Source organism: Zhongshania sp. R06B22 (genome assembly GCF_040892595.1).
GTDB classification, from domain to species: Bacteria; Pseudomonadota; Gammaproteobacteria; order Pseudomonadales; family Spongiibacteraceae; genus Spongiibacter; species Spongiibacter arctica.
In genome coordinates, this window is record NZ_JBFRYB010000001.1 from 2,016,361 (window position 1) to 2,939,106 (window position 922,746).

A 922,746-nucleotide genomic window follows, 5' to 3' on the forward strand; every position below is an offset into this window, starting at 1 on the left:
TCGCTAAACGTATTAACCAAGCTCATCCCCGCCCGCATTTATTGACTTGTTTTTTGGACTGGGTAAAACATCGTATTACCAACGGTCATATATTGTTTGGCGCGTCGTTTCGTTCAAATGGTAACTTGTTGAGCCAATGGCGCGGCTACAGTTCGGTTGGCAAGGGCGCTAGCCTAGGCTTTAATCCGGCCACTGTGGTGGCTTGTGCGGCGAAGCAGCAATTTCGGATGGGGCGCTGTATCTATGATCATTTGGCGCAGCAGGCTTTAATTGGGCAGGTAATAGATTCGGTAGAAGTGTTGGCTGATAGCATTGAGGATGGCGTCGAACGCACTGTTTACCATCAGTTGTTTGAGCATCTTGAGAGTGATTTACTGCGCTTGGCGGCCATTCTTAAGCATCCCTCATTTGAGGAAGAGCAAGAGTGGCGTCTAGTATCGCCAGTGGTATCAGATTATCGTGACGCCGCGGTAAATTTCCGTGAAGGTCGCAGCATGCTAGTACCCTATATGCGTTTTTCACTAGTATCGGACGACAGCAATGCCGTCGACTTAGATCATGTGTATTTAGGGCCCACACCAAATATCAGTTTGTCGATGAACTCGATGAAAATGTGTCTAGACAAACACGGTATTCGCCCTCTGAGTGGCATCGAGTATTGTCAAATTCCCTATCGCCAAAATTAACTTTCACTAGGCGCTCAGGCGCCGTTCTCGCCCAGTATAAAGTCGGCACAGCGCTCGCCTATGAGCACGGTAGTCGCATGGGTATTTCCCGATATTAGGGTGGGCATTATGGATGCATCTGCGACCCGAAGCCCTTCTATACCGTGGACTTTTAAGCGGTCGTCAACCACGGCCATGTCATCGCTGCCCATTTTACAGGTACCTACCGGGTGGTATACCGATTCGCCGGTATTGCGAATAAACTCCAGAATATCTTCATCGCTTTGGATCTCAGGTCCAGGCAGCAGCTCTTCTCTGCGATGTTCATTAAAGACTGGAGCTTCAAAAATACTGCGGGTTTTGCGCACCGCCGCAATCATTTTTTGACGATCACCTTCGTCAGCAAGATAGTTGTGTAGCAGTGCCGGCGCATCTTTGGGGTCGTTGCTGCGAATATGCACGTGGCCGCGACTCTTAGGGCGTAAATAACACACGGTTGCGGTCGTGCCGGGAACCGTTATCATCTTACCGCTGTCGTCCTGTGTTCCAGCTGCCGGGGTAAAGTGGATTTGCGCATCTGCGCGTTGCTCGGTGCTATCAGTTTTAAAGAAAACACCGACCTGTGAGGCGGGATGCACCAGCATGCCTTTACGCTTAAAGGCCAGCTTTGCAAAGGTAGCTATCATGGCCAATGGCCTTGAATCTTCATAGAATGTTTTTAAACCCACAAATGAGCGCTGGGTATTTACGGTGAGGTGGTCCTGCAAATTTTCGCCGACGCCCTTCAATGCGGTGTGGACCTTGATGCTGTGTTGCTGCAATACCGCTGGGTTGCCGACACCGGACAGCTCTAATAATTGGGGTGAGTTAATAGTCCCACCACACAAGATGATTTCGCTGCGGCAGCGAGCGGTAAGTTGTTTACCCTTGTGGATATAGCGCAGCGCGGTCGCGCGATTGCCTTGGAACTCTATTCTACTTGCCAGAGCATCGGTGAGGACCTTGAGATTGGGCCTTTCCATCGCTGGTTTCAGGTGGGTCTTAGCAGTACTTTGGCGCAAGCCATTGCGGATGTTCACTTGATAGAAGCCCGCACCCTCTTGATTTTCCCCGTTGAAATCCGCGTTGGCAGGAATGCCGGATTCAGTGGCGGCCTGAATATACATATCGGCTAAGGCATATTTGTCGCCCACATTATCAACCCAGAGCTGACCGTCGCTGCCATGATAGTCACTGCTGCCGTTAGTATTGTGTTCGCAGCGTTTGAATATAGGGAGTAGGTCGTCGTAGCCCCAGTTGCGATTGCCTAGCGCTGCCCAGTGATCGTAATCCTCTCGCTGGCCACGGATGTATACCATGCCGTTGATTGAGCTAGAACCGCCCAACAGTTTGCCACGCGGCTGATCGATACGCCGGTTGTTCATATGGGGCTCGGGCTGGCTTTGATAGCACCAGCTAAATTGTGGGTTCTTCATGGTGAATGCGAAGCCCAGTGGGATATGTACCATGGGATGGCTATCTTTACCGCCGGCTTCGAGGAGCAGAACGCTGTGTTTGCCGCTAGCTGAAAGACGGTTAGCTAGGGCGCAGCCGGCAGATCCTGCGCCGACAATAATGTAATCATAATGAGTTAGCATACTTAGTTCCCGCGTTCCCCCGCTTGGACGTTAGTAGTTTTTGCGACGGGGATATTGTTATATCCGCTACCATACGATTAGGTGATGCTGGATGTAAGTTATAATTTTGTAACCTTTTACTATTGCCATTCCGGTGGCAGTAAGTCAATCCATGCAAAGCGTCTGAGAAGCTTGGAAAAGTGCACATCGATAGGCGCGTTGATGCATATTTCAAGACCGCTTACCGGGTGTTGAAAGGTTTGTTGCGCAGCGTGTAGCAGCAGCCTGGGGCATTGCAGGTGCTCTGCAAAGTAGCGGTTATGGCGACCTCGGCCGTATTTAGCGTCGCCAATAATAGGGTGGGATATATGCTTTAAATGGCGACGTAACTGATGGCGCCTGCCGGTTTGCGGCTGCAGTTCTAAAAGCGAATAGCGAGACTGGGGATAGCTTTCAATCTCGACATCCAGTTGGTATTGCCCCAATAATCGAAAGTCGGTAACCGCGGATTGTTTGGCCGCTACCTTGCTCTTGGCAATGCGTTGGTCGGTAATTTCTGTCAATGCGTGGTCGATATGGCCGGCTTCGGCGCAATGGCCGCGAACGACCGCCAGGTAGGACTTTTTAATTTGCTGACCGCTGAAGATGTGTCCTAGCTCGCTTGCCACGGCGCCACTCAGGCCGAAAAGTAAAACGCCGGACGTGGGCTTGTCTAAGCGATGAGCTGGATAAACATACTGACCAATTTGGTCGCGGAGTATCTGGATCGCAAAGCGGGTTTCGTGGCGATCAATGGGGCTGCGGTGGACTAATAGGCCGCTGGGTTTATTTATCGCGATGATATATTCGTCCTGATACAGGATATCCAGCCTTTCAGCTGTCTTTGCTACTTGCTCAAAATCTGGCATTTACCCGTTGGTCCTAGATGAAGACTTTGTCATATTTACGTTCATGCCTTGTTAGAGAATTACCACTGATGTTAGATTCCCGCATATAGGCGCAGTTGGCCGGATTAGTGAGAGATCACTTTATTGGAGAGTTCGCGTGGCAAATAAGTACCAGTGTAAAACCGTCGACATGACATTTTTTGATGTCGCCCCGTTTCGCTATGTTGCCGAAGTAGAGGTGAAAGTCAGTGCGGCAGACGTATTCGCATCTTTCGAGAATGCTGACGACTGGCCGCGTTGGGCTATGCCTATCCAGAAAGTGGAGTGGACTGCGCCTAAACCCTTTGGTATTGGCACCACGCGCACGGTCAGTATGATAGGCGGCCTCGTCGGTTATGAAGAGTTTATCGCGTGGGAGTACGGACGGGAAATGGCTTTTTGCTTTACCCATGGCAGCAAGGATAATATTGAGTCGTTTGCAGAGCGCTATGAGGTCGATGCAATCGATGAAAACTCCTGTCGGGTGCGCTGGACAATGGCGATGAAGCCAAAAGGGGCCAGTAAGTATTTTTTACCGGTATTCAGTCCGGTGATGCACCTAGGCGTAAAGGCAATGCTGCGCAGATTTGCGCGTTTAGTTGAAGGCCGCCGCTGCTTCTAGCGGCCCTCGTGGCAAGTTTAGATGGCCTAGCTTTTACTCTTTGCTATCTCTTCGTCTAGCATCGCGATAATAGTGTTAATGTCGTCTGCCGAAAGTTTACCTTGCTTTAAATAGCGAATTTTACCCTCATAGTCCACTAGGATAAACGCCACGGTTCCCTGTTCCAATTGCCATGCGGCAAGGCCATGGCCTTCCTCGTCCGCTACAAGCACCGCCTCTGGGTGCTCGCGTTTGTTCTTGCCTAACTCACTGCTTACCAGTCCCGATGTGCCCCACATCGCATCATCCAAATTGATAATACTGATTGACTGGAAGCTGCCGGGCTCGTAGTTCGCTTGGTTGAGACGCTCTTTGAGCGGCGCGATAATGGCGTCGGCAGACATTCTGGCGGCCACGTGAAACACCAAGGCGGGTGTGCCTGTGCTTATTTGCGCTGTTGACCACGGTTGATGACGTATTTTGTCATTATCCAGTATGAGCTCACCTTTGGATGGAACCTCAAAGTTCGGCAGGGTGCCGTTAACTTCGATAGCGCTGCAAAAGGCCGACGCACCTATCATCGATAGGCTTAGTATAATATTTTTAATACTACTCATGAAGTAAGCACCTAGTTTATTAGTGTTGAAAAAATCTGGCTCAGAATACCACAGGCTTTAAGACCTAAAGATGACGCTTAGTTCATATTGTTTGCCCATGTATATCGGTAAAGAGTTTACTCGTTGCAGATTAACGCAGACTGAATGCGGGTGGTTTAGCTGCCGATATGCATGATGATATTGCGCCTTGTCGCCGCGTGTCGGTGCTCCCACAGGTAAATCCCCTGCCAACTTCCAAGGGCGAGTTGACCGTCGATTATGGGTATGGATAGAGATGTTGCGGTTAGCGAGGCTTTGATATGAGCGGGCATATCATCGCTGCCCTCAAGCGTGTGGGTGTAGAGTGGATCGTGCTCGGGCACCAAGCGGTTTAACCAGTGTTCCAAGTCTCTGCGGGCGCTGTCATCATAATTTTCTTGAACCAAAAGGCTAGCCGAAGTGTGCTGAATAAATAGGGTGCAGAGACCATCTTGGCCGCGACAAAGCCGCAATATAGCTTCACTGATCATACTTGTGACACTGTGCAAACCTTGGCCTGAGACGTTCAAAGTAAGTTGTTCAATCATTGCAGTACATCCCCCTCATTTTAACTGGTCGCTTTTTTAGCATGACGTATGGTGCCGTTTTGATCGAGTTTATTTTTTGAATTATGAACTCGGCGGAAGCAGTTTTTCGCCGCAGTGGCGGCAGAATTCTGAGTCTTTTTCATGGCCAAATTTCTTGCAACTATCGCATTGCTTATTAGTAATACTGCGTTGGCTTTCTTGTATTAACTCAGCACTTAAAATACCGGTAGGAATAGCGATAATGGCATAGCTGGTAATCATTGCTAGCGCGGCGATCAATTGGCCCATGGGGGTGTGCGGTGCGATGTCGCCGTAACCGACAGTTGTTACTGTGACAATAGCCCAGTACATACTTTTAGGCAGACTGGTAAACCCGTTTTCTGGGCCTTCAATCAAGTACATTAAGGCACCAAAAACGACGATGAGCGTGAGCACACACACTAAAAACACTGATATCTTTCGGCGTGAAGACATCAGTGAGCGAATAAGGACGTTGGCCTCGCTCATATAATGAAATAATTTGAAAATCCTAAAGACTCGCAAGACACGAAATATTCTAATGATTAAAAGATGTTGGGCGCCTGGTATTAGTAAAGATAGATAGGTGGGTATGGTGGCTAGCAGGTCTACTAAACCGTAGAAACTGAAAATATAAGCCCGGCGGTTGGGCGAACAATAAATGCGCGCCGCATATTCGAGTGTGAATAGCACAGTAAACACAACTTCTGCTGCGAATAGCCAGTCTCCGTATTTTTGATGGACCGTGGCAATGGAGTCAACGAATAGCGCGGCGACACTAGTTAATATTATAACAATCAGAAAAATATCAAAGTTTCTGCCGGCACCCGGTTCGGTGCCAAAAATAACGGTGTGAAGTCGGGTTTTAAGACTCGCTTCTGGCATGATAATTTATTCCTCTTCGGCTACAGCAGCCACAATACTCCGGCAGAGCTGAGTTAGATCTTGGTCACCGATGATATACGGAGGCATGGTATAAACCAGCTTGCCAAAGGGCCGCATCCAGATACCTTTATCGATAAATCGCGCTTGAATACTTGTCATATCGACATTGTCTTTAAGTTCTATTACGCCTATTGCCCCTAGGCAGCGGACGTTCGCGACAGAGCTCAATGGCGCCGCGTGGCTGAGTTCTTCGCGGAGTATACTCTCTATCCTTTGGATATTAGCTTGCCAGTCGCTGGCTAACAGTAGGTCGATACTGGCGTTTGCAATACTACAGGCTAGGGGGTTACCCATAAATGTGGGGCCATGCATGAAGACGCCAGCTTCACCATTGCAAATACCTTCTGCTATACGGTCACTGCACAGGGTCGCAGCCAATGACAAATAGCCGCCAGTTAGGGCTTTGCCAAGGCACATAATATCTGGACTGATCTCGGCGTGTTCGCAGGCAAATAATTTGCCGGTGCGACCAAAGCCGGTGGCTATTTCGTCGTGGATCAACAAGACATCATATTCATCGCAGAGTGCGCGCAGGCGGCGAAGGTAGTCGCCACTGTAAAACTTCATGCCGCCAGCCCCTTGGACAATGGGCTCTACAATCACAGCGGCCAGTTCTTGATGGTGCTCTTTCAATGCAGTGGTGATTGCGGCCATGTCGGCGTCGCTGGCGGTGTCGCCAAACGCGGTGCGGGGGGACTCTACAAAGATATGTGACGGTAATACTTTATTGAACAAGTGATGCATGCCTGTTACTGGATCACAGGTCGCCATCGCGCCAAACGTATCGCCGTGGTAGCCATTGCGCAGTGCAAGTAATCGAGTTTTGTGTTGCTTGCCGATGGAGTACCAGTATTGCAAAGCCATTTTAATGGCGACTTCAACCGCCACCGAGCCGGAATCTGAGATAAACACCTTGGTGAGAGCGGCTGGCGTTAGGTCTACTAGGCGCTTTCCTAATGTGGCGGCGGCAGGGTGAGTGATACCACCAAACATAACATGGGACATATCGCTTAACTGCGCGGTGGCAGCGGCATTGAGAGCTGGGTGATTGTAACCGTGGATGGCCGACCACCACGACGACATACCGTCAATTAGCTCGGTGCCGTCTGCTAAGGTGAGCCGTACGCCTTTTGCTGAGACTACCGGAATCATTTCTACAGGGTTTAGCATGGATGAATAGGGGTGCCAGATATGATCTTTGTCCCATTGAAGCCATTGTTCGGTAGTGGCATTGTGGTAGTCAGACATTATTATCTCCCTGTTAATTCGCGCTATTTTAAGCATTTAGAGGTGATAACACGAGGGCATCCTTGCTTACAGCCAAGCGGTACGTGTGGTGGCGCGGAGTGATGTCGCTGAAAATGTGTTTAAGGGCCAGCGGTGGTAAGGGGTTAGCGGGGGTAAATACGATATCAGCGTTACCTTCGATACCTTCAATACCTTCGATACTCAAGAGAGGAAAGGACCGACTATGAGTGATTACCGGATTGAGCGCGACAGTATGGGCAAAATTTCCGTGCCCAAAAGTGCTAAATATGGCGCGCAAACCCAGCGTGCCATTAATAATTTTGCGATTAGTGAACTCACCTTGCCGAGTCAATTTATTGCGGCTATCGTTCGCATCAAACGCTGTGCAGCCATGGTGAACCACAAAGAAGAATTGCTGCCAGAATCCCTATTTCAAGCCATCACCACGGCCGCAGATAAGTTGCTGACGGGCCAGTATAGCGAGCAGTTTCCCCTCGATGTATTTCAAACAGGCTCAGGCACGAGCACCAATATGAACGTCAATGAGGTCTTGGCGAATTTAGCCGCCGAGCAAAGTGGCTTAAGCGTTAGCGCCAATGACCATATTAATATGAGCCAGAGCAGCAATGACGTCATTCCTACGGCCATACACGTTAGCGCGGCTATGGCTATACAGCATCGCTTGCTACCAGCACTTGAACACTTGGAAGCCACCATCCGAGATAAAGCGCGCAGTCTAAACAAGCTTATAAAAACAGGTCGCACTCATTTAATGGATGCAATGCCCTTAACCCTAGGCCAAGAGTTGAGTGCCTGGGCTGAGCAAGTTCATAAGTCTAAAAATCGCTTGCTCGAATCTCAACAATACCTATGTCAGCTAGCGCAGGGCGGAACGGCGGTGGGCACCGGCGTGAATGCGCCAGACTTGTTTGCGGAAAAGTTTTGCGCTGCAATCAGCATAGACACCGGCATAAGCTTTGTACCCAGCCCCTCTCTATTTGAAGCGCTGTCTTCTCAAGACACTGCAGTTGCTGTGTCGGGCCAACTGAAAGCGCTTGCGGTAACGCTGATGAAAATCAGCAATGACTTGCGATGGATGAATAGTGGGCCGCTGGCAGGACTAGCCGAGATCCGCTTAATCGCCTTGCAGCCGGGCAGCAGTATTATGCCGGGAAAAGTGAATCCGGTTATTCCCGAGGCGGTTGCGATGGCGTCTGCCCAGGTTATTGGCAATGACAGCTGTATCACGGTGGCGGGTCAGTCAGGTAATTTCCAACTTAATGTGATGCTGCCGCTGATTGCTTACAACCTATTACAGAGCATTGATTTAATGGCGAACTCTTGCCGTTCATTGGCAGATCAAGCTATTGCTGGCTTTGAGGTAAACGAGGATGTGCTGGCGACCAGCGTGGCCAAAAATCCGATATTAGTAACCGCCCTAAATCCTATTATTGGTTATTTGGCTGCGGCTGATATTGCCAAAAAGGCCTACGCGCAGCAGCGTCCGATACTCGACGTTGCGGAAGAAATGACAGACCTGAGTCGAGAGCAGTTAAGCGAGTTATTAGACCCATTAAAGTTGGTATGACCATTCGTTTTATGGACTAAAGTGCGGTTAAGGTGTACAAATTGCGCGCTTAAAAAGTCAAAAAGCGTTTGTCATGATCCGGGCTTGGCAGGGTGCACTGGGTATATTTACCGAAGAGCGTGTAGCGGCGGCAAGCGACATAATCGTAGACCAGATCTCGAATAAAACGGGGTACGATCTTGAACATACAGAGCACTCGCCAAGGGTAGGGCATGGTGGCCATGATGGCTAAGAAAGCCGTGCTCTTCTCATAAACCTGACCCTGCTTTAAATAATACATGGTGTCGTATTGGCCTTGCTGGGTATTGGCCTGATTTAATTGATAGTAGTCCATGAGTGCGACCCCCTCTTCGGATTGCACGGGCGCTAATTTAATCTGCTGGGCTTTATCAAATCGAATAATAAAACGACCCCAAGCGTTACACAGCTTGCATACGCCGTCGAACAAAATCACCTTATCTGCCGCCTGTACTGCGGCTAATTGCTCGGCATCTGTCATCATGTATCCCGCCAGGTTTGATGGAAGTTGCTGGCTTACAAAAACTTAATCCAGCATTGCTCGCAGTGCAGGCAATACGTTCTGTAGTATCAGTGCTTGGGCCTCAGCGGTAGGGTGGATACCATCACTTTGCATTAGCGCGGGCTTGCCTGCGACGGACTCGAGTAAAAACGGAACCAGCGCCAAGGAGTATTTGTCGGCTAGCTGAACGTAATTTTGCTCAAATGCATTGGTATAGCGCGTGCCGTAGTTCGGCGGTATTCGCATACCGATGAGCAGTACTTCGGCGCCAGCATCCATACTTTTGGTGATCAATGTCTGCAGGTTTTTACGTATGCTGGTCGCGGGGTAGCCTCTTAGGCCGTCGTTGCCGCCGAGTTCAATGATCACAATGCTGGGTTGGTGTTGTTCAATGAGTGGCGGTAGGCGCTGTACTCCGCCTGCTGTGGTTTCGCCGCTGACGCTTGCATTGATAATGATCGCGCGTTCAGCCAGCTCGGTTTGCAAGAGGTAAGCCCAGCCTTCTTGTTGGCGAATGCCGTAGCCGGCACTTAGGCTGTCGCCAAGAATCAGTATTTTGTGACTGGGTGCGCCGTCTGCAGCAGTGGCGAAAGTAGCACTAGAAATCAGGCTTAATAAGCCGCCAGACAATATTAGCAGCCGCATAAGTTTTGCGCTGCTTGAGCATATAAGGGAAATAGATTTCATCATGATTCGTGTTAATAATCTCTGTAAGACGGTTGTCACTGGCGGGCAGCAATTAGACATACTGAAAGGGATCAGCTTTGAAATCAAGGGAGGCGAGAGCGTTGCCATCGTTGGGGCATCAGGAGCGGGTAAGTCGACGCTGCTCGGATTGCTGGCGGGGCTCGATAATGCCAGTAGTGGCGATATCTTTTTGCATGAGCAGAATATCAGTGTGATGACTGAAGATCAGCGCGCTGCGCTGCGCGCTCGTCACGTTGGATTTGTGTTCCAGTCATTTCAATTGCTGCCGGGTATGACAGCGCTAGAAAATGTGATGTTACCACTGGAGTTGGCCGGCCATCGTTCGCCTGCTATCGAGGCCAAGAAGTTCTTAGACAAAGTCGGCTTGGCCGAGCGCGGTGGTCATTATCCCCGCGTCCTATCTGGTGGTGAGCAGCAGCGAGTTGCCTTAGCCAGAGCATTTGCGGTTAGCCCTGATATTTTATTTGCCGATGAGCCTACCGGTAATTTAGATGAGCACACCGGTCAGCGGATCATTGATTTACTCTTTGAACTGAACAGTCAGAGCAAAACCACCCTGGTACTGGTGACACACGAGGCTGTCTTGGCTCAGCGCTGCGAGCGCACCTTGGTGATGCATGACGGCCTGCTGCGTGAAGAGCCTGCGACAGGCACCACGCTATGATCATTCGTGGTATGCGCCACTTAGCCCGAGCATGGCGCGGTGGAGAGCTGGGCTTGCTGGGTTTTTCACTGGCCTTAGCGGTAGCCATTGTCAGCGGCATCGCTGGGTTCTCAGATCGCCTAAGCCGCACGATGGAGCAGCAAAGCCACCATTTTTTAGCCGCAGACCGGGTTTTGAAAACCGCGCGCACGGTTCCTGATGAATGGATTGCCGAGGCTCAGTCTCGGGGTTTACGAACCGCTACGGTGGCTAGCTTTCGCTCGATGATCTATGTCGGCGACGCCATGCAATTGGCTTCTATACGCGCAGTTTCAAATGACTATCCGCTGCTAGGTGAGCTGGGCGTGAGCGAGCAATTATTCGGCGCGCCGATAATGCGCGTGGCTGGCCCGAAACCCGGCGAATTGTGGATGGACTCGCGGCTGTTCGCCTTGCTGGATTTGAATGTGGGTGACGCTGCAGGCATAGGAGATGCCGAGTTTACCGCCAGTCAGGCGCTGATCAGTGAGCCGGATCAAGGCAATATGAACGAGATGCTGGCGCCACGCGGACTGATTAACTACGCGGACTTAGCGGCAACGGATGTCGTCCAGCCCGGTAGTTTGGTGCGTTACCGCTATTTATTCGCTGGCACCGAACAGGCGCTGCAAGGCTTTGCACAGTGGTTATCGCCGCAACTAGATGAGGGGCAGAGCTGGCAGGATGTCCGTGATGGTCAACCTGCGATGGCTGCGACCCTGCAGCGAGCAGAGGGCTATTTATTGCTAGCAGCGAGCCTCGGTGTAGCCCTGGCAGGCGCTGCAATTTCTTTGGCTGCGCGTCGCTACGGCGAGCGCAATACGGACAACGTGGCAATAATGAAGGCGCTGGGGGCGAGTCGGCGGCAGGTGTTAAGTCATTATATGACCCAGCTCACTTTACTTTGCTTGGCAGCTGTCATTGTCGGAGGGATTGGCGGTCACGGTTTGCAGTGGGCTTTATTCACCAGCCTTAAAGAACTTATTGCGGTGGATATTTCCCCCGCTAGCTGGCGACCGCTGATGGTGGGGGCAGTAACTGCTTTTGCTTGCACAGCAGTATTTGCGATGCCACCGGTGTTTGCTTTGAGTAAAGTCTCGCCACTGCGGGTATTACGGCGCGGTAATGACGAGACCGGCACGGGTTTGTTGCTAAGCGCCCTGACCGGCATTTTTGGCATTGGTTTGTTGATGTATTGGTATAGCGGTGATGTATTGCTGAGTACAGCGGTGTTAGGCGCCGCATTGGTGACCGCTTTATTGGCCAGTGTGTTAGTGCTGTTTTTGATTTCATTCGCCCGTCGGGTGTTTCTTGGCCGCGCTGGTGGTGCGCTGCGCATTGCCTTGGCGGCAATTTATCGGCGCCGTATTGGCAATGCCTTTCAAGTTGCGAGTTTTGCCTTATCGCTGATGGTACTCACCTGTCTCGGTGTACTTCGCACGTCCTTAATCGAGGACTGGCAAATGCAGATGCCCGTTGATGCGCCCAATCATTTTTTGATTAATATTCAAACCTCAGAAATCGCAGCGCTAGATACTTTTTTTAAACAGCATGATTTGAAAGACGCGGGCTTGTATCCGATGATCCGCGGCCGATTGACGCATATTGATCAGCAGAAAGTAGGTGAAATTAGAGAGATTGATGCTAATAGCGGTAGCATAGATAGGGAGCTGAATTTAAGTTGGGCGTCCGATTTACCTGACGATAATCGATTGCTGTCTGGTAACTGGTGGCCAGACCTTGCGGCCGAGAGCGCAAATATGATCCCCGTGTCGGTAGAGTCTGAACTTGCGAACAAGTTAAATCTGACGATAGGTAGCGCACTGTCTTTTAATATTGGCGGTCAGTTGCTCAATGCCCAAGTGAGCAGTATTCGAAGTTTAGATTGGGCCAGTATGCGGCCGAATTTTTATTTTATATTTCCGCCGCAAAGTTTAGAGAATTATGCGAGTAGTTATATCACCAGTTTCTATTTGCCGCCTGAACAAAAGGCCTTGCTCGGTGATTTACTTAGGCAGTTCCCCACCGTGTCACTGATTGAAATTGATACGGTTATTAAACAAATGAAAATAGTGGTGAGTCAGGTCAGCACCGCCATTGGTTTGGTTTTGATGTTGGTAGTGGTGTGTGCCTTACTGGTTGGGGTGGCCAATGTCTTAGCCAGTTTGGATAGCCGCCTGCACGAGAACGCGATCTTGCGTACCCTTGGGGCGAGCAAGAAGTTAATTGTCAGTGGCTTGCTAATGGAGTTTGCAGCAGTGGGTTTGCTGTCTGGTTTGCTCGCGGCGCTGGGTAGCAATATCGCTTTATTTGGCTTGCAGTATTGGGTTTTAGAAATGGATGTTGCCATACATGGCGGGGTGTTTATTGTGGCGCCGCTGATTGGTGTACTTACAATGTGCACTCTAGCGTGGCTGTCTTGCCGGAAACTAATTACTCAGCCGCCATTGGTGGTCTTGCGCCAAACCCTGTAGGCGGTGTTTGGGTTTAGGCGCTTTCTGGCGGGTAGGTGGTTGCTATCGTTGGCAGACGCGAGATCTCGCTGGGGTCTGTACAAAGCCCGGCGATCATCATGCGCAGTGATTTTTCGGCTTGTAGGTCTAGGTCTCGGTGATAACCGTAGGTGTCGCCGTGGTCTAACATTAATGTTGCCACGCCGTGCACCGCAGCCCAGACAGTGTGCGCCATTGAGGCGACGTCATCGAGTTCTCTCAATACTCCGGTTTTGAAACCGCGTTCCACACCGGCTCGCACTTTGTAAATGGCCTCACGTCCAGCGGCAAAAAGCTCTGGATAGTTATTTCGCGGTTGCAATACCGGGCCAAACATTAGATTAAACATTTCCGTATGAGTTTTTGCGAATTGCACATAACTAAGGCCAAAATATAGAAGGCTAAGGTCTGCGCGTGGTTCGCGTTCACTGGCCAGGCAAAACTCAAAAAAGCGTCGGAAACCCTCGGTTGCTAGTGCAGCAAGTAAGGCGTTCTTGTCTTTGAAGTGGCGATAGGGCGCAGTTTGGGATACGCCGATCTCCCTTGCCAGCGCGCGCAAGCTGAGCTCGCCAATACCTTCATTAACGAGGTGTTTTTCGGCAAGTTCCATGAGTTCTTCACGCAGATTGCCGTGATGGTAGCTATTGTTGGTGTTAGTTGTAGTCATAGTCATTGTTTTGTCGTCTGTCATTGCGATGCAATGTTGACAGCGATCATATCAAGTGTCATGTGTTTTTTCGGATTTGTGTTAGCAGGATCGTAAAGCGGCGCTATTCTAACGAACTTCTGACAGCGCGTCGCCTTTTAGATAAGACTGTGTGCGCCCAGCGAGTATTCTGTTTCTTTGCGATAATGCCGTTTTGCTAGTCGGCAGTGCAAGTCGGCAGTGCAAGTCGGCAGTGCAAGTCTGGGAGTTGGTTTCTCAAGGTGATTGTTTCACGAGGTGGTCGTTGCTGGAGGTAATTGATTTTAGGGATGATTGCTTTTAGCTAAGATTTTTTCAGATAGCGGTGGTTTTAGATACCGCTACTTGCAGACAATATCGATAAAAGAGGTGGAAATGGAACTCAATGTGAACAATAAGGTGTACCTGGTCGCTGCTGCGAGCAAGGGCTTGGGTTACGCGATTGCTGAACAGCTGGCATTAAACGGCGCGTCGCTTGCTATCGCCAGCCGCAGTGAAAGTAGTATCCAGGCGGCGGCAACCGAGTTGGCGGCGGCAACAGGTGCGAAAGTGCGCGGCTATTGTATGGACGCCAGCGACGCGGACAGTATTTCCACGTGGGTTGCCCAGGCCAGCGCTGATTTTGGCCGTGTAGATGGCTTGGTGGTGAATGCCGGAGGGCCCCCGCCAGGTCAATTTGACGCGTTTAGCGATGACGATTGGCAGAGTGCCTTTGAGCTGACTTTAATGAGTGCCGTTCGCATGATTCGCGAGACCTTGCCGCATTTGCGCGCGGCCGGGGGTGGGTCAATTTTGACCATCACCTCGTCATCGGTGAAAGAGCCTGTGGACTTTTTGTTGTTATCTAATGTCATGCGCTCCGGCGTGACCAGCTTGGCTAAGAGTTTGTCTAAGCAGTTAGCGCCAGAAAATATTCGCGTTAATAATTTAGTGCCGGGTTTAATTGCCACCGATCGCATGGTGAATCTTGATACGCTGCAGGCGAAGGCAAAGGCGATAAGTTTTGATGAGCAGCGTACTGTCAGCCAAGCTACCATCCCGCTTGGTCGCTATGGCGATCCCAGTGAGTTCGGCAAGACTGGGGCATTTTTATTGTCAGATGCGGCTAGTTATATAACGGGTGCAACCCTAGTAGTGGACGGTGGCACTATGAAAACCGTGTGGTAGTTCTAGGTTTAGTCGGGGGATTGAGTTTTGCGAGGGCCTAGCATTGGCTTTTTTTGGTCGATGATCGACGCCTCGCTATTGTTGGCCGTGTTCGATTTTATATAAGAGGTCAATACTTTGGGCTTTACCAGATTGCGCTTTCAGACCTAAGTTTTTGCTCAGGGTATAGTCGAGCTGCACGCTACCGGCAGGTGTGAAAAGATTTTGTACATAGCTAATAAATAAATCCGGGTTTAGGTATTTACCCACTACCAGCGAACTGTCTTCATAGCTGTCACCCCCCTGTAAGCTGACTACATCGACGCCAAAGGTGTTTTGCAGCGTATTGCTAATACCTCGACTCTGGGAAATTCCCAGCGCAGCGGCGGCATTCATAACCTGATTGGCGTCAGACTTATTGAGATCAGCGGGTGCTTTGCCGGTGATGAGAATCGCCATAACATCTGTGGGAGGCAATATGGGGTCCGAGAAAAGTTCGCTGCGAATATCTTGCGCAAAGCCACCAATGTTGACGCCGACGGTAGCGGTTTTGGTTTCTCTTATGGCGGTGATATTCAGTCCGGGATTATCTAGCGGGCCCTGAAAAATTAACAGGCCGCGTTCGACGTTCAATTTTTGACCGTAGGCTTTATACACCCCGTCGTAAAGTGACAGGGAGCCAAAGCCTTGCAGCAGTGAGTCGGTTTTTTGGCTTAGCTTTAATTGGCCGCCGAGGCGGGTGCTTAAGCCATAGCCCTTAAACTCAAAACTGTCGTTCAGCACAATGTCTACTCGGGTGTCGATAGCCCGACTTTTTACATCGCTAGTGGTCTGCTGATTTACGATACGCTCATCTGCAGATACGCCAGCGGCCTGATCTGGCAGGGTTTTAAGGCTGTAGTTGCCTTTTGGAATCGTTAAGGTGCCCCGTATCTTAATAAGCTCAGGGCTGAGGCTGGCATTGATATCTGGGGATATCAGCACTAAGCCATCGGCGCGGTCTAAGACGGTGATATTGTCGCCGCTGATGCGAAGTTGACCGCTTGGTCCGCCAATGCCGCCTAGCGCGCCGTGGCCGGAAATATTGAGTACGCCCTTGCCTGATACAATTTTACTCTCTAACTGCCAAGGCCCGCGGCTGTCAAAGGCCAGTTCGGCCTTGGCGTTTTGCAAGCTTATCCCAAGGTCGGGTAGCTCCATTTTAACATCAGTTAGACTAAGCGAGCCTTGGGCTAGCGGCTCGGCGAGCTGTCCTGATACGGCCAGTTGCGTGCTTAGCACACCGTTGAGATTCTCTAGTTGTGGAAATAGCCCACCCAACCAGCTCAGGTTGCTGAAACCGCCGTTTATATCGCCTTGAATCTCGCTGCTGGCGGCTAGCCCCTGGGTACTGAGATTGGCATTGATGCTGCCAATATCAGCAATACTAAAGATGGCGTTGGTATTGAGGCGGCTGTGTTGAATCTTTGTTTTAGACGCCAAGCTGGCTTGATATTCCGCCATCGTTTGATCTTCATCAGCTTGGTAGCGAATAACAATATCCTGGCTGCTAATATCTAGATCGCCACTGAGATCATCAATTTTACCCGCAATAGAAAAATGACTATTCAGGGTGCCGCTGATAGCCGAGCCGGGTGGCAGGCTGGCTGCAGTAAAGCGCTCAAGGGCTAAAGCGTCGATGTGACCGCTGGCGCTAATACGGTCGCCTTGCAGGCTGCCGTTAGCACATACTTTGGTGCTGTCTTGTTGCAGGCACATTGTCGAAAGCGACACGGTATTGGCCGCGAGGTCCAATGCACTGCTTCCGGCAAGTTGCCAGGGGCCGCTGACAGCGCTGTTAAGCGAAAGGTCTTGGATGCTACTCAGCCATTGGTACTGTGAGTTACTTTGTTTTAACGCGCCAATTAAATCGAGCGCAAGCTGCTTGTCGTCGTCAGTGACGGTGAGAGCTAATTGGTGTTGCTCGATGCTGCCGCTGGCTTTCAGGTCGAGATTGGCCTTGTTTAATGGCGAGGCCGATATACCCTCGCCCTTTATCTGCAGCGAGACTTCCTTAGCGGCATTGGTGCTAAGTGCTAGATGTGCGGCTGCTATGCGGTATTGCTGATATTGGAATTCCCTTACTTTGAGGTCGGCAACAATTAGCGGAGAGCGCCCCTTGTTGAAGAGCTGGGTGATAGCGCCGCCACGTAGCGTGCCTTGGGAGCTCACTGAGCCACTTAGCTGGGGTAGAATTTGGCTGAGTTTGGGGGCGTTCACCAGCCAGTTTAATTCGCTTTTGTCGAGTAATTTACCATTCGCGCTAAGGTGGTTGTCGCCTAGCTGCAAGACCAGCTTCTTAAATTCTTGGCCTTTATTGCTAGCAGTAACCGCGCCGCTGCCGGCAATGGCTTTGCCAGCAATATCGCCAGATAAGGTGTTAATGATGAGGTCTGCACGATAGCCGGTATCACCCCAAAAACCTTTGCTATCTAGGTTTGTGGCCAGCTTGATTGGCCATTGAGGGAGGGCGCTGGCGGTGTCTATGTTTTCGGCTTTTACCTTTAGCTGCCAGTCTAATGCTTGGTCTTGAGATGGATTTGCAGAGGGCGCGGCTAGCAAGCCATTGGCGTTGATCCGGCCTCTAATACCAAGCTTGCCTGCCTCGGTGTCAAGCGTCAGGGTGTTCAATAAAATGGCGAGTTTATTGCCGTTAAACTCTAGTTTAAATGTTGCCGGCTTTTTTAATACCTGAGCAATGATGGTTTGCGATGATGGCGTGTCGTCATTGCTCGACTTTGCTGTCTCACTACCTTGATTTGCACCCGCTGCGAGCTGACTATGCAGACTAAGGACGTAATTATCCCAGCTGCCGCTAATTTGCAGGTGACCATTGCGACTGCTGAGCTGCGGTATTGGCAATCTACCTTGCATAGCCGTACTCAGGGGGAGTGCTATCTCTGGCCAGTCAGATCTTAGCTCGATCTTAATCCTGTGGAGATCGACTATTGCCTGCGATGGTTGATACCAATTAGATATCCTCGCATCGCTAATAACTGTCGCAGGGCGGGTGAGGCTATGCTTTATATGTAGATTACGGAGGTTTCCGCTGAGCCTGCCTTTACCGCTGAATGTTGTTTGCTCAGGCAGGTCTAGCGACCAATCCATCGATATATGCATTTTATACGGTGGGCGATTGTTGACGTCGCCACTCAGGGTCGCTGAATACACCTTACTTTTTATCGTGAGTGCGCTAATAGCAGTGCGCAGAAGTCCGCTATACGCCTGTAGCGAAATGAGGTCGATGGTTTGGATATTCTCGTCTTGGTCTACGGTGATTTTTTGGATTCTTGCGTCTTGTATGTTGAGCGGGAACGGTAAACTCAGCGTCGGCCATGGCGACAGGGGCGAGGGCTCCGCCGGGACATTGGCCGTGGGGTGAAGGACAATATGTAACTGGTCAATATGCAATTTATGTATCGGCAATTCACCGCCGAGAATGCCCCATAAATTCCATGCGCTGTCGATGGACGCGATATCAATGTCAGCAGTTGCTAGCGGTAGGTGCAGGTCTTTAAGTTGAATGCCGCTCGCAAGCGTTCCGGTATAGGAGGTAAACGTGGCCTGTGGTGAAACTATGGCGAGACCTTTAGTGAGTAGCCAGTCGCTGCCGCGCTGGGTGTCCAATATAAAGTAGAGAGCAGTGACTAGAGTGATCACGACAAAACTACACGCTAAAAACCCGCGAATAAGCCAGGTGGCCAAAACAGCCAGTGCGCTGCGCGCTCGCTTTGACGAAGTGGCTTGGGTCATAAGTCTGGCCCCATTGATAAGTGGAAGCGAAAGCCGCCATCTTTTAAGGGGAAGCCGAAGTCGACCCTGATGGGACCGATGGGCGAAAACCAGCGCAAACCGACACCAGCGCTGCTATAAAAGGTGAAGTCACGGGTGTCGAAGGCATTGCCTGCATCGTAAAACGTAGCCAGTGCAAAGTCGCCCCAGACTCGGTGGTCGTATTCTACGCTGCCGGTCAATCGATGTTTGCCGCCGACTACCTCGCCATCACTGTTTTCCGGGCCTAGCGATTCATAGGCGAAACCGCGCACACTATTGTCGCCGCCAGCAAAGAACCGCAAAGAAGCTGGCAATTCTGAGAAATCGTTGAGTGCTGTGATGCCGAGACCACCGCGGCTGATTAAACGTCCGCCGAGTATAGGCAAGATGGTTTTTCCGTCCAGTTCAAATTGGCCGAGGCTTACATCCGACACTACGCCGTCTAACGCACCGCGCGCTGCCGCTGTGACTCGCCAGCCTAGGGTTGGATAGCGTCGATCGTTGGCCTTGCTGCGCGCAAATGCGATACCCGGCATGAGCAGGGTTGAGGTGTTATTGACGTTTGCGATATCGAAACTCTCGTGGAGAAATTTCAAACTTAAAGTTTGTACCCAGCCGCTGCCGGCGAGTGAAATAAGCGCGACCTCGGCGCGGTAGCTGGTGCTTTCTGAGGTATCAGTGTCTTTCTTTTGGACGCCGGTAGACCAGACGGTTTTGTCGGTGAGAGGCTTGGCTCCGGGCTGGGAGTATTGATAGCCAAGATTGGATAATACCGGAGAGTATTGACTGTTAATTTGGTAAGTATCTCCGTCAGCGTTGAAGCGACGATTTTTCAGGCCATAACTCACCCGGGGACCGGTGTCAGTAGATGCGCCGATACCGGCAGTGGTTTCATACTGCTTTTTCGGTGTGCTGGTAATGTATGTAGCAACCGTATTGTTGCTGGCGTCGGGGGTGCCTTGATCGACGTTAACAGATGAAAAATAGTTACTACTCACTAAATTGTTTTGCAGTGTGATCAGCTTATCTGCCTCAAAGGGCGCAGAGGTTTGAAATGGTAAATAACGTCTTAGCAGCGAGTCGTTCAGCAGAGACGGACCGAATTCAATGGCGCCGAAGCGGTAGCGCCTGCCACTTTGGAAAATAATGGTGATGGCTGCGGTGTTGTTGTCGGTGTTTATCTCGAGGCTATGTTGCGTAAATTTGCCGTCAAAATACCCTGCGCTGCGAGCCCGCTGACTGAGCTGCTTTTTTATTTCGTCGTAGTCGCTGTGCAGTAGTTTATTACCTACCTTGGTGGGTAAGGACGCTAGGTAGGTGCTTAATACCGGGTCGGCGCCGCCTTCGCCCTCAATGCGAACATCGAGTACTGCTATGTTTGTAGCGGCGCCAGGGTTTAGTTCAAGCTGTAGCTCCCAACATATATTCTCTGGGTTTTTCTTTAGCAATTTTAATGGATTCACCGCCGATATTAGGCTGTTTTTCTCGGCGCTGTTTGCCGTGTTAGCTTTAGCTTTACTCAGTGTCCAACGGCCATGGTAGTAGCCTAGCGCGCGGAGTGCTTCAGATATCTTTTGATCGCTGCCACGCAGGCGGCCGCGGAGTTTGATTTCTGATAAATCGCAACTGATGTCATTGAACGCAAGGTGCGCGCGAATATTTTCCTGCAGTTTATTATTGCCGCCGTTGATGGTGAGCTTGGCGCTGTCATTGGCCATGACGTTCAGACAAAGGCTATAGAGTATTAGCGCTGCTAGGGGCTTGGCCGGTCTTAACATAATTATTGTGTACTTTGGCGACAACGTGAATCAGGATTGAATTATGCCTTGCTGGATTTTTGCTAGCTACTTTAAAGTTAAGAACTTGCGGTTTAGAAACCGGATATGGGCAGAATACTCAGTTCAAAATCTTATGCTGCTGTTAGACTGCGCGCCTCGGCTTGCGATTAACTGCAAGTCTGCTTGGATTTCTCAAATGTTCAATCACTTATTTTATAGGGCGTAGGGCTTTATGAGGCGTTTGTTATTACCGCTGGCAGCATTATTAATATCCGATGCCTTGTTGCTAATTGGGCATGGGCTGATGCTGACGTTGCTGCCATTGCGGGCCGAGATAGAACAATTCTCGGCTGCCCAGACCGGTTTTACCGCGTCTACCTACTTCATTGGCTTTGTTATCAGCTGTCTTGTTACCCCGCATATCGTGCGGCGTGTCGGGCATATACGCTGCTTCGCGGTATTAGCAACGGTATTTTCGGCGGTGGTATTATTGTTTCATGCTTTACCCAGTTTCGTCGTATGGCTGGTCTTGCGGTTTATTGTGGGCTTTTGTATTGCCGGTTTATATATGGTGATAGAAAGCTGGCTGAACGATCGCGCCACGCGTGAGACCCGCGGTACGATACTTTCGCTGTACACGGTTATAAACCTCAGCATGATTATCCTCGGCCAGCAGATGCTGAATTTTGCCGATCCGTCTGGACCGATGCTCTTTGGCTTGGCGGCGATATTATTGTCCTTGGCAATTGTGCCCGTTTCCCTAACGGCAACCTTGGCGCCAGCGCCAATGCAGGTAGTGAAATTAGATTTTCGCCGCCTCTGGCAGCTATCGCATGTGGGTATGGAGGGCGCTATTACCAGCGGTTTAGTAACGGGCGCGTTTTGGGCCATGGGTCCGGTTTATGCCCGTGGGCTGGGGTTGGATACATCGCAATTGACCTTGTTTATGAGTGGTGTGGTATTAGGTGGCGCACTGTTTCAACTGCCACTGGGGCGTCTATCTGATCACTATGATCGCCGTTTGGTTTTGTATTTTATTAGCCTAGCGGGCGCGCTAGTGTCAGCGGTGTTGGTATTTGTCCCAGTGGTTGGCAATGCATTTTTGTTTTTGGCCGTGCTCTGGGGCGGGACGGTGATGACGATGTATTCAATTTGTTTGGCACATACTTCAGATAACGCCGAAGCCAGTGATTTTGTGTTGGTGGGGAGTGGTATTTTGTTTTTATACGGCTGCAGCTCGGCGGTGGGGGCGCCGTTGGCATCGGTGTTCATGTCTCTGTTCGGACCGCGGGGTCTATTTGCCTTTGCTGCGGTGTGTCTATTGGGCTTCACTCTGGGTATTTCGATTCGCCGTAAATCTCATGTGGTAGCAATTGTTGATGAGACCGAGCCCTTCGTAACAATACTTGAGACCTCACCGGTGATTTTTGAGTTGGACCCGCGGCACAACGATGGCGAGGATAGTGAATTCCTCGCAGCCGATGGCTCGTCGCCGGGGTCGGATCAGGATAAGGCTAGCTTATAAATTGAGTCGTGTCGCTTAGCGGGGCGCGATCCATAATGACTTGGTTGATTTGTGCGCCCACGTCTTCGTAGCCAAAGGACAATCCGCAGATAATGCCGTTGCCCTCGGGAATATTGGCGATTTTAAAGACTTCGTCGGGATAAAACGCCAAGGCGCCCTGCGGGCAACTGGCTAAACCGTGCTCAACCAAGACCAGCATTAATGTTTGCAGATAAATACCCACGTCTACCGCGTTGACCGGGCCCATACTGGTAGGCATAGAAATAAAGGCAACGTGGGGGGCATCAAAAAATTCCCAGTTTTTCATCATTAGGGCAAAGCGCTTGTCTTTCTCGTGACGCTCAATACCCATGGTGCCGTAATAGCCCATAGCGCATTGGTATTGGCGGTCTTTATAGACCCCTGTAAGGTTTTGGTCTCCTGGGGTAAACGCGGAGGTTGGCGCTTTTCCGGCGCTCATTTCGGCAAAAATTGCAGCTTGTAAATCTTTTCTGGCTTGGCCAGATACCACCACAGTATGACAGGGTTGAGTATTGCAATTGGACGGCGCTAAGCTGGCGCTCGCAAATATTTTTTCCAGTAATTCCGGCGCGATAGGGTCGGGCTTAAAGCCACGAATTGAGCGTCTGGCTTTGAGTGCATCGGAGACATTCATTTGACGTTATTCCTATGGTTTTGGAGCAAGTTATCGATGTTAAAAAAGCGTAAAAGGTAACGCGTTTTGACAGAATAGTCACCATGCAAGGTGCGCTGGCGATAGTGATTGATAGTATATAAAGCAAAAAAAAGGCGGCCCAAGGGCCGCCTCTTTAATTTGCCGTAATACTATGGCAGCAGGTGTTTTACACCGTCACGCTCTTCAGCGAGCTCTTTTTCAGAGGCTTCCATTTTGCCACGGCTGAAGTCATTAACTTCTACGCCTTGAACAATTTCCCACTCGCCGTCTTTGCAGCGGCAAGGGAATGAGTAGATCAGGCCTTCGGCAATGCCGTAGCTGCCGTCACTGTAAACGCCCATAGAAACCCAGTCGTCGCCTTCAGTACCAAGTGCCCAGCTGCGCACATGCCCAATAGCGGCATTGGCTGCAGAAGCGGCAGAAGATGCGCCACGCGCTTTGATAATTGCCGCGCCGCGTTGCTGAACGGTTGGAATGAAGTCAGCTTCAAGCCATGCTTGATCAACAAGGTCGCTGGCGGTTTGGCCAGAAACTTTAGCATTGAACAGATCCGGATACTGAGTTGCTGAGTGATTGCCCCAGATAGTCATGTTAGTAACGTCATTCACAGTTTTGCCGGTCTTGATAGCAATTTGTGTCATGGCGCGGTTGTGATCGAGGCGGGTCATCGCGGTGAAGTTGCGTGGGCTGATAGACGGCGCATTGCGCTGAGCAATCAGAGCATTGGTGTTAGCAGGGTTGCCGACAACCAGTACTTTGATGTTCTTGCTAGCGTTCTCATCAATTGCCTTGCCTTGTACCGAGAAAATAGCTGCATTAGCTTCGAGCAGATCTTTACGCTCCATGCCGGGACCACGCGGACGTGCGCCAACAAGCAGGGCGTAGTCAGCATCTTTAAAGCCAACACTTGGGTCATCGGTGCAAACTACGCCGGCCAATAATGGAAATGCGCAATCTTCTAACTCCATACGCACGCCTTGGAGGGCATCCATAGCAGGCGTGATGTCGAGTAAGTGCAGAATAACGGGCTGATCGTCGCCCAGCATAGCGCCGGAGGCGATACGGAAAAGAAGTGCGTAGCCAATTTGGCCGGCTGCACCGGTAACGGTGACGCGAACTGGTTGTTTCATTGGGCGATTCCCTTTCTGATGGTGGTCTGATTTTTGAGCGGGTGCGATCGGACGTGGATTACACAGTCCGACATGCACCCGTGCCGGGGTCTGGCCGTGTACGAGACACCTCATGCCAGCAGATTTTGGCGGCCTAATGATAGTCATCTACGCCGCCGATTGCCAGCGATTGAGGCCGTAAAGGCCAAATACTCGGCCTGATAGTACCGCAAAAGCGCGAGTTTGTGGCCGCTGACTGCGCGTTTCTATATAATGCGCGACCCAGTCCTATATTTGATTTGCGTGTTATGTCTAGCTTGCCAAAACTTGAATTCAATAAACTTCAGAAGCGTTTGCGCCGCCATATGGGCCAAGCGATTGAAGACTATAAAATGATCGAAGAGGGTGACCGCGTGATGGTTTGCCTATCTGGCGGTAAAGACAGCTACACCATGCTCGATATACTCATGAATCTACAAAAGAGCGCGCCGATTAAGTTTGATCTAGTGGCGGTGAATATGGACCAAAAGCAGCCTGGCTATCCAGAGCATGTGCTGCCTGAGTACCTCGATACCTTGGGGCTTGAGTATTACATCGTCAATAAAGACACTTACTCGATAGTTAAGCAAAAGATTCCTGAGGGCAAAACCACCTGTGGCCTCTGCTCGCGCTTACGTCGCGGTACGCTATACGCCTTTGCCGAAGACATTGGTGCGACTAAAATTGCGCTGGGGCACCATAAAGACGATATCGTACAAACCTTATTTTTAAATATGTTTTACGGTTCACGCTTGTCGGGTATGCCTCCAAAACTGCTGTCTGATGACAAGCGCAATATCGTGATTCGTCCACTGGCCTACTGCCGTGAAAGTGATATTGAGGCCTTTTCTGAGCACAAGGAATTTCCGATTATTCCCTGCAACCTCTGTGGCTCGCAGGAAAACCTTCAGCGCCAGAATATTCGTAAAATGCTCATGGAGTGGGAAAAGACCGATGGCAGTCGCATAGAGAAAATATTCTCGTCCATGCAGAATATCGCACCCTCGCAAATGGCAGATCCAAATCTCTTTGATTTTGCGTCACTAACCATTGACCGCAGTGGTGAGCGCAAAGAATATGAGTTTGAGTCTACGTTAAAGATTGATGCCGGTGGTGTACCAGCGTCGACACCAATATCGGCCGATTTTATTGAATTGGTTCAGCTTAACTAGCGTTCTGAAATCCCAATAGACTGCATCTGGTCAGCGACTTATTCGCTGCTGCCGGATGCATACCCGAGCTTTTGCGCAAAGATCGATACCCCGCTTACCACTTCCCTGTATTTGCTGTTGCTCCATGCTGGCCTAATTACTGCAATAACAACTGTTATTAGTGAGTTGGCAGTGATAATCACTGTGATTTATGCTCTTTTTTATAATGGGTTGTCAAAAAAATGACATTTTATTGTTTTTACTCCTGCTTTTTCGGTTTCTGTCATTATATTGACGGTCGTGGGGCTTGGCGTTAGTGGTGCAAGAATATGAGACGGCAGAGATAGTCGAGGCTGGGGCATTATCGATACCTAGCTACATTTCCATGTTGGTTATGGCGCTGTGTTTTATCGCCGGCGTGCTATTGATGACGGAAGTGGCTTGGCAGTACTGGCGCTCTACCTACAGCGCAGGATTTGAGCCGGCTCAAAACGACCTACGCAGTCAGCGTGAGGCATATTTGACCCGCAAAGTGCTGAATTTGGCGACCTCAGTTATTGATGGTCGCGATATAAAAATAACGGTGCAAGTAGACAGTGGCGACAAAAATGGGCTTGGCGAAGGCGCGGAGGTGAAAGCCGTTCTGATTTTAGTAAATCGACCCGCGCACGTGCCGGATGTTGAAGAAGCGCTAGCGGCGGTCGTTACAGCTGGCTTGGCCTTGAATACTGGGCGGGGAGATCAGCTAAGTGTGCAGTTTCGCACGTTCTCGAAAACAAATAATGATGGTAATACCTTATGGGGACTCGTTCTTATTCAGCGACTATATCTGGCACTGGGCCTATTGCTGATCGGCGGTGGTGGCTTTGCGTGGGCATACCATCGTTACCAGCAATTGCGAGCAAAAGCTCGGCAGCTAGAGAGTGACTACCGTGATCAATTACGCCGCTTTCAGGCTATTGCTGAAGAAGAGCCCGCCCGTGTTGCTAGCGTCTTAAGTGATTGGTTGAATGGGGCTCGGAGCTAATGGCCACATCGATGAACTTAGCGGATGCGGAGCAGGCAGCGGCCTTAATTATGTCGCTTGATAAACCGCAGGCCGCCGCTGTTTTACGAGCGCTGCAGCCCGCCGATGTGCATCGCTTGGCGGCAGCGATGAGCGGTATGGACGCCCCGAGTAGTGCAGAATTTAATCGCGTGCTCGCGCGTTTTCATCGCGACGTAAACACCTTTTCTGGGGTGAAACCGGGCGCGGGTGACGCGGTGTTGAGTTTGCTGGAAGAGGCGCTAGGCGAAGAGCGTGCAAAGCTCCTGGGTGATCGCCTAGACCTGCATGGCCAGTCTCGACATATTAATAAGTTAAAGTGGCTCGAAGCTAAGACCATTATCGATATCATCAGACGCGAACATCCACAAATACAGGCCGTTGTTATTGCCTGTCTGGATGCGAAGCAGGGTAGTGAGGTGCTGCTTGCATTTGAGGAGTCGCGAAGATTAGATTTATTAGGCCGTCTGTCGGGATTGAAGAATCTGACCCCGGCCGCGCTTGAAGAACTGGATTACTTGCTTGAGCAGTATTTTAGCGAGGTCGGTCGACCAATGGGACGGGCGATGACAGGGGATTCCTTGGCGGCCGCCTTGCTCAATGAAATGGACGTCGGGGCGGAGAGCAGTTTGCTTAATGGCTTGCGCGCAAGTCAGCCAGAACACGCTGCCCGAGTTGAGGAGTTAATGTTCGGCTTTGGCCAAATTGTGAATATGGCAGAAGACGATATTGCTATTCTGGCGAAACAGCTAGCGCCAGAGATCCTAGCTCCCGCCTTGGCAGAAGCGGGAGCGCAGCTCCGGCGCCGATTTTTAAGTGTGCTAACAAATGAGAAGAAGCAGGCGATTTCCTTGTTGTCACGCCGTTTCACGCAAACAGAGTCAATGAGTGCGCAAGCGGAGATAGTCAGGGTTGCAAAACAAATGGCGGCGGTTGGCGAAGTTATTCTCGATGCCCGTAAAATAGATGTATTTTAGTACTCGGTTTTACTTGCCGATAACCTAGACTTAGCTATCATTGCCAAGCAAAAAATAGCAAGCTGCAATCAACGGCGTATTAGCCCTAAATAGATAACACGATTTATCCAGCTATTTAAACAAGGACGTTTTAAGCCCATGCCCGCATTAGATTTAGCCTTATTGGAAGAACTACGTGAGTTTATGGAAGACGATGTTTTCTCCTTGATTGACGAGTTTGAGATCGATACTCAAGAGCGGCTGGCGGCTATAGAGCAAGCCATTATAAACCGTGACGCCGGCACTCTCAGGGCTATGGCGCACACCATGAAGGGTGGGGCTGCATCGCTTGGCGCAGAAAATCTATCTCAGCATTTTCGCGGTTTGGAATATCGTGGTCGCGATGCAAGTTTTCAAGATATCCAGCAGGACTTTAGCAATGCCAAGCGCTGCTTTGCTGATTCAATGGTCTTGCTGCGTAAATGGTTGGCGGAAGATAAGTAGCGGCTGTCATTTTTTTGACACGCAGTCGAGTTTTTAAGTCATTGATTTAAATAATAAAATATTGGCGCAAGTCTTGCTGTAAGTCCTGTATTCCTTTTGTTTAGTAGCGGTGTGGGCGTAATGGTGAAGGATTTACTTTCCCAAGCAGAAATAGATGCCTTATTGGCGAATGTGCAGGCGCAAGCACCAAGCCCAGATCGCCAAAGTGCGGGTTCTGCAAGCCCACGTTCCTTTGATTTAGCCAGTCGGCGACGTTTAAAAAAGCGGCCCTTACCGGGCTTAGAACATATTAGTAAGCGGTTTGCGGAATACTTTCGAGATAGTGTCTCCGACGTCCTAGGTCAAAGTGTCGATGTTGCCGCGATTGATCTGCAGTTCCAGGCTTATGGCGAATACCTGCATTCACTGTATGTCCCTACATCCCTAAATTTAATGCGCTTACATCCGCTGAAAGGCGCTGCAATGATTGTCTTTGATGCGCGCTTGGTATTTCGATTAGTGGATATGTTCTTTGGTGGCAACGGTACTCAGGGCCATGCTGACGGTCGCGACTTTAGTCAGGTCGAGCGTCGTGTTATCGGTCGATTGGTCAAGCGCGCTCACACTGATTATGATCGAGCTTGGCGCTTGGCGAGTGCAATGCGCTGCGAGTCATTGGCTATGGAAGTGAATCCTGCGATGGCCTCTATCGCTGGTCACACCGATAATATTGTGGTGTGTCGTTTTCAGATTGAATTAGATAGTGGCGGTGGCGGTGAATTTCATATTGCCTTGCCAGTGGCGATGTTGGAGCCCGTAATGGAGTTGCTCAGCAAGACAGAATCGGCTGAGCATCCCGGTGATAATTCATTGTGGCAGAGCTCCCTGAGTCAGTCGCTGCTGGATACCAAGGTGGCAACACGTTGCACACTGGCGGAGCCGGTGATGAGTTTAGGGCAGGTTGCCGGCTTGCAAGTGGGTGATGTTATTCCGCTGACTAGCCGGGAGTCGTCGGTGCTAAAGGCCTCTGGCGTGCCAGTAGCAAGAGCGCATTTGGGCATTGTGAATGGGTGTTTGGCGCTTAAGATAGTGGAATAAAGCGGCTACTCTACAAGGCTAAGATTCACCAAAAATAGTTAGGGTGTAAAAAGCCGGCAGTTGTGCGACTTGAAATGTGACTAAGAGACTGGAATATGGACAAGCAAGACGAACTGCGACGTCAGCGTCAGGCCTTAAAAGAAGAAATGGAGGCAGCCGACAAGCTTGGGTTTCAAGGCGCCGATAGCGCAGGCTTAAAAGGGCCGACTCCGCTTGATGGCGTCGGTGCCAGACTTCGTGATCGGAGTACTAGCGGTCCAGATTTGACCATGGTGATGGATATTCCTGTTCGTCTTACCTTGGAGGTAGGCGGCAGCGATATGCCAATCCGGGATTTATTGCAGCTGCATCAGGGCGCTATCGTAGAGCTTGACCGGCAAGCTGGAGAGCCTTTAGATGTGTTGGTAAATGGCACCTTGATCGCGCGTGGGGAAGTGGTGGTGATCGAAGATAAGTTGGGGATTCGGCTGACTGAGGTGGTAAGTCAAGCTGAGCGCCTGCAGTCATTGCGATAATTGTTGGTCGGTCGTTTTGTGCGCCACGCTGGGCTTAGAGGGTGGCTACCCGGGAGATGAAGAATAATGAAACGTAGGCTGGTATTTTTAAGTCGCGATCACGACGGGCTTTGCGAAATTGTTGAAATGCTTAATCAACCGCATTTGAATGGCTGGCGCTGGTGGATTTTTACCGCTGCGGCTGCCGATGTTCAGCGCCTTGGGCTGCCGCTGGCCTCCCCGCTGATGCTGACCAATATGCTTGGCGGAGCGTGGCGGGGTGGTTTCTGGGGCTTTTGCTTGGGTGTATTATTGGCCGTGTTTGTCTTAACGCTTTTCACTGTTGATGAGGGCTTGGCGCGGACTATTATTATGTATTCGCTGCCCATTACCCTGCTGTCCTTTGGTGCCTGGGAGGGCGGTTTTCTCGGATTGATGCAGAACAACCCTAGCTTCGATGATTACCGTCCTTATGCCGCGAGTAATTTATTTGTCCTCCTCGTTGATGTTCATGCAGTGGATCAGCGCTTGCTAAAGAAAATTATGGCGATGTGTAATGCCGACCAGGTTGGCGAACACAGTCGCAGAATGTGGGGCTTTCCTTGGCGCGAGAATATGTTTAACAACGCTGAATTGCCAGCGAAGCTATCATGACTCGGGCAATTCAAGTGATCGCCGTAAGTGGCGGTAAAGGTGGCGTTGGTAAAAGTAATGTCGCTATCAATCTCAGTGTCGCGCTGGCAGAAAATGGTTCAAGGGTGGTGCTTTTGGATGCGGATTTTGGTCTGGCAAATGTCGATGTGCTGCTTGGGCTCAAAGCGTTAAATACCATAGAGCAAGTCTTAGATGGTCAGTGTTCGCTGCAGGATATTTTACTGACAGGCCCTGCGGGCATAAAAATTATTCCGGCGTCGTCGGGAACGCGACGCTTAAGTATGCTCAGCTCCCTAGAACACGCAGGTTTAATTCGCGCTTTTAGCGATATTGCCGGTCAATTGGATGTCTTGGTCATTGATACCGCTGCGGGCATCTCAGACTCTGTGGTCAATTTTCTGTCTGCTGCACACGAAGTCTTAATGGTGGTCTGCAACGAACCAAGTTCGATAACAGATGCTTACGCACTCATTAAATTGTTGAATCGCGATTTTGGTCGCAGTCGGTTCCGTATTGTGGCGAATATGGTTGCCGATGAGCAGGAGGGGCGCCAACTTTTTGAAAGTTTGAATCAGGTTTGTGGCCAATTTTTGGACGTCGGCTTGATCTACGCAGGTACGGTGCCGTTTGATTTGAAGCTTAGAGAGGCTGTACGCCAGCAAGAGCCAGTGATCTTGGCGGCGCCAAGTAGTCCCTCTGCCAGGGCATTGAGGGAGTTAGCAAAACAGGTGCAAACTTGGCCTTTGCCAGCCAAGGCGCAGGGGCATTTAGTATTTTTTGTTGAGCGCTTATTAGCGCTCAACACGGCGGCTGATGACCCGGTGGCTCAACATTAATGAGTGATGATCTTCGGGATTTAAGCCCAAACCCCTTTAGGGGTAATCATGAGGAAATAGACCCTGTTGTCTCGGAGTCGTATTCGCCGGCTGAGATGCGGATATTGGTGGTGGAAAGCTTTTCTTCAATGCGACGTATTATTTGTAATTTACTCACTGACTTGGGGTATCGTTATATTAGTGAAGCGGAAGATGGCTTGTCGGCGCTCCCCATGCTCCACAACCAACGCTTTGATTTAGTTATTACTGATTTGATTATGCCGAGGATGTCCGGTTTAGATCTGCTGCGGGCGATCAGGGCAGACAGTAACTTAACGCATATCCGGGTATTGATGATTACCGCTGACGCCCAGCGCGGACAAATTATCGCCGCGGCGCAGGCCGGGGTAGATGCGTATATGGTTAAACCCTTTACGGCGGCGATGCTGGAAAATAAAATTCTGGCTGTTATCGGCAACCCCAGATCAAAGTCCTAAACACGGCAGTCTGCTTGATATTACCCGTGTAGTCCCCTTGCTTTTCCAGAGTAAATCTAACTTAACGGTATATGACACGATACCGTGTAAGTGTGATGTAGCCGACATCCTTGGCGGCGGCGATCGGTGATAATGACGGGTAAGTGCCGCGTCAGTGATTGAGGCGGTGCCGCTAAATATAATAATTTACCATGATTGGTGGATGTGCTGTTTAGCTGTCTGACAATAACGTGGAGCTTAGTGTGAACGAACAAGAGCACGAAGGTATTTTGGCGATTTTCCTCGCGGAAGCAGAGGAGATTGTTCAGCGGTTGTCAGAGCAGCTTGCAGAATTGCGTTATGGCTACGATGGCCAGAGAATACTTGACGATATCCACAGAGGCTTCCATACCCTCTATGGCGGCGCAACGGTTTTAAAGATGACTGAGCTGGTGGAATGCGCCCAGTTAGCTGAGCGCGTTATGGAGCGTGTCCGCACCCGACGGATCTCAATGACGCCGAGTTTGGTGTCATTGCTAGTGGCTGCTATTGGGGCTTTAGAGCTGATGCTGGCGCGTCGCATTAATCATCAGACGCCAAGTGCCGTCGATGGCGAATTAAAATCGCGCTTACTGCGCGCGGCTGATCGCAACAATAGCCCGTCTGCGGCTAATAACCCAGTTGATAGCTACACTGACCCGCTGAGCGTTTTTTTTGACGGTCGCTTGCAGCCCAGAACTAGTCAACTCTCGGATTCGGCGCCCTCGGTTTTAAACTATGAAAGTGCGAGCTTTACCCCGCTTCAGGCAAGTAATCCAGATGATTTAACTGCCCCCCAGACCCGCTACGATTCTGGGGCCTTTCGAGCTTATCGCGGTAGTCAGTTCGAGACGATTGGTGCCGACCTGGCTGCACTGACTCCTCAGTCAGCACCTGCCGTAAGCCCGAGTCTTGCTTTGCAGGTGGCCGCGGATAGCAATATCAGTAATTTGGTGAGCGAGCTGAGTTGGGTGCGTCAGCGCTTAATGAAATTTCGCGCTAAGGGTTATTCTGCGGAATTAGACAAAGCGCTAAGTTATCTTGATTTGGTAACCCAAGATTTTGAAAGCTGGGAGCGCGATCGCGCTAGCGACAGTGATGGCAAGTCTCGTTGAGTCAATTGCTAATCGTGCGCAGGTGTTTGCCTGCAAATAGCTTGGGCTCTCGTTTTAGGCACTAAATTTCCATAGTTTCGTATATACTTGGCGGCGATTTTACGCATGTCGTCGACATGTCTGTGCGTGGATAAGCGGGAGTGGTTTTGGCAATTACAGGCCTGGAAGTTAAACAGTTATTCAGCGAGCGAGATGATCGGGTGCTGTTTTCAGATTTGTGCTTTCAGCTCAATGCGGGCCAGCTTTTACAAATTGCTGGCCCAAATGGCAGTGGTAAGACGAGTTTGCTCCGCATTTTGGCTGGCCTGTCGAGTCGCTACGAAGGCGATGTTTTATGGCAGGGTAAATCTTTGCAGCGACAGCGCCACGATTATTTGCAGCAGTTACTGTATATCGGCCACGGCGCTGGTATAAAAGCAGTGCTGAGTCCGCTTGAAAATTTGCGCTGGTCGTGTGCTTTACGCGGGCTTGCCGATAGCGATGCCCTCATTATGGCTGCGCTCGACAAAGTCGGTTTGGGTGGTTTTGAAGAGCAACCGTGTTTCTCCTTGTCAGCCGGTCAGCAGCGCAGGGCGAACTTGGCGCGCTTATTCTGTATTCCCGCTAGTCTCTGGATTCTGGATGAACCCTTTACCGCCATAGATCAGCGCGGCGTGGCCGAGATCGAGAAGTGGCTAAGCGATTTTGTAAGTGATGGCGGAGCGATATTATTAACTACCCATCACAGTCTTAACTTCTCCCAGGACTTTAAGGTCATCAATTTGGGAGCGGCCGCCAATGTCTAATCCTAGACTGATTAAATTGGTGTTTGCAGTACTGCTGCGTGATGTTGTTGCATCACTGCGGCGCGGTAGTGAATGGTCTAACCCCCTAGTGTTTTTTGTGATGGTGTGCGCCTTATTTCCCCTTGGGATTGGCCCACAGCCAGATCGTCTTGCCGAGCTGGCACCCGGCATTTTATGGGTTGTTGCGCTGCTAGCGTCGCTGCTCGCCATGGACAGTTTGTTTAAGGGCGACTTCGATGATGCGACCCTAGAGCAAATGTTACTTACCCATCAGCCGCTTTATCCACAAGTATTAGCTAAAACAGTGGCACATTGGCTAATGACCGGCTTGCCCTTGAGTCTTTTGTCACCGGTGTTGGGTATCCTCTTGCATTTGCCCCCGGCGGGGATGCTACCGCTAATGATGAGCTTGATTTTGGGCACCAGTGTGCTCAGTTTTATAGGCGCTATTGGCGCCGCATTAACGGTAGGGCTTCGCAAGGGCGGCTTGTTGTTGTCGCTCATCGTATTGCCACTTTACATCCCGGTACTTATTTTTGGCAGCAGCGCAGTCAAAGCGGCAGTTGAGGGCGGCCCCTATTTGCCGCAGCTTGCAATGTTAGGAGTGTTTTTTCTGGCGGCGCTAGCGTTATCGCCACTGGCGATTTGTGGTGCTTTGCGAATTAGTGTTGATCAGTAGTTTTAGCAAGCGGCAAAAATCAATATTGTTGTATTTAAGTATGTCAGGGCCTGTCTAAATCGCGGTCAGGCTAGGGTATAATGTCCCACTTTTGCGCTGAGCTATCAGTGTCTAAATAGCTTTTAAAAAGAGAATACTGCTTTGTCTATTAGCTCAACCTTCCATAAATGGGGCTCTCCACGCTGGTTTTATCAGTTTAGTGGTCGCCTTTTGCCCTGGCTGGCAACGCTGTCGTTGCTATTATTGCTTGGTGGTATTGTTTGGGGCTTGGCGTTTGTGCCACCCGATTATAAGCAAGGCAATAGCTTCCGGATTATTTATATTCATGTTCCCGCGTCGGCGGTGGCAATGGGTGCTTATATGACGATGGCGATTGCCGGCGCCATCCACTTGATCTGGCGCATGAAGTTGGCGGCCATGGTCATGAAAGCGATTGCACCTATCGGCGCCTCGCTGACCTTCCTTGCATTATTAACTGGCGCAGTCTGGGGAAAGCCAACATGGGGTACTTGGTGGGTGTGGGATGCGCGTATTACCTCAGTGCTGATTTTGTTCTTTTTATATTTAGGTATCATTGCTTTACATCAGGCATTTGAAAATCGCGACGCGGCCGCTAAAGCCTGTGCGGTACTTGCTATTGTCGGCGCGGTGAACATTCCTATCATTTACTGGTCTGTTGAGTGGTGGTACAGCTTGCATCAGCCTGCCAGTATTAGCTTTACCGGTCAGTCGACGATACACCCCACCATGTTGCGACCCCTGATGGCGACCTTGAGTGGCATGTATTTGTTTTTTGGCTGGGTGTTGCTGTTGTTTACCCGTGCTGAGATTTTGAATCGCGAAAAGAATACTCGCTGGGTGCAAAACCTTATCTGCGGAGAGTCTCGCTAAATGTATTTTGATAGTTTTGGCGATCTGCTCACAATGAGCGGCCACGGCAGCTATGTGTGGTTTTGCTACGGCGCAAGTTTGTTCGTGCTCAGCGCCTTGCTTTGGGTGGCGCGCCGCCGCCGTCGCCAAGCTGAGCAGCATATTCGCGCTATTGTGCGACGTAAAAAAGCGTCGTTAACCAGCACAAATTAAATTCCCGCTACTTATTGTCAGCGGCTTCGATGTAGTGAAGAGACGGTTATGGCTATGCATCCTCAGCGCAAACAGCGCCTTTTGATTATCATATTTATTTTGATTGTGGCCAGTCTTGCGGCTGGCTTACTGGGTTATGCCTTAAAGGAAAATATAAATCTATTTTATCCCCCAGCTGATATTGCGGCTGGCAAAGCACCAGTGGGTAAGGCAATTCGCGCCGGCGGCATGGTTCAGGAAGGCAGTGTAGTGCGCGCCAGCGATAGTTTGAAAATGCGCTTTGTTGTCACTGATTACAGCGCTGTTGTCACGGTCGAGTACGAAGGAATTCTGCCAGATTTGTTTGCCGAAGGTGAGGGCGTAGTGGCGTCTGGTAAATTAGGGGAAGACGGTGTTTTTTATGCGAGCGAAGTACTGGCAAAGCATGATGAAAACTATATGCCGCCAGAAGTCAGTGACGCTTTAGAAAAATCTGCGGCCAGTCGTGCTGAAAAACAAGAGAAGGGGTAATCTGTGATTGTTGAAATCGGCCACGTTGCCTTAATACTCGGTTTTTGTTTTGCGCTTGCATTGGCTGTTCTGCCGCTTTGGGGAGTTTACAGCGGTGACCAGCTGGCGATGCGCTCCGGCCGTTATTTAAGTTTTGCGCAGTGCCTATTTACAAGTATTGCGATTGGCTGTTTGTTCTATGCTTTTTTAACTGATGATTTTTCTGTTGATATTGTCGCTGCGCAATCGAATACCCTGTTGCCGGCGGCCTATAAGTTCAGCGCCCTCTGGGGCGGCCACGAAGGTTCATTAGTATTGTGGCTGCAGATCCTAGCTTTGTGGACGGTAGCCGTCGCGATTTTTTCACGGCAATTGCCCCAAGATATACTTGCGCGGGTGCTCTCGGTAATGGGCATGATTGCGGTTGGGTTCTTTAGTTTTTCACTGTTCACGTCTAATCCTTTTGCCCGCCATTTGCTAAATACTCCCGCCGATGGTCAAGACTTAAATCCTCTTCTGCAAGATCCTGGAATGGTGATTCACCCGCCGATGCTATATGTCGGCTACGTTGGTTTTTCAGTGGCTTTTGCCTTCGCTATTGCAGCACTGATGAGTGGCCGAATGGATGCTAGCTGGGCGCGCTGGTCGCGGCCGTGGACAAACATTGCCTGGGCATTTCTCACCGTTGGTATCGCCTTGGGAAGTTGGTGGGCCTATTACGAATTGGGCTGGGGCGGCTGGTGGTTTTGGGACCCCGTAGAAAACGCCTCTTTCATGCCGTGGTTGGTGGGTACCGCGCTAATACATTCCTTGGCAGTGACCGAAAAGCGCGGTGTCTTTAAGAGCTGGACTTTGTTGCTAGCAATATTTGCATTCTCGCTGAGCTTGCTGGGTACGTTTTTGGTCCGCTCAGGTGTGCTTACCTCAGTGCATGCTTTCGCTGCTGACCCCACTCGCGGTATGTTCATACTTGCCTTTTTGGTGATTGTCGTCGGCGGCTCGCTCACCCTATACGCCTTTCGAGCGCCAGCGAACGAAAACGCCCCCACATTTACTTGGCTGTCCCGAGAAGCCTTATTACTCGTCAACAATATCTTGTTTCTGGTCGCCGCAATGACGGTGTTACTCGGTACTTTATTCCCGCTGATTATGGACTTTGCGGGCTTGGGTAAGTACTCGGTGGGGCCACCGTATTTTAATGCCATTTTTGTACCCTTAATGTGCTTAACGGCTCTGGTGGTCGGCATCGGTCCCTCGTCACAATGGAAGCGCAGCAAACCGTCGTCGTGGCTAAAGCCAATGATCATTGCGTTTGTGAGTAGTGCTATTTTAGGCTTGATATTGCCGCGCTGGTTTGGTGGCAGTGTGCATATTGGCGCGACGATTGGTGTGTTACTGGCGGCCTGGATAATGCTTAGCAGTCTAGTGAATCTGCGCAGTAAAGTCCGCAATGCGCCGACCCTCGCGAAGGGGTTAAGTCGACTGACGCCCTCATATTACGGAATGCTGATTGCGCATCTGGGTTTTGCCTCCTGTGTGCTTGGCGTCGGAATGGTGACCAGTTTTAACAATGAACAAGATATTCGCATGATGGTCGGAGAGCGCACTGAAACGGCATTTTCGTACGAGGTGAGCTTTGATTCTGTGCAAGCCATTCAGGGCCCCAATTACCAAGGCCAGCGAGGTGGGTTTACGCTTTGGCAGGATGGCAACTTCATTGCTGAAATGCACCCAGAGAAACGGCGTTATCACGCCCGCAGCGGTCAGGTAATGACTGAGGCAGCAATCGATGCCGGATTGACGCGAGATGTGTTTATCGCCCTGGGTGAGCCTGTTGGCAAAGACGCGTGGGCGGTGCGTATACATGTGAAACCGTTTATTCGCTGGATCTGGTTGGGGTCTATATTAATGGCTATCGGCGCCTTGTTGGCGATCTGTGACAAGCGTTATCGTCCAGCTCAAAAAGTAGTGCTCGATGAAAAGGGAGAAAACAATGCAACGACTTAAATTGTTTTTGCCCTTACTGATTTTTGCTCTTTTAGCCGCAGTGTTTTTTGGTGTTGAGCGTCGTGTACTCAGCGGCGATTATGCGCCGACAGACTTGCCATCGGCTTTGGTAGATAAACCGCTTCCCGAGTTTTCCGAACCGGCCTTAGACGATGGTCGCCTCATCGATAAAGCGCAGATCGTCGGCGAGTTGTTCTTGCTGAACGTCTGGGCAACGTGGTGCCCTACTTGTCATTTTGAACACCCATTCCTAATGAAGCTTGCCGAGCAGGGCGTGAAAATTGTCAGTATCGATTACAAGGATGACGCAGAGGCTGCCAAACGCTGGTTAGTTCAGAAAGGTGACCCCTATACTGTGACTTTATTTGATGAGGACGGCTCTTTGGGTTTGGATCTTGGTGTCACCGGTGCGCCAGAAACCTATTTGGTTGATGCGTCTGGAACTGTTCGGTTTCGCTACCAGGGCGCTTTAGAGCAAAGGGTGTGGGATAAGGAGTTCGCGCCACGGATTGCTGAATTGAACGGGCAGGGACCGACACAATGAAAGCCATCATTTTAAGCTGCGTTTTAATGGTATTGAGCCTATCCGCTGCGGCGGTTATAGAGACCTATCAGTTCGATACACCCCTGCAGGAAAAACGCTACCACGCGTTTACCCAAGAGTTGCGTTGCCCCAAATGCCAGAATCAGAATTTATCTGGTTCCGACTCGGCCATCTCGGTGGATTTACGTCGGCAGATTCATCGCATGATTATGGACGATAAATCTGACATAGAGATCACTCAATACATGGTCGACCGCTATGGTGACTTTATTTTGTATCGTCCTCGCTTTAGCGGTCAAACCGCGGTGCTCTGGTTCGCGCCCCTAGGCTTGTTAATATTGGGTTGCTTGGTGTGGTGGCGGATGGCGTCTGGCCGCAAACGTCGGCAAGTCCCTAGCGATGTCTCGCTGTCGACGGTTGAACAGGAGCGCTTGCAAGAACTGCTGAGCGACGATGCGGATGGAAAGCATTCGGGGGACCGACCATGATTAGCCTCTACCTTGGTATTGCCAGTTTATTTTTGCTGGCAGGCATATTAGTTTTACTGTCTTTACGAAGCCGGCAAACAAGCCAAACAGATCAACAACTTCATCGCAGCGCCCAGCGTGATTTCTATCGCCAACGTCAGCGTGAGCTGGCCGCTGATTTAGCATCCGGGCTTATTGATTCAGGGCAGTTGGCAGAACTAGAGCGTGAGCTAGATCGCCAGTTGGTCGCCGAATCTACGAGTGGTGGATATGCTCCGGTGCAGCGCTCTAGACGCGGCTATATTTTGGCCGTACTGGTGTTGATACCGGCTACTGCGTTGATTATTTACGATCGCCTTGGCTATCGACAAGATATAGCCCTGCAACAACTACAGGCAGAGATCGTTAGCGAGGGTGCTGACGACCTGCGCTGGGAGCGTTATCAAGAGCTAGTAGATGCTATTTTAGCGCGGCGGCCAGACAGCGCCGAACATTTAATGATGATGGCGTCGCTATTTCGTCAGCAAGGTGATTTTGCCGGTGCGCTGCCTTATTACCAGCGACTAGCGGCGCTGTATCCGGAAGATCCCAATGTGTTAGCGCAATTAGGGCAGGCCCGGTATTTGGTCGGGGGGCGAAAAGTCGATGGCGAAACCCGCAGCTTGCTTGATAGGGCCTTGGCGATTAACCCCATGCAAGGGACGGCGCTCGGAGTGTTGGGCATTGATGCCTTTGCAAGCGGTCGTTATCTGGATGCCTTGTCGCACTGGCAAAAGCTGCTCACTCAATTACCGCCAGATTCTTCTGAGATTGACTTAATTAGTGGCGGAATAGCAGAAGCTAAGCGTCTCGCAGAAGAAGCGGGAAATTTACAGTCACTGGAGCTGAGCGTCAGCGTGGCGTCGGAGTTAGGCGTTGTCCCGCAAGGTATATTGTTTGTGGTTGCCAAAAGTAGCGATGGCAATCCTATGCCGGTGGCGGCGTTGCGCGTACCTTTGTTGACCGGACAGCAATGGCCTATTAGTCTGCAGCTCACCGATGCTGATGTGATTCGACAGGGAATGAGTTTGGAAGATTTTTCTGAGCTGGTATTGTCTGCGCATATAAGCCTTGCCGGGACAGCTATTCGTCGCGACGGGGATTGGGTCGCTAAGCCTGTAAAAATAGAGCCGGCGAAGCTCAGCGATCCATTGAGTTTGTTGATTGCTGAGGTGCAGGGGAGCTAGCCAGAAACGGTTTTGCTGCTCATAAAGTCACAAATACTGCTGTCAGTCCTCGCAGCTATCGCTATAATCGCGCTTTGCGCAAATTTATCCTGTTGTTGCCTCGAGAATATAATAAAACTCAGCGTGGCAGCATCATAGAGTGTTGGTTATTGGTTTATGCGTCTTAAAAGTATCAAATTAGCGGGTTTTAAATCCTTTGTAGACCCGACTACGGCCCATTTTCCGACGAATCTGTCGGCGGTAGTTGGGCCCAATGGCTGTGGTAAATCAAATATTATCGATGCTGTGCGTTGGGTGATGGGGGAAAGCTCGGCCAAAAATCTACGTGGCGAGTCGATGACAGATGTTATTTTTAACGGGTCGGTCAATCGCAAACCAGTGGGGCAGGCGAGTATTGAATTGGTGTTCGATAACAGCGATAAAAAGTTGGGTGGCGAATACGCCGCCTACGACGAAATTGCCATTCGACGCAAAGTGACACGGGAAGCTGTTTCTGAGTACTACCTAAATGGCACCAAGTGTCGGCGTCGCGATATTACCGATATTTTTCTGGGTACGGGCCTGGGGCCGCGCAGTTACGCCATTATTGAACAGGGTATGATTTCTAGGCTGATTGAATCTAAGCCTGAGGAGTTACGGGTATTTCTTGAAGAAGCCGCCGGTATTTCAAAATATAAAGAGCGTCGTCGAGAAACCGAAAATCGGATGCGTCGAACGCAAGAAAACTTAGAGCGACTGACAGACCTTCGCGATGAATTAGGGCGCCAGTTACAGCACTTACAGCGTCAGGCGGCTGCGGCAGAAAAGTACACCGAGTATAAAAAAGAAGAGCGTTTATTAAAGGCGCAATTGCAGGTTTTGCAATGGAAGGCCTTGGATGATCAGGCTGGTTTAAAAGAACAAGATATCAATCGTCTTGAGCTTGAGCGTGAAGCGATTGTCACTGAGCAGGTGGGTTTAAATACTGGCATAGAGCAGGCCAGAGATCAGCATAGTCAACTCAATGATACGTTTAACGAAGTGCAGGGCCGCTTCTACAGTATCGGCGCTGAAATAGCGCGTGCTGAGCAGGGTATCCAGCATCAGCAGCAGCGCCGTCAGCAATTAGATGCAGATCTGCAACAGCTAAGCGTGAATGTACAAGAAACCACCCGTCATCTCGAGGACGATCGTGAAAAGATCGCCCTGTGGCAAGAAGAAATCGCCGAGATCGAGCCAGAACTGGAAATTACCGAAGCCTCCGAAGAGAACGCTGCAGAGGCCTTGGCTGGCGCAGAAGATGCCATGCAGTCTTGGCAGCATCGCTGGGATGAGTTCAACCAATTGGCCGCGGGCCCCCGTCAGCGCGCCGAAGTAGAGCAGTCTCGTATTCAGCACTTGGAAATGAGTTTGCAGCGTCTCCAAGAACGCATTGAAAAGCTCGATCTAGAACGTCGCGGTTTGAACGTCGAAGATACTGACGACGACATTGAAATACTGCAGCAAGAAGTTGCCGAGCTTGAATTAGAGTCGTCATCCGCGCAAGAGCGTCACGAGCAGATTATTCCGCAGATTAGCGAATGCCGTGAGCGTATTACGCAGGCCAGTGATGAACTGGATGCCTGCCGAAGTGAATTGCAGCGCATGCGCGGCCGCATGGCGTCATTGGAAGCCCTGCAACAAGCAGCGCTGGGTCAGGGCGATAAAACCACAGGTAAATGGCTTGAAGATCAAGGCTTGGCGAGCGCACCACGCTTAGCTGAGCAATTACAAGTTGCCGAGGGTTGGCAGCAAGCGGTCGAAACCGTGCTGGGTGATCAACTGCAAGCGCTATGTGTTGAATCGCTGGAAGGTGTTGGCAGTATTCTAGATAGTTTAAAAGAAGGCAGTGTGTGTTTTGTTGAGGGTGCGGCAAAATCGACATCTTCGGCTGCGTCGCTCGCGGATAAAGTGAGTGGCAACGCGGCTTTGTTGGGCATCCTTGGTAGTGTTCGTGTTGCAGACGATTTAATAGCCGCATTGGCTATGCGTTCAAGTTTGGCCGCCAACGAATCTGTTATCACACCCGAAGGCTTGTGGCTTGGTGCAACCTGGCTGCGAGTAAGTCGCGGCAATACCGAGCAAGGCGGCGTATTGCAGCGCCAGCAGGATTTGCAGGAGTTACGCGAGGCAATAGCGTCCGCTGATATTCGTATACAAACCATTGTTGAAGGTCTAGATACCGACAAGACTTTGCTTCAGACCCAAGAGCAATGTAGAGAAGACCTTAATCGCGAAGTGCAGCAATTTAATCGTCAGTACAGCGAACTTAAGGCCAAGCTCAGTGCTCAGCAGGCACGTGTCGAACAGGTCTTGGCCCGTCGTCAGCAATTAGATGGCGATGGCAAAGATTTGCGAAGTCAATTTCAGCTCGAGCAGGAATCCGTCGCCGAGGCGCGAATGATCTTGCAGGAAGCGATTGAATCTATGGAGCAGGACTCGGGCAAGCGCGAAGCCCTGCTCAGTGAGCGCGATAATAACCGCGCCATACTTGATGCTGCTCGGCAAACGGCGCGACAAAGTAAGGACCATGCCCACCAGTTGGCCATGCGTCACCAATCTTTGCGAACTCAGCGCGACTCGGTCTTGCAAAACATCGGTCGAACCGAAGAGCAGTTGGCGCAATTTCAGGAGCGTCGCGAGCAATTAGCGGCAAGCTTAGATGAAAACGACGCGCCGATTGATGACTTAAAAATTGAGTTAGAGGCCCGTCTTGAGCAACGCCTAGCGGTTGAAGAAGAGCTGGCGGAGTCTCGTCGCGCTCTCGAAGTGGTCGATCATCAGCTTCGTGAAAATGAGCAGAAGCGTCATGGCATTGAGTCGCGGCTGCAGACCGTGCGCAATAATTTAGAGCAGGCTAGGGTTGAGAATCAGGGCCTACATGTCCGGCGCAAAGGTTTGCAGGATCAGCTTCAAGAAGCGCAATTCGATTTGCAGTCGGTATTAGACACGCTGCCAGAAAATGCCAACGAGGCTGAGTGGTTGGCGTCTCTAGAGCAGGCTGGTAGACGTATTTTGCGACTAGGCCCCATTAACCTCGCGGCGATAGAAGAATATAAGCAGCAATCTGAGCGCAAAAATTACTTAGATGCGCAAAACAACGATTTGGTTGAGGCGCTGGAGACCCTAGAGGGCGCCATTCGCCGTATCGATAAAGAGACTCGCAACCGCTTCAAAGAAACCTTCGACAAGGTGAATGGTGGTTTGCAGGATTTATTTCCGAAAGTGTTTGGTGGCGGCAGTGCATCGTTAGAAATGACGGGCGATGATTTATTGAACACCGGTATTTCAATAATGGCGCGGCCACCGGGCAAACGAAATAGTACAATTCATTTACTGTCGGGTGGAGAAAAAGCGCTGTGTGCCATTGCGCTGGTATTTTCGATATTTCGTCTCAACCCTGCGCCATTTTGTATGCTTGATGAAGTTGACGCGCCCTTGGATGATGCCAATGTTGGTCGCTATGCTCGTTTGGTCAAAGAGATGTCGTCTGAGGTGCAGTTCATTTATATCAGTCACAATAAGATTGCCATGGAAATGGCGCATCAGCTTATGGGTGTGACTATGCATGAGCCGGGTGTTTCCCGCTTGGTATCGGTAGATCTGGAAAAAGCAGCGGAAATGGCGGCGATGTAAAGCGACGCAATATAGCTAAAATCTGGATATTTACTAAATCGCGTGGAACAATAGCGATAGAATTTTATCCAACGCCAAAGCAAATTTTTTGAAGATATGGCCACTACGGTCAATTAAGGGCTAGGTAATGGATCTCAATGTCAGAGATTGGTTGATTATTATTGGGACTCTGCTGGCGACGGCGGTGCTTCTTGACGGTGTCCGGCGTATGCGCAAAGACCGTCGCGATACCGTTCGATTAAGTTCAAAAATTCGTCAAGATGACGATGAACTATCCAATCCCGAGTTGCCATCGAGCGCAAGAGTGGTGGCTGTAAGAGAGACCCCTAGCCTTCATATGAAGCGGGTTCCAGCTGCGGTGCCTAAGGCGCGTCAGGAGCCTGAGTTCAAGACGCAAGATGATATTGAACAGGTTGATGATCTTGGTGATGATAGCGTTAAGCTAGAAATTGAGGCTGAGCCGGAAGACGATATTTTGTTTACTGACCCCGCCGATGAATATCGTTCAAAGACAGATGATGACGATGATGAAGACGAAGTGGTTGCAGGTTGGTCGTCCTCTGAAGCTGATGATGACGAAGAGCTGCCAATGCGTGCAGATTCAGACGATACCCCTAAGCATGTGACTCCGGCGACCGCGGATAAAGCCGGTTTCAGCAAAGAAGATACGGTTCCTTCAGAGCATCACGAGCTGCTGGTTATCAATGCCATGGCGCCGGAAGGTAAGCCATTTAAGGGCAATGATCTGCTCCAAATTTTGATGGCCTGTGATGTCCGTTATGGAAAGATGAGTATTTTTCATCGTTATGAGAATTCCGACGGCACCGGCCAAATTCAGTTTAGTGTGGCTAATTTAGTAGAGCCAGGAAATTTCAACTTAGATGAAATTGATGAATTCAGTACACCTGGTGTCGTGTTCTTTATGCATTTGCCTGGGCCGAGAGAGAGTATCAAGGCTTACGAGGCAATGGTTGAAACGGCGCGCTGCCTAGTTAAAAATCTTGAGGGCGAGCTGCGCGATCAGACTCATAGTGTGGCAACTAAGCAAACCCTTGAGCACTATAAACAACGCATCCGAGATTTCGAACGTCGTCAGCTAACCCTGATGTGATTGAGCGGTGCACGATAATAACGGCGTTTTGAATGTCTGACAGTCCCCTGCGTGAGCGCCTAATGGCGCTTCGCGATCAGCTCCACCACCATAGCTACCAATATTATGTGCTCGATGCGCCGTTAATTCCGGATGCTGAATACGATCGTCTGTTTAATGAGCTGCTGGCAATTGAAACGACTCATCCCGACTGGTTAGCCCCAGATTCACCTTCACAGCGGGTGGGAGCAGCGCCGCTACCTTCCTTCAGCCAAGTGCGCCACGAAACCCCAATGTTGTCACTTGATAACGTCTTTTCTGAGCAGGAATTACTGGATTTTGATCGCCGGGTGAAATCCCGGTTAGACGACGGCTTCACATTGAACTATGCCTGCGAGCCAAAATTAGATGGTATTGCGGTGAGCTTGCTCTATGTGGACGGTGTGCTCGTTCGGGGCGCAACCCGAGGCGACGGTCAGATTGGCGAAGATATCACTCAGAATGTGAAAACCATAAGCTCGATTCCTTTGCGCTTGCGCGGCAGTGACTGGCCCGATGATCTGGAAGTTCGTGGCGAAATATATATGCCCCGAGCAGGGTTCGAGCGTATCAATGCGGTGGCGCGGGAGAGCGACGCTAAGGTGTTCGTCAATCCGCGCAATGCGGCGGCGGGCAGTTTGCGCCAGCTAGATAGCCGTATTACTGCCAAGCGTCCCTTGGAGATGAGCTGCTACGGTATTGCTCAGCAAGATGGCGACGCGCTGTTTACTAGCCATAGCGAAGGTTTACAGCGCTTGCGCGAGTGGGGTTTTTTGGTGAGCCCCGAGCTGCAGGTGGTCGATTCTATTGAGGGCTGTGTTAGCTATTATCATGCTCTGTTACAGCGACGTGATAGCTTGGCCTACGATATTGATGGCATAGTGTTTAAAGTGGATTCGCTTGCCTTGCAGGCGCAGTTGGGCTTTGTTTCGCGGGCGCCACGCTGGGCTATTGCCCACAAATTTCCCGCCCAAGAAGAAATTACCGTGCTTAGGGATGTGGAGTTTCAGGTTGGTCGCACCGGAGCGGTAACGCCGGTGGCCAAGCTTGAGCCAGTGTTCGTGGGCGGAGTCACGGTTAGCAACGCCTCGCTTCATAATTTCGACGAGATTGAACGTCTGGGTGTGATGATCGGAGACGCCGTTGTGGTGCGACGCGCCGGTGACGTTATTCCCAAAGTTGTTCAGGTGGTGTTGGAGCGTCGGCCCGATACCGCCTCCGCCATTATTGCGCCAAAGTATTGCCCCGTGTGCGATAGTCCATTGGAGCGCGCCCCAGGCGAGGCGGTCTTACGCTGCAGTGGCGGCTTGGTTTGTGGGGCTCAGCGCAAAGAAGCGATCAAACATTTTGCCAGTCGCAAGGCCATGGATATCGATGGCCTTGGCGATAAACTGGTCGAACAGTTTGTCGATGCGGGATTAATAGAAACCGTTGCCGATTTGTATCTGCTGACAGTTGAAAAAATTGCGAACTTGGAGCGTATGGGGCAGAAATCTGCGGACAACTTAATCGCCGCTCTGGAGAAATCTCGTGCCACCACATTGCAGCGCTTTCTTTACTCGCTGGGTATTCGCGAAGTCGGTGAGGCAACCGCGCTGAATTTGGCACGTCATTTTGGCGGCTTACCAGAGTTGATGGCGGCGCCGGAAGAACAGCTGATCGAAGTTGAAGACGTGGGTCCCATTGTGGCGAGCCATATACATGCATTTTTCGCCAGCGAGTTTAATCGGGTGGTGGTCCGCCAGTTAAGTGAGCGCGGTGTACACTGGCCGAGCGCCCAGAAGCTGGACGGCGAACAGCCACTGGCTGGCCAAACATGGGTGCTGACCGGTAATCTAGAGACGATGACCCGCAGTGATGCCAAGGAGAAATTACAGGCGCTTGGGGCAAAAGTTGCCAGTAGCGTGTCGGCGAAGACAGATTGCGTTGCCGCTGGCACGAGTGCCGGCTCTAAATTAGCGAAAGCGGAGGCATTGGGTGTGAAGGTGATTGACGAGCAGGGCTTACTTGCGGTGTTCGCCAGCACGGGCAGCTCGATATGAGACTTCTTTGCTTAGCCTTACTACTATTGTCAGTGACGGCTTGTACCACGTCGCCGCCGCGCAACCCGGGTGATGTGTGCGCGATTTTCCGTGAGAAAAGTGGTTGGTACGGCGACGCAAAAGATGCGTCCAAAAAATGGAACTCTCCTATTCCGATAATGATGGCAATTATGCATCAGGAGTCGCGTTTTGTCGCTAATGCTAAGCCACCAAAGAAATATTGGTTAGGCTTTATTCCCGCAGGAAGGATGTCAGATGCCTATGGCTACCCACAGGCTAAAGACGGCACTTGGGACTGGTATATTGATAAGTCTGGGAATTGGGGCGCGGACCGAGATGATTTTGCCGACGCCATAGATTTTATCGCTTGGTATAACAATACCAGTGGCAAAATAAACGGCATTAGTAATACCGACACTTATAGTCTGTATATGGCTTACCACGAAGGTCATGGTGGTTTTAAAAAACGCTCATTTGATAATAAGCCCTGGTTGAAAAGGGTTGCCGCTAAGGTGTCAGCGCGGGCGGCAACCTACGGCAGTCAGCTTAACCGCTGTGAGAAAGACCTCAGCAGCGGCGGTTGGTTCTTCGGTATTTTTTAACTACCACTCGCCGGTATTAGCCATAGACAGCCACGGTTCTTGCGGTGACAACGCTTCGCCGCGCTGTAGCAGTTCAATAGAGATCAGGTCTGGTGAACGCACAAAGGCCATGTGGCCGTCACGCGGAGGTCGACTAATTGTGACTCCGCCGTCCATTAGTTTTTGGCAGCTGGCATAAATGTCGTCAACCGCAAACGCGAGGTGGCCAAAATTACGGCCACCGGAATACTCTTCGGCATCCCAGTTATAAGTTAATTCTATGGTCGGGGTTTGCTTGCTTGTTGCCATGTCGTAGTCGTCTGGCGCGGCGAGAAAAATAAGACTGAAGCGACCTTTTTCGCTGTCATAGCGGCGCACTTCTTTTAGTCCTAATAAATCGCAATAAAATCGCATTGATGCATCTAAGTCTTTTACTCGAATCATAGTGTGAAGATATTTCATGCGGCTACCTTGTGTCGTAATCGATAAATGTCTAACGTCTGCTGTAAATGAAGTCAGCGCGGTGGTTTTATTAGCTCAGCGTGCTGCTGAAAATCGTGAGAGAGTAATGTGGCTGAGATAGAGAAAAAGCATTTGCTGATTGTATACCACAGTCAGTCAGGCCGAAATGAAAGTCTAGCCTATGCGGCGAGTCGAGCCGCCGGTGACGCAGAGCCTAGTGTTGAGGTGCGATTGTTGCGGGCCGCAGAGGCGGGTACCCGAGATCTAGTCTGGTGTGATGGGGTTTTACTGTTTTTCCCAGAGAACTTTGGGGCGATTGCCGGTGGCATGAAAGATTTTCTTGACCGCACGTTTTATGCCGTTATCGACAGAGAAATCCACCGACCCTATGGCGTCTTTATCTGCACTGGTAACGATGGTGGCAGCGCGTTACAGCAGTTTGAACGCATCGCTAGAGGCTATTCATGGCGCTGTGTTACGGAGGCTATTATTACTGCGGGGCGGCCCGATGCCGAGATATTTACTAAAGCTGAGGAGTTGGGTGCGGCTTTCGCTGCCGGCTTAGATATCGGTGTTTTTTAAGATTTACCACCCTGCACAAAATCAGTAGTTATTCGGTTTTTTCATTGATCTGAGTAGCCGCACTATTCGTAATCTAAGGAGCACATTTAATGTGCGAATATAAGGGTATGTCACAGTTTACTTCTGTGAAATACCGACTAGACTTACGATCAACCCTTATTGTCTGGCACTGATGTGGTGCAAAGTTCATGGGTTAATAATTAAAATAAATCTTTGTGGGAGAGTCTTAGATGACAAAACAGCGCATAGTAAATCGTCGTGTCGCACCGTTGGTGTTGGCAGTTGGCTTGTGTGCAAATCCGGCTTTATATGCTGCGCCGGCGTTAGAAGAAGTGCTGGTAACGGCAACCCTTAGAACTGAAAGTCTCCAAGATGTACCGGTCTCTGTAAATGCGATGGCCGGCGAAAAGATGCAGGAGGCGGGTATTGATAAGATTGAAGACCTTCAAGCTTATGTACCAAATTTATCGATGTCAGAAACCGGTATAGGTACCAATATTTACATTCGTGGTATTGGCTCTGGTATCAACCCCGGTTTTGAGCAGTCAGTCGGTATGTATTTCGACGGTATTTCATATGGCCGTGGGCAATTGACCCGCGCGCCGTTTTTAGATCTTGCAAGGGTTGAGGTGTTGCGCGGCCCGCAAAATATCCTTTATGGCAAAAACAGTATCGCAGGTGCTTTAAGCTTGATTTCTGCTCGTCCCGGTCAGGAGCAAGAGGGCATGATTTCCGGCTTGTATGAACCCGATCACGACGAAAAGATCGTTGATTTTATGGTGTCTGGCCCAATTACCGATACCCTAGGCGGCCGTTTAGCAATTCGTAAGCGTGAGTTTGGCGGTTATATTGAAAACCTAACCTTGAATCGTGATGAGCCGCAGCGCGATGAGGGTACAATTCGGGCTATTCTAGATTGGGATGCAACGCCCGACCTCACTGCCATGCTTAAGGTCGAAATCGGCAAGTTTAATGTGCTGGGCCGCCAGGTTGAGATTGTCAATGATCAGCGTTCGACAACCATCCCTGGCGGTCCGACTTATTCTCAAGCTTTGGTTGGTAATTTTGGCGCAGGCCCCTCGGTATTAAATACCACCCAAGATTACAAGCGTTCATCCAACGGTGACTTCAGTAATAACCGCACTAAGAATCTGACCCTCAATGTAGATTATGCCTTGGGAGAGGGAACCTTAACGTTTATCACCGGGTTCCTGAATTACGAGTTTCAGGAACTTTGTGATTGTGATTTTACTGGTGCGCCAGTATTTAGCGTGCCTTTTGAGGAAGAATACGATCAATACAGCCAGGAAATTCGCTGGGTGTCTGCTGCCGGTAACACCTTTGAACATATCGGTGGCGCCTACTATCAACGCAGTGAGTTAACGTTCTTTGATAAGATTGTGATTGATAGTCCGATTCTTCCCGGTGCTGTTGCTAGCAGGCTAGGGGCGGCTGCAGGGGCGAGTCTTTCTAATACGACAACACCACGTAATTTCACCACAGATGCCGACTTATGGTCAGTATTCTGGCAAACCACTTGGAATGCCTCTGACCGTTTAAGAGCCACTTTGGGTCTGCGATATTCGTATGAAGAGAAGGAAGGCACCAGAGACCTATCGGTTGCTGACCTTAACGGCGTGACTAAGGCACCAGATGGTACTGTTCCTAGTGGCATAGACTTTATTCTTGCCGCGGTTTTCAAAGTTGAGCGGCATGATTTAGAGGGCAAGCAAAGCGGAGGTAATTTAGCGCCATCAATAAATATCCAATTTGACGTTAATGATGATGTAATGGCCTATGCGACAGCGAGTATTGGCTATAAGTCAGGTGGCTTCGATGCTCGTTCTAATGCTTCGCCGGGCGGTACAATTGATGGTTCATTTGAATATGATGAAGAGCAAGCGACTAGTTTCGAAGTTGGTGCGAAGACCAGCTTCCTTGACGGTCGCGGTGAGTTAAATGTCGCTGCGTTCTTTACCAAATACGACGATCTGCAAGTCAGTATTTTTGATGGCACACTGGGCTTTAACGTGGGTAATGCTGGTGCAGCAGAGACTATGGGTATCGAGTTGGACGGCCGTTTTGCATTGACGGATAATTTGTTAATGACAGCGGCCTTGGCCTTCCTTGATTTTGAATTCACAGACTTTGAGCAAGGGCAGTGCTATCAGGGGCAAACGCCGGATCAAATTACACCAACTGCGAACTATTGTGACTACAAAGGCAAGACCAATCAGTATGTTGCAGATTACTCTGGTAACGTAGGCTTTGTGTATACGAGATCTTTTGGTGAGGCTATGGAGTTCCGTGCTGGCACAGACTTCACCTTTACCGATGATTACAATTCCTCGCAAAACTTAGATCCAAGTCAGATACAAGATGGCTATGTTCGAGTCAATATGCGTGTGGCTTTGTCTGATGTTGAGTCGGGCTGGGAAGTGGCTGTTGTTGGTAAGAACGTGACCGATGAAGATGTCATTTCTTACTCTAACGACGTCCCCTTAGCGAATAGTAGCTTCGGAAGCATTGGTCATTACGCCTTTGTTGAGCGTCCCCGCAGTGTTGCTGTTCAGGTCGCTTATCGCTGGTAGTTTGCAGGCGGCTTTAAAGAGAGTTTAAGAAAGCGCAGCCTAGGCTGCGCTTTTTTTTCAGCCATCTTTGCGTCTAAGTATGCTTTAATAACTAAAATAAATATTAAGTCATTGAACTATTCGGTAAAATTGGTATTGTACTCATTGTAAACATCTTGGCTACCTTGGCAGGCATAAGCTATTTCGAGATTAGGTCGCTGACAGCAGTCGCAAAGTCAGTGGCACTATAACTATAAAACTTTCGCACATGGAGGTCATATGACCTTAAAACGTCCTGTATTAAATTTTCGTCGCTCAGCTTTAGCATCCGCGATTGTATTGTGTTCTTCATACACAATGGCGGCGGCTGTCCTTGAAGAAGTTATCGTTACCGCCACTATTCGGGCGGAAAGCTTGCAGGATGTTCCTGTATCCGTAAATGCAATATCCGGCGATAAGATGATGGAAGCCGGCATTAGCAAGGTCGAAGATCTGCAAGCCTATGTACCTAATCTGACCATGTCAGAAACGGGTATTGGTACTAATATTTATATTCGCGGCATCGGGTCAGGTATTAACCCTGGGTTTGAACAGTCTGTGGGTATGTATTTCGACGGTGTCAGCTATGGCCGTGCTCAGCTGTCACGCGCACCATTCCTAGATTTGGCGCGGGTTGAAGTGTTGCGCGGGCCACAAAATATTCTGTTCGGTAAGAACAGTATTGCAGGCGCTTTAAGCTTGATCTCTGCTCGTCCGGGACAAGAGTTTGAAGGCTTGGCTTCTGCAACCTATGAAGTGGAAACAAATGAGCGAGTAATCGATTTTGTGGTGTCTGGCCCTATTGCCGACACCATAGGTGCGCGTTTGGCAATTCGTAAGCGCGAGATTGACGGTCATCTGGAAAACCTGACCCTTAATCGCGATGAGCCAATGCGTGATGAGCAAACTATTCGCGCCATATTTGAATGGGATGCTACGGCGAATTTGACCGCAGCCTTGAAATTAGAAGTTGGGCAGTTTGATGTTAATGGTCGTCAGATCGAAATTATTAACGACCAGCCCTCAACCTCTACCACGGGTGCTTTTACTGGCCGTACTTACGGACAGATTCTGGATTTCACCACTATTGATGTTGGCCCGGTTAATCTAGTGACTGTTGATGCGGACTCCTCTGTATTAAACAATTTCCAAGATTTTAAACGTTCTTCGAACGGTGATTTCAGCTATAACGATACTCATAACGTAACTTTAAATGTTGATTACGCCTGGGGCGAACATACCTTCACTTTTATCACCGGCTTGCTCGGTTATGAAACGTCAGAGCTCTGTGACTGTGATTTCACCGGCGCATCAGTATTCAGTGTTGCCGCTGAAGAAGAGTACTCTCAGTTCAGTCAGGAAATTCGCTGGGTATCACCAGTAGGTGAAAACTTTGAGTTCATTGCTGGCGCATTTTATCAGCAGAGTTCTTTGGATTTCTTTGACAGTATTCGTGTAGAAAGTGACATCCTTCCTCAGTTGATTAACGCGGCTGATTTGCAGGAAGCTGGCGCACGCGGTGAACGTCCTCCCTTCGATTTGCTGGGTGGCCCGACTATCAATGGGGTTCCCATTGTTGTTGGCGGCATTGGTGACGCGGGTGATGAGATAGTAAACCTTGGTACACCACGTAACTTTACTGCAGACACCAAATTGTTCTCTGGTTTTGTTCAGGCGACTTGGAATATGACTGACCTGACCCGTGCAACCTTGGGTTTACGTTATTCTTACGAGGAAAAAGATGGCAGTCGTAAACTCGAATTTAGTGATATAAGCACGGGTGAAATAAGAGCTGTGGGTGAAGTTGACACAGTTGTTGCCAAGAACTTTTCTGCGGAGCGTCATGATTTGAAGGGCTCGCGGTCCGGTGGCAATCTAGCGCCATCGTTAAACCTCCAGCACGATTGGAGTGATGACGTGATGCTTTACGCTACCGCGAGTATTGGCTACAAGTCAGGTGGTTATGATGCCCGTTCAAATGCGTCTCCAGAAACCAATGTTATCCGCCCTCTACAAAACCCAGACAGTGCTCCAATTATTCTGGTTGGTAGCTTTGAGTATGACGAAGAGCAGGCAACAAGCTTTGAAGCGGGTGCTAAAACGACCTTATTGGATGGCGCGGCTGAGTTGAATGTTGCGGCTTTCTATACCCAGTATGACGATCTTCAGGTCAGTATCTTTGACGGTACTCTGGGCTTCAACGTCGGTAATGCCGGAGCGGCAACCACGATGGGTATCGAGTTGGACGGTCGTATGGCTTTGACCGAGAACTTGATGATGACAGGTGCCTTGGCCTTCCTAGACTTTGAGTTCACCGACTTTGCTAATGGTCAGTGCTATCAAGGACAGACGCCTGACAGCAATGTTAATGGCAAGCCTTTCTGCGATTACAAGGGTAAAACTAACCAGTATGTCGCTGATTACTCAGGTAACCTAACCTTTGTTTACACGACTATGGTAAGCAAGGATATAGAGTTCCGTGGTGGTGCTGACTTCGTGTTTACTGGCGAGTTTAATTCATCTCAGAACCTTGATCCAAGCCAAGAGCAAGACGCGTATGTTAAGACGAATCTGCGTTTTTCTTTGGCAGACGTTGCCATGGGCTGGGAAGCTGCTCTGTTAGTTAAGAACGCGACGGATGAAACCGTGATTTCTTACTCTAACGATACTCCCTTAGCGAATAGCATTTTCGGTTCGACTGGCCACTATGGTTTTGTCGATTTACCGCGTACTGTAGCGCTTTCGGCAACGTACCGCTGGTATTGATTTTGTCATAGCAACGATAGATCAGAACGCCGCGCAAGCGGCGTTTTTTTTGTCTCATGATTATGCTGAGTGACTTGAATAGTGAAAAGTATTGAACAGATCGTGCTTGGCGCGGCAATCGAATTTCTTACTAAGGGCGAGTTCGGCTGGCTGTGCACGGTGGTTAAAACCTTTGGTGCTTCGCCGCGACCGCTGGGTTCCATGTTGGCGATGGATAGCCGTGGTGTGGTGTTTGGCTCCTTGTCGGGCGGCTGTATCGAAGAAGAGCTACTAGACAAGTTAAGGCGTGGCGAGTTGGCAGCTACTCATCCCGAAATTCTCGAATATGGGGTAAGTGCAGAGGAGAATGAGCGCTTTGGTTTACCTTGTGGTGGGCGAATGCAGATATTAGTTGAGCCCTTAGCCCCGTCCGCTGAGTTTTGTATTTTGTTGGGTGAGTTGTGCAACGCATTGGACCACAGGCGGGCGAAGCGCAGGCAAGTTAATATAGGCACTGGGCAGTGGCAGCTGGAAGATATTACAGAGTGTGAGCCTCTTAGTATTACTGGGAATGTGCTGGTTCAGGATTTTGGTCCCCGATATCGCCTGCTTCTAATCGGCGCAAACGAGCTGGCGCGGTGTATTTCCGAAATTGCTTTGGCAATGGATTATCGGGTGATTGTTTGTGATCCCCGCGAAGACAGGCGAGACCAGTGGGCGGTGACTGGCGCTGAATTGAGTGCCTCCATGCCGGATGATGCGGTGAGTGAGTTTGCAGATCCTTATACCGCGGTTATTACCTTAACCCACGATCCCCGAATTGATGACATGGCCTTGATGCAGGCCTTAACCGAATCACTATTTTATGTTGGCGCATTGGGCTCGGTGAGAACATCAGAAAAACGTCGTCAGCGGCTTAAGCAGTTGGATATTAGTGACGAGCAGATTGATCGCCTATACGCTCCGGTTGGCCTGCCGATTGGCAGTAAATCGGCGATGGAAATTGCGCTGGCTATTATGGCTCAGCTTACCCAGCTTAGGTCGACGGCATCTAAAGCCCGCACGGTAAATGGCGGATGACATAATGACGCTGCCACTGATTATTATGGCTGCGGGTAAAAGCCGGCGTTTTGGCGAGGCAGATAAACGCTTCACTGTATTACCGCATGGCGGCGTACTCATTAACGCCTTGGTTCGTCGCGCTCGAAAAGCCGGTCTCGATGTGAGTGTGGTGCTTGACCCAGCGGATGACGTTTCTGCAAAAGTGGGTGCGCCCTGCATTTTTTCGTCCAACGCGGCGGATGGCATGGGTTCAAGTATTGCTGATGCGCTTAGCTCAATCGCGTCGCAATCGCGGGCGGACTCATTATTGATTATGCCGGCAGATTTACCCCTGCTAAGAATTGAGTCAATACGTCGGGTTGCCGCGCTCGCTGGGTCCGATCGCATAGTTATTCCTCATTGCGGTGGTTTGCGTGGTCATCCTGTGGCGTTCGGTCGGGCGTACTGGCCAGCATTGTCGGCCTTAAGCGGTGATGAGGGCGCTCGAAGTGTTATTGCGGAGGCGAGCACCAAAAATATCGAGGTGCTTGAGCTAGATGACGAGGGGATTTATCTCGATGCTGATACGCCGGAGTCTATGTCTGGTTTGCTCAAGAAGTTGCGACCAGTGCTGCGTTAAGCAAAGTTTTCTTTACTGGCGACGCGCAGTAATTCAATAAAAGCCTCGGCGGCGTTAGATAAACTCCTATTGCGGTGATGCACGCAGCCAAGGGTTCTGCTTAGTGCCTGGCCTTCCCATTCGAGCGCCTTCACACTGTCGTCCAACAAGGTCAGCGGTAGTATGCTCCAGCCCAAGCCAATGCTGACCATGACCTTGATGGTTTCAAGGTAATTGGTAGACATGCCGATATTCATCTTGAGGCCGCGTTGATCAAATAATTCCTTAATGATTTGCCCAGTATACGTATTGAGTCCTGGCGGTAGGGCGGTGTGTTGGCTCAACATCTCTGCGTTGACGCTGGTGTATTTCGCTAAAGGGTGACTGTGGGCGACAGTGACAGTAAGCGGGTCGTTCCAAATAGGTATGGGTAGTAATTGTTGCTCGCCGGTGGGTGACAGCGTAATTACCGCCAAGTCCATCTCGCCGTGGAGAATAAGTTGGTGTGCTTGTTCGGAATCCATAAAGTCGATATCGAGCTTAACGTCTGGATACAGTTGGCTATACTTGCGCAATATTGGGGGAAGGCGATGCAAGCCAATGTGGTGGCTTATCCCCATAGATAAGCGACCGCTGACGTCACCCCTTAAATCCTGAATACTGCGAACCGCTTCTTTAATATCTTGAAGAATTCGTCGGCTCTGCGGCAGTAGCGCCTGCCCAGCCTCGGTGAGATGAACATTGCGACCAATACGGTCAAATAATTTGCAATTTAACTGGCTCTCTAGGACGGCGATACGCTTGCTCACCGCTGGTTGGGTGATGTACAGCTGTTCGGCCGCCAGCGAGAAAGAGTGTTGTTCGGCAACGGCGAGAAATGCTTTTAAAGAGTCGGTATCCATGGGCAATAGAATATTACCATTCCATATTGGAATGCAAATAATGAAAAATATGAATTTGTGTTATTTGATTGCGCTGGGTAATATTGCTGCCATCAAAGCTAAAGCATGCATTGGCTTTAGTCTTATAGATTTAGTAAATACGCTGAAGCTATTCAGCTTAGGACGACACGGGGCAAGATCATGGCTAGACAAACGCTATACGACAAATTGTGGAATGCGCATCTGGTAAAAGAGCGCGATGATGGCACGGCGTTGCTTTATATCGACCGTCATTTGGTGCACGAAGTAACCTCTCCGCAGGCCTTTGAAGGGCTGCGTTTGGCCGGTCGTCTGCCATGGCGTGTGACTGCCAACATAGCGACACCAGATCATAATGTGCCAACTGAGCGCGTTGAGCGCAGCGGCGGTGTAGAAGCTATTTCCGATGAAGTATCGCGGATACAAGTGCGAACTCTTGATGAAAATTGTGATGAGTTTGGTATCACTGAATTTTCAATTAATGACGTGCGTCAAGGTATTGTGCACGTGGTGGGGCCTGAGCAAGGTGCTACATTGCCCGGAATGACCGTAGTATGCGGAGATTCGCACACTGCAACCCACGGCGCCTTAGGGGCGCTGGCACATGGTATAGGCACCTCTGAAGTTGAGCATGTGCTGGCTACTCAGTGCCTTATCCAAAAGAAAAGTAAGAATATGCTAGTGCGGGTAGATGGTGCGCTCGGTGCGGGTGTGACAGCTAAAGATGTGGTGTTGGCCATCATCGGCAAAATTGGTACGGCCGGTGGTAATGGCTACGCCATCGAATTTGGCGGCGAGGTCATTCGCAAGCTGTCCCTTGAAGGCCGTATGACCATTTGTAATATGGCCATTGAGGCCGGAGCTCGGGTTGGTATGGTGGCGGTCGATGACACTACCATCGACTATGTTAAAGGCCGTCCGTTTGCACCGAACGACAGCGAATGGCCACTGGCCTTAGCCTACTGGAATACCTTGCACAGTGATGACGACGCAGTATTTGATAAAACGGTTGTTTTAAATGGCGGGGATATTCTGCCGCAAGTCACATGGGGAACAAGCCCAGAAATGGTATTGCCAGTTAATGGTATTGTGCCCGGACCTAGTGATTACACCGACCCAGCCCAGCGCAGCGGCTGTGAGCGCGCCCTTCATTACATGGGACTGACTGCAGGACAGGCTATTACCGACATTAAGCTTGACCGTGTGTTTATCGGTTCTTGCACCAATTCACGAATAGAAGATTTGCGTGAGGCGGCGGCGGTTGTGCGTGGTAAGAAGGTGGCCGCGAACGTCAAAGAGGCGATGGTCGTGCCGGGCTCTGGTTTGGTGAAGAAGCAAGCTGAGGCAGAAGGCCTGGATAAGATCTTTTTGGCAGCGGGTTTGCTGTGGCGTGAGCCTGGTTGCTCAATGTGTCTGGCAATGAACGCCGATAAGCTGGGTGCTGGTGAGCACTGCGCCTCTACCTCTAACCGCAATTTTGAGGGTCGTCAGGGCTTTGGCGGACGCACCCATTTGGTCAGCCCTGCGATGGCAGCGGCGGCGGCAATTGCCGGTCATTTTGTCGACGTGCGGGAATGGATCTAAGGAGATAATGATGAAAGCATTTACAGTTCTTGAAGGTATTGTGGCACCGATGGATCGTGCCAATGTGGATACCGATATGATTATTCCCAAGCAGTTTTTAAAATCTATAAAACGCAGTGGTTTTGGGCCAAACTTGTTTGATGAATTGCGTTATCTGGATGAGGGACAACCCGGGCAGGACAGTTCTAACCGCCCCTTAAATGCCGATTTCCCTTTGAATTTTCCGCGCTACAAAAGTGCGTCTATTCTCATTGCAAGGGAAAACTTTGGTTGTGGCTCCAGTCGTGAACACGCGCCGTGGGCTCTGGAAGATTACGGTTTTCAGTGTGTGATTGCGCCAAGCTTTGCAGATATCTTTTTTAATAACTGTTTTAAAAATGGCGTATTACCGATTGTGTTGCCAGCGACAAAAGTAGAAGAGCTATTCGCAGCAATGTACGCGAATGAAGGCTTTACTTTGGCCATCGATTTAGCCGCACAAAGTGTGATTACACCTGCAGGTGAGACTATAGCGTTTGAGGTTGATAGTTTTCGTAAACACTGCCTATTGAATGGCCTAGATGATATTGGTTTGACCTTGCAAGATGCCGACGACATTCGCTTGTTTGAAGCTAAGTGGCAGCAGAAATCGCCATGGCTGTTTCGCGAGCACAGCATCTAAACGTTACAGGCGTAGTAGTCAAAAAATCATATTTATTTTGAAAGGATATTAGTGTGACTGATCGTCAACAGAGAAATATTGCGGTGTTACCCGGTGATGGTATTGGCCATGAAATAATGGCCGAAGCTGCTAGAGTATTGGAATGGGTCAATAAGGACCACGACTTGGGCTTAGTATTGCAGCATGCCTTGGTCGGCGGTTCTGCAATTGATGCTCACGGCTCGGCGCTTCCCGCTGAGACCTTTGCTATTTGTGAGCAGGCCGATGCGATATTACTTGGCGCTGTGGGTGGTCCAAAATGGGATAAATTGCCGCCGGCAGAGCGCCCTGAGAAAGCGGGTTTACTTGAAATTCGCAAGCGTTTAGATCTGTTTGGTAATTTGCGTCCCGCGATTTTATATCCGCAGCTTGCTGATGCCTCTTCCTTGAAGCCGGAAATCGTGGCTGGTCTGGATATTCTTATTGTTCGAGAGCTCACAGGCGGTATTTATTTTGGCCAACCCCGTGGTATTCGCGTACTGGAAAATGGCGAGCGCGAAGGTTATAACACCTATGTTTACAATGAGTCACAAATTCGTCGTATTGCTAAAGTGGCCTTTGAACTGGCGCAAAAACGCGGCGGTCGTCTGTGCTCCGTCGATAAGGCTAATGTCTTAGAGGTGACCATGCTGTGGCGTGAAGTCATGGATGAGATGGCTAAAGACTATCCCGATGTTGAGCTGAGTCATATGTATGTCGACAACGCGGCAATGCAGCTGGTGCGTGCGCCTAAGCAGTTCGATGTGGTTGTAACGGGTAATATGTTTGGCGATATTTTGTCAGATGCGGCGGCTATGTTGACGGGGTCTATTGGCATGCTGCCGTCGGCATCGCTGGATGTAAATGGTCGCGGTATGTACGAGCCGTGCCACGGCTCTGCCCCTGATATAGCAGGTCAAAACAAGGCGAATCCGCTGGCGACAATACTGTCGGTGGCGATGATGCTGCGCTATTCCCTCAATGAGCCAGCTGCCGCGCAGCGTATTGAAGATGCGGTCAGTACGGTGCTCGATCAGGGCTTCCGCACGGCGGATATATATTCAGACGGCAGCACCATGGTGGGAACCATTGAAATGGGCGATGCGGTTCTTGCGGCTTTAGCTGCAGCATAAATTCAACTAGGAAATCTCGCGCTGGCCGCTATTTATTCTCTACTGAGAATAAGGCAGCTGTGCAGCAATGATTTCAACACCAAAGAGTTCAGGAGTAATTATGAAGAAGGTAGGGTTTGTAGGTTGGCGCGGTATGGTTGGCTCTGTGCTGATGGGGCGGATGTTGGAAGAAAAAGACTTTGATGTTATCGAGCCGACATTTTTCACCACCTCAAATGTAGGTGGCCAGGGGCCGGCAATTGGTCGTGATATCGACGCGCTCAAAGACGCTAACGATATTGCCGAATTGGCGGCCATGGATATTATTATTTCTTGTCAGGGCGGTGATTATACCAAATCAGTTTTTTCCGCTTTACGCGCAACTGGCTGGGACGGTTACTGGATTGATGCGGCGTCGTCACTGCGTATGGACGACACTGCCATTATCACGCTTGATCCCGTCAACCTCGACGTAATCAAAGATGGCTTGAATAAGGGCGTTAAGAATTTTATTGGTGGCAACTGTACCGTTAGCTTAATGTTAATGGCGATTGGCGGTTTATTTCGCGAGGGCTTGGTCGAGTGGGTCAGTGCCCAAACCTATCAGGCGGCCAGTGGCGCCGGTGCGCAAAACATGCGCGAACTGATTAATCAAATGGGAACAGTGCGCGACAGCGTTGCCACTGAGTTAGCTGATCCGCGTTCAAATATTTTAGATATCGATCGCAAAGTGGCCGAGGCGATGCGCAGTGATGCATTCCCGACTGAAAATTTTGGACACGCCTTGGCGGGTAGTTTGTTGCCATGGATTGATACCCAGCTGGAAAATGGCCAAAGTCGTGAAGAGTGGAAAGGCCAGGCGGAGACCAATAAAATTTTGGGTCGCGCTGAATCGCCAATCGCCATCGACGGCAACTGCGTGCGCGTTGGGGCAATGCGTTGCCACAGCCAAGCATTGACGATCAAGCTCAATAAGAATGTTTCGATAGCCGAGATTGAAGCTATTCTTGCGGCGGCGAATGACTGGGTGCAAGTGGTACCAAATGATCGCGCCGAAACTCTGGAGAAATTAACCCCTACCGCGGTTACAGGTAAACTGCACGTGCCAGTCGGGCGTTTGCGCAAGCTGAATATGGGTGATCAATATCTGTCTGCGTTTACTGTGGGCGATCAATTATTATGGGGCGCTGCAGAGCCGCTGCGTCGTATGTTGCGAATCTTATTAGGTGATATTAAATAATGACATTCAAGTGTGTTGCGGTTTTTGGGGCTTGCGGCCTTGAGGGCGAATTACTCCTAACCGCACTCGCTGATGCCGAGCTAGGTGTTCAGAGTATTCGTGCATTTGCAGATGGCGCAGACGGCGAAACCGTTATGTATCGCGGTAGACCGTTTGCGGTCCATGAGTCTAGCGCTGCTGATTTTAGCGGTGTTGATGTGGCAATTTTCCTAAACGAAGGTTTTAGTGATTTCGCGATTATTGACGCCGCCGAAGACGCTGGCATCCGTGTATTAGATTGTAGTGATACGCTGGCGCAGCGCGGCGATGTTCCGGTGTTTTGTGAAGGCTCACCCCTTGATAGTGATTCGCGCTTATTTGCAATAGCCGACGCAGTGAGCAGTCACGTGTCAGCGCTATTACGTTTGTTGCCGCAGGGCAGTATCCAGACGGTTAATCTTGCGATCGGTCAGCCGGTGTCAGTTTGGGGCCGCTTAGGGGTGGAAACTTTGGCGGCAGAAACCGCACGCTTATTAAATGGCCAGCCGCCTGAGGCGTCGCCGTTTGGGCAGCAAATGGCGTTCAACGTACTTTCGCGGCAGGGCGGTAGTGTTGCGGCGTTAGAACATGGCTTGGCGACTCTGCTAAACTCAAGTGGCAGTGCGGCCGCGGTCTCTGCTAGCGAGATGTTGGTGCCGGTTTTTTATGGTCATACTGCTATGCTGCGAGTGAACTGTGTTGATCGTGTTGATGTTTCACTGTTGAAGCAGCAGCTAGCAGAGAACGAGAAATTTCGTTTATTTCCACTCGACGACACCGCAGAAGCCTCGCCTGTTAATTTGCAGGGCAGTGATACAATTGATATTTCGGCGCTAAGTGGTGACAGGCAGGATGAAACGGCCTTTCGCTGCACTGTCGTCGGTGATAATCTTCGTAATGGCGCGGTGATTAATATTATTGAATTGCTTAAAATCTTGATAAAAATCAATATCTAGCTTATATCTATGGATGTTGTTTAGAGAAATGACGTCAAGGCGTCATTGGCAAGATTTGCCCAGTGGATATTCTTTATAATAACGCAGTCCATTTAGCGAGTGCTGGCGGAAGGCGTTAATACACAAACGGTGACAGTATGATGCGTAAAAAGCTGGCGAAAGTGGGGCTGACAGTTGTGGCCCTGCACAGCGGATTAGTTAGTGCACTCGGTATGGGTGAGTTAACACTTGATTCGCTGCTCAATCAGCCTTTTCGCGCGGAAATTCCTCTCCGAGATATTGGTGAACTGAATGTTGACCAGATAAGAGTGCGGCTTGCGGATGCAACTGCCTTTGAAAATGCAGGCGTTGATCGCAGCCAGTTCTTATCCAAATTACAATTTAAAGTTGAGTTAGTGGGCGGCGGTAACGGACGTATTGTTGTTACTAGCTTGAGCTCAGTCGTTGAGCCCTATCTTGATTTTATCGTTGAGGCGCGCTGGCCTAACGGTAAAATGATTCGCGAATATACTGTGCTGTTAGATTTGCCTGTTTATGCCGATGACAGTCCGTCGCGGGCTATTAATCTTAGTAATGCCGCGCCAGCTGCCAGCCCAAATGTCCCGCTTGCAGCAAGTGCAGCAAGTGCAGCACCTGCTGGCCAAGCACGGGAGCCCGGTGGTTCTATTGGTGCGGTAGATCGTGCGCCGCCTGTAGCTCGCAGCCCGGCGCAGCAGCAAGATTTACCACCTGCAGATAATCCCAGTGAATACCGCATTCAGCACCACGATACGATGTGGCGCATTGCTACCACGCTGCGTCCAAGCTCCTATGTTACTACCCAGCAAACAATGCTGGCCTTGGCAAAAAAGAACCCTCAAGCCTTCGTGAACGGCAACGTCAACCAGATTAAGTCCGGTTATGTGTTGCGCGTGCCATCAGAAGCAGAAGTTCGCGACATCGATCATCAGGCAGCGGTGGAGGAAATACGATTACAGGCAAAGGAGTGGCGGGGCGAGAAAGTCGCCAGAGCCGCGAAGACTAAAGCTAGCCCAAACACTGCATCGGCAGCGCCAATGGCGCCGCAAATCGACGCGACCGCAAAGAGCCAAGTGCCCGCGCCAGAAGGTGCAGATGAGGCGGTTAAATTTTCACTTGGTGGAGCCGATGATAGCGACTCTGCAAATGAAGCGAACATCTTGCGAGAGCAAATCCGAGAAGAACAGGAAAACCTAGAGAAGTCCAAGCTTGAAAACGGTGCGATACAAAATCGTGTTGTTGAAATGGAAAAGCAAATACAGACTTTACAAAGTTTAATTGCGCTCAAAAATAGTCAGCTCGCAGCGTTGCAAAGTGGTCAGCCTTTGCCCGAGTCGCCGGCAATGAGCACTGAGAATATTGCTGCGCTTGAGGCTGATGCTGCGCTTGAAGCTGATGCGATGGTGGCGCCGACGGGGACTGAGGCGGAGACCGAGATAGCTTCAGTAGGCAGCCCTGATGCTGCAGCAGAAAAGATCGCAGCCACTGAAACTGCTAAACAAACGATAATAGACAAGCCCGCGGCAAAGCCTGCCGCGTCCTCAAAACCAGTGATTACCGAGACGCCGCTTGAAGCTTTGCAAGCTTGGGTCAGCCAAAACCTTGTCATCTTCGTTGGCCTTTTGCTTGCGCTGCTGGCTGCATTGGTACTGCTGGTTCGCGGTCGCAGAGCGGCGGATGAAGATGCCGATTTGACCGGTTTCGACAATGACTTGGCGGCGGGCGAGGCAGTGGAGTCTCCTGCCTTGTTTGCAAGCGGTGGAGAGTTTGATGCTGATTCTGCTGCCAATGGCAGCGACGAAATACGTGAGGAAAGTGACGCGGACGTTGTTTTCAGCGCTGAAGACTTTGATTTCGATAAGCTCGCAGATGATCCTGACACAGAAGATGCGTTGTCTGCATTTGCCGGGGATTCTGCATCTGAAGAGCTAAGGGGTGTTGACGATGTTGATGCTCCAGCCGCTGACGCGGTGGTAGCGCAAACTGGTGATGTCGTTGCTGAAGCTGAGATTTATGTGGCATACGGCCGCTATGATCAAGCTGCAAGCCTCTTGAAAACCGCGATTGCTCAGGACCGTAATAACACCGAACTGCATTTGAAACTGATTGATATCTATCTAGATACTAGGGATCAGAGTAATTTCGAGGCAGCCTATCAAGACTTGCGGGCATTAAATGACGATGACGCCATTGCCCGTGTTAAGGAATCAATGTCGGCTATTGAGGGTGTAAGCCACTGGCTCGGTGATGACTTGTCGGCATCATCTGATAACACCGTGCAAGTCACTGCTCCGGATAGCTCGGTTAGTGAGGAAATAACAGATTTAGATTTTGATATTGACGATGACGCGGATGCCCTGAGCCTCGACGATGAAGGCCTAGACTTTGAGTTGGACGATGCGCTTGATGACAATGCCAAAGGGGATGTTGATGCTGAAGACAATGCCGGTGTTGCTGCAAGCGAGGAGCTTGACGCAGATGCAGCGTCGGATACAGATACCTTGGCGTCTCTGGATGTTGATCTTGCAGATTTAGATTTTGATTTCGATGGTGATTTTGGCGGTGCATCTAAAGAACCTTCAGCGCTGGTAGATGACAGCGCCACCGCAGGTGACGATTTGGCTGCGGCACTAAGCAGTGATGACATTGCTCCTTCCGCAGAGGCTGTGGTCGAGGACGATGAGCTTGATATCAGCTTCGACGGACTAGACGATGTCAGTTTAGATGAAAATGTCTTGAGCGAATTAAGCTCGACTCCAGATGAGGGCGATGCCTTAGATGACGACATTGTTTCTTTCGAAGACGAAGATGTTCCTAGCTTGGATTTTACTGACCTTGAGGCCAAGGAGCTTGAGTCTACAGATGTAGATGATTTAGATTTTGAAGATCTTGAATTAGGCGCAATCGGCATAGATGATGATGGCATAGCTGATACTGATTTAGGTGCTAGCGGCTTAGGTGATAATACTTTAGGTGATAGTGATTTAGACGTTGGTGTCGGTGATCTTGATGCCTCGAGCGACGCCTTGGCTGAGGTCGCAGACCTTGGCTCCGTGGAGGCACCTCTAACAACACCAGAGTCGGGTGAAGACGAAGCCCTTGGCGTTACTAGTGAGGAGCTTAGTAACAACGATACTGATAGTGAGGAGCTGGATCTTTCCGAGTTTGATATGGATCTCTCGGATACCCTTGACACAAGTTCGTCGTCGCTTGATGTGGATGCCGAGTCCGACGAGCTCGATCTTGAGTTATCTGACTTTGATATGCCTAGTGAGCTCAGTAGCGCCAGCGAAGCCAGCTCTACTGCGGATGAGCTGGACATCGATGTTGATGAATCCTTCTTTCTTGACGATGATCTGGAATTAAACGATAGCGCGGTTCCTAGCGACAATATTGAGGTTGACTCTGGTTCAACTGCGGAGAAGCAAGAGGCTGCTGCCGAAATACCTGTCGTCGATACACCTCTAGTCGAAACACCTGTTCCCGCGGCTCCGATCGACGATGCCGATACTGTCAATATTGACGGTGACGCGATTGCCCTAGAGGATCTGGTCTTCGATGAGTTCGATGCCGGAGAGGACGATGCCGAAGGCTTCGATTCACTGCTTGATTCCGAGTCCGTCGCAACAAAGTTAGATCTTGCCCGCGCATACATCGATATGGGTGACAGCGAAGGCGCGCGTGAAATGTTGGAAGAAGTGCTGCAAGAGGGCGATACTCAGCAGCAAGCCGATGCTCAAACGTTGTTAGATAATATTGGATAAGTATTGGCTGAATTTGTTTTATGAATGATGTGGGTAGTTTCGACCGATTTGCGGATGATCTCTTGCCGGTCGGATGCCGGGTAGCCATGGCTTTGGAGTATCAGGGTAGCGCCTACCGAGGCTGGCAAAGTCAAACCAAGCCTTGGGTTGCTACTGTTCAGGACGCACTTCAAGACGCTATTTCGGCGATTGCCGCCACGCCAGTGACGGTTATTTGTGCTGGCCGTACCGATGCCGGCGTTCACGCTACCTATCAGTTGGTGCATTTTGATGCCCCGGTTGCGCGTTCTTTAAGGGCCTGGGTGGCCGGAGTGAACGCCAAGCTTCCCGGCGATGTTGCGGTGCAGTGGGCTCAGAGTGTCTCCAGTGATTTTCACGCCCGTTTTTCTGCAACTGCTAGGCGTTACCGCTATATTATCCTCAATCAAGCCCGCCGCTCTGCGCATTTAGTCAATGGCTTAACCTTGGTCGATCATCCCCTTGATGCAGATCTTATGCATCGTGAAGCGCAGGTCTTGCTGGGCGAGCATGACTTTAGTGCGTTTCGGGCATCTTCTTGTCAGTCTAAAAGCGCGAGGCGGAATATTCATTTCGCTAATGTGAGTCGCCGTGGTCGCTATATTGTGCTCGATATTGGCGGAAACGCTTTTTTGCATCATATGGTGAGGAATATTGCTGGCGTTCTTATTGCTGTGGGTAGTGGTCAAATGCCGCCAGGTTGGACGCAACAGGTCTTGGCGAGCCAAGACCGCAATCAAGGTGGTGTCACCGCTAAGCCTGATGGCTTGTATTTGGTTGACGTAATCTACCCGCCTGAGTTCAATTTGCCGAAATCACCAATAGGCCCTGATTTTGTTCCCAGTTAGCGGCGGCGCCTACAGACAGATAATGTAGTTATTTGTTAGTATTCGATCCGATTAATTGTCTGGTAGTACATCCAAGTGTTCCGTACCCGCGTAAAAATTTGTGGTATCACCCGAGCTGAAGACGCGCTTGCCGCGATCGATGCAGGAGCTGATGCCTTAGGCTTTGTGTTTTATCCTAAAAGTCCGCGCGTCATCAGTATTGAGCAAGCCGCAAATATTATGTCGATGCTGCCGCCGTTTGTGAGCAAGGTCGGTTTATTTGTTAATGCAGATGCTGCCGAGATACGCGAGGTTTTGGCGTGCTGCCCGCTTGACGTTCTACAGTTTCATGGCGATGAGTCAGCAGAGTTTTGTGCATCGTTTGCGATGCCGTATATGAAAGCATTGCGGATGCGCGATGATCTGGATTTGAGTGCCGCAATACGGTCCTACTCAGCGGCAAGTGCCTTGTTATTGGACAGCTATAAACCCGGCGTACCGGGCGGTACAGGTGAATCGTTTGACTGGCAGCGTATTCCTAGCAATATAGACATCCCTGTGGTGCTTGCCGGTGGTTTAAAGCCTAGCAATGCCAGTGCCGCCATTGCAGCTTGTCATCCTTATGCCCTGGATGTGAGCGGTGGTGTGGAACTGGCGCCAGGGATAAAATGCGCGCAAAAAATGACAGAATTTATTACAGCGATCAGGTGTGCTGATCGACGGGAGGATTGAGTGAATAGCAAGGTAGGTAAAGCTGATTTTAGCCAGTTTCCTGATGCCGCTGGGCATTTTGGCATCTACGGCGGCCGCTTCGTTTCAGAAACGCTGGTGTTCGCTCTAGATGAGTTAGACGCAGCGTATCGTAGGCTGCGCAAAGACCCTGGATTTCAGGCTGAGTTCGATTACGATTTAGCCCATTACGTGGGTCGCCCGTCGCCGCTGTATTATGCTCGCCGCTGGTCTGAGGAAGTCGGTGGTGCAAAGATCTATCTCAAGCGCGAAGACCTCAACCATACTGGCGCCCACAAGGTAAACAATACCGTTGGTCAGGCCCTGCTGGCAAAGTATATGGGTAAAAAGCATGTTATCGCTGAAACCGGTGCCGGCCAACACGGTGTTGCATCGGCAACCGTAGCCGCTCGTTTGGGTATGACTTGCCAGGTGTTTATGGGCGAGGAAGATATTCATCGTCAGGCCTTAAACGTTTATCGCATGAAATTGTTGGGTGCTGAGGTTGTGTCCGTTAAATCGGGCTCTAAAACACTTAAAGATGCCATGAATGAGGCGATGCGAAACTGGGTTACCAATGTTGACGATACCTTCTACATTATTGGTACTGCGGCTGGTCCGCACCCTTATCCGATGTTGGTTAGGGATTTCCAGTCTGTGATCGGCCGCGAGGCGCGTCAGCAGTGCTTGGCTCAGAACGGTCGCTTGCCTGACGCTCTGGTTGCCTGCGTAGGCGGTGGATCCAATGCCATTGGTTTGTTCCATCCCTTTCTCGATGATGAGTCGGTGGCGATGTATGGCGTTGAAGCGGGTGGTTATGGCGTTGAGACTGGGCACCATGCGGCGCCCTTAAACGATGGTACTCCGGGTATTTTGCATGGCAATCGCACGTATTTAATGCAGGATGAGGGCGGTCAGATTATTGAGACCCACTCAGTGTCGGCCGGCTTGGATTATCCCGGTGTCGGTCCAGAGCATTCTTGGTTAAAAGATATGGGCCGGGTGAACTACGTCGCTATCAATGATGATGAAGCGCTGGCAGCATTCCGTAAATTAACCCTAGTTGAAGGGATAATGCCTGCCTTGGAATCTGCGCATGCGGTGGCCTATGCTGAGAAATTAGCGAAAACCATGAGCCCTGAGCAAACTATTGTGATCAACTTATCTGGCCGAGGTGATAAAGACATTCATACCGTCGCTACCCTCGACGGTATTGGCATTGAATAACGAGGAAGTACTTTGAGTCGTTTAGCAGCTGTATTTGCAAAACTAGAGAAAGATGGGCGCAAGGCACTGGTGCCATATATTGTTGCCGGTGACCCGGAACCTGCCATAACCGTGGCCTTTATGCATGAATTAGTGCGTCAAGGTGCGGATATTCTTGAAATAGGTGTGCCATTTTCAGATCCAATGGCGGAAGGTCCGGTTATTCAGCTCGCCCACGAGCGCGCTTTGCTTAACAAGGTTACGTTAACCATGGTGCTCGAGCTGGTGACAGAGTTTCGCGCCAAGGACGAGACAACCCCTGTGGTGCTGATGGGTTACGCCAACCCGATAGAGCGCATGGGTTATCAGATTTTTGCGGATCGCGCTGCATTGGCGGGTGTTGATGGCCTACTGACGGTTGATATGCCACCCGAAGAAGCGGAGCAGCCGAGCAAGATACTGCGCGCAGCTGGTATCGACAATATTTTCTTGTTAGCGCCAACGAGCAGTGACGATAGAATTAAAAAAATCGCCTCGCTAGCCAGCGGTTATTTGTACTGTGTGTCACTGAATGGTGTGACCGGTGCGGGTAATTTAGATATCAAAGCGGTGTCTGAGAAGCTAGCGAGCATTAAGGGCTTTACTAATCTCCCCATCACCGTGGGTTTTGGTATTAAAGATGGTGTTTCTGCGGCTGCTTTAGCGCCTTTGTGTGAGGGTGTTGTGGTTGGTAGTGCCTTGATAGAGCGCTTGGTCGCTAGCGATGCCTCATTAGCAAACGCGGAGCGCGCTGCAGTGGCGGCCTCGCTGATTGGCGAGATAAGAGCGGCCATAGACGCCTGATAAATACGCCGTTGTTGACGGCGCTACTGCTCATGATCGGATTTATAGGGTAAAATAATGCACAGCAGATCACGTGCATAAATTATAAATAGACGAATAATGACTACAGGAATGGATTATGAGCTGGGTAGATAAGATTCTTCCCTCGGGAGTGCGACGGGTTGATTCGGAAGAGCGCCGTGGTGCAAAGGGGTCGGTGCCAGAAGGTCTTTGGAAAAAGTGCGTTAAGTGCGAAGCCGTACTTTACCGGCCGGAGCTAGAAAGTCATCAAGACGTGTGCCCAAAGTGCGACCACCATATGCGTATTGGTGCACGCCGTCGCATCGCTTTGTTTTTAGACGAAGTGGGGCGCGAAGAGATTCTTAGCCATATTGAGCCTGTTGATAGACTCAAATTTAAAGACAAAAAGAAATACCGCGATCGCTTAACCGCCGCGCAGAAAGCAACCGGTGAAAAGGATGCCTTGATCGCTTACAAAGGCAGCGTTAAAGAATTGCCAGTAGTTGTGGTCGCTTTTGAATTCAATTTTCACGGCGGATCTATGGGCTCTGCTGTAGGTGAGAAATTCACCCAAGCCGCCAATGTTGCGCTTAAAGAGCGCTGCCCACTGATTTGCTTTTCCGCCTCCGGTGGCGCCCGCATGCAAGAAGCGCTTATTTCGCTAATGCAAATGGCGAAGACCAGTGCGGTATTAGAGCGCTTAAAACAAAATGGTGTGCCGTATATTTCAGTTATGACCGATCCGATCTACGGTGGTGTGTCTGCAAGTTTAGCCTTGCTCGGTGATATCAATGTTGCTGAACCTGGTGCGCGCGCGGGTTTTGCTGGCCCCAATATTATTGAGCAAACCATTCGCCAGAAGTTGCCGCCGGGCTTTCAGCGCAGTGAATTTTTGCTGGCTCACGGCGCTATCGACATGATCGTTCGTCGTCCAGATATGCGTGACACCTTAGGGCGGCTGCTCGGAAGCCTGATGCATTATCAGCGTTAATCGGATTCTATGAGGTTTACACAGCTCGATGATTGGTTGCGGTGGATGGAAACGCAACATCCCCGCAGCATTGACCTCGGTCTTGAACGTGTCGCGCTGGTGGCGCAGCAGCTAGAGATCGCGCTGGATATGCCGGTAGTTACGGTTGCCGGTACCAATGGTAAGGGGTCCTGTGTGGCCCTGTTGTCTTCTATATTAGGTGCTCAAGGTTACCGAGTGGGCGCTTATACTTCTCCCCATTTAAATCACTATCATGAACGTATTGTGGTTGCCGACAATAGCGTTGACGATGACTCCCTATGCCGTGCTTTCGCTGCAGTGGATGATGCGCGCGGCGAAACCTCGCTGACCTATTTTGAATTTGGCACCTTGGCGGCACTGCTTATCTTCCAGCAGCAAGCAGTTGATGTAGTGATTCTTGAAGTCGGTTTAGGTGGGCGTTTAGATGCGGTTAATATTATCGACGCTGATGTCGCGATTGTGAGTTCAATTGCGATTGATCACGAGGCCTGGCTGGGGAGTGATCGCGAAGCAATAGGTCGTGAAAAAGCGGGTATCTTCAGGTCGGGTCGACCGGCAATTATTGGTGATGGGGCGCCGCCGGCGTCTCTATTACATTATGGTGCTCAACTTGGTGTCGAGCTTATTTGTCGGGGCGACGATTTCAATATTACCGATAGTAGTGAGGGCTGGCACTGGCAGGGGCGAGCCGTCAATGGTGAGCTTGTTTGTTACCGTGATTTGCCCTATCCAGCGCTGCTAGTTGATAACGCGGCAACCGTGTTGCAGGCACTCGAATACATCGGTTTACCGGTGTCAGAATCGGCAATACGGCAGGGCTTGACTGCAGTGAGTGTTGTCGGCCGCTGCCAGCATCTTCAGTATCGGGGCATTGAGTTAGTGCTGGATGTGGCGCACAACCCAGCATCGGTGCAAATATTGCGCGATCATCTTAATGCCAAACCCATTGCCGGACGCACAGAGTGTCTTTTTGCGGTCATGGCTGATAAATCAATTGCTGAGATGATTACCATATTAAAACCCTGTTTCGGCCATTGGAGCTTGGCGCCATTGTCAGGCAATGAGCGTGCAGCGCAAGTGGTGACAGTGGAAACGCTGCTTCATGCGCAGCAAATTATCGACGTATCAGTTGCGACATCTTTTGCCGACGGTGTTGATGGCGCACTGGCGCGCCTGTCAGCAGGCGATCGTTTAGTGGTGTTTGGATCATTTTTCACTGTGGCAGCGGCCATGACAGTATTGGCTGACCCAATCAGTATAGAAACAAGGTTAGTGGGAGAGTCTAAATTATGATGAGACAGCGCTTAGTGGGTGCATTGGTGTTGCTGTGCGGCGGGGTTATTCTCTGGTCACTGCTATTTACCGGGCCGGCGGCCTCAAAGCTGGACCGAAAGACTCAAATTCCAGATGCGCCGCTGGTTGATCCGGTAATAGATACACCGCCGATGAAGCCAGAGGGTATAATGTCGGCAGACACCCTGTTAGTTCCCGAGCAGCCAAATTTGCCGATTGCAGATGCGGATGACAATGCAATAGGCGCAGCAGTGAGAGCCGAAGCTGGTAATATTCCTGATCCAGCAGACAGCCCGAAAAAATCAGCGCCTGTGGCTAAATCTGAACCGGTCGCAGTGAAAAAAGACCTGCCGGCTAAACCGGTGGCCGCAAAGAGATTAGATGCTAATGGATTGCCGCCGGCCTGGGTGGTTCAGGTAGGTGTGTTTGGTAGTAAGACAAATGCAGAGGGCCTGAAGAAATCCCTGCAAGGTGCCGGATATAAAGCATTTATCGATGAAATTCAGCGTAATTCCAAGCCCTTGTATCGGGTGTTGGTCGGGCCGGTGATTAGTAATGAAAAGGCCGTCTCCCAGCAGACTGCAATAAATAAGCGCTTTAAGGTGAAGTCTATTGTTAACCGTTTCGAGCCTTAGTTGGTGTTCAACGCAAAATCTTACTTGGGCTGTAGCGCTGGGCTTGTTAGACTTCGCATCTCGAACTTCTGTCGGAGCCGCTTACAGTGCTAAGCACGTTTAACTGGGCTGATTGGGCCATTCTGGCGGTTATATCAGCCTCTGCGCTTATCAGTTTAATTCGCGGTTTTGTAAAAGAAGCGCTGTCCTTATTAACGTGGGCGGTCGCATTCTTTATTGCCGTTGCTTTTCATCCACAAGCCGTTGCGTTGCTAGAATCCTTAATAGATAAGGTCTATCTGCGGGAAATTCTTGCCTATATTCTGGTTTTTATTACGGTCTTGGTGGTGGGTAGCTTAATAACCCATATTATTGCCGTCATGGTAAAGCGTACCGGTCTTAGCGGCACAGACCGCTTGCTAGGTATGATCTTTGGCACTGCCCGCGGCTTGATCGTGGTGTTGGCCGCCTTAGTCTTGCTGCCGTCCTTGTTGACGGGAGTGGAAAATGATCAGTGGTGGAAGGAGTCCCAACTGGTACCCGAGTTTCTGTTGATGAAAGACTGGTCAGAGCAGAGCTTTAATGATGTGGTTAACTGGGGCTCGTCTTTATTGTCGAGCCAGAGTAACTAGTTTAGATCTTCGTCCAAATGAGGTAGTAGTGCATGTGTGGCATCGTAGGTATAGTCGCAAAGACTAATGTAAACCAAGATTTGTACGATGCATTAACGGTGCTTCAGCATCGAGGTCAGGATGCTGCGGGCATTGTGACTTTTGAGCACGGCAAGCTAAATCAGCGCAAAGGCAATGGTCTAGTGAAAGATGTTTTCCATACGCGGCATATGCAGCGTTTAACGGGGAATATCGGTATTGGTCATGTTCGTTATCCCACGGCGGGCAGTTCTAGCCCAGCCTTAGCACAACCTTTTTATGTTAACTCACCCTATGGCATCAGTCTTGCGCACAACGGTAATTTGACTAACGCCGCCGAGTTGTCGAAGGAGCTTTTTCAGTCTGATTTGCGACATTTGAATACCGAGTCCGATTCAGAAGTGCTGCTCAATGTCTTCGCCCATGAATTGCAAAAATTGGGTAAGTTGGTGCCTACCGCCGACGATGTATTTGCTGCTGTTAGCGGTGTGCATTATCGCTGTAAAGGTGGCTATGCTGTAGTGGCGATGATCGCTAATTATGGCGTTATTGGCTTTCGCGACCCCAATGGTATTCGTCCGCTGGTCTATGGTGAGCGAGAGTCGGAGCAGGGTAAAGAGTATATGTTGGCGTCTGAGAGTGTCGCTCTGGATGCCCTTGGGTATAAATTGCTTGGCGATGTGGCACCGGGCGAAGCCGTTTATATCCAAACTAGCGGTGAAATCCACGTTCGGCGTTGCGCCGAGGTAAGTGACTATCGCCCCTGTATTTTCGAGCATGTATATTTTGCGCGTCCAGATTCTATTATGGATGGGATCTCGGTATACAAATCCCGTCTGCGCCAAGGTGAGCGTTTAGCGGAAAAAATTCTTCGTGATTATCCTGACCACGACATCGACGTTATTGTCCCCATTCCAGATTCAAGCCGTATTGCTGCGCAATCTATGGCCGCTAAGTTGGGCGTTAAATTTCGCGAAGGCTTGGTTAAGAATCGCTACATTGGTCGGACGTTTATTATGCCGGGCCAAAGTGAGCGTAAGAAATCGGTCAAGCAAAAGCTCAATGCCATTGGCTTGGAGTTTAAAGATAAAAACGTGATGTTAGTGGATGATTCAATTGTTCGCGGCACCACCTGCCAGCAGATTATTGAAATGGCCCGCGATGCAGGTGCTCGCAAGGTCTACTTCGCGTCTGCTGCGCCGCCGGTGCGCTACCCGAATGTTTACGGCATAGATATGCCGTCTGCCAATGAGTTAATTGCTCACGGCCGCACCCCAGAAGAAGTGCAGACAGAAATTGGTGCCGACTGGTTGTTGTATCAGGATCTTGAAGATTTGATTAGCTGCTCTTCTGAAGGTAATCCTAAAATTACCGATTTCGAGTGTTCGGTATTTAATGGCAATTATGTCACCGGCGATGTCGATCAAGTCTATCTGGATAAGCTGGCGGCGGATCGCAATGATAATTCTCAAAATGAACGCAATGCCGTGGTCGGTGAAGGCGCGTTGATTGGGCTGCATAACGACGTATCATAGAGCGATATCGTTCTGACTTGAGTGGCGAGAGAGCAATAATCATGACCGAGCAAGAATATTTGGCCCAGCGACAAGCAGTATTGGCCGAAGCTGAACTCGACACTCGAGCAGTGCGCGCTGGCCAAGTGCGAACGTTTGAAGGCGAGCACGCTGAGCCTATTTTTATGACCTCGAGCTATGTGTTTTCGACGGCGTCAGAAGCGGCAGCGCGTTTCTCAGGTGCGCAGCCTGGCAATGTGTATTCCCGCTATACCAACCCGACGGTAAGAACCTTTGAGGATCGCATTGCTGCCCTTGAAGGTGCTGAAATGGGCGTTGCCACTGCATCTGGTATGGCTGCCATTTTAAGCACCTGCGTTGCCTTGCTTGAGTCTGGCGATCACATTATTTGCTCGCGAAGTGTCTTTGGTACAACTACGGTTTTACTCAATAAGTATTTGGCTAAGCTTGGAATTAGCACGACCTTCGTTTCACCGATCGACGCGCAAGAGTGGCGAGATGCCATTAGCCCTAATACCAAGATGTTGATGCTGGAAACGCCGTCAAACCCGCTGTCGGAAGTTGCCGATATTCGAGTCTTGGCAGATATCGCCCATCAGCATGACTGCCTATTGGTCGTAGATAACTGTTTCTGTACTCCTGCTTTGCAACTGCCGCTAGCCTTGGGCGCAGACATCGTGGTGCACTCTGCAACTAAGTACCTTGATGGCCAGGGCCGCAGTGTCGGTGGCGCCGTGGTTGGCCGCCGCGAACAAATGAATGAGGTACTTGCGTTTATTAGAACCGCTGGCCCAAGCATGAGCCCCTTTAATGCCTGGGTATTTCTCAAGGGTTTAGAAACCTTGCGGCTGAGAATGATGGCGCATAGCAGCAATGCTTTGGCGCTGGCGACGTGGCTACAAGATCAGCCTGGTGTAGTAAAAGTTTACTATTCAGGTTTACCTGATCATCCTCAGCATGCACTTGCTGCCTTGCAGCAAAAGGCATTCGGCGGCGTATTGTCCTTTGAAGTTGGCAGTGATCAAGACGCGGCTTGGCGCTTTATTGATGCCACGCGCTTAGTTTCTATTACCGCTAATTTGGGCGACACAAAAACCACTATCGTTCATCCGGCCACGACCACCCATGGCCGCTTGACCGTCGAGCAGCGCCGTGAAACCGGCATTGCCGATAACCTAATTAGGGTGTCAGTCGGTTTAGAAGACATCGAAGATTTACGTAAAGATATGCAACGTGGTTTGGACGCTTTGTAAGCCATGGACATTTTTGCGCAGCTCACTGAAGAAATCTCTAGGGTCGTACTGGGCAAAGACCATCAAATTCGACAAGCCTTGTGCTGCTTGCTCGCTCGCGGTCATCTGCTGATTGAAGATGTGCCGGGTGTGGGTAAAACCACACTGTCTCAGGCCTTTGCTAAAGTTACCGGTTTAGATTATCAGCGCATGCAGTTCACTAGTGATCTATTGCCCTCAGACATTCTCGGTGTGTCGATATTTGATCGCAATAGCAATGCCTTCCATTTTCATGCCGGGCCAGTATTTACCCAATTTTTATTGGTCGATGAAATTAACCGCGCAAGCCCTAAAACCCAAAGCGCCTTACTTGAGGCGATGGCTGAAAAGCAGGTCACGGTAGAAGGTGAAACGCGTGCTTTACCTAAACCTTTCTTTGTAATGGCGACTCAAAACCCGTGGTTTCAATCCGGTACGTTTCCCTTACCTGAGTCTCAGTTAGACCGATTTTTAATGCGGATTTCACTGGGTTATCCCGATGAAAAATCAGAGCGTCGATTACTGGCGGGCGGTGATCCGCGGGCGTTAATAGCGGAGCTCCGCGCTCTATTGAATGCGGAAAAAATTATTGGCCTACAGGCTATGGTCGATAAAATTGAAATTCGCGACAGCGTGTTGTCTTATGTGCAAAGGCTCATTGCCTTTACTCGTCAGGATTCTCACTATGCATTTGGGCTTTCTACCCGCGCTGCCTTGGCCTTAATCCAGGCGTCTAAAGCGTGGGCAATGCTAGACGGGCGTGAGTATGTTTTACCTGATGATATTCAGCTACTGCTAGAGCCAGTGGCTGCTCACCGCTTAAAGCCCGCTGCAGATAGTCAGGATGATGGTCCGGACTTAATTAAGCGCTTGCTGTCACAGGTGCCGGTAGTGGTGTAGCTATGGTGGGCAAAATCAAGGCCTTTATTCGTGGTCGCTTCGACGCTTGGTTGGAGAAACGAAGCCCTCCCTGCAGTCACTTAGTGCTTAATCAGCGCCGTATTTTTATTATTCCATCGCGCGCTGGTGCTGGATATCTATTGATGTTGCTGGGGCTTTTATTACTGGCGATTAATTATCAAAACAATCTTATTTTTGCGCTTACCTTCTGGCTCTTTAGTCTTCTCTTAGTAGCGATTCTTCATACCTACGCTAATTTATCTGGAATTAGTTTACGAGCCGGCGCGGCGGAAGCGGTATTTGCCGGTCAGCCGGCTGCCTTTCATTTGCACCTGGAAGCGGGCGCGCGTGATCGCCATCGCTTGTATTTAGGATTTACCGATCAAGCACCAGTATCTTGTTCTTTGAGTAGGCAAATAGGGGGGGCGGATGTGATTTTAAAATATCCGACGCTTAAGCGTGGTCCGCTGCGCCCAGGCCGAATGACGATTACCACCCGCTATCCACTGGGAATATTGCGGTGTTGGGGCGCGCCTAAATTAGACTGGCACTGCCTAGTTTACCCGCAGGCAAAGTTACTGCGACCATTGGTGAATAGTGCGGCGGAAGGTGAGGGTAGCATTCCCGATATCGCTCGTGATAGTGACGAATTCAGTGGCTTTCAACGTTATCAGCCGGGACAGCCACCTAGGCGTATTTTCTGGAAGGCTTACGCTAAGGGGCAAGCGCTGCAGAGCAAGCAGTTTGAGCAATCGCAGGCGGATGAATTAATGTTGGATTGGAATGAGCTCGACGGTTTAGGTACAGAGGATCGATTAAGCACGCTGTGTGCTTGGGCGCTGGATTGCAATGCACGCGGACTCTCCTTTGGTTTGCAGATGCCTGGTGTCAACATTGCTGCGGCCAGCGGCGGAGATCAATTGCCGCGGGTCTTGCGCGCACTGGCACAATACTCATGAAGTCGGCAATTAATATGGAGTGGTGGTCGTGAACGCTGCGGATAATCGTCACGCAGTAGTCTGGCTATTGCTGGCGCAGTTGTTAGCGATACTACCCTTGGTTGCAGTGTTGCCATTTTGGATTGTGCTGGTGTGGGCTGCGTCGGCATGGTGGTATTGGCGCATTATTACAGTTGGCTGGGTTTTTCCAGTTGTGGCTGTAAAGGGCTTGTTAGCCATTACCTCGGTGGCTGGGGTTTATGCGTCATTTGGCTCGCTGTTTGCCATAGAAGCGATGGTAGCGATACTTGTTCTGGCGGTTATTTTAAAGTTGCTAGAGCTCAAAACTGAGCGTGATCATTGGTTGGTGCTCATGCTCAGTTATTTCGTTGTTGCCTGTGGTTTATTGTTTTCACAACAAATTATTGATGTGCTATTTACCTTATTGCAAATAGCGGTGCTGTTGATTGCGCAGCAGGCCATGAATCGCGATAAGGCGCCGGCGACAACCCTGCTGCGATCTGTGTGCGTGATGGCCCTGCAATCGCTACCGCTAATGCTGCTGCTGTTTGTGATTTTTCCTCGTATTGGGCCACTGTGGACCATGCCATTGCCCAGTGGCCAAGGCGTCACGGGAATGTCCGATTCACTTGAGTTTGGTGATATCGCAACCCTAAACCAGTCGAGTGCCTTGGCATTCCGAGTGCGCTTTGAGGGGGATCTGCCCAACCCTGAATCACTCTACTGGCGGGGTTTAGTGCTTGATCAATTTGACGGCCGGCGCTGGACACGAACGGCCTGGCCGGCGCGAAATAAAATTTCCTCTCCCAGCATTACTCAGGAGAGTATTGAGTATACCGTTACCCTAGAGTCGGCACTGCACGAGTGGCTTTACGTTTTGCCGCTAGCAGCAGTGAATAGAAGCGATGTCTATTACACGGCCCAACATCAGTGGTTAAGTAAGCGGCCGATCAGCGGGCGAGTCGAGTATACGGTTAAGAGCTATTTGTCTGAGGCCTTAGTGGACAGTGACGGCAGTCAGCGTCAAAATTTACAGCTGGGTGGTAACTCCAATAACCCTAAAGCGCGGGCTTTGGCTGCTCGGTGGCAGCAAGAAATCTCCAGCCCCAGTGAACGAGTGGCGGCGGCAATCAGGTATTTTGAAACGACACCCTTTGAATACACGCTCACGCCAGCCATACTCGGAGAAAATAACGTCGATGAGTTTTTATTTACCACTCGACAAGGCTATTGCGAGCACTTTGCGGCTAGCTTTGTCTATTTAATGCGAGCGGCGGGTGTGCCCGCGCGTATTGTTGTGGGCTACCAAGGTGGTGAATTTAATCAGCGCGACAACTATTTGCTGGTTCACCAGTCAGATGCACACGCGTGGGCAGAGGTGTGGTTTGAAGATCGTGGCTGGGTGCGGGTAGACCCGACAGCAACGGTTGCTCCAACACGTATTCGACTGGGTGCGGAAGCCTTATTAAGTGGTCAGAGCGGGTATTTGAATGGGTCGCCAATGTCGCTTCGTCGCTTTGAATGGGCGACACGTCTGCGCTACTTTGTCGATAATATGAATTACGCGTGGGCGCGCTGGGTGCTGAATTTTGACAGCGACGCTCAAACTAGTTTTCTGCGTGGAGTTTTAGGAGAGATCAGTCCTCAGCGCATGCTAATTGCCGTGATGCTAATGGGCGGTCTACCCTTGGCATTCGCTGCATTTTTTAGTTTGCGCTTGCCAACTCGGCGGGGCGAAGATTTGGCGGCGCGCTACTATTTGCGAAGCTGTCGAGCTCTGGCGCGGCGCGGTTTGAAACGTAAAGAGGGCGAAACACCAGAGGATTTTCTTGGCAGGGTTACGTTAGAGCAGCCGTGTTGGGCTGCGTGGCTGGGAATGCAAACGCGGCTCTTCACTGAATGCAGCTATTATTCGCAGCAAAGCCCGAACTATAAGCAAAATTTACAAAATCTAAAGCGTTATCAGCGTCCGCGTAAGTGGTTGGAAAAAAAAAAGTAAGAGGGGATTGGCACATTGATTACCAAGATTGTGATTGTTGTTTTTTCGGTTGCATTGATATTTTATTTGAACCGCATTGTTAATGGCGTGCTAGTTACGTTCGCCAAAAAAAATCGTATGTCGGCACTGCGGCTTGGTTACATGAGAAAAGCCGTAAATATTGGTTTTTTACTATTGGGATTTATATTGGTCTGTTTTGTAATCGGCTTAGGCTATCAACAGGTCTTTATATTTCTATCATCATTTTTAGCGGTGCTGGGTATCGCTTTGGTTGCGCAGTGGTCAATTCTTAGTAATATTACGGCAGGTGTCATCATCTTTTTTGCATTTCCTTACCGTATTGGCGATCGCATTAAGGTGGTCGATAAGGATGACGATATAACCGGCCGAATTGTAGAGATCGCATTGTTTCATGTTCTTATTCGTCGAGATGATGGCAGCACCGTGACTTACCCTAATAGTATTATTCTACAAAAAGCCGTTATTAAGTTGACCGGGAGTGTTAGTAAAGCGGCTGAGATCAACACCGCTGAGCAGCAAAAGGAGGTCGCGGCGAAAATGCTTCCAAAAAAGGAAGATCCAGAATGTTAGTATTTAGCTTCGGTAGGCTTTATAAAACATTTGCGCGCAATGGCTGACGTATTCTTTTAGCTCGGTGTCAGATCGGTTCTTTTGTAGACCGAGTACGCTGCGAAATTGGGTTTCACAGACAATCATGGAGATAAGTTGAGCCGCTGCGGTCTCAATATTTGCTATGTTTAAGAGGCCTAACTTATTCTGTTCCGCTAGGTAATTTGCTAGCTGAGCGCGAATTTTGCCCGGTCCCGCATCCCAAAATAACTCTCCTACTTCGGATCGTCCGGCTTCGGCGACGCAGACTCTAAACATACCAATGGCGTCTTCGCTAGTCAGTAGGGCCGACAGGTGCATACAAAAAGATACCAGATACTCTTCACACTGCATTGAACGTTTTATTTTTCCTGGCGCCAGATGGTACTCGTCGCACTTGCCATCTATAGCGGCGGTGAATAACTGTTGTTTATTGCCGAAGTGACTGTAGACAGTTTGTTTAGATACGCCCGCTGATTTGGCGATTTCTTCCATGCTGACTTTTTCAAAGCCGCTACTTATGAATAGGGAGCCGGCGGCGTCGATGATCTGCTTGCGCTTTTCTTCACTTTTTATTCTGACGCGTTTTTCCTGCACGGTACTGTTTACCTTTGGCTGTTCCGAGGGCGATATATTGCCGATATGTAATACTAATTTATATAAAATAGACTGGACAGTCCAGTTTTGTTTATCTATATTTGGAACGATCTAGAGTATCCCGAGTATTTTTTTATGCAACGATTTGTCGCCCACGCCGGCTTCCTGATAGCCGTTTGCCTGATGCCGCTGGCTGCGTTAGCCGAAGTCGGTATCCAGAGCGTCAGTAGCACTGCCATCGAGCGTTTGCCTAGCTATCAAGCCCAGCGTGTATTTGCGGGCCGAGTTGTTGGCAGTCAGCGGGCTGATATTGGCTTTGAACTGGATGGTAAGGTTGCGAAAGTCACAGTTGAAGATGGTCAGCAGGTGAAGGCGGGTGACATTCTTGCGCGTCTTGACACGCGATCATTAGATATTGAAAAGTCTGAGCTGACTGCAGCGCAGCGGGAAGTTAGCGCGCGGCTGGAGCAGCTGGATAAAGATCTTATTCGCTTTAGTAACTTACGAGAGAGCGGTTATGTTTCGGTAGGGCAGTTTGATGAACTCGCGTCTCGCCGCAGTGCTACGGCGGCGCAGCTGTCACAGGTTGATGCTCGTCTTAGAGGCGTGGCATTGCGAAAGAAAAAGTCGGCGATGACGGCACCCTTTAGCGGCGAAGTGTCGACTCAGGGCTTAGAGGAGGGGTTTTTAGTCAGTGCAGGGCAGCCGCTGATGCAGCTAGTGGCTACTGGGGATATCGAGGCGGTGTTTGGTATTTCTGATCGTCTAGGCCGAAATCTTGTTTACGGTCAAACCTTGACTATTTCTGGCGATTTTGGCGAGTGGCCGGTATCAGTTATCTCTGTCGCGCAGAATTTAGATTGGCGAACTCAGACGCGGACGGTGCGGGTGCAATTACCTCCCGACGCGCCGGCGGTCGATGGCAACACGACTTATTTACATTTGCCTGAAGAGCGACAGGTAGCTGGTTTTTGGGTTCCCTTGACAGCCCTGTTAGAAGACGTGCGGGGAACGTGGGCGGTGTATTATTTGGCGGTCGCGGATAGTGATCTATATCAGGTGAGGAAGCGCTCGGTTCAGCCAGTTTACCAGTATCAGGGCAGAGTATTTGTTGACGGTGAGCTGCAATCAGGTGATCGCTTGGTGACGGCCGGGCTGCATCGACTGTCGCCGGGGCTGCATGTCAGCCTGGCGGGTGAGTGATTAGATATGCTGTCTAAAATTCTGACTAATCCCCGCATGGTGGCGCTTCTAACGGCGCTGATACTTGTTGCGGGTCTTGCCGCCGTGGCGAGTTTACCGCGGCTTGAAGATCCTCATATTGTTAATCGTCACGCTATATTGGTCACACCCTTCCCAGGCGCCAGTGCTGAGCGGGTTGAAAGCCTGATTGCTGAACCCTTAGAGAATACCCTGCGGACTGTGCCTGAGGTGCTGCATATCACTTCCCACTCAAGTGGTGGGATGTCGGTTATTTTGGTGCACTTAGAAGATGCTGTCATGGCGGATGATAATGATCGGCTGTGGGCGGAGCTACGAGATAAAATTCAGCAAGCTGCGCGTGACCTCCCTGCTGGTGCGGGTGAACCATACTTAGATACTGACCGAGGCTATGCCTTCACCTGGATTGGCGCATTGACCTGGGAGGGCAGCGGTCCCACTGATTTATTGCGTTTGGGCCGCTACGCCGACGAGTTGGCGAATAGACTGCGAAATTTAGCGGGCACGGATATTGTCGAGGTGGTAGGGGCGCCAGATGAAGAGGTGCAAGTTAAAGTTGATGTTGTTAAGGCTGGGGCCGTGGGCCTGGATGTGCCTAGAATTGCGGCCTTATTGGGTAACAGCGATGCCAAAACCGCCGCGGGTGAACTCAGTAACGATCAACAGCGTATTTCGCTAGAGTTAATTGGTGGCTTTGATGCGATTGAACGTATTCGGCGCACCCCCTTATTAACCTTAGCCGACGGCGGATCGCTGCAATTACAAGATATTGCACAGGTCTACCGCGGCGGGCCCGATGTCCCGCGAGATATGACGATAGTGAGCGGTGAGCGCGCTGTGGCGATCGGTTCGCGAATGCTTCCGCATATGCGTGGAGACCGTTGGACAGTCGCATTGCAGGCGGAGGTCGCTGATTTCGTTCAAACCTTGCCTGACGAGATCAAGCTAAAAGAGCTCTTTGTGCAAGAGCGCTATAACAATGTGCGCTTGGGCGATTTGATTAATAATATCTTGCTCGGTTTTGGATTCATTTTTGCTATTTTGCTGTTTACTTTAGGTTGGCGATCCGCCGTGATTGTCGCGGTATCACTGCCGTTGACGATGCTGTTTTCTTTAGCGTGTATGCGCATGACCGATTTGCCCATTCATCAGATGTCGGTGACGGGTCTTATCGTTGCGCTGGGGATTATGGTCGACAACGCCATTGTGGTGGCGGATACGGTGATGCGCTATCGCCGCGATGGTTTCTCCGCCACTGCGGCGGCGTCAAAGGCGCTGCGGCACCTTTGGATTCCCTTACTAGGTTCCACACTAACCACGGTTTTAACCTTCATGCCGGTGGTGTTAATGCCCGGACCTGCAGGTGAATTTATCGGACCCTTGGCCCGTACAGTGATATTTTCGCTGCTAGGGTCTTGGCTGATTTCGCTGTTCATTATTGCTCCGGTCGCCGGTAAGTGGTTAGCGAATAATCAAGCCAATGGAGTTGGCGCTCCGCGCCTAAATCGCGGTTTTCGACGACTATTGGCATGGGTATTACTCCGCCCGCGCCGGATGATGTTGGTGGCGTGCGTATTGCCAGTATTGGGCTTTGTCACTAGTCAAACTTTGCCTGAGCAGTTTTTCCCGCCCTCAGATCGGGACATGATAAATCTTGAGCTCTATCTACCCGCAGGCAGTAGTATTGAGCTAACGCGGCGCGCGACAGAGCAAGTGACTGAAGTGATTAATCGGCACCCTGAAATTACTTCCCTACACTGGTTTATTGGCCGCAATGCGCTGTCCTTTTACTACAATATAATGAGTAGTAAGGATGGCGCATCTAACTACGCGCAGACCATGATGAAGATGGTGGATTTTAATGAGGCCAATCGACTAATTAGTGTGCTGCAGCGCGAGCTGGACGAGAGCTTCCCTGACTATCAGATTATCGTACAGCGACTCGCTCAGGGCCCGCCTTCAAATGCGCCGGTTGAAATACGCTTGTATGGTAGTAGTTTGCCGCGCTTGAAGGCCATGGGGGACGAGTTGCGGCGTATCGCCCAGGAAACCGACGGCGTGGTTCACGTGCGGGATTCCCTCGGACAAGTGGTGCCGAAAATCTGGTTTGATATTGATGAAAGTGAAGCTCAGCGCAGTCAGGTTGGCTTGAAGGATATTTCATCTTTGTTGGCGGCGAGTGTTGATGGCGTAGTCACGAGTAGTATGTTGGATGGCACTCAGCAGCTACCTGTGCGGGTTTCGGGCGCGGGTGTAAAAACCACCAGTATTGATCGTTTAATGTCGTTTCCGCTGGTGTTACCAACAGGGGGAAGACCCCTGTCGTCACTGGCAACGGTAGAGTTGCTGCCAGCACAGGCGCAGATTTCACGACGCGACGGTCAACGCGTCAATATGGTCGACATATTTATAAGAGATGATGTACTTCCCTCTGAAGTACTCAATCGCATAAGGGCACGATTAGCGGAGGAGGAGTTTGATGTGCCCGCGGGATACACTATTGAAATTGGGGGGGAATCCGAAAACCGCAATGAGGCTGTTGGCAACCTAATGGGCAGTGTCGGCATTATTCTGGTATTGCTTATTGTGACCGTGGTAATGGCATTCGACTCTTTCCGTTTGGCGGGTTTGGTATTTGCTGTGGCGATTCAATCTGCCGGTATGGGCATGCTCAGTTTGTGGCTTGGCCAATACCCGTTTGGTTTTACCGCCGTTATAGGCTTAATGGGGTTAATGGGCTTGGCGGTAAACGCGGCGATAGTTATTTTGACTGAATTAAAAGCCTCGCCATTAGCGATGACTGGAGACAGGGCAGAGATTGTCGATGTGGTATCGGTGTGCACTAAACATATTGGCTCGACAACGCTTACTACCGTAGCAGGGCTTATTCCCTTGATTTTATCCGGCGGCGGATTCTGGCCACCCTTTGCAATTGTATTGGCGGGAGGCACCGTATTAACAACCATCTTGTCCTTGTTCTTTGTGCCCGCCGCGTTTTTGGTTTTAAGAAAGCCCTATATTGCAAAATATTTGTCGCAGGCCAACACTCCCGCTCAGGAAGGGAAATGAGGCGCTACAATATATAGAGAGCGCCACTGTTGGTTCGTGGCGCCGTGCTATTATTTCAACGACGAATACCGGTTTTAAGCGAAATTCTGCGCAGCAAGTGCGGCTTACTGCCCTTGCTTGGTGAGTTTATGCCCGTTTATTTGTCAGTTATTGCTATACTGCCGCCATGATAGATCCGCGCCGATGATAGTGAGAGACGCTGTCTTGGGTTAATGACGAATGAGAGTAGTAATGAATTTAAACAAAGACATTCAGCAGTTAAATAACAAGTTAGATATGCTGCGACGTAAATTAGATGATGCCAAGGCGCGTGACGATCAAGGTTTAGTAAAGCAATTCAAGCGTGAGCTGACGACGGTTAATAAAAAAATTGCCAGTATAAAAGGCATGCAGAGTCGCAGTAATTCAGCGCAGGGAGAGGCTTTAAACGCACTGCCATTTCATCGTCCTTTAAGTAAGCTCGAACAAGCAGACATGGGCAAGTTTAAAAAATCAGTGCGCGGGCTAATTGTCGTCCATCCATTGACTACCTTGGGCAAAGAAATGGGTATTTCCGAGGTGACTGGCTACGCACCAAAGGCTTTTTAATCGAGCGCGCAGAACGTTTGTAAATAGTATTAAGCGCTCAATTTAGGGCTGAACTCAGGACTTAGTTCTAGGCTCGGTTTCGGGCTTAACATCGGACTAGGCCTCTCTGCTAATCCACCTCATACTCTAGTGTTTTTCGCTCTGAAAAACCTTTGCGCCTGCTGCTGATCTCGACTATTTGCACAGCGGCTTGCGAGCGCAATTCACTGTCACGCTCTTCGAACACAATAAGCCATACTCACGAGCGCAGTGTGCGTTGAGCCGTTTTGCATAAGCGCAGCGGCGGTGCTGAGTGAAAAGTGTTTGTCTTTTATCCGGGTCCGAAAATGTATTTACTAAGACGGGCTATCAAAGGTAGAGTTTATCGAGTTCTAGCTTAGAGTCACTATTCTATGTCTGTTAAACAACCGACACCGCTTCGATTACGACCTACCGTGGGAGATGCCATTGGCACCACGGCGTTTTTTCGCAATAGGGTGCTCAATGAAACGCTACTTAATGAATTACTAATATCAGGGCGTAAGCACTATTCAATATTGTTTCATGCCTGCTCCATCGGTGCCGAAGTCTATAGTTTTGTTATTCAGTACTTGGCGGGGGGCTTTAATGAGCACTTTAGTCTTTCATGTTACGCAACTGACAAGCAGCAAGACTTTGTAAGCTATGCTGATCACGCTCAGTTTCCTCAAGAGATCCTGCAGGGCTGTTCTGAGGCAGAACGGCAGTACTTTACCATCGATAATGGCGCTGTATCTCTGAATAGCAACGTAAAAAGAACCGTCGAATTTTTACCTGCGGCTGACTTTGCCAGCTTCGACAGTGAGCGCAGTTACGATGTGGTGGTGCTATTAAATGCGCTCGTTTATGTAAGTGCAGAGATGCAGGCCGAGGTATTTGATCGAGTGAGCAGCTATAACCCTGGCTGGTTAGTCACGTCTGGGTTTCACCAAGCCACGATTAAAAAAGATTTACAGCGTAACGGCTATTCTCCAGTTGAGACCGCGATGGAAGAGATTCATATGAGCTGGACTGATCGGCTGCGTGAGAAACCGGTGCCGCAGGAGGCATTGCCGCCAAATATATTTACAGATTGGTCTTTGCCAGCGTTTAGCGAAGTGCCAGATTATAGATATCGCTATTGCGCCATATTTAGCAAGGATGGACCCTTGAATGCTTAAAGTGTCTTAAATAGGGTTGCTGCTAGGCACTGTTAAAAGCTAAAACGCAGATGCAAAAAAGCCGCCCTAAGGCGGCTTTTCTTTTAACAAGAGTAAGCCAAAAACTTACATTGTCACCTCAGTAATTTCTACTGACGCAATACGCTTACCTTCTTCCGCACCTTTTTGGAAAGACGCAATCTGATCGAAGTTCATATAGCGATAAATCTCGCCTGACATGGCATCCAAATCTTTGCAATATTCCATATATTCAGCTGGCGTTGGCAGGCGGCCCAAGATCGCGCCAACCGATGCTAATTCAGCAGAGGTTAGGTAGACATTAGCGCCATTACCAAGACGGTTAGGGAAGTTACGAGTTGAGGTGGAGAGTACAGTAGCGCCATCCGCAACACGCGCTTGGTTACCCATGCAAAGTGAACAACCTGGCATTTCGGTGCGCGCACCAGAAGCGCCGAAGATGTTGTAGTAGCCTTCTTCCATCAGGGTGTGCTGATCCATCTTGGTGGGTGGCGAGATCCACAGACGGGTATTCAGCGTGCCTTTGTTGGCGTCGAGCAGCTTACCAGCGGCGCGGAAGTGACCAATGTTGGTCATGCAGCTACCGATGAAGACTTCGTCTACTTTGTCGCCAGCAACTTCAGACAGCAACTTAGCGTCGTCGGGGTCGTTAGGGCAGCAAACTACAGGCTCTTTCAGCTGGTCTAGATCGATTTCGATAATCTCAGTGTACTCGGCATCGGCGTCGCCTTCGAGCAGGCTTGGGTTGGCCAGCCATGCTTCCATATTAGCAGCGCGGCGCTCTAAGGTACGTGGGTCGCCATAGCCTTCGCTTACCATCCAGCGCAGTAGAGTGATGTTCGAACGCAGGTATTCAGAAATTTCTGGAATACCTTGCTTGATGGTGCAGCCAGCAGCAGAACGCTCTGCAGAGGCGTCGGACAATTCAAATGCCTGTTCAACAGTCAGACCAGACAAGCCTTCGATTTCAAGAATGCGGCCAGAGAAAATATTCTTCTTGCCCTTTTTCTCAACGGTCAGATGACCTTCTTTAATAGCTTGGTAAGGAATGGCGTGAACCAGATCGCGCAGGGTAATGCCTGGCTGCATTTTGCCTTTAAAGCGAACTAGCACTGATTCGGGCATATCTAGAGGCATAACGCCTGTGGCCGCTGCGAAAGCAACCAAACCAGAACCCGCGGGGAAAGAAATACCCATTGGGAAGCGAGTATGGGAGTCACCACCGGTGCCGACAGTATCTGGCAGCAGCATGCGGTTCAACCAGCTGTGGATGATACCGTCGCCGGGGCGCAATGAAACACCGCCGCGGGTCATGATGAAGTCTGGCAGGTTATGCTGGGTGTCGATGTCAATTGGCTTGGGGTAAGCCGCCGTGTGGCAGAATGACTGCATGGTCAGGTCGGCAGAGAAACCGAGGCAGGCCAAGTCTTTCAGCTCGTCGCGGGTCATCGGGCCAGTGGTGTCCTGTGAGCCCACAGTGGTCATTCTGGGTTCGCAGTAAGTGCCGGGACGAATACCTTCGCCTTCAGGCAGGCCGCAGGCGCGACCAACCATTTTCTGCGCCAAGGTGTAGCCTTTGCCGGTATCGACGGGCTGCTCAGGCAGGCGGAACAGGGTAGAGGTGGGTAGCCCCAGTGATTCGCGTGCTTTAGACGTCAGGCCACGTCCGATAATCAGGTTGATACGGCCACCAGCGCGAACTTCGTCCAACAACACGGGTGATTTCAATTCGAAGGTGCTGAGGGTATCACCGGTTTCAACATTTTTGATGACACCGTCATAAGGGCGGATTTCAATCACATCGCCCATATTTAGATCGTCAACAGGGGCTTCGAATACCAGTGCGCCAGCATCTTCCATGGTGTTGTAGAAGATCGGAGCGACTTTACTGCCGATACATACGCCGCCGGAACGCTTATTGGGAACACCGGGCATATCGTCGCCGAAGAACCACAATACCGAGTTGGTGGCAGATTTACGCGAAGAACCCGTGCCGACAACATCACCTACGAAGGAGATCGGATGACCTTTCTTCTTGAGTTCGTCCATCAGGGTTAGTGGACCAACGCTGCCTTGGGTATCGGGTTTGATACCATCGCGTTCCATTTTGAACATCGCCAAGGCATGCAATGGAATGTCGGGGCGTGACCACGCATCAGGCGCGGGAGATAAGTCATCAGTATTGGTTTCGCCGGTGACTTTAAATACGGTGTTAACGATGCTTTCTGCTACTTCGGGGCGGTTGGTAAACCATTCGCCGTCGGCCCAGCTTTGAATAACTTCTTTGGCTAACGCATTGCCGGCTTTCGCTTTTTCTTCCACATCGTGGAAGGCGTCAAACATTAGCAAAGTGTGTTTGAGTTCTTTAGCGGCGAGTTCTGCTAGGTCAGCATGGTCGAGGAGGTCGACCAAGGTGATGATATTATAGCCACCGTGCATATTGCCCAGTAGTTTGACGGCGAGTTCTTTGCTGATAAGCGGGCTGCTAGCTTCGTCTTTAACGACAGCGGCGAGGAATCCTGCTTTAACATAGGCGGCTTCGTCCACGCCAGGTGGTACACGGTTGGATATCAGGTCAACAAGTACCGCTTCTTCGCCAGCGGGCGGAGTCTTTAGTAGCTCTATTAAGCCCGCAACTTGTTCAGCGTTTAGTGGCTGGGGAACAATGCCTTGCGCGGCGCGTTCAGCGACGTGTTTCCGATATGCTTCTAGCACAGTGTAACTCCTCTTTTCAGTTTCGGTACCCGTATCCGCCGGGATCGCCGGGGCCGGGGCTATCGATGCCCATCATCGATGCGAAATAGGGGGCTGCAAGTATACTTAAAATCCCTACGGAGGTTAAGTGAATTACGACACTTGCCAGCACTTGTGGCGGTAGCTTACTCTTGAGTCCCCGAGTTTGATCTGTATTTTGGAGTATCTTTTGGCTGCTATGAACCCCCGAGTTGTCACCCCATGCACTGGCGTGTGTTCTACCGCGCTGGGCGATGATGTGTGTCGGGGGTGTAAACGCTACAGTCACGAGGTCATTGACTGGAATAGTTACACTGACCAACAAAAGCAGATTATTGACGAGCGCCTAGACGGTTTTCTGATTCAGGTGATGTCGAATAAATTACGGGTCAGCGATGCTGACGTTCTGCAGTGGCAATGCCAAATCCAAAGAGTGCGTTACCCCGTTCATAAAAGCCCTTATATTTGGCTGTTTCAGCTGCTTAGGGCCGGTGCTGGGCAGATTGGTGATACAAGTCAGTTTGGATTTGTGGTTGACGGGCAGTTTCGTGATCTGCCCTTGTTACAGCTCAGGGATATCATCGATAAAGAGTTCTATTTGCTCTCCGAGGCGCATTACCAACGTTATATCGGTATGTATCTACGCAGCGAAGCTTGAATTTTACCCACTGCGCCACGGCAATCTGTTTTATGACGAGAAGCGGCTCAGATACTGGGCTGAATTTGTTATACTGCCCCTCGTTTTTCATCAGCCGGATGACTGTCCATGTCAGTAGATATTAGTGATATTTTAGCCTTTTTGCCCTGTGAGACTCCGCAGGCGTGGGTCGATGCTGCGCTTGCTCACCCAGAGGAAATGCTGATTGACCATGCTAATTGTGAAAAAAAAGCGGCGGGTACGGCCCTGAACTTAATGTTCCGTTACGTGGATAAGCCTGATTTACTCAGCCGGATGTCTAAGTTAGCGCGAGAAGAATTACGTCATTTCGAACAGGTAATGGCGATTATGAAAAAGCGTGGCATTGAGTATCGGATTTTGTCGTCAGCGCGTTATGCCAACGGTCTGCGAGGGGAGGCTAGGACGAGTGAGCCACATAAGCTTATCGATATTCTTATTATTGGCGCCTTAATTGAAGCGCGCTCTTGTGAGCGATTTGCCCGTATTGCGCCATTGCTAGACAGCGAATTAGGCGCCTTCTACACCTCGTTATTAAAATCTGAGTCTCGGCACTTTAAAGATTATTTGAGTTTGGCTGAGCGCTACGCTAATGAAGATATTGCGCCTCGCATTGAGCTTTTTAAGCAGAAAGAACAGCTTTTAATCGAAACCGAAGATGATGTCTTTCGCTTTCATAGTGGGCCTTTAGCGGCATAAATCCGCGGGTTTTAATGAGTAGGGGCTGGATCTTTATTATTAAACAAAAGATCCGGTATCCACTAATTGGCGAGAAACTTCGCTAATGCTGCGGCCCTGACGAACGGCATTTTTACTTAGTAAATCGCTAGCCTGTTCATCAGTTAAACCGTAGGTCTCGATGATGAATTTTTTGGCGCTATTTAGAATCTGGCGCGCATCGACTTCCGGTTTAAGGGCGAGCACTTCTGCGCTTAAATGATCAATGCTATAAAAGTAACTTAAGGTAATGTCGATTAGCGATTGCAGTAAGCTATGCGGGATATCATCTATCGCGTAAATACTGATGCCCGCTTCTGCTGCAAGTCGATTAATACTTTCTGAACGCCGATTCCCTAGCTCTATAACCGTGCATGGACTTCCTTTATTCAGTTGCGCCAAATGTTCGAGGGTGTCGCGGTTGGGGGAGTTGGTGTCTACTAAAATGATTTCTGGATGCTCCTCGCCAACGAGTTGGTAGATGTCCGTGGGGTGATTGTTGAGATTAATGAGTTCGATGCCCGCTCCAGCCAGAATTGGCTCAAGTTTTTTGGCGCGGCTATCGTCGATATCTATCAGCAATACTTTCATTTGAACTACTTGGCCTCTTTTTGACTATTAATAAGTCGCAACGCTGGAATATCTGCTTTGGATAGGCTTTGCTGCTCTAGGTATTTAATGATGCCGCCCACACTGATCACCTTGCCATCTAAAAATTGATTCGGACCGATGTGTTGCGATTTCGTTAGCATATTTTTTTCGTGTAAATTGCCTTCTGTTTTCCTGTCTATGCTCGGACTTTCAAGCCCGATAGCGTCAGCGGCGATACGAAATAAAGAGGGCTTATACACAGCCGCTACGGTTTCTTCGATATTAATCGGCGTTGTGAGCTGTCCCCAGCGATACATTTGTGAAATAAACCACTCGGCGTGGTTTAGCCATGGGAAGTTGGCGGAGTAGCGGTGAAATACGTGAAAGTCTTCAACTTTTTCTGGTGGCTGTCCAAAGTGCTTAAGTGACAAGCCCATAAGGGATAGCGCAACGGTTTCTTCCGGCAGCGCTATATAGGCCGCTTGACTAATCATTTTGGCGGCGGCCTTACGATTTTCTTTTTTGTCCAGCCAGATACAGGCGTTGATTAATGCCCTTAAAATGGCCTGGTGTGTTGCGGGGTTTTCATTTGCCCAAGTTTCGCTGACGGCGAACACTTTCTCTGGACTGTTATTCCAGAGTTGGTACTTGGTGGCGACCACATGCCCTAGTTTTTGTTGCACGGCTAAGGTGTTCCAGGGTTCGCCCACACAAAAGCCATGAATATCGCCGTCGGTCATGGCGCTGACCATTTTCGGTGGTGGGATGACAACGATTTCGACGTCGCGGTCTGGATCAATACCTGCACTGGCTAGCCAGTACCTCAGTTCATAGCTCTGGGTTGAGCAGGGGTAAACAACACCAAAGCGCAGCCTTGGTCGCTTGCTGCGTTTGTGTTCTTCGATAACGCATTGAAGCGCCTGCGCTGCAATAAGCGGACTAAACTCGCTGCGGGGGTCTACCGCAAACAGGTGGTCATAGAGATCGTTATTAACGGTAATTGCATTGCCGTTAAGATCTAGCACCATCGCGCTGATCATATCGATTTTAGGACCGCCGACGCCGAGTCGAGATGCGACTGGAATCGAGGCGAGCATTTGTGCGCCATCAAGAATACCTAGTCCAACCTTATCTCGTATGCCGGCCCAAGAGGCCTCTCTCGATAGCGTGACATTCAAGCCTTCATTAAGGAAATAGCCTTTTTCGTGGGCTACCACTAAGGGCGCGCAATCGGTAAGGGGGATAAAGCCTAGGGCTATATCGGTTTTCTCTAGTTTTAAACGGTTTTTATTATTGGTAACGGCCATCTTAAGCTCCTGTGGCTTTCAGTAGTCTATTTTGTGACCCCACTCGTCTCTTCGCGCCGGGGGCTGCGCTTACTGCGGAGATCTTTACGTATTTTTGTTGGACTGTGGCTACGCGGTAATGGTCGTTATAGAGGTGGCCAGAAAAAGCCAAAGTTGTGACCGCTTTGGCGTGGTGAGCGATAAAGTTCGTCGTACAATTTGATTCAGCTTTAATGTTCATAAGTGCATTTTGTTAATTGAGGCGTGTTAAAGCCTCTACCACCTCAATGGGTTCGTCCATGAGCAACAGCTTTTGCTCCTTTGCCAAAATTGGCTTCTCTGCTACATCTTCTGTGTGTTTCTACTGGCGTTTACGGCGAGTGTCTATGCTATTTTAGGTTTAAATTGTACTCCAGCTTCTTGGGTATTTAGGCCCTACATTTTCGTTTATAAGCACCTCATTTGATCGGCCAAGTCGATCTTTTTCTTGACCCCTAATCGCCGTGTTAAGTAATGGTTTCCGTTTACCGAAGCATAATATAGGCCAAGTTTTGTGGATCTATTAGCGCGGCGATTACGGTGCCTTTGTTTGCCGTATAAAGGCTTGCGGCAATATGCGGTGAGTGTCGTTTCTATTAGCTAAGTTATTGATAAGCAATATAAACTTATCGGGGCCGATAATAGACTTAACATCGAGTAGAGCCTTGAAAAGTTGGGGGTTCTGCGGGTATTTCGACGTGCTAAGCTCTAATAGCGGCTAGGTATGCCGCGAGCCCTTATTTTTCAGCGTAATAAGCAGGGTTTAGCGAGGGTTAAAATATGGCCGCTGCACTGCATTGCTACAGATTCCAGATTCAGCGCCTCATGTCGTTTCTCTAGGCTCGCATTAATCTGGTGCGTTGGCGCTGTCAATCGGGTGCTTAACGGGGCGATTCTTAAAGCGGGCTAGATTTCAATGATAGATCATTGTTCTCATCGCTTAGATACCAAACTGCATGGTCCCAGTCCCCAAGCACAATACGTTCTGCCGATTGGTCGTTAATGGTGAGCTGGTGCCGGTACGGCCTGTGAGTGTGACCATGGATGAGCCGAGTGCAGGCGTGTTCTTTCAGCGCGGCGATAACGGCAGTAGTATTAACGTCCATAATGTCTTCGGCTTTATTGCTGTTTGCCTCGCCGCTTACCATACGCAGGTGTTTGGCGATTGCGCGACGCTCTTCTAGCGGCTTGCCAAGGGCGTCTTTTTGCCAGGCTGGATCGCGCGCCATCTTTCTGAATTGCATATATTCTTGGTCGTCAGTGCATAGACTGTCGCCGTGCATTAACAGGGTTTGTTCACCGCTTAGTGAAATAACCGTCGGGTCTGCAAGGGGTTTGGCGCCGACTTCTGCGCAAAATGCGTCGCCAACTAGAAAATCTCGGTTGCCGTGCATGAAGTAGAGTAAAACGCCGTGCCCAGTCAGAGCCTTGAGCTCGGATTTTACTGAGGTGATAAAGTCCGAGCTGTCGTCATCGCCGACCCAGCTTTCAAAGAAATCACCCAGAATATAAAGTGCTTTGGCTTGCATGGCTTTGTTTTGAAGGAAATCGAAAAACGCCCGGGTGATATCCGGGCGCGTTTCATCCAGATGTAAGTCTGAGATAAAGAGAGTGGTCATGCTGATATCAGTCTACCCACACGGCTTTTTCGACGATCACATCTTCGGCCGGTACGTCTTGGTGACCACCTGCGCTGGTGGTTTTAACCGCTTTTATCGCGTTGACAACATCGAGACCATCTACGACTTTTGCGAAAACCGCGTAACCCCAGCCTTGCATGGTTTTGCTGCTGTGGTTCAAGAAGTCATTGTTCTTTATGTTGATAAAGAATTGCGCGCTGGCTGAATGCGGATCGCTGGTGCGGGCCATAGCCAATGTGCCAATGTCATTTTTAAGGCCATTGTCGGCTTCGTTTTCAATCTGGTCGCGGGTCGCTTTTTGCTTCATGCCCGGCTCAAAACCACCGCCTTGGATCATGAAGCCGTCGATGACACGGTGGAAAATAGTGCCGTCATAGTAACCGTCAACCACATATTGCTTGAAGTTTTCGCAGGTCTTTGGAGCGTTTTCGAAGTCCAACTCTATTTTAATGTCGCCGAAATTTGTAGTGAAGATAATCATTTACGCTGATCTCGCTTATAACCGGAAATTAAAGCCGCTATAATAAGGCTTTTGGCCGCGAGGCGAAACCGGCGTTAAGCGACTAACGAATATCCGGTCCAAAATACGCGGCTGCGACTATCGATATCAAATAGTCGACCTTTTGATTATCTGGAACCCCATCAATGACTGACAATGCAGTATCTGGCAATAATTTTCTTCGCAGTATCGTCAAAGAAGACATCGCTTCTGGTCGTCTGAGTGGTGAGCTTGTCACCCGCTTTCCGCCAGAACCTAATGGTTTTTTACACATCGGTCACGCTAAATCGATCTGTTTAAATTTTGGGCTTGCCCAACAATTTGGTGGTCGCTGCCATTTGCGTTTTGATGACACCAACCCTGCTAAGGAAGAGCAGGCGTATATTGATGCGATTCAAGAAGATATTCGCTGGCTGGGGTTTGAGTGGTCTGGGCCAATTCGATACGCCTCTGATTATTTTGACACTTTATATGAATACGCTTTGCATTTAATTCGTGGAGGCAATGCCTATGTCTGTGATCTTAGTGCAGATGAGGCGCGGGAGTACCGCGGCAGCTTGACCGAGCCAGGTAAAAATAGCCCTCACCGAGATCGTAGCGTGGAAGAAAATGTGTCCTTATTTGAGGGTATGCGCAACGGTGATTTTGATGAGGGCAGCAAGGTGTTGCGCGCGAAAATTGATATGGCCGCGCCGAATATCAATCTCCGTGATCCAATAATCTATCGTATTCGCAAAGTTACCCACCATCAGACTGCCGATAAATGGTGTATTTATCCCACCTATGACTTTACTCACGGCCAATCTGACGCCCTTGAGGGTATTACCCATTCAATATGTACGCTTGAGTTTGAGGATCATCGTCCGCTGTACGAATGGTTTATTGCTAACTTGCCGGTGCCCGCGCAGCCCAAGCAATATGAATTTGCCCGCTTAAATGTAAATTACACCGTCACCAGCAAGCGTAAGTTGAAAATGCTGGTAGATGAAAAAATTGTTGACGGTTGGGACGACCCGCGCATGCCGACGATTGCTGGCATGCGTCGTCGTGGTTTTACTCCGTCTTCACTGCGTCACTTTTGCGAAATGGTGGGGGTTGCGCGTAGCGAGGGTGTGGTTGATGTCGCGATGCTCGAGCATGCTATTCGCGATGATCTTGATAAAAATGCGCCGCGCGCAATGTGCGTGACCGACCCCTTAAAAGTGGTTATTAGAAACTACCCTGAAGACAAAGTGGAATGGCTGAGCGCGCCAGGTCACCCAAATCGCGATGATCTTGGCGAGCGCAGTTTACCGTTTAGTCGCGAAGTGTATATTGAGCGCGAGGATTTTCGTGAAGAGGCCAATAAGAAATTTAAGCGCCTAGTTTTGGGCAAGAAAGTGCGTTTGCGTAGTGCTTACGTGCTGCTGGCAGAGTCGGTGGTAAAGGACGAAGCTGGAAACATTATTGAAGTCCATTGCAGCTATGATGAGGCGAGCCATGGGGCAGACCCGGCCGATGGGGTAAAGCCCAAAGGCGTTATTCACTGGGTATCCGCCAGCCACGGCAAGCAGGCGACAGTGCGAGTATACGACCGGCTATTTGCCCATGAAGCGCCAGACCGCGGTGGCGAAGAATTTCTCGACCATGTCAATCCGGCGTCGTTGAGCGTGCTGGAAAATTGCTGGATCGAGCCAGGGCTTGCCGATGTGGCGCCCGAGGCTAGGTTTCAATTTGAGCGCACCGGTTACTTTGTTGCCGACAGGGTTGAGCACACTAGCGCGGCGCCAGTGTTTAACCGCACCATAGCCTTGCGCGACACCTGGAGCGATGGCGGCCAGTAAATCATGGTCGGGGGCAGGTCTATGCGGCGGCCCCCAAACTGCTTGCCGATTTATGGTGTAAGTAATAGTTTTAAAGACGTTTATTGCCTGGCCGCTTAAGCCCCTCTATAAACGTTTTTTCTGAACTGCTGGTTTTAAGCTGCTGGTTTTAACTACAGGTCTAGGCTCCAAGGTTTGAGCTAGTACATTCTCACTAATAATTTTTAAGCGATTTTTATGACGATTCAAATTTATAACACCCTCAGCCGTAGCAAGCAGCCATTGATTCCGCTGCAAGATGGCAAGATTAATATGTATGTCTGCGGCATGACGGTGTATGACTTTTGCCATCTCGGCCATGCGCGGGTGTTGGTGGCCTTTGACGTCATTACGCGTTACTTGCGAGCCAAGGACTTCGACGTTAACTATGTGCGCAATATCACTGATATTGACGACAAAATATTGCGCCGCGCCGATGAAAATAACGAGTCGTTTGAGGCATTAACCGAGCGCTTTATTCAGGCGATGCACGAAGATGCGGCGCGCCTAGATATCATGCCGCCGGATCAGGAGCCGAGGGCGACTGCGCATATCGAAGATATCCTTGCCATGATTGTACGCCTGATCGAAAAGGGCTTTGCCTACGTTGCCGTCAATGGCGACGTTTATTATCGGGTCACATCGTTTGCAAATTATGGGAAGTTGTCGGGTAAAAAACCGGATGAATTGCTTTCTGGTGCGCGTATTGCTGTCGACGAGGCTAAGGATGACCCACGAGATTTTGCGCTCTGGAAAGCGGTTAAAGACGATAGTGTGAGCTGGCCTTCACCCTGGGGCAAGGGTCGACCCGGCTGGCATATTGAATGCTCGGCAATGTCTACCTGCTGCTTAGGTGACACCTTTGATATTCACGGTGGTGGGCCAGATTTGGTGTTTCCGCACCATGAGAATGAAATTGCTCAATCCGAGGCAGCAACAGGTAAAACCTATGCTCAAACATGGATGCACGCGGGTGCGGTTCGTGTTGATAATGAGAAGATGTCTAAGTCTTTGGGCAATTTTTTCACCATTCGTGAAATCCTCGATCGCTACCACCCAGAGGTGGTTCGCTATTTTTTGATTTCTAGCCATTATCGCAGCGCGATAAATTATTCAGAAGACAATTTGATTATTGCCAAGCAGAACTTGGAGCGTTTCTATCATGCGCTTAAAGGACTTGAAGTGGCGGCCGCAATTCCTTATGCGGCCTTAGATAAAAACGATAACTATGTTCAGCGGTTTGATGCTGCCATGGCTGATGATTTTAATGCGCCGGTTGCATTGGCCGTGCTCTACGATCTGGTCCGGGATTTAAATAACGCTAAAGAGGCGGCGAATCATGATCGCGCTTCCTACCTTGCGCTTACACTAAAATCGCTGGCCGGCATACTTGGTATTTTACAGCTTTCGGCAGACGCATTTTTACAGTCGGGCAGTGGTGACCAGATGGCCGCAGAAGACATCGAGGCCATGATGGCAGAGCGAGTGCAGGCTAAAAAAGACCGCCAATTTGGACGCGCTGATGAGATTCGCAATGCGCTTAAGGCTCAGGGCGTGATTTTGGAAGACAGTCGCGAGGGTACAACTTGGCGGCGAGAATAGGCTCGTAGCGAGACTTTCGATTACGGTAAACGCTTGCTAAGGCTTGGCGCGGTTGTGGCCAAGCCGGTAGAGCGTTAACAACAACCAGCCAAACAAATAGCCGCTAACGACTCCTAGGCTATTGGCAATAGCATCCTTAGCGGATGTGTCCCTTCCCGGCGAGAAGTACTGGGCTAGCTCAATAAGCACGCTAAAACCAATAACGCCCGCCGCTAGCTTCAGTCTTGTGGCATGGGTTTTCGCCGTCGGAAAAACCAGCAGCATAAATAGACCGTAGGCAACATAATGCTGGGCTTTGTCCCAGATATTAAGCGCGATAGCTTCCTCTGCCGGAAGTAGAGATAGTGTCGCTATGCAGAGTATGTAAAAGCCTGTAAGAATGCGATGCAGTGATCTGAAGGGCGGTCTCACGGTGCTTGATAGTCGTCTATTTGTAAGTTGCTGAGTTGGGTTTGTGCCGCCAGCAGGGCGACTTCGATATCCGGTTCGTCAGCATAATCTTCCATGGCAAAGCGTTCATAGGTAAAACTTACATTGGCAAAGGGCTTGGGGAATTTAGATTTATCCCAGGAGTTCTCAATTCGCCAGCCGTCATAACTTGCCCGAATTAAATACAGTGGCAGTTTGGTTTTTTTGGCGAGGATCATCGCTCCCTGTTTCATTTCGTGTCTTGGGCCTCTAGACCCGTCCACCGCAAAGGCGATGGTTTTGCCTTTGCGTGCCGCTCTTAAGAGTTGGAAGAACGCATCTTTGCCGCCGCGACTAGGTGAGCCGAGGGCAACCTCGTAATCATAGCGCTCCATAACCTTGGCAATGGCGTAGCCAAAATGGTTTTGCGAGGCAATGGCGGTGATGCCTTGGTTTCGGAAATAGTGAATTATGGGCATGAGCTCGTCGTGATAAACCGCCATTACGCATGGCTGCTCTATATCGAGGTGGTTTTTAAAGCGCAGGGTGTTCATTATCCAAAAGTACAGCTGAATAACTTCGCTCAATAATACCCGCGCAAACTTTTGCGCGGGGCCAATTTTTTTCGGTGGCTTATTAACCCTTACCATATTACTTGTCCGTGTTAGGCGATGGCTTTTTCGCCAGAATCCACGCTTTGGAAGATAAGAGTATTAATCGTCATTGGGCCTACACCGCCGGGTACGGGTGTGTAGGCGCTAACGCGGTCTATGAGCGGGGCGAGTTCGATATCGCCAACACCGCCCGGATGGTAGCCAGCGTCAACCACTACAGCGCCATCTTTGATCCAGTCTGCCTTGATGAACTCGGGTTTACCGACTGCGCCTACTAAGATGTCTGCTTGTTTAATAAGTTCTGGCAGATTTGTGGTGCGTGAATGGCAGATAGTGACGGTCGCGTTGGCCTCAAGCAGCATCATGGCCATCGGTTTGCCAAGAATGGCGCTGCGGCCAACCACAACTGCGTGTTTGCCTTCTATGGCGATTTTATAGTGTTCAAGGATGCGCATAATACCCTTGGGAGTGGCGCAGCCGTAGGCATCTTCTCCCATGGCCATACGGCCGAACCCAAGGCAGGTGACACCGTCTACATCTTTGTGCAGAGCAATGGCGTCAAAGCAGGCGCGTTCATCCACTTGCTCTGGAACCGGGTGTTGCAGCAAAATACCGTGGACATTGGGATCGATATTTAATTCGGCTATTTTCGCTAGCAATTGTTCTGTGGTGGTGGAGTCAGGCATCTCTACCGCCATTGAATCCATGCCTACGCGTCGACAGGCGTTGCCCTTCATTTTGACGTAGGTGGCAGAGGCGGGGTCGTCACCGACTAAGATGGTGGCTAAAATAGGCGTGCGGCCATTTGAGCGACTTTTTAAAGCCGTCACGCGGCTTGCCAGTTGTTCTTCCCAGCTTGCCGCCAGTGTTTTGCCGTCTAGAATCAAAGCCGTCATGCAGGTAGTTCTCGCAAAAAAAGGTGATTTAAATTAGAGTGTTATTGTCTCATGGGCTTTAAGCACTGGCCAACAAATCAATCTAATAATTTTACGTAAAACCGTTGACGAGATAAAAAGGTCTGCGTATCATGCGCAGCTCCTGTAACGGGGCACACGGGAAACGAAATACGGGGTATAGCGCAGTCTGGTAGCGCGCCTGCTTTGGGAGCAGGATGTCGGGAGTTCGAATCTCTCTACCCCGACCATTTTTCGTAACCCAACGTTCGGACGGTTTTGCGCCCGTAGCTCAGTTGGATAGAGCAACGGCCTTCTAAGCCGTGGGTCACAGGTTCGAATCCTGTCGGGCGCACCACTTACAGGACAGTTTTTACCCCAATGGTGGCCGTAGCTCAGTTGGTAGAGTCCAGGATTGTGATTCCTGTTGTCGCGGGTTCAAGCCCCGTCGGCCACCCCATATTTTTGCACCTTTCTAAAAGAGTGGCTTGTTCAGATTGTTTGTTCTGAAGTCTGGTCATCTCGCGTCTAACCTAACCGCTAGTAGTCTTGGCAACTTCGCTTCTAATCAACGGCGTCAGCCTTAATTGCTGTGTGTTTTAGCTCTGCAATTCCCTTAATTACACCAACCATTATCTAGTTTGCTAATTAAATTATATTCTTTGTGAATAATGCGCTGGTACCGGCTTATTGCTGGTACAGCTATGCTTGTCAGTGGTGAAGGGGTTGGCTGTCACTGCAGTCGGCATTACTTGCCTCGCGCCCAGAAGTTCCAGTTGCAAGTTGTGGTCTCAGTAGGGCGTGTTAAGCAATTATCTCAGGCAGCTTAGATAGGCTTTAATGCACTTATCTAGGCCCATTTCAATGGCGTCTACGGTAAATGCGTGACCGATAGAAACCTCAAGTAAATTGCGAACACTATTTTTGAACAAAAATAAATTATGAAGATTTAGGTCATGTCCGGCGTTAAGGCCTAGTCCTAGTTCGGCCGCAGTTTCGCTGGCGCTAATAAACTGGCTGAGCGCAGTATCTTGCCCTGGGGTACCAAATTTTTCCGCATAGGGCCCTGTATATAGCTCTATGCGATCAGCACCGACGGATTTTGCTAGGCGTATTTGCAGTGGGTCCGGATCCATAAACAAGCTAACTCTAACCCCGAGTCCTTGCAGTTCTGCGATTATAGGCGCAATGCGATCACCGTCTTTGCGCAAATCGAAGCCGTGGTCAGAGGTGAGCTGGCTGTCAGTGTCTGGCACCAGTGTGCATTGCGCGGGCTTGGTAAGGCGGACAATTTCCATAAATCCTGGATAGTCGCTTACACCAATGCGGTCACTTTTTGTGGCTGGCGCAAAAGGATTGCCCTCAATGTTAAACTCGACATTAAGCATGCTGGCGAGCTCGTAGCAGTCGTCTGCGCGAATATGCCGCTGGTCTGGTCTTGGGTGGACGGTGATCCCGTTGGCGCCGGCAGCAATGCATCGTGCGGCGTGCACCGCAACGCTGGGGTATTCAGTGTCTCGAGAATTGCGAATTAAAGCGATTTTATTCAGGTTGATACTTAGCGCAGTCAAAATGACCCCTCGCGCCTTGGCGCCATATTTTCGCTTACTTAATTGTTGTGGCAATAATTACAATCGACTCCACGGGAACGTCTTGCATGCCGCCGGCGGTGTGGGTTTTGCTGATTGCAATGTCGCGGACGATGTTATGGCCGTCAATCACTTTGCCGAATACGGCGTAGCCATCGCGACCCGCGCGTGCATCTAAGTTAAGGTTCATGCGCATGTTTATAAAGAACTGAGAGCGGGCGCTGTTTGGGTCGTCGGTTCGAGCCATAGCAACTGTCCAGCGATCATTGATAAGTCTGCTGGACTTCGATTCATTAACAATGCTGTCGCCGTTGGGCTTTTCTATGAGGTCTGGGGTAAAGCCGCCGCCTTGAACCGCAAAGCGGCGAATAACGCGATGGAATATTGTGCCGTCATAAAATCCGCTTTTCACGTAGCCTAAAAAATTATTAACAGTGACGGGTGATTTGTCAGGGTAGAGTTCAATAGTAATATCGCCCTTAGTGGTTTGCATTACGACGACAGGGTTTGCAGTGTTTTCTTCACTGAAAGCCGCCATCGAAAGCAGGCTGAATACGATGAGCGTTACTGCGGATAATAATCGCATCATCAAGTCCAGTCGGAGCGTCGTTTAGGCATCATACGGGGCACAATTAGAGCCACCATTACGCCGATAAGTACCGCAAATGCGCCGTTTAAAAAGAATTCATTGTCTTTGTTTTCGCGAAGGCGGGCGTTATCGGTTTTCAGTACGTCTACCTCGCTGCTAAGCATTTGATTTGATTCAAGCAGGCGGCGGTTGTCATCGTCTAATTTAATACTATTGGCTGAAATGCGTTTAATATTTTCTAGCTCATCAGCCAGCGAGGTGTTTTCTAGTTGAAGTTCCTCGACGACGCTATTGGTTTCTTGGCTGTTTTGGGTGGTGTTTTGCAGTTGTTCGCGTAAATCTTTATTGGCAGTCGTTAGCTCACTAATTTGCTTGTTGCTGGCTTCTAGCTGGCTGCGAGCGGCGGGCGATGATTTTAAATAATGACTGGGAAGCCATCCTTCAACACCCTTGTCGGTGCGAACCTTCGAATAACCGCTGTCTTCGTTGCTGCTTATCAGTTCGAGTTTTTCGCCGCTGGGGAGGCCGCGGTGAATAATGCGGTACTTTGAGCCGTCACCCACGCGAAGCGGTACGTAAATTTTGTCGCTGATATAACGGGTTTCGGCGATGGATGCGCTGGCCAGACTAAGCAAGATAGCGGATAAGCCGAATATAATTGATTTCTTCACTGGATTTTCCACGTTAATAAGCTGGGCTAAATATTTAACATTCAAGGATAAAGCACTTGCGAGACTAGTTCAATTTCCACTGTGTTATGGCAGTACTTTTTTAAAGGGCTTAACCGTCACTTTGGCGTATACCCCGGCGTCAATGTAGGGGTCGATGTCAGCCCATTGCTGGGCCTCTATTAGTGAGCCAAATTCGGCAACAATCAAACTGCCGGTAAAGCCGGCTTCACTCGGATCTTCACTGTCTATAGCGGGGTGTGGACCTGCAAGTACCAAGCGGCCTTGCTGTTTCAGTTCTTCAAGTCGAGCAATATGCGCGGCACGAGCGCCCTTGCGTTTACTAAGGCTGTCGGCAACGTCTTCACTGATTACTGCGTATAACATAGGGGTTCCTAGCGTATTCTGAAAATGTCGTCAAAACTGAGTGCGGTCAATTTTTCAATTTGCTTGACCAGATAAAACAGCGCACCGAGCATGACCAAGGTGCAAGGTAGGGCAATCACAGGAAAGCTGAGTCCCGTCATTTTGCCTAATTCTGCGCTGTATTCTGCGCTACCCGGTGGGCTGACTAAGAGCACCTTGGCCAGTATATAGTTGAGCGTTGCCGACAGGAAAAATGAAAACGCGACTAAATAGGTCGCGTTGCGAAGTGCGGCGTCGAACATGGAGCTATTGTTGTGTTCTTTGAGTGCGGCGCTTATTTTCTCGGTGTATATGACTTCGTCATTAAATAGAAAGGTTTTGATAAGTGGGTAGGGGGTGTAGAGTGACACCAACGTCGCAAGGCCAATAATAGCGGGTATGCTGGCCTCTTTAATGGCGATATATTCCGCGTCTAGTTCTAGCAGGCTGATGCCACCCGTCAATAAGACACTGATGAAGCCAAGAATAGCAAAAGCATTGGCGCGGCGGGTTTTTACGAAATCATAAATACCGAAACCTAATGGGAAGGCGAGGGCAATCACGATACTATAGCGAGGTCCTAGATAGGCTTCGCCACTAAGTTTAGTGAGTATCAGGGTTGGAATAATTATGTTGAACAAGAGGTTGACGACAACACTGTGTCGTTGAGGCGTAGCTCGAGGTGTACTTGCCTGCTCCGGCATTGGTTTTCCTGTCGGTAAAGGGTGGATGACGTAAGCCGCCCACTATACCCATTTTAATTTTTTACCACTAGCCTAGAGTCTGCTCAAATTATTGTAAGCAGGCCGTAACAGGAGATTTGGCGTGATTGTCGATTTACATACCCACACCACTGCCTCCGATGGCAGATTAAGCCCAGAAGAGTTGATTTTACGGGCGCATGAATGCGGCGTAAAAATGCTTGCGGTGACTGACCACGACACTATCGATGGCTATCAATCGATCAGTGACGCGATGGCGGGTGACATGCAGCTCATCGCCGGTATTGAATTATCTTGCACCTGGTCAGGCGTTAATATTCATGTGCTTGGCCTGGGGATTGACGTTAGCAGTAACGACTTAAAGTCAGAGCTTGCAGAGCAGCGCGCGGCACGTGGCGAACGGGCAAAAGTAATTGGCAGTAGACTGGCAAAGTTGGGCTTTGATGGCGCTTATGACGGCGCCTCGGCGCTTGCCGAAGGGCGCGCGATAGGACGCCCGGATTTTGCCCGCTTCATGGTTGAAGCGGGGCATGTTGACACTATGGCCGCGGCCTTTGATAAATACCTAGGCGCAGGCAAGGTTGGCGACGTTAAGGCAATGTGGCCGTCACTGGACGCCGTCGTCGCATGGATAACCTCCGCCGGTGGCGTTGCAGTGTTAGCGCATCCGTTGCATTACAAGCTAACGAATTCAAAGTTGCGACGTATGCTGACAGATTTTAAAGAGGCTGGCGGCGAGGGGTTGGAGGTCTGCAATGGCCGTCCTTCACCGAGTGATTTGAACTACCTTCGACAGCTGTGTATGGATTATGGATTCGAGGCTTCCGCGGGTAGTGATTTCCACCAAGCTACTAGCTGGCTTGAACTTGGCTGTAACTCAGATATTGTTGCTCCGTGTCAGCCAGTTTGGGCGCGTTGGCAGCGCGCAGAACCACTTGTATAGTTATTAGGGAAGACGCAGTGAGCCAATTTTTTCAAATACATCCAGAAAACCCACAGGCCCGCCTAATTAAGCAGGCCGCAGATATTATTCGTGCCGGCGGCGTGGTGGCCTTTCCAACAGATTCCGCGTACGCGCTGGGCTGTCGTTTAGGTGATAAGTCAGCGCTAGAGCGTGTTAGAACGATACGTAGACTCGATGAAAAACATAATTTCACTTTAATGTGCAGCGATTTGTCTGAGCTTGGTACCTATGCCAAGGTAGATAACAGCGCGTTTCGCCTGTTGAAGGCGCATATTCCTGGTCCCTACACCTTTATTTTGCGCGCCACGCCAGAAGTCCCCAAGCGCCTTCACCACCCAAAACGGAAAAGTGTAGGCTTGCGCGTGCCTGCAAATCAGATTTGTTTGGACCTCATGGCCGAGCTCGGCGAGCCCTTGATGAGTGTGAGTTTGATTCTTCCCGGTGAAGACTTGCCGATGACTGACCCCTACGATATTCGCGATACCATCGGTAATTTGATCGATCTTGTGATTGATGGGGGATATTGCGGCAGTGAGGCGACATCCATTGTGGATTTAGTTGACGATGTTGCCGTTGTTATTCGTCGTGGTTTGGGCGATGTGAGTCAATTTGAGGATTCGCTGTGACCGGCGCCAAGATCAACGTATAATCCCGCCCTTGGTAGATGATATCGTGAGATCTCAGTAACAGTGCAAGATGAACCTTCAGAAAAGCCCATTGCAGAGCAGCCTGGGACAGCGTCGAACGCTGCGCCGGGAGTGGCCTCGCCTGACATAATGGCGGGTCGTTTGGAGCCGCCAGTGCCGGGCGCCGCGCTGCAAGCCATTGAGATTGTTAGCCTTAAAGCCATTCGCCTGCAACCGCAGCAGGGCGAAATGCCATTTGCGGTTGTACAGGGTAAACCCCTTACTGAAATCCCTAAAGATCTGTACATCCCGCCAGAGGCTCTGGAAGTATTTTTAGAGGCGTTTGAAGGGCCCCTCGATCTGCTTTTATATCTCATTAAGCGCCAGAACCTAGATATTCTCGAAATCAACGTCGCACAGATTACTGAGCAGTACATGCAATATGTGAACATGATGAGTGCGATGCAGTTTGAATTGGCATCAGAGTATCTTCTTATGGCTGCCATGTTGGCGGAAATAAAGTCTCGGATGTTGCTGCCACGCTCCGCAGACGTGCTCGACGATGAAGAAGATCCCCGCGCGCAGTTAATTCGTCGCCTACAGGAATACGAGCGCTTTAAACAAGCCGCAGAAAATATCGATCAGTTACCGCGGATGGGCCGGGATAATTACGCCGTGGTCATTGAGCCACCGCCATTGACCAAGCTGCGGCCCGAGCCTGATGTAGACTTAAAAGAGCTACTATTAGTGCTAGGTGAAGTGCTGCGCCGCGCCGACTTATTTGAAAGCCATCAAATACAGCGTGAAAAACTATCTACACGTGAGCGTATGTCACAGGTTTTGGCGATATTGCGATCGGATAGCTTTGTGCCTTTTGTGACCCTATTTAAAGCCGAGGAAGGGCGCTTAGGCGTTGTTGTTACCTTCCTGGCGATAATGGAATTGATCAAAGAGTCTTTGGTCGAAATTGTCCAATCAGAGGCCTTCGCGCCAATTCACGTAAAAGCGAAAGTTATATGACGCCGGATTTACAGCAATTAAAACGAATTATAGAAGCTGCGCTTATGGCTGTGGGGCGGCCCTTATCGCTGCAGCACATAGCAGAGTTATTTAGTGCTGAAGAGCGCCCAACGACTGGTGATATTCAGGATGCGCTCAACACTATAGGGCAAGACTGCGAAGGCCGCGGTTTCGAACTCAAAGTTGTCGCCAGTGGTTACCGCTTGCAGGTCTGTGAAGACCTGGCTCCTTGGGTTGGTCGATTATGGGAAGAAAAGCCTCAGCGCTATTCTCGCGCCATGCTAGAAACTATTGCGCTTATTGCCTATCGTCAGCCGATTACTCGCGGTGATATTGAAGATATTCGCGGCGTTGCTGTGAGTTCACACATTATTAAAACGATGTTAGAGCGCGAATGGGTGCGTATCGTCGGCCACAAAGACGTGCCAGGACGACCGGCAATGTATGCCACAACCCGGAAATTTTTAGATTACTTCAATTTGCGTAATTTGGATGAGCTGCCAAGCTTAGCTGAAATTACTGATCTGGATAATCTTAACGGCGAGTTGGAGTTAGATACTGGTGAGTTCACTGCGGAAGACGCGGGCAGCCAAACTGATCAAGCAGATTTAGAAATCAAAACGGAAACAGATTCTGAAGCGCAAAGAGCAAGCGCCGCTGACAGCGACGTAATTGATGATGAAGTTTACGATAAAGAATACCCACCCGAGACAAATTTTTAATGATACAAACTGATGAAAAGTTGCAAAAAGTGCTGGCTCGTGCAGGTTTGGGTTCACGTAGAGAAATGGAAAAGGTCATTAGCGAAGGGCGTGTTCTTGTCGATGGCAGGGCAGCTACGCTGGGCGACCGGGTCACTACCGGGGTTAGAATTCAAGTCGATGGCAAGCCTTTGCGGCTAGATGCTGGCGCCGCCAAGCCGCGTATATTGCTATACAACAAGCCTGAAGGCGAAATATGTAGTCGTAAAGATCCCGAGGGTCGACGCTCAGTATTTGACCGTTTGCCGCGCTTGCAGGGTGAGCGTTGGATTTCAGTAGGGCGCTTAGATTTTAATACCACCGGTTTATTATTGTTTACAACCGATGGTGATTTGGCGAATAAATTGATGCACCCCTCAACCACCATTGAACGTGAATATTTATGCCGCGTAATGGGCAATGCCAATGAGGACGTGATAAAACGTTTGAAAGAAGGTGTGCAATTGGAAGACGGTTTGGCGCGTTTTACCGACGTGGTTGATGGCGGCGGTGAAGGTATCAACCATTGGTATTATGTGGTGATTATGGAGGGCCGTAACCGCGAGGTGCGGCGCCTATGGGAATCGCAGGAGCTCCAAGTTAACCGATTGAAGCGGGTCCGTTACGGCACGGTTTTCATCCCCTCCAAAGTCAAAGTGGGGCAGTGGACAGAGCTTGATGACAAAGACATTGGCGACGTTTACGGCATGGCAGGATTACCTATGCCAGTCTCTGAGACACCTGCGGGTGGTCGAGGCCGTAGAACGCGGTAATTGAGTGGGTGGATGAGGTCTGTTGGCTCACAACGAACAAAAGGCCCTGAGGGCCTTTTGTTGTCAGTGTTAATGCTTGATTACTTGCTTAGTGTGTCGCCTGTTTTTCAAGAGCGGTTGCCGTATCGATACCATCCCAGTGGTCGGTGCGTCCTTCTCGCCAGCCTGACATCCACTCCTGTTTAAGTTGCTCTTGACTATGGGGACAATTGTCTTTTTGTCTACCGGATATGCCGGCTTGATAACCACGTTGAAATGCTCTTTCTGTCATATCGCGTTTCTGTCTTCTCATAGGGCGTTAGCCTCCACGTATTTAGTCAACATGTCGCAACGGTATCGCTTAGTCGCGCAACAACCGATTTTCTGTCACCATCGCGATGCGTCGCACCGCGATGGGACCCTTATGAAAGCAAACTTTTATACTCTCCGTCGAAGACCTATTACTTATAAGCTTTGCGGGCTTTAGATGTAAGCCGTATAAGAATTTAACTTGTTGTTAATTATATTAAAATTTTTCATCACTAGTATCCGGTAGAGGATTTATGAGTCAAAAGCACCCTTTTATTGCCACCTGCCCTAAAGGCTTAGAGCAACTCTTGGCTTCAGAAATTGCCGCGCTTGGTGCAGAGGTTGGGCGAGAGTCGGTAGGATCGATCAGCTTTGTGAGCGATGTCGCCACTGCGTATCGAGTTTGCCTGTGGTCACGGTTGGCGAACCGAGTGCTGCTCGTACTCACGGAGTATCGCGGCGAGAATGCAGACGCAATCTATGACGGCGTAAAAGCCATAGAGTGGAGCGAGCACTTTTCGGCAACAAGCAAAATCACCATTGATTTTAATGGCCAGTCTGATGAAATTCGCAATACCCACTTTGGTGCACTAAAAAGCAAAGACGCAATAGTTGATTATTTTCTGGCCAAGGGTGAGAAGCGCCCCAGTATCGATAAAGACAACCCGGATGTGCGGATCAATGTTCGCCTTCGTAAAGGCTACATTACCATTGCCATTGATTTGTCAGGCGAAAGTCTTCATCGCCGGGCCTATCGGACCAGTGGTGCAATGGCGCCTCTGAAAGAAAACTTGGCGGCGGCATTACTGCTGCGAGCAGATTGGCCCGGAATGGCAAGTCGCGGTGGCGGTCTTATCGATCCCATGTGTGGCTCTGGAACTTTGCTTATTGAGGCCGCTATGATGGCCATGCAGATTGCTCCTGGTTTACTCCGCAGTCGCTGGGGCTTTTTAGGCTGGCTCGGTCACGACCAAAATGCCTGGAAGCAGCTTTTAGAGGAGGCGCAGACTTTACGCGCTAACTCTATGGCCCGTGATTGGCCGGAAATTCGCGGTTATGATGCCAACGGCAAAGTGGTTGCCCAGGCCGAAGAGAATATTGACAATGCCGGTTTGGGGCGCTTTGTGAAAGTGTCGCGGCGCGAGCTGGCGCAACTTGCTATGCCCACCCATAGAACCTTGCCTGAGGGCTTATTAATTACCAATCCACCTTATGGTGAGCGCTTGGGTGAACAGGCGGAGTTATTGCATTTATACCGTCACCTTGGTCAGGCGATGACAGCGCATTTTATGGGCTGGCAGGCGGCGATCTTTACTGGCAACCCCGATCTTGGTAAGCGCATGGGGGTGAGAAGTTATAAGCAATACCAATTGCTCAATGGCACCATTCCGGCAAAACTATTGTTGTTTAACATCAATGCAGATGCAGTTGTAATAGAGCGTGATCAGGCGTCTAAACAGCAGGATAAAAGTGCGGTTTCTGATGTACAACTAACGGCTGGTGGGCAGATGTTTGCCAACCGCCTCCGCAAGAATATCAAACGCCTGAGCAAGTGGAAAAACAAGAACGATATTGAATGTTATCGCGTCTACGACGCCGACATGCCGGAGTACTCCGTTGCCGTGGATTGCTATGGCAGCGCTGTTCATATAGCTGAATATATGGCGCCGGTGACTATCTCAGAAGAAGATGCAGAGCGCAGGTTGCGAGAAGTCATTGAGGCGGTGAGTCAGGTGTTTTCAGTATCTGCGGGTAATATCGCCATTAAAGAGCGCAGACGCCAGCGTGGAAAAGACCAGTATCAGCGGCAGGCGCCACGCAACTCTTTTATGGAGTTAAAAGAAGGTCAGGCCAAGGTCTTGGTCAATCTCTTTGATTATCTCGATACCGGTTTATTCCTCGATCATCGACCAGTGCGCTTAGATATTGCGGCTCGCGCGAAAGGTAAACGGTTTTTGAATTTGTTTAGTTATACCGGCGTGGCGTCTGTGCAGGCTGGGGTTGGCGGCGCACGTTTTACCACGTCGGTGGATATGTCGAAGACTTACCTGCAGTGGGCACGGCGTAATCTGTCGTTAAACGGCCTCAGTGAAGATAGGCATAGAACTGAGCATGCGGACTGTCGTAGATGGTTGAAATCGTGTGAAGACCAATATGACCTAATTTTATTGGACCCGCCCACATTTTCGAATTCAAAACGAATGGACGATGTATTGGATACCCAGCGCGATCACAGCGAATTAATTAACGATGCCATGCGCTGCTTGGCGCCCGATGGCCTGCTAATATTTTCTACCAATAAACGCGACTTTAGCTTAGATGACACGGTAGGCCTGGACTATAAAATTGAAGATAAAACGCGCTGGTCTTTGGACGAAGACTTTTCCCGGGGCGGAAAACCTATTCATCATTGCTGGTATATCGAGCATAAATAGTAGCCCGGCTATTGGTAGGGATTGTTTAGCCTAAGGGTGGTTATGAGGGCTTTGGGGGAAATAAAAAGAAAGCGGCGGCTGATTGGCCGCCGCTGATACATCAAAGTAGTGTTACGTCACTTGCCTGAGGACCTTTTTGGCCGGTAGTGACTTCAAACTCTACTGCTTGACCTTCGGCCAGAGTTTTAAAGCCTGAGCCGCCAATGGCGCTAAAGTGAACAAAAACGTCTGGGCCAGAGTCTTGCTCAATAAAACCAAAGCCTTTAGTTTCGTTAAACCATTTTACTTTTCCGGTGCTTCTGGACATCGTGTATTCCTCGTCTACTAGTTGCCTGTTTGGTGCTTGAGCTGAGATAGGCAGGGACTTATGAAATAGAACGAGGTGCTAAAATCGACGTCGCGGCGCTATAAACATAAAACCAAGCTGCATTCCAAGCCAGCAAGGTTATTATATACATATCCAAAAGCACAAAAGAAAGACTTTTGCACCTATAAAAAAGATTTTTTTATTTTGTCGCGCGCGGCGGTAAGCCGGTGTGCTGGGTCATGATTCTTCGCCCTTTAGCTTTTTTCGGCGTCCAGTTCATTGGTTGACGCGGTGGCACCAAGTGCTTTTTGCCGTAGCCAATAAGGTCTTTGCGACCCATGCTAAGTAGTGACTCTCTAAGCGAAGGCCATCCCTCAGGATCGTGATAGCGCAGGTAAGCCTTGTGCAATCGGCGCTGTTTTAGGCCTTTCGCGCTAACCACATCTTCGCTACTGCGAGACACCTTTTTAAGGGGGTTTTTGCCGGAGTAATACATGGCGGTGGCATTTGCCATTGGCGAGGGATAAAACGCTTGCACTTGATCGGCCCTGAAGCCGTTGCCTTTAAGCCACATGGCGAGGTTAAGCATATCTTTATCGGTAGTTCCCGGATGGGCTGCAATAAAGTATGGAATTAAATATTGTTCCTTCCCTGCCTGTTTCGAATATTTGTCGAACATTGCTTTGAAAGTATTGTAGCTGCCCATACCCGGCTTCATCATTTTTGAAAGCGGGCCTTCTTCAGAGTGTTCCGGTGCTATTTTTAGGTAGCCACCTACGTGATGAGTCACTAGCTCTTTTACGTACTCAGGGGTTTCTATCGCGAGGTCATAGCGCAGGCCTGACGCGATTAATACTTTTTTCACGCCCTCTAAAGAGCGCACATCTCGATATAAATCAATCAAGGGTGTTTGATCGGTATTCAGGCTTTTACAAATACCCGGATAGACGCAAGAGAGTCTGCGGCAGCGTTGTTCAATCTCGGTGCTTTTACAATTTAAGCGCCACATATTGGCCGTGGGGCCACCTAAGTCGGAGATAACGCCGGTAAATTCTGGGGTTTTATCCCTGATTTTCTCAACTTCCTTGACGATAGATTCGTGTGAGCGGCTTTGAATAATGCGGCCTTCATGCTCGGTAATTGAACAGAAGCTACAGCCGCCAAAGCAGCCGCGCATGATGTTGACCGAAAATCGAATCATGTCATAGGCGGGGATTTTCGCATTGCCATAAACAGGATGGGGCTTGCGCTGGTAAGGTAATTCAAAAACCCAGTCTAGCTCTTCGGTGGTAAGCGGAATTGGCGGTGGATTTAGCCATACTTCTTGGTCACCGTGTCGCTGAACGAGCGCGCGGGCGTTGCCCGGATTGGTTTCAAGGTGAAGAACTCGGGCGGCGTGCGCATAGTTTACCGGGTCTTTTTTGACAAGCTCATAGTCTGGTAAACGGATAACAGTCTTTGCTGCGTCGGTACCGATTTTGCGCGCTTGTAATGGGTCTATAATACGGACCGCTTGAACCTCTTCGACGGCCTTGGGCTCGTCTTCATTCTTTTTGCAACTCTCAGTCGCACTAGTATCTACATAGGGGCTGGTGATGGGGTCCACTTTGCCGAGTTGATCAACGCTTGCTGAATCGATGACCGTCCAGCCGCCGGGGATATCTCTTAATACATATGCGGTGCCGCGCAAGTCGGTAATCGTGTCAATCGCGTCACCGCGACCAAGGCGGTGGGCAACGTCGATAATTGCTCGTTCAGCATTCCCGTATAGCAGCATGTCTGCGCGTGAATCGAGGAGTACTGAGCGACGTACTTTGTCACTCCAATAATCGTAATGCGCTATGCGGCGAAGGCTGGCCTCAATGGAGCCGATAATAATAGGGGTGTCTTTATAGGCTTCGCGGCAGCGTTGCGAATAGACGATAACTGCACGATCAGGCCGTTTGCCGCCTTCGTTATTCGGTGAATAGGCATCGTCATGGCGCAGGCGGCGATCCGCTGTGTAGCGGTTAATCATTGAGTCCATATTGCCAGAAGCAACACCGAAAAAGAGATTGGGTTGCCCGAGTTGTTTGAAAGGCTCTGCTGACTGCCAATCTGGCTGGGAAATAATCCCGACACGGAAGCCCTGCGCTTCCAATACGCGGCCAATAACTGCCATGCCGAAACTAGGGTGATCGACATAGGCGTCACCGGTCACAATAATGATGTCGCAACTATCCCAACCGAGGGCGTCCATCTCTTCGCGAGAGGTTGGGAGGTAATTTGCGGTGCCGAAACATTCCGCCCAATAGGGGCGGTGACTGAATATAACTTTTGGAGTTTGCATAACTGATGACATGGTGCGGACGCAGAATTCTGAATGAGCGGGCATTATACGTGATAATCTGACTTCTTGCTGGCCTGAATGGCCTGGTACGAAAATATAAAATCGCGCAGTAAGTGCTTGAATAATTTAAGAAATGATTGATAAATAGGCGTCATGTTAATGGGCGGTTTGCAAAGGGGCATAAAATGGAATGGTTAAACACCAATATTGCGTACTGGCATTGGATGGTTTTTGGTATGTTACTGGTGGCGAGTGAGATTTTTGTTCCCAGTTTTGTGATGATTTGGTTTGGCGCCAGCGCTATCGCAGTGGGGCTGATAATGGCGGCGATCGATATGCCATTCAGCGTTCAACTGCTTGTTTGGGTGGTGATGTCGGTGATTGATTTGGCCATCTGGTTCAAATTTGTGCATCCGAAAATGAAAAATAAAACCTTGTCTGGCATGTCCCGTGAGCAGGTGGTGGGTCAGGAAGCCATGGTGATTAAGTTGGGTTCAGAGTTTGGTCACGGTACGCTGCGGTTTTCTATTCCTATGCTGGGTAGCGATGAGTGGGAGTTCATCTGTCGCGATCCAATTTCAGTTGGCGACCGGGTGGCGGTTGAAGATGTGTCTGGTAACTCGCTTATAGTGAGGCTCGCTATTGCTGGTGTGCAGTCACCAAAAGAATCGGTTTGAAAAGATAGCTCATTGATGGAGATAGACGATGGAAGGCTTGGCAGTTGTAGTGGCGTTGGCAATACTCGTGGTGGTGACCCTGGCAAAAGGTGTTTGCACCGTGCCGCAAGGTTATAAACACATTGTACAGCGCTTGGGTAAATACCATGTGACCTTAAATCCAGGTTTGAATTTTATTATTCCCTATATCGATATCGTTGCTTACAAACTAACCACCAAAGATATTGTTCTTGATATCCCCTCGCAGGAAGTGATAACCGAAGACAATGCGGTCATCATCGCTAACGCGGTGGCTTACATTAATATTGTGTCTCCGGAGAAAGCGGTTTACGGCGTAGAAGACTATATTTTCGCTATCCAGAATCTGGTCCAAACAGCCTTGCGCTCTATTATCGGTGAAATGGCCTTGGATTCAGCGCTGTCATCTAGGGACCAAATTAAGGCCAAATTAAAAGCGGCAATTTCTGATGATATTTCCGATTGGGGTATCACCCTTAAAACCGTGGAAATTCAGGATATCAATCCGTCCATGACAATGCAGTCTGCAATGGAAGAGCAGGCCGCTGCAGAGCGCCAGCGTCGCGCGGCAGTGACGAAAGCCGAGGGTGAAAAACAAGCTGCAATTCTGGAGGCGGATGGTCGTTTAGAGGCGTCTCGTCGCGATGCTCAAGCGCAAGTGGTGTTGGCAAAAGCAAGTGGCGCGGCGATAACCCTAGTCTCAGAGGCCGTTGGTGATAAAGACTTGCCTGTCCTGTATCTTTTGGGTGAAAAATACGCGGATGCACTGGTGAAATTATCAACCTCGACGAATGCTAAAACCGTGGTGTTGCCCGCTGATTTGCCGCAGGCTTTGCGTGGTATTTTGAATAAGGCATAACAGCGACTTAAGGTTTTTAATGTTTGACGAGAAGGACTAGGCAGGTTTCATGGATCACACTTATCGTTTGGTAATTAGCTGCCCAGACCGGGTTGGGATTGTGGCGCGAGTTAGCCAGTTTGTCGCTGATCAAGGTGGTTGGCTAACCGAGGCAAACTACCACGCAGACGCCGAGAACAACTGGTTTTTTATGCGCAACGAGATTCGCGCCGACTCGCTGCGTATGGGGGTGGACGCCTGTCGTTCGGCCTTCGCACCGATCGCCGCAGAGTACGGTATGCAGTGGGAGTTGGTGGATTCTTCGGTGAAGCGCAAAGTGGTCATCTTGGCCAGTCACGCCTCTCATTGCATTGCAGATATCTTACATCGCTGGCACAGCGGTGAGTTGGATTGCGATATTCCCTGTGTGATATCTAATCACGAAAACCTGCGGAGCATGGTGGAGTGGCATGGTATTCCCTTCGAATACGTTGCGATAGATGCCGATAATAAAGCCCCCGCGCACGCTCGTATCATGGCGCTGACCGGCGATTATAAGGCTGATTGCGTTGTCTTAGCGCGCTATATGCAAATTATTCAGCCTGAGTTTTGCCGCGAATACACGGGCCGAATGATTAATATCCATCACAGTTTTTTACCGTCATTTATCGGCGCAAACCCCTATCAGAAGGCTTTTGATCGAGGCGTGAAGCTCATCGGCGCAACCTGTCATTATGTGACGGAGCAGCTTGATGAAGGCCCGATTATTGAACAGGATGTCATCAGAGTGTCACATAGGCACAGCAAAGACGACCTAGTTAGGCTCGGCAAAGACGTAGAAAAATCGGTGTTGGCACGGGCGCTGCGAAACCATTTGGAAGATCGTGTACTTGTGCTTGGTAATAAGACCGTGGTGTTTGATTAATCCACAGAAAAGCTGCTTGTCATAAAATTGTCACCAAATGTCGTTTTAATGCTGCTTACAAATATTTTTCAAAAAGGGTAGAGGGATGACAGCGACCACCATACTGATTGTCGACGACGAGGCTGCAATTCGGGAAATGATCCGTGTTGGGCTTGAACTAGCCGGCTATGAGTGCCTGGAGGCAAGTAATGCACAGGATGCACACGGTATTATCGTTGATCAGCGCCCAGATTTAGTGCTCCTAGATTGGATGATGCCTGTTACCAGCGGTTTGGAGTTGTTGCGTCGTTTACGCAGAGATCAGCTCACGCGTGATCAATTAGTCATTATGCTCACTGCTAAAGATGATGAAGACAATCGGGTACAAGGTTTAGATGTTGGTGCCGATGATTACATCACCAAACCATTTTCCTCACGGGAGCTGATGGCAAGAATTAAGGCCATAATGCGACGTTCGAGCAGTCGTGAAGAGGAAGAGACGATAGAGGTCGGCGGCTTAAAATTGGACCCTGGCAGCCATCGCGTCTTTGTCGACACCCAGCCTTTGGAAATGGGGCCAACAGAGTTCAGATTGTTGAAGTTTTTTATGACCCACCAAGAACGTGCTTATAGCCGCGGGCAATTACTCGATCAAGTTTGGGGGAGTAATGTTTACGTTGAAGAGCGTACCGTCGATGTGCACATCCGTCGCCTTCGCAAAGCCTTGCAAACAGAAGAGCGCGATTGCGGTTTGTTAATCCAAACAGTGAGAGGCACGGGTTACCGCTTTTCTACCACCGGTGTCCGCGCCTAGCGAAAGTAATTAATGCGTTACTACAACTGGAAGACAGAATTATTGCGCATCAGTCTACCTATTACGGCGGTGGCTGGGGCATGCGAAATCTATGGTTTGGGAATTTGGCCGTTATTTGTCGCGGCGCTACTAGCGTGTGCATGGTTGTTAAGGAATCTGCAGCACCTGTCAGACTGGCTCTACAGCGGTGCAGACAAAGAGCCTCCGGAGGCAATGGGTATGTGGGGGCAGGTTCTTGATGTTATTTATGATATGCAGCGCGATGCAACGCAGAATACCGCAAAATTACGTGCGATGATTGACTACCTTCACTCGTCATTTGCTTCAATGTCAGATGCCGTCGTGATGCTAGACTCGTTGGGCAATATCGAGTGGTGTAATGACTCCGCCCATGACTTGCTGGGCTTGCGGAAGGCTGATGATACTGGCCGCCAACTGATTAATCTTATTAGAAGCCCGGTGTTTTTGCGTTATTTTGAGGGTGAGCATTATCAAGCGCCTTTAGAAATGATGTCGCCGGTTAATGGTAATTTGAGTCTTAGCATTAGCTTGAGCTTCTTTGGTCAGCGCAACCGTTTGCTATTTGCCCGTGACGTGACAAGAACACAGCGCTTGGAACAGATGCGCAAAGATTTCGTTGCCAATGTTTCTCATGAGCTGCGTACCCCGCTTACAGTGATAAATGGTTATCTTGAAACGTTCGCAGACCACGGTGGCGACAACCCGCGTTGGGATCGCGCGGTAAGTCAGATGCTACAGCAGTCTCGGCGTATGCATATGCTGATTCAGGATCTAATGCTGCTGTCGCGTCTAGAGGCGTTGCCGAAGGCGGGTGACGACGCGGTTATTCGACTGCGATCCTTAATGGAGATGATTAGAGAGGAGTGTGAGTTAGCCGCAAAAGGCGCTCGTCGAGTTGTTATTGAATGTGACGACACTATTGCGATCAGCGGCAATGCTAATGAATTACGTAGTGCGTTTTCAAACTTAGCAGTCAACGCTGCTCGCTACACTTCGGAAAACGATACGATCACTCTGCGTTGGTATCAGGATGATGACCACGCCTATTTCGAAGTGGAAGACACGGGTATAGGTATAGAGCCACAATATATTCCGCGCCTTACTGAGCGCTTTTATCGTGTTGATCAAAGCCGCTCTATAGATACCGGCGGCACGGGGCTTGGTTTAGCGATTGTTAAACACGTATTAATTAGGCATCGCGCCGAATTACGTATTCGCAGCGTACCAGATAAAGGTAGTGTGTTTAGTTGTGTCTTCCCTAGGTCGGCTGCGGTGCCAGTCTCCTTGTAATAAAAGTGTATTTTTCCCTTTTAGCCGTCACAAACTTGTCATAATTGGGCTATAGAGTGGCTGCGTGGAAGTAATTGATGAGTTTGGGAGTGGGTGTGTGAACATTAAACAATATTTGGCTGGCAGCGTTGTGGTGTTAACGTCGATGACTGCTGTGGCGTTGACAGAAGTTGATGCCGCGCTTCCAGACTATGTTACCGCCTCGGGAGTGTCCGGTAATCTGTCTAGTGTAGGTTCTGATACGCTGGCAAATCTGATGACTTTATGGGGCGAAGATTTCAAGCGCTTCTATCCCAATGTTAATGTTCAAATTCAAGCCGCGGGTTCGTCAACGGCGCCGCCAGCTTTGACCGAGGCTACGTCGAATATTGGACCGATGAGCCGCAAAATGAAAGATAAGGAAATTGAGTCCTTTGAAATAAGATACGGTTACAAGCCAACAGCTATTCCGGTGGCGATTGATGCATTGGCTATTTTTGTACATAAAGATAACCCGATTAGCGGGATGACAATGGCGCAGGTGGATGCGGTATTTTCTAGTACCCATAAATGTGGTCACGCCGATAATGTCGACACCTGGGGTGGTTTAGGAATGCGCGATGCATGGACGGCGCGCGATATTCAAATGTTTGGTCGTAACTCGGTGTCTGGTACTTACGGGTACTTTAAAGAAAAAGCACTGTGCAAAGGTGATTTTAAGAACGGCGTGAATGAACAGCCGGGGTCGGCATCTGTGGTGCAATCTGTGTCCACATCAATTAATGGTATTGGTTATTCTGGCATCGGTTACAAGACCTCCAGCGTACGTGCCATTCCGCTCGCAAAAGATAATAAAAGCGGTTTTGTAGAAGCTAACGCAGATAATGCGACGGCGGGTAGGTATCCGCTGTCACGTTTCTTGTATGTTTACGTAAACAAAGTGCCCAACCAGCCACTGGCGCCTTTAGAGCGTGAATTTGTGAAGCTAGTGCTATCTAAGCAGGGGCAAGAAGTTGTTGTTAAAGATGGCTACATTCCCCTGCCGGCCGGTGTTGCCGAGAAAATTAGGGCTAAGCTCGCGCTATAAGTTAACTGTGCTGGTGATCAAGAACCCGTCAATTATAGGTTTGGATTTTTTAGCCCAGCAGCAGTCATTAGAGCGTAAAAGAATGGCCATATTGTATTTTTGAGTTTTCCGAGAGCTAGAAAAAATGAGTCAATCCGAGGTACGAGCTACCGCTTCCGCCTATCGCAAGTGGCGTCAAGTGAAAGATGGTATAGCTACAGCAACCATCACTGCTGGCGGCGTCGGTGTATTGCTCGCAATATTGCTCATCTTTTTCTATCTTCTTTACGAAATCATGCCCTTGTTTCAGCCTGCATCGATTGAGTCAGAAACCCAGTTCCAGACCAATAGCATTGCCCCTGCCTTGTATCTTGCGATGGAAGAGCAAGCCGAAATTAGTTTTCGGCTTGGAGGTAACGGTGACGCAGAATTTTTTCGCTTAAGCGATGGTAACTTACTATCTGAAGCGAAGTTGCCCTTGAAGGGGGCGGATATTCTCAGTTTTGCACTGGAGTCCGAAGAGAGTCGTATTTTTGCACTGGGTTTGAGCGACGGCAAAGTGCTCATTGCCAAGCATGACTACCGAACTAGCTACCCAGACGGTGAGCGCCTTATTACTCCCGTGCTCCGCTTCCCTTATGGTGACAAGGCCTTTCTATTGTCTGCAGGGCGCCCGCTTGAGCAGGTTGCAATCAGCGATAGCGATGACGCTTTAATGATAATTGGTGTTACGGACGGCCAATTATTGGGGCGCCGTTGGGTTAAGGAAGAGGACTTTCTCAGCGAGGAAGTCACCTTAAGTGAAGAAGATGTGTCACTACCTGATTTGGATATTATCCCCAGCCGGGTGCTAATTGGTCCTGGCCAGCAATGGCTTTATGTATTGGCCGCTGACGGTGGTTTTCGCTTAATCGATCTGCCAGAGCAGACGATTACGGATCGAGGCTATCTTTTTGATAGCGGTAAACTGAGTCAGGCGCGATTTTTGTTAGGTGGTATTTCTTTATTGGTTGCTAGCGACCATGGCGCGGTGGGCCAGTGGTTTGTTGTAAGAGACAAGGAGCGCGAGTCTGGCTATAAGCTGCAGCCGGTTCGACAGTTCGATATTCCCGACGGTGGCAGTGCTGTCTTGGTGACTGAACATCGTCGCAAAGGCTTTGTGAGCGTCGATGACCAAGGCAGGCTCGATTTGTTTTACACCACGTCGCATCGGCGATTATTGAGCGAGGATCTCGATGTTGGAGCAATTCGCGCGATGGCAATTTCGCCGCGTGCCGACAAAATTTTAGTGGAAAATAGTGAGGGCGAACTTGCAAGCTTTGCCTTGCACAATGAACACCCTGAATTGTCGTGGACAGCCTTGTGGAGCAAAGTTTGGTATGAGAGCTATCCCGAGCCGGACTACGTTTGGCAGTCGTCAGCATCTAATAATGATTTCGAACCAAAATATAGTTTTGCTCCCTTGGCCTTCGGCACATTAAAAGCCGCATTCTATGCGATGCTGATTGCCGCACCACTGGCAATCTGTGGCGCTATTTATACCGCCTACTTTATGGCGCCGGCGCTGCGTCGCAAGACCAAGCCCTTAATCGAATTAATGGAAGCCTTGCCGACTGTTATTTTGGGGTTTCTCGCGGGTTTGTGGCTTGCACCGTTTATTGAGAAAAATTTACCGGCGATATTCTCGCTCTTTGTTTTTCTTCCCGTCGGTATTTTAGTGTTCGCCTGGTCGTGGTCACAATTGCCGTCCTCCTTCCGTAGTCGGGTTCCAGACGGTTGGCATCCGCTGCTGCTTGTTCCTTTGGTGCTGGCAGTGGTGTTGGGGTGTGTAGAGCTTAGCGCACCAATAGAACGTGCCTTTTTTGGTGGCGATATGCGTGCGTGGTTGACCAACGATATTGGGGTTTCTTTTGATCAGCGTAATGCCTTAGTGGTTGGTATCGCAATGGGCTTTGCGGTTATTCCAACTATTTTTTCGATTGCTGAAGATGCGATTTTTTCGGTGCCCAAGCATCTTAGTTATGGATCTTTAGCCCTGGGTGCAACGCCATGGCAAAGCTTAGTTGGCGTGGTGATACCTACCGCCAGCCCTGGTATTTTTTCGGCCTTGATGATTGGCATGGGCAGAGCCGTGGGCGAAACTATGATTGTATTGATGGCAACCGGTAATACGCCAATTATGGATGCGAATATCTTCGAGGGAATGCGGACTTTGGCGGCAAATATTGCCGTTGAAATTGGGGAAACCGAAGTAGACAGCTCCCATTATCGGGTACTGTTTTTAGCGGCATTTGTCTTGTTCATGTTTACCTTTGCAGTCAATACCGTTGCAGAAATAGTGCGCCAACGTTTACGTATGCGATATGGGAATCTTTAATTGCGTGTTACTGAATTTACTGGTTCGCCAGAGTAAGAAAAACGGGAAGTTAAGTCATGTCATTGCACGATGATAACAAGCAAGGGTTTAAAGAGTGGTGTAAGCGCGGCGAGCCTATGATTTGGATGAATGCCGCCGCGGTAACAGTAAGCACCTTGGCTGTTATCGGCTTGCTCCTGTTATTAGCTGTTCGCGGTTTGGGACATTTCTGGCCAGCATCTGTAATGCAGGCCCAATATGATCTGCCGAGTGAAACGTCAGTAGCGGTTTTGGCCGAACAGATTGAATCAGAAGCGGTGCCTATTGAGCAGTTATTGAGCGCTGGATTTAAGATCGACACTGACGATGCCTTCGTTGAACGGCAGTTAGTGAAGTTAGGTAATCGTGACGTCAGTGGCGCGGATTTTAAATGGGTGATCACTCGCTATTTAAATGATATTAGTTACCCAGAGGACGCGGTTGTTATTGAACGGCGTGAATGGGGCAATTTTTATGGTTTTCTGCAAAATGTTAAAGAAAATGGTGTGCTTGTTGCGAGCACTGACAATGGTGATGCTTGGGATGAATTTCAATCGCGAGTGAAGCGAGCAACTAAGATTCATCAGCAAATTAAAAAAATAGAGAAAAAAGATATTGGCACAATCAATTATCGTATCGAACGACTGCGTATAAAAGAGCGCGGTTTAGAGCTTGATACTGCAGTGCCGGAAGATCGTCGTCTACAGATGCAAGCCGATATGGCGGCCGAGCGCGCTGAGTTAGATCTGGAGTATAAGCTTGCACAAGGTCAGCTTGCAGATTTGTACCGGCAGTGGCATCGGGACAGTTTCACGATGGCGACGGCATCTGGACAGATAAAAGAGCAACGTATTTCTACAGTGGTGCATGCTTATCAGCCTAACAGCATGAGCCTGATTCAAAAAATAGGTTTTTATGGCGATAAATTTTGGGAGTTCTTAAGTGATGAACCCCGAGAGGCCAACACCGAAGGTGGTATATTTCCAGCCATATTCGGCACGGTTATTATGGTGCTGATTATGTCGGTACTGGTGACACCGTTTGGGGTCGTTGCGGCAGTATATTTGCGTGAGTATGCCAAACAGGGGCTAATGACACGAACAGTTCGTATTGCCGTAAATAATTTGGCCGGTGTCCCCTCCATTGTTTACGGCGTTTTCGGGCTTGGCTTTTTTATCTATTTCCTGGGTGGAGAGGTGGATAAAGCCTTTTTTCCTGAGTCCCTGCCAGCTCCGACTTTTGGTACGCCGGGCTTATTATGGGCATCGGTAACACTGGCACTGTTAACTTTGCCTGTGGTTATTGTTGCGACCGAAGAAGGCTTGGCGCGTATCCCTATGAACTTACGTGAGGGTAGTCTCGCACTAGGCGCAACCAAGGCTGAGACTCTGTGGCGGATAGTATTACCCATGGCCAGTCCAGCCATGATGACGGGATTGATATTGGCTGTGGCGCGAGCGGCAGGTGAGGTCGCACCTTTAATGTTAGTGGGTGTAGTAAAACTGGCACCATCATTACCTGTAAATGGGAATTTCCCTTATTTCCATCTAGATCAGAAGTTTATGCACCTGGGCTTTCATATTTACGACGTTGGTTTTCAAAGTCCGAATGTGGAGGCGGCAAGACCGTTGGTATACGCCACGGCCTTGTTACTAGTTGTTATTATTGCCTTGCTTAATTTAAGTGCGGTGGCCTTGCGCAACCGTTTACGTGATAAATATAAATCACTGGAAATGTAAGCGCGGACTACTTGAAGCATAAGGCAGCGAAATTTATGACGAGTGACAAATCAACGGCAAAGGCGCACGCTATCAATATGGAATCAATGGGACGAAATCGTGTGGAACAGACTATCCATGACGAAGATATTACCTTAACCGTAGACAATATTGATTTGTATTACGGTGAGAAACAGGCCTTATTCGACATTAATATGGTTGTTCCACGTAAAAAAGTCACCGCCTTTATTGGGCCTAGCGGCTGTGGTAAGTCGACCTTACTACGCTGTTTTAATCGTATGAATGATCTGGTAGATAGCTGTAAGGTAGACGGAAGCATTTCCTTGGATGGGTCGAATATTTACGATAAGCGTGTAGATGTTGCGACCTTGCGGCGTCGGGTTGGTATGGTATTTCAAAAACCGAATCCCTTCCCAAAATCTATTTATGAAAATGTAGCGTACGGCTTGCGGATCCAGGGCATTAATAAGAAACGCGTAATCGATGAAGTCGTCGAACGATCCTTGCGCGGTGCAGCGCTGTGGGATGAAGTTAAAGACCGTTTGCATGACAATGCGCTGGGTATATCCGGTGGTCAGCAACAGCGCTTAGTTATTGCGCGCACCATTGCGGTAGAGCCGGAAGTATTATTGTTGGACGAGCCGGCATCGGCCTTAGATCCTATATCAACACTTAAAATTGAAGAGCTGATCTACGAGCTAAAAGATAAGTATACGATTGTGATTGTTACCCACAATATGCAGCAAGCGGCGCGTGTGTCTGACTATACGGCGTTTATGTATATGGGTAAGCTAATTGAGTTTGGTAACACAGATATTCTTTTTACAAACCCCAGTAACAAGCAAACCGAAGATTACATTACCGGTCGCTATGGTTAAGGTTTGGTGACAGATTTTGAGAGATGACTTATGAAAGAAAAAATATCACATACGCATCATATTTCGCAGCAGTTCAATACCGAGTTAGATGATATTAAGACTCGGATGCTGGAGATGGGCGGCTTAGTCGAAAAGCAGGTTGCCGATGCAACCAATGCATTTATGAATCTGGATACGGGCTTAGCGTCAGACGTGAAGCAGGGCGACAAGCTCGTTAACAGCCTAGAAGTTGCGATTGACGAAGAGTGCACAATTATCTTGGCGCGTCGTCAGCCTGCGGCGAGCGACTTGCGGCTGGTATTGTCAATCAGCAAGATTTTAAGCGATCTTGAGCGTATGGGTGACGAGGCTAGTAAGGTGGCGGATAGCGCCATTAAATTAGCCGAGCTTGGTGGTCTACCACGTAGCGTTTTGGAAATTAGGCATATTGGTGATCATGTGTCGGGCATGGTGAGAAATGCGCTGGATTCTTTTGCGCGCCTTGATATTGATTTGGCCTTGGAAGTTGCTGAAGAAGATAAGGCCGTCGATCTAGAATACGGCACGGCAATGCGCAGCTTAGTGACTTACATGATTGAAGACCCGCGTACCATTACCTCTGTACTGCAAGTTATGTGGGCTTTACGGTCATTAGAGAGAGTGGGCGACCACGCTCGTAATATCGCCGAGCACGTTATTTACTTGGTCAAAGGTGCGAACGTTCGCCATGTTAATATTGATGAAATGACAGCGACCGTGCAAGAGGGCTAAGCCTCATTCATGGCTGCGCTGAGGCTTGCTAGAATCAAATGTTAGCCTGGCCCCAAGGGGAAACCTGCTGCTAACCATATACTGAGTAGCAGCGACCAGCTAATAAAAAATATGACTGAGTAGGGCAGCATCAATGCGATTAGGGTACCCATTCCCGCAGATTTGTCGTGGCTTTGCATAAAGGCCACCACAACACCAAAGTAGGGCATCAAGGGGGTAATAATATTGGTGCTTGAGTCGCCAATTCGATACGCCATCTGCGCTGATTCAGGGTCTACTCCCAGTAAAAATAACATTGGAATAAAAATAGGTGCCATCAAGGCCCATTTAGCCGAAGCGCTTCCGATTAATAGATTGATGCTGGCGCTAATAACTATAAACCCTAGTAACAAGCTGATTTTTGACAACTCCAGTCCTGCAAGCCAGTTTGCGCCATTGATGGCGGATATCGCGCCCAGGCCGGTCCAGTTAAAATAATTGACAAACTGGGCGGCGAAAAACATCAATACCATGTAGCCTGATAAGGTACTAATCCCAGTCTCCATGCCCGCGATCCAGTCTTGATGACGTTGATATTTTCCAGTGGTGTAGCCAAATATTAAACCGCTAATGGTGGCGTAAAGCGCGATAAATATCACAATTCCATTGAGTAAAGGTAGGGCTGCCAGGCCATTGGGATCTGGGTTACGGAGTAGCCCACTGTCAGGAATGACCAGCCACAGTAAGAGTCCGATAAAGGCAATGCTAAACAAGCTTACTCTTCGCATCGCGGCCTTCAATGCGGGGCTATCATTAAGCAGCTTTTCGCTTGATTCCTCAGAGGCTGTCGTTGGTTTAGATAGCCTTGGCTCGACAATCTTTTCGTTAACCCATGCGCCGATGACGGTAATAAACACTGTTGAAACTGCGGTGAAGTAATAATTCGCGCTGGTTAAGACTTGACGGTCGGGAGCGACCAAGGCAATGGCTTCGGTGCTGATACCCGAGAGGATCGCATCCACAGGTCCAAGTAATAAGTTCGCGCTATAGCCTCCAGAAACACCAGCAAAAGCCGCAGCTATACCCGCCAGGGGAGATCGACCAGCAGCGCGAAAAATCAGTGCGGCTAGCGGGATCAGTACAACGTATCCGGAGTCAAAGCCGATGCTAGACATGACTCCAGCAAATACCACAAAACTGCTTAGTAAGCGTGGTGGTGCCTTAGCGGCCAGGCGCTGAAGAGTGTGACCCAGCAAGCCAGAATCCTCTGCAACCGCAATACCTAAAATCGCAACCAACACTGAGCCAACCGGAGCAAAATGAATAAAGTTGCCAACCGTATTGGCCACCATCCATTTGACACCGTCGCTGCTGAGCAATGACTTAGCAGGAATGATTTCATTGGTGACAGGATGCACGGCAGAGATCGTAAAAAAATCGGCTATAGCCGATATCGCAATAATACCAATACAAAGATAGATGAATAACAGCACCGGATTGGGCAGGCGGTTGCCAATTACCTCAAGCCTATTCAGCCAGCGTTGAACTAACGGGGGGCTGGGGTTTGCATTGTTCATCAGTTTAAGCCTGTCTTTTTTGTCTGGTATTTATAAGTATACCGATAGTTAGGTGATTTTTATGGAGTGGCGCTTCACTTATTGTTAAAGGATTTTTTATTTATTGCGTAATTATATTGTCGCGATGGTATGCCAAGATATAAATCGGCTTTGGAAGCTGGGGGTTAAAGTATTATCTTAATAAACGTATAGGACCTTTTTGCAAGAGCGCAGATTTGTAACAATACCCTGTTAAAGAAGCTTACTATTGAGATACAGCGGCAATACTAAGAGGATGTTGTTGAGCTTCTCTACAAAACAATCATGACGAGATTTCAGTTGGATACCGCGTCTTGTCCAATTGCAGTGTTTTGCCGTGTTAAACTATCACTCGCTAGTCTCTAAAAATTCACAGTAATAGCAATAATATATGCGAGTTCACTCACGGAATATTCCTGTGCGCACTTGGGTTTGATATCTGTTTTAGGCCAAATTTATACAGCTAGTTCTAGCGATTTTTTACGCCTGAGGGGGTGTTGGTAAGTGAGTGATTCTGCAACAACGGTTGCCAAACCTGGTTTTAAGGCCATGTTTAGCCTTTACCTTGCCATGATGAGTGTCGGCATGGGGCAAACGGTCGTGTTTGCCATTTTACCCATGCTAGGGCGAGAACTGCATCTTGATTTGCTGGTGTTCCAGCTGCCTTTTTCCGACATTGTGATTGAGCCTCGAGAGATGGCAATTACGTCTTTATCTGCCTTGACAGCATTCGCTTTTTTTATTGCCGCTCCCATATGGGGGCGGCTCAGTGATCGTTGGGGACGAAAACCACTCATTATTATGGGTTTATTTGGTTATGTCATTGGTACTTTAACGTTCAATGGCGTTGCCTACTTGGGTTTGTCAGGGGTAATGATGGGCACAGCGCTGTTTAGCTGCCTAATCATCAGTCGTGCGTTTCATGCTGTAGTGATGTCGCCGACTCATCCTGCAGCAGCAGCGTATATGGTAGACGTAACCTCAGTGCATGAACGTACCAAAGGCATGGGTAAGCTCCAGGCATTTAATCAGCTTGGGGTGATGCTCGGACCCGCATTAGCGTGGTTTGTGAGTATCAATTATCTGGCGCCACTTTATATTCAAGCCGGGGTGTCACTCATTGTCGGTATTTTGGTGTGGCGGTATTTACCGTCTATTCCAGTTTCAAATACCAGCGGAAAGAAGCAGCTAAAGTTATCCTACTTTGATCCGCGGTATCGCTTATTCATGGCGGTTGGCTTTGCTATTTTTAGCCTGCTGGGAATGGTACAGCAAACTTTAGGATTTTATTTTCAGGATATCTTAGCCGTGGATGGCGTTCGCGCTGCGCAGTTATTTTCAAGTGCGATGGTGGTGTCGTCAGTTGCTATTCTGGGGGCTCAGTTTCTAGTCGTACGACGTTATAGTGGCTTGCCGATGCGCTTATTGCGGTTTGGTTTGCCGTTTATGTTGTTGTCATATGTCCTATTGGCTAACGCTAGCGCCTTGTGGATGCTCTACCTTTCTATGGCTTTGTTTGGATTTGGTATGGGGTTGACAGGACCTTCTTTCACCGCAAGTGCAACAATGGCGGTAGAGTCACACGAGCAGGGTAGCTTAGCGGGGTTAATAGGCGCGATTGCTGGCCTGGGATTTATGTTCGGACCTTTAGTCGGCGGCGCTCTATACCGTATTTCACCGAGTTATCCTTATTGGTGTGCGGCTATTGTGATGGTCTTCATTATTCTGATTTTGTCGTTTTTAGAGAAGTCATGGAAAAAACAAAAATAATATGACAGTTTGGTTAAAAATCAGGCTAATTCACCCGTGCACCATGAACCCTGTCTTAGGCTCTTATGTACATGCTTATCCACAAGCTTATTCACCTTAATTGGGGAAAACTTTACGCTAGCCTAGTTTTGCTTGTACAACTTATACACAAGGGTGGTCTAGTTGCGATATTAGGCTATATTTGAAAGGTGTAGCTCAAATTTGGGATTGTTTTCGCCTATTTGCGGGCGTTTAATGGACCATAGTCACTGTTTGTTTGCGCCGCGAGGCTTTTATTCACGTTGTTTGAGCCTTTCCTCAAAATGCTAAGAAATTAGAGAGTTATATTATGGGATTCGGCAAACTACCTGCCATGCTTCCGTTATGTGTGGCGGTGCTCATGGCTAGAGATGCGATGGCCCTGGGCTTGGGTGCGGCAAATCTGGATTCAAAGCTTGGCGAACCTTTGTTTGCCCGAATTCCTATTTTTGGTGCTGAAGGCATCGGTAGCGAACAGGTGCGGGTCACGCTGAAGCCTGTGACTGACCCCGGTACGGGTGCCGAAGTAGCTAGTGTGGATACCCGTAATCTCTCTGCTGTCGGCGAAGTGGGGGAAGAGGGTCGGGGTACTATCTACTTGCGCAGCAGCAAGCCTGTCGATGAGCCCTATCTCCATTTTATGGTAAATATACGTTGGCCTGGCGGACAATTAAGTCGAGCTTATACGTTCCTGCTGGATTTGCCTGAAAGCCTGAGCGCGGTCTCTGTTAACACTGCCAACTTAAACACGGTAGCTATCAGTAATACTCCTTCGACCATCGCTAGCCCGGCACGCCTGAACGGACAGACCGATATCAGTGTTACCCCAGGATTGAGTCCTCGCTCGGTAAATCGTCCCGCAACAGATAAGCAGCAAACTATCAGCGCCGACACTGCGTTTTATACCACGATACGCGGTGACAGTTTATGGAGTGTTGCGAGGCGGGCGGCGCGGGCAAAGGGCGGAACAAGCAACGAGTGGATGACGCGACTTTTTCGTAATAATCCGAGCGCGTTTATTCGCAGTAATAAAAATTTATTAAAAGAGCGCGTTACCCTCGATTTGTTTGAAAGCCTGGAAAGGGGCAGCACCTCTGGAGAGGCGTTTGTTGACAGCCAGTTGCAGCAGGCACCGGTTCCAGAGGTGCGCAGCGCGGTTGCGGACATTGCCGGAGCGCCAGGTTCTGATAGGCAAAACCGGGTACTCGGCCGTGAAACCGACGTAGTTCTAGAGCCTGCTGGCAATGGTATGACTGAAGGCCAGTTGTTGCAGCAAAATTTAAGTAATGTTCGCAATCAGGTTGCGGATGTCTCTGCCAATATTGCGCTAATGACCGAGAAATTACTGTCACTACAAACGCAGCTTGAAACTTTGCAATCGCAAGCTGCCATTTTAAATACTCCCGCCGCATCAGATACCGCCTCATTTGAACCGCCACTGGGCGAGCTCCTCGATAGCGCGGAGACTGTAGGGTCGGTAGATGGCTTGGCTAGTGCGGATCTTGCGCAAGATGACGGCGTGGTTGTGGGCGAGCCCACCGCAGTCAGCACGTCGATGAATACTAGTCTTAGCGAAGACAATGACATTGCAGCTGGTGCCGAACCTAATGATAAAGGCCGCGTAGCTGCAGCCCCCGACGTTGAGCTCTCTGCGGTTGCGATCACCAACACGACATCGAGTTCGTGGTCATGGCTCTGGTGGCTGGCCCCGGTTATTGGTGGTCTATTATTACTAATTCGCTATAGGCAAGACCGAGAGGTCACTGTCTCGAACGGCGATGATTTGATCTCAAGGGGTGACTTGGCAGATGTTAATGCTGCGGTAGCCGCTAAAGCACAAGCGGATCGAGCCTTTGTTCAGGATCATTTTGAGGATGTTTTTACTGCATTAGAAGCTAGCCCGGTTAGCACGCAAAAAACGATCTTAACACCCGCTATACAAGCGACAGAGCCGGATGCTCATGGGCTAAAAACCAACACCAAAGTTGATCTGAATGATAGGGCGTCCCTGCAAGAGGGCAAGCTCGGTAGCGCCAGTCTCGCTGATATTGATGACGATTTTTTTGCAGATTTAGATGAAGACGCTTTGATGCAGCGAGGTGGTTTGAATGATGAGGCGGCATTCTTGTCGCTTGATATTCCTGACTTTGATGAGAGTTGGTCGGCTTCGGCCGCTGTCCAAGCTAAGGACTCCTTGGCGCGCGCCTCAGCGTGTATGGCCATGGGGGATTATGTGGGAGCGCGGCAGATTTTAGAGCGTGATATCGCCAGCAACGATGATATTAGTCTTAAAATGCAGTTACTTGATGTGCACGCACACTGCGGTGATCAGGATGAATTTGAAAATTTAGTTTTGCAAATGGAATTTACGGGCGCGGATAAACAATTACTAAGAGAAATCGATGTATTGCGTGAGCTACTTCTGAAAAACACTGATAGTGTTAAGAAAAACCGAGTTGATTAAAAGTTTGATAAGTAATGATCGATATCTGCGGTATAAAATCATAGAAGATAACGAGGACTACCTTGTCGTAGATAAAGCCGCGGGTGTTAATTTACATCGTAATCAGCATGCCCAGAGCTTGATTGACGTATTGCACGCTGACTTTCCTGGCGAGAGCCTGCATTTGGTGCACCGTCTTGATGATGCGACCTCGGGCTTGCTGTTAATCGCAAAAAACCCTCTTGCGGCGGCTGAGTTTGGTCGATTATTCGCAACTAGAGAGGTAGAGAAATTCTATTTCGCGCTCGCTGATGGCAAACCTATCAAAAAGCAGGGTATGGTTGTTGGCGATATAAAGAAGAGCCGCAGTGGTAGCTACTTACTTAGCCGAACGCGAAGCAACCCATCGACAACTCAGTTCTTTAGTTTTGCCATACAAGATGGGCGGCGGGCATATTTACTGAAACCCCATACCGGCAAAACACATCAGTTGCGGGTGGTAATGAAAAGTCTCGGGGTTCCTATATTGGGCGATCGCCGTTATGGACCAAGTACCCAAGACAGCGATCGAATGTACTTGCATGCAATGGCCTTGCGCTTTCACTTTCGGGGTAGCGAAAGGCGATACCTGTGTATTCCCCACGATGGAGAGGCTTTTGCGGATGGAGCCTTGCAGCCAGTATTGTTAAACTGTCAATCGCCGTGGGACATCAAGTGGCCCAGTCTAAAGTAGCGTAATGTGGTCATCTTTTTTAAATATGGACTCATTATGTTGCTATCTGTTGTGATAAAAATGAATAAGGTATTTGCGTGATCTTAGACGAATCTTCAGACCTATTGTTAAAATTAAACCGCGAAACGTCTCGAATTCCGTGGAAGGATTTACAGCGGTTTTATGCTCAGGGAGCAGTGTTAGTAGTCGGGCCAGACGTAGATCTTATTGCTGCGGCAGCTGCTGTGGCAAATGATGATGCCGCGGCAGTCTCAGCATGGATGAAGGACGAGCAGTTAAAAATAGCCACTGAAGAAGTCGCTCTTAACTGGTTAGCTGAAGATTGTGAGGTATGGGCGGTCGTCGTTGCACCCTGGGTACTGGTTCAAAAGGAAAGGGGCTCGACGTGACAGTGCCTGAGCATTATCTGGCGGAGTTGGAGACCAGGCTGACCACTTTTTTCAGCGATCAAGCTGAGGGCTTGGATATTCCGCCAGCTTTATTGTACCGTTTAGAAGGCTTTATTGACGCTGGTATTATGGTTGCTTTTATTAGTGCTGCTGATATTAAAAAACGTCTAATCACCTTGGCAGAACACTACGCTGGGGCAGAAGCCGCTGCGATTTATGAGAATGATGACCGCGTCATTCTTCATCTCCTTATGCCGGAAGCGCCGGTATATCCGTCTACTAAACCATGAGTGTGTCGCGGCGATGATACATGCTGAGTTGTGTGGGTTTGTTCAGCAGCTTGGCCTTGTCGGTAAACACAACGGCCATCGGTATTTATTGTTTTTTGGCGGAGAGCCCTCTTGGGGCCAAACTCAGCTCGGATCGCTAGGTCTGGGTAATGAGGAATGTTTGTTACTGGCAGATAAGGCTATTGCCGGCCTGTCGCCTAAACCCGCAAAGCAATACTTAGGCAGAGAATTTAGTACCGTTATTATCGATGCGTACTCGGTACAGTCTGTTGATGAGTGGTTGGCGGCAGCGGGTACCGTGCTTGCTGGCGGGCTACTGATTGTTCTTTGCCCAGAATTCGATCAATGGCCGCGCTATTTTCAGAGTAAATCCGATGCGGGGCAGGATGATGCTGAGTCATTTTTTCTAAAGCGTATTTTGTCTAAGGTCGCAGATCGTTCGGGTGTTTACGGGTTTAGCCAGCGGTCATTAGCGAGTAGAGCCTTTCGGTCTCAATTGCCCGCTGTGCTGCAACCTTGGCAGCCTTCGCTGCCGACCCCCGATCAGCGGGCTGCAGTGGATGCAATTATTAGGGTAGCTAGCGGCAGAGCTAAGCGGCCGCTGGTGATTCGCTCTGATCGCGGTAGAGGTAAAACGTCATCCCTCGGCATCGCCGTCGCAGACTTGTTTCAGAATGGCTTGTGTCGGCGAGTCGCGATTACCGCGCCGAATATCGGTGCAGTTGAAGCTGCGTTTCGGCAAGTGGAACTGCTGTTGCCTGATGGGGAGCTTAGCGAAGCCGGATTCCACTTTCGTGACTGCGAGCTAATGTTTTTACCGGCAACCGAACTTGGCGCGACAGCACATTGGGATTTAGTGCTCGTTGATGAAGCTGCGACACTCCCTGTTGGAATTTTGCATGAGCTATTGCAAACCCAGCCACGAATTGTGTTTTCTACCACAGTACATGGCTATGAAGGCAGTGGTAGAGGCTTTGATACGCGCTTCAAAGATATTTTAGACCGCGAGCGTCCCCAATGGCGTCGTGTTGAATTGCGGGAGCCGGTGCGCTGGGCAGGGGATGATCCACTAGAGCGGTGGCTATACGAGGCTTTCTTATTGGGTGCAGAAGTCAGTAAACCTCGCGAATCGAGTTCCGTTCATTTGCGGGTGCTTAAGCGAGATGATTTTATGCAGGAAGCCATTCTGAGCCAAGTGTTTGGCCTGCTGGTGCAAGCTCATTATCAAACGTCGCCCCGCGACCTGCAGTATTTAATAGATTCATCTTGCGTAGTGATTGTTGCTGAAAGTGATGACGGCGTTATCGGCGTCTGCCAATTATTGCCAGAGGGTGGATTGAGCGATGATCTAAGCGCCGCAGTTGTTTCCGGCCAACGCCGGCCAAAAGGCCACTTGGTAGCCCAGCGACTCGCTCATATTAATGCAGAGGCTGCTTATGCTCGCTGTGTGAGTTTTCGAGTGAACCGTATTGCCGTAGCGGCAGAGCTACGTCGGCAAGGTATAGCTAGCCGCTTACTGGCGGCGGCAGAGGAGCATAGTCGCCGCATGGGTGGCGCCTATCTGTCATCGAGTTTTGCGGCGTCTGCAGAGGTGGTCCAGTTTTGGCGGCGGAATGATTTTCTACCATTGTGGCTGGGAAGTCGCAGAGATACATCGAGTGGGGCTTATTCACTTATCGTTGCCAAAGCGCTGCAGTCAAATGTGGATATGAATTTTAATCAAATGCAGCAGCGACTGTTGGATGATTTACCTTTGACGGTGCGGCATGTGCATTCGAAAATTAGCGCGGATACACTTGTGCAGATCCTTGCTAGCGGCTCACGGCATAATGAGATGTCGGCTGCGGATCTGCGCCAGATGCAGCGCTATTGCAAGGCTGAATTGATTTTTGAGCAGGTCGCTGCCAGCTTAATGCGTATATGCTGTGGTGTTGATTTGCGCGCTATTTCGGGTGCTGAATTGGCGTTGTCAGTGTTATTGTTTAGCGAAAGCTGGGCGAGTGTGGGGGCTAAGTATCAGCTGAGCGGGCGCGCGGCGGTAGAGCAAAGTCTACGAAGTATATTTAATGAAATTGATGCTATTTATAAATCCACGGAGGCACAATGAGCAGTATCTTCACGAAAATCATTCAGGGCGAGCTACCCGGACACCGAGTTTGGGAAGATGAGCATGCGCTTGCAATTTTAACGATTGAACCGATCCAGGAAGGACATCTATTGCTTATTCCAAAAGAGGAGATCGATCACTGGGATGATCTGCCAGCGGAATTGGCAGTTCATTTAATGACAGTGTCGCAAATGTTGGCAAAAGGCTTGAAAAAAGTTTTTCCCTGCCAGCGCGTCAGCATGATGATTATTGGCTTGGAAGTCCCGCATACCCATATTCATTTGGTGCCCATCAACGATATGGCCGATGCAAATATTGGCAACGCAAAACGCGCTGACAACGATGCGCTTGCCGCTACGGCAGTTAAAATTCGAGCGGCGCTTGGCTGATTTTGTTCAGGCCTTACTGCATCGGTTGCGCCGGTTTCACGTTGGGGTGAACAATACGTACAGCCTGAATATCCGGCTGTCGGTGTTGAATTTCCCCTCGGAGCCATGCGCCTCCGTCAGGGTCTTTTAAGATGCTGCCAACACCGCCTGGACTCTTGATACAAAGCGTTTGACTGATCTGCGTGCTTAGATCCTCGACGCTTGGTACGCTCAGACAATCCAGCGCCGCCTTGCTACTCATAGCATCGAAATTAAACTCATAGTCGATTTCCGTCGCGTCGCCACAACGTGGCGATAAGGCGTGATCTAGGGCGAGAACCCGGCGGCTTGCTGCGGTTAAAGATGTGTTGCCGCTGCGCTCTAGATAATCAATGATTTCTGATTCTAGCAAGCCATAAAGGCGCTGTGGGTCTTTTAATATAGTGGTGAAGATCGTCGCTCTGTTTTCATAGACGGTCATACGCTCTTGTAGCGTAAGGCTAGGCATGTCACTTTGATACTCTGCGCAAACCGCTCGTAGCAATGCCCTTAGCAGTGGCGCCGTAGTGATACCGTCGTGCAATGCTAGATAGCGAATGGTTAGCGGAATAAGGTGGCCATGAGCAAAAAGAATGTGGGCGGTAATGAGGAAATACCCTTCAATACCTTCATCGCGGTTAAAGGTGTGACAGGCAACAACATACTCTCCCTTTGCCTTGCCGTAACCCGCAACTGGAATAGTTTCAATTTTGTATTCTTCGCGTTTTCGATAAAATTCCGTGCCTGGCAGTAAGGTGTAGGCGAAGATATTGAGGTTGGGGAAGGTCTTCAGTAACTGGTCTAAATTGTTTTCGAAATCAGCAAGGTTGTCACCGGGAAGTCCCCAAATAAGCTCCGCTGCAATAGGTACTCCCTCCGCTGCCATTTGACGAGCAATTGGCTCATATTTATTCGCTGCCATATTCTGTCGATTACTAAGTTCAAGAGCCAAGGGCGTGAGTGTTTGAAGTGCTAATTGGTAATGAGGCAGTAATCCATTGTTATGCAATAACAGAACAATTTCCTGCACCCGTGGGCTATGCTTTTTTGACCACGAGGTGGCAAAGCTGCTGGGTAGTCCGGTTTTTTCCTTTAGCTCACAAATCAGCTGAGCTTTTTCTAAATCTTCTTTGAGGGCGCCGAAGTTTGAATCGGCGAGCCATATATCTTTTATACCTGCGTCGACGATTCTATGCCAATCACTGCGAACTCTGTCCATTGAAAACTGATACATTTTAGAGCCAATAGCACCGGTTCCCCATTCACAGAATGCGCACTTGAAGGGGCAGCCGCGACTGGTTTCATAGGATATGGAGTCATAAAGTGGCTTGCCATTGGCATCGCTTAGTTCAATGGCGTCCAGCGGCGACGGTAGTTCGTCTAGGAATTTTCTGCGTTGGCGCTCAGGCGTTTTTTTAATGCTGCCGTTTTCTAAATAGGCGATGCCGTTGATCGACGGCCAGTTATCGGGGGTCGGGCCATCTAAAATTTCTTTAAATGTTGTTTCACCCTCACCAAGAATAATAATATCGATAGGATCTTCACCCAGATAGTCTTCAGCCTGCTGTACGTGTGGGCCACCCGCGATACAAAGCACGTCAGGGCATTCAGATTTAATCTGATGAATAAGGTCGAGAAATTCAGCGGCATTCCATGTGTACATGCTGAACCCGATCACCGCTTGCTGGCCGTTTTTAAGAGCTTCTTTTATCGCTGGCAAATAGATTTCTTGCCAAGATGTTTGCCAATCGGTGATGGCGGTTTCATCTTTGAAATGGACCAGCTCAATCTGGTATTGATCACTGCAAATGCCGTATTTTTGGTAATAGGCTTTTAAGCCTCCGGTTGTTGTTGGCGCAGCCCAAAATTGATCTGAATCCATACTGAAGAGCAGTACAGGTGTGGCAGATGAAGCCTTCATAATGTTGTTCCGGACGGGGGCTGCATTATTATTATGCAGTTTTACGTTAATGGTTTGTTACTTGATTAAAGAGTAACAGTCTTTAAAGAGGGCGCCAATTAGCGATTGTTTATATTGCTAAAAGTTTATAGAGGCTAGGCCGTTCGGGTGAGGTTAGATTTTTATTGATGGGGCATCATGCCCGATATAATGATAATGATGAGGCAGTAACTATTATGGTAGAAACCCATTTAGCTCGAGAATTTAACGTTCCCGCCGCCAAGGTTTGGGCTTTGTTGCAAGACTTTGGTGACCTCAGCTGGGCGCCGGGAATAGACAAAATTGAATTACTTGGTAGCGGTGTTGGTATGACGCGGCGTTTGCATATCAAAGGCATGGATCCAATCGATGAGGTTTTGACTGCGCAAGATACATCGACCATGAGTTTTTCATACAATATTCCGCGCGGTGTCCCTATGCCTGTCAGCGATTACTCAGCCAATGCAAAAGTGACCGAGCTCGACGGCGCTCGCAGCCGTGTCGACTGGTACGGCCGGGCAGAGCCCAAGGGCGTAAGTGACGACGAGGCTGTAGCGATGATTAACGGCGCGTATCAAATGCTGCTGCAGTGGCTTGATGACGCTCTCGCAGCTAAAGCCTAAAGCCAATCAGTGTGCTAGCTTAGATCTACTAGGCCTTGCGGCGCGTCATGAGTTCCGGTAAGCCTGGTATATCTAGTATATGGCGGCGAAGTAAATCTAAGCCTAGGGCTGTAACTAAGGTTTGAAATAAACTGCGGTCCACGGGCAAGAAGAATTTTTTAACTCTGAGGTCGTCTTGGCTGCCCCAGGCAATCCAGACCGTGCCTACCGGTTTATCCTCACTGCCACCATCGGGTCCGGCAATGCCGGTGACGGCAACCACTAAGTCACTGCCTAACGCGAGCAGTGCGCCCTGTGCCATTTGCCTTACAACCACTTCACTAACTGCGCCGTCACTAGCCAAACTCGATTCTGACACCGCCAAAAGTTGCTGCTTTATGGCGTTGGAATAGCTAACAATACCTCCGGGAAATACCGTGGATGAGCCCGCGACGCCGGTGAGTTCGGCGGCGATTCGTCCGCCGGTGCATGATTCTGCCGTGCCAATGCTTAGATTTTTTGCCTTGGCGGCGGCAATAACCGCCTGCGCCAGGCTTAAGGGCATATCGCCAAGCAGGTGGTCATCTATTAATTCGATAATCTTGCCGCGCCATTCATTGATCTTCTCGCCGGCATTTTGGCCTCGGGTTGTGAGCTTTACCTCGAGTACCGGCATGGAAGCGCGAAAGCCAAGTTCAACATCGTCTGGCCAATCGGGATAACGCGTATTAACCTTTTCTTGGATGGACGACTCACCGAGTCCGAAAACAGCTAAACGCTGAGTTTGGATGTAGTCAGAGGCAAATTGGGCGTCTAGCAGCGGGATAATTTCATCCCTCATCATGGTACGTAATTCACTGGGTACCCCGGGCGTGGCGAGCACAAGACAACTGCCGATTTTAAGTTTTATGCCCACCGCACTGCCTCGGGCATTGGCAATAATACTGCAGCCCTTGGGCAGCATGGTTTGCTTAAGATTGGCGGCATTTAAGCGAAAACCTCGTTGCTCGCACCACTGGGTTAAATGGGTGAGAGCATCAGGGTGCTCGGTGATAACGTTTCCTGTAGCGTTTGCCAGTGCGAGTGAGGTCATATCATCTACAGTGGGGCCGAGGCCGCCGTTTATAATAAGGACGTCGGAGTCGCTAGCCAAGTCGCGAATTTGATTTTCAAGTAAGGGGAGGTCATCACCTACGGTGGTTTTTCTGTCAATACGCCAGCCGTAGTTGGTGATGAGCTCTGCGATCATGGCTGAGTTGGAATCTATAGTATCGCCGGCCATCAGTTCATTGCCGGTAAGGAGTAACTGCAGTTTCATTTTTTTGATAGTATCCCGAAGCTGAAAGAGCGGTGCTTATTCGCTGTTGTACAGTAAAATTGAAGCCTATGTTTCCTTGTCATAGCATAGTAATGTCTTTAGCTAACAAGCTCTAATTTTTTGTGTGTTTGTCTGAGGTGGGAGTGAAAAATGAAATCGTCACTTGGTGTTTTGCTCGCGGCAGTGATTTTTCTAGCCTTGGCTGGCTTTGAATACTGGCAGTATCGGGATCAACAAGCCTACCGCCAAGGCTTGAATGTCCAGTTAATGGACTTGTCGGCGCGACTTAATAGTATTGAGGCGCGTATTGATAGTGCCAAAGGCGAGATTGATAAAATTCAGCAAAACTCCTTGGGTGGCTTGATAGAAAGTGCTAACGATGCGTTAATTGAAGGCTGGTCGGCCATGATTAATTCGGTGGAAAAGGAGTTGGAGCGCGCCAAGAAAGGGATAGCCAAGCCGCCTCAAGCCGCGCAGCCTAACTCTCCATCTGCACAACCCGCGCCCAATAATGGAGCCGGACCGCTATAAGACGAGACATTAGCAATGCCTGAAATTAAACGGCCAGTTCAAGCAATAGAAGTCAATTATGTCTGCGATAAGTGTGGACACGGTATGATGGTGAGTGCGGGAGACATGAACCCTTCTACGGGTGAAATTCCGCATAAGTGTATGATTTGTAGCCATCAGCAGATGTTTAAGTGGGTGTCTTACCCTAAAATTACTTATGTAGGGCTGGGTGAGGGTAATGGCTAGCAGCGGCGGCGGTCATTGCCTGCGCTAATAGCGCAGGCGTGCGTCTAGTTCATCGACGAGCTCTGCCCACTCGGCATCAACATCTAGGCATTCTTTTAAAAAACCTGCTTGTGCTGGTTTCCAAAAGCTCGCTTCATGTATTAGCAAGTCTCTGGGTAGTGGTCGGTGGCGTACAATGAAGCGTTCAACCTCTTTGTCTTCGCTTGGCAGGCCAAGCTGGTCAAAGAGTAGATTCATTGTATGTAATTCGGTGTCCATTGGGTCCTCCGCAGATAAAACATGGCTACAGGCCTAATATAGAAGACCCTTTGTTAGCTTTCCAGTGTTTGTTTGTCAGGCCTTATATCATCAAGAGCTTGGCAGCATGCTCAGTCTAAGGCCCGCCTGCCATCCGCCATCGACAAGAAATTCCGCGCCGGTAGAATAGCTGCTTTCGTCTGATGCTAAAAACAACGACATATTGGCGACCTCGATTGGGAGTCCCACTCGCGGCAATGCATGATTCACATAAAACTCATTATCTTGCTCAGAGGGTTCAGTTTGTCCCTCAGCGCCGTGCATGGCGGTAAATATTCCGCCGGGGTGAACAGTGTTGACCCGAATATTGTAGGGGCCTAGTTCAATCGCCGCGGATTTTGTCAGTCCTCGCACCGCCCATTTGCTAGATACATACGCAGATAAACCATTTTTAGCCTGCAGGCCGTCGATGGATGAGATGTTGATAATCGAGCCGCCACCGGCTTTTTTCATGGGGGCAATAGCGGCGCGAATACCGAGGTAGGTGCCTAGCTGATTAATTTTTATAACCCGCATATAGTCGTCTGCATCGGAGTCTGCGATAGCGGCTGCATGTAAAATGGCCGCGTTATTAACGATGATATTCAGCGGTCCGAATGTCTCTGCGGCGCTTATTAGTTTTTGCCAGTCAAGCTCGCTTGAAACATCGGCGTGAACATAGCGTGCGTTATTGCCCAGAGATGTGGCAAGTGTTTCTCCGGCATCATCAAGAATATCTGCGAGGATAACCTTGGCCCCTTGGTCAATAAACAATTGGGCGGTGACGGCGCCCATGCCGCGTGCGGCGCCAGTAATAATGGCTACTTTGCCGGCCAGTCTGCTCATGTGATCTTCCTTGGCTTATTGTCGTATAAAATCGTCAGCCAATGTATACGCGACTTTTTTCCTTCGCTATTGTCCAATCGGACTAGGCTAGCGTGATGGTATTTGAATTAGGTGATTTCTCAGTATGTTGTATCGTTCTTTTAGTGTGATTTTAATATGCTCAACGCTTATTGCTTGCGGCGACAAAATGGAGCCCAGCAGGGCTGTGCCCGCCCCGGATGTGAGCGCTGTAAATACTGGGAGTGTGGTCGAGAGTGAGATGCCGGCTGAGCAGGAGGGATCAAAACCCAAGGGAGCGACGCCGCCTGAAAGCCCGCAAGCCTTGGATTTGAGTCTGCCTGCCGGCGTTCACGGTGACGTGCCCGATATGAGTGGTTCTGAAAAAGGCCGCTACGGCGTCGAGGCTTGGTTTGACCAAAGCGAGACCGATGAGGAGCCGCGTTTTAAAATGAAAACCAAGCTGCGGATGAAAGAGGGCACTGAATTCGATAAAAATAGCGATATTAGTAGCTATGGACAGTCAGTTGATGGCGCTGAGATGGGGTTTGAGTATAAAACGCGCTAGGTCGTGTATTACAAATTCAATGTGGACTGACAGGTGTTGATCAGAGAACTAAAAAAAAGGCCGCATCAGCGGCCTTTTTTATTTTCTAGCGCTTATCTAATGGTACAAAGTCTCGCTGTGCTGGGCCTGTATAAAGCTGGCGAGGACGACCAATTCGGTAGCTGCCACTAATCATTTCATTCCAGTGGGCAATCCAGCCTGGGGTGCGACCCAGTGCGAATATAACGGTAAACATACTGGTTGGAATGCCAATAGCTTTAAGAATAATGCCTGAGTAGAAATCGACGTTCGGGTATAGTTTTCTGTCAATAAAGTATTGATCTTCCAATGCGATTTGCTCGAGACGTTTAGCAATGGCCAGTAGTGGGTCATTCTCTAAGCCTAGCTCAGCCAACACTTCATCAGCTGCTTGCTTCATGACTTTGGCGCGCGGGTCAAAGTTTTTGTAAACGCGGTGACCAAAGCCCATTAGGCGGAATGGATCATCCTTGTCTTTTGCTCTAGCCACGAACTCGTCAATGCGTGAGGCATCGCCAATTTCACTGAGCATGTCCAATACTGCTTCGTTGGCGCCGCCGTGAGATGGTCCCCAAAGGGCTGCAATACCAGCAGAGATACACGCAAATGGGTTTGCACCGGTAGAACCGGCAAGACGTACAGTTGAAGTTGACGCGTTTTGTTCGTGATCTGCATGCAGGAGGAAGACTTTGTCCATTGCCTTGGCGAGCACAGGATTTACTTTGTCTTGCTCGCAGGGATTGCCGAACATCATGTGCAGGAAGTTCTCTGAGTAGCTCAAATGATTCTGCGGGTACATGAATGGCTGACCAATGGTGTACTTATACGTCATTGCTGCCAAGGTGGGCATTTTTGCGATTAGGCGAATTGCGGAAATTTCACGGTGCTTTTCGTCTTTAATATCCAGCGAGTCGTGATAAAACGCTGACAGCGCGCCTACTACGCCGCACATGATAGCCATGGGGTGAGCGTCGCGACGGAAGCCTTTGAAAAAGGTGCTCATCTGGTCGTTGACCATGGTGTGCATGCGAACTTTACTAACAAACTTGTCTTTTTGCTCTGCGTCTGGCAGTGCGCCGTACAATAAAAGGTAGCAGGTCTCTAAATAATCAGAGTGTTCAGCGAGTTGCTCAATAGGGTAACCACCGTGCAGCAGAACACCTTTATCGCCATCGATATAAGTTATTTTTGATTCACAGGCCGCGGTTGAGACAAAGCCGGGATCGTAAGTGAAGTATCCGTTACCCGTCAGGGCGCTGACTTCGATGACGTCGGGACCGATGGTGCCAGAGTGGACTTTAAGGTCCAGCGTTTTTCCATCGATACTCAGAACTGCTTTCTTATCGCTCATTGGGACGGGCTCCTGTTACTTTTTAACATAGCTTGTGGCGTTAGCTTCCCGTGTCTAGCATCTGGCAAGGTATTGCCAAGAGTAACAGCGGGAAGATCCGCGTTCGCGGGAGTGACAAATATAGAGAGCTGAAATGTTTTGTCAACGGTGAATACATTTTAGCCTGCAATTGGCTTGGATGGAATTCTAAATATCGAGTGTGGCTGGGTTTTTACGATTTTTACATAAATGTTTATCATTTTTTGTGCGCCACATTGCTCCGGGCTAAGGTTTTGTATGGCGCCATAATGGTGCGAAATGGTCCTTTAAGCCCTTGATATTGGAGTTTTTTGAGGCCTTTCTACCGATGTTTAAGCGTTTGTAATTGGACTTCGATGGTCCTATAATGCGCGGCGTTTCACAGGGAGTTTATATGCTCCTGCTCCTAAAGAAGCGATGCCGGATTAGAGAATTCGGTATGTGATTGATCCACTCCCTTTAAACCGCTCGTAGTACATGGGCCTGAAATTAAAAGCGTGGCAAAAACCGTGAAAGATAAACGACCTGTAAATCTGGATATCGGCACAATTTCGCTGCCGATAACCGCTTATACTTCTATTTTACATCGCGTTAGTGGTGTAACTCTCGTGGCGGGCGTTGCCCTGCTGTTTTGGTTCCTCGGTACAAGCTTGGACGGCCCTGAAGGCTTTGAACAGGCCAAGGCGTGTTTAGCGTCGTTCTGGGGCAAGTTAAGTATTTGGGCTGTTTTGATTGCCTTAAGTTATCACGCTTCTGCTGGTGTGAAACATTTGGTAATGGATGCCGGTATCGGTGAAACGATGAAAGGTGGTGAGACTGGCGCGAAGTTAGTCTTGGCAGTTACGGCGGTGTTAGTTGTGCTGACGGGGTTGTGGATATGGTAGGTTCAGTAACGAATTTTAGTCGCAGTGGTTTGTCCGATTGGTTAATCCAGCGGGTTTCCGGTGTGATACTGCTGGCTTATATGCTGGTGGTTGGTTTTTATCTGCTGGTAAGTGGGTCAGATCTGACCTACGCACAGTGGAGTGGATACTTCGATAGCACCTTCATGCGGGTATTCAGCACCGCTGCGGTGTTGTCTATTGTCGCGCACGCTTGGATTGGTCTGTGGTCAGTGTCTACCGATTATCTAACAGAGCGAATGATGGGCGGTCGAGGCACAGTTTTGCGCTTGGCATTTCAGGCAGCTTCGGCTGTTGTTTTGTTCACGTACCTCGTTTGGGGAATCCAGATTCTTTGGAGTTAAGTAATGGCTAATATTCGTACTATTTCTTTTGATTCTGTCATTGTTGGTGGCGGTGGCGCTGGTATGCGCGCCGCACTGCAACTGGCGCAGTCAGGCTACAAAACAGCAGTAATTTCAAAAGTTTTTCCGACTCGCTCACACACGGTCTCTGCCCAGGGCGGTATTACTTGCGCCATCGCCAGTGATGATCCTGAAGACCAGTGGCAGTGGCATATGTATGACACTGTTAAAGGCTCAGATTACATTGGTGATCAGGAAGCTATTGAATACATGTGTAAGGTTGGTCCTGAGGCTATTTTCGAATTAGACCATATGGGTTTGCCATTTTCGCGCACTGAAGAAGGCCGTATTTACCAGCGTCCTTTCGGCGGCCAGTCGAAAGCATTCGGGGAAGGTGGTCAAGCGGCTCGTACCTGTGCGGCGGCAGACCGGACTGGGCATGCACTGCTGCATACCCTTTATCAAGGTAATCTGAAACACAATACTGTATTTTTTAATGAGTGGTACGCCACTGATTTGGTGAAAAACGAAGACGGTGCAGTTGTTGGTGTTATCGCCATTTGCATCGAGACTGGCGAAGTTGTGTATGTGAAGTCCAAGGCAACGGTATTCGCCACTGGCGGCGCTGGTCGAATTTATGCGTCTACTACCAACGCGCATATTAATACCGGCGACGGAATTGGTATGGCACTGCGTGCTGGCTTCCCAGTTCAGGACATCGAAATGTGGCAGTTTCACCCCACTGGTATTGCGGGTGCGGGCACATTAGTGACAGAAGGTTGCCGCGGTGAAGGTGGTTACCTGGTCAATAAAGATGGCGAGCGCTTTATGGAGCGTTACGCGCCAAATGCCAAAGATTTGGCTGGTCGTGACGTTGTTGCTCGCTCAATGACTTTGGAAATTTTAGAAGGTCGTGGCTGTGGTCCCAATGGTGATCATGTGTTCTTGAAACTTGACCATCTTGGTGAAGAGGTACTGGAAAGTCGTTTGCCGGGTATTTGTGAGTTATCACGGACCTTTGCCCACGCAGATCCAGTTAAAGAGCCGATTCCAGTTGTGCCTACCTGTCACTACATGATGGGCGGTATTCCGACCAATGTGAATGGTCAGGCGCTCAGTATTGATGAAGATGGCAATGACACGGTGATTCCGGGTCTTTATGCTTGTGGCGAAGTTGCCTGTGTATCTGTTCATGGCGCGAATCGCCTCGGCGGCAACTCTTTGCTTGACTTGGTGGTGTTTGGTCGTGCTTCAGGTCTCTTTATTGAGCAGGCTTTGCGCGAAGGTATCGACCTGCGCGACGCTTCAGAAGCTGAGATTGAGCAGGCTACCTCACGGCTTGATCGAATTAACAATGCAACCGGTAGCGAGAAAGTTGCTGACCTGCGTAAAGAGCTGCAGGGTGTGATGCAGAATTACTTCGGTGTATTCCGCCGCGGTGATTTCATGAAAGAAGGCATCAAAAAGCTGCACGATCTACGTGGTCGTATTGAAAATGCCAAGCTTGAAGATAAGAGTAATACATACAATACCGCGCGTATTGAAATACTTGAGCTGCACAACTTATTAGAAGTTGCCGAAGCTACTGCAATTGCTGCAGAGGCGCGCACAGAAAGTCGCGGCGCCCACGCGCGGGACGATTTCCCTGATCGCGATGATGTGAACTGGTTGTGTCACTCGGTTTATTTCCCGAAAGATAAAACTATTGCCAAGCGGGCGGTTAACTTCACGCCTAAAACGCGCGAAGCGTTTGCTCCAAAAATTCGCACCTACTGATTCAGGAGAAAACAGATATGTTGAAAGTCAGTCTCTATCGTTACAATCCTGAAACAGATCAGGAACCGTATATGCAGGAAGTTGAACTCGATACCGGTGGCAAGGACATCATGGTATTGGATGTTCTTGAGCTCTTAAAGCGTAACGATGCTTCCTTGACCTACCGTCGCTCTTGCCGTGAAGGTGTGTGTGGCTCGGATGGCATGAACATTAATGGTAAAAACGGCTTGGCGTGTATTACGCCGATTTCCGAGGCGCTTAAAAACGGCAGAGGTGGCAATAAGCTTGTGCTGCGTCCGCTGCCTGGTTTGCCGGTAATTCGTGACCTTGTCATTGATATGACTCTTTTCTATAAGCAATACGAGAAGATTAAGCCGTTCTTACAAAACAACACACCGGCACCTGCCATCGAGCGTCTTCAGTCTCCTGAAGATCGCGCTAAGTTGGACGGTCTGTACGAATGTATTCTTTGCGCCTGCTGTTCAACAGCTTGCCCGTCGTTTTGGTGGAACCCGGATCGCTTTATTGGTCCAAGCGGTTTGTTGCAAGCGTATCGTTTTTTGGCGGACAGTCGCGATACTGCAACTGAAGAGCGTTTGAGTGATCTTGATGATCCGTTCAGTGTATTCCGTTGCCACGGCATTCAAAACTGTGTCAATGTTTGTCCTAAGGGCTTAAACCCAACAAAGGCAATTGGCCATATTCGGAATATGTTGCTAAGCAGAGCAACGTAAATATTCTCTCGGCTTAGGCCGAGAAATAAAACTCTGCATAAAGTTAGTCCTAAAGCGCTGCTGACGAGCAGCGCAAAATAAAATACAATTCGGTGCTTACCGGCACTATATGAGTGAAAGCGTACGGTAGGGAAGCGTCCTTCCCTGTGGTGCAAGTCGGTTCTGCGGCGTACACTGAATGCTGCAAGGGCACACCGGGTGAAAAGGGCCTTATCGGGCAATAATCATTCACGCGACCACTTCCCTTATTTTTAGGTGGACAGGAATGCAGAAAAATTCGATGGAGCTTCTATGGAAGAGCTCGCATATATCTGGCGGAAATGCGACCTACGTAGAAGAGTTGTATGAAAGCTACCTCGCAGATCCAAACGCCGTTTCTGATGAATGGCGCGACTATTTCCAGCAACTTCCCCGCGTCAGTGAAGGCACGATCCACGATATTCCCCATTCGCCTGTTCGAGAGCATTTTGCCCAACTTGCAAAAACTCCTATTCGCAGTAATGGGCCAGTCAATAGCGATATCAGTGTTCATGAACGCAAACAAATCCGGGTTATTCAATTAGTCAGTGCTTATCGGCAACGTGGCCATCAAGAAGCTGAGCTCGACCCACTGGGTTTATGGCAGCGTAGCCGCGTACCAGATCTAGAGTTGCAATATCACCAGCTCAGCGAAGCCGATTTCGATACTACTTTCCAAACTGGCAGTCTTTACATCGGTAAAGATCAAGCGACTTTAAAGGACATCTACGGTGCCTTGCGTGCAACTTACTGCCGTTCAGTCGGCGCTGAGTTTATGCACATCGTCGACACGCGCGAGCGGACTTGGATCCAGCAACGTATGGAGAGTGTACGTTCGCAGCCGCAGTTTGGACTTGAGGTTCGAACACATTTGTTGGAGCGTCTAACGGCCGCCGAAGGTTTGGAAAAATCCTTGGGGTCTAAATATCCAGGTACCAAACGCTTTGGCTTAGAAGGTGGTGAAAGCTTAATTCCGATGATGGATGCCATTATTCAACGCGCTGGATCTTATGGCGCAAAAGAGATGGTTATTGGTATGGCTCACCGTGGCCGCCTCAATCTTTTGGTTAATATCTTGGGTAAAAGTCCTGCTGAATTGTTTGATGAGTTTGAAGGCAAGGTCAAATATCAGGGTTCTGCCGACGTTAAGTATCACCAAGGTTTCTCGTCGAATGTGATGACCTCCGGTGGTGAAGTACATTTGGCATTGGCATTTAATCCATCGCATTTGGAGATTGTTTCACCTGTTGTGGAAGGCTCGGTGCGCGCGCGACAGGATCGTCGAAACGATCCTATTGGCGATAAAGTTGTGCCCGTGGTTTTGCACGGAGACGCCGCATTTGCTGGTCAGGGCGTTGTTATGGAGACATTTCAAATGTCTCAAACCCGCGCATACAAAACCGGTGGCACAGTGCATATCGTCATCAATAACCAGGTTGGTTTCACTACCAGCCTGCAAGAAGATGCACGTTCGACTGAGTACTGCACTGACGTAGCAAAAATGGTTCAGGCACCGATTTTTCATGTTAATGGCGACGATCCGGAAGCCGTGTTGTTTGTCAGCCAAATGGCGGCAGACTTCCGTCAAGAGTTTAAGAAAGATGTGGTGGTAGATCTTATTTGCTATCGGCGTCGCGGGCACAATGAGGCTGATGAGCCATCTGGCACCCAGCCGTTGATGTATAGCAAAATCAGTAAGCAGAAAACCACCCGTGAGCTCTACGTAAATAAATTGCTTGAAGAAGGCATTATAAGCAAAGAACTTGCCGATAAAATGGCCGACGATTATCGTCAGGCACTGGATAATGGTGAGCACGTAGCCAAAAGTCTCGTTATGCAGCCGAACACTGAGCTGTTTGTTGATTGGACGCCGTATCTTGGTCACGCTTGGGATGTTGCTGGCGACACGTCAATCGATTCAAAATTATTTAAAGAGACTGCTGAACTTGTTAACGCCGTGCCTGAAGGTATCGTTGTCCAGCGCCAAGTCGCCAAGATTTACGAAGATCGTCGAAAAATGGCAGTCGGTGCGATGCCCATTAACTGGGGTTTTGCGGAGGTTTTGGCGTACGGCACGCTGCTAAAGCAGGGGCACAAAGTACGCCTAACGGGTCAGGATGTCGGTCGCGGTACCTTTTCGCATCGTCATGCGGTATTGCATAGCCAGTCAGATGCTCGTCGTTATGTTCCGCTGCAGAATATGTCTGCTGACCAGCCAGATTTCTCAATTTTCGACTCATTGCTATCAGAGGAAGCTGTGCTTGCCTTTGAATATGGCTACTCAACAACACAGCCAGATTCTCTGGTCATTTGGGAAGCTCAGTTTGGTGACTTTGCCAATGGTGCGCAGGTTGTTGTCGATCAGTTTATAAGCAGTGGTGAGTTAAAGTGGGGCCGTTTGTGTGGTCTGACCATGCTGTTGCCACATGGCTATGAAGGGCAGGGACCAGAGCATTCATCTGCTCGACTAGAGCGGTTCTTGCAGCTGTGTGCTGAGCACAATATTCAAGTTTGCGTGCCGTCCACACCCGCGCAGGTTTATCATATGTTGCGCCGTCAGGCGATTCGGCCTTTACGTCGGCCACTGGTGGTAATGTCACCTAAGAGTTTGCTTCGCCATAAAGAAGCGGTTTCAAGCATAGAAGAATTAACTCAGGGTCAATTCCAAAACGTGATTGATGAGACTGATGATATCGATAAGTCAAAAGTCACACGGATGGTTCTGTGTAGCGGTAAAGTGTATTACGACCTGCGAGCAGCGCGTCGCGAACACGGCAAAGATTCGGTTGCCTTGGTTCGCCTCGAGCAGGTGTATCCCTTTCCCTACGACGATTTACGCAATGCCATTGCTAGTTATCCAAATCTTAAAAAAGTGGTTTGGTGTCAGGAAGAGCCCCGTAATCAGGGCGCTTGGTATAATAGTCGTCACCGGATGACTCGCGTAATTCGTAGCTTTAAGCCTGAGAAAAACCTACTGTTGGGTTATGTTGGGCGAGAGCCTTCAGCGTCACCCGCGGCTGGATATATGGCTTTGCACCTTGCTCAACAAGAGAAATTTATTAAACAGGCATTAAAACTGTAGAGTTTTAATCAACTTTTAGAGACTGTCTCGTACAGCGACATTAATTGACAGGAAGAGTGATGAGTACTGATATAAAAGCGCCAACATTTCCGGAATCAGTCGCCGATGGTTCTATTGCAACGTGGCATAAAAAAGTCGGCGAAGCCGTGTCACGTGACGAGCCTTTAGTTGATATTGAAACCGATAAGGTCGTATTAGAAGTAGTTGCACCCGCTGACGGCGTGCTAAAGGAAATTCTTAAGGGCGAGGGCGAGATCGTTCTGAGTGATGAACTTCTTGCCTTGTTTGATGAAGGTGGGGCGGCGAGCGCAGCGGATGCCGCGCCGGCGGAAGCAGAGTCAGAAGCGGCGCCTGCGGCTAGCGCTGATCTTAAAATTAGTCCGGCTGCGCGTAAAATGCTGGATGAAAAAGGCATCGATGCGGCGGCAGTTACAGGTACTGGCAAAGGCGGCGTCATTACCAAAGAAGACGTTGTTAACCACAAGCCTGCCTCGGCGCCTGCCGCTAAGCCAGCACCTGCGGCGGCGCCCGTTGCCGCTCCAGTCGTTGACGTGCCTGCGGGCGAGCGAGTGGAAAAGCGTGTGCCAATGACGCGTTTGCGCAAGCGTATCGCTGAGCGTTTGCTTGAAGCAACCCACACCACGGCGATGTTGACGACCTTTAATGAAGTAAATATGAAGCCGGTTATGGATCTGCGTAGTCAATACAAAGATTTGTTTGAAAAATCGCATAATGGCACTCGCTTAGGTTTTATGGGCTTTTTTGTTAAAGCGGCTTGCGAAGCACTTAAACGCTTCCCCGCCGTCAACGCCTCGCTTGATGGCGATGACGTGGTATATCACGGTTTCCAAGATGTCGGCGTGGCGGTGTCTACCGAGAAAGGCTTGGTTGTGCCGGTGCTACGCGACGCAGAAAATATGAGTTTGGCGAAGATTGAGGAAAAAGTGCGTGAGTATGGCCTGCGCGCTAAAGACGGAAAGCTTTCTATAGAAGATATGACCGGCGGTACGTTTACCATCACTAACGGTGGGGTATTTGGCTCATTGTTATCTACGCCTATTTTAAACCCGCCACAAACGGCTATTTTGGGTATGCATAAAATCCAAGATCGGCCAATGGCGGTGAATGGAGAAGTGGTTATTCAGCCCATGATGTACTTGGCGCTGTCTTATGATCACCGCTTGGTTGACGGTAAAGACGCGGTTCAATTTCTTGTCGCGATTAAAGACTTGATTGAAGATCCAGCACGGATTCTGCTAGAAATTTAATCGAGCTGATGGCCGCGCCGTGAACATTGGCGCGGGAACCGTTTAGATGTGCTTGGCCTGCGCATGGTGGTCCTTCACAAATTAAAGAACAGGGTGTTGTTGATGTCGAAATTTGATGTGGTAGTAATTGGTTCTGGTCCCGCGGGTTATGTCGCAGCGATTCGCGCTGCACAGCTTGGTTTAAAAACAGCCTGTATTGAAAAAGCCCACAACAAAAGCGACAAATTAGCCTTGGGTGGAACCTGTTTAAACTGGGGTTGCATCCCATCGAAAGCCTTACTTGATAGCAGCTATAAATACCACGAAGCAAAAGATAATTTTGCGGTGCATGGTATTGGCACTGGCGAGATAACGATGGATGTTCCTGCAATGATCAAGCGTAAAGACGCGGTTATTGATCAGATGGTTGGTGGTATTGCCGGCTTGTTCAAAGCCAATGGCGTTACAACCATTGAAGGAACTGGCAAGGTGCTGGCGGGCAAGAAAGTAGAAGTAACCGCGGCCGATGGCAGCATCAGTGTGTTGGACGCGGGTAATATCATTATTGCTGCGGGATCTATTCCGGTCGCCATTCCACCCGCGCCAGTGGATCAAGATATTATCGTTGATTCAACCGGTGGATTAGAGTTTCAAAGCGTGCCCGCTAAGTTAGGTGTGATTGGCGCTGGCGTTATCGGTTTAGAGCTTGGCAGTGTATGGTCGCGTTTGGGTAGCCAAGTTGTCATGCTAGAGGCCTTGGACACTTTCCTCCCAGCGGTAGATGGGCAGATTGCTAAGGAAGCGGCAAAAGTCTTTAAAAAACAGGGTTTAGATATAAAAATGGGTGCCCGGGTTACCGCGACGAAAATTGTCAAAGGTAAGGTCGAGGTAAGCTATACCCAGAATGATGAAGAAAAAACCGAAACCTTCGATAAATTGATCGTCTGTGTTGGCCGTAAACCTTTTAGCAGCGGTTTGCTTGCTCCTGATTGCGGCGTAAACCTTGATGAACGCGGTTTTATTTTTGTTGATGATTACTGCGAAACTGACGCTGCGGGAATCTTTGCAGTAGGCGATCTTGTTCGCGGCCCGATGCTCGCGCATAAGGGATCAGAAGAGGGTGTGATGGTCGCTGAGCGTATTGCTGGCCACAAAGTCACCGTGAACTACGATTGTATTCCATCGGTTATTTACACTCATCCCGAAATAGCGGGTGTGGGCAAAACAGAAGAGCAATTAAAGGCCGATGGTATTTCTTACAAAGCGGGCACCTTCCCGTTTGCGGCCATTGGTCGTGCGGTTGCTGCCGATGATTCAGTTGGCATGGTGAAAATGCTCGCCGACGAAAACACTGATCGTATTCTTGGCTGCCATATCATTGGTAATAGTGCGGCCGATTTAGTACAACAAATTGTTATCGCTATGGAGTTTGGCTCGTCGGCGGAAGATATTGGTTTGACTGTTTTCAGTCACCCGACGCTTTCCGAAGCTGTTCATGAGGCCGCACTGGCGGTAAATGGGCAAGCTATCCACATGCCAAATCGCAAGAAGCGTAAATAGATTTGCGGTAGTGCGCGAAATTCGGGAAAATACGCATCCCGACTTTGCGTTGTTACGGCAATGTGCAGAGGAAGCGGGCCAAGTCACTGACAGGATCTAGCTCGCTTAACACTTCCACAGACCGAGATGGTAATTCCAACATGAACCTTCACGAGTACCAGGGCAAACAGTTGTTTGCTGAATATGGGCTACCTGTTTCTATAGGTTATGCCTGTGATACCCCGGAAGAAGCTGCAGCTGCAGCTGATAAAATTGGCGGTGACAAATGGGTTGTTAAAGCCCAAGTTCACGCTGGTGGCCGAGGCAAAGCTGGCGGCGTTAAGCTAGTTACCAGCAAAGACGAGATCAAGGCATTTGCTGAAAAGTGGCTGGGTAAAAACCTAGTAACCTATCAGACCGATGAGAATGGTCAGCCTGTTTCTAAAATCTTGGTTGAATCATGTACTGATATCGATCAGGAATTATATTTGGGTGCGGTAGTAGACCGCGCTTCACGTCGTATCGTTTTCATGGCATCTACTGAAGGTGGCGTTGAGATTGAAAAAGTTGCAGAAGAGACTCCAGAGAAGATTCTCAAAGCAATTATTGATCCGATGACGGGCGCTCAGCCATACCAAGGCCGCGAATTGGCTTTCAAATTGGGTTTGAATCCAACTCAGGTTAAGCAGTTTGTTCATATTTTTCTGGGCTTGGCTAAATTGTTCGAAGACAAAGATTTGGCCCTGATGGAAGTTAACCCTCTAGTTATTACTAGCGAAGGAAACTTGCACTGCCTAGACGCCAAATTGGTTGTCGATAGCAATGCGATGTATCGTCATCCTGAATTGAAGGCGATGCATGACCCTTCTCAGGAAGATGCTCGCGAAGCGCACGCGGCTAGTTTTGAATTGAACTACGTGGCACTGGACGGCAATATTGGCTGCATGGTCAATGGTGCAGGCTTGGCTATGGGTACCATGGATATTGTTAAATTACACGGCGGTGCGCCAGCTAACTTCCTTGACGTAGGCGGCGGTGCAACCAAGGAACGCGTTTCTGAAGCATTCAAAATTATATTGTCAGACGACAGCGTTAAAGCGGTTCTGGTAAATATTTTTGGCGGTATTGTACGTTGCGATTTGATCGCTGACGGTATCATCGGTGCAGTCCAGGAAGTGGGTGTAAAGATTCCTGTTGTTGTTCGCCTCGAAGGTAACAATGCAGATGTCGGGTCCAAAATTCTTGCAGAAAGCGGTCTTAATATTATCGCTGCTAACAGCCTCACTGAAGCGGCTGAAACAGTCGTAAAAGCAGCGGAGGGTAAATAATGAGCGTTTTACTTAACAAAGATACTAAAGTTATCTGCCAGGGCTTCACCGGCGCACAGGGTACTTTTCACTCTGAACAAGCCATAGCTTACGGTACTAAAATGGTCGGTGGCGTAACACCGGGCAAAGGTGGTCAAGAGCATTTGGGCCTTCCTGTCTTCAATACCGTTGCAGATGCAGTGGCCACTACTGGTGCAGAAGCGTCAGTTATTTATGTGCCTGCCGCATTTTGCAAAGACTCCATCCTCGAAGCTGCAACTTCTGGTATCAAACTAATTGTTTGTATCACTGAAGGCATTCCAACTTTGGATATGCTGGAATGTAAAGTGAAGTGCGACGAGATGGGTGTGCGTTTAATCGGACCAAACTGTCCTGGTGTTATCACTCCAGGCGAAAGCAAGATCGGCATTATGCCCGGTCACATTCACTTGCCAGGTAAAGTAGGTATTGTATCGCGCTCAGGTACTTTGACTTATGAAGCCGTTAAGCAGACTACTGACTATGGTTTCGGCCAGTCTACCTGTGTAGGTATAGGTGGCGACCCAATTCCAGGCTCTAGCTTCATCGATATTTTGGAAATGTTCCAGAATGATCCACAGACCGAAGCGATCGTCATGATCGGTGAGATTGGTGGTACTGCTGAAGAAGAAGCGGCTGCTTACATCAAGGCAAACGTAAGCAAGCCTGTTGTATCTTACATTGCTGGTGTTACTGCACCTGCTGGTAAGCGTATGGGGCATGCCGGTGCGATTATCTCTGGTGGTAAGGGTACTGCAGATGAGAAGTTTGCAGCGCTGCAAGATGCTGGTGTTAAAACAGTTCGCTCTTTGGCCGATATAGGCAAAGCGCTTAAGGAAATTACCGGCTGGTAAGTTCTAGGTACTGTGTTTGAAAAAGGCGGCTTCGGCCGCCTTTTTTGGTTTCCGCTTACCTGTTTTACCTCTAATTAAGACCTTGCCCAAACAAGTGAATGATGATTCACTTGTTTGCTAGTTTATGGAGTCCTTATGGCATACCGCGAAACGCCCTTGGTGACGCAGCGAAAGGCCGCACAAAAGTCTGCTTTGCTTCACGCCGCTGAATCGCTGGTGAGAGAGGGCGGCTTTGGCGCCTTAACGATTCAAGCTTTGGCGTCTGTGGCTGGGGTTGGGGTTGGCACGGTGTATCGTTATTTTAGCAACAAAGACGAGTTGAGCACCGAGGTCTTCCGTCGCGCGACGATACGCGAGGTGGAAGCCGTGCAGATCGCGCTATTGTCAGAGGGCCCTGTAGCTATTCGTTTGGCTGCGGCGGCGGAAATCTTTGCGCAACGTGCTTTTGCTGCGCCTAAATTGGCCTGGGCGCTTATCGCTGAGCCAGTAGACCCAGCGGTAGATTTAGCACGTTTACAGTATCGTAAAAGGTATTCAGCACTTTTTGAGGCGGTGATTTCTGAGGGCGTGGAAACCGGTGTGCTGGCGCCTCAACTTCCGTCTCTGTCGGCAGCGGCCTTGGTGGGAGCAATGGCAGAGAGTCTATTGGGTCCATTGGTCCATCCGGGCTGTAACGAACAAACAACCAGCGCGTTGCGAGATTTTTGTTTAAGGGCTGTGGGTTTGGTGGACAGTACGGCCGACAAATCGTAGCGTAATTTGAAATGAGGGGAGAGTGATGTCGTTGATTCAAAATAATTCTGATCCGGCGTTTGGGGTGACTGCTGAGACCCACGAGGTCTTCAATCAAGCTGGTGCTTTAGAGAACTATAATGTATTCAACTGTGATATCCCGCTGCGAGAAATCCTAGCCCATTTCGGTTTAACTGATACTGCTGAGCTAAGTGCCTACGGCGCTCGATGTGGCAGCGCAGAAGTGATTGCGTGGGGCTTCGAGGCCAATGAAAACAAGCCTCAATTCGACAGTCATGACCGTGTCGGACATCGTATCGATCTTGTTAAGTTTCATCCTGCGTATCACCAGTTAATGGATATGGCTCTGAGCGAGGGACTGCATTCTGGACCTTGGCGAGAAAATCCGAAGGCCACCCACCTTAAGCGCGCAGCGCTAAGCTATATGCAGGCGCAGATTGACGCCGGTCACGGCTGTCCGCTAACCATGACGTTTGCCTCTGTACCTACTGTAAAATTGAGTCCGCGATTGGCGGAGGTTTGGCTTCCCAAAATTCTCAATAATGCTTATCAGCCTGAGAACGTGCCGTACTTTGAGAAGGACGCCGTGACTATCGGAATGGGAATGACCGAGAAGCAAGGCGGGTCTGATGTGCGGGCAAATACTAGCGTGGCGACGCCGCTCAGCGAGTCTGGCAATGGTGCCTTATACGTTTTGAACGGGCATAAATGGTTTTTGTCTGCTCCCATGTGTGATGCGTTTTTAATTCTGGCTCAAGCCAAGGGTGGGTTGAGTTGCTTCTTAGTACCGCGATGGCGTGAGGATGGCATTAAAAATGGCCTGCATATCCAGCGCCTTAAAAATAAAATGGGCAATGTCTCTAATGCCTCGTCTGAGGTAGAGCTGCGCCAGGCGCAGGGCTGGTTGGTGGGTGAAGAGGGGCGTGGCGTGGCCGCTATTATCGAAATGGTGGCATTAACCCGCTTTGACTGCATGGTTGGCTCTACGGCCGGACAGCGCCAAGCGGTTGCGCAAGCGGTAAATCATGCCCAACAACGCTCTTCGTTTGGCGCACGCTTGATTGATCAACCGTTGATGCAGAATGTGTTGGCAGATTTACAGCTAGAAGTAGAGGGCTCGCTCGCGCTGACGATGCGTATGGCTGCTGCCCTTGATAAGGTGGACGATCCCGCAGAACAATTGCTGATGCGCTTAGGGACCGCGGTGGGTAAATTTTGGATCTGTAAGCGCACGCCCGGCCATGCCTATGAGGCCATGGAGTGCCTCGGTGGTAACGGCGTGATTGAAAATTGCATTATGCCAAGATTGTATCGGGAGGCGCCTATTAATGCGATCTGGGAAGGCTCTGGAAATATTCAGGCGTTAGATGTGCTGCGGGCACTGCAGAAAACACCGGCTGTGCTAGACCGCTGGTTTATTGAAATGGCTAAAACGGCGGGTCGCTATGCATTGCTAGACAGTGCTATAGCTCAGCTTAAGGCGATTTTTTCAAGCTCAAATAATCTTGAGTTTCGCGCCCGCTACTTGATTGAGCAGCTAGCATTAACCATGCAAGCGTCATTGCTGATTAGCTCAGCCCCCCAAGCGGTTGCCGACGCATTTATTCGGTCTCGATTAAGTGGTGGGCAGGGCGTCTATGGGTGTTTGCCCGAGGGCGTTGACGCACTGGCTATTATATCGCGGGTGCTGCCTGATAATCGTAGTACCTAGTCTTGAAAAAATAAGTGATGGCCCCATCTTATAGACACTGACCGCTAACGCTGCGGCCACACTAAATTTTTCTTGAACAAAGGTAACAACAATGTCGACAGCAGAAAAAGAAACTCTGGGTTTTCAAACTGAAGCGAAACAAATGCTTCAGCTAATGATTCACTCAATGTATAGCAATAAAGAAATATTTCTTAGAGAGCTGGTTTCAAACGCCTCAGATGCCGCTGATAAACTGCGCTATGAAGCATTGGGCGACGGCAGCCTGTATGAGGGCGATCCAGAATTACGCATTCGCATTACCCTCGACAAAGAGGCCAATACCTTAACCCTTAGCGATAATGGTATTGGTATGTCTCGAGACGAGGTGGTGAGCAATTTGGGCACCATCGCCCGTTCAGGTACCGCCGAGTTCTTGAAGAACCTCAGCGGAGACGGTAAAAAAGACTCGCAGCTCATCGGTCAATTTGGCGTCGGATTCTACTCTGCGTTCATCGTTGCTGAGCGAGTTGAAGTGTTTAGCCGTCGCGCCGGTTTAAGCGCAGCGGAAGCGGTGCACTGGGAATCTACCGGTGAAGCCGATTTCTCAATTGAATCTTGCGAAAAAGTAGATCGTGGCACCACCGTGGTTTTGCACTTGCGCGCAGAAGATACTGAATTTGCAGACGATTGGCGGGTGCGTTCAATTATCAAAAAATACTCAGATCACATTAGTATTCCGGTGCAGATGCTGAGTACACCGCCTGTTGCCAAAGAAGGTGAAGAGCAAAAAGTACCCGAATTTGAAGCGGTAAATAGTGCGACTGCACTTTGGACTCGCTCGCGCAGTGACGTGGCCGATGACGAATATCAGGCATTTTATAAGCACGTGAGCCATGACTTTAGTCCTGCGCTGAGTTGGAGCCACAACAAGGTTGAAGGTAAGCTAGAGTACACCAGCTTGTTATATTTGCCCGGTCAAGCGCCCATGGATTTGTGGAATCGCGATGCGGCCCGCGGACTAAAACTCTACGTTCAACGCACATTTATTATGGACGATGCAGAGCAATTTTTACCGCTGTATTTGCGCTTTGTTAAAGGTGTTATCGATTCCAATGATTTGTCATTAAATGTATCACGTGAGATTTTGCAGCAAGATCCTGCTGTAGATGCCATGAAGAGTGCGGTTACCAAGCGCGTGCTAGATATGTTGGGCAAACTCGCAAAAAATGACGTAGAGAAATACCAGCAATTTTGGAAAGCCTTCGGTCAAGTTATGAAAGAAGGTCCCGCTGAAGATTTTGGTAACAAGGAAAAAATTGCCAAATTGCTGCGTTTTGCCACGACTCACGATAATAAGGTCGAGCAGACGCATTCTTTAGAAGACTATGTGTCACGCATGAAAGAAGGTCAGGCCAAAATTTATTATGTGGCCGCTGAAAGTCATAAAACCGCATCCAGCAGCCCGCATTTAGAAGTATTTCGTAAAAAGGGTATTGAGGTTCTGTTGCTTTCCGAGCGTGTTGACGATTGGTTGATGAACCACTTGGCTGAGTTTGATGGCAAGTCCTTTTTGGACGTTGGCCGCGGCGAATTGGATCTCGGTGATTTGGAAGATGAGGAAGAGAAAAAAGCTCAAGAGGTGTTGGCCGAAGAACACAAAGACCTTGTTGAGCGTGTAAAGACCGTATTGGCTGAGAAAGTCGAAGGTGTGCGGGTTACCAGTCGTTTAACCGAATCGCCAGCATGTTTGGTGGTGACCGAAGACGATATGGGCGCACAAATGCGCAGAATGATGGAGGCTGCTGGCCAAGCCTTACCGCCTGGCAAGCCTATCTTTGAGCTGAACCCAGGGCATCCTTTAGTGCTTAAACTGGATAAAGAAAGTGATGAGGATCGTTTCGCAGACCTGGTTGATGTGCTGTTCGACCAAGCTCATCTAGCTGAAGGTGCGCAACTTGAAGATCCAGCCAGCTATGTTCATAAGTTAAATAAGCTGTTGTTGGAACTTAGCGCATAAATAAGCAGCAAAAAGGCGGCGAAAGCCGCCTTTTTTGTTTTAGTCCGATGCAGCAGTGATAAACTCCCAATAAATAAGACAGGGGTTCAACGGAGTATGACAAAAAAATATAGAGTCGCGATTCTTGGTGGTGGCAGCTTTGGCACTGCGATAGCGAATATTATGGCGGATAACGGCCATGATACCTGTCAGTGGATGAGAACTGGTGAGCGCGTTAAAGAAGTTAACGAATTGCACACTAATGAAGTTTACCTGCCAGGAATACCGCTAAATCCCTCCTTACGAGCAAGCACCGATCTCCAAGAAACAGTGGCCGGTTGCGATGCGGTATTTTTTTCCATACCCAGTAAGGCCAGTCGAGAAGTCGCCCGCCAGCTCGCAGACCATTTGGCGCCGGGTACCATATTGGTCAGCACCACCAAGGGTATCGAGTTCGAAACCAATAAATTAATGAGTGAAGTGTTGCGAGAAGAGCTTCCTCAGGTTCGCTTAGGTGTTATGAGTGGCCCTAATTTGGCGAAAGAGCTAGCCGCAAGAATGATTACCGGTACGGTGATCGCGAGTGATGATCCTGAACTCAATATCACTATTCAGGATATATTGCAGTGCGCCTATTTCCGTGTCTACGCTGGCAGCGATATGTACGGCGTTGAACTGGCTGGCGCATTGAAGAACGTCTATGCCATTACAGCCGGTATGGCTGCGGCCTTGGGTTGCGGTCACAACACCATTAGTATGTTGATTACTCGTAGTCTGGCAGAAATGAGTCGCTACGCGGTAATAAAAGGCGCTGACCCGCTGACCTTTATGGGTTTGGCGGGGGTTGGCGATCTGTTTGTCACTTGCACTTCACCGCTGAGCCGAAACTATCGTGTTGGTTATGAGCTGGGTCAGGGGCGAGACCTTAATGAGGTGGTTGCAAGTCTTGGTCAGGTGGCCGAGGGTGTTAATACCCTCAGGTTAATGAAAGAGCAGTCTGAAGCCTTGGATATCTACATGCCATTGGTTAATGGTCTTTACGATATTATTTATAATGGCCGCGAGGTGGGTGAAGTCATAGGGACTATGATGTGCGCCGAGCAGAGCCGCGACGTAGAGTTCATCATAAAATAACGTAATGGGTTATATGGAAATTTTGTTAGTACGGCACGGCTCGGCGTCGTGGGATACCAAGACGGATATCGAGCGGGAGTTAACTCCTCTAGGTCAGCAAGAAGCCAGCGCTGCAGCAGATTGGATTGGGTGTAGTGGATGGCAGCCAGACGAATTATGGGTCAGTCCCTATCGACGGGCAGTGCAAACTGCGGCAATTTTAAATCGCGATTGGCAGCTTAAGTCGCGCTTGAAGTCATCATTAACCCCCGATACGCCGCAATCTGAGTTAGAGGCTATGTTGGCGACATTTCGCGGTGAGCGCCTGCTAGTTGTGTCCCATAACCCCTTATTAAGTAACGCCATAGACTATTGGCACGGTGGTGCTAATAAGAGCTATTGGGGAATGCAGCCGGCAAGTATGGCTCTGATTCGCGCCGAGGTGTTTGCGCAAGGCTGTGGGAATTTGGAGTGGCTGCGTCATTACCCTAACTACGATCACAACGGCCGGTGAGTTCTCGTTCAGCTATTGAAAAGAGCTTTAATGTTGAGGGTTTAAACATTGCGGCTAAGCTCTGGGGAGACGACTCTGGATTTCCTGTTATTGCTTTGCACGGCTGGTTGGACAATGCGGCGAGTTTCGATGTTCTCGCTGAACAACTTCCTAGTTTACAGATTTTAGCCCTAGATCTGCCTGGACACGGCTTGAGTGATCACAAACCGCCATCTGGGGACTACGCGATTTGGGATGATTTACGCTGCATTGTTTCAGTGGCTGATCAGATGGGCTGGCAGGAGTTTTCTCTGCTAGGTCATTCGCGCGGAGCCATTATCGCGGCCTTGCTCAGTGCAGCTACTCCTGAGCGAATACGCCATTTGATCTGTCTAGATGGTTTATTGCCGCCGCCGGAAACGGCTACTAATTTCCCAGCCCAAATGGCCAAATATCTTAAAGATTATACTCAAACGAGTCGCTCAAGAGGCGATAAAGGTCATGCCGATTTTGATGCCGCTGTCACCGCCCGGTGTAAAGCAACATCAATGGCTCCGGTTGCGGCGGCATTGATAGTGGCGCGAGGGTCTGTTCAGGCTGATGATGGCCGCTATTATTGGCGCAGTGATAAACGGCTAAAGTTAGCATCGCCGGTGAAATTAAGCCTTGAACAACTGCAGGCTGCTATCGACGCGATTGCCGCGCCGGCTATGTTAATTTTGGCTAAGCAAGGGTTTGGCGAGTGGCTTGCTACCTTGCCGGTAAATATAGGGAGTCGCTTTAGTGTGCGGGAAATTGACGGACATCACCACTGTCATATGGAAGGCCAATCATCGCAGATAGCGGCTTGGATAATGGAATTTCTGTATTCAGGTAGTGGGTGAGGTTTGAGTGCTAGGCGTGAGCAAAAAGTGCCTATTAAGGCCCACATAAACCATGTTAGTGGGCCACTGACGTTGAGCTTATAAAGTCAGCAGTGACAGAAACTCAGTGCGAGTGGCTTGGTTTGTCTTAAACGCTCCCAGCATTGCGCTGGTGCGCATTACCGAGTTTTGTTTTTCAACTCCCCGCATCATCATGCACATATGGCGGGCTTCGATAATGACGCCAACCCCGTCAGCACCTGTTACGTCCATCATAGTATTCGCAATTTGAGTTGTTAGACCTTCTTGGATTTGTAAACGTCTGGCGTACAAATCGACGATACGGGCCACTTTTGAAAGGCCGAGTACCTTGCCCCGGGGAATATAGGCAACATGGCATTTGCCAATAAAGGGAAGCAAATGGTGTTCGCATAGCGAGTACAGTTCAATGTCGGACACCACAACCATCTCATTGCAGTCGGACTCGAACAGAGCGCCGTTGACGACCTCTTTAACATTGCGACGATAGCCCTCTGTCAAGAATTCAAACGCTTTCGCTGCTCGGGCTGGCGTATCTAATAGCCCATCACGACTAGGATCTTCGCCGATTTGTTTAATAATATCTGCAAACGCCTTTTCCACTTTTTATCCTTCATGCGTATTGGGGTGCGAATGGTAGCAAACCCAGGTTAACTTTCCAAACGATCTCGAGTAAAGCAGTGTCCAGAACAAACGCTTTTAAGAGCCTTGTTAAACAGTGCAGGAATAATCGTCTGGGTCGTGTAAAATTATCTCTTTATGTATTGGATGATGTCGTGAGCCAAAAACAAAATATTAGCAGTGATCTCCTGACCATTCGCGACTATCTTCGCTGGGGTATTAGCGAGTTCGGGCGCGCTGGTCTGTTCTTTGGCCATGGCACTGATAATGCGTACGACGAAGCACGGGTTTTGGTTTCGCATGTTTTAAGTTTATCTTTTGATTTTTCACCGGACTTATTAGATGCGCGTTTAACGATGGCTGAGCGCGAAGCGGTCTTGACGCTGCTTCAGCGCCGCATTGATGAGCGTGTTCCTGCAGCGTATCTAAGTCGAGAAGCTTGGTTTGCAGGGCTGTCTTTTTATGTGGACGAGCGAGTGCTGGTGCCACGCTCGCCAATAGCCGAGCTAATCGCCCAGGATTTCGAACCGTGGTTGTCGGGTATTTACCCTCAACGTATTCTCGACCTCTGTTCGGGAAGCGGTTGTATCGGCATTGCCTGTGCCTATCAGTTTGAGGATGCCAGTGTCGATCTTGCAGATATTTCGCTGGATGCCATTAATGTCGCCGACATAAATATTGCTCGTCATGACCTATCTGAGCGAGTGCGTGCGGTGCAGTCTGATGTCTTTGAATGGTTGGCGGGTGAGCGTTACGATCTTATTGTGAGTAATCCACCGTATGTCGATTCCGCAGATTTAGCAGCTATGCCCGCTGAATATCATCGCGAGCCCGCCCTAGGTTTGGCGTCTGGTCCTGATGGCTTGGATATCACGCGGCAAATTCTGCGTCACGCCGCAGATCACCTGACCACGGGGGGCGTCTTGGTCGTTGAGGTCGGTAATAGCTGTATAGCATTAGACGCGGCATTCCCAGCGGTGCCATTTATGTGGCTTGAGTTTGAGCGCGGCGGGCATGGCGTGTTTGTTATGACCCGTGAACAATTGCTTGAATATGCTGACAGTTTCGCGTGAGTTTCTGACTGTTTCCGCAGTTTGCCGTATAATCCTTCATCAGTTTAGTGTCATTTAAAGTAGCGTCAGGAAATTTCATGTCAGGTAATAGCATCGGTAAATTATTCACAGTCACCACCTTCGGTGAGAGCCACGGCCTCGCCTTGGGTGCCATTATTGATGGCTGTCCGCCGGGTATAGAAATTTCTGAGCAGGACTTGCAGCTGGACTTGGACCGTCGCAAACCAGGCACCTCGCGCTACACAACTCAGCGCCGCGAAGCGGATGTGGTAAAAATTCTGTCGGGTGTGTTCGAAGGAAAAACCACCGGTACGTCTATTGGTCTATTGATAGAAAATACCGATCAGCGCTCCAAAGATTACGGCAAAATCAAAGACCGTTTTCGTCCGATGCACGCCGATTACACCTACCAGCAAAAATATGGCACCCGCGATTATCGCGGCGGTGGTCGCTCCTCGGCGCGTGAAACAGCGATGCGGGTAGCGGCCGGCGCGGTAGCTAAAAAATATTTGCAGGTGTGCTGTGGTATCGAGGTGCGTGGCTATCTTTCCCAGCTCGGCCCGATTGGGATAAGCGATGTTGATTGGAGTGTGGTGGAAACCAATCCCTTTTTCTGTCCAGATGCCAGTAAAGTTTCTGAGATGGAAGAATATATGCAGAAATTGCGTAAATCTGGTGATTCTGTAGGGGCGAAATTGACGGTCGTGGCCACCGGTATGCCGGTGGGTTTAGGAGAACCGGTGTTCGATCGCTTAGATGCGGATATTGCCCATGCCTTAATGGGTATAAACGCGGTAAAAGGGGTGGAAATTGGTGCCGGCTTTGATTGCGTAGACGCACTGGGAAGTACTCATCGTGATGAAATGACCCCCGAGGGTTTCACCTCTAATAACGCTGGTGGTGTTCTCGGTGGCATATCCAGCGGACAAGACTTAATTGCTCACTTAGCTTTAAAACCGACATCGAGCATCGTGCTGCCAGGAAAATCTGTCGATATGGAAGGCAAGGCAGTTGAGGTCATTACCACGGGTCGTCACGACCCCTGTGTTGGTATTCGCGCGGTCCCTATTGCGGAGGCGATGGTCGCGATTGTGCTGATGGATCATCTACTGCGAAATCGCGCGCAAAACGCTGATGTACACTCCACCACGCCTGTCATTCCTGCTGCCACTTCGTAAGCTGCTATGGCAGCTTCAGTGCCGTATTGGCGCCTATCGGGTTTCTATTTTTGCTATTTTGCATTATTGGGAACCTGGGCTCCGTACTGGGCCTTATACCTCAAGTCCCTTGGTTTCAGTTCAGAAGACATTGGCATCCTGTCCGCGCTGGTCATGGCCACAAAGGTGGTTGCGCCAAATCTCTGGGGTTGGTTGGCGGATACTTATGGCTATCGCAGCCGCATAATCCGCTACGGTGCTTTTTTAGCCATAGTAGCCTTTAGTGGCGTTTACCTGCGGTCGGATTTTTGGTGGTTGGCGGCTGTAGTGGTCGCCTATAGTTTTTTTTGGAATGCAGTATTAGCCCAATTTGACGTAGTCACCCTATCGCATTTAGTCGGGCGTTACGGACGTTACAGTCTGATTCGAGTGTGGGGCTCTGTTGGTTTTATCGCCGCGGTTCTGGCCGTTGGTTGGTGGCTAGACCGATACCCAATAGTTCATTTGCTCTATATTATTACCGTGTTGCTCACTAGCATTTGGTTAGCTAGTCTGCTGGTTTCTGAAAAACCGGTGGCCAAGAGCAATACCCATCAGCGCCAAGCCTTAGGCCGAATTCTGAGTCATCCGGCGGTATTGGCTTTTTTTGCGGTCAGTTTCTTCCTGCAGCTTTCACACGGCCCTTACTACACGTTTTTCAGTATTTATCTTGAGGCGCAGTCTTATTCCAAGGCCTCAATTGGTGTTTTTTGGTCGCTAGGTGTGATCGCAGAGGTGCTGCTTTTTCTGGGAATGCACCGAGTTTTAGCGGCGTATAGCTTAAGGAATATTGTGCTGTGGAGTTTGGCGCTGTCGTGTTTGCGCTGGTTGCTGATTGCCTATTTTGTCGAATATCCAGCGGTGTTATTTTTCGCCCAATGTCTACATGCAGCTAGCTTTGGCAGTTATCACGCCGCCGGTATCGAGATAATCAGGCAGTCGTTTGCTGGGCATCAGGGGCAGGGCATGGCCTTGTATAGTGGCGTAAGTTTCGGCTTAGGCGGCGCGGCTGGTGCGGTATTGAGTGGTTGGGCCTGGGACTTTAGCAGCGTCTTGTGTTTCACCATGGCGGCGGTCGCCGCGGCAATCGGATTTGCGATAGCCTGGCGTCATCTGCATTTGCCAGCAAACGAAGAGGCGAAGGCTTAGGCCGTGGCTGGAAATAGCTGGCCGATGGCCAATAGCTTTTGTAGACTCACGCAGACTTAATAATTTAGGCATAGCTATGGCGCAGGAATCGGTGGTTTACGGTTGTATTACAGATATGTTGTTTGCTCGTAGCAAGGCAGATGTAACTGAGCGGCGTGACAATAATCAACTAGTGACTGCGTCACTACCCGCATCTGAAGACTGGCCTTTGCTGTGTCGAGAGATGTTTTCTGCTCCTCGTCCGGCCATTGATTTTGGCGATTGCCAAACCGATGTGATTCACTTTGGTAGCTCTTATAAGGCTGTTGAACATGAGTGGGATGAGTGGCTAAAGCAGTTTGAAAAAATGCTGCATAAAATGTACTGGGTTACCGCAACCGTACATTTGCAAACAGCGTATAACGGAACTCACACCTTTGTCTGGCAGGCAGAAGATGAATGCCATGTGCCAGGTCAGGGCGGCGGTAAGCTACGCTGCGAGTGGGTGCGGGAAGACACCTTAGGGTGAGGCCTGTTAGGTACTTTAAACGCGAGAAAAAACGGTGAAATCTACGTGGTAAATAAGTATATAAAGGCTTATAAGCGCTACCGAACGCCGGTGCTGGCAGTGGTGGCAACCATGATGTTGGTGTGTTCAGCGGTGTGGAGCTTTGACGTGCCGTGGCAAGACATTGCGGAGTATTTGTTGCTTTGTGTCTTGGGCGTCGGATTTATAGCGCTGCTGGCAGCAGCGCTGGTGTTTACTGTTAATAAGCTGCGTGGCTAAACTGCGCAGCGCTAGCTTAAAACAATATCAACGCTAAGTTGTTCTGCGATGGTATCAAGGCTGTCCTCAAGTTCGTCAACATTGCATCCCATGGGCATTTCGGCAACAACGTGAGCTTCAAACAAAGCGTCGCCACTCATGGGCGCGCTGGTGACATTAGAACTCATTTCTACAACATTAATTTGCTGTTGTTTTAAGGCGCGGCTGACTTCTCTAACAATGCCTGGACGGTCGTTGCCAAGAATGTGCAGTTTGCAAATTTTTGGCGTCGATTCAACTGTTTTAAGCTGACCGGGCTGAATGTTAATGGTTAGGCCTTCAATGTTAAGGCTTAACAGGGCGTTACTAAGTTCGTCGACTTCGCTTTCCGGAACCGTAACACGTGCGATACCTGCAAATTGGCCGGCGAGTTGGGTCATGCGGCTTTCTAGCCAGTTCCCCTGGTGATCGGCGACAATGTCAGCGAGCCGTTCAACCAGCCCAGGGCGGTCTAGTCCTAAGAAAGTAAAGACAAGAGAGTTGTTCACGGCGGCGTCCTTTTTATATATTGGTAGCGTTAGATTATAGACTGAGCATACTACGAGTGTAATAGGGCAGACAGTCTTAGAGGTGTGACATGAAAGTGATTGTGGATTTTTGCATAACACCCTTAAATGTAGAGGCGTCTTTGACGCCATATATCGCGGAGTGCCAAATAATCATTGCCGGCATGGGCTTGTCACATCAGCTGCATGCCTATGGCACCAATATAGAGGGTGAGTGGGAGACGGTCATGGAGGCGGTCAAACGCTGCCACGTGCGCCTGCATGAAATGGGCGCGCCGCGACTTTCTAGCCAGTTAAAAATTGCTACTAGATCTGACCGCGAACAAACTATGGCTGATAAGGTCGAACGTGTGCAGGTATTTATTGCCGAGCAGGCGACGTAATAACTGGCAATTACATAGAGGGAATAAAAATGAAATTACGTGCTTTGCCAGTCTTGGCCTTGTCATTATTTTGCGGGGCCGCCTTCGGCGCGCCGGCGGTCACTGATTTGATGTGGGCAGAAGTGCTAGATGCAGATCATAGAAGTGAGCAAAATCGCGCTCGCGATGTCTATCGCCATCCGCTGCAGACGCTAATGTTTTTTGGCGTACAACCCTGCGATACGGTTGTCGAGCTCTGGCCCGGCGGTGGCGGCTGGTATACAGAAGTGCTTGCTCCCATCGTGAAGGATTGTGGCAAGCTCTATACTGCCCAGTTTGCCAAAGACAGTGGCGTTAAGTACTACGTCAATTCTCGATCTCGTTTCGAGGAAAAGCTTGCTGCAAGACCGGACGTCTATGGCAAAGTGGCGATCACCACGCTGCAAGCACCAATGTATACGGATATCGCGCCCGCGGGCACAGCTGATAAAGTGCTCACCTTTCGCAATGTCCATAATTGGTTAAAGGCAGGGGTTGCTGAGGATGTTTTTGCCGCGGCTTATAAGGCTTTAAAGCCCGGCGGTATTTTGGGAGTTGTTGAGCATCGGGCTGACGCTGACGCGTCATTAGAAACGATGGTTGAAAGCGGTTATGTGTCTGAGCAGCAGACCATTGCGCTGGCGGAATCTGCTGGATTTTTATTGTTAGATAGCAGTGAAATCAACGCGAATAGCAAAGATAATCACCATCATCCCAAAGGCGTTTGGACCCTGCCACCGAGCTTGCGTTTAGGTGATGTGGAGCGTGACGTGTATTTAGCCATCGGGGAGAGTGACCGCATGACACTTAAGTTTGGGAAACCCGTTCATGAATGAGTACGTGGAAGTTCCCTGGCAAAAACTCAGCCCTGACGCGCTTCAGGGCATGCTGGAAGAAATGGTGACTCGTGACGGAACCGATTACGGCGAAAATGAAGTGAGTCTAGAGGAAAAAATCAGTCAGCTGCGGCGCGCCTTAGAAAGCAATAAGGCCGCCATTGTATTCACTCCTGAGACTGAAAGCTGGACGGTGATAGCAAAGGGCTAATGTCGCTTTAATGCGGCAGTTTGGATATTACGCAGCAATGCAGATGCTTAGAATTTGGAGCAGTTAGTTTGGCAATAGTGGCAGATCACACTCTAGATACCTGCGGACTTTTTTGTCCGGAACCGGTCATGATGTTGCACAATAAAATACGCGATATTTCCCCCGGCGATGTCCTCGAAATTGTCGCCACTGATCCGGCAACAACGCGGGATATTCCCAAGTTTTGCACTTTTCTCGGTCACGAGTTATTGGCTCAGGAAGACAGTGCCGGGAAATACCGCTACTTAGTCAAAAAGGTCTAATCGCGTCGGCGTTAAGTGTTTCTTGCTAGGTTAATAACTGGCTTAGGGCTCGCGTCGCAATGTGGCCGCCCGCTTTAATTTGATTGGCAATATGGTATTGAAAGAAGTATCTGAAATTGGCTTGGCCTTGGGCGGCGTATAGGCATTTGTCGCTGGATAATATAGGGGAGTGGGACGCGAGACTTAAATCGGCAACCATGGCCTGGAGTTTGCCGTCATTATGGAGTTGCCAGCTAATCACCGGTTCTAGTACAAATTGCTGGTCATCGCCGAGGAGCGCGGCGTGGCTGCCGATAAGATCCGGTATTTCTTGAACAATAGCTTCGCTAGCGCTTTGCGGGTACTGGCTCATGGCGTCTAGTGCGGCAATATGGTGCGGGGGTGTGTCGTTAAAATGGCGGCTGCTGCGGGGGTCATAATAGCCCTGGGCTAAGCCGGATTCGGGATCGTTGAGGTCGATGCAGCGATGAACCCGATTGAGCCAAGGTAGCACCGCAACACTTTGGCCATCGGCCAAGCGTGCCCATCCCAGAATTTTTACTGCGTAAAGTTTTTCACGGCTCAGCGCGTGATGCGCGTACAGCAGACAAAGCCCCTCGTATTCAGGCGAAATACGCAGGATCCGGTGTTGCTCTTCGCGCGAATGACGCAGAGGAAAGGGAATTATCTTCGCGGATGAAGGTTTGCCGTTCTTACGTGGAGCCATAAATCATTCCTCACGCAGCGGGCGGTACATTGCCGGCAGATTTTGTGCTGAGTTGCCTCACAAGCGCAAAATCTTTCAAGGAATAGCGTATTTGAAACCCGAGTGACCCTAAACTCGGTCGCGGCGATGTCCCTTTCTGTTAAAATTACTCCCTGTTTATCGATTTGCCAAGTGTTTGCTAATGACTTCTTGCTATTTTGCTTATGGCTCTAATATGAATCCTGCTCGTATGCGGGCGCGGGGCTTAGACTTTGTAAAGGCTGAGTCGGCCACCTTGCCGGGATTTCGACTGGTTTTTAATAAGCAGTCGCACTGCCGGCCCAGCGTTGCCTATGCGAATGTTAAGCCGTCCAGTAATCGTCAGGTCGAGGGTGTCCTGTATACCTTGGCCAAGGCCGATGAATTAGATTTGATGGATCACTATGAGGGAACTCCCGTGCGTTATAGCCGAGAGTGCCTCTATGTTGTGACCGCTACTGGCCCGCGTTCAAGCTGGATCTACGTGGCTAATCCTGCATTTGTCAACGATAGCTTATTGCCTGAAAGCAGCTATCTTGAGCACCTGCTGGCAGGGCGCGATTTTTTGTCTGCGGATTACATGCAAATGCTGATGCGCCATGAGAGTATTTTGTCTGAGCCGATTCTTGGCGAAGAGGGTTTGCTGCGAAATGCCTGATGCTCTATTGGCAACTCCCTATAGACGGGCTGACGCCGACATAATCTGCTCAATCTTCGAATCTTGCTTTTGGCGCGACATGCAAACCCGCCTGGTGGCTGGGGGCGACGAGCCTCTGTATCTCCCTGCCGATTCATGTTGTGACTACCATCAAATCATTTTTCGGTCTGACTACGCGGCGAGCGCGCTCCACGAGGCCGCCCACTGGTGCATTGCTGGGGCGCAGCGGCGGCAGCAGGTCGATTATGGCTATTGGTATGAACCCGATGGTCGCGGTGCGGCGCAACAGCGCATATTTGAATCGGTAGAGGTCAGGCCGCAAGCGATTGAATGGCTATTTAGTGTCGCGGCTGGGCGCCAATTTCGTGTTAGCCTCGACAACTTGGGTGGCGATGATATTGATCCATTTCCATTTCAGTTAGCGGTATGGCAAACCGTTCATTACTATCTTGCGAATGGACTGCCGCCGCGCGCGGCGTGCTTTTGGGGCGCTCTGCGAAAGCACTTCGATTCGGGGCACGCCACTGATGCCTCTTATTACACGCTGGGAAAGTTAAAGTAGATTTAAATCAATCACTTATTTATTTTTATTTGCGTAGAATGTCATGTAATTTTTTGCCTAAATATTGGAGGCCCGTAAGGCTTGAAAATCCTAGTTGATGAAAATATCCCTGCAGCCGTGGCGTGTTTTTCGCAGTTTGGCGACGTCCAGCAGATAAGCGGTAGGCAGTTATCTAATACTGATATTGGCGATGCCGAGGTCCTTATTGTGCGCTCTGTCACCAAAGTCAACGAGGCGTTGCTGGCCGGAACGGGCGTTCAATTTGTGGGTTCGACGACCATAGGAACTGATCATCTCGATCTATCTTATCTTGGGTCTGCAGGGGTTCGAGTTTGCAATGCGCCGGGCTCAAATGCGGAGTCAGTGGTGGATTATGTGATGAGTGCGATTTGCCGAATCGATAATCTACTCGAGCGCTTATTAATGGGAGAGTCGGTAGGCATTGTTGGCTTCGGCAATGTCGGACAGCGCTTAGCTAGGCGCTTAGACGCGCTGGGGATAGCGTGGCGTGCATATGACCCTTTGCTGGATCCTGCGAGCTCTCCTGGTCTGACAAGCTTGAATGACGTTTTAAAGAGTAGTCTGCTCTGCCTGCATGCGCCCTTGACGCGCGACGGGCCTTATCCGAGCTACCACATGATCAACGCTGATCAGCTGGCTGCCATGCCCAAAGATGGCGTTTTGTTAAATGCCGGTCGGGGCGAGGTAATTGCCACCGAGGCTTTGTTGGCATTGCGCGATAAACGAGCGGATATCAGTTTGGTTCTTGATGTTTGGGAGGGCGAACCTGAATTCCCCGCAGCGCTGGCTTCATCTTGTCGTATTGCCACCCCGCATATTGCGGGTTACAGCGCAGATGGCAAACTGACGGGGCTAAAAATGGTCGCCGCTGAGCTGGCAGATTTTTTGGGCCTAAGTCTAAGTCCCTTCGCTATCCCCGCCAATATGGCCAAAGTAAAGCCAGTGAGTTGTGATGGTGCTAATGTCGCCGACTTTATTCGGCGAGCCGTGACCTCGGTCTATGACGTCGAGTCTGATGCCGCGCGCTTTCGGAGAATTATCGATGCGATAGACCGCGGTCAGCAGTTTGATCTATTACGCAAGAATTACCCCGTTCGTCGTGAATTAGCATTTAGCGGCCTCACTGCGACTAATCCTGAATTTTCTAAGGTACTTGGCGCCCTGCAAAGCGGGCGTTAAGACGACTAATTTGCTGTCTGCGGCGTTTCCCAGCTAGTGGCTTGCTAGCTGCCGATTTCTAGAGGGTGGAATGTTTAAACTTGGCTTAGTAGTAAACCCGCTTGCCGGCCTAGGCGGGCCTATCGCTATGAAGGGTAGTGACGGCCTTGATTTAAGTCGTGTTCAAGACGGTGATCTTGGTCGATCTACTGCCCGCGCATTGCGGTGTTTAGCGCGAATTGCCGCGTGCAATGTTGGCGGTATTACCGTTTATGGTTTTTCAGGACCTATGTCTGCCCAGGCCATAGGTAGTTCCGATTTAAAGGTGGCGGCATTGCCGTTCGTATCCGTCGGCAATGCCGCCAACCCGAGTGAGACCACCTGTTCTGACACCCAAAATGCTGCCTTAGCGATCTTGGATAGGGGTGTGGATGTGCTGTTATTTGTTGGTGGCGATGGCACTGCCCGCGATATTTGCAGCGCAGTTGGGACTAAGCTGCCATGTTTAGGCGTGCCTGCGGGCGTCAAGATGCACTCAGGTGTGTATGCGGTAAGCCCAGAGAGCGCCGCAGATATTATCTTGGAGCTGGTTTCTGGGGGTTTGGTTGAACTCGGTGAGCAAGAAGTGCGCGATATTGATGAGGAGGCATTCCGAGCTGGGATCGTCCGAGCTAAGTATTTTGGCGAATTGTTGGTGCCCAGTATTGGTGGATTTTTACAGCATGTAAAATCTGGGGGGCGAGAGCAAGAAGAGCTGGTCTTGGCTGATATCGCGGACCACATTATTGAGGCCATGGATCCAGAAACTTTATACATCATGGGGCCGGGCAGTACCACTGCAGCTGTTATGGCGGCCTTGGGGCTGGAAAATACTCTGCTGGGTTTCGACGCAGTTTGTGATTCTACGCTGCGGGGTCGCGATCTGAGTGCGTCGGCGATAACGGCGCTTATCGCCAGCCATAGTGGCCCTGTAAAGGCGGTTATTACCGCAATTGGTGGTCAGGGGCATATTCTGGGTCGCGGGAATCAGCAATTAACACCCGCGGTAATTCGCGAGATCGGTCGAGATAATTTCATTGTTATTGCCACTAAAACCAAGATAAGCCAATTACATGGCCGTCCGCTGCTGGTTGATAGTAACGATCCGTCACTAGATCTTGAGTGGCAGGGGTATATTCAAGTTGTCACGGGCTACCGCGACGTGGTGATGTACCGAGTGAGTGCCAGCGGTGATTGAGCTTAACCACTTCAACAACTTAACGGGTTTTTCTGGGTGGGCACTATCGCCAGAAAAAGGCGCTCAACGCTTGTTCCACGGTCGCGGACAGTGCTTTCCAGGCTATGATTTTTTTACCGTGGACTACTTTGAGCCAGTGTTGTGGATTGTGTTATATCGCGAGCCCGATGCGGATTTCTGGGGGCAATTTTGCGCGGCCCTGGAGCTTCAGTTTGCAGGCGTATGTAGTGCGGCTATAGTTCAGAATCGATATGATAAGACACCTTCAACGTATTGTTTATGGGGAATTATTCCTAGAAAATTATATGCCGTTGAAGACGCGAATAGGTTTGTGCTGGATTTAAACAACAAGCAAAATATTGGCTATTTTATGGATATGCAGCCCACTCGATTATGGCTCTCTGGGCGGGCGGCGGGGCAGCGGATTCTGAATTTATTTTCTTATACCTGCGCCTTTTCCGTGGCGGCCGAGCAGGCCGGTGCTGAGTCTATTCTCAATATCGACACCAGCTGGCCGGCGCTGTCTCAGGGGCGGGAAAACCATAGGCTCAATCCGGTATTGAAGTCGGCAAAAGTGAAGTTTCTTGGCCACGATATTTTAAAGTCGTGGGGGCGTCTCAAAAAGCTGGGACCCTTTGATATTGTGGTTTGTGATCCACCGTCAAGACAGGAAGGTAGTTTTAATGCCTTTAAAGATTATCGCAAGTTGGTCCGCCAGTTTCCGGCCCTATTGCCCAATGGGGGCGACGTACTAGTGTGCCTGAACGCGCCCTATTTGGGGCAGCGATTTTTAGAGGAGACTATGGCTGCGTTTTGTCCATCTGCCACATTTGTGTCGCGGCTTACCGGGCGACCGGATTTTCCTGAGGCGGATTCGGACGCTGCGCTAAAAGTGCTGCACTATCAACTTTGAGTTGAGTGAGGGGAGGGGTGACCACAGCGAAGAGTCGCTGTGGTCTTACAAGCTTTTAGGCTAGCCTTTTTGCTGCAAGCTGCTTGCGGTAGGCGCCTAGAAACTCGGCAAAGCGCTCGATCGCGTCGGCAAGATCCAGCTTGTTTGGCAAAAATACAATCCTAAGATGGTCTGGCTGGGGCCAATTAAAACCACTGCCTTGGACTAGCAGTATTTTTTCCTGATTCAGTAAGTCTAATACCAGTTGCTCGTCATCATGTATCGGGTACATCTCGGGGTCTAGGCGCGGGAACATATAAATCGCCCCTGCCGGTTTGGTGCAGCTTACGCCGGGGATCTCATTGAGCATCTTATACGCTAGATCGCGCTGCTCTAGCAGGCGTCCACCAGGCAGAATTAGCTCATTGATGCTTTGGTAGCCGCCGAGCGCGGTCTGTACTGCGTGTTGCGCCGGCACGTTGGCGCATAGCCGCATAGACGAGAGGATATTAAGTCCCTCGATATAGTCGCCGGCGCGATCTTTGGCGCCGGAAACGATTAGCCAGCCGCTGCGGAAGCCCGCAAGTCGATACGCTTTTGATAAACCATTAAACGTTAAGCAAAGAATATCTGCCTTTAGGCTGCCTACGGGGATATGAACCGCGTCGTCATAGAGGATTTTGCTGTAAATTTCGTCGGCAAAAACAACTAAGTTGTGCGCTTCTGCGATCGCAACCAGTTGCTCTAGCATGTCACGGCTGTAGACAGCGCCCGTTGGGTTGTTGGGGTTTATAATGACTATCGCTTTAGTATTTGCAGTGATTTTACCAACAATATCTTCGATAGACGGCTGCCAGCCATTATCTTCGTCACAGAGGTAGTGCACCGGAGTCGCACCAGACAGCGATACTGCCGCAGTCCAGAGCGGGTAATCTGGCGCCGGAATAAGGACTTCGTCGCCTTGGTTAAGCAGGGCCTGAGTCGCCATGCTAATCAGCTCGCTGGCGCCATTGCCAAGATAAATATCATTGACGCCGACACCGGGAATGCCGATCTTTTGGCACTCTTGCATGATGGCCTTACGAGCACTGTAAAGACCCTTAGAATCGCTATAGCCCTCGCTGTCGGGCAGCATTCTAATCACGTCTTGAATGATTTCGTCGGGGGCATTAAACCCAAACGCTGCGGGATTGCCAATATTCAGCTTGAGAATACGGTAGCCTTCTTCTTCGAGTTCATTGGCGCGCTGAAGCACGGGCCCGCGAATTTCGTAGCAGACGTTATTGAGTTTTTTCGATTTTAAATGATGGCCCATGTCCCGCCTTCTTAGCCGGCAGCAAACCGGCGTTTCAGTATTCAGGGCGCAGTATACCGCACTGCTAACCCGCGCAATTCATCTTGTGTGTTATTTGCAGCGGTATAAACTAAGTTGGTTTATAACGCGTAAAATAGATCCAGCGCATAAGTATACGTGCTTGAGGGCGACTAGGTGGAGAGGTATTCATGGAAAAATTAGTGAAATCTGAACAGGAATGGCGCGCACATCTTACTGAAGATGAGTTTTATGTGTGCCGTCAAAAGGGGACTGAGCGCGCATTTACTGGTGAGTATTGCGACGAAAAAGCGGTGGGCAGCTATGTCTGTCGCTGTTGTGGTCAGGCGCTATTTGAATCTGAAACTAAGTATGACTCCGGATCTGGTTGGCCTAGCTTTTATAGTCCGGTTGCCGAGGAGGCTGTGGGTGTTAATCGCGACGTCAGTCATGGCATGGTTCGCGAAGAGGTTGTATGCGCTCGATGTGATGCCCATCTAGGCCATGTCTTCCCAGATGGTCCTCAGCCAACGGGATTGCGCTACTGTATTAACTCACTTTCGCTGCGACTTGATGATTCAACTGAGTGAATATTGGTCGATCTGGCTGTTAAGTAGTCGATTCGAGAGGTTTTTTTGCTTTTTTTGCACTAACTGTGAAAAGCGACTTGACGGCAGGCGCTAAGGTTTCTAGAATTCGCGCCACTTTCAGACGTCAAGTGACTCGGAGTCTGGAAGGTTTGCGGCGTCCCCTTCGTCTAGTGGCCTAGGACACTGCCCTTTCACGGCAGTAACAGGGGTTCGAGTCCCCTAGGGGACGCCATTATTTCACATTGTTGGCGTAGCCAGCAGTGTTAAAAGAGAAGCAGAAATGCTTCTCTTTTTTTTTGCTATTTTTCCGTGATTTAGTGCCAAAATGGCCTTGACGGGGTGGGGGAGTCCCTCTAGAATTGCGCCCTCTTTCAGGGACAGCAATATTGCCCTGAGAGGCTCGCGGCGTCCCCTTCGTCTAGTGGCCTAGGACACTGCCCTTTCACGGCAGTAACAGGGGTTCGAGTCCCCTAGGGGACGCCAATTTCTACGTTACAGCGCGTAGAAAACTGTCACAAAATGCCAGCCACGGTGGTGTTGACAGTGTGAGGAAAACTTTCTAAGATGCTGCCCGGCTTGATAGGGCAAAATTAGAAGGTGTTTCCTATCAAGACTGTACGGTGGTGTTGTCTATTTTTGAAATGACAAAATACCGGAATTTGCGGGAATAGCTCAGTTGGTAGAGCGCAACCTTGCCAAGGTTGAGGTCGGGAGTTCGAGCCTCCTTTCCCGCTCCAAATTCTAAAAAGCGAAGCGTCTGCTTCGCTTTTTTTTCGCCTGTTATATAGTGAGTTTAGTTCATAAGGTTGATTTTTAGATGCAGGTTTTAAGCAGGGTTCTTCTCTAAAGCTTTTGGCTATGGGGTCCCAGTCGTAAGTCATAGCAATAGTTGCACAGGCTAATCCGATTTAATGCATATTAAACGCCTGAGCTCTAAGGTTGCGGTAGCAGGTACTGTCATCATTATTGTTGAGCTCGTAGTAACGTTCTTCTAGGTCCTGGTATTTTTGTATCTCTTCATCGCCTAAGAAATGCAGGCAATCGCCGCCGTAGAACCAAAGCAAGTCGCGGTGAATTTGAGGGGTAATGTCTGGGTAGTGGCTGATTATACGGGTAATAATTTGTTGGCCTATAAGGGCATAATCACCATTGCTATCGAAGCTACGCTCTAGCTCTACGAACAAATCCAATAATTCTTTATTGCTTTCCTCGCTGTGCGTGGGGTGTTGATAGACCATCTTTACGCATAGTTCGTTAAGTGCGGTATTTAGTTGGCGGTAGTAATCTAATCGCGTTGTCACTGTTGCTCCATTTCCTTTAGATTTCAGACTTTAGTGTATTCCACTGCGTGAGCGTGGCAAAATGAGCGGCTTAAAGCGGCTGTTTGCCATTGCAAATAGTGCTCTCAGTATTGTTAGTCATCACAATTCTATGAAGGCTAACCGACCAAGCTGGTTCCATATATTTAAGTAGCCATCATTCAGGCTAATACTGTTTTAGGCTAAGACTATTTTAGGCGAATACTATGGCAATTGCCCTGCAAATTAAAGGCTTGCGTAAAGTCTATGACAATGGCTTTGAAGCACTTAAAGGGATTGATCTCGAAGTAAACGAAGGTGATTTTTTTGCGCTACTTGGCCCTAACGGTGCCGGAAAGTCGACTACGATTGGGATTGTGTCGTCGCTGGTAAAAAAGACGGCGGGTGATGTCTTTGTTTTTGGCCATTCTATTCAATCGGATTTGGCGGCGGCGAAACGCGAGATCGGTGTGGTGCCCCAAGAGTTTAATTTCTCTAATTTTGAAACCGTATGGGATATCGTCGTAAACCAAGCAGGCTATTATGGTTTAAATAGGGCTATTGCCGGAGAAAGGGCTGAAAAGTACCTTAAGAAGCTCGGTTTGTGGGATAAGCGTAAAGTCGCATCACGTATGTTGTCAGGCGGCATGAAAAGGCGCTTGATGATTGCTCGCGCTCTTGTCCACGAGCCACGGTTATTAATTCTTGATGAGCCAACGGCGGGTGTGGATATCGAGTTGCGGCGCTCAATGTGGGAATTTTTGACTGAAATTAATCGCAGCGGCACAACCATTATTCTCACTACCCATTACCTTGAGGAAGCGGAGAGTTTATGTCGTCATATCGCCATTATTGATGACGGTCAGATTGTTGAAAACACCAGTATGAAGGCCTTGCTAAAACAGCTCCATAAAGAAGTCTTTATTCTTGATACCCGGGATGTGATTTCACCTGATATAGAGATAGAGGGGTTTGAGGTCCGCTACGTCGACGAACATATGATGGAATTGGTGTTGAAAAAGGGCACCTCATTAAACGAGGTGTTTGCCGCCCTAAATAAGCAGGGCTTGGTGATTACCAGTATGCGCAATAAATCCAATCGCTTGGAAGAGTTATTTGTGGCCTTGCTAGCGCCAAAGTAAACCGCACTTTTTATTTTGCTAGCGCGGGCACTCGCCGGCGTGTAACAGACGGAGTATTCAATGACATTAGCAGAGCAGTGGGTTGCCTTTTACACCATTGTCCGCAAAGAAATTCGACGTTTTCTTCGTATATGGATGCAGACCTTATTGCCGCCTGCCATTACGATGTCGTTGTATTTTGTGATCTTTGGCGCCCTGATAGGCTCGCGTATCGGCCAGATGGGCGGCTTTTCCTATATGGAATTTGTGGTGCCGGGCCTAATTATGATGTCGGTAATCACTAATGCCTATTCCAACGTGGTGTCCTCGTTTTTTGGCGCCAAATTTCAGCGCTTTGTGGAAGAGATATTGGTGTCGCCAATGTCGAATAACACCGTGTTATGGGGGTTTGTGCTTGGTGGAGTTGCCCGAGGTCTACTCGTTGGATTGATTGTAACGATGTTGTCGATGTTTTTTACCAGCCTACATATTCAGCATGTATGGATAACAATCGCCATTGTTTTGATGACCTCGATTATGTTCTCGTTGGCTGGTTTTATTAATGCCGTATTTGCGAATAACTTTGATGATGTATCCATTGTGCCGGTCTTTGTATTAACGCCGCTCACGTATCTTGGTGGGGTTTTTTATTCGATCGATTTATTACCCGATTTTTGGGCGGGGGTATCGCGTCTAAATCCCATGTTGTACATCGTCAACGCCTTTCGCTATGGGGTGCTAGGTGTGTCTGATGTTAATGTCACTACCGCATTTTTGATGGTTGGTGGTTTTACCTTGGCGGCATACGCTTACTGTATACATCTTTTGTCTAGCGGCACGCGCTTGCGTCAGTAGTGAGGTGGTTAGGTGACCAAGAACAGTGGCCATGGGCCTCTAGGTGAAAAAGTCAGCTATCCCGATCAATACGATCCTTCGTGTTTGCATGCCATTGCAAGACAGGAGGGGCGTGATGGCTTGGGGATAGCCGCGACATCGGCTCTGCCGTTTAGTGGCCTAGATATCTGGAATGCCTACGAATTATCTTGGTTGAGTAAATCTGGCAAGCCTAAAGTAGCCTGCGCGGAATTCCGTTTTCCCGCTGATAGCCCTAATATCATCGAGTCAAAATCCTTCAAATTGTATTTAAATTCCTTTAACCAGTCGCGTATTGACGATGCTGAGACTGTTAGGCAAACCCTTGCAAGCGATCTGGCACTGGCAAGCGGCGCGAATGTTGAGGTTGCCGTTTATACCCCAACACATTGGGCTCAGGCCTATCGGGTCGCTGAACCCGAGGGTGAGTGTTTAGATGAGCTGGATATCAGCCCGACCGTTTATGCTCCGATGGCGGAATTACTGACTTTGGAAAGTGACGAGCTTGTTAGCGAAGTACTGTACAGCCATTTATTACGTTCACGATGCCCGGTAACCTCACAGCCAGATTGGGCGCGTGTGGATATTCGATATCGAGGGCCAAAGATCAACCGTGAGCAATTACTGGCCTATATTATCTCGTTTAGAGAGCACGACGAGTTTCATGAGCACTGTGTTGAACGGATGTTTAGCGATATTAGCAAATACTGCCAGCCGCAATCATTAACGGTTTATGCCCGTTATACCCGCAGAGGCGGTTTGGATATTAATCCTTGGCGTAGCAGTGACGACTCGCTTATTCCCTCCAATGACCGTGACGTGCGTCAATAAGCTGCTGAACGCGATGCGTGCCTTAGGCTCGGTAGGTAAATTACCGGATAGTTTGGCCGCTCCATAGGCGCATAATAGCTTTCATTAATAGATCTGAATGAGAGCTGTGATGCTGGTAGCAAGTTACTTAGTTGGTTTTGATAGTAAAGACACTGTGAGGCATCTCGCGGTAGACAATATCTTGCCTGAGCAACTGCAATGCCTTGAGATACACTTATGCTCGAGAGGGTATGGTGCTGACGGGGTATCTGACATTGTCGATCTGATGCTGTTGTTTCCAGATGCCGCTGCGCCCTGCAATATTATATGTCTGCCATCTATTCCCAGCAATGTTGTGAGCCATTTATTGGCCGGTAAATCTTTGCAGGTGATGGACTTTGCCAACGGTCGAAAGTTGTCCCTGTTATACCCCATTGATCAGCAGCGCTGCGCCTAATATGGGTTATATGCAAAAGAGCCGGCCCTTAGAATCTAGGTATTACTCGGTGCATGGCCCCCAATCAACTATTCGACTTTGCCTTCAGGATCGTCGCTTGAGTTATGGCCCAAATTTTTTGGCGCAGATCCCCGATAGTATCGGTGATCGCTTGGGCAATGATTGCCGAGAAGTCTTTAGCGCTGATTTGTTGAACTATTTCATTGAGCTGGGTGAAAACCTGTCTAACTAGATTCCCTGAACTAAAACGCATCTAATTTATTAAGCGCCAAATAGTGCTGCTTAATAGCTCACCCTTGTTTATCATGTGCACTCAGATTTTTGATGGGTGGGTAGAATAGTGTCTGATTCAACGCGTCGGCCAGCATTTATTACTATGCTGGATCTGCAGAACCGTATGAATAGCAAAGTCCATAGCGATTGGATGAATCAAGGCAATGCCTGGTATCGCGCGGTTTGGATTGAGTGTGGCGAGCTTATGGATCACTACGGCTACAAGTGGTGGAAAAAGCAACAACCAGATTTGGCGCAGGTTCAGCTCGAAGTTGTCGATATATGGCACTTCGGCATGAGCGCCTTATTTAAAAAGGGCGTTAATATTGAGACGCTGGCGGATGACATACTCGTCTCTCTTGAGGGCCATATCGGGGCAGGGTTAGGCGTATTAGAAGCCACCGAGGCTTTGGCTGAATATTGTTTGCGGACTAAGGGGTTTTCGGTGCCCTTATTCTGGGACCTGATAACAGCGGCCGAACTCAGTTTTGACGACCTTTATAAACAGTACGTTGGTAAGAATGTGTTGAATTTCTTCCGCCAAGACCATGGCTATAAAGACGGCAGTTATATAAAAATATGGCTGGGCCAGGAGGACAATGTTCACTTGGTTGATATTTTAGCCAGCGCGGACATCCAATCGCTCAACTTTGCCGATGATGTTTACCAAGGTCTAGCCGCAAGATATCCAGTGTAGGTGGAGGGATAATGTCGTCAGACAAGCTTTCTACTTCAGCCTTAGCCAAGCAGGGCGAAATACCTGTTCAGCAGCTATTTTCGGTCCTTAAGGATTACGGCTGGATACGCAAAATCGATGACGGTTGGGTGCTAACTAGCAAGGGCGAGTTTGAGGGAGGAAGCTATTTAAGCAGTAAGCGCTATGGTCGTTATATTGTTTGGCCTCCAAACTTACTAGACCATCAACTATTTAAGGCGATGGAAAGTAATAAGCTATTGTCTGCAACGGCGCTAGGTCGCGTGGAAGGACTCAGCGGGCGGCAGCTTAATCGGCTATTTGTTGAGCTTGGCTGGCTGCAAGCCAGCCCCCGTGGCTGGGAACTGACGGCGGCGGGTAGTTCACTGGGTGGTCAGGTTTTTGAAAATCAGCAGAGCAGTTTGAGTTATGTCTTGTGGCCGGAAGATATCCGCGGGCGCGAGGCATATATTCGCTTACTGCAGCAGTGTCGGCTAGACGAGCAAGCTAGCGATGACTTATTTGAAGGCAAGACATCTGGCTGGGTCGCCTTGGACGGTGTGATATGTAAAAACCGTGAGCACTGGCATATTGCGCAATGGCTTTATCTAGCTGGGATTCGCTATCGTATTTATCGACCGCTTCCAGTTGATGAATTGCAAATCAGTGACTTTTATTTGCCGGGCAGCGCTGTCTGCCTTGAATACTGGGGAGCGAACGAGCATTCAGATGCTATTTCAGCGCGCATGCGCCGTGCCGAAATATACAAAGAGTTAGGTTTGGCGGTTTTGGATGTTCACCCTGAGGATATTGCCACACTCGACGATTATCTGAGTCGCCACCTGCAGCAACTTGGGGTGGACTTTTATTAATTTCACCAGTCAAAACAGCCTAGACTATCGCTAGTTAACGGCCGAACTCGATTTTTATGGCCTCTGCTAAAGCTAGATCTTTAGCGGTAAGCCCTCCAGCATCATGAGTGGTTAAGGCAATAGACACCGTTTTATAAACATTACTCCATTCGGGGTGATGATCAATTTTTTCAGCTCGAATTGCCACCCGAGTCATAAAAGAGAAGGCGCTGATAAAGTCGTCAAACTCAAGCACGCAGCATAATTTTCCGTCTGTCAGCTCCCAATCCTGCAACTGCTCAAGTGCATTGCTAATTTCTACATCGGTTAGCTTCACTGTCATAACTTGACCCTTCTTTTTAAAAATACACCAGATTCCATATGGTGAGTGTAGGGGAATTGGTCGAAAAGAGCGAAGGCTTCAACGGCATGGGTTTGGCTTAATATTTGTAAGTCTCGGTGCAACGTTTCTGGGTTGCATGAGATATACAAAATATTCGCAAAGCCACTAATGAGATGGCGAGTATTGTCGTCCAACCCAGCGCGCGGCGGGTCTACCAATACGGTATTAATGTTATAGCTGTCTAAATCTATGTGCCGTAAACGGTGGAAGACGCGTTCTTTATTAAGCGCCGAGCTAAGCTCCTCACTCGACATCCGCAATACTTCAATATTGGTCGCCTCATTGAGCGCGAAATTTTCATGGGCGGCTTTCACTGACGTTTTCGAAATTTCGGTTGCTAACACTTTTCGAAATTGCGTTGCCAGTGGGATTGTGAAATTGCCATTTCCGCAGTAAAGCTCAAGTAAATCAGCGTGGGCATTCTCCCCGGCGCGAGCTTTTGCCCAGCTAATCATTGTGGCGTTTAGTTTGCCGTTGGGCTGGGTAAACCCACCTTCATATTGATGATAGAGATAGGGTTTGTTGTCGATCTGCAGTTCTTCAAGGACATAGTCGCGATCAATAACTAATTTTTGCTTCTTGCTGCGACCAATGATTTGAATCTTCAAATTATTGGCAAGTTCTCGCGCTAGCAATTCCCATTCTTCATCTAGGCGACGGTGATATATCAGGCTTACCAGCATGTCGCCGCTTAGGGTGCTAAGAAACTCCACTTGAAAAAGCCGCTTGCTCAACGTGTCTTGGCTATTGAGCTTTTCCAGCAGTACTGGCATCAAGTCATATATAGCTTTGGAGGCGATGGCGAACTGATCTACTTTAACGGGTACTTTGGGCTCTGCAGGGTCAAACATGGCGTAGTAGGCAGAGCCTTTGTCGTGCCAGAGGCGAAACTCAGCGCGCAGCCGATAATGTACTGGTTCAGATGGAAACACCGTTGGCGTCGGCAGCGCCAAATCGCTAAATAGCTCAGCGACCGCACAGGCCTTTTTTTCTAGAATGGCGGGGTAGTTAGTAATATCGACGGGATTTAAGCTCATAGTGGGTCCGGTAATTTTTGGCGCTTTTCAGCGTGATGCGAGGCGCTTGCGATCTCGGTTCTGCCAGATACTTTCGGCGTGATCAAAGCACTGCTGTTGATCCTGCTCTGGTGAGCGCAGCTGCAGCGCGATGGCGATGGTACCCAGAATAGCTAGCCGGCCATAATCGGCCATATTGTCGTTCTGCCAAGCGTCAATAAGGTCGTCGATATTGAGTGTCTCGTGTTTTTCTTGACGTCCGTCGAGCAGCTTTGGCCATTCGGTTTCCGATAGCACGCCATCGTGAACCATTTTTATTCTACAGACGGCTTCCGGCTTGCGCTCGGCCTCACCGGCTTCGCCCTTAAATACTGCTGCGTGTGGCTGACCCAGCAACGCGGCGGCCAGTTGGTGGTTCTCGCCATATGCGGGATGGAAAATGCTTTGCAGCGAATAGGGGGCGGCAAGCGGGTTTAGTAAGCGCGACAAAGTGTGCACTGGCGAGCGTAGGCCGAATTGATTGCGCAGGTCTATCATCCGCTGCAGTGGGGGCGAAAACTTTGCCAAGGGTAGATAAGCAAAGTTAGATATTTCAAGTTTTTCACGCACTTGTTGCCAGTTGGTGGCAGGCAATTCGCCTATAGCTTCAAGGACGTGCTCACTGTAGATACGTTCGGCCGTGTGTCCGGCCGCACCGTGCATAAAAATACGTAAACCACTGTCTGCTAAGGCAAGTGCCGCAAGTAAGTACCACGGCAATTGGCGTCGTTTACCTGCGTAGCTAGCCCAGTCGAGGTCTACCGGGATGGCCGGCGCCGCGAGCGTATCTCTTACCGCATTTACAAATCCGGCAAGTTCTTCATGGCTCTCCTCTTTAACGCGAAGTAGCATGAGAAATGCCCCGAGTTGCACATCTTCAACTTCACCGCGCAGTATCATCCCCATAGCATCACGGGCTTCGACTTGCGTCAGCGAGCGTGAGCCGGTTTTGCCTTTGCCTAGAATGCGGACGTATTGCGCGAAGGGATGTTCTTGCGTCATGGTCTTGCTCATAGAGGTTTAAAGGCAGTTGTCAGGTCTGGGAAGACCTGCAATCTTACTGAGTTGTTTTGCTGGGCTACCCGGAAAATACCGCAAGAAGTAGAGACTATTTCCCTTGTCGGCACCCAGCTCAAGTTTGGCGTATTTTATCAGCGGCCGCATCGCCGGGGATAGGCCAAATTGCTGATAATACCGCTGTACGAGCGCGATGAGTTCCCAGTGTTGCTCGCTTAGGGTGATGTCGCACGTTGTTGCTAGTGCATTGGCGACCTCAGGCGACCAATCACCGAGGTTCCTCAGAAAGCCATCCTTGTCAGTGGCAATCTCTTGACCGAGTACAGTGAGGTTCGCCATGTTACCAACTTAAACACTGTGGGTGCGCTGCACATAAATCGACGAATTGTATGTAGTCCAAGGCTTTGATGTTGCTGGGCGTCTTTAGACCTCTGCGTTGAATATCGTCTAACAACACATAAACCGCAGTGCCGGTGTCGATATCACTAAATATTGACGGTGATAAAACCACAGCGTCTTCAATTAATATCAACGAGTCTGAGTTTTCAACGACGGCTTTACATCTGCTTAGGCTGTCTGGGGTATTTAGGATGTGTAGGCGCATCAAAAACTCTGTATACGGTCAGCGGTGGCCATTAATTCTTCCAGCGCGGCAGGCGAAATGGCGGCTGCGTGTGGGACTAGCTCAGCTTCGTTTATATGCCGGGTTTGCCGGTCATACTCTAAGTAATAAATACGCTCGATATCGTATAGAGGCAGGGCGTTAATTACCCCGGTATGCGGTTTTGCCTCCACACACGGCGCATCGTTGGCCACCATGAGTTGGTATATCGCATCTTGCAAAAATACGATGCTAACCTTTTGATCAAAGGCTGCCGTTGCCAAGGCCATATCGAGCGCTTCGCGTGCAAAGCTGTGCCCGTAAGCTTGGCGAGTGAATAAATAGAGAAAGTGCATCTAATTTCCAAACCGTATTACGCGATCGGCTTGTATACAGGCATCGACCCACTGGCCAAGTCCACCGATGTTAAATCCGTTGGCCATATTGTGGCCGCCAATGTCGTAGCGTTCAGCCTCTTTTTGATCGATGACGCCGCGGCGGAGAGCGCTAGATACACAAACGACTAAATCGAGTTCATGTTCCCGCTGAAAGGCTTGCCATTGGCTGGGAATAGATTTTTCGTCTTGCGGTGGGGTAATAAAACTATTTGCGCAATGTACGCCATCATTGAAAAAGAAGACACGATAGATACGATGTTCGCGTTCAATAATGGCTTTGCAAAATTGCAGGGCAGTTTTACTCGACTGATCAGAGTAGGGCTGACCCGTTATTAAAACAGCAAAACAGAGGCTCACAGGAGCCTCTGTTTAATAGATTGCGGACCGTTTTTAAGCTGGTGACTAGTCATCACCACCAAAAATGCCCAATAAATGCAGTAGGTGGACAAACAAATTATATATATCTAGATATAGGGCCACAGTAGCGCGAATGTAATTTGTTTCGCCGCCATGAATAATACGGCTAGTATCAAATAAGATCAGCCCAGACATGATGAATACTGCTGCCGCTGATATCGCTAGTGACGCTGCTGGTACCTGAAAGAATAAATTGGCAATACTTGCGACAACCATGACCAGTAGGCCAATCATCAAAAAGCCACCCAGAAATGAGAAGTCTTTACGGGTTGTGAGCACGTAAGCCGATAAGCCAAAGAATACCAAGGCAGTGCCACCCAGTGCCTGCATCACTAATTCGCCACCATTTGGCAAAGCGAGATACATCTTTAGCATGGGCCCTAAAGCCGCGCCTAAAAGCCCTGTAAAGACGAATATAGCGACAATGCCTTTACTCGAGTCTGCGGTTTTATTCACCACAAACAGCATTACAAAGCCTAGGATCATAAGGACAAGACCGGTACCGTGGCCGATATTCATTGCCATAGCTAGCCCGGCACACATTGCGCTAGTGACCAGAGTCATGCCCAGAAGCATATAAGTGTTGCGAAGGACCTTGCTAGTTTCCAAGGCGGCCAACGGCTGTGCGTGTGCCTGAAAGACCGATTTATCTTGCATGTCTTACTCCATTTATTGCGAAACAAAGATGGTGTGAATAAAGGTGACGTAATTTGTACTTATCATACTGGGTGTGGAGTGACTTGCAAAGGAAGATCGGACGGTGTCGAAGGGGGATAAAAAGTGGCGGAGGGGCAGGGATTCGAACCCTGGGTCGGGATAAACCGACGCCGGTTTTCAAGACCGGTGCAATCGACCACTCTGCCACCCCTCCGCGGAATCGAGGATTATACATAGCTTGAGTTGTGAAACAAGCGGTAATATAAAAAAGACTTATAAATCAGGTTGATGTGGGCGTAATTGAATAATTTTTAAGCAATTAAAGCCCAGCTTTTAGCTGGGCTTTAATTGCTTGTGAACAAACGTCTGCATCTAGCTACGCGGATCGTTCGCTGCTCGCGGCATCTGCGGACGGTTTGGATCCGGCTGGGCCACAACACTGGCGTCTAGCGCCGGTGGCATTGGCTTGGCGGTGTTGATCTGTATATTTTTAACCGGCTGCGGTGCGATGCGTGGATCATTTACTGCACGTCCAAGTGGCTTTGCTTGCTCCACAGTGGGGGCTGCAACTGGCTCCGCTGTTTTCGCTGGGGCAGGCTTTATCGCTGGAGCTGCTTCTGGCACTTCAATTGCCGCTTCTTTAGCTTTCGTCTCAACAGCTGCGGGCACGGCTTCTTCTGATACCGGGGTTTGCTGCTCCTCTGTTACAGGGGATTTAGCTACGCTATCGTTGATAGCTTCGATGGGCGCAGTAACTCCTTCTGGGGCTGCTGCGTTCTCGATGTGGGCGGCTTCACTTATGTCAGCCTTGGCTGGCGACGCTACCGTTTCTTCTCGCGGAGTCGCAGTCAGATCAGTCTGTGGTGTTTTTGTTTCTACCACTGCTTCTGGGGCCTTGGTTTCAGGTGCTGCTGTTTCCGGTGCGATAGCATCAGATTTGCTTTCGGTGACTTGTTTAGGCTCTGCATTGCTAGCGCTTGTTTCGCTATTGTCGCGATTCCGGTTGCGGTTGCCTGAACGAGAAGGCCTGTTATTCCCTTGCTCGGCTTTGATTGGCGCTTCAGCTCCATTGCTAGCTACTTGCTCAGCAGGATTACTTGCTTCTGCGCTAGCCGTATCTTCTTCAGTAACTGGCGCAGGAGTCCGTTTGCGCTCTTGAGAATTGCGCGGTTTACGGTTGCCTGGGCGACGCTTAGGTCTATTGCTGGTTTCGTTGCTGGTGCTCTGCTCAGGGCTAGTTGCATTAGCTTCTATTTCTACTGCCGCTTCAGGTTTCGCAGTGGAATCTGATTTATTCGCACGATTGTCTGTCACGCGATTGTCTTCACGTGGCCCACGTTGATCGGGGTTGCGACGGTTTCTGCCGCCGCGGTTGTTATTGCGATTGCCTGAGCGATTATTGCTGTTGCGAGTATTGTTGCTGCGTGGCCGGGGTGCTGGAGTAGGCTCTGGTTCCGGCTCTGGTTCCGCGGTCTTAAATAAGTCGCTAAAGGCCTTGCCCAATTTACTAAAGAAGCTTTCGCCGCTTTCAACTGGCTTGGCGTTAGTCTCTACTTTTACGTTGCTGGTTTCGGTGGCAACGGGAGCTTTAGGTGCCAGAGTACGAACGACGGCGGCAGGTACTGGGTTGCTGGTAGCAACTTCGTCCAACGCCTCAGCCTGGGCTTCAAGGTCAGAGACTATTTTATAGCTAATCTCACTTTCGTCGCCAATGTCACTTTCACGCAAGCGCATAACTTCAAAGTGCGGTGTGTCTAGTGCTGGTGTTGGAATAACGACAACGCGCACGCCGCTGCGTTGTTCAACGTCATAAATCGCGGTGCGCTTCTCGTTTAATAGGTAAGAGGCGACATTTACCGGCACAATTACCCGAATTTCAGCGCTCTTCTCTTTGTTGGCCTCTTCTTCGACCAGGCGCAAAATGGAGAGGGCTAGTGAGTTAGTGTCGCGGATAGTGCCTTGACCGCTGCAGCGCGGACAGACCTTGGCGCTGGTTTCGCCAAGGGATGGGCGTAAACGTTGGCGAGACATTTCTAGCAAACCAAAGCGCGAGATGCGGCCAATCTGGATGCGGGCGCGGTCTGGTTCCATGGCATCGCGTACGCGATTTTCTACTTCACGTTGGTTTTTTGCCGCCAGCATGTCAATAAAATCGACAACAATCAGGCCGCCAATATCGCGCAGACGCAGCTGGCGAGCGATTTCGTCAGCTGCTTCAAGATTGGTCTGCAGAGCGGTTTCTTCTATATCGCCGCCTTTGGTTGCGCGGGCAGAGTTAATGTCGATAGAAACCAAGGCTTCAGTTGGGTCGATAACGATTGAACCGCCCGAGGGCAATTGCACTTCGCGCTGAAAGGCAGACTCGATCTGGCTTTCAATTTGGTAGCGGTTGAAAAGGGGAACTTGATCTTTATACAGCCGAATCTTGTTTTTGAAGTGCGGCATAACCTGCTCAACAAAATGCATTGCTTCGTTGTAGGATTCTTCCTCATCAATGAGAACTTGGTCGATATCATCGCGCAAATAGTCTCGGATAGCGCGGATAATGACGTTGCTTTCCTGCAAGATCAGGATAGGTGCTTTGCGCTCTTCAGAGGCTTGTTTGATGGCGGACCAGAGGTGCAGAAGGTAGTCTAAATCCCACTGCAGCTCTTCGGAGCTACGGCCAACACCGGCGGTGCGAACAATCACGCCCATAGTGTCGGGTATGTTTATTGAGCTTAAGGCGTCACGTAATTCCGTGCGTTCGTCACCTTCGATGCGACGAGAGATACCACCCGCGCGCGGATTGTTTGGCATTAGCACCATGTACCGGCCTGCAAGGCTGATAAAGGTGGTTAATGCCGCGCCTTTATTGCCACGCTCTTCCTTTTCGACCTGGACAATGACTTGAGTGCCTTCTTTGACAAGATCTTTGATCTTGGCACGGCCGCCGCTGACATCGGAAGGGTTGCGGTAGAAGTATTCTTTAGAAATCTCTTTGAGGGGGAGGAAGCCGTGACGCTCGGCGCCAAAATCAACGAAGGCGGCTTCTAAGCTAGGTTCTACGCGGGTAATTGTGCCCTTATAGACGTTGGCTTTCTTCTGTACGCGTGTACGATTTTCTATGTCCAGATCAAATAAGCGTTGGCCGTCAACGAGGGCAACGCGCAACTCTTCTGGTTGAGTCGCGTTAATAAGCATTCTTTTCATGAGCTAAAAATCCCAAAAGCCGGGATTTGTCGCGCCACTCGTGCGATCGAGCATCTTTAAGCGGTCTGATGTACGCTGCAGTACCTTGTGGGCTTAGCAGTATTTTATGCTGCGCTGCACGGATACATCATTGTGGCCTGTAACCTGGCCGTTATGTTCCAGTTCGCTAGGGTTGGTGTTTTTACAGCCCCGCGCTGGGCGTCTTTCATCTATTACTGTTGGGCGCTTAATTCACTGCGCCAGTATTGGTAACGTTCTTTACGTCGCTTTCTCAGAGTTCTTTCACAGCCGTGGTGTAAACAAATATCGGCAGTACTGTTAATTAATGTACCGACACTGCGTTAGAATGCCGCCGGTACACTGCTGTTCACTGATGGAAACAAGGCTATGCGTGAAATCCGCAGCCTTTACCTTAGTAGATGGCCAGCGGTCTTCCCTCACGTCACAGCCATGCTGTGGCGGGAACCGGACCCGGTAACTACCGGGCGACTATATCAGTATTCAATAACTAACTCAATGAGTTACGGGAGTGTAAGTGAGTTCAGAAACTGTCATCAACCCAACGGTGCGCTTGGTGACTGTCGAAGCTGATTATGCCGGGCAGCGAATCGATAATTTCTTAATGCGCGAGTTAAAAGGTGTCCCTAAGTCGCGGATTTATAACCTTTTGCGTCGCGGTGAGGTCAGGCTCAACAAGTCTAGAGTTAAGCCTGATCAAAAATTGGCCTTTGGTGATGTGGTGCGTGTTCCACCGGTAAGGGTGGCCGTCAGGGAGGGGGTGGTAGTTCCCGGTGGCTTGGATTCAAGTCTGCGATCCGCCATTCTTTATGAGGATGATGGCTTATTAATCATTAATAAGCCATCTGGTTTGGCGGTTCACGGTGGTAGCGGTATTTCCCTTGGCTTAATCGAAGCCCTGCGGCAAATGTATCCTGAACAGCGACGGTTGGAGTTGGTTCATCGCCTGGATCGCGATACCTCTGGCTGCGTGATGGTGGCCAAGAAGCGCAGCGTGTTAAAACAGCTCCATGAGCTATTAAAGGCGCGCAAGGGTGTCGATAAACGCTATTTAGCTTTGGTTGGCGGTAAGTGGCCGGTGAGAAAGCAGCAAGTGAACGCGCCACTGCAAAAAAATGTCCTCAACTCCGGTGAAAGAATGGTGCGTGTTGAGCTGGAGGGTAAAAAGTCGCTTACCGAATTTACATTGATAAAGCGGGTGGCCGGTGCGAGCTTAATTGAGGCTCGGCCAGTCTCCGGTAGAACTCATCAGATTAGGGTTCACTGCCAATATGCTGGCTATCCAATACTCGGTGACGACAAATACGGCGACGACGCGGCAAATGCTAATTTCAAGAGCTTGGGCTTAAAGCGACTCTTTCTCCATGCTCACTCCCTGTCGTTTATATTGGATGGTCGGCGTATTAATGTGACGGCACCGCTGCCAAAGGATCTAGAAAGCGTCTTAGATATTGCTGGTAGTGAACTGTAATGCTTGTAATTTTTGATTGGGACGGCACTATTATAGACTCCAGCGACAAGATCGTTACCTGCATGCAGCAGGGGGCGAAGAACTTCGGTATCGAAGCGCGTGATGCGGAGGAGATCCGCAATATTATTGGTCTAGAGCTAAGTCTGGCGATTGCGCATTTGTACCCAGAGCTTAATAAGCTGGCGGTTGAAGAGATGCGCGCGTGCTATGTCCAGTGCTTTATCGAGGCGGATAGGCAGCCGTGCCAATTATTTTCAGGGGTAGAGGCAACCCTTTATGCGCTAAAGAGTGCGGGGCATGATTTGTGCGTGGCAACCGGTAAAAGTCGTAGAGGACTGGATCGAGTGTTTGCAGGTCTGGGAATCAGCGCGCTGTTCAGTGGGAGCCGCTGCGCTGATGAAACCGCCTCGAAACCGGATCCGCTGATGCTGCAACAGTTGTGTCGCGAGCGCGGGATAAATCCCAGTGATGCGGTCATGGTGGGGGATACGGAGTACGACTTAGAAATGGCGAGTCGAATCGCCATGCCTTGCATTGGTGTTTCTTATGGTGTTCACAGCGTGGAGCGATTAATGCGCTGGAAGCCGCTGTCGGTAGTGGATGAGTTTTCGATGTTGCTGCCCGTGCTTGAGTTGCACCAGCGGCCGCGGCTAGATCACTGATAGACCTTCGTTGCGTAAAAACTCACATAGTTTTATCAAAGGTAGGCCAATCAGTGAATTTGGGTCTTCGCTGCGTATGCGTTTGAATAGGCTAATGCCCAAGCCTTCCATTTTAAAGCTGCCTGCGCAGTCAAAGGCTGGCTCCTTCGTTATATAGGTGCTGATTTCTTGGGAGCTTAGCGCGCGAAATTCTACTAGCACGCGCTCTGTGTAGATTTGTAGTTTATTATTTGTAGTGTTTAGAACGCACAGCCCAGTATGAAAGATCACTTCCCGGCCGGAGCACAGTGTTAATTGTTGCTTTGCCGTTTCCGCGTTACCTGGCTTGCCAAGGATGGCGCCGTCGACGTCACACACTTGGTCACCCGCGATAATAATCGAAGCATGGTGAGCTTTCGCCACCGCGCGGGCTTTCTCTGCGCTCAATCGACTTGCCAGGGCCTCGGCGGGTTCGAGTGGCTTTGGTGTTTCATCAATGTCTGGCGCTATACATAGCGGATGCAAGCCTATCTGATTAAGTAGCTGTAATCGGTATTTAGAGCTTGAGGCTAATATGAGGGTGTTAGCTGATTGGTCGCTGGGCGCCATTTCCTTAATTCCTGTATTACTGGCTTGCATGTTTAGAATTGGTTTTGCGCGGTGTTGCCGTTTCTTGCGATATTGCCCCGTGGTATTTTGGGGCAAACACAAGGTGTAGTGCTTTTTGTCCCTAAGCCCCCAATAATACGGGTGTTTTTGCTTTGACAATAGTCTGCGAAGTCCCTATGATTGCGCGCCTATGCAAAGACAGCCCCTGCCCAAGTTTGTAGATGCTCGTAAATTTGTTGTTTCAGGTATGGAGATTCATGCCTATCGACAAGTTGAGGGACTCGATCGTTTCGTTGCCGGCCTCGCCAATAGCCGCGGCTCGGTAGATGTCGATTTACGTTTTTTTAGAGATGAGCAGGGGTTTAAGTGTATACAGGGTAACGCGGTTGCGCAGGTTGAAGTTCTTTGTCAGCGCTGTTTAAACCCGATGCCTATATGCATTGAAGCTGAATTTAATTTAGCTATCGTGTGGACGGATGAGCAGGCCAAGGCGTTGCCAAAGTCATTAGACCCTTTGATTTTGGAGGAAGAAAGTCTAGTGCTTGCTGATTTGCTGCAAGAAGAGCTAATCATAAATACTCCCTTCGTTAGTTTTCACAGCGAAGAGTGTCGTGATTTTGTACCTGAGCCGGAGCCGGTTGAGGTCGTTCGCGACGTAGAGGAAGGTGGTAAGCCGTTTGCTATTTTGGGGCAACTAAAGCCCCGCGATTAATCTTAAGTACGAGGAATTTTTAGGCCATGGCTGTTCAAAAAAGTAAAGTCACCCGTTCACGTCGCGGTCAGCGTCGTTCACATGATTCATTGACTGGCGCAACGCTATCTGTTGATCAAACTAGCGGTGAGAAGCACCTGCGCCACAATGTTACTGCGGATGGTTTCTTTCGCGGTCGCAAAGTTGTTGCCGGTAAAGACGACTAAGTATTTGCGTGGCATCGCTGCGATTAGCCGTTGATGCAATGAGCGGAGACCTCGGTCTTCGCTCATCTATTTCTGCCTCCTTAAATGCGCTGAACCAGAATTCAGCTCTTCATATATCTTTGGTTGGTGATGAGCCTGCCATTCGTCTTGCGCTCGCCGAAAAAACCTACGACGCTACTCGCTTGCAAATTTGTCATAGCCCCGACGTTGTGGCAATGGACGATATTCCGTCTAAAACTCTTAGATATAAGAAAAACTCCTCGATGTACCGCGCCCTTGAGCTATTGCGTGACGGCGACGTTGCGGCGGTTGTGAGTGCTGGCAATACCGGCGCTTTAGTCGCAATGAGTTGTATTATATTAAAACGTCTACCGGGCGTTAGTCGCCCAGCTATTTGTGCTCCGGTCCCCGCTCGTAATGGCTATACCTTTATGTTGGATCTCGGCGCTAATATTACTTGCGACGCCGAACAGCTTTATCAATTTGCGCTTATGGGGTCGGCTTTGTCTAAGGCCTTAGACGGTCATAAAGCGCCACGTCTGGCCTTGTTAAACGTCGGTGCTGAGTTGATGAAAGGTACGTCGCTTGTTAAAGAAGCCGCCGAGCTGATTTCTGCTGATTCACGGTTGAATTATGTTGGCTTCGCCGAGGGCAACGATATTTTTTCAGACCAGATTGACGTCATGGTTTGTGATGGCTTTGTCGGTAACGTCGCGCTTAAGGTCTGTGAAGGCACGGCTAATTTTATTCGCGATCAGTTAAAAGCCAGATTCAAACAAAGCCTATATGGCAAATTGACAGGGCTGCTGGTGAAGCCGGTATTAAGTGGCTTTCAGCAAGATATAAATCCGGAGCGTTATAACGGCGCGGTCTTATTAGGATTGAATGGCGTTGTTATAAAAAGTCATGGCGGCTCTGGTGTTGAGAGTTTTGAGTCGGCAATTCATCAAGCCGCGAGAGCCGTTCGCAGTGAGTTAACACAATTAATTGCAGCTCAAATAAATACCACGGAATCATAAAAACTCGATATTAATAAAGGAATAGCTAATGGATACTCAGCAACTTGCACTGGTTTTCCCCGGCCAGGGTTCTCAGAAAGTCGGTATGCTGGCCGAACTTGGTGAGTCATTTAGTATTGTTAAAAACACATTCGCCGAAGCATCTGACGCCCTTGGTTATGATATGTGGGATTTGGTGCAGAACGGTGAGCAAGCTCAGCTCAATCTCACTGAAACGACCCAGCCCGTATTGTTGACTGCAAGTGTGGCGGTCTGGCGTTTATGGGGTGAGCAGGGTGGTTTAAGGCCATCACTATTAGCGGGTCATAGCCTAGGTGAGTTTTCAGCCTTAGTGTGCGCCGGCGCTATCGAATTTGCTGATGCAGTGCGTTTAGTGCGCTCGCGCGGCCAATATATGCAAACAGCGGTGCCTGTTGGTGAGGGCGCGATGGCTGCGGTGCTGGGTTTGGATGACGCGCAAATTGTACAGATTTGTGCAGAGGCGGCGGCAGGCACTGGGGTGGTAGAGGCGGTAAATTTTAACTCGCCTGGGCAGGTTGTTATCGCTGGTCAAGTTGCCGCCGTGGACAAGGCCATTGAGCTATTAAAAGCGGCGGGTGCGAAACGCGCCATGCCCTTACCCGTGAGCGCACCTTTCCATACCTCATTGATGCGTCCAGCAGGTGAGAAGTTAGCTTTGGCATTGGCTGATATTACTGTGCGGCAACCAAGTATTCCGGTGGTTCACAATGTCCACGGCAAAACAGAATCAGATCCTGGCGCAATTAAAGCGCTATTAGTTGAGCAGATTTACAGTGCGGTTAAATGGGTAGATTGCGTTGAGACCATGGTCTCGGCAGGGATTAACACCACGATTGAGTGCGGCCCAGGAAAAGTTCTCAGTGGTTTGAATAAGCGCATTAATAAATCACTAAATGGCCTCAATATTGAATCGCCGGCGAGTTTAGCCGCGGCCTTGGATTTCATACGCTAATTTATTTGTTTGGCGAAGTAGATTAATAAGGAGTTTTATTATGACTGCAAAAATTGCATTAGTTACTGGCGCTAGCCGCGGGATAGGGCAGGCCATCGCTATAGCCGTTGGGGAATTGGGCTATCTGGTTGTTGGTACGGCGACATCACAAGCGGGTGCGGATGCCATCACTGCACATTTCAGTGAGGCCGGTGTCGAGGGTGTCGGCATGATGCTCAATGTGTCAGATACCGCCTCAGTAGATGCTGTGGTTAAATCTATTAATGAGCAGTTTGGGGCGCCGTCGGTATTGATTAACAATGCCGGTATTACTAAAGATAATATTATGCTTCGCATGAAAGAGGAGGAGTGGTACGACGTTATCGATACCAATCTGAACTCACTCTATCGTTTAAGTAAAGCCTGCTTGCGCGGTATGACTAAAGCGCGCTGGGGTCGTATCGTTAATGTCAGCTCTGTCGTAGGAGCGATGGGGAATGCGGGGCAAACTAACTACGCTGCCTCAAAAGCGGGTATGGATGGATTTACGCGTGCTTTGGCGCGCGAAATTGGATCACGGGCAATCACCGTGAATGGTGTCGCGCCCGGTTTTATTGATACCGATATGACCAAGAAATTGGGTGATGAGCAGCGCAATGCGCTAAAAGCACAGATTCCATTGCAGCGTCTCGGCAGTCCAGAAGAAATTGCCGCGGTTGTCGCATTTTTAGTTAGCGACGCTGCAGCCTACGTTACCGGCGAGACTATCCATGTTAACGGCGGCATGTATATGGCGTAAACATATGTTTCGGAAGGAATTACTCTTCTTAAGCGTGAATTTTTCATATTTTTCTATGCACAAGCGGTGTCAGTCGCGGTAGAATGTGCGCATAAGTGCTGGCAGTATGAAACACGGTTTCGGCGGCTGCGCTTTTGTACGGGGTTTTGTCCCTTGGCAAAATATAAAGCAGGCCCAAAATTTTAATTTTAATTAGGAGTCACCAACGACCATGAGTAGCATTGAAGAGCGCGTCAAAAAGATTGTTGCAGAGCAACTTGGTGTTAAAGAAGAAGATGTGTCAGAGTCTGCATCATTCGTAGAAGACCTGGGCGCGGATTCTCTGGATACTGTTGAACTGGTAATGGCACTTGAAGAGGAATTTGAGACTGAGATTCCTGATGAAGAAGCTGAAAAAATCACTACTGTTCGTTTAGCTATTGATTACATCAAAGAAAACCTACAGTAAGCAGTGAAGTAACGGCCTAGCCGTTTAAAAAGCCGTTTCTATGTAATGTAGTGCGGCTTTTTTTATGCCTGAATATGCCATCCGTAGTATGAATATTACGTATGTAGTGCATGAAAGGAGATCGGGAGGGGTTTATGTCTAAAAGAAGAGTCGTCGTTACCGGCATGGGTATCATCAGTCCGCTAGGGAATTCGGTGGCAGAGACCTGGCGAAACATTTTGGCGGGTAAGAGTGGTATTACAACCATAGACCGCTTTGATGTGTCGCAGTTTGCCACCCGTATTGGTGGCGCTATCAAGAACTTCGATATTGCTGATTATATGGCGGCCAAAGAAGCCAAGCGCTTCGATCCTTTTATACATTATGGCGTTGCAGCAGCAGAGCAGGCTCTATCTGATTCTGGCATAGAGGTGACAGACGCGAATGCCCACCGAATTGGCACTGCGATAGGTTCAGGTATTGGCGGCATCGGATTAATTGAGCATAGCCGAGTAGTCATTGATAAAAGTGGCCCGCGCAAGTTATCGCCGTTTACTGTGCCCGGCGCCATTATTAATATGGTGGCCGGTGTTTTGGCCATTAAGCATAATCTGCAGGGCCCCAGTATTGCGATAAGCACCGCGTGTACCACTGGCACCCACAATATTGGTATGGCCGCGAGAATGATTGCCTACGGCGATGCTGATGCGATGTTGGCGGGCGGTGCCGAAATGGCGACTACTCCGGTTGGCATCGGTGGTTTTGCTGCCGCACGGGCGATGTCAACGCGGAATGATGATCCTCAGGGAGCGAGTCGCCCCTGGGACAAGCAGCGTGATGGCTTTGTCTTGGGCGATGGCGCCGGCATGCTGATGCTGGAAGAGTACGAATTCGCCAAGCGCCGCGGCGCTCATATTCATGCTGAATTACTCGGTTTTGGTATGAGTTGTGATGCTTTTCATATGACGTCGCCGCCTGAAGATGGGCGCGGCGCCCAGGCAGCGATGCAAAGTGCGCTCAATGACGCCGCCTTAAACGCAGATCAGATCGATTATATTAATGCCCATGGCACGTCAACGCAGGCGGGTGATGTTGCTGAAAGCAAAGCGATCGAGCAATTGTTGGGCTCGGCGGCTGCTAAAGTGGCCGTAAGTTCTACCAAGTCTATGGTCGGACATTTGCTGGGCGCCGCCGGCGCCGTCGAGGCGATTTTCTCGATCTTGGCGCTTCGTGATCAAGTGGCCCCCCCCACCATAAATCTAGAAGAGCCTGATGAGGGCTGTAATCTTAATTACGTCGCCAATATTTCTCAGCCCCGAAAGATTACTTGTGTGCTTTCTAATTCCTTTGGTTTTGGTGGTACTAATGGCAGCTTACTGTTCGGTAATTTGCGAAATTAATGGCAAGCAATGCAGTGCTAAGCATAGTAAATGGTCAGTTTTGCGATCTGGTTTCAGCGAGTAACCGCGGCTTAGCGTATGGTGATGGCGTATTTGAGACGATTCTCGTCCGTGATTGCCAGCCATTATGGCTAGAGGACCACCTCGCTCGGCTTGCCTGCGGAGCGAAGCGGCTAAATATACCCTGTGACACCTCTCAAATAAGGCGAGATTGTTCGCTACTATTAGCGGGCCTAAATAATACCGGTGCGGCCGTTTTGAAAGTGGTGTTAACAAGGGGGGCTGTTGCGCGGGGTTATACGCCTTATGCTGCAGAGTCTGATCGTATCCTCAGCGTTTCTACTTACACGCAATGTTGTCAATCATGGGATGACGGGATAGCCTTGGGTCTTTGCCAGGCCCAGCTTTCCGCTCAGAAGCGTTTAGCGGGAATTAAGCATTTAAATCGTTTGGAACAAGTGCTAGCAGCAGAAGAGCTACATAGACGCGGCTATCATGAAGGCTTGATGATGCAGGACGGTTTAATTATTGAGGGCAGTCGCAGCAACGTTTTTTTAGTGCTTGACGGCAAATTGTTCACGCCGTCTTTGAGCCGCTGCGGGGTTGAGGGTGTTATGCGCCAGCGTGTTTTGGCGCGCGCAGAGCAATTAGGAATTAGTGTTAATATAAGAGAGTTTGGCGTGTCCTTATTGCAGCGCGCCGAAGAGGTGTTTGTGTGTAATAGTGTTTTCGGAATTTGGCCGGTTAATAAAGTTGAGTGTATGCATAAGCAAATAGGGCCGGTAAGCCGCCTATTACAGCGGGAGTTTCACAGTTATTTCTATATTTAAGTTATTTAAGGCCGCTTTAGCGTTAATTTTTCCGCTCATTATCATGGTGCTTGTCGGAATCTGGTATCTCGATGACTATTTAGATCGTGAGCTCCCCTTGGCTGAGCCCACTGCCGTGTTTGTCTTAGAGCCGGGTACTGGCTTTTCCGCGATGGTCAATCAGTTTAAGCAGCTCGGCTGGATAGAAAATCCGCAGGTGCTCAAGCTGTATGGCCGTCTCAATCCGGCCATCACGCATATAAAAGCGGGAGAGTATCTATTTGAGCACGGAGTATCGCTGGCGGAGAGCTTAGAGTTATTGCGCGAGGGTGATGTTGTTCGTCATCAGCTAACACTGCTTGAAGGCTGGACTGTAGATCAAATACTCTCACACTTAGCAAATCAACCCTTGCTGGGGAAGGAGTCGCTGCAGAACGACGCTAATATATGGCAGTCACTTGGAATTGATGAGCCGTTTTCGCTTTTACCGGAAGGTCTGTTCTTCCCTGATACCTACGATTATCATCGTGATGATTTGCCCAGCAGTGTTCTGCTGCGTGCTTATAAGCGTATGCAGCGTGTTTTAAATGATGAGTGGGAAGCGCGGGATGTCGGGCTTCCCTACGAAAATGCATACCAAGCATTGATCATGGCATCCATTATTGAAAAGGAAACCGGCGTGCCAGAAGAGCGCGCCGAAATTGCTGGGGTATTTGTGCGTAGGTTGAGGCTTGGTATGCGCTTGCAAACTGATCCTACTGTGATTTATGGATTAGGAGCGGCTTACAGCGGTAATTTGCGGCGTTCACACTTGCGCGATGAGTCCAATATTTATAATACCTACCGTCAGGATGGCCTACCACCAAGTCCAATTGCCTCGGCGGGCCGGGAGGCAATCCATGCTGCCTTGCATCCAGCCGAGGGTGAGGCAATCTTCTTTGTGGCGAAGGGGGATGGTAGTCATTATTTTTCAGTTACTCTCAAGGAACATGAGGCAGCGGTAAAGCGCTATCAACTTAGCCAGCGCCGAGCAGATTATCGCTCTGCGCCACCTGCCTCGGAGAAATAAATGAGCGAGCAAGTAAGAGGCCGTTTTATTACGGTTGAGGGCACCGAGGGTGTCGGTAAATCTACTAATATTGCCTTTATTCAAACTTTGCTCGATGACGCTAACATTCCCCATATAGTTAGTAGAGAGCCGGGCGGCACGCCCTTGGCAGAAGAAATCCGCAATGTTTTAGTGGTGCCGCGTGACGAGGCGATGTGCGAACTCTCCGAGTTGTTGCTGGTGTTTGCTGCGCGTGCTCAGCATTTAAAGACCTTAATAGAGCCGGCTTTGGAGCAAGGGATTTGGGTGCTGTGTGATCGCTTTACTGATGCGACCTTTGCTTATCAGGGGGGCGGACGAGGAATATCTGTCGATCTTATCAGTCAATTACAAGATTTGGTGCAGGGGCGCGTGCGCCCCGACTGCACTTTGCTGCTTGACGCGCCGGTCGATGTCGGTATGGCACGGGCTGGAGCGCGTGGTGCGCTTGATCGTTTCGAGCAAGAAAAACAGACATTTTTTGAAAAGGTTCGCGGTGCTTATTTACAGCGTGTCGAGCAGGAGCCAGACCGTTTTGCGGTGGTTGATGCCAGTGCTGATCTAAACACCGTTCAGGCCAACATAGCGCAGGCTTTAATCGCTCAAATTGATTTGTACAACGGCGGTCGACATGGCTGAGCCGCTGGTTGCGTATTCGTGGCAAATGAGCCAGTGGCAGCATTTGCAACAGTTAATAGAATCTGGCCGTCTACCTCATGCCTTATTATTAGTCGGACCGGATTCGATAGGTAAGCTGCGTTTTGCGAAAGCCCTTGCGGGCTATTTGCTGTGTGAATCTCCCGGCCAACTTGCGGCCTGTGGTCATTGCCGCAGTTGCCATTTTCAAATAGACGCCAGTAATCCGGATTATCGTGAGATTTGTCCCGATGAAGGCAAGCGTCAGATAGGGATAGATCAAGTGCGCAGCTTGCTGAATTTTTCAGGACAACATGCGCACCGCGATAACGGTAAAAAAATCGTCGTTATTCATCCCGCAGAGGCGATGAATGTGTTTACCGCCAATGCGCTCTTAAAAACCTTAGAAGAGCCCAATGCGGGCACAGTTTTAATATTGGTGAGTCACAGTAGTAGTCAATTATTGCCAACGATACGATCGCGCTGCGTTCAGTTGCGTTTTGGGGTGCCAGATGCCGCGCTCGCAGAGTCATGGTTGCGTGATTATGTTGGCGACGGCGAGCTAAGCAAGACTTTGTTAAGAGAGGTTGGCGGCCGGCCCTTAGCGGCGCGGCAAACCTTTGACGATGACGGTTTGGCCGTTCGTCAAAGCTTTGACTCGGCGCTGACCGAACTGTTTGAAGGCCAGAAAACAGCGCTGCAAGTCGCCGAGGAATTACTTGATAAAGATATACTGCAGGTGCTGGATTGGTGGTGTAGACGACTGATGGATTTATCACGTCATCAGCTGGCGTCTCATGCCTTAGCGGCGGAAAGTTGGCAGCGATTTAAGGTTCTGCCGCCTGCGTTGGTCATGCAAACATTGCAGCGCGGCTTAGAATTACGATCAGGATTCAGTCGGGGTGTGGCATTAAATAAGCGCCTAGTGTTAGAAACTCTCTTTCTTGAATGGGTGGCGCTATGCCAGCGTAATGCGGCATCATAAGAGCTTGCTATATTGAGTAGTGTTGCTGAAATTGGCTATAAGTAAATGGATGTGAGTAAGTGGGGTTGAATATATGAGCGGTGCGCAGGGTGCACGTAACGGTATTTTGTCTCTTACTATTAGAGATAAGGCCGTTCTCTATGCGGCGTATATGCCATTTATAGTCGATGGCGGTTTGTTTGTGCCTACCACTAAGTCCTACCAAGTGGGTGATGAAGTGTTCATGCTACTTACCTTGATGGACGAGCCAGAAAAACTCCCGATTGCTGGCAAAGTCGTATGGATCACTCCCCGCGGTGCGCAGAGCAACCGAGCGGCGGGTATTGGCGTGCAGTTTATTGGTGGTGACGGCGTTGCCAATAAAAAAATCGAGTCGTATCTTGCTGGTATTCTTGAGTCAGACAAACCCACGCATACCATGTAAACCATCACAGGCCGATTCAGGCCTGTATTTAAATTATTAAAAACGGAAGCCTCATGCTTGTAGACAGCCATTGTCATCTTGATCGCATTGATCTGAAACCCTATGGCGGTGACTTAGATTTAGCCATTCAGGCGGCGACGGAACGCGGCGTGTCGAAAATGCTGTGTATTGGTATCGACTTAGGTAATGCGCCTGCCGTGGTCGCGATCGCCGAACGATTCCCGCAAATATACGCCTCCGTGGGTGTGCACCCCCTCGATATTAGCGATGAGATCTGTTCAGTGCAGACGCTGACGGAGCTGGCAGACCATCCCAAGGTCGTTGCCATCGGTGAAACTGGCTTGGATTATTATTACAGCAGTGAGCGAAAAGTGGATCAGCAGCGCAGTTTTGCCCAGCATCTGCAGGTGTCGGCTGTGTGCGGTAAACCAACGATAGTCCATACCCGCGATGCCCGTGAAGATACCTTGGCGATTATTGCTGAGCATGGGTCTCCTCAAGTAGGCGGGGTTTTGCATTGCTTTACTGAATCTTGGGAAATGGCGGAAGCCGCGATGGCAATGGGTTACTACATTTCCTTTTCCGGCATTATCACGTTTAAAAATGCCAACGAGCTGCGCGAGGTCGTTCGCCGTGTTCCCATTGAGCGTTTGCTGGTCGAGACCGATTCCCCGTATCTCGCGCCGGTGCCATACCGCGGCAAGAAAAACGAGCCTAAATATGTTGTTGAAGTGGCCGAGTGTGTCGCGGAGTTAAAGGGCTTGTCTTACGAGGATGTATTACGCCACACCACCCAAAACTTTGAACGTCTGTTTCCCTTAGCAAAATAGTCCCAAGCCTGGATGAGTAGTCCTTTCCGCCCTAGGAGGTAGTGCATTGAGCACAGAAAATTTATTAACCACCCCGTTAAATGCGCTTCATCGCGAGCTTTCTGCAAAAATGGTGCCCTTTGCGGGCTACGATATGCCAGTGCAATACCCCTTGGGTGTGCTTAAAGAACATTTGCATGTGCGCGCTGCAGCGGGTGTGTTTGACGTTTCCCATATGGGTCAAATTCGCGTGAGTGGCGAGAATGTCGCGGCTGAATTAGAAAAACTAATGCCGCAGGATGTCTTGGGTCTACCCCTTAATCGGCAGCGCTATGGCCTGCTGACGAATGAGCAGGGCGGTATTCTGGATGATTTGATGTTTGCTAATTGTGGTGATTACTTTCTTTTAATTGTGAATGCTGCCTGCAAGCATCAAGATTTTGCGTGGCTGCGCAAACATTTACCGGCCAGCGTCGAGATGGAGATGCTCGAGGATCAGGGTTTGCTGGCATTGCAGGGACCGAAGGCGCGCCAGGTCTTGTCGCGTTTCGCGGCTGAGACGGCAGCAATGGTGTTTATGGATACCGCAAACTGCACGATAGACGGTATTGAGTGTTGGCTAAGTTGCTCGGGCTACACTGGCGAAGACGGATTTGAAATTTCTGTAGCGCCAGAAAAGGCCGAGGCGCTAGCGCGCATTCTGCTGGCTCAATCCGAAGTCGAATTTATTGGCCTGGGCGCAAGAGATTCACTGCGGCTAGAGGCCGGCTTGTGTCTTTACGGACACGATATGAATGACACCATCAGTCCTATTAGAGCTAATTTGCTGTGGTCGATTTCAAAAGCTCGGCGACCGGATGGCGCGCGCAGCGGCGGTTATCCCGGTGCAGATGTCATTGCCCAGGAGTTAAATGACGGCGTAGCAGAAAAGCGGGTCTTGATTGATGTGGAGGGCAGGGCGCCGGTGCGCGAAGGCGCCGATATTGTCACCGCCAGTGGTGATATTGTCGGGCGGGTGAGCAGTGGGGGCTTTGGTCCCAGTGTTGGGCGGCCAATTGTCATGGCCTATGTATCGACTGCAACCCTTAAAGCACAGAAGCCATTATTTGCCAGTGTGCGGGGCAAGCAATTGCCGGTGATGTTCAGGCCTTCACCTTTTGTAGAGCAGCGCTATTATCGCGGTTAGCCATTGTGAGGAAGGTGCTGTGAGTAAACCTTTTACAACATCGATTATCGAAGGTTTTTATGGGCGCGAGTGGACTTGGGCGCAGCGTTTCAGCTTGCCGGCTCTCGTTGCGAAATGGCAATACAGCAGCTACATCTACGCGCCAAAGGGTGACGCCAGTTTAAGAAATAATTGGGCGCAGCCCTTTGAGCCAAGCCATAGAGTTAATTTAGAGAACCTTGGAGCAAGCTGCCACGCGTCTGGTTTAGGTTGGGGTTTGGGTTTGTCTCCCGTTGGTTTGCAGGCAAATTATGGCGCGAGTGACAGGCGGCTATTAAAAGATAAAGTCGCTGAAATTCAAGAGCTTAATTTAGATGTATTATGGATTTTATTCGATGATCTGCCGGCGGGAAATCCGCAGTTAGCGCAGAATCAAATCGCCGTGGTTAATGATGTTAAACAGCAATTGCCCGGTGTTCAGCTGGCAATGTGCCCAAGCTATTACAGTTTTGATCCAATACTTGAAGACTTGTTTGGTAAGTGCCCAGACCATTATTTTAGTGATCTGAATGCTGGGCTTACTCAGGATATTGATCTGCTGTGGACGGGTAATAGAGTCATCAGTGATGGTTATACCGGCGATGATTGCCAGCGCGCTGCAGAGTTGCTGGGAAGGAAGCCACTAATTTGGGATAACTATCCCGTCAATGATGGCCGTAAAACCAGCCGTTTTCTGCATTTGGCGCCGTTTACTGGCCGCTCGTCAGAGATGGCTCAGTGGTGTCGCGGTCACGCCGTTAATCCCATGAATCAATTTCATTTATCCATGTTGGTCCTGCCAACGCTGGCAGCCGTCTATACTAGCAAAGCCAGCTACAATCCTGATCTTGCGTTTAAGGCTGCTCTTGCTGGATTGCCGGCGCAGTTGAGGGAGTTAATGTTGCGAGATGCGTTACTCTTTCAAGAAAAAGGCCTAGACGGCATCACTGCAGGCGAGAAGGCCGAGCTGGTAAATAGTTACCGTAAAATAGCCCATCCTCTGGCCGCTGAAGTTTGCGAGTGGCTGGATGAGGGCTATCGTTTTGACCCCGCTTGTTTGACTGATTAAATAACGGCGGAGCTTGCCAATATTTTGCTAATACGGTAGTTTTAGCACCCAATGTTTACATGGTAAACATAAAAGTATGGCAAATGCCGCCGCCACAACTCAATTTGAGGAACAAAAATGATTTATCAAGGCAAGGCGTTAACTGCAAAGTACCTGGAAGAAGGCATTGCGGAGCTCTGTTTCGACCTAGAAGGCGACTCAGTCAACAAATTTAATCGCGTTACTCTGCAAGAGTTAGGCGAAGCGACGACAGCGCTAGCTGCTGAAGCCAATCTGAAAGGCGTGCTTGTTACCAGCGCTAAATCAGTATTTATTGTTGGCGCGGATATCACCGAGTTCACTGAACTCTTCAAGCTACCGGATGCTGAGATTCGAGCGTGGACCTCTAAAGCAAACGACATCTTTAATGCATTTGAAGATCTGCCAGTACCGACAGTTGCGGTAATTAATGGCGTCGCCTTGGGCGGCGGTTTTGAAATGTGTTTGGCATGTGACTTCAGAGTCATGTCAACTGCCGCGATAGTAGGCTTGCCTGAAGTGAAGCTGGGGATTAATCCTGGGTTCGGCGGCACAGTAAGACTACCGCGTGTTATCGGTTGTGATAACGCCATGATGTGGGTTGCGACTGGTCAGCAACAAAAGCCTGCCGCAGCGCTTAAAGATGGTGGTGTAGATGCTGTCGTTGCGCCAGATGCACTACTCGATGCGTCCTTAGACTTGCTTAAAAACGCCATTGCGGGTGATTTTGATCACCATGCACGCAGAGCTGAGAAAACCTCGCCTGTTAAATTAAATGATATTGAACGCATGATGTCATTCACCACAGGTAAAGCCATGGTTGCACAGCAAGCTGGACGTCATATGCCTGCGCCACTTACGGCGGCTAAATCAATGGAGCGCAGTGCCGGCTTGAATCGGGCCGAGGCCATTGAGGTTGAAATAGATCATTTCCTTAAATTAGTACGTACTCCCCAGGCTAGCGCCCTAGTTGGGCTGTTTTTGAGTGAGCAAGCGGTGAGTAAAGCCGCTCGTGGTTTCGCCAAAACCGGTGGTGATATCAAACAAGCGGCAGTTTTGGGTGCGGGTATTATGGGCGGTGGTATTGCTTACCAGTCGGCCTATAAAGGCACGCCTATTCTGATGAAGGATATCGCTGACGCTGGTCTTGCACTTGGGATGAAGGAGGCGGGTAAATTACTTGCCAAGCGCGTGTCTCGCGGCCGCATGACCGCCGATAAAATGGCAGCCGTGTTAGGCAGTATCCGACCATCGCTGAATTACGACGGTTTTGATAAAGCCGATGTCATTGTTGAAGCGGTCGTAGAGAACGCTAAGGTTAAGCAAGCGGTTCTCTCTGAGACTGAAAAACACATCAGCACAGACGCTGTGCTGGCCTCTAATACCTCGACAATTTCTATCACCCACCTCGCTGAAGCGCTGGAGAGACCAGAGAACTTCTGCGGTATGCACTTTTTTAACCCAGTGCATGCGATGCCTTTAGTTGAGGTTATTCGCGGTGAGAAGACTAGCGATCTAACTATTGCAAAAGTGGTCAAGTACGCTTTGCAGATGGGTAAAACGCCGATTGTTGTTAATGATTGCCCGGGCTTTTACGTTAACCGCGTATTGTTTCCGTATTTCGCCGGCTTTGACATGCTTATACGCGACGGTGGCGATTTCCGTAAGATCGACAAAGTGATGGAAGGTTTCGGTATGCCAATGGGGCCTGCCTACCTGATGGACGTTGTTGGTATTGACACCGGTTATCATGCGGCAGAGGTAATGGCGGCAGGTTTCCCCGATAGAATGCGTCATGAATTTACCGGTATTTCTCAGCTAATGTTTGAAGCCAAGCGTTATGGCCAGAAAAACGGCATTGGTTTTTATCGCTATGAAGAAGATGCCAAGGGCAAGCCTAAGAAGTGCGAAGATGAGGCTGCGCTAGCGATGGCTGAATCTGCCAAGCAAGCATCGGTTGAATTGTCCGACGACGACATTGTCGCGAGAATGATGATTCCTATGTGCATTGAAACGGTTCGCTGTCTTGATGAAAACATCGTGCGTGACCCTGCTGATGCGGATATGGGCTTGGTTATGGGTATCGGTTTCCCAGTATTTCGTGGTGGTGCGCTGCGCTATATCGATCAAATGGGCGTGAAAGCCTTTTGTGAGATGGCAGATCAGTACGCGGATCTTGGTCCGCTATACCACCCAACAGAAAGCCTCCGTCAAATGGCGGCTAACGGCGAATCATTCTTTAAATAATCGGGCGGAGATATAACCATGACATACAAAGCAAATGATGTAGTAATCGTCGATTGCGCCCGTACTCCTATGGCGCGCTCAAAAAATGGCGTGTTTAGAAATGTGCGAGCGGAGAATATGTCGGCATCCTTGATCGACAGTTTGTTGGCGCGTAACCCCGGTATTGATCCGGCCCTTTTTGAAGATGTGATTTGGGGCTGCGTAAACCAGACCAATGAGCAGGGCTGGAACATTGCGCGGATGATCTCAGTAATGACTAAGCTCCCCCATGAAGTTGCTGGTCAGACTGTTAGCCGTTTGTGCGGCTCGTCAATGTCGGCCCTGCATACTGCAGCGCAGGCAATTATGAGCGGATATGGCGATACCTTTATGGTTGGCGGTGTTGAGCATATGGGCCATTTAGCTATGAGCCACGGTGTTGACCCTAACCCGCAAGCCAGTAAATACGTTGCTCGCGCTGCCGGCATGATGGGGATGACTGCAGAAGCCCTAGCGATGATGCACGGTATTGGTCGTGAGCAGCAGGATCAGTTCGGTATGCGCTCTCATCTATTGGCGGCTGATGCACGGGCCAATGGTCGCTTTGATAAGGAAATTATTGCCCTTGAAGGTCATGGCGAAGATGGTCGTAAACTATTGGTCAAAGCTGACACCACGATCCGTCCAGAAACGACGCTCGAAAGTCTGGCGCAATTGCGTCCTGCCTTTGATCCGCGTAATGGCACCGTGACTGCGGGTACTAGCTCGCAGATTGCTGATGGCGCCTCTGCCATGATCATGATGTCTGGTCAGCGGGCAATGGACTTAGGTCTAACGCCGCGCGCGAAAGTGGTTGGCATGGCGGTGGCGGGTGTTGATCCATCCATTATGGGTTACGGACCAGTGCCGGCAACGCATAAGGCTTTAAAGCGTCTTGGCATGAGCATGGACGACATAGAAACCGTCGAGTTGAACGAAGCTTTTGCGGCGCAGGCTCTGCCAGTGCTTAAAGATCTTAAGTTGCTAGACAAGATGGAAGATAAAGTGAACCTTAATGGCGGTGCTATAGCGCTTGGCCATCCATTTGGTTGCTCTGGAACCCGGATTGTCACTACGCTTATTAACGTTATGGAGCAGCGTGATACTTCCGTAGGTCTGGCTACCATGTGTATTGGTATGGGGCAGGGCATTAGTACAATTATTGAGCGGGTATAACCCGGCCTTAAAGGTCGCTCTTGTATGAATTTCGTGCAATATCGATCTTTAAGGATAATTGTTTGCAGGTCTGCTTGATCGCGCTCATGGCCTGTGGCACAATCTCGTTCCTCGCGCAGTCATGCTGCGCGATTTCATTTGTAAACCGTGATAATTCAATACCTTAAGGCGGTTTTACAGGTGTGCGGATGTGGTGAAATTGGTATACACGCCAGATTTAGGTTCTGGTGCCGCAAGGCGTGAGAGTTCGAGTCTCTCCATCCGCACCATTTCATAGAATTCTTTTAAGTGGCCGCTCTTTTATAATTGTGGCCATTTATGTTTAACAGCTCTGTTTTGAGGACCCCCCATGCAAGTCTCAGTTGAAACGACTTCTGGCCTAGAACGTCGCCTGATTGTAGGCGTTCCCGCTGCGCGCATTGATAGTGCAGTTGATTCACGCCTGCAAAATGCTGCCCGCACTGTCAAATTAGACGGCTTCCGCCCCGGCAAAGTACCTATGCGCGTCGTTCGCCAGCGTTTCGGCGAGTCTGTGCGTATGGAAGTGCTTGGCGAGGTTATGAACGAAAGCTTTTACGAGGCTATTCAGCAGCAGGGCTTAAAGCCTGCTGGTCGGCCAAGTATTGAGCCTAAAAGTTTAGAGCCCGGTAAAGATATTGAGTTTGTGGCAACGTTTGAAGTTTTCCCCGACGTGGAAGCAAAAGATTACGGCTCAATTGAAGTTAAAAAGCCAGTAACAAAAATTACTGCTGCCGATGTCGATAAGATGATAGAAAATCTTCGTCAGCAACGTGCAGACTGGCAGCCTGCTGACCGCGCTGCGGTTAGCGGTGATAAAGCCAATATTGACTACCTTGGCACCAAAGATGGTGTAGAGTTTGATGGTGGCAAGGCTGAGGGCAGTGATCTAGAGCTCGGTTCTGGGAGTATGATTCCTGGATTCGAAGACGGTATAGTCGGCATGAGTGCTGGCGAAGAGAAAGTGCTGTCATTGTCTTTCCCAGATGATTACCACAGCGAAGACCTTAAAGGCGCTGCGGTTGAGTTCAAGATTACCTTGAATAGCGTTACTGAGAAAAAGCTTCCAGAAATGGACGAAACACTGTTCGAAGCCTTCGGCGTTAAAGAAGGTGGCGAAGAAGCGTTTCGTGCAGAAGTAGAAAAAAATATGGCTAGGGAGTTGAAAAACGCCACAAAGTCCCGCATTAAGAATCAAGTGATGGAGGGTGTACTTGCCGTTCATGCTGATTTACAGGTGCCAAAGGCCTTGGTATCACAAGAAATTGAGGCTTTGCGTAATCAGCAAATGCAGCAATTCGGCGCGATGGCAGAGAAATTAAATGCCGCTGATATCCTGCCTGATGAGTTGTTCCGGGAAAATGCGGAGCGTCGCGTAAAGCTTGGCTTGGTGCTAAACGAGCTGATTAGCGCAGAAGGTATTAAGGCTGATGAAGTAAAGGTGCGTGCTGCTTTGGAAGAGATGGCAGTAAGCTATGAAGATAAAGACGAAATTATTAATTGGTATATGAGCAACCCAGAACAGCTTCAACAAATCGAAGGTATGGTCATTGAAGAAGAAGTTGTTGAAAAATTGCTTGAAAAATCGAAGGTTAGCGAAGAAACTTTAAGCTACGAAGAAGTTATGTCGCCACCAGCGAAAGAGGCAGAAGAATCCTAATCTGAAAAGGGTGCTCTGGTTTTTTCCGGTCAAGCGACTGAACGCAAGTTCCGTCGCTTGATTTTTTTCTGCTGGCCGTAAATTTAACTCACTAATTACGTACGGAAGAGTATTCAATATGTCCCGCAATTCGTTCGATGGTATGAGCAATAATTCTGTAACCAATCTTGGTTTAGTGCCAATGGTTGTAGAGCAAACCGCACGTGGTGAGCGTTCCTACGACATCTACTCCCGCCTGCTTAAAGAGCGCGTTATCTTTTGTGTAGGACAAGTTGAAGACCATATGGCCAATCTTATTGTGGCCCAGCTGCTTTTCCTCGAATCTGAAAATCCTGATAAAGACATCCATCTTTATATTAATTCGCCAGGCGGGTCTGTTACGGCCGGCTTGTCTATTTACGACACCATGAAGTTTATTAAGCCCGACGTGAGCACAATGTGTATTGGCCAGGCTGCCAGCATGGGTGCCTTTTTGTTAAGTGGCGGCGCTAAAGGCAAGCGGTTTATTGTGCCAAATGCCCGCACCATGATTCATCAACCTAGTGGCGGAGCCCAAGGGCAGGCTACAGATATAGATATTCAAGCTCGCGAGATCTTGATTATTCGTGAAAAACTGAATCACCTTATGGCTGAGCACACGGGCCAGACTTACGAAACGATTGCGCACGACACCGAGCGCGACAACTTCATGAATGCGCAGCAATCTTGTGACTACGGCTTGGTGGATGAAGTTCTCACGTCTCGCTCATAGCGACTGTTGCGGCACCATTCGGATTTAGGTTTGAGTGGTGCGAACTTGCAAAATTGAGCAAAAAGCGTCATCTTTAATGCAGGGTGCTTCTATCATCCCGCAAAATCAGAACAAGGTAGGTATGAATGAGTAGTAAAGACGGCACAGATGACAACGGCAAACTGCTGTACTGTTCCTTCTGTGGTAAAAGCCAGCACGAAGTCCGCAAATTAATCGCCGGGCCGTCTGTCTTCATCTGTGATGAGTGTGTTGATCTTTGTAATGACATCATTCGGGAAGAAGTTCAGGAAGCAGCGAGTGAGGCAGGCCGCGACAAACTGCCGACGCCACAGGAAATTAATGTCACGCTAGATCAATATGTTATAGGGCAGTCTCGCGCCAAGAAAGTGTTGGCTGTCGCGGTCTATAATCACTACAAGCGCCTGCGTTATGGCGACAAACACAAAGACGAAGTAGAGTTGGGCAAAAGTAATATTTTGCTGATAGGGCCAACAGGTAGTGGTAAAACGCTGCTTGCAGAAACCTTGGCGCGTTTGCTCGACGTACCATTTACTATCGCCGATGCGACGACGTTAACCGAAGCCGGTTACGTTGGTGAAGATGTTGAAAACATCATTCAGAAGCTTTTGCAGAAATGTGACTACGATGTTGAAAAGGCTCAGATGGGTATTGTCTACATCGACGAGATCGACAAGATCTCGCGCAAGTCAGACAACCCCTCAATTACCCGTGATGTATCTGGTGAGGGTGTTCAGCAGGCGCTTCTTAAGCTAATAGAAGGTACGGTTGCCTCGGTGCCGCCTCAGGGTGGGCGCAAGCATCCCCAGCAAGAATTTTTGCAGGTAGATACCTCAAATATACTTTTTATCTGTGGCGGCGCGTTTGCTGGCCTAGATCGCGTGATCCGCGATCGCTCAGAGAAGGGCGGTATTGGGTTTGGTGCTGAGATCAAAACTAAGGACGAGGCGCGTAACGTTGGTGAAATTCTTGCTGATGTTGAGCCCGATGACTTGGTTCGCTACGGTCTGATCCCTGAATTTGTTGGTCGCCTGCCGGTCATTGCAACCCTTGAGGAGTTGGATGTAGACGCTTTGGTAAGCATTTTAACCGAGCCTAGAAATGCATTGACTAAGCAGTACGCCAAATTGTTCGATATGGAAGGCGTAGAAGTTGATTTCCGTGAGGACGGTTTGCGGTCCGTGGCGGAGAAGGCCATGACGCGCAAATCTGGTGCGCGGGGTCTGCGTTCGATTCTCGAGTCGGTACTCCTCGATACAATGTATGATCTGCCATCAATGGATAACGTGAGTAAGGTAGTTATTGATGCGTCGGTTATCAAAGGTGATTCTGCGCCAATATTGGTCTATCACAACAGCGAGCAGCGTAAAGCCGCTCCAAAAGAGTAAACCCCGCTAAATATAACGCTGCGAGAAGCTTCTTTTCGCAGCGTTCGTCTTTTTTGTTAGTTTCTTTACAAGTCAAGTCTTGTTTTTAACGCTGCAAATCCCCATCTTAGAACTAAGCTGTCTTTATAGTTGGCGAAGATCTGCTGCAAGTGGATTGGGCCAGATTAATTAAGAGGAAAAGTAATGGCTGACAAACACGAAATACTGGAATTGCCACTGCTTCCTTTGCGCGACGTGGTGGTTTACCCCCATATGGTCATCCCCTTGTTCGTAGGGCGGGATAAATCCATTCGAGCGCTCGAGCTGGCCATGGCCAGTAATAAGGAAATTGTGCTTGCCGCACAGCGCAACCCGGATTTGGATGAGCCGGGGACCGATGATCTTTATGATATCGGTACCGTCGCAAATATTTTACAGTTACTAAAATTGCCTGATGGCACAGTTAAGGTATTGGTGGAAGGTAGCTACCGCGCCCAACTCAACGCGGTAACGGCTGAAGAGGACTATTTTAGTGCTGAAATCACTGCTTTAGAGGGTGAGCGTATTGCTGCCGATGAGTCAGAGGTTATGCTTCGCTCGGCAATTTCGCAGTTTGAGAAGTATATTAACTTAAGTAAAAAGATTCCTGCTGAAGTTCTTACCTCCCTGTCGGGTATCGATGATCCTGGCCGCCTTGGCGATACCATCGCTGCTCACATGACAATGGAGCTGGAGCAGAAGCAAGCTGTTCTTGAAATGGCGAATGAGCGCGAGCGGCTAGAGCACTTGATGGGCCTGATGGAAGCGGAGATAGACCTTTTTCAGGTTGAGAAGCGGATTCGCGGTCGTGTTAAAAAACAGATGGAAAAGAGTCAGCGTGAGTACTATCTGAATGAGCAAATGAAAGCGATTCAGCGCGAACTCGGAGAGTCTGAAGAGGGCATGAACGAGCTGGAAGAGCTTGAAAACCGGGTTCAGAAAGCGGGAATGAGCAAAGAAGCTCTGGAAAAGGCTAAAGCTGAACTGGCCAAGCTTAAAATGATGTCACCAATGTCTGCTGAGGCGTCGGTGGTTCGCGGTTATATCGATTGGTTGGTGAATATTCCCTGGCAAAAACGATCGCGTATCAAGCATGATCTTAAGCTGGCTAAGGAAATTTTAGATGAAGATCATTATGGCCTCGAAGAGGTTAAAGATCGCATTCTTGAATACCTCGCAGTACAAAAACGGGTCAAGAAAGTAAAAGGACCGGTGCTTTGCCTAGTTGGTCCTCCGGGCGTGGGTAAGACTTCCCTGGGTGAATCTATTGCCCGTGCCACCAATCGTAAATTTGTGCGTATGGCATTGGGTGGGGTGCGTGATGAGGCCGAGATTCGCGGGCATCGCAGAACCTACATAGGCTCTATGCCGGGTAAAGTCATTCAAAAAATGTCTAAGACAGGGGTGAGAAACCCTCTGTTTTTGTTGGATGAAATAGACAAAATGGGTATGGATCACCGCGGCGATCCCGCGTCGGCGTTGCTGGAAGTCTTAGATCCTGAGCAGAACCATTCCTTCAATGATCACTATCTTGAAGTTGATTATGATCTGTCAGATACCATGTTTATCTGTACGTCCAACTCTCTTAATATACCGCCGGCATTAATGGATCGAATGGAAGTTATTCGTATTCCTGGTTATACCGAAGATGAGAAAATTAATATAGCTCGCCGTTACCTCATACCCAAGCAATTGAAGAACAATGGCTTGAAAGTGACTGAGGCGGAAATCAACGATGAGTCTCTCCAAGATATTGTGCGGTATTACACCCGTGAAGCGGGTGTGCGTGGTTTAGAGCGTCAAGTCGCCAAGGTTTGTCGTAAGGTTGTTAAAAATGTCGCTTTGAACGGAGACAGCGGTATTGTTTCTATTACTAGCGCTAATCTCGAAGACTATTTGGGTGTCCGTCGATACACCTTCGGCAAGGCTGAAGAAGAGAATAAGGTCGGTCAAGTGACGGGCTTAGCTTGGACCCAGGTAGGCGGCGAGCTCCTCACCATTGAAGCGGTGTCGGTAGTCGGTAAGGGTCGTCACATTAAGACTGGCTCTTTGGGCGACGTGATGCAGGAGTCGATTCAAGCGGCGACTACAGTGGTTAGAAGCCGCTCTAAGCGTTTAGGTATTCCCGCTCGCTATCATGATACCCACGATATCCATATCCATATGCCAGAAGGTGCAACCCCAAAAGACGGGCCTTCTGCAGGTGTTGGGATGTGCACGGCCTTGGTTTCGGTGATAACGGGTATTCCGGTTCGCTCGGATGTGGCGATGACCGGTGAAATTACGCTTCGCGGACAGGTACTAGCCATTGGTGGTTTAAAAGAAAAACTGCTTGCGGCTCACCGTGGCGGCATAAAAACCGTTATAATCCCTATGGAAAACGAAAGGGACCTGAAAGAAATTCCGGAAAACATAATAGCCGACTTAGAAATTCGTCCAGTTAAGTGGATTGACGAAGTTCTGGATATCGCGCTGGAAAGTCTTCCCGAAGAAATTTCAGAAGAAGCCTATCTTGCTGGTATTGACGACAGTCATAAAAACGTAGACGGAAACGGTGATATTCTCGGAGAATCGCGGGCAAACGCCCACTAAGACGCAGAGATACCTTGACCATATACGGCGCAGTTGGTATAAATCCCACTCCTTACGCAGTCGGTCTTTTTAGCCCTGCGTTTGTTTGTGACGGTCACCAGCCAGTTAATGTATAAATATTTTTTATAACAATTTGAAGGGGAAGAATAAGTGAATAAATCTGAGCTAATCGACGCTATTGCAGAATCTGCGGATTTGTCTAAAGCAGCGGCAGGACGCGCACTGGATGCGGCCGTAGAAGCTATAACTAATGCACTGAAATCAGATGATTCAGTTTCTTTGGTTGGTTTTGGTACTTTTAGTGTTAAAGATCGTGCCGCGCGCACTGGTCGCAATCCACAAACTGGCGCACCAATTGAAATTTCAGCTGCTAAAATTCCAAGCTTTAAAGCCGGTAAGGCGCTGAAGGATGCCTGTAACTAAGGTATAAACTGCCATTCCCGCTCATGCGGGAGGCCGTAGGGGTAAAACCTCTTACAGAAGGCGCATCGAGAGGTGCGCTTTTTTTTTGATTCAGAATCAGGTTTAGCATCAATGCTACGAAATATTCGTAATAATATCCAAGGAACAGCGGCCAAAGTTATCATCGCGATAATTATAGTGCCGTTTGCACTATTCGGGATCGATAGCTTATTTAATAGCTCGGCGCCATCAGCGGCGGCGGTCGTTAACGGTGAAAAGATTTCAGCGGCTGAATTGCAACAGGCAATTACCATGCAGAAGCGCCGTCTATTAAGCATGATGGGGGATCAAATCGACCCAAGCATGCTCGATGATGCAATGCTTCGCAAACCGGCCCTTAATACCCTTATTAAACAGCAGTTACTGCTTCAGGCGGCCAAAGACGAAAATATTGAAATTTCAACTGCGCAGCTTAATGCCACTATCGCGGCAATGCCTCAATTTCATGAAGATGGTCGCTTTTCTCAAGAGCGGTATCAGCAGGTACTTCGCTTGCAAGGGTATAACGGTAGCTTTTTTAAACAGCTGCTGGCCTCGGATTTAATAATCCAGCAATTGTCGACGGCAGTGGTTGGTTCGGCGTTTATTACTGATGCTGAATTAGCTCGGTCTGTGGGTTTGTTGCATGAGTCACGTGATTTTCACTTTATAAATTTGCCGCTTGCCATCTACACCCAAAATGTCAGTGTCAGTGATGAAGAAATTTCCGCTTATTACGAAGCCAATACTGAGTCATTTTTAAGTGATGAGGAGGTTCGGTTTTCTTATATTGAATTGACTGAGGCACAGTTTTACGAGCCCGTATCGGAAGATCAAGTACAGGCCGAGTATCAGCGTTTAGTGAATACCAGCAACGCCCAGGCTGAGCGCGAAGCTGCGCATATTTTGATTGATATCACTGATGATCGTAGTCGCGAGACTGCCTTGGCAGAGCTCCAAAAAATTCGTGCCGATATTTTGGCAGGGGCTAACTTTGGCGACCAGGCTAAGAAATACTCCGTGGATGCCGGATCTGCAACAAGCGATGGTTTGCTAGGGTTTACTAGCGGCGAGAGTTTCCCTGTCGAGTTTGAAGAGGCTTTGGCGAATTTGAAGGTAGGTGAGTTGTCGCCGGTGGTTGAAACGGAAGCCGGTTTACATCTCATTAAACTAGTCAGCCTTCGTAAGCCAGAAATACCGAGCTTTGACCAGGCACGCCTCGAAATAACAGAACAACTTCGCGAGCAAAAGGCGCGGCCCCGTTTGGTCGGTGCTGTCGATAACCTAAAAGACTTGGTGTTTAATGCAGAAAGTCTCGCTATGCCGGCTGATGAAATGCAGTTGCAGGTTCAGCTGAGCGATTGGCGCAGTCAACAGTCTGATGAAGGCTTATTTGCCTATCCAGCGGTGAAGCAGGCGGCGTTTAACGCAGAGCTTCGCAATCAGGGTCTGAACAGCGATGTTATCGAACTTTCATCTGATCGCTATGTAGTTCTTCACATTGAAGAGTATAAAGCGCCAGAGCCAAAAGCCTTGGAAAGCGTAAAGGCCGATATAGAATTAATACTGGTTGAAAATAAGGCGGAGGCGGCAGCTGAAATACAAGCGCAATCCTTGCAAGCAGTCCTTGCCGCTGGTGGTCGAGCTGAGGATGTTGCCAAGGAGCAAGGTCTAACGTGGAATGCGATAATGGATGGTAAACGCAGCGATATCAATATCGATGCGGCCGTCCGTAATCAGGCGTTTTCAATGCCTCGCCCGCAAACTCAAGCGAGTGTAAGCACGCTTCGTAAAAATAACGGCGATCGTGTTGTGTTGCAGCTGCTGGATGTCCGCTATGGTGATATTTCGGCTCTGAAAGAAAGCGTTGCGTTAGAGGCAGAGAAAAATGCCTACCGTAACAAATCATCTCAGGAGTTCTCCGCTTACTTTAATAGCTTGTGGGAAAACGCCGAGATTAAAATTAATTGATGTAACGTAATCACCGCGCTGTGTATTGGTGTGGTGATTACTTGGATAAATAAAAATAATGATTTCCGCTAGAGAAAAAAGCCCTTTAACGGGTCATGTTGATGTCTGGTATTGTTTTACAGATGATCATCGTCTTGATAACCGACTAGACCAATACGAAGCGATGTTGTCGCCTGCTGAATCACTTCAGTATCAACAGCTAATGCATGGCAGCAATGGCCGAGATTACCTTATCAGTCGCGCGTTATTGCGAACTGTACTCGCCGATTACTCCAACGTGTCCCCTGAAAAAATCAGTTTTTGCGTAAATGCTTATGGTAAGCCTGAGCTCAGTAATAGCGATCGGCAGGAAACTATTCAATTTAATACGGCACACACCAGCGGACTCACAGTGTGCGTCGTCACGCGAGGTAACGACATCGGGGTTGATGTTGAAAGCCGCGCTGAAAGTCGCAGCGTTCTCAATATGGCTGATGACTACTTCTCGACCTTAGAGCTGCAAGCTTTGAATGGTCGCGCTGATGATCAACAGCTTGATTACTTTTACCGTTACTGGACGCTTAAAGAAGCCTATATAAAAGCGCGTGGTGAGGGGCTAACTATTCCTTTGCAAGATTTTTCTGTGGTTTTAGATGAGCAGGGCGCTTTTAGTAGTTTCGTAGGTCCAGAGGCTGATCGCTGGGACTTCAGTATCGTATGTAAAAATATTAACTACACTGCCGCAATCGCAATGGGTGGAAAAATAAATAGCATAGCCTATTCGCACAGCATTCCGCTTGGCGTACAGGTGCAGCTGAGTGCTGATAAGGCGTTTAATCATTTTCCTGTTAGTGCGAGCGGATCGCGCAACCGCATGAACGGATAATAAATTTGAGGACTAATGTGTGTATAAAGTATTAACTTTAAATCAAATTTCTACTATCGGTTTAGATCGTCTATCACCTGAAAGTTATGAAATCACGAGCGAATGCACGGCCCCCGATGCCATCTTACTTCGCAGTCATAAACTCCAAGCCGAGGATATTGCAGCCAGTGTTAAGGCGATTGGTCGCGCAGGGGCAGGAACAAATAATATTCCGGTAGCGGCTTGCACTGATCGTGGTATTCCGGTTTTTAATAGTCCCGGCGCGAATGCCAACGCAGTTAAAGAGTTGGTTATTGCGGGCTTGGCACTGGGTTCGCGCGGTATCTTACCCGGTATTTCATACGTCAATTCTCTGGGGCATATGGATGATGCTGGTCAAATGGCAAAGTTGCTGGAGAAAGAAAAGAAACGTTTTAAAGGTAATGAGCTAGCCGGTAGAACCCTGGGTGTTGTCGGTTTGGGCGCGATCGGGTCGATGATAGCCAATGCGGCACTTAGCCTAAATATGCATGTTATTGGTTATGACCCGGCGCTGTCGGTTGATGCCGCTTGGCGTTTACCTAGTTCAGTAAAGAAAATGGAAAATATTCACAGCCTCTTTGCTAAGGCAGATTATATTACCCTGCACTTACCAGTCTTAGACTCTACGCGCGGCCTAGTTAATGCTGATCTGCTGGCGAGCTGTAAGCCCGGCTGCTGTTTGTTAAATTTCGCTCGTGAAGAGATTGTAGATGTAGGTGCAGTGATCGCGGCGCTTGATAATGGCCAGCTTCGGCAATTTATCACCGATTTTCCAGTACCTTCGTTGATTGGCCGTGATGATGTGATCTTGATGCCGCACATTGGCGCCAGTACTGATGAAGCGGAAGATAACTGCGCAGTCATGGCCGCTGACCAACTTGCTGATTTTCTGCAGAATGGAAATATCAAAAATTCCGTTAACTTCCCTAATTTGCAGTTAGAACGCAGTGGTCATTGTCGATTGGCGATTGCTAATCACAATGTTCCTAAGATTCTAGGCCGAGTTTTGAGTATATTGGCTGATGCCGATATTAATATTCTCGATATGTTGAACAAAAGTCGCGATGAAATTGCGTATAACCTGATAGATTTAGGTGCTGACGTTAGCGAGGGACTGCTTGCTGAATTGGCAGCATTGGAAGGCGTCATTAATGTGAGGGTTATTCATTAACCCTCGTTTTACTGTGCTGCGGTAACCACTAAGTTCTGGAGGTTTATTGTGACGACATTAAGTGAAATTGAATCACTATTGCACGATCAACGTGGTGCGCCTCCCATTGCTGATTGGCACCCTGAGCTGAGTGGTGACATTGACATTGTGATAAAGGCCGATGGTCGCTGGATTCATGAAGGTGGAGAGATAAAGCGCCATAAATTGGTTAAATTATTTGCCTCAATACTTCGCAGGGAAGACGACGACGAATATTATCTACTAACACCTGTCGAAAAATGGCGCATTACGGTAGAAGATTTGCCGCTACAAATTATTGATTTTGAAGTGAATGATGTAGCGGCGGGGCGCCGTATTGTGGTGAAGACTAATGTCGATACTTGGCTTGAACTTGGCGAGGAGCACCCCTTAAGCGTCGCGACCGATAGCGCCACGCAAGAACCCAGGCCGGCAGTGCGGCTTAATAATGGACTGCAGGCTAGAGTGAGTAGGGCGTGTTTTTACAACTTAGTCGAGCTGGCTGAGTGCCGTAATGGGGTGATGGTATTGCTCGCAGGGGGCAAGGAGTTTGAGCTAGGTTCGATTTAGCTCGCTAAACCTGATTGCTTTGAAATAGTTTGAATCATAAAAAAGGGCAGCTTTCGCTGCCCTTTTTTAATTACATATTAGGGTAGTTTGGTCCACCCAATCCTTCTGGCGTTATCCACACAATATTCTGTGCGGGGTCCTTTATGTCACAGGTCTTACAGTGGACACAGTTCTGACCGTTAATCTGGAACTTAGGTGTCCCTGCAGCATCCTCTATTACCTCATACACACCGGCAGGGCAGTAACGCTGTGCTGGTTCTGCATATTTAGGTAGGTTGTCCCGTATTGGGAGCTCAGGGTCTTTTAGGGTGAGATGGCAGGGCTGATCTTCTGCATGATTGGTATTTGATAAGAATACCGACGTCAGGCGATCGAAGCTTAATTTATTATCCGGTTTCGGATAAGTAATTTCCTTTGAATCCGCTGCCAGTTTCATTTGCGCGTGATCCGGGTGATCGTCGCCTAGTGTCCATGGAAGCTTACCGCCGAAGATGTTGATATCGATAAACGCGTAGGCAGAGCCTATTAAATTGCCCCATTTGTGCTGCGCAGGACCAAAGTTGCGTTGCTCGTTTAGCTCTTTAAATAAAGATGAGCTTTCAAAAGCGGTGGTGTATTCGCTAAGTTCCGCACCGGTTGCTTGGTTCTCAGTAATTGCCTTATGCACAACCTCAGCAGCAATCATGCCGGACTTCATCGCGGTGTGACTGCCTTTGATTTTAGCAAAGTTCAAAGTGCCGGCGTCACAGCCAATTAACAGGCCGCCTGGGAAGGTCATTTTAGGTAACGACTGCAGACCGCCTTTGGCAATAGCGCGTGCGCCATATGAAATACGCTCTCCGCCCTCAAGATATTGAGCGATAGTGGGGTGCTTTTTAAAGCGCTGAAATTCTTCAAATGGCGATAAATAAGGGTTGTCATAGCAAAGATCGGTAATTAGGCCAATCGACACTTGGTTATCTTCTATATGGTAGAGGAAGCTACCGCCAAGCGCGCCATTTTCAGCGAGGGGCCAGCCAGTGGCGTGAATAACTTTGCCTTCTTCGTGCTTGGCGGGATCGATCTTCCAAAGCTCTTTAATACCAAGACCGTAATGCTGGGGATCTTTGCCCGCATTCAGGTCGAATTTTTCCATTAGGCGCTTACCTAAATGTCCCCGGCAACCTTCTGCGAACAGGGTGTACTTAGCGTGCAACTCCATGCCAAGCATATAGCTGTCTTTATGGCTGCCGTCTTCGGCAATACCCATATCTCCGGTAACAACGCCTTTAACGCTGCCATCTTCATGGAATAACACATCGGCAGCTGCAAAGCCGGGGTAAATTTCTGCACCCATGCCTTCCGCTTGTTCAGCCATCCAGCGACACAAATTGCCCAAGCTAATAATATAATTGCCTTCGTTGTGCATGGTCTTAGGCACGGCGAAACTGGGAACCTTAATGGCTTTTTCAGCGCTGGTCATATAATAGATATCGTCGCCAGTCACCGGTGTATTAAGCGGTGCACCTTTTTCCTTCCAGTCTGGAAATAGTTCATTTAAGGCAGAGGGTTCAAACACCGCACCAGATAGAATGTGGGCGCCGACTTCGGAGCCTTTTTCTACCACGCAAACGCTGATATCTTTACCAGTACTCTCGCTTAACTGACGAATTTTACACGCCGCTGCCAATCCAGCTGGGCCAGCCCCAACGATTAGGACGTCAAATTCCATTGATTCGCGTTCCACAGACTCTCTCCTCTGTATGCTTTAACAGCATTGCCCTAGTTTTGGGCGATTTGTGACTGATTTCGAAGGCGAATTATAAAACCAGAGGCTCCAAAACGCTACTTCAGCTACAGTTTTATTCTACGCATGGACCTGATTTCTGGGTTTTGCGGCGATAAGAAAATCTTTTCTAAACAAAAACTTACTAAATTGGTAAGTGAGCATGATTCCTTTGGGAATAACTGTTATTCGCCCAGTGAATATCCTGCTTTTATTGACCTCAGGTCTTATAAGCGTCAAAATAATCGCGCTTTGAAAAGGGGCTTTATCCGGTTGGGATCTATTTTCGATTCCACAGCGTAAGGATATCAAGCCATTCATTTAATTTACGCGCTTAATGGGGAATCCATGAAGGTTCTGGTTGCTGTCAAACGAGTAGTTGACTACAACGTAAAAGTGCGTCCGAAATCGGACGGTACTGGCGTTGATCTGAATAATGTCAAAATGGCGATAAACCCATTTTGCGAAATAGCCATTGAAGAGGCTGTACGTCTGAAAGAAAAAGGCGTCGTAACTGAGATAGTTGCGGTCTCTATTGGGCCCAAAGTTTGCCAAGAGCAGATTCGTACTGCCCTGGCTCTGGGCGCTGATCGTGGCATATTGGTTGAAACCGATGTGGAAATTCAACCATTAGCGATTGCCAAATTGTTGAAAGCCGTTGTTGATAAAGAAGAGCCGAAAATGGTTATTCTTGGCAAGCAGGCAATTGATGGTGATAACAACCAGACAGGCCAAATGCTTGCAGCCTTAACGGGTATGTCACAAGGCACTTTTGCTTCTGAGGTTGTTGTTGAAGGCGACACCGTGACAGTTACTCGTGAAGTAGACAGCGGTTCACAGGTCGTGAAATTAGCACTACCTGCTGTTGTAACGACAGACCTGCGCTTGAATGAGCCGCGCTATGCGTCGCTGCCAAACATTATGAAAGCGAAGAAAAAGCCCTTAGATACAATGACACCAGAAGAGTTAGGTGTGGATGTGACGCCGCGAGTGACTACCCTTAAAGTAGCGCCGCCCGCAGAGCGCCAAGCTGGTATTAAGGTCGCTGACGTCGCTGAACTTGTTGATAAGCTGAAAAACGAGGCGAAGGTAATCGGATGAGTATTTTAATTCTTGCAGAACATGATAACGCCTCTCTTAAAGGCGCTACCTTGAATACGGTTACTGCTGCAAAAGCAATCGGCGGTGACATTGTTGTTCTTGTTGCTGGTGAAAACTGTGGCGCTGCCGCAGAAGCCGCGGCAAAAATTGACGGTGTTAGTAAAGTGCTGCTTGCTGATAATGCAGTATATGGTCACCAACTGGCTGAAAACGTCAGCTTATTAGTTGCTGAGCTCGGTAAAGACTACGGTTATATCTTGGCACCTGCCACGACTAACGGTAAAAACACGTTGCCGCGTGCAGCTGCTTTACTTGATGTTGCTCAGATCTCTGAGATCATTTCAGTAGAAAGTGCAGACACATTTACGCGTCCAATCTACGCGGGTAACGTTATTGCGACTGTGCAGTCTTCAGATGCCATTAAAGTTATCACCGTTCGTGCTACCGCATTTGACGCCGCTGCTGCCGAAGGCGGCAGTGCTTCTGTCGAAGTCGTTGCTAGCGCGCATGACGCCGGTAATTCTAGCTATGTTCGTGAAGAAGTAGCCAAGAGTGATAGACCTGAATTGACTGCGGCAAGCATCGTAGTTTCAGGTGGTCGCGGTATGCAAAATGGCGATAATTTTGCCATGTTGTATTCATTGGCGGATAAGCTTGGCGCAGCAGTCGGTGCATCACGCGCTGCGGTTGATGCTGGTTTTGTGCCTAACGATATGCAGGTTGGTCAGACGGGTAAAATCGTTGCCCCTGACTTATATATTGCTGTAGGTATTTCCGGTGCTATTCAGCATTTAGCGGGTATGAAAGATTCTAAAATCATTGCCGCGATAAACAAAGACGAAGACGCACCGATTTTCCAGGTTGCAGATTACGGTTTAGTTGCTGATTTGTTCGACGCTGTGCCAGAGCTTAATTCAAGCCTGTAAATACGTGCGTTAACATAGTGCATAAAAAGCTCGGTTTTATAACCGAGCTTTTTTTTGCCTAATTTTTCGATATTAGTTGAATAATATCTAGGTCTTATTGTCCAACTTACTCTCAATATGTAAGCGCTCTTAGTGCAAGATACCAAAATACATATTCCTGGGGAAAATATTCAAAGTCGTTGCCAAATCTTAAGGAGATTCTTATGAAGAAACTGATATACGCGTTTGTGCTGTCATTGCCGCTTTCCGGTTTGAATGCTCTAGAATTAAACAATGATTTATCGGTATTGAATTTTGTTACAGTGAAGAATGATACTGTTGCCGAGCTAATGACTTTTGAATCGCTTAGCGGGACCATCGATGAAGAAACCGGCGACGCAGAATTGAGTGTCGATCTAAATAGTATTGCGAGTGGAATTAATATTCGTAACAAACGCATGCGCGAATTTCTATTTGAGATTGATACCTTTCCAGTTGCAATTTTCACCACATCTGTAAAGAAGGCAAAGTTGAAAGACATGGTGGTTGGTGAGCAAAAGTCTCTCGAATTGAAAGGCAAGCTCGCGCTACACGGACAAACAGCGCCACTTGAATTTAACGTCATAGTTACCAAGCGTGCGGATAACAGTTATCACGCTGTAACGACTTCGCCGGCCTTTATTAGCGCCAACAGTTTCGATCTTGCCCCCGGTGTTGATAAACTTCGCAGTTTGGCAGGCTTAACGAATATCGACCTTGTTGTGCCAGTGACGTTCTCGGTGGTTTTCCAGTAATAAGGTTTGCGGCGAGCTTAGTCTCGCCGTAACTTATCTGATATCCCAATAGGAGTCGGGTAATTTAATACCACAATATACGATGAAGCTATAAAACTAATAATCGCAGTGGCTTGAATAAGGTGCGAAGCCTCTCTGCCGATCAACACCATGTCTACCGCTACGTAAGCAATAAGCAGTGAAAACTCGCTGATCTGCCCCAGCCGAAAACCCAAATCCCATGAGAGCTTCTTGGTCTCGCTCATTCCGTGTATTAAGTATCGGAAAATAATCGGCTTCAACGTCAGCATAAGTGTGGCAAGGAGTATTGCCGGTATCAGAATGTCACCGAGTAGGCCGAGGTCGAATCTCGCGCCAAGTGAAAAGAAGAATAGTATTAGAAAAAAGTCTCTAAGTGGCTTTAGATTGATAGCGATGTATTGTGAAATCGGACTTGTTGCCAGAGTAATTCCCGCTAGAAAAGCTCCAACCTCGGCAGACAAGCCCAGGCTGTGGGCAGCCTCGCTCATACCCAGGCACCAGCCAATGGCGAGCAGGAAAATATATTCGTGGAAGCGATCAAAGCGTCTTAGCATTGGCAGAAGAGCATAACGTACAGTGGCGAACGCAAATAAAACCAATATTGGTAAGGCGATTAGAGTCCGCAATAAGCTCGTAAAGGAAAATTCGCCTTTGCTCATACTGAATAGAATGAGCAGCACAAAAATGGCTATTAGATCCTGTAATAATAATAGGCCCACCATGAGTTCGCCGGTGTGACGGTGGTGAAGTGCCGTTGTTGGTAACAGTTTTATGCCGATAATAGTGCTGGAGAACATCATGGCGGCGCCAATCACCAAGCTTTCAATTTGAGTAAAACCGAAACTATAAGCAAGACCGAATCCGATCGCCGCAAATGCTAGAGAGCTTGCTAGGGCGACAACGGTCGCTTTTTTTAGGGTGCTGAGTAGAGATTTCGGTTGCATATCCAAGCCGAGTAGAAATAGCAGGAAGATAATACCGAACTCGGCGATCTCAGCGAGTAGCTTAAGATCGGTGACCCAGCCAGTGCCGTAGGGGCCGATTATCGCGCCCAAGGCAATATATGCGATTAATAGCGGCTGTCTGGTATAAAGAGCAATTGAGGCCAGAACCGCCGCACCGCTGAAGATCATGAAAAAAGACGAAGTCAGGCTGGCTTCCACGCGTTATACCTCAAGCTGTGGCGAATAAAATCATCATCACACAGGCGCATGTAGCGAAACAATACGGAAAATAGGAAGTGCCGTCATACAGACGGCATTTTTGGCGATGTAAGCGGTTTGACAAACAGTTTAGCGGCGGCGAAACAGGGGTAAACGCTGATCAATGCTCGGTTGATATGACTCGGAAAAATCCTGAAAGCTGGCCAGCGATTCTTCAAGGTCATTGTTTTCCAGAGCGAAACTATTGAAACCACAGCGGCTCAGGAAGTAGAGTTGGTCGCGAATAAAATCGCCAATCGCGCGCAGCTCACCCTGGTAGCCCAGTTGCTCGCGTAATTCGCGGCCATACGAAAATCCGCGGCCATCGGCGAATTTAGGAAAATCGACGGCAATAACATCAAAATCCTGTATTTCAGCAGCGAGGGCTTTTGGCGATTCATCGTTGGCAAGAAATACCGCGATATTGCCCAAGGCTTTGAGCGAGTCTTTATTATTTTGCCACAAGCTCAAGGGCACAATATAGCCACCTGTTTTAGGTAGCTCTTCAGTATCGCGCCATACTTGCCATTCATTGGCGCAGATTTTTTGGTCTTTAATAATGTTATGCATAGGCCCGCTCCTTAAAAGGATCAATGCCAACGCGACGGAATGTATCTAAAAAGCGTTCTTCCGGCTGGCGTAGATTTACGTAGGTTTCTAATACTTTCTCAATAACGTCCGGCACTTTATCTTGTGCGAAGGAGGGTCCGAGAATCGATCCAATGGTGGCATTCAGGCCTTGACTGCCGCCCAGTGAGACCTGATAAAACTCCTGACCTTTTTTGTCGACGCCTAATATACCGATATTGCCGATATGGTGGTGACCGCAGGCGTTCATGCAACCTGAAATATTAAGCTCAATCTCACCTAGATCGTAGACATAATCGATATCATCAAACCGGCGTTGAATCGCCTCGGCAATGGGAATGGATTTCGCATTAGCCAGTGAGCAGAAGTCGCCGCCGGGGCAGCAAATAATATCGTTTAGCGTGCCGACGGTCGGAGAGGCGACCTCGAGCTCTACTAGCTCTTTCCATAAGGCAAAAAGATCGCCTTGTTTGACGTCCGGAAGCACTAAATTCTGATGGTGAGTGCTTCGAATTTCACCAAAACCGTAGCGCTCTGATAGGTCAGCTACCGCTTCAAACTGTTCGGCGGTAATGTCGCCGGGAGCAACGCCCACAGTTTTCAGGGCAAGCGTGACAATGCGGTAACCCGCCACCTTATGTTGGTGGGTATTATGCTGCAGCCAACGAGCAAAATCGGCGTCTTCCAGAGCTAATGCCTGCATGTCTTGCTGGGGCAATGTTTGGTAGCTTGGCGGGACAAAGAATGATTTGGCGCGGGCGATTTCTTCTTCAGTAAGACTGAGGTCCCCATTTTTGATATGTGCCCATTCTTTTTCTACCTCGGCTTTAAATGCCTCCGCGCCCATGGCGCGGACTAATATTTTAATCCGAGCCTTAAACTTATTGTCGCGTCGCCCCAGCTGGTTATACACCCGTAATATTGCTTCCAGGTAGGTTAATAAGTGTTCTGGCTCGAGCTCATCATGAATAAGACTGCCGATCACTGGCGTGCGGCCTAGGCCGCCGCCGACAAACACTTTAAAGGTGGTGTCGCCCTTCGCGTTGTGTACGATCTGCAAGCCGATATCGTGCATCATTATCGCAGCTCGGTCAGACTCTGAGCCGCAGACCGCTATTTTAAATTTGCGCGGTAAAAAGGCGAACTCGGGATGGAAGGTCGACCACTGACGAATAATTTCGCAGTACGGTCGGGCGTCTTCAATCTCGTCTGCGGCAACGCCGGAAAACTGATCTGCAGTGGTATTACGTATGCAGTTACCGCTGGTTTGAACGGCGTGCATTTCAACTTCAAGTAACTCGGCAAGAATATCGGGCACTTCTTCTAGCTTTGGCCAGTTTAGCTGTATATTTTGCCGAGTACTGATGTGCGCGTATCCTTTGTCATACTTGCGGCTAATATCCGCGAGCTTGCGTAACTGCGGCGCATTTAAGGTACCGTAGGGAACCGCGATTCGCATCATTGGCGCTAAACGCTGCACATATAAACCGTTTTGCAAACGCAGTGGCAAGAATTGCTCTTCCGTAATTTTGCCGTCGAGATAGCGCTGGGTTTGATCGCGAAACTGCGCGACTCGCTGACTGACAATCTGACGGTCAAAGTGGTCGTAAGTGTACATAGAAACCTTTGTCTTAAGAGTTTTGGCGGGCAAAAGCGCGATTCTGCTACGCGCAGCTAAAAACCGGTAGGGATTTTACGCTTAATACCATCTGAGATCACGTATTATGGTAGCAATGGTAAAGGCTAAGCCTTTAATGCGCTAACTGATTTTGTGGGTAATGCTTATACGCCATTTCGATAAAGGCAGGAGCGCGCCTAGCATCTGTGCCGATAGTCTTTGAGTGTGTGATTAAACCGTATTTTACGCGCTCGGAAGGCGTTAATTATATTGCAGCTACGAATTAATCCTAAACAAGTAATCATTTCTTGCTACAATAGCGTCGATTTTATGTGCCGAACCTCGGCGTCTTTAACTCGTATTGTGAGGCTCCTATGTCTGATCAAACCCAAGAAGAGCGTGATGATAACTTTGCCGATGTCTGCGCTACCATTGCTATTTTCGCCTTAGTTGTCGGTACTTTATACTATTGGCTGAGCGGTATGCCAAGCTAGTACGCTGAGAATGTATATAAAAAAAGCCGCTTTAGCGGCTTTTTTTATGACTTTGGAAATAGCGGTCTTACGTTATTTCAATACTATTTGTACTACTGTAAATACGCTTGCGATAAAGATACCAACAAAGATAATTGCAGTGATGACATAGTTTCTAAACTTTCCATGAGTGAAGTCGCGCTCGCGATTCTTACTGCTCTGGACCCCGAACGCCGCTGATATGACGCTACCGATAACGGCCATCATACCGGGCTTTTTTACTTTGTCTTCAGGTTGTTCCATTGGGTGGCCCTTTTTAATAATCGAATCGTTTAGTACTTAAGATTGGCGCCGCGCCTAGGGGTCATAATCCAAACTGGGTGACAACCAACGCTCCATTGTCTTCATTTCCATGCCTTTACGTTGGGCTATCGACGTAACTTGATCCTTCCCAATGCGGCCCACCGCAAAATAACGAGATTCGGGATGGGAGTAATAAAATCCGCTCACCGCTGCGGCAGGGTGCATCGCAAGGTGCTCGGTTAATATAATCCCGGTCTGGTTAGTGGCATCTAACAAGTTAAATAGCGTGGTTTTTTCAGTGTGGTCGGGGCAGGCCGGGTAGCCTGGCGCTGGACGAATACCCTGATAGCTTTCTTTAATAAGTTCGGCATTACTCAGTTCTTCATCCGGCGAATAGTGCCAGAATTCTTTCCGTACCCGACGATGTAAGGTCTCCGCAAAGGACTCTGCTAAGCGATCTGCCAAGGCTTTCACCATAATGGAGTTGTAATCGTCGTTGGCTTTCTCATACTCCGCGGCAAGTTGGTCAGCGCCTAAACCCGTGGTAACAGCAAAGCCACCAACATAGTCGGTAATGCCGCTGTCTTGCGGTGCAATATAATCGGCCAAGCTCATTTGCGGCTTATCGTCAGGCTTTTGAGCTTGTTGGCGAAGGTGATGAAGGGTGGCAAGCTGCGCTCCACCGTTTGGATCTAATACGGCGATATCATCACTGCCTGAGCGATGGGCGGGCCAGAAACCGATAACGCCATTGGCCTGCAGTAGCTTGTTGTTTATTAGGTGATCAAGCATCTTTTGGGCATCATCAAATAGATTGCGAGCCGCCTCGCCGACGGTTTCATCTTGTAAAATCTTGGGGTATTTACCTGCGAGTCCCCAAGATATAAAGAAGGGCGTCCAGTCTATGGTTTCTCGCAATTCTTCCAATGGGTAGTCTGTGAAGGCGCGCGTGCCAAGGAAAGTGGGCGTTGGCGGGGTGTAGTTATCCCAGTCCCATTGATAGGCCAAGTCGCAGGAAGCCTCGTAAGTATGCAGCCGTTTTTTACCCTTGTTGCCTTCCCGGCGCGCGCGCACGCGCTCGTACTCGTCTTTTCTTTCTGCCACAAAAGCGGCCTTGAGATCTTGGCTTATGAGCTGAGTTGCCACCGCAACACTGCGCGAGGCGTCAGGTACATAGACTACGGCGTCATTTTTGTACTTGGGTTCAATCTTAACCGCGGTATGGGCCTTGGATGTGGTTGCCCCGCCAATCATCAGCGGAATAGTAAAACCGAGGCGCTCCATTTCACTGGCCACGTGCACCATTTCGTCTAGGGACGGAGTAATGAGTCCACTTAGCCCAATAATATCAACGTTCTCGCGTTTGGCAGCTTCCAGTATTTTGTCGCAGGGCACCATTACGCCAAGGTCAATAACCTCAAAGTTATTGCATTGCAGCACCACGCCGACGATATTTTTTCCGATATCGTGGACGTCGCCTTTTACTGTTGCCATTAGCACTTTGCCGTTGGCCTTCGCGCCGACGCCTTTGCCTGCTTCAATAAAGGGATTGAGATAGGCAACAGCCTGCTTCATAACGCGGGCAGATTTTACCACCTGTGGCAAAAACATCTTGCCGTCGCCGAATAGATCGCCAACTACGTTCATGCCATCCATTAAGGCGCCCTCGATAACATCGATGGGCTTAACGGCGGCCGCGCGAGCGGTTTCTGCATCTTCTTCTATATATGTGGAAATACCTTTTACCAGGGCGTGCTCAATGCGCTTATTAACCGGCAGCTCACGCCAGCTAAGGTCTTCTTTGTTCTCGGCGACACTGCCATCACCCTTATATTTGGCGGCAATATTTAACAGCCGCTCGGTGCTATCGCTGCGACGGTTGAGGATGACGTCTTCAACATGCTCTTTTAACTCGCTAGGTAGATCGTCATAAATTGCGAGCTGGTTTGCGTTAACAATACCCATATCCATGCCGGCTTTAATGGCGTGGTATAAAAAGACGGAGTGAATCGCTTCGCGTACCGGATTATTGCCGCGGAAGGAGAAAGAGACATTGGACACGCCGCCAGACACCATGGCGTAGGGCAGCTCTTTTTTGATGTAAGCGGTGGCTTCAATAAAGTCCACAGCATAATTGTTGTGTTCGTCGATGCCGGTCGCAACCGCAAAAATATTGGGGTCGAAGATGATGTCTTGGGGAGGAAAACCAATTTCATCGACCAAAATATCATAGCTGCGCTTAGAGATATCCGCCTTGCGCTTGAAGGTGTCGGCTTGACCATCTTCGTCAAAAGCCATAACCACCACAGCAGCGCCGTATTTTAGACAGGAGCGGGCGCGCTCGCGGAATTCCTGCTCGCCTTCTTTAAGGGATATCGAGTTAACAATGGGCTTGCCTTGAATACATTTTAGGCCGGCCTCGATCACTTCCCATTTGGAGGAATCGACCATAATAGGCACCCGGCAAATATCGGGTTCTGTTGCCACCAAATTAAGGAATGTGACGATGGCGTGTTGCGCATCGAGCATGCCTTCATCCATATTAATATCAATAATCTGGGCGCCATTTTCGACCTGTTGGCGAGCAACGGCTAAAGCGGCGTCGTAATCATTTTCTAATATCAGGCGCTTGAACGCAGCAGATCCGGTGACGTTACAGCGTTCACCCACATTCACAAACAGAGAGTCTGGGCCGATGTGGAAGGGCTCAAGGCCCGCCAATCTGCAAACCGGTTCGCGCTCGGGCAATGGCCTTGGCGCAATACCTTCCATCGCTTCGCCAATCGCTTGAATGTGTGCTGGCGTGGTACCACAGCAGCCACCTACTAAATTTAGGAAACCTCGCTGGGCAAACTCCTTGAGCTCATTGTGCATGTCTTCCGGGGTTTCGTCGTATTCGCCAAATTCATTGGGTAAGCCAGCGTTGAAATGACCGCTGAAATAGCAATCTGAAGCCTCACAAAGCTCTTCAACAAATGGTCGTATCTCACTGAATCTACGGCCACAATTGGTGCCAATGATTAGAGGTTTAGCGTGCGCGATAGAGTTCCAAAACGCCGTGGGTGTTTGCCCGGATAAGGTCCGGCCACTGGTATCGGGAAAGGTCACCGAAATCATAATAGGCCGCTTTTGACCGCTGTCCTCAAAGTATTGCAGTACTGCGTAGACCGCCGCTTTCGCGTTTAAGCTATCGAACACAGTCTCTATCATCAAAATATCAGCGCCGCCGTCGATCAGGCCGCGCGTCGCAGCGTAGTAGTTTTCAACCAGTTGATCGAAATTAATATTTCGGGCGCCAGGGTCATTCACATCGGGTGAAATAGACGCAGTGCGGGGGGTGGGACCGATAACGCCGGCAACGAAGCGTGGTTTGGCAGGGTTTTTTGCGGTTTCGGCGTCAGCGACTTCGCGGGCTAATTCGGCGCCAGCGCGGTTTAGTTCCTCGGCAATCTCGCCCAACTCGTAATCGTCTTGGGCTACAGCGGTGGAATTAAAGGTATTGGTTTCGATAACATCGGCGCCAGAGTCAAGATAGGCTTGATGGATTTCACGAATAACGTCTGGTCGAGTCAGTGTTAGTAGATCGTTATTGCCTTTTAAATCCTTATGGAAGTCTGCGAAGCGTGGCCCACGATAATCCATTTCCTCAAGCTTATAACTTTGGATCAAGCTGCCCATCGCGCCGTCGATAATCAATATCCGGTTTTGGAGGGCTTGAGTAAGTTGGGTGATGCGGGACGTGGACTGGCTCATGGATATCCTGATAATTAAAACAATTAAAGTGCTAAAGCGCGTCTCGGACTGTGGCCGGAAAGGGCTTCGTGGTAAACTCTGTAATTCTAACAGATACACGGCCCAGCATTGAAATTGTTTGGCAAAACAGCGAGATATACAGAGGTTATTATGTCAACAGAGCAAACAGCCGTTAATGTGACGATCACAGAGCCCGCCCAAGACTACCTTGCGGATCTCTTAACAAAGCAGGACGACGTGATCGGCGTGCGGGTGTTCATCACACAGCCAGGTACTCCAAAAGCCGAGACCTGTATTGCCTATTGCCGCGAAGGTGATATGACCGATAATGATGAGGTGCGCGATTACCCCAAATTCAAAGCCTTCTTTGAGGGGCGCAGTATTCCCTTCTTAGACGATGCGTTTATCGATTACTCAAAAGATCGCATGGGTGGTCAGCTAACTATTAAAGCGCCGAATGCGCGCCTACCTAGGGTAGACGCAAATAGTCCACTGGAAGATCAAGTTAACTATGTTCTATATAACGAAGTAAATCCTTCGCTGGCAGCGCACGGTGGTGAAGTGTCGTTACAGGAACTCACTGACGACAACTTTGCCATCTTGAAATTCGGCGGCGGCTGCCAAGGCTGCGGCATGGTAGATGTGACGCTGAAAGAAGGTGTTGAAAAAACCTTGATTGAAAAAGTGCCAGGCTTAGCGGGCGTTAAAGATACGACCGACCACAGCAATACTGAAAATGCGTATTTTAAATAGCGTCAAGCCCTAGCGCTCGACACGTCAATGCAGCCAAGCCAAGCACTTTTTGGCTTGGCTTTTTTAGAGAAGTCCAGTATGCAATTACCCCATTCGCGCACCAATATTCAGGTGCGGTTTTCTGACCTTGATATGTTAGGTCACGTATCTAATAGCTACTACGCGCAGTATTTCGATTTGGCGCGGGTGACATTTTTTAGAAATATCGAGAAATTATGTGTTCGTCCCCATGTGCAGTACGTTGTCGCTAGCGTAAAAATGGATATGCTGCGGGAGATTCGTTTCGACCACAATGTGGTGGTGGATACCTGGTGTTCAAAGAAGGGCAATAAAAGCATGACCATTGAGCATGTTATCTATGCCAATGGTCAAAAAGCGACCACCTGCCAAACCGTACTGGTGGGCTTTGATCGTGAAACTCGCAGTTCTACCGTCTTGCCAAATGATTGGGAAACGACGGATCTCAGTGGTGTCGTGCCACCGTCAATAGCGACTTAGCCTTATACCGCATGACAATAGATACATTAAGCTGCTATTGCGGAAGTGCTAAGCTTTACGGAAATTGTTGTGCTACTTACTTGCGCGGCGAGCAAAAGCCCTCGACCGCTGAAGCGCTTATGCGCTCTCGATTTACTGCGTTTTGTTTAAAAGATGCAGACTATTTATTGGCAAGCCTACATAAAGAAGCTCGCGCTAAGGAAAGCCGCAAAGCATTGTTGCGCAGCTTTGGTAATACCCAATGGTGCTCATTAAGAGTTATTCGATGTCAGCAAGGTGCGCCGGGGCAGCAGCGTGGTGAGGTTGAATTTGCCGCTTTTTATCTTGATGGTGACATCGGCGGCCAGCTCCATGAGCGCTCGCGCTTCGTTTTTGAAGAGGGATGCTGGTTTTATGTGGATGGCGATATTTTGCCGCCTATTTCACTGGCTAGAAACGAAGCATGTTGGTGTGGAAGCGGGCGTAAGTTAAAGAAGTGTCATCCGGAATAGGGGCGTCGAATGTCGGTCTTAAGAGTGCTTTCCTATAACGTACACAAAGGTTTTTGCTCAGCTAATCGGCAGTTTCTGCTTGAAAAAATTCGCCAAAGTATCCGTGTCGTTGATGCCGATGTTGTTTTTTTGCAGGAAGTCGTTGGTGAAAATACTCAGCATGCCTCACAGATTGATGGCTGGATTGACGAGGGCCAATTTGAATTTCTCGCCGATACGGTTTGGCCGCATTTCTCTTACGGTAAAAATGCGGTATACGACCATGGTCATCACGGTAATGCCATTCTAAGTAAATACCCCATCATCAATAGTGAGAATATAGATATCTCACTCTACCGCCGTTCGCAGCGCGGATTGCTACTTAGTCAAATACAGCCTGGCATATATGTTATTTGTGTACATATGGGTTTATTGGGCTGGGAGCGGCGCCAGCAGTTTAAACGCTTAATGAGGGTGATTGAGGAAAAAGTTCCGGCAGACGCACCACTTATCATTGCGGGTGATTTTAACGATTGGAGCGGCTCACTGCATTCACGCTTTAACAACAAGCTAAAATTGCGCGAAGCCTCAGTGCAGGCGAACGGTAAGTTGGCAAAGACATTTCCTGCAAAGCGGCCGGTATTGCGTCTGGATAGAATCTATTTTAGAGGGTTTGAGGCGTTGGCGGCAAAACGCTTGAGTGGTGAGCCTTGGCGATCATTGTCTGACCATTGCGCTTTATATGCAGAGCTAGAAATTGAGGTTTTACGGCGGTAAGCCAAATTTTGGTCGGAGGTGGGTGGAAAAAAGCCCCTGGAGTAGGGGCAAAAAAACCATGCATTATGGTTGTGAAGCCTCTAGTCTACGCAGCCAGTATTATAACGGATGTGGTATATGGGGCTGCAATGGTCAGTCCAAAAAAAAGCGCCCGAAGGCGCTTTAAACACTATACCAAAATTCTTACCGCTTACCGCTTGCGGCTTGGCAAAACGTCTTTTAAGCGTTCACGCATGGTGCGCAGCGCAGTTTCTGTTTCTTCCCAACCAATGCAGCCATCGGTAACTGATACACCGTAAGCGAGCTTAGACAGATCTTCAGGAATACTTTGGTTGCCAGCATTAATGTTGCTCTCAATCATCAAGCCGATAATTGAGTTGTTGCCTTCAATAACCTGATTAGTCACATTTTCGATGACCAGTGGCTGCAGCGAAGGTTGCTTGCTGGAGTTGGCGTGACTGGTATCAACCATAATATTAAGTGGTATGCCGGATTTATCCAATTCAGCTTCACATAATTTAATATGAACAGAATCATAGTTGGGGCCTTGGCTGCCGCCGCGTAACACAATATGGGTATAGGCATTGCCACGGGTGTGAATGACCGATACTTGCCCTTCGCCATTAATACCCAGAAAACGATGGGGTTTAACCGCTGAGCCAATTGCGTTCAGTGCCACTGTTAAGCCGCCGTCAGTACCATTTTTAAAACCGACAGCTGACGATAAACCGCTAGCCATTTCGCGATGGGTTTGTGACTCAGTGGTGCGTGCGCCAATGGCCGACCATGATATGCAGTCTTGCAGGTACTGTGGCGAAATCGGGTCTAGGGCCTCGGTAGAGGTCGGCAGACCAAGCTCGCTGATATCAAGCAGGAGTTTACGGCCAATATGTAAACCTTCTTCAATTTTGAAGGTGTCATTGAGGTAGGGGTCGTTGATTAAGCCTTTCCAGCCAACGGTGGTGCGCGGCTTTTCAAAATACACGCGCATAATAATCACGAGGGTGTCGCTAACTTCGTCCGCTAAGACTTTTAAGCGCCGAGCATAGTCCATAGCAGCATCAACATCATGGATAGAGCAAGGGCCCACTACCACGAACATACGATGATCTTTGCCATCCAGTATATTTCTGACGGTTTCGCGACCAAGTGAAACCACTTCTTTGGCAGCGTCGCTCATCGGCAGCGCCGCTTTTAATGCCGCAGGAGTAATAAGAATTTCCTGGGCATCAACATTTACATTTTCAATGACAGTGTTAGACATAATACTTCCGATTTCGGAGACCTATAAACTCAACTTAGCTGGCTATTCTAACGTAAAAGTATGCCAATTAAATATCCAGCACCGTCCTAGGCAGGTAAAATACGCGCAAATTCTATGGAATATTGCCCTGTGCGCCCAAATAAATTCCAAGTAAATCGTCAATCGTCTGTCCCTTGGCCAATATCGGCCCTCGGGATATCAATCCTAGTGAGTGTTATTTTGACTGCTGCGACAGCCCATGCAGATGACGGTGATGATTTGCCAGTCGTTAAAATGACGCCACAGATTCGAATAGATCAACTTCAAGAGCAGAGCTTTGTTGGGCTATCCTGCGATCAACTTGCCAGCGCAGAGGCCCACACTCCCACTGAGCAGCGCGAACTGGCGCAGCGTAAGCAAGTGTGTCTTTCCAAGTACCAAAAATTTATTCCTAAAAAGGCCCTTAAATAATGGCAAAACATCGCGCCATCAATACCTTTAAGCCCGCAAAAAAAATCGCCGCTAAGCATAGCTCGCTGCCCATAGAACTGAAAATTGATAGTTTGGCTGACGATGGCCGTGGGGTTGCGCGCCATGACAATAAAGTTGTGTTTATTGCAGATGCCTTGCCGGGCGAAACGGTGTTGGCGAAAGCATCGCGTTTACATAAGCGTTTTGATGAAGCTGAGTTACTAGATATCATCACGGCTTCGGCGGATCGGGTGGCGCCTATTTGTGCTATTTATTATCAATGCGGAGGCTGCCAGTTACAGCACTTAAATTACCCGAGTCAGCTTGCCTATAAGCGCGCCAAGTTAGATAAAGTCATCACTGGCAATGGTGGCGCTGCCGCAGAGACGGCGATGCTGCAGGCTAGCGACACACAGTATCGTCATCGCGCACGCTTGTCGTATTACAAGGGTCAACTCGGCTTTAAGGCTAAGTCTAGTCACAATATTGTTGCCGTTGAACAATGCCCGCTATTAGAAAACCCTATCAATACCGCCTTGGCGCAAAACCGAAACGCGATATGCCGCTACTTCGGTGACAAGGCAAAAGGGGAGGTGTCGTTTAGCGCCGATCGCGACGGCCGCGTTGGTATACATATTCAGAAAGACGGATTTGTGGATTTAAAACGCAGTGAACAGCTAGCCGCTGATATCGAGGCGCCGGCATTTTTATATAGCGTTACTGGCAGCAAAGGCCCAGCTTGGCTTGGCGCAAGTTCACCGCTGCAGTATCAAACGCTAAACGCGCTGACACTGCGCTATCAACCTGGTGACTTCACTCAGGTTAACACCGCTGTGAACAGGCAAATTATTGATCTATGTTTGGCTTGGCTGGCACCACAGCCTGATGAGCAAATCGCCGATTACTTTTGCGGTCTTGGTAATTTTAGCTTGGCCCTCGCAAACGCAGGGGCTCGGGTATCGGGCTTTGACGCCGGCGAAAGTATGATTCGTAGCGCTACTCAGCAAGCCTTAGACGCGGGTCTGCCGATTGACTATTTCTGTGTGGATCTTTTTGATTCAGCGGCGATCACTATTCCAGCAGGCTGCCATAAAGTCATTCTCGATCCGCCACGCGCCGGCGCGAAAATCCTGTGTGAGTACTTGGCTGCCAATAAAGTCGTCAGCAGTATTGCCTACGTTTCCTGTGATCCGGCAACCTTGGCCCGGGACCTGGCCATTTTATCTGCAGCGGGCTTTAGTATTGCACAGGCCGCAATGGCCGATATGTTTCCCCATACTCACCATGTAGAAAGTGTGGTTTTCCTAACACGCTAAAGCGCATGGGCGGGCAGCTGTTAGGGATTTAGTGCGGCGATATAATCATCTGCATAACGTTTAATCCCGTCTATCTTCTCATCTAAATCCTGGGTGTCGCCATGGTAGAAGGGCCAGGGTTGGGTCAGGATATGGCTAACACCTCCGTCCTCTAAACGACGGTAAGCATCGGGAGTGAAGGCATCTGATGGTGTTGCCATCACCGAAAACGGGCGATCTTCGCGGCCGTACTCCCTGCGATACTGCTGTATTTTGGCGATACTGGCTAAGATATCTTCGCTGGTTTGTAAGTCTGTGACCCAGCCGTCGCCGATTCTCGCTGCTCGCCGCATGGCTGCGTCACTGATGCCGCCCACCCAGATGGGGATGTAAGCGCTAGGCGCCGGGTTCATCTCTAAAGGGGGGAATTGATAATGTTTACCCTGATATTCGACCAGCTCACCGGTCCACAGTAGGCGCATAATTTCGATCATTTCATCAGCGCGTTTACCACGGGTGTGAAAATCTTGCTGTAGCAACTCAAACTCATCCTTTGACCAACCAACTCCGATGGCGGGGATAACGCGATTATCGGAAATAATGGCGGCAGTGCTAATCGCTTTGGCCACCAAAAACGGGTTTCGCATTGGCAGTACAAATATATTGTTGGTGAATTTCAGCTTAGTGGTAATACTCGCCAGTGCGCCTATCATCACCCAGGGATCTGGCCAATCGGTAAAGGGCTGCCAGCGGCGCTCGCCGTTTTCAGTATAGGGATAAGGGGTCTTGAGTTTTTCTGGATTTACCACATGGTCTGAGAATGACATTGCCTCCCAGCCACAACTATCTGCAGTAATCGCCAGTTTTTTTAAGTCAGCGACGCTACTAAACGACGTCGATATAACAAAGTGCATGGTAGCGTCCTATTATTTTTATGGGCCATGGCAGCGGGCCGTGATCAGTGCTTCGCTGCTAAATTGTGTTTTTCACAGATATAAGTTAGCAGGCCGCTTGCTGCATTTTCAATTTGCGCAATGACCTGATCAAAGGCGGCATCATCGTCATAGTAAGGATCTGCAACCTGGGCATTGCCAGCGTGGCCACAATAATCCATCAATAGCTTTATCTCACCTTGATAGCCAGCCGGTGCCCATGCAGTCACATTTGTCAGATTCATGCGGTCCATTGCGACCACATAATCAGCTCGTTCATAGTCACCGTCATCGATTTGTCGGGCTATTTGATTGTCAATCCGGTAGCCGCGTCTGAGAGAAGCCGCCGATGATCGAGGATCTGGTGATTTGCCGATATTAAATGCGGCGGTGCCGCAGGAATCGACGGTGATCAAGGTGTTTAACCCGGTGTTTTGCAGCAAGTGCTCAAATACACCTTGGGCCGCGGGTGAACGGCAGATATTACCCAGACAAACAAAAACAACATGAATTGGCATTACAATACAGGCGATCCGAATAGCAAATTTATGCCGCTAAAATAGCACCCATACGATAATGCTACATCATCCATTTGGTGGGTTGGGGATTAAAATAAGTAATTAGCGGTGGGCCAACAGAACCACAAATTTAGGGTTGGAATCAATAATGTCACAGCGTCCAAACAGTTTTCTGAGAGCGTTGTGGTAGCCCAAATGCCGATTGCCAACCACGCATAGGCGTCCGTTTGGCGCTAAGTGTTTTAGGCTGTCGCGAAACATAGCTTGGGCAATGTGATCACCCACATGGTGGTCCTGATGAAACGGCGGATTACACAGAATCAAATCGAATGGCTCACCGTGATAATTAGATAGGCAGTCATCGGCGCTGAAGGTGCAGCTGGATGCAATATTGGGTTTTCGTGAGTTTGCCTGAACTGTTCGGCGCGCGGAATCGATGGCTAGAAACGAGTCATCGAAGAAGTGAAGTTCGGCTTCAGGCCATATACCTTGCGCGTAAACACCCAGTAAGCCATTGCCGCAAGCTAAATCTGCGACGCGCGTTGGGGCGGCTAAGGTGTCCATAGCGCGCAGCATGATACGACTGCCTTGGTCGAGCTTGTCACGGGAAAAAACGTTAGCACGGTTGTGCAGCGTTAAGCCGAACTCTGGCACTTCAACGATTTTGCAGTCATCGTCAACTTCTCGATTGAATGACATGTTTTGCAATTGGATTAGGCGGGCCTTTTTGCGCGCCAAGCTGGGTCTGGCTGGCACTAAGTACTTGGAAAAGGTCGCCACCACATTGTGATCAATATGGCGCGCCATTGCGGCGGCAATAAACTGCTCGGGGCGGCTGAAGAGGGGCGCCAAGTGTTGCAATTGATATTGCAGCAAGGATCGCGCTTTAGGAAGTTTGTATAAAATATAATCAAAACTTCCCTGTGGTATATCACTTGCGGGAATAAATTCTGGCGCCGCAAGCTGATTGCGTGCGCAGTTTTCATTCGCAGAGAGTTGGCTGATAGCGGAGTCCGCCCACAGCGTGCAGCGGTATGTGGATAGAGCCGCACATAAGCTACCTTGGCTGTCATTCACAATCAGAATGCGACTGTCGACTGCGATGCTCTGGCTAGCAAGGTGCTGCAGTAAATACTCGTCTGCGGCGTCCCACGGCTGCAGGGTTTCGCGGTCACGATGGGGGCGGCGACTAAGTTGCAGGCTAGCAAATGGCGTGTCGAACTGGGCAAGTTGCGGCATCTAAATGTCGCTTACCGGCTCAAGTAATAGGGCTTGCAGGGCTAAACGTTGGCTTTGAGAAAAGCCCAAGGCGGTCTCGATGTAATTATCGATGTCACCGTATTCCTCTTCAATCGCCTTAAAAGCTTCACCCAAGTAATGTGCCTGCACAGTAAAAAGGGTGCGAATAACGTCTTGATTTACCTGGTGCACGGTTTTTTCGTATACGTAATGCACAATGCTATCCACTCTTGCCGCGGTGTAGGTGTTGGTGGCGAGATAGTCCTGCAAGATGGTTTCCTGCGGCACTCCCAGAATACTTAACAGCAAGGCGGCGCCAAAGCCGGTTCGATCTTTACCAGCAGTGCAATGGAACACCTGCGGGTAGCTGTCTTCGTTGAGCAGCGCTTGCAGCCACTGCCGATAAATGGGTGTAAAGCGTTCAACCATTTCCCGGTTTGCTTCGATTAAGAAATGCGCCATATCATCGGCGGTGGCATTCTCTTCTTGCAGTCGCAGGGTGATGCGTTCTATTTGTGCCGCGTCCACGGTAATAGGCAATTCATTGATTGTGATACCGGCATTGAGGGGGAGCTTGTGGGGCGAGTCCCGGCGTTCTTCATCAGATCGAAAATCGCTGACTTGGCTGATGCCTAAACGCAAAATAAAATCTTGATCTTGCTCAGAGAGCGATGAGAGTTTGTCTGAGCGATAAACGCGGCCCCACTTAAGCTGGCGTTTGTCACTGGTGCGATAGCCCCCTAGATCGCGGAAATTATGCATGCGGTCAAAGGTTAATTTACGCGCTGCTTCCCGCTCAGATTCCGGTAGCAAGGCGGGAATGACGCGAGTTTTCGCCGGTATGGAGTCGGCCGCCGCGTGCGGTGTTGCGTGAATTAAATCTATAGTATTCATCGTCTTAAAATTTTTACCTCGTGTGATATCTAGATTAGAATCACGTTTTCTCAATGTTCATATGAGATTGGCGGCTGGCCCGATACTCGCCGGGAGTCATTCCCGTCCATTTTTTAAAAGAGCGGTGAAACGCGCTGGGCTCATCAAAGCCAAGCAGCGCGGATACCGCGTTCACTTTAAGCTCCGGTTGATTAAGCCATCGGGTCGCGTGCTCTTGACGCAGCTCATCCTTAAATCTTTGGTAGGTGGTGTCGAGGTCTTTTAAGCGCCGGCGCAAGGTTCTGACCGACATATTTAATTGCTCAGCCATGACCACCACACTGGGAAATTCATGGCTTAGATCGCTGCCGACGATGCGCTTCATTTGTGATAGCAGTGAGCTGTCGTCGTCTTCCTGTGACACCAGTAAATGGTAGGGCGCGTTGCGAAGAAATTTTTGCAGCGACTCTTCGGTGTGAATAAGTGGACAGTCTAAGCAGTATTCCGCGAGTAAAAAGGCATTGTGATCACAAGCAAAGCGGACTTCGCAGCCAAACAGTTGCTCAAAATATTCCGCGCTTTCCGGGGCGTCGCCTTGTAAATGAACGCCGATTAATTCAAGTGGCTTGCCAATTAACCACTGACAGAAACGCCGCCAGATTGCCATGGTGTGAGCCATGGTGGTACTAGACGCATTCGCGTCGCTCACCAGACCGACATTCTCTGGGAAGCGGTAGAGCGCCGTGCCATCACCTAAACGCTCTATGGGCCGTCTATTGCTATTTGATGTTTCGGTGAGGGTATGGCAAAAGTTGATAAATTCGGCGGCTCGGCGCAAAGCTTGTTCTAAGGTTTCGCAGTGGATGATAAACAAGCACAGCATTCTAAAGCTGCCGGCTGGGGTCCGATGGTCTAAACCTAAGCCGAAGGATTCATCTTGCAATAGCCACATCACGCGGCGGTATATTTTGCTGTAGTAGCGGCCGTCAATCAAAGAATCCAAATCTGCATTCGGCGCGAGTGGGTCAATGGGTAAATCCAGCGAACGCAATAGGTCTTCGCCGTTATAGCCCTGAGCTTCGGCAACCTGGAGCATGCTGCGCGCATATTTTAGCGGGACACGATCTTTGTGTGAGGGGTGGATGTTACGCACGCTAAACCTTAATTCTATGAATGGGTTACACAGATCCCCAAAAAGAAAACCCGCATATTTGAACTACCGTAATGACGTGGAAGAGTTTACCGCGTATTGACGGCAAGATGGACCTTATGCGCCGCGATATTTCGCCGGTTTAACGTGGGCTTGCGCTGAGACCCTCCCAGAAATGGCAGGCAGTAAAATGCTCGCCATCCTCTGCACGCAGTAATGGCGGATCACTTTTGCATTTTGCCTGCGCGAAGGCGCAGCGGGTGTGAAAACGACAACCAGGCGGTGGCGCCATAGGAGAGGGTATATCACCGCCAATTTGGCTAACATCCTCGGCTAAGCTGCCTAGCTTTGGTATGGCTGCCAGCAAGCCTTGGGTATAGGGGTGGCGGGCCTGGCGATAAATACTTTGGGCGTCGCCAATTTCGACAATCTGGCCTAAATACATGACCGCAATGCGGTCACTCATGTGCCGAACCACACCCAAGTCATGAGAAATAAATAACATGCTTAGCTTGAGCTCACGCTGTATTTCTAACAGTAAATTCAAAATTTGCGCTTGCACCGACACGTCTAATGCAGATACTGCCTCATCGCATATCAACACACTTGGGTTCAGCGCGATGGCTCTGGCAATACCAATACGCTGGCGCTGGCCGCCAGAGAACTCATGGGGGTATTTACTGTTGGCTGAACTCGGCAAACCGACTAAATCTAGGAGTTCTGCTACGCGCTGGCGTCGACTCTCGCGGTCACCAATGCCGTGAATAAGCAATGGTTCTTCGATAATGGTGGCGACGGTGTGGCGGCTATTTAGAGATTCAAAGGGATCTTGAAAGATCATTTGTAAAGAGCGGCGGTATGCCCGCATGGATCGGTCTGAAAGACCGGCAATATCTTTGCCCTGATAGATAACGCGGCCGGCGGTTGGGCGGTGCAGATTCAGTATCGCCTTGCCTAAACTACTTTTGCCGCAGCCAGACTCCCCAACCAGACCGAGTGTTTCCCCAGCATGCAGTTGAAAGCTGAGATTGTCGACAGCCCGGACCACGGCGCGCTCGCGGCCGAAAATACCACTGCGCTGAGAAAAATGGAGCTGCAGGTCTTGAACATCAAGAATAAGCTTACTCATTGCGCGATCTCCTGCCACCGATGACAGGCTACCATGATCGAGTCGCTCGTTTTGTCCTGCGGTGGGACTTCGCGATGGCAGATACCGGCAACATGGCGACAGCGATTTGCAAAGCGGCAGCCCGTGGGCATATTTTCTATGGCTGGCACTTGGCCTTCCAGCGCATATAAGGCCGACTTAGGTGGATGGTTAACACCTGGCAGCGCCGCAATTAAGCTCTTAGTATAGGGATGACGGGGGCTTGCAAAGACGTGTTGCGCAGGCCCGTATTCGGCGATCTTTCCGGCATACATCACCGCAATATGATCGCTCACCTGAGAGACCAAGGCGAGGTCGTGGGTAATGAATAACATGGCCATGCCGTTTTTTGCCTGCAAGCCTTTTAACAGTCGAACGATTTGGGCTTGAATTGTCACGTCCAGGGCGGTCGTAGGTTCATCTGCAATCAATAAATCGGGTTCGCAAGCCAGCGCCATGGCAATCATCACCCGCTGTCGCATGCCGCCGGAAAGCTGGTGGGGATAAGCTGATAGTCTCTCTTCGGGCGCAGGTATCCCGACTTCGCGCAAAAGTGATAACACCCGGTCGCGATGGGCTTGGCGAGACATGGCGGGGAAGTGAATACCGAGTACTTCGATAATCTGCTGCGCCACGGTTTGCACCGGGTTTAATGCTGTCATCGGGTCTTGAAATATTACCGCGATATTTTTTCCGCGAATTTTTCGGAGGCGGGCAGGGGGCGCCGCGCTGATGTCCTCATTATTAAATAATATCCGCCCCTTGCTGCGCATAGCTTGGGGTTTTGGCAGTAAATCTAGAATAGACATGGCGGTAAGGCTTTTACCGCAGCCAGATTCACCAACCAGCCCCAGGGTTTCACCGGCGGCGATATCAAAGGATATTGAGCTGACGAGTTCGCGGGGGACGCCATCGTCCCCTCGTATGGCGACCGACAGGTCTTGTACGGACAGTAAACTCATGGCGACACCATCCAGGTCTTATCTATAATCATCACTTTCGGCAGTGCTTGGTCATCTGCCTTGGCATCTAATGTGGCTTGTTGTTCATCAGCATCAATCCAAAAAAGCCCGCCGCTGCCACCTAAGGGGTCAAATAAAACATCACTGGTGCGGGTGCCGTGGCTTGGCGGCAGCTTTATCCAGCGCCAAAATGCTTCGCGGGTATAGGGGACTTTAAAGGTGGGAATAAATGAGCCTTGGTCGTGAACCATTTGCTCGAGTTCATGCGCTAATTGAACCCTCGTCGCTTTTTCTGTTGCAGTCCGGTACGCCATAATTTTTGCGTCTAAGGCTTTATTGTCGGTATTGGTGACATTGTTGGTTTGCGGTTTATGGGCGTTATCTGAATGGTAAAATTCCCAATAGCGCGGAGATAAGCCGCCGCCAGACCACCCCATCCATGCAGCCTGATGTTTGTTCTCCATAATTTGTTTGAACGCCGCGGAGGCATCCAGTAGTTGTAATTGAAAGTCGATACCGGCTTTGCGGGCTTCTTGAGCGAGGATAACCAAGCGGTCACTGTGGCCGCTGTTGTAATAGGTGATACGAATGTTCAAAGACTGGCCGTCTTTAACTCGAATACCGTCGCTGCCGCGCTCGCTCCAACCGGCTTTGTCGAGGTAATCAGCTGCGGTCTTTAAATCAAAGCTGCGGGCGCGGATTGTAGTATTGCTGTAGTCACCATAGCCGTCGTGAGCTGTTTGCAGTCGTTCATAATCGCCGTGTAATACCGTGTTTATGACCTTGTCTACATTGAGAGCGTGGGCAATGGCATAGCGCACATTGATGTCGTCCAGGGGCGTCGCATCTTCATTTAAAAACAAGCCGCTAATGGGTTGTGGTACGTCGTTATAAAATTTTATTTTACCCACGTAGCCGTTTTCGTAAATATCGCCCTGTGCCTTTTTATGCCAGAAACGCGGCATTAATAAGGGGAAGGTATCGAGCTGACCCTTGCGGAAGTATTGATAGGCAATATTTAGGTCGCGTATAAGCTTTACGCGAATATGGTCTGGGTTATAGCGGTGTTTAAAATAGTGCTTATCGTTGGCCCACCAGTCCTTTTTCCTAGTGAACTCCACATATTTACCTTTTCGAATTTCACTAATCAGGTACGGGCCGGTATTTGGCGCGATGCGCCAGTTAGATTCTCGCACCCAATTTTCGTCGAGGGTATGAAAATGTCGGGGCACGGGTGACACGCTGTATTCAAAGAGCATTTCGTCTTCGGGTTTGGGCGTCGCGCCCTCGATGCCGATGGTATAGTCATCATATTTGACTAGGCCGGTGATAATTTCGCTAAAGTAGTTGTTATACCAAGGTGCCAGAATGTATGTGGAGCGCATGAACTCCAAGCCGAAAACGTAGTCGTCGGCTGTTACAGGAGTGCCGTCAGACCAGCGCGCGTCGGGATCTAGGCGGAAATAGATACTGTGGCCATCGCTGCCCAACGCCCAATGGCTTGCCAGTTCGGGAATGGGTTTAAGCGTGTTGGGATGGATGCCCACCAAGCTTAAATTGTTCGCGCGCATATACCCCGCAAAGCTGCCATTTGAATCTGGACCAACCAAGCGCAGGGTTAGCGGGAAGGTGGTGACAAAGGTGCGGAAGCGACCGCCGCGTTGCGCTGTGGGGTCTGCAAAAATTGGATCGCTTACATTTGTCTGCCACACCAAGTCAGTCGGCAGATTATCCGGCAGCGCTTGCACGCTCAGACTAAATACTGTTATCGCGTTGATAAGAAAAAATAGTACTAACTTACGCATAATAAGACTTATTCATAAAAGCTGAATTTTCTAGGGTCATAGGCATCGCGTATTGCTTCGCCAATATAGGCGACCAACATCAAGATAACGGTCATCGCAACAACAACTGAGCCCACCAACCACAATGATTCTAAATTTTCGGTGCCTTGCTTCAGCAGTTCTCCCCAGCTGGAAATCGGCGGTGGCAGGCCAAATCCTAAATAGTCTAAGGCCGTTAGCGAGGTGATACCTGAGGCAACCGAAAAGGGTACAAAGGTCACTAAAGTAGACACGCTATTTGGGAGTATGTGCCGAAATACGATTCTCGGCCCTGAGGCCCCTAATGCGCGGGCAGCCATCACATAATCGCGCGCCACTTCTTTATAGGTCGCGGTGCGCATATACCAGGTCATACTGGTCCATCCGAAAAAAGCCATAATAAACAGCAAGGTCCAGAACCCCGGGGTAATAACCGACGCCACGATCATAATCACGTAGAGAAAGGGGATATTCGACCAGATCTCAATAATGCGTTGAAAGATGAGATCAAAGGCGCCGCCCCAAAAGCCCATCATGCAGCCAATGGCGACACCGACGGCGTAGTTGAATACCAGTAGTAATAAAGAGAAGGTAATCGCAGTTCGAAAGCCGTAAATCAGACGCGCAGCCACATCTCTGCCGCTGGTGTCTGTACCTAAATAATGGCGGGTATTGAGCGATGGCGAGTGCGGGGGGAAATCCCCGGCAATTAAATCTGTTTCTAAGGGGCTAAAAGGAATTGGGGGCATGAGCACCCAGCTGTCATCGGAATTTGCGAGGCTGGCTTTAAGATCGCGATAGTTTACTTCGTAGTTGTAATCTAGGCCGAAATCCTTGCCTGTAATCACATCACCATAAATAGGGAAGTGCCATTCACCTTGGTAGACGACAACTAGAGCGCGATTATTGGCCAGCATTTCTGCGCCAAAACTGCACAGCGTAAGGACAAGTAATATCCACGCCGAATAATAGCCTCGACGAGATTGGCGAAAGCGCTGCCAGCGTTTTTGGGCGACCGGATTTTTAAAAACACTCATGCGCCGCTCCGCCCGCCGAAGCGAATCCGTGGATCGACTAGGGCAACACAGATATCCGACAATATATTGCCAAGCAGATACAGCAGCGAAGAAATCACCAATATGCCCATTACAATCGGGTAGTCACGTTCGATAATGGCCTCGTAGCCCAACAGCCCAATGCCATCGATATTGAATATGGTTTCAATCAAAAATGAGCCGCCTAGCAGTAGCGAAATATTGTTACCGAAGGATGTGGCCACGGGAATCAGGCTATTGCGAAGCGCATGACCGCGAACGCTTTCGCCGCGACTTAAGCCTTTAGCGCTGGCAGTGCGCATATAGTCTGCCGACAAATTGTCCATCAGCGAATTTTTCATCATTAGAGTGGTGACGGCGAAACTGCCTGCTAGGTACGCGATTAGTGGCAATACCGAGTGCCTAAATATGTCTGAGGCTTTGCCCCAGGTGCTGAGCTCGTCGTGATTGTCACTCACAAAGCCGCCCAGAGGGAATATATCCCAGTAGCCAGCAAACAATGAAATTAGGGCAATGCCGATAACATAGCTGGGTAGGGCGTAGCCTAAAAAAACCACCGCCGACGACCAGCTATCGAGGGCGCTGCCATGGTACATGCCTTTAGCCAGGCCAAGTGGAATACATACCAAGTAGGTCAGTATTAGGGTGGTGAGGCCGTAGTAGATTGAGATTGGGAACCGCTCTTTGATAATTTGCCAAACAGGATCTTGATAGCGGGTAGAAAGACCCAAGTCAAAGGAGACTACCTTTTTTAGCCAAATTACGTAGCTGCTAAGCATTGGTTTATCAAAACCGTAGTAGCGCTTAAGCTCTTCCATTTGCTCATCGGAAAGCGTGCCGCCACCCTGGCTGCGCTGCAAGGAACCGGTTTCACCACCGAACTGAATTTGCGTCATCAGACGTTCAATCGGGCCACCGGGAACAACGCGGGTAATGGCAAATACTAATAAAGTAATGCCGATAAAGGTGGGAATAATTAGTAAAAAACGGCGAACGAAATAGCCTGTCATAAACGCGTTAAAAACCTTGGCAAAGCGAAGAGGCTATACTATATCAAAACGCCGTTAAAGATCGGCGCGAGTGATATCAACATATAATGTTAAAGATTGACCGGGGCGCAAATACTGACTGGTTTTAATGGAATTCCATTCCACGATATCGCGGATGCGCAGATTAAAGCGACTGGCGATAAGGGACAGCGAGTCGCCATTTCTCACCTTATAGCCTACCTTGCGAATAATGCCCTTGGCAGATTGCTGCGGCGCCTTTCCCCACACCACTAACTTCTGACCAGGCTTGATAATAGAATTCGACGCCAGTTTATTCCAAGTAAGTATCTTCTTACTGCTTACCCCGTAGTTTTTAGCAATACCACTGATGGTGTCGCCGCTACGCACTTTATACTCTATGCGAGAGGCTTCTGATGAGGCTAAACCCTGACTGACGCCTTTGTGCGGTGAGACACCATTGCCGGCGTCGGGGATAAGTAACACATGGCCAATTTTTAAAATGTCATTATCAAGCTGATTGCTGGCTCGCAGCGTGGCAACGTCAACATGATGGCGGCGCGCAATAGTCACTAAATTGTCGCCGGCTTGTATTTTGTACTGCTGCCAGCGCAAGCGATCGCGTGGCGGTATTTTGGCTAGGCGCGAGGCAAATGTTTTTGCTTTTGCTTGCGGAATTAGTAGTCGGTGCGGTCCCTCTGGTGCCGTTACCCAGCGATTAAAACCTGGGTTCAGGCGATATAGCTCATCAACACTAATGTCGGCTAGTTTAGCGGCTTGCGCTAGGTCAAGCTGGCTGCCGGTGTTCACCGCAATAAAATGCGGCTCATTTGCTACCGGGGGAAGCGTGAGGTTGTAGGATGCCGGGTTTTTGAAAATCTTAACCAGTGCCAGCATTTTGGGGATATAGTTTTTGGTTTCTTTGGGGAGCTTCAAAGACCAGAAATCGGTTGGCAGTCCCTTTTTCTTATTGCGTCTTATCGCTTTATTCACTGTGCCTGCGCCAGCATTATATGCTGCCAATGTCAGCAACCAATCGCCATCAAAGCGGCGGTTCAGGTCAGTGAGATAGTCTAGTGCCGAGTCTGTGGCGGTGATAACGTCGCGACGGCCGTCGTACCACCAGTTTTGGTCTATCCCCAGATGCTTGGCGGTATTGGGTACAAACTGCCATAAGCCCGAGGCGCGTCCATGTGAATAGGCGAAGGGGTCAAAGGCACTTTCTACAAAGGGCAGCAAGGCTAAGTCGCTGGGTAGGCCGCGTTCTTCGATATTGTCAATGATGTAGTACAGATAGCGCGCTGCGCGTTTACTAATCTTGGCGAGGTAATAGGAATGCTCTGCATACCATTCCTCCCGGTCTTCAACATCGGCATGCCCGGCGAGGGCATCGAACTGCAGCTTGGACGCTAAGCGAGGCCATAATTGTTGGTATTGCTTGGTGGTTTGTAGAGTCTCCCCAGATGCTTCGGTTTCTGCATCAGGGCTATGCTTTGCTGCCTTGGCGGTTTGCAACTTAGACTTGGACGTAAACTTGAGGCCATCACGTATTTGTTTTGCAGAGTCACTGCTCGCGTCGCCTTGTGTTACGACCTCTTGATACCGACAGAGTTTGCTACTGCGGTTTTCTACTCGATCACAGAACAGGGTGGTATTTTTGTGGCGCGCACCGTATTGATGCGGTGTTTGGGCGCAGGCTACCAGTAGCGGTATTAGCAGCGCACCAAAGATGAACTTATTGAAGGGGCTATAGAGTGTTTTCATTATAAAATATAGTCGCTAATGTCATTTAAAAGTCATCCTTCCAAGCACGTAAACTAGCGAAAATATCGTTTTGATTCCAATACTTAAGTGCCGCGTGCGTCGCAACTTGTTGTTGGACGGCAGCATTATCCGTTCGCAAGAATGGATTTGTTAGCAATTCGAGTGCCAGCTTAGAAGGGACTGTGGGTAAATCTGCTTGTCGTCGAGCTTGGGTGTCTTCAAAGCGTGAAAGCAGATCGCGGTTATTGGGTTCGACAACGCAGGCAAAGCGCAGATTGCTCAGGGTGTACTCATGTGCGCAGTACACCTCAGTGTCTGCCGCTAGGGCTTGGATCAGCCCAAGCGAGTTGAGCATTTGTTTCGGCGTACCCTCAAACAGTCGCCCGCAACCGCCGGCAAACAGGGTGTCACCGCAAAATAGCGCTGGGCCCGATGGCGACGTCTCAAGGTAGTAAGCAATATGATCTAGGGTATGCCCAGGCACGGCAAACACCCGAAATGTTAGGTCTAGAAGGGTAATTGTGTCATCGTGTTTAAGGCGCTGAGTGATACTTTTACATTGATTTTCTGGGCCGTAAACTGGAGTATTGGGGTAGCGTTCGCAGAGCAACTCTATGCCATTTACGTGGTCGTAGTGATGGTGCGTAATAATGATGGCCGAGAGGCTTAGGCCGTTTTCGTCTAAGTGCTTTAGTACCGGCGCGGCGTCACCTGGATCGACAATGATTGCCTTTCCTTCGCGTGCGACACACCAAATATAGTTGTCGCTAAATGCAGAAATGGGTGATATTGACAGCATAATCATTATTTTAATTGTGGACAGCGCAGCATAAACATTCCAGCGTCTCCCTGCAATAGGCGTAGCTGGGGGCTCAGTAGGGGAAAATCATGGCATATTGGCGTACTAAACACTCACCTGAAGTCCTTTTACCAGCCTTGCGGCACTGGTTTCAGGGTCCAGTTGGACGAACGGTATTAGCTGAAGAGCGGCCGTTAATTGCTGACGCGATTAGTGATGCATCGACTGCAAAATACAATCTATTGAATTTGAGCGTAATACCAGAGCGCTGCCCGATCGCCAGTGACGTATTCCAACGTCAATTTTGTTTGGGGGGAATGCAGCATTACGGACTGAGCCAAGTGCTCGATGTACTATGTGATTTTGAGCACCTACCGGTCGCTAGCGAATCACAAGATGTTGTTGTCTTACATCATCTACTGGAGTTTGTAGATAATCCTCATAAAGTGCTTCGTGAAGTGGAACGTGTCATCGTCCCTCACGGTAAAGTGGTCATCTGTGGGATCAACCCTTATTCTTTTTTGGCAATGCGCGGAGTGCTTGGCCGTCTTAAAGGCAGCCCAATGTGGCAGAATCATCGACTGCCAATCCACCGCTTACAAGACTGGTTGTCGCTGCTGGGCTTTGAGGTCAGTGTGGTGGAGTATGGCTTTCATCGCCTGCCAGTAAGTAGCCCGAGTTATTTCATGTCACATAAACCAGCCGCAAAAAGTTTACCTATGGGTGGTGTTTTCATCCTTAGCGCGACAAAATACCGCGCTCCGTTAAGTCCCTCGGCACAAAATTTAGCTCGTCGGGCAAAAATCCTCCGTCATCCTCGGATGGCAGGAGCAACCCGAACCATAGAATCACGAGCAGATTATGAACAAAGTCCCAGAGAAAGTTGAAATCTTTACCGATGGCGCCTGCCGCGGTAATCCAGGCCCCGGTGGATGGGGTGCGTTAATGCGGTATCAGGGAAAAGAGAGCAATTTGTTCGGCGGTGAAGCAGCCACCACCAATAACCGTATGGAGTTGATGGCAGCGATTGAAGGCTTGCGGGCATTAAAACGTCCCTGCGAGGTGGCTATAACCACGGATTCCCAATACGTGCGGCTCGGGATCACTGAGTGGATGGTGAACTGGAAAAAGCGTGGTTGGAAAACAGCGGCTAAAAAACCGGTTAAAAACGCTGACTTATGGCAGCAACTAGATGCTGCGACCCAAGGGCATAATATTGAATGGCACTGGGTGAAAGGGCATAGCGGCCACCGTGAAAACGATATTGCCGATATGCTCGCCAATCGCGGCATTGATGAATTAGAGAAAGCCTGATGCGACAAATAGTACTGGATACCGAAACCACCGGCCTAGATCATGCTTCCGGACATCGTATTATCGAAATTGGCTGCGTAGAGCTAGTCAATCGGAGGCTGACTGGACGTCATTACCACCAATATATAAACCCAGAGCGAGAGATTGATGCGGGTGCTATCGAAGTGCACGGTATCACTAACGAGATGCTCACAGACAAACCTCGGTTTGCGCAAATAGCCGATGAATTTTTTGATTTCATTAGCGGCGCCGAGCTTGTTATTCACAACGCACCCTTCGATTTAGGCTTTATCGATGCGGAATTTGCATTGTTGCGGCGCAAAACGCCAAAGATCAGTACCATCTGCGGGGTGATCGATACCCTTATTATGGCGCGCCAAAAGCACCCGGGGCAGCGCAATAGTCTCGATGCATTGTGTCAGCGCTACTACGTCGATAATTCACAGCGGGATTTGCATGGCGCATTATTAGATGCAGAGATTCTTGCTGACGTCTATTTGATGATGACCGGCGGTCAAACCGCGCTGGCCCTTGCAGGTGATGATGGCTCGCAGCAGAACGAAGGCGGGGTCGCCAGCGATCACCGTCGTTTAGATAGCGCTCCCAGAAGCTTGCGCGTCGTTCGTGCGAGCGCAGAGGAGCTGCTTTTACATCAAAAACAATTAGCCGAAGTGGCTAAAGCCAGTGATGGCAATTGCGTGTGGCAGCGGCCACCGCAAGAGTAATGTATAGCTATCAGAGCGGCTTGGCGCCATAGAGCCTCCGGTATACCCAGACTCTACGCTTAATAATACTGTGCTTTGCATCCGTTTAATGCTAAACAGGCTATAAATAACCGTTAGTTAAAGGAGGCTTTGGAAGCGTTGTGCTAGTCTCGTTAGAGTTGCTGCAGCGCTGTTCAGAATCGCCTTGAGCGTCAAAGCAAAACTTGATGGTAAGCCCAGAGGGGCTATAAGGATGTTGTGTGGGAGCGAAAGTAGAGATCAATACCAGTTCATATGCCATGGTGGCAGATGAGTTGGGTAAAACCTTGCAACAGGCCACCAATGTTTTTGAAACATTTCTGTCTGAACGCCACAATTTAGCATTGTTAGAGCAGTGCGAAGCGAATTTGCGCCAAGTAGGCGGCACCCTGCGCATGCTGCAAATTTCAGGTGCGGCTTTGCTAGCCGATGAAATGCGTATGCTGTGCAGCGCTATTTTGAAAAGCGTGGTCGCCGTACCAGAGAGTCAGTTAAACGCTTTGAGCACTGCTTTTTTCGTGCTGCCAAGGTACCTCGAGTTTGTCCAGTCCAGACAGTCAGAAATCCCTCAATTGGTGATTTCCCACGTCAATGAATTGCGGGTCGCTCACCATCAACTGCTGTTGCCCGATAGTTATTTCTGCAAAGATCATGACCACTTATTCAGCCGCGATTCCAATATTACTTTGCGGACTAAGCCTTTAGCCGAACCCGAATTCAACGCCAATTTAAAACGGATTAGTCATCTTTATCAAAGTGGCTTGCTGGGTTTACTGCGCGACGCCCACATCCCAATGCAGCTGCTTATTATGTCCCGCGCCGTCAGGCGTTTACGCGGAGCGATAGCCCCAGGCCCACAGCAGCGGTTTTGGCTGTTGGCCGATGCGGTGCTAGACGCATTTGTTAATCACGGTCTGGAGCTGAACCCACATCGCAAACGCGTATTGGCGGGTTTAGAAGGGTTGATGCGGGGGCGCTTAAAAAACCGACCAGCCCTTAACGAAGTGTTAGAACGGGAAATAGTGTTTCTTCTTAGTGTGAGTTCATACCGAGAAGGCCTTGTGGACAAGGTGCTCAAGGCGGCAAAAATTCATGTGGCTGAGGTCAATGATGAGCAGCTAAAGACTTATCGCGGCATTATGTTGGGACTGAGCTACGACACAGTGTCGTCGGTTATTCATGAATTGCGAACTGAATTGCGACACGCCAAGGATGTTTTGGAATTATTGGCACAACACCAGCGCAGTGAAAGTGAAGAGTTATTGCCACTTACTTCAGTATTAAAACAGAGCGCTGATATTCTCGCCGTACTTAATTTACCCGCCCTTGCAGGCACCTTAAGCGACCATGTCGAGGCCTTAAATGCCTTGGTGGGCTGTGATTTAAGTAAAGAGCGCAGCAGGCTTGAAGACCTTGCCGAAACCCTACTGTTTATAGATGGCAGCCTGGCACAAATTGATCGCCGCAAATTAAACTATGAAGACCTGGGCGAAATATCCTTGGAGCGTCGTGACGAGATCAGTGCTGATAATCAGGTCAGCGAAGCACGCAGCATTGTCATTGAAGAGTCGAAGGCGGCGATAAGTTTAGTGAAACGAGCGATCTCGGCGTATATCGATTCGGGTTTTGACAATCAGCATATCGCTAATCTCCCTCATTTACTTGACTCCGTGCGGGGCGCTTTTGTGATGATAAACGCGCATAAACTACCCGAACTGACCCAGGGTGCAACTGAGTTTATCGCTAGGTTTGTCGGCCGAGAAACCGTCAATCCGGCCTCAGATGTACAAGCCCTAGAAACCCTCGCCGATGCCATGATCAGCATTGAATATTATTTGAATGAGTTAGGTCGACGGCATATTGCCGATGAGAGCATTCTTCTGGTTGCAGAAGACAGTATCGCAACACTAAGGGCAATGTAGTAAGAGTATGGATACGATGATAGGGCTGGACAAACTATTACTGATAATCACGGGCGTCGGCCTGATACTGTGTTTTCTGGCCTTTATCCGCCTGCGTCGTCACGTTTTTAGCGGTTTAGTGGCGGTATTGTTGTCCGTCAGTTTTACCGGCATGGCGGTTGTTGTTACCAAGGATGTCTATAGCTACCGTCATTTAGCTGACGAGCAGCTTGTCGCAAGAGTTTTTGTGTCGGGTAAAACTGCGCAACAGTTTATGGTTAGTGTCGACACCGTTAACGATGAGCCGCTACAGACCTTCTTAGTGATGGGCGACCAATGGCAGCTTGACAGTAGAGTTGTCCGCTGGAAGCTTGCTGTGGCACGGCTGGGCTTCAATAACCTTTACCGTCTAGAGCGCTTGTCAGGCCGCTATCAAAGTATTGAAGAAGAGCGCAATTTGGCGCGGACTATCTATCTTATCAATCTTTCCGAGCCCGTTGATATTTGGGACTGGCTGCGCAGCAATGAATATTTACACAAGTGGGTTGATGCAGACTACGGAAATGCGGTGTTTGCGCCTATGGTCGATGGCGCCCAATACAATGTCTATCTGGGACGCAGTGGTCTGTTTATTCAGGCTGAAAACCCAATTGCGGTCAAGGCCTTAGGGAACTGGCCGGCTTGACTTGCACCTCACTGACATACCAATATGTGGCACTTTTAAAATCTCGGGAGTACGTAGTTGGAATTTTTACTGGAATACGGCTTATTTTTGGCCAAGTCGGTCACCATCCTTATTGCCGTTATCGTTGTGGTCAGTGCCATCGCCGTAGCGAGTCAGCGCAATAAGCGTGAGAGCAGCGATGGACATATAGAAGTCACCACCTTAAACCATAAGTTTGAGGACTGGGAAGACATGCTCAAGTTTGAAATTCTTGACGAAGACACTTTTAAGAAAGAGCATAAAGCCAAGAAAAAGCACGAAAAGAAAGAGCGTAAGCATAAAACCGAAGCGCCACGAAAACGTTTATTCGTGCTGGATTTCGACGGTGATATGAGCGCTTCAGAAGTGGAGTTTTTACGCCATGAAATATCTGCAGTGTTAACCGTTGCCAAGCCTGAAGATGAAATTTTACTACGTTTAGAAAGCCCCGGCGGTATGGTGCATAGCTATGGTCTAGCCTCCTCACAATTGCAGCGTATTAGAAGCCAGGGCATTCCGCTGACTATCTCAATTGACAGAGTTGCCGCGAGTGGTGGCTATATGATGGCCTGTATTGGCAATAAAATCTTAGCGGCACCGTTTGCGGTTATTGGGTCTATCGGCGTGGTTGCCCAGCTCCCTAACTTTAATCGCTTGCTAAAGAAACACGACGTGGATATTGAGCTTCACACGGCCGGCGCCCATAAGCGCACCCTGACCATGATTGGTGAGAATACCGATGAAGGTCGTCAAAAATTTAAAGAAGAACTTGAAGACACCCATGTTCTTTTTAAAGAATTTGTTAGTGAAAATCGCCCACAGCTAGACATCGATCATATTGCCACCGGTGAGGTTTGGTATGGTAAGCGTGCTTTAGATGAAAAGTTGATCGATGAACTGTCTACCAGCGACGATTATCTGCTGAGTAAGCGCAAGGACACTGATTTATTTTCAGTGAAGTATCGCCAAAAGCGCAGCTTGCCTGAGCGCCTTGGTTTTGCCGCAGAAAGTGCATTTAACCGAACTTTAAATACTATGCTAGGTAAATTAAGCCAAAATCGTTACTGGGGATAAGTGGAGCAAAGCGATAGCAAATTATCGCTGTCGCCCAATTTATTTTAGATCCGGGATTCTGGCGACAATATAGTCTTATGTTTTAAGAGCGGGTAATTTTGACTAACCTACATTATACCGAAGTCGCTAGGCACAATAGCAGAATGTCGAGACATAGACAGCAGGGAATAAAACGTTGGGAGGTGTTGTTGGCCTTAGCGATTTCTGCCGCTATCGCACTGGTCGTTGGAGTGATGGTCAATAAGCGCATCGGGTCAGCTATGAATGAGCAGGTAGACAATGATTTCCGGCGGATATCGATGGCCCTGCATCAGTATAAACTGGATAACAATCGTTACCCAAGCACTGAACAAGGCTTGATTGCCCTATTTGAAAAGCCAACAACGGCGCCGCTTACTCCCCTTTGGAGAGGCCCGTATATAAACCGCCAAACGTTAATCTACGATCCTTGGAATAATACATATCTCTATGAAAGCTCCGCAGCGCCGCCAGGTTTTACAGTTAGCACCTTGGGTGCCGACGGTGTATCAGGTGGTGAAGAGCTGAATGAAGATAAGGCTCTTAGGTTTCAGAGTGATGAAAATTATTTTGATTAAGCTGCGTTTTTAGATATTAGATATTAGATATTCATTTGAATATTTTACTTAATAAAAAAGGGCCTAAAGGCCCTTTTTTTTCACTTGGCGGCGAAGGTCTTAATTAAAAAACCACACTGACAGTAAGGCGACGCTGCTCATCACTATGGTATAGGGCAGAGCCATAATGACCATCTTGCCGTAAGACAAGCGAATCAGTGGAGCCAACGCGGATGTTAATAAAAACAAGAACGCCGCTTGGCCATTGGGTGTTCCTACACTTGGAATATTGGTGCCGGTATTAATCGCCACCGCCAGATGCTCTAATTCTTCACGGCTGATATTACCTGCATCAAATGCGGCTTTGACTTCATTGATGTAGACCGTCGCCACAAATACATTGTCACTTATGACGCTGAGTAAACCATTCGCAACGAAGAACATCACTGTACGAGTCTGGCCTTCTAGCGCCAGTACCGCATCAATAATGGGCGTGAATAAATGCTGCTCGTGAATAACGCCAACAATGGCGAAGAACACAACCAGTAGAGCAGTGAAGGGCAGGGCCTCCTGGAACGCATGGCCAATACGATGTTCGTCGACAACGCCATTAAATGCCGTTTGTAACACAATCACGGTTAGGCCAATCAGCCCAACCGGCGCCAAGTGCAATGCAAGGCCGGCCACCAAAAACACCGCCACTATGCCCTGTATAATAAGTTCGGCGACATCTGCAGGGCTGCGTTTCTCATCCTGGGCTTGATCATATTCAAGTAAAACACTGCGTACAGTCTGGGGCAGTTTTGCACCATAACCAAACCATCCAAAAACCTCTAGTAGGGCGCAGGTTAGTAAACCAGTAAATAAAACAGGCATGGAAACGGGCGCCATAACCTTGAAGAAATGCACAAAGCTCCAACCAATTTTTTCCGCTATTAAGAGGTTTTGTGGCTCACCCACCAAGGTACAAACACCACCAAGTGCGGTACCCACAGCGCCGTGCATTAGCAGGCTTCGCAAGAACGCGCGAAATTGTTCTAGGTCGGAGCGCGAATGTTCGGTGACTTTGTTGTCGTCCCCGTGATCGTGATCGCTGTGTGAATGATGCCCACCAGAAGCGACACGGTGGTAGACGGAATAAAAACCAATACCGACCGCAATAAGCACCGCAGTAACAGTTAATGCATCTAAGAAGGCGCTAAGAAATGCCGCCATACCAGAAAAGACCAGCGACAATGCAACCTTAGAGCGGATGCGCAGCAATAACTTTGTGAACACAAATAACAGCAAATCCTTCATGAAGTAGATGCCCGCCACCATAAACACCAGCAACAGAATGACTTCAAAATTATTTCTGGCTTCCATGTACACGCTTTCGGGGCTTGCCATGCCGATAACAATCGCTTCAAGTGCTAATAAGCCGCCCGGTTGCAGTGGATAACACTTTAGCGCCATGGCTAGGGTAAAGATAAACTCAGCAATTAGTGCCCAGCCGGCGACAAATGGCCCCGCTGTGAAAAACAGAAGCGGGTTAATAATAAGGAAGCCAAGGATGACCTTTTTATACCACTGTGGCGCATTTCCCAGAAAATTGCTCGCAAAGGCACGCACCAAGCTTTGATCCATAATTATAATCCTATCTATTTATCATACGGGCGCAGATGACGTGACGTCAGCCAAGCTAAGAATTGGGGGTACTCGTAATACATTCCGAAGCGGGTGGGAATTAGTGGTAACCGCTTTTGATGGCGGCCGCGGACTCTGTTGATTGAACGATTGCTTGCGGCCAGCGCTGCAACATAAGAGCTGCACAAGGGTACGCTTAATTTTGATCTCACTCCGGTTTCGCACAGGCGGCCTCTTGCAAAAAGTCATCAGCCGCATGCCGGTGTTTGTCTGGCCATGGCAGAACCAGAAGGGCAACTAGATTAACGACAAACCAGCACAGGATCATAGACACCAGGGTGTGGCTTAAAAAGTGATGACCTACTGCCATTTTATACCCTCCCATCAAGGACCCCGCAGCGATGGCAAAGACTAGCATTTGGCGTTTTCTACGCGGCGTTTTCATAAGGTAAACCAGCGCAAGTAAAGCAAAGCCGCCGCTCGCATGCCCGGCAGGAAAACATCGCTGCCGCTTATCGGGTTGTTGGTCGCTAGGGTAATGCTCAAAGACACCAATATATGGCAGATCGCCACCGTATTGAGTAAGCGCATAGGGACAGGATACATTGGTGGTACTTTTTAGGGATGACACTAAAGACGGTCCCAACGGCAGTGCGATCAAGACGATTAAAATCCCCTGTTGATAAGACTTAATAAGCGGCCGCTTATGAAAAAAAACTGCGGCAATAAGTAAACCTATCTCAAAAATTACCAAGAGTTTCTTAGGGCCATCATAGAGCATGAAATGAAGAATAGGGTGCGAGGTATCTAGCACCCAGCTTTGGGTCTCACTATTGTAAAGCAGCGCCTGCACCCAGAGATCGAGATTAGTAAACTCAAAAATAAGCATCACCACAGCTAAAATAAGGAGTGATATAGCAATATGTTTAACGGGAGACATTTGCAGTTTCCTCATCCTCCTCTGGCTTGAGCATAAGCAGCTTAGCCTCAGCTGACGGAAGCAAGTCGCTTGTTAGCTCAAAAACCTCAAGCAGCGTATCGAAAACCGCATCATGAGTATTTGGCGCGTCTTTCAATAGTTTGCTTTGCCCGTAGTCGATGTCCGATGTTTCGCCAATCCAGGCGAGCACCGGCACATGTGTTTGGGCGCGGGGTGCAAAACTGTAGGGCATGCCGTGTAAATATACGCCAGACTCCCCCAGTGACTCACCGTGATCACTTACATAAAACATCGATGTCTCGTAGCGATTAGCGTTTGATTGTAAGAAGGCAATCACTTTCGATAGAAAGAAGTCGGTATACAGGATGGTATTATCGTAGGCGTTAATAATCTCTTGCTGGCTGCACTCCGACAGCTCGCCAGATTGGCAGGCGGGTGTAAACGTTTCAAATTCGGCAGGATAACGCTGTGCATAGGCAGGCCCATGACTGCCCATTTGGTGGAGCACAATTAAAATATCTCCCGTTTGGCCGTCGACATAAGATTGCAATCCATCCAGCATACCAACGTCACGGCACTCGGGATCGCATACCGGATTGCGCTCTGGCGAGCGAAAATCTTCAAAAGGAACTCGATCAGCAACGCCCTTTGAGTCGGAGTTATTATCGCGCCAAAGTACGTTAACTCCCGCTGATTGGAGCAAGTCCAGACCATTTTCGGTGTTGTGTGCGCTTTGGACGTCGAAGCTATCGTGACTAGAATAAGAGAACATGCAGGGCACCGAAATAGCTGTAGACGTGCCGCAGGATTGAATTTGGGTATAACTGATTAAACGATCGATTTTGGCCAGCGCAGGATTAGTATTTCGCGAATATCCATTCAGTGAGAAATGATCCGCCCTTGCGGTTTCTCCCACCACCAGAATAACCAGCTCTGAATGTGCGCTCGGGGTCTCTAAGATATTGGCCATTGCTCCTAACGACTGAAAGGGTAGCGGCGCGCTCTTTGGTAGGGAGCTAGCGGCAAGTTGCAATGCAGAATACAGCGGGTAGGCGGGGCTTATATAGTAGCGAACCTGTTTGTGCTCTCTGAAAAAGCTAGCGTATTGGCTACTGAACATAGAGATACTGGCGGCAACCATGATCAAAGCAGCCACGGCAGTCGCGGAGTTACTTAGCAGCGCATGAGTCAAGCCTCTAGAGCGTGGACCAAATCGCCATGCCATAATCGCCGGCAGTATTCCCACTAGAAGAAGCCTTGTTGCCAGCGAGCCTGTCATCAGATCAGCAGACTCCGATGGGTTAGTCTCAATAACATTGCGTAGCATATCGGCGTCGATGACCGTCCCAAAGCTATCGGCAAAATAAGAACTCATAGCGCCCGCGATCAAAAATACAATGGCTGTGATTCTTGCAGGCAATACCAAACTGAATAGAGCCGCTAGAAATAGCAAGCTAGCAAAAGTGGCAAGGCCTAAGAAGCTGAGAAAGGCCGTATTTTCTGCCCAAGGGTATATTTCTAGGACACGCGTGAAGAACGTCAGATTGGCGGTTGCTGTTAAAAACAACGCGACGACTATTAACAGTTGATAAGGCTTTAAGCGAAAACCGGGTGCTCGATTACTTTGGTATTTCATCGGTTTTGATCGTATCTCTTAGTCAGGATGCAGATGAATCTAAAGTGCATGCATATACTAGGGAGATATAATTAAGGAAGTCTTAAGAGTTGCCCGGGAACGGCGTCTGAGGTAACGGTTACGGTGATCTCTTGCATCTTGGCTTATTTCAATCAGGTAGCGTTTTGTACTCGTGAGATTCTCGATTAACTATCGGGAATGAGGCAGAGTAAAGTGAAACCTCGCAGATGCCTGTCAACATAGTTAGGGTTTAGAGTATGGCGCGGTTACACGGAAAGCCTGTATAGCTGTAACATCCTCTCAATACACACTCTATGTCGAATACTAAACAGTATTAGAAATAACAATGGAATATCTGTAGTATTAGGCATAAGCACCTGCAGCTATGTAAATACAGCGAGAATATAGATGGCAATTCCAACACCAACACCGCTATACCCGACGTATACGGAACTTAGGGAATTCAATTTCAGTGATTATTCGGAGCTGGAAGCATTCCTAAAATCTGGTGAACCTTGGTGGTTAAGTCACTGGTCCTGGGGCCGAGAATTTCTTGACTACATTGGTCGAAATAAATCAGAGCACACATTCACCCGTTTCCGAAATGAAACGGAGCGCTTTCTACTTTGGATCTTTTTGTTTAAAGCTCAGCCTATGGATCAGCTGAGAAAAGCTGATATTTTGCAATACGCCGACTTCTGCTGGCAGCCCCCGGTATCTTGGATCTGTCTTGCTAATTATGAAAAATTTCAGCTCCGGAACGGCAGCTTCGTTCAGAATAGCGAATGGGCCCCCTTCAAGCTGAAAGTTCCGAAAAATAATGCCGCGAGTGGTCAGCAGCCCGATAAGAAAAAATATCGTCCGTCGCAGCAGACATTAACCGCAAGCTTTACGGCTATTATTTCGTTCTATAAGTACTTGATGAATGAAGAGTATCTATACGGCAATCCGGCGCAAATCGCGAAGATCGATTGTCGGCATTTTATTAAGGATTCTCAGGTTAAGGAAGTTCGACGTTTAACGGAGGCCCAATGGCAATATGTAGTTAACGTGGCGCTTGCTCAGGCCGAGGAAGATTATCTCTATGAGCGCAGTTTATTTGTGATTTGCGCGCTAAAAACGCTTTTTTTGAGGGTATCTGAGCTTTCGGAGCGCGCGAACTGGTCGCCGGTTATGAGTCACTTTTGGGAGGATTCCGACGGTAACTGGTGGCTAAAAGTCTACGGCAAAGGTCGTAAGCTAAGGGACACAACAGTGCCCAATAGCTTTATTGCTTATCTCAAGCGCTATCGTGAGTTCCGAGGTTTAAGCCCCCTCCCTTCTGCTGGTGAAAATCATCCCATAGTCGAGAAAATACGTGGTCAAGGCGGGATGACGTCACGCCAGTTAACTCGCATCGTCCAAGATATATTCGATTTGGCCTACGAAAAAATGCGCCGCGCGGAGGGTGATGATAAGGCGAGGAAACTAAAGGAGGCGTCCACTCACTGGCTAAGGCACACCGGTGCCAGCATGGAAATAGAGCGCGGACGGGCCCTTAAAGATTTGTCTGAAGATTTGGGCCACTCAAGTATGGCGACCACTGATACCGTGTATGTGCAAACCGAAAACCGGGTTAGGGCGCTAAGTGGTAAGCTGCGCAAAGTAGATTGAGCTAATTCTGCAGCTGACCTCCGCCCTTCTCAGCCTTCGCCAATCGCTTCACTACGAAGGCTGAGCGGGAGGATTCCGCTAGTAAATTATTACTGTTGGGCGCCTAGCTGTGTTGCTAAGAGAGCACGTTGCGCTGTGTCATCGCAAGCAGACCAGCCATGCAAGTGCTGCTCGATTAACTCAGCCATCATATCGATATGACCGGCTTCAGCATTGAGGGCAGGTATATATTCATAGCGTTCGCCACCGGCTTCTAGAAAATAGTCGCGGTTTTCAATGCCGATTTCTTCAATGGTTTCCAAGCAATCCGCTGAAAAACCAGGGCAGACTAACTGAACTGATTTTACGCCTTCCTGCGGAAGCGCCATTAGCGTTTTATCGGTATAGGGTTGTAGCCACTCTTCCCTGCCAAAACGAGATTGAAAGCTGACCAGATACTCGTCTTTAGTTAAACCAAGGTTTTCAGCTAACAGCCGCGCGGTTTTATAGCATTCACAATGATAGGGGTCGCCATTAAGCAGATAGCGTTTCGGAATGCCGTGATAGGTGAATATCAACTTGTCTGCGCGGCCATGTACTTCCCAGTGCCGCCGAATTTTGTCTGCCACCGCTTGAATATAGGCAGGGAAATCATGGTAGTGATTAATGAAACGTAATTCCGGTATCAGCCTTTGTTTCAAGAAGCTGGCGGCCACAGCATCAAAAGTAGAGGCTGTCGTAGAGGCGCAATATTGTGGGTATAGCGGTAAAACTAATAGCTTGCGAACGCCTTGTTGGAGCATTTTTTCGATAACGGAATCAACTGATGGTGAGCCATACCGCATGGCAAACTCAATCAATACCGTATCGCCGCGAGTTTGCTGAATTTTTTGTCGCAGGGCGTCTGCCTGATCTTGAGTATGGAATAAAAGCGGTGAGCCACGGTCTGTCCAGACTGTGCCGTATGCTTTGGCGGAGCGCCTCGGACGAATGTTTAAAATGACCAGATTCAGAATCATCCACCACAATAGGCGTGGGACCTCGATAACTCGGGGGTCGGACAAAAACTCCCGAAGATAGCGTTTCAAATCGGCTTTTTTGGGGGCGTCTGGTGTGCCCAAATTGGTGATCAAGATACCAATTTTGTCGTGTTGCTTATGGGAGAATTCTGGGTTGCCTTGGTATTTCATGTAATAACTCTTAGATGCATTTGATACGCTAGATATTGAAGGTCAATGGAGTCAGAGCTTTGAACTAGTAGGTCAGAGGTTAATGGGTTTAGATCTTTGATTTGTGATCCTTTGAATTCCCGCTCACGGTCCGGTAGTGCCAACCGTGTGCCTACTTCGCTAAGAGTATAACCTCCACTGTGGTGAGCATCAAATATCTCAAACGGCCCACCTCCAACGGTGAATTTGCGGTCTTAGTATTTGTTCAGGATGGAATTCGGCCGCTCCAAGAGCTAAAGCACTGCGCAGAACCGAGACCGCTCGTTTACCTTAGCGCCGAGCTCGCGGTTTCGAATAATAAGGCCAAAGGCCTGCTTTCCGGTAAAGAAGTAAGTCGCGTATTATCCGCTAGCTAAAGCTAATGTTAAAAGGACTTTTTGCTGGGTATCGACGATGTTTTTATTACTCTAATCACTGTCTGAATCGATGCTGGCGCCAAGAAAATCGGTTGAACAGTGATGACGATTTAAGTGCTGGGGCTTGTTAGTGTTAACACTGTCAGGTTTTTACTGCTCTTATTTGCGTAGACTGCGCGATGATTTAATTAATCATTTTTAAATTCGCCTTCTAGATTGAGTCATATAATGAAGCACCGTATAGATCCAAATTTTCCGGCTAGCAATGAAGATGCCTCAAGATTGGATAGTCTAAGCCAAGTACCGGTAAGGCCTGTGTTTATCATGGGGCTACATCGGTCTGGGACGACATTTCTCTATGACTGCGTTGCAAAGTCATTTCCCCTAGCGCACTTAAGTCTTTACCACTTATTGTATTTTGATCGTCTTCTCACTAATAAAGACCAAGCGACAGAGCAGCAAGACAAAGACAAGCTTAATCAGTTTTTCGCTGAGCGTGGTATTAGCGACAGAAATATCGACGGCACCACTATTGATGCCGATGCGGTTGAAGAATATGGCTTTTTACTGCGCAAAAAAACCGCCACGTTTAAATTGTGCGACCAGAACGCGGCATTGTTTGCCACCCTCTGTCAGAAATTACTGGCGGTTCAAAGCGATAAGCAGGCGGTGTTGTTAAAGAATCCCTGGGACACGGGCAATGCCAAGAAAATCCTAAGCTACTACCCCGAAGCGCGTTTTATTTATATTTCCCGCGAACCTATTGCGGTGCTAAACAGCATGTTGAATGCCCTCCTCGCCTACCTAGAGGGACCACAAGACTATCTTGAGGTTTTATTAGATAAGGGTAAAGGCCGCAGCGGCTACCGCAGTGGCTATATTGCTTGGTTAATATTGCGGGGCTTACGCAAAGTACTCGGGCGAAACAATAGTGCTAGGTTGGCTCGCAATATGTTAGCGAAGGACGTTGCACGGCAGGTCGCTATTTACCGCAAGGAGCTTGCGGTGATGCCGGCTAGCCGCGCCATAGAAATAGATTACCAGGATTTAGTCGCCGATCCAGAGGCAACGATGCAGTCCCTTAAAGCATTGCTAGATTTGCCTATCACCGACATGCAGGAAATCTTTGAGGTGAAGCAGCGCAATAATATAAACCCGGTATTAAAAGACTTCCAAGAGTCACTGGATCGCTTGGTAGAAAAGGCAATGGAATACCCTCTTGGCGAGTGATTACTGAAGTGTAATCCGGCCCGGGTATCACCTTGCGATGGTCACTTTTTGCCATCAGCGGCGCTCGCCGCGATGACGGTCTGAGACTGAAGATATTCAATCTCGCCCTTATGCTGGTATTGCCGCCTAGTTGTAAAGTGAGCAAAATACTTGAGCCTCGCGCCCTTGCCTTTATCCCCTCTATGACACATGCCGCTATTGCACATATTGTAGATGTGGGCACTTCACAAACTGTATTCGGTGTGTAATACGTGGGCTATGTGGCCAAAAGTGGCATCATTAAAATCTGTTCATGTGAGCTATGTCACACAAAGGTGTAACAATTTCTAAGTATAAATACGTATTATGTACTGACAGCCAAAAGTAGGAAAACGGGTCGTGAGCCGGGACGTGCTAGGGCTGTAGTTAATGTTTTTATCCTTACATTTACCTCGATGTGAGGCGCTAGGGTAAAAGCATTACGCCCAATTAAATACGTGTTGATCTGCTCGCTTATTGATTGCCCTGCCCCTTTCCTTTTGCCGCTGTCGTCTCGGCTGGAAATTATTCATTTAATGCCTACCGCCTTATTTAAACGTAAATATATTTGCTAAAGAGATTAATTTAATGACCGAAAGCATTGCCGCAAAATCACGCTCTCCGGCAGTAGCTCGCGCCGGTGGTGACAATGACTACATTGACCTCAGCGCAAAATCCTATAAAGCCCTAAAAGTTCAGCGCCCTAATCATCGTACCGTATTGTCACCTGAGGCTAAGCATCTACCCTTGGCGCAATCGCAACGCGGCCTCTGGTTTGGCGAAAAAATCGGTCCTAGAGACGCGATCTATAATATTGCCGAGTACTGCGAAATTCTTGGTGACATCAACGTCGACATATTCATGTCTGCACTCAAACAGATCACCTTGGAAGCAGAAACAACCCGGGTGGAAATACATGACACCGAAGACGGGCCTAAGCAAATAATACTAAATGACTATAAGGGCGAGTTCCCATTTGTAGATCTATGCGATGCTGCCGACCCCCGCGCGGCGGCTGAGGCGTGGATGATGAACGAACTAAGCCAGCCGGTGGATCTCGCCTGTGACCCCCTTTGGGTTTGCGCCTTATTTAAAGTCAGTGAGAACGGTTTTTTTTGGTATCAGCGCAGTCATCATATTGTTTTGGATGGTTTTGGTGCAGGCATCATCGCTAGGCGCTGCGCTGAAATTTACAATGCTTTGCTCGAAGATCGTGACATAGGTTCAAGTCCGTTTTTACCACTAGACACGCAGCATCAACAAGAAACCCAATACCGCGAATCGTCTCGCCATGAGCGTGATCGAAGCTATTGGCTAGATCAACTTAAGTCTCTCCCCGACCCTGTCTCCTTAACCCGCCATAACGCGATTCGCGCTGGTGGTTTACGCCGCAGTACTGCCAGATTGTCAGCCGATACCAGCAGAACATTGCGACAACTAGGAAAGGAATCGAAGGCGAGTCTCCCGCAAGTGCTTATTAGCCTATTTGGGGCCTATATCTATAGGATGACCGGCGCCGAGGATTTAGTGTTTGGTATGCCGGTGACGGCCAGAGCCAATCGCGATATGCGCAGTGTGCCGGCCATGATGGCCAATGCGGTGTCAATCCGTTTGGCCATGAGTGCAGAGCTCAATCTTTATGACTTACTTGGCCAAGTAAGCAAGATTGTCCGTCAGTCTTTGCGCCATCAGCAGTTCCGCTATGAGGATCTTCGCCGCGAGCTAGGCTTGCTCGGGCAGGGTCAGCAAATCTCATGGGTTGGGGTAAATATTGAACCCTTTGATTATGATTTGCGGTTTGGCGGCCATCAATGTCTTGCGCATAATCTGAGTAATGGCACCGTCGAAGATCTGACCATCTTTATCTATGACCGCGGTGATAACGAAGGTCTGCGCATTGATTTAGATGCTAACCGGGCGCTTTACAGCCAGGACGAGCTGGATACTCATCGCGATCGTTTTGTACGCCTTATCAATGCGGTAATTCAGGAACCAACAATTGCCGTTAGCGAGTTAAACCTGCTTTCCGCAAGCGAGAAGCAGCAATTACTTCATGAGTGGAATCAGACTGACAAGCCCATTCCCGACACCAATTTACTGGCGCTATTTGAAGAACAAGCCCTTAAGTCACCTGACGCGGTTGCGCTGAAAAGTGGCGACAGATACCTGAGTTATCAAAGCTTGAAAAATAGTGTTGACCAGCTCGCGCAGCGGCTCATCGCCCGCGGTATAGGCCCCGGGAGTATCGTTGCCATTGCCCTGCCTCGAGATGAGTCAATGCCGACGGCATTACTGGCCGTGATGAAATCTGGCGCGGCGTATTTACCATTAGACCCGAACGCCCCGGTTGGGCGCTTGGCCCTTATCATGGAAGAGGGACAGCCGGATCTTATTATCTCGTCCTCTGATATAAGCCCCCGTTTACTCGGAAGTAATGCCTCAATACTTGAGCTGGATGCGGCTGAACCTAGTTTTGTGTCTGAGGCGGCGTCAGCGCCAAAAACTTTCGCCACGCCGATTATTAGCGGCGATACCAGCGCGTATGTCATTTATACATCGGGATCAACCGGGCGCCCCAAGGGCGTCGAGATAAGCCATGCTGGCTTGTTGAATTTCCTTTTGGCAATGCAAGATGAACTGAATATTCAGCCCACTGATAAGTTGCTGGCCTTAACCACCGTGGCCTTTGATATTGCCGCTCTGGAGCTTTATCTTCCCCTACTTGTAGGCGCCCAGGTGGTGATCGCCAGTCGTGAGGTGGCAATCGATCCAGCAAAGCTTGCGCAGCTAATCAGTGCTGAACAAGTCACTGTTATGCAGGCGACACCATCGCATTGGCAGGCATTAATGCAAGACCACGCTGAGCAGTTACATCAGCTAAGGCCGCTAGTTGGCGGCGAAGCGCTACCGGCACAGTTGGCTCAAAAAATGCGCACACTAGGCCACCCCATCGTCAATCTGTATGGGCCCACCGAGACCACCATTTGGTCAACAATAATGCGCTTAGATGGCGACGACTTAGATTGTCCGCCTATCGGCCGGCCAATAAGAAACACCCAAGTTTATGTGCTTGACCAAGCTATGAAACCAGTGCCATTGGGCGCTATTGGTGAGCTGTTTATTGGTGGCGCAGGGGTTGCCAAAGGCTATCTGCATCGACCAGAACTAACGGCAGAACGATTCCTTAGCAATCCCTTTGGTGAAGGCCGGCTTTATAAAACTGGTGACTTGGCTCGCTGGCGTTCAGACGGTGTATTGGAGTACTTAGGCCGCAACGACTTTCAAATTAAAATTCGTGGGTTTCGAGTAGAGGCAGAAGAAGTCGAAGCAAATATTCAACGTTGTGATGGCGTGCAGCTAGCGGTGGTGACGTTGCGCGAACACCCCTGTGGCGACAAAAAACTCGTCGCTCACATCATAGCTAACAAAGGTAAAGATGGCGTAGCTCCAGATATAGATACCGTATTGTTGCGCAAACAACTTGAGAAGACTCTGCCCGACTATATGATTCCGTCAGTCTTCGTGTTTGTTGATACTCTGCCGACTAACGTCAATGGCAAGTTAGATCGCAAGGCCCTTCCCGAGCCTATATGGCAGCACACTAGTGAGTACGTTGCCCCACGCAATCCTGTTGAAACTCAGCTAGCTGAATTGTGGTGTGATGTCTTTCAGCTTGAGCGCATCGGTGTCCATGATAGTTTCTTTGACTTGGGCGGCGACTCCCTCACTGCGGCGAAAATGGTCTCTCGCTTACGAGAACTAATGAAGCGAGATATCCCCCTCGCCGCTATCTTCGAGGCGAGTACAATTGCGGAGCTTAGTGAGCAGTTACAACATCAGCAAACAGTTGACCCTCTCGGTATGATGCTGCCGCTTAAGGCGACTGGGACTGCATCGCCTTTGTTCTGTATTCATCCAGTGATCGGATTAAGTTGGGCATACAGTGGCTTAACTCGGCACCTAGGTAGCGAACAGCTCTTGTATGGTGTACAGGCACGAGGTTTAAGCGCCGAGTTCCTATCCGACGATTCCAGCGCTCTACCGCAGAGCATTGCGGAAATGGCTAGCGAATACATTGAACACCTTCGTCAAATTCAGCCGACGGGGCCATATAAATTGCTGGGCTGGTCATTAGGCGGCTTATTAGCGCATGAAATTGCCCGACGCTTAGAAGCCGATGGCGAAGAGATTAGCTATCTTGCCGTGCTCGACGCCTACCCCTATGTGCAGGGTGAAGATCAGCAGACCGATGAAGTTCAGCTGGTGAAAAGCGCCTTGAGCTTTATGGGCTTAGCTGCGGATTCGCTTCCGGTCGGATCAGAAAATATGGCGGAGCTAACCGAGTTGCTATGTCGTGAGTACGATATTTACAACCTACCCTTTGTGAAAGAAATGCAGCAAAGCAACGGCAATATCATTGAGGGTGTTCGCCAAATTATTGAAAATAATCTGGCGATATCCCGAGATTTTGTGCCGGGTAAAATCAACGCCGATATGCTGTTTATTGCCGCTGCCCAAACCGCAGAGACCAATATGAGTAATGTGCTGCAGAATAATGCTGAGGTGTGGCGTGAGCACGTTGGCGATCTCAATATTCACAGTGTGGATTGCCATCACCAACAAATGTTTGATGCAGAGCCTCTAGAGTTGATTGGGCCTTTAATTGCCGATTCACTCACGGCCTAAAGTATTGATATGACTATCACTAGAATATGCCTTGACGGGCAGGCGGGCGATTAATGAATATCACAATTTTTAGTATTGGCACGCAGGGTGATGTTCGACCGTTTATTGCTCTGGGTCTGGGCTTGCAAGCCGCCGGTCATAAGGTTTGTATTGCCAGTGGTAAAACCTGCGAAAACCTAGTTACCCAGCATGGCCTCACTTACTCGGCGCTCACAGCCGACTTTCTTGAAGTGATGGCGAAAGATCCCCGCGCGATTCAGCGTGGCTTGAACCCCTTGGCCTTAATGACGACGGCGCGCCGTCACCTTAAAGATATGTCCCAGCACTGGGCTGCCGAAGGCTTGGCGGCGGCAAAAGATGCCGACTTGCTCTTGGGCAATGGCATGATGGCGGTATTAGCAAACTCACTTGGTGAGGCGCTAAATATCCCAGCAGTAGAAACCCATTTGCAGCCGGTCACGCCCTGCGCTGACATTCCGCCAATGATGCTCACACCGCCAGAAAAGCCCCGGATTGGCACTGTCAATGAAATGCTCTACCACGTGCTTCGGGTCATTACATGGCGAATGCTTAGCGCGGCTTATGGCCCGGTTCGCAAGTCCTTAAAGCTAAGTGCCCTACCGTGGTATGGCCCTTATTATCGTCAAAAAGCTGAACATCGCCGTATTCTTTATGGCTTCAGTCCCGCACTCCTTCCGGCCTCGCCAAGTTGGCCCGGGGGTGTGCAAGTCTGCGGAAATTGGTTTCTTAATGGCGAGTCACAGTGGCAACCATCCAAGGAGCTGCAACAGTTTTTAGCTGATGGCGACAAGCCAATTTATATCGGTTTTGGCAGTATGCTAAGTGATGACACCGACAACCTCAGTGCCATCATTTATGAGGCCGTAGCCAAAACCGGTCGCCGCGCTATCCTAGCCACTGGCTGGGGCGGACTGACCGCACAGCCCCATAGTAATCCTAATATTTTCGTTATTGACGGCGCGCCGCATGATTGGTTATTTCCTCAGGTCGCCCTAGCTGTGCATCACGGTGGCGCGGGAACAACTGCCGCCACTATTCGAGCCGGCATTCCATCGGTTGTTGTGCCTTTCTTTGGTGACCAGCCGTTTTGGGCGTGGCGACTAGAGCAAAATGGCGTCGCACCCAAAATGCTTAAACGCAGCACGCTGACGGCGCTTGCCCTAGCGCAGGCCATAGACCTCGCAAGTAGCGATGTGATGCAAGTAGCTGCAGTTAAACTCTCGCAAAAAGTAGCCAAAGAAGATGGAGTGCAAACTGCAATGGCATTACTAAAACAATGGGGTTTCTTGGATCAAATTGCGACTCATGGCAATGATAAAGCTATAGATACTGAGGCTAGCCGGCTGGAGCAGGAAAGTAGCGTCAATAGCGACGGAGCGAAAAAAAACGCAAGCATGAACTCCGCAAGTACCGTTTAGTGCAAGCCTGGTGAATGCCGCTTATACCCTGTCCCTGTTTGTAAGCTCAGCAAACTATTTGACGCTCCCGGGTTTTGAGGGTGTTTGTGCTCACTGTCGTTTTGATATTAAACACTATAACGATGCCTTATATCGCCATTACAAAGTGCCCTTTCCTGCATCCCTGCAGACTGCGTCCGTTCAACGCAAAGCCGATTTTTTAGCGGGTCGTATTACTGCAAATTTGGCTTTTATAAAATTAGGTTTACCCCCGCAAGTCATTGAAATTGGTGAGCATCGTAATCCGGTTTGGCCATCTTCAGTGCAGGGATCGATTACCCATCACAGCAGCAGCGCCTATTGTATGATGATACTGCGCCCGACTGGCGTGTCGGCGGGAATCTCAGCTGGAATCGATCTTGAGTCTTATCTTTCTGCTAGTGAGTCGACTTCACTAGCCAGCGGCATCCTGTCTTCAATTGAGTTCGAATTAGTATCGGCAAACTTCTCAAGATTCGAGCGGGGACTAACGCTGATCTTTTCCGCCAAAGAATCACTTTTCAAAGCGCTCTATCCCGCAGTCGGTCACTATTTTGATTTTCTCGATGTGGGGGTGTCAGCTATTAGTATTGATAGCCGCGAACTGCAGCTGATACTGCTGCGCGACTTATCACCCCGTTGCTTAAAAGGCGACACTATAACGGTTTATTGGCAAGAAAGTGCCGAGACCATACTGAGTTGGGTGTTACCTAATTCGTGTGCTATCGCCACTAGAGCTCACCAGTGATCGCAAGCACATCAGAAATTACGCTGAAAGAAAGCGCATAAAGTATCAGCTTGTAATTGCTGATGCGGCTATATTTTTTGGGTTTATGTTTTAAGCCTAACAGGGTCCCTGTCGATTAAACTGCAACATCAAACACAAGGCCGACTATAGCGGTTACAGCCATTGCCAGTGTTCCCCAAAAAGTAACTCGCGCTATACCAGTGAGTATTTTCGCACCACTCAATGCCGCAGAAAGTGCCCCAAGCATTGCCAGAAATACTAATGACAAAACAGCCACTGCTATTGGTAAACTACTGCCGTGGTAGAGGTAGGCTGTGAGCAAGGGTAGTATTGCGCCTAAGGTAAAACTTAGGGCTGAGGAAATCGCAGCGCTTATGGGCTGCGCACTGCTTATTTCGGAAATTCCTATTTCATCTCGCGAGTGGGCGGCTAGAGCATCGTGCGCCATTAATTGCCGCGCAACTTGCTCAGACAATTCTGCCTCTAGGCCACGCTGTTGATAAATTTCCGCCAACTCGAAAACTTCACCTTCATAATCTTGTTCTAGTGATTGTTGTTCCTGCAAGAGATCTGACTTTTCGGTGTCGGCCTGCGAACAAACAGAGACGTATTCACCTGCGGCCATAGAGATAGCGCCGGCGACTAGGCCGGCGGTACCAGCGACTAAAATGGCGTTGTGCCCTGAGTTTGCCGAGGCCACCCCAATAATAAGACTTGCCGTTGATACGATACCGTCATTGGCTCCTAAAACAGCGGCTCTTAACCAGCCAACGCGATGTTGGCGATGATGTTCCTCATGGGACATATGATCTCTTCCTTTACCGTATTAGTCCTCTAAGCGCGCATACGCGCCGCGGCATCGTGTTTACTTTTGCTGGATGGCCGGTGCTCTAGTCTGAACTAGGTCTTGCCGATCCAGCCTTTGCGCTTAAAGAAAAATAACATTCCGGCGGTCAGCAAAGTAAACACCACCCACAGTGCGGGATAAGCCCAGCGCCAAGCTAGCTCGGGCATATTCTGAAAGTTCATGCCGTAAACGCCGGCAATAAATGTCAATGGAATAAAGATGGTTGCGATAATGGTGAGGACCTTCATCACCTCATTCATGCGGTTTGACATGGCCGACATATAAAGATCGGTTAGACCGCTTGCCATCTCCCGATACGATTCTATGATCTCAACTATCTGAATAGTATGTTCGTAAACATCGCGCAGATAAGGCCGCGTTGAGTCCTCAATTCTGTCACCCTCTTCTCTGTACAGCTGGTCGACAAGCTCGCGCATAGGCCAAACAATTCGCCGTACTAATGCGAGCTCGCGTTTAACGGAGTGAATACGATGCAATACCTGCGGGCTAGGGTTTTCTAGGGTAATAAACTCAAGCTCTTCGAGGACGTCACCATACTTTTCCAGTACCGGAAAGCAGTGATCGACAACCGCATCTAGCAGCGCATAAAGTAAGTAGCTAGTGCCGCTTTTTCTAATCCGTCTGCCCTCGTTTTGCAACCTGTCCCGAATGGGTTGCCAGACATCGCCGGGCTTTTCCTGAAAGGTGATTAGTACATTGTCATACAGAAAAAGACTGACTTGCTCAGTATCTAAGCTTGAATCACTCAGTGGATCTACCACTTCATGCTGCACAAGCTGAAGCATGCGCAGTACCACAAAAATATGGTCATCAAATATTTCAATGCGGGGCCGCTGCGGAATATGAAGCACATCTTCTGCCGCCAAGGTGTGAAATGCGTAGTGATGCCGAAACAGATTAACAACGTAGGGATTTAAATTGCTAACATTCAGCCACCGCACTTGCACCCAGTCAGGCACGGGCTTTTCTAAGAACTCATCTAGATCTGCGATGTCACCACTTTCGATCCGCGTTGCAGAGTAGTCGGTATAGCTTATAGCGACGCTTCCTGGGGCCGGCGGCTCAAGAATATTGGCAATATGATCAATGCCTGGCAATTCCCCCGGTGTGACTCGGCGACTGTGTTTACGATCGCCGCTGATGCCAGACAAACCCAAAGTTGAGCGCAGCAACTGCCCTCCCCGCCCCACAGTCGCCATCGCGCTGTCGATAGCTCGCCCTATCGTAAGGTGCGCGTCTTTGGCCATAGTCACTCCTAATTTGTCAGGAAAATGCTAAATCGCTGGGTGCGAGGTTTTTCTAGTGTTTGTTGCGATCAATATGAACGAACGTGTTGGCAATGCCGCCAGAAGTTACCTGACTGGAGGATGCTGCTGCCGATCGCAATCTATGCGATGGTGGCATTGTGCGCCCAGCGAGGTAGATATCGGTATAGATATTCCTTAAGCGACGACAAATAATGCAGTTTGAATCTTAACCGACCATACCACGCCTCCCACGATTCGTATCAATGGCGCTGCTGATATCAACGCTATGCTTGATCTCGATCAAGGTTTACCCGCCCTATAATAACGATGGGCCCAGACTGGCCAGTACGTCCCCATCGATTGCCATGAAACGAGATCGTCGCTAAGGCTAGTTAGAGCGCTATGAGGATGGCCCAGCTATATCAAGATATTCACAATAGAAACTACTTTTATAGGCTCTTGAAACAGCTTACCCTCTGGCACATTAGCTGCGCGACACACTCACTTCTGCGCTCTGGAGTGGCAATAATATGCACGATCATCATCACCATACGGCGTCTGAACGCTTAGGCTGGGCCTTTGCGCTGAATTTCTGCTTCACCATTATTGAATTCATTGGCGGTTGGTTAACCAACAGTACTGCGATTATGGCTGACGCGGTACACGACCTGGGCGACTGTCTTGCTATTGGTATGGCATGGGGTCTTAACAAGCTTGGCGACAAAGAAGCCAGTACCCGTTTTAGCTATGGCTTTAGTCGCTTCTCACTATTGGGCGCCTTAATTAACGGCGTGATTTTAGTGCTGGGCTCCGTGTGGGTGATGAGTGAGGCTATTCCCCGTCTGGTAAACCCAGAGATGCCAGACGCAACTGGTATGCTCGGATTGGCTATTTTGGGTATCGCAGTGAATGGTTACGCCGCGTATAAACTCAGCGACGGTAAAACCCTTAATGAGCGGATGCTGAACTGGCACCTGATGGAGGATGTTCTGGGATGGGTCGCAATATTCCTCGTATCTATCGTTCTCATGTTTGTAGAACTGCCGATACTCGACCCCATCTTGTCGATCGGTTTTACACTCTTTATCTTATTTAATGTTGTTAGAAACCTTACTGAGACCCTTCGCCTATTTTTGCAGGCAACTCCCGACCATGAGTTACGCGAGCAACTTCAGCAGCAATTATCGACGCTTGAGCATGTTAGTGATATTCATCACCTCCACCTGTGGTCACTCGATGGTGAGCAGCATGTACTGACTGCCCACCTACTGTTAAATCAAAATTATGAACAGGCGGAGTTAGTGAAGTTGAAGTCGACTATTGCAGAGCTGATGAGTGTTCATCCGCTTAGTCATACAACAATCGAATTTGAATTTCCGGAAGAGTCATGTCGCGATGATTCAGCTGCAGATAAAAGCCATGATCATCACAACTGATCTAGTCTGCTAGCAGATACCCATACGAGCGGATAATGTACTTGGCCTTTGTTGACCTTAAAAAGGCCATAAATTCCTGAGCAGCGGCATTATGCTCCGACGTTTTTAGCAGCACCGCATCTTGTTTTATGGGCCGATAAAGGTCTTTGGGTACAATCCACGCTGAGCCACTTGTAAGCCGACCTTGGTCCATAATTTGCGATAAGGAAACAAAGCCAAGCTCGGCATTGCCAGTGCTGACAAATTGATAGGTTTGGGCAATATTTTCGCCGGTTACCCAAGACGAGCGTGTTGACGCTTCCAGGTTTAAATGGCGTAAAACGTCAACGGCAGCGGCGCCGTATGGTGCTAGCAAGGGGTTGGCGATGGCCAATTTACGATAGTTGCCGCCGCTTAAAACATCGCCTCTTGCGTCGACAAGGTCGGTCTTCGGTGACCAAAGGGCTAAGGCGCCGAGCGCGTAGGTGAAGCGGCTGGTCGGTGCAACAAAGCCAGCCTCAATAAGTGCCTCAGGCTTACTTTGATCAGCGGAAAGAAAAACTTGAAATGGTGCGCCATGAATAATTTGGGCATAAAATTTACCCGACGATCCAAAGGAAATGTTCAGGGTATGCCCCGACTCCTTGGTAAATGCGGTGCTGAGTTCGCGCATCGTCGCAGTAAAATTGGAAGCAACCGCGACCATAAGTTGTTCTGCCGTACTTACCCCTGCGGCAAACAGCAAGCAGAGCGTGCCTATTAGCTGGGCGAACTTAGTCATTGTTTTCCTTATTTGTGGCCGTTCTTAGAATAAATACGTTTTCTAGTATTGCTAGGGTCTAATTACCACACAGTGCTCGTAGGTATCTACTACTGTCGCCAAGTCTAGGGGTATTTGCAGCATCTCCTTACGGTTCCAAAGTTCGATTTGATCAGTGTACGCTGCTGAGCCTGGGCAGCCGTCCTGCCCGCCAAGCATAGTGAACCAGTTCGAATCGACATGGCCAAGATCAAAGAAGTATCGGGCTGTCGAACTCATGCCAACATAATGTTTGCCCCTTGCAAAACCGTGGGCAGATTTCATTAAGGTTTCATTGGCGCCTGCCACAGCAGATTCACCAAAGCGCCAACGCTTGCCTAAAATCGGTAGTGCCGCCATTGGATGACTCATCCTTAGGCGATGTATTGCGCCCCAGGTTTGATACTTTGCCAATGCTACCTCACATTTTGGAAGCGCGGCATCAATCGCGCGTCTAAGCTCTGACGGCGGACAGTGGGCAATATCAGCAAACAGTAAGCTGCGCGGATCCCAGCTAACCGTCATTACCTCCATATCGGCTTTGCCATGCAGGGCCAGTGCAAAATAATAAAGTAAGAATTCAAACGCCAGTGCACCTGCGCTATCGGTGGTGTATTGGCCGTCCCAGACAGCCAAACATTGATACGCTGCACTGTTGTCATTGCCTGCAAGTGCCAGCATCGCGTTTCTCAGCTCAATTCCGGTGTCGCTTTTAACATCTGTCATTAGAGCGGTTAGTAGCTGTTTGTCGATGCGCTCTGCGGCGCTAAGCTCAGCTTTAAGGCGCTCGACTCTGTCGTCAGGGGAAAAGAAGCAACTCACCAAGACATCTGCACCCACTTCGGGCTTATTATTGGCCGAGGCTACAAAACCTTCCTCCGGATTGTAGCGCGTCGGCAGCCTGCTGCTATCGAGCATGTCATCCCAGTGCCGGTGGTCGTCAACCGCAAGTACTACGTCATTCGGTCTTTCACTGGGGCGCTTCGGCAGTCTTGCCGCCATAACTTGGCCGATATTTCCGTCTTTATCAGCATAAACCATGTTCTGACCAGCAACGGCAAACTCTTTTAATGCTATTTGGAACTCAGAGAAATTATTAGAACGCGCTGCATTGAGCATTGCCGAGATCTCGCCGCTCACTTGGTGGCCCACCCAACGGAATGCATATTTATCAGCTGTAGGACTAGACTTAGAATCGCCGAACATCGGCGCGTCAGTTATCAGGGGTCCGTAGTCCGAGTCTCTTAATAGAACTTCCCTATCTAGACCCCATCGGGTTGTAATACGTTCTTTACGGCTTATAAAGCTATTTTGTGGCTGCTCAGACACGTCGAATAAATCACTAGACGCGGCGTGCATGGAAGTTCCCCCCCATGCAATATGATTGCCACGACCAACCATCACTGCTGGTAGGCCGGGCAACATATAACCCACGGTTTTCAACGTTGGGCAATGTAGTCCCCCCAACATCCAAAAGCTGGGTAGCACCATTGGCAAATGCGGGTCACCGCTAAGCATGGCACTGCCACTCGCGGATTTATCGCGGTGAATAGCAAGGGCATTTGAACCGCCGGGCTTGCCAAATAGACCGCTTAGCCATTCCAAAGCTTGAGCATTATTGATAACGTCGCCTGGCGGTAGTGGCGGTCCGCCACCGAAGTTCATCAAATGTTGCCACAGTGCTGACCAGTCCTTGCGCTTGCGCAAGGGCAGAAGTTTCGGCCACATACCCCAGGTAAAATCGGCGCAATTTAAACGTGCAAGTGTTAGTAGGTCATAGACAGTCCAGGGAGTCGGCTGCACATTGAGGATTTGGAACTCCTCTGGCCACAGCGCTTTGTGAGCAACAAGATTATCGACCACATAATTTATGCCGTCGGTGTAGCCTTGCATCCATTGCTGGGTGCTTTCAGGCATGGCCTCGTAACTCTCCTTGCTGGTTCTTCCTAGGTCGAGAACCCGCAGAGTATGATCAATATTGTTGGCAATTGGCCCAAGCAATTCCGACACCCGACCTTGACTCACATACTTGAGAAATTCGATTTGTCCCAGACGTAGATGTGCGTGAGTCACCCCAAGTCCGACCGCGAGATCCCGTTCGTTTTTAGCTTCAATAAAGGGAATTAAATACTTGTTCCAATGAATTTTAATCGCGTCAGTCAGTGGTGCCTTATTTAGGGGGAGCGCATCAATCCGCTGCCTGACGGTGTATTTAAGACGCGGGGTGAAAATATGGCCAATGGTTACTCGGCCTAGCAGGCTTATTATTCCGGGCAGGTCTGTAAGGCGGGGCATTAACAATCCTAGTATTTAAATACGATGGCGCTTTACTTTAGCAGAGCACTTTATTCGGTAAAGCAAGGTGTCCTCTAAATGTGACGTATTGCCTAATATGCTTGCTGGCTAGATTATTATTTAAATAATTGCACAATTCTGGCGCACCCTTGCGCGCTCTTTTGCACTATTTACTTGCAAATAACGGCTGTTTTTTTATTAGGGTCCTGAGCTTAATGTGCACTCGGATCGTCATCGATTGGCGTCGTAAAACAGTATTTGTTACATATCCATTGACGCTTGACCCTCCTACTGTTGGAGGCATTACTTTATCGAGCATAGAATCTTTACGCGTTTATGGAGCAAAAGACCATGACCAGTGACAAGCCCGTAATCAATAAAAAGCCAGTGCTAAGTGAAAATACATCGACAACACGTTATGAGCTGCCTATTGAGGGCATGACGTGCGCCTCATGCGCGGGCCGAATTGAAAAATTACTAAGTGGTTTAAGCGGTGTAAATTCGGTGCAAGTAAATTTGGCCACAGATTCTGTGCATATCGAGTTATCTGATGATGTAGCAATAAATACGGTCTGCGCTGCCATTGATAACTCTGGCTACTCTGTAGCAGAGGAGGCGTTTCAATTAAATATCAGTGGTATGAGCTGTGCTTCGTGTGTCGGGCGTATCGAAAAAGCGCTGAATAAACTTAGCGGGGTCCGCGCCGTGAGTGTCAATTTAGCCACTGAATCAGCGCATATAAGTGCGATCAAAAACTACCTTAAGGTCTCACAGCTTATCGCTGCAATTAAAGACGCTGGATACTCTGCCAGCGCAGCGGGTGCAAATCAGACTGATATAGATGCTTCGCTGCACTCGTCGCAAGGCGAAGCCAAGACCAAAACCAAGACAAGTAAAGAAAGTCGACATTTAATGATTGCTGTAGCGCTGTCGGCGCCCATGCTCCTGGGAATGATCTTTTCGGTGTTTGGATTAGATCTTATGCCACCGCCCTGGCTGCAATTCATGCTCGCCACACCCATACAATTTTGGTTGGGCGCGCGCTTTTATCGCGCGGCGTGGTTCGCTCTAAAGGCCCGCACCGGCAATATGGATTTACTCGTCGCAATGGGTACCAGCGCTAGTTATGGCTTGAGCGTCTTTGAGTTATTCTCGCAATATTTGAGTCAAGAAACCCAGCAGGCGATGGGTCACTACTATTTTGAAGCCTCAGCCGTGGTGATTACCCTAGTGCTTCTGGGTAAATGGCTTGAGCGTCGGGCCAAGCATCAAACCACCGCTGCCATTCAGGCATTACAGGCTTTGCGGCCAGCAGTGGCAAGGGTTAGGACGAACAATAAAGATAGTGATGTCGCCATCGAAGCCATCCGTGCGGGCGATATTGTGGTGGTGAAACCGGGAGAGCGTATTCCCGTGGATGGCAGCATCATTGAAGGGAGTGGTCATTTAGATGAATCGATGATTACCGGGGAAAGTATGCCGACATACAAGTCTGTCGGCGATACCGTTGTCGGCGGCGTCATCAACACCGACGCCCTACTATTAATAAAAACCACTGCCGTGGGAACAGAAACCACGCTGGCTCGTATCATTCGCTTGGTTGAAAGTGCGCAAGCCGCCAAGGCGCCGGTGCAACGTCTAGTCGATAAAGTCAGTATGGTATTTGTACCCGTGGTGATAGCGATTGCCATAGCCACTGTGGTGGGCTGGTACCTGCATAACGGTGATTTACAGGGTGCAATTATTAATGCGGTGGCGGTACTTGTTATTGCCTGTCCCTGCGCGCTTGGGCTTGCCACACCCGCCGCCATTATGACCGGAACTGGTGTGGCAGCTCGCCACGGCATCTTAATCAAAGACGCTCAAGCCCTCGAGATTGCTCATAACATCACCACTGTGGTGTTTGATAAAACCGGCACCCTGACTGTGGGTAAACCAAGTTTGCTCGAGTATATTGCCTGCGATAATGACAGCAATCACTTACTCGCCATGGCCGCGTCCGTGCAGCAAGGTAGTGATCATCCCTTGGCCCAAGCGGTACTAAATCAAGCAAAAGACCGGCAAATCTCGGTAATAGAGGCTAGCGAGCTAAAAACCTTGGCCGGACGCGGTGTATCTGCAACAGTCCAAGGAAGGCTCTTATTACTGGGGAATACCCGTCTAATGCGAGAATCGGGGGTTTCCCTAGCGTCTTTAGAGCAGCAAGCACAAGATCTAGAAAATGACGGCAATACTATTTCTTGGCTAGCAGAGACAGGGGATGCTCTGAGCTTGATTGGCCTGCTGGCATTTGGGGATGAGATAAAACCGTCGGCCAAATCTGCCATCGAGCGCCTCCAAAATAAGGGTATAAAAACCGTGATGATTACCGGCGACAATGCCGGCAGCGCGCGCGCCGTTGCAGCAAAATTGGGCCTGCAAGATTACATTGCCAATGTGCTCCCAGACGGTAAGGCAGAAGAAATTCGCAAATTACGCAGCGAAAATAATATTGTCGCCATGGTGGGCGACGGTATTAATGATGCCCCTGCCCTCGCGGCGGCTGATGTTGGTATTGCCATGGCTACTGGCACCGACGTGGCTATGCATACAGCAGGTATTACCCTTATGCGCGGTGATCCTGATTTAATTGCCGATGCGATTGATATTTCTAGACGCAGTTATCAAAAAATACGCCAAAATTTGTTTTGGGCCTTCATCTATAACTTATTGGGTATCCCCTTAGCCGCGAGTGGTTTGCTAAGTCCGGTAGTCGCCGGCGCCGCAATGGCGTTTAGCAGTGTCAGCGTCATCAGCAATGCTCTATTGTTAAAACGTTGGAAGCCCAAAGCATAGGCTAGGACGTATAGAACATTGGAGGGCTAGGCGAGGTAGACTAATGCCGGCACAAAAAACAAGGCAACTAGAAAGAAAGACAGAAAAACTGGAGAGAAAATGAACATCGGTGAGGCGGCAAAGGCCAGCGGCATCTCAGTTAAAATGATTCGGCATTACGAATCATTGGGCCTAATTAAGGAAGCAGCGCGCACATCGGCAGGATACCGACTGTATTCTGCAAGCGATGTGCATAACCTAAGTTTTATAAAAAGTGCCCGGTCCCTAGGGTTTTCACTCGCGCAAATCCAGCAGCTGCTATCGCTGTGGCTTGACCGGGATCGCGCTAGTTCCGACGTTAAAGCACTAGCAATGGAACATATTGAAGAGCTGGATAGCAAAATAAGTGAACTGAGTACAATGCGAAATTTATTGGCGGATCTCGCATCAAATTGTCACGGCGATAGCCGCGCTGACTGCCCTATTTTGTCTGGTTTGGAAAAAGACTCCAACTGTAAAGGCCATTAATTGTCGCGATGAACATTACGATTAGTGTGAGCAAGAAAATAAGATACTGGGTTTTGCTGATGTTTTTCAGTAAGCTCGCCGTCGCTGCCATTAATCCCATCGCTATAAGCAGCGGTACGCCATCGCTGTTCTCGCAGTTGTCGGCCCCGCAGCATAAACACCCTGTGGCGGCCTCAACAAGTATGGATCGTTGGCAGACTTCAGAGATTCCGGATGCCGGGGCTCAGACCGCTGAGATAAGCCCGGCCGATAACAGCGAACATCGCGCCGCGCAGTGCGATTGGGCCACCGGGCATTGTCATGCAGCAGCCATACCCCCGGAGAATTATGACCGCAGTAGCAATAGCCCCCAGAGAGCGCGCAATGACTTGCAGCCTAGTACAAGCACCGCAGCAGTTTTTGCCTTATTTCGTCCACCGATTTACGCAAAGCTAGGTTTTTTGCGCCGGTCATTTGGCTTATTGCCGCTCGCTTAAGGTTGTAATACCTCAATTGATCAGGTCGTTGTGACGTCGTTATTCAAGATTCCGGCTCTGTCCCTTAAGCTTAGCAATACACGAGTCGGATACCGATAGAGAATTTGATCAGGACACCATTATGAAAATCCCATCACCCGCCGGTTTAAACGATGCGGCCGGTAACACCGGCATATCACGTCGACGTTTTGTGCAAGGTGCCACCAGTGCTGGTGCGCTTATCGGCCTTAGTGGCGCGCCTTTAAGTTTCGCCAACAGTTTTGGCGCTGCAAACATGCCGGTAATGAAGTCTCCCGATGTCCTCACGGGGAATCACTTTGAATTAAATATTGGCTATCAAACCGTAAATTTCACTGGCCATGAGCGTCTGGCAACAACCGTGAATGGCAGTCTCCCGGGACCTATTTTGCACTGGAAAGAAGGCGAAGATATTTCCCTGCGGGTACACAATCACCTGCATCACGACAGCTCTATACATTGGCACGGCATGATTTTACCCACCGGCATGGACGGCGTACCGGGGATGAGTTTCGCAGGTATCAAGCCCGGTGAATATTTTGATTACGCCTTTAAAGTGCAGCAAAACGGCACGTATTGGTACCACAGTCATTCAGGTTTTCAGGAACAGACCGGCGTTTATGGGGCAATAGTGATTGAGCCTGCGAACCCCGATCCGGTCAGCGCAGATCGCGACTATGTGGTGCAACTGTCTGACTGGTCAGACCAACAAGCAGAGGACATTTACACCACCCTTAAACAACGCGGTGATTACTATAATTTTCGGCAGCGCACGGTAGGTGATCTGTGGCGGGACATCAAAGAAAAAGGCGTGGCACGCAGCTGGGCAGAACGCGGTATGTGGAATCAAATGCGCATGCATCAGTCCGATATCGCCGACGTGACTGGCCACACCTACACCTACTTAATGAACGGCAGTACCCCAGAGCAAGGCTGGAACGGTCTCTTTAACCGTGGTGAAAAAGTGCGTTTACGGTTTATTAACGCCTCCGCCATGACCATTTTTGATGTCCGTATTCCCGGTCTAAAGATGACCGTGGTGGCGGCAGATGGTCAAAATATTCAAGCGGTCAGTGTTGATGACTTTCGTATCGGCGTGGCGGAAACCTATGATGTGATTGTCACGCCAAGCGATGACAGCGCTTACTGCGTATTTGCTCAAAGCATCGATCGCAGCGGGTTTTGCCGGGGTAATCTCAGCCCTAACCCAGAATGGCAGGCCGAGCTACCCAAGATGGATCACGCTCCCCTGCTCGCCCATCGCGACATGGGTATGGCCATGAACATGAATATGAGCATGGACACGTCCACAGGCACAGGCACAGGCATGGCGGGAATGCACGCCATGCATAATATGGGCTCAATGAAAGGCATGGATCATAGCGGCCACAACATGGCGGCTATGAGTGACGATCCGGGTATGCAAGACAAGCCCGGCCCCGCTGGAATGGGAAGTCAGCGCGGCATCACTCACAACAAAACTGAATTTGGCCCACATGTGGATATGCGTTCTGAATCGCCAATGAACGGCCTAGATGATCCGGGTATCGGCTTGCGTGAGCACCAACAACGTTATGGTCGGCGGGTGCTGCGCTATGGAGACTTGCGCAATCTTTATGAAACCGAAGATCGCCGTGATCCTGAACGCGAAATTCAGCTGCATCTAACTGGCAATATGGAGCGCTATATGTGGTCCATGAACGGCATTCCCTTTGCCGACGCCAGCCCCTTGCAACTCAAATATGGTGAGCGCCTAAGGATTGTATTAGTGAATGATTCAATGATGACCCACCCTATACATCTCCACGGTGTGTGGAGTGAATTAGAAACTGGTGATCCGCAATACATTCCTAAAAAGCACACGATATTAGTCCAGCCGGGTTCCAAAATTAGTTACTTGGTTACTGCCGATGCGCTAGGTCGCTGGGCCTATCACTGTCACCTGCTATACCACATGCCAGGTATGATGCGAGAAGTCCGCATCAGTGAAACCGGTACATTGTCATGAGTATCATTCGTATTTCTAGCGTCACTGCTGTGATACTCACTGCCTTCGCGCCCATGGCATGGAGCCATTCCGACGCAGATCCCGTGGTTAGCATGTTTGCGGCGAATCAGTTTGAATTACTTGCAGACGGACATGGTGTCGGAATCGGGTGGGATATCGACGCTTGGCTCGGTAGAGACCTTGAAAAGCTATGGATTAAAACCAGCGGCGACCATAGCCATAGCGCGGGCGCTCCCCAACGCAGCGAACTTGAGGTGTTGTATAGCAAAGGAATAGCAACATACTGGGACGTTCAAGCTGGTTGGCGGGGTGATTTCACAGATACCGAGGACCGACATTGGTTTGCACTGGGCCTGCAGGGCTTAGCGCCCTACTTCTTTGAAACTGCCTTAACATTTTATATTGGTGAACACGGCCAAACCGCATTGCGGATTAATATCGAATATGAGCTACTAATCACCCAAAAGCTGATCCTCACACCGGAGCTAGGCGCAAATATCTATGGTCGCAATGACCCACAAACCGAGACCGGCAGTGGTCTGGCGGATATCGAAACCGGACTGAGATTGCGCTATGAATTTACTCGGAAGTTCGCGCCTTATATTGGCGTGAGCTATCACAAGGAAAACGGCAAAACCGCTGACTACAAACGCAATGCTGGCAAACACACAGAGGAATTGAGTTTGGTGACGGGTTTACGCTTTTGGTTTTAAGCACCAACTACGTTGCCGAATACTTGTTCAACATCGTTGAGCTCAGGACTTAGTTTCTATGTGCAACTACAGGCTGTGAATTGTCAGCGTTCGAGTGGTCGCGCTTGGGTAAGCCCTGGGCCACTTTAATTTTTCTCATCGCGGACATTCTGCCCTTAACACGATACATTAACGGCTGATATTTTGGCCGTGAGTGGCTGGCGAGACTATTCAAAGTGCTTTGTTGTGTGCTCAATTGAAAATTAGTGGCTTCTAGAAACCTATTGGTCTGCATCGTCTAGGTTCCCGTAGATATCTTTTTTGCTAAGCAATTTATAAATGACAGGCTGCGAAGCCACACAAGTGGCTGATCGCCGGTAGCAATATTGTGTTAGCAAAACGCTAGTTGGAATAGAAGAGCACTGCCTGTGATAAATGATCGCTAGCATAGCGAAGCGTAAGGCGCTGAATTAACGAGATTTGAGGACGTGGAAATGGGCCCGGGGCCAACGGTAAGAAAAAAACCTATCATAGGCCTGCTGCAAGTTGCTGGCGTTGTTGTGCTAATGCTCTTGGCGTTCATCTACTCCAGGCCTCCGGGTGTGCCGGACGAGGCATCGGTAGCGAAAGAGCTTGCCGCTTCGCCGGGTAAACCGGCTCCCTTGGTTTCGGTCGTTCGACCCTCGGCTTTACCGGGGCAACTCGCCGTTACTTCGACCGGTTCTGTAGCTGTGCGCAGCTACGTCACATTAACGCCCCAAGTTTCTGGGCGGGTTGTGGCGACTTCTCCGGCTTTGCGCAGTGGCGGTAGCTTTGCCGCAGGCGAAACATTGGTGACGCTCGAACAGCGCGACTTTATTCTAGCGCTCGCTCAGGTGCAGGCCGATGTCACATCAGCGCAAGCGTCACTGCAGTTGAGCCAAGCGGAAGCATCAGCGGCAATCGCCAATTATCAAATGCTGAGTCCGGGTAAAGAGACTCCCCCGCTGGTCGCTAAAGCGCCACAAATAGCTCAGGCAAAAGCGCAGTTGCAAGCCGCTATGGCCCGTCGTGATATTCAGCAAGTTAATCTTGAGCGCAGCGTATTTTCGCTACCTTTCTCGGGCCGAGTGGTTGAAAGCACTGCCGACGAAGGTCAAATGCTCAGTGCCGGTCAATCCTTTGGTCGAGTCTACGCTCTGGACGCGGTCGAAATTGTTATTACATTGGCACCTGAAGAACTCGCAAAAATAGCGCCTGCAGAAGGCCGCGCGGCGATGATCACCGCCGATGGCCTTAACTTTGAAGGTCGTATTGCCAGAGTTGCCGCCGAGCGCGACCCGCGCACGCGCTTCTCACAGGTTTATTTAACGGCAAGTAATAGTGAACCCTTAACGCCGGGAACCTTTGTTTCCGTGAAATTGAAGGGACCAGCCATCGAAAACACGTTTAAGCTTCCGGAAAGCGCGCTTCAGGTAGGTCAGTCTTTCTGGATTGTAAAAGACGGTGCTATCACTGGGATGGACGCAACTATTTTGGGGCGTAGCAATGGCCATTATCTGGTTGAAGCCTTTGACTATGGCGATGGCATTGTTACTGGCGCCGTGCCCGGCGCCCGCGAGGGACTTCCGGTTCGCTTGGCAGAGACAGACTGATGACTGACCCGAATAAGGTGCTTCCCCCTACTCCCGCTGGCGATAACTATCGTGGGCTGTTGGCGTATTTTGCTAAGAACCCCGTTGCCGGCAATCTGCTTATGGTCATATTGCTGGTGGGCGGTCTGCTGTCCGGCTTGGCTTTGACCGCGCAGGTGTTTCCAACCATCGACCCCGGCACCGTGACCATTTCAGTTGCCTACCCCGGCGCAACGCCAACCGAGGTTGAGGAAGGCATTACCAGGCGAGTCGAAGAAGCAGTTTTCGGTATTGATGGCGTTGATCGAGTAATTTCCCGGGCTTCTGAAAATCTCGGCTCGGTTACCCTCGAGCTAAAAGATTTTGTCGATGCGGATAAGGTGCGCGATGATGCAGAAGCTGCGGTGCAGCAACTGATCGATTTTCCGCCAGAAGATGCAGAGCAGCCTAAAATTGTTCGCGCTGAAACCCTTTCAGACGTTTTAACCATTGTTGTGAGCTCGGAGCTGGGCGAGCGTGAACTTCGGCGCGGCGCTGAAATAATTGAGGAAGAATTATTAGCGCTGCCCGGCGTCTCCCTGGTGTCACTGCTGGGGGCGAAGGACTACGAGATAGCAATCGAAATTAGCGAGGACTCTCTGCGGCGCTACGATCTGACAATGACGGACGTCGCCAACACCATCAGGCGCTCGTCTATAAACCTGTCATCCGGTGAAATTAAGACCCAGGGCGGCGACCTCTTACTTCGCACTAATACCAAACGCAATACCGGTGAGGCCTTTGAAGATATTGTATTGCGCGCAGGTTCCGACGGCAGTGTTCTGCGGGTATCCGATGTCGCCACCGTGCGCGACGGCTTCACTGACACCGACCTGATTAACCAATTCAACGGCCGCGAGAGCGTGCTGTTAAAAGTGCAAAAATCCGAAGCCGAAGATGTGCTTGTGATCGCGGGAACAGTGAAAGCATTTTTGGCAGATTATACCCCGCCAGCCGGTGTTGATTTGTCTGTGTGGGACGACCAAACAGACATTCTGCAGGATAGGATTAGTTTGCTGCTGCGAAACGGTCTCCTTGGCTTTGCCCTGGTTTTCCTGTTCTTGGTGGTCATGTTGGATTTGCGACTCGCGCTGTGGGTTGCCATGGGCGTGCCGATATCCTTCCTTGGAGCGTTTCTGTTTTTTGACGTTTTTGACGTCAATATCAATATGATCTCGCTGTTCGCACTGATCATTGTGCTGGGTATTGTTGTTGATGATGCGGTGGTGGTTGGCGAGAATATTATATCTGAACAGGAGCATGGCAAGACTGGTATACAGGCTGCAATGGACGGCGTTAACGGCGTGTTTGGACCGGTTATGGTCGGTGTTTTAACAACCATGGCGGCCTTTGCGCCTCTGCTGTTTGTTACCGGCAGCTTTGGCCAGATCCTTGGCGTGGTGCCAGTGGTGGTTATCCTGGTACTGGCGATGTCGTTGATTGAAGCCTTCCTTATTCTGCCATCCCACCTTGCCCACGGTGGTAAATGGAGTCGCTGGCCACTGGATCAAATGCAAAACGCGGTGTCTGTGCGAGTTGATCGTTTCCGAAATTTCATTCTGGCACCTGCAGTCGCTCGAGCGGTTCGCCATCGCTATTTGACACTGGTGGCCGGTATCGGTCTGTTAGTGTTGGCTGGGTTACTGCTAACCACAGGTGCAGTGCGATTTATCTTCTTTCCTGCACTGGAAGCAAACTCCATTCGTGCCACCCTAGAATTTCCCATCGGCACGCCTTTTGAGTCAACCCAAGTCGCGGCTGACAGAATTGTTGCTGCCGCAAATGTAGTGAATTCACGCCTGGACGGCAATGCATTTGAATCTATTAGCGTTACCGTTGGCGGACTGTCGAGATCAGCCGGTGGCCCCGGTGGCGGCAATTCGATGACGGTTGCGAGTCACTTGGCATCGGTGCAGATTGAGCTAGGTCCTGAGCCACCACGTACCCTTTCTGCCAAAGCACTGGAGCGCTTGTGGCGAACGGAAGTTGGTGATATTCCCGGCGTCGAACGCCTGTCTTATGTGGCTGATTTTTTTGGCGGTCAGGCTGATTTAGAATTTGAGCTCGCCCATCAAGACAGCGACATTCTCGAACAAGCGGTCAGCAGCTTGCGTGAGCGCTACGAAACCATTGCGGGCGTGTACGAAGTTCAGGATTCCAATAGCATTGGTAAACGCCAGTTTGATATTCATTTAAGCCCTGCTGGCGAAGCTGCAGGACTGACACCGACCGACATTGCACGCCAGCTGCGCAGAAATTTCTTTGGCGAGGAAGTGCAACGTATTCAGCGTGGCCGGGAAGAGTTAAAAGTGATGGTTCGCTACCCGGAGAGCAACCGAAGTTCTACCGCAGATCTATTTGACGCCCGTATTCGCCTTGCCGACGGCAGCGAGGCGCCGCTCTCCAGTGTTGCCCAGGTGACAGAATCAAGAAGTCTGTCTGCCATTAACCGGGTGGACGGCCTGCGTATTGTCTCCGTCTCGGCTCAGGTTGACGAAGCCCTGACCACACCGAGCCTAGCTAATGCGGTGGTATTGGAACAGTTTGTACCGGAATTTAAACAGCAGTTTCCTGGTTTGCAGATTCGACAAGCGGGCGAAGGCCGTGAACAGTCTAAAGATTTGTCGGCCTTGGGTAGATTGACACTGGTGGCCCTGCTCATTATTTTTGCGCTAATGGCATCGCAATTAAAAAGCTATACCCAGCCACTAATCATTCTCGCTGGGGTACCGTTTGGTGCCGGCGGCGCGCTAATTGGACACTTTTTACTTGGTTACAACCTTTCTTTTATCTCACTTTTTGGCATCGTGGCCCTGAGTGGTGTTGTCGTTAACGACGCATTGGTATTGGTTGATCGTTATAACAAACTACTTGAGGAAGGTTGGGATAACGACAAAGCGATTGTTGAGGCTGCCCGTCGCAGATTTCGCGCTATTTTCCTCACCACGGCAACTACCGCGCTTGGTTTAGCACCCATGCTGTTCGAAACCAGCACTCAGGCGCAATTCTTAATTCCCATGGCGGTAAGTTTGGCAACGGGAATTGTGTTTGCAAGTATCATTATCTTATTTTTAATACCTGCGCTGGTAATGATTCGGGAGGATCTACGGTTTAAATCCAGAAAGATTTAAGACTTTGAGCTGTGTTTAACCTGCTCAGAAATAATAAAATAAATTTAATAAGACTGGCGCTACACTGGACAGGTGATGGGCGCATACATATTGAGGATTGAAGCTGAATGATAAAGCATATCGTATTGCTTACTTGGCAAGAAGGCGTTTCGCAAGCTCAGATTGACGCAGTGACGTCGGCGTTTCAGGAGTTGGGAAAAGAAATCCCGGAAGTGCTCAATTATTCATTTGGACAGGACGCTGGTATTTATCGGGGCAATGCCAATTACGCACTTATCGCTGAGTTCCGAAATGAGGCGGACTTGAAAGCCTACGTTGTTCACCCAAGCCATCAGGCACTTTTATCGACGGTGACTGGCCCCATCTTGAAGTCATTCCAATCCATTCAAATAAAGGTCTGAGACTGAGCGTACAAGGCGAAACTGCGCATTGCATTGCCTTTACGGGTGACTTTTTATTTTTTTAACAATACTTCGCTAGCTGATGACAATAGTGTTTAGTGCAAGGCCCCGTTCGCCTCATCTATCCATTCGTCGCTGCTATTAAAATCAACATTATCACCATGGGTGGCAAGACCCAATGCAGTTTCAGTAAACACGGGGCCTTTGCGACTCTGCGCGGCTAAGGCGGCGCTGGCTTCCAGCAAACGCTGACCTATTACTTGTGCATCTTCTTCGAGGGTGTCGTGAAGTAGCACTAAAAAAGTATTGTCGTTATAGCGACAAATCATATCCCCTGCCCGCAACTTGCTTTGTATCTCTTTGGCTTGCGCGGCGAGGAAGGTATCGCTTTGATCGCCTAGAACTTTACGCAGTGTTTTAATATTTTTAATTTCAATTAGTAAAACACTCAAGACCCGCCCTGCTCTGGCAGCTAGGTTAAAGGAGTCTGCTAGGAAGCCATTCATGAACTCGCGGGAAAACACCCCAGTGACCGGGTCGTGGCGTTTCTCGTGGTCTATTTTAGGTGCTTTTTTAGCTTGGCCGCGACTGCGCTTGAGGTTTTGCAGATTCAATTCTGCCAGAGTCTCATTAGCTTGCTCTAGCAAGTCAGACTGACTGGCGCTTTCCGTGAGTTTTACATCGAAGAGACTTTCCATTTCTGGAATTTGCTCATGTAAAAAAGTGATTAAGTCATCAACTTTACTTGGGTTAATACCCAATACCCGCTGCGCCTTCAAATATAGTTGCTTGCGGGCATCCGCAGGCTCACCAAGTATCAGGTAGTCGGCGGCGATGCCTGATAGACACACACAGCGCACAAATTGACCGTCGACATCAGTTTGCGCAAAGGTGTTCGGCCGATGGCTGGTGGCGATGGCTAAGGTGGTTCTGGCCGCTAGTCCCCAATGTTTACTCAGCCACGCGCCCGCTTCGGCGTGATCACCGCCCATGCGTTCAATTTCGTATTCACGCACCCGTTCGTGGAAGACCTGATCACTGCGTAGATCGGTATAAAAATCTGGGTGGAGTCGATCTATAGCTATCATGCCGATGTCTTGCAGCAGGCCCGCTAGAAACAGTTCCTCTAAGGCCCGCTCTTTGAGAGATCGACCCAGTTCGCGCGCGGCGGCTGCCGCAAGCAGGGAGCGGCGCCATAGTAGTGGATAATGTAAACCGGATTGGGTTTGTTCTTTTAGTGATGACGTCAGCGAGAAACTCAAGGCTAGATTGACGGTGGTGTCTAAACCCAAAAGCACAATGGCGCGGCGCAGGGTTTCGATCTTTTGTTCGTTGGCATACATCGGTGAGTTCGCAAATTGCAGAGTCTTGGCAGTTAGCGCCGGATCACTGGCAATGAGCTTGGCAAGACTTTGGATATCGACATCGCCGGAACGCGCCAACTCGACAATTTTAGTCATGACGCGGGGAATCGATGGTAGTCGTGCGGTATTGTCGGTAAAGGGGCTGAGGTCAATAGCCATGCACTGTCCTGAATTGAGTTTATCGGCTATCTAAACCCGCTTGCCGGTTTTGGGCAATACGGGTTAGCCGCGACCGAGCTTAGACTTCTGCTGACTACGCCCTATTTTTCAAAGACAGTGGCAACCTGCCGGCTAAACATAATGGCATTGCCGTCTGCGCCCCAGACGGTTGCGTAGTTATTAAAGTAACCATTTCCGGCTGCCTGGCTGCGGTAATCGTAAAACCACCAGTCTGACATATCCGCTTTTGGCATTTCGCTTGGGAACTCTAAATACCAACTCAGGGAGCTACCAATACCGGGATGTTTAATCATATTTAGCCCCGGCATGGGGGGTAAATCGCCGAGCGCGACTAAGGCCGCTAAATCTAACTCCCCCGCTTCTTTAAAACGCATCCACAGGGAGAAGTCTGGCGAGTCGGCCTGACTAAATGGCAGGCCGCCAGTGCACATTCGCATGTCAAAATACTGTGTGAAAGTCGGGGTTAACCCTTCGATATATGGTAGAGACTCCAAGGTGTCTGGCGGAGCCACAGAAGGTATTGCGGGGGCCGTTAACGTGACTGCTGATGGCCGGTCTTTACCGAATGCGGCGCTCACGGTGGCAGCGACCTCACCGTTACAGAGAATTTCACCCTGAATATGAGTAACAGAGCCGCCTACCCTTAACTCCCGAATAATAATTCGGTGGTTCCCCGCCGGCACCGGGCCTACAAACATAACGGAGAGTGAGCGCAAGCGCCGATCTGCGGGCACCTGATTAAGCATGGCTTTTACTATTAAGGCGGCGCTTAATCCACCAAAGGCTGTTCTGCCCTGCAACCAGGTTTCATCGACATAGGCGGTGTATTCGTTGGCGTGTTCTGACGCGCGGACACTGCTGAGCAGTGCCTTAAAATCCATCATTCTCCATCCTCAATGTGTGTATAAAATAGCGACATGGCACCGCTAGTGCCATGTTTTTAAGTGCCGCGAATGAGCGATAAACAATAATCAGAAGCTATTCGGGCCAGCGGAAATCAGCGTAATCTGCGCGAATGTCTTTCTTACTGAGTTTACCGGTCGCCGTATGGGGTAATGAGTCTACAAAGAGGCACTCCTCTGGAATCCACCATTTAGATACTTTATCGTCGAACCATGACAGCATCTCTTCACGGCTTAGCGTTTCGCCCTCTTGCAGTATCACTAGCAATAATGGGCGTTCGCTCCATTTGGGATGTGGCATACCAACCACGGCGGCTTCGGCCACTTTGGGGTGATTGACCGCGCAATTTTCCAGTTCAATTGAGCTAATCCATTCGCCACCCGATTTAATAACATCCTTCACCCGGTCGGTGATTTGCATATAGCCGTGTTCGTCCATGCAGGCAACGTCGCCGGTTTCAAACCAACCATCATCATCTAGGGTTTGTCCGTCGTAGCGATAATATTCATTGATTATCCAGGGGCCGCGCACCTTAACCGCGCCCGCGCTTTTGCCATCCCATGGTAGTGATTTATTGTCTGCATCCACAATTTTTAATTCCACGCCAAAGACCGGACGGCCCTGCTTCAAACGCTTTTTGTCGTATTCTTCTGGGGAAAGGTTTGCCACTGGTGGTGGCACAGTACCGTTATAGGTACCCAGGGGATTCATTTCTGTCATGCCCCAACCCTGCTGCACATCTACGCCATATTTTTCGCGGAATACATCTAAAATATAAAACGGGCAGGCCGCGCCACCGACGGTAACCCGGTTCAGGCTTTCGATGGTTTTTCCAGATTTATTCAGGTAATCCAATAAGGCCAACCACACTGTTGGTACGCCGGCTGACGCAGTGACCTTCTCTTCGTTGATCAGGGTGCACAGGGTTTCACCGCAGCCCATTTTGGGGCCGGGCATAACTAGCTTTGTGCCGGTCATTGGCGCGGCGTATACCAAGCCCCAGCCATTGACGTGGAACATAGGCACTATGGGAAGCGCAACGTCTTTGACAGATAGGCCGATAACATCAGGGGCGATAATCGCATAGCAATGCAGCAAGGTAGAGCGATGGGTGTACATGACGCCTTTGGGATTACCGGTTGTTCCAGAGGTGTAACACAGCGCAGATGGCGTATTTTCATCTAGCTCTGGCCACTCGAATTCCGATGTTTGCGCGGCGAGTAAGGTTTCGTAGCAATGCGCATTGGCAAGACTAGTCTCTGGCATATGTGCTTCGTCAGTCATTACCACAAAGCCCTTAACGTCGGGCATCACATCTTGTAAAGACTCGAGCAGTGGCACCATGGTCAAATCTAGAAAGACCCACTTGTCGCGACCGTGGTTAACAATGTATTCAATTTGTTCTGGGAATAAGCGCGGATTAACGGTGTGACAGATCATGCCGCTGCACGATACCGCGTAGTATATTTCTAAATGGCGATAGTCGTTCCAAGCGAATGTGGCGATGGTGTCGCCCTGCTCCAAGCCAAGTGCGTCGAGTGCGTTTGCCAACTGCCTTACCCGAGCAAAGGCGTCGCGATAGGTGTATCTATGGCGAGGGTTGTCGGCGGTGACGGATACCACTTCAACTGAGCCATTAATTTGCTCCGCGTGTTTCATTATGGAGGTGATTGTGAGCTGGGTGTTCATCATCGGAGTCATTTTTATTTGCCTTTATTAGTGGTGGGAAAATATGGCTCGGCTCTTGCGCAACAAAGTATGTCAGCAGAGAATACATTAGGCATCAATCTTATGTGACTGCGGCCGATATTGGCAATACAACCATCGCACAATATTGTGATTAGGCATATCTGCTAATTGCACATAAGGTGCAAATAAGACCAATAAATCAGTCCGAAATAGCAGCTAATAGCAGCTTTCACGTGACGCGAGACTTTGCGCTCTGGCAAGAAACCGGCTGGCAAGGCATTCGAGGAGGCACATTAATAAGCGCTGACTTGTTTCTTATCAGTAGCAGATCAAACCCAGCGCCACGCTTTTACAAAGGGTCATCAATAATGTTTCATGTATGACCTTATGAGGACTGCGCTATCAACCAGTCCCGAACGGAGTTTCTTGCTATAAGGAGTTGCCGGATATCAAAACGCTGATTGTGAATTAAGCTGAGAATACCGACCGAAGTTTGGCGAATGCCACGGTTTACCTTGGCTTGTTTGGGCGGGTATTGGTGTCGTGGCTTTGGATTAAACAGGGACTAGGTGCCGCACGGGGGCTAGCTCAATAGGCGTTTCATGACGCCGATAAGAATTTTTTCAAAGGAAAACTGCAGGCTACGCGAACTATATTCAATGGGAGCTGCCGAAAATTGGACCGCAGGCAGATTTGCTATGCCGCTTTGATGGCCTTCCTTACACCAAGAAAAATGATTGGTTCTGGATGTCAATCACGCTAGCGCGACTGACATCTATATACCGACATTTCAATATTGGTAGGTAAATGCCAGTCACAGTCATACCCTACTATTGAACTCAGGGTTTACGGTGTCGTCATATTCTCTTCGCCCCAAAATGCTTTCATGGCGACAACCTTGTTATCGTCATTAAAGGTGAACTGATCTATGACATCGATGCGCATTTCACCATTGCCGGGGTTTAACTCAACCACAAAGGGAAACACTGCGTGATTGGCGGCGATTCTCACTGGACCGTCCAGGCGCGCAGAAATTCCGGAACTAAAAGCGACTTCATAGAATCGTATAATAGCGTCTTTGCCACTTAGGGGTTCAGAGCCGACGGGGTCTTCAACTGTGGCATCGTCAGCATACAAGTCGGTAATAGCCGCCATATCGTGCTCAGTTAAGGCGCGCATATACTGTTCTACCATGGCTAATTTTGGATTTTTGCTCACGTAAATTGCTCCATTTCATTCGTAAAGTTCTTATTTAGGAAGTGTAACGCGGGAATTCGCTCAGGAATATGTCGATTTTGTTAATAAAAAACGTCTACCACAAGGCAAAACTTCTACGCGGAGACTTGCCTGAGGTTTGATTTACGCGCTGGGCCTGCATTCAGTAGGTTTGCGGTGTAATATAGTAACGTCCACCTAGACTTTGAGATGCGGTATTCAATGTTAATTATAAAACCTCTTCGCAACGGCAAATCGAATGGCGCGGTAATCCTAGCCCTACTTTTGTCTTTATTCAGTCTCTCGGTATTTGCCGAGAGCGTGCTCACGGCTCTGAAGCCAGATAAAACCCACAAAACGGCGATTCACGATATGGTGGAGCAACTGAACAGTCGCCACTACGTGAAACTGTCTTTGAATGATGACCTTTCGGCCAAATTACTCGACGCGTTTCTGGACGACCTGGATCCTAATCGCCTATTTTTACTTGCCAGTGACATCGCCGAATTCCAGAAATATCGCAGCACATTGGATGATGAGCTCAATAAATCTAGTGTCAGCGCGGGTTTCATTATGTTTAATCGCTACCGCGAGCGCATGGTTTCCCGGATGGAAAGCACCATAGATACCTTGCCTGCGCAGATTGCGGCAATGGATTTTAGTATCAAAGAAGATATTGAACTTGATCGCAGCAAAGCGACGTGGCCTGCCAACGAAGCAGAAGCGGACGAAGTTTGGCGCAAGCAAATTAAAAAAGGCGTCCTTGGCCTGCGACTTGCTGAGAAAGACGATGAAGGTATCATTGAGTTACTCAGCAAGCGTTTTAAAAATCAAATTAAGCGGATGACCCAGCTGGAAGCGGAAGATGCATTTCAGATTTATGTAAACGCGTTTGCCTCGCTTTATGACCCCCACACCGATTATTTTTCGCCACGTATTTCCGAGAATTTCCAGATTAATATGAGCCTCAAGCTGGAAGGTATTGGCGCCGTTTTACAGATGGAAGACGACTACACCAAGGTGGTTCGCTTGGTGCCCGCTGGCCCGGCTGACAAACAGGGACAGCTGCAACCTGCAGATAAAATCATTGGCGTTGCCCAAGGTAAAAAGAGCGAAATGCAAGATGTCGTCGGCTGGCGTTTGGATGACGTGGTTGACTTGATACGCGGCGCGGCGGGCTCGTTTGTGCGTCTGCAAGTGATCCCAGCGATTGCCAAAAGCGACGAAGCTCGCCGTGAGATCACCATTGAACGCAACGAAGTGAAACTTGAGGATCAAAGCGCTGCGGGTGAAATGATTGAGATCATTGATAGCGACGGCGAAGCTCATCAAGTTGGTGTGATTGACGTTCCCATGTTTTATCTCGACTTCGAAGCCTATCGCGCCGGTGATACCGAGTTTCGCAGCACCACCCGCGACGTTCACCGTATTTTAGGTGAGCTGCTTAGCGAAGGTGCTGAAGGCATCATTATTGATCTTAGGGATAACGGCGGCGGCTCCTTAGCTGAAGCCAATGCGATGGTCGGATTATTTATTGAGTCGGGACCGACGGTGCAAATCCGGCAGTCGAACGCCAAGGTGATTAAGGAAGGTAAGCGTCGCAGTTCGCCCTACTACACTGGACCACTAGTGGTGTTAATCAACCGCATGAGTGCCTCGGCCTCTGAAATATTTGCCGGCGCGATACAGGATTATCAACGCGGCATAGTGGTGGGCACCCAATCGTTTGGCAAGGGCACGGTGCAGTCTGTGAATCCGCTGAGCCACGGTCAGTTGAAACTGACTGAATCTAAGTTCTACCGCGTGTCAGGTGACAGCACTCAGAATCGAGGTGTTATTCCCGACATTGCATTTCCGCCTTTGTATAACTTGGAGGAGATCGGTGAAAGCGTTCTCGACAACGCCCTGCACTGGGATCGGATTCGCGAGGCTCACCACCGTTATTATTTCGACCTAAAGTCTGGAATGGCGACCTTGCAGCGCAAGCACGATAAACGCATTGCTAAAGATCCCGACTTTCAGTTTTTGCAGGAACAAATTGCGGTGATTGAAACTATGCGCAGTAAGACGCATATGTCATTGAATATTGATCTGCGGAAAACCGAGCGTGATGCCCAGAAGGTGCATTTATTAGCGATGGAGAATCGTCGTCGCGTTGGCAAAGGGGAAGAACCCTTAGACGCGCTTGAAGAAGACAGTGAAGACGACGTCGCTATGACCGATGAAGAATCAGAGGTGACCGTTGAAACCGAGGAAGATAGTAAGGACAAAGACAAGGAACGTGATCCGCTGTTAACTGAAGCGAGTCATATTCTGGTTGATGCCCTGCCCTACTTTTTGCCTGAGCGCTTAGCCCGGCGCCCATAGGGCGGGCTAAGCCGAGTTGGCTAGCCGCTCTTAGCGGCTAGCGTTTCTCATGGTGACAAACTCTTCGGCAACCGTTGGGTGAATACCAATAGTCGCATCAAAATCGGCCTTGCTGGCCCCCGCTTTAATTGCCACAGCCAAACCTTGAATAATCTCCCCTGCATCGTCACCCATCATATGCGCGCCAACAACCTTATCACTGGCCTTATCTACTACCAGCTTTAAAAAGGTCTTGGTTTTATTGCCGCTTAGAGTGTGCTTCAAGTGGGTAAAACGCGAGGTATACACTGCGATGTCGCCGAAGCGCTCTCGGGCATCTTCTTCGTTAAAACCGACCGTGGCTAAATTTGGACTGGAGAAAATCGCAGTCGGGATAAAGTTGTAATCGAGGACGCTGTTATCACCATTAAACAAACGCTTGGCGAGGTTCATGCCTTCGGCTAGCGCGACCGGGGTTAGCTCCATGCCTCCGATGACATCGCCGACGGCGTATATAGAGGGCTCACGGGTTTGAAAGCCCTCGTCAACGGCGATATAGCCTTGGTCATTTAGACTGACCTTAGTATTCTCTAAACCAAGGCCTTCAAGCATGGGATTGCGCCCGGTAGCATATAAAACTTTGTCGGTAATCAGCGTTTCACCGCTTTCGAGTTGCAGCGCGTATTGATCGCCCCGCTCAGTGATAGCGACCACGTTTTCATTGAAGCGCAGCTTAACGCCCTTGGCTTTCATTTCTTCAGCCAACTCTTGGCGGATCTCCGTATCGAAACCCCGCAGAAATAAATCACGGCGATAAATCTGCTCAACTTCTACCCCTAAACCGTGCAGTATTCCTGCAAACTCGGTGGCAATGTAGCCGCCGCCGACCACGACAGCGTGTTTGGGTAACGTGTCTAAATAGAATAGTTCATTGGAGCTAATCGCGAATTCGCGGCCCGGAATATCGGGAATAAACGGCCAGCCGCCAACTGCAATAAGAATATTTTTTGCGGTGAACCTCACGCCCTCAACTTCTACCGTATTAGCGTCTAAGATTTTGGCGTGACCATTGATTAATTCAACGCCGGCGTTGCTTAGCAGATTGCCGTAAATGCCATTGAGGCGCTCGATTTCCCTGGTTTTATTATCCCGCAGACGTGGCCAATCCAGTTTTTCTACGACGCTATCCCAACCAAAGCCTTTGGCATCGCTAAAATCTTCACGATAATGCGCAGCGTAGCTGAATAATTTTTTTGGTACACACCCTACGTTGACACAGGTGCCGCCTAAATACCGCGACTCAGCTATGGCGACTTTGGCGCCAAACCCTGCCGATATCCTAGCAGCGCGGACCCCACCAGAACCCGCTCCGATAACAAATAGATCGTAAATGGTCTCGCTCACGCCGACTCCTTGTACATTAATGTCTAACTAAAATGTTTTATATGTCAGCTTTGGCCAAGTCGTATTTCTCGTACCAGGCCAGTTTTTCTCGCAATTTAACCACCTCGCCAACAATAATTAAGGTCGGTGCCCGCACAGTTTCATGCTTTAACTTTTCGACCATGGTTGCCAGCGTAGCCACCACCACTTTTTGATCTGAGGTGGTGCCCTGCTGAACAAGTGCAATTGGGGTGTCTGCTGGGCGACCAAATTCGATTAGTTTTTCGCAAATACTGGGCAGGCCAATCAATCCCATATAAAACACTACGGTTTGTGCTGGTTTTGCTAATTCTTGCCACGGTAAATTAATGCTGTTGTCTTTTAGATGACCAGTAACAAAGCGCACTGACTGGGCATAGTCACGGTGAGTAAGAGGTATACCCGCGTAACTCGCACATCCCGCTGCGGCGGTTATGCCCGGCACAACCTGAAACGGGATTTTGTGCTGAGCCAGCTCCTCTATTTCCTCGCCGCCGCGACCGAATATAAAGGGGTCGCCACCTTTTAGCCGGGCGACTTTTTTGCCCTCTCTCGCGTACTTCACGAGCAGGCTATTAATATCTTGTTGAGGAACAGCGTGGTCTGAGCGCGCCTTGCCGACATAGACCCGCTCTGCGTCTTTACGACACATATCCACAATCGCGGGGGCAACCAGACGGTCGTATAAAACCACGTCTGCGCGTTGCAGTAAGCGCAACGCCTTAAATGTCATTAGGTCTGGATCGCCAGGTCCGGCACCAATTAAATAGACTTCGCCGCCATTGTCGATACTGCCATTTTTAATGGCATCTCCCAGCATGGTTGCTGCGGCTTTATCGTTGCCGGCAAATACCATTTCTGCCACGGGCCCCTGCAGGGCTTTCTCCCAGAAATGGCGACGGTCTTCAATGTCTTCAAAACGTTCTTTTACAGCATCGCGGAACTGGCTAGCTAAATTACCTAAGCGGCCGTATGCCGCTGGGATACTGGCCTCTAAGCGCGAGCGCATCATGCGCGCAAGGACGGGGCTTTTGCCGCCGCTGCTTATGGCAATAATCAGGGGGGAACGGTCGATAATTGCCGGTAAAATAACACTACACAGCGCTGGGTCATCAACCACATTGACAGGTATATGCCGCTGGTGACAGGCAGCCGAGACGCGACTATTGAGAGCTTGGTCGTCGGTTGCGGCGATAACCAAAAACACATTGTCTAGTAGATGGTCGCCGTAATCTCCGCGAATACATTCGCCGCCGGCATTCAAAACCAATGACGACAACTCCGGCAAGATTTCGTGGGAAACCAAACGCACTTGGGCGCCCGCCTTGCAGAGCAAGCGAGATTTACGTAAAGCAACCTGACCACCGCCAATTAACAAACACGGTTTGTTGCGAAGGTCAGTGAATAGTGGAAGAAAATCCATTCGTTCAGAACTCTCCAACTTTTAGCTGTGTTATGCCGCCCATATAGCGTTGAAGCACGGTCGGCACAGACAGTGAGCCATCTGCTTGCTGGTAATTCTCTAGAATGGCCACCAAGGTGCGCCCTACTGCCAGACCAGAGCCGTTTAGGGTGTGTAACAGTTCAGGCTTGCCGGTTTCGGGGTTGCGCCAGCGCGCTAACATGCGACGTGCTTGGAAGTCACCGAAATTACTGCAGGATGAGATCTCGCGATACGCACTTTGGCCTGGTAACCACACTTCTAAGTCATAGGTTTTACGCGCGGAAAACCCGAGGTCGCCACCGCATAAAATCACTTTGCGATAAGGCAGGTTTAACTTTTGCAGAATGGCTTCGGCGTGACCACACAGGGCTTCCAGTGCCGCATCGGACTCGCTTGGGCGAACAAATTGCACGAGTTCAACTTTCTCAAATTGATGCTGACGTATCATGCCTCGGGTGTCACGGCCATAACTACCCGCTTCGCTTCGGAAACAGGGGGTATGGCAGGTAAAACGCAGTCCTTGTTCTAATTCTGTTGGCTCGACAATGGTGTTCCGGTATAAATTTGTGACCGGTACTTCTGCTGTTGGAATCAGGTAGTAACCGGAATCTCCCTGTAATTTAAATAAATCCGCTTCGAACTTAGGCAGTTGGCCTGTGCCACGAAGTGATTCTGCATTCACCATATAGGGAACGTAAACTTCCTGATACCCGTGTTCAAGGGTGTGAGTATCTAGCATTAACTGTATTAGGGCGCGATGCATACGGGCTAAACCACCGCGCATTACCGCAAAGCGACTACCGGTGATTTTGGTGGCAACTTCAAAGTCTAAGCCGCCGAGATTCTCGCCAACGTCAACGTGGTCTTTTGCGTCAAAGTCGAAGTTTCTTGGCTCGCCCCAGCGCAATACTTCTATATTGCTGGCCTCGTCCTTGCCAGCGGGCACCTCATCAGCCGGTAAATTGGGCACCGCCATTAAAAGGTGGTCTAGCGCGTCGTTGGCTTCCTTGGCTTGATGTTTCAGTGCTTCAAGCTCGGTTTCAATTTTCGCTAGGCTCTCGTTTACTTGGGCTTTGGCGTCATCGACACCGATACCGGACTTGATGAGCTCGCCAACTTGCTTGGACGCTTTTTTCCGCTCTGCTAATAAATTTTGGCTATTGATGTCTGCCTGCTTACGCAAGGCGTCTAAAGCTTCGAACTCAGCGACGTCAAACGTGTATTCTTTTTTGCTCAGCGCGCCGGCAATAGCCTGAGGATCGAGCCGGACTTGCTTAATATCTAACATTTAAATAAATCTCCAACTATCTGTATTTAATACTATTTTATATTCTTGCCAATCCCATCCCCAACCAGCAGCCAATAACGCAGGTGGCCAGTGTTGCGGACATATACAGCATTGCCATGGCGATTTTACCCGCCTCAAGCATTGCTACCGACTCTAATGAGAAGGTTGAAAAGGTTGTAAACGCACCCAGAAAGCCCACTATCAGCACGTAGCGCCAATCAGCGTGCAGCGCCGACTTCTCGGTGATGACAACATAGAGCGCGCCGATAGTGAACGAGCCGACAATATTGATTGCAAATGTACCCAAAGGCCAGTGAACCTGCGCCAAATAAATATTCACCGCGCGACCGATGCCGTAACGGCTTAATGCACCAAAGGCGCCGCCTATGGCAATTAGAAGATACACTTGCACGAATTTAGTCTCCGATTTGAGGTGCTCTATTCTACCGCATTCGGCTCAACGATAGCGTGTGTGCGGCGATGCCGCATCTCGTTCTCGTAAATAGCGCATTTTTTCTGCGATTTTTTTCTCCAAACCGCGTTCAACCGGCTGATAGTAGACCGTGTCTTTAATCTCTTCTGGCAGGTAGTTTTCACCGGCGGCGTAGGCATCAACTTCGTCGTGGGCATAGCGATAGCCGTCGCCGAAGCCCTGTTTCTTCATCATGCCCGTTGGCGCATTGCGCAAATGCATGGGAACGCCATAACTTGGCATGGCGGCAATATCGCGGCGAATCGCATTGTAGGCGGTGTATACCGCATTACTTTTGGGTGCGGACGCTAGGTAGCAGACGGCCTGCGCCATGGCCAACTCGCCCTCGGGGCTACCCAAGCGCTCTTGGGCATCCCAAGCGTCTAAACAGATTCGCAGTGCCCTCGGGTCGGCATTGCCAATATCTTCACTTGCCATACGAACCAAACGTCTTGCGATGTACAAGGGCTCGCAGCCGCCGTCCAGCATGCGCGCAAACCAATATAGAGCGCCGTCAGCTGAGCTGCCGCGCACGGCCTTATGCAGGGCTGAAATTTGCTCATAAAAGAGATCTCCACCCTTATCAAAACGGCGCGGCTGGCCGTTGAGCACTTGAGCAATTACCTCTTCGCTGAGGGTTTTACCCTCACTCCGGCTTCTTACCATATCGCCAGCGAGTTCAATAAGATTTAAAGCCCGCCGTGCATCACCATCGGCATGGGCGGCTATCAGCGCGATTTGGGCGGGATCTATATCCCAGCCCTCGCGTTCAGCGGCGTGTTTAACGATGTTAACTAGGGCATCGTCGGTCAGGGCGTTTAGCTGATAAACCCGCGCTCGGGATAACAATGCATTATTGATTTCAAAGGATGGATTCTCAGTAGTAGCACCAACAAAAATCACGGTGCCATCTTCAACGTAGGGCAAGAAAGCATCTTGTTGGGCTTTATTAAAGCGATGTACTTCGTCGATAAATAATATCGTTCTACGCTTAAAAAACTGCTGCTTTTTGGCTTCTTCCACGGCTATGCGGATATCTTTTACGCCCGCTAAAACCGCAGAGATACTGATAAAATGGGCATCACAGAGCTGGGCTATCAATTGCGCTAAGGTGGTTTTACCCACGCCCGGTGGGCCCCAAAATATCATCGAATGAAGCTGGCCCGAGTCCAGCGCCCTGCGCAGTGGTTTATCCTCAGCCAATAGGTGCTCTTGGCCAAGATAGAATTCCAGTGTCTGCGGCCGCATCCTTGCGGCCAGTGGCATGGCTGCTTGGGTGTCGCTCAAGGCTGGCGCGCCTCAGATTCATTGAATTCGAAGGTTTTAGGGTCAAATTTAAGGTTATATTTTGCTTCGACGAAATCAATCTGGGTGGTTTGCTCTAGGGTATCAAGCAAGCGCATTCCGGTCAGCTTGCCCATATTGAATACGAGTCGCATTTCCGAAAAAGCGCCCTGCTGCTTTGGAATTAGCACAAATTCACGAGTGCTAGCTGATTTAATGACCCTGACGTCATAGTCCGCCGCAAGTTGATCAATAGATGCGCCAATAATCATTGCCGGCGTTTGCGACATTTGAGAATCAAAGGGATCAGTATTCAGCTGTTCAAGGTCAGCGTCATAGCGCCACACGGTTTCGCCATTACTTACTAGCAGATAACGAAACGGTTCCAGGCTTTCCCAACGGAGTTTGTTTGGCCGGTTTAAGGCAATTGTGCCCTTGCTTTCCTGCAGTAATTCGCCACTTACGTCGCGAACTTGCTGCACGAACTTGGCCTTCAGACTCTGGGCGCCAGAAAGGTGCAGATGCAGCTGGGCGACATCGCCTTCTGCAAAGGCGGGATGCTGCAGTAAAGACAAAAACAAAAACACAAATAGTTGACGCATAAAGCCCTTTGGACCCGCCAAAATTCTACTCATTGAAGAGGAGAATGTGCAGCTAATAAGTTGGTTTGTCGCTATAAATAAGCGATTGAGCGCTCTGGTGCCGGTGTCAGAGGGCCAAGTAACAGTTGTGTCTCGCATAGTTTTCACTTCTAGTCGCGTGGAGGTGGCGCCAGTACTTCTCGACTTCCGTTGCTGGCCATCTCAGTTACGACACCGGCGACTTCCATTGTTTCAATTAATCGTGCCGCGCGATTATATCCAATGCGTAATTTACGCTGAACGGCAGAAATTGACGCCCGCCGACTTTGGGTTACGTATTGAACGGCTTCGTCATAGAGCGCGTCACCTTCACCGTCATCGCTACCTTCGGCAGGCATTCCCGGCATGGCATCGGTGGTACTGCCCTCTTCTAGCAGACCATCGATATACTGCGGTTCACCGCGACGCTTCCAGTCCGCGACTACTCTATGCACTTCTTCATCGGACACAAAGGCGCCGTGGACTCGAATCGGGATACCCGCCCCTGGGGGCAAGTACAACATGTCGCCGTGCCCTAAAAGCTGTTCCGCGCCGCCTTGATCCAAAATGGTTCGGGAGTCGATTTTAGAAGACACTTGAAAACCGATACGCGTTGGCACATTGGCCTTGATCAAACCGGTGATAACATCCACTGAAGGCCGCTGCGTAGCGAGTAGTAAATGAATACCTGCTGCTCGCGCTTTTTGCGCGATACGGGCAATTAATTCTTCGACCTTCTTACCGACGATCATCATCATGTCGGCAAACTCGTCGATCACCACCACGATCGATGGCAACACGACTAAATCGGGGGCCTGCGCCTCTTCCAAGCCAGCCTGATAATGGTCTTCTGGCTTCCACAATGGATCTTTAATCGGCTCTCCAGCGAGAATGGCGTCTTTGATCTTGCGATTAAACCCTGCCAGATTACGAACGCCCATCTTAGACATTAACTTATAGCGACGCTCCATCTCAGCCACACACCAGCGCAGGCCATTGGCGGCATCTTTCATGTCGGTAATAACTGGCGTCAATAAGTGCGGAATACCGTCGTATACCGATAATTCCAGCATCTTGGGGTCGACCAGCATCAAGCGTACTTCTTCCGGTGTCGATTTGTATAAGAGGCTTATCAACATTGCATTTACGCCAACGGACTTACCTGAACCGGTGGTGCCCGCTACGAGCAAATGAGGCATTTTGCCGAGGTCGGCGCATACCGGTTCGCCGGAAATGTCATGCCCGAGGGCAAGCGTTAGCGGCGACTTGCTGGCTTCAAATACTTGGGATGCCAGCACATCATGAAAGTTAACGATCTCGCGATCTTCGTTGGGGATTTCTATGCCCACATAGGGTTTGCCGGGAATAACCTCGACCACCCGAACGCTTACCACGGCGAGGGAGCGGGCTAAATCTTTTACCAAATTCGAAATTTTGCTAACTTTTACGCCGGCGTCAGGCTCTAGTTCAAAGCGGGTGATCACAGGGCCAGGGAACACTGCAATGACTTTTGCGGACACACCAAAATCTAGTAACTTGATTTCAAGTAGACGCGACATCGCTTCCAGGGTTTCCGGTGAAAAACCGCGCTCTGGATTATGAACAGCTCTATCTAAGAGATTTAACGATGGCAAGGTGCCGGTTACCGGCCCGTCGAATAAGGATGTTTGGCGCTCTTTCTCTGGGCGCGAGGACTTTGCGACGGGTTTTGGCGGCGGCGCAATTTGTGGTGGAATACGCGTCTTCTGAATTTCAGTTTTGGTCGTAAACGCTTCATGACGCGCCTTGCTTGCGGTGGCAGCTTTTTTACGTTCTGCCCGGGCTTGGCGATAGCGATAAACGGCATCAGTGGCTTGCTGGTATAGACGCAAGGTTGAGGCGCCAAGGGAGTCCATCAATTTTATCCATGACAGATCGGTGAACACCGTTAAGCCAAACAGTAAAATAGCAATCAATAGTAGGCGACTGCCAAATTCGTTAAAAGACGCTAAAGTTGCGTGCCCTACTGCGTCCCCCAGCACGCCGCCAGCACCAAATGGTAGGCCGCTATTGCCGTAATCGCCATTTGCTGCCAGTCCGGTGCTAGATATCATGACTAGCACTAAACCAATAACACGCAAAGAAAAAACCAGGGAATCAAAGTCGGCTGGACGATAGCGCGACTTAAATAAACGCCAGGCCCGAAACGCCAACATACTGGGAAAGAGGTAGGCCATGAAGCCAAATAAGGCAAAGAATACATCGGCCAGCCACGCACCCACGGGGCCGCCGGCGTTCATCACTCCATCACCATTGCCGGTTCTAGACCAGCCAGGGTCATTGCCGCTGTAAGTCAGTAGAGACACGAATATATAAATGCACACCGCGACGAAGCCAATTAAAAGGCCTTCACGGAGGCGCAAATGCAAGACTTCGCGGTTATCTGGTGCTAATTTTGTTGTCGGTTTAGGCAAAAGAAAACAATTTCCTAGTTACTTCTAGCTTAAACGGTCATTGACACATTCTATGATGCCGTTGCGAGAAAGGGTGGTATGTTAATGACACTAAGCATGAGCCTATTGAAAATACCAAATCGGGCCCAATATTAGCACTATGTCTGGGTATTTGTCGCCGCGAAGACATTTTGATGCGGATAACAAATTCCCCTATGATATGCGCCTTATATCAGTCAATTTGGAGTGAAGCACGCTCACTCCCTCTTAATGGAATACACTAATTTTATGAGCGACAGCCAACACCATCGTCTAATTATTCTAGGTTCGGGCCCTGCCGGCTATACCGCAGCTGTTTACGCTGCCCGCGCCAATCTTAACCCCGTGGTTATTACTGGTATTCAGCAAGGTGGTCAGCTCACTACCACCACCGATGTCGATAACTGGCCCGGTGATCAAAACGGCGTTCAGGGACCAGAGCTTATGGTTAGGATGCAAGAGCACGCTGAGCGCTTCGATACTAAAGTTCTTTTTGATCATATTGAGTCTGTCGATCTCAAAAACAGACCCTTTACTCTGAAAGGTAGTAAAACTTATACCTGTGACGGTTTAATTATTGCTACTGGCGCTTCTGCTCAATATTTGGGCCTAGCCTCAGAGGAAGCGTTTATGGGTAAAGGCGTTTCAGCCTGCGCAACCTGCGACGGATTCTTTTATCGCGGCAAAAAAGTGGCCGTTATTGGCGGCGGTAATACGGCCGTCGAAGAAGCCCTGTATTTATCTAATATTGCTTCTGAGGTGACCCTGATCCACCGCCGCGATAGTTTGCGTTCTGAGAAAATTCTGCAAGATAAACTGCTTGAACGCGCCGCAAATGGCAATATCAATATTTTGTGGCACAACACCCTAGATGAAGTATTGGGTGACGATAGCGGCGTAACTGGCTTGCGGATAAAGAGCACCAAGGATGGCAGTACCCAAGAGATTGATGTTGCCGGGGTATTCATTGCTATTGGCCACAAGCCTAATACCGATATTTTTGATGGCCAGCTAGATATGAAAGATGGTTATTTAACCATCAATAGTGGCACCGAAGGTAATGCAACCCGCACCAGTGTCGATGGTGTGTTTGCCGCTGGCGATGTCGCTGATCATATTTATCGTCAAGCAGTTACCTCTGCAGGCTTTGGCTGTATGGCTGCACTTGATGCTGAGCGCTATCTCGACGATTTAGTTTAAGACCTAGCGGCTTATCTAATGGCGACGATTCCCTGGCTCGACATCGATAAGCTGGATTTCCCCAACGTCGAAAATGCCCTAGATGACCCCAACGGCTTGCTAGCCGTTGGCGGTGATCTCACAAAAAAACGAATTTTGGCTGCGTATCGACAAGGTATTTTCCCTTGGTACGAGGAATCACAGCCCATTCTTTGGTGGTCTCCGCAGCCACGTGCCGTTTTATATCCGGATCAGGTGTATATCAACCGTAGTTTGCGTAAGACACTGCGTCGTGCTGATTATTCGGTCAGTTTCGATACTGCGTTTAACGAAGTGCTAGAGGGTTGCGCAGAGCTAAGTCCCAAGCGCCAAGGCACTTGGATTACAGACGATATGCGCGCAGCGTATCAGGCGCTCCATCGAGCCGGCTGGGCGCATTCTGTTGAAGTTTGGCGGGATGGTGATCTCATTGGTGGTCTTTATGGCATAGCGATCGGTCAGGTGTTCTTCGGTGAGTCGATGTTTAGTCGCGAGGCTAACGCCTCGAAAATTGCACTAGTACATCTTTGCGGGCAACTTCAACAATGGGGGTATCCACTCATTGATTGTCAGGTTGGAAATGACTACCTTGACAGCATGGGTGCCCAAGAAATATCTCGCGAAACCTTTAAACAGCATCTTGAGCAATACACCAATGCCAACGGGCAACCGCCGGAATATTGGGTAATGAATTGGGCTTACGGAAAGTCCACGCCCACGGAATAGGTATGACAGATTCAAAGGAAATTAAACTCTACGCCACGCACCCTCACCCCTGCAGCTACTTCGACGATCGAGAAGCCAAGACTATTTTTATCGATCCTGATATGTCGCCTTCACATGCGGTGTACAGCGAGCTATCTCGGCGTGGATTTCGGCGCAGCGGTAATCATATTTATCGGCCCGACTGTAAAAGCTGCAAGGAATGTATTGCTAGCCGGGTACCGGTGAGCACCTTTGCGCCAACGCGCAGTCAGCGTAAAGTTCTCAATCGCAATGCGGATTTAACAAGCGAAATAATGCCAACGCTCTCTGAGCACGCATACGATTTATACGAGCGGTATATTAGTGTTCGCCATCGCGATGGTGATATGTTTCCACCATCGCGGGAACAATTTGATAGTTTTTTAGCTTCAAGCAATACTGCGACGGTGTATGTGCATCTTTATGTTGATGGGGTTTTGGTAGCCGTTGCCGTCACCGATGTCTTGGATGACGGTTTATCGGCGATTTATACGTTTTATGATCCAGAGTTAAACCGACGCAGCCTAGGTGTTTACGGTATTCTTTGGCAAATTGAATACGCCAAAACCCTTAATTTACCGTATATCTATCTAGGATATTGGATTCGGGACTGTCAAAAAATGGCCTACAAATCTGATTATCGCCCTATAGAACTGCTAATAAATAGCCGCTGGGTGCGGTTAAACTGATTGCAAGCTTTGGGCTTGGGTTAACAATCTACTATGTAAATTGCCAAGCACAGTAAATTAAGGCAAAATGCGCGCAGTTTTGATAGCCCGCCGTGGCCTCAGTGCTTTTCAATTATTAATTCTTAAAGACTTTCGAGGATAGTTGCCGAATGGCGAAAGAAGACCAGATAGAAATGGAAGGCGAAGTCATAGATACTTTGCCAAATACCACGTTTCGCGTGCGTTTAGAGAATGGCCACGTAGTGACCGCTCATATCTCAGGCAAAATGCGTAAACATTACATCCGGATTTTGACCGGAGACAAGGTCAAGGTTGAATTAACCCCCTATGACCTGAGTAAAGGCCGCATCACTTTCCGCGGCCGCTAAGCGGATATCTTATTCGCAGGTCTGGCTCTCCTCCTCATCCACCGTGTCTGCGGTTAGAGCTAGACCGTCACCTTTAACGGTGATGTTAACCATCCCGCCCTGCTTCTCTAAACACCCAAACAGTACCATTTCAGCGAGCGGTTTTTTAATGTGCTCCTGAATAATACGTGCCATAGGCCTGGCGCCCATGGTTTTGTCGTAGCCTTTGTCGACCAACCACCGCCGTGCAGCGTCATCAACATTCAGCACAACTTTCTTATCATCTAATTGCGCTTGGAGCTCGACCAAGAACTTATCAACCACGGTTAACACTACGTCAGCTTCCAGTGGCGCAAAGGTAATTACACTATCTAAGCGGTTGCGGAATTCAGGTGTAAACAAGCGGCTAATCGCCTCACTAGAGTCGGTTTGATTATCCTGTTCAGTGAAGCCGATTGAACGGCGGCTCATACTCTCGGCACCGGCGTTGGTCGTCATCACAAAAATCACATTGCGGAAATCGGCTTTGCGACCATTATTATCGGTGAGTGAGCCGTGATCCATAACCTGTAACAGTAGGTTGAACAAATCAGGATGCGCCTTTTCAATCTCATCCAATAACACCACCGAATGTGGGTGTTTGGTAACCGAGTCAGTGAGCAAGCCGCCTTGATCAAAACCAACATAGCCAGGAGGTGCGCCGATCAAGCGCGATACGGTATGGCGCTCCATATACTCAGACATATCGAAGCGTACTAACTCCAAGCCCAGCAATTTGGCGAGTTGTCGGCAAATTTCAGTTTTACCAACGCCTGTCGGGCCCGCCAGCAAGAAGCTGCCGATGGGCTTTTCTACCGATTTCAGGCCTGCACGAGCAAGTTTGATCGAGGCGCTTAGCTCGGCCACCGCTTTATCCTGGCCGAAGACGACCATTTTCAGGTTGTCCTCAAGCTTGGCGAGTGATGCGCGATCATCCGACGACACACTCTTAGGCGGTATGCGGGCTATTTTAGCCACTATCGCTTCGACTTCCGCGATGTCTATTTTCTCAACGCGATTCTCAGGCTTCTGCAAACGCTGATAGGCACCCGCCTCATCAATCACATCGATGGCTTTGTCTGGCAGAAAGCGGTCATTGATATAACGCGCCGACAATTCAGCTGCTGAACGCAGGGCGCCGTCGGTGTATTTTAGATCGTGGTGGCTTTCAAAGCGCGAGCGCAGGCCTTTTAGGATTAAAAAGGTGTCTTCTACAGACGGCTCATTGATATCGACCTTCTGGAAGCGTCGACTCAAGGCGCGATCCTTGTCGAAAATCCCGCGATACTCTTGGAAAGTGGTGGAGCCTATGCAGCGCATTTGCCCAGAGCTCAGCAATGGCTTTAAGAGATTAGACGCGTCCATCACTCCGCCAGATGCTGCGCCTGCACCGATAATGGTGTGGATTTCATCGATGAACAGAATGGCGCCTTCGCGTTTCTTAAGGTCTGATAGCAGACCTTTTAAGCGCTTTTCAAAATCGCCACGATATTTAGTGCCGGCAAGCAAGGCACCCATATCAAGGGAATAGACAACACTGCCGATAAGTACATCAGGTACTTCGCCATCGACAATACGTTTTGCTAAGCCTTCTGCAATCGCAGTTTTACCAACTCCGGACTCACCTACCAATAGTGGGTTATTTTTGCGGCGTCGGGTAAGAATTTGGGCAACACGTTCCACTTCGTCTGCGCGACCAATTAACGGGTCAATGCGACCTGCTTTTGCTTCTTCATTTAAATTGGTGGCGAAGTTTTCTAGTGGACGCTGCTCTGGATCGGTATTTTCTGCATCTTGATCTTGCTGCTGGTCTTGCTCAAGACCTTCCGCACCGGCGACTTTTGAGATCCCATGGGTAATATAATTAACCACATCAAGACGGTTAACGCTTTGTGCCTTCAAGAAGTAAACCGCTTGGCTCTCTTGCTCGCTAAACATCGCCACAAGCACATTTGCGCCAGTCACTTCCTGTTTGCCGGAAGACTGCACGTGGAATACGGCGCGCTGCAGTACTCGCTGAAAGCCCAGAGTTGGCTGGGTATCGCGCTCGGCGTCGTCTTCGGGGATGCGAGGCGTCGTAGCCTCAACAAATTCCTTGAGCTCACCTTTAAGCTGGGTCAAATCGGCACCGCACGCCAGTAGCACTTTCACGGCGGCCTCGTTATCGGCCAAGGCCAATAAGAGATGTTCGACGGTCATAAACTCATGCCGACGACTACGAGCCGATTTAAATGCCTGGCTCAATGTTGTTTCGAGATCTTTGCTCAACATAGACTACTTCCGCCTTTTGACATTAAAAACTTCAAGCATCGCTCTCTTCTATCTCAGCAAGTAGCGGGTGCCCATTATCTCTTGCGTATTGGTTTACCTGTGCCGCCTTGGTTTCAGCGATATCCTTGGTAAACACGCCGCACACCCCTTTTCCTTTAGTGTGTACTGCAAGCATTACTTGTGTGGCGCGTTGCCGATCCAAGTAAAAAAAATCTTCTAAAATTTCGACCACAAACTCCATCGGTGTGTAGTCATCATTTAACAGCACCACAGCATACATACGTGGCTTCTTTAATTCCGGTTTTGACTCCTGAATTGCCAAGCCGCTGCCGTTGTCTTCGTCGGGCTTATCGCCTGAATTTTGGATATTAATATGCATTTTCACTCGCTTTACCTGAGCTTATCACCACTTTAACCTCGCGCAATAGGGAAATTCACCAACTTCACCCCTTACATCTTCTTAACTTGACGGCGAGGCCGGACTGTTTTAAAAATGGGGGCTAAGTCTTAGAATACAAGGCTGTTTTACAAATACGACTATAACTATAACGACAACTAGGGAAGGAAAGCTATGCAGCAGGGTGTTGTAAAGTGGTTCAATAACGCCAAAGGCTACGGTTTCATCGTCGCGGAAAACAGTGAAGAGGAAATTTTCGCGCACTATTCCGCCATTACGATGGAAGGTTATAAAACCTTGAAGGCGGGACAAAATGTGAAGTTTAGCGCCGAGCCAGGCCCTAAGGGGCTGCATGCCACTGATATTCAGGCATCTGATGAAGCCTGAAAAGGAATAGAATTACCTGCTTTAAAGGATATCGCCACCGACAAGCGCCGGTGGCGACAACGCTTTACGCCATATGCTTAACGATTGCATCGCCAAACTCTGAACATTTCAGCAAGGTGGCACCTTCCATCAAACGCTCAAAATCATAGGTCACAGTCTTAGCTTGGATTGCGCCATTCATACCTGTGATGATCAGGTCTGCAGCTTCATTCCAGCCCATGTGACGCAGCATCATTTCCGCAGACAAGATCAATGAACCAGGGTTCACTTTGTCTTGGCCTGTGTACTTAGGCGCAGTACCGTGTGTCGCTTCAAACAAAGCAATATTATCACTTAGGTTTGCTCCGGGTGCGATACCAATACCACCAACCTGCGCAGCAAGTGCATCAGACAGGTAGTCACCGTTGAGGTTAAGTGTCGCAATAACGCTGTATTCGTCCGGACGCAGCAGTACTTGCTGAAGCATGGCGTCAGCGATAACGTCTTTAACGACGATGTCTTTGCCGGTGTTAGGGTTCTTAATGCTTACCCAGGGGCCGCCGTCGAGCAGTTCGCCACCAAACTCTTCCATCGCTAGCTCGTAAGCCCAGTTTTTGAAAGCACCCTCGGTGAACTTCATGATATTGCCTTTATGCACGATGGTCAGTGACGGCAAATCTTGGTCGATAGTGTATTGAAGTGCTTTGCGAACTAGGCGCTGAGTACCTTCTTTAGAAACTGGCTTAATACCTATGCCGCATTCTTGCGGGAAGCGGATTTTGGTGACGCCCATCTCTTCCTGCAGAAATTCAATCACCTTATTGGCTTCAGGAGTACCCGCTTTCCACTCGATCCCTGCATAGATATCTTCAGAGTTTTCGCGGAAAATAACCATATTGGTTTTGCCTGGCTCTTTCACAGGAGACGGCACACCTTCAAACCAGCGAACCGGGCGCTGACATACGTAAAGATCTAATTCTTGGCGCAAGGCGACGTTTAAAGAACGAAAGCCACCACCAACGGGTGTCGTTAGCGGGCCTTTAATACCTACGACATAATCTTTGATTGCATCCAGAGTTTCAGCCGGGAACCAGTCACCGTCATACAGCTCTGCCGCTTTTTCGCCGGTGTAAATTTCCATCCAGCTAATTTTTTTGGTGCCTGAGTAGGCTTTTTCAACGGCTGCATCAACTACGTTGATCATCGCCGGAGTAATGTCTGCGCCGATGCCATCACCTTCGATAAAAGGAATAATTGGCCGATCGGGTACATTGAGGGAAAGATCCGCATTAACGGTGATTTTCTCGCCCGCAGTAGGTACCTTGATATGTTGGTATCCCATTTTTGACTCCATGGTTTATCAGTTAGTATCTGTGCTCGTGCTCGCTCACAAACGAAATAAACTGCAATTTGCTACAATGCAGCTTCTGCAAAAAGCGAGGCATTATAACACTTTATACCCAGATTTCTTCTATGAATGAGCCTATTTAAGCGTGAGTGATATTTTTTTATTTAATAAGCCCTTCCAGGTCATGAGCCAGTTTACTGACGCTGACGGCCGAGCCAACCTGTCTGATTACATCAGGATACCCGCAATATATCCAGCCGGCAGGCTCGATTATGATTCTGAGGGACTGATGATTTTAACCGGCGACGGCGAACTACAGCATCAGATAAGCCATCCACGGCACAAGCTGCCAAAAACTTATTGGGTGCAAGTTGACGGCGATGTCACCGACGACGCCTTGGTCGCGCTGCAAAGAGGAGTGCAGTTAAACGACGGCCAGACTTTACCGGCAATAGCAAAGCGAATAGATGAGCCTGCGGGGCTCTGGGCTCGCACGCCGCCAGTCCGTTTTCGCGCCAACATTCCTACCAGCTGGATAAGCCTGACGATAAGTGAAGGCCGCAACAGACAGGTTCGGCGTATGACCGCCGCGGTCGGCTTCCCTACCCTTCGCTTGATACGCGCGAGCATTGGTGACTGGAGCATTAAAGACCTTGCGCCGGGGGAATATGCCCCACTTACCCTAGGGCCTGAATTTATACGTTATAAGCCTCGCAGGAGCGGAAAGCCAAAGGCTGCTCGCGGCAAAACTCTAAAGACGTGGCCTCGTAAGCGTAGTTCTTAAGGCATTGCGCCTGTTACAATTATCACTTTAGTAAGCGGAAGACCCTATGGATTGGCAGCCCCATGTGACCGTCGCGACCTTAGTTGAAAACGAGGGTAAGTTTTTATTCGTTGAAGAAATCAAACATGGTCGCAGAGTGATAAATCAGCCAGCGGGGCATCTTGAGGAAGGCGAGAGTTTAGTAGACGCGGCGCTGCGAGAAACGCTGGAGGAAACCCAGTGGCGAGTGGAAATTTTAGGCCTTATCGGCGTCGGTCTATACACCGCGCCGGCAAATGGCGTGACTTATCACCGCAGCAGCTTTTTTGCGCGACCTATCGCTTTTTGTCCAGAACAAAAACTCGATACCGACATTGAGCAAGCCATTTGGTTGACGCCGGACGAGCTGCGGGCGCGCAGTAGCGAGCTTCGAAGCCCCTTGGTGTTGGAGTGCTTAGAACGATACTTGCGGGGTCAGCGCTACCCTCTATCACTGATTTACTAGTGCGGCGAGCAAACACCGTGGCGCCACAAAGCCAGCTTAATGGATATCATGAATGATTCAGCAAGACCCCAGTAACACCAAAGTCATTGTCGGCATGTCCGGCGGCGTGGACTCCTCGGTATCCGCCCTACTCCTGATGCAGCAAGGCTATCAGGTTGAGGGTCTTTTTATGAAAAACTGGGATGAAGACGACGGCACCGAATACTGCACCGCCAAAGATGACTTGGCAGACGCCAGTGCGGTCTGCAACAAATTGGGTATTTATCTGCATACGGCCAACTTTGCGTCTGAGTACTGGGACAATGTATTTGAACACTTTTTGGCTGAGTACAAGGCTGGACGCACACCCAACCCCGACATTCTTTGCAATCGCGAAATTAAATTTAAAGCCTTTCTCGACTACTCGATGGTACTGGGTGCGGATTACATTGCCACTGGCCACTACACCCGGCGAAGAGATATTGATGGTACAACACAGCTATTAAAGGGTCTTGATCCCAATAAAGACCAAAGCTATTTCCTTCACGCCGTGGGCAGCGAGCAACTTGCTAGAACGCTATTCCCGGTCGGTGAAATTGAAAAGCCTGAGGTTCGCGCCCTCGCTGAAAAGCACGGCCTAATTACCCATGACAAAAAAGACAGCACCGGCATTTGCTTTATCGGTGAGCGCCGCTTTAAAGACTTTCTGCAGCAATACCTGCCCGCCAAACCCGGCCGCATTGAAACTATGGACGGTATCGACATGGGCCAGCACAGCGGCTTGATGTACCACACCATCGGCCAGCGCCAAGGCCTTGGTATTGGTGGGGTAAGGGGCGGTGGCGACGAGCCTTGGTATGTCATTGAGAAAGACCTGGCTCGCAATGTATTACTCGTTGCCCAGGGCAGTCAGCACCCAGCCTTATTTAAACAGGCCTTACAGGTTAGCGATATTCACTGGATAAGCGCGCAGATGCCGACCATGCCCTGTCAATGCACAGCCAAAACCCGTTATCGCCAAGCGGATCAGCAGTGCGAGATCCGCCAAACTGCGACAGGCTTTGATGTGCATTTTAGCGATCCACAGCGCGCAATTACCCCAGGGCAATCGGTGGTCTTCTACGACGCCGACATTTGCCTGGGGGGCGGCATCATAGAAGCAGGGTATCAGTATTAATGAGCGATAATAACCAAATCCAAAAAGTCGATAAGGATCTTCAGGCCCGGCAGCAGACCCTAGCGCTTGCTGCAATAGTGCAAGCTGCGGTCTTGGTCGACCAAATTGCGCGCACCGGTCAAGCCGAGCCTCAGGCAATTGATGCAACGATCGATAGCCTATTTAAGTTTTCAGCGACAAGCGTCGAGGAAGCTTACGGCAGTATCGAAAATCTAGAGGTGGGTGTGCGGGGTTTGCGGGACTTGCTTAGCGGCAATGACTACGGCGAGCGCAAGAGTGTGACGCGCTATTGTCTGGGGATATTGCACCTCCACAAAAAGCTTCGAAAGGACTCGGATACTTCAGCTCTATTGCGTAGTCGACTGCAGCATACCGCCAAACAAAAAGAATTTAATGTCAATAATATTAATAGCTTATCAAACTCTCTTTCAGCAATTTATCAAGATACGATTTCTAAGTATAACTTTCGAATCCAAATAAGCGGCAGTGCCCAAGAGCTGAAAAACCCCAATAACGCGGCTCGTATTCGTGCGCTTTTATTAGCTGCAATTCGCGCTGGCTATCTTTGGCATCAAGCTGGCGGTAGCCGCTGGAAACTGATATTGCAGAGAAATCGTATTTTCACCCAAACCAAACACCTGCTGGCAACTGAAATTCGACGTTAATTCGTGTATATTGCGCGCTTTCCGAACTGCCCGCCCCGCTATAGAAAAGGTATTCAATATGGACTTATCCGCGCTTTCTGCCATCTCACCTGTCGATGGCCGTTACGGCAGCAAAACCGCTAGCCTGCGCCCCGTTTTCAGTGAATTCGGACTGATCAAATATCGTCTTATTGTGGAAGTGCGCTGGCTACAGCAACTGGCTGCAAACGTCGCAATCACTGAAGTTCCAAGCCTGAGCAGTGACGCTAATGCGGTTTTAGAAGGTCTAATTGCCAATTTTGACGAAAGTGGCGCGCAGAAAGTAAAGAATATTGAAGCTACGACCAATCACGATGTTAAAGCGATTGAGTACTATATAAAAGAAGCGATTAGCGGCAATGCTGAGCTCGCGGCGATTTCAGAATTTGTTCACTTTGCCTGCACCTCAGAAGACATAAACAACCTGTCACATGCTCTAATGCTGCGTGAAGGCCGTGAAATATTATTATCTGAGTGCGATGCCATTGTCACCAAGCTCACAGATCAAGCCCATGAGTTTGCCGAAGTGCCAATGCTATCTCGCACCCACGGGCAAACTGCCAGCCCCACCACCATGGGTAAAGAGTTCGCCAACGTGGTGGCGCGTCTGCGGCGCCAGCGCCAGGTAATCGCTGAAGTCGAATTACTGGGAAAAATCAACGGCGCGGTGGGTAATTACAACGCTCACTTGTCGGCCTATCCCGACATCGACTGGGAAGCCAATGCGGAAGACTTTATTACCAAGCTCGGCATTAACTGGAATCGTTACACCACCCAAATAGAGCCCCATGATTATATTGCAGAATTATTCGATGCAATCGCCCGCTTCAATACCATCTTAATTGATTTAGATCGCGATATTTGGGGCTATATTTCCCTGGGTTATTTCACACAGCGGACCATTGCCGGCGAAGTTGGCTCCTCTACCATGCCGCATAAAGTTAACCCCATTGACTTCGAAAACTCAGAAGGTAATCTCGGCATCGCCAATGCCGTACTTCATCATTTGGCGGTAAAACTGCCAATCTCACGGTGGCAACGCGACCTAACTGACTCAACGGTATTGCGTAATATGGGCGTTGGTATCGCTTACAGTGTGATGGCCTACCAGGCGACGATGAAGGGCTTGAGTAAGCTGGAAATCAATACTGTCCGTATTGCCGCAGACCTCAACGATAGCTGGGAAGTGCTCGCGGAACCGATTCAAACTGTTATGCGTCGCTACGGCATCGAAGAACCCTACGAAAAGTTAAAAGCCCTCACCCGCGGCCAGCGTATTACTGCAGACATCTTAAAGGCGTTTGTAGATGGCCTAGATATGCCAGACGCGGCAAAAGCTGAATTGCGCGAGCTTACCCCAGCAAGCTACATCGGCAATGCTGTTGTCCAAGCAAAGCGGATTTAATGCCGTGGCGCTGCAAAACTTTGATCCTCAGGCTTTTTTAGACCGGGTTTGGCAGCGCGAAGCGCTGCTTATAAAAGATGCGCTGCCAAACTTTCAGTGCCCAATAGACGGCGACGAACTTGCCGGCCTGGCTTGCGAAGACGACGTTGATAGTCGTATTGTCATTGAAAAAGATGGCGCCTGGGAATTGCGTAATGGGCCCTTTAAAGAAGCCGATTTCAGTACCTTGCCTGCATCCAAGTGGACTTTGCTGGTTCAAAGCGTAGACCACTACCTGCCGGAATTGGCAGAATTACTGGCTCACTTCCGCTTTATTCCACGTTGGCGCACCGAAGATATCATGGTTAGCTACGCCTGCGACGGCGGCAATGTTGGTCCCCATTACGACCAATACGACGTGTTTTTAGTGCAGGGCAGCGGTCGCCGACGCTGGAAAGTGGGCGGCCATTGCTCCGCGCATACGCCACTGGCAAGCCAGGCGGGTTTGCGCTTACTGGAAGATTTTAGTGTTGAGCAAGAATACCTGCTCGACGCCGGTGATGTGCTTTATGTTCCTCCGGGAGTGGCCCACTGGGGCATTGCCGAAGGCGACGACTGCATCACACTGTCGGTGGGCTTCAGGGCCCCGTCGGAGGCAAGCTTATTAAGCGATTATGGTGATGACATTGCCAGCTTCCTTGATGAATCAATCCGCTACCAAGATCCGAAGCTTGACGCCAAGGCCCACCCCGCCGAAATCTCCGCTGATGTTCGTCAGCACGTAAAATCGCTGATACTGCAACATATCGATAACGATGCCCACCTAGGCCGCTGGTTTGGCGAAATGATGACCCGTGTTCCAGATCAGGAAAATTTCGTCGACGACTCGCTAAGTCTAGAAGAATTTCTGTTAGCGCTGACCGACGGTGAGCCCTTGCAGTTGCGCTTGGGGGCTAGACTGGCCTTCGACGATGACTACCTATTTGCCGACGGATTGGCCTTTCCCTATCCACAAGATCAGCGCGACGACGTTAAAGCTTTGTGTGAAATAGAATGTGGGATTACTATCGATATTGCTCACCGCTTGAGCCAAGATATGATGTACGCCTTATTCTGCAATGGCACTTTATGCTTCTATGATGATACGCAAGACTGATTGGCAAACTTCAAGCACCGAGCTCAGCACCATACGTCATGAGGTTTTCGTCGCCGAACAAGCGGTTCCAATTGAGCTCGAGCTTGACGAACATGACGCTTATTGTCATCACTGGCTGGCATGTATCGATGAGAGCGCGGTAGGCACCGTTAGAATGCTTGGCAATGGCAGTATTGGTCGCATGGCTGTGCGCAGCGGCTACCGTGGACAGGGCGTTGGCAAGGCGCTTTTAAATGCGGTTATCGATTACGCCAAAGACCAAGACTGGCGAATACTTAGTCTTGCTGCCCAAGATCACGCCATCAGCTTTTATGCTGAAGCCGGTTTTACCGCCTACGGCGATATATTTATGGATGCCGGTATCCCCCATCAATCCATGCAACTTTTATTGCGTGAGCATCGCAAGCTGGGGCAAGACAGTCCTCGGTTTGTGCCGGCTGACAGCGCCGCAACAGTGTTGGATTTGTGCGCTCAGGCACGGCGAACCCTGCGTATATTTAGCGCTGCACTTGAACCCGAGCTATATGCCAATGACGCCATCGTTAGCGTATTGTCGGTGCTTGCCCGACGACACCGGCAAAGCGAAATACGGTTATTAATTTGTCATGAGACCGCCCTTAGAGAAAGCCGCCACCCCCTGGTGGCGCTTAGCCAACGATTGCCCTCAGCCCTACCCTTACGCGTGCTTCCACCGGACTTTCGGCCGGAATTAGATGAGCTTTTTCTACTTGCAGATCGCAACGGTATCTTCGCGTATCCAGAGAATGCGCCAAACACTGCGTGGTGTAGCTATCACCTACCCCCAAAAGTAAAAGATTACCAAGAGCGCTTTGACCGGATGTGGGAGCGTGGAGAGCCGGCGCGACATTTACGCAGGCTTTATTAATCGGCGTTCATACTTACCTGCAGTCGGTCACTAAATAGAGCTCTTACCAGAGGGCTTATTTCGCCACCAAGCCACTGAAAACGCGACAAATTCAGGCCATAGTTCTTGTAGATATATCGCGAAACACCCTTTTTCATACCTTCTGCTCATTTTTTCGCAAATAAATGCACTCAAACGCCTTCTTCTGTCATTTTCTGCAAGCAAAAATTACTAATTTGCTGTACATTACCCGCCTAATTTTCAACCCAGTTTATCCAGAGAGCGCTATGACTGATCTATCCCGTTACAGAAATATTGGTATTTTCGCCCACGTTGATGCCGGTAAGACCACGACTACCGAGCGTATCCTTAAGTTGACCGGTAAAATCCATAAAATCGGTGAGGTTCATGAAGGCGAATCAACCACTGACTTCATGGAACAGGAAGCTGAGCGCGGTATTACCATTCAGTCAGCGGCAGTCAGCTGTTTTTGGAAAGATACCCGTTTCAACGTTATCGACACACCTGGTCACGTCGACTTTACGGTAGAAGTATATCGTTCTCTGAAAGTCCTCGACGGCGGCATCGGCGTATTCTGTGGTTCTGGCGGCGTAGAGCCTCAGTCAGAAACCAACTGGCGCTATGCCAACGACTCGAAAGTATCGCGTCTTATCTTTGTAAACAAACTTGACCGCATCGGCGCCGACTTCATTCGCGTAACTGATCAAGTCAAAAAAGTATTGGGCGCCACGCCCTTAATCATGACTTTGCCGATTGGCGCCGAAGATTCCTTCAAAGGCGTTGTCGATCTGTTGACCCGTAAAGCCTATATTTGGGATGAAACTGGACAGCCAGAAAACTACACTATAGAAGACGTTCCAGCCGACATGGTTGATAACGTTGAAATGTATCGCGAGCAACTTGTTGAAACCGCGCTTGAAATGAACGACGACCTATTGATGGCCTATATGGAAGGTGAGCAACCTTCTATTGAAGACATCAATCTGTGTATCCGTAAAGGTACCTTAGAGCTAGTCTTCTTCCCAACATACTGTGGTTCTGCCTTTAAAAACAAAGGCATGCAGTTGTTGTTGGACGCTGTTATTGATTACTTGCCAACGCCTACCGAAGTTAATCCGCAGCCTTTGACTGACGAAGAAGGTAACGCCAACGGCGAATTCGCGATCGTGTCTGCTGATGAGCCCTTCCGCGCTTTGGCATTCAAAATTATGGATGACCGTTTCGGCGCTCTTACTTTTATTCGTATTTACTCTGGTAAATTGAATAAAGGCGACACCATTCTTAACTCCTTCACCGGCAAGTCAGAACGCGTTGGCCGTATGGTAGAAATGCAAGCTGACGAGCGCAATGAGTTAAGCCATGCACAAGCTGGTGACATCATCGCTATTGTGGGCATGAAAAACGTGCAAACTGGCCACACCCTGTGTGATCCAAAGCACCCATGTACATTGGAAGCGATGGTATTCCCAGAGCCCGTAATCTCTATCTCGGTTACGCCTAAAGATAAGGGTTCAACTGAGAAAATGGGTATTGCGATCGGTAAAATGGTTGCTGAAGATCCCACCTTCCGCGTTGAAACCGATATAGACTCAGGTGAAACTATTCTGAGAGGAATGGGTGAATTGCACTTGGATATCAAAGTCGACATCCTTAAGCGTACCTACGGTGTTGATTTGACAGTAGGCCAACCACAGGTTGCCTACCGCGAAACTATCACTCAAGAAATTGAAGACAGCTACACTCACAAGAAGCAGTCTGGTGGTTCTGGTCAATACGGCAAGATCGATTACATTGTTAAGCCGGGCGAGGCGAACACTGGTTTCACATTTATCTCTAAAGTGGTCGGTGGTAATGTTCCTAAGGAATTCTTCCCAGCCATTGAAAAAGGCTTCCGCTCTATGATGGGTGTAGGCCCTCTGGCCGGTTTCCCCGTTCTGGATGTTGAAGTGACGCTAGTTGATGGTGGCTTCCACGCAGTTGACTCATCAGCTATCGCGTTTGAGATTGCTGCCAAAGGCGCTTTCCGTCAGTCTATGCCTAAAGCCGGCCCACAACTTCTTGAGCCAGTAATGAAAGTTGACGTTTACAGCCCAGAAGATCACGTAGGTGATGTTATCGGCGACTTAAACCGTCGTCGCGGCATGATCTCTGGTCAAGAGCCAAACTCAAGTGGCGTACGCATAAAGTCAGATGTACCACTTTCTGAAATGTTTGGTTACATCAGCACCCTGCGCACGATGACATCTGGTCGTGGTCAGTTCTCAATGGAATTCTCTCATTACGCGGCTTGCCCAGCGAACGTGTCTGAGACCATTATTGCCAAAGAGAAAGAGAAGAAAGCGGCTGCAGCTAAGTAATTTACTTAGTCAGCTTCCGAAAAAAGCCCGGCCAGTGAATACTGTCCGGGCTTTTTTATGTGCTCTATTTAACGCGCTTCGATATTTCCTTCTTTAATAATCCAGCATCACTCCCACTTCGTTATCCCTATCGACAAGATCAAAGCACAGCAAGTTCCGGCAAGGTTCTTCGCTGAAATGTTTTAGCGCCCCGCTTTGTATATCAAATCGATAGCCGTGCTGCGGACATACCAGTTCCATGCCGTCTACATCCGAACTACTCAGCGGATACTCACGATGCGGACAGTTGCTTTCGATCAAATAGCGATCGCCATCCAGCTGCAACAGCATTAGGTGATGACTATCAATCTTAAAGACCTTGCGATAGCCGTCAAACAAGTTGATGTATTTCTCTAAGCTGTAATAACGCATAAGCCTTGAATGTCATGGGGTTTTCGCAAGCTTACCGTAAAGCCTATGATGACTGTAAGCATTTCACGATATAGGCCTGAGACAGTGCTGAAAATAAGACCTTAAGGGCAACTAGCAATTTACATTAGCTGCCGCCGGACTAAACTAAGGAATAGAGTACAAGTTTAAAGCTGCAGTGGCGCAAGATTAGGGCCGATTCGCAGGGCTAAGCCAACATTGGGACATCACTGGGACTATCGCAATGGATATCGGTACACGAACTACTAATGCCAGGTCAATTTTTGCCACTAGCTTTCTTGCCATGATGCTAGTGGCCTGCGGTGGCGGCAATGGCAAGACTGCCGGCACCGAGCAATCAAATAGTCTGTTACGTGCAGTGAGTAGCGAAGCAGAGTTCGTGACGCACTTTAAAACCTTGTATACACAAAACAATGGCAACGACCAAGTCTCAGCAGCGCCGCAGGCGTCTGAAGGCGCAGCTGCAAATGATGGTTCCTCCGGCGGCTATTCAAGTACCTATACTCTCGAAAACAACGTTGATGAATTTGACGTCTTAAAATATGATGGTGACTTCCTTTATATCGTCCCTACCCTACAGCAAAACTGTTGTTTTATTAGCCAAGGTAATCAAGCTTTTGCAAGCGATGCCTTAGTCGCACCGCAAGACCCACAGAACCCAGCCAGTATTCGCATTTTAAGTACCAGCCCAACTATCGCCACTGCCCAGCAAGTAACGACGATCCCGCTTGATGACGGTGAATACGTGCAGGGACTATATGTTCAGGGTGATAGCCTAATTAGTATTTCTACCAGTCAATACTACGGCAGCTACGGTGATGTTTGGCGGGACATAGCGCCCTGGGGACAGCAGTCACTGGCGGTAAAAATATACAACACCGCCACCATCGAAAATATCCAGAAGATGTGGGATATCCGGCTTGAAGGCGGCTTTGTCGATAGTCGTCGTATTGGCGACACGCTGTATCTACTCAGCCGTCATACTCCCTATTGGGACAATATTTATTACTACCCCGCTAGTGAGCAAGAAGTAAGCGCCAATAGGGAGACCCTCGCTAATACGACATCGGCGGACATCATTCCGAATATCACTATTAACGAACAAACGCGGCCACTATTCACTGCTCAGGATTGTCTGATCACCCGCGATGACCAAACAAACAAATACGGTTCCCCCGTTATTACCAGCATCACGGCAGTTCCCTTAAGTAGCCCCGGCAACGCCCAAACCACCTGCTATAACGAAGATGCCTCGGGAATCTATATGTCGTCTTCCGCACTCTATATTAGCCAGCCGACGTTTAGCAGCAGCGAAGGCGGGACCCGCATCCATAAATTTGGACTTGGCGCCGGCAAACCAGCCTATCGAGGATCGGCAGATGTCCCAGGACATTTATGGGGGCGCGGGCAAGTCGATTTCAGGATGTCGGAAAAAGGTAATCAATTACGCCTTGTCACCACTCGCTATACCGGCGATGGCGATGACCTTCGCGATCACCAGCTGACTATTCTGCAAGAATCTAACGACGATTTGCGCCTTGAGCAGATATCGACACTACCCAACGCGGCCCGTCCAGCCGAGCTTGGCAAGCCCAATGAATCTCTCTACGGCGTGCGGTTTTTAGATGAGCGCTTATACCTAGTCAGCTTTGAACAAATAGATCCTTTGTATGTGCTGGATCTCAGCAATCCTGAAGATCCCTATATTGCGGGTGAACTGGAGATACCCGGCTTCTCAGATTTTTTGCACCCGGTTAACAATGAATTGTTATTGGGTTTGGGACAATCGGCGCAGAATCAGGGTTTGGTGAAGCTCAGTTTGTTTAATGTTGCCGACATCGCCAACCCTATCGAGCTGGCCACCCAGCTATTGGGTAAAGACGGCGGCTGGAATTATTCTGAGGCCCAGTACAACCGTCATGCATTCACGTATCTGCAGCACCCCGACGGTAGTGACCGCTTTACTGTGCCGGTGAAGTCTTCCTACAACACCGAGCAAGCTGGCTATGTGAATGAGAATCGCCTGTATCTTTTGGAGATAAACGGTAAGTCAAATTCCGCTGCTGCAAGTCTCGACTTAATTGGTGACATTATTGCCAGCCCTGCCCCCAGGGAAAATTGGTACGGTGGTCAGAATCGTTCAGTAATACATGACGATGCGGTCTACTTTCTATCTGGGGACTATATTTGGTCGGCACTGTGGACGTCACCAGATGTGCAAACAGGTCCCCAATAATACGGCAGCTATTCCAAATGCCAAGCTAAGTAGCTACGAGGGCGTAAAGGTGGATAACTGCACGCTTATCCATTTTCTTTTTGGTTTCCAAAACGCCGGCAATTGCTATACTGCGCCCCCGAAAAACGCCGGTGTCTGTTCTCATGTCCGAGACTATCCTCTATACCGATTTGGCAGCCTGCTACGATCTGATGTGCGCCGACATTGACTACCAAGCCCAGAGTGATACAGCGCATAGACTGCAGCAAATCTTCGGTAATCAGGGTCTTAGGCACTTGGATTTAGCATGCGGTACCGGCCCGCATATAAGCCATCTTATCGACCGTGGTTACGCTAGCATGGGCATAGATCTCAATCAGCCGATGTTAGATATTGCCCAGCGGCACTGCCCCAAAGCGCAATTTAGCCAGCAAGATATGTGCGATTTTACGGTGTCAGCCCCCGTTGATTTGATCACCTGCTTTCTCTACTCCATCCACTACAGCGCTACGGTCGAAAGACTTAAAGACTGTATTAAACGCAGCCATACAGCCCTAGAGGCTAAGGGAGTGTTTTGTTTTAATAGCGTAGACAAAACCAAAATCGACAACAGCTCGTCTACCAGCCACACGGCGAAACAAGGGGGCAGCGACTTTATTTTTAGCTCGAAATGGTTTTACTGTGGTGAGGGTGAAGAACAAAGCCTAAAGCTCAGTATTCAAAAAACCACAGCAAATAACACCCAATCCTGGCAGGATGAACACCCAATGGTGGCAGTCAGTTTTGAGGAGTTGCGGGCGCTGCTATCACCGTATTTTGACGTCCATATTTTTGAACATGACTACGAAAAGCTCGTCCCTTGGAATCGCAGTTCAGGAAACGCCCTCTTCGTATGCGTAAAATTATAGTACCGCGGCGCAGCCATGGCTGTCCTGGCCACCAGCACTAAACTCTAAATCCCGAACCCCGAATCCCGAACCCTATCAGGACAAAATAAACTGCACCTGATATACAAATTGTGACAGCAGTGCATCGCCTTCAGCGGGCGAGTCACGAGATACGTCAAGCAAATCAGGTATTAAGCCCAATCCCAGCGACACGACTGCGGCTACGGCCGCTTCCTTTTCTACTATATTAAAGCGGCTAAAGAGTTCTCGCTCTTGAAAATCCCCTGCCATTTCAGCAACAATCATTTTCACCTGAGTGCGAATTGCGGCTCGAATTAATGCAGAGCTTCCTGCTCTCTCGCGAGCGATAAGAATGAATAAAGATTCATTGCCACGGATATAGCCAAATGCTGCCTGTACCGACGCGGCAATAACAGACTCCTCGGTATCCGCATCCCTCACCCCTTTCAATAATTCTCTCAATGTAATGCCGACATCGTTAACTAGCGCCAGACCTAGCTCTTCCATAGAGGCAAAATGGCTATAGAACGCGGGCGGGCTTAGATTGCAGGCTTTAGTAATACGACGCAGGCTAATACCAGATAAGCCGCTCTGGTCTTGTGCCTGCAGCGCTAGCGCGGCATTCATTAATTTTTCTCGATTTCCCTTTCGACTTTGCTTTGGCTTACTTGTGCTCATACAGTTTCCATTATTCAAGCTTATTTATTTGGCAGGACCTGTAGTGACCCTTTAATGATAGGCCGCGATGGTACGACAAATCGGCTACAAATGCCCATCTATAACTAATTGAGACATAGAAAATGGATATATCATTAACTTGACACATGTTAAGTTATAGCTTAAATTCGATTTTTACGTATGTAAACATAATAAGGCTGAAATCTTTATGAATGCAAAAAGTGAAGCACAGTGGCGCGACCCCAAACGCTACCTCTGGTCACTGGGACTCCTGGTACCACTTTTCCCCGTTTTAGGCGCTCTTGTTTATGTACAAACAGGGCAAATCTGGGGCTGGTGGCTAACGCCACTTATTGTGTATTTGATTATACCTGCACTCGACTTCTTGATTGGAACCGATCACTCAAATCCGCCGGAATCGGCAGTCGCTAATTTAGAAGCTGACAATTACTACAAGTATATTGTTTACGCCTATATACCTCTGCAATATGCGGGAACCTTGATTACGGTCTGGTTCGCCTGCACTGAGCTAGGACCTCTGGGAATTATCGCTGGCCTATTCAGCTGTGCCTATGTGAACGGTATTGGCATAAACACGGGACACGAATTAGGTCACAAGCGCGATGCATTCAGCCAATTTCTAGCGAAGCTGGCTCTGGCCCCTGTTGCTTACGGTCACTTTTATGTTGAGCACAATTTCGGCCATCATCGCCGGGTAGCTACCCCTGAAGACCCCGCCAGCTCCAAAATGGGTGAAAGCTTCTGGCGCTTCCTACCGCGTACTGTTATCGGCAGCCTCCGCTCAGCCTGCGAAATAGAGGCTCAACGTCTTGAACGTAAGGGCTTGGGGTTTTGGCATTGGCGAAACGACGTTTTACAAGCCTGGGCTATGACACTCCTCTTTTTTGGCGCCTGTACCATTGTGTTAGGCTGGATGGCCCTAGTGTTTTTAGTTGTACAAGCAGTATTGGGTGCTTCTTTGCTAGAAGTGATCAATTACGTTGAACACTACGGTTTGCTGCGTCAGAAAGACGCTAACGGCCGGTATGAGCGCTGCCTACCTAAGCACTCTTGGAACAGCAATCATATTGTTACTAACTTGGTTTTGTACCAACTGCAGCGTCATTCAGACCATCACGCCCACCCTAGTCGGGCTTTCCAAGCTTTGCGTCATTTCGACGATAGCCCGCAGTTACCCTCAGGCTATGCTTCCATGATGATGCTCGCGTATTTTCCACCTCTTTGGTTCAAAGTCATGAATCCTAGGGTGGTAGCACATCATCGTGGCGACTTTAATAAAGCAAATGTACATCCGGCTAAAATTGCAAAGTTAAAGTCCTATTTTGAGACTTTCAGCAAAACTGCCAGCGCGTAATATAATATAATTTTGAAATTAGAATTAAGCGGCGCCGATTGGCGCCAGTAAAGGAGTCCATCAATGATAAAAAGAGCAACGCTAGTTAGCGCTATGTGTATTAGCGCATTGCAAAGTCCAATCCTGTCCGCCGCGCAATTAGAAGAAGTTATTGTTACCGCTCAGCTTCGGGAACAAAGCCTCCAGGATGTTCCGGTATCAGTGAGCGCCATAAGCGGCTCGAAGATGATGGAAGCAGGCTTATCAAAAATCGAAGATTTACAGGCCTATGTGCCTAACTTCACAATGACGGAATCAAGTATTGGTACCGATATATATATCCGCGGTATCGGCTCCGGCGAGAATCAGGGCTTTGAGCAATCCGTGGGTATGTATGTAGACGGCATTTACTACGGTCGTGCCCAACTCGCCCGCGCGCCCTTCCTAGATTTGGAGCGCGTTGAAGTCTTACGTGGTCCACAGAACATTTTACTGGGTAAGAATAGTATTGCTGGCGCCATTAATATCAGTAGCGCGTCGCCCAGTAATGAAACTGAGTTTTTTGTACAAGGCACCTACGAGCCTGATCTCAATGAGCAAGTTATCGATTTTATGGCCTCAGGCCCTATTACTGATAGTTTCAGTGCTCGCTTTGCGATGCGCCAGCGCAAAACCGACGGCTTTGTAGAAAACCTAATACTCGACCGAGACGAAGCTGCGCGTAAAGAGGCAACCTACCGCCTTAAATTTGCATGGGATGCCGGCAATGACTTCGATGCGAAGCTGAAACTAGAAATGGGCAGTTTTGATGTTGTTGGCCGCCAATCAGAGATCCTTACCGACAACCCCTCCGATTCAGACATCTTTCTTTTTACTGGCCGGACCTACGGTGAAATCTTAAATGACACCGTATTCCCTGATTTAGGTGCGATAGGCGGTTTGCTGGGCTCATTGCCAGTTGGAATTCGCAATCTGCTACAACTACAAGATAACGGCTCCATTTTGAATCTGCAGGCGGACGACTCGGTGTTGGATCACACCGCAGATCGCAAGCGTAGCTCCAATGGTGACTTCAGTAATAATGATACTCAAAACATTACTGTGAATATGAATTGGTATTCCGACGGTAACACCTTCACATCTATTACCGGCTATATGGCTTATCAATACGATGAAGAATGTGATTGTGACTTCACCGGTGCTCCCTTATTCCAAGTAGTTTTCGAAGAAGAGTATCAGCAACTAAGTCAAGAGTTTCGCTGGATTTCAGCCCCTGGTGAAACCTTCGACTTTATTGCCGGTGCGTATTTCCAATATAACGAGCTCGACTTCTTTGACTCAATTGTTGTCTCTACCACACTCGTTCCTCAGCTGATTAATGCAGCAGATCTTTTAGAAGGTGGTGGTCGCGGCGATATCGATCCCGGTGCTAACGGCAGCAGCGGCTTTGAATTACTCGGTATTGGTGATGCAGGTAACTCTCTCCTAAATCTGCGCTCACCACGAGACTTTAAGAGCGACTCTATTATCGCCTCTACCTTTTTGCAGGGCACATGGATAATGACCGACACCCTGCGTCTGACGTTAGGTGGCCGATACACCTACGAAAAGAAAAGTGGTAGCCGCAAACTGGAATTCGGCTTGCCGGATGGTTCAATCTTACCCATTGGTGAGACGGATACTGCGGCGGCTGTTACCTTTGCTGCAGAGCGTCACGACTTGGCGGGTAAACGCACCGAATCGCAATTTGCGCCGCTGTTGAACGTACAGTGGGACTTCAGTGATGAAGCCATGGCCTATTTCTCAGCACGACGTGGCTTTAAATCAGGCGGTTTCGACGCCAGATCTAATGCTTCGCCAAGCGACGAACCTACGCCGTCGAACCCAACTGCCACCGTCACCAATCCTAGAGTGTTAATTGGTAGTTTCGAGTTTGAAGAAGAACGCGCGACCTCTTATGAACTGGGTCTAAAAACCAGCTTATTTGACGGTGTTGCTGAATTGAACTCTGCGCTCTTCTATACCCAGTTCGACAATCTTCAGGTTAGTGTTTTTGATGGCACATTAGGTTTCAACGTAGGTAACGCCGCTGGAGCGGTTACCCAAGGTGTGGAGTTTGATGGTCGTATCGCATTAAGTGAGCATGTCATTCTTGGAGCAGGTCTCGCATTTTTAGATTTCGAGTTTCAAGATCACGAGTTTGGTACCTGTATCCAAGATCAAATACCAGACAATCCTAATGGCATAAATTGTGATTACAGTGGTAAAACTAACCAATACGCCGCCGACTATTCAGGCAACCTACTGCTGGGCTATGAGCGCGAAGTTGGTAACTCACTAATCCTGCGAGCTAATCTTGACGCGATCTTCAGTGATGAATATCACCCGTCGCCAAACCTAGACGACCGCGTGAAACAAGATGCGTTTATTCAGTACAACGGCCGTATTTCACTTTCGTCTAATGACGGCCGCTGGGATATAGCATTACTAGGAAAAAACCTTACTGATGAGCTGATCGTGCTATATGCCATTGATACGCCCGTCGCCAAAAAAGTAATTGCCGGAGCCACAACCCACCACGGCTTCACTAACCCGCCTAGAACCTTTGCAGTTCAAGCGTCTTATCGCTGGTAAAACTAAGATACTTGCTTGCCGGTTTTGGGTTTGGACGCTCAAAACCGGCTTTTTTTTGTTCTAAAATTTTCAAATTAGATTCTTTTTCCACTGATCTATCAATTAACTGAATAAAGTAGCTTTCAACTTCTCATAGCAAGATGCTGACTTATTCAGGGTCCAATTCTACGCGGTTTCTTCCAGCTGTCTTCGCTCTGTACATCGCTTTATCGGCGCAGTGTATAGATTCTTCAACGGTCCGAGATGCTCGCAGTACTGATACACCAAAAGAGGCTGTTACGTGTGCTTTACCAAAGTCAAAATGCTGAGCGGCAATCGCCACGCGCATACGTTCTATGACCTCACGACTCTGCTCTACGCTGGTACTGGGCATGCAAATAATAAACTCCTCTCCCCCATATCGGTAAATTCGATCATATGCACGAAGGTGCGATTTTAGTTGTTTAACGGTAGAGACCAATACGATATCCCCCGCGGCATGACCATATTCATCATTTATCCGTTTAAAATGATCAAGATCTACCATCGCAATCACACAAAGCTGTTTTCCTCGCTGAACCAGTGCCTGCTGTTCGCAGAGTTCAGTCAGCAGTCTAGCTCTGGTTTTTGCCTCCGTGAGCGGATCTCGGTTTTGCACCACGGCGGCAAACTCCTCTCGTAGGGCCTGAATCTTTACCCGCATTTTCACTATACTATCGTCGAAAGGGTCCCAGTCACGGACTAGAATAGGCAGGCCATCGGAAATGCGCTGAATTAAATGTCGCGCTCTTCTATGCATTTTTTCATGGGCTTTTCCCAGCGAGATAAATAGCGGGTTTTCTTGCAAAAACTGCACGTGAGGGCTGGTATACCATTGACCGAAATCACAATGAAGATGGGCGTCATTTTTTAGATCTGATGGCTCTGGGGCCGTATGGGAAATCAACACGCGCTGTAAGTTCTTATACCATTGTTCGTGGCTAGATAGGGCCTGATCAAGCTCTAAAATGACTTTCTGAACCTGCTGGTTGCTGAGGGAATCCATATTTATGATCTCGTTCTAGGTCTACTACCCAGACATTAACGCAATAACTGGAACCTTAAGCGTGGGGTGGAATGAAGAGCTTATTAAACGGTATAACTGTGCCTGACGGCGTATGGCTTTCTGTCCAAACGTTCCGAGGACCACAACTTTTTTATTGTACTGATTTTCCGTCCGCGATTTGAATTCGAATATATACTTACTTATCGATTAGCGCTCACGACTCATAGCGCTTTTGCTGCGGATCTTCTAAGTGGCAATCTCACCGATGTAGTATGCTTCGGCGGTAATTCACAAGCCCGACTCATTTCATCACAGAGGTTATTTACATGGCGGCAGGTTCTCTTCTAGCCCTTTTTGATGATATTGCGACGCTACTGGATGATATTTCGGTGATGTCTAAGATAGCGGTAAAAAAGACTGCCGGGGTCTTGGGTGATGATTTAGCTGTTAACGCCGAGCAAGTGGGCAATCTGCGCGCCGATCGCGAGCTACCGGTGGTGTGGGCGGTGGCTAAAGGGTCGTTACTCAACAAGCTTATCATCGTCCCTATTGTTTTACTGGCCAGTCTATTTATGCCCTGGCTAATCACTCCCGTTCTAATGCTTGGCGGTACCTATTTGTGCTTTGAAGGCGCAGAAAAAGTCTGGCATGCCATTGCCCATCGCAATGCAAAAGATCATTCCCAAAGCCGTGCGCTGCTAGAAGATAGCAATGTCGATTTGCTCGCCATGGAAAAAGAACGGGTTAAAGGCGCCATACGTACTGACTTTATTTTGAGTTTGGAAATCATTGTCATTGCGCTGAGCACTGTGCAGCAGGCACCGTTCGCCAAGCAGGCAGTGGTACTGTCTATTGTTGCGCTAGGGATAACGTTTGCAGTCTACGGCTTGGTCGCCATGATCGTTAAGATAGATGACCTTGGCTTGTATTTGCTTAAATCTGCCACTACGGCGGTAAAATCCCTGGGTGGATTTTTACTGTGGTTGGCGCCGGTATTGATGAAAACCCTAACAATTGTCGGCACCTTGGCCATGTTCTTAGTAGGCGGTGGAATATTAACTCACGGCGTAGATCACTACATTGAGTTTGGCGTCGCCCTCTCCCATCTGGATGTTTTCAGTAACGCCTTTGCAAACGGTCTAAGCCAAAATTTATTTAACGGCCTTATTGGTGTGTTGGCGGGTGCCGCGGTGGTTGGGGTGTTTGCGGCGGCGGCGCGGTTTTATGGCAAGCAGCAGCAATAGTTCGCTGCGGTCTGTGGAGCGATAACAATCAATAATGCGTAAATCGATTTAGCCGTTGTTTTAACTTATCGTTTTCTATGCGGAGTTGTTCTATCTCTTCCAATAGACTGATGGCTAGTGCGATACCCGACCAATCAATTTGTAAATCCTGATGGAGTCTCACCGCCTTTTTAGTTTGCATCACCATATGGGTGCTAAAAACCCACTGATCCGGTGAATCCCCATGGGGCTCTACGATGCCATGCTCGACGATTTCCAGTACAAAATGTTCGGGTAGCTCGGCGGTTCTGCACAGCTCGTCAAAATTCATTTGATTCAGTTTGGTGTCAGTCATACTTTTTCACTCCACTCCGCGCGTGGATCAAAGGCAGCCTTGTCAGCTAGTGCTTGCCAGGTCTTGTTAATGTCTTCGTTTGAGGTTTTTGGCATCACCACTTTTAAGACCGCATATAAGTCACCACGACCGTTTTCGGTAGATAGCTTTTTAATTAATCCCTTACCGCGCACTCGCAGCCGCTGTCCGGTTTGGCTATTGGCGGGGATAGACATAGTGATTTTGCCATCTAAGGTTGGCATGGCCAGTTTACATCCCAAGGCGGCCTCCCAAGGCGCTAATGGTACTGTGACGATGAGGTTGTGACCTTCAACATCAAATAATGGATGCGGCACTAGCCGGATACGCAAATACAGATCACCATTAATACCCGTTGGGCCCGCAGGCTCTCCCTGCCCCTTGAGACGGATGCGTTCACCCGACTCTACTCCCGGCGGGATTCTCACATTTAGGGTTTTTGTCACCTCGCTTACTCGGCCGTCTGCAGTATATTTGGGAATCATAAAAGAAATGGTTTTCGATTCTTCTGATAAAGTGTCTTCGAGAAAGATCGCTAGATCTGTCTCTATATCTCGACCTTTATGGGCCTGTTGCCGCCGGCCCTGAAAGCCAGAATGCTGCCCCGCTTGGCCAAACATTGACGAGAAGAAATCAGAAAAATCGCTATTGCCAGGCAAAGCCCTCATGACTATCAGCCCCAGGCTGCCAGCCTGGCGGCGGACGAAAGCCACCCTCCTGACTGCCATACTGTTTGAGCTCGTCGTACTCTGCGCGTTTCTTGTCATCGTAAAGCACTTCGTAAGCTTCGGTAACTTCTTTGAATTTATCTTCGGCGTCTTTATGATCACTAACGTCGGATGATACTTTCTGGCCAGCTTTCGGTAAGCCACTTTGATGGCTTTTTTGTCGGCGTCGGGTTCAACGTTCAGAATTTTGTAATAGTCTTTAAATTCCATTGCTTACCCTATCTAGGCTAGTTACCAATGATATTATTTGAGCTGAAACAACCTCGGAGTGCTATTCATAATTTTCCGCTTACACCATCAACCCAACGGACAATAGACGCCGCGTCCAAGGCGCCACTCTGGCGGGCAATCTCCTTACCTTGGTAAAAGATAACTAGGGTTGGCAGACTTTTAATATTAAAACGACTTGCAACCGCCTGTTCTACGTCAGTATTCACTTTAGCCAAGCGTAGGTATGGCTCTAAAGATTTAGCAGCCTGATCAAAGGCCGGCGCCATGCTTTTGCAGGGGCCACACCAGGGCGCCCAAAAGTCAATCACCACCGGCGTGTCATTGCGACTGATCATCGTTTCAAATCCGTTTGCAGACAGACTGATAGCTTGGGCGTTGAATAGTGACTTTTTGCATCTTCCGCAGTTTGGGGACTGCTCTAATCGAGTGCTTGGTACCCGGTTATTAGCTAGGCAATGGGGACAAACAATATGGCTGACATTGCTCATCGAAAAATCTCTTAATTTAGACAGTGTATAACTCTACTCCACTATCAAAGCCGCAAAACGATATAGATCAATAATCCGCCTAATAAATCGCGATTGTGGCTCTCGCTCTATGGTAATTCTCAACTACTTTTTAACCACGATAGGGCTTGGTCGTAGTCATCGAAAAATTTTACCTCGCCGGACACAAACCAATTACCCACTTTTGCCGCCATCTCTTCCCAGCGTTTATTACCGTAAAGGGCGACTTTTACAAACTCATTGCCATGCTTTAAACCGAGCTTAAAATCATCCCATGCTGCCCGCAGCTCCCAGCCATCGAGCTCAGAGCCGTCAAACAGCATTTTAACTTTTGGTTCTGCGACTGCGGCCAACGCCGAGTCGATCATCGGGCCTATGGTTTCATAATCTTGATGACTGAGTTTGCCCTGAGCTTTTAAAGAAACAAATATATCGCTACCAACAGATTCGATACCTATTGATAAACCGTGATTAACTGAGCTCATTTATACGTTTTCCTGAGTTTCTACACTGATTGTTTGCCGAAGCGTGTCGCTATCTGAATTTGCCGCCCCAAATAATGATCTTAGTAGCAATAGTTGAGGTCTAGCTCCCCTGATCCAAACCGCCTATAAAGAGTTGTAAACAAATAAGCCGTATGAGGAAATCAACCACAAGCCTTAGCTTTCTTATAGCTTAGCTCACAGTGGGATATACCGGGCACAATCCCAAATTTTAACTAAAATAAGTCCATGTATTACTCTCATGACAGGTAAAATATCCCTAGGCACACTGAAATATCGCTAAGCATATCTACCAATAAAAGTAGACGCCCCAATTGCACACAGTGCTTACTGAGCTGCAGGTCTGCAGTTCAATTCCGAGCAAATCAATAAGTTGAGTATCGACGGAGAACGCCGCATGGGTATTACTAAAAGAAGCTTGTCAGAGTTAGCTAATTATCTTGATGGAGAGCTAGTTGGCGACGCAAATCATATGATCTCTGGGATTGCAGATTTACAGACTGCTGGGCCTTCTGAGTTGTCTTTTATCAATAAAGAATCGTATTTACATTATCTGCCTGCATCCTCGACCGGCGCCGTTATTCTTAGCGCTGATTTTGCAGATAAATATGCCGGTAATAAGCTGATCGTCAGCAATACTTACCTCGCCTACGCCAAGGTTTCGGCGCTGTTCGAATCGCTGTCGGTAGTGGCGGGTGGTATTCACCCCTCCGCGGTGATTGCGGCGACTGCCAACATCGATTCCACTGCATCCATTGCTGCGAACTGCGTTGTCGGCGAATTTGCTTCTATTGGGCCTGGTGTTACGCTTTATCCAGGTGTTTGCATCGGTGACCGCGCAAGCGTTGCGGAAAACACCCTAATTCACCCAAACGTGGTGATTTACCACGCGGTGAGCATTGGCAAGAATTGCATCATTCACAGCGGCACGGTTATCGGCTCTGACGGTTTCGGCTTTGCGCCAAGCCGGGATGGCTGGCAGAAGATCCACCAGTTGGGTGGTGTTATTATTGGCGACGATGTTGAAATTGGTTCTAACTGCTCGATAGATCGAGGCGCCTTAGGCAACACCATCATTCACGACGGCGTGATTATGGACAATCTGGTGCACATTGCCCACAACGTCAAAATCGGTAAACGCTCAGCCATTGCCGGTTGTGTTGGCATTGCCGGCAGTGCCAATATTGGCGCTAATTGCACCGTTGCCGGCGCCGTGGCCATTAATGGACATATTGATATTGCCGACAATAGCCACTTCCACGGCGGCACTATTGTGACCAAGGGCAATACCGAAGCGGGCGTTTTCGCCTCGGCAACGCCGATGCAAGAAGTGAAAAAATGGCGTCGCAATTCGGTGCGATATACCCAGCTCGATGATATGTCGAACCGCATTAGGCAACTAGAGAAACAGTTAAAAGCCTTATTGCCGACAGACCCTGCCGAGTAATTTGCCCATAAAAAAGGCCGCTTGCGCGGCCTTTTTGCTATTCCCTCTTTAATGCGAAAATAAGGTTTATTTACGGGGGATTCGGCTTAGGTCTTTAGCTTCTTTGCCAAGAAGAGCCAAGTCTCCAAAACAGAATCAGGGTTCAGGGACACGCTATCTATGCCCTGCTCCATCAGCCACTGTGCGAAATCTGGGTGATCAGAGGGACCTTGCCCACAAATCCCGATGTATTTATCGTGCTTCTTGCAGGCATCTATCGCCATTTTCAGCAATGCTTTTACCGCGTCATTGCGCTCATCGAAGAGGTGAGCAATCAAGCCAGAATCGCGATCTAGCCCCAAGGTAAGCTGAGTTAGGTCGTTCGAGCCGATTGAGAAACCGTCGAAATACTGCAGGAACTGCTCTGCGAGTAAGGCGTTAGCTGGCAGCTCGCACATCATTACTACCCTCAAGCCATTCTCGCCGCGCTTCAAACCATTGGCTTCCAACAACTCAATAACTTGCTTAGCTTCGCCAACGGTTCGAACGAATGGCACCATAATCTCTACGTTAGTGAGATCCATATCGTCGCGAACTTTCTTGAGCGCGCGGCATTCCAGCTCGAAACACTCTCTAAATGAATCAGAAATATAGCGAGACGCACCCCGGAAACCCAGCATGGGGTTTTCTTCAGATGGCTCGTACAAGCTGCCACCTATTAAGTGTGCGTATTCATTGGATTTAAAATCGGACATCCGCACAATAACGGGTTTTGGATAAAACGCACTCGCAATCGTGGAAATACCTTCAACCAGCTTTTCTACATAAAACTCTACCGGGCTAGCGTAGCCAGCAATACGGCGCTTCACTGCCGCCTGCACATCGCGGGGAATATCGTCGTAATTCATCAGCGCTTTAGGGTGTACACCAATCATTCGGTTAATGATAAATTCCAACCGCGCCAAACCCACACCAGCATTGGGGTAGCCTTGGAAGTCGAAGGCACGGTCTGGGTTACCAACGTTCATCATTACTTTGAACGGCAGTTCTGGCATGGCCTCAAGTTTATTGCGGTTAATATCGAAATCGAGAATACCGTCGTACACCATGCCGGTATCACCTTCTGCGCACGATACCGTGACGGGAGTGCCGTCTTTTAGCAGCTCGGTGGCGTCACCGCAGCCCACAACTGCAGGTATACCCATCTCACGAGCGATGATCGCTGCATGACATGTGCGTCCGCCGCGATTAGTAACAATTGCTGAGGCGCGCTTCATTACCGGCTCCCAGTCTGGGTCGGTCATATCGGTAACCAGCACATCGCCCTGCTGAACTTGGTCCATTTCGCTGATATCGGCAATCACCCGCACCGGTCCGGCCCCAATACGCTGGCCAATAGAGCGACCTTCACATAATACTGCGCCTTTTTCTTTTAAAAGGTAGCGTTCCATCAAGGTAGTGGATTCGCGGCTTTTAACGGTCTCGGGGCGCGCTTGAACGATATAGAGCTTGCCGTCATCACCATCTTTGGCCCATTCAACATCCATTGGCCGACCGTAGTGCTTTTCAATGGTCATAGCTTGTTTGGCAAGGCCGAGCACTTCGTCGTCGGTTAAGCAAAATTGATTGCGCTGGTCTTCGCTAACATCCACGGTCTCAACAGATTTACCGGCGCTAGCGTCGCTGCCGTAAATCATTTTGACCATCTTGCTACCGAGGTTGCGGCGCAGCACCGCAGGACGGTCTTTCTCAAGTGTCGCTTTGTGAACATAAAACTCATCGGGGTTTACTGCACCCTGCACAACGGTTTCACCCAGGCCGTAGGACGCAGTGATAAAGACGACACCGTCGAAACCTGACTCAGTGTCCATAGAGAACATAACACCAGCGGCGCCGGTATCTGAACGCACCATGCGCTGGATACCCGCCGACAGTGCAACATCGGCGTGCTCAAAGCCTTGATGCACGCGATAAGCAATCGCGCGATCATTGTATAAGGAGGCAAACACTTCCTTGATCGCGATCATAATATTGTCGAGGCCGCGAATATTTAAAAAGGTTTCTTGCTGGCCAGCAAAAGAGGCGTCAGGTAAATCTTCTGCGGTAGCCGATGAGCGCACCGCGAAAGACATGGCATCGTTGCCATCAACCAACTTGGCATAGGCTTCAACGACTGCCGCGTTGAGAGCTTCAGGGAACGGTGTTTCAACAATCCACTGACGAATCTTCTTACCCACAACAGCAAGATTCTTTACGTCCTCAATATCAAAGCCGTCTAGCGCGGCAATAATTCGATCGTTCAAGCCACTTTGCTGCAAGAAATCGCGGAAGGCGTCGGCAGTGGTCGCAAAACCACCGGGCACCGACACACCGACTTGTGAGAGCTGGCTAATCATTTCACCTAGGGATGCATTCTTGCCGCCAACGCGGTCAACATCATTCATTCCAAGGTCGTTGAACCAGATTACGTATTCAGACACGTGATATCTCCCAATTTACAAAGTGACCGCATTACGGTTATAAGGGTGCAAGAAATTAACACGGGCTATACTAAAGTAAGTAATTTGGAAATTCCCGTCGAAAAACTCAGTGCATTAGGTAAAAAAACTACATGATTCGTCCGGCTTTTTTTATATCAGACAGTACCGGCATCACTGCCGAGACCCTAGGCAGCAGTGTTTTAGCGCAATTTGAGAGCCAAAAATTTGAGCACATTATCGTGCCCTACGTCGACAATGCCCAAAAAGCGAACTCGGCGGTAGAGAAAATTAATCGGGCTGCAGATGAATGCGGCAACCAACCGATTGTGTTTGATACCCTAGTCGACGAAGACCTGCGCGCAATTATTGCCACCAGCCGCGGCTTTATTGTAGATGTTCTTGGCACATTTGTTAGCCAAATAGAGGTAGCGCTAGGAGAAAAACCCTCGCGCACAGTTGGCCGCGTGCAGAATGCCGACAAAGATATGCTTTATAAGCAGCGAATTGACGCGGTAAATTACGCCCTAGATAACGACGATGGCGCCAGATTAAATCGCTACGACCAAGCCGAAGTCATTTTAATTGGTGTTTCTCGCAGCGGGAAAACCCCAACGTGCCTGTATTTGGCGATGCAATCGGGGATATTCGTCGCCAACTACCCGATTACCGACGAAGACATGGAAAGTGATCGCCTGCCAAAGGCCTTGCTAGATCATCGCAATCGCTTATTTGGCTTGACGATAGATGCTGAGCGTTTATCGGCTATACGCAGCGAGCGCAGGCCAGACACCCGCTATGCGTCGTTGCGCCAATGTGAAGACGAGTTGCGTCAAGCAGAAGCCATGTTTAAACGATTTGGTGTTCCCTATCTCGATATCACCCATGCATCAGTAGAGGAAATTGCCACCCGAGTGCTAGTGGATACCGGACTGCGCGGACATAAACGCTAATGAATACTACCGACACCACTGAAGACCAAGACCAAGACCAAGCACCAAAAAACAGCTATCGCTCCAATACTGCCATGGTATTACCCGGCGGCGGCGCTCGGGCCGCCTATCAAGTCGGCGTGCTTAAAGCCCTGGCAGAAATTCACGGCAAGCGCCCTGGCAACCCCTTCCCTATTCTTGCCGGCACCTCCGCGGGCGGCATAAATGCGGTATCACTGGCCGCTGGTGCGCATCATTTTGGTGGCACGGTAGAAAAACTGGAGATGCTCTGGCGGGACCTCAGCACCGATAAGATTTATCGCGCCGACTTTTTCGGCGTATTGCGCAATGCCCTGCGGCTCACCTATTCACTATTCAGCTCAGGATCCCCCGGTGACCGGCCAGTGGCGCTGTTAGACAATAGCCCACTGCGGGAAATACTCCGCCAATATGTGAGCTTCGAAAACATCGGCCTTAATATTTTGAACGGCGACTTGGATGCCCTTTGTCTCACCGCCATGAATTACACGCAGGGGGTTTCTGAAACATTTTTTCAGGGCGGGCCCCAGTATGCCGGCTGGCAGCGCTGGCGCCGGCAAGGTATGGCCACGCCGATTCAGCTCCAACATTTAATGGCATCAACCGCTATTCCAACAATTTTCCCACCGGCCAAACTGGGCCGAGACTACTATGGCGACGGTGCTTTGCGGCAATTAGCCCCCATCAGCCCGGTGATTCATCTCGGCGCAAATAGAGTCCTGGTTATTCCCGCCAATGGTCACAAACGTCAATATCCAAAAATACCTAAAGCTGTACAGTCACCAGGGTTTGGCCAAATCATTGGTCACCTGCTTAACAGCGCATTTATTGACAGTATCGAAACTGATATTGAGCGCCTAGAGCGTATTAATGAATTAGTTCGGATGATCCCCGAGGAAGATCGCGGCATGATGGGCAAGGAGCTGCTTCCCATAGATTGCCTAGTTGTCAGCCCCAGCGAGGACATCGATCGTATCGCCGATGATCACGTTAACGAGTTGCCCCGCTCACTCAGAATTTTTCTGCGCCGCACCGGTAGCACAGGAAATAGTGGCGGTGGTGTAAGTATCGCTAGCTACCTTTTGTTCACGCCGGAATACTGCGGAAAGCTCATTGACCTTGGCTACCGCGACGGCATGGCGCAGCGAGACGAGTTACAGACCTTTCTATACCGCGACAAATAGATCACATCGGCTAGCCCCTGCACCTCGTACAAGCCCCGAAGAACATTGGAGCTATATATGATTCAGCAAGCCAGTCTGTTATTTATTCTACTCTCAAGTTTAATCTTCCCCGCTGCTGCCGCCGAAAATAGCGCGATCACCTGGCGACAATGGAGCCCTCAGGTTTTTAGTGAAGCTAAAGCGTCCGGCAAGCACATCATTCTCAATGTTGAAGCCGTGTGGTGTCATTGGTGCCATGTTATGGACCAAAAGACCTATAGCGATCCACAGGTTGGGGCCGCGGTTGACAAAGATTTTATCGCGATAAAAGTAGATCACGACGCTCACCCAGAGATCGCCGCGCGCTATCGCGCCTGGGGTTGGCCTGCAACTATTTTTTATAATAGCGATGGCGTAGAAATTGTTAAACGTGCTGGCTATATTCCACCTGACTCAATGACGGCCTTACTCAATGCGATTGTTCGCGATCCCAGTCCAGAAAATACTGGCAGCCTTATTGCCGTTACCACTCAGCGCAGTGCACTAATACCTGCGGACAAAGCTAATTTAATCGCAATGCATAAACGCAGCTACGATGCCGAATACGGTAGCCTTGCCATTGCGATGAAGTTCATCGATCCCGATTCCGTTGAATATGCCTTGTTAGAAGGTATGAATGGCGATGAAAGCGAACTAGCCCGGGCCAATAAGACCTTAACAGCAGCCCTCAAATTAGAAGACCCCGAATGGAGTGGTTTCTACCAGTATTCAACCCATGGGGACTGGGATCACCCGCACTTTGAAAAAATTATGCGCAGCCAGACGCGCTCTATTCGACTCTACGCACAGGCCTATGCGGCGACTAAAAACCCAGCTTATCAAGCCGCAGCCGAGCGCACCGTCGGCTATCTTAATCGTTTTTTAAAAGCCCCCGACGGTGGCTTTTATACCAGCCAAGATGCCGATCTTATTCAAGGCCAAAAGAGCGCCCAATATTTTGCTTTAAAAGACCAGCAACGTATCGCCCTGGGCATTCCTCGTGTTGATACCCACCGCTACACCAAGGAAAACGCTACTTTGATTTCCGCGCTCACCAGACTTTACAGCGCGACGGGTGATACCAAAATAAAAGCACAGGCAATATCAATTGGCGAGTGGCTGCTAGCCAATCGCCAACGCTCAGCAGGCGGGTTCAATCACGGCAGTAGCGACAGTAAAAGCCGTGACGACGCTAAGTTATTTTTAGCTGATAATATTAGTGCACTCGCTGCCTTTATCGATCTTTATGAGATTAGCGCCGACCGCCAGTGGCTTCGATATGCCACGGCCAGCGCTGATGTTATTCGAGAGAAAATAGCCAGTCCCGATGTTGTGGGCTTGCCCGCCGCCAGCATCGGTGCTCAGGATCCTTTGGCGCCGTATGTCGATTTAGAAGAGAACATTCAGGCCACTCGGGCTATAAACACCCTATTTCACTACAGTGGCCGCGAAATTGATAAGGTATTGGCAGAAAAATCCATGGCTTATATTAGTAGCAGCGAGGTCATCGCCAGCCGTTTCACCGAGGCGGGGATTCTACTGGCTGACGCAGAACTAAATCGCGACCCTCTACATTTGGTGGTGGTGGGTTCAAAATCTGACGTCAAAGCGCAGAAGTTATTTAGTGCAGCGCTAGCGACTAGTTATCAAAGCTACCGCCGCATTGAATGGTGGGATCGCAGCGAAGGTGCATTAATTAATCACGATGTTGAGTACCCTAGCCTAGCCAAGGCAGCTGCGTTTGTGTGTAACGACAAGCGCTGCTCAACACCGATTTATAAGGCCAATGAAATCCAGGAAGTCATCGCTTTAATAGAGGGTACCCAAAAATAGCATTTCAATGTCTATTTAACGCCAATGATTGCATAGAGACCTTTGAAGCGAACGGCCACTTCTCCGTTAACTATAATTTCGGAGCAGAGATTTATCTTGGCCTTGCCGCGCTCTTCAAAGCGATCAAAGAAGTGCTCCCAGTGTTTCTCTTCAACCACCAGTGAACTCGCTACAATGTCGCCGGTAACCGGCCTGAGGTATTCGATTGATGCCTCAGCCACTACGATGTCTGGATCTAAGCCGTAATCTACGCAGCGCATATACACCATGCCCCAGCAGGCCATCACGGCGACAACGTATATGCTGCCACCAAAGGCCGTCAGCTTATCGTTGATACTGGGCGCCAAGGGTGCATGTAATCGCAAACTACTGCCATCATAATTCTCAACAGTGATTTGCATGTGCTGCGCCGTCGGCAGGTATTTAGCAATAAATGTATCGAGTGCCTCACCATTCATAACGCTAGGTTTCCGGCTTAAATAAAAGATTAATTATGCGCGTTGCCGCTAAGAATGGCGTGGTTTCACCTTCAGTTACTTTCTGATTAAGCTCAGGTAATAGCACTTTCACTTCGGGATTTTGCTTGAGCTTCATGTCGAGCATTTCATGCAGTAATTTGCTCATCCATTCACGGGCTTGACGCGAACGTTTTTCCTGCATTGAGCCGTTCTTAGTAGCATCAATTTTAAAGCCGCTGATCATGCCCCAAATAGCTTCAATATTTTCGTTCTTTAGCGCTGAGCAACTCATTACCTGCGGCGTCCAAAAGCTATTCTGCCGCAGCAAGTGCAAGGCGTTCTCATAGTGACGGCGGGTTTGCTGAGCTAGGTTGATACTTTCGCCATCGGCCTTATTGATGACCAAGGCGTCTGCTAACTCGATAATACCTTTTTTGATGCCCTGTAATTCGTCGCCGGCATTGGGCAGCATAAGAACCATAAAGAAATCGACCATACTAGCAACTTCATATTCTGACTGCCCCACGCCCACGGTCTCTACCAAAATAACGTCGTAGCCGGCGGCTTCGCAAAGCAGCATGGTTTCACGGGTTTTTTGTGCGACACCGCCCAGCGAACCTTCAGACGGCGATGGCCGAATAAAGGCGTCTTTACTGCGCGACAGCAATTCCATGCGGGTTTTATCACCCAATATAGAACCGCCGGCAATGGGAGAGCTGGGGTCCACTGCCAATACCGCGACTCGCTTGCCGAGGCTGACTAAATAAAGCCCAAAGGCTTCGATGAACGTGGACTTACCCACGCCAGGAATACCGGTAATACCAACGCGAATACTGTTTCCGGTGTGGGGAAGAAGCTGTTCGAGCACCAATTGGGCTTCGCTTCTATGCTCGACACGCTTGCTCTCAACCAAGGTAATCGCCTTGGCCAGAGCACGGGAGTTACCACTTTTTAGTGCATCAATATCAATTGCCATAATGAATGTCAGCTCAAGTGAAGACGGCAGAGAAAGACCATAAAGATCCGCCTCGGCCATTTAACAAGTGCTTTTCCTAAGCTTTATATGCAGCGTTAATCGCGTCGAGTACGCCCCGTGCAGCCAAGGGAATTTTGGTGCCTGGACCAAAGATACCTTTCACACCTGCGTCGGTGAGGAAGTCATAATCTTGGCGCGGAATAACACCGCCAGCAATAACGATTATATCATCAGCGCCGACTTTCTTAAGCTCTGCAATTAACTCAGGAATCAGGGTTTTATGACCCGCCGCCTGCGAGGAGACACCCACCACATGAACATCGTTTTCTACAGCCTGTTTCGCCACCTCTTCTGGGGTCGAGAACATCGGTGACAGGTCGATATCAAAACCAACATCAGCAAAGGCTGTAGCAATAACTTTCGCGCCGCGGTCATGGCCGTCTTGACCCATTTTACACACTAGCATACGTGGTCGACGACCATGCTTCTCAGCAAAGTCTTCGATATCTTTGCTGATACCCTGCCAGTTTTCGTCGTCTTGATAGGCGCTGCCATAAACACCAGACACCGTTTGCGCCTGTGCGTTAAAGCGGCCGAACTCACGCTCCATGGCAAAGGAGATTTCACCAACTGTGGCGCGTAAACGTGTTGCTTTTACTGCGAGGTCTAGCAAATTGCCCTCACCGGTGACGGCGCATTGGTAAATTGCTTCTAGAGCATCTTCTACCGCTGCCTCGTCGCGCGATGCGCGGATGTCAGCCAGTGCCGCAACCTGCGATTCACGCACTGCTTTGTTGTCAATGTCCAAGAAATCAACATCGTCTTCTTCGGCCAAGGTATATTTGTTTACCCCTACAATCACATCTTCGCCACGGTCGATACGCGCTTGTTTGCGGGCTGCCGATTCTTCAATACGCAGCTTAGGCAGGCCAGTCTCTATCGCTTTAGCCATGCCGCCTTTCTCTTCAACTTCCTGGATCAGTTCCCAGGCGCGATCGGCAATATCTTTGGTCAGCGATTCCATCATGTAAGAACCACCCCAAGGATCAACTACCTTGGTAATACCGGTTTCTTCTTGAATGATTAACTGAGTATTACGGGCGATGCGTGAAGAGAATTGAGTCGGCAAACCTATCGCTTCGTCGAGGGCGTTGGTGTGCAAAGATTGCGTGCCGCCAAAAACCGCCGCCATCGCCTCGATCGTGGTGCGCACAATGTTGTTGTATGGGTCTTGCTCGGTCAGCGACCAGCCAGAGGTTTGGCTGTGGGTACGCAGCATTTTTGAGCGTGAGCTTTTGGGTTCAAACTCGCTCACGATCTTCGACCACAGCAAACGCGCGGCGCGCATTTTGGCAATTTCCATATAGAAATTCATACCAATGCCCCAGAAAAAGGACAGGCGGCCAGCAAATTTGTCGATGTCCAAACCGGCGGCAATTGCAGTGCGAATATACTCCTTACCATCAGCTAGGGTATATGCCAGCTCTAGCGCGGCGTCAGCACCCGCTTCTTGAATATGGTAGCCGGAAATTGAGATCGTGTTGTACTTAGGCATATTATCAGACGCGTATGCGATGATATCGCCGATAATTTTCATCGAGGGTAGCGGTGGGTAAATATAGGTATTGCGTACCATGAACTCTTTAAGAATATCGTTCTGAATAGTGCCTGACAGTTGATCCTGGCTCACGCCCTGCTCTTCTGCAGCGACGATATAACCAGCTAGAACCGGCAATACTGCCCCGTTCATGGTCATGGAAACCGAGACTTTATCCAGTGGGATTTCGTTGAACAATACTTTCATGTCTTCAACGGAATCTATCGCCACACCGGCTTTACCGACGTCGCCCGTTACACGGGGATGATCCGAGTCATAGCCACGGTGAGTAGCAAGGTCGAAGGCAACAGATACACCCTGCCCGCCTGCAGCCAAGGCTTTACGATAAAACGCGTTAGATTCTTCAGCAGTTGAAAAACCCGCGTACTGACGAATGGTCCAGGGACGACCTGCATACATGGTCGGTTGTGGGCCGCGAATAAAGGGCTCAACACCTGGCAAGGTATTTGTGAACGGCAGGTCTGCAATATCTTCCTTGGTATACAAGGGCTTAACGTCTATGCCTTCGGGTGTATGCCAAACTAAGTCATCAAGCGTTTGATTGCCTTTGGCGAGGACTTTATTCGCCATTGCCTTCCAGTCGTCTACGGAAGTCTCGGGAGCTTTGTAATCAGCCATACTTGTACCTGTCTGTATTTGTGAGGGTCAGTGTTTGCAATATTGACGTGCCGCTTGTGTGTATCACCACCTGATACGCGGCATCTATCTGTATTTAGTGGTGCTCATCTCCCGGCTGGCTGAGCTCGATGAGCACGCCGTCGCAAGATTTAGGATGAATAAAGATAACTTGGCAGCCATGGGCACCTGCGCTTGGTGCTTCGCTGAGGAATTGGTATCCCAGCGCCGTCAAGCGCGCTACATCAGCCACAATATCGTCGGTGCTAAAGCATAAGTGATGTAAGCCGCCAGGCTTTTTTTCGAGATATTTGGCTATCGGGCCTTCGCCACGCAAAGGGCTTACTAGCTCGATGCTGGTTGATTTAAGGGGAAAGAACGCGGTTGCGGTTTTTGCAGTTTCAACTTCCTCGCTGCCTTCATACACTAGGCCGAAATCTTCTAAAAAGCGCTTAATGGCTTTGTCTAGATCGGGAACGGCAACCGCAATATGATCAAGTCCAGTAATCATCTGAATACTCCTAATTATCTAATGAGCCGGCAGCGTGCTGCCGGCCAATGCCACTACTTCAGGGTCGCTAAAAACTCGATAGTTTTAGCACGACGGCCCTCAGCAATTTCCTCAGGGGTTACCACGATAATTTTTTCGTCTGGGATGATTTTGAACAAGGGCTGGCCTTTCTTAATAATCACGCCATCACCTTCAATCAGGACTTTATCGATTGTACCGGCAAAAGGCGCAATGACTTTGTTGAACATCTTCATAACTTCAACAATGTACAAAGTATCGCCCGCTTCGAAATGCTCGCCAACACTAATGAATACATCCATGCCGGGTGCTTCGCGCGGATAGTACATGCCGCCGCTGGCTGCCAAGATTTCGTCTGATTTCGCAGCAGGTGGTGGCACAAGTACCTTGGCCATGCGCTTCTGCAGAACCTCGTCAGTTAAGCGATCGGGAATGGTGATACTCAAATCGGGGTTCATGCTCAGCTCGTAGAAGCCAGTCTTATCGGCGATATACGCCAATACTGACAGTACTTCGCTACCGGCAAAATAGCCTATATGCGCGCTGCGTACCGCAGACCACTCGTCCGCACTAAAGCCTTTGGGCGCCTTGTCTGAAGCAAGTAAGGCTTCAAGAGCAGGGAAATCTGCAGCATCGACTTTTTCATTCAAGGTTTTGTAGAAGCTAACGGCTGCGCTTAAGATATCGTGGTCGTGGTCCCAGATCATATAGCGTGCTGGCTTATCAGCTTCAAAATCCATATTCAGATAGTGATATAGCTCTTCCAGCAGCTGAATGGGATTAACGGCCCATTTGATTTTGCCGTTGTCGATACGCAAGCTGTTCTTGTTCATGCTTAACCAACCGGCCATATAATGCGGTTCGGCGAATAAACGTTCCAGCGGACGAATCATTAATAGTTTTTTAGCATCGAGTGCTGCTGCCCATGCGGCGCCGTTATCGCCCGCTTCGCCAACGTAGCGCTGACGTATTTCTGCGTAAGCAACATCCAAGTCAATTTGGTTGGCCTGTTCTTTAAGCAAACCTACCGAGGTCAGGTAAGGCACAATAAAACGCGTTGATGGACGCGCATTGATACCGTTGCCAATGAACCAGTGCACCAAGCCATAGTGAAACTCAAGATTAGTGGCCAGATCTTTGCCGCGCAATTCAGTGCGCCGCAGTATTTCCGCCAAACGCTGATAACTGCTGAGACGGGTTTCACCTGTGGTAAGTAGTAGCGCAATGTTTGAGTCATACGCACCGGCGAGGTGGTATTTCATAAACACATCAGTATCGGGATTGTGGGTAGAGATACCTTGGTCGTCACGGATCTCACCTCGAATCGCGTTCGACCAGTTTTCGATAACACCACCAGCGTGGGGCTGCAAGGCTTGGTTAGTTGCGTTCATGCGCGCCTCTACCGAGGTTTTCTCACGCAAAATACGGGTGGGTTTAGGCAAGTTTTTGCCGTGGCGTGCCAACAGCACCATGACTTCAACAAGACTTTCGGCAATGAAATAATCACCAGAGTCGTCTGGGTTGGTAAACTTGAGTTTGTAGCACAACTCTGTCACCCGGTGCTCAACCTGAATACGGGTATTCATCTCCATGAAATAGTGGGAATCACCATCGACGATACATTCAAAGGTGCCTAAAGAATCCAGTTTTACCGCTTCACCGAATACCGCGCCTTCATGTTCCATGCGCTGCAATATATCTAGGTCTTTCTTAAGTTGTTCTGCTTCTGCTTTGCTACCAGCCGCTTCGGCCGCAATAATGGCTGCCGCAAGCTCTTCTTCAGTAACAGACACCTCTAACAGTTTCTGCTCGTGCATTTGCAATGAGCAGTCACGGCCGCCCATGGTCATGCACCACTCACCGTTACCCACAACCTGAATCTCCTGGTGGCGGGTGGTATCGATATTCATTTCGATAAGGACGTTTTTATTGTCACCAACACCGTTGGTTTTCAGTTCGATCAGGCACTCTTGTACCAGAGACGGTACGTTAGCGACGGCCTTCTCTAATTTTTCTTCAAGAGTCGCGCCCTCATATGAGTTCGCTGACTGCAAAATACGCTGACCTTTACCACCGCCACCGGCAATCGCTTTTAGGCGGAAACGGTTGTTCGGCTTTTCTGTCAGCATGCGCTTAGCTTCAGTTTGCAGCGCAAGGCCAATGTCAGCGGCAGTAATGATATCGATACCCGCCGCATACGACGCCGCCAACAATGCCAGAGCCTGTTCTTCAAGGTCTTTACAGGCGGCAAAGTCGACACTCAGCTTGTTGTCTTTGGCGCACTTCTCAAGACCATCTACGCCGTATTTGGCAAAAAGAGCCAAACTAGTCGCATTGTTCACCCCAGGTGTAACTGACACACCAGTTTCCAATGCGGTGCGTTTCGCTTGGTCTTTCATACCCGCAGATTTTTGGGTGTAAGAACAGGGCCCAATAAAATTCAAGCCGGCCTTTTCCATCGACTCCACCATCTCGGCGTCTTCGGACATAAAGCCGTAACCCGCAAAGATCGCGTTGTAATCATTATCGTAGGCAATACGAATGATTTGCTTGATACGACGAATGCGCTCTTCTTTGGTGGCGCCGGTGTAATCCGGTACACGGTGAACGCGATCTGGATCAGTCAGAGTACGCAACTCTGGCGCAAGGGCGTTGGTATAGGTAATGGAGTCTTTTTCTGAGAGCAAAATACCGTAGTGGTGGATACCCATTTCGTCGAATACATCCATAGCCTCCTTTCGGATTGGGCCACGGCAAATAATCAATGGTTTCATGTCATTACATGCGAAACCTCGAGTCCATGCTGTATTTGATTTTGCCAATTGACGGTCTTTATGAACCATCGGATTGCTCAGGTAGTAATTATTACTTTCTTGCACGTCGAATAACCTCGTTAGCGAATCGTCTTGAGTCAATGAATGACGGAATACTTGCACAAGCTCGGGGAATTAATGAAATTCCCGTTGCGTTCCACTCATGGGCTCAGGCTTGTAAGCTCTGAGATGCAGTTCCAGTTGTTCACCCAATACCTTGCGCAGGTCAGAGGGCATGACGATCTGGGATATCGATCCCAGGCTTAATGCTTCGTTTGGATTCATGAGCTCGCGCTCATAGCGTTGGGTCAACTGCAGCTCTTCGTGCTTCTGCCATACGGTGACAGCTTCTTTAGCCGCTGCCGCAGCGTCTGACTCAGACATACCTACCTTGAGGTTTTGCGCCTTAAGTTCAGCCGTCTTCGGTTTAATCGCACCGCGAATTTTACGCACTTCATCTTTATAAACGTATTCAACGCCCGCTGGGCCCATTACCGCTAAACGGGTTGTCGGTAATGCGCAGACAAAATCCGCACCAGTAGGATAGTTATTAAACGACGCGTAAGCGCCACCAAAGGCGTTGCGAACAATCATAAGGAAACGCGGTGTACGCAGATCGATAATCGCATCGAGCATAGCGCGACCGGCTTGAACAATACCGCCCGCCTCCTGATCTTTACCCGGTAAGAAACCAGTGGTGTCTTCCATGAAAATAACGGGAATATTGTAAACATTGCAGAAACGGATAAAGCGCGCGTTTTTGTAGGCAGCGTCGATATCGATCTGCCCAGAGGCGACCGCAGAATTATTCGCTACAAAACCGACGACGTTGCCGCCCATACGACCCAGCGCGCAAACGGTGTTGCGAGCGCGCTCAGGTTGGATTTCAAAGAAATCACCGTGGTCGCACATTTGCTGAATAATAATGCTGATATCAAAGGGGGTATTAAAACCTGTGGGGCTATTAAAGGCTTTCCTCAATAGTAAATCGATATCCCAGGTTCTACGCGTAATCGGGTCAGAGGTCGGCTGAAACGGCGGCGCCTCGGCGCTATTGTTTGGCAGGTAGTTAAGAAGCTCTTTAACTTTACGCAAAGCGGCGACTTCGTCGGGCACGACAAAATCCGTTACCCCAGATTTAGAATGAACACTGGGACCACCAAGTTCATCAGCGGTCACGTCTTCGCCAAGCACAGATTTAACAACGCCGGGCCCAGTCAAACCAAAGAAGGTGTCATTGGGTTGAATAACAAAAGAACCCTGACGCGGCAGATAAGAACCACCACCGGCGTTATAACCGAACATACACATAATCGACGGCACCACACCGTTGATATGGCGCAGTGCGGTAAACGCTTCCGCGTAGCCATCTAGGCCGCCAACACCAGCGGGAATGTATGCACCCGCTGAGTCGTTCATACCAACCAGTGGAATACCAAGCTTGCCGGCAAGTTTAAATAGATTAGCTAACTTGCTGCCATTGGTGGCGTCCATAGAACCGGCGCGGACAGTAAAGTCATGACCATAAAGAGCCACATCTCGGCCATTGACTTTAACAACCGCGGTAACGAGCGAGGCGCCATCTAAATTTTTGCCCCAGTTTTGGTAAAGAATTTTAGGCTCAGTGCCGATATCGGCGAGCACTGAAATTCTTTCCCAAACGGTCATACGCTTCTTTTCGTGCTGCTTTTGAACGCCTTTTACACCCGCCATCTTTCTTGGGCGCTGTAGCAGATCGTAACCAGCTTGAAGAGCGGCTTCGTAGATACCAGGATCGTAATCAATCTGACCTGGTACGGTAAACTCGAGTTCTGATTTCTTCTCGAAGGGGTTTTCCAGTGAGGGAATTTGTGTCTGTATTTTTGTCATGCTGTCAGTTCCAGCTGCATTTATAGTTAACCCGCGAACATGCCGCTAGCGATTATCTCCCCGATATCTTAGCCAGCATGGGATTCTTACGATCCCTATCACTGCTAATTTTCTAAGGGGCATTGCGCCAGCTGACATATTTGAATTGCGGATGAATGAGAAAAACCGTTCTATGTATTACAACGACGGCTTAGTGATTCTCAAAGCGGCGGCTAACATTACTGGGATCCGGCTTCTCTGTCAATCCAAATGGCGGCTCTGAAGACCTTGCTCAATATGATAAAACACTAGATTTTTCAGCCTCATAGCACGTAAAATCGCGAGTTAGTCGCCGCGTTTAATCGCCCCCCAGAGCAACAAATAATGGCCCGTCTTCGTCGCATATTGCTACCCTACTCCCGCGACAGCTGCGCTATATTTGCGAGTCTGAAACATCTACCATTTCCAGTGTTTTTAGATAGCGCAGCGCCCTTTAGCGACTACGGTCGATTCGACATTATTTGCGCTCAACCTGATGAAGTTATTTCATTAAAAACAATGCCCTACGACAGCATTGAAATGTTTATTATTAACACTGAATTGCGCTTAGCCGAGGTATGTAGCAACTACATTCACGATGAGGAGCTGCCCTTTTGCGGCGGTGCGATTGGCTACCTGAGTTATGATTTTGCCGAAATCACTCATTCTGTCAGGCATAAACAAGCAGAAGATGACAGCTCAGCCACGCCATACTTCCACGCTGGCATCTATCCCTGGGCCATTGTTGTGGATCATCAGCGTCGACATTGCGAGCTCGTGGCCCAAGCTTCGGTTAGCGCAGATTACTTGGCGCACATCGAAGGCCTTGTTGTCGCCGCTACCGAACCCGACGCAAAGCCAGCCAACTTTGCGCTAAGCGGCATATTTGAGACCTCCTTGGATATCCAGCAATACCGGCAGGCTTTTGAACGAGTTCAAGACTATATTCACGCCGGCGACTGTTATCAAATCAACCTGACACGGGCTTTTACAGCGCCTTATCAGGGGGATCCATGGCAAGCCTATCAAGGTTTACGGAAAACTGCCGCCGCGCCCTTCTCGGCTTATGTCGATCTCGGTGATAGCCAGATTCTAAGTTTTTCACCAGAGCGTCTGCTGTCGGCATGTAATGGCCGGCTGCAAACCCAGCCTATTAAAGGCACAGCTGCCCGCGATCCAGATCCAATCAAAGACCTGGCCTTGGCTGTCGAGTTGCAAAGCAGTGCTAAGAATCGCGCCGAGAACGTGATGATTGTAGATTTACTGCGCAATGATTTCAGCAAAAGCTGTCAGCCGTCATCGGTACAAACCGACAAGTTGTGCGAGCTGCAAAGCTTTCGCACCGTGCATCATTTAGTCAGCACCGTATCCGGTCAATTGCGTCCCGGTTGCACTGCGTTCAAAGCATTGCTGAACTGTTTTCCCGGCGGCTCCATCACTGGCGCGCCAAAACAAAGAGCCATGGAAATCATTGCTGAAATAGAGCCCCATCGGCGCGGTTTCTACTGCGGCAGTATTTTCTACCTGGGTGGCGGCGGCAAGATGGACAGCAGCATCACCATCCGCAGTTTTGTCTGTGCAGATAATCACATTCGTGGATGGGCTGGGGGTGGCATTGTTGCCGACTCTGAGGTCGACGAGGAGTTTATTGAGACTGAAACAAAAATCGGCAAGCTCCTACAGGCGCTTGCCGATTTCTAAACGCATTGCTACGTGGGTCTATTACAAGCTTAGATTGCGGTTAGACGCTTTAATAAATTCCAGCTTTAGGGCTTCATAGTCGTGTACTGCGGGGAATTGCGGGAATTCGCTAATAACATTGTCCGGCGCTTTAAACAGAATGCCAGCATCGGCTTCTGCCAACATGGTGGTGTCATTGTAGGAATCGCCTGCAGCAATAATTCGGTAGTACAGGGTTTTTAAGGCAAGAACGGCTTGGCGCTTAGGATTCACTTGGCGAATACGGTAGTCGACGACCTTCCCCAAGCTGTCGGTTTCCAATTTATGGCACAGCAGCGTTGGCCAACCTAATTGCTTCATCAGTGGCGCGGCAAACTCGTAGAAGGTGTCTGACAAAATAACCACCTGAAAACGCGCGCGCAGCCAATCCAAAAACTCTACAGCACCTTCCATTGGCGCCATATCAGCAATGACTTCCTGAATATCTGGTAGGCCTAAGCCGTTTTCGTTCAACAAACGCAGGCGCTGCTGCATCAGCACATCATAGTCGGGTATATCACGGGTAGTTGCCTTCAACGCTTCGATACCAGTGCGCTCCGCAAAATCGATCCAGATTTCTGGGATCAGCACCCCTTCCAAGTCAAGACAAGCGATTTCCACAACATTACTCCTAAAATTGATTAAATTGCGCTTTAGCGCCGAAAAACCGCGTCAATCTAACGGCTTGGGACAGATAAAGCAATCTTGACTAATACAGCAAAATCGGCCTAGTACATGGGCAAATCAATATCTGCAAACAGCGCTTCAAGGTCGTGCTTAGTCTGGCACTGATAGGCTTTATCGACTAAATCTGCGGTCAAATGAGGAGCAAATAGCTCTACAAAATCATACATGAATTTTCGCATATAAGTACCGCGACGAAATCCTACTTTGGTAACGCTAGGCTCAAAGAGATGACTTGCATCAAGGGCCACTAAATCCGAGTCTGCCACAGGGTCATAGGCCATTTCGGCAACAATCCCAATACCTAGGCCAAGGCGAACATAGGTTTTAATAACATCGGCATCGGTGGCGGTAAACACCACTTTAGGTTCAAGCCCCTTGTTGAGGAAGGCTTCGTCTAACTTTGAGCGGCCGGTAAAGCCAAACACATAGGTCACAATTGGAAACAGAGCCACGTCTTCGATCTGGAGATTGTTGATCTGCGTTAAAGGGTGATCTTTGGGAACTAGAATCGTTCTATTCCAGCGATAACACGGCATCATAATCAAGTCACTAAACAACTCCAGTGCTTCGGTTGCAATAGCGAAATCGACTTCAAAGTTGGCGGCCAACTCCGAAATTTGCATGGGCGTACCCTGGTGCATATGCAAGGACACATCGGGATAGCGTTCAATGAAGGTCTTGATAACACTAGGCAGTGCATAGCGGGCCTGAGTGTGGGTAGTTGCAATTGACAGGCTACCCTTCTTCGGATTCTTAAACTCTTGGGCGGTGTGTTTAATACTTTCGGTCTTGTACAGAATCTCACCAGCAGTTTTTAAAATCGCTTCACCAGCGGGAGTAATTCGAGTGAGGTGTTTGCCATTGCGAGCGAAAATTTCTACACCCAACTCATCTTCTAACATGCGTATTTGCTTACTAATGCCGGGCTGCGACGTAAATAAGCTTTGAGCCGTTGCCGATACATTCATCTCGTGGTGCGCAACTTCCCAAATATAGCGCAACTGTTGCAGTTTCATGCTGATCTAGCTCCTGAAATCAAACGTGCTTGATACACTTTCACGGCAGTATCTTTTTATTTTTTAAAGCCTGGCCAAGGTCAACCAAGCCTCACTCCATCAGTCATCCACTTTATTGGCAATGCCATGCGGGACATGTCCAGTAGAAACATGCTCACTAGCCGATGCGCAATGACCGGGCTGATCGTCAAAAAATACATCTGCACCATAGGCCGCCAAAAACTCGCCCTTGTCTAAACCACCGAGGAATAGCGACTCATCTATACGAATATTCCAATTTCTCAAAGTTTGAATAACCCGTTTGTGGGTGGGCGCAGAGCGCGCCGTCACCAAGGCGATGCGAATGGGTGGATCGTCATCAGAGAGCTCGCGCTGCAAGGCATTTAAAGCAGCTAGAAAGTTCTTAAACGGACCGCCGCTCAAGGGCGTATTGGCCGCGGCCACTTCACTGGCGGTAAAGGCTTCCAGCCCGTCGCGCTTAAAGACTTGCTCCGCCTCATCTGAAAAGATAACCGCATCACCATCGAAGGCAAAACGCAGCTCTCGATTACTCACGGGCTGGGATTTTTTGGAGCGTGATAACAAAGTCGCCGCGGCGACACCGTTATCCAGTGCACGGCGCACGTCTTCTGCATTGGTCGATAAAAAAAGATGACAGCCAAAAGCTGATACATAACGGTAAGGGCTTTCCCCGCCGCTAAACGCTGCGCGGCTAATATTGAGCCCGTAATGCTCTATGGAATTAAATACCCGCAGACCGGTATCGGCTGAATTACGTGAAAGTAGGATGACTTCAACGCGGGCATCATCAAGATAATTATTGAGCTGCAACAGGCGCTCAACAATACCGAAGGCTTCGCCTGGTTCTAAAATCTCATTCTCATGGTCTATCTGATAGCTTTGATAGGCATTGAGCCCCTCTGATTCATACACCCGATGACTTTCATCCAGATTGAATAATGCTCTGGATGAAATAGCGACTACTAATTTACTCTCAAATCCTTTGGGCATAATCATACTTCTTGGAGGAACAGGCTCACTATACAATACCGCCAGACCAAGACAACAGCCTTAAACGCCGCTAGGGTTTTGCGGCGGCCACATTCACTGGTGACATAATTGGCATAGCGACAAACAAAGCCGAGTGCTCGCCAGCCATCACAGTTTTAATCTCCTTAATCAGAGCGTGCGTTAAAGCCGCAAATACAGGCTGATTAATACTGGCGTTGGAAATGCGCGCCGACAATACTCCGATAATTTGGCGCTGGCTGTCATTGTTCTGTGTCAATACTGCGCCACTCTGCCCCGCGTAACTAAAACAATCCAGAACATATAAATCGCCTAACTTTTGAGTGCCTCGCTGCCATAAACTTGAGCGGCAACGGGAGGACCACAGGGTATAGCGGGTTTTATCATTCGGATAAGCGAGGCTTTCCACCCAAAGATTTTGAGAATTTGGTATCGCCAGCATCGGCGGTTTTTGCATAGGTATCGGAGACGCCAACTTAAATAGAGCGATATCTGATCCACTGTAGCGGCCAAGCTCACCATTATGCTGATGTTTAGGATGATGCTGGCGATGATGCCACGCCGCCGTCACTGGCGTCGCAGCGCCATCACTCCCAGAGGATGCGTTTGGATCTGCAATAAACTGCAGCGAACGGAGTTGGCCATCGCCGGCCGGTGTATATAAACAGTGCGAGGCTGATATCAACCACTGCGAGGCCAGCTGCGTGGCAGTGCAGCGTGATTCATAGTAGCTACCATCAGCTTGAGTAAATCTACTTAATAATATACCGCTGCGCGGCATGGACGTTGGCAGCCGCCAAAGTTGTTGGCGCACATCCTCGCTACCACTTGCGCCTAGAGAGGCCTGACGCTGAAATATTAAAGATATCGATTTATCAGCGTCAACCACAGCATTCGCCCACAACAGCCTTGGCGCGCCGTCAGTATCCGCCGTTAGAATAAGGTTCTTTTTGCCGCGCTTAGATAATTGCAGCGCCAATGTTGGCTGCAACGCAAGCGGCTTAGACAGCCGAGAATCTGCAAACACCGCATTAGGAGCCGTCATGACACGAGGTAAAAAACCACTCAATTGGTTTAACATCGCCAAGGCTTTATCTCGACGCAGAGGATCACCACTGAGGATTTCTCTTCGATAACGCCGCACGGCCTCTTCAAGACTAAGCCCAGTGTCCATGCCCTTTAACACAAAAGCTGCATGCATCAAGGCCAATTCGTAAGGCCAGTGATTTGCGCTTACCGCCTGGGTGGCATGACGATAAGCTAGCTCAATGTCGGCGCTCTGAGTGTTAGTACCTTGGCTGCCCTCACCCCAGAAATACCACTGTGCCAATTCAATGTTTGTATACTCACATACGGCTGGACTGACATTTATATTTTCGCCAAACTCCAGGCGCTTCTCCGCAGTCGGCAGCAGCCATGCGGAGGCCGCTGGGGGAAAGATGCTGTCACTACAATCAGCGCTAGCAGCGCTACAGAAAACCGAAAAGAGCACAGCGACAGCATTGCGCGCTGTTCTCGCCGCGGCAAGCCCGATAGAATTCAGCAAGGAAATGAGTCGATAATTATGCATAGAACAACTTGGGTTGAATTCAATAGTAAAGCGCTGCGTCACAATGCGGCTGCCGTGCGTCGTCTTGCGCCTAGTGCCGCTATCTTAGCGATGGTCAAAGCCAATGGCTATGGACACGGTGCAGATTGGGTCGCCAAGCAATTACACAATATGGTCGACGGGTTCGCCGTCGCCCGGTTTAGTGAAGCTTTGAATTTACGGGGCAGCCAAGCACAAAAACGAATTCTACTACTAGGCACCGAGCTGAATGGCGAGCAATTACAGGAATGCGCGCGTCATCACCTAGATGTTGTCATTCATGACATCGACACCGCAAAGGAACTTGCAAACACCTCCTTGGCCGAGCCTATCACGGTCTGGTTAAAGATGAACACTGGCATGAATCGGCTTGGCATGAGCGCATCGGAATTTGCCCAAGCGCACAAATTGCTTGCGTCCAAATCTACTGTTGCGGCGATTCATCATATGAGTCATTTCAGTGATGCAGAAACTGCGGACCACAGCACCACCGCGCTACAATACCAGCGTCTGACCTCGCTCAGCCACTCTCTGGGTGACGTCCCCATAAGTATGGCCAACTCCGCGGCGATTATTGTTCACCCCCAAACCCAGCTCGACTGGGTTCGCCCCGGCATTATGCTTTATGGCGACGACCCCAGTAGCAGCCTGCCTGCCGGCAGCGATTTACAGTCTGTGATGACGTTTAAAGCCAAGGTCTTAGCGGTAAGAGACTTAGAGGCAGGCGACGCGGTCGGTTATAACCGGCGCTGGCAATCAACAGGTAAATCGCGTATTGCAACCATTGCAGCAGGCTACGCCGACGGCTATCCCCGCCAAGCGCCCGATGGCACGCCAGTGCTAATCAATGGTGCACGCGCCAGCCTAGCGGGCCGAGTTTCTATGGATTTAATGACTGTAGATGTTAGCCATCTACCCACAGTAAAAGCCGGTGACGTGGCCACTCTATGGGGTGAGCAGCTTCCCGCCGCCGAAGTGGGCCAGCACTGCAATACCATTAGCTACGAATTATTTACTCGCATTACCGAACGAGTTGAGCGCATCTATTTATAGGCTCAGCAAACTGCATATAGAGCACAAAAGCTACGGCCCCGAAATAATGGGGGCCGAAAACACGCTAAGCGAGGATCAAAGGGCCTGAGTTAAGCGCTTGATTTCGCCGCCGCCAACTGAGTCTTAGTCAGCTGGAATACCACTGGACTCAGCAATATTAAGGCAATTAAATTTGGAATGGCCATTAAAGCGTTCAAGGTATCTGCCAGCAGCCAAATAAAACCCAGGTTTGCCATCGCGCCCAGTGGGATGGCTAACACCCAGGCGATGCGAAATGGCATTACGCCGCGGGGGCCAAAAAAGTACACCACGCAGCGTTCGCTGTAGTAAGACCAGCCCAGCATTGTGGTAAAAGCAAAAACCGCCAAGCCCACCGCAACAATGTAATGACCACCGGGAATCTGTGATTCAAAAGCCATTGTCGACAGCGCAGCGCCACTTTCTCCGGTCTGCCATACCCCGGAAAGCAAAATTACAAAGCCGGTGACTGAACACACTAAAATTGTATCGATGAAGGTGCCGAGCATGGCAATCATACCCTGCCGCACCGGGTTGTTAGTCTTGGCAGCTGCATGGGCTATGGGCGCACTACCCAGCCCAGCTTCATTAGAAAAAATACCCCGCGCCACACCGAACCGAATTGCCGCTGCAATACCGGCGCCAGCAAAACCGCCTACCGCGGCTGTGCCATTGAAAGCGGAATGGATGACTAAATTGAAAACAGCGGGCAAGGCGCTAAGATTCATCAGCAAGATAAGCACGCCAATGGCAAGATAACTGACGGCCATAATGGGAACCAAAAAACCTGCCACACTGGCGACGCGCTTTACACCGCCCAATATGACGGCTGCAACGCCAACAACCATGACCGCAGCACTGACCCAAATTGGTATTCCGAAAGCACCCTGCATGGCGTCAGCGACTGAATTGGCCTGAACCGTATTGCCAATACCAAAGCCCGCAATGGCACCGAAGAAAGCAAAACAGGCAGCGAGCCAGCGCCAGCGCGGCCCTAAGCCATTTTTGATGTAGTACATGGGGCCGCCGCTAAAATTGCCCTCGGCATCTTGCTCGCGAAACTGCACCGCGCACACTGCCTCCGCATATTTTGTTGCCATGCCGACGAGAGCGGTACACCACATCCAAAACAAGGCGCCGGGACCGCCCAGTGCAATGGCGGTTGCCACGCCAGCGATATTGCCGGTGCCAATAGTGGCGCTTAAAGAAGTCATTAGCGCTTGGAAGGGGCTAATCTGGCCTTTACCTTGGCTGCTTTTACGTCCCTTAAGGAGTAAGCGAAAGGCAGGCCCAATATTCAGCAGCGGCATCAGCCGTAAACCAATCATCAGGTAGGCGCCTGTGCCCAATATGAGCACCAACATCAAAGGCCCCCACACTACACCGTTAATGGCACTTACAAATGCTGATATTTGTTCCATAGGAAGTCCTTTACCGTGCTCTAAAACACCAACGATTAATTAAAATTGAAATTTTCCCTCTGCGGGAATACACCAAACACCCCACCGGTATGCACAAACACGATGTCGCCGGTATCGCCAAAGCGGCCTTTTTTCAATTGATCCAACATGCCGTAAAAGGCCTTGCCGGTGTACACCGGATCGAGCACTAGGCCTTCGCCGCGGGCAACATCCGCTATACAAGCAAAGACTTCTTGTCCCGCCTGCGCATAACCCGCTCCAACATAGCCATCGATTACGTTTAGCGACAAAGCATCAAGGTCTATGCCAGTTTGATAGCGCTGCTCCCAATCTCTTAAATCACACTTAACTTTATTCAAGAACCACGCTTCGTCATCACAAACATTAACGCCATAAACCTTGGCATCTATGCCGTAGCGGTGAACACCTGCGCTCAAACCAGCTTGGGTGCCGCCTGAACCGGTAGCGCAAATAATATGGCTTGGCGAGATACCGTGCTCAAGAAAATCCTGCTTAAGTTCCGCGCAGGCTTCAACATAACCCCAGACACCAATTGCGTCAGAGGCGCCGGTGGGAATAATAAACGCCTTTCTATTCTTCTTTTGATAAGTCGCCTGAACGCGCACCAAAATATCATCTAATTCGCGCTGATATTGTGCGGCGGGATAATAGCTAATCTCGGCCCCAGCCAAATAATCCAAGAGTAGATTGCCGTCTGGAATTTGTTTGTCATCGCCTCGTAAAATCAAATGACATTTCAAACCCAGCTGCGCGCACAGCAATGCCGTCGCCCGACAGTGGTTGGATTGCAGCCCCCCACAAGTAATAATGGTGTCGCAGTCATCGGCAATGGCTTGGGCCAAATTGAATTCTAATTTGCGCACCTTATTGCCCGACAGTAGGCTGCCAGTTAAATCATCGCGCTTCACCCAAATCTTGGGTCCACCGATGCGTTTGCTAAGGCGGTCGAGGAGCTGTAAGGGAGTGGGCAATTGTGCAAGCTTGAGTCGCGGTGGCACGTGACCACCGAATGTTTGTATCGTGGTATCTGAACTTTTAATAGAAGAAGGCATGTGCCACCTGCTAGAGGAGTGCGCCCCGCACTATCGCGAAGCGCGCAATCATTAGATTGCTTTCAAGGTGCCTTTGGGCAGCACCGCGTGAATGGATGAACGCTGAAATTTCAATTCCACATTATCCGTCACGGCAACGACCACATAGTCGTCATCAAGTTTTGTGACTTTACCAAGAATACCGCTGGTAGTGACTACTTCGTCGCCTTTCCCCAAAGCCGCAACCATAGCGGCATGCTCTTTTTGGCGCTTGCGCTGAGGACGAATAGCGATAAAGTAAAACAGGGCAAACATCAGTACCAGAAAGCCGATCTGGAATAACTCGCCACCGGGAGCCGCAGCGCCACCAGCAGTTTGGGCTTGTGCTTCAGAAATGAAAAAGCTCATTACACGTCCTTACTCAAAATTCAAAAAATAACGCCGCGACAAACCGCCGTAGCACCAAAAATCAGCCTGCAATATTACACAAGGCACCTACTCAAAGCGAGTAATCATAATCCATAGTAAAGGGCGCGTGATCTGAAAAGCGCTCGTCCGTATATACATCGGCGCTCCGGATTCCAGCGACTAGGCCTGGCGTAACAACGTGATAATCCAAGCGCCATCCCACATTGTTTGCATAGGCTTGGCCGCGATTCGACCACCAAGTGTAAACCGCGTCTTGATTAATCTCCCGAAAGGCGTCAACAAAGCCGGCCTCATCATATAATTTATCTAACCATTCTCGCTCATGTGGCAAGAAACCGGAGTTTTTCTTATTGCCTTTCCAATTTTTTAAATCAATTTCTTTGTGGCAAATATTCCAGTCCGCGCAGATCACCAGTTCGCGACCAGCCGCTTTTAACTCAAGAAAATGCAGATAAATGTTATCGAGAAAGGCGTCTTTTTTGGCCTGCGCCTCATCTCCGCTAGAGCCAGATGGCAGGTACATGGAAATAACACTTATTTTATCGTAATCCGCCCGAATGTAACGGCCCTCACTGTCAGCTGGATCCCAACCCAAAGAGGTGGTGACGCTATTGGGCGGCTTTTTACAATACATTGCCGTACCGCTATAGCCCTTCTTTATGGCGTCACTATAAACGGTGGTATAACCTTTTGGGTGATACAGCTCGTCTTCAAGCTGATCGCGCTGCGCCTTAGTTTCCTGAATACAAACCACGTCAGCATCTTGTTTAGCCAACCATTCAAAAAAACCCTTCCGCCCTGCCGAACGAATACCATTGGTATTCGCAGTAATAATCCGCATCCAAGTCACTCCAAAACAACGTTAAATTCGGCGCACAGCTTAGCAAAAAACCGTGGCGATAGCTGGCCACAAAGACTTAAAGTGCCGGCTCAATTGCATTGTAATGGCCGCAATATCTCTGCGTGAGGTTTAACTATTTGTGCCACCTTGACCTTAGTCGGAATTCATCCATTCGGATCATGTTGCTGCTTTCTCGCTAGCTCTAAACTGATGCAGTGAAGAAAAACACTAAAAACAGAAGACAGCAATCAAAGCCGCGCTAAGCCCATAAGATAACAGGCTAAGTCACCGCACACGCTTTGCAGCGCTATTGTCCGCAAATAATAAACGAACACAAATAACAACACAGGACCCAGTATCATGAGCCAACACTCACTTGAGACTCTTTTCGCTATTGAAGCGATCAAAAAGTTGAAGTACATCTATCTACGCGCTGTTGATACTCATGATTGGGACCTTTTGGAAAGCACCCTCACTACTGACTGCACCGCACGCTATGATGCTGGCAAATACAGCTTTGACAACCGTGAGCAGCTGATAAGCGGCTTGAAAGGCCATATGGACTCGCCTCAGGTCTTGACCATGCATAACTGTCATCACCCAGAAATAGATATCCATGATGGAGCTAGCGCTACTGGTAAGTGGTATTTACAGGATTTGGTGTTTAATAAAGAGCAGAATTGGATGTTATTTGGCACCGCCATATATACTGACCAATACCGCTTTAGCGACGGTGAGTGGCGTATTTGTCACACTGAATACGAACGTATAATGGAAGCGATTAACGCACCTATACCTGCGAGCTTAAGTTTCACTCATAATATGTTTGAAAAAAAATAGGGTCTTCGAATTTACTATGACTAACATTGCAACTCGAATAAAAGAAAGCACCGAGCAGCTCTGCCAAGCTGGCGCGCCATTTGAGATTATAAGTGCTGGCGATGACGGTTTTCGCATGTATAAGAATGCGCCTAAGACATTGCGGGAATTAGTCGACGCAGGACGCGCTCATGGCGACCAAGAATTTTTGGTATACCAAGGAGAACGCCTGAGTTTTAAACAGTTTTTCGAGAAAGTAGACGCCCTAGGCAACCACCTAATCCAGACTCAATCCCTCGTCAAGGGCGACCGCGTGGCTATTGCCATGCGTAATTATCCAGAGTGGATGATTGCCTATACTGCGATTATCTCGGTGGGAGCTATCGTCGTGCCCTTAAATTCTTGGGGCACCTCAGATGAACTCTGCTATGGATTGGAAGACGCTGGCGCGAGCTACGTCTTCTGCGATCAACAGCGTCTTGAATTAATGAAGCCCCTACTAGCATCCCTGGGCTGTCAGGCCATCGTTGCCCGCGCCACGATTAAAGATGACACTGATGTTCAATACTTTGAACAACTTATTGCTGCCAATCTCGGTAAAGCACTGCCTGTGGTGCCCTGTGAAGCCGACGATATTGCCCAAATCATGTACACCTCCGGCACGACCGGAAGACCCAAGGGCGCGGTATCTACACATAAAAATATGTGTCAAGCCATGTACAGTTTTGAATTCCATGCGATTTGCTCAGCAATGGCGAACCCAAGTGCGATTGAAAAGATGTTTGCTGGTGGTTTTTCGCCATGCACCCTGTTGAGCGTGCCGCTATTCCATGTATCCGGATGCTACGCCGCATTTTTATTGAATCTTCGCGGCGGACGAAAGACCGTTATGATGTATCGGTGGTCCCCGGAAGAGGCACTGAATTTAATTAGTAGCGAGAAAATCACAATTTTTAGCGCCGTTCCGTCTATGGTCATGGATTTACTCCGCCACCCAGATTTTGCGACTAGTGATACTAGCAGCCTTTTTGCACTTGGGGGCGGCGGAGCCGCCTGCCCTCCTGCGTTTAAAGAAACCATAGAAGACACCCTAGACTATGCTTACGTTGGCACGGGCTATGGCATGACGGAGAGTAATGCCATTTGTGCCAGCTGCACTGGTGAGGCCTACCTATATAAACCTACAAGTGCAGGCACCCTTTCACCCCTAGTGGAATGGCAAACCCGCGACGAACAAGGCAATGTACTTCCCACCGGTGCAAGCGGCGAAATTTGGATAAAATCGGTGTGTAACATCAGCCAGTACTGGAATAAACCTGAGGCCAATAAAACAACTTTTGATGGCCACTGGATGGCAACCGGAGACATCGGCTACCTGGATGCGGAGAATTTTGTGTTTTTAGTGGGTCGCGCTAAAGATCTTATTATTCGCGGCGGCGAAAACATTTACCCTGCAGAAATAGAAGCTTGTCTCAGCCTTCACCCAGGCATTGCCGAAGCTGCAATTATAGCCATCCCGGATGACAGACTGGGCGAAACACCCGGCGCAGTTATTCGCCCAAGAGCGAATGTCGAGATCAAGCCCGCCGATGTCATCGACTACCTCACTGACAAGCTAGCCAGCTTTAAACACCCTAGCCAGATCTGGATCAGTAGCCAGGAAATGCCACGCAATGCCGCAGGTAAAATTCTTAAATCTGAGCTGATACGACAATTTCTTAGCTAAGCCGGTCGTCACCCTACTGTAGCTTAAATCGCCGGCTTAACCGCCGGCGTTTACCCGCTACTGCCTAGCACGTAGAATCAAGGTTACCTTGACGATTCTGGACATACTTATGCAGATTTTCTCCACAAAACGCGCCCAAAAGGTACTTGATAATGGCGCCGCCGACGTAACAGAATCTCAAATTGATTTAGCCTTGAGCAATAGGCAGCGCATACTCAATAAGGTATTACACAGCGTTTCCCTCTCGCCCTATATCGAGCAAGTTAAAACGCTGTTCAGCCTACTTCAAGATTATGTGAAAGGTGAATACCGAGAAATTCCTTGGTGGTCACTGGGGTCTATAGTGACAGCCCTGCTATACATCTTGCTGCCATTCGATGCGATGCCAGACTTTATTCCTATCGCAGGCTTTTTAGATGACGCGGTGGTGCTTAAATTATGCCTAGACATGATCACAAAGGATTTAGTGACCTACACTCAATTCAAAGCTCAAGAAACCAGCAAGACCAGCGAAGCAGGAAACCAGGGTTAACACGTCCCAAGCTCCCTGTAATGGCAAGCCGAAAATGCCAATTATTAAGTTAGCTCAGCCAACACTTCCAGCAAAGTTTCGTGATGTGTTTTGGTTTTAAAGGTGTCCATAATCTTAAGTAGCCGCCCGTCTTTGCCAATGATAAACGTTGTTCTAACGGTGCCCATATTTTCCTTACCCATAAACTTTTTGAGCTGCCAGCAGCCATATTTATCGATAGTGGCGTGATCTTCGTCTGAGAGTAAGGGGAAATTAAGTTCGTATTTGTCATGGAATTTCTTAATCTTAGCCACCGGGTCAAAGCTTACCCCCAGTGATTGGTAGCCCAGCTTATCCAGCTCTCCGTGAACATCTCGCAAGCCGCAGGCTTGCAGGGTACATCCAGGTGTCGATGCACGGGGGTAAAAATACAACACCACACCTTTTTTGCCTTTGAAATCTTTCAGGCTAACGGTATTACCGTCCTGATCACTGAGTGAAAACGCAGGTGCTAAATTTCCAACTTTAGGTAATGTCACGTAGCAAGCTCCTATTTATAAAATTATTTATCGTCAAAATCTCTACCCTCTATCTCGGCGCGATCTGTAAGCGATGTCGGCAAGGTCTTTTTGACCTTAGCTCCCAGCGTCTCTAAGCGACTAACTCGAGACACCAAGTTACCTTTACCCAAGGTCATTCGATTAAGGGTTTTCTCATAAGCATCACGGCCACGGTCAAGATGCTTGCCAACGTCTTCTAAAGACTGCACAACAAGCGCGAACTGGTCGTGAAGCGCACCCGCCTGCCTTGCGATTTCCTCCGCATTTTGATTCTGCCGCTCGTAACGCCAAATACTTTGTACCGTCCGCAGCGTTGCCAACAAGGTGGTTGGCCCCACCACAATAATATTTTTCTCATACGCATCGCGGAACAATTCCGGATCATGCTCAAACGCCGCCATAAAGGCCGCTTCCACTGGAATAAAAATAAATACAAAATCGAGTGTCCGCAGGCCTTCTATATGCTCATAGCCCTTGGTGCTTAGCCCGTTAATATGGGCCTTCACTGATTGCGCATGCTCGCGCAGCAGTGTTTGACGTTCTGCCTCGTCGTCGCTGCTGCAGTAGCGCTCATAAGCAACTAGGGACACCTTGGCGTCGATAATAATATCTTTGTCGTCGGGTAAATGAACAATGACATCAGGCTGCCTTCGTCGACCGCTGTCGTCAGTAAAACTCACCTGAGTTTCATACTCGTGACCTTTGCGAAGTCCAGACTCCTCCAGCACCCGCTCTAAAATCACCTCTCCCCAGTTGCCCTGCGCTTTATTGTCGCCCTTTAAAGCACGGGTCAGATTTTGCGCCTCTTTACTAATACTGCGGTTCATTTCTTGAAGATTTTTAAGTTGCTCTTTCAGCTCGCCACGCTCACGATTTTCATTGTCATAAATATGGTCTACGCGGCCACGAAATTCTGTAAGCTGTTCTCGAAAGGGTTTTAATTGCACCTCCAAAGCGTCGCGGCTGTGCACCTGAAACCGCTGACTTTTTTCTTCGAATATACGATTGGCGAGCTGTTCAAATTGATCCGTTAACTGCTTTTTGGCATCACTAAGCAGCGCGATCTGTTCTGTGGTGGCAGTTTGTAAATGGCTAAAGGCGCTTTCCTTTCTCGCCAGGGCATCATTCAGCGCGCTATTTTTTTCTTCTGTCGTTCTCAGTGTGTCCTGTGCACTGCTAAGCGCCTGCCCCTGCATCAGCAACTGCGCATTAAGAACGGCAACTTCTCGCTCATGGGATACCGCTAGATTCCTGGTTTCTTCAAGCTGTTTTCCTAAGTCGAGGCTGGCTGCGCGCTGTTCATCGAAAGCTAACTGTAATGTGCTAGCTCGCTCCTCCAACATCTGAATGTGTAATCGTTTGCTACGCCCCAATAATAGTACTGCGAGCCCGACGCCGAGACACAAACCTAGCAAGGCGACACCAGCAAGCAATATTAAAAGTGAAGTATCTAAATCTGTGAGCACGTCATAAGCCTTGTTGTAATACTTAGAAATGGGTCAAGCAGCGAGACGCCGCCTGATTAATAATAATCGGCCTAGTATACAGAAATCCTTGGTCCAAATGAGACAAAGCAAAGGACTCGTTTAGGGCGAGAGCAGGGAAGGAAACGAGTTATCAACTAGATGCGCGAAAGTAATTATGCGGCCTTTAACGGCTTTGCAGCGGGGGCAACAATAGAGCCTTGTGCAACCAGGACCGCGTCGCCACCCACTCTCACCGTCAACGCGGCGGTCGCTTTTTTGACGAACTCGACCTGCAAAATACTCTGCCGTAGCGCTTTGCGCCCCCTTTCCAACCAAAAGGTATGGGTGCCGTCTGCAAGCCCACGGGTCTCGCACAAGCTTGCGACAAAAGCAGGTATCGCTGCGCCCACAGGCGGACTATCTTGATGAGCGATATGCTCTCCAAGAATTCGCAAATGAAAATCGGTTTGCAGTGATTCTGTTTCACTACAGTAAACCAGTACTTCATTAACCGCGACGGCAGAAGCACTGCTGCGCGACCATGCCTCTAGGTTGAAACGCGCTCGATATACCGCCTCCATAGAACGCAGCGGCACTATTAAATATGGTGATTCACAACTCACAAACAAGGTTTTAGCTTTAAGGGTTTCTATATCATCCGGCCCCAAACCCAAAACCTGTTGCAGCTCATTATTATCTGGCACATAGCGATCAATCTGCGGTGTCACTGACATCGACAACTGGGTAAGTAAACGCCCCTCTTTTTGCGACAGCACCACGTCAAATATATTTTCCCCTTGGGAAAAGTGCACCAAGCGATCGCGTTCGCCGGCCGCTAAGACTTCAGTATCAAGCAGGGCTCGCGCCGCAGCGACGACACTGTGGCTGCCAACTGAGCGCTCGCCTGCCGGCGAGAATACCCGCAGCTCCGCTGCAATCTCACTGCTGCCGGCAAAGATAAATACGGTTTCAGGGTGACTCATCTCTTTGGCTATGAGCTGCATCTGCGAAGCGTCTAAACCGTCGGCCTGAGGAAAAACTGAAATTTGTGCGCCGCTGTAAGCGGTTTTAGTAAACACATCAACGGTGCGATAAACGTATTCCATTTAATCACCTTAGTTAATTAGCCATCGTTAGCCACAGAACAAGGACTTAAAGACCTTAACCCACTCGATCCCAAGCTTTTTATAAACATAGTACGCTATACAAAAAGCGCATACTTAAACTCAGGATTCATGGCTGCGTGATGGGGATTTACTATATTTCACGATCCGCGGGCGACTTCCAACCGACATGCTTCGCCCATAGCGGGCTGGGGGTGCTGACCCTGATAGGAAATTCGCCGATCTTACGATCTTCGAAATATTCAGTAAGCACGTCCGTCACAATAGGAAAAGCAAGCTCAGACCAAGGGATTTCGTCCTCTGAAAACAGCCTGGACTCCAGGCTCTCTGGACCTATACCAAAGCCGCCATCGAGCTCGCCGCGATAAAACACGTAAACCTGATTAATATGCGGAATATCAAAGAGGCGATACAGTGTTTCACCCTTTACCTTGGCAGCCGCTTCTTCGCGGGTTTCCCGCAAGGCGCCGTCTAGCATGGTTTCACCGTTTTCCATGAAACCCGCTGGAATTGTCCAAAACCCAAGGCGGGGCTCTATCGCGCGGCGGCATAGTAAAACCTGCTGACCAGCAATGGGCAGGCAGCCAACCACAACTTTGGGATTTTGATAGTGGATAATTTCGCATTGCGGGCAGACAAAACGAAGGCGATCATCATCGACAGGAATTTGTTTAACCACTTCCGTGCCGCAATCACTACAGTATTTCATCGCCCTCCTCACTCCCGCTAATTTAGCGTAATTCTCTATACTGACCGGCCTGAAACACCAAGGGTTTGGCGCCGGGCTTATTGTCCATTTCAATGACCTTACCGACCACTATCACATGATCGCCGCCCTCATAATTCGCCCAAGTTTCGCATTCAAAACTGCTTAGTGCACCTCGTAATACAGGCGCGCCGCTCTTGCCAATTCGATAATGATCGTCACGTAGTTCATGTTCGCTCTTCTTTGCATAAAGATTCGACATATCGACTTGATCGCTAGCCAGTACGTTGACAGTAAAGGTTTTAGATTTATTAAAGGCATCGAGACATTCTGAGTCATTGCGAAGACTCCACAGCACCAACGCAGGATCGAGTGACACCGAGGCAAAAGAATTAACCGTCATACCAAAAGGTTTATACCCAGGCGGATTTGCGGTGATAACACAAACACCGGTGGTAAACTGACCGAGTGCGTTGCGAAGTTCACGGGGATCGAGGCTCATAATATTTCCTGTCTTATACGAATTATTGTGGTTGTTCGCTAATACTTGTCAGCATAAACGTAATTATATTACTGGCCGGAATTATACACACCGCCTGCTGACAAGGTCAGTCCGATAGGCTACTCCGATTGGACTACTCAGCCCAGCGTGCTAGCGCCTTAGCGTCAGTGGCGCGGGCATCTACCCAGCGCTCACTGCCATCCACTTTACGTTCCTTTTTCCAGAACGGCGCCTCAGACTTCAAATAATCCATAATAAATTCGCAGGCTGCAAACGCCGCCTGACGATGCATGGCAGCCACACCAACGAATACGATTTGCGCGCCTGGCTCTAAGTGCCCAACCCGATGTATCACCGTTACCGACAAGAGCGGCCAACGCTGCCCCGCCCTATCAATAATGGCTTTTATACTGCGTTCAGTCATACCTGGGTAGTGCTCTAGCTCCATCGCTAAGACATCATCACCCTCATTATAATCGCGCATAACACCAATAAATTGCGCTACCGCACCGCAACGAGTACTGGCCGACAGTGACTTGCACTCAGTGCCGACATCAAAATCAGCCTCCTGAATTTCAACGCGATGAAGCATCTCAGCCTCCCGTCACGGGTGGATAAAACGCCACCTCATCGCCGTCAGAAATAGCGTCAGCCGCGGCAGCAATGGTTTGATTTACTGCGCACAAGGTATTGTCAGCAAACAATACGGCGGCCCAGTCATCGCCGCCTTGCTCTACCAGGCGTTTTTTCAATTCGCTCACGGTGGTTGCTGACGTCAACTCTAGGCTCATGCGACCTAAGCCGAGTTGCTCACGATATTTAGCAAAAAATAACACCGTGATCATGTTTGCGTCTCACTGGCATGCCAGTCACCAGAGCGGCCACCCGACTTTGCCAGCAGTTTAATGTCTGACAAGATCATGCCCTTATCCACGGCCTTACACATATCGTATATCGTTAAGGCGGCCACGGAAACCGCAGTTAAGGCCTCCATTTCAACCCCGGTCTGCCCCGCCAATTTACAGCTCGCCGCAATATGTACTGCGTTATTAACGTGGTCTAAAGAGAAATCGACTTTAACCGATGACAACATCAAGGGATGACATAAGGGAATAAGATCAGAACAGCGCTTGGCGCCCTGAATACCAGCAATTCTCGCTACCGCTAGGACATCGCCTTTTTTGTGACCGCCACCCGCAATCAAGGCCAGGGTCTCCGCAGACATAATTACCGATCCACTGGCTCTTGCTTCGCGCTGGGTAAGTGCTTTATCGGTCACGTCGACCATTTGGGCGTTACCCTTGGTGTCGAAATGCGTTAATTCATTGCTCATATTTAGCACTCATCCAAAGCGAGTATCGGCAACGAAGGGGTTGGTTTCCCGCTCGTGCCCGAAGGTTGATGTTGGGCCGTGACCAGGTATAAACGTAACGTCATCCCCAAGCGGCCACAATTTGCTTTGAATGGAGTTTACCAGCGTATCAAAATCGCCTTTTGGAAAATCAGTACGGCCGATAGACCCTTGGAATAAAACATCACCCACAATCGCAAGGCGCGCGGACTCGTGAAAAAACACCACATGACCCGGTGTATGGCCGGGACAAAACTTAACCGATAAGGTCTGCGCGCCAAAACTAACGCTATCTTCGTCTTCCAACCACTGGTCTGGCGTAAATGGCTCGGCGTGGGGGAAGCCCGTCATTTTGCACCACTCGGGCAATTTATCGATCCAGAAAGCATCCTCTTTCTGTGGCCCAATAATTTTAACGCCGTACTTCTTGCGCATTACGTCAGCCGCAGCGCAGTGATCCATATGCCCGTGGGTTAAATAAATTACTTCTAGGCTACCGCCCAAGTCGGCAATTGCCGCCTCGATATTTTCGATATCGCCACCGGGATCAAAAACCGCTGCTTTTCCGGTTTGTTCACAGACCATCACTGAGCAGTTCTGTTGGTAGGCCGTCACCGGCACTATCGAGCATTTTATCGTCATAAGGTGGAGTAATTCTTACGGTAAAACGTCAATGATAAGCAGTCAGGCGCGAAGTTAACAGCGCCACGGTAAATTACTCCGCTATAGGGCCAATTCGGCTGCCTGCGGCCAAAGAGAAAACCGTATTAAAAACTAAGAATGGAGACGCAGTCATTATAATGGCCACGATGACCGGATCGAGGATCTAACATTAAAGATGGCTATTTATTGACCACTTGACCACGATACATCTGCCTCGATACCGATTGGCTTGTAGAAACTTGGCTCTTCGGCAAAGGCACCTTCTCATCACGGGATATCTTGATACCTCTATACGTCACCTCAGTTGCCAGACGGTCTTCGGTTTTCTTATTGTCTGGCGATTTTGCGGCGGATTCTAAGTGAAATGGGATTTCTGCAAGCGCCATAATCTCGACCACGGTTTTTCGGGTAAATGGATCGCGGCTGCGTTTACCCAGTTCACCCAGTACCGCCAGCAGCTCTGGATCTGCCAAACGTATCCGCGTTCCGAACTCAGCAAAGACACGGTGACGCAGTTGCTGCAAAAGCGTCACCATTTCGGGCGAATACACCATAAAATTCCCTCTAAGATGAGTATCTTTCTACATAGCAAGGAGCGCCCAAAACCACAATTAGCAAGGTATGGCTCCTCCGCACCCTGAAGCAATAAGTATTCCAGCTAACACCAACCCATTGTTCGAGCGCTTAGCCCTACTTCTAGGAAACCTGGCGCACCAACAAGGTGCCAGGCAAAATGGCTGCACCATAATATGGCTGATGACGACGATAGTTTATTTGCCAATTGCCATTGCCATCGATATTGGTTAGAGTAGCCGCCCTCAAAACGAGGCGTACAGCATCCCTTGCGACAAGTATCATGGGGTCTTCGAGAGCTGGTTTACACCGCTTTATCGGAACAGCATATCTAGAATAAAACGTCAGTATATTGTGGCGACGGGTAATAGCCCCGGTCTCCGAGGGGAGAAACTCAAAGACTAACGGCGCGAGTGCAGTAAAGTCGGCGATACAAGATTTGGTGAGGTGTCCGAGTGGCTGAAGGAGCACGCCTGGAAAGCGTGTAATGGGTTAAACCATTCGAGGGTTCGAATCCCTCTCTCACCGCCATTAAATAAAATACCCGACCTCGAGTCGGGTTTTTTATGTCTGGTGATTAGAGGGATGAGAACCCTCGAAGGGTTCGACAAATCGCGGCAGCGGTTTGGACGCCAGAGCGCAGCGACGGCGCCCGCAGGGTGAACGCAGTGAATCAATCCCTCTCTCACCGCCATTAAATAAAATACCCGACCTTGTGTCGGGTTTTTTATGTCTGGTGGTTAGAGGGATGAGAACCCTCGAAGGGTTCGACAAATCGCGGCAGCGGTTTGGACGCCAGAGCGCAGTGACGGCGCCCGCAGGGTGAACGCAGTGAATCAATCCCTCTCTCTCCGCCAATAAAAAAAGGCCCCAATCTCTCAACTGGGGCCTTTTTAACGGTGCAAGCAAACGCTTCGCTAGATCAGAAACCTAAGCTGCAGTAGAGATCACTTCATCCTGATCGCCCAGGTCTTCACCACCAAAGGCTTCAAGAACCGCTGGAATAAACTTAGCAAACTCAGCGCTCATGATTGCAAAGTCGACATCGAATTGGTCGGCGGCGCTTTCGGTGTTCACATCACCCACCTTGTCCTGAATAAGGTCACCAAAGTTAAGCCGTTTGATAGTGAGCTGGTCATCCACAATAAACTCAATGTCGCCAGTCCAGCGCAGCGCTATTTTGTTAACGAACATCCCAGTTTGAATATGGTTGGTGATTTCGGTGGTACACAAATTCTGATTTTTACAGCGAATAACAGCACTTTCGTCGGCTTTATCGCGCAGTTCGCACTCGCCACCTAATTCAAATCCCGCAGGCGCACTGCCCTGAGCAAGCCACTCAGTCATTTGATGCTGAGCGACATTTTTAGCTTTGAGCGGAATGACGGGCAAGCTACCTAAAGATTCGCGTAAAAAGTTCAGTAATTCTTCGGCACGATTATGCGAGCCGCTATTGACGATCAATAAACCCTGCTCGGGTGCGATGTAGGCAAAGCTGCGACTAGAGCGGGTAAACGCGCGGGGAATAAGTGAGAAGGTAATCTCATCTTTCATATCGCTGCGCTCTTTACGGCTGGGCACGCGGTCTTCTGCGGCTTTTATTTCTTCGATCTTTTCAGCAAGGACTTCGTTTACCACTGACGCCGGCAAAATTTTATCCTGCTTTTGCGCGCACACCATGATGCAGCCATTGGTGGTATGAATATATTCACTGCCTTGTGAACCCAAAGGCATTGTCCAACCATAGCTAGACACGTCCTGACTATTACAGGGTGTGAAACATTTTTCGGCGAGTTTTTCATTCACCTCTTCCGCGGTCAATGTAAAAGGCTTGGTAAAACGGTAGATAAGAAGATTTTTAAACCACATGTAAATTGCTGCCTATACTGCTGTAAATGAAACAATGGATTTCGACCGACCATTGTATTACTTAATGATTATTGGTGTTTGAAAAATTGCCTAAAGATTCAGGCTTGTTAATGTGAAATCGCTGCATTGGTAAACGCGGCACTCATTGCAGCACACTGTGACTCATCAAAATAGCGTTTACAAATTTCTTGCAGGGCTTGATCTGGGCGGTTTTCACAACGCCCTTCCCGATCATTAAAACTCTGACCTATGCGCGCGCAGCGCTGCTCAGATTCCTGCAATAGCAGCACACCACTTTGCGAATACCATTTATCAAGGTCAGTGAGTATTTGTGCTTTCATTACCGCCGCACTAGAGCCAGAACTATTATTCCAGGTACTCAAGCGCGCCGTGCTCCTACGCTGCCAACTTACCCAAAGGTCTGGTAAACCAGCGACTTGGCCGTCTTTTGCCAGCGGCTTATTTTCCTCAATATCTTGCAAGAGAACAGATTTAAGCTTGGCTAACTCACTCTGAGATAAAATGGTGTCGCGTAGCGCCGTCGAAAAACGTGTATTTAAACGCTGTTTATACCATTCATAGCGGCTATCGAGTCTATCGCGCAAGTCGTCATCTGGCAGAGCCGGCGGCGCTCCGGTGAGCGCAGTTGCCCGGCCAAAACTGATATATTTAGCGCCCCGCTCACCAGCCTGAATACCAATACCTATGGGTTTACCTAAGTCATACCTACGATAACTTTCTAAACTGCCATAATGTATGGATGTCACCGGCCCATGATATAGCCACTTACCATCATAGAGCGCGTCAACATTCACTGCGGCGTCGGTAACTTTGCCGTGCCGATAAATTCGCAGTCGGTGGAAGATACCGCCGTTGTCGATGTCTTTTGCGGAGATCTGCAGCACTGAGGCGGGGTAATCCTCGCTGAGCGCATAAAATTCTCCCTTATCACAATCGTAGGCAAAGGCCTGCAATAAGCGCTGTGGTACGGTCAAATTTGGCGCTCGCTCGCAATCGCCTAATAGCGCCAAACTTGAAAAGCTGCCCGGCTCAAAATAGAAATATTGTATTGGCTGCGGCAAAATCTGGTAATTAAAATACTGGCGTTCCACCACAAAAAAGGCCTGCTCAGCATTTTGGGCACTAATTTTGATAACACCACGTGGCAGGCCGTCGCGAAAACCAGCCTCAAGCAAGAACGGTCCCGCCAGATTGCGATGCACTATGGGGTAGGCTTCTAAGCGACCTTTGGGGCTGATATTGCGCCGGTATTGTAAATATTGATTATCACCCGTCATCGCCATTAACGGCGGCGCGCGGAGTGGATTTAAATCAGAATATGGCGCCGACCACTGGCTTTGTGTGCCTTGCGCCAACACATTGTGCATTGAATCTGTAATTGTAAATGCACCCGTAAAAAACAAGCTACTTTTGGCGATGTTAACGCTAAAGTTGCCGCTCAGCGTTAACAGCAGAGTGTCATTATTGGTGTCGAGATACGACTGCCTAAGCTCGCCGCGCAGCGGGTAGCCCTGACTATCAAATTTTCCGTCAAACTCAGAATTAACCAAGTCTTGGTATTTGAGATTGCCTTCTAAAAACACATCGTGTTTGTACAGCCCGCTGAAAATCGGCGCGGTTTCAGCGTCAAGCACAAAACGTTTGTTTTCGACATGACCCGCGCAAGCGCTTAGCAGCAATATCAATAAACACCACGCCATATAGCTGTATCGCTTGGCCATACACCCCACCTCTCCTTTTCCTCATTTTTATTGCGGCCAATCATACATTAGTCACGCCACTATGAATTGATCTGTATCCCAGCTTTGACGTAAATGTGAGAGCCTGTAATATTTTTTCAGCCCAGCTCTTGCACAACATAAATACTGCTTTAGGCGCCAGGAGAGCATTATCGAGGCCCAAATAAGCGATGAGCAAGCCAAAGTGCTGGTCATGAGATATGATCGCTCCTTTGTCATAGCATCGCTTAACAGACTGATACTAAAACCATAAAAGAGCCCCATCCATGACACACGCTTTAGTTAGTATTTTAGTCGCTGGTATATTTTGCCAGTGGCTGGCATGGCGCTTTCGACTGCCGGCCATTGTCTTGCTTGCTGCCTGCGGCCTATTGCTGGGCCCGATCACTGGCTTAATTGAGCCCAGTGTCGACTTTGGCCCCGGCCTGACCGGCATTACATCCCTATTTGTCGCCATTATCCTTTTTGAGGGCGGACTCAATCTGCAATTTCATGAATTGCGAGAAACCGCGCAAGTCACCCGTCGCCTTACCTCGATTGGCGTCTTACTGGCTTGGGGCATCGGCATCGCCGTCGCCCATTTTGTTGGCGGATTAAGCTGGGGCGTCGCATCCCTGTTAGGCGCGATACTGGTGGTTACCGGTCCAACGGTGATTATGCCGCTGTTAAAACACGCAAAGCTCAATCGCAGAACCGCCTCCTATTTGAAATGGGAAGGCATCATTAATGATCCCATTGGCGTCTTGCTTGCGGTATTGGTTTACCAATACCTGCTCTATTCCGGCGAAGGTCCCGCTCTGCAATCCATATTCGCGAGCTTGGCGTCCGCTGTAGCGACATCTATTGTACTAGGTGGCGGCATTGCCTACGGTCTGGGCCACAGCTTCCGCAAGGGCTGGATTCCAGAATATTTAAAAGCCCCGTCTATCATCGCCTGTGTCCTAGCGGTCTACGCCCTGTCTGATCTTGTCCAGCATGAGTCGGGCCTGCTCGCCACCACCTTAATGGGTGTGGTGATGGGTAATATGGGATTGCGCAGCTTGGACGAAATGCGCCGCTTCAAAGAGTACATCACCCTTATATTGGTCTCTTTTCTATTCGTGGTGCTCACCGCCTCCCTGACCAAAACGGCGCTGCAATCTATTCACTGGCAGTTGGTCGCCATGGTGTTTGGCTTTGTTTTTGTGGTTAGACCACTGGCGGTGTTCTTGGCAACTATTCGCACCGACTGTAGCTGGCAAGACCGCCTGCTTATAGCCTGGATTGCGCCGCGCGGGGTTGTCGCCGCGGCTTCCGCCGGTGCATTCGCTCCAGCTCTCATTGACGCAGGCTTCGAAGACGCGCAGTACTTGGTGCCAGCAGTTTTTATGCTGATATTTGCAACCATCATCGCCCACGGCTTTTCTCTGGGGCCGCTCACCAAATTATTGAAGTTGGGCTCGCCCGGCAAAGGCCGTATTTTAATCGTCGGCGCCTCGCCGTGGACAATTGAATTAGCGATTGCGCTAAAAAATGTGAATCAAGAAGTGGTGCTTGTCGACACCGAATGGGGCCGACTGCAATCGGCCCGGCAACAGGGAATAGATACATGGTTTGGCGAGGTGCTGTCTGATATGGCCGACGAGGCGATGGCCCTAGACAATATCTATACGGTATTAGCCGCCACTGGCAACAGCCATTACAACTCCATGGTGTGCAACCATTTTGCCCCCCACTTAGGCCGCCATAGAGTATTTCAGCCCTACGACAGTGGCTCTGAACGCAATAAACGGGTGGTCTCTGAAACTCGCCGCGGCATAACGGCCTTCTCCGGCAATATTACGTTTGCCGAGTTATGGACGCGGATGATCCGGGGCTGGTCAATACGCAAAACCGTGATTACCGACACCTATAGTGAGAAGGATTTTTTGGCCAAACTTGCTGATGACGCCATTCGCCTAGCCATCATTCCCGAAAATGGTAAGCTGGAATGGTTAAGTCAAACCACCCGCAAACTTCAAACGGGGGACACTGTTATTAGCTTTGTGCCACCTGAATCTAAGGAGCCAGAACTTGCGGGCTCAGACCCTATGAAATCAGACCCTAGCAAACCAGAGCCCAAGAAACCGGGACCTGACAATGACATAACACCTAAGCTTCCAGCATAAAAATAAATCAAGGTAATTATTATGACGCCACTTCGCAGCCCAGATTCCTGTTTCAGTAATTTACAGGACTACACTTTTGCACCCCACTACCTGCAGCTAGACGATACCGAGGGCGGTGAATTGCGAATGCATTTTGTGGATGAGGGGCCAAAAGACGCGCCGGTGATATTGCTTATGCATGGCGAACCGACCTGGAGTTATTTGTATCGACATATGATTACGCCCTTGGCCGATGCCGGTTTTCGAGTTATTGCACCAGACCTTATTGGCTTTGGGCGCTCTGACAAACCCAGCCAACGCAGTGACTATACCTATCAGCGTCACGTCGACTGGATGCGTTCTTTGCTGGTCCAATTAGACTTGCAAGACATCACCTTATTCTGCCAGGACTGGGGCGGCTTAATTGGCCTGCGTTTGCTTGCCGAAGAACAGAGCCGCTTTACGCGAACCATTGCCGCCAATACCATGCTGCCGACTGGCGCGCACCATCCCGGTGAGGCGTTTATAAAGTGGCAGCAGCTGTCGCAGAATATCGCGGTGTTTACGGTTGGTAAAATTATCGCTGGCGCCTGCGTTAAACCGGTCTCGGCTGAGACCATAAGCGCTTATGACGCGCCCTTCCCCGACGAAAGCTATAAAGCCGGCGCACGACAATTTCCGATGCTGGTGCCGATTACAGCAAACGACCCCGCCGCCGAAGCTAATATAGCCGCATGGGATATTCTACGAACAATGGAAAAACCGTTCTTAACCGCCTTTAGTGACAAGGACCCAATAACTGCCGCGGCTGAGCCGGTGTTTCGCAAACTAATTCCAGGCACACAGGGACAAGCCCATACGACCATTGTGGATGGCGGGCATTTTTTACAAGAAGATCAAAGTGAAAAACTGGTCGAAGTGATATTGAAATTTGTGGCTGAAACGCCCCCCAGCTAGGGCCAGCTTGCTGTAGCGCGAACGGCTAGCGTCGCGCTACAGCAGCACATCAAGGGAAATCTATAAACCCATAAAGTCGGGTACATTAAACACCCAACTCTTTTCTTCTTTGCGGCTACTAATACGCCAACCTTCCGGCGTGCGGCGGTAGGTATCCACATACCAAAGTCCGAGCATAAAGACTTGCTTATCTTCCCCTAGGGGCATTTCCATGGGATTAAAGCACATCACTCGGCCACTGCCGGTGTCGCCGTCGATGGTGATTTGGACATTGGCATTTAAATGTTGAGAGGCGCTAAATGCAGGCAGGGCCTCTTTCAAAAAAGCCAGGGTTGAGGGTCGATCACCCACCGTGCCGCCAAATGCGCTGTAATCTATATGGGCATCGGCTGTGAAAACATCATTGAGTTCATCCACGGCCTTACGATCAATAATATCGGCGTAGTGATACAACATATCCTGAATTTCAAAGCGGTCAGACATTTCCTGCAGACTTAGAGTCATAATCTAGCTCCGTTATTATTATTTTATCCGCCAACATTACGCCTTAGCCCCTTTAAACTGAGCTAAGGCGCAATCGCTTATTAATCTAGCTTAAATACTTTGCGAGCATTTTCACGCAAAAACTTAGGCCAAACTTCATCTTTAAACGGCACATTGGGCATGTCTTTGAAAATGCGATCCAAGGACAAGCCCATTGGGAAATAACCGGCATACATGATCTTATCGGCACCACGACTATTGGCAAAATTAATAATTTCGGTCGGGTAGTGTTTCGGCGCAAAGGCACTAGTCATGTAATAAAGATTGGGGTATTTGAGCATGAGTTTCCAAGCCAACTTCTCCCAAGGCTCAGCACCATGGCGCATAACCACTTTTAACTCAGGGAAAAACCAACACACCTCGTCAAGCAGTTCGACTTTCTGGGGGGCCATCGGCAAACGTGGACCAGGCACACCAACACAGGGGCAAAACGGAATGTCTAACTCAACGCATTTGGAGTAAATCGGATACCATTTCTTGTCGTTATAGGGCACTTGTGGGCAGAGGCCAGACGCAAAACCAGTGATGGCCTTGATGCCGTAATCCTTATGCAGACGAACGATCTTACGGACTTCATCCATGCCGTTATTGGGGTTCACTTCCAAACTTGCAAAGAAACGGTCGGGGTAAGACGCGAGTGCTTCTTTAGCGATTTCATTGTGGTCGTCAATACCCAGCATCGCCCGGTCAATATTGTGTTTGTCCATCTGCTCGATGGTATAGGCGATATAATCTTCTTTCTTGCCGCTATCAGGTATGTCTTTAAACATATACTGGGCAGGCATTTTGAACATATTGCGGCTTTCTTCGTCCATCAGCAGTGGTTTCATAAACTCGTACCACTGGCTATTGTCTTCACCCGGTACGCTGAGCATCAGATCAATGACCTTAATATCATTTGGCATGGCCATGCAGTCGGCTCCTTAAATTTATTATTGAATAATGATGCCTAACACTGCATCAGCTAAGCCAACCATTTTTGACGATATGGGCCGCAGTCACAATAACAATAGACGTCATCAAGATAAGCAAAATCGGTCAGTCAGAAAACCTAAAACAGCTTATTTAAGCGCGGCGCGCAAACGCTCTGCCATGTCATCTAGATCTTTCTTGAGCGCAGGTTTACGACCGTGGATTTGCATCGGCTTGCCGTGAAAACACGGAATAAGGTGGGTGTGATAATGGAAGACTGTCTGGCCAGCAGCCCGGCCATTAAGTTGGTGTATACCTAAGCCATCGGCGCCGGTGACACGTTTTATAATGGGTGCAAGACGGTGAGACTGCAGCGCTAGGGCACTGACTTCAGGCTTATTTAAGCTGAAAATATTATCATGATGTTTAATAGGAATAATCAGGGCGTGACCAGCGGACACTGGGGCAATATCTAATAGGCACATCACGTCATCGTCGCGATAAAGAATATGCCCGGGCGCTTTACCGGCAATAATTTTACAAAAAATACAATTTTCCGATGTCATTTCATCGCCGAATAAACCACCCTGCACGCTTACACCTCGATCGGTAGCGAATCTAACTCATGAACACCCTGGTAAGGGCGACTTTCGGTAGCAATGGTTCTAAACCGATAGAGGCCATCATCATCTAATTCCCTCACCATGCGGCCCTCGGCGCACAAATAATGCAGATGCGCGATGGCCTCGCCAAGCGCCAAGCCAAGCTGCGACATGCCGATTTTGCGAGAAAACAATACACTGAATAAATCGATGGCAATTTGCGGCTCGACACAGGCTTTCTCAACTGCTGCCAAATGCCCTTCGTGGTGGTCAATAAGATACTCTAAACGTGCGTGTACACCATAAAACGGCGCATTGTGCGCAGGCATAACCAAGGTGTCGACATCAAGGTCGCGCCGAAAACGACGCAGTGCGTCAAACCAGTCTTGCAGCGGATTTGCCTCTGGCTCAGACGCCATCACGCTGACGTTTGAGGTAATGCGCGGAATAATCTGATCACCAGACAGCATCAGCTTATCTTCAGCGCAGTACAAAGAGACATGTTCTGGCGAGTGACCTGCACCAGTCATCACCAACCATTGCCGCCCGCCGATCTCAAGAACTTGGCCTTCCTTCAAACAATTGAACGCCGTTGGCAATGGCTCAACAATAGAGCCAAAGCCGCGCATATTCGCAGCGTCGCTTTGCAGATAGTCATCGCCCACGCCCGCTCGGCGGTAATGCTGCTCGGCGGTCCAGCTCATCTTGCCAGGTTGTAGAGAAGTAAAAGCACGCGCGCTGTAATATTCGCGAAAGCTCATATACAAGGGCACCCGCAAACTATCGCACAGCCAACCAGCTTGACCGACGTGATCGGGATGCATATGCGTACAAATGACCCCGAGCACCGGCTTAGATGCCATTTGATTAGCGAGCAGTAATTCCCAGCGCTCGCGGGTGTCACCGAGTTTTATACCGGTGTCGACAATCCACCATCCCTTGTCGTCTTCCAGCACATAAAGGTTAATGTGGTCCAGCGCCATCGGCAGCACCATCTGCAGCCAATAGATACCTTTGGTAACTTCCTGCCACTCACCTTTCTGCGGTACCTCGGTAAACGGATATTGAATATCTGACCCAGAACGACTACTCATAAAAAACCAACTTCACAATTTTTACATACAAAACAGTAGGTTTCATATGAAATGATAGGTATCACTGTAAACTTTATTTCATTGTGGCATTGGGCCAACGATGAAGTATCAGGCCAATTTTAGTGGCAATTGGCGCAGGCGCTGACCGGTTGCGGCGAACACCGCGTTGGCCAAAGCCGGTGCCAATGGCGGAACGCCCGGCTCCCCCACGCCCTTCGGCGCCTCGGCACTTTTCATAATATGCACGTCTATCTCGGGTACTTCATTCATGCGCAACATCTCATAATTATGGAAGTTGCTCTGCTGAACCGCACCGTCAATAACCGTAATATCACCCTTAAGCGCGGCGGTAAGTGCAAACACGATACCGCCTTCCATCTGAGCAAGCACAGTATCAGGATTTATCGCCAGACCGCACTCGACCACACAGACGACCTTGTGGACCTTGATTTTTTGCCCTTCTACCGATATCGAAACCACCTGCGCCACCAAGGTATGGAAGGACTCGTGAACCGCTATGCCCTGATACTGCCCGGGCAGAGGATTACCCCAATCCGCTCTCACCGCAACTTCTTCAAGCACCTTGCGGCGACGGGAATCTGCCGGCAGTCGGGCTAAGCGAAACTCCAGAGGGTCTTGCTGCGTGCGAACAGCAAGTTCGTCCATAAAGCTTTCCATAAAGAATGCGTTCTGCGAGTGACCCACTGACCGCCAGTAGCCAATAGGAATACTGGTTTCTTGCATCACATAGTCAGTGCGCTTATATGGAAACTGGTAATCTAGATCAATCAGCCCTTCGGTCGCGGCAGGATCTGAACTTGCGGCCAAACCAGCAAGTTTATTGTGCAGGCCATTTGGCATCCACTGGGGAAGCAAGGTATTGCTCACCGAGTCAACAAACTGGCCCATAATACTGGGCGCTGCAACTTTTGCTTGCAGACTGGTGACCACATTCCCCTCAATTGTGGCAGACATTTTAACCGACGCATTCGGCCGATAAAAATCGCCGCGCATATCATCTTCACGGCTCCATACAACTTTAATGGGATGACCACTGAGCTGCGCAACCCGCGCGGCTTCAACCAAATAATCCGGCACGATCCGGCGACCAAAGCCACCACCCAACATTTGATTGTGAATACGAATTTGCTCGCGGCGGTATCCCGTCGCATCGGCAATGGATGATAAGGCGATATCAGGCGATTGATTGCCAGTCCATATCTCAATCGAATCAGCTTTCACAACCGCCAAGGCATTCATGGGCTCCATAGTGGCGTGGGCAAGATAAGGAACGTCATAGAGAGCATTCAGTGTTTCACCGCGCGCCTCGCTTGCCTCCCCAGCCTCCTCAACCTTTTTGCCAGACTCGGTCTCTAATAAGGTGTGTCGCTCTGCTCTCAGGGAATCACTACTTACCCCAGCCAGCGGACCTTTGTCCCACTCTACCGTAACCACTGAAGCCGCTTGTCTAGCCTGCCAATAGGTATCTGCGATAACGGCTATCGCACCGTCCACATTGATCACTGATTTAACCCCAGACTTGGCTAGGGCCGGCACCGCGTCAAAACTTTTCGCCTTGCCGCCAAAATGCGGACAGCGAATTAACACGGCGCTTAGCGCGTCTGGATACTGCACGTCTATGCCAAATTGCGAACTGCCGGTCACCTTGTCTAGCGTATCTAAGCGCCGGTTGTAGTGACCAATATATTTAAAATCCTGCGGCGCGGTTAAGCTTACTGACGTTGGCGTCGCTATTGTGCGCGCAGTGGCAATAAGGTCTGTAAAAGCAAGCTCACCATTGGCATGCAAAATCTTGCCATCCAAGAGGGTCAGTGAAGACTCCGCCACCTTGAGTTGCTGTGCAGCAGCCAATTTTAATATTGCCGCAACGGTTGCAGCCGCCTCTCTGACCGGTTCAAAGCTGAGTCGAATTGAAGAGCTGCCACCGGTAATCATTACGTAAAATTCTGGGTCGCGAAAGCTGGGATGAAATTCACCGTGCTGAACTGTAATGAGCTCCGGGCTCATCTTTAACTCTTCCGCCGCCAAGGTGGTCAGGCCGGTAAAGACACCCTGCCCCATCTCAGCTTTATGCAGCTGCAAAATCACTTCGCCAGAGGCGGTCACTTGCAAAAACGCGTTGGCTTGCAACGCTGTTGGATCCGCGTTTGGATATGGGGCAGACTTTGAACAAGCGCTGAGATTAAACCCAATAGCTATGCCACCACCGAGCAGCGCGGTAGTTTTAATAAAATTTCGGCGCGACAAACTCATGACTTGGCCTCCGTCGCAGTATCCACTGGCTGATAATACTGCACAGCTAATTCTGCCGCGCGATGAATTGCCTTGCGAATCCGTGGATAGGTACCGCAACGGCATATATTGCCAGCCATTGCCGCGTCAATATCATCGTCGCTCGGTGTTTTATTAGACTCTAGTAGAGCCGCTGCAGACATAACCTGCCCAGACTGGCAATAACCGCACTGTGGCACACTCATTTCCAACCAAGCCTGCTGCACTGGATGCAGGGAATCTTCCGCAGTGGCCAAGCCTTCTATCGTTGTTATATCCCTACCATTCACAAGCTCTACCGGGTAACTACAGCTGCGAACGGGGTTGCCATCTACGTGTACCGTGCACGCGCCGCACAAGCCCATTCCGCAACCGAATTTAGTCCCGGTCATCGCCAACTGCTCGCGTAATACCCATAATAAGGGCGTACCAGTATCAACGGTCAACGCCTGCGCGCGACCATTCACTGTAAAACTTAACTCTGCCATGTTTACTCCGATAACACTCGCAATGACCACACTATACCGACACCGAAAAACAATGTCCTGCCACACATCCTGAACGCTCACGATTATGACTAAGGATGAGGCGATAAACTGATTAAATCTTGTCCATGAAATCGACAATAGCAGCAGCCACAAAAAAAGCCCTACCGTTATCTCTACGTTAGGGCTTTTAAGAACCGTGGGCACAGCCAAGCATACTGGCAGCCAAATTATTTATTGCTAGAACCTAAACACCATATCCACCGACAAGGTATCAGCCGAGATATTAATAGACTCATCGTCGTCTAAGACATAGTAATCATAAGCTAAGACCACACTGACATTTCTCGCCACGGAAAGACGCAGACCGATTCCGGCGTAGGGATCACTACCCTCGACCGTAAACTGACCGCTGCGGCTGTTATCTTCCAGGGTGCCATCTAACTCCCAGCCATAGATACCAAAGCGGGCGAACAAGCCGACCGGCTCATTAATCGGCGTATGAACGTTCACACCTAAGAACACCCCATCAGCATTGGAATCCATATCAACTCGACCAGCGCTAAAGCCGTTATTCAAGAACTGCGAGCCATCCGATATACCACTGCCAGCTAAAGTACCGAGCGAGGCGTAGCCGAGTTCTAAGCTTAACTCAGGGGTAAAATCAAAACCAAAACCAAATCGAGCGCCGCCTGATTCGGTATCCACGGTCACGTCAGACAAAGACCCATCACCAAAGCTATAACGAAAATCAGAACGATCGAAATTAAACGAAGAGGTACTTACACCTCCAAAAATATACATCGCCGGTTCACTGCGATAGCTGCTGTGACTGCGACGCTGCTGGTGGTCGGCCTCTGCCAAGGTAGGAAGTAAAGAAATTGTTGCCAGGGTCAATATAGAAAGCGTTTTCATCGCATCACTCCAGATTTAGTATGGCTGCATTATGGCTGCGGCTAACTGAATCAAGGCTGAACGCATATCAAAACCGTTTAGTGTATTAAGCACCTTGCACTAACCTGCTACGGGATAGACTAGAGGCATTGAAGTAAACGACACCTTATTATTGATCTAGCTATACAGAAGCTGCGAACCCCACAGCTTGCTGGCGATAGAATTGACACAGCAGCCGATAGACCTCGGGCATGTTGTCGTGCAGTGTTTGCGGCGCCTCAAAAAACGCCTCACTGCACACCGCAAAGAACTCTGCCGGGCTGCTGAGTGCGTAGTCATCAATTGGCAAAGACCGGTGATGCTGTTGATCATTAATCAAGCGGTCCCACGCCGCCGTAAAAATATCGTGCCATTCACCCGCGCTCATATCTGGATGCATGGGCGGTGCGCCGTTGGCGCCATCGCGCAACATGTCGAGCTTATGTGCCAGCTCATGAATCACCACATTACTCGCCCTATTATGCCTAGCGTGCGGGCCAGTATTACAAATTGAATCCCATGACAAAATTACCGGCCCCCGAAGCCAGGCCTCACCACTCAACACCGGGCTACTGGAATGCACGACACCATCGTCACTGCGGTAGGGACGGTTTGGTATAAAATCACCCTCGTAAAGAATGATGGTGTACCAGTGTCGGTACCAGTCGAGGCCAAGATGGAGGATCGGAACACAGGCCATTGTGGCGATCTTTAGCCGCATAGCATCGCTAAATTCAAACCCGCCGCCAGAAACTATGCTTTTACGAACAAGAAAGCGAAGGCTCATATCGCGCAAAGCGTCCCGTTCGGCGCCTTGATATCGATGCATCACCGGCCAGTCGGCTACGGCGGACTCCCATTCCGAAGCGGTAATACCCATTTTATTAACACGCCGAGTGTCGAGCCAATCGCGAATACGCTTAAACATTATTCACCTAAAACAAATTCAATTAGTCAAAGAGTAAAAAGAAGGATTACGGCGTCTATTTTGGCCGATCAAGTCTTTGGCGTGCTTGATTATATTGATGCTGGGGGCGGACTGGAATCATAGCCCAGTTTTAGATAAACAAAATAACACTCGATAGCATACAACGAGTCGAAGCGTAGGCGAGTACTTTGGGGATTCGCCAATTTCAGCAAATTGGCAGCACATCAGTTACTGTCTGGCGTGAGTTGCGCCGACTCAGAGAACCACTTGAAGGCGCCAGCCTCAAGGATCTGGAAGAACTACGCTCAGCATGTGATGCAGGCGACTGGGCGAGGTTCATCGACCTAATGGGCGGCCCTTTAGTAAAACGCTCCGAAATGCCCGTTCGCGCCCTGCATGTCACCCCCGAAAATGACGATGAAACTGAAAACAAATACGGCGAAATCACAAAGCGCTTGCAAGGTGTGATCATGCGCGGCGGTTGCCGGGTAATCACGAGAGTTCACGAATGGAGAATACAGCTAGCTGAACGCGATGAAGTGGTGGCTCAATTCGATCAACGCGAGTTCTATCAAACCCCATACGAGCCGGACGTTATTTTCGACAGATTTTCGCCAAATAGTGGCAGGGACTTTGAATGAAGAACTCAATAAAACCGGAGATCCTCAGAGCGCTTGGATTCGAAGAATCCATTCGCACTGAGGATCAGTCAGGTTTTAAAATGCTTTTCCTTGGAGTTCTGTCAATAACTGTACGACAAACAAAAACGACTAGATCGCCACTCCTGATTCCTGCAATATCGCTGATAGTTCAGCGGTCAACTTTTCAGGGATTTCAGCAGCCTGAGACACTTGCACATACTTGAAAGTATTCAAGTCGAAGGGCACCGAGTCACCGACGCTCTGGGGCTCAAATAGTAGTATGAGCCTATTAGATTCATGGTGTTTTAGTGCGAAGCCAGCTTCAACGTAGACATTCGGCCGATGCCCGGTCAGGTCGCATATGATGATATCCGCAGAAGCGATGGCCTCATACATCCGACTATGGATCGGGAATGTCCCTCCTTCTTCCGTGCCCATATCGACCAACTCCAGAGCCACCCCATGCAGCTGCTGGAGATTCACTAGAGTTTGGCGAAGCTGCTGTAGGCGCAAGTTAGCCTTATTGTAGGCATCATCTGCTGCATTTTGCGGCGGATACCAACGGGCGAGGAAAACCCTCTTCGGGGTACGAGACTGCGCTGCCTTGAAGATCTTGAGTAGCTGCTCCGCCGGGGAGAGGGGGTCAAGCAGGTCAGTGATGCCCTGGCCGCCGAGCCAATGGCCGATGCGATCGAGATAGTCCACTGTCCAGCGAACTTTTTCCTCGTGATCTCCCCCCACAGCCTCTCGCCAGACCCGCGCCGCCAGCTCGAAGAAACCGTAGGTTCTACATAGTGACGGATGGTCGACGGTAAGTCGGGTGGCGATGTCCGCAAGCGCGGCAAACAGGTCATCGGCAAAGGTGATCAGCGATTGCCGGTCGTGCGTGATGGCCTCGTCCATAGCAATCAGATTGCGGGCTGACTCCCACAGCGTGGTCAATGGTCGTTCGCCGAAGCGCTGACGCGCGGGTTCCGGCAGACCTCGCAAGCGGTCGACCAAGAGTCTTGTAAGGTGCAACGCTGGATTGTAGGCGAATTCATTGTCTGGTGTCATGACGTGCGCCGGGTCTTGCCCCAGCAACAGCCGCAGGCCGTGTTCCGACTCCAGAGGTAAAGCGGTGCTGTTGATGGTATGGAAGATCAACGATTCGGCGAAGTCGTCGGCATCGTTATCCGTCGGACCGAGCAGCACCATGCAAAATGGAGCGAGGTACTTGGTCGGGGTGTTGGGGTCTTCAGTGAGTTGCTCTGCCAAGTGCAGGCGGTGATTGCCGTCGATGCGGCGGATGATTTTATCCTGCTTAATCTGCTCCAAATCACCGCGCCGTATACGCAACCGCTGCATGCGCATGGTCGGGCTCGAATAGCGGCGGGATATATTCACCAGACCACCGTTGTCGCTTTTTACTCCGAAAACCATCTCGCCCAAGCCCAGCTCGTCCGGATCGATCTCACCACGATTGACCATCAGCTTGACCGACATACGAACGGAAAGGATCACCTCCGGAAGAAAGCGGTTCTCGCTCTGCTCTAGATAGCTCTTGATCTCCTCAGCGTGCTTGGCCGATTCCCCACGTTGATGGCCGACCACGCGAAAACCCTGCTCACCATCCTCCATCTTGTAGGGAACTGAGACAGTCGCCAAATCGCGTAGATCGGCAAAGCCCCGGATGATACGGAAGATGCCCAGCACGCTCTCTGAAAACAGCCCCTCGAATTCGATGTATTGACGACCTTTTGACATTTCAGTGCACCTCAACCGTGTGGGTGCCGAGAATCATTTTCTCTATATCTAGTTTTCGTTGAGCCAGCTTTTCATTGGCCGCTGCGATGTTTGCCAGAATCTCTTGCCGCCGGTCGGCAAAGTTTTTTTGCACCTCCGTCGGAACTTCGGGAAGCCTGATTTCTGCCAGGTTTGTGTAGTACATTCGCTGCTTCACGCCGCCGACACGGTTGAAGGTCACCAATGCAAGGAAGTAATTCGTTCTCAGCATAAGCGGCATAAAGTCTGGCAGAAAACCGCCTTTCAGCCTCCACACCTGATATTCAGGACTGGTGATCGCATCCGTTTGCACATCAGGCACGATACCGAGCGATCCGACGTTGGCACGTGTGGGGTTGTGAAAGAACCAGTCTTTTTCAATTTTTTTATAAGGTGCGTTGAAATCCTTTCCGGCCTGCATGGAACTCAGAAAAATACCTTCTTTGTTGTTCACCCCATAAATAGGCCATTCTTCTTCCGGCGCATCCCAAGGCCTAACGGTTTCCGTGCATTCCTCCGTGCAATCTCCGAGCCGTATGAAGTCAGGATTGGCCGTGATGAATGCAGCGGCTCGACCGGCTTTGACATCCCATTGCTGAGTGTTCTCGTAATTGGCAAGTAGCACCTTGGAGCGAGTCACCTGACCAAATCCTTTTGTCTGTTTGACGAGCCACGAATGAAGCTCCAAAACCAAAGCCGACAAAGCGGCATCTGCTGCCGCCCGCTCCAGTTCCGCTGCCTCCCAATGGGTCACAATTTTTTGCTGAATTGGCAGCGAAGGGATTGGGACATTTACCCCCTCAAGCTGGGTTGGCTGAATCCGTTTTCGGCCCGATGCCCCACTGATCATCGAATTCAGTAATTTCTTGAACGCAATTGTTCGGAACAGCAGTTTCACGTATCCCGAATCTGTTTTTTGGAAATCGACGGAATAAACAGGAAATTCGGATGTGACGCACATGCACTCAATGTCATCGGGCGCAAGCCCGATCGCTCCGTTACGCACATCAATTTTTGAAAAAACTACATCACCGGGGTAGACACGAAACAGCCGTCCTTTGATGTCCCTTATGCGGACTGGCTCACGCGGCTCAATCGAGCCGTCAAAACGAATGGTCAGCAGGGTAACCACGGATTCTAACGTCAGCGTTTCCAGAGCGGCTTCGTTTCGGCGTCTGAGGATGCTAGCCAACGATTTGATGACCTCATCAGGCCAGTTCCAGTTAACGGCGAACTGAGCTGCAACGCTCCAGGTCTGTAAGCCTAGGAAGCCGACGCTAAAAGCCCGCGGTCTGGTCTGAACCAATTCGCCCATCACTGGGCTCCTTCCGCTACGGCAAAGGCGCCCGGATTGGCTATAAATTCCCGGTACCACTCTAGGCACGTTTTTTCGCAATCGGCGGGCTGCCGGTCATTCGGGTAGAGCTCGTTCTGATCGTCCTCGCCGGTGGCAGAGATGCCGACCTTTTCCGCCTCGTACATGAAAATGGGGTAGTCGAGGCGCTTCTTAAGCAGCTGTCGCGCCTCAGCAGTTTGCCTGACTTCCATTTCCTTCAAATAGCCCTTGAGCTCCATTTGCAGGCCTTTCCGTTGCTCGGTGTCCTTAGCTTGCTTGGCCGCCTCGATTTCGCTTTCCAGCCGCTCCCGCTCCGTTTTGATCTCATCGGCGTAATGAGCCTTAATTTCCGACTCAGCGGCGGCGTAGACCTCGTCAAACTGTTGCTGCTCTTCTTCAGTAAATTTCTGCAAAAAGAGCAACGAGCATTTCACGCTGGCCCCAGAGCTTACAAAGGTCTCCTGTGGCAGGCTGACCACTGCGCGAAGAAAGGCTCTGGCTTCGGTAAACTCGCGCACGTAGGCAAGGGAAGGATTATTGAAAATGCCTTCTGGCAGCACGATCCCGAGGCGACCGCCGGGCATCAGAAGGTCGAGGCAGCGCTCTATGAAGAGCACCTCGGTCTTGATCTTAGCCTTCTTGCTTCTGGGCAGATCAAACAGGCTAGCGATGGGGTTGTTGAGCGCAGCCTTCACCCGGTTTTGTGCCTCACGATATAGCGCCCCGTGCTCGAGCAAATAGCGCTTTTCTGCATCCGGATCAACCTTGATATCTACCTCAAGGACCTTGTCTGTGGGCTCGACATTGGCGCCGAAAGGAGGGTTTGTGAGGATTATATTGAAACGACCTTCGAAGATACCGTTAACATTCAAAAAGCCGTCATGGTGATGAACCCCCCCGTGACCGTCACCGTGCATAATCATGTTCATCTTGCTGGTCCGAGCCATCCGGTCATTGGCATCAGTGCCGTAGATGCAGCGGTTGGAGAGTTTCCAAAGACGCGAACCTTCGCTCTTCTGATCAATTAGCGCCTGAACCTCAGTGAATTTATCTTGGAGCTTTTTGGCCCGCTGCTCTTCGGTGAGAGATTTGACCTTTTCGACATCGGCCTTGAAAGCGTTGTACTCGCGGTCGGCGTCGGCGAGGATCTTTTCCCGCACAATTTCGAACACTCGAATCAGAAAACCGCCTGAGCCGCTGGCCGGGTCGCAGACAATCTCTCCTTCTTTAGGATCGATCATGTGCACCATGAATTCGACAATAGTGCGAGGGGTAAAGAACTGACCAATCTCGCCACGAAAGGTACGGCCGAGAAAACGTTCAAAAGCGACGCCCTTCACGTCCTCATTGGTGTCTGAGAGGTTGTATTTCTCCAACTCTGTGACAATCGCTTCGCCGGTGGCAGGCTTCAAGTTAATGCGCTCATCTTTCTCGAAAATTTTGTCCGCGATGTAAGCCAACTTCGTTTGCTGAAAAAGGCTGTCGAGCGGATTTTCTGCAATCTGGCTTTTCAACACATCAACGGTGAACAAATTTGTCCTGCTGCGTCGAGTGAGTAACGAGCGTTCTACATATACTTTTATGAAGAGTACCTTGGCAATCTCATCAAAGGCTGCTGCGGGATCTTTCTTTTCCCGATTGCGGATAATATTGTGGCACTTGTGCAGCAAGTCGGCGAATTCCTTTTCCTTAAAGGCACGAAGTTTGGATAACAGCTCCTCGATATCCTTTTCAGAAGCGTCGCCGTGGGGAATGTTCTCGATCTCTTCCGTATAGCCCGGCACCTTGTCCTTTTTAACTCGCCAGTATTTAGTCTCCCTTGAGTTGTGAGTAACAAAAAAGGGAGCTCCACAGATACGGGCGTAATTTTCACCCTGATCATAGTCATGTGGTTTGATCGTGACATTATCGGATTTGCATTCTACGATGATGAACGGCGCGTTATCGTCCGCTTTATCTTTAGCGGTGCGCCAGATTGCAAAATCGGCACGAGCGGAAGCCGAACCCCGGCCCGTCAAGTCTATCTCCTCAGCGATCTGATCGAGAGTAAATCCGTATTCATTGATCAGCACAAGCAAGTATTTCTGGCGAACTGTTTCTTCTGGCGTTTCCGCGAGCCATTTGCTGCGCACGGGGCTCCAGATTTTTCGCTTCTTCGTGTCCCTTTTTACTTTTAGTTCCGCCACAATCAAAATTTCCTACTACTATTTATTTTATTACGATATACGAGCTGCTTGTCGACGAGGTCTTGCCTCTAACGCAAAACTTGGCAAAGTTGCATCCTAACGAAAAACCACAATATACGCCGTACTTTTTTGAGAAATAAAAACCAGCACGCTGCATCGACTAAAGTTTCTCGCAAAGCGTCTACATAGCGTCTACACAAAAGTATGAGTAGGACATCCGGGTGGTGTCTCAGGATATAAAATCATCGTAACTACTTGATTTTATTGGTGCCCGGGGCCGGACTTGAACCGGCACAACATTGCTGTCGGGAGATTTTAAGTCTCCTGTGTCTACCGATTTCACCACCCGGGCTAAGGGGTTTGGCGTGAGCCAATTGTGATACGCGGGGTACGATATATACATCGATTCCGCTTTTGCGATAGTGCTAAAAAAGCGTTCGCAGTCTACTTATACTACTTCGAAAAATCAACGGCTTAGAGTAGTTAATTACAGTTTAACTTGTCGCAGCATACACTCGGACTTTATGAAAACGCCGCCGACGCACTGAAAGCAGCAGCCCAGCGGTTAGCAACAAGACTGCCACTAGGGGATATTTTAAACCGTACACCAAGGGACTTAGCCCGACTCGGGTCACAAGGCGCAATGATTCTGACCCCGCGATGTGGTCGGCGATGGGCGGTGAGTAACGATAATATGCCGCAACAAACTGCCGACCCCATTTATGGGGCAGCAATACGTGATCTCTAAAGTCTCGCAGAACCTTTACGTCCGGCGCTAAATAGCTGCCGTAGGCCGCTGTGGCGATAAAGCATGCACCGCCACCACCGCCTCCTCCACCCGAGGACGGCGCTGCGGGTGGCGGCGTTACCGGCGGAGGGTTTGAACCTACTAAGGATGCTAGGGCACTGGCTGCTGCCTCGGCATTAATCAGGCCACTCCCCGTCACCTCATCGGCACCCACTGTGGCGCGAAAACCTTTTATATCTATGGCCGAGGTTTGAGTAGCGCTAATTAATTGCGCGGGCGTGGCACTGGGATACGCTTGTTTTAATAATGCGAATACTGCCGCTGCATTGGGCGCCGCTGCGGAGGTCCCATAAAAATTCAAAAAGTTATCGGGTTCACCATCTTCAGGGGCGGCGACATTTGAACCAAGTACGGTATTATTATTGCCGTCTATCGCGGTGAATTGCGGCGCTGATCGCGTTTGCTGTAAATACTCACCATTGCTGTCAAATTGTAAGACTTGCTCACCACCGCGAGAGCTAAAACTTTCGGGGTCAATTTCTATGCTGTCATAGCCTTCTGGTCTAAATTCAGGAGACTCCCACCAAGCCGCGGCGGCAACCGACGCAATGCCCGCAGCCATTGAGTGCCCCCAAACTGCTGGGCCATTATAGGGATACTCGACACTAGTGACTCGATCACCGGTAAGCAAAATACGGAACTCTAGCGGCACACCAGCTTGCTGGGGAATATCTTCTTGGCTACCAGCAAAGTGCTCAACCGCAATGTAAAACGTCTTGGGAGACGAATCAGACGTCAATGTTAAGACTTCTGATGCGTCACCTCTTGGGCTGCCTGTAATCCCTTGCTCGTCCGTGCTGCGGGCAAAAAAGCTCCCCGAAGCTGGGTTGAGGGCCATCAAGGACTCCGCCGTCGTAGCGTATAGGTCTAGATCGATTTGTGCTCCCCTCGCCGCGTTGACAGAGCTAGAGGGCTGATTCCAACTCAGCACCACGAACACGGTTGAGTTTGCGGGAATGGTTAACTCTAGAAAGGGGTCACTGCCGTTGGAACTCCAATTATGTAAATCATTTCCCGTTGGAAACGGGCTTACCCCCGGCTCATCAAGCGCGGTAACGGAGTCTTTATATACATAGCGATAAGCTTGATCGCCGTCGTTTCCCGCCGCCGATAGATAAGGCTTACCGGCGCTAACGCATTCACTGGCAGCAAGTGCCGGCACGTCATCTTGGTAAACGCTCTCATTAAGAAAGAGAATATCATCGACCACAATGTCTGCCCTGCCCGACGCGCATAGTTTGCGAATACCATCGGCCATCTCGGCGCGACTCTGCCCAGCAGCGTGAAAAATCAGTGATGATCCCGGCGCCACATCGTAAATCAGCTCGGCCATGGCGGCGCCTTCGTCGGTGCCGTCAGCAACATCGTCTCTTAATATAGTGATGGTGTTGGGTAAATCGCCGCCGTCCTGTTGCCGACTACCCTGCAAGGTTCCAGAGGCAAACTTAGCGGGTGTGGTATTACCGTCGCGAACGACTGCCGTTTGGGCAAAGCTATCAGACATTACCCCAATGGTTTGTCCGCTGCCATTGACACCCAAGGTAGTGGCCGCCACATCAGCGCGCATTGCTTTGGCCGCGCGACTGGTAACCGAGCCGACTCTGACTAAGGGTGGCAATAAATAGCGTATCTCGCGGATATTAGGATTTTCTGAGAGGGACACTAAATCTGCGCCCCCGCCGATTAATGCGGTTGCGCGACTGCCGTCGTCAGAGAGGAAGCGCAAGCTAATGCCCTCCTCCGCTAAAAACCGGCTCAAGCCCTCTGCAGTGTGCAAAAACAGCTCCACCGGCACGCCAGCGGCAGCATCACGGCCAATTGAACGACTTTGTGCTAGCTCTGCAGTGTCCGCCTTAATCAAACCCTCTCCTTTTTCGATTAAGGTTTGCAGGCGACTGTCTAATTTAGCGGCGACATTTCCATTTTCTCGGGCAGCTCGCTTTAGATTTGGCTCTGCCATCACTAAATTTGCACTGCAAACCATAAGAGATGAACATAAATACACTGCTATCTTATTGTTGAAGCTCATCAAAAACCTTTAGGGTTAGATCCATCTTTGGCGCTGAGCGACTTACCGACACCGCGCTAACACCCTGAATTTTAGATAATCCGGCCAACTGCTCGGCACTCCTTGCCCATACAAATATTCGCTGATTAGCCGCATTTATATAATCTACGGTATAGCCCGCTTCAAGGATTTTTTCTACCACGCGATCTGTGGTTTCTTGCCAGTAACGCACATCCAACAAGAGCCCGCTATCACCATCATGGTAATAAACACCTGCCTCCAACTCATGCTGCCACCCAGCAGCATCTAAGTTTAAAAACCTATCTAAGGGCGACTGATATAGAGCACGCACAATCATCGCAGACTCTTGAGCAAGCGATTGGCGGCCGGATTCCTGATTGCTGCAGGCAAATAATAGTCCTCCGAAAGCGACAGCGATCAAGACTAAATCGATCACTGCAGCTAGGTATTTCCTAAATTGACTCATATCACCTCGCAAGACATGGGCATAACACCACCCATTGCCAGCTTAGCGGCTAATAGACCGGAACAAACTAAGGGATATACCTAGTGGACTTAAGTAACAACACAGACAGGGGCAGTCGTGTAAAAGCGAGCAAGGCCAAGAAGATAAATGAGAGCATGGGAAATGACGCTTTTGATAACCGGAAAATATGCTCTGCGAGGTGCTAATTTGTACCGGTGTCAGAGCAAAAGAAGCGGCAAAACAGCATATCGCATATATAGTTAAGTGATAGCCCTTATTGCTGCTCGTAAGTGTTAATGGCTTGATACGCAAAATAAGATTTATTCAAAGATCATGGCTTGTTATGTGGGAATCATTAAATGACGGCTGAATCGGATACCGACCTTCTAGAGTTTTTAGATGAACATGAGCAATACGAAGATGACTCCAGCGCGAGCTCAGCGTCTTGGCAAATACTTGTCGTTGATGATGATTTAGATATACATCATGTGACTAATCTCATACTAGATAAACAGACTGTACTTGGACGCCCGCTCCACATTGTTCATGCATTTACTGGTGAAGAAGCACGGGAGCTGCTCGCAGCTAGCCCAGACTTCCCCGTTATACTTCTCGATGTGGTGATGGAAACCGAAGATGCTGGATTAGTACTAGCGTCGTATATTCGAGATACTCAAAAGAACTCCCGCACACATATCATTTTGCGTTCAGGGCATCCCGTGTCTATTTCAGAGTTAGAAGCAGAGCGGAATTATGGGTGTAATCACTACGAACAAAAAAATAGCGTCACTGCACAAAGATTAATTATGATGGTAGAACGGGGCTTGAAAGACTACATCAGCAAGTCAAAAACGGGATTAGCTTAATGAATATAAACGCCACGACTATGCCAGCATGCCTCCCAATCACCGCATGAATTAGCCCCTAATTCAATGACTCGTACGGAAGCTGATCATTACTTTTTCTCTGAATTTAACGCCATTCTTCAGAGTGCTAGCAGCGCTATTGTCAGTGTCGATCTTAGTGGCAACATCCTCCGCTGGAGTATTGGCGCCGAACGTATTTTCGGCTACAACGAAGAGGAAGCCCTAGGATCAAACTGGGGCCGCCTAGCGCCGGTACATTGCGCAAGTGAACTAAAAAAGTCCCTAGACAAAGTCCTTCGAGGACGAACTGTGCCAGTTATGCAGTCACAAAGGCTGCGTAAAGATGGCACCATTATTGACGTTGAGTATTCAATATTTCCTGTTCACTCACATGACGATGGCGTGTTAATTGGCGCGACCACCATCACCACAGATATCACCGCCAGAAAAAGTACTGAACAGGCCCTATACATCTCCGCCGGACAAATTCAGACCATTGTTCAAACCGTATTGGATGGCATCATAACCATCGATAAGGTCGGCACAATCGAATCTATCAATCCTGCTGCTGAAAATATTTTCCAGTATCGTGCCCACGAACTCATTGGCTGTAATGTAAAAGTATTAATGCCTGAACCCTATCGCAGCGAGCACGACGGCTACCTGCAACATTTCGCCGATACTGGCGAGGCCAAAGTAATTGGTATCGGTCGCGAAGTTCTGGGACAAAGGAAAGACGGCAGTGTTTTCCCCATGTCATTAGCTGTTAATCAAATGCTATCCAGCAACAGCGCCGCTTACGTGGGTGTTATTTCCGACATTACCGAGACCAAGGAGCGCGAGAAGCAATTAAAAGAGCAGATCGATAAAACCCAAAGTAGCAATACCGAGCTTGAAAAAGCCATTCAGCAGCTCCGCGACACGCAGGAACGACTGGTGCAATCGGAAAAAATGGCGTCCTTGGGGTCGCTTGTCGCTGGTTTAGCTCACGAGATAAACACCCCTATAGGTGTCGGCGTAACAGCCGCCTCGTATCTATCCAGCAGCACTTCCGAGCTGTCAAAATCGCTGGCAGAAAACACCCTAAAGAGATCCGAATTAAATCAGTTCGTCATTTCCCTTAATGATACCGCCAACCTGATATCCAAAAACTTGGACCGAGCTGCTACTTTGATCACCAGTTTTAAACATGTGGCTGTAGACCAAACCAATGATGACGATCGAGAAATTGATCTACACGATTACTTGCAAGAAATTCTTACCAGTTTTCAGCCCCAACTGAAAAAGCACAGGGTCACGGTGGAGCTAAGCTGCCCTGTCGGCATAGTCTTCGTCACTAACCCAGGATCCCTGTATCAAGTGCTCAGTAATTTAATGATGAACAGCACCCTACATGGCTACGACGAAGGCGAGCAGGGTGAGATTTTTATCACTGCAAAAACAATAGACGAGCAAATAGAAATAATCGTCCGCGACACCGGAAAAGGTATACCTGCCGAAAACCTACCAAAATTGTTTGACCCATTCTTCACTACCAGTCGACATAAGGGTGGGACTGGCCTAGGCTTACATATAAGTTTTAACCTTGTCACTCAATCACTTGGAGGATTTATTCACGTAGAGAGTCAGCCCGGTGAAGGCACGCAGTTTGTGATAACTATACCACTATCAAATAATCACTCTGCACCCAAGTAAACCTCAAAATAAAAAGTGCAATGACTGAGGTAAATAATGGCTAATCTTTTATGGCTGCAAGGCGGGGCCTGTTCCGGCAATACCATGTCGTTTCTCAATGCCGAGGAACCCAGTGTCTGCGACTTAGTCACTGACTTTGGCATCAATATACTTTGGCATCCGTCGCTTAGTGAAGAAATTGGCTCTGCCGTCACCGACAAAATTAAGGCCTGCATCAATGGCGAAATTAAACTAGATATTTTTGTGTTTGAAGGCACCGTTATCAATGGCCCTGATGGCAGCGGTGAATGGAATCGCTTTGGCGGTCGCCCGATGAAGGACTGGGTCAATGATTTAGCTGATGTAGCTAGTTATGTAGTCGCCGTCGGAGACTGTGCAAGCTGGGGCGGCATTCCAGCAACAGCACCAAACCCCACTGACTCGGAAGGCTTACAGTTCCTTAAAAAACGTCCAGGAGGCGCTCTAGGCACAGATTACCGCAGTAAAGCGGGTCTACCAGTGATCAATATACCCGGCTGCCCTGCCCACCCTGACTGGATAAGCCAAATTCTGGTGGCCATAGCCACCGGTCGTGCCAGTGAAATCACTCTCGATGATCTTCAGCGGCCGAAAACCTTTTTTACTAGTTTCACCCAGACCGGATGCACCCGTAATATGCACTTTTCTTACAAAGTGGCGGCCACCGAGTTTGGTCAACGTAAAGGCTGTTTATTTTACGACTTGGGCTGCCGAGGACCAATGACGCGGTCGTCCTGCAACCGTATTTTGTGGAATCGTCAGGCGTCCAAAACACGGGTTGGTATGCCCTGCTTGGGCTGCACTGAACCGGAATTTCCGTTTTTTGATTTAGCGCCGGGAACGGTCTTTAAAAGCCAGACAGTAATGGGTTTCCCCAAGGATTTACCAACGGGCCTCGACAAAGTCGGTTATATGAAATTGACGGCGGCAGCCAAGCAAGCTGCGCCGCAGTGGGCCGAAGACGATATATTTACTGTATAAGGGCAACTCATGAGTGAAGTGAAACGCCTTGATATCTCTCCGGTTGGCCGGGTAGAGGGCGATTTAGATATTCGGGTGGATATAAAAAACGGCGTGGTCGTGGATGCTTGGACTACCGCCGAGCTATTCCGGGGTTTTGAGGTCATCTTAAAAGACAAAGATCCGCAGGCAGGGCTTATTGTGACACCCAGAGCCTGCGGTATTTGCGGCGCGTCACACCTGACTTGTGCCGCGTGGGCGTTAGATACAGCCTGGCAAACCAAGGTGCCCCGCAACGCCATTTTGGCACGTAACTTGGGCCAGATAGCCGAAAGCTTGCAAAGCTTTGTCCGCCATCATTACGGCTTATTTCAAATAGATTTTACCAACATAAAGTATAAGAACAGCCCTTTTTACGAGGAAGCAGTGGCACGCTGGGCGATTTATAGGGGTCGGAATTACGAGCGCGGCATAGCCATATCAGGCCGTCCTGTAGAGATATATGCCTTATTTGGCGGACAGTGGCCGCATTCCAGTTATATGGTGCCCGGGGGCGTTATGTGCGCCCCAACCTTGACTGATGTAACGCGAGCAAGAGCCATCTTGGAGTATTTCCGCACAGAGTGGCTTGAGCCAATTTGGTTGGGCTGCAGCCTAGAGAGATACAGCCAGATTCGCAGTTACGATGATTTTCAAGCGTGGCTGGATGAATCCCCTAAACACGCCAATTCTGACCTCGGCCTCTACTGGCGAATGGGTATGGATATTGGCCTCAACACCTATGGTCGCGGGCCGGATAAATTCATGAGCTGGGGCTATCTGCCCCATGAAGATCACTATCAAAACCCCACTATCGAGGGCCGCGCCGCAGCAATGCGAATGCAAAGCGGTATTTACGACTTCAGCACTAATACCCATTCGGAAATGGATCAGGCTGCCGTGCGGGAAAATACAAGTCGAGCTTGGTATCAGGAAGGTGATGATGACGTTCATCCCTATGATCGCGACACCACACCAGCTCCGAAAAACACCATCAATCACGATGAAAAATATTCCTGGAGCACCGCGGTACTTCACAATGACTTTGGCCGTTTGGAAACAGGCGCCCTGGCGAGAAACCTGGTTGCCGCGAAAAAAGGTCAAGATTGGCAGGTTCAAGACCCCCTGATTCTCGACATGATGAAAAACATGAAGGGCTCCAATCTGCTGCTCAGGCACTTTGCCCGAATGCATGACCTGACCAAGCTTTACAATCAAGCCCAGTACTGCCTCAGAGAATTTCGTTTAAATGATGAATGGTATATCAAGCCCAAGGAGCAAGATGGTCGTGGTTTTGGTGCCACCGAAGCCGCCCGTGGCGCCCTCGCTCATTGGATTGAAGTGAAAAAAGGCAAAATACACAACTATCAAATTATCGCCCCGACCACTTGGAATATTGGCCCCCGCGATGGTCGCGGTCATCGCGGCCCATTGGAAGAAGCACTGATTGGCGCACCGATCGCGAATTCTCTCGATCCCGTTGAAGTCGGTCACGTGGCTCGCTCTTTTGACTCTTGCATGGTTTGTACCGTACATGCCCATGATGCCGATTCCGGCAGCGAACTGGCTCGGTTTCAAATTCCTTAGAGGCAAAGCAATGCAGACAATTATTGGCTGTGGCAATAGTAACCGAGGTGACGATGGTGTCGGCCCCTATATTGCCCAACAATTAAAACAGCGCCTAAGCAGCTACCAGCTCAGCGAGGTGCAAGTATTTGATGCCGGCACCGGTGGCATGGATGTCATGTTTAAAGCCCGTGGCAGCAATTCATTATTGATTATTGACGCGGCGAGCAGCGGGAGTGCGCCGGGCAGCGTATTTGAGCTGGCAGACACTGACTTGCATATCAGCACTGATCCGGTGACCAATATGCACGATTTCCGCTGGCAACATGCCCTGTACACTGGACGGCAGATTTTTGCGGAATCCTTTCCCAAAGACGTTAAGGTGATTCTGATTGAAGCCGGCGAACTTGGCCTTGCAGTGGAATTGAGTCCGCCAGTTCAGCAAGCTGCCAACTTACTGATTGAACAACTGTTCCAGCGCTTTGTGGGCGACGCTCAGACCACTCAAAGCCGAGCGCGCATTTCCCATGATATGGCCCAGCGCATGGCTGAAGAAGCCGATGCCAGCGCCGAGGAAAAAGCCGCCATGCTCGCCGAAGTCGCGGCGGGCCTGCAAAGTCAGGCGCAAAGCGCCGACGATCTACAATGTGGCATTAGCTTGTTGCGCTGCGCCATCTCTCTGGACGATTTACCTGATGAAACCTCTGCAACATTGCAGGTACAGCTGGCCGTGGCATTATCTCAGCTGCCGGGAGAAAGCAGCGAACCCTTACATGAGGCTTATCTACTGCTCGAAAACGCCATAGGTATTTTGACTTTAGACGAAGAGCGCGCCGGCGCCGAAATGCAGCAAGGCCTTGTGGTGCAAGCCCTTGCTGCCAGCGGCGCAATGGATGGGCGAATTGCTGCAACATATTATCAACGCGCACTGCGTGTCTTTGATAGTGTTCGCCACCCCGCCGAATACGCCATCATCCACAATAATTTGGCGACTCTATGGCTATCCATGCCTAGGGACAGCGGTCAGCATCGGCTTTATGAGTCGCTGGCCGTGCAAGCTTTTGAAACCGCCTTAGCAAATATCGACGCCAAGCAACATCCCGCTGAATATGCCATGCTGCAAAATAATCTTGGTAATGCACTGCAATACAGCGACAGCGGCGAAGCGCTGGCCAATAAACTGCGGGCCCTGGATGCCTATGATCTGGCTCTGGAATTACGACGTGACTCTCCCCTGCTCCAAGCCAACACACTGGCTAACCGCGCCAACTGTCTGCGTGATTTACCCGATGATATAAGCGAGGCAAACAGTGGCCAAGTAGCTAATATTCAGCGCGCCCTCGCCGACGCCACACTTGCCCAAAAATTATTTAGACATCAAGGTGAACACAGCAAGGCGCAGATGATGGATGAATTAATTGCCGAATTGCACGCACAAAGTGAGGGGGCTACTGCCGGTGTCAGCTGAACTCCAACTCAATAGTGACAATGTCGAGAGCGACGAACTTGCATTGAAAATCGATACGCTGCTTGCTGATATTGAGCAGTGGGACGCCGAGCCGCGCAGCAAGGCGCTTGAATTGAAATCGGCTATCGAAGCGTTTCATAGCAGTGCTTTGCGGAACTTAATTAAATCATTATCCCAGCAGCCTAGCGCTAAGAACGCACTTAGAAGTGCTATCCAAGACCCCTTAGTCTACGGCATGTTGCGCCGACACAACTTGGTCAAACCGTCGCTGCAAGAACAAGTTCTCAACGCTTTGGATATTGTTAGGCCAGAGTTACAGCAGCACGGTGGCGACGTAGAACTTGTGTCTATTTCATCCTCAAGCGAGGTCACTATACGCCTGACCGGAGCCTGCGATGGCTGTGGCTCTTCGCAAATCACCCTAGAACAAGGGGTAAAAAAGACCTTGCGCGAACACTGCGGGTGGATCAAAGATATTTATCTCGAGCAAAAACCAAAACCCACAGACGATGTTCAGACCATTCAAATTATAAGTCCCTTTGAAACGAGTTCGCACAGTGAATAGCGCCGCTCACATTAATAGCGAAATCGATAACAAAAGTATTTGTTGCGACGATCCCCAGCGCATTTTCGGTGGAGAGTTAAACGCATTGGGCCTGCCCTCGCCTATCCGCAGCGATCGCAGCTCTCTCTTTGCGCCTAGGGGACTTTGCCGACATCCAAGTGACGGCTCGCTCTGGCTGAGCGATACCGGCCACCACCGGGTGTTGGGATGGCAGCACCCCGAATCAGGTCAAACCGACGCCGATATTGTCCTTGGACAAGATCAAGGAGAGTCACGCAATCGCGGTAGCGAGGCCAGCGCCAATACATTAAATGTGCCCTGCGGCATCTGCGCCCACGGCGCGGGAATTGCAGTTGCCGACAGCTGGAATCACCGAGTATTAATTTGGCTAACGCTACCAACAGAACAGCAAGCACCAGATATTGTTTTGGGGCAGCGCGATTTCAACAGTGCGCTGGCGAATCGCGGCGAAAACCATGCCGAGGCAAACACCTTGTATTGGCCCTCTGGTGTATTGAGTGATGGTGAGCGGCTATATATTGCCGACACGGGCAATCGACGCGTCTTAATTTGGGACACCAAACCCAGTGCCAATGGTCAGCCCGCCGATCGTATTCTGGGGCAGAGTAATTTTCAATGCCGCGATGAAAATGGCGGCGCCACAGCCAGTGCTGGCAGTATGCGCTGGCCGCATGCCTTGTGTTTTTGGCAGCACAGACTTTGTGTTGCCGATGCCGGCAACAATCGGGTCTTGGTCTATAACAGCCGGCTACCTGAATCTCATGCGCAAAGTCAGTGGATTCTCGGCCAGACTGACAGTGTCAACAGTCTTCACAACGGCGGCGCTATGGGGGCCAGCGCCAAAAGTATGAGCATGCCCTATGGAATCAGCAGCTATGGCCACTGGTTAATTGTCGCTGACACGGCCAATTCGCGCCTATTGGCCTGGCATGACGGTCACCTAGAATCTGGCGCTGCTGCCAAAGCCCTGCTAGGGCAAATTGATTTTACCCACTGTGGCGACAACGCTTGGCTTGAGGTGAATAAACACAGTCTTTGCTGGCCCTATGGGATAGACGTTTACCAGAATCAAATCGCCATTGCCGACACCGGCAATAGCCGCGTTATTTTACGGCAGCTAGCCTTATGAACTCCCCCGCGGCACTGTCAAAAACTCAAGCCCTCGCCGGCGAATGTATTCGCCTCAGCGGCCTGGTTCAAGGCGTAGGAATGCGGCCGAGTATTTATCGTCTAGCCACCGAATTACAATTACGCGGCGATGTTGCCAATTGTGGCGCTGATGTCTTGATTCAGATCTGGGCTCCAGCACCCGTTCTTGAACTTTTTTTGGAGACCTTGTTTAGCCATCTGCCTCCGGGTTCACGGATAGATCAGTGTGAACGGCAAGCATTAGTCGGCCACCCACCCAATAAATTCCTAATACAGGATTCGCGCCCGCGATCCAATTCAGGTGAAGTTCATCGCAGCGGTATCATTCCCGATCGCGCTATTTGCGAGCAATGTATTGCCGAGTTATTCCAAAGCGATAACCGCCGCTATCATCACCCCTTTAGCAATTGCACTAGCTGCGGACCGCGCTTTAGTATTCTCAAAGCTCAAACTTGGGAACGCAGCAATACGTCTATGCAGAGTTTCCCGCTGTGCAGCGACTGCCAGTTGGAATTTAATTCGCCACTTGATCGCCGCTTTCAAGCGCACGCCACCGCTTGTCCAAAATGCGGGCCGACGCTGCGTTATCGTCAAAACACAGTAGATCATCAGAGTGATGTCATTGCCCTTGCCGCTGCGGATATTCTTGCCGGAAAAATCGTCGCCATTCAGGGCCAGGGTTGCTTTCAGTTGGCCTGCCACGCTCGCAATGAAGCAGCCATTGCACGACTGCGTAAACTTAAACAGCGAGCGCAAAAACCTTTTGCCCTCATGGTGGAAAGTCCAACAGACATAGATCCGTATGCCTATTATTCAGCCGCCGAACAACAGTTGTTAGAGTCACCCGCGGCACCCATTGTGCTGTTAAAAACAAAAATGGACTTGCTTGCTAGTGAAATTGCTCCAGGGCTGCAAGATCTTGGCTTTATGCTAGCCAACACCGCCCTGCACCATCTCATACTGACAGTGATAAAGGGGCCAATTGTACTCACCAGCGCCAACACATCCGCACAGCCACCCCTTTATAAGCTAGACCAAGCATTGCAAGTACTGGACAGTCTTTGCGACGGAATCGTATTTCACGACCGCGCCATTACTCATCGTCTGGACGACTCAGTCGCACAGTTAGTCAATGACGTGCCCCGCCTGTTGCGCCGGGCAAGAGGCTATGTTCCAGCAGCCACCGCACTGCCACCAGGTTTTGAACAATGCCCGCCGACACTGGCTTTTGGCGGGCATTATAAAAGCAGCTTATGCCTGCTCAGTGACCGCCATGCGGTATTGTCGGCTTGGATTGGGGATCTAAACAGTCCAGCCCAATGTGAAGATTATCAACAGCAGTTAATAGATTTCTCCGCCATGAATCACTTTAAGCCAGAACTACTTACCTGCGATCAGCACCCGGATTATTTCAGCAGTACTCAGGCGGCTGAACTTGCCAGTGAGACGGGTATGAAGCTAGAGCCGGTTTGGCACCACCATGCCCACGCGGCAGCCTGCCTAGCTGAAAATGGCCGCGCATTGCAGAGTCAGCCAGTGCTTGCGGTGGTATTCGACGGCAACGGCCTCGGTCCTGATGGGACAATTTGGGGTGGGGAATTTTTATTGGTGGATTACCAAAGGTTTCAGCGCCTCGGGCACATTACCCAATTTCCATTGCTGGGTGGAGAGTCAGCAGCCCAACAACCTTGGCGCAGTTTATTGGCTCAATTACATACCAGCTTGTCTTGGTCGTCACTTGTTGATGAATTTTCGGACTTAGCCATAATTAAATTATTAGCGGCCAAACCGATTAGAACACTAGAAGGTATGATGACAAGCCATACTAATTCGCCCCTCTGCTCATCCGTTGGACGACTGTTCGACGCGGTGGCCGCCGCACTGGAAATTTGCTTTGAAAAACTAAGTTATGAGGGTGAGGCGGCAATGAAGCTTCAAGCCCTTGCCCAACAAAGTATTGATCAGGGTAGTTATCCTATTGCGGTGGTAGACAGCATCGATGGCTCACAACTGGCGTTCAGCACAATGTGGCAAGCGCTCCTAAACGATTTGCTCAAAGGTGCCGCACACACTGATATCGCGCGGCGTTTTCATAATGGGCTTGCCAATGCAATTTCGGCAATGGCGGCTCAACTGTTTCAGCAGACGACTGACTGGCAGGAACCTACTGTGGCCCTCAGTGGCGGCGTATTTCAAAATGCCCTATTGCTAAAACTGACCATTAAAAGTTTGGAAGCGCGGGGCTTTACTGTATTAAGCCATAGCCTCATCCCCGCTAATGATAGCGGTCTGGCTTTTGGTCAGGCGGTAGTGACCGCAGCCCGGTCACTAACAGCAAACACAGGAATGAATGATTTATGTGCTTAGGGATTCCCGGCAAAATTATCGCTATCCATAACGCCGAAAATCGGCTGGGTACAGTGGATGTCAATGGCGTCCAGCGAGTCGTTAATCTGGCTTGCATAGTGAATGAACAACACCCTATAGAAAGCTGTGTTGGCGACTGGGTGCTGGTACATGTGGGTTTTGCCATGGCACGGATCAATGAACAGGAGGCCAGCTTGACACTAGATCTGCTAAAGAGTCTGGGTGAGCTAGGTAATGGAGAAAAAGTGGGAAGCGATGACTGAGCAACACGACACATTGGGCTTGTTATATCCGCATTTGAGCTTGACCTCAGCGCAAGATCAGAATGCTGCCTCACGCAACACCGGCTTGCTCGAAGGCATACTGGCCAAGGCCAAAGCCAGCGAGAAAGTGCAGCAAACTTTTTTTGCCGAAAATTCTCATGCCCTACTCACTATGTCCAGCGCCCTGGCCAAAGTATTTGCCGCCGGAGACAAACTTTTGTGCATGGGTAATGGTGGATCAAGCTGCGACGCCAATCACCTAGCTGTTGAGTTTAACCACCCAGTCACCACTGGGCGTCCAGCCTTGCCCGCCATTAATCTCAGTGCCGATACCGCGATGCTAACGGCGATTGGCAATGATGTTGGTTTTGAACAAGTTTTTATCAGACCTCTTATTTCACTTGCTAGAAAAGGCGATGCCTTGTTTGGTATTTCAAGCAGCGGCAATTCTAAAAACATGAGCAAAGCCTTTGCCCAAGCTAAAGAAATGGGTGTTAACACCTTTGCCCTACTCGGCGGTGATGGGGGAAACATTGCCCGCAGCGGTGATGTTGATCACTGTTTGATTGTCAAAAGTGACAGCGTGCATCGCATTCAAGAATGCCATGTCCTCAGCTACCATATTCTGTGGGAGTTGGTGCACAGCCAATTAACAGGAAAGCCGAATGCCTAATGACGCCATGAAATATGTCGATGAATTTCGCGATCCGCAGCTTGCGAAACGGCTGCTGGCCGAGATTTCAGCCATGCTGCCATCATTAATGACAGGCCGTCAGCGGCCATTGCAAATCATGGAAGTGTGCGGGGGGCATACCCACAGTATTTTTCGCTTTGGTCTCAATGACCTTCTCCCGCCTGAAATTGAATTTGTTCACGGCCCCGGCTGCCCAGTCTGCGTATTGCCTATGGGCCGCATCGATGACTGTCTGGCCATCGCTAACAACAGCAATGTAATTATCGCCAGCTTTGGTGACGCTATGCGAGTACCGGGGTCAGCTCAAAGCCTGTTGCAAGCACGGGCCCTTGGCGCGGACATTCGCATGGTCTACTCCCCTGCCGACGCACTTGAATTAGCACGCAAAAACCCGCACAAAGAAGTGGTGTTTTTTGCACTGGGATTTGAAACCACCATGCCCGGTACCGCGTTTACGGTATTGAATGCGGCACGAGAAAAAATTGCCAATTTCTCAGTGTTTTGCAATCACATCACTATCGTCTCTACTATCAAAGCGATCCTAGATTCCCCTGATATGCGCCTAGATGGCTTTCTCGGCCCCGGTCATGTCAGCATGATTATTGGCACTAAAGTCTTTGATTTTATCCCCCAAGACTATCGCCTGCCCTTTGTGGTGGCAGGTTTTGAACCCCTGGATATTCTGCAATCCATTTATATGGTTTTACTGCAACTACAGAGCAAACAGCCCCATGTGGAGAACCAATATTCACGGGTGGTGCAATCCGGTGGCAGTGCTCAGGCGCTGTCAGCTATCGGCGAGGTTTTTCGGCTCAGAGATATGTTTGAGTGGCGTGGTCTTGGCTCAATCAATCACTCGGCGGTCATGCTGGCGCCTGAGTTTACTAAATTTGATGCCGAACAGCGTTTTAGTGTGCCAAATATCAGCATTGCAGATCCAAAGTCCTGTCAGTGCGGAGAGGTGCTAAAGGGTGTGATAAAACCCATGGAGTGCAAAGTTTTTGGCAATCCATGCACGCCCGAATCACCGTTGGGCGCACTTATGGTGTCCTCCGAGGGGGCCTGTGCCGCCTATTACAATTACGGAAAGCAGCGTATGGGGGCCAAGCGTGTCTAAATCGCCAATACGCCCTTTGGGTGACACCATAAACCTCTCCCACGGCAGCGGCGGCCGTGACATGCATCGGCTATTAGAGCAGCTGATTTTACCCACTCTATGTTCCGGCCCTATCGATGATGGCGATGCCGCCAGTATTGCCATGGCGGAACTCATCAACCAAGGTGATCGCCTAGCCTTCACTACAGACTCCTATACCATTACCCCGCTGGTCTTTCCCGGCGGTGATATCGGCTCCTTGGCAGTCAATGGCACAGTCAATGATTTGGCTATGTCTGGCGCGATACCGCGATACTTAAGCTGCGCACTGATTATTGAAGAAGGATTTTCAATCAAGGCCTTGAGCAGTATTTTGCAATCCATGCGCACCGCTGCTGACCAAGCGAATATTCGAATTATTGCCGGCGATACTAAGGTCGTCCATCGAGGTGCAGCCGATGGTTTATTTATCAATACCGCCGGTATTGGCGTGATTCCTAGCAAGCGCCAATTGGGCCGCGAACATATTCGCAACGACGACATAGTTATCGTCAGTGGTTTTATTGGCGATCACGGCGCTGCCGTGCTAGCCGCCCGCGACGAATTGCAATTGGCTATCCCGGTTGACAGTGATTGCCAGCCCCTGCATGTTTTGACCGAAGCACTGCTTAGCGTCTGCCCCAATACACGCATTATGCGCGATGCCACCCGTGGCGGCGTGGCCAGCGTACTAAATGAATTAATTGCGGATTCTTCTTTTGGCATACAAATCATGGAAACTTTGATCCCAGTCAGGCCGGTGGTTCGCGGTGCCTGTGAAATACTTGGCTTGGATCCCCTCTACCTTGCCAATGAAGGCACGATGGTCGCGATTATTCCTGAACAGGATGAACAGCCCGCCCTGGCGGCAATGCAGGCTCAAGCAGCGGGCGTCCACGCCAGACGAATTGGCAAGGTAACGGACCATTATCCGGGACTGGTGTCGCTACTGACCCAAATGGGTGGCGAGCGTTTGATCGACATACCTAGTGGCGAGCTACTGCCGCGAATTTGTTAAAGAAGATAGAAACGCTACACCCTGTGATGACTTTTAGGAAAAGTACGCATGAAACAACAAGGCAAACTGGATATTGATTTTTCCGATACGCAGTATCAGAAAATACTCAATGGGATCCAAAGTGATACCTCTCCATTGCTATGCGTCGGGCTGATCAAAATAGCGGATGGTCAACGTATTAGCGCGCAAAGCAACAGTGAGAACGTCAACAAGCCAGGTGAAGTCTGGCTGTCATTAGCCGACACATTTTTTGGTGACGGCAGTCAAACTATGACGGACCTGCCCGAGGCCGCGCAGATCATTGCACTGCGCTTTAACAAAGATTATTTTGTTGGCCTGCGCCATGAAACAGTGCAGAAAAATGTGGCTGCGCTGCTTCGTGATGAGAATCATCTAGGCCCTGCTAGCCGTGACGTTAAATTGAGAATACATAGTCACACTGACGCCATCAGCCAGTCTCCTGGCGACTATGTCTGCCTTGATCGCAGCGGTGTTCGAGTTGGCTCTGAACTCGTCAATACTGGCACTGCCGGCCAACTATGCAGTTCAGACGAATGTGCAAATGCTATCTTACAAAACTTTTTGGTAGATGGCTGTATCCCTTCTCTTACGCCACTGCTATCCGAAAATAATATTGATGCGTCAACTTTAAATGAAGTCTATTTTGAAAGCGAAAAACACAAGGTGCTTTACAAGCGCGTACGCTTTTTACCTGATTACATTTTTATTATGGCCAGCCAGACCGAAATTAGCGTAGAGCAATTTTACCTAAAAATGCGTAACTGCTCAGACAATATCTTGCGCTATCACATCGAAAAAATTCTTGCTGCAGGCATACACACCGACTTGAGTTTGGCTCAAGATGACCAAAGCTGGCAACATATCGTTCAGGCATTGCGGGAACAGGATGACGAGGATTTACTTGGCCTGCTGGAGACCGGTGGTTTCGCTAATCACAGCATAGGCGGAACAAATAATGACGACCACGGTGATATCGTGTTGCGTTGTGCCGAGTGCATTTATTATTACCCCAACAGAAAATGGTGTGATTTGCCGGAGTTACCTGTGCCGGTGGAACCACACTGGTATTGCAAATTGTGGAAGCTTTAAACTGCCATGCACGAATTAGGCATCACCCGTAATATTGTCGATATCGTCAGCAAGGCGGCGGAAGGTCGCAGAGTGTTACGAGTACAGTTAAAGATTGGGGAGCTCAGTGCTATTTATCCTGATTCCATCGCTTTCTGCTTTGATGTTTGTTGCAAAAATACAGTATTAGAAGGCGCTAAATTAGACATAATGATGATTGCTGGCTGCCTTCGCTGCCGCCAATGTCACACCGAAACCACAAGTAAAACACTGTATGGCCAATGTGTTTGTGGCTCAAAGGACTTACAGTGTATTGCCGGGCAAGAATTACTGATCGGCGACATTGAATTGGATTAGGAAAAGTTATGTGTACCGTGTGCGGCTGTTCAGACAATACCCAAACCCAAATCGATGGCAACACCCTGTTTCGCTATCAAGCGCAAGCCTTGCCGATAAAGCTGAAACAACAGCATCACAGTGCAGATCATTATCACGAACACTCGCCTGAAAAAATCAGCCTTGAGCATGACCTACTGGCAAAAAATGACGGTCTTGCGAAACACAATCGGCAAAATTTAATTCAACGCGGGGTGTTCACTTTAAACCTTCTTAGCAGCCCAGGTGCCGGTAAAACTCGAATTTTGGAACGAACAATTGCGGACCTCGGCTCACGCTTTTGCTGTCAAGTTATTGAAGGTGATCAAGCCACTGAGCAAGACGCCAACCGCATACGCAAAGCCGGCGCAGCGGCCGTACAAATCAATACCGGCAATGGCTGCCATCTTGAGGCTGATATGCTGGCCAGCGCCGTAGACATTCTTAAGCCCCCGCAAGGTGCGCTGCTGTTTGTAGAAAATGTCGGCAATTTAGTCTGCCCCGCCCTATTCGATTTGGGTGAGCACCGCCGGGTGGTCATCTTATCGATTACAGAGGGTGAAGATAAACCTATCAAATATCCCTATATTTTCCACGGCGCAGATCTTTTGCTGATCAACAAAATGGATTTACTCCCCCACCTAGAGTTCGATTTAGATGCGTGTATCAATTACGCAAAAACCGTCAATCCCTCATTAACAATTCTGTGCATTTCCGCTCAATCCGGCGAGGGCTTTGCTGCTTGGTATCAATGGTTGGCGGCAGAGCTTAAATCGCTGCCCAAACAATAGCGCCCTGTTGAATTTTTTAGCCAGACACATTCCCAGTAATGACCATTAATAATCCATAAAGTAAAAATATTAGCTGCTGTTTTTATTCAGCCACCAGAGACTAAATCGGCCCGTACAGCGGGCCAAAGTACATTCACGACATCGAAATGAAAGTCGATTCGTAGCTGACCGCAAGAATCAAAAATAGCGAGTAATCGACAACTGCAGCGTGTTCTCAGGAGCAGCATCGACGGTATCTGCCCTGCGCGCTTCTAGCCGCAGCGCAAAATCACTACCCAATGTCTGCGTTGCTGAAAGTGCTGCATGACCATAAGCACCACTGTCACCAAGCACGCTGTCGCGGTAGGCAAGTGCAACATTCATTTGTAGCGTATCGCTTACGATTATTTGCATCCCTACATCGACCGCTGCAGCCAGCTGATAGGCATCATCTAAACTGTTGCCGGCGCGGACAGAACCGCCAGCAAGTGCAAAGACAATAGCCCGCTCGCCAGCATCTAGTCCCAGCGCGCGACCATACTGATACTCCGCCACGGCGGTCAAACCATCGCTTGCATTGCGGTCAGCGCCAAAATAGCGGTATCTAGCCAAGTCCCAGGTTCCGGCTATCGGCGTCGGCAAAAAGTAAGACTGCAATAGCAGCACACTGTCTAGCTGCAAGCTGCGCTGCTCATCAATACCCAGAGCAAAGCCAATCAAGTCATTGGCCGTGCTAAGGGGCTGGCCGCGCCCATGGTCCGTAATACTATGCCCTGCCCCGCCGTATTCTAGAGAATATCGAGAGCCTGTCGATGTAGCCCTTGCGCTCATCGACAGCTGACTCGGATTATGAAGCTGCTCCGGATAGAATTCCGGGCGTATTTCTAGCGGCTCGCCGGGTGGCAAACGTCGGCGCAACTCAAGCAAATAACCGTATTTAGGAGGCATAACCCGACCAATCATTCGATTGGCGCGGGTCTCGCGGTAACGGTAATAATCAATCGCCAGATCGAGCACCGCGGCCTGCTGCGTTTCAGAGTAGTTTTCTAGTTGCGTGGCTACAGAAATGTCGACTGCGATAGCCATTGCCAACGCCTGCTGAGAGGATGTCAATTGTGCCTCGCGCTCAGGAATCGTGCCGGCTGGGTCGGACGTACGAAATCGCTGCGCGCGAATTAGGCCTCGACTATGCAGCGCTCGCACCAAGGCGCTGGGTACATTTCGGGTCTGCATGGCAAACGAGCTCTGCAGCGAGGGATGACCTGAGACCTGCAGCGTGCGCAACAACTCGGCCGTGCAATTCTCTGAGAGGTAATTATAGCCAAGGGTGAGATCCCGCAACTCGTAAATATGATCAGCTACGGCTTGCACCTGTTCAGGACTGAAATCCAGCGCATACTCAAAAATTGAACGACCGGCGTCGCCAATGTAATTCAAATAAGTCTTGGTATAGCTTTCTAAGCTATACACACTGGCCGTAGGCCATAGATCGGCTATACCGCCCGCTGGCGCGTAATTGTGCGCGGTAAGATCAAGTAGACGGCGGTCATCATCAAGCGGTCCTCGATCTAAACGCAAAGCAACATGGGCAAAACCGCTGCGAGCGGAGAAACCCCGAGGCTCAATGTAAATAAAGGTGATAGCAGTAACCGCCGCAAAGCGGCGATACGCTTGGTAATCTTTGCAATCCTCTAGTGCGGCTTCATCTAGCCGCGCGGGGAAGCGCTGAGCAAGATAGCGGAAGCGAGCGGGAAAGCGGCAAACTCGCCAGTCTTTATCATCAAGACCGTCGACCAGCTCAGACTCGAAGGCTGCGAGGTTTGCGACAAGCTCCGCATTCGGGTCCTCTCTGCCGCGCTCGCTGGCAAAGAACAGCGGCGATACGGCGTGAGAATGCGCCGTCCCCAACCATCCAGCCGAGGTGTAATGCATCAGCGCCAGCCATCGCGGATCGGGATCGGGATCGGGCACTGGCGCCCTGGCCCAAGCCCCGCAGCTAAACGCTGACAGCAGCAGTAAACAAAGCAGGCGCAAGGTCATTGCTGACTGAAATCAGTCAATACCTTACGATCTGCCACGCAGCCTTCGAGGTAAACCTGAGTCGCCTCAGCGGCTGTTACTACAATACGAGAAGTCATACAGCCCGCCAATGCCTGTAAGCGCTGGGCTGGGCCCGCGCCAAAGGAATCAGATAACTCTGGCGCTAGCGCCAACCGCAGTGCCGCAAATGGCCCAACCCCGCGGGCGAGGTCAGTAGCCAATACCGACCAGCCTTGGTAGAGCGCCTGTGAAGAACGGCGATCTAAACTCGACAACTCATCGCTCAATGCTGCGTCGGACGGTCCGATTAACAGCAGAAGCCAAAAGTGCAAGGCTCGACGATATGGCCGTGAATGATACCAAGGCATATTGAGCTGTACTTAGTTAATCCCAAGTACTGTCAGCATACTTTTTCCGGTAAAGTAGCATGACCTCTTGCGTCGCTTCCACCTCCGCATGCCCATCGTTACCCCTAGCAAAAGATTGATAAGTGTCGACAACATTGCCGCCTACATCTCGAACAGTGACGGTCGTTGTTACTGTGTCGGGTGGTGGAGAAGACGTGGTGCCAGCCTCACGCTTAGTTTCTAAAGATACTTCCGGGAGCTCCCCAGGCTCCGAAAGCACTACAGTCACTGAAGGATTGTCGTGAGTTGTAATCGGAATTGGATTCGATTTTGAAGTAGATTTTGTAGTCGATTTTGGCTCCACTTTAACTCCGGACGTCACGCCAGGCATATTACCTTGTAGGCCCGGCGGGGCGGATTGCCCAGCGACGACATGAAGGCTCATAGTGCAAAGCAGCGAAGCAAAGGCGATACGTTTTATATTCATTTGAAACATCCTATTAAATCCTCTTAAAACAACGGAAAGCCGATACCAATACCAAATGTCACCACTGGCCCGGCACCAGTCTCAACCCTGTTTAACACATCGGTGGCGCCCAAACTGGCCGTGATCGGCAAGCTGCGAAACGGTAGAAAGGAGAAAGCAGCGTTTAGCAGGCTGGAGTTGGCATCCAGTACGAGTGCTGTTCTGGCGGAGGGTTTAAACGCTATAGCGGCAAAAGGCGCTATCTCAGCCCCCTCAGTGCGCCCAAGGCTATCTACTGTCCGCAGACGTCCGTCACCACCGCCGACAGTCAAAGTGATCCGGGAAAACTGATCCACGCCGACTTGGGTGAGAAGGAATGTTTTAGTCACTGCGACATAAGTAGTGGTCTCGGTATCAAGATCTTTAGCCGTGCCCCAGGTGCCAAAATTTTCCACGCCAATAGCAATACTGCCCCAGCCCTCGGGTAATACCCGGTGCCACACCGCGTTAAAAGAACCACTGTCGGCAAACTCGTCCGTCAGGCTAATGATTGCCATGCTTAAATCGAGCGCACCAAAGGTCTGACGAGGATCGAAAAAACCCGCGCCCAACACCATCGACCCATCGTAATCCTTAGACACACTTGGGTCAGGGTTTAAGTAGGCAAGGCCCAAACCAGCATAAGCGATGCCATTAGATGCGCCGCTCCCGGTTGGAGAGCCGGCAGAAATACCAGTGCCGCCCACCAAGGGAACCTGTCCCCGAGCATTAGCAACCTGTCCCTGCGCAAATACCGCGCTAGAAGTCAAACTAGCCAACAGCGTCAAGCCCGCCAAAGCGGGAGAATATCGAAACATAAAGAAGCCTTATTTTATGGAGCCCCTGAGGGCAAATATTACTTGGGAGCAGCCATAAACCTGCTGATTTTATCTTTCTTATCACCACCACTTGTTAACATCGCGGCGGCGCACGGACAGTAACACGTCTCCGACACACATATTCTTTTTCACGCCAAATAACTTATGTGTAATAAAAAATTATTATAAAAAATAATATATTAGGTCTAAGTTTTTATGTTGATACTTAGAATAGTGGGCACACAGGCTGTGATCCCAAATAGGCACGGGATGAGCACCCGAAGATCGAAACGTGGATAAGGTTTGCAGTTAGTTGATCTAATCGATTTTAAGTCGACCTGCCCCACCGTCGGGAGTATTTAGTGCGCTAAGCGACTTTTTTTGAGTTTGAAATACCAGACACTAGATAGGGATTTGTATTGCGAGTGGCGATGATTATGCCGCTGGCTAAGGGCATGCCAGTTAGGCGAAAACCGTTACATTTACTTGGCGTGAGAAATGATGTGCTAACAAAGTTGAGTTACTGATTCTGGTGCCGCCATCAGTTTGTGGACGAGAAGACTATTTCGTTAGCCGGGCAGGTAAAAGATAATGAAGTACCGTGTATAACTAGCGCAGGTGAACTGCTTGATAACGGAGATTAACGTGCAATCATTCCCGCGTTTTCCTGCGGTTATTATCTACTGGTCGGGAAAATCCCGGAGGAATGGAGGCGCGGGTCGGAATCGAACCGGCGTACACGGAGTTGCAGTCCGCTGCATGACCACTCTGCCACCGCGCCTATGATCGTATTGTCTTACACCGAGGTGTACGCCGGTTCGAATCTTCCGGCACTTTCTTTTCGCTGCGGGCGCTGGAGTTACAGCCACTGCATGACCACTCTGCCACCGCGCCTATGATCGTATTGTCTTACACCGAGGTGTACGCCGGTTCGAATCTTCCGGCACTTTTTTTCGCTGCGGGCGCTGGAGTTACAGCCACTGCATGACCACTCTGCCACCGCGCCTATGATCGTATTGTCTTACACCGAGGTGTACGCCGGTTCGAATCTTCCGGCACTTTCTTTTCGCTGCGGGCGCTGGAGTTACAGTTAACTGCATTACTCTGCCACTTTACCACTTTGAAAAACTGCATTGCAGACACGCTGCATTGCAACGATATATTGGAGCGGGAAAGGAGGCTCGAACTCCCGACCTCAACCTTGGCAAGGTTGCGCTCTACCAACTGAGCTATTCCCGCGTCGCACTATATCTAGATAGTTTACTTGATCTCTCAAGCCCAATTTACAGCTCGGGGCTGTGCTTCAGGAAGGCGCCTATTCTAGTGAGTGATTATTTTCTGTCAAGCAAAGTCTCTGATTTAACGTGTTTTTTTCTAATTTCCGGCTGTATCACGCAAATCTGGCCACGCCGCATGAAGATAAATCACCATCGACCACAATGTGAGTATCGCCGCAGTATACAGACACGCAATATTGGCATAATACAATAGGCCTTCGCTATCTGGCGACACCAGCAACCACCCAAAAATTGCCACCATTTGTACCGCTGTCTTTACCTTGCCCAAATATGACACTGCCACGCTGGTGCGCTTGCCTAGCTCAGCCATCCACTCTCTCAAGGCGGAGATGACAATTTCGCGGCCGATAATAATAATCGCCGGAATGGTAAACCAAGGCGCATCGTAGCGTTCAATTAATAGAGCCAATGCAACCGAGATCATCAGCTTGTCTGCAACCGGGTCTAGAAACGCGCCCAGCGCCGTACTTTGCCCTAACTTGCGCGCCAGATAACCATCAAGCCAATCCGTGACCGCCGCCACCGCAAATACTACCGCCGTTAAAAAATAGGTGTGGGCCTGGGGCCAGTAAAATAAGGCCACGAGTACCGGTATTAGCAGAATCCGGAACAGTGTCAGGGAGTTAGGTATATTCATATGGGTCTCATTAGGGAGAGTCGTGGCTATTCTATTCGTTTTCTAGGCGCTGCGCAGGCCCTCATGAATTTGTTGGGCAATTTTTTCACTAATACCTGACACCCGTCGCAAATCCTCAACACTCGCCTGCCGCACGCCGTGTATGCCACCAAAGTGCCGCAGCAAGTCACGCCGGCGCTTTGCGCCGACCCCAGGTATTGATTCAAGCGACGACTGCGTCCGGGCTTTATCTCTGCGACCTTTATGGCCGGTAATAGCAAACCGGTGAGATTCGTCGCGAATATGCTGAATAAGATGCAGCGCTGGGCTGTTGTCAGGCAGGCTAAGCTCGCGGCCATCATCACCGCGAATGAGTATTTCCAAACCGGCACGGCGGTCTGCGCCCTTGGAAACACCTACCATGAATAATCCGTCTATGCCGAGCTCTTCCATCACTTGCTTGGCCTGACTGAGCTGGCCTTTGCCGCCGTCAATAAATAATATATCCGGCATCACAATCTCACCCGCTTTCACTCGCTTGTAGCGGCGGCTAAGCGCCTGACGCATGGCGGCGTAATCATCACCAGCCGCGACGCCATCAATATTCATTTTGCGATAATCAGACTTAAGCGGGCCGTTGCCATCGAAAACAACGCAGGAGGCGACTGTTGCTTCACCACTGGTATGGCTTATATCGAAACATTCCATGCGCTCAGGCTTATCAGCTAACTCTAACACCGCTTGCAGCGCTTTGAATCGCTTTAATGTACTTGCCGAAGAGGCGAGCCGATTGACTAAGTTTTGCTCTGCCGCAGTCAGCGCTAAGCTCAGCCACTTGGCACGATGACTTCGCACATTGTGGCTTATGCTAACTTGCCGGCCCGCCTCCTCACTTAAGCCCCCCGCCAGTAAGGCGGCATCATCAAGTGCAATATTAGTAATGATCTCGCGGGGCATATCTGCCCGACCGGAGCCGATCAGGTAGTGTTGCGCCACAAAGGCTTCGAGTTGCGACACCAGCGGCTCTTCTAGCTGGCTTTTAGGGAAATAACTGCGGCTGCCCAACACCCGCCCGCCGCGCACGCAGAGCAATTGTATGCAAGCGGTTCCGGCGTCCATAACGCCGGCCACGATGTCGATATCCCCGGTTTCGCCTTCAATGCACTGGGTCGCTTGTACCTGCTGCAGGTGGCCTATGCGGTCTCTGAGTTCGGCCGCTTTTTCAAATTCTAAAATGCTGGCGCAGCGCTCCATTTCATCGGCTAGCTCGCGACTCACATCGCTACTTTTCCCCTGTAAAAACATCTGTGTATGATGAACATCTAATGCGTATTCTTGATCGCTAACCGCGTTAACACAGGGACCAGAGCAGCGCCCAATTTGGTACTGCAAACACGGCCGGCTGCGCCCGCGGTAATAGCTGTCTTCACACTGGCGCACCCGAAACACTTTCTGTAACCAACTCAAGCTTTCACGCACTGCGGCGGCACTTGGATAAGGGCCGAAATACATGCCCTTGCCTTTTTTGGTGCCGCGATGAATAGTCACTCGCGGATGCTTATGGTCGGTACTTAAATAGATATAGGGATAGGATTTATCGTCACGCAGGAGAATATTGTAAGGCGGCTTGTATTGTTTAATGAGGTTTTGTTCAAGCAGCAAGGCTTCGCGCTCGCTCGCGGTTACCGTCACTTCTATTTGCTGAATATGCGATACCAAGGCCACGGTCTTGCTGGTAAGCCCACTAGCCCGAAAATAGCTACTCAGGCGGTTGCGCAAATTTTTGGCTTTACCAACGTAAAGCACATCTGCCTTGGCATTGAGCATGACGTAAACGCCCGCCTTAGCGGTAACATTCTTCAAAAAGGTTTTGGCGTCGAAAACGGCGGGGCCAGGATCACCCGTGGCATCAGAGGTTTCTATGTTTTCACTGCTCATAGTTATAGCAAACTGCCGCTTAGGTTTCCGGTGCGTCTATTAGACCATGCCGCATCGCCAATAAGGTCAATTCGACATCGCCGCTTATATCCAGTTTTTCAAACACACGGTAGCGATAGCTGTTCACCGTTTTAGAAGAGATATGCAGATTATCAGCGATCTCTTGAACTTTATGGCAATTGGCGATCATTAAGCTTATTTGCATTTCGCGCTCAGATAGCGATTCAAACGGCGAACCCTCATCACCATTCAGCTGTTTGAATGCCATATTTTGGGCAACACCGGGGCTGAGATAGCGCTGTCCTAGGGCGACCTGCCGCACGGCTAATACCATTTCTTGTTCAGACGCGCCCTTGGTTACATAGGCAGCCGCCCCTGCTTTTAAAAGCAGGCTGGGCATGGGCTCTTGATCGTAGGCACTAAGCGCTATCACTCGAGTGTCAGGCGCTATTTGTTTCAATTTACGAGTCGCCTCTAGCCCACCGATACCCGGCATCCGCACATCCATCAAAACAATATGAGGGCGCAGGACCCTGCAGCTACTAATCACCTCTTCGCCGCTGGCAGCTTGGGCAATAACCGAAATGCCCTCGGCATCCTCTAACATTCGAACTATTCCCGCACGCACCATCGCGTGATCATCTGCCACCAACACTGTGATCATGTGCTACCCCAAATCATTATGCGTAAACGATAACACTCTCAACTGAGCCTAACTAGCCTATCGGGGCCAAATTAAACGCCGCTCTAAAGCACGTTTCGAAAAGTTAAGTTAATACGACCTTGCCCTACCCCTTTGCGCACAGGCAGAGCATGTTGCCAGTGTTGCTGGGTCGGTGGCAGCATCACTAGCAGCGAGCCGGAAGCCAAACTCAGCTTTTCGGTTTTACCGCCCCCAGCCTTCGGTTTGAGCAAAAAATCTCGCTCTGCACCCAAGCTAATTGACGCGATACACGGCCTGTCGCCGAGCTCAGCTTCGTCGTCGCTGTGGTAGCCCATACAATCATTGCCATCACGGTAATAATTTAATAAGGCGCAGTTAAATTCATAGCCGGTATCAGCGCATAATTGTTCGCGAAGTGCTTTAAGCGGAGCGGGCCAGGGCTCGGTGACATGAGTTGCACCGCTATAGCGGTAACTTCGGCCAGCATCGCCGACAAAACTCACCAATCTGGGGGTGACGTGCTGGCGACCATAAACAGTAACAAGGGGTTGTTGCCAGTTAACGCCATCTCGCAGCTCTGCAAAAAGGGTCTGCGGTTTGGCTATATATTCCTCGTAATAATCTAAACCGCCACCAGGCAATGGAATATGTTGCATGCGAGCAAACATCAGTACACCCGTGGCTCAATGTCCAGATTCACGCCATATTTTGCCAAGACATCGGCTTGAATCTGGGCCGCAAAGGCCAGAATGTCATGACCGCCGAGACCGTCATAATTCACTAACACAATCGCCTGTTTAGGATGAACACCCACCCCACCTTCGCGCCGCCCCTTCCATCCCGATTGATCGACTAACCACGCGGCAGCAAGTTTTACACGACCATCGGGCATTGACCAATGCGCGAGCGCTGGAAAACGAGCTAGTAGCTCATTGGCCTTCTCTGCCGAAATAAGCGGATTTTTAAAGAAGCTGCCAACATTTGGCTCCACCCGGTAATCGGGTAATTTTTCGGCCCTAATGGATGCCACGGTGGCCGCCACTTGCTCCGGTGTCGCACTATCCGGATCGACCAGCTCAGCACGCAGTGCTGGGTAACTGACTTCTGGACGGGCTTCGATACTCAGCCGCAATGAGACAGAAGTAATAATAAAACGGTCTTTAAGTTGGTGCTTAAAAACACTGTCGCGGTAACTGAGTAGGCACTCTTGTGCATTCAAGGTTCGCAAGACGTTTTGCTCGCAATCCCAGCCTGTCACAGACTCAAGTACCCGAGCTAGCTCAACACCATAAGCACCAATATTTTGGATGGGTGCGGCGCCAACTGAACCGGGAATTGCCACTAGATTTTCTAAGCCATACCAGCCTTGACCGACACAATAGCGCACCAACTCATGCCAGTTTTCACCCGCAGCGACATCCACAATGCGGTCGCGTCCACTGGCGGTGCATTCGACGCCACGCAGCGCCATCCGTATCAGCAGGGCATCAATTTTGTCGGTAAAAACAAGATTGCTACCGCCTCCTAAGACAATAAAGCGGCGCTTGTTAGTGCGGCAAAATGCCAATGCTTGCTGCAACTCCTCAAGCGTCGTAACTTCAGCAAAGTACGCGGCCATGGCGGGAACAGCGAAGGTATTGAATTCGCGAACATCTACATCTTGGGAAATATTCACTGCCTAGCGCCCTCCCGACCTCGGATGGTTGCCAACAAACCACGAGCGGCGTCTTCGACCAGCTCTAGTACGGTCTCGAAACCATCTTCACCACCGTAGTAAGGATCAGGCACTTCTCGCTTCCACGACGACTCGGCAAAATCTAAAAACAAAGACACATGGCATCCGCTTTTATCACCAGCCATTGCCCGCAAATCTTTTAGATTGCTCTTATCCATTGCCAACACATAGTCGAATTCTTGGAAGTCAGCCACGGTGACCTGACGCGCGCGCAACATCGACAAATCATAGCCGCGTTTGCTCGCTGCCCGCTGGGTGCGCTCGTCCGGTGAATGACCAATATGCCAATCGCCGGTGCCCGCAGAGTCAATCTGGATACTGTCCTGAAGCCCGGCGTCCGAAACTAACTTTTGAAATACACCGTGGGCCGTTGGTGAACGGCAAATATTACCTAAGCAGACGAATAGCACCTTGCTCGTCATTAAGCGTTACCCGACAAATGCGCGCGCACGGCATTTAGATCTGCCTCGGTATCCACGCCGCCTGGAATATTAACGCAGGCAAGCTCTATATGAATACGCACGCCGTTTTCCATCGCCCGCAGTTGCTCAAGCTTTTCGACCCGCTCCAATATTCCCATCGGCCACGTGACGAACTGATGTAAAAAACCCACCCGATACCCATATATGCCAATATGGCGCATAAACGGCGCAGTTTCTGGCAGCCCGCCTTGGCCATCTCTTTGCTCACTAGCGAGCGCATCTGCCGACCATTCATCCCGGCACCAAGGCATGGGCGCGCGACTAAAATAAAGCGCAAAACCGGCGCGATCACATACGGCCTTGACTGCGTTGGGATTAAAAACCGTGGCTTTATCGCTGATCGCCTCGCCAAGAGTGGAAATACCCGCCTGGGTATTTAGCGCAAGATTATTTGCAACCTGGGCGATTGCCTCGCGGGGTATTAAAGGCTCATCACCCTGTACATTGACAACAATATCTTCGTCAGCGAGTCCAAGCTTGGCAACGACTTCCTGAAGCCTGTCTGTTCCTGACTCATGGGTGGCAAGCGTCATCACCACATCAGCACCAAACTTCTGGCAAGCCTCAAAAACGCGCTGGTCTTCGGTTGCAATAACCACCCTTGAAGCGTCGCTCTCTTTAGCTCGCTCCCATACATGCTGAATCATGGGCTTGCCTGCAATATCCATCAGCGGCTTACCAGGCAAGCGGCTGGAGGCGAAACGGGCGGGAATGATAACGGTATATGACATGCAAGCTCCGAGCTGTTCGTCGCGCCCTACCGCGCAATTCAAGCGAGTAAGCGCAGCAAATGTTTGTGTGGATTACATTAAGGCGTGGCTAAGCGCTCAAGTAATACTGTAAATTCGTCGTAAAAAGCTGATCCAATCTCGCCATCCACCGGTAGCATCCAGCAATTTTCAAGTTTGAATTGCGCGCACTTGACCGCGTCTTTTTCCGTCATGATTACCGGATAACGATCGGCAAAACAAATATCCGCTGTAGTAAACGCGTGGTGATCGGCAAACGCGTGTTCGATTACTTCAAAACCCTTGCTGCGCAAGGCCTGAAAAAATCGCGATGGATTGCCAATGCCGGCTACCGCGTGAATGCGGCGTTCCGCCTCTGGCCAAGCACTGAAACCGCGACGCTCGCCGCTACTCAAATTAATGGCGGTCTCGCCTACGAGTAACATGGTGTGACCGCTAAGCGTGTTGCTACCACCATTGATAATGGTGAGATCAACCTGACTCGCTCTGGCGATAGGTTCTCGCAACGGGCCTACAGGTAAGCAGAAGCCGTTGCCAAAACCACGTTGGCCGTCAAGCAATAGGATCTCTATGTCTCTGGCCAGGCGATAATGCTGTAAGCCATCATCACTGATAATGATATTACACCGCTCTTGCTCAACCAATAACTTTGCCGCGGCGAGGCGGTCCGGCGCCACAGCGACCGGCAGGCCGCTGCGGCGTGCAATCAGACAGGGCTCATCGCCGGCAATACTTGGCTCAGTAGTCGCGTCTAACAGATAGGGATAATGAGGCGCCTGGCCACCGTAACCGCGACTGACAATACCAACGCGATAGCCACGATGACGGCAGAATTCAGCCAAGGCCAATACCGCAGGGGTTTTTCCGCTGCCGCCAACCGTGATATTGCCGACAATAATGACTGGCGCACCGCAGGACTGCGGCTCAGTAAAAGAACGCCGCAGCCCAGCAATAAGACGGAATAACAACGCGAGAGGAAACAGCAGCAACAGCCAACCGGCGCGCCCGTACCAAGCAGCGTTTATACGCTGCTCTAAGGACATTTACTGATCCTCAAAATTCTTATTGTAGAGCTGAGCATAACGTTTGTTCAGCGCCAGCAGCTCAGTGTGATTGCCCTGCTCCATCACTCGCCCTGCCTCCATCACCACAATGTTATCGGCTTTTTCAATGGTCGATAAACGATGCGCGATCACAATAGTGGTCCGGCCTTTCATGATTTCTTCCATAGCCTGCTGAATATGATTTTCAGCGCGGTTATCTAGGGCCGACGTCGCTTCATCAAGTATCAGTACCGGCGCATTTTTCAAGAATGCTCTCGCTATCGCTAGCCGCTGGCGCTGGCCACCAGACAGCATGACACCGTCTTCACCAATCATGGTATTAAAGCCATTGGGTAGTTGATCAATAAACTCGATTGCATGCGCTGCTTCAGCCGCGGCGCGAACCTGCTCAGGCGTGGACCCGGCCATTTTTCCGTAGGCAATATTATTAAAAATAGTATCGTTAAATAAGGTGACCTGCTGGGTGACTAGGGCCATCTTGTCGCGAAGATTTTCTAGCGTGTACTCGCGCACATCAATACCGTCTAAGAGTATCTCGCCTTCCGAATGGTCGTAGAAGCGAGAAATCAGACTTACCAAGGTTGACTTACCCGAACCTGAGAGTCCGACGAGGGCCAGGGATTGCCCAGCGCCAACGCTTAAGCTTACATCCCGCAATACTTTCTCGTCGCCGTCGGCATAGGCGAAACTCAGGCCCTTAACCGCGATATCGCCCTTGGTCGTGTCGCTAACGTAGGTGCCTGTGTCTTTTTCCTGCTCGGTGTCAATGAACTCGAATATATCTTCAGCTGCCGCCAGACCTTTTTGAATCGTACTGCTCACATCGGCAAGTTGGCGCATGGGCTTGGGTAAAAACAAGGCGGCTGACAAGTAAGCGACAAACGCCCCAGGCGACATTTCGCCACCTAAGCCCAGCGCGATCCAAATCAGTACACCGGTTGCCAATACCACCGGGAATTGGATGACCGAGGGACTAATAGCATTGTAAAAAGCCATTTTAATATTCTGTGAGCGGTTGCGTTGACTGGCCTCATTAAATCGATTCTGCTCATAACTGATGCCATCATACAAACGAATTTCTCGGTAGGCGCTAATCGATTCGTTGGTGACCTGATTCACGTCGCCCATGGCATTTTGAATACTTTTACTGATCTTGCGAAACCGCTTGCCAACCCAATACACAATGACCGCGATAATCGGCAGGGCCACGAAAAACACCATGGTGAGTTTCCAATTCGAATACAGCAGAAACATAATGAGGCCGATGGCAAACGTACCTTCACGCAATACCACTTTAGTGGCGTTGACCGCTGCACCGGTGACTTGCTCTACGTTGAAGGTGATTTTAGAAATCATCACACCGCTTGAATTATGATCGTAGTAGGCACTAGGCATGTAGAGCATTTTTTGAAATAACTCGCAGCGCAGATTGTGAACCAAGCTGTGAGAAACAATAGAAATAAAATAGTTACCTGCGAAATATCCAATACCGCGAACAATCCCCAGGAAGACCATCATCAGCACGATCCAAAGACGAGCATCCGTTAACACAAAATCTTCGCCGCCAAGCTTCCACATAAGTTTGGCCGACAGACCGCCCTCACCTTGGACCATATTGCCGCCAATATAATCAACTATTAGCTGCATCATGTCGGCAAGTAAGACCTGCACACCAGAGAACACGGAGAAACCGAGTACGCTCAATAAGAACATCACCCACATCGGCAAGACATACTTTATTAGCCGTCCGTATATAGCTAGATCCGACTGCTCATTACTCATAATGCTGGGTGTTCCTGATACTAATAATTATTGATCAACAGAAGTCATTTCTGGATCTTGAGTGCTTAGACTAAGTTTAGCAAACCCCAGTCTACCCGCCGCGTCCATTGCGGTAATGACTGATTGATGCGGGCTCTTGGCGTCGGCAGTAATTACCACTGGCACGTCACTGTTATTGGCTGCAGCATCGCGCATTGCAGTCATTAATGCGTCTAAGGTATGCACCGCTAAAGGCCGTTCATTAACGCGATAATGCCCCGCCGCATCGACCACAACCTCCAAGACCTTATTTTCTTGCAGGGCAGCTTCGCCTCGCGCAGTAGGGAGTTCGAGCTTAAGGCGGCTTTCTTTCGTGAACGTTGTCGATACCATGAAAAAAATGAGCAACAAAAACACAACATCAATGAGGGGCGTTAAATTTACCCCGCCATCGTCCACTCGCTGACGTTTAAATTTCACGCGGACTTTCCTGCCGACGAATCCTTTATTTGGACCTCACCGTGCATAGCATTAATGAGCTTTATAGCGTCTTGCTCCATGGTGACCACAATTTCATCAATTCTTCGCAAAAAATAACGATGCATAACCAAGGCGGGAATCGCCACACAAAGACCCGAGGCCGTGGTAATTAATGCTTCTGAAATACCGCCGGCAAGCACCCCGGCATTACCGGTTCCCTGCACCATGATTTCGGTAAACACGCGAATCATGCCTAGCACCGTACCCAGCAAACCGAGCAAAGGCGCAACCGCGGCAATCGTGCCCAAGGCATTAAGGTAGCGTTCTAAATCATGGATAATTAGCGAGGCAGTATCTTCGATACTCTCTTTCATAATCTCTCGGCCGTGCTTGGCATTCGCCAGTCCTGCCGCCAAGATCCTAGCCAGTGGAGAGCCACGGCGTAATTCACGCAGTTTTGCAGCGTCAAGTTGCTTGTTTTGCAACCAGGACCACACCTGATTCAGCAAACTTCGCGGCGCGACTTTATCGGGATTCAATTTAAGGAAGCGATCTACACAGATTGCCATCGCAATAATAGAGGACGCAATAATGGGCAGCATTAGCCAACCGCCGGCTTTCACCAATTCCAGCACATTCAATCCCTTCAATTTTTATGTGCAGGCATTATACGTAGGGAATGCCGGGGTAAAAAGCGAATCAGTGTCCGGAATGCAATTTGCTGCATATTTCCTCGCCAGATTCCGGCGAATACCCATCAATTTGCCAATAGTATCGACCGCCCCCCCATATTTTTTCTAAGGCCGCGCCGAATTCGTCTAATCTAAACTGAATACTCCCATGATAGGCCGTAGACCAGCATCGAGTCCCCAGCTGCGTGTAACGCTGAGTTACCGACTCCGCTGGGTGCCCATAGCGATTATTGCGACCCGCAGAAAACACCGTATGGGAAGGTGACACCGCGCGAAGAAACTCGATGCTTGATGAGGTTTTACTGCCGTGATGGGGGGCGATTAATACATCTGCCGACAAAGTTTGTCCGCTCGCGATCAATTCGCCCTCAATCGATTTTTCTATATCTCCCGTCAGTAGCAAGGATGTCCCGGCCAAGCTAATCCGTAGTACGCAAGATGCGTTGTTTCCCGCCAAACTGCGGTCGCCATTGCTATTAAGGAACTCAAAATCGACCCCATCCCAAGTCCAGCGATGGGGTCTAGCGCAAACCAAAGCGCCTTTATTTACCGCAACAAGGCTTTCGCCAACACGCAACTCAGCAACGTCTATTCCTTTTAACAGCGCCGGCGCAGCCCCTGCGTGGTCCCGATCTGCGTGACTGATCACCAACACATCTACCTTATCAATACCGAAGCGCCGCAAGGCTGGAATCACCACGGCATCTGCGGTATTAAAGCCACTACTGAAGTCAGGGCCAACGTCGTATATCAAGGTTTTTGTGGCTGTTTGCACCAGCACCGACAAGCCCTGCCCCACATCTAGCGCTGTCACCCAGGCTGAGCCCACGCTAGGTCGTGGCGCTGGCATCAAGAAAAGACATATGAGCGGCACCATCGCCAACCACTTTGCGGGGGTGCCGCGGGGCAGCAGTAACACCAATATAGAAATACTCATAAATACAAAGCTGAAGATGGAAATTGGCATAAAGACTTGCGGAAAACTCCCCGCAGCTAAGGTGAGTCCATTCAGCAAAATATCAAGCAAGTAGTCTGCAATCCGCCAACTCCTATCCGCCAGTGAAGGCGCCAAGCCCATGAATAGCAAACCGCAAAATAGTAAGGGTAGTATGAGTAATGTGAGTAGTGGAATAGCCAATAGATTAACCGGAAAGCTAACGGGGTTGATCCCATAGCCCCACATCATTAGCAGTGGAATTAGGCCCAGCAGCACAGCCCACTGGGAACGAAATATGCCTAGAACAAGATGGCTACCTAGCTGCTTGCTGCGCCGTCGGCCCTGAAAGGCAAACAGCAACACGCCAACCGCCGCAAATGACAACGTGAAGCCCGCTCGATGCGGCGCTAAGGGATCGACAATCAGCACCAGCAACATGGCAGTAATATATGCTTGCCACACCGAGATATTGCGCCGCAAACAAAATGCAATTAAAGCCGCCATCGCCATTATTAACGCGCGCTGCGTAGGTACCGAAAAACCGGCTAGTGCGGCATAGCCAAGCGCGAAACACAGACCGAAAATAGCGCCTATCACCAAGGTATTAGCACGTGGTACTAGCGCGCCAAACACGCGGCCGACAAGAAGCCCCCATGCCAAGACGATACCAATATGCATGCCAGATATCGCCATTAAGTGGCTGGTGCCGGTCCGCGCAAAGACCTGCCACTGCTCACGGCCAATATCGCTGCGATCAGCAAACAGCAGCGCCTTCATAATATTGCCATGGCGATACCTTTCAAGATGGCGGCCGATCTTAGCCACAATCCCCTGCCTCACGTTATTAAATGACCGCGCAGGCTTTGAATCTAGGTAGACCGACATCTCGGGCTTACGCACATAACCGCGACCAGAATAGCCGCTAGCAAACATCCACCGGCCGTAATCAAATGCGCCCGGCGATTGATAGCCGTAGGCTTGGCGCAAACGCAGGCTCGCCGTGAAAACGTCGCCAAATTGAGGTGGTGAGTCTGCATACCAATTCAACTGCACTAAGCCAGAACCGGAGTATGACGATGGAAGACGACATTTCTTGGCGGGTAAATCGTCGTCGCACGCTAGTGCTATTAAATTTGCGTCAAATTGATAATAGGAGGTAAAGCCTTGCCGTGGCGCTGGAACGCTTACTACTTCCACCGTGGCGACAAAATCACTGGTGTTTAGACTCTCAGGTAATAATTGCGATACCCGCCAATGCCCAAAACAACTGGCGTAGCCAACAGCGAGCGAAAACGCCAACCAACTAGCGCTGAGCCTTGAGCGCAGCGCTACATGTAGCAGCGCACTCAAAAGGCAGGTTAGTCCTAATGCGACATAGCTGATCAGCGTGGAAGTAAACGCCACCGCTATAAAACCGACTATCGCTGCCGTCATCCATGACAACATGCTGGAGTCCCCCGCTGGAACCGTGCATAATGCCGCCCCTATATTACCGGTCTGCGGCTCGGTAGTTTTTATCTGTCAGAATAGTAAATTAGAATTGCACGGATGGCTCGAAAACTATTTAAACGCTGGCTACCGACGCCCGAAAAAATGCGCGAGCACCCCTCGGTTCGTATTTTTGGAAGCTTGCTGCATGATCCTAACCTCTGGCATCTGAACCGACGCTCGGTCACCGTGGCGTCGTTTCTTGGGCTGTTTATTGCTTTTGTACCCATTCCAACCCAAATGATCCTCGCCGCATTGGCGGCCATCGTATTTCGAGCTAATCTTCCTATCTCGGTGATGCTGGTTTGGATTACCAATCCCATCACTATGCCCGCCATCTTTTACTTCACCTATAAACTCGGCGCCTTGGCGATGGGGATACCCCCTAATACCTTTCACTTCGAGCTATCTTGGGCTTGGCTGGCCGAGGAATTCACCCATCTCTGGCGACCGTTGATATTAGGCTGTTTTCTTACTGGCCTGCTATCGGGTCTTGTTGGCGCCGCAAGTGTGCATATTCTTTGGCGTGTCCACGTGATTAAGCGCTGGCGCAAACGGCAGCAGTCTCGGCAAGCCAGACCTTAGCTCAGTGACTGCGCAAGGCCTCTGCCGGTGGCATTCTGGATGCCCGCCACGCGGGATAAATTGTCGCCAATAAACTCATAATATACGCGGTAGCACACACCATAAGTACATCAGGGATTCGAACATCTGACGGCAGGTAATTTATAGGGTAGACGTCGCTCTGCAATAACTTAACGCCAAAGACGCTTTCTATCCCAGCCACTAAATCACTAATACCTAATGCCAGCAGCACCCCGACAACTCCGCCAGCCGCAGCGCCGACCGCGCCGATAACTGCGCCATACGTCAGAAAAATACGCAATATATCGCCTTGGCTGGCGCCCTGACTCCGCAAAATACCAATATCCGCGCGTTTGTCATTGACCACCATCACCAGGGTCGACACCACATTAAAAACCGCCACGGCAACGACCGCCAACAGCATAATCACCACCAACTTACGCGACATTTGAATCGCGTGGTACATATTGCCAAATTGCTGGCTCCAATCCTTCAGCATGTAATCTCTGCCGTGAACCGATGCGAGTTCCCAGGCAATTTGAGGCGCGGCAAACACATCGTCAACTGACACTCTAAGCGATACCGGGGGCGCTTCGCTAAACAGTGACCGCGCCTGATTAATATGCATCAACATTAGCTGCTGATCTAACTCAGTGCCCGTCGCGACCACCGCGGCCACATTCATTTGCACAAACCGGACATTTTGCCGACCCTCAGCCTGCGGTACGCCCAGCGTTACTCTATCCCCCGCTTCTATCACCAGACGATCGGCCAGCGCTTTGCCAAGAATAAGACCCGATGCGTCTGGTGTTAATATATCGAGATCAACATATTCCTCAATAACAGAAACCCGTTTTTCCGCCGCGGGGTCTATACCAAAAAATACACTGGGCTCAACCGCAGCGCCCTTTATTAACATGGCGTTGCCCTGCACAAATGGCGCAGTGGCCAGCACATGGGGATGACGCTCAACGTCTAGCTTAAGTTGCTGCCAATCGACTTGCTGATCGGACCAAGGTTGCAGAGTGATATGCGGCACCAAGGCTAAGATTCGATTACGCATTTCCCGGTCAAAGCCGTTCATCACCGACAGCACCACCACGAGCAGTGCAACACCGAGCACCAGACCAAGCATCGATAAGCGCGACAAAAACGACACCAGCTGATTGCCAGATCGATCTGCGCTGTAGCGAAAACCAATATAGGCGGATAAGGAGCGCATTAGACCTTGGCCTCATGCAAGCAGCCATCATATAAGTTGAGCACCCTATCCATACGCCCAGCTAATGTTAAATCATGGGTCACTATCACCAAGCTAATCGCCAGCTCTTTATTTAATTCTAATAACAGCGCCTGCACGGCCTCTGCATTGTCGCCATCCAGATTACCGGTTGGCTCATCCAGTAAAACGCAAGCGGGCTCATTAACTAGGGCTCTTGCTATCGCTACGCGCTGCCGTTCGCCACCAGAAAGTTGCGAGGGCCGATGTTTTAACCGATGCCCCAAACCAACCCGATCTAATAAAGCCCCCGCGCGCTCAAAGGCCACAGCCCGCTTGTCACCGGCAATTAACAAGGGCATGGCGGCATTTTCAAGAGCAGAGAACTCATTGAGAAGATGGTGAAATTGATACACAAAGCCCAGTTCTCGATTGCGTAAACGGCTGCGATCACGATCACTCATTGCCGCAATATCACGCCCTCTCACCAGCACTCGGCCTTGCGATGGCACATCTAGACCACCGAGCATATGCAGCAAGGTCGTTTTACCCGCGCCCGATGGGCCTACAATAGAGATACGTTCTCCGCTGGCAATATCCAAATCGATGTCGTTCAAAATGGTAAGTTGCTCTGAACCTTGAACATAGAACTTGCGTAATTTACGGCACGCTAATACAGAATCACTAGGAACCGAATCAGCAGAGGTAGAACCTGACATCACATCAGCAGTAGACATAACAACACTCTTTACTCATAGCGCAGAGCCTCCGCAGGCTGGACCCGAGACGCCTGCCACGCAGGGTACAAGGTCGCCAAAAGGCTTAATAACAAGGCAAACCCACTCACAACTGCGACATCCGACCACTGTAAAAATGACGGCAAGCGGGTAATAAAATAGACGTCCGGATTAAAAATTTGCATACCACTTAGCTGCTCCAGCCAAGCCACTAGGTCACCGACATAAATCGCCAGCGGCACACCCACAATCAAACCCAAGCACAGACCAATAATACCGGTTGCCATACCGTAGACCACAAAGGTCGCCATGATGGTGGCAGGTGTAGCACCCATGGTGCGGAGCACCGCAATAGATCCGCGCTTGCCCGATACCGCCATACTAAGAATAGAAACAATATTAAACGCAGCAATTAATACGATGAATAGCAACAATAAGCGCACCATCTGCTTCTCCATTTTCACTGCATGGAAAAGACTTCCCTGGCTATCACCCCAAGTTACCGCGATGCTACCTGCTGGCATCATTGCCGCAAGCTTGGGTAATAACTCTGGAGCGGCAAACATATCCGCTAGCTGAATACGCAAGCCTTCAACATCATCACCCAACTGATAAAGTCGCTGGGCGTCCGCAATATGAATAAATGCACTCGTGCCATCAAGTTGCGCACCGGCGCTAAATACGCCGCTAACCTGAAATCGTTTTTCGCGGGGAAACAAGCCAAAGGGGGTCACCGTCACTTTGGGTAAAATAACAGTAAGGTCATCGCCCACATTCACGCCGAGCTGACGGGCTAGAATATCGCCTAAAATAATCTGGTACTTGCCGGCATCATCACCCAAGTACTGCCCCGCCACCATATGTTCCGCGACCGCAGACACCGATCGCTCCTGCTGGGGTTCAATGCCGTATAGAGCAACACCACGGAGTCGCTTGAAAGATGACAACATAGCTTTCCCGCCCACATAAGGCGCCACCCCTTTCACGCCATCGCTGCCTTGGAGCTTCTGGATGTATTCAGGCCAATCAGCCAAGCGCTCTTGAGGGCCTTGTATATAGCCGTGGGGAACGACCGACAATACCCGCTGCTGCAACTCCCGTTCAAAGCCGTTCATGACCGACATCACCACAATAAGTGACACGGTGCCAATCAGCATTCCCAGCAATGAGAACCAAGACACCAGCGACAGGAAACGATCACTGCCAGAGGCGCGATAAAAATAGCGAATGCCAATACGAAGAAAAAGCGGAACTGCCATAGCGGTGAATACAAAAATCCCTGTTGTAAATCTGCGCCTATACTATCACTAGGCACCAAATGATTGCGCTGTGATCCGAATAATTATTAAGCTGGTATGGCGCGACTACATAATATCGATATCTGAGAGGAAGATTAAATGCTTTTGATACTCCACCCCAACATCAAAGACACAGACCCTGCGTACATCAAGACTCTCGCTCACCTCCAGCAATTATCAGGCATTACAGTACAGCACCACCAAGTCAGCGGCCAAGAGCAGCTGCTGCATGAAATATATCTGCTGGGTAGCACCCATGCCCTAAGCATCGATGAAATAGAAGCGCTGCCGGCGGTAGAAAAAGTAATCCGAATATCGGAAGAGTATCGCATTTTAGGTCGCCACAAGGCTGTCCAGCGCCAAACGGGCTTCCAGTATAAAGGCTTAAGCTTCGATCAAGACTCACTGCATATCTTTGCCGGCCTGTGCGCGGTCGACAATCCTAAACACGTCGAAGAAATGATGATCGCGCTGAAAGCTAACGGCCTCAGCTGTACGCGAATGGGAGCGTATAAACCGCGAACCAATCCCTACGCGTTTCAAGGTCATGGTAAAACGTGTTTACCTTGGGTTTTCGACTTGGCAGGTAAACATGGCATCAAGGTCATCGCCATGGAAGTCACCCACGAAAGCCACATGGAGGAAATAGATCAGGCCCTGCAGGCCGCGGGCAATCCATGCGGCGTGATTATGCAGATCGGCACTAGAAATACGCAGAATTTCGAACTTCTAAAAGCGATCGGCAAGCAAAATGAATATCCCGCCTTGCTGAAACGTGGTTTCGGTATCACCCTCAGCGAATCACTAAATGCCGCCGAATATCTCGCCAGCGCCGGGAACAGTCAGGTGATCTTTTGCCTCAGAGGGATGAAAAGTGAATTTGGTGCACCCCACCGAAACATGGTGGATTTTGCTCAGGTGCCCACGGTTAAACGCTTGACGAGAATGCCGGTGTGTATTGATCCGTCCCACTCGGTGGGAAGCAGAGACATCGCCCCAGATGGCGTACTTGAGCTCTGCCACGCAACTGCCCAAGGCGTGCTAGCCGGCGCGAATATGGTCTTGGTAGACTTTCACCCCGCACCACTAAAGGCACTAGTAGATGGCCCTCAGGCGTTAACCATAAATGAATTAGAGCCCTTCCTGAAGGATATGGAGATTGCTAGAGCAGCTTATTTAGCGCGGGTGGATGCATGGAAACAGCATACGGCCAATGCATAACTTTATGGCCATGGCCGATAGCAAATCGGAGTCAAGGAAAAATACGGCGGGAAAGGTGCACTTAAACGAAGGTATTAGTATCACTACTCTGCGCGGGCCAACACCCGCAACGAGTATTAGCTAGCGTCGTAAAACTCTGTTTTAGATGCCGTCTGCCGAGATTTGTCATTCTCTTCAGTACACTTATTAGGGTCATTGCCGCAAAGATCACAAATATAATCTGGATCATTAAGGGCAGCGCCCACACCACCGCAAGAACCTGCAATCGGCTTGCGCCCCAGCAGTACCCCGATGGACATCGCGCCAACGATAAGGAGCATTACGATAAAAGCTGCAAAAACGGTCGCCATATTAATTCTCCTCTTCTAGATAGGGGCCAAACGATGAGCTATAACGGCTACTAAACCCGTCATCTGTCTTCTCTACTAAGTAAACAGGAATAGCCAATTGTTCCGCCAGCTGCATGGTTTTTTCACCACCCAATACCAAAAATGCCGTGGCCATCGCATCTGCAAAAGCACAAGACGGGTCCAACACGGTGACTGAGGCAAGATTATGCGTAATCGGCCGACCAGTGCGTGGATCGATGGTATGTGAGTAACGCACACCATTTTCTTCAAAGTAGTTTCGATAATCCCCGGACGTCGCCACCCCAATATTAGCTAATAAAATGGGCGTGGTTTTATCAACGTTTAAATCCGGGCTTTCAAGGCCAATTCGCCATGAGTCCCCTCGGGGGCTAAGTCCGGCAACGCGCATTTCGCCGCCAATCTCAACTAAATAATCCGCACTGCCTAAGGACTCTAGCCATAAAGCGACGGCATCTACACCGTAACCCTTGGCTATGGCCGATAGGTCAATACGCAGCGGCGCAGTTTTTTTAATCTTGTGCTCCGCCAGATCTAACTCGATACGGTCAAAGCCAACGTCTTGTAAGGCTTTATTAATCGCACCCTCGTCAGGTCTGCCGTCGTGTCTATCCGGTCCAAATCCCCACAGATCAACCAGCGGACCGACGGTGACGTCAAACGCACCATTACTCAACCAACTTACTTCTACCGCCAACACCAAAATATCAAACAGCATCGGCGTAAGCTGATGCCACTCGTCCGCTGGCATGGTATTTATCTGGCTAAGCTCGGAGTCGGAAATATAAGTAGACGCGATTTGATTAAACGCCATAAGGCGTTCATCTAAAGCCGCTTTTAAGGACTGCTCTGTCCATTCACCGGGATTACGCAGGGTAATATGATAGGTAGTACCCATCGTCATGCCGCTGAGCTGCAAAAATTCCGGCGGCGTTGGAGAACAGGCACTTAATACGCATAAAAGCAGCACCAAGGCTGCTTTTATCGGGCGGTATATAATTTTAGCCACCAAAGTCATCAAGCAGGATATTGTCAGCCTCAACACCAAGGTCTTCAAGCATTTTAACAACCGCTGAGTTCATCATTGGCGGGCCACACATATAGAACTCGCAGTCCTCTGGCGCGTCATGGTCCTTCAGGTAGTTTTCATACAAGACTTGATGAATAAAACCCGTTTTACCCGTCCAGTTATCTTCCGGCTGCGGATCTGATAATGCCAAATGCCATTCAAAATTGTCATTTTCAGCGGCCAGCTTGTCATACTCTTCTACGTAGAAGGCTTCGCGCATTGAACGCGCACCGTACCAAAAAGTAATTTTGCGCTTTGAACCAAGGCGTATAAGTTGATCGAAGATATGTGAACGCATTGGCGCCATACCAGCACCGCCACCCACAAACACCATTTCCGCGTCAGTGTCTTTTGCGAAGAACTCACCAAAAGGACCGTATACCGTAACCTTATCGCCAGGTTTGAGATTAAACGTCCAAGAAGACATTTGACCCGCTGGCAGCGACAAGTTGTTTGGCGGCGGTGTTGCAGCGCGAATATTGAATTTAACAATGCCCCGCTCTTCTGGATAATTTGCCATAGAGTAAGCGCGGATTACCGTCTCTTCGACTTTTGACTCTACGTTTAAAAAGCCAAAGCGCTCCCAGTCCCCTTTATATTCTGCGGGAATATCAAACTCAGAATATTTTAGATGATGCGGTGGACACTCTAGCTGAACGTAACCACCTGCACGGAAGTTAACATTCTCGCCTTCGGGCAGTTTCAGCACCAACTCTTTAATAAAGGTTGCCACGTTGTTATTAGACTCAACGGTGCATTCCCATTGCTTAACGCCGAACACGTCTTCAGGTACTTCAATTTTCATGTCCTGCTTAACCGGAGTCTGGCAGGATAAGCGCCAGCCTTCCCGGGCTTCACGAGGACTGAAATGGGTTTCTTCGGTAGCCAGCATAGAGCCGCCACCATCTGTAACAATACACTTACACTGCGCGCAGGTGCCGCCACCGCCACAGGCAGACGCTAAAAATACGCCCTGCCCAGATAGAGTGTTAAGCAATTTATCACCAGCTGCTACTGTAATTGTTTTCTCGCCATTGATCTCAATAGTGACATTGCCGCTACTCACTAAACGCGAGCGCGCAAATAAGATAATGCAAACCAGCGATAATACTATCGCGGTAAACATTCCCACACCGAGAATAACTACTGTATTCATAACTAGGTCTCCCGTTCTTCTCGGTTAAAGGACAATGCCGCCGAAGGACATAAAGCCCAAAGACATCAAGCCAACGGTGATAAAAGTAATACCTAAGCCACGTAGGCCTTCTGGTACGTCACTGTACTTCAACTTTTCGCGAATCCCCGCTAGCGCCACAATCGCTAAGGCCCAGCCAGTACCGGCACCAGCGCCGTAAACCACCGACTCCGAGAAATTATAATCGCGTTCAACCATAAACAATGAACCACCCAAAATCGCGCAGTTAACGGTAATCAATGGTAGAAACACACCCAGCGCGCTGTAGAGCGCAGGGACATATTTATCCAAAACCATTTCCATTATCTGAACAATGGCGGCAATAACACCGATATAGCTCAACAGCCCAAGAAAGCTTAAATCCACCTCTGGGTAACCGGCCCACGCTAAACCACCTTCTCTAAGTAAGTGATTATAGATAAGACTATTAACTGGTACGGTCACAGCCATAACTACGATCACAGCAATACCCAAACCAAGCGCAGCTTGGATTTTTTTGGAGATAGCCAAGAAGGTACACATACCCAAGAAAAAACTCAGCGCCATATTTTCAAGAAATACCGAGCGCACGAATAGGCTAATGTAATGTTCCATTAAAAGGCCTCCTTAACACTGCGGGTATTTTTAGTAATCTTAAAATCGGCTTCTTCAACTTGTTCTTTCTTCACGGATCGAACCACCCAAATGAAAATACCAATCAAAAAGAAGGCACTTGGAGGTAATAGCAACATACCATTCGGAACATACCAGCCGCCATCAGTCACCAGCGGAAGTATCTCGTAGCCCAACAGCTTGCCCGAGCCAAACAACTCGCGAACCACTGCCACGGACAACAGCACAACGCTGTAGCCTAAACCGTTACCTATACCGTCGACAAAACTCGCCACCGGCGGATTCTTCATGGCATAGCCTTCGGCACGACCCATGACGATACAGTTAGTGATAATCAGACCGACAAACACCGATAACTGTTTACTGATTGCGAACGCGTATGCTTTAAGCAGCTGATCAACCAATATAACCAAGGACGCAATGATTACCATTTGCACGATAATGCGGATGCTGCCAGGAATTTGCTTGCGAATCAGCGATACCAAAAAGCTCGAGCAGGCGGTAACCAAGGTCACCGCGAGACACATTACCAGTGTCACCTTCAAACTAGAGGTCACTGCCAAAGCCGAACAAATACCCAATATCTGCAGCGCAATAGGATTATTTTTGATAATTGGATTGGTTAGGGCTTCTCTCATTGTCGACATAGTCTATGCCTCCCCTTGACGCAAGTTACGTAAGAATTCTTGGTAACCCAGCGCACCCATCCAGAATTGCAACAAGTTGCTGACACCACGGCTAGTTAATGTCGCACCAGATAGGCCATCCACTTTATTAATAGCGCCTGGTGTTGACGAATCCACATTACCTTTGACTAGTTCAATGGCAACCTCGCCATCATCATAAATTTCCTTGCCATGCCACAAGCCTTTCCATTTAGGGTTATCTACTTCGCCGCCCAAGCCTGGGGTTTCGCCATGCTCGTAGAATCCTAAACCAGCAACAGTATTATAATCCTCTTCTAAGGCCAGATAGCCGTAGAGAGTAGACCAAAGGCCATAACCACGAACCGGCAAGATCACTTTTTCATAATTACCGCTTTCACCGATCAGATACACCAGCCCAAAGTTCTCGCGGCGTCGTATATCAGCCAAGTCATCGTCACCCAATGCAATTGAGGTGTCGCTATCCTTCGCTATTTTAGACTGTTCAAAACCTTCAAGCGCAATCTCGTCGGTAAACTTACCCGTGCGCAAATCAACAATTTTTGTCGTTACTTGCTTGAACTGAGCTTCAATATCTTCACCCGGAACCAGCAAGCCCGCTGCCGCCAAAATATTCTTTTTACGGTCTAGTGCTTTATTCGCCACCTGAGCCGGCTTCAGCATTACTGCAGCACTGGCAACAACCAGCGCGCACACAATACAGAGGACTAGGGCAACCAGCAGCGTTCTCTGTGTACTATCGTTATTAGCCACGTGCCAACCTCCGCTTGATGTTCGCCTCGACCACAAAATGATCGATTAAAGGTGCAAATAAATTGGCAAACAAAATTGCCAGCATAATGCCCTCTGGGAAGGCGGGGTTCACAACTCGGATCAAGATCACCATCACGCCGATGAGTACACCATAAACCCACTTGCCGGTATTCGTCATTGAGGCAGAGACTGGGTCTGTCGCCATAAACATCATACCGAAAGCCAGCCCCCCAACGACCATATGCCAGTGCCACGGCATGGCCATCATTAGGTTAGTGCTGCTATCCATGGAGTTGAATAAGGCCGTGAGCGTAAATGTACCGAGTAACACACCGGCAACAATGCGCCACGATGCAATACCGGTCCAAAGTAAAACAGTGCCGCCAATGAGTATAGCCAGTGTAGACACCTCACCCATTGAACCGTGTACGTTACCAATAAAGGCATCCATCCAAGTCATCTGCTGCTGCAGTGCAGCCATGCCGTCGCTGGCTGCAATCGACAGAGCAGTTGCCCCGGTATAACCATCGACCGCGGTCCATACTGCATCACCTGACAATTGAGCAGGATAAGCAAAGTAAAGGAACGCACGTCCGGTTAGAGCCGGGTTAAGGAAGTTTTTGCCAGTACCGCCAAACACTTCTTTACCGATGACAACACCGAAGCTGATACCTAGGGCGACTTGCCACAGCGGAACACTCGGAGGGCAGATCAGCGCAAACAGTATAGAAGTAACAAAGAAACCTTCGTTGACTTCATGACCGCGCTTCATCGCGAACAGCACTTCCCAGAAACCGCCAGCAACAAAGGTTACCGCGTAAACCGGAATGAAGAACCAGAAGCCGTGCCAGAAATTATCCCAAATACTTGCTGGGTCGTAACCGGCCAACATTGAAATCATGACATGGCGCCAGCCCTCACCTGCTACTAGGCCGGTATCCAGCATAATTTGGTTGGCCTGGAAGCCAATATTCCACATACCATAGAACATGGCCGGAAAGGCGCAAAACCACACTGTAATCATCACGCGCTTCAGGTCAACACCGTCGCGAACATGAGCATTTGTCTTAGTTACGGATGATGGTGAGTAAAAAATAGTATCGGCTGCTTCATACAGCGCATACCACTTTTCAAAACGACCACCTTTTTCAAAATTCGGCTCGATATCATCGAGAAATTTTCTCAGGCCCATGATTTAACCCTCTGTCTCTATGCGGCTTAAATTGTCACGAAGGATTGGCCCATACTCATATTTGCCTGGGCAAACATAAGTACATAGCGCGAGGTCTTCCTCATCCAATTCCAAACAACCTAAGGTTTGTGCAACCTGGGTATCACCAACGATAAGTGAACGCAGCAACTGGGTCGGCAAAATATCTAGGGGCATCACTTTTTCGTATGCCCCAATTGGCACCATTGCCCGCTCACTGCCATTCGTGCTGGTAGTATAAGAAAAGCGCTTTTTGAAGAACTGCGACAAGTAAATGCGCAGCAAGGAATGTTTGTTCACCCCTGGAGATAACCAGCCCATGAATTGACGGTTATTACCTTCTGCGAGCACCGTTACTTGATTGTGGTAACGCCCTAAAAATGCGGTTGCGCCGCGCGCCGTCCTGCCACCCAACACCGAGCCAGATACAACACGGTTGTCGCCTGGGACAAGTTGCCCCGCGCACAACTCTTCAAGGCTGACACCCAAACGAGTTGCAATTAAACGTGGCTTCTCAACCTGAGGACCCGCGAGCGATACCACGCGGTCAACACTCAATTTACCTGTGGTGAACAACTTGCCAAACGCGATAACGTCTTGATAGCCAATTGACCACACAATCTTGGTCGCACTCGCCCCTTCCAAGAAGTGAATATGGGTACCCGCCAAGCCTGCAGGGTGGGCGCCACTAAATTCAGCGACGTGCAGTTGGTCATTATCTAAACTAGGAATATTACTGTTTGGGGCCACACACAAATGGACTTTACCGGCGGTTAAACGGCACAGCAGCTCAAGTCCATTGGTGAAATCTTGCTCTGAGCGCGCGATGATGAGCGCCGGATCAGCAGCCAAGGGCTGGGTGTCAATCGCCGTGACAAATATTGCGGCTGGGCTACTACCAATAGTAGGGATGCGGCTAAATGGACGGGTACGAAACGCAGTCCAAAGCCCAGACTCTACGAGCTTTTCAGTCACCTGCTCTGCTGTCAATGTCGACAAGGCAGACGCTTCATACTGGGTAAAACTCTGGTAGTCGTCTTCTTCTACATCGATGACCACCGATTGCAGAACACGCTTCTCACCGCGATTAATCGCAGAAACAAGACCTGTTGCCGGCGAGGTATAACGCACGCCTTCATTTTTCTTGTCCGTGAATAAAAGTTGACCTGTTTTGACACGATCGCCGGTTTTGACAGCCATAGTAGGCTTCATACCAATGTAATCGAAACCAACTACCGCAACCGAACGCACTTTTGAGCCTGGCTCAATACGCTGATCGGGCTCACCCGACATGGGTAAATCCAGCCCCTTGGTAATTTTGATCATAAGTTTGCCTAACACTCTTACGGTTAAACGCGAAATTGCAAATCGGCTTAAGCGGAGTGCGAAAGCGCTCCGGAAATAATGCGACAACTGAATTCACAGCTAAGCATTAAAAAACTTCCGCAAGTATAAAGACTCACGGATGTGCTTGCTAGAGCAAGACCAAGGATAAGACCAACTTTGCAAACATTTACGGTTAGGCCAGCCAGGGATATTAGCTGAGCTGGCCTCCTCGTTTAGTCCTGAGGGTAAACCGCGTAATTTACCCCGGCCATTTGCTCAAGAATGCGATGCACCTGGCAGCTGTAACCAAATTCATTGTCGTACCAGCAATACAACACCGCACTTTTGCCGTTGACAATGGTCGCCTCACTATCGAATACACAAGCATGACGTGAGCCGACAAAATCGCTGGACACAACTTCTGGCGAGTTTGAATAATCGATCTGCTTACGCAGCGGCGAATGCAATGCCACCCGGCGCATAAACTCGTTCAACTCCTCAACCGTTGTCTCAGTCTTCAGGTTCAACTTCAAAATAGCCAAAGAGACATTAGGCGTGGGCACACGAATCGCGTTACCGCTAAGCTTGCCCAATAACTGCGGAAGTACTTTGCCAACTGCCTTGGCGGCTCCAGTTTCGGAGATAACCATATTTAATGGCGCGCTGCGGCCGCGACGATCACCTTTGTGGTAATTATCGATTAAGTTTTGGTCGTTGGTATACGAATGGACCGTCTCAACGTGGCCACCCTCAACGCCAAATTTATCATCTAACACCTTTAGCGGTGGCGCTATGGCATTGGTGGTACAGCTTGCAGCTGAAATAATCGTATCCGTCGGCAGGATCTCATGACTATTGACGCCGTGAACAATATTCTTCATATCACCCTTACCGGGCGCCGTCAGAATAACCTTGGAGATGCCTGGGCAGCCCAGATGTACAGATAAACCTTCTGTATCGCGCCATTTACCAGTGTTATCCACAAGAATAGCGTCGTTAATACCATATTTGGTGTAATCAACCTCGGCAGGCGAATTAGCGTAAATAACTTTCACTTCGACGCCATTAGCTACAAAAGACTGCCTATCTTCGTCTACACGAATTGTGCCGTTAAACGGTCCGTGTACCGAGTCACGACGCAGCAGACTTACGCGTTTCACTAAATCGTTTTCGGCGCCACCATGGCGGACAACAACGGCTTTTAAGCGTAAATTGTCACCACCACCGGCCTTTTCAATTAGCAGGCGTGCGACTAAGCGACCAATACGGCCGAAGCCGTAAAGCACTACGTCGCGGGCTGGACGAACGGGTTCTTTAGAAACCCCAATCAAGCCTGCGACCTGGCTGCGAACAAATTCTTCTACTGATTTACCGGCTGGCTTGCCGGTTTCTTCATAGGCAACCGCAATGCGGCCTGCATCAATATGCGCAGTACCGAGATCTAGGGTAGCCAATGCCTGAATGACGGGGAAGGTTTCGAACTCTGACAGCTCGTTTTGCTCTACCTGACGCACAAAGCGGTGCGCTTGCATAATATCTAGAACTGAGAGATTGGCCAGACTCTTTCCATAGATATAGGTTTTTACGTTATTGGTACGGTACAACTTACCAATTAGGGGAATCATCCCCTCTGCTAATGCTTCACGCTCTTTCCAATCGGCGAAGTAGTCATCAGGACGCTCACGTCTTCTTTCAGTCACGGTAGATACCCTTTGCTTTCGGGGGGAGAATTTGAGCGCGTATTATCTTTATTACTGCCCCCAAGTTCAACTGTTCAAACAATCTGAAGCAATGTAATAACTACCATTAGCAGGTTACAATGGCGTGTTAACCCTTTAAAGAAGTCGAATTTAAGCTGTGATTGAATTACCAACGATTGTAAAGCCAGCTAAGGGCGGAGCCCTTCACTGGGGCGGCATTCCCGCTGCCAGTCACGGCTTACTCGCCGCAGAGCTAGCTAACTCGCTAGATGCGCCACTGTTATTGCTCACCGCAGACACGGCCTCGGCATATCAACTGGAACAAAACCTGCGGTTCTTCGCAGATGGCCTGCCGGTAAAGCTACTTCCGGACTGGGAAACACTACCCTACGATAATTTTTCACCCCACGAAGACATTGTCTCTGAACGTCTGCGCACCTTAAGTGAGCTCACCACCATGCGCCGCGGTATTTTGGTCGCACCCATCAGCACACTAATGCAGCGTATCGCGCCACCAGACTACGTCAGCAAACACAGCCTGCTGCTTGATATCGGCCAAACCCTCAATATAGATAATTTTCGCCAGCAGCTAGAGAAAAGCGGCTATCGCCATGTCGATACCGTTTACCAGCATGGCGAGTATGCCAGTCGCGGCGCTATTCTTGATATTTTCCCAATGGGAAGCGAATCACCCTATCGCATTGACCTGCTCGATGAAGACATTGACAGCCTGCGGAGTTTTGACCCCGAAACCCAGCGCGGCATCGAGTCAGTCAAACAAATACGTCTGCTACCGGGCAAAGAATTACCCTTAGATGAAGGCGGCATCGCTCTATTTCGTCGCCACTGGCACGAAAAATTCAATGTCGACCACCGAAAATGCCCAATTTACCAAGACGTCAGTGACGGAATTGCACCGGCGGGCATAGAGTACTACCTGCCGCTGTTCTTTGAGCAGACTGGAACACTATTCGACTACCTACCCGGCAACAGCTGGCTACTCACTGCCGCGGGCATTGAAGCCGCCGCAGAGCATTATTGGCAAGACATACAGCAGCGCTACGAACAGCGCTTGGGCGATATACGACGCCCAGTGCTTCCGCCAGCAACGGTGTTTCAAACCGTGCCAGAGATTTTTTCGCGACTTAAAGATTACCCGCGAATTACCATCAGCGAGACACCTTTTCCAGATTCTGCTAAAAGCCATAATTTTGTCATCGGCAACTCGCCAACCCTGACCATAGACAGTAAACAAGCCGACCCTATCGCCGCCTTAAGAGCCTATTGCTGCGATCGCAGGATCCTGTTTTGTGCCGAGTCTCCCGGTCGCCGCGAAGCACTCATCGACCTATTAGGCCGACACAAACTCAAGCCCAAGGCGGTAAATAACTGGCGGGAATTCACCACCGGCAAAGACAGTATCAACGTCACCGTCGCCCCACTCGAAGAGGGTATGTCTGGCGTCTCACCAAGCCCCTTCGCTCTCATTGCTGAATCCCAGCTTTTTGGCAAGCGCGTATCTCAAAGCCGACGGCGCAAGAAGGCCAGTAGTACTGCCGAAAATGTCGTTAAAAATCTGGCTGAGCTGCGAATTGGGGCGCCGGTGGTACACGCCGATCATGGCGTGGGCCGCTATCTTGGTTTGCAAACCTTAAACATCGACAATCAAGCAAATGAATTTTTAAGCTTAGAGTATGCCGATAGCGCGAAATTATATGTTCCAGTCACATCGCTACAGCTCATAAGCCGCTACAGCGGGGCCGACGATGAGCTCGCGCCACTGCACCGATTGGGGACCGAACAGTGGAGCAAAGCCAAGCGTAAAGCAGCGGAGAAAATTCGCGATGTCGCCGCTGAGCTGCTGGATATATACGCCCGCAGGGAGGCCCGTCAAGGCCGCTCCTTTGAATTGAGCGACGAGGATTATTACGAGTTCGCCAACGCCTTTCCCTTTGAAGAGACGCCCGATCAGCAAACCGCTATAGAAGCCGTTATCGCAGATTTAAAATCTATTAAACCCATGGACAGACTGGTCTGTGGTGACGTTGGTTTTGGTAAAACCGAAGTTGCCGTGCGCGCCGCATTTGTAGCAGTACAAAATGATACCCAGGTTGCGATTCTGGTGCCCACCACCCTACTCGCCCAGCAACACTTTGAATCTTTCCGAGACCGTTTTGCCGACCTCCCCGTCAACATTGAAGTGCTATCCCGCTTTCGCAGCGCCGCCGAACAAAAATCGGTAATCGCCGAGCTGGCTGCGGGCAAGGTCGACATATTAATCGGCACCCATAAATTATTGGGCAACGAGATCGCCTATAAGAATCTTGGCTTGGTTATCATCGACGAAGAACACCGCTTTGGCGTTCGCCAGAAAGAGGCCCTCAAAAATATTCGCGCCGAGGTCGACGTTTTAACGTTAACGGCCACACCAATCCCCCGCACTTTAAATATGTCGATGGCCGGTATCCGCGATTTATCTATTATTGCGACGCCCCCAGCGCGACGACTTTCGGTAAAAACCTTTGTGCGCGAATCAGATCCGGCGCTAATAAAAGAGTCCATCCTTCGCGAAATACTACGCGGTGGCCAAGTTTATTATCTGCACAACGAAGTTAAGACCATTGATAAGACCGCGCGGGATCTCCAAGACATGATTCCTGAGCTACGTATTGGTATTGGTCACGGCCAAATGCGCGAGCGCGAACTCGAGCAGGTTATGAGCGACTTTTATCACAAGCGTCATAATGTATTAGTGTGTTCGACAATTATAGAAACGGGTATTGATGTACCCAACGCCAATACCATTATTATTGATCGAGCCGATAAATTTGGCTTAGCGCAACTGCATCAGCTCCGAGGTCGGGTTGGCCGGTCTCACCACCAAGCCTACGCCTACCTATTAACGCCGCCGGACAAACAGTTAACTGGCGATGCAGAAAAACGTTTAACCGCCATAAGCGAAGCGGACGCCCTAGGCGCTGGCTTTACCTTGGCTACCCAAGACATGGAAATCCGCGGTGCTGGCGAGCTGCTTGGCGAAGGGCAAAGCGGACAAATACACACCATCGGCTTTACCCTGTATATGGACATGCTAGACCGCGCGGTGCAGGCAATTAAAGCGGGCAAGAAAATGAATCTAGAAAATAGCAACGATGATCACATTGAAGTGAATTTACGCATACCGGCGCTAATACCCGATGACTACCTGCCCGATGTCCAAAGTCGTCTAATGCTGTACAAACGTATAGCCGGTGCTTCAAGCGGTGACGCCTTACGTGAACTTCAAATTGAAATGATCGATCGCTTTGGCTTACTGCCCAACCAAGTTAAAAACCTGTTCCGCTGCGCAGAATTGCGTTTACAAGCGGTTAAAATCGGATTGAGTAAGATAGAGGCGTCGGCGATATCGGGCCGCATAGAATTTGCTGAAGACACTAGAGTTGAGCCCTTAAGTTTGGTGCAGATGGTGCAGTCCGCTCCAGCAAGCTATCAACTCGATGGCGCCACCGCACTCAAATTTAAACATGACATGGAAGAACCACAGCAGCGCTTTGAATTTATTGAATCCCTATTAGAGAAACTAGCACCGACTCGATAGAACTGAGATAGTTTGTCTTGGCATTTAGAAATAATGTAACTAGATATTTAGATTGTCACGCGCTGACAAGAAAACAAAGAGATATTTTTATATGAACACACTTCATCGACGCCCACTTTATTGCTGTTCATTTACTGCTTTACTAGCGGTGGTAATGCTAGCATTTAGCGGCGTGGCAATGAGCCAGAACGACTCGCGCTTTCACGTTGACCTGGTGGTATTCGCAAATAACGATCAATCCAGTCAATACGAGGAAGACTGGCCGGATAATCTTCACCTCCGCTATCCACGAAATTGGCTGCGTATCGATAATAGTGGCAGTACGCTTCAGAAAGTCGACTATATGGATCCAGAGTTTGAGAAAGCATTCAACTCCCTGCGCCTGTCATCACGTTACAAACCGCTAATGCAAGCAAGTTGGCAGCAAGACTTACGCTCGCGAAAGCAAGCGCCAGCCATTCTCATTCAGGGTGGCAAACAATACGGTAGTCACTATCAACTAGAAGGCTATATACGTGTTGCGGTAGAACGCTATCTCCACCTAGATACTAATTTATGGATGACTAGCTTTGGTAACACGGCTGGCAACTATTACCTTCCGCGCCAGCCATTGAGCTTTAACGAACCAGAAGAAGAACCCGTTTTCGTCGACGAAAGTTTCGAGTCCAGCCCTGAATACGCAGAGTTTCTAAAACAAAACCCCAGCTATTTATCAGCGGACAATCAGGCACAGACGGCGGGCCAAAGTAATGCCGAGCCGATAGATCAAATAGTTGTAATGAAGCAGCAGCGAAGGATGCGGAGCGACGAGCTGCATTTTATTGACCATCCGCGATTTGGCGCCATCATAAAAATCACTAAGATCCAAGCCGCCCCAGCTAGCAGTGAGGCGAGCTTAGATAAAGGCGCTCAATAATCCGCGATGCAGTGCGCCAAAATAGATTTGACCTGCAGCATGCCAGTATCAATGACAGTCTGAATATCTTCCATAGTGATGATGTTTTCACTGAGGCCAGCACCCGGGTTCACTACCAGTGCGACTGAGGCGTATTCTATACCCGCCTCACGCGCTAAGCTTGCTTCGGGCATCGCTGTCATTCCGACAATATCGTTACCGTCACGCGCCAGACGATTTATCTCCGCGGCCGTCTCTAAACGCGGTCCCTGCGTGACCGCATAGACGCCATAATCTTCAAATGCAATATTGGCATCTACTGCGGCATTCGCCAAGCGCGAACGCAAGTCTTGACTGTAGGGAAAGCTAAAATCAATGTGCTCGACCTTACCGTTTTCACCATCGAAAAAGGTGTGCTCGCGCCCCCAAGTATAATCGTTAATCTGATTTGGAATCGCGATTACGCCAGTCACAAACCGCTCACTAATCCCACCGACTGCATTTACCGATACCAGCGCATCAACCCCGACTTTTTTTAATGCCGCGATGTTTGCGCGGTAATTAATGGCATGGGGAGGAATTTGATGACCTTTACCATGCCGTGCCAAAAACAAAAACTCAGCACCCTCGTAACGAATGCGCTGCAGCAGTGCGCTCGGCGCGCCATATACTGTCTCTACCTGTGACTCATCCAGAACTTCCGCGCCCGGCCAGTCGCACAAACCAGTACCGCCGATCACTGCAATTGTTTTACTCATTTATTTACTGCTCCATATTGCGCTCTGGCGCCTTTTCAATCGAAATAGGATCTAGCTTAATAGTGGTCGTTGGGAATGCAACATCCGCCCCTAAACCGTGGATAATATCGAGAACTTTCAGCAATACATCCTGCTTGATCTTATGATATTCAACCCACTTAGTGGTTTTGGTAAAGGTGTAGATAAAAAAGTCTAAAGACGAGGCATTATACTGATTGAAATTTACGATCAGCGTCTTCCCTAAATCAATGTCAGCGTGATTTTCCAGCATTTCTCGTACTTGATTGATAATGGCGGGCACCACGGCAGCGTCCTGATAACGTACACCAATGGTTTCATAAATGCGCCTATTCAACATCCGTGACGGATTTTCTACCGAAATCTGAGAAAAGGTGGCATTGGGAACATAGAGTGGACGCTGATCAAAGGTCCGAATTCGAGTTTGCCGCCATCCGATATTTTCCACCGTCCCCTCTATGTTTTTATCCGGCGAGCGCACCCAGTCACCGACTGAAAAAGGACGATCTAAATACACCATCAAACCGCCGAAAAAATTTGCCAATAAATCTTTTGCGGCAAAACCAACCGCAATACCACCAATACCGCCAAAGGCCAGCACCCCAGAAATACTGTAGCCAAGGTTTTGCAGCACCATCAGCGCCGATACGATAATCACCGCAGAACGCACCAACTTACCTAAGGCCATGACTGTAGTTTGATCTATAGGCTCATCTTTCGTCGTGTACTCCTCAGACAAAAGACCCAACTCTACCTGCCTAACCAGTGACACCAAGAACCAAGCCAAAATCAAGACCACGCCCACCGCACGCAGTGAATCTAACGCCGAGAAAACTTCCGCATCAGTAGACTTGCCAATCATCTCCAGTATATGACTGCCGCCGACCGCCCAAATCATTAACAAAGCCGGCCGCCGAGAAGCCGCTAATAAGGCGTCATCCCATAGATTGTGTGTTTTTTGAAATTTAATTTCGAGATGCGCAATCAATCGACCGAGCACTAGATTCAAACTTAGTAAAATAAGTACCAATACGAACACGTCACCCAGCCAGGGATATTCCTCCGGCTGAAAATTAGTCCACCACTGCTCCAGCATTGGGGCTTCCTCTGTATGCTGCTATACAATTTCATTTCTAAACACGACGCGCTTAGACAAATGAACCATAAAAACTAATATTAAAAACACAAAATAAGATCAAAAAGATCATCTATGCGGCTGAATATAAAGCCAATTGTATTGAAGACTGAGCTAAAACCCCAGCTCGCGCTGAAACTAACTGCGAAAAATACCTACTGGACAGCAAATCGCTAGGTGTTAGTTTGGAAAGCGTAGATCAACCGAGGTAAAAATCATGGCGACAATAAGACCCCAAGTTGGTTGTTGGTACAAGGAAATTGAGACCGGCCAACTATTTGAAGTAGTCGCCGTCGACGACGACAGCGATTCAGTAGAAGCCCAGCTAATAGACGGCGAGCTCAGTCAATACGATATGGATAGTTGGGATCTGCTCAATTTAGATATGGTGGAAGAACCCGAAGATTGGCGAAACGCATTTGAATTAAGCGATGACGATTACCGATTCTTAGATGACACCATGGTCCCCGAGAGATGGAACCCATTGTCAGAAATTGAATCAGATATCGTAAATGGCATAACCGACGAGTATTAATACCGGTCGGCATAGCGCCGACGAAGAATTATCAAAGCGAGGTCTCGCACTCTTCTCCAACCTGCTACGGCAGGTTTTTTTGTTTTCGGCCTTCCATATTCCAAATTAGCAATGCCTATTGCCATCCAAATAATACTGTATATAATGCCAGTTACTGTATAAGTAACCAGATGCCAACACTATGGAAAAATTGACCGCCAGACAGAGTGAAGTCCTCCAGTTAATCAAAGACCATATCGGCGAAACCGGCTATCCGCCGACCAGAGCCGAGATTGCCAAACAGCTAGGATTTAAGTCACCCAATGCCGCTGAAGAGCATCTCAAAGCGTTGGCGCGCAAGGGGTCCATCGAGATTATCGCCGGTGCTTCACGCGGTATTAGGCTACCCGAGAATCTTGGTCTACCTATTATTGGTCGAGTTGCGGCCGGTAGCCCTATTCTCGCCGAAGCCCATATTGAAGATTACTGCGACATGCCTGGATCCATCTTTTCCCCAAGCGCTGATTATTTTCTCAGGGTTAAAGGGGACAGTATGATCAACGCAGGTATTTTCGATGACGACCTTCTCGCTGTGCATCGGACTAATACTGTTCGCAATGGTCAAATCGTTGTTGCACGAATCGACAATGAAGTCACGGTCAAGCGTTTCAAACAGCAAAAAAGCAAATTCCATATCTCACTACTTGCTGAGAATCCTGATTACCCACCAATTGACGTGGACCTCCGAGAGCAAGACTTTGCAATCGAAGGCCTAAGTGTTGGTATTTTACGGCGCGGGAGTTAAGAATTATGTCATGCCTCGAACAAATGCCCTTACATTACAATCCCCTACCAATAGCGGGCGGAGGACAGGTCACCGAAATAGCAATGCGCAGCGACGCGCATTTGTCTAGGCCCATGCTTGCCGCCATGATGATCGAGCTAAGTGGCAACTCTGATGAGCGCTGGTTGTGCTGGGTTGCTGATAGGCCATTGCGCCCGCTGTTAAACGCGGATATACATCAGCACGGCCAAAAAATCCTGCAAGTAGTGTCTAACAGTACCCGTGATCTGAGTGAAATTGCGATAAGAGCATTAGAGCGCGGTAAAAGTCATACCGTCGCTATTTTACTGGAAAGACCACTTAGAGATGATGAGCGACAAGCTCTGGAAGTTGCAGCCCTAGCGGGCTCAGCCGAATGCCTTGTTATTTTTATGCAATCCTAGCCTCTGTTAGTGGACGGTCTTGGCGTCTGGCCCTTGATCGTCCTCATCATCGAGATCTTCGTCGTCTATAAAGCCATCATCTTCAGCCGAGGTCGCTGCAGCCTCAATCCCCGCTTGCACCATAGCCCGTGCAACGTCTAGCACCGAACCAACAATGTGTTCTCGGGTTTCTTTTGAGAATTTAATCGTTACCAGCGGATTTTCATCACCTTCTGATCGCTGTAAGACGATATCTCCGTTTGCAAGTTCGACGAGTTCTAAATATGACAACACTAAAATATCCTTGATAAGGCGCTAAGGCCAACGCGGTGGCTATGACCACCTATTGTATCAAACCCGCCCAGCCTCACGCCAACCCATCAATATTCCATTAAGGTGGCGCGGTGACGGGCAATCAAAGACTTCAATTCAGTAAGGCATTCCGCAAAATCCACATTAACTCGCCCGGTACCGCTTGCATCACTAGCAATGACCCCAGCGGGTGATGCAGAGGTGGTCTGTAAAAACGGATAATCAACGATGGATTTAAGCCAACCCGTATAGGTTTCTCTATCAGCCAGTTCTATTATCTCTGGCGGCAAGTCCTGCCCCGCAAAAGAAGCCGCTTTAAACACGCCCTGCGGAACCGCTAAGCCAAACTTGGGCTGCTGATCAACTAGGTCGGCTAAGTGACTCTGATAGGCCAACAATAGCTGCCAAACAAGGGACTCTGACGCCGCTCTATGAAAGTGACCACCCCACTCCGCAGTGTCTGTCTTTTGCAGCTGACTTAGATATTGCTCGGCAAAGTAAACGTGCAAATTACACTGCCCACGAAAGCTTTCTTTCATACAAACTCCAGCGGGCTGCCGCTATCTCGCATCATCTCGATTATTTTGCTGGTTTAGCTTTTGGGGCTGCTTTCTTTGCCACTTTCTTAACAGGTTTCTTAGCCGCTTTTGCGCGCACTACCCACTTACCGTTTTCAAAGAAGGCTGACCAACCGGAGGGCTTACCATCTACTTCGGTTTGCACATATTGTTCTTTGGTCTTGCGGCTATAACGAATCACGCTGTCGCGGCCTTCTTTATCCTTAACTGGCGCATCAAAAAGAAAGGCGTACTTCTCATCGATCTCCGCACGATGCGGTAAAATTTCTTTCACCAGCGGCGCACGAGTTTCCCGGTTACGCGGAAAACCGCTGGCGGCAAGGAACAGTCCGGCCGCGCCATCACGTAAAATATAATGGTCGTCGACTTTCTCGCATTTCAGCTCAGGCATGGGAACCGGGTCCATTTTTGGTGGCGCGGCCTCCCCACTGCGAAGCAATTTACGAGTGTTTTTACACTCCTCACCAGTGCAACCAAAGTACTTACCAAAGCGCCCGGTTTTCAACTGCATATCTAAGCCGCACTTATCGCACTCAATAAGCGGACCTTCGTAGCCCTTAACCTTAAAGCTACCTTCTTCAATTTCATGGCCAGAGCAATCGGGGTTATTACCGCAAATATGGAGCTTGCGTGACGCGTCAATAACGTAGCTGTCCATTGCGGTATTACACAATTTGCAGCGCTTTTTAGTCAGCAAGAGCTTCGATTCGGCTTCGTCATCCTCGTTGTCAATACTGACAAAATCATCAGCAGACACCAAGTTTATGGTCTGTTTGCAGCGCTCTTTAGGCGGCAGCGCATAACCGGAACATCCCAAAAACACCCCGGTACTGGCGGTTCGAATTTGCATGTCACGGCCGCAATTTGGACAAGGTATATCAGTGCCAGTGGGTGCGTTTTGACGCATCCCCTCTTCACTCGCCCCTGCTGCCTCTAAGGTTTTGCGGAAATCAACGTAAAACTCGTTTAGCAGTATTTTCCAATTCTTATCGCCTGAGGCGACGGCGTCGAGCAGCTCTTCCATACGCGCGGTGAAGCTATAATCCAAGAGATTGCTAAAGCTCTCAACCAGACGATCAGTAACGATATCGCCCATTTTTTCAGCGTAGAAACGTCTATTTTCAACTTTAACGTAACCACGATCCTGAATGGTTGAAATAATGGAAGCGTAAGTAGATGGTCGTCCAATACCGCGTTTTTCTAATTCTTTCACCAAGGCGGCTTCTGAATAACGCGGCGAAGGTTTGGTAAAGTGCTGACTAGGGTCTACTTTTAACAAATCTAGACGTTCGCCCACTTTGACATCGGGTAGCTCTTGGTCGTCTTCTTTCTTGGCAACACCTGGCGGCTGTACTTTCATAAAACCATCGAAGCGCACTACCCGGCCGCGGGTGCGGAGCTCAAAAACCCCTGAGGTGACGGTGATTGACGTGCTAGTAAAATCAGCAGACGCCATCTGGCAGGCCAGAAATTGACGCCAAATCAATGTATATAAGCGCTCTGCATCACGCTCCATACCCGCCAATTGGCTTGGTTCAACCGTCACGTCCGAAGGGCGGATCGCTTCATGCGCCTCCTGCGCGCCCTCTTTACTCGAATATGAGCGCGGCGATTCCGGCAAATAGCTTTTTGCAAAATTTGATGAAATATATTCTCGACACGCGGTCACCGCGTCTGCACTCAAGTTGGTTGAGTCAGTACGCATATAGGTGATGTAACCGGCCTCATAAAGCCGCTGAGCCATCATCATGGTCTTTTTGACCCCAAAGCCAAGCCTAGTACTGGCAGCCTGCTGTAGCGTAGAGGTGATGTATGGCGCGCCGGGATGGCTCTTAGTCGGTTTATCCTCACGGGCACTGACTTTGAACTCCCCCCCCTTTAATGCTGACGCCGCGGCCATGGCGTCGGTTTCGTTATCGGGCCGAAAATTCTCGCCGGCCTGCTTCTTCACTTCTAGACGCAATTTTCCCGACGCGGATTCATTGTCAGTATGAATCTGCCAATATTCGTCGGGTATAAAAGCCCTGATTTCCTTTTCGCGATCCACAACCAAGCGCACCGCAACCGATTGTACGCGCCCAGCGGAAAGCCCCCGTGCGACTTTTGCCCACAGCAGCGGCGACACCATATAGCCGACCACACGGTCTAGAAAACGTCTAGCCTGCTGGGCGTTAACCCGGTCGATATCGAGCTCGGTGGGCTTTTCAAATGCAGCTTTAATCGCTTTTTTGGTGATCTCATTAAAGACCACTCGCTTGTAACGACTATCGTCGCCACCAATGGCTTCGCGTAAATGCCATGCGATAGCTTCTCCCTCGCGATCCAAATCCGTTGCGAGGTAAATGGTGTCGGCGTTTTCAGCAAGCTTTTTGAGCTCGTTAACAACCTTTTCCTTACCAGGCAATATTTCGTAGCGCGCCTTCCAGTCGTTATCTGGGTCTATACCCATACGCCCGACCAACTGTTCGCGGGCCTTGGTCTTTTTATGAATTTCTTTTTCTTCTGGGGACATTTTGCGGGTCAGCGCCGCCGCCTTTGCACGCTGCTTAGCGTCAACCGGCGTGGCTTTACTGCTACCGCTCGTCGGTAAATCGCGGATATGGCCAATACTGGACTTAACGATAAAGTCGTTGCCCAGATACTTGTTAATGGTCTTCGCCTTCGCTGGCGACTCCACAATAACTAAAGATTTGCCCATATTATCCTTCTGCAATTATATAAAAAATGTGACGCCTTAACGGCGAGAGGCGACATATATAAGTGTTCATTTCCTCAGGGTCAAGGGCGACGTGCCATCGCGACCCACACCAATCAGCTACAAACTCGACCCATCAGCAGGGCTAACAAACTCAAATCTCGCCCGAGATTCCCCTTCAAATTCAATAACTTCGACAAACATTGCCAGCGGCCTGACCCAGAGGGCAGCCTCGCCATATAACGGTCGATAAACAACAACTAATTCTTCGGTCTCGCTGTGAGTCGCGACCTCATAAACATAGTATTCACCACCTTTGTAGTGGCGGTAGCGACCCGGCACGAGGCTTTCCTGAGGTGTCTTAACCATCTACTTTACTCACTTCGTCTTCAAGGCGTCCTTCCGCGATAATCGCATTGAGACATTCAGCAATGCTTGTTACCACATCCACATCAGCATGAATCTCCCGCCAGTAAACATTGAGGCCTAGCGGGGTTAATTCAAGCATACTTGCGTCTCTCGGCAACATCTGGCGACATTTTTCAATGATCTCGACCATCGCCCCATCGAGCACAACGGCGTCATCATCGCCATCAGGCACATCAATTAACCAATACTTCCAGCCTGCCAGCGGTCTTTTATTGTGTAAGACCCGGGTGTAACACACCCCAAACATATCCTCTTCACGGCGGACTTTAGCACGCCGAGTTTTGGGCATAGCAACCACTTTTACCGACAAGCCCAAAGTGCGCGCCAGGGCGCGTATTTCAGCCTGCTGCGACTGGCGCCTCGAAGGCAATATCCACATAACAGGTGCCAGCATAAACCCGATAACGACAACTCCTATTAACCAACCCATTAGTCGCTCCCTTGAGTTCACTGGACAGATGGCGAGCTTTATACCTTAATAGCAAGGTATAAAGCGAACACAACAGGGGAATAATGTGCCAAATTATAAACGCATACTTGCCGCGATAGACCTATCTGACGAGACCGAAGCGGTACTAGACCGAGCGGTTGCAGTAGCCTCAAGTGACAAGGCGGAGTTGCATCTAGTACACGTGGTAGAGCCATTGAATTTAGCGTACGGCGGCGATATACCCATGGATTTTTCCAGCGTCCAAGAGCAGTTGCAAACTCAAGCTGAAGAGGCGCTCTACAAATATGCTAAACACGCCAACATCCCCACGGAACGCTGCCACCTTTTAAGTGGCCGCCCCGACTCTCAGCTGCATGAACTTAGTGAGACCCTAAACGCCGACCTCATCATCGTTGGCAGCCACGGCCGCAAGGGTCTCGCACTAATACTGGGCTCAACCGCTAACGGCGTGCTGCACGGCGCCACCTGCGATGTATTAGCCGTGCGGGTGGGGCAAAGCAAGTAAGCCGACGCTACTCAGCCAACTCCATCCAGCGCGCCATGCACTCATCGAGCTCGAGCTGCACGTTGCTAAGCTGATCTAGAGTCTCCGTCACTTTAAGAGCGTCCTGCTGATAAAAAGCAGGGTCGCCCGTGACTTCTCCGAGCTTGGCAATTTTCGTTTCTAGCTTTTCTATCATTGCCGGCAGGCCGTCTAGCTCACGCTGATCTTTATAGCTGAGTTTGCGGACTTTAGCTGCCGGTGCTGCCGAAGTGGTATTGCTAGACGCCACCGGCGCAGTGTTTTTGCTTGCAGCGGCCGACTTTTCTTGAACAGCGCGACGCGCCACATAATTTGACACCTCAGTATAGCCACCGACATGCTCACTGATCTGACCGTTACCTTCAAATAACAGGCAGCTACTCGCAACACTGTCAACAAAGGAGCGATCATGGCTAACTAACAAGACCGTGCCGCTAAACTCTACCAATAAACTCTCAAGTAATTCGAGGGTCTCCATATCCAAATCATTGGTCGGTTCATCCATCACCAGTACGTTCGCTGGCTGACTAAACAGACAGGCGAGTTGCACTCGCGCACGCTCGCCACCAGACAAAACGCCAAAGTGGCTGCGCGCGCGTTCAGGGCTAAACAAAAAATCCCCAAGATAGCTCATAATGTGACGATCTTTACCGTTGATCGTTACCGAGTCTCGGCCCTGACCAACAATATCGACAACGCGCTTATCTTCGTCTAAACGGTCGCGCAGCTGATCAAAGTAGGCAACCTGCAATTTGGTACCGGCTTTTACGGTACCCGACTTGGGCTGAAGCTCGCCCAGTATTAGGCGCAGCAAGGTGGTCTTACCCGCACCATTCGGGCCGATAAGCGCCAGTTTGTCGCCGCGGCAAACCAATAGCGAAAGATTGTCGACCAGCAACTTACCTGGCACGTCAAAGGTCACATCCGTCAATTCAGCAACCACTTTGCCGGTTTTATCACCCACATTCACACTGAGATTCGCGGAGCCGCTGGTAACCCGTCGCTGCGAACGCTCATTGCGCATTCTTTCCAGAGCGCGAACACGACCTTCATTACGCGTGCGGCGCGCCTTAATCCCCTGCCGAACCCACACTTCCTCTTGCGCTAAACGCTTATCAAATAGCGCATTTTGCTCAGCTTCAACTTCAAGCGCATGCTCCTTCAGCTCAAGATAACGAATGTAGTTGGTATCGTAATTAGTCAGTATTCCGCGATCTAACTCAATAATACGCGTAGCCAGCTTTTCAATTAGCGCCCGGTCATGGGTCACAAAAAGCACACAGCCTTGAAATGACATAACGCACTGTTCTAACCACAAAATGCCATCCAAATCTAAATGGTTGGTCGGCTCGTCAAGCAACAAAATATCCGGCTCGCCGACTAAGGCTCGCGCCAAGGCAACCCGGCGACGCCAACCACCCGACAAGCTAACCACCGTGGCATCGGCATCGAGCTCTAGGCGAGTTAAAATATTGTCGATGCGTTGCTGGAACATCCAGCCGTCATTAACTTCTATCTCGCGCTGCAGTTTTTCCAGTTCCTTTAACTCACTGTCACCCATCTCGCCGTGAATCAGCTCGTGGTATCGACTCAGAACTTTGCCCAAGCCCGCCAGCCCATCAGCAACGACGTCATAAATAGTCTGCTCTGGCGACGCAAAATCTAAGGTTTGCTCCATGCGAGCAATTTTTACTCCGGGTTGCCGCCAAATTTCGCCCGAATCGACGGTGGTATTGCCATCGACAATACGCAGCAATGTTGACTTACCACAGCCATTACGACCCAATAAGCAAACGCGATCGCCAGCTTCTAATTGCAATTCTGCGTTATCCAGCACAATCTGTTGTCCAATACTGTGCTGTAATTGTTTGGCACGTAACAAAGGCATATATTTGATCCAGTGTGTAAGCAGCTTTGCGCTGCCTATTCTCAAGGGTTGATAACTACGCTACTTTAGGTAATTCACGATGATTTTTAAGGCCGCAGGGAAATGAAACGCCTCTTTTTACTTTTCGTCATACTCACTACCCCAGCAATACACGCGCTTGCCGATACTAGCCTCGACGAAAGCCGGGGATTATACCGCGAAGCTATGGATGAAATCAGCCGCGGTCGTCTTAACAATGCTGAAAAGCTGGCTCCCAAGCTAAATAACTACCCGCTACTGCCCTATTTAGAACTTGAGTTACTAAAAGCTCAGATCAATAACGTGTCGGCCCAGACCATCGACGTCTACCTTCAACAGTACGGCAGCACTATTGTTGGCCAGCGCATTCGGATTTCATGGCTAAATAAATTGCGGCGCAGCAACGACTGGCCGCAGTTTGTGCGCTATTACCAAAAGAACTCCTCCGCTGCCACCAGTTGCGATTATGCTTATGCACTCAGACAAATTGGCGATCATCCCAAAGCCGATGCAGCAATTGCTGAGCTGTGGAAAACCCCCTTCTCGCTTCCCAAGCAGTGCGATACGCCAATCAAACAGTGGATGGCTCGCCTCAACAGCAATGAAATAGAAGAGCAATACTGGCTGCGAACCCAACTAGCTTTAAAGAAAGGCCAGACCGACATGGCGCGCTACCTGATGGGCAAGATAAGTAATGCTGATCAGTATCTCGAGTTATTAAACCGCCCCAGCCGCCTTCATCAAATTGGTATGAGCCTGCCTGTTAATGAACGCAGTCAAGACGTTGCCGTACACACCTTGAAGCGTCTAGCAAAAGGAGACTTTGAACGCACCAACACCTTGTGGCACCAACTTGACCGCCACCTCGGCTTCACCCCAGCTCAAAATTATGGATTGCGCGATAGTTTAGCGAGACAAACTATTGCCAGCGATGCCAACTACACTCGCGACTGGGTTATGGCCAACGACCCCAACTACGAAGATCCTTATCTTACCGAGTGGCGCGTACGCTTGGCTCTAAAAGATGGCGATTGGACAGCGGTACAGCAAATCATTCAATTTCTGCCCCCAGAAAAACGTGAAGAAGCAGATTGGCGCTATTGGTGGGCAAGAGCTGACATCGAATTAAAAGGCGAACTCAGCGTTAGCACTCAGCTAATTCTCCAGCAGTTGGCCGCTCAGCGCGGCTACTACAGCTTTATGGCCGCGGACATTCTTAATGAAGACTACCAACTAGAATCTACTCGCACCTTAGACCCCGCTCTTATTGCCGAGATTGAACAGCACGACGCGATTATTCGCGCTCGTGAACTCTACTTACTGGGCGAACACTTTACTGCCAGCTTAGAGTGGATTTATGCGATGCGCAGCCTAAACAAGCCAGAACAAGTCGCTGCCGCCCAACTCGCACTAAACTGGGGGTGGTCACACCAATCGATCATGACCGCGATTCGGGCCGGGGAATGGGACGATTTAACTCTGCGCTTTCCTACGCCTTATAAAGATACTTTTAAAGCCATCGCCAAGCGCGAAAACATTGATCTAAAGTGGATCTACGCTATTGCACGACAGGAGAGCGCATTCTCACCCAGCGCTAACTCACCCGTTGGCGCCCGCGGCATTATGCAGCTGATGCCAGGCACGGCGCGCCTAGTTGCCCGTCAAATGGGTATCCCTAAGCCGCGAACGGAAGACTTGGTGACACCGGAGAAAAATATCGCAATGGGTGGCTTTTACCTCGGCCAGCTTTTAGAGCAGTTTAGCGGCAACCGCATACTGGCGACCGCAGCATATAATGCCGGCCCCTCTCGCGTAGAGAGGGTACTTCTGCGCCAAACAGGTGAGCTTCCCGCCGACATCTGGATCGAAAACCTGCCCTACGGTGAGACCCGTGAATACATTAAGAATGTGCTGGCATTTAGCGTGATTTATGCTGATAAACTCAAGTTGGATAGACCATTACTCGCCAGTCATGAGCGCAAGATTGCCCCAAGTAATACGGTAACCGCGCAAAAAGACTAATAGTAATAAATGACGGGGGCTGACATATCAGTCATTCGGGCGTGCAAGGGTTTACTCCAGTATCTCGACCCTTTGGCCCACCGCAAGCTCGCCTTCACCGCAATGAACGAGGTTCTGGCCAAAATAGACCTCGCCATTGCGACCACGCTCTGACCTTAACATCTTAAATACATCTGCTTCACGGGCGCCGCTGTCCAAATTAATCGTTGGTATTACGCAGCGCGCGCAGGGCTTCACTACATCAAATTCAATGTTAGCAATACGAATGCGCCGCCAGGCATCCTCGGCAAAGGGAACAGCTCCTGACACAACAATATTGGGGCGGAAACGCCGCATATCCAAACCGCGCCCCAAGGCATCACTCAAGGCCGCCAGCGAAGATTCACTACAAAGTAAAAAAGGAAACCCATCGGCAAAGCTTACACGCCTTCCCAGTAACGCAAACTGCGGATCAACTTGCCGATGAGTGGTTTCTGGCATGAAGCACAGCCGCAGGTCGCGCCCCAGGAACTCACTCAACCATTCAGCAACTTCATCGCCAGCATCTATCGCCTCAGGAGTATCGGACCACACTGCAACAAGATACCGATCTGTACCGCTGGGCTCAGGAACCTCAAAGAACAAGGATTCGTCATCCAAAGACTGGAGACGTAATCCTGACTCTGTGAGTGATGCGGCCAATCTGCACATCGTCGGCAGCTGACGCTGGGTCAGAAACCGTCTCTGGCTATCTACCACCATCCAGCGCCTGTCTAAATCTGGGCCCCAGCTATTCACTCTCATAAGCGGCAGGGACACCCCAGCCATAGATTTAAGCGGATATCGCCACAGTGATGACACGTGCAAATCCATTATCGATCACTCCTCCGCTAGAAATTGACGAACACTGGCGGCATCAAAGGGCCAAGCCAACTCTCGGCCATCGACCACCCGCCTTAGCAGCGGAATTTTTAAGGCGTAGCGTTCGAGGCTAGCGTCATTGTCAGCGATATCTATTAGCTCGATTCGCCAGGTGTCTTCCTGCACTAGCAACGTTGCCAGCATGGCCTCTGCCACCTCGCAAAGATGACAGGCCGATGTTCCATATAACTCTAGCTCCTGCATAGTTGCTCCAAACAGCCATTTCTATAAAGCGTAAAAGTGTCGGACTACGCGGTCCATTGCAAGAATAATTTCAAGAAATAAATTTAAGAAAGCACGAAATCGAGAATAAACTTCTCGAGACAAAATTTCACAAAAAAGATAACTAAACTTTGAACGAAAGACTTACTGGAAACCATCCGGGCCATAGAATAATGGCTTTATAAAAGAACCAGCTCCGCAAAAAGGTACTTCGCGAGGTATTAGGAAAACTGAGGAAATCAAATCACGAAACCAGAATTTAATAAATTATCTACCATTCCGCCAAAGCGGAATGGTAGATAATAGCAGGACGCTACAAGTCGTAGCCCACCTCATTGTGGCAAGTAATATCTAGGCCTTGCGCTTCTTCGTCAGCACTAACGCGCAAACCAATTAGCTTGTCGATAACAAAAAACAGTATTCCACTCACGACCGCAGTATATGCAAAGGTGGCAGCAATCCCGATTAGCTGCACCTTAAGCTGCGCTGCAATCGTGACGCCCTCTGCCAAGCCTTGACCGCTGAATATACCCAGCTCACTGCTGGCGAAAATACCAGCCAAAAACGTGCCTAAAATACCACCGACGCCATGAACCGGAAAGACATCGAGCGAGTCATCAATTTTGATAACCTGTTTAAGCCATAAGGTGCAATAGAAACATACAAACCCAGCGCTCAAACCAATCACCATGGCGCCGGCTGGGCCAACATAACCCGAAGCCGGAGTAATTGTACCCAAACCTGCAACCATGCCCGTCACCGCGCCCAAGGCACTGGGCTTACCGTAACGGACCCATTCAATAAACGACCACGTTAGGCAGCCCGCCGCTGCCGACAGGTGAGTGACTAGCATTGCCATACCGGCATTGCCATCAGCGGCAAGCGCGCTACCGGCATTGAAGCCAAACCAACCGACCCAAAGCATACCTGCACCGATAAAAGTCATGGTCAAATTATGCGGTGGCAATGCCATTTGCCCAAAACCCTGACGCTTGCCAAGCACTATCGCCGCCACGAGAGCGGCAACACCAGCAGTAATATGAACCACTGTACCACCGGCAAAATCTAAGAGGCCCATTTCTGCGAGCCAACCGCCGCCCCAAACCCAGTGGGTTACCGGCGCATACACTGCGAGCAACCACAGCGCCGAAAATGCCATAACTGCTGAAAAACGGATACGCTCAGCAAAACCACCGATAACCAGCGCAGGAGTGATGATGGCAAACGTCATCTGAAACATAATAAATACTGTTTCAGGAATATCCCCACTCATACTTTCCTCGCCGACACCCGCTAAAAACGCTTTGGTTAGACCGCCGACGAAAGCCGTGCCCTCAGAGAAGGCCATGCTATATCCCACAGCGACCCAGAGCAGAGAAACCAAACATGTAATACTGAAGCACTGCATCAACACGCTAAGTACGTTTTTACTGCGGACTAAACCGCCGTAGAACAATGCAAGGCCAGGCAGGGTCATAAACAACACCAAGGCCGTCGACGTTAATATCCAAGCCGTGTTGGCGCCATTGATCTCCTCTGAAAATCCCCATTGAGGGGCAACAAGTAACATCAAGGCTGCAGTAAAAGTAAACAACTGCTTTATTTTAATGGTTGCAATCAAAGAGCTTCTCCCAAGAAACGTAAATTCGCACCAACAAAGGTCACAATCCAGGCGTGACGCTCCAAATTCGGGCAAAAATATTAAGATGATAACGCTCAGCGAACTAAGCAGAAATCTAATGAAGTAAATTAATCAACTGATATTTATAGCTTTTACAGCTTATTAAGCCTCCACGCAGGCAACTAAAACCGATATACAGCTCTACAAGCCGTTGCAACAGCAAGAAACCGCACCCAAACAAAGCAATATTCATGCCCACTATTAGTGCCCTTGCACCAAATTGCGGCGCAAGGTGTTAGTAGTCGGGTGATGTAAATAATATTCTGCAAATAAAAGAATCCCAGCTCGTTTTCGATTACTATGCTTTGGGTCCAATATGGACCACCAAAACCTCATGCACATAGGCCGGAGCTGCTTTTGTTTTCCAAACCCACTGCAAGAGCACTCGCTATTCTTGACCTGCTAATGGCTCACCCGCATAAAGCCTTTGGCCTCACGGAATTAACCAGAACCCTCAATCTCAACAAGGCGACCTGCCACGCCATATTAAGCACCATGACGACCTATGGTTTTCTGGTTCAAGACGATCGCCACAAACAGTACCGATTGGGGCCCTCTATTGTTGCTGCAGGCAATGCGGCTTTCGCACAATTTCCGGTACTTGAATACGCGCGGCCAGAATTAGAAAAACTCACTAAAGAGCTCAGTATCGGCTGCGGCGTAATCGGCCGTAGTGCCAAGCATTTAGTGCTGCTGGCAAATTACGGCATCCCCAAACCGCTAGACTTCCCGTTTCAACTCGGTCTTCGCCTTCCAAATGCCGGCCCCTTAGGTGCCGCGTTTATTGCTTGGTCACCAGCAAAAGCCCTTGAGGCATGGTTGCAGAGCGCACAAAAAGCCGACGAGTTTGACGAAAAGCTTGATCAGCGACTGCGAATTGCCGTCATCGGAATACGCGCACGAGGGTTTGAAGTGACCCTCAAAACCCGCGCTGAACAAGAGTTAGAGCTCGCACTGAGCGCAGGCAGGCTAAATTGGAGTTTGGAGCAACAAGCACAATCTACCCAGCGATATCGCGAAGCGCTGTGCAGCGAGGACTATCATTTAAATCGCATTGACGAAGATCGCCAGTACCCCGTTTGCAATATCGCCGTACCAGTATTTGGACGTCACAGCGAACCCGAACTGGTCTTCTCCACTGGCAGTATCGAGACGTCACTGAGTGGCAAGCAAATTATCGAAATAGCTGCTCAACTGCAAAGCGCCGCGAAAAACGTCACGCTAGCTGCGCATTCTGCATTAGGACTTGGTGACACCACCCCACCGTTTCAGTAGGCTAAAAACACACAATGAGTAACCCCGACTACCAAAAACGCAAAGCTTTCTTCGACCAGCTTCTGACCATTTATGGTCGCAAGCCGGTATTGGAGGCATTGCAAGATCCGGCTATGAAGATTTATAAGCTGCACCTTGCAGACAGCAATAAGGAAGATGGAATAGTTCGTGATATTAAAAAAATTGCCCTGCAGCGCAATATTGACGTCGAAATGCACGACCGCAAGGCACTGTCGCGTATTTCTAAAAATGGCAAGCAAGACCAGGGTGTAGCGGCAGACTTACAGCTTACGGCTTACCAACCGAGTTCAGCTATCAGCAAAGACTTGCTGACTAGTAGCAAGCGACGTTATATCGCCCTAGACCGCATCACCAACCCCCAAAACATGGGCATGATCATTCGATCGGTCGCCGCCAGCGGCATAGACGGTTTAATTTTACCGCGCCGGGGTGGCGCGCCACTGAGCGCCTTAGTCATCAAGGCCAGTGCCGGCACTCTGTTTAGAGCGCCATTATTTTACTGCGAAGACTTAGGGCAAGAGTTAGCTCGTATGCAAACCCAAGGCGCGCAGCTCTGCGGCCTATCGTCTCACGCCACCCACTCTGTGTTTGACACTCAACAAGATAGCAGTAGCCAGATTTATATATTGGGCAATGAAACCGACGGTGTAAGTAAAGAAATCGAGGGTTTATGCGACCGGATGCTAAAAATTCCGATGCATAACGGCGTTGAGTCGCTAAACGTAGCCGTCACCGCCGCGTTAATCGCCTTTCTGAGCGTTTAAGCCGCGGGAAAAGCCGGCTGCAAGACCGGCTACTTGGCTAAATAAGCCATCGCCTTTTCAAGACCACCGAGCGTCATGGGGTACATATGTCCTTCCATCTGCTCTTCAACCAGTTTTATTGACTGCGTCCAACTCCAATCCTGTGGCGGCACAGGATTCAGCCATGCCACTTTTTCATAGGTTTCACGCAATCTACGCATCCACATCTCGCCTGACTCTTCATTCCAGTGCTCAACACTGCCACCGGGCTGAACAATCTCATAGGGCGACATTGATGCATCACCTACAAAAATCACTTTATAGTCAGAACTGTATTTATGCAGAACATCGAGCAGTTGAATGCGCTCTGAGTGACGGCGAACATTGTTATCCCACACGGACTCGTAAAGATAGTTGTGAAAATAATAATATTCCATGTGCTTAAACTCGGTTCGCGCTGCAGAAAACAACTCCTCGCACACCTTAATATGCGGGTCCATTGAGCCGCCCACATCAAAGAACAACAACACTTTTACTGCATTGTGGCGCTCAGGCACCATTTTTAAATCTAACATCCCGCCATTTCTGGCGGTTGAAGAGATGGTGTCATTAATATCCAACTCCTCCGCCGCGCCGGTGCGCGCAAACTTCCGCAAGCGACGAAGTGCGACCTTTATGTTCCGGGTCCCGAGCTCTACATTGTCATCAAGATTTTTAAAATCCCGACGCTCCCACACTTTCACCGCTTTCTTATTGGTACTTTCACCGCCGATTCTAATACCTTCTGGATTATAACCACTATGCCCATAAGGCGAGGTCCCACCAGTGCCGATCCATTTATTACCACCGGCATGACGCTCCTTCTGCTCATCAAGACGCTTCTTGAATTCCTCTATGAGCTTGTCTAAACCGCCAAGCGATTCAATTTTTGCTTTCTCTTCGTCGCTTAGCTGCTTTAGAAACTCGCGGCGCAGCCAATCATCTGGAATCATCGCTTCGATGACATCATCCAGGGAGTTTAACTCAGAAAAATAAGCCGCAAATGCCTTGTCAAAACGATCGTAGTATTTTTCATCCTTAACCATACACACGCGCGCAAGCTGATAAAACTCATCAACATTTATAAAGGCCAATCGCGACTCAAGCCCTGCAATCAAATCCAGCAGCTCACGAATCGTCACCGGTATACCGGCGTTTTTTAGTCCGAGAAAAAATTGTACTAACATATTAGCCGCGACTCTCACGGCGATGCATAAAGGCTAAGCGCTCTAGCAAGTGAACATCCTGCTCATTCTTTAACAGCGCGCCGTATAGCGGCGGAATGGCCTTACTCGCATCGCGGTTCTTTAAAATTTCGTCAGGAATTTCATCAGCCATCAGTAATTTCAACCAATCGATGAGTTCAGAAGTAGATGGTTTTTTCTTAAGACCCGGAATTTGACGGATTTCAAAAAACATTTCCATCGCCTCGGCAACCAACTTTTTGGAAATCTCCGGATAATGCACCGCAATAATTTTTTGCATAGTTTCGCGGTCTGGAAAGGTAATAAAATGGAAGAAGCAGCGACGCAAAAACGCATCCGGCAGCTCTTTTTCATTGTTACTGGTGATAATAATAATGGGCCGTTTTTTGGCTTTTACTGTTTCCCCCGTTTCATAAACAAAAAATTCCATACGATCAAGCTCTACCAGCAAGTCGTTGGGGAACTCGATGTCCGCCTTATCTATTTCATCAATCAGCAATACAACTTGCTCATCGGCCGCAAATGCTTCCCAAAGCTTGCCACGCTTGATGTAATTACCAATATCATTAACTTTTTCATTGCCGAGCTGCGAATCACGCAGACGCGAAACTGCGTCGTATTCATAGAGGCCCTGCTGCGCCTTTGTCGTGGATTTGATATGCCACTGGATCAAAGTCTTACCTAAAGAGGCTGCAACCTCCTCTGCTAGCAGAGTCTTACCGGTGCCAGGCTCGCCCTTAATCAACAAGGGGCGCTGCAAAACCACCGCAGCGTTAACTGCCATGCTCAAGTCATCGGTAGAAACATAAGAATCGGTGCCGGTAAATTTCATTGATTTTTCCTGGTAAAAATGTCGCACTGTTTACAAAACAAACTGCGAAGTTTAAAAAGACTGCGCGGAAGACTACCCAAGCTGGCATTATAAGGCAATTACAAATCAGGCCAGTAATATTTGACTTGAAAACATAGATATGACGATTTCAGCCTTACTACCTACCTTGAATGGGCTTAATGAAGCCTGATCAAGCCAGACGGAGACGATAATGTCCGCCACCTTTAATGATCTAAGCCTGACCATTGGCAATACACCACTGGTTAAAATAAACCGAATCAGCAAACACAAGATCTTCGTGAAAATGGAGAGTCGCAACCCGGCAAACAGCGTGAAATGTCGCATTGGCGCCAATATGATTTGGCAGGCTGAGCAGGATGGCCACTTAAAAGCTGGGATGGAAATTGTTGAGCCGACCAGTGGCAACACCGGTATTGCACTCGCCTTTGTTGCCGCAGCACGCGGCTACCCCATCACCCTCACGATGCCAAGCAGCATGAGCATCGAGCGCCGCAAGGTACTTTTGGCGCTCGGCGCAAAACTCATTCTTAGTGATGGTAGCAAAGGAATGAAGGGCGCTATTGCCAGTGCCGAAGCACTCGCGGCCAGCAATCCAGAGCGCTATTTCATGCCTCAGCAGTTTAGCAATCCCGCCAATCCCGCTGTGCACGAGCGCACCACCGGCCCGGAAATATGGCAGGACACCGACGGCGGTATCGACATTCTCATCAGCGGGGTAGGCACCGGCGGCACCCTTTCTGGTATCTCGCGATACATTAAAAACACCTGTGGCAAAGCCATCACCTCCGTAGCTGTCGAGCCCGCCTCCTCCACTCTTATACGCAGTGCGCTCAATGGCAATGAACCTAGCCATGCACCCCATAAAATCCAAGGTATAGGTGCGGGGTTTCTTCCAGAAAATCTTGACTTGAATATGGTTGATATAGCCGAGGCCGTTGGTGATGAAGAAGCGATGCAATGGGCACACAGATTGATGAAAGAGGAAGGTATTTTGGCGGGAATTTCCAGCGGCGCGGCAATGGCGGTCGCTGAGCGTATTGCATCATTACCCGAGAATGCCGGAAAAATGATAGTCGCAATATTGCCCGATTCTGCAGAGCGATACTTAAGCTCCGCGCTATTTGACGGCGCATTCACCGAAATTGAAGCTTAATCCCCGGGGCAGATAAGCACGCCGCCTATCTGCCGCAACCATTGAGTACCCTACTCCATCTTTGCTTCCAAGGACTTTTTGAAGGCCAGGAGCTGGGGATTTTGCTTTAAAGAGTCATATTTCATTAAGTCATCGAGCTGTTTAAGCCCGATTACCCGGCCACTTTCAGTATCAGCCACGGCCATCGCATCCATAATTCTTTCTACTAGGGCATTAAGCTTTTCCATCACATCCTGATTTCTCGGATGCAGGCCGTACGCGCGATCCAAATAGAACAGTGCACCATTGAGATCTGAGAATTTCAAAGCCTGATCAGCCTCGCTCAAATTAGCTATCACCCTCTGCTGCACCTCAGGAGACAGCTGTTCAAAGGGGATGTCTGGTCCAGCTTCCGGCGTGTAAAAGCTCAAGTATCCACCAAACGCTAACACCACAGCTAATAAGGCCAAGCTAAGATGCCTCGCCCGGCGGCCAGTGCCGCTAAACTGCCGATAAAACTGATCCGCATTTTGCCAGCGCATAGTGCGCTCAAAACTCAAAGCTTTTGCAATCGCCTTCCACTGATAACGCGGAATACCTTTAATACGTTTTGCTTGCATTCCGGTGTCGCGCGCAACCGTCGCTTTTTTGCGATCAAAAGGATGCTTCCCGGTAAAAAGCTGATAGGCAATCACCCCAATGGCATACACATCGTCGGCAGGGTCAGGGTCCGCTTAAGCACGCCGCCTATCTGCCGCAACCATTGAGTACCCTACTCCATCTTTGCTTCCAAGGACTTTTTGAAGGCCAGGAGCTGGGGATTTTGCTTTAAAGAGTCATATTTCATTAAGTCATCGAGCTGTTTAAGCCCGATTACCCGGCCACTTTCAGTATCAGCCACGGCCATCGCATCCATAATTCTTTCTACTAGGGCATTAAGCTTTTCCATCACATCCTGATTTCTCGGATGCAGGCCGTACGCGCGATCCAAATAGAACAGTGCACCATTGAGATCTGAGAATTTCAAAGCCTGATCAGCCTCGCTCAAATTAGCTATCACCCTCTGCTGCACCTCAGGAGACAGCTGTTCAAAGGGGATGTCTGGTCCAGCTTCCGGCGTGTAAAAGCTCAAGTATCCACCAAACGCTAACACCACAGCTAATAAGGCCAAGCTAAGATGCCTCGCCCGGCGGCCAGTGCCGCTAAACTGCCGATAAAACTGATCCGCATTTTGCCAGCGCATAGTGCGCTCAAAACTCAAAGCTTTTGCAATCGCCTTCCACTGATAACGCGGAATACCTTTAATACGTTTTGCTTGCATTCCGGTGTCGCGCGCAACCGTCGCTTTTTTGCGATCAAAAGGATGCTTCCCGGTAAAAAGCTGATAGGCAATCACCCCAATGGCATACACATCGTCGGCAGGGTCAGGGTCCGCTCCGGCAAACATATCGCAACTGGCATACGCTGGCGTTAAACCAACCACCTCGTCAATTTCATCCGGCACCGCCCCTTCGACCGAAGCCAAGGCTCTTGCGATACCAAAATCCAAGACTTTTAAAACCCCCTCTTCCGTTACAAAAATATTTTGTGGCTTAACGTCTGAGTGCACAATATTGCGCTGATGGGCATATGCCAAACCCTGACTCAGGGCATTAATATAGGTAGTCGCTTGCTCACGACTACGGGTTTCATCTTTAATAAATACGTCTAATGTCTGACCTTTTAAAGCTTCCATTGTCATAAAGAACACGTCGCCGTCGCGGTCAAAATCATAGACGGTGATGACATTGGGATGAGCTAGCTTCTGAGACTTATCGGTCTCACGCTGCAAGGCGATATAAGATAGCGGGTCTTGTGAAAACTCGCCACTGATCAGTTTTATTGCCACATAGGGGTCGTGGTGACGTGCCTCTATTTTGCGCTGATCTACCGCCAAAAAGACCGCGCCCATGCCCCCTTCACCCAACATCTTTTCTAATCTGAAGCGATCTTTAAGAAGGTCACCAACCTTGAAGCTTGTCCCACCTGCGTAAGCAGGCCCTGCGACAGTATGCTTCGGGTTGTAAACCTTAGTGGCATCATAATTATTCGAGGTGGTAACAACAGTCTCGTCATCGGGTGCTATAGCAGCCCCGCCTACGTGATCGCTCGCAACCGTCGCATCGTCAATCTGAACGGCGGTCTCCGACTCCACATCGTCCAATTCAGTATTGAAAAGACCCTTATCGACGGGGATCGACAGCTCAGTAACATCATCCGCGACCATTGAATCATCACCGCAGGCGAGACTGTCATCGACATTAAACAAAGACTCATCAATTTCAGAATTATCTTCAAGAGGTGACTTTTTACCACCCGCGCGCTTTGTTTTATCACTGTCTGTCATTCCGCTTTACTCCCCATGGGGTTCACATCCCTTTCTAATAACTCAGGCCAGTGTTGTAACCAACAGCAACTATGATCTACAGAATCCAATATTTTATATCGACCGCCGTGCTTGGTGACAAAGCTAAGAGCCTGCTCAGCAGAGACATTCTTATCATCCGCGCCAATATAATGCATAAAATCAATCGTATCAGGATAATCAGCAAGTGACGGGTCTAGAGACTCAGTCAGTGGTAAGTAATTATGCTGTTGAATCCACGCAGTCACGTCGAGATTACCCGCCACAGTAACTACAGAATCGAGATATGGCGCCACGGCCAAGCTAGAATCCGCTGACATTAACATTGCCAAGGTTCCTCCCCCACTGTAGCCGATCAAGGTAACCTTACTAACCTTAAGCTCTTTTAATAAGCTCGATACAGCAGTAGACATGCTTGCCACAACTTCTGCGGAATATCGAGCCGAAGTCCAGTATTTTTCTGCGCAAATACCATCCTCAAACAAGCCCATATAACAGGGCCGACCAAGATACAGGACGTTCTCAGCATCGAGTTTCGCAAGCTCCAATGCCAGTGGCAGCGTTGCTGTTGGGTCCGTCGCTATGTATTGACCAAGTAACCAAGGTGATCCATCACCTTCGATATAAACGTGCAATCGGGGGCTAGTTGGCTTAGCTACCTTTAAATACACAATATGCCGAAAACCATTGCCTATAATCACTCGCCGCTCCAAACCGCCGCGAGCGGCGATGTCATCAATGCGCTGCGCTGGGCTGCTGCAAGATGCAAGGAAAACAAGTGGAACAAACAATAAAAAGCCCGAATACCAGACACTTAATTTCATGTATTCGGGCCAGATTCAATATGTAGGGAAAACAAGCTTTTACTCTAATGTTAGCAGCTTAAGGAAGCTCATAACGAACCCCGATTGTTGCGGTGAACTTAGTTAAATAGTCGTGATAAAAGAGGCGCTCATAAACAACATACGCAGCGAGACCCTGACTAAATTGCGCAGATGTTCCAACGGATACTGCCACGGTACTGGAATCTGGATCGTCCGCTTGATCAGCAAAACTGCTAATTGCACTTTTATCGGAATCATTCAGATTTTGACCGTTGCTTTTATAACCGTCGCTACCATCAGAAATTAACTCGACACGCACCGACGGTAGTAAAACGCCCCAATTCATTAGCACCGGATGATCTGCCTGAAGCGATAAGGCTAATATTGCTGAATCAATATCCTGGCTATTCACGCTGCGCACGACCCCGAACCCTGAAGCAGACTGCTCCTGATAAGCGTCGACATCACCGTTCAGCAATAATACCCGTGCTTGTGGGGTAACACGCCAGCCCCCATAATTCCCCTCAAAACCAATAGACAGGTCGCCGTACCAATAGCCACCATCCGTTGACGCTCGAAAACCATCAACGGGTGTAGTCCGATTAACATCTATATCTAGAGAACCGTAGGCGATTAAGCCCGCGACAAAGGTATTGCCCCAATATTTAGCACCATGAATACCAAGGGTGGTTGATGACACATCACTGCCACCGTCGCCGGTATCTAGCTCACTATCACCATCGGAGCCACTAATAGACGCGCCGAAAAAAGTGCTGTCGTCTAGTCGATAGTCGAAGCCCAAGGTCACGGAATTCACCCTTTGCTCATAACCACCGCTGCGCGACGTTGCATGCCGATCACGATTGGAATAATCAGTGAAACCGAATAAGGAAAATCGACTACCATCGAGCATGGCGTTATCTGCACCGGCTGCGCCACCAAGCGCCTTCTTCTTACCCTTGACCCCCTTGTCGCGGTTAGCACGTGAGTCGTTTATTTTTGTCAGCAATGTCATTGCAAATTCTTGCGCCTGCATCCCAGAGGATTCGCCGACTGTCGCACCACAGGGGTCTGAATACTGGGTTTCCGAAAAAAAACTCTCGGTGGCCCGAAGCACTCCCCCTTCAGTAGCCAAAGTATCTTGACCGCCGGATCCAGTGGAACCGGTGGGCGGAATCTCCCCACCAGTATTGTCCACACCTCCCGTGGGCGGAGTCTCCCCACCAGTATTGTCACCACCTCCTGTCGGCGTGACACTGCTATTACATTCTTCAGCAGAAAATGCAGTGGATGGAAGAAGCACTAAACAACTAAGGGCTAATGCGCTCGACGCTAATCTATTTATAATTTTTCTGTTCACGATAAAAGTTCTCAATAAGTATTAATTAAAGTAGAGAAAAACACGCACTCGATACAAGACTGAGTGAGCACATTACTAATTGCCTTTCGATTTAGAAATAAAGAAGAAGTCGCCTACCTCGTGCCCAGCACCCTTGATTATTTTATAAACCGGTTCCTGAACAAAATTATTCAAGGCAGCCTGATGTATAACGGGCTCTTTTATTTGAGCGTATAAGTCAGGGGCTGATATCAAGCCAGTATTGGAACGCAATGCCTTGATAAGCTCTCGGGCAAACACCGAATGGCCGTCGCCGCCTTCGTCAATAACAGGCTTGTCGCCACCGGAAGACATAAGTAAACGCGACTTTCGGGGTAATTTATATTTTACGTATTCCGGATTGTCCGACTCTCTGCCCTTGCCGAGAAACAACTGATCAGGCGCCGACGACAATAGACCGCCGTAACACGAGTCCGCGATGACCAATATCCGCTTTGCCTGAAGACGCCCTAGATGATTACTCACAAATTCATTAGAAACCCAATACGCGTCATTTGGCGGTGCATCTGCATTAACGGGTAACCAGTACCCAGTGTCGCGATCACCGACATTCACCATACTGCCATGGCCAGCATAATAAATGAGCAAATTATCATTTTCGGTCAAGACACTGTGCAACTCGTTAATCGCCTGCATCACCGTCAAACGGTCGGAATTCAACAATAATTGCACCTGAAAACCATACTGCTTCTCGAGAATCTGACCAATTTCTTTCGCATCGTTAAGCGGAGTTTCCAAGTCATCAAGCATTGCATAGTCACGATTACCGATTACCAATGCGTAATAACGACCAAAATCCATATCACCGACTTTAATGCCGTCTGCCCTAATCGGCACCTGCGCCTGTGAGGGCAGACTCACTGCAGGGGTGCGCAACCTAGGAATAGTCGAAAGCCGGCGCTCAACACTTGCGCGATCATCGTTGACTGACTTCAACAGCTGTTGCAATGTGGCAAGCTCAGCAGCTGGACTGGCTTCAGACGCGCTAGAGCTGGCTACTTTGGCTGTGCTCAATTGCTTTTTAAGTGACACCATTTGTTTATCGAGCAAGGCCATTTGCTGGTCTTTTACTTTGATTTGCGCGGCTAGCTCTGCACGTAAATCCTGTTGCTCGCGCTGCGCAGTTTCCTGATAAATTAAGCTATCCTCTGGCATACCCCAAGCCTGACGGTAATAATTTATAGCTTGCAAGCGATCTTTTTGAACACCAAGCCCCTGTTCGTAAAGGGTGCCCAAATTAAATAAGGCGCTTTTATTGCCCTGCTCAGCGGCTTTTTTGTACCAAAAAATGGCAACTTCGTAATTGGGGTCAGTACCTAGGCCTTTCTCAAAAATTTCACCGACTGAAAGTTGTGCCTCGGCATCGCCCTGTTCTGCAGAGGGCAGCCACACCTTCAATGCTGTTTTGTAATCTGCGCGATCATAGGCGACATACTCACCACCGCGAATTCTGCAATCCGCAGCCGTTGTTTTTATTGGCCGACGGGGCGACATATACGCCATGTTGCCAAGCTTTCGGAGCTGGCCGGGCAGCAAACAATCCACAATCTGCAAGCCGGCAACCACATCCTCAGAGCTAGCAGGAATTGTATTAGCCTCATTGCCCGGTGTGTTGGAACAAGCTGACAGCGCGATCAAGGCGACTACTGCGCGAAATCCAAGCCACCAACGCCGATGACTAACCGTTTGAATTTTCATGCCTGACTCCGCTGATTTCATCAATACTGCGCCCATCGCCACCTAAAACCCATCGGGCCAAGGTCTATCTTTTACAAAAAATTATTATGCTTGCGATAATTTACGAAACACTAGATCGACTCGCCCAAGACTAACCACACTTTGATCGCTTAATACCACAGAAGAGCAAGCCTCTTCATTTATTCGCAGACCATTTGTAGATCCAATATCCTCAAGACTCCACTCACCGGCATTGAATTTCAGCTTAGCGTGTTGCAGCGAAATACTTGGGTGATCCACCCGAATCTTGACATCAGGTCCCCGGCCAATGGTCCAAAAAGCTTCGTTCTTTTTAGCAGAAACACCATACACCAGTGGCCGTGTTTTATTGGTATAGAATACTAGCACAACGTCTGGATTAAGCTGCTTTGCGGTGATTGTTCGCTTTATTACCTGATCCACTACTTCTTTACTATAGGTGGTGCTCTGCTTGGAGACATTAGTCCAACCTGGAGGTAGCTGGTAGGATTGATGAAAGGAGGTCAAATCGCCGTCGGGTTCGTCGTCTATCATGACGGAGCCCCCCACTGAAGACTCTTTTTTAGGCAGACGCGAAGCAACAATTGTGCGCCCGCCATCAGCAGTACTTTTCAGGTAGTAGGCAGTTTCACCAAATTTAATCACGTCGCCCACCTTAACCTTAGTAGGGCGCGTTATTTGGCGATTATTGACAGAGGTGCCGTTGGTGGATTTTAGATCCTCTAAAATCCACTCATCGTCAATCAAACTTAACTTGGCGTGGCGCCTGGATAGCAGATCTCTAGCAATAGTTATATCGTTGCCGCCATCGCGGCCAATAACTGCCGGAAAGGCCGTGATGAGATACGAGTCATCATCGTCTACGCTTACCAGTTCCAGATCCATCGACATCCCTAAGACGCGGTTACAACGTCGGTATTCTCAGTTCAAACCACTGCAGCATGAACCGTCGCAGCCTTATTTTTTTAATAATTTAAGATTTATCGGCAAAGTATAGCTAATCTACGGCGATTTGAAAGTAATCACCCATATCCTGCTTCAAGTACTACTCCAAACCGATATCCGGCTCGGTGCGCGCACTAGCAGCGCCGCCTTTGGGTTTCGCTTTTTTAGGGCTGTCGCCACCACCACTGAAAACATAGGCCAGCAACACGCCCACCACCAACGCCAATATTTGAGATGCACCGATGGTCACTAATATCGGCACTGCGGCCTCTACCCCGTCAGTTAAGAGTGTTAATACCGCCGCGCCTGCCGACGGCACCCACAATTCAGGCATATCTGGGTGGCGAACCGGTAAAAACAAAAACACAACGCCCGCGGTCATCAACCAAAACCTCAATACTCTTACCGGAAAACGCCGCAACAGTAAGCACCAAATCACACCGGCTAGTGCGCCAACACCGAGGTATACCTGCCAAGCAAGCCGGTAATCATTCAGGTCAATCATGTCTACTCCACCCAATAAATAATACGATCTTCATAATCAGCATTTTTGAGATCATCTTCACTAATACAGCGATCTTTTATCGATATACCCGCCTCATGAACGCTATTCACGTCACCAGAAATCAAGGGGTGCCAATCTTCTAAAGGGCGACCCTCGGCCAATACGCGATAGGCGCAACTATTAGGTAGCCAATACATCTCAGCGGGATCGCTGTGTCTTAGGGAAACGCAATCCGGCACTAAGCTTCTGCGCGCACTGTAATCACTGCAACGACACAAGGTAGTATCTAGCAACCGACAGGCTACATCGGTGTAATAGACCTCGCCGTTGTCGTGGTCCTCTAGCTTGTGAAGGCAGCATTTACCACAGCCATCACACACCGACTCCCACTCCTCGACTGACATCTCCGCCAAGGTCTTGCGCTCCCAAAATGGGCGTCGAACAATATCAGCCATATTTCAATTCAGTCGTCCGTTTCTGGAACAACTCGGGGATCCAAGCGTTCCGGTTGCGGTGGCAATTGAAGATAAAACCCATTTTCGGCTATTTCTTGCATTACCTTTACGACATCTGCGCGCGCGAGCTTTCTGTCGGCATGTAATACCAAGGTCATAGAGCGCGCCGGCGTGCCAAAGCGCGCCAGTAAGTCGTCGGGAACCCGACTAAGATCCTCCTCATGATCCACGTATAAGTACATGCCTTCATTGCGAGCACTGCGGTAAACCGCGCAAATACGCTTCATGCTTTCATCTCATTTAGCGAAATTAACTTATCGCCAATCAATGCCTTGCGCCACGTTGATAACGCAGTGGGTAACGACCCTGTGCGAATGATCTCTTCAATATCACGCTTCTTAACAAACACTTCTGCGGCGACACCAAGTTCATTCGCCGCTTGCTCGGCTACCGCCTTCATTTGCTTATAGTGCTGGGTTTGGCTCGATGTCAGCGGCTTAGGCGCTGGCGGTGGCAATACACTGTCGTCCCCTGCGAGACCCTCAGCAACCAAGCCCATTATCGTGTCACCGTAGCGTCGCACACTACCTGGGGAGACTTCTTTAATTCGACCTAGCTGACTACTATCAGCCGGGGCATGTCGCGCAATTTCAAAGCACGCAGCATCTTTCAACACCCGGCCTCGGGGAATATTGCGGGCGCGCGCCTCAGTTTCCCGCCAGGCACACAATATTTGTAAAATGTATTGCTGACGACCACTGAGCTTCCATAGCGACTTTATTCGCTGATAGTACTCAGTAACGATCAAGGGCTTCTCCGCCTGCTTAGTAATAAGCTCACAATCCTCATGCCACCATGCCAGAGCGCCCTTTTCCTCTAAGCGCTGACACAATATCGGGTAAATTCGCTGCAAATACAGCACATCCAATGCTGCATATACGCACTGACTTTCACTCAAGGGGCGTCGTAGCCAATCAGACCGGGTTTCGCCTTTTTCAACGTGAATTCCCAAGCAATCCATAACCAGCTTTTGGTAGCTCAAGCCCGCGCCCATGCCAGCCAATGCAGCGCCGATTTGGGTGTCGAGCAAGGGCTGCGGAATACATTGAAATAAGACCTGGAATACTTCCAGGTCTTCGCTACAGGAATGAATAACCTTGGGTAAATCACTGCGCCGTAGCAAGGCGGTGAAGGCGGACCAATCGCTTATCGGCAGAGGATCGATTAAATAGAGCTCACTATTTGCCCCAACCTGCAATAAACCGGCTATCGGGTAGAAGGTGTCAGTGCGAATAAACTCAGTATCAATAGCCAAAAATGGCGCTATGGCCCAACGTTCGCAAGCGGCGACTAGTGCCGCGTCGGTATCAATATAAACTCGGGATTCAACAGAATCAGTCAATGGGACGACGTCCTTTAAGTGCATGTGCCAGCGTACCGCTGTCCACGTATTCCAATTCGCCACCCAGCGGCACACCGTGGGCAATACGACTCACGGCAATCCCTCGGCTGCGCATTTGCTCGGTAATATAGTAAGCGGTTGCCTCACCTTCAACCGTAGGGTTGGTCGCCAGTATCAGCTCACTAATAGCTAGTTCTGCGCTTCGTTCTAGCAGACGATCAATGCCAATTTCTGCGGGGCCGATACCGTCGATGGGAGATAAATGCCCCATCAACACAAAGTACAGACCCTTGTAATCACCACTGTGTTCAAACGCAAGCACATCAGCCGGTGACTCTACGACACAAATTGTTTGCTGATCTCGGCGCTGATCAGCGCAAATATGGCACTGCGCATTTTCCGTTAAGGTCCGGCAGCTATTGCAGTGACCAACATGTTCTGCGGCCTTACTCAAAGCAGCAGCCAAGCGCGCAGCGCCTGGACGGTTACGCTCCAACAACTGGAAGGTCATACGCTGTGCGGACTTAGCACCTACACCGGGCAAACAGCGCAGCGCATCAATTAAGTCGTCTATTAGTGGGCTATAACTCATAATTAGAATGGCATCTTGAAGCCATCGGGCATACCTAACCCGGACATCATTCCACCCATCTGATCTTGGTTGTTTTTTTCAACTTTGCGAACCGCATCATTTACTGCTGCAGCTAACAGGTCTTCTAGCATTTCCTTGTCTTCAGACATCACGCTAGGGTCAATGACCACCCGGCGGACGTCGTGACGCCCCGTCATCATGACTTTTACCAAGCCCGCACCAGATTCACCCTGCACTTCAACATTGGCAAGTTCAGCCTGGGCCTTCTGCATTTTTTCCTGCATCTCAGCGGCTTTTTTCATTAATTCATTCAAGTCTGGTTTCATATCTATATCTCACTAATCAACAAGGCGCACTGACTCTTCATCGAGCACACCATCAAATTCTTCGATTATACGCTTTACATGGAAATCGCTTCGCAAAGCGTTTCTGGCCACGACTAAGCGCTCATCTAAGCAACGCTGTTTATAGGCAGCAGGCGTTTCGTGCGGAGTATCACCGATATCAACCGTAACCTTAAGTGCTTCGCCAAAATATTCTGACAGCAACTCACCTAAGCGCTCGACATTGCGATCACTGAGAAAGGCAGTGTTCTCAGCATTTACAGTAAATGAAACGTGATCAGCGGATATGGCTGCAATTTGACAGAGCCCCGCTAAACTTCCCAACATCCCCGGCAAAGGGAATACGTCAAATTGCTCACGCCAAACCGTCTCGTTTAAGTCAGTAAAAGCGATTTTCTCAGTGGCCAACTCGGGCCTGGAAGTAATGGCTTCTTCACGCGCTTCATTACTCTCCGCAGACGGCTCACCCAAATTACTGATAGGTTCAGCCGCGCCAACCTCAGTTTGAGGCAAAACCGCAGACCTTGCTACGTCATCAGCCACCTGAGCGGCCATCCCAACAGCCTCGTTTGGAATAGGTGGCGAAGATGATGGCGATATAACGTGATCTTGAGCCCGATCATCTTGTAGCTCAGCAAGCGGCTCTCGAGACCGAAGATTTACATCTAAATCAGGCGCTGAGGCGCTCGATACGTCAGCAACGCTCGTCGACGCTTCTTGCGCCGAATCAAGCGTCTGCGGCTTTTTTACCGAAGTAGCGGCCTCCGCCACTGCCGCCACCGGTTTAGGTAAAATTTTACGAGGTCCGTCAATTACGCCCTGGGGCTTAAACGCTAGCATTCTCAACAACAGCATTTCAAGACCCGCGCGGGGGTCAGGTGCCAAGCCCATATCCCGCCGCCCAGAGAGCCCAATTTGATAGTAAAACTGCACATCTTCTGCTGTAAGCTTGCCAGCTAACCCTATGATTTTAGAGCGATCACCCAGACTATTATCCAAGCCATCGGGTACCGTTTGCGCGACCGCCAAGCGATGCATAACCACCAGTAACTCACTAATAACGCCGGCGAAATCAGCCCCCATTTCGGCAAGATCAGCCACCACAGCTAACAGCGCGGCACCATCACTCACCGCCAAAGCCTCTATTAGACGATAGACAGAATTATGGTCAATGGTTCCCAACATCTGACGTACATCTGCCTCGCCCAACTTGCCGGAACCAAAGGCGATCGCCTGATCCGTCAAACTCAGCGCGTCGCGCATACTGCCGTCAGCCGCGCGACCCAACAGCCAGAGTGACGACTCGTCAAACTGCACCATTTCGTGCGCGAGCACTGTCTTTAAGTAATCGACAATGCGCTCTGGTGTGAGATTTTTTAAATTGAATTGCAAACAACGAGATAAAATCGTCGCCGGTAGTTTTTGCGGGTCAGTTGTTGCTAGCAAAAACTTGACGTGTGCAGGCGGCTCTTCCAAGGTTTTCAGCAGCGCATTAAAACTACTGCTACTGAGCATATGCACCTCATCGATGAGGTACACCTTATAGCGGCCATGGGTAGGCATATATTGGACGTTATCGAGTATTTCCCGGGTGTCTTCTACCTTTGTGCGTGAAGCTGCATCGACCTCGAGCAAGTCAACAAACCTACCCTCACTAATCGCGACGCAGGCATTGCACTGCCCACAGGGCTCGGAACTTACACCCACTTCGCAGTTTAGGCACTTGGCCAGAATACGAGCAATGGTCGTTTTACCCACACCGCGGGTGCCGGTAAACAAATAGGCGTGATGAAGACGATCATGATCAAGTGCATTCACTAATGCCTTTAATACATGATTTTGACCGGCCATTTCACGGAAGGTTTTTGGGCGCCATTTCCGCGCCAATACCTGATAGCTCATTAAACAATTCCTGACATGCAAGCGGCAAGGATACACCAGCCCAGCAAGGACATAAACCAATGATACAGCAGGAAAATTAAGAAACGGAAAGGATCAATCAAGACTTGGTGGCGGCCCAACCAGCCACACCCCGGCACACGAGTTGATAACTACCGTTGCTCCCTTCCGGGCCTGGCGGAGTTTGCTATCTATCGTTGCGAGGGGACCGGAAGGACCACCGTAGAAAGCGCGCTAAAGCACTGCCTTAACGCGGGCGCTATTGTCGGTTAAAGCCCTGCTATATGCAAGCGGCACCAAGCCGAAAACGCTGAAAATAGCGAATAATATCAAGGGCTCGAAGCAAGCCTAGGTGGGAACTCAGCTAATATGGCAGACACCGTCTCCAGCACATATAAGCGCCGCTCTTCAGGGGTCTCCAAAGTCGGCATCGCACGCTTAGTGATTCCCCGCCACAGCAGTCTTTTAGTGTTCGGATCAATAATATCGATCATCAAGGTGCTCTCTTTGTAGTTACGCACCCAAAGGTCATTATCGTAAAATTGACTGTGACCGAAATAACCAAAGCCGGGACGATATCCGCAGCGATAGCAAGGATAGTAACCAAATTGGGTATGCCAAGAACCAAAATTATCAATCGCAATTTTGTCCTCTTGACCTAATTGATAGGTCACTAGCACTGAGGCTTTCGCAGCGTCTGCCGCGCGGGCCAGCCCCTTGGCCGTAAACTGAGCGTCAACCGCATCGACAACGCGCTCACGAACCAAATCGTTATCAACTTCAGTATTCATCGGCTTAGCTGGTAATAACCATGCATAACTAGAAACCTTACTAAAGTCGAAGTCCTGCGAATAATCGGTGGATACCGGCACACCGCTGCAGGCCGTCAATATCATCACACAAAACGCTAAGCCTATTTTTTTCATTACCGCTCCTCAACTGTTCAAAAACAAGACCTTTAGCTAGGACTGCAATACTATCCAGAGCGCCATCTGACCACGCACAACCCTAAGTAAGACCCGGCCTTTACTCGCGGCAACGGCCTCACCAAACTGCTTAACATCAGCCACTCGCCGCTGATTTACAGACACAATTAAGTCACCGGGCACCAACTTCCCCGCCGCGTCAGCGTCACTCGCCACCTCAGCAACTACCACCCCCTTGTCAGCGTCACGTAGCGTGACTCCCTTCAATAAATCACTGACGACGCCAACACTGGCCGCCACCGCAGGAGTAGGCTCAACGGGGCCTAGCTTTGCTCGAAACGCCTTACGCTTGCCGTCGCGAAACACAGTCACCTTGATACGATCACCAACCTGCTTTAGACCAATCGCGTTGCGCAGCTGTGCAGAGCCGGAAATATCCTTGCCATCCACATCAATAACCACATCACCCACCTTTAAACCGGCTTTTTCGGCGGCAGAGCCGCTCTGAACCTCGGCAATTACCGCGCCTCGCTGGTGCTTATCCATATTGAACGCGGCGGCCAGCTCGGGCGTTAAATCCTGAATGACAACTCCAAGCCGCCCTCGACGGACTTCACCGTGCTCGATAATCTGATCAATACTGACTTTTGCCATATTAATGGGTATGGCAAATCCGATCCCAACATTGCCGCCTGCTGGAGCCAAAATGGCGGTATTCACCCCAACCAAATGACCACGCAGATTGACTAAAGCGCCCCCGGAATTACCCGGGTTTATTGAGGCATCGGTTTGTATGAAATTTTCATAACCCTCTATACCCAAGCCACTGCGGCCAAGGGCGCTGACAATACCGGTTGTCACAGTTTGGCCCAAACCAAAGGGGTTGCCGATGGCCACAACATAATCGCCAACCTCTAAATTGTCGGAATCAGCTAATTTTACGCTGTGTAAATTATCAGCCTCTATCTTAAGCACCGCAATATCCACATCGGGATCAGAACCCACTAATGCCGCGGTATAGCTCCGGCCATCCTCCATACCAACCGTAATTTCGTCTGCCCCATCAATAACATGATGGTTGGTTAGTACAATCCCGTTTTTGGCGTCGATAATCACACCGGAGCCGGCACTTTGAGTACGCCGCTGCTGCGGCTGTTGCATCTGATCGTCTGGAACGTTAAAAAACCGTCGAAAAAACGGATCATTAAGCAAAGGGCTTTGGCTTACTGTACGCGTGGTATAGGTCGAAATATTAACAACCGCAGGATTGACCGATTTAAGCATAGGAGCAAGACTGGGAAGCGGCCTTCCCTCGCCGTCTTCTTGAGGGAAAAATGCCAAGCTACCCTGTGCAAGGGTGGCAAAAAACCAAAAAACCAAGGTTTGAAGTAAAAAATAGCGCGATCTACGCAGTGACTGCAGCTCATTAGTCATATTTCACTAAGACTCCCAATAGTCGAAACTGTGACCGTTAGAGCCCACGCACATCCAAAAATTCCACAAAATCGGGATTTGTTACGCAGTTTTCTCAGGCAAGTTTTTCAGCCATTGAACGGGATATTTCTCGGTGAATTATCGCTTTAAATGCGCTCATCATTATCCCCAGTTTAATATCGACTCTAACGTCATAGTCACCGAGGGTTATACGTCCAGTAATCCCTGAACGCGCCACCTCTACTTCGTTTGTACTGAGCCAGCGCGAGGTCAATTGATAACGCTCTTCAAGCTTGGCAGACATCTGCCCAATTAAATCGCGAAGTTCTTCCGGGCTTTTATTATGAGTTTGGCGAATAGAAATTTTCGACACTGATTAATCACTCTATCAAGGAAAAGCAGCAATTTATTGAACATACATTATGGCAGCGAATGGCTTACTTGCACAATTATCGTGCGCAACCAAAGGAGGAATCGTTATTGACGACCTTTCAAACCGAAGTGCAGGCAAAAAAAAACCGCAATTAAGCGGTTTTTAAAACTTTGGTGGAGCTAGGCGGGATCGAACCGCCGACCTCTTGCATGCCATGCAAGCGCTCTCCCAGCTGAGCTATAGCCCCAAAGTGGAGGCTGCGCATCTTACGGTCAGCCCCATAACTTGTCAACACGCATACTTAAATTCAAGGTATTTTTCTGCCCTCAGCGATAAAAAGGCTGTCGTACGGAGCCTCCTTAAAGAAAACTGCCCCAGCTAATTTCACTGATCTAAGGCCTGGTACTGCTTCTCTAATTTCTTCAACCGCTTTTTACCCACGCCGCCCAGCACCTCAATGGCGTGTCTAAGGCGCGCTCGGCTCATATCCGGGCCCAGCACCTCCATAGAATCAACAACCGAGATCGACGACGTGGTTCCCGCAATCGCAACAAACAGTGGCGGCATAAAGTCCTTTAACTTGATGCCAAGACCGTCGGCGAGCGACTTCACCTCAGCAAAGATACTATCGCGCTGCCAATCATTTAAGGACTCCAAACGCCACGCCGCACACTGCAGCAAAGTAACTAAGTCCTCCTCACTCAAGCTAGATGCGGCAAAGCTGGCAGGCGTCAGCGGTAACATACCCGCCAAAAAGAACGACGCTAAGGGCGCCATATCGCTAAACACTTCGATACGCGACTGTATATGAGGCAACATTTTCAGCAGCATGTCGCGATTTAGCGCCCACTCCTGCATGCGATCTGCAAGCTGCTCTAAACTACAATCCTCGCGCAACCACAAGCCGTTCAGCCAACGGAGTTTTTCAACGTCAAATATCGGCCCACCCAAGCTCACTCGGGTGATATCAAAATTATCGATCATCGCCTGCAGACTGAATTTCTCACTCTCATCGGGCATAGACCAGCCCATGCGGCCTAGGTAATTCAGCACAGCTTCTGGCAAAAAGCCCATACGCTGGTAATACCAAATACTAGTCGGGTTTTTGCGCTTGCTGAGCTTACTTTTATCTGGGTTTCTCAGCAGTGGCAGATGGCAAAGCACTGGCATTTCCCAGTCAAAATACTGATAGAGAAGCTTGTGTTTGGGCGCAGAGTTTATCCACTCCTCACCACGCAACACATGGGTAATCCCCATCAGGTGATCATCAACCACATTGGCCAAGTGATAGGTTGGCAAACCATCGGATTTGAGCAGAATCTGGGCATCTACCTGACCCCATTCCAGCTCTATTTTTCCCCGCAACATATCGTCAATTTCACAGCGACCATCTTCTTCGGGAACATGCATACGAATCACGTAAGCATCGCCCGCCGCTTCCCGACGCGCATGCTCGGCATCATCCAATTTAAGATCTGAGTATTTCAGCGCAGAATGCCCACCCGCCTCTCGGCGCCCTTCGCGCAGCGCATTTAGCTCCTCTGCGGTTCGGTAGCAGCGAAAAGCATGGCCAGCCGCAATTAACTGATCACAATGATCTTTATAAATTTCACTGCGTTCACTTTGACGATAGGGACCGTGAGCGCCACCAACATCAGGACCCTCTGCCCACTCCAGGCCCAACCAGCGCAGAGAATCCAATATCGCCTGTTCAGACTCCGGCGTAGAGCGCTGTTGGTCGGTATCTTCGATACGCAACACAAACTCGCCACCTTGGCTTTTAGCAAAACAATAATTGAACAATGCAATATAAGCGGTGCCAACGTGTGGGTCGCCAGTGGGCGAAGGAGCAATGCGAGTACGAACAGTCATGGAGTGTTTATTACCATTTGAATACAATAGACATTTAGCCCCGCACAGAATTACGCACGTGGGCCAATCTTGCTAACATTATACGTGCCGAAAGCGGCAATATTCACCCACCGCAGAGGTATTTAGCGGCAGATGCACAAAAAATTAATTAATCGCCGGTTTTGCGTTGCACCAATGCTCGACTGGTCAGACCGTCACTGCCGAGTTTTTTGGCGCCAACTCACCACAGAAGCCGTGCTTTACACCGAGATGATAACCACCGGCGCACTCATTCACGGCGACGCCGAACGCCATCTCAATTTTAGTGATATCGAGCACCCCGTGGCATTGCAACTCGGGGGCAGCGACACCGAGGCATTGGCACATTCAGTAAGCCTTGCGGAAAAATGGGGCTACGACGAGGTTAACTTAAACTGCGGCTGCCCCTCAGATCGGGTTCAAAATGGTTTTTTTGGCGCTTGCCTAATGTCGCGACCATCTCTGGTTGCCGATTGTGTGAAGGCAATGAAGGATGTCACCGCACTTCCCATTACGGTAAAGCACCGCATTGGAATAGATGAGCAAGAAGGTTACGGCCCCTTACAAGATTTTGTGGCTGCCATCGCTGAGGCTGGCACCGACGCCATCATCGTTCACGCTCGCAAAGCGTGGCTGCAGGGGCTAAGCCCTAAAGAAAATCGGGAAGTTCCACCTCTGAATTACGACCTGGTGTATCAACTAAAACGGGATTTCCCCGATCTCGAAATCATCATCAACGGAGGCATACAAACGCTAGAGGACGCCAGCTCGCAATTGTCATACGTGGATGGCATCATGATGGGCCGTAGCGCTTACCAAACCCCGTACATTCTCGGCAATGTAGATTCACAGTTTTACGGTAAAGATCATCAGATCACTTCCCGAGGCGAAATTATCCGCGGACTGTTTCCCTACATTGAAATGGAATTGTCAAAAGGCACCCGCCTCAACCATATAACTAGACATATGCTAGGTGTATTTAACGGTGAACCCGGTGGGCGTTTATTTAGACGTTATATCAGCGAACACGCTCATCGCCCAAATGCAGGCATTGAGGTATTGGAACACGCCTTACAGCTTACCGAACAAGCCATGCTGACCATGATCGGAAAAAGGACTGTTATTAATGAGTAATAAGTTAGATCAACTAAAACAATTTACCGATGTGGTTGCCGATACTGGCGACATTGAAGCAATACGCCGCTTTTCACCCCAAGATGCCACTACCAATCCATCATTGATTCTCAAAGCCGCTGAGCTACCTCAGTACCAAGCGCTTATCAAAGGTCTAATTGAAGCACAAAGTAAAGGTCAGCGAGATGCTCAGTGGTTGCAGAGAGCAGCGACCCAACTAGCCGTCGAAATTGGCGCCGAAATTTGTCATTTAGTGCCCGGCAAAGTATCTACCGAAGTGGACGCACGGCTTTCATTTAACACCGACGCAATGGTTGCCGAAGGCCGCTATATTACCGAGCTTTACCAACAAAAAGGCATAGGAAAAGATCGCCTACTCATCAAGATTGCCTCTACCTGGGAAGGTATTCAAGCTGCAAAAATATTGGAAAAAGAAGGCATCGAGTGCAATCTGACACTACTTTTTAGCCTTATTCAAGCGGCGGCATGCGCCGACGCTGGTGCCACGCTAATCTCACCGTTTGTAGGCCGCATTTTAGATTGGCATGTCGCGCGCGGGCTGAAACCAAACACCGCCAACGATGATCCCGGCGTACAATCTGTTATCGCCATCTATAGCTATTACAAGCAGCACGGCTATAAAACCATTGTGATGGGCGCGAGCTTTCGCAATATTGGAGAAATTGAGGCTTTATCGGGTTGCGACCGCTTAACAATAAGCCCCGCACTGCTAGCCGAGTTGAGTGAAGACCAAGAAATGCTAGTGCGCCAACTTCGCCCTGATATGCATTTTAGCAGCCACGACAAGCTAGAACTCAACGAGTCAGCATTTCGCTGGGCACTCAATGAAGACGCAATGGCAAGCGAAAAGCTCGCCGAGGGTATTCGCGCCTTTGCCGCTGACCAAGTTAAACTAGAAGCCTTACTTAGCGAGTGGAACTAAGACATGTTTGAAAAACTAAAACAGCTTTTTTCTGGTGTGGAAGAAGATACCGCAAAAACCACCATGTCATTGGAGTTGGCCACCGCGGCCTTACTCATTGAAGTCAGTAAGTCAGACTTCCAGCAAGACCCGGTCGAAATCGAGAAGATCCACGAGCTTCTGGTTCGCTGTTTCTCGGTTTCGCTGACAGATATTGAAGAATTCATGGCAACCGCCACCGCGCTCAATAAAGACAGTACATCTCTGTACCCTTTTACCCGCTATATCAATGACAACTGTAATAATCTGGAAAAATATGAGCTGATTGTCGCGCTTTGGGAAGTGGCTATTGAAGATGGGCAAATCGATAAATACGAGGATCATCTGATACGCAAAATTTCAGACCTGATCTACCTACCTCACACTGAATTTATCCGCGCAAAGCTGACAACAAGCGAAAAGGCAAAAGCTAAATAAGCAGCGGAAAATGAAATAATACTAGAAGCACTGCCCTTCAAGCAGCGACACCAATTCACGAAATTTAGCGTGATTGCTGTCGCTGAGTCCCATCAGAGTGCGATGGGCCTCAAGAACACGTTTTTTTACTGAATCCTCACTACACGGCAGAACGGGTAACTCACCAAGATCTTCATCGTCTAGCAAGGGTTCCTCTCTAATACTGAAAACCCGATCGAAACCCATGCTTTCCAGCACGCGGGTAATATCTCGGTTAGTCGACAGAATAACGGGCACGAACTTAAACCGCTCTTTGGCCTTAATCGCAAGCTTGGCAAGCAAGCCCAAGGTTGTGCTGTCAACATTTAAGGCATCTGAAAGATCAACAACAACGCTGGCAAAGCCTTCGACCGACAGCATTTCGTCGAAGAACTCGTCAAGTGTTGTACAAAGGGTCAGTCGCACGTCACCAACTAATTTGATAACAAACGCGCCGTCCTGCCCTGCTACCAAAATCCGACCAGGCTGCATCTGCCTAAACCCTGCTAACGACTAAAATTGCAATATCGTCTGGCACTTCGTCTATCTCTAATAAACCAAAGGTATTTGCTAGCTCCACCGAGCTACCCTCACCCTCTTTAAGAATATCGAGGAGGTTCAGCTCCTTTTCCTCAAGAGTTTCGCTATCCAAGACCTCTAATATACCATCTGAAAACAAGGTCAGCACTGCCCGAGGCGGAAAGCTAATGACATGATCACTGTACTCGGCATCGGTAAACAAACCAACTGGCATATCATGTTCCGGCAGGAATTCCGCAGCGCCATCCAAGGTCAAAGCGGGAGCAGGAAGGTGGCCCGCCACTGAATAGCAGAGCTGATGGCACTTCAGGTCAAACGCGCCTACGCACATCGTCACATGCTTGCCAATACCCATTTCTAGCAGCTCACGATTTGCCAAGGTGAGCATCTTAGCCGGCGACAAAATGGCTGTTGAGCCCCTATGCAAAAAATCACTTCGTTTGCGGGCAAATAAGTTCTTCAAAAACACGGTAACGAAAGCAGAGCTTGCGCCGTGACCCGAAACGTCAGCCACAAAAAAAACCGCGTGGTCTTCTCCGACTAAAAAATAGTCGACAAAGTCTCCGCTTAGATATAGAGAAGGAAGAATGAAATGACAGAAACTATAACCGCCTATTTGCTTTGGCGTATCAGGCAGCAAAAGCTGTTGAACATGCTTACCGGCCTGCTGGTCTTGCTGCAATAGGGTTAAACTTTCGAGTAAATCCCTATTCGCATTTTCAAGCTTAGTCCGGTAGGCCAGATTCTCGCGTTTTAAGGTACCGCGCTCAGTGGCGCGATCCATTACGTGACGAATCACGTCTAAATTCTCAGCGGGTAACATCAAGTAATCGGTCGCGCCATGTCGAACCGCTTCAACCACATCAGCCAAACTCTTACGGCGGGATAAGCCAATAAGGGGTAATTCACGGGGATCGGCGGCCATCTTGCCCAGTAGATCAATACCACGATCCTCTGGGAAATCGATATCAACCATGACAATGTCGATATCTTCTTCCCGGAAGCTCTGCATAGCATCGGCACAATCAGAGATGGCAATCACCGACATGCCCAGATTTTCCAATGAGGACATAAACTCAGTGTGCACCGCATCGGGCTGCTGAACGAGTAAGATACTCTGGATAAAGGTTGTGTTCATGCGGTCTTTTTACGCGCATCAACAAAGACACACAAGGCGTATTTGTGCGCAGAATTTACGTTGGAGCAGTGAACGCTCGCTTTAAAAATCAAATGCTTCGAAATCCTCGCCACCAAAATCGTCTTTCAGCTTGCCGTCATTGATTAAAAAATCACGACGTTGCAGATAGACATCCTTGAAGAAAGTGTATTTATCACCGGATACTAGGTCTTCCGTTCCCAACAGCGATGCGCGAACCTGCAGCAAATCCAACATAGTCATGCCAAGTTGCACGGTACTAGGGTCAATCCCTCGGGTGATTTCAGTGTAAGAGTCTACCCCACTACCGACACTGTCCCTTAGTGTACTCGGGCCAAGCAGCGGTAACATCAGGTAGGGCCCATTACCAAGCCCCCACACAGCTAGGGTCTGACCGAAATCTTCTGAATCACGAGTTAAGCCAATGTAAGTAGCAACATCGAAGATGCCCAAAACCCCTACTGTCGTATTGATCAGAAACCGCCCACCGCTGACCAACATATCGCCGCCGTCGCCCTGCAGCGCGTTATTGCCAACGTTTTTAATCTCACCAAGATTATTAAAGAAATTGGCCAAACTTTGATCAACAAATGTCGGCGTGACTTTACGGTAGCCGCGAGCTACTGGCTGCAGCACATATTTATCTGCAGAATCATTAAACGAAAAGACCGCGCGATTAAAGCCTTCCCAGGGATCGCGAGAGTCTCCACCAATGTCAGCAGATACTGCAACGCAGTGAAATGCAGACAATATCGCCAAGACTAAGGCACAAGTTATTCGTTCCATCGGAGTCACTACTCATCAAATATAAAACGCGGGTAATACTATACGCAATGCACTGATACATGGCACTACTTCGTTAATTACGGCTCTGCAATAATAAGTATATCGAGACTCACTAATTGGGACACAAGCTCTGTCCCAAATCCATAAAGCGATTCGACTTCCGTCTGCAGCTCGCCAGCAATAACTCTTAGCAGTTCGCCAACACTAGGAGAAGGCGCTTCATCGAATAGCGCCAACAAGCGAGCGGTGACCGCATTAATTTCTAGGAATTCAACACTGTCGGCGCGATTGCGATACACCACAATGTAAGTAGCTTCGCCATCAGCGTTTTGCGGGCGATTATCGACGCTAATCAAATGAACCGGGAATTGGTATGCCAGGGGCCACGCCAGCGGAGATAGACGAAAATGACCACTTAATATGTCATCTACCATATCACCAGCAGCGGGCAAATCGCCCTCCGCAACATCCAGCGCCAGCTCAACCCATTCGTAATGAGCAAGTTCGGACAAAAAAGGCGGATCAATATCAAGTCCGCTGCGCTGGGACTGCAGATACTCAAGAAACTCTTCGGCAATCTTCAAGAAGTACGGGCTGGCGCACTGGTGCTTTATCATAAAATCTCGCACCAACACATCCCAGTCGACATCGCTATATAGGCTGCGGCATACAGGGAAGCCATTACTCAAAAAGCTATTGATATTGTTAAAAAATAAGTCGCGGTAAATTCCTAGCCTGCGACTTTCAATACCTTGCGGCGCAGTGCGGTGATCTGGATCCCGAATAAACTGGGTGAATTCACGCTGAACACGCTGAAACTCACTCATCGCCTGACAACCCTAGGCGCCGCAGAGGACACATCTAAAGACTGGATTTGTTGAGACTGCTTAATACGCTCGACTTCTAACAACAGCTCGGCCATGGGGGGAAAGTTAAAGTCTCGTTCCAATAGCGTTGGTAGCGGTCCACAGCGGGCATAAGCCGCGTCTAGTAAGGCCCAAACGGGATCGATAACATCGGCGCCGTGGGTGTCAACTCGAAGATCTTCAGCCTCATCAAAATGACCGGCGATATGCACATATTTCGCACGACCAAGTGACAGTGAATTCAAAAATTCATAGGGATCGTAGCCATGATTAATGCTATTTACATAGATATTATTCACATCTAATAGAAGCTCGCAATCAGACTCTGCGAGCACTGCATTTATAAATTCGCTCTCACTCATTTGCTGGGCAGGCGCCGCATAGTAGGAGGCATTTTCCAGCAAAATACGCCGCCCTAGAACGTCCTGCACTCGCTTCACCCGATCCGCAACATGGTGAACAGCCTCCTCCGTGAAAGGAATAGGCAACAAATCGTATAGCTGCCCCTCATCACCGCAGTAGGTCAAATGTTCGGAATACAAAGGACAATCAAAGTCTGTCATAAACTGCTTTATATCTTTTAACAAACCAGCGTCCAGTGGCGAAAATCCACCAATATTCAACGATAGTCCATGCAAATACACTGGATAGCGCTCCGCAATTTCGCGAAACGAGCGACCATAACGGCCGCCAATACCTATCCAGTTCTCTGGGGCAACTTCTATAAAATCAATATCACCCGGCTTCAGTTCTTTGATCGCAGGTATTAGACCGCGCCGCAGGCCAAGACCTGCAAGCCCAAGCCCGCTATTTGCTGTTCTTTCCGCCATTGATATTGCCATTATCGCCTAGAGTTTCCTTTATGCTAAAAACGCCGCCTCTTATTTAGCTGCACCGCAAGACGCTTCCTTAGCGGCCTTATCACCACCGCACTGCCCTTCCATAGCGGCCTTGTCTGCGCCACACTTCGCTTCACCACATTTGCCTTCATGGGCTGATTTTGCTTTGTCTGCTCCGCACTTCGCTTCGCCACATTTACCTTCATGGGCGGCTTTTGCTTTGTCTGCACCACAACTTGCCTCGCCGGCCTTCTCTGCGCCGCACTTGGCCTCTGATTTAGCTGCCTTGTCGGAACTGCCCATCGCCAACTCGTAGCCTGAGCTAAGCTGTTTTGCCGCAAAGGGATTGCTATCAGCCATTGCCGGACTGACAGCAGAAGCCAACATTGCAACACCAAACGCTGCAGCTAGGGGTTTTTTAGTAAAAGACGCCATTTATTTATCCTTATCGACTGAGTGCCGAATTATTAATAAGCTAAGTAAGATTGAATATCCTCGTTACTGTCGATGCATCTCGGCACCTCCTAGTAACAATCACCATTTCTAGCATAGCCGCATCAGAAAATTTAACAACACAGGGTAAGGTGTACGCTAAAACGCCCATTCCCGACCCCGACATCGAAAATTGTTGCGGCTGTAATAAAGAGACGGGCTTACCCTTAAAATGTTACATCTTGGCAGACGCTTTTCCACAGCTGCTTGAGCCGTTTCTCGGATACCGGTGAGCGAGTACCTATGTTTTGCGCGAATAACGATATACGAAACTCTTCCAACTGCCACCGGTACTCTCGCAACGTTAAATGCGACCTAGCCCCCTCCGGCGACTTTGTCAGAAATTCCAGCAGTTGTTGTTGCAGGGGTTCTATAATCAAGGTGCACTGTCTATCCCGCTGATAGTGACCATCTAATTTAGTCAGACGCTGCAGGATTGCCCGTAAATACCGCGGATACTGCTGCAATTCTTCGCGAGTTTGCTCAGTAATAAAACCATCGAAAAACAAACCCTCCAACTGCTTATTGACGTCGTTGATACTGTGAATCCAGCTCAATGACTTGAGCTTTTTGAGTGCACGTCTAATATCAGAGTAATGCCCTAGAACCTCTATCAGCAGAACCGCATAGCTCTCTGCATCTCCAGTAAAACTTGCACGCCCGGCCTGCCAAAGCGTTTCAAAATCATCATCGGATTCTGGCAATTTATCTGGATCAATTGCAAAACTTTGCCGCGCGGCAGCCAGCAAGCAATCCTCAATCCAGCGCTTTTTCTGCTCACCAACAGCGGCGAACTGCAGCTGCACGGCGTTGTTGCGAAACAAATTGGCTCTAAGTAATTTGACTTGCTGGGACATCCGCAGGAGTAGCAGGCGCAGCACCCCGTAAAGGCTCTTCTGCCGTGCATCTTGCTCCGACTCAGCCAGCTCTAGAACCACGCTTTCGCCGTCATCCCGCAAACAAGGGTAGGCGGTCAAGACTGCCCCACCGCGCTTAAATTCATGGCGTTTTTCTAAGGTGCCAAAATTCCAGTCCTGAAGTACCTTGCTGCTAAAGCCGCCGCTGCTCTCCTCCGCAATGCCCTGCTGAACTTGATCTGCAAGCTGGGCTTTTAGTTTGAGTAAATCGCGACCTTGAGCAAGCAATTTACCGCCGCTATCTAGAACCCGAATATTCATTAGATAGTAATCATCAATGCGATTTACTGCCCACTCGTTTACATCGATCTTCAGGCCGCTCAGCCTGTGCAATGCCGTCGCAAGTTGCGGCAGCAGGGCTTGATCACCCGCCTTAATCATAGGTAGAGCGCGATCAACATAATCTGGCACTGGCACTAGCTGCTTGCGTTGCGCCTTAGGTAGGGTCTTCACCAAGGCGATGCACTTCTCTCTTAATAAACCGGGCACCAACCATTCCAAGCGACCTTCTGCTAAGTCAACTAAGTTACCCAGAGGCACGGACACACTGACACCATCTGCGGCGTGACCCGGCTCAAAGTGGTAAGCCAGTGCCAAGCTCATACCCCCGCATAGCAATGTGTCTGGAAATTGCTGTTCAGTAACATCGCCACCACCGTGGCGCATCAATTCACCGCGACTCAAGTAGAGGGTGTTCGGCGGCGCGGTTGCCTTCAACCAATGCTCTAGGTGTTTAGCGGTTATCGTACCTGCGGGGATACGCTCGTCATAAAACCGGAATAGCTCGTCGTCAGAAACCAATATATCGCGCCGGCGGGCCTTGTCTTCTATCTCAGATATCTCGCTAATCAGGCGTTTATTATGTTGATAAAAAGCCGCGCGCCCTTGATAGCGACCTTCTACCAAACCTTGCCTAATCAGTATTTCACGACTTTCTTCAGGGGCGATAGGGCCGTAGTGAACCCGTTGCTTATCACGAATGATTAGACCGTATAGCGCGGTCTGCTCGTAGGCCATAACGCGGCCACTGCGGGGCTGCCATTGGGGCTCGTAGTAGCTGCGCTTGAGTAGACTATCATTAATGCCGAACACCCACTCTGGATCAATTTTTGCGACGCAACGGGCGTATAGCTGGGTGGTTTCCGCTAGTTCTGCAGCAACAATCCATTTTGGTGGCTTTTTAAACAAGCCCGAACCAGGAAAGATATGCAGCTTGCGATTGCGAGCACCGGTAAATTCGCGGCCCTCATCCTTGGTCGCAATTTGACCCAGATAAGCCGGCAATAAGGCTTTGTGAATGCTATTAAAGTCAGCTGGTTCTTTGTTTTGTTTTAAATTTAATTGCCTGCACATCAAGGTAAGCTGGTGGTGCACCTCTCGCCATTCGCGCATTCTGGTCCAAGACAAAAATTCGCGCTGACAGAGTTTTCGCCACTTACTGGTGGACAACTCTTGGCGTTGTTCCTCGGCATAGTCCCAGAGCGCAACAAAGGCAGCAAAATCTGAATCCACCTGCCAAAATCGACGGTGTTTTTCATCTGAGGCCTGGCGCTTGTCGGCCGGCCGCTCGCGGGGATCTTGAATACTCAAGGCACTGGCGATAATCAGCATCTCTCGCAGACACGAGCCCTCTGCTGCTGCCAACAGAAGGCGGCCGATACGTGGGTCAACAGGAAATCGACCTAGCTGATCGCCAAGTTTAGTTAAGCGTCCATCACTGACCGCGCCAAGCTCTGCCAAGAGCGCAAAGCCATCGTTAACAAATTTACTATCGGGTGCATCGACAAATGGGAATTCAGAAATATCCCCCAGCTTTAACTGCAGCATTTTCAATATTACTGCAGCTAAATTGGTGCGTTGAATTTCAGGTTCAGTGTATGCCGGTCGCCCTAGGTAGTCGGCTTCACTATAGAGCCGATAAGCTATACCTGGTGCAACCCGACCGCAGCGCCCTGCCCGCTGATTAGCACTAGCTTGGGAGATTGCCTCAATGGGCAGCCGCTGGACTTTACTGCGCACGCTGTAGCGGCTAACGCGAGCCGTGCCGCCGTCAATAACGTAACGAATACCTGGCACAGTTAATGATGTTTCTGCCACATTGGTAGCCAGTACCACCCGCCAACCGCGTCGCCCACGCAAATTAAAGATGCGCTGCTGTTCAGCGCTGCTCAACCTGGAGTACAAAGGCAGAACTTCGGCACCGGGCAAATCTGCATTTTTCAGATGGCGTGTTAATTCGCGAATATCACGCTCGCCGCTTAAAAACACCAAAGTATCGCCATGGCGATGTGCGCCTTCCGCCATTAACTCACGCAGGACTGCTTCCACAGCCTCACCCAAATCATTGTCGGCACTTAACTCTTGCTGCGGTCGATAGCGATACTCCACCGGAAAGCTGCGACCCGACACCTCGATAACCGGCGCATTGTTAAAGTGCGCCGAAAACCGCTCAACATCGATGGTCGCAGAGGTAATAATTAGTTTTAAATCTGGTCGCTTAGGTAATAGTGTTTTTAAATAACCCAATAAAAAATCAATATTAAGACTGCGCTCGTGAGCCTCATCAATGATGATGGTGTCGTATTGACTTAAGAAGCGATCCTGCTGAATAGCGGCCAGTAAAATACCATCGGTCATCACTTTGATATAACTATTTGGCGACGCCACCTCTTGAAACCGAATTTGGTAGGCTATGCCATCGCCAAGCGGGGTATTTAATTCTTCTGCCAGGCGCTCAGCCACGGCCCGGGCCGCTATCCTTCTCGGCTGAGTGTGGGCAATGAGACCCGCAATACCGCGGCCCATCTCCAAACAAATTTTCGGAAGTTGAGTGGTTTTACCAGACCCTGTTTCCCCAGCCAACACCACCACCTGATGATCTGTAATTGCCTTGCGAATATCGTCGAGTCGCTGGGCAACCGGCAGGTCTTCAGGGTAAATGATTTTTGGGAGCTTATCGCGGCGCTGAGTCACCCGCAGTGCGGAGCGCTCCATTCGCTGAGCTAAAGCCAGCAGTTTATCGCCGACCGCAATATTCGCCGCAGCTTGCTTTTGCAACTGTCGACACTGCTTAGCGAGCGCAAAGCGATCACCGAGCATACATTCATCAACGCTGGCCATTAATGAGGCCGCTGTAATTTCAGACATAAATACCGTATCAATAAAAAAGGCGCCACAAGGCGCCTTTTTTGTTAAATGCTGATGACTTACTCAGCTTTAGCGAGCTTGGCAAGCTCCTCGTCGCGAAGCGAACGACGCAATACCTTGCCCACATTCGTTTTAGGCAGTTCATCACGCACTTCGATGTAACGCGGCAGTTTATAGCCGGTTAAGCGTTCACGCAAAAATGCTTTTAATTCCACCTTATCAATATCGCCTTTTTTAGCGGCAACAAAGATTTTTACGGCTTCACCAGACTTTTCATCAGGTACACCAATTGCCGCGCATTCGGCTATATTAGGATGTTCACTCAGCACGTCTTCAATTTCATTAGGGTAAACATTAAAGCCAGAGACAATAATCATATCTTTCATGCGGTCTACAATCCGCATATATCCGTCATCCTGAACTACTGCAACGTCGCCAGTATGCAACCAACCATCTTTAATCGTCTTATCGGTTTCATCTTGACGCTGCCAATAGCCCATCATCACCTGCGGACCACGCACACACAACTCGCCGCGCTCGCCGATACCGACATCTTCACCAGACTCGGTAACAATACGAATCTCAGTGCCAGGTAGAGCAATACCGATGGTACCAATTTGGTTTGCGCCACCGGGGTTAATCGATACCACCGGTGAGGTTTCCGTTAGCCCGTAGCCTTCATATACTTCGGCACCCGTCATTGCCATCCACTCTTTCGCTGCGCCCGCTGTTAGCGCCATGCCGCCAGACAGGGTTGCCTTCACTGAGGAGAAGTCTAAGGATTTAAAGTCGGCGTGATTACAAAGTTGAACAAACAGGGTATTGATCCCGCTCATACCGCTCCAGCGCCAGCGCTTCATTTCTTTAATCACGGTATCTAGGTCACGCGGATTTGGGATAAGCACCGCGTGGTTGCCCTGCATCATCACGCAGAATGTCAGCATAAAAGAGTAAATATGGTATAGCGGCAGTGGCGACAAAAAGATTTCAGCCGCCTCTTTTAGACCGTAGCTTTCAAACAACTGCTTGCTCTGTAATACATTCGCCATTAAGTTGCGGTGGCTAATCATTGCGCCTTTAGAAACACCGGTGGTGCCACCAGTATACTGCAGCAATGCAATATCTTCGGCTGTGGGTGCAGCTGGGGTATAACGCCCACTTTTACCAAGCGATAGTACCTTGCGGTAAGCAAGCGCATTATTAAAACTGACGTCTGGCACCATCTTTTTAACATGCTTAACCACCGTGTTAATCAATGGCCGCTTGATACCAGTATGTAGATCGCCGATTTCAGTCACGATAACGGTTTCTACCGCCGTGTCTGCCACCACAGCCGCTGCCGCTTCGGCAACATTTGCCAACACCACCAAGACCTTGGCACCGGAATCAATTAGTTGATGCTTAAGCTCGCGTTCGCTGTAGAGCGGGTTGGTATTAACCACAACCATCCCAGCCCGAATCGCCCCAAACAGGGCAACGGGATACTGGAGAATATTCGGCATTTGCAAGGCGATACGATCACCGGCTTGCAAATTAGTATGGTTTTGCAGGTAAGAAGCAAATTGCGCCGATAGCACATCCAACTCACGGTAGCTTAGCGTCTTGCCCATACAGGACACTACTGGCTGGTCGGCAAACGCTGTCGCGCAGTAGGCAAACATGTCCACCAAATTAGCGTACTGATTCAAGTCAATACTACTAGGTAGGCTAGCCCTCTCTCGTGCCGCGCTTATGGCTGCTGCGATCTCTTCTCTTGCTGCTGACAAAGTTGTCCCCTCATAAAAGCTGCTTGCGATTAAATAAGAACCCAGACAATAGGCAATCTGAGCACAAGTAATGAACCGGGGAAGCTATCGGCATTTGTGTTCACTGTCAACACTCGCCGGGATATGAGAGTAATTTGCGTCGCATTCGCCACCGCTAGCTCTGCGCGGTGGTCGACTCTGGCACGCGGTACTGCTCGGGATCGATAAACATCAATTGCAATATAAGCTCGCCGTTGCGCCGTAAGTCTGCACCCAACAGCAGGGCGTTAAAATCCCCATCGATATTACTAATCGCCGGAATATTAAACATCAGCTGGCGACCGCTATCATCGCTCATCACAATCGGTTCGGACTCCGCCTGTATCACTTTCACCAACTCGGCACATAACATCTGTAACTGTAACTTAAAGGCACTGAAATTCAGCTGTCCCCTAAATTCCTGCGGCATAAGCTGCAAGCGCACCTTGATAGTCGATTTATCGGTCATAGTCATTTCGGTTAAATATAATTCTCGCCCCGCCTCTAGCTCTTTAAAGTAGCGTTTGGCCTCGGTGCGCCCTGCATCTAACAAGCAGGTTTTGAATAAATTGGCGGCAATCGCCAACACGCTTGATGCGTCTATTTTTACATTCATAAAATCACTACCTAATTATTAATATCTGTGACTGGCCGTATGGGTAACAATAATAGATAAATACTTACCTATTATCCTCATGCGACAAAGCAGTATGCCCAGCCTTCTTTCATTAACGTCACCGCACTGAACTGAAGTGAAGTGAAGTGAAGTGAAGTGAAGTGAACTGAAAATTACGCCTAAGATCTCGAAACTTAGACTTCAGGACTTAGATTTCAGAGCTTCTATATCAAGTAATCGGTGACATGCCACTTCGGTATTCACTGCACTGAGCTGCAGCCAAGGCGGACTGTGCCCGCAGCTCGCTACAGCTGATTGACAGCGCCGTGCAAATCGGCAGCCGCGATCAGTCGCCAAAGGCGCTCTATTGGCGCCGGCCTTCAACGGCGTTGTGCGCAGTACTCGGCCACTTGGATTACCATCCAAATGTGCGGCCAATAAGCGCTCGGTATAGGGGTGTCGCGGCGATTCATACACCGCAGCCGTTGGCCCAATCTCTACAATTTCACCCAAATACATCACTGCGGTGCGGCTCGCCAAAAATCTTACTACAGCAAGGTCATGGGCGATAAACAGCATTGCCGTGTTGTGCTCGCGCTGTAAATCCTGCAATAAATTGATGATCTGGGCCTGCACGGATACGTCTAAAGCTGATACCGGCTCATCGCAAATAACCAACTTTGGCTCGCTAATGAAGGCTCTAGCAATACCAATACGCTGGCGCTGACCACCTGATAACTCATGGGGATAGCGCTCCCCTGCGGATTGCGGCAAGCTGACTCGGTCTAGCCAATACGCCGCCTTATCACGGGCAGCCTTACCCCGTATACCAAGACTCCATAAGGGCTCCTGCAAGCTAGCCAGTATAGTCATTCGCGGATTTAAACTCGCATAACTATCCTGAAAAACCATTTGCACACGGGTCGACATCGCTCGAAATTGCCGACGGCTATATTTATTGGGCATTATCTCGCCATCAATAACAATGTCGCCGCCACTGCTAGACTGCAGACCCGCAATAATGCGGCCTAAAGTCGATTTACCTGAGCCGCTTTCCCCAACGAGGCCAAGAACTTCTCCGGCGCGAATCTGCAGATTTAAGCCGTCCACCGCCGCCAATAAATTATCGCCACTTTTAAAATGGCAACGCAGCTCGCGGATATCAACAAAGGGGGCCATCATTATTTACGCCCCCTAATCACTGCAGGCGTCGACGCAGCCTCGAGGTCTCGCCAGCGCGCAGGATGATCTTGATGCCACAACCAACAGCGCGCCAAATGGTCTTCACCGCATTGCATTAGCGGCGGCGCCTCTTCGCAAATAGCCATGCGCCGCGAACACCGCGCCGCAAAACCGCAGCCGCTTGGTGGATGACGTAAATCTGGAGGCGTACCTGCAATGGCTTCTAGGGGCTTGGGGTTTTCTAAGCTTGGCACCGCGCGTTTCAGAGCCTGAGTATAGGGATGAGCTTCGGCTCTAAAGACATCATGCAAGGAACCCGATTCAACGGTTTGGCCGGCATACATCACCGACACCGAGTCGGCAATCTCTGCCACCACGCCAAGATCGTGGGTAATAAATAACATAGCGGTGCCATTGATCTCCCGCATTTCTTGTAATAAACACAGCACTTCGGCCTGCACCGTGACATCTAGAGCTGTTGTTGGCTCATCGGCAATAAGTAACTTAGGTTCACACACAACCGCCATTGCAATCATGGCGCGCTGCAACATACCGCCAGAAAATTGAAAGGGATACTGCTCCGCCCGCTGCGCCGGATTGGCAATGGCTAAGCGCTCCAATAAGCCGATAGCGCGCATTTTGGCCTCGCGCCGCGACAGGCCCTTGTGAATCCGCAAGGGCTCGGCAATTTGCGCGCCTATGGTCTGGGTGGGGTCTAATGCTGTCATCGCATTTTGAAAAATCATCGCGATTTGATTGCCGCGCAGCTGGCGCCATTCGCGGGCCGTTAGTTGAGTCATATCGCGGCCAGCAAAATGCCAGTTTTTCGCACTAATATGAGCAGCATCAGGCATGAGGCCTAATAAGCTCATTGCCGTTACGGACTTACCACAGCCAGACTCACCAACCAATGCGCGGCACTCGCCCGCCTGCAGGCTAAGCGACACATCTCTCACGGCTTGTACTGGGCCGATACTAACCTGCAATGATTCCAGCTCTAAAAGACTCATGCGCGCACCACCCCCGATCGTCTATCGGTGGCGTCACGCAAGGCATCGCCCAATATATTAAAGGCGAGCACAGACAGGCTAATCAACAGAGCGGGAAATAATAATTGACGAGGATGTGACAGCAAGGTTTTGATACCGTCATTGCACAAGGCGCCCCACGAGGTAGTCGGTGGCGACACCCCCATACCAATAAATGATAAAAATGCCTCGGTAAAGATCGCTTGGGGAATCGCAAAACTAAAGGCCACCAAAATCATTGGCAATACATTGGGCAACATATGGCGAAGAATAATTCTGTGGGTGCCCACGCCAGCAATACGCGACGCTTCGACAAAGGGTTGGCTGCGCAAGGCCAAAACTTGCCCGCGAATCAGTCTGGCACTGCCCGGCCAGCTCAACATAAGCATCGCAACAATAAGTGGCATAATGCCGTTCTCACCGGGGCCAACGCCAAAGGCAACCCGGAATAAAATCATAAATAACAAAAACGGCAAGGCCACCACAAAATCAACAAAGCGCATTGCGACTTGGTCGACCCAGCCGCCCATCAGACCGGCAATGGCGCCAAAAATACAGCCGAAGCTGATATACAGTAAAGGCGCAACGACACCGACAAATAAAGATGTTCTCCCCCCCGCCATTAAGCGCGCCAATATATCCCGTCCTAAGGCATCTGTACCCAGGGGATGCGCCGGTATATCTACCCATTGCGCGCTACTATTTGCCAGCGGAATCAAACCCTGTAACTGCGCCTCGAACTTAGACATCGCGGCCTCGGGCCTGACATCTCGGGACAAGAGCAATAACCCTGTCTCGGCATCGGCAACGGTGTATCGATACAATTCACGGCCCAGCTGAAGACGATCTTGGTAGTAACTACTCGTGGTCTCGGCTATCGCCAAACCAAGGCCGGGCTTATTAGCATCGCCACGGTATATCCGATAGCGCGCCACTCCTTCCAAGCTCGGCCATTGCAGGCGCACATACTCAGTATTCGCAGCATGGATTTGCAGGCCAGCGGGCGCTTGAGTGCCCGCCGCCGGCCGCCATGCGCCGTTGTCAGAAATAATGCGAACCGAATGCGCCCGGCTACTACCTTGCGATATCTGTGACAACCATTGCTGCGACGGGCTCTGCTGCCAAAGCGACGGGCCAATAGTCACGAACAACAGCAGAAACACTACCATCAGTGTGGACAGCATAACCGTGGGACTCGCCATACTCGGCAGAGGCATGGGCGCGACGGTATCGACCTCGTCAGCGCTGCCCCAAGTTTTGGGCGCAAATCGGAAGACTGAAATAGCCATTATGCGCAGCGCCTCATGTTTTACCTCGGTGCAGGCGAATACGTGGATCAATTAAGCCGTAGCTAATATCAACCAGCACCACCACAAAAACCAAAAAAGCGCCGTAGAATACCGTGGTTCCCATAATCACGGTGTAATCAAGCTGCTGCACTGCCTGCACGAAATATCGCCCCAAGCCCGGAATAGCAAAAATCAACTCAACCACAAAGCCGCCGGTGGTAATGGCCGCAATGGTGGGCCCCAATTCTGTCACCACTGGCAATACCGCATTTCTGAGCTGATGGTGCCAGAACAAACGCCACCCATGAACCCCTTTGGCTTTAGCGGCAATATTGTAATCTGCGCTCAGCACTTCAAGCATAGACGCGCGCATAATGCGGCTAAGATACGCCATCGTACCCAAACCCAAGACCAGTGCCGGCACCCAAATTTGGCTCACACTGCCCCAACCGGCAACCGGTAAAAGGGTTTTACCTGCGGCATTATTCATTGCCACAATCACTAACTGCGCTAAACCGGCTATAACAAAACCGGGCACCGAAATAGCCGCAATAACCGCGATCATCACCAATCGATCCGGCCAACGATTGCGGCAATAGGCAGCCACCGACCCCGCGGCAACACCGCCCACTAAAGCGATGAGTACCGCAGCAATTCCCAAAGTAGCTGAGATAGGAAAATGCTCGCGAATAATATCATTCACGCGGCGGTTTTCTTGGGTGAAGGAAATACCGAAATCACCTTGCAACATATTACTCATAAACAAGCGGTATTGATCAAACAGCGGTTTATCCAAACCATAGCGCGCCTCTAATTGGGCGCGCACCGCCGGCGACATAGCTTTTTCCTGGGTAAGTGGATCACCGGGTACAGCGTGCATGGCAAAGAACGTCGCCGTGGCAATAAACCAAATAGTAATCAGTCCCGACAACAGTCTTCTGGCAATAAATTCCAACATAGCTAGGGCTCAATCCATGCGTAGCGAAATATTGGGTCACCACCAAAAATTGAACGCCGCACGCCCTTCAACCTCGGGTTTTGCACATAAAGTGCGCCATTTTCATAGGTCGGTAGTATCGGCACGTCTTCAACCACAATGCGCTGAATCTGCGCCATGGCATTGAATCGAGTTCGAACATCATTGCTCGTTTGGGCTAGGCGAATCCAGCGGTCATACAAGGGATTGGCGTAAAGTCCGCGGTTATTATCATTCCATGAGGCAAACAAATCGGCGAAGGTCATAATGTCGTCGTAGTCAGGCCCCCACGCCGCGGCGACAATATCAAAATCCCCACGGCGCATTTTTTCAAGTCGCTGTTTAAAAACCTGCTGGTCAATTCGCAACTCAATTCCCAAACCCTTCTTAAAAAGGTATTGATAATACTCCGCCTCTTGCAAGGCCCTAGGACTATCACCCGCCAAAAGCACCAAAGCTGGCCACTCATCGAAGCCTAACTCCGCTTTTGCTTGTGCGAGATATTTACGTGCAGCGCCGATATCGGGGTCCACTCGCATCACCGGATACTCTTGCCGAAATGCGCCTTTTATCCCTTTGACCGTAACCGGGAAAAGTGAGTACGCGGGTTTAATTCCCGGCAAGCCAATAATTTTATTTACCAATAAATCGGGATCAATTAAGCGCTGTACTGCTTTTCGGAATGAACGGTTAGCGCTAATACGCCCATCGCGGAAATTAAATTCTAGAAAAAACAGCGAGCCCGTATGAAAATATTCAATATCGAAGCCGCGCTCTACCGCCTCGTCTAGTAAACCGGTATCCAAGGGTGCAATAGCAATTTGCTGGTCTCTAAATAAATTAAATTGGGCACTTGGATCCGAGGTGATATAGGGCATATCTATTTCACTGATTTGTACCGAGTCCGCCTGCCAATATTGGCTGTTTTTGCGAAAGCGCAGGTGGGCGCCATGGACCCATTTGTCTAAGACAAATGCCCCGTTGAAGACTAGTTTATCGGCATCCGCAGCATAGCGCCCACCCCAGAGATCAACCACGTCTTCTCGCATCGGCAAAAAGGTCATAAAAGCGGCAAGACTAAGGAAATACGGACAGGGCTGAGCAAACTCTACCCGTAGCTCGTAATCTGAGACCGCCGTAACGCCGAGCTCTGTGGCCGGCAATTCACCGTTATTTACCGCCTCGGCGTTTTTAAGGGGATAGAAAATAAACGCATATTGCGACGCCGTACTGGGTTTAAGTGCATGTCGCCAAGCAAATACGAAGTCATGGGCGGTAACCGGCTTGCCATCGCTCCAACGCGCGGATTTACGCAGCCAGAAACTGGCTCCATCAGCGTCAAGTTGCCAGCGTTCAGCGACCCCGGCAGCCAATTCTCCGTCGGGACCATAGACCAATAAGCCTTCCATTAAGTGCGCTAACACAAAGCTGGCGATCGCATCGGTCGCCACCGCGCTATTTAATGTGGGCGGCTCGGTCGCCAGTGCAAGGGTCACTTTATTTTTGGCAGCATCTACTGCCTGTGCTTGCACAGCAACGGCGCAGCACAACGTCAACACCAAGATCGCCAGTCGCTTGGCACGCAAAGAAAGCGGCGCGCCAGATTTGTTTGCGAAGGTTTTCGCGATATTCACTGCTACAATACCTCGCCCGGCAACGCTGAAATCACATATATAATGGCCAAAAGCTCGCAGCACCCAAATCCCTATTTTATTGAAGCCGCCACAATCGACTGGGGCGCAGATGGCGTCCCCAGAGCCGGCAAGTACGGCGATATCTATTTCAGTCAGGAAAGCGGCATTAGTGAAAGCCGCCATGTGTTCTTATCTCACAATAAACTGGCAGAGCGCTGGCAAGCCTTGGGCACGGAAACACCCGGACGGTTCACTATCATCGAAACCGGCTTCGGCACCGGATTAAACTTTTTACTCGCCTGGCAACTCTGGCAAACTACAGCGCCATCCAACTGGCAGCTCCACTACATCTCTGTCGAAAAACACCCCTTAAATCCACAGGATTTAAAACGAGCTCACGAGTCATGGCCGGAGCTCCGCGATTTGTCTTCTATACTACAGCACAACTATCCGCCGCTGTTACCCGGTCAACATCGGAGATTGTTGAATAGTGCACAAATTTGTCTAGATTTGTTGTTCGGTGACGCCCTTGAATGCCTACCTGCACTCCTAGACTCGCCAAGCCCATCAAGCACCCGCTCGGAAAGCTCGCCGGAAGACCGCCTACCCTGCGCCGACGCATGGTTTTTAGACGGTTTTTCCCCCGCCACTAACCCCGATATGTGGCATGACACCTTGTTTAGTTGCATGGGCGTACTGAGCAAAGCTGGGACCACCTTTGCCACGTTTACCTCTGCGGGATTTGTAAAGCGCGGGCTGCGCGCGCAGGGATTCCATGTTGACAAGGTCACCGGGTATGGCCGCAAGCGAGAAATGCTTCGGGGCACACTCACCAGTCAGACCACGGAAGATGCACCGTCGCCGCCGAAAGTTGCCGTACCCTGGCATCGTCCTGCGGCGCAATCTCAGATCGCTAGCGCCGTCGTCATTGGCGCTGGGCTGGCGGGTTGCAGCACGGCCAGGGCCTTGGCGGAGCGAGGTGTCACGGTAACAGTTATCGAACGCACCGCCCCCGCCAGCGGCGCATCGGGCAATCCCCAAGGTATTCTCTACACTAAACTCTCACCTGCCCCCGGTGATTTAAACCAATTTACCTTGAGTAGCTTTTTATTCGCACTGCCGTACTACCAAGCGCGACTGGACAGCGGCGCCATTGACGGTGATCTCTGTGGCGTACTGCAAGTCGCGAAGTCAGAAAAAGAAATCGCGCAATTCTCTCAACTTAAACAGTTTTTAAACAATCAGGACTGGCTGCAGTTTTTAAGCGGCAATGAATTAAGCAAAGCCAGCGGCATACCACTAACTGGCTGCGGATATTTTTATCCTAGTGCCGGTTGGCTATCACCACCTAGTGTATGTTCGGCGGATTTAAAGCACAGCAATATCAGGGTCATAACACATTGTGAGGCCATATCACTGGTCAATAAGCCAAACCAAGGCGAGCATTGGCAAGTACATGATCGGTCTGGCAACATCATTGCTGGCGGCGACGCGCTTATTATTACTAACAGCAACGATGCCCTGCAATTCCCCCAAACCCAACATCTGCCGATAAAGCCTATTCGTGGACAGATTAGCTATATCGACGACGCCAGCTTAACTCACAGCCCACAATGCGTCGTTTGTCACGAGGGCTATATCGCTCCGTCAATAGATGGCGCACTGTGCATAGGCGCTAGCTTTAACTTGCGCGACTCCGACACCGATTTGCATCAACGTGACCACGACTGGAATCTTGCGCAGTTAGATTCCCTGTCCCCCGGCTTGATCAAAGAGGATGTGAGGATAAGCGGCGGCCGCGCCTCGCTGCGCTGCAGCAGTGCCGACTATTTACCCATAGTTGGCGCTGCGCCTATTGTTGCAGACTTTGCTAAACACTATGCCGCGCTTGGCAAAGACGCTCGAACAAGCATTGACACACCCGCCAGCAACTACCCGAACTTATATATTAACGTCGGCCACGGATCCCGGGGCCTAACATCAACGCCGCTGAGTGCGGAATTGATTGCGAGCTATCTGTGCGGAGAAATTCGGCCCCTGCCCCGCCAACTGTGTGAAAGCCTATCGCCTGCGCGCTTTCTAATCCGAAAGCTGATTCGCAAGCAAGCTATTGAGTAGCATTGATCTGGCGGTACGCTAAGGCCGTATTTATGGCAGACTAATGCACTGCCGACGGCGACTAATACACTATTGACTGGAATGCGATGTGAAGCATCTAAGCACAGCTCGTAAATCGATTTACCGCCGCACAGCTCAACTGACTGCCGTTTTTATCCTACTGGCGTCAATGGTGCCCAGCAGCAGTTTTGCCGAGCTGCCCTACCAATTGCTTGACACTTACCCTCACCAACCCGCTCTTTTTACCCAAGGTTTGGAGTTATACCAAGGCAAACTTTATGAGAGCAGCGGCCTATATGGTTATTCTAAAGTGGTTGCTCGCAATTTTCCGCCCTCACCCACCGACAGTATTAAAGGCACTGCGCTGCCGCCTGACGTGTTCGCAGAAGGACTAAGTCAATACCGCGGCAAGCTATATGTGCTGACGTGGAAAGGTGGTCGCGGCTTAATTATCGATCCCCAGCACTTTAAATTATTGGGGATATTTCCCTATGAGGGCGAAGGCTGGGGCCTATGTGCCAGCACCGCCGCAGGACGACCGGACCACTTTGTGATGAGCAACGGTACTAGCCAATTGCAGTGGCTGTCGACTGACACCATGACGCTAATCAACACCGTCACTGTGACTGAAAAGGGTAAAGCGGTAGATAAGCTAAACGAGCTGGAATGCCTAGGTGACTATGTAATCGCGAATCAGTGGCATAGTAACTACCTGTTCATTATTGATGGGCGCAGCGGCAAGGTACTCAATAAGCTAGACCTAAGTGCATTGACAGCCGCTGTAAACACCAGCACCCCGCTAGCGTCGGAAGCGGTGTTAAATGGGGTAGCCTATGATGCCGAGAACGACAGCTGGCTAGTGACCGGTAAGTTGTGGCCAAGTATCTTCCGCATCACCTTCACCTTGCCAGCGCTGCCAATACAATCACGCCCGTAAACACAGTTATATCTCTCGCTTAAGGGCCTAGTAGTAATGCAATTGCTGCTCACAGGCCCTAGAATACAAACGTAGTTACTTCTCCGCCAAACATATGGATTACGCATGACTCAAGTCGACATAGCCGCGCAAACCCCCGTCAACCCGGCCGCATTTAGCAGTTTTGAATTACTCAGCAACGAAAACGTACCCGCACTTGGGGTCAGCATTGCAGAATACCGTCACCGCAAAACCGGCGCCAGCCACTATCATATTGTTAGCGACAACCCAGAAAATGTGTTTCTGGTCGCACTGCGCACGGTACCCAAAGACTCTACCGGCGTTGCCCATATTCTAGAACACACCGCGTTATGCGGCAGTGAAAAATACCCGGTTCGCGACCCATTCTTCATGATGATCCGGCGCTCTTTAAACAGTTTTATGAACGCCTTTACCAGCTCGGACTGGACAGCCTACCCCTTTGCCAGCAGCAATCGCAAAGATTTTGAAAACCTTCTCCAAGTTTATATGGACGCGGTATTTTTCTCTCGCCTAGATCCCTTGGACTTTGCCCAAGAAGGACACCGACTAGAATTTAAAGACCCCAAAGACCCCAACTCCGACCTCGAGTTTAAAGGCGTTGTTTTCAATGAGATGAAAGGCGCGATGAGTTCAGTGCCCAGTCAACTTTGGCAAACACTGTGCAAATATTTATTTCCAAGCACTACCTACCACTACAATAGCGGCGGTGATCCGGAAGCCATACCGGATCTAAGCTACGATCAATTAAAATCTTTCTATCAAAGTCATTACCATCCTAGCAATGCCATCTTCATGACCTTCGGTGACATCCCTGCAGCAGAGCATCAGGCGCGCTTTGAAGAGCTGGCTTTAAATCGTTTTGAGCAACAGAACACCCGCATTGCCGTTGAAGATGAGAAGCGCTACCACGCGCCGCTGCGTGTGCAAGAAAGCTATCCACTGCCACCCTCAGAAGACACTAACAACAAGACCCATATTGTGGTCGCCTGGCTAATGGGTAAAAGCACCGAGCTTGAAACCCAGCTAGAGGCCCAACTGCTCGCCGGAGTGTTACTCGACAATAGCGCTAGCCCGCTGATGCATGCCTTGGAAACCACAGCGCTTGGCAGCGCGCCTTCACCCATGTGTGGCATTGAAGACTCGATGCGCGAAATGGTCTTCGCCTGTGGCGTGGAAGGCAGCAACGTCGATAGCAGGGACGAGGTCGAAAACCTCATCCTCGATACACTCAAGAACGTGATTAAGAATGGCATACCAAAAGAAGACGTAGATGCCGTTTTACATCAGCTTGAATTACGCCAGCGTGAAATTGGCGGAGATGGCTACCCCTATGGCTTACAACTTATTTTAACGGCATTGGATAGCGCCACTCATCGTGGCAATCCCATCGAGCTACTAAATCTAGACCCTGCCTTACAAGCCATTAGAGCTAAAACTACAAACCCCGACTACATTAAAGGCCTCGCTCAAAATCTACTCGATAACCCTCATCGAGTGACCTTGGTCATGAGCCCCGATGAAGACATTCAAGCACGGGTGGAAAAAGCCGAAATTAGTCGGCTCAGCGCACTTAAAGAGGCGCTCAGTACTGAGCAAAGACAGCACATCATTGACCAAGCCGCTGCCTTAGCGGCTCGGCAAACAATGGAAGAAGACGAATCTATTCTGCCCAAGGTAACCCTAGACGATGTACCGCTAGACACCCCGGCATTGCATTTCGACACGGCCCAGTTTGGGAATCTGCCTTATACCCAATATGGCCGTGGCACCAACGGTTTGGTTTATCAGCAGCTTCTGGTCAGTTTGCCTGAGCTCACAGAGCATGAGCTGTCACTGCTTTCAATATATACTTTGGTGGCCACCGAGCTGGGCGTCGGCGAACAGAGCTACCTGCAAGTACAGGCTCGGCAGTCTCAGGTATGCGGCGGTATTAGCGCCTATACCACGATGCGCGGCGGTATCAATGACGAGCAAGATATCCAAGCGTATTTAGTGCTGTCTTCAAAAGCTCTGCTGCGAAATGCCGAGGACCAAGCGCAGCTTATGCGAGATACCTTTGAGCAACTTCGTTTTGACGAGCACGAGCGCCTTCAAGAACTCATCGCCCAACTTAAAGGACGTCGAGAATCGGCTATCACTGGCAATGGTCACGGCCTTGCAATGAGCGCCGCGAGTGCGGGTATGAGCCCCATCGCCAAGGTGAATGAAGACTTAGGGGGCTTAAGCGGCATACGTCACCTTAAGCAACTTGCCAAGCGTATTGAAGATAGTAAAGCACTGGCAAGTCTGGCTGAGGAGTTATCAGTAATACATCAGAAAATGCTTGCCAGTAGCAAGGAACTGCTCATTATTGCTGAGGATCACCACCTCGAAGGTCTATGCGCTGAACTCGCACCGATTTGGCAGGATTTTAATGCTTCGGGCTCAAAAGGCTTTGAACTACCAGCACTACGTACCGCGAATAAATCATTCTGGGTCGCTAGCTCCCAGGTTAATTTCTGCGCCAAAGCTTACCCCACGGTACCTTCTGGCCACCCCGATGCACCGGTGCTTACGGTGCTAGCCGTATATTTGCGAAATGGCTTTTTACACCGCGCTATTCGCGAGCAAGGTGGCGCCTATGGTGGTGGCGCCTCACAAGACTCTAATATTGCCGCATTCCGCTTTTATTCCTATAGAGATCCGCGCTTACAAGAGACACTGAGCGACTTCGATAAATCCATTAGCTGGATGCTCCAAACTCCAGTGTCAGCTAAAGGTCTGGAGGAAGCAGTATTAGGGGTAGTCGGCAGCATCGACAAACCAGGGTCCCCGGCTGGGGAGGCAAAACAGGATTATCACAGCAATGTTTTCGGCCGCACATTAGCCGAACGCCGGCAGTTCCGGCAGCGCGTTCTCGCCGTTAAGGAAGAAGATTTACTACGCGTCTGCGAACTTTACTTGAACAATGCGGAGGCAAGCATCGCGGTTGTCAGTAGCGAAAGCAAAGCCGACGCACTCGCCGAGTGGATAGTGAAAGAGGGTATGACAATCCAACGCTTGTAAGGCTCGCCTCAGTCTACCTGGGGTAACCAGCTAGTCCCTTCATACGGGCTAGCTAAACGTCGCTATTGCGGGTGTGAAACGCTCAGCTAGCCACGCCGAGCGCCATATGGCCGCAAATTAATTACTTGGTCTTTGCTGTTGCAGCTTGCAAGGCATCGGAGCGGATCTTGTTATAGGCCTGCTTTTGCTTATTGTCGAGCACGGCGTAAAAACCTCGCTGAGTATTCAGCAATGCCGTCGTATGGGCGGCTGAAAGTCGCCCTGCTTCACGACTTAAGCGCTTAACATCAGCGTCACCGAGTCTTGCCAAATTTACCCGGCGAATACTCTCTTGCGCCGCCACCAGCCCAGCACGAATCGTCACGGCTTCTTGCGCATAATTGGCAAGCAATGCCTTGATCTGCGTTTGCTGTCTTTCAGACAAATCCAATTTTTCAGTTAATACATCTAAGCGTGCGCCACCAAAAGCGGCTTGATCGGCAAAAGCCGGCGACATTGCAAAGCCGCCAAGCAGAGCACTCAATAACACCACAACACTATATTTCTTCATTATTTCTCCAAAACCGTAAACTCATCGTTATTACTGAGACATGATAATCGTAAAAAGAACTCAATGCACAGACCAGAATATACCTACAAAAGCAGCAATGCTGATTAGCCATCTCTCTTCATTCTGAAGTTTGATCGCGACCTATATCACTCCCGTTCAGTAAAAAGCCACTCACTTAAAAACCTAAAGCCTGCTCTGTCCTCAGCGTCATAGCCAATCGATAAAGAATAACAGGCGCTTTATGCGCGATTCAGATTAAGGGAGGACGGGACATTTAAAAGCAGCCGGCTAGCAAGCATTCAGAACAAGCCGCGAATATGGTCAAAAGAATACCCTTTATACTGCATATATCGCATGCACTTAGCACGCACCTTGGCGTCTGATATATCCTGGCCAGCGTACTTTTTTTCAAATAGCTGCTTAGCCGCTACCCGCCAGTCAATATCTTGCGCAGCAAACACTCCAGCAATAAGGGTGTCTTCTATACCTCGTTGGTGTAATTCAGCTTTTATATACTGGGGGCCGTATCCAGCATTGACCCTCAAACGGAAGAATGAATCAGCAAAACGAGCATCTGATTGCAAGCCATCAAGCATCAATTCATCCAGCACCTGATCAATATCGGCGCTTTCCGGGAAGCGTTGAAACAATTTTAACCGTAATTCCTGGCGCGAGTATTCTCGCCTAGCAAGAAAATCCATCGCCTTTAAGCGAATATGCTTTTTAAAAACTTCTGCCAAAACGTGCTCCGAACGACAAAATACCCCAAAAACCCCTTAAAAACTGCTATTTCCCTTAATTCCATTTCGGCAATTACTTATTTCATTAAATCTGTGTAAACAGCAAAGTAAGCATCAAGAGCGAGAGGAAAATCCTGCGCTGTTAGGTAACTCATTTAAACCACGGAGAATGACTCATGTTAAATAAAATTACTAGCACACTACGTAAACTCAAGAGTGACGAGAGCGGCGCCAGCGCCATTGAATACGCGGTTATGGCTGCACTGCTCGTTGTTATTATCGTATTTGGTGTCAGCTTACTTGGTAGTGGTTCAAGCACCACCGCTGGTATTGGTAAAGCCTTCACTGATATTGCTACTCAGCTAGAATAATAGCGAGAGCCCGCAGTGATCCTGCCCGCTCTGTCTATATTAATAGTTATAGCTTATATCGACTGGAAGCAAAGACGGATACCTAACAGCTGGTTGATAGTACTTGCAGGGTGGGCGGCATGTTATGCCGCCCTATCACCCGTTATAAGCTTCAAGATTATTACTATAAACGCCATTATCGGATTAGCACTCACACTGCCTGGCTTCATGAAAGGGCTTGTAGGGGGCGGCGATGTAAAACTAATGTTGGCGATATCTCCTTTATGGCCACCGATAGAACTACTTTGGGTATTTTCCACTGGGATACTTAGTCTGCTGTTATTAATGTCATCGGCCCACTTTATTTCGAAGATGTCCTTAACAAAAGCGCACTACCCGGCAAGTAATCTGACGGCAACCTCCTTACAGAGGGGCCTACCCTTGGGAAGCGCTGTTGCGATGGGCGCAATATTCATATCACTTTTCAATTTTATTTCCTGATTTCACGATCATAAATTATGCATGGAGCACGACAATGGTAAACCACAACTTTTATCGCTCGATTCAGCAGCGGCAAAAAGGTGCTGTTGCCATAGAGTTCGTCTTCATTTTCCCAGTCCTCTTTATTATCTGCTATGCCATTATTGTGTACGGCTTGGCATTTCTGTTGGTCCAAAACTTCACTTATTCAAGCGAAGAGGTACTTCGCGCCGCACTCGTTTGTGAAGACTGTGAAACCACAGCAGAATGGGAGGCCGAAATCAACGCTATTGGCACTGTTCGCCTTAAGAAAGACCCGGTCGATGGACTCTTAATCTACGCTCCAGGCTCATTAAGCTGGACTAGCAACTGCAGAGACGCATCTGCACCTCTCGACGGCTCACCCGCGCTAGATGGAATTTTGTGTGAAGTGTCAGTTTCCTCTTTACCGTTACTCGACGGTATAACCATGCCCGGCTTTGGGAAGCTACCCACCCTCCCCGATATGCTAACCGGTAGAGCCACACTCCTTTTTTAGTGATCAGTGGCGGTACTCCTTAGTAAGTATATATTTAAGCCCCCGCTTACTTCCTGGATACAAGCCGCAGGCCTCATACGTATCAGCCACAATAGAATCACTATTACACAATGCTTAGTATTGAGTTCAAGACTGCGGTAGCAACTAGAACAGACGTTTATTGATCTTTTAGGGATACGACTATGCAAGCAAGGACTTTAAAAATTATCGCGGCGCTGCTAATTATCAGCGCGGTATTCATGGGGATAATTGGCTACAAAATAAGTCAGGAAGACTCATCCAAGAGTCGACCAACGTCACAAATACAAACAAGTGCGGCAGAACAAAGTAATTTTGCCTACGCGCAAAAGCTACTTATTGCAAACCGTAGTATGAACAAAGGCGAAATCATTACTGCCGAAGACATACAGCTTATCCCCTACCCACTACTTGTTGACGGCAGCTACACCAAGGTCGCCGATATAATAAACAAGAAACTAGAGTCTAAGGTTGCTGTGGGCGCAGTGATTCGGAGCAGTGATTTTGAAAAGCAAAGTACCTTGGCTCCGCATATAAATCCCGGCTACCGCGCACTGTCTATTAAGGTGAATGAAGCATCAAGCGCCGGCGGTTTTTTACAACCAGGGGATCGAGTTGACATTATTTTCACCGCTAGGGCATCCAAAGACACCTACAACAAAAGTATGTCACGTCGTCTACTTCAGAATATTCGACTCATAGCATTCGGTACCGATGTTGAGCGCAACGACAAAAATATTGAGGTCTCCGAGGGCAAGAAAAAGTCTTCGGCGAAAGCCGAGAAAGAATCCGGAAAAAGTAGTCGATCGGCGGTTCTTGAAATTGCCTTGGAAGATATTCCGGTTATAACACTAGCCGAAGAAAGTGGAGAGCTGCGCTTAGTAGTAGTAGGCGAAGCAGATATGGCTTCCACCAAAGCTGATCAGCTGAACCCCACTGATTCACAGCAAACTCTTAGCAAGCACATGAGTGACGCCGACCGAACTGCATTCATTCGCGACGTTACTGGATTGAAACCGTCACCACCACCTAAATCGGTGTATGTGTATAGCGGTGATTCTGTAGAAACTATTACGGTACGCAAATAATGAAAGCGAGCGAAACCCAAGGCATAAACGGAGTATCCAAAATGAAAAAAGGATTTATATTCAGCTTGCTGCTTGCGCTCGTCACCGTCGCCGAAGCCAGCCCATACAAAACACTGCGTATGACGACGGGCGAACAGCAGGCCTTGACTACACAGCACAGCGTTAAACGAAGCGCGATAGGCAACCCCGCCATCGCGAGTTTAAAAGTGCTCAATTCAAAGCAATTTTTGCTGACTGCAAAGCAAATTGGCTCTACCCAGCTTTTACTTTGGCAAGGTAGTGGTGAACCCACCACCTTCAAAATTGACGTAGTACCCGATATGGCTAGTTCAACGACCCAGGGTATTGCTGTAGATGCCGTAGGCGACAAGATCGTTCTGCGGGGTAAAACCCAATCACTTAGCCAGCACGACCAGCTCATGATGTCTGCAGGTGCGAATGTCGTAGACAATACGGTCCAAGAAGGCGCGGTTCAGGTTCAAACTGATATTCGGATTATCGAATACAGCCGCTCACAGTTAAAACAAATTGGCAGCGCCTTAGCTTACGCAGGAGGTGACACTGCACTGGCCCTGGGTTCTGCAAGTTTAATACCTTCTATTTCTGGTATTAGCGATATTGTTTCATTAATGAGTGGACTGACAACCACCGGCAACTCATCGTCCATTCTAATCGGCCATGCCGGCAAAAACTTTAGCGCTGCCGTCAATGCTCTGCAACAAAATGGCTATGCTTACACCTTGGCCGAGCCCTCGCTAGTTAGCCTGTCGGGGCAAACAGCAAGTTTCTTAGCCGGCGGTGAGTTCCCCTACCCGGTGGCAAATAACGAGGGCCAAGTACAAATTGAGTTTAAAGAGTTTGGCGTCCGCCTTCGCCTGACACCGACCATACTAAGCGAAAACAGTATTATGCTTAAAGTCGCGCCTGAAGTGAGCGACCTAGACTTCAGCAGCGGCGTGCAAGCCAGTGGTGTTTCGGTGCCGGCTTTACGGGTCCGCCGCACAGACACCACGATTCAACTTGCTCCTGGTGAAAGTTTTATTATCAGTGGTCTTGTAACTCGTAATACCTATAACAACGCCGACAAAATACCCGGACTTGGCGACATTCCCATTCTTGGCGCCCTCTTCCGCTCTACTCGATTTGAGCAAGACGATAAAGAGCTTGTAATGGTGGTGACACCCCACTTGGTAAAACCGATGGCCAGAAATACTGTGCTTAAAGAGTTGCCAGGGGAGATCTATCAAGATTACACGCCATCGTTTACCAGCATGTTATTTGGGAATCCGCAAAAGGGTTCAAAAACATCAAAGTCACAACCTTCGCCAGAAGCCGGCGTCGGCTTTTCTAACTGATTATTAGGTATTCCGTCATGAGACTCATAGACCGCAGAACACCAAGTAAGCCAGTCGCACCTACTGACGATTATGAAAAACTGAAGTCAGATATGCATAAGTTTGTTATTGATAGAATTGAAGATGACAAAATTATTTACGATGATAATCAGAAAAAGCTTGAGGAGGCTATTTCCGCCTATATCCGTCAGTACTGCCGAATTTATGAAGCGACAATTGATCGGGAAACCTTTCTGTCATTAGAAAAACATCTATTAAATGAAATTGTTGGTTTTGGTCCTCTGCAAAGTCTACTAGATGACCCAAGTATTAATGACATATTAATTAATGGTCCACGTAATATCTATGTTGAACGCGATGGCGTGCTTGAAAAAGCCGACATGCGCTTTCTGGATAATCGCCACGTGCTACGAGTTATTCGCCGCATGATTTCACCACTGGGACGCCGTATTGACGAATCTAGTCCCATTGTTGATGGACGACTTGCAGATGGCAGCCGTATCAATGCCATTGTGCCTCCACTCGCCCTCGACGGCCCCTGCCTTTCAATTCGTAAATTTCGTAAGGATCCACTTACTGCGCAAGAACTCCTAGCAACAGGCTCAATCAGTGAGGACGTACTCGAATATCTCACCAATGCCGTTGCCAACCGAACTAATATTCTAATTAGCGGCGCAACTGGCTCAGGTAAAACCACGCTACTCAATATACTTAGTCAATTTATCCCCGGCACAGAGCGGATTGTGACTATCGAGGATGCCGCCGAGCTTCAGCTTCGTAACGGCCACGTCGTTCGCTTAGAAACACGTCCAGAAAATAACGAAGGCGTAGGGGAAATCACCGCGAGAGAACTCGTTAAAAACTCCCTCCGTATGCGCCCAGACCGCATCATTGTCGGCGAGAGTCGCGGAGGCGAAATACTCGACGTTTTACAGGCGATGAACACTGGACACAATGGCTCCATGAGTACGGTACACGCGAACTCAGCGCGCGACGCGATCACCCGCTTGGAAATGATGGTGGGAATATCAGGGTTCAAGGGAAGCGGTGAGTTAATTTTAAAAATGATTGGCAGTGCACTCGACTTGATTGTACACATTGGCCGCAAAGCTGACGGACGCCGCTGTGTGCTGCAAATCTCTGAACTGCATGTGATAAATAACGAGCTGACGCTGAAAGATATATTTATATACGATGACGCAAGCCGGAAAGTTCTGCGCGTTGATGGTACTAAGAGCTCAGCTCGCGCCCCCGATTTAGCCAAGGTCTGAGCTTAAGGAAATACGCTATGTTATGGATCGCACTCGCTTTACTTCTAGCCGGATTGGCCTTCGTGGTAATTATGCTTATCGGCGGGGAATCAGAAGCAGCCACCCCAGAAAACGAAATAGTAGCAGATGCAGGCTCTCAGCTACCCGCGGCACTAGAGAACTACCTGGGTAGCAATGGCGTTGAATTACCACCGACCATTGTCTATGGCGCGATAGCTATCACCGTTACGGGAATCGCCCTAAGTTTACTTATCCTGCCCTTGAAACTTGGCGTCCTCGCCGCTGCAGGAGTTTTATTTACTGCGTATTCAATGGTGAAAATTATTGGCGCGCAGCGCCGCGCAAAAATGCTAAGCCAGCTACCCTCATTTATTAATCAGGTCACGCGCCGGCTCTCCGCGGGTATTTCAGTGGAAAACGCCTTTGCCGATTCGGTAGAAACACTGGAGCGTCCACTTGGTACGGTCATGAGACGAATCGTTCGCCGTGTCCACTACGGTTACGATCTTCATCAAGCGTTTGAACGCGAAGCACGTGTTAACCAGTTGAGTGAATTTGATGTACTGGCAACCGCCTTACGTATTAATGAACAATACGGTGGCAGTATCCGCTCAATTCTCGATGACATCGTCGATATTCTAAGAATGCAGGACTCCGGAAAAAGAGAGCTCAGCGCAATGACAGGCGAAACCAGAGTGACGGCTGCGATTCTTGCCGCCTTGCCGCCTGGCATTGCAGCCTACACCTTTTTTAATAACCCTAAGTTCCTAACGGATATGTGGAACAGCGCAGGCGGTCAACAAACATTAATTATAGCCATTGTCATGCAAGTGCTTGGGGTTATTGTTTTGTGGCGCATGATTCGATCAATTGGGGCATAAGGAGAATTAACATGGAAGCACACCACCTCTATTACATTATCGGCGCGGTGATACTCTGTACAGCTCCCGTATTGCTGCTGGCTATTGCGCACGTAGAGACAGCATCATCTGGAAAACCAGCAGAATTTGAATTTAGCTCAAAAGATATGTGGCGCCAGTTACGGGAAGAGAACACCCACATAGCATCTTTGTCTCAACTATTAAGACGCGCTGGATTGCTGAACACCCAGCAGCAAGTTAATGCAATATCCATAACACTCATTGCGATTATCTGCACAGCTACCTGTCTTGGTATATATACATATTTCAATGGCACCCCCGCAACAACCATACTACTCGTCATTACAGCAGGTTTTGTGTTGTTGGTTTACTCGGCGTATTTCTTCCTAAAGAAAATCGCAGAGAGTCGCCAAGAGAAACTTAACCAAGAAACCCTGATACTGGTGCAAACAACAAGGATGCTATGGCGCGTGGGCTTATCACTACCAAAAACACTGGCGATTATATGCGATCAACTCCGCAATTTAGCGCCGACTTGCTCGCAGGAATTGCAGCTCGCTGTAAATAAAATTGAATCCGGACAGAGCCAGGAAGAATCATTGTATGAGCTTATCGGATGCACAAATGCTGAGGGTTTCAAAGAATACCTAATTGTTGTTCGCCAGCAAGCAATCACCGGTGGCAGCATAGATAAAGCACTCGACGAGCTCTACAAACTGCTCCAAAACCGCAGAAAGCTAGACCTACAAGAGCAAGTTAACAAGATGTCAGGAAAGATGTCCCTAGTCATGATGGTATTTCTATTCCCTGCCCTTTTAATCGTAGTAGCCGGGCCAGCCCTTATGTCAATTTCACTGGCACTAGGTAATCTCGGCAACTAAGGAAGGAGTTTTACGTGAATAAATTATCTGCCTCAGTTTGTTTCATCGCGCTGATCATTACTAGCGGCTGTGCCAATATGCCTGCGACTAAACAAGTTTCAGCTAGTAATTGCAATGTACCGATTAGCAAGGAAGAAAGTGTCACCCTCGATTTAATCGAACAACAGATAACTGAAAAGCAGTACTACTCGGCACTAGCGTATCTTGAGAAGGCGCCAGATAGCTCACCGAGAGTATTAAGGCTGCGTGCCGAAGCTCAGCGCAATACCGGCATGCTAGATGAGGCATACACAAGTTACCGCAATTTAAGCCTAAGCTGCATGGCCGCCTTTGGCCACGCCGGTATGGCGAAGATCTTAGCGACCCGTGGTGATATTCCACAGGCGCACCAACAAATGCTTAAAGCGCGCCGCCTAGCACCCAGCAATGCCGACATTCGCAATGATTACGGCTTTATTTTACTAGCGCATAAGAACTTTAAGGGAGCGCAACGTGAGTTTATGACCGCGCTCCAGTTACAACCAGGCCACCCGGTTGCCATTCGCAATATGGTTATGAGCCTGATTTTAGACGGTGACAGCCGAACGGCCCTTCGCATGGCGAAGAATAACGACATTCCGTCATCAGAATTCCGCAATTTACTTGCCCAAGCTAACGCTTTTAAAGAACCAGTACTCGCTGGAAGCAATAACTTCAAAAAAGGAGCTCCACTATGAAAATTTTACCAGCAATGCTTTTACTATCAGCTTCTGTGCTTTCAGCCACCGCCTTTGCTGAGCCAGAGGTTATTTACACGCCGAACACCACGCCGCAAACAGCGACCCACCGTTTACTTGACGTGCAACGATCAGGGCAAAATGCGAGCACCGAGGAACAATACCTGAGCGGCAAAGTGAACACACAAATTTACGAGCGTTACGTGAAAAGCTTCTCGAGACCCATACCAGAGCGCTTTAGTTCAGACACGTTCACGGAAGAGTAACTAGCATGCAAGCACAGCGACTTACACGAGACAGGCTACCTCATTATCAGCGCGGAGTAACAACACTATTCGCGGTGTTAATGATGCTGAGTTTACTAACTTTTGTCGCTGTAGTTACCGACACCGGGCGCCTGTATTTAGAAAAGCGCTCCTTGCAAAAAAATGCTGATCTAGCCGCAATGGAGACCGCACTACTCTATTGTCGGGATCATTCACTAGATGTTGAGTCGTTAACGATAGCGGATATGAACGTGCTGTCTGCTAGTCGAAATGATTTCCGAGGCAATGATACTAACAGTGGCGTCGTTGTGACCAGAAATGGAAACGCTGTCACGGTTGTGCTGTCCTATGGTGTGCCCGCCTCACTATTTGAACAATTACTTCCCAGCGACGACAACACAGTCAATCTGAGCGCAAGCGCAACCGCCAAGGCATGCGAGCCAACCGCCCTACTATCAATCCGTTCTAGTATCGCTACCGTAGACGGCGGTTTACTAAACTCGGTTTTAGGCGGACTCCTCGGAACCACCTTAAATTTGACGGTTGGCGATTGGGAAAGCCTAATTGACACCAATATTAATCTTCTCAGTTACTTCGATGCACTAGCATCCGAAGTTGGCGTAACCGCTGGGGACTACGACAGTCTCCTCACTAGCAGTATTAGTCTAGCGGATCTACTCGACGTTGGCGCCAATGTATTGAGTGCCGACGGGGCAAGTGCAGTGGCAGTTAGCGCCTTAGAATCAATATCTGCAGATATTCCGCTGGCGACACCAAATATAAATCTCGCCGAGATTTTAGCGATACAAAATGATGCTTCCAAGACCTCACTGGATGTTAATCTACCGCTAATGCAGTTAGTTGAAAGTAGTATTCAGCTCGCCAATAGCAACAGTAGTATTGCTGCCGACGTTGACGTCGCCCTTGGTATTGCTGACGCGACGGTTCGCCTAAAAGTCACCGAGCCAGCCCAAACCGCTATTGGCAACCCAGACCTTGCGGCGGTCGACCCCTACGGCAACAATGCTATTTATGTGGATACCGCACAAGTAAAAGCCTTTGTTTCACTTGATTTGCCGATTGTGGGAGCCCTACTGAATAATCTCACCGCCTTACTGTCGGCACCCCTCGTCTCCGATGTAAGCAATGTTGTTAATAGCCTTCTTTCGCTCAATTTAATCGGAGCGCTTGGCGATATCTTATGTCTTGTCACATGCGTTGATGAAAAGGATCAGGTTGATATTCAAATTCTGGCCTCGCCGCGAATTGATATTGCCATTACTGCTGGTAGTGGCGAAGCTCGCCTTATCGATGCAGACTGCGATATGGATGGCACTAAAATCTTGAACGCCGACGTGTCGACCTCGGTAGCCTCGGTCGCGCTGGGACAGTTCGGCACAGATACCGAAGATGCTTCTAGCAATGTATTTTCTAGTGATCCATTAACAGTAGATCCAATACCCCTAATCGATATTGGTACCATTCGCGTAAGAAAAACCTGTGTCATTATCTTCGGATGCAGTTACCAGTATCAGCGTGGGGCTGGCTGGACTTCAGACAAAGCGTTAGCTGATAGACAAGCATTTGCGGGCGGCGGAATCGGCCTCAAGTTAGACACAACAATCCTTGGCGACGGGCCAGAGAGTTTAGCAACGTTTGAAAATAACCCAGATGACACGTATTTACCCGATGTGAAAGCCGATATTGAAAATTCCTTTCAGGCGTTTTCTGCTGACGACCCGGTAGCAAGTATAGCTAGCACACTTACCGGCGTTGAATTGCAGTTCTATGAGCCTAGCAACGGGAACTTACTAGGTGGCGTACTCAGTCTAGTTGGAGCTACCGCTAGCACCTTGGTTTCCGATATTAATGGCATTCTAGCCGCCGCGCTATCTCCTGTCTTAGACCCCTTGGTAAACGAGCTACTGGATACGCTTGGTGTCTCCTTAGCCAACGCCGAAGTAGGCGCCGCACTGACCTGTGAGAACGACAAGGTGAGACTAACAAATTAATTACCACTATAAAATTACTAACAACCGGGGCACTAGCCAAAACGGTGGCCCGTCACTACAAATTATACGGGGCTACTCTGGCATATTGCGGGTTAGATATTGGCTACATTTCCAAACTAGTACGGTCACCATTATCGCCAAATAGCCGTCAATGGCGTAATGCCAGGCAAGGTGTACTGATCCAATTAGTATCATAACAAAGAACACACTAGAAAATATTCGCGGCATCACTCTCTTAGTCCGCCAACTTATTATTAAGATAAGAGTCGCCACCGAAACATGCATACTTGGCATGGAGGATATTCCCGCCGCCGGGCTCAGCGTAGAATTTTGATAAAGTGTCCACAGCTGTTCCTGAGCCTGTAAAGCCAAAATAGGATATTCAACATTGCTACTGTGAAGATAATTCATCAATGCGTAAAACGGATTTATAAGATCAGGATATGCCTGCGCATAGAAAGCGGGACCTACTGATGAGAACAAGACCGCAAGCGCACTGCCATTTATTATCCAGCACAAGATATAACTACTCATAAATCGTTTACGAAGCACATCATTATTAGAAGAAAACAAAAACCAAACTACAAATGTCATCATGACAATAAACCACAAGCCATAAACGATATCGACAATACGAGTAATGAGTGCCCAAGACACCAAGGGATGGATAAGCTCCCAAGGTGCAAACCCACCATGGATGATATTATCGACATCCGCTAACAAGGGGTCCCAGCTAAATGAGTTTATTTCAGGAATTACTGCTTTGAAGGACGTCATTGCCGATAGGAATATGCACAATACTAATAGGCTCAAGCATCCCCGTGTAGTAGAAGGTCGTTTGAGCCAATTCAAAAGGTCGTTGTATAAATATGACATCAATCTATTGGGTCGGATTCTAATCATGACGAAAACGATATAGGCGGCGTAAAACAACATTCCGTATGGAATAAACTGGAACAATGCAAGCTTGATATAGATAAGTATAGAAAACCGATCGCCAAGCTCATAGTAGTGCGTTATAAGCCAAGCACCTGAAATATAGAGTAAGACGCAGCTATAAAAAAACCAATCGCTTTTAAGTGACATTCTCAAATTTTGGAGAATTTTATGCATTGCAATGACTGCCGTAATAATCAATATATACGCCGCAAAACCTAATATTTTGCCTCAGCGATGGAACACTAATCTGCAACTTGATAATCAAGCCTAGAGACATCTAGTCTATCATTTTTTGGTGACACTGATCCCTTTGCCAAAGAACACTACCGCCTGAATGCTCACACAGCCCGACGGTAATACGCAGACCGAACTCATTGACAAGGATTAAACAAATTTAGTACAGAAATTCTGCTAGTCTAAAGAGAACATCAATATTTATTTTAGCTTGAACAGAAAGACAAGAATAAGGCCGCTACCCGGCCGAACTTTTTAGACATTCATGATAACAATACAATATCAATGCCAGTTTACGAGAAGCAGCTATGACCTTTGACGATTACCTAACAATCCTAGCCAAAAACGACGGTTCAGATCTATTTCTTAGTACTGGAGCGCCACCCTGTGCGAAATTTCATGGCAAGCTAAAGCCTCTCCGCAAAGAGCCCTTTCTTCCCGGTGAAATAAAGTCGATTGCCTACGCCATGATGGACAGTGAGCAGGTAGCAGAGTTTGAGCAAGAATTAGAAATGAATTTGGCCTACCATATTCCCCGCGTCGGCCGCTTTAGGGTAAACATATTCAAACAACGCAACGAAATCTCACTGGTTGCCCGAAATATCGTCACCGACATCCCCAATGTTGATGCGCTAGGTCTACCACCTATTCTAAAAGACGTCATTATGACTAAACGCGGTTTAGTCCTCTTTGTGGGTGCGACCGGCTCCGGAAAATCAACCTCACTCGCTGCCCTTATAGACCACCGCAACACCAATAGCAGCGGCCACATTATTACCATTGAAGATCCCATTGAATTTCTACATAAGCATAAGCGCAGCATTATCAATCAACGTGAAATAGGCATGGATACCCGAAGTTTCCACCAAGCTCTTAAAAACACCTTGAGACAGGCCCCGGACGTAATCCTAATTGGCGAGATTCGCGATCGCGAAACGATGGAGCACGCCCTCGCCTTCGCTGAAACCGGGCATCTGTGTATCTCTACCCTCCATGCGAATAATGCCAACCAAGCACTGGATCGAATTATTAACTTCTTTCCCGAGGAAAGGCGCAATCAGCTATTACTCGACTTATCACTTAACTTGAAATGCTTTGTTTCACAGCGTTTAGTACCCACTGAGGATGGCAAACGGGCGGCGGCAATAGAAATCCTGCTAGGCACACCCACGGTTGCACAGGCAATCCACAAAGGTGAGATAGAAACGATTAAAGAGATTATGAGTAAATCTGAAAATGCCGGCATGCAGACCTTCGACTCGGCCTTATTCAAACTCTACGAAAGCGGCAAAATCTCCTTTGAGGATGCCCTAAAAAATGCGGATTCGGCAAATAACTTACGGCTTCAAATAAAGCTGCGTAGCAGCCGTGGTATACCAGAGGGAAGTGCTGAAGAAATAGAGAAGCAAGAACAAGCAAGTTCCTTTTCTCTCAGCATTGAAACGGATGAGGACAGCGAGCCGCAGTAAAAAACTTTCCATACGGTCTAGAAGAGCAGCTAAGCAGAAAAATCATTCTGCCTAGCTGCATATCAATTTACTCAGCTTCCACTGCATCAGCTACTTTTTTAACAGTGGGTTTTGGTAGTAATTCTTCCCGAATCTTGCCTTCAATCTCCGCAGCAGACTCAGGATTTTCAGCCAGGTACTTAGCAGCATTCGCCTTACCCTGGCCTATTTTATCCCCTTTATAGGCATACCAGGCACCAGACTTATCTACTAGACCTAGCTTAACACCCAGATCAATGACTTCTCCCAATCGATAAATACCGCGGCCATAAAGTATTTGGAACTCAGCCTGCTTAAACGGCGGCGCAACCTTATTTTTAACCACCTTCACACGGGTTTCGTTACCAGTGACCTCTTCGCCTTCTTTTACCGCACCGATGCGACGAATATCTAATCGCACAGAGGCATAAAATTTAAGCGCATTACCACCAGAGGTGGTCTCTGGGTTACCAAACATGACACCAATTTTCATACGAATTTGGTTAATAAAGATAACCAGCGTATTAGTCTGTTTGATACTACCAGTCAATTTACGTAACGCCTGTGACATTAAGCGTGCCTGCAGACCAACATGGGCGTCGCCCATATCACCTTCGATTTCAGCCTTTGGTACCAGCGCAGCAACCGAGTCAATAACAATCACGTCAACCGAACCTGAACGCACTAACATGTCCGTAATTTCTAGGGCTTGCTCGCCGGTATCAGGCTGCGACACTAATAGCTCGTCTAGGTTAACGCCCAGCTTCTCAGCATAAATAGGATCAAGCGCGTGCTCTGCATCCACAATCGCCACTGTTTTGCCGGCTTTTTGCGCTTCGGCCATCACTTGTAAACATAGCGTAGTTTTACCTGAGGACTCAGGCCCGAAGATTTCCACAACCCGGCCGTAGGGCAAGCCACCTATGCCGAGGGCAATATCAAGACCCAGGGAGCCCGTCGACACTGAGGGCATCACTTCCCGAGAGCTGTCGCCCATTTTCATGATTGAACCCTTACCGAACTGACGCTCAATCTGGCCCAGCGCTGACTCCAGTGCTTTCTGTTTATTAGGATCCATATGCTCTCTACCCTTTGTGGAGATTGATTTTAATGGCGATGGCTAAAAGCTATCACAAGCCATACAACTGTATATATGATCAGTATTATCCGCGTGCTTGTCAATGCCCGATCGCAATTTCTTTCCGAGCCAGTCATATCCTCTTCAGAGAAGTTCACTTTAGGTCACAAAGCCCCGCCTCATAAGCTTTCATGCTCTGAGTCATCGCCCAAGGGCGAACTGTGCTAAAGTTCGCCTCCTAAAATACCAGTGCTAAATTAGCCACCTGACAGAGCCTCTATGATTCCCTGGAAAAAACTAGGTACCGCACAAATACCACATGACGGTGGTGAACTGCAGTTTTCGCGACGCGACGACGAGTTCTCCATTCGCTTATCCGGTGTTCGCGGCGAATTAATGAACAGCCGAGTCTATCACTCTGAACAAGTTTTGGCGGAACTCGGCTGCGCATCACTAAAAAATAAAGCCGATGCTCACGTGCTGGTAGGTGGGCTCGGAATGGGTTATACCTTAGCGGCGAGTTTGCACGCGGTTTCGGAGACGGCGCAAGTGACCGTCGCTGAGCTTATTCCAGAAGTAATCGAATGGAATAAAGGCCCCTTAGGCGACTGCGCAAAGCACCCCTTGCGCGACCCGCGCACCAAAGTCCACCTCGGCGATGTTGCAGAGCTCCTGGATAACCGCCCTAACAGCTACGATGCAATATTACTTGATGTCGATAATGGCCCTGAAGGCTTAACCCATAGCGATAACAATTGGCTGTACTCCCAAGACGGCTTGGAGGCAATCTCCAACACCCTACGCCCCGAAGGTATGCTGGCAATTTGGTCTGCTGGCGCCGACAGCATGTTTGCAATCAGGCTCAAAAAGGCTCGCTTTAAAGTCTCTATTCACACTGTTCGCGCCCGCCCCGGCAAAGGTAGTCGCCATACTATATTTTTGGCCCAAAAGCCTTGGCAGCCCAGCGCGAGTAATTAGCAGAGAACTCTGCAGCGCAATAGTGGTTTATTATCTGATTTGTTATTCTTGCGCTCTTTGGTCAGTGGCTTTGCATGCGCATTACTCATGGTAATGACGCAGGGCCAAGCAGCTTACTCAATGACCAGCTCTATTTACTAGCGCGCAACCAATAAGGCATATCGCAATACTATGACAATCAACGTCAACATCAGCAGCGCAGCAATAGACAGCCATACGCCGATGATGCAGCAATATTTGAAGATAAAAGCTGAGCATCCCGAGGAAATCGTTTTCTATCGCATGGGCGATTTTTACGAACTTTTCTTTGATGACGCCAAGCGCGCATCCGAACTTCTAGGCATTACCTTAACCGCTCGCGGAAAATCGGGTGGCAATCCCATACCCATGTGCGGTGTGCCCTATCATGCGGTAGAAGGCTACCTTGCCAAGCTCGTCAAAGGCGGCTGGTCAGTGGCGATTTGTGAACAAATTGGCGACCCAGCTACCAGCAAAGGACCTGTAGAGCGCGCTGTGGCAAGAATTGTTACGCCGGGCACAATCAGCGACGAAGCCTTGTTAGACGAACGCAAAGACGCCCTACTGCTAGCAGCTTGCGGGCAAGGCCAGCATATTGGCATTGCTGTTTTGGATATGAGCAGCGGCCGCTTCCAAGTACTGGAAGTGCCTAGTCACGCAGCCTTTATCAGTGAATTGCAGCGCCTGCGCCCTGCGGAATTATTAATCTCCGAAGACCTCGTTATTGATGATATGCCCAAGTTAGCGGGACTGCGCCGTCTGCCACCTTGGGAGTTCGACGTAGACACTGCCAGCCGTGGGCTCTGCCAGCACTTTGGCGTGCAAGACCTCGCCGGATTTGGCTGCGACACCTTGAGTCAAGGCATCGGCGCTGCCGGTTGTTTACTTCAATATGTAAAGGACACCCAACGCAGCGGCCTGCCCCATATTCGTCAGCTTAAACATGAATCTCGAGATGACGCCGTGGCAATGGATGCGGCCACTCGGCGGAATTTAGAACTAGACCTCAATCTCGGCGGTGGCATTGAAAACACTCTAGCCTCGGTATTTGACCGCTGCCAAACCACAATGGGAAGCCGCCTGCTGCGGCGCTGGCTGCACCGCCCGCTGCGCAAGCAGTCTATTCTTAGCGCGCGCCAAAGCGGGGTTGTCGGCCTTATTGACGGCTATCAGTTTGAGCCGGTGCGAGACACCCTAAAACAAATTGGCGACTTAGAACGCATCCTGTCTAGGGTCGCACTGCGCTCAGCACGCCCCAGAGACCTTTCACGATTACAGCGCTCCTTGGCAACACTGCCACTACTGCAAAGCCAACTCAAGCCTTTAGATATTCCCTACCTGCTGAAATTGAGTAGGGAGATTAGCGAGTTTCCAGCACTTGATGACCTTCTAGCCCGCGCGGTCGCAGAAAACCCGCCGGTTGTACTCAGAGATGGCGGAGTTATTGCCGAAGGCTACGACACGGAATTAGATGAGCTACGCAGTCTGAGCAGCGATGCCGGCGAGTTCTTATTAGCGATGGAGCGCCGCGAGCGCGAAAAGACCGGACTCAGCACCTTAAAAGTCGGTTATAACCGCGTGCACGGCTACTATATTGAAATCAGTAAACTTCAGGCGGCCCAAGCGCCCGTCGAGTACATCCGCAGACAGACCCTAAAAAATGCCGAAAGATTTATAACACCAGAATTAAAAACCTTCGAAGACAAAGCTCTAAGCAGCAAGAGCCGAGCCCTAGCGCGTGAAAAACACCTTTATGAATTGCTGCTAGACGCCGTAAACGATGAGTTGAATGAGCTACAAACAGCCTCACAGGCCTTGTGCGAGCTAGACGTCATTGCTAATTTGGCCGAGCGCGCCGTGCAACTGGACCTCTGCCAGCCAGAATTTTGCGATGCTCCTATGCTCAACATAGTGCAAGGCCGACACCCCGTCGTTGAAAGTGTACTTGATGAGCCCTTTATTGCTAACGACCTCAAGCTCGCAGAAGAGCGCCGCACCCTGATTATTACCGGCCCCAATATGGGCGGTAAGTCGACTTATATGCGCCAAACCGCGCTTATCGTATTACTAGCGCATATCGGCAGCTTCGTCCCAGCAAAGGCCGTGACGCTGAGTCTAGTAGACCAAATTTTTACCCGTATTGGTTCATCTGACGACTTGGCCGGCGGGCGGTCTACCTTTATGGTAGAAATGACTGAAACCGCCAATATCCTACATAACGCCACAGATAAAAGCTTAATACTCATGGACGAAATAGGCCGCGGCACCAGCACCTTTGATGGTCTCTCGCTCGCTTGGGCCTGCGCCATTGATTTGGCTGACCGTGTCCAAGGCTTCACCCTTTTTGCCACCCATTACTTTGAGTTAACCGTGCTACCCGAAAGCTACCCCAAAGCAGCCAATGTGCATTTAGGTGTTACCGAGCACAATGACCACATTGTCTTTCTCCATCGCGTGGAAGAAGGCCCAGCCAATCGTAGTTATGGTTTGCAAGTCGCAAAATTAGCCGGCATTCCGGCCGACGTCGTCAAAGCCGCAAAAATAAAGCTCCAGCAACTAGAAAACCAAGCCATAGGTCATGGACAATTAAACACTGCCGGGCCGCAGACAGATTTATTTTCCTCGCCCGCAGAGGAACACCCCGTCATTGGGGCACTTGAAGACATTGATCCAGACAACCTAAGCCCGCGACAGGCTCATGAACTGCTATATGCTTTAAAAGCTAAGCTGTCTTGAGCGCTCATAAATACAGCTAAGGGGTAAAAACGATTAGGCACAGATAAATTATTGTTAAGACTAAGACTATACCGATTTTTTTCACTGGTGTTACAATACGCCGCTCTAAGAATTACCACCCAAGTCAGGATTAAAAGGGGCTGACCAAAAATGACTTTTGTTGTAGGCGAAGATTGCATCAAGTGCAAACATACAGATTGTGTTGAGGTTTGTCCGGTAGATTGTTTTTACGAAGGCCCGAACTTCCTTGTTATTCACCCTGACGAGTGTATTGACTGCGCATTGTGCGAGCCAGAATGCCCGGTGAACGCGATATTCTCAGAAGACGAGCTGCCAGATGACCAGCAAGTATTCTTGGAATTGAACGCAGAACTCTCAGAAGTGTGGCCAAATATCACGGAAATGAAAGCCCCTCCGGCTGATTCAGAGGAATGGGCAGGTAAACCTGACAAGCTGCAATATCTGGAAAGATAGAACTCGCAAGGCGATATAAAGCTTGCAGACCTAAAAAAGCCCGCAACTGCGGGCTTTTTTAGGTCTTTATGTCTACATCTACATTGTCAGTTGAAGTCTTCCGCAAATAGCGATGCTGCATTTAGGCCATTCTCTTCAAACAAGACCCGCATGCTCTTTAGAGCCTCGACCTGAATTTGCCTGACTCGCTCACGCGTCAAGCCAATTTCACGACCAACCTCTTCTAGGGTTGCAGACTCATGACCGCGCAAACCAAACCGGCGTACAACGACTTCGCGCTGTTTCACACTAAGCTCATCTAACCATTCATCAATACTGCTAGATAAATCTTGGCCCTGTAAAATATCACTGGGATTCAAAGCTTGGGTATCAGCGATGGTATCGAGCAAAACCTGATCGGAGTCTTGCGCTAGCGGAACATCTACCGAGCCAACCCGATCTTTAAGACCGCATAAGCGCTTGGCTTCAGATACCGGCCGGTCAAGCGCCACAGCCATCTCTTCCGGTGAGGGCATATGATCCAATTTCTGAGTTAACTCTCGCTCAGCACGCAAATAACTATTTAACTCTTTCACAACGTGGATGGGTAAGCGAATAGTGCGAGTTTGATTCATAATCCCGCGCTCAATGGTCTGCCGAATCCACCATGTCGCATAAGTAGAAAAACGAAAACCACGTTCAGGATCAAATTTTTCCACGGCGCGAATTAAGCCGAGGTTGCCCTCTTCAACTAAATCCAGAAGACTCAAGCCGCGGTTTAAATAACGTCGGGAAATTTTTACCACCAAACGCAGATTGCTTTCAATCATACGTTTTCGACCAGCGTCATCGCCTTTTCGGGCAAGCCGCGCAAAATGCACTTCTTCCTCGGCACTCAGTAGTGGGGAAAAACCGATTTCGCTAAGGTACATCTGGGTTGCATCGAGATCGTTACTCTGTCGTCGAGCACGCTTTATCTTGCTTGATTTAAGAACCGGATCAAGTACCGGCCTACGTGAACTGTTAGTACTAAGCACACCGTCTTCGCCGGCGTCATTATGTATTTCAATTAAACCTGAACGATAGTTATTACTTTCTTCATCTACCCGCATCGTCGAATCCTTATTTTCCTGTTATTACTCGACTTGGGTGATACTTAAGACATTCTTCTTATTACAACGGCGTTCAGCGCCTAGGAAGCAGTCTTAGAGGATCAACCGGTTTTCCATCTATACGAACTTCAAAATGTACCTTTGGTGAATCAGTTCCGCTGTCGCCCAATTCTGCAATAACGGCTCCTGCCTTCACGCTGTCCCCCTCTTTGACTAATAAACGTCGGTTGTGCCCGTAAGCACTTAAATAGCGATCAGAGTGTTTAAGAATTAATAGATTGCCATAACCTACCAAACCACTTCCCGAATAAACCACTACGCCAGCCTTTGAAGCACGTACAGGCTCGCCCATTTTACCTTTAATATCAATACCCTTATGAGCCTGCCCAGTTGCCACGAATGAGCGCACCAAAGGACCGGTAACCGGCCAGCGCCAGCCTTCTCCCGATCCCACAATCACCGGTGCAGGTTTAATAATCGGTTTTGTCACTGGCGATTTTACACTCGCAGTAGGTTTGCTTGCCGTCGCGCGAGAAGCATTAGCAGATGACTTTTTAGTGCTTGAAGCCGGCTTAGCGGCGGCCACAATCGAACGCGTACTTTCCTGCAACACTAGGGCTTGACCTGGATAAATTGTATACGGCGAAGCCAAATTGTTAGCAGTCGCTAACCCTTTAACATTGAAGCCATAACGCCATGCGATAGAAAAAAGGGTATCGCCAGCGCTAACTACATAATATGGCGGGGGACGCTCAGAAGGATTATAACGATCAGAAACAGGCGCGGAGCCGCCATTGGTGGTACACGCAGTGACACTAATAATTAAGCCAATTATGCTGAAAAATTTCATCAGCATCGTCATTATGTATACATCCTTATGAGCACAAAAATTATCCTTTTTTGCCGAAGAAGTAACACCGCACTGCACTTAAAATTAGAAGCCTCGTTAACGACCACCAATTAGTAATCTTGTTTTGATTACTTTATATACCTACAAGCCGAAGTGTTAGAAAAAAACAGTCTTAAAAATCACTGGCTTTTAGCTATTCGTTCTACAAATAACACCAAAATTACCCCGCTAATGGCAATGAATGAACACACCAGTAGCTGCGAGTCAGCTTGATTAGCATACTCCCAAGGCATCACATTATGCCAACCGGGCGCGAGTGATTCAGACAATAGCTGCCCGTCTGCGCTTAACTTCCAGGGCCAAATAATTGTCAATGACCCCAATAGAATACCCGTCAATGTTGCCAGCAGTCTCGGCCGGTGATGGTGCATCAACCAAGACAGTATGCGCACAAACAACATCAAACCAGTACCGCAGCCAGCGGCAAAACTTAGCAGAGGAGCTACCTCAAAATGCTTTACTGCACTAATCACCGGTTCGTACATACCCAGCAACAACAAGATAAAACTACCGGATATCCCGGGTAAGATCATCGCGCATATTGCCAACGCGCCAGAAAGAAATAAGGTCAATGGCGTTGCAGTAATCTCTGCAGGGCGTAATTCTCCAATCGCCACAGCAAACACAATCCCAAAGAGCAACCAGCCAATTTGGCGGCGACTGTGAGTGATTTGTCGAAAAACGATGAGCGCTGAAGCTAGAATCAAACCAAAAAACAAAGCTGCTAGGGGAAGTGGGTGCTCATCTAAACCGTAAGAGATCAGACGAGCCAAAGACACTACGCTGACTACAATACCCAGTACTAAACTAAGCAGAAAACTACCATTAATATGCAGCCAACATGCCGCTGGACCTGACTTAAATAGCAGCTGAATAGCTTTTAGGTTGCAAGACTTAAGACTTTCTATCAACTCGTCGTATATGCCGGTAATAAACGCAATCGTACCACCAGACACACCCGGAACCACATCGGCGGCGCCCATAGCGATACCGCGAACAAACACCCCAGGAGAAAATCCCTTCATTACTAATCCTTATTCACCCAGCGGGTATATTCAAAAATGCGTTCAAGCAACCACAACACCCGAGACCATCGGCACAAATAGAACCGGCTCGATTAACTGCTCTTCAATCCCCGTCTCGGTCTTGTCATAAACGTATAAAGACTGTTGCTTGCCCACCGGCCCCACGGGAATAACAAGACGCCCACCAACCGCGAGTTGCTCCAATAATTCTGCTGGCACGACTTCCGGCGCGGCCGCCGAAAGTATGGCGTCAAACGGACCCCGGTCTTTCCAGCCCATACCACCATCAGCATGACGCAGATGCACATTATGTAAGCCAAGTTGACGCAGTCGCTGACGCGCCTTTTCTTGTAATGGCCGAATCCGCTCAACGCTGAACACGCGCTCCACCATCTGCGCGAGTATTGCGGTCTGGTAACCCGACCCGGTACCCACCTCAAGCACCCGAGCGCGGGGGCCCAGCGCCAATAGCAACTCAGTCATGCGGGCGACAATATAGGGTTGCGATAGAGTTTGCTGAAAACCAATCGGCAGAGAGCTATCTTCATAAGCTCGGTGTGACAATGCTTCGTCGAGGAAAATGTGTCTAGGGGTTCCCCTGATTACATTGAGCACCGCTTTGTCAGTAATACCCTGTTCAGTCAAACGTTCGATCAAGCGATCTCTGGTTCGCTGGGAGGTCATCCCGATACCTTGCAAATTTAAAATTGTCACCGTGTCTTCTCAGTAAACATCAGGGCCTAGCGCGCCCTTAGTAGTTGATCAATTCTCGCACAAGCGCCGTAGCGAAACAGCCCCTCGGCAATGAAAATGCCAATGACACAGCCTCATTACCTAGCTGCTGCCATTGCAAGTTTTTAGGAACAACACGCATGGCGCGTCGCTCCATCGTTAAATTATTATTTATTAAGCCTGCACAGAGGTCGGCAAACTCGGCATATACTTTTTCTTCAAGTAGAGCGACCTCCGCACCGGGCCCCAATTTACCGGGTTTGCCATACAGTGGACCGCTGGGGTGAATATCACCTTCAGCTAAGCGCAAAAGAGTATCGGCATCCAAGTCTGCCAAAAACACGCTACCGCTATCCCGCAAGGCAAATACATCGCCGTCCAAACCACTATTCCAATGACCCGCGCTAACACGCGCGGCCAAGACCGAATTAAAAATAAGCGCGCGTGCTGCCGATAAATACATACCCCTATCAAAACGCCCTGGCGTTAACTGGCCCGCAAACCATTGGCGACAGGCATCAATATTGCCACCGCCATGGCCAAAGCGCTGTTCGCCGAAGTAATTGGGGAAGCCCTGAGCAATGACGGGCAAACGCGCCTCTAGCAGCGCAAGATCACCGTCTAAAGCCGTTAATCGTATAATAAAGCGATTATAGCGATGACTTCCCAAGCGCAACTTTTGGCGGTGGCGTCCTTGACGTAAAATCTGCCACGTTTCATTTTCCGGCACACGCCATTCGGGTTTGTGTTTACCCGGTAAATGAACGCAAAACCACTGCCGTGTCACCGCATGACGATCTTTTTGTCCAGAATACGTCACCGCGCGCGGCTGAACCCCGGCCAAGCGTGCCAATTGCTTGGCGACATACTCAGTATTATCGCCACACTTCTCAATCCACAGCCAGTCGAATTCGCCATCGTCACTAAATTCAACATCGAAGACCTCTTCAACCACAAAGTCTTCAGGCTTGGCTTTTAATACTCCAGATACGGTGGGCAGGCCTAGTGCCCGAGGCCAGTCAGGCAACATCTATTCGCTCCAATAACACCACCGCGTCAACCGCAATACCTTCACTACGCCCCACAAATCCGAGCTTTTCAGTGGTCGTTGCTTTGACACTTATACTGGAATCTAGGACACCCAAGGTAGTAGCGATAGACTCACGCATAGCAAGAATATAAGGCGCCAAACGTGGTTGTTGCGCCGCAATCGTTATATCAGCGTTACCTAGACGATAACCCTGCCGTTCTATTAATGTGTAACAATGTTTCAGTAATACTTTGCTGTCAGCGCCCGCGTATTGCGGATCGGTATCAGGAAAATGCTTGCCAATGTCCCCCAGCGCTAATGCACCCAACATCGCATCACACAGTGCGTGCAGAGCCACATCGCCATCAGAATGGGCCATTAAACGCCACTGACATGGAATGTCGACACCACATAGGATAATCCCGTCGCCCTCGCCGAAGCGATGAACATCGTAGCCATGACCAATGCGAATAGCACTCACCGCTCTTCTCCGCTTAAAAACACCTCAGCAATCGCAAGATCGTCAGGGTAAGTAATTTTTATATTGCGACAACTACCTTCCACAAGCAGAGGCCGGCGACCGCAGTACTCGATTGCAGACGCTTCGTCGGTCACCGCAAATTGGCGTTCACGGCAATAGCTAAGCGCATCACGCAACTCACCGAAACGAAACAACTGCGGGGTTAAAGCTCGCCACAATTCATTGCGATCTAGGGTTTCAGCAATATCGCCCCTCTTATCACTGCGCTTCACCGTGTCTACCATGGGTGCGGCCAAAATAGCCCCCACAGCATGAGCACAGCCCAGCTCTAATAGTTGCTGGATATCGTGTTGAGAAACGCAGGGGCGCGCCGCATCGTGCACCAAAACCCAGTCAGCATCGTCCGCCTCCTCTAGCGCTATCAGCGCCTGTGCTACCGAGTTTGCACGCTCGCTACCGCCGGTTGTACGCAACACACGCGGATCATTCGCACACGCCAAAGAACTAAAAACCTCATCATCTTTATGCAAGGCCACTGCAATGGCGCTGATATCACCGCGCGCCAACAGCGTGTTAATACTGTGTTCTATGACGGTTTTGCCGCCAAGGGGCAGGTATTGCTTAGCAAGTTTGCCACCAAACCGCGAGCCTGTGCCTGCCGCGGGGATAACAGCCCATATGCGAGAATTAGTTAGCACTTATTCTTCTGCTTATTAATGAGTTTATTCATCGACAATGAGGTAAAACGTTTCGTCGGACTTAATCAGCCCCATGTCATTGCGGGCGCGCTCCTCAATGCTGTCTAAGTCGTGCTTCAAACTACGCACTTCGCCATACAAGCGTTCATTGCGCAGCTGCAACTCGCTGTTAGTATCTTTTTGAATCGCAATATCACGACGTAAACTGGCGATTTGCTCCCAGCTTCCGGTTCCAGTCCACAGTCGCACTTGCAACATAGCAAGAATCGCCAGGAGTAAAAAAAACAGCCGGCGGCGGGTCATGGCTCGCCCTGTAAAGTGATAGTCTTGCTCATTCCAATTCCAGAACTACGTCCTAAAAAAGCGTATTTAAACATAGCCAAAAACAAAAAAGGCGGCCGTAGCCGCCTCTTAATTACTAAGCCCGGAATTCACCCCGACCCCGATATGCCGCGCCTATCTCTGCTTCTATGCGCAGCAGACGATTATACTTAGCCACTCGATCAGACCGACACAAAGACCCGGTTTTAATTTGGCCCGCTGATGTCGCCACGGCTAAATCAGCGATAGTGGTATCTTCTGTTTCACCAGATCGATGTGAGATAACGGCTGTATAACCCGCCTCTTTTGCCATTTTAATGGCATCCAAAGTCTCGCTAAGCGTACCAATCTGGTTGAACTTAATCAAAATCGAGTTTGCAATATTATTATCAATACCACGCTTCAAAATCTTGGTGTTGGTCACGAACAAATCGTCACCAACTAATTGCACGCGATCACCAATACGACGAGTTAAAGCCGCCCAGCCATCCCAATCACTTTCATCCATACCATCTTCAATCGAGATGATAGGGTATTTCTGGCTAAGTTCGTCTAGATAAGCCGCAAAACCTTCAGCATTGAACTCCTTGCCTTCGCCGCTTAAGGAATACTTACCATCTTTATAAAACTCAGATGAAGCGCAATCTAATGCCAAGGTAATATCTTTCCCGAGCTCGTATCCGGCATTCGCAACCGCTTCGGCAATCGCCTCTAAAGCCGCTTCATTTGATGGTAAATTCGGCGCAAAACCGCCCTCATCACCCACCGCTGTATTTAAGCCGCGAGCAACCAACACCTTCTTCAAAGAGTGGAAAATTTCAGCACCTTGGCGCAAGGCTTCAGCAAAAGTGTCGGCACCCACGGGCTGGATCATGAACTCTTGAATGTCGACATTATTATCGGCGTGCTCACCACCATTGATGATATTCATCATCGGTACCGGCATGGTGTACTGACCTTCTGTACCGTTAATTTGGGCAATGCGCTGATAAAGTGGGATACCCTTCTCAATCGCTACCGCTTTGGCCGCAGCCAAGGAGACTGCCAAAATCGCGTTTGCACCCAATACAGATTTAGTTTCTGTACCGTCAGCCTCTATCATGGCATTGTCGATGGCACGCTGATCTTCAGCATCCATTCCCATTAACAAATCACGGATTGTGGTATTAATATTAGCAACCGCTTTTAATACGCCTTTGCCCAAATAACGTGACTTGTCGCCATCACGTAGTTCCAAGGCTTCACGGGAGCCTGTCGATGCGCCGGACGGAGCACAGGCACTGCCTACGGCGCCCGATGCTAAAACAACATCGGCCTCAACCGTGGGATTTCCCCGTGAATCCAATATCTCAAACGCCTTGATATCGACAATCTCTGCCATGTCAGTCTTCTCCGTCTTAAGTCAAAATTAAATTATTTAATATCCAGGGTAGGCAGCGACTTCACTGTATCATCCACCGCTTTCATGTGTTCTAAAAATGGCGCCAAAGCTGACAAGGGCAATGCGCTTGGGCCATCACATTTAGCCTTATCTGGATCCGGGTGTGCCTCTAAAAATAGACCTGCAATGCCCAAGGCCATACCAGCGCGCCCCAACTCCACAACTTGGTTTCGACGTCCACCAGAGGCAGCGCCCATAGGGTCTCTACACTGCAGGGCATGGGTGACATCAAAAATGATCGGCGCACCGCCACTGGCTTCACGCATAACCCGAAAGCCGAGCATATCTACTACTAAATTATCATAACCAAAATTACTGCCTCGCTCACAAAGCATGATTTTGTCATTGCCGCATTCTGCAAATTTTTCAACAATATTTTTCATTTGCGCGGGACTTAAAAACTGCGGCTTTTTGATATTAATAACCGCATCCGTCGCCGCCATCGCCGCTACAAGATCAGTTTGACGCGCTAAAAATGCTGGCAGTTGGAGCACATCACACACTTCCGAAACGGGGCCGGCTTGATGAACCTCATGGATATCGGTAATAACTGGAACTTTGAACGTCTGTTTAATTTCTTGGAAAATTTTCAGCCCTTCTTCCATTCCCGGGCCGCGATAAGAATGCACTGATGAGCGATTAGCTTTATCGAAAGAGGCTTTGAAAACATAGGGAATGCCCAACTTTCCACACACTTCAACATAGTGCTCCGCAACCTGCATGGCAAGGTCGCGAGACTCAAGCACATTCATACCGCCAAACAATACAAAGGGCTTATCATTTGCCACGTCTATGTCATTAACACTGACTATTTTATTTTCCATTGACCTACTCCTTTAACTCACCCGGGCCAAACAATACTTATTCACTATGTGCGATAGCAGCATTAACAAACCCAGTAAACAAAGGGTGGCCGTCACGCGGTGTAGATGTAAATTCGGGGTGGAACTGACAGGCGATAAACCAGGGATGATCTGCAACCTCGACCACTTCAACAAGACTCTTATCGGCAGACCAACCGCCCACCTTTAAGCCCGCTGCCTGCAAGCGCTCTACATAAGTGTTATTCACTTCATAGCGGTGACGATGGCGCTCGGTAATTGTCTCACTGCCGTAGACCTTGGCAACCGCAGCCCCTTCAACCAAATGACAAACTTGCGCGCCTAAGCGCATCGTGCCGCCCAAGTCGTCGTCATGGGCGCGCTGCTCAACATCACCGTCTGCAGTGACCCACTCAGTGATCAAACCAACCACGGGGTTTTTACCGTTATCATTAAATTCACTGCTATTTGCGTCAGTTAAACCCAATACATTGCGGGCGAACTCAATCACAGCAACTTGCATACCTAAGCAAATACCTAGGTATGGAATTTTATTTTCGCGGGCATATTGAACGGTAAGAATTTTACCTTCTACGCCTCGGCTGCCAAACCCACCGGGCACAAGTATGCCGTCGACACCTTTTAATATGTCGATACCATCGGTCTCAATCACTTCCGAGTCGATATAGCGGACTTGTACTTTGGTGCGGCTGTGAATACCTGCATGCTTTAAGGCTTCATTCAAAGACTTGTAAGCATCCAATAGCTCCATGTATTTGCCAACCATGGCGATAGTGACAGTTTGATCTTGATGTAAATCACCTTCAATCACCCTGTCCCATTCGGTCAGGTCAGCCGGCGGGCAATCAAGACCAAAACGCTCAACAACTAGTTCGTCTAAACCCTCTGCCGCTAATAGCGACGGAATCCGGTAAATCGAGTCTACATCGCGCAAAGGAATAACCGCGCGGGATTCAACGTTGGTGAAAAGTGCAATTTTATGTCGACTGCTTTGATCAATTTCATGATCTGAGCGACACAGCAAGATATCTGGCTGGAGGCCGATGGAGCGAAGTTCTTTAACGGAGTGCTGAGTCGGCTTAGTTTTGGTTTCGCCGGCGGTCGCAATATAAGGCACTAAGGTTAAGTGCATTAACATGGCGCGTTTGGCGCCCAATTCAACTTTTAGCTGACGCGCGGCTTCAAAGAACGGCAAACCTTCGATATCGCCAACGGTACCGCCAATTTCAATAATCGCTATATCTGCATCACCGGCACCCGCCATCACTCGACGTTTTATTTCATCGGTAATATGGGGAATAACCTGCACGGTGCCGCCAAGGTAATCACCGCGGCGCTCCTTGCGCAGTACGGTTTCGTAAACGCGGCCGGCGGTAAAATTATTACCTTTCGCCATTTTGGCGCGTACAAAACGCTCGTAATGCCCCAAATCCAAGTCAGTTTCTGCACCGTCTTCGGTAACAAACACTTCGCCGTGTTGAAATGGACTCATTGTGCCCGGATCCACATTAATATAAGGATCGAGCTTCAACATAGTTACTTTGAGACCACGCGCCTCAAGAATAGCACCTAAGGATGCTGAGGCAATGCCCTTACCCAAGGACGAAACAACACCACCGGTGACGAATATAAAACGCGCCATGTAAAGCCTTTTTAGATAGTACGAAGAGATATAAGGGCCTGAAAAAGCAGCGCTAATTCGCCCCCATGAGATGGGACGTCAGTCTAACAGGAAGGCCATAGCGAAACAATGAAATTAGACCTCTATACGCTGCCCAGTCTCTGTTATAATGCGCGCCCAATTGCTTGCACATCAAGGCCTTAGTACTATGCAACCCATGCTGAATATCGCATTGCGCGCCGCCCGCAAAGCTGGCGACCTTATCGCGCGCGCCTCCGAGCAACTTGACCGCGTTCAAGTTGAAACCAAAAGCGAAAACAATTTCGTCACCGAAGTCGACCGCAAGGCCGAGCAGGAAATCATCTACCACTTGCAAAAAGCCTACCCAGATCACGGCTTTTTGGGAGAGGAATCCGGCCAAACTGGCAATGCTGACAGCCCTTACCAGTGGATCATTGACCCAATTGATGGCACCACCAACTTCGTTCGTGGCATCCCCCACTTCGCAGTCTCTATAGCCTGTATAAATCAAGGGCAAATCGAGCACGCGGTCATTCTCGATCCTATTCGCCGTGAAGAGTTTACTGCCAGCCGTGGGCGCGGCGCTCAGGTGAATGGTCGTCGAGTCCGAGTAGCAATGAATACTGGCCTAGAAGGCGCATTGATAGGTACGGGCATCCCGTTTAAGGCGCGTTGTGAGGAACACATCCCAGCCTATATGCGCAGCTTAGAAGCGATTGCGGGCGAAACCGCAGGTATTCGCCGCGCTGGCGCCGCATCCTTGGATTTAGCCTATGTCGCGGCCGGCCGCTTAGATGGCTTCTGGGAAATCGGTTTAAACAAATGGGATATCGCAGCCGGCATCTTGCTGGTGCGCGAAGCCGGCGGCTTGGTCAGCGACTTCAAAGGTGGCGGCAGTTACTACGAAAGCGGCAATATCGTTGCGGCCAACCCAAAATGTCTAAAAGGTATGCTGCAGGCTATAAAGCCGCACTTAGAAGATATTCGCTAAACCTGTCTCTAGGACATAAAAAAACCGCAGCAAGCTGCGGTTTTTTTATGTCTTGAGAAAATACTCAGCAATCAGGGTAAGTCATCTATCTCCGCACCCTCTTTCTCAACCACAATCAAATCATCCTGACTAATATTCATGGTTAACAGCAAGCTTGCAACAATATAAATAGACGAATAAGTACCCACGCCAATACCAATTAGCAAAGCCAAGGCAAAGCTGTGAATCATCTCTCCCCCAACAAAGGCCAGTGTAAGCAATACCAATAACGTGGTTCCAGAAGTCACCAAGGTCCGATCTAAGGTCTCGGTCAATGAAATATTAATGACCTCGTCCGCCTCGTGTTTACGTAATTTACGGAGATTTTCACGGATACGGTCAGCAACCACTATCGAGTCGTTTAGAGAGTAACCAATAACAGCTAAGATCGCCGCCAACACAGTCAAATCGAAGTCCCAGCCAACTAAGGCGAATACCCCTAGCGTGATCAGAACATCGTGACCTAAGGCCGCAACGGCGCCGATAGAGAACTTAACCTGAAAGCGCATAGCTACATAAATTAACACCACCAGTAGAGCCAGCAATACCGCTAAACCGCCCTGTTCCCGCAGCTCCTCGCCCACCTGCGGTCCGACAAACTCGATACGACGCAACTCTATCTCGCCCTCGGTACCTGCCAACAACACCGCGAGTACCTCATCACCCAGTGTTGGGCTCATACCGTCGGGCATTCTTACCAACACGTCAGTGTCAGAGCCAAAATTAACCACAATCGCACTTTCGTATCCCGCCGCACTCAAGTCTTCACGCACTTGCTGCAACGGTACCGATTCTTCGTAAATGACCTCTATTAGAGTGCCACCGGTAAAATCGAGACCGAAATTCAAGCCCTTAAAAGCTAAAACTCCAATCGATGCGATCATTAGTCCGACTGAAAGGAACATCGCAATACGACGTCCACCCATAAAATTAATGATTTTTTTAGTATCAGGCATACGTTTCCCCTAGATCGCCAGTTTGGTGATACGACGACCGCCGTAAACGAGATTAACAATAGCGCGGGTACCCATGATCGCAGTGAACATCGACGTTAGAATCCCGATTGACAGGGTGACCGCGAAACCGCGAACAGGACCCGTGCCTACCGCATACAAAATGACTGCGACTAACAAAGTAGTGATATTCGAATCCATAATAGTCACAAAAGCGCGACCGTAGCCGGCTTCGATGGCATGCTGCACCGATAGACCGGCACGCAACTCTTCTCGTATTCGAGAGAATATGAGCACGTTGGCATCCACGGCCATACCAACTGTAAGCACAATACCGGCAATACCAGGAAGGGTTAATGTCGCCCCCAACAAAGACATGCAAGCGGTTAAGAGAATGATGTTAGCGCCAAGTGCAGCCACCGCAATGACTCCGAACACGCGGTAATAAACCACCATAAACAAGGCCACTAAGCCTAACCCGATCTTAACCGCGTTAAGGCCTTTGGCGATGTTTTCCGCACCCAAAGATGGCCCAACGGTGCGCTCTTCAACAAAATCAATCGGCGCCGCCAGTGCACCAGCCCGCAATAATAGCGACAGCTCAGCCGCTTCACCCGGCGCGTCAAGGCCCGTTATTCGGAACTGCACTCCCAAGGCGTCTTTTATAGTGGCCAAGCTAATAATTTTCTTCTCCTCATATGGCACCCTCACCGCCTGCTCCACACCATTCTCGTCTCGCTCGTAATGGGTGCGGCTCTTACGCTCAATGAATAACACCCCAAGGCGACGATTAATATTGTGACGAGTCACGCGATGCATCAAGGTGCCGCCTTGGCTGTCCAGCGTAATACTCACCTGCGGCATGCCATTTTGATCAAAGCTCGCCTGCGCATTCGCAACCCGCTCACCAGTGATTACCACGTCACGCTCTAACCAAGCACTTGGCTCACCGCGACCCGGGGTGCGGAATTCAAATTGCTCACGATCTGATAGCGGCGCGTCATACTTAGCCTCTAAACGAAAATCAAGGTTAGCGGTTTTACCCAAAATACGTTTTGCTTCTGCGGTATCTTGAATACCAGGCAATTCAACCACAATACGATTGCGGCCCTGACGCTGAACCAAGGGCTCTGATACACCCAGTTCATTTACACGATTACGCAAAGTCGTTAAGTTTTGGCTGACCGCGTAATCTTCGATTTCCTTGCGCTTGGAATCGCCGATAATAGCCCGCATATAGAAGGACTCGTCACCAGCGCCCGCATCCATCCGCTCACCGGTCAAATCGGTGAACTCCTTGCGAATCAAATCTAGCGCCGTATCACGAAGCTCGGCAGTGGTGAATTTCCCTGAAATCACGCCGCGATCCAGAGTAACAAAACCGCGGATACGCTCCTCGCGCAGCTTCTTTTTAATGCTAGCGTTATAGTGCTCTAAGCGAGTTTCAATGGCCGAGTCGGTATCAACCTCTAGTAAAAAATGAACGCCACCGCTCAAATCTAGACCCAGCTTCATCGCCTGCGCACCCAGATTACTCAGCCAATCCGGGGTGTTTGACGCGAGATTTAAGGCAACCACATAACCATCACCTAAAGCACGCTGCACCACGCGCTGCGCGCGCAGCTGCATATCGGTTTCATATAAACGAATCAAACCGGATTTACCGCTTTCATTGGCTTTTTCGCCAAAGTGTTCAATGCCACCAGCATCTAATGCCGTCGACAAGCGCGTCATCAATGCTTGATCAATCAACACGCCGCTGCTTTGACCTGAAATCTGCAAGGCCGGATCGGCCCTGTAAAGATTCGGTACCGCGTAGAGCAAGCCGATCCCCAGCACCGCTAAAATCAGCAGGTTTTTCCAGAGCGGATATTTATTTAGCATTGTATTTTCACCAAAACCGTCTGTCGCGACGGTGTCTATTTAAAAACGGACGCCAACAATCGACGCCAACAACAGACGGAGCACCCCTGAACCGCCCTTGTAACAGCGCCGGCAAAAGCCGGCGCCCATTCTTTACTATCTTAATCTACCCAAACCCGCGCGTTGCGGAATAAGCGCATCCAACCACTATCTTCAACCGCGCGATCTGCCACCCATGAATTTTGCACGTTGCGAAACACTCTCTCTGGATGAGGCATCATAATGGTGACACGGCCATCAACACTACTCGCGCCGGCAATACCAAAGGGCGAACCATTGGGATTAGCCGGGTATCGCTCCGTGGCACTCAGTGTATTATCAATAAACTGTAAAGCGACCTTCCCACTCTGCTGGAGACTCTGCAACTGGCTAAGGTCGGCAAACTCTGCGCGCCCTTCGCCATGTGCAACCGCAACTGGCAAATGCGAACCCGCCATTCCCGCTAACAATATGGAGGGTGATTCTGGAATTGCAACCAAGGAAAAGCGTGCTTCGAACTGTTCTGAGCGATTGCGCACAAACCGAGGCCAATGTTCCGCGCCCGGAATCAGCGAATGCAAATTAGACATCATCTGACAGCCGTTGCATACACCTAGTGAGAAGGTATCGCTGCGCTGAAAGAAACCGGCAAACTCATCTCTGGCAAGACCATTAAACAAAATGGTTTTTGCCCAGCCTTCTCCCGCTCCTAACACGTCGCCGTATGAGAAACCGCCACAGGCCGCAAGGCCTTTAAAATCCTGCAGGCTTACTCGACCGCTGAGAATGTCACTCATGTGAACATCGACCGCCGTAAAACCAGCTCGGTCGAATGCGGCAGCCATTTCCATTTGGCCATTAACCCCCTGCTCGCGCAGTATCGCAATGCGAGGCCGTACCCCAGTTGTAATATAAGGCGCCGCGATATTGTCTTGGGCGTTAAAGCACAATGACTGGCTTAGGCCGGGATCAGTTTCTATTATCGAATCGAATTCTTGTTGCGCACACTCAGGGTTATCACGCAGCGACTGCATGCGATAACTGAGCTGCTGCCATTTACGCTGCAACACCACGCGATCATCTCGCAGCACTTCTATGCCACCAAAACTAATTGCAATATCACTACCAGGCACGGCGCGGCCTATTTCATGCACGCAGCCAGCCAAGCCATGGCCCGCAAACTGTTCAAGCACCGATTCTATATCGCCACAGCGTACCTGTATTACCGCCCCGGCTTCCTCAGCAAAGAGCGCACCGTGTACCTTACCTTCGGCGCTTAACTCAACATCCAAACCGCAGTGTCCGGCGAAAGCCATTTCCAATAAGGTTATCGCCAAACCACCGTCGGAACGGTCGTGATAGGCAATTATTTTTTCATCCTCGAGGAGCTGCTGAATGGTGCTAAAAAATCCTGCCAGCAATGCGGGACTATCAATGTCTGGCGCGGTATTACCTACTTGCTGATAAACTTGCGCCAAACAGGAGCCACCCAAACGCTGCTTGCCCGCGCCCAAATCGATTAACAACAAGGCGTTGTCGTCAAGATCAGTGCGCAACTCCGGTGTGACAGTTTTACGCACATCCGCAACAGGGCTAAAGGCAGTGATAATAAGGGACATCGGTGCGGTAATGGCTTTGCTTTCGTCGCCATCACGCCAAGTAGTGCGCATCGACATCGAGTCTTTACCCACTGGAATAGTAATACCCAAGGCCGGGCAAAATTCCATTCCCACCGCTTTTACAGTATCGAAAAGCTTTTCATCTTCGCCTGCGTAGCCCGCCGCGCACATCCAGTTAGCCGACAACTTTATATCTGACATCTTTTCAATGCGGCTCGCGGCAATATTTGTCAAAGCTTCGGCAACCGCCATTCGCCCAGATGCTGGCCCATCAATCAATGCCAGCGGGGTGCGTTCACCTATTGCCATAGCTTCGCCGGCATACGAATCATAACTCACGGTAGTCACCGCGCAGTCCGCTACCGGAATCTGCCAGGGGCCGACCATTTGATCTCTGTGCACCTGTCCGGTGATCGAGCGGTCACCAATGGTGATTAAGAAGTTTTTGGCCGCAATTGCGGGCAGAGCCAACAAGCGATCCAAAGCCTCATCAATATTTATTGCTGCGGCGTCAAAAGCAGGCAACTGTGGATACTGACGAGTAAACTCCCGGTGCATTTTCGGTGGCTTACCGAAGAGTACCGACATCGGCAAGTCGACAGGATTATTGCCAAAGTGGGTATCACCTACCCGCAAGCGCTTATCGCCAACAGACTCTCCGACCACAGCATAGGGCGCCCGCTCTCGGGAACAGATGGCTTCAAAGGTCGCAAGGTTCTCCGGCGCAATAGCAATCACGTAGCGCTCTTGAGATTCATTGCACCAAATTTCTAATGGCGACATGCCCGGCTCATCATTGGGAACTTTGCGCAAATCAAAATCACCGCCGCAACCACCATCCTTAACTAACTCGGGAAAGGCATTCGATAAGCCACCGGCGCCGACATCGTGAATAAAGGCAATAGGATTATCATCTGCCATCGCCCAACAGCGGTCGATAACTTCTTGGCAACGGCGTTCTATTTCTGGGTTTTGACGTTGTACCGAGGCAAAATCTAAATCCTCAGTGGACGCGCCACTACTCATTGAGGACGCCGCGCCACCACCCAAACCGATCAGCATCGCAGGACCACCAAGAGCAATCAATTTATGGCCCGCAGGGAACTCGGTCTTAAGGACGTGCTCTTCTTTGATATTGCCGTAACCGCCGGCAATCATGATCGGCTTGTGATAGCCGCGACGCTCTTCTCCCGCGACGCCCATCGCGTTTTCTTCAAAACTGCGGAAGTAACCGCACAAATTGGGTCGACCAAACTCATTATTAAACGCCGCGCCGCCAATCGGTCCATCCAGCATAATATCCAATGCCGAAACAATACGCCCAGGCTTGCCGTAATCGGCTTCCCAAGGCTGTTCGAACCCAGGAACGCGCAAATTGGACACACTAAAACCACTCAATCCGACTTTAGGCTTAGAGCCACGCCCAACAGCGCCTTCATCACGAATTTCGCCGCCGGAACCGGTACCTGCGCCCGAAAACGGCGAGATCGCGGTGGGGTGATTATGGGTTTCAACTTTCATCAGCAAGTGAATATCTTCCTGATGATATTGGTATTCTGCCGAGTCAGGCGCAGGGTAAAAACGCCCCGCGCGATGCCCTTTGACGACAGCCGCGTTATCAGAATACGCGCTCAGCACACCTTCTCCACCAAGCTCATTGGTATTCTTAATCATGCCGAACAGCGAGTGTGGCTGTTCCTCACCGTCAACGGTCCAGCTGGCGTTAAAAATCTTGTGGCGGCAATGTTCTGAGTTCGCCTGCGCAAACATCATCAGCTCGACATCACTGGGGTTGCGACCCAGCTCGGTAAAGCTCGCCAACAAATAATCGATTTCGTCATCGGCCAAGGCCAGACCCAGCTGGCCATTTGCAAGAACTAGGGCCTCACGACCACCATCAAGCACATCTATGGCTTGCATAGGCCTAGGGCTCTGACGAACAAATAACACCTCAGCCTCGGCCGGCGAATCCAATACGGATTCCACCATGCGATCGTGTATCGCCGCTAACAGGGCACTGCGCTGATCAGCACTTAGCTCGCCGTCTATATCGAAGCAATACTGCACGCCGCGCTCGATGCGGGCAATCATATCCAAACCGCAGTTATGGGCAATATCGCTGGCTTTACTCGACCATGGCGAGATTGTTCCCGGCCTAGGCACAACGAAAAAGCGCTGCCCCTCACTAGCGACAAATTCCGCGCGGGGACCGTATTGCAATAACTGACTCAATACCTCGCTATGATCGGCGCTAAGCTCAGCGGTAGTATCTACCAAGTGAACATATTGCGCGCTCACACCCCGAAGGGCAGGAATTGCGACGGCCAAAGCAGCCTTTAATTTTTCTATACGAAAATCTGAAAGTGCCGGGGCACCAAAAAGAATAAGCATTCGGAGCAACAACCTAGAGCGAATGGATTGAAGCCGGCCATTGTAAAGGAATTACGCGAGGATTTTTATCCAAAATAGTCTTTATGGTGTGATCAGTCTCATAACGATACAATTACCTCTGTATTCATTGGAGTTTCACTCTTGCCGACAAGCCCTAAAACATTACGATTTATCGCATTATGGCTTTTTGCGGGATGTTTCGTGCTTATCGCAGTGCTGCTAAGCAGTAGCGAAGACACTAGTGATAATCTGCAGCGAATTCGAGACGAAGGGGTTTTACGGGTACTCACTCGCAACGGCTCAACTATTTACTATCAATCCCAAGGTGAGCCAGCTGGTTTCGAGTACCAACTCGCCCTCGCCTTCGCCAACCATCTCAATGTGGATTTAGAAATGATTCCCGTGGTTGGGCTAGACGAAGTGTTTAGTGGTCTCGCTGACAACCGCGCCGATATTGCCGCAGCAGGACTTAGTATTACCCCTGCAAGACAAGAAACACTTCTATTCGGGCCGAGTTACATCAGCGTAAAACAATATTTCGTCTACAACCGCGACGCGAATGATGCGATAAGTTCGGCAGCTGATCTTATCGGCAAGCAAATTCGGGTGATCAGCAATACTGCCCATGTTGAGCAGCTCAAAAGTCTGCAAGAGGAGTATCCCGAACTCAGCTGGGCAGAAAGTCGCGACCTTGAGACCATCGACTTACTCGAGCAACTCGCTGACGGTCAAATTGACGCCACCATAGTCAACTCCAATGAATACTACGCCAACCGCGCTTTTTACCCCAACTTTCGTATTGCCTTTAGCGCAGGAAAACCGCGCAAATTAGCTTGGGCGATGACGGCTACGCCGGCAAATGCCAGCCTAATAAAAGAAATGACTACATTCTTCAGGAACATTAACGACAACGGCAAATTAGCCCGCCTGATTGAGCGTAATTTTACATTTAACGAACGGCGAACTTTTATTAATACACATACGTTTCTGAAAATGAAGAAAGACCGCCTTCCTGATGTGAAAGGGATGATCGAGCAGGTTGCCATTGAATATGACCTAGATTGGCGTTTTTTAGCCGCCATCAGTTACCAAGAATCACATTGGGACCCAACCGCCCGCTCGCCCACTGGCGTGCGCGGAATGATGATGCTCACCCGCTCTACCGCCCGTGAACTTCAAGTGGAGGATCGGCTTGATCCAATGCAAAGCCTGCGGGGCGGAGCCCGTTATTACAAAAAGCTCTATAGTCGCTTGCCATCGGGCATCGAATCACCTGACCGCAGCTGGTTCGCACTAGCTGCTTACAATATTGGTCTAGGGCATTTAGAAGACGCTCGGGTCATTACCGAGCAACGCGGCGGCAATCCAAATCTCTGGAATGATGTAAGGGAGAGTCTCCCCTTATTGCGTCAGCAGAAATGGTATAAACCGTCAAAATATGGCTACGCACGTGGCGACGAAGCCGCTCTTTATGTGCGCAATATCCGCGATTATTATTCTTTACTGACATGGGATGAACTCAATCGCTACCGAGTACCGCCACCGCGTATCGTGTCAGACTATTTACCCGCCGAGTTAAACCGCAGCTTTGACGGCCTTTGAGCGTCTTAAGCAAAAAAGACAGTGATTCAACACAAGCTGTTATTTTTTACCCGCGTTTCTCGCGTTTTTTCTCATCCCTACGGCGAGCAAAAAATGCCTGCAGTATGCTACTCGCTTCGTCTGCCAACACCTCGCCAAGCCACTCAACTTTATGATTCATTTGCGATTGATCAAACAGTTGAAAATGGCTGCATACAGCACCGGCTTTTGGCTCGCTGGTAGCGTAAACAAGACGCGCAATGCGGCTGTGAATAATAGCTCCGGCGCACATCGTACAGGGTTCGACCGTCACATACATTGTGGCACCAGGAAAACGATAATTATCGACAGTTTGACCCGCGTCTCGCAAAGCAATGATCTCAGCGTGAGCGCTGGGATCTGAGCTGCTGATGGGCTGATTAAAGCCCTCACCAATAATGACACCCTCGCGCACAATCACGGCGCCAACCGGAACTTCGTTACTGGCATCTGCCTTTAGCGCTAACGCTAGCGCGTGGCGCATCCATTGCTCGTCGGTAAAAGTATCCATATCAGATTTGATCGACTCTTCGTCAAAAATAAGTAATTCAGACCAACAAGGTGTTAAACCACGAAACGGGCCTAGTAAGTCATTATGCCATAAGCATACATACTATAAATCTAGACCTGATCGACAATTAAAAACGAGGACAAATGGTAGTCTCTGCACATCGAGACAAAGATAGCCGCAGCGTGTCACGTCGTCGACACCTTTGATTTCTGAGACCCTGCGCTCAGCCTAGCAAGCCTTATCAGCGGCAGAAGATTCATAGGAACAATATGATTACCTGTAGCGCCAAAAAAGAATAAAAATGACCAGGACTCAGACTCCGCAAAAAGGCAATGCATTCAGCCAAACCGATAAATACAGATATTAATTACAATCCTAGAATTACTGAATGTTCTCTCTCTTTTTGAGATAGACGTACTGTTTTTGAAGTCAGCTATTATGGGATACTATTTCATTGTTATCTCGCTTATCTACTACTTGCCAAAACGGCCTTAACATCGAAACAATGGCAGTTTTCTCAAACCAAATATTTACTGCGTTGAGTTGCAAGCTATGACAGAGACACCTATATCACCGCGGACACTATATTAAGGCGTAGCTACCTACCGTACTTGTGTAAAAATTTAAGTGCCGGGAATGAAATATTATTGAGGGTCGATCTTCCCGCCTGACGCTGACCTATATACAGAAAATCTGGACTCTCCTAACGATGACTAAGCAACATCTACCCTCCCTAAATTTAATTCGGGTATTCGAAGTAGCTGCGCGCCGAATGAGCTTCAAGGACGCCGCCGACGAGCTATTTGTATCGCCGCCGGCAGTGAGCCATCAGATCAGGGCCCTAGAGGAAAACCTCGGGGTCATCTTATTTAAAAGAGAGAACCGAAAAATCTCTTTGACCGCCGATGGTAAACGCTATTATCTGCATGTTAAACGCGGCCTGGATTTGATCAACACCGCAACCCTAGCGGTACGCAAAGAGAAGAAAAAACGGCGCTTCGTTATCAATACCCTACCCAATATTGCAAGTCTATTGCTGTTTCCTAATATTCATGAGTTCCAAGCTAACCACCCTGAGTTGAACATCCAGATTGACTCCGACGTATCCAGAATTGATTTACAGAACTCTGAAACCACGATCGCCATCCGCCACGAATGCGGTAACGAGCCTGAGCTGACCTATCATCCGCTGGTAAAAATTGCGCTAACACCGATTTGTAGCCGCAGCTATCTCAATGAACGCCCTCGCTTAAGGGATGGTGATTTCAGCGATTGCCGACTCATCAAAATTTCGAGCGACACTTATCAGTGGCCACGCTGGCAGACTCAATGGAATCTGCTCCCAGAAACGTCCAATGAATTAGTAGTAAGCACGGTACAGGCCAGCATCGAGGCAGTAAAAAACAACATCGGCGTAGCCATGGGCTACCTGCCCACAGCGTATCAGTTCATGCGCACGGATGATGAGCTTGTGCTGCCCATGCCCAATAAGGTCACTCAGCACGGGGAATGTTTCCTGGCGTACTCCAACGATCATGCCGGAGATGAAGTCATCCAAGCATTTCACGAATGGGTAGCAGGCATCATTTCCCAGAAATGGTCAGGTAAGAAAAGCTAACTCGAGGCAAGGTAACTTTTCATTTGTCAGCCCCTCGTTTGAGGGGGAAGATACTTGGCAACCGAAACAAAAATGTGACCGCCGACATGCCTTTAGATAGCCCTAATCCTAAGCAACCTCAAGCTCAAGCCCTGCCGCTCACACCACGAGAGCAGGACGTACTTAGGGAGCTGGCTCAAGGTAACAGCAATAAAATCATAGCCAAAACTTTATCCATCAGCATCTATACCGTTGATGGTTATGTTAAGAATATCTATAGGAAGCTGGGGGTACGAAATCGTTCCATGGCAGCTGTAGTCGCTGTCCATCATGGAATATTTGATATGGAATCTGCCGTGTGAGGCGAAAGTTGCTACTTATCATTTATCATCACCGACGGGCCTGAGACATTATTGAAATATCATCATTTAATAATGTCTCGGACCGAAAGCTAGTATCAGCTCCTAAGAAATGTTATCTCATTCCCACTCAATAGTCGCTGGCGGCTTACTGCTAACATCATAGGCAACACGCGACACTTGCTTTATTTCATTGATAATACGATTTGAAACCGTTTCCAATAACTCATAAGGCAAATGTGCCCAGCGGGCTGTCATAAAGTCTATGGTTTCTACCGCGCGCAAGGCAATTACGTATTCATAGCGACGGGCATCCCCTACTACACCAACAGACTTCACCGGTAGGAATACCGCAAAGGCTTGGCTGGTTTTGTGATACCAGTCGGCGCGATGTAGCTCTTCTAAAAAGATCGCGTCGGCCTCACGTAGAATATCCGCGTACTCCCGCTTAACTTCTCCGAGTATACGCACGCCCAAACCCGGACCTGGGAAAGGATGGCGATAAACCATATCGTAAGGTAAACCTAGCTCAAGACCGATACGGCGCACCTCATCCTTAAACAATTCCCGCAGTGGCTCCACCAAGTCCATCGCCATATCGTCGGGTAAACCGCCAACATTGTGATGGGACTTAATAACATGTGCTTTGCCGGTTTTTGAGGCAGCCGACTCAATAACATCAGGATAGATTGTTCCCTGCGCCAGAAAGTTAACATCCTTAAGCTTGGTAGCCTCTTGATCAAATATATCAATGAACATATTGCCAATAATTTTACGCTTCTTCTCGGGGTCAGCTTCGCCTGCGAGCTTGTTCAAAAAAGCATCTTCGGCATCAGCCCGAATCACCTTCACGCCCATATTTTTAGCGAACATATCCATAACTTGGTCGCCTTCATTCTTGCGCAGCAAACCGTTATCGACAAATACACAGGTTAGCTGCGCGCCAATGGCCTTATGCAACAAGGCCGCAACCACGGAACTGTCTACCCCTCCAGACAAACCCAGTAACACTTTTTGCTCGCCCACTTGGGCGCGCACTTTTTCAATCGCGTCTTCAACAATATTGGCAGGCGTCCACAAGGCGTCACAGCCGCACAATTTCAGTACAAAGTGTTCAAAAATACGCTGACCCTGCAGCGTGTGAGTGACCTCTGGATGAAACTGTACACCATAGAATTTCTTCGCTTCGCACTGCATCGCCGCTATTGGGCACGACGGCGTAGAAGCCAGTATTTCAAAGCCCTCAGGTAATTGAATCACTTTATCGCCGTGACTCATCCACACATCCAGCAGTGTTTTACCATCGCTAGTATCGATATGGTCTGCGATATCCAGAGTTAAGGCACTGGCGGCTTCCAATTTAATTTGTGCATAACCAAATTCGTGTACTGGCGAGCCTTCCACTTTGCCGCCCATCTGTTCGGCCATGGTTTGCATGCCGTAGCAGATCCCCAAAACCGGCACTCCAGACTCGAATACTTTCTGCGGCGCCCTGGGTGAGTCAGTTTCGGTAACGGACTCCGGTCCACCCGCCAAGATAAATCCCGAGGGACTAAAGGCATCGATGTCTGCTTCATCAATATCAAAAGCGCGAATTTCGCAATATACGCCAATCTCGCGAATACGACGGGCGATCAATTGGGTGTACTGCGAACCAAAATCAAGAATTAGAATTCGGTGGGCATGGATATCAGGAATGGACACAGTGGCTCTCTCAATTAATTCAGCAAGACTTACTGACAACAATTCAAATAAACAGAAACCCGCTGATTTGCGGGCACTAGCAGCGGGTTTCCGTGGTTAAAGACAGGTCTGTATATCCGCATATCAAGTCGGATAGTTGGGTGCTTCCTTGGTGATGCTAACGTCGTGAACATGGCTCTCATTCATACCGGCAGACGTCACCCGAACAAACTCAGGGACATTGCGCATCGCCTCCATATCGAGGCTGCCGGTGTAACCCATAGCAGAGCGCAAACCACCCATTAATTGATGCACGATAGCAGACAGCGGGCCTTTATAAGCCACACGGCCTTCAATGCCTTCGGGTACCAATTTTTCAGCACCGTCTTCTGCACTTTGGAAATAACGATCGCTGGACCCCTGGGTTTTAGTCATGGCACCAAGCGAACCCATACCGCGATACGATTTATAGGTACGACCTTGGAATAGCTCGACTTCGCCGGGCGCCTCTTCGGTGCCCGCAAACATCGAACCCATCATGATTGCACTGGCGCCGGCGACTACCGCTTTGGACAAATCACCGGAGAAACGAATACCACCATCGGCAATTAGTGGTACGCCTGTTCCCTTCAATGCCTCTGCAACATTGGCGATGGCGCTAATTTGTGGCACACCCACACCAGTAACGATACGGGTAGTACAAATAGAGCCTGGCCCAATACCGACTTTCACGCCGTCTGCACCCGCTTCAATCAAAGCCAGTGCCGCCGCGCCGGTGGCAATATTGCCACCAATAACATCAACCTGCGGATAGTGTTCTTTAATCCACCGCACCCGATTAATAACATTCAAGGAATGACCGTGGGCGGTATCAACCACCAGCACGTCTACTCCCGCGGCTACCAGTGCCTCGACACGATCATCGGTGTCTGCGCTAGTACCGACTGATGCACCAACTCGCAGCTGACCAGAACTGTCTTTGCAGGCAAAGGGATAGGTTTGAGCGTTGTTCATGTCTTTAACGGTGATCATGCCGGTGAGTTCGAAATCATCGTTGACCACTAATACTTTTTCGATGCGGTGACGATGCAGCAGCTCACGCGCCACTGCCATATCGACACCCTCTTTAACCGTGACCAGCTTTTCCTTTGGGGTCATCATGCTAGATACAGGGACGTCTAACTCTTCCTGAAAACGCACGTCGCGGCTGGTGACAATGCCGACTAACTCGCCTTTATCTAAAACCGGCACACCAGAAATTTTGTGGCGACGACGCAACTCAAACAACTCGCTTAAAGGTGCGCTGGCTTCTATGGTAATGGGGTCTTTAACAATACCGCTTTCGTGCTTTTTAACCGCGCGCACTTCTTGAGCCTGCTGCGCAATTGTCATGCTTTTATGAATAATGCCGATACCGCCCTCTTGGGCCAAAGCAATAGCCAGCGCACTTTCAGTGACGGTGTCCATCGCGGCCGAGACCAGCGGGATGTTTAGTGAGATATTGCGAGTCAGCTGTGTCTTTAAGCTAACATCTTTAGCGGTGACCTCGGAGTAACCGGGGAGTAGAAGTACATCATCAAAGGTGAGAGCTTCTTGGGCAATGCGTAACATATTTTGATTCCGGTGCCTGTGGCTAGAATCCTCGCAATTTTAATTGATGGGCGCCGCCGAGTAAACCGATTCTTAGCCACCAAATCCCATATATTGGTATAATGCGCGAATGAATACACAAGAACCGCCACAAACCCTCAGCGTCAGCCAATTAAATGGCCTGGCGAAACAATTACTAGAAGACTGCTTCGCTCAGGTCACTGTCAGTGGCGAGCTCTCCACCCTGTCGCGCCCAAGCTCCGGCCACTGGTATTTCACCCTAAAAGACGACCGCGCGCAGATCCGCTGCGCTTTCTTTAAAGGCCGCAATTCTCGGGTCAATTTTTCGCCCGAGCCCGGCCAACAGGTCAATGTTCGGGGCAAGGTCAGCCTGTATGAAGGTCGTGGCGACTACCAATTAATTGTCGAGAGTATGCAAGCCGCAGGCGCTGGCGCTTTAGCGCAAGCCTTCGAAAAACTCAAACAAGAGCTAATGGCCGCAGGGTGGTTTGACTCTGCCAACAAAAAACCGCTTCCAGACCATATTCGGCATATTGCGGTGGTAACATCGCCCACCGGCGCTGCCATTCACGACATTCTATCAGTGTTTCAGCGACGCTGGCCCAGCATGCAGGTCAGCGTACTGCCGGTGTTAGTTCAGGGCGAACATGCCGCCCAACAAATCGCTAAAGCAGTATTGCAGGCCAATATTTGGCATAGCCAAGGCAAGAAAGATTTCGATGTGATTCTGGTCTCCCGCGGCGGTGGCTCCTTAGAGGATCTATGGCCCTTTAATGAGCGCATCGTCGCTGAAGCCATCTATAATTCCTCCTTACCCGTGGTTAGCGCGGTGGGCCACGAAGTGGATTTCAGTATCAGTGACTTTGTTGCCGATATTCGCGCAGCGACACCCTCAGCCGCCGCCGAGCTGCTGAGCCCAGACCAAAGTGAACTGATTTCTCGCTTGCAGTTGCTAAAAGGCCGACTGGCAAATAGCCAACTTCGCAGAATTTCTCGCTGGCGCGAACAACTGCTATCGCTGACGCGGCGCGTGCGCGACCCACGCAGCCAGTTGCGCGAACAAAGCCAGCGTCTAGATGATTTAGAGATTCGTCTTGGACGCCAATGGGAACAAGCACAGCGCCAACGCCAACAGCGACTTGTTGCTGCAAATCAACAGCTCGCACTGCTAAACCCCGATCGCCAACTAAAAACCAAGCACCGAGATATTCAAGCTCTGCGCGGCCGCTTACAACACGCAATGAAACAGCAGCTGCAGCAACCACGAATCGCCTTGAAGAATATGCAGCAGCAGCTCAAAACACTTGGGCCAGAACAAACCTTACACCGTGGCTACGCCATTATTAGCGACCACGACGGTGCAATAGTACGCGATGCCACTGAGCTAGAAAAAGGCCAGAAACTGCGCGCGAAATTTAGTAAAGGAACTGCTGAGCTTATTGTCGGGGAGTAAATTATTTGAGGGGGCTATGCCGGATTAACCTACGGCGGCGCACGCAATCTAAAACAGCAATAGCTCACTGTATTAGAGAGCAGATGCAAAAGCGCCGGATGTTTAATCCGGCGCTCCGATGCCTAGACCGGGGAAAGCCAAGCACTTTCCAAGCGATCTCCCCACACTATGATCCCACACTATGATCCCAAACTATGATTCCAATTTATGATTAGTAGCTTTCTGGTAGCTTGCGCTTAATCACAATATGACGACCATCAACGTCGATGTACTCACCGATAGTCAGATCTTTCAATATACGCGCCACCATCTCCCGCGAAGAGCCCACCCTATCGGCAATTTCTTGCTGGGTAAGTTTTTCCTCAATACGCATACTGCCATCTTCTGCGGCAGGCTGCGCCAACCCGGTCAGCACTTTAACCACCCGTCCATAGACATCTTGTAGCGCCAAACTCTTAACATCATTTGTTAATTTACGAATCCGGCGAGTCAGGTTTTTATTAAGAATGCGGGTGATATTGGGGTGTAGATCCAGTATCGCTTTAAAGTCTTCCTTATAAATAATGCGAACTTTACTGGTTTCCATCGCCCTTACCGACGCCGACCGCTTATCGTCGTCAAGCAGCGCTAATTCGCCAAAATAATCACCGTGCTCAAGAATATTCAAGACAAAATCTTTGCCACCCTTGTCACTGCAATATACTTTCACACGACCTGACTCGACCACATAAAGTGAGTCAGCGACATCACCTTCGTGGATCAAAACAGTATTTTTGGCAAATTCACGCACCACACTGGTGTCGCGTAAAATCTGAATTTCTTCCGGCATCAGACCGTCAAATAAATCGACGTTTTCGATACTCATCGTGTAAATCCCCAATGCTAAATAGCGATAACAAACACTATAGCATAGTTGCACAAGTGACTGTCTAGACGGGTTTTATATCAAAATCCAAAGGCGTGAAATAGAGTTAAAGATAGCAAATCAGGCGCCACATTGGGCACCTGAAACGCGACACCAAATTACTCTGGCCGCATATGGGGAAATAACAGCACGTCGCGAATCGAGGGCGCATCAGTGAACAACATAACCAATCTGTCGATACCAATACCCTCACCCGCCGTTGGCGGTAAGCCGTATTCAAGAGCCGCGATATAGTCGGCGTCATAATGCATAGCTTCGTCGTCGCCGCCGTCTTTCTCAGAAACCTGGGCCATAAAGCGCTCAGCCTGGTCTTCAGAGTCATTTAACTCCGAGAAGCCATTTGCCAATTCTCTGCCGCCAACGAAAAACTCAAAGCGATCGGTGACAAAGGGATTATCATCATTGCGGCGCGCCAGCGGCGACACTTCTGTTGGGTATTCGGTAATAAAGGTCGGCTGATCCAATTTGTGCTCAACCGTCTCTTCAAAAATTTCGATCTGTATCTTACCCAAGCCCCAGCTGTCTTTAACATCGACGCCCAGCTTTTTGGCAATGGCGCTTGCCTGCGCCATATCAGCCAATTGCGCTGCGCTAATATCAGCGTTGAACTGAAGCACGGAATCGAACACCGAAAGACGAGTAAATGGCTGCGCCAAATCGTATTCGCTGCCCTGATAGTTAATCGTTGTGGTACCCAATACTTCCTGCGCCGTATTGCGCAACATCGCCTCGGTCAAATCCATCATGTCTTTGTAGTCTGCATAGGCCTGATAGAATTCGATCATGGTGAATTCTGGGTTATGCCGAGTTGAAAGACCTTCGTTGCGGAAGTTGCGGTTAATCTCAAATACCCGCTCAATACCACCGACAACCAAGCGCTTAAGGTACAGCTCTGGCGCGATACGCAAATACATATCCATGCTCAAGGCATTGTGATGTGTCACAAACGGACGCGCGCTCGCACCGCCGGGAATCACTTGCATCATCGGCGTTTCCACTTCAACAAAATCGCGCTGCTGCAAGAAGTTACGGATCGAGCTGATCATTTTTGAGCGAATCGCAAAAGTACGACGCGACGATTCATTCATGATCAAATCGACATATCGCTGACGATAACGAATCTCTTGATCTTGCAAGCCATGAAACTTATCTGGCAGCGGGCGCAAAGATTTAGTCAGCAGTGACGTCTCTTTCATATAAACGTAGAGATCGCCCTTGCCAGATTTGTGCACTGGGCCGGTGGCAGAAATAATATCGCCGATGTCCCAAGTTTTGATTTCGTCGGCTAACTCTTCAGGAAACTGCTTTTTATCAACATAAACTTGAATCCGCCCCGACATATCTTGTAAGACCATAAACGGCCCACGCTTTGCCATGATCCGGCCCGCAATACTGGCCTGACGGTCTAAAGCCTCTAACTCGTCCTTGCCCTTCTCACCCAGTTCAGCTTGGAGGCGGTCGGCATAGTCTTCACGACGAAAATGATTTGGGAAGGCATTGCGCTTCTCGCGGATCGCCGACAATTTGGCGCGGCGCTCGGCTATAAGACGATTCTCTTCCTGAACGTGTTCAGCTTCGTTGTGCTGTTCTGACATGGTACATTCCTTGGGTCACACGCGTTCAAAGTAGCGTTAGACATTAAATAAAAAGGTGTTTTTAGGGTTTGTAATACCAACTAAAATTACAAACCGCTCTTCAAGCTCGCTTCCATAAACTGATCTAAATCACCGTCTAATACCGCGCCACAATTGCTGGTCTGCACATTGGTTCGCAAGTCTTTTATCCGCTGATCATCTAAAACATAAGAGCGAATTTGGCTGCCCCAGCCGATATCCGACTTGCTGTCTTCCAGCTCCTGTGCAGCGCTGTTGCGCTTTTGCATTTCTAATTCGTAGAGCTTTGCTTTAAGCATTTTCCAAGCACTGTCGCGGTTCTGATGCTGCGATCTCTGGTTCTGACACTGCACCACAATATTAGTGGGAACATGGGTTAAACGCACTGCCGAATCAGTTTTGTTGATATGCTGACCACCGGCGCCGCTGGCGCGATAAGTATCGGTACGCACATCTGAGGGATTGATATCAATTTCGATATCGTCATCTATTTCAGGCGAAATAAATACCGAGCAAAAAGAGGTATGGCGGCGGCTACCAGAATCGAATGGCGACTTTCGTACCAAGCGATGAACACCGGTTTCGGTGCGCAACCAACCAAAGGCATACTCGCCCTGTACGTGAATGGTCGCACTTTTAATACCGGCCACTTCGCCGTCAGACAGTTCAACTAAATCCGCTTTAAAGCCCCGACTTTCACACCAGCGCAAGTACATGCGCAAAACCATATTGGCCCAGTCTTGCGCCTCAGTGCCACCCGAGCCCGATTGAATATCAAGATAGCAATTATTGGCATCCATCTCACCGGAAAACATGCGGCGAAATTCTAAGCTTGCGAGTGAGCGTTCAAGCCGATCTACGTCGACCAGCATTGCGCTAATCGTTTCATCGTCGCCGTCTTCAACGGCCATATCAAGCAGCTCACTGCAGTCTGCAACGCCAGTATCTAGCTCTTCGATAGTCGCCACAACCGCCTCTAGCGATGCACGCTCGCGCCCCAATTCTTGGGCACGCTTTGGATCATCCCAGGCTTTGGGATCGCCCAGCTCCAGCTCAACTTCGGTTAAGCGCTCTTTCTTGTTGGCATAGTCAAAGATACCCCCGAAGCACGTCGGTTCTTTCACCCATGCTTTTGAGAGATTGGCGTATGGCGTTAACTTCTAACATTGAGCAACATCCGGTAAGACGTGGAAAAGGCGGGCATTTTACCTGATGAGGGGCACTGAGCAAAGCTTAGTCAGGAATTGGCTACACACTGGTGATTAACAGCGTTGTTCCTGAGATACGCGGCGTGCAATTTTAGGGTCAATCGGTCGCTGCTTGGAGGTGCTCAACCAACAATTGAACCGATAAGCGCTCTCTAAACAAGTTGCTGTCGAGTTTATAAACCACATCAATCTCATCAACCTGTTCATTTGGCCATACCGCGGTATCGATATTGAAGGCAATAGCATCAATGATTTGCTGACTAAAGTCCCCGTTTTCAGATAGCGGTGCTAACACCATTTTCAAATGGCGCTGGCCGACGATACGTTGCTGGACAAGGCGAAAGCGGCCATGAAATTTGGGCTCCGGAAAATTTTGCCCCCAAGGCCCTGCGCTGCGTAACAACTCCGCGTGCTCAATAGAAAAATCTTCCGGCTGAAGCTCGCCGTCGCTGTAAACCGCCGCAATGAGCTGCTCTTCACTGGTTAACTCTGCCACAATCGCATCGAAAGCCGCTTCAAAACGCGAGTAGTCCGCCTTGGCCAAACTTAAGCCCGCCGCCATAGCGTGGCCGCCAAATTTATTTAGCAAACCCGGATTGCGCTTGGCCAATAGATCTAAAGCATCGCGCAGATGTAAGCCCGGTATCGATCTTGCCGAGCCTTTCATCTCGTGATCATCAGCATCGGCAAAGGCGATGACCGGTCGGTGGTAGCGGTCTTTAATCCGCGAAGCCAAAATTCCCACCACGCCCTGATGCCACGTAGGATCGTAAAGGCAGATACCGTTGGGAATATTACTGGCATCAAGCTGTAAATGCGCCAACACCTTCATGGCGTCATCTTTCATACTTTGTTCGATGGCACGGCGCTCGCGATTTAAGTCATCAAGCTCCGCAGCCAAACTGAGTGCCACATCCTCGTCATCCGTCAATAAACACCGAATACCAAGACTAATATCATCCAGCCGACCCGCAGCATTCAGACGTGGACCAAGGGCAAAGCCCATATCCGCCGCCACTAAGCGGCTCGCTTCTTTACCGGCAACGCGGAGTAAAGCCCTAATACCAGGGCGACATCGACCGGCGCGAATCCGTCGTAAACCCTGCGCCACCAATACCCGATTAGTCTGTTCGAGTGGCACCACATCAGCCACAGTGCCAAGGGCAACAAGATCTAATAACTCGGCTAAATTCGGTTCTATACGCGCATCTGAGAACCAAGCGCGCTCGCGCAATTCGCTGCGCAGCGCCAACAAAACATAGAACATAACCCCGACACCCGCCAGGGACTTTGCGGGAAACGGGCAACCATGCTGATTGGGATTCACAATAGCTGCGGCGGCGGGCAGTGAATCGCCCGGCAAATGGTGATCAGTCACCAGCACCGGAATACCTAGCTTGGCCGCTGCGGCAACCCCTTCAATGCTAGAGATGCCATTGTCGACGGTGATAATTAAATCCGGTTTACGCTCAGCGGCGACCGCGACAATTTCAGGCGTCAGCCCATAGCCATACTCAAAACGATTGGGAACCAAATAATCTACATGCACTGCGCCCAAGGCACGCAAGCCTAGCAGGCCCACGGTGGTGCTGGTTGCACCATCGCAGTCAAAATCACCCACAATTAATAGTCGTTTTTGATTTTGAATAGCATCAGCCAGTAATGCGCAAGCCGCCGTCATACCTTTCATGTCAGGCTTGGGAAGCTGCTCTAAACCGGTCTCGATATCGCTATCGCGAAGCACGCCACGGGCGCCGTATAGCTTTTGCAGCAAGAGAGGAACCGTCGCAGAAAATTCTGTGACGGCGGGAGTACGCAAAATAATGTCAGGAAAGTCGGCCACTACCTAGGCGCGGATATTGGCAGCGATAAACGCGTGAACATCCTTTATATTATTATCGACAACTTCATAGCGCTCTTCCAGGTCGAACAAGTCACTCATATGATGCGGTAGTGCCGGCGCATGCGGGTAGCCAGCCTTCATCACAGCTTCTGGAAATTTAGCCGGATGCGCAGTTGCCAAGGTAATCATCGGCGTTGCTGTGTTGCGACGGCACTCACGCGCCGCCTTTACCCCAATCGCTGAATGCGGATCTAGCAGGTACTCGCTAGCATCGTACACCGAGGCAATCGTCTCCATGGTCGCCGCATCGTCGACACCATAGCTGTCGAACAAGCCGCGAACTTTGGCAAATGCGCTATCTGGGATAGACACGGTTTCGGTATTCATACGCTGCATCAGATCAGCGATAGCAGCGCTGTCGCGGTCATAGCAATCAAACAACATGCGCTCAAAATTACTAGACATCACAATATCCATACTCGGAGATAGAGTATGTTGCAGCTCGTGCTTTTCGAATTTATTAGCACTAATGAAGCGATGCAAAATATCGTTTTGGTTGGTGGCTACAACTAGCTGCTCTATAGGTAAACCCATGCGTTTGGCTAAATAACCGGCGTAAATATCACCAAAGTTACCGGTGGGCACCGAAAAACTTACCGAGCGATCTGGCGCACCCACCGCATAAGCGGCATAAAAGTAATAGACGATCTGAGCCATAATTCGCGCCCAGTTGATGGAGTTCACCGCCACCAATTGCCGACCATCAGGCAAAAAGCTTTGGTCGGCAAAACTGGCTTTGACCATGGCTTGACAGTGATCAAAGTTACCGCGCAAAGCAATATTATGAATATTGTCGCCCACGACGGTGGTCATCTGGCGACGCTGTACTTCTGACACCCGCTGATATGGATGCAAAATGAAAATATCGATATTACTGCAACGCTTGCAGCCTTGAATGGCAGCCGAACCGGTATCGCCAGAGGTTGCACCCATAATCACGACTTTCTGCTGGCGACGCTCTACGATGTAATCCAGCAAGCGGCCCAACATCTGCAAAGCAAAATCTTTAAACGCCAAGGTCGGACCCTGGAACAACTCTAAGATCCACTCATTGCGATCGAGTTGCACTAAGGGTGCAATCGCTGGGTGGCGGAAATCCACATAGGTATCATCGATAATGGCTTTGAGATCATCATCAGGAATACAGCCGCCGATAAAGGGCTGGATTATTTGGAAAGCCAGATCGGTATAAGACAGCGATGACCACGCCGCAATCTGTTCTTTACTGTATTCAGGAAGGGCTTCAGGTACATACAAGCCGCCGTCTGGTGCCAAACCAGTTAGCAAAACATCTTCAAAGTTCAGGGCGGGCGCCTTGCCACGAGTACTTATATATTTCACTGAATGTAACTCTCGATATTCGTTAAATTAAGATGGGTAGAACGCAATAACTCTCTAATTTAGCAAAGAAGGGACAATGTCCCTCCTACTACCCACCGTCTATCAGCCTGCTAGTGATTCCACGCGAATACGTGTTACTTCACCCACAATGCTTTCTAGGCCTTCGATCTGAGTTACCGCAGCCGACAATTTAGCTTCAATTGTGCGGTTAGTCAGAATAATCATGGGCACTAAGTTAGCGCCATCAGCAGGCTCTTTTTGAATCAATGCTTCAATACTAATTCCGCCGTCGCTCAAAATTTGGGCAACTTTAGACAGGACGCCAGGCTTATCGACCGCGGCCATACGCAAGTAGTACGCAGTCTCAACTGCATCAATTGGCAATACCGGATGCGCACTCAAGGAGGCACTATGGAATGACAAATAAGGGACGCGATTACTTTGCTGTGCACTCAAGGTGCGGGCAACATCAATAATATCAGCAACCACGGCAGATGCCGTAGGCTCGCCGCCAGCACCAGCCCCATAATACAAGGTAGGCCCGACTGCATCTGACTGCACTAGCACCGCATTCATAACGCCATTCACATTCGCAATCAGGCGCTTCTCTGGAATTAAGGTTGGGTGGACACGCAGTTCAATGCCTTCGCTTGTGTCACGAGCAATACCCAAATGTTTGATGCGGTAACCGAGTTCCTCGGCATAGATCACATCTTCCTGAACAATCCGGCTAATACCTTCGGTAAAAACTTTGTCAAATTGCAGCGGTATACCAAAAGCCAAGGACGCCAGAATCACCAATTTGTGTGCGGCATCAATGCCCTCAACATCAAATGTTGGATCAGCCTCGGCATAACCTAGAGCCTGCGCCTCAGCTAAGACGTCTGCAAAATCTCGGCCTTTTTCGCGCATTTCAGACAGAATAAAGTTGCCAGTGCCGTTAATAATACCCGCCAACCACTGAATTTTATTCCCGGCCAAACCTTCCCGCAGCGCTTTAATAATGGGAATACCACCGGCTACTGCCGCTTCAAAGGCAACAGTGACGCCCTTCTCAGCCGCTGCTGCAAAAATCTCATTGCCATGCTCGGCGATCAGCGCTTTATTCGCGGTGACGACGTGCTTGCCATTGGCAATCGCGCGCAAAACCAGCTCTTTTGCCACCGTGGTGCCACCGATCAATTCAACCAAAATATCGATATCAGGGTTATCAGCGACCTCAAAAACATCGCGCACCATAGCAATATCACCCACGCTACAGTTGGGGTTGTCGCGGCGGCTACCTACTTGCGTCACAATAATTTCGGCACCTACCCGCGCTGAAATTTCTGCCGCATTTCTCGCCAACACCGTAAATGTGCCGCTACCGACGGTTCCTAAACCACATATTCCTACTTTGACCGAATCCACCACTGCTCCTTAAACGTCAGGTAATACCTTGGGCGCGTCGCTCATGCCTGTCCACGCCAGCAAGCGCATGGACGACCGAGAGTAATTTCCACCCGAAAGGAGTGCATTTTAGTCAAGCTGAGGCGCTAAGGCTATGGGCGACAACAATTCAGGCCAGTTAATTCTGTACCATTTCACTTCTTGAAGAAAAAATAGCGGATTACATAGCAAAACAGCCACCTAAACGGCAGCTGTTTTACAAGGAAACACACTTTATAAACTCAGCCTCAAGACCGCGATCTTAGCCGCACAAACCCACTAAGCGCTTATTGATAATAGTCTCCGCCTCGCTAACCATTCTATCCAATAGCACTTGGCAGCTAGGTATATCGTTTATCAAGCCAATAACCATGCCGGCCGTCCAAATACCATCGTCGATATCACCACCCTCCAATACATTTGCTCGACCGCGAGCCCCAGCGACCAATGGCTGGATATCAGCAAAATCGGTTTTACCATCGCGACTTTCAATCTCCACCACTTGTTCCGCAATCGCATTGCGGAAAACCCGCGCGGTGTTATTGAGACTGCGAAAGATCAGGGTCGTTTGACGCTCATCGGCATCAACCATTGCCTGCTTGACGTTCTCATGGACCGGCGCCTCTTTGGTAGCGACAAAGCGGGTACCCATATTAATGCCTTCAGCCCCCAGCGCCAGCGCGGCAACCAGACCCTGGGCATCACCGATCCCACCAGAGGCGATCATTGGGATACTTAGCTTCGCAGCGGCGGCAGGTAGCAAAATCATATTGGTGACGTCGTCTTCACCGGGATGGCCGGCGCATTCGAAGCCGTCAACGCTCACGGCGTCACAACCTATTCGCTCCGCCTTAAGGGCATGACGAACCGAGGTACATTTATGGATAACGCGCACCCCATTGGCCTTAAATAAGGGCATGAAATCCTGCGGACTGCGACCAGCAGTTTCCATTATTTTAACCCCACCGCGAATGGCGGCTTCGGCGTATTCCATATACGGAACGGGCTTAATAGTTGGCAAAATGGTGAGATTTACACCGAAGGGTAAATCCGTCATTTCTTTACAGCGAAGTATTTCTTGATACAGATCTTCCGGTGTCGGCTGGGTCAGAGCGGTTAAGATTCCTAAACCGCCAGCATTAGACACCGCCGAGGCGAGCTCGGCGTGGCCGACCCACTGCATACCGCCTTGAATAATAGGGTACTTAATCCCCAGCATCTCGGTAATACGGGTTTTCATAAATAATTCCTGTTATGTAAATTATTGTCGGCATCTGTGCCTAATGTAAGGAATGAAACGCCTTACATTAGGCACAGCGTCCTTAGATACGCTCGATGATTATCGCTGGTGCCATACCACCGGCGGCACACATAGTGACCAAACCACGCTTTAAATCGCGACGCTCAAGCTCATCCAATAAGGTACCAATCAAAATTGAGCCAGTTGCTCCAATGGGATGCCCTAGAGCCATAGCGCCACCGTTAACGTTTACCTTGTCACGATCTAGTTTTAGGTCGCGAATAAACTTCTCGGCAACAACGGCAAAGGCTTCATTGATTTCAAACAAATCAATGTCATCCACTGTTAGGCCAGCTTTCTTTAGCGCTTTTAAGGCTGCGGGAACCGGTGCATTTAGCATTAGAGTTGGTGAATCGCCCATATTGACCATTGCAACGATCTTCGCGCGAGGCTTTAAGCCATGCGCTTTCGCGTATTCAGGCGAAGTCAGTAAAATTGCAGCAGCACCATCTACCACACCAGACGAGTTACCACCGTGGTGAACATGGCTGATTTTAAGGTCTGGATAGACTTTATTAACAAGACCAGCGTAGGTCGTGCCTTCTTCGTTTAGCGGGTAGTAAGCCAGCTCAGCAAAAGCCGGCTTTAATGCCGACAGGGCTTCCAGCGTTGTGCCCGGACGCGGGAATTCTTCTTTATCTAAGGCCAAACTGCCATCTTCGCGATAGACCGGCACCAAACTCTTGTCAAAATAACCATTGGCAATGGCATGCGCCGCGCGCTGCTGGCTGGTGAACGCAAGCTTGTCCAGATCTTCGCGAGTAATACCCTCTAGCGTTGCAATTGCATCACCGCAAACGCCTTGATGAGGCTGCGGATGAGCTTCGCGTAAAACCATATTCCCATTGTCTAGGAACATCGAGGGATCGTTACCGTTTTGACCGTAGTTAGACATCATCTCGGCGCCACCGGCAATAACTACATCTTCCATGCCGGACATAATTGATGCCGCAGCAAGGTTCACTGCTGTAATACCAGAACCGCAAAAGCGATCTAAAGTAACGGCGCTGCTGCGCACGTCATAGCCAGCTGTTAACGCCGCCATGCGGCCAAGATCACCGGCCTGCTCGCCGCGCTGTGAACTGGTGCCCCAGATGATATCGTCTACATCTGCGGTGTTTAAATTATTGCGCTCAGCCAATGCCTTTAACACGGTGGCACCCAATTGTTGGGGGTGAATACCGGCCAGCGAACCCTTACCTGCTTTACCAATACCGCGAGGGGTGCGGCATACATCGATTATCCATGCTTCTGTCATTATTTTTTCCTCGTTATAAGCCCGACGGGCGATTAACAACCTTTCCAGTTTGGCGCACGCTTCTCGGCAAAAGCCGTTGCACCTTCAATAGCGTCATGGCTAGTAAAAACACCATCTACAATTTTGGCTTGCTCGGGGAACATCTCACTCTGCTGCCAATCTTGCGATTCAATTACCACTTTCTTGCTGGCGATCACAGCCATAGGTCCGTTAGCCGCAATACTGCGAGCAAAGGCTTTGGCCCCCTCAAGCGCGCCGCCGGCTTCAACCACCTTGTTCACCAAGCCCAAATCATAGGCACGCTGCGCTGTGATAAAGTCACCAGTTAAGGCCATTTCCATTGCGATGCGTGACGGAATTTGACGCGGCAAACGCATCAGGCCGCCCGCCGCCGCCGCCAAGCCGCGCTTCGCTTCGGGGATGCCAAACTTGGCATTATCGGCAACCACAATTAGGTCACAGCAGATTGCCAATTCAAAACCACCAGCCAAGGCGTAGCCTTCTACCGCTGCAATGAGCGGCTTTTTAGGCGTTGCTTCACACAAGCCGGCAAAACCACGGCCTTCAATAACGGGCAGTTCACCAGTAACAAAGGCTTTTAAATCCATACCGGCGCAAAAGGTATTATCGGCACCGGTTAAAATGGCAGCGCGAATATCGTTATTGCTATCCAGCTCATCCATGGCCGCAGCAATGCCCTTCGCAACAGCTAGGTTTACTGAGTTTTTTGCCTTCGGACGGTTGATGGTCACAATCATCACACCATCTTCAACGCTCACTAATACTTCATCACTCATATCCTTACCCTCATTCTCGGTGTTCGACACCGTTATTAAAATAATGAAATCTCAGCGCTACTCACCACGAAATACCGGCGGTCGTTTTTCAAAGAACGCCTGCATCGCTTCTTTTACGTCAGCAGTACCAACACATATGTTCTGTGCCTGCGCTTCTATTTTCACCACCTCATCATAGCTACGATCTGCTGCCTGGCGCAGTATTTTCTTCATCTCTCGCAATGCCACAGGTGCTCGCAGTGCGAGCGCCTGAGCCCACTCTAGCGCCGCGGTCATAACCTGATCCGCCGGCACTAACTTATTAACAATACCGGCAGCCAAACACGCATCGGCATCTAAACGACCACCTTCAGCCATTAACTGATAGCAGCGCTGATAACCCAAGTAACGCAGTAGCAACCAGCTAGCACCGCCATCAGGCACCAAGCCAACGTTGCTAAACGCCATGATTAAACTTCCGGAGTCGGCCATTACCACCAAGTCGCAACGCATTGCGATAGCCGCGCCGACACCAGCCATGACGCCCGGTGAGGCTGCTATCACGGTCTTATCCATCTCACCGATTAGGGACAATATCGGCCCATATTCATCAAGTATCTGATCCTCAACCGTTTGATCTTGCAAAAGGCCTTCGCTCAGATCTGCGCCCGAGGAAAAACCACGGCCATTGGCGCCCAATACAACGGTGCGAATAGCGGGGTCGGCATTGGCTTGTTGCAGCACCGTGAATAATTCGCTGCGCATTTCACGATTCACAGAATTCAGCGATTCCGGGCGATTAAGGCGTATCTCTGCCACCGCGCCGGTAATGCTGTATTCCAAGGTATTGTAAGACGTCATAAATGCTCCAGCTTAAGATCCGCTGCGGCCGCGTCACTGCGACCGCATTTCGAGTTAGGCTAAAGCGCTTATCAACGCGGCTGCATGCGAATAGCGCCATCCAAACGAATCGACTCACCATTCATATACTCATTTTCAGCAATCATCACTGACAGATGAGCAATTTCTTCTGGGCGGCCTAAGCGCTGCGGATTAACTACGCTGTTTTCCAGCGATTTGTAGGCCGCTTCCGGGATGGTTTCAAACAATGGGGTGTGAATCAGGCCGGGGACAATCGTGTTGACACGAATACCATATGACGCCAAGTCGCGAGCCATTGGCAGGGTCATGCCGACTACACCACCTTTAGAGGCGCTATAGGCAACCTGACCAACCTGACCTTCAAAGGCGGCTACAGAGGCCGTATTGATGATAACGCCGCGCGCGTTGGCGCCGTCGTAGGGCTCGTTCTTGGCCATCTGTTCAGCTGCAAGACGAGCCACATTAAATGTGCCTACCAAATTGACGTTGATAATATTTTTGTATGCGTCTAGCGGAAATGCGCCTTTTTTACTTAAGGTCTTAACCGCACTGCCAATACCTGCATAGTTGTTGCAGATGTGAATAGCGCCAAACTTGGCCATGACTTCGGCAATCGCCGCTGCAACAGAGTCTTCATCGGCTACGTTGACGTTATGGAAGCTCACATTATCTGCGCCCAGCTCAGCGACTATGGTATTGCCGCGTTCAGCGTTCATATCAAAAATGGCAACCTTGCCACCTTTTGCAACGTAAGCACGGACTGTGCCCTCACCCAGACCCGAAGCGCCACCGGTGACAATTGCTACTTTTCCATTAATATCCATGTGTTTTTCTCCTATTGTGGTCAGAGTAATTATTGCTTATTCACTTTATCAAAAACTGAACGCGCTGCTATTGCTTTTAAATACGCAGCTACGGCCATCGAAAATCAGAGGGCTATTTTGAAACAAAGTGAGTGTTTGAAACCATGCCGATAGGCAACAAAAAAAATGACATTTTCTTACAATCTACTAGTCGCGCGGTTACCCAGTCAAAACCTGCGGGCACAAAAAAGGGGCGATAAGCCCCTTTGTAAACGCAATAGCGTGACGGCTGCTAGTTAAGCACAACGACACCTAACTGCGCGGCTGTTTTATAGCCGGGGATCATACTACCGTCTTCCAGCACAATGGCAGGTGTTCCCGTGACGCCCATCTGCGAGCCCAACTGATATTCTTCTGCAATTGGGTTGCTGCATTTTTTAGGGTCAATCGGCGCGCCGGCCTTCAAGGAGTCCATCGCCGCTTTGGGATCATCGGCACACCATGCTGACACCATTTTGTCATAGGTGGGCGTCCCTAAACCTGCCCGCGGGTAACCTAGGTAACGCACTTCGATACCCATGGCATTGAGCTGCGGCACTTCCTGGTGAAGCTTGCGACAGTAACCGCAATCAACATCAGTAAAAACGTAAATCGCACCCTTAGTTTCACCTTTAGGGCTGAAAATAATCATGTCTTCCCGCTTAACCTGAGCGAGTAGCTCTTTGCGCACCGGCTTAAGCTTCTTCTCAGCGACACTTTCTATACCTGCCGCACTGATTTCAAACATATCACCGGCAATAAAGTATTTACCGTCGGCACTGGCGTAGACCGTGGGACCGTTTTGCATAGTGACGAGGTAGAGGTTTGCCACCCCACTTGCTTCTATTTGGGTAATAACTATATCTGGCCGAGTTGCTTTAAAAGAAGCGCGAATCGCTGTGTCTGCAGCCTTGTCGAGCACTACAGATGCAACCGCCTGCCCAGTCAGCGGGATTAACATACCAGCAAAGGCCAGTACTAACAGAATCCGACGCAAAAACATTTTCATGTGACTATTCAAATACACTCTCCAAATTTCACTAATAACATACATCTAAATACGAACAATATTTTCGCAACAAGTTTCATATCCGCCAGAATCAATGCCGCACAATATGTGAAGCATCAAGAAATCAGCCTTAAATCCCGGGCGATACTCATATCGAGCAATTTGAAAGTATGCGATGAAAATGGCCGCTTCGCACCCACTTTTTCTAGACCCAGATAACAAAAAAGGCAGCCAATGGCTGCCTTTTTTGAAATCACTAGAAAGCTTAAGCTTTTGCGCCTAGTTTCTCTTTGATACGTGCTGCACGACCGCTAAGCTCACGCAAGTAGTAAAGCTTGGCTTGGCGCACATCGCCGCGACGCTTAACTTGAATGCTATCAATCAAGGGGCTGTAAGTTTGGAAAGTACGCTCTACGCCTACACCATGAGAAATTTTACGCACAGTAAAGGCTGAGTTCAGGGCACGGTTGCGAATGCCAATAACAACACCTTCAAAAGCCTGAAGACGCTCACGAGCACCCTCTTTAACTTTAACCTGAACGACAACAGTGTCACCGGGGCTGAAATCCGGCAGTTCTTTGGTGGCCTGCTCTGCTTCCAGTTCGGCAATAATTTTGTTGGTGCTCATGGCATACTCCTAAATTCAAAAGTTTATAGCTTCACAGCTAGGTGTTAGTTAATTATCAAGCTCGCGGATAAACTCCGCCAGCAATGTATTTTGTTCGGCACTCAATTCTACTTTTTGCAGTAAATCCCTGCGCCGCAACCAAGTTCGACCTAGCGACTGCTTGAGTCTCCAGCGCCGTATCCCTTCGTGATTGCCACTTAACAGCACGTCTGGCACCGATCTATCTCGGTAATGCTCAGGCCGCGTGTAATGCGGGCAATCTAACAAACCTTCGGCAAATGAATCTTGCTCTGCCGACAAATGATGCCCCAGCACACCCGGTAATAAACGGCTTAAACCGTCAATCATTACCATGGCAGCCAACTCACCACCGCTGAGCACATAATCGCCTATCGACCATTCTTCGTCGACTTCGGCCTCAATTAAGCGCTCATCTACTCCTTCATATCGACCCGCCAATAATACTAGCGATGGCCGTTGTGCTAACTCAGCCAGACCCTGTTGGTCTAGAGGCCGGCCCTGTGGCGACAAATATATCACTGTCGCACCCGGCGCCACCGACGCTTTTGCAGCATGAATTGCCTGCTCTAGCGGGGCGGTCTTCATCACCATGCCGGGACCGCCGCCATAAGGCCGGTCGTCCACTGTTTGGTGACGATCCGTGGTGTAATCGCGAGGATTACAACACGAAATATTTAGCAAACCATTTTGAACTGCTCGACCGGTTACACCGTAATCGCTAACCGCTGCAAACATCTCGGGAAACAGACTAACCACCGATATGTCCACGACGCTATCTCCTTTGCCCTTTAAAACTAGAACTCAGGATCCCAGTCCACCAATATCATCCCGGTTTCAAGGTTGATATCTTTTATAAATTGCTCTGGCACATAAGGAATTAAGCGCTCCTTATCGTCCAGGCTTCCCGCGCACTTGCGCACCACGAGAACATCATTCGCACCCGTTTCAAGAAGGTGGCTTACTTCACCTAACAAAACCGGTTCCGTCGATGAGTAAAGCGTCGCCACCTTTAAGCCTGTCAGTTGATGCCAATAAAACTCATCACCCTCCAAGTCAGGTAACAGTCCTTCTGCGACCGATAATTCCATGCCACAGTAGCCCGCTGCCACATCGCGATCGTCGACCCCTTTCAGGTGAGCGACAATACCTTTGCCATGTGCCTTGCACTCATCAAACTCTGCGCGCTGCCACTTTCCAGATTTGCAAAAGTAAACATCGCTGTAATCAAAAAAATTACTAATGGGGTCAGTGAAAGAATGTATCTTCACCCACCCCTTTACCCCGTACACCGCAGAAATCTTAGCGATTACAACCCGATTTTCCGGGGTAAATGCTGTCATTTAAGCGGCAGCTGCTGAGTCTTTGAGCAATTTTGCAACGCGATCTGACATTTGAGCGCCTTGAGCAACCCAATGATCAACGCGTGCGTTATCAACGCGCAGACGTTCTTCGTTACCGCGAGCTACTGGGTTAAAGAAACCAACGCGCTCAATAAAACGACCGTCACGTGAAGTGCGGCTGTCAGTAACTGTCAGATGATAAAATGGGCGCTTTTTAGAGCCGCCACGTGCCAAACGAATAGTGACCATTCTTGTTTCATTTCCTAGCATTTGGGCAGGGTTTAATACCTGCTTATCGAAAAGTTCGAAGCGATAATATGACCGAAGCCATAAAGGCGCGGAATTATAAGGGAAATCGATGATATATGAAACACTTAGCGCGCTTTTTCTTGCCGACCCGTCAAGGCCGATTCAAGCAAGAAATAGCCAAGGGCTAGTGATCACAGAAAATACGAATAATAACCAATATTATCAATTAATTAGATCTTTTTATTAATTCAAAGCATTAACACATGGGAAGGCGCTTAACGCAAACCTGCCACGCCAAAAGCACCCTCAGTCACCCAGAGACATCACATACCTGGGAAGCGGCCGCCACCGGGAGGTGCCATTCCACCCATACCCCTCATCATATTTGTCATGCCGCCCTTCTGCCCCATTTTTTTCATCATTTTCGCCATTTGCTTATGCTGTTTAAGCAAACGGTTTAAATCCTGAATCTCGGTGCCAGACCCCATGGTGATGCGGCGCTTGCGCGAACCGTTTAACAAATCTGGATTGCGACGCTCCGCCGGTGTCATCGAATTAATGATGGCCTCCATGCGAGTAAACATCTTGCCGTCCATCTGACTCTGCGCCATTTGCGCCATATTACCCATGCCAGGCAGCTTATCGAGCAAGCCCTTCATGCCACCCATATTTTGCATTTGCTGCAACTGATCACGCAAATCCTCTAAATCGAACTTCTTGCCTTTTTTAAGCTTTTTGGCAAGCTTCTCCGCCTTGTCTTTGTCGAGCTTAGATTCCGCCTCATCAATAAGAGACAAAATATCGCCCATACCCAAAATACGCGATGCAATACGATCTGGGTAAAAAGGATCCAGTGCGTCGGTCTTTTCACCCACACCCATAAATTTAATCGGTTTACCGGTGATATGTCGCACCGACAGGGCAGCACCGCCGCGGCTATCAGCGTCAGCCTTGGTCAAAATAACGCCGGTTAGCGGCAATGCCTCGCCAAAGGCCTTGGCGGTATTTGCCGCATCTTGGCCCGTCATCGCGTCGACGACGAACAAGGTTTCTATCGGTTTGATAGCGGCGTGCAAACCCTGTATTTCGGCCATCATGTCAGCATCGATAGCAAGGCGACCGGCGGTATCCACAATCACCACATCATAAAAGCGCAATTTCGCTTCAGCGATGGCCGCATTAGCGATATCTATCGGCTTTTGCTCAATATTACTGGGGAAGAAGCCCGCGCCAATATCATTCGCCAAGGTCTCAAGCTGCTTGATTGCCGCTGGACGATAAACATCGACACTCACTACTAACACTTTCTTTTTGTGCTTTTCTTGCAGGAATTTCGCCAGTTTGGCTACCGAGGTAGTCTTACCCGCACCCTGTAAACCTGCCATCAACATCACCGCAGGAGGCTGCGTCGCCAGATTCAGGGTTTCATTTTGGCTGCCCATAATCGTTTCCAGCTCTTGCTGGACGATTTTAACGAACATCTGCCCCGGACTAAGGCTCTTACTCACCTCCTGCCCTACTGCACGCACCTTTACTGCTTCAACAAAATCCTTAACGACTGGCAGGGCAACATCGGCCTCGAGCAGCGCCATACGCACGTCGCGCATGGCGTCAGCGATATTGTCCTCACTCAACCGCGCCTGCCCAGTAACATGGCGTAAGCTCTGCGATAGGCGTTCGGTTAAATTTTCAAACATGCGTAAACTCTCTGAAATCTGTAAGTGATAAATTTGAAAACACGGTTCAAGTCGACATTTTGCCGTGAACGCGCTTACAATCTGCTCGCTGTGCATCGTTAAAAAATAACGATGCCGCGCAAAATCATGACGCAGTATAACCGAGTCATCAGGCAGACCCAACGCTCAGCACACACAATACGGATATAACGGTCACACTAACCGATGAATTTATACACTAGCCTTGCCGCCATTATTCTCTATATCGCAGCCGCGGGCATTCAATATCGCACGCGCAACCGCGCCCTCGGCAAGCCCGGCGCAATCATCGGCATGGCAGCCGTATTCTTCCATGCGATAGCCGCCATTACCGCCATCCATACCGTTGACGGCATGGATCTTGGGGTGATTCAGGTGCTATCGCTTATTACCTGGCTGATTTGTTTAATCATCCTAAGCGCCAGCCTGCACCGGCCGCTGCATAATCTATTAGTTCCTTTATACCCATTGGCAGCGATGAGCTTGCTGGCGGAAGTAGTAATCCCGGAGAGCCAGCAACTGCTGCAGCACCAGCCAATTGGGGTGTTATGCCATATATTGCTTTCGATACTTGCTTACAGCGTACTCACCATAGCGGCGACTCAGGCAATTTTGCTAGCCTCGCAAGACCGCATGCTGCGCAAGCACCACCTAAAAGGCTTACCCAGCATTCTTCCGCCCCTGCAAACAATGGAAGCCATGCTATTCGAACTGATTTGGGCCGGCTTCTTTCTTCTCACTCTGGCCATCATCACCGGCGGCATCTACGTCGACGATATGATGGCTCAGCACCTGATCCACAAAACCGTGTTTTCGATACTATCGTGGGTATTACTAGCTATCTTATTATGTGGTCGCGCTTTTATTGGCTGGCGCGGGAAAGTCGCTATACGCTGGACGCTATGGGCGTTTGCCTGCCTCCTGTTGGGCTACCTAGGCACAAAAATTGCGCTATCTGTGATCATCCATGCCACAATAGCTTGATACCTTGGTTTATCGCGCCTGTCTGGCTTTAGTTAAGATTGGCAACTATTTAATTTATTAAGGAGTTTTAGGCTTTTTGAACGAGGCACCGCTGGGTCTTCTTTTTGGCATTTTAGCTGTATTAATCGTCCTGTCCGGATTTTTTTCCGGCTCAGAAACCGGAATGATGTCTCTAAATCGCTACCGTTTGCGCCACCGAGCAAAGAGCGGTCATCGCGGCGCTAAGCGCGCGTCGAAACTTCTGGAACGACCTGACAGCCTAATCAGTACTATTCTGATTGGTAATAACCTCGTTAACAATTTGGCCGCGTCCATTGCGACCATCGCCGCAATCCGTATGTATGGCGACAATGCCGTGGTACCCGCATCGATACTATTGACCTTGGTTTTTCTGATCTTTGCCGAAATCATCCCCAAAACCATTGCGGCTTACAAATCTGAGCCGGTTTCCTACGCGGTCAGTCACGTTTTACTGCCCCTGAAAACCCTGCTATTTCCGGTCATCTGGCTAGTCAGTCACGTTACCCAGTTTGTGCTTCGCCTAACTGGCATTGAAAAAAATGATGGCTCAGAACATATTGGTTTAGACGAGCTGCGCACCATCGTCGGCGAGGCAGGCCACTTAATACCCAAACACCACAAGGGGATGTTAATGAACATCCTCGACCTCGAGCAAATCACGGTGGACGACATTATGATCCCCCGCAACGAGGTCTTCGGTATCGACGTTGATGCCGACACTGACACAATCATCAGGAAATTACGCGACGCAGAATTTACCCGCATTCCGGTCTACAAAAATGACATCGACAATATCGTTGGCATTCTCCACCAGCGCGACATTATCAATAGCGTCGATGCTCAAGGGCGCGTTCAACGCGATGCCCTAATCCTAGCCATTAGGGATCCCTATTTCATCCCAGAAGGCACGCCACTAAACACTCAGTTGTTTAATTTCCAGAAACAAAAGCGGCGTATGGGTATTGTCGTCGACGAATACGGTGTCATGCAGGGCATAGTGACCCTAGAGGACTTACTGGAGGAGATTGTCGGTGAGTTCACCTCTAACCTCAGCACCGATACCGAGGACATCGTTCATCAGGCAGATGGCACCTACCTCGTTGACGGCACCACCACTATCCGCGACATCAACAAGAGTATGAAGTGGGATTTGCCGACAGACGGTCCAAAAACCTTGAACGGTCTGCTATTAGAAAAGCTTGAATCATTTCCAGAGGGTTCTGTGGGTCTCACTATCGGCCGCTATTATTTTGAAATTCTAGAAATGAAGGGCAATCTAATTCAATCAGTACGCGCTTATAGCAAAGCAAAAAGCCGTCATTAACCGTTACGGCGATTAAGCTTAATCGCCGTAACGGTCACGACAGCGCTGATTAGCTAATATGATAACCTCGCGCTTCTGCGCATTATCCATGTCTGACCAATCGCCAATTTCCTTCAGGCTGCGGTAGCAGCCTGAGCAGACATCTTCATGATCTAATGCACAAACAGACACACACGGTGACGCGACCGGTTTTTCTTTGGCTGCGCTCACGACATATCCTGTGGTTTCAGCTCAGTCGCAAAGCGATGGCCGTTTTCAACGTAGTGTGAGGCGGATATCATCAGCACTGCCTGCTCGTCCTCACTTAGAGTACGGCGTATTTTAGCGGGCGACCCCAACACCATAGACCCATCAGGTATGACCATACCTTCGGTGACCAGAGCATTGGCGCCAATAAGGCAGCCCTTACCAATTTTTGCGCCATTGAGCACCACAGCATTAATGCCAATAAGACTACCCTGGCCAATGGTGCAGCCGTGCAGCATCACTTTATGACCGACCGTGACATCCTCACCAATATGCATGGGAAATCCGGAATCAGTGTGAAGCACCGAGCCATCTTGAATATTGCTGCGTGCGCCAATAACTATGTCGTCAACATCGCCGCGAATGACGACATTAAACCAAATACTGACATTCTCTTTTAACACCACCGACCCAATCACGGTGGCGTTATCAGCAACAAAATGTCCATCGCCCTCAAGCTGAACGCGACGTTCACCCAATTGATACAACATGCTTAATCTCCTTAAATACGCGCCAGCAAAAGACTTCCGCCATGCTTGCGCTCAAATAGCCGCCAGCTGATATAGCTCATAAGCAGGCTCTTCGTAGGGGTGGGCATCTTTCAAAGCCGCAATCACATCGCGAAAGCCTTCTTCAGCACACAATGTCTCCACTCTAAATTCTTCAACGACCTCTAGCTGCCCCTGCTCACCAATAAAGGGCTGACTGCCAGCTAAGGGTAAAAACTGACCCTGACCGAGTACCTGCCAGCTGCAATGACCATAACTACCCTGACCGCCTGCGCCAGCCTTAAATACCGCGGCCTTAACCTTCTCGCAATGTGTTGCCGGCACAAAGAACACCAATTTATACATCGGCCCCGCCGTCTTGCTCATGATAAAACTGTTCGGCAAATTGCGCCAAGCGGCCCTCTTCTATCGCCTGCCGAATTGCCGCCATATGGTTTTGGTAGTAGCGAAGATTATGGATTGTATTTAGCTGCGCTCCGAGTATTTCTTTACATTTATCGAGGTGATGCAAATAGGCACGCGAGAAGTTCTGACAAGTGTAGCAATCGCACCTAGCGTCCAGAGGCGAATTATTATAGCGGTGGCTGGCGTTACGAATTTTAACCACACCCGTTGAGGTAAACAAATGACCGTTGCGCGCATTTCGCGTGGGCATCACACAATCAAACATGTCTACGCCGCGCATCACCGCTTCCAATATATCCGAAGGCTTGCCAACACCCATTAGGTAACGCGGTTTGTCCTCCGGCATATATTCAGCTAATGAATCTAAGACCATCAGCATTTCATCTTTAGGCTCGCCCACCGAAAGCCCACCAATAGCGAAGCCGTCAAAATCAATATCCTTCAGACCCTGCAGGGATACTCGCCGCAACTCTGGGTACATACCACCCTGCACTATACCAAACAGCGCGGCATCGTTGCCCTCGTGCGCAGCTTTGCTTCGTGCAGCCCAGCGCAGAGACAACTCCATTGACGTTCTAGCCTCAGCCTCAGTGGCTGGGTAAGGCGTGCATTCGTCGAAAATCATCACAATGTCAGCACCCAAGTCGCGCTGAACCTGCATTGAGGTTTCCGGATCTAAATACACATCGCTACCATTTACCGGTGATTTGAAAGACACCCCCGCCTCACTAATTTTCCGCAGTTTACCGAGACTCCAAACCTGAAAGCCGCCAGAGTCCGTTAATATCGGTCCCTGCCAACCGGTAAAGTTGTGCAAATCACCGTGGGCTTTAACCACCTCGGTGCCGGGCCGCAAACTTAAATGAAAGGTATTGCCGAGAATAATCTCTGCGCCAATTTCTTTAATATCCCGGGGCAGCATTCCCTTTACCGTGCCGTAGGTACCGACTGGCATAAACGCAGGGGTTTGCACTTTACCGCGCGGAAAATCCAAGGTCCCGCGACGTGCCAAGCCATCACTGGCCATCACATCAAAACGCATTCGGCACTCGCTCATAAAACGGATCCTATTTGTTTATTTATCACTAGACGGAAATACCAACATGGCATCACCGTAACTAAAAAACCGGTATTGTTCAGCGACTGCCTCAGCGTAAGCCGCAAGTACTGCATCACGACCAGCAAAGGCACTGATCATCATGATTAGCGTGGACTCTGGTAAATGAAAATTAGTTACCATCATATCGACGCTGCGGAACTGGTAGCCGGGGTATATAAAGATGCGACTATCACCCGAGAAAGCCGTTATCTCACCTGACTGGGAGGCAGTTTCTAAACTGCGAACACTGGTTGTGCCCACGGCTACAACCCGACCACCACCCGCTCTTGTAGCCCGTACCTGTTCACATACCTCGTCACTGACTTCAATATATTCGGCATGCATTTTATGATCGCGGATATCATCGGCGCGCACCGGCTGGAATGTACCCGCTCCCACGTGCAGCGTCACAAACGCAATATCAACCCCCATATCACGGCATTGCTGCATTAGCGCATCAGTAAAATGCAAACCCGCTGTCGGCGCGGCAACAGCGCCATCGCGGCTGGCATATACGGTTTGATAACGCTCGCGATCATCCAATACATCTTCTCGCTCGATGTAAGGAGGCAGCGGCATATGACCAATACGATCCAAGACCTCCAGTACTGGCGAGGCAAACGTCAATTCAAACAGGGCATCATGGCGCCGAATAACAATCGCCTTGTCTTCACCAGGTTCAGCATCAGCACTAGAGCACAAAGTTAATTCCGCGCCGACCTTGGGCGCTTTGCTCGCTCGCACATGCGCCAGCACTCTATGTTCTTCCAGCACCCGCTCGACAAGTATTTCCACTCGCCCACCCGTCGCCTTCACCGCAAATAATCGCGCAGGTATGACTCTGGTATTATTAAATACCAGCAAATCACCGGAGCGTAAGTAGGCAGGCAACTCTTTAAACTGACTGTGCTCACAACCCTGATTCTCACCTAATACCAATAAGCGACTGCCGTCGCGCTCAGGCATGGGGTGATAAGCAATTAAGCTTTCGGGGAGATCAAAATGGAAGTCGCTACGCTGCATAATCTCTGTATTCGTTCGAAAAGGCGCAAGATTAGCGGAAATCGCCACTAGACTCCACAGAAGCAGGTCATTCTATGATCAGTGTGCAGGCCTTTATTAAATAAAACGTCGTCGTCGATTGACCTCACAGAAAAGCTTGTTATAATCGCGCCCCACTCACATACCAGTGTAGTGATATTGTTAGGCGAAGCAGAATCAAGCTCTGCTGCACTCGCAGGAAAAATACCGCAAATCATTGAAATATAATAATTTTCTAAGTTTGCGGCAAGAAAACAAACTGGTATAGTAGCGAACAAGTTTTAAGCCGGTGTGGTGAAATTGGTATACACGAGGGATTCAAAATCCCTTGCCGAAAGGCGTGGCGGTTCGAGTCCGCCCACCGGTACCACTCAAAGAAAAGCCCAGCTCAATGAGCTGGGCTTTTTTATTTGCCTACCGCCCTCCCCCTACGGCAGCGCCGCCTGCTGCACTCGAGCAATAACTCGCGTTATGCCAACTTATATGACCACTGTTTATGCTAATAGGCAGCTAGTACATTGTTTATTGATCGATATTAAGAAACTGCGCCCCGAGATTGCATAATATAGTCGCTGTGTACCGAAATAATGGTCATATAGAAATCAAAGTAAGCGACTTATAAAGATCCCGCTAAAAGCGTAAAGGTAGGCCATGCGTCATAATTTGATACTTACCCCCTTAAAAACCCTATCGGAACATTTTGACAAGTTGATTAGCGGCCGCCTGTGGTTAAAGGTCATTATCGCCTTGGCACTGGGTGTACTGGCGGGCATTGCACTGGGCCCTGACCTCGGCTTATTTAGCAGCGGAACCGTGAGGGCAATTACTGCGTGGCTAGCGCTGCCAGGGCAAGTTTTCCTATCTATTATCCAGATGATTGTGGTGCCGCTGGTAATCGCCTCAATTGTCGGTGGCTTAGCGGCCAATAACGACGCCGCGGCAATGAAAAAGAACGGCTTGTTGGCGCTAGCATTCATTACACTGTCGACCGCCCTAGCCGCTACAATTGGCATTGTCTTAGCCCTTAATATTAACCCTGGAAGCTATATTGAGGCGACAGCGCTCAGCAACGATCAGATTGCACCACTTACTAGCACAGTGGCTAAAGGCTTCCCCGCGGTAGCGGAACTGCCGGATAAGGTGTCTGCACTTATTCCCAAAAACCCCCTGGCATCAATGGCATCGGGCGAGATGATGCAGGTAATCCTATTTTCCGCAGTATTGGGGGCAGCTTTGCTATCGATCCCTGCCAAGCAATCACGCCCCTTATTTGATTTGTTAACGGCCTTACAAGAGGTGAGCCTTCGCATTGTCTCCTGGGCGATGTTACTCGCACCCTTGGCGGTATTTGGCTTGATTACCAAGCTGGTGGCGAATTTAGGCATAGAAGTCTTGGCGGGGATGGCTATATATGTCGCAACCGTACTATTAGGTTTGCTGTGTATCGCGGCCTTCTACTTCCTAGTAGCGCGGTTTACTTTGCCACAGAAAAGCGGTGAGTTTTTTCGGCATATACGTGAATTATTATTACTTGCCTTCTCCACCAGTAGCTCAGCAGCAGTGATGCCAATCACATTGGAAGTAGTGGAGAATAAATTATTGATTAAACCCGAAGTGGCGCGATTTCTTGTGCCACTGGGGGCAACCATTAATATGACAGGCACCGCTTTATACCAAGGTGTAGCGACCGTATTTTTAGCACAGGTGTTTAACGTCGATTTAGGATTGGGCAGCTATTTATTTGTGGTAACAATGGCGGTCGCTGCGTCTATCGGCTCCCCAGCCACACCGGGCGCTGGGATTATCATTCTAAGCATGGTTTTGGAAGGCGTTGGTATCCCTGCCGCTGGCGTTGCTTTAATTCTTGGGGTAGACCGCATTTTAGACATGTGCCGCACCGCAGTGAATATTCTTGGCGATGTGGTTACCTGTGCAGTGGTGCAACGCTTCTCCACTCAGGAGGCAAACACATTAATAAGCCCAGATAATGCGAAGTCACAAACTAAGGCGTAACACTGAACTATATCGGCACAGAGCTTAGCTTGCCGCAAGGACGATGCTCCAGCTTATTGCGCCATCAAGTCTGCGGGCAACTCAATACGGAACTCGGCGCCCTGACCAGGCTGGCTGGTGACAAAAATCTTTCCACGCAAGGCCTGCGTCACTAGGTTAAAAACGACATGCAGTCCCAAGCCGCTGCCGCCGCTACCGCGTCTAGTCGTGTAAAAGGGCTCAAATATTTTGCCGATATCCGCAGCCTTAATACCACAGCCATCATCAGAATAGACAAGTACAATCCGGTCATCGTTGGCGCTCAGGTCAATTCGCATATGACCAAGTTGTCCTGCATCAAAGGCATGCACTACGGAATTACTGACAAGATTAGTTATGATTTGTGCGAAAGCACCCGGATAACTGTCGATAAACAAAACTTCGTCACCACTCAACTCAATGGTGTGCCTAGTATTTTTTAGCAGCGGCTGCAATGACACTATCACGTCATGAAAATAGCTGCGCACCTCGAAGCGCCGGCGCTCACCACTTGACTCGTCAACGGCCACTTGCTTAAAACTACGGATCAGATTAGCCGCACGATCGAGGTTATTGAGAATAAGTGAGGTACTTCGGCGCGCAATATCGATAAAGCGCTTGAGCTCGACTTCCGTCAATTCGCCGGCCTGGTAATCTGTGTCTAGCTTATTGGTCGCACTATCAAGCGTTGAAGCGGCAGTGACACCAATACCCACTGGAGTGTTGATCTCGTGGGAAATACCAGCAACCATGCCCCCCAGCGCTGCCATCTTTTCAGATCTAACTAACTCGGCCTGAGCGTGCTGTAGCTGTTCTAATGCCTCTTCGAGCTCCAGATTAGCGAGGGTCTTCTCACGAACGGTTAGCTCAGCCTGCTCGCGCTCTTCAATCTGCCGCGACAGTTCCCGATTAGTTGATTCAACTTTGCGCTTCTCAATTTCAAAATCATCAAGAATATTTAGCACAGCTCGCTGGGTCGATTCGAGCTGATTTTTTTCGTCGGCGAAATCGTCGAGAATGTTGATAACCGCCTTCTGGGTATCAGCGTACATCCCCTTCTCAAGTCCAACATCATCAAGAATATTTAGTATTGCCTGCTGAGTGGTTTCAAGTAAGTTTTTCTCGTCACTAAAATCCTCAAGGATATTGAGAATCGCCTGATTATAGTTCAGCTGCTCAGTATCGCCCCCTTCGAGGCCCTTAGCAGAAGATGTCATAATCCGTCTACTGCCTCTGGCGGCAGTTGCCGTTTCAGTTCGGCGATCTCAGCCTTGAGTTCGATCATTTTAAGCTCTCGGCCCACTGTTAGTTTTTGGAAGCGCTCCAACTCCGCGAGTCGTTCCATCTCCTTAACTCGCCGCTCGGCGAGCTCAGCTTCAGCTTGCTTCTGAGCGGTCACATCGCGCGCAGCGGCAAAAACCCCCAAAACCTTGCCGGAGGTGCCTCGGTATACGCTGGCGTTATAAAGTACGTCGGTCAGCTTGCCATCGATATGACGAACCGTGAGCGGATAGTCAGTCACCGAACCCTTATTAAACGCCTCCTGATAGCCGGCGCGGGCATTATCGGGCTCGGTAAAATAATTCGAGAAATCAGTGCCGATGAGCTCTTCGCGGGCCACCCCAGTAACTTTGATTGAACCCTCGTTAACGTCAGTGATTTTACCTTCCGGACTAATAGTAACCAATGGATCCAGCGAGGCCTCGATCAAGGAGCGAGCGTACTGGCTGGCTTGCTTCTGCGCTGTCACATCGCGAGCTGCCGCAAACACCCCCAGCACATTGCCATCCGCGTCACGGTAAACACTGGCATTGTAAAGAACGTCGGAAAGCTTGCCGTCAACATGACGAACCGTAAGCGGATAGTCCGTTACCGTTCCCTTGTTAAAAGCCTCCTGATATCCTGCCCGCGCCTTATCAGGCTCGGTAAAGTAGTTTGAAAAGTCAGTGCCGATAAGCTCTTCACGAGCCACCCCAGTAACTTTAATTGAGCCGTCGTTGACGTCGGTGATCTTACCCTCGGGGCTGATCGTCACCAGCGGATCTAGGGAGGCCTCAATTAACGATCGCGCGTACTGACTTACCTGTTTCTGCGCCGTTACATCGCGCGCCGCCGCAAACACGCCCAAGACATTACCATCAGCATCTCGATATACACTGGCGTTGTACAACACATCGGTGAGCTTGCCGTCGACATGACGAACGGTAAGCGGATAGTCCGTTACTGTTCCTTTATTGAAGGCCTCCTGATAGCCTGCGCGGGCCTTATCTGGCTCGGTGAAATAGTTTGAGAAATCAGTACCAATGAGTTTTTCCCGGGCAACCCCTGTGACATTAATTGAGCCTTCATTAACGTCAGTGATTTTACCTTCTGGACTGATGGTAACTAATGGATCCAGCGACGCCTCAATTAAAGATCTTGCGTACTGGCTGGCCTGCTTCTGCGCTGTAACATCGCGGGCCGCGGCAAACACCCCCAACACATTGCCATCGGCATCGCGATAAACACTGGCGTTATATAAAACGTCGGTAAGTTTACCGTCGACATGACGAACCGTAAGCGGGTAATCAGTCACCAAGCCCTTATCGAAGGCTAATTGATAACCTGCCCGCGCCTTATCTGGTTCAGTGAAGTAATTAGAGAAATCAGTGCCAATAAGGTCTTCACGTGCTACGCCAGTAACATTGATTGAACCTTCGTTGACGTCGGTAATAATACCCTCAGGACTAATCGTTACCAAGGGATCTAGCGACGCTTCGATTAGCGAACGCGCGTATTGACTCGCATCCGCCTCAGCCGTTATTTCCGAAATCTTAGCACCGAAGCGTTTGCGCTCTGAGATATCAGTGATGGCCGCGAGTACAAAATTCCCTTCGATTGTCGTTATATTATTAAGGGCAATCTCTACCGGTACTTCTTGGCCATCCTTATGCAGTCCACATAGATCCGCGCCGCCGCCACCCATCATTCGTGGCGCAGGATCCACAAAAAAACCGTCGCGCAGTGACGGGTGGCGACTGCGCATAGCCGCGGGAAGAAGTACCTCTACAGCCTTGCCAATCAACTCCTCTCGACGGTAACCGAACAATTTCTCGGTCTGCCCGTTAATCAGCATAATCTCGCCAGAAGAGCTAATCATCACCATGGCGGTCGGCGCGAATTCCACTGCGGCGCGAAATTTATCTTCGGAGTATTTACGCTCGGTCATATCACGAACTAACTTGATATAACCCGTCACCTCACCCCTGGAATCCTTGATCGGCTGGAGTACAATATCGGCCCAAAATTTGGCGTCCCCTTTGCCCACGCGCCAACCTTCAAATTGAAAACGCCCCGTTTCAGCTGCCGTCGCGAGCTCATGACTGGCTAGGTCATTCTCAATATCTTCAGGAGTGTAGAACATTGAGATATGCCTACCCATGACTTCGGCAGCACTATAACCCTTGAGATTCTCAGCGCCCTTATTCCAAGAGCAAACATTGCCATTTACATCGAGCGTAATAATCTCAGTATCGATGATGGACTCCATCATCAGTCGATAGTCTGGCTCGTTAAAAAGCTTTGCAAGCATAAAACCTTCTCCAACAAGACGTTAAAATCCGTTAAAACAACTTCTCAAACAGCCATTGCGCCACCCATTCCAAGGAGATCCGACTACAACTCACACCATTCAACTTGCACTACCTTGCGGTATTCCCTAAACAAGCCATAACCTTGTAAAAATTGAGCCACATCATTCCCCGGCTCTCACACACTGCAATTGATATGGCAGGTATCACTGTGAATGAAATCCATAAATGTGCTTAACACTCATCCTCATCAACCACACTTTTTAGAATACTTGGGGCGCTCTTAACATTCTGGTGCGCCACCGCAATATTGCGCACAAATATATCCAAAAGACTCATATCATTCATGGCAAACGGCGCTGTGGCTGACGCATATAAAACATATTCTTGCTCACCAGAGATTTTATAATAAGCAGTAAAATAGTCGCCGCCATGATGGTTGCTAGCCATCGCGAACGCCTCATTAATACGAGATTGAATTATAGCGTTAGTACTATCAGGCACTAATTCGCCAACACATTCTTTAAAGCGAGCAACGCCTGCAACGACGTGTAGACAGGACTCCGATTTTCTTATCATCATCGCCGATGCGTCTGAAAGCTGCCGGTCCTGATCGATGCAAAGCAGCGATGTCAGCTGCTCAAGCGCGTAGCTCTTAAACTGATGGACCGCCCTTAAGTCAAACATTTGAGCGGACGCAGCTAATATTTTAGTCAGGCCTAAAACGTAGGTATCACGAGATTTTAGTTCACTATAGGCAGAAAGTGATGCATGTACGGCGGTGTAAAGTTTCTTCTGCGTCAACTCGGTCTTCTCTTTATAATCATTAATACCGAACCGCGTAATGACCTCATACTGAGGAGTCGAACCGGGCTGACCAGTACGCAATAAGATGCGAACATCTTTATTACCCAACTCGTTTCTAATAAAGTTAGCGACGTCGAGCCCTGCGTGGGGCGTCTCCATGACCACGTCGAGCAATACCAAAGCAATATCGGAATGGTCGCGAATAATCTGCTTCGCTTGATCACCACTGAAGGCGCTCAGAAATTGTAAATTCTTACCTGCATAAGTGAAGCCATCGAGAGCTAGGGTGGTGACGTTGTGGACTTCGACCTCATCATCGACAATCAGCAGCTTCCAAGAACCATCAATGATCCTGTTGGGTTTGGGTTCTTTCGCAAAAACAAGCTTGTCCGACATAGTTATACTCAATTTGCACAGTTTAGTTTTGGGCTAGTCATCCTAGGTAGAAACCACAATATATATATTTACTGCAAGCTAGCCGCGCGGATTGATGGAGCGGCATCTCGCATGTATCGCTGTACTGACTATTAAGGACACATAAATACGCAAACTCTCATCAAAAGCTAGATAATCGCGTAAAATGCTCATCTTCCCAAAAGCTAGACACTCCCAAGCTAAATTAAGGGCCACCTAGAAAATAAAATACGTATCCGAGATAGTATTACAGCAGCCGTAAAATTGTATGCGCGAATATACCTACCATTTAAATGATAAGGACTCGACTTCTAATTTACTGAGAAAGCCAATAGGAGGTTTATTACACTCAAGGGCAAATCGACCGTTATAAAAACAGCCCATCATCAAAATGAAAGAATCAGAAATATTGATTAGAGCCATCGAAATATGGGACGTTCACTTACAGTAGTGCAAACTTCAGCCGCTAACTCAAGCTAGCTTTAACTATTCTACTCCCTTGATTTAATTGGATAATAAGCTTAGTACACTTAGCTTAGACTTGACAAAGCAAGGCAGTGCTTTGCTGATTATTGAGCGGTATCACTATACAACGCCACATATCGTCATGTATTTTTGTTAGGGTATATTTATCGATTTACGTGACGGAAAATATCGTGTCGAACCATCATCTACGCCATAGGTAATAACCCTTAAGCCCACATATCAGGCAGCGCTAGCGCAGATTTTTGGAGGGTCTACGCGAATGATAAATATACCCCCCTAAATTTAAAATTTACATCCTCGGAAACAGACTCTTTATCATTCACTGAATAGCAACTCGGCGACAAGCACTGCACATTTAAACCAGTTTAGAGACATATTCCCGATATAATTCCCGAGCCGCCTCAGCCAGCAACTTCACCCCTGGGTGCTTTACCTTGCGCTCAGGAGAAATCGCATAAAGCCGCTCCTTGATCGCTTCAGTCCGGCCAATGACAGCCACCCCGTATTGGCTCGTGACATGGGGCTCAATAATCGACGCCGTGCTAAAGATGCCATGACCGGATTGACCAAAATATTTCATCAAGGCGCTATCATCAAATTCCGCCACGATATTTGGGGCAATAAGTTCGGTATCAAACCAGGATTGCAAATTCAGCTTCTGATTCGACTTATCACCGCACATTAAAAACCGCTGATGATTCAAAGACTGTGGGAAACCCTCTTTCAGCGCGGCTGCACTATTTGTTTTAGCATAAAAACTCAAACCACTCTCACCGAGTAGATGACTATAGGCTTTGACTGGGATACCAGGATTTAAGGGCCGATCAGCGAGAATTAAATCAAGTCGGTTAAGTGCCATTTCAGCTAATAGTGCATCGAAATCGCCTTCGCGACACACCAGTTTTATCGCGCCCTCTAACTGGAAGCCGGTTTCTAAAATACTGGATGCTAGAATTTTCGGTATGGCATCAGTCACGCCGACGGTAAATACGAACTGCTGAATCAAATCTTGGGCATTAAGCGATTGCTGAAGCTCGTCTCCCAAGGAAAATATGTCTTCCGCATAACTATAAGCCAGCCGGCCCGCCTCACTCAAAACTAGACGTTTACCAATGCGGTCGAATAGAGCAACGCCGAGAGACTGCTCAAACACTGTTAACTGCCCACTAATGGTCTGAGGCGACACGTGCAAAATCTCAGCCGCTTTGACTATACTTCCCTCACGGGCAATCGTAAAAAAGTAATGAAGATGCTTATAATTAAATTGCCTAGCCACGATATATTCTCCATGCTCTGCCTTTATTGCGGCCACGCCCACTGACAATCAGTCGCGGCAGACCACACACACAGCTTAACACGTATTTTTCGATGATAAGATTAGCTTTAATCGACTTTTACTGATTTAAGTTTTTCAGTATAACTACTTTAATTAAAAACCAAAGCCGTATTTTTAAATACTTATAAACTGGCAAATTGAGAACAAGCTATGCAGAAAATTTTCCGACAAATGATTCAACACGGTGCCGCCGGCGGCATCCTTCTGTTCTTCGCCGCAGTCGTTGCTATTTTCATAGCAAACTCCGCCCTGGCCGGCGCTTATGAAGAGATACTTTCATTAACCGTCAGCGTTATAGTCGGTAACTTTGCTATTGAAAAACCGCTATTGCTATGGATAAACGATGGCTTAATGGCGCTATTCTTTTTCCTTATTGGCCTTGAGGTCAAACGAGAATTAATCGATGGCCACCTTTCGTCACCCAGCCAAGTAATATTACCTGCCATCGGTGCAGTCGCTGGCGTCGCGACACCGGCCATTATCTATACCATATTGAATGGCACTGACCCCATAGCCGCAAGAGGCTGGGCAATACCCGGTGCGACAGACATCGCCTTTGCTCTCGGCGTGTTAAGCTTATTTGGCAGTCGAGTACCAATCAGCTTGAAGCTTTTCCTATTGTCTGTGGCAATCTTTGATGACATTGCCGCCATCGTTATTATCGCCTTGTTCTACTCAGCTGAACCATCCGTATTGGCTTTATCTGTAGCGGGTTTTGGTCTAGTCGCATTATTTGCGATGAATCGCATGGGCGTTCGCTACCAAAGTGTCTACATCTTAATCGGTCTTGTGGTTTGGGTCGCCGTACTAAAATCGGGCGTACATGCCACTCTGGCGGGCTTCGCAGTAGCACTTTTAATCCCTCTAAAAACTAAGAACAGCCACGAAGAATCGATGTTGGAATCAATGGAACATGGACTTCAACCTTGGGTCGCCTTTTTCATCCTACCGGTGTTCGCCTTCAGTAATGCAGGGGTCAATCTGACTGGGATAAGCCTTGGCGATATGCTAAATCCGGTGACAGTGGGCATCGCCTTAGGTCTATTTTTCGGCAATCAATTTGGCATTTTTAGCGCTTGCTGGATTGCCGTTAAACTCGGATTAGCTAAATTACCCGAAGGCGCGAGCTGGCCGCAACTCTACGGTGTCGGCTGCCTATGTGGCATTGGCTTCACCATGAGTCTATTTATTGGCTCCCTAGCATTCGAAAATCTAGATCCATCCTATATTAGCAGCGTCAAAATAGGCGTGCTAGCAGGCTCATTATTTTCGGCTCTACTGGGTTCTCTCATCATTTACCGCTCTTTGAATCCGTCTGTTAAGGATGCCGCATACGAGCTGCCGGCAGGAAAATGAGTGTATTAATTTAACTGCTCTCAGAAATTACATCGTCGATCAATTCGGTCATTAAGAGATTAATGGCCGGGTAAGTGACAGGCCGCTTATTGCGATGCATGGGCTTATCAGCAAGAAAATATCATAGTTGAATTTGGAGAAGCTCTTATGAAACTAAGTATTAACTTTCGAAACATGCCCGGTAGCGGCAATATTATTAACTATATCGATCATCGCCTTTCATTCGCATTCGCCGGTACCCGTGAGGAAATCGAACGAACAACAATAACCGTCTCCGACGTTAATGGCCCTAATGGGGTTGCCGGCAAACAATGCAAAGTAGTCATCAAGCCATCAGGGCTAAGAGAGATTGTGATCGCTGAGACCCGCGAGAATATACGTCAAGCTATTGATCTTTGTCTTGCCAGAGCAAGCCGGAGCCTAAATAGAAAATTAAAACGTAGACACATACTCATGAAAAAAGCGCCGGACCCTCAACGTATGCGTCTAGAAGTATCCCCAGAGAGTTGAAAAAGATTTAATTTGAAAGACACTACGATATTATGGCGCGCTCAAGTAATGACACACTTTTAAAAAGATCGGAAAAGGATGGCGCAACGGTATACATAGCCTCACTGACCATAAAGCCAATCAACAACGCCAAGCCCAAGTTAAATAAGATCTAGCGTAATACCCAACGCAACTCCGACATGCCCAGCGACACCACACATAAGGGAATATAGGCCACTTCTGGCTTCGTGATACGCGCTTTGATAGCGCTATACCGCCCTCTCCTCTATACCGATGGTAAGCAAGGTAAATAAAACTAGGGATTACTATCGTCATTTGGGACATTACATATCGGTAAGTGCCAAGCTCGTATAAATATCGAGCAGTTACACATATATATGTACATGTAACACAGCAGCGAATACTATGGCGCAGCCTCAACAATCGCTTTACTAAAGTTATTTGCGCCTTCGCCACAATGACATTGAAAATCGAGAATAAGGTATGCCCCTCTCGTTAGGCCATTTCGAAAACGACTTACTGTCAATTTAACTTCAGACACTAATAAGGTCTTACTATGACAAGTAAGCTCAATATTAAGTCATTAGCTAACGCTATGCCCATATAGCAACTCTATCTTAATCACCAAAAGGGAATACCTTTACATAAAAATGGATAATTTGTGACAGCATGCAAAGTGATACTTGCCGCCAGCAATGGCAAAATGCACGACAAAGGACAGTCTCAAAATGAGCTTTGACGTCGAGGAACTATTAAGGATTAGGAATGCCAACTCGGGTTTTTTCGGCAGGTGGACGCGTCTTGCAATAGCCAATGGTTTACACGAGCTAAAACCAAGTATTGATGCATTGCTCCCCCTCCAAAAAGAAGAGTACAGCACCGCTATAAGGGCGCTCATTAGTAAGGCAACAACTCATCGTAAAGCGACATCTCGCTTTGGGGTCTCAAATTATCGAAACGCAAAATGGGCCACAGCTAGTGCATGTGAGTGCTGGCTGCAAAATTTGGCACTAGGAACAGAACAGAGCAAGGCAGACGCTGGGGAAATTATTAGGGAAATGATGCTAGCCACTCATTGATGATATCAATTGCCAATACGGCCACAAACTACAACAGCATGGCTTTAAGCTAATGGTTAGTGGCAAATAAGACATACACGTCACTTCTCCGGAAGTCAGTATTCCCCCCAGTTTACTCACTAAAACTCCCAGCTAATATTTCCCATTTAGCCGCCGAGCGGCATCTAGAACACCAGCGAAATTGTATCGTTAAGGGCCGTCACGTAGGCCGCTCCGCCCCTAACTATTACATTTAATCGCAATCTACGTTACAACGATGTAACATTGTACCTTAGAAATCATGACCACACTGCTCGGAGTCCTGCCATGCATCAACTCAGTTACACAATGCTCGCTGCCATATTAGTCAGTATGCTCTCCGCCTGCGGTGGAAGTTCATCATCAAGTGGCAACAGCGTGACTCCCCCGCCAGTCACTAAACCACAATGCAGTGATGGCATTGATAATGATAACGACGGCCTTATTGACGATCAGGACATCGGTTGCAGCACCGACCAAGACAATGACGAGACCGACCCACCCGTAGATCCAGTAGACCCTCGCCTCACCCGCTATCAAATGAGTAATGCATGCTGGGTAATTAAGGCCAGTAACGATAAGTATCTCGCCGCCGATGGTGACGGCTACAAGGCCTCGGCCAGCGAAATTGCGGCAGCTGAAGCGTTTTATATGAAGCCCACAGCGCTTGGCAGTTATATGCTGTACAACAGCAGTCGTCAGCTCCTCGCGGCCACTAATACAGGGTCTACAAGCAATATTGCCAGTGCCGCCGCCAATGACGATGCCGACTGGCGGGTGCTCGCCCTTGGCGATACCACCACCTACCCCGAAAACCCCGTTTACGACACCGAGCCCACACCGGAAGCCGTGGCGACCTTATACACCTTTGTTGATCCGGCGATAAAAGCCGACAGCTTCACACTTACCGTGGCTAGCCAAGGTCGCAACCTCGCGATCGATGACAGCGGTAATCTGCAAACCCTGCCACCAGCCAGCGCCCCAACTGACGAAGCCTTTAGCTTTGAACGCGCCACCGGCTGCGCGAACTTCCCAGAGGCCCAGAGCAATTTTAGCGGCCAGCCCTTTAAGGGCACTCGGCCCGACGGCACCGTGCTTGGCCATGCTGACGCCCACGTGCATATCAGTGCCACTGAATTCCTGGGCGGCGCCCACTGGGGCAAGCCCTTCCATAAATTCGGTGTTGAACAAGCCCTTGGCAATTGCGCCGTAGAGCACGGCGATGATGGGCGCCTAGACGTGGTCGGCGGCTTGTTTGCGATGAATCCGAATGGTCACGCCACTGACGGCTGGCCAACCTTCAGCGAATGGCCCAAGCGCGACAATCTTATTCACGAAGCGATTTACTGGAAGTGGCTGGAGCGCGCCTGGGCCGGTGGTCTTCGAGTGGTCGTCAATGACCTCGTCGACAACGAAACCCTCTGCGAGCTGCAGCGCAACGTGGCTGGCGATCCTACCCGCGACTGTAACTCCATGAACAACGCCGGCCGCCAAGCCGGTACCATGTACGCAATGGAAAATTACATCGACGCCCAATACGGTGGTCCAGGCGAAGGCTTTTTCCAAATCGTGCACTCCTCTGACGACGCCCGCGCGGTTATAGAAGACGGTAAGATTGCCGTGGTTCTCGGCATTGAAATTTCAAATTTATTTAACTGTAAAGTAAAGTACAACCCACTTCGGCAGCAACGCCCCTTTGAAGAAGATGGCGCGGGTTTCACCGAAAATAGCTACGAATGTACCGTGGAAGAAGGCAAACCCAATTCCATTGCCACCCAGATGAAGCGGGTTCATGACTGGGGGGTTCGCCAGATCATCTCTATTCACGAGTTCGACAATGCCTTCGGCGGTAACGGTATTTTTGATGGCCTGATTTTAAATGTGGGCAACAGAGAAAACAGCGGCGGCATTCCCTCGGGCGATCTAGCAGGCCTTACCGACCTCTTCGCTGGCCAACCCAATCAGGCACAGTTTGAAGCTTTGGCAGCAAACTTACCGACCACAGAGCTCCCTACTGGCGAGTTTTGGACAACCTACAATTGCCCAGAGGAAGGTGTCACCGAAGGCTTTAGTGGCTACTTATGGGGCAATAGCGGCGGCAGCACGCAAGGCTTCTTACCACAACCTGCGTGTGTAGCAATAGGTCAAGATGGGCGCTCCGGCGGTGTAACCCCGTGTTATCCCGCTGATGTTCCTCAGTGTAATGCCCGCTGGATGACGCCAGCCGGTTTGTACACCTACGGTAAGATGATGGAAATGGGCTTTATCTTCGATTGGGATCACATGGAAATGGGAATGAAAACCCAAGCCCTAGAACTCGCCGAAGCCCAGAATCCGGTCTACCCCTTTGTTTCAACCCACGGCACATTTGGTGGCACAACCATCGATCAAGCCACCCGTTTACTAGCCAATGGCGGTATTTTGTACCCCAGCAATGGCTCGAGCAAAGGCTTCCGCGAGGACATGGACGAAACTGCCGGCATCTATGTCAGTGCTATGGCAAAACGCGCTGCAGCAGGCAAGGACTCCCTGCTCTTCGGCTTTGGTTATGGTACCGACACCAATGGTCTGTCCGCACAATCTGGGCCTCGAAATAATCCAGAAAACCCAATAAACTACCCCTTCTCACTATTTAACGGCGCGCCATTCAACGCCATGAGTGAATTCAATGGAGTCCAAGCCGTGGTGTTCAATCAACCAAATAGTTTGGATGTCGACGGCAATGAAGTCCGCAGTTGGCATGAAGATGTCGACGGCAATGCCCATTACGGCATGCTTTCAGACTTTGTTGAAGAGATTGCCCTCGACGGCAGCATTGAACAAACTCGGCATTTGTTTAACTCAGCCGAAGTCTTTCTGCAAACTTGGAAACGCACAGAATTATCCAGTGCGGCGATACAAGCTAGTGGCCTAAAGCAGCCTCCGGCAACAGCGCCAGCAATACTGCGGCCAGCACCACCGCTGGGCGATTTTGCTCCCTAAGTAACACGGTTTAGACTTTCAAAAAGGCCTGCGCAAGCAGGCCTTTTTGTTTGCGCATCAAGCCACCGGTTGCGACAGAATCCACAAACCACTTGCGGTAAAACCAATCATAAGAAATAACATAGGTAACTGGCTGAGGTTTATTCTGGCAGCGTTTTTAGCACCGATATTAGTATTGGCATCAGCGAACACGACTTTGTGAGCTAAATAGACGCTAATAATATGTCCCACCACAATCAAGCCTAGCTGCACATGCCAGGTGACACTTACATCGGGAATAAAAACCCGCTGCAACCATTTTGCGGTACCAAACCAATTTTGCCCCCAGCCAAACGGATCTGAGACCAAGCTTATTATTTTAATCCCCTGGGTCTCGAGCAGCGTGTAGTAATGGGCTATATGGTATACCAAGGCAATAGGTAACAAGGGATAAGCCATTTTTAAGGCCAGCGCTTTAACACTTAACGTCGAGCGCATTAGCACTTTGCTTAAGCCAATTACCGCAAACAAAATGGCCAAATAAATAAAAGGCGAAAGCAATAGCCATGCTCCTTGCCAATAGCGATATAAATCTGACATCGCGGCGTAGGCAAGAAAAGGATTTTCATTGGTGTAATATTGTAAAAAACCATGATACATATCCAGCCAAAAAAACTGCTTCCATATGATGGTTTCATGCAAGCCATCAAAGGCCGTGGAAGACAGCATAAACAATATAAAAACTAATAAGCTGACATGCTCAGCAGACTGTTCCAACAGTCCACTAAAAGGTCTTCTTAATTGTATAATTGATGCGCCGCGAGCAGCGCCAACACGCTCTGAGGGTATGTAATTTACAGGTGACATCAAAGCGAGAAGTCTAAAAAAGACACTAAAAAAATCACAATATCTAAACCACGCCTGACTACCGAATAGCGCCACACCAATGAAACTGATCAAGGTATAACCGAGTAGCATTATCGACAGAAAATAGGGGCTGCTGCCAGCGAATAACTCTATCCATATAAAGATAAAATATAGCAACAAGGCTGGCCAGTAAGCCAAACGCGGATCATACCGCCGACGCGGACGATCAAAACCAACAATCTTATCTACCATCCGACCCAGCAGCATAAACGGATTAATTGCCGCGTACAGATTACCGAACAGCGCACTGAAATAACTAAAACCCAACATGACCACGATCCAGAAAAAAGTCATATTGAAATTGCCATAAGGGCTTTTATTGCCGAACAAGCCGGTGGCAATACAAAGCAGTAAGGTGGCCACACTCAGAAGCTGAAGCTGCTGTAAAATACGCCAGCGCCGGGCGAAAATCAGCAACTGACTGTTCGATATATCCTTCGTCCAAGGGCGAGCCTCCTTATGTGGCTGGGTATGAGGAATAACGAAGGCCGCCACCACAAAGGAGCACACCAATGCCGCCGCCGCGCCCCAAGCGTACAAATGAAACGGCAGTGGTAGGCTATAAACCACACCAAAGGAATGGGCACTAACCGGTGCAGACGATGCTAAGGCGCAGATCCAAGCCAAAGCCATGAAGTGCCTGTGGCGCATTATTGGTATCCTGCATTCATCGCTAAGGCCCCGCGCAAATTCGGCCCAAGGGGCCGTTGGCAACAACCACCAATACCCTCCAATTTATAATTGAAACTCCCATAAAACACAGCACACCTAATTTTATTTATTATACTTTCCATTTATTCCTTTTTGCGAACCTCGCCGCGCTGCAAGCGATTATAAATTGCAGCCAGTAGTTAAGTCGCTGCGCTCTCGGCACCTAACTATTGATCGCCCTTTTGCGCCATAAAAAGTACACAGCCGGCAATACCAGCAGGGTTAAAATTACAGCGCTTAACATCCCTCCCACCATAGGCGCCGCTATCCGACTCATCACCTCTGATCCCGTACCCGTGCCGTACATAATAGGTAGTAGACCAACAATAGTGGCGCCTGCCGTCATCATCACCGGGCGAACCCGCAATCCGGCGCCATTTAGCACAGCAAGTCTGAGGGTTTCCAGCCTTGGCCTTACGCCCTGCTCCTCGCACTCGGACAACATCTGTGTGTGAGCCTGATTGAGATAAACCAGCATGATAACGCCAATTTCAACCGCAACACCCGCCAGCGCGATAAACCCAACACCCACTGCTACCGAGAAGTTGTATCCCAGTAAATACATCAACCAGACTGAACCGACCATCGCCAAGGGCAATGTGCCCATGATAATCGCGACCTCGGCAATATTGCGGAAGTTTAGATACAGCAGCACGATGATAATGGCCAGCGTTAATGGCACCACGTAGCTGAGCTTGGCTTTGGCGCGCAACATATATTCATACTGCCCCGACCAGTCTAATGAGTACCCTGTGGGCAGCTCAAGCTGATCTGCCACAACTACCATGGCATTTTCCACATAACTACCAATATCGACGCCGTCGATATCGACATAGGTCCAGCCATTCAAACGCGCATTCTCACTTTTAATGGCCGGAGGTCCATTTTCCACATAGACCCGCGCTACATCCCCGAGCGCAATCCGCTGATTGCCAGCCGTCACTATCGGCAGCAGCGCCAGCTGTTCTGGGGAATTGCGGTAGTCCTGGGGATAGCGCAAATTAACCGGGTAGCGCTCCTGACCTTCGACGGTTTGGGTCACGTTCATTCCGCCAATGGCGGTAGCGACGACCTGCTGTACATCCGCGATATTGAGGCCGTAGCGAGCGGCCTTTTCTCGCTGAATATCAACCTTGATGTAACGACCGCCGGCCACCCGCTCAGAGTAAACCGAGGCCGTGCCAGGTACGTCTTTTAGTATCTGCTCGAGGCGCTTGCCGATTTTTTCGATCTCTCTTAAATCTGGGCCAGCTACTTTTATACCCACTGGCGTTTTAATGCCCGTGGCCTGCATATCGATACGGGTTTTGATGGGCATCACCCAGGCATTTGTCAGGCCTGGGAACGTCACCAGCGCATCTAATTCCTTTATAAGAGTCTCGGTCGTCATGCCCTTGCGCCACTGATCCCTAGGCTTAAGCTGAATAAAGGTTTCAATCATGGTGAGCGGGGCCGGATCGGTAGCAGTCTCCGCCCGACCAATTTTACCGAACACGGTTTTTACCTCTGGCACGGTAGCTATCAGCTTATCGGTCTGCTGTAAGATTTCGCGGGCCTTACCGATGGACAAACCGGGGTAGGTGGTGGGCATATACATCAGGTCGCCTTCATCCAGAGCCGGGATAAATTCACTACCAATTTGCGTCACCGGCCAGAAGCCCACCATCGCAATCAAAAGCGCTAACGCCAGCGTTGATTTAGGATAATTAAGCACCACCTTTAGCGTTGGCATATAAACCGCAATAAGCCCGCGATTGATCGGATTTTTGTGTTCAAGCAAGACCTTGCCGCGAATAAAATAGCCCATCAGCACCGGAACCAAGGTGACGGCCAGCGCGGCGCTAGCGGCCATGGCATAGGTTTTTGTAAACGCCAGCGGCGAGAACATCCGCCCTTCCTGAGCGCCCAGTGCAAACACCGGCACAAAACTCACCGTAATGATCAGCAAACTAAAAAATAGCGCCGGTCCCACCTCCGCCGCAGACTCGGCGACCACCTCCCAGCGATTCTCGTCGGTCAGCGGTGTTCGCTCCATGTGCTTGTGCATATTTTCGATCATGACGATAGCGCCATCGATCATGACACCGACCGCAATGGCTATTCCGCCTAGCGACATAATATTGGCATTGAGGCCTTGGGCGTGCATAACGATGAAAGCGGTGAGAATACCCACCGGCAGGCTGATGATGGCCACCAGACTGGAGCGCACATGAAACAGGAACACCATGCACACCAGCGCGACCACGATAAACTCCTGCAGCAGCTTATGCCAAAGGTTGTCTACGGCCCGCTCAATCAGGCCGGAGCGATCGTAGACGGTAACAATTTCGACCCCCTCGGGCAGACCCGCTTTGAGTGTCTCCAACTTGGCCTTAACGCCATTAATGGTCTTTTGCGCATTTTCCCCAAAGCGCATAATAACAATACCGCCGACCACCTCACCCTCGCCATTCAACTCGGCAATACCCCGGCGCATTTGTGGGCCAATTTCAATATCAGCGACATCCTTAAGTAGTAGGGGTGTTCCCTGCATATCCAGACCCAGCGGTATGGTAGCCAGGTCTTCGATATTGCGGATATAACCGCTGACTCTCACCATGTATTCGGCTTCGGCCATTTCCACCACTGACGCCCCAACCTCCTGATTGCCCCGTTGAATGGCAGTCTGGATATGCGACAGCGGTATACCAAAAGCGCGTAATTTGTCTGGGCTCACTTTGACCTGATATTGCTTAACCATGCCACCCAGAGTCGAGACTTCAGACACACCGTGGACTGTTTGCAATTCGTATTTAAGAAACCAGTCCTGCAGGCTGCGCAACTGACTGAGGTCATGCTGACCAGTTCTGTCGACTAGGGCGTAAAGGTATACCCAACCCACGCCAGTCGCATCCGGGCCCAATTGTGGCCTAGCATTGGGGGGCAAGCTTGGCGCCACCTGTGACAGATATTCCAGCACCCGAGAGCGCGCCCAATAGATGTCGGTATCTTCATCAAAAATCACATAGACATAGGAATCACCGAAGAAGGAATAACCGCGCACCGTTACCGCACCCGGCACCGACAACATTGCCGTGGTCAGAGGATAAGTCACCTGGTCCTGGACCACTTGCGGCGCCTGGCCAGGGTAACTGGTTTTGACAATCACCTGAACATCCGACAAGTCTGGTATGGCATCAACTGGCGTATTTATCATCGACCAGCTGCCGACGCCCACCAGAATGAAGGTCGCCAACAGCACGAAAAAGCGATTGCCCACAGACCAGCGAATAATAGCTTCGATCATTACATGCTCTCCTGCTGGCCCTGACTATCATCCATTAACATTAAATCGTGATTCATACGTTTGAAATCCGAGGTCTTGCTGGATTCCGAATCAATCAGGAACTGCGCAGAGCTAACAATACGATCACCCTCATGCAGGCCCGAGATAATTTCCGCTTGGGTATCTGCCACCCTCCCTACTTCAACTTCTATCGATTTAAAACGCCCCTCCCCCTGAGCCAATACCACCCTAGACTGGTTGCCGGTGCGAATGAGTGCCTCACGGGGAATCAACAAGGCTTGTTCGAGGGGATCGGTTTCAATATTTAATTGCGCGAACATGCCCGGCCGCAAAAATTTGTCCCGGTTATTAATATGAACCCGAACTTGGGCGGTGCGGGTCTTCATATTCAGGGAGGGGTAGATATAATCAACGGTGCTTTGCCACTCACGCCCGGGCAGATAGTCGAGCCGCATGCTCACCGTATCGCCTACCTTAACGACCGTGGCCTGGCGCTCAAAAACTTCGCCAATAACCCAAATGTGTTCCAGCATGCCGATGGACATAACACTCATACCGGGTTTAACGAACATACCCTCACGCACATTGAGGTCATCTACCACCCCCGATTGCGCTGCGGTGATGGTGACGGTCTGACTGACCTTGCCCGTTGCTCGCAACTGTTTAATAGTGGCGGGCGGTACATCCAATGCTGCCAATCTCTCGACGGCGGCCTGAATCAAAATGGCATTATTTCGCTTCAGGGCTAGCAATAACTCCTCTTGAGCATTGACCAAGGTGGGTGAATACAGCGCATACAGTGGCTCGCCTTTTGCCACTGGATCACCGGCCGCTTTGACATAGAGTTGTTCGACCCAGCCTTCCACGCGTGGATGGATATGAATAAGACGATCTTCGTCATATTGCACATAACCCACAGTATCTATGGTGCTCGCCAATTGCCCCCTAGTGACCGTTGCCAGCCGTACCCCGAGGTTATTAACCACGTTCGGAGAAATAACGACGCTACCTATCTCAGTGTCGGCGTCGTTACTATAAACTGGGATCAAATCCATCCCCATGGGGGACTTGCCAGGTAAGTCAGACTTGTAATTCGGATCCATGGGAGCGACCCAATACATTGGCTTAGCGTCGCCAGCCTGCTCCGCGCCCATGTCGGTGTTGCCCGCAGTGGCGATCCAGACACCGGCTGCGCCAATAAGCGCACCCAAAAAAACACTTATTGCAGTTTTAGAAGTTGGTTTCATATTCGTCCCCGAGCTGTGTTGCTGGCGTATGGATTGCCACTGATGACCCGCTGAGTAAATAATTTATTTTTACGATGGTCTGTTGCCGCTCTACGGCGATCACCAGTGCCTCAATTTTGGTATTTAACTCGGCAATCCGCGCGCGCACCGCTTCGGCAAAATCGCCATCGTCACTGTCATAAGCTGTCAACGCGGCCTCGGCCTGCGACGCCATTTGCGGTAAAAGCTGATCTTTATAAAGCGTTAGGCGCTGATTAAGACGTTGCAGCTGGACGATGGCCATATCCAGCGAAGCCATAAGTTGACGAGACAATAATTGCTTATCGGTTTTGATCGCCTCGGCTCGCGATACCGCTGCACTGACGTCTTTATCTTGTCGATTAGCGGTAAACAGCGGCATATCAAAGCTGACCCCGATGGAGAATAAGTCTGCCCGATCGCGGCCCAGCGGATCATCATCACGATATCCGTATTGCGCAGTCAGCCCCCACTCCGGCTTGTACTTTTGACGCGCCAACTCAACACCGGTCTGCATTGCATTAATACGTTGATCAAAGGCCTGCAAAAGCGGATGTAAACTGATTCGCTCGTAGCGAGATCGATCGTTGTGTACCGGAACTAGCAGTGCAGATTCTGGCAGTGAAGGCTCATCATTTGGCAACAGCGGAGCCAAAGGCAGCTGGGCACGAACGCCAATCCACTCAGATAGACGCCGCTGCGCAGACTCCTGCTGCTGCAGCAGTACCGTCAAGCGATCATCAATACGAGTCAGTTCAAGTTGCGCGCGAATAATATCTTGCTGCCGCGCCCGTCCCAGCGCCGACGAATAGCTCGCCCGCGCCGCATCCACGAGCTGTTCGAACAACGAACGGTCGCGCTCAATCAGGCGTATGCTCTCTTGAGCCTTATATTCCTCTAACCATAACTGCGCAACAGTCGCCGTAACCTTGGCCTCCCTATCCAACCTAAGCATGGGTTCCTGAGCAGCCAGTTCACGCTTTTGCCGACTAGACAGTGTTAGGCTGTCACCACGGGGAAACATCTGGCTCACGCCCAGCGCAAGCTGGGTCATGGCTTCTTGATTAAAATCCAATGTGTCCACGGGGAAATTACCCGCCATTAAGCTGATCTTTGGGTCGGGTAAGCTTGCCGCGGAAACGGATTCGCTGCTGAGAGCGTCTTCCCTATGGCGACTGCCGTTGAGCCAGGGGTCAGAGGTTATTGCAGCCGCAATAGCAGCGTTTAGGCTCAATTCCGGTGCTGGCTCCTGAGCGAAAATAAGGGGGGCGCTAGCTATTAACCCTAGTGCGACCAAGAATTTCATGGCTGCTGGCCATTGCTATATTGCTCTTCAGCGCTATCGACGATAGCAAATACTTCGGTACTGCCGTCTTCTTTCAAAAGCAGCACCTGATAAGGCATAAATCGGCCCCCCACTTCCATACCGGGACTGCCCATCGGCATAGCAGGTACGCTCAGACCCAGGGCATCGTTAGGCGGATTTTCAAGGAACTGATTGATAAAGCGAGACGGGATATGCCCTTCGAATACATAACCCTGGCTGGATACCGCGGTATGGCAGGACTGATATTTGGGCGAAATGCCGTACTTGTTTTTAATCGCATTCAGATCACTCGGATGATGAATATTGGCAGAAAATCCATCGAGTTGAATATGGTCAACCCATTTAGTGCAGCAGCCGCAGGTGGGACTCTTGTAGACATCTAAGGTCACCACTGAACCCGGACTAAGTGTTTGTCGCTCAGCTATGTTTGAAGCATCGGAGCAGGCAGCCACTCCCATTAGGAATAGCGCTAGACTTATATTGCTAAGACTTTTTAATAAAAATTGCATTGTGTTCTCCCATCGCATAACACGGTATGAAAAGCAGGTTTAAGGACCGCTTAAAAATGATAAGTATGGGAGTTACTTGGCTCCCCACTCAAAACGAAGCTGAGAGCACCCAAATTGCAGGCGCACTCACCCCGTATTAGTGGGAAATGGGGGGGCGGTAAAAAGAAACTGGCTCAATGCCTGTGTAGGCAGCAGTGTAGTCAAGATGCAATACAAGGGGCGCATCGGCTGCAAGCCGCAGCTGAGTAGTCACTGCCATCGCAGGCAGCGAAACACAATTGAGCATGGAACATGTTTGTTCCTTACAGCAGTCACTCGGCGCGCTGTCGTCGCTAACTGCAGAAGGCGAATGATGCGAATGCGACATGCCGTCCATCGCCATCATGGTCGAGCTATTGTTCGTGGTGATTTGAGTGTCGGGATGCAATATTTCACATGAGGGACGGACAGCAGCAAAGGACTGACTGACTATCGCCAACAACAGCCAAACAAGGCCTGTGAATTTTAAATACCGCTTTAACATATGTCCACGCAACAAGGTGACCAAGGCTCACTAACAATAGTACAAGGGTACTCTTGCTTAAGGAAGACAAACTGATCCAGATCAAGACGGCGCACATTGCCCCCTCAATACCAAAACAGTTTACCCTCACACTCTTTTCTTACAGCGCCCGCTCGCGCACTTTTGGCAACTTGACGCCCTAGCCTTACTGATGAAAACCTTGATTACCACTGAAAATACATCTATCCGCAGGCCAAAATTACAAATTTCTAATTCGACTGGTGTCCGCCGCGCTTTCCATCACGGCAGCCTACCTTTACACTCATGCGCTAATAAATAATAGTGGGAGGCACTCAGTAGATGCCGGCCAGTGATCAACAGCGTCAACAACTCCTCCATATCTGCGGGCAACTCAGGGAAGCACTAGAAAGCAGCCAAACACTCGGCGGCAGCAGTAGTGAACTAGCAGAGGTCGAAGCCACCCTGACCTCGCTGAACAGGCAGATGGCTGCCCTCCGCGATCGCAAGATGCTTGAGTTTTACAACCCCGATTACAAGGGCGACTTTCGTAACATTCTGCCGTGTAGCCCGCTAAGTGGCTATTTCAATCCAATAGCACCTGAACTTAAAATCTGGCGCGAAGATGAATTCGTATATGCAGAGGGCAGCTTGGGAAAAATCCATGAAGGACCGCCAGCGTCTGTCCACGGCGGTGTTATCAGCGGCATCTACGATCAGGTTTTAGCCTTCACCGGCCTGGCAAATGAGCTTCCGGGAATGACCGCTAGTCTGACAATAAAATATCACCGTCCTACCCCGCTTTTTAAGACTATTCGCTTCACCACATGGCTAGAGAAAAAACGGGACAGACATATTATTATTCATGGCGAATGCCACAGTGATGGTACCCTGCTCACCAGCGCCGAAGGGCTTTTCATTCAGTATAAAAAATAACGCGGCACGCAACACTAAGGAACAGCTCACACATGATGAAACAACACGCTATTCTGTTGGCAGTTAGTCTGACGGCGAGTCTGACTCTGGCAGCGGGGGATCAACCTCAAGCCCCTGAAACTGTATCGGTTACCGCTGACCGCATTGAAAAACAATTGCATGAGCAGAGCCTGGCAATTAGCGTCATTAGCCAAGAAGATATTGAAAGCATCGGCCACACTCACATCAGCCAAGTCCTCAGCCAAGTTCCCGGCGTCTCAATCAGCCGCGGTAACGGTCAAGAAAATTTAACCGCCATTCGTTCAGGCGTATTGACGGGTGCCGGCAGTTGCGGTGCATTCTACTTTGCAGAAGACGGCATACCGTTGCGGGGCCCAGGTTTTTGCAATGTGAATGAGCTATTCGATGTAAATGCCGAGCAAGCCGCGCGCATAGAAGTTATTCGTGGGCCAGGCACCGCGGTGCACGGCAGCAATGCCTTAAACGGCGTCATCAATGTTATTAGCCGAGCGCCCTCAAGCGAGCCAGAGTCTCGCCTATCGTTTGAAGCCGGCCCCGACAAATACCAACGCGTCAAAGCCAGTTACAGCGACACCATTGGCAAGCACGGCTATCGTATTAGCGTACAAGGCAATCATGATGATGGTTTTAAGGATGAGGCCGGCTACGATCAACAAAAAATGAATGTGCGTTATGACTATCAAGGCGACACTTGGAGCATTCAATCCATGCTGGCCGCCAGCAATCTTGATCAAGAAACCGCCGGCTATGTGCTGGGCGAAGACGCCTACAAAGATAGTGATCGCAAACGCGAAAATCCCAATCCAGAAGCCTTCCGCAATAACACCAGTGTTCGCTATTACAGCCGCTTTGAGCGCGAGGGCGAACGCGACAGCCGCTTTGTCGTTACGCCCTATTTACGCTATACCGAAATGGAATTTCTTCAGCATTTCCTACCCGGTACCCCACTTGAAGAAAATGGTGAACGCAGCGCTGGGGTGCAAAGTGCGTTTTATCAGAACTATAGCGATAACGTCACCCTCTACAACGGCTTTGACATGGAAGTAAGCAAAGCCTATTTAAAACAATCCCAAGCGCAAGCCACCCTTTTCGGCCGGTTTCCCACTGGTCAACAATACGACTATGAAGTGGATGCCTTATATGCGGCCTGGTTTATTGGTGGCGACTGGCAAGCGACCAGCAGCACAAAGGTCAATTTTGGCGGCCGCTACGATATTCAGTTTTATGACTACAACAATTTAATGATCGACGGCAATACCGCCGCTGACGGCACTGCCTGCCCTGCCGGCAGCTGCCGCTACGCTCGCCCAGTCGACGACAAAGAGCGCTTCCGCAATAGCTCTTTTAATCTAGGCTTGATTCAAAACCTCAGCGAACACACTGACTTCATCGCCAATGCCGGTCACGGTTTTAGAGCACCGCAGGCCTCAGAACTATACCGCCTGCAAGAACAGCAACTGAATGCCAATCTCGACGAAGAATCACTTAACAGTATTGAAATAGGTTTGCGTGGCAACTGGAATGCTTTCCAGTACCGCGTCTCGACATATTGGATGCACAAAAGCGATGTCATTATTCAAGACAGCAACCGCCGTAATATCAACGGGGGAAAAACTGTCGACAGAGGAATCGAAGCTAATTTTAACTGGCAAATTACGCCCAGTCTGATGTGGCAATTACAAGCTAGCTATAGCAAACATCAATACGGCAATGATGCGCTTACAGCAGAGGGCAATGAGATTGACACTGCACCGCGTCAGCTCGCTGGCACATTGCTGCGCTGGTCACCATTTGCTAGCACTCAAGTTGAATTTGAAATCCAGCACCAAGGCGAATACTTCCTAGAAGAAAACAACCTTTATCGCTATCCAGGCCACACTCTAAGTAATATCCGCTGGCGCCAACAGTACGGGGAGCAACTTTATTCAGTGCTTAGAATAAATAACCTAGGTGATATTGATTATGCGGAGAGAGCAGATTACGCCTTCGGCAATTACCGCTACTTCATAGGTGAGCCGCGCGCTGCCTATCTAGAACTGGGAATTAACTTCTAATTTAGTGAGGGCATAGGCAAAAACGCGCCTAAATAGATCTGTTTATGTGAGCAGGTTCACGGCTGGGCGATCCACGCATATAGAAGCTAAGCAAAGTCGTTATATTAAAGACTCACTTAATGACACTCGGTCACTACAATGGGTTTTATAAAAACAATGCTTAGCGCCACCGCGCTGATTGCTTGCAACAGCGCGCTTGCCGAGCGCCATCAAGACACCCCCGCCCATGCCCTTATGACAATGTGGTCGTCTTGGATTCAGGAAATAAAACCCCAATCCAAGGCGAACGCCGCTTGGCCTGAAACTCGGAAAATTGATACCCGCTTCCACATTGACACCCAGCCCGCTGAACTAAACCTCCGCAAAGGCGATAAAGTGGTTTTCACTATCAGTCCAGCGGGTATGTCACTGAGTTCAAGGTTTTAAAGACTCCTATGTAAAGGCGGCTAAACCTACCGCTTTACGCACTGACGCCAACATCGGCGCAGCCTGGGCACGCGCTTTCTCCGCGCCCTTCTTAAGCTCAGACTCCAAGAATTGACTGTCAGCCAAAATCGCCTCGTAACGTCCACGAGCTGGGGCGACCTGAGTGTTAATCAATTCAAATAAATCCTTTTTAGCCTGTCCCCAGGCAATGCCCTCAGCAAACTTCTGACGCATATCCGCAGTTTGTTCTGGCGTCGCAAACGCCTGCCAAATTTCAAAAACGGTCGAGTCTGCGGGATCCTTGGGTTCACCGGGCTCTAAAAGATTGGTTTTGATTTTATTAATGTGTTTTTGGAGCTTTTTCTCTGGTAAAAACAAGGGAATTGTATTGCCATAGCTTTTACTCATCTTACGGCCGTCTAGGCCGCTTAAAACCGCTACATCGTCGCCGACGACCGCTTCGGGCAATACAAAGGTTTTGCCATATAAGTGGTTAAAACGCTGCGCCATATCACGTGCCATTTCTATATGCTGAATTTGGTCGCGCCCTACCGGCACTTTGCTGGCATTAAACATTAAAATATCGGCTGCCATTAATATCGGGTAGCTGAACAAGCCCATGGTGACACCGTAATCCGGATCATCACCGTTTTGCTCATTGGCTTGAACCGCCGCCTTGTATGCATGGGAGCGATTCATCAGGCCCTTCGCGCAGACGCAAGTTAGAATCCAGCTCAGCTCGGCGATTTCTGGCACATCAGACTGGCGATAGAAGGTGCTGGAGTCGGTATCTAAGCCTAGGGCTAGCCACGTCGCAGCTATTTCACGGCTGGACTGGTGCACCATAGCGGGGTCATGACTTTTAATCAGTGCGTGATAATCCGCAAGAAAGAAAAAGGCGTCAAACTCGCCGCGCTGACTTTCAGCAATCGCGGGACGAATCGCACCAACATAATTCCCCAAATGCGGCGTTCCGGTGGTGGTAATGCCGGTAAGTACCCGCTGCTTAGCCATAATGTATTCCTGTTAGATTCTTGCTGCGGCCGCATCGTTGTCCGCAATTTAAAATAAGGCGCTTATGATACTGGCTCACCCCAACGGTGTCAGTATTCGCCTCAGTACAAACAGCGCTTAATTCAAAAGCCCCTCGAAAACGTCTAAATACTGCGGTGCCAAGGTCTGCCAACTCAAGGCAGATACGTCAAGCAGCGGTAAGCGTCCTCGCTGTTTTTGCGCCAGCAACCGCTGCAATGCCTCGCGGCAAGCGATCGCTTCTAGGGCAAGCGTATCATCACTGCGGTAGCGATAAGCGCCGCCAAACCACTCGGGATAACACAGACGATCCGGAACTAATGGCACGCAGCCCATGGCGACCGCCTGCAAAACTGATAGACCTTGAAAGTCGTGTATTGCGGTGGACAACACCACGTCGCAGCTAGCCAGCATCGCCGAGTAGTCCAAGGAGTCAACGACATAACCCCACTGCCGCAGGGCCAAGCAATCACTCGCTAATATTAGGACCTCAATCTGTTTGAATTCAGTAGGGCAATTCCGAAACTGCTGACCAGCGATGTAGAAATCGATAGGCAGTGCCTGCTGATTGCACTCTTTTACTAGCGCCAACAGGCGATCAGGCCCCTTGTCGTACTCCCAGCGATGATTCCAGAGCACACTTAGACGCTCACCCGCTGGCCGTTCAAGGCATGGTTTTATATCTAACCCCACTGGCAAAACCGCTGAATCAGCTAGCCTAGCCGCCACTTCGGCGCGCGGTGAAAAGTCAGGTAAGCGAGCCAACAAGGTATCGACACCACGCAATAATGTGCTGCGATTATACTCACTATTAAACAGTACTTTGTCGGCAGCCAAGGCGGTGTATAGGTTTAGTATTTGGGGCTCGACGCCATCACGCTGCTGAATATTTTTGGGATAGCTAAACTGATTCTCATGAAAATATACCACCGTGGGAATACGACTCAGCGCTGGTACCAGGCCACGCAGCGCCGACAAATCCGTCATCGAGGTCGCGAGAATCACATCATAGGGCTCACTCAGTAGCGCGCTTTGCTGCATGGCCCAAGTCAGACTATTGCCCCGTATACGCCAGCTAAAATATCGAGCTGGCAAGCTCAGCACCGTCCATTCAATACTCGGCAAATGGTTCATGAGGCCATCTAGCCAACAGCGATGACTGTCCGCATGGTAGGCAGATAGCACCAATACTCTCATTGTTTGACCAGCCCTAGGCTAACTAACTTTTTTGTAAATTGACGCACAGACACGGCTCTATTACCCTCTTGACCTAAATTATTATATGGATCGAAATGCTGATATGCGCGAATACAATACCTTACAGTGGGAAAATACCGACGGCATTGCCAAAATCACTTTAAATCGCCCCGATGCGGCCAATAGTCTCAATTTAGAAATGGCACAGGAGCTAATGCATGTCGCCATGGTTTGCGATCAAGATGCTAGCATCCGAGCGGTCATTCTCACGGCGAGCGGAACAATGTTTTGCGCGGGGGGCGATGTCCCCAGTTTTCACGCCGCAGGTAACGATATTGGCTTGTTAGTAAAAGAAATCACGGCTTGCCTGCATTCAGCGAATTCTCGTTTCGCGCGTATGACCGCTCCTCTCATTGTTGCCGTCAATGGCACTGCAGCAGGCGCAGGTTTTAGCTTAGCGGCCTCGGGCGACATCGTCATCGCCGCTGAAAAAGCAAAATTTACGATGGCATATACAGGCATTGGCGCAAGCCCTGACGGTGGCTCAAGTGTCTATCTACCGCGGCTTATAGGCTTGCGTCGCACCCAAGAACTCATGCTGACTAACCGCGTTCTAAGCGCGCAAGAGGCCCTAGACTGGGGCTTATTGACTAAGGTCGTCGCCGCCGATGATCTTATGAGCGAAGCCGAAGCCCTTGCCAACAAACTCGCCAGCGGCCCGCAAATGGCCCACGGTAAAATTAAAGAGCTATTACTTGGCAGCTACTCAAACACGATGGAAACCCAGCTAGAACTTGAAAGCCGCTGCATCGCCACATGCATTAGTAGCCCAGAAGGTCGCGAAGGCCTACTGGCATTTTCTGAAAAGCGTAAACCTGACTTTAAGTCAGCAAAATAATTTGCGAGCACTACTCCGCCACTACACAATTGCTTGCAGTGGCGGTTCTTTTTCAGCAGCGGTCGCTATCTACCACAGATTTCAATTGATAATACCCTGCCAAGACCTTGCTTAAATTAAACCCATCCTGACTGCCTGCCAGCTCGCGAATTGAATGCATAGCAAACGTCGGTACGCCGATATCTAAGGTTTTCACTCCAATCGCAGCTGCAGTGAGCGGGCCGATAGTGCTCCCACAGGCCATATCACTACGCACAACAAAACTTTGCACCGGTACATCACAACTCGCGCACAAACGGCGAAATAGCGAGCTCGTTTCGCTATTGGTAGCGTATCGTTGGTTCACATTGTTTTTTATCACCGGACCCGCATTTAGCAGAGGACCGTGATTGCCATCGTGTTTATCGCTAAAATTAGGATGAATACCGTGAGCGTTGTCTGCAGAGATCATCATTGAGTTGGCGATAGCCCGCTGCCAGGCAGTTTCACTACCGGCAATGCGGCGAAGCACCGATTCTAGCATCGGCCCCTGGGCACCCACGGCTGACTGACTTCCCACTTCTTCATGATCGCTACACACCAGTACCGTGTGCTCGCTATTATCCGCAGTTAACAATGCGTCTAAGCCGATATAGCAAGACAGCAGATTGTCTAAACGGGCCGCGGCGATAAAGTCCTCATTCCAGCCCACCATGGCAGCTGGCTGGCAGTCGTAAAAACTCAGCTCGTAATCCAATACCGCAGCAACATCGCTGACGCCTTGCTGCGCCAGCGTTTCTGCAAGTAAAGCCCGAAAATCCTTGGGTTCAGTACTTTGTAATAGCACCACCGGAAGATCTCGCTGCGGGTTTACCGAGCGGCTGTTATTGGCTTCCCGATCAAGATGTATCGCTAAGCTCGGGATAATACCCACCGGGCGATTAATGTTTATCAAGGTACTACACAGCTGGCCGCTGGCATTTTCATAATTTACCCGGCCCGCTAAGCCGAGGTCACGATCAAACCAAGGGTTGAGTAAGGCGCCACCATAGACCTCTACCCCCAGCTGAAAATAGCCCTGACGATGTAACTCTGGCGCCGGCTTAACCTTCAAATTAGGGCTGTCAGTATGTGCGCCCACCATGCGCCAACCGCACTCATGGACAGGCGTTTTGCCGCAGCGAAATGCGACAATAGAAGAACCATTGCGAATAAGGTAATACGACTTGCCCGGCTCAAGTTGCCAGTCAGCCCGCTCATCTAATGCGCTAAAACCGGCTTGCTGTAAACGCACGCGCATTTCTTCCACCGCGTGAAAGGGAGTCGGACTGGCATCGATAAACGCACATAAATTCTTATTAAATTGCTTCACATTACTCATTTCGGGTTTTCCCAGCCTGAATATTTGACATTGAATTTTGGAGAGCCAACAACAAACTAGACGTATCGCTTCGCCCACCACCTAGGTTCTGAACCTGAGTGTAAAATTGATCAACCAAAGCCGTTACCGGCAAACTGAGCTGGCGCTGACGTGCCTCATCTAATACATAAGCCAAATCCTTGCGCATCAAATCCACGGCGAAGCCAAAATCGAACTCCTTGTTGAGCATGGTCTTAGCCCGATTATCCATTTGCCAAGACTGCGCCGCACCGCCACTAATGACATCGATCACCGCCGGCATATCGAGTCCGGCTTGCTCACCAAAATGTAGACCTTCGGCCAAACCCTGTAATAAACCGGCAATACAAATCTGATTGACCATTTTCGCCAACTGCCCTGAACCCGATGGACCTAGGCGTTGGTAGCGAGTCGCATAGGCTGCAAGCACTGGCTCTACCGCAGTGAAGGCGCCGATGTCGCCGCCAGCCATTACGGTTAAACCGCCCTTCTCTGCACCCGCTTGCCCACCGGAAACCGGCGCGTCTATAAAATAATGGCCATATGTTTGAGCGACTGCCGCCATATCGCGGGCAAGCGCCGCCGATGTGGTCGAATGATCAATAACCACGCCATTAGCTGGCATTGATTCAAACACGCCATCCTTGGCACATAATACCTGCCGCACATCTTCGTCCGCCCCTAGGCACACCGCAACGACGGTCGCATTACCAACCGCCTCAGCAATCGATTCACTAGCGGTAATACCAAATTCTGCGGACCATCTTTTCGCTTTTTCAGTGCTGCGATTAAATATCGACAGAGAAAATCCGCCTCGACACAGATGCCCCGCCATCGGGTAGCCCATTGTGCCTAAACCAATAAACGCAACTTTCATTGAGCTTTCTCCACTGAGTATTTAGGAGGCTAATACAGCAAATAAGAGACCCGCGAGCAATACCCGATAAATCGCAAATGGCATCATTCCCATGCGCTCGACCAAGCGCATAAAGACATGAATACAGGTATAAGCAGTTGCGGCCGACACCACCGCGCCAATGGCCAAATAATTCCATGCCACAGGATCACTACTCTCTAACAGTTCCAATAATTTATAGGACCCTGCCGCAGCAATAATAGGCATAGACAATAAAAATGAAAACCGCGCCGAGTCACTGCGATTAAGACCCAGCATCAAGGCTGCGGTAATAGTAATACCCGAGCGCGAGGTACCGGGAATAAGCGCAATGGCTTGGGCAACGCCAACAATAATAGCGATACGCAAGCCGACGTCAGCGAGCTGTTTACCGTGTTTAGCATAGCGATCTACAACGCCAAGCAACACCCCAAAAACAAGCGTGGTAGTCGCCAACACGTATCCCGACCGCAGGTGCTCTTCAATAAAGTCGTTAAAGATAAGCCCCGCTAACACCGCAGGGATAGTGGCGACAATGACCATCCAGCCCAGACGACTATTTGCCGTCTGCTGGCGCGACGCCAGACTGCCAAACCAATCGCCCAAAATATCCCGCACCTCAAGGCGAAAATACCACAGCACTGCGAGCAATGAGCCAACATGAACCGCAACATCAAACGCCAAACCTTGGTCTTCCCAACCCAATAGGGTTTGCGGTAATACCAAATGCCCCGAACTAGAGACGGGTAAAAATTCCGTTAACCCCTGAATAGCAGCAAGAATTACCGCACGTAATGAATCCATTATCGAAAACTTCCTTGATATTAATTTAAGATTTTTGCCACGCGACCGTTTCGCGTATATAAACGGGTTGGGCCTGTTCCGCGCTCATATAATCACCGCGCTCAAAAGCGCGCACCGCAAGTTTTAATACTGCCTGTGCCCGTGGATACACCTCTGCATTCACATTGGCAGATGGCAAGCCATGAGCGAAGCGCGGCGCATAAACCCAACCGCTGCCAAACCCGAAGATGGCGCCCTCCGAAGCGGCTATGTGAATCGACTCGGGCGAACGCAGGCTATCCTCAGCAATGAGCTCCGCAAAACCGTTAAGATAGCGATACTGCCCCCAGTAAAGCTCATCCATTCGCGCATCTAAGGCTGGCAGTAGTATGTCGCCATCGGCTAACTCCAAACAATCAGCTTCGCCCTGCGCGATGGCCTGCAATGTAGAGACCGCCACCACCGGTTTCTCCGCAGCAAAAGCTAGGCCTTGAACAACACCGGCACAGACTCGCAAGCCAGTAAACGAACCTGGGCCTGCAGAAAATCCAATGGCATCAAGATCGCTTAAACAAATGCCTTTCTCAGACAGTATCTGATCAATCATTGGCAGCAAATAGCGGGTGTGAGCGCGGGGTAAAAGCCGAAAATCTTCTGTTTGCCGACCTTTATGGAGTAAAGCAACGGAACATGCTTCTGTTGAAGCTTCGATCGCGAGTAAACTTGTCATTAATTCAGCCGTAAAACGGTAATTGTTCGGGGTTCGAATGCCGCAGAATAATACCATATCGCACATCACCGGGCTCGGCAGAGTTTGAGATGCGCAAAAATAGCACTGGCGGATACACGTAGTGATCACGGGAAGTAATTATGTCGAAAAACACGATCCACACAAAGGATGTTACCGCACTTATCCTTGCCGGTGGCGAAGGTCGGCGCATGAACGGGCAAGACAAAGGCTTAGTCAGCTGGAAGCAGCGCCCGCTTATAGAATATGCCTTAGACGCTATTCCAGATGACATTGCGCACACGCTAATCAGCTGCAATCGAAATATAGACCAGTACAAAATTTACGGAGAAACCGTTCAAGACGAGAACAGCGAATATGAGGGCCCGCTGGCGGGCATCTACGCCGCCATGACACACACATCCAGCCCCTTTATATTTGTTTTACCCTGCGACAGCCCACTCGCACCTAGGGACGTTTATTATCAGCTAGCAGATGCGCTAAATGCAGCTAATGCCGACATTTGTTATGTGAATGACGGAGAGCGCGAACAATATTTATTTGCACTGATAAGCACGCAGCTAGAATCGTCGCTAAAAGAATACTTATTAAGGGGAAACCGGCAGGTGCATCGGTGGTACAAACAACACAAGTATGTCGAAGCAGACCTTAGTGGCCAACAACTTGCATTCAGAAACTGCAATACCATCACCGAACTAGCAGAACTTAAATAACGAAGTTTAAAGCGGCCATAAAAAAAGGAGGCTTTCGCCTCCTTTTTTACTGCAAAGCATAATATTTAAACTATGACTCTGCTTTTGGTGCCTCAACAGGCGCAACAGCCGCCTTGGTTTTAGCTGGTGTTTTCTTGGCAGCCACTTTCTTAGCTGGCGCTTTTTTAACAACAGCTTTCTTAGCTACTGTCTTTTTTGCTGGCGCTTTTTTAGCAACAGCCTTTTTAGCCACTACTTTCTTAGCAACAGTCTTTTTGGCAGGTGCTTTTTTAGCTGGCGCTTTCTTAGCAACAGCCTTTTTGGCAGGTGCTTTCTTAGCGACGGCCTTTTTTGCAGCAACTTTCTTCGCCGCAGGCTTTTTAGCTACTGCTTTTTTTACAGTCGCTTTTGCACTTACTTTCGCTACTGCTGCTAATTTGGGGTCACTGATTTTCGCACCAAGCTGCTTAACGGCTTGCTTGTGCTTAGCCGCCAGTTTTTTCTCTATAGAAGCAAGCTTAAGTTTGTTTGCCGCCAAGCGCTTCTTCTTAAAGCGTTGCTCAAACAGTTTTAATGCCTTAGCCAAGTCCGAATCGACTTTACTAGCCAGCGCGGTAGAACGCTCTTCGATCTTCTGCTTAACCGCAGATTCTGAGGCCTTGATACGAGCTAATGCTTTTGCATTGGCAACCGCGGCTTTAGTCTCAGCGACCTTAGCACGACTAATTTTCAGCTTCGCATTTAACTTCTCAGCAGCAGCGGCAGCGCGCTTAACCGCATTTTTGTCCGCTGCACGAGCCGTCTTTTTCGCTTTTACACGAGCTGCATCTACTTTCGCTTTTGCAGCGGCAAGTGCTTTGCGCTCATTTGCTACCATCGCCTCGACCTTTTTCAAACCCTCTTCGGCTTTGGTTACAATCGGGTTTGTTAAGATCACATTTTTAGCCCGTGGTTTACGTTTAGCGGGCGCTTTTTTTACTGTGGCTTTACTGGCTGGCATCATTTATTCTCCTTGACGATGACAATACTAATATTCATGGCAATAAAAATAGCACATATAATAACCAACGCAAAAAAAAGTCTTTTAATAAACGCCTTTTTCCTAAAATTTATCCAAAATTTACGTTTATTTCTGCCAAAAATGGTCCGCAAAGAGAAAATCTGTGATTTTGATGACTTTCACTATCATTTGGCAGGGAATATAAAGAAACAGATTGTTCACCATTTTCGCCAAAAAACTCCTTCACTTTGCCGTCGAGTTCTTCACGTGTTTATAAATACTCGACAGCAAAAATTGGACACATAATATCCACGTTTTTCTTACATCAGCAGCAAGACTGATTAGCATTTTAGCGGTATAGACTAACAGTCATTTGGCTATCCCCAAACGCGATAGAAAAATCAACACTTACTGTCCCTTAATCAAAGCAAGCTCTAATGCGGAAGCCTCGACCTTTTCGCGACAATTAATCCGACGGAGACATTGCGCTTGGGAATATCATAAAGCGACATCAGTAATGATTCCGCTAATATTAGGCTCCCAATATTAACGAACCACGCTTGCCAGTGCGGAAATATACGCCAGATGATCTTAGCAATCCCCATCTATCTGAGCTGATTCCTGCGCGTTAAAAATGTTTGGCATTATTTAATTGCGAACAGCAATTACGGTGTCGACAGATTAGTTTGGATACGCGGGCTGAAAGCCTGGACTCAGAACCCAGAGTTATAAGCTCGACAACAGAGCACAGACCAAGAAGTATTGGATTCTCCGCCGCTGAGAAGCTAGCGCCGCTATTTTTCTCTGTATTCGTATTAGGACTAAGAATTGATTAGCTAAAACAAAAAAGGCACCCGAAGGTGCCTTTTTGATGACTACTATGTTTCTTATGAGTCGAGGGATTCAAATACGCGGCGAGTAATCTCGGCGACGCTACCCACGCCCTCAATACGGCAATACTTTGGCGCATGCTCGCCTTCTAAGTTGCTGTAGAACGAAACCAGTGGCTTTGTTTGCTCATGATAAATATTAAGACGATTTCGAACTGTGTCTTCTTTGTCGTCTTCACGCTGTATTAGTGTTTCACCCGTCACATCGTCAACACCCTCTTGCTTGGGTGGGTTGTATACAAGGTGATAGGTCCGGCCAGAGCCTTCATGGGTGCGACGACCGCTCATACGCATCACTATATCTTCATCTTCGACAGCAATCTCAACCACGCTGTCGATTATGACGCCCGCATTAATCAATGCTTGTGCCTGAGGAATTGTGCGAGGGAAGCCATCAAACAGAAAGCCATTCTTGCAATCTTCCTGAGTAATACGTTCTTTGACTAGGTCAATAATGGTTTCGTCAGAAACCAGGCCGCCAGTAGCCATGACTTCTTTTACTTGCAAACCTAGTGGCGAACCGGCTTTAACGGCTGCACGCAGCATATCCCCAGTGGAGATCTGCGGAATAGCGAATTTTTCCGAAATAAACTGAGCCTGAGTGCCTTTACCAGCCCCAGGGGGCCCTAACAATATAACGCGCATAGCGGGAAACTCCCCAAGAAGGTTGCGAATTCAAAGCCTGCAGCGTAGGGGCCGCCGCAGCAAAAGCCAACAACGATACACAGCAATCGCCCGCCACACAAGAGTTAGCGGCCCACTAAGCACTGCAAATATCTATCTGAGCGGATAATTCGGGACCAACCATTATGCCAAGCATCGCAATTGCTATGCCAGAACACCCTGCTCACCCTCAAAAATTTTAAAAGCGATCTCCATTAAATAAACCATACTGTATTGCGACAGCAGCGAAAAACAATAAACGAGGCCATTCGAAATAGAGTTCCAAAGAATTTCTGAAACTATTTACTCCGATAGTGCTGGCAAAATTATGTCGGTGCTAGGTATTATTTCTTGGGAAGTAAATATTGTCTATTTCGCCTCCAGATGACAGGAACCTTATTTATGAAAGTGCGAGAATTATTATCACTTTGGGAAGAAACAGCAGGTGGTACCCTAACCGCAGAAAATTATGACGTACGCCTTTCTATTAAAGATGCCGCTAGGTTAAATGCACTGGCAGAGCTTTATCCGCGACGGAATATAGAGGAACTGATCACCGACCTACTTACGGCCGCGCTCGATGAAATGGAAAGTGTCATGCCCTACCGCCAAGGTCCAAAGGTTGTGGCATTCGACGAGCAAGGTGACCCGCTTTATGAAGATATCGGCCCGACTCCTCGTTATTTGTTATTGACCGAAAAGCATTTGAACCACTATAAACACTCAGATAACCAATAAGACGCAAAGCGCCAGCTGGCCCAATTATGGACAGGCACTGACAATAGCCAGCTTCTAGCTCAGAACTAGAGCCCCGCCGCCTTTGCCTCTGTCCAAAACAGCTCTAACTGGGGGTCTGCGGCTCCGTTTGCGCCGCTAACACCCATTTCAATACAGCGCTGCTCTACAAACCGAAACCGTCGTTCAAATTTTCTGCAGGCAGCACGCGTGGTCGCTTCCGCGTCTAAGTCAAGGTGTCGGCTAAGATTTACAGCAGAGAAAAGCACATCGCCCATTTCATCAGCAATAGCGGGGGGCTCACCGATGGCAATAGCTTCTTCAAGTTCATCTAACTCTTCTCGCAGTGCCGTGATGACACTTGTAAGCTCTCGCCAATCGAAGCCAGCCTGAGCGGCACGCTTCTGCAATTTGGTCGCCCTAGTTAGCGCTGGCAGAGCTTGGGGGACATCATCCAGCGCGCTATGCTGTGACTTTTGTGTACGTTCGCTTTGCTTAATTTCCTCCCAACGCGCTTTAATCGCCTCATCGTCAGGAGCACCGGTGGATCTGCGCGATTGCAATGTGCCTTCGGGGAAGACATGGGGGTGACGTCGCAATAACTTAGCGACAATATCATTGACCACATTCGAAAAATCAAACTGGTCTTGCTCCGCCGCTAGCTGACTATAAAAAATCACTTGAAATAAGACGTCGCCTAGCTCTTGCTGAATCTGCGGCGTATCCCCCTGCTCTATCGCATCCACCAACTCATAGACTTCTTCTAGCGTATGGGGAATGACCGTCATTGGGGTTTGCTTTAAGTCCCAGGGGCAGCCAGCCTCGGGATCGCGCAACCTCGCCATCAGGTATTGCAAATCCGCTATGGTATAGCTCATCTCAGCCCTCTCGAATTCGCTTTACGCCAACAACATTGGGTAGACCATTGAGTCGACTTAATACATCTGACAAGGTGGCGAGATCTTGGATTTCTAATCTAATCGTCATGGTAGCCATGTGATTCGCGGTATCTGTCACGGTATTCAATGACACAACATTGACCTTTTCAGTGGCCAGTTGCTGGGTAATATCGCGCAACAATCCCTGCCGATCATAAGCCTGCAGCTCGATATCAACCGGATAAGTATCAATTTGCGCTTCGGCCCAACCAACCGTAATGATCCGCTGAGGCTCTACGCTCTGCAGTTGCAGTAATTTATTACAGTCTTGACGATGCACGCTGACACCGCGACCAACGGTGATATACCCGGTGATTCCCTCACCGGGTAAAGGCTTACAGCAGCGTGCAAAATAAGTCATCAAATTACCCACACCGCTAATACGGACCTGACTACCATCATTTTGCTTGGTGCTTGCGGGACGCAAGCGCAACATTGACTGGCCTTTGTCATCTTCGCGTCCGGCCAGGTTATTCGCTGCACGAATCAGCTGAAACATGCTGATTTCGCCTGCGCCAACTGAAGCGTACATATCATCCACACTGGGGCAGTGCATCTGATCGGCAAGATATTTGTAATCAATACTATTCAAGGCGAGGCGCTTAAATTCCTTATCTAGCAGTGCCCGGCCGGCAATAATATTGTCTTCTTTGGCTTGCAAACGAAACCAATGCTGAACTTTGGTGCGCGCCCGAGATGTTTTTAAATAACCGAGATTGCTTTGCAGCCAATCTCGGCGCGGCTCACTTTCTTTGCCTGTGAGAATCTCAACCCGTTCGCCGGTTTTTAGCGTGTACGTTAAGGGCACGATACGACCGTTAACCTTAGCGCCCCGACAGCGATTACCGACCTCGGTATGAATGTGGTATGCGAAATCTAAGGGCGTTGCGCCGTTTTGCAGATTCACCACATGACCGTCTGGCGTAAAAACGTAGACTCGATCTTGCGCGCTGGTAAATTGCTCGGCGACATCACTACTGCTGCCACTTTCCTCATGCCAGTCTAGAACCTGACGTAACCATGCTATTTTTTCATCATAACTATTGGTGGTTTTAGCGCCGCGATCCGTACCCTTGTACATCCAATGCGAACAAACCCCAAACTCGGCTTCATCGTGCATGGAGCGCGTGCGGATTTGTATTTCCAACACCTTGCCGTCGGGTCCAATCACCGCGGTGTGTAATGAGCGATAGCCATTTTCCTTAGGGGTCGCGATATAGTCATCAAATTCATTGGGAATGTTTCGCCACAGCCCATGGACTACGCCTAATGCGGCATAGCAAGCCTTTGCATCTGGCACTAGCACCCTCAGGGCACGAATATCATAAACTTGAGAGAAGCCGATACCTTTGCGCTGCATTTTTCGCCAGATACTATAAATATGTTTAACGCGGCCAGCGATGTCGGCCTGGATATTGTCGGCGTTAAGCGCCTTGCCGAGAACATCGATGGCGTCGTCAATATAGAGTTGTCGATCTAGTCTTTTTTCGGCCAATAGCTTTGCAATTTTTTTATACGCAAGGGGCTGCAAGTAACGGAAGGAAAGATCCTCAAGTTCCCACTTAATATGACCAATACCCAAACGATGTGCCAGCGGCGCATAAATATCCGCTACTTCACGGGCGACTCGATAGCGCTTTTCCGGCCTGTTTTTGACGGAACGAATAGCAGAGGTTCTTTCAGCAAGCTTAATGAGCGCTACGCGCACATCGTCGACTAAAGCGACCAGCATTTTTCGAATAGTCTCGCTCTGGGCTTCAGACTGACCCAATACCGGCGCATCGAGCTCGGCATTTACCTTGGATATCGCCGCCATGCCCAGTACACCATCGACTAACTTTGCGACCGGGCGGCCAAATTGCTGTTCCAGTTCAGCGATAGATAGACGGTCTTCTCGTACCGCACGAAATAAAGTCGCGGCAATAAGGCTGTCCTGATCAAGATGAAGATCGGCCAGTATCTCAACCATTTCCAAGGCGGTATAAAAACTAGAGAAATAATCGACCTTGCCCTGAACAAGTGGCGCCGAATTAGCCGCACAATGTTCGGCCAATTCAAACGCACGCTGCAAATCCGCAGTGTGGATCACCTGCCTATCCACCGGCAACCGCGCTATCCAAGCAGCGATATCAACGTTTCCGTTGTCTAACAACGGAAAGTCTTCCCTTACCTTAACCATCGCTACTTGCTCACTAACATATAGGTCCTGTGACTTTTATATTCTCTTAGCCAACTTTATTTCTCCAGTGTCTTATCAAAAACACCGGTTGATAGATAGCGGTCACCGCGATCACAAACAATAGCGACAATCACTGCATTCTCTACTGACTCGCTAACACGCAGTGCGGCAGCAACAGAACCACCTGACGACACGCCGCAAAAAATCCCTTCTTCTACGGCCATCGCACGCATAGTGATCTCTGCAGTGTGCTGATCCATATCAATCACACGATCTACCCGCACGGCATCATAGATACTGGGTAAATACGCCTCTGGCCAACGTCGAATACCGGGAATGCTTGAGCAACCATCTGGCTGCAGGCCAATAATCTCAACGGACGGGTTTTGCTCTTTCAAATACCGAGATACGCCCATAATGGTGCCCGTTGTCCCCATCGAGCTAACAAAATGCGTAATACGTCCGCCAGTTTGACGCCAAATTTCCGGCCCGGTTCCCTCGTAATGCGCCTGCGGGTTATCACAATTGGAAAATTGATCAAGAACCTTGCCTTTGCCTTCGGCTTGCATTGCTAAGGCCAAATCTCTAGCACCTTCCATGCCTGTTGCCTGCGAAACCTCTAGCAATTCTGCGCCGTATGCCGCCATCGCCAATTTGCGTTCAGCGCTCATATGGCTGGGCATAATCAATACCATTTTATAGCCCTTGATTGCAGCCGCCATCGCTAAAGCGATCCCGGTGTTACCACTGGTGGCTTCAATCAAGGTGTCGCCCGGACTAATATCACCGCGCTGCTCAGCTCGTAAAATCATGTTCATTGCTGCACGATCTTTCACAGACCCGGCAGGGTTATTACCCTCTAGCTTCACCAAAATAGTGTTACTGCTGCCCCTTCCCAGGCGCTGCAAACGCACTAACGGCGTGTTACCGATAAATTGATCAATAGTCGGAAATTCATTCATAATTACAGCCTGAACCTTATATGTCGGTATCGCCTAGGTATTTTAACACTAATGGCCCAAGTAAATAGTCTCAGGAAATGACCTGCAAGCTTACGCCGCATAGCAGCGACCGCAATTTTCGGTCATGATAATACCACCGCAACACTAAAAGGCTCCACCAGGCAATGCCAGTGCGATTGGGAATAAGAAGATTGATCTTGGTTATGGGTCTACTGCCGATACTCGCTTTATCATTGGCCCTCAGCTCCTACCTGATGATCAGCCAAATCGATGAGTTGCGGAAGCTCATGACGGAGCGGGCCAAATCCTCAAGTGAACAACTTGCCGTCCTCACCGAGCATGTCCTCACCGCCGGTCACAACAACACCCTCGCGGCGATTACCTCTGCCGCGCTGGAAGAAACTGCGGTCAAAGCCATCGCAATTTATACTGCGGATATGGATATTATTACCCACGCCGGACCAAAATCTGACTTATCCATAATCAAAATGAATCCCGGTGAGACACATGCGCAATACGAGTACCTGGAGGATGGCCTACTTATCACTCAGCCGGTGTTCTCGCCATCACTCAGCTCGCAAGCCGCCACACCCATCGTCGGCTGGGTCGTAATGCAATTCGACTGGCGCCATTTAAAAATACAGCAATACCAGACGCTGCTGATAGGCACGGTATTTTTGGTTATCGCTTTTATTATTTGTGTGGGGCTAACCAGTTATATCAATCAATCACTAGCGGCAGACCTCACCACCCTGCGTCAAACTATTCGCAAGATGGCCACCGGCTCTCGAAATTTCCATGCACACATACCCGAGAACGATGAATTTAATGAAATTGCCGAAGAGCTCAATCTGCTAAATAATGCCCATCAAAATGAGTTACAAGAACTTCAACGCAGTATTGAGCAGACTAATATCGATCTGCGTGAAACCCTCGAAACCGTAGAAGTCCAAAATATTGAGTTAGATCTAGCACGTCGAGAAGCCGTAAATGCCAGCCGGATAAAATCGGAATTTCTAGCAAATACCAGCCATGAAATCCGCACCCCACTCAGCGGAATAATCGGCTTTAGTAAAATTCTACTTAAATCTGAAATGGAAGTTCGCCAGCGCGAAGCTATCGAAACCATTCACAACTCAGCCAATAGTCTGTTAACAATTATTAACGACATCCTTGATTTTTCAAAGTTAGAAGCCGGCAAACTAGTATTAGATAATGCCCCGGTTAATCTTCGAGAGGCCGTTGAAGACACCTTACAGCTTCTTGCACCCAGTGCCATTGAAAAAGACCTCGAGCTGGCTTTAATTATTGAAGCTGGCAGCCCAGAAGCGGTAGTGACAGATGGCCTAAGACTAAGGCAAATCCTGACAAACTTGATCAACAATGCAATAAAATTTACGCCAGCAGGTCATATCAAAGTTTCAATATTAAGCAAACAACAAAGCAGCGAAAACGCCGAAGTAACAATTCAAATCAGCGACACTGGGATTGGCCTATCCAAGGAACAACAACAAGAGGTATTCAAAGACTTCAGCCAAGCAGACGCCTCTATCACCCGCCAATACGGTGGCACCGGCCTCGGATTAGTGATTGTTAAACGCTTGATAGAACAGATGGGCGGTGAGATCGGCATTGTCAGTGAACCTGGCCAAGGCGCTACATTCTGGCTTACATTAAATCTGCCGACCAGCACTAACACCATAAAACTGCGTGATTTCAGCGTTCTAAGCGGTAAATCAATCGCCTTATACGATCGCAGCGAACTCCAAACCCAAGCATTGAAGTCCTTACTTTTATCTTGGGGACTTAAGGTTCATCACTGCAGCAATATTGACGACTTAGCACCTAGCGATTACTGTCTAATTAGCAGCGATAATAGCGCTGACTTCCACAAATTACTCTCCGAGCTGGATCGTTCTGCCGTCATTATCACTCCTTACAAAGAGCAGAAAAGTGATCTTGCTGGGCGTACTTACCTGAGCAAACCTTTTTCTCACGTTAAATTATTCGACGCTCTTTACAAAGGCTTAGAGCATAATTCAGCAAGCCGAAAACAGGCCGCTCGTTTCCCCAATACTAATATTTTAGCGGTCGATGACAACCCCTCAAATTTACATATATTGGGCAATTTCTTAGACGATATGGCCATTCGCACCCACTTTGCACAAAATGGTGCAGAGGCTTTACAGCAGTGTCGCGAAAAACACTTCGATCTGATTTTTATGGATATACAAATGCCGCAAATGGATGGCATAGAAACGAGCAAGTGCATTCGCAAAGATGGACTCAATACCGATACACCCATCATTGCCCTGTCCGCCTACTTGTCACCCGACAACCCGTCACAATTGCGCGATGCGGGCATAAACGACTACTTCAGCAAACCAATTTCAGAGCGCCAGCTTGCGGCACTGCTTAGCAAACACTTGAGCGCAGCCACGAGTAGTATCGAGCAAGCAAGGCCTGTCGATATCAAAGAATGTCTTCAACTAACCAAAAACCGCCCACAGCTTGCGGCAGACATGCTGAAGATGTTGCTGGAAACACTGCCCGAGCAACGAAAACATACCTTGCTAGCAATACAACACAGGGATTTTGATCAGCTTGGTGTTATAACCCACAACTTAAAAGGTGCCTGTTGTTACACTGGCACACCAGCGCTTAAACAACGGGTTCTTGAACTTGAAAAAGCGCTAGAAAACAAGGGCACATACGAAATCCAAACCACCGCGTTAATTAGTGCCATTGATGATTTACTGGTCTGGCAAGAAGCTCACGATCTTGGCGTTGTATTCGACATTTAACACCATAAGCGGAGTAGAGGCTGGCAGTGCAGCTAGTCTTGCTCACGCGCAATGCTAGGCACCGCGCCAGACTTAAACAGCGCCCTACTCTGCAAGGGTTTGCTGCCTAACAATGGCTGTAACACTTGCCGAGCTAACTTCTTCGCCGCATTTAAGGCATCGGCACTAAAGTCATCAGCAGCCAAATGCAATAAATCAGCACCTAAAAATACTAAGCCCGGGGCACCAACCGGTACGGGAACAAAGCCTTCACCGATATTAAATCGATAATAGCCTTCTTCTCGGACCGCATCGTCACTGTGTGCACAGCTAGCGAAATTCACACCGTAACCTAGAGACTCTAACAAACTAAATTCAAAGCGCCTAAGCGTCGGCTCAAAGGTCGCATCAAGCTCAAGGCAACTTAGACAGTGGGTGTAACTGAGAAACACGTCGGGGTGGGGATCATGGCGGAACAGCAGCCGTTCTAACAACTCATTAATATAAAAACCACAATACAGCGCCCGGCCCTTGAGGGCGTAGCTTCGCTGATGCTGGGCATCTAGAAGGGTCTTAAGCTCGCCGCGCCCCTGCCAACTTACAGAGACGAGATTAAACGCCTGAAGCGCAGCCCGCCACTGCTGCCGTGAACGCCCCGCCCCTCGCAAGCCTTTTGCCACGCAGGTAAAACGACCGTGCTCTAAGCTAAATAAATCAACTAAGGCACTAGTATCGCGGTAGGGGCGCAAGTGTAGAACAAAACACGGAGCGCCCTCAACGCGGTTCATAGTTATTTAAAATCGTTGTAACCAAGACTGCGCAATGCACGCTCATCATCCGCCCATCCAGACTTAACCTTAACCCATAGACGCAACATCACCTTATTATCGAATGCAATTTCCATATCTTTACGGGCTTCAGTGCCGATTTGCCGCAAACGGCTACCGCCTTCACCAATAATAATTTTCTTCTGGCCGTCGCGCTCCACCAGAATTAAAGCGCTGATCTCCAATAGACGTGGAGAGGCTTTAAACTCTTCAATTTCTACGGTCATCGAGTAGGGAATTTCTTCACCTAGCTGACGCATGATTTTTTCTCGCACCAACTCAGCAGCCAAAAAGCGCTCACTGCGATCAGTAATTTGATCTTCAGGATACATATGCACTTTTTCAGGTAAAAATCGTGCGATAACCGCTTCCAGCTCCTCCCGATTATGGCCGCGTAAAGCGGACACTGGGACCACGTCATCAAAAGTGTGCCTAGCCTGCAAATTCTGGATAAGGGGCAATAATTGGCCCTTATTATCGAGCCGATCGACTTTATTGATAACAAGAACAACTGGGCAATGCGCATTTTTAAGATTGCGCAAGACCAGTTCATCGTCTTCAGTCCAGCGATCCCTGTCCACTAGGAATAATACTAAATCGACATCCTTCATCGCGGAACTCGCCGCGCGATTCATGTAGCGATTCAGGGCCTTCTCTTCTTTGACGTGTAAACCTGGCGTATCAACATATATAAACTGATTCGCGCCGTCGGTTTTAATACCTAGCACTTGGTGCCTAGTGGTTTGCGGCTTACGAGAAGTGATACTAATCTTCTGCCCAAGGATATGATTAAGCAAAGTTGACTTACCCACATTTGGGCGTCCTACAATGGCTATAAAACCACAGCGTTGCGTACTCATATCATTGGGCTCTTCATTACTCATTCGGTATCCTTTAAGGCGGTCAGCACTTTTTTAGCGGCGGCTTGCTCGGCCTTGCGACGGCTGCTACCCGAAGCCGATATCGCTGATGTTAATAACGATACCGAACAACTCACTATAAACGTTTGTTGATGATCAGCACCTTCGGTATCTAGAAGCTGATAATCAGGTAAAGGCAACTTGCGCGCCTGTAAAAACTCTTGGAGCTTAGTTTTCGCATCTTTGTGACTAGACTCTGGATTAAGTACCGTAAGCCGAGAATCAAACCAAGCCAGCACCCGTTCGCGGCACACATCAAATCCAGCTTCTATAAAAATAGCACCTATCAATGCCTCAACGGCATCAGCAAGCGTAGAGTTACGACGATGACCACCGGTGTTTTTTTCACCAGCCCCCAGTCGTAAAAAACTACCTAAATCGAATTCCGTGGCTAGTTCAGCCAAGGTCTTACCACTCACCAAAAGAGCACGAATGCGACTCAGCTCGCCCTCACGCAGATTTGGAAAACGCTCATACAAAACCTCAGCAATAATCATATTGAGGAGGGAGTCTCCCAAAAACTCAATACGCTCATTGTTGTTTGCACTAAAGCTACGGTGGGTGATGGCCATTGCAAGCAATGACTCATCTTTAAATTGATAGCCAATCTTCTGACATAACTCGTCAGGGGTTTTTAAGTTCAACGCCGGGGCACCACATAAAGTGCGTCATCAAAGCGAACCACAGCATCAATATTGAATATTAATGGGGTTCTCTTTTCGTAGCGAGCATCGATCACAACGCCCTTTTTATCATTGCTTATTTTAATATCTCGCAAGGAAATAGCTTCCACTCGATTGGTCAGAAAGCGTCCAGAAATATCACGACGAACGCCAGCCGGTGTTGGGTCACTGTCCCGTTCCTCACTAGCGACATCCTCGAGAATTCGCGTCAAGGTCCAGTAATCAACGTAAATAGGCATTAACTTTACGCCAACCGTAGCAAATATAATCACCGTGCCCAATATCAGCACCGTGGGAATCATCCCTATACCAGCTTGTTTTGCTTTCATCGTTGTTGTCCTATCGCTAAGGTATCCGACCGACTCGATTAAAACTTGGTAAATCGCTAAAGGCCTGCCAATGCATCCAAATAGCAAAGGCCTGCCCTACTATATTCTCCTCAGGCACCTGACCCCAAACGCGGCTGTCACTGCTATTATCGCGATTATCACCCATCATAAAATAATGACCAGGGGCAACACTTGTCACAAAATCGCCGCGATAAATCCGTTTATCATGATGAATAAAGTGATCAACATTACCCAGCTGTTCACTCAACACTTGGGTCACCGGCTGCAAGGGCGGCACTTCAGCTATTAAGGTTCGCTGGATTAACTCATCATTAATATACAACTGCTTATTAACGTAGCGAATCTGATCACCGGGTAGGCCCACCACGCGCTTGATAAAGTAACGGCTATCGTTAGGAGGAAAAAACACCATCACATCGCCGCGCTTAGGTTCTCCGACTTCAAAAATTTTGGTGCCGACTACCGGCAAACGCAGACCGTAATTAAACTTGTTGACTAAAATATAGTCGCCCACTTCTAAACTAGGCACCATCGACGCAGACGGAATTTGAAATGGCTCAATAACAAATGAGCGCAAGACCAACACCACTAGTAATACCGGAAAAAACGAGCGGGCATTTTCGGCAATAGGCAACATGCCACCGAACTCAGATTTTAATGCATCTTGATCCTGTTTCACAAAGTAGGTGATATACACCGCCACGTTGCCAGCGCTGACGTAAGCTTGGCGAGCCTTTTCAAAGACAAAGCGATCCAAGCCAGCAATAATGCCTGCGACAATAGTCAGCACGACTAATGCTAGTGCAAAATCACCATCTTTCAACAATACCACGCTAGCAATCCAAGCAAACCACGCAAATACAACCACGCGATAAGTCCATTCGAGCCAGCCAGGCACCACTTGCTGACGGAGCGTCTCCGCGTCGCCGGCCGTGCGCTTCTCGGCACACCATTTCAATGCCTGCTGCATTTGTCGGCGGCCCTTCACTTCTTGAATCAGCCAGACGACTAGAGATACAGCCGCAACAACCATTAGAATCAAATTCACCATGCGGCTATTTATCCTTTAACTATCAATTTTAAGTACTGCCAAAAAGGCGGTTTGTGGAATTTCAACATTGCCCACTTGCTTCATGCGTTTCTTACCGGCTTTTTGTTTCTCTAATAACTTACGCTTACGCGATACATCACCGCCGTAACATTTTGCGGTAACATTTTTACGCAATGCTTTTACCGTTTGCCTTGCAATAACATGCCCGCCAATGGCGGCCTGGATGGCAACATCAAACATCTGCCGGGGAATTAATTCCTGCATTTTATCAACCAACTGACGGCCGCGATTTTGAGCAATATCTCGATGCACAATTAAAGCCAATGCATCCACTCTATCACCGTTAATCAATACGTCCAGTTTGACTAAGTTTGCCGCTTCAAAACGATCAAAACTATAATCCAAAGACGCAAAGCCGCGGCTCACCGACTTCAGTCTATCAAAAAAGTCTAGCACGACCTCGCTCATGGGGATTTCCCAGTTTAAGGAAACTTGCTGCCCCAGGAACTGCATGTCTTTTTGCACACCACGCTTCTCTGCACATAGGCTAATCACATTACCCAAATGCTCTTGCGGCACCAAAATATTGACTCTGGCGATTGGCTCACGGGTTTCTTCGACTTCACCTGGATCTGGCATGGAAGACGGGTTATCAACCATCGCCACTTCACCGTTCTTTTTCAACACCTCATAAATTACCGTGGGCGCTGTGGTGATAAGATCTAGGCCGTATTCGCGTTCCAAGCGCTCTTGAATAATTTCCATGTGTAAGGTGCCAAGGAAACCACAGCGAAAGCCAAAACCTAGAGCGTCTGAGCTTTCCGGCTCATAGAACAAGGACGCGTCATTAAGGGTGAGTTTACTCAGCGCGTCACGAAAATCCTCATAATCTTCTGTCGACACCGTAAACAGACCCGCATACACCTGCGGTTTCACTTTTTTGAAACCGGGCAATGAGTCAACTGTGGGCGTCGAGGCGTGAGTTAAGGTGTCCCCTACCGGAGCGCCATGAATATCTTTGATGCCGGCAATAACAAAGCCAACTTCACCCGCGCGCAAGATACCAGTTGATGTCTGTTTCGGGGTAAAAATACCGACAACATCTACCACCTGCGACTTACCGAGCGACTTGGTGATAATTTTATCACCGCGCTTCAAAGTGCCATTTTTGACCCTGACCAAGGACACAACACCTTGATAATTATCGAACCAAGAGTCAATAATCAGCGCTTGTAAGGGCGCGTCGGGGTCACCAACGGGTGGCGGGATTTTTGCGACCAAATGTTCCAGAGCATCAATAATACCCATGCCCGACTTAGCGGAAACGGCAACCGCGTCACTGGCGTCTACACCAATGATTTCCTCGATCTCGTGTTTTACCTTGTCTGGATCGGCTTGGGGTAAATCCATTTTATTCAAAATGGGCAATACTTCCAGCCCCTGCTCTATAGCCGTATAACAATTCGCGACCGACTGCGCCTCTACGCCCTGCGCCGCATCCACCACCAATAACGCCCCTTCACAGGCAGCTAAGGAACGCGATACCTCATAAGAGAAATCAACGTGACCTGGTGTGTCGATGAAATTAAGCTGATACGTCTTGCCATCGAGTGCAGTGTAGTTAAGCGTGACCGACTGAGCTTTGATGGTAATACCGCGCTCGCGCTCAATATCCATTGAATCTAAGACCTGAGCGGACATTTCACGCTCTGTCAGACCGCCACAGGTCTGAATGAAACGATCCGCTAGGGTAGATTTACCGTGGTCAATATGGGCAATAATTGAAAAATTGCGAATTAAATCGAGACTAGACACGCTCGGCTTATACCTCAGAGAAACAAAAATGGTGGATTTTCAGAGGCGCGATTGTATCGCAAAGCCGCAGCTCTAGGCTATGAATAGACTCACTCAGAATAGGCTGTAGCGTTAATAGCAACGGAATTAATCAAGGATGGGTCATATTTAGCCACCACAGTGGCCTGAAAAGCGGGTTTATTCTGAATATACATCGCGTGTAAACGCACCATCACCATACCGACAACGAAGCCGCTTAAGGCGCCTATGGCCGCAGTGACGTCGCCCGGCTGGTATTGTGCAGCCAGGGCCATACCCGCAATCATGGTAAATAATGGCACTAAGTAGACCATCATAGCGCCAACAATCAGAGCTCTCTCCGGAATACTGATTTCTACTTCGTCGTTCAACTGAAATGAATCTGCCGCGAGGGGTCCAAGCAATACTCGCAACTGATTGCGGCGGCCGTCAGTCACTTTGTTCATTAAACCTTGGCCACACCCCTTTTGAGCGGCACAGCTGCCGCAGGTGCTGCGGCGAATTGTCTCTACCCACAAAGCGTGGTCTTCGATTCCGACAACGCGGCCTGTTTCACTGATCACGGCTGCTCCCAACTCAAAGATTTTGCCACTTGCTTGGCTGTTAACATCGGCACCTCACCAACTACTGTCGCAAACATCCCCGAATCAGGGAAGGCGACGGTATAGCTTACCGAAGCGCCTCGGCGCATACCACCCTCAGCCACTTTCGCCGCGCCAGTATCAGCCTTTAAGAGAGGCTCCACAAATACCGACATCACTGCAAGACCATCGGTATAAGTGATTGCGCCGCCATCATCTCCGGTGTCTTGTAAGGGCGTAAATCCCGCAGGAATCCAGTTAGGCCGCCAGAGCTGCGCCCGGCTTGCCACAGGACCATCTAGCGCAGCTGGTGTGTGCTCAACTTCGATGGCACCATCGACCACTAACTCGTTATCGGGAATATTCAAATCTAACATAACGTACTGAAATCGCTCCAGCACCTTGCCCTGCTGGTTTACAATATCTGAGCGAAGTAGCAAGCCGGTTTCCTTGTCCAGCGATAATTGATACCCAAGACGGTAAACATCACGCGGCTTTATTGACAGAGTTACCGTATCGCGGCCTGCCACCCGGCCTTCACCTTCTATATCAAGGTCGTAATAGCGATAAAAGCCTTGGTCTTCATCAGGATTAACAAGCCGAATTAACTGAGGCCCCGGGTGAACACAATTAACGTCGTGTCCGTGATGAACCAAGTCTTGGTGATCACCGTCAAGCGACTCCAAGGCTTCAAATTCTTTGCCTTCATTGACAATATGAGTAATACGATAGCTACTCAGCTGGTCACCCAGCTGATAAGTCACAATAGCGCGATAATTTAATTCACGATGACTATGCGTCATTCGATTAAGCAGTTCACTTCCCGAGTCAAGGCTGAGGACTGGGGCACTAAGCAAAACTGCAGCGAGCGTGGTGCAAGCAAGCCTAGCAATCACCCTATTCGGACTCCTGCGAGACAACCCGCGCGTAGGACACCATGCCTTGACCATTATTAAACGCAGCCCGATCGGTGTGCTTGCGCAAATATGCTTCAAAGCGCTTACGAGACTCAAGATCGTTATTCAGTAGCGGCCCGGCCGGGGAAGCCTGCGCCTGAGCACTAACCGCTACCCCACCCACTGCCGCTGACGACGCCTGCGCAGGATACACTCGACCACTCACACCATTATTGTCGGCCACCATTTGCGAGGAGCCACCAAACATGTTGCTACCCAGCGAGCCAATAACGACCACCGCAGCAACACTGGCCGCAATGGCAAGTCCAGAGACAGCCTGTTTCCAGCCATTCTCGGAGCCACTCATCTGCTCATCGCCGGCAATTTCCGCCATAACTCGCGAGGAAATATCCCAGCCTAAAAAAGGACTACTTTCGTTTTTGAGCAGCTGCTGACTGCGGTGTAAGTCAGCCCACTCACTGCGAATTGCCTGCTGGTCAGCGTTGAGAATACGCCTGAGTTCCAGTTCGCTCGCCTCGCCATCCATCAATGCTGATAGAGACTCTCTGACGGTATCGCTCATAGTTCCACCTCTTCGCCACTTATCTGGGCTTTAACTCGCAAATCGACTGCTTCTCGGGCGCGAAAGATCCGCGACCGAACTGTACCGACCGGACAATCCATCACCGATGCAATATCTTCATAACTTAAACCATCAAACTCACGCAGACTAAGGGCAGAGCGCAAATCTTCTGGCAGCGCTTTTATCGCATCTTGGACCACCTTCTTCAGCTCCTCGCCGTAAAGTTGGTTCTCTGGTGTTTCAATATCTTTCAGACCAGAGGGGCCTTCAAAATATTCAGCGTCCGCAACATCAATATCCACTCCGGGTGGCCGGCGATTCCGCGCCACCAAATAATTTTTTGCGGTATTAATCGCTATTCGGTAAAGCCACGTATAAAACGCACTGTCACCCCGAAATCTAGGTAGGGCACGATAGGCTTTTACGAACGCCTCCTGTGCAACGTCCTGAATCTCGTCATTATCTTTCACATAACGCGAAATTAAACCGAAGATTTTGTGCTGATACTTAAGCACGAGTAAATCGAATGCACGTTTATCGCCCTTTTGTACTCGCTCGACAAGTTGCTGGTCGGTCTGTTTAGGCTCGGCCATATTGCCTCACCGCAAGCCTGGCGGCGACATCTACTGAGTAGACCACCGGGGCTAAAAGAAGTTCTGTCATCGTATCCCTTTTCAGCATCTTCACCGCTTAATGCGATGGTTACGCAGGCAAATATTGGTAAGGCGACTCTCAATCAGTATACTTTCCGCCAATTTAGGTCCCGAGCGGCATATTATAGCTGCACTGCGACAGGAGCAAATAACAATATGACCCACTACCATTCACACGATGTTCTAGTGATAGGAAGCGGGGCCGCGGGTCTCACCTTGGCACTACAACTAACAGATACTGCGCGTATCGCCGTTATCAGCAAAGGAGAGCTTAATGCCGGTTCTACCTACTGGGCACAAGGCGGCATTGCGGCCGTGCTGCACGATGGCGACAGCGTAGACGCTCATGTTGCCGACACTTTAGTCGCCGGCGCCCAGCTCTGTCACGAAGATAGCGTGCGGTTCACCGTTAAAAATAGTAGTGACAGCATTAAATGGTTGCTGTCACAAGGAGTGAAATTCAGCCGCTACGAACACGGCAGCAACGCCTTTCACCTCACCCGAGAAGGCGGCCACAGTCAACGGCGAATTATTCACGCTGCCGATGCCACAGGGCGGGAGGTGTCGAACACCCTTACCGCTCGCGCCAAAGAAAACCCCAATATAGAAATCTTCACTGGCCACGTCGCAGTCGACCTTATCATCGATCAACATCGCTGCCATGGCGCCTACGTGCTGAACAGAGACAGCGGTCACGTCGAATTGTTCCACGCAAAAGCTATTGTGTTGGCCACCGGCGGTGCCAATAAGGCCTATTTGTATACCAGCAATCCAGACGGCGCCAGCGGTGACGGCATTGCCATGGCTTGGCGGGCAGGATGTCGGGTCGCAAATATGGAGTTCAACCAATTCCACCCCACCTGTCTTTATCATCCTAAAGCTAAGTCTTTCCTCATTACCGAGGCTATTCGTGGCGAGGGCGGCCGACTTATCTCGGCCAATGGCGAACGTTTTATGTTTCGCTACGATGAGCGCGGAGAGCTAGCACCACGCGACGTGGTTGCACGAGCGATAGATCACGAGATGAAACGCCTAGGCAGCGATTGCGTCTATCTCGACATTAGCCATAAATCGCCTGATTTTTTACTGGAGCACTTCCCCACCATTAAAGCCCGATGCCTTGAGCTGGGAATCGACATAACCCGCGAAGCCATCCCGGTGGTTCCCGCCGCTCACTATACCTGCGGCGGGATTATGGTAGACCGGCGCGGACAGACCGATATACCCGGACTCTATGCGATTGGTGAAACCGCTTTCACGGGCCTGCATGGCGCAAACCGCCTCGCCAGCAACTCCCTCTTAGAATGCTTTGTATATGCGACCTCGGCGGCCGCAGATATCCGGCTGCGACTGCCCAGCTTACCGGCACCCGATATCGCCCTGCCCTGGGATGAGTCACAGGTCACCGACTCTGACGAAGACGTTGTGATATCCCACAACTGGGATGAATTGCGTCGCTTCATGTGGGACTACGTGGGAATAGTTCGCACCAATAAACGCCTAAAGCGGGCCTTGAATCGAGCGGCACTGCTACAGCAGGAAATTGACGAGTATTATTCCAATTACAAAGTCAGCAATGACTTACTTGAGCTGCGGAATCTGGCCATGGTGGCAGAATTGATTATTCGTTCGGCAATGCAGCGCACAGAGAGCCGAGGCCTTCATTACACACTCGATTACCCAGAGCAGCGGGAGGTAGCCGAAGATACCATCCTAACGCCGGAGAATTATAAACCACAGTTGATCAGCGCCATTATTTAGCCCATACGGGCAAAACTAGCCAGCTGACGCAACTTTCGATAGGCGTCAGGGCTAACTTGGTCTGCCAGCACTGGCACGGTGCGCTTCTGACCGCCGAGGAGCTTAAAACGCAGCACTACGGCAAACGGCAATACCGTCGTATCAATACAGTCAACTCGCTGCACCAAGGGGCCGCTAGCTCTTCGCACATCGCCTTGATAAATACGCCACTGGTCATGAGAAAACGCTATCCGGCCCAGTGATTGGGCGCGAAAAAAATACACGTCGCGAAGTATAAAAAAAACAGCGCTACCGATCAGAAGCATTGATGCTGCGACGGCTAGCAAAGCCGGCAGTGCCAACCATAAGCACATCGCTGCGATGCTGTGCACCGCGACAAAATAGGCACACAAACACCGAGACGGCTTAAATTTAAGATCGAGGGGTTTTGGTGAACGTAGTGATGTCATTGACGATCATCGCTAACTCCGGGTCTTCAGGCAGACTTCTACTTAAAAACCACGCAAATAATTCGGTATCTTCGCTCTCCAATAAGCGAATAAAACGCTGCTGACTCTCGTCATCTAAACCTTGAAAACGATGCTCCACATAGGGTACTAGCACCAAATCCAACTCCAGCATGCCGCGACGACAGGCCCAGCGAATTCGCTTGAACTCATTTTCTGAAACCATTATCTTCCACTTCGTGACGGTAGCCTGCATTAAGCGACTACAATAACGCGTATTATAGCGGCAATCGGCGGCAATCACACCGCGCTAAATTTATACTTGCGCACTGGCAAACCGGCACTAGTCGCAACACCCAACCCTCTGAGAGACTATGAATACATTCTGGGAATTTTTAAGCGCTCGATATCCGAATAGCACTACCTCGACAAGGCATTACTGGCATGCAGATAGCGCGTCAGAGCAGACTCTTAGCGACTGCAATATCACTGCGCTGAGCCAGTATGGCTTCGTGGCTGTTGAAGGACCAGACAGCAGTAAATTCCTGCAAGGCCAGACGACCTGTGACTGGCGTAAAATAGACACTGAACATGCTGCGCTGGGAAGCTACTGCAATATTAAAGGCCGCATGGTTATGAGCTTTATCGCCGGCATGCAAACTAGCGATGCGGTATTACTCAGGCTTCATGCCGACACTGGCGACTCCGCCTGCGCCACCCTGGCAAAGTATATCGTCTTTTCAAAAGCAAAAATTCGTAATGCGACTGCAGAATACCTCGCAATCGGTATCTGCGGAAAAAACGCACGAAGCCAATTAATACAAAATATCGGTATAGCACCGACTGCGTCGATGACCCAAGTCACCGATGGTAAAACCGTATTAGTTCAGCTAGACGACAGTGGTGAGCGCTTTGAATGCTGGACACCGGCCGCCGGTGCAATTGAACTGTGGACCAAGCTTAGCGCCGGGGCTACTGTCATCGACTCGACACACTGGGAAGCGCTAAATATTGCGGCAGGGCTTGGTGAAATCTGCAGCACCACCCAAGACACATTCATTCCGCAAATGCTAAATTATCACGTTATTGGTGGCGTCAGTTTTAATAAAGGCTGCTACACAGGGCAAGAAGTGGTCGCCAGGATGCAATATCGCGGCAAACTGAAGCGCCGCCTATATCGCGCTAAAATACTCCGCTCGGAGACAGTATTTGAGCACCTACCCGGTGCCGACTTATTTAATGGCGATGGACCACAAAGTATTGGCAACTTAGTCTCTGCGGTTAGCCGCGGCAAGGAAACTGAACTCTTAGCCGTGCTCACCGAAGACGCCGTAAGCGCGAACGATATTCACTTTGCGAATGAGCCTGCCACCTTGGAAATATTAGATTTGCCCTACGCCATCCCCTCGGCAAAATAAAATGAGTGGCGCAGCTAACCGCGCCACCCTTCTCGTGCAAATAGTACTAATAGCGGGTTTAAATTCGCTTAAGCACCATTCGAGTGCCGGCGTTCATCAGCGGCACTAACAAACGATCATAGCAGCCCGGGAAGACCCTTTGGATCAAATCTAAAAACTTGGCATCACTGCCGATAAGCACCCGGGGCTTAGATCTACGCATACCGCGAATAATAACGGCAGCCGCTTTTTCAGGGGTGGTAGCCGCAATGCGATTAAAAATATCTGCCGTTTTCGCTGCATCTGCCACATTGCCAGTTATTGAATTTAAGTGCCGGCCATTATTGGCGATATTAGTTTTTATACCTCCAGGATGTACCGTAACCACCCTCACATTGGTGTCGCGAATATCCTGACGCAGGGATTCCGAGTAGCCTCGCACAGCAAATTTAGCGGCGTTATAAGAAGATTGCGACGGTATAGATATCAAACCGAACAAAGACGAAATATTAACCACACAGGCCTCTGGACGCGTCAACAATTCAGGTAAAAATGCCTCAACACCGTTAATAACACCCCAGTAATTCACCCCAAACAACCACTCCATATGTTCACGCGGCTGCTCAGCTGCATGACAACTCAGCGCCACCCCAGCATTATTAATAATACCGTCAACCACGCCAAAGTGATCTTTCACCGACGCGGCCCACGCTATCATTGCGGTATTATCACTAACATCCAACTTGGCCAAAAATAATTCCGATTCGCCGCCATACTCGCGCAGGAATTGTAAATTTTCTTCCACAATATCTGAGGCCGCAACCCGCGCGCCGGCTGCCCTTAGGCCAATCACTAATGCGCGGCCAATACCTGAGCCTGCACCGGTCACCGCTATTACTTTATTGTTAAAATTCTTCACGATTAATTCCTATAATCAACTTGTCGCGGCAATTGTCGACTCACTTGTTGGCGCCTCATTTGAGGTAGCCAAAAACTCATATTCCACCGCTGAAAAGTGTCGTGTTGTTAGGCGATATTGCCAAGAAAAGCTTGGCCATAGGGTGGTATTCTTGCCATCTTTAGTTAGATACCAGCTATTACAACCCGATGTCCATGTAGTGCCTATAAAGCGCTGCTGAATGTCAGCATTGAATTCCCGCTGTACCATAGGCTTTAAATCGAGATACTTATTACGATTGTTACGCAGCGTTTTTAAATACTTCAAAATATAATTTATTTGCGATTCTATATAGAAAATAACTGAGGTATTTCCGGGCCCCGTGTTTGGCCCCATGACATAGAGCATATTGGGATAACCCGATACGGCCATGCCTTTGTAGGCTTCGCTGCCAACAGCCCAATCTTTATCTAGCAATCGCCCACCCGCTCCTCGAATAGGAATGGGCGCACCAGAGACCGGCACTTTAAAACCGGTTGCAAATATAATCGCATCAACCTCATGGCGCTCACCGTCAAGAGTATATACCGCGCGCTCATCAATTTTTTCGATGCCGTCCACACAGACACTGACATTATCTTGAGTTAGCGCAGGATAGTATTCATCTGATAACAAAACCCGTTTACAACCCATGGCGTAATGCGGTGTCAGTTTTTCTCGAAGGACGGGATTGGCCACCACCTTCCGCAAATAGCGACGCCCCATCGCCTCACCAAAACGAGTGAGAAAGCTATCCCACATAAAAGCAGGCACAACACTTTCTGCCAATAAATATTGCAGGCGACGAACTGTTTTCTGCAGTATCGGCCAACGTCGATATAAGCGCTGACGACTAAGACTCAAGGGTTTATCAAACTTCGGCATCACCCATGGCGGCGTGCGCTGAAATACCTTTAATGACTGCACCTTCGGCTGGATTGAAGGTATAACCTGAATTGCGCTCGCGCCAGTGCCAATGACCGCTACCCGCTTGCCGACCAAACTGTAGGTCTTATCCCACTCTGCGGTGTGCATTACTTTGCCTGTAAAATTATCCACGCCCGTTATTGCGGGGTATTGCGGAATATTTAAGGCGCCAATTGCCATGACTACCGCACGGGCGCGACGTCGACTACCGTCGGCAAACGTCAACGTCCACACGCCGCTAGCTTCGCAAAAAACCATATCGCTCAGCGCTGCGTTAAACTTTATTTTGTCCCGCAACTTATATTTATCGGCGCAATGGCGCAGGTAATGAAAAATTTCTTGCTGAGGCCCGAAAGTCCTACCCCAGTCGGGTTTTGGTTCAAAAGAAAAGGAATATAAATGTGAAGGCACATCGCAGGCTGCGCCTGGATAGACATTGTCTCGCCAGACACCACCGACGTCGCCCGCCCGCTCATAGATAACAAAGTCGTTAAGCCCTTGCTGCTGCATGCGAATCGCTAGGCCCAAACCACCAAAACCAGCGCCAATAATGGCAACCTCGTCCAGTCCACTTTTATGCGGCGCCATACTGTCATTCTTCGTCATTGCCTTTATACCACTCTTGTTCTTGCTTTCCAGAAATCGCCCAGCACTCTTGCCGTTAGTCCCGGCTCTTCCAGCATGGGCAAATGACCCACCGCGGGTAAAATCATTGCCTTAGCACCATCGATTTGCTCACAAAATTGGTCGGCACAGGTCACATCCAAAACTTGATCAGAGTCGCCCCATAACACCAAAGTAGGTGCGGAAATCTGAGCCAAACTCAAAAAAGTGTCTTTTAGAGAGTCGACTAAATGCGAGAAGATAAAATCATTTACCGGCTTGCGATGGCTCATTGCTCCGGCCATAAAGAAACTCAGGATCATGCCAAAAATACGCTGACGACGGTGCAATGCTATTGCAAAAACTCGCCATGTATCACCGCGGGACGTCGGCGATAAATAATTGACCCCCGCCGCCAAACCACTTTCCAACTGACTAAGATGCCTCCCCGGCACTCCCGCGGAGTTCATAAGACACAAGGTTTGAACAAGGTGCGAATGCCGCGATGCAAGCTGAGCAGCAATGGCCCCGCCCATAGAGCTACCGGCAATATGCGCCTTATCTACGCCTAAGGCCTGCAACCAGACCGCAATACGATCGGCCTGCGCAGCCATTCGGTAATCGCCTTCAGCATGGAAATCGCTATCACCAAAGCCCGCTAGGTCGGGCACTAAGAGGTAATTATCTCGGCGCAGCTTTGCCGCCAAATAGCTCCAATTTTCTTTGCTTGACCCAAAACCGTGGAGCAATACTACGACGGGGCCGGCACTATTTCCGCCGGCCCAATAACAAATATTATGATCGCCAACTTGCTGAACTCGACGCTTCAATCCTGCTTGAACATTCATTAACGGTTGCAGGCGTTGCCATAAACTTGCTTTAGGTTTCCAGCGGGCTACTCGCGCTTTATCAATATCAGCCAACGGCGTCGCTAAATACCGATCACGCATGGTATCTAGCTCCGCCAACATCGCGGTATTTTCTATTGCAATTTCATTGACCGCATTCACGCCGTAGCACCAGCCAGCTTATCGTCGTAGGCGTTAACTTCATCGACTAAAGAATCTACCTCTTGTAGATAGTGGGCATTATCATGATCCCAAGGGTGGAAGCCCGGCTTAAAGTAATCCAGCCAATCAGGGATCGTTCTGCGTAGCATTCCCGGCGAGCCCCATAGGAAGTTGATGGTTTTAATCCAGCCCTTAATATTGAAAAGCTGACCTTCCCGACGCACTAGCCCGATATGAAATGGAATAACCATCGCCCAGAAAATAGTTGTCGCGGTAATCAAAGCTAGGCAACGATGCAAATAGCCGACAACCCCACCACCAAAAACTTGCTGATACACATCGTAAGCCACCGCCTTGTGCTCTGTTTCTTCCAATGCATGCCATTTCCAGATTGCAGCATATCGTTCCTCTGCACCCTCAAGGCTGCGTGGCTCACTAAGCACCATATTGGCTAAAATTGCGGTGAGATGTTCTAAAGCGATAGTGCCCGCAAGCTGCGTCGACTTGGGTGTATAGCGGGTAAAAAACTTTAATAACCCGACGATAATTCGGCCATAACGATCTGCTGGCATTCCTTTTTGCACTAAAGCGTCGTTATACTCTTCATGTTCACGACCGTGCATTGCTTCCTGACCGATAAACCCACGTACTGACTCCTTTAGCTCCGGATCGCGAATCCGATCCCGGTAGTGGCGCACGCTATCAATAAAAAATCGTTCGCCATCTGGAAAAAAAATCGACAGGGCATTAAAGAAATGGCTGATATGAGCACCACCCGCGTGCCAGTCACCGATGCGGTCTTTAGGTAAGTGGAATTCAAGATTACGACGTACCGGCTGAACGATAGTTTTCATAAAGCTTCTCCCTAACAGGTTATTTTATGTAACATCAGACAATGTAACACCATATGATGCAACATTAATCTTGACATCATTCAATGTCAAGTACATCCGTTCAAAAACTTTCTCCTATTTGAGCGGCCTTAAAATTAGGCCCGCAGGGACACGGTCCGAGTAAAATCCACGATCAAGGTCGCAAGCTCTTCGGGGTGAGATAAAGGCAACCAATGGCCACCACTGACGTGATGAACGGAGGTGTTTGGCGCCCACTCAGATATTCCAGAGTACAAATCTGCGCCAAGAAAACGATCATGAGTGGGAATTACAAGATGCACCGGCACCTCACTAGTCCGCTGACGCGGCTCGCGGAAACAGGGCAAACAATTGGCCCTATACAGCGCCATACCGTGAACACCATCGCGCCGACGCTGCGCTCGCTCGGCCACTATATCTCCGTGGGTTTCAATGCCTTCAAATACATACAATGAACGCGACCAATATCGCCCCAGCACAAAACGCCACAAGAACGCAGGGAGCAACGGCAGATGAAAGAACCAGATATACCAAGAGCGGAAAAATTGTTTAACCATCGAGCGCACGCCGTCCTTCTCTCGCAAACGTTGACGCACCCAATGGCCCATATGATCCAAGCAGGGGCCTGATATGGAGGTATAAGATAAAATTTTATGTTGGAATCTGGGACAGCTGACAGACTCCCAGCTCTGCACCGAGCCCCAGTCGTGACCAACTAAATGAAACTTAGGCTGGCTACAAAACTGCGCAGTTACGGCCTCTAGATCTTCCTGCAGCCGCCCTAAGCGATAGGCATTCTGATCAGCTGGCACCGCCGAGTTTCCCGCTCCACGAACGTCGTAGCGGATAAGGTAAAACTGATCGACAAGGTAATCCGCAAGCAAGTTCCAAACACCGCTATTGTCGGGATAGCCATGCACCAAAACAATATTCGGCTTGCTAGGATCCCCCTGGCAATACACCGCAAGCTTGACGCCTCCGGAATAACAGAACTGTGGCTCGGGGAGCAGACCTCCGGCGTTTTTGTGCTCGGCACTAAGCTCGTCAGACGCTAACATTCTCATAGTACGTTCCAATGCAATAATTTAGGCTGACAATAAAACTCAAGCGAGCGACTCCAACTTCACATAATTTAAAACGGGTTGAAATTTGCATATTCTGGCAGAGCTACCCGCGTGCGCATTGCTTTTAAGGTTTCAAACGGATTATCTACAATCATTGAATTCACCAAGCTCGCAGGCAAGGCGCCAACGGGATTTAAATGCAGCTGAAAGACAACTTTAGTTTGGGTATCACTAAGCGGGGTCAACTCGAAAAAACCGGCCACCTCATCAACTCGCACTGCATCTGTTTTAGTCGGCAAGGCCGCTTGGGCGGATTTAGGAAGTGCATCAGCTTTAACCCCAGACAACTTTACCGTCGTTACACGAGTAGCCGTATCTTGATATATTTCATTGCGCAAAATCATTTCGCGATCGGCGGCGGGCCAAGGGAAGTCATTCTGCAAATACTGATAACGATCCATTAAACTGGCTTTATAAAGCAGCTTGGGGCTTTTACATTTAAACATCCAATGCACAAAGCCACTGGTGTCGTCTAGCAAGGCCATCACTTGGTTAAGCTCAGCATTGACTATCGACTCACCACGAAATGCCTTGTAATCCGAACCCTCTACGACGCGCGTGTAAACCCGAATACCGTCCTCATCCTTTGCTAGCTCCCACTCGCCGGCGAAAGCAGAGACACTCAGCAGTAAGAACACCACCAACACCAAACACTGATCTTTTATTCCGTTCACATCCACCTCCAACTATTGATGATTTCAATTCATTGCAACATAAAATAACTAAATTACTAAGCCATCGCTATGCAGGCACTAGGCTTTTCGGTCTTTAGTCCAGACCGCTTACATCCGGTAGGTAAACTGCATGGCAACGGAACGCGGAGGCTCAAGAAACCCGGTGTGACTAGTCGCCCCGAATATCGTTTTCGACAAAGGTGTGTCACCGGCATATACGATGATGACCTTATCCGTTAAGTTTTTTCCTACCAATGCCAATTCCCATTGTTTATCAATGGGCCCAATACCAATACGACCATTCACTTTGAAAAACCCATCCTGCTCAACGCGGGGGTCCAAGTTGGATGACGGGTTGTAGTTGTCAGTAAAAATAATATCCAAACCCATACCAATCCCCATTGTTGGGCTGATAGGCCGAATATAACCGACGAGGAAGGTACCGGACCAATCAGCAACATATTGATTAGTCTGCCCAGTGTAGTCACAGCTAGAACCATCTGCAGAAGTCGGCGCTTGATCTTGCTGACACTGACCATTCTCAAAGTCAGTGAACTCAAAATCAAGTAATGCCACCGCGCCCCCCAAACTCAAATAGTCGGTGATTTGCCAGCGGCCATCCATCTCAATACCCATGGTGACAGCTTGCTTGGCATTACCAACATTGAAGCCCAGAGTCCCGTCAAAGATACTAATTTGAAGATCGTTGTACTGAGTATAAAATGCCGCAATATTTAACTCCGCTGCGCCGCCTAGCAAACCTGTTTTGAGGCCCAACTCTAAGCTCCTCGCTTCCTCTTCTTCATACTCAAACGTGCCAACCAAAACCTGTTGATTAGGCGTAATAGCACCCGGATTGCGGGGCGTAAGTTCCCTACTCGGCGACATATTTGAACGCGCATCGAAGCCGCCAGCTTTGACGCCTTTAGTCGCCGTAAAGTAGGCCATCCCATCTTCGGAATAGTCCCATTGCACATTAAGCAGCGGCGAAAAAGACTTCTCCGTGCGCTTGCCACGCAAATCATGGCGTTCTGCAGAAAAGGTAATGGCGGACACAGTATCTACCTCACCAAAAGGTAAAACATTGCCCTCCAAATCTGCGAACTCAAGTTTGCGACTGCCGGTCTTTTGCTCTAGCGTTCCGCGCCCACCCAAGGTTAAGCGCCAATCATCACCAAAGTGGAAGGTAGTCTGCAAAAAAGCAGAATATATGTTTGATGTGCTTAGAAACTGACGAGGCGCAGTTATATTCGTTACCGCATTACCTGCATCACCGATACCAGCAATTTCTTCTAGCGCACCACCCAGCGGATTGGGGTCAAAATCCCCTCTAGCTCCCCCTTCGGTGAGATCAGCCGCATTCAGTAGCTGCACTACCACATCGGAATCCTGAATAAGTTTATCGCGGAAATCTAGCTCATTGCGCTGCAGATAAACGCCGCCAATGTACTCTATATCTTCACCTGCCGGTGATATCCAACGCAGCTCTTGGCTGTACTGGGTGTAATCCTCACCGAGCTCCAACTTAAATAGTTCTGCTGCGGTAGCATCGCAGTCGCAGAGATCGTTATAGGTATAGTGTAAGTAACCTGTTATTGCGGCGAATTCATGTCCGCTGTCGTTCACGCTAAAAACATTAAACGTTAAATTGGTGGTGTCATTATTACTATAATTACCATTCGAGCTATTTTTGTAATCTTGGAAATTATTTCGCACTGACTCATCAGTATCAACATTTACAACCCCTGGGAACTGGGTATTGTCTAGTATTTCAGCCTCTGTGCGACCCGTAAACAGAAACACATCGGAAGTAGATGGCTCGTCGTTAATGATTTCACCCTGACGACCCAAGGTATCGAAACTTCCGGTTTCCAGCTTCAGCGACAGCTTAGTTTGATCGGTCGCCTGCCAATTTAACTTTACACGGAACGTCTGCTGGTCATACTGTGGTCCGGTTCTTCCCAAAAACAAATTTTCCATAAAGCCGCCGTACTCACGTAGTCGGGCGGCAAAGCGAAAACCAACGGTGTCCGTAATAGGCCCTGACAGCATCAAATCATGGACGTTGTCGTCAAATTTGGGTTCGTAAAGCGTTGAGAACAAGCCTTCGAAGTATTCTGTGGCATCGGCCGTAATAAGGTTAACCGCTCCGGCGATACTGTTCTTGCCGTGTAAGATATTCTGCGGCCCGCGCAGAACTTCAACTCTGGCCAAATCTAAAAACGGTGCTCTAGCTAACTGCGCGCGGCCGTAATAAATACCGTCAACATACATACCCACTGACTGCTCAAAGCCCTGGTTCATACCAGTACCAATGCCGCGAATAAAAATATCCGTGCTGATACCACTTTCCGTTACAGTCAGATTCGGCACATAGGCTTGGAGATCTTCCATACGGTTGATACCCGCTTCCATCATTTTTTCGCCACTAACGGCACTAACAGAAACGGGTACATCTTGAAGACTTTGAGTCCGATGTTGGGCCGTGACAACCACTTCTTCCAACATGGCGGCCATTGACCCTGCGGGAAAGACAGCAGACGCAAGCAAACAAAACACAAGGGATGTATTACGACTAACCATAACTCAGGACCTACTTTTCAGTTTTATTGTTATAATAGATGCCATTATGCGACACTGTTTAATGAGACATTAATTGGCGACTCATCAGATGTCAAGAAAAGTGTGACGATGACACGATTAGCCTATTTTTAAAGCGGTGTTCGGCTGGAAACTTTGTTTCCCACTAGACGCAGCATTATAAATTGCCAATTTAAATGAAACTGTTACACCTGGATTGTATTCCAATTTAGAGGGCGCCGAGCGCAGTAAATAGCATGAAAATCTCCGAAGACACCATCAATAGTATCGCCCAACTGCTACCGCAAACGAATATCGCAACGAATGCTTCGACAACCGAGCACCAGCGTGATTATTCGGTCGAAGAGCTTGCGCTCGCTGCCAACACTACCGTGCGCAATATTCGCGCCTACCAAGATCGCGGCGTACTGCCGCCGCCGGCACTCCAAGGCCGAAAAGGCATTTACAGCAATTTACATCTTTCGCGCCTTCGTCTTATCGCCAATTTACTCGACCGGGGCTACACCCTCTCTAGCATTCGCGAGCTGATATCTGCGCTTGAAGAAGGTGTTGGGCTGAGCGAAGTACTAGGTATAGAATCTGCCCTAAACTCGCCATGGACAAATGAAGCACCCACTACAATCGGCATGACCGATCTGGTAAAAATGTTTGGCAGTAAATTAACACCCTCGGCGATTAAAACGGCCCATGATCTTGGCTTATTTAGCATTTCAGGTACCGAGTTACGAGTGTCAAGCATGAACACTTTAAAGGTGGCCGAAGAGCTGTGTGCGACGGGTATACCCCTAGACGAGTTATTAGATATTCTACGAATGATGCGCGGAAATGTGCAGCGAGTAGCAAATGAGTTTGTCAAATTAGTATCACGTCACGTGCTAGAGCCCTACGCCGAGCAGAAAATACCGCCGCCAGAAGAACTACCCAAAATCGCTGAATTAGTATGGAAATTACGGCCACTTGCAGAGAAGGTGGTCGATGCTGAACTCGGACGCGCAATGGAAATAGCGGCCGGTCAGTTTTTGGCTGACACCCTGGAATCTATAATGGACGATCTACCCAAAGATTCTCCCTATAGACGTTAATCACTGACGGCCCTTATAAGCACCAATCGATGGCTGATCGGCCATGAGTTTCAAGATAGGCGTTTGCTTTAGAAAAATGTCGGCATCCCAAAAAACCGCGATGCGCTGATAGTGGCGATGGATGCGGAGCCTCTAATATAAAGTGGCGTCGCCGGTCTATTGCGAGCCCTTTTTTTTGTGCATGACTGCCCCACAGCATAAATACCAAATCTCGGCACTGTTCATTTAGCGCCTTAACGATGGCATCAGTAAAGATTTCCCAGCCCCGCCGCTGATGAGAAGCTGCCGCACCCTCCTCTACCGTAAATACACTGTTTAGCAATAGCACACCCTGATCCGCCCACGCTTGCAGATGGCCATGATCAGGGATACTCACACCCAAATCTGCCTGCAGCTCTTTATAAATATTGCGCAATGACGGCGGAATTTTTACATCTGGCAACACCGAGAAGCTTAATCCGTGAGCCTGACCACTGCCGTGGTAGGGATCCTGCCCCAGAATCACGACCTTAACATCTGCAATTGGCGTGCTGTTTAAAGCAGCAAACCAGTATTCACTTGGCGGATATACCGCTATACCAGCAGATTTACGGTCTTCAATAAACTGCAGCAAATCTTGAAAATAAGTCTGTTTAAGCTGCTCACCAAGGACAGCCTGCCATGACGCCTCCAACATTATTGCCATTTAGCAGACCTGCCATTATCAAATAGTGAAATTAGGACCTTCTTAAACTAACTATTGCACCCGCTAAGCAAACAGCAATGTGCTGTAAACATCTAAAATCGAGTAAAAACCGCGGCTTTAGCATAACAAAATATTAGTAGCAGTACTCACTGGTGGGAACCACATCTATCTCATCAAAATCGATAAAATTGACGCAGCTATTTATCATTTTCTGCATATTATTTTCTTGTTTTGAACTATCACCAACGGCATCATAAAATACCGCAGGATCAGTCATCGCCAAGCTAGGAAAACATTCTTCTACAATTGCGTGATAGGCAGCGGCGTCTTTTCCGTTCACATCGCTGACAATATTCTGAACATAGCGGAAGGTTGACTGGGTTTCTAGAGCGATAGCCGTGTGGGTGTTTTGCCAGTAGCTCAACCACGCTTGGTACTCTAAGCGCTGCGGGCAGCGCAGCAGCGCCACCTGACTAAATCCAGGAGTACGCACGCCAGTCTCAGCTCGGTGCTTGATGTTTGCTAGGCGCTCCACTTCATCGACATGGTAGCGGCTAAACTGCACGGAAATGCGCTGAATCAGCTCATCTAGAGAGTCAGTTGCAAGTGCATCATCAAGCCAAACGCAGCACATGGCATCAAACAGCGAGGCGGAGCTTTGCATGCGTAACGCCGCCGCCGGCGCAACATCGCCATCGGCGATATTAAGCTGCACCCTACCGACACCGACGACTTGCTGCAAAGCAGGCACCAAATCGTGGTGAAGAGTGCGGCTCCATCCCTCGTCAGAGGTATCGAGCCATAACAAATAGATCACTTTTCGCATTTGCACTCCCCGGCGGCTATATGCGCTAAATACCAATCGGCGGTGTCGCCGTGGACGCATTATCGATCAGCATTTCAGCGGCATTTATAAATCGTGACTCATCCGACGCCAAATACAGTACCAGCGCCGCGATATCCTCAGGCTCACACATTGGGTGGGCTTCGGTAGACAATGACTCGATCTCTTCGCGAGTCGCTGACTCCTGACCAGTAGCGACCTTAAAAACCATCGGTGTCTTGACACCATCGGGATGAATCGAGTTGCAGCGGATGCCATTGCGCTTTTCACGACAATACAAAGCAACTGACTTAGTCAGCGCCATCACTGCGCCTTTACTCGCGCTGTAAGCGGCGACAAACGACATACCGTGCATAGCGGCAACCGATGACATATTAATAATAGAGCCGCCGTTGCCCGACGCTTCCATCGCAGGAATAGCGGTTTTACACCCCAAAAACACGCCTTCATTGTTAACCGAATTAACGCGCCGATAATCTTCTAAGCTGCAATCGACAACATTGCCTAGCGTCATCATGCCAGCATTGTTTACCAAGACATCTAGGCGGCCAAAACGCTCTACCGCAGTCGCGACTACGCGCTGCCAGTCTTCTTCGCTAGTCACATTGTGCTTTACAAAAATGGCCTTATCACCAATTAGCTCAGCCACAGCTTGGCCATCTTTCTCATTTAGGTCAGTAAGTACCACCGACGCCCCCTGCTCTGCCAACATTATGGCATCAGCACGCCCCATACCGCTGGCGGCGCCAGTCACAATACATACTTTACCTTCAACACGGCCCATAAATTACCTCATAATTGTTATTGATATCGCTAAACGGTGGCTGAAATAGCCTGCCAAACACAGCCAAAGTTACAGGATGTTAACCGCCAGTAAATCATGCCTTTGAATAAATAAAAAGTGCAGACTAATTACCCTTTGGTAAGATTAGCCCTAAGTAAACTTGGAGCTACTATGAATCTTCCCTCTATCACCCACAAAATCGCCATTACATCATTCATTTTATTAGCGCTCGGCGCCATTGGCGTTCGATTTAATTGGTATGGCTATCAAGTGGGCTTAATGATGTTCGGTCTTGCCGGCCTCCTAAGCTTTATTAGTATATGTGCCTCTGCATTTTTCACTCGACGCACCAAAACTTCGGCGGGACAACGCCAACTCAGTCGGGCCGCCCTCATCGCACTACCGGCTATCATTTTTTTCAGCCTTGGACTTTTTAGTGGCGCCGGCGCGCCATTAATCCATGACATTAGCACTGACACCGAAACCCCCCCCAAGTTTATTGCCGCCAAGCTAGAGCGGCGCGCCAGCGATAATAGCCTAGTCTACGCAGCCGGCAACCGTGAACTTCAACAACAGGCATACCCTGACATTCAAACCATTCCCACCCTGCTTAGCGTCACAGCTGCACAAGACAAGGCACGGGCAATTGCAGAAAATTTGGGCTGGCAAGTCACCTACCAAGAAAGTGGCCATATTGAAGCCACGGTGAGCAGCTTTTGGTTCGGCTTCACCGACGACGTTATCATTAGGATCAGCGAAACCCCTAGTGGATCGATTATTGACCTCCGCTCTGCTTCACGTGTGGGCAAAGGCGATCTCGGTGTTAATGCCAGCCGAATTCGCCAATTCTCTCAACAATATCTTGAATAAGAGCTGGCTCATACGGGGCAATCATTAGGGCCGGCTCGATTCATTCCCGCCAAGCATTGTATTGCAATGGAGATTTACCCAGCGACGCTTAGCCCTTACCATCAGCATGCTATGTTGAACTAAAGCAACAAGCATCAATTAACGGTTCGTTTATCGGCAGCTAGCAGACTAAACTTGGGTGGCAACTAAATTTTGCGCTACGGCCCTAATCGGGGTTAATTCGATTAATAATCCGCAAAAACGTAAATAACAGCTGTCTTAGGTGGATTCATATTCTAAAACATAAAACGTCAGCATCGAAGTCAGGCCTTGCCTCCGGCAAAGCAAACTATCTCGGCCTACAACGCAAGTTAAGTGGCGTATTGTTTTTGGCCATAGCCCTTGTCATGGGTGGCAGAGCCTATTACGCCTACGTCCAAACAAACAGTCATCATCGAGAAGCCGTTCGCAGTGACTTACTGCAACTTGAAGCGACCTTCGAATCCTTAAACCAGCGTTCCAATATGGAGCTATTCCGCTTAGCTAACAGTCAAGCCATCCCCAATATCTCAGATCTTGAGAAAGCACTGTCAGATGACATCGTAAACAGCCAAAATTTGTCCTTGTTATTACCCGGACAGTTATCTGGCATCGATTCAGTCTATTACCTAGCTTATGATGGACGCGTACTGTTTAGCTCGCGGCAGCCGACATCTGTATTCCGCCTAAATCCCGAACATATCCAGCGGGCTTTAAGCGCCATTGATAACAAGACCCAGCCAGTCGTCACCATAGAGTGTGATACTCAATGCTATCAACACGCATTCATTCCCGTTCATGACCGAAATAACCAAGCATTCATCATTAACATCAATCGTTCTGCAAAGTTTTTAATAGACGATTTTTCAGATGTTAGTGGCGCAGACATCGCCCTAGTATCACTAGCAAAAGATTTAGAAATAAACGCAGCACCCCAGATCATACTAGCCAGCAGCACAGACAAAACCCAAAAAATACTGAATGCCTTGGGCAGCAAATTTGATTTTACAAAGCACATAAACAACAGCTATTTAGATTCAAGCAATTTTTACAGCGCGCGCATTTCTCCGTTAAATTCAAGCGCAGACACCCCCCACTACGTGGCAATCATAAAAGACCATTCAAGAGTCTACCAACAGGTATTTCAGACCATCAAAGAGATCTTTATTAGCTCTCTTTTAATGCTCGCAATCATCCTGATATTAATTGCAGTAATTCTGAAACCCTCATTAAATCGATTATTAGAGCTAGCAAAAATTCTACCGCTTCTTCCCCTGGGAAAGTTTAAAGATGCTAAGCAGTCACTTAAAAAAGTTGATTCCAATTCTCGCTGGAGTGATGAGATAGATATCCTCGCGGCAGCGGTCGACAAAGTCATCGACTCACTAGACAGCATGGACAAAATTGTAAATGATCATAGAAAAGAGCTGGCTGAGAAGATCGATGCACTCACAGAAGCTAAAGTATTTAACGAAACGCTACTAGATCGCTCTCCCCTCGCCATCCTCATTCATGATCTCGACGGGAAGATTCGAAATATCAACAAACTGGGTCGTCAGTTAAGCGGCGTAACTGAGCAGCTACCTGTCGATGCCAACATCAATAGCTGGGTAAAAAACGAGCATCAATCGACAAGCCTGAGCGCCCAGCTTCGTTCAAGCTTGAATCGCGAAGGTAAAAAAACTCAAAACGAAACATCATTTTTTACCGCAGACGGAAGAAAGCTAGATTTCTTGTGGACTCATAGCAGCCTTCATATTGACGGCGAGCTCAAAATATTGTCCTTGGGAATAGATATTACCGAGAGACGTGAAGCGAATGAAAGCTTGCACTGGCTGGGACAACACGACCGCGTAACTGGTTTGCTAAATCGCAGTAGCTTTAGCGAAGCAGCAAATAATTACATCAGAAAATATAAAAGGACCATGGCCATCGAGCTACTGATGTTAGATATCGACGATTTCGCCATGTTTAATGATCGGCACGGCTTTAATGCCGGAGACAAGTTACTCAATGATATCGCTGCGCACTTACACGAATCACTACCCCCAGACACCCTAATATCACGCACTGGATCCGGCGAATTCTGCGCCTTAATTCATCACCCAATGAAATCCCAATCGAGAGCCAAGGACCTAGCTCTAGAGCACCTCACACGCTTCACTTTTATACATGGCGACAACAAGGAGGCGATATGTTTATCAGGGGCTGTCGATTCATTTAATAATAATCTCAGCGGTATCGATGAGTTAATTTTAAATATCACGTCGACGATGGTAAGAGTGAAAAACAAGCTTCGTGGTCATTTGTACTACGCTAGCGATGAGGACGATAGCAGTCGATCGTCTAGGCACCAGAAACAGCAGATGAAAGAGCAGCTGCTATCAGCGTTAAACGAAAATAGGCTGGTTTTATTTTATCAACCGATACTCAATCTCAATACCAATAGTATTAGTCACTGTGAGTGTTTAGTGCGTCTGCTAGACGACGAAGGGCAGTTTATTGCGCCTGCTAATTTCATTGGCATTGCATCTGAAGCAGGTCTAATGCCAAAGCTGGATTATTGCGTTATCGAAAAGGCCATGCGGCAGCAATGCCTGTGGGAAGACTCAGGCATTGCCACTGGCTTAAGTATTAACGTTACGGCCCCCACATTGGAGCAGGCTGATTTCAAGCAGCGAATAGAAGATTTAATTCAGTTAACAGGCGCCAACCCACACCGACTTATTTTTGAAATAGTCGAAACCGATGCCATATCGAATTTGAGTGTTACTCGTGATCTCCTCAACCATTTCAAAACCATAGGCGCAAAAATCGCTTTCGACGATTTTGGGGTAGGCTTCACTTCGTTTGAATATGTGCGCGACCTTCCCGTTGACTACATTAAAATTGATCAGTCTTTTGTGCGCTTTATTCACGAGCGTGAGCAAGATCGCGTGCTGGTCAAGTCAATGGTTGAAATGAGTCATAGCTTGGGTAAGAGTGTAATTGTAGAGGGTGTCGAGAGCCGAGCAGCGCTAGATATAGTAAAAGAAATGGGAGTTGAATACGTTCAGGGCTACCATGTCTGCCGCCCCATGCCGATAAGTGCATTGGATCTGTCTCTGCATTTACGGCACTAACGGCGGCGTCACTTAGTGGCCATTTAAGCTATTGCTAATTCACAGAAACCACGGCTAATAGGTGCTGCGCACACGCGACACCGCGTTCTTCCAGCCAGTGTAACGCCGCGCTCTATCCACTTCGTTCATCGAGGGGTCAAACCCCCTATCACACCGCCACAATGCTGCAACTTCTTCTAAGGAACTATAAATACCAAGCTGTAAGCCTGTTAAATACGCAGCACCTAATGCCGTTGTTTCAGTAACTAAAGGTCGCTCGCAGCGGCAGTCCAACATGTCGGCTAAACGCTGTACCACCCAATTATTGGCAACCATACCGCCATCAACACGCAGGGTTTCAAAGTCTGCGCCATCACCGCGCATCGCTTCCAATAAATCGCGGGTTTGATAGCACACCGACTCCAAGGTCGCCCTGGCTATATGGGCGATACCGGTATCGCGGGTTAAGCCGAAAATGGCACCACGGGCATCCGGATCCCAATATGGCGCACCTAAACCTGTAAAGGCGGGTACCATATAGACGCCATTGGAACTCTCTACACTTTCTGCCAAGGGCTGTGTTTCTGCGGCAGAACCAATTAAATTCAGGCCGTCGCGCAGCCACTGCACCGCGGCACCGGCAACAAATATACTGCCCTCGAGTGCGTAACAGACTTCGCCGCGTATGCGATAAGCAACAGTGGTTAACAATCGGTGCTCAGAGCGCACGGCCACCGAGCCGGTGTTCAAGACCACAAAACATCCCGTGCCATAGGTGCTTTTCGCCATACCCGGAGTAAAACAAGCCTGACCCACAGTTGCCGCTTGCTGGTCGCCAATCAGCGCACAGATGGGAATCGATGCACCAAACCAGTCACTATCAGTGCTGCCATAGTCGTCACAGCTGTCTTTGACTTCTGGCAGCATAGCGCTAGGGATACTAAATAGGGCTAGTAGATCGGCATCCCATTGCTGTGTATGAATATTAAAAAGTAATGTTCTTGAGGCGTTGCTAGCATCAGTGGCATGTCGCTTTCCGCCGGTCAATCGCCACAGCAAAAAGCTATCTACAGTACCAAAAGCCAACTCCCCAGCCTCTGCACGCGCTCTTGCGCCACTGACATTATCTAGTATCCAGCCAACTTTACTGCCGGAAAAATAGGGGTCGAGTAATAGGCCGCTGCGCCGCGACACAATGTCTTCTACACCCTGTGCCTTGAGTTCCGCGCAGCGCGCTGCGGTACGTCGATCCTGCCAGACAATAGCGGGATAGACCGCTTCACCGGTTTTTCTATCCCAAACGATAGTCGTTTCGCGTTGATTAGTAATACCAATTCCGGCAACGTTTGCGGCGGTAATCCCGGCCGCGGCGAGGGCTTTACGGCAGCTATTTAGCGTCGTCTCCCAAATTTCTTCTGGATCATGCTCTACCCAGGCATCCTGCGGGTAATACTGGGTAAACTCCTGCTGACCAACACCACAGGTTTCGCCCTTTGCATTAAATACAATGGCTCGTGAACTTGTGGTGCCCTGGTCAATAGCCAGAATAAAAGTATCCATTTGGGAAATCGCCTCCGTTAAATTATCACCACCCTATGATGGCAGAGAGTTCGGATGGCGACCAGAATTTAGCACCTTATATGGTGGTGAATCCGCGCTTAGGCCAGTATTCCGCCGTCTACACGAATATGTTCGCCGGTAATATGGCATCCGTCTTCAGATGCCAGCATCGCAATAACGCCAGCGACAACCTCAGGCCCCTTTGCACCGGTTAATGATGTAATTCTCGACAATAAATCGAAATCGGCATCTGCGGGAAAGCTTAAACCCTGCACCATATTGGTATTTATATCGCCAGGGCAAACACAATTCGCCCTGACTCCACGTTTGGCATATTCCACGGCGATACTGCGGGTCATCGCCAGTACGCCGCCTTTACTTGCCGCATAGGCTGCACCCCAGGGCAAGCCTTGCAGGGAAGCCGTAGATGCCGCATTCACGATATTGCCCTTGGTTTTTAGCAACTCCGGTAACGCTGCTTTGCAAAGCATGAACGTACCGGTGAGATTTACCGAAATCAACTGATCCCAAATGTCCAAGCCGAGTTCGTGACAATTGGAAAACCGCAGGATTCCCGCCATATTCACCACGGCATCTAAGCCACCGTACTCACTGACACAGGCGTCAATACAGCGCTCTGCGCCGCCGATTTCGCTAATATCAAACCGGTAGGCGATCGCCATTCCGCCTGCCGTTTTAATTTCATCAATCAAAGTATTGAGATCAGCTTCGTTGATATCTGTACACCAGATCTTTCCGCCTTCGGCAGCCAAACGCAGCGCGCTCGCCCGACCAATGCCCGATCCCGCGCCAGTCACTAGCACTACTTTGTTCTCAAATCGCTTCATATTTCTACCTGTTATTATTTTTGCCAAGAAAGTTTAATCTGAGCTTAAGATGGCAGATATTAGCCAAGGCCGTCTACCCCCTGAGAATCACATCACCAAGAAGTTCAAAAAAACGAACCAAGCACACCGTGATGTCATGACTAGATACCGTTTTGCCCCGCGGCATGACCGCTTTTGATAGTCAGTGTGACGCGTTTCGTCCTTGTCTTTAAAGCCTCGTCGACTAAGCTGAGCTCACCATAATCGCCGTCCCCATTAAAGTAAAAATGAGCTCAGCGCGACCATACATATTAGATGATAGACCCTCTATTTTAAGGAGACCGACGTGAGCGATCTCGATCAATTTCGCCAAACTGTACATGCATGGCTAGAAGAAAATTGTCCGCCGGCAATGCGTACGCCCATCACGCGTGAAGAACAAGTCTGGGCGGGAAAAAACAAAGTCTTCCCTAACCAAGACGCCAAACTTTGGTTTGAGCGCATGCGCGATAAAGGCTGGACCGCGCCTGAGTGGCCCGCTGAACTCGGCGGTGGTGGTTTAGACGAGCGCCAAGCCAAGGTCCTAAGAGATGAAATGAAGCGCTTAGGCTGCCGAACTCCCTTATTCGATCTTGGTATATGGATGCTAGGCCCAGCAGTACTCGAATACGGCACCGAGGAACAACGTCAGCAGCATATTCCCAGTATTGTCCGCGGTGATGTGCGCTGGTGCCAAGGCTACTCTGAACCCGGCGCGGGCTCCGATCTAGCCAGCCTACAAACACGCGCAGAAGACCACGGTGATCACTTTTTAGTAAACGGCGCAAAAATCTGGACGACCAATGCAGACAAGGCTGACTGGATATTTTGTCTAGTTCGCACTGACCCCGATGCAAAGAAACAAGAAGGTATTAGTTTTCTCCTAATAGATATGGACAATCCCGGTGTTTCAACCACGCCTATTGAGTTAATTAGCGGCGAATCCGAATTCTGCCAAACCTTCTTTGATAACGTTAAAGTCCCCAAGGCCAATCTGATAGGCGAACTCAATAAAGGTTGGTCAGTCGCCAAATCCTTGTTGAAACACGAACGCAAGCTCATGGCTGAAATCGGTGGCGACACCCCGGGCCCAAGCTTTAGCCCCGTTCAGGCGGGAATTGAATACGTGGGTTTAGACAGCAGTGGCAAACTACGGGATCACGGTCTACGTGAACAGTTAGTCAGCCACGAAATGGCCTACCGCGCAATTGGCCTAACGCATTTCCGTAGCTTTGAAGAACGCATGAATGGCGTTGCGGACAACAACGTCCCTTTAATTATGAAATACGTTGGCACCGAAGAAAGTAAACGCAAAGAAGAAGTTCTTATGGCAATACTCGGACAACGGGCACTGGGTTGGTACGACGATGAATTCAACGCCGATGAATTGCTCACCAACCGCGGCTGGCTGTTTTCTAAAGCACTTTCTATTGCCGGTGGCACATCCGAGGTCCAGCTAAATATCATTGCAAAACGGGTGCTAGGCTTGCCCACTTAGTAAGACTAAATAGGATTATTTAACCGAGCCGGCGCAAAAACACAAACGCAGGCACGCTAATTCATCGACACCGTGAACACACCGGAGAGCGGAATATGACACTGGTACTAAACGAAGAGCAAAGGTTGCTCAAAGATACCGCCAAAGATTTTATAAGCCGAGTAATGCCGGTATCAGCGCTGCGCACCTTACGCGATCAAAAAGATGCGCTGGGATACAAGCGCGAACACTGGCAGCAGATGGTTGAGCTTGGCTGGGCCAGCATGGTGTTACCGGAAGCCTATGACGGCTTGGATTTTGGCTATATGGGGCTGGGCGCAGTTATAGAAGAGAGTGGCCGCACTCTAGCAGCCTCTCCCCTATTCTCAACCGTTGTGCTCGGCTCAACTATTATTATCGAGGGCGGTAGCGAAGAACAAAAATCTGCGTTATTGCCGGGCATAGCCGCTGGCGAGATCAGCTTGGCGCTGGCATTAGAAGAAAAACCGCATCATCAGACAACGGGCTTTGCGACCACCGCAGTCGCGGATGGCGACGACTTTATTATTCAAGGTAAAAAGGTCTTTGTGCTAGACGGCCACAGCGCCGATCAACTTATTGTTGCCACCACTATGGAGTCGGGAATCGGATTGTTTATTGTCGATGCCAGTGCCAGTGGCATTGATCGCCGTCGCCATCATTTAATCGACAGCCGCAATACCGCCACTATTGAGTTCAAGCAAGTACGCGTAAATAAGTCATCCCTAATTGGCGACGCCGTACAAGGCCAAAACATTCTTAACACCGCAATGGACTATGGTCGTATTTGCCTAGCTGCAGAAATGTTAGGCGCCGCCAAGGAGTGTTTTGAGCGCACTGTCGCTTACTTGAAAGAGCGCGATCAGTTCGGTGTAAAAATTGGTAGCTTTCAGGCGCTGCAGCACCGCGCCGCGAAAATGTATATCGAATTAGAACTGTCAAAGTCGGTGGTACTTGATGCACTCTCAGCCATTGATGACAAAAGAGCGGACTTGCCTCAGTTGGCCAGTCTTGCCAAAGCAAGCCTAAACGATGTCTTTGAATTAGTGACCAACGAAGCCGTACAAATGCACGGCGGTATCGGCGTTACTGATGAACTAGATATCGGTTTCTTTCTAAAAAGGTCGCGGGTTGCTACCCAAATACTCGGAGATAGCAGCTTTCATCGTGACCGCTATGCCAGCTTATGTGGCTATTGATCTAGGGGAGACGTGCGCAAAGCCCTCTTAGAAATATAAGGGGGCTATTCACGTTTTTATTTTTAACTACAAACGCAGTATAAAATCTTTGCCATTGGCAGGCCGGCCCATAAATTGGGTCAAGCTTGCAAACAGTGGCGTGCCCGCTGCCGGAGTAAGCAATAGCTGGCCATTAATTTGACCACTAACAGAAATACGCACAACACCGCGAACTTTGGCAGCATTGTTTTCATCGACATCTAAAACAATGCGCTTATTCTCACAGCGTAAGCTGGCCGTTACCGGGGCAATGCTCCCGACACCATCAATATCACCTGATAGCGCGTTCAAGCTTATTGTTCCCGTGACAGAAAGACAGCCACCCGCGTTAATTTCGGCCTCCTCCAAGAACAGTGATATCCCGCCATCAAAGCCCATGCTGGGGACATTCATAGCATTCAAAAGCCTAGCCAGCTCGCCTTCGATATTCACGTTGCGCAACTGCAAGGTATTCCCACTACCGATACCGACATCTCCGTCACCCCGAACAGGTTCAGACACTGCTATCGCTAAGGGAACGCCGCTAAAAAATCCCAGTGGATTTAAGGTCCAACGAATACCGCCGAGGGTTATCCCCTGATATTGGACCACATCTAACTCGCCGCGCCAGACTCTACCACTGACATTGCCCAAGGCCATCGCGGGCTGCTGATTAACTAATACGTCGCGCACTACCCATGCGGGCGTAGCCACTACTAAACAAATAACAAAAAACAATATCCCAATAAAGATCCATAGATTACGCTTCATTCACTAGCACCCAGCGACGCCCGTAAAGAGACACTGCCCGGCGAATCCAACAAAGTAATATTTGCCGAATGTAATGTCATACCTGCTACCGATAAAGTTTCAATAAATCGCACCGCGCTGCTGTAGTCAGTCCTCGCCACCCATACGCTGTAACGACCTGACGACTGCGGCTCGATACGATTAATATTCACCGAGAGTGCCGCTGCAGCCCCAGTAATCTGCTGCTGAGGCGAACCTGAGATGGCCGCAGACTGAGATCCAGACCCACGCATAGATTGAATTTTTGATGACGCCTGCTGCATCCAAGCATACGACCCACGCCGCTGTTCCAGGCGAGCCTCAGCAGCTGAGTTGGCGCTCAATAAAGGTTGCCAAATCACCATCCAAATAATAAGTGGAATAGCTAAGGCGCCACCGATAATAACGATCTGGCGTTCGCGTTCATTGCGTCCTTCTAGAAGTCGGTCTATCAATTTCATTGCGCCGCTCCTCTGATACTCACCTGCCCTGCGATACCACTACCCTCCTGCCCGAAAGCGCCACGATTGACATCAAGGCCTTGCGCTTTTAGCGCCGCAAGCCACTGATCGACAACTTCGTAAGACGCCGCTTTCACCAATAATTTCATCACCGGCGGATCATTTTCATAGTTAAGTTGGCTCAGACTAATATTGCTGCGACCACGGCTTGCCGCCGCCACCTTATCCAACCAAGGCATCATTGCACCGTTGCTACCGGCATTTTCCAAGGCGTTCAACTGACTGCGCATTTGGCTTCGCGCATTAACGACTCTAGCGCCGGGGAATGCCTGCTGATAAATTTCGATCATGCCTTTATCAAGGGCCTCGATTTCAAGGGTCATGGTGCGAGTTTGCACCGCTAAGCCAAACCAATGTACGAGCAGCAAGCACGCAAGTAATATCAGCGGCCAGCGCAGACGATTCAAGGCCTCGCCACCCTCATCTTTAAGCACATAATTCCCGCTCAGCAGAGACAGCGGCCACGGCGCGAAGTTGCGTGCAAAGGCGTGTAAACGACCTTTACAGTGAACGGCATTAGCTGGCGCGTACTCAGTCAATTCGCCGCGATAGTCATTGCTAAAATACCACTGCACATCCTGGTCTGCTTGCTCGCCCGCTGCTGCCAATTGCTGCCAAACCGAAAAGTTAGCCGTATTAACACCCGCTGAGTGGGCGTGAAAATTTGCTGCCACTTGATGCTCAGCTACAACCACTGCGTTTTCAGGCAAAACCGCATAATCTGGCAATAAGGCCTTAACACGCAGGCCGCTGCTGCGCAGAACGTCTAAACAGTAAGCGACCAAATCACGACCGATCACCAGTACATCAGCCGCCTGGTTTGCTTTTATAGTACCGGTAGCAATATGCACGCTATCGAGATCACCACAGAGCTTATCTTCAAGCTGGAAAGGCAATGCTGACAAACCAACTCGTCCACCTTTTGGGAGTACAACCCGATGCGCACTCACCGCTTCGCCGGGAATTAACACATAGCACGGCACACCCTCAGCCCTGTCGGCCAAGCTTGCCAGTTCACTCGCATTATCCAATACACCTTCCGCAATCACACTGGAGCGATCAGTATCCCAGTGTAACCAAGCGACCGGCGCCGCCGGCGTCAGGGGTAAATCTATTAATAATAACGCAGTCAAAAAACTTCTCCATACTCGCGGCCATAAACAACTGCCTTGCCGTTTTTTAACACCACTCGGCTAAACAAACGCATTTGACGTTGCTCGTAAAACACATCTGCCAAACCCTTAAAATAATGTGACTTCACACCAATGCCTTGTAAAAGTTTTGCAGGCAAGACCTCACCCGTTGGTAAGTTCAGTGCAGTGACAAAGCTAGCCGTATCCGCCCAGCCATTTTCTGGCCTGCTTTCCAGTACTGCATTCACTTCCTCTACCGACAGCACATTGGCAATTGCCGCTGCCAGCAAGGCCGCTTTATCCGCCGTTAAGGTATTCACATTAATGGCCGTATTCACTTCGGGTAACGCACACACATAGGGTTCTATGCGCTTCTGCTCATCTTCTTCAAATTCAGCGTATAAACCCATTTCACTCACTGAGTCTAATAAACTATTAGGTGGCAAATAGGGATAATCCAAGGCGGTATAGCTTAGATCCTCAGCGCCATAGATGCCTTCAGGAGAAAAATCCTCGTCGATCCAATCCTGGGTCCGACCAATAATAAACTCCGCCCGCTGTGCCGATATCTCCAAGTTTTCTAACAGCGCAGTAAAAACCTGCTCTGCCCCGGTGACGTCATCGGCAGCGCCCGTTGCCGGCTCTGCCCGATATAGCGAATTCAGGTTAAAGCACGCCTGTTCATCGCTCACCAAGCCAGCAATAGAACCGCCTTCTATCGGGAAGACAATATCTTTTCTAGCCCAGTCCTGATTTAGCGCAGTCACCGCGTCATCGGCTGCATCTTCTAACGCAAAAACCGCAATGCGCTCGCCGCCAAGTGCATACCAATACCCTTGGTCCATCAATCGCTGATTCAACAGTCGCTGGCTGCTATACCGCACACCATCAATTAAGCCAACGGCGAGCACCACCATAATCGACACAATGAGAAGCACCATCATTAACGCCGCGCCGCGCTGTTTGCCCGGCATATTCATTGCAATAACTCGGGTAACAACACGTTCAACTGAATATCCGCCCACACACCGGTCGACATCGTCATCCGCAAGGACCTTGGCTGGGTGGCATTTACCTGAGTACTGGGTGGCCAAAACACCGACCAACGATTGCCGTCCCACAGCTCTACGACAAAGTCGCTAACGTCATTGAGTAATACCTGACGCTGCCAGGTGGTACTTCCCGCTGGGTCAGCAACCGCAGCACTGTATCTTATAAGTTCTTTATCTTCGCGCACGTAACGCACCCGCTCAAGCGTGCTACTTAAACCCCTGCCCGGCAATACCCGTCTACCGCCGTGCACAAATTCTAGTTCGCTATCCTCTCCGACTTGCTCCGCGACAATATTCGCGGCCATCGCATCGCCCTGTTCATCCCGGGGAATACGCGGCGTAATCTGTTCTAAATCACGTCTGAACACTGTCAGCGCTAAAGCCACGCGCTCTAAGGCCTGCTGTCTGGTTTCGATGGCGGCTTGATTCTCCAAGGAGGTATTTAACAGCAACGCGCCTACCGTACCCAATAAGGCCATAATGCCAACAGCAATAAGTAGTTCGACTAAGGTAAAACCTTTTTCTTGGCTCCTATGCATCCGCTGGCTCATTTGCCAAGAAACGCCGAACGAGTGGCTAGAATGTCTTTGCCAGAACTCAAATACACCTCCACATCGACACGACGAATATCTGGGTGCGGTGTTTCCTGAACACTGCGCTGCCAGCGATAATCAAACCCCGCTAACGTCACTTTACCGCTATTACTATTACCGTAGCCGTCACGAAGAATATCAACCAGTACATTGTGGGCAACCAAATCGGCAAACTGGCGCTGTTCTATCGCGCCGACGCTGTTGGCACTCTCCGTCAAACTTTTACTCAGCGCGACCGCTGCCGTGGCAAAAATAACCAAGGCCACCATAATTTCCAGCAAGGTGAAGCCCCTGCTGCGGCGAACACGAGATTGACGATGGTGTTTGTGAATCGACAATATACTCATCAGCGCTCTATGGTTAACTGTTCGTCGAGGAGCAAAGACTCCGCTCCCGCGGATGACAAACGCCATTCAAAAGGAGAAATCTGGCCGTCGCCAAGAAACAATATTTGTGGCGTTGTTGCGGGGCTGCCATCTTGTTCGTCGGAGTCAGCACCACCCGTCGCATCTTTAATTGGTTCACCGGCAACGCTAATCAAAGAAGTCACGCGTTCATCAAGTCTTAACCCTTTTGCTAAAACTCCTTGCTGAACCCCCTCCCAACCCTGGGCGGTCAGCACGTAAAATCGCCCGCTTTGCTGTTCCCATGCCAAACCTAGACTGCGTCCACTAAACACCGCCTCAGCTCGCGCGCTTCGCAGATGCCCTATCAATTTATAACGCTGTTCTTGCAGTAACGCCCCACCGTCTTTAGACGGCAGAGTGAGGGCGGCAACGCCACTAAGTAAGCCGATGATAAAAACAACAACCATCAGCTCTAGTAATGAAAAGCCTCGATCATTCTTGCCAGTTAACGATGTCGCTGGCCAGTTCTTCACCACCTTCTTCTCCATCTGCGCCCGTTGAATACAAGTCAAACGCGCCATGCTCACCAGGCTGAATGAATATATAAGGATTGCCCCATGGATCTTCTGGCAGGCGTTTTATATAACCGTTACTGCGATAGCTCTTGGGTACAGCGCCAGTCTCAGGACGTTTCACTAAAGCCTGCAAGCCTTGATCTGTGGTCGGGTAAACATGGTTATCAAGCTTGTACATGTCCAGCGCTTGCTCTAGCACCGAAATATCTGCACGTGCTTTTTCGACCATAGCCCGATCTTGGTTTTGGAGCACATTCGGGGCCACTACCGCAACTAATAAGCCCATAATGACAATAACAACCATGATTTCCAGCAAGGAGAAACCGCCTTGCTTTGTCGTAAATCCTTTTTTGCCACTGACACTCTGACGCGCTTTTTCTTTATCTTTATCTTTAAATTTAGATACCAACATACCGACAAAACCTCCTAAAACTGTGTCAGATTATTCAACTGCAATATTGGCAGCATAATCGCCAATACAATCGATAATACTACGCCCCCCAAAACCACAATCAAAAGTGGCTCGAACAAGGTCACAAACATCTGTACTCGCGCCTGTAATTCGCGCTCAAGATTACTTGCGGCGCGCTGCGTCATGGCTTCCATTTCACCACTGGTCTCACCGCTAGCTATCATATAGATCGCCAACGGCGGCAGCTCGGCCTGCTCTTGCAGACAACGGCTAAAACTCTTGCCTTCCCGAACCTGCTCGCGAACGATTGCCATACTTTTCTTCAAATGCTGATTCGACAAGGTGTCGCAGGCCACTTTCAAGGTTTCTAAAAACGGCACCCCTGAGGACATCAGAATAGACAAGGTTCTGAGCATCCGCGAGGCATCTAGCTCCAACATCAACAGACCCCAAAGCGGAATCTTTAATATGGCTTTATCTGCTCGCAGGCGTCGTTCTGGTGAACTTAACCACCATTTAATACTTAGGGCTATTGCCGCAATAATAATCAGTATATAAGCCCAATTTGCCGCTAAACCATCACTCAGGGTAATCAAGATTCGGGTCAGCATTGGCAGCGCTTGGTCGTAGTGGGCAAATTGCGCGGTGACCTTAGGCACCACATAAGTCATCAGCGCGGCTATTACCGACAGCGCAACAAATAACAATACCAAGGGATACATGGCTGCCTGAACAATAACTCCACGTAGCTTCTGACTGTCTTCGGTATAGTCAGCCAGCTGATCAAGAATTAAACCCAGGTCGCCAGACTTTTCACCGGAACTCACCAGCGCTCTGAAGACAGGATTAAATACCTGAGGGTGCTCATTCAAACCCTCAGCTAATGAATGCCCTTCCAACACCCTTGCCCGCAGATCTAATACCACACGTTTTAAATAAGCTTTGCGAGTGTGTTTGGCGGTCGCCGCCAAGGCTTCTTCAAGCGGGATGCCAGACTGTATCAAGGTGGCAAGATGGCGAACAAATAAAGCGAGATCAGCAATATTGACCCGCGAGCGACCGTAACTACGACGCGCATTTTCGGCACGGGTTTTTTCGCGTGTTTGTTTTACATCTAGAGGAAATAATTGCTGGTCGCGCAATAACTGGCGCGCCTGCCGGCCGGAGTCAGCCTCAACTATACCTTTCTTATTAGCGCCATTGGCATCAAGCGCGCGATATTCAAAGGCCGGCATCACCGCCCTCTCGCACACTTCTCAGCAATTCATCTAGGCTGGTTTGACCCGCTAATACTAGGCGTCGACCTTCATCCATCAAAGAAGGCATATGATTGCCAACCTTGCGCAAAATATCTTGTTCGCTGGCGCGATTATGAATCAGCTCACCCACTTCGCGATCAACCACCAGCAACTCGTAGACACCCTGACGGCCTTTATAACCCGTGTGCTGACACATGTCACAGCCTGCTGCGTTAAATGCTTTCTGACCCTCTACGGTCGGATCACCTAGCAATCTCGCTTCAGTTTTGTCGAGAACAATTTCATGCCGACAGTGCTCACACAGCTTACGCACTAATCGTTGGGCTAAAACCCCCTTCAAACTCGATGCAATTAAATACGGTTCAACACCGATGTCGACCAAGCGAGTCACCGCGCCTACAGCAGTATTGGTATGTAATGTCGACAACACCATATGGCCCGTTAGTGACGCTTGCACAGCGATCTCTGCAGTCTCTTGGTCGCGCACCTCGCCCAGCATAACCACGTCGGGATCCTGACGAAGGATGGCGCGAAGCCCACGCGCAAATGTCATCCCAACCTTGGTGTGCACCTGAGTCTGACCTATACCGTCGATATCATATTCAACAGGGTCTTCTACCGTCAGAATATTGCGGCGACGGTCATTCAAGGACATTAATCCCGCGTATAGCGTGGTGGTTTTACCTGAGCCAGTAGGACCGGTAACCAAAAGAATACCATTGGGCTGCTGGAGCAAGTCTTTTAATGCAGACAAGGTTTTCTCGGGCATTCCGAGCTGATCAATATCAATTCGCGCGGCTTGTTTGTCTAGCAATCGCATAACCACGCGTTCGCCATAATTCGATGGAATTGTTGAGACCCGGACATCTACAGAGCGGCCCGCAATACGCAGTGAAACACGACCATCTTGGGGAACGCGTTTCTCGGCAATATCTAAGCGCGACATCACTTTAATTCGCGATACCAGTAACGGCGCCAAACGCCGACTTGGGGTCAACACTTCCTGTAAGATACCATCAACCCGCAAACGCACCGACATGGTTTTTTCGTAGGTCTCAATATGGATATCAGATGCATCCAGCTTCAGCGCTTCGCCAAATAAGGCGTTAATCAAGCGAATAACGGGAGCGTCATCCTGTGCATCGAGCAAATCTTGGGACTCGGGAATTTCTTCTGCAAGACGATCGAGATCGACCTCGCTAGAGATATCGCCCATCGCCGACATCGCATCGCCTTGTTGGCGCTGAAATGTTTCATTAATTTTATCTTGTAGAACTTTTTCTTCGCAGAGTTTTAAGCACACCGCTCCAGCCAGCACACGCTGAACTTCCGCTATCGCGGCAGCGGGGGTTTCTTTACAGCACAGCACATCGAAGCCGCTGTCAGTCTCTTCGACCAACACGCGATTACTGCGTGCAAAGGGGTAACTCAGAAGCTGGCTCATATTATTGCGGAGCCGGTGCCGGCTGATTCTCACCCGACAGTTTACGCTGTTTCTTTTCAACCGCATCTTCAGCGGGCGTCATCGGCGGTGGTACCGGCTTGCTAGGCAAAATACCTGGCGGAGATGCATCCATTCCGGTCCACTCGGGTAGTACTGCCAAGTCGCTAAAGGGGAATAAGTTAATTCCCTGCTCAGACTTTACCAACTGCTCAGCACGGATATAGTTATATTTACGCGCACTCAATTCTGACAGGGTGCCCTGATCACGCACGATAGTCGGACGAATAAATACCATCAAATTCCGTTTCACCTTGGTGGTGCTGTCTGAGCGGAACAGACGACCCAGTAAGGGAATATCACCAAGTAAGGGCACTTTAGCGGATTGCTCGGTCACTTGGTCATCAATCAAACCACCAAGCACAATCGTTGCACCGTCATTGACCAAGACAGCAGTTTTAATCGTCCGTTTATTGGTAATAACGTCGGCCGCCCCGGTGGACGGACTGAGCGAGGAAACCTCTTGCTCAATATTAAGTTGTACCGCATCCCCTTCATTGATTTGCGGGGTAAATAGCAGCTTTATACCAACTTCCTGACGCGTAATGGTTTGAAAAGGATTGGCATTAGTCGAGCTCGCCGTTGAACCGGTAACAACCGGAATCTCCTGTCCAACCAGAATCGACGCCTCTTCATTATCGAGTGTTAATAAGCTGGGTGTGGACAGGATATTCGACTCAGTATCATTGGCCAATGCGGTTAGCAGGGTGGCAAAACTAAAGGCACCATCTTTAAGTTTGCCCAAGCCAAATGCCGCACCTCTCACGCCGCTCACTGCCGTTGCCGCAGCCTCTGCGCCAGCAAGCAGACTGATAATACCTGGCGCGCTGCCACTACCCGAGGCACCGCCACCGAAATTGATGCCGCCAGCAGGGACATTCCCGGAGGATCCGCCCTTAAACAGCCACTGCACACCCAACTCTTTAGCGCGGTTATCAGACACTTCAATGATAATGGCTTCAACCAATACCTGCGCACGGCGAATATCTAAATCGGCGATCACCGACTCCAGATTATCAATAATATGCGGACTACCGGACATCACGATGGAGTTGGTTTGATCATGGGCTTCAATATTGATCATCGACGATCCATTATTGCCCGCCGCTGATTTAGCCGCCTCGTCGCCTTTAATCAGGGTGTCGCTAATACTTTTAAGAACCGGCGCAATATCTGCCGCCTTGGCATATTTCAAATAGCGAACACGAATATTAGATTGGTTGCTAACTTCACTATCTAGATCCTTCACGAGACGTCGCAAATACGAGCGAGCGTCATCGTCGCCAAACAGAATAAGAGTATTCGTGCGCGGATCAGCTGCCACTACCGGCTTCGCAGCACCACGCTTACGCGTTTGTTGGGACAACACCTTGGTTAAGATTCGCTCCACTTCCTCCGCCGAAGAATGCTCCAGCACCACTGTTTCCATTAGCTGGGTATCGACAGAGTTAACCGCATTCACAATCGACATTAGACGTCGTACATTCGACTCCCGGTCTGTGATTAAAATAATATTCGAATCAGCGTAACTGGTAATCACGCCCACCTTATTGTCGACCAATGGACGCAAGGACTTCACCAATTCATCTGCATCCGCGTTCTGCAATTGGGCAATACGCGTCACAATCGACTCACTACGCCCCATTGACGAACGGTCCGACTGCACTCTTATGCCTTCAATTTTTGCCGCTTGGTTGGGAATAACTTTTAAGATCCCATCACCCACTTCAATCGCTGAATAACCTTCTACCCCAAGTTGCAGCAGGAAGATCTGATATAACTCCTCAGCATCTAATTTACGGTGGCTTTCAACGCTGATTTTACCTTTTACACGACTATCTACCACGATGGTTTTGCCGGTGAGTTTCGCGACGGTGTTAATAAACTCACCAATATCAACATTCTGCATGTCAAGATCAAAGCTTTCAGCGAACGCGCTTGCAGACAGCGCGACAAAAAGCCCTAATACAAGACAGCATTTACGTAGTAACAATTTCATATATCAAATCTTTTGGTGAGTATGGTGTCGGCACGTTGAACCAGAAGTTCAAAGGATGTGGTGTTTTGCATGAGCTTAAACAATTCTTGAGGCTGCAAATCCACAACGGACTGGCCGTTGACAGACAGCACAACATCGCCAAGCTGCAAGGCTAATTCTTCGAACAGGCGCTTATCTCGACCAGGTTTTATTTCATAACCAATCAGGCGGCCGCCCTCATTAACAGGGCTTGCTGAGAAGTATCGCGCCAACATCAAGGGACTATTTTGCACGGTATCTCTAGCATTGCCGATTAAGCGGCGAATCTCAGGGGTATCAAGATTTATGGTATCGCTGTCGGACACATTAGGCGCCGCAGCGCTACTAATGCCCGCCAGTTCGGCCTTTTTATCGAGTTCGATTTTCTCGCGTTTACGATTATTCTCTATAATGATGTAGTCAGTTAGCACAGCTAGCAAGCGCACCGAACCCGGGACTTCAATTTTTTCGCCAACGATATAGGCCTTGGTCTTGCTACCGTGTCGGAGCACCGCAACACCACGTTCATCCGCGCCGGAGACCAAACCAATAACGGTGATTTTCAAGCTGCTGCGACGAACATCCTGCTGAGCTTCAACCGCTGCAACTTCGCTGACTGGCGGCACCCCAAACAAAGGCACCCCGAGCAAACTTTGAATATCGTAAGAACCAACAGCCGCTTGCGCCGCGCCTAGGTCTGGGCTCTCGGCACTGATAACCGCAGTGGGAAGCGCGGGATCACGCAACCACGCTGATATCTGCCAACATAAGGCCGCTAGACCGGCTAATAATATTGCCCACAGCAGAACATTCGCAGCGACAGCCACGCGCGGAGGAAAAACTCTTGTTAATGTCACAGAACGATCCACGTCTCAGACTTACCCCAAAATTGCCGCGAAGCGCCGAATAGTAGACGAACAATATGACATCTGTCTTACCAAAACCGTGACCAGAGGCAAAAACCCGGTTTTGTAGTCACAATATTGTCGTATTACCTTACTAATACTGATCCGATTCAAACATATATTTGCCAGCCTTCTATTTAAAAACACAGTGCTTAGCATAATCCGTTGCTTCATTAGCTGACCAGTCACCCTTGGCCTTTTTATCCATGCCTGCACACCAGGCATCACTACCTATCTCTGGCGCACACGCCGAGATAAGGTAAACCACACTGAGTAGTCCGAACAATTTTATTGTTTTCATCACTTCAACCTAAGCTATTAGTCTATCGGGGCAGTGTAACAGAGGGGCAGCTCGATCAGGCACAGTCACAGCGCAATTTTCAACAAAAAGGCTAACTTTGTCTACCGAGCCGCCCCCATTTGGGCCTATATCAAGCAGCGACCATATCAAAATCAAACTTACTTATTCCACAGTCTGGACATTCCCAGTCGTCAGGCACATCAGCCCACAAGGTACCCGCAGGAATTCCATCATCAGGCATACCTTCAGCCTCATCATAGATAAAACCGCAAATAACACACTCCCACTTATTTAACTCACTCACAATTCGCCTCCAATTTTATACCAGTTAGTCGTAGTAGACTGCCGCGCGAACAGCGACTATCCATAAAGCGCAGAGAGTATACTACCGAATTGACCATCGAAATATTAAGTAAATTCAATGGTATGGCTTTTACTTCATGCCGGCTTCAATTGGCTCAAAGTCGACCATAACAACCCAATCCTCGCGATTCCGCTCTATCGTGATCGCCATATGACTTACATCATCTAAACGCTCATAGACCTCGGTCAGCGACTGGCCGCCCGACAAATCAACGCCATTAAGCGCCCGTATACGGTCACTGGGCTCCAAGGCAAGCGCGGGGAAAATCAATTTATCCCGCCCCGGTGATATATAATATTCTCGCCCTTCCTCACCGCTGACTACATCGACGTTAATCGCCCCCAGCAAGGATAGCGGCCGATCATACAAGCGATGGCGGTAGTCTGACACCAAACGGCGCACACCTACGTTGCCCCTCAAATCGACAACATTAGGCTCCCGCTCTACCAAATCCCCGACTCTTGCACTTAAAACTCGCAATTTCATCGCAGCCACACTCGCCACGGACTCTCGCAGCGACAAAAAAGCATAACTCCCACAATGATCAAGTAAAACCGCATCTTTTAAAACACGGCTTAGCGACAAACACGGTGGCACCAGCACATCACCTGCCTGCAACTGCTGCTCAACACCATCCACGCTAATGACGGCGTAGCCACCATTGCCGCTAGCATCGACCTCCTTCAATTTGAGCTGGGTATAAAAATACGGATCTTCACCGAACAAATCGGCATTTTCAGCATTGAAAATACGGGCCTCTTCAGACGCTGCCCGCATCCCCGGAAATTGCGACGCTACAGAGATCAGCGCGACCCCGCTCACAAAAGCAAAAATCGCACCACGAAAGGCGCTAAACATTAGCCGAGCCCATACTCAAAGTCCTAAGCAATATTTCATATATTCGTTTTATACACATCATCGCGGGTAACTATGCTCAATTAACAGTTTATTTAATCTCACAGCGTGAGCTGCGCTACAATGACCTTTTTACTCACTGATCTCTTTTATGCAAATACATCTCGCGCCTATGGAAGGCGTAGTAAACGCCCGTATGCGCGCCCTCTTAACAGCGATAGGTGGCATTGATCGCTGCATTACTGAATTCGTGCGAATAACCGACCAGTTGCTGCCGGCAAGAGTTTTTCATCGCCTGTGTCCAGAGCTTGAGCACGGCTGCAAAACACCGTCGGGAACCCCTGTTTATATCCAACTACTGGGCGGCGAGCCCGGCCCCATGGCTGAAAACGCCGCGCGGGCAGCAAGTTTGGGCGCACTCGGTATCGACACCAACTTCGGCTGCCCTGCAAAGTGCGTGAACCGTCATCGCGGTGGCTCGGTGCTACTGGACGAACCAGAGCTACTTTACCAGATCATCAAATCGATGCGCAGTGCCGTGCCTGCCTACATACCTGTGACAGCTAAAATTAGACTCGGTTTTAATGATGACAGCAAATTGATTGATGTTGTAAGTGCGATTACTGAGGCGGGCGCCAATGGCCTCACCATTCACGCTCGCACCAAAGCAGATGGTTACAAGCCACCCGCTCACTGGCATCAACTCGCGAAAGTGCATCAATTCACGACGATTCCGATTATCGCAAACGGTGAAGTTTGGAGCCCGGCAGATTTCCAGTCATGCCGACAGCAGAGCGCCTGCAGTGACGTCATGCTAGGTCGCGGCCTACTGGCTAGACCCGACCTTGCCCTAGAAATAAAATCTCTTTCGTCAGGTAAGGAATATCATCGCCAGCAATGGCCATACATTTTGATATTGCTGGAGGCGCTATTTAACGACAGCGTAGCAAACTGCGCCCCGCGCCACGTGGGCGGCCCAATAAAGCAGTGGCTGGGATATTTGCGCAGAGAGTATCCCGAAGCTCAGCAGCTATTCGAGAATATCAAGCGCCTAAAAACCCCAGCCGACATCAGTGCGGCGCTGCAAGAGCACCGCGACTATCAATTGACAGTCGCAGCCTAAATCAACAACAGCGTGAAAATACCAAACCTAAGCGAACTTCGTCTTGAGATAGTCCAGCTCATCGACGGCACCAGAATCTGTTTGAGACAGAATAAATTTTTCTACTTTTCCGCCGATTAGCGGGATCTTAGCCTTACACCGGTGCGATACGCTGTACTCGCAACCGTCAGCGGTTTCCAATAAAGAGACATTAGCAGTTATTTGCACTGGTTGGCCCTTAACGTCTATAGCCAGAGTACCTTGCCAACCATTTTTAACGGGCTGCCAACTTTCTACAAATTCTAAGACTTGTTTAGCGTTAAAAATCTTTGCCAATACAGAGGGAAGCTCTCGTACAACCTCCCTGACCATATGTACTTTGACAGTCTTACCATCTTCTTCAACGTCGCATTCCGCCGTTAACTCACCTAGCGCAATACTTCTTTCGACGCGAAAGTCCGGATCGCATAATACTGTCCAAACTTCATCAACACTATTAGTAAACTTGCATGTCACGGTCATATTACATCCTCACCATTATTGTTATTACACGCTGTTAACGATGCACTCACACACAAAATATTAGCCTATTCTATTGCCGCGCTCTAGGAACATAAGCAATGAACTAAGATTCCAATACAAATCGGTGTAGCACCATACCCGCAAACATCGCGGCTAAAAATATAAAGAAGCTTGAAGCTCCGGTTAACAGAGCAACCAGTGCCGGTGCAGGACACAGGCCACTTAAAGCCCATCCCATACCAAACAACAGCGCGCCTAAAAGTAATTTTCCGTCAATGTCCTTGCGAGTAGGCAAAGAGAATTTCTCGGCATATTTAGGCGATGACATTTTAAACACCATGAAGAAACCCGGTGTAGCAATGAGCAAGGCGGTACCCATCACTAGCGCCAAACTTGGGTCCCAAATACCGGCAACATCAAGAAAATTTTGGACTTTAGCCGGATTTGCCATGCCAGAGATAGTGATTCCGGCACCAAATAATCCACCAGCTAGTGCAATAAACCAGCGGCTCATACTCCCTCTCCCAACAGATGGCGAATAACGAAAACAGTTGCGGCGCCACTGGCCATAAACACAATCGTCGCCACTAGCGAACGCTGCGAGAAACGTGAAATCCCGCAAACACCGTGGCCAGAAGTGCAGCCCCCACCCATGCGTGCGCCGACGCCGACTAGTAATCCAGCCAGTATTAATACCGGAGAACTTGCAACACTGACAACGTCATCCAAGGCTCCGGTTACCAATGACGCTATAAATGCACCGCCGAACAAGCCGGCAAGAAAGATCAGCCGCCAATGGCGCTCGTCGCCCCGCTCCATCATCGCACCAGCAACAATACCGGATATCCCCGCAACCCTACCGACAGACCACATCAGCACAAGCGCTGAAAGCCCGATTAAGGCGCCACCTGCAATCGCGCTTATAGGTGTAAAAGCAGTTTCTAATAGCATAGTAAATACACCCTCAACCTTTAAAAAACGCACTCTTCATAAGCAAGTACCTACAACGATAATAAATTTAAGCCACTAGCAAATACACCTCTGTGGGCATATTTGCTAGTGGCTTAAGATATTACTATATAAGACTATAAAGCTAGGGAAGAAAATCTGCGTGCAACGACGAAGGCCGCTAAACATAATAAGAAACCCCGTATTGGGGCGCGCCGTGCAGCTGCCCCAAAACCAAGCGCCTATGCGCGCAAAGAACTCCTAGGCATTTCCGCACCAAGATGATGATGGCTTTTTGATAAGCGGCTAAGTTCCTCCGCCTCATAGGTTTCTAATATTTCGGCCAGCTTGCGGCTAATGGTGGTGCTCGCCCTAATCATCTCGATTTTCGGCCATGTCGCACGCTCACCTTCCGTAATAAAATACTGCAATTCATCAGGCGTCAGTTCAGTAAGTAACTTTCTTGGGTCGAAAAAACGATAACGTGGAATAATATTAATATCACCGGTGTATTCCTGATTAATAACCGAGTAAACAATATTAGTTACTCGCCGGATTCGCGGCGAATTTTTGAAGTACTTCCGCGCCACATTATTGCCAATTTTAGAGAGCTCTTTAATACTGCGACCACCGAGCTGGCGAATTGCATTACCTAGACCGCTATTATCCATTGCAGTATCTCGCACCGCCCATAGAACAATCGGATTTGTTTGGCTGACAATAAAGTGATTCACGCCATACAGCCGACTCAATCGCTTCGCAGGAAGATCGTCACTTACAGAACCGTCTATCCAGCGTCGAGTAGCTAAGTAAGGCTGCGGATGACCGTGAACATTTTTTGCCTCAAGCATCACTGGCGGATAAATACCAGGCACCGCACATGAGGCTAACACCGCTTTGCGAATATAAACATTAGGAGACGCAATCGCATTTAGAAGACGCGAAGTCTGGTGAACATCAGAAGGCGAAATTGAAATATTAATATGTCGCCCAGTTCTCTCAAATGCTTCTTGAAAGGTAATATCTGGAATAAGTTTGGCAATTTTCTCTTTTAAAGACTGGTGATTGATACGAGGAGATGACGTAGACATGCGACCGTTGGCAAGCTCAACTTCTGCCAGCAACAATTTCCCGAGATTATCTGGATTCAGAAAGTCTTGCAGCTCATCATCAGTCAGCGTACCGAGTACACCGGCAATCATAGAACCCGCACTGGCCCCGGAAATAACATCCGGCAATAAATCTTGCTCAACCAATGCTTTAACCACACCAATGTGAAAGTTGCCCAGCACCGCACCACCACTAAGCATTAACGCTGACTTGCCATAGCACTTACTGGCGCGACGAAAGAAATCTAAGCGCTCAAGAAAGTTGGGAGATTCAGAATCTAACTGAGCCAAATGGTCGAGTGCGTCATGAATACCGTCAACATAATCATGCACAAGCTGTTTGGTGCCAAACTTAGCCCGAGCGTAGAGTACCGGCTTACCCATACCCCCCATATTGCCGTGAATCCCCTCATTGAGGGAAAACAACAAACCAATATCGTCATTATTATCACGAAAATAACGCAATCGCTCTAAGCGCGAACGAATCGACGCATAATCATAAAGACTGGTTTTATCGATCTTTTTCCAGTGTTCCCTACCAGAACAACGATCATGCTCTTTCGCCAAAGCCTTCCATTCCTCAAAGCTGCTGGCGAGCTGCAATTTGTTTTCAAGTTTTTTCACAATTCAACCTATTCGTCATTCTGACAAGATATTAAGTATAATGTTAGAACGTTCAACCCTACTCTAACGAATCAATATGGTGCTGACCATAAGCATTTATCACAAGTTTATAGCATGGCATCCATAGAAGCGACTTTGCCTGAAGATCACAGAACTTGGCTGTAAATATACTCCATATCGACACAGGGCTTTAATGTCGAGCTTATTCCATTAAGTAATTTAGCAAAACTCAAAAGATGATTCCCAATAACCGGCTTGCCTGTGGTGAGAATGGAAACCGCTATATCCCTCTCTGGATCGGCCCAACATATGATATTCGAAAAGCCTAAATGGCCGAAAGCATAATGGGTTTTGGGGCCATATAAGCCTACCGGATTCATACCAAGCATCATCCCCGCACTGTAGCGCATTGGCATCACTAGGGAGCGATCAAACTGCGGCTTGCCCATCTCACGCACCGCACGATTAACAGTTAATGGCGTAAAGATTCTCTTCCCCTGCCACTCACCACCCTGCAACAACATTTGAAAGAAGCGACTCGCCTCCTCTGCCGTGGAGTATAAATTAGCTGAGGCGATCTCCGCGCTTAAAAACGCGTCGGTATTAGAGATATCCACAACCTCTGAAACACTAACGCCTAAAATTTTAACTAGCTGCCGATCCACCACTGCAAGATTTGGCAGGCCCGTGGAATAATTTCGAGCCACCTCGGCGTGATCTTTTGAGTCTAAACCGTAGCGGAAATACTTCATCCCCATCGGCTTACGGATAACTTCGTCTAAATACTCGTTTAAGGTCTTGCCAGTGACCACGCGGATCAACTCAGCCTGAATAAAGCCGCCAGTAATTGCATGATAGGCCAACACGCGCCCATCCTTGTGCAAACCTGGTTGCTTACAAACCAGCTCAAGAGCGGCGCTATGATCGAACAACAGGTCTATCGGTACATCATCTGGAATTCCGGGTACACCGGCGCGGTGACTTAATAGTTGATGCACCGTAATTTGCGCCTTACCTTCAACCGCAAATGCTGGAATATAGTGACTAATCGGGTTGAGCAGATCAATTAGGCCATCTTCTGCCAACTTGTGAATCAGCATTGCCGAAACGGCCTTGGACGCCGAAAACAGACAGACTGGGGTTTCCAATGAAGCTAAGCGCGGCTGGGTATGAGTTGCTCCATCGGCATAGCCTATGGCGCGATTCAACAACACATCACCGCCGCGCCGAACACACATACTCACCATCGGATGCATACCCGACTCAAAGATTGACTCTGCGTGGCCCCACAGTGCATCGATATCTTGCTGCGCAATACCCTGCTCAGAAGCAGACACTTCATGGGGGTCAATATCAGATAAGCCAGCTAGGTCATCTGGAACTGAAATACCCCGAAATGCCAAATTCCGACAACTACGATATTGCTGTTTAAGCCACATAGAGACACTCTTCAATAAAATCAGCCGAAACTTATAGCACGAGCGGCAGCTGCACTCCATAACACAAATGACATCGCCGACTATCCTTCGGGGCCACACCATCACTGAATGCGGCGTAAATGTCGCTCCCAATCTTGGCGATGCAGCCGCTCCGCAAAGAAATCAGCCAGTTCTTCTGCCGCAGCTGCCGCTTCTCGCCAAGCGCGAATGCGCCCGGCATTATCAGTACCATAGCGATGAAAATCTCGACGATCGGGAATCTTCCGATCTCGCAAGCGGTCAATCCAAGTCGAACTAGGCGATAGCAGCAAAACATTATCTGCATGACGACTGCGACGCCATGGCACGAATTTATCCAGCCAACCAGGAATAATGCGATGGCTGAAATGCGGCATTAATACAATGCCACCAGCCGATGAGGCCGCCAACGGTAGATCGATATGATAATCAATTAACCCACCGTCACGGTAGCTTGCTGACGGGCAAGCAGGAATCGAGTGTATCGCTTGCATAACAAAGGGAATCGAGCCGCTGGCCAGCAGCGCCGACTTTAGGTTCTGCGCTGTAAGCGGGTGAAACACGGTGGAAAAATCGGGGAACTCCCGCTGCCCCAAAATAGTCCTTGAGGGCTGATCTGGCGAAAAAACCACCCGCTGCAACACGGAAGTCAGTAGCGGTCGGGATAGCGTATTTAACGCGAGTGCGCCAGCGAAGCCTAAGCCCAACACCGCGGATGAATCGCTAGCTAGCAGACCCTTGCTACGCGCAACAATAATATATGGCTTTGCCCAGTGGTGACCGACAATGTCGGCGGCGCTACGGTCATCTATAAACGCATCCAACACCGCTTTGGCACCGAGGCTAACGTCTAATGGACTCGCCTTAAGATCGTAACACTGAGTGATATAGGCCTCTTGCAGGATATCTACACTGGCCACCGGGTCTGCACAACTTAGCGCTGCAAACCGCCAGCTCCCCGCAGACGCCCCGACCAGCGGCAAACAAGCCTTGCGATCTTCAAACCAGTCACTAAAAAGGAATTTGTCGAGGGCCGCCAACACCAGCCATTTCGGGCCGCCCGCTGCGCCAGCCATCGCTGCAACATCTGCAGGATATAAACCATTATTCAAAATATGTTGGTAGGCACGGCTTCCCGCGCGGATATCCATCACCGCCATAACACATTAGCCCAAGTCTACGACAAGACTCAGCCTAACCGCGCCAGCGACAAATTTAAAGGACCATCATTAACACTACAGCAGCCTTAAACACCGCCACCGACTATATCTACTAATTCAGTTGGGTATCCATGTAAATAGCCCTGCGCATAATCCACACCCATTGCCCTCAATTGCTCCAACACAACCTGGCGCTCAACAAACTCTGCTATCGTCCGCTTACCAAGCACATGACTAATGTCATTAATGGAACGCACCATCGCCTCATGCACTGGATTTTTGTCCATATCATGCACAAATAATCCATCGATCTTCACAAAGTCTACCGGGAGCTCTTGCAAGTAACCAAAGGATGACATGCCAGTACCAAAATCATCAAGCGCAAACTTTCCGCCCAACTCATGAACGCGGTGAATAAAGCGAGTCACCACCGAAAAATTAGTAATTGCCACCGTTTCGGTAATTTCAAAGCAAATGATTTTCGGATTGATATTTCCCCTGCGGAGACCACGATATACAAAATCTAAAAATGATTCCTGGCACAAAGACTGACCAGAAATATTGACAGAATACATAACGTCACGAGAATTCAGTTCAGAATTTCGCTGCAAGTAATCGAAAACATTCTTAATCACCCAGCGATCAATTTGTGGCATAAGTCCGAATCGCTCAGCGGCAGGCATAAACTGCCCAGGCCTAAGTAACTCGCCGTTGTAGTGCATGCGCACCAGAATTTCGTTAAACATTGTGGTGCGATTTGATTCGTCGACAAGCGGCAATATTCGCTCGCTCACCAAACTAAAGTCATCTGCCGCCAGCGCCTTATTAATACGGTGCACCCAATCCATATCATCGTGTAAGCGGCTAAGCTTTTTATCGCTCTTGTCATATACATGGACTCGTCCTCGGCCGTTTTCCTTTGCCGAGTACATTGCCACGTCCGCTTGACTCATCACGCTATCGCGGTCCTGAGCGTGCTCATCAATCAATACCACACCAACACTAATGGAGGCGCGGTGTGAAATACCACTCCAGACAAACGGCATACGCTTAACCGCCTTTATTAAGCGGTTAGCAATCGAGCACGCTTCAAAGGTATCCATATTACTGAGCAGCACACCAAACTCATCACCACCTAAACGGCAAAGCATGTCACCAATAAAAAGCTCATGGCCGAGGCATTCAGCAATGGTCTTTATCAAATTATCGCCGGCGCCATGACCACTGGTATCATTGATCAATTTAAACTGATCAATATCAATATAAAGCAAGGCGTGGGTTCTAGAACTGGTGGACGCATCATTGACCAAATTTTCAAGCCGGCGCTCAAATTCTTGTCGCCCCATTAATTCGGTCAAGGGATCTAAGTGACTCTCACCATCACCGTAGTGCACTGGTGACATATTATCGTCAACCACCGACAAGCAGCGTCCAACCACTGCCCCATCGTCGTTACAAACCTTACTTACTGAAATTAAATATTGATGATCTTTGGTGTGTGGCAGTAGCACTCTGCAAGCCGTAATATCACTTTCACTACCCCGAAGAAGCTCTGCAAATAACGTTTCTCCATCTATCACAATGAAGGGCAGGAAATCACCAAGCGGGACGCCATGACTATATTCATACTGGCTCAGATCAATGGCGGCCTCATTTGCGTAGCTTACACGTCCGCAAAAATCCACACATATAAGATATTGACCAAGACTGTTTAATATCCAGCTTGAATTAATCACAGCCATCTCAGAAAATTCTCTCATTTACTCTGCCAAGGGAATAGTAAAATAGAATGTAGATCCTTTTCCGAGCTCAGATTCCAACCATATCTTGCCGCCATGCCAGCGGACAATTTTTTCACATATCGCTAAACCAACACCAGAATCTCCGGCCGCACCATCGCTGTGATCGCGGTGAAAAAGATTAAACAAGCCGCTATGATTTTCGGGCCGAATACCAACGCCGGTATCACTTACCGAAAACAACCAGTTTCTCTCATGTGTCATCGCATTAATGTAAATCTCTGGCTCTCGACCTTCGGTAAAACGAATAGCATTACTAATGAGGTTTTTAAACAACTGCATCAGTTGGCGACGACATGCAAATACCGTTGGTAAGGTTTCGCAATGCAAGTTGGCATGGCTGGATTGAAATATATTATCAAGGTCTATTAAGACATCGCTAACGATCGCATTGCAATCGACCAGCTCTCTACTTTCGTTAAACCGACCTACGGAAGTAAGTGCAACCAGCTTATTCAAGGCCGACTGCATTGCGTAAACATTCTCTCTTACGTCCAACAAATCCTCTGCCAAGCCAGGAGGAGAAATATCCTGAGCTTGCCCTCCGACTCTGCGCATTGTCGATACCACATTATTCAATGGCATCTGTAAATCTCTTGCCGCCAAATGTGACAACTGCTCAATCTCATTAACCAAACCAATAAGCTGATGGCGGTTTCTAGCGAGGGCAATTAGGTCACGATAAGATGACAAGGCGGTATATATAACCGAGAATAAACGATCTTGGGTTAACTCGGTTTTCGCTCGATAATCGTTAATATCATAAACTTTTAAAACACGACGCTCTGGCGCTAAACCAGGCTGACCAGTACGCAAAATAATTCTAACAAAGTGATTTCCTAGCTCCTGCCGAATATATCGCGCCACTTCTAAACCTGCGTCATCGGTCTCCATAACCACATCAAGGAGAATAATTGCAGTGTCCGGATTCTCGTGAATTAATTTACGCGCCTGCTGTCCAGAATAGGCACTCACAAACTCAAGATGCCGGCCGCCAAAGCTAAAATCATGTAAGGCCAAACGAGTGACAACATGAATTTCTTCTTCATCATCAACAATGAGAATTTTCCAAGTATTGTTCTCCGAAGTGGCACTCTGATCCAGCATAATATTATGCTCAGTTGCGAGAATTAAATCGTCGTTGTCAGCCATTTTATTCTGGGCCTTCTTATAAGTATCTGTCATTATCCGTCGCCTTCTAATAGAGCGATCGTTTCATGCGCAATAGCGACATTTTTAACAAAAAGCTCAATCATCTGAATATCTGGCACTGAGAAAACATCCTTGGCCGAAACATACAACAATTGTTCAAGACCCGACTTTGTAATGTAGTAGCTTACCCAATAATTATCTCCGTAATTACTTTTCTTGCATGTCAACACATAACGTATCCGCTCAACAACAGACTCTTCAAAAGAGTCTAGATTAACCTCACCGATGTAATTTTTAAACTTGCCAGTACCTGCCATTATCTGCAAGCGCTCGACCTCTGGATGGGCAAGCATAGCCGAGGCGTTAATAAGAACAGCGTCACTATTTAGATACAGCAGTGCCGTTAGCTGCTCTAGAACACCTTCGAAGAACTGTGATATGTCTCTGGTTTCAAATATTGTTGCAGAGGCTGAGATCACCTTCATCAAACCTTTTCGGTTTTCTTCCAGCGCAAATATGTCACCATACGAGCGAAGGCTTGTGTATACAGTAGAGAATAACTTCTGCCGAGTCAGCTCAGTCTTCTCTTTATAGTCATTGATATCGTACTGAGTAATAACCTCTTGTTCGGGTGATTGCCCCGACTGACCGGTGCGTAACACTATACGTACCATCCTATTATTTAGCTCACGGCGAATATAATGAACCAGATCTAGGCCCGCTCGATCTGTTTCCATAACGACATCGAGCAGTATCACCGCGACATCAGGGTTCGCATGCAATACTTGGCGCGCTTCCGCAGCCGAATATGCGCTTAAAAACTCCAAGCCCCGGCCACCGAGATTAAAACTGTCTAGCGCAAGGTGAGTTACCGTGTGCACCACCTGTTCATCATCGACGATAAGCAACTTCCAAGGCTTAGCGCCCGCACCAACAAGACCCTCAGTAGGTTCTTCTGCAAGGCTCAATGTATCCGGGTCTGATACCACTTCATGCTCCTTTGAATTATTCATAAGACCTTACCTCGCCAACATCTTTCCCTAAGAAGAGGCTAATTATTGTGCCTTCCCCCTCTGTACTTTCAATTTCTATATTGCCGAAAAGCTTTTGCGTAACGAGGTTATAGACAATATGAAGTCCTAAGCCGCTCCCGCCGCCACTGCGATTAGTGGTGAAAAAAGGGTCCCAAACTCGAGTAAGATTTTCCGGCGAAATACCTCGACCATCATCACTGAAGCGGATACAAATAACGTCATGCTCACATTCGCTAACCTGAAGCAATAATGTGCCCTCATCATCTTTTTCAAAGGCATGAACAATTGCATTCATAACAAAATTAGTCACTATCTGCGATAATGCGCCGGGGTAAGAGCGAATTTCTAGATCGCTAGGGCAGTCAAACTCACACTTTAAATTAGTTTTACGAAGCTGTGGCCGCAGACTCAACAAGACTTGACTCAAATACTCTTTTAAATCAAATGTACGGACATCACTAGCACTCTGATCAACGGCGACCTGCTTAAAGCTCTGAATAAGACTTGCAGCACGATGCAAATTCCCCAGAATAATGTCTGCTGCGGCTGTCGCATGTTTTATATACTGTAGTAGCGCGGAATTTGTCAGCTGACCCTGCGCGTATTTCTTGCTGACACTATTGGTACTTTCTAGCAAGGTAGACGCTGCGGTAACACCAATACCTACAGGGGTATTTATCTCATGGGCCACACCAGCGACCAGACCACCTAGCAAAGCCATTTTTTCATTGCTGATTAACTTCTGCTGGGTAGATTTTAAGCGCAGCAAGGCATTACTTAGCTCACGATTACTTATATCTACTTCCCGCACTCTGACTTCAAGTTCACCGCGCGCGGTGACAATCTCATGATTTCGACTTTCGACATCTGCAATCATGGCGTTAAAATTTTCTGACAGAGCGCCAAATGCATCATGGCTTATGACATCAGCACGTATCGAATAATCTCTACTTTCCGTTACCATTTTCATCACATCAAGTAGACGGTAGACAGGTGCCATCATCCTCCGCGACGCGCGGGTGGAGAGCCACCACGCCCACAATAGGCACAAAACCAATAACAATGTGCCCCACATAGTCATAAGTAGATACGGCGACACCCCTTCATGACGAGGTTTAATGATCAATTTAAATGAGGCCACCTCTCCGTCTACAGCACGCCAATCTATCGTTTCTTCAAGAACCAATATTCCGCCTTGATTCCCAGCCCCAAGCTCAGCATCGCACGCAATGTCCCTAGCAGCGTACTGGCTTTGCGCCAGCAAAGTGAATGAGCTGGAACCGCCCGCATATAGACACACTGCGCCAATATCATTATCGAGCGCCAAGGACGAAATCACCTTGACGACCTCGGCTTCACTATTAGACGCACGCATTAGCTTTCCAATTAGAACACCAACATTGCTGTAGCTGTGATCACCACTACCGCTATTAGATACAAAATACGCCGTCATCATAAACATCAGTACAAAACACACTAGCGTATTTGCAGCGAAGAGCGCCATAAAGGGCATCGCGTTAGTAGATTGCTTCAACACAAGAGCATTTCCATGTCGCCATATTTCATGCCCCTACTAAAAAGTATCAGCATTTACTCCGTTAATCTCGATTTACAGCTACTGTAGTTGCGAAACCCCTATGCCACAACTCTACAGGCAATATGCCTACAGAATGAATAGTGTGATCTACTTACTGAAAGCACCACTCTGCCGCGACTTTGCCAGCAAGTGGTATATAAAGAGAAGGAAAGAGACCGTCAGCCGCTTATGACTGCTCTCAGTTGGAAGGAAAGTGGCTAATGCCGAAGAGGCATCAGCCACTTTTGACGCTGCAGACGTCTCGTGGACTTGGATTAAGCCTAACCTGGTTTAATTTAGGTAGAAATCGACCCGGTCATCCTGAAAAATATCCGCACCTGGGGCCAATAAGTCCATATAGCGGTCAAAGTACAAAAATTGCTTGAGCAACATGGTAAAGGCCCTCGGGAAGCGAATCCCGTACTTTCTGGCTATCTCACCAAGCTCGCTAAGCAAAGAATTAATACCATCACCGGTGCGATTCTCAAGCACTTTCTGTGGATCTAAGGCATTTAAGCCTTCGAATAATTTCTGAATATCGAGGGTAAGCGACTCAACATCGACCTTGTCGCGGGTAATACCGACACTCACCATGGATTCTGCCATCAACTGATAGTTTTCTTCACTGATTGCCATAAACAAACTAAAAATGGCTTGCCACGCCTCTGGCTGAATTCGACCCACCATACCAAAATCAATAAACCCAACCTTACCGTCGGCTAGGATCAGCAGATTTCCGCTATGTAAATCGGCATGAAAGAAGGGGCACTGAGTCAGGCTTGCAAACCAAGTGTTTAGGGCATTAAACAAGCTACTCGCGGGGTCAAACGCGCCCTTCGCCATCGCAACCTCATTAGTCAGCGCCACCCCGTAAAAACGCTCCATTGTGAGCACCTTACCGCCGGAGGCACTGTGATAGGGTTTAGGGGCTAAAACCACGTCATTGCCGCTATCACTTAGGAATTTTCTAAACAGACGAAGATTCTCAGCTTCTTTAAAGAAATCACACTCGTCGATCATGGACTGGTACATTTCTTCGACCAGCCCGGCAACCGCATCTTTATCTGTATTAGGCAGAATGAGCTCAAAAAGCCGGATCAACAGATAAACAGCGTTCATGTCGGTGGTCAAAATAGCTTGAACGCCAGGTTTCTGCACCTTTACAACCACATCTTCGCCAGACAGTAACTTGGCAGCATGAACCTGAGCAATCGACGCTGACGCCAGCGCGGTTTCGTTAAACTCAGAAAACACTGCCGAAATCGGCTGACCGAGATCCTGCTCTACAATGCGGCGAATTTTGCTAAATGGCAGCGATGGTGTTTGATCTAAGCAATGCTGAAACTCATCCACGTACTCTTTAGGGAATATAGACGGCGAACTAGCAATAAACTGTCCAAATTTGATATACGTGGCGCCCAAGGACTCGAATAACTCTCGCAGTTCTACTGGCGTAGGCTTGCGTCTTTGCAATAGGCATTTCAGCGCATGAGGAGACATAGCAAACGTCGTTTGCAAAGCCCGCCAAGACCCTCTCACACCGAATTCTGCCATACTAATTCTACGGCCGGAGGTATCTGCCACCGCATTGAGACCAAGCCCCTTAGACGCAGCGAGCAGAATGCTGTCCTTTACACGAACAGATAGTTTTCTAGTCATAATTCTTTATTCCCTTAATTTCGGATAGAGCTCGCCACCCTGTTTTAGCCTGCAGTGATATTAACGCTAAATCCGTTAAGACAACACTCACGCAGCACTCATACAGCAGAAGTTACGCCATTGTAATCAGCCTTGCGTCATCGCTAGGTTACACTATCATTACCACCTACTGCTTTTGAGCCATACATAATAACAAGGAGAAAATCCTTCATGCACAATACCGCGATTATATGTCAGGAAGCGCCCGTTCCGAGCGCTAGCGGCAAAGAAATTACCAATGAGCACTGCTCTAAAGTTAATTCGCAAACCTACCTCATCGCTGGCCAAGAAATCACCCTGCCAGTCAAGGTCGGTGCCGCAGCGATGTTGATGAATGTTTTTGTGGTTGATGCCAAAAAAGCACAGCAATTGATCGCCGCCAGTGGCTTTAAGGTTGTTGAAATATGGCCAGGCAAGGCGCTGATGCAGTTACTTGGTGTCGACTATCAGCAAAATGACCTTGGTGACTACAACGAAGCAGCGATTGTATTTCCGGTCACCACCCCTGGGGAACCAAAACCGCTGCCGGTTATTGGTACCATTTGGCGCATGTTCAAAGGCTCACCGGGCAACTATGTGTACCGTATGCCGGTAAATCAGGGATTTACCACCCATGCCGGTCGCTTTATTTGGGGGTTTCCAAAATGGGTGACTGATGTCGACATCCAATTTGGAGAGAAAACCGCGTCGGCAAAATTCAGTGATGACGGTGAGCTAGTGTTTGCCATCGATGCCGCAACAGGTGCCAAAACCAGCGCTAAGCCGCAAGCAGCTCCGTCGTTAGCCATTCGTGACAATCTAGCATGGAAGACTATAGGTATAACAGAAGGTGAAGGCCTCACCTTTAAATTAGGTGGCAGTCCACCTAAAATTGGTGAGCATCACCCCTTAGCCTTGCAACTCAGGGCGCTGGGATTGCCAAAAAAACCAATGTGCACGATATCTATCCGCCAGGCGAAAATGCATTTTGATGCGCCCGAAGCGGTGGCAATTGGCAGCCCTTTCACAAGCTAACGCTAATCGTAGGCCTTTAGCGTGCCGCCACTGTTGATAACAAACCGCTCTGCGCGATGCCGTCAAACAAAAACTGCATCGCCAGAGCGCACAGCAGCACACCAAAGACCCGGCTAATCATATGCATGCCAGTAACCCCCAGCCAATTCTGTAAGCGGCTCGCGAGTAGTAATGACAATAGTGTCATCGCCAGTACGAATACCAGGGAGATGACGACCGCCGTTTGCTCCAAAAGATCACCATCGGCATGAGCCATCAATAAGATCACCGCGCCTATCGCCCCCGGCCCAGCAATCAGCGGTGTAGCTAGCGGGAACACCGCAATATCGCTACGCGCCTCTGCTTCTTGATCTTCTTCAAGGGTGGTTGTGGTCGCGCCACTACCCTTCACTGTCACCAATTCAATTCCGATTAACAACAGCAAAACCCCACCCGCCGCTCTCAAGGCCGCAAGTGAGATACCCATAGCATTGAGTATAAATTCACCCAACAGTGCAAATGCCAATAAAATAGCTCCGGCAATTAACACTCCACGCACGGCCGTACGGCGACGTTTTTTTGCAGACAAGCCACTGGTCAATGCCGCAAACATAGCCGCCACGTCAATCGGACCGATGGTCGCAAAGAAGGTGGCAAACGCGACAGTGAATGCTTCTACTAAGGCGGTATCAATAGCCACTAAGCGGCCTCTATATTTGCGATCGCACTAGCGGCTTCAGCAATAAGTGCCGGACCCCGGTAAATAAAGCCAGTATATATTTGTACTAGCGACGCCCCGGCTGCAATTTTGTCCACCGCGGATTCACCATCGCTAATACCGCCCACCCCAATAATAGGCAAGCGACCGTTTAGTGCGTCTGCCAAAATTCGAATAACCGTGGTCGAACTATCTCGAACCGGTAGGCCGCTCAAACCGCCCACCTCGTCACCGTGGCGAAGCCCAGCTACGGCATCCCGCGCAATCGTAGTATTAGTGGCGATCACACCATCTATGCCCTGCTCCACAAACACCTCGGCAACGCGACGAATATCATCTTCCGCCATATCCGGCGCAATTTTCACCGCCATAGGAACATAGCGACCATATTTTTCAGCCAGCTCTAACTGGGCTTTTTTAAGCGCGCCGAGTAAATCAATCAAGGGCTGGCCAAACTGTAGATCCCGTAAACCCGGTGTATTTGGAGAGGACAAATTCACGGTGACATAACTGGCGAAGGAATAAACTGCGCGTAAACCTATCAAATAATCGTCAACTGCATGCTCAGCCGGGGTGTCCTTGTTCTTGCCAATATTAATGCCAAGTACACCCTTAAATCCGCTAGCCTTAACCTGCTCAAGTAGATGTTCAAGCCCTAGATTATTAAACCCCATACGATTGATGATCGCTTCCGCTTCCGGCAAGCGAAACAGACGCGGCTGAGGGTTACCCGCTTGCGCCTTTGGCGTTACCGTACCCACTTCTATAAAGCCGAATCCTAGAGCCGACAGGCCATTTATATACTTGGCGTCCTTATCTAAGCCCGCGGCCAAACCCACAGCATTAGGAAATTCTATACCCATCACGGTAAGCGGTGACGAGACCATTGGTTTAGCAAACAAACGACTCAAACCCAATTTTTGCAACAACCAAACGGAGCCTAAAGACAGATGATGCGAGGTTTCGGTGGGCAGACAAAACAATATATGACGCAAGACAGAATACATGACGGTAAACCTTAACTCAGAGGCGGCAGGATAACGAAAATGACGGAAAGGAGGAAGACTTGTAGGCCAGCCAAAGCTGGCCAAAGGAGTTTACGCTGAGGTATGCAAGCCGCATTCGCGATTTTCTGCTACCTTAGTTGGATCAAAATAATGCTTAGACGAGGGCAATTTATGCTCTGCCATAAACGCCAACACATCAGCTTCAGTCCAATAAAAAATAGGCGCCACTTTTAAAATACCGCGACCATCCCACGACAATATATCTAAATTCTGACGAAACGCGGTTTCCTCTTTGCGAATACCCGTCACCCAAATTTTTGGCGCTAAATCGGCAAACGCGCGACTAAACGGCTCCAATTTTACCTGCCGAGTAAACTCTTTATGTAAATCTGGATTATCGTCAGGGTGAGGGATACCACCCATAATGGCATTGCGATGCTCAGCAGTGATCTCGGGAATATATAATTTCAAGTTGGGGTTCAGCAGCTTTTTCAACTGTTCAGCAACCCGATACGTATCCGGCACATTGTAACCGCTGTCTGCCCAGACCACCGGCATTTCTGGCGCCACATCGGTAATGAGTTTAAGCATCACCGCAGCATTCGGTGCAAAGCTAGTTGAACCCATCATTGGTTCGCCAAGAGACATTGCCCATTTAATAATATCGGCAGCCGACTTGTGGCGCAGCTCAGCGTTTAATGCTTTTAGGTCCAGATCCATCATTTTCATCAATTCGAGTCTAATCAAGCGCGCAACTGTATCACAAAGCATTCAGAAATTAGAATAAAAGCTTTAAAATCAGATGCTTATAACTTAAGCATATAATGTTATAACAATTTTAACGGTTATTACAAAACAAACAAAACAGGAAAAATCGAGTTCAGCAAGCACAACGATGAGGCATTACCGCTACTGCGGTGTGCCCCAAGTCGTACCTACAATGAAACCCAGCTGGAGGCTGCTTAGATCTTTTTACTGATAGTCCTGCAAACTTTTTGACACCACCTCATAGACATCACTAGACAGCTCTGGATCTGCAAGCACGCGCTGTAATTCTGAGCACATAAGCTGCTGAGCCGACGGCAAGTATTTACGCCACTTAGTCAGCGGCACCAGCAATCGAGACGCTATTTGTGGATTACTGCGGTTAAGTAATAAGACCTGATCTGCTAGAAAACGGTAGCCAGCGCCGTCTTCACGATGGAAATTAACCCCGTTTTGGCCGCAGAAGGCCCCAATCAATGCGCGCACCTTATTGGGATTGCGAATATCGAAAGCCGGATGCGACATTAACCCCTGCACGACTTCCAAGGTGCCCGGCAAGCGACACATGGCCTGCACCTGAAACCACTGATTTATCACCAAGGGTTCATGCTGCCACTGCTGATAAAAGCGCAGCAATGCCTCTGCCTTGTAAGCCGCAGTGCTGTTTACTAAATACGTTAGCGCCGCAAGGCGGTCAGTCATATTGCTACTGCTCTCGTACTGGCGAACTGCCAAGGCGATAGACTGTGCATCATCTAACAACATCAGATATGAGAGCGCGGTATTCTTTAAGCTGCGACGGGCAATTTGAGCCGCGTCTGGCGCATAGGCCTCGTCACTTTCACAACGAGAATAACAGGCACTAAATTCATCGCTAAGCGCAGTTGCCAGGGCTTTGCGCAAAGCTTCGCGGGCATGGTGAATGCCATGGACATCGACTGGGTGAATAATTTCTGCCAAGTAAGCTTCTGAGGGCAACTGCAGCATCAGCGCAACCATCGCCGCATCGAGCGATGTATTTGCCAACAACTCGCGACATGCGCTTACATACTCAGAGTCAGGCGAGACCTGCTGACCCGCCGCTAAGGCCGTAATCGCCCGTTTAATTTCTACCAAGCCAAGCTGCTGACTGGCATCCCAGCGACAAAAGCCGTCACTGTCACTCCGCATAAGGCGCAACAACTGAGCGCCGCTATAATCAAAATCAAGTTTTACCGGCGCAGAAAACCCTCGTAGCAAACTCGGCACCGGCTCTTCTTTAATATTTGCAAATACAAAACGCTGCTCAGGCTCAGTGACGTTGAGCACCAGTTCGGTATTATCCGGCGACTCGATATTAGCCGCCGCGTCTGTTAACTGCAGAGCAAGCTGACCCGCTTCACCAATTAGCGCCACCGCCAAGGGAATATGGAAAGGCGCTTTCTCGGTCTGACCGGGCGTTGATGGACAAGACTGCTTAACCACCAATGTATACGTTTGTGCTTGTTCATCGTATGTGCCGCTGACGTGCAAGCGTGGCGTACCCGCTTGGGAATACCAATGACGGAACTGTTTAAGATCGATGCCGCTGGCGTCTTCCATCGCCAAGACAAAATCTTCGCAGGTCACTGCCTGACCATCGTGGCGATCAAAATACAAATCACTGCCTTTGCGGAATAATTCAGGCCCCAGCAGGGTATGAATCATGCGCACGACTTCCGAGCCTTTTTCATAGATCGTCACGGTATAAAAATTAGAAATTTCTATAAACGAGTCGGGCCGAATCGGGTGCGCCATCGGACCCGCGTCTTCGGCAAATTGCGCGGTCCGCAATAAGGTCACGTCTTCAACCCGCTTAACCGTTGGCGAGCCCATGTCTGAAGAGAATTCCGAGTCCCGAAATACCGTGAAGCCTTCCTTAAGACTCAACTGAAACCAATCTCGACAGGTGACACGATTGCCAGACCAGTTGTGAAAATATTCGTGGGCGACAACCCCTTCCACCCGCTGAAATCCGGCGTCGGTAGTGGTTTCTTGTTTGGCCAGTACGCAAGACGTATTAAAGATATTGAGACTTTTGTTCTCCATCGCGCCCATATTGAAATCGTCTACCGCCACAATATTAAATATATCGAGGTCGTATTCGCGCCCGTAAACGTCTTCATCCCAGCGCATGGCGTTCTTGAGGGACAACATGGCGTGATCACATTTATCGAGATCTTTTTCGTCAACATAAATTTTGAGATCGACACTGCGCCCACTTGTCGTCAGGAACTGGTCTTCTACCACCGCAAGCTTGCCAGCAACCAGGGCGAACAAATACGCCGGTTTGGGGAAAGGGTCGTGCCACACGGTTTTGTGAATGCCGTCCGCCAAGCTTTCAGTCTCAATGAGGTTGCCATTAGACAGCAATACCGGATACCGCGACTGGTCAGCAATAATCTCTACGGTAAACACCGACATTACATCAGGCCGGTCGAGGTAATAGGTTATTTTTCGGAAACCTTCCGCCTCGCACTGAGTGCAAAACATACCACTAGACTTATAGAGGCCCTCAAGTGACGTGTTATCTTGCGGTCGAAGACGGGTTTCGCAGCACAAGCTAAAGGAAGCCGGCACATTGGCTATGCTCAGCTGCTCTCCGCTCTGCGACCATTCACTGTCATCTAACTGGCGGCCATCAATACTCAAAGAAACTAGCTCGAGTTCGGTACCATGAAGCTGCAATGGCGCATCTTGGCTGGCAGCGTCCGGGTTACGCCTGAGCGCAAGAACTGAGCACACGAGACTGCTAGCTTCCCCCAACTCAAATCGTAAGGTGGTGCTATCGATTAAAAAGTCAGGGACGCTGTAATCGCTTAAAAAGATAGTGCTAGGCTGCGCATCGCGCATGAAACAACTCCTGAATCTCTACGATTCACTGCGTAATTCAATATGGTATCCGGCGTATTTACGAATATTAATCACGCCAGTGTCAAAGATCAGATACTGACCCTTTATGCCGATCAAAGTGCCTTCAACTACCGGCACTTTATCTAAGTTGAATGATTTAACTTTGAATGGATAGGTCTCGACCGGAAAATGAATATGCTGCACCGGAATATCACTAATCGCTTGAATTGCCTGCAGACCATGGTTCTCTTGCAACTCCTTAAGACCGGGCTGGCAAAGCTCAAAAAGCTCATCGCGGCGCGCGGCTAAATCCACTTCGTCGGGCTCACCTTTTAACATCGCCTGCCAGCTGGTCTTATCCGCAACATGAGATTTATATAAGGTCTCAACCAAACCGGACTGCAAACGATTACTGACCCGAAATATTGGCAGCGCGGCTACCGCACCTTGATCAATCCAGCGGGTGGGCACCTGGGTACCCCGGGTAATACCCACTTTGACACCTGAAGAGTTTGCCAAATATACAATATGATCGATTAGGCAGTGACTTTCACCCCATTCCGGCTCCCGGCATGTACCCTCAAAATAGTGGCACTTTTCAGGGCTCATTATACAAATATCACACTGCGCTAAACGCTGAAAACAAGGATAACAATAGCCTTGATTAAAACTCTTTTTTGTCAATCTTCCGCAGTGCACACAATTAATCTGCTGCCGAAACTCCATCCGCAAGGTACGGCCAATTAAGGCGTTCATGCCAAGCAGCTCATCGCCAATTGGCATGCTATAAACAGCTAGATCATCGACCAACTGGGTTTTCATTTTTGCGACAGGACCGACTAGAGCGGATATGCTCATCTAATTATTCCGCCCATTTTAATACTTGATCTTTGTCGGACTCGTCATGACTGTGGTCATCACCACAGACTTCACCCTCAGCTTTGCTGCCACGGTCTATAAAACCGACGCGTTCTTCTTCTGCATTGGCCTTTAAATCGTAGGCAATGACTCCAGCCATACAATGCTCGCGCTGCTCAGGCGTCACTGCTCGACCGTCTGGCCACTTGCCTATTTCTACCGCGCGCTTGAGCCCCTCGTAAATTGTCGGGGTGATATTGTCGACTAACTGTTCATAATCCATCACTGCTCTCACTATCTTCTTTCACTACCGTCTATCACCGCCGTTGAACAGCGGCCACGGATTATATACCAAAACTTATATCGGTTTGCGATCTAGCAGCGCGGCCGCTAGCCCTAGAAAAAAGCCCAATAACAAACCGCTAACGTGGGCTGTATTGGCAATTGAACCAAGACCCAATAACTCTGTGAAGCCAGCCATACAAATTAATAGCCACACCACCATCACTATCGCAACGCCTTTCGCCAGCGGAAAGGCCTGAGTAGGCCGCAAGTGATTCCATATCACGATATAGCCCAATAAGCCGTATATCACACCAGACATGCCGCCAAATAAAGACACGCTGCTGATGGCCTGCGCAATATTCGATCCCGCAGCGACGAGTAAGACTAATCCGAGTATCCGCACCGCGCCCTGACGGCGCTCGATCATACCCCCCAGCTCCCACAGCCAAAGACTATTAAACACGATATGCATGACGCCAAAATGCAAAAACGCTGGGGTAATCACTCGCCACAACTGTCCAATCGGCCAATCGCCGCGCAGGGTGCCATCAACAATATAGAGTTGATAAAAGCTCAGGTAGGGCAAGTATTGATAGTCGCGATCAAGAGCGGGCAACAATGCCCCGAGAAAACTCAAAACAAGTAGTATCGCCACCACAGGCACGCTGAAGAAACGGCGATACCAAGCTCGCTTAGGCTCCACACGACGGCGCTCAATAGTGACTGCCGCAAGTTCTGGATCGCCGGCCTGCAAGCGCTCATAAAGTGTTTTTACCTGCGCCGCATGATGTTCCGAGCCAACCCAAAGCACCTGCATACCACGCTCTTCGGCAATACGGTGAGGTATTGAATCCTGCCAAAGTAATAAAGAAAATCTCGCTAAATCTGTACTTAAGGGCAAGCGTAAACCCACTACTTCAGACATCTGAATCCTCTTTACCGATATGCGTTCCCCAGCCCAACTTATCTCTGCAGCTTGCATAAAAGCTGTGATCCAAGGGATGTACCAAGCGCAATTTATGCGGCTTTTTACGCACATAAATAACATCGCCAGGCTGGGACGTAATTTTCACCTGACCGTCACAGGTTACCGGCGGATGAACCACATTCCCGCGGCCAACCACCATTTTAATTTCACTTTTTCCGTCGATGACGATCGGGCGGCTGCTGAGGGTATGTGGAAACATCGGCACAATGGCAATCGCATCAAGGCGCGGGTGCATTATTGGGCCACCGGCAGACAGCGCATAGGCTGTTGAACCGGTCGGGGTCGCGATAATCAAGCCATCCGAGCGTTGGCGATACACAAACTCCCCGTCAACAAACAACTCAAACTCCATCATATGACCGGAGGTACCGGAGTTTAGTACTACATCATTAAGCGCGTCGCCGCGACCGACAGGTTCGCCGTCGCGCAGCACTTCAACATCCAGTAAAAATCGCTGCTCTAGCCGGTAGTGGCCATCTAGTACTGCGCCAACTTGGGTTTCTATTTCATCTGGAGAAATGTCGGTTAAAAACCCAAGGCGTCCGCGGTTTACACCAAGAACCGGCGCATTGTGGCGAGCCAATGTTCTGGCTGCGCCGAGCAGGCTACCATCACCACCAACAACAATAATAAGATCACAGACCTCGCCAATCATACGGCGTGAACTCACCCGTAGATCGTGATCATCTAGTAATTCAGACACCGCTTCGTCAAGCACTACACCCAACTCTCGGACCTGAAGAAATTCAATTAGGCGCCTTAGAGTTTCAGCAACACCGTTGCCTTCGCGCCCTATCACACCTATATTGCGAAACTGTTCCATAGTACCTACTGTCGATTATTGGGCGCTCATTGTACTAAAAGCGCGGGCCAGTTGGGCGCCATTGGCGAGTTTGGGACATAACAACGCTAAGCCGCAAGTAAAAACCCGCAGATTTCTAGGAAGATCACCTGCCTTAAAGTCAAAGCTGACCTATGGAGCCTGACCATCACTGCTGCCACATTGCCCTATTTTAAGTCTCACCTCGTTCGCGCCCTAGCTTGGAGCTGCTTTAGCGAAACGCTTATTAACGAAATAGCGGCCCCAATCGCGCCCATCCGCCGCCCGAACTTACCATTAACTGCTTATCGTCTTGACTGGTTACAAAAGCTTGATGCCAACGATCTCGCTCTTAAAGAGTATCTACACCAACACTGTCACAGCACGCGGCTAGGATTGGTATTTGAAAGCTTATGGCATTTCTTTCTGCTGGAGGACCCCGACACCGAACTGGTCGCCCATAATATCCCCGTTCGAGACGGCAAGCTGACGCTGGGAGAGTTTGACCTAATTTATTATTGCCGAATATCCAAACGCCACATTCACCTTGAACTCGCGGTGAAATTCTTTCTTGGTATTCCCAATAAGCACAAGGCACCCGATCTGAATCAATGGTTTGGCCCCAATCGCGCCGACCGCCTAGACCGCAAACTTGCCAGGCTCACCCAACACCAATTGCCACTTGCTCACACCGAGGCAGGCCAAGCCGTTATTAAGCAACTGGGCATCGATAATATTGAGCAAGAACTGCAAGTGAGTGGCATTTTGTTCCACGCCAATCTCGAGGACGGCCAGAACCCGCCCCTCAACCCCAATCACCAACGGGGCGATTGGCTCAGCACCAGCGCATTCCAATTAGCGCAGTCACAATCTGGCAAACAAAATAGCTGGCGGTATATCGAAAAACCCAGCTGGTTGGGAGCCGAATTCGATACCGCAACATTATTGACAGATAAACATCTAGAAATGGCGATTCATAAACCCATCATGCTGATTAACGCCCAACAGCAACGGCGCTTTTTGGTCGCTGACGACTGGGCAGACTAGCGACCTGCCGCGCCCAAATCCAAGCCAAAGCCACGCCGCCCCTGCAGGCCGCCGGTATGAATAAGCAATACTCGATTGCCCGGGTCAAATTCCTTATTGTCGACCATATATTGTACCGCATACGCCGCTTTGGCGGTGTACACCGGATCAAGCAAGACATTCTGGCGGCGCTCGAATGCCGTCATATATTCCGCCATGTGCTGCGGTAATCGCGCATAAGCACCGCCGTGAAATCGATGATCCAGCCGCCAATTACCTCTGTCACCACCCAAATCTGACAATAATATAGCAATATCCGTGGCCATAAATTTCTCGGCCTTTAATACCGGTATTCCTATTACTTTTACCCCGTCTGCACTCTTTGATGCCACCCCGGCTAAGGTTGTGCCAGTACCGCAGGCAAGAACCACCGCAGCATAGGCTTGACCCGCGGCTGGAATTAAATCGACGATATTCCCACACCCCTGAGCGCCAAGTACATTACCGCCGCCCTCGGGAATCAAATAAGTATTAGGGTATTGAGCTGCCAGCTCAGCGATAAACACCGTATCGCCACGGCGACGATAATCGCTGCGACTTAAATAATGAAGGGACATGCCCCAGTCTTTGGCATCTTGTAAGGTTGGTGTTAGCTGGGAATTCGCATCTGCTCGCACGCAGCCAATAGTTGCGATCCCTTTGGCGCGACCCACCGCCGCTAGAGCATGCAAATGGTTTGAATATGCGCCGCCAAAACTGAGCACGCTGAAAGCGCAGGCGTTTTCGGCAGCGACGATGTTTGGCAACAACTTAAACCATTTATTGCCCGGAGCAAGACTGTCGAGTGCATCTAATCTAAGCACATCGACCGCAACCCCGCAGGTTGAGGTGTACAAATACTGAATCACTTGGACCTTATACCACCTTGATTAAATCAGCGGAAAAAAGCAAAGCCCTCACGCCAACCCTGAGGCGCTATGTTCGTGACAGCGATCGCTTTCACCCGAACGGAACAACATAGGCCGCATCACTTTCTTAATAGGTTGACCACAGTATTGCATCTCGTCATCAGTCGCCCGGCATATTGGTAAACGATAATGCGCTAGCCACTCTCGATACTGTGTATCTGACACCTCGCATCGCAACGCCACATACGCCAGCGGGTCACGAAGATATTCCGGCATTTCATCCTGAGAGATAACCAAATGTTCAACACCGGGGTGGTAAGCAATGAACACCACGCCTTTTTCAACCATGGTCTTAAGCAGCTTATCGTCACTATCCACCATTAGCCTACGGTTTTGCTCTCGCAGCGCGCTTAACTCACCACGCAACTCGACAATTTCAGTGGCGCGGTCATAAAGTTCTTGTTCGCGCCGACGCAGAGCATCCTCTAAATGAATGGCTTGATCTTTTAAGCGGCGCTCCAGCTCCTCAGCGTACTCCTTACGCAAGCCTTCCATTTGACTCTGGTAGTCCTGTCCGCCTTTTTCAAACAAGGCCTCTAGTTCTTCGGTTTTTTGATGCATTAAGCGCTGCTGGCGATCTAAACGCGATTGCACCTCTTGCTCTAAGACCAGTAATTCGTCCAGTTTGACCTTTTGGTTTCTAATCAATGATTCACGATCTAAAAGCTGGCGAGTAAAATCCTCCGCCTGCAACTCCAGCGCGCGGCTAAAAGTTTCCGCCTGGGTGGCCAGTTTTAGCTGCTCCGCGCTGCGTATGGCCCGCAGTTTACTGCGATATCGACGATGAAATACCGGCCCCGGCGCCGCACTGGCGGGCGTCGAGTGCTCTGCCTGCAGCGGACTATTATCTGGAGTTTTAAAAAAATCAGATACATTTGCGCGAGAAACGACGCGATCGGAGCGCTCACTAATAATACCTAGGCGGTTGCGCAGCGCTGCCGTACTAATTCGACTAAACGTACCAGTCGCAGCGGTGTCTGGATCCCACAGCTGTCGACGATACCATGCTACAGGACAAGCGCTGCGGCAGGCCACACGGATAGGCCCAGCGCCTAAGTCAGGGCCGTAGCTGGCGTGATCAAGGAGATGACGAAGGGGGATATTCCACTGCCCGGTTACTTTTCCGCGGCTGTCAAAACTGATGGTAAAAAACACCACCCCAGTGACCCTTAAAGTCTCGTCGATTTGCACGAAAGCGGCTTGAATCTCATCACTCGCGAAATCGGGAATACCGACCACATCATCCAGCACTGCCTCAAACTCTGCAAAGAACATTTCTTTAACGACTTCCGCGTCTTTAAAGAAAACGACTGCTTCCGTTAACCCGCCCAAATAACCCCCAAGAATACTTTGTTATATCGTTTGCACATCCATGCGGAACGTAACACGCAATGCTTTAGCCATGCGGAATTACCTACACCGAATTATAGGAGAGAAATACAAGGTACAGGAAAAAATCACGTAGCAGAAAGACGAAAACGGAAATATTGAGGGATGGTGCAGTAATAGGATTTGTTGGCGGACCGGACGAGACTCGAACTCGCGACCTCCGGCGTGACAGGCCGGCATTCTAACCAACTGAACTACCGGTCCAGATATAAACATAAGTCACAGGCATCAGGCGAGCCATGCGAAATATGAGGTAAAGCAAGAGGAGGTCTAAAACTTAAAAGTTGGCGGACCGGACGAGACTCGAACTCGCGACCTCCGGCGTGACAGGCCGGCATTCTAACCAACTGAACTACCGGTCCGCATACTTTTACTCGATTATGGTGGGTGATGACGGGATCGAACCGCCGACCCTCTGCTTGTAAGGCAGATGCTCTCCCAGCTGAGCTAATCACCCTCTCAATCGAGTGAGGCGCATTCTACAGGAATCGCTTTGGGTGTCAAACGCTGTGCGGTGTTTTTTCACAATTTCTTTGGAAAAAAGCTATAACACTGATTTTGCTCATTTTTTATCCAAATTCCCCAAGCCCAGAAACGACCAGCAAGTCAATCAAGTAAGGCGAGCTGTACAGCGCCCTGCTAGCTGATTAACATTGGCGCCCAATCCATTAACTGATACCAAGCAAGCGCTCTTGCATCATAAAACCGAGACTGACACGTGGAAATATACAAAGAGTTTACCTTTGAAGCGGCTCACCGACTTCCCAACGTTCCCGAAGGGCATAAATGCGCTCGACTGCACGGCCATAGCTTTCTGGTCAGAATATTTATCGCTGGCGATATCGATCCCCAAACGGGGTGGCTTATGGACTTTTCAGAGGTGAAAAAAGTGTTCGCGCCCATTTACGAGCAATTGGACCACAATTATTTAAACGACATCGACGGACTCGAAAACCCTACCAGCGAAAATATCGCGATCTGGATATGGACGCAATTGAAGCCCTTACTCGGCGCACTAAGTCAGGTCGAAATCCGAGAAACCTGCACCAGCGGGTGCATTTACAGGGGAGGGTAATTTTTAGCCCCCGCACCGATAGAGAGCATCCTCGGTAAAATATTCAGCAATAGGTGAAAATACGTAACAGGTAACATCATTTAAGCCTTGACGTAACACTTATTCACAGATAAGCGATCAAGGAGAAAAACTTGTCGCTTAGCGCAACAACGTTATAACAAGAATCACAAAGCATCACTAACTAACTGTTTTTTATAGTATTTATTAAAATGACTGTTTTTTGAACAATTTGTTAAAATGCCGATTAACCCTCCCTCTCCTGCGACAACCTACAAGTTACCCACCAAGTTATCCACAGATACTGTGGACAACATTTCACCCCAATAACAGTACCAAGACGTTACTACAAGAAATTTTTTATATTAAATTTATCCATCGAGGGCTTGCAATTCATAATCGCTATGACACACCGAGTGGCGTATGCCATCCCTAGCTCGCCTAGAAATCAACCCACTTAAACTTCAGTAATTCAAGAACCTTAAGCTGTAATAATTCCGTCACAATAAAGCGCATTTAGTCACATTACTGTCATAAACTTATCCGTGAAATAAAACCTCAACATCCAAAATAAGAAAAAGTCGTCCGGCGACTTATCTCGCATCACACTGAGAGATCTATATGAAACCACAGCGGCTACCCACCATACTAATACTCTGCGCTGCGCCGCTCGCACACGCAGATGTGTCTTTCTATGGGAAGGCAAATATTTCATATCAAAACACCAAACGAGGAATTGACTCAAACTCCAAGCAATGGGAATTAAATAGCAACGCCTCAAGAATCGGTATAAAAGGCGACATCCCAATTGATGACACCAATATAAGCGCCATTATTCAAGTCGAGTACGAAGTTGCTATCGATGATGGTGAGACCGGGAACGCGCAGAGCTTAAAGCAACGTGACACCTTTGCCGGCCTAACTGGCAGCTGGGGTACAGTGGTTGCAGGGCAAATGAATACCGCAACTAAAGATATGAGTCGAGAAGTCGACTTATTTAACAATCTTGCGGTCGGAGACGTCAAATACTACTTAAGTGGTGAAAATCGGCTGAAAAACACCATTCGCTATAGCTCACCCCGTCTATTTGATCACCTAAGCGGCAGTATTGCTGTCGTACCGGGCGAAGACAGCAGCACCAACCAAGACGGTCCGGCCGACGGCACAACCATCTCCGTGCGCTACGATGGCGACGGTGTGGCAGTCGGATTTGCACATGACCAAGAAGTTAATGGCAAGAATGTTAATCGCGCGATTGCTCATCTAGAGATCATGAATATTGACCTTGGCATACTCATTCAAACCTCCGAAATCAGTAAACCAATAAACAATAACGACGAAGATGAAGAAGCCGGCGTGCTAAGCCTATCCTATCACGCCAACAATAAGCTCGATTTTAAATTTCAAATAGGCCACACCGAGATCGACCTATTTAATGGCGACAAGCAGTTAGATCAAATTGCGACCGGTGTCGACTATAGAATCAGCAAGTCATTAACGGCGTATGGCTATAGCGCGCAAGTGACGAGTAAGTCCAGTGCGACTAGCACCTCAAAAGACCGCACGACCGGTATTGGTATGGTACTGCGGTTTTAATGAGTCACATGCCAGTGACGAGAAAGGTAGCTGGCGTTGGCGTATATATTCACTAAGAAACACACAACGCCAACTCCAGCCTTCTAATAAAAATTAAACTCTAACGGTCGCGTAGTGATTAACACAAAAACCACGCGGCGTTATTGCCGCCAAGTCTTAGAAGAGCTTCGCTAGGCAAAGCTCATCGCAAAACCTAATAACTTAGCGACCACACCGTAAACCCAGGTCTTGATGGTTTTCCACCACTCTGGCTGCTCGCGGCTCTCTCTATCTACATTGGCCTGCTCTAAAATATACGCGTGTAATGCGTAGGCATCAGCGTCACTTAGCACTTCAGAGAAACCGACCATCCCCGCTTTCGCCATAACACCATCGAGCACAATCGCATTAAAATTATCATGGAAAGCCTTGGGCAAATGACGTAAATCAGGGATTGCTCCGTTTGAAATAGCCTCAGTGCCGTGACAGGCACTACAATAAGCGTAATACAGCGTTCTACCCTTCTCAAGCACCGCTTTATCTTCTGTTAAACGCGCTGGTGGCTCGTGCGTTTGTTTGAGCGGGTTCGCTGGTAATGGTGCCGCTACGCCCCCTAATTTAAAGGTCAATACACGACTTGGTGGCGGTGACACCTCTTGCTCTAGCCCGGCGATCAAACCAAAAGCACCGCCCCAGCCGGCTAAAATTGTTACATACTGCTCGCCATCAACGCTGTAAGTGACTGGCGGCGCCATAACACCGGTATTTGCGTCAAATGACCACAGCTCTTCGCCATTGTCAGCACGAAACGCCAGCACCTCGCCTTCCGCCGACCCCTGGAAAACCAGACCGCCAGCTGTCGCTAATATGCCACCATTCCACGTTAGCTTATGTGGCACCTGCCACGCCGCTTCCTGCTTAACAGGGTCCCAGGCCAACAGAGCGCCCTGCGTAATTTTACGGACCAATATTTGGGCTAAGATAGGGTCTGCAACGGCCTGCTGCTGGAGATACACGCCTAAATTCCACTGCCCCCACTCATATAAATAATCATCCACTGCTTTATATTCAAACAAGCTATTAATAACAGGGATATACACCAAGCCGGTTTGCGGACTATAGGCCATTGCCTGCCAATTGTGGGCGCCCATAGACGACGGTCTAACCAATTGCGCCTCGTTCAAATAGCGAGCATTTTCAGTTTCGACAGGACGCCCAGTTTCTAAATCGTAGTGACTTGCCCAGTTCACATCAACATAGGGCTCAGCAGAAAGTAATTTGCCATTGAGCCTATCTAAAATGAAAAAGAAGCCATTTTTAGGTGCATGCCAAATAACCTTGCGCGATTCACCTTTAACATCCATATCAGCAAGCATGATGTGCTGAGAGGCGGTGTAATCCCAGGACTCGGCCGGCGTTTCCTGATAGTGCCAAATGTATTCGCCACTGTCGGGGTTAAGCGCAACAATCGACGACAAATAAAGATTGTCGCCACCTTCCGGACTGCGTATTTTCGCATTCCACGGCGATCCGTTACCGACACCGATATAAAGCTGATCTAATTCATTATCGTAAACGATAGAATCCCAGACCGTGCCGCCACCCCCGTACTCCCACCACTTACCGGTCCAGGTCTCCGCCGCAGCTCTCATCGCCTCGTTTTCAAAGCCGTCTGCGGGGTTAGCGGGAACCGTGTAAAAGCGCCACAGTTGCTCACCGGTGTTCACATCGTAGGCACTGACATAGCCGCGCACACCATATTCCGCGCCGCCATTACCAATAAAAACTTTACCCTTGGCTACCCGCGGCGCGCCCGTAATCGTATAGGGGTAGGCTTTGATGTCAGCGGTTGCAACTTCCCAAACTTTTTCACCACTAACAGCATCCAAGGCAATTAAGCGCGCATCGAGGGTACCGAATATTATCTTGCCCTCGTAGGCTGCCACGCCGCGATTAACCACATCACAACAAGCCATCTTCGCCCACTCACGAGGAACCTGCGGATCATACTTCCACAGCAACTCGCCACTTCGGGCGTCCAGTGCGTAGACCACACTCCAGTTACCCGTTAAGTACAACACCCCGTCTATTGCGATTGGCGTTGCCTCAAGACCGCGATTAAAATCAGTATCAAATGACCACGCCAAACTTAAATCTGCGACATTGCCGACGTTGATTCTATCTAATTCACTGTAACGCTGCTCTTTGTAATCCTTGCCATAAGACAACCAATTGTCCGGCGAATTAGCAACGATACTCTCGGTATTAACCTTTGTTGTAGCACCGGCATAAGCAAACAATGAATGGAATACCATACCGACAACAAATACCGCCGACATAATATTGCTACTGATTTTTAACATGACCATTTCTCACTATTATTATATTTTGTTCGCTGCCAAACATCGTGCGCCGACATGTAACAGCGTTAAACCGAGCTCCTTAGCACTATGCTCACTCTGGATTAAATCCGACCTTATCGCTGTAGAACGACTTTATCTCAGCAAGATCTTTTTCGTAGTTGCCACTAGGATAAAACACCTTGCCAATGCCAGTCTGCCGCTTCTTGGTGTCAAGAAAAGCAAGATAAATTGGCACGCCGGCGCCGACCGCAATGTGATAGAACCCTGCCTTCCAGTTGTCGACCTTGCTCCTTGTGCCTTCTGGCGCTATCAATACCAGCAGATCATCTCGCAAAGCGTACTGCTCAATAATTTGATCGACGGTGTTATTTGTTTTACGTCTATCGATACTAATGCCACCAAACCAACGCATGACAAAGCCCACCACTCCCTTGGGAAACAAGGTGTGCTTACCGATCCAGTGGACATCTAAACCCAATACAAAAGCCGCCCCCATCATCGTCGGAAAATCCCAATTACTGGAATGCGGCGCTGCAATCAATATATATTTCTTATGGCTAGGTTTTTCACCGACTACTTCCCAGCCTCGCAGCCAAGTAAGGGTTATAAACATCAAACGGAAAAAGCCGCGCACAATAGGCGTGTTAAAAACAGTACGGGTTTGCATGAATCAGAATCACTCTGGCACAACTAACAGACACTACATCATTGTTGCGCTTATTTTTGGTTACGGGGAGTTTACCAACAAGCAGGATCAGTACAAGCACCCTGCCCTTGTGGAAAAGGTATTTAAACGAATCTTAATCTTTAAAATCGGCGGTCTTACCTTCGCCCGTCGCGGCAATGGCTAGCATCACATCCTCAAAACTCAGCATGCCACCATTCCAAGTCGCCTGATAATTTAAGGCATCTGCCACGCTGTGGTCACGGGTATAAAGCAACATTTGCTTGCAGCCACGAATCGCCAATGGCGACTTACGAGCAATATCTTGAGCAAGCGCGGAAACCGCTTCAATCATTTCTTCATAGCTATCAAAACGTTGATTAACCAAACCAATACGCTCTGCCTCGGCTGCATCTACATTGCGCCCAGTGTAGGCGAGTTCACGCATCACTCCGGCGGGGATAATATGCGGCAGCCGCTGCAGGGTACCCACATCTGCCACCATGCCTATATCGATTTCCTTTATCGAAAATTTGACGCCGTCACAACAATAACGCATATCACAGGCACTGATAACATCGACACCGCCACCCACACAGCTGCCCTGAATAGCGGCTAGAACTGGCTTACGACAGCGTTCAATAGCGGTTAAATTTCCCTGCAATCGCAAAATGACAGAGCGAAATTGCTCAACAAAGCGAGACCGTTCCAATTCGTCTGCCGCACCAGCCAAACCTGCAAACATTGCTAAATCAATACCTGCGCAAAAGTGACGACCTTCACCGCACAACACCACAGCACGCACAACAGGCTCTTGATCTAACCATTCAAAGCAGGCCTGAATCTCATCCCACATTGCTTCGTTCATCGCATTAGCTTTGTCGGGGCGGTTAAACGCAACCCAGGCGACATGTTCTTCCATTCGCACTTGCAGCGTGGTGTAACTTGGGGGAACCACATTATTCATTATTGTCTCCACTCTTTCATAAAATCAGTCTGAGCCAGCTCGGGAAGGGGTTTTGACTGCCCACCCCGTGTACCCAGATACAAAAAACCAGAAATTTCTTCGTGGCTCTCTAGATCTAAACCACGGTGAACTATTTGGTCAAAAGCGTTGGCACCTGTGCGCCAAATACCTGCGTAACCCAAAGCTTCGGCTGCCAGAAGCGCACCATATGCGGCGCAGCCCGCCGACAGCTGTTGCTCAATACGCGGCACAGTCGGGTGCTCACTAATGCAGGCAATCACCACCAAAATAAGTGGCGCACGCAGGGGCTGCTGCCGACAGCGCAGTAGATCCGCCTCATTCACGCTGGAGTCACGCTCCTGTGCAGCATCCGCGAATAGTTCACCCAGCGCTGATAAGGCGTCGCCGCGGACAAGTAAAAAACGCCACGGCCGCAGACGACCATGGTCAGGTGCCCGACTCGCAGACGCAAAGATTTCAGCTAGCGCATTATCATCTGGCCCCGGTGCGCATAATCTGGCTGCCGAATTACGACTTTTAAGCAGCGTTAGTGCATCCATTATGCCGCCTGCTTAGCGCTGACACGAAGTTGCTTCAATTGCTCTGGGCTCACTGGCTCTCCACTTTCATAGAATTGCTTCATACTTATTGCCACATCACGGATAACGCCTCGAAATACTTTATGTAATAGGCGCTCATACAAAAATCGGCCAAATCCGCCCCAGCGCATATCGAACATTAGGCTAGTGGTAAGTGCCGTGCAGTTATGACCGGCGTCATCCAAGCGGTAGCGAAACGCGGCCCGAGCGAACGGCGGTGGCGCGCCCTTCTCGCCATTGTGAAGCCGAATTAAAAATCCCTGGCCGTCAGACCATTCCGACACCGTTTCATCCAGAGGTTTACCCGATGCCTGAAACACCCTGCGGCTGGCATCCACGCCCTCAGTCTTATCCGTGGTTATTTCAGTGCGAGTAATGCCTGGTACGTAATTATGGGCAAGCGACAAATCCTTTAGCAAATTCCACGCCTGCTCCTTTGGCATATTTATAACGACTCGCGCAGCCGCCTCATGTCTCATTGTCCATTTCCTCTAGGCAAAAAAAACTCCCGAAGTTTCGGGAGATCTATTCAACCATGAATTCGATTAGCTGTCTCGACTTGAAAAGCATCTACTAGACATTAAACGCCGCTTAGGGATTAGGAAAATCGGCGATTAAAATCCTCTGCGTATGCCGCTATCCATTCAACCGCCGCCTCTTCGGGATCAAGCTCCCGACCCTCACGCTTTTTTACTTCGCGACGATAGTTCTCAATCTGACAAACCTGCTCGACCATCCGTGTGCGATAAGCATCTTGCTCATCTACAAACTCTACACCTAGGCGATAGCTAGAGCACAATGGCCGACACCATATAACACGGCCACGCCCAGCTGACTCGTCAGACAGGGATGGCACATAGTAGTCTATTCTACTGCCGACCGTAATTTTGCACGCTACATCAAAAGAAAGGCCTGCGATACTGACGTCGCGCAAACACCCGCGCCGACAAGCTGACTCCCCTATCACTTTCACAGCGACCGGAAAATCGCTGGCATGACGTATAAATTCCCGCATACAAGCCCCCTTAGGTATTCTGTGTAGCGCAACACAGCTTAAAGTGGGCCATATATGCTGGCATTTACCTATCCGTACTTACCCGTGCTCCAGCGTCGAATTGGCGATATCTAAACTTAATGAGTACGCCACCACCACTTAGTTAATCCTTAGATTTCAACCACGATGCATAGGGCGACTCAAACTCAAGCGCCACTTTTTCTGCCCAGCCCTTGATACCAATACCCGCGCGACTCATCTCAAGATCGCCACCATCAAGCACGTTTTCACCAAACTGGTAGCGCACACTAAAACCAGTTTCACAGGCGGCGTCATCATAATCCGCAGCTGCAGCCTGAACCTGCTCTCGACGAACCAAATAGGCCTGCCACGCCTTATTGCCGTGGCGCCCCCTGAGCATTTTTTCACTGAGGTGCGGTGCCAAAAGGGCAACACTGGCATTGTTGCCACCGAAACCCTTGGCATTCAAGATTGCAACATCAAGGCTATCGGGCTCGACATGCATATGCTCTTTTTGCAGGCGCAGATTACTTTGATGAACATCGTCAGCGATATGATCGATAGTTGCTATTCCAGGCAGGATATTGTCCTGCCACACCCCTAGGCTGGCAATAAGCTGATCACCAGAAGACGCACCGATGCTGTGGCCTATATAAGCCTTTATCGCAGCGACGGGCCAATTCTCGATACCAAATATCTTGGCAGTCTCATTCAAAATATGCGACTCAGTGACACGGTTCTGTGGAGTACTAGTACCGTGTGATTGCACAAAGCTTCGCGTCTTTATCGCCTTGTCGCCAATAATACCGGATGCTGCCGCCACCGCCTTAGCCGCAGTCAAATAATTGCCAACACCAGGAGAAGAAATAGATTTTTTGTAGCCATCAGCATTGGTGAAAACATCGGCCACTGCCCCGTGGATTTGGGCGCCAAGCTGCAAAGCCAGTTCGTCGTCAAATAACACAATAAACTGTGAGGACTCTGAAATCGTAAACCCGCAGTTGCTACTAAATGGCCGACTTGCGCGGCGGTAATCCGGTTCGGTAAGCCCTTTTCCCGCATCCAGCTTCAGCAAATCCGCATCCGAGGCCAAGGCGCCCATAGTGTAGTAGCCGTCAATAACACGGGGATCAACCCCGGATTCCGCCACGCCAACGACCGCCACCTTGGTAAGACCATTGCGAATATCATTGACTGCTTGGCGCAGATTGTAAAAGAAGGTTGCACAAGCGCCCAAGCTGGGGCCGCTAGTGCCAACATTGCCCAGCACATAGGCACTCACAAAGTCAGCTGGCATATCAGCCAAGCCCAAAGCCAATTGCTTAGAACTAACCCGGCCACCATTGGCACGCGCGCCCAGCAAACCACCAAAACCATTGTCATCTAACTGCGCCATTGCCGAGCTGGCATATACCCCCATTTGATCTGGGCGGATATTATCCATCACCGTCTGCCACTCTAACCCCATCGACTTTAGCGCATCTGAGGCCCCGCAGATGGCCATTTGCAAGCCACGCGGATGATTTCTAGACGCGTATAGACTTGCCGGATCAAATCCGGTGGGCAACTGCCCCGCTGAAGACACCTCAATTTTTCGTGTGGTCGGCAATAAGACATGACAGTCTTCACCCACGCGCACTGACACCTTTCCGCCACCCAGCTCCGTCACTTCCCAGCCACCGGGCAAGGCATCAGGCAAATCCCGCGCGCGGGTTACAAACTCCAAAACGCCGTCAGCACCGCTGAGCGCCATGCGCTTATTCCAGCCGACCTGATCTGTATCAAAAATATTGCCTTCAATTTTGCGAATCAAGGTGTGATCGCGCATATATTGACGCTGCGTATCTGAGCCGGCCTGATCTGCAGGGATACCCATTATTGCCGCTAAACTGCGGTAGGTGCGCGCAGCCTTGTCCTCGGGTAAAGCATCTACTACCAAGCGGCGATAACCGTGATGAAATGAACTCCGGCCGGCGGCATTGACGCCCCCAAACCCGACGATGACTGGCAACTTACTCACATTTAATCCTTACACACGGCATAAACTATAAGAGCGCTAGTCTATCGATGTTAGTGAGATTGAAATAGAATATAACCGCCAATAGATAAGATGATCACGCCAATATGAAACACGTTGCCCTGCTGGCATTTAACGATGCACTCGCCACCAGCATTAGCTTACCCAATGAACTGTTAACGGCGGCAAACAGCGTGTCACGCCGAGACAAACGCCAGCCCATTATGCACTCCGAATTTATCGGCTTAGATCCCTCGCCTATTAGCGTGTCTGGAGGTATGCACATCCTGCCAAATGCCGATCTCAGCAGTGGCAAGGAATACGACCTTATTATTGTTCCGAGTCGCTGGCGTCATCCCCACCGCGGTTCGCCCACTCGAACTGACGTACAGCAGTGGCTTAAAGAACATGCCGCCAGAGGGGCCGAAATTTGCGCGGTCGGCAACGGCAGTTATTTTCTGGCCGAAGCAGGCTTGCTAAATGGACAGGTGGCGACCACCCACTGGCACTATTTTGACGACTTTGCCGCCCGCTATCCACAGGTCTCACTGCAACGCGACTACCTCATTACCCAGGCTGACAATATTTACTGCACTGGTAGCGTAAATTCTGCCGCAGATCTCATTATTCATCTTATTGATCGCTACTGGGGCCCCTCTATTGCCAATCGGGTCGCTCAACAATTCTCACCCGAAAGCCGGCGACCTTTTTCCCGCAATAGTTACCGCGTCAATCGAAGCGATTTACACCGTGATGAAGTCATTGCACTCGCCCAAAACTGGCTGGCCCGCAATATCGCCACGCCTCTTAACATTCCAGAGTTAGCCAAGCACAGCGGACTCAGCGAGCGCAGCTTCCATCGCCGCTTCCGACAAATCACTGGTCTGCCGCCACTGCAGTACCTACAAAAATTACGCATCGAACTCGCCCAGGACTTATTGCAGAACAGCAATTTGAGCGTCGAAGAAATTGGTCAACAATGCGGCTATAGTGATGCCAGCTACTTTTGTCGCCTGTTTAAGCAACACAGCAGTGCCAGCCCCGGTGAATACCGGCGCGCCGTCCGCAGGAAACTCTTCGAAGTCGACAAAAAATGAAAGCTATCCTGAGTAATAGAAATGCCGTAAAACCTTGAAAATTAGGGCTTCCCATGGCTAAATATGCCGCCTCTAAAAATTCCTTTTCTTAAAAATTAGCGTCTAAAGATCACGTATTTTGCGGATCTAAACGCACATCAACAGGAAAACATCCTATGTCTGACGTATATATTGTTTCCGGCGCACGCACGCCCATGGGTGGCATGCTCGGCGTATTTAGCTCACTCACCGCAGTCGAACTCGGCACAACCGCCATTGCCGAAGCGGTGAAACGCAGCAATATTGACGCCGGAAAAATTGAAGATGTGATAATGGGCTGCGTCTTACCCGCTGGCCTAAAACAAGGCCCGGCACGTCAGGCCGCCATCGCTGCAGGCATTCCAAAATCCACCGGCGCCGTCACAGTGAACAAACTGTGTGGCTCTGGCATGCAAGCGACCATCTATGCCCACGACCAAATTAAAGCGGGCAGCTGCGACATCATTGTTGCTGGCGGCATGGAAAGCATGACCAATGCACCACACATTGTATTGAACGCACGCAAAGGTGTTGGCACCGGCGGCAAAACGCTTGAAGATCATATGTTCATCGACGGCTTACAAGACGCTTACAGCGGCCGCATGATGGGTAGCTTTGCCCAGCAAACTGCCGACGATAACAATTTTACCCGCGAGCAAATGGACGCTTACGCGATTGAATCCTTAACCCGCGCCCGCGCCGCCATTGAAAACGGCTCGCTTAAAGCGGAAACCGCCCCCGTAACAGTTAAAACGCGCAAGGGCGAAACCCTTGTCAGCGATGACGAACAGCCACTAAAAGCTATGTTAGAAAAGGTGCCTACGCTGCGCCCGGCCTTCGCTAAAGACGGCACTATCACAGCGGCAAACGCCAGTTCGATTTCTGACGGTGCCTCTGCCATGGTATTAATGAGCGAAAAAGCACTCAAGGAAAGTGGCGCAACGCCCATGGCACGTATTGTTGCTCACACCCGTCAATCTCTAGATCCCGAGCTGTTCACCACCGCACCCGTCGGCGCCATGCAAAAACTGCTGGCTAAAACTGGCTGGAGCAAAGACGATGTTGATCTTTGGGAAATTAACGAAGCCTTTGCCATGGTAACTATGCTGGCGATTCGTGACCTTGAACTCGATCACGCCAAAGTGAATGTCCACGGCGGCGCTTGCGCTCAAGGCCATCCGGTAGGCTCTACCGGCTCGCGCATCATTATCAGCCTGATATATGCCTTGCAGCAGTATGGCAAAAAACGCGGTATCGCCTCGCTGTGCATTGGCGGCGGTGAAGCCCTTGCTGTGGCAATCGAGCTAGTCTAGTAAGCGCTGTATTGGCGGCCAGAGACTTCTCTGGCCGCCATCTCCACCACACATTAAATCATTTTCATTTCTAACATCGCTACCTAGCGTATAATCTTGCAATGCGAGCGCTGCACAAAGCCAGCTTTTACTCAGTGGCAAGAAAAGCGCAGACAGTACGACCATTTGCAAAGGTAAATGCCTCATTGAGTATGCTGTTAACACCGCCAGCGATCAAAACAACAATGATGCAAAGCTCTCACTATTATTTTCTTTCTATAATGAGGAACACCCCATGACCGCAATCGGTCGCACTAGCCGCCTAACCATCAAACGTCACACCCAAGCTGGGTATTACTTAGACGGTGGCAAGCTGGGGGAGATTTTTTTAAGCCGTAAGAACGCGCCGGAAAATTGTGAACTAGGTGACACCTTAGAGGCGTTTGTTCATCACCATAGTGACGGCAGCTTAATTGCAACTACTAAAACACCACTTGGCCAGCTGGGTGACGTGCTGCCTTTAACCGTCTCTCAGATCAACGATACCGGTGCCTTCCTAGACTGGGGCTTAGACAAAGAATTACTCATGCCCTATGCAGAGCACGTAGGTGAAATCACGGCAGGCAAGAAAGTGCTGGTCAAAATCTATCTCGATAAAAGCTACCGTATCGTCGCATCCATGAAGCTAGACGAGTTTATTGAAGACACCGCGCCGCAACTTAGCCGTGGTCAGTCCTTCACTGTCACCGTTGCCAATAAAACCGAACTTGGCTACAAGGCGGTGATAGAAAATCAGTACTGGGGGCTGCTCTATGACAGCGATCTCGTTCGCCCAATACGCAAAGGCGAAAAACTCACAGCCTACGTTAAAAAAGTGCGCGACGATGGCCGCATCGATTTAAGCATTCAGCCCGTCCTCACAGTCGGCGGCAGCGACATAGCAAGTAAAATAATTAGCCAACTTGAAGCAAATGACGGCTTTCTTGAGGTCGGCGACAAAAGTCCACCAGAAAAGATCTACGCGCAGTTCGGCGTGAGTAAAAAGATTTTCAAACAGGCAATCGGCCGCCTTTATAAGCAACAACGCATCACCATTGAAGATGCTGGAATTAGATTAATAGAATCCTAACTACCTTTCCTCAGCTCAAGCACAATGAACATAATGGAAAAAACACCATGGATGCACTGACATTCCTGAGCACGCAAAGCAGCCCCATTAGATTAGCCGTTATCGATGATGACGGTTTCCCCATCGTCTGCTCGCTTTGGTTTATCCTCAATGAGGATCATATTCTTTGCGCGAGCCACGCTTCTGCCAAAATAATCCGCGTACTAAAGAAAAACCCAAACTGCGCATTTGAAGTTTCAATTAATGAAATGCCATATAAGGGCGTAAGGGGCAAAGCCATTGCCAGCCTTGAAAAAGACAGCGATGGACTCGTACTTGGACAATTATTAGAGCGCTACGTTGGCAATTCGCAACCCAGCTTGACGAAGTGGTTACTGAGTCGCAGCCAAGACGAGTATGCCATACGGCTAGAAATAAAGACCATGTCGACCTGGGATTTTAGCGCGCGAATGCAGGGCAAATAAACACCGAGCGAGCAAGGATGAGGAAAGCCCTCAGGGTATGGCCGCGTAATGTATTGATACTTTATGATTGCTACGGCTCCCTCCCAGCTATTGGCAGGGCAGCTCGCCAGATTCATCAGGCCGCCATAGGCGAAGAATCCTGGTATTCGGCATCATTAATCGTCAAGGGTAAGCTAATCTCAAAAGTCGTACCTTGATCAGGCTGACTACTGACTGAGATACGCCCTTGTAGTTGGCGTATTATCGTATTGTAAACAATGTGCAAACCTAAGCCTGTGCCACCCGCGCTGCGACGGGTTGTATAAAAAGGCTCAAATATCTTTTTCTGGTCCTGCTCGGGAATCCCGATGCCGTCATCACTAAATCGGATGACGACCCCAGAAGAAGACTGACGCACACTCAAGCTTATATGCCCTTTCTGGTCACTGGTGAAAGCATGAATAAGGCTATTGGCTAGTAAATTAATCACCACTTGGGAAATACCACCCGGTACCGTGCGGATACTAATATCAGGCGGGCAATCGAGCAGGACTTGATGACCGCTACGACGATAGTTTGGTGCCAAATGCAGCAACACGTCTGCTAAATAGTCATGTAGATTAATCGTCCGTGTCTCGCTAGTTGCCTGATCAACCGACACTTGCTTAAAACTCATTATTAATGCACCCGCGCGCTGCGCATTGGCTAGCACAATACGCGATGCCTCCTGCATTCTCCCCAGCATATCTGTCAATGCACGGGGAGTAGTCGCACCACCCATGGCCGCACTCAGCTTAGCCAAATCACGCTGCAAGGTTGACTCAGCCGTTATCGCAATACCAAGCGGTGTATTAAGTTCATGGGCAAAGCCAGCGACCAAACCACCCAGAGACGCCATTTTTTCAGACTCGACCAAATGCTCTTGAGTGTCTTGCAGCCTAGCCAACATTGCTTTCAACTCTTTTCGAGCAGCTTCGGAACTGTATTTTTGTCCTGTCAGCACCAAAAATGTCATGCCTAGCAAGCCCGTAAACAACATCCCGCCCGCCAACATACCCCAAGGCACCATAGAGCGCCCACCCGCCAAATATTGCTGATCGGCATCCAGCTTAAACGTCCACTTACTATCCGCAAAATCCAATATCGCACTTTCTGAAAACAACGCTTGCCCCAAGGGCTCCTTACTACTGGCATAAAAAGTACTGCCTTCTTGCGCTGACACTGAGGCCGAAATATGGCGCAAAGAATCCGGCGATAAGAGTAAACCCATCAAATCTTGAATACGAAACACGGCTGCCACATAGCCAAGCAGTGCACCCTCACCCCTTGCAAGCCCTCTCACGCTAGCTGGTAAATATACGACTAAACCTAAGTCATTAGACCGACCCTGCACCAAGGGGAGCGGCCCAGTGGTGGCCGGCTCATCAGAGGTTAAGGCACGCGATAATGCCTGACGCACGAGCGCGTTTGAATTGATGTCATATCCAACGGCTGTCACATTTTGCGCCAAAGGCTCAATATATCGAATAACTGCATATTCATCATGGCTTAACTGAGGAACCAATCCTTGCTCATCAGAGCGCCGCGTGAAAACGACAGGCAAGCCTTGCTCAGCGCTCATTTGCGACTCAACAAGCTGTCGCTTATCTTCCCTCACGTGCTGTACCCATGCCATCGCTTGGAAACCGGTATTGCGCTTCAAAAAGCCATCAACAAACGCGTCAAACTCAAGGACGGTAACATCGCTAGAAACTTCAAAAAATGCGCCTAGGGCATATAAATTTTCGATATGAGCATTAATAATCGCCTGTGCTCGACTAAAAACTTGCTCGCTGTACTGGCGAAACTCAGCTTGCTGTCGAGAAAGTTCCCAGCGACTGCCGAAAATATACAAGGTCACAACAACAACCGATACGCCCCCCATTATTAAAGGAAGGATTCGTCGCCGACTACGCCATATATCTCGCGGCTCGCCGAAGCAGACCAACATTAAGACGGTAAAGGTCATCACCCCCAGACCATCACCAACCCACCACGTCAACCAGTTGAACACAAAGTTCTCAATGGGCAGCAAGCCCGCTATTACCAAGGTGGCCGTGCCAATACTTGCAGCTACCGTACAAGCAATACCACAGGCAAATATGATGAAGCGCAGGACTTCCCTGACACTATCAAGCGTGATGTTAAGACCAATATATCGACGCACTAACCACGCACCGAAGACAGCTTGCAAGGCCGCCCCGGAGGCGATAATAAACGGCACAACTAAACCTGAAGCCATCGCAGCTAGGGGCTCAGACGTGTCTGGCAGTGAACCAATATTAACCAAAAATGAACCGAGTAAAACGCCAGGCCATAGGCGATACCCTTTTATTAGCAGCGCAGCGAGCGCCACACCCGCTGCCGGCCAAATCGCGGTGGCATAACCGGGAGGTATAGCGAGAAAAAGGGCTAATTTGCCCATCACGAAGTAGGCAAGAGCAAGAAGAAAAATCAAAATCGATAGCCGATTAAGCATTAGAGCGTGCCCAAATTAATGAAGCTATCAATCAGGTATTTCATCAAAAAGTTATTAACACGTATCAAAACATTACCCGCACTGGTCGAATATCATCCCACTTGCCGGGCAGTTTAGGGGGCTAAGACCATCAACCCTATAAGGAAAAACGCCTAAACCAAAGAAGCAATACAGCCACCATCAAGTAAATACATGACGCTATCATACTAATTTATGGGGTATTTCTATTCCGCTAGACTGCTTAGTTAAACCACACTTTTATCGCTTCTTAAGCTCAGTTGTAATATCCTACGCCGTTTTACGCAAAACCAAATTGTTAACCATAATGGATCTACAACAATGCTCATAGGAATCCCAAAAGAACTCGCAAGCGGTGAAAACCGCGTAGCGATCATTCCGACAGATGCCAAAAAGCTGATCAGGGCCGGTGCTACGATTCAAATCGAAGCAGGCTTAGGCTTAGGCAGCGGCTTTAGCGACGAAGAATACACCGACGCTGGCGCCACTATTATTACTGACCGCAACGCCGTGCTGGCGAGTGCTGATATCATTTTGCGTATCAGCAAACCCAGCTTGGACGAAATTGGACAGATGAAATCCGGCTGTATTCACGTCAGCTATCTGGACCCATTTAACGAGCACGACCTTATTAAAGCGTTCCGTGATCGTGGTGTTAGTGCGATCAGCATGGAAATGATACCCCGCAGCACGCGCTCGCAAAAAATGGACGCACTGAGCTCTCAAGCTAGCTTGGCAGGATATGTGATGGTATTGCTTGCCACCACTAAACTTCCGCGCATCCTTCCCATGATGATGACACCAGCCGGCACCTTGAAGCCCTCTACTGCCTTCATCATCGGCGCTGGCGTTGCCGGCCTCCAAGCGATTGCCACCGCCAAACGTCTTGGCGCCAAGGTTGTCGCGTTTGACACCCGCAGCGTAGTTGCCGAGCAAGTGCGCTCACTTGGCGGCAAGTTCCTAGAAATTGACTTGGGCGAAACCGGTCAGACCAAAGACGGTTACGCGCTAGCACTAACTGAAGAGCAGATGAAACTGCAGCTCGAAGGTCAGAAGAAGCAAATTGCTGAGTCTGACATCGTGATCACAACAGCGCAGCTATTCGGTCGTAAGCCACCAGTACTAGTAACCAGCGACATGATTAAGGGCATGAAACCCGGCTCTGTGATCGTCGATATGGCAGCTGAAAGCGGCGGTAACGTCGAAGGCTCTGTTGCTGGCAAAACCGTAGTTGTAGACGGTGTCACCATTATTGGCGACGGCAACTGGTCGAATTTCGTTAGTCGAGATGCTAGCCAAATGTACTCTGCCAACCTCTTCAACTTAGTTGATGAAGGCTGGATCGCCGATGACAAGAAAATGGTTATCGACATGGAAAACGATATTCTGCAGGGCTGTGTGATTACCCACGGCGGCGAGATCGTTAACGAAACCATTAAAAACCTGATTAACTAGGAGAAGATGATGGAAAACGCTGTCTTTTTGGCTTTCATCTTAATGCTGTCTATATTTTTAGGCTTTGAGCTGATCAATAAAGTACCCGCAACCCTGCACACCCCGCTGATGTCTGGGTCAAACGCGATCTCCGGTATCACTCTGGTTGGCGCACTGACTTCGGCCGGCGCCGAGCACGCCGTGCTTGCAACTATTCTTGGCACCGTGGCAGTCGCCATGGCAACCATCAATGTTATCGGTGGCTATATGGTCACTGACCGCATGCTAGCTATGTTTAAGAAAAAAGGGAGCGCTAAGTAATGGGTATTGAATTACTGGTCAACCTATCTTATGTGGTAGCGGCCGCGCTGTTTATTTTTGGTCTTAAAATGCTGGGCTCTCCAGCGACTGCCCGTAAAGGCAACCTAGTATCTGCACTGGGTATGTTTATCGCGGTAGTAGTTACTTTGCTCGACCAAAGTATTATTGACTACAAATATATCGTTGCTGGCATCGTTGTCGGCGGTTTAATCGGCGCAGTAATAGCACGCCGCGTTGAAATGACCGGCATGCCAGAAATGGTCGCACTGTTTAACGGTTTTGGCGGTGTAGCGAGCTTATTCGTTGGTTGGGGCGCACTGTATGGGATGCAAGATGCCCACACCTTTGTGCTAATCACCATCGTGCTATCTATCTTGATCGGTGGCGTGACCTTCTCTGGCAGCATGGTGGCTTGGGGCAAGCTCAGCGAGCGAATCTCAGGCAAAGCCCTAGTATTTAGCGGCCAACGGGTATTTAACATACTGTTGATTATTGCCATTATCGCGTCTGCCGTGATGTTCACTATCAGCGCTGGCCCAGCTACTTCCATCTACTTGTATTTGGTTATTGGTCTATCGCTGCTACTCGGTATCATGCTGGTTATTCCTATCGGTGGCGCCGATATGCCGGTAGTAATCTCGCTGCTAAATAGCTACTCAGGCTTAGCAGCTTGCGCGGCCGGTATCGCGATCAACAATATTATCCTGATCGTAGCCGGCGCGCTGGTTGGCGCCAGCGGTATCATCCTGACCCAAATCATGTGCAAGGCGATGAACCGCTCTCTGAGCAACGTCTTATTTAGCGGCTTCAGCGTAGTCACAGCTACAGGCACTGCCGCTAAGATCGAAGGCGAAGCCAAGGCTATGACAGCAGAGGATGCCTACTATGTACTTGAAGCCGCTGCTAGCGTCGTGATTGTACCTGGTTACGGTATGGCCGTTGCACAAGCACAGCATGTAGTAAAAGAGTTACAAGAAATTCTGGAAAAGAATGGCGCGGAAGTGGTTTATGCCATTCACCCGGTGGCTGGCCGCATGCCAGGTCATATGAACGTACTGCTTGCAGAAGCCGACGTATCCTATGACTTACTGCTGGAAATGGATGCGGTTAACCCGCGCATGGAAACCTTCGACGTAGCGATTGTTATCGGCGCCAACGACGTGGTTAACCCCGCCGCGCGTGAAATGGAAGGCAGCCCAATTTACGGCATGCCGGTCATCAATGTGGATTTGGCTCGCAATGTTTTCGTATTGAAGCGTTCAATGGCGTCTGGCTTTGCCGGTATCGACAACCCATTGTTCTTCAAAGACAATACGCGGATGCTGTTTGGTGATGCCAAAGAAATGCTGGGTAATATTGTTAAATCGTTTAGCTAATTTCGCTTGGTGTTAAACAAAAAAACGGGTTCTTAAGAGCCCGTTTTTTTTCGCCTACACAAACTGTGTTAGCCCCTGCCTGCACCACCACTCAACACCGGCAATAGCCGGGTTAATATATCCTTTAGCTGCAGCAAATCGCACTCCTCAACGGCTAATTTATCTAGCAAAGCCTCCGGAATACATTCGCACTCATCCCGCAAACTAAGCCCCGACTCACTGAGATGCAGCATAACGACGCGCTCATCGTCGACCGCTCTGCTGCGAATAATAAACCCCTGTTGCTCTAGGCGCTTCAAAAGTGGTGTCAAGGTATTGGTATTCAGCAAGGCCCGCTCGCTAACGAGCTTAACCGCGCAAGGCGCACTCTCCCATAAAATCATCATGACAATATACTGTGGATACGTTAGCCCCAGCGGCGTCAACTTATCCTGATACAAGCGGGTAATCATTCGCGACGCCGCATACAAGGGAAAACACAGTTGATTATCTAAGCGAAGCTGCGGCGGAAGCGCATCTACTAGCCCATCACTCATACGGCTAAGGCCGCCTCGATATCCGCTACCAAACTCTCCGGCTTGGTTGTTGGCGCATACCGCTTAATCGCCACACCATCTTTACCAATCAGAAACTTGGTGAAATTCCACTTCACAGTATTACTAATGGTACCTGGCGCCGCCTTTTTCAAATACGCAAACAAGGGGTGAGCATTTTTGCCGTTCACATCAATTTTTTCCGTGATGGGAAAGCTAACCCCGTAGTTCATCAGGCAACTGCCTTCGATGGTATTAGCGTCACCAGGCTCCTGGTTCGCAAATTGATTACAAGGCGCACCCAGTATCACCAAGCCCTTGTCTTGGTAGGTATCATACAACGCCTGCAAACCTTCGTACTGGGGCGTCAGCCCGCATTTACTCGCGGTGTTGACCACCAGCACGACTTTGTTTTTATAGGCAGACAAGTCCAGCGGTTTACCCTGCAAGCTTGAAATTTCAAAATCGTATAATGTACTCATATTAACTCCCCAGTGAATAATTTTATTGGCGTGGACCAATTCTCGCCCCAGCAAACATTAAAACAAAAATGTATATCGCACACAAGTATATCGCGCGCGATATAAAATCATTGCTCAAGCGCAGCGATTTTCTGCCGATAAGGTATATGATTACTCTATAGATAAACTGCGGACGCCCTATCAAATATGGTTATTATCAACCCCAGTTTTGCCACCCAGCCCGCGGCGTTTAACCGCCCGGCAGGGCCCGCGCCGGTATTGGCGATTGACCGCGTACTAACCGCGGTGGTCATTGGTCAGCGTGCCAACCACGTCTATGAGCTTGCATCAGGCGGCCTAAAAATGATGGCTGAAAGTCAGACTGCACTTCGCCACGGCGAACAACTGCTACTCCAAGTTATCGGCAAAGATCAAAAGCAGCGCCCAAGACTACAAATACTAAAGCCCGAAATCGGCTTTATTCAGAACCAGCTACGCGCCACATTGCCCCAGCAACAGAATGTAAGCCAACTACTGGCGAATTTAGCCAAGCTCAGCAGCATGCCTGACCAACAGCTAGCGGCCATCGGCAAAGGATTTGTCGATGCCATCGCCGGCAGAGCTCAATCCAGCGATCCAGACGGGCTGCGCCAAGCTATATTACAAAGTGGACTCTTTCTAGAAAACCAACTCGCCAAAGGCCAAGCCCCGGCGGGTGATCTAAAGCGCGCCTTGCTTAAGCTTAGCCAGCAAATTAGCCAGCAACTCGCTAGTGATCCGAAAAGTAGCGGCAGCGAATCTACATCGGTCAAAACTGAAGGCAAAAGCCCACCTCTAGCGCGAGAATACTCGCCGCAATCACGGCTAAGCCCACCGTTAAATGAAGCGCATACCGCAACACCAAAGCCCTCAGCCGAAAGCTACCCCCAAAGCCCAGTCGCAAAACCGCGCGGCACAGAGCTGCCGGGTGAACTACGCCCCCAAGGTCGGCAGGCGCCAACACTGAGCCAAGCGGACTCTGATGCCGACATCTTGCAGCAGGTGTTACGGGATGTGCGAGGCACAATTGCGCGCCAAGAGTCGCACCAATTACAGCACCTTCAGCAAAGTGATAAATCCCAAGCCCAGTATATGGTTGAGTTACCTGTGCGCAGCAATGACGGCATTGATGTCTGGCAGCTCCACTTTGGCAAGTTCGAACGGAAAGATAAGGATCAACAAAACCCGCAAGAACAAACCGGGGCTGAAAAACCTCAGCACAATTGGACAGTCACCTTAAGCTTTGATCTGCCGGGATTAGGCCCCATTAGGGCACGAGTTACTCAAACACCCGATATCAATATACGCTTCAGTGCCGACAACAGTGCGACCACTGCGCTGATAGAATCCCAGCGCCACCAACTAGAGCAAACCTTGAAATCCCAGGGGGTTAGCACACAAAGCATCCAATGCAATAACGAATCTATCACCGTCGATTCCACTGCCCTTTATGCAAAGTCATTATTGGATACTCAAGCATGAATAAGGAAGCCGGAGAAATCGCAGTTTCACTGCATTACGATGGTTACAATGCGCCAGTGGTCAGCGCTAAGGGGGAAGGCGAGACCGCTCGCCAGATACTTGAAATTGCGACCGAATACGATATACCGATTTATCAGAACAGTGAGTTAATACAGCTGCTATCGAGGGTAGAGCTAGATAATGAAATACCGAGGGAACTGTATATTGCAGTGGCCGAAATCATCGCCTTCGCCTACCGCTTAAAAGATCAGCTTCCCAAAACATGGGAAGCTGACTGATAACGCGGTCTTAACGCGTCAATTTCCAAGTAAACCGCACTTGCGCTAGCGACGCCACCGCTATGCCGTTGGCCTGCCCGGGCTCAAACTGACATCGGGATAGTGCTGACAAAGCACGGTAATCTAGGCGGCGCGTTCCGCTGCTATCGACTATTTTGCCGTCCGAGGGTTTGCCTTCTGGGTCAACCAAAAATGACATTGTTACCGTACCCTGCTTACCAAAGCGCACAGCCTCATCTGGGTATTCCGGCCGCGCGCAGCTGCTCCAATCAATACTCGCCGGCACATCTAGCGCTACGGGGGTTTCACTAGCAGACTCAGTCTGTGAGGCCAGTTCAAGTTTTGCTGCGGCGTCTTTTTTTGCCGCTGCGGCCTCTTTCTCGCGCACTTTTGCCAAAGCCGCCTGGCGCTCCTTCTCTGCATTCAGCGCGCGCAGCTCGGCCACCTCGGCCGCTCGAGCCTCCGCCTCGGCCGAGGCCTCAGCCAGTGCGTCTGATTGCTGCTGCATGACCAGTAACTGAGCCTGCTGCCGCAAACTTTGTTCACGCTCACTAAACTCACCATCCAAGCGACTCTGCCAAGCAGCAAGGACAGCCTGCTCTTCAGAGTATAGCTCTTCATCGGCCTGTACCGATGTTACCTTTGCCGGCGCATTTTGAGCAGGAGTAATGACTGGCAACTCATCACCAGACAATAACCACGCCGCCAAGCCTGCAGCAGCGCAAACGCACAACAACGCTATCGCGACAACTGATTCGGCAGACTGTCCGGTACCCTGCTTACCGCCCTCTGCGCCCACGGTTTTATTCATCTAAAAACTCTCCAACACTTACTCACGCCGTCAACCCGAATAAGCGACCAATGCGCTGAAACATACCACGACGATCAGCCTCTGGTGGCGGCGGCGACGAGGCCTCTGCCGCAATACGCAAAGTCTGCGCCGGATGCTTCTGTAGTATCTCAAATCGACGCATCGCTAAATTAACGCTGCCACGCAATAAGCCCTCACTAATTGGCTTACTTAGAAAGCGGTATATCTGTCCTCGATTGATGAGATCAATACCCTGCTCCGCATCTGACTTCGCGGTTAAAACTATCGCCACCAAACTGGGATGGTGTTGACGCAGCGCACTGAGCAAATCGGTGACTAATTCGCCGCCTACGGCTATCTCCGTAATGATCACCCCTATTTTATGAAGTTCTAAAAGATTTAAACCTTCGTCTAAGTTCGCTGCTGTATAGACTGAGCGATCACGGCCTAAAACCCGCTGCAAGGTATTTCTAGTTGACTCATCGTCGTCTAGTATTAAGGTGCCTACATCGTCGATACCCGGCACATGAACCCGCGCCGTTAAATCTTCTTGGGGTGCCACCGCCTCTTTCACATAGTCGACGGCTGATGCCTTGACCGCAGCAGCAATGGTTGATCGCAAGTCGACGTTTGACCACGGCTTGTTAATAAAGCGGAAAATTTCACCATCGTTAATTGCAGATAGTATGGCGCTCAAATCTGAGTAACCTGTCAATAAAACCCTGATCGCTCGCGGCCGAAGATCTTTGGCCTGACGCAAAACCTCTACACCTGTCATCTCCGGCATGCGCTGATCACTGACCACGACATCAATATCGTCCTGCCGCAGAATTTCCAGCGCATCCGCACCGGACGCCGCCGTCATTACCTCGTAATCCCGTCTAAATAGGGCCTTTAGCGCAATAAGGATGCGTGGCTCATCGTCGACAAATAATATTCGCGCACGAGGCGCTTCAGCGGGGGTATCAACGGTCGTATTCATACTCTATGCATCTCCAAGCAAGACCACGTCTTGCTCCGCTATGGTATCCGAATCTTTACTCACCCCAGCCACAGGTAGGCGAATAAAGAACTCGGTGCCCTTCCCTAACTCGGACTCCACTCGTATTGTGCCGCCGTGATCTTCAATAATTCTAAACACAATAGACAAGCCCAGCCCAGTGCCTTTGCCTACCGGTTTGGTAGTAAAAAATGGCTCGAAAATATGCGCGCGAGTTTCATCGTCCATGCCACTGCCGGTATCGCTAATTGCCACTTCCACATTTTCACCATCTAGACTGGTGCGAATGTAAATTTGACCATTACCATCCATCGCCTGCGCAGCATTGGTAATAAGATTGAGAAAGACCTGATTTAATTGCGATGGCGCGCAACTGATCTGCGGCAACTCAGAAAACATCCGCGTTACTTTAACGCCGTCTTTAAGCTGGCTATTACAAATCTTAAGCGCCGTTTCAATACCGGCATTGAGATCAAAAAGCTGGGATTGCGAGCGGTCTACGCGGCTGAAGTCCTTCAGACTCATCACCAACTCAGCAATCTGCTTTAAGCCATACTCCGTATCCGCAAGCAACATATCAAATTCAGCGATACTCTCCGCGTCCACCTCGCCGTCCATGGCTTGCATTGACTCCCGAACAATCTCGACATTACTGGAGGCGTATCCAAGCGGGGTATTTATCTCATGCGCCACACCCGCAATCATCTGCCCGAGCGATGCCATCTTTTCAGACTGAATCAACTGCCCTTGCTGCATTTTCAAATCATCTAGGGCCTTGCTAAGCGCCTCCGTGCGTTTTTCAACAGTTTCTTCCAAATTCACGTTGGCATTTTGTAGTTCACTATTCAAACTATCCAATGCCGAGAAACTAGAGCGCAGGCGAACGGCAATCACGCCAAACGCCAATAGCAATGCAACTGCATAAACCGCCAGTGTTTGTCGGTAATTACGCGCGGTGGATTGTAAATTATGGAAATAATTCTCATAACTCGTCCGCAAATCATATAGCGCGGCACCCGTGGGCAAGGTATCAAATTGTTCAGTGAGCACCTGCACTTGATCTGCAGCGTCGCGCAGCGCATCGACCGTACTTAATAAATGTCGTAAAGCACCACGCTCATCGTCACTTTCAAGCTGCGCTTGGGCATCAACAATATCTCGGCCCAGCTCATTGATATAAGCACCGTTGGTGGGCGCCGACTGGATTCCATAAGTGGTAGCCTCCCGCAAAATCGACATTACGCTCTCACGTAAATCGTCAGATGCATTTACCGAGGGTACATTTAAAAAAGAAATACCGGCAAGCCGCAACACCGAAAATTGCTGCGCTAATTCAGCCAATTTTGCGGAATAATCGTCTAACAGATTCAGTTTTGCCGCCGCAACGCTATTGTATTTGGCTAGCGTCGGTTCTATGGGCTGCGACAATCCGGCTAAACTAGCTTGGCCACTATTGATAGCCTCTCGGCTTATCGTAAAGCGATCCCGCGCCAAATCCAATTGCTGCATGCCGGCGTCAAGCGACAAACGTCCGCGCGCTATTTGCTGATTCAGATCGGCATCAGCTTTTGCCGCGGCGTCCAACTGCTCAAGCCGGATGACATGCAAGCCGGTTTCGATTGGGTTCCGCAAGGTTTTCCATAATAAAAATGAAATTAAGATCAAGGCCAGGGCAACTGCTAACAAAGCAATAAACCGCTGAACCGAAAAACCCCGCGAAACGCGCGCAGACACACCCAGTTGAAACATAAAATTCTTCTTATTTTTGTATTGCTTCACCTAACTTACAAAACAACGTTGCGAGACAGTTGATTGTAGCTTGGCATAATAGGCCAGCAATACGTTGAGGTTAGCACCCAAAATACTTTTTATAATTTATACGGCAAGAAGAGTAAAAGTTGCCAGCGCAAAAGTCTAGCACTAACACAATATCGCTAGGGGGAAATATAGGTGATTTTACATACACTTAGCATTTAAAAGGGAAGTTAAATAGAGCTAGACTCAAGCGCTGCTTCCTACGAATGGCGCCCACTAGCACGGCATCATGCTATACGGTTCGCAAGATACAAGTCACTTCATCAATCTCAAGCCATAGACATCAGAAACAAACTTATCGTTTAAAAACAACAACTTAAATATATTCCATGGCGTCAGGCCTTTTTATTATTTCTCAGCCCCAAAAAAGCCTAGACCACTTTAATTCAAATTAAAGTGGTCATTTATTGCGCGATTAGATTATGGACGTGAGTGACAGCAACCACCAAACCAACAATGCCGCTTGCACCAAAAAGGCTGGAAAGCGAACCAAGAAGATCATTAGGTGGTGAACCGAAATAAGGTGTGACACTGACTGCAGTACGCGAGCGCCAACGTATACCATTGCCATGTCGTCAGTGACTGCCGTTTGGTCCGTCACTTGAGCAAGCAGCATAACACCAATAAACAAGGGCGCCGTTTCCAAACTATTACTGAGTGCGTCGGAAATTCGTTTGAATAGCGGGCCATCTTGTATGTCACCGCCACGCGTCCAAGCGTCAGCCTTACGCTGAGCGCTCATTACCATAAACCCGCGATAAGCAATAACAGTAAACAACAATAGCAATACCCAGCCAATATAAGCTGCCATCGCCATAAGGGATGTAGTCATTTCTTCTCTCCAGCAGTCAGTGAAAATACGACAAAGCGCATCAAATTTTTATTAAATGTTGTCTTAGTTTAAGCGCGCTCACTATCTCAGATACGATGAAAAAAAACAAAAGTATCAGAATTAAATATTTAACCAATCACGGACCGCAGCCCGGTCGCCACGAAAGACGATAAGATCGCTGCGTGAGCTTAGCTGGTAGTCATACATGGGATCGTAATAGTCGACCAACAAACGTTCTATCCAACCGCGATGCTGTTCGGGATCACCCTCTCTGTGAGCCTTCAGGGCCTGCTCCAGCAAATCACTGATTTCGCGATAAACCACACCGCCAAGTCGCTTGCGCACTCGGTAGAGGGACTGACTCAGGTCCTCGGCGAAAGCATCAAAAGCATGTGCCTCGCCCAATTGCCGCTGCCACTCCGTCAATTTATTCAGTATATAATTGCGGTGACTATGCTCAACGCGCTCTTCCAGCGAGACCTCAAGCACCACTATCGAGCTGCGCTTCATAGCGGCCATTAAGGCAGGTGGCAAGGCACAACGCCCCAGCAAGCGCCCCTCATCTTCGAACAGAATAGGCCGCCCCACCTGAGACGCTTGATACTCCACTTTGAGTATGGAGATCGCCAAGGCATTCTCAAAGTTTAGCTGGCTTGGCTGGCCGCCGGGGCGCCGCCCAAAACTGGAGCCGAGATGATTTGCCAGACCCTCTAAATCCGCCGCCCGGCCCGACTCCTCAATCAACGCCGTTTTATTACACCCGGTGCGACCGCCCAACAACAGGATGGGGTACTGGCCACAAATGCGCTCGAATTCGTCGATCAAAAAGCGGCGCATGGCCTTATAACCGCCGTCGACACGCGGATAATCGCAGCCCGCTTCAGCCATCCACTGCTCGCAGATTTGACTGCGCAAGCCACCCCGCCAACAGTATAAATACCCCTGAGGATTACGACGGGCAAAATCTACCCACGCCGCAACTCGCTCGGCCTTTACCCCGCCAGAAACCAGTGAGTGCCCCAATTCGATGGCCACTTGCTGGCCCTGCCGTTTATAGCAGACACCTACTTTGGCGCGCTCGTCATTAGTCATCAGCGGTAAGCTGACGCTGCAGGGAAAGGCACCCTTCTCAAATTCGACGGGAGCGCGAGTGTCAATTAAGGGTATATCATTAAGAAAAATCGACCGAAACAGCGCCATATTTGAACTAGCGTCGTTAGGTCCTGCGTTCAAAGTGGCACCTCACCATTAACCTGAATCATTGCTGTGCCACTCTGCGCTTGCAGCTCGCCGATACAGGCGGCGTAAAGGCCCAGCTCAAGCAATAGGGCCTCCAATACCTCAGCGTGATCTGGTCGAACAGCGATCAGCAGGCCGCCGCTGGTCTGGGGGTCACACAACACGTCCTGTAATCGCTCTGTCATCGGCGCCAATTTGTGCCCGTAACTATCCAGATTCCGACCAGTACCACCCGGTATACAGCCCTGCGCCAGATAATCAAGTGCTTCAGGAATTATCGGTACTGCACTGGCGTCGATTATCGCTTGCACCTTACTCCCTTCACACACCTCCAGGAGGTGCCCCATTAGACCAAAGCCGGTGACATCGGTAATCGCATTAACACCCTCTAATTTTGCCGCTGGAACGCCGACGCTATTTAGTTGGCACATAATATCCCTAGCTAAATGAGTATGCTGCGGCAGTAGTTTTTTCTGCTTTTGGGCCGTGGTGAGAATACCTATGCCCAAGGGCTTGGTTAGATAAAGCTTGTCACCAATCTGTGCGAGATTGTTCTGCTTTAACTGATCGCGCTGAACGAGCCCAGTCACAGCAAGCCCAAACATCGGTTCGGGGGCATCAATACTATGGCCGCCAGCCAATGGAATGCCGGCATCAGCACAAGCGCGACGTCCACCCTCAACCACCTGCTGCGCCACTTCCGGTGACAACACATTGATCGGCCAACCCAGAATCGCAATCGCCATAAGCGGCTGACCACCCATGGCATAAATATCGCTGATCGCATTTGTAGCCGCAATACGCCCGAAATCGAAGGGGTCATCCACTATAGGCATAAAAAAATCTGTGGTACTGAGAATCACCTGGCCATTGCCCAAATCAAAGGCCGCAGCGTCATCCTTGCTGCTATTGCCGACCAATAGCTGCGGAAAATCAGGCAACTCAAGCTGCGACACCAAAATTTTATCCAGCACCTTGGGCGAAATTTTGCAGCCACAGCCGGCACCGTGACTGTACTCGGTTAGGCGTATAGAGGGATCAGGCATGCGACGGGCTCCACGGGTAAACAGGATGGAAATAATACGGGCAACGGGGGGCTTTGTCAGTGTGTGATTTAGTGATGAGTCCATCGCGTTTACAAAACACACCAGATTGTTCATCGCTTAACACTATACATTGACCTGTCTCAACGCGACTCACGAGGAAGCTGATTTAATCAATAGTCAAAACAAGGAGAGATTAATGGAAGAGCGGATTTATAAAAAAATGGCCGGTACCTCTGCAGTATTCGTCCCCGCGGATTTATCCGGCCCCTCGCCGATTGAGCGCGACGGCTTGGCATGGACGGCCACAGAGCTCAGCATGCCTTCAAGCAGACAAGCACTGCAGTGGAAGCCGCCCATTGATAGCGCCTTAGCATTGGAAGGATTAGAGGATTACGACCCGCCCGCTGCAGGTGATGCCCGCTACGTTGCCAACCTAGGTATCGCCTTGGTCTATATTGGCAAAATTCGAGGCTGGGTAGCGATAAGTCATTTTGCTTAAGCCTCAACGCTAGCGCACGTGTTAATAATAGTGCTTAGAATAACGAAGCGTAGATAGTGCCGGCCTCTCTAAGAAATAGCGGCGCCGCTTAAAATTCCGGGATTTAATACGTTTTTTGTATTTATTTTATTGCCAAGCCAGAAACAAAAACAGCGACCATAATAGGCCGCTGTTTTTATTAAATATTTGGTCGGAACGGACCCTCCGAAGCCGCTATCCTAGTAGTTACCCGCACGGGGAATAAGATGCTCAGCACATCACTTAACGGAGTATCCACATCACCACTCCTCTCGATACCGACCGCAAAAGAGGCCACCTCAAGAACAGTACCAGGTGAGCTTATTCTGCTGGCTCAGCTAAAATCGGTTCGTCATCATGAACGGCAACAGGAGAGAAAAACTTCTCTTTTTCCCCTTCTTTTAAACCTTCTTGCTGCACTTCGCCCACTATATCGTCAGCTGAGCTTCTACCGCTATCTGACTTGGACGGTTGAATGCGAGGTGCCTTGGCAACCCAAACATTGAGATGCTCACCCACCGTGTCGTAGAAGTGCAGCAAGGCTTTTTCTGTATCCTCTATAAACGTTTTCGAACCCCTAAATCTACCAGCAAGATCAATCACAACCCCGACTTCCAATTCTTTAGGGATATCTTTAATACCAGCCGGCACAAGTAGATCAGGGTTTTCTAGGGCTTGCTTGAGGGATTTCATTGTCATTGTTGTGCGTTTTGGCCAATAGGCCTTAATCATAATACTTTCGGCTTCAGTGGAATCCTTAAGTTGGCGTGTCAGCCAGTTAATTGCCGCGCTTGGCCTTTTAACATCTTGCGGTGATGTAAGCTTCATATCTAAGCTCACAGTCCTGCGCATAAAGTCGGCTGTAAGCTGTATTGGTCCTGCAGCATTCGGAACCTCTAACCGAGCTGTCAGCTGGCTAGATTTCATAACTGACTCTACGGCGTCCTTTACTTGATCCTCAGGCGACGATTGGAGCTTCTTGGCTAACTGGATATTTACCGCACTTCGCGTTGCCATGCTTAGCTGCAGACTTAAATACCTTAAGAGCTGGTTCCAACTACCAACAGCACCCTCAACATCTTTCAACTGGCGCTGGATAACTGCACCTTGCTGGATGTGATCACAAACTTCCCGCCATTCTTGGCTCATTTTAGTGAGCGCAGAAACACCTGAAGAATTCGCTCTAAAATAACGAATAAGTTCACCTAGCAAGAACGCTTGCTCTGGGTCATTGACGACTTTATTGTCTGAGAGCAGTACTGCCTTGGAGATAATCGATAACCAAGAAAAATGATATAACTCCACTTTTTTAACTGCCTGCCTGGAGATTACTAATGGGTGATGTGTCGGCAATACAGCATAGTCATTTGATATAGTAATCAAAGCATCGATACCCAGCGCCTTAGCTGCGCCAAGGTACTTCTCTACCTGCTCGATTGAAAGACTTGCATTACCGATCTTAGATTCTACGAGGGCTGACCATTCTTTTTTGCCAGTATTCACAACAATTAAACCATCTGGCCTCATGCTCTTCAGGTCGTCGGATTTAAAAACCACCTCGGTATAACAGTCAATTTTTGCTCTTGCACCAACTGTTGCACCCGCTTCCGATAAGACTGCCTTAGCAAACTCCGGGATTACACGGAATGTTGCTAGTAACGCTGAGGTTGCTTTTTCCTCCTTCTTTGAATCCGGCAGTACGGAAATTAATCGGGCATGCTCGCCTGTTTTTAATTGATTTACTATTGTCATTGATTATCATCCTTTTATTAAATTGACATCCAATCAGTAAAGCCTGTACTTACCAGTTAAAACTGTCCTTGGTGCAGTGGTCAAGTAAAATGGGTAATCATCAAACTCCGATAGGCTGACTGCAAGCCGAGGGACAAAGGGGAGAAACGGAAGTGCTATCGATGCCGCAGATGATCAATTGATTCTTAGAACTTAGTTAATTGATGATACCGAGATACCACTCCCAAATATTTATTTGGCGGTATAAGGAGTGCCGCGAGGTAATATACCGACATTTACGCCGCTAAATGTCGTGGATTGGAATGGGTTTTGAGGGGATTCCCTAAACGCCAGATACAAAAAAACCCTGACTAGCAGGGTTTTAGGGACATTGTAGGACTACAACGGATTTAAAATTGGTCGGAACGGCAGGATTCGAACCTGCGACCCCTACACCCCCAGTGTAGTGCGCTACCAGACTGCGCTACGCCCCGATTTTAGGGGGAGCATCATACCCCAAGATCTTAGTTGAGTGAACTATCTTTTCAGTAGTTTCAAGACGTCTTCAAGTTCGCCGAGCATTTGTCGAATCACTTGGCGAGCTTGCGAAGACTCATCTTTAGCGGTCTCGCCCGACATACGCTGTCGAGCTCCACCGATGGTGTAGCCCTCTTCGTAGAGTAGGCTGCGAATCTGCCTAATCATCAGCACATCTTGATGCTGATAATAGCGTCTATTCCCGCGGCGCTTTACCGGTGTTAGGTGAGGAAACTCCTGCTCCCAATAACGGAGAACATGAGGTTTAACACAGCACAGCTCGCTTACTTCACCAATTGTGAAGTAACGTTTTCCCGGTATGGGGGGCAATTCATCGTTATGACTTGGTTCCAGCATAGTCCTCTACCCTGGATTTCAGTTTTTGTCCGGGTCGGAACGTAACCACACGACGAGCAGAAATAGGAATCTCCTCGCCTGTTTTAGGATTACGTCCGGGACGCTGACTCTTATCCCTAAGATCAAAATTCCCGAAGCCAGATATTTTAACCTGTTCGTTGTTTTCTAAGCAGTGACGAATTTGTTCAAAAAACAGTTCGACCAGCTCCTTGGCCTCACGCTTGTTAAAGCCCAGCTCTTCGTATAATCGTTCGGCCATTTCTGCTTTCGTGAGGGACGTCATCACACTAGTTCCTTAAACTTGCGCCAAATACCTCCTTCAAGGTTTGTACAACCGCATCTACAGATTGACTTACCTCTTCTTCATTAAGGGTGCGCGATGAATGACGGAAGGTCAAGCCCAGCGCCAAACTTTTTCGTTCAGGATCAATACCTTTACCCTGATAAACATCAAATAGCTTCAAGTCGCTAAGATAATCACCTGCTGATGTTTTAACCGCTGCTAAGACCTCTGCTGCCGCAAGTTGGCGGTCAACTATTAACGCGAGGTCGCGCCGCACTTCAGGGAAGCGCGATAACTCAGCAAACTCGGGCACATTACGCTGCAAAAGCGGCTCTTGATCTAGCTCAAACAGGTAAACCGGATTAACGAAATCCCAGCTAGCCTGAAGGCTTGGGTGCAAGGCGCCAATACGACCAATATGTAATTCGTCGCAGTACACATCGGCTGTCTGGCCGGGGTGCATAGCTGCATATTTCGCGGCTTTAAACGAAATTTTGCCTGCAGTCACAGAAAGCAGGCTTTCTAAGTCGGCTTTCAAATCATAGAAATCGACTAATTCTCCCGCTTCACTCCAGCTTTCCGGTTCGCGACGACCCATTAGCAAGGCGGCCAAGGTCGGTATTTGCTTCAAGCCGTCATCAGACTTCAAAAAGCGCAGCCCAGATTCAAACAGACGAATACGCGGTTGCTGACGCTTGGCATTATGCATAGCGGTTTTTATTAAACCCGGTAACAGACTGGTTCGCATAATCGACATATCAGCAGAGATGGGGTTTAGCAATTCAACCCCCGCCTCGCCCTCTGACATGGCCTGATGCATTGCCGGATCGATAAAGCTATAAGTGATCGCTTCTTGATAACCACGCGCCACCAATTGCTGACGAACTTGCGACATACCGCGAAGGCTCTCTGGCGCGGGGCGAATAGTGAGGGTGTCGTGAATTGGCGTTACTGGCAGGCGATTGTAGCCGTAGACTCTGGCAAGCTCTTCCAACAAATCGACTTCAATACTGATATCAAAACGCCAGCTGGGGGCCGTGACTGTCCAGCCGCCATCAATAGCATCTACCGTCATGCCTAAACCGCGCAAGATCGACTCGACATCCTGCGTCGTCAAAGCCATACCCAGTATTTTCTCAATACGCTTTTCACGCAGCACAATCGGCTCTCGGGCCGGCATCTGACCCTCTACACAGCTAACTGGCCCTGCTTCACCACCACAAATTTCAAGAATCAATCCGGTAGCTCGCTGAATCGCACGCGCCGGCAGTTCAAAATCGACGCCCCTCTCAAAACGGTGAGAAGAATCGGTATGTAAACCGTAGGAACGAGCGCGACCGGCAATTTTATCTGGAGCAAAAAAAGCCGCTTCTAAAAATAAGTGTTGGGTACCACTGGTAACAGAGGATGGCTCCCCACCCATAATACCGGCCAAGGCTAGGGGCTGCTGTTCATCGGCAATAAGCAGCGCTCCTTCGCGCACTGCCAAGGTTTGTCCGTCAAGCAGAGTGATGGCTTCGCCCGCTTCTGCATGACGCACTGCCACACCGCCCTGAATTTTGTCCAAATCAAAGGCGTGCATCGGCTGACCTAATTCCAGCAAGACAAAATTACTGACATCTACCACCGCGTCAATGCTGCGCAAACCGCAGCGACGAAGCTTTTCTTGCAGCCACAATGGGCTTGGCTTGCTGACATCCACATTGCGAATAACCCTGCCAACATAGCGCGGGCAATCGTCTGCAGCCACCACATTGATAGCTAGCACGTCTTCAATTGTAGAGGCCACATCGACTACAGGCGTTTCAATAAAAGCCAGCTCGCTCAATACCGCAGCCTCCCGCGCAATACCGCGAACACTGAGACAATCTGCGCGATTGGGAGTTAATCCCAGTTCGATCACGCTGTCATCAAGATTCAGATACGTGCGAATATCCTGCCCAAGGGGGGCATCAAGCGGCAACTCCATTAAACCATCGGACTTTTCTGCCAGACCAAGCTCTTCTTCGGCGCACAACATACCGAAGGATTCCACGCCTCGCAGCTTGGCTTTTTTAATCTTAAAATTACCAGGCAATACCGCGCCGAGACTTGCCAGCGGAACTTTAATGCCGACTCGGGCATTGGCCGCACCGCAGACGATTTGGACCTCGTCTACGCCGTTATTAACGCGGCAAACTTGTAGTTTTTCGGCATCAGGGTGGGGTTCAACTGCGACTATCTCTGCGACTACCACACCAGTAAATTCGCCGGCGACGGGGTCAATCGCATCTACTTCCAATCCCGCCATGGTCAACTGCGCCGCTAATTGCTCGGTATCTACCGCCGGGTTTACCCACTCTCGCAACCACTGCTCACTAAATTTCATATTCTTTCCATCTAAAAACTTTGGGGCAACACACGTCTCTATAATCTATCGATTACTGAAACGCGCTTACTTAAATTGAGCCAGAAAATGTAAATCGTTTTCAAAGAATAATCGCAGATCGTTTACGCCGTAACGCAACATCGCCAGGCGCTCAACACCTAAACCAAAAGCAAAACCAGTAAACCGCTCTGAGTCGATGTTTGAGGCTTCAAAAACACTTGGATGAACCATGCCGCAGCCCAAAATCTCTATCCAGCCAGTGTGACTGCAGACCCGGCAACCTTCGCCGCCACACATTACACATTGAATATCAACTTCTGCAGAGGGCTCGGTAAACGGAAAGTACGAGGGCCTAAAACGAACATTTAGCTCCTTCTCAAAAAAGCTGCGCAGGAAGGATTCAAGCATGCCTTTTAAATCCGCAAAGCTAGAGTCTTCGCTGATCAATAAGCCCTCGACCTGATGGAACATTGGGGTATGCGTCAGATCCGAGTCACAGCGGTATACACGGCCGGGGCAAATCAGCTTCATCGGCGGCTCGCTGCTCTCCATAAACCGCACCTGCACCGGTGAAGTGTGAGTGCGCAATACTGTGGATTCATCAACGTAAAAGGTGTCGTGCATAGCCCGCGCAGGATGATGTGCCGGAATATTAAGAGCCTCAAAGTTATGATAGTCATCTTCAATTTCAGGCCCTTCAACAACCTCGAAACCGATACTGCCAAAAAAGGCACTGATACGCTCGATGGTGCGAGTCACCGGATGCAGGCCGCCAGCATGCTGCCCCCGACCCGATAGCGTGACATCGATCTTCTCAGCCTCAAGACGCGCATCGACAGCGGCTTGATCCAAGCGTTGTTTAAACTCAGAGATTTGATCAGACAAGATCGTTTTAACACGATTAATCTCTGCACCGGCCGCCGGCCGCTCTTCAGCAGATAAGGCACCAAGACCTTTTAATAGCGCAGTGATATGCCCTTTCTTACCAAGATACTCCACCCGCACTTGGTCTAGTGCCTGCGCGTCTTTTGCGGCGGTAATTTTTGCCGCAGCCTCAGCCGCCAAGCCTTCAAGATTTTCCATTACGCGCTCCCAATCTCTGCGCCGCTGCCACCACCCGACAAACCCTAAAGGTTTAAATAATGGCGACTTAAATTAGTGTCTTAAAAACAAAATAGGGAAAGGGCGCAAGCCCTTTCCCTATAGTAAAACCAAGCATAATGACCGCTACGCAACGGTCAAACACTTTTTAAGCTAAGGCTGATTTCGCACGTTCAACGATTACAGCAAAGCTTTCTTTGTCATGTACTGCCAAATCGGCCAATACGCGACGGTCCAAAGTGATGTCAGCTTTTTTCAAGCCAGCAATCAAACGGCTATAGCTAAGGCCATTAGCACGTGATCCTGCATTGATACGAGCGATCCACAATGCGCGGAAAACACGTTTCTTGGCACGACGGTCACGGTAAGCATATTGACCTGCTTTAATTACCGCTTGTTTCGCAACACGATAAATACGTGAACGAGCGCCGTAGTAACCTTTGGCTTGCTTTAAAATCTTTTTGTGACGACGGTGTGCGGTCACACCACGTTTTACACGGGGCATAGTATATTCCTCTTAATCTCGATGACGTTTATTAGCTTGCGCGCAACATGCGATCTACTAGAACCTTGTCCGACTTATGGACAGCACTAGTGCCACGTAGCTGACGCTTACGTTTGGTGGTCATCTTGGTTAAGATGTGGCTTTTATGAGCGCTTTTGCGCTTATAACCGCTACCGGTTTTTTTGAAGCGTTTTGCCGCCCCGCTATGTACTTTTAACTTTGGCATCGTTAGATACTCCGCATTCTTAATGTAAATTAAATCAAGTAGGCCCTAAGAGCTCACTACTTTTTCTTTTTCGGAGCAATAACCATGGTCAATTGACGGCCTTCCATTTTCGGAAACTGCTCTACAGCACCAAAATCCGCAAGGTCTTCTTCAACCCGCTTCAATAGCTGCATACCCAGTTCCTGGTGGGCCATCTCACGACCGCGGTAACGCAGGGTTACCTTGGCTTTATCTCCGTGTTCAAGGAAACGTGTCAGGTTGCGCAGTTTTACCTGATAGTCCCCGTCTTCCGTACCCGGGCGGAACTTAACTTCCTTGACCTGGGTTCGAACTTGGTTTTTCCGGGCCGCAGCTTGCTGCTTTTTGGCCTCGAAAACATGTTTACCATAGTCCATGATTTTACAGACAATAGGGTCTGAATCAGTAATCTGGACCAAGTCCAATGTCGCTTCCTGAGCGGCTTGCAAGGCTTGCGCAAGCGGGACAACGCCAACCTGGTTGCCCTCGGCGTCGATCAGGCGTACTTCACTGGCTTCAATTTCTTCGTTTATCGGCGCTCTTTTGCTGCGCCCTTTTGCGTTATCGCGTTTAATTGCTAGTTCTCCGAATTTGCGCGGCTGCGTTTAGCTACGCTGTCTGCGAGGAGTTTACTGAGATCACTAATTGCTACTGATCCCAAATCTTCGCCACTACGTGCACGTACCGAAACAGTCTGGGTTTCCACCTCTTTGTCACCAACGACAAATAGGAAGGGTACCTTCTGAATTGTGTGCTCGCGGATTTTAAAGCCGATCTTCTCATTTCTCAAGTCCGCATCGACTCTAAAGCCACATTCTCTCAATAAATCTTGCACATTAGTAACATATTCGGCCTGATTGTCGGTGATATTACAAACCACCGCCTGAACTGGCGCCAACCACACCGGAAATGCACCTTCATAATGCTCGATCAAAATACCGATAAAACGCTCAAATGAACCCAATATAGCCCGGTGCAACATCACCGGCGTTTGGCGCTGACCAGACTCATCAACATACTGAGCGCCAAGGCGACCCGGCATTGAGAAATCGACCTGAATGGTACCCAACTGCCATACCCGACCAATACAATCCTTTAAAGAGAATTCAATCTTTGGACCGTAGAACGCACCCTCACCAGGCAATGTCTCCCAAGGCAGCTCTTTGCTGTCCAAGGCCAAGGCTAGGGACTGCTCAGCTCGATCCCAATCCTCATCACTACCCACGCGCTGCTCGGGCCGAGTGGAAAGACGGTAAATCACCTCACTAAAGCCAAAGTCTTGGTAGACCTCGTGAAGAAAATCAATAAACGAGGCAACTTCTGGCTGAATCTGATTTTCAGTGCAGAAAATATGCGCATCATCTTGGGTAAAACCGCGCACCCGCATAATACCGTGCAGCGAGCCCGAGGGTTCATTGCGGTGACAAGAGCCAAACTCTGCTAAACGCAGTGGCAAGTCGCGGTAGCTGCGCAAACCCTGATTGAATACTTGCACGTGGCAGGGGCAATTCATGGGCTTAACAGCAAAATCACGTTCATCAGCGGTGAGTGTAAACATGCCGTCGCTGAATTTATCAGCGTGACCAGACTTCTCCCACAGGGATATATCTACCAGCTGCGGCGTACGAATCTCCTGATAATCATGCTTGAGCTGCTTACCACGCATATATTGTTCTATAGCCTGATAAATACTCCAACCCTTGGGGTGCCAAAACACCATACCTGGGGCCTCTTCCTGCATATGGAAGAGATTAAGCTTTTTAGCGACTTTGCGGTGATCACGTTTTTCAGCTTCGGCAATACGATTCAAATAGGCCTTCAGGGCTTTCTTATTGCCCCACGCCGTGCCGTAAATGCGCTGCAACATGGCATTGGCCTGATCGCCACGCCAATAGGCGCCCGCCACTTTGGTCAATTTAAAGGCGTTAAGTTTACCCGTGCTAGGCACGTGAGGACCGCGACACAAGTCCATCCAGTCGCCTTGCTTATAAACAGAGATATCTTCGTCACCGGGCAAGTCTTTAATGATTTCGACTTTATATTCTTCGCCCAAATCGCTAAACGCCTTCACCGCCTCTTCACGACTCATTACCACGCGAGACACCGCCAAATCGTCAGAAGACAATTCCGTCATCCGCGCTTGAATTTTTTCTAAGTCTTCTGGGGTGAACGCACGCTCATAGGCGAAATCGTAATAGAAACCATCGTCAATCACAGGACCGATAGTGACCTGCGCTCCGGGAAACAAATCCTGCACAGCCATCGCCAATAAATGCGCGGTAGAGTGGCGAATAATATCAACGCCCTCTTCATCGCGCTCGGTGATGATGCCCAACTCGGCATCGTCGGCAATCACAAAGCTGGTATCAACCAAGGCGCCGTTAACACGACCCGCCAATGCGGCCTTAGCCAAGCCGGGACCAATATCCATGGCGACATCTGCCACCGAAACAGGGTGTTCGAAAATGCGCTGACTAGCGTCAGGGAGGGTAATAACTGGCATTGCACTATCCTTTCAGTGGTGACCCCTACTAAAGGCCACGTGAGTAATTGAAAACTGAGGAAATTTTAGCCTGCGTATTATGCGGATTGTGGGCCTGAGCTGCAAGCCTGCGACAGGATTAGAACTAGCAAGCGCGCTTAAAGTTGGTACTCAATACACCTCAGAAACGTGACCACAATTGGGCCATCGTCATGAGGAAATCGTTCAGCAGTCACAAATCTTTGAACCATACTTTCGAAGCGCGGACGATTCTCTTCAAAGTTTAAAATCGCCTGCTCTGGCGTATCCACCGTCTGAAAAAAATCCACCAATGCAGTCCGAGATACCGCAAAAATATAGCGCTTGCCGTTAGTAGACCCAACAAACTTCAGGCCGCTAAATTTACTATCCCACCAATAATTCTCTTCAAATTCCATAGACCTTCCCAAAAACACAAGCAATATTCATTAATCGCAAACACCCACCTACTTACAAATCGATACTCAGCACCACACGCGCTTCTTACCACCATCATAAGGCACTGCAAAACCGGCATTTAACAGTTGCTCGCCGAGACTGACACCGTCAATCCAAACCTCAGCCAGTAGCCGAAAATATTTATCACGCTCAATAAGTCTCAGTTCAATGAACTTACCCTCCCTGAGTCGACCCACCGAGAATTGCTTGGCCGCCCTAGCCGCGTCTTTTTCAGACTGACACTTGCCACGTAATTCCGGCGTATCAATACCCTTAATACGCACCGGCATACTTTCGCCAACCACCGCTGGCCAGTCACTAATGTTTACGCGAAAAGTATCGCCATCATATATGGTGCGCACCGAAGCCACCGTGGCAGTACCAAACTCGGCGGCACTCAAAGTCATAGCAAAAAAGCAGGCGGCTAAAAAGCTGAGGGCTTTGCTTAATAATAAGCTGGTAGCTGGAGCTAAAGGTATTGGCATGATCCCGACTTCGTAATAACTGCAAAAGCGAGTCGGGCATCCGTGTTCCGAATCTAATTAGGTCTTAAATATTCCGGCGGCGAGTATAGCAGCTTGCATAACGGAAACGGTTAACTGAATTCGAGTTGAGATTAGGTAAATGGGGAATTCTGTATATTGCCGGCCCAGCTAGCGATCTAGTGAGCAAGCGCCGCACAGGCACGCTGCTTAGCAGGCCGCTAATGACAGGCCTGAAGTCCAGAGTTGACTGAGAGCCGGACTAACTGAAAAATCCTTGGGACTTTTTCAAACTCTTCGGGGCTGCGCTCTCGGATTGATGTAAATCGCTGCCGCAATTTAGCTAAGGGTTTAACTCTGTATATACCGGCCAAATACCAAAAAGGCCCGCTAGTTGGCGGGCCTTTTTGGTATTTGGTAGGCACGATTGGATTCGAACCAACGACCCCCACCATGTCAAGGTGGTGCTCTAACCAACTGAGCTACGTGCCTATAAAGGACGCGCATTATAATCACGCCTTTGCAGCAGCACAAGGTTTTAACCGAGTTTTATAAACCTAGCCTTTAGGTGGTGAAGAAACGCTGCTTTATCTCGGACAGTTTATCTCTGATGTTCGCCGCGGCTTCAAACTCTAGGTTCTTAGCGTGTTTTTGCATGTCCTGCTCAAGTGTTTTAAGAAGCTTTGCCAGCTCGGCATTAGACATTCTTTCTGCATCCAGCAAGTAATCCCCAGACGGTTCTGCAACTTTGCGATTATCTCCCCGCTGCTTCTTCTTGGAGCCAGGTATCACGCCGGCATCAAGAATATCCTCAACCGATTTTATAACCCCGACAGGTGTAATATTGTTTTTCAGGTTGTGGGCAATCTGCTTGTCACGTCGCCGCGTCGTTTCATCGATGGCTCGCTGCATAGATCCCGTTATTCGATCCCCGTAAAGAATCGCCTTACCGTTTAAGTTTCGCGCCGCACGGCCAATGGTTTGTATCAATGACCGCTCAGACCGCAAAAAGCCCTCCTTATCCGCATCTAAAATAGCTACTAGAGACACCTCTGGCATATCCAAGCCTTCGCGCAATAAGTTAATGCCCACTAAAACATCAAATTTCCCGAGCCGGAGATCACGAATAATCTCGACCCGCTCAACGGTATCAATATCAGAGTGCAGGTAGCGAACCCTCACGCCGTGCTCGTCTAAATACTCCGACAAGTCTTCTGCCATACGCTTGGTTAGCGTTGTAACAAGCACCCGCTCACCAACAGCTGTGCGCAAGGCTATTTCCGACAACAAGTCATCCACCTGAGTACTAGCAGGACGCACTTCTATCTCGGGATCAATCAAGCCTGTCGGTCTGACCACCTGCTCAACAACACGCGCAGCGTTTTCCGCCTCATAATTACCCGGCGTTGCTGACACCATAATAATTTGCGGGACCATGCGCTCCCACTCATCAAATCGCATTGGCCTATTATCCAGCGCCGACGGCAGGCGAAAACCGTATTGCACCAAGGTCTCTTTCCTAGAACGGTCACCCTTATACATGGCACCTATTTGTGGAATGGTGACATGGGACTCATCGATCACCACCAGCGCATTCTCTGGTAAATAATCAAATAAAGTGGGGGGCGCCTCGCCAGGATCTCGGCCCGACAAATAGCGCGAATAATTCTCTATACCATTGCAGTAACCGAGCTCACGAATCATCTCAATATCGAAGCGGGTCCGCTGCTCAAGGCGCTGCGCCTCCACCAAAAGGTCATTAGTGCGCAGGTGCCCCAAACGCTCAACAAGCTCCGCCTCAATGAAATCGACGGCCTTTAACAAGGTGTCACGAGGTGTTACATAATGACTTTTAGGGTATATCGTGACCCGAGGATACTTACCGTATGACTCGCCAGTGAGGGGATCAAAACCGGTAATCGTCTCAATTTCGTCATCGAACAACTCGACGCGTATCGCATTTTTATCACTTTCAGCAGGAAAAATATCAATTACGTCACCCCGCACCCGGTAAGTGCCGCGCTGAAAGGCAATGTCGTTTCGGGTGTACTGCAACTCCGCTAAGCGACGCAATAACTTACGCTGATCAATCCGCTCGCCGCGCACTAAGTGCAATATCATCTTGAAGTACTGCTCGGGATCACCCAAACCGTAGATCGCCGACACCGACGCCACAATAATGGCGTCACTGCGCTCCATTAACGCTTTGGTAGCGGATAATCGCATTTGCTCGATATGGTCGTTAATGGACGAGTCTTTCTCTATGAAGGTATCTGAGGCGGGAACATACGCTTCTGGCTGATAGTAATCGTAATAAGAAACAAAATACTCAACAGCGTTATTGGGGAAGAACTCCTTAAACTCACCGTAAAGCTGGGCCGCCAAGGTTTTGTTCGGCGCCATAACAATAGTAGGACGCTGCAAAGATTCAATAACGTTGGCAATAGTGAAGGTTTTACCCGACCCCGTTACCCCCAACAGCGTCTGAGCATGCAGGCCTGCGTTCACACCTTCAATTAGTCCGGCAATCGCTGCCGGCTGATCACCTGCTGGCGAGAACTTTGACACAACCTGAAACGGCTTACCCATTACACACACTCATTGCTAAACCCCCATATTAACCCGCCACGAACATTGCAGCAAAACACTCTACAGTTCATTTAATTACGCTAAATTGCGGAATTTGTTCAGAAAATCATCAAAACAAGAAATTCTTAGCTCAGGGGTTGACGCCTCAAAGAAACATCCTTAATATGCGCGACCTCAGCTGTTAAAGCTGTTCCGCCTTAGCTCAGTTGGTAGAGCAAATGACTGTTAATCATTGGGTCGCTGGTTCGAGCCCAGCAGGCGGAGCCAAACAAATCAAAGGCTTACCGAAAGGTAGGCCTTTTTTGGTTTAGGGGAAATGAAAAGTGCAACTGTTTTCAGGTAGGCAAGTAACACCTTTACATCGCCATTTTTAAACTGTCTCATCACATAACGGCGTCTTTTTTACCGGTAAATTTTCTAGTAGCTAAAACTAATCGACTCGATCACCAGTATCCACACCCAAGAAGACAAAGATAAAACGCGGTCGATCGCACTTCATAGTTAAATTCTTCCTTACACAGCGTAAAGCCAGCTCAAAGTTCAAAAGATAACGGTGGCCGTAATGGTGTCGCTGTAACTACCGACTACTGGATTTTGTCCAGCGGGAATTCGGCCGTATACCGTGAAGCTAACAGGGGATAAAAAAATGCCCACACTGCCGCTGCGGGTTGCGGTACCGGAAGTGCCGTCGCCCCATATAATGGACCGGGCACTATTGGTATAGAGATTGTATTGAAGAGCATTACCTCCGCTTTTCATCTCACGAACTGCAAAACTGCCCTGACCGGTGCTTAGAGTAACCTCGAAACCCAAGGCCAGTAGGCACTGAACCTGCACTGTCCCCGAGCTATCCACAGGGCTCCCTGAAAACGCACTATAACTGCCGAAGGCGAGCCCACTGGCAGAAATACTGCAACCCAGCTGAGCATCAGCGCGGGGAGAGATTGCCAGCAACAAACACAAAAAAACAATGATCTGAGGTCCCGATAATCTTCGCAGCGCTATTGGCAAGTCTGCATCTCCTTGTCACATATGCCGCCGCAGGTGCGGGGGCCCAACTCTCCCAGTGACTCGACGGACTCCGGAACTGTCAATGCCACCTCACAACTCTGCTCGCCCCAGTTAGCACGGTAGCGATATCTACCGGGGCTAACGTCAAGATACACTCGCCCATCAAAACCTACCGGGAATACAGCGCCGCTGACTACGTCGCGCAAGGCGCTACCCGCTGGTAGCGGTTTATTGTCTTCAGTATACAGATGCAAGCCCACCCAATGGGAGCGCCGTACTGCAAATTGCAAGGCAACACCTTGGCGAAATGCTGGAATAACACTTTCTTCAAGACTTTGTATTTCCCGATCCATGGGCAGCGACGTGTTATCCAAACGCACTCGATTCTCCTGAAAGGCTCTGAGACCAGGGACAATCGCCCGGCCATCGGCGCCGGTTCTGGCTACTCGCTGATTGTCGTGATAAATATCGATGCCGGCCAAGCCCGGCGCTTCCACTACGGCAAAGCTCTGATCCAATTCCCGGCTCAAGTAAAAATGTCCTGCCATCATTGCCACCCCCCCGGTTAGGCTGCTGCGAATTTGCTCAGAACCGTTGATTCGAGCTGCATCGGCGGTCAAGGTCGCCGCTGATCCGCGTAATTGAACCCCCGCCTCTATTCGATCTAGAGGGTCATCTTCCGCCAGCACGCGATACCCAAAACCGCTGCCGGCTTGCAGGTTGCGTTGAAGCTGAAGACGACCGCCGCCTTCTCCCGACTGCTGATGGTTGCCGCTCACCTGCACTGAAGTACGGGCACCCAGTGGAAGGCTTAATGACAACTGCGCGCTGCGCTGCAAATTATCACTAAGCGGCTCAAAAACATTGAGCTGGAGATTCAGGGCACTAAAAAAACTAAGGCTGTATTGAAATGTAGCAAATTCGACATCCTCACCATCCCGGGATTTTTGCTGCACATACCCCACGGTAGCAGCCCCTGCTCGGCCAAAGCCGACACTGCCAAAGGCGTTAGCTCGCAGCCTGTTCGGCGCAGTATCGAGGGCACCAAGTTGCACAAAGTCGGGACTACTTATACGAGCAGAAGCACCTAAACCCCAACGCGACCCCTGGCGGCGAAATCCCAAGCTTGCCTGCTCACCCCGGCGCCCACTGTCACGGTTGTTACTAGCGGCCAGTGTCAGCTGGAATTCGCCTAGCTGTGGCCACAACCAATTGGTGGCGGCGCCGACAGTTACCACGTCGCGCAGCAGCTCGCCCCGCAGCTCGCCGGTCAGACGGTCATTAAAACCATAGCGGTGAGTACCAGCAATAAACCCCTGCTCATAATCATTGCCATCGAGACCGAAATTACGGCGCAGGGAACCGACTTCATAACTGTATTCATGCAAGCCGCGCCGCAGCAACTGCGGAGTCGCATAAAACGACTCGGTAATCACCTGCTCGCGGCCAAACAAGTCCCGCACCACCAGACGAATTTCACCGGAACCAGTGACCACTGGCAACTCGCGCATCGTGAAGGGCCCGGGATCTATCTGCTCGCTGGCCCTGAGAGCGTTATTAATAAAGACATCAACCGTGGAAGGAATTGCCGCATCGACAGTAATGTCAGGCATCGGGAAAGTAATAAATCCAGGCTGGGTGCCAAAATTAGTGCCCCACTGAATCCCCCCAAAACGAGCGGGCAAACCCCAACTACCGGCAAAGCCAACACTATCACCGAGTCGCAATGTCCGCATGGACTCAGGCCAATCCAAGCGCAAAGTGGATTCTAAGCGCACAGCACGCTGCTGATCCCCACTTATGTCGCGCGCCAGTTGCGAGCTGGTCAACAAAGCCCGACCGGTAAAAAATCCCGCCTCAAACTGGCCGTCGAAGCGATCATCCTGAGGGGTGTGGCTGGAAAACAGCCCGTAGTTAAGAAAACTTCCGCGACTACTAAAATCCGGAGATACCAAGCGACTATAGGAAGAGGCGATTTCACCGCGCCGAAATGCCTCCGCGGGCGCGTATAATTCTAGGCGCTGGCGACGCCGATCAAGCACCGCCCAGCTTCCAGGAATACTGGAAACCGCATGAAATGAACGCTGATAGACCTGCAGCGCCTCAAGCGCGGACAAATCCAGACGAAAACCCTGCAGCACATCGCTATCCACATAGACTTGACCATCGTCGGCAACCAGCGCGAAACCAACGCGGGCAGTGCCCCCGTTGACGCTGATCTCCAGCCAGCTGTCATTGAGGCTTTCCATTGGCGGCTGGTTATCGGGAGCTGGTAGAGGCGCCAAATGCAGTAACTTCCAGAATACATCGACTTTCCAGGCAAGAGCATGCAGGTCGGCAAGGGGAAAGAAGAGCTCGCCATCGTCGCGAAACCACAAGGCGTCGGGTTCGGGCAGATCAAGCGCCGCCAAATCTGCCTTCAGGACATACCACCGCCCGTCGCGTTCTAGCACCCGAGCGCGTAGTTGTGTATCGCTACTCCCATAGGCCACTTTCAACCAATACTCAGTACTGGCTGACGTTTGGAAAGCAAAGGCATGCAGGGAAAATGCTGCGCTGCCCATGTAAAGGCATAGCGCTAGTAGCGGAGCACAGCGCCGCGCGCTATTCCACAACCACACGGGTTTGAACGGTCCGACCGTAGTTGCGCGTAATGATTAGCAGTTCGTCACCGACTACCAGCGGCTTCGCTGTATTAAAACGCCATTGCCGGCTAGTCCCAGGGAGTATATACACAAGACTCTTATCGACCGCCAGGGAGCTTAGATCAGACTTACGCAGCACTTCCATGTCGGCGTTGCGCCAATGCACGGCGCCATGATTTTCTGAGCGTATCTCGAGAATTTGACCGTCAATAACCCGTGCCCGCCAGTCTAAAAATTTCGGCGCTGGCCCCTCAGGTGCCACAAAGACCGGTAGGCTCACGCGCAGGGCGATACGCAAGCCCTGCCCATTTACTGCAAGCTGCGGCACTTCCTTAAACAGTAGCCTGAAAGCTTGCTCAATAGCCTCTGCTTGCGGATTGCGTAAACCCACCCTCACAATCTGCTGTTCACCGCCTTGCAGCGTGAAAATAGGTGGCACGGCAATCAAATGTCGACTGGAAGATAAGCTATCCTCACCGTCCGACTGAGCCCAGTCAAGGGCCTCGACCTCAATAGTGAGCGGGCGATCTTCGGTGTTGCGAAGGGTTAGCGCGGCGGTGGGTTTAGCGCTGTTCAACTTAACCAGCACTGGGTCCACAGTAAATGAGCTGGCAACTGCACTAAAAGAAGTAAGCAACAATAGCGTGGTGAACGCGACAACACGCAGCATAATTTAATTCCTAAAACGTAACGGTAACCGTCACAGTATCAGAGTAGCTGCCGGTGGACACCGTCTGCTGACCTGAGGGAACTCTGCCATACACAGTAATAGCCTGGCCGGTGCCATCACCCGTCCCTGCAACCGTATCGGTAGCGACAGTATCTCCCCATACAGTAGTGCGACCCGAATCGCTATAAAGCTGATATGAAAGAAAACTTGTCACGCCATCGCTCATACGTCGGGTATTCACCGTGGTATCGCTGCTATTACTACCCTCGTTTAACCCTGTATCGTAACTAGTGCCATTAGAGCAGGTTACCGTCACAGTACTGGTATTATCAAAATCGATATTGTCTACCGGTGTAATGCTGCCAAAAGCCAGATCGGTAGCAGCAACACTGCAACTGTCAGCAACGGTTGCAGTAACAGTAAACGTCGTAGTATCAGTAGCAGCAAACAATGTTCCCGAAAAAATTGCTCCAGCTAAGACAAGTGCGCCTCGGTTAAACTCGTTCACCAATTTCATCGTATTCATCAACATCACTCTCCTGCGTTAAATTCCGCGCAAGCTATAACTGCGGTTTTGGTACAGAGCACCACCGCGAAACAACTTCGAAGCTAAAAACGCTTTTGATAATCCACCATAGACGATCAAATCTCTAAGCGGTATAAGTACTTAGACGCACTAATACTAAGAATATCGACGAAAGGAAAATAGCTTTGGATTCGTTTCTTGCATGGATAGCTAACAACCCAAGCTATGCTCACTACTTGGTAATGGGGCTCGCCTGCTTTGAAGCTTTGGTTGGCATAGGTCTATTTATTTCCGGTGCGCTGTTGCTATCAGTCGCTATTTTTTTGTACGCACAACAGCTGGCTTCCGTCGAAGCTATACTCTTTTTTGCTTTTATTGGCGCTACCATTGGCGACCAAAGCGGTTATTGGATTGGCCGCCGGATAGGTCCGACATTTCACACAAGTAAATTTGCGGCAAGATATCGGCGGCACATTGAGCGAACTGAAGCCCTTATACGTCGCTACGGTTGGGGGGCAATTTTAATTGGCCGAATCATCCCCGCCATCCGCAGCATAGTCCCACTCATAACTGGCATCAGCGGCTACAACGGCCTCAAATACCTCTTTTTCGATTTACTGGCAGTGGGTATCTGGACGCTACTCCTAGGAGCAGCCATTATCGGGACTAGCGGTTTATTTGCCAGCTGAGCGCGACTATACATGCGGCCATAATGTAAACGCCCACGTCCACCTTGTATAGATACCTAAGGTACAACACCGTTAAGCAATGCGGATGTAGGCCGGCTAGGCATAACAACTCCAGATGATCATTTATTTTTATTTGGAGTAAGCATCGCTAGTATAACTGCACAATAAATGCATTAGTGACAGTATCGCATTGTTATCTCGACCATAGGAAATCACCTTTTAAAGCTCAAAGACCGATCACTGCAGGCATCAGCAAACTCACTCCAGCATCGCAGCCACATACAAAGATCTTTTTAAGTTAACTACCCCGCCCCATTTAATAAGACTGAATTAGGCTAATAGTATTCGGCGACCCGAATAGCAGATTAAATACGATCGCCCACAACTTCTTCGACGACTCAGCTATACTTCTGTAGGCCACTCTAACTATCACTGTGATCTCATCAATGCGAAGTACATTTCTCTGGAAATCTAAAAGTGCCACTTACACAGCCTTTATTACAATGACGCTATTTACCAGCACATTGGTCATAGTGCCAGCCAACGCAAGTCCAAGCTTCAGCAATGGTCACGAGAAAATAGAGCGCGCTTTAGAGCGAGCCCAAAATGGTAATGTCGATGCGATATGGACGCAGCATAATGTCTTAGTGATTGCGATTGCGAAAGATCATTTCAACGCTAAAAACTATGCCAAATCAGTCTGTGGATTTTTGCTAACAAATGGTTTTGCCAAAGCTAAAACCAAGATTGTCATTACCGACAAGGATGTACTAGCCAGCAAAAACCAATGGTCTCAGCTGGCAGAACGAGATTGCAAATAAAACAGTTTAGCCCTTAAAACGGCCAGATTAATGGCGCAATCGATATTGTCACCACACCAACGATCACGGTCAGCGGTATACCCATTTTAAGGAAGTCGCTGAACCGATAATCACCGGGACCGTAAACCATGAGGTTGGTTTGGTAGCCGATAGGCGTCGCAAAACTTGCCGACGCCGCCATCATTAAAGTAACCGCAAACGGCAGCATACTGACATCAAGCTGCTGACTCGCTGCCAGTGCAATTGGAAATACAATCACCGCGGCGGCCAAGTTAGAAATAACCGCAGAAAATAATGTTGTTACTATGAAAATAGCCGCCAAGGTAGCTATGGGCGAGCCCGAAGCCAGGCCAATGATTTGCTGGGCAATCACTGCGGCTGCGCCGGTTGATTCCAGAGCCCCACCTAAAGCGATGGAAGCCGCAATCACCAACAAAATTTGCCAATCCACACTGCGCCGGGCGTCCGCCGCACGAATACAGCGTGTGGCTACCATCAGCCCCGCCGCCAGAAAAGCGGCTTTCAGCATCGACAACCAGCCGATAGCAACCACCAGCACCATGGCGATCATGATTATGCCCGCGCGGCCACGATGCTCATGACGCACGGGACGCGAATTCTCAATGGCACTTACCAATAAAAAATCTCTCGAATAGCGCTGATTGGGAACAAAATCCTCATAGGCTTCGAGCAATAAGGTATCACCGGGCTCCAACTCAAGATCACCAATTCGACCCTTCAGTTGTTCACCATTTCGAGAGATGGCTATGATCGCTGCACCATAATTATTGCGGAAGCGCATCTCGCGAATAACGCTGCCTAAATGGGGAAAATTCGGGGAAATAACCACCTCAACCAAGCAGCGCGACAAATTGTTGTCGCCAAGTTTAAAGGCTTGATCTTCCGCCAACCTAAGGCCGTGGAAGTTTTTAAGATCAACAACCGAGCGCACATCACCCGCAAAAATAAGGCGATCTCCCGACATTAAAATTTCCTTTGGCGACACCACTGTCATAAGGCGATCATCGCGAACAATCTCGATCAAAAACATGGCCGGCAATTGCCGAAGCCCAGCCTCCTCTATCGACTGCCCTATCATTGGACTATGGGACTCAACCAGCATCTCGACAATATACTGCCGGGTATCACCAAAGCGCTCGGCGTTACCGTTGCTAGTAGGCAGCAAATAGCGACTTGCAAAGATCGTAAACGCCAAAACCAAAATTACACTGGGCAAACCGACCCAGGCCAAGTCAAACATTCCCAAAGATTGATCCGGCAGCGTATCCAGCATCATACCGTTGACGACCAAGTTAGTGCTGGTACCGACTAAGGTGCAGGTACCGCCGACAATCGCGGCATAGCTCAAGGGAATCATCAACTGCGACACCGCTAAATTATTGCGCTTAGCCCAGTCCCGCACCGCAGGAATCATCATCGCCACCACAGGCGTGTTATTGAGGATCGAACTAAAGATAGCCACTGGCGTCATCAAACGAAACTGCGCCATACGCGCCGATTTAGGACGCCCCAGCATATTCAAAGAAATCCAACTGACAACACCGGTTTCCGACAAAGCCTGGGCGACAATAAACAGCACCCCGACGGTGACCATACCCTCGTTAGCCATACCAGCTAGCGCTTCTTTTGGCGACAGCACCCCGAGCAGCAACAACACTACGACCCCGCCGCACAAGACCATATCTGGCGGCCGGCGGGTAAAAACTAAAGCCAGCAGACACGCGGCAATAACACTAAGGGCGATCCACGCATCGGTAGTAAACATATTATGTAGACAAGCTCCGGAAAAACTCTTGGAATCGCTCAAGGAAATCATTAAGGCTAGTCAGCGGTAAATCATTAATACCCGCTGCGGCGGCTCGGCCACCGCCAGTGGGAAACTGTCGGCAAAACTCATCAGCGCCCCGCTTATTATTTAGCGGCGCCCGAATACTTACAAGATAGTTGCCATTATTTTTTTCTGTCAGCACTGCGTGCGCACGATCGGGGAAATCGTTGGCCAGATCATTACTGTAGACACCGCTAACACGCCTTGCCCAGCGCTCATCGGGAAGTATAAATACGGCACTTACCTGATCACAATGCACCGACGGCAATTGACTCGCCGCGCGCATATCGTTGATATAACCCTCTTCCAATTGTGAAAAAGTATCCGCGGCCTCATTCATAAATTGACGCGGACTCGCGAATGACGCAATGCGACGATACAATTCAGCAGGATCAAAATGAAGGTCATCAATACTGGCACCGTAACCATTATAGTTAAGGTAGATACCCAGGTTTTCTAGTTTCTGCAACTCCTCGTCAGTTAACTCTAGGGTTTTCGCGAGCGCCATTGCGCTGTTGCGAAGGTTGTCACCAAACGCGCCAACTACAGCCCACTCAGCAAACCGCCCCTTTAACATACCGTTGACCAGCAAACTCGTACACACATCTGCAGCCGGATTAATATTCACCGTTAAATTAGTGTGCTCAGGGATTTCACCGGCAAAGTGATGATCAATATAAACCACGTCAGCACCGGCTCTTAACACTGTGTTTAAGCCATCGCGATTTTTATCCAGCGACACATCGAGCACCGTTACTTGATCACCGGCTTGCGCAGTAACACGGTCGAGTAAATTAATATCGCGTTTTACACCGGTAACAAGCACGCTGTCTTGTGGGCTCGCATTACGCAACTGAACTAGGGCGCACAAGCCATCTGCGTCGCCATTGAAAACATCAATCACTGCCATTCGTTTTATTTCCCTATTTTTAAAAATCTATTCAATCTGAAATCAATAGCCTAGCGTTGCATTAATCTGTTTCAACACCGCCAAAGGATCTTCACTACGAGTAATCGGACGACCAATAACCAAATAATTACTGCCCATCGCCATCGCCTCAGTTGGCGTTGCTACTCGCTGCTGATCACCCAAGGCACTGCCTTGCGGACGAATGCCCGGTGTCACCAGTAAGAAATCGTCGGGGATTAACCCTCGTAACACCGACACTTCTTGCGCCGAGCACACCACGCCATCCAAGCCACATTCTGAGGTCAGCATCGCTAAACGGCTGACTTGTGCTAGTGCATTATCATGCACTCCAATGTTAAGAAGCTCGTCGCTCTGCATTGATGTTAAAACTGTCACGGCGATAAGTAGCGGCGCATCTTTTCCAAACGGCTGCAATGCAGCCTTAGCCGCAGACATCATCTTCATGCCACCGGACGCATGGACATTAACCATCCACACCCCCAAGTCTGCGGCAGCAGCCACTGCCGCCGCGGTAGTATTGGGAATATCGTGGAATTTTAAATCTAAAAATACCTCAAAACCGCGACGGTGTAAGTCTCGCACCACCTCCGGTCCATATAAGGTGAAAAGCTCTTTGCCTACTTTCACGCGACATAGGGATGGATCCAGCTTGTCTACCAAGGCATCAAGCTCTGAGCGCACAGCAAAGTCTAAGGCTACAATTAGCGGAGATTTCTCAATCATAATTTTACTTCAATCACCTTGTATTCCACGCAGTGGCGCAATGGTACCCCACTGCTCACAGCTGGGACACAGCCAGTGCAGCTTTTGCCCAGAAAAACCGCAATGCCGGCAGCGATACGTTGGCCGCTCAACCTTAAGTAAATCCAATAATTGCCTAACTAAGGCGAGACTTTGCTGACCCTCACCGCCCGGCTGTTCGAGCACCGCAGACAACAATCCCAATGTCGGCCTCTGCATCGCAGCATCATACAAATACGCTAGGGCCGATTCTTGACCCTCGCGCTCAGCAATGACCACCGCACACTCAATAATAAATGCCGTGCTATTCGCCTTAGCTGAAATGCGCTGAAGCGCATCAAGATAGGCTGAGTTACTAGCAAACCCCGCAAAGGCCTCACGAAAGAGCGGCAATACCTCACTGGCAAATGCCGGCTGACGCTCAATCACTGCCTGCAGTAAATCTAAGGCCTTTTGTGAATTATTTTGAGTTATTGCCAACCCTGCCAATAATAAATTAGCACGGACATTATCCGCATCGAAGTGGCGTGCTAGCTGCAGTTCTTTAGCGGCCGCCTTAGTATCGTGATTGGCAAGTAGGGGCTGCGCTTTCTGACAGTGGTAATGACTTAAGGAACACTCTACTGCCTTCTCTTCCGCACTGGGCGCCACCGACTTTTTAAGCCAGCCACGCTGGGGCAAACGCAAGCGCGCTACTGCGATCGCTTGATCCCACTCTTTTTCACTCTGATAGATGTTTTGCAAAAGCGCTAAAGCATCGGCGCGATACACTGTCGACTCATCAACAACATCGCGGAGCAGGCGCTCAGCCCGGTCTAGCAACCCCGCAGAGATATAATCTCTGGCCAGCTCCAGGTGAACTTGATACAACTTATCTTTGGGTAGACTGGGTCGCGACAATAAATTTTGATGAATACGAATTGCGCCATCAACCTCACCTTTGCTGCGCATTAGATTTCCTAAGGCCAAGTGAGTGGGAAGCGTTTCGATATTGACTGGCAATTCGTTGATCACAGTCATAACAGCGGCATCGGCTTGCTCGCCAAGCAAATAATTCAAGCCCTTGTAATACGAGCTTGCATTGTCATCACTGCTGCGATTCTTTCTCGGGCGATACCAATACCCAAGCAGCCAGGCGCTGACCACTGCCACAAGAATTAATATGAGTTGAACTAGTTCCCCACTCATTCCAAGCTAGCTACCTGTCAGCTTGCTTCTTTCGAACTTAGCTTTCTGAGCATTCAAAAGACGACGAGAGCGGAGCCGCGAAGCCTGCAAGCGCAAAATAACAAGGGAGCTAGCAGCCAATCCGGCAAGACCACCAAGGAAGAAGGACAATATAATCCAGGTCGACAGACGTTGAGCAGGAAGCTCAGCAACCAGCACATTTAAAGGCACCAGCACGTCATTTTGAATAGTAAACAATAGCCCGACAGCTAAGACGAGGAGCAGTAATAACAATACTAAAATTGAGCGGATCAGACGCATCTAACCTTTCCAAAAAAAAACGGCATGGTCAGTGACCATACCGTTTCTGTCATCATAACGCTAGTAGCTGCGAATGCTAAGTGCCTGACTGCAGGCTCAAATTTACACGTTCACGCAACTCTTTGCCGGGCTTAAAATGCGGTACATATTTACCGGGCAATTCCACAGTTTCGCCTGTCTTGGGATTGCGCCCCATCCGGGGTTCACGGTAATGCAGAGAAAAGCTACCAAAACCTCGAATCTCTATACGATCACCCGTAGCCAAAACCGTCGACATATGTTCGATCATAGTTTTAACTGCCAACTCAACGTCTTTATGAGACAACTGAGGCTGACGTTCGGTAATCAATTCTATTAATTCAGACTTGGTCATTGCTTGTTCCCGTTGTTTCCAACAATCAAGCCTAGCTTAGCATTTTTTTGCATATAAGCCAGATAGTTACGAGCATTTAGTACAACTAAATGCCCGCAACTTTAACCCAGACAAAGACCTTAGTCTTTATTTTCCATCTGAGCTTTGATCAAGTCGCCGATGGTTGCAGGAGCTGCAGCTTCGACTTCTTTCTCACGCAGTGACTTAACAGCTTCTTTCTCGTCGTCAAAGTCCTTGGCTTTAATAGACAAGGTCATGGCGCGATTTTTACGATCTACACTGATGATCTTAACTTCAACAGCATCGCCCACTTTCAAGACATTACGCGCATCTTCAACTTTATCACGGCTGATTTCAGACGCTTTTAACACGCCTTCAACTTCTTCACTCAGCACAACGATTGCCGCTTTTGCGTCAACTTCTTTAACAACGCCATTAACAATAGCGCCTTTGTCATTTTCAGCGACATAGTTAGAGAACGGGTCGTCTTCAAGCTGCTTAACACCTAAAGAGATGCGCTCGCGCTCGGGGTCAATTGACAGAATCACAGTCTCGATCTCGTCACCCTTCTTGAACTTACGCACGGCTTCTTCGCCAGTTTCGTTCCAAGAAATATCTGACAAGTGAACCAGACCGTCGATGTTGCCATCTAGACCAATGAAGATACCGAAGTCAGTAATAGACTTGATAGCGCCTTTGATCTTGTCGCCTTTAGTGAACTGACCACCAAATGCATCCCACGGGTTCTGCTGGCACTGTTTAATACCAAGAGAAATACGACGACGCTCTTCGTCGATATCCAAAATCATCACTTCCACTTCATCGCCAACTTGAACGACTTTAGATGGGTGGATGTTTTTGTTTGTCCAATCCATTTCAGAAACGTGAACCAGACCTTCAACGCCTTCTTCAATCTCTGCGAAGCAGCCGTAGTCAGTTAAGTTAGTAACCTTAGCTTTAACACGTGAGTTCTCTGGATAACGTGCTTTGATAGCAACCCAAGGATCTTCGCCAAGCTGTTTCAGACCTAGCGATACACGATTGCGCTCGCGGTCAAACTTAAGAATACGCACGTCAATTTCTTGACCCACTTCAACGATTTCACTTGGGTGCTTAATACGCTTCCAAGCCATATCGGTGATGTGTAATAGGCCGTCAATACCACCCAAATCTACGAAAGCACCGTAGTCGGTCAGATTTTTAACGATACCTTTAACAACCATACCTTCTTGTAGAGATTCCAGCAGCGCTTCGCGCTCTTCGCTGTTTACGCTCTCAAGAACGGCGCGACGAGAAACAACAACGTTGTTGCGTTTCTGGTCCAGTTTAATGACCTTGAATTCAAGCTCTTTGCCTTCTAGGTGCGCAGTATCGCGAACCGGACGAACGTCAACCAGTGAACCGGGCAGGAAGGCACGGATACTGTTGATGTCGACAGTAAAACCACCTTTAACCTTGCCGTTAATGATACCAACAACCGTTTCTTCAGCTTCATAAGCTGCTTCAAGGGTAGTCCACGCTTCAGCGCGCTTGGCCTTCTCACGTGACAGTTTGGTCTCACCGAAGCCGTCTTCTACAGACTCCAGAGCAACCTGAACTTCGTCACCGATAGCCAGATTTAATTCACCGTTGTCATTCAGGAACTGCTCGCGAGGAATAACACCCTCTGATTTCAGTCCAGCGTGAACGGTAACCCAATCACTGTCGATATCGATAACAACGCCGGTTACGATTGAACCGGGTTTCATATCAATGGTTTTTAAACTTTCTTCAAATAGATCAGCAAAGCTCTCGCTCATTAGTCATTACCTGAGTATTTAGTAGTGGCAACGCCACCGTATCGCCGTATATCCAGCTTACACGGGTCAATTCATATTGCCTCAATACAACGCCAGCTGGTATTTGCGCTGTTTGCGACGGTTTTTGGCTAGCCTTTTTAAGGACTAACAAGTCGAGTATTAACTTCCGCCAATACTCGGTTAAACACTTCTTCTATCCCTAAACCACTGCTATCAATCTGCACAGCGTCGTCTGCGGGCTTTAATGGAGCCAATTCGCGCTCGGAATCACGCTTGTCACGCGCGCGTATCTCCCCTAAAAGGGTCGCGAGGTTAACATCATCACCCTTTGATTTCAACTGATTGTAGCGCCGCTCGGCCCGTTCCTCGGCACTTGCTGTTAAGAATATTTTGACCGCAGCATCGGTAAAAACAACTGTGCCCATATCGCGACCATCTGCAACCAGGCCAGGCGCCTGAGCAAAATCCCGCTGACGCCCTAGTAAAGCACTGCGCACTGCTGGCAATACTGCGACCCTTGACGCCAACATGCCGGTGTTTTCAGTGCGCAAGTCGCCGCTAACATCCACGCCCTCCAACAAAACACTAGTTGGCTCACCCGGCTCGCCCGCAACGAATTCAACATCTAAATGTGCCGCCAACTTAGCTATCGCGGCTTCATCATCAAATGCAAATCCATGCTTATCGGCCGCCATACCCACCAGGCGGTATAGCGCGCCGCTATCTAATAAATGCCAACCCAGATGCCTCGCTAATTTTTGGCATAGGGTGCCCTTACCAGAACCACTGGGCCCATCTATGGCAATAACCGCTGCTGCCGTAAAATTCATATCACTCACACCTGCACTTCTATATTCATACCCAGACCGGCAGCCAAGCTCACAAAATTCGGAAAAGAGGTTGCCACATTATCGCAACCCCGCACTCGAATAGGGTCGCGAGCGCGCAGTGAAGCCACCGCAAACGACATTGCAATACGATGATCGTGATGACTTTCTACGGTTGCACCGGTAATTTGTCCGCCCTGAATCACAATGCCATCTTCTGTCGGCACCGCACTGATGCCCATGGCTTGCAAGCCATCCGCCATCACCTGAATACGATCACTCTCCTTAACCCGCAACTCTTCCGCGCCGGTAAGTACCGTTTGCCCTTCTGCGCAGGCAGCAGCCACAAACAACACGGGAAACTCATCAATCGCCAAAGGAACTTGGTCTTCTGGAATATTGATACCCTTGAGCTGGGCATGGCATATGCGGATATCCGCAACCGGTTCACCGCCCACTTCCCGCTCATTAAACACGCGGATATCGCCACCCATGGCGCGCAAAATATTGATCACACCGACTCGGGTAGGATTAATGCCCACGTGCTCCAAGGTTAAGTCGGCATTCGGGGTAATACTCGCCGCTACCATAAAGAAAGCCGCCGAAGAGATATCAGCGGGAACATCAATATGAATAGCGCTTAATCGACCACCGCCTTTTAGCTTCGCTACCGGACCATCGACCTCAACCTGATAACCAAAGCCACGCAGCATACGCTCACTATGATCACGGGTTGGCGCCGGCTCAGTGGTGCTGGTTTCACCATCGGCGTATAAACCTGCTAGCAAAACGCAGGACTTCACCTGAGCACTCGCCATCGGCAACACATAATCAATCGCCTTCAAAGATTGACCTCCACGCAGGGTCAACGGCGGACGACCGCCCTCTGCGGTTTCGACCACCGCACCCATTTCTCGCAGCGGCTTGGCCACACGCTCCATGGGGCGCTTACTCAATGACACATCACCGGTCATCGTCACATCAAATTTTTGCCCCGCCAACAAGCCGGCCAGCAAGCGCATTGAGGTGCCGGAATTACCAACATACAGTTCGCCGACCGGCGCTTTAAGGCCGTCACGCCCGACACCATGAATAACAACACGACCATTTTCCGGGCCGTCAATTTCCACACCCATTGCCCGCAGAGCATTGAGCGTAGACAAGGCGTCATCACCCTCAAGAAAGCCGTCTACGGTAGTCACGCCGTCGGCAATCGCGCCCAACATAATAGAGCGATGTGAGATTGATTTGTCGCCAGGAACACGGGCTGTACCGCGCATTTGACCACCGGCTTGCAACAGAAAATCCACAATAAGAGTCTCTTTAATTTAATCAGAAGAATAGGAATTTACGATGACGGAGGCTTTTTTTCACGGGTGAGATACTGCCCCAAAAAATGCTCATCACGAGCGTGCTTAGCGCGATCGAAGCTTGCAAAAATAGTATCCCCGTCACCGTCTGCAATCGCTTTGCGAACCAGATCTAAATGCGAGCTAAATGCATCAATACCTTGCAAGATTGCATCGCGATTCGCCAAAGCAATGTCGTGCCACATAGTCGGGTCACTAGACGCAATGCGCGTAAAATCTCGAAAACCGCCCGCCGCAAATTTAAAAATGTCGGCCGCAGCGCCATTCTGTGCCAGCGCATCCACCAGGGTGTAAGCAAGAACATGGGGAAGATGACTGGTGGCGGCGAGCACAGCATCGTGCTCTGCCACGTCCATACAAACCACTTCTGCCCCACATGCCTCCCACATTGCTTTAATGAGGGACAAGGCCGAATCAGAAGTATTTGCCAAGGGCGTTAGTATCACCCGATGATCGAGAAACAAATCGACTGCCGACGCCTCAACGCCACTTTGCTCGGAACCGGCAATGGGATGACCAAGCACAAAATTAGGCGGCACCTGACCAAAAATTTGTTCCGCCGCTCGCTGAATATTACCTTTCACACTCGCAACATCGGTGACCACCATATTCGGTGTCATCAATGGCGCTAATTCCGCCATAACTTTTTCGGCGATCAAAGTCGGGGTGGCAATCACCACTACGTCAGCACCGGCAACAGCCTCGGCCATATCAAGCGTGTATGAATCGATTACCCCTAGCTGCAAACCACGGTCAAGTGATTCAGTGCGCCGCCCCGTGCCGACAACTTCAACAACTGCACCTTGGGCTTTGAGCGCCTTGGCCAATGACCCACCCATTAGGCCCAGGCCGATAATGGTCAGCTTATTAATCAAAACAGCCCTCTTCTATCAACTTGCGTAGGGCAATAAGGAATCTGGCATTTTCATGTTCCAAACCGATTGAAACCCGCAAATGCTTCGGCATTTGATAAACGCCGACCGGCCTTACGATAACGCCCTCACGCAAAAGCGCTTGGTAAACAGGCAGAGCATCGCAGGGTAGCTCCACCGCAACAAAATTACCTACCGAAGGAATATACGCCAAACCTAGTTCATTAAAGCCAGCGCACAACTGCGCCATACCGGCACTATTCACCTGCTGACTACGGCGTAAATATTCGTGATCATCCAGCACCGCAAGCGCGGCTGACATGGCGGGAATATTGACATTAAACGGTGCACGCACGCGGTTTAGCAAATCGGCAATTTCCGGACTACTTACCCCATAACCAATCCGCAGTCCGGCCAAGCCATAGGCCTTTGAAAACGTGCGGGTCACTATGACATTGGGGTATTGAGCAAGAAAGCCTAGACCATCAGGAAAGTCTGCGACCTCGGCGAATTCAACGTAGGCCTCATCCAGCACCACAATGACATGCTCGGGGACCTTAGCTAAAAATGCACTAACAGCGTCGCTATCAAGATAATTACCGGTGGGATTATTCGGGTTGGCAATAAAAACCACTTTGGTATCGGGCTCAATAGCCGCTGCCATCGCGACTAGATCGTGCCCCCAGTTTTTAGCTGGTGTGATAATGGCACGAGCGCCAGCAGCCTGCACCGCAATCGGGTAGACAATAAAAGCGTGTTGCGAAAAAACTGCGGAACTACCCGCACTTAAAAACGCACGGGCGATTAGATCGAGGACATCATTGGAGCCATTACCAAGCGTAAATTGGTTTTCGGAAACACCCAATTTTGCGGCGAGCTTTTTCTTTAATTCAAAACCGCTCGCGTCGGGATAAAGGTGCATTTGTTTTAATGCAGTCTGGGCAGCGGCCAACGCCACCGGCGACGGTCCTAGCGGGTTCTCGTTACTCGCCAGCTTAACAACACTATCCAAGCCCAGCTCACGCTGCAACTCTTCAATAGGCTTACCGGGCTGATAGGGATGCAAACCCTGAACACCAACATTTGCCAGCGCAAACACATCACACGTCACTTGCTTGCCCTCACTTTAAACCTAAAAACATTACTAAATAGCAGCCTTGGGATAGGAACCCAACACTTTGAACATAATAGAATGCTGTTCAATATCATTTAGGATATCAATAATTTTACTATCGTCGCGATGACCTTCAAATTCAATAAAGAAGACATAGGTCCACGGCTCAGTGCGCGATGGCCGGGTATCAATACGCGTAAGCATCACGTCTGCTTTTTGAAACGGCTCCAGCAACTTAAACAAGGCGCCAGGACGATTACGTGCAGAGACCACCAAGGAGGTTTTATCACTGCCGCTGGCAGCCACATCTTCGCGACCAATAATTAAAAAGCGCGTGGTATTATCCGGCTGATCTTCAATATTTGCAGCCAATTGCAACAAGTCGTACTGCTGCTCAGCCATATCTCCAGCCACTGCGGCAACACCTTCTTCCTCTGCCGCCATCCGCGCCGCTTCGCCATTGCTGCTAACCGCTGCGCGCTCCACACCGGGGAAATGTGCATCCAACCACTGACGACTCTGCGCCAATGCTTGCTGATGTGCGCATATACGTGTTATCGGCGTATCTTTACCGCCTTTAGCCACCAACAAATTCAGACGAATACGTAACTCTAACTCGCCACAAATCTTCAGTGGAGAATTAATAAAGGCGTCTAAGGTATTAGAAACCATGCCTTCGGTAGAATTCTCTACCGGCACCACACCATAATGGCACTGACCATTGGCAACTTTTGCAAACACTTCATCAATTGATGACTGCGGAACACTAACAACAGCGTGGCCAAAATGTTTGAGCGCCGCAGCTTGACTGAACGTACCCAGCGGCCCTAAGTAAGCAACCTCCATTGGCTTTTCTAAGGCCAAGCACGCCGACATAATTTCACGAAAAATAAACGCCACCGTGTCATCGGCTAAGGGGCCTTTATTTGCCGCCTTCACTCGAGACAATACCTGCGCTTCACGCTCGGGACGATAAAACAATAACTGCTGTGAGCTACTGCTATCAGTATTAGATTCAAACTGCTGCGCCGCGGCAAACTCCCGCAATTTAACCTCGGCGACCTGCTTGGCACAGCTGGCGCGACGATTTAGCAGATCGTGAATCTGGGTATCGATGCTGTCGATGCTTTGACGTAAATCATCAAGACTTACCAGCGGCGTGTTGGATTCGCTCATAAACTCAGCCGTGTTGTTGGGCAAAATCTTTCATGTAGGCAATCAAGGCATCTACGGCCTCTTCAGGCACCGCGTTATAAACGCTAGCCCGCATACCACCCACAGAACGATGACCTTTCAAATTCAGCAGACCAGCTTCTTCTGCACCCGCAAGAAACGTCTTATCCAAACCTGCGTCGGCCAAAACGAAGGGGATATTCATCAATGACCTGCTGGCAACTTCTACCGGATTGGTATAAAAACCACTGCCATCAATGTAGCTGTACAATTTTTCGGCTTTGCGGCGGTTAATCACTTCCATTGCCTCTAGACCACCTTGCGCCTTGAGCCACTTAAATACTAAACCCGCCAAATACCAGGCCCATGTTGGTGGCGTGTTATACATAGAATCGTTATCGGCAGCCGTTTTGTAGTCCATCATGGTCGGCGTAACCGGACTCGCATTACCCAGCAAATCATTGCGAACAATAACAATAGTTAAACCGGCAGGACCGATATTCTTTTGAGCACCGGCGTAGATAACGCCGAATTTGCTCACATCGACAGGCCGCGACAAAATAGTCGATGACATATCGGCAACCAAAGGCACTTTACTTTCAGGCGTCCAGAAAAACTCAAGACCGCCAATCGTCTCGTTAGGCGTGTAATGCAAATACGCCGCATCTTCGCTTAACTTCCAGCTATCAAAGGCGGGAATAGTAGAGAAATTGGTATCTTCAGACGAGGCAACAACATTAACAGTGGCGTAGCGCTTCGCTTCTTTAATCGCTTTTTTTGACCATTCACCAGTGTTGACGTAATCAACGACCTTGCCCTCACCCATCAGGTTGAGCGGCACAGCTGCAAACTGACTGCTTGCACCACCTTGTAAAAACAAGACTGAGTAGTTGTCGGGAATACCCATCAGCTCGCGCAAATCAGCCTCAGCTTGCTTGGCGATACCAACCATTTCATCGGAGCGATGACTCATTTCCATGACCGATACACCACGGCCCTGCCAATCTAGCAGCTGCTCACTTGCTTCTTTTAATACTGATTCAGGAATTGAAGCCGGGCCTGCACAAAAGTTAAAACGACGCGCCATGTTAAATCGCCACTCCGAAAGATTAAAAAATAAAAAAACAAACGGCGCCAGCGGCGCCGCTACTTATATTGTTTAGCTGTAGATCTCTGAAAAACAGAGCGAGGATTACTCCTCGCCGCTATCGTCCGCTGGCGCTGCAGCATCATCACCATCAGTGCTTGCAGAGGCTTCGCCGGCAATCACATCTTCTGCTGATGCTGACTCAGCATTTTCTTCGCCTTCCAACAATTTCTCGTCTTCTTCGTCAACGCGCTGAACGCCCACTAAATGTTCGTCTTCTTTCAAACGAATAACGCGAACACCTTGGGTGTTACGACTCAGGATCGACACTTCATCAGTACGCGTCCTTACCAGTGTGCCTTGATCACTGATCAGCATCAGGTCATCACCTTCAAAGACCTGAACAGCCCCGACCAATGGACCGTTCCGTTCACTCATGGCCATCGCGATGACACCGCGGTTACCACGACCTTTGGCAGGAAAATCCTCAACCAAAGTGCGCTTACCATAGCCATTCTCTGAAACGGTCAGCACCCGACCACCTTCTTGCGGAATGATCATGGAGATTGCACGCTGACCTTCGTCCATACGAATACCGCGCACACCGCGAGCGGTTCGGCCCATGGCGCGCACGTCCCGCTCTGCAAATCGAGCCGCTTTACCGGCGCTGGTCAGCAGTAAAATATCGTTCTCACCATTGGTTATGGCTGTGCCAATAAGGACATCGCCCTCATCTAATTCTATTGCTCGCAAACCCACACTGCGCTGGCGAGAAAAGGCTTGCAACGGGGTCTTTTTAACTGTGCCAAAGCCTGTTGCCATAAAGATGAAAAAGCCTTCGGTGTATTCATTAACCGGCAGAATCGAGGTAATACGTTCATTCGCATCCAAGGGCAATAAATTAACCATTGGCCGACCGCGAGAATTGCGACCTGCAACCGGAATCTGGTAAGCACGCAGCCAATACACTTTACCGATATTGCTGAAACACAAAATGGTGGTATGGGTATTCACCACTAATAAATGTTCAACAAAATCTTCATCTTTCACCGACGTCGCCGACTTACCCATACCACCGCGACGCTGGGCCTGATAGGTGTCCAAAGGCTGCGACTTGGCGTAACCACCATTCGAGATAGTGACAACACGATCTTCTTCTGGAATCAAATCTTCGTGATTAAGGTCGAGCTGCGAGGCCACGATTTCACTGCGACGTTCGTCGCCGTAATCAGCAACCACTTGCTCAAGCTCTCCGCGGATAACTGCGATAAGAACATCAGGATTCGCCAAAATATTCAGGTATTCAGCGATTTCCAATAGGCGCTCTTGGTACTCGCCCAATAATTTCTCGTGCTCAAGGCCGGTCAATTTTTGCAAGCGTAAATCTAGAATCGCCTGCACCTGCACTGGCGACAGATAATACTTGCCATCGCGCATGCCGTATTGATCTTCAAGCTCATCTGGGCGGCAAGCATTTTCACCTGCGCGCTCTAGCATGCCGGCGACATCACCCAATTTCCAAGGGCGCGAGATCAAACTCTCCTTGGCTTCCTGAGTGGTTGCCGAGGCTTTAATCATTGTGATGATTTCGTCAATATTGGAAATCGCAATTGCTAAGCCTTCCAATACGTGACCGCGCTCGCGGGCCTTACGCAGAAGATACACGGTACGACGAGTAACGACTTCACGGCGGTGACGAATAAAATATTCGATCAGCTGTTTTAGGTTCAAAATACGCGGCTGGTTATCTACCAAGGCCACAATATTGATGCCAAATACGTTTTGTAGCTGGGTTTGCGCGTACAAATTATTTAGGATAACTTCGCCGCTTTCACCGCGCTTCATTTCAATCACTACGCGCATACCATCTTTATCAGATTCGTCACGCAGTTCAGAAATACCCTCGATTTTCTTCTCTTTTACCAGCTCGGCGATTTTCTCAATCAAACGCGCCTTGTTTACCTGGTAAGGCAGCTCGTGGATAAGAATCGTCTCGCGGTGGGTCTTTTCGTCAACAATCACTTCCGCCCTGGCGCGAATATAAATACGGCCCCGGCCCGTTCTATAAGCTTCAACGATGCCGGCGCGGCCGTTAATAATCGCTGCCGTTGGGAAATCCGGGCCAGGAATGTGCTCCATCAACTGATCAACAGTAATATCTGGATCATCCAACAAGGCCAAACAACCGCTAATGACTTCGGTCAAATTATGCGGCGGGATATTCGTCGCCATGCCCACAGCAATACCCGACGAACCATTAATTAATAGCGCGGGAATTTTGGTTGGCATAACCGCGGGTATTTGCTCTGTGCCGTCGTAGTTAGGCACCCAGTCGACAGTCTCTTTGTCGAGATCGGCAAGAATTTCGTGGGCAATTTTGCGCATACGAATTTCGGTATAACGCATAGCCGCCGCGTTATCACCATCGATAGAACCAAAGTTACCCTGACCGTCGACCAGCATATAGCGCAAAGAAAAGGGCTGCGCCATCCTAACGATGGTGTCATAGACCGCAGAGTCACCGTGGGGATGGTATTTACCAATAACATCACCAACCACACGGGCGGATTTCTTATATCCTTTATTCCAGTCATTACCTAGTTCGCTCATAGCGAACAATACGCGGCGATGAACAGGTTTTAGACCATCTCGGACATCGGGCAGCGCCCGACCTACGATGACGCTCATTGCATAATCAAGGTAGGACTGTTTGAGCTCGTCCTCGATGTTTACCGGCAGAATCTCTTTAGCTAAATCAGCCATGAACGGGGTAATTCCTTATTATGGATAGTCGTTACGCGGCAGTGTCGCCTCGAAATCGGCCTTATCCGGTATTTAACTGACCACTACTACCGTCTCCGCTGACGGCGCAGCTAGTCTAGGCGGAAAATAAAGGGGCGATCATAGCATAAATCCAAAGCCTGTAGACAGCTCAAAATCGCCGCAAATCAATGTGCTAAGGCAAGAAATCAACCCACAGGGGCCTCGTTAACAGGTATACTTCCGGCTTTGCGTAAACAGATACGGACAGCCCCATGCCTGCCCAAAGCCAACACCCCGTCGACACCCTAATATTTGCTCGTTGGATTATTCCTGTCGCGCCCAACTGCACGCCGCTTACAGAGCATGCCCTAGCCATTCGCAACGGCGAAATTTGCGCCCTATTACCGGCAGCTGAGGCTGAGCATTTAGAGGCCAAGGAGATTCTGCGACTAAACAACCATGTGCTTATGCCGGGACTTATTAACGCCCACGGTCACGCTGCAATGAGTTTGTTTCGCGGTATGGCCGATGACAAAGCGTTATATACTTGGCTGAATGACCATATCTGGCCGGCGGAAGGCCGCTGGGTAGACGCCGCCTTTGTCCGCGACGGCTGCGAACTCGCCATTGCCGAAATGCTCCGCAGTGGCACTACCACATTTAGCGATATGTACTTTTTTCCTGAGGCCGCCGCCACGGTCATCCGTAAAGCCGGCATTCGCGCCCAACTCAGCTTTCCTATATTCGACTTCCCCTGCGCTTGGGGCAGCGGCCCTGACGACTATTTGCGCAAAGGTCTTGCCCTGCGAGATGAGCTTAAGCACAGCAAGTTAATCACCGTCGCTTTTGGGCCTCACGCCCCCTATACCGTCGGCGATGACACCATGCAGCGCGTGGCCACCCTCGCCGCCGAAGCCGATGCCGCCATTCAGATTCATCTGCACGAAACCCAACAAGAAATCGACGATGCCGTCGCCCAGACGGGCAAGCGGCCAATACAGCGTTTGGCTGAACTCGGTTTATTGGGGCCTAAAACACAATGTGTGCATCTTGCAGCACTAAATGATGAAGATATAAAGACCCTTGCTAGTTACGGCTGCCATGCGGTGCATTGCCCAGAATCTAATATGAAGTTAGCCAGCGGCTTTTCGCCTGTTGAAAAAATGCGCAAGGCCGGTATTAACATCGCGATTGGCAGCGATGGCGCCGCCAGCAATAACGATCTCGACCTATTCAGTGAAATGCGCAGCGCGGCGCTCTTGGGCAAGATCGTTGCTGGCGATGCCTGCGCACTACCCGACCACTACGCACTCACTATGGCTACATTAAATGGCGCAAAAGCCCTAGGCATTGACCATCTAGTGGGCAGTTTGGAAGTTGGCAAGCAGGCCGATCTGATCGCCGTCGACTTGTCAGACGTAGAACAACAACCGGTTTACAACCCGGTATCACAACTGGTCTACACCAATATCAGCCGTCAAGTTCGCTATAGCTGGATAATGGGCCGCAAGGTGCTGGATAATGGCGAACTGACCACGCTAGACCGCCGAGACATTATTGCTCGCGCAGAAATCTGGCGTTCAAGAATTAGCGGAGAATAAAATGCAGCAAGCAGAATCGCAGAAGCCCAATAGAAATAATGTTGATCCGGCAGAAATCGCCAAATTTGAAGAGTTGGCCCATCGCTGGTGGGATCGCAATAGTGACTTCAAACCCCTGCACGACATCAACCCACTGCGTGTAAATTATATAGACGGACGCTCACCGCTGGCGGAACGCAGTGTGGCAGATATTGGCTGCGGCGGCGGCATTTTGTCGGAAGCTATGTTTCAGCGCGGCGCCAGTGTCAAAGGCATCGACATGGGCGAAGCCCCGCTCAGCGTCGCCCGCCTGCATCAGCTAGAGTCCGGCGCGAAAGTTGAGTACGTTCAAACTACCGCCGAAGAACTTGCAGAAGAGGAAGCCGGGACCTATGACATCGTAACCTGCTTGGAAATGCTGGAACACGTCCCGGACCCCTCCTCTGTCATTCGCGCCTGCGCGGCATTGTGTAAGCCAGGTGGCGACCTTTATTTCTCGACCATTAACCGCAACCCCAAAGCCTTTGTTTTTGCGATAGTCGGCGCCGAATATTTACTCAAAATGCTTCCAAAAGGCACGCATGACTTTAGCCGCTTTATTCGGCCCGCTGAATTAGGCACTTGGATTCGTGATGCCGGCCTACAGATGCAACATATGACCGGTCTGACCTACAACCCATTACTCCGCCAATATCGCTTAAACGACAACGACGTTGACGTAAATTATATGATTCACGTGAAGAAGCCGCTCTGATGCTACACGCAGTATTATTTGACCTAGACGGCACCCTGCTAGATACCGCCGCAGACTTCACCGCCGTGTTAAACGGCATGCTCGACGAACACAAGCGTCCGCAGCAAAGCTACGACGCCGTGCGTCAAAGCGTTTCCGACGGCGCCCGCGCGGTGCTTGGCCTAGGCTTTGATCAAGCCCAAGAAAGCGATGATTTTGCCCTGTTACTGAGTGAATTTCTCGATCGCTATCTCGCCCGGCTATCGATAAGCACCACTCTATTTCCCGGTATGGCAGAGGTACTGACCCATATTGAGTCACTAAATTTGAAGTGGGGGATCGTCACCAATAAACCCTCGCGCTATACCGAACCCTTGCTGGCTGCCATGCAATTATCGACGCGCTGCGGAACGGCTATTTGCCCAGATCATGTAAAACATCGCAAACCCCATCCAGAACCTATTTATTTGGCCTGCAAAGAGCTCGACTGCCTGCCAGCGAACACCCTCTACGTGGGTGATCACAAGCGCGACATCGACGCCGGCCACAACGCGAGTATGCGCACTGTTGCCTGCCGCTACGGCTACATTTCCCATGACGATAGCGCCGACAATTGGGGCGCCACTTATATAGTCGACACCCCAGCCGACCTCATTCCACTGATCAGCCAATTACAACAGTCATAAACCCGAGGATTCTACGTGCCTTTAACGCTACCCCAAGACTTTATCGCGGGCCCACAATGCCTGCAGGGCAAGATTATTCTAGTAACCGGTGCCGGCGACGGCATAGGGCGCGCCGCCGCACTGAGCTACGCTCAGCATGGCGCTACCGTCATTCTATTGGGCCGCACCATCGATAAACTCGAAGCGGTTTATGATGAAATTGAAGCCGCTGGCCACCCCCAGGCCGCGATATACCCTATGCACCTGCGCGGCGCGGCAATGAAAGATTACCAAGACCTGGCAAACACTATTGAACGCGAGTTCGGTCACCTTGACGGATTACTGCACAACGCCAGCATACTGGGAGAGCGCCGGACCTTGGCGCAAACCACCGTAGATAGCTGGGATGATGTCTTACACGTCAATTTAACCGCCCCCTTTATGATGACCCAAGCATTGCTACCAATGCTTGCAGCGGCAGCAAACGCATCCATCATTCTGACCTCCTCCGGCGTTGGTCGCAAAGGTCGCGCTTTCTGGGGAGCTTATGCGGTGTCAAAATTTGGCACAGAAGGAATGATGCAAGTCTTGGCCGACGAAGAATTCGACCTAAACAACACCCGGGTCAACAGCATCAACCCCGGCGCCACCCAAACCGTGATGCGACGCACCGCCTACCCCGGTGAGAACCCGCAAGACAATCCGCTTCCCGACGCTATTATGCCGCTGTACCTTTATTTAATGAGCGAAGACAGTCTCGCGGTAAACGGCCAGCAGTTTGACGCGCAAGTTAAGTAATATCAGGTCTTAGGCGCCTTAATGTGGGCGCCCTTCCGTTTTAGCACTGCGAACATCAGCGAATAGAGTTAGCTGAAAATAATAGCGGGGAGCCGGGAAAGGAAATATAGATCCACCAGCACTGCGCGCGTCTACCGCGAATTGGGGGCACTCTTTAATGGCATCAACACTTAGAAAGGCTTAATCCCGCAGTGCACCCTGCATGGCTTCAATTTGCTGGCGGTAGCCTTCGCTCTCGTCAGGCGTCACTGGCAAGCCTAGGCGTTCAAATGCACTAACAGTCGACCAATCCACGCTTGCCAGCGGATGCTCGGTACCCAAATAGCTATGTAAATTAGCCACAGTCACCAAATCAACATAATCGCCCTTAGGTGCTTCACGGTCAAAATCCATATGCTGCATGGGTACAATAACCAACTCTTCGGCAAACCCCCAAGCCTCAAGAATACGACTCCCGACCTCGGGACTCAGGCTAATTAAGATTTGATCAAGTAAATCGGGATGATCGCGCAAAAAGCCCCGACCAACGGCGTAATTCAGTACCGGCAAGGTGCCTACCTGATGAATAATACCTGCTAGGGTCGCCATTTCTGGTTTAAGGTTGCTCTGCGACTTAGCAAGGGTATTACAAATCGCTGCCACATCTGTGCTATGCATCCAAATGGCACGCATTCGCTGATTAAGCGCTTCTTTAGTCGACAAAAATATCTGCTGCATCGCCAAGGTCGTGACCAAGGTACTTGTATAGCCAAGACCGATTCGACCGATCGCCGACTTCACGTCGTGAATAGGCTGAAAGCCCCTCAATAATGAGCTATTGGAAATACGTAAAATTCGAGTTGCGATAGAACTATCATTTTCGATTATGGTTGCCAGCATTCCGACATTAACATCGGGGTCGCTAGCCGCTTCCCGAATTTCTAATGCGACTTCAGGCAAGGTCGGCAGAACAATCGAGTCGCTCTCAATCGCCGCCAACAAATCAAGCCTCACCTGTTCGATCAAGGGATTACTTAATGACACATTTATTCGCTCACTAAAGGACGTAGTCAGAGATTAGCAGAAGAAACACCGAGTCATCAGTGCTAAAAATACTTATGTGCTAAACGCAAAAATGCCGAGGCGGATCAATACCACCTCGGCACTTATCGACAGCGCTTTTGACAAGCGGCTTAATAAGGGCAAAGCCCTAGGTCAAAACTAGTCCACCGCCGCTTCAGCAGCTGCAATCGCGCTTGCAGCATCGCTGCTATATCCCTGCTCGCTCATTGCCGCAGCCAGGGCATTTAACAGCAAAATGATATTTTCCATTCTTGCGCTATATCCCATCAAGCCAATTCGCCACACTTTGCCAGCCAGAACACCTAGGCCAGCGCCAATTTCCAAATCATAATTGGCAAGCAGATATTGACGTGTTTTTGCGTCATCAATGCCCTCAGGGATATAAATAGTATTAAGCTGAGGAAGACGCTGCCCCGCCGGCACGACAAATTGAATTCCCAAAGACTCTAAACCCGCTGCCAATGCAGTGTGCATCGCCGCGTGGCGCTGCCAAGCATTTTCTAAGCCCTCTTCCTGCAGCATCACCAATGATTCATGCAAACCGTAAAGTGCGTTCACTGGCGCCGTGTGATGATAAGCGCGCTTACCGCCTTCGCCCCAGTAGCCCAAGATAAGATTCATATCTAAAAACCAGCTTTGCACTGGATGTTTACGCGCTTTTATTACCGCCACCGCAGCATCACTAAAGGTGACCGGCGACAAACCTGGAGTGCAAGACAAACACTTCTGACTACCCGAATACACCGCGTCCGCCTGCCATTCATCAACCAGTAATGGCACACCACCCATCGACGTGACTGCGTCAACGATACTCAAGACCTGATATTTTTTAGCCAAACCACAAAGCGCTTGCGCATCACTAAGCGCACCGGTAGAGGTTTCGGCGTGAACAAACGCTAAAACCTTAATGTCGTCATGCTCTTTAAGCGCCGCTTCAACCGCTACTGGATCAACTGCCGTTCCCCAAGGGAAATCAAGACGTATTGCCGTGGCACCACAGCGCGTAACATTTTCAATCATTCTAGTGCCAAACACCCCGTTGACGCACACCAGCACTTTATCACCGGGCTCAACAAGGTTTACAAAACAGGCTTCCATACCGGCAGAACCCGGCGCCGAAATCGGCAGGGTCAGTTCGTTGCTGGTTTGAAACGCGTATTTAAGCAGCGTTTTTGTCTCATCCATCATCCCAATAAACAAAGGGTCGAGATGACCCAGCGTTGGCCGCCCAAGAGCATCAAGGATACGAGGGTGCACATCGGAAGGACCCGGGCCCATCAAGGTACGAACTGGGGGATGGAAAGAAGAAATTGCCATAATAAAATCTCACAGATCTGCCGCAGAGGCCCAAATAAACGCGGCAATATTAAACAGGGCCAATAAAGTTGTGGGCGATTATACCTGAATACTGCGCAGTGTTAGAAACCCCATTCACTGCGCTTTACTGGCGGCAAATTCAGATAGCGGCAGACATTCCAAGTTATCTATAAATCCACGCAGTAGGCGGTAATGCTCATACTGAAAATCGTTAACTTGCTCACACCGGAGCCGGGCCTCTTGCAAGTCTATTGGCACTGGCACATCGGCTTCACTTTTGGCTCGTTCCGATAAGCGTTGAAGATTAGCATCCCAGCTAAAGCTGCCGTAATGCCGCCAATCATAAATTAGATGCCATTCACCGAAGCCAGATTCATTTTGTTCATAAATCAATACCGGTTCGTCAAACGGCCAAGCTACATAAAGGTAGGCTGCAAACGCCGCCTTGGCTCGCACATTAAAGTCTGCTAGCTCGACACCCGCCCGTTCTTGCATTGACACCGTCATACCACCGCTTATATTACAGGCGCTGCACTCACAGCTAGCGCCATCCCCCAGCACACCCAGCTGCACAAGACACACATCAGATTCTGCGGCCAGCGCGGCAATACGGGTTTTAGCGTGCTTGCGGTCACGAAAGACCGCAAGCGACTCTTGGGTCTTAGTAATATTGGCAGGTAGGCCGGAACGCAAACGCAGCTGCATGCCACCACTATCCCCTTCTATAAAGCGCACGCAGCAAGGTTTACCTGTGGCCTTGGTACGGCGCTGCATTTCGGGCTGCTCAGCGCGCAAGGCGCGACTTAAATAAAGCCCGGCAGACAGCGCTCCCGACAGCATCTGCCATTGAACGCCGCACACCCGGCGCGCCAGCTTAGTCGCTTTACTATCCCGAGTACTATTGCTGAAATGACTGAGTACCTGATCTTGTAGCGACTCTGCACTCCCTAAATACAGCAACTCCCCAGCCTGACCGAGTAAGCGATAAATACCCGGCTGACATGGAATAGCGTCAATATCCTTTTGAGAAATAGATGGTGGCAGTACCGGCAAACCAAGTTGCAAGCCGACCTCAAAATTAAAAACCGCCTCGCCCCTGTCCGCTCGCGCGTAATCAAGAAACGCCTTCATGGCATCTACATCGGCCATCGCGCGGTGATGCACCTCCGAGTAAAAACCAATGCGATGACAAATAGCCTCTAAGCCGTGCTTCGGCCAGTCTGGATACAAAACCCGGGCCAGCTTTAAAGTACACAACACCCGTGGTTGATACTCGCGGCCAACTCGCGAATAATTTATCCGCAAAAATCCCGAATCAAAACGGGCGTTATGAGCGACTAAAACTGCATTATCTAGATAAGTCCAAAGCTCGGCTTGCACAGCATTAAACGTCGGCTTACCTTTTAGTATTGAAGGAGAAATGCCTGTCAGACCCTGAATAAAACTGGGCACAGCGCAACGAGGATCAAGCAAGGACTGCCAGCTGGCATCGACATTATCACCAACTAGGCGTACGGCCACCTCCATAATTTCATCATGCGCGGGCTGTCCACCTGTTGTTTCAAGATCCACCAAGGCAAAAAGTACACCGCTTAGCATTCAAAACTCCGGCGTTGATGACCATGCCCTCTACAACTCAGCAAGCCAAGCATCTAATTCCCCTCAAGCAGCGTAATAAAGGGCTATTATGAGTAATCGTTAGCACACTCACCAGCATTGAAGTATTCGGTGCCGGCAAACGCGGCGTTCACACCGCTAACATCACTCTTGGCTGCACTGAAGATAGAGGCTGCCGAGTATTCCGCTGCCATTTGAAGTTGAAATCAAAATACGGAGTTTTAACCATGCGACTAATTTCGACTTTCCTATTTTTCTGTATTGCACTGACATCGATGGCACATGCCACAGACAGCAACTGGCAGTGTCCAGAGAACTTAAAGCAAATTCGCCCCACCCTAGAAGCGGGCGATCTAAACTTATGTGACACCGTAAAAAGTGCAAAGCTAGTACTCGTCGTAAACACGGCCAGTATGTGCGGATTCACACCACAGTTTGAAGGCTTAGAAGCGCTGTATCAGGAATTTAAAGATCAAGGCCTATTGGTACTCGGTGTACCCACTGCAGACTTTGGTGGCCAAGAATACGATGACGCCAAAAAAACCTCTAAAGTCTGCCACGCCAATTACGGGGTCAGTTTTCCTGTCTTTCATAAATCCTGTATTCGCTGCGACACACCTGATCCACTGCTTAAATTAGTCGCGGATACCAGCGGCACTGCCCCCAAGTGGAATTTTTATAAATATGTATTTGACCCCGCTACAGGTCACTCAGAAAGCTTCAACTCAATGACAACGCCAGGTGCGAGTTCATTGCGTAACGCGATAACAACGCGGCTTTAATGCACATAAGTCGGCCTATCCTTGGGCATACTCATAAGAGGCGGGTCATTAAACGCTATCTAGCTGCTGCCGCTTGCTTGCTCATACTACAAGGCTGTTCAGATACCAGTGGGCTAGAGGCAAGTTGGCAAGATTATCTGTCCCGGCTGAGTCGCGTTCTCGACCGAGACATCAGTCGCGACCCCAGTGGTGAGGTATTGCATTTTCCGCGCACCCGCGACATCGCAATGACATTCGCGCCAAGCAATATCGATATCTTAGATTTCTTGCGTATGCGCCGCTGCGCCTTGCGAGAAACCATTGCCCAACGCAATAGCATACTCGGCAGACACGGTGACGAGAGCGCCAAGTTACTTTTTGATTTGCGCTTTTTAAATGAAGCTCGAGAATGTATTCAATTACTTAAAGATGATGGTAATGACAGCCTAGCCTCACAACTCAGCGACGCCGCGCGACTAAAACAACAGGAGCTACCCAAGCGCATCTTTGCTGCCGGTATCGCAGGAGACGAGTTTCGTGAATTTTGGAAAATGCCTCCAGACTTACGTGACTACCCTAGTAGCGGAGAAGACCCCAGCATTGCGGCTCTCGCGCGCTGGCAGCGTTGGCAGCAGCGATGGCTCGCCGGGAACTGGGAGCACGACGCCAACGATGTGCTAACGACCTTGGGCCATATACGCATGGGCGGCGGCGGATCGCTACTCAAAGCAGAAGAACTGAATACCCGTGAATTGCGCGCCGCTGCCAAGCTCATTGACCAGCGGATATCAGGGCGCGCACTTTGCCTAAAGCCATCGCCAACAAGCTCGGCGCAACAATTTCGCAATGTGCTCGGCAGTCGTTTTATTGGGGTTATCCAGCAACAGGCCAGTCTGATAAATCAGCATAAATATGGCCTACTGAAGAATATTGACACTATTGAAAACGAGTTATTCTCAGCAATGGCCGCCCAGGACGCTGAGGTACCGCAGGCTTACCTCAACTGGCTTAGCCAGCGCACTGCACTGCTTGCAAACGCCACCAAAGCACATCAGCGACACGTTAAACTTGCCGGCGAGCTCTTAAGCCAATGCGGACTATCCCCCGGTGGCAACAGTCCCTAGCTAGAATATTCAACGTCGACGTTTTTCCATACGGCGTAAAAAAACCTCCATAACCGATTCGTAAAGTCCATCGCCAAGAAACAGGTCTTCCACTCCAGAATCAATACTGGGGTTGTCGTTTACCTCGATAATCACCACACGATTATCGGACTGTTTGACGTCTACCCCGTAAAAGCCATCACCTATCAATTTACAGGCCTTAACTGCAACATCTAAGACCTTCTTTGGCACCTCGTACGTTGGCATGGTGTCAAAGCCGCCAGACTGGCTTTTACTGCTACCGTGCTTATAGATTTGCCAATGATTACGCACCATATAGTAACGACAGGCAAACAGTGGTTTACCGTCTAGTACGCCAATTCGCCAATCGTAATCGGTATACATAAACTCCTGGGCAAGCAACAGTGCCGATTTATCCAGCAAGCGCCGACTTTCCGTCACTAAGCTTTCCCAGTCTTCCACTTTCACCACACCGCGAGAAAATGATCCGTCCGGCACCTTGAGTACAATTGGGTAACCAAAGGTGTCGGCGATACGCCGCAGCTCCTCAGGATTGTCGCGGCGCAGAAACTCCGTTCGAGGCGTTGCTACTTTGTGACTACTCAGCAAATCGGCGAGATAAATTTTATTGGTACAGCGCAAAATAGACGTCGGATCATCCATCACCACCAAGCCTTCCGCTGCCGCTTTTTTTGCAAACCGATAGGTGTGGTGATCCACCGAGGTGGTCTCACGAATAAATAGACCGTCATATTCTGGCAGTCGCAGATAGTCCTTCTTAGTAATCAGCTCCGCAGAGATACCTAAGCTTGCAGCCGCCTTGGTAAATTTACGCAGTGCGCCTTTATCACTCGGTGGCAATTTCTCGTCAGGATCAACCAGTATGGCCAAATCATAGCGAAAACTTTTTCTCGCCTTGGGCTTGCGCCACATCTTACTGCTGAAACGCTCAAACGTTGACGCAAACGCCTCTTGCTCGCCACCGAGTTTCAGGGATTTGAGCGCGATCATTTGCAGCTTTTTAATCTGCCAGCGGTGTTTATATTCTAGAGTGATTTCAATGAGTGGCGACGGGAAGCGCTCGAACACCGCCTTTGCAATGGCCGCGTATTCCGGCGCCAAACACTCGCCAAACCAACTTCTGACACTAACGCTTTCGCCAGACTTAGCCGCAGCTAATTTGGCCAATAATGGCTCAACGCCCTCCAGTAGAATATCTGAAAGCGACTTACGATCCAGCTCGCTAAGGGTATTCACTGATGGCAACACATTGTGACTGCGAGCCTCTGCCAATAGCGAGCAATAGTAACCGGTGCCTAAATATCGATAGCTTCGGCAGAGATTAATCACCCGTACCCGTTCGCCAGTGCTTTGCGTTACCCGCTCAAGATAGTCGTCAAAGGTGATTACATCCTGCGAAGGGTAGTAAGGTGACCAATCTTTTAGATCATCAACCACAACAAAAAAACGCGACATCAGCCAAATCCTAAGGGGGCAAACAATGACCGGCATTCTGCGGCCAATTTATACCATTAACAATATGCCGATGATGATTGTGCCCAGTAAATATTGCGCAGTATGATCCATGCTTTAGCGGGGGATATTTAAACCATGTATTTAGCATCATCAAACGCTGTCAACGACGCTATGGCAAGGCTATTCACAATTCTTATCGACGCCGGCGGCAAATGTATTGCCCAGCACTGCGTCGCCGTCTGATGAACCTCATTCGCGCCGCCGTCAAGAACGATCTAGATGCCCTAGATGCCATAGAGCAGCGCTGTTTTAGCGGCGACAAACTCTCGCGCAGAAGCTTTAATAGCTTAATCAAACCCGGCGCCCACTCAAGCTCCATCATACTGAATGACAATATTCCATGTGGCTATAGCATTGTGCTGTTTCGAACTGGGACCAGCCTGGCCAGATTATATTCAGTAGCTTTAGATCCCGACTTTCGCGGTAAAGGACTCGCTCAAGAACTCATTGCCCACGCAGAAGCACAAGCTCGTCAACGCGACTGCTTGTTTATGCGACTAGAAGTGCGCGTAGACAATCCAGCTGCTATCGCGCTTTACGAAAAATTAGGCTATTTGTCCTTCGATCGTATTGAAGATTATTACGAAGATGGCTGCACCGCCCTGCGTTTTGAAAAACGACTGCAGGCAGAAAGAGGCTCGCTGATTACTGAACCGCCGGTCTACTATCGGCAAACCACCGAATTCACTTGCGGGCCGGCAGCACTGATGATGGCGATGCGCAATATAGACGCAAATTATCCAATTAGCCGTCGCGAAGAACTGCAAATATGGCGGGAAGCCACAACAATATTTATGACCACGGGGCATGGTGGCTGCTCACCCCAAGGACTCACTCTCGCCGCCCTAAAGCGTGGCTTTGCAGCGCGCTTATATATAAACCGCAGCGGCACACCGTTTATTGACAGCGTGCGCAGCGAGGAAAAGCGCCAAGTTATCGAAGTTGTGCATCAAGACTTTAGCGAGCAACTTCAAGACTACCCCGACAGTGTAGAGATTAACCCGCTTGGGCCGGGACAGTTTCGTGAGATTCTGGATCGTCACGATCATGTTATTGTCCTTATCAGCACTTGGGCCCTCAACCGTAATCGGGCTCCGCACTGGGTGTACGTCAGCAAGTCCGACCAACACTTTGTGTATATCAGCGATCCCGACACCAACGACAGCCGCTGGCAGAGTGAAACTGACTTTATGCATGTACCCATTAGCATCAATGCCTTCATTAATATGGCAAGCTTCGGACGTAACCGCCTGCGCTGCCTGCTGGCCATCCACACGCAAAATTCAGAGTAGATTACTGCATATGAGTAATAAACTAGATCTTCAATATCAAGAGTCTCTCAAACAACTTTCCGAGTCCCTGATTGCTATTCAAAAACCCATTCTTATTCTTGATTCTATTAAATGGCCGCAATCCATAGAGCAGCAGTTTTTCCGCGATAAGGCAGAAAAGTTGCCCGCCGTTGATCGCGACTATTATCTGCGCAATCCTCTCAATTTTGACCCGGCCGCTAAGAGTGCGGAGCTCTCCCAATTACAACGGCAAGTTGAGCAACGCCTGGGCAAAAATGACCCCCTCGGCAATATACTGGCCGAAACCATCGAGCAGTATCTTACTGTGATTAAATTGGTCGAAAACCGTGGCAAGCCTGAATTTTTGAACGCCAGCAGAGAACTCTACGGTTCAGCCCGAGATCATTTACAAGGCGACAAACTCACCCTGATCGAAATGGGGCAGCGCCTCTGCCATATTTTCTCGCTACCGGCCGCCAAACATCTGGCGGCGGCCTACCCGAAAAATATAAGCGCCGAAGCCGCCGTAGAACAATTACAGCAACGTCTAAAGCCTTATTTTGCCGAGAGTGCCTTTACGGTGAGAGAAACTGACGGCATCGTCTCCGACGCTTCTGCGGGAGGCGACTGCATCAAGGTTAATACCCACTCCTCGTTTTCCAGTCTCGACTTGCAAGTGTTAGAAGTCCACGAGGGATGGGTTCACGTTGGCACCACCCTAAACGGCCGCAACCAAGATTGGGCGACCTGGCTGAGTGTAGGCTCGCCCAGAATCACCGCCCTTCAAGAAGGTCTAGCGGTATTAATTGAAACCCTAACATTCAGTTCCTTTCCAGAGCGCGCAAGGCGGATAAGCGACCGTGTTGTGGCCATCGACATGGCTGAAAATGGCGCGGATTTTCTGGATGTATACCGACACTTTTTAGCCCAAGGCTTAAGTCAGCACGACAGCTATAAAATTGCTCAACGTGTTTTTCGCGGCGGCATGGTGGAAGGTGGCAGTTGTTTTACCAAAGACCTTTCTTACGTAAAGGGCTTTGTTGAAACCGTAAACTTTATCCGCAGTGCTATTCTGGCGGACAAGCCAGAACTTTTACCCATGCTGTTCGTGGGCAAGGTCGCTTTAGACGACATTCCCGTGCTCCACCAATATCAGCAGGCTGGTTTAATAAAAGCGCCACGCTATTTACCGCCGATGTTCCGCGATCTAAATGGCCTATATGTGTGGTTTGGATTTTCTAGCGGTATGTCGCTATTAGACATAGAACAGGTTCAGCTACATTTTAAAAACTTATTCGAGCAAAATATCGTCATAGCCTAGGGCTAAACACACAAATTTGTATTTGCCCGCGTAAACGTGTCTGCCGAACCGGCTGCAAGCTGACCAAAACCAAAGCGCACTGAGGAAGCGCGCTTACTAGGCCAGTTTTTATCAGCCGTAAATACAAAGATAGGCTGTATTAACCGCAACCTGCAAATCAAAATGACTGTTAGCTGGCACATCAAATCCTTGGCCCGCTGCAAACGTCTGCCATTCCGTTTGACCCGGCAAGAGCACAGTCAAGGCGCCGCTAATCACTTCCATGCGCTCTGCCGCCTCTGTTCCAAAACGATACTCACCTGCTGACATCACCCCAACAGAGGCGGGTTTGGTGTCTGTCGCAAATCCTAGCGACTGGACCTTGTCATCAAAATAGCTGCTGTGCTTAATCATAAACGTTTCCTAAAGGGACGAAAAAACCGCGCCATCATACTCGGCCGTTACATCGTACACCAGCGACCTTAGCCATTCTGTAGCTGCTGCAGTCGCCCTTGATGATCTCGGCCAAGGTACATATACATCGCCGGCACCACAAACAAAGTAAATAGCGTACCTATACTCATGCCGGATGCGATAACCATTCCCAGGGAAAAGCGTGAGGCAGCGCCAGGGCCTGTCGCGATCAATAATGGCACCATTGCCACGACCAATGCAGCGGTTGTCATCAAAATAGGTCGCAGGCGAATCGAGGCGGCTTCTTCAATAGCATCGCGTTTAGACAAGCCCTGCTCCTGCATAATATTTGCAAAATCCACAATTAATATACCGTGCTTAGAAATAACCCCAATTAAGGTCACCAAGCCAACCTGAGTGTAGATATTCAAGGTCATGCCGGAAAAACTGGTGAGCTGCATACCATTGGTCATGGCAAAAATATTCAGTGCTAATAAGGCACCGCAGATAGACATAGGCACCGTAACCAAAATGATCAGGGGATCACGATAGGATTCAAACTGCGCCGCCAAGACCAAATAGATAATAATTAATGCAAAGCCAAAGGTGGCCAGCAGCGCAGAACCTTCCTGCTTAAACTGCCGCGAACTACCTGCGTAATCAATCTTAAAACCCGCCGGCATTTCTTCACGCGCAATATCTTCGAGCAAGGCTAAAGCTTCGCCCTGCGAAACATCCGGCCGCGGCACCGCAACAATGGTATTAGAGCGCAACTGCTGGGCATGCGATAAGAACCGCGGTTTAACTTGTTTACTAATGGTTGCGATAGTTGACAGCGGCACTAAGTCTCCGCTCCCTGTGCGCACGTAAAAGTCACCTAATTGATCTGGGTTTAATCTGGCACCTCTAACAACCTGGGTAATAACTTTGTAAGACCTGCCCTGGAGCGCAAATCGATTCACTTCAGCACCTGCCATCAATGAGGCCAAATCTGAACTCAATGCACTCATATCAATATCTAGCAGAGCAGCTTTGTCGCGATTAATATCAATGACCGCCTCGGGCCTATCGATATTCAAGCCTGGCGCCGCAAAGAAAAACCGGTTACTCGCCAGCGCTCTCGCCACAACTCTATTGCCAACATCGGCAATGGTCTGCGGGTCTGCTGTCGATTTCAGCACAAACTCAACTGGGTAGCCCTGACCGGGTGTTGGCAATGGTGGCGGTTCAAAGATAGCCGCTCTAATGCCAGCAATTTTTTGGAATTCGGCATTTACCTCATTGGTAATCTGCCCCATGCTTTTTTCTCGATCATCCCAGTCCTTGGCGATCATCCCCAAGAATGCAGTATTCGTCCCGCCGCCCTGATTAATAGTAAATGCGAAAATGTGCTCAATAGACTCATTGGCCAGGGTTATCTCTTGGCTCTGCTGAAAATACTGCTCCAAATACTCCTGCGACGAATAGCCATCGGTTTCGTGCAAAGATCCTGCAAAACCAAAATCTTCCGCGGGCGCCAATTCCGAGGGAGTAGCAACAAACAAAAAATAACAGGAAATAAAAACAATCAGTCCAAAGACACCAATCACATGCCGCTGATTTAAAGCGCCGTGCAAATTCTCCCGATATACCTGCCGCAGGCGCTCAAATCTTTGATCTAGGAAGTGCACTAGCCGACTACCCGAGGCCTCCCCTTGCGAGGGCTTTAAAATTTTCGCACACATCATTGGCGTTAAGGTCAATGCAATCACACCAGATATCAATACCGCGCCAGCTAAGGTAAAGGCAAACTCGGTAAACAGGGTGCCGGTTATCCCGGTCAAAAAACCAATAGGGGCATAAACCGCAACAAGGGTAATGGTCATCGAAATAACGGGACCGACCAACTCACGCGCACCAATCAACGCCGCTTTTTCAGGCTCCAGCCCTTCTTCGATGTGGCGATGGATATTTTCTAAAACAATAATGGCGTCATCAACCACCATACCAATGGCTAAAACCATCGCCAACAGTGTCAGCAGATTTATCGAAAAGCCCATGCTGTACATCAAGAACAAGGCGCCAATCAACGATAGCGGAACCGTGACCGCAGGAATCAATGAGCTGCGCACTGAACCAAGGAATAAAAATATCACTACAATGACGATCACAACCGCTTCCACCAAGGTTGCTCTTACATCGCTTATCGCACTGCTTACATAGACCGTACTATCAAAGCCGATTGCCCCCTCAAGCCCTTCTGGCAGCGCTTTAAATATAGCGGGAAGAATAGCTCTCACCTCGGCCATTACGTCCAGTAAATTCGCATTCGGGCGCACAGTTAAACCAATAAACAGACTGGGCTTACCGTCCCATTTAGCGCTGCTATCGTAGGTTTCTGAACCTAAAACAACGTCGGCAACATCCTGCAGGCGCACCAATGTATCGTCGTTTGAACTCACCACCATTTGGCGAAATTCCTCGGCGTCTCGCAGATCTGTTGCTGCCGATAAACCGACTTTTACATAATTACCATTAGTCACGCCCACAGCCGACAGGACGTTCTGCTTACGTATTTCAGCAAATACCTCACTAGCGCTTAAATTGTATGCCACCAATTTTTCTGGTTTTAGCCAGATCCGCATCGCGTAATTTTGAGCACCAAGGATTTTTACCTGTTCAATACCGGCAATGGCTGCTATTTCCGGCTCAACAACCCGCACCAGATAGTCAGTGATCTGACTCTCATTAAGGATGTCTGAGAAAAATGAAATGTACATCGCCGCGGTGCCGCTGCTATCCGCGAGTTGAATAATCGGATCTTCCGACCCTTCTGGTAACTGATTGCGAAGCTTACCTACTTTTGCCGATATTTCGCTTAGTGCTTCATTGGCATCTTTATCTAATCGCAGGTTTGCAGTGATGGTTGAACTGCCCTGACCAGACTGCGAGGTTAGAAAATCAATGCCATCGGCAGAGGCAATTTCGCGTTCCAAGGGCGTGGTTACAAAACCTTCAACCAGCTGGGGGTCTGCGCCGGGATAGGCTACCGAGACAGTTATTTGGGCATTTTGCAATTCTGGATACTCGCGCACGGTCAAATCCATGCCCGCACGCAAACCCAAGAACAAAATAATTAAACTCACAACAACGGCCAGAACCGGACGCTTTACAAAAATATCAGTGAAATTCATCGCTTCTCTCAGCTAACTCTCGCTAATGATTGCCGGATCGCTGCGGTGTAGTGAGCACACCACATTGACTATTCCTATCCCTGAGGGGGATTTGGATTTAGTTCAGGCATTGGCGCGTTGCTATTATCGATAATAACTGGCTGTTTATTTCGCAGCTTAAGCAGTCCCGTACTGGCTAGCTCATCACCGGCGTTCAAGCCTTTCTTAACCGCAATATAGTCACCCCTAGTCTCACCCAAGGTAACGAAGCGCTGAATCACTTCCAGATCCGTGTAGGCACCCATCGCCGGATTCGGTCCCTCAGGCGGTGGCGGTGCATCAGGGTTATTCTGAACTACAAATACCGAATCACCGTAGGACGTGTAGTTAACCGCCGAATGCGGAATCACCACCACCGCATCACTGCTTGGCAAGCGAATAACAACGCTGGCAAATAAGCCCGGCTTCAAATGACCATCCGGGTTTGCCAATCGTGCTCGCACATCAACATTGCGCGTTTGCGGATCGACCTTGGGCTCAACCGCCAGCACAATCCCGTCATAGACCTCGTCACCATAGGCATCTACTGTTATCGACACTTTCAGACCGGCCTCCAGAATCGACAGGTACCGCTCCGGCATACTGAAATCAACATCAATAGGGTCAAGCTTTTGCAAGGTTACAATAGCAACTCCAACCCCAAGATACTGACCAACATTGACACGGCGAAGACCTAATTTACCGTCGAAAGGCGCTTTTACCGATTTCTGCTCCAAACGCCCTTGTTGAGCCTGCACCGCTGCCAACGCCACATTTGTTTCAGCAACCGCAGTATCGTATTCAGCCTTGGAAATAGTTTTGCGATCAAACAGTTGCTGGCTTCGTTTACGGTTCAGCTCTGTTAACTCCGCTTGGGCCTCCAGTCGCTTTAGCTCGCCTTGCTCACTAGCGGACGCCATACTCAATAGCAGCTCTCCGCGTTTTACGATATCGCCCGAGTCGAAATAAATTGCAGTAACAACGCCATCAACTTCGGCCGTCAAATCAGCACCGTTGACGGCCACTAAACTGCCGACGGACTCGAGACGATTCTCCCAAATCATCGCTTCTGCCTTAGTACTTGCCACAGTCACGGCTGGCGTTGGCATCGCATTCAGAAACTCATTCATTTTCTGATTGCCAAACCACTTCATGCCAAATACGCCGCCAAACAAAACCGCGCTAAGCGACAGCATTATCAACATCCGCCTGCTCATGATATCTCCCTATAAAACTCGAAGATTAAAGTGTGAAGCTAACGCTGTGTTCAAGATTGCGTCTATGCCTGCACCATTAATCTATAGAATGAATAAAACGCGAATTTGAGCGTTCTGTAACTGGCTGAAAAGTAGCATTGTCACGACCAAAGGTCGAGTATCGGCTAGGTATATTAAGGGCCTACGAACGTTAATACATCATCACTACAGGCTGCGGACTGCATACTTATACCATGCCGAAGAAAAGGCAAAATTTGTTACCGCAGATTTAACTAAATTGCTACCAAACTGGAAGCACCGTTGCCAGCTGGAAGCGAACAAGGGGGGAATAAAAGAAGACCCTAAGCACGCGACTAGCGCCTTGTGGAAGTTCACCATCATACCAGTCTTGAGAGGAGTAGATAGCTAAGTCCTTCAATGAAATACCCCTGCTACGCTGGCGACAAGATTTTCGTTCAAGAGCAGCACGGTATAATCATCTCAGCCGTTATTTATGATTATTTCAGTATGAACTCTGCGCGCCCTGAACCTGAGCGATATGCAAGTGGCGTTATATTTTTGAAGTCATCGACAGAAGCTAAAAGAATGGGGCCGTGAATAAGGCCAATTATCCCGGTTATTTTTTGTTGAGGTACTGAGTAGTGGAATAGCCTGTCCAACCCTTGAAGGCCTTGCTGAAATTGCTGGCGTTATTATAGCCTAAGGTATCGGCAATATTGTCCAGCGTCATGCGCTCATCATCTAACAATTGGATGGCTCGATTAAAACGCTCTGAATTTTTTATATGTTGGAAATTACTGTCAAGCTGTGCAAGCTTTCGCTTGAGGCTACTCACCGACATAAACAAGGCATCTGCAACCTCTTCAATGCTACGCCAGTGATTGCGGGCTTCGCAGTGCAGTAAATCACGCACTTGATCAATAAGCGTAATACCCTGAGCATTCATAGCCACGAGCTCTTGCTCGCATTTAGCCAGTGCGGCCCGAGATATTGCAGGATTATGAGCGGTGGGCTGCATTGCCAATAAGGCGGCTGGGCAGGTAATTCTGTTGTGCGCGGCCTGATACTCAATATCGAGTGCTGGTTTTTGAGACCGAGGATCGACGCCCCGATTCGGGAATGTCGTGTGAATAATAATGTCACGGTCGGTTTGCAGCTGACCGATCAATTGCTTAGCCATTAACGCTAGGCAGCACAATATAGTGAGAACAAATAGCTCGCCGATGTCCTCCGCCAGAACTTGACCGTCGGGGCGCTCAGCGCCCCAATCCACAATCGTTATTTCAGCGGTATCATCGTTAATTTCAAATTGAAGCTTTAAACCCTGGATACGAATATCAATAAACTGGGTAAGTAGCTCGATGGCCTCCCCAAGGGTTGCGCAGCCATTTAAGGCAAAGCCCAGCTTACCGTGGCGCGAAAGGGTCAAACGCCGCGCAAAATCGTAAGGCAGCATAGGGTCTGCAAGTAGGCTGGGGCAGTTGCTAACAACCTGTACCAAAGACTCGTTGCCAACCTTGATATCGTCGCGAATAAAGATATCTACCGGCAAATCACTGTCAGCGAGGAATTGTCGTGGCTCTATACCTCGCTCAAAAGACAGTTCTTGCAGAGCAATTAGATATTCAACGGCGATGGCAGTATCCCCTCGCCCTACTATTTTTATTGTCATTACACGCGCTATGTTGGAGTTAAATCGGGCTAAACGAACTAAAACATGACCTTTTTGAATCTGTCGCCGCCGCTATCACTACTCTAAGATCAATGCCAGTTTGGGTCAACACGCTTTGAGGAGAATCTAATGGACGGAAATAGCACCCCTAGCCAAGCCACACAGGAAATGTCGAAGATCCTGCCCCGCAATGTGCAGTTTGATTTTGACATCGAAATGGAAAAATACTGGTATGGCGGCAATGCCTTGATGACCGCATGGATGTGCGCCCTGTCATCGATGTTTCCACCGGGTGAAAAAGAGTTCATTCGATCAATACGGGCCTTTGAGAATCAGGTTACAGACCCGGCTCTGCAGCGCGATATCAAAGGCTTTATCGGCCAAGAAGGCTTTCATCAGCTCAACCACAAACGCGTCAATATCTACGTGGAAGAAAAGACTGGGCTTAAAATCACCGCCATGGAGCAACAGGTCTCTAACAATATCCGCGATATGCTGAAAGCCGGCGGTTTTAGCGATGCCCAGCTTTTGGCGTCAACCGTATGTATGGAGCATATCACCGCGATTATGGGTGAGTGGATGCTAAGCAATCAGGAAATGGTACAACCCGCTCCGGCGATTTTCCGCGATTTGATCCTGTGGCACGGGGTTGAAGAACTCGAGCACAAGTCGGTGGCCTTTGATGTGTTTATGCAGTGTGTTGGTGACAAAAAGATGCTCCGTCGAGTGATGGTTGCTACCACCTTTGGATTTTGTCTGAGCTTGCTAAGAATGCAGCTGAAACTGTTGTGGTGGGAGAGGAAAATGCCATCATTGAAGGATCTGTGGGGGACCTTCACGTTTAATTTTGGCAAGCACGGCGTGATCCGCCATGTATTTAAACCCTACTTTGCCTTCTTTAAAAAGGATTTCCATCCCAATAACACCGACGAGTCGACCCTGATTGCTGAATGGGAAAGCGATTACCCCGAGTTGGCAGGGTCTCAGCAGTGAGTGCTATAGCTCCAGTGGTGGCTATCAGTGGCGCAGCATCCGGAATTGGTCGCGCCATAGCGCAGCTTTATGCTAGCCGCGGCGCCAGTCTGGCACTTGCCGATCTTGATAACTTAGAAGAGGTTGAGCGCGACTGCCTAAGTCGCGGCGCAAAAGGTGTTCTGTGCACAAAACTTGATGTCAGTGATCGCCAGCAAGTTCAGCAGTGGGCAGACAAGGCGGCAAGCCAGTTTGGTGAAGTTAATGTGGTGATTAATAACGCTGGCGTCAATTTAAGTGGCTGCTTTGAAAAAATGAGTCGCGAGGATTTCGAATGGCTGATGGGCATCAATTTCTGGGGCGTGGTAAATGGCTGCGAAGCCTTTGTGCCGCATTTAAAACAAGCCAGTTGGGGCCATATTGTTAATCTATCCAGCCTGTTTGGCCTCATCGCGATGCCCAATCAAAGCGCTTATAACGCTGCCAAATTTGCTGTGCGCGGTTTCACCGAGAGCCTCGCCTTAGAAATGGCGCAAAGCCCCTACAATATTGGCGTCAGCTCGGTGCATCCTGGCGGCATAAAAACCAATATCGTCAATAGTGCACGATTTGGACAGCCTCAAACTGGCAGCGCAAATATTGAGGCGGCCAAAAAACAATTTAATAACAAATTAGCGCGCACCAGTGCTGAACAAGCCGCGCAAATTATCGTGCGCGGTATCGACCAGAAAAAGCGGCGCATCATTGTCGGCAACGACGCCCAATTCCTCGATATTGTTCAGCGGCTTTTGCCATCGCTATACCAGCGCTTAGTACTGCGCTTCGTTCCCTAAGGACTTAAGAATGAAAGAACAACAAGCTAAGGTCATTATCGTCGGCAGTGGCTTTGCCGGGCTGGGTATGGCAATCCGATTGAAGAAGGCTGGCTGGCATGATTTTATCGTACTGGAGCGCGCTGATGATGTTGGCGGCGCCTGGCGTGAAAACAGCTACCCAGCTTGTGCCTGTGATGTAGAGAGCCTGCTGTATTCATTTTCTTTTGAGCCCAAGCACGACTGGTCGCGCAAGTTTGCACCAAGTAGCGAGATCCATGAATACCTGCGCCACTGCGCGCGGAAATACGATATTTATTCGCATATTGAATTCTCGCGCAGCTTGGCCAGTGCGGAGTTTGACGAGCACAGCGGACGCTGGAAGCTGCGTGACAGCGATGGCCGCCGTTATAACAGCCAGTTTCTAATATCGGCACTGGGTCCACTTAGCAACCCTATTATTCCCCCCTTTGATGGCCTAGGCGAATTTGAAGGCCCGGCCTTTCACTCGGCGCAATGGGATCACTCGGTAGATTTCAAAGATAAGCACGTGGCCATTGTTGGCAGCGGCGCCAGTACGATTCAGTTCTTGCCTAAGGTCGCCGAACAAGCCAAGTCAGTCACACTATTTCAGCGTACCGCCCCCTGGGTGATGCCAAAAATGGATAGACCGTTTAGCGCTCGTGAAAAGGCCGTCTTTAAGTGGGTGCCGGGCGCGCAAAAACTGTGGCGTGGTTTGATATATTGGCGTGCGGAATTATTTCTCAACGCCCTTCTCAATACTGATTCTTGGATGCACCGCTACGGCGAGCGCGAAATCAAAAAGTATATTGCAGCGGTTATTCCCGACCCTGAGCTCCGCAAAAAAGTCACTCCCAAATTTAGCCTAGGTTGCAAACGCACCCTGCTTAGCACCGACTACTACCCCGCACTTAACCGCGACAACGTGTCTGTGGTCGACAGCGGCGTTAAGAGTATTTATGCAAACGGCCTTATTGATGCCAATGGTAAGAAAAGTCAGGCGGATGTGATCTTGTTTGGCACCGGCTTTCGGGTTGATGACCCTCTTTCCGGCGTGACCGTTAAAGGCTTGGGCGGGCGCGACCTCGGCGAAGAATGGCGCGGTAATGCCTTTACTTCCTATTACGGCACCGCAATCAGTGGCTATCCTAATATGCTGGTCTTAGCTGGGCCGAATACTGGCATAGGCCATACTTCTCTTGTTTATATGATCGAACAGCAAATTGGCTACGCCATAAATTACCTGAAGAAAGCGGACAGCATCGATAATGGTTTTTTGGATGTGCGCCAGGAGGCCCAGCAGAATTTCCACGACACCCTACAAGCTAAATTTCCGGGCACAGTGTGGGCCGCCGGTTGTGAGAGCTGGTATCTCACCGACGGTCAGAAGAACTTCAGTATTTGGCCATCGTTTACCTTTAATTACGCTAGACAAATGCGTCGCCTGCGGATGGGTGATTACCAACTAAGATCTGCAGGCGAAATCACGGGAAACGAGATTTTGGCACAGTGACCATCGCAAAACGTTTGCGCATTGTTGTTATTATCGCGTGCGCCATCCCCACCGTTATCGTGGCAGCGTGCTATATCGCGCCGCTGCCAACAGCTGCTAGCCTGACTGCATTACAGCGCGCCGCAACCGGTGTGAGTCATCGTGAGATCCAGCTACCCAGTGGTGCAAGCATCGCTTATTTAGACAGTGACATTGCCGCACCAGCAGATAAACCGGTACTATTATTACTTCATGGAATAACGTCAAATAAGGATATTTGGTTGCAGCTAATCAGCCATTTCGACAGTTACCGAGTCATCGCGGTAGATATGCCGGGTCACGGTGATAGTCGCGAAACCGAAGATTTTGACTATCGTGTGGAAAACCTCAGCCAGCAGATAGCGGTCTTTATCGAGACACTGTCGCTGCCACCTGCCCATTTGGTGGGTAACTCTCTCGGCGGTTTAGTTGCCGCCCTATATAGCGTTGAGCACCCGAACAGGGTGAAATCGCTGGTGTTAATGAATAGCGCCGGCATTGATGCGCCGCAAAGAAGTGCCATGATGCAGCGAGCAATGGATGATCGCAGTTACAACCCCCTAGTGGTCGAAACAATGGATGATATCGCGCCAAAACTGGCCGCGGTATTGGCGCACCCACCAACGCTGATGGCACCTATTCGGCAGCTAATGCTGGCCCAAGAATTATCGCGACTCGAGGCCAATAATCGGCTGTTTTCTGCCGTGCTAGCAGATGAAAGCAACATCAATAAATTAGAGTTACTACTACCTCGTCTGACCACACCGGCAATGCTGTTATGGGGAGACAGCGATCAAGTCTTTCACTACTCATCAGTTGCCAAAGCCATCGACCTAGCACCGGCGCTGGGCGCACATATTATTGAGGACTGCGGCCATCTTCCCATGCTTGAGGCGCCGGCCAAATCCGCTGCGGTACTGCATGGATTTTTCCACACACCCGGACTGGTGCAGGCCAGCACAGAGCCTACGCCAGAGGTGATGAGTGCGGGGTAATACCTCACCACTGCTAGCCGCGCCTAGTCTCGTTATCTATTGGCTGTCCTTCTACGCCGGCGCGGTAATGGCGATTAATTTTGCCGCGCTGCCCTATCTTGCCAAGACCTTTGACTTGGCCGATGGCCAAATAGCTAAGATGCTGGCGACACTGGCACTGGGAGGCCTACTCGCACTACTTGGCGCACGCTTTAGCGACCGTGTCGGACGCAGACGAGCACTACTGGTCAGTGCATTACTTTCATACCCGCTGATGCTGGCCAGTGCGCTGGCACCCAGTTTGTGGTGGTTTATTCCACTGCAAATTGTGATGGGCGGAATACTGGGCACCATCCATATCACCACAATGGTCACAATCGAAGAGCACTTGCCTCTCGCTCTCAAGGCAAAAGGCCAGGCGTGGGTCGGTGCCATATTTGTAATGGGCAATGGCGGAGGTTTAATCACTGTTAATGTCGCCGCCTATCTTTTTGATGCTAATAGTTGGCGCTATGTTTGGTTGTTCTTTTGCACTGCCGCGCTATGGCATCCGTTGCTGACAAAATTTTTGACTGAGAGCCATGAATATAGCCAGCTTAAAGAGAATCGTTATGCACGCAATGACCGCTGGTTAGATCTATTTTCTGGCCGCCACCGAAAACTCACCCTGTCATTATTTGGCGCACTGCTGTGCTGGGATATAGCCCAATCGGGGGTGAATGGTTGGTTGATTTATCATCCGGTGCAAAATTTGGGCATTGCCCATGAGTGGGTTACTGGATATTTGATCTTGGGCGGCTGGCCAGCGTTACTGGGATTCGCCCTGGGAGTTTGGTTGCGCGATCGCCTAGGCGGTTATACCGTCGCACTGGCAGTCTGCTGTGGACTAAGCGTACTGGGGAATTTTAGTTATTTTTGGATTAAGGGCGATGCTCAGTGGTTGATAATGGCAATGGGTGGCGCCTATATTTTAGGCCTGTTAATGGCGAATGCTCTAATGGTAAATGTAAGGCTATTGGTTAATGAATATTACCCCGCACAGATGCGTGCCAGCATGCAATCTATTGTGATATTAGCCTTGGCTTGCTCGACAATATTTTCCCAATTAATAATCTCGCAGCTAATTGCCCCGCTAGGCGGTCTGGCCAATGCGGTGATCGCCCTACTGGTGCTGAAGCTACTTGCGGCGTTGCTGTTTATTACTTTACCACTAACATCAAGGGTATCCCCGCCTGAAATAATAAAAGCAGTGGTGTGATTAAAAAATATATGCTTGATTGAGAGTACCCAAGGTCGGCATCAAATTATTAGTTAAGTGCGTATGCGGGAGCTTTTAAATTTCCGGAGACGTCTAAAATAAAAATACACACGGTTAATTTCAATAACGACATTGCCGAAGTATCGGCTAACGGATTGCGTTATTGATGTGAGAGTTTAGGCTAAATAAAATGGAGTTTAATAATAATATGATAGTTTCATTTAAAAGTACCTTGGTTCTGGCAACCGCCCTGACAGCGGCAAATATATCGCTTGCTGGCGCTAGGATTATTGAAGAGGTCATTGTGACTTCGCAAAAAACGTCACAGAACTTGCAAGACGTCCCTATCTCAGTTTCTGCCATCACCGGTGATGCGCTACGCGACGCTAATATCAGCACGCTATCAGAGCTAGCCGTACAGCTGCCGAATGTAAATTTCGCTTCCGAGGGACAGCGTAATGAGCAGGTCTATATCCGCGGCTTTGGCACCAACCCATTCAATCCCAGCTTTGAAAGCTCCGTGGGCTTGGTTCAAGACGAAGTTTTCTACGGACGCGCGCCCTACTTCTCCGAACTCCCCTTCGACGTTGAGCGCATAGAAGTATTGCGTGGCCCTCAAGGCACACTATTTGGAAAAAATACCGTTGCTGGTGTATTTAGCCTGACTTCTCGGGGAATAAGCGAAGAACCTCAACTCTATATGGAGGCTGGCATCTCCGAACACGGCGGCACAAAATTTGAAATCGGCGCCGGCGGAATGGTCAGCGACCGAGTAGGGGTAAGGGTGTCAGCCCTAAATGCGCGTCATGATGGTCAGATATACAACTACTTCATCGATCGCGATGAGCAAGCCTTTGAGTACAGCGCAGCCAGATTGAAAATGTTATTTTTATTAAGTGACAATGCCGAATTAGAATTAACGGCGTTAACCGGCGCAACGGATAGCAATTTCTGGCCGAATCAGCTGTATATATTACAAGATGATACCCGCGAGTACTTACAGGATTTCGACCCCAACATTGAGGGTGATGGCTTCGATTATAGTATGAGTGCAAATACGCCGGGCACCGCCGATAAAGACACCAACACCTTTGCCGCCAAGCTCAGTATTGATTTAACTGAGGCCGTGGGCGCAGAACAGTTAGATATGACCGTGGTGCTAGCGAGCACTGATATGCAGGTAACAACCCTGGCCGACTTAGACGGTTCGCCGGCTGACATTGCCACCATGTTTATCGACGATGACTATCAGCAGTACACCTTGGAATGGCGTTTCAGCGGTCGCACTGCGGCGCCATTTGGCCTGGGGGAAGGCGTAGATTTTGTCACCGGAATTTACTTATTTAAATCTGACTATGTGTTCCACGGTGGCTTCAAGCAAGGTGAAGATACCACCGATTTCATTCTCAGTGGCGATGCCGCCCAACTCGCCGGTGACTTGGCGTTGGCGCTACCGGCGTTATACGCGCTAACGTTAACGCAGCGAGACCAGCGCTACGATTTAAACTTTGACCGCACAAGCGAGTCTGCATCACTATTCGGTCAGTTCACTTGGCATCTAACGGATACTTTTTCAGTCACACCAGGTCTGAGGATGAACAGGGAAACCAAACAAGCTGATGTAGCGGGCACCTTAAGTTGCGAAAGTGTTGTTCCCGTGGTGGGCGGTTTAGCCCCCTGTACCTTCGGTTTGGTGCTGGGCGCGAACACCTACGACTTAAGCGATCAGGAGCGCAGCGTAGACGATTTCTCGCCAAAACTGTCGCTAATGTATGCTCCCAACGACGAAATTAATTTTTATTCAACAATGAGCGTAGGCTTTAAAAGCGGCGGCTACAACGCGCTATCATTTAGCGGCGAACAGCTAACCTACGACGATGAGACCGCACGCACTATAGAGTTTGGCAGCAAGGGTCGCTTTTTTGATCGCAGCTTGAGCCTAAATGTAGCGGTGTTTTACACCGAGTTTGAAGACCTGCAGGTACTGGCATTTAACGGCGTCTTTTTCGACGTGCGCAATGCCGCCACCGCCGCATCAAAAGGCTTGGAATTAGACTGGCAGTGGTTGAGTCCTTGGGAAGCCTTCAGTCTGAGCGGCGCGCTTGGCTTGCTGGACTCATATTACACTAGCTATCCCGGCGCACCTTCACCGGTGACAGATGGCCAAGGCGCAGAGCAAGACCTTGCGGGGCGAGAGGTCGCCTACTCGCCGGAGAGCTCACTGACTGTGAGTCCCAAACTAGAAATACCCTTGGGAGACAATCTCGGCATACAAACCGTGCTGGATATTGTCCACAACGGCGACAAATACACCGACACCGATTTGGATGAAAACACCAAGGTTCCAGCTAACACCAAGTTAAACCTGCGTATTAGTCTGGGACATATTTCCCGCAGCTGGGCCGTCACCGTCGGCATGAAAAATTTGACTGACGAGCGCACCCTAAATGCCGTGACCGACGCACCCTTTTTTCCAGGCACTTACTTCACCCAGCAGGCTCCGGGCCGCGAATACTTTGCGTCACTGCGTCTGGATATATAAGGCTAACTCATGATGATTGCGCTTGCGGGAGTTTTTGAGTTTCCCGTGACGTCTAGAATAAAAATGTTTCAGTGACAAAATTGCCAAAATACCAGCTGTAGGATTGCGCTAATAATGTGAAAATTTAGGCTAAATAAAACGGAGTTTACTAACTATATGATTGTTACATTCAAAAACACCTTGCTTCTAGCAACCGCCCTGACAGCGGCAAATATATCGCTTGCTAGCGCTAGGATTATTGAAGAGGTCATTGTGACTGCGCAAAAAACGTCACAAAGTTTGCAAGACGTCCCCATCTCAGTTTCTGCCGTCACCGGTGATGCGCTGCGCGACGCCAACATCAGTACACTCTCAGAGCTAGCCGTACAGCTGCCGAATGTAAATTTCGCTTCCGAGGGACAGCGTAATGAGCAGGTCTATATCCGCGGCTTTGGCACCAACCCATTCAATCCCAGCTTTGAAAGCTCCGTGGGCTTGGTTCAAGACGAAGTTTTCTACGGACGCGCTCCCTACTTCTCCGAACTCCCCTTCGACGTTGAGCGCATAGAAGTATTGCGTGGCCCTCAAGGCACACTATTTGGAAAAAATACCGTTGCTGGTGTATTTAGCCTGACTTCTCGGGGAATAAGCGAAGACCTTCAGCTCTATATGGAGGCTGGCATCTCCGAACACGGCGGCACAAAATTTGAAATCGGCGCCGGCGGAATGGTCAGCGACCGAGTAGGCGTAAGAGTGTCAGCCCTAAATGCGCGTCACGATGGTCAGCTGTACAACTACTTCATCGATCGCGACGAGGACTCCTTTGAGTACAGTGCAGCCAGATTAAAAATGTTATTTTTATTAAGTGATAATGCCGAATTAGAATTAACGGCATTAACCGGCGCAACGGATAGCAATTTCTGGCCGAATCAGCTGTATATATTAGGAGATGATACCCGCGAGTACTTGCAAGATTTCGACCCCAACATTGAGGGTGATGGCTTCGATTATAGTATGAGTGCAAATACGCCGGGCACCGCCGATAAAGACACCAACACCTTTGCCGCCAAGCTCAGCATTGATTTAACTGAGGCCACCGGCGCAGAACAGTTAGATATGACTGTGGTGCTGGCGAGCACCGATATGCAGGTAACAACCCTGGCCGACCTAGACGGCTCTCCGGCTGACATTGCCACCATCTTTGTCGACGATGACTATCAGCAATACACCTTGGAATGGCGTTTCAGCGGTCGCACTGGGGCGCCATTTGGCCTGGGGGAAGGCGTAGATTTTGTCACTGGTCTTTACTTATTTAAATCTGACTATGTATTTCACGGTGGCTTTGTGCAGGGCGAAGATGCCGCCGACTTCATTCTCAGTGATGATGCCGCCCAACTCGCCGGTGACTTGGCGCTAGCGATACCAGCGCTATACGCGCTAACGTTAACGCAGCGCGACCAGCGCTACGATTTAAACTTTGACCGCACAAGCGAGTCTGCATCCCTGTTCGGTCAATTTACTTGGCGTCTGACCGACACTATTTCCGTCACACCCGGCCTGAGGATGAACAGAGAAACCAAACAAGCTGATGTAGCGGGCACCTTAAGTTGCGAAAGTATTGTTCCCGTGGTGGGCGGTTTAGCCCCCTGCACCTTCGGTTTGGTGCTGGGCGCGAACACCTACGAATTAAACGATCAGGAGCGCAGCGTTAACGATTTCTCGCCAAAACTGTCGCTAATGTATGCTCCCAACGACGAAATTAACTTTTATTCGACAATGAGCGTGGGCTTTAAAAGCGGCGGCTACAACGCGCTATCATTTAGCGGTGAACAACTAACCTACGACGATGAGACCGCACGCACTATAGAGTTTGGCAGCAAGGGTCGCTTTTTTGATCGCAGCTTGAGTCTAAATGCAGCAGTGTTTTACACCGAGTTTGAAGATCTGCAGGTACTGGCATTTAACGGCGTCTTTTTCGACGTGCGCAATGCCGCCACCGCCGTGTCAAAAGGCTTGGAATTAGACTGGCAATGGTTGAGTCCTTGGGAAGCCTTCAGCCTGAGCGGCGCGCTTGGCTTGCTGGACTCATACTATACTAGCTATCCCGGCGCACCTTCACCGGTGGCTGATGGCCAAGACGCAGAGCAAGACCTTGCGGGGCGTGAAGTCGCCTATGCCCCAGAGAGCTCACTGACTGTTAGCCCCAAACTAGAAATCCCTTTGGGGGACAATCTTGGCATACAAACCGTGCTGGATATTGTCTACAACGGCGACAAATACACCGACACCGATTTGGATGAAAACACCAAGGTTCCGGCTAACACCAAGTTAAATCTGCGTATTAGTCTGGGACATATTTCGCGCAGCTGGGCTGTCACCGTCGGCATGAAAAATTTGACTGACGAGCGCACCCTTAATGCCGTAACCGACGTACCCTTTTTTCCTGGTACTTACTACGCCCTGCAGGCTCCGGGCCGCGAATACTTTGCGTCACTACGTCTCGATATATAAGGCTAACTCATGATAATTATGCGCAATACTTTACTCATGCTACTGGCGATATTACTTTTCCCCATCGCTGGCTTAGCTGAAACCGGAGAATGGCAGCTCGCAAAGGAGCAGGATGGTATCCGTGTCTATACCCGAGATATCGCAGGCTCGGGCTACCGAGAATTCAAAGGAGAGATGATGGTAGACGCCAATATCAACCAGTTGCTGGGCTTGCTGGATGATACCCAGGCCTGCCCGCAATGGATGCATAATTGTATTGCCCCGCTTTTACTAAGTGAAGCCTCTGAACGCGAGCGCTACACCTACATGCGCAACGACCTGCCTTGGCCCTTCGGTGATCGCGAATTACTGGTTCACTCTTTGATTAATCAAGAGCCGGCCAGCGGTGCAGTGACTATCACCCTCACCGGCATTGACGATGATGCGCTGCCGCTTGATGCGCAATCAAAGCTGCCGGCAAAGAAAAAATACGAACGCGCGGCAGGTCTGCAAGGGTTTTGGCGCTTCACGCCCGAGGGCAATCGCCAGCATGTAGTCTACCAAATGCATATCGACCTTGGCGGCTCACCCGCACCGGCACTAGCCAATGCCCAAATTGCCGATACACCGCTGTACACCCTGATTAATATGCGCAAGCTCATTGAACTCGAAAAATACCATCAATTTAAAATTCCTACTGACTAGCAGCAGCGGCGCTTAGTCTAGACGGCGGACTCCGCGCCCTATAACAGGCTGACTGGCGATTTAATAGAAATACGGGGCGGTGGGCAAGGACGCGATCAAAACAGCTTAGGGGCCGCTTTGGCGCTGCGAGCCCGATATAGATCCAGCGTAAACGAAGGCCTTTGGCTTTCACAAAATACAGCGCGACACATAGCTCCGGGCTATAGACCCCCGATCACATCGGGGATGACGGCTGCGGAGCTGATGTGAGAGCGCTCATTCCCCGCGCGAATCCGAAGCCTATTCAAATAACATAGCGCTAAGCCGAACTGCTCCCAGCTTCAACAAAACGTGGCTTGTTCCAATCGCCCTGCAATTAGTAATTCAATTCGCCTAGGGGCGATTTGAACCCTGCGGGCTGCGCCATTCGCAAAGACACGCGAATAGCTTGTTCAAAACGCTGGCGCAATTAGTAATTCAATTCGCCTAGGGGCGATTTGAACCCTGCGGGCTGCGCCATTCGCAAAGACAAGCGAATAGCTTGTTCAAAACGCTGGCGCGTTTTGTCGAACCAGAGGGTTCTGCCGAACCTCCATTCACACCACACAAATAAAAAAGGCCCCAGTCTTTCGACTGGAGCCTTTTTTATTTGTAATGGCGGAGAAGGAGGGATTCGAACCCTCGATGCAGGATTAACCGCATACTCCCTTAGCAGGGGAGCGCCTTCAGCCACTCGGCCACCTCTCCGGAATCTCTCACTGTTTCGCTTTTTCCGCTAGGGAATAAACCAAAAAGTGCAACGTTAATCAGCACATAGCCCTGATCAACGAATCGGGCGGCATGATACCACACTGAGAAAATAAGCAAAGACCTAGAGCGAATTTTCCGTATATTACTTGTTGCCGTCTTTCTCTGTTTGAATACGTTCGTAAATTTCTTCACGATGAACGGCGATATCTTTAGGCGCATTCACACCCAATCGAACTTGATTCCCTTTCACTCCAAGCACAGTAACAGTCACTTCATCACCGACCATTAAAGTCTCACCAATACGACGAGTTAAAATTAACATTATGGCATCTCCTTGTAAGAGCCTAACCCTAGCCTCTGGCGCCAATCCTTCTGCGGCAGAGTAAATAGGGTTTTAAATTAAATACACGGCTCCAAATCCAAATCAAACGCTGCGTGCAGCGAACGAACGGCTAGCTCCAAATACTTCTCATCAATCACTACCGAAATTTTAATTTCCGATGTTGTGATCAACTGGATGTTGATTGACTCTTCCGCCAGAGTTTTAAACATTTTACTGGCTATACCAGCATGGGAGCGCATTCCTACGCCAACCAAAGACACTTTGGCGATTTTGTCATCTGTTTTGACTTCTCGCGCTCCTGTTTGTTTCACCAGCTTGCGCACAATGGCTTCAGCCTTTGCCATGTCCCCTCGACTTACCGTAAAGGTAAGGTCGGTGGTGTTGTCTTCTGCTACGTTTTGAACAATTACATCAACTTCAATGTTAGCGTCGCTGACTGGCCCGAGTATCTGATATGCCAAGCCCGGGGTATCTGGCACCCCTAAGACTGTAATTTTTGCTTCGTCGCGAGTAAATGCAATACCGGAAATTGCCGGGTTTTCCATATCCGATTGTTCCTCTAAGCTGATCAATGTGCCGGGGCCGTCCTGAAAAGCATGTAACACCCGCAGGGGTACATTGTACTTGCCAGCAAATTCCACTGCGCGAATTTGCAGTACCTTTGATCCCAAGCTAGCCATTTCTAGCATTTCTTCAAAGGTAATGCGATCCAATCTGCGCGCCTTACTCACTACCCGTGGATCGGTGGTGTACACCCCATCCACGTCAGTATAAATCTGACATTCATCTGCCTTTAAGGCCGCAGCTAACGCCACACCCGTGGTATCTGAACCACCACGGCCGAGCGTTGTAATATTACCGTTCTCATCTACGCCTTGAAAGCCGGCAACCACAACTACATTACCAGCTGTTAAGTCGGCTCTGATCTTGGCGTCATCAATCTCCCTGATTCTCGCCTTGGTATGGGCCTCATCGGTTAATATCCGCACCTGCGTGCCGGTATACGACTTAGCACCCTGCCCTAGATCATGTAAGGCCATGCACAGCAGGGAGATGGTCACCTGCTCGCCGGTAGACACCAGCACATCCAGTTCGCGCGGTGTTGGCTGCGACTGCATGGCTTTCGCCATATCAATCAGGCGGTTAGTTTCACCGCTCATGGCCGACACAACCACGACAATATCGTGGCCTTGTTCACGAAAACCCGCCACCTTTTTGGCAACGGCTTTTATACGCTCCACGGTCCCTACCGAGGTCCCGCCAAATTTTTGAACTATCAGACTCATAATTCGCTTCTACTTAATAAACGCCCGCCAAAGAGGGCGCTCATTAAACACCAGAACAAATTTAAAGGAAATAACCCAGTGTAGGCTATACGTGATTTACGTAGCGCTGCGCTATTTTCCAAGACAATAATCCCGAACCACCTGCAATGCAGCCGGAATAGCTGAGCTATCGACACCACCACCTTGGGCCATATCTGGACGACCACCACCCTTGCCGCCCACCGCTTGCGCCGCCAATCTCATTATATCGCCAGCCTTAAAACGAGCCGTAAGATCCTTAGTCACACCCGCAACCAAGGACACCTTGTCGCCCTCATCGGCAGCAAGTAGCAAAACCCCAGAGCCCAATTTATTCTTGAGCTGATCAACGATATCCCTCAGGGATTTAGCGTCTGCACCTTCAAGCTTGGTCACCAAGACCTTAATACCGTTAATCTCCTCTACCTGGCTCATCAGATCATTGCCCGCTGAACTTGCCAGTTTACCCTTTAAGGCCCCTAGCTCCTTCTCCAGTTGTTTCTGCTGGGCAAGCAACTGCTGCACCTTGTCTGCGATTGTTTCGCGACCAGTCTTCAGCAAGCCAGCCAAATTACTCAATTCATTTTCAGCGCTATCAAACGCCGCCAACGCTGCCGCGCCGGTGACTGCTTCAATACGACGAACGCCTGCGGCAATACCCGATTCCGCGCTAATACGCATTAAACCGATATCGCCAGTGCGCTCAACATGGGTGCCGCCACAAAGCTCAATAGAAAAATCCCCCCCCATGCTAAGCACCCGCACGCTATCACCGTATTTCTCACCGAATAACATCATGGCGCCGCGCTTGCCGGCGCTTTCCATATCCATCACTTCAGTTTGGACGGGGGTATTGAGACGAATTTGCTGATTCACCAAGCCTTCAATTTCTGCCAGTTCCTGCTTAGTCACTGATTCAAAATGCGAGAAATCAAACCGCAATCGCTGCGAATCGACCAGCGATCCCTTCTGACCTACATGCTCACCCAAAACCTGACGCAGCGCGGCGTGCAATAGATGTGTGGCCGAATGATTTAAGGCCGTTGCCTGACGAACCTGGTTATCAACCTCGGCGCGCAATTCCTCACCCTCGCCAATAACACCATTCAATACCACGCCGTGATGCAAATGATGGCCACCAGATTTATGGGTATCGCGCACTTCAAAACGCACGCCCTCGGCACTTAAGTAACCGGTATCACCAGCCTGACCACCAGACTCACCATAGAAGGGTGTGCGCTCTAGAATGATGATGCCGGTATCGCCTTCTTTTAGCGAACTTACTCGCTGGCCATCGCGTAACATAGCAATGACTGGAGCACCCTCTTCTACCAGGCTCTGATAACCACAAAACGCTGTCTCACCGTCTAGCGCCAATTCATCACTTAAATCCACTTTAAAATTAGAAGCTGAACGGGCGCGGGTACGCTGCGCCTCCATAGCAGTCTCAAAACCGTCTAGATCGATACTTAAGCCTTTCTCTCGGGCAATGTCAGCGGTGAGATCAACGGGGAAGCCGTAGGTATCGTAGAGCCGGAAAACAGTGTCTCCAGGAATTTGACTAGCGTTCAAATCTTGCAAATCTTGTTCGAGAATTTTCATGCCCTGCTCAAGCGTTTTAGCAAACTGCTCTTCTTCTTGAAGCAAAACTTTTTCGATTTGTGCCTGCCGAATGACTAACTCCGGGTAGGCCTCGCCCATCTCTGCGGCGAGCGGTGCCACCAATTTATGGAAAAACGCGGTCGTTGCGCCAAGCTTATTGCCGTGGCGAGCAGCGCGTCGAATAATGCGGCGCAAAACATAGCCCCGGCCTTCATTAGATGGCATCACACCATCGGAGACCAAAAATGCGCAGGAGCGAATATGATCAGCAATAACACGCAAGGAAGTATGTTCAAGATCGCTTACATTAAGAACGCTAGCGGTCGCTGCAATTAAGTTTTGGAATAGGTCAATTTCGTAATTGCTGTGCACATGCTGCATCACCGCAGAGATGCGCTCCAAGCCCATACCGGTATCTACCGAGGGCGCTGGCAATGGCGTCATAGTGCCATCGGCGTCACGGTTAAACTGCATAAACACGTTATTCCAAATTTCTATATAGCGGTCGCCATCTTCATCGGGACTTCCCGGTGGACCGCCAAACACGTCGGCACCGTGGTCGTAAAAAATTTCAGTACAAGGGCCGCAAGGACCGGTATCGCCCATAGACCAAAAGTTATCTGAGGCGTATTTTTCGCCCTTATTATCACCAATACGCACCATGCGCTCAGCCGGAACGCCCATCTCTTGGTTCCAAATCTGATAGGCCTCGTCGTCTTCGGCGTACACCGTCACCCACAGTTTTTCAGCGGGAATGGCCATCCACTCAGGCGATGTTAAAAACTCCCAAGCGAAGCTAATCGCGTCACGCTTAAAGTAATCGCCAAAACTAAAATTACCGAGCATTTCAAAAAAGGTGTGGTGTCGGGCGGTGTAGCCTACGTTCTCTAAGTCATTGTGTTTGCCGCCGGCGCGCACGCAACGCTGCGAGCTAACAGCTCGAACGTAGTTACGTTTCTCGCGGCCCAGAAAAGCATCTTTAAATTGCACCATCCCCGCATTGGTAAACAACAAAGTGGGGTCATTACCCGGAACCAGAGAACTACTGGCAACTTGGGTGTGTCCTCGACCTTCAAAATATCGAATAAATGCATCGCGAATGGTGGCGCTTTTCATTGAAACTTTCTCACTCCGTTGGCTTTTTAGGTAGCCGATAACATTGACGTACCGGCCTCTCGTCACAGGCCAAGCTGCGGCGAAAAAACCTCAAGTGTATCGAAATTGCGGATAATTGTATCTGACCTAGACGGCGGGCGCAGACGCGCCGCGCGGTCCGTCTACATCTCTAGAATGCGAATGCTAGCCAAGTTTTTCATCTGTTGTCAGCACCCGGGCCTCCGACTCCAACATCACTGGGATGCCGTCGCGAATAGGATAGGCAAGACCACTGGCACGGCATATTAGCTCATTGCGCTGCTCGTCATAATCTAAGGGCGCCTTACTAACAGGGCATACCAAAATCTCTAGAAGTTTCTTATCTATCATTTGTTTTACGCACTCAATATTCGTGGTTTTCGGCATCACTATGGTGCCGATTATTTAATAAACACTGCCCAGGTTCTGATTGCTTTCTACTCAGACACCGGCTTTTCAGGCATGGGGCCCATAACCAAGGCGGGATCGAGACGTTGATCGGCCCAATTTATACGCCAGTCTAAATGCGGCCCCGTTGCACGCCCAGTTGCCCCAACCTCGGCAATTGGGTCACCCTGCATCACCAACTGACCTTCCTCAACCAAGATTCGACTGAGATGAATAAAGGTCGAAGACACCCCCAAACCATGATCAATAATCAAGGTACCACCAGAATAAAACATATCTGGATAAGCTAAGGTAACAACCCCATCGATAGGCGCTGACACTAGCGTTCCGGTCGGTGCGGCAATATCCAAACCATAGTGCGGGCGACCGGGGCTGCCATTATAGACACGCTGACTGCCGAATACACCCGTGATTGGTCCAAGTAGTGGCCATTTAAATTCTTTTACAAAATCCTGCCGGGCGGAGAATTGACTGCGCGCCTTGCCTACCAATGCTGCTTCATGCCTAATTCGCTCTAGCACACTGACGGGCGGCGTCACGGTTTTTTGAGGTACGCCATTAACGCGCTGAACATCATAACTGCGCTGGGCAATCGCCAAATTTCGCTCTACGCACTCTCCCGCTGGGCTACAAACCTTTAGCATCGCTGTCGATTTAGCATCACGACCAAACCCTGCCACCACCAGACCATTATCTGCAATGGGCAAAGCCTTGCCATCCAAGGCCGCACTGCTACCGGGCTCTAAGGTGGCCCAGATCAAGCCGCCCTGCTTCAAGCTACCCTGTAAATCTAGGTCGCCATAGGACATTGGCACCAAGGCGAGTAAAGTCAGACTTGCCACACACCACTTTTTCATCATTACCTTATCCTCTCAGCCCCACCGCTGCGCTAAACTAGCGCGCTATAATTCCTTAAATTACTATTTGATACCACTATAATGAGTCGTTACCGTCCACCACGCCCTAAGGGCTCCTGCTACATCACCCCTGAAGGTGAGAAAAACTTGCGCGACGAAGTCCGTCAGCTTTGGAAAATCGAGCGACCACAGGTTACCGCCACCGTACACGAAGCCGCAAAGAACGGCGATCGCTCTGAGAACGGTGACTACATATATGGCAAACGCCGCCTTCGAGAAATTGACGGTCGCGTTCGCTTCCTCACCAAACGCTTAGAAGAGCTTACGGTGGTGTCCCATATACCGAGTGACCACAGCAAGGTCTATTTTGGCGCCTGGGTCACCGTAGAAAACGACGATGGTGAAGAATGCGAATATCGCATTGTCGGCCCCGATGAATTTGACTTAACCCAGCGCAAGTTATCGATGGACTCCCCTCTCGCCAAAGCAATGCTAGGCAAGCAACTAGATGATGAGGTCATTGTCCCCACCCCCAAGGGCGCTCAAACTTATTATGTCATCGCGATTCGCTACGGCAACTAAATCTCCGTTAATGCGCTTGAGGCTATAGCAAATAAAGGCCTAGCAGTAATGACAGTGACGGCCACCAGGGCTTGCGCTCTGAGCTGTAGAGATCGTCATACACATGCCCTATGATGGCCACATAATAAATCATCCACATCTTATTAAGAGAACTCACTATGTTGTTGTTATCACTAGTCTGGGCTTGGACAGCATGGAATGTCTATCATCCCCATAAATCAGCGCCAGAATTACTCGGCGTTTTCAGTTTTATCTTTGGCGTTATTACCGGCGAGCTCGCCCTGCACATCATCGCCTTAGAAGTCGGCTTAACCCTTGTCATTATTATGCTTGGCGAGCTTAGCGGTATTAGCGATGCCCTGGGTCTCGCTATCGCCATAGTTAGCTGGACGGCGATAGCCGTATTCTATTTTAGAGCCCAGCGCACCGACCCCATTATGAGTCAAGCTGTTCGCTACGCACTGCAATTAGCGCCAGAGCAAACCCTTGATACCAGCAGTTCTCTGCTAATAGACGCGGACGTCAAACGCCTAGCCAAACCCTTCAACTATAAATTAGCCAATGTGCAGCGCCTAAAGAATATTGAGTACGCGCGGGTTAATGGCCGCTCACTGCGAGTAGACATTTACCGCCGAGCCGACGCACCAAAAAATGCCCCAGTGCTATTTCAAATGCATGGCGGCGCTTGGCTAGAAAAAATGGGTAGTAAGAACGAGCAAGCCCTGCCTCTTATGAACCAAATGGCTGCCAACGGCTGGGTCTGCGTGGCGGTTGAATATCGCCTTAGCCCTGGCTCAACCTTCCCAGATCACATTATTGACTGTAAACGCGCACTTCACTGGATCAAAGAACATATCGCTGAGTATGGCGGCAACCCCGATTTTGTGGTCGCCACAGGCGGTTCGGCTGGCGGTCATTTGTCGAGTTTGCTGGCTTTGAGCGCCAACGCTCCGGAGTTTCAGCCTGGCTTTGAAACCGCAGACACCACTGTGCAAGGCTGCATACCCTTCTACGGCGTTTACGATTTTCTCAACAGCCAAGGTCAGCGGAGCAGCGAGTCACTAACCCAGTGGATATCAGCCAAGGTCCTTAAAAAAACCCGCGCTGAATCTCCAGATTTGTGGCGACAAGCATCACCTTTATACTGGGTACACAAGAATGCACCACCATTCTTACTTATTCACGGAGAAGCCGATACGCTAGTCCCGGTAGAAGAGTCACGGGTTCTATTTAAGGCACTGCAGGACGTATCCACTCAGGCCGTTAGCTACGCTGAATTACCCGACGCCCAGCACGCCTTTGATATTCCGGTGTCACTGCGGACCCAAATTGTCGTCAACCACCTCACCGTTTATTTAAACGAGCTTTACCGTCGCCATTTAGCCCGCGACCTAGCAACAGCTAGTGCAGCAGAACCGGCTGAAACCGAGGAAGTGGCAGAGTGAGGAATGGTTAAAAGCAAAAAAGGGAGCATGGCTCCCTTTTTTATGGTGCAGTTTTAGGCAGACACTAAATCAAAACGGTATCCACGACTTTTTATCGTTGTAGTGAACGTAGCCGACACTGGCACCAGCACGCAAACCAACGCCGGTTCTAATCGGCGCCAAAATCAAATCTCCACTCTGCTGGTAATTCACACCCACGCCAGCAACCACATAAAAACTGCCATCAACGCCCGGGATTCGCTGCATCAACTGCTGCATTTCATCCAAATGGTAAACCAAGGTAAATACTTTGGAGACATTGGCTCCCATATCGAACCCCACTGAAGGCCCCTGCCAAAAGATTGGCTTTACATCGCCGTTATAACGCTGCAACTCACCTTGCCCGTAACGAACGCCAACACCCAATGCCGCCGATACCTCTTCGCCGGCAATAATGGCATTGGGACTACCCTGCTCAGCAAATACTTTTTCTATCGCCTTAGCCAAGCCAGCGGTCGTTTCACCGAAAAAACCATCGGCTTTCTCTAATACTTGCTCCTTAGTAAAACCCTCATTCGATTTGGGCTTTACGGCCTTATCCTCTGCAAAAGCAGGCGCAGCCAACACTAGCGTCATCAGTATCACTAGCCGCATCGCATATTGGAATGTAGTAAATATATCGCTCATTTCGTTCTCCATTTATAATTATAATTAATCTGCAAAATCATTTTACCGCCCAAGTTTACAGTATCGCAGCTGGTAGCGACGTGAAAACGCGCTGAGCATCGCCTTCACAGCCAAGTAACAATACCTGTAACTTTAATAGCGCAGACACGCTAATCGCATCGGTAATACGGCCATCCATTGCCATCGCTATCGCCTCCGCCAAAGGCAAACGAAGCACCTCTATATCTTGCTCTGTTGGCTCTAAATCGGCCTCACCTTGACTCAAATTCATCGCCAAAAATACTTCAGCGCACTCATCTGTCACAGAGTTTGACGTATGTAAGTCCATCAGTTTCGCCCAACTCTTCGCGGACAAGCCAGTTTCTTCAAGCAGCTCACGGCTAGCCGTTGCCAGCGGCGAACTCCCCAGCGGGCAACCGCCTTCGGGTATCTCCCAGCTGTCTTCCTCTAAGGGATAGCGGTATTGCTTAACCAAATAAGTACACCCCTGCTCGTCTAGCGGAATAATACCCACCGCGATACTCTGAAAACAAATCTTGCCGTAAATTCCATCGGTACCGGCCGGTGTTTTTACCTCGTGGTGCTCTAAGCGCAGCCACGGATTCTGATAGACGGTCTGACTGCTCAACTGCAGCCATGGACCCAGCCTTTTACTCATGGTATCTCCAAAATAGGGTTTGTTCGCCTGCGGAGCCGAGGCACTAGCTCAGTATCAAACCAAGGGTTGCGTCGCAACCACATCTGATTTCGCGGCGAGGGGTGAGGTAAAGGAATATACAGACTGTCAGCAGGGTGATTTGCCACCCGCTCGGTGAGCGTTTTGAAGGTGTCATGCAAATAATACTTTTGCGCATACTGGCCGATCAGCAATACCAGCTCTAGCTCCGGCATTTGTGCCAGTAAGCGCTCATGCCACAGCGGCGCGCATTCTTTACGCGGCGGTAGGTCACCAGACTTGCCCTTACCGGGGTAACAAAACCCCATCGGCATAATCGCCAAGCGGCTATCGTTATAAAATTGCTCTCTGTCGATATTTAGCCACTGCCGCAAGCGGTCGCCAGAAGGATCATTCCAGGCAATACCGCTTTCATGAACCCGTGTACCCGGCGCTTGGCCAATAATGAGTATGCGCGCAGCGGTATCCGCAATGACCACTGGGCGCGGGCCCAATGGCAAGTGGGCCTCACAATATCGGCAATCACGAATCGTACTGAGTAATGTATGCAGGGTTTCCATGCCGGCATTGTGCCCTGCTTAATTTGTCAGCGGCAAGCAAGTCGTCGTTTAAATCCTTAGGCAGCCCCGCTATTTGCCGGCGATACCCAAGGCAGAAAGCGTCTCAGAAGACAATCGCCCCGTCGCCAATCCCTGTTGTTTTTGAAAGTCGTGAATGGCCACCAGAGTATATTTCCCCAATACCCCATCTAGCCCGCCGGTGTCGTAATCTAATTTACGCAAGGCGCGCTGAACACTGTATACAAGCTGTTTGGTGATCTCTCGCTCACACGGCACCATCCGCCACCCCAGCCGCGTATCACTGACTTTCTCTCGGTAGCTATAGTCTTTGTAGACTGGCGCAATTTGATGGCTAAGCTCTCGTTCCGGCTCTAGCACACGCTGCGCTCTAACGGTCTTATATTTTGCGGGAACACGCTCTTCAATCGTGTGTTCAGCAACATCTACCACTTTCTTGCGCAGGGTTTCATACACGCCTGGCTCCACAACTTTACGATATTTTGCCGGCTCAACCAGCACCTGCTTTTTAATTTGACGATAGCTAACTGGTATTTTTTGTTGATGAACAATTTCACCGCTCTCCTCATCAATTTTTTCTATCTCGCCCCTACCCGCTACCCAAACCCACTCTTCCGGTGACTCAATCACCTCTTCGATCACGGTTTCATAACGCGCAGGGCTCAGCAATACTTGCTGACTTCGCGGCGGCAAGACCAGTGTCCGCTCTTCCTGCCATTTGTAGGTCGCCGGCACTACCTTTAAACGCACATAGGCCTCACTGACCAGCACCCGCTCATTAAACCATTCGAGTTTTGCCGGGATCAGCTCTCGACGCTCGCTCGCCTCTTTAATTAAGCGACGCTCAATGCGGTCTACATAGCTTGCCGGCACTAGCAACTTGGCATAGCAACGACCGGTTTCAGCGTCAGGGGGAATAGCGGGCAGCGTATCGGCGCCATCCGCACTTGGCGCCCGCGCCTTTATTTTCTCCATTTCAATTAAGGCATCGGCAAGTGCCGCCTCTAAAGACGAGATACGCTGCTCTTTAGGGCCTGGCTCTAGAGCCAGTTGACTCGCATTGGGCGGAGCAAGAACCGAACAGGCAGCCATATTAAACACTGCCGACAACACCGCAATATGCGCCCCGAGGGTGCGCCATTTAAAACCTGCATTTCCTTGTCTAGGCAAAGCCACCAGAAACCTCTTAATCAAGATGTTAGATGGCAATATCTTATAACGATGACGCCAGCCAGATCGAGACCAAAGACTCATTAAAGTCTATTATTTTCAACAACTAAGGTACACAAAAGCATTATGTGTTTTACCAACTTACTTGCGACGCCAACAATCGCTTCAAGGCAGAAAAGTGTCGCCATGTATAGCGACGATGAATGCACCAATTTGCGTCGTGAATATGCCACCATCTGCAGCGAAGACCGGTATTGATCGCGGAAATTGCTAAAGAAAATGAAGCCTCAATATGGTTTAATAGGCGCCGCATATCCGACGACGCAGGCAAATCGCAGCATGACCCAAAATCTTACCGCTCTATCGCAAAATGATGACTTCCTAACACGCCATATTGGCCCAGATGAAAGCCAAACTGCAGCAATGCTGCATACGGTTGGCGCGAGTTCGCTCGACGATCTGATCCAGCAAACCGTACCAGCATCCATTTTACGCGGCGAGATGCCCTTGCCCGCCCCCCAAAGCGAAACCGCAACGCTGAATCGCCTGCGCACCATCGCAGCCAAAAACCAAGTCGCTCGTTCGTTTATCGGTGCAGGCTACCACGGCACCATCACACCGCCGGTGATTCTACGCAACGTCCTAGAAAACCCCGGCTGGTATACGGCATACACGCCCTACCAGCCAGAAATTGCCCAAGGTCGGCTAGAAGTCCTCCTTAATTTCCAGCAGATGGTGATCGATTTAACGGGCCTAGAACTTGCCAACGCCTCACTACTCGATGAAGCCACTGCTGCCGCAGAGGCGATGGCGATGTGCAAGCGCTCGGCCCGCAAGAACAAAAGCAATGTCTTCTTTATAGACAATAGCTGCCACTCACAAACCGTCGCCGTTTTAAAAACCCGCGCACTTCCCTTGGGACTTGAGATTGTAGTGGGCGACGCTGAAACCGAGCTTGCCAGCACACCTTGCTTTGGGGTGCTACTGCAATACCCGGCGACCGATGGCAGCGTCAAGGCACTCACAACGATTTCCGCCCAAGCAAAAGCCCAAGACGCTATGACCGTGGTTGCGGCAGACATCATGAGTTTAATTTTGCTAACGCCACCGGGCGAACAAGGCGCAGATATTGTGGTCGGCAGCGCGCAGCGTTTTGGCGTACCCATGGGCTTCGGCGGCCCCCATGCTGCCTTCTTTGCCACCCGCGAAAGCTTTAAACGCTCAATACCCGGCCGCATCATTGGGGTATCAATAGATAGCCGCGGCAACCAAGCCCTGCGCATGGCAATGCAAACCCGCGAGCAACATATCCGCCGAGAGAAGGCGACCTCAAATATTTGCACCTCGCAAGCTCTGCTCGCCATTATGGCGGTGTTCTACGCCATCTATCATGGTCCCGAGGGGTTAAAAACCATCGCATTGCGCATAAATCGCATGACCGGCATCTTCGCCGCCGGTTTAAGCCAACTGGGCTATACCACCAACACCGCTTTTTTTGACACTGTTTCCGTCAATACTGGGGATGCCAGCACCTCGATTGCAGATCGAGCAGAAGCCGCGCTATTAAATTTGCGGCGCGGCACGCAGCAGCTGGGCGTCAGCTTTGATGAAACCACCACGACTGATGACATCGAACAGCTATGGCAAATCTTTGCCGGTGATAAACCCCTGCCCTCAGTCAGCGCGCTGGATCAATCCCTAGGTAATATGCCGGGTATCCCCGCCTCGCTAGAACGCAAGAGCAGCTACCTCAGCCACCCCGTATTTCATCAGTACCGCTCAGAAACTGAAATGCTGCGCTATATGAATCGCCTTGAGCGCAAAGACATTGCCTTAAATCACTCAATGATTGCACTGGGCTCCTGCACCATGAAGCTAAACGCGACCACCGAGATGATTCCCATCTCCTGGCCAGAATTTAGCAACATACACCCCTTTGCGCCGCGCAGCCAAGTGACCGGCTACCTGCAATTAATTGATGAGCTTGAGCAGCAGTTAATGGCTTGCACTGGCTACGACAAATTCTCTATGCAGCCCAACGCCGGTTCGCAAGGTGAATACGCCGGTCTTCTGGCCATTAAGCGCTATCACGAAAGTCGCGGTGACGCCGCCCGCGATATCTGTTTAATCCCTAGCTCTGCACACGGCACCAATCCCGCATCGGCGGCGATGGCCGGGATGCGCGTTGTGATTGTGGGCTGCGATCAGCTTGGCAATGTAGACATTGCCGACCTCCGCCAAAAGGCCGAACGCCACGCCGACCAACTGTCGGCGCTAATGGTTACCTACCCATCAACCCACGGTGTATTTGAAGAAGGGATTCGTGAAATCTGCGATATCACTCACCAGTATGGCGGCCAAGTCTACGTCGACGGTGCCAATATGAACGCCCTAGTAGGACTCGCGGCGCCGGGCGAATTTGGCGCCGATGTATCGCACCTTAATCTCCACAAAACATTCTGCATTCCCCACGGCGGCGGCGGCCCAGGCATGGGACCTATAGGGGTTAAAGCCCATTTAGCGCCCTTTTTGCCCAGCCACCCGGTATTCCCGGTAGAAGGTTTAGACCCACAAAATGACACCGTCTCTGGCGCCACCTACGGCAGCGCCAGCATTCTGCCAATATCGTGGGCGTATATTTCATTGATGGGCGGCACCGGCTTAAAGAAAGCCACTGAAATTGCCATCCTCAGCGCCAACTACATCGCCACACGGCTTCACGAACACTACCCGGTGCTTTATACCGGTCGCAATGGTCGGGTTGCCCACGAATGTATTATCGATTTACGGCCCCTTAAAGAAAGCACTGGCATCAGCGAAGAAGATATTGCCAAACGCTTAATGGACTATGGCTTTCACGCCCCCACCATGTCGTTTCCGGTACCGGGCACCTTGATGATTGAGCCGACCGAAAGCGAATCGAAGATGGAAATAGATCGCTTCTGTGACGCCATGATTCATATTCGCCGCGAAGTGGGCCGCGTGGAAAGCGGGCAGTTACCCGCCGACAACAACCCTTTAGTGAATGCACCCCACACCCTTGCCGACATCGTCGCAGACTGGGATCGCCCCTATTCTCGTGAAGAAGGCAGCTTCCCCGTTGCCAACTTACGCGAGGGCAAATACTGGCCAACCGTTAACCGTATTGACAATGTGTACGGTGATCGCAACCTCATTTGCTCCTGCCCACCAATAGAAAGCTATATGGCAGACTGAATAACACGCCCTCAAAAGAGGGCATATTTCCGCCAAAGCATCGATTTTTCATGCCTTTTTCTGGGGCAAAAGCGGTTTTTTATGACTACTTCACAGAAATGTTGATGTTTTTGCCTCTAACATGACAGCTTAGACGCAGATGGTATTGTTTTTACAAATAACATCCGTGAAACTACGTATAACTAAATTTCAAAATCTCCCGCAATTGTGTTTCAGCTAGTCTCTCCCGGAGGGGAATAAATGAAAACGAATATCTTAGCCTTATCGTTGACACTGGCAGCGAGCTTGCTCGTAGCCTGCGGCGGCGGCGGCGATGCCCGCAGCCCCGACCGTCCAAGCCCCAAATTAGACACTAGTTCACTGCGAATAGATTTCCCGCTTGGAAATCAACTGGCAGGCACCGGCAGTAACAAGATTCCCGTCAGGATGCTCGCGCTACAAACCGATGGCGTAGAAATAAATTTAGGACCAGAATTAAATGTGACCGCAGACACCCAGTGGTCTCTTAGCGGCGCCCCCGCGAGCCTCGCGCTTGCTAGCTTGGCAGACGAAGTAAGAGACGCCGGTCAGCTTCGCAATGTATTAGATATACTGAGCACCGTGCGGCTTGCCAGCACAGACACAGTAAAGAACCTTAACATTATTGGTCGTTACACCTTCCAAGGTGAGGAATTCCGCCGCGAAGCGCCTTTCACAATTGTTCCCCCTGTTACCAGCGGCAATAAATACATCAGCGGTCAAACGGTCATTGCGTTTAACCCGTCCAATTCAACGGCCAGCACCACTGAAAATTACCAGCTTTTGCAAAATTTACAGAATTTACCCGGTGTTACCGAAAACTCTACTGTAAATGCAACATTTTGCACCGATAACAATAGTATTTTTACGTTTGGTCCAACCCAAACTCCAGATAGCGGTGCAGTAGCACCAGCGACCATAAGCAACCCGTTTACTAGCAGCAACCAAACTCAAGTAGCTGTCACCATTCGAGCCATTGAAAAGGGTGTTACCTGCGGCGATACCGACAATGAAGTTGTAATTGCGACTAAGATTGTCAACATTATTCCGGCCACGGTCAGCAGTCTTGCAGTTTGTGCAGTAGCTAACCCAGCTACCGACGTTTGCGGCACTTCAAACAACCAGTTATTTTTTAATGAGCAATACCTGAGTGACTGCAAGGGTCTAGATAACACCACGGTTAAATTACCTGCAGCACAACGTCTACAATTAGTTGCTCAGCTTACCTATACTAATCCACAGAATCCTAATCAAACCCCATTCACTACCTACCAGTGCTCTGGTCCAGGTGTATTGGCTTGGTCAGCTTCGCCAACAGCTATTTTCTCCGAAGGTCCAAATGAGACAGATGGCGATGCATCCTTAATAAGCCAACAAGAATATGAAGCGCTCCCAGTGGCTAGTCGCACTAGCGTCGCCACCGGCACTTACACTAACGATATTGGCACAGTGCAAGAAACCACCATCAGTGACTCACTAAATCTGCAGCTGGTTGATGCTGAAGTGTCAGCAGTGACTATTGTGCGAAATGATGGCGTCACGCCGCCAAACGGCACTGACACGATCTTCTTGGACGTGTTCAATAACGGCATCGATTACACGGCTATGTGTACCTTTATCGACTTTGATTCAACAGAAACCATTGCCTGTCCAGCCGCTTTTGTAAACTGGGAAGTCGACGAGCCCACTATACTTAACGTCAACCCTGCCCAAACAAGCAATAACACGACGGTTAGCCCCGTTAAAGACACCGCGGGCAGTGGAAACGTCATTTTGAAAGCTACGTATACTGGCGGCCTGAGCAATATCAGTGCAACACGCACAATAAACGCCAATAACGATGACGTGGTGGAATTACACCTATACCAAGCGTCAAATGCCAACTCACCCGATGATATCAGCATTGATGAGTTCTCCTGTGTCGGTCGCACTGATTTAGTGGGTACACTGGCAGATGGTGAAACCTATATTCGTGGCAACCAGCAATTCCGTGCTTTCGTATTACTCGAATCTGGCGTTAACACAATGACCCCCGAATTCTTGGCCAATCCCACGGCTGCAGAGTCGCCGCTAATCGAAGTCACCGACCGTGAAAAATTGATATTCACATCAGTACCTGGCTACTGGTCAGGCAATGCGAGCGCGGCGCCAAGCTGTGTATCCAGCCTGCCGATTCCAGGTATAGATGCCCTGCCCGGTGCAGATCAACTTCCTGGCTTGGATCAGATTCCTGGTTTTGACCAAATTCCCGGCTTAGATCAACTTCCCGGCTTGCCAGCAACATCAAGCACTCCTGCCGCTAGTTTCAGTGGCGAGACTAAAGGGTCACTCGAATCTCGCGGCCTGCTGCGCCTAAGCACGGTATGTGTCCAAGCGTTTATCGACAGTGATAGTGACGGCTTCACCGAGGGTGACGTGGTTGCCGAAGAAGGCTCTACCGTTTTAGTACTGCCTGTTGTAAACGACGATCTCTTAACCTTTTCGAATGATCTTTGCGAAACACTCGAGCCAGTACTTACCTTGGGCGGCAATTTCCCCGGCCTAGAAGGTCCAGGCTTGGTACTTCCACTGGTGTATACCATTAGCACCATTGCAGACCCTATCCTCAGTGCACTGGCCACCAATGATGACGGCGGCGCACTTCCAGTCGAAGGCATTATTCAAGCGCTGATTACAGGTAATTTCTCTGCAATTGATCCGAACTTCCCAGACAGCCCAGTGGGCGGCCTAGGCCAAGTAACCGGCGGCCTAATTGAAGGTATTGCTGCAGTACCTGGTCTTCGTCCGGTACTTGATGCACTAGATGCCTGCGTAGTCAGCCCCCTTACCTCTGGCTTGGGAACCGTGTTAGATGCACTCCTCGGCTTCAATCCTGGTGCTATTGCCGATCTAGCCAATATTAGCTTTGACGATTGTCAAAGTGTATTCGGGGAGTTCCCAATACCTGCCCCGTAGTAAAATCTAATCAACGCGGCCACTAGGCCGCGTTTTAAAATGTGCTTCAATTATGGAGAATATGTTAATGAGTCAAATGCGTAATATAACGCTTGCTCTGGCTGTAGGGTGCAGCACTTTTTCTGCTTTTGCAGCAGATGACGAAGAGACAGTCATTGATAGCCGCTGGCGCATACACGGCATGATTGGCTCTACAATCGCAGATAAAAGTGACTTCGATTCAGGCAACCAAGGCAAGATCGGTATTGGTAAACCCATCAGCGCCTATGTGATGGTCGATACTCACCTTAACTACGGTGAGTTTAAAAACTCAAAAAATGATACTTACAGTCGCAGCGCAGGTGGTTTAGACTTTTTATACTTCCCACGCGGCGCGTTTATGCTCGATGCTGCCCCTGTTCAGCCCTTTATGGGTATAGGCCTGACCTACCATGAAGTGGAGTATGAAGCGCCCGGCATTACGGCGACTCAATCTGACTATGGCAGCGATGCAATCCTCGGCTTTACTTATGAACTAGATAAAGTTGCCATCCGCGGCGAAGCTCGCTACCAACTTGACTCTATCAAACGCCAAGCACCCTTATTTCCCGATAACGATACCTTTTATACCTACGCATTTTTAATAGGTATTTCAGTACCGTTTGGCGATAAACCAATGCCATACAACTATGACTCTGATGGCGACGGCGTGCCAGACCGTTTGGATAAGTGCCCCAATACGCCTCGTGGAACCCCGGTAGATTCTACTGGTTGCCCATTGGATAGTGACGGTGACGGCATACCGAACTTCCGCGACCAATGTCCTAACACTCCTCCAGGTGCGAAAGTTAACGTCAATGGCTGCTCTATCGATGATGACCGCGACGGTGTACCTAACGACATTGATCAATGTCCAAACACTCCTTACGGCGTTCCTGTTAACGCTCAGGGCTGCGCATTGGATAGTGATGGCGACGGCGTTCCAGACAAAATAGACCAATGCCCTGGCACGCTTCCAGGCTTGAAGGTAAATTCACGCGGCTGTGTTATTTCACAAACCGTTGAGCTTACCGGTGTCCATTTTGAGTTCAATAAGTCGCGTTTGATGCTCGATTCACAAACCATTTTGAACAAGGTAGCTGAGTCTTTAAGCAACGAACCTGACGTCAGCATTATTATTATGGGCCACACCGATTCTGTCGGCAGTGACATCTATAATCAGAGGCTGTCGCAGCAACGTGCGCAATCGGTTGTTAACTACCTGTCAGGCAAAGGCATTACGCCCTCACGTCAGCAGGCGAAAGGTTACGGCGAAAGCAAACCCGTTGCTGACAACAATACCGACGAAGGCCGTGAACGCAACCGTCGTGTTGAACTGCAGGTTATCAGCCCTAATAAATAAGGCTGCTACACTCTGAATAAGGGCGGTTTTTACCGCCCTTTTTTATTGCCTAAAATTTCACTCGGTTTTCAGTGCCGTCTCAGTTGATCAATTAAAACCTGCAAACAAGTCTAACTGTTCTTCATGAATCTCTTTAGATACTGCGTTTTCAGCTCCGTCCTCGTCCGTGGACGCAAAGCGCACACCAACCCCAATAAGGCGCAAAGGCGAGGCCATTCGCGCCCACGCTTCTTCAAGTAACAGCTCAAAAAGCTCTGCCCTTAAATCACCCTCATGACGGCGATCAATTGTGGTTTGGCGAAACTCAGCCGACTTCAACTTTACAAAAATGCCACTGAATCGCTTATCACCAAGCCGAAGTAACCTTTTCTCAAGCTCATCAAATAAAGCGGATATCTTATTTTTTGCAGCATCGACACCGTCAATATCTTGTGCGAAGGTGGTTTCAACACTGAGCGATTTACGCTCTCGGTGCGCTTTAACCGGACGCTGATCAATCCCGCGCGCGTAGTCATATAACTGATGGCCAAACTTACCGAACAAAGTCAGTAACTCTTCCAGAGATCGGCACCGTAAATCAGCGCAGGAAAAAATCGCGTGCTCCGCCATGCGGGCGGCCATCACCTTACCCACACCGTGTATTTTGCTCACCGGTAGACTCAGCACAAACTCATCAACTTGAGCGGGTGTAATGACGGTCAAGCCATCGGGTTTATCCCAATCACTCGCCACCTTGGCTAAAAACTTATTGGGCGCAACACCCGCTGAAATAGTAATACCCACCTCATCGCGCACCTGCTGACGTATTGCTTGCGCAATACGTGTTGCACTGCCTTGGAAAAGATCACAATTGCTAACATCAAGGTAAGCCTCATCGAGTGACAAGGGCTCAATATGTTCGGTGTAGCGGCTAAAAATCGCCCTTATTTGCAGCGCAACTTCACGATACTTCTCCATACTGGGAGCGAGAACGATCAGATTAGGACAGCGCCGCAATGCACTGGCAGTCGGCATTGCAGAATGAATACCGAAGGCTCGCGCTTCATAATTACACGTTGCAACAACGCCTCGGCGCTCCGCAGCCCCCCCTACCGCAACCGGATGATCTTTTAAGCTTGGGTCGTCTCTCAACTCCACCGAGGCATAAAAGCAATCACAGTCACAGTGAATAATCTTGCGCAAGAACCACCACCCATCAGGCCTACATACACAACTGTATGAATAGCCAGCAAAATAGCAAATACCATCGCGTAAGTCACCCTTGATTGTGCGCTATACTGGCAACATTCTTGGCAAAGTGGATAGTGAAAGATGGCAATTGGCAGTTGGACACCCGAAAACGAAAAGAGCGAACTCTCGATAGATCTGCAGTGGTTGCAACGCTGCGTTGTTATTAGTACGGAAGATCGACTCGAAGAATTACCCGCGCCGTTTACGGATGACGAACAGCAACGCTACAGCGTGTTTATGCGGGTATCCCAATCCCACTGGCAAACGGCGACCGCTGACCTCAGCAATGACGATATTATTGCCTTAATCCGTTTTTTCACTCGTGCAGAAAAACTCATCAACGGCTGGGATGCCGGCAAAGAATCACCGGCAATCTGGCTCAACAAAGTTTTACGTAGCCGTGGCGAAAAGCTAGATCGCGACATGCTGATATGGATCCGCAACAATACCGACAATCGTTTCATTCCCAACGGCGGCTTTTAAGTCGCTAAAAACCGGCGCCAATAAATCAGTTATTCCTCTGGCTTATTTTTAGCGAAGCCCGCTAATTGATCGGCGCTGGCTTCCGCCTGAAACTCGGCCTTCCATTGCGAATAAGGCATACCATAAACACGCTCGCGGGCTGCGTCGTAATCCACACCGACGCCCTCATCACCCGCTGCCGCGACATACCACTTAGACAAACAGTTGCGACAAAATCCCGCGAGATTCATTAGGTCAATATTCTGAACATCTTTACGATCATCTAAGTGCGCTAGTAAACGACGAAATACTGCCGCCTCTATAGCATCAGTTTGTGCTTTATCCATAATTTTGCCCCAATAATTTAAAGTTTCGCTGTGCATTATCGCAAAGTTTGCTATGTTATCACTGTTGCAAGTACTGAAGTTCGTCGATTGATGACCATAAAACGCTTACCGAGGCTCGCTGATATGACAAATAAAAAAATGGATCCGGTTGCATTGATCCGTAAAGAAATTGAATCACTAGAATCCAAAGTTGAACAGCTACGTGATCGCTTGATGGCAGACGCCCATAAAGCGATTGACAAAGCGAAAGCGCAGGCAGAAAAAGCCCGCGAAAAATTAAAAGCAGAACAAGCTAAACTGGGTGAACTGCAGAAAAAAGCCAAAGCAAAAATGGATAGCCGTATTCAAAAGCAGGTGGATAGAGCCCACTCGGCTGTCGATGGTGCAAAAGAGCTTGAGCTAGACGCCAAGGCCGTTATGATTATGGCAAAGAATCAGCTGGCAGAACTCAAGAGCGACTACCAACGCGCCAAAGCACTTGCTAAAGCCGCACAAGACGCCGCCAAGAATTTCGATAGTAAAACCAAGGCGGCACCTAAAAAAGCCGCTGCAAAAAAAGTAGCCCCTAAAAAAGCACCTGCCAAAAAAGCACCCGCTAAGAAAGCAGCCGCCAAAAAGGCTCCTGCCAAGAAAGCACCTGCTAAAAAAGCGGCTCCCAAAAGTAGTTAATACAGCCAGATCCATTGAAGCGCAGTGAGCTGTAAAGTCAGGACATACACTTTACAGCTCACTCTTCTACTACTTGTACCCCAGCCAGAGTCACTACGCTATTCAGTATCAATTGAATAAGCTGGGTTTGCCTAGCCACCCCGGTCTTTGAAAAAATTGCACTGAGATGAGACTTGGCGGTATTACGCGACACACCCAGGCTAATTGCCGCCTCCTCTAGGCTCAAGCCATTAACAAGCCTAATAGCAAGACGCGCTTCCGCTGGGGTAAGTCCAAACAAGGCCGTTAACACTTCACTGGGCGCTTGTCTCGGCGCCATCGGGTCGCTAATGAACACCGCCACCGCTGGACTATGTTCGCCGCTGCGATCGCTGAGTGGCAAGGGTCTCAACAACAAACTCAAACCTTGCAACTGCGCCCTATCGGCAAGTCGAAATGCTCGCACACAGCACGCCAGCTGCTGATGGTGGGCGCTAACCACTTCCGCCAGCAGGGTGCCAAATGCCCGTTGCTCTCGACTATCTTCTAACTGCAAAGAGCCGTTACGCAATACTAAGCCCCTAGACGTATCTATGAGTCGCCTCGCCACCGGATTACTACTCAAGACTGCAGCCTGCGCATCTAAAGTAATAACACCAACCGCCAATTGCCCAAACGTATCGGCGTATAGACTCCTCTCCAGTTCAGACTCCCGCAAGCGCGAGTGGATTTCAATGGCCTGTCGTAAATGCGGAAGAAGCAGCCTACACAAGTCTTTCTCGCCGTCACCGAAATCGTCTACGCTTTCTGGCCTTGTGACTCTGAGGCGAGCCAACAGCCCCTCACTCCCCCATAGATCAGCGCCCAAGATATGCATCACATCACTGGGTTGCAGATAGCTGCGGAAATACTCAGATTGCTGAAAATCGGCCACCGACAGAAATTCCGAAATAGTGACAACATCACCATCCGGTAAGTTTACGAAAGGGTCTAAAGCAAAGTAGGTATCGTTATAAGCATGGTAAATATCAGCAGAAAAAACCGCCGAATTTAACACCACACCTTTCTCATGAATGTTCGGCGGACGCAGCAATAAGGTAGCAAAATTGCCACCGAGTAGCGTTCGTAATTCACCCAAAAATTGCTGCCAAGGGGGCGATTCTAGGGCGCCGCGATATATTGATTGGATCACCGCATCCATCTGCGGCGATATACTTAAATCAGCCATGAATAATTTGGGTCACCTTGTAAAAGTGACCCGATTCTAACCGCTGTCTAAACGGAATTCACCATTGAATACCGGAATCTGCTGTTAGTGAGGCAAATACTCACCACCATTAACATCGAGTGCTGCACCGGTAACCGCGCAGGCATAATCTGAGCCTAAAAAGATCGCCGCTTTGGCGCAATCGCCATCATCTGGAATATGGCCTATAGGAATATTTTTAGATACCGCAGCCACTTGCTGGGCTACTGTTGGGCCTCCTGCATCCGCGTTCATCTGCAGATAGCCTTCAACCGCAGGGCCCCACATCCATCCCATATACGCAGAATTCACCCGAATATTATAGCCACCAAGCTCCAGGGCCAAGTGGGAAGTTGCGCTAGCCAAGGCAGCCTTAGATGCGCCGTAACCACCCTGGGTGTGAAGCGGCTTGCGAGTGATCATGGTATTGATCATGACTATCGCGCCACCGCCCTGTTTTTTCATTTGCGGGATAGTTTCAAGCGTCAAACCCATAGTGCCAAATAAATTAACGTCCATTGCCGCGCGCCAACTGTCTAAATTAGCCGACTCTATTGGCCCAAACTCGCCGGGGTTATAAGCGCTATTGAAAAGCACATCGATACGACCAAAACGAGCGATGGTTTGCGCCACCAAGTTTGCACATTGAAGACGGTCACTGATGTCCGTGGCAACCTTCAATACCTCAGTGCCCAAGCCTAGGGCGCTGATCGCCGCTTCGGCATCATCGAGCTTACTCGCTGTGCGAGCACACATAGCAACAGAGGCGCCCTGCTTAGCCGCTTCTACCGCCAATTCCTGACCAAGCCCCGGTCCGATGCCAGAGACGATGACTACCTTGCCTTGTAAAAGCATAAACTGATCCTGTTATTAATAATTATAGGGATAACATTGATCAGCTTAGCGGAGCCGAAACAATCCGACACCACCCATATGGACGGGGCAACTATTCCGCCGCGACACCCGCGAAGTCCCGCGTTGTTGGCAGTCCTCTCCAGATCTAAACTGGCGATATCATATGTAATATTGTGAGGGATACAGTGCTGACGAAATACTAAGGCAGCCGTACCGAGGCAGGCCGCAGAATTTACGCTGCCACCGCAGCACATTCATTTAAGAGAATTTAACGGATAAAAGAAGGAAAATATGTGCAGCTAATATTAGCTGCTCACGCTAAGTGCTCTGCGCATATTTTCGGCGATCGTGGTCGCAATTCGTTTAGCGCGCTCAGTCTTTGGGCCAGCAAAACCGCTATCGGCTGATTGAATAAAATACCCTAGCCATTGATCAAAATCGCTGTCTGACAAACGCTGCTTGGCATCTAATTGGCGATGGATATTCATGGTGTGACGCTGGTAGTTATTTTCACCCAGCAACAGTTTTTCCCAGTAGGCCTGTATACGTGGAAAATGTTCGACAATATCGATACCGGCAACCTCGGTAAAGATCGGTGCCAAGCGCTCGTCCCTTAAAAGACAGGCATAGAATGCTTCGACGAACATAGCAATGTGTTCAGGGGAGTCGAGGTCTGGCTTATTATTTATTGAAATACGAGGTGGCATTATAAAAGCTAAACTATGTCATTGAAGGGTATACGAGCAACATTCTCACTGCGAATATTGCTCGTGAACAAAACCTATTTTTTCTTTCTAGCCGTCTTTGCCTTAGAAAAACGCATCACCCGTTGCTTGCGCTCTACCTGACGCTTGCTGAGGTCTTTCTTTTTTCCCTCGAATGGGTTTTCCGAAGTTTTGTATTCAATCTTAATCGGCGTGCCCATCATTTTTAATTCGCGACGAAAGACTTTTTCCAAATAGCGGGTATAGCTGGCGGGAACCCTTTCCGTCTGATTACCATGAATTACGATGATAGGCGGATTCTGCCCACCGGGGTGAGCATAGCGAAGCTTAATGCGGCGACCATTAATCATTGGAGGATTGTGGTCGTGCACTGCACCTTCCAAAATAGTTGTTAGCATTCGGGTCTGCAACTGCCGAGTAGCCGACTCATAGGCTTTTTCCACCGACTCATAAAGATGACCGACGCCAGTGCCATGCAGGGCCGAAATAAAGTGAATTTCGGCAAAGTCGATAAACTGTAAACGCCTGTCCAGCTCTTTCTTAATATGGTCTTTTTGCTCTGTCGTGAGGCCGTCCCACTTATTGATAGCCACCACAACTGCGCGACCGGAATCCACTACCTGTCCCAATAAATGCAAATCTTGATCAACAATACTCTCGCGACCGTCCATCACTAGAATCACAACGTGGGCGTCGTCGATCGCTTTTAAGGTTTTTACAATCGAGAATTTTTCAACGGCTTCTGAAATATGCTTACGCTTACGAATACCCGCCGTATCGATCAGGGTATAGCCTTCTCCGTCGCGTTCGTAATTGATATACACACTGTCACGGGTGGTCCCCGGCTCGTCAAATACAACAACACGATCTTCACCGAGCATGCGGTTTACAAGCGTCGATTTACCCACATTTGGGCGCCCTACTACCGCGATTTTTTTCCCGGTTGCGAGCGAAGCCTGCTTGTCTTCAGCCTCTTGCGGGAACTGCGCTAGGACATCGTCCATCAGTATCCGCACGCCTTTACCTTGGGTGGCGGTTAGAGGGTATATTTTTGCAGCGCCAGTCTTATAAAATTCAGCCTTCGCTACTTCGGCGTCGGTCCCATCCACTTTATTCGCAACGAAGAACACCGGCTTAGAGCAGCTGCGAAGATGTTTTATTAAACCTTCGTCTGCAGGCATTAAACCCGCTCGCGCATCCAACATCAGCAATACTGCATCCGCCTCATCAATAGCCTGCATCGATTGCTGCGCCATGGGGCCATCAATACCCACTTCGTCGCCGTTAACACCGCCAGTATCTATGACGATATAGCGACGATTGCTGTGAGTCGCCTCGCCATACTTACGATCGCGGGTTAAACCTGGAAAATTAGCCACCAAGGCATCGCGACTTTTAGTTAGCCGATTGAACAGAGTTGATTTACCGACATTAGGACGGCCTACCAAGGCAATAACAGGAACCATAATTCTATTTAACTCTGATCAGCACTCGGGCCGAATGACAAAATGTTTTACTTAGCGATCTTGCAGTTTGTAGGCCAGCAATTCGCCGCTATTTCCGTACACATATAATAAATTGCCATCGCTTAGCATCGGCGCACGCAAGCCATCGCGATCAGCTCTTGTACGAGCGATCAAACGACCGTCTTCCCGCGCTAACATATGCAAATAACCTTCATAATCACCAACGCCAATGGCACCATCAAATGCCACCGGTTCAGTTAATTCACGACGCGCCAATACCGTTTGCGTCCAAAGTGCACCCTGACCATTGTCATCAATCGCATTGACACTGCCATCAGAAGTCACCACAAACACTTTACCCAAGTTTTCAGCAGCGCCGACGTAACTAGACATGTCCTTAACCCACAACGGCCGACCGCTGCGAATATCAATGGCCATAACTTGGCCCTGATAACCCGTGGCGACGACTGTCTTCCTGTCGTCCATGACCAGTAAGCGACCGTCGACATCGACTAAACGCTCGATTTCGGTACTACCCTGGGGAGCAGAAATACGTTGCTCCCAAAGCTGAGAACCGCTGTCCATATCAAAGGCGAGTACTCTACCGTTGGCAAAACCCACCATAGCAATGTCGCCGACCACATTTGGGGTGCTGGTGCCACGCAAGGTCAGACGAGGAACTTGAGAAGAATAGCTCCACAACAATTTACCATCTTCAAAATTAAGTCCTTGTACGTCGCCGCTATAGGTTTGCACGACGACTACAGAGCCATTGCTCTGCGGCGCGGAAAGCACTTCACTGCTCATAGGAGCACGCCATACGATATCACCGGAGATCCGGTCAATCGCGACAACTTCACCGTCTGAGGTGCCAACAAATAGCAGGGTGCCAGATACACCTACGCCACCCGATATCCGCAAATCGTAAGACTTCTTCCAAATTTTCTTACCGCTGGCTTTTTTCAATGCCGCGACCTTGCCGTTCGATGACGCAATGAATATCTCATCACCATCAATGGCCGGAGTAATACGGTGATAAGCCTCTGCTTGGCCATCGCCCAATGAATAAGACCAAACTTCCTTAAGCTTCTTCTCTGCCTTAAAGTCGGTCAATTTAGCCGGCTCCCGACTAGTCGGGTCTGAAGCGCAAGCCACCATCATCGCGCTTGCTAGCAATATACTAACCGCAGAAATAAACCGCATTACTTCGCCCCTTCTACAGCGACTTGGGCCGCAGATAAGTCATTAATTTTCAGTTCTAGCATCGCGTTATTTACGGGTGCTTCTTGCTGACGAGCCAAGGATCTAGCGCGCTGATACGCCGCTAACGCCGCCGCATTATCTTTCTGAGCAAATGCCACATCGCCTTCTAGTTCAGCGGCCTCAGCTGCGTAACCAGTGCTTGCAAGTTTGCTAAGATAGGCCAGAGCTTTGTCATATTCTTTCTGTGCATAAAAAACTTGTGCTAAGCGTATTTCAGCCTGTGCTTTTATTTGCGCGCTTGGGCGCTGGGCCAAAACCCACTCAAGCTCAGTGATCGCTGTTTCATAATCGCTGCTTTTTACTGCGTATTTAGCTTTAAATAGCGCGGCAAACTGGCCATAGCTCAAGCCCGAAAACTGATCTGTCAGGGTGTTCGCCAAATGTTGCGCAGTAGCTAAACTACTGCCGTCTCGCTGCACTGCAGCGTCTGCAATCAGCAAATCATCAAACATTGCCGATGCTTCTCCGGCCTGTGTTTGCTGATGTCCCTGCCAACCCTTCCAACCAAATACAATGGCCAGCGCAAGGGCAATACCAAAAACGGTAGACTTACCATTTTCCCGCCACCATCTTTTAATGGCTTCGACTTGTTCTTCTTCTGTACGATACGTTTCCACTAAACTTCCTCTTCGACTTGTCTAGTCGCCTTTAAAAATAATTCTTAGAAATAGTATTTACCAGTTCGGCCAGCGCGACCAACTGTTGCTCACCCTGTCCAGCTCGCAGCGGTTTGACTGCGGCTTGACCACCTTGTAACTCATCTTCGCCGAGCACCACAGCAACTGAGGCACCCGATTTATCCGCTTTTTTAAACTGACTTTTAAAGCTGCCACCGCCGCAATTTATTAACACCTTTACTGATGGCATGGCATCACGTAACTGCTCGGCAATTTTTAGTGCCTCTATATCCGCTTTTTCACCAACCGACACAATAAAAATATCAGCCTGCGCCTGCTCGTCTGGCATCACTTCCAGCGTTTCTAGCATCAGTACTAACCGTTCAATACCCATTGCGAACCCGACCGCGGGTGTTGTCTTACCGCCTAATTGCTCAACTAAGCCATCGTAGCGGCCGCCAGCACACACGGTGCCCTGCGCTCCCAGCTTATCGGTAGTCCATTCAAACACGGTTAAGCCGTAATAATCTAAGCCACGCACCAACTGCGGATTTAATGTATAGCTAACGCCCGCGGCATCTAAGCGTGCACACAAACCCTCAAAGTGGCTGCGTGAAACGTCGTCAAGATAGTCACTTAGTACCGGTGCGGCTACCAACAGTTCCCGAGTTTTAGGATCTTTACTATCCAGTACGCGCAAGGGATTAGACTCTAATCGACGCTTGCTGTCGTCGTCTAACTCGTCTTTAAAACCGGTCAAATAATCAACCAAGGCTTGGCGATAATCTGCCCGAGACTCGGCGTTACCAATACTATTTAATTCCAGAGTAAGAGCGTCACTTATACCCAGTTCGCGCCACAATCGTGCCGTTAACAAAATTAATTCGGCGTCAATATCTGGCCCAGCCATACCAAACGTTTCAACACCAATTTGATGGAACTGGCGCAGGCGGCCTTTTTGCGGACGCTCGTGGCGAAACATAGGCCCGGTATACCAAAGCCGCTGGATCTGGTTATACAGCAGGCCGTTTTGATCGCAGGCTCGCACACAGCTCGCCGTCCCCTCGGGACGCAATGTTAAGCTGTCGCCGTTACGATCCTCAAAGGTATACATTTCCTTTTCGACAATATCGGTTACTTCACCAATAGAGCGTTTAAAAAGCTCGGTATGCTCGACTATCGGAAAGCGAATTTCTCTATAGCCATAGCGACTAAGTACACCGCGCACGCAGGCTTCCAAATACTGCCACTGCGGCGTTTCCGAAGGCAGAATATCGTTCATGCCGCGAATTGATTGAATACGTGCCAAAAATAATTCCTATTGACCAAACACAGTATATGAGCTGCTTCTTATAAACCGGCTATGCTCAGCTACGTGCAATAAGGTCTTTATCCTGTTCTTGTTTAAGAGCGATCTTTTCACGAATCAATTTTTCTAGATGATCGATCAATACATCGTTCTTCACTTTGTGATTTGGCTTGCCATCCACATATACTAAATTGTTTGGAGTTCCGCCGGTTAGCCCGATCTCAGCCTCTTTCGCCTCACCCGGACCGTTAACAATGCAACCGATAACCGCAACGTCCAATGGCGTAGTGACGTCGTCTAAACGCAGCTCCAGCTCGTTCATGGTACTGATAACGTCGAAGTTCTGCCGAGAGCAACTTGGGCAAGCAATAAAATTAATTCCTTTGCTGCGCAGCTTGAGACTCTTCAATATCTCGTAGCCAACTTTTACTTCTTCGACTGGATCGGCCGCCAGGGAAACGCGAATAGTGTCGCCGATCCCGTCCATTAATAGCATGCCCAAACCCACCGCCGACTTAACGGTACCACCGCGCAAGCCACCGGCCTCGGTGATACCTAGGTGCAAGGGTTGGTCTATTTGGGTCGCTAGTTGGCGGTAAGCTGCCACTGCCATAAAAACGTCAGAGGCTTTAACGCTGACCTTAAAATTCTGGAAATCTAATTTATCGAGAATATCAATATGACGCATAGCGGACTCAACCAAAGCCTCGGGGGTTGGCTCGCCGTACTTACGCTGTAATTCTTTTTCCAAGGAACCAGCATTTACACCGATTCGAATTGGGATATTGTGGAATTTTGCTGCATCAATAACTGCGCGAACGCGATCTTCTCTACCGATATTACCCGGGTTAATACGTAGACAATCAACGCCATATTCCAATACTTTCAAGGCGATTTTGTGGTCAAAATGAATATCCGCTACCAGTGGCACTGACACTTGCTCGCGAATCTTTCGAAACGCCTCCGCAGCTTCCATGCTAGGCACAGATACCCGAACAATATCAGCGCACGCAGCCTCTAAACGCCGAATCTGAGCAACCGTAGCTGCCACATCACAGGTTTCGGTATTGGTCATGCTTTGCACTGATATCGGTGCATCGCCACCCACAGCAACCTTGCCGATATGAATTTGCCGCGAAACCCGACGTTTTATCGGAGATGCCATTTTCATAATTCACCTACCTGCACACGCACGACGTTGCTATTTGCTAATTCCTTAAGCTCTACCAGAGCACCGTTGTAATACATGGCCACCACCGGCCAGTATGCAGCGCTAACGGTCACCGGGCCTGGCACCTTAAAATGAAGGGTTTCACCTTTTTGCTGGACGCCGCTTACCCTGACATTATTGTGGGCGTCACGTACTTCCAACCAGACATCTTCGCTGATCATAAACTTTAGTTCGGCGGGTTTACCGTCAAGCTCCGACGGCTCGTCTGTAGGAGTCTTCACAAGATCGCCAGACAGTAATGTTTCTCCCAGCGAAGGGGCCATCTTCAACATTGGTAAGGACGGCAATTGTTGCTCTAACACCACAACCGAGGGCGCTTTAGATTTGCTACCGTCAAATACCCAGCAGGCCAGCGCCCAAACAAGAAACGCGGCGAACAAGGCCAATATCAAACCCGCATGACCGGGCGCTTGCACCTTACCCTGAACCTGAATGTGACGCTGCTGACTAGTTTGCTCTTCGCGACGGCAGATTCGATCGCAATCATTCAATAAAGGCGCTTCATCCAGCCCCATATATCGCGCATAACTTTTAATATAACCCCGCGCGAACAGCGGTGAGTTAAACCGTGAATAATCGTTCTGCTCTATAGCCTCAACATAGCTATTTAACAAATTCAGCGCTTCAGCCGTTTCCAACACAGACTTACCCGCGCTGATACGCGCGTCATGCAATACTGATCCCGGCGGTCCGGGATAAAGCTGCTTGGTTAACGACATATTAATTCCTAGGGGCTCCCCTGCTGAGAGTTTTGCATATACGCTTTATAAAGTAGGTACTCTTCCGATTTTGGGTACAAATTTTTCAGCGCTAAGGCAAAGCTGGCATGCGCATTTTTGTCATCAAACTTATCAGCTAAACGAATACCCAACCATAAAGCAGCGGCATTTTGCGCTGGCTTTTTACTCAGGTAGGCATCGTAAAATCGCTGTGAATCGACAAAGCGATCCATACGAAAATACACTTCGGCTAAGGACATGAGCACCGCCGCGTCATCGCCCTGCATTAAGAATGCACGTTTAAATGCGTCTTCTGCTTTTGTTAATTGGTTTAATTGGATATAGCAGCGGCCAAGGTTTACAAATGCCTCGACTCGACGCTCGTATAATAATTCTTGGACAACAACTTCAAGCTGACTTGCTGCCTCTGCATACCGCCCCCTCGCATAAAGGAAAGCGGCGTAATTATTTCGTACCCGAGACGCCTTGGGCGCCAAGCTGATTGAACGCAAATAATACTGCTCAGCCAATTCAAGCTCACCCGTGTTCTGAAAAACCAAGGCCAAAGCTTCTAATGTTTCAGGATTGTTTTTATCCGCTGCTTCAACATATTGCAGGTGACGTTTTGCCTGATCCCAATTACCCTGAGCGATGTAGCTGCGGGCTAATTGCAGAGAGGTTTCAAAGGCCTTTTTATCATCTGTTTTCGACGCAAAACCGCCGCTTTGCGTTGTGACGCATGCAGACAAGACCAGCGCTGATAAAAGCATTACCAGAATAGGAGGTAATACTTTGATGCCTTTTATTCTTAACGACGACATGCAGTATGCTCCCGAAAATTCATACCAAGCGAATAGCTTGTTCTAACTCCGCCCGCTGGCGATGACGCTCACTGCGCTTAGTCCGATCTTGTACTTGTCCTGCCAGCTGACCACACGCTGCATCAATATCATCGCCGCGTGGTGTTCTCACGGTAGTGACATAGCCGGCTTCGGTTAACACCAACCAAAACCGATTTATCGCATTTTTACTTGGACGCACGTAATTTGACAGCGAAAACGGATTAAATGGAATCAAATTGATTTTACAGGGTAAATCACGAAGCACTTCGGCTAATTCCTTCGCATGTTCAGGGCCATCGTTTACACCCGCTATCAAGGTATATTCGATAGTCACTACCCGATGAGTATCTTCCTGTTTATCCAAATACCGCTGACAGGCCGCAAGTAATTCTGCGATGGGGTACTTTTTATTGATTGGCACTAGCTCGCTTCGCAAGGCATCATTGGGTGCGTGTAAAGAGATTGCCAATGACACGGTAGAAACATCACCCAGCTTGTCCAGCATGGGGACAACACCCGATGTGCTCAAGGTCACACGACGCTTTGACAGACCATAGCCAAAGTCGTCTAGCATCAAGCTCATGGCTTCTACAACGCTGTCAAAATTGAGTAGCGGCTCGCCCATACCCATCATCACGACATTGGTGACTATGCGTTTACTACCGGCCTTAAAACCGTCATAGGATTTAATGGCCAACCAAACCTGACCAATGATTTCAGACGCCGTTAAATCGCGCATAAAACCTTGTTTACCGGTGGCACAAAAACTGCAATCTAAGCTGCAACCCACCTGCGAAGACACACACAGGGTACCGCGCTGGCCATCGGGAATAAGTACCGTCTCAACTAAATTATTACCACCAACCTCTACCGCCCACTTGCGGGTTCCGTCGATGGAATCGAGTTGCTTGACCACGTTGGGAGGACGAATTTCGGCAAGTTCCTGAAGCTTGGCGCGCAAGGGCTTGCCGAGATTTGTCATCTCGTCAAAATTGTCGATCCCCGAGTGGTGTATCCACTTGAGGATCTGCTGGGCACGAAAAGGCTTTTCACCGATAGAAGTGAGATACGCTTCCATATTTTTACGCGACATACCGAGCAAATTCACTTTCATCTGCTGTACTACCGCTGTTGGTGTTTCCATTTTCATGCCCCGCAATGAGTAGAAATGTGCTTAAACGCGCTCACACAACTCACTGGTAGAGAAAAAGAACGCAATTTCCCGCGCCGCTGACTCTTCTGAATCCGAACCATGTACCGCGTTAGCGTCGATAGATTCAGCAAAGTCCGCACGAATAGTGCCTGGAGTGGCATCTTTCGGGTTAGTTGCGCCCATCAGCTCGCGATTCTGCAAAACCGCACCTTCGCCTTCCAAGACTTGAACCGTCACAGGACCTGAGGTCATGAAATCGATAAGAGCAGGGAAAAACGGACGGCCTTTATGCTCAGCATAAAAACCTTCAGCCTGTTCACGGCTCAAACGCAGCATTTTAGCCGCTACGATACGTAGACCTGCTTTTTCAAAACGGCTGTAAATTTCGCCAATCACATTTTTGCTAACAGCATCTGGCTTAGCAATGGAAAGAGTGCGTTGAACGCCCATCGGTCTTTCTCCAAAAAAATAAAACAAGAACAATCTGGGCAATAATTTTGCCCACTACGAAAAAACGTCGAATTATACGCGTATTAGCAGCAAATAGGTACGAGAGACACTGTAAGACAGTAGGTTCTGGCCGGTGTTTCACAAAAGCGTCCAGAAAGCGTAAAGCAGGTGCCTACAAATACCCATATTTAGCGCGACCGCTAGGTATCCTTGGCGGCTAGACACTGAAAAATATCTATATCAATCCTGCTCTTCTATCCACGCAGCCTGAATAGCCTCGAGAATCTTTTCACCGCAACGCTTTGGGTCATCATCAAAATCGTCTAAATTCATCACTTTGTCTCGCAAATCCACAAAGTTGATATGAACTGGGTCGGTTTCGGGGAATTTTTCGGCAAGTTCAATACCAATATCCAGTACGTCGGTCCATTTTAAACTCATTTTCGGCCCACCTTAATTTTACGGGTTAATGGCGCTCAGAGACCATATTAATAGTATAGCGTGGCACTTCGACGACTAAATCTGCGTCGCCTACCACTGCCTGGCAGCTCAAACGGGACTCGGGCTCTAAACCCCAGGCCTTATCAAGCATATCTTCTTCAAGCTCATCGGCCTCGCCCAAGGATGGAAAGCCTTCGCGAACGATAATATGGCAGGTGGTACAAGCGCAGGATTTTTCACAGGCATGTTCAATATCAATGCCATTAGCAAGCATGACATCGCATACTGTCTCTCCTGACGCCGCGTCCAACACTTCACCGTCTGGACACAGCGCTTCATGAGGTAATACTACAATACGTGGCATTCAGGCTTCCTTAAATTTCATCGACTCGCCGACCGGCGAGTGCGTGGTTAATACTGGCGTCCATACGACGCTCGGCAAAGACTTCGCTGCCCTTGCCGACAATTTCTATATGCTTGGCAATGCTAGCAACCGAGCCATTTTCGCGCTCCTGGTGTAAAACTTCCATCTTAGCCAACAAGTCCTTCTGTTCGCTCTCGCTAAGCATAGCCTCACCATCTTTAAGCAGCGCCGCAGACAGCGCCTGCAGCAGCGCCTCGGCCTCTACCTGCTGTTCGCGCAAGGCTCTCGCCTCCTTGTCGTCAATCGCTGAGGCCCATGATTGCTGAAGCATTTCGGCTATATCGGTATCACTCAGACCATAGGCTGGCTTCACTTCAATACGACTTTCTGACCCCGTACTCTCCTCACGCGCGCTAACCCGCAAGAGACCGTCAGCATCAACCTGAAACGTCACTTTAATCCGCGCCGCGCCAGCCACCATGGGAGGAATTCCCTGCAACTCAAAGCGCGCCAAAGACCGGCAGTCTTCAACCAATTCACGCTCACCTTGCACCGCATGTATGACCATGCCCGTTTGGCCATCTTTAAAAGTAGTAAATTCCTGCGCCATTGCCACTGGGATAGTGGTATTACGATGGATAATTTTCTCTGTTAGGCCACCCATAGTTTCAATCCCCAGCGACAGGGGTATGACGTCCAATAGCAGCATTTCATCGCCGCTGCGATTGCCCACCAATTGATCAGCCTGCAAGGCCGCGCCCAGGGCAACCACTTTATCGGGGTCTAAATCCACCAAAGGCTCACGCCCAAACCACTCAGTCACACGCTCACGAACACGAGGGACCCGAGTCGAGCCGCCCACCATAACTACGTTATGGATCTCATTACTACGCAATTTGGCGTCGCGCAAAGCACGCTTACAGGCTCGAATTGCCTTGTCAATCAGAGGATCAATTAGCTCGTTAAACTGCTGCCGACTCAGCGTTGAACTGATATCGCCCAAGTTCAGCTGCACCTCAGTAGCATCAGAGAGCGCTTCTTTGGCCTGACGAGCTGCCGTTAGCAGGCTGCGCTGCTGGAACATATCCAAGCTTGTCATATTATTTTCGGCCACAAACCACTGCGCCAGCGCATGATCAAAATCATCACCACCAAGTGCAGAGTCCCCTCCCGTAGAAAGTACTTCGAACACCCCTTTGGTTAGCTGCAGCACAGAAACGTCAAACGTGCCGCCACCCAAATCGAATACCGCTATCGCAACCTCATCTTGTTGATCTAGGCCGTAAGCAACCGCCGCCGCAGTAGGCTCATTTAATAGTCGCAATACGTTTAAGCCGGCAATCTTGGCGGCATCTTTAGTCGCCTGACGCTGAGCATCATCAAAATAAGCCGGTACCGTAATCACCACCCCAGTTAACTCACCGCCCAGAGTCTCTTCGGCACGGCGGCCCAAGGACTTCAATATTTCTGACGACACCTGCACCGGAGATAAATCGCCCGCACGGGTGCGAATCTTGACCATATCTTGGCCCAAATCAAGCAGTTCGTAGGGCGACATAATCACCCCGTCGGCGCTGGTCACATCAGCATAGGAGCGCCCCATTAAGCGCTTAATCGACAACAAGGTATTGCGAGGATCGGCACTCGCACCCGCAAGGGCTTTCTCACCGATATCGATCCGGGCGTCTTCACCGTAATGCACTGCCGATGGCAATAAATGGCTGCCATCGATATCCGCCAGTGTTTGCGCACTGCCATTGCGAACAGTGGCAACCAAGGAATTCGTGGTACCGAGGTCAATCCCTACCGCCAATTTGCGCTGGTGCGGCTCGGGGGTTTGTCCTGGCTCTGAAATTTGCATCAACATAGAGGTTGTTTGGGCTCCTGGCGATCAGCTCGCCTATTTCAATAATCCAGCAATTCACTCTCTTTTAATTCGGCTTCGCTGCGCAGTTTTTCTAAAAACTGCAGCTTGGCATAACTTGCCAACGCCAGGTCGAATTGCTGCTGCGTGTAATTAGTCGAAAATATCGATTTTTGCTGGTTTGCAGCAGCTTCAAGGTCGCTGTAAAACTTATCCAGTGCGGACTCCGGGTCTTTAGCATCCTGCAGTTCAGAAAGCTCCTCGCGAAGCTGCATCTGCTGCATCAGAAACTCAGGATCTTGAAACGTAGTGGACGACATATCGCTATCGACACCTGCCAACTTAAGCAAATACGCGGCGCGGCGCGTCGGTGAAACCAAGGTTTCATAAGCTTCATTGATTTGTGACGAGGATTGAACTGCGCGCAGGTGCTCTCGCTCACTCGCCCCGGCAAAGCGGTCTGGGTGAGCTTCGCGCTGAAGCTCTCGATAACGACGGGTTAAATCAGTCTGATTGACTTCGTAGCTCTGCGGCACAGCCAGCAGAGCGAAGTAATTTTCCCGCGGATTAAATTCTGACATAGTGTTATGGCCGGCCGGCAAGGCCGCTAGACGGTGAAACTCTCACCGCAGCCACATTCAGCCGACACATTGGGGTTATTAAATTTCAGACCTTCGTTTAGCCCTTCTTTCACGAAGTCTAATTCGGTGCCATCAAGATACACCATGCTCTTTGGGTCGATATAGACTGAGGCTCCATCACGTTCAAAAACCTGATCTTCAGCCTGCGATTCGTCGACAAACTCCAGCACATAGGCCATACCGGAGCAGCCTGATGTGCGCACTCCAATACGAATACCTAAGCCGCGGCCACGACCAAGCATCTGTCGCTTTATATGACTTGCCGCTGCACTACTTACTGAAATTGGCATCTATCCTCTCCTGCTGCGATTCAGGACGCAGCTCTTTTCTTGCGGTAATCTGATACCGCTGCTTTGATCGCATCTTCTGCCAATACCGAACAGTGAATTTTCACTGGTGGCAAAGCCAACTCTTGAGCGATCTCGGTATTTTTAATGTGCTCTGCTTCTTCTAGCGTTTTGCCCTTCACCCACTCAGTGAGCAACGAACTAGACGCGATGGCAGAGCCGCAACCGTAGGTTTTGAACTTGGCATCTTCAATAATGCCCTGCTCATTCACCTTGATTTGTAGACGCATTACATCGCCGCAGGCTGGTGCACCAACCATACCAGTGCCAATTTCATCGGCACTGTCGTCGAACTTACCGACGTTGCGCGGATTCTCGTAGTGATCTAATACTTTTTCGCTATATGCCATGATATCGTCCTCTCGCGCTGAACAGCTTAATGAGCCGCCCATTCAATACTGTCTAAATCCACGCCGTCTTTGTACATATCCCACAAAGGCGACAACTCTCGCAATTTGTCAACTGCGCCGCGAACCTGCTTGATCGCGTAATCTACTTCTTCAGCTGTTGTGAATCGCCCGAAGGAAAAACGCAGTGAGCTGTGTGCTAATTCATCATTAAGGCCAAGTGCACGCAATACATACGAAGGCTCCAAGCTAGCCGATGTACAGGCTGACCCTGATGACACCGCCAAATCTTTGAGAGACATAATCAACGATTCGCCTTCTACAAACGCTAAGCTGACATTCAAATTGCCCGGCAGGCGCTTTTCAGCATCACCATTGATGTGAACTTGCTCAATATCTTTCAAGCCATCCCAAAACTGATTGCGCAAGGCCAAGGCATGCACTGCATCCTGCGCCATTTCTTTGCGGCCAATTTCACAGGCTTCGCCCATTCCGACAATTTGATGCGTTGGCAAAGTACCTGAACGCATGCCGCGCTCGTGTCCACCGCCATGCATTTGTGCCTCTAACCGTATACGCGGTTTACGGCGAACGTACAGAACGCCAACCCCTTTGGGACCGTACATTTTATGCGCACACATCGACAATAGATCGATTTTCATTGTCTCCATGTCGATAGGGATCTTACCCGAGGTTTGCGCAGCATCAACATGAAACACCACCCCATTGGCGCGGCACACTTCGCCGATTCCGGCGATGTCACTAATAGTGCCGATCTCATTATTGGCGTGCATGATACTAACTACAACGGTATCTTCGCGAAGCGCAGCAGCAACCGCTTCTGGCGTAATAAGACCTTTATCTGTCGGGTCGAGATATGTCACTTCAAAGCCTTCACGCTCTAGCTGGCGACACGCATCCAAGACCGCTTTGTGCTCAATTTTCGAGGTAATTATGTGCTTACCTTTTTTACTATAAAAGTGCGCGGCACCTTTAATAGCAAGATTATTTGACTCGGTAGCACCAGAAGTCCAAACAATCTCCCGAGGATCCGCATTCAATAGATCGGCAACCTGGCGGCGTGCGTTCTCTACCGCCTCCTCCGCTTTCCAGCCAAACATATGAGAGCGTGATGCCGGATTACCAAACACACCATCGGTGGTCAGGCAGGCCATCATTTTTTCTGCAACCCGGGGATCAACGGGCGTCGTCGCGGAGTAATCCAAGTAAATCGGCAATTGCATACACTTATCTCCAGATTCCCGATCACAGTCGGGGGGTAAACTAATCTAACGCTGTTAAAGTAATCGACTGGGTATTGCGCGCCCGCTGTATTTGGCGCGCCGACACGTTTTGAACATCACGTCGATCAACTAAACTAGCTAAACTGATGTCACTTAAAAAGTGATGGATCTGATCGCTGAGATCCGACCACAAATTGTGTGTCAGACACGTTTCACCGTCTTGACAGTCACTTTTCCCTGCACAACCGGTGGCATCTACTCGCTCATCGACTGCGTCAATAATCTCAGCAACAAAAATTGTCTCGCTGGGCCTACTTAAACGATAGCCGCCGCCGGGACCGCGCGTACTAAACACTAAATCTTTGCGACGCAACTTGGCAAACAGCTGCTCCAAATACGAGAGCGATATATCTTGTCGCCCCGACACATCAGCTAAGCTGATGGGGCCGCGGTCACCGTACAGCGCCAAGTCCAACATGGCTGTCACTGCGTAGCGGCCTTTTGTCGTTAGTCGCATAAACTCACCTACATTTTTCTACGGCCCAATTATGCAATAACCTAGCAAAACAGTCAACTATATACCCGATGGTTTTAGTAGGACTTAAACAAGCAATTGCGAGCGCCGATTAGGCTCCGTTACTGCCGTCATCATCCTTCATTTTTGCCTTGCGCACCCAGTATTGAGTAGAGGTGAGAATACCCCGCAGAATGTTCACTTCCATCTCATCTAAGCGAGTACGCTGATACAGGCGACGCAGTCTGGTCATCAGTTTTTTAGGCGCCTCTGGCCGCAAAAAATTAATCTCGCGCAAGGTTTCTTCAAGATGCACCAAGTAGCGATCTAGATCATCCGCGCCCGCAACAGGCACATCCCACTCCGCCATATCATTGCTACTCAACTCGCCGCTGAGGTGGGCCATCCGCAACTCATAGCTCAAGACTTGAACAGCCATCGCAATATTTAGCGAACTGTAATCAGGGTTGGCTGGAATATGGACATGCAAATTGCAGCGCTGCAATTCTTCATTGGTTAAACCCCGGTCTTCCCGCCCAAACACCACAGCGACCTGATGATCTACTGCGGCTTCTTGATAGGCCCGCTCCATGCAGTTGCGAGGGTCTAACATCGGCCATGGCACCGTGCGCTCGCGGGCACTGGTACCGATAACCAACTGGCAACCAGCTATGGCGTCAGCCAAGGTTTCGCAGACTATCGCCGACTCCAAGATGTCACCCGCGCTAGCGGCACGCCAGATTGCTTCATCATGGGGATATCTCTGAGGCTCGACTAAATACAGCTGCGATAAGCACATATTCTTCATCGCCCGCGCCACTGCGCCAATGTTACCGGGGTGGGAAGTGTTCACCAGCACGACACGAACATTATCTAGCGGACTAGCGGAAGTCTCTTGCGGGTTCAAATTCTGCGGACTCATAATCACGGCTCTTGTGAGAAGCCGCGCATTCTAACAGAAGCTTTCGTACAGGTCAGCGACTCAAAAGCCAACGTAGGCTCAGTCCGGTCTCACCAGCGCCAGCCTGAAAACCCTCACAAACCGCGATATCCGCAATTGCTGCTATTTCATCATCGCAATATATTAAAGGCAGAACATCCCGCTTCCATGGCGGCACATCCCACTCCTGGAGTAGCTTCTTTAGCGGCCTACTGTGCTCATGGCCTGCTATGCGGCAGCGCTCGCCACCACTACGGAAACGTACCGTCATTTTGCCGCGGGGCAGAAACTTACCACCAGCCTCAGCACTAAGGCGCCCCAAGCCCCTTATCAAACAGACTTGCTGGCCATCCCAGTCCTGCACAAGACCGCGATCGAAAACGTATCCCACTGGATCTCGCTCACAGGAAAGACGCCCGCGAAACGCTCGAATGGTCATACCATTATTTAGCTCGAATACCGGCTGACTATCGGGACTAGAGTGCAAAAACTGTCCCACAAGCTCTTCACTTTGAGCCTTATCTAAACGAATCCCAAGATGCTGAAGAACATAATGACGCAGCACCGCTCGCTGCCGCAAAGCATCAAACTTCATCAAGGCCTTAAGATCTAAGCTACCGTCAGCATCACTAATCGTGGTCACATCAGTGCTGAGATAGGCGCTCAATAAATTGTTCGTTTCAGCCTGCAACTCCGCGGCGCGAGCAATGCTATGTCGGTAAGCCGGCCAGACCTCTGCCAGTACTGGCATCACACGATGACGAAGAAAATTACGCCGGTAGTGCGGGTCGCGGTTGCTGGGGTCATCGATAAATTCAAGACAGTGCTCAGCCGCGTAAGCTTCAAGTTGTGAGCGCGCCATATTTAACAGCGGCCTAAACAGCGTAGCTCGCCCCAGTGGTCGGCTTACCGGCATTGCCGCTAAACCGGCCGCACCGGCACCGCGCATCAAGCGCAGTAAAAATGTTTCCGCTTGATCATCTTGGTGATGCGCTATTAACAGCACACTGCGCTCATCGACGATATCTTCAAACACTTTATAACGGGCCGCCCTAGCAAGACTTTCTACGCCCTGCCTGCGCCCCTCAATACTGACCGCTCGAACGTCGATGGCAATCCCATATTCATTGCACGTGCTTGTACAGTGAGCAGCCCAATGGGGTGAGTCTGCCTGCAATTGATGATTAACATGGATGGCACAAAGTTCTGGAAAGGGCTTGCCAGCACGCAAGGCTTCCTGCCGCAATCGCCAGGCAAGATGAAGCAAGACATGGGAGTCTAGACCGCCACTATAGGCAATATACCAACGCTGACAAGCCAAGTAAGGGGCCAGCGTTGCTGAAATAGGGGACAGTAGTTCAGTCATATAAGCTCCGCGCCCAGACGAACGCATTGCAGGCAGGACTTAGCCTAACAAAGCTTAGCTAACACCGTAAGACATTAAACGCTCGTAGCGCGTATCAAGCAGTTCTTTTTCTGACAAGCCCTGCAATCGGGTAATTTCGGTCGCAATATGATCACGCACCCGCGCCGCACTCAGATCAATATCGCGGTGCGCGCCACCACGTGGCTCGGGAATAGTGGCGTCCACAATACCCAGCTCTTGAAGAATGGTAGAGGTCAAACCCATCGCCTCTGCCGCATCTGGCGCAAACTCTGAGCTCTTCCAAATAATATTGGCGCAGCCTTCTGGCGAAATAACAAAGTAGGTTGAATATTGCAGCATCGCAATATGATCACCAACACCGATACCCAGGGCTCCACCGGAACTCCCCTCACCAATCACAACGCAGACTATCGGTGTTTTGAGGCGTGACATCACCGCAAGGTTTTGTGCAATCGCCTCACTGATGCCGCGCTCTTCACTGTCGATACCTGGGTATGCGCCCGGGGTGTCAATTAAAGTGACAATTGGTAAGTGATAACGCTCTGCCAGCTCCATCAAACGCAGGGCTTTGCGATAACCCTCGGGTTTAGGCATGCCAAAATTGCGTTTTACTTTCTCAGTGACACCGCGGCCTTTTTCCTGACCAATCACCATTACCGGCATGCCGTTAAGCTTACCAATACCGGCCACTATCGCGGAATCATCACCAAAATGACGATCGCCGTGCAACTCGTCGAAGTCGGTAAAAATACGACGAATATAGTCAAGCGTGTAGGGCCGCATTGGGTGACGAGCGATCTTGACCACATTCCACGGAGTCAGATTTGAGAAAATCTTTTCCGTCAGCTTGCTACTTTTCTCACGCAGCTTGGCGATTTCTTCAGTGATATTGAGGTCGTTGTCGCTTCCGACTAGCTGTAGCTCTTCGATTTTGGCTTCCAGCTCAGCAATCGGTTGTTCAAAATCAAGATAGTTCGGATTCATTGCTCTACTTTATTCGCTTGTCAAATTCAGGAAACGACCACATTTCATGCCGATAAATGGGCCCACTCAGACGTTAGATTATACGTTAATCGTAATTGATCACCACGTTATTTGCGCCACACTCGTCACGCAATCGCAGTAATAACTCATCATTTGGCAGGATTCGCCAATTGTCACCCAGACAAATACGACCTTCGCCCTCTGGGCGACGGTAATGGATAACTACCGGGCAACGACCACCTCTGGCCACATTTAAAGCCCCTTTCAGGCGATCAAGACCTTCATTTCCCAAGCTGTCAGCGGAAACCGAAATCTGCAATTCTTTGGCGCTCTGATCCCTTGCCTCAGCGATACTTCGCACCGCCTTAACGCGCATCTTTTTGCCACCGCTATACTCATCATTGCTACAGACACCCTCAACGACGATCACGGTATCCTTCACCAGCTTCTCACGGCAGGCGTCATACGCGTCGCTGAACAAGGCAACTTCGATGCGAGCGGTGCGATCATCCAATAACACAAAGGCCATGGTATCACCGCGCTTATTTCTCATGGTCCGCGTACTCATCACTAAGCCGGCAATGGTTTGCGGATGCTTTTCCGGGTTTAGATCCACAATCTTTTTTGGCACGAAACGTCGTAGCTCAGCTTCGTAGTCGTCGATAGGGTGCCCGGTAACATAAAGTCCAAGGGTTTCCTTCTCACCCAGCAAGCGCTCCTTACTCGTCCAGCGACGCACGTCTTGAAAGGGTGCATATACATCGCGGCTGACGACGGCTAAGGTCTCGCCAAACAAGTCAGTCATACCGCTGTCGGTATTCTTAGCTGACTGCTCGGCCCCTTTTACAGCCTCAGGCATGGCCGCCATCAAGATGGCGCGATCTTCACCCCAGTCGTCAAAAGCACCCGAGCGAATCAGCGCGTCTATCGCTCTCTTATTTACCTTTCGCGGATCAGTGCGCTCACAAAATTCAAACAAGTTTACAAATGGCCCGCCCGCATTGCGCGCCGCTATCATATTCTCAACTGGGCCTTCGCCCAAACCTTTAATCGCGCCCAGCCCGTAAACGATCTGACCGCGATCGTTAACCGTGAACATATACTCACCTTCATTTACCGAAGGCAGTTTATAGTCCAGTTTCATTTCCCGACATTCTTCGATAAAAATAACGATCTTATCGGTATTATCCAATTCCGAACTCATTACCGCGGCCATAAATGGCGCCGGATAATGGGTCTTCAACCAGGCGGTTTGATAGGAAACTAAGGCGTATGCAGCAGAGTGCGATTTGTTAAAACCGTAGCCGGCGAATTTCTCCATCAAGTCAAAGATGTTAGACGCGAGCTCTTCCTGAAAGCCTTTTTCAACCGCACCAGCCTGAAATAAGACCCGCTGTTTTTCCATCTCCTCGGGCTTTTTCTTACCCATGGCGCGACGCAATAGGTCAGCACCACCAAGAGTGTAGCCACCCATTTCCTGGGCAATCTGCATTACCTGCTCTTGGTACAAAATAATACCGTAGGTCGGCCCCAAAACCGGCTTCAAACAATCATGTTGATATTGGGGATGCGGATAGGCTACCTCTGCCCGCCCATGCTTGCGGTTAATAAAGTCATCAACCATCCCTGACTGCAGAGGTCCCGGACGGAACAGGGCCACAAGAGCGATAATATCTTCAAAGCAATCTGGCAGTAAGCGCTTAATCAGGTCTTTCATACCCCGAGATTCCAACTGGAATACCGCGGTGGTTTCGGCCCGTTTTAACAGTTCAAAGGTAGCCCTATCCTGCAAAGGAATCGCCATGATGTCCAGGGCGGCTTCATCTACTTGAGCGCGCTGAGCATTTATAATTTTGAGCGCCCAATCGATAATTGTCAGGGTTCGTAAACCCAAGAAATCAAACTTAACGAGACCCGCGTCTTCGACATCGTTTTTATCAAACTGGGTTACCAGACCACCGCCGGCATCATCGCAATACAGGGGAGCGAAATCCGTCAGCTTCGATGGCGCAATCACCACCCCGCCTGCGTGTTTACCCACGCCGCGCACCACACCTTCTAATTGCACTGCCATGTCCCAAATTTCTTGGGCGGCTTCGTCGTTTACCAAAAACTCACGCAAGACTTCTTCTTGTTCATGGGCCTTGGTAAGTGTCATCCCAACTTCAAATGGAATCATTTTTGAAAGTTTATCAGCAAGACCATAGGGCTTGCCCTGCACCCTCGCAACATCACGCACCACAGCTTTTGCAGCCATCGTACCAAAGGTAATAATTTGACTAACCGCGTCGCGACCATAATTGTCGGCGACATAATTGATAACCCGGTCGCGACCGTCCATACAAAAATCGACATCGAAATCGGGCATCGATACCCGCTCAGGGTTCAAAAATCGTTCGAACAGTAAGTCATATTGAATAGGGTCAAGATCAGTAATCTTTAAGGCATAGGCTACCAGTGATCCCGCACCGGAACCCCGACCAGGACCCACAGGAATGTCATGATCTTTGGCCCACTGGATGAAATCCATAACGATCAGGAAGTAACCCGGAAACCCCATTTGCAGAATAACGTTGAGTTCAAAATCGAGACGATCTCGATATTCTTTTTGATGATCGACAAACTCAGGCGAGTTGCTATCAAAAAGAAAGTCCAAGCGCTCGTCCAGGCCGTTATGACATAGCTCACGGAAAAACTCTTCCTGGGTTTGGCCCGCTGGAATGGGGTATTCGGGAAGATAATAAGTACCGAGTTGAATAGTTAAATTACACCGCTTGGCTATTTCAACGCTATTCTGCAAGGCCTCAGGAATATCAGCAAATAAGGCCTGCATCTCTTCGGCGCTGCGCAAGCATTGTTGCTCGCTGTAATTTCGCGGCCGGCGCGGATCATCCAAGACTCGACCATCGCGAATACAAACCCGCGCCTCATGAGCATCAAACTCATCGGAATCTAGAAACCGGACATCATTGGTGGCCACCACCGGACAGTCGGCCTGTTCCGCCAAGGCAACAGCCGCATGCAGATACTCATCTTCGTACTGCCGACCGGTTCGCTGCAATTCAATATAGAAGCGATCTGGAAAAACGCCGAGCCAACGAGCGAGACTAGCAGCCGCTGCCTGTGGTTTACCTGCCATCAGCAATTGACCCACATCGCCCTCACGGCCGCCAGACAAGGCAATAAGCCCCTCACTTGCCTGCTCCACCCAGCTGCGATTAACGTAAGCCCGACCCTGATACTGGCCCTCTAAATAAGCGCGCGATATTAGTTCTGTAAGATTGCGGTAGCCCGTTTGGTTTTGCGCTAGTAAGCACAGCACACTCGTCTGATCGGGATCATCGTCGTCACGCACTAACAGGTCACTGCCGAAAATCGGCTTAATACCTGCGCCGGTCGCCGCCTTTTGAAATTTGATCAGCGCGTAAAAATTATTGAGATCAGTCAATGCAACCGCCGGCATATTAAGATCGGCGACCCGCTTCGCCAAAGCCTTAACGCGTATTAAGCCATCGACGATTGAATATTCGGAATGCACACGCAGGTGAACGAATTGATCTGCAATCATTGCTCAGCCTCTAAGATAGCCCGGACTGGAGCATAACTACGCCGATGAATTGGCGTAACACCTAGGGATCTCAAAGCCGCCAAATGGACCTTGGTTGGATACCCTTTGTGACCCGCCATGCCATAGCCTGGATATAAAACATCCATTTCAGCCATTTCGCGGTCGCGGATTACTTTTGCCAAAATCGACGCAGCGGCGATAGCAGGCACTCGGCTGTCACCTTTGACTACCGCTTGGGCGCGGTAGGGCCAATTTGGCAGACGATTACCATCTACCAACACAAATTCGGGTTGCACTGCCAAACCAGCGACGGCGCGATGCATGGCCAATAGACTTGCCTGTAATATATTCAGCTCGTCGATTTCGGCCACCGACGCTCTGGCAATGCAATAACTCAGGGCCTTCTCTTTTATTTCGATAAAAAGTGCTTCGCGGCGTTTTTCTGTCAATTTTTTAGAATCATTCAAACCGGAAATAGGTTTTTGAGGATCCAGAATAACGGCGGCCGTCACAACGTCACCGCACAAGGGCCCCCGCCCCACCTCGTCAACACCTGCGGTTAATAGCGGAACATCAAACTCGGCAAATAAGTCATCAATCTCAGACATCCTCGACTCCGGCGCATTGCAGCACAATGTCAGCAGCGCGCTCGCTAGCTCCACGCGCTAACTGCCGGTGAATAATTTGGAATTCGGCTACCAAGGTGTCGCGGTGATTCGCATTATTTAGCTGCTCTAATAATAGCGGACCAATCACCTCTGCACACACCTCATCTTGCAATAACTCAGGCACCAATGCTCGCTGCGCTAATAAATTAGGTAGCGAGAAGAACGGCGTCTTCACCAGGCGAGAAAATATTTGGTAAGACCATTTACCAAATCGATAAGCGACCACCATCGGCCTCTGCAGAAGTAAGGCTTCAAGACTGGTAGTACCGGACGCCATTAACACCACATCCGACGCCGCCATCACGGTGCGAGACTGGCCAAGCACCACGCGCACTGGTAAGTCCCTAGAAAGTGTCGCCACCGCCTGCAATATCTGCTGCTTGCGCTCCACATTGGCGGCCGGAATTAAAAATTCAATATTTGGCTGCGCAGACCGCAACCATTGCGCCGCATTTAGAAAGGGCTCGATAAGCTGGGCGACCTCCCCACTGCGGCTTCCGGGCAAAATCGCTAGCACCGGATGACCATCCTCAACATCAAGTTCTGTTCTGGCCTCTGCACGCTGATCATGCAGTGGAATCTGATCTGCCAAGGGGTGGCCCACACAGGTCACCGGAACACCGTGTTCTTGATAGAACTGCTCTTCAAAGGGAAACAGGGTAAGCATATGATCTACCGCCTTAGCGATTTTCTTCACCCGCCCCTGTCGCCAAGCCCATACCGATGGACTGACATAGTGCAGTGTTTTCATACCACGCTGACGCAGATACAGTTCAATATTTAGATTAAAATCAGGGGAATCAATACCGATAACAATAGCAGGCTGCCAGGTCAAAAAATGCGCCTTTAATAAGCGCCGCAGACGCAGCAACTCAGGCAGCCGCTTCAGCGGCTCAACAAGACCCATCACCGACAAGCGGTCCATATCGCACAGACTCCGGCAGCCCTGCTCGATCATCAGCGGGCCACCCACACCTTCAAAGATGGCACTGGGGTGACGTTGCTTAATTGCGCGAATTAAATCAGCGCCCAAAATATCACCAGAGGCTTCTCCAGCAATAATACCGATTCGCAATACAGTCATAATATAGCCATTTATCGCGGCCGGATGGTGCGAATTAACGCACAATGCCGCGTTGAGATTGTTTCAATGAATCTACCAACAATTGCACTTCGGGGAACTCAGCAGAAATAGGTGCTAACGCCATTAAGGCTTCTTCTACCGTTTTGTTCTGACGATAAATAATTTTATAAGCGCGGCGAATGGCCGCAATAGCGTCCGCAGTAAACCCGCGACGCTTTAAGCCTTCACTATTGATGGTCTTTGCTTGCGCGGGTGTACCACTCACGGTCACATAGGCGGGGACATCTTTACTAATCCCGCAACCAAACCCGGCAAAACTGTGGGCACCAATATGACAAAACTGATGAACAAGTGTGAAGCCGCTTAAGATAGCCCAATCGCCAACAACCACATGACCGGCCAGCGCTGCATTATTAACGAGAATACAGTTGTCTCCGATCACTGAATCATGACCGACATGCACATAAGCCATCAGTAAATTCTTATTACCTATAATGGTCTTACCGCGATCTTGAATCGTACCGCGGTGAATAGTGACGCCTTCGCGAATCACATTATCGTCGCCGATAATTAGCTCCGTGGCTTCACCCTTATACTTCAAGTCAGGGGTATCATCACCAATAGTCGAAAACTGGTAGATGCGATTATTCTTACCAATTTTTGTTGGCCCCATCAGCACAACATGAGAGCGAATATCAGAACCTTCGCCGATCTCTACGCCTGCACCCACTATTGTCCAGGGGCCCACTTTTACACCCGCGGCGAGTACCGCGCTGGGGTCAATAATCGCGCGGGGATCAACTACTGCGGATGGATGAATATTATCTGTCACTATCAACGCTGCCGATCAATGCACAAAATGGTTGCCGAACAGGCCAGTTTATCGTCAACAAATGCCTGGCAATTGAACTTCCACAGCCCTCTACTATCGGATACATACTGCGCTTTTAACACCAACTGATCGCCAGGTACTACTTGACGTTTAAAACGCGCCTTATCTACCCCGGCAAACATATAGATCGACCCTTCTGAAGGTCTTTTATCCAGTGTTTTAAAGCCCAAAATACCTGCGGCCTGAGCCATTGCCTCAATGATCAACACACCCGGCATAATCGGTAAATCCGGAAAATGGCCGTTAAAAAAGTCTTCATTTCCGGTCACGTTCTTTATAGCAACGATAGATTCTCCGAGTGTTAACTCCAACACTCGATCAACCAACAAGAACGGAAAACGTTGCGGCAGGTATTCCTTTATTTCATTAATGTCCATCAGCATGTCTCAGCCTTCACCCTCGTGATTATTCTTTAATCGCTTTTCTGAAAGAGCCAAACGTAAATAAAGCTCACTAAACCGCGCAGCGGTTTTTTGTCGCACAGCAAATTCAGTCGCTGCGAACGTCCCTGAGTAAAACCCAGACTACACAATCAACTTAGCAATCCAAGCCGACACCGCATTAAAAACGTCTACAACACTTGCAATATGAGCACTGTCCACGACCAGTAGATGCACTACCCTCGTTCAGTAAAACTATTGCTGCATCTTTGGCTGTATCCAATCCACCACCTCCAAGAACTGCGGCAGAATGCGGCGGGCAAGATACCTTGGACGCTAATTTCAAACACAGTATTTGAGAAAAAGTTTAACCAGGATGATTAGACACTACTCAATGAGACTAGTCTGCAAGGAGATTCCTGACTGCCTTTTAAAACCAAGTTATTAGGCAGCCAAGCACTAAGCGAGACTAAACACTCTCGCTTAGATAATTATCTACTTTGTTTGATTCAATTTATCTGCGACTTTTGCCGTGATATCGAAGCTAACATCAGCATGCAGCACCTGCTTACGCGGCAACAGCAAACCAATATTCTCTGCCTTGATAAGGTCTGGCAAAATTTGCTGTAGCTTTGGTCCCAGCTCTTGAAGAATAGACTGAGCTTCCTGCTGATTTGCCGCCTCTATTTTACGCGCAAGGTGCTCGCCATCATCTCGAGCAGTATCAATTTTATTTTTAACAGCCAGACGTTGCTCGGCGCTCAAAATATCAAAATCACGCTGAAACTGCTCAACCTGCTTGTCATAATTCTTCTTTAATGCTTCTAGTTCAGAAACATTTTTTTTGTATTCTGCTTGATTGCGCATAGCCGTCAAACGCTTCTTCGCGACATCGGTATTAAGTACCGCAGCCTCAACATCAAAAACGGCGACTCGGCCTTCTGCCATAGTGCCGCAAGCCCACAATACCATTACTGCCGCCGCGATAACTTTGGAAAACTTCATATACAACTCCTACTGATTATTGTGTTAATAATTAAATTCTTTCAAACAGGGTTTAAAAACTACGCCCTAATGAGAATTGGAATATTTCTTCTTCATCAATCTTTTCAGCGTTCAGCGCTCTACCGAGGCTAAAGGTCAAGGGACCAAAGCCAGTGATCCAGGTTACACCAACACCAGCAGACGTTCGCAAACCTGAAATCTCTGGGGTTGAGCAGTTAACCTGAGTAGAACCGCACTGGGTGCTAAATACATTACCTGCATCAAAAAACAAACCACTGCGGACAGAACGTTGATCTTTCACAAAAGGAAGGGGAAACAGTAATTCTATACTGCCCTCTATTAATACATTGCCACCGAAGGGGTCTGGGTCACGAGTGAAGCTATTGGCGCTATCTACCACCAATAAGCCGGTCGCAGGATCTAAAATATAAGCCCCTTGTGCTGACAGTGCCAAGGCATTGCCCGAAGAATCGATGGCCGTAGCAGCCTGGCTAATTCTATAAATATCGGCAATAGAGCTACGGGGACCTAAGGTATTAGCTTGATAACCCCGCACCGAACCAAAACCGCCCGCGTAGAAATTCTCATAGAACGGGAGGTTTTCTAGCTCACCATAGCCATCACCATAGCCCAATTGAGTTCTGAACCTCAGGGTAAAACTATTAGTAACAGGAACGTATATCTGCCCTTCATAGCCTAGCTTGAAATACTCTAGGTCAGAGCCTGGCACCGCCACTTGTAAAGACAAAGATTGCGCGGCACCGCGAGTCGCTAACAAACCGCGGTTTAGAGTCGATTGACGCCAAGAAATACCGGCGGTGAAGTTATCAAACTCTTCGCCATATTTATCTAAGAACCCTTCTTCGCCGCTATCAACTAAGGCATTGGCAGGCAAATTATTAATATTCTCGAGCACCTCGGCCACATTGTAAGTCCCGGTTACGGGATCTAGCTGACTCACAAAATAGTTGTCGATAATATCTAATAAGCGCGGGCTACTCTTAATTTCTTTTACTGCGCTTAGACCCGCATCGATTGAAGTCCGATTAACACCAAGATCGAAACCAAGACGCTCAGTTTCAGAAATAGGGTAGCCAAAGTTAACGCTGGCGCCATAAGTGTCAGAGGTGTAACTGGCGACGTTTATTTCTTCAAAATCGGTAGCACGGTAAAAGATGGAAAAACCGCGACTCACACCATCTTCTGTAAAATAGGGATCTAGATAATTGAAATTAGCACTGCTCGCAAAGTTACTGCGGGAAATACCGAAACCAACTTGCTTACCGGTGCCAAAGAAATTATTTTGCTGGATATTGGCGCTCAGGAGCAAACCACTGTCCTGCGAGAAACCAACACTTGCACCAAGACTACCAGAGCTTTGCTCTTCAACTTCATAGCGCAGATCGATCAAGTCGTCGGTACCTGGAACTTCTAAAGTGTCCACCTTGGCTTCTTTAAAGTAACCAAGGCGCTCCAAACGAATCCGCGACAATTCAATTTTATCTGCCGACGCCGGCGCACTTTCAATCTGACGCATTTCTCGACGTAATACTTCGTCAGAAGTCCGCGCATTACCTTCAAAATCAATGCGTCGGACATAAGTGCGTTTGCCGGGATCAATAAAGAATTTTATATCTACGGTTTTGTCTTCTTCATTGGTCTCAGGTATGCCGCGGACCTTGGCAAAATTATAGCCTTCGTTGCCTAAGCGTTTGGTAATAAACTCTTCCGAACTGGTTACCAAAGCCTGTGAGAAAACCTGGCCTTTCTGCACCAAGACGAAGCGCTTTAAGTCGTCTTCAGGCAACACTAGATCACCGGATAACTCTGCGCTGCTGATGGTATATTTTTCACCTTCAATGACATTCACGGTGATATATACAGATTTTCGATCAGGACTAATCGCAACTTGAACCGAGTCCGAGTTAAATAATAGATAGCCGCGATCTAAGTAATAGGAATTAAGCTTTTCTAGATCGCCTTTGAGCTTTTCGCGAGAATACTTATCACTACTACTGAAGAAGGAAAATAAACCGCCTGCTTTTAACTCAAACAAATCCAGAAGAGTGTCGTCGTCGTACACGGTGTTGCCAACAATATTGATGTGTTCAATGGTCGCATTACTGCCTTCATCAATATTGATACTGACCGAAACACGGTTGCGCGGCTCAGCGACAACATCGGTTTCAATACTGGCGTCATAGCGGCCCTGAGATACGTACTGCCGAGTCAACTCCATTTTCATGCCGTCAAGCGTGGAACGCTTAAAGACTTGGCCTTCAGCAAGACCTGAATTTTTCAAGCCATCCAGCAGGGCGTCGGTAGCCAGCGCTTTGTTTCCCTCTAAATTAATCGTGCTGATCGCGGGGCGCTCAACGACTTTCACCACAAGTATGTCACCATCCATACCAATCTGGATATCGTCGAAGTTACCCGTACCAAACAGCGCCCTAGACGCGTTTGCTACGCTACGGGTACTGACCAAATCGCCAATACTTATTGGCAGAGCGGAGAACACCGTCTCCGACGATATTCGCTGTAGGCCTTCTACGCGAATATCTGAAATCGGCAGTGAATTTTGGGCAACAGCGAAAAGACTCACCGACCACAGGAAAAAACTAAATGCTAAAAAGCGTTTCATCAACAGCTAAAAACCAAGGCTTTGTGCCAACGCCAAATCAAAACTGACGCCACCACTGTGTAAGATTAAAAGTATTGCATTATCTTAGAGACTAAAGGCGCAACACATCGTTATATATCGCAAAAACCATCAAACATACTACTAGTACCAAGCCCGTCTGATTAGCCCACACCTGTACCTGTTCTGCCACCGGCTTACCGGTGAGCCACTCTACCAGAGCGTAGACAATATGCCCGCCATCCAATACAGGAATTGGTAATAAGTTTAAAACGGCAAGGCTGACACTCAACAATGCCAAAAACGTCAGCCATGCAAAAAATCCGTACTGCACTGAGGAGCCCGCCACTTTAGCAATGGTTATCGGCCCACTCAAGTTTTTCGGCGATAACAGACCCATCAACATCTTTTTAATTGACGATAAGGTAAGAGCGCTCATCGTCCAGGTTTTGTCAACTGCTGCAACAGCCGCGCCAATAAACCCGTATTCCGTCATTCTCTGCATTTCCTCAGGCCAAGAGGGCATTGCAACACCCACTCCAACATAGCCATATGCCTTAGATCCCTCATCGAGCTTGCGTTCTGGCGTCATTGTGAGCATGACGCGCTGATTGTCACGCTCAACCGTCACCGAAACCGCTTGTTCTGGCTTTAGCCTTACCTGCTCCACCCATTCCAACCAAGTGTTAATAGGCTGACCATCCGTCTCAAGAACCAAATCTCCAGCACGCAGCCCCGCTCGCTCGGCCGGGCTTTCCGGCATGACTGATTCTATTCTTGGAATAACTTCCGGCACGAATAAGGTCACGCCCAACTCGCGCACCGGATTTGGCTCTTCTACGTCATGCATCCAATCGGTCAAGGACACAACTTTTTCGCTCACCAGACCTGTGTCAGATGAGCGCATATTGACTAGGATTTCGCCGTTTTCCCCAATGCGATCCAGAAGCTGTAGCTGCAGAGCTTCCCATGTCGGGGTCGCCTTGCCGTCGACGGACAAAAATTCTTGGCCGGCGATAATCCCTGCTCTCTCGGCCAGAGAACCTGCTTCTACCTTGGCGACGATTGGCGCAACACCGCTAACGCCATTTAAGAAGATCAACCAATAGACCAGAATAGCCAGGATAAAATTTGCCAAGGGCCCAGCCGCCGCAATGGCAATGCGCGAACGGGGTGTTGCGCGATTAAACGTTTGATCTAGTAACTCTTCAGGAACATTACCCTCGCGCTCGTCCAACATTTTAACGTAGCCACCGAGTGGAATGCCGGCGATAACATATTCAGTGCCACTGCGATCAGACCAAGATAGCAAAGGCTTGCCAAAGCCCACGGAAAACCGCAAAACTTTGACGCCACAACGCCGCGCGACCCAAAAATGACCGAATTCGTGCACTGTTACCAAGATGGCTAAGGTTAGCAGTGTCACTAGTATCGTCTGTAATATGTCCAACAAATTCTTTGCCCTATTTCATGCTAACGGTCAGTCTATTCAAAACCACTGAGCCGTATCGATTATCAATTAAATCAAGGCTTTCTCGGCAATAATTGCCACTGCCAAAACACGAGACTTGCTGTCCGCTTGTTGGACATCCGCGAGTGATTGCGGTTCAACAATTTCTAGCGTCAACATAACCTGCTCTATAACCGTGGCAATATCGACAAACGCCAAGCGCCCATCAAGAAATGCTTCAACAGCAATTTCATTCGCCGCATTCAACACAGCTGGCGCTGTTCCGCCCCGCACTGCAGCCTCACGCGCCAGCCGCAAACACGGAAAACGGTGTTCGTCTGGCGCCTCAAAATCCAAACGCGCCTGACTAATAATATCTAAAGTGCCAACCCCGGACACAATACGCTCCGGCCACGCCAAGGCATGTGCGATAGGCGTACGCATATCTGGATTACCAAGCTGCGCCAATACCGAGCCGTCAATATACTCAACCATCGAGTGAATAACACTCTGGGGATGAACAATAATATCAATATTCGAGGGGGCTGTATGAAATAACCAACAAGCCTCAATTAGCTCTAGGCCCTTATTCATCATAGTTGCTGAATCAACGGATATTTTGCGCCCCATTGACCAATTAGGGTGCGCGCATGCCTGATCTGGTGTCACACCAGCTAAGTCTGCCAAGGCTGTGGTCCGAAACGGCCCGCCTGAACCGGTCAGCAAAATACGTCGAACGCCATTAGCAAAGGGGCTGCCCTGACCGCTGCCTAACTGATTTTGGGGCGGTAAGCATTGAAAAATCGCATTGTGCTCGCTATCTATCGGCAATAAAATTGCGCCATGACGCTCGACAGCGTCCATAAACAGCGGCCCAGCCATCACTAAAGCTTCTTTATTTGCTAATAAAACCTTTTTACCCGCTTCAACCGCCGCCATGGTTGGCAGCAAACCCGCCGCCCCCACAATCGCCGCCATCGTCACGTCAGCCTCACGCGCCACTGCACACAGGCCGTCTTCCCCGCCAAGCACCTCGGTACTCAGACCAGCAGACGCAAGTCGATCGGCAAAGGACTTAACAAGAGTCGTATCAGCCAATACCGCATAGCGCGGAGAAAACACTTCAATCTGTTCAAACAATGTATCTAGATTGCGATTAGCCGTTAAGGCGTAAACGCAATAACGCTCAGGATGACGCGCCAATACGTCTAATGTGCTGACACCTATAGAGCCGGTAGAACCCAGCACAGTAACTGACTGCATCAGGCCCATCCCGTTGCCATCAAACCCAAGGCAAACACCGGTGCTGCGGCCGTAATACTGTCTATACGGTCCATTATTCCGCCATGCCCCGGCAACAGGTGGCCACTGTCTTTAATACCGCGATGGCGCTTGACCATACTTTCCAATAGATCCCCTAAGACCGAGGCCAAGACGGTCACTATCACAAGACAGATCAAGGGCAATAAACCGATTGGTATCGCTCCCGGCGACATCCGCGCCAATACCACCCACAACAAGGCAGACAGTAAAGTACTTGATGCCAAACCACCCCAAAAACCCGCCCAAGATTTTCCTGGACTCACCGCAGGAGCAAGCTTGGCTTTTCCAAAGGCGCGGCCCACAAAATAAGCACCAATATCAGCAGAAGCAACAAGGGCTATTACGAGTACAATCAACCACACCCCGCCGCTTAAGCTTCTTAAATAACAAAGGGCCAGCCACGCCGGCACCAAAACCAGAAAGCCCATTAAGGCCCTCATCCAAAGCGGACCCCAAAGCCCCGCACTTGACGGGTAGGACTTAACCCAAAGCAAGGCGATAGCCCACCAAAGACTGGCAGCAACAACAATTTCCTGGACCTCGGCCTGATCAACACTGCCAAGTAAATCTATCTTCCACCCAGCGACCGCCATCAGCAGGCCACATGCTGCGACATAGAAAATGCGGGATAAATTACTAGAGAAGCCAGTCATATCTGACCATTCCCAGGCAGCCAGCAACACAACAAGCGCAAACACTGCCGACAAAGCAGGCAGAGACAAATAAGCCAGTGCCGCCGATAGCGTGGCTACGATCAACACCGCGGTGATGATCCGCTGCTTTAACATAAACTGATTCCTTTATTCAGGCGTTTCTGCATTATTATCATTATTTCGACCGCCAAACCGCCGCTCTCGAAACGCATAGGCATCAAGCGCCTTATCTAACTCTTCTGCGTTAAAATCAGGCCAAAAACAATCGGTAAAATATAATTCGCTATACGCTAACTGCCACAGCATAAAATTACTAATTCGCTGTTCACCGGCAGTGCGAATGCAAAGATCTGGCTTAGCAACATCTGCAAGTGCAAGATAGCTATCAAATAACTCAACACTAAAATCATCAGTGCTGAGCTCGCCAGCTTTGACTTTTTCTGCCATTGCTTTAGCAGCGCTAACAATGTCCCACTGGCCGCCGTAATCAACCGCGATGACCAACTGCGTGTCTCGATTAAAACGGGTTAGCTGTTCGCTGTAATCCATTTGCTTGCGAAGCGCCGCTGAAAATTGGCTGCGTTCACCAATAAACCGCATTCGCACGCCATCAGCATGTAGCTGCTTGGTTTCACTATCGAGATAGCTTGAAAATAGCCGCATTAAGGCTTGAACTTCGAGGGTTGGCCGCTGCCAATTTTCGCTAGAGAAAGCAAATAAAGTAACAATTTCTACGCCGCGCTCTCGGGTTTTCTTTAATAGCGGACGTATTACCTCGACGCCGGCGCGATGGCCAGCGGACGATTTCAAACCCTGCTGTTTAGCCCAGCGATTATTGCCATCCATAATGATGGCAACGTGCCGGGGAACACTCTTAGGCGCGGAATCCCGCGTTGTTACTGGCATTTAAACAATTCAGCTCAACGCTCAAATTTCCATCAGGTCGGCTTCTTTCGCCGCCAGTGCTTTATCAACTTCAGCAATATACTGATCGGTGATTTTCTGCACATCATCCTGCGCGCGACGCTCTTCGTCTTCGCTAATTTCTTTCTCTTTTAGCAAGTCTTTCAAGTCAGACAGCACGTCGCGACGCGCATTGCGAATTGATACCCGCACGCTTTCAGCTTCCTGCCTAGCCTGCTTGATATAACCCTTGCGGGTTTCTTGGGTAAGCATAGCCATTGGAATACGGATCACGCTGCCAGCAGAGCTAGGATTCAAACCCAGGTCTGACTTCATAATCGCCTTTTCAATGTCGGGAACAATATTCTTTTCCCAAGGCGTTACTGTCAATGTTCTTGAGTCTTCGACACCTATATTCGCTAATTGCGATAGGGGCGTATCGGTACCGTAGTAAGACACCCGCAAGCCATCTAATAAACTAGGGTGTGCGCGGCCGGTACGAATTTTATTGAAATTAGTTCCCAAGGCCTCGATAGTCTTGGCCATACGCTGCTTAGCGTCTTCCTTCAAATCATCTATCACGACGTTTCTCCTCGCGTGTTGCGGCGGCACCAACCAGAGTACCCTCTTCGCCTCCCACCACAATATTCAATAAAGCCCCCTGCTGCTCCATCGCAAAAACCCGCAACGGCATATTATGGTCACGACACAAGCAAATCGCGGTCAAGTCCATAACTTCGAGCTTTTTATTCAACACTTCATCGTAGCTGAGATAATCATACTTTACAGCATCGGGATCGAGCATGGGATCTGCACTGTAAACACCGTCTACTTTTGTTGCCTTCAATACCAAATCCGCATCAACCTCAATGCCGCGTAAGCACGCTGCAGAGTCGGTTGTAAAAAACGGATTACCTGTACCGGCGGCAAAAATAACTACTTCACCACGGGATAAGGCACGAATCGCCTTGCGACGATCATAGTGATCAACAACACCACTCATGGGAATCGCAGACATCACCGAAGATTTTATATTACTGCGCTCTAACGCATCACGAAGCGCCAAGGCGTTCATTACTGTAGCCAACATACCCATATGATCGCCAGTCACACGATCTAAGCCAGCGGTTTGCAGTGCCGCGCCACGGAACAAATTCCCGCCGCCAACCACTAGACCAACCTGCACACCGATACCAACCAGTTGACCAACTTCAAGCGCCATACGGTCTAATACCTTGGGATCAATACCAAATCCCAGGCCACCCATCAAAGCCTCACCGCTTAATTTAAGCAGTATGCGCTTGTATTTCTTATCTCGAGCTTGGCTAGACATTTTTCCTACCCCACCACATTACACGATATTATCAAGACACCTGCATATCGCCTAAAGTAAAGCGGGGCCCGCAGGCCCCGCTAACATTAGTGGCTTAGCCTTTCAGCTGAGCAGCCACCTCGGCGGCAAAGTCTACTTCTTCTTTCTCGATACCTTCGCCCACTTCAAAACGCAAAAATGTTTGAATATCGGCATTGCTGTTTTTCAGCAACTTGCCCACGGTAAGCTCAGGGTCTTTAACAAACGCCTGATCAACCAGAGAGCTTTCAGACAAGAACTTGCGAATCCGGCCTTCAATCATCTTTTCAATGATCTCAGGTGGCTTGCCGCTCTCGGCCGCTTGCGCTGTAAAGATTTCACGCTCTTTGGTGATTTCTTCTTCAGGCATATCGGCAGATTTAGCAACCCGCGGATTTACTGCAGCAACGTGCATAGCAACATCGCGTGCCAACTCAGAATCGCCGCCCTTCAGTGCAACCAATACCGCAATACGGTTATTAGAATGCACATAGCCATCAACTACGCCATCTTCTGCACTAACAACCAATGAGCGACGCACGGAAATATTCTCACCGATTTTTTGAACCAGCGCTTCACGTGCAGACTCCAGCTCACCACTCATCAATTCAGCAACATCAGTCGCCTTAGTAGCGAAAGCCTTATCAACTATTTGGGCAACAAATGCCAAGAAGCTGGCATCACGCGCTACAAAATCTGTCTCGCTGTTCACTTCAACCGCAACGCCGTAGCTGCCATCTTCTGCAATTTTGATGCTAACAACGCCATCGGCCGCAGTACGACCCGCTTTTTTAGCTGCCTTAAGACCGCTAGACTTGCGCATTTCTTCAATCGCTAATTCGATATCGCCATTGGCCTCATTAAGTGCTTTTTTACACTCCATCATGCCAAGACCAGTACGATCGCGTAATTCTTTTACCATTGATGCTGTTACAGCCATCCTAAAATCCTCTTAATTACCTTAAGCGTGTTAACTCAAGTTCGAGATCAGACACAAAAACAGGCGTCTGCTCAGTCAATATCCAAAAAAAGGGGGCCTTGCCCCCTTTCGCAGACTGCTTAGCGGGCCAATTTACTCGGCGGCGCTTTCGCCTTCTGGTGCAACTTCAACAAACTCGTCTTTAGCAACAAGTTCATTGGCAGCCGCACTAATAGCAACATCGGCAATGGCAGTGACATACAATTTAATCGCGCGAATTGCGTCGTCATTACCTGGAATAACAAAATCTACGCCATCTGGGTTGCTGTTAGTATCAACGATACCGAACACTGGAATACCCAGCTTGTTAGCTTCCTGGATAGCAATACGCTCGTGATCTACATCGATGACGAACAGTGCATCAGGCAAACCAGACATGTCTTTAATACCGCCAATGGAGCGCTCTAGCTTCTCCATATCACGGCGACGCATCAGCGCTTCTTTCTTGGTCAACTTATCAAACGTACCGTCTAAGCTCTGTGCTTCAAGCTCACGCAAACGACGCACAGATTGACGAATAGTTTTGTAGTTAGTGAGCATGCCGCCCAACCAACGATGACTTACAAAAGGCATACCAGCGCGGGCAGCTTGTTCACCGATAATCTTACTTGCAGCACGTTTAGTACCAACAAATAGGATTTTGTTCTTATTAGCGGCCATTATAGCAATGGCATCCAAGGCACTATTCAATGCAGGAACGGTGTGCTCGAGGTTAATAATGTGGATCTTGTTACGCGCACCAAAAATGTATGGTGCCATTTTTGGATTCCAATAACGGGTCTGGTGACCAAAGTGAACACCGGCTTGCAGCATTTCACGCATACTTACATGAGACATGACTTTTCCTTAATAAACATCGGGTTACAAACTTGCAGAGATCCCATAATCCAACCCCAACACATGTTGAAGCACCCGGGATTACGTGCCGATTTCTGCGCGTCATTAATCCAATAATAGCTCGTGCCATTATTGGGGCGCGTATTTATACCACAGACCCCCTATCACATAAAGTACAAACCGCTTTTGAGGCTAAAATTCCGCGATGTCTTCGCTACCCATAAAGCGATGGTTTACAATAGCCGGCTTTGAATCGCCAGATGACGCTGCAAACCGGTATAGCCCTATGAATGTAAGCATTAAAACGCCAGACGAAATTGCCGCCATGCGTATTGCCGGCCGACTCGCCGCCGACGTATTAGAAATGATCACCCCGTATGTCAAGCCGGGCATCAGCACTGGCGAGCTAGATCAAATTTGTCATGACTATATAGTTAACGTGCAAAACGCCATTCCTGCGCCACTAAATTACAATGGCTTCCCCAAATCTGTTTGCACCTCGGTAAATGAAGTCATTTGTCACGGTATTCCATCAGACAAAAAAATACTCAAGGATGGTGACATCTTAAATATTGATGTCACCGTAATAAAAGACGGCTGGCACGGTGACACTAACCGCATGTATTACGTCGGCACAGTGCCTGAGCACGCCAAGCGCCTGTGCGAAGTCACTCAGGAATGCTTATACCAAGCGATTGCGCTGGTTAAGCCCGGCTGCACACTTAGCGACATAGGCACTACTATCGCCAAACATGCGCGCGGCAAACACTACAGCGTTGTAGAAGAGTACTGCGGACACGGCATCGGTCTTGTGTTCCATGAAGATCCGCAGGTACTGCATTACGGCGAAGGCTATAACCGTCGCAATGATCTAGTGTTAAAGGAAGGCATGACCTTCACCATTGAACCGATGATCAATGCAGGAAAAAAGCAAACCAAACTCAATACCAAAGATGGCTGGACCGTTACCACACGAGATCGCCGCCTGTCGGCACAATGGGAACACACCATGGCCGTAACCGCGGACGGTGTCGAAGTCCTTACTGCACGTCCCGATGAACCTTTCTATCGAGAGCTATAATGAGTCAATCTGCACTCCCGGACATCCATGCGCTGGCGCAGCCCGGTGAGTCCATAAAGACTTACAAAAATTATCTGAAAACGCTGGCCAGCGACCTAAAAACCAGTTTCGAGGCTGGTGAAAACATTCGCACCCTCGTCACACTGCGTTCACAGCGTATCGATGAATTATTGCAGGGCATTTGGCAAAGCTACCAGTGGGGCGACGATATAAGCCTCATCGCCGTCGGTGGCTATGGGCGGGGCGAGTTACACCCCTACTCCGACATTGATCTGCTCATCCTCACCAGCGACGACTGCGCGGATTACCGCGACAATATCGAGAGCCTCATCACGCTACTCTGGGACATTAATCTGGAGATTGGTCATAGTGTCCGCAGTATGGGTGAGTGCTGCCAAACCGCAGCTGACGACATCACGGTAGCCACCAACTTGATGGAATCGCGCACTCTGGCCGGGAACCCCGAGCTGCACACCGAATTAATGCACAAGGTCGGCCCCGACAATATCTGGCCGAGCAGCGAATTTTTCCGCGCAAAATGGGACGAGCAAATATCCCGTCACCGCAAATACGCCAATTCCGAATACAATCTAGAACCCAATGTTAAGAGTTCTCCCGGCGGCCTGCGCGATATTCAAATGATTGGCTGGGTTGTTAAACGCCATTTCGGCGCCCAATCTATCGACGAGCTAGTAGAGCGCCAATTCCTAAGCAAAGAAGAGCTGGACACACTCAAGGATGGCCAGGACTTTTTGTGGAAGATGCGATTTGCCCTACATCTATTAGCGGGACGCGAAGAAGATCGGCTGGTATTTGACCATCAACGCACCCTAGCCGCGCAATTTGGCTTTACTGATGGCGACGGCAAGCTCGCCGTAGAGCAATTTATGCAGCAGTATTATCGCTGGGCAATGCATCTTGGCGAACTTAACGATGTGTTAATGCAGCACTTCGACGAAACCATATTGCGGGCTTGCGAGGCAGAGACTGTCTTCGAAATTAATAGCCGCTTCCGGGTGCGCAACGGCCACATTGAAGTTTGTAATGCCAAGGTATTCAGCAAAACCCCCTCCGCGCTGATGGAAATATTTGTATTAATGGCGAGTAATGACGCCATTGATGGCGTGCGCGCGAGCACCATTCGGCTGATTCGAAAATCTCATCATCTTATCAATGATAGCTTTCGCGCCAACCCCAAAAATAAACGCTACTTCTTAGAATTGCTGCGCTCACCACAAAGAGTGGCGCTAAGCCTACGCCGCATGAAGCGCTTTGGCATACTCGACAAATTCATTCCGGCCTTTGCCGGCATTGTCGGTCAAATGCAGCACGACCTTTTCCATATTTATTCAGTCGATGCGCACACCTTAGAGCTAATCAAGAATATAAGCCGCTTCCGTTATCCAAGCATGGTGGAAACCTACCCGATGGCCTGCAGAATTATGCAGCGCCTACCTAAACCCGAGCTATTGTATTTAGCCGGTTTATTTCACGATATCGCCAAAGGCCGCGGCGGCGACCACTCCAGCCTAGGCGCGGTTGATGCGCGGGAGTTTTGCGCGCACCTGGGCCTCAATAAGCGCGATGGCAATCTGGTGGCGTGGCTAGTAGAAAAACACCTAGAAATGTCCTCAGTATCGCAGCGCAAAGATATTCAAGATCCCGAGGTCATTCGGGAATTCGCCTTAACTATGGGCGATATACAACACCTAGATTATTTATTCTGCCTCACCGTCGCTGACATTAACGCAACCAACCCCACACTGTGGACATCGTGGCGCGCATCATTAATGCGCCAACTATACGCCGAAACCAGACGGGCCTTGCGCCGCGGTTTAGAAAACCCTATCGACAAACAGGAATGGATTGCCGAAACTCAGCTCGGCGCCATTGAAAAGCTTGAAGACTATGGCTTTACTGAGACAGAAATTCGCGAACTGTGGGCCGACACCGGCGAAGATTATTTTATTCGCGAGCAGATCGACGACATCGTTTGGCACACCCGCGCCATTGCTGACCGTGTAAAAGCCAATGCTACCGTGGTACTGATTAAAGAAGGCGGTCTGCTGGACCACGCTGGCGTTAGCCAAATATTTGTCCACACCCACGCGCGAGTGGGCTTGTTTGCACAGCTCGCAGAGGCCATGGAACAGCTAGATCTAAGCATTCAAGACGCCCGCATTTATAATAGTGGCACCGGCTACACACTGGACACATTCTATGTGCTGGGTGCAGATGGTGAGTCCATTGGCGACAACCCTAACCGCATTGCACATATTATTGAGTTTATGCGTGAACATTTAGAAAACCCTGATGACTTCTCTGCAGCCAGTCGACGCACACCGCGCCAAATGCGCTTATTTTCCACGCCAACCAGAACCAGCATGACCACAGATTTAAATAAAGCGCAGACTGTACTGGAAGTCATTACCCCCGACCGGCCGGGTTTACTCGCACACTTAGCGCGTATTTTTAATCAGTATAATATCCAACTTCAAAACGCAAAAATTGCCACACTCGGCGAGCGGGTAGAGGATGTATTTTTTATTACCGATGAGAATCAACAGCCCATCGACGACCCCCAAATTTGCGAAGAGATACAGCAGGCAATCTGTCGTGAACTAGATGAGAAGGCGAGTAGAAAGGTCCTATGAATCCACATTTAAGCGCACTGCACGCCTATCCATTTGAAAAACTACGACTGCTATTTGAAGATCTAACTGCGCCGTCACTGACACCCATCGCGCTGTCAATTGGCGAGCCAAAACACCAATCGCCTCAGTTTGTCAGCGAAGCAATTAGCCAAAACTTAGACAGATTAAGCAACTACCCCACCACCAAGGGCATTCCTGAATTACGTCAGGCGATCTCAAGGTGGGCTTGCAAGCGCTTTACCCTAAAGCAACTCAATCCCGACACCCAAATACTACCCGTCAATGGCACCCGTGAAGCCTTGTTCGCCTTCGCACAAACCGTGGTCAACCCAAGCCCAGAGGCCTTGGTGTGCAGCCCCAACCCCTTCTACCAAATTTATGAAGGCGCGGCTTTACTCGCCGGAGCCACACCAGAATTTCTAGCGTGTCGACCTGAGAACGGATTTATTCCAAACTTTGACGCTGTCAGCCCTAACATTTGGCAACGCTGCCAATTGCTATACATTTGTACGCCGGGAAACCCTAGTGGCGCGGTGATGAACTGCCAACAGATGCAAAAGCTAATCTCTCTTGCAGATCAATACGACTTCATCATTGCCAGCGACGAGTGTTATTCCGAGCTCTATTTTGACGAAGGCTCGCCGCCGCCGGGATTGCTGCAAGCCTGCGACGAATTAGGTCGCAGTGACTACCACCGCTGCGTGGTCTTTCACAGCCTGTCAAAACGCTCAAATTTACCGGGCTTAAGATCGGGCTTTGTCGCCGGCGATGCAGAAATACTCAAAGACTTTTTGCTATACCGCACCTATCACGGCTGCGCCATGCCCGTTCAACATCAACTTGCTAGTGCTGCTGCGTGGCAGGACGAAGAACACGTTAAAGCCAATCGGGTATTGTACCGGCAAAAATTCAATCAGGTTCTCGACATCCTTGATGGCTGCCTCGATGTCAGCCTTCCCGAAGCGTCCTTTTATCTGTGGGCTAAAACCCCAATAGCCGATACCGAGTTTGCACGCGGCTTGTTTGAGCAGCAGCATGTCACCGTATTACCCGGAAGCTATTTATCCAGAGAAGTGGATGGTTTTAATCCCGGCGCCAACTATGTGCGCATGGCTCTAGTTGCCGAACCGGAGCAATGCGCGGAAGGTGCACGGCGCATTAAAGCCTATGTTCAAAGCCTTAAAAACACCGCAGGGAACGATCAAAGCCAATGCTAAAAAAAGAGCGCGCGGCTTATATTGCTCAGCGTCTGCAAGAGCTCTATCCAGAACAACCGATCCCGCTGGATCATAAAGATCCCTACACATTACTGGTCGCCGTTTTACTTTCAGCGCAGTGTACCGATGCTCGCGTTAATCAAATCACCCCAGCACTGTTTGAATTAGCTGACAATCCCTTTGATATGGCTAAGCAGAACGTGGAAATTATTCGGGCTATCATTCGCCCCTGCGGACTATCGCCACAGAAGTCCAGCGCCATCAAACGCCTGTCAGAAATCTTGGTTGACAAATATAACGGCGTCGTCCCGCAAAGCATGGCCGCCTTAGAAACCCTGCCCGGTGTTGGCCACAAAACCGCCAGCGTGGTTATGTCCCAAGCCTTTGGCGTGCCCGCCTTCGCGGTCGATACCCACATTCATCGCCTGGCACAACGCTGGGGCCTGACCAACGGTAAAAATGTGGTGCAAACAGAGAAAGATCTAAAATCGCTGTTTCCCAAGGATCGCTGGATCGCCCTGCACCTGCAAATTATTTTCTATGGACGTGAGTACTGCAGCGCTAGGGGCTGTGATGGCAGGGTCTGTGAAATTTGTACCACCTGCTACCCGCGCCGCCGCAATCCCAAGATAGTTCACAAACCCTAGCAGGCACTAGGACTAGATGACGCGTGACAAGACAGTCTTCGCATAAGACACCCAGCTCCCGCAGTGGATTCTCGGCTTTGAATTGACTCATTCATATAGATTCACCCATAAGTAGTCCGCTTTGGACACCTTATGGGTGTGGATTCAAGTGATCAAAAACTCTACATTAGTATCGTCCGCCCCGTAACATTTTCATATCGAGCGTTCTCAGCTTTCTATGCGAGGCTATCCGTGAAAATTAGTATTTTTTAGTTAGTTTTTTAAAAATAATACGCTGAATCAATGCCTTGTTTTAACAAGGTTGTAAGTCCCGCGAAAAATAATCAGAAAAGCCACGACCGGGCAATCCTGTTAAGATAAGTGTTCTAGTATTAGCTGATTCACGCGCTCAGGTTGCAGCAATGATATCCAGTGATGACCACTCAGACGCTCATATCGCCAAGAGCCGTCCAAATATTTTTCTGATTCCAGCATTTGCTCTTCCGTCAAAAAGCGATCTCCGTCGCTCCATATCGCTAGCGTGGGTGCAGACACTCGCGGTTGCCTATGAATCAATATAGGTAGCAATCCCGCTCGGTAAATACGTAACGCGGCAGTCATCCGACCTGGTTCACGCAGGCGTTGCATCACCTCGTCCATGTCAGGATGCGTTGCGAATACTTTGCGCAAAGAAAATCGCCCCTCTCCGCTCAATAGGTATTCCGCCAGACCACCAAACTGGAAAAAGATGGTGTACCAACCCAGCAACTTTTGTTTGAAGCCCGCACGCCCATATGCTGTGGGATGTCCTACGGACATCACAAGCAACTTATTGCTACGTTGTGGGTGGTATGCAGCGAAAAACCAGGCAACAACAGCACCCCAGTCGTGCCCTATAATATGTGCCTTATCAATACCTAAATGATCCAGCAAGGCTGCACGATCACCAGCGATTCTAATGGCATTGTAATCGCGAACTCGCGGTGCTATGTCGGACTCACCACACCCGAGGGTATCAGGTGCAATACATCGGTAGCCCGCCGCATGCAGAGTATCGATCTGTGCTTTCCACATAGCTGCGGTATCCGGAAAACCATGCAGCAGCATTACCACAGGGCGATCTCGAGCACCCGGCGCTGAATCCAGATACGAATGACTAAATCCGCGATGTTCGAATTTAGCGCGAGTTAATTCCATTATGATGACCTCATTAATTTGCCATGTTTAAGCATCAAGCGGCGTATATTAAATCTCATGAACCCAAAGAAGCCACTCGGCAAGTGGCTCGCGACAAAGCGCGCGTGCGTATATATTTTTTTCGGGGCTCTCATATGTCTGGTCTCCCTTTCATATGTGATTGATCTTAAAATCTTGTTTTTTAGGAGAACTGGAGAAAAAGCACTCTCCTCCACCAGACCGAGCGTAAATCCTAGAGAAGAATAAATATACCGTTATATTCAGCTTTACAAGATACCTATATGAAGCGGTGTGTATGGCCGCTATTGTGACAGTCCGGCAATAATATGGACGATTTTTTGGTTATATCATCGGTAAAACGCCAGCTAGGAACTGGACACCATACCGCAGCAAGCGCTCATTTTGGCGAACTTATGGTTCAACTACCCTGCCTAGTTATAGGTGAATCACAATTCAATTAAATAATAGCTGCTGTTGTTTTACAGGAACTCGCAGCTTACCGCGCCTCATTTCAGTTCTGAGTTGCCTACTCAGAACGAGGCTCTTCATGAGATGACCTTCCAGTGAGCGACTCCTCTTCAGACTGAGACGCTTGAGCCTCAGGGTTTTGAGGTACGGCGTCTTCAAGCCACGATTCCTCATCGGGCAACATTTCTAAAACCGTGGGCGTGGTGCGCACCATCGCCACAAAGTGCGCGCTATTATCTTCTGGCTGTATTTTATTTTCTGCTAAATGCCGCGCCGTGAATAAACACAGGGCGAGCTGCATAATCACAAAATATCCGACCAAGGCATGCTGATCAAATAAAGCCATACCTTGGCCTGCAAGTGCAGGCCCAAGAGCCGCGCCTATACCGTGTATAAATAACAGGGTACTGGCGCCCGACAGAATATTTTCATGCTCTAATTTATCCATCAGTATGGCAACAGACACTGGATAAACACAAAATGCAAAACCGCCGTATACGGCCGCCATTAAGAACACCCAATTTCCAAAATACGACGCTACCCACATCAAACATGCCGACACAGCCGCCAATGCAGTAACCGCTATGATTACTCGGCGACGATCGTGGGTATCTGAATACCGTCCAAGTGGGTATTGAAATAAGGCGCCACCAAGTATGGCGCAGCTCATAAATGTCGCAACGCCGCTACTCGTTAGGCCAATAGCGCTGGCATATATAGCCGACAGCCCCCAAAAGCCCCCCATCGCCAAACCCGACAACAACGAACCGGCAACCGCTACTGGCGATGATTTAGCGATGGCGCTAATTTTAAGACGGGGTACAACGGTTATTTCAGGCTGATTCATGCGGGTCAGTGCTATTGGCATTAAACTTATAGTGATTAGCATTGCTGAAATGGCAAACAATATAAAACCACTGGGTGAACCGAAGCGAATAAATTGCTGCGCGATCGCAAGCGAGCCCAGATTCACCACCATATACACCGCAAAAACCCGACCACGCTGAGCACCAGTAGCCTGGGAATTTAGCCAACTTTCAATCACGGTATACAAAATAACTAGGGCGGCGCCAGTCATAATACGCAGCAGCAACCAGCTAAGCGGGCTTACAAACAAGACATGCAGAAGCACTGAACACGATGCCAATGCGGCGCAGCAAGTGAAGGCGCGAATATGGCCAACTCGCTGAATTAACGGCAGGGCAATAAAAGTACCGACAAAAAAGCCAACAAAATACCCGGACATAATCAAGCCCATGGTGTCGTCGGGATAAGCTTCAAGCCCGCCACGAATTGCCAACAAGGTATTAAGTAGACCGCTGCCAAGCAGCAGAAGCGAAGCGCCAAGAAGCAGCGCGGTAATGGGCACAATTAGACGTAACATGCATTAGTAAATGCAATGAATGTACCAATCATGGCTGACTATGGATTCAGATCAAGCACAAGTGCCGTGATCCACGCTGGAGAATTTGCTATCCTTGGCGGCCGAATTTTACCGCCTGTCCTCAGCAATATAGAGAAGACACATGAGCACCAAACTATACGGCATCAAAAATTGCGATACCGTCCGCGCTGCAAGGCGCTGGCTGGAATCCCACAACGTTGATTTCGACTTTCAGGATGTACGAGATACGCCACTCAAGGCCGAGCAACTCACAACATGGCTGCAACAACTCGGCCTCGACGCGCTGGTCAATAAACGCAGTACCACATGGAAACAGCTGTCTGAAGAGCAACGCCATACTTTAAGTGAAGACAGTGCAGTTGCATTGCTTCTTGAGCATCCGACGCTAATGAAACGCCCCCTACTGGACACCGGCAGCGCCTTACATCTGGGCTTTAAAGCCGCCGACTATGAATCGCTCTTTACCCATCACACCCTTTAAATCAATATACGAGACGCACTAATGACTCAAGCATCTTTCGCATTCGGCCTCGGCCTTGGCACTCAAAATAGCAAAGGCGAATGGCTGGACACGTTTTACCCGAGCCCACTATTAAATCCTAGCGAAGACCTTATTAAGGCAGTACAAACCGTCATTGCCCCATTACAGGGCAATACCGCTATTGCCGTGACTAGTGAGCAAATGGCACAAATTGCCGACGCAATCGCGGCAAGCGACAGCGCCGCGCAAGCCACTATTGCCGCACAGCTTGCCAGCGGCGACCAGCCCTTGGTCATCACTCTATTAAGCAGCGATGATGCCCCCGGATCTGTACCCGAAGGCTATTTGAAACTTCACTTGTTATCGCACCGTCTCGTTAAGCCCCACAGCATCGATCTAACTGGTTTATTCGGCGTTTTACCGAATGTCGCGTGGACTAATTTGGGCGCGGTCGATATTAGTGAGCTAGCGGATCGTCAGCTCAAAGCCCGCCTAAAAGGTGAGCTTCTGGAAGTGATGTCGGTAGATAAATTTCCAAAAATGACTAACTACGTTGTGCCTGCAGGCGTTCGTATTGCCCACACCGCGCGGGTTCGTCTAGGGGCTTACTTGGGCGAAGGTACAACTATTATGCACGAGGGCTTCGTCAACTTTAACGCCGGCACCGAAGGCCCCGGCATGATTGAAGGTCGAATTTCTGCCGGTGTGATGGTAGGTTCCGGCTCCGATCTCGGTGGCGGCTGCTCTACTATGGGCACACTATCAGGCGGCAATAATATTATTATTTCGGTCGGCAAAGAATGTCTGATCGGCGCCAATGCCGGTGTCGGTATTCCCCTGGGAGATCGCTGCACTATTGAAGCCGGCCTTTATATTACTGCGGGCTCAGTACTCACCATGATAGACGCAGACGGCGCAGTAGCTGGTACGACCAAGGCCCGCGAATTATCTGGTCAGTCTGACTTACTGTTTCGCCGCAACTCTAAAAATGGCGCTATTGAAGTATTAACAAATAAGTCTGCCATCGCACTAAACGAGATGCTGCACGCCCACAACTAAGCCGCTTTTTAATGGCTATGCGCCCTGCCCTCGCAGGGCGTTTCTTTATCTACTGGTGAACTCCTCGCCACTAAACTACTCTACTGATAGACATCGATTGACTAGTATTTACAAGTAATAATAGGCTACAAAGCATTAGCCAATACATTTAGCAGGAGAATGATATGGAGCTTCAGATTACCGGTGTCTTAGGGTTTCTAATTTTCATCGCCGATATTTGGGCAATTCTCAATATTGTAGAAAGCCGAGAAACCTCGACTAGTAAATTACTTTGGATCGTACTAATACTCCTACTACCTTTCCTCGGTCTGCTAATTTGGTGGTTTGCCGGCCCGCGCGAACGGACTTAACTTCATAAGTTCCAGGCAATTCCGCAAACTACTTGCCGTATATAAAGTCGTCATAAAAATCAAAATTTTCACACTACAATATCGACGGCTGTTTATATCTGATCAATAAAGTGCAAACACACTCTTATAGCCCGGCTAAATTAGGGAAAACATACGCCCACGCGTTAATTATCAACAAAGAAAAAATATGGATATTAATAGTAATCACAAGTCAGACTGGGCAACTAGAATCATCGCTATTCTTGCCGTACTGTATACCCTGCAAGTCGCAAGAGATGTAATACTACCGATTACACTCGCCCTCATTTTTGCGCTTCTACTGGCACCTGCAGTAAGTCGACTGCAAACTCTCGGCCTGCCGCGCGGTCTAGCCGCAATCATACTCATTACGCTTGGTCTGGGCGTCATCAGCGGGGCAGTCTACGTGCTTGCATCGCCGGCAAGCGATTGGCTCCAACGGGTACCTGAGGCCATTTCAGTGCTGCGCGATCAGCTCAGCAACGTAAATTCTGACAGCAGTAATGTCGACGCCGCCAGTCGCAGTATCGACTCCCTAGCAAAGGAGTTTAGTACTAGCTCTAAAGATCCGCAGTTAACCCAAGTGGTCATTGCAGATGCGGGCTGGCGCTCAGATCTCGGAGAAATCGCCAAGAATTTTGGGGTTTACGGCACACTCAGTATTATTCTGTTGTTCTTCCTGCTAACTTCTGGAGACGCTCTAATGAGGCGTTTTATCCGCAGCCTGCCGACCCAGAGAGATAAGGCCGTGGTGACACGAATAGCGGAGCTAGCGCAAACCCAAATGTCACGTTATTTAATGACAATTACGGCTGTAAATATCGCGGTTGGAGCGACAACGATATTCGGCCTATGGCTAGCCGACTTTCCAGATCCGGCACTTTGGGGCGCCATTGCGGCTCTACTGCGCTATATCCCTTATCTCGGCGTCAGCATCACAATGATTCTATTTACGATTGTCAGCGCCGTTAGCTACAGCAATCCTATTGCTATCATTTCGGCGCCACTGTCATACGGTCTATTTACCGCTTTTGTAGGACAATTTATTGACCCCTTTGTACACGGCATGCGGTTTAGCCTAAACCCCATTGTCGTGTTTTTATGGATATTTTTCTGGGGTTGGTTGTGGGGAGCGCCCGGGGTTTTACTCGCTGTTCCCCTACTCACCCTTTTTCAGGTGATCTGCCAACATACCGAACGTTTATTACCCGTCGCTCATATTATTGGAGATGCCCATGAATAGCTCGCTGGATACGTATCGAAAATCCTTGTGGCCGCTGCCTCAACATAGCAAAACGTCCAGCGGCAAGATGAGACGACTCGGCGTAGAAATTGAATTTACCGGCATGGAAATTGACGACATTGTCGATACCACAATCTCGCTCTATGGCGGCAAGGCCGAGACGGTTTCTGACTACGAAATCAATGTTGTTGACACATCACTAGGAAAATTTGGTGTTGAGTTAGATTTCTCCTACATCAAACGAATCAGTCGAGAGCGCCACGAAGCGACCGACAATCGCGATCTGGAAGAACTCGCCGAAGCCATTGTCGGCGCCATTGCCAAACAATTGGTACCCTTTGAAGTTGTTGCCCCGCCCATCGCCATGGACGAACTATGGCAACTGGAAACACTATTCCAAAAGTTACGCGACTCAGGCGCACAGGGCACCCACGGATCGGCAAAAAACGCCTTTGGGCTGCAGTTAAACCCGGAGATGCCAGACTGCAAGGCAGATACCATTCGCGATTATCTGCGCGCCTTCTTATGTCTTTATGACTGGTTAAAAATGCGCTGCGATGTTGATTTTAGTCGACGTCTAACCTCCTACGTCGACCCCTTTGGCAAAGACTATGTAAAATTACTGCTACGGGAAGACTACCAACCCGATATTGGTCAACTCATTGACGATTATCTGGAATACAATCCAACCCGCAACCGCGCACTCGATATGCTGCCGCTGTTCTCTCATATTGATGACGAGAGGCTTCGTCGCAAAGTTCAGGATGACCGGGTAAAGCCACGCCCCACTCTTCACTATCGACTACCAAACAGCCTGATTGATGACCCACAGTGGGGTCTAATTCACCCCTACAGGGACTGGCTGCAGGTCGACAATTTAGCGATGGACAAAAAACGACTGGATTCGGTCTGTCATGCTTATCGACAGTATCTCAACAAGCCTACCGCCAATCTCTTCACCAACTGGGCCAACAGCGTAAGCAGTTGGCTAATACCGGAGCTACTGTGAACAAACCTTTAATTGGCGTCACCGGCGACGACACCAGACTACCGCTGGCATGGTGGTTCATTCGCTGGGCGCTGTGGCGCAGCGGCGCCGTGGCTTATCGCCTGACACCGCAGCGCTGTAAAATCCCAAGCGAACTCGACGGAATTATCATTAGTGGCGGCGACGATATTGATCAGCGCCTTTATATGCCTGACGCGCCAGAGACCGCACCCATCAATCGCGAGCGCGACCGTTTTGAAATGCTAGCCCTAGAGCACAGCCTCGCAAAAGACTTACCCATTCTTGGCATCTGCCGAGGCGCGCAACTATTTAATATTGTCCTCGGCGGCACGCTGCATACCGACTTGCGCGAGCATCGTCGCCTTACATCAAATAAGCGAATGCTCATCCCACGGAAATCCCTAAGGGTAGATCCCCAAAGTTCGCTATACAAAATACTAGGCAGCAAACATTGCCACATCAATAGTCTTCACCACCAAGCGATTGATAAATTAGGCGAGGGCTTACAAGTTACCGGGCGCGACGCCGACAACATCATTCAAGCCGTAGAATCACCAGACCATCGCTGCCGAATTGGGGTGCAATGGCATCCCGAATATCTCCCCTTCCAAGGACGCCAACTACATATTTTTAAACACCTCGTCGCGAGCAGTAGAAAGTGATCAGCCAGTACCTACTGATGTTTGCGGTCGCCTTTGGCGCGGCCACATTACTGCCCTTCTACTCTGAGATTTTACTGATAACGCAGCTTAACGCGGGTCTGCACCCTGCCTGGCTATGGCTGGCCGCGACCGCCGGCAATACGCTAGGCGCCGGAGTAAACTGGTGGATGGGAATGAAACTGAGCCAATATTCAGACCGCCGCTGGTTTCCTGCCCGCAAGTCAGATCTCCTGCGCGCCCAAAACTGGTTTAATCGCTACGGAAAATGGACCTTGCTGATGTCGTGGATGCCCATAGGCGGCGATGCTCTTACTGTCGTGGGTGGTATTATGCGCATTCCTGCCACGCCATTTTTCATCCTCGTCGCTATTGGCAAGGGTCTGCGTTATGCCATTGTTATTGCTGGCGTCAGTGCAATGTAAACCAGCGTATAATAGCCATCCCTGACCGCAAGCGAATCTAAATATATGGCACTGAACGCAACACTCTTTAAGACCAAACTCGATATCAGTGATATGCGCCGCCACTATTATCAGCGTCATCAGTTCACCGTTGCCCGTCACCCCTCAGAAACTGATGAGCGAATGATGTTGCGCATTCTGGCCTTTGCCTTGTACGCCGACGAACATCTTGAGTTCACCAAGGGATTGAGCACCGACGATGAGCCGGATTTATGGCTCAAATCCCTGACCGGCGAAATTGATATATGGATAGAGATGGGGCTACCCAGCGAAAAGCGGGTTCGCAAAGCTCGCGGTATTGCCAAGCAGGTGGTTATTTTTATTTATGGCGGTCGCACCGCAGAAATGTGGTGGGAGGAGCATCGCAATAAAATCATACAACACGGCAATGTCAAAATTATCGAGGTCAGCTTAGATGACTCCACAGCATTAAAGAACATTGCCCAGCGCACAATGAAACTGCAATGCACCATCGACGAAGATTCGCTGTGGTTGTCAGACGCCGAAAACAATCTTGAAATCAAACTATTGGAACACTGCTAGTCGGTATTACTATTTTTCCCTAGATTAGGGTGCCATTAGGGCTATAGTCATAAGTCCAATGGCGCTCTATGCGATGAAGTTTGAAACATTTCACGTAATCAAACAACAAGGTATTAGTCGCAAAACTCCAATCGCACTTATTCCACGTAGAACGCTCAACACGTAGAAAGTGCAATAAGTTCAACTCTGAGGTCGTTATGAAAATTCAAACCCGTCTTATCACCCGCATTGCCGCTATGCTCGGTGCCACCCTATTGCTCGGCGCCTGCAGCACCCCGCAACTTGGCGTTAGCAATGGTAAATTCCAAGCCTGCTCCTTTGCACCCCACTGCGTCTCGAGTACCGAAAGCGATCCCAAAAAATATATTGCACCAATTACGGTGAGCACCCCGCAAGAATGGCAGCGCTTACAAGCGCTGGTATTAGCAATGCCGCGCACCGAGGTCGCGGTACGGGATGTTAACTACCTTCACGCCGTTACCCGCACAGACATCATGGGCTACAAAGACGACGTAGAATTATTATATACACCCGCTAAAAATGCGGTAGATATTCGCAGCTCATCACGCGTTGGCTATTACGACTTTGGCATAAACCGCGCAAGGCTAGAACAATTGCGCAGCCAACTAAAAGGCGGAAGCTCGGGGCAAGAACAGTAATTTATGACAGCTAAATCCGCTGCGCTAACTAGAGAGTAGCGACTAGGATAGCGTAGCGTTTAGGCATGTAAAATTATTCCCAGCCAAGGCAATCAAAGTCTGCCTGCGCTCTGTAGACAAGATAAATTGCCCGGGCTGTGCAAGACGTTGATCAGTCATGAGGGTCAAATTGTTCAAGAACTCTTGATCTGCTTGCAGCAGAGCAGTAGGCATCTCCAGTAATTCTAGTAAACCCGCGACCTTTGGCGTATTGCTCGCCGTAACAATAAACGGTGTTTCCAAAAAGGCCGCAGCAATGCTGTGATGGAAGCGGCCAGAGACTAACAGGGCGGCATTGGCGATACACTCCAGCCACGCCTGTTCAGTGTCGGTAACACACAGCTCAAACTGGCCAGCCGCTTTGCGCTGCATCCACTGCACAAAAACAACATCATCCGCCGCCAAAAATGCACTGGCGCCTATCAATAATTTAATACTATATCCAACAGCCAGCCGCTGCTGCAAGAATTGCGTCAGTGGCTCCGCGATGGCTTCTCCCCATGCAACCGATCCGGTCAAGACAATATACGGCTTATCGCTAACGCGCTTAGATTGTAGTGCCTGCAAACTATCAATAAAAAGGGGTAAGCAATCGAAGCTTTGCACACAGGGAATATCCAAAGACTGAAGCAAGCGCAAGCTCACCGGCTCGCGCACGGCAATAAAGTCGAGCTGCTGATACACCCTTTGGTAAAGCCGATTCAATGGGCCATCGCTGCTCGTGTCGGAACCCTGCGGATAGCAGGAGTGATTTATTATTTGCACTGTTTTTGCCAAGCGGGTTTTGGCCACAAAGGCGATATACAAAAGCCCTATCGGCACTATTCCGCCGCCGTGCAAACTGCCCTCGCCATTTATCACTACGATGTCAGCCGCGCTCACCTGACTAACTAAGCTGGTATTTTTTGAGGTAAAAGCAGCATAGACCTCATCGCTATCAAATTCCTCCGGGCTTGTGGGCAGGCCCGCCAAGCTCTGGGTCAAGGCAATTGGCAGTGCTTGCACATCATAGCCTCGCCCACGCAGAGCGCGGTGAATACTTAAACTGGTGCCGCTACATCCCCAGTGATACCAGTTAGAGGTGTCATTTAGAAATACACAGGTTTTAGCGTCCGCAGTGCTAGGGAGCATAGGCTCAGGGATATCGCTGATATCACTAATTCTAGCTTCGGCAGGTCTGGCAGGTTTGAAACTGCTCAATTCTGCCGCTAGCTTGGCCATCACGTCACGCCAGCCGTCTTTACCGCCGCTATTACGAAATAAACGCGCAGATGAATACCAGGGGCTGTCATCGCGATCATCGACCCAGCGCCGGTCTGGACCCCGTGGCAGCAGCACCCATACTGGCACTCCCAAGGCGCCCGCCAGATGTACGGTGGTATTATCAACCGAGATCACTAAATCTAAATTGGCCACTAATGCCGCCAAACCATCAATGTCATTGAACACATCTAAATCGCTGAAGGTGTGAACCTTATCGCCAAGCTGATCGATCTCGGCTGATTCACAGCCATATTGCAAATTAACAAAGCTCACATCTGCTTTGGCAAATAATGGCCGCCAAGATTTCAAGGCGATACTGCGCTCTTTCATAACCCGTGCTTCGGTACCGCCACGCCAGCAAATACCGACTTTTAACTTGCTGCCTAGCTGCTGAAGCTGAGTCTGCCAGCGGGCCTGTTTATCCGCGTCGACTTTTAAATAGGGCCGCCCGCCAAAATCTTCATCCTGCTGGCGAAAGTGCATAGGCAAATCGCCGGCAGGCACAAAACTGTCTAAACCAAAGGGATTAATACTGTGTTTTGCACGCACCTCGGCCGCCGGGAATGACCGGGTATACAGCGCCACTAATCGCGGATCGCACTCCAACACACAATGTTCGGCGCTAGCAATAACATCATCAAAACACGAGGCAAACATAATTTCGTCGCCCAAACCCTGTTCGCTGGAGATAAGCAGCCGGCGCCCAGCAATACACTCAGGCTCGGTGTGCGGCAAACCCGTTGAGCGCGGCGGATTATTGGCTAGGAATGACTTTTCACTAAATCGCCAACGATACTCTCGCCAAGCACGCTGCCATTGCCCCAAGCGCAGCAAACTCCCAGACCGTTTAAGCCGCAACTCTGCATCGGCAGGTGCAATATCCAAAGCCTGCTCAAAACATCGCAGGGACAAGCTAGTATGTCCGGCTTTGAAATGTAGAGTCCCTAGGTTTTTCAAGGCAATTAGTGACAGCGGGTTTTGCTCCAGCGCCTGCTCATAGGCTTGCAGCGCCGCGTCATCGCTGCCGCTATCTTGCAGGGCAACACCCAGGTTTTCATAGGCCTGCTGGTAATCGGGTTTTAAACGAATCGCCTGCCGGTAGGCAGCGATGGCCGCGAGGTCATCCCCCTGCCCCTGCAACACCACCCCGTAATTAAAATGATATGCCGCAACCTTAGGGCTTAGCCCGATAGCTTGACTGATAAGTGAGCACGCTTGATCTGATTTATTGAGAGCTTGGGCGACTAAGCCCAATAAATGCAGGGAGTCTGGGTGTTTTGGAAACTGCGCCAAGACCCGCTCATAAAGGGGCGCAGCCAAATGCCACTGCGCCACTTTGTGATATTCCAGTGCTTGCTGAAATACACTTTGGGCGCTGGTCGACAATACCTGAGCCGCGCCGACGGCACTGCGTTTAAGCGGCCGCGAATGAGCACCTGATACTCCGCTGTTATTTTTCTTTTTTGCCACTCGGACTTCCCATATCGTATTTCGGGACAGAAATCCCGATAGCGTCCCCGCCCGAAAAATAATAAGCTTGCCAGTGACAAACCACTATTACGAATAACCCTTATATTTGCCGTCGAAATCCAATCTAGATCGAAGAAACTTAGCCCCTTACTATCATCGCCGCCGCTGGCATTGCCTGGGCGTTAGTCCGGTCTCACGTTTAAAAGCACGATTAAAAGCACTTTGTTCTGAATACCCTAGCAATAGCGCAATTTCACTTTGGCTAAGCCGGGCGTCGGCAAGATATTCACGCGCTAGCTGCACTCGCAGCTGTGAAAGCACCCTCTTAAAACTCAAGCCCTGCTCATTCAAACGTCGAAATAAGGTTCGCTCTGACATATTCAGCGTTGCAGCTACGTCGGCCGATCCGGCGCGTCCATTTTGCAAGGCCCGAACTAATACACCACGTAATAGCTGGGTAAATCCTTCGTTATCAGGAAGTACTGCCAAGGCGGCCTGGGCCTGCCGCTCCAGTATATGACGCAAGCCCGCGTCGCTATTACTGACTGGTAGGCTAAGATAAGACAGTGGAAAATGTATTGCCGTCGCAGCTTGCGAAAACAACACAGGCGCATTAAAAACCTGACGATACTCCTCGCTAAACACCGGCGCAGCATAAGTTAAATCAACCTGCAGCGGCGCCAGGTCAGGTTTAGCCGTTATCTGGCGGATAAAAGACAATAATCCAGCCAGTAGCACTTCGTCTGACAGCGGCGTAGATGGCCCAAAATTGCTAGTCCAGCTCATCACCATCACATTATTTTGAATACTTATAGTCGCTTTATCGCCGTCATGGAGTAAGCGTTGATAGCGCTGAAATGCTGTCAGCGCTTCAGCCAAGGTATCACTTGCCAGCGTCAGATAGCCCAACACCCCCAAATGCTTAGAACGCACGCTCTGACCAAGCGCTAGACCAATACTGCGCGCCGGAAATCTCGCCTGCATTTTATCCAGCAGCGTCCACCACTGAGCAAAGCTCATGCGGCTACTAAGACTAAAAGACTGCAAACCAGTATAGAGATCACAGTGGACGTCGCCCTGCTGCTCTAAAAAATCTCTAAGCAACTCTGCCAGATCGCCACTAAGCTGTAATTGCGCGAGCATCGATATTCCTTACATTATGCTTGCCCCATCATCACAATGATGGCGGAAAATGTCAAAAATGTGTCTGAAATAGTCAATATCATCAATATACAGTTAGATAGAATGATAGCCGTTACTAAACATACAGTGAGGTCTGCTCGTGCAAGACGTTCTTCATGCTCTATTCTTTGTTACCGCCTTCGGCATGGTATTCCTCGCTGTAATTGCCGCCGAGTACCTCTATGTTCGCCGAGCCGGTAAAACCGGTGTCTATCATCCTCGCGAGACTGTGGCGAACCTAGCCGCCGGATTTTCATACAAAATAGTTGATGGCATCGCTATTGCGCTCTTCATTCAGGCTTTTTACCTATGGGTTTACCAATACGGCTTGCAGTGGAATCCCAGCGCCTCGGTAATCAGCATTATCGCCTTGATCGTATTCATCGATTTTTGCTTTTACCTAAACCACTACATGATGCATAAAGTGCGCTGGTTCTGGAGCGGGCACATCACCCATCACTCCTCAGAACACATGAATTTTTCTACGGCCTTGCGCCAAAACTTTACCTTTGCTTTTTCCGGCAGCTGGGTACTGTGGTGGATTCCCGCAGCCTTAGTGGGCTTCGACAAAAACTGGGTGCTCTTAGCCATTGAGGGCAATCTGGTTTACCAATTCTTTTTACACACCGAGCAGGTTCGCAAACTAGGTGTACTAGAGAAAGTGATGAACACGCCATCCCATCACCGGGTCCACCACGGTAGCAACCCAGCTCAAATTGATCGTAATTTTGGTGGTATCTTTATTTTTTGGGACAAGCTATTTGGCACCTTTCAAGACGAAGACACCGCTGGCGAAATTAAATATGGCGTCAACCATATGCCAGCAAAACCCTACAACCCCTTTTACTTGCAAGTGCATGGCTGGGTAGAGCTTGCGCAAGATGTATGGCGCTTTAAGGATTTGCGGATACTCTATAAGCATCCTGAATGGGCAGATGAACACTACGGTGATAGTAATCAGTCAATGGCCGAAATACCGCCAACAGAAAAAGCCTAAAAAGCAATACTCTGTGCCAGGGCCTATGCTTTTAAAGGCTCTGACCACACGGCAAATTCGTTGCCGTTGGGATCGCTGAAGTGGAAGCGGCGACCACCGGGGAAATCAAATATTTCCTTGGTGATTGCACCCCCAGACTGTATCACCCTATTTCGAGTGTCCTCTAGGGCCTCGCTATAAAATACAATCAATGCGCTGCCCCCAGCCACACTGGCAGACGCCTCTGCCCGATAAAAGCCACCATCTACTCCCTCGTTGGCAAACGCCGTATAATCTGGACCATAATCAGTAAACGACCAGTCAAAGGCCTTACTGAAAAAGTCTTTCACTGCCCCAATATCGGCAGCAGGCAATTCAATATAATTAATTTTTCCATGAATATTCATATACGCGCCCAAAAATCTGCATTTCAATAATTTATAATGCCCAGTGCCCAGGCGCAATCGACGATTTTCTATCACTACAATAATATTGCCACAGCTATATACCACACATAGTACAGTGCCTTATTTATAGCGAACTCATTGACAGCTAATATGCGAAAAACCGACAAAAAACTAGAAAATACGATCCGCGCCGAGCTTACCGAGGTCTGTGAATACGCCTTGGATCACACTCAGGGCTTTCTGTGGTTAACACACACTGTGGACTACCAGCGCTTTCCCAGCAGCCTAGAAGTTCGCTGTGTGTTCACACCCGAATCACTGCAAGCCGCCATTCAAGATCGACCGCTCAATAGCTTGATCATCAGTAAACTCAAGAATGTCGACATTACTATTCAAAACGAAAAAATCCGCTACACCCTCGAGATCATTCACTGAAGCCGGGGCGCAGGGCAGCTCATAGTATTCAAGGGAGTACCCAAGAACAGCTCATATCTCGCGTTGCAGGATTGTTATTAAAATCTATTACGCCATTATTAAAGCAATAAGTAGGCGATGATTATTTTAAAATAGGATCTCAGCAAGGATGCGGCACATCGTTGTTAAGCAATAATATGCCGCGCAGAATTTATTATAAGGCTTCCGTAATCACCGCATTACTAATACGAACCGCGCGGTGAGGTTGGAACTGGGGGCCGTTGAGTTTCTCTATTTTGCCGCCTCTGCGCAAAAAGTCATCGATCTGACGAGAAATTTCAGCTCTAGCATGTTCTTGATGCAAGTTGGAGTAGGTGCCATGCTGCTTAATATAACGATTCATATCACAACCCTTCTAGCTCATTAAATATTCGAAAGCCAATAGTCAAATGACTATGCCCGCAGTGCCTTTCAGCACAGAGAATGCTATACCTGAGAGATGACAAAATTAGGATGGTTTTATGACAAGTCGGCAACAGTCAAACCAAAAAAAGGCCGCTTTCGCGACCTTTGACTGCTAGAAGAAATGAAACTAGAAAATTATGCTAGCGGCATTTCATCAGCGATTTCCCGCAACTTATTTTTAGCTACTTTTTCTAAGGTCGCACGCGGAAACTCCTCAACAAAATACACCGCGCGAGGCACTTTGAAATCGGCAAGATTAGCTTTGCAGTGATCGAGTATCGCCTGGCCAAAGGCAGCTTCGTCTTCCGGTGCTCCCCAGCCTTTAATCACAAACGCTACTGGTACCATATCTAGCATCTCGTGAGATTTGGCCACAATGGCGACCTCACCAATACCGCCGCCGGGCACTTGCATGCAAACTTCTTCAACCTGACGGGCTGAGACATTTTCGCCACCCACTTTAAGCGCGTCTTTGTCGCGATCAGTAAAGAAGAAATTACCCTCGTCACCGACGTTGACCATGTCCCCGGTTTTAAACCAGCCATTCGGTGTGAACGATTTGGCCATCGCCTCTTCATTTTTATAATACTCAAGGAAGATATTCACGCCCCGTGTACCATGCACCCACAGCTCGCCAATCTCGCCTTTTTTACACATGGCGCCGGTTTCAGGATTTACCACTGCTAGGTGATACCCTGGCGTCGGCTTGCCGATTGAACCCTGCGGCCAGTCACTTACAAAGTCTGAGCGAGTGGCGTGGGTTACGGTTTCGGTCATACCCCAACTCGCAAACGGTTTGGCCTTGAGCCAACCTTCAATCTCTTTCCAAATAATACCCATCGGCATTACCTTTAAGCTGTGCTTCTCGGGTACGGCTTGCACGCCAATGGCTTTAAAGACGAAGGGAATCATTGAGCAATGACTGACCTGGTGCTTTTCAATAATCTCCCAAAAGCGACTTGCAGAGAACTTGGGTAGCAGCACCGCTGTGGCGCCCACACCTAGTGAACCCCAAAACGCCCAGCTTTGGCAGTTAACATGAAAGAATGGCAGAAAGCCCAAATACACGCTGTCGGTGTCCATGCCCATACTTTGCGAGCCCATATTGCCAGACCACAGTGCGTTGGCATGAGTGTGCACCACCGCTTTGGGCAAGGAGGTTGTACCAGAGGTAAACATAATACCGGCCGGCAACATGGGTTCAGCGGGGCGCGTCGGCAATGAATCTGGCTCGCCGTATAAACTACTGAAAAGCTCGGCACCGGCTACAGATTCTTCAGCCACTTCACCGGAGTTATTATCGGTGCTCACAATCCATTTCAGACTGGTGGCACTGTTGCGAACTTCCTTTAAAAATTTAGGTTGGGTAATAGCGCCAACCGCCTCGGTATGACGGGCGAAATATTCTATTTCCCCGCCCACACTGCGCGTATTCGTGGTGACGCCAACGGCACCCACCTTGGCGCAGGCATACCACGCCAATACCATTTCTGGGCAATTTTCCGCGTGGATCATCACCTTGTCGTGCTTGCGAACACCTTTTGCATATAAACCAGCGGCAATTTTTGCAGTTTCTTCGTCGAAGTCTTTATAACTCCAGCTGCGATCTTCCCCAGAGCGCGGCTCCCAAATCATAAAGGGATGGTCGGGTTTCACACGCGCCCAATGGCGCAACCGTTGTGGAATATCCTGATCGGCAAAATCGAATTCGGCGGCAGCCACCGCGATGTCCAAATCCATACTCATAGCCCTTCCTCTGATTATCGTTATGGTCTTTAAAAGCACGCCGCCTTTTTAAAGGCAGCATTACCATGCTGGCTAGGATCATAGCTAAGCTACTCCACTGTCTCTATGACATTTCCACTCATTCAAGCCCGTAATGAGTGTTTCGGTCACTGCCCGCTCGCGCCGACAACAGCGCCTGTCAGCTCCCCTAGATTCTGTTAGAATAGAGCGCTTACACGCGGACACCTACCGCGACTCCTCAGCCCCCTTGTAAAGAAGCCGAAACAGCCCCTATGACAGCGCTATCCCCCACCCTACAACTTGCCTGTGAACTCATTGAACGGCCATCAGTCACCCCCGCTGACGCCGACTGCCAGACTATTATGATGGCGCGTTTGGAGAAGATTGGCTTCAAATGCCAATCGCTGCGTTTTGGCGATGTCGATAACTTCTGGGCCGTGCACGGCAGCAGCGGGCCAATCTTTTGCTTTGCAGGCCATACCGACGTGGTGCCTACCGGCCCCGCCGCAAATTGGCAAACCCAGCCTTTTGACGCTGTGATTCAAGACGGCATGTTACGCGGGCGCGGCGCCGCCGATATGAAAGGCAGCTTGGCCGCGATGGTTACTGCCTGCGAGAGCTTTGTCGCCGCCCACCCCGACCACAGCGGACGTATCGCATTCTTAATAACCAGCGACGAAGAAGGGCCGGCAATTAACGGCACCGTCAAAGTTATTGAGTGGTTAGAGCAGCAGAATGAAAAAATAACGTGGTGCTTGGTTGGCGAACCATCATCGACAGATAAGGTTGGTGACGTCATCAAGAACGGCCGCAGGGGCTCACTCGGCGCCGTGATGAAAGTTCGCGGCATTCAGGGCCACGTCGCTTACCCGCACTTGGCAAAAAACCCCATTCACTTGGCCACACCCGCCTTGACTGCGCTCGCCGCTGAGGTATGGGACGAAGGCAACGACTTCTTCCCCGCTACATCATTTCAAATCTCTAATATCAACGGCGGCACCGGTGCGACTAATGTCATCCCCGGCGAGCTAGAAGTGGTCTTTAATTTCCGTTTCTCGACCGAGTTAACAGCTGAAATATTAAAAACCCGCACCCATGCCATCCTCGATCAATTCAAACTCGACTACAGTATTGACTGGAATTTAAGTGGCCAACCGTTTTTAACCGCCGAAGGCCCCTTGGTGGAAGCGGCGCAAATAGCGATTAAAGCGGTGACCGGCAACGACACCATTTTATCTACCGCCGGCGGCACCTCTGATGGTCGCTTTATTGCGCCCACCGGCGCGCAGGTAGTGGAACTTGGGCCCGTGAACGCCACTATCCACCAAATCGACGAATGCGTTAAGGCCTCAGATCTCGATAAACTATCGCTGATGTATGCAGGTATGCTGAAAGAACTATTGGCCTGAGCAATTATTTAGCAAAGGCTTTTAAGGGATAAATATCAAAGCGCACCGCTTTTCCCGCAATAGATAACTGCGGTTTGCGCTCGCCCAAATACGGCGCCTTTGGTGGTCGCTTTACCACCACCCGGTGCCGTGCACGCTGCAGCGCCAAATCCAATAGCACGCCACTGTCTTCATCCAAGCCCACTAAAGAATGAAATAAACGCATTTCTTTTTTTACCAGCGCCGACTTGCCGGACACCGGAAACATCGGGTCTAGATACACCACATCAGGACAGTCAGCCTCAGCTAAGCCCGCCAAATATGCGGCGGCATTTTCTTGGCGCAAATCCATGCGGCTCGCAATCTCGGCGCAGTCATAAGAACGTCCAGCGCGGCGTAAACCATCAGCCAATAGCGCAGCCACCACCGGCATGCGCTCGCACATTGTGACCGTGCAGCCATAGCTCGCCATTAAAAAACTGTCTCTGCCCAGCCCTGCGGTCGCATCTAGCACCGTGGCGCGATTGCGACTCCCACCCACCGCCTTAAGCAGTAACTCTTTGCCGGGATGACGGTTGCGCAAGCTTAATTCAAAATCAACGGCGACGGGGTTTTCACGGTTGTGTGGCGCCAAGCCGATCACTAGACGACCTTCATCAAAAAATACATGCAGCTGATCAGGCTGTTCGCTCCACTCATCAACCAGGCGCAGACCCAGACTACGTGCCAATTCAACGCTAGCACTGGTGGTATTTAACACAAGGGGAACTGATGGGGCGCTCACAACAACCTGTCTATTTAGGATTAAGGGCATGATGTTAGGATATTTATCGCAGCGCGAACAGCCACAAAGCACCATTTCAGGTAAAGATAGCAGGCGAAGATAATACCCATACCCGCTATAATCCCCGTCATATCACAACAACGGCAGCGCCATGAAACTATTGATTCGCAATTTGAACCGCACGACCACCGAAGCCGAGCTTCTAGACCTGTTTGAAGAATTCGGCATCGTCCAATCCCTAAGCCTAGTCAGAGACGAAGAAGCAAAGCTGTCAAAGGGCTTTGGCTTCGTTAATATGCCCAAAGCCGGTGAAGCCAAAGTGGCTATGCAAAATCTGAACGGCAAAATCATTGCTGGTTTTAAAATCCGCGTCAAAAAGGCCGACGTGAGCCCGGTAGCCACCGAAAGTGATGATGTGGATAGCAGCGAAGACGAAAACAGCGATGAACGCTAAAGACCCCGGCAAAACTGCCACTGGCTCAAAAGATCCCTTGCACGGGCTTACCCTAGAAATGGTTATCACTAGGCTGGAAGCGCAATTCGGCTGGGAAGAACTGGGACGCCGCGTAAAGATTAAATGCTTTACCGACGACCCTAGCGTGTCCTCTAGCCTGAAATTTCTACGCCGCACCCCATGGGCAAGACAAAAAGTAGAAGCGCTGTATATTCGCAGCCAGCGCTCCGCCCGCAAGTCCTAAGCCATCAGGCGCTAATCGCAGCATCAAGCTTAATAAGTGCAAGTGTCACCGGAACCCCGTTCAGCACAGCATTGCCAGAAAGCTCATCAATATGCATTTCGTCGGTCAGGTCGTTAACACTGACGCCGGCGTGCTCTTCTGCTATTTGCCACTGGGTACCACTAAGCGTATGCCCCCAACCGTGGGGAATACTAATTACCCCAGACATCATTTCATCACTAAGCTGCGCCGCCAACTCAACGCTGCCCACCCGTGAGCTTACCTTGACCATATCGCCCTCGGTGATCGCCAACTTCTGCGCATCAATGGGATTGATTAAGGCCGTGCAGCGGGGCTTACCTTTTACCAGTCGACGGCTATTGTGCAACCACGAATTATTGCTGCGCACATCGCGGCGACCGATGAGCAAAAACTGCTCAGGCTTGCTGTCTTGATTAAAGAATTTTGCCTCCACCCGCGCCAAGTCCTTTAGGAAAAAGTCAGCTTCTAGGTGTATTTTGCGATCGCGATGATACAGCCCCTCTGGCAGGACTGGTTTGAGTGCGCCCAGATCAATGCCGTGGGGAGACTTTTTCAATTTAGTCAGCGACAAACCTTTGAAGGGATTTAAACCGCCACCATAGGGGCCCTGACGAAGCAGAAACCTAAGTAATCCAGAGGGACCCGCGCGGCGCAGTAACTCCCGACTCAACTTATCTTTAAGCCCCTTAGCTGGCTGGAGACGATCTTGTAAGCCAAGCAGAATTTCCCAATCGTGTCTGGCATTGGCCTTTCTTGGGAATAGTGCCTTGGCATATCTCGCATTATTGCGGACGGCTAATACATTAAAAATAACGTCGTAGTGTTCACGCTCCAGCGGACTCACCGGCGGCAGAATAAAATCTGCATGACGACTGCTTTCATTAATATAAAAATCGACAGCAACCAATAAATCTAAGCCCTTAAACGCGCGATCTAACTGTTCACCATTTGGCGTAGACAGCACCGGATTACCGGCCATCAACACCATACCCTTAATCTGGCCTGCGCCCGCGGTGGTAATTTCCTCAGACAAAACGGCGACAGGCAACTCGCCGTTAAATTCCGGCAGACCGCGAACCCGGCTGTGGAAGCGGCCCATATTGCCGCGGCCACTCTGGGCAAGAATATCGACAGCGGGCTTGGTAAACATTAAGCCCCCCACGCTATCCAAGCGCCCGGTGAGAATATTAAACAACATAATCAGGTACTGGGTGAGCGTGCCAAACTCTTGCACTGACACGCCCAAACGACCATACATCACCGGTGCCTTGGCCGCACAAAAATCCGTAACCAAGCCGCGAATAACCTCGGCTGACATACCGGTTTGCGGCGCAACTTTCTCTGGCGTGTATGAGCTAAATTTATCCGCCAAGCTCATTGGCCCCAGATCTAAATGCTTGGCCAAACTGCCGGTATTCACAAGACCTTCAGCAAATAACACATTAAGCATTGCCAGCAATACCAACACGTCGCTGCCGGGCCGCACAAAGTGATGGGCATCGGCCAGCTCTGCCGTGGCCGTGCGCCGAGGATCAATAACAATCACTTTACCGCGTTTGCGCACGTCTTTGAGTCGCTGCTTAACATCCGCCACACTCATAATGCTGCCATTAGAAGCCAGCGGGTTGGCACCCATGATAAGAAAATGATCGGTGTTGTCGATATCGGGGACAGGAATTCGCAGCTGATGGCCAAACAACTTCCACGACACAATATGGTGGGGAAGCTGATCTACCGACGTTGCCGAAAACTTATTATTGGTTTTTAGCGCCCGCAATAGACCACCGCTCATCAAAATGGCCCCGGTGTTGTGAACATTGGGATTACCGAGATAGACGCCCAATGAATCGTTGCCATGCTGGGCTTGCAAAGATTGAATACGCGCGGCGACTTTGTCTAAAGCCTCGTCCCAAGCCAACTCTCGCCATTCGCCATCGACTTTTTCCATTGGCGTGCGAATACGGTCTGGATCTTCGTACAAATCTTTGAGGGCAATCGCCTTAGGGCAGATATGGCCGCGACTAAAGCTGTCGTCCGCATCACCTTTGATGGTGGTTATTTTGTCGTTTTCCACCGTGATTTCGATACCGCACATGGCTTCACATAAATTGCAGGTACGGAAATGTTTGACTGTAGATCCCACGGTATCACCCCTCACACATCGTTATTATCATTCAGTACGCTGAACCTACGCACAAAGTAGCTCGATGTTATCAGCGATTACACCCAATTAGCTAATTTCGATAAAATTTGCGCCATAGCTCTACGACACATTGCTAGGAATACCACCTAAGATGCTAAGCTGGCGGCGATAGATCACCTTAGCCTTTCTATAAAGATCATTCACACTAAACGACGCTCCCATACAAAACGATTTATGTCACAGCCGCAAAGATGTTCGGCATAAAATTTGCAAGCACAAAAAGACCATGAAAACGACAAAAAGTAGGTGATATGAAGCAAACTCTGACTGAAGACGAGGATGTCCTCCACGCGTTGTTTGAAGCGTGTAAAAGTCTAGGCATTGATCTCAAGGACGCCGCGAGTAAATCAGGCCTACCCGCCAAATTACTGACATTACCCAATCATTTTGTGCCCAGTCATCTACTTAACTACCTACTTGAAAACATCGCCAAGAAATACCACTGCCAAGACTTCGCCCTCCACCTAGCGAACAAACTTCAAACACCAGAGCTGGGCCTACCCACCACCGTAATGTCACTGAGCTCTGACTTTAAAACCGGACTAGAGCACGCTAGCCACTACAGCGCGTACTATCAAGACACTGGATATTGGCGCCACGAAATATGCGACGAGCAAGTTACGCTCGTCAAGTCTGCCAATAGTCTCAGCAGCAAGTATTACCGCCAGCGGAATTTACTTGGCACGGCACAGATGTTTTTGCTGCTAAACACGCTGTCCAGCCATCTCTGGCAACCCAAAAAAGTCTGCTTTAGCTTTTCCGATCCCGGCGCCAATTTTTCCGACACCTTCCACGAGTTCTTTGATTGCGAACTTATTTTTGATCAGCCAAATGACAGCATTTCCTTTCCTGCGGATTATTTGGAATTCAGCATTAGCAGCAGTGATCCCATGCTCTTGCGGAGCATGGAAGTACACATAAGGGGCTTGCAAGAGGAGTTACTTCAGGGCCGTGATGTCGTAGAACGCGCCCGTTTACTCATAGATGAACGCCTGAGGTTTTCCCATTGTTCTGAGGAGGAGCTGGCATTTTATATGAAGCTGTCCACCGCCGAATTGCGGAGTGAACTTGGACAAGCCAATACAAATTTTAAGCAGCTAGTTGAGCAGCAGATAAGTGATAGAGCGGCATTTTACACCGAACGCTGCCATGTCCCCATGGATATCGTTCTCTCCTCGCTAATGCCATACGATGAGGACCGACTATACGAGCTACTTAAAGAGAGAGAAAAGGATCCCACTGAACCGACCTTGAGACAGGACGACATTATAAGAGGCGGTATCAGCAAACCACCCTCGACCCACTAATCAAGCACCAAGAATTATAATTAAGATGTAAAAAAGCCGGAGTGTTTAGCTCCGGCTTTTTTATTTACCCTATCTATCGATGGCGCCTTAGCGATTAAGCCTTAGCATCTTCAATTTGATAGTAATCCATCAGAATTTTAGCCACTTCTGGGCGTGAAAATTCTGGCGGTGGCGCAATGCCATTACCCAACATTTCACGTACTTTGGTGCCTGACAGCAAAACAAAGTCTTCTTTATCGTGATCTGGTGCATCGCGCATCATCACTACTTTATCGAGTTTCTTCGAGTATGCGGTGTGGTCTGCACGATAGATTTCGATATCCATTGCACCCGCTGGCACTTTCTCATCGAAAATTGTCTGTGCGTCGAAACCGCCGTAGTAGTCACCTACACCGGCGTGATCACGACCGACAATCAGGTGAGTACAACCACAGTTTTGACGGAACAAGGCGTGCAGCACTGCTTCACGTGGGCCAGCGTACAACATATCGAAGCCGTAACCAGTGATCATTACCGTGTTCTTGGGGAAGTAGACATCAACCATTTTACGGATAGACGCGTCACGTACGTGAGCAGGAATATCGCCAGGTTTCAATTGACCCAATAGCATGTGGATCAAAATACCGTCGGTGCCAAGGTCTTCCATAGCCATGCGGCAAAGTTCTTCATGCGCGCGGTGCATTGGGTTACGGGTTTGGAAGGCAACAACTTTTTCCCAGCCACGCTCAGCAATTTCATTGCGAATCTCAACCGCAGTGCGGAAAGTATCGGGGAAATCAGCTTGGAAATAAGAGAAGTTCAAAACCTGAATAGGACCTGACAACAAAGTGTTGCCCTGCGCCTTAAAGGTTTGCACACCTGGGTGCTTATCATCCAAGGTGCCAAAAATATTCTCGGCCATGAAATCGATTTGCTCAGCGCTAACCGCTTCAACTGCTTCCACGTCCATAATGGCAAGAACAGGGTTACCTTGAACATTGGGGTCGCGCAGAGCAATACGCTGACCGGCAGTGATGCCTTGGGCGTCTTTACTCAGGTTCACAATAGGCACGGGCCAGAAAAGACCTTCGGTAGTGCAAAGATCTTTAGCCACTGCCATCGAGTCGGCCAGGTTCATATAGCCTTTTAGCGGCGTGAAATACCCTGCACCCAGCATCACCGCGTTGGCGGCCGCAGCAGAGCTAATTAGAAGCGATGGCAATGTTTCCGCTTCCGCATTTAGGGCATGGTGTTTTTCGGTGTCGTATACAAATAATGGGCTTAACTCATCAGCACCATGTGGCTTAATCATTTACTGTACTCCCTTAAAAAATAAGTATGTCTATATTTGCTAGTGAACAAAGCATATGAAACCGCTGTTTAATCAGGGGCTTCTTAGATAATGCCGCGCTCAGTCATCATCGCTAATAGGATCTCGACCTCTTCTTCCAAGCTCTGCTCGTGGCTATTCAATACCAGCTCGGCATTCAGTGGCGCTTCGTAGGGATCAGAAATACCGGTAAAGTTTTTGATTTCACCCGCGCGGGCTTTTTTGTATAGTCCTTTTGGATCGCGCTGCTCAGCAACATCCAGTGGCACATCAACAAATACTTCAAAGAAAGCCATCTCACCAGCGTCATGCAATTCGCGAACGATATCGCGGTCAGCGCGGTAAGGGCTTACAAAGCTAGACAAAACGATAACGCCAGTGTCCACAAACAGCTTAGAAATCTCACCGATACGGCGTATATTTTCTGTGCGATCTTCCGCACTAAAACCCAGGTTTTTATTGATACCCAAGCGAATATTATCGCCATCTAAACGGTAGCAAAGGTGCCCCTTCTCCATCAGTGCTTTTTCCAAGGCCACTGCAACGGTGCTTTTGCCACTGCCAGACAAACCCGTGAACCACAGGGTCGCGCCCTTTTGCTTCAATAAGGTGTTGCGATCTTCGCGGCTGACTTCGCCATCATGCCAATACACATTCGTTGCTTTAACGTCGGTCATTCTTCCATCTCCACGGCTAATACTAAATCATGATCTTTACTATGGCCGCTGCGTTTAAACCCGCAAAGCGACCTAGTGCTAACAGGCCGCCATACTAAAAGTATTTTTATCACAAGTAAAACGGGATATTATTATAGTTAGTATCGATTTTATAGATACTATGAGCTTTCAGGTGAAAAGCTAAAACTGGCTATCACGGGCCAAGAGTAAAGAGGTATCACCATGAATTTTACTATTCGTCAGCTGGAAATATTCCTGTCGGTCGCCAAATATCAAAGTGTTTCTAAGGCCGCTGATACGCTCTGCCTGTCCCAATCGGCTGCCAGCGCAGCGCTGCAAACCTTAGAAAAGGCCTATGGCGTCAATTTATTTGATCGCCAAGGCAATAAAATCAAACTCAATGCCATCGGTCATACCCTGCGCAAAGAAGCCGAAACCTTATTTGCCCATTGCCAGCAATTTGACGACGCCTTAAAACGCCATGCGGATATCGGCCATCTGCGGGTTGGCGCCAGTTTCACCATTGGCAATCACCTCGTGGTGCGTTACCTAGCCGATTATCTCAACAACTACCCAGATGCGGATGTTCAGTTTGATACCGCCAACACCCCCGATATTGTCGCCAAGGTGCTTAATTACGAGGTTGACGTGGGTATGATTGAACGAGAGGTCCAGCACCGTGAACTAGAGCTGATTCCGTGGAAAGAAGACGAGCTGGTCGTCTTTTGTAGCGCCTCGCACCCGCTGGCAAAAAAAGGCGTTCTCAAGGATAAAGATATAAGAGAAGCCCGCTGGATTTTACGCGAACCGGATTCCGGTGCCCGCCATACCTTTGACCGCGCCCTTGCCGGGCTATTACCAGATATTGAAATTTATCGGGAATTCAAACACAACGAGGCCATCAAAAGCGCAGTGGAATCTGGCTTAGGCATAGGCTGTCTATCTAAGGTGGTATTGCAAAACGACTTTCGCAACGGCGACTTAGTGCCGCTGACCTTGGCCAACCGCGATATGACTCGAACCTTTTACTTCGCCCTACCCAAGCAGCGGCATAAAAAAGCCGCCGTTGAGTATTGGATAGAGCTCTGTAAAAGCATGAACTAGGACAAAGACCTATCTAGAGCATTCACGCGATAGGTGGATATTTTTCCTCCATCATCACTCGAATATCTTTCTTCAAAACTTTACCTGTTGGGTTACGTGGCAGGGCCGCGATATATTCCACCTTGCGGGGAATCTTGTATCCTGCCAATTTGCCGCGACAAAACTCGGTGAGTTCTTCTGCGCTAAGCTCTGGCTGGCCACCGGCCACCAACACCGCCAGGGGAATCTCGCCCCACTTTTGATCCGGCACGCCAATTACCGCCACATCTTGAATGTGATCGTGAGACATTAATAAGTTTTCAATTTCAGCCGGATAAATATTCTCGCCGCCAGATATGATCATGTCTTTAAGGCGGTCTTGAATATAGATATATCCCTCTTCATCCATACGGCCGGCATCACCGGTATGCAGCCAACCATCAACAACGGTTTTGGCAGTCGCTTCAGGATTCTTCCAATAGCCCTGCATAATCTGCGGACCTTTTGCAACGATTTCGCCTATTTCACCCAGAGGCAGATCCTGACCTTCATTGCCTACTATTTTAATGTCGGTGCCAAACACCGCGCGTCCGCATGAGCGCAATAAATCAGGACGGCCAGCTAGGGCCTTTTTGTGATCTTCTGCGGTGAGGAAGGTCAGTGCCATCGTCGATTCAGTTTGGCCGTAGCCCTGCACAAAATCACAACCAAAGGCCGCCATACACTCCTTCAGCAAAGACTCTGAAATCGGCGAAGCGCCATAATTAATAGTATGTAGTTCGGAGAAATCATAATCTTTGATGTTGGGCACCATCGCCAAAGAGAACTGCAGCATCACCGGAATAACGGCCACCACGCTGATATTTTCTTTGGAAATAGTTTCGATCATACCCACTGGATCATAGTCGCTATGAATAATCATAGAGCCGCCGTAGATCACCCCCAGCAGGGAGCCGACCAGACCGACCGCATGGAAGGTGGGGGCAATAACCAAGCTGCGCTCGCCAACCCGACTACCTTTACCCGTGGTCATGGGTGCCTGATAGGCATTAGCAAGAACATTGTAGTGATTTACCAGCACACCTTTAGGCAAGCCAGTGGTGCCACTGGTATACATTTGAAACAAAATATCGTCGCCGTTTATCTCGACTTCAGTCAATGTTGCAGGACTTAGCAACCAGTTCTCCAGCTGCGGAGCCGCTTCATCGCTATCCATGCAAATACAAGTGGTAGCGCGCAAGTAATCACCGCGAAGGCTGTCGAACTCCTTGTCAAAAAACAGCATTTGAACATCTGCATTACTGGCGATAAATTCGACTTCCGCCGGCGCCAATCGGTAATTCAAGCCAACCACCACCGCACCAATGCGCGCGCAGGCTAGGAAGACACACAAATTATCGACTGAGTTCTTGGCCAAAATGGCCACTCGATCACCCTTTTTAATCCCACTGCTCTGAATATGCGCGGCAATCACAGCGGTATAGTCCCAGGCCTGGGCGTAATTCAGGGTCTTTTTACTATCGCTGGCCATCATCATGTCGCCGCGAATACCGGCATGAAACTTAGTATGGTCATTCAAATTATTAAATAACTTCATCACATTCCTCTGTTTTTCTCTTTATTATTTAAGCCTACATAGCTCACAGATAGCGCATATCGCTAAAGCGTCGACGATGGATGTCTGAGCCACCAAAATACATATCAATCATCATTAAACGCTTTAGATAATGACCTATAGGCATCTCGTTGGTAACCCCCATACCGCCGTGCAGTTGAACTGCTTCTTCCGCAACCTTACGACCGTATTTACCCACCATCGCTTTTAAGACAGCAACGTCTTGGCTGCGCTCAGCACTGTTATCTAATATGGCACATTGGGCTCTCACTAATAAAGATCGGCATTGCTCAGTGGCCATAAACATATCAACCATACGATGCTGCAAGGCCTGAAAACTGCCAATGGTGACTCCAAACTGCTTGCGGGTATTAGCGTATTCAGCGGTTGCCTTATAAAGATAGGTCATCGCACCCACCGCTTCTGCGCACAGCGCGACCAAAGCTTCTTCGACCACATCGGCAATCAGCGGATAGGCGTCGCCCTCTGCAGTGAGCATATCCGTCTGCTTAACGACAAGATCGCTAAATTCAATATTGAGGGCGCGCTGGCCATCCATTAAGCGCACACTTTCGGTACGCAGGGCGGGGTTTTTGGCATCAACTATAAATAGACTAATACCGGACTCACTATTCAAGTCATTGGCGGTGCGCGCCGCAATCAGAAGCTGCTTTGCACTGGCATTGAGTACTAAGCTTTTCTTGCCACTTAAGTGATAACTATCGCCGTGCTTGGTCGCGGTGCTGCTGACATGGCTCAATGAAAAACCATTCTGCGCCTCTAACCAAGCAAAGCTGCATTGTGTCTCACCAGAGATCACCTCTGGCATTAACCTAGCCTTTAACTCGTCATTGCTACAGCGCGCGATTAATTGTCCAGCCAAGACAATGGAAGACCAAAACGGCTCAACCACCAACACCTTGCCAAACTCTTCCATCACTGCTGACACATCTGCAATGTTGCCACCAAAGCCACCGACATCTTCAGAAAATGGAATCGTTAACCAACCTAATTCTGCAAACGTTGCCCAGTTTTCGGCGCTAAAACCCGCTGGGTTACTGACTACTACTTCGCGTTGATCCGGCGCGTAGTTGTCAGCTAAAAATTTTGCCACGCTGTCTTTGAGCATGACTTGTTCTTCAGATAATGAAAAATCCATTCTTTAATCCCCTAGAGCGCTTATAGACCGAGCGCATATTTAGCAATGATGTTGCGCTGCACTTCGTTACTGCCGCCAAAGATGGTGCAGGCGCGGCCAAACATGTATTCACGTCGAGCTATATTGCCGTCACTACCCCAGAGTTCATCGTCTGCTTCTGGCAATATACCGCCAAAACCCGCCGCAACATCCCACAGCAAAGACTGCACTGCTTGCTGCAATTCGGTGCCCTTAAGTTTGAGCAGAGACGACTCCATACCCGGTGCGCCACCGCTATCTAGATCGCTTAATACTCTAAGCTCTAAAAACTCAAGTGCCATCACTTCCATTTCTACGTCAGCTAAGCGGCCGCGAAAATCGCTATCATCAATTAATCGTGTTCCATCAGTAGCGGCCTGACTCGCCAGATCGCGAATCTTAGTCAGTATCCGCTTGCTGTAACTAACACCGGATAAGGCCGTGCGCTCATAGGTCAGCAGCGCTTTAGCATAGGTCCAGCCCTGATTTTCCTCGCCAATACGATTCGCAATTGGCACCCGCACATTTTCAAAGTTCACTTCGTTCAAGTGGTGCTCATCATCGACCGAAATAATTGGTGATACCGTCACACCCGGCGATTTCATATCGATTAGCAAGAAGCTAATACCCTGCTGCGGTTTACCCGAGGTGTCGGTGCGAACCAAGCAAAATATCCAGTCAGCGTACTGGGCGTAAGTGGTCCAGATTTTGGTGCCGTCGATAATATAGTCGTCGCCATCACGCACAGCGCGGGTTTGCAGCGCCGCTAAATCAGACCCCGCACCGGGCTCGGAGTAGCCTTGGCACCACCAAATTTCTGATGATTTTGTTGGCGGCAGAAAGCGCGCCTTTTGTTCTGCAGAGCCGTAGCTGTATAAAACCGGCGCCACCATTTTTATGCCCATAGGCACCACATCCGGCGCTCCGGCCGCAGCCAACTCAGTGGTATATATATATTTCTGAGTTGCTGTCCAGCCACAACCGCCGTGCTCTTCAGGCCAGCCATTCGCTGCCCAACCCTGACCGTCCAGCAGTTTTTGCCACTCTACCATGGCATCCCGGAATGTCTTGGGGTGATGAACACGGGCCGCGAGGTCCGCTGTGAAGTGCTCGCGCATAAAACCGCGAACCTCTTCCTGAAAAGCCAATTCTTCAGGGCTAAATTTAGCGTGCATATGGGCTCTCTTTATATGTCATTAGATGCGAATCTGAACTTGCAAATGGGCTAGTGGCGCATTTACCGCCACTAGCCCAGGGCAAACAATTTTGCGAGCTGTTAACGAGGCTGCATGCGAATTGCGCCATCAAGACGAATGCATTCACCATTAAGGTACTCGTTTTCTGCCATCATTACCGACAAATGGGCAATCTCTTCTGGACGGCCAAGACGCTGCGGATTAACAACGGTGGACTCCAGCGACTTGTAAGCCGCTTCAGGCAGGCTCTCAAACAGAGGCGTGTGAATAAGGCCGGGAACGATAGTATTAACTCGAATACCGTAGGAGGCTAAGTCACGCGCCATAGGGAGAGTCATCCCTACCACACCACCCTTAGACGCACTGTAGGCAACCTGTCCAACCTGACCTTCATAGGCAGCAACAGAGGCGGTATTGATAATCACCCCGCGCGCATTAGCGCCGTCGTAAGGCTCATTTTTTGCCATCTGCTCAGCAACTAAACGCGCCACATTAAAGGTACCAACCAAGTTCACATTAATAACCGTTTTATAGGCATCTAGTGGGAAGGCGCCCTTTTTACCCAAGGTTTTAATCGCGTTACCAATACCGGCATAGTTGTTACAGATATGGATTGCGCCAAACTTCGTCATCACTTCAGCAATCGCAGTGGTCACTGACTCTTCATCGGCAACATTCACATTGTGGAAGCTGACCTTGTCGGCGCCCAACTCTGCAACAATCGCGTCGCCGCGCTCCGCATTCATATCGAAGATAGCTACCTTGCCACCCTTGGCGACGTAGGCACGTACCGTCGCTTCACCTAAACCTGAGGCACCGCCGGTAACAATCGCAATTTTTCCATTAATATCCATGATCTTTCCTTTAATAATTATTCGAAGAATGAGACAAATTTATCTGAGTACAAATCACGACCAATAATCAGTTTCATGATCTCAGAGCTACCGGCGAAAATCCGCGTAATGCGCGCATCGGAATACATACGGCTAATGGGATACTCATCCATATAACCCGCCCCGCCATGTAACTGCACGCCTTCATCGACCATTTTGCACAGCAATTCACTGGTGTAAAGCTTGGCCTTAGCGGCATCTTCCGAGGTCAGCAAGCCTTGGTTATGCGCCGCGACACATTGATCAACAAACGATTGTGCGATATCAATTTCGGTACGCAAATCTGCCATTTTAAATTCGGTGTTCTGCATTTTAGACAGTGGCTTGCCGAATACCTTGCGCTGCATAGTAAATTCGCGGGTGACTTCAAAGGCACGCTGAGCTCCGGACAAGAAACCACAGGCGCCAATCAAACGCTCTTCTGCCAAACCTTCCATCAGGTATATAAAGCCTTTGCTCGCATCGCCCAGCACGTTTTCCTTGGGTACACGCACATCAGTGAAAAACAGCTCTGCGGTATCCTGGGCCTTCATACCCATCTTTTTAAGATTGCGACCGCGCTCAAAGCCTTCCATGCCACGCTCAATCAAGAACAGACCAACAGCATAGGGATTATTTTCTGGGTCAGTTTTAGCCGCCACAATAATCACGTCTGAATTGATACCATTAGTTATATACGTCTTGGTACCGTTCAACAGCCAGTGATCACCCATGTCCTTGGCATTGGCGCGCATTCCGGCCAAGTCGGAACCCGCATCTGGCTCGGTCATTGCTATCGCCAGAATCGTTTCACCGCTAGCGCACTTAGGTAAAAACCGCTCTTTTTGCTCATCATTTCCAAAGCGACTTATATAGGGACCAACCAAGCGGCTGTGCAAGGTGTTCGCCCAATCACCAGCATGAATACGGCTGGTTTCTTCGATGATAATCTGCTCAAAGCGAAAATCATTTTCGCCCATTCCGCCGTATTGCTCTTCCGGCCAAATCATCAAAAAGCCCTGCTCACCCGCCTTGGTAAAGGCCTCGCGATCGACAATACCCTGTTCGCGCCAGCGCTCTATATTCGGCTCAATTTCTTGCTCCAAAAATTTACGGTAGGCGGACCGAAACATATTTTGTTCTTCAGTAAAATTACGCGGCAACATAGAGGATGTACTCCGGTTATGTGCGGGCATTCATTGCGACGACTAAATAGACGTCATGAATTACCATTTAGGTTTTTTTTATAGCGACGGTGAGTTGCCCCACCGCCATTCGTTTTGGTATTAAAAGCTTAAGCGAACAACTCGCCATCGGCGGCTTTCTTCAGTAGCAATGCAGGTGGGTTAAAACGCTCGCCATATAGAGCACTTAACTCTGCAGCACGATCGGCAAATTTCTGCACGCCATAGGTGTTTATGTATTGGAATACGCCGCCGGTGTAAGGGGGAAATCCAATACCCATAATGGAGCCAATATTGCCGTCAGCCACTGATTTCAATACGCCCTCTTCCAAGCAGCGAACTGATTCAACAACTTGTCTAAATAAAATACGCTCTTTAATATCTTGATTGGGGACAGCGACATCCGCTTTAACAAAACGCTCGCGAATCGTTGGCCAAATTGTCTTACTGCCATCGGCGGCGTAATCATAGTATCCACCTTCGTAGGCCTTACCATTGCGCTTATACTCGTCGACAAACACATTGGACATACGCGCCGATGCCGTATCAACGCTCATATTGTCGCCAAGACGCTCGTTGAGATCGCGGTTGGTTGCCACCACTTTCTTGGTTAGCTGCTGACTGACTTCGTCGTGCACCGCTAGCGGCCCAACCGGCATACCCACTAATTTTGCAAGGCTTTCGATCAGCACTGGTTCAACGCCCTCTTCGATGAGCATCGCGCCTTCATCAACAAAGGTGCCAAATACCCGCGAGGTGAAGAATCCGCGAGAGTCATTAACCACAATCGGGGTTTTCTTGATTTGCAGGGCGTAGTCAAAAGCCTTGGCCAAGGTCTCTGTCGAGGTTTGATCGCCAACGATAATTTCCACCAGCGGCATTTTGTCTACCGGTGAAAAGAAGTGAACACCAATGAAGTTTTCAGGCTTAACTGAGGCTTCCGCCAACAAGGTAATCGGTAGTGTTGAAGTGTTGGAACCCCACACTCCGCCGTCGGCCAATAGCGGCTCCAGCTCGCGGGTCATATCGTGTTTAAGATCGACATTTTCAAACACCGCTTCAATTATTAAATCGCAACCCTGCAGGGCCTTGGCATCAACTGTCGCGGTAATTCGACCAAGAATGTCAGCTTTCTTTTCTTCGGTCATACGACCGCGGCTAATCGCTTTAGTGAGTATCTTATCGCTATAAGCTTTGCCCTTATCTGCGGCGTCTTGGCTAATATCCTTGAGCACCACATCCATGCCTGCCCGCGCAGAAACATAGGCAATGCCCTGGCCCATCATGCCTGCACCTAAGATACCGACTTTCTTAACTTTGGTTTTCGCAATGTCTTTAGGACGGCTGCCACCACCATTCACCTGATTCATTTGCAGAAAAAAGGTCATCATGTTTTTAGCTTGTGGACTGGTAACCAAGCTAGTCAGCGCGCGGCTTTCGATGCGCAAGGCGGTATCGAAATCTACCCGCAGGGTATTGGCAATAACATCCAATATTTTCTCAGGCGCCGGCATCAAACCTTTGGTTTTCTGGGCCAACATGGGCACCGCACCCTGAATCATCTGGGCGATATTTGGCTTGCGCAAATCGCCACCCGGAATTTTAAAACCCTTCACATCCCAGGGGTTGATCGCTTCAGGGTTTGCCAATATCCAGCTTGTGGCTTTGGCCATCATGTCAGCGGTGTCACTAGCTAACTCTTCAACCAAACCGAAAGCAGCGGCTTTCTCGGCATTAAAACGGGTACCTTCAAGCAATGGCATAATGGCTTTTTCAACACCCATTTTGCTAACCAACCGCACAATACCACCACCGCCAGGCAGTAATCCCAAGCTCACTTCTGGCAAGCCAATAGCCACAGCGGGTGCATTCAGCGCCACCCGATAATGACAGGCCAAGCAAATTTCATAACCACCACCCAGCGCTGCGCCATTAATGGCAGCGACAACCGGTTTGCCAAGTTTCTCTAAACGCCGCAACAAACTCTTAATAGACTCTGTTTGCGTAAACAGGGCCGGCTCATCAACACCGGGAACCGCTTTAAGCATATTTTTGATGTCACCACCGGCAAAAAATGAGCTTTTTGCTGAGGTTAAAATCACACCGGCGATGGCATCACGCTCGGCTTCCAAGCGCTCAATAGTCTCGGTCATCAAGACGATGTATTCGTCGTTCATGGCGTTGACCGGACCGTTCATGTCCATGGTCACCGTGACAATATTATTGCTGTCTTTTTGATAATTAAATGTTCCGCTCATTGCACTACCTATTTATTCATTTAGTCGTCAATGCTGATCCGGGCTTACCCCATCAGCCGCTCTATATTTTGAGAGTCTGCCGCGCAAACTCTGATCTCATATACGCTCGATAATAGTTGCGATACCCATACCGCCGCCCACACATAGCGTGATCAAACCAAAGCGCTTATTGCGACGCTCAAGTTCATCTAAGCAGGTGCCAACCAGCATAGCGCCGGTGGCGCCAAGCGGGTGACCCATGGCAATGGCGCCGCCGTTGACGTTAATTTTTTCGTCGGGAACACCGGTTTCTTTTTGGAAACGCATAACCACGGATGCAAAGGCTTCGTTAACCTCAAAAAGATCAATGTCGTCGATAGACATACCGGCCTTTTTCAATACCTTCCAAGTCGCCGGCGCTGGACCGGTTAACATGATAGTCGGCTCGGTGCTGGTCACTGCAGTGGCAACAATACGACCACGAGCGGTTAAACCTAGCTCGGCGCCGATTTTCTCACTGCCAATCAAAACTGCTGCAGCGCCGTCGACGATGCCGGATGAATTGCCTGGGGTGTGGATGTGATTAATTTTAACTACCTGAGGATATTTGCTCAGGGCGATATCGTCATAGCCTAGGGAGCCATGAAACTCAAAAGACGCTTTCAAACGCGCCAAGCCCTCTAGCGAGGTCTCGGGCTTTATAAATTCATCACGCTCAAGGATGGTCACGCCGTTTTCATCCTTAACAGCCATGACAGACTTATCAAAATAACCAGCCGCTCTTGCTGCTGCCGCTTTCTGCTGCGAACGCACGGCAAAGCTGTCTACATCTTCGCGACTAAAGTCAGCCAAGGTCGCAATTAAATCCGCACCTACACCTTGCGGTACAAAAGCAGTGTCGAAGGCAGTTTGGGGATCTTCGCCCCAGGCGCCGCCATTGCTGCCCATGGGCACACGTGACATACATTCAACGCCACCAGCAACAACCAGATCTTCCCAACCCGACGCCACTTTCTGCGCAGCAAGGTTTACCGCTTCCAGACCTGAGGCGCAAAAACGGTCTAACTGAAAACCGGCGACAGCTTCGTCCCAACCGGCCTTCATCAAAGCGGTCTTAGCAACGCAAGAACCCTGTTCACCGATAGGCGTAACACAACCCATAATGACGTCGTCGACCTTGCTAGTATCAAGATTGTGTCTATCGCGCAGGCCATTCAATAAGCCAGCGAGTAGATCAACCGGTTTCACTTCATAAAGCGAGCCGTCTTTTTTACCTTTGCCACGTGGCGTGCGAACTGCGTCGTAGATGTAAGCTGTATTAGCCATTTTTTGTATCCCTAACTGACATGATTTTATACGTGAGCAAGAGAATCGCCTCCCCACCCGCTTTCCGCAATGACCGTCAATGACATACAATAGACATTATATTACAAGCAAGCACCCAGCCCGCCCAATCCTGCGCCTTAGGCAAATAATGGGTATGCGGGGATATAAACGCGCCGCCTCCTATAGGTAATTTATGGAAAACAGAACCATCTCCATCGCCTTTGTGCGCAATATGGTATCTGGCTGCGGCCTACCAAAATCCGACTGCGAGGCATTACTTAAGCGCGCGGGTATCGACCCACAAACCGTGACTAGCTCCCGCGCAAGGGTCACCCCAACCCAGCTATCCCTGTTAAATAAATGGATTACCGATGCCACCGGAGACGAGGCTATGGGGCATTATCAACGCCCCCAAAAGCACGGCACACTTCACGCCCTAGCTCATTACCTGCAAACCTCAACTGACTTCAAACAAGCGATAGAGCGCAATGTCAGCTTTTACAATTTATTTGATTTTGGCTTTAGCCTAGCACTGGTCCGCAATGGCGAATACATTAGCTATCGGCTACAAGCGGATCTAGGCGTCACCTTAACGGACTGGGTTTATGAGCAGCACCTAATGATAAACTACCGTTTTTTGTGCTGGCTAACGGGCAGCTCCATCCCCCTACATCGTGTTAATTTAAACTACCCCGCCCCCTCCCACAGTGGCGAATACCACTACTTATTCTTTAGTGACACCCGCTTTGGCCAAGACCACAGCGAAATTGTATTTCACCGCCAATACTTTGCTCTGCCAGTCATACGCTCTAGCGCTGAGCTTGACGACTACCTATCACGTATTCCAACTGAGTTTCTTCACACACCAAAGCATGGCAGCAGTTATACCGAGCAGATCAGACGCATTATCAACAAAACCCTGCCGGAGATTCCGAGCTATGAAGAGATGGCGATATCATTAGGACTGACGCCACAGACCCTTCGCCGCCGCCTGCGGCAGGAGGGCTGCGACTATCGTTTAATCAAAAATGAGCTAATTCGAGACACTGCAATTGGCTATTTGTTACACGACAACAGAGAGATCAAAACCATTTCTTATGAACTGGGCTTCTCGGAACCCAGCGCATTTATACGGTCTTTTAAAAAATGGACCGGCTTAACACCGCACCAGTATCGCGACAAACACACCTTGGGCAATATCCGGCCAAACTAATCTTGCGATTGTTGGGTTCACCCAAAAGCTGATTATGTATGAGTGTTAATGGCTCTAGCGTCACAAAAGCGGTCCGTCGCTGATTTCCAAGCTGGAAAGTGTCTAGTAAACTCTGGGAAATCCAGTATCCGAAACACCGATGAGCGGTGTGAAAGGAACAGTAAAGTCGACCGCAGGCCTTTATATATTAAAATGATAAAGGCAAGAAGACGGTTTCCTTTACATGCTCTGCCTATATTAGGTGAATATGTCTTCAAGGAAGAGGTCTATGCGATTTTCGTTATTAATCATTGTTTGTATTGCAATGCTTTCAAACCTTTACGCGGCTGAAGACCGGCCTGTACCCCCTCCATTAGCAGCATATGGGAAGCTTCCTAGTATAGAGGACATGGTTATCTCGCCCTCGGGTCTATTACTGGCGACCGTAACAACGATTGGTGAACAGCGAGGTTTGCTTATTGGTCGGCTGGGTGGCGAGATTTTACACCGTTATGCCCTGGGTGAACTAAAGATAAGATGGCTCCAGTGGGCCGGTGAAGATCATCTTATTGTCAACGTAAGGTCTACCCAGAATCTCGGGCTCTATTACGGCGGAAAATACGAGCTTGGCAATCTGATGATTGTTAATGTCAAAACAGGTGAAACTGACTGGCCTCTCCACAATTCCAAGAAAGTTTTCAATTCGAGTTTTCATACTTATCGTCCGATTAAGGCTGCGGGTCGCTGGCACCAGTGCCTTGGTACATTACCCATGAATTCAAGTATCCGTAGTGGCGATGCTTGGATCTCCGATTTTGAGTTGGATCTCACCTGTATTGATCTCGAAAAAGGCAAGCGTCGAGTGATCGCCAGAGGGCGCAAAGATGGAGCGGGCTGGGTGATTGCGCCGGAACTGAAGGTTCTTGCCTATGAAACCTACGATGATGTTGACGCTAAATGGAAGCTTATCGGCTACGAAAGCCGCTCAACGCTGGTTAAAACAAAAGATAAATTTGGGCTTAATAATCTGGTCGGGGTTGGACGAACGCCCGGCACAGTCGCGTATTACCAGCACGACCGGGATGGCGTTTCCCATCTGATGGAAATTGCCGTAGATGGTCAAACACAGGCAGTTGAGCTTTACGCAGACACCAATATTAACCGTGTGTATTTCGATGCAGAAACAGGGCTGCTTGCTGGCGTGCTAAAAGAGGCGGATATCCCCGAGCTGGAAATGCTTGACCCGAACAGAGAGGCGATAGTGCGCGGAGCCAGAAAAGCATTTCCTGAGAGCAATGTTCATTTCAGATCCGCAAGTGCTGATTGGCAGCAGTTGATTGTGTACACCACAGGCGCAGGCGATTCTGGTACATGGTGGCTTGTGGATATAAGTAAAGGTGATGCAAAGCCAATTGGTTACGATCGAAGAGAGATCCAAAGCAAACACGTCGGCTTGGCTCGAATGTGGCAGTATAAGGCCCAAGATGGCTTAGCGATTCCTGCGATAGTGACAACGCCTCCGGGAGCCGCTGCTGAGAAAATGCCCCTAGTTGTTCTTCCGCACGGGGGGCCTCAAAGCCGCGATTACTTAGGGTTTGATTGGCTAGCTCAGGCTTTTGCTAGTCGGGGCTATGTTGTTTTGCAACCAAATTTTCGGGGTTCGGGTAATTATAGTGTCGCCTTTCGTAATGCAGGCTTTGGTCAGTGGGGGCGCAAAATGCAAACGGATCTCTCAGATGGTGTGAAAGCGTTAGCTAATACAGGACTTATTGATCCCTCTCGCGTGTGTATTGTGGGGGCAAGTTATGGCGGTTATGCGGCATTGGCTGGAGTGACAATTCAGAACGGAATATATCGCTGCGCGGTCTCTATCGCCGGGTTGAGTGATTTACCGGCTTGGTTGCGTTCCGTAGTTCACGATAGGAGGCGGGATGACGAGCGCTACGTTGAGGAATATTTAGGAGTTGATAGTTCTCGTGCCGATGAATTGGAGGCTATTTCTCCTGCTTATCTTGCGGCTCGCGCTGATTCGCCAATTTTATTGATTCACGGTGAAGACGATACAAGGGTTCCTATTTACCAGAGCAAAAAAATGTATAGCCGACTGAAAAAGAAAAAGAAGGTTGTCGAGTTTGTCGAGCTAGAGGGGGAAGACCATTTTCTCAGTAGATCCGAAAATCGTCTAAAAACGCTAGAATCCGCAGTCAAATTTGTTATGGAACACAACCCTCCAGGAGTATTGGCGGGGGAGCTGGAACAACAATAATGCTGGTTTTTGAACATAAGGAGTGGGCATGTTAGCGAGATTTACGTGTTCCTCATTAGCGTTGTTTTTAGTGGCTGTAGTGGCTCTAGCGTCACATTAGCGGTCAGTCGCTGAAGCTATCAACCCCGTATTCAGCAGCATTGCGCTCACTAATTCTGGTGGAATCCACTTAAGCAATTGATTTTTATTGAGAAGTGATTATGCTCAGAGCTACGGGAATTCCACGTCAAATGCAGGATGCAAAAGTGAAAAAATCATCTAAGGCTTACTATCACTCTGATTCAAATAGAATTTTCCTGCTTAATCACCTCAAAGCTTAGACTCGCTATGTACAAGAGTTATAAAGCGCAACGCATTTGAATTCACTGTTAAATTTCAGGTGAGTATGGCGAGTATTCAAAGATACAAAAAGGTAGAGGCAGTTTTTCTGGGTCTATTTATTCCCCTAGTTCTTACCGGATATACCGCTTATCTCATTACCCACTCTGAAGCGGTATTTTGGGGTAGGAGTTCTACCGCTATTTATCATGGCACGGAGGCATATCTTATTTCTCTGCTGTGGTTCGGGGTGTCGGCGCTAATGCTTGGGCAATTCTTATTTCGCCCGTATCGGATGTTGCCGCCGTTGAGGCACAAAGCTTTCATGTGGGTATCGGCTGTGCTTTTAGTCGTGGGGTTGGCATCAGCGGTGGTGCTAGTGTGAAAAATTTAACAAGTTTAGGCAACCGGACAAATTACTCTGCCTTCGGCTCCGTAATTTTCCTTTGCTAAAGGCGTTAGGCACTTAATATGTCAGGCGAATTGATTTCATTTCCAGCTAAAGGTTTTGACAGAAGCTTTGCTAAATTATGGCTTGGCTTTTTTGCTATTGCTTGTTTATTTATATTGGCAGCTGAAGGGGTCTTTTCGTTTGGTGCGTTCGTTTGTTTATTCATGCTTGCTGTTGGCTTTTATTATTTCAAGCAAACAGTGTGGGGCCTTGCGGATGAAGTCTGGGATAATGGTGATTTTCTATTGGTAGTAAAATCGGGGCAACAATACCAGCTGTTTTTCAACCAAATAAAAAGTATCAAACACACATATCCTAATCACAAGCACCTGATTACAATAAGCACGAAATACAATAATAGTTTTGGGCGTTCGGTAACTTTTAGGGCAGAAAAAGGTTACCCAGTTCTCAAATCACCCAAAATTCTAAATTCATTGCAGGGGCGTGTATACAATGCCTAACAAGCAGCTCCACCGGACAAATTTTAGCTGTCACCTTTTATGCACAAAGACGCATAAAAGCCGCCATCCAAAATTTGCGCGGTGAGCTGGGCGTTAACTGCCACGCATGAATATAGAAATAAGCAAGATACAGGCTACGGATGGAAACCTTTTGCGAGCTATACGACTGGCTGCTCTTTCAGATTCCCCGGATGCATTCGGTGCGCGATATGAAGATGAAGCGCAAAAGCCAGTATCTGAGTTTGAGCAAACTGCTATTGAGCACGCTGAATCAGAATCATCAACCACATTTCTTGCAAAGGAATCAGGTGCTGCAATTGGTCAAATTGGCGCCTTCTTTCAAAAGCCCACTGGCCGTGCTTTTATATGCGCTATGTGGGTATCTCCGGAAGTCAGGCGTAAAGAAGTAGGTAGTCGCCTGGTTAATATGGCACATCACTGGTTGCAAGACCGAGGGGCTGACGAAATATATGCATGGGTTACCGACACTAATATAGCGGCTCAGCACTTCTATAGTAGGTTGGGATTTTCGCCTTCAGGTACTAACGCACCGCTACCTTCGAACCCACGCGTCATGGAGACACTTTATGTGTACAGCAGTTAACAAGCAAAGGCAGCCGGACGGCTTCGCCACTCGCTGCTTTGGGCGTTAGAAAACCATATGGAAGATTTATGGACTCATCAATAATATCGGGATTAATTGGCGGAGTGGCGTCAGTTGCTCTGTGTACTTATATCTCAAAGAGAGTGAGAACGTCTCAATCTGTAGGAAAACTAAAATTTGGTAGCTTCCTTGTTATCTTGGCGTGGTGCTGTCTAGCGTTTGTTGGTATTGCTGTTTGGGCATTCTTCAATAACGCTGATGCTTGGGAAAAACCAAGTGAACTGTATTCGATAATTGGGCTTTTTGTTGGTTTTGGCTTTGCTTCAGTTTATTGTTTCGGAGAATATTTTAAAGTTAGTGGGAATTTCGATACGAATGGCATTGATTTTACATCTCCTTGGACTGGACGAAAGGTAGAGTCGTGGGAAAATCTTGAGAGCATAAAATTTAATTCACAGGCCAATTGGTACGTTCTCTACTTTAAATCTGGCAAAAAAATTAGGTTGTCTAGTCTTCTTAGCGGTCATGGAGAAGTGCTAGAGATGTTGGAATCAAAAGGGTTTAATTTCTAACAAATGTTTCCAGCGGACATTTTTTTCATTACACCTTTTGTGGTGTGTACCACAAAAGCCTCCATTACAAAAATGCCGCTGAAACAGGCGTTGAGGCTGTAGAAAAACATGCAAGCTTGCATCTAGGGCGCTGTTTTGACTGTCCGCTTTTTACCAATACCCGCCCTAGCTTGAAAGCTCTAAAAACCGCGATACCATATAGTGCCCAGCGCCAATCTTTACTATAAGTTGGTCGCAGAGGGCATCTTATGGGTGACTCGATACCACTTATAGATGCTTGAGATAGCTCGCGTAGCGCGGGTTATCGATCGCCATTTTAGCGACCGTAATCTGCTCCAAGGCAGCAAGTAGCTTATCTTCACTGGCACTCAGGTCTGCGCTTTGAATATGCTTAAGCAAGTTTTGATTCAGCTCATCATTGCCGCCGTCAGCCCCCAAATATTCGCCCAGTTCAGCACGCTCCAAACGCTGAAACTGGTCACCCAATTCAGACTCGCGGGAGATAATACCCAGTACATTCATGGCAATTTTCAATTTGTATTTAAGCCCGCTATCATCAACGGCGGGCGTCACCTCCTGCTCTAAAAACTCTCGCAGCGCCTCGCATAACTGACTGACCTTGGGCTGATTTATGGGCATTGCTATTTACCTCTCAGTAAATCGAGAATATCTAATTCGCACTCTGAAACACGGCGACCAATAGCCACACGTTCCAGGGATCGCTCTCGGCCGCTCAAATGCATATCACATTGATACAAGCAGATCACCCCCCATTTCAGTACGCCGAACAGCTCCCAAAATTTAACCGCGTCATTATTAACCTGACGACCGCTTGCCTGCGTATAGGCTTGGTACAAACTCTCGCGGTCACCAAAGCCACCGACGGGTTTGTCGATGCGGCCGAAGCGCCATGAATTCACGCAGAGCCAGCCAAGATCCTCCATGGGATCGCCAATATGCGAGAGTTCCCAATCGAGTACGGCGCGAATGCCGTCTTCACCCACCATTAAATTGCCATTGCGGAAGTCACCATGCACCAAGGTTTCTTCCGCACAGTTTGGAATATGTTCAGCAAGCCAGCGAAAGGCATACTCAAACACGGGTAAACTTTGCCGGTAGCCGTCATAGGCCTGTCGATAAAAGGCAATTTGATCGACAGCCAAGGCACGTTTTAAACCGCCTAAACTGCTTAATGCTACGGCGTGAATGGCCGCCAGAATGTCACCACACTGGCCGGCCATCTGCTCTCTGGCTGGCCCATAACGCGGATCTTTTAAGATTTTTTGCGGCAGGGTTTCACCCTCAATATGGCGCATAATGAAGCCTTCGCCCAAACCATCCTCGGGGCACAATTGCGCTATCACTTCGGGTGCAGCTACCCCGGCGGCAACCGCCGCACTAATCACCATAGCCTCGTCTGATTTAGTTAGCGCGCCACCGAACTGACTGGCATCGTGACCACGCCGGAATATCAGTGCCTGCAGGCCCCGCGCACTCGATGCATTGAAGAACCAGGTTTGCGCAGCGGCGCCGCCGGTGAGCCGACGCAATCCGCTAATCGCTACCGGCTCTTGCCATTGCCGAGTAAGCAGCTTTTCCAGCGGCCCGGCTAAGTTCTGAGCCAAGTTAGCTTCAGCGTCAATATCAGCAAACTCACTCACGCGTTACCCGCCCATTCCGCATCGCGAGTACCGAAGTCCCAACCTTGGCCACCCTCGCGATAGCGCTTTAAGACCTGCCGCGCCACCGATTGGATATGCACCTCATCCGGGCCGTCGTAAATTCTCGCCTCCCGCGCGTGTCGGTACATGCGACTCAGCGGCGTGTCATCGGTGAGACCCGCGGCACCATAAACCTGAATCGCTCGGTCAACAACATTGTGGAGCATGCGCGCACCAACAACCTTAATCGCTCCAATTTCGACCCGCGCTGCGTCGCCACTGTCTATGCAGCGCGCCGCATGCAGGGTGAGTTGCCTGCAGGCCTGAATTTCGGCCAGACTGTCGAAAACATGCTGCTGCATAAGCTGCTTATCAGCCAGACTAGAACCAAATGCACTGCGATTATGGAGCCGCTCACACATTAAATCGAAGGCCCGTTGGGCCTGGCCTAGCCAGCGCATGCAGTGAAAGATACGACCGGGTCCCAAGCGCCGCTGGGCAATCACAAAGCCTTCGCCACGACCACCCAATAGGTGATGCTCTGGCACTCGGATGTCGTGGTATTTGACCTCAAAATGGCCACTATTAAGGCCCAATAGCGGCGTATCTCGAACAATCTCATAACCCGCTGCATCGGTGGGAACAAGAATCATACTGAAGGCTTTGTGATCCGAGGCGTCGGGCTCGGTGCGGCACATAATGGTGGTATAAGCGGCAATATCGGCGCCAGTGGTAAACCACTTGTGGCCATTAATGCGCCAAACACCGTCTTCGAGTACCGCGCTAGTTTGTAATTGAGTGGGGTCAGAGCTCGACAGGGCCGGCTCAGTCATCGCAAAACTCGGACAAATCTCGCCGGCCACCAAGGGCCGCAAATATTGCTCTTGCTGCTGCGGTGAGGCGTATTGCTTGAGCATAATGGAGTCTTGCAAAGAGTAGGTGCCAAACACGCGCTGGGCATACTCAGAGCGACCTATCACTTCATTAATATACACATAGTCAAGAAACGGCATGCCCTGACCGCCAATATCTTTGGGATGACCCAAGGCCCACAAACCTGCCGCTTTTGCCTCTTTCACCAACTCGGTAAGCTTGCGCTCAGACGCCGCTTTGTCGGCCCCTTGCAGCACGGACTCTGCGGGGTAGATACGCTGTTCCAAGAACTCCAAGACCTGTTGACGAACTTCTACCCACGTTGCCGCTGCACTCACAGTTGACTCCAATTTTTATCATTTTGACTGCTGACAATACAAACAAGACGCCTTTTTATTGTCAAGTAAATTGACTTTATATATGATAAAGACATCGGCGAGACAATCTAACAATAATCACAATAGCCAACTTATACGCAGCGAGATACCCATGACGTCATCACTCAAGGCTTTAAACAACATCCACCATGCGGCATACCGCTGCCGCGATGCTGAGCAAACACGCTGGTTTTACGAGGATATCTTGGGGCTAAAACTGGCCGCAGCTTTTGAAGAAGATATTGATTTTGGTGAAAATCTTGGCCGCAATCGCAATTTTTTGCACATCTTCTTTGAAATGGGTGACGGCAGCTACCTCGCCTTTTTTGATGAACCCGGTATATCCAAAGAAGAAAATTTCGCCCGCAAAGACAGCTTCGACATGCATCTGGCACTAGAGGCCGACAGCATGGAAGACCTACTTGCCTGGCATAAACACATTAACGAAGCTGGCAAAACCTGTCTTGGTCCCGTTGATCACGGCTTTGTACATTCGGTATATATGTATGACCCCAACGGCATACAGGTAGAAATCACCTGCCGAGCGAACGACCCATCAATTATGCAACAGCACACCGACGACGCTCGCAGCTCTTTAAGCGCGTGGACACAGAAAACTCGCCCGCTGAAAGAAGATACTTTCGGCGCTGCAAAGATTGATAAGCGAGGACGTTAATCAAATACTGAACGTTCGGGCCCTGGGGATCGTACCGCATCAATCCGACCGTTCAGAGCAGGCGCTTATTGCCGGCGGCGGCTATTCGCCGCATACGCCGAGTAAGACAGCGCCAACGCTATGCAGATACCCGCAGGAATAAATAGAGCATTGAATCCAAGCATACTGAAAATATAGGCCCCAAAAGCCCCACCAGAAATAAAGCCCGTGATGATAATTAGAAACAACAATGCCTTTCTTTTATCGAAAGACCCGCCCCTAAACTTTTCACCCAGCATAATACCTAAGTCGGTGAATATACCGGTGACATGGGTGGTGCGCAGAACCGCTCCACTATAAGTGGTCGCAAGGGCATTCTGTAAACCACAGGCCGCAGACGCCAAATAATGGCCGAGATAAGAATCTCTCGTTAAAAAATAAACCGAGCAAAAAAGAAATATCGCCTCTAAGGTCAGTAAACTGCTGTAATTGCGTCCTAACTTTAATGCCCCGCCACGCAAGAAATAACCTGATATTGCCGCGCCAATAAGAAAGCTAAACAAAACCGCAATCAAATGAAAAAAATCAGCAAAGTCGGTATTAACAATGCCCGTGCCCAATAGGGTGGCGGTTCCGGAGAGGTGGGAAATGGATTGGTGCTTAAAGCCTAATAGACCGACTGCGTTCACAAATCCGGCCACTAGGGCGAGAATAAATGAGCCGTATTCTACCCAGCGAGGTAATTTTGAAATCACATAAATCCTTTAACCTAGCAGTGCTAGCAAACGCATTGAACAGCCAGTATAAGTGCAAAGCCATACCGCTCGGGTTTTGCCAATACAAAAATAAGGACAGAGACACCAAGCCGATCTTATAACAAGTATCTACTTAGACCGGCGGCACAACAACAATGGGGCCCCAGCCTTTATGTAGCACCTGTTTAAGCTGTTTTAGCTGGGTTCCACCAATGCGATTAGCAAGCTCATTCTCGATGCCGACAATCGCTTTCTCAGCATCCTGCCTAATTTTATCGGCGCTGGCGCTGAACTGGACAATTTTTGCGCGGCGATCTGCTGGGTCCGGCACCAGCTCTAGCAGACCATCATCGCGCATACCCTGCAGTAACTGATGAATCGCCTGTCTGCTTACGCCCAAATTACGCGCCAAGGAAGCGGGACGATTTATACCTACCGTGACGCTTATCATGATCATAGACTTGGTGCGGTTCATACGCTCCCAGCCAGCGGCTTCGAGACTGGCCTGCAAGCTCTCGTCCATCCAGAACAAAGCGTAAGCCAATGTGCCAATCAAAAAGTCCTGATGTTCCGCTATTTTTTTCATTCTTTATCCAAATAGGTACTGCGCTCAAAAACCGCTCTGTTCGCCCCCGCTAGAATAGGGCAATTATGCTTACGCTCAATGTTGGCAAGCTATTGTATGCGCTATAGCTACCAAACACCTAGCTTAGCAGCACTCACTTTAGTAAAGATAATTGACATATTATCTCGGAATTGCTCTACTGCCACCCATACTTTTTCTATGCGTAAACAGCGAGTATCGTCATGACCAATAAGAAAAAAGCCTACGAGCGCGTACCCTATTTAATTTTCTACCAAGACAAAAGTCCATTCAAAGAAACCTACGGCGGGCCCATGGATTTTGGTGCGCTGAAGTCGCATCTGCTGCGTCCTGCAGAACCCAAAACAAACAATGTTATTGTGTTTATGCACCCAGTCGGGGGCGGCGAATACCTGCCGATGATTACCGAGCTGGCCAAAGCTGGCTACCCTGTTATTTACTGCCAAAGCCGCTATCCCGGCAATGACACTGCGTTGATTATGGAAAAGGTCGTTATTGACCTTGGCAACTGCATTCGTCACGCCAAAGAAAAGTTTGGTTTCGACAAGGTCATTTTAGCGGGTTGGAGTGGCGGTGGTTCGCTGTCGATGTTTTATCAAAGTCAGGCCGAAAACCCAAGCATCACAGCAACACCTGCCGGTGACGCTGTTGATCTGACTATTCAAGACCTTATTCCCGCCGACGGCATTATGATGCTGGCTGCACACGTCAGTCGCACGCATACTTTAACTGAATGGATGGACGCCTCGGTTCTAGATGAACAAGACCCCAGTCAGCGCGATCCAGAGCTGGATCTTTACAATCCCGAGAACCCCAATCAAGCACCCTATTCAGCTGAGTTTCTAGCACGCTACCGCGCCGCGCAAATTGCCCGCAATCGCAAAATCACCGCCTGGGTTAAAGACAAACTAACGAGTTTAAAAGACAGCGGCCGCCCCAACGATGAATTCGCCTTTGTGGTTCATGGCACCATGGCAGATCCGCGCTGGCTAGACCCCACCATCGATGCCAATGAGCGCAAGCCGCGCTGGTGTTACTTAGGCGACCCTGAAGTCGTTAACAACGGACCCGTGGGCTTAGCTCGTTTCTGCACGCTGCGCAGTTGGCTGTCGCAATGGAGCTATGACGACTCCAATGCTGATGGCCTGCGTTGTGCGCAAAACATCACGGTACCGGCCTTGGTTGTAGGCAACGGCGCCGACGATGCCTGCACACCCAGCCACACCACGCGGATCTTTGATGCGATTGCTCATAACAACAAAGAAATGCACGAAATCAAAGGTGCTACCCACTACTACTTTGGCCAGCCGGAACAATTAAATGAAGCAATTCAATTGTGCGGCGACTGGATGCAACGCCAGGGCTTGGTATAAAACCTAGCCGCTAACACTGGCTTGTTGGCGCTTATTTTTAGGCTCCGGAATATCGATACTCTGGACTGATAAGCGCCGCGCTTTCCCGTTTAATAGCGGCCACTCGATTTCATTACCCTTTTGCAGCCCCAGCAAAGCGCAGCCTACTGGTGACAATACCGAGATTTTTAGTGCGCTCACATTAGCCTGCCAAGGCATCACTAAAGCTAGGCGGGTTTGCGCTTGAGAATCTAAATCAACAAAGGTCACCAAAGAATCTACGCACACAAAGTCATTGGCGAAGTCGCCATCTGCAATAATATCTGCGCGATCTAACTCCGACTGCAAATCTTGCGCAGCCTCAGAGCGATTGCGACGAACAAACTCGCTTAACAATTGGTAGTCAGACTCTTTTACAAAAATAGGGATATGCGATAAGTCCTGCATAATTTTCTCCATGGCGAAGCCTGGCGATACTGATGAATATATCGGCCAGTGTTTAATAGTGAAATGATCAGATTGGGAGTATTGCAGGCGACTGGGTAAACCCAATCGCCCTATGAGAGGAAGACAGCAAAAATCCCAGCGCAGACCGCGCCGAAATTAAAAACTTCAAGTCCATAAAAAAATGAGGTATTCATAAACCCGAGACTAGCAGCTTTGAAAAACTTAGCAAGCCAGCGAGCTATCAAATATAGGCTGAACAATGAAATCTTAGTTTGCGTAAAGAGTGACAATGGCAAGCGCTAAAAAACACACCCGAACAAAACGCCAGGCCTCATCTGGACATTCGGTATCTATGATCTTATTTGCTAAGCCCTACGCCCGCCGCTCCGCGCAGACTGGCAAAAATATCACCGCTAAGCCACCAAGTATTTAATGGCCGCAGCAGGATTTTTGCGCGCCGGCTGCTAGACTCAAAGTACCACTAGGAGCTGCGCATCATGATTGATATACGTGATAAGGACCAGAGTGCCGAAATTATTCTACGTCCAAATTGTTCCGCCAGCTGGAATCAGAATCGGCGCATTATCGTTGCCGTGATGGCAGTGAACACCATGTTTAGCGGAGGCTTTATCGCTATTGGCGCGTGGATGGTTCTACCCTTTATGGGAATCGAACTGCTAATGATGTGGCTAGTACTGAGCCGAGTATTTCAAAATCTGCAAATACAGCAAATTGTGAATCTCACCTCGCAAACTCTAAGTATTGATGTCGGCCACCAGCACCGCGAACAGCGCTGGCAGTGGCCAAGAGACGGGAGCTGCGTGCTCGTTTCGGTTCGCCCTCACCCCTGGGACCCACTGCAAATTAGCCTTAGCCACCGCGGCGAACAGGTATCGATAGGCGGATTTTTAAATAAAGGTGACAGCCAGCAACTGCTGAGTGAGCTGCGTCGACACTTACCTGTCAGGCATTACTGCCCAGAGATTATTATCAGCATTTGATCGACTCTGCGTCGCGGGGTTTAGGGCTCGAGCAGCAGCGACAGCTCCCCTAACTCAGCATAAGACACATAGTAACGCCCGGCCTCTAAGGGCTGTATAGGCCCAATAGCACCGGTTAATAACCACTGATCAGGATAAATAATCCAGCCCTGTTCAATACGCTCATTAATTAAATTCAGTAGCATTTGCCACTGCCCGCCAATTAATGAATCACTTTGGGCGGCAAATAAGGGTAAATCGTTTAAATACAATCCCACTGTTACAGCTTCAACGTCGATGCTCCCAATCGCCACCGGCGTGCCAACCACAAAGCTGTGAGCCGCAACATTTGCGCGAACAATGTCAAAAACCGTAGGTGCGCCCGAAGCTTTAAAGCCGATGTCAGGCAACTCGACGGCGGGCGCCACTACATCTACCAATTTCTTCAAGTTCATCACATCCGCGACACGGTGCTTTAAAGGCCGCTTAAGACGGAAGGCCAATTCCACCTCAAGCATTCCCTTTTTAAAACTCGACAAATTGATAGGCTGAACCGAATCTAAACCGGCACCGGGCAACAGCACCCCCATGATTGGGCGATCACTGCGAAATTTCTTTTGCGAGCCTAGCGAGGTGAGACCAGCCTTAAATCCCTCGGGTAGTCGACCGCCGAGTTTTTTATCGAGACTTAATTTTTGTGATTGATAAGCGCCCTGCCATCGCAGCGCGTTTAACGATTCAGGGGATAGAGCCTCATCTGTTTCTGCAACACTTGTGGAAGCAAGGCTCAGCAAACCGAGTACAAAGAAGAAATTTAAAACCACGCGCCGCATATTCAAGACCACCAGAAACCAAATCACTTGTTTTTCAAACCCGCTTTAACATTAATCAGAAAGGTAGTACTCAACCGTCGAAACAACTCGAACCTTTTTAATGTGCGGGTTATTTTTGTCGCGATCACTAATCGAAAATTGTCCCTGGGAAGCGCGTTTAATCTTGCCCAACACACTCTCCGAATCGCCAGCGAACTTCTCGGCAACGGCGCGCGCTTGGCGAGTAGCTTCCTCAATCATCGACGGTTTAACTTGATTGAGTTTGGTAAAAATATACTCAGTCTGAGCCTGATAATTATTACCGTTGAAGGCGATACCTTTTTTACCCAGATCAGATAACTGGCGACTTACTTCTCGCACTTTGTCGATATTTTCAGAATACACCGTCACCGTCTGCTCAGCGGTATAGCGAAAGGGAGAACCGACATTATTGCCGTACTGTTGCGCTGATTTATCAGTAATTGCGGGCGCGGAAACAGATATTTCATCGCTGGAAAAGCCCTTATCTAGTAAAAAGGCTTTTATCGTGACGATACGTTCATCTATTAACACATAGAGCTTTGGCAGGTCATTACTCGCCTCGGTGAACTGCAGCGGCCAAATAGCGATATCCGCGACAAACTCACGTTCAGATAAGCCTTTTACCGTCACACTGCGTTCAAACTGCCGATATTGCGTAACCGCAGTCCCTAGCAATAGGCCCAGCACTGCAAGCCCCAACACCAGTGACACACCCAATATCAGCGCATTCGCCGTTGAGTTCTTAGAACTAGTCATAGCGCCTTTTCCTATTCATTATGTAATATCGGCCATCGTTTGGTCGCTTATTTTTTAAACGACTTTGGCAAATACGCCCAGCGTTAATGAGCGCAAATCTTCTGGCGCAAGCTCTAATTCTAAGCCTCGACGACCAGCACTGATATAGACGGTAGAGAACTGCAACGCAGACTCATCAATTACCGTCGCTAATAATTTCTTCTGTCCCAAGGGGCTAACGCCACCGAGTACATAGCCAGTACTTCTCTCTACATCTATCTGAAGGGCCATCGCCGCTTTTTTCGCGCCCAGCGCTTTAGCGGCCTGCTTCATATTTAGTTGCTCGGAAACAGGTAATACCGCGACAGCCAAGGCCTTAGCATCCAAAGTAATTACAAGCGTTTTAAACACCTGTTGCGGGTCGACTCCCAGCTTCTCTGCCGCTTCCAGTCCATAGGATGCACTGACAGGGTCGTGCACATATTCATGGACGAGGTGGGCAAGCTTCTGCTTTCTTACTAAATTTATCGCTGGCGTCATACGTTCTCCGACAGCCTCTCCCAGGCCACTGCAATTGACCGTCACAGGCCGCTCTAGTTCCCGCAGAGCCGGGCACGCGAATATAAGCAAGCTAGTCCTATACGGATAAGCCCAAAGGCTGAAAAAGTAGCTATACATTGATTAGAGCAAGAATTTCAGCCTAGGCAATTAACAATTAAGCTGATTATAGATCGATGCACCAGCCTGTATGACCCCACTACAGCCCCAATAGCGCCTTCATTCAGCACTATTAACGGTATGCGTAGCAGAAACAAGTGTCAGTCATATATGGCTCGGGGAGCTGGCGTGCTAAAATTGCGCGCTTTCCCATTCCCACCGCAACCCGCAAGGTATATACAGCTATGACGACGACAGAGACAAGAAAACGGGTTGGATTCGTGAGTTTGGGATGCCCAAAAGCATTAGTTGATTCTGAGCGCATTCTCACCCAATTACGCATCGACGGCTACGATATTGTGCCAAACTATGACGATGCCGACGTTGTGGTCGTGAATACCTGTGGCTTTATTGATAGCGCAAAGCAAGAGTCGCTTGACGCCATTGGTGAGGCTTTGAAAGAAAACGGCAAGGTAATCGTGACCGGCTGCATGGGCGATGACGCAAAAATTCGTGCCGTTCACCCCAATGTTCTGGCCGTGAGCGGTCCCGCCGCCTACGAAGAAGTCGTCGGCGCAGTGCACGAATGGGCGCCAGCCAACAAGCAGCACGACCCCTTTATTGACCTAGTCCCCCCGCAGGGCGTTAAATTAACACCAAGACACTACGCCTATTTGAAAATATCCGAAGGCTGCAATCATCGCTGCAGCTTCTGCATTATCCCCTCGATGCGGGGCGATTTAGTCAGCCGTCCGATTGGCAGCGTATTAGAAGAAGCAAAACGCTTGGTCAACGCCGGTGTTCGCGAAATTTTAGTGGTGTCACAAGACACTAGCGCCTATGGCTTAGACACCAAGTACAAACTCGATTTTTGGGATGGCCGTCCGATTAAAACCCGGATGCTAGAGTTGTGTGAAGCGCTGGGGGAAATGGGCGTGTGGGTGCGCCTGCACTATGTTTACCCCTATCCGCATGTCGACAATGTCATTCCTTTAATGGCTGAGGGCAAAATTCTGCCCTATTTAGACATTCCCTTTCAGCACGCCAGTCACAAAATATTAAAGGCGATGAAACGCCCTGCTCACCAAGAAAAAACCTTGGAGCGTATTAAAAAATGGCGTGAGATCTGCCCAGATTTAGTCATTCGCTCAACCTTTATTGTGGGCTTCCCCGGCGAGACTGAAGAAGACTTTCAAATATTGCTGGACTGGTTGCAAGAAGCACAGCTTGATCGTGTCGGCTGTTTTGAATACTCACCGGTAGAGGGCGCAACCGCCAACGAGCTTGAGGATCAAGTGCCCGCTGAGGTTAAAACTGAACGTTGGCAGCGCTTTATGGTGGTCGCCCAAGAAATTTCGGCCAAGCGTCTGCGCGCCAAGATTGGTAGCCAGCAAGAAATTTTAATCGACTCCGTCGATGAAGAAGGCGCCATTGGTCGCAGCGTCGCCGATGCCCCCGAAATTGACGGCAAGGTTTACTTAGACGGATTCACCGACGTAAAACCCGGTGACGCCTTGGTCGTCAATATCATTGACTCCGACGACTACGATCTCTGGGCTGAACCCGCTTAATGAACCTGCTGCTACTGCAGCCTGAAGATTTAGGCACGCACTCTGACGATATTAATCGTGTCACGCTGAGCGACTGGCGCGCTCAACATATTCGAGAGGTGTTGCGCGCATCAAGCGGCGACACCCTAAAAGTAGGCCTTCTTAATGGGCTTATTGGTACCGCTACTATCACGGCAATCAGCAATGACAAGGTGAGTCTTGAGTTTGAGCTGCATAAGCCGCCGCCGCCAAAACTGCCGCTCACACTGTTACTGGCACTGCCCCGCCCCAAAATGGCAAGACGGATAATTCGCGCCGCCACAGAATTGGGCGCCGCCGAGATCATTCTGCTCAATAGCTACCGCGTCGATAAAAGTTATTGGCAGAGCCCCTTGGTCAGCGACGAGACACTCCATAAAGCCATGTTGGAAGGCCTTGAGCAGGCGGGTGATACCCACTTGCCAATATTGCAAAGAGCCACTCGCTTTAAGCCCTTTGTTGAAGACCAATTGCCAAACCTATTAAAAAATAAAATAGGTTTATTAGCACACCCCTATGCCGACCAAGGACCACCGCATTCAGTAAGCCAAGCTTGCCTGCTCGCCATTGGCCCTGAAGGCGGCTTCATTCCCTATGAATGCGAGAAGCTCATCGCCGCGGGACTGCAAAGCTTTAGTCTTGGCCCCCGCATTCTCAAAACCGAAACAGCGGTTTCGACTCTAATTGGCCGACTGTTTTTATAGAACGCCCTTAGCCTAGAGCGCGCTCCAGAAAATCCAAACGGTCTTGACCAAAGAACATCTCATCATCAAGAAAGCAGGTTGGAGCACCAAACACATGACGAGATATCGCCTCATTGGTAATTGCTTTCAAACGTTCTTTGACCGCATCGTCGTCACATAGCGCAAGCACCTCAGCAGGATCAAAGCCGGCCTCAGACAAAACCGCGCTAACCACAGCAGGGTCGGCCATATTCTTTTCATTTACCCACAGCGCGGTAAAGATCGCGCTTAAGTAGTCGTGGAATTTCGGCGTGTCTAGATACCCCACTGCGCCACGCATCAACATCAAAGTATTAACCGGAAAATACGGATTAAAATTCATGGCTACGCCGCAGCGGGTAGCGACGCGCTGCAAATCAAGCAGCATATAACGTGCCTTGGCAGGAATTGCCGCGGGAGATTGATTGCCTGTCGCCTTGAACACCCCGCCAAGCAACATTGGCTTATACACTATCTCCGCATTGTGCCTACCAGCCAAGCTCGGTAACTGCGTCCACGCCAAGTAACTTGCCGGACTACCCACATCAAAATAGAACTCTATCAATTTACTCATTATGTTAACTCTCTCAAAACGTTTCCATCCAAGGACGTAGGTCAAACTCATGGGTCCAGCAATCTCGTGCCTGGCAATGAATTTGCCAATACTGCTCGGCAATATGTTCAGGATCTATAATCCCACCCTCGGATTTGGTCGCGTATTTATCGGGGAAGATCTCGCGTATGAATGCAGTATCAATAGCACCGTCAATAATAGAATGTGCAACATGAATACCCTGTGGGCCAAGTTCACGAGCCATACTTTGCGCCAAGGCGCGCAGCGCAAACTTGGCACTCGCAAAGGCGCTAAAGCCACTAGCGCCGCGCAGAGACGCGGTTGCACCAGTGAAAATAATCGTGCCTTTGTTCCTTGGCAACATCGCCTTGGCCGCCTCGCGACCTGTCAAAAAACCCGCGAACGCTGACATTTCCCAGACCTTTCTATAGACCTGTGCGGTGGTCTCGATAATGGGAAAGTAGACATTGCCACCGATATTGAAAACCACCACCTCAACACAGCCAATATCGCGCTCTATACCCTTAAAGAGATCGACCATCGCGTCTTCCTGCCGGGCGTCACACGCCATAGCGTGAGCGACACCACCTTCAGATTCGATATCTTTAAGTAATGCTTGCAAGGCATCTGCATTTCTTCGGGTGGCAACGACCGTAAAGCCTTCACGGGCAAACCGTCTAGCAGTCGCACCGCCGGTGGCATCACCCGCACCTATCACCACAGCAACCGGAGCTGAATTTCTGATTATTGTCATACATCCCCATAAGGACTATTTTAAAATAGCCCTAAAACATAAGTTCCTTTTTGGAACTTGTCAATTTATTCTAGACTATTCATTAAATAGGAATTGGATTGCGCTATGCGATGGGAAGACCTTGACCAAGAGCCATGTTCGCTTGCGCGCACCCTTGCCGTGGTGGGCGATCGCTGGACATTATTGATACTCAGAGATTGCTTTTTAGGCGTCAGGCGCTTTGACGTCTTTGAAAAGCGGCTTGGCATTACCCGTCACATCCTTGCTGACAGGCTCAAGAAATTGCTCAGCTATGGGGTGCTCTATAAATCACCCTATCAAGAGCGACCTTTACGCGAAGAGTACCGTCTAAGCGAAAAAGGACTGGAATTGCACTCGGTTATTCTCGGCTTAGTAAGCTGGGGAGACCGATACATGAGCGATGAACGGGGTGCGCCAATAGTGCACGTCCACAAATCCTGCGGTCATCAAATACACCCCATCACCAGCTGCCCTGAATGCGGTGAAGCCATTACCGCCAAGGATATAACACTAGAGTTGGGGACGAACTGGGATAACAGCCTAGGGGAGCTGCTTCCCACCAGAAACACTTAAGTACTTGCAGGCGAGGTCGCCGAGCGACTATGAAGTAGTTTGATGATATCTCGCCAACTGACAATACCTACTGGAAAGCCATGTCCATCTATCACTGGCACGCAAGAAATCTTATGCTTAATAAACAATTCCATTACGTCATCAACGCTTTGGTCCTCACGAACACAAATGGGATGCCGCGACATCACTTGATGCACGCGTTTATTCAAGGCAGCTGCCTCAGCCTCCGTCGCCACAGGCAGCTCAGCCCTAGGACCGATGGACCTGAAAAAATCCCGATCAGAAACAATACCGACAAATTCTTTGCCATCTACGACCAAAAGATGATGTAACTTTTGCTCCCTGAACATGCGGCTAACTTTGCTTAGCCTGTCATCCGCCATAATGGTAACGACCGGCTTACTCATAACAGCATCTGCCCTGATTGCCACTGTCATACCTCGCCATCCCCCATATTAAATTTAGTATCCGACACCTCACCCGCCAGCCGCATTTTCACCATCATATTGTTCTCGGAGTCGGCATTTTTCAAGGCAACCTCTCTAGTAATCAAGCCTTGCTTATAAAGTGAGAATAGAGCGTGATCAAAGGTTGCCATACCCATGTTCTGGCTCTTCTCCATGGTGTCCTTAATCAAATCGATCTCACCGGTCTCGATCAGCTCCGAGATATAGGGTGATTGTAATAGCACCTCTACAGCGGGAATTCGAAGTTCGCTAACGCCAGCTACCAGCCGCATGGCAACGACCGCCTTTAAGTTTAAGGACAAATCCATAAACAATTGCTTGTGCGCAGTATCCGGAAAAAAGTTCACAACCCTATTAAGCGCTTGGTCAGCATTATTTGCGTGTAAGGTTGCCAAACATAAATGCCCCGTTTCCGCATAGGCAATGGCATGCTGCATGGTCTGTTGATCACGAATTTCCCCGATCATAATCACATCAGGAGCCTCGCGCATGGCATTAGAGAGCGCGGATATAAAGGACATCGTATCCAGCCCGACTTCCCGCTGGTCGACTACAGAGCGCTTGTGAGTATGAAGAAACTCAATAGGATCCTCGATACACAATATATGACCAGGGGTGTGTTGATTCCTATAATCTATCATCGATGCCAGAGTAGTAGATTTTCCCGATCCGGCGGATCCCACCACCAGAATTAAGCCTCTATTTAAGCCCACCAACTCTTTTAATACCGGTGGTAAGTTAAGGGATTCAAGACTGGGAATCGTGCTGTGAATGTAACGCACTACCATCGACACTTCGCCGCGCTGGCGATAAAAGTTAAATCTAAAACGGCCTATTGCATCAAAACCAAGGGCGAGATTCAGCTCCATGGTTTTC

The 922,746-nt window shown here is 49.5% G+C and carries 833 protein-coding genes, 21 tRNA genes, 1 other RNA gene and 3 pseudogenes (2 of these 858 cut by a window edge); 371 read left to right on the forward strand and 487 right to left on the reverse strand.

The genetic code is table 11. The annotated features are described in order from the left end of the window. A protein-coding gene (locus AB4875_RS09145) for a DUF2971 domain-containing protein (RefSeq protein ID WP_368375758.1) crosses the window boundary here: on the forward strand, positions 1–686 show its 3' portion. Its footprint begins 181 nt before the window's first position; 686 of the gene's 867 nt are visible here — the last part of the coding sequence; its start codon lies beyond the left edge, outside the window; its stop codon occupies positions 684–686. A gap of 14 nt (positions 687–700) precedes the next feature. Here AB4875_RS09145 and AB4875_RS09150 read toward each other — a convergent pair whose 3' ends face one another. Together AB4875_RS09150 and AB4875_RS09155 are read right to left on the reverse strand one after the other, a co-directional pair. Beyond that, on the reverse strand, positions 701–2,302 hold the full coding sequence (locus AB4875_RS09150; RefSeq protein WP_368375759.1) for a GMC family oxidoreductase: 1,602 nt from the start codon (positions 2,300–2,302) through the stop codon (positions 701–703). Between the two features lie 119 nt (positions 2,303–2,421). Continuing rightward, positions 2,422–3,189 carry a pseudouridine synthase gene (locus AB4875_RS09155; RefSeq protein WP_368375760.1) on the reverse strand — a complete coding sequence of 256 codons (768 nt, stop codon included), beginning with the start codon at positions 3,187–3,189 and terminating at the stop codon, positions 2,422–2,424. Positions 3,190–3,325: 136 nt separating this feature from the next. Between AB4875_RS09155 and AB4875_RS09160 the strand changes: the two genes are divergently transcribed. Continuing rightward, entirely contained in the window at positions 3,326–3,829 is a 504-nt protein-coding gene (locus AB4875_RS09160; RefSeq protein ID WP_368375761.1) for an SRPBCC family protein, read from the forward strand. 26 nt (positions 3,830–3,855) lie between these two features. Here the strand turns inward: AB4875_RS09160 and AB4875_RS09165 are convergent, their stop codons facing one another. From AB4875_RS09165 to bioA, 4 genes are all read right to left on the reverse strand, one after another. Further along, entirely contained in the window at positions 3,856–4,425 is a 570-nt protein-coding gene (locus tag AB4875_RS09165; RefSeq protein ID WP_368375762.1) for a YtfJ family protein, read from the reverse strand. Between the two features lie 155 nt (positions 4,426–4,580). Then, a complete protein-coding gene (locus tag AB4875_RS09170) occupies positions 4,581–4,991 on the reverse strand; it encodes a secondary thiamine-phosphate synthase enzyme YjbQ (protein ID WP_368375763.1) in 411 nt (136 codons plus the stop codon). Positions 4,992–5,072: 81 nt separating this feature from the next. Further along, positions 5,073–5,894, reverse strand: coding sequence for an ion transporter (locus AB4875_RS09175; protein WP_368375764.1), 822 nt, complete (start codon positions 5,892–5,894; stop codon positions 5,073–5,075). Between the two features lie 6 nt (positions 5,895–5,900). Beyond that, positions 5,901–7,202, reverse strand: coding sequence for an adenosylmethionine--8-amino-7-oxononanoate transaminase (bioA, locus tag AB4875_RS09180; protein ID WP_368375765.1), 1,302 nt, complete (start codon positions 7,200–7,202; stop codon positions 5,901–5,903). 223 nt (positions 7,203–7,425) lie between these two features. Here bioA and AB4875_RS09185 point away from each other — a divergent pair, with 223 nt between their 5' ends. Next, on the forward strand, positions 7,426–8,790 hold the full coding sequence (locus AB4875_RS09185) for a class II fumarate hydratase (RefSeq protein WP_368375766.1): 1,365 nt from the start codon (positions 7,426–7,428) through the stop codon (positions 8,788–8,790). 49 nt (positions 8,791–8,839) lie between these two features. Here AB4875_RS09185 and AB4875_RS09190 read toward each other — a convergent pair whose 3' ends face one another. Together AB4875_RS09190 and AB4875_RS09195 are read right to left on the reverse strand one after the other, a co-directional pair. Then, positions 8,840–9,292 (reverse strand): thiol-disulfide oxidoreductase DCC family protein, encoded by a 453-nt coding sequence (locus AB4875_RS09190; RefSeq protein WP_368375767.1) that lies wholly within the window; start codon positions 9,290–9,292, stop codon positions 8,840–8,842. Positions 9,293–9,334: 42 nt separating this feature from the next. Next, positions 9,335–9,955 carry an arylesterase gene (locus tag AB4875_RS09195; RefSeq protein WP_368375768.1) on the reverse strand — a complete coding sequence of 207 codons (621 nt, stop codon included), beginning with the start codon at positions 9,953–9,955 and terminating at the stop codon, positions 9,335–9,337. Between the two features lie 43 nt (positions 9,956–9,998). On the opposite strand from AB4875_RS09195, the gene AB4875_RS09200 reads away from it, so the two are divergent. Together AB4875_RS09200 and AB4875_RS09205 are read left to right on the forward strand one after the other, a co-directional pair. Beyond that, positions 9,999–10,682, forward strand: coding sequence for an ABC transporter ATP-binding protein (locus AB4875_RS09200; protein WP_368375769.1), 684 nt, complete (start codon positions 9,999–10,001; stop codon positions 10,680–10,682). Further along, positions 10,679–13,174: an ABC transporter permease gene (locus AB4875_RS09205; protein WP_368375770.1), complete on the forward strand. Its 2,496-nt coding sequence runs from the start codon at positions 10,679–10,681 to the stop codon at positions 13,172–13,174. Before AB4875_RS09200 ends, AB4875_RS09205 begins: the two co-directional genes overlap by 4 nt. 13 nt (positions 13,175–13,187) lie before the next feature. Here the strand turns inward: AB4875_RS09205 and AB4875_RS09210 are convergent, their stop codons facing one another. Then, the gene (locus tag AB4875_RS09210; protein WP_368375771.1) at positions 13,188–13,865 is read right to left on the reverse strand and encodes a TetR/AcrR family transcriptional regulator; all 678 of its coding nucleotides are present in this window, start codon (positions 13,863–13,865) and stop codon (positions 13,188–13,190) included. Positions 13,866–14,264: 399 nt separating this feature from the next. Between AB4875_RS09210 and AB4875_RS09215 the strand changes: the two genes are divergently transcribed. Then, positions 14,265–15,044 (forward strand): SDR family oxidoreductase, encoded by a 780-nt coding sequence (locus AB4875_RS09215; RefSeq protein WP_368375772.1) that lies wholly within the window; start codon positions 14,265–14,267, stop codon positions 15,042–15,044. A gap of 75 nt (positions 15,045–15,119) precedes the next feature. Here AB4875_RS09215 and AB4875_RS09220 read toward each other — a convergent pair whose 3' ends face one another. Next, positions 15,120–18,815, reverse strand: coding sequence for a translocation/assembly module TamB domain-containing protein (locus tag AB4875_RS09220; protein WP_368375773.1), 3,696 nt, complete (start codon positions 18,813–18,815; stop codon positions 15,120–15,122). After that, positions 18,812–20,614: an autotransporter assembly complex protein TamA gene (locus AB4875_RS09225; protein ID WP_368375774.1), complete on the reverse strand. Its 1,803-nt coding sequence runs from the start codon at positions 20,612–20,614 to the stop codon at positions 18,812–18,814. The genes AB4875_RS09220 and AB4875_RS09225 overlap by 4 nt, the downstream gene beginning before the upstream one ends. Positions 20,615–20,846: 232 nt before the next feature. On the opposite strand from AB4875_RS09225, the gene AB4875_RS09230 reads away from it, so the two are divergent. Continuing rightward, positions 20,847–22,139 carry an MFS transporter gene (locus AB4875_RS09230; protein WP_368375775.1) on the forward strand — a complete coding sequence of 431 codons (1,293 nt, stop codon included), beginning with the start codon at positions 20,847–20,849 and terminating at the stop codon, positions 22,137–22,139. On the opposite strand, the gene AB4875_RS09235 is transcribed toward AB4875_RS09230, so the two are convergent. Both AB4875_RS09235 and AB4875_RS09240 read right to left on the reverse strand, forming a co-directional pair. Next, on the reverse strand, positions 22,129–22,794 hold the full coding sequence (locus AB4875_RS09235) for a nitroreductase (protein WP_368375776.1): 666 nt from the start codon (positions 22,792–22,794) through the stop codon (positions 22,129–22,131). The two genes, AB4875_RS09230 and AB4875_RS09235, sit on opposite strands and share 11 nt — an antisense overlap. 170 nt (positions 22,795–22,964) lie before the next feature. After that, positions 22,965–23,945, reverse strand: coding sequence for a malate dehydrogenase (locus AB4875_RS09240; protein ID WP_368375777.1), 981 nt, complete (start codon positions 23,943–23,945; stop codon positions 22,965–22,967). A gap of 287 nt (positions 23,946–24,232) precedes the next feature. Here AB4875_RS09240 and ttcA point away from each other — a divergent pair, with 287 nt between their 5' ends. From ttcA to AB4875_RS09355, 23 genes are all read left to right on the forward strand, one after another. Further along, positions 24,233–25,135 carry a tRNA 2-thiocytidine(32) synthetase TtcA gene (gene ttcA / locus AB4875_RS09245; RefSeq protein ID WP_368377063.1) on the forward strand — a complete coding sequence of 301 codons (903 nt, stop codon included), beginning with the start codon at positions 24,233–24,235 and terminating at the stop codon, positions 25,133–25,135. Positions 25,136–25,433: 298 nt separating this feature from the next. Then, positions 25,434–26,141 carry a hypothetical protein gene (locus AB4875_RS09250; protein WP_368375778.1) on the forward strand — a complete coding sequence of 236 codons (708 nt, stop codon included), beginning with the start codon at positions 25,434–25,436 and terminating at the stop codon, positions 26,139–26,141. After that, positions 26,141–27,136: a FliG C-terminal domain-containing protein gene (locus tag AB4875_RS09255; protein ID WP_368375779.1), complete on the forward strand. Its 996-nt coding sequence runs from the start codon at positions 26,141–26,143 to the stop codon at positions 27,134–27,136. The genes AB4875_RS09250 and AB4875_RS09255 overlap by 1 nt, the downstream gene beginning before the upstream one ends. Before the next feature lie 138 nt (positions 27,137–27,274). Then, positions 27,275–27,619, forward strand: a complete 345-nt coding sequence (locus tag AB4875_RS09260; RefSeq protein ID WP_368375780.1) for an Hpt domain-containing protein — start codon at positions 27,275–27,277, stop codon at positions 27,617–27,619. A gap of 120 nt (positions 27,620–27,739) precedes the next feature. Further along, positions 27,740–28,696 carry a flagellar motor switch protein FliM gene (gene fliM, locus AB4875_RS09265; protein ID WP_368375781.1) on the forward strand — a complete coding sequence of 319 codons (957 nt, stop codon included), beginning with the start codon at positions 27,740–27,742 and terminating at the stop codon, positions 28,694–28,696. Positions 28,697–28,791: 95 nt separating this feature from the next. Further along, on the forward strand, positions 28,792–29,211 hold the full coding sequence (gene fliN, locus AB4875_RS09270) for a flagellar motor switch protein FliN (RefSeq protein ID WP_368375782.1): 420 nt from the start codon (positions 28,792–28,794) through the stop codon (positions 29,209–29,211). Between the two features lie 66 nt (positions 29,212–29,277). After that, positions 29,278–29,844 (forward strand): hypothetical protein, encoded by a 567-nt coding sequence (locus tag AB4875_RS09275; RefSeq protein ID WP_368375783.1) that lies wholly within the window; start codon positions 29,278–29,280, stop codon positions 29,842–29,844. Next, positions 29,841–30,680, forward strand: coding sequence for a MinD/ParA family ATP-binding protein (locus tag AB4875_RS09280; protein WP_368375784.1), 840 nt, complete (start codon positions 29,841–29,843; stop codon positions 30,678–30,680). Before AB4875_RS09275 ends, AB4875_RS09280 begins: the two co-directional genes overlap by 4 nt. 95 nt (positions 30,681–30,775) lie before the next feature. Further along, positions 30,776–31,156, forward strand: a complete 381-nt coding sequence (locus AB4875_RS09285; RefSeq protein WP_368377064.1) for a response regulator — start codon at positions 30,776–30,778, stop codon at positions 31,154–31,156. Between the two features lie 242 nt (positions 31,157–31,398). Then, positions 31,399–32,289 carry an Hpt domain-containing protein gene (locus AB4875_RS09290; protein ID WP_368375785.1) on the forward strand — a complete coding sequence of 297 codons (891 nt, stop codon included), beginning with the start codon at positions 31,399–31,401 and terminating at the stop codon, positions 32,287–32,289. A 146-nt stretch (positions 32,290–32,435) separates the two neighbouring features. Then, a complete protein-coding gene (ccmA, locus tag AB4875_RS09295) occupies positions 32,436–33,074 on the forward strand; it encodes a cytochrome c biogenesis heme-transporting ATPase CcmA (RefSeq protein ID WP_368375786.1) in 639 nt (212 codons plus the stop codon). Then, positions 33,067–33,753, forward strand: coding sequence for a heme exporter protein CcmB (ccmB, locus tag AB4875_RS09300; RefSeq protein ID WP_368375787.1), 687 nt, complete (start codon positions 33,067–33,069; stop codon positions 33,751–33,753). The genes ccmA and ccmB overlap by 8 nt, the downstream gene beginning before the upstream one ends. A gap of 141 nt (positions 33,754–33,894) precedes the next feature. Next, complete coding sequence (locus AB4875_RS09305; protein WP_438273524.1) at positions 33,895–34,644, forward strand: heme ABC transporter permease; 750 nt, start codon at positions 33,895–33,897, stop codon at positions 34,642–34,644. Beyond that, positions 34,645–34,836 carry a heme exporter protein CcmD gene (gene ccmD / locus AB4875_RS09310; protein WP_368375788.1) on the forward strand — a complete coding sequence of 64 codons (192 nt, stop codon included), beginning with the start codon at positions 34,645–34,647 and terminating at the stop codon, positions 34,834–34,836. Positions 34,837–34,890: 54 nt separating this feature from the next. Continuing rightward, a complete protein-coding gene (ccmE, locus tag AB4875_RS09315) occupies positions 34,891–35,346 on the forward strand; it encodes a cytochrome c maturation protein CcmE (RefSeq protein WP_368377066.1) in 456 nt (151 codons plus the stop codon). A 3-nt stretch (positions 35,347–35,349) separates the two neighbouring features. Next, entirely contained in the window at positions 35,350–37,332 is a 1,983-nt protein-coding gene (locus AB4875_RS09320; RefSeq protein WP_368375789.1) for a heme lyase CcmF/NrfE family subunit, read from the forward strand. After that, positions 37,319–37,876: a DsbE family thiol:disulfide interchange protein gene (locus tag AB4875_RS09325; RefSeq protein WP_368375790.1), complete on the forward strand. Its 558-nt coding sequence runs from the start codon at positions 37,319–37,321 to the stop codon at positions 37,874–37,876. Before AB4875_RS09320 ends, AB4875_RS09325 begins: the two co-directional genes overlap by 14 nt. Then, positions 37,873–38,364 (forward strand): cytochrome c-type biogenesis protein, encoded by a 492-nt coding sequence (locus AB4875_RS09330; RefSeq protein WP_368375791.1) that lies wholly within the window; start codon positions 37,873–37,875, stop codon positions 38,362–38,364. The genes AB4875_RS09325 and AB4875_RS09330 overlap by 4 nt, the downstream gene beginning before the upstream one ends. Beyond that, on the forward strand, positions 38,361–39,569 hold the full coding sequence (gene ccmI / locus AB4875_RS09335) for a c-type cytochrome biogenesis protein CcmI (RefSeq protein WP_368375792.1): 1,209 nt from the start codon (positions 38,361–38,363) through the stop codon (positions 39,567–39,569). Before AB4875_RS09330 ends, ccmI begins: the two co-directional genes overlap by 4 nt. Positions 39,570–39,725: 156 nt before the next feature. Then, a complete protein-coding gene (smc, locus tag AB4875_RS09340) occupies positions 39,726–43,223 on the forward strand; it encodes a chromosome segregation protein SMC (protein ID WP_368375793.1) in 3,498 nt (1,165 codons plus the stop codon). A gap of 127 nt (positions 43,224–43,350) precedes the next feature. Next, entirely contained in the window at positions 43,351–44,334 is a 984-nt protein-coding gene (gene zipA, locus AB4875_RS09345; protein ID WP_368375794.1) for a cell division protein ZipA, read from the forward strand. Between the two features lie 32 nt (positions 44,335–44,366). After that, the gene (gene ligA / locus AB4875_RS09350; RefSeq protein ID WP_368375795.1) at positions 44,367–46,394 is read left to right on the forward strand and encodes an NAD-dependent DNA ligase LigA; all 2,028 of its coding nucleotides are present in this window, start codon (positions 44,367–44,369) and stop codon (positions 46,392–46,394) included. After that, a complete protein-coding gene (locus AB4875_RS09355; protein ID WP_368375796.1) occupies positions 46,391–46,996 on the forward strand; it encodes a transglycosylase SLT domain-containing protein in 606 nt (201 codons plus the stop codon). Before ligA ends, AB4875_RS09355 begins: the two co-directional genes overlap by 4 nt. Here AB4875_RS09355 and gloA read toward each other — a convergent pair whose 3' ends face one another. Beyond that, on the reverse strand, positions 46,997–47,437 hold the full coding sequence (gene gloA / locus AB4875_RS09360; RefSeq protein ID WP_368375797.1) for a lactoylglutathione lyase: 441 nt from the start codon (positions 47,435–47,437) through the stop codon (positions 46,997–46,999). A gap of 108 nt (positions 47,438–47,545) precedes the next feature. On the opposite strand from gloA, the gene AB4875_RS09365 reads away from it, so the two are divergent. The 5 genes from AB4875_RS09365 to AB4875_RS09385 all read left to right on the forward strand — a co-directional run bounded on the left by AB4875_RS09365 (position 47,546) and on the right by AB4875_RS09385 (position 55,054). Further along, positions 47,546–48,019 carry a flavodoxin family protein gene (locus tag AB4875_RS09365; protein WP_368375798.1) on the forward strand — a complete coding sequence of 158 codons (474 nt, stop codon included), beginning with the start codon at positions 47,546–47,548 and terminating at the stop codon, positions 48,017–48,019. Positions 48,020–48,249: 230 nt separating this feature from the next. Continuing rightward, the gene (locus AB4875_RS09370; RefSeq protein ID WP_368375799.1) at positions 48,250–50,610 is read left to right on the forward strand and encodes a TonB-dependent receptor; all 2,361 of its coding nucleotides are present in this window, start codon (positions 48,250–48,252) and stop codon (positions 50,608–50,610) included. Between the two features lie 258 nt (positions 50,611–50,868). Beyond that, entirely contained in the window at positions 50,869–53,394 is a 2,526-nt protein-coding gene (locus AB4875_RS09375) for a TonB-dependent receptor (RefSeq protein ID WP_368375800.1), read from the forward strand. Between the two features lie 81 nt (positions 53,395–53,475). Beyond that, on the forward strand, positions 53,476–54,453 hold the full coding sequence (locus AB4875_RS09380; RefSeq protein WP_368375801.1) for an XdhC family protein: 978 nt from the start codon (positions 53,476–53,478) through the stop codon (positions 54,451–54,453). 4 nt (positions 54,454–54,457) lie between these two features. Next, positions 54,458–55,054: a nucleotidyltransferase family protein gene (locus tag AB4875_RS09385; RefSeq protein WP_368375802.1), complete on the forward strand. Its 597-nt coding sequence runs from the start codon at positions 54,458–54,460 to the stop codon at positions 55,052–55,054. On the opposite strand, the gene AB4875_RS09390 is transcribed toward AB4875_RS09385, so the two are convergent. Continuing rightward, entirely contained in the window at positions 55,051–55,935 is an 885-nt protein-coding gene (locus AB4875_RS09390; protein WP_368375803.1) for a LysR family transcriptional regulator, read from the reverse strand. The genes AB4875_RS09385 and AB4875_RS09390 overlap by 4 nt on opposite strands. 180 nt (positions 55,936–56,115) lie before the next feature. Here AB4875_RS09390 and leuC point away from each other — a divergent pair, with 180 nt between their 5' ends. The 20 genes from leuC to AB4875_RS09490 all read left to right on the forward strand — a co-directional run bounded on the left by leuC (position 56,116) and on the right by AB4875_RS09490 (position 79,771). Then, positions 56,116–57,537, forward strand: a complete 1,422-nt coding sequence (leuC, locus tag AB4875_RS09395; RefSeq protein WP_368375804.1) for a 3-isopropylmalate dehydratase large subunit — start codon at positions 56,116–56,118, stop codon at positions 57,535–57,537. A gap of 10 nt (positions 57,538–57,547) precedes the next feature. Further along, positions 57,548–58,198: a 3-isopropylmalate dehydratase small subunit gene (gene leuD, locus AB4875_RS09400; RefSeq protein WP_368375805.1), complete on the forward strand. Its 651-nt coding sequence runs from the start codon at positions 57,548–57,550 to the stop codon at positions 58,196–58,198. Positions 58,199–58,251: 53 nt separating this feature from the next. Further along, positions 58,252–59,349 carry a 3-isopropylmalate dehydrogenase gene (gene leuB, locus AB4875_RS09405; RefSeq protein WP_368375806.1) on the forward strand — a complete coding sequence of 366 codons (1,098 nt, stop codon included), beginning with the start codon at positions 58,252–58,254 and terminating at the stop codon, positions 59,347–59,349. A gap of 100 nt (positions 59,350–59,449) precedes the next feature. Next, complete coding sequence (gene asd / locus AB4875_RS09410) at positions 59,450–60,568, forward strand: aspartate-semialdehyde dehydrogenase (protein WP_368375807.1); 1,119 nt, start codon at positions 59,450–59,452, stop codon at positions 60,566–60,568. After that, the gene (locus tag AB4875_RS09415; protein ID WP_368375808.1) at positions 60,568–61,542 is read left to right on the forward strand and encodes an Asd/ArgC dimerization domain-containing protein; all 975 of its coding nucleotides are present in this window, start codon (positions 60,568–60,570) and stop codon (positions 61,540–61,542) included. Before asd ends, AB4875_RS09415 begins: the two co-directional genes overlap by 1 nt. A 137-nt stretch (positions 61,543–61,679) precedes the next feature. Further along, on the forward strand, positions 61,680–65,324 hold the full coding sequence (locus tag AB4875_RS09420) for a FimV/HubP family polar landmark protein (RefSeq protein WP_368375809.1): 3,645 nt from the start codon (positions 61,680–61,682) through the stop codon (positions 65,322–65,324). A gap of 20 nt (positions 65,325–65,344) precedes the next feature. After that, positions 65,345–66,190, forward strand: coding sequence for a tRNA pseudouridine(38-40) synthase TruA (gene truA / locus AB4875_RS09425; RefSeq protein ID WP_368375810.1), 846 nt, complete (start codon positions 65,345–65,347; stop codon positions 66,188–66,190). A gap of 75 nt (positions 66,191–66,265) precedes the next feature. After that, the gene (locus AB4875_RS09430; protein ID WP_368375811.1) at positions 66,266–66,901 is read left to right on the forward strand and encodes a phosphoribosylanthranilate isomerase; all 636 of its coding nucleotides are present in this window, start codon (positions 66,266–66,268) and stop codon (positions 66,899–66,901) included. Next, the gene (gene trpB, locus AB4875_RS09435; protein ID WP_368375812.1) at positions 66,902–68,125 is read left to right on the forward strand and encodes a tryptophan synthase subunit beta; all 1,224 of its coding nucleotides are present in this window, start codon (positions 66,902–66,904) and stop codon (positions 68,123–68,125) included. It begins immediately after the preceding gene. Positions 68,126–68,137: 12 nt separating this feature from the next. After that, positions 68,138–68,947, forward strand: coding sequence for a tryptophan synthase subunit alpha (gene trpA, locus AB4875_RS09440; protein WP_368375813.1), 810 nt, complete (start codon positions 68,138–68,140; stop codon positions 68,945–68,947). Between the two features lie 118 nt (positions 68,948–69,065). Beyond that, complete coding sequence (gene accD / locus AB4875_RS09445; RefSeq protein WP_368375814.1) at positions 69,066–69,938, forward strand: acetyl-CoA carboxylase, carboxyltransferase subunit beta; 873 nt, start codon at positions 69,066–69,068, stop codon at positions 69,936–69,938. Positions 69,939–69,947: 9 nt separating this feature from the next. Then, a complete protein-coding gene (gene folC, locus AB4875_RS09450; RefSeq protein ID WP_368375815.1) occupies positions 69,948–71,252 on the forward strand; it encodes a bifunctional tetrahydrofolate synthase/dihydrofolate synthase in 1,305 nt (434 codons plus the stop codon). Then, positions 71,249–71,887 carry an SPOR domain-containing protein gene (locus AB4875_RS09455; protein WP_368375816.1) on the forward strand — a complete coding sequence of 213 codons (639 nt, stop codon included), beginning with the start codon at positions 71,249–71,251 and terminating at the stop codon, positions 71,885–71,887. The genes folC and AB4875_RS09455 overlap by 4 nt, the downstream gene beginning before the upstream one ends. An 86-nt stretch (positions 71,888–71,973) precedes the next feature. After that, positions 71,974–72,498, forward strand: a complete 525-nt coding sequence (locus AB4875_RS09460; protein ID WP_368375818.1) for a CvpA family protein — start codon at positions 71,974–71,976, stop codon at positions 72,496–72,498. Positions 72,499–72,530: 32 nt separating this feature from the next. Continuing rightward, a complete protein-coding gene (gene purF, locus AB4875_RS09465; RefSeq protein WP_368375819.1) occupies positions 72,531–74,051 on the forward strand; it encodes an amidophosphoribosyltransferase in 1,521 nt (506 codons plus the stop codon). Positions 74,052–74,092: 41 nt separating this feature from the next. Further along, positions 74,093–75,304: an O-succinylhomoserine sulfhydrylase gene (locus tag AB4875_RS09470; protein ID WP_368375820.1), complete on the forward strand. Its 1,212-nt coding sequence runs from the start codon at positions 74,093–74,095 to the stop codon at positions 75,302–75,304. Positions 75,305–75,307: 3 nt separating this feature from the next. Then, entirely contained in the window at positions 75,308–76,222 is a 915-nt protein-coding gene (locus AB4875_RS09475) for an AAA family ATPase (RefSeq protein WP_368375821.1), read from the forward strand. A 2-nt stretch (positions 76,223–76,224) separates the two neighbouring features. Next, the gene (locus AB4875_RS09480; protein WP_368375822.1) at positions 76,225–77,181 is read left to right on the forward strand and encodes a DUF58 domain-containing protein; all 957 of its coding nucleotides are present in this window, start codon (positions 76,225–76,227) and stop codon (positions 77,179–77,181) included. Between the two features lie 28 nt (positions 77,182–77,209). Next, positions 77,210–79,180, forward strand: a complete 1,971-nt coding sequence (locus tag AB4875_RS09485; RefSeq protein ID WP_368375823.1) for a transglutaminaseTgpA domain-containing protein — start codon at positions 77,210–77,212, stop codon at positions 79,178–79,180. A 15-nt stretch (positions 79,181–79,195) separates the two neighbouring features. After that, positions 79,196–79,771, forward strand: coding sequence for a mechanosensitive ion channel family protein (locus AB4875_RS09490; protein WP_368375824.1), 576 nt, complete (start codon positions 79,196–79,198; stop codon positions 79,769–79,771). 3 nt (positions 79,772–79,774) lie between these two features. Here AB4875_RS09490 and AB4875_RS09495 read toward each other — a convergent pair whose 3' ends face one another. After that, a complete protein-coding gene (locus AB4875_RS09495) occupies positions 79,775–80,386 on the reverse strand; it encodes a TetR/AcrR family transcriptional regulator (RefSeq protein WP_368375825.1) in 612 nt (203 codons plus the stop codon). A gap of 135 nt (positions 80,387–80,521) precedes the next feature. Here AB4875_RS09495 and AB4875_RS09500 point away from each other — a divergent pair, with 135 nt between their 5' ends. The 4 genes from AB4875_RS09500 to AB4875_RS09515 all read left to right on the forward strand — a co-directional run bounded on the left by AB4875_RS09500 (position 80,522) and on the right by AB4875_RS09515 (position 86,442). Further along, positions 80,522–81,589: an efflux RND transporter periplasmic adaptor subunit gene (locus AB4875_RS09500; protein ID WP_368375826.1), complete on the forward strand. Its 1,068-nt coding sequence runs from the start codon at positions 80,522–80,524 to the stop codon at positions 81,587–81,589. 6 nt (positions 81,590–81,595) lie between these two features. Next, positions 81,596–84,676, forward strand: coding sequence for an efflux RND transporter permease subunit (locus AB4875_RS09505; RefSeq protein ID WP_368375827.1), 3,081 nt, complete (start codon positions 81,596–81,598; stop codon positions 84,674–84,676). A 231-nt stretch (positions 84,677–84,907) separates the two neighbouring features. Next, complete coding sequence (locus AB4875_RS09510) at positions 84,908–85,264, forward strand: YibL family ribosome-associated protein (RefSeq protein WP_368375828.1); 357 nt, start codon at positions 84,908–84,910, stop codon at positions 85,262–85,264. A 392-nt stretch (positions 85,265–85,656) separates the two neighbouring features. After that, positions 85,657–86,442, forward strand: coding sequence for a CheR family methyltransferase (locus AB4875_RS09515; protein WP_368375829.1), 786 nt, complete (start codon positions 85,657–85,659; stop codon positions 86,440–86,442). A 105-nt stretch (positions 86,443–86,547) separates the two neighbouring features. On the opposite strand, the gene acnB is transcribed toward AB4875_RS09515, so the two are convergent. Continuing rightward, on the reverse strand, positions 86,548–89,175 hold the full coding sequence (gene acnB, locus AB4875_RS09520) for a bifunctional aconitate hydratase 2/2-methylisocitrate dehydratase (protein ID WP_368375830.1): 2,628 nt from the start codon (positions 89,173–89,175) through the stop codon (positions 86,548–86,550). A 217-nt stretch (positions 89,176–89,392) separates the two neighbouring features. On the opposite strand from acnB, the gene AB4875_RS09525 reads away from it, so the two are divergent. Continuing rightward, positions 89,393–89,851, forward strand: a complete 459-nt coding sequence (locus tag AB4875_RS09525) for a DUF1289 domain-containing protein (RefSeq protein ID WP_368377067.1) — start codon at positions 89,393–89,395, stop codon at positions 89,849–89,851. A gap of 108 nt (positions 89,852–89,959) precedes the next feature. Beyond that, entirely contained in the window at positions 89,960–90,568 is a 609-nt protein-coding gene (locus tag AB4875_RS09530) for a MiaE family protein (RefSeq protein ID WP_368375831.1), read from the forward strand. A 39-nt stretch (positions 90,569–90,607) separates the two neighbouring features. Here AB4875_RS09530 and AB4875_RS09535 read toward each other — a convergent pair whose 3' ends face one another. The 4 genes from AB4875_RS09535 to AB4875_RS09550 form a co-directional block, all read right to left on the reverse strand. Continuing rightward, positions 90,608–91,177 carry an ANTAR domain-containing response regulator gene (locus tag AB4875_RS09535; protein WP_368375832.1) on the reverse strand — a complete coding sequence of 190 codons (570 nt, stop codon included), beginning with the start codon at positions 91,175–91,177 and terminating at the stop codon, positions 90,608–90,610. 5 nt (positions 91,178–91,182) lie between these two features. Further along, positions 91,183–92,484, reverse strand: coding sequence for a CmpA/NrtA family ABC transporter substrate-binding protein (locus AB4875_RS09540; protein ID WP_368375833.1), 1,302 nt, complete (start codon positions 92,482–92,484; stop codon positions 91,183–91,185). 914 nt (positions 92,485–93,398) lie between these two features. Continuing rightward, positions 93,399–94,121 carry a UDP-2,3-diacylglucosamine diphosphatase gene (locus tag AB4875_RS09545; RefSeq protein ID WP_368375834.1) on the reverse strand — a complete coding sequence of 241 codons (723 nt, stop codon included), beginning with the start codon at positions 94,119–94,121 and terminating at the stop codon, positions 93,399–93,401. A 7-nt stretch (positions 94,122–94,128) separates the two neighbouring features. Continuing rightward, positions 94,129–94,623, reverse strand: a complete 495-nt coding sequence (locus tag AB4875_RS09550; RefSeq protein ID WP_368375835.1) for a peptidylprolyl isomerase — start codon at positions 94,621–94,623, stop codon at positions 94,129–94,131. Positions 94,624–94,787: 164 nt separating this feature from the next. Between AB4875_RS09550 and AB4875_RS09555 the strand changes: the two genes are divergently transcribed. Beyond that, positions 94,788–96,464, forward strand: a complete 1,677-nt coding sequence (locus AB4875_RS09555; protein ID WP_368375836.1) for a glutamine--tRNA ligase/YqeY domain fusion protein — start codon at positions 94,788–94,790, stop codon at positions 96,462–96,464. Between the two features lie 216 nt (positions 96,465–96,680). Beyond that, the gene (gene cysS, locus AB4875_RS09560) at positions 96,681–98,084 is read left to right on the forward strand and encodes a cysteine--tRNA ligase (RefSeq protein WP_368375837.1); all 1,404 of its coding nucleotides are present in this window, start codon (positions 96,681–96,683) and stop codon (positions 98,082–98,084) included. A gap of 36 nt (positions 98,085–98,120) precedes the next feature. Here the strand turns inward: cysS and AB4875_RS09565 are convergent, their stop codons facing one another. From AB4875_RS09565 to folD, 3 genes are read right to left on the reverse strand one after another with little or no spacing between them, the layout of a single operon-like run. Next, entirely contained in the window at positions 98,121–98,495 is a 375-nt protein-coding gene (locus tag AB4875_RS09565; RefSeq protein ID WP_368375838.1) for a VanZ family protein, read from the reverse strand. Beyond that, positions 98,492–99,142, reverse strand: coding sequence for a lysophospholipid acyltransferase family protein (locus AB4875_RS09570; RefSeq protein ID WP_368375839.1), 651 nt, complete (start codon positions 99,140–99,142; stop codon positions 98,492–98,494). The genes AB4875_RS09565 and AB4875_RS09570 overlap by 4 nt, the downstream gene beginning before the upstream one ends. A gap of 14 nt (positions 99,143–99,156) precedes the next feature. Next, the gene (gene folD / locus AB4875_RS09575; protein WP_368375840.1) at positions 99,157–100,002 is read right to left on the reverse strand and encodes a bifunctional methylenetetrahydrofolate dehydrogenase/methenyltetrahydrofolate cyclohydrolase FolD; all 846 of its coding nucleotides are present in this window, start codon (positions 100,000–100,002) and stop codon (positions 99,157–99,159) included. 171 nt (positions 100,003–100,173) lie between these two features. Here folD and AB4875_RS09580 point away from each other — a divergent pair. The 3 genes from AB4875_RS09580 (at position 100,174) to AB4875_RS09590 (ending at position 100,459) form a co-directional block, all read left to right on the forward strand. After that, positions 100,174–100,250, forward strand: a tRNA-Pro gene (locus AB4875_RS09580). Between the two features lie 30 nt (positions 100,251–100,280). Then, a tRNA-Arg gene (locus tag AB4875_RS09585) sits at positions 100,281–100,357 on the forward strand. 26 nt (positions 100,358–100,383) lie between these two features. Continuing rightward, positions 100,384–100,459, forward strand: a tRNA-His gene (locus AB4875_RS09590). A gap of 352 nt (positions 100,460–100,811) precedes the next feature. On the opposite strand, the gene AB4875_RS09595 is transcribed toward AB4875_RS09590, so the two are convergent. The 5 genes from AB4875_RS09595 to AB4875_RS09615 all read right to left on the reverse strand — a co-directional run bounded on the left by AB4875_RS09595 (position 100,812) and on the right by AB4875_RS09615 (position 103,954). Then, positions 100,812–101,570, reverse strand: coding sequence for a pyridoxine 5'-phosphate synthase (locus tag AB4875_RS09595; RefSeq protein ID WP_368375842.1), 759 nt, complete (start codon positions 101,568–101,570; stop codon positions 100,812–100,814). 34 nt (positions 101,571–101,604) lie between these two features. Continuing rightward, positions 101,605–102,174 (reverse strand): peptidylprolyl isomerase, encoded by a 570-nt coding sequence (locus AB4875_RS09600; protein ID WP_368375843.1) that lies wholly within the window; start codon positions 102,172–102,174, stop codon positions 101,605–101,607. A gap of 2 nt (positions 102,175–102,176) precedes the next feature. Further along, positions 102,177–102,848, reverse strand: a complete 672-nt coding sequence (locus AB4875_RS09605) for a TIGR04211 family SH3 domain-containing protein (protein WP_368375844.1) — start codon at positions 102,846–102,848, stop codon at positions 102,177–102,179. An 84-nt stretch (positions 102,849–102,932) separates the two neighbouring features. Further along, positions 102,933–103,232, reverse strand: a complete 300-nt coding sequence (locus AB4875_RS09610) for a YciI family protein (RefSeq protein ID WP_368375845.1) — start codon at positions 103,230–103,232, stop codon at positions 102,933–102,935. A gap of 8 nt (positions 103,233–103,240) precedes the next feature. After that, complete coding sequence (locus AB4875_RS09615) at positions 103,241–103,954, reverse strand: VC0807 family protein (RefSeq protein WP_368375846.1); 714 nt, start codon at positions 103,952–103,954, stop codon at positions 103,241–103,243. Between the two features lie 121 nt (positions 103,955–104,075). Here AB4875_RS09615 and AB4875_RS09620 point away from each other — a divergent pair, with 121 nt between their 5' ends. The 5 genes from AB4875_RS09620 (at position 104,076) to rluB (ending at position 108,095) form a co-directional block, all read left to right on the forward strand. Continuing rightward, positions 104,076–104,915, forward strand: coding sequence for a PHP domain-containing protein (locus tag AB4875_RS09620; protein WP_368375847.1), 840 nt, complete (start codon positions 104,076–104,078; stop codon positions 104,913–104,915). A 17-nt stretch (positions 104,916–104,932) separates the two neighbouring features. Further along, positions 104,933–105,562, forward strand: a complete 630-nt coding sequence (locus tag AB4875_RS09625; protein ID WP_368375848.1) for an L-threonylcarbamoyladenylate synthase — start codon at positions 104,933–104,935, stop codon at positions 105,560–105,562. 63 nt (positions 105,563–105,625) lie between these two features. Next, entirely contained in the window at positions 105,626–106,582 is a 957-nt protein-coding gene (locus AB4875_RS09630) for a segregation and condensation protein A (RefSeq protein ID WP_368375849.1), read from the forward strand. Continuing rightward, positions 106,579–107,304: an SMC-Scp complex subunit ScpB gene (scpB, locus tag AB4875_RS09635; RefSeq protein ID WP_368375850.1), complete on the forward strand. Its 726-nt coding sequence runs from the start codon at positions 106,579–106,581 to the stop codon at positions 107,302–107,304. The genes AB4875_RS09630 and scpB overlap by 4 nt, the downstream gene beginning before the upstream one ends. Then, a complete protein-coding gene (gene rluB, locus AB4875_RS09640; protein ID WP_368375851.1) occupies positions 107,304–108,095 on the forward strand; it encodes a 23S rRNA pseudouridine(2605) synthase RluB in 792 nt (263 codons plus the stop codon). The genes scpB and rluB overlap by 1 nt, the downstream gene beginning before the upstream one ends. 88 nt (positions 108,096–108,183) lie before the next feature. On the opposite strand, the gene rmf is transcribed toward rluB, so the two are convergent. Further along, positions 108,184–108,387, reverse strand: coding sequence for a ribosome modulation factor (gene rmf, locus AB4875_RS09645; protein WP_368375852.1), 204 nt, complete (start codon positions 108,385–108,387; stop codon positions 108,184–108,186). A 250-nt stretch (positions 108,388–108,637) separates the two neighbouring features. On the opposite strand from rmf, the gene rlmKL reads away from it, so the two are divergent. After that, positions 108,638–110,818 carry a bifunctional 23S rRNA (guanine(2069)-N(7))-methyltransferase RlmK/23S rRNA (guanine(2445)-N(2))-methyltransferase RlmL gene (gene rlmKL, locus AB4875_RS09650; protein ID WP_368375853.1) on the forward strand — a complete coding sequence of 727 codons (2,181 nt, stop codon included), beginning with the start codon at positions 108,638–108,640 and terminating at the stop codon, positions 110,816–110,818. Positions 110,819–110,918: 100 nt separating this feature from the next. Here rlmKL and AB4875_RS09655 read toward each other — a convergent pair whose 3' ends face one another. Then, positions 110,919–111,125 carry a cold-shock protein gene (locus tag AB4875_RS09655; RefSeq protein ID WP_368375854.1) on the reverse strand — a complete coding sequence of 69 codons (207 nt, stop codon included), beginning with the start codon at positions 111,123–111,125 and terminating at the stop codon, positions 110,919–110,921. A gap of 199 nt (positions 111,126–111,324) precedes the next feature. Further along, positions 111,325–113,454: a YgiQ family radical SAM protein gene (locus AB4875_RS09660; RefSeq protein WP_497023425.1), complete on the reverse strand. Its 2,130-nt coding sequence runs from the start codon at positions 113,452–113,454 to the stop codon at positions 111,325–111,327. A gap of 185 nt (positions 113,455–113,639) precedes the next feature. Here AB4875_RS09660 and AB4875_RS09665 point away from each other — a divergent pair, with 185 nt between their 5' ends. From AB4875_RS09665 to phoU, 10 genes are all read left to right on the forward strand, one after another. Then, positions 113,640–114,131, forward strand: a complete 492-nt coding sequence (locus AB4875_RS09665) for an NfeD family protein (protein WP_368375856.1) — start codon at positions 113,640–113,642, stop codon at positions 114,129–114,131. 28 nt (positions 114,132–114,159) lie between these two features. Continuing rightward, positions 114,160–115,008: an SPFH domain-containing protein gene (locus tag AB4875_RS09670; RefSeq protein ID WP_368375857.1), complete on the forward strand. Its 849-nt coding sequence runs from the start codon at positions 114,160–114,162 to the stop codon at positions 115,006–115,008. Between the two features lie 49 nt (positions 115,009–115,057). Next, positions 115,058–115,912 carry a formyltetrahydrofolate deformylase gene (gene purU / locus AB4875_RS09675; protein ID WP_368375858.1) on the forward strand — a complete coding sequence of 285 codons (855 nt, stop codon included), beginning with the start codon at positions 115,058–115,060 and terminating at the stop codon, positions 115,910–115,912. Positions 115,913–115,997: 85 nt separating this feature from the next. Further along, entirely contained in the window at positions 115,998–116,705 is a 708-nt protein-coding gene (gene phoB / locus AB4875_RS09680; RefSeq protein ID WP_368375859.1) for a phosphate regulon transcriptional regulator PhoB, read from the forward strand. A 12-nt stretch (positions 116,706–116,717) separates the two neighbouring features. Beyond that, on the forward strand, positions 116,718–118,016 hold the full coding sequence (gene phoR / locus AB4875_RS09685; protein ID WP_368375860.1) for a phosphate regulon sensor histidine kinase PhoR: 1,299 nt from the start codon (positions 116,718–116,720) through the stop codon (positions 118,014–118,016). A gap of 97 nt (positions 118,017–118,113) precedes the next feature. Then, complete coding sequence (locus tag AB4875_RS09690; RefSeq protein WP_368375861.1) at positions 118,114–119,082, forward strand: PstS family phosphate ABC transporter substrate-binding protein; 969 nt, start codon at positions 118,114–118,116, stop codon at positions 119,080–119,082. 124 nt (positions 119,083–119,206) lie between these two features. After that, positions 119,207–121,438: an ABC transporter permease subunit gene (locus AB4875_RS09695; protein WP_368375862.1), complete on the forward strand. Its 2,232-nt coding sequence runs from the start codon at positions 119,207–119,209 to the stop codon at positions 121,436–121,438. Between the two features lie 56 nt (positions 121,439–121,494). After that, positions 121,495–123,195, forward strand: a complete 1,701-nt coding sequence (gene pstA / locus AB4875_RS09700) for a phosphate ABC transporter permease PstA (RefSeq protein WP_368375863.1) — start codon at positions 121,495–121,497, stop codon at positions 123,193–123,195. An 86-nt stretch (positions 123,196–123,281) separates the two neighbouring features. Continuing rightward, positions 123,282–124,073, forward strand: a complete 792-nt coding sequence (gene pstB, locus AB4875_RS09705; protein ID WP_368377068.1) for a phosphate ABC transporter ATP-binding protein PstB — start codon at positions 123,282–123,284, stop codon at positions 124,071–124,073. A gap of 30 nt (positions 124,074–124,103) precedes the next feature. Then, on the forward strand, positions 124,104–124,823 hold the full coding sequence (gene phoU, locus AB4875_RS09710; RefSeq protein ID WP_368375864.1) for a phosphate signaling complex protein PhoU: 720 nt from the start codon (positions 124,104–124,106) through the stop codon (positions 124,821–124,823). 41 nt (positions 124,824–124,864) lie between these two features. Here phoU and AB4875_RS09715 read toward each other — a convergent pair whose 3' ends face one another. Continuing rightward, positions 124,865–126,379: an AbgT family transporter gene (locus AB4875_RS09715; protein ID WP_368375865.1), complete on the reverse strand. Its 1,515-nt coding sequence runs from the start codon at positions 126,377–126,379 to the stop codon at positions 124,865–124,867. Positions 126,380–126,901: 522 nt separating this feature from the next. Here AB4875_RS09715 and AB4875_RS09720 point away from each other — a divergent pair. The 7 genes from AB4875_RS09720 (at position 126,902) to AB4875_RS09750 (ending at position 134,536) form a co-directional block, all read left to right on the forward strand. After that, entirely contained in the window at positions 126,902–128,167 is a 1,266-nt protein-coding gene (locus AB4875_RS09720) for an MFS transporter (protein ID WP_368375866.1), read from the forward strand. Positions 128,168–128,495: 328 nt separating this feature from the next. Beyond that, positions 128,496–130,649, forward strand: coding sequence for a type IV pilus assembly protein FimV (locus AB4875_RS09725; protein WP_368375867.1), 2,154 nt, complete (start codon positions 128,496–128,498; stop codon positions 130,647–130,649). Next, the gene (locus AB4875_RS09730; RefSeq protein WP_368375868.1) at positions 130,642–131,361 is read left to right on the forward strand and encodes a TIGR01621 family pseudouridine synthase; all 720 of its coding nucleotides are present in this window, start codon (positions 130,642–130,644) and stop codon (positions 131,359–131,361) included. Before AB4875_RS09725 ends, AB4875_RS09730 begins: the two co-directional genes overlap by 8 nt. A 77-nt stretch (positions 131,362–131,438) precedes the next feature. Beyond that, on the forward strand, positions 131,439–131,750 hold the full coding sequence (locus tag AB4875_RS09735; RefSeq protein WP_368375869.1) for a DUF2288 family protein: 312 nt from the start codon (positions 131,439–131,441) through the stop codon (positions 131,748–131,750). After that, positions 131,747–132,040 carry a hypothetical protein gene (locus AB4875_RS09740; protein ID WP_368375870.1) on the forward strand — a complete coding sequence of 98 codons (294 nt, stop codon included), beginning with the start codon at positions 131,747–131,749 and terminating at the stop codon, positions 132,038–132,040. Before AB4875_RS09735 ends, AB4875_RS09740 begins: the two co-directional genes overlap by 4 nt. A gap of 13 nt (positions 132,041–132,053) precedes the next feature. Beyond that, a complete protein-coding gene (locus AB4875_RS09745) occupies positions 132,054–134,147 on the forward strand; it encodes a GNAT family N-acetyltransferase (protein WP_368375871.1) in 2,094 nt (697 codons plus the stop codon). Next, positions 134,144–134,536, forward strand: coding sequence for an HIT family protein (locus AB4875_RS09750; RefSeq protein WP_368375872.1), 393 nt, complete (start codon positions 134,144–134,146; stop codon positions 134,534–134,536). The genes AB4875_RS09745 and AB4875_RS09750 overlap by 4 nt, the downstream gene beginning before the upstream one ends. A gap of 13 nt (positions 134,537–134,549) precedes the next feature. Here AB4875_RS09750 and AB4875_RS09755 read toward each other — a convergent pair whose 3' ends face one another. Then, on the reverse strand, positions 134,550–136,475 hold the full coding sequence (locus AB4875_RS09755; RefSeq protein ID WP_368375873.1) for a B12-binding domain-containing radical SAM protein: 1,926 nt from the start codon (positions 136,473–136,475) through the stop codon (positions 134,550–134,552). 215 nt (positions 136,476–136,690) lie between these two features. Between AB4875_RS09755 and AB4875_RS09760 the strand changes: the two genes are divergently transcribed. After that, positions 136,691–137,116: an SRPBCC family protein gene (locus AB4875_RS09760; protein WP_368375874.1), complete on the forward strand. Its 426-nt coding sequence runs from the start codon at positions 136,691–136,693 to the stop codon at positions 137,114–137,116. A gap of 28 nt (positions 137,117–137,144) precedes the next feature. Here AB4875_RS09760 and AB4875_RS09765 read toward each other — a convergent pair whose 3' ends face one another. Next, a complete protein-coding gene (locus tag AB4875_RS09765; RefSeq protein ID WP_368375875.1) occupies positions 137,145–138,413 on the reverse strand; it encodes a CinA family nicotinamide mononucleotide deamidase-related protein in 1,269 nt (422 codons plus the stop codon). A 150-nt stretch (positions 138,414–138,563) separates the two neighbouring features. Between AB4875_RS09765 and AB4875_RS09770 the strand changes: the two genes are divergently transcribed. Next, on the forward strand, positions 138,564–138,944 hold the full coding sequence (locus tag AB4875_RS09770) for a hypothetical protein (protein WP_368375876.1): 381 nt from the start codon (positions 138,564–138,566) through the stop codon (positions 138,942–138,944). Positions 138,945–139,193: 249 nt separating this feature from the next. On the opposite strand, the gene AB4875_RS09775 is transcribed toward AB4875_RS09770, so the two are convergent. Further along, positions 139,194–139,427, reverse strand: coding sequence for a DUF2789 domain-containing protein (locus AB4875_RS09775; protein ID WP_368375877.1), 234 nt, complete (start codon positions 139,425–139,427; stop codon positions 139,194–139,196). 90 nt (positions 139,428–139,517) lie between these two features. After that, positions 139,518–140,291: a glucose 1-dehydrogenase gene (locus AB4875_RS09780; RefSeq protein WP_368375878.1), complete on the reverse strand. Its 774-nt coding sequence runs from the start codon at positions 140,289–140,291 to the stop codon at positions 139,518–139,520. 124 nt (positions 140,292–140,415) lie between these two features. Here AB4875_RS09780 and AB4875_RS09785 point away from each other — a divergent pair, with 124 nt between their 5' ends. Next, positions 140,416–140,856: a hypothetical protein gene (locus AB4875_RS09785; protein WP_368375879.1), complete on the forward strand. Its 441-nt coding sequence runs from the start codon at positions 140,416–140,418 to the stop codon at positions 140,854–140,856. Between the two features lie 85 nt (positions 140,857–140,941). On the opposite strand, the gene gltA is transcribed toward AB4875_RS09785, so the two are convergent. Continuing rightward, complete coding sequence (gltA, locus tag AB4875_RS09790; protein ID WP_368375880.1) at positions 140,942–142,225, reverse strand: citrate synthase; 1,284 nt, start codon at positions 142,223–142,225, stop codon at positions 140,942–140,944. A gap of 527 nt (positions 142,226–142,752) precedes the next feature. On the opposite strand from gltA, the gene sdhC reads away from it, so the two are divergent. The 15 genes from sdhC (at position 142,753) to AB4875_RS09865 (ending at position 161,014) form a co-directional block, all read left to right on the forward strand. After that, positions 142,753–143,127: a succinate dehydrogenase, cytochrome b556 subunit gene (sdhC, locus tag AB4875_RS09795; RefSeq protein WP_368375881.1), complete on the forward strand. Its 375-nt coding sequence runs from the start codon at positions 142,753–142,755 to the stop codon at positions 143,125–143,127. Next, entirely contained in the window at positions 143,121–143,489 is a 369-nt protein-coding gene (gene sdhD, locus AB4875_RS09800; RefSeq protein ID WP_368375882.1) for a succinate dehydrogenase, hydrophobic membrane anchor protein, read from the forward strand. The genes sdhC and sdhD overlap by 7 nt, the downstream gene beginning before the upstream one ends. A gap of 3 nt (positions 143,490–143,492) precedes the next feature. After that, entirely contained in the window at positions 143,493–145,265 is a 1,773-nt protein-coding gene (sdhA, locus tag AB4875_RS09805; protein ID WP_368375883.1) for a succinate dehydrogenase flavoprotein subunit, read from the forward strand. 17 nt (positions 145,266–145,282) lie between these two features. Beyond that, a complete protein-coding gene (locus AB4875_RS09810) occupies positions 145,283–145,999 on the forward strand; it encodes a succinate dehydrogenase iron-sulfur subunit (protein ID WP_368375884.1) in 717 nt (238 codons plus the stop codon). A gap of 265 nt (positions 146,000–146,264) precedes the next feature. Continuing rightward, positions 146,265–149,099: a 2-oxoglutarate dehydrogenase E1 component gene (locus AB4875_RS09815; protein ID WP_368375885.1), complete on the forward strand. Its 2,835-nt coding sequence runs from the start codon at positions 146,265–146,267 to the stop codon at positions 149,097–149,099. A gap of 59 nt (positions 149,100–149,158) precedes the next feature. Further along, positions 149,159–150,367, forward strand: coding sequence for a 2-oxoglutarate dehydrogenase complex dihydrolipoyllysine-residue succinyltransferase (gene odhB / locus AB4875_RS09820; RefSeq protein ID WP_368375886.1), 1,209 nt, complete (start codon positions 149,159–149,161; stop codon positions 150,365–150,367). A gap of 99 nt (positions 150,368–150,466) precedes the next feature. Beyond that, on the forward strand, positions 150,467–151,906 hold the full coding sequence (lpdA, locus tag AB4875_RS09825; protein WP_368377069.1) for a dihydrolipoyl dehydrogenase: 1,440 nt from the start codon (positions 150,467–150,469) through the stop codon (positions 151,904–151,906). Positions 151,907–152,046: 140 nt separating this feature from the next. After that, entirely contained in the window at positions 152,047–153,213 is a 1,167-nt protein-coding gene (gene sucC / locus AB4875_RS09830; RefSeq protein ID WP_368375887.1) for an ADP-forming succinate--CoA ligase subunit beta, read from the forward strand. Continuing rightward, positions 153,213–154,085 (forward strand): succinate--CoA ligase subunit alpha, encoded by an 873-nt coding sequence (gene sucD, locus AB4875_RS09835; RefSeq protein WP_368375888.1) that lies wholly within the window; start codon positions 153,213–153,215, stop codon positions 154,083–154,085. The genes sucC and sucD overlap by 1 nt, the downstream gene beginning before the upstream one ends. 135 nt (positions 154,086–154,220) lie before the next feature. Further along, a complete protein-coding gene (locus AB4875_RS09840) occupies positions 154,221–154,838 on the forward strand; it encodes a TetR/AcrR family transcriptional regulator (protein ID WP_368375889.1) in 618 nt (205 codons plus the stop codon). A gap of 25 nt (positions 154,839–154,863) precedes the next feature. Beyond that, positions 154,864–156,549, forward strand: a complete 1,686-nt coding sequence (locus tag AB4875_RS09845; protein ID WP_368375890.1) for an acyl-CoA dehydrogenase family protein — start codon at positions 154,864–154,866, stop codon at positions 156,547–156,549. Between the two features lie 91 nt (positions 156,550–156,640). Beyond that, positions 156,641–158,545 (forward strand): molecular chaperone HtpG, encoded by a 1,905-nt coding sequence (gene htpG, locus AB4875_RS09850; RefSeq protein ID WP_368375891.1) that lies wholly within the window; start codon positions 156,641–156,643, stop codon positions 158,543–158,545. 96 nt (positions 158,546–158,641) lie between these two features. Next, positions 158,642–159,658 carry an NAD(P)H-dependent glycerol-3-phosphate dehydrogenase gene (locus tag AB4875_RS09855; RefSeq protein WP_368375892.1) on the forward strand — a complete coding sequence of 339 codons (1,017 nt, stop codon included), beginning with the start codon at positions 158,642–158,644 and terminating at the stop codon, positions 159,656–159,658. A gap of 13 nt (positions 159,659–159,671) precedes the next feature. After that, complete coding sequence (locus tag AB4875_RS09860) at positions 159,672–160,151, forward strand: SixA phosphatase family protein (RefSeq protein ID WP_368375893.1); 480 nt, start codon at positions 159,672–159,674, stop codon at positions 160,149–160,151. After that, complete coding sequence (locus AB4875_RS09865; RefSeq protein WP_368375894.1) at positions 160,148–161,014, forward strand: alpha/beta fold hydrolase; 867 nt, start codon at positions 160,148–160,150, stop codon at positions 161,012–161,014. Before AB4875_RS09860 ends, AB4875_RS09865 begins: the two co-directional genes overlap by 4 nt. A gap of 78 nt (positions 161,015–161,092) precedes the next feature. Here AB4875_RS09865 and folE read toward each other — a convergent pair whose 3' ends face one another. Continuing rightward, complete coding sequence (folE, locus tag AB4875_RS09870; protein WP_368375895.1) at positions 161,093–161,635, reverse strand: GTP cyclohydrolase I FolE; 543 nt, start codon at positions 161,633–161,635, stop codon at positions 161,093–161,095. A 173-nt stretch (positions 161,636–161,808) separates the two neighbouring features. On the opposite strand from folE, the gene prmB reads away from it, so the two are divergent. The 5 genes from prmB to AB4875_RS09895 all read left to right on the forward strand — a co-directional run bounded on the left by prmB (position 161,809) and on the right by AB4875_RS09895 (position 165,837). After that, on the forward strand, positions 161,809–162,726 hold the full coding sequence (prmB, locus tag AB4875_RS09875; RefSeq protein ID WP_368375896.1) for a 50S ribosomal protein L3 N(5)-glutamine methyltransferase: 918 nt from the start codon (positions 161,809–161,811) through the stop codon (positions 162,724–162,726). Positions 162,727–162,803: 77 nt separating this feature from the next. After that, complete coding sequence (aroC, locus tag AB4875_RS09880; RefSeq protein WP_368375897.1) at positions 162,804–163,904, forward strand: chorismate synthase; 1,101 nt, start codon at positions 162,804–162,806, stop codon at positions 163,902–163,904. Between the two features lie 6 nt (positions 163,905–163,910). Continuing rightward, positions 163,911–165,071 carry an MFS transporter gene (locus AB4875_RS09885; protein ID WP_368375898.1) on the forward strand — a complete coding sequence of 387 codons (1,161 nt, stop codon included), beginning with the start codon at positions 163,911–163,913 and terminating at the stop codon, positions 165,069–165,071. 76 nt (positions 165,072–165,147) lie between these two features. After that, on the forward strand, positions 165,148–165,579 hold the full coding sequence (locus AB4875_RS09890) for a hypothetical protein (RefSeq protein WP_368375899.1): 432 nt from the start codon (positions 165,148–165,150) through the stop codon (positions 165,577–165,579). Between the two features lie 45 nt (positions 165,580–165,624). Then, complete coding sequence (locus AB4875_RS09895; protein ID WP_368375900.1) at positions 165,625–165,837, forward strand: hypothetical protein; 213 nt, start codon at positions 165,625–165,627, stop codon at positions 165,835–165,837. An 11-nt stretch (positions 165,838–165,848) separates the two neighbouring features. Here the strand turns inward: AB4875_RS09895 and AB4875_RS09900 are convergent, their stop codons facing one another. After that, positions 165,849–166,364 carry a glycine cleavage system transcriptional repressor gene (locus AB4875_RS09900; RefSeq protein WP_368375901.1) on the reverse strand — a complete coding sequence of 172 codons (516 nt, stop codon included), beginning with the start codon at positions 166,362–166,364 and terminating at the stop codon, positions 165,849–165,851. An 89-nt stretch (positions 166,365–166,453) separates the two neighbouring features. Between AB4875_RS09900 and AB4875_RS09905 the strand changes: the two genes are divergently transcribed. The 4 genes from AB4875_RS09905 to tusA all read left to right on the forward strand — a co-directional run bounded on the left by AB4875_RS09905 (position 166,454) and on the right by tusA (position 168,132). Further along, on the forward strand, positions 166,454–166,765 hold the full coding sequence (locus tag AB4875_RS09905) for an MTH1187 family thiamine-binding protein (protein ID WP_368375902.1): 312 nt from the start codon (positions 166,454–166,456) through the stop codon (positions 166,763–166,765). A 29-nt stretch (positions 166,766–166,794) separates the two neighbouring features. Next, a complete protein-coding gene (locus AB4875_RS09910; RefSeq protein WP_368375903.1) occupies positions 166,795–167,619 on the forward strand; it encodes a class I SAM-dependent methyltransferase in 825 nt (274 codons plus the stop codon). Then, on the forward strand, positions 167,612–167,830 hold the full coding sequence (locus AB4875_RS09915; RefSeq protein ID WP_368375904.1) for a YheU family protein: 219 nt from the start codon (positions 167,612–167,614) through the stop codon (positions 167,828–167,830). Before AB4875_RS09910 ends, AB4875_RS09915 begins: the two co-directional genes overlap by 8 nt. A gap of 77 nt (positions 167,831–167,907) precedes the next feature. Next, a complete protein-coding gene (gene tusA, locus AB4875_RS09920; protein WP_438273532.1) occupies positions 167,908–168,132 on the forward strand; it encodes a sulfurtransferase TusA in 225 nt (74 codons plus the stop codon). Positions 168,133–168,157: 25 nt separating this feature from the next. Here the strand turns inward: tusA and AB4875_RS09925 are convergent, their stop codons facing one another. Further along, entirely contained in the window at positions 168,158–168,838 is a 681-nt protein-coding gene (locus AB4875_RS09925; RefSeq protein ID WP_368375906.1) for a hypothetical protein, read from the reverse strand. A 181-nt stretch (positions 168,839–169,019) separates the two neighbouring features. On the opposite strand from AB4875_RS09925, the gene AB4875_RS09930 reads away from it, so the two are divergent. The 5 genes from AB4875_RS09930 to AB4875_RS09950 all read left to right on the forward strand — a co-directional run bounded on the left by AB4875_RS09930 (position 169,020) and on the right by AB4875_RS09950 (position 173,405). Next, complete coding sequence (locus AB4875_RS09930; RefSeq protein ID WP_368375907.1) at positions 169,020–169,514, forward strand: gamma-glutamylcyclotransferase family protein; 495 nt, start codon at positions 169,020–169,022, stop codon at positions 169,512–169,514. Further along, entirely contained in the window at positions 169,507–170,076 is a 570-nt protein-coding gene (locus AB4875_RS09935) for an elongation factor P hydroxylase (RefSeq protein ID WP_368375908.1), read from the forward strand. The genes AB4875_RS09930 and AB4875_RS09935 overlap by 8 nt, the downstream gene beginning before the upstream one ends. 81 nt (positions 170,077–170,157) lie before the next feature. Then, positions 170,158–171,276 (forward strand): 4-phosphoerythronate dehydrogenase, encoded by a 1,119-nt coding sequence (locus tag AB4875_RS09940; protein ID WP_368375909.1) that lies wholly within the window; start codon positions 170,158–170,160, stop codon positions 171,274–171,276. A gap of 70 nt (positions 171,277–171,346) precedes the next feature. After that, the gene (locus AB4875_RS09945; RefSeq protein ID WP_368375910.1) at positions 171,347–172,492 is read left to right on the forward strand and encodes an ATP-NAD kinase family protein; all 1,146 of its coding nucleotides are present in this window, start codon (positions 171,347–171,349) and stop codon (positions 172,490–172,492) included. Next, positions 172,485–173,405: a class I SAM-dependent methyltransferase gene (locus AB4875_RS09950; RefSeq protein ID WP_368375911.1), complete on the forward strand. Its 921-nt coding sequence runs from the start codon at positions 172,485–172,487 to the stop codon at positions 173,403–173,405. The genes AB4875_RS09945 and AB4875_RS09950 overlap by 8 nt, the downstream gene beginning before the upstream one ends. A gap of 55 nt (positions 173,406–173,460) precedes the next feature. Here AB4875_RS09950 and AB4875_RS09955 read toward each other — a convergent pair whose 3' ends face one another. Further along, on the reverse strand, positions 173,461–174,699 hold the full coding sequence (locus AB4875_RS09955) for a pyridoxal phosphate-dependent aminotransferase (protein WP_368375912.1): 1,239 nt from the start codon (positions 174,697–174,699) through the stop codon (positions 173,461–173,463). A 188-nt stretch (positions 174,700–174,887) separates the two neighbouring features. Between AB4875_RS09955 and msrB the strand changes: the two genes are divergently transcribed. The 4 genes from msrB to AB4875_RS09975 all read left to right on the forward strand — a co-directional run bounded on the left by msrB (position 174,888) and on the right by AB4875_RS09975 (position 176,023). Then, entirely contained in the window at positions 174,888–175,286 is a 399-nt protein-coding gene (gene msrB / locus AB4875_RS09960) for a peptide-methionine (R)-S-oxide reductase MsrB (protein WP_368375913.1), read from the forward strand. Between the two features lie 156 nt (positions 175,287–175,442). Further along, positions 175,443–175,518 (forward strand) — tRNA-Glu (locus tag AB4875_RS09965). A gap of 175 nt (positions 175,519–175,693) precedes the next feature. Then, a tRNA-Glu gene (locus tag AB4875_RS09970) sits at positions 175,694–175,769 on the forward strand. A 178-nt stretch (positions 175,770–175,947) separates the two neighbouring features. Continuing rightward, positions 175,948–176,023: transfer RNA gene (locus tag AB4875_RS09975), tRNA-Gly, on the forward strand. 171 nt (positions 176,024–176,194) lie between these two features. Here the strand turns inward: AB4875_RS09975 and AB4875_RS09980 are convergent. Continuing rightward, complete coding sequence (locus tag AB4875_RS09980; protein WP_368375914.1) at positions 176,195–176,587, reverse strand: PA2817 family protein; 393 nt, start codon at positions 176,585–176,587, stop codon at positions 176,195–176,197. A gap of 224 nt (positions 176,588–176,811) precedes the next feature. Here AB4875_RS09980 and AB4875_RS09985 point away from each other — a divergent pair, with 224 nt between their 5' ends. The 7 genes from AB4875_RS09985 (at position 176,812) to AB4875_RS10015 (ending at position 181,684) form a co-directional block, all read left to right on the forward strand. Beyond that, the gene (locus tag AB4875_RS09985) at positions 176,812–177,726 is read left to right on the forward strand and encodes an ABC transporter ATP-binding protein (protein WP_368375915.1); all 915 of its coding nucleotides are present in this window, start codon (positions 176,812–176,814) and stop codon (positions 177,724–177,726) included. A 60-nt stretch (positions 177,727–177,786) separates the two neighbouring features. Further along, on the forward strand, positions 177,787–178,560 hold the full coding sequence (locus AB4875_RS09990) for an ABC transporter permease (RefSeq protein WP_368375916.1): 774 nt from the start codon (positions 177,787–177,789) through the stop codon (positions 178,558–178,560). A gap of 12 nt (positions 178,561–178,572) precedes the next feature. Continuing rightward, positions 178,573–179,409, forward strand: coding sequence for an NADPH-dependent 7-cyano-7-deazaguanine reductase QueF (queF, locus tag AB4875_RS09995; RefSeq protein WP_368375917.1), 837 nt, complete (start codon positions 178,573–178,575; stop codon positions 179,407–179,409). 109 nt (positions 179,410–179,518) lie between these two features. Then, the gene (locus tag AB4875_RS10000; RefSeq protein ID WP_368375918.1) at positions 179,519–179,845 is read left to right on the forward strand and encodes a hypothetical protein; all 327 of its coding nucleotides are present in this window, start codon (positions 179,519–179,521) and stop codon (positions 179,843–179,845) included. Between the two features lie 97 nt (positions 179,846–179,942). Then, positions 179,943–180,077 (forward strand): hypothetical protein, encoded by a 135-nt coding sequence (locus AB4875_RS10005; protein WP_368375919.1) that lies wholly within the window; start codon positions 179,943–179,945, stop codon positions 180,075–180,077. Positions 180,078–180,221: 144 nt separating this feature from the next. Continuing rightward, positions 180,222–180,815 carry a dUTP diphosphatase gene (locus tag AB4875_RS10010; protein WP_368377070.1) on the forward strand — a complete coding sequence of 198 codons (594 nt, stop codon included), beginning with the start codon at positions 180,222–180,224 and terminating at the stop codon, positions 180,813–180,815. An 11-nt stretch (positions 180,816–180,826) separates the two neighbouring features. Then, positions 180,827–181,684, forward strand: coding sequence for a hypothetical protein (locus AB4875_RS10015; protein ID WP_368375920.1), 858 nt, complete (start codon positions 180,827–180,829; stop codon positions 181,682–181,684). Positions 181,685–181,718: 34 nt separating this feature from the next. On the opposite strand, the gene AB4875_RS10020 is transcribed toward AB4875_RS10015, so the two are convergent. The 10 genes from AB4875_RS10020 to rne all read right to left on the reverse strand — a co-directional run bounded on the left by AB4875_RS10020 (position 181,719) and on the right by rne (position 189,403). Beyond that, positions 181,719–182,006 (reverse strand): 4a-hydroxytetrahydrobiopterin dehydratase, encoded by a 288-nt coding sequence (locus AB4875_RS10020; RefSeq protein ID WP_368375921.1) that lies wholly within the window; start codon positions 182,004–182,006, stop codon positions 181,719–181,721. After that, on the reverse strand, positions 182,003–183,103 hold the full coding sequence (gene trmA / locus AB4875_RS10025) for a tRNA (uridine(54)-C5)-methyltransferase TrmA (protein ID WP_368375922.1): 1,101 nt from the start codon (positions 183,101–183,103) through the stop codon (positions 182,003–182,005). Before trmA ends, AB4875_RS10020 begins: the two co-directional genes overlap by 4 nt. Positions 183,104–183,130: 27 nt before the next feature. Next, positions 183,131–184,123, reverse strand: a complete 993-nt coding sequence (locus tag AB4875_RS10030) for a glycosyl transferase family protein (RefSeq protein WP_368375923.1) — start codon at positions 184,121–184,123, stop codon at positions 183,131–183,133. Between the two features lie 18 nt (positions 184,124–184,141). Beyond that, on the reverse strand, positions 184,142–184,477 hold the full coding sequence (locus AB4875_RS10035; protein WP_368375924.1) for a TusE/DsrC/DsvC family sulfur relay protein: 336 nt from the start codon (positions 184,475–184,477) through the stop codon (positions 184,142–184,144). Position 184,478: 1 nt separating this feature from the next. Further along, a complete protein-coding gene (gene tusB, locus AB4875_RS10040; RefSeq protein WP_368375925.1) occupies positions 184,479–184,742 on the reverse strand; it encodes a sulfurtransferase complex subunit TusB in 264 nt (87 codons plus the stop codon). Continuing rightward, positions 184,742–185,095 carry a DsrE family protein gene (locus tag AB4875_RS10045; RefSeq protein ID WP_368375926.1) on the reverse strand — a complete coding sequence of 118 codons (354 nt, stop codon included), beginning with the start codon at positions 185,093–185,095 and terminating at the stop codon, positions 184,742–184,744. The genes tusB and AB4875_RS10045 overlap by 1 nt, the downstream gene beginning before the upstream one ends. Further along, positions 185,096–185,494: a sulfurtransferase complex subunit TusD gene (tusD, locus tag AB4875_RS10050; protein WP_368375927.1), complete on the reverse strand. Its 399-nt coding sequence runs from the start codon at positions 185,492–185,494 to the stop codon at positions 185,096–185,098. It abuts the gene before it with no gap. Between the two features lie 45 nt (positions 185,495–185,539). Continuing rightward, entirely contained in the window at positions 185,540–186,211 is a 672-nt protein-coding gene (locus AB4875_RS10055) for a Bax inhibitor-1/YccA family protein (protein ID WP_368375928.1), read from the reverse strand. 124 nt (positions 186,212–186,335) lie between these two features. Beyond that, positions 186,336–186,425 (reverse strand) — tRNA-Ser (locus AB4875_RS10060). A 158-nt stretch (positions 186,426–186,583) separates the two neighbouring features. Beyond that, positions 186,584–189,403: a ribonuclease E gene (gene rne / locus AB4875_RS10065; protein ID WP_368375929.1), complete on the reverse strand. Its 2,820-nt coding sequence runs from the start codon at positions 189,401–189,403 to the stop codon at positions 186,584–186,586. A 535-nt stretch (positions 189,404–189,938) separates the two neighbouring features. Between rne and rluC the strand changes: the two genes are divergently transcribed. Together rluC and AB4875_RS10075 are read left to right on the forward strand one after the other, a co-directional pair. Further along, complete coding sequence (gene rluC, locus AB4875_RS10070) at positions 189,939–190,892, forward strand: 23S rRNA pseudouridine(955/2504/2580) synthase RluC (protein WP_368375930.1); 954 nt, start codon at positions 189,939–189,941, stop codon at positions 190,890–190,892. Further along, positions 190,892–191,554, forward strand: a complete 663-nt coding sequence (locus AB4875_RS10075; RefSeq protein WP_368375931.1) for an HAD family hydrolase — start codon at positions 190,892–190,894, stop codon at positions 191,552–191,554. Before rluC ends, AB4875_RS10075 begins: the two co-directional genes overlap by 1 nt. Here the strand turns inward: AB4875_RS10075 and AB4875_RS10080 are convergent. Next, complete coding sequence (locus tag AB4875_RS10080) at positions 191,543–192,142, reverse strand: Maf family protein (protein ID WP_368375932.1); 600 nt, start codon at positions 192,140–192,142, stop codon at positions 191,543–191,545. The two genes, AB4875_RS10075 and AB4875_RS10080, sit on opposite strands and share 12 nt — an antisense overlap. 190 nt (positions 192,143–192,332) lie before the next feature. On the opposite strand from AB4875_RS10080, the gene AB4875_RS10085 reads away from it, so the two are divergent. The 27 genes from AB4875_RS10085 (at position 192,333) to AB4875_RS10215 (ending at position 219,641) form a co-directional block, all read left to right on the forward strand. Next, a complete protein-coding gene (locus tag AB4875_RS10085) occupies positions 192,333–192,854 on the forward strand; it encodes a YceD family protein (protein ID WP_368375933.1) in 522 nt (173 codons plus the stop codon). 26 nt (positions 192,855–192,880) lie between these two features. Further along, positions 192,881–193,060 carry a 50S ribosomal protein L32 gene (rpmF, locus tag AB4875_RS10090; protein WP_368375934.1) on the forward strand — a complete coding sequence of 60 codons (180 nt, stop codon included), beginning with the start codon at positions 192,881–192,883 and terminating at the stop codon, positions 193,058–193,060. 8 nt (positions 193,061–193,068) lie between these two features. Continuing rightward, entirely contained in the window at positions 193,069–194,079 is a 1,011-nt protein-coding gene (plsX, locus tag AB4875_RS10095) for a phosphate acyltransferase PlsX (protein ID WP_368375935.1), read from the forward strand. 28 nt (positions 194,080–194,107) lie between these two features. After that, positions 194,108–195,052, forward strand: a complete 945-nt coding sequence (gene fabD, locus AB4875_RS10100; protein WP_368375936.1) for an ACP S-malonyltransferase — start codon at positions 194,108–194,110, stop codon at positions 195,050–195,052. Positions 195,053–195,092: 40 nt separating this feature from the next. After that, positions 195,093–195,830, forward strand: coding sequence for a 3-oxoacyl-ACP reductase FabG (fabG, locus tag AB4875_RS10105; RefSeq protein WP_368375937.1), 738 nt, complete (start codon positions 195,093–195,095; stop codon positions 195,828–195,830). A 211-nt stretch (positions 195,831–196,041) separates the two neighbouring features. Beyond that, entirely contained in the window at positions 196,042–196,278 is a 237-nt protein-coding gene (acpP, locus tag AB4875_RS10110) for an acyl carrier protein (protein ID WP_103684682.1), read from the forward strand. Positions 196,279–196,412: 134 nt separating this feature from the next. After that, on the forward strand, positions 196,413–197,657 hold the full coding sequence (fabF, locus tag AB4875_RS10115) for a beta-ketoacyl-ACP synthase II (protein ID WP_368375938.1): 1,245 nt from the start codon (positions 196,413–196,415) through the stop codon (positions 197,655–197,657). Positions 197,658–197,671: 14 nt separating this feature from the next. Further along, positions 197,672–198,487, forward strand: a complete 816-nt coding sequence (gene pabC / locus AB4875_RS10120; RefSeq protein WP_368375939.1) for an aminodeoxychorismate lyase — start codon at positions 197,672–197,674, stop codon at positions 198,485–198,487. A 43-nt stretch (positions 198,488–198,530) separates the two neighbouring features. Continuing rightward, on the forward strand, positions 198,531–199,535 hold the full coding sequence (gene mltG / locus AB4875_RS10125; protein WP_368375940.1) for an endolytic transglycosylase MltG: 1,005 nt from the start codon (positions 198,531–198,533) through the stop codon (positions 199,533–199,535). Then, positions 199,536–200,192: a dTMP kinase gene (tmk, locus tag AB4875_RS10130; RefSeq protein WP_368375941.1), complete on the forward strand. Its 657-nt coding sequence runs from the start codon at positions 199,536–199,538 to the stop codon at positions 200,190–200,192. Next, the gene (locus AB4875_RS10135) at positions 200,185–201,174 is read left to right on the forward strand and encodes a DNA polymerase III subunit delta' (RefSeq protein ID WP_368375942.1); all 990 of its coding nucleotides are present in this window, start codon (positions 200,185–200,187) and stop codon (positions 201,172–201,174) included. The genes tmk and AB4875_RS10135 overlap by 8 nt, the downstream gene beginning before the upstream one ends. Before the next feature lie 73 nt (positions 201,175–201,247). Further along, complete coding sequence (locus tag AB4875_RS10140) at positions 201,248–201,598, forward strand: PilZ domain-containing protein (protein WP_368375943.1); 351 nt, start codon at positions 201,248–201,250, stop codon at positions 201,596–201,598. Between the two features lie 53 nt (positions 201,599–201,651). Beyond that, positions 201,652–202,428 (forward strand): TatD family hydrolase, encoded by a 777-nt coding sequence (locus AB4875_RS10145; RefSeq protein ID WP_368375944.1) that lies wholly within the window; start codon positions 201,652–201,654, stop codon positions 202,426–202,428. 46 nt (positions 202,429–202,474) lie between these two features. Continuing rightward, positions 202,475–203,593, forward strand: a complete 1,119-nt coding sequence (gene gcvT / locus AB4875_RS10150; protein WP_368375945.1) for a glycine cleavage system aminomethyltransferase GcvT — start codon at positions 202,475–202,477, stop codon at positions 203,591–203,593. Between the two features lie 19 nt (positions 203,594–203,612). Then, positions 203,613–204,680, forward strand: coding sequence for a beta-N-acetylglucosaminidase domain-containing protein (locus AB4875_RS10155; protein ID WP_368375946.1), 1,068 nt, complete (start codon positions 203,613–203,615; stop codon positions 204,678–204,680). A 117-nt stretch (positions 204,681–204,797) separates the two neighbouring features. Then, positions 204,798–206,945 (forward strand): fatty acid oxidation complex subunit alpha FadB, encoded by a 2,148-nt coding sequence (gene fadB, locus AB4875_RS10160; protein WP_368375947.1) that lies wholly within the window; start codon positions 204,798–204,800, stop codon positions 206,943–206,945. An 18-nt stretch (positions 206,946–206,963) separates the two neighbouring features. Then, entirely contained in the window at positions 206,964–208,139 is a 1,176-nt protein-coding gene (fadA, locus tag AB4875_RS10165) for an acetyl-CoA C-acyltransferase FadA (RefSeq protein WP_368375948.1), read from the forward strand. 184 nt (positions 208,140–208,323) lie between these two features. Then, a tRNA-Leu gene (locus tag AB4875_RS10170) sits at positions 208,324–208,408 on the forward strand. Between the two features lie 80 nt (positions 208,409–208,488). Next, a complete protein-coding gene (tig, locus tag AB4875_RS10175; protein ID WP_368375949.1) occupies positions 208,489–209,817 on the forward strand; it encodes a trigger factor in 1,329 nt (442 codons plus the stop codon). A 118-nt stretch (positions 209,818–209,935) separates the two neighbouring features. After that, the gene (clpP, locus tag AB4875_RS10180; protein ID WP_368375950.1) at positions 209,936–210,568 is read left to right on the forward strand and encodes an ATP-dependent Clp endopeptidase proteolytic subunit ClpP; all 633 of its coding nucleotides are present in this window, start codon (positions 209,936–209,938) and stop codon (positions 210,566–210,568) included. A 125-nt stretch (positions 210,569–210,693) separates the two neighbouring features. Beyond that, entirely contained in the window at positions 210,694–211,974 is a 1,281-nt protein-coding gene (clpX, locus tag AB4875_RS10185) for an ATP-dependent Clp protease ATP-binding subunit ClpX (protein ID WP_368375951.1), read from the forward strand. A gap of 183 nt (positions 211,975–212,157) precedes the next feature. After that, positions 212,158–214,584: an endopeptidase La gene (gene lon / locus AB4875_RS10190; protein ID WP_368375952.1), complete on the forward strand. Its 2,427-nt coding sequence runs from the start codon at positions 212,158–212,160 to the stop codon at positions 214,582–214,584. 150 nt (positions 214,585–214,734) lie between these two features. Continuing rightward, on the forward strand, positions 214,735–215,007 hold the full coding sequence (locus tag AB4875_RS10195) for an HU family DNA-binding protein (RefSeq protein ID WP_103684697.1): 273 nt from the start codon (positions 214,735–214,737) through the stop codon (positions 215,005–215,007). Between the two features lie 111 nt (positions 215,008–215,118). Next, a complete protein-coding gene (locus tag AB4875_RS10200) occupies positions 215,119–216,996 on the forward strand; it encodes a SurA N-terminal domain-containing protein (RefSeq protein WP_368375953.1) in 1,878 nt (625 codons plus the stop codon). A gap of 58 nt (positions 216,997–217,054) precedes the next feature. After that, positions 217,055–217,861 carry a 4'-phosphopantetheinyl transferase family protein gene (locus tag AB4875_RS10205; protein WP_368375954.1) on the forward strand — a complete coding sequence of 269 codons (807 nt, stop codon included), beginning with the start codon at positions 217,055–217,057 and terminating at the stop codon, positions 217,859–217,861. 19 nt (positions 217,862–217,880) lie between these two features. Next, positions 217,881–219,053, forward strand: coding sequence for a phosphoglycerate dehydrogenase (locus AB4875_RS10210; protein ID WP_368375955.1), 1,173 nt, complete (start codon positions 217,881–217,883; stop codon positions 219,051–219,053). Between the two features lie 48 nt (positions 219,054–219,101). Further along, positions 219,102–219,641, forward strand: a complete 540-nt coding sequence (locus AB4875_RS10215) for a DUF1285 domain-containing protein (protein ID WP_368375956.1) — start codon at positions 219,102–219,104, stop codon at positions 219,639–219,641. Positions 219,642–219,711: 70 nt separating this feature from the next. Here AB4875_RS10215 and AB4875_RS10220 read toward each other — a convergent pair whose 3' ends face one another. Further along, complete coding sequence (locus AB4875_RS10220) at positions 219,712–221,367, reverse strand: electron transfer flavoprotein-ubiquinone oxidoreductase (RefSeq protein WP_368375957.1); 1,656 nt, start codon at positions 221,365–221,367, stop codon at positions 219,712–219,714. A 387-nt stretch (positions 221,368–221,754) separates the two neighbouring features. On the opposite strand from AB4875_RS10220, the gene AB4875_RS10225 reads away from it, so the two are divergent. From AB4875_RS10225 to AB4875_RS10235, 3 genes are all read left to right on the forward strand, one after another. Then, positions 221,755–222,507: an electron transfer flavoprotein subunit beta/FixA family protein gene (locus AB4875_RS10225; RefSeq protein ID WP_368375958.1), complete on the forward strand. Its 753-nt coding sequence runs from the start codon at positions 221,755–221,757 to the stop codon at positions 222,505–222,507. Further along, on the forward strand, positions 222,504–223,433 hold the full coding sequence (locus AB4875_RS10230; RefSeq protein WP_368375959.1) for an electron transfer flavoprotein subunit alpha/FixB family protein: 930 nt from the start codon (positions 222,504–222,506) through the stop codon (positions 223,431–223,433). The genes AB4875_RS10225 and AB4875_RS10230 overlap by 4 nt, the downstream gene beginning before the upstream one ends. Positions 223,434–223,636: 203 nt before the next feature. After that, positions 223,637–224,206, forward strand: a complete 570-nt coding sequence (locus AB4875_RS10235) for a YceI family protein (protein ID WP_368375960.1) — start codon at positions 223,637–223,639, stop codon at positions 224,204–224,206. 17 nt (positions 224,207–224,223) lie between these two features. Here AB4875_RS10235 and AB4875_RS10240 read toward each other — a convergent pair whose 3' ends face one another. The 5 genes from AB4875_RS10240 to metH form a co-directional block, all read right to left on the reverse strand. Continuing rightward, positions 224,224–225,390 (reverse strand): cation:proton antiporter domain-containing protein, encoded by a 1,167-nt coding sequence (locus AB4875_RS10240; RefSeq protein WP_368375961.1) that lies wholly within the window; start codon positions 225,388–225,390, stop codon positions 224,224–224,226. A 129-nt stretch (positions 225,391–225,519) separates the two neighbouring features. Next, complete coding sequence (locus AB4875_RS10245; RefSeq protein ID WP_368375962.1) at positions 225,520–225,999, reverse strand: DUF934 domain-containing protein; 480 nt, start codon at positions 225,997–225,999, stop codon at positions 225,520–225,522. Next, positions 225,992–227,635: a nitrite/sulfite reductase gene (locus tag AB4875_RS10250; protein WP_368375963.1), complete on the reverse strand. Its 1,644-nt coding sequence runs from the start codon at positions 227,633–227,635 to the stop codon at positions 225,992–225,994. Before AB4875_RS10250 ends, AB4875_RS10245 begins: the two co-directional genes overlap by 8 nt. Positions 227,636–228,201: 566 nt before the next feature. Beyond that, on the reverse strand, positions 228,202–228,411 hold the full coding sequence (locus AB4875_RS10255; RefSeq protein WP_368375964.1) for a DUF2970 domain-containing protein: 210 nt from the start codon (positions 228,409–228,411) through the stop codon (positions 228,202–228,204). Positions 228,412–228,465: 54 nt separating this feature from the next. Next, positions 228,466–232,164 (reverse strand): methionine synthase, encoded by a 3,699-nt coding sequence (metH, locus tag AB4875_RS10260; RefSeq protein WP_368375965.1) that lies wholly within the window; start codon positions 232,162–232,164, stop codon positions 228,466–228,468. A gap of 150 nt (positions 232,165–232,314) precedes the next feature. Here metH and nfuA point away from each other — a divergent pair, with 150 nt between their 5' ends. The 4 genes from nfuA to AB4875_RS10280 all read left to right on the forward strand — a co-directional run bounded on the left by nfuA (position 232,315) and on the right by AB4875_RS10280 (position 234,662). Beyond that, on the forward strand, positions 232,315–232,917 hold the full coding sequence (gene nfuA / locus AB4875_RS10265) for a Fe-S biogenesis protein NfuA (RefSeq protein WP_368375966.1): 603 nt from the start codon (positions 232,315–232,317) through the stop codon (positions 232,915–232,917). Positions 232,918–232,995: 78 nt separating this feature from the next. Beyond that, positions 232,996–233,415: an acyl-CoA thioesterase gene (locus AB4875_RS10270; protein ID WP_368375967.1), complete on the forward strand. Its 420-nt coding sequence runs from the start codon at positions 232,996–232,998 to the stop codon at positions 233,413–233,415. 11 nt (positions 233,416–233,426) lie between these two features. After that, on the forward strand, positions 233,427–233,906 hold the full coding sequence (locus tag AB4875_RS10275; RefSeq protein WP_368375968.1) for a YchJ family protein: 480 nt from the start codon (positions 233,427–233,429) through the stop codon (positions 233,904–233,906). A 9-nt stretch (positions 233,907–233,915) separates the two neighbouring features. Beyond that, positions 233,916–234,662 carry an endonuclease/exonuclease/phosphatase family protein gene (locus tag AB4875_RS10280; protein ID WP_368375969.1) on the forward strand — a complete coding sequence of 249 codons (747 nt, stop codon included), beginning with the start codon at positions 233,916–233,918 and terminating at the stop codon, positions 234,660–234,662. Positions 234,663–234,852: 190 nt separating this feature from the next. Here AB4875_RS10280 and AB4875_RS10285 read toward each other — a convergent pair whose 3' ends face one another. Further along, positions 234,853–235,926: a 3-deoxy-7-phosphoheptulonate synthase gene (locus AB4875_RS10285; protein ID WP_368375970.1), complete on the reverse strand. Its 1,074-nt coding sequence runs from the start codon at positions 235,924–235,926 to the stop codon at positions 234,853–234,855. Between the two features lie 207 nt (positions 235,927–236,133). Here AB4875_RS10285 and AB4875_RS10290 point away from each other — a divergent pair, with 207 nt between their 5' ends. After that, on the forward strand, positions 236,134–236,376 hold the full coding sequence (locus AB4875_RS10290) for a hypothetical protein (protein ID WP_368375971.1): 243 nt from the start codon (positions 236,134–236,136) through the stop codon (positions 236,374–236,376). After that, positions 236,376–237,692 (forward strand): class I SAM-dependent RNA methyltransferase, encoded by a 1,317-nt coding sequence (locus tag AB4875_RS10295; RefSeq protein ID WP_368375972.1) that lies wholly within the window; start codon positions 236,376–236,378, stop codon positions 237,690–237,692. The genes AB4875_RS10290 and AB4875_RS10295 overlap by 1 nt, the downstream gene beginning before the upstream one ends. A 20-nt stretch (positions 237,693–237,712) precedes the next feature. Here the strand turns inward: AB4875_RS10295 and AB4875_RS10300 are convergent, their stop codons facing one another. The 12 genes from AB4875_RS10300 to gloB form a co-directional block, all read right to left on the reverse strand. After that, positions 237,713–238,585: an LLM class F420-dependent oxidoreductase gene (locus AB4875_RS10300; RefSeq protein WP_368375973.1), complete on the reverse strand. Its 873-nt coding sequence runs from the start codon at positions 238,583–238,585 to the stop codon at positions 237,713–237,715. Between the two features lie 44 nt (positions 238,586–238,629). Further along, positions 238,630–239,121 carry a low molecular weight protein-tyrosine-phosphatase gene (locus AB4875_RS10305; protein WP_368375974.1) on the reverse strand — a complete coding sequence of 164 codons (492 nt, stop codon included), beginning with the start codon at positions 239,119–239,121 and terminating at the stop codon, positions 238,630–238,632. 102 nt (positions 239,122–239,223) lie between these two features. Beyond that, positions 239,224–240,360 carry a methyltransferase gene (locus AB4875_RS10310; protein WP_368375975.1) on the reverse strand — a complete coding sequence of 379 codons (1,137 nt, stop codon included), beginning with the start codon at positions 240,358–240,360 and terminating at the stop codon, positions 239,224–239,226. Further along, complete coding sequence (locus tag AB4875_RS10315; RefSeq protein WP_368375976.1) at positions 240,361–241,254, reverse strand: tyrosine-protein phosphatase; 894 nt, start codon at positions 241,252–241,254, stop codon at positions 240,361–240,363. It lies immediately after the preceding gene. A 40-nt stretch (positions 241,255–241,294) separates the two neighbouring features. Then, a complete protein-coding gene (locus AB4875_RS10320) occupies positions 241,295–242,329 on the reverse strand; it encodes an AraC family transcriptional regulator (protein WP_368375977.1) in 1,035 nt (344 codons plus the stop codon). A gap of 196 nt (positions 242,330–242,525) precedes the next feature. Further along, positions 242,526–243,512: an ABC transporter ATP-binding protein gene (locus AB4875_RS10325; protein ID WP_368375978.1), complete on the reverse strand. Its 987-nt coding sequence runs from the start codon at positions 243,510–243,512 to the stop codon at positions 242,526–242,528. Next, positions 243,509–244,492: an ABC transporter ATP-binding protein gene (locus AB4875_RS10330; RefSeq protein WP_368375979.1), complete on the reverse strand. Its 984-nt coding sequence runs from the start codon at positions 244,490–244,492 to the stop codon at positions 243,509–243,511. The genes AB4875_RS10325 and AB4875_RS10330 overlap by 4 nt, the downstream gene beginning before the upstream one ends. Continuing rightward, entirely contained in the window at positions 244,489–246,297 is a 1,809-nt protein-coding gene (locus AB4875_RS10335) for an extracellular solute-binding protein (protein ID WP_368375980.1), read from the reverse strand. Before AB4875_RS10335 ends, AB4875_RS10330 begins: the two co-directional genes overlap by 4 nt. 8 nt (positions 246,298–246,305) lie before the next feature. After that, positions 246,306–247,352, reverse strand: a complete 1,047-nt coding sequence (locus tag AB4875_RS10340; RefSeq protein WP_368375981.1) for an ABC transporter permease — start codon at positions 247,350–247,352, stop codon at positions 246,306–246,308. Next, the gene (locus tag AB4875_RS10345; protein WP_368375982.1) at positions 247,349–248,380 is read right to left on the reverse strand and encodes an ABC transporter permease subunit; all 1,032 of its coding nucleotides are present in this window, start codon (positions 248,378–248,380) and stop codon (positions 247,349–247,351) included. Before AB4875_RS10345 ends, AB4875_RS10340 begins: the two co-directional genes overlap by 4 nt. 54 nt (positions 248,381–248,434) lie before the next feature. Then, positions 248,435–250,141 carry a lytic transglycosylase gene (locus AB4875_RS10350; RefSeq protein ID WP_368375983.1) on the reverse strand — a complete coding sequence of 569 codons (1,707 nt, stop codon included), beginning with the start codon at positions 250,139–250,141 and terminating at the stop codon, positions 248,435–248,437. Between the two features lie 25 nt (positions 250,142–250,166). Beyond that, on the reverse strand, positions 250,167–250,940 hold the full coding sequence (gene gloB / locus AB4875_RS10355) for a hydroxyacylglutathione hydrolase (protein WP_368375984.1): 774 nt from the start codon (positions 250,938–250,940) through the stop codon (positions 250,167–250,169). 89 nt (positions 250,941–251,029) lie between these two features. Between gloB and AB4875_RS10360 the strand changes: the two genes are divergently transcribed. The 7 genes from AB4875_RS10360 to gspG (AB4875_RS10390) all read left to right on the forward strand — a co-directional run bounded on the left by AB4875_RS10360 (position 251,030) and on the right by gspG (AB4875_RS10390) (position 257,271). Next, a complete protein-coding gene (locus tag AB4875_RS10360) occupies positions 251,030–251,827 on the forward strand; it encodes a class I SAM-dependent methyltransferase (RefSeq protein WP_368375985.1) in 798 nt (265 codons plus the stop codon). Next, entirely contained in the window at positions 251,802–252,254 is a 453-nt protein-coding gene (gene rnhA, locus AB4875_RS10365; protein ID WP_368375986.1) for a ribonuclease HI, read from the forward strand. The genes AB4875_RS10360 and rnhA overlap by 26 nt, the downstream gene beginning before the upstream one ends. Further along, entirely contained in the window at positions 252,254–252,979 is a 726-nt protein-coding gene (gene dnaQ / locus AB4875_RS10370; protein WP_368375988.1) for a DNA polymerase III subunit epsilon, read from the forward strand. Before rnhA ends, dnaQ begins: the two co-directional genes overlap by 1 nt. Positions 252,980–253,218: 239 nt before the next feature. Continuing rightward, complete coding sequence (locus AB4875_RS10375; RefSeq protein WP_368375989.1) at positions 253,219–254,919, forward strand: FimL-related protein; 1,701 nt, start codon at positions 253,219–253,221, stop codon at positions 254,917–254,919. 7 nt (positions 254,920–254,926) lie between these two features. Beyond that, entirely contained in the window at positions 254,927–255,583 is a 657-nt protein-coding gene (locus tag AB4875_RS10380; protein ID WP_368375990.1) for a hypothetical protein, read from the forward strand. A gap of 57 nt (positions 255,584–255,640) precedes the next feature. Further along, positions 255,641–256,675, forward strand: coding sequence for a protease SohB (sohB, locus tag AB4875_RS10385; RefSeq protein ID WP_368375991.1), 1,035 nt, complete (start codon positions 255,641–255,643; stop codon positions 256,673–256,675). A 143-nt stretch (positions 256,676–256,818) separates the two neighbouring features. Beyond that, complete coding sequence (gene gspG, locus AB4875_RS10390; protein ID WP_368375992.1) at positions 256,819–257,271, forward strand: type II secretion system major pseudopilin GspG; 453 nt, start codon at positions 256,819–256,821, stop codon at positions 257,269–257,271. Positions 257,272–257,370: 99 nt separating this feature from the next. Here the strand turns inward: gspG (AB4875_RS10390) and nhaB are convergent, their stop codons facing one another. The 3 genes from nhaB to AB4875_RS10405 form a co-directional block, all read right to left on the reverse strand. Beyond that, positions 257,371–258,876 carry a sodium/proton antiporter NhaB gene (nhaB, locus tag AB4875_RS10395; RefSeq protein WP_368375993.1) on the reverse strand — a complete coding sequence of 502 codons (1,506 nt, stop codon included), beginning with the start codon at positions 258,874–258,876 and terminating at the stop codon, positions 257,371–257,373. A gap of 208 nt (positions 258,877–259,084) precedes the next feature. Beyond that, on the reverse strand, positions 259,085–259,816 hold the full coding sequence (locus AB4875_RS10400) for a phosphatase PAP2 family protein (RefSeq protein ID WP_368375994.1): 732 nt from the start codon (positions 259,814–259,816) through the stop codon (positions 259,085–259,087). Further along, entirely contained in the window at positions 259,803–261,452 is a 1,650-nt protein-coding gene (locus AB4875_RS10405; RefSeq protein ID WP_368375995.1) for a phosphoethanolamine transferase, read from the reverse strand. Before AB4875_RS10405 ends, AB4875_RS10400 begins: the two co-directional genes overlap by 14 nt. 408 nt (positions 261,453–261,860) lie before the next feature. Here AB4875_RS10405 and AB4875_RS10410 point away from each other — a divergent pair, with 408 nt between their 5' ends. Beyond that, positions 261,861–263,105: a tyrosine-type recombinase/integrase gene (locus AB4875_RS10410; RefSeq protein WP_368375996.1), complete on the forward strand. Its 1,245-nt coding sequence runs from the start codon at positions 261,861–261,863 to the stop codon at positions 263,103–263,105. An 89-nt stretch (positions 263,106–263,194) separates the two neighbouring features. Here AB4875_RS10410 and hemH read toward each other — a convergent pair whose 3' ends face one another. After that, positions 263,195–264,274, reverse strand: a complete 1,080-nt coding sequence (hemH, locus tag AB4875_RS10415; protein ID WP_368375997.1) for a ferrochelatase — start codon at positions 264,272–264,274, stop codon at positions 263,195–263,197. 623 nt (positions 264,275–264,897) lie between these two features. On the opposite strand from hemH, the gene AB4875_RS10420 reads away from it, so the two are divergent. The 4 genes from AB4875_RS10420 to AB4875_RS10435 all read left to right on the forward strand — a co-directional run bounded on the left by AB4875_RS10420 (position 264,898) and on the right by AB4875_RS10435 (position 272,808). Then, on the forward strand, positions 264,898–265,899 hold the full coding sequence (locus tag AB4875_RS10420) for a sulfotransferase family protein (protein ID WP_368375998.1): 1,002 nt from the start codon (positions 264,898–264,900) through the stop codon (positions 265,897–265,899). 606 nt (positions 265,900–266,505) lie between these two features. Beyond that, positions 266,506–270,603: a non-ribosomal peptide synthetase gene (locus AB4875_RS10425; protein WP_368375999.1), complete on the forward strand. Its 4,098-nt coding sequence runs from the start codon at positions 266,506–266,508 to the stop codon at positions 270,601–270,603. Between the two features lie 53 nt (positions 270,604–270,656). Next, positions 270,657–272,042 (forward strand): glycosyltransferase, encoded by a 1,386-nt coding sequence (locus tag AB4875_RS10430; protein WP_368376000.1) that lies wholly within the window; start codon positions 270,657–270,659, stop codon positions 272,040–272,042. 10 nt (positions 272,043–272,052) lie between these two features. Continuing rightward, positions 272,053–272,808 (forward strand): 4'-phosphopantetheinyl transferase family protein, encoded by a 756-nt coding sequence (locus tag AB4875_RS10435; RefSeq protein WP_368376001.1) that lies wholly within the window; start codon positions 272,053–272,055, stop codon positions 272,806–272,808. A 115-nt stretch (positions 272,809–272,923) separates the two neighbouring features. Here the strand turns inward: AB4875_RS10435 and AB4875_RS10440 are convergent, their stop codons facing one another. Together AB4875_RS10440 and corA are read right to left on the reverse strand one after the other, a co-directional pair. Beyond that, positions 272,924–273,613 (reverse strand): VIT1/CCC1 transporter family protein, encoded by a 690-nt coding sequence (locus AB4875_RS10440; RefSeq protein WP_368376002.1) that lies wholly within the window; start codon positions 273,611–273,613, stop codon positions 272,924–272,926. A 95-nt stretch (positions 273,614–273,708) separates the two neighbouring features. Continuing rightward, on the reverse strand, positions 273,709–274,923 hold the full coding sequence (gene corA / locus AB4875_RS10445; protein WP_368376003.1) for a magnesium/cobalt transporter CorA: 1,215 nt from the start codon (positions 274,921–274,923) through the stop codon (positions 273,709–273,711). 530 nt (positions 274,924–275,453) lie between these two features. Here corA and AB4875_RS10450 point away from each other — a divergent pair. Then, a complete protein-coding gene (locus AB4875_RS10450) occupies positions 275,454–276,359 on the forward strand; it encodes a cation diffusion facilitator family transporter (protein ID WP_368376004.1) in 906 nt (301 codons plus the stop codon). Position 276,360: 1 nt separating this feature from the next. Here AB4875_RS10450 and modA read toward each other — a convergent pair whose 3' ends face one another. Beyond that, complete coding sequence (modA, locus tag AB4875_RS10455; RefSeq protein ID WP_368376005.1) at positions 276,361–277,119, reverse strand: molybdate ABC transporter substrate-binding protein; 759 nt, start codon at positions 277,117–277,119, stop codon at positions 276,361–276,363. A gap of 51 nt (positions 277,120–277,170) precedes the next feature. Then, positions 277,171–279,432, reverse strand: coding sequence for a penicillin acylase family protein (locus AB4875_RS10460; RefSeq protein WP_368376006.1), 2,262 nt, complete (start codon positions 279,430–279,432; stop codon positions 277,171–277,173). A gap of 351 nt (positions 279,433–279,783) precedes the next feature. On the opposite strand from AB4875_RS10460, the gene AB4875_RS10465 reads away from it, so the two are divergent. The 8 genes from AB4875_RS10465 (at position 279,784) to AB4875_RS10500 (ending at position 291,152) form a co-directional block, all read left to right on the forward strand. Further along, positions 279,784–282,267 (forward strand): heavy metal translocating P-type ATPase, encoded by a 2,484-nt coding sequence (locus AB4875_RS10465; RefSeq protein WP_368376007.1) that lies wholly within the window; start codon positions 279,784–279,786, stop codon positions 282,265–282,267. A 99-nt stretch (positions 282,268–282,366) separates the two neighbouring features. Next, positions 282,367–282,774, forward strand: a complete 408-nt coding sequence (gene cueR, locus AB4875_RS10470) for a Cu(I)-responsive transcriptional regulator (protein WP_368376008.1) — start codon at positions 282,367–282,369, stop codon at positions 282,772–282,774. Between the two features lie 59 nt (positions 282,775–282,833). Next, positions 282,834–283,250: a hypothetical protein gene (locus tag AB4875_RS10475; RefSeq protein WP_368376009.1), complete on the forward strand. Its 417-nt coding sequence runs from the start codon at positions 282,834–282,836 to the stop codon at positions 283,248–283,250. A 121-nt stretch (positions 283,251–283,371) separates the two neighbouring features. Continuing rightward, the gene (locus AB4875_RS10480; RefSeq protein ID WP_368376010.1) at positions 283,372–285,276 is read left to right on the forward strand and encodes a copper resistance system multicopper oxidase; all 1,905 of its coding nucleotides are present in this window, start codon (positions 283,372–283,374) and stop codon (positions 285,274–285,276) included. After that, positions 285,273–285,989, forward strand: a complete 717-nt coding sequence (locus tag AB4875_RS10485) for a copper resistance protein B (RefSeq protein WP_368376011.1) — start codon at positions 285,273–285,275, stop codon at positions 285,987–285,989. The genes AB4875_RS10480 and AB4875_RS10485 overlap by 4 nt, the downstream gene beginning before the upstream one ends. 473 nt (positions 285,990–286,462) lie before the next feature. Beyond that, positions 286,463–287,602, forward strand: coding sequence for an efflux RND transporter periplasmic adaptor subunit (locus tag AB4875_RS10490; protein ID WP_368377071.1), 1,140 nt, complete (start codon positions 286,463–286,465; stop codon positions 287,600–287,602). After that, a complete protein-coding gene (locus tag AB4875_RS10495; protein WP_368376012.1) occupies positions 287,602–290,751 on the forward strand; it encodes an efflux RND transporter permease subunit in 3,150 nt (1,049 codons plus the stop codon). Before AB4875_RS10490 ends, AB4875_RS10495 begins: the two co-directional genes overlap by 1 nt. A gap of 107 nt (positions 290,752–290,858) precedes the next feature. Then, positions 290,859–291,152, forward strand: a complete 294-nt coding sequence (locus tag AB4875_RS10500) for a Dabb family protein (protein WP_368376013.1) — start codon at positions 290,859–290,861, stop codon at positions 291,150–291,152. Positions 291,153–291,247: 95 nt separating this feature from the next. Here the strand turns inward: AB4875_RS10500 and AB4875_RS10505 are convergent, their stop codons facing one another. From AB4875_RS10505 to AB4875_RS10515, 3 genes are all read right to left on the reverse strand, one after another. Next, positions 291,248–292,675, reverse strand: coding sequence for a sensor domain-containing diguanylate cyclase (locus AB4875_RS10505; RefSeq protein ID WP_368376014.1), 1,428 nt, complete (start codon positions 292,673–292,675; stop codon positions 291,248–291,250). 101 nt (positions 292,676–292,776) lie between these two features. Continuing rightward, positions 292,777–293,580 carry an acyl-CoA thioesterase gene (locus AB4875_RS10510; RefSeq protein ID WP_368376015.1) on the reverse strand — a complete coding sequence of 268 codons (804 nt, stop codon included), beginning with the start codon at positions 293,578–293,580 and terminating at the stop codon, positions 292,777–292,779. Between the two features lie 94 nt (positions 293,581–293,674). Continuing rightward, positions 293,675–295,300 carry a long-chain fatty acid--CoA ligase gene (locus AB4875_RS10515; RefSeq protein WP_368376016.1) on the reverse strand — a complete coding sequence of 542 codons (1,626 nt, stop codon included), beginning with the start codon at positions 295,298–295,300 and terminating at the stop codon, positions 293,675–293,677. 475 nt (positions 295,301–295,775) lie between these two features. Between AB4875_RS10515 and AB4875_RS10520 the strand changes: the two are divergent. Beyond that, positions 295,776–295,883, forward strand: a pseudogene (locus tag AB4875_RS10520) (hypothetical protein); the annotation flags it as partial. Between the two features lie 251 nt (positions 295,884–296,134). Here the strand turns inward: AB4875_RS10520 and AB4875_RS10525 are convergent. Continuing rightward, on the reverse strand, positions 296,135–296,506 hold the full coding sequence (locus tag AB4875_RS10525) for a nuclear transport factor 2 family protein (protein WP_368376017.1): 372 nt from the start codon (positions 296,504–296,506) through the stop codon (positions 296,135–296,137). A gap of 219 nt (positions 296,507–296,725) precedes the next feature. Here AB4875_RS10525 and AB4875_RS10530 point away from each other — a divergent pair, with 219 nt between their 5' ends. Then, on the forward strand, positions 296,726–298,870 hold the full coding sequence (locus AB4875_RS10530; protein WP_368376018.1) for a carboxy terminal-processing peptidase: 2,145 nt from the start codon (positions 296,726–296,728) through the stop codon (positions 298,868–298,870). A 30-nt stretch (positions 298,871–298,900) separates the two neighbouring features. On the opposite strand, the gene gorA is transcribed toward AB4875_RS10530, so the two are convergent. The 7 genes from gorA to AB4875_RS10565 are packed head-to-tail and all read right to left on the reverse strand — an operon-like array spanning position 298,901 to position 307,832. Beyond that, on the reverse strand, positions 298,901–300,253 hold the full coding sequence (gene gorA / locus AB4875_RS10535) for a glutathione-disulfide reductase (protein ID WP_368376019.1): 1,353 nt from the start codon (positions 300,251–300,253) through the stop codon (positions 298,901–298,903). Between the two features lie 37 nt (positions 300,254–300,290). After that, on the reverse strand, positions 300,291–301,694 hold the full coding sequence (gene cysG / locus AB4875_RS10540; protein ID WP_368376020.1) for a siroheme synthase CysG: 1,404 nt from the start codon (positions 301,692–301,694) through the stop codon (positions 300,291–300,293). A 4-nt stretch (positions 301,695–301,698) separates the two neighbouring features. Beyond that, positions 301,699–303,003 carry a serine--tRNA ligase gene (gene serS, locus AB4875_RS10545; protein ID WP_368376021.1) on the reverse strand — a complete coding sequence of 435 codons (1,305 nt, stop codon included), beginning with the start codon at positions 303,001–303,003 and terminating at the stop codon, positions 301,699–301,701. Positions 303,004–303,040: 37 nt separating this feature from the next. Then, positions 303,041–303,415, reverse strand: a complete 375-nt coding sequence (gene crcB / locus AB4875_RS10550) for a fluoride efflux transporter CrcB (RefSeq protein WP_368376022.1) — start codon at positions 303,413–303,415, stop codon at positions 303,041–303,043. A 45-nt stretch (positions 303,416–303,460) separates the two neighbouring features. Then, complete coding sequence (locus tag AB4875_RS10555; protein WP_368377072.1) at positions 303,461–304,741, reverse strand: replication-associated recombination protein A; 1,281 nt, start codon at positions 304,739–304,741, stop codon at positions 303,461–303,463. A gap of 17 nt (positions 304,742–304,758) precedes the next feature. Next, positions 304,759–305,499, reverse strand: coding sequence for an outer membrane lipoprotein periplasmic chaperone LolA (lolA, locus tag AB4875_RS10560; protein WP_368376023.1), 741 nt, complete (start codon positions 305,497–305,499; stop codon positions 304,759–304,761). A gap of 11 nt (positions 305,500–305,510) precedes the next feature. Next, the gene (locus tag AB4875_RS10565; protein WP_368376024.1) at positions 305,511–307,832 is read right to left on the reverse strand and encodes a DNA translocase FtsK; all 2,322 of its coding nucleotides are present in this window, start codon (positions 307,830–307,832) and stop codon (positions 305,511–305,513) included. A gap of 267 nt (positions 307,833–308,099) precedes the next feature. Between AB4875_RS10565 and trxB the strand changes: the two genes are divergently transcribed. The 4 genes from trxB to infA all read left to right on the forward strand — a co-directional run bounded on the left by trxB (position 308,100) and on the right by infA (position 310,869). Next, on the forward strand, positions 308,100–309,050 hold the full coding sequence (gene trxB / locus AB4875_RS10570) for a thioredoxin-disulfide reductase (RefSeq protein WP_368376025.1): 951 nt from the start codon (positions 308,100–308,102) through the stop codon (positions 309,048–309,050). A gap of 18 nt (positions 309,051–309,068) precedes the next feature. After that, positions 309,069–309,794, forward strand: coding sequence for a leucyl/phenylalanyl-tRNA--protein transferase (gene aat / locus AB4875_RS10575; RefSeq protein WP_368376026.1), 726 nt, complete (start codon positions 309,069–309,071; stop codon positions 309,792–309,794). A 2-nt stretch (positions 309,795–309,796) separates the two neighbouring features. Then, positions 309,797–310,501: an arginyltransferase gene (locus AB4875_RS10580; protein ID WP_368376027.1), complete on the forward strand. Its 705-nt coding sequence runs from the start codon at positions 309,797–309,799 to the stop codon at positions 310,499–310,501. Between the two features lie 149 nt (positions 310,502–310,650). Next, positions 310,651–310,869, forward strand: a complete 219-nt coding sequence (gene infA / locus AB4875_RS10585) for a translation initiation factor IF-1 (protein ID WP_008247839.1) — start codon at positions 310,651–310,653, stop codon at positions 310,867–310,869. A 9-nt stretch (positions 310,870–310,878) separates the two neighbouring features. Here infA and clpA read toward each other — a convergent pair whose 3' ends face one another. Together clpA and clpS are read right to left on the reverse strand one after the other, a co-directional pair. Next, positions 310,879–313,158 carry an ATP-dependent Clp protease ATP-binding subunit ClpA gene (clpA, locus tag AB4875_RS10590; protein WP_368376028.1) on the reverse strand — a complete coding sequence of 760 codons (2,280 nt, stop codon included), beginning with the start codon at positions 313,156–313,158 and terminating at the stop codon, positions 310,879–310,881. Positions 313,159–313,189: 31 nt separating this feature from the next. Further along, entirely contained in the window at positions 313,190–313,537 is a 348-nt protein-coding gene (gene clpS / locus AB4875_RS10595) for an ATP-dependent Clp protease adapter ClpS (protein ID WP_368377073.1), read from the reverse strand. Positions 313,538–313,729: 192 nt separating this feature from the next. Between clpS and AB4875_RS10600 the strand changes: the two genes are divergently transcribed. Continuing rightward, positions 313,730–313,942 (forward strand): cold shock domain-containing protein, encoded by a 213-nt coding sequence (locus tag AB4875_RS10600; RefSeq protein ID WP_368376029.1) that lies wholly within the window; start codon positions 313,730–313,732, stop codon positions 313,940–313,942. Positions 313,943–314,006: 64 nt separating this feature from the next. On the opposite strand, the gene icd is transcribed toward AB4875_RS10600, so the two are convergent. Then, positions 314,007–315,263: an NADP-dependent isocitrate dehydrogenase gene (gene icd, locus AB4875_RS10605; protein ID WP_368376030.1), complete on the reverse strand. Its 1,257-nt coding sequence runs from the start codon at positions 315,261–315,263 to the stop codon at positions 314,007–314,009. 151 nt (positions 315,264–315,414) lie between these two features. On the opposite strand from icd, the gene AB4875_RS10610 reads away from it, so the two are divergent. Genes AB4875_RS10610 through AB4875_RS10640 form a run of 7 tightly spaced genes read left to right on the forward strand, consistent with a single transcriptional unit; the run spans position 315,415 to position 321,802 of the window. Then, complete coding sequence (locus tag AB4875_RS10610) at positions 315,415–316,053, forward strand: pseudouridine synthase (protein ID WP_368376031.1); 639 nt, start codon at positions 315,415–315,417, stop codon at positions 316,051–316,053. A gap of 46 nt (positions 316,054–316,099) precedes the next feature. Continuing rightward, positions 316,100–316,537, forward strand: coding sequence for an NUDIX hydrolase (locus AB4875_RS10615; RefSeq protein WP_368376032.1), 438 nt, complete (start codon positions 316,100–316,102; stop codon positions 316,535–316,537). A 52-nt stretch (positions 316,538–316,589) separates the two neighbouring features. After that, positions 316,590–317,693, forward strand: a complete 1,104-nt coding sequence (mnmA, locus tag AB4875_RS10620) for a tRNA 2-thiouridine(34) synthase MnmA (RefSeq protein WP_368376033.1) — start codon at positions 316,590–316,592, stop codon at positions 317,691–317,693. After that, positions 317,693–318,358 carry a high frequency lysogenization protein HflD gene (gene hflD, locus AB4875_RS10625; protein ID WP_368376034.1) on the forward strand — a complete coding sequence of 222 codons (666 nt, stop codon included), beginning with the start codon at positions 317,693–317,695 and terminating at the stop codon, positions 318,356–318,358. The genes mnmA and hflD overlap by 1 nt, the downstream gene beginning before the upstream one ends. A gap of 58 nt (positions 318,359–318,416) precedes the next feature. Further along, a complete protein-coding gene (gene purB, locus AB4875_RS10630; RefSeq protein ID WP_368376035.1) occupies positions 318,417–319,781 on the forward strand; it encodes an adenylosuccinate lyase in 1,365 nt (454 codons plus the stop codon). Continuing rightward, positions 319,759–320,916 carry a JmjC domain-containing protein gene (locus AB4875_RS10635; protein ID WP_368376036.1) on the forward strand — a complete coding sequence of 386 codons (1,158 nt, stop codon included), beginning with the start codon at positions 319,759–319,761 and terminating at the stop codon, positions 320,914–320,916. The genes purB and AB4875_RS10635 overlap by 23 nt, the downstream gene beginning before the upstream one ends. Next, positions 320,897–321,802 carry a GNAT family N-acetyltransferase gene (locus AB4875_RS10640; RefSeq protein WP_368376037.1) on the forward strand — a complete coding sequence of 302 codons (906 nt, stop codon included), beginning with the start codon at positions 320,897–320,899 and terminating at the stop codon, positions 321,800–321,802. Before AB4875_RS10635 ends, AB4875_RS10640 begins: the two co-directional genes overlap by 20 nt. On the opposite strand, the gene AB4875_RS10645 is transcribed toward AB4875_RS10640, so the two are convergent. After that, entirely contained in the window at positions 321,799–321,939 is a 141-nt protein-coding gene (locus AB4875_RS10645; RefSeq protein ID WP_368376038.1) for a hypothetical protein, read from the reverse strand. The two genes, AB4875_RS10640 and AB4875_RS10645, sit on opposite strands and share 4 nt — an antisense overlap. A gap of 129 nt (positions 321,940–322,068) precedes the next feature. On the opposite strand from AB4875_RS10645, the gene fusA reads away from it, so the two are divergent. After that, complete coding sequence (gene fusA / locus AB4875_RS10650; RefSeq protein ID WP_368376039.1) at positions 322,069–324,159, forward strand: elongation factor G; 2,091 nt, start codon at positions 322,069–322,071, stop codon at positions 324,157–324,159. Positions 324,160–324,252: 93 nt separating this feature from the next. On the opposite strand, the gene AB4875_RS10655 is transcribed toward fusA, so the two are convergent. After that, entirely contained in the window at positions 324,253–324,570 is a 318-nt protein-coding gene (locus tag AB4875_RS10655) for a Rieske (2Fe-2S) protein (RefSeq protein WP_368376040.1), read from the reverse strand. A gap of 241 nt (positions 324,571–324,811) precedes the next feature. On the opposite strand from AB4875_RS10655, the gene AB4875_RS10660 reads away from it, so the two are divergent. After that, positions 324,812–326,824 carry a beta-propeller domain-containing protein gene (locus AB4875_RS10660; RefSeq protein ID WP_368376041.1) on the forward strand — a complete coding sequence of 671 codons (2,013 nt, stop codon included), beginning with the start codon at positions 324,812–324,814 and terminating at the stop codon, positions 326,822–326,824. A gap of 143 nt (positions 326,825–326,967) precedes the next feature. Then, positions 326,968–327,711: a class I SAM-dependent DNA methyltransferase gene (locus tag AB4875_RS10665; RefSeq protein WP_368376042.1), complete on the forward strand. Its 744-nt coding sequence runs from the start codon at positions 326,968–326,970 to the stop codon at positions 327,709–327,711. Between the two features lie 75 nt (positions 327,712–327,786). Here the strand turns inward: AB4875_RS10665 and AB4875_RS10670 are convergent, their stop codons facing one another. Further along, positions 327,787–328,389 carry a TetR family transcriptional regulator gene (locus AB4875_RS10670; RefSeq protein WP_368376043.1) on the reverse strand — a complete coding sequence of 201 codons (603 nt, stop codon included), beginning with the start codon at positions 328,387–328,389 and terminating at the stop codon, positions 327,787–327,789. 208 nt (positions 328,390–328,597) lie between these two features. On the opposite strand from AB4875_RS10670, the gene AB4875_RS10675 reads away from it, so the two are divergent. Together AB4875_RS10675 and AB4875_RS10680 are read left to right on the forward strand one after the other, a co-directional pair. Continuing rightward, positions 328,598–329,764, forward strand: coding sequence for an alkane 1-monooxygenase (locus AB4875_RS10675; RefSeq protein ID WP_368376044.1), 1,167 nt, complete (start codon positions 328,598–328,600; stop codon positions 329,762–329,764). A 63-nt stretch (positions 329,765–329,827) separates the two neighbouring features. Then, positions 329,828–332,377: a TonB-dependent receptor gene (locus tag AB4875_RS10680; RefSeq protein ID WP_368376045.1), complete on the forward strand. Its 2,550-nt coding sequence runs from the start codon at positions 329,828–329,830 to the stop codon at positions 332,375–332,377. A 148-nt stretch (positions 332,378–332,525) separates the two neighbouring features. Here AB4875_RS10680 and AB4875_RS10685 read toward each other — a convergent pair whose 3' ends face one another. After that, positions 332,526–333,401: a diguanylate cyclase gene (locus AB4875_RS10685; RefSeq protein WP_368376046.1), complete on the reverse strand. Its 876-nt coding sequence runs from the start codon at positions 333,399–333,401 to the stop codon at positions 332,526–332,528. Between the two features lie 326 nt (positions 333,402–333,727). Between AB4875_RS10685 and AB4875_RS10690 the strand changes: the two genes are divergently transcribed. Then, on the forward strand, positions 333,728–334,645 hold the full coding sequence (locus AB4875_RS10690; protein WP_368376047.1) for a DUF808 domain-containing protein: 918 nt from the start codon (positions 333,728–333,730) through the stop codon (positions 334,643–334,645). A gap of 28 nt (positions 334,646–334,673) precedes the next feature. On the opposite strand, the gene AB4875_RS10695 is transcribed toward AB4875_RS10690, so the two are convergent. The 6 genes and pseudogenes from AB4875_RS10695 to AB4875_RS10720 form a co-directional block, all read right to left on the reverse strand. Beyond that, complete coding sequence (locus AB4875_RS10695) at positions 334,674–334,979, reverse strand: chaperone modulator CbpM (protein WP_368376048.1); 306 nt, start codon at positions 334,977–334,979, stop codon at positions 334,674–334,676. Further along, a complete protein-coding gene (locus AB4875_RS10700; protein ID WP_368377074.1) occupies positions 334,976–335,665 on the reverse strand; it encodes a DnaJ C-terminal domain-containing protein in 690 nt (229 codons plus the stop codon). Before AB4875_RS10700 ends, AB4875_RS10695 begins: the two co-directional genes overlap by 4 nt. Next, a pseudogene (locus AB4875_RS10705) lies at positions 335,643–335,786 on the reverse strand (J domain-containing protein); the annotation flags it as partial. The gene AB4875_RS10700 and the pseudogene AB4875_RS10705, both read right to left, overlap by 23 nt. Before the next feature lie 56 nt (positions 335,787–335,842). After that, positions 335,843–335,935: pseudogene (locus tag AB4875_RS10710) on the reverse strand (DnaJ domain-containing protein); the annotation flags it as partial. Between the two features lie 65 nt (positions 335,936–336,000). Continuing rightward, positions 336,001–336,444, reverse strand: coding sequence for a thioredoxin TrxC (trxC, locus tag AB4875_RS10715; RefSeq protein ID WP_368376049.1), 444 nt, complete (start codon positions 336,442–336,444; stop codon positions 336,001–336,003). 119 nt (positions 336,445–336,563) lie between these two features. Then, the gene (locus tag AB4875_RS10720) at positions 336,564–336,947 is read right to left on the reverse strand and encodes a SpoIIAA family protein (protein WP_368376050.1); all 384 of its coding nucleotides are present in this window, start codon (positions 336,945–336,947) and stop codon (positions 336,564–336,566) included. A gap of 415 nt (positions 336,948–337,362) precedes the next feature. Between AB4875_RS10720 and lpxD the strand changes: the two genes are divergently transcribed. Next, positions 337,363–338,412 (forward strand): UDP-3-O-(3-hydroxymyristoyl)glucosamine N-acyltransferase, encoded by a 1,050-nt coding sequence (lpxD, locus tag AB4875_RS10725; RefSeq protein WP_368376051.1) that lies wholly within the window; start codon positions 337,363–337,365, stop codon positions 338,410–338,412. Between the two features lie 86 nt (positions 338,413–338,498). On the opposite strand, the gene ppsA is transcribed toward lpxD, so the two are convergent. Further along, entirely contained in the window at positions 338,499–340,871 is a 2,373-nt protein-coding gene (ppsA, locus tag AB4875_RS10730) for a phosphoenolpyruvate synthase (protein ID WP_368376052.1), read from the reverse strand. 131 nt (positions 340,872–341,002) lie between these two features. Here ppsA and ppsR point away from each other — a divergent pair, with 131 nt between their 5' ends. From ppsR to AB4875_RS10745, 3 genes are read left to right on the forward strand one after another with little or no spacing between them, the layout of a single operon-like run. Next, complete coding sequence (gene ppsR / locus AB4875_RS10735; protein WP_368376053.1) at positions 341,003–341,821, forward strand: posphoenolpyruvate synthetase regulatory kinase/phosphorylase PpsR; 819 nt, start codon at positions 341,003–341,005, stop codon at positions 341,819–341,821. Beyond that, the gene (locus tag AB4875_RS10740) at positions 341,821–343,023 is read left to right on the forward strand and encodes a patatin-like phospholipase family protein (protein WP_368376054.1); all 1,203 of its coding nucleotides are present in this window, start codon (positions 341,821–341,823) and stop codon (positions 343,021–343,023) included. Before ppsR ends, AB4875_RS10740 begins: the two co-directional genes overlap by 1 nt. A gap of 57 nt (positions 343,024–343,080) precedes the next feature. Then, the gene (locus AB4875_RS10745) at positions 343,081–344,874 is read left to right on the forward strand and encodes a thioredoxin domain-containing protein (protein WP_368376055.1); all 1,794 of its coding nucleotides are present in this window, start codon (positions 343,081–343,083) and stop codon (positions 344,872–344,874) included. An 11-nt stretch (positions 344,875–344,885) separates the two neighbouring features. Here AB4875_RS10745 and AB4875_RS10750 read toward each other — a convergent pair whose 3' ends face one another. The 6 genes from AB4875_RS10750 to AB4875_RS10775 form a co-directional block, all read right to left on the reverse strand. Continuing rightward, the gene (locus AB4875_RS10750; RefSeq protein ID WP_368376056.1) at positions 344,886–345,332 is read right to left on the reverse strand and encodes a YiiD C-terminal domain-containing protein; all 447 of its coding nucleotides are present in this window, start codon (positions 345,330–345,332) and stop codon (positions 344,886–344,888) included. 4 nt (positions 345,333–345,336) lie between these two features. Beyond that, positions 345,337–346,308, reverse strand: coding sequence for a methylmalonyl Co-A mutase-associated GTPase MeaB (meaB, locus tag AB4875_RS10755; protein WP_368377075.1), 972 nt, complete (start codon positions 346,306–346,308; stop codon positions 345,337–345,339). Positions 346,309–346,384: 76 nt separating this feature from the next. After that, positions 346,385–348,544 (reverse strand): methylmalonyl-CoA mutase, encoded by a 2,160-nt coding sequence (gene scpA / locus AB4875_RS10760; protein WP_368376057.1) that lies wholly within the window; start codon positions 348,542–348,544, stop codon positions 346,385–346,387. Between the two features lie 94 nt (positions 348,545–348,638). After that, positions 348,639–349,052, reverse strand: a complete 414-nt coding sequence (gene mce, locus AB4875_RS10765; protein ID WP_368376058.1) for a methylmalonyl-CoA epimerase — start codon at positions 349,050–349,052, stop codon at positions 348,639–348,641. Between the two features lie 53 nt (positions 349,053–349,105). Further along, complete coding sequence (locus AB4875_RS10770; protein ID WP_368377076.1) at positions 349,106–351,913, reverse strand: ATP-binding protein; 2,808 nt, start codon at positions 351,911–351,913, stop codon at positions 349,106–349,108. Between the two features lie 105 nt (positions 351,914–352,018). Beyond that, a complete protein-coding gene (locus tag AB4875_RS10775; RefSeq protein WP_368376059.1) occupies positions 352,019–353,752 on the reverse strand; it encodes an acyl-CoA carboxylase subunit beta in 1,734 nt (577 codons plus the stop codon). Between the two features lie 363 nt (positions 353,753–354,115). On the opposite strand from AB4875_RS10775, the gene pabB reads away from it, so the two are divergent. Continuing rightward, positions 354,116–355,471: an aminodeoxychorismate synthase component I gene (gene pabB / locus AB4875_RS10780; protein WP_368376060.1), complete on the forward strand. Its 1,356-nt coding sequence runs from the start codon at positions 354,116–354,118 to the stop codon at positions 355,469–355,471. Positions 355,472–355,492: 21 nt separating this feature from the next. Here pabB and thrH read toward each other — a convergent pair whose 3' ends face one another. The 4 genes from thrH to AB4875_RS10800 form a co-directional block, all read right to left on the reverse strand. Next, positions 355,493–356,110: a bifunctional phosphoserine phosphatase/homoserine phosphotransferase ThrH gene (thrH, locus tag AB4875_RS10785; protein ID WP_368376061.1), complete on the reverse strand. Its 618-nt coding sequence runs from the start codon at positions 356,108–356,110 to the stop codon at positions 355,493–355,495. Positions 356,111–356,217: 107 nt separating this feature from the next. Beyond that, a complete protein-coding gene (gene cysB / locus AB4875_RS10790; protein ID WP_368376062.1) occupies positions 356,218–357,192 on the reverse strand; it encodes an HTH-type transcriptional regulator CysB in 975 nt (324 codons plus the stop codon). A 99-nt stretch (positions 357,193–357,291) separates the two neighbouring features. After that, positions 357,292–358,203, reverse strand: a complete 912-nt coding sequence (locus AB4875_RS10795; protein WP_368376063.1) for a 5'-nucleotidase — start codon at positions 358,201–358,203, stop codon at positions 357,292–357,294. 70 nt (positions 358,204–358,273) lie between these two features. Continuing rightward, positions 358,274–359,791, reverse strand: coding sequence for a trypsin-like serine peptidase (locus AB4875_RS10800; protein ID WP_368376064.1), 1,518 nt, complete (start codon positions 359,789–359,791; stop codon positions 358,274–358,276). Here AB4875_RS10800 and alr point away from each other — a divergent pair. Next, a complete protein-coding gene (gene alr, locus AB4875_RS10805; protein ID WP_368376065.1) occupies positions 359,786–360,862 on the forward strand; it encodes an alanine racemase in 1,077 nt (358 codons plus the stop codon). The two genes, AB4875_RS10800 and alr, sit on opposite strands and share 6 nt — an antisense overlap. Positions 360,863–360,951: 89 nt before the next feature. On the opposite strand, the gene AB4875_RS10810 is transcribed toward alr, so the two are convergent. The 4 genes from AB4875_RS10810 to AB4875_RS10825 form a co-directional block, all read right to left on the reverse strand. Then, complete coding sequence (locus tag AB4875_RS10810; protein WP_368376066.1) at positions 360,952–362,301, reverse strand: alanine/glycine:cation symporter family protein; 1,350 nt, start codon at positions 362,299–362,301, stop codon at positions 360,952–360,954. A gap of 35 nt (positions 362,302–362,336) precedes the next feature. After that, a complete protein-coding gene (locus AB4875_RS10815) occupies positions 362,337–363,374 on the reverse strand; it encodes a 1-aminocyclopropane-1-carboxylate deaminase/D-cysteine desulfhydrase (RefSeq protein ID WP_368376067.1) in 1,038 nt (345 codons plus the stop codon). 51 nt (positions 363,375–363,425) lie between these two features. Next, on the reverse strand, positions 363,426–363,761 hold the full coding sequence (gene yajC, locus AB4875_RS10820) for a preprotein translocase subunit YajC (RefSeq protein WP_368376068.1): 336 nt from the start codon (positions 363,759–363,761) through the stop codon (positions 363,426–363,428). Between the two features lie 91 nt (positions 363,762–363,852). After that, the gene (locus AB4875_RS10825; RefSeq protein ID WP_368376069.1) at positions 363,853–364,623 is read right to left on the reverse strand and encodes an exodeoxyribonuclease III; all 771 of its coding nucleotides are present in this window, start codon (positions 364,621–364,623) and stop codon (positions 363,853–363,855) included. 360 nt (positions 364,624–364,983) lie between these two features. Here AB4875_RS10825 and AB4875_RS10830 point away from each other — a divergent pair, with 360 nt between their 5' ends. From AB4875_RS10830 to AB4875_RS10840, 3 genes are all read left to right on the forward strand, one after another. Continuing rightward, positions 364,984–365,463 (forward strand): nuclear transport factor 2 family protein, encoded by a 480-nt coding sequence (locus tag AB4875_RS10830; protein WP_368376070.1) that lies wholly within the window; start codon positions 364,984–364,986, stop codon positions 365,461–365,463. A 16-nt stretch (positions 365,464–365,479) separates the two neighbouring features. Next, positions 365,480–367,168, forward strand: coding sequence for a class I adenylate-forming enzyme family protein (locus tag AB4875_RS10835; RefSeq protein WP_368376071.1), 1,689 nt, complete (start codon positions 365,480–365,482; stop codon positions 367,166–367,168). Between the two features lie 109 nt (positions 367,169–367,277). Beyond that, positions 367,278–367,700 carry a YkvA family protein gene (locus AB4875_RS10840; RefSeq protein ID WP_368376072.1) on the forward strand — a complete coding sequence of 141 codons (423 nt, stop codon included), beginning with the start codon at positions 367,278–367,280 and terminating at the stop codon, positions 367,698–367,700. A 44-nt stretch (positions 367,701–367,744) separates the two neighbouring features. Here AB4875_RS10840 and bcp read toward each other — a convergent pair whose 3' ends face one another. From bcp to AB4875_RS10890, 10 genes are all read right to left on the reverse strand, one after another. After that, entirely contained in the window at positions 367,745–368,218 is a 474-nt protein-coding gene (bcp, locus tag AB4875_RS10845; protein WP_368376073.1) for a thioredoxin-dependent thiol peroxidase, read from the reverse strand. 23 nt (positions 368,219–368,241) lie between these two features. Beyond that, complete coding sequence (locus tag AB4875_RS10850; RefSeq protein ID WP_368376074.1) at positions 368,242–369,705, reverse strand: DNA recombination protein RmuC; 1,464 nt, start codon at positions 369,703–369,705, stop codon at positions 368,242–368,244. Positions 369,706–369,878: 173 nt separating this feature from the next. Beyond that, entirely contained in the window at positions 369,879–370,811 is a 933-nt protein-coding gene (locus AB4875_RS10855) for a PhzF family phenazine biosynthesis protein (RefSeq protein ID WP_368376075.1), read from the reverse strand. Positions 370,812–370,962: 151 nt separating this feature from the next. Beyond that, positions 370,963–371,538 (reverse strand): NUDIX hydrolase, encoded by a 576-nt coding sequence (locus tag AB4875_RS10860; protein WP_368376076.1) that lies wholly within the window; start codon positions 371,536–371,538, stop codon positions 370,963–370,965. Between the two features lie 22 nt (positions 371,539–371,560). After that, complete coding sequence (locus AB4875_RS10865; protein ID WP_368376077.1) at positions 371,561–372,037, reverse strand: flavin reductase family protein; 477 nt, start codon at positions 372,035–372,037, stop codon at positions 371,561–371,563. Between the two features lie 133 nt (positions 372,038–372,170). After that, on the reverse strand, positions 372,171–372,629 hold the full coding sequence (moaE, locus tag AB4875_RS10870) for a molybdopterin synthase catalytic subunit MoaE (RefSeq protein WP_368376078.1): 459 nt from the start codon (positions 372,627–372,629) through the stop codon (positions 372,171–372,173). A 1-nt stretch (position 372,630) separates the two neighbouring features. Then, positions 372,631–372,882 carry a molybdopterin converting factor subunit 1 gene (moaD, locus tag AB4875_RS10875; protein ID WP_368376079.1) on the reverse strand — a complete coding sequence of 84 codons (252 nt, stop codon included), beginning with the start codon at positions 372,880–372,882 and terminating at the stop codon, positions 372,631–372,633. Then, positions 372,879–373,370 carry a cyclic pyranopterin monophosphate synthase MoaC gene (gene moaC, locus AB4875_RS10880; protein ID WP_368376080.1) on the reverse strand — a complete coding sequence of 164 codons (492 nt, stop codon included), beginning with the start codon at positions 373,368–373,370 and terminating at the stop codon, positions 372,879–372,881. The genes moaD and moaC overlap by 4 nt, the downstream gene beginning before the upstream one ends. Before the next feature lie 9 nt (positions 373,371–373,379). Continuing rightward, positions 373,380–374,030 carry an MBL fold metallo-hydrolase gene (locus AB4875_RS10885; RefSeq protein WP_368376081.1) on the reverse strand — a complete coding sequence of 217 codons (651 nt, stop codon included), beginning with the start codon at positions 374,028–374,030 and terminating at the stop codon, positions 373,380–373,382. A 200-nt stretch (positions 374,031–374,230) separates the two neighbouring features. Further along, complete coding sequence (locus tag AB4875_RS10890) at positions 374,231–374,605, reverse strand: hypothetical protein (protein ID WP_368376082.1); 375 nt, start codon at positions 374,603–374,605, stop codon at positions 374,231–374,233. Between the two features lie 460 nt (positions 374,606–375,065). Here AB4875_RS10890 and AB4875_RS10895 point away from each other — a divergent pair. Continuing rightward, positions 375,066–375,155, forward strand: a tRNA-Ser gene (locus tag AB4875_RS10895). A gap of 399 nt (positions 375,156–375,554) precedes the next feature. Here the strand turns inward: AB4875_RS10895 and rdgC are convergent. Together rdgC and AB4875_RS10905 are read right to left on the reverse strand one after the other, a co-directional pair. After that, positions 375,555–376,493, reverse strand: a complete 939-nt coding sequence (rdgC, locus tag AB4875_RS10900) for a recombination-associated protein RdgC (protein ID WP_368376083.1) — start codon at positions 376,491–376,493, stop codon at positions 375,555–375,557. Between the two features lie 107 nt (positions 376,494–376,600). Beyond that, positions 376,601–378,235 (reverse strand): hypothetical protein, encoded by a 1,635-nt coding sequence (locus AB4875_RS10905; RefSeq protein ID WP_368376084.1) that lies wholly within the window; start codon positions 378,233–378,235, stop codon positions 376,601–376,603. 284 nt (positions 378,236–378,519) lie between these two features. On the opposite strand from AB4875_RS10905, the gene AB4875_RS10910 reads away from it, so the two are divergent. Both AB4875_RS10910 and AB4875_RS10915 read left to right on the forward strand, forming a co-directional pair. Next, a complete protein-coding gene (locus AB4875_RS10910) occupies positions 378,520–380,400 on the forward strand; it encodes a cation:proton antiporter (RefSeq protein ID WP_368376085.1) in 1,881 nt (626 codons plus the stop codon). 21 nt (positions 380,401–380,421) lie between these two features. Next, positions 380,422–381,336, forward strand: a complete 915-nt coding sequence (locus tag AB4875_RS10915) for a haloalkane dehalogenase (RefSeq protein ID WP_368376086.1) — start codon at positions 380,422–380,424, stop codon at positions 381,334–381,336. Between the two features lie 60 nt (positions 381,337–381,396). Here the strand turns inward: AB4875_RS10915 and AB4875_RS10920 are convergent, their stop codons facing one another. The 8 genes from AB4875_RS10920 to AB4875_RS10955 all read right to left on the reverse strand — a co-directional run bounded on the left by AB4875_RS10920 (position 381,397) and on the right by AB4875_RS10955 (position 389,125). Next, the gene (locus AB4875_RS10920) at positions 381,397–381,840 is read right to left on the reverse strand and encodes a nuclear transport factor 2 family protein (RefSeq protein WP_368376087.1); all 444 of its coding nucleotides are present in this window, start codon (positions 381,838–381,840) and stop codon (positions 381,397–381,399) included. A gap of 80 nt (positions 381,841–381,920) precedes the next feature. Then, positions 381,921–382,790, reverse strand: a complete 870-nt coding sequence (locus AB4875_RS10925) for an amidohydrolase family protein (protein ID WP_368376088.1) — start codon at positions 382,788–382,790, stop codon at positions 381,921–381,923. A gap of 150 nt (positions 382,791–382,940) precedes the next feature. Then, the gene (locus AB4875_RS10930) at positions 382,941–383,357 is read right to left on the reverse strand and encodes an HIT family protein (protein WP_368376089.1); all 417 of its coding nucleotides are present in this window, start codon (positions 383,355–383,357) and stop codon (positions 382,941–382,943) included. A 29-nt stretch (positions 383,358–383,386) separates the two neighbouring features. Continuing rightward, positions 383,387–384,487: an MBL fold metallo-hydrolase gene (locus AB4875_RS10935; protein WP_368376090.1), complete on the reverse strand. Its 1,101-nt coding sequence runs from the start codon at positions 384,485–384,487 to the stop codon at positions 383,387–383,389. A gap of 108 nt (positions 384,488–384,595) precedes the next feature. Next, positions 384,596–386,761 (reverse strand): xanthine dehydrogenase family protein molybdopterin-binding subunit, encoded by a 2,166-nt coding sequence (locus AB4875_RS10940; protein ID WP_368376091.1) that lies wholly within the window; start codon positions 386,759–386,761, stop codon positions 384,596–384,598. Next, positions 386,758–387,267 (reverse strand): (2Fe-2S)-binding protein, encoded by a 510-nt coding sequence (locus AB4875_RS10945; RefSeq protein ID WP_368376092.1) that lies wholly within the window; start codon positions 387,265–387,267, stop codon positions 386,758–386,760. Before AB4875_RS10945 ends, AB4875_RS10940 begins: the two co-directional genes overlap by 4 nt. Before the next feature lie 237 nt (positions 387,268–387,504). After that, a complete protein-coding gene (locus AB4875_RS10950; protein ID WP_368376093.1) occupies positions 387,505–388,179 on the reverse strand; it encodes an outer membrane beta-barrel protein in 675 nt (224 codons plus the stop codon). Between the two features lie 160 nt (positions 388,180–388,339). Continuing rightward, positions 388,340–389,125, reverse strand: coding sequence for a M90 family metallopeptidase (locus AB4875_RS10955; protein WP_368376094.1), 786 nt, complete (start codon positions 389,123–389,125; stop codon positions 388,340–388,342). A 188-nt stretch (positions 389,126–389,313) separates the two neighbouring features. On the opposite strand from AB4875_RS10955, the gene AB4875_RS10960 reads away from it, so the two are divergent. After that, positions 389,314–389,766, forward strand: coding sequence for a hypothetical protein (locus AB4875_RS10960; RefSeq protein WP_368376095.1), 453 nt, complete (start codon positions 389,314–389,316; stop codon positions 389,764–389,766). A gap of 129 nt (positions 389,767–389,895) precedes the next feature. Here AB4875_RS10960 and AB4875_RS10965 read toward each other — a convergent pair whose 3' ends face one another. The 6 genes from AB4875_RS10965 to AB4875_RS10990 form a co-directional block, all read right to left on the reverse strand. Further along, positions 389,896–391,512, reverse strand: a complete 1,617-nt coding sequence (locus AB4875_RS10965; RefSeq protein WP_368376096.1) for a ParB N-terminal domain-containing protein — start codon at positions 391,510–391,512, stop codon at positions 389,896–389,898. 1 nt (position 391,513) lies between these two features. Then, positions 391,514–392,845, reverse strand: coding sequence for a restriction endonuclease subunit S (locus AB4875_RS10970; RefSeq protein ID WP_368376097.1), 1,332 nt, complete (start codon positions 392,843–392,845; stop codon positions 391,514–391,516). Further along, the gene (locus AB4875_RS10975) at positions 392,845–395,052 is read right to left on the reverse strand and encodes a type I restriction-modification system subunit M (protein ID WP_368376098.1); all 2,208 of its coding nucleotides are present in this window, start codon (positions 395,050–395,052) and stop codon (positions 392,845–392,847) included. The genes AB4875_RS10970 and AB4875_RS10975 overlap by 1 nt, the downstream gene beginning before the upstream one ends. Before the next feature lie 265 nt (positions 395,053–395,317). Then, positions 395,318–395,404 (reverse strand) — tRNA-Leu (locus tag AB4875_RS10980). Positions 395,405–395,546: 142 nt separating this feature from the next. Further along, positions 395,547–397,820 carry a CFI-box-CTERM domain-containing protein gene (locus AB4875_RS10985; RefSeq protein WP_368376099.1) on the reverse strand — a complete coding sequence of 758 codons (2,274 nt, stop codon included), beginning with the start codon at positions 397,818–397,820 and terminating at the stop codon, positions 395,547–395,549. Positions 397,821–397,872: 52 nt separating this feature from the next. Then, entirely contained in the window at positions 397,873–398,355 is a 483-nt protein-coding gene (locus AB4875_RS10990; protein ID WP_368376100.1) for a hypothetical protein, read from the reverse strand. A 359-nt stretch (positions 398,356–398,714) separates the two neighbouring features. Between AB4875_RS10990 and AB4875_RS10995 the strand changes: the two genes are divergently transcribed. The 15 genes from AB4875_RS10995 (at position 398,715) to hypB (ending at position 414,434) form a co-directional block, all read left to right on the forward strand. Further along, positions 398,715–399,221 (forward strand): response regulator, encoded by a 507-nt coding sequence (locus tag AB4875_RS10995; RefSeq protein ID WP_368376101.1) that lies wholly within the window; start codon positions 398,715–398,717, stop codon positions 399,219–399,221. A gap of 66 nt (positions 399,222–399,287) precedes the next feature. After that, positions 399,288–400,916, forward strand: coding sequence for a PAS domain-containing sensor histidine kinase (locus AB4875_RS11000; protein WP_368376102.1), 1,629 nt, complete (start codon positions 399,288–399,290; stop codon positions 400,914–400,916). A 36-nt stretch (positions 400,917–400,952) separates the two neighbouring features. After that, the gene (locus AB4875_RS11005) at positions 400,953–401,915 is read left to right on the forward strand and encodes an NADH-quinone oxidoreductase subunit B family protein (protein WP_368376103.1); all 963 of its coding nucleotides are present in this window, start codon (positions 400,953–400,955) and stop codon (positions 401,913–401,915) included. Between the two features lie 9 nt (positions 401,916–401,924). Next, positions 401,925–403,520, forward strand: a complete 1,596-nt coding sequence (locus tag AB4875_RS11010) for a nickel-dependent hydrogenase large subunit (protein WP_368376104.1) — start codon at positions 401,925–401,927, stop codon at positions 403,518–403,520. A 10-nt stretch (positions 403,521–403,530) separates the two neighbouring features. Beyond that, the gene (locus tag AB4875_RS11015; protein WP_368376105.1) at positions 403,531–404,967 is read left to right on the forward strand and encodes a hydrogenase maturation protease; all 1,437 of its coding nucleotides are present in this window, start codon (positions 403,531–403,533) and stop codon (positions 404,965–404,967) included. Next, positions 404,957–405,532, forward strand: a complete 576-nt coding sequence (locus tag AB4875_RS11020; protein WP_368376106.1) for a NifU family protein — start codon at positions 404,957–404,959, stop codon at positions 405,530–405,532. The genes AB4875_RS11015 and AB4875_RS11020 overlap by 11 nt, the downstream gene beginning before the upstream one ends. Then, a complete protein-coding gene (locus tag AB4875_RS11025; RefSeq protein WP_368376107.1) occupies positions 405,525–406,682 on the forward strand; it encodes an NHL repeat-containing protein in 1,158 nt (385 codons plus the stop codon). Before AB4875_RS11020 ends, AB4875_RS11025 begins: the two co-directional genes overlap by 8 nt. Next, positions 406,679–409,069 (forward strand): carbamoyltransferase HypF, encoded by a 2,391-nt coding sequence (hypF, locus tag AB4875_RS11030; RefSeq protein WP_368376108.1) that lies wholly within the window; start codon positions 406,679–406,681, stop codon positions 409,067–409,069. The genes AB4875_RS11025 and hypF overlap by 4 nt, the downstream gene beginning before the upstream one ends. Beyond that, positions 409,060–409,332, forward strand: a complete 273-nt coding sequence (locus AB4875_RS11035) for a HypC/HybG/HupF family hydrogenase formation chaperone (protein ID WP_368376109.1) — start codon at positions 409,060–409,062, stop codon at positions 409,330–409,332. Before hypF ends, AB4875_RS11035 begins: the two co-directional genes overlap by 10 nt. Continuing rightward, positions 409,304–410,005 (forward strand): D-sedoheptulose-7-phosphate isomerase, encoded by a 702-nt coding sequence (locus tag AB4875_RS11040; protein WP_368376110.1) that lies wholly within the window; start codon positions 409,304–409,306, stop codon positions 410,003–410,005. Before AB4875_RS11035 ends, AB4875_RS11040 begins: the two co-directional genes overlap by 29 nt. Then, positions 409,998–411,143, forward strand: coding sequence for a hydrogenase formation protein HypD (gene hypD, locus AB4875_RS11045; RefSeq protein WP_368376111.1), 1,146 nt, complete (start codon positions 409,998–410,000; stop codon positions 411,141–411,143). Before AB4875_RS11040 ends, hypD begins: the two co-directional genes overlap by 8 nt. Continuing rightward, complete coding sequence (hypE, locus tag AB4875_RS11050) at positions 411,136–412,179, forward strand: hydrogenase expression/formation protein HypE (RefSeq protein ID WP_368376112.1); 1,044 nt, start codon at positions 411,136–411,138, stop codon at positions 412,177–412,179. Before hypD ends, hypE begins: the two co-directional genes overlap by 8 nt. 48 nt (positions 412,180–412,227) lie before the next feature. Next, positions 412,228–413,289: a hypothetical protein gene (locus tag AB4875_RS11055; protein WP_368376113.1), complete on the forward strand. Its 1,062-nt coding sequence runs from the start codon at positions 412,228–412,230 to the stop codon at positions 413,287–413,289. 6 nt (positions 413,290–413,295) lie between these two features. Further along, positions 413,296–413,625 carry a hydrogenase maturation nickel metallochaperone HypA/HybF gene (locus AB4875_RS11060; protein WP_368376114.1) on the forward strand — a complete coding sequence of 110 codons (330 nt, stop codon included), beginning with the start codon at positions 413,296–413,298 and terminating at the stop codon, positions 413,623–413,625. Between the two features lie 8 nt (positions 413,626–413,633). Beyond that, positions 413,634–414,434, forward strand: coding sequence for a hydrogenase nickel incorporation protein HypB (gene hypB / locus AB4875_RS11065; protein ID WP_368376115.1), 801 nt, complete (start codon positions 413,634–413,636; stop codon positions 414,432–414,434). A gap of 177 nt (positions 414,435–414,611) precedes the next feature. On the opposite strand, the gene AB4875_RS11070 is transcribed toward hypB, so the two are convergent. From AB4875_RS11070 to AB4875_RS11155, 18 genes are all read right to left on the reverse strand, one after another. After that, on the reverse strand, positions 414,612–416,384 hold the full coding sequence (locus tag AB4875_RS11070) for a DUF7843 domain-containing protein (RefSeq protein WP_368376116.1): 1,773 nt from the start codon (positions 416,382–416,384) through the stop codon (positions 414,612–414,614). A gap of 65 nt (positions 416,385–416,449) precedes the next feature. Then, positions 416,450–416,821: a hypothetical protein gene (locus AB4875_RS11075; RefSeq protein WP_368376117.1), complete on the reverse strand. Its 372-nt coding sequence runs from the start codon at positions 416,819–416,821 to the stop codon at positions 416,450–416,452. 16 nt (positions 416,822–416,837) lie between these two features. After that, on the reverse strand, positions 416,838–417,287 hold the full coding sequence (locus tag AB4875_RS11080; protein WP_368376118.1) for a hypothetical protein: 450 nt from the start codon (positions 417,285–417,287) through the stop codon (positions 416,838–416,840). Between the two features lie 23 nt (positions 417,288–417,310). After that, positions 417,311–418,123, reverse strand: coding sequence for a hypothetical protein (locus AB4875_RS11085; protein WP_368376119.1), 813 nt, complete (start codon positions 418,121–418,123; stop codon positions 417,311–417,313). 707 nt (positions 418,124–418,830) lie between these two features. Next, positions 418,831–418,904, reverse strand: a tRNA-Cys gene (locus AB4875_RS11090). 382 nt (positions 418,905–419,286) lie between these two features. After that, positions 419,287–419,362 (reverse strand) — tRNA-Gly (locus tag AB4875_RS11095). A gap of 135 nt (positions 419,363–419,497) precedes the next feature. After that, positions 419,498–420,058, reverse strand: coding sequence for a CDP-diacylglycerol--glycerol-3-phosphate 3-phosphatidyltransferase (gene pgsA / locus AB4875_RS11100; RefSeq protein WP_368376120.1), 561 nt, complete (start codon positions 420,056–420,058; stop codon positions 419,498–419,500). Positions 420,059–420,100: 42 nt separating this feature from the next. Then, a complete protein-coding gene (gene uvrC / locus AB4875_RS11105; protein WP_368376121.1) occupies positions 420,101–421,975 on the reverse strand; it encodes an excinuclease ABC subunit UvrC in 1,875 nt (624 codons plus the stop codon). Positions 421,976–421,994: 19 nt separating this feature from the next. Then, a complete protein-coding gene (uvrY, locus tag AB4875_RS11110; RefSeq protein WP_368376122.1) occupies positions 421,995–422,639 on the reverse strand; it encodes a UvrY/SirA/GacA family response regulator transcription factor in 645 nt (214 codons plus the stop codon). A gap of 83 nt (positions 422,640–422,722) precedes the next feature. After that, positions 422,723–423,307: an alpha-ketoglutarate-dependent dioxygenase AlkB family protein gene (locus AB4875_RS11115; protein ID WP_368376123.1), complete on the reverse strand. Its 585-nt coding sequence runs from the start codon at positions 423,305–423,307 to the stop codon at positions 422,723–422,725. Then, complete coding sequence (murB, locus tag AB4875_RS11120) at positions 423,307–424,314, reverse strand: UDP-N-acetylmuramate dehydrogenase (protein WP_368376124.1); 1,008 nt, start codon at positions 424,312–424,314, stop codon at positions 423,307–423,309. The genes AB4875_RS11115 and murB overlap by 1 nt, the downstream gene beginning before the upstream one ends. Beyond that, positions 424,311–424,796 carry a low molecular weight protein-tyrosine-phosphatase gene (locus AB4875_RS11125; protein WP_368376125.1) on the reverse strand — a complete coding sequence of 162 codons (486 nt, stop codon included), beginning with the start codon at positions 424,794–424,796 and terminating at the stop codon, positions 424,311–424,313. Before AB4875_RS11125 ends, murB begins: the two co-directional genes overlap by 4 nt. Next, the gene (kdsB, locus tag AB4875_RS11130) at positions 424,796–425,587 is read right to left on the reverse strand and encodes a 3-deoxy-manno-octulosonate cytidylyltransferase (RefSeq protein WP_368376126.1); all 792 of its coding nucleotides are present in this window, start codon (positions 425,585–425,587) and stop codon (positions 424,796–424,798) included. The genes AB4875_RS11125 and kdsB overlap by 1 nt, the downstream gene beginning before the upstream one ends. A gap of 77 nt (positions 425,588–425,664) precedes the next feature. Beyond that, the gene (gene lpxK, locus AB4875_RS11135; RefSeq protein WP_368376127.1) at positions 425,665–426,648 is read right to left on the reverse strand and encodes a tetraacyldisaccharide 4'-kinase; all 984 of its coding nucleotides are present in this window, start codon (positions 426,646–426,648) and stop codon (positions 425,665–425,667) included. Next, complete coding sequence (gene msbA / locus AB4875_RS11140) at positions 426,649–428,451, reverse strand: lipid A export permease/ATP-binding protein MsbA (protein ID WP_368376128.1); 1,803 nt, start codon at positions 428,449–428,451, stop codon at positions 426,649–426,651. 27 nt (positions 428,452–428,478) lie between these two features. Next, positions 428,479–428,910, reverse strand: coding sequence for an ExbD/TolR family protein (locus AB4875_RS11145; RefSeq protein WP_368376129.1), 432 nt, complete (start codon positions 428,908–428,910; stop codon positions 428,479–428,481). Continuing rightward, positions 428,907–429,545: a MotA/TolQ/ExbB proton channel family protein gene (locus AB4875_RS11150; RefSeq protein WP_368376130.1), complete on the reverse strand. Its 639-nt coding sequence runs from the start codon at positions 429,543–429,545 to the stop codon at positions 428,907–428,909. The genes AB4875_RS11145 and AB4875_RS11150 overlap by 4 nt, the downstream gene beginning before the upstream one ends. A 64-nt stretch (positions 429,546–429,609) precedes the next feature. After that, on the reverse strand, positions 429,610–431,985 hold the full coding sequence (locus tag AB4875_RS11155; RefSeq protein ID WP_368376131.1) for a DNA internalization-related competence protein ComEC/Rec2: 2,376 nt from the start codon (positions 431,983–431,985) through the stop codon (positions 429,610–429,612). 102 nt (positions 431,986–432,087) lie between these two features. Here AB4875_RS11155 and AB4875_RS11160 point away from each other — a divergent pair, with 102 nt between their 5' ends. Further along, positions 432,088–432,612 carry a DUF2062 domain-containing protein gene (locus AB4875_RS11160; RefSeq protein ID WP_368376132.1) on the forward strand — a complete coding sequence of 175 codons (525 nt, stop codon included), beginning with the start codon at positions 432,088–432,090 and terminating at the stop codon, positions 432,610–432,612. Between the two features lies 1 nt (position 432,613). Here the strand turns inward: AB4875_RS11160 and AB4875_RS11165 are convergent, their stop codons facing one another. The 3 genes from AB4875_RS11165 to AB4875_RS11175 are packed head-to-tail and all read right to left on the reverse strand — an operon-like array spanning position 432,614 to position 435,827. Continuing rightward, positions 432,614–433,834 carry a lipoprotein-releasing ABC transporter permease subunit gene (locus AB4875_RS11165; RefSeq protein WP_368376133.1) on the reverse strand — a complete coding sequence of 407 codons (1,221 nt, stop codon included), beginning with the start codon at positions 433,832–433,834 and terminating at the stop codon, positions 432,614–432,616. After that, positions 433,834–434,568: a lipoprotein-releasing ABC transporter ATP-binding protein LolD gene (gene lolD / locus AB4875_RS11170; RefSeq protein ID WP_368376134.1), complete on the reverse strand. Its 735-nt coding sequence runs from the start codon at positions 434,566–434,568 to the stop codon at positions 433,834–433,836. The genes AB4875_RS11165 and lolD overlap by 1 nt, the downstream gene beginning before the upstream one ends. A gap of 11 nt (positions 434,569–434,579) precedes the next feature. Continuing rightward, positions 434,580–435,827 carry a lipoprotein-releasing ABC transporter permease subunit gene (locus AB4875_RS11175; RefSeq protein ID WP_368376135.1) on the reverse strand — a complete coding sequence of 416 codons (1,248 nt, stop codon included), beginning with the start codon at positions 435,825–435,827 and terminating at the stop codon, positions 434,580–434,582. A 138-nt stretch (positions 435,828–435,965) separates the two neighbouring features. Between AB4875_RS11175 and AB4875_RS11180 the strand changes: the two genes are divergently transcribed. Next, positions 435,966–437,087 (forward strand): 3-deoxy-7-phosphoheptulonate synthase, encoded by a 1,122-nt coding sequence (locus tag AB4875_RS11180; RefSeq protein WP_368376136.1) that lies wholly within the window; start codon positions 435,966–435,968, stop codon positions 437,085–437,087. A 116-nt stretch (positions 437,088–437,203) separates the two neighbouring features. On the opposite strand, the gene nqrM is transcribed toward AB4875_RS11180, so the two are convergent. From nqrM to AB4875_RS11225, 9 genes are all read right to left on the reverse strand, one after another. After that, positions 437,204–437,437, reverse strand: a complete 234-nt coding sequence (gene nqrM, locus AB4875_RS11185) for a (Na+)-NQR maturation NqrM (RefSeq protein ID WP_368376137.1) — start codon at positions 437,435–437,437, stop codon at positions 437,204–437,206. Between the two features lies 1 nt (position 437,438). Next, positions 437,439–438,473, reverse strand: coding sequence for an FAD:protein FMN transferase (locus tag AB4875_RS11190; RefSeq protein WP_368377077.1), 1,035 nt, complete (start codon positions 438,471–438,473; stop codon positions 437,439–437,441). Continuing rightward, the gene (gene nqrF / locus AB4875_RS11195; protein ID WP_368376138.1) at positions 438,457–439,680 is read right to left on the reverse strand and encodes an NADH:ubiquinone reductase (Na(+)-transporting) subunit F; all 1,224 of its coding nucleotides are present in this window, start codon (positions 439,678–439,680) and stop codon (positions 438,457–438,459) included. The genes AB4875_RS11190 and nqrF overlap by 17 nt, the downstream gene beginning before the upstream one ends. 24 nt (positions 439,681–439,704) lie before the next feature. Beyond that, positions 439,705–440,313 carry an NADH:ubiquinone reductase (Na(+)-transporting) subunit E gene (gene nqrE, locus AB4875_RS11200; RefSeq protein ID WP_368376139.1) on the reverse strand — a complete coding sequence of 203 codons (609 nt, stop codon included), beginning with the start codon at positions 440,311–440,313 and terminating at the stop codon, positions 439,705–439,707. Continuing rightward, entirely contained in the window at positions 440,313–440,978 is a 666-nt protein-coding gene (locus AB4875_RS11205; RefSeq protein WP_368376140.1) for an NADH:ubiquinone reductase (Na(+)-transporting) subunit D, read from the reverse strand. Before AB4875_RS11205 ends, nqrE begins: the two co-directional genes overlap by 1 nt. A gap of 3 nt (positions 440,979–440,981) precedes the next feature. Beyond that, the gene (locus tag AB4875_RS11210; protein WP_368376141.1) at positions 440,982–441,749 is read right to left on the reverse strand and encodes a Na(+)-translocating NADH-quinone reductase subunit C; all 768 of its coding nucleotides are present in this window, start codon (positions 441,747–441,749) and stop codon (positions 440,982–440,984) included. Next, positions 441,742–442,941 carry an NADH:ubiquinone reductase (Na(+)-transporting) subunit B gene (locus tag AB4875_RS11215; RefSeq protein WP_368376142.1) on the reverse strand — a complete coding sequence of 400 codons (1,200 nt, stop codon included), beginning with the start codon at positions 442,939–442,941 and terminating at the stop codon, positions 441,742–441,744. The genes AB4875_RS11210 and AB4875_RS11215 overlap by 8 nt, the downstream gene beginning before the upstream one ends. A gap of 3 nt (positions 442,942–442,944) precedes the next feature. Then, entirely contained in the window at positions 442,945–444,285 is a 1,341-nt protein-coding gene (locus AB4875_RS11220; protein WP_368376143.1) for a Na(+)-translocating NADH-quinone reductase subunit A, read from the reverse strand. Between the two features lie 233 nt (positions 444,286–444,518). Beyond that, entirely contained in the window at positions 444,519–445,985 is a 1,467-nt protein-coding gene (locus AB4875_RS11225) for a glyceraldehyde-3-phosphate dehydrogenase (RefSeq protein WP_368376144.1), read from the reverse strand. Positions 445,986–446,142: 157 nt separating this feature from the next. Here AB4875_RS11225 and mfd point away from each other — a divergent pair, with 157 nt between their 5' ends. Together mfd and AB4875_RS11235 are read left to right on the forward strand one after the other, a co-directional pair. Next, a complete protein-coding gene (mfd, locus tag AB4875_RS11230) occupies positions 446,143–449,583 on the forward strand; it encodes a transcription-repair coupling factor (RefSeq protein WP_368376145.1) in 3,441 nt (1,146 codons plus the stop codon). A 91-nt stretch (positions 449,584–449,674) separates the two neighbouring features. Beyond that, positions 449,675–450,499, forward strand: coding sequence for a CsiV family protein (locus AB4875_RS11235; protein WP_368376146.1), 825 nt, complete (start codon positions 449,675–449,677; stop codon positions 450,497–450,499). On the opposite strand, the gene AB4875_RS11240 is transcribed toward AB4875_RS11235, so the two are convergent. After that, a complete protein-coding gene (locus AB4875_RS11240; RefSeq protein ID WP_368376147.1) occupies positions 450,493–451,236 on the reverse strand; it encodes an S-methyl-5'-thioinosine phosphorylase in 744 nt (247 codons plus the stop codon). The genes AB4875_RS11235 and AB4875_RS11240 overlap by 7 nt on opposite strands. A 4-nt stretch (positions 451,237–451,240) precedes the next feature. Next, on the reverse strand, positions 451,241–452,350 hold the full coding sequence (locus AB4875_RS11245) for a mechanosensitive ion channel family protein (protein ID WP_368376148.1): 1,110 nt from the start codon (positions 452,348–452,350) through the stop codon (positions 451,241–451,243). Positions 452,351–452,606: 256 nt separating this feature from the next. On the opposite strand from AB4875_RS11245, the gene AB4875_RS11250 reads away from it, so the two are divergent. The 3 genes from AB4875_RS11250 (at position 452,607) to AB4875_RS11260 (ending at position 454,130) form a co-directional block, all read left to right on the forward strand. Then, the gene (locus tag AB4875_RS11250) at positions 452,607–452,924 is read left to right on the forward strand and encodes a DUF6763 family protein (RefSeq protein WP_368376149.1); all 318 of its coding nucleotides are present in this window, start codon (positions 452,607–452,609) and stop codon (positions 452,922–452,924) included. A 181-nt stretch (positions 452,925–453,105) separates the two neighbouring features. Next, a complete protein-coding gene (lexA, locus tag AB4875_RS11255) occupies positions 453,106–453,708 on the forward strand; it encodes a transcriptional repressor LexA (protein ID WP_368376150.1) in 603 nt (200 codons plus the stop codon). A 5-nt stretch (positions 453,709–453,713) separates the two neighbouring features. Beyond that, positions 453,714–454,130, forward strand: a complete 417-nt coding sequence (locus AB4875_RS11260) for a hypothetical protein (RefSeq protein ID WP_368376151.1) — start codon at positions 453,714–453,716, stop codon at positions 454,128–454,130. 6 nt (positions 454,131–454,136) lie between these two features. On the opposite strand, the gene AB4875_RS11265 is transcribed toward AB4875_RS11260, so the two are convergent. The 5 genes from AB4875_RS11265 to AB4875_RS11285 form a co-directional block, all read right to left on the reverse strand. Then, a complete protein-coding gene (locus AB4875_RS11265; RefSeq protein ID WP_368376152.1) occupies positions 454,137–454,403 on the reverse strand; it encodes a hypothetical protein in 267 nt (88 codons plus the stop codon). Positions 454,404–454,489: 86 nt separating this feature from the next. Further along, a complete protein-coding gene (locus AB4875_RS11270) occupies positions 454,490–454,960 on the reverse strand; it encodes a hypothetical protein (protein WP_368376153.1) in 471 nt (156 codons plus the stop codon). 40 nt (positions 454,961–455,000) lie between these two features. Further along, positions 455,001–457,697, reverse strand: a complete 2,697-nt coding sequence (gene topA, locus AB4875_RS11275; RefSeq protein ID WP_368376154.1) for a type I DNA topoisomerase — start codon at positions 457,695–457,697, stop codon at positions 455,001–455,003. Positions 457,698–457,814: 117 nt separating this feature from the next. Further along, entirely contained in the window at positions 457,815–458,063 is a 249-nt protein-coding gene (locus AB4875_RS11280; protein ID WP_368376155.1) for a DUF1653 domain-containing protein, read from the reverse strand. Further along, on the reverse strand, positions 458,056–458,553 hold the full coding sequence (locus tag AB4875_RS11285) for a hypothetical protein (RefSeq protein WP_368376156.1): 498 nt from the start codon (positions 458,551–458,553) through the stop codon (positions 458,056–458,058). Before AB4875_RS11285 ends, AB4875_RS11280 begins: the two co-directional genes overlap by 8 nt. Before the next feature lie 85 nt (positions 458,554–458,638). Between AB4875_RS11285 and AB4875_RS11290 the strand changes: the two genes are divergently transcribed. Further along, complete coding sequence (locus AB4875_RS11290; RefSeq protein ID WP_368376157.1) at positions 458,639–459,079, forward strand: universal stress protein; 441 nt, start codon at positions 458,639–458,641, stop codon at positions 459,077–459,079. A gap of 7 nt (positions 459,080–459,086) precedes the next feature. Here AB4875_RS11290 and AB4875_RS11295 read toward each other — a convergent pair whose 3' ends face one another. Beyond that, positions 459,087–460,985 (reverse strand): ATP-binding cassette domain-containing protein, encoded by a 1,899-nt coding sequence (locus AB4875_RS11295; protein WP_368376158.1) that lies wholly within the window; start codon positions 460,983–460,985, stop codon positions 459,087–459,089. 102 nt (positions 460,986–461,087) lie between these two features. On the opposite strand from AB4875_RS11295, the gene AB4875_RS11300 reads away from it, so the two are divergent. Beyond that, complete coding sequence (locus AB4875_RS11300) at positions 461,088–463,025, forward strand: transglycosylase SLT domain-containing protein (RefSeq protein WP_368376159.1); 1,938 nt, start codon at positions 461,088–461,090, stop codon at positions 463,023–463,025. A gap of 51 nt (positions 463,026–463,076) precedes the next feature. Here AB4875_RS11300 and AB4875_RS11305 read toward each other — a convergent pair whose 3' ends face one another. The 3 genes from AB4875_RS11305 to AB4875_RS11315 all read right to left on the reverse strand — a co-directional run bounded on the left by AB4875_RS11305 (position 463,077) and on the right by AB4875_RS11315 (position 465,717). Next, positions 463,077–463,877 (reverse strand): MOSC domain-containing protein, encoded by an 801-nt coding sequence (locus AB4875_RS11305; protein ID WP_368376160.1) that lies wholly within the window; start codon positions 463,875–463,877, stop codon positions 463,077–463,079. A 6-nt stretch (positions 463,878–463,883) separates the two neighbouring features. Further along, entirely contained in the window at positions 463,884–464,129 is a 246-nt protein-coding gene (locus tag AB4875_RS11310; protein WP_368376161.1) for a glutaredoxin family protein, read from the reverse strand. Positions 464,130–464,460: 331 nt separating this feature from the next. Beyond that, entirely contained in the window at positions 464,461–465,717 is a 1,257-nt protein-coding gene (locus AB4875_RS11315) for an ammonium transporter (RefSeq protein WP_368377078.1), read from the reverse strand. Between the two features lie 468 nt (positions 465,718–466,185). On the opposite strand from AB4875_RS11315, the gene AB4875_RS11320 reads away from it, so the two are divergent. Together AB4875_RS11320 and AB4875_RS11325 are read left to right on the forward strand one after the other, a co-directional pair. Continuing rightward, complete coding sequence (locus AB4875_RS11320; RefSeq protein ID WP_368376162.1) at positions 466,186–467,103, forward strand: IclR family transcriptional regulator; 918 nt, start codon at positions 466,186–466,188, stop codon at positions 467,101–467,103. Positions 467,104–467,117: 14 nt separating this feature from the next. After that, positions 467,118–467,888: a TrmH family RNA methyltransferase gene (locus tag AB4875_RS11325; protein ID WP_368376163.1), complete on the forward strand. Its 771-nt coding sequence runs from the start codon at positions 467,118–467,120 to the stop codon at positions 467,886–467,888. 29 nt (positions 467,889–467,917) lie between these two features. Here the strand turns inward: AB4875_RS11325 and AB4875_RS11330 are convergent, their stop codons facing one another. Continuing rightward, positions 467,918–469,093 carry a vWA domain-containing protein gene (locus tag AB4875_RS11330; RefSeq protein ID WP_368376164.1) on the reverse strand — a complete coding sequence of 392 codons (1,176 nt, stop codon included), beginning with the start codon at positions 469,091–469,093 and terminating at the stop codon, positions 467,918–467,920. Position 469,094: 1 nt separating this feature from the next. Then, complete coding sequence (locus AB4875_RS11335; protein WP_368376165.1) at positions 469,095–469,943, reverse strand: AAA family ATPase; 849 nt, start codon at positions 469,941–469,943, stop codon at positions 469,095–469,097. Positions 469,944–470,154: 211 nt separating this feature from the next. Here AB4875_RS11335 and cysK point away from each other — a divergent pair, with 211 nt between their 5' ends. Continuing rightward, entirely contained in the window at positions 470,155–471,117 is a 963-nt protein-coding gene (gene cysK / locus AB4875_RS11340) for a cysteine synthase A (RefSeq protein WP_368376166.1), read from the forward strand. 50 nt (positions 471,118–471,167) lie between these two features. Here cysK and AB4875_RS11345 read toward each other — a convergent pair whose 3' ends face one another. From AB4875_RS11345 to gltX, 19 genes are all read right to left on the reverse strand, one after another. Further along, the gene (locus AB4875_RS11345; protein ID WP_368376167.1) at positions 471,168–471,806 is read right to left on the reverse strand and encodes a protein kinase family protein; all 639 of its coding nucleotides are present in this window, start codon (positions 471,804–471,806) and stop codon (positions 471,168–471,170) included. Between the two features lie 62 nt (positions 471,807–471,868). After that, positions 471,869–473,482, reverse strand: coding sequence for a serine/threonine-protein kinase (locus tag AB4875_RS11350; RefSeq protein ID WP_368376168.1), 1,614 nt, complete (start codon positions 473,480–473,482; stop codon positions 471,869–471,871). Further along, positions 473,479–474,324 (reverse strand): alpha/beta fold hydrolase, encoded by an 846-nt coding sequence (locus AB4875_RS11355; protein WP_368376169.1) that lies wholly within the window; start codon positions 474,322–474,324, stop codon positions 473,479–473,481. The genes AB4875_RS11350 and AB4875_RS11355 overlap by 4 nt, the downstream gene beginning before the upstream one ends. A 58-nt stretch (positions 474,325–474,382) precedes the next feature. After that, on the reverse strand, positions 474,383–475,627 hold the full coding sequence (locus tag AB4875_RS11360; RefSeq protein WP_368376170.1) for an autotransporter outer membrane beta-barrel domain-containing protein: 1,245 nt from the start codon (positions 475,625–475,627) through the stop codon (positions 474,383–474,385). A gap of 132 nt (positions 475,628–475,759) precedes the next feature. Further along, positions 475,760–477,421 carry a caspase family protein gene (locus tag AB4875_RS11365; RefSeq protein WP_368376171.1) on the reverse strand — a complete coding sequence of 554 codons (1,662 nt, stop codon included), beginning with the start codon at positions 477,419–477,421 and terminating at the stop codon, positions 475,760–475,762. Between the two features lie 84 nt (positions 477,422–477,505). After that, positions 477,506–478,324, reverse strand: coding sequence for an FHA domain-containing protein (locus AB4875_RS11370; RefSeq protein ID WP_368376172.1), 819 nt, complete (start codon positions 478,322–478,324; stop codon positions 477,506–477,508). 160 nt (positions 478,325–478,484) lie between these two features. Beyond that, positions 478,485–478,889, reverse strand: a complete 405-nt coding sequence (locus AB4875_RS11375) for a hypothetical protein (RefSeq protein WP_368376173.1) — start codon at positions 478,887–478,889, stop codon at positions 478,485–478,487. A 2-nt stretch (positions 478,890–478,891) separates the two neighbouring features. Further along, positions 478,892–479,344 (reverse strand): YcgN family cysteine cluster protein, encoded by a 453-nt coding sequence (locus tag AB4875_RS11380; protein ID WP_368376174.1) that lies wholly within the window; start codon positions 479,342–479,344, stop codon positions 478,892–478,894. An 8-nt stretch (positions 479,345–479,352) separates the two neighbouring features. Then, positions 479,353–479,631, reverse strand: a complete 279-nt coding sequence (locus tag AB4875_RS11385; RefSeq protein ID WP_368376175.1) for a YcgL domain-containing protein — start codon at positions 479,629–479,631, stop codon at positions 479,353–479,355. Further along, positions 479,628–480,746, reverse strand: coding sequence for a ribonuclease D (rnd, locus tag AB4875_RS11390; RefSeq protein WP_368376176.1), 1,119 nt, complete (start codon positions 480,744–480,746; stop codon positions 479,628–479,630). The genes AB4875_RS11385 and rnd overlap by 4 nt, the downstream gene beginning before the upstream one ends. Next, on the reverse strand, positions 480,739–481,338 hold the full coding sequence (gene recR, locus AB4875_RS11395; RefSeq protein ID WP_368376177.1) for a recombination mediator RecR: 600 nt from the start codon (positions 481,336–481,338) through the stop codon (positions 480,739–480,741). The genes rnd and recR overlap by 8 nt, the downstream gene beginning before the upstream one ends. Positions 481,339–481,340: 2 nt before the next feature. Further along, positions 481,341–481,664, reverse strand: coding sequence for a YbaB/EbfC family nucleoid-associated protein (locus tag AB4875_RS11400; RefSeq protein ID WP_368376178.1), 324 nt, complete (start codon positions 481,662–481,664; stop codon positions 481,341–481,343). A 12-nt stretch (positions 481,665–481,676) separates the two neighbouring features. Beyond that, entirely contained in the window at positions 481,677–483,584 is a 1,908-nt protein-coding gene (dnaX, locus tag AB4875_RS11405; protein WP_368376179.1) for a DNA polymerase III subunit gamma/tau, read from the reverse strand. Positions 483,585–483,698: 114 nt separating this feature from the next. Continuing rightward, positions 483,699–483,795: signal recognition particle sRNA small type (gene ffs, locus AB4875_RS11410), an RNA gene on the reverse strand. A 115-nt stretch (positions 483,796–483,910) separates the two neighbouring features. After that, positions 483,911–484,507 carry a DUF4136 domain-containing protein gene (locus AB4875_RS11415; RefSeq protein ID WP_368376180.1) on the reverse strand — a complete coding sequence of 199 codons (597 nt, stop codon included), beginning with the start codon at positions 484,505–484,507 and terminating at the stop codon, positions 483,911–483,913. A 36-nt stretch (positions 484,508–484,543) separates the two neighbouring features. Further along, entirely contained in the window at positions 484,544–485,941 is a 1,398-nt protein-coding gene (locus tag AB4875_RS11420) for a DegQ family serine endoprotease (RefSeq protein WP_368376181.1), read from the reverse strand. Between the two features lie 94 nt (positions 485,942–486,035). Next, a complete protein-coding gene (locus tag AB4875_RS11425; RefSeq protein WP_368376182.1) occupies positions 486,036–486,314 on the reverse strand; it encodes a polyhydroxyalkanoic acid system family protein in 279 nt (92 codons plus the stop codon). A gap of 171 nt (positions 486,315–486,485) precedes the next feature. After that, positions 486,486–486,561, reverse strand: a tRNA-Ala gene (locus AB4875_RS11430). A 137-nt stretch (positions 486,562–486,698) separates the two neighbouring features. Continuing rightward, positions 486,699–488,186, reverse strand: a complete 1,488-nt coding sequence (gene gltX, locus AB4875_RS11435; RefSeq protein ID WP_368376183.1) for a glutamate--tRNA ligase — start codon at positions 488,184–488,186, stop codon at positions 486,699–486,701. A gap of 132 nt (positions 488,187–488,318) precedes the next feature. On the opposite strand from gltX, the gene dusA reads away from it, so the two are divergent. The 3 genes from dusA to AB4875_RS11450 are packed head-to-tail and all read left to right on the forward strand — an operon-like array spanning position 488,319 to position 490,737. Then, on the forward strand, positions 488,319–489,338 hold the full coding sequence (dusA, locus tag AB4875_RS11440) for a tRNA dihydrouridine(20/20a) synthase DusA (RefSeq protein WP_368376184.1): 1,020 nt from the start codon (positions 488,319–488,321) through the stop codon (positions 489,336–489,338). After that, entirely contained in the window at positions 489,331–490,281 is a 951-nt protein-coding gene (tal, locus tag AB4875_RS11445) for a transaldolase (protein ID WP_368376185.1), read from the forward strand. Before dusA ends, tal begins: the two co-directional genes overlap by 8 nt. A gap of 3 nt (positions 490,282–490,284) precedes the next feature. After that, positions 490,285–490,737 (forward strand): tellurite resistance TerB family protein, encoded by a 453-nt coding sequence (locus AB4875_RS11450; RefSeq protein ID WP_368376186.1) that lies wholly within the window; start codon positions 490,285–490,287, stop codon positions 490,735–490,737. Between the two features lie 21 nt (positions 490,738–490,758). Here AB4875_RS11450 and AB4875_RS11455 read toward each other — a convergent pair whose 3' ends face one another. From AB4875_RS11455 to AB4875_RS11520, 14 genes are all read right to left on the reverse strand, one after another. After that, positions 490,759–491,247, reverse strand: a complete 489-nt coding sequence (locus tag AB4875_RS11455) for an STAS domain-containing protein (RefSeq protein WP_368376187.1) — start codon at positions 491,245–491,247, stop codon at positions 490,759–490,761. Between the two features lie 4 nt (positions 491,248–491,251). Further along, positions 491,252–492,433: a SpoIIE family protein phosphatase gene (locus AB4875_RS11460; protein WP_368376188.1), complete on the reverse strand. Its 1,182-nt coding sequence runs from the start codon at positions 492,431–492,433 to the stop codon at positions 491,252–491,254. Positions 492,434–492,514: 81 nt separating this feature from the next. After that, positions 492,515–493,237, reverse strand: coding sequence for an MlaA family lipoprotein (locus tag AB4875_RS11465; protein WP_368376189.1), 723 nt, complete (start codon positions 493,235–493,237; stop codon positions 492,515–492,517). Positions 493,238–493,314: 77 nt separating this feature from the next. Further along, positions 493,315–494,064 carry an HvfC family RiPP maturation protein gene (locus AB4875_RS11470; RefSeq protein ID WP_368376190.1) on the reverse strand — a complete coding sequence of 250 codons (750 nt, stop codon included), beginning with the start codon at positions 494,062–494,064 and terminating at the stop codon, positions 493,315–493,317. Beyond that, positions 494,061–494,933 carry an HvfB family MNIO-type RiPP peptide maturase gene (locus tag AB4875_RS11475; RefSeq protein ID WP_368376191.1) on the reverse strand — a complete coding sequence of 291 codons (873 nt, stop codon included), beginning with the start codon at positions 494,931–494,933 and terminating at the stop codon, positions 494,061–494,063. The genes AB4875_RS11470 and AB4875_RS11475 overlap by 4 nt, the downstream gene beginning before the upstream one ends. A gap of 51 nt (positions 494,934–494,984) precedes the next feature. Then, positions 494,985–495,377 carry an HvfA family oxazolone/thioamide-modified RiPP metallophore gene (locus AB4875_RS11480; protein WP_368376192.1) on the reverse strand — a complete coding sequence of 131 codons (393 nt, stop codon included), beginning with the start codon at positions 495,375–495,377 and terminating at the stop codon, positions 494,985–494,987. 224 nt (positions 495,378–495,601) lie between these two features. Further along, a complete protein-coding gene (gene hrpA / locus AB4875_RS11485; protein WP_368376193.1) occupies positions 495,602–499,498 on the reverse strand; it encodes an ATP-dependent RNA helicase HrpA in 3,897 nt (1,298 codons plus the stop codon). Between the two features lie 59 nt (positions 499,499–499,557). Beyond that, positions 499,558–501,264: an AMP-binding protein gene (locus tag AB4875_RS11490; protein WP_368376194.1), complete on the reverse strand. Its 1,707-nt coding sequence runs from the start codon at positions 501,262–501,264 to the stop codon at positions 499,558–499,560. 154 nt (positions 501,265–501,418) lie between these two features. Then, positions 501,419–501,898, reverse strand: coding sequence for a hypothetical protein (locus AB4875_RS11495; protein ID WP_368376195.1), 480 nt, complete (start codon positions 501,896–501,898; stop codon positions 501,419–501,421). A 201-nt stretch (positions 501,899–502,099) separates the two neighbouring features. Then, complete coding sequence (locus AB4875_RS11500) at positions 502,100–503,080, reverse strand: oligopeptide/dipeptide ABC transporter ATP-binding protein (RefSeq protein ID WP_368376196.1); 981 nt, start codon at positions 503,078–503,080, stop codon at positions 502,100–502,102. Then, positions 503,080–504,090: an ABC transporter ATP-binding protein gene (locus tag AB4875_RS11505; RefSeq protein WP_368376197.1), complete on the reverse strand. Its 1,011-nt coding sequence runs from the start codon at positions 504,088–504,090 to the stop codon at positions 503,080–503,082. Before AB4875_RS11505 ends, AB4875_RS11500 begins: the two co-directional genes overlap by 1 nt. Next, entirely contained in the window at positions 504,087–505,397 is a 1,311-nt protein-coding gene (locus tag AB4875_RS11510; RefSeq protein WP_368376198.1) for an ABC transporter permease, read from the reverse strand. The genes AB4875_RS11505 and AB4875_RS11510 overlap by 4 nt, the downstream gene beginning before the upstream one ends. Before the next feature lie 13 nt (positions 505,398–505,410). Continuing rightward, positions 505,411–506,355 (reverse strand): ABC transporter permease, encoded by a 945-nt coding sequence (locus AB4875_RS11515; RefSeq protein WP_368376199.1) that lies wholly within the window; start codon positions 506,353–506,355, stop codon positions 505,411–505,413. A gap of 2 nt (positions 506,356–506,357) precedes the next feature. Further along, the gene (locus AB4875_RS11520) at positions 506,358–508,007 is read right to left on the reverse strand and encodes a peptide ABC transporter substrate-binding protein (protein ID WP_368376200.1); all 1,650 of its coding nucleotides are present in this window, start codon (positions 508,005–508,007) and stop codon (positions 506,358–506,360) included. 42 nt (positions 508,008–508,049) lie between these two features. On the opposite strand from AB4875_RS11520, the gene mnmC reads away from it, so the two are divergent. The 3 genes from mnmC to AB4875_RS11535 all read left to right on the forward strand — a co-directional run bounded on the left by mnmC (position 508,050) and on the right by AB4875_RS11535 (position 514,128). Beyond that, a complete protein-coding gene (mnmC, locus tag AB4875_RS11525) occupies positions 508,050–510,125 on the forward strand; it encodes a bifunctional tRNA (5-methylaminomethyl-2-thiouridine)(34)-methyltransferase MnmC2/FAD-dependent 5-carboxymethylaminomethyl-2-thiouridine(34) oxidoreductase MnmC1 (protein WP_368376201.1) in 2,076 nt (691 codons plus the stop codon). Between the two features lie 88 nt (positions 510,126–510,213). Then, positions 510,214–511,062 (forward strand): glutaminyl-peptide cyclotransferase, encoded by an 849-nt coding sequence (locus tag AB4875_RS11530; RefSeq protein WP_368376202.1) that lies wholly within the window; start codon positions 510,214–510,216, stop codon positions 511,060–511,062. A gap of 105 nt (positions 511,063–511,167) precedes the next feature. Continuing rightward, the gene (locus AB4875_RS11535) at positions 511,168–514,128 is read left to right on the forward strand and encodes an insulinase family protein (protein WP_368376203.1); all 2,961 of its coding nucleotides are present in this window, start codon (positions 511,168–511,170) and stop codon (positions 514,126–514,128) included. A 121-nt stretch (positions 514,129–514,249) separates the two neighbouring features. Here AB4875_RS11535 and AB4875_RS11540 read toward each other — a convergent pair whose 3' ends face one another. Both AB4875_RS11540 and AB4875_RS11545 read right to left on the reverse strand, forming a co-directional pair. Further along, a complete protein-coding gene (locus tag AB4875_RS11540) occupies positions 514,250–514,678 on the reverse strand; it encodes a Spy/CpxP family protein refolding chaperone (RefSeq protein ID WP_368376204.1) in 429 nt (142 codons plus the stop codon). A gap of 299 nt (positions 514,679–514,977) precedes the next feature. Then, positions 514,978–515,418 carry a regulatory protein RecX gene (locus AB4875_RS11545; RefSeq protein WP_368376205.1) on the reverse strand — a complete coding sequence of 147 codons (441 nt, stop codon included), beginning with the start codon at positions 515,416–515,418 and terminating at the stop codon, positions 514,978–514,980. Between the two features lie 176 nt (positions 515,419–515,594). On the opposite strand from AB4875_RS11545, the gene AB4875_RS11550 reads away from it, so the two are divergent. The 11 genes from AB4875_RS11550 to AB4875_RS11600 all read left to right on the forward strand — a co-directional run bounded on the left by AB4875_RS11550 (position 515,595) and on the right by AB4875_RS11600 (position 525,274). After that, positions 515,595–515,789 carry a Flp family type IVb pilin gene (locus tag AB4875_RS11550; protein ID WP_368376206.1) on the forward strand — a complete coding sequence of 65 codons (195 nt, stop codon included), beginning with the start codon at positions 515,595–515,597 and terminating at the stop codon, positions 515,787–515,789. A 15-nt stretch (positions 515,790–515,804) separates the two neighbouring features. Next, complete coding sequence (locus AB4875_RS11555; RefSeq protein ID WP_368376207.1) at positions 515,805–516,269, forward strand: prepilin peptidase; 465 nt, start codon at positions 515,805–515,807, stop codon at positions 516,267–516,269. Between the two features lie 34 nt (positions 516,270–516,303). Then, entirely contained in the window at positions 516,304–516,786 is a 483-nt protein-coding gene (locus AB4875_RS11560) for a TadE/TadG family type IV pilus assembly protein (protein ID WP_368376208.1), read from the forward strand. Between the two features lie 182 nt (positions 516,787–516,968). Beyond that, positions 516,969–517,892 (forward strand): Flp pilus assembly protein CpaB, encoded by a 924-nt coding sequence (gene cpaB, locus AB4875_RS11565; RefSeq protein WP_368376209.1) that lies wholly within the window; start codon positions 516,969–516,971, stop codon positions 517,890–517,892. Between the two features lie 41 nt (positions 517,893–517,933). Next, positions 517,934–519,247, forward strand: coding sequence for a type II and III secretion system protein family protein (locus AB4875_RS11570; RefSeq protein WP_368376210.1), 1,314 nt, complete (start codon positions 517,934–517,936; stop codon positions 519,245–519,247). A gap of 17 nt (positions 519,248–519,264) precedes the next feature. Beyond that, positions 519,265–520,518, forward strand: coding sequence for a TadA family conjugal transfer-associated ATPase (locus AB4875_RS11575; RefSeq protein WP_368376211.1), 1,254 nt, complete (start codon positions 519,265–519,267; stop codon positions 520,516–520,518). A 17-nt stretch (positions 520,519–520,535) separates the two neighbouring features. Then, positions 520,536–521,399 carry a type II secretion system F family protein gene (locus tag AB4875_RS11580; protein WP_368376212.1) on the forward strand — a complete coding sequence of 288 codons (864 nt, stop codon included), beginning with the start codon at positions 520,536–520,538 and terminating at the stop codon, positions 521,397–521,399. 11 nt (positions 521,400–521,410) lie between these two features. Beyond that, positions 521,411–522,280: a type II secretion system F family protein gene (locus AB4875_RS11585; RefSeq protein WP_368376213.1), complete on the forward strand. Its 870-nt coding sequence runs from the start codon at positions 521,411–521,413 to the stop codon at positions 522,278–522,280. A 14-nt stretch (positions 522,281–522,294) separates the two neighbouring features. Continuing rightward, complete coding sequence (locus tag AB4875_RS11590) at positions 522,295–522,996, forward strand: tetratricopeptide repeat protein (protein WP_368376214.1); 702 nt, start codon at positions 522,295–522,297, stop codon at positions 522,994–522,996. After that, on the forward strand, positions 522,993–523,262 hold the full coding sequence (locus tag AB4875_RS11595) for a DUF3613 domain-containing protein (protein WP_368376215.1): 270 nt from the start codon (positions 522,993–522,995) through the stop codon (positions 523,260–523,262). Before AB4875_RS11590 ends, AB4875_RS11595 begins: the two co-directional genes overlap by 4 nt. Positions 523,263–523,267: 5 nt before the next feature. After that, entirely contained in the window at positions 523,268–525,274 is a 2,007-nt protein-coding gene (locus AB4875_RS11600) for a pilus assembly protein TadG-related protein (protein WP_368376216.1), read from the forward strand. A gap of 72 nt (positions 525,275–525,346) precedes the next feature. On the opposite strand, the gene AB4875_RS11605 is transcribed toward AB4875_RS11600, so the two are convergent. Beyond that, positions 525,347–526,087 carry a phosphatase PAP2 family protein gene (locus AB4875_RS11605; protein WP_368376217.1) on the reverse strand — a complete coding sequence of 247 codons (741 nt, stop codon included), beginning with the start codon at positions 526,085–526,087 and terminating at the stop codon, positions 525,347–525,349. A gap of 668 nt (positions 526,088–526,755) precedes the next feature. On the opposite strand from AB4875_RS11605, the gene AB4875_RS11610 reads away from it, so the two are divergent. Beyond that, on the forward strand, positions 526,756–527,916 hold the full coding sequence (locus tag AB4875_RS11610) for a PilT/PilU family type 4a pilus ATPase (RefSeq protein ID WP_368376218.1): 1,161 nt from the start codon (positions 526,756–526,758) through the stop codon (positions 527,914–527,916). Between the two features lie 67 nt (positions 527,917–527,983). Here AB4875_RS11610 and recA read toward each other — a convergent pair whose 3' ends face one another. Next, positions 527,984–529,012, reverse strand: coding sequence for a recombinase RecA (gene recA / locus AB4875_RS11615; protein WP_368376219.1), 1,029 nt, complete (start codon positions 529,010–529,012; stop codon positions 527,984–527,986). 279 nt (positions 529,013–529,291) lie between these two features. Here recA and AB4875_RS11620 point away from each other — a divergent pair, with 279 nt between their 5' ends. The 3 genes from AB4875_RS11620 (at position 529,292) to fdxA (ending at position 533,218) form a co-directional block, all read left to right on the forward strand. Then, positions 529,292–529,990, forward strand: coding sequence for a spermidine synthase (locus AB4875_RS11620; protein WP_368376220.1), 699 nt, complete (start codon positions 529,292–529,294; stop codon positions 529,988–529,990). A 171-nt stretch (positions 529,991–530,161) separates the two neighbouring features. After that, positions 530,162–532,744 (forward strand): DNA mismatch repair protein MutS, encoded by a 2,583-nt coding sequence (gene mutS / locus AB4875_RS11625; RefSeq protein WP_368376221.1) that lies wholly within the window; start codon positions 530,162–530,164, stop codon positions 532,742–532,744. Positions 532,745–532,894: 150 nt separating this feature from the next. Continuing rightward, entirely contained in the window at positions 532,895–533,218 is a 324-nt protein-coding gene (fdxA, locus tag AB4875_RS11630; RefSeq protein ID WP_368376222.1) for a ferredoxin FdxA, read from the forward strand. 86 nt (positions 533,219–533,304) lie between these two features. Here the strand turns inward: fdxA and rpoS are convergent, their stop codons facing one another. The 11 genes from rpoS to pyrG all read right to left on the reverse strand — a co-directional run bounded on the left by rpoS (position 533,305) and on the right by pyrG (position 543,431). Continuing rightward, complete coding sequence (gene rpoS, locus AB4875_RS11635; protein ID WP_368376223.1) at positions 533,305–534,309, reverse strand: RNA polymerase sigma factor RpoS; 1,005 nt, start codon at positions 534,307–534,309, stop codon at positions 533,305–533,307. 73 nt (positions 534,310–534,382) lie between these two features. Continuing rightward, on the reverse strand, positions 534,383–535,237 hold the full coding sequence (locus AB4875_RS11640; RefSeq protein WP_368376224.1) for a peptidoglycan DD-metalloendopeptidase family protein: 855 nt from the start codon (positions 535,235–535,237) through the stop codon (positions 534,383–534,385). 101 nt (positions 535,238–535,338) lie between these two features. Further along, positions 535,339–536,244, reverse strand: coding sequence for a DUF368 domain-containing protein (locus tag AB4875_RS11645; protein WP_368376225.1), 906 nt, complete (start codon positions 536,242–536,244; stop codon positions 535,339–535,341). 42 nt (positions 536,245–536,286) lie between these two features. Then, the gene (locus tag AB4875_RS11650) at positions 536,287–536,928 is read right to left on the reverse strand and encodes a protein-L-isoaspartate(D-aspartate) O-methyltransferase (protein ID WP_368377079.1); all 642 of its coding nucleotides are present in this window, start codon (positions 536,926–536,928) and stop codon (positions 536,287–536,289) included. A 67-nt stretch (positions 536,929–536,995) separates the two neighbouring features. Then, positions 536,996–538,006: a tRNA pseudouridine(13) synthase TruD gene (gene truD, locus AB4875_RS11655; protein WP_368376226.1), complete on the reverse strand. Its 1,011-nt coding sequence runs from the start codon at positions 538,004–538,006 to the stop codon at positions 536,996–536,998. Continuing rightward, positions 537,996–538,478 (reverse strand): 2-C-methyl-D-erythritol 2,4-cyclodiphosphate synthase, encoded by a 483-nt coding sequence (gene ispF / locus AB4875_RS11660; RefSeq protein WP_368377080.1) that lies wholly within the window; start codon positions 538,476–538,478, stop codon positions 537,996–537,998. Before ispF ends, truD begins: the two co-directional genes overlap by 11 nt. 5 nt (positions 538,479–538,483) lie before the next feature. Continuing rightward, positions 538,484–539,185 (reverse strand): 2-C-methyl-D-erythritol 4-phosphate cytidylyltransferase, encoded by a 702-nt coding sequence (gene ispD, locus AB4875_RS11665; RefSeq protein ID WP_368376227.1) that lies wholly within the window; start codon positions 539,183–539,185, stop codon positions 538,484–538,486. 24 nt (positions 539,186–539,209) lie between these two features. Continuing rightward, a complete protein-coding gene (locus tag AB4875_RS11670) occupies positions 539,210–539,443 on the reverse strand; it encodes a septum formation initiator family protein (protein WP_368376228.1) in 234 nt (77 codons plus the stop codon). 160 nt (positions 539,444–539,603) lie between these two features. Continuing rightward, positions 539,604–540,887: a phosphopyruvate hydratase gene (gene eno, locus AB4875_RS11675; RefSeq protein ID WP_368376229.1), complete on the reverse strand. Its 1,284-nt coding sequence runs from the start codon at positions 540,885–540,887 to the stop codon at positions 539,604–539,606. Between the two features lie 32 nt (positions 540,888–540,919). Then, positions 540,920–541,771 carry a 3-deoxy-8-phosphooctulonate synthase gene (kdsA, locus tag AB4875_RS11680; RefSeq protein WP_368376230.1) on the reverse strand — a complete coding sequence of 284 codons (852 nt, stop codon included), beginning with the start codon at positions 541,769–541,771 and terminating at the stop codon, positions 540,920–540,922. A 37-nt stretch (positions 541,772–541,808) separates the two neighbouring features. After that, positions 541,809–543,431: a CTP synthase gene (gene pyrG / locus AB4875_RS11685; RefSeq protein WP_368376231.1), complete on the reverse strand. Its 1,623-nt coding sequence runs from the start codon at positions 543,429–543,431 to the stop codon at positions 541,809–541,811. Between the two features lie 187 nt (positions 543,432–543,618). Here pyrG and AB4875_RS11690 point away from each other — a divergent pair, with 187 nt between their 5' ends. Further along, positions 543,619–544,422: an inositol monophosphatase family protein gene (locus AB4875_RS11690; protein ID WP_368376232.1), complete on the forward strand. Its 804-nt coding sequence runs from the start codon at positions 543,619–543,621 to the stop codon at positions 544,420–544,422. A gap of 71 nt (positions 544,423–544,493) precedes the next feature. Here AB4875_RS11690 and secF read toward each other — a convergent pair whose 3' ends face one another. From secF to purL, 3 genes are all read right to left on the reverse strand, one after another. Beyond that, on the reverse strand, positions 544,494–545,417 hold the full coding sequence (gene secF, locus AB4875_RS11695; RefSeq protein ID WP_368376233.1) for a protein translocase subunit SecF: 924 nt from the start codon (positions 545,415–545,417) through the stop codon (positions 544,494–544,496). A 9-nt stretch (positions 545,418–545,426) separates the two neighbouring features. Then, positions 545,427–547,298 carry a protein translocase subunit SecD gene (gene secD, locus AB4875_RS11700; RefSeq protein ID WP_368376234.1) on the reverse strand — a complete coding sequence of 624 codons (1,872 nt, stop codon included), beginning with the start codon at positions 547,296–547,298 and terminating at the stop codon, positions 545,427–545,429. 140 nt (positions 547,299–547,438) lie between these two features. Beyond that, positions 547,439–551,326 carry a phosphoribosylformylglycinamidine synthase gene (gene purL, locus AB4875_RS11705; RefSeq protein WP_368376236.1) on the reverse strand — a complete coding sequence of 1,296 codons (3,888 nt, stop codon included), beginning with the start codon at positions 551,324–551,326 and terminating at the stop codon, positions 547,439–547,441. Positions 551,327–551,467: 141 nt separating this feature from the next. Here purL and mltF point away from each other — a divergent pair, with 141 nt between their 5' ends. Then, positions 551,468–552,928: a membrane-bound lytic murein transglycosylase MltF gene (gene mltF, locus AB4875_RS11710; protein ID WP_368376237.1), complete on the forward strand. Its 1,461-nt coding sequence runs from the start codon at positions 551,468–551,470 to the stop codon at positions 552,926–552,928. A gap of 46 nt (positions 552,929–552,974) precedes the next feature. Here mltF and tadA read toward each other — a convergent pair whose 3' ends face one another. Then, on the reverse strand, positions 552,975–553,457 hold the full coding sequence (gene tadA, locus AB4875_RS11715) for a tRNA adenosine(34) deaminase TadA (protein ID WP_368376238.1): 483 nt from the start codon (positions 553,455–553,457) through the stop codon (positions 552,975–552,977). A 709-nt stretch (positions 553,458–554,166) separates the two neighbouring features. On the opposite strand from tadA, the gene AB4875_RS11720 reads away from it, so the two are divergent. Together AB4875_RS11720 and AB4875_RS11725 are read left to right on the forward strand one after the other, a co-directional pair. Beyond that, entirely contained in the window at positions 554,167–555,075 is a 909-nt protein-coding gene (locus AB4875_RS11720; protein WP_368376239.1) for a LysR substrate-binding domain-containing protein, read from the forward strand. 23 nt (positions 555,076–555,098) lie between these two features. Beyond that, the gene (locus tag AB4875_RS11725; protein WP_368376240.1) at positions 555,099–555,416 is read left to right on the forward strand and encodes a response regulator transcription factor; all 318 of its coding nucleotides are present in this window, start codon (positions 555,099–555,101) and stop codon (positions 555,414–555,416) included. 117 nt (positions 555,417–555,533) lie between these two features. Here AB4875_RS11725 and guaA read toward each other — a convergent pair whose 3' ends face one another. Together guaA and guaB are read right to left on the reverse strand one after the other, a co-directional pair. Then, positions 555,534–557,117, reverse strand: coding sequence for a glutamine-hydrolyzing GMP synthase (gene guaA, locus AB4875_RS11730; RefSeq protein WP_368376241.1), 1,584 nt, complete (start codon positions 557,115–557,117; stop codon positions 555,534–555,536). A 123-nt stretch (positions 557,118–557,240) separates the two neighbouring features. Then, the gene (gene guaB, locus AB4875_RS11735; protein ID WP_368376242.1) at positions 557,241–558,707 is read right to left on the reverse strand and encodes an IMP dehydrogenase; all 1,467 of its coding nucleotides are present in this window, start codon (positions 558,705–558,707) and stop codon (positions 557,241–557,243) included. Positions 558,708–558,816: 109 nt separating this feature from the next. Between guaB and xseA the strand changes: the two genes are divergently transcribed. Next, positions 558,817–560,160: an exodeoxyribonuclease VII large subunit gene (gene xseA, locus AB4875_RS11740; protein ID WP_368376243.1), complete on the forward strand. Its 1,344-nt coding sequence runs from the start codon at positions 558,817–558,819 to the stop codon at positions 560,158–560,160. A 211-nt stretch (positions 560,161–560,371) separates the two neighbouring features. Here the strand turns inward: xseA and AB4875_RS11745 are convergent, their stop codons facing one another. From AB4875_RS11745 to ffh, 17 genes are all read right to left on the reverse strand, one after another. After that, positions 560,372–561,025 (reverse strand): Crp/Fnr family transcriptional regulator, encoded by a 654-nt coding sequence (locus AB4875_RS11745; RefSeq protein WP_368376244.1) that lies wholly within the window; start codon positions 561,023–561,025, stop codon positions 560,372–560,374. A gap of 158 nt (positions 561,026–561,183) precedes the next feature. After that, complete coding sequence (lysS, locus tag AB4875_RS11750; RefSeq protein ID WP_368376245.1) at positions 561,184–562,680, reverse strand: lysine--tRNA ligase; 1,497 nt, start codon at positions 562,678–562,680, stop codon at positions 561,184–561,186. Positions 562,681–562,766: 86 nt separating this feature from the next. Continuing rightward, positions 562,767–563,865 (reverse strand): peptide chain release factor 2 gene (gene prfB, locus AB4875_RS11755; RefSeq protein ID WP_368376246.1). Its coding sequence is split into 2 segments (ribosomal slippage): positions 562,767–563,789 and positions 563,791–563,865, totalling 1,098 coding nucleotides; the frame shifts between segments, so codons are not numbered across the junction. Between the two features lie 138 nt (positions 563,866–564,003). Continuing rightward, a complete protein-coding gene (recJ, locus tag AB4875_RS11760; protein WP_368376247.1) occupies positions 564,004–565,749 on the reverse strand; it encodes a single-stranded-DNA-specific exonuclease RecJ in 1,746 nt (581 codons plus the stop codon). Positions 565,750–565,752: 3 nt separating this feature from the next. Beyond that, positions 565,753–567,150 carry a threonine synthase gene (gene thrC, locus AB4875_RS11765; protein WP_368376248.1) on the reverse strand — a complete coding sequence of 466 codons (1,398 nt, stop codon included), beginning with the start codon at positions 567,148–567,150 and terminating at the stop codon, positions 565,753–565,755. A gap of 102 nt (positions 567,151–567,252) precedes the next feature. Next, on the reverse strand, positions 567,253–568,560 hold the full coding sequence (locus AB4875_RS11770; RefSeq protein WP_368376249.1) for a homoserine dehydrogenase: 1,308 nt from the start codon (positions 568,558–568,560) through the stop codon (positions 567,253–567,255). Positions 568,561–568,840: 280 nt separating this feature from the next. Next, positions 568,841–569,818, reverse strand: coding sequence for an NAD(P)H-dependent flavin oxidoreductase (locus tag AB4875_RS11775; RefSeq protein ID WP_368376250.1), 978 nt, complete (start codon positions 569,816–569,818; stop codon positions 568,841–568,843). A gap of 82 nt (positions 569,819–569,900) precedes the next feature. Beyond that, positions 569,901–571,136 (reverse strand): acetyl-CoA C-acetyltransferase, encoded by a 1,236-nt coding sequence (locus tag AB4875_RS11780; protein WP_368376251.1) that lies wholly within the window; start codon positions 571,134–571,136, stop codon positions 569,901–569,903. Between the two features lie 32 nt (positions 571,137–571,168). Next, a complete protein-coding gene (locus AB4875_RS11785; protein ID WP_368376252.1) occupies positions 571,169–571,933 on the reverse strand; it encodes a crotonase/enoyl-CoA hydratase family protein in 765 nt (254 codons plus the stop codon). Positions 571,934–571,990: 57 nt separating this feature from the next. Continuing rightward, entirely contained in the window at positions 571,991–572,773 is a 783-nt protein-coding gene (locus tag AB4875_RS11790; protein WP_368376253.1) for an enoyl-CoA hydratase/isomerase family protein, read from the reverse strand. A gap of 71 nt (positions 572,774–572,844) precedes the next feature. Continuing rightward, positions 572,845–573,618, reverse strand: a complete 774-nt coding sequence (locus tag AB4875_RS11795; protein ID WP_368376254.1) for an SDR family NAD(P)-dependent oxidoreductase — start codon at positions 573,616–573,618, stop codon at positions 572,845–572,847. 271 nt (positions 573,619–573,889) lie between these two features. Beyond that, a complete protein-coding gene (locus AB4875_RS11800) occupies positions 573,890–574,645 on the reverse strand; it encodes a DsbC family protein (protein ID WP_368376255.1) in 756 nt (251 codons plus the stop codon). Between the two features lie 265 nt (positions 574,646–574,910). Further along, entirely contained in the window at positions 574,911–575,273 is a 363-nt protein-coding gene (gene rplS, locus AB4875_RS11805; protein WP_368376256.1) for a 50S ribosomal protein L19, read from the reverse strand. Positions 575,274–575,321: 48 nt separating this feature from the next. Next, on the reverse strand, positions 575,322–576,062 hold the full coding sequence (gene trmD, locus AB4875_RS11810) for a tRNA (guanosine(37)-N1)-methyltransferase TrmD (RefSeq protein ID WP_368376257.1): 741 nt from the start codon (positions 576,060–576,062) through the stop codon (positions 575,322–575,324). A gap of 26 nt (positions 576,063–576,088) precedes the next feature. Next, complete coding sequence (rimM, locus tag AB4875_RS11815) at positions 576,089–576,634, reverse strand: ribosome maturation factor RimM (RefSeq protein ID WP_368376258.1); 546 nt, start codon at positions 576,632–576,634, stop codon at positions 576,089–576,091. Continuing rightward, a complete protein-coding gene (gene rpsP / locus AB4875_RS11820) occupies positions 576,635–576,883 on the reverse strand; it encodes a 30S ribosomal protein S16 (RefSeq protein ID WP_368376259.1) in 249 nt (82 codons plus the stop codon). Between the two features lie 323 nt (positions 576,884–577,206). Further along, on the reverse strand, positions 577,207–578,580 hold the full coding sequence (ffh, locus tag AB4875_RS11825) for a signal recognition particle protein (protein WP_368376260.1): 1,374 nt from the start codon (positions 578,578–578,580) through the stop codon (positions 577,207–577,209). Positions 578,581–578,784: 204 nt separating this feature from the next. On the opposite strand from ffh, the gene AB4875_RS11830 reads away from it, so the two are divergent. Both AB4875_RS11830 and AB4875_RS11835 read left to right on the forward strand, forming a co-directional pair. Next, the gene (locus AB4875_RS11830; protein ID WP_368376261.1) at positions 578,785–579,582 is read left to right on the forward strand and encodes a cytochrome C assembly family protein; all 798 of its coding nucleotides are present in this window, start codon (positions 578,785–578,787) and stop codon (positions 579,580–579,582) included. 76 nt (positions 579,583–579,658) lie between these two features. Next, on the forward strand, positions 579,659–580,927 hold the full coding sequence (locus AB4875_RS11835; protein ID WP_368376262.1) for an HlyC/CorC family transporter: 1,269 nt from the start codon (positions 579,659–579,661) through the stop codon (positions 580,925–580,927). A gap of 18 nt (positions 580,928–580,945) precedes the next feature. Here AB4875_RS11835 and AB4875_RS11840 read toward each other — a convergent pair whose 3' ends face one another. From AB4875_RS11840 to queA, 5 genes are read right to left on the reverse strand one after another with little or no spacing between them, the layout of a single operon-like run. Then, the gene (locus tag AB4875_RS11840; protein WP_368376263.1) at positions 580,946–581,137 is read right to left on the reverse strand and encodes a DUF1289 domain-containing protein; all 192 of its coding nucleotides are present in this window, start codon (positions 581,135–581,137) and stop codon (positions 580,946–580,948) included. Next, positions 581,134–581,664: a gamma carbonic anhydrase family protein gene (locus tag AB4875_RS11845; RefSeq protein WP_368376264.1), complete on the reverse strand. Its 531-nt coding sequence runs from the start codon at positions 581,662–581,664 to the stop codon at positions 581,134–581,136. Before AB4875_RS11845 ends, AB4875_RS11840 begins: the two co-directional genes overlap by 4 nt. A gap of 51 nt (positions 581,665–581,715) precedes the next feature. Beyond that, positions 581,716–582,027: a YqfO family protein gene (locus tag AB4875_RS11850; protein ID WP_368376265.1), complete on the reverse strand. Its 312-nt coding sequence runs from the start codon at positions 582,025–582,027 to the stop codon at positions 581,716–581,718. Beyond that, on the reverse strand, positions 582,020–583,129 hold the full coding sequence (gene tgt / locus AB4875_RS11855; protein WP_438273533.1) for a tRNA guanosine(34) transglycosylase Tgt: 1,110 nt from the start codon (positions 583,127–583,129) through the stop codon (positions 582,020–582,022). Before tgt ends, AB4875_RS11850 begins: the two co-directional genes overlap by 8 nt. A gap of 33 nt (positions 583,130–583,162) precedes the next feature. Continuing rightward, complete coding sequence (queA, locus tag AB4875_RS11860; RefSeq protein WP_368376267.1) at positions 583,163–584,209, reverse strand: tRNA preQ1(34) S-adenosylmethionine ribosyltransferase-isomerase QueA; 1,047 nt, start codon at positions 584,207–584,209, stop codon at positions 583,163–583,165. Positions 584,210–584,512: 303 nt separating this feature from the next. Between queA and AB4875_RS11865 the strand changes: the two genes are divergently transcribed. Then, positions 584,513–584,597, forward strand: a tRNA-Leu gene (locus AB4875_RS11865). A gap of 281 nt (positions 584,598–584,878) precedes the next feature. After that, positions 584,879–586,240 (forward strand): dicarboxylate/amino acid:cation symporter, encoded by a 1,362-nt coding sequence (locus AB4875_RS11870; protein ID WP_368376268.1) that lies wholly within the window; start codon positions 584,879–584,881, stop codon positions 586,238–586,240. 53 nt (positions 586,241–586,293) lie between these two features. On the opposite strand, the gene AB4875_RS11875 is transcribed toward AB4875_RS11870, so the two are convergent. The 4 genes from AB4875_RS11875 to nhaR form a co-directional block, all read right to left on the reverse strand. Next, complete coding sequence (locus tag AB4875_RS11875) at positions 586,294–587,475, reverse strand: sensor histidine kinase (RefSeq protein ID WP_368376269.1); 1,182 nt, start codon at positions 587,473–587,475, stop codon at positions 586,294–586,296. Then, the gene (locus AB4875_RS11880) at positions 587,472–589,829 is read right to left on the reverse strand and encodes a PAS domain S-box protein (RefSeq protein WP_368376270.1); all 2,358 of its coding nucleotides are present in this window, start codon (positions 589,827–589,829) and stop codon (positions 587,472–587,474) included. Before AB4875_RS11880 ends, AB4875_RS11875 begins: the two co-directional genes overlap by 4 nt. A gap of 232 nt (positions 589,830–590,061) precedes the next feature. Beyond that, positions 590,062–591,030, reverse strand: coding sequence for a DUF3369 domain-containing protein (locus AB4875_RS11885; RefSeq protein WP_368376271.1), 969 nt, complete (start codon positions 591,028–591,030; stop codon positions 590,062–590,064). 859 nt (positions 591,031–591,889) lie between these two features. After that, the gene (gene nhaR, locus AB4875_RS11890) at positions 591,890–592,810 is read right to left on the reverse strand and encodes a transcriptional activator NhaR (RefSeq protein WP_368376272.1); all 921 of its coding nucleotides are present in this window, start codon (positions 592,808–592,810) and stop codon (positions 591,890–591,892) included. A gap of 210 nt (positions 592,811–593,020) precedes the next feature. Here nhaR and nhaA point away from each other — a divergent pair, with 210 nt between their 5' ends. The 3 genes from nhaA (at position 593,021) to AB4875_RS11905 (ending at position 598,815) form a co-directional block, all read left to right on the forward strand. Beyond that, entirely contained in the window at positions 593,021–594,226 is a 1,206-nt protein-coding gene (nhaA, locus tag AB4875_RS11895; protein ID WP_368376273.1) for a Na+/H+ antiporter NhaA, read from the forward strand. 147 nt (positions 594,227–594,373) lie between these two features. Next, entirely contained in the window at positions 594,374–594,736 is a 363-nt protein-coding gene (locus AB4875_RS11900; RefSeq protein WP_368376274.1) for an HPF/RaiA family ribosome-associated protein, read from the forward strand. A 1,385-nt stretch (positions 594,737–596,121) separates the two neighbouring features. Further along, positions 596,122–598,815 (forward strand): hypothetical protein, encoded by a 2,694-nt coding sequence (locus AB4875_RS11905; RefSeq protein WP_368376275.1) that lies wholly within the window; start codon positions 596,122–596,124, stop codon positions 598,813–598,815. 57 nt (positions 598,816–598,872) lie between these two features. Here AB4875_RS11905 and AB4875_RS11910 read toward each other — a convergent pair whose 3' ends face one another. The 6 genes from AB4875_RS11910 to AB4875_RS11935 form a co-directional block, all read right to left on the reverse strand. Then, a complete protein-coding gene (locus AB4875_RS11910; RefSeq protein ID WP_368376276.1) occupies positions 598,873–600,372 on the reverse strand; it encodes a hypothetical protein in 1,500 nt (499 codons plus the stop codon). A 223-nt stretch (positions 600,373–600,595) separates the two neighbouring features. Next, positions 600,596–603,718 carry an efflux RND transporter permease subunit gene (locus AB4875_RS11915; protein ID WP_368376277.1) on the reverse strand — a complete coding sequence of 1,041 codons (3,123 nt, stop codon included), beginning with the start codon at positions 603,716–603,718 and terminating at the stop codon, positions 600,596–600,598. Further along, entirely contained in the window at positions 603,718–604,965 is a 1,248-nt protein-coding gene (locus AB4875_RS11920) for an efflux RND transporter periplasmic adaptor subunit (protein ID WP_368376278.1), read from the reverse strand. The genes AB4875_RS11915 and AB4875_RS11920 overlap by 1 nt, the downstream gene beginning before the upstream one ends. Beyond that, on the reverse strand, positions 604,949–606,289 hold the full coding sequence (locus AB4875_RS11925; RefSeq protein ID WP_368376279.1) for a TolC family protein: 1,341 nt from the start codon (positions 606,287–606,289) through the stop codon (positions 604,949–604,951). Before AB4875_RS11925 ends, AB4875_RS11920 begins: the two co-directional genes overlap by 17 nt. Then, on the reverse strand, positions 606,286–606,819 hold the full coding sequence (locus AB4875_RS11930) for a DUF411 domain-containing protein (protein WP_368376280.1): 534 nt from the start codon (positions 606,817–606,819) through the stop codon (positions 606,286–606,288). The genes AB4875_RS11925 and AB4875_RS11930 overlap by 4 nt, the downstream gene beginning before the upstream one ends. A 136-nt stretch (positions 606,820–606,955) precedes the next feature. Further along, a complete protein-coding gene (locus tag AB4875_RS11935) occupies positions 606,956–607,342 on the reverse strand; it encodes a hypothetical protein (protein ID WP_368376281.1) in 387 nt (128 codons plus the stop codon). 339 nt (positions 607,343–607,681) lie between these two features. Here AB4875_RS11935 and AB4875_RS11940 point away from each other — a divergent pair, with 339 nt between their 5' ends. From AB4875_RS11940 to AB4875_RS11950, 3 genes are all read left to right on the forward strand, one after another. Then, positions 607,682–608,275, forward strand: a complete 594-nt coding sequence (locus AB4875_RS11940; protein ID WP_368376282.1) for a PaaI family thioesterase — start codon at positions 607,682–607,684, stop codon at positions 608,273–608,275. Positions 608,276–608,307: 32 nt separating this feature from the next. Then, entirely contained in the window at positions 608,308–610,350 is a 2,043-nt protein-coding gene (locus AB4875_RS11945; RefSeq protein WP_368376283.1) for a TonB-dependent receptor, read from the forward strand. Between the two features lie 138 nt (positions 610,351–610,488). After that, positions 610,489–610,776: a hypothetical protein gene (locus tag AB4875_RS11950; protein WP_368376284.1), complete on the forward strand. Its 288-nt coding sequence runs from the start codon at positions 610,489–610,491 to the stop codon at positions 610,774–610,776. A gap of 6 nt (positions 610,777–610,782) precedes the next feature. Here AB4875_RS11950 and AB4875_RS11955 read toward each other — a convergent pair whose 3' ends face one another. Then, positions 610,783–611,790 carry a tryptophan--tRNA ligase gene (locus AB4875_RS11955; RefSeq protein ID WP_368376285.1) on the reverse strand — a complete coding sequence of 336 codons (1,008 nt, stop codon included), beginning with the start codon at positions 611,788–611,790 and terminating at the stop codon, positions 610,783–610,785. 117 nt (positions 611,791–611,907) lie between these two features. Further along, positions 611,908–613,005 carry a tRNA-queuosine alpha-mannosyltransferase domain-containing protein gene (locus AB4875_RS11960; RefSeq protein WP_368376286.1) on the reverse strand — a complete coding sequence of 366 codons (1,098 nt, stop codon included), beginning with the start codon at positions 613,003–613,005 and terminating at the stop codon, positions 611,908–611,910. Positions 613,006–613,108: 103 nt separating this feature from the next. On the opposite strand from AB4875_RS11960, the gene AB4875_RS11965 reads away from it, so the two are divergent. After that, positions 613,109–613,903, forward strand: coding sequence for an enoyl-CoA hydratase/isomerase family protein (locus AB4875_RS11965; RefSeq protein ID WP_368376287.1), 795 nt, complete (start codon positions 613,109–613,111; stop codon positions 613,901–613,903). A 52-nt stretch (positions 613,904–613,955) separates the two neighbouring features. On the opposite strand, the gene AB4875_RS11970 is transcribed toward AB4875_RS11965, so the two are convergent. Genes AB4875_RS11970 through tsaB form a run of 4 tightly spaced genes read right to left on the reverse strand, consistent with a single transcriptional unit; the run spans position 613,956 to position 617,689 of the window. Then, on the reverse strand, positions 613,956–615,263 hold the full coding sequence (locus tag AB4875_RS11970) for a M18 family aminopeptidase (protein ID WP_368376288.1): 1,308 nt from the start codon (positions 615,261–615,263) through the stop codon (positions 613,956–613,958). Continuing rightward, complete coding sequence (locus AB4875_RS11975) at positions 615,256–616,158, reverse strand: NAD(P)-dependent oxidoreductase (RefSeq protein WP_368376289.1); 903 nt, start codon at positions 616,156–616,158, stop codon at positions 615,256–615,258. The genes AB4875_RS11970 and AB4875_RS11975 overlap by 8 nt, the downstream gene beginning before the upstream one ends. 21 nt (positions 616,159–616,179) lie before the next feature. Further along, positions 616,180–616,980 (reverse strand): undecaprenyl-diphosphate phosphatase, encoded by an 801-nt coding sequence (locus AB4875_RS11980; protein WP_368376290.1) that lies wholly within the window; start codon positions 616,978–616,980, stop codon positions 616,180–616,182. 25 nt (positions 616,981–617,005) lie between these two features. Further along, complete coding sequence (gene tsaB, locus AB4875_RS11985) at positions 617,006–617,689, reverse strand: tRNA (adenosine(37)-N6)-threonylcarbamoyltransferase complex dimerization subunit type 1 TsaB (protein WP_368376291.1); 684 nt, start codon at positions 617,687–617,689, stop codon at positions 617,006–617,008. Between the two features lie 140 nt (positions 617,690–617,829). On the opposite strand from tsaB, the gene mobA reads away from it, so the two are divergent. Then, a complete protein-coding gene (mobA, locus tag AB4875_RS11990) occupies positions 617,830–618,420 on the forward strand; it encodes a molybdenum cofactor guanylyltransferase MobA (protein WP_368376292.1) in 591 nt (196 codons plus the stop codon). A gap of 70 nt (positions 618,421–618,490) precedes the next feature. Here the strand turns inward: mobA and AB4875_RS11995 are convergent, their stop codons facing one another. Next, on the reverse strand, positions 618,491–618,937 hold the full coding sequence (locus AB4875_RS11995; RefSeq protein WP_368376293.1) for a histone H1-like repetitive region-containing protein: 447 nt from the start codon (positions 618,935–618,937) through the stop codon (positions 618,491–618,493). Here AB4875_RS11995 and AB4875_RS12000 point away from each other — a divergent pair. Continuing rightward, positions 618,924–619,415 (forward strand): hypothetical protein, encoded by a 492-nt coding sequence (locus AB4875_RS12000; protein WP_368376294.1) that lies wholly within the window; start codon positions 618,924–618,926, stop codon positions 619,413–619,415. The two genes, AB4875_RS11995 and AB4875_RS12000, sit on opposite strands and share 14 nt — an antisense overlap. Before the next feature lie 871 nt (positions 619,416–620,286). On the opposite strand, the gene adk is transcribed toward AB4875_RS12000, so the two are convergent. After that, positions 620,287–620,934, reverse strand: a complete 648-nt coding sequence (gene adk, locus AB4875_RS12005; RefSeq protein WP_368376295.1) for an adenylate kinase — start codon at positions 620,932–620,934, stop codon at positions 620,287–620,289. A gap of 420 nt (positions 620,935–621,354) precedes the next feature. On the opposite strand from adk, the gene AB4875_RS12010 reads away from it, so the two are divergent. Beyond that, the gene (locus tag AB4875_RS12010) at positions 621,355–621,690 is read left to right on the forward strand and encodes a type 1 pili tip component (protein WP_368376296.1); all 336 of its coding nucleotides are present in this window, start codon (positions 621,355–621,357) and stop codon (positions 621,688–621,690) included. Between the two features lie 65 nt (positions 621,691–621,755). On the opposite strand, the gene mazG is transcribed toward AB4875_RS12010, so the two are convergent. The 3 genes from mazG to cysM are packed head-to-tail and all read right to left on the reverse strand — an operon-like array spanning position 621,756 to position 625,766. After that, the gene (gene mazG, locus AB4875_RS12015; protein ID WP_368376297.1) at positions 621,756–622,565 is read right to left on the reverse strand and encodes a nucleoside triphosphate pyrophosphohydrolase; all 810 of its coding nucleotides are present in this window, start codon (positions 622,563–622,565) and stop codon (positions 621,756–621,758) included. 1 nt (position 622,566) lies between these two features. Then, positions 622,567–624,804: a GTP diphosphokinase gene (gene relA, locus AB4875_RS12020; protein ID WP_368376298.1), complete on the reverse strand. Its 2,238-nt coding sequence runs from the start codon at positions 624,802–624,804 to the stop codon at positions 622,567–622,569. 56 nt (positions 624,805–624,860) lie between these two features. Then, on the reverse strand, positions 624,861–625,766 hold the full coding sequence (cysM, locus tag AB4875_RS12025) for a cysteine synthase CysM (RefSeq protein ID WP_438273525.1): 906 nt from the start codon (positions 625,764–625,766) through the stop codon (positions 624,861–624,863). A 164-nt stretch (positions 625,767–625,930) separates the two neighbouring features. Between cysM and AB4875_RS12030 the strand changes: the two genes are divergently transcribed. Then, positions 625,931–628,570, forward strand: a complete 2,640-nt coding sequence (locus AB4875_RS12030; protein ID WP_368376299.1) for an ATP-binding protein — start codon at positions 625,931–625,933, stop codon at positions 628,568–628,570. Between the two features lie 32 nt (positions 628,571–628,602). Here the strand turns inward: AB4875_RS12030 and recO are convergent, their stop codons facing one another. The 10 genes from recO to rpoE all read right to left on the reverse strand — a co-directional run bounded on the left by recO (position 628,603) and on the right by rpoE (position 636,866). After that, positions 628,603–629,337, reverse strand: coding sequence for a DNA repair protein RecO (gene recO / locus AB4875_RS12035; RefSeq protein ID WP_368376300.1), 735 nt, complete (start codon positions 629,335–629,337; stop codon positions 628,603–628,605). A 2-nt stretch (positions 629,338–629,339) separates the two neighbouring features. Then, on the reverse strand, positions 629,340–630,260 hold the full coding sequence (gene era, locus AB4875_RS12040; protein ID WP_368376301.1) for a GTPase Era: 921 nt from the start codon (positions 630,258–630,260) through the stop codon (positions 629,340–629,342). Then, positions 630,257–630,940: a ribonuclease III gene (rnc, locus tag AB4875_RS12045; protein ID WP_368376302.1), complete on the reverse strand. Its 684-nt coding sequence runs from the start codon at positions 630,938–630,940 to the stop codon at positions 630,257–630,259. The genes era and rnc overlap by 4 nt, the downstream gene beginning before the upstream one ends. After that, complete coding sequence (locus AB4875_RS12050; protein ID WP_368376303.1) at positions 630,937–631,308, reverse strand: DUF4845 domain-containing protein; 372 nt, start codon at positions 631,306–631,308, stop codon at positions 630,937–630,939. Before AB4875_RS12050 ends, rnc begins: the two co-directional genes overlap by 4 nt. A 16-nt stretch (positions 631,309–631,324) precedes the next feature. Further along, positions 631,325–632,380: a signal peptidase I gene (lepB, locus tag AB4875_RS12055; RefSeq protein WP_368376304.1), complete on the reverse strand. Its 1,056-nt coding sequence runs from the start codon at positions 632,378–632,380 to the stop codon at positions 631,325–631,327. A gap of 15 nt (positions 632,381–632,395) precedes the next feature. Then, the gene (gene lepA, locus AB4875_RS12060) at positions 632,396–634,195 is read right to left on the reverse strand and encodes a translation elongation factor 4 (RefSeq protein ID WP_368376305.1); all 1,800 of its coding nucleotides are present in this window, start codon (positions 634,193–634,195) and stop codon (positions 632,396–632,398) included. Positions 634,196–634,284: 89 nt separating this feature from the next. Continuing rightward, positions 634,285–634,776: a SoxR reducing system RseC family protein gene (locus AB4875_RS12065; protein ID WP_368376306.1), complete on the reverse strand. Its 492-nt coding sequence runs from the start codon at positions 634,774–634,776 to the stop codon at positions 634,285–634,287. Continuing rightward, positions 634,773–635,744 (reverse strand): MucB/RseB C-terminal domain-containing protein, encoded by a 972-nt coding sequence (locus AB4875_RS12070; protein WP_368376307.1) that lies wholly within the window; start codon positions 635,742–635,744, stop codon positions 634,773–634,775. Before AB4875_RS12070 ends, AB4875_RS12065 begins: the two co-directional genes overlap by 4 nt. Beyond that, complete coding sequence (locus AB4875_RS12075; protein ID WP_368376308.1) at positions 635,692–636,273, reverse strand: sigma-E factor negative regulatory protein; 582 nt, start codon at positions 636,271–636,273, stop codon at positions 635,692–635,694. The genes AB4875_RS12070 and AB4875_RS12075 overlap by 53 nt, the downstream gene beginning before the upstream one ends. Beyond that, positions 636,270–636,866, reverse strand: a complete 597-nt coding sequence (gene rpoE / locus AB4875_RS12080) for an RNA polymerase sigma factor RpoE (RefSeq protein ID WP_368376309.1) — start codon at positions 636,864–636,866, stop codon at positions 636,270–636,272. Before rpoE ends, AB4875_RS12075 begins: the two co-directional genes overlap by 4 nt. 216 nt (positions 636,867–637,082) lie before the next feature. Between rpoE and nadB the strand changes: the two genes are divergently transcribed. Continuing rightward, positions 637,083–638,687 (forward strand): L-aspartate oxidase, encoded by a 1,605-nt coding sequence (nadB, locus tag AB4875_RS12085; protein ID WP_368376310.1) that lies wholly within the window; start codon positions 637,083–637,085, stop codon positions 638,685–638,687. Here the strand turns inward: nadB and AB4875_RS12090 are convergent. Both AB4875_RS12090 and AB4875_RS12095 read right to left on the reverse strand, forming a co-directional pair. Further along, positions 638,684–639,136 carry a protein YgfX gene (locus AB4875_RS12090; RefSeq protein ID WP_368376311.1) on the reverse strand — a complete coding sequence of 151 codons (453 nt, stop codon included), beginning with the start codon at positions 639,134–639,136 and terminating at the stop codon, positions 638,684–638,686. The two genes, nadB and AB4875_RS12090, sit on opposite strands and share 4 nt — an antisense overlap. Next, complete coding sequence (locus AB4875_RS12095) at positions 639,099–639,359, reverse strand: FAD assembly factor SdhE (protein ID WP_368376312.1); 261 nt, start codon at positions 639,357–639,359, stop codon at positions 639,099–639,101. The genes AB4875_RS12090 and AB4875_RS12095 overlap by 38 nt, the downstream gene beginning before the upstream one ends. A 148-nt stretch (positions 639,360–639,507) precedes the next feature. On the opposite strand from AB4875_RS12095, the gene ygfZ reads away from it, so the two are divergent. Next, a complete protein-coding gene (ygfZ, locus tag AB4875_RS12100) occupies positions 639,508–640,551 on the forward strand; it encodes a CAF17-like 4Fe-4S cluster assembly/insertion protein YgfZ (protein WP_368376313.1) in 1,044 nt (347 codons plus the stop codon). 58 nt (positions 640,552–640,609) lie between these two features. On the opposite strand, the gene AB4875_RS12105 is transcribed toward ygfZ, so the two are convergent. From AB4875_RS12105 to AB4875_RS12135, 7 genes are all read right to left on the reverse strand, one after another. Then, the gene (locus AB4875_RS12105; protein WP_368376314.1) at positions 640,610–641,449 is read right to left on the reverse strand and encodes an SDR family NAD(P)-dependent oxidoreductase; all 840 of its coding nucleotides are present in this window, start codon (positions 641,447–641,449) and stop codon (positions 640,610–640,612) included. Between the two features lie 15 nt (positions 641,450–641,464). Then, complete coding sequence (locus AB4875_RS12110; protein ID WP_368376315.1) at positions 641,465–643,000, reverse strand: flavin-containing monooxygenase; 1,536 nt, start codon at positions 642,998–643,000, stop codon at positions 641,465–641,467. Positions 643,001–643,005: 5 nt separating this feature from the next. Next, the gene (locus AB4875_RS12115) at positions 643,006–644,007 is read right to left on the reverse strand and encodes an alpha/beta fold hydrolase (protein WP_368376316.1); all 1,002 of its coding nucleotides are present in this window, start codon (positions 644,005–644,007) and stop codon (positions 643,006–643,008) included. Beyond that, entirely contained in the window at positions 644,004–644,861 is an 858-nt protein-coding gene (locus tag AB4875_RS12120; protein ID WP_368376317.1) for a metal-dependent hydrolase, read from the reverse strand. The genes AB4875_RS12115 and AB4875_RS12120 overlap by 4 nt, the downstream gene beginning before the upstream one ends. 134 nt (positions 644,862–644,995) lie before the next feature. After that, positions 644,996–645,943 carry an alpha/beta fold hydrolase gene (locus tag AB4875_RS12125; RefSeq protein ID WP_368376318.1) on the reverse strand — a complete coding sequence of 316 codons (948 nt, stop codon included), beginning with the start codon at positions 645,941–645,943 and terminating at the stop codon, positions 644,996–644,998. Between the two features lie 68 nt (positions 645,944–646,011). Further along, complete coding sequence (locus tag AB4875_RS12130) at positions 646,012–646,677, reverse strand: START domain-containing protein (RefSeq protein ID WP_368376319.1); 666 nt, start codon at positions 646,675–646,677, stop codon at positions 646,012–646,014. A 108-nt stretch (positions 646,678–646,785) separates the two neighbouring features. After that, positions 646,786–649,260, reverse strand: coding sequence for a TonB-dependent receptor (locus AB4875_RS12135; RefSeq protein WP_368376320.1), 2,475 nt, complete (start codon positions 649,258–649,260; stop codon positions 646,786–646,788). 254 nt (positions 649,261–649,514) lie between these two features. On the opposite strand from AB4875_RS12135, the gene AB4875_RS12140 reads away from it, so the two are divergent. After that, positions 649,515–650,360, forward strand: coding sequence for a MerR family transcriptional regulator (locus AB4875_RS12140; protein WP_368376321.1), 846 nt, complete (start codon positions 649,515–649,517; stop codon positions 650,358–650,360). A 13-nt stretch (positions 650,361–650,373) separates the two neighbouring features. On the opposite strand, the gene ung is transcribed toward AB4875_RS12140, so the two are convergent. From ung to AB4875_RS12155, 3 genes are all read right to left on the reverse strand, one after another. Further along, complete coding sequence (ung, locus tag AB4875_RS12145; protein ID WP_368376322.1) at positions 650,374–651,045, reverse strand: uracil-DNA glycosylase; 672 nt, start codon at positions 651,043–651,045, stop codon at positions 650,374–650,376. A gap of 133 nt (positions 651,046–651,178) precedes the next feature. Then, positions 651,179–651,871 carry an EthD domain-containing protein gene (locus AB4875_RS12150; protein ID WP_368376323.1) on the reverse strand — a complete coding sequence of 231 codons (693 nt, stop codon included), beginning with the start codon at positions 651,869–651,871 and terminating at the stop codon, positions 651,179–651,181. A 25-nt stretch (positions 651,872–651,896) separates the two neighbouring features. Next, the gene (locus tag AB4875_RS12155; protein WP_368376324.1) at positions 651,897–652,673 is read right to left on the reverse strand and encodes a glucose 1-dehydrogenase; all 777 of its coding nucleotides are present in this window, start codon (positions 652,671–652,673) and stop codon (positions 651,897–651,899) included. 171 nt (positions 652,674–652,844) lie between these two features. On the opposite strand from AB4875_RS12155, the gene AB4875_RS12160 reads away from it, so the two are divergent. Continuing rightward, complete coding sequence (locus AB4875_RS12160; RefSeq protein WP_368376325.1) at positions 652,845–653,543, forward strand: DUF1499 domain-containing protein; 699 nt, start codon at positions 652,845–652,847, stop codon at positions 653,541–653,543. 368 nt (positions 653,544–653,911) lie between these two features. Beyond that, on the forward strand, positions 653,912–656,683 hold the full coding sequence (locus AB4875_RS12165) for an EAL domain-containing protein (RefSeq protein WP_368376326.1): 2,772 nt from the start codon (positions 653,912–653,914) through the stop codon (positions 656,681–656,683). A gap of 54 nt (positions 656,684–656,737) precedes the next feature. On the opposite strand, the gene glpK is transcribed toward AB4875_RS12165, so the two are convergent. Next, complete coding sequence (glpK, locus tag AB4875_RS12170) at positions 656,738–658,222, reverse strand: glycerol kinase GlpK (protein WP_368376327.1); 1,485 nt, start codon at positions 658,220–658,222, stop codon at positions 656,738–656,740. Between the two features lie 98 nt (positions 658,223–658,320). Then, positions 658,321–659,070, reverse strand: coding sequence for an SDR family NAD(P)-dependent oxidoreductase (locus AB4875_RS12175; RefSeq protein ID WP_368376328.1), 750 nt, complete (start codon positions 659,068–659,070; stop codon positions 658,321–658,323). A 325-nt stretch (positions 659,071–659,395) separates the two neighbouring features. On the opposite strand from AB4875_RS12175, the gene AB4875_RS12180 reads away from it, so the two are divergent. Together AB4875_RS12180 and AB4875_RS12185 are read left to right on the forward strand one after the other, a co-directional pair. Further along, positions 659,396–660,586 (forward strand): acyl-CoA dehydrogenase family protein, encoded by a 1,191-nt coding sequence (locus AB4875_RS12180; protein ID WP_368376329.1) that lies wholly within the window; start codon positions 659,396–659,398, stop codon positions 660,584–660,586. A 95-nt stretch (positions 660,587–660,681) separates the two neighbouring features. Further along, entirely contained in the window at positions 660,682–661,803 is a 1,122-nt protein-coding gene (locus AB4875_RS12185; RefSeq protein WP_368376330.1) for an acyl-CoA dehydrogenase family protein, read from the forward strand. 66 nt (positions 661,804–661,869) lie between these two features. On the opposite strand, the gene gspN is transcribed toward AB4875_RS12185, so the two are convergent. From gspN to AB4875_RS12260, 15 genes are all read right to left on the reverse strand, one after another. Next, entirely contained in the window at positions 661,870–662,592 is a 723-nt protein-coding gene (gene gspN, locus AB4875_RS12190) for a type II secretion system protein N (protein ID WP_368376331.1), read from the reverse strand. Beyond that, positions 662,589–663,071, reverse strand: coding sequence for a type II secretion system protein M (locus tag AB4875_RS12195; protein ID WP_368376332.1), 483 nt, complete (start codon positions 663,069–663,071; stop codon positions 662,589–662,591). Before AB4875_RS12195 ends, gspN begins: the two co-directional genes overlap by 4 nt. Next, a complete protein-coding gene (gene gspL, locus AB4875_RS12200) occupies positions 663,068–664,264 on the reverse strand; it encodes a type II secretion system protein GspL (RefSeq protein WP_368376333.1) in 1,197 nt (398 codons plus the stop codon). Before gspL ends, AB4875_RS12195 begins: the two co-directional genes overlap by 4 nt. Then, positions 664,261–665,244, reverse strand: coding sequence for a type II secretion system minor pseudopilin GspK (gspK, locus tag AB4875_RS12205; protein WP_368376334.1), 984 nt, complete (start codon positions 665,242–665,244; stop codon positions 664,261–664,263). The genes gspL and gspK overlap by 4 nt, the downstream gene beginning before the upstream one ends. After that, complete coding sequence (gspJ, locus tag AB4875_RS12210; protein ID WP_368376335.1) at positions 665,241–665,867, reverse strand: type II secretion system minor pseudopilin GspJ; 627 nt, start codon at positions 665,865–665,867, stop codon at positions 665,241–665,243. The genes gspK and gspJ overlap by 4 nt, the downstream gene beginning before the upstream one ends. Further along, positions 665,864–666,256 (reverse strand): type II secretion system minor pseudopilin GspI, encoded by a 393-nt coding sequence (gene gspI / locus AB4875_RS12215; protein ID WP_368376336.1) that lies wholly within the window; start codon positions 666,254–666,256, stop codon positions 665,864–665,866. The genes gspJ and gspI overlap by 4 nt, the downstream gene beginning before the upstream one ends. Further along, positions 666,256–666,789 (reverse strand): type II secretion system minor pseudopilin GspH, encoded by a 534-nt coding sequence (gene gspH / locus AB4875_RS12220; protein ID WP_368376337.1) that lies wholly within the window; start codon positions 666,787–666,789, stop codon positions 666,256–666,258. Before gspH ends, gspI begins: the two co-directional genes overlap by 1 nt. Beyond that, positions 666,749–667,243: a type II secretion system major pseudopilin GspG gene (gene gspG, locus AB4875_RS12225; RefSeq protein ID WP_368376338.1), complete on the reverse strand. Its 495-nt coding sequence runs from the start codon at positions 667,241–667,243 to the stop codon at positions 666,749–666,751. The genes gspH and gspG (AB4875_RS12225) overlap by 41 nt, the downstream gene beginning before the upstream one ends. Positions 667,244–667,257: 14 nt before the next feature. Beyond that, on the reverse strand, positions 667,258–668,478 hold the full coding sequence (gene gspF, locus AB4875_RS12230) for a type II secretion system inner membrane protein GspF (protein WP_368376339.1): 1,221 nt from the start codon (positions 668,476–668,478) through the stop codon (positions 667,258–667,260). Beyond that, entirely contained in the window at positions 668,465–669,946 is a 1,482-nt protein-coding gene (gene gspE / locus AB4875_RS12235) for a type II secretion system ATPase GspE (RefSeq protein WP_368376340.1), read from the reverse strand. The genes gspF and gspE overlap by 14 nt, the downstream gene beginning before the upstream one ends. A gap of 1 nt (position 669,947) precedes the next feature. Then, positions 669,948–672,002 carry a type II secretion system secretin GspD gene (gene gspD, locus AB4875_RS12240; protein WP_368376341.1) on the reverse strand — a complete coding sequence of 685 codons (2,055 nt, stop codon included), beginning with the start codon at positions 672,000–672,002 and terminating at the stop codon, positions 669,948–669,950. Continuing rightward, positions 671,999–672,877 (reverse strand): type II secretion system protein N, encoded by an 879-nt coding sequence (locus tag AB4875_RS12245; protein WP_368376342.1) that lies wholly within the window; start codon positions 672,875–672,877, stop codon positions 671,999–672,001. The genes gspD and AB4875_RS12245 overlap by 4 nt, the downstream gene beginning before the upstream one ends. Positions 672,878–673,058: 181 nt before the next feature. Next, positions 673,059–673,226 (reverse strand): DUF3012 domain-containing protein, encoded by a 168-nt coding sequence (locus AB4875_RS12250; RefSeq protein ID WP_368376343.1) that lies wholly within the window; start codon positions 673,224–673,226, stop codon positions 673,059–673,061. 130 nt (positions 673,227–673,356) lie between these two features. Beyond that, positions 673,357–673,530, reverse strand: a complete 174-nt coding sequence (locus AB4875_RS12255) for a rubredoxin (protein ID WP_368376344.1) — start codon at positions 673,528–673,530, stop codon at positions 673,357–673,359. Between the two features lie 129 nt (positions 673,531–673,659). After that, entirely contained in the window at positions 673,660–674,448 is a 789-nt protein-coding gene (locus tag AB4875_RS12260) for a hypothetical protein (RefSeq protein WP_368376345.1), read from the reverse strand. A gap of 148 nt (positions 674,449–674,596) precedes the next feature. On the opposite strand from AB4875_RS12260, the gene AB4875_RS12265 reads away from it, so the two are divergent. Further along, positions 674,597–675,568 (forward strand): tRNA-dihydrouridine synthase, encoded by a 972-nt coding sequence (locus AB4875_RS12265; protein ID WP_368376346.1) that lies wholly within the window; start codon positions 674,597–674,599, stop codon positions 675,566–675,568. Positions 675,569–675,595: 27 nt separating this feature from the next. On the opposite strand, the gene AB4875_RS12270 is transcribed toward AB4875_RS12265, so the two are convergent. The 11 genes from AB4875_RS12270 to AB4875_RS12320 form a co-directional block, all read right to left on the reverse strand. After that, positions 675,596–676,069 (reverse strand): DUF2505 domain-containing protein, encoded by a 474-nt coding sequence (locus AB4875_RS12270; protein ID WP_368376347.1) that lies wholly within the window; start codon positions 676,067–676,069, stop codon positions 675,596–675,598. Positions 676,070–676,172: 103 nt separating this feature from the next. Further along, entirely contained in the window at positions 676,173–676,583 is a 411-nt protein-coding gene (locus tag AB4875_RS12275; RefSeq protein ID WP_368376348.1) for a DUF6691 family protein, read from the reverse strand. Then, positions 676,580–677,020 (reverse strand): YeeE/YedE family protein, encoded by a 441-nt coding sequence (locus AB4875_RS12280; protein WP_368376349.1) that lies wholly within the window; start codon positions 677,018–677,020, stop codon positions 676,580–676,582. The genes AB4875_RS12275 and AB4875_RS12280 overlap by 4 nt, the downstream gene beginning before the upstream one ends. Before the next feature lie 239 nt (positions 677,021–677,259). Beyond that, the gene (locus tag AB4875_RS12285; protein WP_368376350.1) at positions 677,260–678,750 is read right to left on the reverse strand and encodes a DUF3336 domain-containing protein; all 1,491 of its coding nucleotides are present in this window, start codon (positions 678,748–678,750) and stop codon (positions 677,260–677,262) included. A 146-nt stretch (positions 678,751–678,896) separates the two neighbouring features. Then, positions 678,897–680,189 (reverse strand): serine hydrolase domain-containing protein, encoded by a 1,293-nt coding sequence (locus AB4875_RS12290; RefSeq protein WP_368376351.1) that lies wholly within the window; start codon positions 680,187–680,189, stop codon positions 678,897–678,899. Positions 680,190–680,290: 101 nt separating this feature from the next. Further along, entirely contained in the window at positions 680,291–681,367 is a 1,077-nt protein-coding gene (locus AB4875_RS12295) for a patatin-like phospholipase family protein (RefSeq protein ID WP_368376352.1), read from the reverse strand. 86 nt (positions 681,368–681,453) lie between these two features. Beyond that, on the reverse strand, positions 681,454–683,127 hold the full coding sequence (locus AB4875_RS12300; RefSeq protein WP_368376353.1) for an EAL domain-containing protein: 1,674 nt from the start codon (positions 683,125–683,127) through the stop codon (positions 681,454–681,456). Beyond that, positions 683,128–684,351: a sensor histidine kinase gene (locus AB4875_RS12305; RefSeq protein ID WP_368376354.1), complete on the reverse strand. Its 1,224-nt coding sequence runs from the start codon at positions 684,349–684,351 to the stop codon at positions 683,128–683,130. Continuing rightward, the gene (locus AB4875_RS12310; RefSeq protein WP_368376355.1) at positions 684,351–685,331 is read right to left on the reverse strand and encodes a DUF3369 domain-containing protein; all 981 of its coding nucleotides are present in this window, start codon (positions 685,329–685,331) and stop codon (positions 684,351–684,353) included. Before AB4875_RS12310 ends, AB4875_RS12305 begins: the two co-directional genes overlap by 1 nt. Then, positions 685,324–686,889 (reverse strand): sensor histidine kinase, encoded by a 1,566-nt coding sequence (locus tag AB4875_RS12315; RefSeq protein ID WP_368376356.1) that lies wholly within the window; start codon positions 686,887–686,889, stop codon positions 685,324–685,326. Before AB4875_RS12315 ends, AB4875_RS12310 begins: the two co-directional genes overlap by 8 nt. A gap of 330 nt (positions 686,890–687,219) precedes the next feature. After that, positions 687,220–688,587, reverse strand: a complete 1,368-nt coding sequence (locus tag AB4875_RS12320; RefSeq protein WP_368376357.1) for an ABC1 kinase family protein — start codon at positions 688,585–688,587, stop codon at positions 687,220–687,222. Between the two features lie 210 nt (positions 688,588–688,797). On the opposite strand from AB4875_RS12320, the gene AB4875_RS12325 reads away from it, so the two are divergent. Next, complete coding sequence (locus AB4875_RS12325) at positions 688,798–689,640, forward strand: acetoacetate decarboxylase family protein (protein ID WP_368376358.1); 843 nt, start codon at positions 688,798–688,800, stop codon at positions 689,638–689,640. Positions 689,641–689,656: 16 nt separating this feature from the next. Here AB4875_RS12325 and AB4875_RS12330 read toward each other — a convergent pair whose 3' ends face one another. The 8 genes from AB4875_RS12330 to AB4875_RS12365 all read right to left on the reverse strand — a co-directional run bounded on the left by AB4875_RS12330 (position 689,657) and on the right by AB4875_RS12365 (position 697,934). Next, positions 689,657–690,319: a MarC family protein gene (locus AB4875_RS12330; protein ID WP_368376359.1), complete on the reverse strand. Its 663-nt coding sequence runs from the start codon at positions 690,317–690,319 to the stop codon at positions 689,657–689,659. Continuing rightward, a complete protein-coding gene (locus AB4875_RS12335; protein WP_368376360.1) occupies positions 690,319–691,344 on the reverse strand; it encodes a quinone-dependent dihydroorotate dehydrogenase in 1,026 nt (341 codons plus the stop codon). The genes AB4875_RS12330 and AB4875_RS12335 overlap by 1 nt, the downstream gene beginning before the upstream one ends. A gap of 90 nt (positions 691,345–691,434) precedes the next feature. Further along, positions 691,435–692,091 (reverse strand): phosphoadenosine phosphosulfate reductase domain-containing protein, encoded by a 657-nt coding sequence (locus AB4875_RS12340; RefSeq protein WP_368376361.1) that lies wholly within the window; start codon positions 692,089–692,091, stop codon positions 691,435–691,437. A 225-nt stretch (positions 692,092–692,316) separates the two neighbouring features. Then, positions 692,317–694,980 (reverse strand): aminopeptidase N, encoded by a 2,664-nt coding sequence (gene pepN / locus AB4875_RS12345; protein WP_368376362.1) that lies wholly within the window; start codon positions 694,978–694,980, stop codon positions 692,317–692,319. Positions 694,981–694,998: 18 nt separating this feature from the next. Continuing rightward, on the reverse strand, positions 694,999–695,838 hold the full coding sequence (locus AB4875_RS12350; protein ID WP_368376363.1) for a DUF2797 domain-containing protein: 840 nt from the start codon (positions 695,836–695,838) through the stop codon (positions 694,999–695,001). Positions 695,839–695,842: 4 nt separating this feature from the next. Then, positions 695,843–696,121 (reverse strand): YeaC family protein, encoded by a 279-nt coding sequence (locus tag AB4875_RS12355; RefSeq protein WP_368376364.1) that lies wholly within the window; start codon positions 696,119–696,121, stop codon positions 695,843–695,845. 75 nt (positions 696,122–696,196) lie between these two features. Further along, on the reverse strand, positions 696,197–697,048 hold the full coding sequence (locus AB4875_RS12360) for a rhomboid family intramembrane serine protease (RefSeq protein ID WP_368376365.1): 852 nt from the start codon (positions 697,046–697,048) through the stop codon (positions 696,197–696,199). Next, positions 697,041–697,934, reverse strand: a complete 894-nt coding sequence (locus tag AB4875_RS12365) for an NAD(+) kinase (protein ID WP_368376366.1) — start codon at positions 697,932–697,934, stop codon at positions 697,041–697,043. Before AB4875_RS12365 ends, AB4875_RS12360 begins: the two co-directional genes overlap by 8 nt. A 180-nt stretch (positions 697,935–698,114) precedes the next feature. On the opposite strand from AB4875_RS12365, the gene AB4875_RS12370 reads away from it, so the two are divergent. Further along, on the forward strand, positions 698,115–698,978 hold the full coding sequence (locus AB4875_RS12370; RefSeq protein WP_368376367.1) for a DUF1853 family protein: 864 nt from the start codon (positions 698,115–698,117) through the stop codon (positions 698,976–698,978). On the opposite strand, the gene AB4875_RS12375 is transcribed toward AB4875_RS12370, so the two are convergent. The 5 genes from AB4875_RS12375 to AB4875_RS12395 form a co-directional block, all read right to left on the reverse strand. Continuing rightward, a complete protein-coding gene (locus AB4875_RS12375; RefSeq protein WP_368376368.1) occupies positions 698,975–699,865 on the reverse strand; it encodes a 1-aminocyclopropane-1-carboxylate deaminase/D-cysteine desulfhydrase in 891 nt (296 codons plus the stop codon). The two genes, AB4875_RS12370 and AB4875_RS12375, sit on opposite strands and share 4 nt — an antisense overlap. A gap of 48 nt (positions 699,866–699,913) precedes the next feature. Further along, the gene (locus AB4875_RS12380; RefSeq protein ID WP_368376369.1) at positions 699,914–701,257 is read right to left on the reverse strand and encodes a hypothetical protein; all 1,344 of its coding nucleotides are present in this window, start codon (positions 701,255–701,257) and stop codon (positions 699,914–699,916) included. Between the two features lie 184 nt (positions 701,258–701,441). After that, positions 701,442–701,518, reverse strand: a tRNA-Asp gene (locus tag AB4875_RS12385). An 81-nt stretch (positions 701,519–701,599) separates the two neighbouring features. Then, positions 701,600–701,676 (reverse strand) — tRNA-Asp (locus tag AB4875_RS12390). 19 nt (positions 701,677–701,695) lie between these two features. Next, positions 701,696–701,771 (reverse strand) — tRNA-Val (locus AB4875_RS12395). Between the two features lie 261 nt (positions 701,772–702,032). On the opposite strand from AB4875_RS12395, the gene queD reads away from it, so the two are divergent. Together queD and AB4875_RS12405 are read left to right on the forward strand one after the other, a co-directional pair. Continuing rightward, positions 702,033–702,389, forward strand: a complete 357-nt coding sequence (gene queD, locus AB4875_RS12400; protein WP_368376370.1) for a 6-carboxytetrahydropterin synthase QueD — start codon at positions 702,033–702,035, stop codon at positions 702,387–702,389. 618 nt (positions 702,390–703,007) lie between these two features. Then, complete coding sequence (locus tag AB4875_RS12405) at positions 703,008–703,982, forward strand: porin (protein WP_368376371.1); 975 nt, start codon at positions 703,008–703,010, stop codon at positions 703,980–703,982. Between the two features lie 170 nt (positions 703,983–704,152). Here AB4875_RS12405 and AB4875_RS12410 read toward each other — a convergent pair whose 3' ends face one another. From AB4875_RS12410 to AB4875_RS12440, 7 genes are all read right to left on the reverse strand, one after another. Next, entirely contained in the window at positions 704,153–706,324 is a 2,172-nt protein-coding gene (locus tag AB4875_RS12410; RefSeq protein WP_368376372.1) for a PQQ-dependent dehydrogenase, methanol/ethanol family, read from the reverse strand. A gap of 91 nt (positions 706,325–706,415) precedes the next feature. Next, positions 706,416–706,991 (reverse strand): lysophospholipid acyltransferase family protein, encoded by a 576-nt coding sequence (locus AB4875_RS12415; RefSeq protein WP_368376373.1) that lies wholly within the window; start codon positions 706,989–706,991, stop codon positions 706,416–706,418. A 133-nt stretch (positions 706,992–707,124) separates the two neighbouring features. Continuing rightward, positions 707,125–707,955 (reverse strand): crotonase/enoyl-CoA hydratase family protein, encoded by an 831-nt coding sequence (locus AB4875_RS12420; RefSeq protein WP_368376374.1) that lies wholly within the window; start codon positions 707,953–707,955, stop codon positions 707,125–707,127. Next, entirely contained in the window at positions 707,955–708,515 is a 561-nt protein-coding gene (locus tag AB4875_RS12425; protein WP_368376375.1) for a nitroreductase family protein, read from the reverse strand. Before AB4875_RS12425 ends, AB4875_RS12420 begins: the two co-directional genes overlap by 1 nt. After that, entirely contained in the window at positions 708,515–709,033 is a 519-nt protein-coding gene (locus AB4875_RS12430; protein WP_368376376.1) for an SRPBCC family protein, read from the reverse strand. Before AB4875_RS12430 ends, AB4875_RS12425 begins: the two co-directional genes overlap by 1 nt. A gap of 119 nt (positions 709,034–709,152) precedes the next feature. Continuing rightward, positions 709,153–709,569, reverse strand: coding sequence for a PilZ domain-containing protein (locus AB4875_RS12435; protein ID WP_368376377.1), 417 nt, complete (start codon positions 709,567–709,569; stop codon positions 709,153–709,155). A gap of 142 nt (positions 709,570–709,711) precedes the next feature. Further along, a complete protein-coding gene (locus AB4875_RS12440; RefSeq protein ID WP_368376378.1) occupies positions 709,712–711,589 on the reverse strand; it encodes a beta-ketoacyl synthase in 1,878 nt (625 codons plus the stop codon). Positions 711,590–711,693: 104 nt separating this feature from the next. On the opposite strand from AB4875_RS12440, the gene AB4875_RS12445 reads away from it, so the two are divergent. The 4 genes from AB4875_RS12445 to AB4875_RS12460 all read left to right on the forward strand — a co-directional run bounded on the left by AB4875_RS12445 (position 711,694) and on the right by AB4875_RS12460 (position 715,586). Further along, positions 711,694–712,683 carry a GlxA family transcriptional regulator gene (locus AB4875_RS12445; protein ID WP_368376379.1) on the forward strand — a complete coding sequence of 330 codons (990 nt, stop codon included), beginning with the start codon at positions 711,694–711,696 and terminating at the stop codon, positions 712,681–712,683. Between the two features lie 155 nt (positions 712,684–712,838). After that, complete coding sequence (locus AB4875_RS12450) at positions 712,839–714,014, forward strand: thiolase family protein (protein WP_368376380.1); 1,176 nt, start codon at positions 712,839–712,841, stop codon at positions 714,012–714,014. 274 nt (positions 714,015–714,288) lie between these two features. Continuing rightward, the gene (locus AB4875_RS12455) at positions 714,289–715,122 is read left to right on the forward strand and encodes a CvfB family protein (protein ID WP_368376381.1); all 834 of its coding nucleotides are present in this window, start codon (positions 714,289–714,291) and stop codon (positions 715,120–715,122) included. A gap of 47 nt (positions 715,123–715,169) precedes the next feature. Next, positions 715,170–715,586, forward strand: a complete 417-nt coding sequence (locus AB4875_RS12460) for a pyridoxamine 5'-phosphate oxidase family protein (RefSeq protein WP_368376382.1) — start codon at positions 715,170–715,172, stop codon at positions 715,584–715,586. 115 nt (positions 715,587–715,701) lie between these two features. Here the strand turns inward: AB4875_RS12460 and AB4875_RS12465 are convergent, their stop codons facing one another. Then, a complete protein-coding gene (locus AB4875_RS12465; protein ID WP_368376383.1) occupies positions 715,702–718,083 on the reverse strand; it encodes a CHASE domain-containing protein in 2,382 nt (793 codons plus the stop codon). 339 nt (positions 718,084–718,422) lie between these two features. Between AB4875_RS12465 and AB4875_RS12470 the strand changes: the two genes are divergently transcribed. Genes AB4875_RS12470 through AB4875_RS12480 form a run of 3 tightly spaced genes read left to right on the forward strand, consistent with a single transcriptional unit; the run spans position 718,423 to position 721,232 of the window. Further along, entirely contained in the window at positions 718,423–719,556 is a 1,134-nt protein-coding gene (locus AB4875_RS12470) for an NAD(P) transhydrogenase subunit alpha (RefSeq protein ID WP_368376384.1), read from the forward strand. A 9-nt stretch (positions 719,557–719,565) separates the two neighbouring features. Then, on the forward strand, positions 719,566–719,856 hold the full coding sequence (locus AB4875_RS12475) for an NAD(P) transhydrogenase subunit alpha part 2 (protein WP_368376385.1): 291 nt from the start codon (positions 719,566–719,568) through the stop codon (positions 719,854–719,856). Further along, the gene (locus AB4875_RS12480) at positions 719,856–721,232 is read left to right on the forward strand and encodes an NAD(P)(+) transhydrogenase (Re/Si-specific) subunit beta (RefSeq protein ID WP_368376386.1); all 1,377 of its coding nucleotides are present in this window, start codon (positions 719,856–719,858) and stop codon (positions 721,230–721,232) included. The genes AB4875_RS12475 and AB4875_RS12480 overlap by 1 nt, the downstream gene beginning before the upstream one ends. A gap of 68 nt (positions 721,233–721,300) precedes the next feature. On the opposite strand, the gene AB4875_RS12485 is transcribed toward AB4875_RS12480, so the two are convergent. Together AB4875_RS12485 and AB4875_RS12490 are read right to left on the reverse strand one after the other, a co-directional pair. Beyond that, positions 721,301–721,768, reverse strand: coding sequence for a MarR family winged helix-turn-helix transcriptional regulator (locus tag AB4875_RS12485; RefSeq protein WP_368376387.1), 468 nt, complete (start codon positions 721,766–721,768; stop codon positions 721,301–721,303). After that, a complete protein-coding gene (locus AB4875_RS12490; protein ID WP_368376388.1) occupies positions 721,765–722,247 on the reverse strand; it encodes a glutathione peroxidase in 483 nt (160 codons plus the stop codon). Before AB4875_RS12490 ends, AB4875_RS12485 begins: the two co-directional genes overlap by 4 nt. Before the next feature lie 186 nt (positions 722,248–722,433). On the opposite strand from AB4875_RS12490, the gene fliK reads away from it, so the two are divergent. Both fliK and AB4875_RS12500 read left to right on the forward strand, forming a co-directional pair. Further along, positions 722,434–723,747, forward strand: a complete 1,314-nt coding sequence (fliK, locus tag AB4875_RS12495; protein WP_368376389.1) for a flagellar hook-length control protein FliK — start codon at positions 722,434–722,436, stop codon at positions 723,745–723,747. Continuing rightward, complete coding sequence (locus tag AB4875_RS12500; protein ID WP_368376390.1) at positions 723,744–724,025, forward strand: EscU/YscU/HrcU family type III secretion system export apparatus switch protein; 282 nt, start codon at positions 723,744–723,746, stop codon at positions 724,023–724,025. Before fliK ends, AB4875_RS12500 begins: the two co-directional genes overlap by 4 nt. A 10-nt stretch (positions 724,026–724,035) precedes the next feature. Here the strand turns inward: AB4875_RS12500 and AB4875_RS12505 are convergent, their stop codons facing one another. The 6 genes from AB4875_RS12505 to selD form a co-directional block, all read right to left on the reverse strand. Continuing rightward, positions 724,036–724,836, reverse strand: a complete 801-nt coding sequence (locus tag AB4875_RS12505; RefSeq protein ID WP_368376391.1) for an energy transducer TonB — start codon at positions 724,834–724,836, stop codon at positions 724,036–724,038. Between the two features lie 22 nt (positions 724,837–724,858). After that, positions 724,859–725,818 (reverse strand): response regulator, encoded by a 960-nt coding sequence (locus AB4875_RS12510; protein ID WP_368376392.1) that lies wholly within the window; start codon positions 725,816–725,818, stop codon positions 724,859–724,861. A 3-nt stretch (positions 725,819–725,821) separates the two neighbouring features. After that, complete coding sequence (locus AB4875_RS12515) at positions 725,822–727,585, reverse strand: DAHL domain-containing sensor histidine kinase (protein WP_368376393.1); 1,764 nt, start codon at positions 727,583–727,585, stop codon at positions 725,822–725,824. A gap of 481 nt (positions 727,586–728,066) precedes the next feature. Then, positions 728,067–728,483, reverse strand: coding sequence for an MAPEG family protein (locus tag AB4875_RS12520; protein WP_368376394.1), 417 nt, complete (start codon positions 728,481–728,483; stop codon positions 728,067–728,069). A gap of 120 nt (positions 728,484–728,603) precedes the next feature. Next, entirely contained in the window at positions 728,604–729,716 is a 1,113-nt protein-coding gene (gene mnmH / locus AB4875_RS12525; RefSeq protein ID WP_368376395.1) for a tRNA 2-selenouridine(34) synthase MnmH, read from the reverse strand. After that, entirely contained in the window at positions 729,713–730,768 is a 1,056-nt protein-coding gene (selD, locus tag AB4875_RS12530) for a selenide, water dikinase SelD (RefSeq protein ID WP_368376396.1), read from the reverse strand. The genes mnmH and selD overlap by 4 nt, the downstream gene beginning before the upstream one ends. Positions 730,769–730,964: 196 nt before the next feature. Between selD and AB4875_RS12535 the strand changes: the two genes are divergently transcribed. Next, positions 730,965–731,267 carry a hypothetical protein gene (locus tag AB4875_RS12535; protein WP_368376397.1) on the forward strand — a complete coding sequence of 101 codons (303 nt, stop codon included), beginning with the start codon at positions 730,965–730,967 and terminating at the stop codon, positions 731,265–731,267. A 339-nt stretch (positions 731,268–731,606) separates the two neighbouring features. Here AB4875_RS12535 and AB4875_RS12540 read toward each other — a convergent pair whose 3' ends face one another. From AB4875_RS12540 to uvrB, 14 genes are all read right to left on the reverse strand, one after another. Beyond that, positions 731,607–733,037 (reverse strand): hypothetical protein, encoded by a 1,431-nt coding sequence (locus AB4875_RS12540; protein ID WP_368376398.1) that lies wholly within the window; start codon positions 733,035–733,037, stop codon positions 731,607–731,609. Positions 733,038–733,433: 396 nt separating this feature from the next. Further along, positions 733,434–733,510, reverse strand: a tRNA-Pro gene (locus AB4875_RS12545). A gap of 43 nt (positions 733,511–733,553) precedes the next feature. Further along, the gene (locus AB4875_RS12550) at positions 733,554–733,910 is read right to left on the reverse strand and encodes a MerR family transcriptional regulator (protein WP_368376399.1); all 357 of its coding nucleotides are present in this window, start codon (positions 733,908–733,910) and stop codon (positions 733,554–733,556) included. Further along, complete coding sequence (gene ihfA / locus AB4875_RS12555; protein ID WP_103685879.1) at positions 733,891–734,193, reverse strand: integration host factor subunit alpha; 303 nt, start codon at positions 734,191–734,193, stop codon at positions 733,891–733,893. The genes AB4875_RS12550 and ihfA overlap by 20 nt, the downstream gene beginning before the upstream one ends. Before the next feature lie 4 nt (positions 734,194–734,197). Beyond that, positions 734,198–736,561 carry a phenylalanine--tRNA ligase subunit beta gene (gene pheT / locus AB4875_RS12560; RefSeq protein ID WP_368376400.1) on the reverse strand — a complete coding sequence of 788 codons (2,364 nt, stop codon included), beginning with the start codon at positions 736,559–736,561 and terminating at the stop codon, positions 734,198–734,200. A gap of 66 nt (positions 736,562–736,627) precedes the next feature. Further along, positions 736,628–737,644, reverse strand: a complete 1,017-nt coding sequence (gene pheS / locus AB4875_RS12565) for a phenylalanine--tRNA ligase subunit alpha (RefSeq protein WP_368376401.1) — start codon at positions 737,642–737,644, stop codon at positions 736,628–736,630. A gap of 166 nt (positions 737,645–737,810) precedes the next feature. After that, positions 737,811–738,167: a 50S ribosomal protein L20 gene (gene rplT / locus AB4875_RS12570; protein ID WP_368376402.1), complete on the reverse strand. Its 357-nt coding sequence runs from the start codon at positions 738,165–738,167 to the stop codon at positions 737,811–737,813. A 31-nt stretch (positions 738,168–738,198) separates the two neighbouring features. After that, positions 738,199–738,393 carry a 50S ribosomal protein L35 gene (gene rpmI / locus AB4875_RS12575; protein ID WP_368376403.1) on the reverse strand — a complete coding sequence of 65 codons (195 nt, stop codon included), beginning with the start codon at positions 738,391–738,393 and terminating at the stop codon, positions 738,199–738,201. A 56-nt stretch (positions 738,394–738,449) separates the two neighbouring features. After that, entirely contained in the window at positions 738,450–738,986 is a 537-nt protein-coding gene (gene infC, locus AB4875_RS12580; RefSeq protein WP_368377082.1) for a translation initiation factor IF-3, read from the reverse strand. A 2-nt stretch (positions 738,987–738,988) separates the two neighbouring features. Beyond that, positions 738,989–740,914: a threonine--tRNA ligase gene (gene thrS / locus AB4875_RS12585; protein WP_368376404.1), complete on the reverse strand. Its 1,926-nt coding sequence runs from the start codon at positions 740,912–740,914 to the stop codon at positions 738,989–738,991. A 137-nt stretch (positions 740,915–741,051) separates the two neighbouring features. Further along, complete coding sequence (locus tag AB4875_RS12590) at positions 741,052–741,330, reverse strand: DUF1488 family protein (RefSeq protein WP_368376405.1); 279 nt, start codon at positions 741,328–741,330, stop codon at positions 741,052–741,054. Positions 741,331–741,396: 66 nt separating this feature from the next. After that, positions 741,397–741,855, reverse strand: a complete 459-nt coding sequence (locus AB4875_RS12595; RefSeq protein WP_368376406.1) for a thermonuclease family protein — start codon at positions 741,853–741,855, stop codon at positions 741,397–741,399. Positions 741,856–742,267: 412 nt separating this feature from the next. Beyond that, positions 742,268–742,344 (reverse strand) — tRNA-Val (locus AB4875_RS12600). Positions 742,345–742,416: 72 nt separating this feature from the next. Further along, positions 742,417–744,441 (reverse strand): excinuclease ABC subunit UvrB, encoded by a 2,025-nt coding sequence (gene uvrB, locus AB4875_RS12605; RefSeq protein WP_368376407.1) that lies wholly within the window; start codon positions 744,439–744,441, stop codon positions 742,417–742,419. A 191-nt stretch (positions 744,442–744,632) separates the two neighbouring features. On the opposite strand from uvrB, the gene AB4875_RS12610 reads away from it, so the two are divergent. Continuing rightward, a tRNA-Asn gene (locus tag AB4875_RS12610) sits at positions 744,633–744,708 on the forward strand. Between the two features lie 273 nt (positions 744,709–744,981). Here the strand turns inward: AB4875_RS12610 and AB4875_RS12615 are convergent. The 4 genes from AB4875_RS12615 to AB4875_RS12630 are packed head-to-tail and all read right to left on the reverse strand — an operon-like array spanning position 744,982 to position 749,293. After that, complete coding sequence (locus AB4875_RS12615) at positions 744,982–745,452, reverse strand: Csu type fimbrial protein (RefSeq protein ID WP_368376408.1); 471 nt, start codon at positions 745,450–745,452, stop codon at positions 744,982–744,984. Beyond that, positions 745,443–748,016, reverse strand: a complete 2,574-nt coding sequence (locus AB4875_RS12620; RefSeq protein ID WP_368376409.1) for a fimbria/pilus outer membrane usher protein — start codon at positions 748,014–748,016, stop codon at positions 745,443–745,445. Before AB4875_RS12620 ends, AB4875_RS12615 begins: the two co-directional genes overlap by 10 nt. Before the next feature lie 40 nt (positions 748,017–748,056). After that, entirely contained in the window at positions 748,057–748,767 is a 711-nt protein-coding gene (locus AB4875_RS12625) for a fimbrial biogenesis chaperone (protein ID WP_368376410.1), read from the reverse strand. A gap of 10 nt (positions 748,768–748,777) precedes the next feature. Next, positions 748,778–749,293, reverse strand: a complete 516-nt coding sequence (locus AB4875_RS12630; protein WP_368376411.1) for a Csu type fimbrial protein — start codon at positions 749,291–749,293, stop codon at positions 748,778–748,780. 185 nt (positions 749,294–749,478) lie between these two features. Here AB4875_RS12630 and AB4875_RS12635 point away from each other — a divergent pair, with 185 nt between their 5' ends. Both AB4875_RS12635 and AB4875_RS12640 read left to right on the forward strand, forming a co-directional pair. Then, entirely contained in the window at positions 749,479–749,982 is a 504-nt protein-coding gene (locus AB4875_RS12635; protein WP_368376412.1) for a DedA family protein, read from the forward strand. Positions 749,983–750,428: 446 nt separating this feature from the next. Continuing rightward, positions 750,429–750,803: a hypothetical protein gene (locus tag AB4875_RS12640; RefSeq protein WP_368376413.1), complete on the forward strand. Its 375-nt coding sequence runs from the start codon at positions 750,429–750,431 to the stop codon at positions 750,801–750,803. Between the two features lie 13 nt (positions 750,804–750,816). Here the strand turns inward: AB4875_RS12640 and AB4875_RS12645 are convergent, their stop codons facing one another. From AB4875_RS12645 to gyrA, 14 genes are all read right to left on the reverse strand, one after another. Further along, on the reverse strand, positions 750,817–752,589 hold the full coding sequence (locus AB4875_RS12645) for an SLC13 family permease (RefSeq protein WP_368376414.1): 1,773 nt from the start codon (positions 752,587–752,589) through the stop codon (positions 750,817–750,819). 1 nt (position 752,590) lies between these two features. Further along, complete coding sequence (locus tag AB4875_RS12650; protein WP_368376415.1) at positions 752,591–753,562, reverse strand: DHH family phosphoesterase; 972 nt, start codon at positions 753,560–753,562, stop codon at positions 752,591–752,593. Positions 753,563–753,604: 42 nt separating this feature from the next. Then, a complete protein-coding gene (pyrF, locus tag AB4875_RS12655; RefSeq protein WP_368376416.1) occupies positions 753,605–754,306 on the reverse strand; it encodes an orotidine-5'-phosphate decarboxylase in 702 nt (233 codons plus the stop codon). 9 nt (positions 754,307–754,315) lie between these two features. Continuing rightward, a complete protein-coding gene (locus AB4875_RS12660) occupies positions 754,316–755,512 on the reverse strand; it encodes a lipopolysaccharide assembly protein LapB (RefSeq protein WP_368376417.1) in 1,197 nt (398 codons plus the stop codon). 6 nt (positions 755,513–755,518) lie between these two features. After that, complete coding sequence (locus tag AB4875_RS12665; protein ID WP_368376418.1) at positions 755,519–755,812, reverse strand: LapA family protein; 294 nt, start codon at positions 755,810–755,812, stop codon at positions 755,519–755,521. 76 nt (positions 755,813–755,888) lie between these two features. After that, complete coding sequence (gene ihfB / locus AB4875_RS12670; protein WP_103685775.1) at positions 755,889–756,185, reverse strand: integration host factor subunit beta; 297 nt, start codon at positions 756,183–756,185, stop codon at positions 755,889–755,891. 119 nt (positions 756,186–756,304) lie between these two features. After that, positions 756,305–757,984, reverse strand: coding sequence for a 30S ribosomal protein S1 (rpsA, locus tag AB4875_RS12675; protein WP_368376419.1), 1,680 nt, complete (start codon positions 757,982–757,984; stop codon positions 756,305–756,307). Positions 757,985–758,121: 137 nt separating this feature from the next. Next, on the reverse strand, positions 758,122–758,814 hold the full coding sequence (gene cmk / locus AB4875_RS12680; protein ID WP_368376420.1) for a (d)CMP kinase: 693 nt from the start codon (positions 758,812–758,814) through the stop codon (positions 758,122–758,124). A 5-nt stretch (positions 758,815–758,819) separates the two neighbouring features. Further along, positions 758,820–760,121, reverse strand: coding sequence for a 3-phosphoshikimate 1-carboxyvinyltransferase (gene aroA, locus AB4875_RS12685; protein ID WP_368376421.1), 1,302 nt, complete (start codon positions 760,119–760,121; stop codon positions 758,820–758,822). A gap of 38 nt (positions 760,122–760,159) precedes the next feature. Next, positions 760,160–761,056 (reverse strand): prephenate dehydrogenase/arogenate dehydrogenase family protein, encoded by an 897-nt coding sequence (locus AB4875_RS12690; RefSeq protein WP_368376422.1) that lies wholly within the window; start codon positions 761,054–761,056, stop codon positions 760,160–760,162. Continuing rightward, the gene (hisC, locus tag AB4875_RS12695; RefSeq protein WP_368376423.1) at positions 761,049–762,164 is read right to left on the reverse strand and encodes a histidinol-phosphate transaminase; all 1,116 of its coding nucleotides are present in this window, start codon (positions 762,162–762,164) and stop codon (positions 761,049–761,051) included. The genes AB4875_RS12690 and hisC overlap by 8 nt, the downstream gene beginning before the upstream one ends. A gap of 33 nt (positions 762,165–762,197) precedes the next feature. Next, positions 762,198–763,343: a prephenate dehydratase gene (gene pheA, locus AB4875_RS12700; RefSeq protein WP_368376424.1), complete on the reverse strand. Its 1,146-nt coding sequence runs from the start codon at positions 763,341–763,343 to the stop codon at positions 762,198–762,200. 4 nt (positions 763,344–763,347) lie between these two features. Then, a complete protein-coding gene (gene serC, locus AB4875_RS12705; protein WP_368376425.1) occupies positions 763,348–764,427 on the reverse strand; it encodes a 3-phosphoserine/phosphohydroxythreonine transaminase in 1,080 nt (359 codons plus the stop codon). 105 nt (positions 764,428–764,532) lie between these two features. Then, a complete protein-coding gene (gene gyrA / locus AB4875_RS12710; protein ID WP_368376426.1) occupies positions 764,533–767,190 on the reverse strand; it encodes a DNA gyrase subunit A in 2,658 nt (885 codons plus the stop codon). A 272-nt stretch (positions 767,191–767,462) separates the two neighbouring features. On the opposite strand from gyrA, the gene AB4875_RS12715 reads away from it, so the two are divergent. Genes AB4875_RS12715 through AB4875_RS12730 form a run of 4 tightly spaced genes read left to right on the forward strand, consistent with a single transcriptional unit; the run spans position 767,463 to position 770,966 of the window. After that, on the forward strand, positions 767,463–768,791 hold the full coding sequence (locus AB4875_RS12715) for a TRZ/ATZ family hydrolase (protein ID WP_368376427.1): 1,329 nt from the start codon (positions 767,463–767,465) through the stop codon (positions 768,789–768,791). A gap of 1 nt (position 768,792) precedes the next feature. Then, positions 768,793–769,524 carry a bifunctional 2-polyprenyl-6-hydroxyphenol methylase/3-demethylubiquinol 3-O-methyltransferase UbiG gene (gene ubiG / locus AB4875_RS12720; protein ID WP_368376428.1) on the forward strand — a complete coding sequence of 244 codons (732 nt, stop codon included), beginning with the start codon at positions 768,793–768,795 and terminating at the stop codon, positions 769,522–769,524. Beyond that, entirely contained in the window at positions 769,524–770,189 is a 666-nt protein-coding gene (locus tag AB4875_RS12725) for an HAD-IA family hydrolase (RefSeq protein ID WP_368376429.1), read from the forward strand. Before ubiG ends, AB4875_RS12725 begins: the two co-directional genes overlap by 1 nt. Before the next feature lie 15 nt (positions 770,190–770,204). Next, positions 770,205–770,966, forward strand: coding sequence for a YciK family oxidoreductase (locus AB4875_RS12730; protein WP_368376430.1), 762 nt, complete (start codon positions 770,205–770,207; stop codon positions 770,964–770,966). 180 nt (positions 770,967–771,146) lie between these two features. Here AB4875_RS12730 and AB4875_RS12735 read toward each other — a convergent pair whose 3' ends face one another. From AB4875_RS12735 to AB4875_RS12750, 4 genes are all read right to left on the reverse strand, one after another. Beyond that, positions 771,147–771,989, reverse strand: a complete 843-nt coding sequence (locus AB4875_RS12735; protein ID WP_368376431.1) for an HDOD domain-containing protein — start codon at positions 771,987–771,989, stop codon at positions 771,147–771,149. A gap of 177 nt (positions 771,990–772,166) precedes the next feature. After that, the gene (locus AB4875_RS12740; RefSeq protein ID WP_368376432.1) at positions 772,167–773,345 is read right to left on the reverse strand and encodes a pyridoxal-phosphate-dependent aminotransferase family protein; all 1,179 of its coding nucleotides are present in this window, start codon (positions 773,343–773,345) and stop codon (positions 772,167–772,169) included. A 114-nt stretch (positions 773,346–773,459) separates the two neighbouring features. Further along, positions 773,460–774,944 carry a 3'-5' exonuclease family protein gene (locus AB4875_RS12745; RefSeq protein WP_368376433.1) on the reverse strand — a complete coding sequence of 495 codons (1,485 nt, stop codon included), beginning with the start codon at positions 774,942–774,944 and terminating at the stop codon, positions 773,460–773,462. An 86-nt stretch (positions 774,945–775,030) separates the two neighbouring features. Further along, the gene (locus tag AB4875_RS12750) at positions 775,031–775,156 is read right to left on the reverse strand and encodes a hypothetical protein (RefSeq protein ID WP_368376434.1); all 126 of its coding nucleotides are present in this window, start codon (positions 775,154–775,156) and stop codon (positions 775,031–775,033) included. A 33-nt stretch (positions 775,157–775,189) separates the two neighbouring features. Between AB4875_RS12750 and AB4875_RS12755 the strand changes: the two genes are divergently transcribed. Together AB4875_RS12755 and AB4875_RS12760 are read left to right on the forward strand one after the other, a co-directional pair. Continuing rightward, on the forward strand, positions 775,190–775,744 hold the full coding sequence (locus tag AB4875_RS12755) for a glutathione peroxidase (RefSeq protein ID WP_368376435.1): 555 nt from the start codon (positions 775,190–775,192) through the stop codon (positions 775,742–775,744). A 77-nt stretch (positions 775,745–775,821) separates the two neighbouring features. After that, positions 775,822–776,847 carry a DUF3080 family protein gene (locus AB4875_RS12760; protein ID WP_368376436.1) on the forward strand — a complete coding sequence of 342 codons (1,026 nt, stop codon included), beginning with the start codon at positions 775,822–775,824 and terminating at the stop codon, positions 776,845–776,847. Positions 776,848–776,856: 9 nt separating this feature from the next. Here AB4875_RS12760 and AB4875_RS12765 read toward each other — a convergent pair whose 3' ends face one another. Further along, positions 776,857–778,323: a RimK family ATP-grasp domain-containing protein gene (locus tag AB4875_RS12765; protein WP_368376437.1), complete on the reverse strand. Its 1,467-nt coding sequence runs from the start codon at positions 778,321–778,323 to the stop codon at positions 776,857–776,859. Positions 778,324–778,535: 212 nt separating this feature from the next. On the opposite strand from AB4875_RS12765, the gene AB4875_RS12770 reads away from it, so the two are divergent. Both AB4875_RS12770 and AB4875_RS12775 read left to right on the forward strand, forming a co-directional pair. Continuing rightward, positions 778,536–779,675: a GNAT family N-acetyltransferase/peptidase C39 family protein gene (locus tag AB4875_RS12770; protein ID WP_368376438.1), complete on the forward strand. Its 1,140-nt coding sequence runs from the start codon at positions 778,536–778,538 to the stop codon at positions 779,673–779,675. Between the two features lie 10 nt (positions 779,676–779,685). Continuing rightward, the gene (locus AB4875_RS12775; RefSeq protein ID WP_368376439.1) at positions 779,686–780,996 is read left to right on the forward strand and encodes a flavohemoglobin expression-modulating QEGLA motif protein; all 1,311 of its coding nucleotides are present in this window, start codon (positions 779,686–779,688) and stop codon (positions 780,994–780,996) included. Positions 780,997–781,107: 111 nt separating this feature from the next. Here AB4875_RS12775 and ppnP read toward each other — a convergent pair whose 3' ends face one another. From ppnP to AB4875_RS12795, 4 genes are all read right to left on the reverse strand, one after another. Then, positions 781,108–781,389 (reverse strand): pyrimidine/purine nucleoside phosphorylase, encoded by a 282-nt coding sequence (gene ppnP, locus AB4875_RS12780; protein ID WP_368376440.1) that lies wholly within the window; start codon positions 781,387–781,389, stop codon positions 781,108–781,110. A 68-nt stretch (positions 781,390–781,457) separates the two neighbouring features. Further along, entirely contained in the window at positions 781,458–784,562 is a 3,105-nt protein-coding gene (locus AB4875_RS12785; RefSeq protein WP_368376441.1) for an efflux RND transporter permease subunit, read from the reverse strand. Between the two features lie 74 nt (positions 784,563–784,636). Continuing rightward, positions 784,637–785,797, reverse strand: a complete 1,161-nt coding sequence (locus tag AB4875_RS12790) for an efflux RND transporter periplasmic adaptor subunit (RefSeq protein ID WP_368376442.1) — start codon at positions 785,795–785,797, stop codon at positions 784,637–784,639. A 616-nt stretch (positions 785,798–786,413) separates the two neighbouring features. Continuing rightward, positions 786,414–787,469 carry an AraC family transcriptional regulator gene (locus AB4875_RS12795; protein ID WP_368376443.1) on the reverse strand — a complete coding sequence of 352 codons (1,056 nt, stop codon included), beginning with the start codon at positions 787,467–787,469 and terminating at the stop codon, positions 786,414–786,416. A 129-nt stretch (positions 787,470–787,598) separates the two neighbouring features. On the opposite strand from AB4875_RS12795, the gene AB4875_RS12800 reads away from it, so the two are divergent. The 8 genes from AB4875_RS12800 to AB4875_RS12835 all read left to right on the forward strand — a co-directional run bounded on the left by AB4875_RS12800 (position 787,599) and on the right by AB4875_RS12835 (position 798,753). Beyond that, entirely contained in the window at positions 787,599–788,462 is an 864-nt protein-coding gene (locus AB4875_RS12800) for a metal-dependent hydrolase (RefSeq protein ID WP_368376444.1), read from the forward strand. Further along, positions 788,459–789,274, forward strand: coding sequence for an SDR family NAD(P)-dependent oxidoreductase (locus AB4875_RS12805; RefSeq protein ID WP_368376445.1), 816 nt, complete (start codon positions 788,459–788,461; stop codon positions 789,272–789,274). The genes AB4875_RS12800 and AB4875_RS12805 overlap by 4 nt, the downstream gene beginning before the upstream one ends. Positions 789,275–789,284: 10 nt before the next feature. Beyond that, positions 789,285–790,787, forward strand: a complete 1,503-nt coding sequence (locus tag AB4875_RS12810) for a flavin-containing monooxygenase (protein ID WP_368376446.1) — start codon at positions 789,285–789,287, stop codon at positions 790,785–790,787. After that, positions 790,784–791,800, forward strand: a complete 1,017-nt coding sequence (locus AB4875_RS12815; protein WP_368376447.1) for an alpha/beta fold hydrolase — start codon at positions 790,784–790,786, stop codon at positions 791,798–791,800. Before AB4875_RS12810 ends, AB4875_RS12815 begins: the two co-directional genes overlap by 4 nt. Beyond that, positions 791,790–793,037, forward strand: a complete 1,248-nt coding sequence (locus AB4875_RS12820; RefSeq protein ID WP_368376448.1) for an MFS transporter — start codon at positions 791,790–791,792, stop codon at positions 793,035–793,037. The genes AB4875_RS12815 and AB4875_RS12820 overlap by 11 nt, the downstream gene beginning before the upstream one ends. A 208-nt stretch (positions 793,038–793,245) precedes the next feature. Next, positions 793,246–795,579 (forward strand): TonB-dependent receptor, encoded by a 2,334-nt coding sequence (locus AB4875_RS12825; protein WP_368376449.1) that lies wholly within the window; start codon positions 793,246–793,248, stop codon positions 795,577–795,579. A 156-nt stretch (positions 795,580–795,735) separates the two neighbouring features. Continuing rightward, positions 795,736–798,069 carry a TonB-dependent receptor gene (locus tag AB4875_RS12830; protein WP_368376450.1) on the forward strand — a complete coding sequence of 778 codons (2,334 nt, stop codon included), beginning with the start codon at positions 795,736–795,738 and terminating at the stop codon, positions 798,067–798,069. A 9-nt stretch (positions 798,070–798,078) separates the two neighbouring features. Further along, the gene (locus tag AB4875_RS12835) at positions 798,079–798,753 is read left to right on the forward strand and encodes an START domain-containing protein (protein WP_368376451.1); all 675 of its coding nucleotides are present in this window, start codon (positions 798,079–798,081) and stop codon (positions 798,751–798,753) included. Positions 798,754–799,387: 634 nt separating this feature from the next. Here the strand turns inward: AB4875_RS12835 and AB4875_RS12840 are convergent. The 6 genes from AB4875_RS12840 to AB4875_RS12865 all read right to left on the reverse strand — a co-directional run bounded on the left by AB4875_RS12840 (position 799,388) and on the right by AB4875_RS12865 (position 805,133). Further along, positions 799,388–799,479: transfer RNA gene (locus tag AB4875_RS12840), tRNA-Ser, on the reverse strand. A 145-nt stretch (positions 799,480–799,624) separates the two neighbouring features. Continuing rightward, the gene (gene csrA, locus AB4875_RS12845; RefSeq protein ID WP_269617968.1) at positions 799,625–799,804 is read right to left on the reverse strand and encodes a carbon storage regulator CsrA; all 180 of its coding nucleotides are present in this window, start codon (positions 799,802–799,804) and stop codon (positions 799,625–799,627) included. Positions 799,805–799,881: 77 nt separating this feature from the next. Further along, positions 799,882–801,111, reverse strand: a complete 1,230-nt coding sequence (locus tag AB4875_RS12850) for an aspartate kinase (RefSeq protein ID WP_368376452.1) — start codon at positions 801,109–801,111, stop codon at positions 799,882–799,884. A 111-nt stretch (positions 801,112–801,222) separates the two neighbouring features. Further along, positions 801,223–803,847 carry an alanine--tRNA ligase gene (gene alaS / locus AB4875_RS12855; RefSeq protein WP_368376453.1) on the reverse strand — a complete coding sequence of 875 codons (2,625 nt, stop codon included), beginning with the start codon at positions 803,845–803,847 and terminating at the stop codon, positions 801,223–801,225. A gap of 183 nt (positions 803,848–804,030) precedes the next feature. Continuing rightward, positions 804,031–804,216, reverse strand: a complete 186-nt coding sequence (locus AB4875_RS12860; RefSeq protein WP_368377083.1) for a Trm112 family protein — start codon at positions 804,214–804,216, stop codon at positions 804,031–804,033. 86 nt (positions 804,217–804,302) lie between these two features. Beyond that, positions 804,303–805,133, reverse strand: coding sequence for a M23 family metallopeptidase (locus AB4875_RS12865; RefSeq protein ID WP_368376454.1), 831 nt, complete (start codon positions 805,131–805,133; stop codon positions 804,303–804,305). 78 nt (positions 805,134–805,211) lie between these two features. Here AB4875_RS12865 and greB point away from each other — a divergent pair, with 78 nt between their 5' ends. Next, on the forward strand, positions 805,212–805,712 hold the full coding sequence (gene greB, locus AB4875_RS12870) for a transcription elongation factor GreB (protein ID WP_368376455.1): 501 nt from the start codon (positions 805,212–805,214) through the stop codon (positions 805,710–805,712). A 158-nt stretch (positions 805,713–805,870) separates the two neighbouring features. After that, on the forward strand, positions 805,871–807,157 hold the full coding sequence (locus tag AB4875_RS12875; RefSeq protein ID WP_368376456.1) for an alpha/beta hydrolase fold domain-containing protein: 1,287 nt from the start codon (positions 805,871–805,873) through the stop codon (positions 807,155–807,157). Positions 807,158–807,226: 69 nt separating this feature from the next. Here the strand turns inward: AB4875_RS12875 and AB4875_RS12880 are convergent, their stop codons facing one another. The 4 genes from AB4875_RS12880 to AB4875_RS12895 form a co-directional block, all read right to left on the reverse strand. Continuing rightward, a complete protein-coding gene (locus AB4875_RS12880) occupies positions 807,227–807,823 on the reverse strand; it encodes a DUF1134 domain-containing protein (RefSeq protein WP_368376457.1) in 597 nt (198 codons plus the stop codon). A 55-nt stretch (positions 807,824–807,878) separates the two neighbouring features. After that, positions 807,879–808,481, reverse strand: a complete 603-nt coding sequence (locus AB4875_RS12885) for an NUDIX domain-containing protein (protein WP_368376458.1) — start codon at positions 808,479–808,481, stop codon at positions 807,879–807,881. After that, a complete protein-coding gene (locus AB4875_RS12890; protein ID WP_368376459.1) occupies positions 808,478–809,059 on the reverse strand; it encodes a uracil-DNA glycosylase family protein in 582 nt (193 codons plus the stop codon). The genes AB4875_RS12885 and AB4875_RS12890 overlap by 4 nt, the downstream gene beginning before the upstream one ends. A 69-nt stretch (positions 809,060–809,128) precedes the next feature. After that, entirely contained in the window at positions 809,129–810,253 is a 1,125-nt protein-coding gene (locus tag AB4875_RS12895) for a peptidoglycan-binding domain-containing protein (RefSeq protein ID WP_368376460.1), read from the reverse strand. A gap of 333 nt (positions 810,254–810,586) precedes the next feature. On the opposite strand from AB4875_RS12895, the gene gcvP reads away from it, so the two are divergent. The 3 genes from gcvP to AB4875_RS12910 all read left to right on the forward strand — a co-directional run bounded on the left by gcvP (position 810,587) and on the right by AB4875_RS12910 (position 817,817). Next, complete coding sequence (gene gcvP / locus AB4875_RS12900) at positions 810,587–813,463, forward strand: aminomethyl-transferring glycine dehydrogenase (protein WP_368376461.1); 2,877 nt, start codon at positions 810,587–810,589, stop codon at positions 813,461–813,463. A gap of 240 nt (positions 813,464–813,703) precedes the next feature. Then, entirely contained in the window at positions 813,704–816,436 is a 2,733-nt protein-coding gene (locus AB4875_RS12905) for a hypothetical protein (RefSeq protein WP_368376462.1), read from the forward strand. 67 nt (positions 816,437–816,503) lie between these two features. After that, positions 816,504–817,817 (forward strand): OmpA family protein, encoded by a 1,314-nt coding sequence (locus AB4875_RS12910; protein WP_368376463.1) that lies wholly within the window; start codon positions 816,504–816,506, stop codon positions 817,815–817,817. A gap of 87 nt (positions 817,818–817,904) precedes the next feature. On the opposite strand, the gene dinB is transcribed toward AB4875_RS12910, so the two are convergent. Next, on the reverse strand, positions 817,905–818,999 hold the full coding sequence (gene dinB / locus AB4875_RS12915) for a DNA polymerase IV (protein WP_368376464.1): 1,095 nt from the start codon (positions 818,997–818,999) through the stop codon (positions 817,905–817,907). Between the two features lie 129 nt (positions 819,000–819,128). Here dinB and AB4875_RS12920 point away from each other — a divergent pair, with 129 nt between their 5' ends. Next, positions 819,129–819,530 carry a hypothetical protein gene (locus AB4875_RS12920; protein ID WP_368376465.1) on the forward strand — a complete coding sequence of 134 codons (402 nt, stop codon included), beginning with the start codon at positions 819,129–819,131 and terminating at the stop codon, positions 819,528–819,530. A gap of 29 nt (positions 819,531–819,559) precedes the next feature. Here AB4875_RS12920 and AB4875_RS12925 read toward each other — a convergent pair whose 3' ends face one another. Beyond that, positions 819,560–819,856, reverse strand: a complete 297-nt coding sequence (locus AB4875_RS12925) for a DUF1244 domain-containing protein (RefSeq protein ID WP_368376466.1) — start codon at positions 819,854–819,856, stop codon at positions 819,560–819,562. A 123-nt stretch (positions 819,857–819,979) separates the two neighbouring features. On the opposite strand from AB4875_RS12925, the gene AB4875_RS12930 reads away from it, so the two are divergent. Next, positions 819,980–820,525, forward strand: a complete 546-nt coding sequence (locus AB4875_RS12930) for a hypothetical protein (RefSeq protein ID WP_368376467.1) — start codon at positions 819,980–819,982, stop codon at positions 820,523–820,525. Positions 820,526–820,583: 58 nt separating this feature from the next. On the opposite strand, the gene AB4875_RS12935 is transcribed toward AB4875_RS12930, so the two are convergent. The 38 genes from AB4875_RS12935 to rpsB all read right to left on the reverse strand — a co-directional run bounded on the left by AB4875_RS12935 (position 820,584) and on the right by rpsB (position 859,184). Continuing rightward, on the reverse strand, positions 820,584–821,732 hold the full coding sequence (locus AB4875_RS12935; RefSeq protein ID WP_368376468.1) for a LuxR C-terminal-related transcriptional regulator: 1,149 nt from the start codon (positions 821,730–821,732) through the stop codon (positions 820,584–820,586). An 84-nt stretch (positions 821,733–821,816) separates the two neighbouring features. Further along, positions 821,817–822,605 (reverse strand): SDR family oxidoreductase, encoded by a 789-nt coding sequence (locus tag AB4875_RS12940; protein ID WP_368376469.1) that lies wholly within the window; start codon positions 822,603–822,605, stop codon positions 821,817–821,819. Positions 822,606–822,910: 305 nt separating this feature from the next. Beyond that, positions 822,911–823,312, reverse strand: a complete 402-nt coding sequence (locus AB4875_RS12945) for a group III truncated hemoglobin (RefSeq protein ID WP_368376470.1) — start codon at positions 823,310–823,312, stop codon at positions 822,911–822,913. A 74-nt stretch (positions 823,313–823,386) separates the two neighbouring features. Then, positions 823,387–824,796 carry a ribosome biogenesis GTPase Der gene (der, locus tag AB4875_RS12950; RefSeq protein ID WP_368376471.1) on the reverse strand — a complete coding sequence of 470 codons (1,410 nt, stop codon included), beginning with the start codon at positions 824,794–824,796 and terminating at the stop codon, positions 823,387–823,389. Between the two features lie 51 nt (positions 824,797–824,847). Continuing rightward, the gene (gene bamB, locus AB4875_RS12955; protein ID WP_368376472.1) at positions 824,848–825,999 is read right to left on the reverse strand and encodes an outer membrane protein assembly factor BamB; all 1,152 of its coding nucleotides are present in this window, start codon (positions 825,997–825,999) and stop codon (positions 824,848–824,850) included. Beyond that, complete coding sequence (locus AB4875_RS12960; protein ID WP_368376473.1) at positions 825,999–826,676, reverse strand: YfgM family protein; 678 nt, start codon at positions 826,674–826,676, stop codon at positions 825,999–826,001. The genes bamB and AB4875_RS12960 overlap by 1 nt, the downstream gene beginning before the upstream one ends. A gap of 31 nt (positions 826,677–826,707) precedes the next feature. After that, positions 826,708–827,985 (reverse strand): histidine--tRNA ligase, encoded by a 1,278-nt coding sequence (gene hisS / locus AB4875_RS12965; protein WP_368376474.1) that lies wholly within the window; start codon positions 827,983–827,985, stop codon positions 826,708–826,710. Positions 827,986–828,043: 58 nt separating this feature from the next. Next, positions 828,044–829,156: a flavodoxin-dependent (E)-4-hydroxy-3-methylbut-2-enyl-diphosphate synthase gene (gene ispG / locus AB4875_RS12970; protein WP_368376475.1), complete on the reverse strand. Its 1,113-nt coding sequence runs from the start codon at positions 829,154–829,156 to the stop codon at positions 828,044–828,046. Further along, positions 829,153–829,935 carry a helix-turn-helix domain-containing protein gene (locus AB4875_RS12975; protein ID WP_368376476.1) on the reverse strand — a complete coding sequence of 261 codons (783 nt, stop codon included), beginning with the start codon at positions 829,933–829,935 and terminating at the stop codon, positions 829,153–829,155. Before AB4875_RS12975 ends, ispG begins: the two co-directional genes overlap by 4 nt. 8 nt (positions 829,936–829,943) lie before the next feature. Further along, positions 829,944–830,756: a type IV pilus biogenesis/stability protein PilW gene (gene pilW, locus AB4875_RS12980; protein WP_368376477.1), complete on the reverse strand. Its 813-nt coding sequence runs from the start codon at positions 830,754–830,756 to the stop codon at positions 829,944–829,946. A 19-nt stretch (positions 830,757–830,775) separates the two neighbouring features. Then, positions 830,776–831,921 (reverse strand): dual-specificity RNA methyltransferase RlmN, encoded by a 1,146-nt coding sequence (rlmN, locus tag AB4875_RS12985; RefSeq protein WP_368376478.1) that lies wholly within the window; start codon positions 831,919–831,921, stop codon positions 830,776–830,778. A gap of 30 nt (positions 831,922–831,951) precedes the next feature. Then, positions 831,952–832,380 (reverse strand): nucleoside-diphosphate kinase, encoded by a 429-nt coding sequence (ndk, locus tag AB4875_RS12990; protein WP_368376479.1) that lies wholly within the window; start codon positions 832,378–832,380, stop codon positions 831,952–831,954. Positions 832,381–832,620: 240 nt separating this feature from the next. Continuing rightward, positions 832,621–832,821, reverse strand: a complete 201-nt coding sequence (iscX, locus tag AB4875_RS12995) for a Fe-S cluster assembly protein IscX (RefSeq protein WP_368376480.1) — start codon at positions 832,819–832,821, stop codon at positions 832,621–832,623. Between the two features lie 25 nt (positions 832,822–832,846). After that, complete coding sequence (gene fdx, locus AB4875_RS13000; RefSeq protein ID WP_368376482.1) at positions 832,847–833,185, reverse strand: ISC system 2Fe-2S type ferredoxin; 339 nt, start codon at positions 833,183–833,185, stop codon at positions 832,847–832,849. Positions 833,186–833,195: 10 nt separating this feature from the next. Next, positions 833,196–835,052, reverse strand: a complete 1,857-nt coding sequence (gene hscA / locus AB4875_RS13005; RefSeq protein WP_368376483.1) for a Fe-S protein assembly chaperone HscA — start codon at positions 835,050–835,052, stop codon at positions 833,196–833,198. Positions 835,053–835,090: 38 nt separating this feature from the next. Continuing rightward, complete coding sequence (gene hscB / locus AB4875_RS13010) at positions 835,091–835,630, reverse strand: Fe-S protein assembly co-chaperone HscB (RefSeq protein WP_368376484.1); 540 nt, start codon at positions 835,628–835,630, stop codon at positions 835,091–835,093. A 26-nt stretch (positions 835,631–835,656) separates the two neighbouring features. After that, complete coding sequence (iscA, locus tag AB4875_RS13015) at positions 835,657–835,980, reverse strand: iron-sulfur cluster assembly protein IscA (protein ID WP_368376485.1); 324 nt, start codon at positions 835,978–835,980, stop codon at positions 835,657–835,659. Positions 835,981–836,000: 20 nt separating this feature from the next. Further along, positions 836,001–836,387: a Fe-S cluster assembly scaffold IscU gene (gene iscU, locus AB4875_RS13020; protein ID WP_368376486.1), complete on the reverse strand. Its 387-nt coding sequence runs from the start codon at positions 836,385–836,387 to the stop codon at positions 836,001–836,003. Between the two features lie 26 nt (positions 836,388–836,413). Then, positions 836,414–837,628, reverse strand: coding sequence for an IscS subfamily cysteine desulfurase (locus AB4875_RS13025; RefSeq protein WP_368376487.1), 1,215 nt, complete (start codon positions 837,626–837,628; stop codon positions 836,414–836,416). Positions 837,629–837,668: 40 nt separating this feature from the next. Then, on the reverse strand, positions 837,669–838,145 hold the full coding sequence (locus tag AB4875_RS13030) for a Fe-S cluster assembly transcription factor (protein ID WP_368376488.1): 477 nt from the start codon (positions 838,143–838,145) through the stop codon (positions 837,669–837,671). A 109-nt stretch (positions 838,146–838,254) separates the two neighbouring features. After that, positions 838,255–839,064, reverse strand: coding sequence for a tRNA (cytosine(32)/uridine(32)-2'-O)-methyltransferase TrmJ (gene trmJ / locus AB4875_RS13035; protein WP_368376489.1), 810 nt, complete (start codon positions 839,062–839,064; stop codon positions 838,255–838,257). A gap of 52 nt (positions 839,065–839,116) precedes the next feature. Then, positions 839,117–840,448 (reverse strand): tRNA lysidine(34) synthetase TilS, encoded by a 1,332-nt coding sequence (gene tilS / locus AB4875_RS13040; RefSeq protein ID WP_368376490.1) that lies wholly within the window; start codon positions 840,446–840,448, stop codon positions 839,117–839,119. A 54-nt stretch (positions 840,449–840,502) separates the two neighbouring features. Then, complete coding sequence (locus AB4875_RS13045) at positions 840,503–841,453, reverse strand: acetyl-CoA carboxylase carboxyltransferase subunit alpha (RefSeq protein ID WP_368376491.1); 951 nt, start codon at positions 841,451–841,453, stop codon at positions 840,503–840,505. An 85-nt stretch (positions 841,454–841,538) separates the two neighbouring features. Beyond that, a complete protein-coding gene (gene dnaE / locus AB4875_RS13050; protein WP_368376492.1) occupies positions 841,539–845,021 on the reverse strand; it encodes a DNA polymerase III subunit alpha in 3,483 nt (1,160 codons plus the stop codon). Beyond that, the gene (gene rnhB / locus AB4875_RS13055; RefSeq protein ID WP_368376493.1) at positions 845,018–845,629 is read right to left on the reverse strand and encodes a ribonuclease HII; all 612 of its coding nucleotides are present in this window, start codon (positions 845,627–845,629) and stop codon (positions 845,018–845,020) included. Before rnhB ends, dnaE begins: the two co-directional genes overlap by 4 nt. After that, on the reverse strand, positions 845,622–846,773 hold the full coding sequence (lpxB, locus tag AB4875_RS13060) for a lipid-A-disaccharide synthase (RefSeq protein ID WP_368376494.1): 1,152 nt from the start codon (positions 846,771–846,773) through the stop codon (positions 845,622–845,624). Before lpxB ends, rnhB begins: the two co-directional genes overlap by 8 nt. Before the next feature lie 34 nt (positions 846,774–846,807). After that, positions 846,808–847,611: an acyl-ACP--UDP-N-acetylglucosamine O-acyltransferase gene (lpxA, locus tag AB4875_RS13065; RefSeq protein ID WP_368376495.1), complete on the reverse strand. Its 804-nt coding sequence runs from the start codon at positions 847,609–847,611 to the stop codon at positions 846,808–846,810. Continuing rightward, positions 847,608–848,045 carry a 3-hydroxyacyl-ACP dehydratase FabZ gene (gene fabZ / locus AB4875_RS13070; protein WP_368377084.1) on the reverse strand — a complete coding sequence of 146 codons (438 nt, stop codon included), beginning with the start codon at positions 848,043–848,045 and terminating at the stop codon, positions 847,608–847,610. The genes lpxA and fabZ overlap by 4 nt, the downstream gene beginning before the upstream one ends. Before the next feature lie 495 nt (positions 848,046–848,540). After that, the gene (locus AB4875_RS13075; RefSeq protein WP_368376496.1) at positions 848,541–849,050 is read right to left on the reverse strand and encodes an OmpH/Skp family outer membrane protein; all 510 of its coding nucleotides are present in this window, start codon (positions 849,048–849,050) and stop codon (positions 848,541–848,543) included. Between the two features lie 52 nt (positions 849,051–849,102). After that, complete coding sequence (bamA, locus tag AB4875_RS13080) at positions 849,103–851,691, reverse strand: outer membrane protein assembly factor BamA (RefSeq protein WP_368376497.1); 2,589 nt, start codon at positions 851,689–851,691, stop codon at positions 849,103–849,105. A 91-nt stretch (positions 851,692–851,782) separates the two neighbouring features. Further along, positions 851,783–853,141, reverse strand: a complete 1,359-nt coding sequence (gene rseP, locus AB4875_RS13085; protein ID WP_368376498.1) for a sigma E protease regulator RseP — start codon at positions 853,139–853,141, stop codon at positions 851,783–851,785. A gap of 66 nt (positions 853,142–853,207) precedes the next feature. After that, positions 853,208–854,401, reverse strand: coding sequence for a 1-deoxy-D-xylulose-5-phosphate reductoisomerase (ispC, locus tag AB4875_RS13090; protein WP_438273526.1), 1,194 nt, complete (start codon positions 854,399–854,401; stop codon positions 853,208–853,210). Next, entirely contained in the window at positions 854,401–855,249 is an 849-nt protein-coding gene (locus AB4875_RS13095; RefSeq protein ID WP_368376500.1) for a phosphatidate cytidylyltransferase, read from the reverse strand. Before AB4875_RS13095 ends, ispC begins: the two co-directional genes overlap by 1 nt. Positions 855,250–855,261: 12 nt before the next feature. Continuing rightward, on the reverse strand, positions 855,262–856,020 hold the full coding sequence (gene uppS / locus AB4875_RS13100; protein ID WP_368376501.1) for a polyprenyl diphosphate synthase: 759 nt from the start codon (positions 856,018–856,020) through the stop codon (positions 855,262–855,264). Between the two features lie 21 nt (positions 856,021–856,041). Beyond that, complete coding sequence (frr, locus tag AB4875_RS13105; protein ID WP_368376502.1) at positions 856,042–856,599, reverse strand: ribosome recycling factor; 558 nt, start codon at positions 856,597–856,599, stop codon at positions 856,042–856,044. Then, positions 856,589–857,350, reverse strand: a complete 762-nt coding sequence (pyrH, locus tag AB4875_RS13110; protein WP_368376503.1) for a UMP kinase — start codon at positions 857,348–857,350, stop codon at positions 856,589–856,591. The genes frr and pyrH overlap by 11 nt, the downstream gene beginning before the upstream one ends. A gap of 94 nt (positions 857,351–857,444) precedes the next feature. After that, entirely contained in the window at positions 857,445–858,308 is an 864-nt protein-coding gene (gene tsf, locus AB4875_RS13115; RefSeq protein WP_368376504.1) for a translation elongation factor Ts, read from the reverse strand. A 132-nt stretch (positions 858,309–858,440) separates the two neighbouring features. Beyond that, complete coding sequence (rpsB, locus tag AB4875_RS13120) at positions 858,441–859,184, reverse strand: 30S ribosomal protein S2 (RefSeq protein WP_368376505.1); 744 nt, start codon at positions 859,182–859,184, stop codon at positions 858,441–858,443. 286 nt (positions 859,185–859,470) lie between these two features. Between rpsB and map the strand changes: the two genes are divergently transcribed. Genes map through nth form a run of 4 tightly spaced genes read left to right on the forward strand, consistent with a single transcriptional unit; the run spans position 859,471 to position 864,783 of the window. Further along, positions 859,471–860,265, forward strand: a complete 795-nt coding sequence (map, locus tag AB4875_RS13125) for a type I methionyl aminopeptidase (RefSeq protein ID WP_368376506.1) — start codon at positions 859,471–859,473, stop codon at positions 860,263–860,265. Further along, positions 860,265–862,919: a [protein-PII] uridylyltransferase gene (gene glnD, locus AB4875_RS13130; RefSeq protein WP_368376507.1), complete on the forward strand. Its 2,655-nt coding sequence runs from the start codon at positions 860,265–860,267 to the stop codon at positions 862,917–862,919. Before map ends, glnD begins: the two co-directional genes overlap by 1 nt. Then, a complete protein-coding gene (dapC, locus tag AB4875_RS13135; RefSeq protein WP_368376508.1) occupies positions 862,916–864,136 on the forward strand; it encodes a succinyldiaminopimelate transaminase in 1,221 nt (406 codons plus the stop codon). The genes glnD and dapC overlap by 4 nt, the downstream gene beginning before the upstream one ends. After that, positions 864,130–864,783, forward strand: coding sequence for an endonuclease III (nth, locus tag AB4875_RS13140; RefSeq protein ID WP_368376509.1), 654 nt, complete (start codon positions 864,130–864,132; stop codon positions 864,781–864,783). Before dapC ends, nth begins: the two co-directional genes overlap by 7 nt. A gap of 351 nt (positions 864,784–865,134) precedes the next feature. Here the strand turns inward: nth and AB4875_RS13145 are convergent, their stop codons facing one another. Together AB4875_RS13145 and AB4875_RS13150 are read right to left on the reverse strand one after the other, a co-directional pair. Further along, positions 865,135–865,959 (reverse strand): alpha/beta fold hydrolase, encoded by an 825-nt coding sequence (locus AB4875_RS13145; RefSeq protein ID WP_368376510.1) that lies wholly within the window; start codon positions 865,957–865,959, stop codon positions 865,135–865,137. 526 nt (positions 865,960–866,485) lie between these two features. Continuing rightward, a complete protein-coding gene (locus AB4875_RS13150; RefSeq protein ID WP_368376511.1) occupies positions 866,486–867,811 on the reverse strand; it encodes an MFS transporter in 1,326 nt (441 codons plus the stop codon). Positions 867,812–867,953: 142 nt separating this feature from the next. Between AB4875_RS13150 and AB4875_RS13155 the strand changes: the two genes are divergently transcribed. The 9 genes from AB4875_RS13155 (at position 867,954) to AB4875_RS13195 (ending at position 874,317) form a co-directional block, all read left to right on the forward strand. Continuing rightward, positions 867,954–868,313, forward strand: a complete 360-nt coding sequence (locus AB4875_RS13155; protein WP_296436723.1) for an ArsC family reductase — start codon at positions 867,954–867,956, stop codon at positions 868,311–868,313. A 21-nt stretch (positions 868,314–868,334) separates the two neighbouring features. Then, on the forward strand, positions 868,335–869,372 hold the full coding sequence (gene dapD, locus AB4875_RS13160; RefSeq protein WP_296436724.1) for a 2,3,4,5-tetrahydropyridine-2,6-dicarboxylate N-succinyltransferase: 1,038 nt from the start codon (positions 868,335–868,337) through the stop codon (positions 869,370–869,372). 164 nt (positions 869,373–869,536) lie between these two features. Further along, positions 869,537–869,722, forward strand: a complete 186-nt coding sequence (locus AB4875_RS13165; RefSeq protein WP_296436725.1) for a PLDc N-terminal domain-containing protein — start codon at positions 869,537–869,539, stop codon at positions 869,720–869,722. A 187-nt stretch (positions 869,723–869,909) separates the two neighbouring features. After that, positions 869,910–870,983: an AI-2E family transporter gene (locus AB4875_RS13170; RefSeq protein ID WP_368376512.1), complete on the forward strand. Its 1,074-nt coding sequence runs from the start codon at positions 869,910–869,912 to the stop codon at positions 870,981–870,983. After that, complete coding sequence (locus AB4875_RS13175; RefSeq protein ID WP_296436727.1) at positions 870,976–871,992, forward strand: amidoligase family protein; 1,017 nt, start codon at positions 870,976–870,978, stop codon at positions 871,990–871,992. Before AB4875_RS13170 ends, AB4875_RS13175 begins: the two co-directional genes overlap by 8 nt. After that, a complete protein-coding gene (locus AB4875_RS13180) occupies positions 871,989–872,654 on the forward strand; it encodes a gamma-glutamyl-gamma-aminobutyrate hydrolase family protein (RefSeq protein ID WP_368376513.1) in 666 nt (221 codons plus the stop codon). The genes AB4875_RS13175 and AB4875_RS13180 overlap by 4 nt, the downstream gene beginning before the upstream one ends. Next, a complete protein-coding gene (locus AB4875_RS13185) occupies positions 872,651–873,076 on the forward strand; it encodes a YqaA family protein (protein ID WP_368376514.1) in 426 nt (141 codons plus the stop codon). The genes AB4875_RS13180 and AB4875_RS13185 overlap by 4 nt, the downstream gene beginning before the upstream one ends. Positions 873,077–873,121: 45 nt before the next feature. Beyond that, the gene (locus AB4875_RS13190; protein WP_368376515.1) at positions 873,122–873,658 is read left to right on the forward strand and encodes a YaeQ family protein; all 537 of its coding nucleotides are present in this window, start codon (positions 873,122–873,124) and stop codon (positions 873,656–873,658) included. Between the two features lie 197 nt (positions 873,659–873,855). Then, on the forward strand, positions 873,856–874,317 hold the full coding sequence (locus AB4875_RS13195) for a DUF1499 domain-containing protein (RefSeq protein WP_368376516.1): 462 nt from the start codon (positions 873,856–873,858) through the stop codon (positions 874,315–874,317). A gap of 42 nt (positions 874,318–874,359) precedes the next feature. Here AB4875_RS13195 and AB4875_RS13200 read toward each other — a convergent pair whose 3' ends face one another. Together AB4875_RS13200 and AB4875_RS13205 are read right to left on the reverse strand one after the other, a co-directional pair. Beyond that, entirely contained in the window at positions 874,360–877,089 is a 2,730-nt protein-coding gene (locus AB4875_RS13200) for a polysaccharide pyruvyl transferase family protein (protein ID WP_368376517.1), read from the reverse strand. A 153-nt stretch (positions 877,090–877,242) separates the two neighbouring features. Continuing rightward, positions 877,243–878,232 carry an AraC family transcriptional regulator gene (locus tag AB4875_RS13205; protein ID WP_368376518.1) on the reverse strand — a complete coding sequence of 330 codons (990 nt, stop codon included), beginning with the start codon at positions 878,230–878,232 and terminating at the stop codon, positions 877,243–877,245. 139 nt (positions 878,233–878,371) lie between these two features. On the opposite strand from AB4875_RS13205, the gene AB4875_RS13210 reads away from it, so the two are divergent. Further along, the gene (locus AB4875_RS13210) at positions 878,372–879,268 is read left to right on the forward strand and encodes a sterol desaturase family protein (RefSeq protein WP_368376519.1); all 897 of its coding nucleotides are present in this window, start codon (positions 878,372–878,374) and stop codon (positions 879,266–879,268) included. 23 nt (positions 879,269–879,291) lie between these two features. Here AB4875_RS13210 and AB4875_RS13215 read toward each other — a convergent pair whose 3' ends face one another. Continuing rightward, positions 879,292–879,654, reverse strand: a complete 363-nt coding sequence (locus AB4875_RS13215) for a VOC family protein (RefSeq protein ID WP_368376520.1) — start codon at positions 879,652–879,654, stop codon at positions 879,292–879,294. Positions 879,655–879,804: 150 nt separating this feature from the next. Between AB4875_RS13215 and AB4875_RS13220 the strand changes: the two genes are divergently transcribed. Further along, positions 879,805–880,089, forward strand: a complete 285-nt coding sequence (locus AB4875_RS13220; protein ID WP_368376521.1) for a hypothetical protein — start codon at positions 879,805–879,807, stop codon at positions 880,087–880,089. Between the two features lie 193 nt (positions 880,090–880,282). Here the strand turns inward: AB4875_RS13220 and AB4875_RS13225 are convergent, their stop codons facing one another. Both AB4875_RS13225 and AB4875_RS13230 read right to left on the reverse strand, forming a co-directional pair. After that, a complete protein-coding gene (locus AB4875_RS13225; protein WP_368376522.1) occupies positions 880,283–880,471 on the reverse strand; it encodes a hypothetical protein in 189 nt (62 codons plus the stop codon). A 197-nt stretch (positions 880,472–880,668) separates the two neighbouring features. Next, positions 880,669–882,279 carry a class I adenylate-forming enzyme family protein gene (locus tag AB4875_RS13230; protein ID WP_368376523.1) on the reverse strand — a complete coding sequence of 537 codons (1,611 nt, stop codon included), beginning with the start codon at positions 882,277–882,279 and terminating at the stop codon, positions 880,669–880,671. A 272-nt stretch (positions 882,280–882,551) separates the two neighbouring features. Here AB4875_RS13230 and dapE point away from each other — a divergent pair, with 272 nt between their 5' ends. Then, positions 882,552–883,688: a succinyl-diaminopimelate desuccinylase gene (dapE, locus tag AB4875_RS13235; protein WP_368376524.1), complete on the forward strand. Its 1,137-nt coding sequence runs from the start codon at positions 882,552–882,554 to the stop codon at positions 883,686–883,688. Positions 883,689–883,692: 4 nt separating this feature from the next. On the opposite strand, the gene AB4875_RS13240 is transcribed toward dapE, so the two are convergent. After that, positions 883,693–884,451 carry a class I SAM-dependent methyltransferase gene (locus tag AB4875_RS13240; RefSeq protein ID WP_368376525.1) on the reverse strand — a complete coding sequence of 253 codons (759 nt, stop codon included), beginning with the start codon at positions 884,449–884,451 and terminating at the stop codon, positions 883,693–883,695. A gap of 151 nt (positions 884,452–884,602) precedes the next feature. On the opposite strand from AB4875_RS13240, the gene AB4875_RS13245 reads away from it, so the two are divergent. After that, positions 884,603–884,905, forward strand: a complete 303-nt coding sequence (locus tag AB4875_RS13245) for an RNA recognition motif domain-containing protein (RefSeq protein WP_368376526.1) — start codon at positions 884,603–884,605, stop codon at positions 884,903–884,905. After that, a complete protein-coding gene (locus AB4875_RS13250; protein WP_368376527.1) occupies positions 884,895–885,149 on the forward strand; it encodes a VF530 family protein in 255 nt (84 codons plus the stop codon). The genes AB4875_RS13245 and AB4875_RS13250 overlap by 11 nt, the downstream gene beginning before the upstream one ends. Before the next feature lie 4 nt (positions 885,150–885,153). Here the strand turns inward: AB4875_RS13250 and AB4875_RS13255 are convergent, their stop codons facing one another. Then, on the reverse strand, positions 885,154–887,313 hold the full coding sequence (locus tag AB4875_RS13255) for a molybdopterin oxidoreductase family protein (protein WP_368376528.1): 2,160 nt from the start codon (positions 887,311–887,313) through the stop codon (positions 885,154–885,156). A 311-nt stretch (positions 887,314–887,624) separates the two neighbouring features. Here AB4875_RS13255 and AB4875_RS13260 point away from each other — a divergent pair, with 311 nt between their 5' ends. Then, the gene (locus AB4875_RS13260; protein ID WP_368376529.1) at positions 887,625–888,680 is read left to right on the forward strand and encodes an AraC family transcriptional regulator ligand-binding domain-containing protein; all 1,056 of its coding nucleotides are present in this window, start codon (positions 887,625–887,627) and stop codon (positions 888,678–888,680) included. A 94-nt stretch (positions 888,681–888,774) separates the two neighbouring features. Here AB4875_RS13260 and sat read toward each other — a convergent pair whose 3' ends face one another. Together sat and cysC are read right to left on the reverse strand one after the other, a co-directional pair. Further along, entirely contained in the window at positions 888,775–889,971 is a 1,197-nt protein-coding gene (sat, locus tag AB4875_RS13265) for a sulfate adenylyltransferase (protein WP_368376530.1), read from the reverse strand. 83 nt (positions 889,972–890,054) lie between these two features. Next, complete coding sequence (cysC, locus tag AB4875_RS13270; protein ID WP_368376531.1) at positions 890,055–890,666, reverse strand: adenylyl-sulfate kinase; 612 nt, start codon at positions 890,664–890,666, stop codon at positions 890,055–890,057. Between the two features lie 222 nt (positions 890,667–890,888). Between cysC and AB4875_RS13275 the strand changes: the two genes are divergently transcribed. Continuing rightward, positions 890,889–891,770, forward strand: a complete 882-nt coding sequence (locus AB4875_RS13275; RefSeq protein WP_368376532.1) for a LysR family transcriptional regulator — start codon at positions 890,889–890,891, stop codon at positions 891,768–891,770. A gap of 22 nt (positions 891,771–891,792) precedes the next feature. Here the strand turns inward: AB4875_RS13275 and AB4875_RS13280 are convergent, their stop codons facing one another. From AB4875_RS13280 to AB4875_RS13310, 7 genes are all read right to left on the reverse strand, one after another. Further along, complete coding sequence (locus AB4875_RS13280) at positions 891,793–893,346, reverse strand: long-chain-fatty-acid--CoA ligase (protein WP_368376533.1); 1,554 nt, start codon at positions 893,344–893,346, stop codon at positions 891,793–891,795. 43 nt (positions 893,347–893,389) lie between these two features. Beyond that, on the reverse strand, positions 893,390–894,523 hold the full coding sequence (locus AB4875_RS13285; protein ID WP_368376534.1) for an acyl-CoA dehydrogenase family protein: 1,134 nt from the start codon (positions 894,521–894,523) through the stop codon (positions 893,390–893,392). Between the two features lie 20 nt (positions 894,524–894,543). Next, on the reverse strand, positions 894,544–895,716 hold the full coding sequence (locus AB4875_RS13290; RefSeq protein ID WP_368376535.1) for an acyl-CoA dehydrogenase family protein: 1,173 nt from the start codon (positions 895,714–895,716) through the stop codon (positions 894,544–894,546). Between the two features lie 101 nt (positions 895,717–895,817). Next, entirely contained in the window at positions 895,818–896,591 is a 774-nt protein-coding gene (locus AB4875_RS13295; protein WP_368376536.1) for an SDR family NAD(P)-dependent oxidoreductase, read from the reverse strand. A 17-nt stretch (positions 896,592–896,608) separates the two neighbouring features. Next, the gene (locus tag AB4875_RS13300) at positions 896,609–897,775 is read right to left on the reverse strand and encodes an acyl-CoA dehydrogenase family protein (protein WP_368376537.1); all 1,167 of its coding nucleotides are present in this window, start codon (positions 897,773–897,775) and stop codon (positions 896,609–896,611) included. 128 nt (positions 897,776–897,903) lie between these two features. Continuing rightward, positions 897,904–900,051, reverse strand: a complete 2,148-nt coding sequence (locus AB4875_RS13305) for a 3-hydroxyacyl-CoA dehydrogenase NAD-binding domain-containing protein (RefSeq protein ID WP_368376538.1) — start codon at positions 900,049–900,051, stop codon at positions 897,904–897,906. 96 nt (positions 900,052–900,147) lie between these two features. After that, complete coding sequence (locus AB4875_RS13310) at positions 900,148–901,356, reverse strand: acetyl-CoA C-acetyltransferase (protein WP_368376539.1); 1,209 nt, start codon at positions 901,354–901,356, stop codon at positions 900,148–900,150. A gap of 193 nt (positions 901,357–901,549) precedes the next feature. Between AB4875_RS13310 and AB4875_RS13315 the strand changes: the two genes are divergently transcribed. The 5 genes from AB4875_RS13315 to AB4875_RS13335 all read left to right on the forward strand — a co-directional run bounded on the left by AB4875_RS13315 (position 901,550) and on the right by AB4875_RS13335 (position 907,220). Beyond that, positions 901,550–902,569 carry an AraC family transcriptional regulator gene (locus tag AB4875_RS13315; RefSeq protein ID WP_368376540.1) on the forward strand — a complete coding sequence of 340 codons (1,020 nt, stop codon included), beginning with the start codon at positions 901,550–901,552 and terminating at the stop codon, positions 902,567–902,569. 268 nt (positions 902,570–902,837) lie between these two features. Next, positions 902,838–904,814 carry an alpha/beta hydrolase family protein gene (locus AB4875_RS13320; RefSeq protein ID WP_368376541.1) on the forward strand — a complete coding sequence of 659 codons (1,977 nt, stop codon included), beginning with the start codon at positions 902,838–902,840 and terminating at the stop codon, positions 904,812–904,814. A 789-nt stretch (positions 904,815–905,603) separates the two neighbouring features. Further along, positions 905,604–906,044 (forward strand): hypothetical protein, encoded by a 441-nt coding sequence (locus tag AB4875_RS13325; RefSeq protein ID WP_368376542.1) that lies wholly within the window; start codon positions 905,604–905,606, stop codon positions 906,042–906,044. Positions 906,045–906,195: 151 nt separating this feature from the next. Then, entirely contained in the window at positions 906,196–906,648 is a 453-nt protein-coding gene (locus AB4875_RS13330) for a GNAT family N-acetyltransferase (RefSeq protein WP_368376543.1), read from the forward strand. A gap of 68 nt (positions 906,649–906,716) precedes the next feature. After that, on the forward strand, positions 906,717–907,220 hold the full coding sequence (locus AB4875_RS13335; protein WP_368376544.1) for a hypothetical protein: 504 nt from the start codon (positions 906,717–906,719) through the stop codon (positions 907,218–907,220). Between the two features lie 267 nt (positions 907,221–907,487). On the opposite strand, the gene AB4875_RS13340 is transcribed toward AB4875_RS13335, so the two are convergent. From AB4875_RS13340 to AB4875_RS13350, 3 genes are read right to left on the reverse strand one after another with little or no spacing between them, the layout of a single operon-like run. Further along, positions 907,488–907,859 carry a DUF6285 domain-containing protein gene (locus AB4875_RS13340; protein WP_368376545.1) on the reverse strand — a complete coding sequence of 124 codons (372 nt, stop codon included), beginning with the start codon at positions 907,857–907,859 and terminating at the stop codon, positions 907,488–907,490. A 2-nt stretch (positions 907,860–907,861) separates the two neighbouring features. Beyond that, complete coding sequence (locus AB4875_RS13345; RefSeq protein WP_368376546.1) at positions 907,862–908,881, reverse strand: phosphotransferase family protein; 1,020 nt, start codon at positions 908,879–908,881, stop codon at positions 907,862–907,864. Then, complete coding sequence (locus AB4875_RS13350; RefSeq protein WP_368376547.1) at positions 908,878–910,092, reverse strand: acyl-CoA dehydrogenase family protein; 1,215 nt, start codon at positions 910,090–910,092, stop codon at positions 908,878–908,880. Before AB4875_RS13350 ends, AB4875_RS13345 begins: the two co-directional genes overlap by 4 nt. A 151-nt stretch (positions 910,093–910,243) precedes the next feature. Between AB4875_RS13350 and AB4875_RS13355 the strand changes: the two genes are divergently transcribed. Next, complete coding sequence (locus AB4875_RS13355; RefSeq protein ID WP_368376548.1) at positions 910,244–910,807, forward strand: VOC family protein; 564 nt, start codon at positions 910,244–910,246, stop codon at positions 910,805–910,807. Between the two features lie 65 nt (positions 910,808–910,872). On the opposite strand, the gene AB4875_RS13360 is transcribed toward AB4875_RS13355, so the two are convergent. Together AB4875_RS13360 and AB4875_RS13365 are read right to left on the reverse strand one after the other, a co-directional pair. Beyond that, the gene (locus tag AB4875_RS13360; protein ID WP_368376549.1) at positions 910,873–911,541 is read right to left on the reverse strand and encodes a YoaK family protein; all 669 of its coding nucleotides are present in this window, start codon (positions 911,539–911,541) and stop codon (positions 910,873–910,875) included. 133 nt (positions 911,542–911,674) lie between these two features. Beyond that, positions 911,675–912,127: a MarR family winged helix-turn-helix transcriptional regulator gene (locus AB4875_RS13365; RefSeq protein ID WP_368376550.1), complete on the reverse strand. Its 453-nt coding sequence runs from the start codon at positions 912,125–912,127 to the stop codon at positions 911,675–911,677. Positions 912,128–912,348: 221 nt separating this feature from the next. On the opposite strand from AB4875_RS13365, the gene AB4875_RS13370 reads away from it, so the two are divergent. Further along, the gene (locus tag AB4875_RS13370) at positions 912,349–913,518 is read left to right on the forward strand and encodes an alpha/beta hydrolase (RefSeq protein WP_368376551.1); all 1,170 of its coding nucleotides are present in this window, start codon (positions 912,349–912,351) and stop codon (positions 913,516–913,518) included. Positions 913,519–913,521: 3 nt separating this feature from the next. Here the strand turns inward: AB4875_RS13370 and AB4875_RS13375 are convergent, their stop codons facing one another. Beyond that, entirely contained in the window at positions 913,522–913,944 is a 423-nt protein-coding gene (locus AB4875_RS13375) for a GreA/GreB family elongation factor (protein WP_368376552.1), read from the reverse strand. Positions 913,945–914,441: 497 nt separating this feature from the next. On the opposite strand from AB4875_RS13375, the gene AB4875_RS13380 reads away from it, so the two are divergent. Further along, positions 914,442–914,945: a DUF2244 domain-containing protein gene (locus AB4875_RS13380; RefSeq protein WP_368376553.1), complete on the forward strand. Its 504-nt coding sequence runs from the start codon at positions 914,442–914,444 to the stop codon at positions 914,943–914,945. A gap of 20 nt (positions 914,946–914,965) precedes the next feature. Here AB4875_RS13380 and AB4875_RS13385 read toward each other — a convergent pair whose 3' ends face one another. The 3 genes from AB4875_RS13385 to ybaK are packed head-to-tail and all read right to left on the reverse strand — an operon-like array spanning position 914,966 to position 917,053. Then, positions 914,966–915,784, reverse strand: coding sequence for a hypothetical protein (locus AB4875_RS13385; RefSeq protein ID WP_368376554.1), 819 nt, complete (start codon positions 915,782–915,784; stop codon positions 914,966–914,968). Positions 915,785–915,808: 24 nt separating this feature from the next. Then, entirely contained in the window at positions 915,809–916,534 is a 726-nt protein-coding gene (locus AB4875_RS13390; protein ID WP_368376555.1) for an SIMPL domain-containing protein, read from the reverse strand. A 54-nt stretch (positions 916,535–916,588) separates the two neighbouring features. Further along, entirely contained in the window at positions 916,589–917,053 is a 465-nt protein-coding gene (gene ybaK, locus AB4875_RS13395) for a Cys-tRNA(Pro) deacylase (protein WP_368376556.1), read from the reverse strand. Between the two features lie 362 nt (positions 917,054–917,415). Here ybaK and rimO point away from each other — a divergent pair, with 362 nt between their 5' ends. Together rimO and AB4875_RS13405 are read left to right on the forward strand one after the other, a co-directional pair. Next, positions 917,416–918,741 carry a 30S ribosomal protein S12 methylthiotransferase RimO gene (gene rimO, locus AB4875_RS13400; RefSeq protein ID WP_368376557.1) on the forward strand — a complete coding sequence of 442 codons (1,326 nt, stop codon included), beginning with the start codon at positions 917,416–917,418 and terminating at the stop codon, positions 918,739–918,741. Continuing rightward, entirely contained in the window at positions 918,741–919,463 is a 723-nt protein-coding gene (locus tag AB4875_RS13405; RefSeq protein ID WP_368376558.1) for a 16S rRNA (uracil(1498)-N(3))-methyltransferase, read from the forward strand. The genes rimO and AB4875_RS13405 overlap by 1 nt, the downstream gene beginning before the upstream one ends. Before the next feature lie 7 nt (positions 919,464–919,470). Here AB4875_RS13405 and AB4875_RS13410 read toward each other — a convergent pair whose 3' ends face one another. Both AB4875_RS13410 and AB4875_RS13415 read right to left on the reverse strand, forming a co-directional pair. Further along, positions 919,471–920,055 carry a 2-hydroxychromene-2-carboxylate isomerase gene (locus AB4875_RS13410; protein WP_368376559.1) on the reverse strand — a complete coding sequence of 195 codons (585 nt, stop codon included), beginning with the start codon at positions 920,053–920,055 and terminating at the stop codon, positions 919,471–919,473. A gap of 13 nt (positions 920,056–920,068) precedes the next feature. Continuing rightward, complete coding sequence (locus AB4875_RS13415) at positions 920,069–920,809, reverse strand: SDR family oxidoreductase (RefSeq protein ID WP_368376560.1); 741 nt, start codon at positions 920,807–920,809, stop codon at positions 920,069–920,071. 105 nt (positions 920,810–920,914) lie between these two features. On the opposite strand from AB4875_RS13415, the gene AB4875_RS13420 reads away from it, so the two are divergent. Next, positions 920,915–921,403, forward strand: a complete 489-nt coding sequence (locus AB4875_RS13420) for a winged helix-turn-helix transcriptional regulator (RefSeq protein WP_368376561.1) — start codon at positions 920,915–920,917, stop codon at positions 921,401–921,403. Here the strand turns inward: AB4875_RS13420 and AB4875_RS13425 are convergent. Then, entirely contained in the window at positions 921,400–921,840 is a 441-nt protein-coding gene (locus AB4875_RS13425) for a CBS domain-containing protein (protein ID WP_368376562.1), read from the reverse strand. The genes AB4875_RS13420 and AB4875_RS13425 overlap by 4 nt on opposite strands. Further along, on the reverse strand, positions 921,837–922,746 hold the 3' portion of the coding sequence (locus AB4875_RS13430) for a PilT/PilU family type 4a pilus ATPase (RefSeq protein WP_368376563.1). The gene runs 194 nt beyond the window's last position; only the last 910 of its 1,104 coding nucleotides appear in the window; the start codon falls outside the window, past its right edge; it ends in the stop codon at positions 921,837–921,839. The genes AB4875_RS13425 and AB4875_RS13430 overlap by 4 nt, the downstream gene beginning before the upstream one ends.

Bases quoted from the DNA above. Each gene is read 5' to 3' on its own strand.
- AB4875_RS09150 (WP_368375759.1), bottom strand. From the start codon at position 2,302: ATGCTAACTCATTATGATTACATTATTGTCGGCGCAGGATCTGCCGGC.
- AB4875_RS09155 (WP_368375760.1), bottom strand. From the start codon at position 3,189: ATGCCAGATTTTGAGCAAGTAGCAAAGACAGCTGAAAGGCTGGATATC.
- AB4875_RS09165 (WP_368375762.1), bottom strand. From the start codon at position 4,425: ATGAGTAGTATTAAAAATATTATACTAAGCCTATCGATGATAGGTGCG.
- AB4875_RS09170 (WP_368375763.1), bottom strand. From the start codon at position 4,991: ATGATTGAACAACTTACTTTGAACGTCTCAGGCCAAGGTTTGCACAGT.
- AB4875_RS09175 (WP_368375764.1), bottom strand. From the start codon at position 5,894: ATGCCAGAAGCGAGTCTTAAAACCCGACTTCACACCGTTATTTTTGGC.
- bioA (WP_368375765.1), bottom strand. From the start codon at position 7,202: ATGTCTGACTACCACAATGCCACTACCGAACAATGGCTTCAATGGGAC.
- AB4875_RS09185 (WP_368375766.1), top strand. From the start codon at position 7,426: ATGAGTGATTACCGGATTGAGCGCGACAGTATGGGCAAAATTTCCGTG.
- AB4875_RS09190 (WP_368375767.1), bottom strand. From the start codon at position 9,292: ATGATGACAGATGCCGAGCAATTAGCCGCAGTACAGGCGGCAGATAAG.
- AB4875_RS09195 (WP_368375768.1), bottom strand. From the start codon at position 9,955: ATGCGGCTGCTAATATTGTCTGGCGGCTTATTAAGCCTGATTTCTAGT.
- AB4875_RS09200 (WP_368375769.1), top strand. From the start codon at position 9,999: ATGATTCGTGTTAATAATCTCTGTAAGACGGTTGTCACTGGCGGGCAG.
- AB4875_RS09205 (WP_368375770.1), top strand. From the start codon at position 10,679: ATGATCATTCGTGGTATGCGCCACTTAGCCCGAGCATGGCGCGGTGGA.
- AB4875_RS09210 (WP_368375771.1), bottom strand. From the start codon at position 13,865: ATGACTATGACTACAACTAACACCAACAATAGCTACCATCACGGCAAT.
- AB4875_RS09220 (WP_368375773.1), bottom strand. From the start codon at position 18,815: ATGACCCAAGCCACTTCGTCAAAGCGAGCGCGCAGCGCACTGGCTGTT.
- AB4875_RS09225 (WP_368375774.1), bottom strand. From the start codon at position 20,614: ATGTTAAGACCGGCCAAGCCCCTAGCAGCGCTAATACTCTATAGCCTT.
- AB4875_RS09230 (WP_368375775.1), top strand. From the start codon at position 20,847: ATGAGGCGTTTGTTATTACCGCTGGCAGCATTATTAATATCCGATGCC.
- AB4875_RS09235 (WP_368375776.1), bottom strand. From the start codon at position 22,794: ATGAATGTCTCCGATGCACTCAAAGCCAGACGCTCAATTCGTGGCTTT.
- AB4875_RS09240 (WP_368375777.1), bottom strand. From the start codon at position 23,945: ATGAAACAACCAGTTCGCGTCACCGTTACCGGTGCAGCCGGCCAAATT.
- ttcA (WP_368377063.1), top strand. From the start codon at position 24,233: ATGTCTAGCTTGCCAAAACTTGAATTCAATAAACTTCAGAAGCGTTTG.
- AB4875_RS09255 (WP_368375779.1), top strand. From the start codon at position 26,141: ATGGCCACATCGATGAACTTAGCGGATGCGGAGCAGGCAGCGGCCTTA.
- AB4875_RS09260 (WP_368375780.1), top strand. From the start codon at position 27,275: ATGCCCGCATTAGATTTAGCCTTATTGGAAGAACTACGTGAGTTTATG.
- fliM (WP_368375781.1), top strand. From the start codon at position 27,740: ATGGTGAAGGATTTACTTTCCCAAGCAGAAATAGATGCCTTATTGGCG.
- fliN (WP_368375782.1), top strand. From the start codon at position 28,792: ATGGACAAGCAAGACGAACTGCGACGTCAGCGTCAGGCCTTAAAAGAA.
- AB4875_RS09275 (WP_368375783.1), top strand. From the start codon at position 29,278: ATGAAACGTAGGCTGGTATTTTTAAGTCGCGATCACGACGGGCTTTGC.
- AB4875_RS09280 (WP_368375784.1), top strand. From the start codon at position 29,841: ATGACTCGGGCAATTCAAGTGATCGCCGTAAGTGGCGGTAAAGGTGGC.
- AB4875_RS09285 (WP_368377064.1), top strand. From the start codon at position 30,776: ATGCGGATATTGGTGGTGGAAAGCTTTTCTTCAATGCGACGTATTATT.
- ccmB (WP_368375787.1), top strand. From the start codon at position 33,067: ATGTCTAATCCTAGACTGATTAAATTGGTGTTTGCAGTACTGCTGCGT.
- ccmD (WP_368375788.1), top strand. From the start codon at position 34,645: ATGTATTTTGATAGTTTTGGCGATCTGCTCACAATGAGCGGCCACGGC.
- ccmE (WP_368377066.1), top strand. From the start codon at position 34,891: ATGCATCCTCAGCGCAAACAGCGCCTTTTGATTATCATATTTATTTTG.
- AB4875_RS09325 (WP_368375790.1), top strand. From the start codon at position 37,319: ATGCAACGACTTAAATTGTTTTTGCCCTTACTGATTTTTGCTCTTTTA.
- AB4875_RS09330 (WP_368375791.1), top strand. From the start codon at position 37,873: ATGAAAGCCATCATTTTAAGCTGCGTTTTAATGGTATTGAGCCTATCC.
- ccmI (WP_368375792.1), top strand. From the start codon at position 38,361: ATGATTAGCCTCTACCTTGGTATTGCCAGTTTATTTTTGCTGGCAGGC.
- smc (WP_368375793.1), top strand. From the start codon at position 39,726: ATGCGTCTTAAAAGTATCAAATTAGCGGGTTTTAAATCCTTTGTAGAC.
- zipA (WP_368375794.1), top strand. From the start codon at position 43,351: ATGGATCTCAATGTCAGAGATTGGTTGATTATTATTGGGACTCTGCTG.
- ligA (WP_368375795.1), top strand. From the start codon at position 44,367: ATGTCTGACAGTCCCCTGCGTGAGCGCCTAATGGCGCTTCGCGATCAG.
- AB4875_RS09355 (WP_368375796.1), top strand. From the start codon at position 46,391: ATGAGACTTCTTTGCTTAGCCTTACTACTATTGTCAGTGACGGCTTGT.
- gloA (WP_368375797.1), bottom strand. From the start codon at position 47,437: ATGAAATATCTTCACACTATGATTCGAGTAAAAGACTTAGATGCATCA.
- AB4875_RS09370 (WP_368375799.1), top strand. From the start codon at position 48,250: ATGACAAAACAGCGCATAGTAAATCGTCGTGTCGCACCGTTGGTGTTG.
- AB4875_RS09375 (WP_368375800.1), top strand. From the start codon at position 50,869: ATGACCTTAAAACGTCCTGTATTAAATTTTCGTCGCTCAGCTTTAGCA.
- AB4875_RS09385 (WP_368375802.1), top strand. From the start codon at position 54,458: ATGACGCTGCCACTGATTATTATGGCTGCGGGTAAAAGCCGGCGTTTT.
- AB4875_RS09390 (WP_368375803.1), bottom strand. From the start codon at position 55,935: ATGGATACCGACTCTTTAAAAGCATTTCTCGCCGTTGCCGAACAACAC.
- leuC (WP_368375804.1), top strand. From the start codon at position 56,116: ATGGCTAGACAAACGCTATACGACAAATTGTGGAATGCGCATCTGGTA.
- leuD (WP_368375805.1), top strand. From the start codon at position 57,548: ATGAAAGCATTTACAGTTCTTGAAGGTATTGTGGCACCGATGGATCGT.
- asd (WP_368375807.1), top strand. From the start codon at position 59,450: ATGAAGAAGGTAGGGTTTGTAGGTTGGCGCGGTATGGTTGGCTCTGTG.
- AB4875_RS09415 (WP_368375808.1), top strand. From the start codon at position 60,568: ATGACATTCAAGTGTGTTGCGGTTTTTGGGGCTTGCGGCCTTGAGGGC.
- AB4875_RS09420 (WP_368375809.1), top strand. From the start codon at position 61,680: ATGATGCGTAAAAAGCTGGCGAAAGTGGGGCTGACAGTTGTGGCCCTG.
- truA (WP_368375810.1), top strand. From the start codon at position 65,345: ATGAATGATGTGGGTAGTTTCGACCGATTTGCGGATGATCTCTTGCCG.
- accD (WP_368375814.1), top strand. From the start codon at position 69,066: ATGAGCTGGGTAGATAAGATTCTTCCCTCGGGAGTGCGACGGGTTGAT.
- folC (WP_368375815.1), top strand. From the start codon at position 69,948: ATGAGGTTTACACAGCTCGATGATTGGTTGCGGTGGATGGAAACGCAA.
- AB4875_RS09455 (WP_368375816.1), top strand. From the start codon at position 71,249: ATGATGAGACAGCGCTTAGTGGGTGCATTGGTGTTGCTGTGCGGCGGG.
- purF (WP_368375819.1), top strand. From the start codon at position 72,531: ATGTGTGGCATCGTAGGTATAGTCGCAAAGACTAATGTAAACCAAGAT.
- AB4875_RS09470 (WP_368375820.1), top strand. From the start codon at position 74,093: ATGACCGAGCAAGAATATTTGGCCCAGCGACAAGCAGTATTGGCCGAA.
- AB4875_RS09475 (WP_368375821.1), top strand. From the start codon at position 75,308: ATGGACATTTTTGCGCAGCTCACTGAAGAAATCTCTAGGGTCGTACTG.
- AB4875_RS09480 (WP_368375822.1), top strand. From the start codon at position 76,225: ATGGTGGGCAAAATCAAGGCCTTTATTCGTGGTCGCTTCGACGCTTGG.
- AB4875_RS09500 (WP_368375826.1), top strand. From the start codon at position 80,522: ATGCAACGATTTGTCGCCCACGCCGGCTTCCTGATAGCCGTTTGCCTG.
- AB4875_RS09505 (WP_368375827.1), top strand. From the start codon at position 81,596: ATGCTGTCTAAAATTCTGACTAATCCCCGCATGGTGGCGCTTCTAACG.
- AB4875_RS09510 (WP_368375828.1), top strand. From the start codon at position 84,908: ATGAATTTAAACAAAGACATTCAGCAGTTAAATAACAAGTTAGATATG.
- AB4875_RS09515 (WP_368375829.1), top strand. From the start codon at position 85,657: ATGTCTGTTAAACAACCGACACCGCTTCGATTACGACCTACCGTGGGA.
- AB4875_RS09525 (WP_368377067.1), top strand. From the start codon at position 89,393: ATGAACCCCCGAGTTGTCACCCCATGCACTGGCGTGTGTTCTACCGCG.
- AB4875_RS09530 (WP_368375831.1), top strand. From the start codon at position 89,960: ATGTCAGTAGATATTAGTGATATTTTAGCCTTTTTGCCCTGTGAGACT.
- AB4875_RS09535 (WP_368375832.1), bottom strand. From the start codon at position 91,177: ATGAAAGTATTGCTGATAGATATCGACGATAGCCGCGCCAAAAAACTT.
- AB4875_RS09540 (WP_368375833.1), bottom strand. From the start codon at position 92,484: ATGGCCGTTACCAATAATAAAAACCGTTTAAAACTAGAGAAAACCGAT.
- AB4875_RS09545 (WP_368375834.1), bottom strand. From the start codon at position 94,121: ATGACCACTCTCTTTATCTCAGACTTACATCTGGATGAAACGCGCCCG.
- AB4875_RS09550 (WP_368375835.1), bottom strand. From the start codon at position 94,623: ATGATTATCTTCACTACAAATTTCGGCGACATTAAAATAGAGTTGGAC.
- AB4875_RS09555 (WP_368375836.1), top strand. From the start codon at position 94,788: ATGACTGACAATGCAGTATCTGGCAATAATTTTCTTCGCAGTATCGTC.
- cysS (WP_368375837.1), top strand. From the start codon at position 96,681: ATGACGATTCAAATTTATAACACCCTCAGCCGTAGCAAGCAGCCATTG.
- AB4875_RS09570 (WP_368375839.1), bottom strand. From the start codon at position 99,142: ATGGTAAGGGTTAATAAGCCACCGAAAAAAATTGGCCCCGCGCAAAAG.
- folD (WP_368375840.1), bottom strand. From the start codon at position 100,002: ATGACGGCTTTGATTCTAGACGGCAAAACACTGGCGGCAAGCTGGGAA.
- AB4875_RS09600 (WP_368375843.1), bottom strand. From the start codon at position 102,174: ATGCGATTATTATCCGCAGTAACGCTCATCGTATTCAGCCTGCTTTCG.
- AB4875_RS09610 (WP_368375845.1), bottom strand. From the start codon at position 103,232: ATGTTATACGCAGTAATCAGTGAAGACGTTGCCGACAGCCTTAGTAAA.
- AB4875_RS09615 (WP_368375846.1), bottom strand. From the start codon at position 103,954: ATGCCGGAGCAGGCAAGTACACCTCGAGCTACGCCTCAACGACACAGT.
- scpB (WP_368375850.1), top strand. From the start codon at position 106,579: ATGACGCCGGATTTACAGCAATTAAAACGAATTATAGAAGCTGCGCTT.
- rluB (WP_368375851.1), top strand. From the start codon at position 107,304: ATGATACAAACTGATGAAAAGTTGCAAAAAGTGCTGGCTCGTGCAGGT.
- rmf (WP_368375852.1), bottom strand. From the start codon at position 108,387: ATGAGAAGACAGAAACGCGATATGACAGAAAGAGCATTTCAACGTGGT.
- rlmKL (WP_368375853.1), top strand. From the start codon at position 108,638: ATGAGTCAAAAGCACCCTTTTATTGCCACCTGCCCTAAAGGCTTAGAG.
- AB4875_RS09655 (WP_368375854.1), bottom strand. From the start codon at position 111,125: ATGTCCAGAAGCACCGGAAAAGTAAAATGGTTTAACGAAACTAAAGGC.
- AB4875_RS09660 (WP_497023425.1), bottom strand. From the start codon at position 113,454: ATGCAAACTCCAAAAGTTATATTCAGTCACCGCCCCTATTGGGCGGAA.
- AB4875_RS09665 (WP_368375856.1), top strand. From the start codon at position 113,640: ATGGAATGGTTAAACACCAATATTGCGTACTGGCATTGGATGGTTTTT.
- AB4875_RS09670 (WP_368375857.1), top strand. From the start codon at position 114,160: ATGGAAGGCTTGGCAGTTGTAGTGGCGTTGGCAATACTCGTGGTGGTG.
- purU (WP_368375858.1), top strand. From the start codon at position 115,058: ATGGATCACACTTATCGTTTGGTAATTAGCTGCCCAGACCGGGTTGGG.
- phoB (WP_368375859.1), top strand. From the start codon at position 115,998: ATGACAGCGACCACCATACTGATTGTCGACGACGAGGCTGCAATTCGG.
- phoR (WP_368375860.1), top strand. From the start codon at position 116,718: ATGCGTTACTACAACTGGAAGACAGAATTATTGCGCATCAGTCTACCT.
- AB4875_RS09695 (WP_368375862.1), top strand. From the start codon at position 119,207: ATGAGTCAATCCGAGGTACGAGCTACCGCTTCCGCCTATCGCAAGTGG.
- pstA (WP_368375863.1), top strand. From the start codon at position 121,495: ATGTCATTGCACGATGATAACAAGCAAGGGTTTAAAGAGTGGTGTAAG.
- pstB (WP_368377068.1), top strand. From the start codon at position 123,282: ATGGGACGAAATCGTGTGGAACAGACTATCCATGACGAAGATATTACC.
- phoU (WP_368375864.1), top strand. From the start codon at position 124,104: ATGAAAGAAAAAATATCACATACGCATCATATTTCGCAGCAGTTCAAT.
- AB4875_RS09715 (WP_368375865.1), bottom strand. From the start codon at position 126,379: ATGAACAATGCAAACCCCAGCCCCCCGTTAGTTCAACGCTGGCTGAAT.
- AB4875_RS09725 (WP_368375867.1), top strand. From the start codon at position 128,496: ATGGGATTCGGCAAACTACCTGCCATGCTTCCGTTATGTGTGGCGGTG.
- AB4875_RS09745 (WP_368375871.1), top strand. From the start codon at position 132,054: ATGATACATGCTGAGTTGTGTGGGTTTGTTCAGCAGCTTGGCCTTGTC.
- AB4875_RS09750 (WP_368375872.1), top strand. From the start codon at position 134,144: ATGAGCAGTATCTTCACGAAAATCATTCAGGGCGAGCTACCCGGACAC.
- AB4875_RS09755 (WP_368375873.1), bottom strand. From the start codon at position 136,475: ATGAAGGCTTCATCTGCCACACCTGTACTGCTCTTCAGTATGGATTCA.
- AB4875_RS09760 (WP_368375874.1), top strand. From the start codon at position 136,691: ATGGTAGAAACCCATTTAGCTCGAGAATTTAACGTTCCCGCCGCCAAG.
- AB4875_RS09765 (WP_368375875.1), bottom strand. From the start codon at position 138,413: ATGAAACTGCAGTTACTCCTTACCGGCAATGAACTGATGGCCGGCGAT.
- AB4875_RS09770 (WP_368375876.1), top strand. From the start codon at position 138,564: ATGAAATCGTCACTTGGTGTTTTGCTCGCGGCAGTGATTTTTCTAGCC.
- AB4875_RS09775 (WP_368375877.1), bottom strand. From the start codon at position 139,427: ATGGACACCGAATTACATACAATGAATCTACTCTTTGACCAGCTTGGC.
- AB4875_RS09780 (WP_368375878.1), bottom strand. From the start codon at position 140,291: ATGAGCAGACTGGCCGGCAAAGTAGCCATTATTACTGGCGCCGCACGC.
- AB4875_RS09785 (WP_368375879.1), top strand. From the start codon at position 140,416: ATGTTGTATCGTTCTTTTAGTGTGATTTTAATATGCTCAACGCTTATT.
- gltA (WP_368375880.1), bottom strand. From the start codon at position 142,225: ATGAGCGATAAGAAAGCAGTTCTGAGTATCGATGGAAAAACGCTGGAC.
- sdhD (WP_368375882.1), top strand. From the start codon at position 143,121: ATGGTAGGTTCAGTAACGAATTTTAGTCGCAGTGGTTTGTCCGATTGG.
- sdhA (WP_368375883.1), top strand. From the start codon at position 143,493: ATGGCTAATATTCGTACTATTTCTTTTGATTCTGTCATTGTTGGTGGC.
- AB4875_RS09810 (WP_368375884.1), top strand. From the start codon at position 145,283: ATGTTGAAAGTCAGTCTCTATCGTTACAATCCTGAAACAGATCAGGAA.
- AB4875_RS09815 (WP_368375885.1), top strand. From the start codon at position 146,265: ATGCAGAAAAATTCGATGGAGCTTCTATGGAAGAGCTCGCATATATCT.
- odhB (WP_368375886.1), top strand. From the start codon at position 149,159: ATGAGTACTGATATAAAAGCGCCAACATTTCCGGAATCAGTCGCCGAT.
- sucC (WP_368375887.1), top strand. From the start codon at position 152,047: ATGAACCTTCACGAGTACCAGGGCAAACAGTTGTTTGCTGAATATGGG.
- sucD (WP_368375888.1), top strand. From the start codon at position 153,213: ATGAGCGTTTTACTTAACAAAGATACTAAAGTTATCTGCCAGGGCTTC.
- AB4875_RS09840 (WP_368375889.1), top strand. From the start codon at position 154,221: ATGGCATACCGCGAAACGCCCTTGGTGACGCAGCGAAAGGCCGCACAA.
- AB4875_RS09845 (WP_368375890.1), top strand. From the start codon at position 154,864: ATGTCGTTGATTCAAAATAATTCTGATCCGGCGTTTGGGGTGACTGCT.
- htpG (WP_368375891.1), top strand. From the start codon at position 156,641: ATGTCGACAGCAGAAAAAGAAACTCTGGGTTTTCAAACTGAAGCGAAA.
- AB4875_RS09855 (WP_368375892.1), top strand. From the start codon at position 158,642: ATGACAAAAAAATATAGAGTCGCGATTCTTGGTGGTGGCAGCTTTGGC.
- AB4875_RS09860 (WP_368375893.1), top strand. From the start codon at position 159,672: ATGGAAATTTTGTTAGTACGGCACGGCTCGGCGTCGTGGGATACCAAG.
- aroC (WP_368375897.1), top strand. From the start codon at position 162,804: ATGTCAGGTAATAGCATCGGTAAATTATTCACAGTCACCACCTTCGGT.
- AB4875_RS09885 (WP_368375898.1), top strand. From the start codon at position 163,911: ATGGCAGCTTCAGTGCCGTATTGGCGCCTATCGGGTTTCTATTTTTGC.
- AB4875_RS09890 (WP_368375899.1), top strand. From the start codon at position 165,148: ATGGCGCAGGAATCGGTGGTTTACGGTTGTATTACAGATATGTTGTTT.
- AB4875_RS09905 (WP_368375902.1), top strand. From the start codon at position 166,454: ATGAAAGTGATTGTGGATTTTTGCATAACACCCTTAAATGTAGAGGCG.
- AB4875_RS09910 (WP_368375903.1), top strand. From the start codon at position 166,795: ATGAAATTACGTGCTTTGCCAGTCTTGGCCTTGTCATTATTTTGCGGG.
- AB4875_RS09915 (WP_368375904.1), top strand. From the start codon at position 167,612: ATGAATGAGTACGTGGAAGTTCCCTGGCAAAAACTCAGCCCTGACGCG.
- AB4875_RS09925 (WP_368375906.1), bottom strand. From the start codon at position 168,838: ATGGCTCCACGTAAGAACGGCAAACCTTCATCCGCGAAGATAATTCCC.
- AB4875_RS09930 (WP_368375907.1), top strand. From the start codon at position 169,020: ATGACTTCTTGCTATTTTGCTTATGGCTCTAATATGAATCCTGCTCGT.
- AB4875_RS09935 (WP_368375908.1), top strand. From the start codon at position 169,507: ATGCCTGATGCTCTATTGGCAACTCCCTATAGACGGGCTGACGCCGAC.
- AB4875_RS09945 (WP_368375910.1), top strand. From the start codon at position 171,347: ATGTTTAAACTTGGCTTAGTAGTAAACCCGCTTGCCGGCCTAGGCGGG.
- AB4875_RS09955 (WP_368375912.1), bottom strand. From the start codon at position 174,699: ATGGGCCATCATTTAAAATCGAAAAAACTCAATAACGTCTGCTACGAA.
- msrB (WP_368375913.1), top strand. From the start codon at position 174,888: ATGGAAAAATTAGTGAAATCTGAACAGGAATGGCGCGCACATCTTACT.
- AB4875_RS09985 (WP_368375915.1), top strand. From the start codon at position 176,812: ATGGCAATTGCCCTGCAAATTAAAGGCTTGCGTAAAGTCTATGACAAT.
- AB4875_RS09990 (WP_368375916.1), top strand. From the start codon at position 177,787: ATGACATTAGCAGAGCAGTGGGTTGCCTTTTACACCATTGTCCGCAAA.
- AB4875_RS10000 (WP_368375918.1), top strand. From the start codon at position 179,519: ATGCTGGTAGCAAGTTACTTAGTTGGTTTTGATAGTAAAGACACTGTG.
- AB4875_RS10010 (WP_368377070.1), top strand. From the start codon at position 180,222: ATGCTGGATCTGCAGAACCGTATGAATAGCAAAGTCCATAGCGATTGG.
- AB4875_RS10015 (WP_368375920.1), top strand. From the start codon at position 180,827: ATGTCGTCAGACAAGCTTTCTACTTCAGCCTTAGCCAAGCAGGGCGAA.
- AB4875_RS10020 (WP_368375921.1), bottom strand. From the start codon at position 182,006: ATGACAGTGAAGCTAACCGATGTAGAAATTAGCAATGCACTTGAGCAG.
- trmA (WP_368375922.1), bottom strand. From the start codon at position 183,103: ATGAGCTTAAATCCCGTCGATATTACTAACTACCCCGCCATTCTAGAA.
- AB4875_RS10030 (WP_368375923.1), bottom strand. From the start codon at position 184,123: ATGACGCAAGAACATCCCTTCGCGCAATACGTCCGCATTCTAGGCAAA.
- AB4875_RS10035 (WP_368375924.1), bottom strand. From the start codon at position 184,477: ATGGCGAACCTCACTGTACTCGGTCAAGAGATTGCCACTGACAAGGAT.
- tusB (WP_368375925.1), bottom strand. From the start codon at position 184,742: ATGCGCCTACACATCCTAAATACCCCAGACAGCCTAAGCAGATGTAAA.
- AB4875_RS10045 (WP_368375926.1), bottom strand. From the start codon at position 185,095: ATGCACTTTCTCTATTTATTCACTCGCCAAGCTTACGGGCACAGCTTT.
- AB4875_RS10055 (WP_368375928.1), bottom strand. From the start codon at position 186,211: ATGCAAGATAAATCGGTCTTTCAGGCACACGCACAGCCGTTGGCCGCC.
- rne (WP_368375929.1), bottom strand. From the start codon at position 189,403: ATGAAAAGAATGCTTATTAACGCGACTCAACCAGAAGAGTTGCGCGTT.
- AB4875_RS10075 (WP_368375931.1), top strand. From the start codon at position 190,892: ATGCTTGTAATTTTTGATTGGGACGGCACTATTATAGACTCCAGCGAC.
- AB4875_RS10080 (WP_368375932.1), bottom strand. From the start codon at position 192,142: ATGGCGCCCAGCGACCAATCAGCTAACACCCTCATATTAGCCTCAAGC.
- AB4875_RS10085 (WP_368375933.1), top strand. From the start codon at position 192,333: ATGCAAAGACAGCCCCTGCCCAAGTTTGTAGATGCTCGTAAATTTGTT.
- rpmF (WP_368375934.1), top strand. From the start codon at position 192,881: ATGGCTGTTCAAAAAAGTAAAGTCACCCGTTCACGTCGCGGTCAGCGT.
- fabD (WP_368375936.1), top strand. From the start codon at position 194,108: ATGGATACTCAGCAACTTGCACTGGTTTTCCCCGGCCAGGGTTCTCAG.
- fabG (WP_368375937.1), top strand. From the start codon at position 195,093: ATGACTGCAAAAATTGCATTAGTTACTGGCGCTAGCCGCGGGATAGGG.
- acpP (WP_103684682.1), top strand. From the start codon at position 196,042: ATGAGTAGCATTGAAGAGCGCGTCAAAAAGATTGTTGCAGAGCAACTT.
- fabF (WP_368375938.1), top strand. From the start codon at position 196,413: ATGTCTAAAAGAAGAGTCGTCGTTACCGGCATGGGTATCATCAGTCCG.
- mltG (WP_368375940.1), top strand. From the start codon at position 198,531: ATGGTGCTTGTCGGAATCTGGTATCTCGATGACTATTTAGATCGTGAG.
- tmk (WP_368375941.1), top strand. From the start codon at position 199,536: ATGAGCGAGCAAGTAAGAGGCCGTTTTATTACGGTTGAGGGCACCGAG.
- AB4875_RS10135 (WP_368375942.1), top strand. From the start codon at position 200,185: ATGGCTGAGCCGCTGGTTGCGTATTCGTGGCAAATGAGCCAGTGGCAG.
- AB4875_RS10140 (WP_368375943.1), top strand. From the start codon at position 201,248: ATGAGCGGTGCGCAGGGTGCACGTAACGGTATTTTGTCTCTTACTATT.
- AB4875_RS10145 (WP_368375944.1), top strand. From the start codon at position 201,652: ATGCTTGTAGACAGCCATTGTCATCTTGATCGCATTGATCTGAAACCC.
- fadB (WP_368375947.1), top strand. From the start codon at position 204,798: ATGATTTATCAAGGCAAGGCGTTAACTGCAAAGTACCTGGAAGAAGGC.
- fadA (WP_368375948.1), top strand. From the start codon at position 206,964: ATGACATACAAAGCAAATGATGTAGTAATCGTCGATTGCGCCCGTACT.
- tig (WP_368375949.1), top strand. From the start codon at position 208,489: ATGCAAGTCTCAGTTGAAACGACTTCTGGCCTAGAACGTCGCCTGATT.
- clpP (WP_368375950.1), top strand. From the start codon at position 209,936: ATGTCCCGCAATTCGTTCGATGGTATGAGCAATAATTCTGTAACCAAT.
- clpX (WP_368375951.1), top strand. From the start codon at position 210,694: ATGAGTAGTAAAGACGGCACAGATGACAACGGCAAACTGCTGTACTGT.
- lon (WP_368375952.1), top strand. From the start codon at position 212,158: ATGGCTGACAAACACGAAATACTGGAATTGCCACTGCTTCCTTTGCGC.
- AB4875_RS10200 (WP_368375953.1), top strand. From the start codon at position 215,119: ATGCTACGAAATATTCGTAATAATATCCAAGGAACAGCGGCCAAAGTT.
- AB4875_RS10205 (WP_368375954.1), top strand. From the start codon at position 217,055: ATGATTTCCGCTAGAGAAAAAAGCCCTTTAACGGGTCATGTTGATGTC.
- AB4875_RS10225 (WP_368375958.1), top strand. From the start codon at position 221,755: ATGAAGGTTCTGGTTGCTGTCAAACGAGTAGTTGACTACAACGTAAAA.
- AB4875_RS10230 (WP_368375959.1), top strand. From the start codon at position 222,504: ATGAGTATTTTAATTCTTGCAGAACATGATAACGCCTCTCTTAAAGGC.
- AB4875_RS10235 (WP_368375960.1), top strand. From the start codon at position 223,637: ATGAAGAAACTGATATACGCGTTTGTGCTGTCATTGCCGCTTTCCGGT.
- AB4875_RS10245 (WP_368375962.1), bottom strand. From the start codon at position 225,999: ATGCATAACATTATTAAAGACCAAAAAATCTGCGCCAATGAATGGCAA.
- AB4875_RS10250 (WP_368375963.1), bottom strand. From the start codon at position 227,635: ATGTACACTTACGACCACTTTGACCGTCAGATTGTCAGTCAGCGAGTC.
- AB4875_RS10255 (WP_368375964.1), bottom strand. From the start codon at position 228,411: ATGGAACAACCTGAAGACAAAGTAAAAAAGCCCGGTATGATGGCCGTT.
- metH (WP_368375965.1), bottom strand. From the start codon at position 232,164: ATGAGCCAGTCCACGTCCCGCATCACCCAACTTACTCAAGCCCTCCAA.
- nfuA (WP_368375966.1), top strand. From the start codon at position 232,315: ATGTCAACAGAGCAAACAGCCGTTAATGTGACGATCACAGAGCCCGCC.
- AB4875_RS10270 (WP_368375967.1), top strand. From the start codon at position 232,996: ATGCAATTACCCCATTCGCGCACCAATATTCAGGTGCGGTTTTCTGAC.
- AB4875_RS10275 (WP_368375968.1), top strand. From the start codon at position 233,427: ATGACAATAGATACATTAAGCTGCTATTGCGGAAGTGCTAAGCTTTAC.
- AB4875_RS10280 (WP_368375969.1), top strand. From the start codon at position 233,916: ATGTCGGTCTTAAGAGTGCTTTCCTATAACGTACACAAAGGTTTTTGC.
- AB4875_RS10285 (WP_368375970.1), bottom strand. From the start codon at position 235,926: ATGTCTAACACTGTCATTGAAAATGTAAATGTTGATGCCCAGGAAATT.
- AB4875_RS10295 (WP_368375972.1), top strand. From the start codon at position 236,376: ATGGCAAAACATCGCGCCATCAATACCTTTAAGCCCGCAAAAAAAATC.
- AB4875_RS10300 (WP_368375973.1), bottom strand. From the start codon at position 238,585: ATGCACTTTGTTATATCGACGTCGTTTAGTAGCGTCGCTGACTTAAAA.
- AB4875_RS10305 (WP_368375974.1), bottom strand. From the start codon at position 239,121: ATGCCAATTCATGTTGTTTTTGTTTGTCTGGGTAATATCTGCCGTTCA.
- AB4875_RS10310 (WP_368375975.1), bottom strand. From the start codon at position 240,360: ATGCCGCAACTTGCCCAGTTCGACACGCCATTTGCTAGCCTGCAACTT.
- AB4875_RS10315 (WP_368375976.1), bottom strand. From the start codon at position 241,254: ATGAATACTATAGATTTAATTCACGCAACACCGCACGCGGCGGCCGAC.
- AB4875_RS10320 (WP_368375977.1), bottom strand. From the start codon at position 242,329: ATGCTCCAGGTTGCCGAAGCTCAGGGCTATAACGGCGAAGACCTATTG.
- AB4875_RS10325 (WP_368375978.1), bottom strand. From the start codon at position 243,512: ATGAGTAAGCTTATTCTTGATGTTCAAGACCTGCAGCTCCATTTTTCT.
- AB4875_RS10330 (WP_368375979.1), bottom strand. From the start codon at position 244,492: ATGAGTTTACTGTCCGTACAAGACCTGTCGGTCGCCATACGAGGGGAC.
- AB4875_RS10335 (WP_368375980.1), bottom strand. From the start codon at position 246,297: ATGCGTAAGTTAGTACTATTTTTTCTTATCAACGCGATAACAGTATTT.
- AB4875_RS10340 (WP_368375981.1), bottom strand. From the start codon at position 247,352: ATGAGTGTTTTTAAAAATCCGGTCGCCCAAAAACGCTGGCAGCGCTTT.
- AB4875_RS10345 (WP_368375982.1), bottom strand. From the start codon at position 248,380: ATGACAGGCTATTTCGTTCGCCGTTTTTTACTAATTATTCCCACCTTT.
- AB4875_RS10350 (WP_368375983.1), bottom strand. From the start codon at position 250,141: ATGAAAACACTCTATAGCCCCTTCAATAAGTTCATCTTTGGTGCGCTG.
- gloB (WP_368375984.1), bottom strand. From the start codon at position 250,940: ATGCTGTCAATATCACCCATTTCTGCATTTAGCGACAACTATATTTGG.
- AB4875_RS10360 (WP_368375985.1), top strand. From the start codon at position 251,030: ATGGCATATTGGCGTACTAAACACTCACCTGAAGTCCTTTTACCAGCC.
- rnhA (WP_368375986.1), top strand. From the start codon at position 251,802: ATGAACAAAGTCCCAGAGAAAGTTGAAATCTTTACCGATGGCGCCTGC.
- dnaQ (WP_368375988.1), top strand. From the start codon at position 252,254: ATGCGACAAATAGTACTGGATACCGAAACCACCGGCCTAGATCATGCT.
- AB4875_RS10380 (WP_368375990.1), top strand. From the start codon at position 254,927: ATGGATACGATGATAGGGCTGGACAAACTATTACTGATAATCACGGGC.
- gspG (WP_368375992.1), top strand. From the start codon at position 256,819: ATGTCGAGACATAGACAGCAGGGAATAAAACGTTGGGAGGTGTTGTTG.
- nhaB (WP_368375993.1), bottom strand. From the start codon at position 258,876: ATGGATCAAAGCTTGGTGCGTGCCTTTGCGAGCAATTTTCTGGGAAAT.
- AB4875_RS10400 (WP_368375994.1), bottom strand. From the start codon at position 259,816: ATGTCTCCCGTTAAACATATTGCTATATCACTCCTTATTTTAGCTGTG.
- AB4875_RS10405 (WP_368375995.1), bottom strand. From the start codon at position 261,452: ATGAAATACCAAAGTAATCGAGCACCCGGTTTTCGCTTAAAGCCTTAT.
- AB4875_RS10410 (WP_368375996.1), top strand. From the start codon at position 261,861: ATGGCAATTCCAACACCAACACCGCTATACCCGACGTATACGGAACTT.
- hemH (WP_368375997.1), bottom strand. From the start codon at position 264,274: ATGAAATACCAAGGCAACCCAGAATTCTCCCATAAGCAACACGACAAA.
- AB4875_RS10420 (WP_368375998.1), top strand. From the start codon at position 264,898: ATGAAGCACCGTATAGATCCAAATTTTCCGGCTAGCAATGAAGATGCC.
- AB4875_RS10425 (WP_368375999.1), top strand. From the start codon at position 266,506: ATGACCGAAAGCATTGCCGCAAAATCACGCTCTCCGGCAGTAGCTCGC.
- AB4875_RS10430 (WP_368376000.1), top strand. From the start codon at position 270,657: ATGAATATCACAATTTTTAGTATTGGCACGCAGGGTGATGTTCGACCG.
- AB4875_RS10440 (WP_368376002.1), bottom strand. From the start codon at position 273,613: ATGTCCCATGAGGAACATCATCGCCAACATCGCGTTGGCTGGTTAAGA.
- corA (WP_368376003.1), bottom strand. From the start codon at position 274,923: ATGGCCAAAGACGCGCACCTTACGATAGGGCGAGCTATCGACAGCGCG.
- AB4875_RS10450 (WP_368376004.1), top strand. From the start codon at position 275,454: ATGCACGATCATCATCACCATACGGCGTCTGAACGCTTAGGCTGGGCC.
- modA (WP_368376005.1), bottom strand. From the start codon at position 277,119: ATGACTAAGTTCGCCCAGCTAATAGGCACGCTCTGCTTGCTGTTTGCC.
- AB4875_RS10460 (WP_368376006.1), bottom strand. From the start codon at position 279,432: ATGCCCCGCCTTACAGACCTGCCCGGAATAATAAGCCTGCTAGGCCGA.
- AB4875_RS10465 (WP_368376007.1), top strand. From the start codon at position 279,784: ATGACCAGTGACAAGCCCGTAATCAATAAAAAGCCAGTGCTAAGTGAA.
- cueR (WP_368376008.1), top strand. From the start codon at position 282,367: ATGAACATCGGTGAGGCGGCAAAGGCCAGCGGCATCTCAGTTAAAATG.
- AB4875_RS10475 (WP_368376009.1), top strand. From the start codon at position 282,834: ATGTTTTTCAGTAAGCTCGCCGTCGCTGCCATTAATCCCATCGCTATA.
- AB4875_RS10480 (WP_368376010.1), top strand. From the start codon at position 283,372: ATGAAAATCCCATCACCCGCCGGTTTAAACGATGCGGCCGGTAACACC.
- AB4875_RS10485 (WP_368376011.1), top strand. From the start codon at position 285,273: ATGAGTATCATTCGTATTTCTAGCGTCACTGCTGTGATACTCACTGCC.
- AB4875_RS10490 (WP_368377071.1), top strand. From the start codon at position 286,463: ATGGGCCCGGGGCCAACGGTAAGAAAAAAACCTATCATAGGCCTGCTG.
- AB4875_RS10495 (WP_368376012.1), top strand. From the start codon at position 287,602: ATGACTGACCCGAATAAGGTGCTTCCCCCTACTCCCGCTGGCGATAAC.
- AB4875_RS10500 (WP_368376013.1), top strand. From the start codon at position 290,859: ATGATAAAGCATATCGTATTGCTTACTTGGCAAGAAGGCGTTTCGCAA.
- AB4875_RS10505 (WP_368376014.1), bottom strand. From the start codon at position 292,675: ATGGCTATTGACCTCAGCCCCTTTACCGACAATACCGCACGACTACCA.
- AB4875_RS10510 (WP_368376015.1), bottom strand. From the start codon at position 293,580: ATGATGGATTTTAAGGCACTGCTCAGCAGTGTCCGCGCGTCAGAACAC.
- AB4875_RS10515 (WP_368376016.1), bottom strand. From the start codon at position 295,300: ATGACTCCGATGATGAACACCCAGCTCACAATCACCTCCATAATGAAA.
- AB4875_RS10530 (WP_368376018.1), top strand. From the start codon at position 296,726: ATGTTAATTATAAAACCTCTTCGCAACGGCAAATCGAATGGCGCGGTA.
- cysG (WP_368376020.1), bottom strand. From the start codon at position 301,694: ATGGATTTTCTTCCACTATTCACTGACCTTCGCAACAAACCGTGTTTG.
- serS (WP_368376021.1), bottom strand. From the start codon at position 303,003: ATGTTAGATATTAAGCAAGTCCGGCTCGATCCTCAGGCTATTGCCGGC.
- AB4875_RS10555 (WP_368377072.1), bottom strand. From the start codon at position 304,741: ATGCCACTGGCCGCAAGGATGCGGCCGCAGACACTGGAATTCTATCTT.
- lolA (WP_368376023.1), bottom strand. From the start codon at position 305,499: ATGCGAGACACAACTGTTACTTGGCCCTCTGACACCGGCACCAGAGCG.
- trxB (WP_368376025.1), top strand. From the start codon at position 308,100: ATGAGCGACAGCCAACACCATCGTCTAATTATTCTAGGTTCGGGCCCT.
- aat (WP_368376026.1), top strand. From the start codon at position 309,069: ATGGCGACGATTCCCTGGCTCGACATCGATAAGCTGGATTTCCCCAAC.
- AB4875_RS10580 (WP_368376027.1), top strand. From the start codon at position 309,797: ATGACAGATTCAAAGGAAATTAAACTCTACGCCACGCACCCTCACCCC.
- infA (WP_008247839.1), top strand. From the start codon at position 310,651: ATGGCGAAAGAAGACCAGATAGAAATGGAAGGCGAAGTCATAGATACT.
- clpA (WP_368376028.1), bottom strand. From the start codon at position 313,158: ATGTTGAGCAAAGATCTCGAAACAACATTGAGCCAGGCATTTAAATCG.
- clpS (WP_368377073.1), bottom strand. From the start codon at position 313,537: ATGCATATTAATATCCAAAATTCAGGCGATAAGCCCGACGAAGACAAC.
- AB4875_RS10600 (WP_368376029.1), top strand. From the start codon at position 313,730: ATGCAGCAGGGTGTTGTAAAGTGGTTCAATAACGCCAAAGGCTACGGT.
- icd (WP_368376030.1), bottom strand. From the start codon at position 315,263: ATGGGATACCAACATATCAAGGTACCTACTGCGGGCGAGAAAATCACC.
- AB4875_RS10615 (WP_368376032.1), top strand. From the start codon at position 316,100: ATGGATTGGCAGCCCCATGTGACCGTCGCGACCTTAGTTGAAAACGAG.
- mnmA (WP_368376033.1), top strand. From the start codon at position 316,590: ATGATTCAGCAAGACCCCAGTAACACCAAAGTCATTGTCGGCATGTCC.
- hflD (WP_368376034.1), top strand. From the start codon at position 317,693: ATGAGCGATAATAACCAAATCCAAAAAGTCGATAAGGATCTTCAGGCC.
- purB (WP_368376035.1), top strand. From the start codon at position 318,417: ATGGACTTATCCGCGCTTTCTGCCATCTCACCTGTCGATGGCCGTTAC.
- AB4875_RS10640 (WP_368376037.1), top strand. From the start codon at position 320,897: ATGATGATACGCAAGACTGATTGGCAAACTTCAAGCACCGAGCTCAGC.
- AB4875_RS10645 (WP_368376038.1), bottom strand. From the start codon at position 321,939: ATGAAAAAGGGTGTTTCGCGATATATCTACAAGAACTATGGCCTGAAT.
- fusA (WP_368376039.1), top strand. From the start codon at position 322,069: ATGACTGATCTATCCCGTTACAGAAATATTGGTATTTTCGCCCACGTT.
- AB4875_RS10655 (WP_368376040.1), bottom strand. From the start codon at position 324,570: ATGCGTTATTACAGCTTAGAGAAATACATCAACTTGTTTGACGGCTAT.
- AB4875_RS10660 (WP_368376041.1), top strand. From the start codon at position 324,812: ATGGATATCGGTACACGAACTACTAATGCCAGGTCAATTTTTGCCACT.
- AB4875_RS10665 (WP_368376042.1), top strand. From the start codon at position 326,968: ATGTCCGAGACTATCCTCTATACCGATTTGGCAGCCTGCTACGATCTG.
- AB4875_RS10670 (WP_368376043.1), bottom strand. From the start codon at position 328,389: ATGAGCACAAGTAAGCCAAAGCAAAGTCGAAAGGGAAATCGAGAAAAA.
- AB4875_RS10675 (WP_368376044.1), top strand. From the start codon at position 328,598: ATGAATGCAAAAAGTGAAGCACAGTGGCGCGACCCCAAACGCTACCTC.
- AB4875_RS10680 (WP_368376045.1), top strand. From the start codon at position 329,828: ATGATAAAAAGAGCAACGCTAGTTAGCGCTATGTGTATTAGCGCATTG.
- AB4875_RS10685 (WP_368376046.1), bottom strand. From the start codon at position 333,401: ATGGATTCCCTCAGCAACCAGCAGGTTCAGAAAGTCATTTTAGAGCTT.
- AB4875_RS10690 (WP_368376047.1), top strand. From the start codon at position 333,728: ATGGCGGCAGGTTCTCTTCTAGCCCTTTTTGATGATATTGCGACGCTA.
- AB4875_RS10695 (WP_368376048.1), bottom strand. From the start codon at position 334,979: ATGACTGACACCAAACTGAATCAAATGAATTTTGACGAGCTGTGCAGA.
- AB4875_RS10700 (WP_368377074.1), bottom strand. From the start codon at position 335,665: ATGAGGGCTTTGCCTGGCAATAGCGATTTTTCTGATTTCTTCTCGTCA.
- trxC (WP_368376049.1), bottom strand. From the start codon at position 336,444: ATGAGCAATGTCAGCCATATTGTTTGTCCCCATTGCCTAGCTAATAAC.
- AB4875_RS10720 (WP_368376050.1), bottom strand. From the start codon at position 336,947: ATGAGCTCAGTTAATCACGGTTTATCAATAGGTATCGAATCTGTTGGT.
- lpxD (WP_368376051.1), top strand. From the start codon at position 337,363: ATGGGTATTACTAAAAGAAGCTTGTCAGAGTTAGCTAATTATCTTGAT.
- ppsR (WP_368376053.1), top strand. From the start codon at position 341,003: ATGATTCGTCCGGCTTTTTTTATATCAGACAGTACCGGCATCACTGCC.
- AB4875_RS10740 (WP_368376054.1), top strand. From the start codon at position 341,821: ATGAATACTACCGACACCACTGAAGACCAAGACCAAGACCAAGCACCA.
- AB4875_RS10745 (WP_368376055.1), top strand. From the start codon at position 343,081: ATGATTCAGCAAGCCAGTCTGTTATTTATTCTACTCTCAAGTTTAATC.
- AB4875_RS10750 (WP_368376056.1), bottom strand. From the start codon at position 345,332: ATGAATGGTGAGGCACTCGATACATTTATTGCTAAATACCTGCCGACG.
- meaB (WP_368377075.1), bottom strand. From the start codon at position 346,308: ATGGCAATTGATATTGATGCACTAAAAAGTGGTAACTCCCGTGCTCTG.
- scpA (WP_368376057.1), bottom strand. From the start codon at position 348,544: ATGGCTGATTACAAAGCTCCCGAGACTTCCGTAGACGACTGGAAGGCA.
- mce (WP_368376058.1), bottom strand. From the start codon at position 349,052: ATGATTACTGGACTTGATCATATTGCGGTTGCCGTTCCCGATCTAGAC.
- AB4875_RS10770 (WP_368377076.1), bottom strand. From the start codon at position 351,913: ATGGTTCATAAAGACCGTCAATTGGCAAAATCAAATACAGCATGGACT.
- AB4875_RS10775 (WP_368376059.1), bottom strand. From the start codon at position 353,752: ATGACAAAAATACAGACACAAATTCCCTCACTGGAAAACCCCTTCGAG.
- pabB (WP_368376060.1), top strand. From the start codon at position 354,116: ATGGCCCGTCTTCGTCGCATATTGCTACCCTACTCCCGCGACAGCTGC.
- cysB (WP_368376062.1), bottom strand. From the start codon at position 357,192: ATGAAACTGCAACAGTTGCGCTATATTTGGGAAGTTGCGCACCACGAG.
- AB4875_RS10795 (WP_368376063.1), bottom strand. From the start codon at position 358,203: ATGCCCAAAGGATTTGAGAGTAAATTAGTAGTCGCTATTTCATCCAGA.
- alr (WP_368376065.1), top strand. From the start codon at position 359,786: ATGCATAGAACAACTTGGGTTGAATTCAATAGTAAAGCGCTGCGTCAC.
- AB4875_RS10800 (WP_368376064.1), bottom strand. From the start codon at position 359,791: ATGCATAATTATCGACTCATTTCCTTGCTGAATTCTATCGGGCTTGCC.
- AB4875_RS10810 (WP_368376066.1), bottom strand. From the start codon at position 362,301: ATGGAACAAATATCAGCATTTGTAAGTGCCATTAACGGTGTAGTGTGG.
- AB4875_RS10815 (WP_368376067.1), bottom strand. From the start codon at position 363,374: ATGCCTTCTTCTATTAAAAGTTCAGATACCACGATACAAACATTCGGT.
- yajC (WP_368376068.1), bottom strand. From the start codon at position 363,761: ATGAGCTTTTTCATTTCTGAAGCACAAGCCCAAACTGCTGGTGGCGCT.
- AB4875_RS10825 (WP_368376069.1), bottom strand. From the start codon at position 364,623: ATGCGGATTATTACTGCGAATACCAATGGTATTCGTTCGGCAGGGCGG.
- AB4875_RS10830 (WP_368376070.1), top strand. From the start codon at position 364,984: ATGAGCCAACACTCACTTGAGACTCTTTTCGCTATTGAAGCGATCAAA.
- AB4875_RS10835 (WP_368376071.1), top strand. From the start codon at position 365,480: ATGACTAACATTGCAACTCGAATAAAAGAAAGCACCGAGCAGCTCTGC.
- AB4875_RS10840 (WP_368376072.1), top strand. From the start codon at position 367,278: ATGCAGATTTTCTCCACAAAACGCGCCCAAAAGGTACTTGATAATGGC.
- AB4875_RS10855 (WP_368376075.1), bottom strand. From the start codon at position 370,811: ATGGAATACGTTTATCGCACCGTTGATGTGTTTACTAAAACCGCTTAC.
- AB4875_RS10860 (WP_368376076.1), bottom strand. From the start codon at position 371,538: ATGAAATACTGTAGTGATTGCGGCACGGAAGTGGTTAAACAAATTCCT.
- AB4875_RS10865 (WP_368376077.1), bottom strand. From the start codon at position 372,037: ATGAGCCTCGATCCCCGTGAACTTCGCAACGCACTCGGTCAGTTTACC.
- moaE (WP_368376078.1), bottom strand. From the start codon at position 372,629: ATGCTTCATCGCGTTGAAATTCAGGAGGCTGATTTTGATGTCGGCACT.
- moaD (WP_368376079.1), bottom strand. From the start codon at position 372,882: ATGATCACGGTGTTATTTTTTGCTAAATATCGTGAGCAACTCGGCTTA.
- moaC (WP_368376080.1), bottom strand. From the start codon at position 373,370: ATGAGCAATGAATTAACGCATTTCGACACCAAGGGTAACGCCCAAATG.
- AB4875_RS10885 (WP_368376081.1), bottom strand. From the start codon at position 374,030: ATGACGATAAAATGCTCGATAGTGCCGGTGACGGCCTACCAACAGAAC.
- AB4875_RS10890 (WP_368376082.1), bottom strand. From the start codon at position 374,605: ATGGTGTATTCGCCCGAAATGGTGACGCTTTTGCAGCAACTGCGTCAC.
- rdgC (WP_368376083.1), bottom strand. From the start codon at position 376,493: ATGTGGTTTAAAAATCTTCTTATCTACCGTTTTACCAAGCCTTTTACA.
- AB4875_RS10905 (WP_368376084.1), bottom strand. From the start codon at position 378,235: ATGGCCAAGCGATACAGCTATATGGCGTGGTGTTTATTGATATTGCTG.
- AB4875_RS10910 (WP_368376085.1), top strand. From the start codon at position 378,520: ATGACACACGCTTTAGTTAGTATTTTAGTCGCTGGTATATTTTGCCAG.
- AB4875_RS10915 (WP_368376086.1), top strand. From the start codon at position 380,422: ATGACGCCACTTCGCAGCCCAGATTCCTGTTTCAGTAATTTACAGGAC.
- AB4875_RS10920 (WP_368376087.1), bottom strand. From the start codon at position 381,840: ATGACTCTAAGTCTGCAGGAAATGTCTGACCGCTTTGAAATTCAGGAT.
- AB4875_RS10925 (WP_368376088.1), bottom strand. From the start codon at position 382,790: ATGGCCATGCCAAATGATATTAAGGTCATTGATCTGATGCTCAGCGTA.
- AB4875_RS10930 (WP_368376089.1), bottom strand. From the start codon at position 383,357: ATGACATCGGAAAATTGTATTTTTTGTAAAATTATTGCCGGTAAAGCG.
- AB4875_RS10935 (WP_368376090.1), bottom strand. From the start codon at position 384,487: ATGAGTAGTCGTTCTGGGTCAGATATTCAATATCCGTTTACCGAGGTA.
- AB4875_RS10940 (WP_368376091.1), bottom strand. From the start codon at position 386,761: ATGAGTTTGTCGCGCCGAAATTTTATTAAAACTACCGCGCTGCTCGGT.
- AB4875_RS10945 (WP_368376092.1), bottom strand. From the start codon at position 387,267: ATGGCAGAGTTAAGTTTTACAGTGAATGGTCGCGCGCAGGCGTTGACC.
- AB4875_RS10950 (WP_368376093.1), bottom strand. From the start codon at position 388,179: ATGAAAACGCTTTCTATATTGACCCTGGCAACAATTTCTTTACTTCCT.
- AB4875_RS10955 (WP_368376094.1), bottom strand. From the start codon at position 389,125: ATGTTTAAGCGTATTCGCGATTGGCTCGACACTCGGCGTGTTAATAAA.
- AB4875_RS10965 (WP_368376096.1), bottom strand. From the start codon at position 391,512: ATGTCAAAAGGTCGTCAATACATCGAATTCGAGGGGCTGTTTTCAGAG.
- AB4875_RS10970 (WP_368376097.1), bottom strand. From the start codon at position 392,845: ATGGGCGAATTGGTTCAGACCAGACCGCGGGCTTTTAGCGTCGGCTTC.
- AB4875_RS10985 (WP_368376099.1), bottom strand. From the start codon at position 397,820: ATGGCAGAGCCAAATCTAAAGCGAGCTGCCCGAGAAAATGGAAATGTC.
- AB4875_RS10990 (WP_368376100.1), bottom strand. From the start codon at position 398,355: ATGAGTCAATTTAGGAAATACCTAGCTGCAGTGATCGATTTAGTCTTG.
- AB4875_RS10995 (WP_368376101.1), top strand. From the start codon at position 398,715: ATGACGGCTGAATCGGATACCGACCTTCTAGAGTTTTTAGATGAACAT.
- AB4875_RS11000 (WP_368376102.1), top strand. From the start codon at position 399,288: ATGACTCGTACGGAAGCTGATCATTACTTTTTCTCTGAATTTAACGCC.
- AB4875_RS11005 (WP_368376103.1), top strand. From the start codon at position 400,953: ATGGCTAATCTTTTATGGCTGCAAGGCGGGGCCTGTTCCGGCAATACC.
- AB4875_RS11010 (WP_368376104.1), top strand. From the start codon at position 401,925: ATGAGTGAAGTGAAACGCCTTGATATCTCTCCGGTTGGCCGGGTAGAG.
- AB4875_RS11015 (WP_368376105.1), top strand. From the start codon at position 403,531: ATGCAGACAATTATTGGCTGTGGCAATAGTAACCGAGGTGACGATGGT.
- hypF (WP_368376108.1), top strand. From the start codon at position 406,679: ATGAACTCCCCCGCGGCACTGTCAAAAACTCAAGCCCTCGCCGGCGAA.
- AB4875_RS11035 (WP_368376109.1), top strand. From the start codon at position 409,060: ATGTGCTTAGGGATTCCCGGCAAAATTATCGCTATCCATAACGCCGAA.
- AB4875_RS11040 (WP_368376110.1), top strand. From the start codon at position 409,304: ATGGAGAAAAAGTGGGAAGCGATGACTGAGCAACACGACACATTGGGC.
- hypD (WP_368376111.1), top strand. From the start codon at position 409,998: ATGCCTAATGACGCCATGAAATATGTCGATGAATTTCGCGATCCGCAG.
- AB4875_RS11055 (WP_368376113.1), top strand. From the start codon at position 412,228: ATGAAACAACAAGGCAAACTGGATATTGATTTTTCCGATACGCAGTAT.
- AB4875_RS11060 (WP_368376114.1), top strand. From the start codon at position 413,296: ATGCACGAATTAGGCATCACCCGTAATATTGTCGATATCGTCAGCAAG.
- hypB (WP_368376115.1), top strand. From the start codon at position 413,634: ATGTGTACCGTGTGCGGCTGTTCAGACAATACCCAAACCCAAATCGAT.
- AB4875_RS11075 (WP_368376117.1), bottom strand. From the start codon at position 416,821: ATGCCTTGGTATCATTCACGGCCATATCGTCGAGCCTTGCACTTTTGG.
- AB4875_RS11080 (WP_368376118.1), bottom strand. From the start codon at position 417,287: ATGAATATAAAACGTATCGCCTTTGCTTCGCTGCTTTGCACTATGAGC.
- AB4875_RS11085 (WP_368376119.1), bottom strand. From the start codon at position 418,123: ATGTTTCGATATTCTCCCGCTTTGGCGGGCTTGACGCTGTTGGCTAGT.
- pgsA (WP_368376120.1), bottom strand. From the start codon at position 420,058: ATGAATATACCTAACTCCCTGACACTGTTCCGGATTCTGCTAATACCG.
- uvrC (WP_368376121.1), bottom strand. From the start codon at position 421,975: ATGAGCAGTGAAAACATAGAAACCTCTGATGCCACGGGTGATCCTGGC.
- uvrY (WP_368376122.1), bottom strand. From the start codon at position 422,639: ATGATCACAGTGTTGGTGGCAGATGATCACGCGATGGTGCGTGCGGGA.
- AB4875_RS11115 (WP_368376123.1), bottom strand. From the start codon at position 423,307: ATGTTTGCTCGCATGCAACATATTCCATTGCCTGGTGGCGGTTTAGAT.
- AB4875_RS11125 (WP_368376125.1), bottom strand. From the start codon at position 424,796: ATGACGAGCAAGGTGCTATTCGTCTGCTTAGGTAATATTTGCCGTTCA.
- kdsB (WP_368376126.1), bottom strand. From the start codon at position 425,587: ATGTCATATACCGTTATCATTCCCGCCCGTTTCGCCTCCAGCCGCTTG.
- lpxK (WP_368376127.1), bottom strand. From the start codon at position 426,648: ATGTCCTTAGAGCAGCGTATAAACGCTGCTTGGTACGGGCGCGCCGGT.
- msbA (WP_368376128.1), bottom strand. From the start codon at position 428,451: ATGAGTAATGAGCAGTCGGATCTAGCTATATACGGACGGCTAATAAAG.
- AB4875_RS11155 (WP_368376131.1), bottom strand. From the start codon at position 431,985: ATGTTGTCATGGATGACGGCAGCGATAGTCGGTTTTATAGCGGTGGCG.
- AB4875_RS11160 (WP_368376132.1), top strand. From the start codon at position 432,088: ATGGCTCGAAAACTATTTAAACGCTGGCTACCGACGCCCGAAAAAATG.
- AB4875_RS11165 (WP_368376133.1), bottom strand. From the start codon at position 433,834: ATGCGCTCCTTATCCGCCTATATTGGTTTTCGCTACAGCGCAGATCGA.
- lolD (WP_368376134.1), bottom strand. From the start codon at position 434,568: ATGTCTACTGCTGATGTGATGTCAGGTTCTACCTCTGCTGATTCGGTT.
- AB4875_RS11175 (WP_368376135.1), bottom strand. From the start codon at position 435,827: ATGGCAGTTCCGCTTTTTCTTCGTATTGGCATTCGCTATTTTTATCGC.
- AB4875_RS11180 (WP_368376136.1), top strand. From the start codon at position 435,966: ATGCTTTTGATACTCCACCCCAACATCAAAGACACAGACCCTGCGTAC.
- nqrM (WP_368376137.1), bottom strand. From the start codon at position 437,437: ATGGCGACCGTTTTTGCAGCTTTTATCGTAATGCTCCTTATCGTTGGC.
- AB4875_RS11190 (WP_368377077.1), bottom strand. From the start codon at position 438,473: ATGACTTTGGTGGCTAAAATTATATACCGCCCGATAAAAGCAGCCTTG.
- nqrF (WP_368376138.1), bottom strand. From the start codon at position 439,680: ATGAATACAGTAGTTATTCTCGGTGTGGGAATGTTTACCGCGATAGTA.
- nqrE (WP_368376139.1), bottom strand. From the start codon at position 440,313: ATGGAACATTACATTAGCCTATTCGTGCGCTCGGTATTTCTTGAAAAT.
- AB4875_RS11205 (WP_368376140.1), bottom strand. From the start codon at position 440,978: ATGTCGACAATGAGAGAAGCCCTAACCAATCCAATTATCAAAAATAAT.
- AB4875_RS11215 (WP_368376142.1), bottom strand. From the start codon at position 442,941: ATGGGCCTGAGAAAATTTCTCGATGATATCGAGCCGAATTTTGAAAAA.
- AB4875_RS11220 (WP_368376143.1), bottom strand. From the start codon at position 444,285: ATGATCAAAATTACCAAGGGGCTGGATTTACCCATGTCGGGTGAGCCC.
- AB4875_RS11235 (WP_368376146.1), top strand. From the start codon at position 449,675: ATGAACACACTTCATCGACGCCCACTTTATTGCTGTTCATTTACTGCT.
- AB4875_RS11240 (WP_368376147.1), bottom strand. From the start codon at position 451,236: ATGAGTAAAACAATTGCAGTGATCGGCGGTACTGGTTTGTGCGACTGG.
- AB4875_RS11245 (WP_368376148.1), bottom strand. From the start codon at position 452,350: ATGCTGGAGCAGTGGTGGACTAATTTTCAGCCGGAGGAATATCCCTGG.
- AB4875_RS11250 (WP_368376149.1), top strand. From the start codon at position 452,607: ATGGCGACAATAAGACCCCAAGTTGGTTGTTGGTACAAGGAAATTGAG.
- lexA (WP_368376150.1), top strand. From the start codon at position 453,106: ATGGAAAAATTGACCGCCAGACAGAGTGAAGTCCTCCAGTTAATCAAA.
- AB4875_RS11260 (WP_368376151.1), top strand. From the start codon at position 453,714: ATGTCATGCCTCGAACAAATGCCCTTACATTACAATCCCCTACCAATA.
- AB4875_RS11270 (WP_368376153.1), bottom strand. From the start codon at position 454,960: ATGAAAGAAAGCTTTCGTGGGCAGTGTAATTTGCACGTTTACTTTGCC.
- topA (WP_368376154.1), bottom strand. From the start codon at position 457,697: ATGGGCAAATCTTTAGTTATTGTGGAGTCGCCAGCGAAGGCGAAGACC.
- AB4875_RS11280 (WP_368376155.1), bottom strand. From the start codon at position 458,063: ATGGTTAAGACACCTCAGGAAAGCCTCGTGCCGGGTCGCTACCGCCAC.
- AB4875_RS11285 (WP_368376156.1), bottom strand. From the start codon at position 458,553: ATGGGTTGGTTAATAGGAGTTGTCGTTATCGGGTTTATGCTGGCACCT.
- AB4875_RS11295 (WP_368376158.1), bottom strand. From the start codon at position 460,985: ATGCCTTTGTTACGTGCCAAACAATTACAGCACAGTATTGGACAACAG.
- AB4875_RS11300 (WP_368376159.1), top strand. From the start codon at position 461,088: ATGAAACGCCTCTTTTTACTTTTCGTCATACTCACTACCCCAGCAATA.
- AB4875_RS11305 (WP_368376160.1), bottom strand. From the start codon at position 463,877: ATGGATTTGCACGTGTCATCACTGTGGCGATATCCGCTTAAATCTATG.
- AB4875_RS11310 (WP_368376161.1), bottom strand. From the start codon at position 464,129: ATGCAGGAGCTAGAGTTATATGGAACATCGGCCTGTCATCTTTGCGAG.
- AB4875_RS11315 (WP_368377078.1), bottom strand. From the start codon at position 465,717: ATGTTACTTGTTGCCCCTCAATGGGGATTTTCAGAGGAGATCAATGGC.
- AB4875_RS11325 (WP_368376163.1), top strand. From the start codon at position 467,118: ATGAGTAACCCCGACTACCAAAAACGCAAAGCTTTCTTCGACCAGCTT.
- AB4875_RS11330 (WP_368376164.1), bottom strand. From the start codon at position 469,093: ATGTTAGTACAATTTTTTCTCGGACTAAAAAACGCCGGTATACCGGTG.
- AB4875_RS11335 (WP_368376165.1), bottom strand. From the start codon at position 469,943: ATGAAATTTACCGGCACCGATTCTTATGTTTCTACCGATGACTTGAGC.
- cysK (WP_368376166.1), top strand. From the start codon at position 470,155: ATGTCCGCCACCTTTAATGATCTAAGCCTGACCATTGGCAATACACCA.
- AB4875_RS11350 (WP_368376168.1), bottom strand. From the start codon at position 473,482: ATGACAGACAGTGATAAAACAAAGCGCGCGGGTGGTAAAAAGTCACCT.
- AB4875_RS11355 (WP_368376169.1), bottom strand. From the start codon at position 474,324: ATGAAATTAAGTGTCTGGTATTCGGGCTTTTTATTGTTTGTTCCACTT.
- AB4875_RS11365 (WP_368376171.1), bottom strand. From the start codon at position 477,421: ATGAAAATTCAAACGGTTAGTCATCGGCGTTGGTGGCTTGGATTTCGC.
- AB4875_RS11370 (WP_368376172.1), bottom strand. From the start codon at position 478,324: ATGGATCTGGAACTGGTAAGCGTAGACGATGATGACTCGTATCTCATC.
- AB4875_RS11375 (WP_368376173.1), bottom strand. From the start codon at position 478,889: ATGATTGACCTGAATGATTACCGGCTTGCTTGGCAGGTATACCTCGGT.
- AB4875_RS11380 (WP_368376174.1), bottom strand. From the start codon at position 479,344: ATGGCTGATATTGTTCGACGCCCATTTTGGGAGCGCAAGACCTTGGCG.
- AB4875_RS11385 (WP_368376175.1), bottom strand. From the start codon at position 479,631: ATGAAGCGTATTTGCGCGGTTTACCGCAGTGCTCGCAATGAAGGCATG.
- recR (WP_368376177.1), bottom strand. From the start codon at position 481,338: ATGAGTTATAGCCCACTAATAGACGACTTAATTGATGCGCTGCGCTGT.
- AB4875_RS11400 (WP_368376178.1), bottom strand. From the start codon at position 481,664: ATGAAACCAGACTTGAATGAATTAATGAAAAAAGCCGCTGAGATGCAG.
- dnaX (WP_368376179.1), bottom strand. From the start codon at position 483,584: ATGAGCTATCAGGTATTGGCGCGGAAATGGCGCCCAAAAACCTTCCGT.
- AB4875_RS11415 (WP_368376180.1), bottom strand. From the start codon at position 484,507: ATGAAAAAAATAGGCTTAGCGTTTTGTGTGATGATATTGACGGCCTGC.
- AB4875_RS11420 (WP_368376181.1), bottom strand. From the start codon at position 485,941: ATGACTAATGAGCTGCAGTCACTGCGTAGATCGCGCTATTTTTTACTT.
- gltX (WP_368376183.1), bottom strand. From the start codon at position 488,186: ATGACTGTTCGTACTCGCATTGCTCCTTCGCCCACTGGCGACCCACAC.
- dusA (WP_368376184.1), top strand. From the start codon at position 488,319: ATGCACAAAAAATTAATTAATCGCCGGTTTTGCGTTGCACCAATGCTC.
- tal (WP_368376185.1), top strand. From the start codon at position 489,331: ATGAGTAATAAGTTAGATCAACTAAAACAATTTACCGATGTGGTTGCC.
- AB4875_RS11450 (WP_368376186.1), top strand. From the start codon at position 490,285: ATGTTTGAAAAACTAAAACAGCTTTTTTCTGGTGTGGAAGAAGATACC.
- AB4875_RS11455 (WP_368376187.1), bottom strand. From the start codon at position 491,247: ATGCAGCCTGGTCGGATTTTGGTAGCAGGGCAGGACGGCGCGTTTGTT.
- AB4875_RS11460 (WP_368376188.1), bottom strand. From the start codon at position 492,433: ATGAACACAACCTTTATCCAGAGTATCTTACTCGTTCAGCAGCCCGAT.
- AB4875_RS11465 (WP_368376189.1), bottom strand. From the start codon at position 493,237: ATGGAACGAATAACTTGTGCCTTAGTCTTGGCGATATTGTCTGCATTT.
- AB4875_RS11470 (WP_368376190.1), bottom strand. From the start codon at position 494,064: ATGAGTGAGTTTCAGCGTGTTCAGCGTGAATTCACCCAGTTTATTCGG.
- AB4875_RS11475 (WP_368376191.1), bottom strand. From the start codon at position 494,933: ATGGCGGAAAGAACAGCAAATAGCGGGCTTGGGCTTGCAGGTCTTGGC.
- AB4875_RS11480 (WP_368376192.1), bottom strand. From the start codon at position 495,377: ATGGCGTCTTTTACTAAAAAACCCCTAGCTGCAGCGTTTGGTGTTGCA.
- hrpA (WP_368376193.1), bottom strand. From the start codon at position 499,498: ATGTCTGAAATTACAGCGGCCTCATTAATGGCCAGCGTTGATGAATGT.
- AB4875_RS11495 (WP_368376195.1), bottom strand. From the start codon at position 501,898: ATGAATGTAAAAATAGACGCATCAAGCGTGTTGGCGATTGCCGCCAAT.
- AB4875_RS11500 (WP_368376196.1), bottom strand. From the start codon at position 503,080: ATGATGGCCCCCTTTGTTGATATCCGCGAGCTGCGTTGCCATTTTAAA.
- AB4875_RS11505 (WP_368376197.1), bottom strand. From the start codon at position 504,090: ATGAGTCTTTTAGAGCTGGAATCATTGCAGGTTAGTATCGGCCCAGTA.
- AB4875_RS11510 (WP_368376198.1), bottom strand. From the start codon at position 505,397: ATGGCTATTTCAGTCTTCCGATTTGCGCCCAAAACTTGGGGCAGCGCT.
- AB4875_RS11515 (WP_368376199.1), bottom strand. From the start codon at position 506,355: ATGTTGGAATTTATTGCCAGAAGACTGTTGTCGGGACTGATTACTATT.
- mnmC (WP_368376201.1), top strand. From the start codon at position 508,050: ATGGCCAAAAGCTCGCAGCACCCAAATCCCTATTTTATTGAAGCCGCC.
- AB4875_RS11535 (WP_368376203.1), top strand. From the start codon at position 511,168: ATGACTCAAGTCGACATAGCCGCGCAAACCCCCGTCAACCCGGCCGCA.
- AB4875_RS11540 (WP_368376204.1), bottom strand. From the start codon at position 514,678: ATGAAGAAATATAGTGTTGTGGTGTTATTGAGTGCTCTGCTTGGCGGC.
- AB4875_RS11550 (WP_368376206.1), top strand. From the start codon at position 515,595: ATGTTAAATAAAATTACTAGCACACTACGTAAACTCAAGAGTGACGAG.
- AB4875_RS11560 (WP_368376208.1), top strand. From the start codon at position 516,304: ATGGTAAACCACAACTTTTATCGCTCGATTCAGCAGCGGCAAAAAGGT.
- cpaB (WP_368376209.1), top strand. From the start codon at position 516,969: ATGCAAGCAAGGACTTTAAAAATTATCGCGGCGCTGCTAATTATCAGC.
- AB4875_RS11570 (WP_368376210.1), top strand. From the start codon at position 517,934: ATGAAAAAAGGATTTATATTCAGCTTGCTGCTTGCGCTCGTCACCGTC.
- AB4875_RS11575 (WP_368376211.1), top strand. From the start codon at position 519,265: ATGAGACTCATAGACCGCAGAACACCAAGTAAGCCAGTCGCACCTACT.
- AB4875_RS11580 (WP_368376212.1), top strand. From the start codon at position 520,536: ATGTTATGGATCGCACTCGCTTTACTTCTAGCCGGATTGGCCTTCGTG.
- AB4875_RS11585 (WP_368376213.1), top strand. From the start codon at position 521,411: ATGGAAGCACACCACCTCTATTACATTATCGGCGCGGTGATACTCTGT.
- AB4875_RS11595 (WP_368376215.1), top strand. From the start codon at position 522,993: ATGAAAATTTTACCAGCAATGCTTTTACTATCAGCTTCTGTGCTTTCA.
- AB4875_RS11600 (WP_368376216.1), top strand. From the start codon at position 523,268: ATGCAAGCACAGCGACTTACACGAGACAGGCTACCTCATTATCAGCGC.
- AB4875_RS11610 (WP_368376218.1), top strand. From the start codon at position 526,756: ATGACCTTTGACGATTACCTAACAATCCTAGCCAAAAACGACGGTTCA.
- recA (WP_368376219.1), bottom strand. From the start codon at position 529,012: ATGGATCCTAATAAACAGAAAGCACTGGAGTCAGCGCTGGGCCAGATT.
- AB4875_RS11620 (WP_368376220.1), top strand. From the start codon at position 529,292: ATGATTCCCTGGAAAAAACTAGGTACCGCACAAATACCACATGACGGT.
- mutS (WP_368376221.1), top strand. From the start codon at position 530,162: ATGACAATCAACGTCAACATCAGCAGCGCAGCAATAGACAGCCATACG.
- fdxA (WP_368376222.1), top strand. From the start codon at position 532,895: ATGACTTTTGTTGTAGGCGAAGATTGCATCAAGTGCAAACATACAGAT.
- rpoS (WP_368376223.1), bottom strand. From the start codon at position 534,309: ATGCGGGTAGATGAAGAAAGTAATAACTATCGTTCAGGTTTAATTGAA.
- AB4875_RS11645 (WP_368376225.1), bottom strand. From the start codon at position 536,244: ATGAAGGGATTTTCTCCTGGGGTGTTTGTTCGCGGTATCGCTATGGGC.
- AB4875_RS11650 (WP_368377079.1), bottom strand. From the start codon at position 536,928: ATGACCTCCCAGCGAACCAGAGATCGCTTGATCGAACGTTTGACTGAA.
- truD (WP_368376226.1), bottom strand. From the start codon at position 538,006: ATGTTGCCTGACTGGCCTCGGGCACTAGGCCTGCCCACCGTATCTGGA.
- AB4875_RS11670 (WP_368376228.1), bottom strand. From the start codon at position 539,443: ATGTTGCAAGTGCGACTGTGGACTGGAACCGGAAGCTGGGAGCAAATC.
- eno (WP_368376229.1), bottom strand. From the start codon at position 540,887: ATGGCAGAGATTGTCGATATCAAGGCGTTTGAGATATTGGATTCACGG.
- kdsA (WP_368376230.1), bottom strand. From the start codon at position 541,771: ATGGAAAATAAAATAGTCAGTGTTAATGACATAGACGTGGCAAATGAT.
- pyrG (WP_368376231.1), bottom strand. From the start codon at position 543,431: ATGGCGCGTTTTATATTCGTCACCGGTGGTGTTGTTTCGTCCTTGGGT.
- AB4875_RS11690 (WP_368376232.1), top strand. From the start codon at position 543,619: ATGCAACCCATGCTGAATATCGCATTGCGCGCCGCCCGCAAAGCTGGC.
- secF (WP_368376233.1), bottom strand. From the start codon at position 545,417: ATGCCTGATACTAAAAAAATCATTAATTTTATGGGTGGACGTCGTATT.
- secD (WP_368376234.1), bottom strand. From the start codon at position 547,298: ATGCTAAATAAATATCCGCTCTGGAAAAACCTGCTGATTTTAGCGGTG.
- purL (WP_368376236.1), bottom strand. From the start codon at position 551,326: ATGCTTATTCTTTTTGGTGCCCCGGCACTTTCAGATTTTCGTATAGAA.
- tadA (WP_368376238.1), bottom strand. From the start codon at position 553,457: ATGGATACTTTTACCGACGAGCAATGGATGCGCCACGCGCTAGCGTTA.
- AB4875_RS11720 (WP_368376239.1), top strand. From the start codon at position 554,167: ATGACTAAGCAACATCTACCCTCCCTAAATTTAATTCGGGTATTCGAA.
- guaB (WP_368376242.1), bottom strand. From the start codon at position 558,707: ATGTTACGCATTGCCCAAGAAGCTCTCACCTTTGATGATGTACTTCTA.
- xseA (WP_368376243.1), top strand. From the start codon at position 558,817: ATGAATACACAAGAACCGCCACAAACCCTCAGCGTCAGCCAATTAAAT.
- AB4875_RS11745 (WP_368376244.1), bottom strand. From the start codon at position 561,025: ATGAGTATCGAAAACGTCGATTTATTTGACGGTCTGATGCCGGAAGAA.
- lysS (WP_368376245.1), bottom strand. From the start codon at position 562,680: ATGTCAGAACAGCACAACGAAGCTGAACACGTTCAGGAAGAGAATCGT.
- AB4875_RS11775 (WP_368376250.1), bottom strand. From the start codon at position 569,818: ATGAAAACCCGTATTACCGAGATGCTGGGGATTAAGTACCCTATTATT.
- AB4875_RS11780 (WP_368376251.1), bottom strand. From the start codon at position 571,136: ATGACAGAAGCATGGATAATCGATGTATGCCGCACCCCTCGCGGTATT.
- AB4875_RS11785 (WP_368376252.1), bottom strand. From the start codon at position 571,933: ATGAGTGATGAAGTATTAGTGAGCGTTGAAGATGGTGTGATGATTGTG.
- AB4875_RS11790 (WP_368376253.1), bottom strand. From the start codon at position 572,773: ATGACGTCTTACAATACCTTGGAATACAGCATTACCGGCGCGGTGGCA.
- AB4875_RS11795 (WP_368376254.1), bottom strand. From the start codon at position 573,618: ATGGATATTAATGGAAAAGTAGCAATTGTCACCGGTGGCGCTTCGGGT.
- AB4875_RS11800 (WP_368376255.1), bottom strand. From the start codon at position 574,645: ATGAAAATGTTTTTGCGTCGGATTCTGTTAGTACTGGCCTTTGCTGGT.
- rplS (WP_368376256.1), bottom strand. From the start codon at position 575,273: ATGAGCACCAACAAAATTATTGCCGAACTGGAAGCAGAGCAGGCCACC.
- rimM (WP_368376258.1), bottom strand. From the start codon at position 576,634: ATGACAGCATTTACCCCGGAAAATCGGGTTGTAATCGCTAAGATTTCT.
- rpsP (WP_368376259.1), bottom strand. From the start codon at position 576,883: ATGGTCACTATTCGTTTGGCACGTGGCGGCTCTAAAAAGCGCCCATTT.
- ffh (WP_368376260.1), bottom strand. From the start codon at position 578,580: ATGTTTGAAAATTTAACCGAACGCCTATCGCAGAGCTTACGCCATGTT.
- AB4875_RS11830 (WP_368376261.1), top strand. From the start codon at position 578,785: ATGAATTTATACACTAGCCTTGCCGCCATTATTCTCTATATCGCAGCC.
- AB4875_RS11845 (WP_368376264.1), bottom strand. From the start codon at position 581,664: ATGTTGTATCAATTGGGTGAACGTCGCGTTCAGCTTGAGGGCGATGGA.
- AB4875_RS11850 (WP_368376265.1), bottom strand. From the start codon at position 582,027: ATGTATAAATTGGTGTTCTTTGTGCCGGCAACACATTGCGAGAAGGTT.
- tgt (WP_438273533.1), bottom strand. From the start codon at position 583,129: ATGCGTTTTGATGTGATGGCCAGTGATGGCTTGGCACGTCGCGGGACC.
- queA (WP_368376267.1), bottom strand. From the start codon at position 584,209: ATGCAGCGTAGCGACTTCCATTTTGATCTCCCCGAAAGCTTAATTGCT.
- AB4875_RS11870 (WP_368376268.1), top strand. From the start codon at position 584,879: ATGCGTCATAATTTGATACTTACCCCCTTAAAAACCCTATCGGAACAT.
- AB4875_RS11875 (WP_368376269.1), bottom strand. From the start codon at position 587,475: ATGACATCTTCTGCTAAGGGCCTCGAAGGGGGCGATACTGAGCAGCTG.
- AB4875_RS11880 (WP_368376270.1), bottom strand. From the start codon at position 589,829: ATGCTTGCAAAGCTTTTTAACGAGCCAGACTATCGACTGATGATGGAG.
- AB4875_RS11885 (WP_368376271.1), bottom strand. From the start codon at position 591,030: ATGTCGGACAAGCTTGTTTTTGCGAAAGAACCCAAACCCAACAGGATC.
- nhaA (WP_368376273.1), top strand. From the start codon at position 593,021: ATGCAGAAAATTTTCCGACAAATGATTCAACACGGTGCCGCCGGCGGC.
- AB4875_RS11900 (WP_368376274.1), top strand. From the start codon at position 594,374: ATGAAACTAAGTATTAACTTTCGAAACATGCCCGGTAGCGGCAATATT.
- AB4875_RS11905 (WP_368376275.1), top strand. From the start codon at position 596,122: ATGCATCAACTCAGTTACACAATGCTCGCTGCCATATTAGTCAGTATG.
- AB4875_RS11910 (WP_368376276.1), bottom strand. From the start codon at position 600,372: ATGCGCCACAGGCACTTCATGGCTTTGGCTTGGATCTGCGCCTTAGCA.
- AB4875_RS11915 (WP_368376277.1), bottom strand. From the start codon at position 603,718: ATGATCGAAGCTATTATTCGCTGGTCTGTGGGCAATCGCTTTTTCGTG.
- AB4875_RS11920 (WP_368376278.1), bottom strand. From the start codon at position 604,965: ATGAAACCAACTTCTAAAACTGCAATAAGTGTTTTTTTGGGTGCGCTT.
- AB4875_RS11925 (WP_368376279.1), bottom strand. From the start codon at position 606,289: ATGAAATTCTTGGTCGCACTAGGGTTAATAGCTAGCGCCCCCCTTATT.
- AB4875_RS11930 (WP_368376280.1), bottom strand. From the start codon at position 606,819: ATGCAATTTTTATTAAAAAGTCTTAGCAATATAAGTCTAGCGCTATTC.
- AB4875_RS11935 (WP_368376281.1), bottom strand. From the start codon at position 607,342: ATGTTAAAGCGGTATTTAAAATTCACAGGCCTTGTTTGGCTGTTGTTG.
- AB4875_RS11940 (WP_368376282.1), top strand. From the start codon at position 607,682: ATGCCGGCCAGTGATCAACAGCGTCAACAACTCCTCCATATCTGCGGG.
- AB4875_RS11945 (WP_368376283.1), top strand. From the start codon at position 608,308: ATGATGAAACAACACGCTATTCTGTTGGCAGTTAGTCTGACGGCGAGT.
- AB4875_RS11950 (WP_368376284.1), top strand. From the start codon at position 610,489: ATGGGTTTTATAAAAACAATGCTTAGCGCCACCGCGCTGATTGCTTGC.
- AB4875_RS11955 (WP_368376285.1), bottom strand. From the start codon at position 611,790: ATGGCTAAGCAGCGGGTACTTACCGGCATTACCACCACCGGAACGCCG.
- AB4875_RS11960 (WP_368376286.1), bottom strand. From the start codon at position 613,005: ATGAGAGTATTGGTGCTATCTGCCTACCATGCGGACAGTCATCGCTGT.
- AB4875_RS11965 (WP_368376287.1), top strand. From the start codon at position 613,109: ATGCGCGAATACAATACCTTACAGTGGGAAAATACCGACGGCATTGCC.
- AB4875_RS11970 (WP_368376288.1), bottom strand. From the start codon at position 615,263: ATGAGTAATGTGAAGCAATTTAATAAGAATTTATGTGCGTTTATCGAT.
- AB4875_RS11975 (WP_368376289.1), bottom strand. From the start codon at position 616,158: ATGAAAGTTGCGTTTATTGGTTTAGGCACAATGGGCTACCCGATGGCG.
- AB4875_RS11980 (WP_368376290.1), bottom strand. From the start codon at position 616,980: ATGGATTCATTACGTGCGGTAATTCTTGCTGCTATTCAGGGGTTAACG.
- tsaB (WP_368376291.1), bottom strand. From the start codon at position 617,689: ATGACAAGTTTACTCGCGATCGAAGCTTCAACAGAAGCATGTTCCGTT.
- mobA (WP_368376292.1), top strand. From the start codon at position 617,830: ATGTCGAAAAACACGATCCACACAAAGGATGTTACCGCACTTATCCTT.
- adk (WP_368376295.1), bottom strand. From the start codon at position 620,934: ATGCGCGTTATATTGTTAGGGCCCCCTGGGGCTGGTAAAGGCACTCAG.
- AB4875_RS12010 (WP_368376296.1), top strand. From the start codon at position 621,355: ATGAAAGTGCGAGAATTATTATCACTTTGGGAAGAAACAGCAGGTGGT.
- mazG (WP_368376297.1), bottom strand. From the start codon at position 622,565: ATGAGCTATACCATAGCGGATTTGCAATACCTGATGGCGAGGTTGCGC.
- relA (WP_368376298.1), bottom strand. From the start codon at position 624,804: ATGGTTAAGGTAAGGGAAGACTTTCCGTTGTTAGACAACGGAAACGTT.
- cysM (WP_438273525.1), bottom strand. From the start codon at position 625,766: ATGAATGAATTTCCGACTATTGATCAATTTATCGGTAACACGCCGTTA.
- AB4875_RS12030 (WP_368376299.1), top strand. From the start codon at position 625,931: ATGCCAGTGCGATTGGGAATAAGAAGATTGATCTTGGTTATGGGTCTA.
- recO (WP_368376300.1), bottom strand. From the start codon at position 629,337: ATGAACCGCGTTGAGGGCGCTCCGTGTTTTGTTCTACACTTGCGCCCC.
- era (WP_368376301.1), bottom strand. From the start codon at position 630,260: ATGAGTAATGAAGAGCCCAATGATATGAGTACGCAACGCTGTGGTTTT.
- AB4875_RS12050 (WP_368376303.1), bottom strand. From the start codon at position 631,308: ATGAAAGCAAAACAAGCTGGTATAGGGATGATTCCCACGGTGCTGATA.
- lepB (WP_368376304.1), bottom strand. From the start codon at position 632,380: ATGGTGAATTTGATTCTAATGGTTGTTGCGGCTGTATCTCTAGTCGTC.
- AB4875_RS12070 (WP_368376307.1), bottom strand. From the start codon at position 635,744: ATGGTCAAGGCATGGTGTCCTACGCGCGGGTTGTCTCGCAGGAGTCCG.
- AB4875_RS12075 (WP_368376308.1), bottom strand. From the start codon at position 636,273: ATGAGCGATACCGTCAGAGAGTCTCTATCAGCATTGATGGATGGCGAG.
- rpoE (WP_368376309.1), bottom strand. From the start codon at position 636,866: ATGGCCGAGCCTAAACAGACCGACCAGCAACTTGTCGAGCGAGTACAA.
- nadB (WP_368376310.1), top strand. From the start codon at position 637,083: ATGACCCACTACCATTCACACGATGTTCTAGTGATAGGAAGCGGGGCC.
- AB4875_RS12090 (WP_368376311.1), bottom strand. From the start codon at position 639,136: ATGACATCACTACGTTCACCAAAACCCCTCGATCTTAAATTTAAGCCG.
- AB4875_RS12095 (WP_368376312.1), bottom strand. From the start codon at position 639,359: ATGGTTTCAGAAAATGAGTTCAAGCGAATTCGCTGGGCCTGTCGTCGC.
- ygfZ (WP_368376313.1), top strand. From the start codon at position 639,508: ATGAATACATTCTGGGAATTTTTAAGCGCTCGATATCCGAATAGCACT.
- AB4875_RS12110 (WP_368376315.1), bottom strand. From the start codon at position 643,000: ATGACGAAGAATGACAGTATGGCGCCGCATAAAAGTGGACTGGACGAG.
- AB4875_RS12120 (WP_368376317.1), bottom strand. From the start codon at position 644,861: ATGAAAACTATCGTTCAGCCGGTACGTCGTAATCTTGAATTCCACTTA.
- AB4875_RS12125 (WP_368376318.1), bottom strand. From the start codon at position 645,943: ATGAGAATGTTAGCGTCTGACGAGCTTAGTGCCGAGCACAAAAACGCC.
- AB4875_RS12135 (WP_368376320.1), bottom strand. From the start codon at position 649,260: ATGGTTAGTCGTAATACATCCCTTGTGTTTTGTTTGCTTGCGTCTGCT.
- AB4875_RS12140 (WP_368376321.1), top strand. From the start codon at position 649,515: ATGAAAATCTCCGAAGACACCATCAATAGTATCGCCCAACTGCTACCG.
- ung (WP_368376322.1), bottom strand. From the start codon at position 651,045: ATGGCAATAATGTTGGAGGCGTCATGGCAGGCTGTCCTTGGTGAGCAG.
- AB4875_RS12150 (WP_368376323.1), bottom strand. From the start codon at position 651,871: ATGCGAAAAGTGATCTATTTGTTATGGCTCGATACCTCTGACGAGGGA.
- AB4875_RS12155 (WP_368376324.1), bottom strand. From the start codon at position 652,673: ATGGGCCGTGTTGAAGGTAAAGTATGTATTGTGACTGGCGCCGCCAGC.
- AB4875_RS12160 (WP_368376325.1), top strand. From the start codon at position 652,845: ATGAATCTTCCCTCTATCACCCACAAAATCGCCATTACATCATTCATT.
- glpK (WP_368376327.1), bottom strand. From the start codon at position 658,222: ATGGATACTTTTATTCTGGCTATTGACCAGGGCACCACAAGTTCACGA.
- AB4875_RS12175 (WP_368376328.1), bottom strand. From the start codon at position 659,070: ATGAAGCGATTTGAGAACAAAGTAGTGCTAGTGACTGGCGCGGGATCG.
- AB4875_RS12185 (WP_368376330.1), top strand. From the start codon at position 660,682: ATGACACTGGTACTAAACGAAGAGCAAAGGTTGCTCAAAGATACCGCC.
- gspN (WP_368376331.1), bottom strand. From the start codon at position 662,592: ATGAAGCGTAATCTATGGATCTTTATTGGGATATTGTTTTTTGTTATT.
- AB4875_RS12195 (WP_368376332.1), bottom strand. From the start codon at position 663,071: ATGAAATTGATAGACCGACTTCTAGAAGGACGCAATGAACGCGAACGC.
- gspK (WP_368376334.1), bottom strand. From the start codon at position 665,244: ATGAATATGCCGGGCAAACAGCGCGGCGCGGCGTTAATGATGGTGCTT.
- gspJ (WP_368376335.1), bottom strand. From the start codon at position 665,867: ATGAGCCAGCGGATGCATAGGAGCCAAGAAAAAGGTTTTACCTTAGTC.
- gspI (WP_368376336.1), bottom strand. From the start codon at position 666,256: ATGAGTATATTGTCGATTCACAAACACCATCGTCAATCTCGTGTTCGC.
- gspG (WP_368376338.1), bottom strand. From the start codon at position 667,243: ATGTTGGTATCTAAATTTAAAGATAAAGATAAAGAAAAAGCGCGTCAG.
- gspF (WP_368376339.1), bottom strand. From the start codon at position 668,478: ATGCCGGCCTTTGAATATCGCGCGCTTGATGCCAATGGCGCTAATAAG.
- gspE (WP_368376340.1), bottom strand. From the start codon at position 669,946: ATGAGCCAGCTTCTGAGTTACCCCTTTGCACGCAGTAATCGCGTGTTG.
- gspD (WP_368376341.1), bottom strand. From the start codon at position 672,002: ATGAAATTGTTACTACGTAAATGCTGTCTTGTATTAGGGCTTTTTGTC.
- AB4875_RS12250 (WP_368376343.1), bottom strand. From the start codon at position 673,226: ATGAAAACAATAAAATTGTTCGGACTACTCAGTGTGGTTTACCTTATC.
- AB4875_RS12260 (WP_368376345.1), bottom strand. From the start codon at position 674,448: ATGTTTAGCGCCTTTCGTGGTGCGATTTTTGCTTTTGTGAGCGGGGTC.
- AB4875_RS12265 (WP_368376346.1), top strand. From the start codon at position 674,597: ATGCAAATACATCTCGCGCCTATGGAAGGCGTAGTAAACGCCCGTATG.
- AB4875_RS12270 (WP_368376347.1), bottom strand. From the start codon at position 676,069: ATGACCGTGACATGCAAGTTTACTAATAGTGTTGATGAAGTTTGGACA.
- AB4875_RS12275 (WP_368376348.1), bottom strand. From the start codon at position 676,583: ATGAGCCGCTGGTTTATTGCACTAGCTGGTGGATTATTTGGTGCCGGA.
- AB4875_RS12280 (WP_368376349.1), bottom strand. From the start codon at position 677,020: ATGCTATTAGAAACTGCTTTTACACCTATAAGCGCGATTGCAGGTGGC.
- AB4875_RS12290 (WP_368376351.1), bottom strand. From the start codon at position 680,189: ATGTGGCTTAAACAGCAATATCGTAGTTGTCGGAATTTGGCATTTCGG.
- AB4875_RS12295 (WP_368376352.1), bottom strand. From the start codon at position 681,367: ATGGCGGTGATGGATATCCGCGCGGGAAGCCGTGCCTACCAACATATT.
- AB4875_RS12300 (WP_368376353.1), bottom strand. From the start codon at position 683,127: ATGAGAGAATTTTCTGAGATGGCTGTGATTAATTCAAGCTGGATATTA.
- AB4875_RS12305 (WP_368376354.1), bottom strand. From the start codon at position 684,351: ATGACAGATACTTATAAGAAGGCCCAGAATAAAATGGCTGACAACGAC.
- AB4875_RS12310 (WP_368376355.1), bottom strand. From the start codon at position 685,331: ATGAATAATTCAAAGGAGCATGAAGTGGTATCAGACCCGGATACATTG.
- AB4875_RS12320 (WP_368376357.1), bottom strand. From the start codon at position 688,587: ATGACTAGAAAACTATCTGTTCGTGTAAAGGACAGCATTCTGCTCGCT.
- AB4875_RS12325 (WP_368376358.1), top strand. From the start codon at position 688,798: ATGCACAATACCGCGATTATATGTCAGGAAGCGCCCGTTCCGAGCGCT.
- AB4875_RS12335 (WP_368376360.1), bottom strand. From the start codon at position 691,344: ATGTATTCTGTCTTGCGTCATATATTGTTTTGTCTGCCCACCGAAACC.
- pepN (WP_368376362.1), bottom strand. From the start codon at position 694,980: ATGCGCGATGCGCAGCCTAGCACTATCTTTTTAAGCGATTACAGCGTC.
- AB4875_RS12350 (WP_368376363.1), bottom strand. From the start codon at position 695,838: ATGAGCATATCCGCTCTAGTCGGTCCTGTCGCAAAAATGAAAACCCAG.
- AB4875_RS12355 (WP_368376364.1), bottom strand. From the start codon at position 696,121: ATGGATTATGAACAGTTAGTCGACAATATCACCCCGACAATTTACGAG.
- AB4875_RS12360 (WP_368376365.1), bottom strand. From the start codon at position 697,048: ATGTCTGAAGTAGTGGGTTTACGCTTGCCCTTAAGTACAGATTTAGCG.
- AB4875_RS12365 (WP_368376366.1), bottom strand. From the start codon at position 697,934: ATGGAACAGTTTCGCAATATAGGTGTGATAGGGCGCGAAGGCAACGGT.
- AB4875_RS12405 (WP_368376371.1), top strand. From the start codon at position 703,008: ATGAAACCACAGCGGCTACCCACCATACTAATACTCTGCGCTGCGCCG.
- AB4875_RS12410 (WP_368376372.1), bottom strand. From the start codon at position 706,324: ATGTTAAAAATCAGTAGCAATATTATGTCGGCGGTATTTGTTGTCGGT.
- AB4875_RS12415 (WP_368376373.1), bottom strand. From the start codon at position 706,991: ATGCAAACCCGTACTGTTTTTAACACGCCTATTGTGCGCGGCTTTTTC.
- AB4875_RS12420 (WP_368376374.1), bottom strand. From the start codon at position 707,955: ATGAATAATGTGGTTCCCCCAAGTTACACCACGCTGCAAGTGCGAATG.
- AB4875_RS12425 (WP_368376375.1), bottom strand. From the start codon at position 708,515: ATGGATGCACTAACGCTGCTTAAAAGTCGTAATTCGGCAGCCAGATTA.
- AB4875_RS12430 (WP_368376376.1), bottom strand. From the start codon at position 709,033: ATGAGACATGAGGCGGCTGCGCGAGTCGTTATAAATATGCCAAAGGAG.
- AB4875_RS12435 (WP_368376377.1), bottom strand. From the start codon at position 709,569: ATGCGGGAATTTATACGTCATGCCAGCGATTTTCCGGTCGCTGTGAAA.
- AB4875_RS12445 (WP_368376379.1), top strand. From the start codon at position 711,694: ATGAAACACGTTGCCCTGCTGGCATTTAACGATGCACTCGCCACCAGC.
- AB4875_RS12450 (WP_368376380.1), top strand. From the start codon at position 712,839: ATGTCTGACGTATATATTGTTTCCGGCGCACGCACGCCCATGGGTGGC.
- AB4875_RS12455 (WP_368376381.1), top strand. From the start codon at position 714,289: ATGACCGCAATCGGTCGCACTAGCCGCCTAACCATCAAACGTCACACC.
- AB4875_RS12460 (WP_368376382.1), top strand. From the start codon at position 715,170: ATGGATGCACTGACATTCCTGAGCACGCAAAGCAGCCCCATTAGATTA.
- AB4875_RS12465 (WP_368376383.1), bottom strand. From the start codon at position 718,083: ATGCTTAATCGGCTATCGATTTTGATTTTTCTTCTTGCTCTTGCCTAC.
- AB4875_RS12470 (WP_368376384.1), top strand. From the start codon at position 718,423: ATGCTCATAGGAATCCCAAAAGAACTCGCAAGCGGTGAAAACCGCGTA.
- AB4875_RS12475 (WP_368376385.1), top strand. From the start codon at position 719,566: ATGGAAAACGCTGTCTTTTTGGCTTTCATCTTAATGCTGTCTATATTT.
- AB4875_RS12480 (WP_368376386.1), top strand. From the start codon at position 719,856: ATGGGTATTGAATTACTGGTCAACCTATCTTATGTGGTAGCGGCCGCG.
- AB4875_RS12485 (WP_368376387.1), bottom strand. From the start codon at position 721,768: ATGAGTGATGGGCTAGTAGATGCGCTTCCGCCGCAGCTTCGCTTAGAT.
- AB4875_RS12490 (WP_368376388.1), bottom strand. From the start codon at position 722,247: ATGAGTACATTATACGATTTTGAAATTTCAAGCTTGCAGGGTAAACCG.
- fliK (WP_368376389.1), top strand. From the start codon at position 722,434: ATGGTTATTATCAACCCCAGTTTTGCCACCCAGCCCGCGGCGTTTAAC.
- AB4875_RS12500 (WP_368376390.1), top strand. From the start codon at position 723,744: ATGAATAAGGAAGCCGGAGAAATCGCAGTTTCACTGCATTACGATGGT.
- AB4875_RS12505 (WP_368376391.1), bottom strand. From the start codon at position 724,836: ATGAATAAAACCGTGGGCGCAGAGGGCGGTAAGCAGGGTACCGGACAG.
- AB4875_RS12510 (WP_368376392.1), bottom strand. From the start codon at position 725,818: ATGAATACGACCGTTGATACCCCCGCTGAAGCGCCTCGTGCGCGAATA.
- AB4875_RS12515 (WP_368376393.1), bottom strand. From the start codon at position 727,585: ATGTTTCAACTGGGTGTGTCTGCGCGCGTTTCGCGGGGTTTTTCGGTT.
- AB4875_RS12520 (WP_368376394.1), bottom strand. From the start codon at position 728,483: ATGACTACATCCCTTATGGCGATGGCAGCTTATATTGGCTGGGTATTG.
- selD (WP_368376396.1), bottom strand. From the start codon at position 730,768: ATGCCTGATCCCTCTATACGCCTAACCGAGTACAGTCACGGTGCCGGC.
- AB4875_RS12535 (WP_368376397.1), top strand. From the start codon at position 730,965: ATGGAAGAGCGGATTTATAAAAAAATGGCCGGTACCTCTGCAGTATTC.
- AB4875_RS12540 (WP_368376398.1), bottom strand. From the start codon at position 733,037: ATGACAATAGTAAATCAATTAAAAACAGGCGAGCATGCCCGATTAATT.
- AB4875_RS12550 (WP_368376399.1), bottom strand. From the start codon at position 733,910: ATGCTGGAACCAAGTCATAACGATGAATTGCCCCCCATACCGGGAAAA.
- ihfA (WP_103685879.1), bottom strand. From the start codon at position 734,193: ATGACGTCCCTCACGAAAGCAGAAATGGCCGAACGATTATACGAAGAG.
- pheT (WP_368376400.1), bottom strand. From the start codon at position 736,561: ATGAAATTTAGTGAGCAGTGGTTGCGAGAGTGGGTAAACCCGGCGGTA.
- pheS (WP_368376401.1), bottom strand. From the start codon at position 737,644: ATGGAAAATCTTGAAGGCTTGGCGGCTGAGGCTGCGGCAAAAATTACC.
- rplT (WP_368376402.1), bottom strand. From the start codon at position 738,167: ATGCCCCGTGTAAAACGTGGTGTGACCGCACACCGTCGTCACAAAAAG.
- rpmI (WP_368376403.1), bottom strand. From the start codon at position 738,393: ATGCCAAAGTTAAAAGTACATAGCGGGGCGGCAAAACGCTTCAAAAAA.
- thrS (WP_368376404.1), bottom strand. From the start codon at position 740,914: ATGCCAGTTATTACCCTCCCTGACGCTAGTCAGCGCATTTTCGAACAC.
- AB4875_RS12590 (WP_368376405.1), bottom strand. From the start codon at position 741,330: ATGGAATTTGAAGAGAATTATTGGTGGGATAGTAAATTTAGCGGCCTG.
- AB4875_RS12595 (WP_368376406.1), bottom strand. From the start codon at position 741,855: ATGCCAATACCTTTAGCTCCAGCTACCAGCTTATTATTAAGCAAAGCC.
- uvrB (WP_368376407.1), bottom strand. From the start codon at position 744,441: ATGGGTAAGCCGTTTCAGGTTGTGTCAAAGTTCTCGCCAGCAGGTGAT.
- AB4875_RS12620 (WP_368376409.1), bottom strand. From the start codon at position 748,016: ATGGGCAGCGCAGCATTTTCCCTGCATGCCTTTGCTTTCCAAACGTCA.
- AB4875_RS12625 (WP_368376410.1), bottom strand. From the start codon at position 748,767: ATGCTGCGTGTTGTCGCGTTCACCACGCTATTGTTGCTTACTTCTTTT.
- AB4875_RS12630 (WP_368376411.1), bottom strand. From the start codon at position 749,293: ATGAATACGATGAAATTGGTGAACGAGTTTAACCGAGGCGCACTTGTC.
- AB4875_RS12640 (WP_368376413.1), top strand. From the start codon at position 750,429: ATGCGAAGTACATTTCTCTGGAAATCTAAAAGTGCCACTTACACAGCC.
- AB4875_RS12645 (WP_368376414.1), bottom strand. From the start codon at position 752,589: ATGTTTACTACCGATGCGTGGATCGCCCTTAGTGTTATTGCCGCGTGT.
- AB4875_RS12650 (WP_368376415.1), bottom strand. From the start codon at position 753,562: ATGGCAGTGATTGATGTTTTCAATGGCGACGCAGATGGCTTGTGCGCC.
- pyrF (WP_368376416.1), bottom strand. From the start codon at position 754,306: ATGATTGAGAAATCTCCGCTAATTGTAGCCTTAGACTTTGCTGTGCGC.
- AB4875_RS12660 (WP_368376417.1), bottom strand. From the start codon at position 755,512: ATGAGTGGGGAACTAGTTCAACTCATATTAATTCTTGTGGCAGTGGTC.
- AB4875_RS12665 (WP_368376418.1), bottom strand. From the start codon at position 755,812: ATGCGTCTGATCCGCTCAATTTTAGTATTGTTATTACTGCTCCTCGTC.
- ihfB (WP_103685775.1), bottom strand. From the start codon at position 756,185: ATGACCAAGTCTGAATTAATAGAATTGATTACCGAACGTCAGCCTCAG.
- rpsA (WP_368376419.1), bottom strand. From the start codon at position 757,984: ATGAGCGAGAGCTTTGCTGATCTATTTGAAGAAAGTTTAAAAACCATT.
- cmk (WP_368376420.1), bottom strand. From the start codon at position 758,814: ATGAATTTTACGGCAGCAGCGGTTATTGCCATAGATGGGCCCAGTGGT.
- pheA (WP_368376424.1), bottom strand. From the start codon at position 763,343: ATGAGCGAATCCAACACGCCGCTGGTAAGTCTTGATGATTTACGTCAA.
- serC (WP_368376425.1), bottom strand. From the start codon at position 764,427: ATGGCGCGTCGTTTTAACTTTTGTGCAGGCCCGGCTTCAATTCCTGAA.
- gyrA (WP_368376426.1), bottom strand. From the start codon at position 767,190: ATGGCTGATTTAGCTAAAGAGATTCTGCCGGTAAACATCGAGGACGAG.
- AB4875_RS12715 (WP_368376427.1), top strand. From the start codon at position 767,463: ATGCCTGCCCAAAGCCAACACCCCGTCGACACCCTAATATTTGCTCGT.
- ubiG (WP_368376428.1), top strand. From the start codon at position 768,793: ATGCAGCAAGCAGAATCGCAGAAGCCCAATAGAAATAATGTTGATCCG.
- AB4875_RS12725 (WP_368376429.1), top strand. From the start codon at position 769,524: ATGCTACACGCAGTATTATTTGACCTAGACGGCACCCTGCTAGATACC.
- AB4875_RS12740 (WP_368376432.1), bottom strand. From the start codon at position 773,345: ATGGCAATTTCTTCTTTCCATCCCCCAGTTCGTACCTTGATGGGCCCG.
- AB4875_RS12745 (WP_368376433.1), bottom strand. From the start codon at position 774,944: ATGCTAAGCGGTGTACTTTTTGCCTTGGTGGATCTTGAAACAACAGGT.
- AB4875_RS12750 (WP_368376434.1), bottom strand. From the start codon at position 775,156: ATGGCAGCGGAATACTCGGCAGCCTCTATCTTCAGTGCAGCCAAGAGT.
- AB4875_RS12755 (WP_368376435.1), top strand. From the start codon at position 775,190: ATGCGACTAATTTCGACTTTCCTATTTTTCTGTATTGCACTGACATCG.
- AB4875_RS12765 (WP_368376437.1), bottom strand. From the start codon at position 778,323: ATGTCGCGTTTTTTTGTTGTGGTTGATGATCTAAAAGATTGGTCACCT.
- AB4875_RS12770 (WP_368376438.1), top strand. From the start codon at position 778,536: ATGTATTGCCCAGCACTGCGTCGCCGTCTGATGAACCTCATTCGCGCC.
- AB4875_RS12775 (WP_368376439.1), top strand. From the start codon at position 779,686: ATGAGTAATAAACTAGATCTTCAATATCAAGAGTCTCTCAAACAACTT.
- ppnP (WP_368376440.1), bottom strand. From the start codon at position 781,389: ATGATTAAGCACAGCAGCTATTTTGATGACAAGGTCCAGTCGCTAGGA.
- AB4875_RS12785 (WP_368376441.1), bottom strand. From the start codon at position 784,562: ATGAATTTCACTGATATTTTTGTAAAGCGTCCGGTTCTGGCCGTTGTT.
- AB4875_RS12790 (WP_368376442.1), bottom strand. From the start codon at position 785,797: ATGAGCAGGCGGATGTTGATAATGCTGTCGCTTAGCGCGGTTTTGTTT.
- AB4875_RS12795 (WP_368376443.1), bottom strand. From the start codon at position 787,469: ATGACAATAAAAATAGTAGGGCGAGGGGATACTGCCATCGCCGTTGAA.
- AB4875_RS12800 (WP_368376444.1), top strand. From the start codon at position 787,599: ATGGACGGAAATAGCACCCCTAGCCAAGCCACACAGGAAATGTCGAAG.
- AB4875_RS12810 (WP_368376446.1), top strand. From the start codon at position 789,285: ATGAAAGAACAACAAGCTAAGGTCATTATCGTCGGCAGTGGCTTTGCC.
- AB4875_RS12825 (WP_368376449.1), top strand. From the start codon at position 793,246: ATGATAGTTTCATTTAAAAGTACCTTGGTTCTGGCAACCGCCCTGACA.
- AB4875_RS12830 (WP_368376450.1), top strand. From the start codon at position 795,736: ATGATTGTTACATTCAAAAACACCTTGCTTCTAGCAACCGCCCTGACA.
- AB4875_RS12835 (WP_368376451.1), top strand. From the start codon at position 798,079: ATGATAATTATGCGCAATACTTTACTCATGCTACTGGCGATATTACTT.
- csrA (WP_269617968.1), bottom strand. From the start codon at position 799,804: ATGTTAATTTTAACTCGTCGTATTGGTGAGACTTTAATGGTCGGTGAT.
- AB4875_RS12850 (WP_368376452.1), bottom strand. From the start codon at position 801,111: ATGAGTCTGATAGTTCAAAAATTTGGCGGGACCTCGGTAGGGACCGTG.
- alaS (WP_368376453.1), bottom strand. From the start codon at position 803,847: ATGAAAAGCGCCACCATTCGCGATGCATTTATTCGATATTTTGAAGGT.
- AB4875_RS12860 (WP_368377083.1), bottom strand. From the start codon at position 804,216: ATGATAGATAAGAAACTTCTAGAGATTTTGGTATGCCCTGTTAGTAAG.
- AB4875_RS12865 (WP_368376454.1), bottom strand. From the start codon at position 805,133: ATGATGAAAAAGTGGTGTGTGGCAAGTCTGACTTTACTCGCCTTGGTG.
- greB (WP_368376455.1), top strand. From the start codon at position 805,212: ATGAGTCGTTACCGTCCACCACGCCCTAAGGGCTCCTGCTACATCACC.
- AB4875_RS12875 (WP_368376456.1), top strand. From the start codon at position 805,871: ATGTTGTTGTTATCACTAGTCTGGGCTTGGACAGCATGGAATGTCTAT.
- AB4875_RS12880 (WP_368376457.1), bottom strand. From the start codon at position 807,823: ATGAGCGATATATTTACTACATTCCAATATGCGATGCGGCTAGTGATA.
- AB4875_RS12885 (WP_368376458.1), bottom strand. From the start codon at position 808,481: ATGAGTAAAAGGCTGGGTCCATGGCTGCAGTTGAGCAGTCAGACCGTC.
- AB4875_RS12890 (WP_368376459.1), bottom strand. From the start codon at position 809,059: ATGGAAACCCTGCATACATTACTCAGTACGATTCGTGATTGCCGATAT.
- gcvP (WP_368376461.1), top strand. From the start codon at position 810,587: ATGACCCAAAATCTTACCGCTCTATCGCAAAATGATGACTTCCTAACA.
- AB4875_RS12905 (WP_368376462.1), top strand. From the start codon at position 813,704: ATGAAAACGAATATCTTAGCCTTATCGTTGACACTGGCAGCGAGCTTG.
- AB4875_RS12910 (WP_368376463.1), top strand. From the start codon at position 816,504: ATGAGTCAAATGCGTAATATAACGCTTGCTCTGGCTGTAGGGTGCAGC.
- AB4875_RS12920 (WP_368376465.1), top strand. From the start codon at position 819,129: ATGGCAATTGGCAGTTGGACACCCGAAAACGAAAAGAGCGAACTCTCG.
- AB4875_RS12925 (WP_368376466.1), bottom strand. From the start codon at position 819,856: ATGGATAAAGCACAAACTGATGCTATAGAGGCGGCAGTATTTCGTCGT.
- AB4875_RS12930 (WP_368376467.1), top strand. From the start codon at position 819,980: ATGACAAATAAAAAAATGGATCCGGTTGCATTGATCCGTAAAGAAATT.
- AB4875_RS12935 (WP_368376468.1), bottom strand. From the start codon at position 821,732: ATGGCTGATTTAAGTATATCGCCGCAGATGGATGCGGTGATCCAATCA.
- AB4875_RS12940 (WP_368376469.1), bottom strand. From the start codon at position 822,605: ATGCTTTTACAAGGCAAGGTAGTCATCGTCTCTGGCATCGGACCGGGG.
- AB4875_RS12945 (WP_368376470.1), bottom strand. From the start codon at position 823,312: ATGCCACCTCGTATTTCAATAAATAATAAGCCAGACCTCGACTCCCCT.
- der (WP_368376471.1), bottom strand. From the start codon at position 824,796: ATGGTTCCTGTTATTGCCTTGGTAGGCCGTCCTAATGTCGGTAAATCA.
- bamB (WP_368376472.1), bottom strand. From the start codon at position 825,999: ATGCGGTTTATTTCTGCGGTTAGTATATTGCTAGCAAGCGCGATGATG.
- ispG (WP_368376475.1), bottom strand. From the start codon at position 829,156: ATGAAAATGGCATCTCCGATAAAACGTCGGGTTTCGCGGCAAATTCAT.
- AB4875_RS12975 (WP_368376476.1), bottom strand. From the start codon at position 829,935: ATGTCGTTAACCAAGCAGCTTTATCCCGGACCGCCGGGATCAGTATTG.
- pilW (WP_368376477.1), bottom strand. From the start codon at position 830,756: ATGTCGTCGTTAAGAATAAAAGGCATCAAAGTATTACCTCCTATTCTG.
- rlmN (WP_368376478.1), bottom strand. From the start codon at position 831,921: ATGGAAACACCAACAGCGGTAGTACAGCAGATGAAAGTGAATTTGCTC.
- ndk (WP_368376479.1), bottom strand. From the start codon at position 832,380: ATGGGCGTTCAACGCACTCTTTCCATTGCTAAGCCAGATGCTGTTAGC.
- iscX (WP_368376480.1), bottom strand. From the start codon at position 832,821: ATGAGTTTAAAATGGACCGACGTACTGGATATTGGTATTGAACTTGCC.
- fdx (WP_368376482.1), bottom strand. From the start codon at position 833,185: ATGCCACGTATTGTAGTATTACCTCATGAAGCGCTGTGTCCAGACGGT.
- hscA (WP_368376483.1), bottom strand. From the start codon at position 835,052: ATGTTGATGCAAATTTCAGAGCCAGGACAAACCCCCGAGCCGCACCAG.
- hscB (WP_368376484.1), bottom strand. From the start codon at position 835,630: ATGTCAGAATTTAATCCGCGGGAAAATTACTTCGCTCTGCTGGCTGTG.
- iscA (WP_368376485.1), bottom strand. From the start codon at position 835,980: ATGCCAATTTCAGTAAGTAGTGCAGCGGCAAGTCATATAAAGCGACAG.
- iscU (WP_368376486.1), bottom strand. From the start codon at position 836,387: ATGGCATATAGCGAAAAAGTATTAGATCACTACGAGAATCCGCGCAAC.
- AB4875_RS13025 (WP_368376487.1), bottom strand. From the start codon at position 837,628: ATGCAATTGCCGATTTACTTGGATTACTCCGCGACGACGCCCGTTGAT.
- AB4875_RS13030 (WP_368376488.1), bottom strand. From the start codon at position 838,145: ATGCGACTAACGACAAAAGGCCGCTACGCAGTGACAGCCATGTTGGAC.
- trmJ (WP_368376489.1), bottom strand. From the start codon at position 839,064: ATGAGTCCGCAGAATTTGAACCCGCAAGAGACTTCCGCTAGTCCGCTA.
- tilS (WP_368376490.1), bottom strand. From the start codon at position 840,448: ATGACTGAACTACTGTCCCCTATTTCAGCAACGCTGGCCCCTTACTTG.
- AB4875_RS13045 (WP_368376491.1), bottom strand. From the start codon at position 841,453: ATGAATCCGAACTATCTTGATTTTGAACAACCGATTGCTGAGCTGGAA.
- dnaE (WP_368376492.1), bottom strand. From the start codon at position 845,021: ATGATTGCAGATCAATTCGTTCACCTGCGTGTGCATTCCGAATATTCA.
- rnhB (WP_368376493.1), bottom strand. From the start codon at position 845,629: ATGTCTGAGATTGATGACTTATTTGCCGAGTTTGATGTTCCGCTATTA.
- lpxB (WP_368376494.1), bottom strand. From the start codon at position 846,773: ATGACTGTATTGCGAATCGGTATTATTGCTGGAGAAGCCTCTGGTGAT.
- AB4875_RS13075 (WP_368376496.1), bottom strand. From the start codon at position 849,050: ATGAAGTTTTCCAAAGTTATCGCGGCGGCAGTAATGGTATTGTGGGCT.
- bamA (WP_368376497.1), bottom strand. From the start codon at position 851,691: ATGAAACGCTTTTTAGCATTTAGTTTTTTCCTGTGGTCGGTGAGTCTT.
- ispC (WP_438273526.1), bottom strand. From the start codon at position 854,401: ATGCAGTCAGTTACTGTGCTGGGTTCTACCGGCTCTATAGGTGTCAGC.
- AB4875_RS13095 (WP_368376500.1), bottom strand. From the start codon at position 855,249: ATGTTAAAGCAGCGGATCATCACCGCGGTGTTGATCGTAGCCACGCTA.
- uppS (WP_368376501.1), bottom strand. From the start codon at position 856,020: ATGCCAGTAACAACGCGGGATTCCGCGCCTAAGAGTGTTCCCCGGCAC.
- pyrH (WP_368376503.1), bottom strand. From the start codon at position 857,350: ATGTCTAGCCAAGCTCGAGATAAGAAATACAAGCGCATACTGCTTAAA.
- tsf (WP_368376504.1), bottom strand. From the start codon at position 858,308: ATGGCTGTAACAGCATCAATGGTAAAAGAATTACGCGATCGTACTGGT.
- rpsB (WP_368376505.1), bottom strand. From the start codon at position 859,184: ATGTCTCATGTAAGTATGCGTGAAATGCTGCAAGCCGGTGTTCACTTT.
- map (WP_368376506.1), top strand. From the start codon at position 859,471: ATGAATGTAAGCATTAAAACGCCAGACGAAATTGCCGCCATGCGTATT.
- glnD (WP_368376507.1), top strand. From the start codon at position 860,265: ATGAGTCAATCTGCACTCCCGGACATCCATGCGCTGGCGCAGCCCGGT.
- dapC (WP_368376508.1), top strand. From the start codon at position 862,916: ATGAATCCACATTTAAGCGCACTGCACGCCTATCCATTTGAAAAACTA.
- nth (WP_368376509.1), top strand. From the start codon at position 864,130: ATGCTAAAAAAAGAGCGCGCGGCTTATATTGCTCAGCGTCTGCAAGAG.
- AB4875_RS13145 (WP_368376510.1), bottom strand. From the start codon at position 865,959: ATGGAATTAACTCGCGCTAAATTCGAACATCGCGGATTTAGTCATTCG.
- AB4875_RS13150 (WP_368376511.1), bottom strand. From the start codon at position 867,811: ATGTTACGTCTAATTGTGCCCATTACCGCGCTGCTTCTTGGCGCTTCG.
- AB4875_RS13155 (WP_296436723.1), top strand. From the start codon at position 867,954: ATGAGCACCAAACTATACGGCATCAAAAATTGCGATACCGTCCGCGCT.
- dapD (WP_296436724.1), top strand. From the start codon at position 868,335: ATGACTCAAGCATCTTTCGCATTCGGCCTCGGCCTTGGCACTCAAAAT.
- AB4875_RS13165 (WP_296436725.1), top strand. From the start codon at position 869,537: ATGGAGCTTCAGATTACCGGTGTCTTAGGGTTTCTAATTTTCATCGCC.
- AB4875_RS13170 (WP_368376512.1), top strand. From the start codon at position 869,910: ATGGATATTAATAGTAATCACAAGTCAGACTGGGCAACTAGAATCATC.
- AB4875_RS13175 (WP_296436727.1), top strand. From the start codon at position 870,976: ATGAATAGCTCGCTGGATACGTATCGAAAATCCTTGTGGCCGCTGCCT.
- AB4875_RS13190 (WP_368376515.1), top strand. From the start codon at position 873,122: ATGGCACTGAACGCAACACTCTTTAAGACCAAACTCGATATCAGTGAT.
- AB4875_RS13195 (WP_368376516.1), top strand. From the start codon at position 873,856: ATGAAAATTCAAACCCGTCTTATCACCCGCATTGCCGCTATGCTCGGT.
- AB4875_RS13205 (WP_368376518.1), bottom strand. From the start codon at position 878,232: ATGCTCGCGCAATTACAGCTTAGTGGCGATCTGGCAGAGTTGCTTAGA.
- AB4875_RS13215 (WP_368376520.1), bottom strand. From the start codon at position 879,654: ATGAATATTCATGGAAAAATTAATTATATTGAATTGCCTGCTGCCGAT.
- AB4875_RS13220 (WP_368376521.1), top strand. From the start codon at position 879,805: ATGCGAAAAACCGACAAAAAACTAGAAAATACGATCCGCGCCGAGCTT.
- AB4875_RS13225 (WP_368376522.1), bottom strand. From the start codon at position 880,471: ATGAATCGTTATATTAAGCAGCATGGCACCTACTCCAACTTGCATCAA.
- AB4875_RS13230 (WP_368376523.1), bottom strand. From the start codon at position 882,279: ATGAGTATGGATTTGGACATCGCGGTGGCTGCCGCCGAATTCGATTTT.
- dapE (WP_368376524.1), top strand. From the start codon at position 882,552: ATGACAGCGCTATCCCCCACCCTACAACTTGCCTGTGAACTCATTGAA.
- AB4875_RS13245 (WP_368376526.1), top strand. From the start codon at position 884,603: ATGAAACTATTGATTCGCAATTTGAACCGCACGACCACCGAAGCCGAG.
- AB4875_RS13250 (WP_368376527.1), top strand. From the start codon at position 884,895: ATGAACGCTAAAGACCCCGGCAAAACTGCCACTGGCTCAAAAGATCCC.
- AB4875_RS13260 (WP_368376529.1), top strand. From the start codon at position 887,625: ATGAAGCAAACTCTGACTGAAGACGAGGATGTCCTCCACGCGTTGTTT.
- sat (WP_368376530.1), bottom strand. From the start codon at position 889,971: ATGATTAAGCCACATGGTGCTGATGAGTTAAGCCCATTATTTGTATAC.
- cysC (WP_368376531.1), bottom strand. From the start codon at position 890,666: ATGACCGACGTTAAAGCAACGAATGTGTATTGGCATGATGGCGAAGTC.
- AB4875_RS13275 (WP_368376532.1), top strand. From the start codon at position 890,889: ATGAATTTTACTATTCGTCAGCTGGAAATATTCCTGTCGGTCGCCAAA.
- AB4875_RS13280 (WP_368376533.1), bottom strand. From the start codon at position 893,346: ATGAAGTTATTTAATAATTTGAATGACCATACTAAGTTTCATGCCGGT.
- AB4875_RS13285 (WP_368376534.1), bottom strand. From the start codon at position 894,523: ATGGATTTTTCATTATCTGAAGAACAAGTCATGCTCAAAGACAGCGTG.
- AB4875_RS13290 (WP_368376535.1), bottom strand. From the start codon at position 895,716: ATGCACGCTAAATTTAGCCCTGAAGAATTGGCTTTTCAGGAAGAGGTT.
- AB4875_RS13295 (WP_368376536.1), bottom strand. From the start codon at position 896,591: ATGGATATTAATGGAAAAATTGCGATTGTTACCGGCGGTGCCTCAGGT.
- AB4875_RS13300 (WP_368376537.1), bottom strand. From the start codon at position 897,775: ATGTTGCCGCGTAATTTTACTGAAGAACAAAATATGTTTCGGTCCGCC.
- AB4875_RS13305 (WP_368376538.1), bottom strand. From the start codon at position 900,051: ATGAGCGGAACATTTAATTATCAAAAAGACAGCAATAATATTGTCACG.
- AB4875_RS13310 (WP_368376539.1), bottom strand. From the start codon at position 901,356: ATGGCTAATACAGCTTACATCTACGACGCAGTTCGCACGCCACGTGGC.
- AB4875_RS13315 (WP_368376540.1), top strand. From the start codon at position 901,550: ATGGAAAACAGAACCATCTCCATCGCCTTTGTGCGCAATATGGTATCT.
- AB4875_RS13320 (WP_368376541.1), top strand. From the start codon at position 902,838: ATGCGATTTTCGTTATTAATCATTGTTTGTATTGCAATGCTTTCAAAC.
- AB4875_RS13325 (WP_368376542.1), top strand. From the start codon at position 905,604: ATGTCAGGCGAATTGATTTCATTTCCAGCTAAAGGTTTTGACAGAAGC.
- AB4875_RS13335 (WP_368376544.1), top strand. From the start codon at position 906,717: ATGGACTCATCAATAATATCGGGATTAATTGGCGGAGTGGCGTCAGTT.
- AB4875_RS13340 (WP_368376545.1), bottom strand. From the start codon at position 907,859: ATGCCCATAAATCAGCCCAAGGTCAGTCAGTTATGCGAGGCGCTGCGA.
- AB4875_RS13355 (WP_368376548.1), top strand. From the start codon at position 910,244: ATGACGTCATCACTCAAGGCTTTAAACAACATCCACCATGCGGCATAC.
- AB4875_RS13365 (WP_368376550.1), bottom strand. From the start codon at position 912,127: ATGAAAAAAATAGCGGAACATCAGGACTTTTTGATTGGCACATTGGCT.
- AB4875_RS13370 (WP_368376551.1), top strand. From the start codon at position 912,349: ATGACCAATAAGAAAAAAGCCTACGAGCGCGTACCCTATTTAATTTTC.
- AB4875_RS13375 (WP_368376552.1), bottom strand. From the start codon at position 913,944: ATGCAGGACTTATCGCATATCCCTATTTTTGTAAAAGAGTCTGACTAC.
- AB4875_RS13380 (WP_368376553.1), top strand. From the start codon at position 914,442: ATGATTGATATACGTGATAAGGACCAGAGTGCCGAAATTATTCTACGT.
- AB4875_RS13390 (WP_368376555.1), bottom strand. From the start codon at position 916,534: ATGACTAGTTCTAAGAACTCAACGGCGAATGCGCTGATATTGGGTGTG.
- ybaK (WP_368376556.1), bottom strand. From the start codon at position 917,053: ATGACGCCAGCGATAAATTTAGTAAGAAAGCAGAAGCTTGCCCACCTC.
- rimO (WP_368376557.1), top strand. From the start codon at position 917,416: ATGACGACGACAGAGACAAGAAAACGGGTTGGATTCGTGAGTTTGGGA.
- AB4875_RS13405 (WP_368376558.1), top strand. From the start codon at position 918,741: ATGAACCTGCTGCTACTGCAGCCTGAAGATTTAGGCACGCACTCTGAC.
- AB4875_RS13410 (WP_368376559.1), bottom strand. From the start codon at position 920,055: ATGAGTAAATTGATAGAGTTCTATTTTGATGTGGGTAGTCCGGCAAGT.
- AB4875_RS13415 (WP_368376560.1), bottom strand. From the start codon at position 920,809: ATGACAATAATCAGAAATTCAGCTCCGGTTGCTGTGGTGATAGGTGCG.
- AB4875_RS13420 (WP_368376561.1), top strand. From the start codon at position 920,915: ATGCGATGGGAAGACCTTGACCAAGAGCCATGTTCGCTTGCGCGCACC.
- AB4875_RS13425 (WP_368376562.1), bottom strand. From the start codon at position 921,840: ATGACAGTGGCAATCAGGGCAGATGCTGTTATGAGTAAGCCGGTCGTT.